The organism is Mycobacterium sp. PDNC021, assembly GCF_048282635.1.
In the GTDB taxonomy this organism is placed as follows: Bacteria; Actinomycetota; Actinomycetes; order Mycobacteriales; family Mycobacteriaceae; genus Mycobacterium; species Mycobacterium llatzerense.
In genome coordinates this window covers 2963145-3885890 of record NZ_CP182502.1, presented here as the reverse complement: position 1 = coordinate 3885890, position 922746 = coordinate 2963145, and the positions used below count along the sequence as shown (strand labels likewise).

Genomic DNA, 922746 nt, shown 5'->3' with positions numbered 1-922746 from the left:
ATCGGAGGCACGGACGGCCGCGTCCTCCGGGCTCATCCCGCGGGCGCGGTACACCAGCTCCAGTTCGTTGGCGTCGACGTCGAGTGCCCGCACCGCGGTGCCGGCCGTGGCGCTGGGCGTCGAGGCCTCCAGCAGTTCGAGCTGCGAGTTGACCGATACGTACTCGCCGGCGCCCATCGACAGCGCGCCCGCGATCAACCCGGCCAGCCCGGTGGCCAGGATCGTGGCGCTCGACACCCCGGTGGCGCCGATCCCCAGCACCAGCGCCAGATTGCTGACCAGCCCGTCGTTGGCGCCGAACACGGCGGCGCGGAAGCTGCCGGACAACTGGTCGCGGCCGCGGCTGGCGAGGGCGCGGACGACCTCCATGTGGATGCGTTCGTCGGCGGCCATGGTCGGGGTGGCGTCGACGTCGGTGTCATACTCCGAGCGGGCTTCGGCCCGTTGCGCCAGGGCCAGCGTGAACACCGATCCGAGGTGACGGGCCAGGAACCCGAGGGCCCGAGTCCGCAGGTCGGGCCGATGGGGCTTGCCGACCCGATCACCGAGCAGTGCCAGCCAATGCTTCTCGTGCCGGCCTTCCGCGGTGGCCAGCTCCAGCAGGATGTCGCGTTCGGCGCCCTCACGGCGCTGCGCCAGGTCCCGGTAGACGGCGGCCTCGGCACGTTCGTTGGCCAGATGCTGTCGCCACCGACGCAACTGCGCGTCGGTGGGCTGCGCGACCACGTGTCAGCTCTCGGCCGGGACCAGGCGAAGTGAGATCGAGTTGATGCAGTAGCGCTGGTCGGTCGGGGTGGGGTAGCCCTCGCCCTCGAAGACGTGCCCGAGGTGGCTGTGGCAGTTGGCGCACAGCACCTCGACGCGCCGCATGCCGAGGGTGTTGTCGGTCCGCAGGATCACCGCGTCCGAGTCGGCCGGGTCGAAGAACGACGGCCAGCCGCAATGGGATTCGAACTTCTCGGTGCTCCGGAACAGCTCGGCGCCGCAGGCCCGGCACTGGTAGATGCCTTCGGTCTTGGTGTCGGTGTACTCGCCGACGAACGGGCGTTCCGTCCCGGCTTCACGCAGGACATGGAATTCCTCGGCCGACAGTTTCTCGCGCCACTGGGAGTCGGAGAGTTCAACCTTCGGCGGCGGGATGCTCATGCGCTCACGCTACCTGCGGCCGGCGCTGTGGGTTCGGACTTGCGCTCGGATTCCGTCAGCCACAACGGGTCGATGCCCTGGTCCAGCCGGCCGTCCTTCTTGGCGTCGAGGTAGCGGAAGTACAGCACGCAGAACACCACGACCAGCATCAGCGACCAGCCGTAGGTGATCTTGATGTATTCGAGGAACCGGCCGGTGGTCGGCCAGCGCCACATGAGCCAGCGGTCCATGGTGAGGAAGCCGTACACCGCGAGCCAGGCCGGCCAACTGCGGATCGTCGAGCGCGGCAGCACGACCGTCATCAGGAAGGGGAACAGCATCATCGAGTAGTAGCCCTGCGCCAGCGACAACACCAGCCACGAGGTGATCAGCAGGACGCCCGACGACGTCAGCATCCAGAACAGCTGGTCGCGCTCGCGGTAGTAGCGGTACAGCAGCCACAGGCTGGCCGCGGCCAGCAGCACGAAGGCGACGCGCAGCGCCATGATCAGCCACATGGGCAGCCCGTAGTAGATGCCGTTGCCCAGCAGCGAACTGTTGAAGTAGTCGCGGGTCTGGAAGATGTACGGCACGGTGTTGCGCACGAAGCCCATGGGGTCCGCCGACAGCGGCCAGGCCACCGCGTTGAAGACGACGGGCACCGCGAACGCGGCGACCAGCGCCCGCCACTGCCGGTTGAGCAGCGGCAGCAGTAGGAGGACGCCCAGCAGCGGCTTGAGCACCAGCGTCAGGCCGATCGCCGCTCCGGCCAGCCACTCATGGTTCTTCTTGCCGTCCAGCAGCCAGGTGAAGAACAACACCTCGGCCAGCAGGATGCAGCCGTTCACGTTGGTGAAAACCAAAGTGTTGGTGACCGATTCGGTGCAGTACATGGCCAGCAGCAGGGCGGGCAATGCCACCGACGTCAGCGAGAACTTGAACAGCCGTACCAGCAGGCAGGCGGCGATGATGATCGCCACGGAGTTGATCGCGACGAACCAGAACCGCGACGCGAACTCCGGCAGGAAGCCGAACGGCGACAGCAGCAATGTGCCGCCGGGCGGGTACAGGTAGTGCGGGTCCACGTAGTTGAAGTGCTCGTTGTAGATGGCCCAGTGCCGCCGGAAGTTGGACACCGCGCGGTACACCGGACCGAAGTCGTCGGTGATGTAGCCGTTGGTCGTCAGCACGTAACTGCGGTGGATGATCGACACGATCGCGATGGGCCACAGTGCATTGCGAACGATATTCGCGGTGCTCTGTGGGCCGGTGCGGGGACCGAAGACGCTCAGGAGCGAGAGAGGGCGCGTCACCACCGAACCCTATAACGGGGCGTCGGACCGCCTGGTTAGGCCGGGCAGAACGTGTCGGTCTCCGGCAGCTTGCCGGTGTTCAGGTACGCCTGCACCGGCGGCAGGGCGCATCCCGTGTAGACGATGGTGCCGTGGCCGGTGCCCTGCCACATCACGCGACGGCTGTTGTTGCCCGCGTTGATCGCCATCGCGGCCACCGCCGCGACGCCGTCGCCGCCGACGATCGCGTCGTTGTGGGTGCCCAGCAACAGGATCGGCACCTTCAGGTCCTTGGGGGGCGCGGGCGACGGGCTGCTGGGCCAGCTCAGGCACGGTGCCAGGCTGAGCGCCCCGACAGCGCCGAACTGCGGGTACTTCTTGGGCCAGGCCACCAGCAGCTCGCGGACGCGGTCCGGCGTGGGCCGGTTGACGGAGTCGTCGCACCGGTTGACGAACTGACCGTCGGACTGGCGCGTCTCCTCGGCCGTCGTGCTGAGTGCGTTGAGCGCGGTTGCGTCGCCGCTGCGGGCGGCGGCCAGCGCACCGGCGAGGGACAGCGTGTTGGCCAGTCCGTCGCTCCGCGGGTAGCCCAGCGCGGTGGTGATGGACTCGACCAGCCCGGCCGTCGAAGCGCCGCCGGCACCGCGTCCGGCGCGTGCGTCGGCCAGCATGCCGTCGATGGCGCCCTTGGGATCCGGGCCGAGCGGGCAGTTGTTGGCCACGCACTGTGCGGCGAACGCGTCGAGCGCCGCCTGCTGGCCCTTGATCCGCTGTTCGGCGGTGGCTTCCGCTGAGATACCCAGGGGCAAGGGGGAGTCCAGTACCAGCCGGGCAACCTTGGTGGGGTGCGACGCCGCATACGCCAGGGCGACCTGGGCACCGTTGCCGATACCGAGGACGGCCAGCGCGGGCACGTCCCAGGTGCTGCGCAGCCGCTCCAGGTCCTCGGCCGAGTGCGCGTTGTCGTAGGCCGACTCACCCGGCGCGATGCTGTCGGTGCAGTCGGTGGTGGCCGAGGTGGCGACCTTCGCCAGGTTGGCGACCTGGTCGTCACCCGACAGGAACTGGGCCTGGTCCAGCAGGTCCTGGCGGTCATTGGAGGACACACAGCTCAGCGCTCCGGACATGCCCATACCGCGGCGGTCGACGGCCACGACCGGACGCGTCTTGAGCAGGTCGACGCCGCCGCGCTGCAGCCACACCGGCAGCTGATGCGAGGTGGGGATGTCCGAGCCGGTGGTCATGACGATCGGTCCGGCGTCGGCCGGTGTACTGGCCAGGCGAGCACGGACGACACCGATGCTGACGGTCCCGGAGGAGCCGCCCAGGGAGTCGAGGTCGGCGTCGTAATCGGAGCAGTCCAGGATGACGCCGGGCACGGCGGGCACTGTCGCATCACCGAACACCCGCGACGTGCACTCGTGCCACGTCAGGTCCTTCTTGGGCACCGAGATCGCGGGTGGACCTTCAGATGCCTTGGACGTGGTGGCGGCGCCCTGCGGGCGGGCACCGGAGTCGGTGACGTACCGGGGGTTGGCGGCCAGCAGCGGAGCGCATCCCGCCACGACCGTCGACAGCACCACGGTCGACAGGCTCAGGGCCGGGAGCAGCTGGCGGCGACGCATGGCCACCACAGTAGCGATGCCCGCAGGCCGCACCCGTCAGCGGACGTAGCGCGTGTACAGGTAGCCCGCCGTGTCGGTGAGCACGTGGCTGCGGCGCAGCCGGGTGTGCGCCTCGCCGGGGCCGGACGCGATCCGCCGGGCCTGCCCGCCGACCAGGATCGGGGCGATGGTCACGCACATCTCGTCGATCAGGTCGTCCTCGATCAACATGTTCAGCAGCGACGGTCCGCCTTCGGTCAGCACCCGCAGGAGCCCGCGTTCGGCGAAGATGCGCAGGACGGCGTGCGGGTCGACGCGGTCGGGCGCGGCGCCCGAGGCGTCGATGACCTCGGCGAGGCCCGTGAACCGGTGGTAGGTGTCGTCGATGCTGTCGCGGCTGGTGAGCAGCAGCGGCGGCACTTCGGTGCGGGTGAACAGCTTGGCGTCGTGCGGAATGTCGGCGCTGTGGGTGATCACCGCGATCGGCGGCACCTCGGCCTGGCCGCGCAGCTGGCGGGCCTGCCGTTGCGCCGCGGACATCTGCGCGCCGGAGTAGTTCTCGATGCGCACCGTGGCTGCACCGACCAGAATGACGTCGGCGTGCTGGCGCATGAGGCCGAACAGCGCCCGGTCGCCGGGACCGGCCAGGCCACCGGAACTGCCGTCGTCGGTGGCCCCGCCATCGAGGCTGGTGATCATGTTGGCCCGCACCCACGGCCGGTCCAGCTGATCGGGGTATGAGTAGAGCGGCGTCAGCAGCGATTCGTCGTTGGTGGCGGAGTCGGTCAGGAAGGCAGCGCCGACCGCACTGAGCTCTGTGAGCTGCGTCGCAGCGTCGGGATCGGACACGTGAATCATTCCAGCACGCCGCTAAGGTGCCTTCATGCCTGGGGCCAGCGAAGTCGCGCACCTGACCGATCGCCATCCGACCGTGACGCCGGAAAGACTGATCGCAGAGCTGGTTCCGCCACCCACCTTCGCCGCGGTCAGCTTCGATACCTACCGGCCCGACCCGAACGAGCCGTCGCAGACCGCGGCCGTCGTGTCCGCACGCAAATTCTGCGAGGACGCGACGCGTCAGCGCGCGGGCAAGAAGAAACTGTTCGGCAAGCGCGAAGCGCTGCCCGGCGTCGGGATGTACCTCGACGGCGGTTTCGGTGTCGGCAAGACCCACCTGCTGGCGTCGACGTACTACACGCTGGCCGGGGCCAACGCGGGCCCAGCCGCGTTCGCCACGTTCGGTGAGCTGACCCAGCTGGCCGGCGTCTTCGGCTTCACCGAGTGCATCGATCTGCTGTCGGCATATGTGGTGGTCTGTATCGACGAGTTCGAGCTCGACGATCCCGGCAACACCACGCTGATCTCGCGGCTGCTCTCGGCATTGGTGGAGCGCGGCGTGTCGATCGCCGCGACGTCGAACACGCTGCCCGAACAGCTGGGTGAGGGCCGCTTCGCCGCCCAGGACTTCCTGCGGGAAATCAACACGCTGTCAAGCATTTTCACCACGGTCCGGGTCGAAGGCCCCGACTACCGGCAGCGCGCCCTGCCGTCGGCTCCGGTGCCGCCGTCCGACGACGAGGTGCGGTCCTGGGCACTCGACGTCGAAGGTGCCACGCTCGACGAGTTCGACGCCTTGTGCGCGCACCTGGCGACCATGCACCCATCGCGCTATCACGCGTTGATCGAAGGCGTGCAACGGGTTTTCATCACCGGCGTGCACATGGTCTACGACCAGGCCGTCGCGCTGCGGCTGGTGTCGCTGATCGACCGGCTCTACGACGCGGGCATCCCCGTGGTCGCGTCGGGGGAGAAGATGAACACCGTCTTCAGTGAAGAGATGCTGGCCGGTGGCTTCCGCAAGAAGTACCTGCGTGCCACGTCGCGCCTGCTCGCGCTGACCCACGAGGGCACCCAGCTCCACGCCTAGCGGCTAGAGGGAGCGCACCAGGACGTAGTCGCTCTCGGTCCGGGCGCCGAGCGGAAAGGTCTTGGTGCCGCTGATCTCGAACCCGTGCTTGCGGTAAAACCGTTGGGCGCGTTGGTTTTCCTGATTGACGCCGAGCCACACGCAGCGGGCACCCAGGTCCCGGGCGAACCCGACCGACGCATCCATGAGCGTCGCGGCAACCGTGCCGCCATGGACGTCGGGCAGCACGTAGCACTTGGACAGTTCGACGGCCGGCCGTTCCGGCACAGCGCGCTGCACGTCGGCATCGTCGGCCACGCCGCGAATCAGCATGGTGTAGCCCAGGATTCGGGCTTCGTCGCGGGCGACGAACACGGCGCGCTCGGGATCGCGCAGGTAGGCATCGAAGCGATCGGCGGACAAGTTGCCGGCGATGAAGGCCGCGATGTCGTCCGGCGCCGACGACGGCGGGCAGGCCAGCGGGAACGTGGCGGCGGCCACGTCAGCGAGTTCGGGGACATCCGCGGCCTGCGCAGGCCGCACCTGAACCGTCATCGGAATCTCCTTGCCGCAGACACAAAACTGCCCCTGTCCTAGGGGGCAGGGGCAGTTTATGTCGGATCGACAGCGGCTCAGGGGATCGGTGTCTCCGGTTGCCAGAGATTCCACTGCGCGAGGTGCGTGCCGGTGGCCGGGTTGAGCATGACCACGTTGCTCACCAGACCGCGGTAGACGTCCCAGTAGACGACGCCGTCGACGGTGGACCCGGCGGGCGCGCTGAGCAGCTTGAGCTCCAGTGCGTTGGGGTCGTCGGTGTGCTTGGACACGTAGGCGTCGGCGAAGGGCGTGACGCCGGTGAAGGTGGCGCCAGACGCCATCCAGTAGGGGTTCGGCGTCGAGATGACGTGGACCGTGACGTCGGACTTCCACGGGCCACCCTGGTTGCGCCACCGTGGGGTGCCGTTCCAGGTCCAGCCCGGCGGTTCGTCAGACGGGAGCACGTTGTGCACGGTCACGTCGGCGACCAGGCCCTTGTAATTCACCCGCAAGGTATCGCCGACGTTGCCGATGGCCGTCTCGGCCGCCGCCGACGGCGCCAGCGCGGCGGCCAGCAGGGTCAACGCACCGAGCAAACCCGCCAACCAGCGGTAGGTCCTGTTGCCGTTCACGCCCGTGCTCATCGCGTCCTCTCCGTAATGACTGCCTCGCATGATGGCATACCGCCATCACGGCCTCGTCCGAATGGAGTAGATCTGGCCACTGCGTCGAGGTCAATGGGTCGATTTGTCCCTGTCAGTGGACACTCACGCCGGCCCGGACTGTTCTCCGGCCGCCTGCCCGGCGGCGACGAAGTCGGCGAGCATCTTCTCGAGCTCGGTTTCGAGGTGGCCTTTGTCGACGCCGAGGCAGTGCAACGGTCCGTCGGCGTCCTCGGATTCGAGCAGCGCCAGCAGGATGTGTTCGGTCCCGATGTAGTTGTGCCCCAACCGAAGTGCTTCGCGGAAGGTCAGCTCCAGCACCTTCTTGGCGGCGCCGTCGAACGGGATCAGCGCCTTGGGTTCGGCGGTGCCGACGGCAACGGCGGCGGCCGTGCGGATCTGCTCGGCGGTGACGCCTTGATTGCTCAGCAGGACCATGGCCAGTGATCCCGGATCGGTGAGCAGTCCGAGCAGGAGATGGTCGGGGGTGATCTCGGTGCTGCGCGAGGTGTGCGCGGCTTGCTGGGCCTCGACGACGACGGTGCGGGCGCGCGGGGTGAACCGGCTGAACCCGTCCTTGGGGTCCATGGTGTCGAACCGTGGTTCTTTGGGGACGAAGCGTTTCTGTGCGGCCTGCTTGGTGACGCCCATGCTGCTGCCGATGTCGGTCCACGACGCCCCCGATCGGCGGGCCTGGTCGACGAAGTGGCCGATGAGGTGGTCGGCGATGTCGCCGAGGTGTTCGGCGGCGAGCATCGCATCGGTGAGCTGATCGAGTGGTTCGGTGTGCACCTTCTTGATCGCCACGATCAGGTCGTCGAGGCGGATGGTGCCGGCGATGGTGTTGGGGGTCGACGTGTGCGCGGATTCGGACATGCGTCAACCGTAGGTTGACGTTTGGGATTCGTCAACCGCGAGTTGACGTAGTCACGAGTGGCGCAGCGTGTCCCAGTCGTGCTCTGTTTCCAGCTGCTCGATGGCCTTCGCGGTGCGCTCTTTCAGTACGAGGGTCACGGTCAAGGCGAGTAGGCCGCCGACCAGCAAGGCCACCCAGGAGAACCGGGCCAACCACTTCTCGGCGGCCACGCCCAGGTAGTAGACGACGGCTGTGGTGCCGCACGCCCACACGATTCCGCCGGCCGCGTTGGCGGCCAGGAAGCGCGTGTAGTGCATCTTGAGGGCTCCGGCCAGCGGCCCGGCGAAGATGCGCAGCAGTGCAACGAAGCGGCCGAAGAACACGGCCCAGACGCCCCAGCGGCTGAAGAGTCGACGGGCGAGGGCGACATGGCCAGGGCCGAAATGTTTGGGGAACCGGCGGCCGAGGCGTTCGAACAGTGACATGCCGAAGCGTCGGCCGATGCTGTATCCGATCGAGTCGCCGATGATGGCGCCGGCGGCGGCCGAGAGCCCGACGCCCACCGGGTCGATGTCGAGGGTGTGCCGCGATGACATGACCGCGGCCGTGACCAGAATGATCTCGCCCGGCAGCGGGATGCCCAGACTTTCGAGCCCGATCACGAGCCCGACCACGAGGTACACCGCCAGCGGTGGGATCGATTGCAGCAGCGCGTCGACGTCCATGCCGCTAAGGATGCACTACTACGGCGTAGGTGTCGGCGCAGGCGGCGCCGGTGCGGGCGCTGGGGCGGGAGCACCGCCGCCTCCGCCGAGGGTGCCGAGAATGGCGATCGCGGCGCGGGCCTGCGGGGAAATGTTCGGACCCGGTCCGGGGGAGTCCGGTGCGGCATCGGTGACGTGCCACGGCTGGCAGCCGCTGGTCTTGAACGCCTTGTCGGTGACATCGATGAGCACGACCTGCGGCTTGGCGGTCATGGCGCTGTCGATGACGTTGTTCTTGGCGTGGGGGTCTGCGTTGTTCATCCGGCGCCAGTAGCAGCGTTTATCGCCGACGGGCCCGGCGGTGGCGTACGTGCCGGGTGCGATGTCCTTGCCGACGATGAACAGTCCGTCGCCGTCGATGCTGGTCTTCAGGCCTGCGGCGGTGGGCGCGGCGGGACCCGGAGGGGCCGGCGTGGGGTCTGCCACGGCGACGGCCGTCGATGCGCCCCAGCTCACCACGGCCAGTGCCGCGGCGGCGGCGATCGACGTCTTTGAGCTCATGAGGTCAAAGTTTAGCTCTTCTAGCTATGTGCGTGGGGCGATGAGTGTCCAAGAAAACAGCGAAGGGCGTGGGCCGTTGCGGCCCACGCCCTTCGCTGTTTGCGCGAGAGGTCAGTGTTGCGGCGCGAAAATGCCGCCGACGAGACCGACGAGCTGGTTGGTGGCGTAGGTGCCGAGCACGCCGGTGTTGTGGTTGTAGTAGGTGCCCGCGGTGCCGGCGGCCTGGTTGTAGTAGGTGCCGGCCTGGCCCAGGGCCTGCTCGTTGTCGGTGCCGAACTGGCCGATGGCGTGGTTGAGCTGGGTGCCGAACTGGCCGATCTGCTGGATCGGGTTCGGCGGCGGGGTCGGGGCGGCCGAGGCGGCGCCGGCACCGGCGAGCGCGACGATCGCGGCGCCTCCGGCGAGCGCGATCGATCCTGCGATACGGCGGGTGGTGATGTTAGCCATGATGAGGGTCCCTCCTGGAGCGAAAGTCGCTTACAGCAAACATTTGTAGTCCACGTTCGTGTCTCGCGCAACTATATGAGCGAACTTCTTGGAAATGTTCACTTTGCGCTTTCGGATTTGCTGTGGACAAAGAAGACCATCGTCGATGTGTCGACGGGTGGGGCGGGTGTGGTGTCGGGCCAGATGGCGGGCCGAACTGCAAGAACTCGCTTGCAAGGCGTTGAACAGTACTGATGTCTGTCTCGTTGGACCTTTTGGGTGGGATGCGCGCCCACCGGGAACGAGGCTGAGAACATTACGTCAACCAAATTAGCTGCACGGCGGGTCAATTTCGCCGCGTAGCTATTGAATGAGGCGCATCGGTCTACTACATCGACGAATAGCAGTAAAGCGTTACGCGCTGGGCTATGGCCATCCGGGCGTGTTCACTGTCGCTGCGCCTTGGCGACTGCGCGGTGGTATTGGGATGCCCTGGTGGAGGGGCTTTCAAACGGGTAAGCTATGACTAATTGACCAAAGGAGTCATAGCTATGGCGGTGGCGTTTACCCCGGATGAGAAGGACGGCATTGCGCGTGTTCTGGTCGAGACGGCGGAGCAGTTGTTCGCCACCCAGGGCCTGAAGAAGACGTCGTTGGACGAGCTCGTGCAGGCGGCGGGGATCAGCAAGGGCAGCTTCTACGTGTTCTTCGACTCGAAGGAATCGCTGTATCTCGAAGTGATGCTACGGCGTGCGCCTCTGGTGGCCTCGGGGCTGAGCGAAGCGCTCAGCCGTCCGATCGACGAGGACAACCTCGTCGGCCTCATGCGTGCCATGACCGACGTGCTCGTCGACGATCCGTTCTATCGGCGGCTGCTGATGCGCGCCGACGAGCTGACGGCGGTCACCCGTCGCGTCGGGCCCGAACAGCTCGCCCGGGTCGTGCCGCAGGTCGTCAGCCCGGTGCTCGATTACCTCGCGGCCGGGCAGCGGGCCGGCGTCCTGGTCGACGACATCGCGCCGACGGCCCTCTTGGGCGTCATGCGGTCCGTCGGGCTGGTGGTGATGAGCCGTGACCGGTTCGGCGCCGAATACGACGACGTGCTCGATGCGACCATCCGGACTCTGGCAAGGGGGATGCTCCGATGAAGCTGCTGGACAAGTACGCAAGCGCCGCCGGTATGAGCGACGAGGCCTGGCGCCGTCACGCCAACCCGTGGAGCGTATGGACCCGATTCGCGGCCATCCCGCTGATGATGCTGGCCATCTGGAGCCGCGTTTGGATCGGGTGGTGGGCGCTGGCGCCGATCGGCGTCGTCATCCTGTGGCTGTGGCGGAATCCGCACGCGTTTGCCCCCGTCGACAAACCCGTTGCCTGGTCGTCCCGCGGTATCTACGGCGAGCGGCTGTGGCTGCAGGACCGTTCGCGCATGCCGGCGGGTTTCGCTGTGGTGCAGAGGGTTTGGATAGTTGGCGCACTGGTCGGTGCAGCGTTGCTGGTGTGGGGACTTGCGGCGCTGCTCGTCTGGCCGACGGTGTTCGGCGCCGTGCTCGTCGTGTACGGACAGTTGTGGCGCATCGACCGGCTCGGCATCTTCTATGACGAGGTGACTGCCGGTCAGTGACCGGACTCTTATCTCGTTTTTGGTCGCGCACGGGGGAGTGCTGCGCGAGAATAATTCGATGCGCGAGTTCAGCGAAGAGCGAGCGATCGGCCAAGTCGTGGCACGCCTGACGGCCCGATACCCATCACTAGATCCAGACCGGATCGGTACCGCAGTTCGACAAGCGCACGAGAGTTTCGCGTCGAGCGCGGTGCGCGATTTCGTGCCCCTCCTGGTGGAGCGACATGTCCGCGAGGAACTGGACGAAGGCCTCCGGGCCGCCGCGGTCTGAGCTGTATTCCTAAAGGCTCTGATCAGCCTTCGCAGGCGACGCTCAGCCCCGGTCGAGTTTCGCGATTCGAAGTCCGCCGTCCGTGGCGTCAGAGTCCGCTAGCAGACCCTATAAGTAACGGCACCGACGGGTCCCACGTCGTACACCCGTCCCGGAAGTGACGTGTCGGATCGATAGTTGCTTCTGCCCGCGGTGTCGAATCCGTTGGGGCATGCCCTATGCGGAACAAAAACTCTCACCATGTACCGGACGCCTGCGAATACGTTGTTGAATTGCCCGCAACCGGAGCCACTCGACCCATTCGCCACGTCGCCTGCGTCGGGATTCGTCAGGATCACCGGAATGTTCGGCCACAGCGGGCCGCCCGCGCCATGGGTGATGCAGAACTTGACTGCCGTATAGCCGGCTGCTTGCGCCGCTGGCGCGACCGCGAGGCTGGAGCCAATCGCTACTGCGGCCGTGAGTGACGCGACCCCGGTGCGCCGACAGATAGCGAATCGATTGTTGATGGGCATGACCGTTCCCTCCGTGAGCCGTTCTTTGCAGCGATAATGTTTGCTGCCAAACTGAGCTTGACAGATGCTGTGTGCGTTCACTGGTGTTTTTATCAAGATTGCAAGAAGTTGATATGTTGCTGTCTGGCGAGAGAAAAGCGCCGATTGTGCGCTTCTTGCCGGCGAGGCACGGCGGTATGGGTCGCTGAGCAAAGGCGCTGCGGCGCCAGAACCTAGTCAATGCGGTGAATCTCAGTCCGGCTGAGGTCATGGATTGCGCGCCGGGGCACGTGCCAAACCCTCTGGACGTTGGGTGCATATTGGGCACGGAAACAAGAAAGACCCGGGTGTTACCGGGTCTGACCTGCAAGGGCGTGGTGCGCGATACTGGGATTGAATAGTAATCCACGCAAATATTGACGCAATCGATCTACCTGCATTGACACACGATCTACGTGCGAAGACATGAAAAGTTATCGCGCGACAAAAGTGGACACCGCTACCCAAGAAATGCCATCCTTATTGCACGTATGTTGCACGAATCTTGCACGGGACAGGGGTTGTAGGTGGCACAAGCGCGGCGCGGGTTCGGTCGTATTCGCAAGCTTCCATCGGGCCGACACCAGGCTGCATACACCGGGCCAGACGGCAAGCTATACCAAGCACCGGAGACGTTTGCCGCAAAGGAGGACGCCGAGGGTTGGTTGATCGACGCACGCCGCGCAATCGATCGCGAGCTGTGGTCGCCGCCTGCAACCACCGAGCAGAAGCAAGCGAAACGTAATACCGAAACCAAGTTCGGCGACTACGCCCAAAAGTGGGTGGAGACTCGCACGGTGAAGGGGCGACCGCTGCGTCCGCGCACCCGCGAGCACTACGAGGAACTTCTCGACAGCCACATCTACCCGACGTTCAAAAGCAAGGTCGTACGCGACATCACCATGGAGCAGGTTGACCGCTGGTACGCGAAGGTTGCGCCGAACGCAGCGACTACACGCGCGCACGCGTACGGGCTGCTGCGAACGATCTTGGAGACCGCCCGCAAGCGTGACCGGCTGATCGAGGTCAACCCGTGCGAGATTGTTGGCGGTGGCACTACCGAACGCAAGACCAAGACCAGGCCGGCGACCTATGCCGAGGTTGACACCATCGTGTCGGAGATGCCCGAGCACCTTGCGGTGATGGTTGTGCTTGCGACGTGGTGTGCGCTGCGGTTTGGGGAGTTGGTCGAGCTGCAACGCGGTGACATCAAGATCACTGAAGGTGTCGAGCGTGACGACGACGGCAACGAGACCAAGGTTCGTGAGGGTGTTGTGCATGTGCGCAGGGGAGCCGTGCGGGTTGAAGGCGGTTGGGAGGTAGGCCCGACCAAGACGGAGGCTGGTATCCGCGATGTGACGATTCCGCCGCACGTGGTGCCCGCCATCGACGCGCATCTAGCGTCTAAACATGTTGGCAATAGCAAGAATTCGCTATTGTTCCCGCCGGCAGCGGGGGAGACGGACACGGACGGCAAGCCAGTGCGGCTGCAACCGTCCACGTTCTACCGGCACTACTACAAGGCCCGCGAGGCAGCCAAGCGTCCCGACCTAAGGTTCCATGACCTACGGCACACTGGGGCGACGTTGTACGCGCAGACTGGCGCAACCTTGGCTGAGCTGATGGACCGTATCGGGCATTCCACGCCGGCGGCAGCTATGAGGTATCAGCACGCGGCGCAGGCGCGGCATACGAAGCTTGCGGCGGCGATGTCCAAACTTGCCCAGCAATGACCGGCGAAATTTCGTCTGACTTGTCGTGTCTGTCCTCTAGTGTCCAGCCTGACAGCTAGGACCACGACGAACCAACCCCGTTGTCGGGGAGCCACGTGAGTACCGTGGCTGGTGAGCGTTTCGTCACCAAGTCGTGCCTAGTACCGAATATGGAGCAGTGACGCGCGGTAGTGCGCGTCCACGCGTGTAGTGACCCACGGGGTAGCCCGTGGGTCTTTTTGTATTCGAACTAAGTCAGAACAGGACAACTATGGACAATGGGAATATCTTGCCGGCGCGGCCGAGCATCAAGCAATCAGCAATATATCTGAATATGTGCGAGAAGACGGTTCGCCGAATGATCGCGGACGGTCGTCTCAAGGCATACCGGATCGGCGGTAAGAACACTATCCGGGTTGACCGGGATTCGTTGTTGGCGCTCATGCGGCCAATGTCGGTTGCCGCTTGATGACGCAGCGAAGAGGCTTTGATCTGCGTAGATGCGGTTTCATCGTAAAAATGGTGGTGCGTTGATTATAGTTATAAATAGCATCAAAAAATCGCCTTATGGTAGATGGGTTGAATTGGGTCGCGAGTGCGCGAGCGTCCCTATTCAGAGATGGTCAGGCCACGCGAAGCGGGGCGCAAAATGAGCCGAATACCACGCCCAAAATCACTACCTCTGTCGGGGTCTCGCGGACGACTTCAGATCATTGAGAACGGGAACATTCGCGACGAGCACGGGAACCTGTTGGCCCGGACGGGCAAGTACCGGCATCTGGTCAGACTGGACTGGACGAAGTACGAAGGCAACAGGGTGCTCCCGGTATACGGGGACCGACACGGGAGTTACCTACTGGACCCTTACCACCGCTGCACCAAGGGTTGCGGCGACTATTGCATGAAGCACTTGGCGATGGGTACGTGCTACGAGCGGTTGGTGTCCGAGTTGGTGGCGTACGAGTTCATCGGACCGCCGCCGGCAGGTTGGGAAGCCACGACGGTCGCGCACCGCGATGGCGACCGGAGCAACTGCCACGCCAACAATTTGATGTATATGGTTTCCGCCGACGCCGAAAACTTCTTGGAACAACGAGAATCCGTGGCGCTCATGCGGGGTGCGGTCCACATCGACCGGGAGAACCGGTTGCGCAAGGTCAGCTTGACCCGTGACATGTTCGACTACCCGCAGCACGGGCAGACCAGTTCCGCCTATCGGCGCGGGACGGTGCCACGGGCGAAGAAGAAGCGCGAAGGCGCCGACCTGACCCGCAACCCGCCCTGGCTGCAAGGCCGCCACCGCATGGTGCAAACAACAACACGATTCAACGGCTACAACGCGGAATATTCGCAAGCCGCATAACAACGAAACACGAAGGAAAACAATGGAATACATGCGCTTTCGCAACGCCCACATGACGATGCACCCGACCAGCTTCGAGCTAGTCACCGGCACTGAGACGGCGGACCGCCGCCCAGCAGTCGGTGTCCGGATGAACATTCGGCAGGGCTACATCAACCACGTTGATTCAATCGTTTTCCCTATTACGGCAGAGGATGCCGCTGACCTCGGCGCAGCTCTGCTGGCGCACGCGGACGCAATGACCGGTATTGCCCGCCGTGACCGCAGTGCACAGGAATTGGCTGAAGGCCGGCAGCGTGTTCGCGACTACTTCACGAACACCGGGGACGTGACCGCCGACGAACTCGCGGACTACTGCCACCGCTGACAGTCCACTCACACCGGTGATGCTGGCGCCCCACACCACAACCAGGCGCCGGCATCCCAAACAACTTGGCGGGTATGCCAAACGAAACAAGGCAGGTCAGCGACCGGCCCGCCATACCGACGATGCTCGCAGCCAAGGCCACGAAACGGCCAACGGCTGCGGGCATCGCCATTTACGGGAGACACGATGCAGGACATTCACGCCCAGCGCACGACCGAGGGCAAGCACCACGTCGTCATTTGGAGCTACTTTGGCCCAAACATGCCGTTGGAGTTCACGATCACGGATGCGCAGGCAACCGATTTGGTGACCGTCATCACGGACGCGCAGGCTCGCGACTACACGACCGCAACGCCGGCCCAATGCCGCTAGACGCCCGTATGACCCAAATCGCGGTACCCACAAGCCACGGCAACAACTACGTCATCGAATACCAACGACGCCGGCCCAACTGGCTCCATCTAAAACGGAAGAGTCCAGACGGCACGAACCGCCACGTCACCATCCACACGGACGACATCACCGCCATCTGCGATGCGCTGGTGGACCTACTCGAAGCACAGGAAGGCACGCAGTGAACAAACCCTGTCTAGGGTGCGGCCGACTGATCAGCAAAGGCAGCAGATGCGCACAATGCACGCCCAAACGCCAACGCCCACAAGGCCACCCACACACCAACACTGGACGATGGAAGCGACTAAGCCAGGCAACACGCAAGGCGCAACCGTGGTGTCTGGACTGCCGGCGCGCTGACCGACTACAGGCCGACCACATCATTCCCATCGCAGAGCGACCAGACCTAGCGTTCGAACCGCTAAATCTGACTACAAGGTGCGCGTCCTGTAACGGGCGACGCGGTGACCGATGCACCGATACCGAACGTGCCCAGGTGCTCACGGCCATTGCGGCACGCAAGCAACGGTGGACCAACTACATGGACGCAACAAGCACCTAACGGCGCGCTACTTCTTTACCCGGTTCAACCACTCGCGCATGTCCTCCGGACCATCCGGCCCTTCCTGGCGATTGGCACGGCGCAGACCCGGCACTTCGTTCGTCAGCTTGCACTGCCAGCACTCATACGTTGTGTCATTGCTCGGAACATTCTGAACCGCATTGCAACGCAAGCAAGTAGCGCTGCGCATACCTAGCGGAGCCAACGGCGCTTGTCGAGGCAGTACGGCAATGATCACGAGGCCGAACACGCCAAGCAGCAGGCCGAGGACAAACCAGCCGAAAGCGCTGCGGTTCTTAGAACCTGCGATCACGGCCGAACCGATACCGCACAGAAGCCAGATCACGAGCAATATTTCCACGGTCGTACGTTCTCATGCCGCACTCGTCCTGATGCCGCATTCGGGAAGTCAACGCGCTGACCTGCGGAAACGCTGACGCACCCTGGCCGGGTGCCCCGTCGCCCGCCGTCTGTCCGCTCGATCAGCCAGCGCGTACGCGATCGTTAACGGCGTTCCCGCAGGTTAAAGCGTGAATCCTGTGGTTTTGCGTTGCCAGAACCCGCGCTCACCCGACGAATAGAAGCAGTCGCTACCACAGGATGCCATTAGCACGCAAGAGGACGGGACTGCTAACGATTAGGTTTTTTTTGAAGGCGACTGTTGCAGGACGATTACCGCGCAGCCCAACACAAAGATGGAGACCACTACCCATCGCGCAATTGACTGGGAAAAGTCCAGGTCACCAAGGATTCCAACAATCGTCTTGAGGGATGCAACCAGTACGCCGAGGGATGCAATCACTGCGAGCGACGGTTTCGATGCGAGGAATTTACCCACCGCATTTCGGCGCGCACGCCAAACACCGACCTGGTCGGTCAGCATCGGAACGTTCGCCACATTTGAAATGGTACCTGCATTCCGGGCGGCAGGGGCTTTGCCGATGAAGCCCGATTACTACAACTACATAGAGAGGGCGACCCGTGCGGCTGAAGCCCGTTGATGACAGTCCGTTGCCGTGGCGCCCGCGTGGGTCGCAGTCCGAGCGCTTCCGGCAGTTCTGCAAGCGGTTCCTACGCGTGCCCAAGGGTCACGGTGTCGGTAAGCCGGTGATCCTGCGGGACTGGCAGCTACAGCTTGTCGCGTCCGTGATGGATGCCGAACCGCGTCCGCGTTTGGCCGGCTGGATGATCGGCCGAGGTAACGGCAAGTCATCGCTGTTGGCGATGTGGGCGGTATTCGAGCTGTTCACCTACGGCCAAGGCGCCAGCGTCGTCGTGTGTGCCCGGTCGCAGGATCAGGCCCGCATCATTTTCAACACCGCGCGCCAGTTCGTGGAGCAATCCCCGGAGCTGAAGGCACGTGTTCAGGTCGCTAGGGACCGGATGTACATCCCGGCCACGTTCTCTAGCTTTGACTGCCTTGTCTCTGAACCGCAGGCGCTCGAAGGGCTCGACTTCAGCCTGTGCCTAGTGGACGAAATCGGCGTCACACCAAAGGAAACAGTGGACGTGCTGATGTTGGCGCAGGGCAAGCGGCCAACGTCCACGTTGGTGGGTATCGGGACGCCGCCGGCCGATCCTGAAGGCGGCGTGCTGCATTCGTGGCGGCTGCTACATGAGGAACTGGGCGACGACTTCATTGTCTGGCGCGAGTTCTCTGCTGACGCATTCCAGCACCACGATTTGCTGTGTGAGCACTGCATCCGGCTCGCGAATCCCGCGTATGGGGACTTCCTGGCGATGGATGCGTTTGTCGCGGCAGCGAAGACGGCTAGCAGTGAGGCTGCCTATCGACGTGCCCGCCTGTGCCAGTTGATCGCCAGTAATGAGCATCCGTTCATTGACTCCGAGACGTGGGCGGACCTGGCCAGTCCCGGCACGATTGCGGACGGCGCCGAGGTCGTGATTGCGCTGGACGGGTCGCAGAAGGACGACAGCACCGCTCTTGTCATCGGCACCGTGGAGAGCACGCCGCATTTCGACAAGCTCGGCGTGTGGGAGAAACCCGCCGGCGACGACAGTTGGCGGGTGCCGGTGCTCGATGTAGAGCAGGCCATTCGAGACGCAGCGGTCAAGTACGAGGTCCGCGAAATCGCGTTTGACCCGTGGCTGTGGACCCGCTCAGCGCAAATTCTCGAGGCCGAGGGTCTGCCCATGGTCGAGTTCCGGCAGTCGCCAGCACGGCAGACCGCAGCGACGAACGATTTGCACAGTTCGGCCGTCAACGCACGGTTCACCCATTCCGGCGACCCTGACCTCACGCGGCACGTACTCGCAGCGACGGTCAAGGAATCCGACAAGGGCATCCGGATTGCGAAGACATCGCGGTCACGGCACGCCCCGAAAATCGACCTTGCCACCGCGTTGATGATGTGCCACTCGCGGACCACATGGCTTGCCGCACAACACAAACCACATTACCGCTACGGCGGAATGTAGAAGGACCAACAACTGAACATGGATGATCAGCTACTAGTTGACTTGCTGCAAACGCTCGATGCTCCGCAGGCCGAATTTGCCCGTCTGAACCGTTACTACGCCGGTACTCAAGACCTGGCGTTTCTGGCGCCGGAATCAAAGAAGGCGCTGGGCGACCGGTTTAGCCGGATGGCGACGAATCTACCGCGCTTGGCGGTGACCAGTTTGGCGGAGCGGTTGCGCGTCAACGGGTTTGATGGCCCCGGCGATGTGTGGGCGGACTGGACCGCGAACGATCTGGACCAGTACTCAGACCTTGCACACCGTGAAGCGTTGACGCTGGGCAGTTCCTACGCTGTCGTCTGGGCTGACGCTGGTGGCAGCCCGCGCGTGTCCATCGAGAGTGCGCGTCAGGTGGCCGTGCTTGCAGACCCCGGCTCTCGTCAGATCACGTCTGCGGTCAAGCGCTGGCATACGCGAACGACGACCGAGGCCGCGTTGTACCTGCCTGACGTGGTGTACCGGCTGCGAGCTGATACGCCGGGTGCACAGTCGACGGGGTTCTACGTGGTGGATGAGCTGGAAAACCCGCTAGGCGTCGTGCCGGTAGTGCAGCTCCGGAATGCCGAGCGTGTCCCGGTTGGGTGGAACACGTACCCGGACCGGCTACTGGAGTTCGGTCACAGTGAAATCGCTGACCTGGTGCCGCTGGTTGACGGAATCAACAAGCTACTGGCGGACATGCTGGTGGCAGCGGAGTACACAGCACGGCCGCGCCGCTACGCGACCGGCATCGAACTGGTGTCCATGCCCGTGCTCGATGCTGACGGCAACCCGGTGTTGGATGGCAACGGCAAGCCGGTCATGGAAGTTCAGCCGCCGATCCAAGAATCCTGGCGAATGATGTGGTCAGAGAAGCCGGAAGCAAAGTTCGGCACCTTGCCTGGCGCATCGCTCGATGGCTACGAGAACGCGGTTAACGTTCTGCTCGGCCAGGTGATGGCGGTATCCGCGTTGCCGGCTCACTACGTCGGAATCTTCACCGATAATCCAGCATCGGCCGACGCGATCCGGTCCAGTGAGGCCAGTTTGACCGCACGCGCAGAGGCACGCCAAAACGCATTCGGCAAGGGCTGGGAACAAGTCGCCAACCTGATGACCGCAATTCGTACCGGTGGCATTCCGGATGAAATGGAATGCAGGGTGAAATGGTGTGATCCCGCTACCCGTTCTGATGCTGCCGATGCTGATGCCGTGACGAAGTTATTTCAGGCCGGAATTATTTCGCGCGCTGAGTCATTGCGCCGTTTGGGTTACACCGAAGATCAAATTCAACTGGTGTCAACAGAGAAAATGGACGAAACGCTGGATGAATCCACGGCAAAAGACCCATTCCGGGGAGCCGTGGCCCAAGCCGCTGCCGACCATTACAAGAGTCTAAAGGGAGAAATTCAGAATGACGGACAGCGCGCGGCCTGATGCCGCCGAAACCGCCACAGGATCGACGGACGCCGACGAAACCGAGGCTCCCGAGGTAACCGCACCGGAGACCGCCAACACGTTCGACAGGGCGTACGTGGAGGGTCTGCGCAAGGAGAGCGCCGGCTACCGCGATCGCGCAAAGAACGCCGAGGCGGCATCCGAGACCATGGCGCGCCGGCTACATGCAGAACTCGTCAGGGCGACAGGACGTTTGGCTGATCCAAGCGACCTGACGTTTGATGCTGAGCACCTCACGGACCCGGAGAAACTTGGTGCGGCGATTGATGCCCTGGTGGCAGACAAGCCGCATCTGAAGAACCGGACGCCACGGGGTGACATCGGCCAGGGTGAACGTGGCTCCAGCGCGGCACCGGGTGGACTCCTAGGCGCACTCAAGGCGACTCTTTGATTGCCGAAACGTTGCAGGTATTCCGGGGTGATACGGACCGCTTCGGAAATCCACACAAAGAACCATCGGGAACAATTAACGGTGTCATTGCTCCCGGCAAATGGGCGCTGAACCGCAAACAGCGCGGCGAGTCATCGAGCCATGAGGCGACGCTATTTGTCGCTCGTGAAACAGATGTGAAACGCCGTGATCGAATTATCCGACCCAATGGCGAGAAATACAACGTCGTCGGTGGCCCTGATTGGGATTATCCGCAGCCACAAACGGGACGCGATCACGGCCGGTCCGTGTTCACGCTCGAACTTATCAGCGCTTGATGCGCAACTAAATGCAGTACCGGCCAGGTGCCGGCACAATTGAATACATAACTTAATAGGGAAAAACAAATAATGTCTATTGCTATTCCTGGTGGTAATACCACTCTGCTGACTCAGGAAATCGCCAAGATTCTTGTTCAGCCACTACAGCAGGCCAGCACATTTCTTGCCGCCGGCCCCATCATCATGGACTCGGCCAGCGAGTTGCGAGTGCCGCGCATCGCGTCCGGTGCTACCGCGAACTTCGTCGCCGCTGGTGCGCAGATTGCAGACGGCACAGTCGGATTCGATGAAGTGACCTTGCTGCCGTCAACCCTTGAAGGTCTCAAGGTGCTGGTCAAGATGTCCAACGAGCTGATCCGTCAGTCCGTCGTGGCACTTGAGGCAACCTTGCAGGCACGCCTAGTCACCGACGTTGCCAACGCGCTTGACGCCGCGCTGTGGAACGGCACGGGCACCGGCAACACCATCAAGGGAATTCTGAAGCACACCGGCATCGCGACGGGCGATCTGGACCTGGCCGACGCAGACAGCCTCATTGACGGCGTGGTGAAGGCTCAGACCAACCACGTGGCGCCAACGCACTGGGCGATGAACGCGACGACGTTCGGCGCATTCCGCAAGCTGAAGGTCGGAACCACGGACAACCGGTACATCTTCGATCCGTCCGCCGCGTACGCCGCCAATCAGTATTCGCTGCTGGGCTTGCCGGTGATCATCACGTCGCAGATTCCGAACAACACTGCCGCGCTGATCGACTTCAGCAAGGTTGCGGTCGCGCGCGACGTTGACAGCGAGGTCAAGTTGCTTGACCAGACTTGGGGAGATTACGACAGCGTGGGTATCCGCGTGGTGTCGCGGTTCGATGTCGCACTGTTGCAGGACAAGGCCGTGACGCTGCTGACGGTTCCGGCTGGACCGTAAGCGATGGCGGCGCCAAACGCTGACGATCTGAGCGCGTTTCTGGGCCGCGTAGTGGACGCCGCACAGGCCGGCGCGGTCATCACCACGGTGACCGCGTTCGCCCGTGCCTACACCCGTGAGGCGGGATTCACGGACGGGGAACCCAACGGTGACGTTGGCGCCGTGATCCTGACCGCAGCGGCGCGGCTTATCTCCGAACCATCGCAGATCGTCCAGAACGACACCATGGGGCCTTTCCAGGTCTCATATCGCAGCGGGTTCGATGGCTGGTCCACGAACGAACTGGCGGTGCTGGACGGCTACCGCATACGGGCTATCTAGGCCCTATCTAAGACATGCCAGGCAACCGCTTGGCAGAGCGCACCGGACGGCAGAAACGGCCGGTGCGCGAGACATTAAGACGTTGACACGGATTCTGTTAACGGCTTGATGTTGTTATTCAGTTAACACAGGCCCCCGGCCATACCCACAGCTCTTGGCAGTCACTTCACCTGCCTTGGGGTATGAACCGGGGGCCTATGCGTGTATCTAGGCTCGGTTGTCTCGAATCGCGCGGCCGGCCGACAGCGCCGCAATAAACGCGTCTAGCTCGGCGTCGGCGGGCTCTACCAGGTCGGGGCCGTGAAACCACATCTCACGTGGTGCGCACGCTCCGGTGAAATCTTGGAGACAGTCCACGACGACAGTGATACCAGCAACTTTCTCCATGAAGTACGTGACAGACCGGTGCCCGTCCTGGTCCCAGTCGCCGCATTCGATGGCATCGGCGGGTGCGGGTAGATCGCTGAGCGTCCGCAACATTGGTGGGTGTCTCCTGACTGTTGTGACGGGTGAGGTTGCCGGCAGTCAGGACAGTAGCCACCGCTGACTATGCCGTCAAGCATCGAAACATGTTGTGGGACAACATCATTGTACCAGTCTGGTACGAATTGCCATTCGCAAAATGCGTGCACGAAACGGTGCCGGCCCGATACCCTCACCCGATGTTCAAGAACGACCTCATACGCCAGAAGCTCGAACAGGACCCGGCACTAGCCGCAGAAGTCGCGCGGATACAGGCCGAACGCGCCGAAGCTGAGCGATACACGCCTTTGACGGCCATACGGCAAGCTGCCGGCCTGACACGCGCCGACCTAGCCGAACGACTCGGCATGACGGATCGGGAACTGGCCGAGCTGGAAGCGGTGGGCGAGGACTGGACGCTCTCGACACTTGCACGGTACGCCGACGCGGCCGGGGCCAGGTTGACGCTGACTGCCAAGGTTGGCGATGAAGAGCTTGACTTTGCGGCATCGCGGTCCGCCGGGGGATTCTTGATGCTGTAGCCGTCCGGGGGAGCTGTCGGCGTATGCCCACGGACTGCCTAACTTGTCCAGTTAGGGTGACCTTATGTTGCACGTATGTTGCACGAAATTTGTCGAGCCGGTCTAGATACATACGTTGACCTGCATAAAGCGTGGTGCGCGATACTGGGATTGAACCAGTGACCTCTTCCGTGTCAGGGAAGCGCTCTCCCGCTGAGCTAATCGCGCCGGGTTGAAAACTTATGGAGGTGGAGACGGGAATCGAACCCGTGTGCACGGCTTTGCAGGCCGTTGCCTCACCACTCGGCCACTCCACCACTGGGGCTGATGCCTTCGCACCTTCGAGCGGATGACGGGATTCGAACCCGCGACCCTCACCTTGGCAAGGTGATGCGCTACCAACTGCGCTACATCCGCGTTTCGCTTCGGTTGAACTTTGTTCGTCCGTTGCGATGCAAGACATTAGTGCACGAATGCGAGCAGACACAAATCGCGTGAAAACCGCTGGTAAACAGGCCGGTTCGGGGAGCTGACCGAGTCATGGCCGGTGTTTCAGGCGTTGCGTCCTGTGACTCCTGAGGCGGTGCGGTGGCGGGTTTGGGCGACCCAGGTGGGTGCAGCCGGACTCCGCGGGGCGCGATTCTCGTTCGGGTCACGGGACGTGTTAGTGTCTGTCGTCGCACCGATTCGGTCGGTGAGATTCCCCGGTCTCGTAGCTCAGGGGGAGAGCGTCCGCCTCACACGCGGAAGGTCACTGGTTCGATCCCAGTCGGGACCACCACACAACCTCAGGTAGCTGTGGAAGCGTCCGCGTCAGGCATCGCGATTTCCCACTGTCCGAACAGATGTAAATTCAGGCTGGTGGCCAGCCCGATCGAGGCGGCATTGTCCAGCTGGCACCGGTATTGCGGCTCGTATCCTTCGGCAAGTGCGTAGCGAAACATTTTGCGCACCAACGTCTTTGCGTTCGCGCGACCCCGTGCCGAACTGGCGGTGAGCACTCCGATATCCGCCAGCGGGAACTCGTCGTCCCACGGATACAAGCTGCCGATGCTGACCAGATCACCGTCGTCGTCGAACGCGCCGAATACGGCCCAGTGATCGAGTTCGACGTATGCGCCATCCCAGTCTTCTTCGGACACAGCCGCTTTGAACGACGCAAAGTTGTCGGCGTCCGCGTCCGTGAGCTCGCGGACGCGGGGTGATTCCAGGTCACTGAGGATGTCGTCGACCGCTGAATCTGAGAGATAGAACACATTGTCGGCGCCGTTCAGGGCAATGCCCCGGACGGCGAGCGCAGCCCGGACGTCGGTCTCTGTCGGATTGCTGAGTGCGGCAATGTCTTTGGCCAACACATCTGCGACGGCGGGGTTGACGGCAATCGAGACACGGCCATCGTCGGCAGTCCGCAGGATGGTGACGCGTTCGTCGTCGTCGAGCTCGGGGTTGACGGTGATCGTCAGGCATTCGTTGCTGTGCAACGGTTTCCCACTGAAAGTGGCAGCCCAGTAGTCGGTGACAACCGGTGCGAATTCGGGCACGGCGGAACTCCTGGGGCGCTGGAAGCATTGGGGTGAGCAGGTCGCATCTTCCAGTGGCTCCACTCAATCGGCAACGCATTTTCTCGAGCCACACCACCCGACTGCTACCTTAATGAACATAGTTTTCATTATCGTTAACGGTCGGAGGGGATGCGCGATGGCAATGCCGGTGTGGATGGCGTCGCCGCCGGAGGTGCATTCGGCCTTGCTCATCAGCGGTCCGGGTCCGGGTCCATTGCTCGCGGCCGCAGCCGAATGGTCTTTGCTTGGCGCGACCTACGAGGCGGTTGCCGAGGAACTTCGAGCAGTCCTCGCCGCAACGAATGCCGGCTCGTGGCAGGGGCCGAGCGCGGAGATGTACGTGGCCGCACACGTCCCGTATTTGGCGTGGCTGACTCAGAGCGGCCTCGAAAGCAATGCCCGCGCGGTCCGGCATGAGGCCATCGCCGGCGCGTACAGCGCCGCGTTGGCCGCGATGCCCACGCTTGCCGAATTGGCGGCCAACCACGCCACACAGGCCGCGCTGGTGGCCACGAACTTCTTTGGTATCAACACAATTCCCATTGCCGTCACCGAGGCCGACTACGTCCGCATGTGGGTGCAAGCCGCCACCGCAATGGCGACCTATGAAGCAGTGTCGGACGTCGCGATGACGTCCGCACCACACTCCACACCCGCGCCGTCGATCGTGGAGCACGACGACCACGACCACGACCACGACCACGACCATGGTCATGGCCATGACCATGACCATGGCCACGGCGATCTGGACCCGACCGACTGGGAGTGGTGGCTGGACGTGGGCGCCGAGATGGGCGAGCATCTCGAACTGCTGTGGAACAACTTGCTGACCGATCCGGCTGCGCTGCTGACCAACTTGCCGCTGGTGTTGGCGGACGTGACCTTCCATGCCTCCCAACTGGCTTCGGTGCTCGGCCAGTTCGCGCCGGCCCTGATTCAGCCGGCATTGGGGTTGGCGATCGCCAATCTCGGCTGGGTGGCCGGCTTCGCGGGGCTGGCCGGCATCCAGGTGTCCCCGGAGACCGCTGGTGCGGAGCCGTCTCCTGCATCGCAGGAACTGTCCACGCCCGTCGCCACATCGGCTCCCGCGCCGAGTCCGTCCTCGACGGCGGCCTCGGCCACCGCTCCGGCAAGTGTCCCCGCGTCGACGGCGTCCGGCACGGTGTCGGCCGCCGCACCCACGCCCACATCACCGCCGCCCATCGGCGACCCGGGTGTCCCGTACGCGGTCGGTGACGGTTCCGGCGTCGGCGCGACCACTTGGCTTCAGCGTCAGGCGCGTGCTGACACAGGTGCGTCGGCGCGAGTGTCGACGACCGCTCAGGCAGCCTCGGGCGCGGCGGCTGCGGCACGGCAGGCACGCCGCCGACGCGGTCGGAGCAAGCAAGAAGGTCGCGCCGTTGAATACATGGACCTGGACGTCACTCCCGAATGGGACTCGGGCCCAGTTCCCGACGACGAAGCGTCTTCCGTGCGGGCCTCGAACCACGGTGCCGACCCAGTGGGGTTCACCGGCGCCGTGTCCAGGTCGGGTGCGACGCCCGCGGGATTGACGGCGTTGGCCCCTGACCAATTCAGCGACGGCACGCGGGCGCCCATGCTTCCGGGCACCTGGAACCCCGAGGCCGAGGACTGACGATCAGGCTGGCAGCCCGCCGTCGCGCAGCCGTTCCGTATGGCTTGTGTTCCAGCGGATTTCCATGCCGTCGCTACAAAGAACCGCTAGGCGGACTCGTCCTTCTCGGCCGTGTCGGCGGCGGACAACGCGTTCAGCTGGTTCTGCAACAGCTGCATCGAGGTCCGCGCGTAGATCATCTGGCTGGTGATCGCCATCTGGGCGCGCCCGCGGCCCAGGAACGTGACGAACCAGGTGAACAGCGTCGTCACCCGGTTCTTGTAGCCGACCAGATAGACCAGGTGCAGCACTAGCCACGACAGCCAGGCCAGCACGCCGGCGAATTCGAGCTTCTTGTCGGTCAACGGAATCGGTACCTGCGCGACGGCATCGAACCGCGACACGGTCGCCATGCTGCCCTTGTCCCAGTACTTGAAGGGCTCGCGGTTGGCGGGGTCGTCTTGGCCTGCCAGGTGTTGCTTGATGATGCCGGCGGCGTACGCGGCGCCCTGGATCGCGCCCTGCGCCATGCCTGGCACGCCCTGGACGGCCATCAGATCGCCGACGACGAACACGTTCGGGTGTCCTTTGACGGTGAGGTCGGGTTCGACCATGACGCGGCCCGCACGGTCGGTCTGGGTGCCGTCGGACTGCTCGGCGATGAGCTTGCCCAGTGGGCTCGCCTGTACACCGGCCGACCAGACCTTGCAGGCGCAGTCGATACGGCGTTCGGTGCCGTCCTTGTCTTTGACGGTGATGCCCTTGTAGTCGACGTCGCTGACCATCGCGTTGAGCTGAATCTCGACGCCGAGCTTCTCCAGGCGTTTCTGCGCCTTGGCGCCGAGCTTGGCACCCATGGGTGGCAGCACCGCAGGTGCCGCGTCCAGCAGGATCACCCGGCAGTCCTGTGGCTTGATGCTGCGGAACGCCCCGGCCAGCGTGCGTTCGGCCAGCTCGGCGATCTGCCCGGCCAGTTCGACGCCGGTAGGTCCGGCGCCGACGACGACGAAGGTCAGCCGGCGTTCCCGCTCTGCGGGGTCGGTGACCACTTCGGCGGCCTCGAATGCGCCCAGGATGCGGCCGCGCAGTTCGAGGGCGTCGTCGATGGTCTTCATGCCCGGTGCGAACGTCGCGAAGTGGTCGTTGCCGAAGTAGGACTGCTGGGCGCCGGCGGCGACGATCAGGCTGTCGAACGGGGTGACGGTCTCCTGCGACATGAGCTTGGAGGTGACGGTCTGCGCCTCCAGGTCGATGTGCTCGACCTCGCCGAGGCGGACGGTGACGTTCTGCTGTTTGCGCAGCACCAGTCGCGTCGTCGGCGCGATCTCGCCTTCGGACAGGATGCCGGTGGCGACTTGGTACAGCAGCGGCTGGAAGAGGTGGGTGGTCGTGCGCGAGATCAAGGTGATCTCGACGTCGGCGCGCTTGAGGGCCTTGGCGGCCTGTAGGCCACCGAATCCCGATCCGATGACGACGACGCGGTGACGCTGGGACGCGAGGGTCATGTTGCTCCTTCGGGGCACAACCGTGAGGACCGAACGACAGGGCAAACATACTGGCAATCGCCCCGCTACGGGTGACAACTGACGTCCGGACGTCAGCGCCCCGCCGCAGGTAGCTCGATTCCCATCTGTTGCAAGGCTTTTCGCATGGAAATGTCACCACGGTCCAGGTAGCCGCTCAGCTGATCGAGTGCCGCGTCCGCGGTGCCCGGCGTCATCATCATGCAAACGCGGGCGAACGAGCGGAAGTTGTCGATGCTGTCCTGCAACGATGAATTGACGTCCTGGTCGGGGGTCGGCAGGTTCTTGCCGAGATCGTCCAAAGTCCGTTGCAGCTTCGTGCAGTCCCGCGACATGGCGACGAAGTCGTGCGCGGTCATCGCTTCGCCGACAGTGCCGAGCGTGCCGCCCAGGCTGGACACCGCGTTGGTGATGGGGCGCTGCCAGGTGAGCTCGGCCGGCGCGCCGGCCTGCCCCGGCACGGTCTGTGTGCAGGCACTGAGCAGCGCACCTGCTACTGCCAGTGCCGCGACTCGACGCATGCAGCCAGCGTAGGCGACCGGGTGGTCGCGTGAGAGCCTGGCTGAATGAGGCGCACAGTGATCCGCGGCGCGTTGGCGCTGGTCATCGCGGCGGCCGCGGCGTGCGGATCGCCTGGCGGCGAGTCGCGTCAGACGCTGAAGGTGTGCAGCACTGGTGACTACCGACCGTTCACCTACCGCGACGCCGACGGCCAGTGGAGCGGCATGGACATTGATCTGGTCCGGGATTTCGCCCGGAGTGCCGGCGCCGATCTGGATCTGGTGCCGACCACCTGGCCGACGCTCATGGGCGACCTGGGCCAGAAATGCGACCTGGCGGTCGGCGGCATCACCGTCACCGCCGAGCGGGCTGCCAAGGCGCTGTTCTCGGACCCGTATCTGCGCGACGGCAAGGCCGCCGTGGTGCGGTGCACCGAGGCCGCGAAATACCGGTCCCTGGCCGATATCGACCGCGGGGGAGTCCGGGTGGTCGTCAATCCCGGCGGCACCAACGAACAATTCGACCGGGCCAACCTGCACCACGCGACCATCGTCGGTTACTCCGACAACAACACCATTTTCGATCAGGTCATCGACGGCAAGGCCGACGTCATGATCACCGACGGCAGCGAAATCCGTTGGCAGGTCACGCAACATCCGCAACTGTGCGGGGTGTCGACCGACCGGCCATTCACGGACGCACAGAAGGCCTACCTGATGCCCAGGGATGCGACGGCGTTGCAGCAGCGAATCAACCAGTGGCTCAGCACCATTCAAGGCGATGGCAGCTACGCAACCGTCAGCCGCAAGTGGCTGGGTGCGGATATCGGGCCGAAGTGAAGGTCTAGCGCAGCGCGCCGTTGATGACCGGCTTGTCGATGACGCCCATCTCGACGCCCCATTTGGTGGCGATCTGCCGGTACTCACCGGTCTGCATCAGATGCTTCAGCGCCGCTTGCAGTGCAGAGGCGAGAGATGAGCCCTTGGGCACGGGCCACCCGTAGGGCTGCGCGTCGACGATTCCGCCCGCCGCCTCGAGCTTGCCGCCGCTGAGCTTGATCGCATAGCCGGTGACGGGTGAGTCCGCGGCCATCGCGTCGACGGTGCCGGCCAGCAGGGCTGCGGTGACACCGTCCTGGCCGGCGATGGGGACGATCTCGATCGGCGCGACCCCGGCCGCCACACACGCCGCACTGCGGGCCGGCAGATGGTCGGTCTCCTCGACGGAGCCCAGGTGCACACCCACCCGCAGTCCACACGCCGCGCTGGGGTCCACGCTCGATCCGGCCCGCCGCGCCCACAGCACGCCGGCTTTGAAGTACGTCACGAAATCGGCTGACTTCTCCCGCTGTTTCGTGTCGGTGGTCGACGACGCCCCGACCGAGATGACGCCGTCGCGGACCGAGGCCACGATCTTGGCGATGCCGATCTCGCGGAACTCCGGCTCGAGCCCCAGCACGCGGCTCACCGCGGTTATCAGGTCGACGTCGAATCCCGTGAACTTGCCGTCTGGGCCTTTGAATTCGTTTGGCGCATAAGGAATGTTGACCCCGACCACCAGCCGGCCGGAATCCCGGAGATCGGCCGGCACCTTGGCGGCGATCGACGGGACCGAGCCTGACGGCCCGACCTCGTGCTGCCGGGACCAATAGAGCCAGGCTGTTCCGGCTCCGGCGGCCAGCACGATGACCGCGCCGACGGCGACGACGACCCGCCGGGTGCGGCGCTTCGGTTCGGTGGTCTGCACCGCATGGCGTCCCGATCCGGTTCGCGGGCCCGTTCGCGAGCCAGTTCGGCCCGAGACGCGGACTTGGGCGCTCAGCGCGGCACGGGCGTCCGCGGCGAGTTCACCGGCGTGCTGATAGCGCTTGCCGGGCTTCTTGGCCATTCCTTCGGCGATCACTTCGTCGAACGCGGCGAGTCGGCGGTCGACGTCGGACGGCTTCGGTGCGGGAGCGCTGACGTGCCCGGCGATCTGGTGCTCGAGGCTGTCGGCCGGATACGGCCGCTTGCCGGTGAGGCATTCGTACAGCACGCAGGTCAGCGCGTAGATGTCCGAGCGCGGGTCCGCTTGGCCGCCCTCGAATCGTTCGGGCGCCATGTAGGCCAGCGTGCCGAGAGTGCTTCCGGCCGTGGTCAATCCGTGCTCGCCGGCGGTGCGGGCGAGGCCGAAGTCGATCAGGTAGGCGAAGTCGTGGTCGGTCACCAGGATGTTGGACGGCTTGATGTCGCGGTGGATCAGCCCCGTTGCATGCGCCGCGTCCAGGGCCGCCGCGATCTGCTCGATGACCCGAACGGAGAACTCGGGGCTCGGTCGGTGCTCGGTGTCGGCCAGGATCTCGGCCAGGGTGCGGCCCTCGATGAGCCGCATGTCCAGGTAGAGCTGATTGTCGATCTCGCCGAAACCGTGAATGGGGACGACGTGCGGCTCGTTCAGCCCGGCAGCGGCCTGCGACTCGCGCTTGAACCGTTCCTGGAACACGGGGTCCTTGGCAAGGTGCGGCGGCAGCACCTTGAGTGCCACGGTGCGCTGGGTGTTGGTGTCGTAGGCGACGTACACCTCGCCCATGCCGCCGCGGCCTATCAGTTCGCGCAGCTCGTACTGCCCGAATCGTGTCGGCTCCACGCAGCACTCCTTGGCCGTGTCAGTGTCGTGTGAAAGCTACAACACGTGGTCAGCGGTGTCTGAGCGAATGACGCTCACGTGCCCTGGGCGGCCATGCGTTCAGACCGCACGCAAGTAGCGGTGGGTGATCACGCGCTGTGCCACTCGTGCGAGAGGCGAGCCGAGGCGGCTCCACCAGGTGGCGGGCCGTGAGAACGCGCTGATTTCGGCATACACCTCGTCGGTCGCCGGGTCGTGGCGCACGCAGAACAGTTCCTCGCCGGACTCCGGATGGCCCGGCAATGTCCCGTACGCGAACCCACGCCGGTCGGGTTCGTCGACGACGTACACCACGCGGCAGGGGACCCGCATGGGTCCGAGACGGCCCAGCATGTCGGTTCCTGGGGCTGCGGTCACCGTCGTCGCGTCCACTCGCATGCCCACGCCGCGCTGCATGCCCCAGCGCAGCAGCGCGTCGGCCGCCGCGTCGAATCGTGCTCGGCCCGTGCCGATCTGGGCCGCTGTACGCACGTGGTGATAGCCATCCGGCGGCTCTCCGGCCGTCGCGCCGACGTCGGGGTAGGTGAACGCCAGCCCGGCCAGGTCGCTCAGTCGCATGGGGCCACCTTGCCACCGTGGTAAGAGAAACAGGTGGATAAGCATGCCGGTGGTGGGTTCAACCCGCCCAAACCCACCACCCAAGGCGGCCCGGACTACGGCCGGTTCGTCGAATCGGTCCGCACGGTCAGCGACCATGCGCGTGGCGCCGACGCACCCGACGACGTCATCGCCCAGGCTGCGAACCTCATCGAGCAGGCCAACGCGCTGCTGGCGCCCTACCGCGCCGACGAGTGGCACTCACCGTCGGGCCGTCGCCTCGACCTGCCCAACCGCGGCAACGTCCTGAACGTGCCGTCGAACCTCAAGGTCACCGACGACGGCCGGATCGCCGGTCCCGTGCGGTTCCGGCGCTTCCATCTGGGCCGCAACGGGGCCGCGCACGGCGGGGCCATTGGGCTGCTGTTCGACTCGGTGCTGGGGCATGCCGCCTACCGGCTCACCGACAGCCCGTTCCAGCGCACCGCCTACCTGCACATCAACTACCGGCAGATCGTTCCGGTCGAGCGCGACCTGCAGGCGACGGCGACCCTGGAACGTGTCGAGGGCCGCAAGATCTTCATCACCGGAGCGCTGCTGGACGGTGACACCGTCCTCGCCGACGCCGAGGCCCTCTTCGTCAAGCTCAAGCCGGGTCAGCCCTGAGGTGGCGCTGGGCCGCGAAGCGATGACCGGTGCCGATAGCATGGTCGCGATCGTCACCTAACCCGTAGGAGTGTCTCGATGACCGCCGTCGCCAGCCCCGCACCAGCAGCCCCGATCCGGGTCGCCGCCGGGACTACCGCCGGCGCCGCGGTCCGCGAGGCCGGGCTCCCGCAGCGCGGCGAGGTCGACGCCATCGTGGTGGTAAAGGACGCCGACGGTCGCCTGCGCGACCTGTCCTGGACCCCGGACGTCGACGTCGAGGTCATCCCGGTCGCCGCCAACACCGAGGACGGCCGCAGTGTCATCCGCCACTCGTGCGCCCACGTGCTGGCCCAGGCGGTGCAGGACCTGTTCCCGGACGCCAAGCTCGGCATCGGCCCGCCGATCACCGACGGCTTCTACTACGACTTCGATGTCGCCGAGCCGTTCACGCCGGAGGATCTGGCCAAGCTCGAGAAGCGCATGCAGAAGATCGTCAAGGACGGTCAGCTGTTCGACCGGCGGGTGTACGAGTCCAAGGATCAGGCCCGCGAAGAGCTGGCCAAGGAGCCCTACAAGCTCGAACTGGTCGACGACAAGTCCGGCGACGCCGACATCATGGAGGTCGGCGGCGACGAGCTGACGGCCTACGACAACCTCAATCCCCGTACCCGCGAACGGGTTTGGGGCGACCTGTGCCGTGGCCCGCACATCCCGACCACCAAGCACATCCCGGCGTTCAAGCTCACCCGCAGCAGCGCCGCCTACTGGCGCGGCGACCAGAAGAACGCCAGCCTGCAGCGCGTCTACGGCACCGCCTGGGAGTCGCAGGAGGCGCTCGACAAGCATCTCGAACTGATCGAGGAGGCGATGCGCCGCGACCACCGCAAGCTGGGCGTGGAGCTGGACCTGTTCAGCTTCCCCGACGAGCTGGGCTCGGGTCTGCCGGTGTTCCATCCGAAGGGCGGCATCATCCGGCGTGAGCTGGAGGACTACTCGCGGCGCAAGCACCAAGAGGCCGGCTACGAGTTCGTCAACACCCCGCACATCACCAAAGAGCAGCTGTACATCACCTCCGGGCACCTGGAGTGGTACGCCGACGGCATGTACCCGCCGATGCACATCGACGCGGAGTTCAACGAGGACGGCACGCTGCGCAAGCCGGGGCAGAACTACTACCTCAAGCCCATGAACTGCCCCATGCACCACCTGATCTTCCGGTCGCGGGGGCGGTCGTACCGGGAGCTGCCGTTGCGGCTCTTCGAGTTCGGCAGCGTGTACCGGTACGAGAAGTCGGGCGTCGTCCACGGCCTGACCCGCGTGCGCGGCATGACGCAGGACGACGCGCACATCTACGTCACCCGCGAGCAGATGCGCGACGAGCTGACCGCGCTGTTGCAGTTCGTACTGGATCTCCTCAGCGACTACGGCCTCGACGACTACTACCTGGAGCTGTCCACCAAGGACCCGGACAAGTACGTCGGCTCCGACGAGCTCTGGGATGAGGCCACCGAGACCCTGCGTGAGGTCGCCGAGGCCTCCGGCCTGGACCTGGTGCCGGACCCGGGCGGCGCCGCGTTCTACGGCCCCAAGATCTCCGTCCAGGTCAAGGATGCGCTGGGCCGAAGCTGGCAGATGTCGACCATCCAGCTGGACTTCAACATGCCCGACCGGTTCGAGCTGGAGTACACCGCCGCCGACGGCAGCCGCCAGCGCCCGGTGCTGATCCACCGCGCCCTGTTCGGCTCTATCGAGCGGTTCTTCGGGGTGCTCACCGAGCACTATGCCGGCGCGTTCCCAGCCTGGCTGGCCCCCGTGCAGGTCGTCGGTATCCCGGTGGCCGACGCGCACCTGGACTACTTGTATGACGTTGCCGCGCAACTGAAGTCGCGCGGCGTGCGGGTCGAGATCGACGGCAGCGACGACCGCATGGCCAAGAAGATCGTCAACCACACCAACCAGAAGGTGCCGTTCATGTTGCTCGCGGGCGACAAGGACATCGAGTCCGGCGCGGTGTCCTTCCGGTTCGGCGACCGCACCCAGGTCAACGGCGTCCCGGTGGCCGAGGCCATCGAGATCCTCACGGGGTGGATCGGCCGCCGCGAAAACGCCGTCCCGACAGCCGAATTGGTGAACGAAGCGCGGGGCGCGCAGGCGTGACCGAGGATCGGAGCATCGTGGACCGGGGGGTCGGTGACGTGGACCATCTGCAGCGGCTGTGGACGCCGCACCGGATGAGCTACATCGTCGACGCTCCGATGAAGGGCGGTGAGGGCACGTCGGCCGGCTCGAAACAGCCGTTCATCGACATCCCCACCATGCCCGACGAGGAAGGCCTGATCGTCGCGCGCGGCGAGCAGGTCTACGCGGTGCTCAATCTGTACCCGTACAACCCGGGGCACCTCATGGTGGTGCCGTACCGGAAGGTGTCCGAGCTCGAAGACCTCACCGAGGCCGAGAGCAGCGAGCTGATGGCGTTCACCCAGAAGGCGATTCGGGTGATGAAGTCCATCTCCAACCCGCACGCCTTCAACGTCGGCCTCAACCTGGGCACCTCCGCCGGCGGCTCGCTCGCCGATCACCTGCACATGCACGTGGTGCCGCGCTGGGGCGGCGACGCCAATTTCATCACCGTCATCGGCGGCACCAAGGTGATCCCGCAGCTGCTGCGTGACACCCGCAAGCTGCTGGCTGACGAGTGGGCGGTGCAGGACGGGAAAGCCACCCGGGGCGAGCGCAGCGACGGGAAAGCCACCCAGCCGTGAGCGACTTCTACCTGATGACCCGGGCGGCCTACGCCAAGGTGAGCCGCCCGCTGGCCCGGGGCGCGCTGCGCATCGGGCTGACGCCGGACGCCGTGACCGTCATGGGTACCACCGCATCGGTCATCGCTGCGCTGACACTGTTTCCGACCGGGCACCTCTGGTACGGCGCCGTGGCGGTCTGGTTCTTCGTGCTGGCCGACATGCTCGATGGCGCCATGGCGCGCGAACGCGGCTACGGCACACGCCTCGGCGCGGTGCTCGACGCGACGTGCGACCGTATCGGTGACGGCGCGGTGTTCTGCGGCCTGCTGTGGTGGATCGCGTTCGAGATGCACGACAAGCCGCTGGTCATCGCCACATTGATCTGCCTGGTCACTTCGCAGGTCATCTCGTACATCAAGGCCCGCGCCGAAGCCAGCGGATTGAACGCCGACGGCGGCTTCATCGAACGCCCGGAGCGGCTGATCATCGTGTTGGTCGGCGCCGGGTTCTCGGACCTGCCGATCCATCCGCTGCCACTGGCATTGCCCATCGCGATGTGGGTGCTCGCTGTCGCCAGCGTCATCACGCTGGGGCAGCGCGTCGCCTCGGTGCGCCGCTCGCCCGGCGCCGATGAGCCACTCCCGTCGAGCTCGCCCACCAAGGAGCAGCCATGAGCGTTCCCACCGGCGGTGTTCCGTCCTTCGGGGGCTTCGACGTCCCGATGGGCGAGCAGATCAAGGACCTCGGCTACGCCGCGGGCTGGGGTCTGGTGCGGACCATGCCAGAGTTCGCGGCCCGCAACATGTTTGACGCCGGCGCGCTGTATGCGGCGCGGGGCGGCGGTCCCGAGCAGCTGCGTAAGAACTTGGCCCGGGTACTGGGCGTGCGGCCGGCCAAGGTGCCCGGCAGCATGGTCCGTGCGTCGTTGGCGTCCTACGCCCGGTACTGGCGCGAGGCATTCCGGCTGCCGTCGATGAATCAGCGCACCCTGGGTGAGAAACTGCGGCACTGCCTGGTGGGCACCGAGCACATTGCGGCGGGGCTTGAACGCGGTAAAGGCGTCATCCTGGCGGTGCCGCACAGCGGCAACTGGGACATGGCGGGCGTATCGGTGGTGCACCAGTACGGACGATTCACCACCGTGGCCGAGCGGCTCAAGCCCGAGTCGCTGTACAAGCGGTTCGTCGAGTACCGCGAATCACTCGGGTTCGAGATTCTGCCGTTGACCGGGGGAGTGCGTCCGCCGTTCGAGGTCCTGACCGAGCGGCTGCAGGAGGGCCGCGTCGTGTGCCTGATGGCCGATCGGGACCTGTCCCGAAATGGCGTGCAGGTCAACCTTTTCGGTGAGCCGACCCGAATGCCGGCAGGCCCGGCCAAGCTCGCCGTCACGACCGGCGCGACGCTGTTGACGGTGCAGTGCTGGAACAAGCCGAACGACTGGGTGTTCGACGTCTCGTCGCCGCTGGACACCTCCAGCGACGACGTCGCGACCATCACCCAGGACCTGGCCACGCGCTTCGAAGCAGGCATCACCGCGCATCCCACTGACTGGCACATGCTGCAGCCGCAGTGGCTGGCCGACTTGTCCGAGGAACGTCGGGCCCGGTTGGCCGGGAACGACTGATGCGCATCGGCATGGTGTGCCCGTACTCGTTCGATGTACCGGGTGGCGTTCAGGCACACGTGCTGCAGCTGGCCGAGGTGATGCGCGGCTACGGCCACGAGGTCAGCGTGCTGGCTCCGTCGTCGGCGGAGACGCACGCCGATCTGCCGGACTATGTCGTGTCCGGCGGCAAGGCCGTGCCCATCCCGTACAACGGGTCCGTGGCGCGGCTGCGGTTCGGCCCCGCGACGCGCCGGATGGTCAAGCGCTGGATCATCGACGGCGAGTTCGATGTGCTGCACCTGCACGAGCCCAACGCGCCGAGCCTGTCACTGTTGGCGCTGATGGTGGCCAGCGGCCCCATCGTCGCGACGTTCCACACGTCGACCACGAAATCGTTGACGCTCAACGTCTTCCAGGGGATTCTGCGGCCCTGGAACGAGAAGATCATGGGCCGTATCGCGGTGTCCGATTTGGCGCGGCGCTGGCAGATGGAAGCCCTGGGCTCGGATGCCGTGGAGATTCCCAATGGCGTCGACGTGTCGGCTTTCGACGATGCCCCGCTGCTGCCCGGCTATCCGCGGCCCGGCCGCACCGTGCTGTTTCTCGGCCGGTTCGACGAGCCACGCAAAGGCATGCAGGTGCTTGTCGGGGCGCTGCCCAAACTGGTGGCGGCCTGCCCGGACGTCGAGGTGCTGATCGTCGGCCGCGGCGACGAGGAAGCACTCAAGGAGACTGTCGGCGAGCATGCGGGGCACCTGAGGTTCCTCGGCCTGGTCGACGATGCCGAGAAGGCGTCGGCCATGCGCAGCGCCGATGTCTACTGCGCCCCGAACACCGGCGGCGAGAGTTTCGGCATCGTGCTGGTCGAGGCGATGGCCGCGGGCACCCCCGTGGTGGCCAGCGACCTGGATGCCTTCCGGCGCGTGCTCGATCAGGGTGAGGCGGGCCGACTGGTGCCGGTCGATGACGCCGAGGCGCTCGGCGATGCGCTGGTCGAGTTGTTGTCGAACGACGCGGCCCGCCGCCGGTACGCCGAGGCAGCCGCCCAGGCCGTGCGCCGCTACGACTGGTCGGTGGTCGCGCAGCAGATCATGCTGGTCTACGAGACGGTGGCCGGGTCGGGGACAAAGGTCCGGGTGGAGGCCTGATGAGCGCTTGCGCGAAGAAGAGACGGTCCTAGGTGCATTGGCTTCTTTGGGTCGCGCTGGTCTGGCTGGCGGTGACGGTCCTGATCACCGTGGTGTGGGCGTATCAGACCGCGCACCGGCTGGACAGATTGCACGTGCGCTACGACCTGTCGTGGCAGGCCCTGGACGGGGCGTTGGCGCGGCGGGCGGTGGTGGCCCGGGCGGTCGCCGTCGATGCGTACGGGTCCCGCCCGGCCGGACGCCGGCTGGCAGGGCTCGCGGCCGACGCCGAACGGGCACCTCGGGCGGCCCGCGAGGCCGCTGAGAACGAACTGTCGGCGGCGCTGGCGCAGGTCGATCCGGCATCCATCCCGGTGTCGTTGGTTGCCGAGCTCGCCGACGCCGAGGCCCGCGTGCTGCTGGCCCGTCGCTTCCACAACGACGCTGTCCGTGACACCCTGGCGCTGCGCGAGCGAACGCTGGTGCGCTGGCTGCATCTGGGCGGAACCGCCGCCATGCCAACGTATTTCGAGATCGTCGAACGGGCCTCGCGGCACGAGGCCGGCGCGGGCCGACGCACGTCGGCCCGGGTGGTGCTGCTGGACCAGGACGGGCAGGTGCTGTTGTTCTGCGGCAGTGACCCGGCCGCTGACCCGCTGATGGCGCCGCGATGGTGGTTCACCGTCGGGGGAGCGGTCGAGCCGGACGAGTCACTGCCCGACGCGGCCGCCCGCGAGATCGCCGAGGAGACCGGGCTGAACGTCGACCCGGCCGACCTGACCGGCCCGGTGTGGCGTCGTGAGGCGGTGTTCGAGTTCAACGGATCTGTGATCCGCAGCGAGGAGTTCTTCTTCGTGTACCGCACCTCACGCTTCGAACCGGTGACCAGTGGCCACACCACGGTGGAGCGGCAGTCGATTCACGCTCACCGCTGGTGCGACGCGGCGGTCATCGCCCGGCTGGCCGCCGATGGTGAGATTGTCTATCCATTGCAGCTCGGTGAATACCTTTCGCTCGCAGGCGAATTGGCGGACGGCAAGCGCGAATTGGGAGCGGCCGGCCCGGAGCCCCTGCCGATCCGGTGACCTGCGGCGATAACCGATTTGGACCGGCCACTAGACTTGGCGTGTACCAAATTCTTGAGGGAGATTGCAGTGGATACCGCAGCGGATAACAGCGGTCAGACGGGCACAGCCCGGGTCAAGCGCGGCATGGCCGAGATGCTGAAGGGCGGCGTCATCATGGACGTCGTCACACCCGAGCAGGCACGTATCGCCGAAGGCTCAGGCGCCGTAGCCGTCATGGCGCTCGAGCGCGTACCCGCCGATATCCGCGCGCAGGGCGGCGTCTCGCGGATGAGCGATCCGGACATGATCGAGGGCATCATCGACGCCGTCACCATCCCGGTGATGGCGAAGGCCCGCATCGGCCACTTCGTCGAGGCGCAGATTCTGCAGAGCCTCGGGGTGGACTACATCGACGAGTCCGAGGTGCTGACCCCGGCCGACTACACCCACCACATCGACAAGTGGAAGTTCACCGTGCCGTTCGTGTGCGGCGCCACCAACCTGGGTGAGGCGCTGCGCCGCATCAACGAGGGCGCGGCCATGATCCGCTCCAAGGGTGAGGCCGGCACCGGTGACGTCTCGAACGCCACCACGCACATGCGCAAGATCGGCGGCGAAATCCGTCGGCTGTCGTCGCTGTCGGAGGACGAACTGTACGTTGCCGCAAAGGAATTGCAGGCGCCGTACGAGCTGGTGGTCGAGGTCGCGCGGGCCGGCAAGCTGCCCGTGACGCTGTTCACCGCGGGCGGCATCGCCACCCCGGCCGACGCCGCGATGATGATGCAGCTCGGCGCCGAGGGCGTGTTCGTCGGCTCGGGCATCTTCAAGTCCGGTGACCCGGCGGCCCGCGCCGCGGCCATCGTCAAGGCCACGACGTTCTACGACGACCCCGACACGCTGGCCAAGGTGTCGCGCGGTCTGGGTGAGGCCATGGTCGGCATCAACGTGGAGGATGTGCCGGAGCCGCATCGGCTCGCCGAGCGGGGCTGGTAAAACCAACACGTGGCAATCGAGCAGATACTCGACCTCGAGCAACTCGAGGTCAACATCTATCGCGGCAGTGTCTTCAGCCCGGAATCGGGTTTCCTGCAGCGCACTTTCGGTGGCCACGTAGCCGGTCAGTCGTTGGTGTCCGCGGTGCGCACCGTGGAGCCGAAGTACCAGGTGCACTCGCTGCACGGGTACTTCTTGCGTCCCGGTGACGCCCGCGCACCGACGGTGTACATGGTGGAGCGCATTCGCGACGGTGGGTCGTTCTCTACCCGCCGCGTGAGTGCCATCCAGCACGGCGAGACGATCTTCTCGATGTCGGCGTCCTTCCAGACCGATCAGTCCGGCATCGAGCATCAGGACGCCATGCCGGTGCCGCCGCCGCCCGACCTGTCGAAAGGCTTCCGGTCCGCCGGAGCATTCGACGACGCCGGGTTCGCCCAGTTCGCCGAGTGGGACGTGCGCATCGTGCCGCGCGACCAGGTGGCCCGGGTGCCCGGCAAGGCGTCGCAGCAGCAGGTCTGGTTCCGGCACCGCGACCCGCTGCCCGACGACCACGTCCTGCACATCTGCGCCCTGGCCTACATGAGCGACCTGACCCTGCTGGGTTCGGCGCAGGTGAATCATCTTGAGGTACGCAAACATATGAACATCGCCTCGTTGGACCACGCCATGTGGTTCATGCGGCCATTCCGGGCCGACGAATGGCTGCTGTACGACCAGTCGTCACCGTCGGCGTGTGGCGGCCGTGCGCTGACCCAGGGCAAGATTTTCAACCAGTACGGCGAGATGGTGGCCGCCGTGATGCAGGAGGGGCTGACTCGCTACCAGCGTGGTTTCGTCCCACCGGCCGAGTGAGCCCGCACGTCGGTGTCCTGGCTTTGCAGGGGGACACCCGAGAGCATCTGGCTGCCCTGCGCGATGCGGGCGCCGAGGTGTCCACGGTCCGGCGCCTCGCCGAGCTGAATACCGTTGACGCCCTGGTGATTCCGGGCGGCGAATCCACCGCCATGAGCCATCTGCTGCGCGAGCTGGAACTGCTGGAGCCACTGCGGGCCCGGCTGGCGGCGGGCATGCCGTGCTACGGATCGTGCGCCGGGATGATCCTGCTCGCCACCGAGATCAACGACGCGGGCGTGCCCGGGCGCGAGGCCCTGCCGCTGCGTGGGATCGATATGACGGTGCGGCGCAACGCTTTCGGCCGTCAGGTCGATTCTTTCGAAGGTGACCTCGACTTCGTCGGGCTGGACGATCCGGTGCACGCGGTGTTCATCCGGGCGCCGTGGGTCGAGCGCGTCGGCCCCGACGTCGAGGTGCTGGCCCGCGCGGCCGGTCATCCCGTCGCGGTCCGTCAGGGCCGCATGCTGGCGACGTCGTTCCATCCCGAGGTCACCGGCGACCGCCGCATCCACAAGCTCTTCGTCGACTCCCTGTAGCGCGATTTGTGCACGATTTTCCGCGCTGACCGCGGATTTTCGTGCACAAATCACGCCAGCCAGACGCGTAGCCGGTCGTAGATCCGTTCGTCGTTGAGCAGCGTGAAGTGGTTCGCCTCCGGCAGGTGCAGGCGGTTGTCGCGCTCAAAACCCATGTCGCGCTGCTTACTTCGGCCTTGAGCGCTGCGCACCTGCACCAGTCCGTCGCCGAGCACCCAGCCGATCGGGTTGGCCGGGGTGCGGGCGAGGGTCGCGCTGACGCAGTAGTACTCGACTCCGTCGAGTAACGGCACATCGGTTTGGGTCTGAGACCCCAAGGCATCCGGTTCGCGGTCGCGCCAGTCGCGTTCGTCGAGCGAGCCGAACCGCAGATCGCGGATCCCGGTGCTGCGCCGCCGCAACAGGCTGCCGAACGGTCGGGTCTCGGGCAGCGCGCTGAGCGCCGCCGACCCGAAATGCGCGACCTTCTCCAGCGGGGCGCCGGTATGCGGGGTACCGAGCGTGACGACGGTGCGCACCCGCTCCACCCACGACCGGTCGGGCACCGCGCAGGCCGACCGGATCACCAGGCCACCCATCGAGTGGCCGACCAGCGAGATCGATGTCACCGGAACCGGCCATGCGGCCACCAGTTGGTCCAGCAGTTCGGCGAGCAGCCGGCCGTTGTCCGAGATGTGCAGCCCGGTGTTGTAGCGGATCTCGACGCCGGTGATGCCGATGTCGGCCCCGAGTCGCTGACTGTACGTCGGCCGCTTGCCGAGCGCCCAGAACGCCTCGGTCTCGATCAAGCCGTGGAGAAACACCACGATGTCGCCCGTTGTGGTGGGATAGGCAGCCCGCAGGCTGTCGGGCTCGAGGGCCACCGGCCGGCCCTCGACGCGCACCGACATCGTGGTCGCCAGTACAGAGCCCTGCTCGTGGAGCTTGTCGCCGATCAACCCTTGCAGCGCTCCGAGCACCCGGGCGCCACCGGCGTGATCAGACAGCTTGCCGGCGGCCTGTCCGTGGACTGCCTTACCGGCGATGGGCGCGGCGGTCGTCATCGTGTGACTGATGGTGGAGTAGACGCCGTCCGTGATGGCGTCGTAGACGATCTTCACGGGCTTGGCGGCCGGGCCGACGCCGAAGCCCACCAGCCGGAACACCCGCTCGGAGATGGCGCGCTGGATCTTGTGGATGCCATCGACGGCGGTGCCCAGCTCATTGAGGCCGAGCTCGGCGAGGGCGCCGGCTTCGCTGGAGGTGGGGTCGTCCATGCAGTGAGTGTACGAGTGTTCACTGGAAATGTCGGCGATGAATCTGCTGATTGTGAGCAGATTCATCCCGTGCCCAAGTCATAGCGATGGCTCGCCCGCTTCACAGCTCGGCCATAGCTGGAGCTGCCTTAATGGTCGGGTGAGTACGACATCCGCTGCCGTTCTGGACGCCCCGACGGACGAGCCGCAGACCCCGGCACCGCGTCGCTGGAGTCTCGCCACCAAGACCGGTGAGCGCTCGGCGCTGGCCCTGCTCCTGATCGTCACCGCGATCGGCTACCTGTGGAACATCACCGTCAACGGCATGGGCAACCAGTTCTACGCCGCCGCGGTGTGGGCCGGTTCGCGGAACTGGGAGGCGCTGCTGTTCGGGTCCATCGACCCGAACAACGTCATCACCGTCGACAAGCCGCCGCTGTCGCAGTGGGTGATGGCCCTGTCCGGCCAGATCTTCGGCTTCAGCAGCGCGAGCATGCTGATCCCCGAGGCGCTGATGGCCGTCGGCTCGGTCTGGCTGCTCTACGCCGCGGTACGACGGATCAGTGGTCCGGCCGCCGGCCTGCTCGCCGGCGCGGTTCTCGCCCTGACCCCGGTGTCCGCGATGATGTTCCGCTTCAACAATCCGGACGCGGCCATGGTGCTGCTGATGACGCTGGCCGCCTACTTCACCGTCCGGGCGTTGAAAGAGAAGGGCGCCAAGTGGATGGCGCTGGCCGGTGTCGCACTCGGGTTCGCGTTCCTGGCCAAGATGCTCGAAGGCGTGATGGTGGCGCCGGCCCTCGGTCTGACTTACCTGATCGCCGCGCCGGTCGCGCTGCGCAGCCGGCTATGGCATCTGCTGGGTGCGTTGGGCGCCCTGCTGGTCTCCGCCGGCTGGTTCGTGGTGCTGACGATCCTGTGGCCTGCGTCGTCGCGCCCGTACATGGCGGGTTCGACCGACAACAGCTTCATGAATCTGGTGTTGGGCTACAACGGATTCGGTCGCGTGCTGGGCAAGAACCACATGGGCAAGACCGACCCCGACAAGCCGTCGACGGTGCACACCATCACCGGTGAGCACGCCGGGCATGCCGCCGGCGAGGCGATGAAAACGGCAGGCCATCACGGCGGCTTCGGCGATCAGACCCAGGGCCTGCCGCGGCTGTTCACCGGCGAGTTCGGCTTCGAGATCGGCTGGCTGGTGCCGGCCGCGCTACTGGCCACCGTGCTGGTGCTGATCTCTCGCGGGCGGGCGCCCCGCACCGACCGGGTCCGTGCCGGCGCCATCCTGTTCGGCGGCTGGCTGGTGAGCGTCGGCCTGGTGCTGAGCTTCATGAAGACCAACGTGCACCCGTACTACTGCCTCGCGCTGGCTCCGGCGATGGCCGCGATGTTCGCGATCTTCGTCATCGAGTTCTGGCGCCGCCGGAAATCCCTGTTCCACCGGATCGGTTTGACGACAGTCCTTTTGGCCAGCGGGGTGTGGGGCTTCGTGATCCTGGGCCGTAACGCCGACTGGTTGCCCGCATTGCGCTGGGTGATCCTGGTCGCCGCCATTGTCGGCGCCGCGGCACTCGTGTGGGCCGGTGCCGGGGACAACCGCAAGCGCATCGCGACGTTGGCGCTGGGTCTCGCGATGTTCGGCGCGGCCGGGGGGTCGGTGGCCTACTCGCTTGCGACCTTCGGACAGCCGCATCTCGGTGGCGGCCCGTCCGTCGGCCCGGCGGACAAGGACGACAAGGGACACGGCGGCTTCGGTCAGCGTGACGACAACCCCCAACTGAACGCGCTGCTCAAGGCCACCACCACGAAGTGGTCCGCCGCGATCGACCGGTCGTCGCCGGCCGCCGGTCTGGAGCTCGACACCCGCACGCCCGTCATCGCAATCGGTGGGTTCGGCGGCAGCGACCCGGCGCCGACGCTGCAGCAGTTCCAGTCCTACGTGGCCAATCACGAAGTGGCGTACTACATCGTGTCCGACAGCAAGGGGCACTGGGGCGCCGATGCGCACAGCGACATCGCCGACTGGGTGAGCGCCAACTTCGCGCCGATGAAGGTCGGTTCCGACACCGTCTACAACCTGATGCTGCCGCTCAAGAAGTAGCCGATCGACCGTCTGAGCTAACAATCGAGATGGCAGTCGCTCCCGTGGCGACGTGTCATCCGTTCGGCCGATATCAGCCGCGTTCGGTGCCGTGTTGTAATCCAGCAAATTCATCTCGGCCGAAGGAGTTGCGATGCCGAATTGGGATGCTGGACACGATGAGTCGGCGCATGCTGGCGATCCACACGCTGAATTCCGGCGCGAGGCCGCCCAGCACTACGGCCCGGCCAGCCCATACTCACCGTCGTCGCAGGGCGCACCGGGCTTCGGCGTGGTGTCGGGTCCGCCGCAAACCAACCACGGGTCCGGCTTCTACCAGCCGCCGGGCGCTTCGAACGCGTCCGGAGCGGGTCCGGCCCTGAAGCCATGGCACTTGCTATGGGTCGCGGCAGGAGTTTGTCTGCTCGTGGCGGCGGTCGTCTCCTCGAGTTTGGGTTGGGTGCTGCTGGCCGCGGCGTGTGGCCTCGGCGGGACGTACCTGCGTCAGCACCACACTGCATCGACGGTTCCGGTGCGGGAACCGCAGGCAGCGCCGCAACCCGGGCCGGCCGGAGCCACCTCGCCCGGCCCCCCAACCCCATTGATTCCGTTGCGTGCCATGGCAATTCCCGAGATCTTCAGCGGCACCGCGAAGATCATGATCCGGTATTGGCCGGCACTGCTGGGTATCCCGGTCGCGATCATGGTCGCCTTCGTGCTGTTCGTCTATGCGTCGGCTACGACGATCGGTGTGGTCGTGGTGAAGGCATCGACCTCGTTCGGTGCCGGTGGCCTGGCCGACATCGACAGCCTGATGACCGGAATGTTGGCGGTCTGGGTCATCTATTTCGTGGTGATCGCCCTGATCGCGTTACCGGCGGATGCGCTGCTGATTTCTCTGACGGTCATCACGACCGACCGGGCGGTGCGCGGCCTGCCGATCCAGTCGCGCGACGTATTCCAGCAGGCTCGTCGGCGCATGTTCGCGGTATGCCGGCTGACGCTGGCGTTCTACCTGATCCTGTTTCTGCCGCAGTTCGTCTTCTACCTGATTCTGACCAGCAGCCCGAAGATGATGATCGCACTGGCCGGGCCGGGCGGTCTGGTGCTGGCGTTCGTGGTGATGTTCCCGCTCTATTTCGGCCTGGGTCTGCTGCTCAGCCTGGCGCCGATCGCCGTCGTGGTCGAGGGACGCGGCGTCGGCGCCGCGCTCCAGCGCTCGGTGCAACTGCTCAAGCCGGCGTTCTGGCGCATCCTCGGTATCCATGCGCTGTGGAGTGTGTGCATGGTGCTGGTCTTTTGGGGCTACGGTGCCCTGCTGGGTGAGCAGATCCTGACGAACCTGTTCGAAAGTCCGGTGCTGGCCGCAGGCGACCTGCTCGTGTTCGCTGCCGTGTTGGGAGTGATGATCGGGTTTTTCCGCGTCCTGCAGGCGCTGATTTACACCGACGTGCGAATCCGGCAGGAGGGTTACGACCGCGAACTGATAGCCGGCTGGAATCGGGCCGTGGCAAGCGGTGTGGCGACCCAGCCTGCGATGACGACCGGCAAGTCGTTGCTCGTGGCAGCCGTCGGCGTCGCCGTGATCGCAGCTCTGTCCATCACGGTGTCGGCGTTCAGCGGACCGTCGGACGACGACGTCATCAACGCGTTGAAGGCTGAGAAGCCGACGGGATTGTTCAAGAACGGGCGGCCGCTCTTCCACGTCGACGATCTCGAAGAAGCTGAGGCCGGCTGGTATGTCGCCATCATCAAGTTCGACGGCATCGAGCTCGAGCCGGGCACCGTCGTTCTCCGCCGCAGCCCGGTGTCTGCAGACCGGCTGACGGTGGTCGACGGGCCGGGCACGGACCTCCACTTCCAGTGCCCCTCATTTCCACGATCGGTGCAGAAGCTCGTGCACAGCTGTTCGTTCGGGCACTGATCTCACGCACCAGCTCGCCCATCTTGAGCCCGCGCGGGACGTGCCGTCCTCCCACGTAGACTGGTCAGCTGACGTTTGATCAGAAAGAGGGCGGACACGCATGAGCGGCCATTCCAAGTGGGCGACAACCAAACACCAGAAGGCCGTCAAGGACGCGCGCCGAGGTAAAGAGTTCGCCAAGCTCATCAAGAACATCGAGGTCGCTGCACGCACCGGCGGTGGTGACCCCGGCGGCAACCCGACTCTGTACGACGCCATCCAGAAGGCCAAGAAGACCTCGGTCCCCAACGACAACATCGAGCGGGCGCGCAAGCGCGGTGCGGGCGAAGAAGCCGGCGGCGCCGACTGGCAGACCATCATGTACGAGGGCTACGGCCCCAACGGTGTCGCGGTGCTGATCGAGTGCCTGAGCGACAACCGCAACCGCGCCGCCGGTGAGGTCCGCGTCGCCATGACCCGCAACGGCGGCAACATGGCCGACCCCGGTTCGGTGTCCTACCTGTTCTCCCGCAAGGGCATCATCACCCTCGAGAAGAACGGCCAGACCGAGGACGACGTGCTGATGGCCGTCCTGGACGCCGGTGCCGAAGAGGTCAACGACCTTGGCGAGGCATTCGAAGTGATCTGCGAGCCGACCGACCTGGTCGCCGTGCGCACCGCACTGCAGGACGCCGGCATCGACTACGACTCAGCCGAGTCCGGTTTCCAGCCGTCGGTGTCGGTGACCGTCGATATTGAGGGCGCCCGCAAGGTGTTCAAGCTGGTCGACGCCCTCGAGGACAGTGACGACGTGCAGAACGTGTACACCAACGTCGACATCCCCGACGACGTCGCCGCACAGCTCGACGAGGAGTAGTCGGCCTTCGGCATGCCGGTAGTAAAGGATCCCGACGGGACGCAGTGGCGCGTGCGTCGGCGCTGGTGGCCGTATTCGGACACGCTCGACGCACTCGACTTCGCGTTGATGGATTGGTTGGCAGTCGCGCTGGCGCTGCCGTTCCTGCTGGTCTGGCCGTTCTGGCTGCTGGCCAAGCTGTTCGGGGCCCGCTGGTCGATCATCGTCGAACGCGAGGGCGTCCAGGCGCACCGTGAACTGGTCCGCTGGTGGGGAGCGTCCGAAGCGCGCATCGCCGAGCTGGCTCAGGAGATTCAGCAGGGCTCGCGGTCCGGGTACTTCCAGATCTGAGCGTGTCCCTGGCGCAACCTGTCGTCGCCGCCCGCTAAGCTATCGAACAGCTGTTCGGGATCTAGTGAGGAGTAGGCGTGCGGGTGATGGGCGTCGACCCCGGTCTGACGCGCTGTGGCCTCTCGATGGTCGAGGGAGGCACGGGGCGCAAGGTCACCGCGCTCGATGTCGACGTGGTGCGTACCCCGTCCGACGTCGAGCTGCACCGCCGACTGCTGACCATCAGCGACACCGTCGAGCACTGGATGGACACGCACCGCCCCGATGTCATCGCCATCGAGCGGGTGTTCGCCAACCAGAACGCCAACACCGCCATGGGCACCGCGCAGGCCGGCGGCGTCATCGCGCTGGCGGCCGCCCGGCGGGGGATCGACGTGCATTTCCACACGCCCAGTGAGGTGAAGGCCGCGGTCACCGGCAACGGTCGCGCGGACAAGGCGCAGGTCACCACCATGGTTACCAAAATCCTTGGGCTGCAACAGAAACCAACTCCAGCCGACGCCGCCGACGCCCTGGCCCTGGCCATCTGTCACTGCTGGCGGGCGCCGATGATCGCCCGGATGGCCGAGGCGGAGGCCAAGGCGGCCGAATTCAAGAAGCAGTACGCAGCGAAGGTGAAGGCGGCACGCGCATGATCGCATCGGTCCGTGGCGACGTCATCGACATCGCACTCGATCACGCGGTGATCGAGGCCGCCGGCGTCGGCTACAAGATCATGGCCACCCCGGCGACCCTGTCCACCCTGCGCCGCGGCACCGAGTCCCGACTGATCACCGCGATGATCGTGCGCGAGGATTCCCAGACGCTGTACGGCTTCGCCGACTCCGACGCCCGGGACCTGTTCAACGTACTGCTCGGGGTATCCGGCGTCGGTCCGAAGATCGCGCTGGCGACGTTGGCGGTCTACGACGCCCCGACGTTGCGGCAGGCGCTGGCCGATGGTGACGTCACGGCGCTGACCCGGGTGCCCGGCATCGGCAAGCGCGGCGCCGAGCGCATGGTCCTGGAACTGCGCGACAAGATCGGCGCGACGGCAGGTGCCGGCGTCGGTGTTGCCGGCGGGAATTCCATTCGCGGTCCGGTTGTGGAAGCCCTTATCGGACTTGGCTTTCCGGCCAAGCAGGCCGAAGAGGCCACCGACAAGGTGCTGGCCAACGATCCCGAAGCCAACACCGCGACCGCGTTGCGGTCGGCCCTGTCGATGTTGGGTAAGAAGTGAGCCGGTTCGAGGACGACGGCGTCGAACCCGACGAGCGCGACGTCTCACCCGCGCTGACCGTCGGTGAAGGCGACGTCGACGCCAGCCTGCGGCCCAAGTCGCTGCGTGAGTTCATCGGCCAGCCCCGGGTCCGGGAACAGCTGCAACTGGTGCTCGAAGGCGCCAAGAACCGCGGCGGCACGCCCGACCACATCCTGCTGTCCGGCCCGCCCGGTCTCGGCAAGACGTCGCTGGCGATGATCATCGCCGCCGAGCTGAGTTCGTCGCTACGCGTCACCTCGGGACCTGCCCTGGAACGTGCCGGCGACCTGGCCGCGATGCTCAGCAACCTGGTCGAGGGTGACGTCCTGTTCATCGACGAGATTCACCGCATCGCCCGGCCCGCCGAGGAGATGCTGTACCTCGCCATGGAGGACTTCCGGGTCGACGTGGTGGTCGGCAAGGGCCCCGGCGCGACGTCGATTCCCCTGGAGGTCGCGCCGTTCACCCTGGTCGGCGCGACGACCCGGTCGGGCGCGTTGACCGGCCCGCTGCGCGACCGGTTCGGTTTCACCGCGCACATGGACTTCTACGAACCGCCCGAGCTGGAGCGCGTGCTGGCCCGTTCGGCCGGCATCCTCGGCATCGAGCTCGGTGTGGAAGCCGGCGCCGAGGTGGCGCGGCGATCCCGCGGCACGCCCCGTATCGCCAACCGGCTGCTGCGCCGGGTCCGTGACTACGCCGAGGTCCGCGCGGACGGCGTCATCACCCGTGACGTCGCCAAGGCGGCGCTGGCGGTGTATGACGTCGACGAGCTCGGCCTGGATCGGCTGGACCGGGCCGTATTGACCGCTCTGACAAAGAGTTTCGGCGGCGGGCCGGTCGGCGTCTCGACATTGGCGGTCGCGGTCGGGGAGGAGGCCACCACCGTCGAGGAGGTGTGCGAGCCGTTCCTGGTGCGGGCGGGGATGATCGCGCGGACTCCGCGGGGGCGCGTGGCGACCCCGCAAGCGTGGACTCATCTGGGCCTGCAACCGCCGATAAACGGATTTGGTCAGTCCGGGCTGTTTGAATAGGACCCATGCTGACTGCAGGGTTGATCGTTGCCGGCCTGGCCGCGCTGTTGCACGTGTACATCTTCGTGATGGAGTCGCTCACCTGGACTTCGCCGCGGACCAGGGCCACCTTCGGCCTCACTGAGCAGCAGGCGGTGGACACCAAGGAGTTGGCCTTCAACCAGGGGTTCTACAACCTGTTCCTGGCCATCGTCACCGCCGTCGGTATCGCGGCAATCATCATGGGGTGCAAGGGAATCGGCCTGGCGCTGATCTTCGCGGGCATCGGGTCCATGGCCGCCGCGGCGCTGGTGCTGCTGCTGTCGTCCCCGGACAAGGCGCGGGCGGCCATCACCCAGGGCACCTTGCCGGTGCTCGGTATCGCCGCGTTGCTGATCGGATCCCTGGGGTGATCCGCCGCTGCGCGACAGTCGTTGTTGCTGTCGTGCTGGCGTTCACCGGTGGCGGCACGTCTGCTGCGGATCCCGGTCCTGACCCGGTGCAACTCGCCGACGGCCTGGTCGCCGACGAACAGGCCGTGCGCGATCCGGCGACGCCGGAACCCGCACTGATTGCTGCTGCGCACCGGCAACAGACGGCGTACCGCGAGATCGCCAGGCATCCGGAGTGGGATGCGGTCATCGCCCCGCGTATCCCGCCGACGCTGGCCGCGGCCTACGACCGCAACGTCGACGCCGGCCGCCAGCTGTTCGGCATGACGCCGCCGCGCGACGCCATCCCGCCGTGGACCATTCAGCCGCCGGCGCCCGCCGACGAACTGCTCGGCTACTACCGCGAGGCCGAGGCGGCCTCCGGGGTCGACTGGACCTACCTCGCGGCGATCAACCTGATCGAGTCGCGGTTCGGCCGGATCAACGGCGACAGCACGGCCGGGGCGCAGGGCCCCATGCAGTTCCTGCCGTCGACGTTCGCCGCGTACGGGTCCGGCGACATCCGCGCGCCCCGGGACTCGATCCTGGCGGCCGGTCGCTACCTGGCCGCCAACGGTTTCGCCGCCGATCACGACCGCGCCGTGCACCACTACAACCATTCCGGCGCCTATGTCCGCGCGGTCAACGATTACGCGGCGGTGCTGGCAGCCGATCCCGCCGCGTTCGCCGGCTACTACCAATGGCAGGTCTACTTCCGCACCACGTCGGGCGACGTGCTGCTGCCCGTCGGGTACCCCGCCACGCGCTAGTCCCATGCCCTGGTCCCTCGCCGAAACGGCATTCCAGCAGAGGAAGTGCGAGTAGTCGCCTGCTGGAATGCCGTTTCGGCGGGTCAGCGATTGCGCCGGTTGCGGGCACTGACGTCCGTGATGGCACACTGGTCAGTACCGCGGCACGGCGATCGGTTGGTCCGGCTCGCCTGCCTGTTCACAGAATCAACAGAACGAAAGATTTTCGCTGTCATGGATTTGGTTGTCTTCCTGCCGCTGCTCCTGGTCATGGGTGCGTTCATGTTCTTCGCATCGCGGCGTCAGCGGAAGCAGATGCAGGCCACCATCGACCTGCACAACTCGCTGAATGTCGGCGACCGCGTGCACACCACCTCCGGTCTGCTGGCCACCATCGCCCGGATCGACGACGACAACGTCGATCTGGAGATCGCGCCCGGCGTCGTCACCACCTGGATGAAGCTGGCCGTGCGCGACCGCATCGAGGCCACCGAGGACGCCGCTGAGGACTCGGAAGAATTGACTGCGGCGTCCGCCGAAGAGGGCGCGCCGAAGACCGAAGGCTGACATTCCCGCACCAGCACGTACCCTTTGCGGGGCTGACCGTACCGATCTCAAGGAGACCCTAGAACAGTGGCATCGTCTTCGGCGCCGGTGCACCCATACCGCTATTTGTCGTTGTTCCTGGCGCTGCTCGTCGGTGCCTATCTACTGGTGTTTCTCACCGGCGACAAGCAGGCCAAGCCCAAGCTGGGCATCGACTTGCAGGGCGGTACCCGGGTCACCCTGACTGCACGTACCCCTGACGGCTCGGCCCCGTCTCGCGAGGCGCTGATCCAGGCGCAGGAGATCATCGGTTCCCGCGTGAACGGTCTCGGTGTCTCCGGCTCCGAGGTTGTGATCGACGGTTCGAACCTGATCATCACCGTGCCCGGTCAGGACGGCAGCGAAGCCCGCAACCTTGGGCAGACCGCGCGGCTGTACATCCGGCCCGTCGTGCACGTCATCCCGGCTCAGGGTGCGCAGCCCGCGAAGCCCGCCGCGCCGGCGCCCGGAGCTCCCGGAGCTCCTGGTGCTCCCGGCCTGCCTCCGGGCATTCTGCCGATGCCCGGCGGTCCCGGCGGGATGCCGCCGCTGATCGCCCCGGCCGAGCCCGAGGCCCCGATCACCCCGCCGACGCCGGGCATGCCCGCGCACCCGGCATCCACTGCTCCGGCGCCCGCCCCGGCCCCGCAGCCGCGGCCGTTCCCCGAGGAGCCGACCCCGGCGCCGTCTGATAGCCCGACCCCTCCGGCACCCGCGCCCGCCGAACCCGGCGCACCCGCGCCCGCCGAACCCGGCACACCCGCGCCCGGCGCTCCGGCTCCTGGCGCTCCGGCTCCTGGTGCTCCGGCTCCAGGTGCGCCCGCACCGGGCGGGCCCGATGCGCACGGTCCCAAGGCCGAGCTGGCCCAGCGCATCGCCGACGAGAAGGCCCTGCGCCAGAGCACCCAGCCGCAGATCCAACTGCTGGCGCTGCAGTTCCAGGCCACCCGCTGCGATCAGCAGGACGTCCTGGCCGGCAACGACGATCCGAACCTGCCACTGGTGACCTGCTCCAAGGACCACAAAGAGGTCTACCTGCTGGACAAGTCGATCATCAGCGGCGATGAGATCAAGGACGCGTCGTCGGGCCTGAATCAGCAGCAGGGCGAGTACGTCGTCGACGTCACGTTCAAGGAGAAGGCCGCCGATGTCTGGGCGACTTTCACCGCCGCCAACATCGGCACCCAGACCGCCTTCGTACTCGACTCCCAGGTGGTCAGCGCGCCGGCCATCCAGGAAGCGATTCCGGGCGGACGCACGCAGATCACCGGCCACTTCAACGCCACCACGGCGAAGGACCTGGCCAACGTGCTGAAGTACGGCTCGCTGCCGCTGTCGTTCGAGTCGTCGGAGGCCCAAACCGTGTCGGCCACGCTCGGCTTGACATCGCTGAAGGCGGGCTTGATCGCCGGTGCGATCGGTCTTGCGCTCGTGCTGCTGTATTCGCTGATCTATTACCGCTTGCTCGGACTGCTTGTCGCCTTGTCGTTGATCGTCTCCGGCGCAATGGTTTTCGCGCTGCTGGTACTGCTGGGCAGATACATCAACTACACGCTGGACCTGGCAGGTGTCGCCGGCATCATCATCAGCATCGGCACAACTGCGGACTCGTTCGTGGTGCTATTCGAACGTATCAAGGACGAGATCCGCGAAGGCCGATCGTTCCGTTCGGCGGTGCCACGAGGTTGGACGCGGGCCCGCAAGACAATCCTGTCGGGCAACGCAGTCACGTTGTTGGCAGCCGTGGTGCTCTACATCCTGGCCGTCGGGCAGGTGAAGGGCTTCGCGTTCACCACCGGCCTGATGACCATCATCAACGTCGTCGTGGTGTTCCTGGTGACGTGGCCGCTGGTGTATCTGGCGTCGAAGTCCCGCACGATTGCCAAGCCGGCGTTCAACGGGTTGGGCGCGGTGCAGCGGATCGCACAGGAACGACGAGCCGCCTCATATGCGGCCACGGAACAGGGATAGGCAGATGGCTGCGAACGATTCCAATGACCTCGACACGACGAGCGTCATCGAACCGCCCGACATCGAGTCCGTCAGCGCGCCGAAGCACGGCTTCCTCACGCAGCTTTACACCGGCACCGGGGCGTTCAACATCATCGGCCGACGGAAGGTGTGGTTCACGGTCAGCGGTCTGATCCTCACGATCGGCATCGCCAGCATCATCATCCGCGGTTTCACGTTCGGCATCGACTTCATCGGTGGTACCCAGGTTTCGTTGCCGGCCGCCGGCGCACACGAAACAGCCACGGTGCAGGAGGTCGAGGGTGTCTTTACCAAGACATTGGGCAAGGCTCCTCAGTCGGTCCAGACCGTTGGCACGGGTGACTCGGCGACGGTGCAGATTCGGTCGACGACGCTGTCGAACGACGAAGTAGACAAGCTCCGCAGCGCGCTGTTCGACAAAATCCAGCCGAAGGGCAAAGACGGACAGCCGAGCAAGCTGGCGATCAGCGATTCCGGAGTGTCCGAGACGTGGGGTCAGCAGATCACCCACAAGGGCGTCATAGCGCTGGTGGTGTTCGTCATCTTGGCGGCGCTCTACGTCGCAGTACGATATGAGCCCTACATGGCGGCTGCGGCATCGGCCGCGATGTTCTACACGGTCGTCACCACCGCTGGCATTTACTCGCTTGTCGGATGGGAAGTAACCCCAGCAACCGTGATCGGGCTGCTGACGATTCTGGGATATTCCATCTACGACACTGTCGTTGTGTTCGACAAGGTGGAGGAGAACACCCACGGTTTCGAGCACACCACTAGACGCACATACGCCGAACAGGCCAACTTGGCGGTCAACCAGACATTTATGCGGTCCATCAACACGGGCCTGATCGCGATGCTGCCGATCGTCGCCTTGATGGTGATCGCAGTGTGGATGCTCGGTGTCGGGACGCTGAAGGACCTGGCCCTGGTCCAGCTGATTGGTATCTTCACCGGCCACTACGCGTCGATCTTCTTCGCCACCCCGCTGCTGGTGTCGATGCGCGAGCGCACCGACCTGGTGAAGAACCACACCCGCCGCGTGCTCAACCGTCGCAAGTCGTCGACCGAGCGCGGTACTTCCGGTGGCGATGAGGTGGCGGTCGGTGTAGTGGACGCACCGGCAAAGCCGGCGCCGGGGGCCAAGCCGTTGCGGCCCACCGGTAAGCCGTCGGGTAAGCGAAACAGCCGGGGCTAGCCCACCATGCCTGTGCGGTTCCGCGCATTGGCCGGTGCGGTGATGTTGGTGGCCGGTTTCGGCCTAACCGGTTGTGACAGTTCGGCTGACGCCGTCGACTACATCGTCGACGGCGCTCTGCCCACCTACAACACCGCGTCGGTCGTCGGCGCGGCATCCGGTGCGCCGCAGGCCTTTTCGCGGGTGCAGACGGGCTTCAACTTTCGCGGGCCCGACGGGCAGGTGGTCGCCGACCGTGACTTCGGCACCGTCTCTGTCGTCGGCCGCGCCCCGCTGACCCTCGACTACAAGATCAACGACAGCGCCGTGTACTCCGACGGCAAGCCCGTCACCTGCGACGACATGGTGCTGGCCTGGGCTGCGCAATCGGGTCAGTTCCCGGCGTTCGACGCGGCCAGCCGCGCCGGATACGCCGATCTCGCGGCCGTCGACTGCACCCCGGGCCAGAAGCGGGCCCGCGCCGTCTTTGTCCGTGACCGCGCGGTCACGGACTACGGGCAGTTGTTCGCCGCGACGTCGATGCTGCCGGCGCACGTGCTGGACGACGCCCTGGGCCTCGGCGACGGCGGAGTGGCGAAGGCGCTGCAAACCGGCGACGGACCGACCATCGACAAGATCGCCGAGGCCTGGAACACCACCTGGGATCTGAAACCCGATGTGGACCTCAAGCGGTTCCCGTCGGCCGGCCCGTACAAGCTGGCGTCGGTGGCCAAGGACGGCTCGATCACCTTGGCGGCCAACGACAAATGGTGGGGCGCCAAGCCGGTGATCGGCAAGATCACGGTGTCACCGCGCGGCGCCGACCTGGCGAGCCGGATCAAGTCGGGCAAGGCCGAGATCGTCGATGTCGCCGCTGGTGTGATCGGCAAGGACGATGTGCCGGCGAGTTACACCCGCAAGGACAGCGCGTCCGATGACATCCAGCAGTTGATCTTCGCGGCCCAGGGCGCGCTGGCCGATCCCGGTGCGCGCCGTGCCGTCGCGCTCTGCACGCCGCGGGACGCCATCGCCGCCGCGGTCGGGGTGCCGATCAGCAACGCCCGGCTGAACACCGCGTCCGACGATTCCCTGGCGGTGGCCGAAAACGTGGATGCGAGTGGACAATTCGCCGCCGCCGACGTGGACGGCGCGCGCGCTGCCATCAACGGCCAGCCCCTGACGGTGCGGATGGGGTATCGCGGCCCGGATGCCCGACTGGCGTCGGTGGTCGCCGCGATCACCAAGTCGTGCGCCGCTGCCGGCATCACCGTGCAGGAGGTGGCATCGCCGACGACGGGCGCACAAAGCCTGCGCGCCAACGACATTGACGTGTTGCTGTCCGGTGGCGGGGGAGCCGCGGGTAGCGGGTCCAGTGGTTCGTCGGTGGTGGATTCGTACGCCCTGCACAGCGGCAACGGCAACGACCTGTCGGGATATGCCAACGAGCGGGTCGACGGCGTCATCGCCGCCCTGGCGATCACCACCGACCCCAAGGAGCAGGCGCGCCTGCTCGATGAGGGGGCGACGGTGCTGTGGGGCGACGTGCCGACCCTGCCGCTGTACCGCCAGCAGCGGACCCTGCTGGTGACGAACGACATGACGTTGGTGCGCGCCAACCCCACACGGTGGGGTGCCGGCTGGAACATGGACCGTTGGGGGAGCAAGTGACTGACCTGAATGCCCTCTACGCCGAACTGGTCCGGGAGGTGCCGGATTTCCCGGAGCCCGGTATCCAGTTCAAGGATCTGACGCCGCTGCTGGCCGACGGCCGAGGACTGGCGGCCGTGACGGCAGCGCTGGCCGAGGTGGCTGACGGCGTGGATCTGGTGGCCGGTATCGACGCCCGCGGCTTCCTGCTGGGCGCCGCGGTCGCGACGCGGTTGGGTACCGGTGTCCTCGCGGTACGCAAGGGCGGGAAGTTGCCGCCGCCCGTGCACAGCCAGGCCTACGCGCTCGAGTACGGCACCGCCACGCTGGAGATTCCCGCCGATGGGATCGATCTGACCGGCCGGCGCGTTGTTGTCGTAGACGACGTGCTCGCCACCGGTGGAACGGTTGCTGCGACGGTCCGTCTGCTGCAGGCGGCAGGTGCGACGGTGACCGCCGCGGCGGTGGTGCTGGAGCTGAATGGCCTGGGTGGACGCGCTGTATTGGAACCGCTGCCGGTCACCAGCCTGTACGTGGTCTGAGGGGCTATTCTCGACAAACCAGGTGTAGGAGGTGTGCGGCGTTGGCTGACGACAAGGTGACGCAGGTTCAATCGGCGCCGCCCGAGCCGACGCCGGGGATGTCACTCGAAACGGGCAAGGGCACCGTCAGTGCGTCTCGCCGCGTACGTGCCCGGCTCGCGCGCCGGATGACCGCTCAGCGCAGCCTGGTCAACCCGGTCCTCGAGCCGTTGGTCGCGGTGCATCGGGAGTTCTATCCGAAGGCCGACCTGGCGATCCTGCAGCGTGCCTACGAGATTGCGGAGGAGCGGCACGCGCCGCAGCTGCGCAAGTCCGGCGACCCGTACATCACCCATCCGCTGGCCGTGGCCAACATCCTGGCCGAACTCGGCATGGACACCACGACGCTCGTCGCCGCGTTGCTGCACGACACCGTCGAGGACACCGGCTACACCCTGGAGGCGCTGACCGCCGAGTTCGGCACCGAGGTCGGCCACCTGGTCGACGGCGTCACCAAGCTGGACAAGGTCGTGCTCGGTTCGGCGGCCGAGGCCGAGACCATCCGCAAGATGATCATCGCCATGGCCCGCGATCCTCGCGTGCTGGTGATCAAGGTTGCCGACCGGCTGCACAACATGCGCACCATGCGGTTCCTGCCGCCCGAGAAGCAGGCCCGCAAGGCCCGCGAGACGCTGGAAGTCATTGCGCCGCTTGCTCATCGACTCGGTATGGCCACCGTCAAGTGGGAGCTGGAGGATCTGTCCTTCGCGATCCTGCACCCCAAGCGCTACGAGGAGATCGTGCGGCTGGTCGCTGACCGGGCGCCCTCGCGAGACACCTATTTGGCCAAAGTGCGTGCCGAGATCGCCAATTCGCTACTCGCCATGAAGATCAACGCGACGGTTGAGGGTCGGCCCAAGCACTACTGGTCCATCTATCAGAAGATGATCGTCAAGGGCCGCGACTTCGACGACATCCACGACCTGGTCGGTGTGCGCATTCTCTGCGATGAGATCCGGGACTGTTACGCCGCCGTCGGCGTCGTGCACTCGCTGTGGCAGCCGATGGCAGGACGGTTCAAGGACTACATCGCGCAGCCGCGGTTCGGCGTCTATCAGTCGTTGCACACGACGGTCGTCGGCCCCGAGGGTAAGCCGCTGGAGGTGCAGATCCGCACCACCGACATGCACCGCACCGCGGAATACGGCATCGCGGCGCACTGGCGGTACAAGGAAGCCAAGGGCCGCAACGGGTTACCGGCTGGCGGCCATGCCACCGAGATTGACGACATGGCGTGGATGCGCCAGCTGCTCGACTGGCAGCGAGAGGCCGCGGACCCGGGCGAGTTCCTGGAGTCGCTGCGTTACGACCTTGCCGTGCAGGAGATTTTCGTGTTCACGCCCAAGGGCGACGTGATCACGCTGCCGGCCGGTTCCACGCCGGTCGACTTCGCGTACGCCGTGCACACCGAGGTCGGGCACCGTTGCATCGGCGCCCGGGTCAACGGGCGCCTGGTGGCGCTGGAGCGCAAGCTCGAAAACGGCGAAGTGGTCGAGGTTTTCACCTCCAAGGCGCAGAACGCCGGACCGTCGCGGGACTGGCAGACGTTCGTGGTGTCACCGCGGGCGAAGGCCAAGATCCGGCAGTGGTTCGCCAAGGAACGTCGCGAAGAGGCGCTGGAGACCGGCAAGGACGCCATTGCCCGCGAGGTGCGCCGCAGCGGAATGCCGTTGCAGCGGTTGATGAACGCCGAACTGATGGCCACACTGGCCCGCGAGCTGCGCTACGCAGATGTCTCGGCGCTGTACACCGCCGTCGGCGAGGGCCACGTCTCGGCCCGGCACGTGGTGCAGCGGTTGGTGGCCACGCTCGGTGGTGACGACGAAGCTGCCGATGAGATCGCCGAACGGTCGACTCCGGCCACCATGCCGGTGCGGCGCCGCACGAATGACGATGTGGGCGTGGCAGTTCCGGGCGCGCCCGGCGTGCTGTGCAAACTGGCGAAGTGCTGCACGCCGGTGCCCGGCGACAACATCATGGGCTTCGTCACCCGTGGTGGTGGCGTCAGCGTGCACCGTACCGACTGCACCAACGCCACGTCGCTGCAGGAGCAGGCCGAGCGCATCATCGACGTGAAGTGGGCGCCGTCGCCGTCGTCGGTGTTCCTGGTGGCCATCCAGGTCGAGGCGCTGGACCGTCACCGTCTGTTGTCCGATGTCACGCGGGTGCTGGCCGACGAGAAGGTCAATATCCTGTCGGCGTCGGTCACCACGTCCAACGATCGAGTTGCGATCAGCCGCTTCACTTTTGAAATGGGCGACCCGAAGCACCTCGGTCATGTGCTGAACGTCGTGCGCAACGTCGAGGGCGTGTATGACGTGTATCGCGTGACTTCGGCCGCGTAGCACGCGTTTCTGCTGCAACTCGTGGTTTGAGCAAACTCGTACTCAACGCTGCGCAAGATTGGTGCAGGACTGTGGTTGGTGGTGCGGGTAATCTCAGATGCGGGACTGTCCAGAAGTGGGGGTGGACGCGTTGAGCGGTGAATTGAAGATCGACCTGGAGACCATGTCGTGGTCGGCGGGCACGGTGCAGCCGGCTGAGAGTGCGAGTATCCCGGCGGGCGCTGACCCGGTCAGCCTGATGCTCTCGTCGTACATCCCAGGGTTGGTTGATGGTGCGAACGCAAAGGTCGCGGCTGCGCAGGCGGAAGATCATGCGTTTGCGGGCAAGGTCTCGTCGGCTCGGGGTGCCTACCAGAGCGGGGACGACGCGGGCGCGCAGGCGATCCAGAAGGCTGACGGAAGTCTGAATCCGGCATCTGCGGCGGGGAAGTCCGGCGGCGGCGCTGACGGCGGCATGGGCCAGTTCGGCCAGATGATGGGCATGGCGATGCAGGCCTTCCAGGCTCCGGCGCAGGCGATGCAGGCACTCGGTTCGGTGCCGCAGACCGCGATGCAGGCGGCCCAGCAGATTGGGCAGCAGGTCCAGCAGCTGGCGGGCCAGGCCGGTAAAGACGGCGGCAAGCCGGGCGAGGCTGGCGCTGGCGGAGTCGGTGGGGCCGCTGGCCAACAGGTCAAGCCAGAGGACCGTAAGCCGGGCGAGGAAAAGGCCCGCGAGGACAAACGGGACGAGAAGCCCGAGGAAAAGAAGGATCGCGAGGCTGAGGGAAAGCATGCCGCGGCCGGACCGAGCAGTGGCCCGACTGCGCCGGTTCCGCCGTCGTCGCATGCTCCGCGGCCGGGGCGTCACGCCGCAAATCCTGCAGTTGATGTGTAATTTTCGGTTTTGACTGTTTTGCGTTGTGAGTTTTTGAGGGAGGGCGATCTGTGACGCAACCGCCGACGTGGGGTGCGCCCCCGCCGCAGCAGCCGGGTAGTTGGCCGGGCCAGCCGGCGCCAGGTCAGCCTGGTCCGGGTGGGCAGTGGGGTCCGCAGCAGCCGTGGCCGGCTCCGGTTCCGCCGAAAAAGGGCGGCGCCGCTAAGTGGGCTATCGGGGCGGTGTCATTGGTCGCGGTGATTGCGGTGACGGCCACAGTCGCGGTGTCATGCACGAAGAACACTGGCGACAGCAACGGTAGTGGTGGCGGAGGCAGCAACACTTCAGCCGCGCCGTCCGATGTCGCGAGCGCTAACGACAAAGGTCCCGTGGGCATCATCACTGAGGATCCGTCGTGTGCACCGTGGGGGCCGATCAATAGCACCTTGTATGACGTCGAGAACAAGGGGTGGCTGCAACGGGACCCAGCTGCACCGAGTGCTTCTTGGACTCCTGAGGTTCGGTCTCAATTCGAGGCGGTTGGCAAGGCGATGCGCAATGCAGCCGATCAGGCCGTACCACTGGCAAAGATGACCACGCACCGAGTAATGCGTGAACTGTACGGTCAATTTATTGCATACTCGCGCGCATATGCGGACAGCATTGGCAGCTACACGCCGATTGACGACAATTTGGCGGACGCCGGATCGACAGCTTCAGCAGTGATTACATATGTTTGTACGGCGGTGGCATCGGGTTCGGCTGCGGCTCGCGCATCCTTGGCACCTCCGCAGGATCCGCCCTCATCGGTTGCGCCTATTGGTGACCTGACTAATCCGCAGCGGATGTTCGCGACTCCCGACACCGTATGCAAGGACTTGAGTCCGACAATCGATCAGTTATTGCAGAATCCAGATTTCAAGAACTGGTTGAAAACAGACCCGAAGATACCGGTGAGCAACTGGTCCCCAGAACAGCAATCTCTCACAACTATTGTCGTGCCAGTGATGAGTTCTACCGCAGATGCACTGGAGAGATTGGCGCGACAGACCTCTAACCCGATCGTTCAAGATTTTCTCTTGCTGGGAGTCCAGTATAGGCGGACATACATCCAGGCTTTGTCAACATATCAGCCCAATGACGACAGCATCTATGCTGCGGGCCAATACGCACCCGGCGTCATGCTTGGAGCGTGCAAATATGCGGCTGGTCGATGAAGGAAATTAGCATGGTAGGTCGCGATTGTCCCAGATTTGTTGAGGATGATCCGTCATCGTGAATGCGATAATTCCGTGAACCTTATCGGCTTTGGCGGAAGGTTAATGTGCGATGCCAAAGATTGAGCGCTATCCGGGTGATGAAACGAGTAAGCCGGATGGACCTGCCAGCAAGGGCTATTACGGTAGGCAGACTGTCGTCGGTGCTGCGTTTCCGGATGTCGATGAGACGGTGCTCAACGACATCGGTAATGGGCTTATGGCGTTGGGTGATCATCTCGATGGCGAGCTGATTCCGCATCACGCACATCAGCGGATGGAATTGGCTGACTGGCAAGGCGAGGCTGGCCGGCTTGCGACGGCGTCGGCTACCGGCGTCCTCGGGTCGTATGGGGATGCATGTGCCGCTGTGTACACGGCTGCGCGAAAGATATTCCGCGCCGAATCTGCTGTTGTACAGACGAAATATGAGGTCAATAAGACTGCAGAGATCATTGAATATGTATGTCGGGCATTTGAAGATGCATCGACCAAAATGTTCGCGGCTGGTCAGGCTGCTGCGCATAATGGTGACAATGCAGGTGCCAACGTATTTTATAATTCGGCGGCGACATTTACGAAGCTGATTCATACAATGATCGCCGCGGGCCTAGCAGAAAATACCGCCGCTGTGGCGGCGTGTGCGACGGGACTGGCGAATGAACTGGGTGTCCCGCCCAGCACCCCGGGCGCTGACGGACACATGCCGTCAGCTCTGCCTTCTCCCCAAAATCCTGGCCTTCCAGGTCCGGTTACCACCACTCCGGGGGCGACGCCCGGAGGCGGGGGTGGCCGAGTTGGTGGTTCAGGAGGTACGACCGGGGCCGTCAGTCCACAGACTCCTATCCACCAGGAGGCAGCTGGTTCGGGTGACGAACGGGTCGGGACCTCCGGTAGTACCAACGGTGTTGTAAACCCGCCCACTGCTGAGGCGAATAAAGGCAACTCAGGTAAGGAGCAAGTGGGCGGAGCCGGCGGAACGAAAGGGGCCGTTGATGCAGCGACGCTTCCCCAGAAGCCTGTGGTGCCAGCAGCCGCTGAAACAGCACCAGCCGGTGCGCCGATGCCCTCGGGCGGCGCCAATATGGTGACGTCGCCAGCAGGTTCGCGCCCGACTTCGCCAGGGACTACGTCGACCAGTGCGCCCTCGGCATCGTCATCCGCAAGCTCAGCCTCAGGCAGTCCGTCAGGATCCCCGACCGGCCAGGGCACTGGACAAGGCACAGGCCAGCAAGGTACCGGCCAGCAGGGTCAGGGACAGCAGACTCCGAAGAACCCGTTCGGCCAGCTTCCGACGCAGCCACTGGCCGCCGCGGCGACTGCCGCGTCACTCGCGACTCCCGAACCGGCCGCGCAAACAGGCGCAGCGTCGGGAACCTCGGCCGCGGCCGGAGCCGCTACAGGTGCTGGCGGCGGCGGAGCAGCGCCAGTGTCACAAGCGTCGGCTAGTACCGCGGCCGCACCACCAGGCACACCGGCTGGCGCGGCACCAGCCGCGCCGCTGGGTCCGGCTCCGACGCCGTCCCCAGCCGCGCCCGTAGCGCAACCGGGCGCGGGTGCCGGTGGTCCGGGTGGCCCAGGTGTCGCGCCGATGTCGGCCAACCAGCAGCAGAACGCCGCAGCGGCAGCGCCGATCCCGGTGACGGCGGCGCGGGCCGAGCGCGATGCGATGGCCGCCGCGGCTCGGGCCGGTCTGGTGCGCAAGTCGGCAGGTGACGCGGATGTGCAGTTCGCCGAGCGGATCGCGGCGGCGCTGCACGCTCCGCCATCGATCCCGCCGATGGCGTGGAACTTCGTGTGGGCGGTCGGCGTGACGACCAACGGCGAGATCATCGCCGCGAATTCCTATGGGGTGTCGTTCATTCCGGACGGGATGTGCCTACCATCGCAGGTCATTTTCGTCAGCGCTGACGAGAATGTCCCCGCGGGTCAGCGTGGCCGCTGGGTTCGTGAGCCGTTCGTCGCCCTCCAGGCGTGGTGCACGTTCTACGAGAAGACGCTGAAGGTGGTCATCGGCACGGAGCAGGAAGTGCAGCCGTTCACCGGCAGCTTGCAGACGAAAGTCATTCCGCCGGAAGATATTCCGACTGACGGGCTGATGAAGGGCCGCACGCGTCTGGAGATCATCGCGCCCGAGGCGGCAGCAAAGCTGGCCGAATGGCCGGACGCTCAGCTGCACGAAGCGTTGCCGCCGCAGCCTGTTCAGCTGGTACCGCCGGATCCGGCGGCCATCGGCAAGGCGTGGATGGAATCGATCCGGCCGTTGATGCAGACGACGGGCGAGACCTACCGGACGGCGCACCTGGAGAAGCTGGCCGCCTATGGCCGGCTGCAGGAGTCCGCGGCGCTGTACCGGGCGTACACCGCGCCGTACGCGGCAGACCTGCGGGCAGCGATCACCGATTGGGTGTGGTGGCAACAGTTCTCGACGATTCAGGGCGACGCCCAGCTCGTGGAACTGGGCGCGTAGGCACCTACATACCCTTGGGCAGCATCGCCAGCTGGCGGCTCTGCACGACGACCTGACCGGTGGAGTCGAGGATGACGTGGTCTTCCTCGAACCAGGTCTCGCCGACCACCGTCGAGCTGGCCTGCACCCGCAGCCAGCCCGGCGCCGGCCGCCGTCGCACGTAGGTGGTGAGCTGCACGGTCGGCGTCCAGCCGAAATACCCCTGATTCATCGTGACCGGGGGAGTGATGTCGCCCGCCATCAACGCGAACAGCAGCGCAGTGTCGGGATTGGCCTCGTCATCGGCGAAGGGCCGCAGCCACATTCGGTTGACGGGGTCGCCCTCTTCGCCGGAGAGGAACGGCGTCGCGGCGTCGAGCAGGAACTCGCAGCCCTGCGCCACATGTACGAGCTCACCCACCGCGTTACCCGCGCTCACCGGCACGGCATCCGCGGGCGGTTCGACGGGCAGATACGACACCGCGAGCGATTCCTGGTAGCGCGGCGGCTTGGCATCGAGCGGTCCGAGGGTGACGGCACAACTGACCGCCGCGCGCCCGTCCTGCGACAGCTGGACGTCGACGAGGGCGACCTGGCGCCCGTGCTTGCGGACCGTCGTCGTCAGCTGTACCTCGCCGGGGTCAGGTGCATTCAAGTAATTGGCGGTCACGGCGACCGGCGCCAGTTCGGACTCGGACCCGATGGCCTGCTGCGCGGCCGCGGCGCACACCGCCATCATGCAGCCCCCATGCACCTTCGGGCCGATGGTCCATACAGGGTCGATGGTGGCGGTGAAGATGCCATCGCCCACCGCGGTGACGGTGGTGAGGTCGGTGAACGGGCGCGCAGTCATTTCATCTCCAACGGTGACGTTGTGGTTGCTGATTCCGGAACAGGCAAAGATCGCTACCGGTTGGCCCGGATCTCGATATCACCTGCGGAAACAGTGGCAGCATTTGGATCATCGGTGACGATCACGCCAACCCGGTTTCCGGATTCGCGGTCGACGAAGCACAGTGGGCCCCGGCCGCCGTTCTGCAGATGTTTGTCGCCCCACTGGCTCATCGCGAGGTATACCGGCAGCAGGTCTTCACCGGCCTCGGTCAGCCGGTACTCGTCCCGGACGCGCTTGCCGGGCTCCTGGTAGGGCACCCGGACCATCAGTTGCGCAGCTTCCAACTGCTTGAGGGCGCGGGACACCGCGGGCGCCGACGTCCCGATCCGGTCGACGAAGTCTTCGAATCGTGTTGTGCCGAAAAGGCTTTCGCGGACCGCGAGGAACACCGTCTTGGTGCTGAGCAGGTCCAGCAGCTTGGCCACCGAGCAGCCATCGCCGATCGTCCACTGGCGGTCGCGCAGTCGTTCTTCGAACTCCATCACACCCTCTTTTGGATAACGCTTGCGTTACTCAGATATCCGTGCTTCCATCTTAGTAACGACTTCGTTATTCAGCAAGGGAGAGTGGTCAAGATGGTCGCAGTGGCAGGCAAAGTAGTTGTGGTGACCGGCGGTCGACGGGGTCTGGGCGCCGCCCTGGTCGACGAACTGCTGGCCAGGGGAGCGCGCAAGGTCTACTCGACGGGCCGGTCGTCGTTCACCGACGAGCGGCCTGAGGTGGTCCCCGTCGAACTCGAAGTGCGTTCGGAGGCGTCGGTCTCCGCGTTCGCGGAGATCGCATCGGACGCCGAGATCGTGTTCAACAACGCGGGCATCCTGTTGCCCGGCTCGCTGCTGACCGGTGGCTTCGACGATATCGAGGCCACGTTCGACATCAACGTGTTCGGGCCGCTGCGGGTGGCACGGGCCTTCGCGCCGATCCTGGCGGCCAACGGTGGCGGCGCCCTGGTCAACATGCACTCGGTGCTGTCGTGGGTGGCGGGTAGCGCGGCATACGGCGCCTCCAAGGCTGCGATCTGGTCGGTCACCAACTCGCTGCGTGGTGAGCTCGCCGCCCAAGGCACGCAGGTGGTCGGCGTGCACGCCGGGTTGATCGAGACCGACATGGTCGCAGACATTCCCGGTCCCAAGACCACGGCCGTGGACATCGCGAAGAGTATTGTCGACGGACTGGAATCCGGCGCGGTCGAAGTCTTGGCCGATGACGTTTCGGTGGGCGTCAAGTCGGCGTTGTCGGGCCCGGTCGAGAACCTGACCTTCGCGATGGCAGTCTGAAAAACCATGCCGCTGTGGACCATTCACCACACACCGGACTTCTTCACCGCCGAGGACAAGCGCGAGCTGGCGTCCCGCATCACCGATCACTACGAGAAGGCCGGGCTGCCGCGGTTCTACGTCGTCGTGATCTTCAATGAAACCCGTTCGGGCGACCTGTATGTCGGCGGTGAGCAGACCGACGTCGGGCTGCGGGTGGTCATCGACCACATCGCCCGGCGGGCCGCGGACAGAGAGCATCGCCACCGGATTGCCCACTGGATCAAGGCGATCCTCAGCCCGTACTTGGAAGCGCATGACAACCCGCACTGGGAGTTCCACGTCGACGAGACGAGCGAGGACCTCTGGATGATCAACGGATTGATCCCGCCGCCCATGGGCTCCGACGCCGAAAAGCGTTGGTTCGCAGAGAACGCGGTTTCTGCGTACTGATCACGTCAATGCTGCCGTTGGGGTCACGACCCCAACGGCAGCATTGCCATTTGTCGACTCTGCACGACCACCTGGCCGTTGGCGTCGAGGATGACGTGATCCTCTTCGAACCAGGTGTCGCCGACGACGGTGGAACTGGCCATGACTCGCAGCCAACCGGGTGCCGGCCGGCGGCGTAGGTAGGTGGTCAGCTGGACCGTCGGCGTCCACCCGAAGTGCCCGCGGTTCATGGTGACCGGGGGTGTGATGTCACCGGCCATCAGTGCGAACAGCATGGCCGCCTCCGGATCGGCTTCGTCGGATGCGAAGGGACGCAACCATAGCCGGGTCACCGGCTCACCTTCGGCGCCGGTGAGGAACGGTGTGGCGGCGTCCAGGCGCATGTCGCAGCCCTGCGCCACGTGGACGACGTGCCCGACGGGGTGGTCGGGAGTGACCGGTACCGCATCGGCTGGTGGCTCGGCCGGCATGGCCGTCGGGGCCAGCGGCACCTGATGGCGCGGCGGCTTGGTGTCGAGCTGCCCGAGCGTGACCGAACACGTCACGGCGACCCGGCCGCGTTGGGACAGCTCGACCTCGACGAGGTTCACTTGGCGGCCGCGTTTGCGGATCGTGGTGCTGAGCTGGACCTCGCCGGGGTCAGGTGCGCTGAGGTAGTTGGCGCTCAACGCAATCGGTGCCAGTTCGGCAGCGTCGGGGACGCTGCGGCGAGCGGCCGCGGCGCATACCGCCATCATGCAGCCGCCGTGCACTTTGGGGCCGATGGTCCACCTGGCGTCGATGTTGGCGGTGAACGTGCCGGCATCGACGGCGGTGACGGTGGTCAGGTCGGTGAAGGGGTGGGATGTCATGCCATCTCCAATTCCGGTGTTGTGCTTGCGGTTTGCGCGGTGCGGGCAGGACGGGTCCGGACCTTCAGGGGCCACCAGAACCAGCGCCCGAGCAGCGCCGCGATCGACGGAGTGATCAGGGAGCGCACCACGAAGGTGTCGAACAACAGGCCGAGCCCGATGGTGGTGCCGATCTGGCCGACCGATCGCAGGTCGCTCGCGACCATCGAGATCATGGTGAACGCGAACACCAGCCCGGCTGCGGTGACCACGCCGCCGGTGGCGCCGGTGGCGCGAATCAGTCCGGTGCGCAGACCCGCGCCGATCTCTTCCTTGAAGCGGGACACCACCAGCAGGTTGTAGTCGGAACCGACGGCCAGCAGCACGATCACCGACATGGCGATCACCAGCCACTGCAACTCGATGCCCAGGAAGTACTGCCAGATGAGCACGGACAGGCCGAAGGACGCGGCGAGAGATAACACCACGGTGCCGACGATCACGATCGACGCGACCAGCGCCCGGGTGATCAGCAGCATCACCACGAAGATCAGGATGATCGCCGCGAGCGCCGCGATCAGCAGGTCGTAGTGCGCACCCTGCTGGATGTCCTTGTAGGTGGCGGCGGTACCGCCCAGGTAGAACTTCGCACCGGCCAGCGGCGTGCCTTTGACTGCCTCCTTGGCGGCCTGCAACTCGGCGTCGACGTGCGAAATGCCTTCCAGGGTGGCCGGATCCACGTCATGGGTGACGATGAAGCGCGCCGCCTTGCCGTCGGGGGACAGCATCAGCTGCATACCGCGCTGAAAATCGGGGCTGCTGAACGCCTCTGGCGGCAGGTAGAACATGTCGTCGTTCTTCGCGTCGTCGAACGTCTGGCCCATGGCCGCGGCAGTGTCGGTCATCCGCTCCATCTGGGTGACCATGCCGTCGAAGGTGCTGCGCATCGTCTGCATCAGATCGCGGACGTCGGTGGACAGGCTGATCATCGGCGGCAGCTGAGCGGCGATCTGCGGCGTCACCGTGTCGAGCTTGCCCATCGCGTCGGACAGCGCCTTGGTGTTGTCCGCGAGCCGGTCGAAGCCGTCGGTGGCGTCGAACACCGAGCGCATCGCATGGCAGATCGGAATGTCGAAGCAGTGCGGCTCCCAGTAGAAGTAGTTCCGCAGCGGCCGGAAGAAGTCATCGAAATCGGCGATCTGGTTGCGCAAATCGGCGGTGGTGGCCGACATGTCCTGTGCGGCAACATCTCCAGCATGCGTAGCATCGGCCAGCTGCACGCTGAGCTCATGCATGTGCCGCATGATGCCGATCATCGAGGTGAGGTGGTCGGTCATGGTCTGGACGTCGCCGAGCCGAGCCTTCATGAACTGCAGGTTTTCGTTCATCGAGACGGCCTGAGCACTGATCTGGAACGGCACCGAGCCGTGTTCCATCGGCGGTCCGAGGGGCCGGGTGATGCTCTGCACCCGCGCGATGCCCGGTACCCGGAAGATGTTCTTCGCGATCCGGTCCAGCACCAGCATGTCCCGGGAGTTCCGCAGGTCGTGGTCGGCTTCGACCATCAGCATGTCCGGGTTCATTCGCGCTGAGGTGAAGTGCTTTTCGGCGGCCGCATAGCCGATGTTGGACGGCACGTCTTTCGGCACGTAGAAGCGGTTGTCGTAGTTGGTGCGGTAACCGGGCAGGGCCAGCACGCCGACCAGCGCGGCGGCGGTGGCCGCGACCAGGATGGGCCCGGGCCACCGGACCACGGCAGTGCCGACGCGGCGCCAGCCGCGGGTCTTGTTGGCGCGCTTGGGGTCCAGCAGGCCGAAGTGGGTGCTGACGACCATCACCGCGGGTGCGAAGGTCAGCGCCATCACCAGGATGACGACCATGGCGGTCGCGCAAGGCAGGGCCAGGGTGTTGAAGTAATTCAGCCGGGTGAACAGCAGACACATCATGGCGCCTGCGATGGTCAGCCCGGAGCCGAGGATGACGTGATAGACGCTGGAAAACGTTGAATAGTAAGCGGTTACCCGGTCCTCGCCGGCATTGCGCGCCTCGTGATACCGGCCGACCAAGAAGATCCAGTAGTCGGTGCCGGCGGCGATCGCCAGGGCGGTCAGCACGCTGACCGCGAACGTGGACAGGCTGATGGCGTGGATGTGGCCCAGCACGGCAACCAGCCCACGGGCCATGCTCATCTCGGTCAGCACGACCAGCAGGGCGATGAATGTCGTTGCGAGGGAACGGTATACGAACAGCAGCATCACCGTGATGACGACGAGTGTCACCACGGTCATCTTGACCATGCTCTTGTCGCCGGCTTCGTTGGTGTCGGCCACCAGGGCCGCCTGGCCGGTGACGAAGGCTCTCACCCCGGCCGGTGGATGACTGCGATCGACGATGTGCCGCACCGCGTCGACAGATTCGACGCCCTGCGTGGATCCCTGGTCGCCGCGCAGGTTGACCTGGACGTACGCCGCCTTGTGGTCTTCGCTCTCGGAACCCGCGGAGGTGATGCGGTCGCCCCAGAAGTCCTGCACATGCTCGATGTGGGTGGTGTCCCGCTGCAGCTGTTGGACCAGATCGCCGTAGTACTGCCGCGCTGTGTCACCGAGCGCCTGGTCGGACTCGATGATGATCATCAGCACGCTGTCCGAGTCGAATTCGCCGAACTTGGTGCCGATGTGCTTGGTCGCGATGACCGACGGTGCATCCTGCGGGGAGAGGGACACCGCGTTGTTCGCGCCGACGACTTCGAGCTTGGGCACCAGCAGATTGGTGGCCGCGGTGGCAGCCAGCCAGATCAGGATGATCGGCACCGACAGGATGCGGATCAGTCGGGGATAGCCGCCGCGGGTGCCGTGCTGGCCGCTCATGCTGCTTTCACCAGGCAAAAGGTGGTCGCCGATGCGCCCTCGGCGGCCTGGTGGTCGCGCAGCTCGCCGTTGACCGCGATCCGGCAGGTCAGCCGGCTGCTGTCGCCCTGTGCGACGAGGTTGGCGAACACGCTCGGCACCGTCGTCGTCAGCGTCTTCGACCAGGGCAGTGAGGTGAAGCGCTCCTGCTGCGGCTGCGCCCGCTCGTCGACGTAGCTGATCATCCCGGTGGTGTCCGACGGTCCGTCCACCTCGTACGTCACGTACTTCGGGATCGTGGAAACGATGTTGTCCGTGCGGGATTCGGCGGACTGCTGGCTGCCGAACACGCCGTGGAAGCGGTCGATGATGAAACCCCCGACCGTGACGACCGCGACAACGGTCAACAGCACCCAGCTGCGCCGCGCGGTCTTGAGCAACCAGTTCATGCAAAGCACCATACGACCGTATGTATACGCATGTATAGTTAAGGTGCGGTGGCGACCATCACACCTCGCCAGGCGGCGGCGATTAGGGTGAAGGCATGGCAGGGTCGACACGGCAGCGGAATGTGCGAGGACAAGGCGCACTGCTGCGCGACGAAATCCTGGCCGCCGCGATCCGGGTGGTCGACGCGTCCGCGTCCACCAACGAGGTGTCGCTGCGCAGCATCGCGCGCGAAGCCGGCATCTCCAACATGTCGGTGTACGCCCATTTCGACAGCCGCGAGGACGTGCTGGCCGCCGTCGCGGAGTTGAGCTGGGACCAGGTGCGCCAGGACATCGCCGAGCAGGTGCCCAGTGGCAAGACGCGACGAGAGCGGCTGCTGCTCGGGTGTCGCGCGTATGTCGCCTTCGCCCAACGCTTTCCGTTGCGGTACGTCCTGATGGTCAAGGTCGACGAGATCACCCCGTCGGCGCGCCAGGCTCTCGAGGTGGTGACCCGCGGGCTGTTGGCCGCCGGCGGCATGGAACCGGACTCCGAGCCGGGTCCCGATGCGCAGCGCGTGGCCGCGGCGTTGTCGGTGGCGCTACACGGCGTGGCGATGCTGCACCGCACCGACACCCCGCATCTGTGGATGAGCGATTTCAGCACCTGCGAAATCATCCAGACCATGGTGGACGCGGCCATCCTGCAGCTCGAGCAGGCGGCCGCAACGCCGCGGGCTTGAGCCCCGCCTACTTCTTCTTGGCCTCCCGCCAACCCCGTTCGAACGGCAGCCGCCAGGCGTTGGGTGCGATCAGTTGGTGAATGGCGTTGGGGCCCCAGGTCCCGGGCTGGTAGTTCTTGACCGGCGGCGGATCCTCCAGCAGTGCAGCCGAATTCGCCCACAGCGACTCGATGCCCTCGGCAGTGGTGAACAGCGTGTGGTCGCCGCGCATGGCGTCCAGGATCAGCCGCTCGTAGGCCTCCAGCACCTGGTCGGCTCCGTCGGCCTCCCCGGCCGAGAACTGCATCGACAGCTTCTCCAGCTTCATGCCCGGACCAGGTCGCTTGCCGTAGAACGACAGCGACACCTTCGAGTTGTCGGCGAGGTCGAAGGTCAGGTGGTCGGGTCCCTGGGAGCCGACGCCCGAACCCGACGGAAACATGGTGCGCGGGGCCTCTTTGAACGCGATCGAGATGATGCGCATGCCCTCGGCCATCTTCTTGCCGGTGCGCAGGTAGATCGGCACACCGGCCCAGCGCCAGTTGTCGACGCGAACCTTCAGCGCGATGAATGTCTCGGTATCGGAATCCCTTGAGACGCCGTCGAGTTCGCGGTAGCCGGTGAACTGGCCCCGGACCACGTCGGAGCATTTGATCGGCAGCATCGACCGGAAGACCTTGTTCTTCTCCTCGCTGATGGCCCGTGGCTCCAGCGCCGTCGGCGGCTCCATCACCACGAAGGCCATCACCTGCAGCAGGTGGGTCACCACCATGTCCTTGTACGCGCCGGTGCTCTCGTAGAAGTTCGCCCGCTGGTCCAGGCCCAGCATTTCCGGGATGTCGATCTGGATGTGGTCGATGAAATTGCGGTTCCAGATCGGCTCGAACAGGCCGTTGGCGAACCGGAACGCCAGGATGTTCTGTGCGGCTTCCTTGCCCAGGAAGTGGTCGATCCGGAAAATCTGATCCTCGTCAAAAGTTTCGTGGACGAAGTCGTTCAGCTCGACTGCGCTGGCCAGGTCGGTACCGAACGGCTTCTCCATCACGACGCGCGAGCGCTCGACCAGACCGGCCTCGTCGAGCGTCGCGATCACTGCTCGCGCGGCCTTCGGCGGCACTGAAAGATAGTGCAGCCGGCGCACATTCGGGCCCAGCCTCTTCTCCGCCGCGGCCACCGCTGCCGCCAGTCCCGACGGCCCGGCGCCCTGCGGGACGTAGGTGAGCGTTGCGGCGAACCGTTCCCACTGCTCGGGTGTCAGGTGATGGCTGCCGAACTCGTCGATCGCCGCCCTGGCCAGCTCCCGGAATTCGTCGATGGTCAGATCCTCCAACGAGGTCCCGACGATCTGGATGTCAGGTGCCAGCTCGGACTGGTCCAGATAGGCCAGGCCGGGCAGTAGTTTGCGTTTGGCGAGATCTCCGGTCGCGCCGAACAACACGATGACGTGTGGGTCGACGGCGACATCGTCGTGGCGGTTCGGCCGTGAGCCGGGCGCCGGGTACGAGATGGTCTGCGGTTTGGTGTTCGCCACGATGCGCATGATTCCACCGCGACGGGGTCCGCGCAGGGCCTACAACGAAGAAGGCCCGGCCACCGTGATCGGTGACCGGGCCTCGACGCGAAGCTGTCAGTCCAGCTGGATGTACTTCACGTTGACCGGCTGCGCGGGCTTGCCGTCGCCGGCGCCGCCCTCGATGCCGTTCTGGGCGATCTTGTCCAGGGTGGCCAGGCCGGTGGCGTCGACGGTGCCGAACGCGGTGTAGCCCGGAGGCAGCTGCGAATCCTGGTACACCAGGAAGAACTGGCTGCCGTTGGTATTCGGGCCGGCGTTGGCCATCGCCAGCGTGCCGCGCGGGTAGACGACCGGCTGGCTCAGCGCCGGGCTGTCGGGCTGGTACTGGTTGGTCGGGTACTCGTTGGCGAACTGGTAGCCCGGGCCGCCCATGCCGGAGCCGGTCGGGTCACCGCACTGCAGGACGTCGAGGCCACCCTTGGTCAGCCGGTGGCACGGGGTGTCGTTGAAGTAGCCCTGCTGCGCGAGGCTGACGAAGCTGTTCACCGTGCACGGGGTCTTGGCGTTGTCCAGCGTCAGCCCGAGGTTGCCCTGGCTGGTGCTCATGCTGGCCGTCACCGTGGCCGGGGTGGTCGGGATCTTGCCGGTGCGCGGCGGGTTGACCTTCTTGCTGGCCTGCTCCGACGACGCCGGGTACTGGCAGTTCTCGCCGAGGCCGGCGGGCGCCACGAACGGCGGCAGCTTGCCGTCGGCGGGCGGGTTCTGCGCCGGGGCCGTCGAGCTCTCGGTCGACGCCGAGGCCGTCGCCGACGAGGACTTCGAGTCCTTGTTGAGGTAGATGACGCCGCCGACGACGCCGCCGACAACTGCGAGCACCGCGACCACGGACGCGGCGATCGTGATGATGCGCTGCTTGCGGGCCTTCTCGGCCCGGCGCTCCAACTGGCGTTCCAGCTTGCGCTTGGCGGTTTCCCGCCGTTGTTCGTTCGTCGGCACCGCCGAAGCCCTCCTCGTCACGGTCGGGGACACGTGCCCCGACGTATGGTCGGCACCGAGTGTGCCAGGTCACCCTGGATGCGGGGGCCGCGACCCGCGTGACCAGCCGTCAGTTGACGGACTTGAGCTGGTCCAGCAGCGCCTGCGGATCGGGATGCTGCAGCAGGGCGTCGCCGATATCGGTCCCGTTGAGCAGCACCGTCGGCGTCGAATTGATGCCCGAACTCTTGACGGCGTCGTTGACCATGTCGCGGTTCTTGCCACTCGCGATGCAGTCGGCCACCGAATCGGGTGCGCCGGCCTTCTCGGCCTGCGTGACCAGCTCGTCGTCGGACGGGAACGTCGCGGCCGACTCGTCGGGCTGGTGCGCGAACAGCGCTGCATGGAACCGCTGGAAGGCGGCGGTGTCGGCGTCAGCGACGCAGTAGGCCGCCGCACCGGCACGGACCGAGTACGCCTTCACGTCACCACGGCCCAGGATCGACACCATGGTGTAGTCCACGGCGACCCGGCCGTCGGCGATCAGCTTGCTCATGGTCGGGCCGTAGACCTGCTCGAACCGGGCGCAGAACGGGCACAGGAAGTCCTCGTAGACCGTCAGCGTGGCCTTCGGCTCGGTGCTGCCGGGTTTGGTGGCGACATTCGGCGCGGCGAGGCGGATCGAGCGCAGCGGGGTCGGGCCATCACCGGTGGCGGACGTCTCGGTGGCACCACCGACCGGCGTGTTCTCGTGGCGGAGCACGATGATGGCGGCGACACCGGCCGCGACCAGCGCAATGACGGCGATCACGGCGAACAGCACCCAGCCGGTGCGGGACTTCTTCGGCGGTGGAAAACCCGGAAATTGTTGTGGCACACCGTAGTACTGGGGTTGGTTGGGCTGCGGGGGTCCCCACGGTCCTGGCTGAGTCATGGAGGCAGTTTCCCACGTGGGAAACTGGTTGCCGTGTTGTTGACGGGGTTTCCGGCCGGGATGTTGCAGTGCAACTGCTACATCCTTGCGGCGCGCGCCGGGTCGGACGCCATCATCGTCGACCCGGGCCAGCGGGCCATGGGCCGCATCCGCGAGATTCTGGATGAAAACCGGCTCACCCCGTCGGCGGTGCTGCTTACGCACGGTCACGTCGACCACATCTGGTCGGCGCAGAAGGTGGCGGACACCTACGGCTGCCCGGTGTACATCCACCCCGAGGACCGGTTCATGCTGACCGATCCGATCAAGGGGTTCGGTCCGCGGCTGGCCCAGTTGGCGTTCGGAGTGCTGTTCTCCGAACCCAAGCAGGTCGTCGAACTCGACCGGGACGGCGACAAGCTGGAGCTGGGCGGGATCACCGTCACGGTGGACCACACCCCGGGGCACACCAGGGGCTCCGTTGTGTTCCGCGTGAGTGATGGACCCGACGAGCTGGCATTCACCGGAGACACCTTGTTCAAGCAGTCGGTGGGCCGCACCGATCTCCCGGGCGGCAGCGGCCGGGACCTGCTGGACTCGATCGTGACAAAACTGTTGGTGCTCGACGACGACACCGTGGTACTACCTGGGCACGGCCCACAGACCACGATCGGCGCCGAACGCCGTACCAACCCATTCCTCGAAGGCTTATCAAGTTGAGCGATTTTCAGGCGCCCAAGGGCGTCCCGGATTACCTGCCCCCGGACTCGGCGGAATTCGTCGCGGTGCGCGACGGTCTGCTGAACGTCGCGCGACTGGCCGGGTACGGCCACATCGAGCTGCCGGTATTCGAGGACACCGCGCTGTTCGCACGCGGTGTGGGTGAGTCGACCGATGTGGTGTCCAAGGAGATGTACACCTTCGCCGACCGCGGTGACCGCTCGGTCACACTGCGCCCGGAAGGCACCGCCGGCGTCATGCGGGCCGTCATCGAGCACGGTCTGGACCGCGGCGCGCTGCCGGCCAAGCTGCGGTACTCCGGGCCGTTCTTCCGCTACGAGCGGCCGCAGGCCGGCCGCTACCGCCAGCTGCAGCAGGTGGGCGTGGAAGCCATCGGCATCGACGACCCGGCGCTGGACGCCGAGGTGATCGCGGTCGCCGACGCCGGCTTCCGCTCGCTGGGGCTCGACGGTTTCCGCCTGGAGATCACCTCGCTGGGTGACGACACCTGCCGCCCGCAGTACCGGAAGCTGTTGCAGGACTTCCTGTTCAAGTTGGACCTCGACGAAGACACGCGGCGGCGGGCGGAGATCAACCCATTGCGGGTGCTCGACGACAAGCGGCCGCACGTCAAGGAGATGACGTCCGACGCCCCGGTGATGCTCGATCACCTGTCGGAGGCCGCCAAGGAGCACTTCGACACCGTGCTGGCGCATCTGGACGCGCTGGGCGTGCCGTACGTGATCAACCCGCGCATGGTCCGCGGCCTGGATTACTACACCAAGACCACGTTCGAGTTCGTCCACGACGGCCTCGGCGCCCAGTCCGGCATCGGTGGCGGCGGCCGCTACGACGGGCTGATGAAGCAGCTGGGCGGGCAGGACCTGTCGGGCATCGGATTCGGGTTGGGCGTGGACCGCACGGTGCTGGCGCTCAAGGCCGAGGGCAAGACGGTCGCGTCGCCTGCGGCCGTCGACGTCTACGCCGTGCCGCTGGGCGCGCCGGCCAAGCTGGAACTGGCAAAGATCGTTGCGGCCCTGCGTGGTTCGGGTGTCCGTACCGACATGTGCTACGGCGATCGCGGCCTCAAGGGCGCGATGAAAGCGGCCGACCGTTCCGGCGCCAAGGTGGCCCTGGTGGCCGGTGACCGCGACATCGAGGCCGGCACCGTCGGCGTCAAGAATCTGTCGACCGGCGAGCAGGTCGAAGTGCCCATCGCCGACGTCGTCACCCAGGTAGCGGCGCTGCTGCGCTAACCCACCGCAGAGGGCTCAGTGGGTCATGCGGCGCAGCATGCCGTCGCGCAGCGTCAGGGTGTGCAGCAGGATGGCACTGACGTGCGCCGCGACTGCGGCGACCAACAGGTAGGCCACCACCGAATGCGCAAAGCGCAGAATGCCGTACAGGTCGGCGTCGAAGGGCGCGATGTCGGGCAGTGTCAGGCCGCCGAAGACCCGGACCGGGGTGCCCGACGCCGACACCATCGCCCAGCCGACGAGCGGCTGCGCCAGCAGCATGGCGTACATCGCCAGCTCGGACCCGGCGATCAGTTTGCCTTCCAGTGGCCCCACCGTGTCGGGCCATTTCGGCGGCTTGTGCGTGAATCTGTTTGCCGCGCGGACGATCACGATGACCAGGATGCTGATACCCAGTGTCATGTGGACGGCGACCAGGGCGCCATGGGAGCCGATCTCGTTGGTCATCGTGAAGCCGATCAGCAGTGCGGCGAAGACCGCCACCGCGGTCAGCCAGTGCAACACCCGGGTGCGGATCGGGAAGCGGCCGGTCACGGGGTCACCTGAACGGCCGGAGCGGTTTTCGGCTCGGTGGTTCGCGCCCGGTACGACCCCGCGTACACCGCCGACCGCGCACTGAGCAGCGGATCGTCCGACGGCTCGATGCCGTCGGGCAGGACCAGGGGATCGAAGTTGATGTCGCGGGCGTTGCCGGCGGCATCGGTCTGGGCTTCGGTGAGGGTCAGGACCCCGGCGTCGATGACCTGCCGATCGGCCGGCCAGGGCAACGTCGGGTCGATCGGGTCGCCGTCGCGTCCGACCGTCAGTCGTAGATTCCACTGCAGCGGAGCCTTTTTCAACTGCAGGATCAGTGCGTCGAACAAAGCGTTGGGGTCGTCGGACTTCGGCGGTAGTGCGGTCTGTTGAGGGACGAACGACCAGCGGACCGGGGTACGGGCGCCGGAGTGGTTCACCAGATAGAACGTATTCAGGCCCCAGAACGTGCTGTCGGCGAAACCTGGTGTGGGCGGGCTCTTCTTGACCAGTGCCATCGCTGCCGCGGTCTCCGGATGCCGGCTGAGGAAGTCGGTCATGACCTCCGGGTCTGGCTTACCGGTGCCGGCGACCGGCTTGGACGCCAGCAACCGGTCATAGAAGCCCTGAGGTGAATTATCAAGGAACACCGGGATATTCAGCATTGCGGTCCGCCATTGGCCGGTGCCGGGGAAGCCGATGGCCAGGCCGAGCCCGCGTGCCGCGCCAGGAGTGTCGGCGACCGTCGGGTTGCCGCCGGCCAGCGAGAACCGGCCCGCGACGGGCGCCTCACCCGGCCCGAAGACCGCGGCACGGGACAGGACCGCCGCGTTGCCGTTGCTCATGAAATGGCCGACCACCGAGACGCCTTTGGCGTGGTTCTTCCGGAATCCGGGGTGATCACCGAAGACCTTCTGAAAGCCGTCGAGGAACGTCTGGCGGGTCAGGGTGCCGGCGCGGCTGGTGTACGCGACCAGTCCGAGATCCACGGCGAGGAATGCGCCGACGGCGCCGAGCCCGACCAGGATCGAACGCCGGGTCAGGGGAGTGCCGCGCCAGGATGGGCCGTCCATGACCACCACAGGTACCACAAAGTCCTGTGGCAACATCTGCGAACGTGCGGGTACTGGTGCAACGGGTGTCGTCGGCGCGGGTGACGGTCGACGGGCACACCGTCGGCGAGATCGCCCCCAATCCGCAGGGCCTGGTGGCGCTCGTCGGTCTCACCCACACCGACGACGCGGCGGTGGTGCGCAAGATGGCCGACAAACTGTGGCGGCTGCGCATCCTCGACGGTGACCTCAGTGCCGCCGACGCGGGTGCCCCGATTCTGGTGGTCAGTCAGTTCACCCTGTACGCCGACACCGCCAAGGGCCGGCGGCCGTCGTGGAACGCCGCCGCTCCTGGGTCGGTGGCCGAGCCGCTGGTGGACGAGTTCGCGACGGCGCTGCGGGAACTGGGGGCAGTGGTCGCCACCGGGCAGTTCGGCGCCCACATGCACGTCGAACTGGTCAACGACGGCCCGGTGACGGTGCTGCTGGAACTGCAGGCAGGGTGATACGCCTGATGCAGGGTGTAACGGTCCGGTACGGTCAGTCGATATGACCGGCATGCGTAAAGCGACAGTCAAGCTCGGAGTGGTGTGTGGCGCGGCAGCGGTGGCAGCCGCTGGGCTGATGGCGCCGGTGGCGGCCGCGGCCCCGGCTGGTCACGAAGTCCGATACACGCTGTCGGTGGGTGGCCCGGCGACCTTCGACCTGCTCTACCTGGTCAACCAGCCGGCAAACAAGGCTGCGTACAACGCGGACGCCTACTCCTACCTCAAGCGTGAGACGGTCACTGTCGGACCGGACGCCCCGTGGGTGTTCACCACCACACTCGCCGACCCGCAGTGGGCCATCTTCACTGTCAGCAGCACCACGCACGGTGGCCAGGCTGCCCCCGATTCGACGTGCGATATCGCGGTCGACGGTCAGTCGGCGGCGCACCAGACCGCGCCGTACAACGTCCAGTGCCAGCTCGGCCAGTGGTAGTTCGCTAACCCGCGAACACGTAGACCCAGGCCTGCCGGCCGGACCGTAACGGCACCTGCACGCGCTGGTAGTCGTCGACCTCGTATTCATCGGCGGCGACCAGTTCGGCATCGGTGATCTCGAACACGCTGCCGTCCACGGCGTCCTCCGGCGTACCCGACTTCAGGATCGGGTGCCGGTCGCTGCCGCTGGTCTCGATGACGTGCGGGTCGGTGATGGTGACCCAGTCGAGGCGGTAGCCGACGATGGCGTCGTCGGAGCCATCCAGCTCACGGCCGAACGTGGACAGTTGGACGTCGCGCTGGCGCAGGGTTCCGTAGGAGAACAGCAGTTCGGGCACGACCGTGACGGTACCGTTTTCCGCCTGGCGATCAACCCGTTTCACAACGCCGTACCCGCTGCAGGAATTGTGAAACGTTGGGCGAGTTGAGGTTTCACCGAGGCCGGCACGGGTATCCCATGTCTAGCTGGATCGTATTCGGCTGTATTGGATTGAAACCAACCATGTTTGGAGGAAACCCGTGGGAGAGCGCAATAGTGGCCCTGAAGAGGGAATCAAGGGCGTGGTGGAAGGCGTCAAAGGCAAGCTGAAGGAAGCTGCGGGCGTGGTCACCGGCCGTGACGACCTGGTCCGCGAGGGACAGGCCCAGCAGGACAAGGCGCAGGCCGAACGGGACGCGGCCAAGCATGAGGCGAAGGCCGAGGCGGCCCGTGCCGGTGCGCAGGTGGCCGAGGAGCGACAGCGGCGGAATCAGTAGCCGCAACTGAACGGCCCGATCTCCCCTGACCGTGGGGAGATCGGGCCGTTTCTTGTGTACCCGACGGGTGCGCGGTCAAACGTGCGTTGTGTGCCGGCGGGGCATCTGCGCTCGCGTTAGTTTGCCGACCGCAGCGCTGGGGTACTCATCTTCCGGAGGCCATTCGGGCCGATGTAGGAGGAGCAATGTTGCGAGGAAGCGTTGGCGTCATAGTGCTGGTCTGGCTGCTGGTCGGTGTACTCGCCGCGTGGCAGCGTGACTATTTCCGCGGCGGCGATACCAGCTGCGGCTCGGCCGGCCGCATCGCGTTGACGGTGATCGCCGGACCGTTGAATTACGCCGGGGTCAACCCGCGGGTGGTCGATTGTCGTCTGCCTCAACCAAGTTCGATGCGGTGAGCCGCTCGTGCCCGGCCAATTGAGATGTAGTGAGAGATAAGGAAACGGTCATCATGATTGCTTTGGGAGCTGTTCTGCTCATCCTGGGCTTTGTGTTCAACGTGTATCTGTTGTGGGTCTTGGGCATCGTGCTCGTCGTGGTCGGCGCGGTGTTCTGGTTGCTCGGCACAGCCGGCCACAGCGTCGCCGGTCGGCGCCACTGGTATTGATGGAGGTCGATGGCAAGAGAGCCCGGGCCAAGGCCCGGGCTCTCTTGCACCGTGTCGGCGCAGACGACAATCAGGCATCGCGGCCGAAATCGTCTTCGTCAGAGTCTATTTCGACATCCTCCGTCTGTTCCTGCCAGTCGTGCGCCGGCGCGTCCGTCGGCGGCGCAGTCGGACCGCTGACCGCGGCCTCCTCGTCTGGTACCTGCTCGCGGATGGCGCGTGCTTGCTCGGCGGCGTCGGCCTCAGGGACTTCATCCGGGAACTCTTCATGGCTCACCTCGGAGCTGTACCCGGTGGGCGCAGCTGCCAAACCGCCCTGCCTGGTGGTGGCTGTGGCGTTAATATGTTGCTCGGCTCCCTGCCACCCAACAACAATATGACTAAATCCAACGGCGAGATCGCCGACTCCGAATCCTGGGACGTCGCTGCCGTATTCAGCGGCGGCGACAGTCAACATGTGGGCAGCTTTCAGTTTCTTCTTGCCGACCAGAGGTGGGTGTGGTCCGCGGCGGTCGCCCGAATGCACGGCTACGCGCTGGGCGAAGTGGAGCCCACCACCGAGTTGCTGCTGAGCCACAAGCATCCGGACGACCGCGCCAAAGTCGCCGAGATTCTCAAGCGGGTCCAGACCGGTGGCCTGTTCAGCAGCCGGCATCGCATCGTCGATGCAGAGGGGAAAATCCACTGGGTCGTGGTGGTCAGCGACCGGATGACCGACGATGCCGGCGAGACGATCGGTACCCACGGCTATTACATCGATGTCACGGCCGGTATCCAGTCCGATCTCACCGTGGCGATGGCCTCGGTGGTGGAATCGCGCGCTGTGATTGATCAGGCCAAGGGCATCCTCATGGCGGCCTACGGAATCGACGATGATCGCGCCTTCGAGATTCTGAAATGGCGTTCGCAGGCTACCCAGACGAAGCTCCGGACTGTCGCGACCCGGTTGCTGGAGGCGGTGATTCACGAGGGCCTGGCTCCCGAGACCGTCACCGCGATCGACCATCTGTTGCTCGTCGACGGTCCCGGTGATGACGAGGATGACGAGGCTTGACAAGTAGTCGAACAATTGTTCGAATGTAGGTATGCGGTGGGACGGGCAGGCGGTGACGCGGGCCGAAGCGGACGGGGCCCTGCCGGGCCTGGAACGTCTCGGGTTGGTACGCAGCATCCGGGTGCCGAAGTTCGACGGCATCACGTTCCATGAAGTGCTCTGCAAGTCGGCGTTGAACAAGGTGCCGGAAGCGTCGAATCTGCCGTTCCGGTACACCGTCAACGCCTACCGCGGCTGCTCGCACGCCTGCCGGTACTGCTTCGCGCGGCCCACCCATGAGTACCTGGACTTCGACTCCGGAAACGACTTCGACCGTGAACTCGTGGTGAAGACGAACGTCGCAGAAGTGTTGCGCCGGGAGCTCTTTCGGAGGTCCTGGACGCGCGATGCGGTCGCGTTGGGCACCAACACCGATCCCTATCAGCGGGCCGAGGGGCGGTATGCGCTGATGCCGGGAATCATTGCGGCGCTGGCGGATTCCGGGACTCCTTTCTCGATCTTGACCAAGGGCACGCTGTTGCGGCGCGATCTGCCGCTGATCGTCGATGCGGGAACGCGGGTCGGGGCCAGCGTCGCGGTGTCGTTGGCGATGTTGGATGTGGACCTGCACCGGTCGGTCGAACCGGGCACGCCGACGCCCGCCGCGCGGCTGGAGCTCATCTCGGCGATAGCGGAGGCGGGACTCGGCTGCCACGTGATGGTGGCGCCGGTGCTGCCGTACCTCACCGACTCAGCCGACCAGCTGGATGCGCTGTTGTCGCGGATCGCGGCGGCCGGTGCCACCGGCGTGACGGTGTTCGGGCTGCATCTGCGCGGCGCGACGCGCGGATGGTTCCTGGCGTGGCTGGGCTCGGCGTATCCGGAACTGCTGCCCAGGTATCGCGAATTGTATGGGCGCGGTGCGTATCTCGGACCGGAGTACCGCGAGCGGTTACGTACCCGAGTGGCACCGCTGGTTGCCCGGTACGGCCTCGGCGGCAGCGGACACAGACCTGACACCGTGCGTACCGCCCCGGCGGCAGTGGCCGCCGGGGCGGTGCAGCCTGCGTTGTTCTGACTCAACCAACGTGGAGCACTGCGCCGGCACCGGGTTCAGGGATTGTGGCAGTGCAGAATTCGAGTGGGCCGCGATCGATCGGCGCGGGCGTACGCACTCGCCATGCACGCATGGGGCCAGCCTACGTCGCCGTCATTCGAGCCGGACGTGAAAAACGTCCGACAGTGGACGGCGTGGTGTCGGCGGTGGGACGTCGTCCAGCGCCGGCGCGTTTCCGATCCGTACCAGTGCCTGCGGTAAGGGATGCCCGGTGAGCGTGCTGATGATGTCGCGGGTGGCGGGGTGTTCGGTCACGTGGGTGAGGGTGCAACTGGCGAGCCCCGCGGCTGTGGCTTCGATCAGCACCGCCGACAACGTCTCGCCACACGCCAGGATGTCTCGCGGGGTGTCGTCGAATGCCGAGATCACCACGATGGTGGCCTGATCGTCCCCGGTATGTTGGCGCCGTTCCCGGTTGTGCGTGACGGGGAAGGTGCGTCCGACCTCGACGCGGTCGGATTCGGCGGCCGAAACCAGGGCGCTGTGCGGTATCCCGGTGGTTGCCCCGAAAGGTGCGGTCCACCAGGTCAATTCGGCATGGTACGCGGTGTCGTACATGCGTAGCGCCTCTGCGAGGTGGGAGGCATTGGCCACCTCGCTACGTTGCTGCGGTGCAATCAGGTCGACGTGGGTGGGGTGGTCCTCGACAGCCAGCCGCAGCATCATCTCGAACGCCGACGGATTTTCCACCGGGTCGTAGGGCAGCCGGTCGGACCGCCGGCTCGCGACGGCTTCGGCGTCCCGGCGCTGTGCCGCAGTGACGCCGGCCGACTGTCGGAACTCGATGTCTGCCAGATGGTTCCGGTTGTTCGGGTTCGGAAAGCGGTCTACCAGGATGTCCCAGCCGCGCGCCGCCGCGACGACCCGCAGATGGTCGAGCGCGGCCCCACAGCTCAGCAGCGCCTGCCGGCCTGAGCCATCGGTGTCCACCAAGTGATCGGGATCGAGGAACAGCCGTAAGGTCGTCGATTCCAGCACCCAGGACCACGGCTGGCTGTTGTGGAATGACGGGGCGCGGCATGCCGAGTGGACTGCGTCCTCGATGTCCCGAAGTGCGATGGCGGTTTTCGTCATGAGTCCACGCTGCCCCGCACCGGGCCGATTCAGACAGGGCTAGAAGTCATCATTTCTCCAACGCGCGCAGGCAGAACGCGTAGATGCGGTCGCTGCCGATGGGGGTGAGTTCGAGTCCTGGACCCAGCGCGCGCAACCGGAGGGCGCCGAAGATGGTCTGCATGACCAGTGCCGCGGAGGTTTCGATATCCAGGCCCGGCCGGAAGGTGCCATCGGCGGCGCCGCGTTCGAGGATGTCGACGATGAGTGCGTGCAGCGGTGTCAGCACCCGGCCGTAGTCGTCGGGCATCGTCTCGGCCAGGCGATCGTGGTAGAAGGTCAGCCCACGATTGATGCTGTCCTGCGTGCTGGACGCGGGCGGTACGCAGATGCGGTCGACCAGCGCGCGCAGTGCCGCCGCGGGCTCCAGTTCCGCCGCTTCGGCTTGCCACGTTGTGACGAACTCGGTCAGCATCGCGTCGATCAGCGCCAGCACCAACTCGTCCTTCGTGGCGAAGTGCTGATAGAAAGCCCGCAACGACGTCTTCGAACGTTCCACGACCTGGAGCACGGTGAACTCCGTGCGGCCGGTCTCGCCGAGGATGTCGAGCGCCGAGCGCATGAATTGTCTGGCGCGCGTCTCACCGTCGAGACTGTTGCTTGCCACTCCGGCGGTCGACTTCGCCATGGCGACTGAGGTTACCCGGTCAAATCTTGAGATATCCCTTGTCTGCCGGGATTTGCGCAGCCGTTACCAACGACGATGCATCGCTGGCCAGCCACACCACGATGTCGGAGATCTGGTCCGGCTTGATCAGCGAATCCGTCGGCAGCGCGCCGGGGGAGAAGCTGTGGATGTACTGCGGATGGTCCTGCAGGACCTGGTACATGGACACGTCCATGCCCATCGGGGTGTCGGTGCCGTACGGGTGAATCGAGTTCACCCGTATCCCGAACTCGCCCAGCTCGACGGCCAGCGAATTGATCATCCCGACGACCCCGAACTTGGTGGCGCAGTAGTGTCCGCAGCCCGGGACCGCCTTGATCCCGGCGGCCGAGCTGGTGGCGATGATCGAGCCGCCGTTGCCGGCCTCGATCATCGCCGGCACCACGGCCCGGATGGTGTTCCACATTCCGGTCAGGTTGATGTCCAGGGTGTCCTGCCACTGCTGCTGGGAAATCTCCCAGAGGCGACCCCAGTTCAGCACGCCCGCGTTGGCGACGACGATGTCCAACCGGCCGAACTGCTCGATGGTCTCGGCGACCACTCGCTGCTGGCCTTCGGCGTCCCGGACGTCGATTTCCTTGGCATAGATCTTGCGGCCTTCGCCCTCAACGAGATTGACCGTCTCGGCCAGGTCCGCCGGCGTCGCGGGCTCGTACCCGTTGGCCGCGGCCACGGGTGCGCAGGCGTCGATCGCGACGATGTCGGCTCCCGCTCGCGCCAGCCGGATGCAGTGCGAACGACCCTGTCCCCGAGCGGCTCCGGTGACGAAGGCGACCTTGCCGGCCAATGGTTGATCGGTCATGCGCTGAGTTCCTCACTCATCGTGGTGGCCCGGACGTCGCTGAACTCGTAGTCCGTGAGCGGCGAGCGCCGCGCGAAAATCCTTGAGCCGGTGATTGTTTGCGGTCGGTAGTAGGGCGTCTCGTGCTGGGAGTTGACGAAATAGGTGTTGAGTTCGGTAGCGCGGGTGTAGTACGTGTGGGCGGTGCGACCGCGCCGGTCCATCAGGGCGTTCCACTTGTGGAACGCGTCGTTGCTCACCGCGACGACTGGCGCGTCATTCCGGCGGGCTTCGTCGATCAGCCGAACCGCATGGGCGGCAATGGTTTCGACCCAGTCCATCCAGGCGAAGCCGACGAACCCGAGTGGACCGACGATCTCCCACCTGTTCGGCAGCCGGGGGTGGGCGGTGCCGGCGTAGGCGTGCAATCCGTGGGCTCGGTAGTACTCGGCGAGGTCGAATCCGTTTGAGCCCAGGATGGTTCCGGGTCGATAGGTTTCCGGGTCGGTCCACAGTTCGTAGCCGGTGGCGGTGACCAGTAGGTCTGCGGGATGGTCCACTCCGTCGACGGTGCGAACGCCGTCGCGGGTGATCCGCTCGATGGGAGTCGTGATCAGGTGCGTATCGGGATGGTTCAGCGCCGGCAGGAACGAGCTGGAGATCACCGGACGCTTTGCCATGATTCCGTAGCGGGGCAGCAGCGCTTTCCGCGTTGCCGGGTCTTGCACGGTGGTGCGCAGCAGCAGCCGATAGAGGTTGCGGCTGTTGCCGTCGTACAGGGGCATGAGCTTGGTCAGCACCTTGCGCGGCAGCCGGGAGAACACGTGGATGATCGGTACGACCATCGTGGCGTCCATCAGCAACCGGCCGAAGATGTTGATCGTGCTGACGAAGCCCGGCACCTTGAACAGCTGCCGCAGCCATGGCGGGATGACGAAGTCGACCTTGGGTAGTACCCATGCCGGAGTGCGTTGATACACATCGAGATTCGCGGCGACCCCGGACAATGCGCCGGTGATCTGTACGCCGCTGGAGCCGGTGCCGATCACCGCGACCCGCTTGCCGCGGACGTCGTAGTCGTCATCCCAGGCGTTGGGGCGCATGATGGTGCCCTCGAAGTCCTCGATCCCGTCGATGTCGATGACGTTCTTGGCATTGACGTAGCCGCCGACCGAGCTGATCAGGAATCGTGCCGTCACGTCCGGCTGATTGCGGATGGACAGCCGCCACAGGCCGGCGTCGTCGTCCCACTGCTGGCGGAGTACCTCGGAGTTGGCGTGCAGGTGCGGACGCAGCCCCAGCGTGTCGGCGGTGTCGCGGAGGTAGGCGTAGATCTCCGGCCCCGGCGCGAAGAACCGGCTCCAGTTGGGGTTGGGTGCGAAAGACAGCTGGTACCACGGTGACGGGATGTCGACGGCGAGTCCGGGGTAGTGGTTGTCGCGCCAGGTGCCACCGAAGTCGTCACCGCGGTCGACGATGACGAAGTCGTGAATACCTTTCTGCTGCAACAGGTGCGCGGCGGCGATGCCGCCGGGTCCTGCGCCGATGATGACCACTTCGTGGTCGGGTGTGGTCATTGAGTCTCTCCGGTGAGTCCGTTGATGATGTGGTCGGTGACGAAGCGCCGGATGGCGCGGGGGTTGTCGAGGTTGACGCCGATGGGCGGCAGGAGTTCGAAGCTCAGCAGCACCCGCACGATCCACTCGCCGGCACGGGCCGGGTCGACGCCGGCGCCGATTTCACCGTCGCGTTGTGCGGCCTTGACGCGCGGCTTCCAGAGTTCGACCGCGCGCTTCATCAGGTCTTCGCCGATGTTGCGCAACAGCAGGACGACGATGCCCTCGTTGATGCCCTTCTGCGGTGCCGAGGGGGAGCTCTGCCGGTGGGCGCAGATCAGGACGGCGGCAGCGGCGACCTGGTCGGCCAGCGTGGACTGCTTGTCGATCTCGGTGGCCATGCCGTCGACGAACGCCGAGGCCAGGTGGTCCAGCGCGACGCCGATGGCGTGGTCACGACCGCCGAGTGCGTTGTAGACCGTGCCGCGCGAGACGCCGGCAGCTTCGGCGACGGCGGTGAGGCTGAATTGCCTTGGGCCCAAACGATGGAGTGTCTCTGCGGTGGCTTCGAGCAGTGCCGGCGAGATGGTGCGGGGTGTCGGCGGCTTGGCGGGCATTTGCACACATTAACGAAATTTGTTCAATGTGGTCAATGATTTGGTGATCTGCGTTCTATGTATGAAGTCTGATGACGGCATGCGCCCCGTGGTCCCTCGCGGCAGTTGGAGGCGCGAACGTCGGTACCGAACTGCCCGACAGGTTGGTGAGGTCTCCGCGGAACGCGCACGCCCGCGGACCCTGATTCTTGGCGGTGGATATCCGAACTGTTATGTCTCAGGACATCGGTGACAGTTCTGCATCAAGACATCGGTGACAGTTTGAGTGTTCTTGGTGGTGACAGTTCTATCGCCTTGAGGCTCGGTGGGTGGCTGTCAATGAACCGATCGATCCTCGTGTCCGTCTGGCGATCTCGCAGTGGCCCGATGACGCGCCTCGCGGGGCGGTCTCGACGTTCTGCGCCGAGCACAGCATTTCCCGGAAGTCGTTCTACGTGTTGCGTAACCGTGCCAAGAACGATGGTCAGGCGGCGGTGCTCGAGCCCAGGACCCGACGACCGAAATCGAGCCCGTCGGAGTTGAGTGGTGAGGTCAAGAAACAGGCCATCGGGGTACGTGCGGCACTGGAGCAGTCCGGACTCGATCACGGGCCGATCAGCGTGCACGAGAAGATGCGCACGATGGGCCTGGCCCAGGTCCCGTCGACGGCGTCGCTGGCACGCATCTTCCGCGAGGCCGGGGTAGCCCGCGTGGAGCCGAAGAAGAAGCCGCGCTCATCGTGGCGCCGGTTCGTGTATCCGGCCCCGAATGCGTGCTGGCAACTGGACGGCAGAGCTTGTCAAGATTTTTGTGTATGAGTGGCGGTCATTTAGTAGATGTAGGGCTCTAGTCGGTCTGGGTAGTTAAGGACGAGGGCGGCCAGTGCGTGTTTCCGGCCGACGACGATGGCGCCTTCGACGAGGCGGTCTGTCCGTTTGTTGTCGCGAGGTGCCAGTCGCTCGCGCTGACGGACGCGTTCTCGGGCCCGTTTGTCCTCGATGTTGCAGATCGCCAGCCACAAAAGCTTCACTGCCGCTTGATCGTTGGGGAAATGCCCACGGTTCTTGATGATCTTGCGGAGTTGGTAGTTCAGCGATTCGATCGCGTTGGTGGTGTAGATGATTTTGCGGACCGCGGGTGGGAACGCCAGAAACGGGGTGAACCGTTCCCAGGCCGATTCCCAGGCCCGAACTGCGGTGGGATACTTCTGCCCCCACGCTGAGCCGGCGAACTCGTGCAAAGCGGTTTCAGCAGCATCGATGGTGGGTGCGGTGTAAATGCCACGCAGTGCGGCGGCCACTGGTTTGCGATCGCCGTAGGCGACAAAACGCATCGAGGCCCGGATCAGATGCACGGTGCACGTTTGAACAATGGTCTGCGGCCACGTCGCGGCGATCGCGTCACCGAAACCGGTCAACCCGTCCACACAGGCGATGAGCACATCCTTGACGCCACGATTGGCCAGTTCAGCGCATACACCGGCCCAAAACTTCGCCCCCTCGGTGGGCTGAACCCAAATCCCCAGGACATGGCGGATACCGTCGATATCGATGCCAACGGCGATGTGAGCAGCTTTATTGCGGACCTGGTTGCCGTCGCGGATTTTGATCACCAAGGCGTCCAGATAGACGATCGGATACATCGGGTCTAGCGGTCGGTGTTGCCATTCGAGGACCTCCTCGAGCACCGAATCGGTGATCTTGCTGATCGTTTCCCGCGAGATCTCGGTCCCGATCGTGGTGGCTAGGTGATGTTCGATATCGCGGATGGTCATGCCGCCGGCGTAGAGACTGATGATCATCGAATCCAGTCCGCCCACGCGCCGCGACCCTTTGGGGACCAGCATCGGGATGAAGCTGCCGTCGCGATCACGCGGGATCGCCAGCGTCACATCACCAACCTCACTGGCCACTGTCTTGGCGCTAAAACCGTTGCGGGAGTTGGGTAACACCCGACCGACGGGATCTCCCTTGTCATAGCCCAGATGGCTGGACAGCTCGGTCTGCAGGCCTCGCTCGAGGACCGCTTTGACCATCTCCTGCAGAAAGCCACCCTCGCCGGTCAACTGCAGCTCACCGGCGTCGATCTTGGCCAGTACCTCATCGAAACCGCCCGCGGCCTTCAACTCCTCGAACGCCTGCCGGCCCGAAACCAACCGGTCCGCATCATCATCGTCTTCGCCGTCAGCGGCCTGACTGTCCTGCCGAACAACCATGGACATCATCGTGCTCCATCTGGCTCATGCAGCTCCTACACAAACCATCTGACAGGTCCGGACGGCACCGAGTACGTTCTGGCTGGTGGTCGCACATGCGTGATCCTGCAACTGATCGATGACCACTCCCGCTACGCCGTCGGCTCCCACGTGGCCTGCAGCGAGACCGCCGAAGCGGCGATCGCCGTGTTCGATAAGGCCGTCGCCAATCATGGTGTGCCCCAACGACTGCTATCTGATAACGGAGCGGCGCTGAACCCGACACGGCGCGGACACCACGGCCGACTCGTCGCCCACGTGGGCACCCTGGGGGTGGAGGCCATCACCGGCAAGCCCTACAAGCCGACCACCCAGGGCAAAAACGAACGCTTCCATCAAACGCTGTTCCGCTACCTGGACAAGCAGCCGCTCGCCGAATCGCTTGAGCAACTGCAGGCCCAGGTCGATGAGTTCGACCACATCTACAACACCGAGCGCCCGCACCAGGGACTGCCTGGGCGCGTCACACCCTCGACCGCGTGGGAGGCCACCCCTAAAGCCGACCCACCCCGCCCCAAGCCCGATCGGCCACTATTCGACCGGCCCGCGCCACGCCCGAGGCCCACACCGCCGGCGCCGGTAGACCTGCCCGCAGGCACTCGCCTCAGATCGGTGAGCACCGCAGGCACCATCACGCTGAACTACGTGAGCTACATGGTCGACACGCACCGAGCCTTTGAGAAAGTGCTTGTGGTCAGCATCGACAACGCGATCATCATCACCGACCTACTCGGTGAGGTCCTCGCCGAACACACCCGACCCGCACCCGGAGTCAGGTACGTCGGCAACGGCAGACCCCGTGGTGGCCGCCCCAAAAACACCGAACTGTCACCGACGTCCTGACACATCAACTGTCACCGATGTCTTGATGCAGAACTGTCACCGATGTCTTGATACATCACAGGTGGATATCCGAACACAGTCCTTGTCTATCGAACGTATGTTCGATAGAATCGAACTCTACTGACTCAAACTTTTTGGCAGGGTCGCGTTATCCACAACGAGGCCAGGGTTCAGGAGGTTGAGTGAGTCATGGCCAGATCGCGACGGACGAAGATCCCTGCCGAAGAAAAGACCCGACTGGTGCTGGCCGTGTTGGCCAACGAAATGACGTGCGGGGAGGCCGCACGCCGCAGCGGGGTCTGCCGTGAAACCGTGACGAAGTGGAAGCATCAGTTTTTAGCCGCTGGCGCCGAGCGGCTTGAGGAGGTGCCCAGCGGCCCGGCCGGGGCTAAGGGCACACCCGAACAGCGGCGCCTGCAGATCGAAAACGAGCAACTCAAACTGGCGCTGGCCGAAGCCACGGTGCAGCTTCGGATTTGGCAGCGCGGTGCCGCGCTGATCGATCAGGTCCCTTCCAAGACCTCGAAGCCCTAAGAGAGGCGGCGGGGCTGCCGGTTTCGAGGTTCGCGGTACTGGCAGACATCCCCGAACGCACCTACCGGCGGCGGTTGGCCCGATTGCGTCATGGCGCTGCGGATAGAGGTCCGTGGCCGGCGCCGGTGGTTGATCGCGTCGAAGGCCTGGCTGCCAAATACGCCGAAGCGTGGCCAGCCTGGGGCTACCGCAAGATCGCCGCCATGATGCGCGCCGACGGCCACGACGTCACCAATTCCTCAGTGCAACGAGCACTGAAACGACGAGGCTTGTTGCTGCCCCAGGGATTTCGCGCCGACCGCAAATCCTGGGCGATATTGCGCCGCAAAGTGTTCCGCGACCCACCCACCGAACGCAACCGGGTCTGGCAGACGGACTTCTCCGAATTCGAAACCACCAACGGCGGCATCTGGAGGATCAGTGCCGTCATCGACTACGCCACCAAATACTGCCTGGCGATCACCGTCACCCCCACCAGCCGCGGCATCGATGCCGTGCGCTGCATACAACTGGCCATCGACGAAGCCCAACGCGTCCTGGCTATCGACGACCTACGCGATGACCGCGCCCTGATGGACGTCCTCGACGCCCACGACAACATCATCGGCCAGACACCCGCACCGATCGCCATCGTCACCGACAACGGCCCCTGCTACCGCGGCAAGGACTTCGGGGCACTGTTCGCCGACCACACCGACCCACTGCTGCGGCACGTCCGAACCCGGATCAAATCCCCACAAACCAACGGCGTCATCGAACGGTTCTTCGGCACCCTTAAATACGAGCACCTATTTCGCGGATACATCGGCGACGGCGACGCCCTCGACATGGAAGCCCACCACTTCCGAACCATCTACAACACCATCAGACCCCACCAAGCCCTCGACGACCGCACCCCCAAACAGGCCTACCTAAACTCGACGAACCCACAAAACCTGCCAACTTCTTGACGCAAGACAGAACCATGAGTACCTCGACGGAACTCGACACCATCGTCGATGGTGTCTGCGCTTTGCGTATCCCTGACGATGTCACCGGCGACGACGCTCTCGGCGTGATGCGGGCGCTGGTGGTGCTGCGAAACGTGGTTGATCATCTGGCGGCGATGGTGGCCGGTGCGTTGGATCGGTGTGGTGTGGCGGCGGGTCAGGGGCGGACGGTGCGGGAGCTGCTGATCTCGTTGGGGTGCGCACCTGCGGTTGCCGAACGATTGGTCCGGGTCGGTGCCGCGTTGCCGTCGCTACCCACCTTGGTGGCGCATGCTGCTGATGGGGCGGTCTCGGGTGAGCATGTTGATGCGATTGTGAAGGGCATCAATCACATTCGGGCGCGGTCGCCAGGTCCTGTTGATGAGGCGGCCCGGTTCGAGCAGGTCACCGATTTGTTGGGGCAGTTCTTCTCGGGGGCTACTCCGGCCGCGATCGGTGACCGTGCCCGCCGGCTGGGGAATCGGGTGGCCGCCGCCGAGGGTGGGTTGCCGGCGGCGGAGGACCGGTCGATCAACACCGTGGACCATCGCGTGACCAGTGACGGCCGGTTGCAGGTGCGGGCGGATCTGGATGCTGAGGTCGGCGCCAAATACGTCGCCGCGATGGAGGAGTTGTCGGCGCCGCGGCCTGAACCGGACGGCAGTCCCGACATCCGCACCGCGGCACGGCGGCGTGCTGATGCGTGGGAGGCGGTGTTGGATATCGCCGCCCGCGGCGGGGACATCGCCAGCGCGCCGCGCACGCAATTGTTGGTGACGGTGCCTGCTGATACCCCGGATTTGGCCGCGTTGGAGTTCATGGGGCCGATCAGTGCCGGGACCCTGGAACGGATCGGCTGTGACGCCACGGTCACCACGGTGCTGGTGGACGGGGAGCAGGTGCCGCTGGACATGGGGCGCGAGAAACGCCTGTTCCCGGCGCATCTGCGCAAGGCGCTGTATCTGCGTGATCAGTGCTGCATCAAATGCGGCGCACCGCCCGGACGCACCCATGCTCACCACATCGTGCACTGGACCCACGACGGCGAAACCAGCCTGAGTAATGGGTGCCTGCTGTGCCCGGCCTGCCACGCGAATGTCCATCACGACGGCTGGGACGTCGTCATGGGCCTGGACAAACACCCGTGGCTCATCCCACCAGCCACCGTCGACCCGAACCGGCGAGCTATTCCCGCCTACAACCGCCGCACCATGCGACTGGATGCGGCCGCGTAAGACCGACTTGCAGTTTGACAACTGAATAGTGTTGCCGTGCGGGGGCCGCGGATTTCAGCGCGCCACCGGCCCGTGGCTTGCCGGGACCGTCACACGACCTAACCGAGATCCTGTGCGTTGTACGTGTCGCACTGCTTGGGGTCGCCGGTCTGGTAACCGGTGGTGAACCACTTCTGTCGTTCGGCAGACGATCCGTGCGTCCACGACTCCGGGTTGACGCGACCGGTGGCCTGCTTCTGGATGCGATCGTCACCGACCGACGAGGCGGCGGACAAGGCGTCAGCAATGTCCTTGTCGCTCAACGGCTGCAGAAACGGGACGCCCGTGCTCTTCTGTTTGACCGTCGAGGCGTAGTGCGCCCACACGCCGGCGTAGCAGTCGGCCTGCAGCTCAGTGCGGACGCTGTTGCCCTCAGCGCCCTTCGGCCCCCGCTGCGCTTTGCCGATGTCACCGAGCAGATTCTGAACGTGGTGGCCGAACTCGTGCGCCACGACGTACTCCTGCGCCAAAGGGCCGCCGCTGGAACCGAATTGGTCGACCAGGGTCTGGAAGAAGCTGGTATCGAAATACGCCGTCTTGTCGCCGGGGCAGTAGAACGGGCCCACCGAGGTGTCCGCCGGGCCGCACGCGGTACTGACCTGGCCACGGAACAGCCGAATCTTCGGCGGTGTGTAGCCCTTCAGCAGCTGCGACCACACGCCGTCCACCGAGTTGCCCGTGGCCACGATGCGGCACTCCAGGTACTTGTTGGCGTCCGCGCCGGTCTTGCACTTGCTCAGGTCGTAGGCGCTGGATCCCTGGCTGGACTGGGGCGCCTGGTTCTGCTGGCCGAGAATCGAACTTGGGTCCACCCCGAGGAACATGGCGACCACCACGATCACCAAGCCACCCATGCCGCCGCCGATCGCGATGCCACGGCCGCCGAAACCGCCACCCCCGCTGGTCGACGTATTGCTCGTGTCGATCTGCATACCTTCGTTGAAGGTCATCACCGCTCCGTCCGGGCCTCGAATACGACTGGATGCCAGCTTTCCACACTAGGATTTCCAGTGTGGCCGTCCAGCCCGAAACCATCGACCGTTCGACCATCGTTCACACCGTGGCGGGCGCCCTTCGTGGCACCACCGAAGGCAACGTGCACGTCTGGCGTGGCGTCGGCTATGCCGAGCAGCCTGTCGGGCCGTTGCGGTTCCGCGCTCCGCAACCGCTGATCCCGTGGTCCGGCATTCGTGACGCCATCGACCACGGACCCATCCCGCCGCAGGGCAAGTCGTTCGTCGGCGGCGGGCGCGACGACCCCAAGATGCGGGACGAAGCCTGCCTGACCGTGACCGTGTGGTCACCCGATGTGACGGGCTCACTGCCGGTGATGGTGTGGATTCCCGGCGGCGCCTTCGTGTTCGGGGCCGGTCAGTTGCAGCTGTACAACGGATCCCGGCTGGCGGCCAACGGCGACGTGGTGGTCGTCAACGTCACCTACCGGCTCGGCGTGTTCGGCGGTTTCGAACTCGGTGACCTCGGCCCGGGATTCGACGACAACCTGTGCCTGCGGGACCAGATCGCGGCACTGCAGTGGGTGCGCGACAACATCGCCGCGTTCGGCGGCGACCCCGACCAGGTCACCGTGTTCGGCGAATCGGCCGGTGCGACATCAGTGCTGGCGCTGCTGGCCAGTCCCGCGGCCGACGGACTGTTCGGCCGGGCCATCGCGCAGAGCCCGGCGCTGCCGCTGATCGCCGACCGCGAGACCCGGGCCCGCCAGGCCCATGAGTTCGTGCGCCGCCTGGACGTCCCCGTCGGCGAGATCGTCGCGCTGCCGCAGCGCCAACTGCGCCGCGCCGCCGGGCAGCTGCAGGGGGAGAGCGCGGCGAACAGTCCGAAGCTGGCCTACGGGCTGACCTACGGCGTCGACCTGCTACCTGCGCATCCGGTGTCGGCCGCGCAGGCCGGGGCCGTGGCGAAGGTGCCGCTGATCGTCGGTACCAACAGCCGCGAGGCGTCGATGTTCGCGTGGGGCAAGCCGCCGATGCTGCCCACCACCGTCCCGATGGTCGACGACTACTTCGCGCGCGTCGCACCGGACGCGAAAGATGCTGTGCTGCAGGCCTATCCGAGCTATCCGCGGCGCCGGGCACTGATCGGGATCGGCTCCGACGTCATGTTCGGCGCCCCGACGTGGGCCTTCTCGGATGCCTACAGTCAGCACGCGCCGACGCACGTCTACCGGTTCGACCACACCACGTGGACGCTGAAGGTGCTGGGTCTCGGCGCGACGCACGGCAGCGAGATCGTGCACATCCAGCACAGCTACGGCTCGTACATGGGCCGGATACTGCATCCGCTCGGGCGTCAGGTGCAGCCGTCGGTCGGCCGGCGCATGCAGCGGCTATGGCTGGACTTCGCGTCCCGTGAGCGGCTGGATTTCGCGACGAAGACCGGCGGCATGGCCGATTGGCCGGCCTACGACACCGACCGGCGGGCCACCAGGGTCATCGGCTCGATGCGCGACGAAACCATCGATGACCCGGACCAGGTCCGCCGGCAGGTCTGGGCAGGGCTCTACGCGCCGTAACGCTCGTCGGTGTAGCGGCGCAGGTTGTGCAGGAACCGCTGGAACAGCCACGCCATCATCGGGCGCCCGGCCCGCATGCCCAGCTCACCGGCGAGGCCGCTGGGCTTCATGGCCATCACCCACGTCAGGTGGCAACCGTCCGGGGTTTCCTCGACGGTGTAGCCCTCGGCGAAGGCCGAGAGCATGTTGGAGGTGCTGGTGTTGAAGCGGAAAGCCATGTAGGAGAACGGCTCCCAGCCGATGAACTCCTCATCGCCGACGATATGGCCGCGCATCGTCACCGTACGGGTGGTGCCCACGCCGTACGGTTTCGGGCTGGTCCACTCCACGTTGGTGATCAGCGTCGCCCAGCGCGGCCAGGACGTTTCATCGGAGAAGACCTCGAACAGCTGCTCCGGTTTGATCGCCAGCTCGACTTTGCTGACGAAGCGGAACGGTGCGCTGTCGATGAAGTCGACGCCGACGGGCTCGCACTGGTAGGTCTTCATGAGTAGACACCCTAGAGCAGAGTGTCTACTGATTCACGGCGTCCAGACCATCAGGTCTTCCATGCCGTTGTTCATCGTCACCGTCGTGGGCGCGGCGCCCGTGACGTCGAAGTGGATCTTTCCGGTCGACTGCCCGCCCTGCGGGATGGTTGCGCCGCTGATGTTGATCGGACTGGCGACCATCCACAGCACGCGGTAGCTGGCCAGGTTCGGCGCGACGGCGTTGAACTGCGAGACACCGGGGGTGACGGGACCGCTCAGCGCGCGGACAGTGGCCGTGGCCTCCCACAGCTTTCCGGCGACGGGATAGCCCGGCATGACATCGGAGCTCGGCTTGAGGTCAGAGACCTGCCAGCTCAGCTGGACCTGTCCGACGCTGTCGGTCATCTTCAAGGTGCTGCCGAGCTTGCCGACGAGCGGATAGCCGGCCGACGACGCGATCGGTGCACTGGCGATGCCGACCACCGAGAGAACCGCAACAGCTGTTCCGGTGAGCTTCACTTCTGCCTCCTCGACGCTATTTTCTTGGCTTGTGTCAATTACGGATTACCACGCAACGACGCTGATGGGAATAGGATCTGAGGCACGCGAAATCATCTAACGAGACGCGTCTTCCGCAACCGTGCAGAGGCAGGGCGCGTACTGGCCGGTCTGCTGACGGCGTACCGCGGCAGACGCGATGTCCTCGTGCTCGGTCTGGCCCGCGGCGGGGTGCCCGTCGCGTCGGAGATCGCTGCCGCGCTCGATGCGCCGCTGGACGCCTGCGTCGTCCGGAAACTGGGCGTGCCCGGTCACGAGGAGTACGCCATGGGCGCGCTGGGCGGTGGTGGGCACATCGTCGTGAATCAGGATGTGGTTGGGCCGCTACAGATTTCGCAGCAGACGCTGTCCGAGGTCGCCGAAGCCGAGGGCCGCGAGTTGGTGCGGCGCGAAACGGACTACCGCCAAGGCCGGCCACCGCCCAACGTCAAGGGGCGGACCGTGATCCTCGTCGATGACGGCATGGCCACCGGCGCCAGCATGCGCGTGGCCGCCGAGGTGGTGCGGGAGAGCGGACCGCGGACGTTGGTGGTGGCGGTCCCGGTCGGCACCGAGTCGGCATGCCGGCAGCTGACCGGGATCGTCGACGACGTGGTCTGCGCCGACCTGCCGACGCCGTTCGCCGCAGTGGGGGAGTCCTACCGCGATTTCGATCAGGTCAGCGACGACGAGGTGCGCCGGCTGTTGCGTTAACCCGGTCCGTCACTCGCCGCGGCCAACAGCGGCACCAGCACGTCGCTGATCGGGGTGGCGATGCCGTGCGCGGCGCCCTTGCGTTGGATGACGCCGTTTCGGATGTCCCATTCCAGCGGGCGGCCGGCTTCGCGGTCGATCAGCATGGACGTCGCCATATCGGTGGGCGCCTGCTTGAGCATGTCGGCGATCTCGTCGACCACGCTGTCGGGCAGCGTCGCGCCCTCGGCCCGCGCGACTGCCAGGCATTCGGCCAGATACCCGCGGGCCACTGCGGCGACGTCGTCGCGCCGGAACATCCCGGAGCGCCGGCCGGACAGCACCATGAAGCCCACCACGGCGTTGACCAACAGCTTGCGCCACGCAGCGCTGAGGAAGTCCGGATCCAGTTCGATGCCGATCCCACTGCCGTCCATGGCCGCCGACAGCCTCGTCGCGGCAGGGCCGTCGGGCAGTACCAGCCGCGGGGCCTGCAGCACCTTCACCCACCCGTCGGGTTGGGTCTCCGCTGCAATCCAGATCGCCGCAGGTACGACGGCAGATTCGGGGCAGTAGGGGCGCAGCCGGTCAGCTTGTTCGACGCCGTTCTGGAGAGCGCAGACGACAGTGTCCGGACCGCACAGGCGGGCCAGCCACGGAGCCGACGCGGCGTACTGGGTGTCCTTGACCGCAAGCAGCACCACGTCGACCGGTCCGGCGACGGTTTCGGGATCGGTGTGCACCGGGCCGGGCACCACGATCGGCGCGGTGCCGTCCACCCGAACCTCGATGGCGCCGCGGGGCGTCCGTCCACACAGCAGCACTTCGCGACCCGCCGCGTACAGCAGTGCGGCGATCGTTGATCCGATGGCACCCGGTCCTACGAGGGCAAAGCTCACTGTCGCCAAATTACCGGTCGAGGCGCCCCTCTAGACTTAGCGCTCGAATTCAGACTTTCTTGAGGAGATATTCGTGTTGCGCAGTCACGCCGCCGGTTCGTTGCGATCCACCGACGCCGGTCAGACGGTGACGCTGGCTGGATGGGTGGCGCGCCGGCGCGACCACGGCGGCGTCATCTTCATCGACCTGCGCGACGCGTCCGGGGTCTCCCAGGTGGTGTTCCGTGACGCCGCGGTGCTCGAGCAGGCGCACCGGCTGCGCGCCGAGTTCTGTGTGCTGGTCACCGGCATCGTCGAGGTGCGGCCGGACGGCAACGCCAACAAGGACATCGCGACGGGCGACATCGAGGTCAACGCCACGACGCTCGAGGTGCTGTCCGAAAGTGCCCCGTTGCCGTTCCAGCTCGACGAGACCCCAGGCGAGGAAGCCCGCCTGAAGTACCGCTACCTCGACCTGCGCCGAGAAGGCCCGGGCAACGCAATTCGGTTGCGCTCCAAGGTCAATGCCGCGGCCCGCGGCGTGCTGGACAAGCACGACTTCGTCGAGATCGAGACCCCGACGATGACCCGCTCGACCCCCGAAGGCGCCCGTGACTTCCTGGTGCCCGCCCGCCTGCAGCCCGGCTCGTTCTACGCGCTGCCGCAGAGCCCGCAGCTGTTCAAGCAGCTGCTCATGGTGGCCGGCATGGAGCGCTACTACCAGATCGCCCGCTGCTACCGCGACGAGGATTTCCGCGCCGACCGCCAGCCGGAGTTCACCCAGCTGGACCTCGAGATGAGCTTCGTCAACGCCGACGACGTGATGGGCGTGGCCGAAGGGGTGCTCGCGGCGCTGTGGCAGCTGATCGACGTCGACCTGCCGCTGCCGTTGCCGCGCATCAGCTACGAAGAGGCCATGCGCCGCTTCGGTTCGGACAAGCCGGACCTGCGCTTCGCCGTCGAACTCGTCGAGTGCACCGACTACTTCAAGGACACCCCGTTCCGGGTGTTCCAGGCGCCGTACGTGGGTGCGGTCGTCATGCCGGGCGGTGCGTCGCAGCCCCGCCGGACCCTGGACGGCTGGCAGGAGTTCGCCAAGCAGCGCGGTCACAAGGGCCTGGCCTACGTGCTCGTGGGCGAGGACGGCGAGCTGGGTGGACCGGTGGCCAAGAACCTCACCGACGCCGAGCGTGCCGGTCTGGCCGAGCAGGTCGGCGCGAAGGTGGGTGACTGCATCTTCTTCGCGGCCGGTCCGGCCAAGGGTGCCCGTGCCCTGCTGGGCGCGACGCGCATCGAGATCGCCAAGCGCCTCGACCTGATCGACCCCAACGCCTGGGCATTCACCTGGGTGGTCGACTGGCCGCTGTTCGAATCCGCCGACGCGGCCACCGCATCGGGTGACGTCGCCGTCGGCTCCGGCGCCTGGACCGCCGTGCACCATGCGTTCACCGCGCCGCAGCCCGACTCGATCGGCACCTTCGACACCGACCCGGGCGCGGCCATGGCCGACGCCTACGACATCGTCTGCAACGGCAACGAGATCGGCGGCGGCTCGATCCGTATCCATCGCCGCGATGTCCAGGAGCGGGTGTTCGCGATGATGGGCATCGACGAAGCCGAAGCGCAAGACAAGTTCGGATTCTTGTTGGACGCCTTCACCTTTGGCGCACCGCCGCACGGCGGCCTGGCCTTCGGCTGGGACCGCATCACCGCGCTGCTGGCCGGGGTGGACTCGATCCGCGACGTCATCGCCTTCCCGAAGTCCGGCGGCGGCGTCGACCCGCTGACCGATGCGCCGGCGCCGATCACCGCGCAGCAGCGCAAGGAGTCGGGCATCGACTTCAAGCCTGAGGCCAAGAAGGCCGAGGCTCAGAAGGTCGAGGCTAAGTAGTCAGGAACCCCCGCAACGCCGCGGCCATCTGGGCGCGGATGGGGGCGCCGGACACGACGAGGTCGACCATCGTCGTCGACAGGTGCGTGTGGCCGCGGGCCTGGACGTGCTCGGCGGGCACACCCGCCGCGGCCAGTGCGGCGGCGTACGCGTTGCCTTCGTCGCGTAGCGGATCGAATTCGCAGGTCACCACCATCGCCGGTGGCAGGCCGGTGAGGTCGCCGCGCAGCGGGGCCCGTCGCGGGTCGTCGACAGGGCCGTCGTACAGCGCGGTGAACCACTGCATGAGCGGTGTGGTGAGTCCGTAGCCGTCGGCGTTCTCGACATATGACGGGTAGGGCTGCGCGTCGGTCGCCGGGGTGAGCAGCAGCTGCCCGCAGATGCGCGGGCCGCCGTGGTCGCGGGCCCACTGGCACACGACCGCGGCGATGTTGCCGCCCGCGCTCCATCCGGCCACCGCCAACCGGTCGGGCAGGCCGCCGAGCGCGGCGGCCTGGTCGGCGACCCACCGCAGCGCGGCGATGCCGTCGTCGATGGCCGCGGGAAACGGATGTTCCGGCGCGTGCCGGTAATTCATCGAGATGACCAGTGCGTCGGTGCGTACGCACAGGTCGCGGCACAGCGGGTCGTCGGACGTGGCGTTGCCCAGCACCCAGCCGCCGCCATGGAAGTAGACGACCACCGGGTGCGGGCCGGGGCTCGCCGGCCGGTACAGCCGGTAGTCGAGTTCGCCTGCGGCCCCCGGAAATCCGCCGTCGAGGACCTCACCCACCTCCGGTCCCGGCGGCCGGGTGCTGTTCGCCTCGATCATCGCGGCCCGGGCCAGCTCGACCGGAAGTGATTCCAGCGGAGGCGGATTCATCGCCGCGACCATCTCCAGCACCAGCTGAACGTCGGGTTGCAGCCGCCTGACCACGCCGTCGTGGCATTGTGAGCCAGTCGGTCCGGTCAGGTGGAAGCCCAGGTAGTCCTGGCCGACGACGTCGGCGCAGGCGGCGGCGTAGAAGTCGACACCCGCCGCGTAGGGCATGAAGACCCGGGGCTTGCCCGGGATGTTCGCGCCGACGTACCACGAATTCGCTTGCGGGAACATGGTGATGGCGCCTGCATCGGCGACGTGCCGCATCCAGCCGGCCTCGGCGGTCGGGGTCGGTTCGATGGTGTCGAAGCCGTGCGCACGCAGGTACGCCAATGTGTCGGCGACGAGCTCGACGTGCTGCTCGATGGACACCGCCATGTTCGACAGCACCGACGGACTACCCGGTCCGGTGATCAGGAACAGGTTCGGGAATCCCGTCGTGGTCAGGCCGAGGTAGGTCGACGGCCCTTGTGCCCATTTGGTTTTCAGCGCGAGTGCGTCGCGGCCGACGATGTCGATGGCCGCCACCGCGCCGGTGATGGCGTCGAACCCGGTCGCGAGCACCAGCGCGTCTACGTCGAAGGATTCACCGACGGTCTCGACGCCGGTCTCGGTGACGCCGACAAGTGGCTGGGTCCGCAGGTCGACCAGGCGCACATGTGATTGGTTGAAGGTGGCGTAGTAGTCGGTGTCGAGGCAGAGGCGCTTTGCGCCGACTGGATAGTCGTTGGGACACAACAGTTCTGCGGTCTGTGGATCGCGCACCGCGGCGCGGATCTTGCCCCGGACGAAGTCGGCGAACGATTCGTTGGCGGCCGGGTTGCTCATCAGGTCCGAGAACATGTTGAGCGTTTCCAGCAGCTCACCGATCTGCCAGGCGCGTTCGTAGCGCTGCTCGCGGTAGGCCTCGGGCACCGCGAACGTCGGGATCAGTGTGCGTTCCTGCGGCACCCCGCCGAACGACGCGCGTGCCGCGGCGCGGTAGGCGGGTTCGTCGGCCAGCGCAGCTCGCTTCTCCTCGGACACCGGGCCGTTGTGCGCCGGGATGGAGAAACACGGCGTGCGCTGGAAGACCGTCAGCCGCGCGGCCTGCGCGGCGATCAGCGGAATCGACTGGATGCCCGACGATCCGGTGCCGATCACCCCGACCCGCTGCCCGGCGAAATGGACGGGTTCGTGGGGCCAGCGGTTGGTGTAATACGTTTCGCCCGTGAAGGTTTCGATGCCCGCGATGTCGGGTTCTTTGGGGATCGACAAGCATCCGGTGGCCATCACGAGGTGACGACAGGTGACGTCGTCGCCCTGATCGGTTCGCACCCGCCAGGTGCCGTCGTCCCAATGGGCGCTGGTGACCCGGGTGCCCAGTGTGATGTCGCGACGCAGGTCGAACTTGTCGGCGACGTGGTTCAGGTAGCGCAGGATTTCCGGCTGGGTCGCGTACTTCTCCGACCACCGCCAGTCCCGGTGCCAGTCCGGGTCGAAGCTGAACATGTAGTCGAGGCTGGGGATGTCGACCCGCGCGCCGGGGTACCGATTCCAGTACCAGGTGCCGCCGATGTCGTCGGCCGCCTCGAAGACGCGAACCGAGAAGCCGCGCTCGCGAAGCTTGCGGATCAGGTAGAGGCCGGCGAATCCGGCTCCGACCACGACGGCGTCGACTTCTGGCGTCATTGGCACCTCCGTCAAATATCAGACAAGTATCGCGGAGGAGCGGGAACATTTGGGTCAGTTCACGAGGTTGGGTCAGTCATGACCGAATTCACGGATGCTGAATCTTTCCACGCCTTCAATGCCGGCATCGTCGACGAGTTTCGCGCCAACGGCGGCAAGGTGGGTGGCCAGTTCGAAGGCGGCAACCTGCTGCTGTTGCACACCACCGGTGCCAAGTCGGGTCAGCCGCGGATGTCGCCGCTGGCGTATCTGCCGGTCGACGGCAAGATTCTCATCGTCGGCTCGAAGGCCGGCGCTCCGACGCACCCCGACTGGGTCCACAATTTGCGTGCCAACCCGGCCGCCCACATCGAGATCGGTACCGGCGGGGCGAGCGAAGCGACGGGGGAAATCGACGCCTACGACGTCGTGGCGCGCGAGCTGCCGGACGACGAGCGCGAGGCCACGTACCCGTTGATCACGGCCGTCGCCCCCGTCTTCGCCGACTACCAGGCGAAGACCTCGCGCGTCATCCCGCTGTTCGAGCTGGTTCGCGCCTGAGTGTGGCCGCAGCCCCGGCAGGACAGGGGGACGGACTGCCGGGGCTGCGTCATTCAGGAGGTCTTACAGCCGCTCGATGATGGTGGCGTTCGCCATGCCGCCGCCTTCACACATCACCTGCAGGCCGTAGCGTCCGCCGCGCTGGTCGAGGGCGTTGACCAGGGTGCTCATGATGCGGGCACCGCTGGCGCCGAGAGGGTGGCCGATGGCGATGGCGCCACCGTTGACGTTGGTGCGGGCCAGATCAGCGCCGGTATCGGCCGCCCAGGCCAGCACGACCGGGGCGAACGCTTCGTTCACCTCGAACAGGTCGATGTCGGACAGCGACAGCCCGGAGCGGGCCAGTACCTTCTCGGTCGCCGGGATGACGCCGGTGAGCATGTACAGCGGATCGGAGCCGACCGCGGTCATGGTGTGGATGCGGGCCAGCGGCTGTAGGCCGTGGTTGCGGGCGAAGGCGCCGCTGGTGATCATGACGGCGGCGCTGCCATCGGACAGCGGCGACGAGTTGCCCGGCGTGATCTCCCAACGGATTTGGGGGAAGCGCGCGGCGTAGGCGTCGCTGTAGAACGCCGGCTTCAGCCCGGACAGGGTTTCGACGGAGGTGCCCGGCCGGATGATCTCGTCGGCGGCCAGGCCAGCCACCGGCACCAGCTCGTTGTCGAACAATCCGTCCTTGGCGGCGCGCGCCGCCTTCTCGTGACTGGCGGCCGAGAACTCGTCCAACTGGGTGCGGGACAGATTCCAGCGAGCGGCGATCAGTTCGGCGCTGATGCCTTGGGGGACAAGGCCGTCGGGGTAGCGCTCGGCCAGTCCGACGCCGAACGGGTTGCTGCCCGGTAGGACGGCGGCGCCCATCGGGACGCGGGACATCGACTCGACGCCGGCGGCGATCACCGCGTCGTACGAGCCGGCCAGCACGCCCTGTGCGGCGAAGGAAATGGCCTGCTGCGAACTGCCGCACTGCCGGTCGACGGTGGTGCCGGGGACGCTCTCGGGGAAGCCGGCTCCCAGCAAGGCATTTCGGGCGATGTTGGCGGCCTGGTCGCCGGCCTGCGTGACGGCACCCGCGATGACGTCGTCCACCAGGACCGGGTCGATGCCAGTACGTGCCACCACGGACCGCAGGCTGTGGGCCAGCAGGTCGGCGGGCAGGACGTCGTGCAGCGCGCCATTGGCCTTGCCCTTGCCGACCGGCGTGCGTACCGCGGCCACGATCACGGCGTCGCGGTCTGTGTAACCCGACATGAGAATCCTCCTGCAACTCCACGCTGAGTACTGCTTCCTATACTCAGATCTAACACCTGAGTATGGCAAGAGCAACCCAGCGGTAGAGTGATTCGCATGACAGCGCTCCAGGGTGTCCTCGCCGAACGTGACACGTGGTCGGCCGTCGGCCAGTGCGCCATCGAGAAGACGATGTCGTTGGTCGGCACCAAGTCCGCCATGCTGCTCATGCGCGAGGCCTATTACGGCACAACGCGTTTCGATGACTTCTCCCGGCGCGTCGGCATCACGAAAGCGGCCACGTCGGCCCGGCTGGCCGAACTCGTCGAGGCCGGCCTGCTGACCAAACGGCCGTACCAGGAGCCCGGCCAGCGCAGCCGCGACGAATACGTGCTGACCCCGGCGGGCACCGACTTCATGCCGGTGGTGTGGGCGATGTTCGAATGGGGCCGGCGCCACCTGGGGGACACCGGCCTGCGGCTCACCCACCTCGGGTGCGGCGCCGACGCCACCGTGGAGATTCGGTGCGCAGCGGGACACGAGATCCCGCCGGACGAACTCGGAATGAAGCTGGCACGTCGCCGCGGTCGGTAATCTTCGGCAGTGCTGCATCTACGTGTGATCACCCCGCCGGAGCTCGCCGAATCGGTGCTCGACCTTTATCGGCACCATGGCGGCATCGCCAACGTGGTGGCTCACCCCGGAGCGGCGATCGATCCGCGAGGTGACGTCATCACCGCCGACATCGCCCGCGACGCCGCCGACGGACTGATCGGCGGGCTGCGGGCGCTCGGCATCGACCAGGACGGCGCCATCACGATGGAGGTGCTCGACACCGTGCTGTCGACGGCCGCCTACCGCGCCGAGGACGAGATCGACGGCGACGGCGAAGACGCTGTCGTCTGGGACGAACTGGTGTTGCGCACCCGCGAGCAGAGCAGCCTCGGCATCTCTTACATGGCGTTCCTCTGTATCGCCTGCCTGCTGGCCGCCGTCGGCGTGCTCACCGACTCGGCCATCACCGTGGTCGGTGCCATGGTCGTCGGCCCAGAATTCGGGCCGCTGGCCGCGCTGGCGGTCGCGGTCGTGCGGCGCAAGGGCTATCTGGCGAAGCGCGCGGCGCTGGCCTTGCTCATCGGATTCCCGGCGGCGATGCTCGTCACAGCACTGGCCACGCTCGGATTCGAAGCACTGGGCTGGGTGGCGGTGCGCAGCATCCATGAACTGCAGAATGTCGACTTCATCTTCCAGGTCGGGCCGTTCTCGTTCGTCGTGGCGCTGTTGGCCGGAGCCGCCGGGATGCTGTCCCTGGTGACGTCGAAATCGGCTGCGCTGGTTGGGGTTTTCATCTCGGTGACGACAGTTCCGGCGGCCGGCATGTCAGTGGTCGCGGCCACCACCGGCGACTGGGATGTGGCACTGGCGTCGGCCGGGCAGCTGGCGGTCAACATGATCGGCATCGTGGCGGCGGGGGTACTGGTCCTGGCGGGATACAACCGGGCCCGCCGCGGCTAGCTTTCTCCGGCCTGCGACCGGCCGGTTCCGGTGCGCGGCGGGGTACCGATTCCACCGCATGAACTCGGAATCAAGCCGGTCCGTCCGGCTCGGTAGATTTCGGCCTGAGAATTTGCCAGAGGCGCTACAGTACCGGCGGCTGCCACACTAAGTGCCGCAGCGGCACCTTCGCCAGAAAGGCCTCCGCGCGCTATGAAAGATCCGGCTGACAGCACGCTGGCCTACATGGACCAGGCGTCCTACCTCGCGCGGCGGGCGCTCGGCCGTGGTCCCGTGATCCAGTACGTCTGGATCTACGAGCGGGGCGTGGACCTGGACGGACTGCGGCGCTTCCAGCGCAACTTGGCGGACGGGCTGCTGGGCAGACGCGTCGAACGATCATCGGTACCACTGGGCCGTCACCACTGGGTGTCCAGCCCGCCGACCGGCATCGACATCGCCACCACGGAACGCGCCCGCGACGCGATGTGGGAGTTCGCCGACGAGCGTGCCGACATCGAGGTGGACCCGGAGCACGGACCGCCGTGGCATCTCGGAGTCCAGCCGTTGGTTGGCGGCGGTTCCATCGTCTCGCTCGTGGTGTCGCACACCGTGGCCGACGCCGGCGCGCTGATCGAGTCGATCACCCACGCCGTCGCAGGCACCGGCCGCGACCTGCGCTATCCCGCGGCACGGTCCCGCACTCGCAAGCAGGCGCTGAGGCAGGACCTGCGCATCTTGGCGCGCGCCATCGCGGAGATACCGGCTGCCGTCGTCGGCGCGGCCCAGCTCGCGCGTGCAGAGTCGGCCGATCTTGCCGCATCGGCCAAGGCAGCGCCGGTGTCGCTCGGTGTTCGGTCCGAGCGGCCGGTGCATCTGCCGACGGTCGCGGCGCGCGTCGACCAGGGGGAATGGGACGACCGGGCCCGCGCACTTGGTGGGAGCAGCAACGTCTTGCTTGCCGGGATCGCGAGCCGCATCGGCGCCCACATCGGCCGTGTCGACGCCGACGGCAAGGTGCTGTTGTCGATCCCGGTCAGTGAGCGGGTGCAAGGTGACACCCGCGGCAACGCGCTGAATGCCATCACGGTGACCGTCGATCCGGAGCACGTGGCGGCCGACCTCGGTGGACTCCGGGGTGACGTGAAGGTCGCGTTCGCCGAGATGACCGCGAAGCGGGACCTGCTGATGGCGCCGCTGCCGCTGACGCCGTACACCCCAAAATTCCTGGTTCGCCGCCTGGAAAAGATGGTCATGCGGATCGGCAAACCGATCGGCTCGTCCAATGTCGGTGTGCTCCCTGAAGCGGTCAACTGCCCGGACGGCACGCCCGCGGACTACTTCATGTCGCGCTCGCCCGAGCCCGGGGTCACCGGCTCCGACTTGGACCGCATGGACGGGCGTCTGATGCTGGCCGCCGGCACGATGGCAGGCGCGGTGTGGATATCGGTGGCGTCCTGGGAGGTCGGCTCGGAGAACACCCGCGACCAACTCATGCAAGCGGTCAAGGAAGCGTTCTGTGACTTCGACCTCGCGGTGGAGCTCACGTAGCTTCTCCATCCTGCGACCCGCCAGTTGTTGTGGTGGGATCGGCTATGGCAATAAAGGTGGCGCTGGAGCATCGCACCAGCTACACGTTCGACAGGCTGGTCAAGGTGTACCCGCACGTGGTGCGGTTGCGCCCGGCCCCGCACTCGCGCACCCCGATCGAGGCGTACTCGCTGCAGGTCGAACCCGCCGACCACTTCATCAACTGGCAACAGGACGCCTTCGGTAACTTCGTGGGGCGCTTGGTCTTTCCGAACCGCGCCACCAGCCTGAGCATCACCGTCGGACTGATCGCCGACCTCAAGGTCATCAACCCCTTCGACTTCTTCATCGAGGAATGGGCCGAAACCGTCCCGTTCACCTACCCAGACAACCTGCTCGAGGATCTCAAGCCCTACCTGCGCCCGGTCGACGACGCCGACGAGTTGACGGCGGCCTGGGTCCGCGACTTCGAGGTGGTGCCGGGGACGGGCACCATCGACTTTCTGGTAGCGCTCAACCGGGCGGTCAATGCCGACGTCGGCTACAGCGTCCGGCTCGAACCCGGCGTCCAGGCACCGGATTTCACCCTGCGCACCGGCATCGGGTCCTGTCGGGATTCCGCCTGGCTCCTGGTGGCGATCCTGCGGCGGATGGGCTTCGCGGCCCGCTTCGTGTCCGGTTATCTGGTGCAGCTGAGCGCCGACATCGAGGCGCTGGACGGGCCGTCGGGACCGGTCGCCGACTTCACGGATCTGCACGCCTGGACCGAGGTGTACATCCCGGGTGCCGGCTGGGTCGGCCTGGATCCGACGTCGGGCCTGCTGGCCGGCGAGGGCCACATCCCGCTGTCGGCCACCCCGCATCCGGAGTCGGCCGCGCCGATCACCGGGGCTGTCGAACCGTGCGAAACGACCTTGGACTTCGTGAATGTGGTGACCAGGGTGCACGAGGACCCGCGGGTCACCCTGCCGTACACCGCATCGGCCTGGGAGTCGATCCGGGCCCTCGGCGCGGTCATCGACAAACGGATGGCCGAGCGCGACGTGCGGCTGACCGTCGGCGGCGAACCCACCTTCGTCTCGATCGACAACCAGACCGACGCGGAATGGACCACGGCCGCCGACGGACCGCACAAGCGCACGCTCGCCTCCGCGCTCACCGCACAGCTCAAGGACGCGTGGGCCCCGGACGGGCTGGTGCACCGGAGCCAAGGCAAGTGGTATCCGGGAGAACCGTTGCCGCGCTGGCAGATCGGTCTGATGTGGCGCACCGACGGGACACCGCTGTGGACCGATCCGGCCTTGCTGGCCGACCCGTGGTCCGGGGAAACCCACACGGCGGCGCCGGATGTGGACCGCCGGCTGCTCACCGAGATCGCCGCCGGGCTCGGGTTGCCGGACAGCCAGGTGCGTCCGGCGTACGAGGATGCGCTCGCCCGGCTGGCCGATGCCGTGCGCCGGCCGGATGGCGATCCGGTCACCGAGGATCTGACCGACGACGCTGCGTCACAGCGGAAAGCCTTGGTGGACAAACTCGATGCCGCGGTGACCGAACCCGCCGCGCACGTGCTGCCGCTGCATCGCCGAGACGACGACACCGGCTGGGTGTCCGCCGACTGGCAACTGCGCCGCGGTCGGCTGGTGCTGACCGCGGGCGATTCGCCGGCCGGGCTGCGGTTGCCGCTGAGCTCGATCAGCTGGCATCCGCCGCAGCCGGTCCCGGACGCCGACCCGTTGGCGGGGGAGAGCGCCGCGGTCCCGAACCGGCCCGCCGCGGTGGTCAGCGCCGACGGCGCACCACCCACCGCGCTGGTGGCCGAGGTGCGCGACGGCCTGCTGTACGTATTCCTGCCGCCCACAACGACATTCGACGACTTCACCGACCTGATCGGCCGCATCGAGCAGGCCGCCGCCCAGCTCGGCGTCCCCGTCGTGATCGAGGGATACGGGCCACCGTCCGACCCGCGACTGGAGCAGATGACCGTCACCCCCGACCCGGGCGTCATCGAGGTCAACGTGGCACCCACGGCCACCTTCGCCGAACAGGCCGCACAACTGGAGACCCTGTACGAGGCCGCTCGGCAGGCCCGGCTCGGCACCGAGGGCTTCGACGTCGACGGCACCCACGGCGGTACCGGCGGTGGCAACCACATCACCCTCGGCGGCGTCACGCCCGCCGACTCACCGCTCCTGCGCCGGCCCGACCTGCTGGTGTCGATGCTGACGTACTGGCAACGCCACCCTGCGCTGTCCTACCTGTTCTCCGGCCGGTTCATCGGAACGACGTCGCAAGCGCCGCGGGTCGACGAGGGGCGGGTCGAGGCGCTGTACGAGCTGGAGATCGCGTTCGCCGAGATCGCGCGGGTTGCCGATGACGGCGAAAACCGCGCCTGGGTCACCGACCGTGCCCTGCGGCACCTGCTCACCGACATCACCGGCAACACGCACCGCGCCGAGTTCTGCATCGACAAGCTCTACAGCCCGGACAGTGCGCGCGGTCGCCTGGGCCTGCTGGAGCTGCGTGGTTTTGAGATGCCGCCGCATTTCCAGATGGCCATGGTGCAGTCGCTGCTGGTGCGGTCGCTGGTCGCCTGGTTCTGGGACGAGCCGCTGCGGGCCCCGTTGATCCGGCACGGCGAGAACCTGCACGGCCGATACCTGTTGCCGCACTTCATTGTTCAAGACATCGCCGAAGTGGCTGCCGACCTCCGGGCGCACGGCATCGCGTTCGACACCAGCTGGCTGGACCCGTTCACCGAATTCCGCTTTCCCCGGATCGGCAGCGTGATCGCAGGCGGCGTCGAGCTGGAGCTGCGCGGGGCCATCGAACCGTGGAACACGCTCGGTGAGGAATCCACCGGCACCGGGACTGCCCGCTATGTCGACTCCTCGGTGGAGCGGCTGCAGGTCCGGGTGATCGGCGCCGACCGGCACCGCCACCTCGTCACGGTGAACGGCCACCCCGTCCCGCTGCTGGCCACCGACAACCCCGACGTCCAGGTCGGCGGGGTCCGGTACCGGGCGTGGCAGCCACCGAGTGCGCTGCACCCCACCATCACGGTCGACGGCCCGCTGCGCTTCGAAGTGGTCGACGGGTTCACCGGATTCTCGAAAGGCGGCTGCACCTACCACGTCTCGCACCCGGGCGGGCGTGCGTACGACACGCCGCCCGTCAATGCGGTCGAGGCCGAGTCGCGGCGCAGCCGGCGTTTCGAGGCCATCGGCTTCACCCCCGGCACGGTCGATCTGGCCGATCTTCGGGAGAAGCAGGCCCGCCAATCCACCGATGGCGGAGCGTCGGGCATCCTCGATCTGCGCCGGGTGCGTACCGTTCTGCGGTAATGGTTCTCCGTACACACAGTTCCCCAGCCCTGGCCGAGGATGCGGCGCCCGTCGGCGACCCACTGGCCGGGTATCGCGCCGACCGCGCCCAGGAGCCCTTGTTCGACGTCCGTGACCTGGCCGCCAGCGCGGGCTACGACGAGCTGGTCGACGAGTCGGGCGCGATCCGGCCGGCCTGGCAGGAGCTGACCGACTGCGTTCGGGACCGCGGTCGGACGGGCCTCGATCAGCTGCGCGGGGTGGTCCGGGAACTCGTCGACAACGACGGCATCAGCTACGTGCAGGTCGACCGAGATGGCGCGGCCGTCATCGATGTCGACGGCACGCCGGTGGTGGACACCTGGCAGCTCGACGCCCTGCCCTTGGTGTTGTCCGCGGCAGACTGGTCCACCCTCGAATCCGGACTGGTGCAACGTTCCCGGCTGCTCGACGCGGTACTGACCGACCTGTACGGGGCCCGCCGCTCCATCACCTCCGGCGTGCTGCCGCCGGAGTTGTTGTACGGCCATCCCGGTTACGTGCGTGCGGCTCGCGGTATCGCGGTGCCGGGTCGGCACCAGTTGTTCCTGCATGGCTGCGACGTCAGCCGCCATCGCGACGGTGGCTTCGCGGTGAACGCCGACTGGACCCAGGCGCCTTCCGGGGCCGGGTACGCCCTGGCCGACCGTCGGGTCGTCGCGCACGCGGTGCCCGAGCTGTACGAGAAGGTGGCCCCGCGTCCGGCGTCGCCGTGGGCCCAGGCGCTGCGTCTGGCGCTGATCGATGCCGCGCCAGAGGCCGCGCGGGAACCGGTGGTGGTCGTGCTCAGCCCCGGCAGTCATTCCGAGACGGCCTTCGACCAGGCCTACCTGGCCAGCGTGTTGGGCTTCCCGTTGGTGGAGAGCGCCGACCTCGTGGTGCGCGACGGCAAGCTCTGGATGCGCTCGCTCGGCACCCTCAAACGGGTCGACGTCGTACTGCGCCGCGTGGACGCCGAGTATGCCGATCCGTTGGACCTGCGCCCGGACTCCCGGCTCGGCGTGGTGGGACTCGTCGAGGTACTGCGCCGCGGGGCGGTGACCGTGGTGAACACGCTGGGCAGCGGCATCCTCGAAAGCCCGGGCATCACCCGATTCCTGCCGGAACTGGCCGAGCTGCTCACCGGGGAGACCCCGGAACTGCCGAGCGCCCGATGTTTCTGGGGCGGTATCGACGCCGAGCGCTCGCATCTGTTGAGCAAGATGTCCACCCTGCTGATCCGGCCGGTGAACGGCGACCCGGCGATCGTCGGCCCAGCGCTGTCCGCGGCCAAGCGGTCCGAGCTGGCGGCCCGGATCACCGCCGCCCCGTGGCAGTGGATGGGCCAGGAACTGCCCGAGTTCTCCACGGCGCCGATGGACCTGCTGCCCAGTGGATTGTCCGCGGGCAGCGTCGGGATGCGGCTGTTCACCGTCGCCCAGCGCGGCGGCTATGCGCCCATGATCGGCGGGCTGGGTTACGTGCTGGCGCGGGGACACGCCGCGTACGGCATGGAAACCGTTGCGGCCAAGGATGTCTGGGTGCGATCGCCCGACCGGGCCGCGGTGGTGCAGGCGCAGCCGGTCGACCTACCGGGCATGACTCCGAGCCCGACGCGCGCGGTGAGCTCGCCTCGGGTGCTCTCCGACCTGTTCTGGCTGGGCCGGTACGCCGAACGCGCCGAATTCACGGCGCGACTGCTCACCGTCACCCGCGAGCGCTACCACGAATTCCGTTACCGGCGAGACCTCGCCGGCAGTGACTGCGTGCCGATACTGCTGACCGCACTCGGCCAGATCACCGGCACCGACACCGGAGCCGATGGAGACTATGCCGAACAGCTGGCGATCACGCCGACGACGCTGTGGGCGCTCACCGCCGACCGGCACCGCCCGGGTTCGCTGGCGCAATCCGTCGAACGTCTGGGCCTGGCCGCGCGCGCGGTCCGCGACCAGATGTCGAACGACACCTGGATGGTGCTGGCCGCCGTCGAACGTGCGGTGCTGCAGCCATCCGACCGTGCGCGGCAGCGCCAGGGCACGACACTGTCGCCCCCGAATTCGAAGACCAAGGGCGAGGCGTACCTGTCCACCGCGCCCAGCCAGACTCTGGCCGGGATGCTGGCCCTGTCCGGCGTGGCAGCCGAATCCATGGTCCGCGACGTGGGCTGGACCATGATGGACATCGGCAAGCGCATCGAGCGCGGCCTCGGCTTGACGGCGCTGCTGCGGGCCACCCTCACCACCGGCCGCAGTGCCGAGACCGAACGGACCGTCAGCGAGTCCGTGCTCGTGGTGTGCGAGTCGGCGGTGATGTACCGCAGGCGCATGCTGGGACAAGTGAGCGTGGCCGCCATCGCCGACCTGGTGTTGTTCGACGAGGAGAACCCGCGGTCGCTGGCCTTCCAGTTCGAGCGGTTGCGCGCCGACCTGCGGGCACTGCCGTCCTCGACCGGGTCCACCCGCCCGGAACGCATGATCGACGAGATCGCCGCCCGCCTGCGACGTCAGGATCCGGCCGACCTGGAGCACGTCACCGAGGAGGGGCGGCGCGCCGAACTGGCCGAGCTTCTCGACGGTATGCACGCCGATCTGCGGGAGTTGTCCGAGCTGATCCGGGCCGCGCACCTGGCCCTCCCGAGCGGCATGCAGCCGCTGTGGGGTCCTGACGAACGGCGGCAGATGCCATGACCCGCGAATACCAGATCACCCATCGCACGCGGTACCGCTACTCCGACGTCGTCACCAGCTCGTACGGCCGCGGGTTTCTGACCCCACGCGACAGTGATCAGCAGCGCTGCCAGTCGTATCGGTTGAACATCGATCCCGAACCGGCCGACCGCTCCACCAGCCGGGACGCCTACGGCAACATCAGCTCGTATTTTCATGTGACACAACCACATCACGAACTCATCGTGACCGGGCGCAGCATCGTGGAGGTCGACCCGCCGCCGGTCGAGTGGTATGGGGCAGGCGCTGCCGTGGCGCCGTGGGAGCACGCCCGTCCGGCCGGGCCCGACGGGGCGCTGGCGGCCGAGTTCGTGCTGGATCTGAAATCCGCCGAGATCACCGAGGCGGTAAAGGATTACGCCGCACCGAGTTTTGCTCCGGGCCGGCCGCTGATCGAGGTACTGCGCGACCTGAACTCGCGCATCTTCACCGACTTCACCTACCGGTCCGGGTCGACGACGGTGTCCACCCGGGTCGCGGAGGTACTGGCTGCCCGCGAGGGGGTGTGCCAGGACTTCGCCCGCCTGGCCATCGCCTGCCTGCGCGCGAACGGCCTTGCCGCCAGCTATGTTTCGGGCTACCTGGCCACCGATCCGCCGCCGGGCAAGGAACGGATGGTGGGCATCGACGCCACCCATGCCTGGGCCTCGGTGTGGACACCGGGGAACCAGTGGCTGGGGCTGGATCCGACCAACGACCAGCTGGTCGACGAGCGCTACATCGTGGTCGGGTTCGGCCGCGACTACGCCGACGTTCCGCCGCTGCGCGGCATCATCTACACCGACTCCGAGCGCAGCGTCATCGACGTTTCGGTGGACGTCGCACCGCTGGCCGGAGGCCCACTGCATGCGTGACTTCAACTGCCCCAACTGCGGTCAGCGGCTGGCGTTCGACAATTCGGTATGCCTGGGCTGCGGCAGCGCACTGGGCTTCTCGCTGGAGAACATGGCGCTGCTGGTGATCTCGCCCCCCGACGGCACGGGTAACAGCGACCATGCCGGCTCGGTGGCCTCGACGGACTACCAGCTGTGCGCGAATCTGCATCTGGCCGAATGCAATTGGCTGGTTCGGGTCAGTCCGGTGCCGCAACTGTGCGTGTCGTGCACACTGACCCGCACCCGTCCCGGTGACGATGACACCAAGGCCATGTCGGCGTTCGCCGATGCGGAGCAGGCCAAGCGCCGACTGATCGTGGAGCTGACCGAACTGGGCCTGTCGATGGACGGGCTCGGCTTCGATCTGCTGTCCAGCGAGCACCAATCGGTGCTCACCGGGCATCAGAACGGGATCATCACCCTGGACCTCGCCGAGGGTGACGACGTGCACCGCGAACAGCTGCGCGTCGCCATGGCCGAGCCGTACCGAACTCTGCTGGGCCACTTCCGTCATGAGATCGGGCACTACTACTTCTACCGGCTCGTGCAGCCGTCAGCAGAGGCGAGCGCACGCTTCACCGCGCTGTTCGGGGACCCCGACAGCGACTACCAGGCGGCGCTGGACCGGCACTACCGCGACGGCGCGCCCACCGGCTGGGAGCGGCAGTACGTGTCGTCCTACGCCACCATGCATCCGGCCGAGGACTGGGCCGAGACGTTCGCCCACTATCTGCACATCCGCGATGCCCTCGACACCGCGGCGGCCTTCGGTTTCGCGCCGGCCGGGGCCACCTTCGACCGGCGGGTGCTGGGGCCCAGCGGATTTGACACGCTGATCGAGCTCTGGCTACCACTGGCGTGGGCGTTGAACATGGTCAACCGGTCGATGGGCAAGGACGACCTCTACCCGTTCGTGCTGCCGGCCGCGGTACTGGAGAAGATGCGGTTCATCCACGCGGCGGTGAACGAATCGGCCTGATCGCCGGCACTGTTCTGCGCGGCGCGTTGACGCGGCCCACGGCGATAGAGCACGATCGCGCCCATGATGTGCGTAAGGGTGGGGGCAGCGGTACTAATGGGTCTGGTGGCCCTCTCGCCGGCTGCATGTAGCTCGAAAACCACGGTCAAAGCGGATGACGCCGCCAAGCAGGTGGTCAAACTGGTGTCCGACCAGAACAAGTTCACGCCCACCGACGTGAAGTGCCCGTCCGATGTGGTGGCCACCAAGGGCGGCCAGTTCGACTGCCACTTCACCGGACCGCGCAAGGTGCAGTACGTCGCGCACATGAAGATCGTGAAAGTCGACGGCGAGCGCATCACCTGCGACATCAAGGTCGAGAAGGCCCCGTAACCCGTCATTCGTAACCGGGCCGTGACGAAAACGCGGGTGGCGCAACCGGATCTGGCCCGCGCGGGTTTCTAGGATCGGTCCTGTGAGCGACCGATACGGATCCGATGTGCTGGCCCGCAACCCGAACGCCAAGAAGCGTTCGACCGAGCAGCCCGCCGAGAAGGGGCTCGTGGTCGAGTGCGCCACGACCGGCTTCGTGGGCGCTGTGGTGCAGGTCGAGTACGGCCGGATGGTCCTCGAAGACTTCGACGGCTACCGCAAGCCGTTCCCGATCGGCCCGGGCTACCTGATCGACGGCAATCCCGTCATCCTCACCGCGCCCAAGCGCACCGCACCCGCCGCCCCCACCCGCACCGCATCGGGTTCGGTTGCGGTGCAAGGACATCGAGCCCGCACCGCGCTGGCCAGCCGAATCTACGTGGAAGGCCGCCACGACGCCGAACTCGTCGAGCAGGTGTGGGGCCACGACCTGCGGGTCGAGGGCGTCGTCGTCGAGTACCTCGGCGGTGTCGACGATCTGGCCGCCATCGTGCGCGAATTCGAACCAGGGCCGGGCCGCCGCCTCGGCGTGCTCGTCGACCACCTGGTGTCCGGGTCGAAGGAGGCGCGCATCGCCGAGCAGGTGCGGCGCGGCCCCGGCGGCGAGCACACGTTGGTGGTCGGCCACCCGTTCATCGATATCTGGCAGGCCGTCAAACCCGCCCGCATCGGGCGCGAGGCGTGGCCGGTGATCCCGCGCGGCATCGAGTGGAAGCACGGCGTCTGTGAGGCGCTCGGCTGGCCGCACGCCGACCAGGCCGGTATCGCCGCGGCGTGGCAGCGCATCCGCGGCCGGGTGCGGGACTGGAACGACCTGGAACCCCAGCTGATCGGACGGGTCGAGGAGCTGATCGACTTCGTCACCGCACCCGCCGATTGAGCCGGGCGGTCATTCCGACCGTGAGATCAGGATCGAGTTGGAGCTGACGGCCAGCATGGCGGCCCGGTCCAGCAGCGCCTCCTTCGTCATCCCGGCCGGACGGTCGATGGCGATTCGCAGCGCGAGCTGGAGCATCATGCCCATCCCGAGATAGAGGATCTCGTCGACCGCGGTGTCGGGGAGATGCGGGTAGTGGTGCAACAACGCCAGGCGCGCAATGTGATACAGGTGCTCCTCGATACCGGGCAGCACATTGCTCTGGCTGCCCAGCGGGAGGTCGTTGATCACGGCGCCCATCACGCCCCGGTGGTCTTCGAGGGCGTCGACCAGCGCCGAGAGCACATGGCGGGCGCCCGTCACCATGTCCAGCGACAGACCCTCGGCGAGCGCCGCGACCAATCGGCGCATGATGTCGTCTTCGGTGCGCGCCCGCAGCGCGACGATGATCGCGTCCTTGTCGGCGAAGTACCGGTAGACGGTGCCGATGCTCACATGGGCGTTCTTCGCGATCTGGTTGGTGGACACAGCGCGATAACCATCCCGGTCCAAAAGCTGAGCTGTCGAATCAAGAATCTCGTTGATCGATTGCTGAGAGCGCTTCTGCATCGGCACACTGCGTCCTGAACTGGACATTTAGGGAACCTCTCTGCCCATCCTGACGGACGAAAAAGTGAGTAGAAGGCGAGTTCTACTCGATTCTAGGCTGGATGTGATGGCGAACACAGCCACAGAGAGGTGGCCAGTCATGATGCTGCTCGATGACCTGATCCGCATGGTGGTGCCACTCGACGACGGTTCGGTGCCCGACCTGTCGCCGGTGTGGGCCGAATTGCGCAGGCGCCCGACAGCGCTGCTGAACCCCATGGATCTGTTCTTCGAGATCCAGCGGCCGGAGTACTTCAAAAAGGCGCGGTTCGACGGCCCGGCCGGAGACCCGGGTTGGTTCGGCCCGGACAGCGCCGCCTGGTACGTGCACACCCATACCCCGTCAGTGGTCGTCGGCATGGTCAACACCGCGATGATCGACATCCTGCATCAGGACATCCAGTACTCGGTGTATGACCACTCCAAGCTGGTCGGACGCTGTCCCGACGGCAGTGTGCGGTCCGGAACCTTTTCCAGCAGCGGGCTCATCGTGCGTGCGGGACATACCTTTTCGTTTTTCACCGGGGTCATCTACGGCTCCACCGACACCGCCGAGTCGCTGTGCCAGACCGTGAAGGCCATGCACCACCGGGTCAAAGGGACGCGGCCGGACGGCAAGGCGTACGACGCCGATGAACCGGAGTTCTTCCGGTGGACGTACGCCAGCGTGGTCGACGGCCTGGCGGGAGCGCACCGCCGATATCACCCGAAGCCGTTGCGCGGCAACGATCTCGACGACTTCTATCGCGACTACGCGCGGGTCGGGGAGGCCTTGGGTGGCACGGACCTGCCGCAGACCCGAGCCGAATGCCGCCGGGTACTCACCGAATCCCCGTCGGCTGCCGAGGTGGGGCTCAACGCCGACAACATCAAATATCTTCAGCTGCTGAACCCGCCCAGCATCACGCCGCTGCGCCCGATCTACGACTTCGCGTACTGGGTGATCATGGACATGATGCCCGAGCCGGTACAGCAGGCGGTCGGCTTTCGGCAGCCAAATCTGTTGGTGCGGGGCGGATATCGGCAACTCGCTCGAACGCTGCTCAATGCCCCGCGGATGCTCGGTGAGATACGCGAGGTGGAAGCCGCCAACCGTCGAGTGCGATCCGTTCGCCCGGTCGAACGGATCGCGTCATGACCATCCCGGCGCAGCAGGACGTGCACCCGTATGACTACTACTACCGGCCGGGCATGCCGATGCGGCCGGCGCCGCCGCGGCTGCGTCGCGACCCGGCCTGGGCGGACCGGCCCGTGTTCGACGATTTCCGGCCGGGAACGCTGACCGACGCACAACGTGACCTGCTCGAGCTGTTCATCGACCATTACTGGCAGGGCGACCCGCTCATGGATGCCGTGGTGGAACGCTTCCGGGTGATCAGTGTCGCGCGCGGCCGCCGATTGCTGGAGCAGGCGCTCGATCACGGGATCGACAACCTCGACGACCCGCCGAGTGAACTCGTGGATCTGTTTGCCAGCCTTGACAATCCACCGGACTGGCACGATCCGGTGGTGTGGGAGCGCGGTCGGCAGCTGTGGATCGACTGCTCGCTGGCGGGCAAGGTCGGGATGGGTATCCAGGACGCAATAGGCACTTTCGTCGGCGCCGAGGTGTCGTCGGCGACCGGCGCCACCAAACGCTTCGTCACCGCTCCGCTGGTGCGCAACCTGGAATCCGCGAAATGGTTTCACGATGCGACCAAGCCGGGCTTCATCGACCGGTACAGCCCCGAGTTCAAGGAGACCGTGCGCGTCCGGCTCATGCATTCGCAGGTCCGCCAGGGGCTGCGCAGATCGTGGGGCGATGACCATTTCAGCGTCCACGGCAACCCGATCTCGACCAGCACCACCATGGGTGCGGCGGTGACATTCGGCCTGTTGCCGATGCTGACCGACCACAATCACGGCAGGCGACACTCGGTCGCCGAGTTCGACGCCGTGATGCGCTACTGGGCCTACATCGCGTACGTCTTCGGAGTCACCCCGGAGATCATCCCCACCACCGCGCAGGACGGAATCATGTTGGCGGACTACATGATCTCCACGGCCGGCGGTCCGACCGACTGGACCGCGCAGATGACGCAGGCGGCGGCGGACGGCATCGGACGCATCGAGGGCCTGCCCGGCCTGCTGGTTCGCGCCGCCGTCGCGCCGGTGGTCGGGATGGTCGCCTACTACAGCGGTGATGCGTTGGCGCGTGCGCTGGTGTCGGCGACGCCGTACCGGGATGTCGCCATCCAGCCGTGGAAAGCATTGACCGGGGTGGCTGTGCATGCCGGCGTCAAGTCCCGCATGGTCCTGGACCGGATTCCCGGCGCGGGTGGGCGGCGTGCGCTGCGGGCCCGCCACAGCGATCCGTTCTGGGCGGTCAATGTGCAGATTGCCAGGATGCTGGCCCGGCGCGGCGGGATCATCGGCACTCCCTACCGGCACCACGACCGCACACCCGACGTCCCGCGTGGTTGTCCGATGCACTGAACTCGCGACGTGGCACGCTGGAGCCGTGTCTGACGGGCTGTTCGAGGTAGGGGGCGATGCCGAGCCGGCGTCCGGCTCGGTCGTGGCTGCACCGCTGGCCGTGCGGATGCGGCCGGCCGGCCTCGACGAGGTCGTCGGCCAGGATCACCTGCTCAAACCGGGGTCGCCGCTGCGCCGGCTGGTCGAGGGATCGGGCGCGGCCAGCGTCATCCTCTACGGACCGCCCGGTACCGGCAAGACCACGCTGGCGTCACTGATCTCCGGGGCCACCGGGCGTCGGTTCGAGGCGCTGTCGGCACTGTCGGCCGGCGTCAAGGACGTCCGCGCCGTCATCGACGAGGCCCGGCGCGCCGCCATCCACGGCCGTCAGACCGTGCTGTTCATCGACGAGGTGCACCGCTTCTCCAAGACCCAGCAGGACGCGCTGCTCGCCGCGGTCGAGAACCGCGTGGTGCTGCTGGTGGCGGCGACCACGGAGAACCCGTCGTTCTCGGTGGTGGCGCCGCTGCTGTCGCGGTCGCTGATCCTGCAACTGCAGCCGCTGACCGCCGACGCCGTGCGCGCCGTGGTGGAGCGGGCGATCACCGACCCGCGCGGGCTGGGCGGCGCGGATGTCGACGACGACGCGGTGGACCTGCTCGTCAAGCTGAGTGCAGGGGATGCCCGACGGGCCCTGACGGCGCTGGAGGTCGCGGCCGAAACCGCCGGCGACGAGCGCGTGACCGTCGAGGTCGTCGAGCAGTCGCTGGATCAGGCCGCGGTGCGCTACGACCGTGATGGCGACCAGCACTACGACGTGGTCAGTGCGTTCATCAAATCGGTGCGCGGCTCCGACGTCGACGCCGCACTGCATTACCTGGCGCGGATGCTGACCGCGGGGGAGGACCCGCGGTTCATCGCCCGCCGGCTGATGATCCTGGCCAGCGAGGACATCGGCATCGCCGATCCCACCGCACTGCCGACGGCGGTGGCCGCCGCGCAGACCGTGCAGCTCATCGGGCTACCGGAGGCCCAGCTGACGCTGGCCCACGCGACGGTGCACCTGGCGACAGCGCCGAAATCCAACGCCGTGACCGTCGCCCTGGGGGCGGCGATGGCCGACATCAAGGCCGGCAAGGCCGGTCAGGTGCCGACGCATCTGCGCGACGGGCACTACGCCGGTGCGGCCGCACTCGGCCACGCGCAGGGCTACAAATACGCGCACGATCACCCGGGTGGTGTTGCGGCGCAACAGTATCCGCCCGACGAGCTGGTCGGCGTCGACTACTACCGGCCCACCCCGCACGGGGCGGAACGGGAGATCGGCGGCCGCCTGGAGAAGCTGCGCGCCATCATCCGGCGTCGTTGATGGCTGCCCTGGGCCGGCGCTAGACGAGTTCAGGCACCCGCAGGTGCGCGATGGCCAGATCGAACGCGCAGTCGGCGATCTCCGATGCGCCGGCGGCCTGCACCGACTCGACCTTCAGCGCCGTGGCCTGCTGCCAGTAGTCCTCCATCAATTCACGGGTTCGGAACGACGCCGACGACACCGCGCGGCCCGAGCCGCGGTCGACCAGCAGGCTGGCGCTGCAGAACCCGGGCAGGTGCTCGATCTGCCGCAGCACGGTGTCGCGGAAGTAATCGATGCCGGCCTCCATCAGATCCGGCGGCACGGTGAGCCAGGTGGCCCGCACGCACGCGCCGTTGCCGCGCTCGCGGTGCAGGACGGCGATCTCCCATTCCTCGACCATCGGGGCGCCGGCGCCGAACCGTTCGGCGGCCAGGTTGCGGAGCCGTCGGCCCTCACTGGCGCTGTAGTGCAGGGCGTCCTCGGACTCCCATGCGCTGGTGGCGATGCACCGGCCGGTTTCCCGGTCGACCATCAGAGACAGGCCGATGGAGCCGGGCAGTTCCTGCAGCACAGGCATGACCTCGTCGCGGATGTGGGCGATGCCGGCATCGATCTGGTCAGGGCGCGCCATCATCGTGGTAGAACGTGCGAACACGGTCCACCCCCTTGTTGTTCAGGGCGGCGCTCCGGTGGCGCCACCGGGATAAAGACAACTGTCCTCCCCGGCGGTACGACGCACAATGGATGTACGGGCTGGGGTCAAAGTCGTGAACCTGCAGACCGGTACTGTTATGCGGGCAACTACCCGGTCGATGAAGGACAGCAGCACGTGCAGACACACGAGATCAGGAAACGATTCCTCGATCATTTCGTGAAAGCGGGCCACACCGAGGTGCCGAGCGCATCGGTGATCCTGGACGATCCGAACCTGTTGTTCGTCAACGCCGGCATGGTGCAGTTCGTGCCCTATTTCCTGGGCGACCGCACCCCGCCCTACGACAAGGCGACCAGCGTGCAGAAGTGCATCCGCACGCCGGACATCGACGAGGTGGGCATCACCACCCGGCACAACACCTTCTTCCAGATGGCCGGCAACTTCTCGTTCGGCGACTACTTCAAGCGCGGCGCCATCGCGCTGGCCTGGGATCTGCTGACCAACTCGGTGTCCGAGGGCGGCTACGGCTTCGACCCCGAAAAGCTCTGGGCCACCGTCTATCTCGATGACGACGAGGCCATCGGACTCTGGGAGGAGATCGCCGGACTGCCGCCGGAGCGCATCCAGCGCCGCGGCAAGGCCGACAACTACTGGTCCATGGGCATCCCCGGCCCGTGCGGCCCGTGTTCGGAGATCTACTACGACCGCGGCCCCGAGTACGGCATCGAAGGTGGCCCCGAGGCCAACGAGGACCGCTACATCGAAATCTGGAACCTCGTGTTCATGCAGAACGAGCGCGGCGAGGGCACCAGCAAGACCGACTTCGAAATCCTCGGCCCGCTGCCGCGGCAGAACATCGACACCGGCATGGGTGTCGAGCGCATCGCCTGCCTGCTGCAGGGCGTCGACAACGTCTATGAGACCGACCTGGTCCGTCCGGTGATCGACATGGTCGCCTCGGTGGCGCCCCGGCACTATGGCGCCGGCAACCATGCCGACGACGTGCGCTACCGCGTCATCGCCGACCACAGCCGCACCGCCGCGATCATCATCGGCGACGGCGTCACCCCGGGTAACGAAGGCCGCGGCTACGTGCTGCGCCGCCTGCTGCGCCGCATCATCCGCGCCGCCAAGCTGCTCGGTGTCGAGCAGCCGATCATGTCCGAGCTGATGGCCACCGTGCGCGACACGATGGGTCCGTCGTACCCGGAGCTGGTCACGGACTTCGAGCGCATCAACCGCATCGCGGTCGCCGAGGAGGTCGCCTTCAACCGCACCCTCGCGGCGGGTTCGCGGCTGTTCGAGGATGCGGCCGCCGCCACCAGGGCCGCCGGCAAGACCGTCGTCTCCGGCAGTGACGCCTTCACGCTGCACGACACCTACGGCTTCCCGGTCGAGCTGACGCTCGAGATGGCGGCCGAAGCGGGCCTGTCCGTCGACGAAGAGGGCTTCCGCGGCCTGATGGCCGAGCAGCGGGCGCGTGCCAAGGCCGACGCCGCCGCTCGCAAGCACGCACACGCCGACCTGTCCGCCTTCCGCGACCTGGTCGACGCCGGCCCGACCGAGTTCACCGGCTTCGACGAATTGACTTCCGAGGCAAGGATTCTCGGCATCTTCGTGGACGGCAAGCGGGTGCCGGTGGTGACACACGGCACCGAAGGATCCGACAGCGTCGAACTCGTGCTGGATCGGACCCCGCTGTACGCAGAGTCGGGTGGCCAGATCGCCGACACCGGAACGATCACCGGCACTGGGTCTTCGGCCACGGCCAAAGCCGCGGTCACCGATGTGCAGAAGATCGCCAAGTCGCTGTGGGTGCACACCATCAACGTCGAGTCCGGTGAGTTCGTCGAGGGCGACACCGTGACCGCCGCGGTCGACCCGACCTGGCGCCGCGGCGCCACCCAGGGGCACTCGGGCACGCACATGGTGCACGCGGCACTGCGACAGGTGTTGGGCCCCAACGCCGTTCAGGCCGGTTCGCTGAACCGCCCGGGTTACCTGCGGTTCGACTTCAACTACCAGGGCGCGTTGAGCGACGAGCAGCGCAGCCAGGTCGAGGAGGTCACCAACGAGGCGGTGCAGGCCGACTTCGAGGTGCACACCTTCAACGAGAAGCTGGAGAAGGCCAAGGCGATGGGCGCCATGGCGATGTTCGGCGAGTCCTACCCGGACGAGGTCCGTGTGGTGGAGATCGGTGGACCGTTCTCCATGGAGCTGTGCGGTGGTACCCACGTCCAGCGCTCGGCGCAGATCGGCCCGGTGACCATCCTCGGCGAGTCGTCGGTGGGTTCGGGTGTGCGTCGCGTCGAGGCCTACGTCGGGCTGGACTCGTTCCGGCACCTGGCCAAGGAACGTGCGCTGATGGCCGGCCTGGCCTCGTCGCTGAAGGTGCCCTCGGAAGAGGTGCCCGCCCGCGTGGCCACCCTGGTCGAGAAGCTCAAGGCCGCCGAGAAGGAACTCGACAAGGTCCGGCTGGCCGGTGCCAAGGCCGCCGCCGCCAACGCCGCGGCAGGCGCCGAGGTCATCGGCAAGGTGCGCCTCGTCGCGCAGCGGATGGCCGGTGGCTTCTCCGGTGGTGACCTGCGCACCCTGGTCGGCGACATCAAGGGCAAGCTGGGCTCGGACCCGGCGGTGATCGCACTCATCGCCGATTCGGGCGACTCGGTGCCGTACGTGGTGGCCGTCAACGCCGCCGCGCAGGACCTGGGATTGAAGGCCAACGAACTGGTGCAGCAGCTGGGCACCGCCGTCGATGGTCGTGGTGGTGGAAAGGCCGATCTGGCACAGGGTTCCGGTAAGGGGGCAGCGGGTATCGACGCGGGTCTGGCCGCGCTACGCGCTGAACTGGGCCGGAGCTAGCTTTGGCCAATTCCGACCGCATGCCCGACCGCCCCGGGGCCGACGACCCAGGTCGCGGTCGCCGGCTCGGCATCGACGTCGGTACGGTGCGGATCGGCGTCGCGGTGTGCGACCCGGATGGCATCTTGGCGACGCCCTTGGAGACGGTGCGTCGCGACAAGACCGACAAGCACCTGGCTCGGTTGGTGAAACTGGCCGGTGAGCAGGACGCGGTGGAGATCGTGGTCGGACTGCCTCGCACACTCAAGGACAGGGCCAGCAGCTCGGCGCTGGATGCGATCGAGGTGGCCGACGCGCTGGCGCTCCGGGTTGCTCCGACCCCGGTGCGGATGGCCGACGAACGCTTGACGACGGTCACCGCGCAGCGCTCGCTGCGGGAGGCCGGTGTGCGCGCGAAGGGGCAACGTCAGATGATCGATCAGGTCGCAGCCGTCGGCATCCTCCAGAACTGGCTGTACATGCGCCGCACTGTGCTGGCCGCCGCGGCACGCAATGAGGCCGACGAATGAGCCCGGCCGAGGACATGATTCCCGACGCGCCCAATGACGACGACGAGTGGGGCAGCACCCGCATCAAGCCGGAATCGGTGGGCCGGCCCCGCCGCGGCATGAGCCGGGCCGAGCGGGCCCGCGCCGAGCGCAACCGCAAGCGCCGCCGTCGCCGCAGCATCGTGGCGCTGACGGTGTTCATCGTCGTCGTGGTCAGCGCGGTGTTCCTCGGATCCCGGCTGTGGCACGGCGTCTTCGGATCGGGCAACGACTACTCCGGTGACGGTGGCAGCGACCTCGTCATCGAGGTGCACAGCGGCGACTCGACCACGGCCATCGCGCAGACCCTGCTCGATCACGGCGTCGTGGCGAACGTGAAGACGTTCGTCCAGGCTGCCGAGGGCAACAAGGCGATGACCGAGATTCAGCCCGGCTTCTACAAGATGCGGACCGAGATTTCGGCGGCCAACGCGGTGTCCCGGCTCACCGAGAAGAACAATCGGGTGGGCCGGCTGGTGATCCCGGAGGGCCGCCAGCTCGACGACACCACCGACGTCAAGACCAACAAGATCAACCAGGGCATCTTCAGCCTGATCTCGGCAGCCTCGTGCGTCGACCTCGACGGCAAACACAAATGCGTGCCCGCCGCGGAGCTGAAGAAGGCCGCCGGTGCCGCCGACGTCTCGGCATTGATGGTGCCGAGCTGGGCGGCCGGGCCGGTGAAGGCGTTGGGCGCCGACCACCGCAGGCTCGAGGGCCTCATCGCGCCCGGCACCTGGAACGTCGACCCGGCCGGCACGCCGGAGTCGATTCTGGCGGGCCTGATCAGCTCGAGCGGTCACCAGTACGAACAGGGCGGCCTGCTCGACGCCGGTGCGACCGCCAACATGACGCCGTACCAAATCCTGATCGTGGCGTCGCTGGTGCAGCGCGAGTCCAACCCGCAGGACTTCGCCAAGGTGGCCCGCGTCATCTACAACCGGCTGGCCACGCCCGACCACCGCAGGCTGCAGTTCGACTCGACGGTGAACTACCCGCTGGACCGGCAGGAGGTGGCCACCACCGACGCCGACCGCGAGCAGCCGACGCCGTGGAACACCTATGTGCGCGAAGGCCTTCCGGTCACGCCGATCTGTTCGCCCGGTCAGCCCGCCGTCGTCGCGGCGCAGGAGCCGGCGCCGGGGGACTGGCTGTACTTCGTGACCATCGACCTGCAGGGCACGACGGTGTTCACCCGGGACTACCAGCAGCACCTCGCCAGCATCGAGCTCGCCAAGCGCAACGGCGTGCTCGACAGTGCCCGATGAGAGCTGCGGTACTGGGTTCGCCCATCGCGCATTCGCGGTCCCCGCAGCTGCATCTGGCGGCCTACCGCGAGCTCGGTCTCACCGACTGGACCTACGACCGCATCGAGTGCACCGAGGCCCAATTGCCCGGCCTGGTAGGCAGTTTCGGCCCGGAATGGGTCGGTGTCTCGGTCACGATGCCCGGCAAGTTCGCGGCGCTGCGGTTCGCCACCGAACGCACCGCGCGGGCTGAGCTGGTCGGCTCGGCCAACACCCTGGTGCGCATCGACGGCGGCTGGCGGGCCGACAACACCGACGTCGACGGGGTCGTCGGCGCGCTCGGTGAGGTGTCGGGCGCGGCAGCAGTGTTGGGCTCCGGTGGCACGGCGCCCGCCGCGATGGTGGCCTTGGCTGCTCTGGGGATTGCCGATATCGCCGTGGTGGCCCGCAATGCCGACAAGGCCGCATCTCTGGTGGAACTGGGGGACAAGCTCGGCGTGCAGGCCCGGTGGGTGGCGTTGGGTGAGCCACTGAATTCCCTTGGCGTGGTGGTCAATACGCTGCCGGCGGACGTGGCGGGCGAGTTCTCGGGGACTGTCGCCGGCACCGCGGTACTGCTGGATGCCATCTACGACCCGTGGCCGACGCCGCTGGCCGCCGCTGTTGCCGCCGCCGGTGGCCGCGTGGTCAGTGGCCTGCAGATGCTGCTGAACCAGGCCTTCGCCCAGGTGGAGCAGTTCACCGGGATGCCCGCGCCGCGCGAGGCCATGGCCGCGGCGCTCGCTGCTTCCTGAGAATTAGGGCCGCAGGCACTGGTTTGTGTCGAGGGTGCGTACAGATCGCCAGATCCGCGGTCGAGACGCACTCGGTGCACGTTCGTGTGTGCGCATATGCCGGGCACCTGACAAGCAAATGCCTTGTGGGCGTTGATCCTGCGCTGGCGGTCACAATGTTCGAGTAGCGAAGACCCTGAGCTCAGGCTCAACGCACTCTCGCCGGGCACGGCACCACCAGAAGATTTGTGTCGGGACGCCCCGCGCAACTCACCTAGCCTCGAAAGATGGGGGCGGGCATGGTTTTTTGGTGCGGGGCTGTCGGGGTTTGGCTGGTTGCGCTGTGTGTCTACGACCTCCGGGAGTGCCGCCTGCCGAACTGGCTGACGCTGCCCGGCGCCGCGGCGATTCTGCTGGCCGCCGTTGCCCTGCACCGTGGGGCAGCAGCACTGACCGGTGCTGTGGCCCTCTTCGGCCTGTATCTCCTGATCCATCTGCTGAGCCCACGCGCGATGGGCGGCGGTGACGTCAAACTCGCGATCGGGCTGGGCGCGCTGACCGGGATGTTCGGCGCCGACGTGTGGGTGCTGGCTGCGCTCGGGGCGCCGCTACTCACCGCGGGCTATGCCGCGGTCGCTCTGGTGCGACGGGCGGGACGGACTGTGCCGCACGGCCCGTCGATGTGCCTCGCGAGTGCCACGGCCGTCGCGCTGGCGATCGGTTGAGTTAGCCTGTCCCGCATCATGAGTACCCGCGTTGCCACCACTGCCGACCTGTCTGCCATCGCCGACATCTACGCGCACTACGTGGTCAACAGCGTGGCGTCGTTCGAACTCGAAGCGCCGGCAGTTGATGAGTGGCAGACGCGGTTCGCGAAGGTCGCCGCCGCCGGCCTGCCCTTCCTCGTGGTCGAACGTGACGGCCGGGTCGCCGGGTACGCCTACTGCCTGCCCTGGAAAGCCCGGCCCGCCTATCAGGGCACGGTGGAGGACTCGATCTACCTGGCGCCGTGGGCCACCGGACAGGGTGCGGGCTCGGAACTGCTGCGCGCGCTGCTGGAGGCGTCGCGCGCCGCGGGCGTGCGCGAGGTGATCGCCGTCATCGCCGACAGTGGCGATCCGTCGTCCATCGCGCTGCACAAGAAGCTCGGTTTCGACGACGCCGGCCGGCTGCGCAAGGTCGGCCACAAGCACGGCCGCGACATCGACACCGTGCTGCTGCAATGCAGCCTGCGCTGACGGATTTCAGCCGGTAAACCCCCTCATGGGACAATGGGACACGTGTTGCGATGGACCACAGCAGGTGAATCCCACGGCCGCGCCCTGGTGGCCATGCTCGAAGGCATGGTGGCCGGTCTTTCGGTGACCTCGGACGACATCGCCACGCAGTTGCAGCGGCGTCGTCTCGGCTACGGTCGCGGTGCCCGGATGAAGTTCGAAAAGGACGAAGTCACGCTGCTCGGCGGTGTTCGGCACGGCCAGACGCTGGGCGGCCCGATCGCCATCCAGATCGGCAACACCGAGTGGCCCAAGTGGGAGACCGTCATGGCCTCCGACCCGGTCGACCCGGCCGCGCTGGCCAACACCGCGCGCAACGAGCCGCTGACCCGGCCCCGGCCCGGTCACGCCGACTACGCCGGCATGCTCAAGTACGGCTTCGACGACGCCCGCCCGGTCCTCGAGCGCGCCAGCGCCCGCGAGACCGCGGCCCGCGTCGCGGCCGGCACCATCGCCCGTGCGTTCCTCAAGCAGGCGCTCGGTGTGGACGTCGTCTCGCACGTCATCTCCATCGGCGCGTCCGAGCCCTACGACGGCCCGGTCCCACAGCCACAGGACCTCCAGGCCATCGACGACAGCCCGGTGCGTGCCTTCGGCAAGGCCGCGGAAGAGTCCATGATCGCCGAGATCGAGGCCGCCAAGAAGGACGGCGACACCCTCGGTGGTGTGGTCGAGGTGGTGGTCAGCGGACTGCCGATCGGCCTCGGCTCGTTCATCAGCGGCGACAACCGGCTGGACAGCCAGCTGGCCGCGGCCGTGATGGGCATCCAGGCCATCAAGGGCGTCGAGATCGGTGACGGCTTCGAGACCGCGCGGCGCCGCGGCACCGTCGCCCACGACGAGATCTACCCGGGCCCCGACGGCATCACGCGCTCCACCAACCGCGCCGGCGGCCTCGAAGGCGGCATGACCAACGGCCAGCCGTTGCGGGTCCGCGCAGCGATGAAGCCGATCTCGACCGTGCCGCGCGCGCTGGCCACCGTCGACATGGCCACGGGCGAAGAGGCCGTCGCCATCCACCAGCGATCCGATGTGTGCGCCGTGCCTGCGGCCGGTGTGGTCGTCGAGGCCATGGTGGCGCTGGTCGTGGCCCGGGCCGCCCTGGAGAAATTCGGCGGCGACTCGCTGACCGAGACCCGCGCCAACGTCGAGAACTACCTCCGTGCGGTGCATGAGCGCGAACCGCAGATGTCCGGATAAACCGATGACTCCCAAGGCTGTACTGGTCGGCATGCCCGGTTCGGGCAAGTCGACGATCGGTCGGCGGTTGGCGAAGGCGCTACAGGTGCCGATGCTCGACACCGACGCCAAGATCGTCGAGACCACCGGTCGCAGCATCGCCGACATCTTTGCCGAAGGTGAACCGGTGTTCCGCAAGATCGAAGCCGACGTGATCCGCGATGCGCTCGCCGAACACGACGGCGTCGTCTCGCTGGGCGGTGGCGCGGTGACCACCCCGGAGGTGCGCGAAGCGCTCGTCGGCCACACCGTCGTCTACCTGGAAATCAGTGCGGCAGAAGGTGTTCGGCGTACCGCGGGCGGCGGCCGTCCGCTGCTCGCCGGCGACGACCCGGGCACCAAGTACCGCGAGCTGATGGCGCAGCGCGTGCCGCTGTTCCGGCAGGTCGCCACGCTCCGCGTGAACACCAACCGACGCAATCCCGGTGCCGTGGTACGCCACATCGTGCACCGGCTCGAGCAGCCGCGCTGCGACGAGCACTCCCGGCGCCGCCGTCGTTCGGCGTGGCGCCGGCTGCCCACGGTCCTGAACCCCGGACCGACCACCGAGGCCCCGCCGAGCCCTGCGGCACTGGCCAAACGTTTGAAAGGCTCGCAATGACTGAACCCGTCGTCGTCGAGGTGAACGTCGACCGGCCGTATCCGGTGATCATCGGAACCGGGCTGCTCGGTGACCTCGGCCGGGTCCTGCAGGGACGGCACCGCGTCGCGATCCTGCACCAGCCGGTACTGACCCAGACCGCCGAAGCGATTCGTAGTTACTTGGCGGACAACGGAATCGACGCGCACCGCATCGAGATCCCGGACGCCGAGGCGGGCAAGGAACTGCCCGTCGTCGGCTTCATCTGGGAAGTGTTGGGGCGCATCGGAATCGACCGCAAGGACGCCGTCGTCAGCCTGGGCGGCGGCGCGGCCACGGACGTCGCCGGGTTCGCCGCGGCGACCTGGCTGCGGGGCGTGGACATCGTGCACGTGCCGACGACGCTGCTCGGCATGGTCGACGCCGCGGTCGGCGGCAAGACCGGCATCAACACCGACGCCGGCAAGAACCTCGTCGGCGCCTTCCACCAGCCGCTGGCGGTCCTGGTCGACCTCGCGACGCTGGAATCGTTGCCGCGCAACGAGATCATCGCCGGCATGGCCGAGGTAGTGAAGGCCGGCTTCATCGCCGACCCGGTGATCCTGGACATGATCGAGGCCGATCCGGAGGCCGCTCTGGATCCGACCGGTACGGTGTTGCCCGAGCTCATCCGCCGAGCCATCGCCGTCAAGGCCGAGGTCGTCGCCGCCGACGAGAAGGAATCGGCACTGCGCGAAATCCTCAACTACGGCCACACCCTGGCGCACGCCATCGAACGGCGCGAGCGCTACCAGTGGCGCCACGGCGCCGCGGTGTCGGTGGGCCTGGTGTTCGCCGCCGAGCTGGGCCGGCTGGCCGGTCGCCTCGACGACGACACCGCTGATCGCCACCGCCGGGTACTCACCGCGCTGGGCCTGCCGGTCAGCTACGACGGCGACGCCTTCCCGCAGCTGCTCGAGTCGATGGCGGGGGACAAGAAGACCCGTTCGGGCGTCCTGCGTTTCGTCGTGCTTGACGGGCTGGCCAAGCCGGGCCGGCTCGAGGGGCCGGACCCGTCGCTGTTGGCGGCGGCCTATTCAGTGGTGGCGAAGGACTGATCTGGTTCCTGAACGCCAACTGGCATGGTGGTCGCGAGTTGTTCCGGACCACCATGCCGACGGCGTTCAGTAGACGGGATTGAAATAGTCGGTGCCGCCGACCGGGCATTCGACCTTGGCTTTCCACGTCGTGCCCGTCTGAATGCCCGGGAACCACAGGTTGTGGCTTTGGCCTGCCTGCAGCTGGAACGGAACCTTGTACACCGGCAAGGGCTTGACCGACTGCCAGCCGAACCACGGTTCGGCAGAGTAGAAGCACAGGCCTTCGCTCCCGGCCGAGGTGATCTGGACCGTGACGCCCGCCGCGTCACTTGCCGTATCGAGCAAAGACGCTGCCTGCGCGGTTCCTGCCCCGATGAGCATCACTGCCGGGGCGGCCAGGGCGGCGGCTGCCGCGCCAAGCGTGGCGGTGACGGACTTCTTGCGATTGCGCTTGGTGTTCATGAAGTGCTCCTCTTGCCGGGTTGCGGCTCCGGTTGAGCCGCTCTCACTGGGTAAGAGGAGTTACGCCGCGTGAGTCTGACACTTTTTCGCGAAGGACTTACCGCAGAGCAGACCAGCAACAAAAAATCGCGGCCAGTCGAGATGGCTGGCCGCGATTGTTGTGTGGGTGCCTAGGACTGCTCTTCGTTCTTGTCGGCGGCGACAGCGGCGAAGACGTCGGTGTCGGCGCGTTCGCCGCCTTCACCGGCGTGGTCGTGCTTCGGCGGCGGCGGGGCGTGGCGGTCGACCAAGTAGCGGCCGAGCGACACGCCGCAGACGCCACCCACGAAGACGATCAGCGCGGTGAACGCGGCGAACGTGGTGACCTCGGCGGCCAGCGCGTCGACGTAGATGTTGTCGTAGACCTGTCCGATGAGCCAGGCGACGAAGCCGCTCACGACGCCGGCGAACAGGCCGCCGACCAGCCATGCCATGGCCAGGTCCTCGCGGCGGTCGGGGTCGGGCTGCGCCTTCGCGTCGTTCTGCCCGTCGAACACGCCCCAGGCGAATGCGGCGATGACGTACAGCACGACCAGCGTGATGCTGATCATCAGAGACTGTTTTTCCCAGGCCCCGATCATCGCGCCTTGCAGCAATCGGACGATCACCATCAACGCCGCAAAGACGATTCCGCGCAGCAACCACTTACTCATGAGCAGACAGCGTAGCGAGTAGCGTCACATATCGTGACAATTTCCCATCGGCGCCACATTCTGCGTCGCCAGCTGGCGGCCGCCGAGCTGGATGCGATCCTGGTAACCGACCTGGTCAACGTGCGTTATCTGTCCGGATTCACCGGATCCAACGCAGCCCTGCTGATTCCCATTGACCAGGACAAAGACGGGGACACCTTTGTCCTCGCCACCGACGGGCGGTACCGGACGCAGGCCGCACAGCAGGCCCCCGACGCGCAGGTCGTCATCGAGCGGGCGTGCGCACCGCAATTGGTGCGCGCTGCCGAAGCCGCCGGGGTGAAGCGGCTCGGCTTCGAAAGCCACGTCATGACGGTCGACGCCCATGCCGCACTGCAACGGGTCAGCGGGGACATCGAGCTGGTCCGGGCGCCCGGCATGGTCGAGTCACTGCGTGAGGTCAAGGACGCCGGCGAGATCGCGATCCTGCGGCTGGCCTGCGAGGCCGCCGACGCCGCGCTCAAGGACCTGATCGAATCCGGCGGGCTGCGGGCCGGCCGCACCGAGAAGGAGGTCGGCCGTGAACTGGAAGCGCGCATGCTCGACCACGGTGCCGACGGGCCGTCGTTCGAGACCATCGTCGCGACGGGCGCCAACTCGGCGATCCCGCACCACCGCCCTACCGACGCGGTGCTGGCGGCCGGCGACTTCGTGAAGATCGACTTCGGCGCGCTGGTCGAGGGCTACCACTCGGACATGACCCGCACCTTCGTGCTGGCGCCCGTGGCGCAGTGGCAGCGCGACATCTATGACCTGGTCGCGACGTCGCAGCGCGCGGGCCGGGAGGCGCTGGTGCCGGGTACCACGTTGTCGGCCGTGGATCGGGCGTCGCGGCAGGTCATCACCGATGCCGGCTACGGCGAGCAGTTCTCCCACGGGCTCGGGCACGGGGTCGGGCTGCAGATTCACGAAGCGCCGGGAATCAACTCCGCCGCCGCCGGTACACTGCTTGCTGGCTCTGTGGTAACCGTGGAGCCCGGTGTCTACCTGCCCGGCCGGGGCGGCGTCCGGATCGAGGACACGCTGGTCGTGGGCAGCGATACGACACACACACCTGAGTTGCTTACCCGGTTCCCCAAGGAACTGGCCATCCTCTGACGACAGAGAGCTAGGAGCAGTACCGACCGTGGCATCTACCGCCGACTTCAAGAATGGTCTTGTCCTCAACATCGAGGGCCAGCTGTGGCAGATCACCGAGTTCCAGCACGTCAAGCCCGGCAAGGGCCCGGCCTTCGTGCGCACCAAGCTCAAGAATGTGCTGACGGGCAAGGTCGTCGACAAGACCTTCAACGCCGGCGTGAAGGTGGAGACCGCGACCGTCGACCGTCGTGACGCCACCTACCTGTACCGCGACGGCAGCGACTTCGTCTTCATGGACGCCGAGGACTTCGAGCAGCACCCGCTGTCGGAGACCCTGGTGGGCAACGCCGCCGGCTTCCTGCTGGAGAACCTGCAGGTGCAGATCGCGTTCCACAACGGCGCACCGCTGTACCTGGAACTTCCCGTCAGCATCGACATCGTCGTCGCACACACCGAGCCGGGCCTGCAGGGCGACCGCTCGAACGCCGGCACCAAGCCGGCCACCCTGGAGACCGGCGCCGAGATCCAGGTCCCGCTGTTCATCAACATCGGCGACAAGCTGAAGGTGGACACCCGCGACAGCAGCTACATCAGTCGGGTCAATGCCTGACCGTCGTTCCGACAAGGGTCGGCACCAGGCGCGCAAGCGCGCCGTCGACCTGCTGTTCGAGGCCGAGGCCCGCGGGATCACCGCGGCCGAGGGTGCGAAGCTGCGCAACACCATCGCCGAGAGCGACCCCGAGGTATCGGCGCTGAACCCGTACACGGTGACCGTTGCCGACGGTGTCACCGAGCACGCGGCGCACATCGACGACCTGATCTCCGCGCACCTGCAGGGCTGGACGCTCGAGCGGCTGCCGGCGGTGGACCGGGCGATCCTGCGCGTCGCGGTGTGGGAATTGCTGCACGCGACGGACGTGCCCGAGCCGGTGGCCGTCGACGAGGCGGTCGAGCTGGCGAAGACGCTGTCCACCGATGAGTCACCCGGTTTCGTCAACGGTGTCCTCGGCCAGGTGATGCTGGTGACGCCGCAGATTCGGGCGGCGGCGGCGGCCGTGCGGGGCGAGTAGCAGTGGACGAACCGCAGGACTGGGCGCCGTACTCGAGTGTCGAGGACGCGGCGAAGGTCTACCTGCGGGATCCGGAGCTGGCGCTCGAGCAGCTGCGCTCGGTGGTCGACTTCCGCTCGATCAAGTCCTTCATCATGTCGCGCGGCGCGTCCGAGGAGTCCTGGGGCGACGCCGTGTGGCAGGAGGTCGTCCTCACCGACGGTGAGCGCCTGATCATGTGGCGGGCCGACGACGACGCCAGCGGCGAGGACGAGCAGCTGCGCCGGACGTTGGACACCTCGGTGCGGACCATTCTGTTGTCCACCATCACCGACCACATCCTGACCACCCAGTTCGAGGTGTTGGTCGACGGCACCCGGCGACTGGCCGAGGTCCGGCTGCGGATGTACACGCAGCTGATCACCCGCAGCCGGCAGAAGTCCGCGATCGACAGCGATTTCTTCTGCGAATCGTTCCGGTACACCAAGTCCGTCGACGACGGCGGCCTCGCTCAGATGCAGCGGCTGCTGCAGTTCGGCCGGGAGCTTTCGCACGCGCTGTAAAAGCCGACCGGAAATAGTGGCGTGCCGATTACGTTGATTCGGTTGAATCAACAGAAAGGCAGCCGATCGTGAGCAATGCCGAGCCGTCCGAAACCCTCAAGGCGGTCGTTCGCTGCAACACCGAACAGGTCCAGGGCGGTGGCGACTTCGAGCTTTTCGAGGAGTTGTTCGCCGATGACTTCGTCGACCACACCCCGCAGCCGGGTACCTCTGCCGACAAGGCCGGAGTCTTGGTTCTCTACAAACGGCTGCGCGGCGCGTTCAGCGACTTCCGTCCCGAAATCCATTGGCAGACAGTCGATGGCGACATCGTGACGACTTACAAGATTTATCACGGCACTCACGACGGGGACTTCCTGGGCCTCGCGCCCTCGGGCAAGCGCATCCAGTTCGAGACGGTCGACGCGATGCGGGTGCGTGACGGCAAGATCACCGACCACTGGGGCGTGGCCAATCTCTACTCGGTGCTGCAACAGCTGGGGAAGCTCCCGGTCTGACGGCGCAGCAGCCGCTCTCCCGGACACTGGGACCATTCGTGACCTAGGTCTCAGTAACACCGTTACAGTCGAATCATGGGAACCCAGCCGAGAGTGATCGCCGAAGTCGGCGAAGACGGACTGCACCTGCACGCCTGTTGCCTCTGTGAAGCCATGTGCGGCTTGGAGATTCAGGTGGCCGACGGCAAGGTCGCCGGCATCCGGCCCAACAAGGCCGACGAGTGGAGCGCGGGCCACATCTGCCCGAAGGGCGCCTCCCTGGGTGCGCTGCACGAGGACCCGGACCGGATTCGCCGGCCGATGATCAAGGTCGACGACCAGTGGCGCGAGGTCGACTGGGACACCGCGTTCCGCCGCTGTACCGAACTGCTGGCGCCGGTCATCGAGCAGCACGGCATCGGCGCGGTTGCCGCGTACACGGGAAACCCACTGGCGCACTCGTTTTCGCTGTCGCGGTACGCCGCGATCCTGCTCGGCCTGTCCGGCATGCCGATCACTTATTCGCCCGGCACCATCGACCAGTGGCCGAAGAACCTGTCGTCGCACCTGATGTACGGCAGCTGGTGGGCCTTCCCGACCCCGGACCTGCAGCGCACCGACCTACTCGTGGTGATGGGCGCCAACCCGGCCGCCTCTCAGGGCTCGCTGCTGGCCGCCCCCGACATCATGGGCATCATCGGCGGAATCCGGAAGCGCGGCAAGGTGATCGTCATCGACCCGGTGCGGACCCAGACCGCCGCCAAGGCCGACGAGTGGCTGCCGATCACCCCGGGCACCGACGCGGCGCTGCTGCTGGGCGTCATCCATGCGGTGTTCGACGAAGGGCTGGTCAATCTCGGCCAGCTGGAGCAGCACCTCGACGGGGTGCCCGAGCTGCGGCAGGCCGTCGCCGACTGGTCGCCCGAAAGGGTCTCCACCGCAACAGGTATCGAGGCGCAGCGAATTCGGGAACTGGCCCGCGAGCTGGCCGGTACGCCCCGCGCCGTCGTCTACGGCCGCATCGGTACCTGCAACCAGGAGTTCGGCAGCCTCGCGAGCTGGCTGATCGACGTTGTCAACATCGTCACCGGACACTTCGATGTCCCCGGCGGCGCGATGTTCGCAACGCCGACCGCGTGGACCGTCACCAGCCAGACCATCCCCGGCCTGGAGGATGGGGCGGCGAATTTCGGCCGGTACAAGACCCGGGTGCGCGGGGCCAAAGAGGTCATGGGCCAGGTGCCGGTCTCGTGCATGCTGGAAGAGATCGTCACTCCGGGTGAGGGCCAACTGAAGGCGCTGATCACGGTGGCGGGCAACCCCGTGCTGTCGACGCCGGGCGGCGACAAACTCGACGGCGCGCTGCCGCAGCTGGACGCGATGATCTCGGTGGACCTGTGGCTCAACGAGACCACCCGGCATGCCGACGTGATCCTGCCCGGCCCGTCGGCACTCGAGCAGGCGCACTCCGCCGACCTGCTGCTGGGCGCAGCCATCAACAGCTTCGCCCGGTACTCGCCGCCGGTGTTCCACCGCGAGGACCCCGATGCGCCGGAGGAGTGGGAGATTCTGATCCGGCTCACCGGGCTGTGCACCGGCACCCCGGCCGAGGATGTCGACATCGCCGCGCTGGACGACGGCTGGTTCGACTACCTGTGCTTCACCCAGGGGCTCGACGGCGCCGAGATCCGCAAGAAGTACGACCGCGGCGGACCGGAGCGCATGCTCGACCTGACGCTGCGGACTGCGGCATTCGGCGATCGGTACGGCGAGAACCCCGACGGGCTGACGCTCGAGAAGCTCAAAGCCCATCCGGACGGCATCAACTACGGCCCGATGGTGCCGCGGGTGCCCGAGGTACTGGGTACCGCGGACCAGAAGATTCGCCTGGCACCGCAATATCTGCTCGACGACCTGCCGCGGCTGGCCGCGCGGCTCGAACGTGCCGACGACGAGCTGGTGCTGGTGAGCCGGCGGCATCTGCGGTCCAACAACTCCTGGCTGCACAACGTCGGTGCGCTGATGAAGGGCCGCGACCGCTGCACGCTGCTGATGCACAGTCGCGACGCCGCCGAGCGGGGCATCGTGGACGGTGACGACGCCGAAGTCGCCTCTGGCGCCGGGAAGATCGTCGTGCCCGTCGAGGTGACCGACGCGATCAAGCCGGGTGTGGTGTCCATGCCGCACGGCTGGGGGCATGGACAGCCGGGCACCCGGCTCGGTGTCGCCAACGCGTCGCCCGGCGTGAACACCAACATCCTGTCGCTGCCGGACTTCATCGACGAGCCGTCGGGTAACGGTGCGCTCAACGGGATTCCGGTGACGGTGTCGGCGGCGGGGAGCTGACAGGGAGGGACGAGCCCCTCTGTTTCGCCGCGCCTGCTCGCATTGACTGCGAATCTACGCACATAGGCACTCGAACTTTTGCGACCGCAGTTCGCACTCAACGCCCGCCCTACGGCGGACTGCGCCCGCTCGGAGAGAAAACCGGCCAGAGAAGTACTGCGCACTTGGCAGGCCTCTTTCGATTCATCGAGATTCGAACAGCCGCAGGTTTTCGAGGTGGCGCAATGGTCGTTGAGGCCCCGATTTGTGCAGGTCATGGGCGTACCGGGGCGGCGCAATGCGGGTACCGTCGAGCCACCCGATTTGCGGGGGCAGACCTGACACCCGCAGGTCCCTACGGTCAACCGCATGCCCACGACCGATCCGACCCCGCTGCGCCGGCGCGCCGACCGCGCCCGGCAGGTGGCCGACGTGCTGCGACATCAGGTGCGCGACGGGGTCTACTCGGACGGTCTGCCCGGCGAGGCCGAGCTGGTCGCCGAGTTCTCGGTATCCCGCAACACCGTGCGCGAAGCCCTGGCGATCCTCAAGGCCGAAGGGCTGATCGACCGGGGGCCGCGGGTCGGCACCCACGTGGCCCAGCGCAAGTACGATCACGGGCTGCACGCGCTGGTCGGCCTGAAGGAAACCTTCAAGGACTTCGGCGAGGTCCGCAACGAGGTCCGCGCCGCGACGCAGCTGCCGGCGCCCGCGGCGGTGGCGCGCCGGCTGCAGCTGGGTCCCGGTGAGCCCGTCGTCTTCATCGAGCGACTGCGCTACCTGGGCGACCTGCCGCTGAGCCTGGATCTGACATACCTGGCGCCCGACATCGGCGCTGCGGTGCTCGAGCACTCGCTGGAGACCAACGACGTGTTCGCGTTGATCGAGCAGGTCACCGCACAGCGGCTGGGCACGGCGGACATTGCGCTGGAAGCGGTTTCGGCCGATCCGCACACCGCGGCCACCCTGGACATCCCGGCCGGGGGAGCGATTCTGATGCTCGAACGGCTCACCACGCTCGACGACGGGCGCCCCGTCGACCTCGAGTACATCCGACTGCGTGGTGACCGAATCACCATGCGCGGCAACCTGTTACGGAGTGAATCATGACGCTGGTCAATAACCAACGAGTCGATGTCCCGGTGACGATCGACGAGTCGCTCTGCATCGAGGGCTGCACCCTGTGCGTCGACATCTGCCCGCTGGACTCGCTGGCCATCAACCCCGACAACGGTAAGGCCTACATGCACGTCGACGAGTGTTGGTACTGCGGGCCGTGCGCCGCACGCTGCCCAACCGGCGCTGTCTCCGTCAACATGCCCTATCTCATCCGCTAAGGACTCCAGCCCAATGACAAGCAAGCATCTCGCTCGGTTTTCCGCCCTGGCCGCCAGCGTCGTGCTGGCCGCCACCGGCTGCTCGGTCGATTCGGCCGGCAAGGACGACGACGTCGTCAATGTGGTCGTCGGCTACCAGTCCAAGACCATCAACACCGTCACCGCGGGGACATTGCTTCGTGCGCAAGGCTATTTGGAACATCGGCTCAGTGACATTTCTGCCAAGACCGGCAAGAAGTACCACGTCGAATGGCAGGACTACGACACCGGCGCACCGATCACCGCCCAGATGGTCGCCGAGAAGATCGACATCGGATCGATGGGCGACTACCCGATGCTGATCAACGGGTCCAAGACCCAGAGCAACGAACGCGCCAAGACCGAGCTGGTGTCGGTGACCGGGTCCAGCCCCACCGGATCGCTGAACATGGTTGTGGTGTCGCCGGATTCGCCGGTGCAGTCGCTGAATGAGCTGGCCGGCCAGAAGGTCTCGGCCAGCGTCGGCTCGGCCGGTCACGGCACGCTGGTCCGGGCGCTGTCGAAGATCGGCATCGACCCGAAGACCGGCGTCGAGGTGCTCAACCAGCAGCCGCAGATCGGCGCGTCGGCACTGGAATCCGGCCAGGTCAAGGCCCTTTCGCAGTTCGTCGCCTGGCCGGGGCTGCTGGTCTTCCAGAACAAGGCGCGGTTGCTGTACGACGGGGCCGAGCTGAACTACCCGACCTGGCACGGCGTCGTGGTGCGACGGGCCTACGCCGGCGCGCATCCCGAGGTGCTCGACGCCTTCCTGCAGGCGCAGCTCGACGCCACCGACTTCCTCAACACCAAACCGATCGAGGCCTCGCGCATCGTCGCGCAGGGCAGCGGCTTGCCGCAGGAAGTCGTATATCTGTACAACGGTCCCGGCGGCACCCGGTTCGACACCACGCTGAAGCAATCGCTCGTGGATGCGCTGAAAGGCGATGTGCCGTACCTGAAGTCGATCGGTGACTTCGCCGACCTGGACGTCGCCAAGTTCGTCGAGGACGGACCCTTGCGCAAGGCGCTGTCCGAGCGGGGCCGCGACTACAACGCCGAGGTCGCCCGCACCGCGAATCCGTCGGTGGTGCACGGTACCGACCCGGTGTGCAACATCGCGGCCGACAACCCGGCACTGGCCGGTGAGCTGTGGCTGGACGGTTCGGACACCACGCAGCCGGCGGCCAACCCGACCTGCTTGCTGAAGGCGATCCGTGCGGCCGAGGCCAAGGGCGCCAAGGTGCGTGCCGCCTACGTGCCGGACGCCGAATTCGGAACCCGTTGGCTGGCAGACAAATCCGTGTGGGTCCAGCAGGGTGCGGAGTTCGTCCCGTTCGACACCGCCGCAGGCGCGCACCGCTACCAGGCGGCCCATCCCGGTTCGTCGGTGGTGACGTACCAGCAGGCTCTGGTCGGTGCGGCATGACGGCAATAGCCGGCGGCGTCGAAGCGGCGGTGTCATTGCCTGCCCGCACTGCCGAGGCTGAGGTGGCGCGGCGGCGGGTTCCGGCCACCTGGCGCAGTTACGCCATCAAGGCGCTGTCGGTCGCCGCGGCCGTGGGTATCTGGCAGCTGCTCACCGCGGGCCACGTCCGGTTCTGGCTGCGGTTCGACAACCTGCCGACCGTGACCCAGATCGCCGCCAAGTTCGTCGCCTCCGTGGGCACCGGCCAGTACTGGCTGGACCTGACGCAGTCGGTGATCCGGATCGTCAGCGGCTTCGGACTGGCCGCGGTGATCGGCGCCGGGGTCGGGATCGCGCTCGGCCGGTCTCGGCTGTTCGCCGACATCGTCGGACCGTTGACCGAGCTGGCCCGGCCGATCCCGGCCATCGCGCTGGTCCCGGTGGCCATCCTGCTGTTCCCGACCGACGAGGCCGGCATCGTGTTCATCACGTTCCTCGCGGCGTTCTTCCCGATCATGGTGAGCACCCGGCATGCGGTGCGAGCATTGCCGACGCTGTGGGAGGACTCGGTGCGCACCCTCGGCGGTTCGCGCTGGGATGTGCTGCGGCAGGTCGTGTTTCCGGGTGTGCTGCCCGGGCTGTTCGGCGGATTGTCGGTCGGTATGGGTGTGGCCTGGATCTGCGTGGTGTCCGCGGAGATGATCTCCGGCCGGCTCGGTGTCGGCTACCGCACCTGGCAGGCCTACACCGTGCTGGATTACCCGAGCGTCTTCGTCGGGATCATCACCATCGGAGCCCTGGGCTTCGGCACATCGGCCGCGGTGGAACTGATCGGCCGGCGGCTGACGCGCTGGCTGCCGCGTGGTGAGGAGAACGCGCGATGAGCGCTCGCGCGAAGAGCAGAGGACACAGATGAGCGCCGTACTGGCAGAGCCGACGATTCGTGGCCTACGCCTCGAACTCGACCGAATCCGACTGTCCTACACCGGCGAGCCGGTCGTGGACGGGCTGAGCCTGACGGTGCAGCCGGGGGAGATCCTGGTGCTGACCGGGCCGTCGGGCTGTGGCAAGTCGACGGTGTTGCGGGCGCTGGCCGGGCTGCTGAAGCCCGATGCGGGGCGGGTCCTCGCGGACGGCGCGCTCGTGACCACCACGTCGCGGGACCGCGGCATGGTGTTCCAGGACAGTGCGTTGTTGCCGTGGCGCACAGTGCGATCCAACATCGAGCTGGCGCTGCAGCTGCGCGGTGTGCCGCGTACCGGCCGCCGCGAACGTGCCGAACGCTGGATCGACGAGGTCGGGCTGAGTGGGTTCGCCGACTTCCTGCCGAAGAGTCTGTCCGGCGGCATGCGCCAGCGGGTCCAGCTGGCCCGTGGACTGGCCGGGGCTCCACGGGCCGTCCTGATGGACGAGCCGTTCGGTGCGCTCGACGCCAAGACCCGGAATGCCATGCAGCACCTGCTGATCGACACCTGGCAGGCCCATCCGACCACCGTCGTATTTGTCACCCATGACGTCGATGAAGCCCTCGCCCTGGGTGACCGGGTGGCCGTCCTCGGCCGCGCCGGGCAGCCGCTGCGCGCGCTGCTCGACGTTCCCAGTCCCCGTGATGCCGATGTTGCCCGCACCGAGCTGCGGGCCGAAATCCTTGGAGCACTACACCAATGAGCACCCTCGAGGTCCCCGACCTCGCCACTCCCGTCCGCCTGGACTGTGACGTCCTGGTGATCGGCGGCGGGACCGCCGGCACCATGGCGGCGCTGACCGCCGCCGAGAACGGCGCCCAGGTGCTGCTGCTGGAGAAGGCCCACGTACGGCACTCCGGTGCACTGGCCATGGGCATGGACGGCGTCAACAACGCCGTCGTCCCGGGCAAGGCCACCCCGGAGGATTACGTCGCCGAGATCACCCGGGCCAACGACGGAATCGTCAACCAGCGCACCATCTATCAGACCGCGACCCGCGGCTTCGCCATGGTGCAGCGGCTGGAACGCTACGGCGTCAAGTTCGAGAAGGACGAGCACGGCGAGTACGCGGTGCGCCGGGTGCACCGCTCGGGTTCCTACGTGCTGCCGATGCCCGAGGGCAAGGACGTCAAGAAGGCGCTGTACCGCGTGCTGCGGCAGCGGTCGATGCGCGAGAAGATTCAGATCGAGAACCGGCTGATGCCGGTGCGCGTGCTGACCGAGAATGGGCGTGCCGTCGGTGCGGCCGCGTTCAACACGCGCACAGGCGAATTCGTGACGGTCGGGGCCAAGGCCGTCATCCTCGCGACCGGAGCCAGTGGCCGGCTGGGCCTGCCGGCCTCGGGATACCTGTACGGCACCTACGAAAACCCCTGCAACGCCGGTGACGGCTACTCGATGGCCTACCACGCCGGGGCGGAACTGTCGGGCATCGAATGCTTCCAGGTGAACCCGCTGATCAAGGACTACAACGGACCGGCCTGCGCCTACGTCGCCAATCCCTTTGGCGGATACCAGGTGAACGCGCTGGGGGAGCGGTTCGTCGACTCCGACTACTGGTCGGGCCAGATGATGTCCGAGGTCAAGAGCGAGATCGAATCGGCCCGCGGCCCGATCTATCTCAAGGTCACCCACCTGCCGGACGAGACCATCACCGCGATGGAGAACATCCTGCACACCACCGAACGCCCGACGCGCGGCACGTTCCACGCCAACCGCGGACACGACTACCGGACCCACGACATCGAGATGCACATCTCCGAGATCGGTTTGTGCAGTGGGCATTCGGCGTCCGGGGTGTGGGTCGACGAGCACGCCCGTACCACCGTGCCGGGGCTGTACGCGGCCGGTGACATGGCGTGCGTTCCGCACAACTACATGATCGGGGCGTTCGTCTACGGTGACCTGGCCGGCGAGCACGCCGCGTCCACGCTCGCGGACGTCGAAGCACCCGTGGATCTTCCGCAGGATCAGCTGGCCGAGGCGCATGAGCTGATCTACCGTCCGCTGCGGCATCCGGACGGCCCGCCGCAGCCGCAGGTCGAGTACAAGCTGCGCCGCTTCGTCAACGACTATGTGGCCCCGCCCAAGACGGCGACCAAGCTGTCCATCGCCGTGCGCACCTTCGAGCGGATGGCCGAGGAGATCGAGCAGATGGGCGCCCGCACCCCGCACGAGCTGATGCGGACGGTCGAGGTGTCGTTCATCCGGGACTGCGCCGAGATGGCGGCCCGGTCGTCGTTGACGCGCACCGAATCGAGGTGGGGTCTGTACCACGATCGCGCAGACATCCCCGAGCGCGACGACGAAGAGTGGCGCTATCACCTGAACCTGCGCAAGGACGCGAACGGGGAGATGGAGTTCCTGAAGCGGCCGGTGGCACCGTATTTCGTGCCGGTGCCCGACCTGGACCACCTGCCGTCGGACCACGCGGTGCAGCACGTGCACCAGCCGGACCTGGTCGGCGGCAAGGCGCCGGCGACCGCGGGATCGCGCCTGCGGCCGACCGAACCGGCGACGCCGCCGTCGCCGCGTATCGCTCAGGTGATCGCGCTGGAGGAACCGGCGCTCGCCGATCTGGCCGGGTTCCTGCAGGACACCGACGCGGGTGTTCGCCGCGCCGCTGTCGCGGTGCTGGTGGAGAACCTGCCGGACGGCTACCAGCCGCCGCTCGTCGCTGCCCTCGGCGACGACGACGGCGCGGTGCGGGCCACCGCGGCCGATGCCCTGCGGGAACTGGTGGAAGTGTTGCCCGATGCGGCGGCAGTCGCCCCGTACTTGACTTCCGCTGACCCGGTGGTGCGGGCGGTGACGCTGTACGTGCTGAGTTCGCGCCGTGCCGGTGCTGCCCCCGATTACCGTGCCGCCGTGACGGATTCGGACCACCGCGTGCGCATCGAAGCGGTGCGGGCGTTGGTCTCGGTCGATGACGTCGACGGCGTGGCCGCGGCTGCGGCCGACGACAACCGTGAGGTGCGGATCGCTGCGGGCAACGGGCTCGCGACGCTGCGGTCCGGCGCCGACACCGTGCGGGAGTTGCTGGCCGACCGGGACCCGCTGGTGCGCGCGGCAGCGCTCGCCGCCTTGGCCGCCGTCGGCTGCGCCGAGCAGGATGTGCCGGAAGTGCAACGCGCCCTGCGGGAATCGGCGTGGCAGATTCGTCAGGGCGCGGTGCGGGCACTGTCCGGCGCGGCGCCGGGGGTCGCGGTCGAACCGCTGTCACAGGCGCTGCACGACCCACACTTGGACGTGCGCAAGGCCGCGGTGCTCAGCCTGACCCGGTGGGCCGACTCCGAGGAGGCTGCCCGGACGGCGCTCGGTATCGCGCTGGAAGACGGCGATGCCGACGTGCGGGCCTACGCCCGGCACGCGCTGGCGAGCTCCTGAATCCGGGCGAACGGCCGCTCGGCCTCCAACAGGAAGGCCAGCTCGAGCAGGGTGCGCTCATCCCCGTAGGCGCCGGACAGCTGGACTCCGACAGGTAGGCCGTCGGGGGACCGGTGCAGCGGCAGCGAGATCGCCGGGGTGCCCGCAATGTTGTTGAGCGGGGTGTACGCGACATACCGGCGCAGGCGGTCAATGAGCTCGGGGAAGTCCACCGTCGGCGAGATGTAGCCGATGCGGGGCGTGGTGTGCGAAAGCACCGGCGAGAGCACGACTTCGTGCCGCGCGAACATCCGCGCGTACTGGTCGGCGATGCCGCGCAGTCGCAGCAGTGCGCCCGGAGTGCGGTGCAGATTCCGGCGGTGGTGCGCGCGCAGCCCCAGGCTCAAGCCGTCGGCCTTCGCGGCGTCGAAGGACCGGTCCAGGATCAACCGGCCGGTGCCGACCGCGAGATCGGCCAGCAGCGCCCAGTATTGGACGAAATCGTCGGCGAACTGGGCGGTGACGGGCAGCGAGATCGGCTCGACGACGTGGCCGGCAGACTCCAGCAGCGCCGCGGTGTCTTCGACGGCTGTCCGGGTGGCGTCGTCGACCGATTCGCCGGTGACGCTGTCGAACAGTACGCCGACGCGAAGGGTGCGCTGTGCCGGTCCGCTCACCCGGCCGATCGGCGCCAGTTTCGGGTTGCGCCAATGGTTCTCGCAGGCGGCGAGGTACGCCGCGGTGTCGCGGACGCTGCGTGTCAGGACACCCTCGGAGATCATGTTGATCGGCAGGTGGCTCACCTGTTCACCGTCGCGGTGCCGGCCCCGGCTGGGCTTGAGCCCGACCAGACCCGCGCAGGCGGCGGGAATGCGGATGGAGCCGCCGCCGTCATTGGCGTGCGCGATGGGCACGACGCCGGCGGCGACCAGCGCAGCCGATCCGCCCGACGAGGCGCCGACGGAGTATTCGGTGTGCCACGGGTTCCGGACGGGCTTCTCGGTCATGTATTCCGTGGTGGCGTTGAAACCGAATTCGGGCATTCTGGTCTTGCCCATCAGCGTCATGCCGGTGCTGAGCAACTGTGTCGTGTAGGCGCCGTCCTTCTTCGCGGGCCGGGCCGTGAACGCTTCCGAGCCGTGTGTGGTCGGCAGGCCGGCGACGTCGGTGTTGTCTTTGATGAACGTTGGGACACCGAAGAATTCGGCGTTCGGATCGGTGCTGTGCCGCGGCGGCGTCTCGCACGCCACCGCCTGCAGTTCGGGGTTGACGAGCTGGGCGCGGGCGGTGGCGGCGGCGGCCAGTTCATCCGGGCTGACCTGCATGTCGCGAACCAGCTGGGCCAGGGCGACGGCGTCGTGGTCGCCGAGCGCGTCATCACCGAAGGCGTGGATCGTTGTCATGGGTGGTCTCACTCTCCGAGTACTTGTTGTAGGTAGTCGTTGGCGAAAGTCCGGCTGGGATCGAGCTTTTCGCGGACCGCGAGGAAGTCGTCGAACCGGGGATAGCTGTCTCGCAGGTCCGTGGCGGTGCGGCCATGCATCTTGCCCCAGTGCGGTCGCCCGTCGTAGCGGCGCATGATCTGCTCGACCGCGGCGAAGTACTCGGTCGGGTCGTCACGTACATAGCGGTGCACCGCGAGGTACGCACTGCGGCGCCCATACGCGGTGGACAACCAGTTCTCGTCGGCGGCGGCTGCCCGGACCTCGATGGGAAAGCCGATGCGCCAGTCCCGTTCGGCGATCAGGCTGCGCACCTCGTCGAACGCGGCGCCCACTGACTCATAGGGGACGGCGTACTCCATCTCGCGAAACCGCACCCGCCGCGGTGAGGTGAAGACACGATCGGAGCGCTGCGTGTGCTCACGGTCGGACAGGAACCGGGTGACGGTGCGGTTCAGCATGGGCACGGCGGCCGGCAGTGCACTGCCCACCGCGCAGATCGCGCCAAGCACACCGTTCTCCACCACTTCCTCCTCGATCCACTGCGAGACCCGGTTGGTGGGCTCGAGCTGGGTGTAGGCGGGCAGCCGGATATTGGCCTTAGTGAATGCGACGTCGGTGTGCGGGAACCAGAAGAACTCGAAATGGTCTGTCTGCGTGCAGCGTTCATCGAACGCGGCGACGACGTCGTCGACAGTTTCGACGCGTTCGATGGCGTGGATCGCGAAACCGGGGACGCATTGCAGCGTCACCTCGACGATGATCCCCAGCGCGCCCAGGCCGACCCGGGCCGCCGGCAGCAATTCACTGCCCTGCTCGTGATCGATCCGGACCAGCTCGCCGGTGCCCGAGACCAGGGTCAGCCCCACCACCTGGGTTGCCAGGCCACCGAAGGTCAGACCGGTGCCGTGGGTGCCGGTCGAGATGGCTCCCGAGATGGTCTGGCGGTCGATGTCGCCCATGTTCTCGAGTGCGAGTCCATGCGTCGCCAGCAGTTGCGTCAGCTGCCACAGCGGTGTCCCGCCGCCGACGGTGACCTGCTTGCGGTCCCGGTCGACGCCGATGACACCGGCCAGGGCGCCCAGGTCCATTTGAATATCGGGCGCGACGGCGATGCCGGTGAAGCTGTGCCCGGAGCCGACGACCTTGACCCGGCGGCCGGCCGCGCCGGCGCGGGTGACGGCGTCGCACACCTCCGTGGCGGTGGTGGGCCGCAGCACCTCCGTCGGCTGCGCGGTCTCGCACCGACCCCAGTTCGTCCACTGCTGCCCGCTCATAGGAACGTCTTCCCTTCGCCTCGGTAGGTGAGCGCCGCGCCGACGGTTTCTCCATTGTCGACCAACAAGAATCGGTCGACGTGCTCGCTGAGCTCACCGGCCTTGCAGTGCCGGAACCACACGCGGTCGCCGACTTTCAGTGCGGCGGCGGCCTTTCCGGTGACCGGCGTCTGCACCTCCCCAGCCATCTCGGCCGGCAGCAGACTCAGCCCGCGCGGCCAGGCCGGCAGCGGCACCCGATCCTTGGCCGGCGGTCCGGACGCGATCCAGCCGCCGCCGAGCACCGTCGCAATCTGCGGTGTCGGCTTGCGCACCACGGACAGCGCGAACGCGGCAGCCGGCGCGGGGGTGAACCCGCGGTACGTGTCGAACAGGTGGGGGCCGAAAAGGCCACTGCCGGCTGCGATTTCGGTGACCGCGGGATCCGAGGCGGTGAACTCGATCGATCCGGTACCGCCGCCGTTGACGAACTCCAGATCCGTCACCTGACGGACCGCGGCCACTGCGAGCCCGCGACGTTCGAGCAGTTCGTCCTTGGAACGTCGCTGCATCCAGCGGATCAACTGCGACCGTGCGGCCTGGCCCCGGACATCGTCACCGACGCCGGCGATCTGGGCTTCGTAGGACATCAGGCCGACCAGCGAGAAGCCCGGGCGGGCAGCGATGGCCCCGGCCAGGGTGCGGGCCTGAGCGGCGGTGTGGACGGGGGAGCGGCGCACCCCGAGATGCCCCAGTGCGGGTGCCTGCCATGAGGCGTCCAGATCCAGGCAGACCCGCAGCGCGGGCCGCGCCGCCGGTGCGGCGACGTCGTCGATCAGATCGAGTTGGGCCGGGTCGTCCACCATGAGCGTCACCCGCGCCGCCAACTCCGGCGACGACGCCAACCGGGCGATCGCCGCGCGGTCGGCAGTCGGGTAGCCGACGACGACGTCGTCGTGCGGCGGGTGCCCGTCGTCGCCCTCGGCCAGCCACAGCGCTTCGGGCAACGTGAAGGCCAGCACGCCCGCATAGCCGTCGAGGGCTGTGACGGCGTCCAGGATCGCCCGCGACCGAACCGATTTGGACGCCACCCGGATCGGTGTCCCTGCCGCGCGGCGGCGCAGGTCGTGCACGTTGTGGTGCAGCGCGCCGAGATCGATGGCCGCGAGCGGCGGGTCCAGATGGGCAGTTGCCGCCGTCAATGCCGGCCAATACGTGTCGGAACGCGCCCACGACCCCTCGACGGAAGGCGGTTTCGACAGATCGACCGGCAGTGACGTGACCATGGATCGGGAGCTAACCGCATGTCGCGGGGTGCGCACGAGGGCATCGGTGACCACAATGGGGGGAAAACCGGACACGTATAGGAGGTGAGGTGGGCCAGGAAAGTGCGGCGTTGATCCCGACGTCGGTGCTCGTCAACGTGGTCGATGTCGCCGACCGCTCCGGCCTGCCCACCGATCGGTGGCTGGCGGCCGCGGGTCTGTCCGCCGCGACGCTCAACTCGCCCGATGCGCGGGTCTCGTTCCGGCAGGCGGCGCTCGTCCTGCGGCATGCGGTGCGAGCCATGCCGGACCGGGGCCTCGGCATCGATGTCGGTGCCCGCGACATGTTCGTGTCGTTCGGGGTGCTCGGACTGGCCATTCGCTCCGCGGAAAACCTCGGTGCGGCAATGCAAGTCGGCCTGGAACTGCATCAGAGCGCCGGCAGCCTGATGGACGTCGGCGCCGAGCTCATCGGTGACAGCTTCGCGCTGCGGGCCTATGAGCGCCATCCGGAACCTGAACTGCTGCCCTTCCTGTGCGAGGAACTGTTCTGCAGCGTGCTGATCACCGTCAGGACCGTGCTCGAGCTGCCCCAGCAGACGCCCGCGTACGTCCAGGTGAGTTACCCGCCGCCCGCGTACGCGCAGCGATACCGCGAGTTCTTCGGTTGTCCGGTCCTGTTCAATGCCGATGCCAACCGGCTGGCATTCGCGGATCCGCTGTGGTCGCAGCGGCTACCGCGCGCTGACCCGGCGACGCACGCGGTCGCCGTGGCCGCCTGCCGCGACATGCTGGCCGGGGGCGACCAGCCCAATGACGTGGTGCAGACGGTCGAGACGATGTTGCGCGACAGCGTGCGCGATCCGCTGACCATGGCTCAGGTCGCCAAGCGGCTGGGCGTCACGGAACGCACCCTGCGCCGTCGCCTGAGCGCCGGCGGACAGCAGTTCATCGCGTTGCGCGACAAGGTGCGCAGTGAACGGGCGCGCTACCTGGTCCGGGAGACGGCGATGCCCATTCACGCCATCGCCACCGAAGTCGGGTTCACCGACCCGCGGGAATTCCGCCGGGCGTACATCAAATGGACCGGACATCCGCCGACGCATGACCGGACGACCACCTAGGCCGGTTGATAATCCGGCAGGTCGATCGACTCGGCGGTGGAGAACCACTTGCGGCCGGCGTACAGCCGCAGCGGCCAGCGCTGCACCCATTTAATGGCGGACGCGGCACCGGCGATCTGGCGCTCGGACATCGGCGCGTACCCGTCGAGTCCGCCGGGCAGGGCCTGGCACCGGTCGACGTACGGTCGCATGACCGTCTCGTATCGCCGCAACGCGGCCTCGATGCCGGCCGCGTCGAGCGTCGCGGCCGGCCCGAGTTCTCCGGCCAGCACGTAGGCGCCGACGAGGGCCAGGCTGGTACCCATGCCGGACAGTGGCGACGCGCAGTACCCGGCGTCGCCGCACAGCGTGACCGGGCCCGCCGACCAGGTGTCCATGTGCACCTGGACGAAATCGTCGAAATAGAAATCTTCGGATTGCTCTGCAGCCCTGAGTAATTCGTCGCAGTACCAGCCGGCGTCGCGGAACCGTTCGGCCAGCAGTGCCCGCTGCGCGTCCGGGTCTCGGCGGTCGTATTCGAGTGGTTCGGACCGGAACGCCAAGCCGGCCTTGGCTGTCGCCGCGTCGTGCGCCGGCCGCAGTGATGCGTTGAGCCCGCCGGCGGCCTGGAACATCAGGAACCAGCCATCCAGGCCGATCATGTCCGGCGCGGTGAACCAGGCGTTGTAGCCGCCCAACCGCCGGATGAACTGCTCTTCCGGTCCGAATGCCAGCTGCCGGACCGCGGAATGCGGGCCGTCGGCCCCGACGACCAGGTCGGCCTGGATCACGTCGCCATCGGTCAGCGTGGCCCGGACACCGTCGTCGTCCTGTTCGATCGCCGAAATCCGCGTGCCGAATCGGTATTCGGCCGACTCGCGGGTGGCCTGGTAGAGCACGTCAGTGAGGTCGCCGCGCAGGATCTCGAGTGCGGAGACGATGCCATTGCCGTCGAAGGCCTCGACCGGCATCTCCGCGCGCCGGGTGCCGTCGGAACGCACCCAGGCGATGCCGCGCTGAAACAGGCAGCGCTCGGTCATCGCCGTCAACAGGCCCATGCGCGTGACGACCTCACGGCCGGCGCCGCGCAGGTCGACCGTCTGCCCGCCCGGGCGGATGGCCGGTGCTGCCTCGACGATCACCACTCGGTAGCCGTTTTTGGCCAGCCAATGGGCCAGTGCAGGTCCGGCGATCCCGGCGCCACTGATCAGTACGGTCGGCTGGGTCACAGCGAAAGCCTATGGCATGTCGCCCATCCCGGCATTCACAGCACGCTCTAATCGATGGCTCCTAGGCTGGCCTCATGGCGGACATCGACCGGCGCACAGTTCTGAAGGGCACAGCGGCGGCAGCGGGGGTGGCCGCGGCGGGAGTGGGCGGCTACCAGCTGTTGTCCCGCGCTGGCCGCGAGCATTCGGCGGGCAGGCCCAACATCCTGGTGGTCATCGTGGACCAGATGCGCGCGCCCCAATGGTTTCCCGATGCGAAACGGCTCGGCGAACTGCTGCCCAACCTGGACCGGCTCCGGCAGCGCAGCGTGTCCTTCGAGCGGCACTACTCGGCATCCAACATGTGCACGCCGTCGCGCGGCGTCCTGACCACGGGGCTCTACTCGCACCAGACGGGGTGCCTGTACACCGGTGAGGGACCCACTGAATCCACGTTGGCGCCCCGCTTCCCGACCTGGGGCACCATGCTGCGCGAGCAGGGGTACCGGACGTGGTGGTGGGGCAAGTGGCACCTGGGCCAGATTTCCGACACCACCCCGGACGGCCTTGACGCACACGGTTTTTCGGGTGGCACATATCCGTCGCCGAATGGCGGCCCGAACCAGGGTCTGCAGGTCGACCACACCATCGTCGACCAGTTCGACGGCTGGTTCGCCGACCACGCCGGCAGCGGCCCGTGGTGCACCACGGTGTCCCTGGTGAATCCACACGACATCTGCTGGTGGCCGAGAAACCCACTGCCGGACGATGTTCCGCACGTGTTCTCCGGGATGCCCGTCAACTTCGAGACGCCCGAGGACATGCGCCGCCGCGGTAAGCCGCAGTTGCAGATCGACTACATGAATTTCATGTCGCCGCTGATGACCGGCCCGGTGCCGTACTCAGGTCCGGAGATGGCGTCGCAGTGGGCCCGGTGCCTCGACAACTACCTGTGGCTGCATCAGCAGGTGGATGTCCAGATCGGCCGGGTGCTGGACACTCTGGCGTCACGCCCGGACGTGGAGCGCGACACCGTCGTGGTGTTCACCTCGGACCACGGCGAGTACGCCGGCTCGCACGGCCTGCGTGGCAAGGGCGCGGCGATCTACGAAGAGTCGATCCGGGTGCCGCTGTACGTGCACGACCCCGCCGGCCACCTGACCCCCAAGCCCGGCGAGCGCCGCGGCCAGCTGACCTCCAGCGTGGATATCGCTCCGCTGCTGCTGACCGTCGCCACCGGCGGCAACGGCTGGCGTTCGGACAGCCGCTTCAGCTATCTGCAGGCGCGGGGTGACATCGCCGCCATCGCCGCGAATCCCGGTGCGGCGGGGCGCCGTTGGGTCGCGCACGCCACCGATGACATGTCCGTGGAAGAAATGGCGGCCCTGATGAAATCGCCTGCGGTGCAGAAGATGATGGGTGGCGGGCCGATCTCCACCGAGATTCCGACGTCGGCGCCCAGCCACATTGTCGCGGTCCGGACGCCCGACGCGAAGTTCGGCCGCTACTCGTACTGGCAGCCCGGCGGCATGGAGACCGACCGCACCCGCAAGATCGACTACGAGCTCTACGACTACGAGTCGCCCTCGGGCGCGCAGGAACTCGACAACCAAGCGGGTCGCAGCGGCAAGCAGGCCAAGCTGCAGGGGTTGCTCGACAACGAGGTGCTGCCCGAGCTGCGGGCACCGCTGCCGGCCTGGATGCACGATGCCCAGGAGCAGGGCATGGCCGACATGCAGCGGCTCACCGTCGCCCGGGCGGGCTGACTTACAAGCCCAGCGCCTGGTACGTCCGCTTCACGAATTTCGGTCGCGCCGAACGGAGTTTGGCCTGCGAGGCGTTGCCGGCGACCGCGGCCGCGGCGTCCACACTGAGCTCCGGCTGGTTCTGGATCAGGTAGATCAGGATCAGGTTCGCGCTCGGGTCGGCCTGCCACCAGGTGCCGAACGCGCCCGGCCAGCTGAACGTGCCCGGGCCACCCGGACCGAAGAACGGTGTGGCCTTCGCCTCGTCGGTGACCAGGGACAGGTTCAACCCGAAGCCGCGGCCGATCCAGAACGGCGCGCCCAGGAACTGTTGGTGCTTCTGCTCGGCGGTGAGCCGGTCCGTGCGCATCGACGCCACCGATTCCTCGGACAGCACCCGCACCCCGTCGACCTCGCCGCCGGCCAGCAGCATCCGCGCGAACGTCAGGTAGTCGTCGACGGTCGACCACAGCCCGCCGCCGCCGGCGCAGAACGTCGGCGGCATCACCTGGGGCGGCCCCATTTTTCCGGGCTGCAGCGTCAGCGTGTCCCCGTTCGGGGCCAGCTGGTACATGGTCGCGGCCCGGCGCCGGCCCGAGTGCGTCACCGCGAAACCGGTGTCCACCATGTTGAGCGGCTTGAAGATACGCTCCGCCAACACATCTGGCAGCGGCTTGCCTTCGAGGCGGGACAGGATGAAGCCCAGCACGTCGGTCGATTGGCTGTAGGTCAGCGCGTCACCGGGCTGGTGCGCCAGCGGCAGTTGGCCGAGCTCGGCCAGCCAGCGGTCCGGATCCTGCAGCGACTGCAACTTGTTGTAGGCCTTGCCCAGTGGCGGCGGCACCGTGAACCCGTAGGCCAGGCCGCCGCGGTGGGTCATCAGATCCTCGATGGTGATGGGCCGTCGCGCAGGCACAGAGCGGTCCAACGGCCCGTCGAGGGTCGTCATCACGCGCGGGTTCGCCAGCTCGGGCACCCAGTTCGCGATGGGATCGGACAGTGCCAGCCGGCCTTCGTCGACCAGCGTCATCGCGGCGGCAACGGTGACGGGCTTGGACATCGACGCGATACGGAACACGGTGTCGCGCTCCATCGGCAGCTTGGCGTCCACGTCGCGGTGACCGAGGGTGTTGACCTGCCGGACCGCGCCGTCCTGCCACACCAGCGTGACCGCCCCGGCCAGCAGGCCGGTGTCGATCGCCGCGCTGACCGATTCGGTGTTCGCGTCGAGATTCACCCCGGTCACGTTAGCCGGTGACAGCGGGGCGCTCGCGGCGCCATCCGAGCCATCGGGAAGTAAATCGATCAGCAGCAGACCGGCGGTAGGCGATACTGCCTGACGTGGCTGCAGACCCGTCGACCCCGCACACGCCGATGAACAAGGTGGCGTTCGCCAGTTTCATCGGCACCGCGATCGAGTTCTACGACTTCTACATCTACGGGACCGCCGCGGCGCTGATCTTCCCGCAGGTGTTCTTCCCGAACCTGCCGCCGGCCATGGCGACCATCTCGTCGCTGGCCACCTTCGCAGTCGCGTTCCTGGCCCGCCCGATCGGCGCGGCCGTCTTCGGGCATTTCGGAGATCGCCTGGGCCGCAAGAAGACTCTCGTCGCGACGCTGCTCATCATGGGCCTGTCCACCGTCGGCGTCGGCCTGGTGCCCAGCTCGGCGTCGATCGGCATCGCCGCGCCGATCATCCTGCTCACGTTGCGGGTCTTCCAGGGCTTCGCGGTGGGCGGGGAATGGGCCGGTTCGGCACTGCTGTCCGCCGAATACGCCCCGTCCGGAAAACGCGGCATGTACGGGATGTTCACCCAACTGGGCGCGGGCGCCGGCCTGGCGGTCAGCAACCTGGTGGTGCTGATCGCCAATGTGACGATCGGGGAGAAGAGCCCGGTGTTCCTGGACTGGGGCTGGCGGCTGCCGTTCCTGTTCAGCGCGGTGCTGCTGGCCGTGGCGCTGTACGTCCGGTTGAGCATCGACGAGACCCCGGTGTTCGTGGCGGAGCAGCAGCGGGGCACGGTGCCCCGGGCGCCGCTGTCGGAACTGATGCGCCGGCAGAGCAAGCAGGTGTTGCTCGGTGCCGGCTGCATGGTCGGCATCTTCACCATGAGCTTCCTCGGCGGTACCTACCTGATGAGCTACGCCAGCACCCGCATCCACCATCCGCGGACCCTGATCCTCGCCGTCGGTGTGCTCGCGGGCGTATCGCTCATGGTGTTCTCGGCGATCTCGGCCGTGCTGTGCGACCGGTACGGCCGGCGCCGCATCATCCTGGTCGGCTTCGGGCTGGCGCTGCCGTGGGCATTCCTCGTCATGCCGCTGATCGACTCCGGGTCCCCGGTGGCCTTCGCGGTGGCGATCGCCGGCATCTTCTGCATCTTCGGGCTCGCCTACGGACCGATCGGGGCGTTCCTGCCTGAGACGTTCGCCACCCGCTACCGCTACACCGGTGCCGGCATGGCCTTCAACCTCGCCGGGATCGTCGGCGGTGCGTTGCCGCCGCTGGTCGCCGGGCCGCTGGTGGCCGCCCTCGGGAGCTGGGCCGTTGGCCTGATGATCGCCGTCTTCGTGCTGGTCAGCATCGTGTGCACGCTGGTGCTGCCGGAAACCCGGGGGGCGGTGCTCGACGAAGCGCAGGACACCATGCCTGACGGCGACGCGGTGGCGGCCTGCTAAGCTACGCGGCTAGTTAGACGTCCTTTAACGATCCGTCCAGAGAGGCGGAGAAGGAGGTCAGGTACTCGTGGCTGCTCACGAAACTGGCGTGTCCGGTGACCCCACCGACCGGGAATTGCTGTCCGCCGCCGACGTCGGCCGGACCATCTCGCGCATCGCGCACCAGATCATCGAAAAGACCGCGCTCGACGCGCCCGACGCACCGCGCGTCGTGCTCCTCGGCATCCCGACCCGCGGTGTCACCCTGGCCGCCCGGATCGCCGAGAAGGTGAAGGAATTCTCCGGTACCGAATTGCCCACCGGAGCGCTCGACATCACGCTGTACCGCGACGACCTCAACTTCAAGCCGCCGCGGGCGCTGGCCTCGACCTCGATTCCGGAGGGCGGCATCGACGACGCGACGGTGATCCTCGTCGACGACGTGCTGTACTCCGGCCGCTCCGTGCGCTCCGCCCTGGATGCGCTGCGCGACATCGGCCGCCCCCGCATGGTGCAGCTGGCCGTCCTCGTCGACCGCGGCCACCGCGAACTGCCCATCCGGGCCGACTACGTCGGCAAGAACGTCCCGACGTCGCGCAGCGAGAACGTCAAGGTGCGCTTGTCTGAAACCGACGGCGGAGACGACCACGTCTCCATTGCCCCTTACGGAGGACCCACCAGGTGAAGCATCTGCTGTCCGCCTCGGACCTGAGTCGCGAACAGGCCACGGCCATCCTCGACGACGCCGACAGGTTCCGGGAAGCGCTGCTGGGCCGCGACGTCAAGAAGCTGCCGACGTTGCGCGGCCGCACCGTGATCACCATGTTCTACGAGAACTCCACCCGCACCCGGGTGTCGTTCGAGGTCGCCGGTAAGTGGATGAGCGCCGACGTCATCAACGTCAGCGCCTCGGGATCCTCGGTGGCCAAGGGCGAGTCGCTGCGTGACACCGCGCTGACCCTGCGCGCGGCCGGAGCCGACGCGCTGATCATCCGGCACCCGGCTTCCGGTGCGGCACAACAACTTGCGGCCTGGACACTGGACGAGCACGGCGGTCCGTCTGTGATCAATGCCGGCGACGGCACCCACGAACACCCGACGCAGGCCCTGCTGGATGCGTTGACCATCCGTCAGCGCCTCGGCGGTATCGAGGGCCGGCGGGTGGTGATCGTCGGCGACATCCTGCACAGCCGGGTGGCGCGCTCGAATGTCTCGCTGCTGTCGACACTCGGCGCCGAGGTGGTGCTGGTGGCGCCGCCGACGCTGCTGCCGGTCGGGGTCGCGGACTGGCCGGTGACCGTCTCGCACGACCTGGATGCCGAACTGCCGGCCGCCGACGCGGTACTGATGCTGCGCGTGCAGGCCGAGCGGATGAACGGCGCGTTCTTCCCGTCGGCGCGCGAGTACTCGGTGCGCTATGGGCTGTCGGAGAAGCGCCTGGCCGGCTTGAGCGAGGACACGGTGGTGCTGCACCCCGGTCCGATGCTGCGGGGCATGGAGATCGCGTCGTCGGTCGCGGATTCGTCGCAATCAGCTGTACTGCAACAGGTTTCGAATGGGGTGCATGTGCGCATGGCAGTGCTGTTCCAGCTTCTCGTGGGCGCCGGCCGGGAGGTGATCGCATGAGTGTCTTGATTCGTGGCGTTCGCCTGTACGGCGAGGGCGATCCGGTCGACGTGCTGATCGCCGATGGGCAGATCGCCGAAATCGGGACCGGCCTGACCGGTGACGAGGTCATCGAGGCCGCCGGCCAGGTCATGCTGCCCGGCTTCGTGGACCTGCACACCCACCTGCGCGAGCCCGGCCGCGAATACGCCGAGGACATCGAAACCGGTTCGGCGGCAGCCGCTCTCGGTGGCTACACCGCGGTGTTCGCCATGGCCAACACCGATCCGGTCGCCGACACCGTCGTCGTCACCGACCACGTCTGGCACCGCGGGCAGCAGGTCGGCCTGGTCGACGTGCACCCGGTCGGCGCGGTCACCGTCGGACTCGACGGCAAGCAGCTCACCGAGATGGGCCTGATGGCCGCCGGCGCCGGGCAGGTCCGGATGTTCTCCGACGACGGCATCTGCGTCGACGACCCGCTGGTGATGCGCCGGGCCCTGGAATACGCAGCGGGACTCGGGGTCCTGATCGCCCAGCACGCCGAGGAACCGCGCCTGACCGTCGACGCCGTCGCGCACGAAGGCCCGAACGCCGCCCGGCTGGGACTGGCCGGCTGGCCGCGCTCGGCCGAAGAGTCCATCGTGGCCCGCGACGCGATCCTGGCCCGCGACGCCGGTGCCCGGGTGCACATCTGCCACGCCTCCACCGCGGGCACCGTCGAGCTGATCAAGTGGGCCAAGGCCCAGGGCATTTCGATCACCGCCGAGGTCACCCCGCACCACCTGTTGCTGGACGACTCGCGATTGGCTGATTACGACGGCCGCAACCGGGTCAACCCGCCGCTGCGTGAGGCCAGCGACGCCGAGGCGCTGCGCCAGGCCCTGGCCGACGGGGTGATCGACTGTGTCGCAACCGATCACGCCCCGCACGCCGAACACGAGAAGATGTGCGAGTTCGCCCACGCCCGGCCCGGCATGCTCGGCCTGCAGACCGCACTGTCGGTCGTCGTCGAAACCATGGTGGCGCCCGGCCTGCTGAGCTGGCGCGACGTGGCCCGCGTGATGAGCGAGGCCCCGGCCGCCATCGTCGGCCTGCCCGACCAGGGCCGCCCGCTGGCTGTCGGCGAACCCGCCAACCTGACCGTGGTGAATCCCGACGCCACCTGGACGGTGCAGGGCACCGGCCTGGCCAGCCGTTCGGACAACACGCCGTACGAGTCGATGACGCTGCCCGCCACCGTCACCGTGACGATGCTGCGCGGCAAGGTGACCGCGCGCGACGGGCGGTCTCCGGCGGGCAGGAGCGAAGCGACCCGGGGATCAGGTCAGGCGTGAACACCCCGACACTGATCACCTACCTGGTGCTGGCCGCTGTCGTGGTGGTGCTGCTCGGGTTCGCGGTCCGGCAGATGCTCAAGGGCTGGATGCACCGGGTACAGCGCCAGGCCGGCGCTGTCGGGCTGCTGCCCGCGCTGCCAGACACCGTGGGGCCGGCGACGGTCTCGGCCACCAAGGGCATGTACATCGGCAGCACTTTCACGCCGAGCTGGCAGGACCGAATTGCTGTGGGCTCCCTCGGCTTTCGCAGCAAGGCCGTGCTGACGCGCTACCCCGAAGGCATCATGCTGCAGCTCACCGGCGGCAGCCCGATCTGGATTCCCGAGGAATCCATCACCGCGATCCGCACCGAGCGGGCCATCGCCGGCAAGGTGCTCACCTACGACGGGATTCTCGCCATCCGGTGGCAACTCCCGTCGGGCACCGAAATCGATACCGGATTCCGCAGCGACGACCGTCGCGAACTGGCCAAATGGGTTGAGGAGGACAGTAAGTGACGAGTGACCAGACCGCCGTGCTGGTGCTGGAGGACGGCCGGGTGTTCACCGGAACACCGTTCGGCGCCGTGGGCCAGACCCTGGGAGAGGCGGTGTTCTCCACCGGCATGTCCGGCTACCAGGAGACCCTGACCGACCCGAGCTACCACCGGCAGATCGTGGTGGCCACCGCCCCGCAGATCGGCAACACCGGCTGGAACGGCGAGGACAACGAGAGCCGCGACGACAAGATCTGGGTCGCCGGCTACGTGGTCCGGGACCCGTCGCCGCGCGCCTCGAACTGGCGGGCCACCGGCACCCTCGACGACGAGCTGGTGCGTCAGGGCATCGTCGGTGTCGCCGGCGTCGACACCCGTGCCATCGTGCGGCACCTGCGCAACTTCGGGTCGATGAAGGCCGGCGTCTTCAGCGGAGCCGCTTTGGCGGCGACATCAGGCGCGGGTCCGGCGTCCGTCGATGAGCTCGTCGACCGCGTGCGCAACCAGCCGTCGATGCTCGGCGCGGACCTGGCCGGCGAGGTCAGCACCGATGGCGGATATGTGGTGGAACCCAATGGGGCGCACCGCTTTTCCATCGCCGCCATCGACCTCGGCATCAAGACCAACACCCCGCGCAACTTCGCGGCGCGCGGCATCCGCAGCCACGTGCTGCCGTCGTCGGTGACGTTCGACGAGATCGCCGACCTCAAGGTCGACGGGGTGTTCCTGTCCAACGGCCCGGGTGACCCCGCGACCGCCGACCACATGGTCGAGTTCACCAAGCAGGTGCTGTCGGCCGGAATTCCGTTGTTCGGCATCTGCTTCGGCAACCAGATTCTGGGCCGCGCCTTCGGCCGGTCCACCTACAAGATGACCTTCGGCCACCGCGGCATCAATATCCCGGTGGTGGAAAAGGCCACCGGCCGTATCGCGATCACCGCGCAGAACCACGGCTTCGCGCTGGAAGGTGAAGCCGGGGAAGAGTTCGACACCCCGTTCGGCCGCGCGGTGGTCAGCCACACCTGCGCCAACGACGGTGTGGTGGAGGGTGTTTCGCTGCTCGACGGTCGCGCCTTCTCGGTGCAGTACCACCCGGAGGCGGCGGCCGGCCCACACGACGCCGAGTACCTGTTCGACAAGTTCGCCGATCTCATGGCAGGGGATAAGTAATGCCGCGCCGTACAGACCTCAACCACATCCTGGTCATCGGGTCCGGCCCGATCGTCATCGGCCAGGCCTGTGAGTTCGACTACTCGGGCACCCAGGCCTGCCGCGTGCTGCGCGCCGAGGGGCTGCAGGTCAGCCTGATCAACTCCAACCCGGCAACGATCATGACCGACCCGGAGTACGCCGACAACACGTACGTCGAGCCCATCACTGCGGCCTTCGTCGAGAAGATTTTTGCGCAACAGGCCGAGCGCGGGAACAAGATCGACGCGGTATTGGCCACCCTCGGCGGGCAGACGGCGCTCAACACCGCGGTCGCGCTGCACGAGAACGGTGTGCTGGAGAAGTATGGCGTCGAGATGATCGGCGCCGACTTCGACGCCATCCAGCGCGGCGAGGACCGGCAGAAGTTCAAGGACATCGTCGCCAAGGTCGGCGGCGAATCGGCCCGCAGCCGGGTCTGTTTCACCATGGACGAGGTCCGCGACACCGTAGCCGACCTGGGTCTGCCGGTGGTGGTTCGCCCGTCGTTCACCATGGGTGGCCTGGGCTCGGGTATGGCCTACACCAACGAGGACGTGGAGCGGATGGCCGGCGAGGGCCTGGCCGCATCGCCTTCTGCCAATGTGCTGATCGAGGAATCGATCTACGGCTGGAAGGAATACGAGCTCGAGCTGATGCGCGACCATCACGACAACGTGGTGATCGTCTGCTCGATCGAGAACTTCGATCCGATGGGTGTGCACACCGGTGATTCGGTGACCGTCGCGCCCGCCATGACCCTGACCGATCGCGAATACCAGAAGATGCGTGACCTGGGCATCGCGATCCTGCGCGAGGTCGGCGTCGATACCGGTGGCTGCAACATCCAGTTCGCGATCAACCCGGCCGACGGCCGCCTGATCGTCATCGAGATGAACCCGCGGGTGTCGCGGTCGAGTGCATTGGCTTCCAAGGCAACGGGTTTCCCGATCGCCAAGATCGCCGCCAAGCTGGCCATCGGCTACACCCTCGACGAGATCGTCAACGACATCACCAAGGAAACACCGGCCTGTTTCGAGCCGACCCTGGACTACGTCGTGGTCAAGGCGCCGCGGTTCGCGTTCGAGAAGTTCCCCGGCGCCGACCAGACCCTGACCACCACCATGAAGTCGGTGGGCGAGGCGATGTCGTTGGGCCGCAACTTCATCGAGGCGCTCGGCAAGGTGATGCGGTCGCTGGAGACCAAGCGGGCCGGCTTCTGGACCGGTCTTGATGTCGACAAGACCCTCGACGAGCTGCTCGACGGACTGCGCACCGCGACCGACGGCCGGCTCTATGACATCGAACAGGCCCTGCGCCTTGGTGGTTCGATCGAGGCCGTGGCCGAGGCGTCCGGGGTCGACCCGTGGTTCATCGACCAGATCGCCACCCTGGTGGCGCTGCGCGGCGAACTCGTCGACGCCCCAGTGCTCAATGAGCGCCTGCTGCGCCGGGCCAAGCACAGCGGCCTGTCCGACCGCCAGATCGCCGCGCTGCGGCCGGAATTGGCGGGCGAGACCGGCGTGCGCGCGCTGCGCGAGCGGCTCGGCATCCGGCCGGTGTACAAGACCGTCGACACCTGTGCCGCCGAGTTCGACGCCAAGACGCCGTACCACTACAGCAGCTACGAGCTGGACCCCGCGGCCGAGACCGAGGTGGCCCCGCAGACCGAGAAGCCCAAGGTGCTGATCCTGGGCTCCGGCCCGAACCGCATCGGACAGGGCATCGAGTTCGACTACAGCTGCGTGCACGCGGCCACCACGTTGAGCGAGGCCGGTTTCGAGACCGTGATGGTCAACTGCAACCCGGAGACCGTCTCGACCGACTACGACACCGCTGACCGGCTGTACTTCGAGCCGCTCACCTTCGAGGACGTGCTCGAGGTCTACCACGCCGAGCAGGCCTCCGGGGCCGGCGGCCCGGGTGTGGTCGGCGTGATCGTGCAGCTCGGTGGCCAGACGCCGCTGGGCCTGGCCGACCGGCTGGAGAAGGCCGGCGTGCCGATCGTCGGCACCAGCCCCAAGGCCATCGACCTGGCCGAGGATCGCGGCGAGTTCGGTGAGGTGCTGCGCTTGGCCGGGTTGCCCGCCCCGCGCTTCGGCACCGCAACGAGTTTCGAGCAGGCCCGCCGCATCGCCGCCGACATCGGTTACCCGGTCCTGGTGCGTCCGTCGTACGTGCTGGGCGGCCGCGGGATGGAGATCGTCTACGACGAGCAGACCCTGCAGGGCTACATCGAGCGCGCCACCGAGCTCTCACCCGAGCACCCGGTGCTGGTCGACCGGTTCCTCGAAGACGCCATCGAGATCGACGTCGACGCCCTGTGCGACGGCACCGAGGTGTACATCGGCGGCGTGATGGAGCACATCGAGGAGGCCGGTATCCACTCCGGCGACTCGGCTTGTGCACTGCCGCCGGTCACGTTGGGCCGCACCGACATCGCCGCCGTGCGGAAGGCCACCGAGGCCATCGCCCACGGCATCGGCGTGGTCGGGCTGCTCAACGTGCAGTACGCGCTCAAGGACGATGTGCTCTACGTGCTGGAGGCCAACCCGCGTGCCAGCCGGACCGTGCCCTTTGTCTCGAAGGCCACCGCCGTGCCGCTCGCCAAGGCCTGTGCCCGGATCATGTTGGGCGCCACCATCGCCCAGCTGCGTGCCGAAGGCATCCTGGTCGCCGAGGGCGACGGGGCCACTGTCGCGTCCAACGCGCCGATCGCGGTGAAGGAAGCCGTGCTGCCGTTCCACCGGTTCCGCAAAGCCGATGGTTCGCAGGTCGATTCGTTGCTCGGGCCGGAGATGAAGTCGACGGGCGAGGTCATGGGTATCGACAGCGATTTCGGTACCGCCTTCGCCAAGAGCCAGACCGCGGCCTACGGCTCGCTGCCCTCGGGCGGCACGGTGTTCGTGTCGGTGGCCAACCGCGACAAGCGCTCGCTGGTGTTCCCGGTCAAGCGCCTGGCCGATCTCGGCTTCCGGGTGCTGGCCACCGAGGGCACCGCGGAGATGCTGCGCCGCAACGGCATTCCGTGCGAGGTCGTGCGCAAGAACTTCGAGGAACCCAGTCCGGATCGGCCGGCGATGTCGGCGGTCGACGCCATCAAGGCCGGCGAGGTCGACATGGTGATCAACACGCCGTACGGCAACTCGGGTCCGCGTATCGACGGCTACGAGATTCGGTCGGCCGCGGTGTCGGCCAGCATCCCGTGCGTGACGACGGTGCAGGGCGCCTCGGCCGCGGTGCAGGGCATCGAGGCCGGCATCCGCGGAGACATCGGGGTCCGGTCGCTGCAGGAGCTGCACAGCCAGTTGGGTGCCAAGTGAGCTTCGGCTCAAAACTGCGCGCCGCCATGGCACAGCGAGGTCCGCTGTGCCTTGGCATCGACCCGCACCCGGAGCTGCTGACGGCCTGGGGTCTGCCGGTTTCGGCGGACGGCGTGGCAGCGTTCAGCGACATCTGCGTCGAGGCGTTCGCGGGTTTCGCGATCGTCAAGCCGCAGGTCGCGTTTTTCGAGGCCTACGGTTCGGCCGGTTTCGCCGTCCTGGAGCGGACCATCGCCCGGCTGCAGGAGACCGGCGTGCTGGTGCTGGCCGATGCCAAGCGCGGCGACATCGGCTCGACGATGGCCGCGTACGCCCAGGCGTGGGCCGGTGATTCGCCATTGGCCGCCGATGCGGTGACGGCGTCGCCGTACCTCGGCTTCGGCTCGCTGCAGCCATTGCTCGACGTCGCGGCCGCCAATGGCCGTGGGGTGTTCGTGCTGGCCGCCACGTCCAATCCGGAGGGTGCCTCCGTGCAGCGCGCGGTGGCCGGTGACCGCACGGTGGCGCAGTCGATCGTCGACTCCGTCGCCGCGGTGAACGCCGGCGCCGATGGCTCGGTGGGCGTCGTGGTCGGCGCGACGCTGGCGGAGGTGCCCGATCTGTCCCAGCTGGGCGGACCGGTGCTGATGCCGGGAGTCGGCGCTCAGGGCGGCCGTCCGGACGCGCTGGCCGGGCTCGGCGGCGCCCAGCCCGGCACGCTGCTGCCGGCGGTGTCGCGCGAGGTGCTCCGGGCCGGACCGGACGTCGCGGCCGTGCGGGCCGCGGGGGAGCGGCTGCGCGATGCCGTCGCCTATTTGGCCTGACGCCTACTCGGCCTGACGCTTGCGGCGCCGGTGAATCCAGAGCACCGCGGCCAACACGCCGCCGCCGAGCGCGGCCGCGATCAGTGCCAGCCCTGTGATGCCGCCGCGGTCGCGAGTCCGGTAGACGACCTGCGCGTAGTCGGAATCCGTTGCGGCACGGGTGAATACGTAGTCGCCGTCGATGAGCTGGGGCTGGAGGAGATAGTTGGTCCAGCGGGTCAGGTAGTGGCCCCGGTAGCCGGCCAGGGCCGGTGAGTCGGTCCGGCCGGCGTAGTGCAGGGTCGGGGCGTTCCCGGCGACGGGTACCGAGCTCGGATCCATCCGGTGGTCGGCCAGCACGTACAGGTCGACACTCTGCGGCCCGGTCGCCGACCGGGACAGCCGCATCGGATAGACGGCGGTGTCGGACGCGAACGACAACCGCAGCGGCTGCAAGGTTCCCGACAGCGTGGTGTCACCGGCGTCCGGCGCGAGCTGAATCGCGACGATCTCCCAGCGGGCCGCGACGTAGGACGCCAAGTTGGCGTCGAGTCCGTCTGGGTGGGGAAAGCCCTTGGCCGTCAGCCAGCTCGTGAGGGCGGCCGGGTCGTCCGCGGCCAGGCGGGTGACGTCGAACGGTCCGATCCGCCGGCTGGACAGCACGTTGACGCCGCCGGGACGCGCGCCCGCTCCTTCGAGTGCACCCCGCGAACCTCCGGTGAGCCAGTCGAAGGTGGGCCACCAGTTGTCCCGGTATTCGATCCGCGGCGCGGTGATGCGCGCCAGCTCGTCGAATACTGTCGCGTCGCCCAGGGTGACCTGGGCGGCCGACGGGACGGGCATCACCCAGGCGGCCCGGTCCGAGGCGCCGCGAACCCCGAACGACATCAGGATGTCCTCGGTGCTGCCGTCCCACGCGATGAGCGCCCGTTCGTCGACGACGGCGGCCCCGGCGCGGTCGGGGATGTAGGCGCCACAGCCGCAGGCCCAAGCCGGCGCTGCGATGTTCGCCGTCAGGGCGGCGAACATCAGCATCGAGACGCACAGCAACCGGTACGCAACAGCCATCGGCATGAACGTACCGGCCGTGCGCCTCAGGTCACAGCGGAATCCAGATGGGGCCGAGCCAGAAGCCCCAGGCGTTGAAGCCCTGGTCGAACACCGGGTTCACCCACTGGCCGTTGTAGCTGAACGGCTGGTGGTCCCAGCGGCCGTCATCGATGCCGCGGCCATGCCAGTCACGGCCACGGTCGTCACGCCAGCCGTCCCGGTCGTTGTGCCAGTCGATGCCGCGCTGCCAGCCGCCACGGTCGCCACCCCAGCCGCCTCGGTCGCCGCCATGGTCGTCGCGGTGGTCGTCATGCCCCCCGCACGGTGCGCCCGGGGGGCACCAGTCGGCGCTCGCGGTCGCCAGGCCGATGCCGAAGAGTCCGGCGGCGCCGATGCCGGCCGCCAGGGTGGACGCGGTCAATGCCTGTTTGATCTTCATGCAGCTGACGCTATGGCGGCCCGATGGGCGTGCACTTAGCTGAACTTAGGTGTGTGCTGTGTATGCGGTCACGTTGCGGGAACGCCGCGCTGAACGTTTCCTGTCGGTTTCCAGAGAGTCTGGGAAGATGTTGTGCGGGAACCGGTTTGGTGCCACGAAATGTTGGCGGCTCGACGCAGTCGACGGTATGTCGATGGCGCGGACAACGTTTGCCTACAGATGCCAGACGGCCCACCACGATGGCGTGGCGGGCCGTCTGGCCGCAGGTCCGGTTACCGGGCCCCGATCACAGCGGAATCCAGATCGGGCCGAGCCAGAAGCCCCAGGCGTTGTGCCCGTTGTCCCATACCGGGTTAACCCACTGGCCGTTGTAGTCGAACGGCTGGTGGTCGAAACGGGCATCGTCAATGCCGCGGTGCTGCCAGTCGCGGCCCTGGTTGTCGTGCCAGTTGTCGTCACGGCCGACGGGGCCGGCCGGGCCACGGTTGTCGCCAGGACCACGGTCGTCGCCAGGGCCGCGGTTGTCACCCGGACCACGGTGGTCGTCGTGCTGGCCGCACGGCGCGTTCGGCGGGCACCCCGGGTCGGCATTGGCGCCGGCCAGGCCGACGCCGAACAGTCCGGCGACGCCGATACCGGCTGCCAGGGTGGATGCGGTCAACGCTCGCTTGAAGTTCATCGCGGCTCACCTTCCTCTTCCATGTGGTGGGCGGGTTGTCGCCACACTGGAACTCAAGTTAGGACCGCCTAATGTGTGTGCACTTTGGCGTCGCTAGGTGTGTGCTGTGCGTGCCGCAACAGTTTGGCCACGGGGCGCTGATCGTTGCCTGTGGCAAGTGCGACCACATGGGAAAACCTTGGGCAGGAAACGGTTTCATCGCGACCGTGCCGCGGGTCCGGCGCCGGTCCGGCTCGGTTGCCGGATGAATCACGACACCTCCGAGTTTGCGGAGTCTGCGTGGCAGCGCGCAGCGGCGTGGTGCTGCCCGACTCCCGGGGCGCCGAACCGGCCATCGAGCGGGCCGAAAAGCTGCTATTTGGGCGGTCCAACCACCCAAATAGCGGCTCTGAGCCGCCCGCGCGTCACCGGCGGTGCACCAACCCGATCCGACTCGGCACCGACACGCCCGACACGCCGTGACCTGCGAAAATTTTCCTGAATCGCCCCGGATGACGGCCCGAAAATCGGCCGGACACGGTCCCGGCCGTGCCGCCGTCGTCCCACTGAGTGCTCAAAACCCTTGATACGCAGGCAGATCTGTGACTGGAGCGCTTGAGTGCAGCCCCTGCCGAGCTTGCACTTCGCAGCCATCTGGAGCCGCCGTTCGCACTACACGCTGGGCTTTTAGCTTCGTTACCCGGGGGGTGGGGTTAGCGCTTGTCGGTAAGCGTGGGTACGGTCGTCGTCGCTGGCTGGTTCACCCCAGCCGTGACAGAAATTATTTGACGGAGATACGGAGGAACCCCGTGGCCCTTCCCCAGTTGACCGACGAACAGCGCGCGGCAGCGTTGGAGAAGGCTGCTGCCGCACGTCGAGCACGTGCCGAGTTGAAAGACCGGCTCAAGCGCGGCGGCACCAACCTCAAGCAGGTCCTGACGGACGCCGAGACCGACGAGGTTCTCGGCAAGATGAAGGTTTCCGCTCTGCTGGAAGCCTTGCCCAAGGTTGGCAAGGTCAAGGCGCAGGAGATCATGACCGAGCTGGAGATCGCTCCGACCCGCCGTCTGCGCGGACTGGGCGACCGTCAGCGCAAGGCCCTGCTGGAAAAGTTCGACTTTTCCTGATCTGACGCAAGACTGACGAGCAGTAGGGGCCGGACGGCGATGAACCGTGTTGTTGTGCTGGCCGGCCCCTCTGCCGTGGGTAAATCCACGGTCGTGCGCTGCCTGCGTGAGCGGGTGCCCGACCTGCATTTCAGTGTCTCCGCCACGACGCGTGCACCGCGTCCGGGCGAGGTCGACGGTGTCGACTACACGTTTGTCTCGGCCGAAGAGTTCCAGCGGCTCATCGATGACGGTGAGCTGCTCGAATGGGCCGAAATTCATGGGGGACTGCAGCGCTCCGGTACCCCCGCCCGGCCGGTCCGGGAAGCCATCGCCGCTGGTCAACCTGTCCTCATTGAGGTCGATCTGGCCGGCGCTCGGGCCGTCAAACAAGCCATGCCGGAGGTGCTGACGGTCTTCCTCGCGCCGCCCAGTTGGGAAGCGCTGGAGAGCCGGCTCATCGGCCGCGGCACCGAGAGTGCCGAGGTCCAGGCCCGTCGCCTGGCTACCGCGCGGGCCGAACTGGCCGCTCAGGACAGTTTCGATGTGACTGTTGTCAACAGTCAGTTGGAATCCGCCTGTGCAGAATTGGTATCCTTGCTGGTGGGCCGCTGAGCGGTCTGCGCCTAACGCCCAGATATCGCTGATAGCGACTCCAATCTTCACACCGAACGCCGGGAGAATCCTTCGTGAGCACCACTGTCGAGAGCATCGACTCCGACGCCGCCATCGCCTACGACACGCCGCTGGGTATCACCAACCCGCCCATCGACGAGCTGCTGGATCGCGTGTCGAGCAAGTACGCGCTGGTGATCTACGCCGCGAAGCGTGCGCGCCAGATCAACGACTACTACAACCAGCTCGGTGACGGCATCCTCGAGTACGTCGGCCCCCTGGTCGAGCCGGGTCTGCAGGAGAAGCCGCTGTCGATCGCCATGCGCGAGATCCACGGCGACCTGCTCGAGCACACCGAGGGCGAGTAAGGCCGCGTAGGCGCCGAACATGGCCGACCGCAAGCGCATCGTCGTCGGAGTCGCCGGAGGTATCGCCGCGTACAAGGCATGCACCCTGGTTCGTCAGCTGAGCGAGGCCGGCCATTCGGTCCGCGTGGTGCCGACCGAATCGGCGCTGAAGTTCGTCGGCGCCGCCACCTTTGAAGCACTGTCCGGCAATCCCGTGCACACGGGAGTGTTCGAGGACGTCTCCGAGGTACCGCACGTCCGGTTCGGCCAGCAGGCCGACCTGGTCGTGGTCGCGCCGGCCACCGCCGACCTGATGGCACGTGCGGTGGCGGGCCGCGGCGATGATCTGCTGACCGCCACGCTGCTCACCGCGCGCTGTCCGGTGCTGTTCGCCCCGGCGATGCACACCGAGATGTGGTTGCACCCCGCCACCGTCGAGAACGTCGCGACATTGCGGCGTCGCGGCGTCGTGGTGCTGGACCCCGCTTCCGGGCGCCTCACCGGCGCCGACAGCGGCCCCGGACGCCTGCCGGAGGCCGAGGAGATCACCACGTTCGCGCAGCTCCTCCTGGAGCGCGGTGACGCGTTGCCCCATGATCTGGCCGGGGTCAAGGTCGTCGTCACCGCTGGTGGCACCCGAGAGGCCATCGACCCGGTCCGGTTCATCGGTAACCGCAGTTCCGGCAAGCAGGGCTACGCCGTGGCTCGCGTCATGGCCCAGCGCGGCGCCGAGGTCACGCTGATCGCCGGAAACACCGCAGGCCTGGCCGATCCGGCCGGCGTGGACGTCGTGCACATCAGCTCGGCCGCACAGCTGCGGGACTCCGTGTTCAAATACGTGCCCGACGCGCAGGTGCTGGTGATGGCCGCCGCCGTCGCCGATTTCCGTCCTACCGAGGTAGCGACCAGCAAGATCAAAAAGAAGCACGGCCCCGGTGAAGCGGAGGCCGCGCCCGTCATCGAACTCACCCGAACCGACGACATCCTCGCCGGCGCGGTGCGGGCCCGCACCGACGGTCAGCTGCCGAACCTGCGCGCCATCGTCGGCTTCGCCGCCGAGACCGGCGACGCCAACGGCGACGTGCTGTTCCACGCCCGGGCCAAGCTGCAGCGCAAGGGCTGTGACCTGCTGGTTGTCAATGCGGTGGGGGACGGCAGGGCCTTCGAGGTCGACGTCAACGACGGTTGGCTGCTGGCGGCGGACGGGACCGAGTCAGCGCTGGAGCATGGGTCCAAGACCTTGATGGGCAGCCGCATCGCCGACGCGATCGCGGCGTTCCTGCGCGGCAACGACGTATGACCATCGCCTGAACCGTGCCGCAGCCGGGTTTGCTGCGCGGGGGTACACGACAGTTGTTAGGCGGGCGCGGATATTATGCGCCGGACTAAAGTTTTGGAAGGGAATTGCGACGTGAGTGAAGGTCGGCTGTTTACCAGCGAGTCAGTGACCGAAGGACATCCGGACAAGATCTGCGACGCCATCAGCGATTCCGTGCTGGACGCGCTGCTCGCGCAGGATCCCAAGTCGCGGGTCGCGGTAGAGACCCTGGTGACCACGGGTCAGGTGCACGTCGTCGGTGAGGTGACCACCAACGCCAAGGAAGCATTTGCCGACATCCCGCTGATCGTCCGTGACCGGATCCGCCAGATCGGCTACGACCACTCCGACAAGGGCTTCGACTACGCCACCTGCGGCGTGAACATCGGCATCGGTGCGCAGTCCCCGGACATCGCCGCGGGCGTCGATACCGCCCACGAGGCGCGCGTCGAGGGCGCCGGTGACCCGCTGGACGCCCAGGGCGCCGGCGACCAGGGCCTGATGTTCGGCTACGCCATCAACGACACGCCCGAGCTGATGCCGCTGCCGATCGCGCTGGCGCACCGGCTGTCGCGGCGCCTGTCCGAGGTCCGCAAGAGCAACACCGTCGACTACCTGCGTCCGGACGGCAAGACCCAGGTCACCATCGAGTACCGCGACAACGTCCCGGTCCGCCTCGACACCGTGGTGCTGTCGACCCAGCACGCCGAGGGCGTCGACCTGGACGGCACCCTGGCCCCGGACATCCGTCGCCACGTCGTCGAGACCGTGCTGGCCGACCTGGCGCACGAGACCATGGACACCTCCGACTTCCGGCTGTTGGTCAACCCGACCGGCAACTTCGTGGTCGGTGGCCCGATGGGTGACGCCGGCCTGACCGGTCGCAAGATCATCGTCGACACCTACGGCGGCTGGGCCCGCCACGGCGGCGGCGCCTTCTCCGGCAAGGACCCGTCAAAGGTGGACCGCAGCGCCGCGTACGCGATGCGCTGGGTGGCCAAGAACGTCGTCGCTGCCGGCCTGGCCGACCGCGTCGAGGTCCAGGTGGCCTACGCCATCGGCAAGGCCGCTCCGGTGGGCCTGTTCGTCGAGACCTTCGGCACCGAGCACTTCGACCCGGCCCGCATCGAGAAGGCCATCACCTCGGTCTTCGACCTGCGTCCCGGCGCCATCATCCGCGACCTGGACCTGCTGCGCCCGATCTACGCGCCGACCGCCGCGTACGGCCACTTCGGCCGCACCGACATCGAACTGCCGTGGGAGCAGCTCGACAAGGTCGACGACCTGAAGGCCTCGGTCTAGTACCTGCACCACGCAAAACTGCCCCTCGTCGTCGGACGAGGGGCAGTTCTGCGCTCGGTCAGGGGACGGGGGCCGGCTCCAGCCGGTTCGTCCGGTGCAGGCGGTGCAGGGCCAGCGCGACCAACAGGCTGATGGTCGTGAGCGCTACCCAGATGAGTTCCGGCCGGCCGGCATCGCGTGCGGTCTCCATCAGCGCTCCGGTGGCGAGGTTCCCCACCAGGATGCCGATGCCGACGATGGTGTTGTAAAAGCCGTAGTAGGTCGCGACGAGCCGGTCGCCGGCGAGCGACACCACGGTGTCCATCTCGAACGGATACACCGCGGCCGATCCAACGGCCAGCAGCGCGGCCGTCGTCAGCAGCGCGGCCACCGCGACCGGTCGGCCCCACCGGTCGTCGGGCACGACGATCAACGGGACGAACGCCGCCGCCAGCACCAGCACCCCGATCGTCAGCGACTGGGCGCGGCCGTACCGCGCGGTGAACCAGGATGTGATGCGGATTTGGCCACCGATGGCGACCAGCCCGGACACCGCGAAAACCGCCGCCACGATGGCTGATTCGTGGTGCGGCGAGAGCACCCCGGCGTGCAGCGGCAGCGCCAGGTACACCTGGAACGTCACCACATAGGTGCCCACCATCGACGCCGCGAACAACAGGAACGGCCGGTTGGCCAGCACGGTGCGCCAGTCGTGCAGGACCGAGACGCGTTCGGCGACAGCATGATCGGTGTGGTCTTTCGGCAGCGCGAACAGCTGCGCGATGGTCAGCACCGCGAACACCACCGCCGCCATGCCGGCGGTGACCCGGAAGTCCAGCGCCAGCAGGGCCAGCCCCACCAGCGGGCCGGCCAGGATGCCACCCTGATAGAAGACGTTGAACACCGTGAACGCTGCCACCCGGCGCTCGCCGGAGTCCGCGGCCAGGTATGCGCGCACCGCGGGATTGAACAGCGCGCCCGCGAAACCCGTTGCCGCCGAGGCGATGAGCAGCGTCGGCAGGGATTGCGCGACCGCCAGCAGCCCGAAGGCGGCCGTGCGCAACAGGCAGCCCGCCACGATCAGCGGCTTGTAGCCGAGCCGGTCGGCCAGCGTCCCACCGGCGATGAACATGCCCTGCTGCGAGAAATTCCGCACCCCGAGCACCAGCCCGATGGCCCAGCCGGCCAAGCCGAGCGGGCCGGCCAGATACCCGGCCAGATACGGCATCAGCATGTAGAAGCCGAGGTTGATGCCGAACTGGTTGAGCATCAGCACCCGACTGGGCCAGCCGAAGCTGCGGAACTGTGCGAGGACCTCCATCACCGCACCTCCGTCACAGCGATGCCGCATCGGGCCTGCGCACCGTCGCGCAGCGCGTCCACGAATCCACCACGCGTTCAGCAGGATCGGTGATCACCGCCGGTTCGGACGGCGGTTCGATCCCGAGCAGGTTGTGCTCGCGGCAGTAATCGTCGTTGTAGACGGTGTCGAAATACCGTTGCGGCCCATCGGGAAAGATCGCGGCGATCGTGGTGTCCGGATCGTGATGGCGGGCCGCCCAGCCGGCGACCAGCGCCACCGCGCCGCCGCTCCAGCCGCTGCTGGCATAGCTGGTCCCGGCCAGCGCGCGGCAGGCCCACACCGCTTCGGCGGGCGCCACCCAGTGCACCTCGGAGAACGCGTCGTAGTCGACGTTGTCCGGGTAGATGCTCGACCCCAGACCGCGCATGAGGCGACTCTGTGCGGGCTGGCCGAAGATCGTCGACCCGATGGTGTCGACGCCGATCAGCTTGAGATCAGGATTGAACTCGCGCAGCACTTTTGCCACCCCGGCCGAATGGCCACCGGTGCCGACCGAGCACACCAGGACGTCGACGGTGCCGAGCTGCGACTGTAGTTCCAGGGCGAGATCGCGGTAGGCGTCGACGTTGTCGGGGTTGTTGTACTGGTCGGGGTACCAGGCGGTGGGATCGCCGGCCAGGATCTGGGCCACCCGGTCGCGGCGGGCCTGCTGCCAGCCGCCGGTCGGGTGTGGCTCGGTGACCAGGTCGATGTCGGCGCCGTACGCGGCCAGCATCCGCAGCATCATCGGTTCCATGCCCGGATCGGTCACCAGGGTGACCGGATGCCCGTACACGGTGCCGGCCAGGGCCAGGCCGAGTCCGAGTGTCCCGCTGGTGGATTCAACGATTCGCGCGCCGGGCAGCAGGTCGCCGCGGGCGCGGCCGCGTTCGACCATGTACATGGCGGGCCGGTCCTTCATGCCACCGGGGTTGACGCCTTCGAGCTTGGCCCAGAAGCCCCGGTCGCCGGTGGTGAACGGTGCGGCGATCCGCAGCACCGGGGTGCCGCCGACCATGGTGCCGGGGCGGTCGTAGCGAGCCAGCCGGCACGGCCCGGACGCCGTCCGAGTGGATTTTCTGGGCAGGGTGAGATTGGTCGAATTGTTCATGAGTGCATCACTTTTCGCTTGAGGCCGCGGCGCGGCAGCGGAATCGGGCAGCGAACACCGACCGGACACGAAGCGTGGCCGATCTGCGCTGACCGATCAGCGTCGGGAGATGCAGAGCCGGGTCAGGACCGCCCGGCCGGAGTGAATCTGAAGCGCGCGCCGCGGCGGACCCCGGCCGGACCGGGGCGCCGACGCGCGCCAGCACACCATGAGGACGCCGAGGGTCACCACCAGGCCCAGGGCCAAGAGGTTGGAGGCGGAGCGGGGGAGTCCGGCGGCGGTCACCAGCTCCGGGGCCGATGGGGCCGAGCCGTCCCGCGCGTGTGGGTGTTGCGCGGCGACCGAGGGCAGTGTGTGTCCCGGGGCGACGAGCATGGGGGCGGCGTGTTCATGCGGCGTGGCAACAGGCTTGGCGCTCAACTGAATACCGATGCCGAGACCGAGCAGGGTGACGAGCAGCACGGCCGCTGCCCGCCATCGCATCGGCCGGGAAGTCACGTTCGCGACTGTACCGACGTGTCGGCGCCTATAGCCGGGCCGATGCGTGTCGTGCGGCAAAAGTTATCGGGTTCAAAGAACTTTCATATGAGTGCGGGCCCAGCGCTCACGCGCTGAATTCGTAGTCGTCGAGGTCGAACCGGCGGCTGCGGACGTATGCCTCCACCGTGGTGGCCGGCCGCAGTGGCACGTCGCCGTTCTTGTCGAAGTAGTAGCTGTTGGCCGACTGGCAGCTGTCCTGCCAGAACACCTGCCGGTGACGTTTGCTCAACATCTCGGCGAAGTACCGGTCATTGGCTTCCTGGGATACCTCAACCCGGTGGGCGCCAACCTTTTCGGCCCGTTGCAGGCACCGCACGATGTGGTGGACTTGAGCTTCGATCAGCGCGAAATAGGACGAGCCCACATACCCGTACGGCCCCATGACAGTGAAGAAGTTGGGGAAGCCGGGGATGCTGACGCCCTCGTAGGCCTGCAGCCGCTGCGTCTCCCAGAACTCGCCGAGGGTGTGCCCGCCGGCCCCGGTGACGGGGAACGTCGGCACGCTGTCGACGTCCATCACCTTGAACCCGGTGGCGAGGATCAGGACGTCCACCTCGTGGTCCTGCCCGTCGGTGGTGTGCACGCCGCTCGGGGTGATGCGCTCGATGGATTCGGTTACCAGACTGACATTTTCGCGGTTGTAGGTCGCGAGGTAGCTGTTGTGGAAGCCCGGCCGTTTGCAGCCCACCGCGTAGCGCGGGGTGAGCTTGTCGCGCACCACCGGGTCATGGACCTCGCGGCGCAGGAACGACCGTCCCATGCGGGCCGCGCCGTCGGCCAACGGGAAGACGCTGTAGTACTGCGCCGACAGCGGGAAGGTCAGCTCGACGTACGCCTGGCTGGCCAGCCGCTGCAGCGTCTTGCTGCCCGGGACGCGCATCGCCCATCGGGCCGCGGCCGGCAGCGGTAGATCCAGCTTGGGGAAGCACCAGATCGGCGTCCGCTGAAACACCGTGAGCTGCTCCACGATCGGCGCGATCTCGGGGATCACCTGGACCGCCGAGGCGCCGGTGCCGATGATCGCGACGCGCTTGCCACTCAGGTCGATGTGGGAGTCCCAGCGCGCGGTGTGCAGCGTGATACCGGCGAAGTCGGTCACGCCCTCGATGTCCGGCGGCTTGGGCACCGTCAGCACGCCGCTGCCGTTGATCAGGAACCGCGCGGTGAGTGTGCCGCTGCTGGTGTGCACGCGCCAGAGGTCGGTGGCGTCGTCGTACTCGGCGCCGGTGACCTCGGTGCCGAAGCGGATCCGGTCCCGCAGCCCGTACTTGTCGACGCAGTGCTCGGCGTACGCCTTGAGCTCATGGCCCTTGGCGTAGGTGCGGGACCAATCCGCGCTCTGCTCGAACGAGAACTGATAGGAGAACGACGGAATGTCCACGGCGACACCGGGGTAGGTGTTCCAGAACCAGGTGCCGCCCGGCCCGGAGCCGGCTTCGAGGATTTGGTAGTCACCGAGCCCGGCCCGGTCCAGCAGGATGCCGGCCCCGATCCCGGAGAAGCCGGCGCCGACGATCACAGTTTGGACATCAGGCGTTGTCATGGCTCCATACTCGCGCGAGCAGACGCGAAAACCCCCTATTTCGGTGAAAATAGGGGGTTTTCACGTCTGCTCGCGCAGAGACCGCTAGGTGTGGAGGGCAGCCTTCAGGGCCGCCAGGCCCCGGTTGGTGGCCTCGGTGGCCACCGGCGAGGCCAGCGCGAGGCTGACGAAGCCGTGCACCATGGTCGGTTCGTTGCTCAACTCGACCGGAACCCCGGCTGTGGCAAGCAGTTTGGCGTACACGGCGCCGTCGTCGCGCAGCGGGTCGTGCTCGGCGGTGCCGATGTAAGCGGGCGGCAGCCCGGCCAGCGACTCGGCGTTGGCCGGGGCCAGGTCGGTCGGCAGCGTCGAGGCGTCACTGATGTCCATGCCGGGCAGGTACCAGGACAGGAAGGCCGCAGTCACATCGCTGTTGAGCATGGGTGCATCGGCGTTCTCGGTGAACGACGGCAGCGTGGTGTCACCGGTGGTCGCGGGGTACCAGAGCAGCTGGAATGCCAGGTTCGGGCCGCCGGCGTCGCGCGCCCGCTGCGCCATCACCGCGGAGATGTTGCCGCCTGCCGAGTCGCCGGCCACCGCGATGCGCGCCGGGTCGCCGCCCAGTTCGGCGGCATGCGCGGCAACCCACTGCAGCGCGGCCCAGGAATCCTCGATACCGGCCGGGAACGGATGCTCAGGTGCCAGTCGGTACTCGATCGACACCACGATGGCGCGGGTGCCGATGGCGTGGGCCCGGGCCACGTGATCGTGCGAATCCAGGTCGCCGATCGCCCAGCCGCCGCCGTGGTAGAAGACCACCACCGGCAGCGGACGCGTCTCACCATCGATGGGCGGCCAGTAGATGCGGGCCGGAATCTGGCCTGCGTCACCGCAATCGAGCATGCGGTTCTCGATCCGCAGGTCCGGCAGCATCGCCGCGGGTGGTCGCATCGCTGCGATCTTGGCCCGGGCCACCTCGACGCCGTCGTCGATGGTGAACTCCAGCGGCACGGCGTCCAGGAGGGCTTTGAGGATCGGGTCGATACCAGGGCGGTCTGTGGACGTCACAGCGTCGGGCTCATCCAGGGTCATGCCTCAGGCTAACGCGGCCCGCAGCGCAGCGATTCCGCGGTCGGCCGCCGCGGTCGTCGCCGGCACCACGCCGTGGTAGCCGAGATAACCGTGCACCACGGTCTCGGCGTTGTGCACCTCGACGGAAACCCCTGCCGAGGTGAGCATCTCGCCGTACTTGATGCCGTCGTCGCGCAGTGGGTCGTATCCGGCGACGGCGATGTACGCCGGTGCCAGTCCGGCCAGTGACTCGGCGCGCGCGGGCACCAGTGCGGCCGGCGGATTCCGTAGGTCCACACCCGTGGCATATAGCAACGAGAAACCGCCGACGGCGTCGCGGCCCAGGACCGGCGCGTCGGCGTTCTCGGTGAACGACGGCAGCGAGGTGTCCCAGGTGGTTGCCGGGTACCACAGCAGCTGGGCTCGCAGCGTGATGCCGGCGTCGCGGGCCAGCTGTGCGACCACGGCGGCGAGATTGCCGCCGGCCGAATCACCGGCCACGGCAAGGCGATTCGGGTCGCCGCCGATCTCATCGGCATGGGCGGCCACCCACTGTGTGACGGCCCAGACGTCGTCCACCGCAGCGGGGAACGGGTGCTCGGGGGCCAGCCGATAATCCACCGACACCACCACCGCTCCGGTCCCGGCGGCATGCAGCCGGGCGGTGCCGTCATAGGTGTCCAGATCACCGACCACCCAGCCGCCGCCGTGGAAGAACAGCACAACCGGTGCCGACGGTTCGATGTCCGGCGGCCAGTAGATCCGGACGGGGACGTCTTCGATGACGCGGTCCTCGGCGCGAACCTCCTCGAACACCGCCTTGCGCGGCAGCTCACGGAACCGGGCTCGAGCGGCTTCGACGCCGCCGTCCATGGTCAATTGGAACGGAACTGCTTCCAGTACCTTTTGCAGAATGGGATCGAGTGGGGGACGCACAGTGTCCGACATGAGTTCACCGTACGCACCGCGCTGGCGGCTGTGGGTGGCGGCCGCAGTGGTCGCCGCCGGCTACGGCGTCTTCCTCATCGCGACGGCGCTGCGGCTGCCGTCGGGCGCTGACCTGACCGGGCAGTTCGTCCTGCAGCCCGAGATCAAGGCACTGCCCGCGCTGCTGCTGGCCGTGGCCGCGGCCGGACACGCCATCGTCCGCGAACGCCGCTGGCTGGTGGCCGCACTGGTGTTCTCGGCAGGCGGTGACTTCCTGCTGGCCATGCCCTGGTGGCAGCCGGGCGGGGTGCCGTCGTTTGTGTTCGGGCTCGGCTCGTTCCTGATCGCGCATCTGTGCTTCCTGGCCGCGCTGCTGCCGCTGGCCCGGCGTACCTCGGCAGCCACCGCCGGCGCCGCGGTGCTGGTCGTCGTCTGCATCGGGCTGGTCGTCTGGTTCTGGCCCAGCCTGGTCGCGCAAAAGATGACCATCCCCGTCACCGTCTACATGGCGGTCCTGGTGGCGATGGTGTGCACGGCGCTGTTCGCCGATCTGCCGACCCGCTGGACCGCACTCGGGGCACTGTGCTTCGCGGTGAGTGACGGCATGATCGGCATCAGCAAGTTCGTCCTCGGCGACGAGACACTGGCGGTCCCGATCTGGTGGGCCTACGCCGCCTCGTTACTCCTGATCACCGCCGGGTTCTTCGCGGGCCGGACGGTGTCGACGGTGTCGTCCCTGTCTGCTAAACCGGCTGCGTGACCGTCACCAGGACGCAGGCCGAACACGAGCCCGTGGCTCGGGTGCTGCCGATGCTGTCGGTGCCGCACCTGGACCGCGAGTTCGACTACCTGGTGCCTGCCGACCTGTCCGACGACGCGCAGCCGGGTGTGCGGGCCAAGGTCCGGTTCAACGGCCGCCTGGTCGACGCGTTCATTCTCGAAAGACGTTCGGACACCGACCATTCGGGCAAGCTCGGCTGGCTGGACCGCGTGGTCTCGGCCGAGCGGGTACTGACCCCGGATGTGCAGCGCCTCGCCGAGGCCGTGGCCGCCCGGTACGCCGGCAGCCGGCCAGACGTGCTGCGGCTGGCCATTCCGCCGCGGCACGCCACCGTGGAGAAAGGTCCGCCGCCGGAACTCCCGCCGTTTGCGCCGCAGCACGTCGAACCCGCTGCCTGGCAGCCCTACGCCCGCGGCGAGCAGTTCCTCGAGGCGCTCGCCGAGGGCCGGGCAGCGCGCGCGGTGTGGCAGGCCTTGCCGGGGGAGGACTGGGCCAAGCGGCTGTGCGAGGCGGCGGCCGTCGTCGTCAACGCCGGGCGCGGTGCGCTGCTGATCGTCCCGGACCAGCGTGACGTCGACGCCATCCACGCCGCGGCCCTGACCTTGGTCGACAACAACAGGGTGGTGGCGCTGTCCGCGGGCCTCGGTCCGTCCCAGCGCTACCGGCGGTGGCTGGCGGTGCTGCGCGGCCAGGCCCGGCTCGTGATCGGCACGCGCAGCGCGGTGTTCGCGCCCGTCGCCGACCTCGGGCTCATCGTCGTGTGGGACGACGGCGACGACTCGCTCTCCGAGCCCCGCGCGCCGTATCCGCACGCCCGCGAGGTCGCGATGCTGCGTGCACACCAATTGCGTTGTGGCGCAATCATCGGCGGCTTCTCGCGCACTGCCGAGGCGCAGGCGCTGGTGCGCAGCAAGTGGGCGCACGATCTGGTCGCCGGGCGCAGTGTGGTGCGGGCACGGGCCCCGCGGGTCGTCGCGCTCGACGACGACGCACACACCCATGAACGCGACGCCGCCGCCCGCACCGCGCGGTTGCCGTCGATGGCGCTGGGCGCCGCGCGCGCCGCGTTGAGCGCCGGGCGGCCGGTGCTGGTGCAGGTGCCGCGCCGCGGTTACGTCCCGGCGCTGGCCTGCGGCAAATGCCGGACCATTGCCCGATGCCGGCACTGCACCGGCCCACTGTCGCTGCTCGACCGCGACACCGTCGGCGCGGTGTGCCGCTGGTGCGGCCGTCAGGACAGCGCGCTGCGCTGTGGCCGGTGCGGCTCCGACGCGGTACGTGCCGTGGTGGTCGGGGCGCGGCGCACCGCCGAGGAACTGGGCCGGACCTTCCCGGGGGTGCCCATCGTCACCTCCGGCGGTGACGCCGTGGTGGCCGAGGTACCTGGACGCCCCGCGGTCGTGGTGGCCACCCCGGGCGCCGAGCCGCGCGCCGACGGCGGCTACGGCGCGGCGCTGCTGCTGGATGGCTGGGCCTTGCTGGGCCGACAAGATCTGCGGGCCGCCGAGGACACGCTGCGCCGCTGGATGTCGGCATCGGCCATGGTGCTCGACCGCGCGGCCGGCGGCACCGTCGCGGTGGTCGCGGAATCGTCGATCCCGACGGTGCAGGCGCTGGTGCGCTGGGACCCGGTCGGGCATGCCGAGGCCGAACTCGACGGCCGCGCCGAGGTCGGGCTGCCACCCGCGGTGCATCTCGCCGCCGTCGACGGCATCCCGGAGGCGGCGGACGCGCTGCTGGAGGCCGCCGCACTGCCGCCTGACGCCGAGGTGCTGGGTCCCGTCGACCTGCCGTTCGGCGCCCGCCGACCGCCCGGTCTGGACCCGGGCACACCCGTGCACCGGATGCTGGTCCGGGTTTCGCGCGACCGTGGGCTGGTGCTGGCGGCGGCCCTGCGCCGGGCGACCGGAGTGCTCAGCGCCCGCCACGATCAGCAGCCGGTGCGGGTGCAGATCGATCCGCTGCACATCGGATGAGGGTGTTCGGGTGGACCACAAGTAGCCTGGTGGATCGTGCGTATCGTCTTCGCCGGAACACCGGAACCCGCGCTGCCTTCATTGCGCAGGCTCATCGCGTCGCCGCGCCACGAGGTGGTCGCGGTGCTGACCCGTCCTGACGCGGCCTCTGGTCGTCGCGGCAAGCCGGCCCCGTCTCCGGTCGCGGAACTCGCTCTGGCCGAGGGTATTCCGGTGCTGCGGCCGGCCAAGCCCAATGAGCCCGAGTTCGTCGCCGAACTCGCCGAGCTGGCGCCGGACTGCTGCGCGGTCGTCGCCTACGGCGCGCTGCTGCGCGACGAGTTGCTTGCGGTGCCCCGGCTGGGCTGGATCAATCTGCATTTCTCGGTGCTGCCGGCCTGGCGCGGCGCCGCCCCGGTGCAGGCCGCCATCGCCGCCGGTGACGAGGTGACCGGCGCCACGACTTTCCAGATCGAACGTGCCTTGGACTCCGGGCCGGTGTATGGCGTGATGACCGAGGCGGTGCGGCCCATCGACACCGCGGGCGATCTGCTGGCCCGGCTGGCCGACGCGGGCGCCGGCCTGCTGGAGACGACGCTCGACGGTGTCGAGGACGGTGCGCTGACCGCGGTGCCGCAGCCCACCGACGGCGTGACGGTCGCCCCCAAGGTCACCGTCGAAGACGCGCGGGTGCGCTGGGACCTGCCTGCGCATGTCGTCGACCGCCGCGTCCGCGCGGTTTCTCCGAACCCCGGAGCCTGGACCGAGATCGGCGACCTGCGGGTCAAGCTCGGTCCGGTGGTCCCGGTCGAGGCAGAACCGTTGGCGCCCGGCGCAATTCGCGTGCAGAAGGCCGGCGTGCTGATCGGCACGGGGAGCACTCCGGTGCGGCTGGGCACGGTCCAGCCGCCGGGGAAGAAGGCGATGAAGGCAGCGGACTGGGCGCGCGGCGCCCGGCTGGACGAAGGTGTGGTGGCCCGGTGACCGAACGGAACGGACGCGGCGGCGATCGCGGGCGGCAGGGTCGTCCGAACAATCAGGGGCGCTCGGGCGGCCGGGATCGTCAGGACCGGCAGCCGGGCAGGCAGCAGGTCCGGCCGGCCGCCGCCGAGCGGCGCGTGCCGCGTGGCCCGCGCCGTAAGCCTCTGGATCCGGCGCGCCAGGCGGCGTTCGACGTGCTGCGCGCGGTGTCCGAGCGGGACGCATACGCCAACCTCGCGCTGCCGGCGATCCTGCGCGACCGCGGCATCGAGGGTCGGGATGCGGCCTTCGCCACCGAGCTGACCTACGGCACCTGCCGCTGTGTCGGACTGCTCGACGCGGTGATCGAGAGTGCCGCCGGCCGGCCCACCGACCGGATCGACGCCGTGCTGCTGGACCTGCTGCGCCTCGGCGCCTACCAGTTGCTCCGTACCCGGGTCGACGCCCACGCCGCGGTGGACACCACCGTCGAGCAGGCCGGCGTCGAATTCGATTCGGTACGTGCGGGTTTCGTCAACGGCGTGCTGCGCGCCATCGCGAGCAAGGACGAAGCCGCCTGGGTGGCCGAGCTCGCACCGTCGGCCGCTGCCGACCCCATCGGCCACACCGCGTTCACCCACGCCCACCCGCGCTGGGTGGCCCAGTCCTTCGCCGATGCCCTGGGCGCAGACGCGGGGGAGCTGGACGCGATGCTCACCAGCGACGACGAACGTCCCCTCGTGCACCTGGCGGCCCGCCCGGGCGAGATCAGTGCCGAGGAGCTGGCCGCGGCGATCGGCGGCGACGTCGGCCGGTTCTCTCCGTACGCGGTGTACCTGCCCGGCGGCGACCCCGGCCAGCTGGACCCGATCCGGGACGGTCTGGCACAGGTGCAGGACGAGGGCAGTCAGCTGGTGGCCCGGGCCCTGACCGAGGTGCCGTTGGAGGGCAACGACACCCGCTGGCTGGATCTGTGTGCCGGTCCCGGCGGCAAGACCGCGATGCTGGCGGCCATCGCCGCGCAGTGCGGCGCCGAGGTGATCGCCGTCGAACCGACCGAGCACCGGGCGGAGCTGGTCGAGCGCAACACCACCGGCATGGGTGTCGAGGTGCTCCGGGTCGACGGCCGCGACTCCGGCCTGGAGCCCGGATCCTTCGACCGTGTCCTGGTCGACGCCCCCTGCACCGGTCTGGGCGCACTGCGTCGCAGGCCCGAGGCGCGGTGGCGCCGGCAGCCGTCCGATGTGCCCGGCTTGGCCCGCTTGCAGCGCGAATTGCTCGCCGCGGCAATCAAACTCACCCGCCCCGGCGGTGTGGTGCTGTACGCGACCTGCTCGCCGCACTTGGCCGAGACAGTCGGGGTGATCGCCGACGCGCTGCGCCGTCAGCCCGTCGAGGCGATCGACACCCGCCCGCTGTTCGCCCCGGCTGATCGGCTGGGCCCCGGACCACACGTGCAGTTATGGCCACATCGGCATGGCACCGATGCGATGTTCGCGGCTGCGCTCAAAGTAGTCTGACCGCCATGGCAGGACCACTCATCGCGCCGTCCATCCTTTCCGCCGACTTCGCCCGGCTCGCTGAGGAGACCGCGGCAGTCGCGGGCGCCGACTGGCTGCACGTCGACGTCATGGACAACCATTTCGTCCCCAACCTGACGCTGGGTCTGCCGGTCGTCGAGAGCCTGCTGAAGGTCACCGACATCCCGATGGACTGCCACCTGATGATCGAGGACCCCAAGCGGTGGGCGCCCTCCTACGCCGAGGCCGGCGCCTACAACGTCACGTTCCACGCCGAGGCCACCGACGACCCGATCTCCGTCGCCCGCGACATCCGGGCCGCCGGCGCGAAGGCGGGCCTGAGCGTCAAACCCGGCACCCCGATCGAGCCGTACCTGGAAATCCTGCGCGAGTTCGACACCCTGCTGGTGATGTCGGTGGAGCCCGGGTTCGGCGGCCAGAAGTTCATCGCCGAGGTGCTGCCCAAGGTCACCGCGGTGCGCCGCCTGGTGGACGCCGGTGAGCTGACGCTGGTCGTCGAGATCGACGGCGGCATCAACGACGACACCATCGAGGCGGCCGCCGCAGCCGGCGTCGACTGTTTCGTCGCGGGCTCCGCGGTCTACAACGCGGCCGACCCAGGTGCCGCGGTGGAGGCCCTGCGGCGTCAGGCCGCCGCTGCCTCGCCACACCTGGTGCTGTGACGCCGGAGGCACTCGAGGCTGCGATGCGGATGGCCATCGGCCAGGCTGACGCAGTGAAAGGCACCACCTACCCGAATCCGCCGGTCGGCGCGGTCATCCTGGACCGCGACGGCGAAGTGGCCGGCGTTGGCGGGACCCAGCCGGCGGGGGAGGCGCACGCCGAGGTGATGGCGCTGCGCCGGGCCGGTACCCGGGCCGCGGGCGGCACCGCCGTGGTGACGCTCGAGCCGTGCAATCACCAGGGCCGCACCGGCCCCTGCGTCGACGCGCTGCTGGATGCCGGGGTGGCGGCCGTCGTGTTCGCCGTGTCCGACCCGAATCCGGTCGCCGCGGGCGGCGCTCAGCGGCTCACCGACGCCGGTGTCACGGTGTCCTCGGGCATCCTCGCCGATGAGGTCTCCGGCGGGCCGCTGCGCGAGTGGCTGCACCGCCAGCGCACCGGCCGACCCCATGTGACGTGGAAGTTCGGGGCCAGCATCGACGGCCGCAGTGCTGCCGCCGACGGCACCAGCCAATGGATCACCGGTGCCGCCGCCCGGGCTGACGTGCACCGGCACCGCGCGGTCGCCGACGCCATCGTGGTGGGGACCGGAACCGTGCTGTCAGATGACCCAACGCTGACCGCACGCCTGACCGACGGCACTCTGGCTGCCCGTCAGCCGCTGCGGGTCGTGGTCGGCGAACGGGAGATTTCGTCGGAGTCCAACATCTTGAACGACGATTCCCGGACGATGGTGATCCGGACACACGACCCGCTCGAGGTAGTGCAGGCGTTGTCTGACCGGACCGATGTGATCCTCGAAGGCGGTCCGACACTAGCCGGGGCGTTCGTTCGGGCCGGGTTGGTGGACCGGATTCTGGCCTATCTGGCGCCGACGCTGCTGGGTGGACCGATCACCGCGATCGACGACGTCGGGGTGCCGACCATCTCGCAGGCGCGCCGCTGGCGGTTCGACGGGGTAGCGACCGTCGGCGCCGACGTGCGGCTCAGTCTGGTGCCGAACTGATTGCTCGGCTACTTCCAGCGAACTTTCTACGCCGACCGTGCGGGCTCGGCTCATAAATTTCACCTGCTGAACCGTCCGAATTGATTCCCACAAGCTGCTGAGACGTGCGATTCACCGTGGCGCGCAGTGTGATTGGGCTCACCGCAGCCCATCTTTAGTTTTGCTAATCGTTATCAGTTCGAGATCAACGCCTCGGCATTCGTGCAGGAAGCCACGATTTCGCATCCGTAAAATTGGGTACAGAGACCGGGTCATCTGGATCCGGCCGAAATATCGCGCTCACCGATGCCGTTAGAGCGAAGGTGAACACGAGCAAAGGATAAGAGCATGACTGCACTGCAGGACTGGCTCAGCTTCCGTCCGGTTGAAGATGGCATCAAAGACATGGTGTTCCGCCGGCCCCTGCGGGCGGTGCTGAGTGTTGTCGAGGAATTCGACGACGCCGTGGACGGGGCGCTGGAACGCCTCGCGGCACACGCGAACGGGCCCCACGCGGCCCCCGCGCCGACCCCGGCGTACATCCCGGACAACGTGGTGCTGATGCGCCCGGGTGTGGAGCGCTGCTAACGCGCCGCCACTGAACAGGCCAGAAACAACGGAGCCGCAGAGTCGATCGACTCTGCGGCTCCGTTGTCGTCACGGGTCAGGCGACTGGCGCCGGATCAGCCTCGGGGGCGTTCTCGGGCTCGTCGGCCTGCTCGTGGCGGCCGGCGATCAGCAGACCGGCCAGCGCACCCACCACGCAGACGACGGCGGTGATCAGGAAGATCGAGCTGTACTGCATGGTGTACGCCGTCTTCGTGTTCTTCGCGATCTGTGCGGCCGCATCAGCCAGGTCGACGCCCTTGACCGCAGGCATCGAGGCCAGCGCCTGTTGGACCTTGTACAGGCCCCACGCTGACAGCGCCGCCATGCCGATCAGCATGCCGATCATGCGGGACACCACGACCGCGGCCGAGGCGATGCCGTGCTGGGCCGTGGGCACCACCCGCAGCGTCGCCGACGTCAGCGGTCCGATGACCAGGCCGAGCCCCAGGCCGGCGATGATCAGATCGGTCGGCAGCTTCGGCAAGGACACCACCACGAGGTCGTGGGTGGCCGAGAGCACGTCCATGTCCCAGCGCGACACCAGCAGGTACGCGGCCGCCGCGATGAGCAGGCCCACGAAGGCGACGATCCGGTCGCCGATCCGGGTGGCGATCCACCCGCCGACCAGAGCGCCGACCGGCAACGCACCCAGGAACCACGCCAGCTTGAAGATCGCGTGCGCCTGGTCGATACCGAGCACACCGCGGCTGAAAAGCTCGACATTCACCAGCGTGACCATCAGCGCCGCGCCCGCACACAGCGACGACGCCAGGCCCGCCAGGAACGGCCGGAAGTGCACACCCACCGGATCGATCAGCTTGGTGCGGGCGATCTTCTCCCACACGAAGAACGCGACCGCGACGACCGCGGCGCCGATCAGCAACGGCGGGCCGTTTTCCGGGAGCACCTGCTTGCCGTCCGGGTTCGGGTTGTACAGACCCCAGGTCGCCAGCCCGAGCGCGACGGCCAACAGCACACCGCCGAGCACGTCGACCTTCTCCGGCGTCTCGGTCTCGATGCGCGACGGCAGGCTGAAGTGGATCATCACCATGGCCGCGATGGTCAGTGGCACGTTGATCCAGAAGACATCCCGCCAGTCCTGCAGCAGCCACACCACGGCCACGCCGTACAGCGGGCCGAGCACACTGCCCAGCTCCTGCGCCGCACCGATACCGCCCAGGACGCCGGCGCGGTTGCGCGCAGCCCACAGATCTGCGGCCAGAGCCAGCGTCACCGGCAGCAGCGCGCCACTGGCGACGCCTTGAATGGTCCGGCCGACGATCAGCTGGATCAGCGGCTCGATCACCTCGTTCGCCGGGGCAAACATGCCTGCCATCGCCGTGACGATCGAGCCCACCACGAACAGCGCCAGGCTCGCCTGCAGCACCAGCTTGCGGCCGAACCGGTCCGAGGCCCGGCCCAGCAGCGGCATCGCCGCGATGTAGCCCAGCAGGTACCAGGTGACGACCGGCGTGACCTGCTGAATCTTGTTGATCGGGATGCCGATCCCGTCCGGCGGGTCCTTCATCATGTCGGTCATGATCGTCACGACGACATAGGTGTCGAGCGCGCCGAGCAGGACCGCGATACTGCCCGCGGCTATGGCGACGTGGCGGTTATTGCCCCCGGCCATTACTGAACGTCGGGCTTGTTGACGGTGACCGGCTTACCCCAGTCCGTCAGCGTCATCTGCAGGTTGTTGCCCGGGCTGGTCTCCAGCTGAGCCTGAGCCAGCTGGTGGTTGCCGCCCTCTTCGATCCAGGCGGTGCCCGGGAGCGCTTGGGTGACCTTCAGCTGCGGGGCGATCTTGTTGACCGCGTCGGCGCTGACGGTGCCGGTGACCTTGACGGTCTTCACGCCGTTGATGTCCTCGCGGCCGACGGCCTTGGCCTCGGTGAAGTTGTCCAGGATGTTGGCCAGGCCGGTCTCCGGGCGCAGGATCGCCGAGATGTCGTAGATGGCATCGGCGGGCCCGAAGTCGGACAGCGGGCCACCGGACGACAGCGAGGCGTACAAGTGGTTGTCGTAGACGACGAACGGGGCGTCCTGGACGCCCATGCCGCCCACCGACAGGTTGGCCTTGCCCTGGCCGGCGACCGCCGGGGTCAGCGTCATGTCACCGGTCAGCTTGGTCACGGTCAGCTTGGCGATCTTGCCGTTGACCGTCAGGACCAGGTGCACGCTCTGCTGGCCGCGGGTGGTGTCGGCGGACTGCTTGAGCAGCGCGGTGGCGTCGGGCAGCGGTGCCGAGGGGGCCTCGGACTTCGAGCAACCGGAGACCAGGAGCACCCCGGCCATCACGGTGGAGAGTAGGGAAACAAGCATGGCGGAGCGTTTGCGCGTCTGCATGCCCTGCATCGTAATAGGTGCGGCCGACTAACCAGTTGTCTCGATCGGCCGGTAGAACCTCAGGCATGGTTGCCGAACTCGAATTTCGGGCCGTTCCGATCGATATCGGCGACGGCGCGGCACTGGTGGGTGCGATGGAGGCCGAGATGGCCGAGCTGTACGCCGACGTCCGCGGCGGACTCGATCTGAACGCACCCGACATGCCGAAAGCCGGGCCCGCCGAACTCGGTCCGCCGCACGGCGTCTACCTGGCCGGATACCTCGACGGCCGACCGGTCTGCGGTGGTGGACTCAAGCGGCTGCCCGACGGGACCTGCGAGATCAAGCGGATGTACGTCGCGCCCGAGGCGCGGGGGCAGGGCGTGGCCCGAATCCTGTTGCGGGCCTTGGAAGAGGCGGCCCGCGGGCTCGGCTACGCGGTTGCCAGGCTCGACACCGGGTCGCGGCAGCCGCATGCCCAGCGGTTGTACGAATCGGAGGGGTACGGGCCGGTCGTGAATTTCAACGGCAACCCGGTGGCGCACTACTTCGGGGAGAAGCATCTCGGGGATAGCGGAGGGGGCGAGCGGAGCGACGGGGGATAGTTAGGCTGGGCACATGTTCACCGGCATTGTCGAAGAGCTCGGCGAGATCGTCAGCAAGGACCAACTGACCGATGCGGCGCGGTTCGTCATCCGCGGCCCGTTGGTCACCACCGATGCCGGGCACGGCGATTCGATCGCGGTGAACGGCGTCTGCCTGACTGTCGTGGACGTGCTGCCCGACGGCGCGTTCTCCGCCGATGTGATGGCCGAGACCCTCAACCGGTCCAGCTTGGGGGGCGTCGAGGTCGGTGGTCGGGTCAACTTGGAGCGCGCCGCGGCGATCAACAGCCGGCTCGGTGGGCACATCGTGCAGGGGCACGTGGACGGCACCGGCACTGTGCTGTCGCGCACACCCTCGGAGCACTGGGAGGTCGTGCGCATCGCGCTGCCGCCGCAGCTGGCCCGGTACGTGGTGGAGAAGGGCTCGATCACCGTGGACGGGGTGTCACTGACGGTGTCCGGCCTGGGGCGCGACGAGCAGGGCGACTGGTTCGAGATCTCTCTGATTCCAACGACGTTGCAGCTGACGACGTTGGGCCGCGCCCCGGTGGGGACGACGGTGAACCTGGAAGTCGACGTCATCGCGAAATACGTCGAACGGCTGCTCACCCCGGCGCAGTAGCGCCCTGGCATGCCGTGTCCGCTGAGCGGACCGGCGGGAGTAAGTCGGCCTACACCAGTGGTTCATACTGGTAGGTGATCAACTTGGCCCTGAGGTGGCCACGGCAAGGGTGGTGGAGATGACGAGGCTTGATTCCGTCGAGCGGGCGATAGCCGATATCGCGGCGGGCAAGGCTGTCGTCGTCATTGACGACGAAGATCGCGAGAATGAAGGCGATCTGATCTTCGCCGCCGAGAAGGCGACGCCGGAGCTGGTGGCCTTCATGGTCCGCTACACCTCCGGCTACCTGTGTGTGCCGCTGGACGGCGCGATCTGCGACAAGCTGGGCCTGCTGCCGATGTACGCGGTGAACCAGGACAAGCACGGCACCGCCTACACCGTGACTGTCGACGTGAAAAAGGGTGTGGGAACCGGTATTTCGGCGTCCGACCGCGCCAAGACCATGCAGGCGCTGGCCGATCCGGATGCCGTCGCCGACGATTTCACCAAGCCCGGACACGTAGTTCCGTTGCGCGCCAAGGACGGTGGCGTGTTGCGTCGTCCCGGCCACACCGAGGCCGCGGTGGATCTGGCCCGGCTGGCCGGGTTGCAGCCCGCCGGCGCGATCTGCGAGATCGTCAGCCAGAAGGACGAGGGCTCCATGGCCCAGACTGATGAGCTGCGCGTCTTCGCCGACGACCATGACCTGGCGCTGATCTCCATCGCCGACCTGATCGAGTGGCGGCGTAAGCACGAGAAGCACATCGACCGCGTCGCCGAGGCCCGCATCCCGACCCGGCACGGCGAGTTCCGGGCGGTTGGCTACACCAGCATGTACGAGGACGTCGAGCACGTGGCACTGGTGCGCGGCGATGTCTCCGAGCAGAACGGTGACGACGTCCTGGTGCGGGTGCACTCCGAATGCCTGACCGGTGACGTGTTCGGTTCCCGACGCTGCGACTGCGGCCCCCAGCTCGACGCCGCCATGGAGATGGTGGCGAACGAAGGACGCGGCGTCGTGCTGTACATGCGCGGACATGAAGGCCGGGGGATCGGCCTGCTGCACAAGCTGCAGGCGTACCAGCTGCAGGACGCCGGCGCAGACACCGTCGACGCCAACCTGGAACTCGGCCTCCCGGCCGACGCCCGGGACTACGGCATCGGGGCCCAGATCCTGGTCGACCTCGGTATCCGGTCCATGCGACTGCTGACCAACAACCCGGCCAAGCGCGTGGGTCTGGACGGCTACGGCCTGCACATCATCGAGCGCGTGCCACTGCCGATCGGCCCCAACGCCGACAACATCCGCTACCTGATGACCAAGCGGGACCGCATGGGGCACGACCTCAGCGGGCTCGACGATTTCGCCGATGATGCAACAGACGGGGACAAAGAATGAGTGGTGTCGGCGTTCCGGACATGCCGGCGCTCGACGCGTCCGGGGTCAAGCTGGCCATCGTCGCCAGCACCTGGCACACCACCGTCTGCGACGCACTGCTCGACGGCGCCCTCCGGGTCGCCACCGCGTCGGGTATCGCTGAACCGACTGTCATACGGGTGCTCGGCGCCATCGAAATCCCGGTCGTGGCACAGGAACTGGCCAAGACCCACGACGCGGTGATCGCGCTGGGTGTGGTGATCCGGGGTGGCACGCCCCATTTCGACTATGTGTGTGACGCCGTCACGCAGGGCCTGACCCGGGTGTCGCTCGACGAGTCGACGCCCGTCGCCAACGGTGTCCTGACGGTCAACACCGAAGAGCAGGCGCTCGACCGCGCCGGCTTGCCCGGCTCGACGGAGGACAAAGGTGAGCAGGCCGCATCGGCGGCCCTGGCCACCGCGCTCACCTTGCGCGACCTGCGTCGATGACCAAGGAAACCGCCGGCTGGGACCTCGAGGTCCGGCCGCAGCGTGTGAAGATCGTCGCCTACGTGGCGGCCGCCGTCATCATCGCCGTGCACGTCACGGTGGGCGCGCTGCTGAAAATCGGTGCCACCGGGGTGATCTTCCAGACTGCCGACCAGGTGTCCATGGCGTTGCTCGGGGTCATCCTCGCCGGCGCGGTACTGCTACCGACGCGGTCCCGGTTGCGGGTCGGTCCGGCCGGCATCGTCGTCCGTAACGTCTTGAGCGACAAGACCATTGCCTGGTCCGATGTCGCCGGCGTGTCGTTCCCGCTGGGGGCGCGGTGGGCGCGCGTCGACCTGCCCGACGACGAATACGTCCCGATCATGGCCATCCAGACCGTCGACAAGGCGCGGGCCGTCGATGCGATGGATCGCCTCCGCGAATTGGTCGTGAAATACCGCCCGGACCTCAACTCAGCGTCAAAGACATCGTGAGTTCGTCTGCCCGACCGGGGATTTGGGAACCGCCGGCCGGATCGGTCGTGGCGACGAACCCGAAGGCCCGGTAAACCCCGAGCGCGGCGTCGTTGTTCCGGTGCACCCGCAGCGTCACGGTGTGCGCTCCCAGGCCGCGTCCCCAGTCGATGGCCGCGGTCAGCAGGGTGCGCGCCACCCCGTGGCCGCGGGCGATCGGATCGGTCCACAGCGAGTACAGGTACACCGAGCCGGGGCTGGCCCGATGCGCGGCGATCAGGCCCACCAGGCGGTCTTCGTACGCGAGGGCGAACTGCGCGTGGGCCCGCAGCCGCCGGCGCCATTGCGTCCCGGTGAAGCTCATCTCGGTGCGGTACTCGGCATCGTCGGTCCCCGCGGAATCGGCCAGCGCGCGCAACCGCAGCGCGGCGAACATCCGCCAGTCGGCTTCGGTGAGCCGGATCACCCCTGTCCCGGTCATCGCCGCCCCACCATGAGGCTCACCTGTCCGCTCCCTCCCATGGGATAGAATTTGCTGATAGTGACCGATTTTCGCATGCCTTCGCCGCCGCTGGACGTCGTGGCGATCGCACCCGCCGAACTGGTCGGCCGCCTTGGTGCCAACCCGACGGTGACCGTGCCGATCTACCAGGGCCGGACCGTCGACACCGCGTGGCTGTGGAATCACCTCGCCGAAGCCGCGGACTACTTCGGGCTGACCATGCCCACCCAGGCCGCTCTCGGCGCCGCGGTGGCTCCGTTCTCCGAGGGGCCCGCACTGGTCGCCGTGACCGTCACGATCGTGGGCGGAGGCCGGTGCGCGGTGACGGGGACGCCCTCTCAGATCCATGCACCCGAACCGGTCCGGATCGGCCGGCGGGACAGCGACTGGACCGCGCCGGCGCCGACGGACGAGCAGTGGCTGCGGATGGCGGCCCGGACCACCAGCCTGGGCACCGTCGACCTGCTGCTGCGCCGATTGGCCGAACAGGGCTGCGTCGACGGCATCGGGCCCGGTCTCGACGTCACCCCGGCCGTGGCCGGTGCACTGGTGCTCGACGTCGGTGGCGAGCTGGTCGGCGTCGACAACCCGGAGCCGGTCTCGATCCTCGATCAACTGCAGGCCTGCGGTGTACTGGGTCCCGTCGCGCGCCGCGCTTCGGCGCCGCTCGACGCGGTGCGCCGGGCCTGGTGGATCTCGCCGCAGTACCGCACGTATCCCGTCGCCCGACTCGGCGACCACGCCGTTCCCGTTGATTCCGCCCATCCGTCGTTCCTGGAGCAGCTGTGACCAAACCTTTTGTCCCACAGTCCTACAAGTCGTTCCGCATCGACGGGTACGACATCGAGGGCGGCGTGTTCCGCGGGCGCTACACCATGTGTGGGGCCGATTCCGCCGACGACGTCAGCTTTGCCGAGACCGTCGACTTCGGGGAGAGCCTGGCCGGTGGTCGGCCCGACGACCGGTTGCTGCGGCTGTTGACGCTGACCTGCTCGCTGAGCTACTACAAGGCGGCCGCCCCGCCGCAGATCGAAATCGCGTTCCCGACTTACGATTTCGAACGCGACTATCTGCGCCAGGTGCTCGCCGGTGGCCTCGGTGAGTACGCCTACCGCAACAACCTGCCCGGTGCGCTGAGCCCGGAGATCACCGGCGACCGCGCCGAGATTGCCGAGCAGCAGCCGGACACCTGGAACGCCGACGCGGCACCGCTCGTGCCGGTCGGTGGCGGCAAGGACTCGGTGGTGTCCATCGAGGCCCTCACCCCGCTGCAGCCGGTGTTGTTCAACGTCAACAAGTTCGACCCGATCGACCGGTGCGTCGAGATCAGCGGGCTGCCGCACGTGCGGGTCATGCGGTCCATCGACCGCACCCTCATCGACGTCAACGCCGCCGGTGCCTACAACGGGCACATCCCGGTCACCGCGATCAACAGCATCGTCGGGTTGATCGTGGCCGACGCCAACGGTCTGGGACCGGTCGTGCTGTCCAACGAGCGCTCGTCCAACGTCGGCAATGTCGAATGGATGGGCCAGGACATCAATCACCAGTGGTCCAAGAGCGTCACCTACGAGACGCTGCTGCGGGACACCCTCGCCGCGTACGGGCTGAATCCGGACCGGTACTTCTCCCTGCTGCGCGGCCTGTCGGAGTCGCAGATCGCCGACCGGTTCGCCGCCAGCCCGCAGTATTTCCGCGCCTTCATCAGCTGTAACCGGCCGTTCGCGCTGGACGCCGGCCGGCGCGGCGCCACCTGGTGCGGGCATTGCCCGAAGTGTCAGTTCGTTTTCGTGCTGATGGCGCCGCGGTTGGGCCGCACCGAGGTCGAGGCGATCTTCGGGCGAAACCTGTTCGAGGACACCGACAGCCGCGCCGAATTCGAGGACATCCTCGGGGTCGGCGCGCACAAGCCGTTCGAATGCGTCGGCGAGTACTACGAGGCCGCCGAATCGATGCTGACCATCCTCGACGACGAGTCGTGGGCCGGCCTGCCGCTGGTCGAGCAGTTCCGCAGTGCGCGTGCCGATTTGGCGCGCGTCGCCGCCGACCACGACGACAGCCCGGCCGTGGAGTACGTGCCCGAGCGCTACCGCGCCGCCCTGGACGCCCGGCGATGACGTCGGTGCCGCGGCAGCGTCCCGACCTCGCCGGTGCCGCCGTGGGCATCTGGGGTTTCGGTAAGGAAGGCCAGTCGCTGGCCCGTACCGCGGCCGCCGCGGGGGCGGCGCGCGTCGACGCCGTCGACGACGCCGGCCGGGGGACCCTGGACGCACCCAGCGATATCGCCAACCTGAACCTGTGGCGCGGTGCCGAGCACCTGACCCGGCTGGCGGACTGTGACGTGGTGTTCCTCAGCCCCGGAATACCGTGGCATCAGCCGTTTTTCGCCGAACTGCGCGACGCCGGGACCGCGCTGTCCAGTGCCGCCGACTGGTACCTGCGCCGGTACGCGGACCAGACCGTCGGCGTCACCGGGACCAAGGGCAAGAGCACGACGGCGTCGTTCCTGTCGCATCTGCTGTGCCGGCTCGGCGCGGATGCCGTGGTGGCGGGAAATATCGGCACCCCGCTGTCGGACCTGGAGCCCGGGCCCGGCGCCGTTGTGGTCGCAGAGCTGTCCAGTCAGCAGTGCGCCCTGGTGACGGCATCCCCCCGAATTTCGGTGATCACCAATCTCTTCGAGGACCACCTGGACTGGCACGGCGACATCGATGCCTACCACCGTGCGAAGGCCAACGTCTTCGCCTGCGACGGTGAAATTCTGGTCACCACACCGCAGGTGCTGGCCGCCCTCGAGCGACTCGGCATCGCGTTGCCGCCGGTGGTGCGCACCGTCGACCCGGCCGACGCCGCACGCCCGACGGTGGAGGGGCTGGGCGACTACGTGATGGCCTACGAGCACAACGTCGTCAACGGCGCCCTGGCGGCCGTCGCGGCGGCCGAGGTGATCGGCCGCCCGGTGACCGAGGACGAATTCCTCGGCGCGGTAACCACATTCGAGGCCCTGCCGCACCGGCTGCAGGTCGTGCGGCGTACCGGGGGAGTGCGTTGGATCGACGACACCCTGGCCACGACCGGGGAGAGCGTGGTCGCCGCACTGCGCTCGATGCGGCCCGACGACCGGGTGGCCCTCATCGTCGGCGGTATGGACCGTCAGCTCGACTACGAACAGATCGACGACTATCTGCTCTCGGGTGCCCGTGACGTTCACCTCATCCAGGGACCGACCAACGGGACCGACATCGGGCGCGGTTTCGCCGCGGCACACCCCGAGTTCGTCCACCCGGTGGACAGTCTGCAGGCGGCGGTGCGGACCGCGGCCGCGGTACCAGGCGTGACGGCCGTGCTGCTGTCGCCGGGGGCGGCCAGCTACGACCTGTATGCCAACTACGTCGCCAAGGCCGCGGCTTTCTGTGAGTTCATCGATGCCCACCTGGATGCGTCCGATGCTGTCAGCCAGTCGAACTAACCTGTAACAGTGCCTGATCCATCGACGTACCGGCCCGCGCCGGGAACCATCCCGTTGGAGCCGGGTGTGTACCGGTTCCGGGATCCGCATGGCCGGGTCATCTATGTCGGCAAGGCCAAGAGCCTGCGCAGCCGGCTGAACTCGTACTTCGCCGACCTGTCGGCGCTCGCGCCGCGGACCCGGCAGATGGTGACCACCGCCGGCAGCGTCGAGTGGACGGTCGTCACGACCGAAGTCGAAGCGCTGCAACTGGAATACAACTGGATCAAGGAATTCGATCCCCGGTTCAACATCCGGTACCGCGACGACAAGTCGTACCCCGTGCTGGCGGTCACTCTCAACGACGAGTACCCGCGGCTGTTCGTGTACCGCGGTCCGCGTCGCAAAGGCGTCCGGTACTTCGGCCCGTACTCGCACGCGTGGGCCATCCGCGAGACGCTGGATCTGCTCACCCGCGTGTTCCCGGCACGCACCTGCTCGAACGGAGTGTTCAAGCGGCACAACCAGATCGGCCGTCCCTGTCTGCTGGGCTACATCGACAAATGCTCGGCCCCCTGTGTCGGCCGGGTGAGCGCCGCCGAGCACCGCAAGATCGTCGACGACTTCTGCGACTTCCTGGCCGGCAAGACCGACCGGCTGGCCCGCGACATGGAGCAGCAGATGGCCGAGGCGGCCGAGGAATTGGAGTTCGAGCGGGCGGCGCGGCTGCGGGACAACATCTCGGCGCTCAAGCGCGCGCTGGAGAAGCAGGCCGTGGTGCTCGGCGACGGCACCGACGCCGACGTGGTGGCCTTCGCCGACGACGATCTGGAAGCCGCGGTACAGGTGTTCCACGTCCGGGGCGGCCGGGTCCGCGGCCAGCGCGGCTGGGTCATCGAGAAATCCGGCGAACCCGGTGAATCGGGTGAGGACTACCTGGTGAGCCAGTTCCTCACCCAGTTCTACGGCGATCAGGCCGAGCTGCGTGGGCCCGGAGCCACCGATGAGGCGACCAACCCGGTGCCCAAAGAGGTTCTGGTGCCGGTACTTCCGGACAACGCCGGTGAACTCGCCGACTGGCTGTCCGGTCTGCGGGGTTCCCGGGTGCAGCTGCGGGTGGCCCAGCGCGGCGACAAGCGCGCCCTGGCCGACACCGTGCAGCGCAACGCGCAGGATGCGCTGGCCCAGCACAAACTCAAGCGGGCCGGCGACTTCAACGCCAGATCCGAAGCACTGCAAAGCATTCAGGATTCGCTCGAGCTGGACGACGCGCCGCTGCGCATCGAGTGCGTCGACATCAGCCACGTGCAGGGCACCGACGTCGTGGCCTCGCTGGTGGTGTTCGAGGACGGTCTGCCCCGCAAGTCCGATTACCGGCACTACGCGATTCGCGAGGCTGCCGGCGACGGCCGGTCCGACGACGTCGCGTCCATCGCGGAGGTGACCCGCAGGCGCTTCGCGCGGCATGCGGCCGACACCCAGGTCGGCGCGGACATCGCCGGCGCCGAAGCCACCGAAACCCCCGAAACCCCAGCGCGGCCAAAGCGATTCGCCTATCCGCCCAACCTGTTCGTGGTCGACGGCGGTGGGCCGCAGGTGAACGCGGCGGCCGCTGTGCTCGACGAATTGGGCGTCACGGACGTGGCGGTGATCGGCTTGGCCAAACGTCTGGAAGAGGTGTGGGTGCCCGAACAACCGGATCCGCTGATCATGCCGCGTAACAGCGAGGGCCTGTATCTGTTGCAGCGCGTGCGTGACGAGGCTCACCGGTTCGCCATCACCTATCACCGCAGCAAGCGATCCAAGCGGATGACGGCGTCGGTGCTCGACGCGGTTCCCGGCCTCGGCGAGCACCGGCGCAAGGCGCTGGTCACCCACTTCGGTTCGGTCGCGCGGTTGAAGCAGGCCGGCGTGGACGAACTGACGGCGGTGCCTGGTATCGGGGCGGCGACGGCGCAGGCGGTGGTCGATGCGCTGCGGTCTGATTCCCCAGGGTCTGATTCCCAGCCGGATTCCGGGGCGGCGCCGACCGATATCGGCAATGATCGGACAGGGCAGTGAGCGCAGCACCAGCAGATGAGCAGCGGGGGATGGACGAAGTCGTGACGGACGATCAGATGGACGGTGCTGCCGCCGGTGAAATCGACGTGGTTCTGGTCACGGGTCTGTCGGGCGCCGGTCGCGGCACCGCGGCCAAGGTGCTCGAGGACCTCGGCTGGTACGTCGCCGACAACCTGCCTCCGGAGCTGATCACCCGGATGGTCGAGCTGGGTCTGGCCGCGGGTTCGCGGATCACCAAACTGGCCGTGGTGATGGACGTCCGGTCCCGGGGTTTCACGGGCGACCTCGATTTTGTTCGCCGTGAATTGGCCACCCGCAGCGTGGTCCCGCGGGTGCTGTTCCTGGAGGCGTCCGACGACATCCTGGTCCGCCGCTACGAGCAGAACCGCCGCAGCCACCCGCTGCAGGGCAATCAGACGCTCGCGGAAGGCATTGCCGCCGAACGGAGATTGCTGGAGTCGGTCCGTGCAACGGCGGATCTGATCATCGACACCTCGACGCTGCCGGTGCCGGCGTTGCGCGCGAGCATCGAGCGGGCGTTCGGCGAGGAAACCGCGATCGGTACGAGCGTGACGGTCGAATCGTTCGGCTATAAATATGGTCTGCCGATGGACGCCGACACCGTGATGGATGTCCGGTTCCTCCCGAATCCGCATTGGGTCGACGAGTTGCGGCCCCACACCGGGCAGCATCCGGCGGTTCGGGACTACGTGCTGGGACAAGAGGGGGCTGCCGAGTTCCTGGACACCTACCATCGGCTGCTGGGGGTTGTGATCGACGGCTATCGCAGGGAGGGGAAGCGCTACATGACCGTGGCCATCGGCTGCACCGGCGGCAAGCATCGCAGCGTTGCGATCGCCGAAGCACTGGCCAACCGGCTGCGTGGCGGCGACCACCTGACCGTGCGAGTGCTGCACCGGGATCTGGGGCGCGAATGACGGACGCTCGCGAGGAGGATCGCGCGCCCGCGCGCATCGTCGCGCTCGGCGGTGGACATGGCCTGTATGCGACGCTGTCCGCGGCGCGCCGGCTGACGCCGCACGTGACGGCTGTCGTCACCGTCGCCGATGACGGCGGTTCGTCGGGCCGGCTGCGCTCCGAGCTCGACATCGTGCCCCCAGGTGATCTGCGAATGGCGTTGGCGGCCTTGGCATCTGACAGTCCGCACGGGCAGCTGTGGGCCACCATCATCCAGCACCGTTTCAACGGCAGCGGTGCGCTGGCCGGTCACCCGATCGGCAATCTCCTACTTGCCGGCCTCAACGAGGTGCTCGCCGATCCGGTCGCCGCGCTCGACGAGCTCGGCCGGATCCTCGGGGTCAAAGGCCGGGTGCTGCCGATGTGCCCCATCGCGTTGCAGATCGAGGCCGACGTGTCCGGGCTGGAGGTCGATCCGCGGATGAGTCGCGTGATCCGGGGCCAGGTCGCGGTCGCGACGACGCCGGGCAAGGTGCGCCGGGTGCGGTTGCTGCCGGGCGATCCGCCGGCCACCCGGCAGGCCGTCGACGCCATCATGTCGGCGGACCTCGTGGTGCTCGGTCCGGGCTCGTGGTTCAGCAGCGTCATCCCGCATGTGCTGGTGCCCCAACTGCTGGCCGCGTTGCAGGCCACCGAGGCGCGGCGGGCCCTGGTGCTCAACCTCGCCGCCGAGCCGGGGGAGACCGCCGGGTTCTCCGCCGAACGGCATGTGCACGTGCTGTCGCAGCATGCCCCGGGCCTGACGGTGCATGACATCATCGTCGACGCGGCGAGTGTGCCCGGCGAACGGGACCGCGACCAACTGCGCCGGGCGGCGTCGTTTCTCGAGGCTCAGGTCGAGTTTGCTGACGTATCCCGACCTGGTACACCTTTACATGACCCGGCACGGCTTGCGGCAGCTCTGGAGCGGGTGCGTCTCAACGGCAGCGCACCGGCCCGGCCCGCATACGAGCCATCCACTCCCGCCGCTCGGTCGGCCGACGGTTTCCGTCAGCAGCCGACCCCTGAAGGACCAAGAGGTGACGATTCGTGGCGATGACGTCGGAAGTGAAGGACGAGCTGAGCCGGCTGGTCGTCAACTCGGTGACCGCACGGCGGGCCGAGGTGGCGTCGCTGCTGCGCTTCGCGGGCGGCCTGCACATCGTGGCCGGACGCGTCGTCGTCGAGGCTGAGGTCGACCTGGGCAGCATCGCCCGGCGGCTGCGCAAGGACATCTACGACCTGTACGGATACAACGCCGTCGTGCACGTGCTGTCGGCCAGCGGCATCCGCAAGAGCACCCGGTACGTGGTCCGGGTTGCCCAAGACGGTGAGGCGCTCGCTCGTCAGACCGGGCTGCTGGATCTGCGCGGCCGGCCCGTGCGTGGCCTGCCGGCCCAGGTGGTCGGCGGCAGCGTCGGCGACGCCGAAGCTGCATGGCGCGGTGCGTTCCTGGCGCACGGTTCGCTGACCGAGCCCGGCCGCTCGTCGGCGCTGGAGGTCAGCTGCCCGGGACCGGAAGCGGCGCTGGCGTTGGTCGGTGCGGCCCGTCGGCTCGGGGTCAGCGCCAAGGCGCGTGAGGTCCGCGGCAGCGACCGGGTGGTGGTGCGCGACGGCGAGGCCATCGGCGCGTTGCTGACCCGGATGGGCGCGCAGGACACCCGGCTCAATTGGGAAGAGCGGCGCATGCGCCGTGAGGTGCGTGCCACCGCCAACCGGCTGGCCAACTTCGACGACGCGAACCTGCGCCGGTCCGCCCGGGCGGCGGTCGCGGCCGCGGCGCGGGTCGAGCGGGCGCTCCACATCCTCGGCGACACGGTGCCCGACCATCTGTCGGCCGCCGGGCGGTTGCGCGTCGAGCACCGGCAGGCCTCGCTCGAGGAACTGGGCCGGCTCGCCGACCCGCCGATGACGAAAGATGCTGTGGCAGGCCGGATCCGGCGCCTGCTGTCGATGGCGGACCGCAAGGCCAAACAGGACGGCATTCCGGACACCGAGTCGGCCGTCACCCCGGACCTGCTCGACGACGCCTAGCGCATGTCGACCGGTGATCACCGGACAGGGGTCGGACCCGACGCGCGCGGCGCACGTCGGAGTCCGACGTGGAATTCATCACAGCACTAGGCTGGCTGAGGATTCACCGCATGACCTGTCCAGGATTACCGGCGAGGGAGTACAGCAGTGACTATTCGGATCGGCGTCAATGGCTTCGGACGCATCGGGCGTAACTTCTTCCGCGCTCTGGACGCGCAAAAAGCGGCGGGCATCAACACCGATCTGGAGATCGTGGCGGTCAATGACCTGACCTCGACCGACGCGCTGGCTCATCTGTTGAAGTTCGATTCGATCCTGGGCCGGTTGCCCTATGACGTGCGGGTCGATGGCGACACCCTGGTGATCGGTGATGCCAAGATCAAGGCCCTGGCGGTTCGGGAGGGTCCGGCGGCGTTGCCGTGGGGTGATTTGGGGGTGGACATCGTGGTGGAGTCGACCGGGATTTTCACCGACGCCGCCAAAGCTCGGGGGCATCTGGAGGCCGGGGCCAAGAAGGTGATCATTTCGGCGCCGGCGACCGGTGAGGACATCACCATCGTGATGGGTGTCAACGATGACAAGTACGACGGCAGCCAGAACATCATCTCCAACGCCTCGTGCACCACGAACTGTCTGGGGCCGATCGCCAAGGTGCTCAATGACGAGTTCGGCATCGTCAAAGGCTTGATGACGACCATCCACGCCTATACGCAGGATCAGAATCTGCAGGACGGACCGCACAAGGATCTGCGTCGGGCGCGGGCGGCGGCGATCAACATCGTGCCCACGTCCACTGGGGCGGCCAAGGCCATCGGTCTGGTGCTCCCCGAGCTCAAGGGCAAGTTGGATGGGTATGCGTTGCGGGTGCCGGTGCCCACCGGTTCGGTCACCGACCTGACCGTCGAACTCGGCAAATCGGCGTCGGCAGCGGAGATCAACGCGGCGATGCAGGCTGCCGCCGAAGGCCCGTTGACGGGGATCCTCAAGTACTACGACGCGCCGATCGTGTCGTCCGATATCGTCACCGACCCGCACAGTTCACTGTTCGACGCCGGACTGACCAAGGTCATCGACAACCAAGCCAAGGTCGTCTCGTGGTACGACAACGAATGGGGCTACTCCAACCGCATCGCCGACCTGACCGCACTGGTCGGCAAATCGCTGTAGATCGCAAGTGAAGCAACAGAAAGACAGGTATGAGCATCAAGACCCTCGATGAGCTGTTGGGCGAAGGTGTACAGGGGCGGGGCGTTCTGGTCCGTTCCGACCTCAACGTCCCGCTCGACGATGACGGCAACATCACCGATGCCGGCCGGATCATCGCCTCCGTGCCGACGCTGGCCGCGCTGGCCGACGCCGGCGCCAAGGTCGTCATCACCGCGCACCTGGGCCGGCCCAAGGGTGGACCGGACCCCAAGTTCTCGCTCGCGCCGGTCGCCGCGGCGCTGGGGGAGAAGCTGGGCCGGCACGTCCAGCTCGCCGGTGACGTCGTCGGCACCGATGCGCTTGCCCGCGCCGAGGGTCTGACCGACGGTGATGTGCTGCTGCTGGAGAACATCCGCTTCGACCCGCGCGAGACCAGCAAGGACGACGCCGAGCGTGCGGCCCTGGCCCGTGAGCTGGCGGCTCTGGTGGAGGGCCCCGACGGCTCGCCGGGCGCGTTCGTCTCCGACGGCTTCGGGGTGGTGCACCGCAAGCAGGCTTCGGTGTACGACGTCGCCGGCATCCTGCCGCACTACGCGGGCACGCTGGTGGCCACCGAGGTCAAGGTGCTCGAGCAGCTGACCAGCTCGACCGAGCGGCCGTATGCCGTCGTGCTCGGTGGTTCGAAGGTCTCCGACAAGCTCGCGGTCATCGAGAACCTCGCCACCAAGGCCGACAGCATTGTCATCGGCGGCGGCATGTGCTTCACCTTCCTTGCGGCCCAAGGGCTTTCGGTCGGTACCTCGCTGCTGCAGGAGGAGATGATCGACACCTGTAAGCGCCTGCTGGACACCTACGCCGACGTCATCCACCTCCCCGTCGACATCGTCGTGGCGGACAAGTTCGCCGCCGATGCCGAACCGGAGACCGTGGCCTCCGACCGCATCCCCGACGGCAAGATGGGCCTGGACATCGGCCCGGAGTCGGTCAAACGCTTCACCGCGCTGCTGTCCAACGCCAAGACCGTGTTCTGGAATGGCCCGATGGGCGTCTTCGAATTCCCGGCCTTCGCCGACGGCACCAAGGGCGTCGCCGAGGCCATCATCACCGCCACGTCCAAGGGCGCGTTCAGCGTCGTCGGTGGCGGCGACTCGGCGGCCGCGGTGCGTCAGCTCGAACTCGCGGAGGACGGCTTCTCCCACATCTCGACCGGTGGCGGCGCGTCGCTGGAGTACCTCGAGGGCAAGACGCTCCCGGGCATCGAAGTACTGGAGTCGTAGGACATGGCACGCAAGCCGCTCATCGCCGGCAATTGGAAGATGAACCTCAACCACTTCGAGGCCATCGGACTGGTGCAGAAGATCGCATTCGCCTTGCCGGACAAGTACTTCGCCAAGGTCGACGTCACCGTCCTGCCGCCGTTCACCGACCTGCGCAGCGTGCAGACGATGGTCGACGGCGACAAGCTCCTGCTCACATACGGCGCCCAGGACGTGTCCCAGCATGACTCCGGCGCCTACACCGGTGAGGTGAGTGGCGCGTTCCTGGCCAAGCTGGGCTGCACGTACGTCGTCGTCGGGCACTCCGAGCGCCGGACCTATCACCACGAGGACGACGCCCTCGTCGCCGCCAAGGCGAAGGCCGCGCTCAAGCACGGCCTGACCCCGATCGTGTGTATCGGCGAGGGACTGGACATCCGCGAGGCCGGCAACCACGTCGAGCACTGCACCGGCCAGCTCACAGGCTCGCTGGCCGGGCTCTCCGCCGAGCAGATCAGCCAGGTCGTGATCGCCTACGAACCCGTCTGGGCCATCGGCACCGGCCGGGTGGCCAGTGCCGGGGATGCCCAGGAGGTGTGTGCGGCCATCCGCTCGACCCTGGCCGAACTGGCGTCGCCCGAGATCGCCGCGACCGTGCGCGTGCTCTACGGCGGCTCGGTCAACGCCAAGAACGTCGGCGAGCTGGTTGCGAAGCCGGACATCGACGGTGCGCTGGTCGGCGGTGCGTCGCTCGACGGCGAGCAGTTCGCGATGCTGTCGGCGATCGCCGCGGGTGGGCCGCTGCCGTGAAACGGCGAATTGGACAGCTGCCCTGACGCAGCGGTGAGGGGGCCGGCCCTAGTTGGCCGGCTCCAACACCATGGTCGGCAGGTTGCCCCTGTTGATTCCTCCGGGTAGCGGCCTCGTCGTCGTGGTCGTCAGCGGTGCGTCAGCAGCCTTCGCCGGTGGCGCGTGGCAGCCTGTCTCGGGGTCCATGCCGGGGATGCCTCCCGACTCTATGCAGCACAGGTCGGCGTTCCGGACGGTCTTTTTCATGCAGTTGTCGTACGCCTCGATGTCCCACGTGTCATCGCTGGGTGCGGCGATCGAGACCGGTGCTGTGGTGACCGCCAATGCGGCAGCCAGCAAAGCTGCTGAAGCAAATTTGAGGACGGACATGTTGGCCTCCAAAGGGGCCGAGTAGTGGATGCTGATCTGTTCATAGTGCGCCGCCACCGCGGCCGGCATCGCCGAATCTGTGAATTTTCTGGCAAATCCAGCAACGCAGTTGCGACCATGGTGACGGCCCGACGGTGGTCCGCGGCAGGAGCACGGGGCCCTACCCGGTAAGCTGTGAGTCATGATTTTGGCCCTGCAGATCACGTTGATCATCACCAGCCTGTTGGTGGTGTTGCTGGTGTTGCTCCACCGGGCCAAAGGTGGCGGTCTGTCGACGCTGTTCGGCGGCGGCGTGCAGTCCAGCCTGTCCGGCTCCACCGTCGTGGAGAAGAACCTGGACCGCCTGACGTACTTCATCACCGGCATCTGGCTGGTGTCGATCGTCGGCATCGCGCTGCAGATCAAGTACGGCGCCTAAATTCTCAGATTTTCCGAACCGGCCACGCCTGTCAGGCGTGGCCGGTTTTGTTTGTGCCGCTGCCACTGACAGGAAGCGTCCAGCCGGTGCTGGGCTGGCACTTATGCCGATGACAGGGCGCGCTTAGCGCCGGCTCCTACGCTCGCCTCGATACCTGGCGGCGTCGCCGGGACAGTGGTCGCTTACGTCGGGCGGAGTCTGTGGTGAAACGTGTGCGTATCGGCGCGGGTGCGATGGCGCTGCTCTCGATAACCGGTGGCCTGGCCGGCGGGGTGGCGCGAGCCGATCCGCTACCCGTCGCCGATGTCCGGCAGGCCATCAACACCGAAGACGGTTGGCGCCTTGCGGTTTCGCTCACCCAGATGGCCGTCAACTCGGTACCCAACATGGCTGCTACGGCCTTCACCCGCGAGGGGTTCGTCACCGGCCGGGCCGAGGCCACCATCGACGGGAGTGGCTCGTCGGCGGTCAACAACGGGACGTTGATCGTGGGCTTGCAGCTGGGCTGCCAGGTCGACCTCAGCGAGGGCGCCAGCGTCGGAGGCGATGCCGACATCGGCATCAACCCCGGATTCAGCGGAAACGTGCTGAATGCCATCGGTCCGTACGCCGATCTGGAGGGCAACGTCTCGGTGAACCTGCTACCGGGCACCATCACCAACGTGGTGCTTGGGAAGAAAACGCTGAAGGGCCGCACCGGTGGCATCACCGTGCACGACGCACACGTCAAGGTCGACGCCTGCGGCGGGGCAGTGGCCATCCGGTTCTTCTCCACGGTGACCATCGACACCGACAAGAACGACGACAGCGTGAATGCGTACGGGGACATCCTGCAGCTATGAGCGCCGTGCGAATGCCTGTCATATCCGGACGCCGATGGCTCTCGGCGGTCGGCGTCGTGGCCTGGGCGGTCTCGGCTTGGCTCACGGTTTCTCCGCCGCAGGCAAGCGCGGACTGCACCGGCGCGGGTGACTTCGGCGCCGGATCGGGTTGTGCGCCACCAGGTGGCGGTAGCTCGTCGGCCAAGGCCTGGCCCCCGACCGCGGTGGATTGGCCACCCAACGTGGATTCAGACAGCAGCGGCGGGGGTGGCGGCGACAACCGCGATAGCGCGGTGTCCCCGATTGTGCTGCCGGACGGGCAGAAACCATCCGCGCCGCCGCCGACGAATCCATCGACGACGACGTCGTCAACGCCGATCGTCCCGGTTGGTTCGCCGTGAACCAGGCGGCCGTGCCCTGCAGCACCGGCGTCCACCGTCGATACTGAGGTGATGGCAGAGCTTCCGAACGTCCCCGACACCGCGCTGCTGCCGATCGGATCGGTTCAGCGCACCGAACTCGGCCGTGAGGCCACCGAACCGATGCGCGAAGACATCCGGCTGCTCGGCGCCATTCTCGGCGACACCGTGCGCGAACAGAACGGCGACGCCGTCTTCGACTTGGTGGAACGGGCACGGGTGGAATCGTTCCGGGTGCGCCGGTCGGAGATCGATCGGGCGGAGCTGGCAGCGCTGTTCTCCGGCATCGACATTCATCAGGCCATCCCGGTGATCCGGGCGTTCACCCACTTCGCGCTGCTGGCCAACGTCGCGGAGGACATCCACCGCGAACGGCGGCGCGCCGTGCACGTGGCAGCGGGTGAGCCGCCGCAGGACAGCAGCCTGGCCGCGACGTACCGCAAGCTGGATCAGGCCGGCGGATTGGACGCGGCGGCCGTCGCTGACGCGCTGCTTGGCGCCCTGGTCTCGCCGGTGATCACCGCTCACCCCACCGAAACCCGGCGGCGCACGATCTTCGACACCCAGAACCGGATCACCGACCTGATGCGGATGCGGCTGCACGGACACACCCTGACGCGCGACGACCGCGACATCGAGACCGAATTGCGCCGGCACATCCTCACCCTGTGGCAGACCGCGCTGATCCGCTTGTCACGGTTGAAGATTCAAGACGAGATCGCCACCGGTCTGCGCTATTACCCGGCCGCGTTCTTCGATGTCATCCCGCAGGTGAACGCGGACGTGCGGACCGCGCTGCAGGCGCGCTGGCCGGATGCTCAACTGCTGGAGACGCCGATCCTGCGGCCCGGTTCGTGGATCGGCGGTGACCGCGACGGCAACCCCAACGTCACCGCCGACGTGGTGCGGCTGGCCACCGGTAGCGCGGCCTACACCGCATTCGACCGTTACTTCGCCGAACTCCTTGCGCTGGAACACGAACTGTCCATGTCGGCGCGGCTGGTCCGCGTCAGCGATGCGCTGCAGGCGGTGGCCGACCAGCATCCCGAACCGGCACACGCCGATGAACCGTACCGTCAGGCGCTGCACGTGATCCGCGGACGCCTGACGGCCACCGCCGCCGAGGTCCTCGACCGGCAACCCGAACACGAGCTGGACCTCGGGCTGCCGCAATACACCTCGCCGGCCGAGCTGCTGGCCGACCTGGACGTCATCGATGCCTCGCTGCGTGCAGGCGGCACCAGTGTGCTGGCCGACGACCGGCTGGCCCGATTGCGAGAGTCTGTGCGGGTCTTCGGTTTTCACCTGTGTGGCTTGGATCTGCGGCAGAACTCCGAAGTGCACGAGCAGGTGGTTGCCGAGCTGCTGGCGTGGGCCGGCGTGCATCCCGACTACGCATCGCTGCCGGAAGACGAACGCGTCGCCGTTCTGGTCACCGAACTGTCCACCCGCCGGCCGTTGGTGAGCCGTGACGCCGAGCTGTCGGAGCTGGCGCGCAAGGAACTGGACATCGTCGCCGCGGCAGCCCGGGCGGTCGAGGTCTTCGGGCCGCCGGCCGTTCCGAACTACATCATCTCGATGTGCCAGTCGGTGTCCGACCTCTTGGAAGCTGCGGTGCTGCTCAAAGAAGCAGGCCTGCTGGACGCGGCCGGACCCGAACCGTACAGCCCGGTGGGCATCGTGCCGCTGTTCGAGACCATCGACGACCTGCAACGCGGATCGTCGATTCTGGAAGCGGCCCTTGCCATTCCACTGTACCGCTCGATCGTCACCGTCCGCGGCGACCACCAGGAGGTGATGCTGGGCTACTCCGATTCGAACAAGGACGGCGGTTACCTGGCGGCCAATTGGGCGCTGTACCGCGCCGAGCTCGATCTCGTGGAATCAGCCCGCAAGACCGGTATTCGGCTGCGGCTGTTCCACGGTCGCGGCGGCACCGTCGGCCGTGGCGGTGGCCCGAGCTACGACGCGATTCTCGCGCAGCCACCCGGTGCGGTCAGGGGCTCGTTGCGGATCACCGAGCAGGGCGAGGTGATCGCCGCCAAATACGCCGAACCGCATGCCGCACATCGAAATCTGGAGACCCTGCTGGCCGCGACCCTGGAGTCGACCCTGCTCGACGTCGAAGGGCTCGGCGACGCGGCAGCACCTGCCTACGACGTGCTGGACGACCTCGCCGCGCGGGCCCAGCGGGCCTACAGCGAATTGGTCCACGACACACCAGGATTCGTCGAGTACTTCAAGGCGTCGACGCCCGTCAGCGAGATCGGTGCGCTCAACATCGGGAGTCGCCCGACATCGCGCAAGCCGACCACGTCGATCGCCGATCTGCGGGCCATCCCCTGGGTGCTGGCCTGGAGCCAGTCGCGGGTCATGCTGCCCGGTTGGTACGGCACCGGGACGGCCTTCGAGGAATTCATCGAGACCACCGACGGCGGCCTCGCGGTGCTGCAGGACCTGTATGCGAAGTGGCCGTTCTTCCGGACCGTGCTGTCCAACATGGCGCAGGTGCTGGCCAAGTCGGATCTCGGCTTGGCAGCGCGGTATTCGGAGCTCGTAGACGACGAGGCGCTGCGCCATCGGGTGTTCGACAAGATCGCTGCCGAGCACGAGCGCACCATCCGGATGCACGCTCTGATCACCGGGCACGATGACCTGCTCGCCGACAACCCGGCCCTGGCACGGTCGGTGTTCAACCGGTTCCCCTACCTCGAGCCGCTGAACCACCTGCAGGTCGAGCTGCTGCGTCGCTACCGGTCAGGCGACGACGACGAACTCGTGCAACGCGGCATCCTGCTGACCATGAGCGGGTTGGCCACCGCGCTGCGCAACAGCGGGTAGCGCCGACTTCGGCCAGCCGTTAGAGGAACGGCGTCGAGCGGTGGTGGGCGGCGCGCGTCGGCCGGTTTGCCCGGCCTTTGACAAGCAGGAGAATGCTCTTTTTCATCAACATCGCCCCGAGAGCGATGAGTAAGACGATGGCTGCGATCGCGATGACGACGATCAATGTCTGGGTGCTGATGATCATGCTGGCTTCTTGGAGTGGTTGAGTAGGGCACCGAGCTTCAGATCGTTCGGACCTGAGCCACGGTTGTCACGAACTTGGCTGGGGCACAACACAGTTCGTCACCTTCGGATTGACACCCAGGTAGTTGAGTGGTCCTGCGATCACGGTGACCGCGATGGTCCCCACGCTGGCGCAGTTCTGTTCGGCGTGGGTGAAGTAGCCGCGTTGGCCAGTGGCGAAGGCGCCGATGACCAGCCATAGGACTACCAATAGCCCTGCGTATCGCATGATGTGTCTCCTCTGACGTTCGGCCGGGCGGCGACTGCGGGGAGTCGCGTCACTTGGCAGTGGTAGGCGGTCGCGTCGTGCCCACGCCGCGGTGAATCACCATCGGCGAGACGTGTTGCCGGCCAGCGCTAGTAGTAGTGGCGGCGGCCGAACGCGGGGCGTCCCATCCGTCCCATGGCCATCAATACCAAGCCGATGACGAGAAGGACGACCCCGATGGGCACCAGGGGCAGGTTGGTGTTGAGCAGCATTCCAGCGATGATGAGGACGATTCCGGCGACGATCATGGCGAATACCTCGTTTCGATGCCGACATGGTTGGGGGATAGCTGGCTAGGGTTTGAAAGCGTTTTTGATGTGGGAGCCGGCCTGTTTGGCGTTGCCTTTGAACTGATCGACGCGGCCTTCGGTGCGCAGCCGGGTGTTGCCGGTGCTCTGCCCGATGAGCTTCTTCAGGACGCCTTTGGCGGCCTCGGCCTTGTTGGCCAGTGTTTTGGTGATGCTCATTGGCTGTCGCCTTCCTTCTTGGTTACGCCGCGACTGCGGCGGACGTTTGTGATCGCAGGTGGGCGTTACCGTGGCCTGTCGACATGCGCGGTCGCCGCAGGTCGTAGACCGCGTGACCAGCGTCCGAGGAAGGGAATCCTGCTGCGCCCCAACGTTGTTCGTTGGCGGCTCACCGGTGATCCGGTGCTGGTTTCGGCCTGTCGATGCTCGAGCCGTTGGTCGCGCTCCTGGTTGAGAAACGCCGTTTCGCGTTGGGAATCCTTGAGCTGGTGTCGGGCATCTCGCCCGCGCCCCGCGGTGCGCCGTGCGCCTGCCAGTAACACGGCAAGACCTAGCATTGCCACTGCGCCGACCACGATTCCGAACAGGAATACCGTGCCGGTCGACCCGGTGACGTGATAGCCCAAGAGGGAGAAGTTCTCGGTCAGTGGGTGGGCGGCCCCTGCGTTGGTGAGCACACCGGCGAATCCTGCGATCATCGCCACGAGCAGTACGACTAGTCCAATGATGACGATCATGGTGGCACCTCTGATACTGCTAGAAGTCCAGTACACGCCCCCTTTGGCACTGCTGTCAACAGTGTAGAGCTACAGCATTGAACTACATTGTCGCGAGGAGCTGACCAGCCTCTTCGGTGATGCGGTAGTAGGCGCGAGGCGAGGTGCGGACCGCAGCGGCGAGCGTCGGCAACGGCGGCGAGCGCGGGCAACGGCGGTCAGTTCATCGCAAGAACTGCGGTGCAATGAGCGGGTCGCGGCGCGCTACGCCGTATTTGCCTGCCGCACAGTTCATCGGCCGACCGCGTGCTCGGCGACCCCCAGGCACCGTGTCGCGAAGCGCCATTGGGCGCCGGGTTAGCTTGTGGGACTGTCACTTTCGCCATCGCCACCGCCTTTTTCCTCGGTGGGGTAGAGGGTGGGGTGGTGGTATTGGTTGGTTCTTGGTTGGCCGACGTCGAGGAGTGGTGGTGGGGTCCAGTGGGTGCGGCCGTGGGGGCCCGTGGTGGTGGTCCAGCCGCCGGTGTCGGCGAGGCGGTTGTCGGGGCCGCAGGCCAGGGTGAGGTTGGTGATGTCGGTGGCTCCGCCGTGTTTCCACGGGATCAGGTGGTGGGCTTGGCTGCGGGAGGCGGGGGCGGTGCAGTTGGGTCGGGTGCAGCCCAGGTGGGCGGCGAACAGGGCGAGGCGCTGGCCCGGTGATGCGGTGCGGCGGGCCCGGGCCAGATACAGCGGAATGCTGCTGTGCTGGTCGAACACCGTCAGGTAGTGGTGCGCACCGTGACCGGCCATGCGGATCAGGTCCCGGATGGGGAGTTTGGAGCCGGTGTGGGTGATGGCGACTCCGGCGCCTCGTTCCAGGTCGGCGACGGTCGCGGTCGCCACCACGGTGACGGGGAGGCCGTTGTGTTCGCCGAGCATCCCGGAGGTCAGGGCGAGGCGGGCGACCCACATCTGCACGTCGTGTTGGCGTTGGGCGAGGGTGCGGGTGTCGTTCGCGATCTGTTCGGCGGTCGGCGTTCCGGAGATGCACGGCACTTGGTCGGCGGGGTTGCACATGCCGGGGGCGGCGTACTTGTCGTAGATCGCGTCCCAGTAGGTGCGCGCTTCGGGGGTGAGGGTGCCGGACACTTCGCTGGTCCCATCGGAGCGTTGGTTGCCGTGGGTGATGCCGCGTTTGCGCTGGCGTTCGGTGTCGTCGGGTTCGGGCCCGTCCTGGTCGAGTTCGTAGAGCAGTTTGTTGGCCGCGGCCCGCAGTTCCTCGGGGGTCTGATGCCGGGCTCCGGCGACCAGGGTCTGCTCACTCTGGGTGGTGGTGGCCGGATCGACCCAGTTCGGTAGGTTGGCGATGAAGTTGCCGATTACCTCGAGGTGTTCGGTGTTGATGGCCCCAGCGGCTTGGGCCCGGGCCGCCTCCTCCCACCGTGGCGGCAACACTTCTCCGGTCAGTCCGGTGCGGGGTGCGAGGTGCTCCATATCCCTAACCCGCCGGCGGGCTTCCTTGGCGCTGATGTGGGACCTGTCAGATGGTTTGTGTAGGAGCTGCATGAGCCAGATGGAGCACGATGATGTCCATGGTTGTTCGGCAGGACAGTCAGGCCGCTGACGGCGAAGACGATGATGATGCGGACCGGTTGGTTTCGGGCCGGCAGGCGTTCGAGGAGTTGAAGGCCGCGGGCGGTTTCGATGAGGTACTGGCCAAGATCGACGCCGGTGAGCTGCAGTTGACCGGCGAGGGTGGCTTTCTGCAGGAGATGGTCAAAGCGGTCCTCGAGCGAGGCCTGCAGACCGAGCTGTCCAGCCATCTGGGCTATGACAAGGGAGATCCCGTCGGTCGGGTGTTACCCAACTCCCGCAACGGTTTTAGCGCCAAGACAGTGGCCAGTGAGGTTGGTGATGTGACGCTGGCGATCCCGCGTGATCGCGACGGCAGCTTCATCCCGATGCTGGTCCCCAAAGGGTCGCGGCGCGTGGGCGGACTGGATTCGATGATCATCAGTCTCTACGCCGGCGGCATGACCATCCGCGATATCGAACATCACCTAGCCACCACGATCGGGACCGAGATCTCGCGGGAAACGATCAGCAAGATCACCGATTCGGTGCTCGAGGAGGTCCTCGAATGGCAACACCGACCGCTAGACCCGATGTATCCGATCGTCTATCTGGACGCCTTGGTGATCAAAATCCGCGACGGCAACCAGGTCCGCAATAAAGCTGCTCACATCGCCGTTGGCATCGATATCGACGGTATCCGCCATGTCCTGGGGATTTGGGTTCAGCCCACCGAGGGGGCGAAGTTTTGGGCCGGTGTATGCGCTGAACTGGCCAATCGTGGCGTCAAGGATGTGCTCATCGCCTGTGTGGACGGGTTGACCGGTTTCGGTGACGCGATCGCCGCGACGTGGCCGCAGACCATTGTTCAAACGTGCACCGTGCATCTGATCCGGGCCTCGATGCGTTTTGTCGCCTACGGCGATCGCAAACCAGTGGCCGCCGCACTGCGTGGCATTTACACCGCACCCACCATCGATGCTGCTGAAACCGCTTTGCACGAGTTCGCCGGCTCAGCGTGGGGGCAGAAGTATCCCACCGCAGTTCGGGCCTGGGAATCGGCCTGGGAACGGTTCACCCCGTTTCTGGCGTTCCCACCCGCGGTCCGCAAAATCATCTACACCACCAACGCGATCGAATCGCTGAACTACCAACTCCGCAAGATCATCAAGAACCGTGGGCATTTCCCCAACGATCAAGCGGCAGTGAAGCTTTTGTGGCTGGCGATCTGCAACATCGAGGACAAACGGGCCCGAGAACGCGTCCGTCAGCGCGAGCGACTGGCACCTCGCGACAACAAACGGACAGACCGCCTCGTCGAAGGCGCCATCGTCGTCGGCTGGAAACACGCACTGGCCGCCCTCGTCCTTAACTACCCAGACCGACTAGAGCCCTACATCTACTAAATGACCGCCACTCATACACAAAAATCTTGACAAGCTCCTGATGTGCAGCCGGATGCGCAGCACGTCGGGCCAGTTTTTCCCGCCGATTTCTTTCGGGGTGGTTTGGGCTACCAGGGCCGCGAGGATGCGGTGATCGACCGCTTCGGCGGCGCACCGCATCGTTTCCCGGCGGGACTGCAACTCCAGCAACTCCCGCACACTCAACCCGCTGAAGTCCAGGGACGCGATCCGGGCGGTGTCAGCTTCGAGGTCGGCGTAGGCCTCCTCGATGACGGCCGGATCTGTGATGTATCAAGACATCGGTGACAGTTCTGCATCAAGACATCGGTGACAGTTGATGTGTCAGGACGTCGGTGACAGTTCGGTGTTTTTGGGGCGGCCACCACGGGGTCTGCCGTTGCCGACGTACCTGACTCCGGGTGCGGGTCGGGTGTGTTCGGCGAGGACCTCACCGAGTAGGTCGGTGATGATGATCGCGTTGTCGATGCTGACCACAAGCACTTTCTCAAAGGCTCGGTGCGTGTCGACCATGTAGCTCACGTAGTTCAGCGTGATGGTGCCTGCGGTGCTCACCGATCTGAGGCGAGTGCCTGCGGGCAGGTCTACCGGCGCCGGCGGTGTGGGCCTCGGGCGTGGCGCGGGCCGGTCGAATAGTGGCCGATCGGGCTTGGGGCGGGGTGGGTCGGCTTTAGGGGTGGCCTCCCACGCGGTCGAGGGTGTGACGCGCCCAGGCAGTCCCTGGTGCGGGCGCTCGGTGTTGTAGATGTGGTCGAACTCATCGACCTGGGCCTGCAGTTGCTCAAGCGATTCGGCGAGCGGCTGCTTGTCCAGGTAGCGGAACAGCGTTTGATGGAAGCGTTCGTTTTTGCCCTGGGTGGTCGGCTTGTAGGGCTTGCCGGTGATGGCCTCCACCCCCAGGGTGCCCACGTGGGCGACGAGTCGGCCGTGGTGTCCGCGCCGTGTCGGGTTCAGCGCCGCTCCGTTATCAGATAGCAGTCGTTGGGGCACACCATGATTGGCGACGGCCTTATCGAACACGGCGATCGCCGCTTCGGCGGTCTCGCTGCAGGCCACGTGGGAGCCGACGGCGTAGCGGGAGTGGTCATCGATCAGTTGCAGGATCACGCATGTGCGACCACCAGCCAGAACGTACTCGGTGCCGTCCAGTTGCCAGCACGCATTCGGGGCCGGATACACGAACCGGCGCCACGATGAGCGCGGCTTCTTCTTCGGCTCCACGCGGGCTACCCCGGCCTCGCGGAAGATGCGTGCCAGCGACGCCGTCGACGGGACCTGGGCCAGGCCCATCGTGCGCATCTTCTCGTGCACGCTGATCGGCCCGTGATCGAGTCCGGACTGCTCCAGTGCCGCACGTACCCCGATGGCCTGTTTCTTGACCTCACCACTCAACTCCGACGGGCTCGATTTCGGTCGTCGGGTCCTGGGCTCGAGCACCGCCGCCTGACCATCGTTCTTGGCACGGTTACGCAACACGTAGAACGACTTCCGGGAAATGCTGTGCTCGGCGCAGAACGTCGAGACCGCCCCGCGAGGCGCGTCATCGGGCCACTGCGAGATCGCCAGACGGACACGAGGATCGATCGGTTCATTGACAGCCACCCACCGAGCCTCAAGGCGATAGAACTGTCACCACCAAGAACACTCAAACTGTCACCGATGTCTTGATGCAGAACTGTCACCGATGTCCTGAGACATAACAATGACGGCCGGATCGGTGAACCCCACACATCGAACACTAGTTCGAACCACCGACAAGTCGCTGTGACGAATGATGTGATGTATCAAGACATCGGTGACAGTTCTGCATCAAGACATCGGTGACAGTTGATGTGTCAGGACGTCGGTGACAGTTCGGTGTTTTTGGGGCGGCCACCACGGGGTCTGCCGTTGCCGACGTACCTGACTCCGGGTGCGGGTCGGGTGTGTTCGGCGAGGACCTCACCGAGTAGGTCGGTGATGATGATCGCGTTGTCGATGCTGACCACAAGCACTTTCTCAAAGGCTCGGTGCGTGTCGACCATGTAGCTCACGTAGTTCAGCGTGATGGTGCCTGCGGTGCTCACCGATCTGAGGCGAGTGCCTGCGGGCAGGTCTACCGGCGCCGGCGGTGTGGGCCTCGGGCGTGGCGCGGGCCGGTCGAATAGTGGCCGATCGGGCTTGGGGCGGGGTGGGTCGGCTTTAGGGGTGGCCTCCCACGCGGTCGAGGGTGTGACGCGCCCAGGCAGTCCCTGGTGCGGGCGCTCGGTGTTGTAGATGTGGTCGAACTCATCGACCTGGGCCTGCAGTTGCTCAAGCGATTCGGCGAGCGGCTGCTTGTCCAGGTAGCGGAACAGCGTTTGATGGAAGCGTTCGTTTTTGCCCTGGGTGGTCGGCTTGTAGGGCTTGCCGGTGATGGCCTCCACCCCCAGGGTGCCCACGTGGGCGACGAGTCGGCCGTGGTGTCCGCGCCGTGTCGGGTTCAGCGCCGCTCCGTTATCAGATAGCAGTCGTTGGGGCACACCATGATTGGCGACGGCCTTATCGAACACGGCGATCGCCGCTTCGGCGGTCTCGCTGCAGGCCACGTGGGAGCCGACGGCGTAGCGGGAGTGGTCATCGATCAGTTGCAGGATCACGCATGTGCGACCACCAGCCAGAACGTACTCGGTGCCGTCCAGTTGCCAGCACGCATTCGGGGCCGGATACACGAACCGGCGCCACGATGAGCGCGGCTTCTTCTTCGGCTCCACGCGGGCTACCCCGGCCTCGCGGAAGATGCGTGCCAGCGACGCCGTCGACGGGACCTGGGCCAGGCCCATCGTGCGCATCTTCTCGTGCACGCTGATCGGCCCGTGATCGAGTCCGGACTGCTCCAGTGCCGCACGTACCCCGATGGCCTGTTTCTTGACCTCACCACTCAACTCCGACGGGCTCGATTTCGGTCGTCGGGTCCTGGGCTCGAGCACCGCCGCCTGACCATCGTTCTTGGCACGGTTACGCAACACGTAGAACGACTTCCGGGAAATGCTGTGCTCGGCGCAGAACGTCGAGACCGCCCCGCGAGGCGCGTCATCGGGCCACTGCGAGATCGCCAGACGGACACGAGGATCGATCGGTTCATTGACAGCCACCCACCGAGCCTCAAGGCGATAGAACTGTCACCACCAAGAACACTCAAACTGTCACCGATGTCTTGATGCAGAACTGTCACCGATGTCCTGAGACATAACAGCTGTGACGAATGAGCCGCTAGTTACCTATCGTGACCAGCGCAAACGAAGTGACCAAAGTTTTTTGGGCGTTGCGCGGATGGCGGTGAAATTCGCGACCTAAACGGCGTCTCGGAATGCTGTTGGTCTGTGCCCAAAGACTGTCGTGGTTAGGCAGCGGGCGCGCTACGGAGCCCAACCGCGAACGGATTTCAGCACGCCACGCACCGCATTCTCGGTGACCGCGATGGGCGACAGCACCGTCTCGGCGACGCCGACGATGGCCTCGACGCGCGTCACGATCGCCTCCATCCGATCGACGACTCCAAAAATGCGGGGCGCGAGTTCGTCGATCTGGGTGATGGTCTCGTTGAACCGCGACATCGTCGTGTCGAGGTTGTCGGTCAGCCCGCTGAGGGTGGCCAGCGTGCCTTCCATGTCGACCAGCAGTGCATCGACCTGGGAGACCGTGACGTCGGCGTTCAGCGCCGCCTGCGTAAGCGTCCGGATGCGGCCGCCGACCGGACGGGTCCGGCCATCGCCTTTGTCGACCATGGCTACAGTTTCGCCGCCGCGGCCGCGTCGAGCAACCACACGGTTGCCTCGGTGCCGATTGCGCCGGCCGCTGGAATGTCATCTGCGGCAGCGCCACCGACCGCGGCAGCCACCGCATCGGCCTTCTCGGCGCCGGCCACGACCAGCCACACCTGACGGGAGCGGCGGACAGCGGGCAGGGTCAGAGTGATCCGTCGCGGCGGCGGCTTGGGGGAGTCGGTGACGGCGACGACGTACCGCGCGGTCTCGCGGACCGCGTCGCTGTGCGGGAACAGTGAGTTGACGTGACCCTCGCCGCCCATGCCCAGCAGGTGCACGTCGAATTCTGGTGTGGACGCGCCGTTTCCGGACACGGCGGCCAGCTCGCCTGCGTAGGCGGCAGCCGCGGCGTCGATGTCGTCACCGAATTCGCCATCGCTGGCGGCCATCGCGTGCACGTTGTCGGCCGGAATGGCAACGGAATCCAGCAGCGCTTCCCGGGCCTGCTTGATGTTCCGGTCGGCATCGTCGGCCGGGACGTAGCGGTCGTCGCCCCAGAACAGGTGCACTTTGGCCCAGTCGATCGGATGCCCGCCGACATGCTTGAGCAGCTTGATGCCGGTACCGCCGCCGGTCAGCACGATATAGGCCACGCCGCGGGCCTCGATGGCGCCGTTGATGGCCGCAACGAGGCGGTCGCCCACTGCGGTCACCAAAGTATCTGCGTCGGAGTACTTTTCGATGATCTGCTCAGACATAAACGACCTTGTCCAGGCCCATCAGGGCGCGATGGTAGATCTCGTCGGCGTCGAGCCGGCGCATCTCTTCGGCGAGGCAATCGCGTGCTTCCCTGCGTGCCAGGGGAATTCGGGCCTCCGGCCGGCCGGTGCGGGTGAGCGAAGCGGTGACACCGGCTTGTGGCCGGCTCAACGTGATGGTCTCGGTGGGCCGGGTGAGCACGACTTTGAGATCGCCGACCGCGCGCGTGACCGGCCCGTCGATGCAGGCCGCCAGCCAACCGGCCAAAATGTCCAGTGCGGGTTCGTCTTTCAGGCCCGATACCAGCGCTTCACTGATCGGTTCATACGGTGCCTGGTCCAGGGCGGCGGCGAGCAGCGCCCGCCAGTAGGTCACCCGGCTCCAGGCCAGATCGGTATCGCCCGAGGTGTATCCGGCCAGCCGGCTCTTGATGCACGCCAGCGGGTCCTCGCCGTTGGTTGCGTCGGTGATCCTGCGGATCGCCAGCTTGCCGAGCGGATCGGCCGCCGGCACTGCCGGTGCCACGTCGGGCCACCAGGTGACCACAGGCGTATCGGGTAGCAGGAACGGCATCACGACGCTGCTCGCGTGGCCGGCCAGTGGGCCCGAAAGGCGAAGGACCACAACCTCATTGGCGCCGGCATCGCGACCCACGCGTAGCTGGGCATCGAGGCGGGCTTCGGTGGCCAGACGGTCGCCCGGGATCACGACGATCACGCGGCACGGGTGTTCGCGGCTCGCGGTGTTGGCGGCCTCGATCGCCTCTTCCAAGATGGCCTCGGTGTCGGGTGCCACCACCAATGTCAGGACGCGGCCGAGGGTGACGGCGCCGCCTTCTTCGCGCAGCGCGACGATCTTCCTGTTGATGGCACCGGTATCGGTGTCGGGCAGATCGAGAATCATGGCCGCCTCCATTCGCGGCCGGTCCGCCGCAGCATCTCGAACGCCGAATCCGGTCCCCAGGTACCTGCCTCGTAGGCCTCGGGCCGTCCACCGGCCTTATCCTGCGTGGCCCAATGTTCCAGCGCGGGGTCGAGAATGTTCCACGACAACTCGACTTCGGCATTCACCGGGAACAGGGATGGCTCGCCGAGCAGCACGTCGAGGATCAGCCGCTCGTAGGCCTCGGGGGAATCCTCGGCGAAAGCCGAACCATACGAGAAGTCCATGCTGACGTCGCGGACTTCCATGAGGTGGCCTGGCACCTTGGAACCGAATCGCAAGGTGATGCCCTCATCGGGTTGCACCCGGATCACCAGCGCGTTCTGTCCGAGCTCGTCGGTCATCGTGGTATCGAACGGCAGATGTGGGGCCCTCTTGAACACCAGCGCGATCTCGGTGACCCTGCGGCCCAACCGTTTTCCGGTACGCAGATAGAACGGCACACCGGCCCAGCGGCGCGTGTCCACCTCGACGGTGATCGCGGCGTACGTCTCGGTGGTGGACGTCTTCGAGAAGCCCTCCTCGTCCAGCAGACCGACCACCTTCTGCCCGCCCTGCCAGCCGGCGGCGTACTGACCGCGCGCGGTGGTCTCATCGAGCGGTTCGGCCAGCCGCGTCGCCGACAGCACCTTGATCTTCTCGGCCTGCAGCGCGCGGGGGGAGAAGTTCACCGGCTCTTCCAGCGCAGTCAACGCCAGGAGCTGCAGCAGGTGGTTCTGGATGACATCGCGGGCTGCGCCGACACCGTCGTAGTAGCCGCCGCGGCCGCCGAGCCCGATGTCCTCGGCCATGGTGATCTGCACACTGTCGACGTAGTGGGCGTTCCATACCGGCTCGAACAACTCGTTGGCGAAGCGCAGGGCCAGGATGTTCTGGACGGTTTCCTTGCCCAGGTAGTGGTCGATACGGAAAACCGACGACTCCGGGAACACGCTGTTGACCACACCGTTGAGTGCCTCGGCACTGGCGAGGTCATGGCCGAACGGCTTCTCGATGACGACCCGGCTCCAGGACCCGTCGGACTTGTTGGCCAGGCCCGATGTCGACAGCTGCTCACAGACCTGCGGAAACGCGTTGGGCGGAATCGACAGGTAGAACGCGTGATTGCCGCCCGTGCCACGCTCCTCGTCGAGTTTGCGCAACGTCTCGCGCAGCCGTTCGAACGCAGCATTGTCGTCGAAGGTCCCCTGCACGAACCGGAACCCCTCGGCGAGGCGATCCCACACCTCCTGGCGGAAGGGGGTACGGGCGTGTTGCTTCACCGCGTCGTGGACGACCTGACCGAAGTCTTCGTCGGCCCAGTCCCGCCGCGCGAACCCGACCAGGGCGAACGACGGCGGCAGCAGTCCACGGTTGGCCAGGTCGTAGATCGCCGGCATCAGCTTCTTCCGGGCGAGATCGCCTGTGACGCCGAAGATCACCACCGCGCATGGGCCGGCGATGCGCGGCATGCGCTTGTCGCGCTTGTCCCGCAGGGGGTTCACCCAGTCCGCCGGCCGCCCGCTGCAGTCGCTCATTTCAGTGCGTCGAGTTGGCCCTGCACCGCCTCTAGCAGTTCGCCCCAGGACTTCTCGAACTTGTCCACGCCCTCGACTTCGAGGAGGTTGAACACGTCGTCCAGGTCGATGCCGACGGCCGAGAGCTCGTCGAACACGACCTGCGAAGCCGCGGCCGTCCCGGAGATGGTGTCCCCGGTGACCTGACCGTGGTCGGCGACCGCCTCCATGGTCTTCTCCGGCATGGTGTTCACGGTGTCGGCGGCCACCAGTTCGGTGACGTACAACGTGTCCGAGTAGTCCGGGTTCTTCACGCCGGTCGAGGCCCACAGCGGACGCTGCACCCGGGCACCCTCAGCCTTGAGGTTCGCGAACTGCGGACCGCCGAAGACCTGCTCGTAGGCCGCGTACGCGAGACGGGCGTTGGCGACGCCGGCCTTGCCGCGCAGACCGAGCGCCGAGCCGCCGAGCTTCTCCAAGCGGGCGTCGATCTCGGTGTCCACGCGGGACACGAAGAACGAAGCGACGGAATGGATTCTGGACAGGTCGTGGCCGGCCTCGCGGGCCTTCTCCAGACCCGTCAGGTAGGCGTCCATCACGGCGCGGTGGCGGTCCACCGAGAAGATCAGGGTGACGTTGACCGAGATGCCCTCGGCGATCACCGCGGTGATCGCGGGCAGGCCCGCCAGCGTCGCCGGAATCTTGATCAGCAGGTTCGGCCGGTCGACGATCTTCCACAGCTCGATGGCCTGCAGGATCGTCTTGTCGGTGTCGTGCGCCAGCCGCGGGTCGACCTCGATGGACACCCGGCCGTCGACGCCGCCGGAGGCCTCGTAGGCCTTGGCCAGCACGTCGCAGGCGTTGCGGACGTCATCGGTGGTCGCGCTGCGGATCACCGCGTCGACATCGGCACCGCGCGAGGCGAGTTCACGCACCTGCTCGTCGTAGGCAGTGCCCGAGGTGAGCGCGGCCTGGAAGATCGACGGGTTGGTGGTGACGCCCACAACGCTGCGGGTGTCAATGAGCTGCTGCAGGTTTCCGGTCTGCAGCCGCTCACGGGACAGGTCATCGAGCCACACGGAGACACCGGCGGCGCTCAGCGCCGCGAGGTTCGGGTTCTGAGTCATCTGAATGCTCCTCTGTCGACGGTTCTAGTTATCGAGTGAGCGTTCCGCGGCAGCAACCACCGCGTCCGCGGTGAAGCCGAACTCCCGGAACAGGGTCTTGTCGTCGGCCGATGCGCCGTAGTGCTCGATCGAGATGATCTCGCCGGTGTCACCGACCAGCTTGTGCCAAGGCTGGGCGATGCCCGCCTCGACCGCAACTCGTGCCGAGACGTCCGGCGGCAGCACCGCGTCCCGGTATTCCTTGGGCTGCGCCTCGAACCACTCGAGGCACGGCATCGACACCACGTAGGCGACGATGTCCTTGTCCGCCAACAGCTTCTGAGCCTCGACGGCCAGCTGCACCTCGGAGCCGGTCGCGATGATGATGACGTCGGCGTCGTCGGTGGGGTTGCCGCCGCCGAGTACGTAACCACCCTTGGCGGCGCCCTCAGCGGAAGTGCCCTCCAGAACGGGAACGCCCTGACGGGTCAGGATGAAACCGGTCGGGTTGTTGCCGTGGGTGCGCTGCAGGATGGTGCGCCAGGTGTACGCGGTCTCGTTGGGGTCGGCGGGACGGACCACCGACAGGTTCGGGATCGCGCGGAGTGCGGCCAGGTGCTCGATCGGCTGGTGCGTCGGGCCGTCCTCACCCAGACCGATGGAGTCGTGCGTCCAGATATAGATCGGGTCGATGTTCATCAGCGCGGCCAGGCGCACCGCCGGACGCATGTAGTCGGCGAACTGCAGGAAGGTGCCGGCGAACGGACGCGTCGGGCCGTGCAGCACGATGCCGTTGAGGATCGAGCCCATGGCGTGCTCGCGGATGCCGAAGTGCAGCACCCGGCCGTACCAGTCGGCGGTGTAGTCCTCGGTCGAGATCGACGGCGGGCCGAACGACTTGACCCCGTTGATGGTGGTGTTGTTGCTGCCCGCGAGATCGGCTGAGCCGCCCCACAATTCGGGCAGCTTGGTGGCGACGTCGTTGAGCACCTTGCCGAACGCGGCGCGGGTGGCGACGGCCTTGCTGCCCGGCTCCCAGTACGTCAGGTCGGCGTCCCAGCCCTCGGGCAGTTCGCCGGCGTGCAGCCGGTCCAGCAGCTTCTTGCGCTCGGGCTCCTTGGCGGCCCACGCCTCGAACCCGACCTGCCACTCGTCGTGCGCCTTCTTGCCGCGGACGACCAGCTCGCGGGTGTGCTCGATGACCTCAGGCTTGACGTCGAAGCTCTTGTCCGGGTCGAAGCCGAGCACCTTCTTGGTGGCCGCGACCTCGTCGGCGCCCAGCGCCGAGCCGTGCACGCCACCGGTGTTCATCTTGGTGGGGGCGGGGTAGCCGATGATCGTGCGCACCGAGATGAACGACGGCCGGTCCGTGACGGCACGCGCGGCCGCCAGGGCCTCTTCTATCCCGGTGACGTTCTCGCCGCCGTCGACCTCCTGGACATGCCAGCCGTAGGCGCGGTACCGGGCGCAGGTGTCCTCGGACAGCGCGATGTTGGTGTCGTGCTCGATAGAGATCTTGTTGTTGTCCCACAGCACGATCAGGTTGCCGAGCTGCTGGGTGCCGGCGAGCGACGACGCCTCGCTGGTCACGCCTTCTTCGATGTCACCGTCTGAGGCGATGACGTAGATGAAGTGGTCGAACGGGCTCTCACCCGGCGCGGCGTCGGGATCGAAGAGCCCACGCTCGTACCGGGCGGCCATCGCCATGCCGACCGACGAGGCCAGGCCCTGGCCCAGCGGGCCGGTGGTGATTTCCACGCCCTTGGTGTGGCCGTACTCGGGGTGGCCCGGGGTCAGCGAACCCCAGGTGCGCAGGGCTTCGATGTCGGCCAGCTCGAGGCCGAAGCCGCCCATGTACAGCTGCAGGTACAGCGTCAGGCTGGAATGCCCACAGGACAGGACGAAGCGGTCGCGGCCGATCCAATGGGTGTCCGACGGGTCGTGGCGCATCTGGCGCTGGAACAGCGTGTAGGCCAGCGGGGCCAGGCTCATCGCGGTTCCGGGATGGCCGTTTCCGACCTTCTGAACCGCATCCGCGGCCAGCACCCGCACGGTGTCGACGGCGGCCGAGTCCAACTCGGTCCAGTAGCCCGGGTGCTGCGGGCGGGTGAGTTCAGAAATCTCTTCGACTGTGGTCACGGGCGCACTCCTACTGAGGGACGTCTCGGGCTCGGCACATCGCAAGCGAGCTGCATGACTACCCTAGTGCGCGCCGCTCGTGCGGTGCAGACCGCTTCACCTTTGGCCTGTCCGCGATTGGGTTTCTGTTCACCTGAAACCACCCTGCGGTGTCGAGCACTCAGGTAGCCGGTCTACCATCGTCTGTAGTAGAGGCTGCGCGGCCGTGACATCCGAGGAGATATCTGCGTGAGCATTCGCGAGCGCCGTTCTGTCCACGGGGCGCACGGTTTCGGTCCCGGAGCTGCGGCGTCTGACGAGTCAGCCACCAAGTCGCCGAACCGGGTTCGGGACACGTTGCTGGCCTACATCGCCCTCACCAAGCCGCGAGTCATCGAACTGCTGCTGGTGACGACAATCCCGGCGATGCTGCTTGCCCACCGCTTCGACTTGGTGGCCAGCCAAGGTCCGATCCAGCCGCTGTTGATCCTGAACACCTTGTTCGGCGGCATGCTCGCAGCCGCCGGCGCCAATACCCTGAACTGTGTCGCCGACGCCGATATCGACAAGGTGATGAAGCGCACGGCCCGCCGGCCACTGGCCCGGGCGACGGTACCCACCCGGAACGCGCTGATCTTCGGCCTGGTGCTGACCGTCACGTCGTTCCTGTGGCTGTGGCGCACCTCGAATCTGCTGTCGGGCCTGCTGGCCCTGGCGACCATCGCCTTCTACGTGTTCGTCTACACCCTGCTGCTGAAGCGCCGCACCTCGCAAAACGTGGTGTGGGGTGGCGCGGCCGGCTGCATGCCGGTGATGATCGGCTGGTCTGCGGTCACCGGCACCATTGCGTGGCCGGCGCTGGTGATGTTCCTGATCATCTTCTTCTGGACGCCGCCGCATACCTGGGCGCTGGCCATGCGCTACAAGGAGGACTACGAGGCAGCCGGGGTGCCGATGCTGCCCGTCGTGGCCACCGAGCGCGAGGTCACCAGGCAGATCCTGATCTACACCTGGGCGACCGTCATCACCACGCTCGCCCTGGCGTTCGCCACCGGCTGGCTGTACGCGGGCGTCGCGCTCGTCGCCGGCGTGTGGTTCCTGGTGATGGCGCACCAGCTGTACTCCGGCGTGAAGCGCGGCGAGCCGGTGAAGCCGCTGCGCCTGTTCCTGCAGTCGAACAACTACCTCGCCGTGGTGTTCTGCGCGCTCGCCGTCGACTCGGCCCTCGCGCTGCCGATGGTGTTCGGCCGCTGACGGACCCGCTAGTTTTGGGGCATGCCCCAATTGGTGAGCCCTGACAACTTCGCCCGCGCCGAATCGGATCTCTACTTCGGCAACTTCGTCAAGGACGGCGGCTTCGCGGCGCTGCACCACATTCGTGAGCTGAGTCCGCTCGACAATCAGTTGGTCATCCGGCAGAACCGCGACACCCTCTATTCGGCTGCGGTATTCGACCTCGACGCCGGGCCCGTCACCGTCGCCTTGCCCGACAGTGCGGGCCGGTTCATGTCGCTCCAGGTAATCAGCGAGGACCACTACACAACCCAGGTTGTGTACGCGCCGGCCGCGGTGACCCTGACCCGCGATGGGGTAGGTACGCGCTATGTGGCCGCGGCGATCCGTACGTTGGTCGACCCCGACGACGCCGCCGACGTGGCTGCCGTGCACGCGCTGCAGGACGCCGTCACGGTCGCTCAGGATGCGCCCGGCAGCTTCGACGTACCGCAGTGGGACCCCGTCAGTCAGAAGACGGTGCGCGACGCGCTCGTCACGCTGGCCACCACGCTGCCGGACACCAAGGGCATGTTCGGCACCGCCGCCGACACCGAGCCCGTGCGCCACCTGATCGGGTCAGCCAATGCCTGGGGCGGCAACCCCGCACGTGACGCGTTCTACCTGACCGTGGTGCCGCCGCAGAACGACGGCACCATGGTGCACCGGCTCACCGTCAAAGACGTTCCGGTGGACGGCTTCTGGTCGGTCACTGTCTACAACAAGGATGGCTACTTCACCGCCAACGACCAGAACGCCTACTCGCTGAACAACATCACCGCCGTCAAGTACGCGGACGGTTCGACAACCATTCAGTTCGGCGGCGCCGACGGTCCCAACCTGCTGCCGATCACCCCGGGCTGGAACTACACCGTCCGGCTGTACCGGCCGCGCCCCGAGATCCTCGACGGCAGCTGGACGTTCCCGGTGGCCGAGCCGGTCTAGGACAGGTCTAGGGCACCAGCACCACCGAGCCGACGGTCAGGCGAGCCTGCAGGTCGGCATGTGCGCGAGCGGCGTCGGCCAGCGGGTAACGCTGGCTCACCGTCACGTTGAGGGTGCCATCGGAGATGGCCTGCAGCAGTTCGCCTGCCCGCCAGGAGAACTCGTCGGTGTTGCGGGTGTAATGCGCGAGCGTCGGCCGGGTCAGGAACAGGGACCCACCACTGTTCAGGCGCTGTGGATCGATCGGCGGCACCGGGCCGCTGGATGCGCCGAACAGTGCGAGGGTGCCCCGCACCGCAAGGCTGTCCAGGCTCGCCTCGAAGGTGGAGGCGCCCACTCCGTCGTACACCGCGGCGACGCCGTTGCCGTCGGTGAGTTCACGGATTTTGGCGCCGAACTCGGCGGGATCGTCGGGGTAGTCCAGCACCTCGATGGCGCCGGCCTGCCGCGAGAGCGCAGCCTTGTCGCTGTTGGAGACCGTGGTGATGACGCGCACCGCCATGCTGGTGGCCCACTGGGTCAGGATCAGCCCGACGCCGCCGGCGCCGGCGTGCAGCAGCACCGTGTCGCCCTGCTGCACGGGGTAGGTCGACTTGATCAGGTAGTGGGCCGTCATGCCCTTGAGCAGGGCCGCGGCGGCGACCTCGGGTTCCACGCCGTCGGGCACGTAGGCCACGTAATCGGCTGGCGCGACGCAGTATTCGGAGTAAGTGCCGTCCGCCGCGGCGGTGACCACCCGGTCGCCGACGGCCAGCGCCGCGACGTCGTCGCCGACGGCGGTGATGGTTCCGCAGACCTCCTGGCCCGGAATGTAGGGCACCGGACGCGGGTACAACCCGGAGCGGAAGTAGGTGTCGATGAAGTTGACGCCGATGGCCTCAGCCTTGATCAGGACTTCACCCGGACCAGGGGTGGGCTCGGGACGTTCGACGAAGGACAGGACTTCCGGACCGCCGAGTTCGGCGACTTCAATGGCGTGCATGACACCTATCATTCCAACGTGAAACTCGCGCGGCCCGATATCCGTCATCCCCGTGTCGTTTTGGCAGGTTGCCAGGCTCTCGTCGAAGGCGACGGAGACGACGACGGGTTGGTCAGAGCGTTGCGCGACCGCGGCTTGCATGCCCACTGGCTGGCCTGGGATGACCCGGCCACCCTGCAGGCCGATCTGGTGATCCTGCGGGCCACCTGGGACTACACCGAGCGGCACGACGAATTCCTGGCGTGGACCAAGCAGGTTCGCAACCTGCTGAACGCGCCCGAGGTGGTCGCGTGGAACAGCGACAAGCGGTATCTGGCCGATCTGGCGGCGGCGGGCGTGCCGACGGTGCCCAGTGCTTTCTTCGCGCCGGGGGAGCCGGTGTCGGTGCCCCGTGGCGAGGTGGTGGTCAAGCCCGCGGTGGGTGCCGGTTCTGTTGGGGCGCAACGATTCACCGATGCTGACGCGGCCGCTGAGCATGCCGCCGCACTACAGGCCGACGGCCGCACCGCGCTGATCCAGCCCTACGACGAGCGCATCGAGACAGGGGAGACCGCACTGGTGTTCCTGGCCGGCAAGCAGTCGCACGCGTTCATCAAGGGGCCGATGTTGCCGCCGCCCGGCGGCAGCCTGGAGATGCACGAATCCGGCACCTACGCCGAGGAACAGCTGCAGCCGGCTGACCCGGACTTCGAATTGTGGGATGTCGGCTACGCGACGCTGGCTGCCGCGGCGGCGCATCTCGGCATCGAGCCCACAGAGTTCTTGTATGCCCGGGTGGACGTCATCGGCGACCGTCGGGACCCGCGGTTGCTCGAGCTGGAATTGGTCGAACCAGGACTGGGCTGGCGGCAACTGGCCGAGCCCGAACGCGCACTGGCGCAACGGCAATTCGCCGTTGGCGTCGCGTCAGCCTTGGAGCGGCTCGACCTCCGTCCGCTGTCGCATCGACGCCCATAGCGCGGCGGTGCACGCCGTGCACGTGGCGGCGCCGGCCACGTGGAATGCGACGAGAACGGCGGGGACCCCGGTGAAGAACTGCACGACGCCGATCGTGCCCTGTGCGCACACCACCGCCAGCAGAACCAGGAGGCGCTTGCGGACAGCGGCCGGCGCACCGACGGCGACCAGGCCGAAGCCCAGACCTACCAGCAGCGAGAGATAGATCCACAACAGCGACGAGTGCGCGTGCACGAGCGTGGTGATCTCGACCTGAAGTCGTGCAACGGGCCGTTCGATGCTCTTGTCGCCGGCATGTGGCCCGGCTCCGGTCACCAACGTCCCCGTCACCAGCACGAGAGACAGCACCGCCGCACTGAGTGCCGTCAGGCCGCGCAGCGCTGTGGGCACCGTCGTGCGGGTCACGCCCTGGTCGGGCTCGCCGATCTTCACGTAGAGCAGCACTGCCAGCCATACCATCAGCATCGACGCGATCAGGTGGATGGCGACGGTCCACCAGAGGAGGCCGGTGAGCACCGTGATGCCGCCCATCACCGCCTGCAGCACCGTCGACGCCGGCATCAGCCAGGCGTAGACGAGGACCTCGCGCCGGCGCCGCGCCCGGGTGACGGCCAGTACGGCGGCGATCGCGGTGATCACGACGGCGAAGGTGATCATCCGGTTGCCGAACTCGACGGCCTGGTGGATTCGCGGCACCGCGGGGTGCGCGATCGGGACGAAGCTGCCGGGGAAGCACTGCGGCCAGGTTGGGCACCCGAGGCCGGATGCGGTCACGCGGACGACAGAACCCGTGACGGCGATACCGGCCTGAGTCAGGACGACGAGCGCGGCGATCAGGCGCTGCGCACGCAAGCTCGGGTCGGGCAGCAGATCAACCAGGCGGCGAAACACGGTCCAAGCGTAGGTGACGGCTAACTACCGCTTGTAGTAGAGGGTCTGCGCCCGTCAGCTGAACCGGAACCAGCGCATCGCGGCGAGCCCGGCGATCACGCCCCAGGCGGCCAGCACCGCGATGCCGAACCAGTCCACCGACAGCGTCATCGCCTGAGTGAGAGCCTCGGTCAGCGCGCCCGACGGCGTCAGCCGGGCCACCCAGCGCAAGGCCTCGGGGACCACGCGGTGCTCGATGGTCAAGGCACCCAGGCCGGCCAGGATGAACCACAGCAGGTTCGCGAGGGCCAGCACGATCTCAGCTTTCAGCGTCCCGCCGAGGAGCAGGCCCAGCGCGGCGAACGAGGCGGTGCCGATTGCGATGACCACAGCGCCGAGCAGCAGGCTGAGCGGGCTGGGCCGCCAACCCAGCGCAATACCGATGCCGCCCAACACAACTGACTGCAGAAACACCGTGGTGACCACGGCCAGCGACTTACCGGCGATGATGCCCCACACCGGCAGCGCGGTGGCGCCGAGGCGCTTCAGCGCGCCGTAGCGCCGATCGAATGCGACGGCGATGGCCTGTCCGGTGAACGCCGTGGAGATCACCGCCAGCGCCATGATCGGCGGCGTGAACGTCCCCGGGCGGTGATCGCCGAGCGAGCCGATCGGCAGCAGCGTGAGCCCGACCAGCAACGTGATCGGGATGAACATGGTCAGCAGCAACTGCTCGCCGTTGCGCAGCAGCAGCTTGAGCTCCAGGCCGTACTGCGCCGCCAGCATCGCGGGGATCGCCGCGGGCGTCGGGTCCGGGGTGAAGGTCCCCGGTGCGAACCGGTTCGTCTCGGTTGTCACGGCCGCAGCTCCCGTCCGGTCAGGTCGAGGAACACGTCCTCCAGGCTGCGCTGCTCGACGCGCATGTCAGTGGCGAGCACGTTGAGGCGGGCGGCCCAGGCGGTGACGGTGGCCAGCACCTGCGGGTCGATGTGCCCTTCGACGAGGTACTCGCCGCTGGCGGCTTCGCTGGCGCGGTAGTCCTCGGGCAGCGCGGAGACCAACAGCGACAGATCCAACTTGGGCGGTGCGGAGAAGCGCAACTGGTTCTCGGCGCCACCGCGCATCAGATCGGCGGGCGTGCCTGCCGCCACCGCGGCGCCGTGGTCGATGATGACGATGCGGTCGGCCAGTTCCTCGGCCTCGGTCAGCTGGTGCGTGGTGAGCACGACGGTCACGCCGTCGCGGCGCAGGCCTTCGATCAACTCCCACACCACGATTCGGGCGTGGGCGTCCATGCCGGCGGTGGGTTCGTCGAGGAACACCAGCTCGGGGCGTCCGACGATGGCGCAGGCCAGTGCCAGGCGCTGCTGCTGGCCGCCGGACAGCCGGCGGTAGGTGGTGCGGGCGGCCTCGGTCAGGCCGAGGGTGTCCATCAGCCACTGCGGATCGAGCGGATTGGCCGAGTACGCCGCGACCAGGTTCAGCATTTCGCCGGCCTTGGCGGCGGGGTAGCCGCCGCCGCCCTGCAGCATCACGCCGATGCGTGCGCGCAGCTTGGCGTTGTCGGCGGTCGGGTCGAGACCCAGGATCGAGATAGCGCCCGAGTCGGGTTTGATGAAGCCTTCGCACATCTCGACGGTGGTGGTCTTACCGGCCCCGTTGGGTCCGAGCAGGGCCAGCACCTCGGCGCGCTGCACCTCGAGATCCAGGTTGTTCACCGCCTGGATCTCGCCGTAGCGCTTACTGACGCCGCGCAGCAATACGGGCGTCTCAGTGGAACTCACGGGGATTCAGCGTAAGCGTCGGACCTGGCAGCGGCGCTACCAGGGGCGGCACCGTCGTCTGATTCCGGCAATCCGCGCCACGGCAGGCGATTGCGGGTCAGCGCGATCAGCAGCACCACGATGACGGTGCTGGCCAGCGTGGCGTCGAGGATCTGGAAGAGCGCGAACCGGTCTCCGTTGGCCGTCGGGCCGAAGACGCCGACGACGAACGTCACCACGATGGTCGTGCCGCGGAAGCCCGGCCGGGTGGCCCAGCAGGCCAGCGGGATGATCGCCCACAGTAGGTACCAGGGCTGCACGACGGGGAACAGCAGAACCGTCGCGCCCATGGCGACCCCGAGGCCGCCGAGCGGATGCAGGCGGCCGCGCAGCACCGACAGCAGCAGCCAGCTCACCAGTACGCCGATGACGAAGACGCCGATCCCGCGGGTCAGCCCGAGCACCGCGGTGGTGTGGTCGCCCAGCCCCAGCAGGATGCCGACCTGTCCGGTGCCGAGCGCGACCAGCGTCGGCGGAGACATCCAGGACCGCACCACGTTCGCGGTGCCGAGGGTGAACAGCCAGCCGAAGCCGAGGCCGCTGGCCCAGCCGATGAGAGCCATGACCGCCAGCGCAACCACGCCCAACGGGACACAGGCTTGGAGGAAGGCCCTGACCGTCCCACCGAGCCGGCGCGCGAGGGCCATGGCCACGAACCCCAGCGCCAGCAGGGACGGCAGCTTGATCTGGGACGACATGGCGATGAGCACCGTGCCGGTGAACAGCATCGCCAGTGGCCACCAGGCGGCCCAGTCCTCGCGGTGCCGTGGCCAGCTCAAGGGCCGGGGGATGAGTGGCCGGCCGGAATCGATGCCCCGCATGGCGAATTCGGTGCCCGCGAGCATCAGCCCGAGCATCGGCGCTTCGTTGTGGATACCGGCGATGAGGTGCATGAAGAGCAGCGGGTTACACGGTCCCAGCCACAGGGCGCTCACCTCGCCGACGCCGCAGCGGCGGGCCAGGCGTGGCGTTGCCCACACGGTGGCCGCGACGCCCAGCAGTACGACCAGCCGGTGCGAGAGCACTCCGGCGACGATGTTGTCGCCTGTCAGCTCGGAGATGCCGCGTCCGATCCATAAGAACAGCGGTCCGTACGGGGCCGGGGTTTCTCGCCAGAGGCTGGGCACCGTCAAGGTGAAGACGTGGCCGAGCCCGAGGCCCGTGGCCGGGCCGACGCGATACGGGTCCAGGCCGATGCTGGCGATCTGGCTCTGCGCCAGGTAGGAGTACACGTCCTTGCTGTACATCGGTGGCGCGATCAGCAGGGGTAAGGCCCACAGCATCAGCGTCTGGTCCAGCTGGCTGCGGGACATGCGGCGTTTGCCCAGCGTGTAGCGCCCCAGCATGAGCCAGGCCAGCGCCATCATGACGGCACCGGTGGTGGTCATGGTCAGCGAGACGGTCTGGATGCGTGACGGCAGGTTGAGCAGGCGCACCCCGAACGTCGGGTCCTGTACGACGGGCCGGGCGCCGGCGCCGAGGGCGCCGATGGCCATCAGTACCGTTCCGGTGGCGCCGAACCGCCGAGTCCGGCGCAGCGAGGCGACCTCGGATGCGTTGAGCGGGGAGGCGACGGGCGGCTCGTCGGCGTGCCAATGCGCGACGGCCGTGCTCAGATGCTGAAGGCGGTCGGGCATCAGAGCAGATTAGCCGTAGGCCAGTTCTGGATCGCCCAAGTCCGCGGCGGCGGTGATAAGGGTTACCTTCCTAGATTCGGATTCCGAATTCCGTCACAATGGTGTTGTGAAATTGCCGTCCGAAGCGCTCGGAGCTGTCGGCACCGCGACCGCGGTGACGTCGGCGACGGCCGTCTCAGACGGACACACCCGGTCGGCGATCGTGCAATTGCTGCTGGAAGGCGCGGTTACCGCGACCCAGATCGGTGAGCACCTCGGCATCTCCGCCGCCGGAGTCCGGCGGCATCTCGACGCGCTGATCGACGCCGGCGACGCGGAATCCAGCGCTGCCGCCGCGTGGCAGCACAACGGCCGCGGCCGGCCCGCCAAGCGGTACCGGCTGACCGCCGCGGGACGCGCCAAGCTCGGCCACACCTACGACGACCTCGCCGCGGCCGCCATGCGCCAGCTGCGCGAGATCGGTGGTGACGACGCCATCCGGACCTTCGCTCGTCGTCGCATCGACTCGATCCTGTCCGGCGTCACCACCACACCGGACGTCGCTGATACCGCGGACCAGCTGGCCGCGGCATTGACCCAGGCCGGCTACGCCACCACGACCACTCCGGTGACCGGACCCATCGGCGGGGTGCAGATCTGTCAGCACCACTGCCCGGTCTCGCATGTCGCCGAGGAGTTCCCTGAACTGTGCGACGCCGAACGTGAAGCGTTCGCCGAGGTGCTCGGTACGCACGTGCAGCGCCTGGCCACCATCGTCAACGGGGATTGTGCGTGTACGACGCACGTCCCGGTGACCCCTGAGCACGCAGCCCATCCCATCCACACCGCGACCCAAGAAGAAGGAGTGTCGCAATGACGACCACCCCGGAACAGTTGACCCAGGAGGAGACCATTGCCTCCCTGGGCACTTACGGCTACGGCTGGGCTGACAGTGATGCCGCAGGCGCCGCCGCGACCCGTGGGCTGAATGAGGCTGTCGTCCGCGACATCTCGTCGAAGAAGAACGAGCCGGAGTGGATGCTCGACTTCCGGCTGAAGTCGCTGCACATCTTCGACAAGAAGCCCATGCCGCGCTGGGGCAGTGACCTCGACGGCATCGACTTCGACAACATCAAGTACTTCGTGCGGTCCACCGAGAAGCAGGCGGCGACCTGGGACGACCTGCCGGCCGACATCAAGAACACCTACGACCGCCTGGGCATCCCGGAGGCCGAGAAGCAGCGCCTGGTGTCCGGTGTCGCCGCGCAGTATGAATCCGAGGTCGTTTACCACCAGATCCGCGAAGACCTCGAGGCGCTCGGCGTCATCTTCCTGGACACCGATTCGGCACTGCGGGAGCACCCGGAGATCTTCAAGAAGTACTTCGGCACCGTGATCCCGGCCGGTGACAACAAGTTCTCGGCGCTGAACTCCGCCGTGTGGTCGGGTGGCTCGTTCATCTACGTGCCGCCGGGCGTGCACGTCGACATCCCGCTGCAGGCCTACTTCCGGATCAACACCGAGAACATGGGCCAGTTCGAGCGGACGCTGATCATCGCCGACGAAGGCTCCTACGTGCACTACGTCGAGGGTTGTACCGCGCCGATCTACAAGTCGGACTCGCTGCACTCGGCCGTCGTCGAGATCGTGGTGAAACCCGGTGCGCGCGTTCGGTACACGACCATCCAGAACTGGTCGAACAACGTCTACAACCTGGTCACCAAGCGGGCCCGCGCCGAGGCCGGCGCCACCATGGAGTGGATCGACGGCAACATCGGTTCCAAGGTCACCATGAAGTACCCGGCGGTCTGGATGACCGGCGAGCACGCCAAGGGCGAGGTGCTCTCGGTGGCGTTCGCAGGCGAAGGCCAGCACCAGGACACCGGCGCCAAGATGGTGCACCTGGCGCCGAACACGTCGAGCAACATCGTGTCGAAGTCGGTGGCCCGTGGTGGCGGCCGGTCGTCGTACCGCGGATTGATCCAGATCAACAAGGGCGCCCACGGCTCCAAGTCGAGCGTGAAATGCGATGCGCTGCTTGTCGACGACATCAGCCGCTCGGACACGTACCCGTACGTCGACATCCGTGAGGACGACGTCACGATGGGTCACGAGGCCACGGTCTCGAAGGTCAGCGAGGATCAGATGTTCTATCTGATGAGCCGCGGTCTGACCGAGGACGAGGCCATGGCGATGGTGGTGCGCGGCTTTGTCGAGCCCATCGCCAAGGAACTGCCAATGGAATACGCGCTCGAGCTGAACCGGTTGATCGAGCTGCAGATGGAAGGCGCTGTCGGATAGTGAGTTTGACTGAACCCGTTGAGGGCATTGTCACCAATAAGGGTGAGCTGTTCACGTCCTTCGACGTCAACGCTTTTGAGGTGCCGCACGGCCGTGACGAGCTGTGGCGGTTCACCCCGCTGAAGCGCCTGCACGGCCTGCACGACGGCTCCGCGGTCGCCACCGGCGCTGCGCGCGTTGAGGTTTCGGAGCGCGACGGCGTCACCGTCGAGACCGTCGGCCGCGACGACGAGCGTCTGGGCCAGGGCGGTGTGCCCGCGGACCGGGTTGCCGCCCAGGCCTATTCGTCGTTCGCCGAGGCGACCGTCGTGTCGGTCGGCCGCGACGTCCAGGTCGCCGAGCCCGTCGAGATCACCATCGCCGGCCCCGGCGAGGGCAAGACCGCGTACGGCCACCTGCAGCTGCGGGTCGCCGAACTCGGCGAGGCCGTCGTGGTCATCGACCAGACCGGCAGCGGAACCTACGCCGACAACATCGAATTCGTCGTCGGTGACGCGGCCCGCCTGACCGTCGTGTCGATCGCTGACTGGGCCGACGACGCGGTGAATATCAGCACCCACCACGCGACCCTGGGCAAGGACGCCGTGCTGCGGCACATCGCGGTCACCCTGGGTGGCGACGTCGTGCGCCTGACCTCGCGGACCCGCTACCTCGCTCCCGGTGGCGACGCCGAGATGCTGGGTCTGTACTTCGCGGACGACGGCCAGCACTTCGAGTCGCGCCTGCTGGTCGACCACGCGCAGCCGAACTGCCGCTCCAACGTGTTGTACAAGGGTGCGCTGCAAGGGGATCCGGATTCGAAGAAGCCCGATGCCCACACCGTGTGGATCGGCGACGTGCTGATCCGCGCCGCGGCCACGGGCACCGACACCTTCGAGGTGAACCGCAACCTGGTGCTCACCGACGGCGCCCGCGCCGACTCGGTGCCCAACCTGGAGATCGAGACCGGCGAGATCGTCGGCGCCGGACACGCCAGTGCCACCGGACGTTTCGACGACGAGCAGCTGTTCTACCTGCAGGCCCGCGGTATCCCCGAGGACCAGGCCCGCCGCCTGGTGGTCCGGGGCTTCTTCGGCGAGATCATCCAGAAGATCGCCGTGCCCGAAGTCCGCGACCGCCTGACCGCCGCCATCGAACACGAACTTGAACTGACTGAAGGACGCAACAACTCATGACCACACTGGAAATCAAGGACCTGCACGTCTCGGTCACCGCACCCGACGGTGCCGACGTCCCGATCCTCAAGGGTGTGAACCTGACCGTGAAGTCGGGCGAGACCCACGCGGTCATGGGTCCCAACGGTTCTGGCAAGTCGACGCTGTCGTACGCCATCGCCGGCCACCCCAAGTACACCGTCACCTCCGGGTCCATCACCCTCGATGGCGAGGACGTGCTGGAGATGAGCGTCGACGAGCGTGCCCGCGCCGGCCTGTTCCTGGCCATGCAGTACCCGGTCGAGGTGCCCGGCGTCTCGATGTCGAACTTCCTGCGCACCGCGGCGACCGCGGTCCGTGGCGAGGCCCCCAAGCTGCGCCACTGGGTCAAAGAGGTCAAGACCGCCATGTCCGAGCTGGACATCGACCCGGCGTTCGGTGAGCGCAGCGTCAACGAAGGTTTCTCCGGTGGTGAGAAGAAGCGCCACGAGATCCTGCAGCTGGGCCTGCTGAAGCCGAAGATCGCCATCCTCGACGAGACCGACTCGGGCCTGGACGTCGACGCGCTGCGCGTGGTGTCCGAGGGCGTCAACCGGTACGCCGAGGCCGAGCACGGCGGCGTCCTGCTGATCACGCACTACACCCGCATCCTGCGCTACATCCGTCCGCAGTTCGTGCACGTCTTCTTCGACGGCCGGATCGTCACGTCCGGTGGTCCGGAGCTGGCCGACGAGCTCGAAGAGCATGGCTACGAGCGCTACACCACTGCGGCTGCCGAGGCCTGACATGACCGCGTCGGTTGATCTCGACCTGACGCGGATCAGGGCCGACTTCCCGATCCTCAGTCGGGTCATGCGCGGCGGAAACACGTTGGCGTACCTGGATTCCGGGGCTACGTCGCAGAAGCCGCTGCAGGTCCTCGATGCCGAGCGGCAGTTCCTGACCACCTCCAACGGCGCGGTGCACCGCGGTGCGCACCAGCTGATGGAGGAGTCCACCGACGCCTACGAACAAGGGCGCGCGGACATCGCGTCGTTCGTCGGTGCCGATGACGACGAGCTGGTGTTCACCAAGAACGCCACCGAGGCGCTGAACCTGGTGTCGTATGCGGTGGGGGACAGCCGGTTCGACCGTGTGGTCGGGCCGGGGGACGTCATCGTCACGACGGAGTTGGAGCATCACGCCAACCTGATTCCGTGGCAGGAGCTGGCCCGCCGGACGGGCGCCGAGCTGCGCTGGTACGGCGTGACCGATGACGGCCGCATCGACCTGGATTCGCTGCAGTTGGATGAAAGCGTCAAATTGGTCGCCTTCACCCATCATTCGAACGTCACCGGCGCCATCGCGCCGGTCGCCGAACTGGTGTCGCGGGCCAAGGCGGTCGGCGCGTTGACCGTGCTGGACGCCTGCCAGTCGGTGCCGCACCAGCCGATCGACTTCCATGCTCTCGACGTCGACTTCGCGGCGTTCTCGGGACACAAGATGTTGGGACCCACCGGAATCGGTGTGTTGTACGGCCGTCGTGCGCTGCTGAACGCGTTGCCCCCGTTCCTCACCGGCGGATCGATGATCGAGACCGTCACCATGGAGTCGGTGACCTACGCCCCAGCACCGCAGCGGTTCGAGGCCGGCACCCCGATGACCTCGCAGGTCGTCGGATTGGCTGCTGCCGCACGGTATCTCGACGCGATCGGGATGGCGGCCGTCGAGGCACACGAAGCCGAGTTGGTGGCTGCCACGCTCGACGGACTGACTCAGATTCCGCAGGTGCGGATCATCGGACCGACCACCGACGAGCACCGCGGTTCGCCCGTGAGTTTTGTGCTCGACGGAGTGCACGCTCACGACGTCGGCCAGATCCTCGACGACGACGGCATCGCGGTCCGGGTCGGTCATCACTGCGCGGCCCCGCTGCACCGGCGATTCGGTATCGCCGCGACGGCCCGGGCGTCGTTCGCGGTCTACAACACCCTCGACGAGGTCGACCGCCTGGTCGCCGGCGTCAAACGCGCTGTGGAGTTCTTTGCATGAGAATGGAACAGATGTACCAGGAAGTGATCCTGGACCACTACAAGCACCCGCATCACCGCGGGCTGCGGGAACCGTTCGGCGCGCAGGTGCACCACGTCAACCCGACGTGCGGTGACGAGGTGACGCTGCGCGTGACGCTGTCCGACGACGGCGAGACCGTCGCCGACATCTCGTATGACGGGCAGGGCTGCTCGATCAGCCAGGCGTCGACGTCGGTGCTCACTGATCAGGTGATCGGCCAGAGTGTCGTCGAGGCGCTCAAGACGGTCGGCGCGTTCACCGAGATGATTTCCTCCCGCGGCAACGTCGAGGGGGACGAAGATGTGCTGGGTGACGGCATCGCGTTCGCCGGTGTCGCCAAGTACCCGGCACGGGTGAAATGCGCGCTGCTGGGCTGGACTGCGTTCAAAGCCGCGCTCGCCGAGGCGAGTGCATCAGAGACTGTGCTGGCAGCTGTCGGCACCAATGCGGAGGGTAAGTGATGACTGAAGGCACACCCGAAGGAACCACCACGGCGAACGTGGTCGACGACCCCGAGCTGCTGGACGCCCTCGAGGAAGCCATGCGCGACGTCGTCGACCCCGAACTCGGCATCAACGTCGTCGACCTGGGGCTCGTCTACGGCATGACGCTCGAAGCGGGCGACGAAGGCACCGTCGTGAAGCTGGACATGACGCTGACGTCGGCGGCCTGTCCGCTCACCGACGTGATCGAGGACCAGTCGCGGACCGCCCTGGTGGGCGCGGGCCTGGTCAGCGACCTCAAGCTGAACTGGGTCTGGAACCCGCCGTGGGGTCCGGACAAGATCACCGACGACGGCCGCGAGCAGCTCCGGGCACTGGGCTTCACCGTCTAGTTTTCGCCGAAACGGCATTCCAGCAGGCGACTACTCGCACAAACTCTGCTGGAATGCCGTTTCGCGTGTTCGAAGGGCCCCAGGCCTGTGGATAACTCGCGATTCTGACGTCTTTTGGCGGCGTTCTTGTCGGTCGCCTTCTCTAGCTTCCACCGCAAGAGGACCAATCAGGTCCGATGCGGAACGGAGGCACCATGAATTCTGAAATCGAGCAGCCGGGCGAAGTCGCGCGCGATTCCGGTGACGAGCACCCAAATTCGCTGGCGCTGTGCATGATTGACGCGATGTACGTCACCGGGGCACGGCACCTGACGGTCGAGAACATCGTCGCGCGGTACCGCGCTTTTCGGGCCGGGCAGGGTGCGGACGCCGATCGCGATGGCGTGCCGGAGCTGCTGGCGAACATCGCCGCCGTGGGCGGGCCCTACCAGTGGGCCGCCGACATCGGGAATCGCCGACCGACATCGACGGCCAAGAACGCGCCGCTGCGTGCGGTGGCGCTCGCCGAGATCGCACAGCAGTTCTCGGCGCTCGGCATTGCGACGGCGGCGGACCTGCGAGCCGTCGCCGAGGACGACGAACTGTCCGCCGAGGTGCAGCGAGTCTGGTGCGCCATCCCGGGCCAGCGTTCGGGCTTCAGTTGGCGCTACCTGCTGATGCTGGTGCAACCGCCGAGTCTCCGAGTGGCACCACCGGACGCGGAGACCGCATGAAAAGGCGATAACCGACCCGCCAGTCGGGCGCCGGCGGAATCGGTTGAGCCGTCACGGTGTTGCATAGGCTCATGACCGTCGATGCATCTGGACTCTTCGCTCCACTGGCCCTGCGGAACCTGACCGTACCCAACCGGTTCGCGATGGCTCCCATGACCAGGCAGGCGTCGCCCGGAGGCGTCCCGGGGCCCGACGTGGCGGAGTACTACGCCCGCCGGGCTGCCGGCGGCGTCGGCCTGATCATCACCGAAGGCGTGCGACTGGGTGACCCGACGGCGACCGGATCGCAAGACATCCCGACGCTGGTCGGCGCGGAGGCGCTCGACGGCTGGCGCAACGTCGCCAGCGCGGTGCACTGCCACGGCGCGACCATCGCCGCGCAGCTCTGGCACCAGGGCGCCGAGCGTGGCGACCGCGACGGGGTGGCCCCAGTCAGCCCGTCGGGCGTGAACGGTCTCGGCGAGCAGATCGGCCGGGCCCTGGCCGCTGATGAGCTGCCTGCCGTCGCGCAGTGGTACGCCGAGGCGGCCCGCAACGCCAAGGACGTCGGCTTCGACGCGGTCGAACTGCACGGCGCCCACGGCTACCTGCTGGACCAATTCCTGTGGACCAGAACGAATCTGCGTACCGACGAATACGGTGGCTCGCTCGAGAACCGGACCCGCTTCCCGGCCGAGGTGGTTGCGGCGGTGCGTGCCGCGGTCGGCCCGGACTACCCGATCATCTACCGCTTCTCGCAGTGGAAGGGCACGGACTACAACGCGACGTTGGTCGACGATCCGATGCAGCTGCAGGAACTGCTGGCCCCGCTGGTCGATGCCGGCGTCGACGCGCTGCATCCCTCGACCCGCCGGCACTACGTGCCGGCGTTCCCCGACGTCGACCCGGCCCTGACGCTGGCCGGCTGGACCAAGAAGGTCACCGGGACGCCCGTCATCGCCGTCGGCTCGGTGGGCCTGCAGACCGCGTTCCGGTCCGAGAAGCCCGGCCAGGTCATCGAGCCAGGCCCGGTGGACCAGTTGGTCGAGCAGTTCGACGCCGCTGAGTTCGACATGATCGCGATCGGCCGGGCGCTGCTCGCCGATCCCGGATGGGTGAACCGCCTGCGCACGGGCACCCTGGACGGGTTCAATGGCTACGATGCGGCCAGTGCGCTGGCCCGGTTGGCCTGACCACATACTGGGAACAAGCAGGTACATCGCAATGTTGGGAGAAGCGTGAGCACCAAAGACATCACCGCCGCCGAATTCAACGGCATCATCAGCGACAACGACATCGTGCTGGTGGACTTCTGGGCGTCATGGTGCGGACCGTGCCGGGCGTTCGCCCCGACGTTCACCGCATCGTCTGAGAAGCACCCCGACGTCTTCCACGCCAAGGTCGACACCGAGGCCGAGCAGGGTCTGGCCAGCGCGGCCGAGATCCAGGCCATCCCGACCCTCATGGCGTTCAAGAAGGGCCAGCTGGTCTTCCGTCACTCGGGCATGCTCGCCGCGAACCAGCTCGACGAGGTCATCAGCCAGATCAAGGAATTCGACATCGACGCCGCACTGGCCGACGACAGCGCGACCACCGACATCTGAGCAATCTGCACTGCCCGCGGGTGTGACATTGCGCACCCGCTAGCGTGCAGGACGTGAGCGAACAGCCCCCACTGGTACTCGTCGACCGGCCGCGCCCCGGCGTCGCACTGGTCACCCTGAACCGCCCCGAGCGGATGAACTCCATGGCCTTCGACGTCATGGTCCCGCTCAAGGCGGCACTCGACGAGATCAACCACGACAACGACGTGCGCGCGGTCGTCCTCACCGGAGCCGGCCGCGGGTTCTCTTCGGGTGCCGACCACAAGTCGGCCGGGTCGGTGCCGCACGTGGCCGGGCTGACCCGCCCTACGTTCGCGCTGCGCTCCATGGAGGTGCTCGACGACGTCATCCTTGCCCTGCGCAAGCTGCACCAACCCGTGATCGCAGCGGTAAACGGTGCGGCCATCGGCGGTGGGCTGTGCCTGGCACTGGCGTGCGACATCCGGGTGGCCGCGGAGGGTGCCTACTTCCGCGCCGCGGGCATCAACAACGGCCTCACGGCCAGCGAACTGGGCCTGTCCTATCTGCTGCCGCGGGCCATCGGCACGTCGCGGGCATTCGAGGCGATGCTCACCGGCCGGGACATCGACTCCCAAGAGGCCGAGCGCATCGGTCTGGTCTCGCGGACCGTCGCCGACGATCAGCTCCTGCAAACCTGCTTCGACATGGCCGAGCGCATCGGCTCGTTCTCCCGCCCGGGAATCGAGTTGACCAAGCGGACTCTCTGGAGTGGACTGGACGCCGGTAGTCTGGAGAGCCATATGCAGGCCGAAGGCCTGGGTCAGCTCTTTATCCGACTGCTCACCGCCAACTTCGAAGAGGCGGTTGCCGCGCGCGCCGAGAAACGACCCGCGGTCTTCACTGACGACAAATAAGCCTGCACGACAGCCAAGGAGGCAGCAGCGTGATCACCGCAACGGACCTGGAGGTCCGCGCCGGAGCGCGCACGTTGCTGGCCTTCGAGGGTTCCGCGCTGCGCATCCAGCCGGGCGACCGGATCGGTCTGGTCGGCCGCAACGGCGCCGGCAAGACCACCACGCTGCGCATCCTGGCCGGTGAAAGTCAGCCCTACGCGGGCTCGGTCGAGCGGATCGGTGAAGTCGGATACCTGCCACAGGATCCGAAGGAAGGCGATCTGGACGTCCTAGCCCGTGACCGGGTGCTCTCGGCCCGCGGACTGGACACCTTGCTCGCGGACCTGGAGAAAGTGCAGGCCATCATGGCCGAGGTCGTCGACGACGCTGCCCGCGACAAGGCGGTGCGCCGGTACGGCGTTCTGGAGGAACGGTTTTCGGCCCTGGGCGGGTACGCCGCCGAGAGTGACGCCGGCCGGATCTGCGCCAGCCTGGGTCTGCCGGACCGGGTGCTGACCCAGCCGCTGCGGACCCTGTCCGGCGGTCAGCGTCGCCGCATCGAACTGGCCCGCATCCTGTTCGGCGCATCCGAGGGCACCGGAAGCAACACCACGCTGCTGCTGGACGAGCCGACCAACCACCTCGACGCCGACTCCATCGGCTGGCTGCGCACGTTCCTGCAGAGCCACACCGGCGGCCTCGTGGTGATCAGCCACGACGTCGAGTTGCTCGCCGACGTGGTGAACCGGGTGTGGTTCCTGGACGCCGTACGCGGCGAGGCCGACGTCTACAACATGGGCTGGCAGAAGTACCTGGACGCCCGCGCCACCGACGAGCAGCGCCGCCGCCGCGAGCGCGCCAACGCCGAGAAGAAGGCCAGCGCGCTGCGGACCCAGGCTGCCAAGATGGGTGCCAAGGCCACCAAAGCCGTTGCGGCACAGAACATGTTGCGCCGCGCTGAGCGCATGATCGCCGAGCTCGATGCCGAGCGCGTGGCCGACAAGGTCGCCAAGATCAAGTTCCCGACGCCGGCGCCGTGCGGCAAGACGCCGCTCATCGTCAAGGGTCTGACCAAGACCTATGGCTCGCTGGAGATCTTCACCGGCGTGGACCTCGCGATCGACCGGGGTTCGCGCGTCGTCGTGCTCGGCCTCAACGGTGCCGGTAAGACGACGCTGTTGCGTCTGCTGGCGGGCGTGGAGACCGCCGACGCCGGCGGTATCGAACCTGGCTACGGCCTGAAGATCGGTTACTTCGCGCAGGAGCACGACACTCTCGACAACGCGGCGACGGTGTGGGAGAACATCCGGCACGCCGCTCCGGACACGGGCGAGCAGGATCTGCGTGGCCTGCTGGGCGCGTTCATGTTCACCGGTCCGCAGCTGGATCAGCCCGCCGGCACACTGTCCGGTGGCGAGAAAACCCGGCTGGCCTTGGCGGGCCTGGTCGCCTCGACCGCCAACGTGTTGCTCCTCGACGAGCCGACCAACAACCTGGACCCGGCATCGCGCGAGCAGGTGCTCGATGCGCTGCGCAGTTACGCCGGTTCGGTGGTGCTCGTGACGCACGACCCGGGCGCGGCCGAGGCGCTCAATCCGCAGCGAGTGCTGCTGCTGCCCGACGCCACTGAGGACTTCTGGTCGGACACCTACCGCGATCTCATCGAATTGGCCTGACCCGATTCACCGAATCGCCCGCGCCGAGCGACTGCTGTTTCTTACGCTGATTCCCGTCAGCCCGGTATACCGCCGGGGGAGAGTCAGGGGACCGGCGATGAGGCAATCCAAGGCATCTCGCGACCAGATGATGACCCAGCTGCGCAACGCCTACGAGAGCGGCGCCAGTATCAGGTCATTGGTGGCCATATCTGGCAAATCCTATGGGTCGGTGCACAGCATGCTGGTGCAGTCGGGCGCGGTCATGCGCAGCCGCGGCGGCCCCAACCACACCCGCAAGATTGCCTGAATAGCCCGCGGCCCAGCCGCTTTCGCCGCGAACGGACATTCGCGGAGCCGTCCTGCGCGTGCGGGGGTACGCACAAGACGGTCTCCGCGGTTCGTAACCCGTTAACGCGCCCTAGATTTCGTCCGTCAGCCGCACCGGGGCGATCATCTCGAAGACGTCGCCCGGACCGGGGTTCGTCGGCGAGGTCGATCCGCCGAACTGATCCATCACGGCCCACACCGCGTTGAGCGCCGTGGTGATCGCGCCCTCCGCCCACCCCGCCGTCCACGAGATGTCGTCACCGGCCAGGTAAATGCCGCGATGCCGTTCGTCGAGGCCATGCTGCATGAAGTGGGTGTACAGCGTCTCCTGGTAGCGGTAGTGGCCCGGCAGGTTCGCCTTGAACGCACCCATGAAGTTGCGCTCGATCTCCCACGACACGGTCTTCGGCGTCTCGATGATGTGGCTGCGGATGTCGACATTCGGGTAGATCGCCTGCAGCGACTTGAGCATGAGGTCCATGCGCTCGGTTGCGTTCAGCGGCACGATCTTCCGGGAGTCGTCCTCCCAGGTGTACGACAGGCAGATGACGCCGGGCTTCTCGTTGCCGTTCGCGTCGAGCCCCTGATCGAGCAGATAGGTGCCACGGCTCATCCGGTCGGTCAGCGTCATCGACATGACGTCGCGGCCCTGGGCGTCCTTGTCCTTCCAGAACGGGCGGTCGACCAACACGAACACTTTCGATGAACCCATGTAGTGGGTCTGCTCGATGGCCGACCACACATTCGACGGGAACAGGTCGTCGTCGCAGCGAATGTTGTTGAGCAGCATCCACGATTGGGCGGTGACGATGACGGCGTCATAGGTGCGGGTTTCCCCGTCGGCGTCGGTGATCGTGTAGCGGTTGGGGTGCGTGCGCCGGATGTCGGTGACGGCGCCTCGGGTCTTGCCGCCGTGCAGCGATTCGAGCGAGGTGCCGGCCGGCCAGTGGGCGAGGCGCTTGGGGGAGCGCTGCCACAGGCGCAGCGGGAGCTGCTGCGAACCACCCACCACGCCGCGGTGGTTGTCGTCGGCCTCGGTGAGCACCACCCGCAGGATTTCGAGCATCGAACTCGGGTAGTCGGTGTCCCAGCCGCCCGTGCCGAAGCCGACCTTGCCGAAGATCTCGCGCAGCTCGAACGACTTGAAGTGGTGCGACTTGGTCAGGAAGCCCCAGAACGTTTCGTCGTCGAGTTCGCGAACGAGCTTGCCCCACGCCGACTTCAGCGCCTGGGTGTCGCGCTCGCGGATGGCGTTCTGGATCGCGTGCAGGTCGGCGCCGTCCTCGAGCGTCTGGCGCCAGGCGTCGGCGACGTCGGTGAAGGCCTGCGGCAGGTCGGCGAGTTTCTCGGCGTAGTACGTCTGGCCCTTGAGGTCGACGACGGTGCTGGGGGCCGCAACCGACAGCGGGTTCGGGAATTCGACGGTCTCGATGCCGACCTTGTCGAAGTACTCGTAGAGCGTGGTGGAGGTGGGCGGGAACCGCATGGCGCCCATCTCGGCCACGGCGTCGGGGGCGTGCTCGAACGGGATGGACCGCATGCGGCCGCCGATCTGATCCGCTTCGTAGACAACGGGTTTGAGGCCCAGCTTCATGAGTTCGTAGGCGGCGGTGATGCCGGCGCAGCCGCCGCCGACGATCGCGACCTCGGTGCCGTGGCGGTCCGCTGGGATGGAGCCGAGGCCTGCAGCGGAGGTCACGTAGTCGTCGTATGGGAAGGGGAAGTCCGGTCCGAACATCGTTATGGGCTTGGCTGCCGGCTTGTCCGACAACGATGTTTCGTTGATGGGCTGGGGGACAGTCATCGGATCTGGTTCTCCTGGTAGAGGTCTCGGCGGCGATCGCTGAGATGGGTGTTGACTGCGCGGGACACGGCTACCGCGGTGGGATCAATGTGAGTGATGAGCAATTGCTCGGCTTTACCAGCGCGACTCAGTTCGGTCGTGTCGGGCGCGATGGTGCAGCTCAGGCCGCAGTATTCGAGGTCGTTCTCGACTCCGGCGCGGTTGACGTACGAGAGGAACAGCTGACTCTCGTAGGCGCGGGCGGGCACGATGTGCGTGGCGACGAAACTCCATGGCTCCATGAGTCCCGTTGGGACGACCAGCCATTCGGTACCCGCGTCGGCGTGGGCGCGCGCGTTCTCCGGGAATTCGATGTCGTAGCAGACCAACAGGCCGCAGATGACGCCGTCGAGGTCGAACTGCGTGACCCACTGCGAACCCGGGGTGAAGTAGTCCCGGTCGAAACCGTAGAGATGGGTCTTCCGGTAATTGGCCAGGGATTCGCCGTCGCGGTCGACGACCTGCACGCTGTTGTACGGCTGACCGGGCGCCGACTCCGGATACCCGTACACGACGGCGATTCCGGTGTCGCGCGCAATCTGCTGAACGGCCCGGAAGATCGGGCCGTCGGCGGGTTCGGCGCGCCGGGCGATGTCGGTTCCGATGTTGTATCCGGTGGCCGACATCTCCGGGGTGACGACGATCCGGCAGCCGGCGTCGGCGGCCCGCCTGGCCGCCGCCGCGATGGCGGCCAGGTTCTCGGCGACGGTCCCGGATTCCTGCGGACCTTGGAACATGCCGACGGTGATCATCTATGCAGCGTCCACTCGCAGCTTGGATTTCCTGATGCTGTAACCGAAGTAGACCACGAGGCCGAGGGCACCCCAGATGCCGAACGCGATCCAGGTCGCGACTGGCAGCGCCCACATCAGGTAGCAGCAGAAGAGGAAGCCCAGGATCGGCGCGACGGGGAACAGCCGCAGCCGGAACGTGCGATCGAGATCGGGGCGCGTGCGGCGCAGGATGATGACGGCGATGTTGACCAGGGCGAAGGCGAACAGGCAGCCGATCGAGGTGGCGTTGGCCAGCTCGCCCAGCGAGATGAACCCGGCCAGCAGTGACACCACGACGCCGCAGATGACGATGTTCCACGTCGGCACGAAGGTTCTCGGGTTGACCTTGGCGAACAACGAGGGGACCAGCCCGTCGACGGCCATGGTGTAGAGGATCCGGGTCTGTCCGTACTGGACGGCGAGGACGACGCTGGCGATGGCGATGACGGCACCGACCGACAGGATGATGGCCGGCACGTTGCTGGTGGTGATGCCGCTGAGCGCGACGGCGAGGGTGGCGCCCTCGTCGGCGCTGAACTTGGTCCAGCTCATGGCGCCGAGCGCCGCCAGTGCCACCGCCAGGTACAGCACGGTGACGATCAGCAGCGAGGCCATGATCGCGCGCGGCAGGTCCCGCTTGGGGTTCTTGGCCTCGTTGCCGGCGGTGGACGCCGCGTCGAAGCCGATGTAGGAGAAGAAGACCTGGGACGCCGCGGCGGAGACGCCGAGGAAGCCGAGTGGCATGAACGGGGTCAGGTTGCCGGCTTTGAACGCGGTGAAGGCGACGGCACAGAAGAAGACCAGCACGACGCACTTGAGGATGACCATCGCGGTGTTGACGACCGCGGATTCGGATGCGCCTCGCAGCAGCAGGATCGACGCGAGCACCACGATCGCGACGGCGGGCAGGTTGATGACACCGCCTTCGCCGGGCGCGGCGGTGATGGCTGCGGGGAGTTCGATGGCGAACAACTGGTGCAGCAGGGTGTTGATGTAGCCGCCCCAGCCGACGGCGACCGCGGCGACGGACACGCCGTACTCGAGCATCAGACACCAGCCGCACACCCAGGCCCAGAACTCGCCCATGGTGGCGTAGGCGTAGGAGTAGGAGCTGCCGGATACGGGGATGGTGCCCGCGAGCTCGGCGTAGGACAGCGCCGAGAACAGCGCGGTGACGGCGGCGAGGAGGAACGAGAGCAGGACCGCGGGGCCGGCTTTCGGTACCGCCGCGCCGAGAATGACGAAGATTCCGGTGCCGAGGGTGGCGCCGATGGACAGGGCGGTCAGATGGATGAATCCCATCGACCTCTTGAGGTGGGGGCCGTCGGTGGCTTCGTTCGCAGCGACGATGTCGTCAACCGACTTTTGTGCGCTCATCGCGCGCAGAATGCCCGGCCGGGGGGCCTCGGTGATGGCCAAGGGGAGCTCCGTGGAGAGGAGGGCGCGCCACGAGATTTGTGACTCGCATAACAGAGTGCGGTACGTCACTCCCATCTGTCAACAGTCGGAGTGACCTAGGAAACAATTGTTGCCTTTGGCGTCTCCGCTGCCTACCCTATGGAGCAGTGATCTGAGCCACATCAAAGGGGATGCCATGGCAGGTGCAATCGAGACCCGGTCCATCGACTGGATTCCGACCCGGGAACGCAAGGGCAAGGTGCACCACCAGGCGCCGTTCTGGTTCACCGGGAACTTCGTGTTGACCACGATGGTCACGGGCTTCCTCGGGCCGGCCAACGGCTTGTCCGCGGGGTGGTCGGTACTGGCCGCCGTCGCGGGCGCCTGCTTCGGGACGCTCTTCATGTGCTTCCACGCCAACCAGGGCCCCACGATGGGCCTGCCGCAGATGATTCAGTCGCGGGCCCAGTTCGGTTCGCGCGGCGCCCTGGTCCCCTTCATCGCCGTCATCTTCGTCTACATCGGCTTCAACGTCTTCAACACCATCCTCGCGACATCGGGCTTCAAGACGGTCTTCCCTGGCCCGAACTGGGTCTGGTACCTCGGACTGATGGTGGCCGCGATCGTCATCGCCGTCGTGGGCTTCGACCTGATGATGGTCGTGCAGCGCTGGCTGACGTACCTGCTGATCATCGTGTTCGGTGTGCTGACCGGGTACGCGTTGTCGACATTGCACCTGAATGCCGCCATCCCCGACGGCGGCAAGTTCTCGCTGACGGTGTTCCTGATGCAGTTCGCCGCGGCGGCCGGCTATCAGATTTCCTACGCGGTCTACGTGTCCGACTACTCGCGGTACCTGCCCGAGAACACCTCGGCCAAGCGCGTCATCTGGTGGACCTATCTGGGTGCTGCCGGGTCGTCGGTGTGGCTGATGTCGTTCGGCGCCATCCTGGCGTCCGCGTTGCCGACCCCGGACGCCATCGCGTCGATCCGGACCGTCGGCAACCAATTGCTGCCCGGCTTCGGCACTTTCACGGTCGTGGTGTCGTCGGTGGCGTTGGTGACCATCATGTCGGTCAACGCCTACGGCGCCAGCCTGACCAGCATGAGTGCCCTCGATGCCTTCCGGCCGATCACGCCCACCATTCGGCTGCGGGTGATCGGCATCGCGATCACCTCGTTCATCGCGTTCGTTGTCGCGCTGTCGCTGCCCGAGGGCTACCTCGAGTCGTTCAACACCTTCGTGCTGCTGATGCTGTATTTCCTGATCCCGTGGACCGCCGTGAACCTGGTCGACTTCTATTTCGTTCGGCGCGGGCACTATTCGATCGTCGACATCTTCCGGCCGGACGGGATCTATGGCCGGTGGTCCTGGCGGGGACTGACGGCGTACATCCTCGGCATGGTGTCGATGGTGCCGTTCGTGGCCTTGCATTTCTACGAGGGGCCGATCGCCAAATTGCTTGGGGGAGTGGATATCTCGTTCATCGTCGGGCTGGCGGTGTCCGGCCTGGCGTACTACGTCCTGACCCGCGGTGTCGATCTCGGTGGCGAGCACGCGGCGGCCGAGCGCAGCCGCGAGGAGCTGACCGCCGCCTAGCGGTCTCGGCTACTCAGCCGCCTCGGCCAGGCGCCGATGCGCCAGGGCCGGGGTCAGCACCCACAACACCTTCGCCCCGGACTGCGCATCGGCGTGGAAGGCGTGGGGACGATCCGCGTCGAAGGTCAGTGCGTCGCCCTGGTTGAGCGTGATGCGGCTGCCGTTGCCCTCGATGAAATCGATGTGGAGCCGGCCCTCGATGACCATGGCGAACTCGACCTCGGCCGGCAGGGAGTAGGTGTCGGTCCCGCTGCCGCCGCCGGGCTCGATATCGCTCATTAGGACCTGGAAGCGGCGCTCATTGCTCGGCGTCAGTTGGAATTCGTTCATCTTTGTTCCGCCGAACTCGATGGGCGGGTACTCCCCGGCGCGGACCACCTCGCCGACGGGCGTTTCGTCGAACAGGGAACCGACCTGGAGTTCGAGTGCCTCGCAGATGCGGATGAGCGCGGCGACGGACGCGTTGGACTGGCCGCGTTCGACCTTCGACAGATAGCCCTTGGTGACGCCACTGGCGGCGGCGAGCTCATCGAGGGTCATCCGCTTGGCGCTGCGGGCAGCCTTCAAACGTGCGGCGATCGATAGTTGCGTTGCCGGCGAACCGCCCACGATTTCCTCCTAGGAAACAAAGGTTGACAATAATTCTACTGCCGGAAACAATGAGACCCAAGCCACACGCCACGACTTTGGAGAACCGATGAGCTTCGACCGGTACATCACGACCACCGCGCCCGACGGCCGCGAGATCATCGGCCAGGTCGATGCCAGCCGTTTCCCGCGCTACGCCGAACCGACCACCTTCGCGCGGGTGCCGCGCCTGGACCAGGTGTCGTCACCCGACGTCACGATCCTCGGCGTCCCGTTCGACTCCGGCGTCTCCTACCGCCCGGGCGCACGCTTCGGCCCCGGCCACATCCGTGCGGCGTCCAAGCTGCTGCGGCCCTACAACCAGGCGCTCGACGTGTCACCGTTCGCCAACCAGCAGGTCGCCGACGCCGGAGACATCGGGGTCAACCCGTTCAACATCAACGAGGCGATCGAGACCATCGACACCGAGGTGACCGCGCTGCGCAAGGACGGCAGCGCCGTGCTGACACTCGGCGGCGACCACACGATCGCGCTGCCGATCCTGCGCTCACTGCACCGCGACCACGGCCCCATCGCCGTGCTGCATTTCGACGCCCACCTCGATACCTGGGACACCTACTTTGGTGCCGCCTACACGCATGGCACCCCGTTCCGCCGGGCCAGCGAAGAGGGCCTCATCGACATGGAACGCTCGCTGCACATGGGTATCCGCGGTCCGCTGTACAGCAAGAAGGACCTCGAGGACGACGCGATCCTGGGCTTCCAGGTCATCCGCTCCGACGACTACCAGGTCGACGGTCTGGCGAGCGTGCGTGAGCGAATGGTCAAGCGGCTGGCCGGTGGCCCCGTCTACGTCTCGGTGGACATCGACGTGCTCGACCCGGCGCACGCACCCGGTACCGGGACGCCGGAAGCCGGGGGACTGACCTCGCGCGAGCTGTTGCACTCGCTTCGCTCGCTCACCGGCCTCAACGTCGTCGGCGCCGACATCGTCGAGGTGTCTCCGGCCTACGACCATGCCGAGCTGACGGGAATCGCGGCCGCACACGTCGGCTATGAACTGCTGTCGGTGATGAGCGCCAACCGCTAAGACTTGCGGCGCACCGACGCCTCGACGATGTCGAGGACGGCGGTCAGATCCTCGCCGGTCTGACCCGAGGCGAGCCGCGCGATGAGGCCGTCGAGCACCAGGTCGAGATAGATGTGCAGCACTTCGGTGGGCACGTCGTCACGGAGCGTGCCGGCGGCCTTCTTGCGCTCCAGACGGGCGATGGTGGCCTGGTTGAGTTCCTCGTAGCGCTGCTGCCATTCGGCGCGGAACTCGGCGTCGGTGCGCAGCCGGCGGGCGATCTCCAGCCGGGTGCCCAGCCACTGGTAGTTGTCCGGCTTGGCGAGCATGTTGCGCATGACCTGGACGAGGCCGTCCTTCTCGACGGTCTGCGCCATGCGCTCACCGTCTTCCTCGGCGAGCGCGAAGAACAGCGCGTCCTTGTCGCGGAAATGATGGAAGATCGCGCCGCGCGACATCGCGGTGGCTTCTTCGAGCAGCCGCACAGTCGCACCCTCGTACCCGAACTCGGAGAAACAGCGTCGAGCCCCGTCGAGGATTTGCGCTCGGCGGGCGGCGAGGTGATCGTCGCTAACTTTGGGCACCAAGGCTCCTACTGGTGACCGGTTGGGCGGCCCGAAAGGCCGCCCAACCGGGTCAGCCAGCTATCAGGACTCGCTACCCGACCGCAGCATGTTCCGCAGCACGTACTGCAGGATGCCGCCGTTGCGGTAGTAGTCGGCCTCACCGGGCGTGTCGATGCGGACCACGGCGTCGAACTCAACCTTGTTGCCGTCCACCTTGGTGGCCGTCACGTGCACGGTCTTCGGGGTCTTGCCGTTGTTCAGCTCAGTGATGCCCGCGATGTCGAACGTCTCGGTGCCGTCGAGGCCCAAGGACTTCCACGACTCGCCCGCCGGGAACTGCAGCGGGACGACGCCCATGCCGATCAGGTTCGAGCGGTGGATGCGCTCGAACGATTCGACGATGACCGCCTTGACGCCCAGCAGGCTGGTGCCCTTGGCGGCCCAGTCGCGCGAGCTACCTGAGCCGTACTCCTTGCCGCCCAGCACGACCAGCGGAGTTCCGGCCGCCTGGTAGTTCTGCGACGCGTCGTAGATGAACGACTGCGGGCCGCCCTCCTGGGTGAAGTCGCGCGTGTAGCCACCCTGCGTGCCCTCGAGGCCGATACCGTCGAGCACGCGGTTCTGGAGACGGATGTTCGCGAACGTGCCGCGGATCATCACCTCGTGGTTACCGCGACGGCTGCCCAGCGAGTTGTAGTCCTTGCGGGCCACCCCGTGCGAATCCAGGTACTGCGCGGCCGGGGTGCCCGGCTTGATCGGACCGGCCGGGCTGATGTGGTCGGTGGTCACCGAATCGCCCAGCAGGGCGAGCACTCGGGCGCCCGAGATGTCGGTGACGGGCGCCGGCTCCATCTGCATGCCGTCGAAGTACGGCGCCTTGCGCACGTACGTCGAGTTCTCGTCCCACTCGAACGTGTCGCCCTCGGGGGTCGACAGGTTCTGCCAGCGCTCGTCGCCGGCGAAGATCGTCGAGTACGACTTGCGGAACATGTCCTGGCTGATCGCCGACTTGATGGTGTCGTCGATCTCCTGCGCCGACGGCCAGATGTCCTTGAGGAAGACGTCGTTGCCGTCGCTGTCCTTGCCCAGGGAATCCGTCTCGAAGTCGAAGTCCATGGTGCCGGCGAGCCCGTACGCGATGACCAGCGGCGGCGAGGCCAGGTAGTTCATCTTGACGTCGGGGGAGATGCGTCCCTCGAAGTTGCGGTTACCGGACAGCACCGCGGTGACGGTGAGGTCGTTGTCGTTGATGGCCTTGCTGATCTCGTCGGGCAGCGGGCCGGTGTTGCCGATGCACGTCGTGCAGCCGTAGCCACCCAGGTAGTAGCCGAGCTTCTCGAGGTACGGCCACAGGCCGGCCTTCTCGTAGTAGTCGGTGACGACCTGAGAGCCGGGGGCCATGTTGGTCTTGACCCAGGGCTTGGTGGTCAGGCCCTTCTCGACGGCGTTGCGCGCGAGCAGTGCCGCACCGAGCATCACCGACGGGTTCGAGGTGTTGGTGCAGGACGTGATGCCCGCGACCGCGACCGCGCCGTGGTCGAGCACGAACGTGCCCCGCTCGCCGGTCACGGTGATCGGCTTGCTCGGGCGGCCCTCGGCGCCGTTGGCGGCGGACTGGACGTCGACGGCACCGTCGTCGGCGAACGACAGGGCGGCCGAGTCGCTGGCCGGGAAGGACTCTTCGACGGCCTCGTCGAGGTGCGTGTGCGGAGTGGGCGCCGCAGGGGTGCCGTCGTTGGTGTAGTTGTGGATGTCCTTGCGGAATGCGATCTTGCTCTCCGACAACAGGATTCGGTCCTGCGGGCGCTTCGGGCCGGCGATCGACGGGACCACCGTGGACAGGTCCAGCTCGATGTACTCGGAGAAGGCCGGCTCACGATCGGCGTCGTGCCACATGCCCTGGGCCTTGGCGTAGGCCTCGACCAGCGCGAGCTGCTCGTCGGTGCGGCCGGTGAGGCGCAGGTAGTTGATGGTCTCCCCGTCGATCGGGAAGATCGCAGCGGTGGAACCGAATTCGGGGCTCATGTTGCCCAGCGTGGCGCGGTTCGCGAGCGGCACCTCGGCGACGCCCTTGCCATAGAACTCGACGAACTTGCCGACGACGCCGTGCTTGCGCAGCATGTCGGTGACGGTCAGCACCACGTCGGTGGCGGTCACGCCGGGCTGGATCTCGCCGGTCAGCTTGAAGCCGACGACGCGCGGGATCAGCATCGAGACGGGCTGGCCCAGCATGGCGGCCTCGGCCTCGATGCCGCCGACGCCCCAGCCCAGCACGCCCAGGCCATTCTCCATGGTGGTGTGGCTGTCGGTACCCACGCAGGTGTCGGGGTAGGCCTGGCCGTTACGGACCATCACGACGGGCGCCAGGTACTCGATGTTGACCTGGTGCACGATGCCCATGCCCGGGGGGACGACCTTGAAATCGTCGAACGCACCCTGGCCCCAGCGCAGGAACTGGTAGCGCTCGCCGTTGCGCTCGTACTCCAAGTCGACGTTGCGCTCGAGGGCGTCGGCGCGGCCGAAGACATCGAGGATCACCGAGTGGTCGATGACCATGTCGGCGGGAGAGAGCGGGTTGACCTTGTTGGGGTCGCCGCCCAGGGTGGTGACGGCCTCGCGCATGGTGGCCAGGTCCACGATGCAGGGCACGCCGGTGAAGTCCTGCATGATCACGCGGGCGGGGGTGAACTGGATTTCGGTGTTCGGCTCAGCCGAGGGATCCCAGTTGGCCAGGGCCAGGATGTGATCCTTGGTGATGTTTGCGCCGTCTTCGGTGCGCAGCAGGTTCTCCGCAAGCACCTTGAGGCTGTAGGGAAGCTTCTCGGTCCCCGGCACCGCGTCGAGGCGGAAAATCTCGTAGCTGTTTTCCCCGACAACGAGCGTGTCACGGGCTCCAAATGAATTGCTGCTCACATCAACTCCCGGCTAGATCTCGCCGCGACGGGCTGTGTCAGCGGCGCGTTGCTACCCTAACAGTACGCTTGTCCTATGAGCGACCAGGGGGTGGCTACAGTCTTGTCGGATTGTGGGTGTGCCGTCAGGGAGTTCGCCGAAATTCCAGTACCGTTTGCCCCGTGACAACTTTCGCGGCATTCATTCCGCCGGACGTCTGTGCCACGGTCGGGCAGGACCCGGCCAAGACCCCCGTCGACGTCTGCATGGCGACGGTGATCACGCAGGTGCGTGATGGTGGGGTCAGCGCGCCGGGCATCGCGCCCGCCAAGACGCCGGCCACGCCGCAGGAAGCAAAGCAGGCCGCCGAGGCCGCCAAGGAGGCTGCCGCCCTGCGGCAGGTGGTCGCCGACGCCCATGCCAAGGGCATCGACCTCAAGATCGTCGTGCTGCCGACGAGTCCCGGCATCGACACTCCGCTGCGGGACATCGCCGCAGACGTCGGCCATGTGTACCCCGAGTCGACGGTGCTCACGCTCAGCCCTGGCTTCGCCGGCTCGGTCAGTCCGACCTATGACCGGTCGCACTTGGAAGCGGGCCAGGATCTGGCGAAGACGCCGAGTGTCGTGCAGTCGTCGAAGAATTTTGTGAGCCAGCTGGAAACGCCGATTTTTCCGTGGACTTCGTTCACTCTGGTCGTCATCCTCGGTGTGGTAGCGGCCGCTGTCGGTACCCGGTTCTTGCAGGTCCGGGCCCGGAAATCGGCCGCCGCGGCCGCTCCGGCGACTGCCGCCGCAACCCCCTCGGAGTAGCTGGGTGCGGTGCGCCGCGAATTCGAATATCACTATTCGGTCACACCTTTTTCAATTACACCGATGTGGTTTGTTACTAACGTTTCATTTGTGCAACCTGTGACGTACGGTGCAGTTGGTACCGCATGTTGCAGTTGTGATGAATTTTGATTTCTGTGACTAACGGAACCGACGGATTGCGCCCGCGTATGCCTTTCGCGGGCACCAGCGCGCTGGAGCCATAGGAGACCAGAGTCAATGGGACCCAGAGTCAGGGGACACGGCATTCGCCCCTTTGTCATCGGGCTGGGCTGCCGCGTGGGCACCGGATCGCTCGTGTTCGGTGTGATGACCGCGTCCGTATTCGGTTCCGGCACCGCCTCGGCCCAACCCGGCGGCAGCGAGATCGCCGCCCTGGTCACCGATCTGGCCAACGCCAACCAGAAACTGCAGGACCTCGGCGCCTCCATCCAGACCCGGCAGGAATCGGTCAACAAGGCGATCGCCGATGTGCAGACCGCCCGCGACAACGCCGCGACCGCCCAGCAGGACATCGACACGAGCCAGAGCGGGCTCAAGGACGCCAACGCCGCGATCGCCGCCGCCCAGTCGCACTTCGACAAGTACGCCGAAGCGGCATACATCAACGGCCCGTCCGCGTCGTACCTGACCGCCACCGATCCCGGCGAGATGATCAACACCGCCGCGACCGGCCAGGCCCTGACCATCAGCTCGCAGGAGGCCATCGCCGACCTGCAACGCACCCGGACCGAACTGGCCAATCGTGAATCCGCCGCCCGCCTGGCCAAGCAGAAGGCCGACCAGGCCGTCAAGGATGCGCAGACCAGCCAGGACGACGCGGTCAAAGCCCTGACCGATGCTCGAACCACGTTCGCCGACCAGCAGACCCAGCTCGATCAATTGGTCAGTCAGCGGAATGCGGCCCAGGCCAAGCTCGACGCGGTGCGCACCCAGTGGGCGGCCACGACCACTGGGACGACCACCGGGCCGGCCACCGCGTCCGGTGTGCCCGCCGCCGATCCCGGTCGGTACGCCGCCAACTGGGACGGCGCCCCCGCCGCCGCCGGCCCCCGGAAATGGGACGACGGCGGCTGGGACCCGACCCTGCCGAAGCTGCCCAGCGCCAACATTCCCGGTGACCCGATCGCCGTCATCAACAACGTGCTCGGCATGACCGCCACCTCGGCGCAGGTGACCCAGCAGATGGGTCACAGTTTCCTGCAGAAGCTGGGCCTGGTGCCCGCGGAGGTCACGAAGACCGGCTACACCAATGGCGCCATTCCGCGGGTCTACGGCAAGCAGGCTTCGGAGTACGTGATCAAGCGGGCCATGACGCAGATCGGTGTGCCGTACTCCTGGGGCGGCGGCACCGCGGCCGGCCCGGGCAAAGGCATCGACTCGGGTGCCGGCACCGTCGGCTTCGACTGCTCCGGCCTGATCCTCTACGCGTTCGCCGGCGTCGGGATCAAGCTGCCGCACTACTCGGGCAACCAGTACGAGATGGGCCGCAAGATTCCGACCTCGCAGGCCCGCCGCGGCGACGTCATCTTCTACGGCCCGGGCGGCAGCCAGCACGTCACCCTGTACCTCGGCAACGGGCAGATGCTCGAAGCGCCGTACACCGGCTCAGATGTGCACGTCTCGCCGGTACGCACCAGCGGTATGACGCCGTACGTGATCCGCTACATCGAATACTGATTGGGTATTGCATTGCAGGGCAAGGAATTTCACCGGAGAGACGTCCTCGCGGGCGTCGGCGCGCTGGCGCTGGCGCTCGTGTTCGGCCCTGCGCCGAGTGCGATTGCCGAACCCGACGGCGGCTGGGACCCGACGCTGCCCATGAAAGCCAGCTCGGGCGCTCCCGGGGACCCGGTGGCCATCGCCAACGCGTCCTTCCAGGCCAGTCAGCTGGCCCTGCAGACCACCCAGAATCTCGGCCAGAGTTTCCTGTCCGCCCTGGGCCTGGGCGGCAAGCCGAGCGGCGGTGGCGGCGGGACCGCTGCGATGATGCCCGGCGGCCGCGTCGGCGGTAAGCAGGCCATCGAATACGTCATCCGGCGCGGCGGCTCCCAGATGGGCGTCCCGTACTCCTGGGGCGGCGGCACCCTGACCGGACCCGGACCCGGCGTGGACTACGACGCCGGCAAGATCGGTTACGACTGTTCCGGGTTCACGCGCTACGCCTACGCCGGCGTGGGCGTCCAGATTCCCAAGTACTCGGGCGACCAGTACGACACCGGCCGCGCCATCCCGCCGTCGCAAGCCAAGCGCGGCGATCTCATCTTCTACGGCCCCGGCGGCAGCCAGCACGTCACGATCTACCTCGGCGGCGGCAAGATGCTGGAGGCGTCCGGCAGCGCCGGAAAGGTGACGGTCAGCCCGGTCCGGACGGCGGGCATGTCGCCGCACCTGTCCCGCATCATCGAGACCTGATAATCACCTGAGTCCGCCGTGGCAACATCGACGGATACGGGGCCGCCTGGAATAGTTGATTCCGGGTTCGCCGCTATATTGGCGGCTACCTGCTAGACCAGCGACTTTGCGCCGGACAATCGGCCGAATCAAAACGTGGGAGGAAGCTAGATGACGTCACCGAGTGGGCCGCTGGAGGGCGCCGGAGGCTACCCAGGCCCGGCCCCCACACAGGGCTACCCGCCCGGGGCGCACGCCGCACCCACCGCGCAGCAGCCTGCCAGCGGGGCGTTGCAGGCCGAGGTGCACACCCTTGAGCGCGCCATCTTCGAGGTCAAGCGCATCATCGTCGGCCAGGATCTGCTGGTCGAGCGCATGCTGGTCGGCCTGCTGGCCAAGGGCCACGTGCTGCTCGAAGGTGTGCCGGGTGTCGCCAAGACCTTGGCCGTGGAGACTTTCGCCAAGGTGGTCGGCGGTTCGTTCGCCCGTATCCAGTTCACCCCCGACCTGGTGCCCACCGACATCGTCGGTACCCGCATCTACCGGGTCGGCAAGGAAGAGTTCGACATCGAACTCGGCCCCGTGATGGTCAACTTCCTGCTCGCCGACGAGATCAACCGCGCGCCGGCCAAGGTGCAGTCGGCGCTGCTGGAGGTCATGGCCGAGCGCAAGATCTCCATCGGCGGCAAGACCTTCCCGCTGCCCAGCCCGTTCCTGGTGATGGCCACCCAGAACCCCATCGAGCAGGAGGGCGTCTACCAGCTGCCGGAAGCGCAACGCGACCGCTTCCTGTTCAAACTCAACGTCGGCTACCCGTCGCCCGAGGAAGAGCGCGAGATCATCTACCGGATGGGCGTCAAGCCGCCGGAGCCCAAGCAGATCCTCACCACCGAGGAACTGCTGCACCTGCAGGACGTGGCAGCCAACGTCTTCGTGCATCACGCCCTCGTCGACTACGTGGTGCGCATCGTCACCGCCACTCGTGAGCCGGAGAAGTTCGGCATGCCCGACGCCAAGGCGTGGATCGCGTACGGCGCCTCGCCGCGTGCCTCGCTGGGCATCATCAGCGCCTCCCGTGCCCTCGCGCTGGTGCGCGGCCGCGACTACGTCATCCCGCAGGACGTCGTCGAGGTCATCCCGGACGTGCTGCGGCACCGCCTCGTGCTCACCTACGACGCGCTCGCCGACGAGATCTCCGCCGAGACCGTCGTCAACCGCATCCTGCAGACCGTCGCGCTGCCCCAGGTGAATGCCATTCCGCAGCAAGGACATTCGGTTCCGCCCGTGATGGCCGGCGTAGCTGGGGCCGCAGGTCGGTGACCGAGCCCAGGTCTGATCGTCCGGCTTCGCCGCAGCCAGGCCGCTCCGTCGACCTGCCGTCGTTGCAGCGCGGGCAGATTCGGGATCCCGAACTGTCGGCCGCGTTGCGCAAGCTCGAGCTCACTGTCCGGCGCAAGCTGGACGGCGTCCTGCACGGTGACCACCAGGGCCTGATCCCCGGCCCCGGCTCCGAGCCGGGCGAGTCCCGGCTCTACCAGCCCGGCGACGACGTGCGCCGGATGGACTGGTCCGTCACGGCCCGCACCACGCATCCGCACGTGCGGCAGATGATCGCCGACCGGGAGCTGGAGACCTGGCTGGTCGTCGACATGTCGGCGAGCCTGGACTTCGGCACCGCGGGCTGCGAGAAGCGCGATCTGGCGGTCGCCGCGGCGGCCTCCATCGCGTTCCTCAACAGCGGTGGCGGTAACCGGCTCGGTGCGGTCATCTCGAACGGTGACACCATCCGCCGGGTGCCCGCATTGTCGGGCCGGCTGCACGAGCAGGAGCTGCTGCGCGCCATCGCCACCACGCCCAAGGCTCCGGCCGGGGTCCGCGGTGACCTGGCCGTGGCCATCGACGCGCTGCGACGGCCCGAGCGCCGCCGCGGCATGGCGGTGATCATCAGCGACTTCCTGGGACCCATCAACTGGATGCGCCCGCTGCGGGCCATCGCCGGGCGGCACGAGGTCCTTGGCATCGAAGTCATCGACCCGCGCGACGTGGAGCTGCCGGCGATCGGGGACGTAGTGCTGCAGGACGCCGAGTCCGGCATCACCAAGGAATTCACCATCGACGAGCAACTTCGGGACGACTTCGCCCGCGCCGCCCAGGCACACCGCGACGAAGTGGCCCGCACCCTGCGCCGATGCGACGCCCCGCTGCTGACCCTGCGCACCGACCGGGACTGGATCGCGGACGTCGTGAGGTTCGTGGCGAGCCGCCGCCGTGGTGCCATGGCGGCGCGGTAGCGGCCAACACTTCCGCAGGCCGATGTGCGGCTCGCCGCAGCGTGCCCGATTTCGGCCTGCACCGGCAAAGACGATAAGTTGACCAGCATGAGTGACACTGTTGCCACCGAGGGTGCCGCCACGTCCGCACCCGGCCGTCCGGCCTTCGTTTCCCGTTCCGTGCTGGTCACCGGTGGTAACCGGGGCATCGGCCTGGCCATCGCGCAGCGCCTGGCCGCCGACGGCCACAAGGTTGCCGTGACCCACCGCGGTTCCGGTGCCCCCGAGGGGCTGTTCGGCGTCGTGTGCGACGTCACCGATACCGAGGCCGTCGACCGCGCTTTCAAAGAGGTCGAGGAGCATCAGGGTCCGGTCGAGGTGCTGGTGTCCAACGCCGGTATCTCCAAGGACGCGTTCCTGATGCGCATGACCGAGGAGCGGTTCACCGAGGTCATCAACGCCAACCTGACCGGCGCGTTCCGGGTGACCCAGCGCGCGTCACGCAGCATGCAGCGCAAGCGCTTCGGCCGCATCATCTACATCGGCTCGGTCTCGGGCATGTGGGGCATCGGCAACCAGGCCAACTACGCCGCCGCCAAGGCCGGCCTGATCGGCATGGCCCGCTCGATCTCCCGTGAGCTCTCCAAGGCGGGCGTCACCGCCAACGTCGTCGCCCCCGGGTACATCGACACCGAGATGACGCGCGCCCTCGACGAGCGCATCCAGGAAGGTGCGCTGGAGTTCATCCCGGCCAAGCGCGTCGGCACCGCCGAGGACGTTGCCGGTGCCGTCAGCTTCCTGGCGTCCGAGGATGCCGGCTACATCGCCGGTGCGGTGATCCCGGTCGACGGCGGCATGGGCATGGGTCACTGACCTCAAATTCTTTGGCTTACTGAAACTTAGAAGGAGTCAGCACAATGGCAGGTTTGCTCGAAGGCAAGCGCATCCTGGTCACCGGGATCATCACCGATTCGTCCATCGCGTTCCACATCGCGAAGGTCGCCCAGGAGCAGGGCGCCGAGCTGGTGCTCACCGGTTTCGACCGGATGAAGCTCATCCAGCGCATCGCCGACCGGCTGCCGAACCCGGCGCCGCTGCTGGAACTCGACGTGCAGAACACCGAGCACCTGGCTTCGCTCGGCGAGCGCGTCACCGAGGTGATCGGCGAGGGCAACAAGCTCGACGGCGTCGTGCACTCCATCGGCTTCATGCCGCAGAGCGGCATGGGCATCAACCCGTTCTTCGACGCCCCCTACGAGGACATCGCCAAGGGCATCCACATCTCGGCGTACTCCTACGCCTCGCTGGCCAATGCGCTGCTGCCGATCATGAACGAAGGCGGCGGCATCGTCGGCATGGACTTCGACCCGACCCGCGCCATGCCCGCCTACAACTGGATGACGGTCGCCAAGAGCGCCCTCGAGTCGGTCAACCGGTTCGTCGCGCGTGAGGCCGGCAAGTTCGGCGTGCGGTCCAATCTCGTTGCGGCAGGACCCATCCGGACCCTGGCCATGAGCGCCATCGTCGGTGGCGCGCTGGGCGACGAGGCCGGTGCCCAGATGCAGCTGCTCGAAGAGGGCTGGGACCAGCGGGCACCGATCGGCTGGAACATGAAGGACCCGACGCCGGTCGCCAAGACCGTCTGTGCGCTGCTGTCCGAATGGTTGCCCGCCACCACCGGGTCGATCATCTACGCCGACGGTGGCGCCAGCACCCAGCTGATGTGATCTGAATTGTTTTCCGCCGAAACGGCGTTCCGGCAGGTGTGCTCTCGCACTTTGACTGCCGGAACGCCGTTTCGCGTCTGAGGAGGGGCCAAACACGTGGACTTTGACGCACTGCTGCTGCTGTCGTTCGGTGGGCCCGACGGTCCCGACGACGTCCGTCCGTTCCTGGAGAACGTGACGCGGGGGCGTGGGGTGCCGCCGGAGCGCCTGGACGCCGTCGCCGAGCACTACATGCATTTCGGGGGAGCGTCGCCGATCAACGGCATCAACCGGGCGTTGATCTCCCAGCTTGAGGCGGCAATGCCGGAGCTGCCGGTGTACTTCGGCAACCGCAACTGGGATCCGTACATCGAAGACACGGTGGCCGCCATGCGGGACAACGGGATTCGTCGCGCGGCGGTATTCACGACGTCCGCCTGGGGCGGTTACTCGAGCTGCCGGCAGTACGTCGAGGACATCGCCCGCGGCCGCGCCGCGGCCGGGTCGCAGGCGCCGGAATTGGTGAAGCTGCGCCAGTACTTCGACCACCCGCTGTTCGTCGAGATGTTCGCCGAAGCCATCGGGGCAGCCGCCGCGCAGCTGCCCGCCGAGCTGCGTGACGACGCGCGGCTCGTGTTCACCGCGCACTCCATTCCCGTCGGCGCCGACGAGCGGCACGGCCCGCGGCTGTACAGCCGGCAGGTCGGCTATGCCACTCGACTGGTCGCCGCGGCCGCCGGGTACGACGACTACGACCAGGTGTGGCAGTCCCGGTCCGGTCCGCCGCAAATCCCTTGGCTGGAACCGGATATCGGCGATCATCTGGCGGCGTTGGCGGCCGCCGGCACCAAGGCCGTCATCGTGTGTCCCATCGGCTTCGTCGCCGACCACATCGAGGTGGTGTGGGACCTCGACAACGAGCTCGCCGAACAGGCCGCCGAGTCTGGAATCACTTTGGTGCGCACCGGAACTCCGGGCGCTGACCCGCGGTTCGCCCGGTTGGCGGCGTCCCTGGTCGAGGAACTACGGACGGGTGCGGCGCCGCAGCGGGTCGACGGTCCGGACCCGGTGCCCGGCTTCGGCTGCAGCGTCGACGGCGCACCCTGCTCACCGCGCTGCTGCGGCGACTGACGGGTCCCTAGCGCTCCCAGGCCGAATGCAGGATGGCCGTCACGGCGGCCAGTCGGGCGGACCGCACGACGTCGGCCAGGGGTCGCATGGCCTCGCTGGCGATCTGCATCTCCGAGGCGCTCTGCAGGCCGATGGGCGCCAGCCCGGCGCTGACGGTGATGATCGCGTCGATGTGAGCGGCCGTCTCCAGCACCCGCACGGCGCGGGTCGGGGCATGGTCCGGCAGCCGGTGCAGCTGGCCGGCTTCGAGCAGCTGCTCGACCATCTCGCGCGGATCGTCGATGTCCGAACCGGGTTCGGCCCGCAACCGGCTGAGGGCGTCGGCCGCCGACCGGACCGCGTCGCGCAGCCGGAACTCCTCGTCACCGAGGTCGAAATGACCGATGACCGGCGCGCTCGGCAGCGAGTACACCGTCCAGGACAGCGCCTTGACCTCGGCGTCGTCGGTGTCGTCCTCGTACTCGAAGTCGGGGACCAGGCCGACGGCCTCGCCGTAGTTCGAGGTGACCACGATGGCTTCGCCCACGTCGACGGCGTCCTGCTGGAACTGGGTGCCGGGAGTCAAGCCGCGGACATCGCCGGGTACGGGCAGTACCAGGTTCAGCGCCGGCTCCGCGCGGGCGGCACCCGCAGCGTGTCGCAGTGTCTGCAGCAACGTGACGCCGCCGTAGTTGGTCAGGTCCGGCCACGGCAGGCCGGTCCGGCTGGCCGCCACGGCGTCGTAGGCGGCGATGGAATGCCTTGGCGCCCACGGCGATAACGCATCCAGGACATCATCGGGCGCGGCCAGGCCGGCATGCCAGGCGTTGGCCCACACCGTCAGCGAAATACTCGGACACCACATGATGCACGCAGTGTAAAACGCTCCGGCCCGTAACGCCTGCAAGGCGCTACTCTGGTCGCATGCCGGTGCCGTTGCTGTGGCTCATCGTGGCGATCGGGCTTGCCGGCGCCGAAGCGCTCACTGGTGACATGTTCCTGCTCATGCTGTCTGGCGGCGCCCTGGCGACCGCCGGTCTGAGCTGGGCCACCGACTGGCCGATCTGGGCCGACGGCGCCTGTTTCCTCATCGTGTCGGTGCTGCTGCTGGTCCTGGTCCGCCCGTCGCTGCGCAAGCGGCTGGGTGCCGCGGGCCTGCCCGAGCCGGTAAAAGCCTTGGAAGGCAAGACCGCCCTGGTGCTGGAACGCGTGGCGCGCCATGAAGGACAGGTAAAACTCGACGGCGAAATCTGGACGGCGCGTCCGATGGCCGACGACGATGTCTTCGAGCCCGGCGATCACGTCACCGTGATGCGGATCGACGGCGCTACCGCGGTGGTCTACCGGACCATCTGAACGCAAGGGGAGCTGAAATTGACTGGTGCACTTGTCCTTCTGCTGATGCTGGTGGCGCTGGCCATCGTGGTGGTGGTCAAATCGGTGGCGCTCATCCCGCAGGCCGAGGCCGCGGTCATCGAGCGGCTGGGCCGCTACAGCAAGACCGTCTCGGGGCAGCTGACGCTGCTGCTGCCGTTCATCGACAAGATCCGGGCCCGGGTGGACCTGCGTGAGCGGGTCGTGTCGTTCCCGCCGCAGCCGGTGATCACGGAGGACAACCTGACGGTCAACATCGACACCGTCGTCTACTTCCAGGTCACCAGCCCCCAGGCCGCGGTGTACCAGATCAGCAACTACATCGTCGGCGTCGAGCAGCTGACCACCACGACGCTGCGCAACGTGGTCGGCGGAATGACGCTGGAACAGACGCTGACCTCTCGCGACTCGATCAACGCCCAGCTCCGCGGCGTGCTCGACGAGGCCACCGGCCGGTGGGGCCTGCGGGTCGCCCGGGTGGAACTGCGCAGCATCGATCCGCCGCCGTCGATCCAGGAGTCGATGGAGAAGCAGATGCGGGCCGACCGGGAGAAGCGCGCCATGATCCTGATGGCGGAAGGCAGCCGGGAGGCGTCGATCAAGCAGGCGGAGGGCGCCAAGCAATCGCAGATCCTGTCGGCCGAAGGTGCCAAGCAGGCCGCGATCCTGGCCGCCGAGGCGGACCGGCAGTCCCGGATCCTGCGGGCCCAGGGTGAACGGGCCGCCCAGTACCTGAACGCCCAGGGCCAGGCGAAGGCCATCGAGAAGACGTTCGCGGCCATCAAGGCGGGCCGGCCCACGCCGGAGCTGCTGGCCTACCAGTACCTGCAGACGCTGCCGCAGATGGCCAAGGGCGAGGCCAACAAGGTGTGGGTGGTGCCCAGCGACTTCGGTTCTGCGCTACAGGGTTTCACCAAGATGCTCGGGGCGCCGGGGGAGGACGGGGTGTTCCGCTACACGCCGTCGCCGGTGGAGGAGAACCTGCCCAAGGCCGACGATGACGCCGACGAGGTCGCCGACTGGTTCAACACCCAGACCGACCCGGAGATCGCCAGGGCGGTGGCGAAGGCAGAAGCCGAGGCCCGTGCCTCGGTGCAGCAGCCGGGATACAGCGCCCCGCCGCCGCTGCCCGCGCCTCCGGTGCCGCCGGCACCCCCGACCCAGCCGCTCGAGGCGCGCCAAACCCCTGAAATCGACCCGCCCGCCGGGCAACACGCGAGGTGACCATGAGTGTGCTGACGTCCCCGAAGACCTACACGGCGCTGGCGCTGCTGCAGGCAGGCGACGCGGCGGCCTGTGCCGTCCCCATCGCGCCCATCGAGAAGGCCTTGGCCGGAGTGAACTTCCCGCTGGAGTACCGGTGGATTCTGGTCGGGTCCAAGGCGGCATCGGCTGTGGGTCTGCTTGCCGTGGGGCGCAATCCCGCGCTGGCCCGGCTGACCACCGCGATGCTGGCGCTGTACTTCACGCTGGCGGTCACCGCGCACATCAGAGCGCATGACAAGCCCCAGAACGCGGCGCCTGCCGTACTGTTCCTGGCGCTGTTCACCGCGATGACGGCGAAAGGCCCCGAGCGCGAGTCATAAGGCTGCTCAGTGGCCAGTTGCTACCCGGATTCTTGCGTTTTGCGTGTAGCAGGTGGCCGCTCGGCGCCTCAGGGTTGAGCAGTCACGGTGTCGGGCGCGATTGATGCGGCGTGCGCCCGGCGATGCAGCCGAATCTCGTAGATCAGCCCGCAGATGCCGATGGTCGCGGTGCAGGCCGATACGACCAGGAGGGACGGCCGAATCTGCCCGGTGAGGGCGTCGCCGAGGATGACGACCGCCGCGGTGCCGGGCAGCAGCCCGAAGAACGTCGCGATCGCGTACGGCACGACCCGGACCGACGAGGCGCCGGCCGCATAGTTGAGCACCGAGAACGGTACTGCCGGGATCATGCGCATCGACAGGATCGCCGCCCAGCCGCGTTCCTTGAGCCGGGCGTCGAGGCTGTCGATGTGCTGGTGCGAGAGCTTGCTCAACTGCCAGCCCAGCACCCGAACCAGCCAGAGCGCGATCAATGCGCTCAGCGTGCTGGCGATGACGGCCAGCGTGACGCCGAGTGCGGAACCGAACAGCAGGCCCGCCGCGAGGGTGAATGCGGTGCGGGGGAACGGCAGCACCGTGACGACGGTGTGGGCCACCAGGAACGCCAGCGGGAACCACGGGCCGGCCGCGGCAGCCCAGTCGCGCATCTCGACCGCGCTGGGCAAGGGCACCCAGATGGCAACTGCGACGAGAATCACAATCGCTGTTCCGATGCCCACGGCTCGACGCAACGGCATCTGCGCCGCAGTCGTCTGCACCGCAGACAGGACTGTGCGCAGCGCGCTGACAACGGGGTTCACGCCTTCCAAGGGTACGGGGCCATCGCGGATCGCTGACGTCAGGCGCGTGTCCACGGGACGGGCCGCGGCACCCGCCTCCACCGGCGCCGAAGATGCGGACAGCCGGTGCGCGGTGGAGCTACTGGGTAGTAGCGACCTGCGTGATTTAGCCTGAAAGTCAAGTGTGATAGGCATTTCTGCATGCAGTGCCATATATCCGATGGCCGAAAGATTGGGAGTCGCCGGTGACTGTCGACGTGTCCACCGTTCGGGACCGCTACGCGCGGTGGCAGACGAACGTCGCCGGCGTGCTCGCCAAGAGCACGCGGAAGGCTGTCGAGGATCTGCCGGCCGAACCCGAGCGCTTGCTCGATTCGCCGACGTACGACGGATTCCCGGTCCGTCCCCTCTACACCAGCCTGGACGGTCTGGCCGAGCCCTCGCTGCCCGGGCACTGGCCGTTCACCCGCGGCGGTGACGCCCACCGCGACGTGCTCGCCGGCTGGAAGGTGGCCGAGTCCTTCCCCATCGCCAGCGATGTTGATGTCGCTGACGTCCGCATGGTCAACGGCGCCATCCTGCTCGCCCTCACCGACGGCACCAGTGCCCTCGAGGTGCGGATCGGCACCGGCGGCGTCCCCGTCGACCAGCTGGACCGCGTGTTCGAGGGCGTCTTCCTGGACCTCGTCCCGGTGATCCTCGATGCCGGCACCGACGTAGCAGGCGCCGCGGATCAACTGCTCACCCTGGTGCAGCCGTTCGACGGTGACCAGCGCGCCCGGCTGTCGATCGACCTGGGCGCCGACCCGCTGACAGCGCCGCTGTCAGGCCGCACCGCCGCGACCGAGGCCGACGTCGTCGCCACCGCGGCGAAGCTGATCGAGTACGCCGGGGGAGTGCGTGCCGTCACGGTCGACGCCGCCGCGCTGCACAACCTCGGCGCGAGCGCCTCGCTGGAGCTGGCGGGTGCCATCGCCGCCGGTGTCGCCTACCTGCGCCTGCTCACCGAGAGCGGACTGTCCGCCGCTGATGCGTTGCGGCAGATCAGCTTCCGCTTCGCCGCTGACGACGACCAGTTCGCCACCATCGCCAAACTCCGTGCGGCCCGCCGACTTTGGGCCCGCGTGGCCGAAGTGGCCGGCGCCCCCGACGCGGGTGCCGCGACGATCCACGCCGTCACCTCGAAGGCCATGATGTCGCAGCGCGACCCGTGGGTGAACATGCTGCGCACCACTCTCGCCGCGTTCGCCGCCGGCGTGGGCGGCGCGGACACCGTCCTGGTCGAGACGTTCGATGCCGCCATCGACGGCGGATTGCCCGGTACCGCAGTCACTTTCAGCCGCCGCATGGCCCGTAACACCCAGCTGTTGCTGCTGGAGGAGTCGCACCTGGGCCGGGTCATCGACCCGTCGGGCGGCTCGTGGTTCGTCGAGGACCTCACCGATCAGCTGGCGCAGCAGGCCTGGACGAAGTTCCAGGAGCTGGAGTCGCGCGGCGGCTTTGTCGCGGCCCGCGATCACCTGAGCGCCCAGATCGCCGAGGTCGCCGCCCTTCGCGCCGACGACATCGCGCACCGGCGCACCGCCCTCACCGGCGTCAACGAGTTCCCGAACCTCGAGGAAAACGCACTGCCGGCGGTGCCGGCGATTCAGCCTGGGCCGCAGACTGATTCGTCCTCGAATGTACGTCGGTACGCGGCGGCCTTCGAGGCGCTGCGCAACCGCTCCGATGCCTACCTGGCCAAGACCGGCAAGCGGCCGCAGGCAGTGCTGCTGCCCGTCGGACCGCTGGCCGAGCACAACATCCGCACCACGTTCGCCTCGAACCTGCTGGCTTCCGGTGGCATCGAGGTCGTCAACCCGGGCACGGTCGATGCCGCGGGGGTCTTCGCGGTGGCAGACGGCCATGCTGCGGCTGTGGTCTGCGGCACCGACGCCCGGTATGCCGAGGAGGCCGGTGGCGTCGTCAAGGCCGCCCGGGCGGCCGGCATCACGCACATCTATCTCGCCGGTCCGGAGAAGGCGGTGGCCGATGCCGCCGACCGGCCCGACGAGTACCTGACCATGAAGATCGATGCCGTCGAAGCGCTTTCGACCCTGCTCACCCGATTGGGGGCATGACCATGACCGCAACTGAGGCCACCGCCATCGGTAGTTTCGCCGACGTTCCGCTGCAGGGTGAGGCCGCGACCGTCCCCACCGCCGACGCCGTCGGCACCCACGTCGCCGACGCGGCCCAGGCCCACGGTTACACCGCCGAGCAGCTCACCTGGTCGACCCCGGAGGGCATCGACGTCAAGCCGGTGTACATCGCCGAGGACCGCGATGCCGTGTCCGCGGCGGGCTACCCGCTGGACAGCTTCCCCGGCACCCCGCCGTTCATCCGCGGGCCGTACCCGACCATGTACGTGAACCAGCCGTGGACCATCCGTCAGTACGCCGGATTCTCCACCGCCGCCGAGTCCAACGCGTTCTACCGCCGCAACCTGGCCGCCGGCCAGAAGGGCCTGTCGGTCGCGTTCGACCTCGCCACCCACCGTGGCTACGACTCGGACCACCCGCGCGTGCAGGGCGACGTCGGAATGGCCGGTGTGGCAATCGATTCCATCCTCGACATGCGCCAGCTGTTCGACGGCATCGATCTGGGCAGCGTGTCGGTCTCGATGACGATGAACGGCGCGGTGCTGCCGATCCTCGCGCTCTACGTCGTGGCCGCCGAGGAACAGGGCGTGCCGCCGGAGAAGCTGGCCGGGACCATCCAGAACGACATCCTCAAAGAGTTCATGGTCCGCAACACCTACATCTATCCGCCGAAATCGTCGATGCGGATCATCTCGGACATCTTCGGCTACACCAGCACCAAGATGCCGAAGTTCAACTCGATCTCGATCTCGGGCTACCACATCCAAGAGGCCGGTGCCACAGCGGATTTGGAGCTGGCCTACACGCTGGCCGACGGCGTCGAGTACATCAAGGCCGGGCTCGACGCGGGCCTGGACATCGATAAGTTCGCGCCGCGACTGTCCTTCTTCTGGGGCATCGGCATGAACTTCTTCATGGAGGTGGCCAAGCTGCGTGCCGGCCGTCTGCTGTGGAGCGAGCTGGTCGCCGAGTTCAGCCCCAAGAGCGACAAGTCGCTGTCGCTGCGCACCCACTCGCAGACCTCCGGCTGGTCGCTGACGGCGCAGGACCCGTTCAACAACGTGGCCCGCACCTGTATCGAGGCCATGGCCGCCACCCAGGGCCACACGCAGTCGTTGCACACCAACGCCCTGGACGAGGCGCTGGCGCTGCCCACCGACTTCTCGGCCCGCATCGCACGTAACACCCAGCTGCTGCTGCAGCAGGAGTCCGGCACCACGCGGCCCATCGACCCGTGGGGTGGTTCGTACTACGTCGAGTGGCTGACCCACCAGCTCGCCGAGAAGGCCCGCGCCCACATCACGGAGGTCGCCGAGCACGGCGGCATGGCGCAGGCCATCGGTGAAGGCATCCCGAAGCTGCGCATCGAAGAAGCCGCCGCGCGGACCCAGGCCCGGATCGACTCCGGCGCCCAGACGGTGATCGGCGTCAACAAGTACCAGGTGGACGAGGACCAGGAGATCGAGGTCCTCAAGGTCGAGAACAGCCGGGTGCGTGCCGAGCAGCTCGCCAAGCTGGAGCAGCTGCGGGCCGACCGTGACGAGGCCGCCACGCAGGCCGCGCTGGCCGAATTGACCCGTGCCGCAGGCGAATCCGGCCATGCCGGGGAGGACGGCCTGGGCAACAACCTGATGGCGCTGGCCATCAACGCGGCCCGCGCCAAGGCCACCGTCGGCGAGATTTCCGACGCGCTGGAGAAGGTGTACGGCCGGCACCAGGCCGAGATCCGGACCATCGCCGGCGTCTACCGCGACGAGGTGGGGAAGGCCGGAAACGTGAGCACCGCAACCGAATTGGTCGAGAAGTTCGCCGAGGCCGACGGCCGTCGGCCCCGCATCCTGGTGGCCAAGATGGGCCAGGACGGCCACGACCGCGGCCAGAAGGTGATCGCCACCGCGTTCGCCGACATCGGCTTCGACGTGGACGTCGGCTCGCTGTTCTCCACGCCCGACGAGGTGGCGCGGCAGGCGGCGGACAACGACGTGCACGTGGTCGGGGTGTCCTCGCTGGCGGCCGGTCACCTCACGCTGGTGCCCGCGCTGCGCGACGCACTGGCCGAGGTGGGGCGTCCGGACATCATGATCGTGGTCGGCGGCGTCATCCCGCCGGGCGACTTCGACGAGCTGTACGAGGCGGGCGCCGCGGCGATCTTCCCGCCCGGCACGGTGATCGCCGACGCCGCGATCGGCCTTTTGGGCAAGCTCGCCGGCCGGCTGGGTTACCAGCTCTGATGCGCCGAAACGGCATTCCGGCAGGCTGCTACTCGCACTTTTTCTGCTGGAATACCGTTTCGTCGTGACACGACGATGACCACACCAATACCTGAACTCGCAGCCAGGATCCGGGCCGGCGATCGAGCGGCGCTGGCACGCGCCATCACCCTGGTCGAGTCGACCCGGGCCGACCACCGTGATGCCGCGCAGCAGCTGCTGCTCGAGCTCACACCAGAGGCAGGCCGGGCCCTGCACGTCGGCATCACCGGGGTGCCCGGGGTGGGGAAGTCGACGACGATCGAAGCGCTCGGCATGCATTTGATCGAGCGGGGGCACCGCGTCGCGGTGCTGGCGGTCGACCCGTCCTCGACCCGCACCGGGGGTTCGATCCTCGGTGACAAGACCCGGATGGCGCAGCTGGCGGTGCAGCCGGAGGCGTACATCCGGCCGTCGCCGACGTCGGGCACGCTCGGCGGGGTGGCCAAGGCCACCCGCGAGACCATCGTGCTGCTGGAGGCGGCCGGTTACGACGTCGTGCTGGTCGAGACCGTCGGCGTCGGGCAGTCCGAGGTGACGGTGGCCAACATGGTCGACACCTTCGTCTTCCTGACCCTGGCCCGCACCGGTGATCAGCTGCAGGGCATCAAGAAGGGCGTCCTGGAGCTCGCCGATGTCATCGTGGTCAACAAGGCCGATGGGGAGCACGCCATCGAGGCCCAGGCTGCCGCGCGCGAACTCGCGGGGGCGATCCGGCTGATCTACCCGCGCGACACCCTGTGGCGGCCGCCGGTGCTGACCATGAGCGCGTTGCACCGCGACGGCCTGGCCGCGATGTGGGACACCGTACTCAAACATCGTGAAACCCTCAGTGCGGCAGGCGAATTCGACGCTCGTCGGCGGGCCCAGCAGGTCGACTGGACCTGGACGATGGTGCGGGACACCGTGCTGGACCGCGTGTTGTCGAATGCTGCCGTCAAGGCCCATCGCGACGAGGTGGAACGCCAGGTGCGCGACGGTGAGCTGACGCCCGCGTTGGCGGCGCAGCGCATCATCGACCTCGCGAACTGATCGGGCCGCGTCCGGTTCGAGATTGCCGGTGGGGCCTGTCGTTGCAATATCGGGAACAGGCCCGAGGTGTTTTCGGGTAGCGCGCTGGCGAAACCAATTTCGGGTGGGTCCAGCTGCCTCACAGGTGTGCCGCAGAAAATGCGGCCGGTCCCGGCTGGCTATCAAAACTCTCCGTGATTTATACCGTGTGAGCACGGAAATCATCGGAACGATAGGTGGTCTCGCAACGAGTTACGCGCGCGTAATTGCGATCTTGAAGCGGCTTTAGCGGCGTCACTGAACCTGTGTATCCAGACTATTTAGCTAACAGATTGATAACGTCGGAGATGATCCGCGGCAGGCGCAGGTCATTATTTGGTAATGACCAACGCAATTCGCCGGGAGCGCAACGTGGCGCCTCTCCGGTCCGCCGGCGGGCCTCTTCCGCAGGGTGTTCAAGGTGCCGCTGATCCGAATTTCGCGAGTGTGGTGCGGGCCTTTTCCGCCATGTTCCCCAGCCGCTATCTGGGCGGTGGCGCCCTGTCGGTGTACCTCGACGGCGTTCCCGTCGTCGATGTGTGGACCGGCTGGGCAGACCGGTGGGGTACGCAGCCGTGGGAGGCGGACACCGGTGCCATGGTGTTCTCGGCGACGAAGGGGTTGGCTTCGACCGTCATCCACCGACTGGCCGATCGGGGCCTGATCGCCTACGACGCGCCGGTCGCCGACTACTGGCCGGCCTTCGCGGCCAACGGCAAGGCCGGCGTGACGGTGCGGGAGCTGATGCGGCACCGCGCGGGACTGTCGCAGTTGAACGGCGCCACGCGGGACGAGCTGATGGATCACCGCCACATGGAGCGGCGGTTGGCGGCAGCTCCGATGAGCTGGATGAAGGGGCGTCCGGCCTACCACGCCATCACCTACGGCTGGCTGTTGTCCGGCTTGGCGCGGGCGGTGACCGGGCAGGGCATGCGGGATCTGTTCCGCACCGAGCTGGCCGAGCCGCTCGGCGTCGACGGTCTGCACCTGGGGCGCCCGTCGGGCCATGCGCCGACGCGGCCCGCGCAGATCATCGGCCCGCAGTTCCGTATCCGCAATCCGCTGTTCGACGCGGTGGCGCCGCATGTGGCGAAGTTGCCGTTCTCGGGTGGCTTCGGCTCGATGTACTTCACCGGTATGCGGTCGATGGCGCAAGGGGACATACCGCTGCTGGATTCCGAGATGCCGGGCGCCAACGGGGTGGCCACGGCGCGATCGCTGGGCCGCCTGTACGGGGCGATCGCCAACGGTGGCCAGATCGATGGCCAGCGCTTCCTGTCCGCGGGCACTGTGGCGCAACTGCGGGGCACGGGCAGTGTGTTTCCGGACCTTGGCCTCGGTCTGCCGATGGACTTCAACCTGGGGTATCACGGCGTGCCGTTCCCGGGCATCCTGCCTGGCTTCGGACACGTGGGTCTGGGAGGGTCGCTGGGCTGGGCAGATCCCGATCGGGGCCTGGCTTACGGCTTCGTGCACAACCGGCTGTTGACGCCGCTGATGGTTGCCGATCAGGCCGGTTTCGTGGCGCTCGGGGCAATGGTGCGACACGGGGTGGCGCAGGCCCGCAGCAACGGTTTCTGTCGAGTGACGGAGTTCGGCGCGCCCTATGTCGATCCGGCCCCGGTTGCGGGCTGACGGAGTTTGCGCGCGCGAGATATGCGGCCGCATCGGAAGCGATGCGGACCGCCCTCAGCATGGCACTTTCGAATACACGCAGATGACTGGCGTGTTGATTTTTTGCCCGCATCGAGCGGAGTTCGTCACACTAGATATTTCATACCATTCGTATCGAGCATTGCCGAGAAAACGATTTTATGCCCACAGCCAGTAAGTCTGCGATTTTCTCAGTGTTGCTCAAATTCAAATTGCGATATCCACGCAAACATTTGCCCCGTAACGGCGTCCGCGTGTGCGCGGTGCTGGGGTGAACGATGTTCGCTACGGACCGCTATGCTTCCGCCCCGTGGCTGGTTCGAAAAGGCTCCGAACCAAACCCCTGCGCAACGGCGCGCCGGGCGGGTTGGGCCTTCCGCGGCGAGTGTGCTGCGGATATCCAGTGCCGATGGTCGCCTGGTAGCGATTCGACCGAAACGGGTAGCCCCGAATCGGCGGATCAGTTAATTTGACCCGGTAGGATTTCGAGCCAGTTTGTTTAAAGCGGCAAAGACGATTTCGCAGAGATTTTGAGCGCGGTCTGCAAAGCCACCCGACACAGCGTGTCGGAGTCAGGCCGGACTGCACGGAGAGGCGGTAGCTAAGTGGGTGGGTCACCGACGACACCCGTCGCGATCATCGGCATGGCATGCCGGCTTCCTGGCGGCATCAGTTCGCCAGAGGAGCTGTGGGAAGCCCTGCTGCGCGGTGACGACCTGGTTACCAAAGTCCCGCTGGAGCGGTGGGACGCCGAGGAGTACTACGACCCGGAACCCGGCGTGCCCGGCCGCTCGGTCTCCAAGTGGGGCGGCTTCATCGATGACGTCGCCGGCTTCGATGCCGACTTCTTCAACATCAGTGACCGCGAAGCCACCGCGATCGACCCGCAGCACCGCCTGATCCTCGAAACCTCTTGGGAGGCCGTGGAACACGCGGGCATCGACCCCGCCACCCTGGCCGGCTCGCTCACCGGTGTGTTCGTGGGTATGACCCACGGCGACTACCAGCTGCTCGCCGCCGACGCCCACGCCATCGAGGGCCCGTACGGCTTCACCGGCAACAACTTCAGCCTGGCCTCGGGCCGCGTCTCCTACCACCTGGGTGCGCACGGGCCGTCGTACACGGTCGACTCGGCGTGCTCGTCCAGCCTGCTCGCCATCCACAACGCGTGCCGCAGCCTGCACGACGGCGAGAGCGACGCCGCCCTCGCCGGTGGTGTGTCGATCATGCTGGAGCCGCGCAAGATGTCGTCGGGTTCGGCGCAGGGCATGCTGTCGCCCACCGGCCATTGCCACGCGTTCGACGTGGCCGCCGACGGCTTCGTCTCCGGCGAGGCATCGGTCATGTTCATGATGAAGCGCCTGGACGACGCGCAGCGCGACGGCGATCGCGTCCTCGCGGTCATCCGCGGTACCGCGAGCAACCAGGACGGCCACACGGTCAACATCGCGACCCCGGGCGCCGACGCCCAGGTCGCCGTTTACCGCCGCGCACTGGACCTCGCCGCCATCGACCCCGCCACCGTCGGTTACGTCGAGGCGCACGGCACCGGGACGCCGGTCGGTGACCCGATCGAATACTCAAGTCTGGCAACGATTTACGGCAAGCAGGGGCCGGTCGTGCTGGGCTCGGTCAAGACCAACGTGGGGCACGCGCAGTCGGCTTCGGGTGCGGTCGGTCTGATGAAGACCGTCCTGGCCCTGCAGCACGGCGAGGTGCCGAAGAACCTCTACTTCAACGAGATGCCCGCCGAGATGGCGGCGATCACCACCGGCCTGTTCGTGCCGACGGACCTCGTGCCGTGGCCGGCCACCGCCGACCATCCGCGCCGTGCCGCCGTGTCCGCGTACGGCCTGTCCGGCACCAACGTGCACGCCGTCGTCGAGCAGGCCCCGGCAGAGTCGTCGCCGCGCGTCGTCGAATCCGAAGGCCAGGGCATCGAGGGCAAACTGCTGTTCCCGGTGTCGTCCACCTCGGCTGAGGAACTGCGCCGCACGGCCGGCAAACTGGCCGACTGGGCGGCAGCCCAGGGCGCGTCCCTCGATCTCGCCGACACCGCCTACACGCTGTCCCGCCGTCGCGCCCACCGTCCGGTCCGCACCACGGTCCTCGCCGAGGACGCCACGGGTCTGATCCAGGCGCTCCGCGACGTCGCCGACAGCGACACCCCGTACCAGCGCGCGGCCGGCAACGGTGACCACGGCGCGGTGTGGGTGTTCTCGGGCCAGGGTTCGCAGTGGTCGGCGATGGGTGCCGGCCTGCTGGCCGCCGAGCCCGCCTTCGCCGCCGCCATCGCCGAGATCGAACCGCTGATCGAAGCGGAGTCCGGCTTCTCGATCACCGAGGCCATCACCGCCGGTGAGACGGTGACCGGCATCGACCGCATCCAGCCTGCCGTGTTCGCCATCCAGGTGGCGCTGGCCGCAACCCTGCGGTCGTACGGGGTGCAGCCCGGCGCGGTCATCGGCCACTCGATGGGTGAGTCGGCCGCCGCCGTCGTCTCCGGCGCACTGTCGCTGGCCGACGGTGTGAAGGTGATCTGCCGCCGCTCGAACCTGATGCTCAAGGTGTCCGGCTCGGGCGCCATGGCGTCGGTGGAGCTGCCTGCCCAGCAGGTGCTCTCCGAGCTCGGTGCCCGCGGCGTCAGCGACGTCGTCCTGGCGGTCGTCGCCTCGCCGCAGTCGACCGTCGTCGGTGGTGACAAGGACGCCATTCGCGCGCTGGTCAAGGAGTGGGACGAGCGCGGCGTCATGGCCCGCGAGGTGGCCGTCGACGTGGCGTCGCACACCCCGCAGGTCGACCCGATCCTGGACGAGCTGGCCGATGCCCTCGAGGACCTCGAGCCCGACGAGCCGGCGGTCCCGTACTACTCGGCCACGCAGTACGACCCGCGGGACCCCGCGGACTACGACGCCGACTACTGGGTGGACAACCTGCGCCACACCGTGCGCTTCGGCGCGGCGGTGCAGGCCGCGCTGGATGACGGCTTCCGGGTGTTCATCGAGCTGGCCCCGCATCCGCTGTTGGTGCACGCGGTCAACCAGAACGCCGCGCACCAGGACATCGGCATCGCGGCCCTGGCGGCGATGCGTCGCGAGCAGGACGTGCCGAACGGCCTGCGGGACGTCGTGGCCGACCTGCATGTTGCCGGGGCGGCCATCGACTTCTCGGCGATGTACCCGGACGGCGCGCTGGTCGACGTGCCACTGCCGACCTGGACCCGCAACCACCTGATTCTCACGCGTGATCCGCACGAGCAGGCCCCCGGCGGGGCCTCCCTGGCGGTGCACCCGCTGCTGGGCGCGCACGTCCGGCTCCCGGAGGAGCCCGAGCGTCATGTCTGGCAGTCCGACCTGGGCACCGGCATGCAGCCGTGGCTGGGTGACCACCAGGTGCACAACGTGGCGGCACTGCCGGGCGCCGCGTACTGCGAGATGGCGCTCGGCGCGGCCCGTGAGGTGCTGGGTGAGGCCTCCGAGGTGCGCAACGTGACCTTCGAGGCGATGCTGCTGCTCGAGGAGGAGACCGCCGTGTCGGCGGTGGCCACGGCGGTCCCGTCGGGCGACATCGACTTCCTCGTCGAGACCTACCAGGACGGCGAGCAGGTTCGCCGTGCCGGCGCGACGCTGCACGCCATCGAAGATGATGCGGCCCGTCCGGCGTACAACCTGGCCAAGCTGGTCGCCGCGCACACCGCCGATGTCGACGGTGGCGACCTGCGCGCCTGGTTCGCCGATCGTGGCATCCAGTACGGCCCGGCGTTCTCCGGTCTGACGGCGGCCCACACGACGCAAGGCACCACGGTGCTTGCCGCGGTCGCGCTGCCCGGTGCCATCCGGTCGCAGCAGAGCGCTTACACCGTGCACCCGGCGCTGCTCGACGCGTGCTTCCAGGCAGTGGCCGCGCATCCCGATCTGCACGGCGACACCACCGGCGCGTTGATGCTGCCGCTGGGTGTCGGCAAGTTGCGCGCCTATGAGTCGACGCGCAACGCGCACTACTGCTACGTCAAGCTCACCAGCCTGTCGCCGACCGCCGTCGAAGCCGACATCGACGTGCTCGACGAGCACGGCGCGGTGCTGCTCGCGGTGACCGGCCTGCGGCTGGGCACGGGCGTGTCCGAGGAGGGCCAGCGCGAGCGGCTGCTCAACGAACGCCTGCTGAACATCGAATGGCGCAGCCAGGACGCGCCGGTCGCCAACGTGGTGGATCCGGGCCGCTGGCTGCTGATCTCCGCCGCGGCGGACGCCGACAGCCTGACCGAGAAGCTCTCGGAGGTCCTGCAATCCGACGAGGCCGACGTCTCCACCATGGCGTGGCCCGCCGACGCCGACCACGCGGGGAACTCCGAAGCGCTGCAGGCCACCTTGACGGCCAAGCCGTTCAAGGGCGTCGTCATCGTCACGGGTGCGCCCGAGGAGCCGGCGGCCGCTGCATCGGCGGCCACCGCGCAGCGGGGTGTGACGCAGGTCGAGCAGCTGGTGCACATCGTCCGGGGGCTGCCGGACGTGCCGGGTCACCCGGCCCGGCTGTACGTGCTCACCCGGGGTGCCCGCACCGTGCTGTCCGCCGATGTGGCCAACCTGGAGCAGGGCGGCATCCGCGGCTTCATGCGGGCCATCGGCATGGAGTACCCGGCGATGCGGCCGACCCAGATCGATCTGGACGTGCAGGCCGACGTGGCGCATGTCGCCGCGGAACTGCTGTCCGGCTCTGAAGAGGACGAGACGGCATGGCGTTCGGGCGAGTGGTTCACCGCGCGCCTGAACCTGAGCCAGCTGCAACCCGAGGAACGTCGCAGGACCGTCGTGCGGCCGGAGACCGATGGTGTGCAGCTGCAAATCCGGACCCCCGGCGACCTGTCGTCGGCGGAGCTGGCCGCGTACGAGCGCATCGCTCCGGGACCGGGCCAGATCGAGGTGTCGGTCGCAGCGTCCAACCTGAACTTCGCCGACGTGCTCGTGGCCTACGGCCGGTACCCGAGCTTCGAGGGCCGGCTGCCGCAGCCGGGCGCGGACTTCGCCGGTGTCGTGACCGCTGTCGGCCCGGGCGTCATCGATCACCAGATCGGCGACCGGGTGGCGGGTATCTCGCTGACCGGTGCCTGGAAGACGTTCGTCACCTGCGACGCCAACCTGGCCGTGAAGATTCCGGACGATCTGCCCGAGGGCAGCGCGGCGGCGGTGCCCAGTGCGCACGCCACCGCGTGGTACGGCCTGCACAACCTGGCCCGCATCCAGGCCGGCGACAAGGTGCTGATCCACTCCGCCACCGGTGGTGTGGGACAGGCCGCGATCGCCATCGCGCGGGCCGCAGGTGCCGAGATCTACGCCACCGCGGGTAGCGACGATCGTCGAAACCTGTTGCGCAGCTGGGGAATTCAGCACGTCTACGATTCCCGTAGCACTGCCTTCGCCGAGGAGATTCGCCGCGACACCGACGGCTACGGCGTCGACGTCGTGCTGAACTCGCTGCCGGGTGCGGCACAGAAGGCCGGTGTCGACCTACTGACCTTCGGCGGCCGGTTCGTCGAGATCGGCAAGCGTGACATCTACGGCGACACCCGGATGGGCCTGTTCCCGTTCCGCCGGAACCTGTCGTTCTACGCCCTCGATCTGGCCCTGCTGACGTTGACCAACCCCGACGTCACGCGCGGCATGCTGGAGACGATCTTCGGACAGATCGCCGACGGCGTGCTGCCGGTGCCCGACACCACGCACTACCCGCTGAGCGACGCCGCCACCGCCATCCGCGTCATGGGCGCGGCCGGCCACACCGGCAAGCTCGTGCTCGACATCCCGCACACCGGGGAGTTCGAGGCGGTGCTGTCGCCGGAGCACGCTCCCGTGTACCGGGCCGACGGTTCCTACATCGTCACCGGTGGTCTCAGCGGCCTCGGCCTGTTCCTGGCCGAGAAGCTGGCGGCCGGCGGCTGCGGACGCATCGTGCTCAACGCGCGTTCGGAGCCGAGCGCGCAGACCCGGCAGGCCATCGAGGCCGTCCGCAGCAAGGGCGCCGAGGTCGAGGTGGTGTTGGGTGACATCGCCGCCGCCGACACTGCCGCCCGTCTGGTTGCTGCCGCCGAGTCGACAGGCAAGCCGCTGCGCGGCGTGCTGCACGGCGCAGCGGTGGTCGAGGATGCGACGTTGCCGAACATCACCGACGAGCTGATCGAGCGTGACTGGGCGCCGAAGGTGTACGGCGCGTGGTACCTGCACGAGGCGACGGCCGGTGCCGACCTGGACTGGTTCTGCTCGTTCTCGTCGGCTGCCGCGATGGTCGGCTCGCCCGGCCAGGCTGCCTACGCCGCGGCCAACAGCTGGCTGGACGCGTTCACCCACTGGCGACGTGCTCAGGGGCTGCCGGCCGGTGCGATCGCCTGGGGCGCCTGGGCCAAGATCGGTGCCGGGCAGGGGATGGCGTCCGACGAGACCATGGCGATCGATCCGGAGGACGGTGCCTACGCGTTCGACGCGATCATCCGCCACGACCGTGCCTACGCCGGCTACGCGCCGGTGGCCGGGGCCGACTGGCTGGTGGCTTTCGCCCAGACCAGCAAGTTTGCCGAGTCGTTCGCCAACATCGGGCGGGGAGGCGCGGGCACGAGCGAGTTCCTCGCGGAGTTCCATGCACTGTCGGAGGAGGAGCGGCCGGCTCGGCTGAGGCGCCTGATCACCGACGCTATGTCTATGATACTTAGGCGATCTGTCGATCCTGACCGTCCGTTGGCCGAGTACGGCCTCGATTCGCTCGGGGCGCTTGAACTGCGGACACGTATCGAGGCCGAGACGGGAGTCCGGATCGGTTCTTCGGACATCACGAATGTTCGGGCTCTGGCAGACCGCCTGGGGGAGGCGATTTCGACGGCGATTTCGACATGACGGGTCAGGGTAGGGCGTCACAGAAGCCGCACGCTGAATTCACCGAAGCACAGGAGAGTGAGCATGGTTGCGATTAGGACCATCCATGACTGGATGGGTTCCTCGGGTGTTCTGACTTCCTGGAACCCTTCCTCTGCGTCGCTCACCAAGCTGCGCAATGCACCGGTCAGTTCGGTTCCGGTCAGCTATCAGCAGAGCCAGCACATCCGCGCGTTCCGTTCGCACGAGCGCAACGGCACCGACATGGCCCGGCTCAACATCGCGGCCTGGGACATGCCGGGTAAGTGCGACGTCCGGGCGATGACGCACGTCATCAACGCCTACGTGCGCCGGCACGACACATTCCACAGCTGGTTCGAGCTCACGGACGACGACGCGGTGGTCCGCCGGACGGCGAAGAGCCCGCGGGACATCAAGCTGGTGGCCACCGAGCACGGCGAGATGAACGCTCAGCAGTGGCGTGACCACGTGCTCGCGACGCCCGATCCGCTGCAGTGGGACTGCTTCCACTTCGGCATCATCCAGCGCGACGACCACTTCACCTTCTATTTCAGCATCGACCACGTGCACACCGATGCGTTGCTGATGGGGCTGGTGCTGGTCGAGATCCACCTCATGTACGCGGCTCTGGTCAGTGGCGCTCCGCCGATCCCGTTGGCCGACGCCGGCAGCTACGACGACTACTGCGTCAAGCAGGCGGATTTCACCGCGGCGCTGACGCTGGAGTCGCAGGAAGTCAAGGACTGGATCAAGTTCGCCGAGGCCAACGACGGCACGCTGCCGTGCTTCCCGCTGCCGCTCGGTGACCCGACGGTGGCCTGCGGTGGCGAGATGCTCACCGTCCGGTTGATGGACAAGCATCAGTCGGAGCGGTTCGAGTCGGCGTGCATCTCCGCCGGGGCCCGAGTCATCGGCGGCGTGATCGCCTGCGCGGCGCTTGCCGAGCACGAGCTCACCGGCCGGCCGGTCTACAACGTCATCACCCCGACCACGACGCGCCGCACCCCGGCCGAGTTCATGACGACCGGTTGGTTCACCGGCGTCGTGCCGATCAGCGTCCCGGTGGCGCCGGAGTCGTTCGGCGACACGGCACGCGCCATGCAGAAGGCGTTCGACGCCGGCATGGACCTCGCGCACGTCCCGTTCGAGCGCGTGCTGGAACTGGCAGAGGGCAAGGTGGACTCGATCCGCAAGGCGGACCCGGGTGTGCCGATGGTGTCGTACCTCGACACCAACCTGCCGCCGCTGTCGCCGGCCATCATGAACGAGTGGGAGCGGCTCAACGGCCGCGTGTACAGCGATGCCCGCTCGGCGTACCAGATCGGCATCTGGGTGAACCGGTCCGAGAAGGAAACGTCGGTCACCATCGCCTATCCGGACAACCCCATCGCCCGCGAATCGGTGGACAAGTACCTGCACGCGATGCGTGCGGTGTACTTGCGGGTCGCCGACGGCGGTTCTGGGGCCGGCCGTTCGGATGCCTTGCGCCACAACGGTTGCCGCAGCGAACTGATTCGAGCTGTGAAGGGCTGATCTGTGACGACCTCCACGCGTCCGTCGCGTGTGCCTTTGTTGCGCCGCTGGCTGGCTGACGGCAACGCCGACGATCAAGGCCGCGTGCTCGACTACGTCGATCAGGCGATGTTCCTGGGTCTGCGGGCCACTGGGCAGGCCGCCGTCATGCAGTGCGTCTGGGTCTATGAGCACCCGGTCGACATGGAGGGCCTGCGCCGGTTCCACTACAACTTCGGTCACGGTCTGGCCGGTCGGCGCATCGAGCCGTCGATTCTGCCGTTCGGCCGGCATCGGTGGGTGTCGTCGCTGGGGCCACCGGCGCCGATGCGGGTGTACGAGACCGTCCGTCCGCGCGCCGAGCTGGGCGACTTCCTCGACGAACACGCCCAGATCCCGGTCGACCCGGAATTCGGTCCGGCCTGGCACATGGGGGTGCAGCCGCTCGACGACGGTGCCACCGTGGTCAGCCTGGTCGGTTCGCACTGCATCGGTGACGGCGGCGGCGCCATGCTGACGGTGTTCGAGTCGGTGACGGGCCAGGTGCGCGACCTCGGTCTGCCCCAGCCGCGGTCCCGCTCGTCGTTGAAGGCGCTGCGCGCCGACTTCCGCCAGACCTTCCGCGATCTGCCGGAACTCGGTCGTTCGATGAAGTCGGCGGCCAAGCAGGCATACCAGAAGCGCAGCGAGCTGCGGGGCTCCGGCAAGTCAGCCGCAGCCCATCTGGATGCGGCCAGTGCCAAGGAAAACCTGGTGGTACCGGCGATCTTTGCGTTCATCGACGCCGCTGAATTCGACGCCAGGGCCAAAGCGCTCGGCGGAAACAGCTATGCGCTGATCGCCGGGTTCGCCGCTCGGTTGTCCGAGCGGATAGGCCGCTTCAGCGAGGCCGAAGGTGTGGTGCCGCTGGTCGTGCCGATCAATGACCGCACTCTCGAGGACACCCGCGCCAACGCGGTGCTGATCGGTGAAGCCCGGGTCAATCCGAAGGGCGTTGCCGAGGACCTGACGGAAACGCGGGCGATCATCAAGGAAGCCCTGCGGAAGATGCGCGAAGAGCCCGACGAGAAGTTGGAGCTGCTGCCGCTGACGCCGTTCATCCCCAAGCGGGTCGTCACCCAGGCCGCGGATATCGCGGTCGGGTTCGGAGAGTTGCCGGTGTTCTGCTCGAACCTCGGCGTGCTGCCGGACGATCTGGCGCGCGTCGACGGGACGCCGGCCGAGTACGTGATGGCACGCGGCGTGGATGGTCAGGTGCCGCGCGCGGTGATGGAGCACCGCAAGGGCATTCTGACCGTCATCTCCATGCAGATGATCGGCCGGGTGTCGATGGCCGTGATCGGTTACCAGCCGGGCGCCGAGAACACCAAGGCCGCTCTGCGCGCGCACGTGGAAGCGACGTTGGCCGAGTTCGGCCTGTCTGCCGTCTACGAATAACTCCCCGACAATCCCAGTTTCGACAATCGAAAAGTGAAGGGCCAGGTCTATCTTGTCCACTGATACCCGGTCGAAGAGGACCGGCAGCGGCCGGTTCGGCAAGCTGCCGCAGGAGTTGGACCGTCCGCAGGACCGTCTGGACTACATGGACGAGGCGACCTTTCTGTCGTACCGGGCCAGCGGCCGGGTCCAGGTCATGCTGGCGATGTGGTTCTACGAAGGGCCCGTCGATCTCGACGGCCTGCGCCGGTTCCACGCGAACTTCGGCCGGAGCCTGGCGGCCCGGCGCATCGAGCGTTCGCCGTTGCCGTTCGGTCGCGCCCGCTGGGTCGCCGCGCCGGCCGTCGAGCGGCCGCTCGACATCGCCGAAACCGCCCGCCCGCGTTCGGAACTGACGGACTGGCTGGAGGAGCGGTCGCAGATCCCGATCGATCCCGAGCACGGTCCCGGCTGGCACCTGGGCGTCCAGTCGTTCAGCGACGGTTCGACGGCTGTGGCGCTGGCGCTGTCGCACTGCCTGATCGACGGCACCGGAGCGGTGGCCGCGATCATGGAATCGGTCCTGGGCCAGAGCCGGGATCTGGGTTACGCCCAGCCGGGGTCCCGGACCCGGTGGCAGGGCCTCCGCGCAGATCTGCGCCAGGCTCGGCGCGACTGGCCCGAGGTCCGCCGGACCGTGGTGGCCGCCGCGAAGATGCTCCACCGCAGGCGTCACGAGCTCTCCACGTCCGGGGACACCCGACCTGCCCCGACCGGGACCAACCCCGACGAGCACGTGCTGATGCCGTTCGCCGGCACCCACATCGACGTCGAGCAGTGGGATGCGAAATGCGATGCCCTGGGCGGCAACACCTACTCGCTGGCCGCGGCATTCGCGGCCCGGCTGGGTGTCCGGATGGAACGGCACCGCAAGCACGACAACAACATTGCCCTCATGGTCGCGGTCAACGACCGCACCTCGATGGACGACACCCGCGCCAATGCCATGGCGTTCGCCAATCTGACCGTCGACCCGACCCACGTGGCCAAGGACCTGACGGACCTGCGGGCGGCGCTGCGCACCTCGCTCAGCACGGCCAAGGAGCAGCCGGACGAGTCGTTCGTCCTGCTGCCGCTGACGCCGTTCATTCCGCTGCGCGCGGTCGACAAGACGGCTGACCTGGTGCTCGGTGACATGCCGGTGACGTGCTCGAACTTCGCCGAGTTGCCGGACCTGATGTGCCGGCCCGACGGCGTCAACCAGGCGACGTTCCTGAACTGCTGGGGTGTCGAGCAGAACGTCAAGCGGGCCGACATCGAGCGGCCCGGCGGCCTGCTCGTGGTCGCGTCCGGCCGGTACAACGGCCGGGTGAACCTCGGGATCGTCGGCTACCAGGTGGGGGCCGAGAACACCCGGGCCGTGCTGCGCGAACTCGTCCAGCAGACGCTCGACGAGTTCGGCCTCACGCCGCTCACTCTCTACTAGAGGCGGCCTTCTCCAACAGATCCGCGGTGCGTGCGACGCTGTCCGCGGGCTTCGTCATGCGCGCGGCGGCGGCCCGGACCCGCTCCGCACACTCCGGCTGTAGCGCGGTGCGCAGAGCGGCCTTCAGCGATGCCGGCGTGGTCTTCGAAAAGCGGCCTGACGCCCCGAGTTTCAGCTTCTTGATCTGCCCGGCCCACACCGGCTGGTCGGCGCTGACCCACAACACCACGGTCGGGACCCCGGCGCGCAGCCCTGCCGCGGTGGTGCCGGCACCGCCGTGATGGACCAGTGCCCGGCACAGCGGGAACACCGCGGCATGGTTGACGGCACCGACCAACTTCACGTGGTCGCCCAGCACGGTGTTCGGCAGGTCCCAGACACCCGAGCTGATCAGCGCCCGCTCGCCGAGTTCGGCGCACACCGCGTCGATCATCGCCACGGCGTCGGCGGGGGAGTCCACCGGCATGCTGCCGAAGCCGAAATAGATGGGCGGCTTTCCGTTCGTGATCCAGTCCATGACGTCGGCGTCGGTATCGGTCTGCAGTTCCATCGACATGGACCCGACCAGGGGCTTGGCGTCGCCGTATTCGGCCGCCAGCCCGGGGAACAGCACCTCGTCGTAGGCCTGGATTTCCAGCGCGCCGCGGTCCTCGATGCGGCGGACGGCCCGCACCGTGGCCGGCGGCAGCCCCAGGGTGCGCCGCTGGATGTCCTCGGCCTCCTTGAGCATGCGCCAGTGGAACCACTCGCCGACGGCGAAGCCGCGGCGGATCAGCGGTAGCGGCAGCGGTACCGGCAGCACCTGGCTGTTGGGGCGGAACGGGAAGTAGTGCAGGGCGGCCAACGGGATGTCGAAATGCTCGGCGACGTTGGCGGCGACCTCTTGGTAAGTGGTCCCGGCGAGGAGCAGATCCGCGTCCCCGGCGACCTCGGTCAGGGTGGCGTTCATGTCCTGCCAGCCCTGCGTCATGTAGTCCCGCAGTTCGCGCACCGCATTGACGGGGTTCTTGACGCTCAAATGGTCGCGAAAGATGTCCGCATCGAGTTGCTGCTGAGAATCCACGCCGTAGCTGGCGGGTTCGGGAAGACCCGCCGAAGCGACGAATGACACCAGATTCGGCGGCACGGCCATGCGCACTTCGTGGCCGCGGCGCAGCAATTCGCGGGCCACGGCCCCGCTGGGCTCGATGTCTCCGCGCGTGCCATGGATGGCGATAGCAAACTTCACAGGACGCCACACATATTGGTCTGCCGCTGATCTCCGCATTGCTGGGACATGAATGGCAACAAGGACGCTCCGCGCCCGGAGGCGTGGCGGAGGGTGGATGACTTCATCAGTGGCACACCCGATTACAGCATGGCGGCGGGATCGCGGCTCTTTGGCGGCGCCGATATTGCGGTGCCGGTCGGTGCATCTGATCGGTTTGCGGCGTGTAGCCTGTCGGGGATGCTGAAACGTGCCAGGCCAAGCGGTGCTTTGGCACATGCGGGTTTCGCCGCACTCGGCAAGTTCGTGGTGCGGCGCCCCGTCATGGTCTTGGCGGCCTGGATCGGTGTGGCGGTCGTCCTGTTTCTCGCGCTACCGACGTTGGTCGACGTTGCCAGCCGGCGCCCACCGCCCTTCCTGCCCGACGATGCGTCGACACTGATCGCCAGCAACGCGATGAAGAACGCGTTCCGCGAAGCCGACGCCGGCAACATCGCGGTGGTCCTGCTGACCAACGACAAGGGCTTCAGCAAGGACGACGAAGAGGTCTATCGCCGACTCGTCGACAAGCTGAACGCCGACAAGACCAACGTCAAGTCCACGCAGGACTTCATCCACATTCCCGAGCTGCGCCAGGTGATGGCCAGCAAGGACGGGAAAGCGGTGCAGCTACCCGTCAGCCTCGTCGGCAGCATGGGTACCGGGCCGGGCCAATTGGCCTACCGCAATGCCCAGAAGACCGTCCAAGAGGTGGTCAAGGGCAGCGATCTGACGCTGAACATCGTGGGTGCGTCGGCCACCTTCCAGGACATCAACGACATCGGTGCCCGCGATCAGCACATGATCGAAGCGGCCACCGGCATCCTGGTGTTCTCGATCCTGATGATCGTGTATCGAAGTCTGATCGCGATGCTGTTGCCGCTGGTCACCATCGGCGTCTCGCTGATCGTGGCGCAGCAGCTGGTGGCCGGACTTGGCCTGTTGGGGCTCGCGGTCGGGCCACAGACCCTGGTGCTGATGACCGGCATGATGCTGGGCGCGGGGACTGACTACGCCATATTCCTGTTCAGCCGATATCAGGAGTTCATCAGGCAAGGCGTTGCCAGCGATCAAGCGCTGGTCTCTGCGCTCACCTCGATCGGCGAAGTCATCGCCGGCTCGGCCGGCACAGTCGCGATCACCTTCCTGGCGCTCTCGTTCGCCACCCTCGGCGTGTTCGCCACGATCGGGCCCGCGCTCTCCGTGACCGTGCTGGTCGGGTTCTTTGCGTCGGTGACGATGCTGCCCGCCCTGATCGTTCTGGTCGGACGGCGCGGTTGGATCAAGCCGCGCAAGGACATGACGGGCCGGTTCTGGCGCCGTTCGGGTGTCAACATCGTCCGTCGCCCCGTGACCCACCTCGCCGGCAGCCTCGCGGTGCTGCTCGCGCTTGCCGGCTGCGCGACGATGGTTCGCTACAACTACGACAACCGCAAGGACCTCGACCCTGATGCGGCCAGCAACATTGCGTACGAGGCGCTGAACAAGCACTTCCCGGTCAGTACGACCATGCAGCAGTTCATCCTGATCCAGTCTCCGCGCGACCTTCGGGCCCCGAAGTCGCTCGCGGACATGGAACAGATGGCGCAGCGCGTCGCTCAGCTGCCGCACATCGACGCGGTCCGCGGTATCACCCGTCCTACCGGTGACGTCCTCGAACAGGCCAAGGCCACGTATCAGGCCGGTGAGGTCGGCAGCAAGCTCAAAGACGCCTCGAACCTCATCAACAGCAATGACGCCATGCTGCAGAAGCTGGTCGACGGCGAGTATCAGCTGGCCGATGCGCTGAACCAGATCCGCACGCAGGTGCTCGGTTCGATCGGTCCCGTGCGTTCGATGTTGACCCAGATGGCGGCGCTGCAGAAGCAGTACGGCGGCTCGAAGACGCTGGATGATCTGGACAAGTCGGCCAAGATGGTGTCGCAGATGACGTCGCTGGGCGACGCCGTGGGTGGGCAGCTGGTCCGCGTCGGAGACGTCTACAAGTGGTCCGGGAAGGCCCTCGAGACGCTGAACGCGACGCCGTTCTGCAACTACTACCCGGCGTGCAACGACCTGAAGATCGGTCTGCAGAACGTCAACGACGGCAACGATCCCGAGACCGTGCAGAAGGTGATCAACCTCGGCCACATGCTGCAGCAGTACAAGAGCGACCCGGGCATGGACGACAAGGTCCGCGGCATGGGCACCAACATCGAGGGCATCACCAGCCTGCTCAAGCAGCTGCGCCTGTACGACACCGCCGACCTGGAGAAGCGCCTGCAGCAGGCCATCGACGGCGTCAACCTGCTGGCCGATTCGAGCAAGCAGCTCGCCGATGGCGTGAAACTGTTGGTCGACCAGGTCCGGGGGATGGGCGGCGGTCTGAACCAGGCGTCGTCGTTCCTGCTCGGTATGCGGCGCGACGCCAATACGCCGCAGATGGCCGGTTTCTACGTGCCGCCCGAGATTCTGAGCCGGAACGAGTTCGAGAAGGCCGCGACGCTGTTCGTGTCCCCGGACGGCCACACGGTGCGCTATCTGGTGCAGACCGCGCTGAACCCGTTCGGCACCGAAGCCATGGACCAGACCAACGCGATCGTCAAGGCGGCCCAGACGGCGCTGCCCAACACGACGCTGTCCGACGCGAAGGTGTCGATGGTCGGTCTGTCCGCGGTGAACCGCGACATCCGCGACTACTACAACAGCGACATCCAGTACATCGTGATCGTCACGCTGATCGTGGTGTTCCTGATCCTGGTGCAGCTGCTGCGGTCCGTCGTGGCACCGCTCTACCTGGTGCTGTCGGTGGTGCTGTCGTATGGCTCGGCGCTGGGCATCGGGGTGGTGTTCTTCCAATTCATATTGGGCTACGACATCTCCTGGAGTGTGCCGGGCATCGCCTTCCTGGTGTTGGTGGCGGTCGGTGCCGACTACAACCTGCTGCTGATATCCCGAATACGTGACGAAGCGAAATGGGGCGTGCGCTCGGCGATCGTGAAAACGGTCTCCGCGACCGGCGGCGTCATCACCTCAGCCGGTCTGATCTTCGCGGCGTCGATGCTCGCGATGACGGTCAGTAGCATCCTGGGCGCCGTGCAGCTCGGCTTCATCATCGGTGTCGGCCTGCTGCTGGACACCTTCATCGTCCGCACGGTGACCGTGCCGGCGATGGCGGCGTTGCTCGGCGACGCCAACTGGTGGCCCTCCAAGTCGCCGCGACGCAAGCGCGAAGAGGCCGAGGAGGCTGCGGCTCTGGCCGCCACCGAACGGCTGCTGGCCGAACGGCAGGCCCGTCGGGAGTCCGACGAGGTCGAACCCTGCCCGGAGTGCGGCTACGCGGCGACTTGTGATGCGTGCCAGATGACGACGGCCTTCGAGGCGGCCGGGTCGGTACAGCACCGCGGCTTCTTCGGCTGACGCCGAGCGAATTCCGAGAAATTCATCTTTCTCGTCAATAAATCTGGTTGAATTCCTGACGTCCGGTGGGGGGAATTTAGCGTCGATGTTTTGTGCGACGGCCTGACGCGATCGCACCGCGACTCTAAAGAAGAACAGGATATTCGATCACTGATGGATCCTCGGAAATTCGCTGACGCATTGCGGCCACTACCAGGATGGGTCGGGGGTGGCATTCTCGACTGGTACCAGCTCGGGCTCAGGAAGCCGAGAGACGCGACCAGCTATTACGGCGCCACCTTCCATTGCGACCCCGTCGATTCAATTCAGCGGAGCATCATCTATTACGGCGTGTGGGAACCCGCCATCTCGCGAATTATCGAAAACACTCTCGATCCGGGAGATCTGTTCGTCGACATCGGCGCGAACATCGGCTACGACGCCATGCTTGCGGCGACCCGGGCCGACGTCGTCGCCATCGAGGCTGCGCCCCACATCTACCAGAAGATGCTGCACAATCTCGGCCGTAACCCCGCGCTCGCCAGTCGTATCCGCCCCGTGAACGTTGCGGTTTCCGACCATGCCGGCGAACTCGACCTCTATGACTTCGGCCCGCGCAACATCGGTGCCACCACCACCTTGCGGTCGCGCAACGGAAAGAAATGCGCGACAGTCGAAGCAGCTCCGTTGCTGGATATTCTCTCGGCCGATGAATTGGCACGTGTCCGGCTGATCAAGATGGACGTCGAAGGTGCTGAAACGACCATTCTGAATGACATTCTTGATCACATCGACGCGTTTTCCGCGAATATGAGCATCGTCTTCGAGGCCAACCCCGAAGACGACCAAGCGGCTTTCGGTGTGCTGTTCAAACGAATTCAGCAAAACTTCGCCGCTTACGAAATAGCGAACGGGTACAGCAATGCCTGGTATCTGAAATGGAAAGATCGCCCGCTCAAAGAACTTCATGCCGCACCGGCGCGGCGTACCGATATTCAGCTGATTCGCTCATAGCGCTGATACGGCTGTGGGCCGCGGGCGTCAGTGACGCCCGCGGCCCACAGCCGGTTACGGATGGATCAAGCGTCCAAGCGCGCCAGTTCACCCTTGCGGTACAGCTCGGTGCAGGCCTGCCGGCGGATCTTGCCGCTGGTGGTGATCGGGATCGAGCCCCGGCCGACCAGCACCAGGTCGGCGGCGTTGACGCCGTGCACCTGGGAGATGGCCGAGGTGATGTCGTGCTTGACCTGAGCCAGGTTCTCGCGGACCTCGTCCTCGGTGTCGCCGCGCTTCTTCATCTCGATGACGACGGCGAACTGCTCGACACCGTCCTCCTCGAAGCCGACGGCGGCGGTGCGGCCGCCCGAGACCGCGCTGACTGTGGCCTCGATGTCGTCGGGGTAGAGGTTGCGACCGCGGATGATCAGCAGGTCCTTGATGCGGCCGATGATGAACAGCGAGCCTTCGGAGATGAAGCCGAGGTCGCCGGTACGCAGCCAGGTGTCCGACGGGGTGCCTTCGGGGGCGTCCTCGAGCACGCCACCGAAAGTCTTGGCGGTCTCTTCGACTTTGTTCCAGTAGCCGGCACACACGTTCTCACCGTGCGTCCAGATCTCGCCGACGGTGCCCTCGGCGGCCTCGCGGCGGGTCTCCGGGTCGACGATGCGAACCAGCGGCGACGGCGAGAAGCCGTAGCTCACCAGCGGGCTGCCCGATTCGACGCGCTCGACGATGCCGTCGGCCAGCTTCTCGGTGTCGAAGTCGACGACCGTCGGCGGCTCACCGGATTCACGTGACGCCACGTAGAGGGTGGCCTCGGCCAGGCCGTAGCTGGGCCGGATGGCCTTGCCGGGCAGGCCGAACTTGGCGAAGCGCTGGATGTAGCGCTTGACGGTGGTCGGCTGCACGCGCTCGGCGCCGCTGAAGACCGTCAGGACGCTGCTCATGTCCTTGCCGGCCATGTCCTCGTCGGTGGTCCGGGCGGCCGCCAGGTCGAAGGCGAAGTTCGGCGCGGCGGTGATGACGTTCTTGTGGCTGCCCATCAGCTGCACCCAGCGGGCGGGCTTGACCAGGAACGAGATGGGGCTGGTCATCACGGTGTGCCAGCCGCCGAGGATCGGGGTGCAGACGCCGAGCAGCAGGCCCATGTCGTGGTACAGCGGCAGCCATGTCACCACGGTGCTGCCGGCCGGCGCGACCTTGCCCCAGTCGGAGAAGAAGACCGCGATCATCTGCTCGTAGTTGGCCGAGACGTTGCGGTGCGACACCATCACGCCGGCGGCGGTACGGGTCGAGCCGGAGGTGTACTGCAGGTACGCGGTCTCCGGGCGAACCTCGCGGCGGGAGAACGGCTTACGGCGGGTCTCCAGGTCCAGCTCGTCGACGGCGAGGACGACCGGGGTGCGGCCGTCGTCGCCCGGCGTCGCGTACTGCGCGACAGCGTCCTTGCTGGCCGCCGTGGTCAGGGCGACGACGGGCTGCGCATCCTTCATGACCGAGATGACGCGCTCGTCGTGGTGGCCCATGATCGGCTGGGTCAGCGGGACGGCGATCATGCCGGCCTCGAGGGCGCCGAGGAATCCGACGACGTATTCGAGGCACTGCGGGGCGACGATCACCACGCGGTCGCCGATCTCACCGTGTTGGCGCAGTTCGTGCGCGACTGCGACGCTCTGCTGGTACAGCTGAGCCCAGGTGAGGGTCTTGGCCACGCCATCGGGGTCGGTGTCGTAGTCCATGAACGTGAAAGCCACGTCGTTGGGTTGCAGGCTGGCGCGCTCGCGCAGGACGGCCGGCAGAGACGACTCGATCACGGACACTTCCTCCTCGGGAATGTTCGGGCAGGGGTGAAGGCCGGGTGTCGTCGAAGGTGGTGAAACACAGTCAAACTGACACCGGGTGCCGGATAGCAGAGTAAGGCATACCCGCAGATTTTGGCGGATCGGGCCTTTTGCTGACGAGTCTCCGACGGTCAGCGCTGGAGGCTCAGTGGGCCGCCTTCGAGAACCACTTGGTCTTGATCAGCCACGAGTGCGCGGACGCGAGTGCGAAGACCCCGCCGCACATGCAGGCGAAGACCCAGACGAACTTGCCGTCTTCGAGGGGCTGCAGCTCCGGAACCAACGACGTCAGGATGCGGGTGGCGCAGGCCATGATGCCGCTGGCGGTGGCGAACAGGTAGATGTTGGCGATGCGCCGCGAGTCGGGGTTCTTGCGTAACACGAGCAGGGCGCGGCCGCCGAACACCAGCAGGTAGGTCAGGGTGCCGCACAGCACCAGCCAGTACGCGGCCAGCCAGCCGTCGGTGGGCATGGTGAACAGGTCGGGGGAGTACTCGCGACCGGCCACGCTCATCGAGAACAGTGCGAGCAGCACCGGGATGCACAGGGTCGCGGGCCGCTCGATGTACTGCGTGAACATCTTCTGCATGGCGGCGTCGTCGGCCAGACGGCCGATGGCGTTGTAGACGATGGCCGAGGCGGCCACGATGTAGCAGTCATGTCCGAGGTAGGCGGGCAGGTTCCAGACGCCGGTTGCCGAGTGGATGGCGCGGCCCAACGTGTCGGCGGCCATCGGGGACATCAGGGCGACGGCGGCGGCCTGCAGCGCGATGTTGAGGGTGGCCGCCACTTCCCAGCGGCAGGACCACGTGACGCGACGGATCCACAGACTCCACGCCATACAGGCGAGAGTGATGGTGATGAGCAATGTGAGAGCCATGGTTGAAGCCTTTGCCAGCGCCTGCGAACGCTCAGAGTCTACTGGTCAGAGCGGCGGTGCATCAGCACGTCGCGTCATTTCCGACAACTTTGTGGCGCGTTTGGGGACCGCCGGCGCCGCCGTGGCAACCGCGAGGGGTGCCGATTGGATGTAGCTGATGACCTCGTCGTGACTCATCAAGCCGAACCGAACTTGCAGGTCGGGATAGCTCAACCGGAAGTGATCGGCCACCAGGCGGAGTTCTTCCGCGTTGGGATAGTCGGCCTCTTTGATCCGCCGGTAGTACGTACTGCTCGACGTTCCGAGCGCACCGTAGATCTCCCTCGCTTCGACGTCGCCGTCGAAGATGTAGTCGAGCAGCGCCTTGAGCTGTCTGCCGTTCTGGTCTGTTCGGGGCACCCTGCCACGATAGACCCTTCCCCCCTTTGGTTGCTAGCAACTGTTTTTGCGACACATAAGCCGTAATTGACATGGGCGTCACAGTTTCGGGAGCTATGTCCCAAATTTGGGAATCGTGTTGTAGTGTGCATCACATGACTGTTGCGTACGCCGGTGAGATCGATGCCGTTCTCCCTTCTGCTGCTGCGGCGACGATGCACGTCGCCGACTACGAGTTCGGCGGCTTCGACACCGCCGGTACTGCGGTCGATATGCGGCGCCTCGAGGCCCCGCTGTCACCGGTGATCACCGCCGAGCTTGAGGGCGCCGTCGAATACCTGGGAGTGGACGCCGAGGTGCTGCTGATCGCGGCGCTCGGCCGCGCGATCGAGCGGGTCGTCGGACCCGGCCGAGCCGCGGTCGACGTGGCTGCAGCGAAGGAACGGTCCGGCGGCGGACTGGCCGTTATTCGCCGGCTCGAGGTGGATGCCGTCTCGGCATCGGACGTGGATGCCACCGAGATGGTGCAGACGGTGCGCGGTGCCCTGGCGGCCGCTACCGCCGACCCGAAGGACGTTGCCGACGTTTTGTTCAGTTACGGCATGTCCGCGATCGACGGCGAGCACCCGGGCCCGGCGCACACGCTCGAGGTGCGGGCGTTCCACGCTGACGACGTACTGCACGTCGACTGGTGGTACGCCCGGCACCAGTTCGAGCCCTACACCGTGGACGAACTCGCCGAGCAGTTCTCCTACGCCGTGATCGAGCTGGCCTCGGAGGCCATGCCGGTCTCCGAGTAATCCGTGGTGGCCCGCGCCCGTTAGAATCGCTGCATTCGCATCGATCCGGCCATCACCGGGGAGCATTCGGAAGAACGGCTGCGTCGGCCTTGGCCGCGGTAGCTCAGTAGAACCGAACGGGTAGGCCCGTCATCGCCTGCAGTTGAGCGGCGCACACGCGCGACCTTCCGGGTCGGCTGTGCGCAAGCGGGGTGGTACCGCGGCGCTCGCGTCCAGACGCGAGATCGTCGTCCCCGTGCCTGGAACTGAGCACCTGTTGGTGCTGACGGCACTGGAGACCCTGACGTGAGCGCGTACCCCAAGACCGCCAGCGGCACACCGAACTTCCCCGACCTCGAAACCGACGTCCTGGAGTTCTGGGCCCGCGACGACACCTTCCGCGCCAGCATCGCGCGCCGCGACGGCGCCCCCGAATACGTCTTCTACGACGGCCCGCCGTTCGCCAACGGCCTGCCGCACTACGGCCACCTGCTCACCGGCTACGTCAAGGACATCGTTCCCCGGTACCGCACGATGCGCGGCTACAAGGTCGAGCGCCGGTTCGGCTGGGACACCCACGGCCTGCCCGCCGAGCTCGAGGTGCAGCGCCAGCTCGGCATCTCGGACAAGGCCCAGATCGAGGCCATGGGCATCGGCGCCTTCAACGACGCCTGCCGTGCATCGGTCATGAAGTACTCGAACGAGTGGCAGTCCTACGTCACCCGCCAGGCGCGCTGGGTCGACTTCGACAATGACTACAAGACCCTGGACCTGACGTTCATGGAGTCGGTGATCTGGGCGTTCAAGCAGCTGCGGGACAAGGGCCTGGCCTACGAGGGCAACCGGGTGCTGCCGTACTGCTGGAACGACGAGACCCCGCTGTCCAACCACGAGCTGCGCATGGACGACGACGTCTACCAGAGCCGGCAGGACCCGGCGCTGACCGTGGGCTTCGTCGCGACCGACGGTCCCGTCGCCGGCGCCCGTCTGCTGGTCTGGACCACCACGCCCTGGACGCTGCCGTCGAACCAGGCCGTCGCGGTCAACCCCGAAGTCACCTACGTGCAGGTGGTAGGTCCCGACGAGCAGAACTACGTCCTGGCCGAGCCCCGGCTGGCCGCCTATGTGCGCGAATTCGGCGAGGAGCCGGTCGTCGTCGGCAGCTATCTCGGCGCCGAACTGCTGGGTACGCATTACCTGCCGCCGTTCGCGTACTTCGTCGACAGCGACCGGGCGCAGAACGCATTCCAGGTGCTGCAGGGTGATTTCGTCACCACCGAGGACGGCACGGGCATCGTTCACATGGCCCCGGCCTACGGCGAAGACGACAAGGCCACCTGTGACGCCGCGGGCATCGTCGCGGTCACGCCGGTGGACTCCACGGGCCGCTTCGACTCGACTGTGCCCGACTACCAGGGACAGCAGGTCTTCGAGGCCAACTCGCAGATCATCAAGGATCTGAAGAACGGCACCGGCCCGGCGGCGGTCAACGCGCCGGCGCTGCTGCGGCACGAGACCTACGAGCACTCGTACCCGCACTGCTGGCGGTGCCGCAATCCGCTGATCTACCGCGCGGTGTCGTCGTGGTTCGTCAAGGTCACCGAGTTCCGCGACCGGATGGTCGAGCTCAACCAGCAGATCACCTGGTACCCCGAGCACGTGAAGGACGGCCAGTTCGGCAAATGGCTGTCCAATGCGCGCGACTGGTCGATCTCGCGAAACCGCTACTGGGGCAGCCCGATTCCGGTGTGGAAGTCCGATGATCCGGCCTACCCGCGGATCGACGTCTACGGCAGCCTCGATGAGCTGGAACGCGATTTCGGCGTCCGCCCGGACAACCTGCACCGGCCGTACATCGACGAGCTGACCCGGCCCAATCCCGACGACCCGACCGGGAAGTCGACGATGCGCCGCATCGAGGACGTGTTCGACGTCTGGTTCGACTCGGGCTCGATGCCCTACGCGCAGGTGCACTACCCGTTCGAGAACGCCGACTGGTTCGACGGCAGCGCAACGGAATCCGCGCACTTCCCGGGCGACTTCATCGTCGAGTACATCGGCCAGACGCGCGGCTGGTTCTACACCATGCACGTACTGGCCACCGCGCTGTTCGACCGCCCGGCGTTCAAAACCTGTGTGGCACACGGCATCGTGCTGGGCAACGACGGCCAGAAGATGAGCAAGTCGCTGCGCAACTACCCAGACGTGTCCGAGGTGTTCGACCGCGACGGGTCCGACGCCATGCGCTGGTTCCTGATGGCCTCGCCGATCCTGCGGGGCGGCAACCTGATCGTCACCGAGCAGGGCATCCGCGACGGCGTCCGGCAGGTGCTGCTGCCGGTGTGGAACGCATACTCCTTCCTGGCGCTGTACGCGCCGAAGAAGGGCACCTGGCGCACGGATTCGACGCACGTGCTGGACCGCTACATCCTGGCCAAGCTCGCCGACCTGCGCGACACCCTGACCGCCTCGCTCGACGCCTGCGACATCTCGGGCGCCTGCGAGCAGTTGCGCCAGTTCGCCGAGGCTCTCACCAATTGGTATGTGCGACGGTCGCGTTCGCGGTTCTGGGAAGAGGACACCGACGCCATCGACACCCTGCACACCGTGCTGGAGGTGACCTGCCGCCTGGCCGCCCCACTGCTGCCGCTGGCGACCGAGATGATGTGGCAGGGACTGACCGACGAGCGTTCCGTCCACCTGACCGACTGGCCGGAGGCCGGCGTGGTCCCCGCCGACCCCGCGTTGGTCGCAGCCATGGACCGGGTGCGCGAGGTGTGCTCGGCGGGCTCGTCGCTGCGCAAGGCCAAGAAGCTCCGCGTGCGCCTGCCCTTGCCGAAACTGACTGTGGCGGTGGACAACCCGGAGGCGCTGCGGCCCTTCGTCGACCTCATCGCCGACGAGCTCAACGTCAAGGCCGTCGAGCTCACCGACGACATCGACGCCTACGGCAAGTTCGAGTTGACGGTCAATGCACGTGTTGCCGGTCCGCGCATCGGCAAGGACGTGCAGGCCGCGATCAAGGCGGTCAAGGCCGGGGAAGGCGTGGTCAACGCCGACGGCACGCTGACCGCGGGGCCCGCTGTCCTGCTGGTGGCGGAGTACAGCTCGAAACTCGTTGCCGCGGAACCGGAGTTCACCGCGGCGCTGCCGGACGGCGCCGGCCTGGTGGTGCTCGACGCCACCGTCACTCCCGAGCTGGAGGCCGAGGGCTGGGCCAAGGACCGCATCCGCGAACTGCAGGACCTGCGTAAGGCCACGGGGCTGGACGTGTCCGACCGGATCACCGTGACGTTCGCGGTGCCGGCCGACAAGCAGGCGTGGGCGAGGACCCATGCCGGCCTGATCGCGGGCGAGATCCTGGCCACCGACTTCACCGTCGTGGCCGTCGAGGAGCTCACCGACGGCGCCGACGTCGGTGACGGAGTCCGGGCCGCCATCGCCAAGGTCTGACGACTTTCCCGCGAGCGTGCCGTCGGCGCACGCTCGCGGTCAGGTCCGCAGCCGTCGGCCGGTGACGACCGTCCAGCCGAGAGTGGCCACGGCCAATCCGACGTACGCCAACCCGGCCCACGCCAGGTACCACGGGCGGCTGATCTGCCACAGGCTCGGTTCAGCCATGGCCAAGACACTGGGGACGCTGACGAGCGTCAGCGCGATCCAGCCCCAGCCGAAGAACCGGGCACCAGGTTCGTCCCGCCACGGTCCGCGCAGCAGCCAGATGATCAGCGGCAGTATCCACACCCAGTGGTGCACCCAGGAAATGGGCGACACCAGAAGGCCGAACAGTTCGACGACCAACAGTGACCCCAACTGGTCGCGGCCACCTGCGCTGCGCCCCAACGCCCACCAGGCCAGCGCGGCGAGCACCGTGGTCCCGACGATCGCGGTGAGTACCAGGGCGCCTTCCCCCGCGTCGTGGCCCACGATCCGCGATATGGCGCCTCGCCAGGATTGGTTGAACGCGATGCCGATCGGGTTGATGCTGGTATCGCCCATCACTTTCGTGAAGTAGTGCCACACCTGATCGCCGACCACCAGCCAGGACACCCCGACCGTGGCGAAGAAGACGATGGCCGAGCACGCCGCGGCGGCCCAGCGTCGCACGCCGACGAAGTACAGCCCGGTGATGGCGGGAGTCAGCTTCACCCCGGCAGCCAGGCCGACCAGCAGGCCCGACAGCCACCATCGCGTGCTGTAGGCCGCGTACAGCACCGCGAGCGTCAGGAAGACGCCCACCTGTCCGAGGTCGAGAGCGACACGGGCCGGCTCGAGCCAGATCAGGCCCGCGGTCCACACCATGGCCTCCCGCGCACTGGCGCTGCCCACCATGCGTTGGGATATCCGCACGATCGCGTATACCGCGGCGATGATCGCGACTTGCCACACCAGCCCAACGGCCGCGAATGGCAGGAAATGCAAGGGGTAGAACAAGATTGCCGCAAAAGGCGGATAAACGAACGGCAGCGGCTGGGTGGGGGACTGGTCCGAGTAGGCGAAGGCGTACAAGGTGTCGGGGCGGTCCAGCGCGGCGCCACCGAGGACGTACACGTGGAAGTCGACCAAGTCGGGCTGGCTGGGAATCGTCACCGCAAGCAACGTCACCGCGCTCGTCAGCAACAGCACAGGCGCCAGCAACCTCCGGTCAGACAATGTGCGCAACGCGACCACGACGCCCCGTTCGGACTATCCAGGCCATGGTCGCCAGCGCGGCGACGATGTACACGGCCTCACCCCAGGCCAGGTACCAGGGCCGGCTGATTTGCCAGATGTCGGGCTGGGCAAGGGACAGCAGGCTGGGCACGCTGAGCACCATCAGTGCCACCCAACCCCAACCCAGGATGCGAGCACCCGGCTTGTCGTGCCAGGGACCGTAGATCAGCCAGATCATCAGCGGCAGCGCCCAGACCCAGTGATGGACCCAGGACACCGGTTCCGCGAGCAACCCGAACAGCTGGACCACCAGTAGTGACCCGAGCCGGTCCCGCTCGCCACCGAGGGCTCGGAAGGCCAGCACCGCGAGCACGGCCGTGCCGACGATCGCGCCGATGACCAACGGAGACATCCCGGCGTCGTGCCCGAGGATCCGCGACAGCCCGCCGTGCCAGGACTGGTTCCATGCCGAGCCTGTCGGCAGTGTCTTGCCTGCCGCGATCATCTGGCCCGGGAAGTAGCGGCGAGTCTCCTCGGGCGCCACCAGATACGCCAGCCCGACCGTCGCGAAGAAGACCACGGCGGAGAACAGCGCGGTGCCCCACCGCCGCACTCCGACGAAGTACATGCCAGTGATCGCCGGTGTCAGCTTGATGCCGGCACCGACACCGATCAGCAGCCCCGACAGCCACCACCGCGAGCTGTAGGCGGCATAGAGGACGGCCAACATCAGGAAGATGCCGATCTGTCCCGATTGAATGCTGCTGCCGGGCGCCTCCATCCAGATCGCGCCGGCGGTCCATAGCATCGCGGTACGCCGACCGCCGCCACCGACGAATTTCTGACTCAGTCGCACGCTCGCGTAGATGGCGGCGATCAAGGCGACCTGCCAGCCGAAGGCGACCACCCCGAACGGCAAAAAATGCAAGGGAGCGAACAACATTGCCGCGAAGGGTGGATAGGTGAACGGCAGGTGTTCGCCCTTGGTCGGGTCGACGTAGAAGAAGTCGTACAGGCTGCCGGAATGCGCCAACGCGGAGCCGCCGAGCACATACACCCGAAGATCGAAGAAGGCGTCACCCTTGACCAGGTAGTAGCCCATCGTCGAGGCGACCCGCAGGGTTGCGCTGACAGCGAGGATGACCGGCGCCAGCGTTTGCCAGCGGGACAGTTCGGGCCGCAATGTCGAGGCGGGCCCGGCGGTCACCGGCCGACTATATCGGCAGCGCAGCCAATACCGCCTGTGGAAATGCTGGTGCCCGCCACGACGCTCAGCGTAGGCACAGCCGCCGCTGGGGCGGCACAATTCTCAGGTCATTCAATGGTGGCTCACAGCAACACGATTGGCCTCAGGCTACGACAGCGTGCCCGAGACGAGGAGATACACACCCAACAGAGTCAGCGCGGTCGCCATCACCCAGATGCGCCGTGCCCGTAGCCAATTCGGCACGAGACCCAGGTACTGCTGGGTCTTGGCGGGCGCTACCAGGTAACACAGCAGTGGAATCTCGGCGAACGCGAACGAAACAACGGCGTACAGGACGACTGCGGCGACCTGAGTGGACTTGCACTGTCCGGAAGCGAGGATCACTCCCAGTGCGCCGACCAGTTCGACGTGGGGCCCCGGGCCGGCCCATAACCCGGCCAGGAACGACATCCACAACGACTGACTGCGCATCAGCTTGCGAGCCCAGGCTGTCAAGCGCGCTGTCAGGGACGATGACTCCGGTTCGACCTCGTCGTCGGCTTCAGTGCCCGGACTGGCACCTCCTGTCACCGCGGCGGGCACTGCGGCAGGTACCGGGGTTTTCGTCCCGGCGCGAAACAGCAGCGCCACCGCGACCAGCAGCACCAGCCCGCCGATCGCCAGTTTGGCGTCCGCAGGATCGATGGAGTCGGTGGTCGAGTTCATGTCGGAAATGAGCCGCTTGGTGGCGCCATGCAGCAGGTAGACGGCGCTGAGGCCCACAAGCAGGCTGGACGCGATACCGCCGAGGCAGAAGACGAACAACGCTGGGATCGGGCGATGTCGGATCACGATGAACACCGCCACTCCGAGGCGGACGGGATCCCACATCGCCATGACGGCGAACATCACTACGGTGGCCCACACGGGCCGGGACGCTACTGCCCGTTGCTGGCAACCCTTGCTCGGTTTCCTGCGAATGCCACGACATCGCCGGGTCTGAGTTGCCGACCTCGGCGGGCCTCGACCTCGCCGTTGACTTCCACCATGCCCTCGGCGATCACGGCCTTGGCGTCCGCTCCGCTGTCGATCAGTCCGGCCAGTTTGAGAAACTGACCCAGACGGATTGATTCGTCACGGATCGGCACGTCGTTCATGACCAGAAGGGTAGCCACCTAGCATTGGCCACTGTGGATCGCTGGGTCCTGCATCTGGACATGGACGCCTTTTTCGCGTCCGTCGAGCAGCTGACCCGACCTACCTTGCGGGACCGTCCGGTACTGGTCGGCGGGCTCGGCGGTCGTGGCGTGGTGGCCGGCGCCAGTTATCAGGCCCGCAGATTCGGCGCTCGCTCGGCGATGCCCATGCATCAGGCCCGGCGGCTGGTGGGGGCGTCTGCCGTCGTCCTGCCGCCGCGCGGCGCGGTGTATTCGGTGGCCAGTCGACGCGCGCTCGACGCGGTCCGCAGCGTGGTGCCCGTCCTGGAACAGCTGTCGTTCGACGAGGCGTTCGGCGAGCCGATCGAGCTGGTCGGTGCCGAGCCCGACGAGGTCCGGCAGTTCTGCGAGGACCTGCGCGCCACGGTGCGCGCCGCGACCGGGTTGGTGGCCTCGGTCGGTGCGGGGTCCGGCAAGCAGGTCGCCAAGATCGCGTCCGGACTGGCCAAGCCCGACGGGGTCCGGATCATCAGCGGTGCTGAGCAGGGTCCGCTCTTGGCGGCGTTGCCGGTGCGCAAGCTGTGGGGGATCGGGCCGGTCGCCGAGGAGAAGCTGCACCGGCTGGGCATCGAGACCGTCGGCGCGCTGGCGGCGCTCACCGACGCCGAGGCGGCCGACGTCCTCGGCGCCACCATCGGACCGGCGCTGCACCGGCTGGCCCGCGGGATCGACGATCGCCCGGTGGCCGAGCGCGCCGAGGCCAAACAGATCAGCGCCGAGTCCACGTTCCAGGTCGACCTGACCACCCTGGAGCAGTTGCGCGAGAGCATCGGGCCCATCGCCGAGCACGCCCACCGGCGGCTGCAGCGCGACGGCCGAGGTGCGCGCACCGTGACGGTCAAACTGAAGAAGTCCGACATGAGCACGCTGACCCGTTCGGCCACGCTGCCGTACGCGACCACTGACCCGGGGGCCCTGACGGCGACGGCCCGCCGGCTGCTGCTCGATCCGGTGGAGATCGGTCCGATTCGCCTTGTAGGCGTGGGCTTTTCGGGCCTGACCGATGCCCAGCAGGAATCGTTGTTCCCGGAACTCGAGATGGCTGACGACTCTGATCTCGCTACGCCGGCGGGGGAGGCCGGGCCGGTGAGTGCCCCGCCGGCCGAATCCCCGTGGCGCATCGGCGATGACGTCCAGCATCCGGACCACGGCCACGGCTGGGTGCAGGGGGCCGGGCACGGTGTCATGACAGTGCGATTCGAAACGCGGGCCACCGGGCCCGGCGTGGCCCGCACCGTCGCGTCCGACGATCCGCGGATCACCCGCGCCGACCCGATCGACAGCCTCGGCTGGCAGGACTATCTGGCGCAGTTGCCGAGCGACGACGGAGCGGCCTAGCTCTACCCCCACTCAACGAACAGGGCCGCGGCCGGTATGTCGGCCGCCAGGGCCGCCATCAACAGCACCCGCGCTTGAGCCGCCCGCAGCCCGCCCGCTGATACCGCCCCGGCGTCCAGCAACGCCCGGCCAGGGCCGTAGCCCGACGTGACGCGGGTGCCGGGCACCCGGGTCGCAATCGCCACCGCGACACCGGCGGCGCACAGCCGCTGCACGCCGCCGAGCACCTTGGACCCGGCATTGCCCGAGCCGAGGGATTCGAGCACGATGCCGCCTGCCCCCGCCGCCGCAAAGGCGTCCATGGCCAGCGCGTCACTGCCGGCATAGGCGGCGACGATGTCGACGCGCGGCGCCGACGCCGCCGACAGTGTGCCGATCAGCGGCCGCCGTTTGACCGCGTCGGGGACGAACGAGCCGTCCCTGATCGATCCGACCGCGGTGCCGACCAGACCGTGTCCGGCCTTCGTCATGCCCAGCGGTTGCCACACCCGGCCGGCCATGCTGACCAGCACCCCGAGGTCGCGAGCGGACGGACTGGCGGCCACGGTGATGGCGTCGCGCAGATTGGCCGGGCCATCGGCATCGGGTGCGTCGCTGCTGCGCATGGCGCCGGTCAGGACCACGGGAACCGCACCGCCGTACGTGATGTCGAGCCACAGCGCGGTTTCTTCCATGGTGTCGGTGCCGTGCGTGATGACGATTCCGTCGGCATCGCCGGCCGAGCGCACGGCGGCCCCGATCCGATCCCAATCGGTCGGGGTCAGCTCGGAACTGTCGACGGACATGAGGTCGACGGTGTCGACCTGGACGCCGGCGCCGAGATCATTGACCAGGTCGGTGGCGCTGCGCGTCGGCCGGGCTATTCCGTGTTGGTCGATGCTGGTGGCGATAGTGCCTCCGGTGGCGATCACGACGACGCGAGTCATGGGCGAAATTGTTCCTCACGGCGTCTTTGGGATGATGGGGGAGTGACTGATGAATCCACGGAACCCGAGGCGACTCTGGGAACCGAGCCCGAGGCGACCGATAACACCGGGCCGGAGGCGACGACGGGGACCGAGTCCGCGCTGACCGCGCGGCCTCAGACCCCGCCCACCACACGGCGGCTGCGGCTGCTGCTGGTGGTGGCAGCGCTGGTGTTGGGCCTGGATGTGGTGACCAAAGTGCTTGCGGTCAAGCTGCTGGTGCCCGGCCAGCCGGTCGAGATCATCGGCGACACCATCACCTGGACGCTGGTCCGCAATTCCGGGGCGGCCTTCTCGATGGCCACCGGCTACACCTGGGTGCTGACGTTGATCGCCACCGGTGTGGTGCTCGGCATCATCTGGATGGGCCGGCGCCTGGTCTCGTTGTGGTGGGCGCTCGGCCTGGGGATGATCCTCGGCGGCGCGGTGGGCAACTTGATGGACCGATTCTTCCGGTCGCCGGGGCCGTTGCGTGGGCACGTGGTGGATTTCCTCTCCGTCGGCTGGTGGCCGGTGTTCAACGTTGCCGATTCCGCGGTGGTGTGCGGGGCCGTGCTGCTGGTCGGCCTGTCGATGTTCGGCTTCGATTTCGACACCGAGGGCAAGCGGCCGCCCGAGGATGCGGCGGAGTCCGTGGGGCCGGAGCCGGAACCGGCCGCGGTCGTCGACGAGGCTGAAACCGGCCGATGAGTAGCCGTTCGATGCCGGTCCCAGAAGGACTGGCCGGGATGCGGGTGGACGCGGGCCTGGCCCGACTGCTGGGGTTGTCGCGGACCGCGGTGGCCACGATCGCCGAAGACGGCGGGGTCGATATCGACGGCGCCCCGGCGGCGAAGTCGGACAAGCTGGTGGCGGGCGCCTGGCTGGAGGTGCGGCTGCCGGAGGCGCCGCCGCCGGTGGAGAACACGCCGCAGGACATCGAGGGCATGGGGATTCTCTACTCCGATGCCGACATCGTCGTGGTGGACAAGCCTGCCGGGGTCGCGGCGCACGCCTCGGTGGGTTGGACCGGCCCGACGGTCCTCGGCGGGCTGGCCGCCGCGGGCTTCCGGATCAGCACGTCGGGTGTCCATGAGCGACAGGGCATCGTGCACCGCCTCGACGTGGGTACCTCCGGTGTCATGGTGGTGGCGCTGTCCGAGCGGGCCTACACGGCGCTCAAGCGGGCGTTCAAGCACCGCACGGTCGACAAGCGCTACCACGCGCTCGTGCAGGGTCACCCGGATCCGTCCAGTGGCACCATCGACGCGCCGATCGGCCGCAGCCGGGGCAATGACTGGAAGTTCGCCGTCACCGAGGGTGGCCGGCACAGCATCACGCACTACGACACCGTCGAGGCCTTCGTGGCGGCGAGCCTGCTCGACGTGCACTTGGAGACCGGCCGCACCCATCAGATTCGGGTGCACTTCTCGGCGCTGCACCACCCGTGTTGTGGCGACCTGACCTACGGCGCCGATCCGACGTTGGCGAAAAAGCTTGGGCTCGAACGGCAGTGGCTGCATGCGCGGTCGTTGGGATTCGCGCACCCGGCCGACGGTCGGTGGTTCGAGATCACGAGCGAGTACCCGCCGGAATTGCAGCACGCCCTCGACGTGTTGCATCGGCAGTGACCACTACCGCGACGGCCACTTCCAACCAGAACCGGGGATTGCTGCTCGGGCTCGGCGCCTACGGCTCCTGGGGACTGTTTCCCGCGTTCTTCCCGCTGCTCAAGCCGGCCAGCGCGTTCGAGGTGCTGGCCCACCGCATCGTGTGGACCGTGCTGCTGATGGTCGTGGTGCTGGCCGTCGGCCGCCGCCTGGGTGACCTGCGCAGGCTGTCGGGCCGCACCTGGGGCCTGCTGGTGTGCGCGTCGGCGTTGATCTCGCTCAACTGGGGCATCTACATCTACGCGGTCAACAACGGCCACGTGGTCGACGCGGCGCTCGGCTACTTCATCAACCCGCTGGTGAGTGTGGCGCTGGGCGTCGCGCTGTTCGGCGAGCGGCTGGGTCGCGCTCAGGCTGCGGCCCTGGCCATCGCCGTGGCCGCGGTGATCGTGCTCGCGGTGCAGGGCGGGGAGGTCCCCGCGATCGGCCTCGGCGTTGCGGTGTCGTTCGGTGTGTACGGTGCGGTCAAGAAGGTGGTTCGCGCCGACCCTCGGGTTAGTGTCGGCGTCGAGGCCGGGGTGGCCGCCCCATTCGCGGTGGCCTATCTCGTCGTCCTCACCGCCGCCGGGCAGGCGACGGTTCCGTCGCTGGGAGCGGGCCACACGCTCCTGATGATGCTGTGCGGCCCGGTGACGGCACTGCCGTTGCTGATGTTTGCCGGTGCGGCGCAACGACTCCCGCTGGTCACCATGGGTCTGCTGCAGTACCTGACGCCGGCGCTGCAGATGGCGTGGGGCGTTGTCGTCGGCCATGAGCCCATGCCGGCCGGCCGGTGGGTCGGCTTCGTCCTGATCTGGGTCGCACTCGCCGTGTTCACCGGTGACGCGGTGCGGCGCGCCCGTACGCCGGTATCGGAACCTCCGGAGAAGGACCCGGTCGCGACCTAGACGACGCTAGGACGCCGCGGCGTGGCGGTAGTCGCAGGACTGCTGGTCGATGGTGCTCGGCTGCGGTACCGGGCGGCCGTCGACGAAGCTGCGCAGTCTGCTGCGGAGCCGGTCCAGCTCTGCACGCGCCGCGGCGATGCGCGACGTGACCGACGCGCTGTCCGACAGCATCTCGTCGAGATAGGCGTTGATGGCGGCCGGTTCATCGGTCGGCAACGCGAAGCCACCGGGTTTCAGGGTGCGGACGGTCTTCTCGGTGGTCCAGTTCGACACCGCCAAGGGGACAGCGCCTTCGGTGGCACCGATGATCAACGCATGAAGCCGGTCGCTGGCGACGATCGCGGACTGCCGATGGAGGGCGCGAATCCTGTCCTCGCACTGGGCATGCGACTGGTTGCCGAAGAGCAGCGGCTCGGTCCCGGGATGAAGTTCACGGGCGAGCTTCGCCATGGCCTCGTCATCGTCCCGGACCTGGCTGAACACCTGAATTCGCAGCCCGCGTGCGTCGGCAATCTCGCGCAGGAGGCGAATCTTGCTTGCGCTCAGGGCATCTCGGTCCCACCGCGTCGTTACGGCCAGGACCTTGCGCTCGCAGGGCGGAACGCCCAGACCCTCGGTGAGTGGATCGGGGCCTTCGCCGAATGCCCAGTCCGGCGCCACGTCGCCAACGCCGAAGGAGTCCGACGTGTCCGGATCGCGCCAGGCGACGACAGCCATCTTGCGTCGCGCGTAGCGCTCCATCGCCGGCACGTCGACCGATTTGCGGACCCGCCGGGTGCCGCGACTGGCGGCCTTGCCAACCGTCGACAAACGCACGCCGGCACCGGCCTGCACCGCCGTGCCACGATGGGCCAGCGGGAGCAGCGCACAGAGCGCCGTCCACCAGCCAAAGTAGAAGCGAGTGCGTTCGGGGTAGACGATTTCGCCCGCCGGCATGACCATGACCGTGCGGTTGGTCATCGCGCTCGCGGCGTAGCGGGCGAGCCAGCCGATCGGGGTGTTGTGTACAGCTTCGTCTCCGCGCAGTCCGACCGCGGTGAGATACCTGTCATCGTTGGGGATCGGCATGTACTTCCGGCCGACATGGACGTGCAGTCGGGCACCGTCGATTCCATGAAATGTCCTGAGCATGCCGCGCCTGAGGATCGAATCGCCGATGTTGCCGTTGTCGCCCCATGTCGACAGGAAAACTCGCGCCAACGTCACTGCCCCCTTCGGCATCCCCGAGTGTCAGAAATTGTGGTCCCTGTGAGGATGTTCAGGACCCTAACAGGTAGCTACCAGCTTGCGCGCCGAGACGGGACGCCCATTTGGTGTTAGCTGGTCGCGCGCGGGTGCGCGGCAGCGACGCCGACGCAATTGACGAATTCGTCGATTTTGGTCGTCGCTGGGCGTGGTGCCAGGCGCGCGGTGAGCTACCCGGTGCCCCGGGGGTGCTGGCCGGCGTTCACCGGCCGGGGAAGACCTGACGAATGCCCGCCAGCTGTGCCGCGTTGTCAGGGTGAACAAAGATGAAGTTGTTCACGTAGTCGGGCGAGCGTTTGCCGCCGACCGACTTCGCGGCCTCGGGCCGCTGAAGCGCTGCGAGATCGAATTCGGCCGCATGCCGAAGCGCGCCCCGGTGCAGAAAATAGCCCTGATATCCCACCGATTCGAAAAAGGCGAAGGTCTGTGCGACACCCCCGGCGTTATGCCGCTCCTCGCATTCCACGATGCACGTCGGCTTCGATGTCTCCAGGGTTTGAACACCGCCGCGAAGAACTGCCGATTCGTGGCCTTCCACGTCGATCTTTATCACGCCGAGTCGGCCCAGATCGAGTTCGTCAATTGTCGTGATCGGCACGTTGATGGTGCGCAGACTGAAGCCCGGATTTGCATCTTGCTGCAGTGAACTGCGAGTGAGGACATCGCGACCGCCGCGAGTCGGGATGTGAAAGGTGGTTTCACCAATTCGGTCGGACAATGCCACCGGCAGAACCCGATTATCCGGCTTTATGATCCGGCGCAGGCCGGCCGCCATGCCCGGATGCGCTTCGACGGCGATAACTTTGCGGAACTGATTGAGCGCGCAGTACGAATAGACGCCCACATTGGCGCCCACGTCGAGAAAGTCTCGACTTGAATCCTTGAGTAGGGCAAGAAGTCTGAGTTCGGGTTCACCTTTGCGCAGCTCCCATTTGACGAGCTGGCGGGCGCGGATGGCGTGTGCTGAGATCATGTTTGCTATTTGCCGCATTCCCTGACGAATTTGTAACGTGTTTCAGTGGCTGTCGGCACTGTCGCGGAACACCGCCGCGGTGCGCGCGGCAGCCTCGCTCCAGCTGCTGTAACTACCGGCCCACGAGCGCATCGATTCGCGGTCGACGGTGCCGGCCTGCGCACGCGCCTCGGCGAGGCCCACCGCCAGTCCGTCGACGCCGAGTTCGACCGGGTAGAGCCGCTGTCCGCCGGCGAGATCGACGAGGTGGTTGACCTCGGGTCCGATGACGGGGCAGCCCATGCTGAGTGCCAGCAGGGCGCTGCCGGACGTGAAGAAGCCGCGATGCGCGATGACGGCGCCGTCCGCCGCGGCGAAGTACAACGGGACGTCATCCTTCGAAATCCGCTTTGCGCACACCAGGATTCGCGGGTCTTCGCGGGCGAGTTCGAGGTCCGCGGACACGTCACCCTGCGGGTTGCCGGCCAGGATCAGGCGGTCCTGGTCTCTGGCGACCTTCTGGAAGGCGCGGATGATGTCGCCGATTCCCTTGTAGGGGCGCAGCAATCCGAATGACAGGGCGACGAAGCCGTCGATGGGCAGGCCGAGCTTGGTGCGGGCTGCCAGCTGCGACGGCGGCGCCGGGTGTGAGTCGATGTAGTGCGGGTGCCGAACCACGGTGCATGGCCCCGTGTATCCGAATTCCGTCGCGAGCGTCTCCTGGGCGCTGGGGAAATGGATAAACACATGGTCGACGAGCGCGAGCAGGTCCTTGCGGATACTGCGGCCCAGTTCGGGGTGTGGATCGTCGTGTGGCACGAGATTGTGCGCGGTCCAGGCAATGCGCACGCCGCGCCGTTTCAGTATTTGCAATTGCCGGTTGAATGCCGCGGCGCGCGCTTCGTATATCCAACGCACATGGCTGGTGTGCGCTTCTGTGGACCAATGCAGATGCAACCAATCGCCGGCATGTAGGCGAGCGGATTCGATGCTCAGAATATGGGGCGCAGAAACTTCCAGGCCTTCGCTGCGTAACCCATTGATCATGTTGGGCAGATACGGGTTGTCCAACCAGTGTGGCCACACCGCCACTCGAATCGGCTTTGTGTCCTTGGCGGCAGAGGTATCGAGAGCATGCGGTGCAGGCCGAGTAAGCGGGCGAGCCATGCAGCGGACTCTACAGTTCGATGCGGCAAATCTGCCATATATCTGTGAATTACGGCCGGGCGCGGATATTTCCTTTTGGTTACCAATGCGAACGGTCTCTGAGCAGCGACTTCGGGCTGACCGAAAATTGTCGGAGTTCGACCGCCTAATACAATTCTGACGCGCACAGCAATTGCGTTGCCCGCATATCTCTGGCAAATAACGGACGACGACTGGACGGTTGGCCCGTGGGTTGATCGGCAATCCTGTATCGGCGTCTACCGTGATTTTTCGGTCGTCAATCGGCGATATCGCACCTGCCGCATGGCCACGGCAACGACGCGACGGGCTGATTCGGGCAGGTCGGTGTTGATCGAGCAAACCTGAGCGCCCATGCCCAAATCCCGGTCCCAGGCCGGCGCCGCGGCGCTCGCGGTCAGGGTTGGCGTCGCCGAGGTGGCCGAACGGCAGTTCGCGGCGACTCGACGAGGCCCCGGCGAGATGGTGTGGTGTACTTAGCTACGACGGCTGCTGCTCTCGAATATTCCCGGGTCCGTGCGTCCCGACCGTGCGTGGAGCGCGCTCAGAATGATTGACCGGCGACCCCTCAGTGGTCGGAAAATTGCTGCTACGACGGGGAGTTCGGCTGTATGAGATTGAGCGTGATTGGAACGGGTTATCTGGGCGCCGTTCACGCCGCTTGCATGGCACATATCGGGCATGAGGTCGTTGCGTACGACACCGATGCGTCGAAGATCGCCGCGTTGTCGGCCGGTACCTCGCCGTTCTACGAGCCGGGGTTCGATGAGCTGCTCGCTACGGTGCTCGCCACCGGGCGGCTGCGCTTCACCGATTCCGCGCAGGAAGCAGTGTCCGGCGCCGCGGTGCACTTCGTCTGTGTCGGAACGCCGCAGTTGGCCGGTTCCGACGCCGCGAACATCGAGTACGTCAACAGTGCCTTCCGCGCGGTGGTGGCCAACGCTGACTGCGACGGGCTGATCGTCGGCAAGTCCACCGTCCCGGTTGGTACGGCCCAGCGCCTGGCCGCAGAGGTCGCGAAGACGTCGTCGGGCCTCGAGGTCGCGTGGAATCCGGAGTTCCTCCGTGAGGGCAAGGCGATCGAGGACACGTTGCAGCCGGACCGGCTGGTGTTCGGGGTCACCTCCGAGTACGCCGAGAAGGCGCTGCAAGAGGTCTACGGGGCCCTGCTCGATGGCGGCACGCCGTATCTGACGGCGGACCTGCCGACGTCGGAACTGGTGAAGGTCGCTGCCAATGCTTTTCTCGCGACCAAGATTTCGTTCATCAACGCTATGGCCGAGGTGTGCGAGATCGTCGACGCCGACGTGACGGTGCTGAGCCGCGCGCTGGGGTACGACGATCGCATCGGTAAGCGATTCCTGAACGCGGGCCTGGGTTTCGGCGGCGGCTGCCTGCCCAAGGACATCCGTGCGTTCAGCGCCAGGGCCGGTGAGCTGGGGGCCTCGGACGCGCTCAGGTTCCTGCACGAGGTCGACAAGATCAACCTTCGCCGGCGCGAGAAGGCCGTGTCCGTGGCGCGCGCGGTCGTTGGCGGGGAATTCCTCGGCAAGAGCATCGCCGTGCTGGGGGCGGCGTTCAAGCCCAACAGCGACGACGTGCGTGACTCGCCGGCGCTGAACGTGGCCGCCGCGATGCACTTGAAGGGTGCGGACGTCCGCGTCCACGATCCGAAGGCGATCGACAACGCCAAGGCCCGTTTCCCGACGCTCGGTTACTTCGACACCGCCGAGGACGCCTGCCGGAACGCGGATCTGATCGTGCTGGCGACCGAGTGGGACGAATACACCAACATCGATCCCGCGGCGTTCCGCTCGGTCGTGAAGGAGCCGCGCCTGCTGGACACCCGCAACGTCATCGACCGGGAGAACTGGTCGCGCGCCGGGTGGCAGGTGTATTCCCTCGGTCGTGGCGGATTGCACGTCTGATCCGCGGCCGCGCCGCAGCTCGACGAACTTGCGATAGAGGAGATTGATCCATGGCGGGTCAGACGATCGACGTGATCATTCCGGTCCGCGACATGGCTGATCACCTTCCGAACCTGCTTGGGCCGTTGCTCGATCAATTGTCCGAGGGCGACCGGGTCACGGTCGTCGACGACGCTTCGGCCGACGACACGGCAGCGGTCGCGCGTTCGCTGGGCGCCAACGTGGTGACGCTGACGAACAGCCGCGGTCCCTACTACGCGCGGCAGGTTGCCGCGAGCCGATCGGACGCCGACATCCTGCTTTTCATCGACGGGCGCTGCCGGCCCCTGCCGGGTCTTCTCGATGCGCATCGGGCTCTCCAGGGGCAACCGGGAGTTGCGTTGTCCTGCACCAACGTTCGTACCTTGTCGGGGCCGACCGTGGCCGCCCGGATGGCGGCGAAGATGCAGCCGTTCATGCTGCCCCGCGGGGGCGGGGCGATGAAGGCGGTCGTCGGGATGGTGCCGGCGCGGCCCGACTACTACCCGACCTGCAACCTCGGCATCGACCGGATCGCCTTCGAGAAGGTGGACGGGTTCCGGGCGATGCGTGGCGGCGGTGACCTCGACATCTGCTGGCGGATCCAGGACCAGTCGCTCGGCACCATCGCCACCGACACCCGGGTGCTGATGGAGTGGGAGCCGCGGACGGCGATCCGCGATCTGGCCAGCCAGTGGAAGCGTTACGGCAACAGCAACGCGTACATCCGCTGGGCGCACCGCAACGACTCTGTCAGCAAGGGCACCCACGCCCCGGCGCGGGTCTCACCGGCGGTGGCCTGGACGACGATGCGGGCCGAGCTGCGGCGTCCGCCGTCGGAGCTGGCGGCTACCGCGATCCTCGGAATCGCTTTCCAATACGGCTATTTCGCCGCGCAGTTCAAGCGCAAGGAGTTCGAGATGCCGGTGCATTTCGACGTGGCTCGGGACGCCGGCTCCGCCTAGGCGAACGCCGGCCCGCGCCGGCTGACCCGACTGGCTCAGCCGTCGACTTTGCCGCCTTCGACGGCGGCGCGGTACGAGCGCACGGCCATCGGGACGACGACCGCCGCGATCACCACCATCCACAACGACGCCACGGCCAGGGGCTGCCAGAACGCTCCACCGGAGGACAGCGCCCGCATGGCCGCGGCCGCGGGTGCGATCGGCTGGTAGTCGGCAAGGGGCCGCAGTGCGGCCGGAATCCGCGCCGGCGGGATCAAGGTGGCGAACGCCAAGCCCATGCAGGCGGTGTTCGTCCAGGTGAGGATCATGCGGCCCTGCGGTCGCAGGGCCAGGGTGATCACGATGGTCGCGAAGACGAGCACGATGACCACCGGGACCAACAGGTAGACCAGGAACGCGATCCAGTTGCCCGAGAAACGGAATCCCATCAGGTAGCCGGTCGCCACGACGAACGCCGATGCCGCGAAGGTGCGCAGCGCCTCGGCCAGCAGGGCGCCGGTCAGGGGAGAGGTTCGTCGAACGGGCATGATCCACAGCCGGGTGAGCAGGCCGCTGTCGCGGTCGTGGGGCACGGCCAGACCGGCCCCGATGGCGCCCGACATGGCGCCGGCCAGCGTGCAGACCGGGATCAGGATGTCCAGGCCGCTGTTGCCGGTGAGGCGGACCATGGACTTGCCGACCAGGATGCCGTAGATGAGGAGCAGCAGGGTCGGAAACACCAAGGCCTGCACCGGCACCATCGGGTACCGACGCCACTGGATGAAGAGCCGGCCGGCGAAGATCCAGCTCTCGGTGAGCAGTGAATGTTGGTGCTGCGAACTCCGATTCACGATGATCGCTCCTGAAGTCGAACGGCAAAGGCGCCGAACACGAGCAGCAGCCCGACCGTCCACGCCAGGCTGGCGCCGAGGTTGCCGGTATCGATGTGACCGCTGGTGAATCCGCGCAGTGCGTCGGTGATCTGCGAAACCGGTTGGTAGCGCACGAAAGAATGCAGCCACGAAGGAAATGCCTCGACGGGCGCCAGGCCGGTCGACAGCATCACGAGGAACAGCTGGGGAATCAGCAGCAGCTGGCTGGCCACCTCAGCGCGTCCGGCCTTCGATCCGGTGGCGTCGGCACCGAACGACACGGCCAGGGTCAGGGTCAGCGCCAGCACGATGAAGGCTGCCGCATAACCGATTCCGGTGGTCGCCCGGAAGCCCAGCAGATACGCGGCCAGCACCGATGCGACCAACGCCAACAGGCCGCGGATCAGGCAGTAGGCCATCCGCGCCATCAGCGGCGCATAGGGGGAGATGGGCAAGGTGCGCATCCGGGAGCCCAGGCCGCTGGCCTTTTCTCCGGCGGCCCGATCGGTCGTGGTCAACGCACCGAACAACATCGCCTGCACGACCACCGCCGGCAGGATGTACTGCACGTAGCTCATGTCGCCGGTGGCGATGACACCGCCGAGCATGAACGTGAGGCCGATCAGCGTGGATACCGGCACCAGCACGGCGAAGACGAGGTCCAGCCAGCCCTTGCGGAGGAGGCGGCCCGTCAGGAGTCCGAACGCCGTCACTTGGACTTGACCGGGGTGGTGAGGTGCAGGAACACCTCGTCGAGCGAGGGCCGGCGCAGCGAGATGTCGATGAGGTCGACGCCGATCTCATCCATCCGCCGGAAGACCTCGGTCAGGGTCGCGACGCCATTGGGCGCCGGTACCGCCACCGTCGTGGCGTCGGTGTCGACCTCCACCTCATCGAAGTCGGCCAGGGCCGTCGCGATCCGCGGCAGGTCGTCCGGGTTGAGCGGGGTCATCTCGCAGTAGCTGGAGCCGGTCTGGCGCTTGAGCTCGTCGGCGGTGCCGCGGGCGACGATCTGACCGGCGTTGAGGATGACGATCGAATCGCTGAGGATGTCGGCTTCTTCCAGGTACTGCGTTGTCAGCAGCACGGTGATGCCCTGGGCTTTCATGGACGACACCAGATTCCAGACGTCGCGGCGGCTGCGCGGGTCGAGGCCGGTGGTCGGCTCGTCGAGGAACAGCACCTTCGGCGGGACGACCAGGGACACCGCGATGTCGATACGCCGGCGCATGCCGCCGGAATACCCGCTGACCTGGCGGTCCGCGGCGTGGCCCATATCGAATTGGGTGATCAGTTCGTCGGCCCGGCTGCGGGCTTCGCCGCGCCGCAGGCCCCGCAGGCGGCCGAACAGGACGAGGTTCTCGCGTCCGGTCAGCCGCAGATCGAGCGCGGCGTCCTGCCCGGTGACGCCGATTGCCTGACGAACCTTCCCGGGCTCCTTGGCCACGTCGTAGCCGGCCACGATCGCCTGACCCGAGCTCGGCTTGAGCAATGTGGACAGGATCTTGACCGTTGTCGTCTTACCGGCGCCGTTGTGTCCCAGCAACGCACACACAGAGCCGGTGGGGACGGAAAAGCTCACGTCGCGGAGTGCGGGAACGGACCCGCCAAAAGTCTTGGCGACGTTAATGAGCTCGATCACGGAGTCATACGATACAGAGAGCCACAGCGCATTCAATTCGCACAGCGCTCGCCGCGATGTGGACATCGTCACTGTGCGCGGCTGTTTGCCCGGCGCCTCGAGACCGCGATCGGTTGCCGGATCTCTACGTTGGCGACAAATTTCCGGGCAAATGAATTGCGGCGCTCGGCGGCGTGGCGGAAGACAGCGCTGATCGGCCGGCGAACGCAGCGCCGTCTGTGCCGGTCACCGGACAGAATCGACGGATCCGGACGGTCTTGGACGGCAAGTTGGCTGAGCGTTGATGGGGTAGCGGTTGACCAGCCATCAGCTATGTCTTAGAGTTTGCTGAATTCGAAAATATCCCTTTCTGTGCGAGGACGTGGCATGGTGCAACTCGAGGTTCTCCCAGTGAAGGCAACTCGCCGGAGGGGTCGCCCGGCGGGCACTGATTCTGCTCAGACCCGGGCCCGCATCTTGGGTGCCGCGCGCGAGGTGATTGCCGTCCGTGGCTACCACGCCACCACCATCCAGGCCATTGCCGAAATCGCCGAGTTGAGCCGTCCGACGCTGCATTATCATTTCCAGACGCGCGAGGACATCTACCACTGCCTGCTGAATGAGATCGCCACGACGATCGATCTCTGTATTACCCGCGCGGGCGCGGAATCCACGCTGCCGTCGCAGATTTCAGTGCTGATCACCGAATTCCGCAATGCCGGCGTCCATGAACCGGAGAGCGTCGCGCTGCTCGTCAGCTCCTACCTCGAGGCCGACCGACTGCCGGCCCCGAGGCGGGATGCGAAGGCGGCCGTCCGCAAATTCATGGATCAGGCCGTGCGCGACGCCGTGGCGCGCGGGGAGTTGCCCGCCGAGACAGCTGTGGCTCCTGTTGCCGATCTGCTGTACACGATGGTGTGGGGACTCGGGTTCTACGCCGGGCTGGTGGCCGACCGGGACCGCGTAGAGGCGGTAACTAAGCAACTGCAACTGGTGTTGCACAAGGGGTTGCTGGTGGCTCCGGTGGCAACTGAAGTGTGCGTGGCCGAAGAGCGTGTCCCCGCGGGCGTCGCCGCCTTGTCGTAGTCGTCCTGACGACACAGCACCCGACACGCCGAACCGTGTCGGTGGCCCGTTTTAGACTGGCAGCCCTATGAGCCAGTTCGTGCACCTCCACAATCACACCGAGTACTCGATGCTGGACGGTGCGGCGAAGGTCAAGCCCATGATCGCCGAGGCTCTGCGGTTGGGCATGCCCGCCATCGGCATGACCGACCACGGAAACATGTTCGGCGCCAGCGAGTTCTACAACATCGCGACCAAAGAGGGCATCAAGCCGATCATCGGCATCGAGGCGTACATCGCGCCCGCGTCCCGCTTCAACACGAAGCGCGTCACCTGGGGCGATCCGAGCCAGAAGGGTGACGACGTCTCGGGTAGCGGTTCGTACACCCACATGACGATGGTCGCCGAGAACGCGACCGGCCTGCGCAATCTGTTCAAGCTGTCGTCGCTGGCTTCGTTCGAGGGACAGCTCGGTAAGTGGTCCCGCATGGACGCGGAGATAATCGCCGAGAATTCCGCGGGCATCATCGCCACCACCGGCTGCCCGTCGGGTGAGGTGCAGACGCGGCTGCGGCTCGGCCACGAGCAGGAAGCGCTCGAGGCCGCCGCGAAGTGGCAGGACATCTTCGGCAAGGAGAATTTCTTCCTCGAGCTGATGGATCACGGCATCGAGATCGAGCGCCGGGTTCGCGAGGGCCTGCTGGATGTCGGCAAGAAGCTGGGCATTCCGCCGCTGGCGACCAACGACTGCCACTACGTCACGCGCGAGGCCTCGCACAACCACGAGGCGCTGCTGTGTATCCAGACCGGCAAGACGCTCTCGGACCCGACTCGGTTCAAGTTCGACGGTGACGGCTACTACCTCAAGTCGGCCGCGGACATGCGGGCCATGTGGGACCACCAGGTACCCGGTGCCTGCGACTCCACGCTGTTGATCGCCGAGCGCGTCCAGTCCTACGCCGACGTCTGGAAGTTCCACGACCGGATGCCGATCTTCCCCGTACCCGAGGGCGAGACGCAGGCCAGTTGGCTGCGTAAAGAGGTGCTGCGTGGCCTGGACCGGCGCTTCCCGACCGGCCCGCCGCAGGACTACCTCGACCGGGCTGATTACGAGATCAACGTCATCGTGCAGATGGGCTTCCCGGCGTACTTTCTCGTCGTCGGTGACCTCATCAGCCACGCGCGCGAAGTCGGTATCTGGGTTGGCCCGGGCCGAGGTTCGGCAGCAGGTTCGCTGGTCGCATGGGCGATGGGCATCACCAACATCGACCCCATCCCGCACGGTCTGCTGTTCGAGCGGTTCCTTAATCCCGAGCGCGTGTCGATGCCCGATATCGATATCGACTTCGACGACCGCCGCCGCGGCGAGATGGTGCGCTACGCCAGTGAGAAGTGGGGCAGTGACCGCGTCGCCCAGGTCATCACCTTCGGTACCATCAAAACCAAAGCAGCACTGAAGGATTCGGCGCGTGTCCACTACGGGCAGCCGGGCTTCGCGATCGCCGATCGCATCACCAAGGCGCTGCCGCCGCCGATCATGGCCAAGGACATCTCGGTGTCCGGGATCACCGATCCCACCCATGAGCGGTACAAGGAAGCCGCCGAGGTCCGCGCACTGATCGACACCGATCCCGACGTGCGGACCATCTACGAGACCGCCCGCGGTCTGGAGGGCCTGGTTCGCAACGCCGGCGTGCACGCCTGCGCGGTGATCATGAGTTCCGAGCCGCTGATCGACGCCATCCCGATGTGGAAGCGGGCCCAGGACGGCGCCATCATCACCGGCTGGGACTACCCGTCGTGTGAGGCCATCGGCCTGCTGAAGATGGACTTCCTGGGTCTGCGCAACCTCACCGTCATCGGTGACGCCCTGGAGAACATCAAGGCCAACCGCGGCATCGATCTCGATCTCGATCACCTGGGTCTGGAGGATCCGAAAACCTACGAGCTGCTGGCGCGCGGCGACACCCTCGGGGTGTTCCAGCTCGACGGGTCCGCGATGCGCGATCTGCTGAAGCTGATGCGGCCGACCGGCTTTGAGGACATCGTGGCGGTCCTGGCTCTGTATCGGCCAGGCCCGATGGGTGTGGATGCGCATACCGACTACGCGAAGCGAAAGAACGGGCTCCAGGAGATCAAGCCCATCCACCCGGAGCTCGAAGAGCCGCTACGCGACATTCTTTCTGAGACTTACGGTTTGATCGTTTACCAAGAACAGATCATGCACATCGCGCAGAAGGTCGCGGGCTACTCGCTCGGCCAAGCAGACCTGCTGCGTCGCGCGATGGGTAAGAAAAAGAAGGAAATCCTCGACGAGGCCTACGGCGGATTCGCCGACGGCATGAAGCAGAACGGCTTCTCTCAGGCGGCGATCACCGCATTGTGGGACACGGTGCTGCCGTTCGCCGGCTACGCGTTCAACAAGTCGCACGCTGCCGGGTACGGCCTGGTGTCGTTCTGGACCGCCTATCTCAAGGCCAACTTTCCGGCCGAGTACATGGCAGGTCTACTGACCTCGGTCGGCGACGACAAGGACAAGGCCGCGGTGTACCTGGCGGATTGCCGCCGTCTGGGAATTACGGTGCTGCCGCCGGATGTCAACGAGTCGGTACACAACTTCGCCTCGGTCGGCAAGGACATCCGCTACGGGCTGGGCGGTGTGCGCAACGTCGGCGCCAATGTGGTGCAGTCCATCATCGCGGGCCGCACCGACAAGGGGAAGTACACCGATTTCTCCGACTACCTCAGCAAGATCGACATCACGGCCTGCAACAAGCGCGTCACCGAATCTCTGGTCAAGGCAGGCGCTTTCGACTCGCTGGATCATGCCCGCAAGGGCTTGTTCCTGGTCCATGCCGACGCCGTCGACTCGGTGCTTGGCACCAAGAAGGCCGAAGCCATGGGCCAGTTCGATCTGTTCGGCGGCGGTGATGCCGGTGACGCCGGCGACGCGGCGTTCACCATCAAGGTGCCCGAGGACGAGTGGGACGACAAGCACAAGCTCGCCCTGGAGCGAGAGATGCTGGGCCTGTACGTTTCCGGTCATCCGCTCAACGGTGTCGCGCACCTGCTCAATGCGCAGGTGGACACCCAGATAACGGCCATCCTCGAGGGCACTGTCGCCAACGACACCCAGGTTCGCATCGGCGGCATTTTGGCGGGCGTGGTACGGCGGGTCAACAAGCAGGGATTGCCCTGGGCCTCAGCGCAATTGGAAGACCTCAATGGTTCCGTAACGGTGAACTTCTTCCCGAAGACCTACGCCGTGTTCGGTGCCGACATCATGGACGACGCCATCGTGCTGGTGAGCGGCAAGGCCCGGGTCGAAGACGAGCGGGTATCGATCTTCGCCAGTGACCTTGCGGTGCCGGACTTTTCGAATGCGCAAGCGGACCGTCCGCTCGCGGTCAGCCTGCCGACCCGGCAGTGCACCCCGGAGAAGGTCAGCGCGCTCAAGCAGGTGCTGGCACACCATCCGGGCACATCGCAGGTGCACCTTCGGCTGATCAGCGGGGACCGCATCACCACGCTGGAACTGGACCAGACCCTGCGGGTCACACCATCTTCGGCGCTGATGGGCGACTTGAAGGCGCTGCTGGGTCCGGGCTGCCTCGGCGGGTAGTCCCTGGCCCGCTCTTGGTAGGGCGAGCAGCGCAAGTTCAGAAGCGGTATCGGAGAATCCGAGCCTTACGCGCGCCGGCTTTGGTCAGCCCCGTCAGGCGAGTCGCAACCCGCAGCGCACCAGGGAATAGGTCGACCTCGGGCTGGTGACACAGACTGGCCTCTTCGACAAGCTGCAGTCGTGGATTCCAGCTCAGCGGGTGCCGTGCGTCCTTGAAGCCCGCGTAGCCCAATTGGCTGCCGACATCTTTGAACATCTTCTGCGGAAGGTATTTGAACGCGGCCAGGCTCAGTGCTCCAAACCGCCCGTAGTCGTTGAACGCCACCTCGCCGCTGTCGAAATGTTCGGTGACGCCGCGGAAAATACCGGCGATTACCGACTCGGCCAGGAAAGCGAACAGTCCATCCGCGATCAGCATGGTGGGGCGGTCCGCGGGAATCGTTGCGGCCCAGTCCGGTTCGGCGACCGATGCCACCACGGTGTGACAGTGAAGATTCGCTGGCAACACCTGGTCACGCAACGCGGAGACGGCTGGCAGATCCACGGTGTACCAGTCGACCGTGGGTGGGGGACACACCCGGTAGTAGCCGCTGTCGAGACCGCCACCCAGATCGACCACGACCGCAGTGGGATTGGTCGACGTGAATGCGCGTACCCGGTGGTCGAGCATCTCGGCGCGCAGTGCCGTCTGGCAGGCAACGCTGGTCTGCACTCGAAGCCCAGCGAAGTCGTAGTCGACAGCCGCCACAACTTCGTCGGCCCAGGTGTCGCCAAGGATCGGGCCTGGTGCCCGATTGTCCAGCGCCCTGGCGTACACGGTCAGCAGGGCCGTCAGCTCGACCGGCGTGAGAGAGGTAACGGGTATTCCCATAGGCCCGACCATACACCGGCACATGAGTTGAACGTTTGGCTGAAAACGTTTAGTGCCCTTGATATTTCGTGCGAATTACGGACAGTGATGAAACCATCCTCGGCCACCGCGATCCGCCGAGATTCGCAAATCCCGCGGGCGGTTCGCGGGGATGTGATTCGATCAGTGGGCCGAACGAGGAGGGTCCCGCATGTCCGCAGCGCAGCGTCCGACCACTTTGTGTGAAGCCTTTCAACAGAGCGCGGCGGTCGATCCCGCAGCGGTCGCGTTGCGCACCGCCGGCGGCGGGCCGACCCTGACCTGGGCGCAGTACTCCGATCAGGTGCGCGCCGTGGCGGCAGGGCTGAGCGGTCTCGGCGTGACCCGCGGCGACACCGTGTCGCTGATGATGAGCAACCGGGTGGCGTTCTATCCGCTGGAAGTCGGTGCGCAACATGTCGGCGCCACGTCGTTCTCGGTGTACAACACCCTGCCGGCAGGCGATCTGGCGCACGTCTTCGGCAATGCCGGCACCAAAGTCGTGCTGTGCGAGGGGCAATACGTCGACCGGATCCGCGCCATTGGTGCACCCATCGAGCACATCGTCTGTATCGACGGCACAGCTGACGGAGCCCTGAGCGTCGACGACCTGCTGGCAGCCGCGCCCGTCGACTTCGACTTCGACGCCACCTGGCGCACCGTGCAACCCGACGACATCGTTACGCTGATCTACACCTCGGGCACCACCGGCAAGCCCAAGGGCGTGGAGATGACGCACACCAACATCTTGTTCGAGTCGTTCGCAGTCGATGAGGTTCTCGGCATTCGGTTCGGTGACCGGGTCACCTCCTACCTACCGACCGCGCACATTGCCGACCGCTTGATGAGCGTGTACTTCCAGGAGGTGTTCGGCACCCAGGTGACGACCGTCGCCGATGTGCGAGCCATCGCCGCCGCGCTCCCGGAGGTTCGGCCGACGGTCTGGGGTGCGGTGCCGAGGGTATGGGAAAAGCTCAAGGCCGCAGTCGAATTCGCGGTTGAGGGCGAACCGGACGAAATGAAGCGGGCGGCGCTGCAGTGGGCGCTGTCGGTCGGCGCCAAGAAGGCCGCCGCGCTACTCGCTCACCAATCGGTACCGGACGACGTCGCCGCGGAGTGGGCCACGGCCGACGAACTGGTGCTGTCGAAGCTTCGCGAACGTCTGGGCCTGGATCAGGTCCGGTGGGCTGTTTCGGGCGCGGCCCCGATCCCCACGCAGACCCTCGGCTTCTTCGTCGGTATCGGCATCCCCGTGACCGAACTGTGGGGCATGTCGGAGCTGAGTTGCGTTGCGACGGTGAGTCATCCGCGTGATGCCAAGCTCGGCGCCGTGGGCAAACCCCTGTCCGGACTCGAATGCACGATCGCCGACGACGGCGAGCTCCTGGTCCGCGGGCCCATCGTGATGAAGGGCTACCGCAAGGAACCGGCGAAGACTGCCGAGGCCATCGACACCGACGGTTGGCTACACACGGGCGACGTCGGCCATCTGGACGGCGAGGGGTATCTGACCATCGTCGACCGGAAGAAGGAACTGATCATCAACGCGGCCGGCAAGAACATGTCGCCGGCCAACATCGAGAAAGCCATCAAGGCTGCCTGCCCACTGATCGGCGTCGTCATGGCCATCGGCGATGCCCGCCCGTACAACACGGCGCTGATCGTGCTCGATGCCGAGTCCGCGGGTCCGTATGCCGCCCACCGTGGGCTTGCCGACGCGTCGCCCGAAGCGCTGGCAGCCGATCCCGAACTGATCGCGCAGATCGCCGCCGGTGTGGCCCAAGGCAATACGGAGTTGTCTCGGGTCGAGCAGATCAAGCGGTTCTCCGTGTTGCCGGCATTCTGGGAGCCCGGGGGAGACGAGATCACTCTGACCATGAAGCTCAAACGGCGCCCCATCGCCGAGAAGTACGCCCCGCAGATCGACGCCCTCTACGCGCCGGAACCAAGCTCCGCCGTCCACGAGCCGACAACGACCGTCGCCGCGGCGAATTGACCGCGCGGCCCCGGATCAGGCGGTCGTGCAGGCGAACTTCAGGCCGACGCCTTCCGGCGCCGGGAGCACCGGCGTCAGGCAACCGAAGGTCTGGATGCCGGCGTTGCTGAACCGGATCGCCGTGCGGCGCGCGTAGTTCACGCACACGGGCCCGGTCGCGTCGGCGCGGCACAGGTAGTCGCCGAACCGCAGGCTCTGGCCGTCTTTCAGCTTGGGTCCGGTGCCGGCGGAGAACCGGCCCGGATCGCCGTGCACCGAACCGACTTCCGCGGTCGGACCTTCGAAGTCGACCCAGCCACCTACCCAATGGCCGTAGGTGTCGGCCGGCTGCGGCGGCGGGGAGGTCAGATGCGTCAGGCACGCCAGCGTGCCGTTGAAGTCCTTGTCGGTCATGCAGTTCGCACCCGATGCGGTGGTGAACGCGATGTCGGTGCCCAAGTTTGTGGGGGTGCCCTCGCGCGTGGCGGTATGGAATCCGGCCGGGTCGGCCGGGGTGCCGGCCTCCACCCAGGCGATGACGTCGGCGACGGGCGCACCCGCGGGCGGCGGCGTGGTGGGTGCGGCCTTCGGGGTCGGAGCTGCGGGACGGCTGGACGGTGCGGCGGCAGACAGCGACGGCTCCGAGATCGCCACGCCGGGCCGTCCGTGCTGGTCTGACCCGGCGGAACAACCCGCAACCAGGGCACATGCCGCGAGGACCACCGGAAGTCGCATGCCCGTCAGGGTAACCGGCACTGCCGCAACACGCGGCTCAGGCACCCCGATGATTACAGATTTTCGATAGTGTCCATTTATGCACGAACGTACCGTCCGCGTGACCATCGACAGCGGAACCATCGAGGGCTTCACGCGCGACGGTGTGCACCGCTGGCGTTCCGTGCCCTACGCCCGGCCGCCGGTGGGGCCGTGGCGCTATCGGGCCCCGCAACCCGTGCAGCCTTGGCGCGGCGTGCGCTACTGCCATGGCTTCACCTACTGCGCGCCGCAGGAACGCAAGTTCACCATGCTCAGCGTGGGCAAGTACCAACCCACGGGTGAAGACTGTCTGACCCTCAATGTGGTGACGCCCGAGCAGCACACCGGCGAGCCGCTGCCCGTGATGTTCTTCATCCACGGTGGTGGCTACATCCTGGGCAGCTCGGCCACCCCGATCTACGACGGGGCCGCGCTGGCCCGCCGCGGCTGCATCTTCGTCTCCGCCAACTACCGGCTCGGCGCGCTCGGGTGTTTCGATGTGTCGGCGCTGTCGACACCCGACCAGCCTCTTGATGACAACCTGTTCCTGCGCGATCTGGTCGCAGCGCTGAAGTGGGTGCGCGCCAACATCGCCGTGTTCGGTGGGGACCCGGGCAACGTGACCATCTTCGGAGAGAGCGCCGGAGCCCACGCGGTGGCGACCCTGCTGGCCGTACCGCAGGCGAAAGGGCTTTTCCACCAAGCGATTGCGGAGAGTCCGGCCAGTGGCATGGTGCGTACTCCGGACGCGGCCGCGCAGTTCGCCAAGCAGTTCGCCGAACAGTTGGGGGCGGGCAGCCGTGACGGCGCCGCCGCGCTGATGTCGGCCAAACCCGCCGAGCTGATGGCAGCGCTGGACCGCGTGATCCACGGCGCCGTGGTCGACATGCCGGGTGCCTTCCCGGCCGGCCCGGCGTGCGGCACCGAGTTCCTGCCGGAGGATCCGGTGATCGCGATGCGCGAGGGGCGGGCGCACCAGGTGCCGCTGATCGTGGGCAGCAATGCCGATGAGGGCCGCCTGTTCACCAAGTTCATGCAGCTGCTGCCCACTACTGAGGCGACGATCGAACGGATTCTGGCGCACGTCCCGGCGGAGCAGCGCGCCCGGATCACCGCGGCCTATCCCGGTTACCCGCAGTCGGCCGATGCGTGCATCAAACTCGGCGGCGACTTCGCATTCGGCACGGCATCGTGGGAGATCGCCGGCGCGCACATGCGCCACGCACCCACGTATGCGTACCGGTACGACTACGCCCCGCCCGCGCTGCATTGGACGGGTCTGGGTGCCACGCACGCCACCGAACTGCTGGCGGTCTTCGACGTGTACCGCACGCCGCTGGGTTCGGTGCTGACCGCCGCCATGGACCGGAAGTCCGCGCTGCGGATCAGCAATGACGTGCAGAATCGCTGGCGCGCGTTCGCGCGGACGGGTGTCCCCGGCGAGGGCTGGCCGCGGTACGACGCCGAGGATCGCGCCGTGCTGGTGTTCGACCGCAAGACCCGTGTCGAATTCGATCCCCGTGCCGAACAGCGTCAGGCCTGGGAAGGCTTTTCACTGGTTCACGGCTAGCCACTGCGGGATTTGTGCACGAAAATCCGCGCCGGCCGCGGATTTTCGTGCACAAATCGCCTACTTCTTGACGACCTGGGTACCGCCGGCCAGTTCGTCGTGCCGGCCCTGCTTGCACGGGCTGGAGCTGATGGTGACGGCGATGAAGATATACGCGATGAACGCCAGCAGCCCGCCGACCCACGGGATGATGGTCAACAGGGTGAACGAGTTCCGGATCGCCGACTGCTTGACGTCGGGCTTCGGCATGCCGTTTGGCCCACGCACGCTGAGGCCCAGCAGCATCTTGCCGGGTGTGGCGCCCACCGTGACTTCGAACAGCACGAAGTAGAGGAACATCCCCAGCCCGGAGAACAGACCGGTGACCATGATGTCGGACATCGAGCCGATCGAGAAGGCGCCGAAGAAGGCCAGCACTCCGACGATGATCCCGTCGATGAACCGCGCGAAGAAGCGGGGCAGCAGGTCGCCGGGATGCACCGGGGTGGGTGTGCCGTAAGCGCCTGCCGCGGGGTAGTTCTCGCCGTGAGTCATGCCGCCAATCTACTGCCGACCGGCCAGCAATATCTGGCTTAGGCGCGTAGTGGTCGCCTGGCCATCGGCATTGCCGCCGGCGCCGTTCAGCGCATTCATGACGGCGAGAGTGAAACGTTGTCCCGGCCCGGCGAATCCGACGGTGTTGGTCACCCAGCCGCCTTGCTCGTCGGACCAGCCGTCTTTGTTGCCGGGCGCCATGTTCGGGCCGGCGCCCCAGACACCCCACTGCTGAATGGGGTCGACGTTCTGCATGGCGCTCACGATCCACGCGGTTTCGTTGGGCCGCAGCCGGGTCAGCATGTAGTTGACCATCTGGTCCAGGTCGTCGGTGGTCGACTTCTGAAAACCCCAGTAGGGGAACATGTCTCCGAATCCGCGTTGCGGTTGTACCCGGGTCATGCCGAAATGCGGGAAGTCGTTGTTGAAGATGGTGTGGTCCGGTCCGCCGTACCGGGTCCACAGGGTATCGGCGGCATCGTTGTCGGACGTGTGCAGCATCTTGCCCATGAGGGCGATGTCGTTGTCCGTGAGCCGCAGCAGGCCGGCGCTCTGCCGAGCGAACAGATCCACCACGATGCCGAGCTTGATCGTCGAGGCCGTCCAGACCATGTCCCCGGCGTGCGAATTACGGTACACCGCACCGGTTTTGCGGTCACGCAGCACGTAGCCGACGGTGCCCGGCCGGGTCGACAGGTAGGCGTCTGCTGCCGCGACGCGTTGCTGGGCATCGCAGGCGGCAGTGCATTCGGCCCGCGCGGTGGGCAGCGCAGGCCCGGTCAGCAGTGCCGCGACCAGTACGGCCCTGATCAGTTTCACGCCGGTAGCCTCCCAGATCTCGGTCAGTGTCATTCGGTGCCGACCGCCTCGGGACGAGGCCACGTCGGCAGCGGTACCGGCCCGTCGCCCGGTCGCAACCGGTCGAGCACCGCCCGCAGCGGCGGCCAATTGGTGCGGCCCTTGCGGGTGACTGCATAGGCGGTGTGGATCACCGTCGGCCCGGCCAACGGGACGACCTTGATGCCCGCGCTGGTGGGCCGCTCCAGCGGCAGCAGCCCGACACCGTAGCCGGCGACGATCAGGTCCTCGACCAGCTCGAGGCTGTCGATCTGGTGGGCGATGCGCGGGGTGAATCCGCTCAGCGCACCCAGGGTGCGGACTGCGTCCTCGTCAGCGGTGTTGCGGGAGTTGACGATCCAGGTCCGGTCCGCGTACTCGGACAGTTCGGCCGGGCCGTTCGCCTCGTCGGCCCGCAGCCCCAGTCCCCACGGAATGGACCACAGCGCAAAGCCTTCCAGCAGCGGACTGGGCGAGGCCGGCGCCAGGTTGTAGTCGTAGGTCAGGGCCAGGTCCAGGTCATCGTCGGTCAGCAACGCGAACGCCTCGATGGGCTCGTATTCGCTTATGGCGACGTCGATTCCGGGATGCTCGCGGGTCAGTTCGGCCAGGATCGGCAGCAGCGAGACGCGGATGCCGGTCGCGAATCCGCCGATCCGCAGGGTGCCGACGGGTTCGGCGCCGGAATCGAGGTCCAGGCGCGCCGCGTCGACGGCCGCCAGGATCGTCACCGCATGATCGGCCAGGCGCTGCCCGGCCGGGGTCAGCCTGACGCGGCGGCCCTCCGGCTCGATCAGTTGCGTGCCGGTTTCCTTGGCCAGAGCGGCGATCTGTTGCGACACCGTCGACGTCGTCAGATTGAGGTTCTCGGCGACGGCCCGCATCGACCCGAGGCGCGACAAGGCCAGCAAGAGGCGCAGCCGGCGGGTGTCCATCTGCCTATTGTCCAGGGAATCTGGACGGTTCCGCGTGATGTGGCCCGAAGTTATGAATATTTAGCCAATGTGCGACGATCCGAAAATGACCGCACGTCCTGCGCACTTCACCTCGATCGACGCCGATCGGGTTCAGCCGACCCGATTCGCCCAAAGCCTGTGGGGTGAAGACCACCTCAACGGCCCGGCGGTGGTCGGCCTGGCTGCCCATGCGCTGGAGGCCGCGTTCGGCTTGCCTGACTTCCTGCCGGCCCGGCTCACCGTGGACCTGTTCCGGGCCGCCCGCGGGGTCCCGACCACGACCGTGGTGAAGTTGGTGCGCGACGGACGACGGGTGCGCAATTCCGAGTGCGATGTGGTGCAGGACGGCGTCACCGTCGCCCGGGCCACGCTGGTGCAGTATCGGCTTGCAGAGGCGCCGCCAGGTGAGGAATGGTTCCGCGCAACCGATTTCGAGCCGCCCGCGGTGATCGATGACGGCCTGGCGCCGTACATCAGCAGTGACGGTGTCGGCTGGACGCGGACCATCGCCGAGCATCAGAACGCGGGCCGCAAGCGCTACGTCAACCAGCCCATCGACGTCATTGAAGGGCAGGCCAACACACCGTTCGTCCGGGCTGCTGTGGCGGCCGAGGGCACCAGCATGGTCACGAACCTGGGCACGGCGGGCATCGGCTACATCAACGGCGACCTCACCGTGGCGTTGACGCGGCTGCCGCAGGATGACTGGGTCGGCGTAGAGGCCGAGACGCACTGGGCGGCCCACGGCATCGCGGTCGGCGCCACCACGTTGTATGACAGCGCCGGGCCGATCGGCACCGGCCTGACCACGGCGGTCAGTAACCCGGCCGCCCAGATCGACTTCGGTCACAGCCGGTTCGCCGACCGGATCAGGCGCGAGCTGTAACTTCCATACCGTTCATAGTTTGCGAACGATATGTCCACGATTATCACGTGGACATGAACGTTCTGGCTCCCGTTCAATACAACGATGACCACCGCAGCGGCGCGCAATGGCGCACTCATGACCGTCGCGTCTATGATGTCGGTGCAGCTGGGTGCTGCTCTCGCGGTCAAGCTGATGGACGGTATCGGCCCTGGTGGTGTGGCCTGGCTCCGCCTGGCCTGGGCCGGCGTGTTGATGCTGCTGTTCGTCCGGCCGCGGCCGGCGTCGTTCACCCGATCGGCGTTCGTGTCCTGCGTCCTGCTGGGAATCACCACCGCCGGATTCACCCTGCTGTTCATGGTGGCGGTATCCCGCATTCCGCTCGGCACGGCCAGTGCCCTGGAATACCTCGGCCCCCTTGCCATTGCGGTGATGAAGGGGCGTGGGCGCGGGCGGTGGCTGTTCCCGGCGATGGCCGGCACCGGCGTCGTGCTGCTGACCGAACCGTGGGCGGCTGCCGTCGACCCGGTGGGCGTGCTGGCCGCGCTCGCTTCGGCGGTCTGCCTGGCCGCCTACATCCTGCTGACCCAGCGCGTGGGCGACGAGGTCACCGGCATCACCGGTCTTGCGGTGTCCATGCCGGTCGCCGGGCTGGTGGTCACCCTGGTGGCCGGTCCGTCGGTCATCGGGCACCTGACGCCGCACCTGCTGCTGGCCGGTCTGGGCCTGGCGATCCTGCTGCCGGCGATCCCGTTCACCTTGGAGATGCTGGCCCTGCGCCGCCTCACCGCGGCAGCCTTCGGCACGCTGATGAGCCTCGAGCCCGCGTTCGCCATGATGCTCGGGCTGCTCATCCTGCATCAGGTGCCGGGGCTGCCCGCCCTCGCCGGAATCGCACTCGTCGTGCTGGCCGGTATCGGCGCCGCGCGCGCCGGGGCCCGACCCGCAGCCGAGGCTGGCCATCGGGAACCTGCGCTCGTGGTCGAATAGGGGTATGACGCCACCGGCCACCGCGCTCACCGCCGCACCGTTCACCGGCCGCACCCCCAGCCGTGCCGGGGACATGTCGGTGGAAACCCATGGCATCGCGCCGGTTCCGGCAGACCGTCGGTACGGCACCCCGGGCCGGCTGTTCACGGTCTGGTTCGCCCCGCAGATCAACATGACGTGTGTCTTCACCGGCGCGATGATCGGTGCACTGGGCCTGGGCTTCTGGCTGGCGCTGCTGGCGATGATCGTCGGCACGGTCCTCGGCTCACTGGTGGTCGGCTACCTGTCCACGCTCGGTCCGCGCACCGGTACTGCGCAATTGCCCGGCGCGCGCATGGCTTTCGGCGGTCTGATCGCGGTTCCGGCTGTCCTGCAATGGCTCTCGTCGGTGGCGTGGGACGCGCTGGTCGGCTTGTTCGGCGGCGAGGCGCTGGCGGTGCTGCTGGGTATCCCATTCTGGGTGGCGGTGCTGATCGTGCTCGGCGTGCAGGGCGCGGTCGGCTTCATCGGTTACGAGTTGATCCACCGGCTGCAGGCCGTGCTCACCGTGGTGTTGTTCGCGACGTTCGTGGTGTTCGCCGTCAAACTCGTTGGTGGGCATCAGGTCGTGACACCGCCGACCGCGCATGGCGCGGAAATGACCGGGGCCTTCGTGCTGGCCGTGACCATCGCGCTGAGCCTCGCGGTGTCCTGGGCCAGCTATGCCGCCGACTTCAGCCGCTACCTCCCAGCGGACTCCGCGCCGCGCAAGGTGTTCGGATTCAGCTTCGCGGGACTGGCAGCCGCGTACGTCTTCGTCGAGACCATCGGCATCGCCGCGGGGAGCCTGATCACCGACCAGACTGCCGAGGGCGTGCGGTCGGTGATGGGCGGGGGAGCACTGGGGGCTGTCGCGCTGCTCATCATCGCCCTGGCGTCGGTGGGCTCAGGCGTGATGAACGACTACAGCGGATCCCTGGCCTTGCAGACGCTGGGCGTGCGGGTGCGGCGCCCGATCTCGTCACTGGTGGTGACGGCGCTGGCGTTCGGGCTCATCCTGTGGCTCCACACCGGTGACACCGCAACGCGATTCACCAATGTGCTGCTGCTGATCAGCTACTGGATTCCGGCCTTCGCGGCCATCGTGATCATCGACTGGCGCCGCCGCAGCCGTGGCCGGCAGACCGTGGACCCCGCAGCGGAGACGACGCCGCGACGCGACGCGGTCGCCGCCTTGGTCGCGTTCGTCGTGGCCTACGGTGCCGCGATCCCGTTCATGAACACCACGCTGCTCCAAGGACCCGTCGCCGTTGCGTGGCATGGCGCCGACGTCGCCTACTTCGTGAACTTTTTCGTTGCGTTGGCCATCTATGGCGGCTATCGGAGTCGACGCCCCGCGTGACTGTGAGCCCTGTGCAGGTAATTTCGTGAAAATTCCTGCACAGGGCTCACACTGGTCAGATGGGGCAGCCTGCCGCACGTAGCTTCGCGACTACTCGATCGATCACGACCTGCGGGCGCGACAACAGCTCAGCGCTCACCCGAATCACCGTCCACCCTTCGGCTTCGAGCAGCGCGATCCGGTCGATATCCCACGACCGCTGACGCCGATCGGTCCAGTGCTGGACGCCGTCGTACTCGACCGCGACTCTCCAATCCGGCCACCCCATGTCGACTCGGATATGAAGGTCGCGGAACTCGATTTGTGTCTGCGGCGTCGGCATGCCGGCACGAACGAGAAGTAGTCGCAGCCTGCTCTCCTGCGGTGACTCCGCCCCGCCGTCTACGAACTCGAGCATGGTTCGCAGCCTCGCCTCGCCAGGAACCCCTCGGTGCGCATCGGCTATCCCTGCGACATCGAGTGTCTTGATGCGGGTGGCATTCAGGACTGCGTCGACGATCGGAATTGCTTGTGGTGCAGGGCGAGTGCGGCCGATGTCGAAGACCGTCCGAGCCGGCGTAGTTACCGTGATGCCACCAATGAGGCACAGTTCGGCGGGATCGACAGCCCACGATCGCACGACGATCCCGTCCTGCGCCCGCCGGTTGGCCCGCAATATCTCGGCTGGCGCAGTCGGATCCAGCCACTTGGTGCCGAACAACGCGGCTGCCGACAGTCCGCACAACGGCGCACCACATGCCAGCCACGCCGCTTGAGCTCGAAATTGTGCCGTCAGTTCGACATCACGCGGTAGGTAGACATCTCGAAATATCGCTCGATGGTCGCGGGCGAGACTATGTCTGGTGAGTGCTCCGCGGTGTACTGCCTGACTTCCAATAAAAGGTTGCATGGCAACACCGTCGGTAGCGACACCGACGAATGTGATGGCTGTGCACTCGTTGAGGGCCGATCCTGTGCATAGACCTCACACTGGGGATAACTGCAATCGACTCAGCGCACCGTCGCGAAGAACGCCCGGACATCGTCGACGAAAAGCTCGGGCTGCTCGAAGGCGGCGAAGTGACCGCCGCGCGGCATGGCGGTCCAGTGGGTGACGTTGTACCCGGTCTCGCACCAGGACCGCGGTGCCCGCAGAATCTCTTTCGGGAACGATGCGACGCCGGTGGGCAGCTCGACTTTCGTGCCGCCGCCGAAGGCGCGGAAGCTTTCCCAGTACATCCGGGCTGACGAGGCCGCGGTGGCGGTGGCCCAGTAGATCATCACGTCGTCGAGCATCTCGTCGCGGCTCAGCGCGCTCTCCACGTTGCCGTCGTGGTCGGTCCAGGACCAGAACTTCTCCACGATCCACGCCAATTGCCCCACCGGTGAGTCGACCAAGCCGTAGCCGATGGTCTGCGGACGGGTGGACTGCTGCTTGGCGTAGCCCGAGTCCTGGTCTTGGTAGTGCTTCAGCGCTGCGAGCGCGGATTGCTCCTCGGCGGTGAACTCCGTGGTGCCGGCCGCGGGACGACCCATCGGCATGTTGGTGTGAATCGCGATGCAGTGTCCGACGTTTCGCCCGATCTGAGTGGTGACCGCGGCACCCCAGTCGCCGCCCTGGGCGCCGTACCGGGTGTAGCCGAGGCGCACCATCAGTTCTTCCCACGCCCGCGCGGTCCGTTCGACGTCCCAGCCGGTGGCAGCTGGCTTGCCGGAGAACCCGTAACCGGGCAGCGAGGGACACACCACGTGGAAGGCGTCCTCGGCGCGGCCGCCGTGCGCCGTCGGATTCGTCAGCGGTTCGATGATCTTCTGGAATTCGGCGATCGAGCCGGGCCAGCCGTGCGTGATGATCAGCGGCAGGGCGTCGGCGTGCGGGGACCGTTGATGAATGAAATGGATGTCCAAGCCGTCGATTTCGGTGACGTACTGGTCGAACCGATTGAGCGCGGCCTCACGGGCCCGCCAGTCGTAGCCATTGGCCCAGTAGTCGGCCAGTTCGCGGGTGTAGCTCAGCGGGATGCCCTGGCTCCAGTCGTCGACGCACTCGGCTTCCGGCCAGCGGGTGTTGGCCAGCCGGCGGCGCAGGTCATCCAGCACCTCGTCGGGCACGGCGATCTGAAAAGGTGCAATGTCGGTCACAATCAACCATTCTTACCGGCCAGCTCCGACGATCACCACGTCGAGGGTGCGCGGACCATGTACGCCTTCGACGCGCTGCAGTTCGATATCGCTCGTCGCACTCGGCCCGGAGATGAACGTCAGTGGGCGCGACGGGTCCAGGGCCGCGAAGGCCTGCGGCACGGTATCGACGATCTGGTCGGCCCGGATGACGCAGATGTGATGGTCGGGTACCAGCGTCAGCGCACGACGACCCTGTGCCGCACCGGCATCCAGCACGATGGTGCCGGTGGCTGCGATCCCGAGGGCACAGCCGGTCACCACCGCATCGACACTGTCCAGCACGTCGAGGCCGACGGGTGGGTCGTCGACGACGGTGCGGATACCGGTCACCCAGCCCGGTGGCAGGTCCGCGGGCATCACGGCGATCCCGGAGACCAGCGCGCCGATCGTCGTCGCCACCGCGTCCTGGCCGACGCGATGCACCTGCGCCCGGTAGTCGGCCACCGTCTCGGCGAACCGCTCGACGTCACCGTTGCCGGTCGACGGCTGCCGGTCGTAGTCACGTGGCACCGGCACCGCGGCCGGGGTGTCTGTCCCGAGAGCGGCGCGGATGCGTCCCAGCACCACCGCCCGTGCGTCGCTCATCGGTCTGCATCCCGGTTGCGGGCCCACCACTGCCGGAAGGTCTCCGCCGGTGGTTCCGGAATGTCGCGACTGCCAGTCCATTTCGACGCCGGCCAGGGCAGTCTGCGGATGCTGTGGTCCTTGCCGGCAATGAGCCGTCCCGCGCCGAGGGCCTTCTCCGCCAACTCGAACCGCGACGCGGATCCCATGGCCCAGCCTGCCGCCTTCATCGCCAGATCCTGCCCGCTCGGCAACCCGCCGCGTTCGGAATCCACTTGGGTGACCCGCAGATGCACCAGGATCGACGGGATGTCGATGAGTACGGGGCAGGCCTCGAAACAGGCGCCGCACAGCGTGGAGGCGTAGGGCAGGCTGGCGTTCGGATCGTCGTGATCGGTGGTCCCCGTCAGCTGCGGACTCAGAATCGCCCCGATGGGTCCCGGGTATACCGAGCCGTAAGCGTGCCCGCCCGTGCGTTCGTAGACGGGACAGACATTCAGGCAGGCGCTGCACCGAATGCAGTGCAGCGCAGCACGTCCCACCTCGTCGGCGAGCACCCGGGTCCGGCCGTTGTCGAGCAGCACCAGGTGGAACTGCTGGGGTCCGTCGCCGGGATGCACGCCGGTCCACATCGAGGTGTAGGGGTTCATCCGTTCCGCGGTCGACGACCGGGGCAGCAGCTGCATGAACACTTCGAGATCGGTGAACCGGGGGATCACCTTCTCGATGCCCATCACCGTGATCAGGGTTTCGGGCAGCGTCAGGCACATCCGTCCGTTGCCCTCGGACTCGACGACGGCCAGTGTCCCGGTCTCGGCGACCCCGAAGTTGGCGCCGCTGACGGCCACGTTGGCGGACAGGAACTTTCGCCGCAGATGTGCCCGCGCGGCCATCGCCAGCACCCGGGGCTCGTCGGTGAGCGCACCGGCGCCGGGCATCTCGCGTTCGAAGATCGCCCGGATCTCCGCACGGTTGCGGTGGATGGCCGGCACCAGGATGTGGCTCGGTTTGTCATGTCCGAGTTGGACGATGAGCTCGGCCAGGTCGGTTTCGATCGGTGTGATGCCCTGGTCTTCCAGGTATTCGTTGAGTCCGATCTCCTGGGTTGCCATCGACTTGACCTTGACGACCTCGTCGCTGCCGGTGGCCCGGACCAGCTCGGCGACAATGCGATTGGCTTCCAGCCCGTCCCGCGCCCAGTGCACCTGGCCGCCGCGAGCAATGACATTGGCTTCCAGCTCCTCCAACAGTTCCGGCAGCCGAGCCATCACATCCTGCTTCAGGGCACTGCCGGCGGCCCGGAGCTGCTCCCAATCGTCGCATTCGGCCACGGCGGCAAGGCGTTTGGCGCGGATGGTGCCGGTGGCATGACCGATATTGCGGCGCAGTTGCTCATCGGCGACCGCCGCCCGGGCGGCCTTCGGGAAACTCTCGTCGCCCCGCAGATTGCCCACTCCGGGCTGGCCGAGGAACACTCCGCTCATGGTGTGGCCGCCAGGATTTCGGCCAGATGCACGGTGCGGACGTCGCTGCCGGCGCGGCTCAGGCCACCCCCGATGTGCATGAGGCACGACGAGTCGCCCGCGGTGCACACGTCGGCGCCCGTCGTCGCGATGTTCGACATCTTGTCGGCGAGCATCGCGGTGGACACGGCGGCGTTCTTCAAGGCGAAGGTGCCGCCGAAGCCGCAACAGGATTCGGCCTGGGGCAGCTCGACCAGGGTCAGGCCCCGGACGTTGCGCAGCAGGCGCAGTGGCTTGTCGCCGACACCCAGCATCCGCAGCGAGTGGCACGTCGGGTGGTAGGTGACGCGGTGCGGATAGTAGGCGCCGACATCGTCGACCCCGAGGACGTCGACCAGGAACTCGGAGAGCTCAAAGGTGTGTGCCGCAACCGATTCGGCTCGAGTGGCCAGGTCGGTGTCGCCGGCACGCCGGGCCACCATCGCATGCTGGTGACGCGCTGACCCGACGCACGATCCCGAGGGCGCGACGACGGCATCGAAGCCGCTGAATACGTCGACGTGGTTGCGCACCAGGGGCACGGCCTCGCGCAGGTAGCCGGTGTTGACGTGCATCTGCCCGCAGCAGGTCTGGCCGGCGGGAAACGCCACCTGGTGGCCGAGGCGTTCCAGGAGCCGCACCGTGGCGATGGCGGCAGCCGGAAACATGGCGTCGGCGAGGCAGGTCGCGAACAGGGCTATCCGCACCGGCCGACAGTACCGCTCATGTCGGCCGGTGCGGCGCAAAGACCCTTACTGTGCGTACCGGTCCGCCACGTCGAGGGCACGGTCCAAGATGGCGAGCCCGGTGCGGACCTCATCGTCGCCGGCGTTGCACGGCGGCACCACGTGGATGCGGTTGAAGTTGGTGAACGGCATCAGGCCGTTCTCCTTGCAGAAGGCGACGACTGCGTTCATCGCGTCGCTGGTGCCGCCGTAGGGCGCCAACGGTTCCCGCGATGCCTGGTCCTTGACCAGTTCGATGGCCCAGAACACGCCCGCGCCACGCACCTCGCCGACGCTGGGGTGCCGCTGCGCGAAGTCCCGCAGGGCAGGTCCGATGATGTCCGCACCCAGGCGGGCAGCGTTCTCGACGATGCCTTCGTCACGCATGGCGTTGATGGTCGCGACCACGGCCGCGGCGGCCAACGGGTGCCCCGAGTAGGTCAGGCCACCGGGGTAGGCGCGCTCGGCGAAGGTCTGGTTGATGGCGTCGCTGATCGCGACGCCGCCGAGCGGCACGTAACCGGAGTTGACGCCCTTGGCGAAGGTCAGCAGATCGGGAACGACGTCAAAGTGGTTGATGGCGAACCATTTTCCGGACCGGCCGAAGCCGGACATGACCTCGTCGGCGATCATCATGATGCCGTACTTGTCGCACAGTGCGCGCACGCCCGCCAGGTAGCCGGGCGGTGGCACCATGATGCCGGCGGTCCCCGGGATGGACTCCAGGATGATCGCGGCGATGGTCGATGCGCCTTCGAGTTCGATGACGCGCTGCAGCTCGTCGAGTGCCCGCGCGGATTCCTGCTCCTCGGTTTCGGCGTGGAACACCGAGCGGTACAAGAACGGTCCGTTGAAGTGCACTACGCCGGCCGCCCCGCGATCGTTGGCGAACCGCCGCGGGTCGCCGGTCAGGTTGATCGCCAGGTCGGTGCCACCGTGGTAGGAGCGGTACCGGGCGAGCACCTTGTGCTTGCCGGTGTGCAGCCGTGCCATGCGCACGGCGTGCTCGTTGGCGTCGGCGCCGCCGTTGGTGAAGAAGATGTGGTTCAGATCGCCGGGGGTCAGCTCGGCGATCAGCCGGGCGGCCTCGGAACGTGCGGCATTGGCATGCTGCGGCGCGATGGTGCACAGCGTGGCGGCCTGTTCCTGAATTGCCGCAACGACTTTCGGGTGCTGGTGGCCGATGTTGGTGTTGACCAGCTGCGAGGAGAAGTCGAGCAGCCGGTTGCCGTCGCCGTCCCAGAAGTAGCTGCCTTCGGCCGCGGTGACGGTCATGGGATTGAGCGCTGCCTGAGCCGACCACGAGTGGAAGACGTGGGCGCGATCCAGCTCGTGGGCACGCGCGGCTTCGGCGCGCATGGAGTCGATGGTGTGGCCGGCGGGCAGGACGTGGTCTGCGGCGAGGGTCATGTCAGGTCCTCTGGTGGCAAGTGGCGGGCGGAAGGGGCAGTGCGCGGGGCCCGAAGGGGACGAGGGGCCCCGCGCACCGGACTGGGTTGTGCGATCAGTTGTTTTCCGGGAAGCCCAGGTTGATGCCGCCGTGGCTGGGGTCGAGCCAGCGCTGGGTGATGGCCTTGGCGCGGGTGAAGAACTGCACGCCCTCGGGGCCGTAGGCGTGGCTGTCGCCGAACAGCGAGGCCTTCCAGCCACCAAAGCTGTAGAACGCCATGGGAACCGGGATCGGCACGTTGATGCCGACCATGCCGACCTCGACCTCGTTCTGGAACCGGCGGGCCGCGCCACCGTCATTGGTGAAGATCGCGGTGCCGTTGCCGTAGGGGTTGTTGTTGATCAGTTGCAGGGCCTCGTCGTAGGTCTCGACGCGGACGACCGACAGGACGGGACCGAAGATCTCGTCGGTATAGACGCTCATTTCGGGGGTGACGTTGTCCAGCAGGGTGGGGCCCAGCCAGAAGCCGTCCTCACCGCCGTCGGCGACGACATTTCGACCATCCAGCACGACCTTGGCGCCCTCGGCCTCGCCGGCGTCGATGTAGGACGCCACCTTGTCGCGGTGCACCTTGGTGATCAGCGGCCCCATGTCGGCGCCCTTGGTGCCGTCACCGGTCTTGAGGGTGAGGGCACGCTCGACGATCTTGGCGACCAAGTCGTCGGCGATCGGGCCGACGGCCACACACGCGGAGACCGCCATGCAGCGCTCACCGGCCGAGCCGAAGCCCGCGTTGATCATGTTGTCGGCGGCGAGGTCGAGGTCGGCATCGGGCAGGATCACGGCGTGGTTCTTGGCGCCGCCCAGGGCCTGGACGCGCTTGCCGGAGGCGGTGGCGGTCCGGTAGACGTACTGCGCGATCGGGGTGGAGCCGACGAACGAGACGGCCTTGATTGCGGGGTTGGTCAGCAGCTCGTCGACGGCGGTCTTGTCGCCCTGCAGGACGTTGAAGACGCCGTCGGGCAGGCCGGCTTCTTTCCACAGTTCGGCCATCCACAGCGACGAGGACGGGTCCTTCTCCGACGGCTTGACCACGACGGTGTTGCCGGCGGCGATGGCGATGGGGAAGAACCACATCGGGACCATGGCCGGGAAGTTGAACGGCGAGATGATGGCGACGGGGCCGAGGGCCTGCCGGATGTTGTAGACGTCGACGTTGGTGGAGGCGTTCTCCGAGTAGCCGCCCTTGAGCAGATGCGGGATGCCGCAGGCGAATTCGACGACCTCGATGCCGCGGGCGACCTCGCCCATGGCGTCGGAGAGCACCTTGCCGTGTTCGGCGGTGATGATCGCGGCCAGCTCTTCGCGGCGGGCGTTGAGCAGCTCGCGGAAGGTGAACAGGGTCTGCACGCGCTTGGTGATCGAGGTGTCGCGCCAGGCGGGGAAGGCGGCGACGGCCGCGTTGATGACGGCCTGCGCGTCCTCGACGCTGGCCAGTGCGACCTGACCGGTGACCTCGCCGGTGGCCGGGTTGGTGACCGGTGCCGACTGTCCCGAGGATCCGGTGAAGATGTCGTTGTTGATCCAGTGCGAGATGGTCTGCGTGGTGGTCATCGTCGAGGTTGGCCTTCCTGGTCGGTGCGGGGTGTGCACTCAGCTTGCCCCGCGGCAAGCACCGAAATGGCCGTCAATCTGTATCAAGTTGCGACCATCGATTTACACTTTGTAAATGCCGACCGTCGCCGAGATCGTCGCCCTGCCGGTCATTCAGCAGGGCGAACCCGAGATTCTCTGTGCGCACGGGTTCGAACGCCCGATCCGCTGGGTCCACGTCAGTGACGTCCCTGACCTGTCGGACGTTCTGCAGGGTGGCGAACTGGTGCTGACGACCGGCGCCGCGCTACGGGCGGCGCCGCTGGACTATCTGCGGTCGGTCGCCGCGGCACACGCGGTCGGCGTCGTCGTCGAACTGGGTGCCGGCGCTGTGCCGCTGCCGGTGAATGTCGGCGCGATCGCCGAGGAACTGGGGCTGGCCCTGGTGGCGGTGCGCCGGGTGATCAAGTTCGTCGAGGTGACCGAACAGGTGCACCGGGTGATCGTCGCCGATCAGTACCAGGAGGTCGATTTCGCGCGGCAGACGCACGAGGTGTTCACCGATCTGAGCATGCGCCGGGCCACACCGGCCGGGATCGCCGAGGCAGCGGCGAACCTGCTCGGCGCGCCCGTCGTACTCGAGGACCTGACCCACCAGGCGATGGCGGTGGCGACTGCGGGACGCCCGACCTCAGATGTGTTGCGGGACTGGCAACGTCGATCCCGCCAGCACGAGACCGGGGCCGAGCGGACCGACGACTGGGTGATCAGCGAGGTGGGTCGCGGCGACGACGCGTGGGGCCGCCTGATCGCGCTCAGTCCTTCCGACGACGTGGCGGCCAGGTTCACCATGGTGCTGGAGCGGGCCTCCCAGGCGCTGGTGCTGCACCGCATGGCTGAACGCGGCCGCACGGACATCGAACATCAGGCGCAAGCCGGATTGCTGGAAGACGTGGCACGCGAACGCATCCGGTTCGAGGACGAAGCGACCGCACGCGCGTTCGCGCTGGGTCTGCGTCCGGCGGCGCAGTACCTGCCCGCGACCCTGCGGATCTCGGGATGGGCCCCGAAGGATGATGCAGACGCCGATCCCGTTTCAGAGCAGCGGCGCAGTGCCCGCCTGCTCGACGTGGTGACCCGGTCGGTGAAGGCGTTGGGGCACACCGGATTGTTCTCGTTGCGCGGGCCCGGTGAGATCGCCATGGTGCTGTCGCTGAACATGCGCCCGGGTAGCGCGCTGGAACCGTTGGGCCGCGCGCTTCGCCGGGATGCCGAGCGCGCCGTCGATGCTCACGGCCTGGTGCTCGGCGTCGGCACGCCGGCGCCGGGGTTGATCGACGCCATTCACCGCATCACCGACGCCGCCCACGTCGCCGAGGCGGCGCTGTCGCTGCCCGCCTCGCAGCGGGTCTGCTTCCGGGTTGCCGACATCAGGCTGCGCGGCTTGCTGTCGATGCTGCGGACGGACCCGCGGGTGCAGCGATTCGCAGAAGGGGAGCTGCGCGCGCTGATCCTGCACGACATCGAGTCCGGTGCCGGTCTGCTGGACGTGCTGCGCGGATATCTGGAACTCGGCGGCAACAAGTCGGCGCTGGCGTCGCGCCTGCATCTGAGTCGCCCGTCGCTTTATGCGAAGTTGAGCCGTATCGAGCAGATTCTGGGCGTCGACCTCGCCGACGGTGAGTCGGCGACCTCACTGCACGTGGCGCTGCTGATCCTCGAGACACGAAACGCGTTCAGTGGCGGCGGCGCAACGCTGTGACATGCTTTTCGACGTGTCGGGCACATCGCAGAACCGCCAGGGCAATGCCACCCGCGCCAAGTTGGTGAAGATGGCCGAGAAGCTGTTCGCCGAGCAGGGCGTGGACGCCGTCTCGGTGCGTTCGGTCAACGCCGCGGCCGGCCTCGGCGCCGCGTCGGTGCACTACCACTTCGGTTCCAAGGACGAACTGCTGCGCGCGGTGGTGCTGGACCTCGGCGCCGCGGTGGGCTCGGCCATCCAGGCGAATGTCGATGTGCTGGCGGCGGATTCGGCCGCGCCGTCGCCCGACGCGTTGGTCCGCGCCGTCACCGCGCCCTATCTCGATCTGCTGCGTCGCCAACGCACCCGCGGGATGCGCTGGATCAAGATCATGGCGCAGATCACCCAGGCCGGTCCGGCCGACGAAACCATCGAGCCCAAGCTGCGCGTCGCCTTGCTGGCGCAGGTCCGCCGGACCTTCCCGAACGCGGCCGAGGATCGGCTGGAGGCGCGCTGGGCGGTGTCGATCATGGGCTTCGTACAGGGTCTCAGCCGGGCCGACGAATGGGACCGGGCCAAGCTCTCCGCCCCGGCGCTGGAAGCGTTCTACGAAGACCTCGTGACGTTCGTCGTCGGCGGTACCGAGCGCCTGCTCAACTCCTGACGCCGAAGGTGAAGTAGCTACCGAAAATTCGCGGATAGCTCGCGACCTCCTGCCCGCCCCGCATGCCTCTACCTGCGCAAAGTCTTACCTGGCGCGGCCAAAAGTATTGGATCACTTGATCCAATCGGGTGATCGGATTACAGTCGGCCGAGAAAGCCGAGACATCCCTCACCGAGAACCAGGAGACCACCGTGAGCAGCGCTGCCCAGTGGAGCCCGACGTCCATGAAATTCGGGGCGTTCCTCGCCCCGTACCATCCGCTCAATGCCGACCCGGCGCTGCAGTTGCGCCGCGACATCGACCTGATGACCCACCTGGACCACCTCGGCTTCGAAGAGGCGTGGATGGGGGAGCACCACTCGACCGGCGCCGAAATCGTCCCGGCGCCCGATGTGTTCATCGCCGCCGCGGCCGAGCGCACCGAGCGCATCCGCTTCGGCACTGGCGTGATGTCGCTGCCGTACCACCACCCGCTGATCACTGCTGACCGCATCACCCAACTGGACCTGCAGACCCGCGGCCGACTGATCGTCGGTACCGGCCCCGGCAAGATCCCGCTCGACGCGCACATGATGGGCATCACGACCACCAACCAGCGCCGCATGCAGGGTGAGGCCCTGGAGGCCGTGCTCGCACTGTTGCGCGGCGAGGTCGTCAACATGGAGACCGACTGGTTCACCTTGCGCGACGCCCGCGCTCAGCTGCCGACCTACAACCCGGCCGGCATCGAGGTCGCCACCGCCTCGACCATCTCGCCCAACGGTTCGGTGCTCGCCGGCAAGCACGGCCTGTCGCTGCTGTCGCTGGCTGCCAGCTCGCAGGCCGGCTACGAGTCGCTGGACCGCAACTGGGGTGTGTACGAACAGGTTTCGGCGGAAAACGGCTACGTCGCCAACCGCGACACCTGGCGTCTGGTCAACCCGATGTTCATCGCCGAGACCCGGGAAGAAGCCGAGCGCGCCGTCAGCCGCCGCATCCACGCCATCGCCGAGTACGTCAACCGCCAGCAGGGCATCAACCCCGACTGGGCACAGACCCCGGCCGGCATCATCGACTACTGGCGGGGCGAGTCGCTCGGTGAGTTCGGTCAGGCGATCATCGGCACGCCGGAGGACGCCATCGCCCAGATCGATCGCTTGATCGAGAAGACCGGCGGTTTCGGCACCCTGCTGATCATGCACGTGGACCTGGCCGACTGGGAGAACACCAAGCGCAGCTACGAGCTGTTCGCCTCGGAGGTCATCCCACACTTCCGCCGTCGCAACGTCGCGCGTCAGGCCAGTCTGCAGTTCGCACAAGACAATTCAGAGGTGCTGATCGGCAACCTGGTCGGCGCCATCACCAAGGCGTACACCGACTACTACGGGCAGCCGACCGACCTGCCCGCCACTCCGGCGCCGGCCAACGACCTCAACACCGCAGGAGCGCACGCATGAGGGCAGCACAGTTCATCGACGGCCAGTTCACCGTGACCGACGTGCCGGAGCCGCCGGCCACCGGTCCCGGCCAGCTGCGGATCAAGGTGGCCGCCTGCGGCATCTGTGGCAGCGACCTGAGCATGTCCAAGGACCCGTGCCGGTTCGTGGCGGTCGCCGCCGGCGCGGGCTTCCCGTTCGCTGTTTTCGACGCCACCCGTCCGGTCGTGCTCGGCCACGAGTGGGCCGGCACCGTCATCGAAACCGGTGCGGGCGTCGAGGATTTCGCTGAGGGCGACCGGGTCACCGGGCTGGGTATCACCACCGAACAGAACGGGATGCCGACGATCATCGGCTACTCGAACGACTACCACGGCGCCTTCGGCGAGTACATCGTCGTCGACGCCTTCTGGGTCCGGCACGTGCCCGACGGCTTGTCGCTCGAACATGCCTCCTTGGCCGAGCCGCTGCACGTCGGCGAGATGCACATGCAGCAGTCGGGCCTGACGCCCGCGGACACCGCGCTCGTGATCGGCTGCGGCTCGATCGGTTTGGGCACGATCCTGGCCGCCAAGGCCGCCGGGGCGCACCTCGTCATCGCCTCGGAACCGTCGCCGAAGCGCCGTGAGTTGGCCGCCAAGATGGGCGCCGACATCGTCGTCGACCCGAACGAACAGGACCCGATCGAGGTCTACAACGAATTGCTGGCCGGCGGCAAGACCGGCGGCGGGCTGCTGATCGCCTACGAATGCAGCGGGCGTGTCGGCACGCTCAACACGCTGACCCACACGCTGCCGTGGGGTTCGCGGATTCAGGTGGTGGCCTCGCCGTTCGCCGAGGAGACCATCATCCCGGTGGTGGCCCAGATGCGGCAGATCGCGATCAACTTCGGGCACGGCCCGTACGAGCAGGCCTACGAGAAGGTGCTGGCCCGACTGGCCGCCGGCGAGATCGACGCCGAGGCGCTGATCACCGGACGTACCGGGCTCGACGGCATCGCAGATGCGTTCACAGCACTGCGAAATCCCGATGAGCACGTCAAGATCCTGGTACTGCCGCCAGAGATCGTGAGCAGCGTTACCGACGTGTAGCCGTGTCGATCACGGGACAGGCGGGCCTGGGTGCGGCACAGTTAACTGTATGGCCGGTCAAATGATTCCGAAGCCCAGCGACCTGAAGGCCGCAGCCCAGTCCGCGGTTGATGCCGCCCAGTCCGCCGTCGAGATGACTCAGGCGGTGGCCAGCGGTGCTTTGCGCATCCCGCCGGCCTCCGTCCAACTCGCCGCCCAGGTACCCGATCTCATCGAGAATCTGGCGGTGGCCACCGAGCGGCTCAACACCACGATCGACCGCACCGAGCGGTTCATGGCCATGGCCGATCCCATGTTCCGCACGCTCGACGCCCTGCTGCCGCAACTCGAGGCGCTGGTGAATACCGGCAATGAGGTGTTCCGGCTGCTGTCGAACATCCCGGGCGTGTCGAGGCTGAACCCCTTCAGCGGCGGCGCCAAACCGCAAGACAAGTGATTTCGGCGTGATTTGTAGCGAAGAACGCTACAAATCACGCCGAAATCGCAGGGCACGGCAGATTTCCGCGAGGACTCTGTCGGGATGCTCGGTTAGGTCGAGCCAGGTGAATCGCAACACCTGGTAGCCGGCCAGCGCAATCTTGTTCTGTCGTTCACGATCGTTCTGGAAATCGGCCGCGCTGCTGTGAAATGCGAACCCATCAGTCTCGATGGCGACACGTTCGTAGCCGAAGACCACATCGACCTTGTATCCCGCTACAGGATGGTTGGCCTTCCAGCCGGTGATCTTGTTGTCGCGCAACAGCTGCACCAACAAGCGTTCGGCCTCCGATCGCGCCCCGTCGGCAGCGGCCACCAGGAGTCGGCGGGATGCGGGCGAACCATGTCGACCTTTGTTGCGTAAGTGGGCGTCCCACAACGGCTGCAATGCGACGTGTCGCTGCAGAGCCGTGTCCATCAGCCGCACGCCACCGCCGCGCCGCACTGCAGCCTCGACCACTGTCAGTGGTAGCGCGGTGACTCGCATGCCATGACGGTCGACGATGTCGCCCGCAAGTAGGTCTCGCCGCCGCACCCGGGTGCCCGTGCGGCGACGCCCGTTGCTGTTGCGCGGCACGGTGACCTCGACGATGTCTGGTGGGAACTTGCAGAGGTCGTGCCACCAGGCCGCTGCGAGACCACTTGCTGTCGCTTGCGGTCCGTACGCCCATACGCCGGCGCGGATGCGTCCGGCATCGGTGAGCGGCCGGTCGTCCACGAAGAAGACGCCGGGTGAACACCGCAGCCAACGACCGGATTTGACCCTCCGTTCGACCGCATAGCGGTCGAGCCCGGCCGTGGTTGCCTGAGCCAGCGTGATGACGCCGTCATGAGCCCGCAAGAAGTCGTCGAGAGCGCGAGTGTCCATGTGTCTATGGACGCGCCGTGCAGCAGACCGGTTCCACCCACTGCTCCGCTGTGATTTCGGCGTGATTCGTAGCGGCGAACGCTACAAATCACGCCGAAATCACTGGAGGGCTGCGAAGCGGATCGCCAAACCGTCGATGAACGACGTCAAGGCCAGTTCGAAACCCGCTGCGTCGATCTGGTCGGCCTTGCCACGCAGCAGGTGTGCCTGGCCCATGTGCGGGTAGCGGTCCCGGTAGACCTGCACGTCGTCGGTGAAACCGCGGGAGAACGAGCCGACGGTCGAGCCGAGGACCAGTGACCGGGTCGCGGCGCCGATGAGTGTGGCTTCGCGGGGCGGCCAGCCGGCGCCGACCAGACCACCGTGCACGGCATCGGCGATCCGCAGACTCACGTCGCGACGGCCCGGCCCGGTCGCCAGGTAGGGCACAAGATTCGGGTGGGCGGCCAACGCCGCGCGGTGGGAGCGGGCCCACGCCGCCAGCGCGTCCTGCCAGTCATCGCCGCGGTCGAACCCCGATGTGTCGATTTCGCCCGCCACCCGACTCGCGACGGCGTCCAGCACGTCGTCTTTGGTGGGGTAGTGCTTGTACAGCGACGACGCCTGGACGCCCAGTTCGCCAGCCAGCTTGCGCATCGACATCTCGGCGAGGCCGTCGCGATCGATCAGTTCCAGCGCGGTGTCACGGATGAGTTCGCGGTTGAGCAGTGGTACGCGGGGCCTACCCATCTGCGTCTCCCTTGAATTAGCGAACGTTGTTAGCTTATTGTGACGGCAACAAGCTAACACTGTTCACCACTTTTGAGGAGATGTCTGTGAAACGCGAGGTCTACAGCGAAGAGCACGAGGATTACCGGGCGATGATCCGGTCCTTCGTTGAGTCCGAGGTGAGCCCCGTCTACGACGAGTGGTTCGAAAAGGGCCTGGTGCCGCGCGACTTCTATTACAAGCTCGGCGAACTCGGCATCTTCGGCGCGGAGATTCCGACCGAGTACGGCGGCGAGGGCCTCAGTTCGTACAAGTTCCAGGCGATCCTCACCGAAGAACTGTCGCGCGCCGCGGTTTCGTTCGGTGGCTCCAGCGTGCACGTCGGCCTGTGTCTGCCCTACATCCGCGACATCGGCAACGAAGAGCAGAAGAAGCGCTGGTTCCCCGGCATGCTCAGCGGCGAGATCATGTTCGCGATCGCGATGACCGAACCCGGCACCGGCTCCGACCTGGCTGGAATGCGCACCACCGCAAAGCTTTCCGAGGACGGCACCCACTACGTCCTCAACGGCTCCAAGACCTTTATCACCGGTGGTGTGCACGCCGACCGCGTGATCGTCTGCGCCCGCACCTCCGCTCCCAAGGAAGACGACCGTCGCTTCGGCATCTCGCTGCTGGTGGTCGATACCAAGCTGGAGGGCTACTCGGTCGGCCGCAAGCTCGACAAGCTGGGCCTGCGCTGCTCGGACACCGCCGAGCTGAACTTCACCGACGTCAAGGTCCCGGTCGAGGACATCCTCGGTGAGGCCAACCAGGGCTTCAACTACCTCGGCCAGAACCTGCCCCGTGAGCGGCTCGGCATCGCCGTCAGCGCCTACGCACAGGCCAAGGCCGCAGTCCGGTTCGCCGTGCAGTACACCAAGGACCGCACGGTGTTCGGCAAGCCGGTCTCCTCGTTCCAGAACACCAAGTTCGAGCTCGCCGCCTGCCAGGCCGACGTCGACGCGATGGAAGCCGTCGTCGACCGCGCCATGGAGGCCCACGACCTCGACGAGCTGTCCGCCGCCGACGCCGCCAAGGCCAAGCTGTTCTGCACCGACGCGGCTGCCCGCGTGATCGACCGCTGCCTGCAGCTGCACGGCGGCTACGGCTACATCAACGAGTACCCGATCGCCCGGCTGTACGCCGACAACCGTGTCGGCCGCATCTACGGCGGAACCAGTGAGGTCATGAAGATGATCATCGCCAAGGACATGGGTCTGTAAATTCCTGCTGTCGCAGTGTGCGAAGGCGCCCGTCGGAGTAACTTCACTCTTGGGCGCCTTCGGCATTCGGGCGGGTGCCCGGATCGAGGGAACGACGTAAGTGGCAGCCCCGCGACACCACGTGCACGTGTGCGACCACCCGCTCACGCGGGCGCAGGCGCGCCGGCTGAGTCGGCGATTCGCCGTCGCCGGAGTGCAGATCGAGCCCGGACGCCTGCAGGAGATCGCGGCGGGCGCGGCCACTGTCGGGGACGAACACATCGACGTCGCCTTCGCGATGGTTGCCGTCGGTTATGTCGAGGAATGCCACAACGCAAAATTGACGCGCATTCGCCGACGAATGGGCCGCTGGCTGCTGGTTGGTGCGATGATCGTGTTGAGTCTGTGTCTGCTCATCAGTTTGGCGATGGCCATGCTGACGCTGATGCAGCCCACATTTACCGGGAGTTGAGCATCGAGAATGTATTGACGCGCTGGGCGATGGGAGTCATCGCCTTCGCGATGATCGTGGTCGCGGCCGTGCTGCCGTGGTACACCGCCCACAACGACCATGGCCGCGGCACCATGAGCGGCTGGGGGAGCTGGGACATCAGCGGGCACCTCGGCGCCGAGCTGCGGCCGCTGCCCTTCGCGGTGCTGATCCTGCTCGCGGCCGGCACGATGATCGTTGCCGCAGGGCGCGCCATGTTCGGCACCGCGTTGGCCGCCTCGATTGCCTGCTTCGTCGTCAGCCTGCTGCCGTTGATGACGGGCGGCGCGGTCGACCGGCGCTTGGCCGGAAGTGATTCTGTCGCAGTGGTTCTCGGTCAGGCGGTCTACCCGATGATCGCCATCGCCTTTGTGGCCTGTGTGGTGAGCTGGATCGGCTATGCCCGATGCGTGCTGCGCGCGGCGCCGAAGGCCGAAGTCGAGGTCCAGCCGGTCTGACCGGCATTCCACTGATCGGACTTTCTGCCTGCCCGAGCCCCCGCCCTGCGATTTACTTCGGCCATGGGTGCACAGGAACTGTTCGGTGGTGGGGTTGCGGTCATCACGGGGGCCGGCTCGGGGATCGGGGCCGGCTTGGCCAGGTACGCGGCCCAACTGGGTATGACGACGGTGCTGGCCGACGTCAATGCCGATGCGGTCGCCGCCCTGCGTGACGAGCTGACCGCGGCCGGCACGACCGCCGTGGACGCGGTATGTGACGTCCGGGACGCCGAGGCCGTGCAGACCCTGGCCGACCGGGTCAACAGCGAAATCGGCCCAGTGCGCCTGCTGGTGAACAACGCCGGCATCGAACAGTTCGGCTACCTGTGGGATACCCCGGTCGCCAACTGGGAGCGCGTCATGGACATCAACGTCAGCGGCGTCTTCCACGGAGTGCGGGCCTTCCTGCCCGCCATGTTGGCGTCGGGCGAACCGGCGTGGGTATGGAACATGTCGTCCGTCGGCGGCGTGTCGACGGTGCAGCTGCAGGCGCCGTACATCGTCAGCAAGCACGCCGTGCTGGCGCTGACCGAGTGCCTGCGTGTCGAGGTCGAACTGGCCGGCCACGACCACCACATCTGTGTACAGGCGGTCTTGCCGGGCCCGGTGCAGTCGAACATCTTCACCGCCGCCGGTGGGGTCGAGAGCCACGGTGCCGCGGCCGATGCGTCAGCGTCCGAGCGCACCGCCATGCACCAGCTCTCCGCCATGGATCCGCTCACCGCCGCCGAGGCCATCTTCGCGCAGTCGGCGGCGGGTGGTTTCTACCTGACCACGCACCCCGAGGCCATTGCCGGCGCCATGACCGAACGCGCCCGGGTGCTGCGCGAGCAGGCGGTGCCCAAGCTGCGCAACCGCCGGTTCGCCGCCAAGTGACTCACACCAGGGACGCCAGGAGCGCGGCCAGACCGTACTCGAATACCGCGTCGTAGTCGGTGGGCGAGCGCAAGGCCTCGACCAGCTTCTGGTCCGGCCAGTCGTCGCCCCACAGCGACGCGTCTTCCTCGTCGTGCTCACCGCTGCGGATGGCCGAAAACTGCATGAGCGCAGACGAAATCACGTGCACCTCGATGGACCGCAAGGCCAGGGCCGCCTGATTTCCGGTGATTCCCAGCGCGGCCAGTTCGGCGGCGAGGGTCTGTTGCACGGATTGGAACAGTGACGGTGTGCGGTCGCGTTCATGCGCGATCGCCATCAGGTGCTGGCGTTCGATGAGCGCCGTGCGCTGCGCGCGGGCCAGAGCGGTGATGCGGTCCGTCGGGTTGTCGCCGACGGCGGGAAGGCTGGCCATCACGTCGATCAGCCGGTCGATCAGGTGGTCGAACAGCTTGTCGCGTCCACCGACGTGCCAATAGATCGATGTGACGGCGACCCCGAGATGCTCGGAAAGGCTGCGCATGGAGAATCCGGAGACGCCATCGCGTTCCAGCAATGCCGCGGCGGTATCGAGGATCAGTTGAGCATCAACAGTTTTCGACGTGCCGTCAGACCCACGCTGGGTTGCCTCAGCCATGACCACCTGCTTCCGGTATGCCGAACACCTAATCACACCCAATCGCGACCAGTCGCTAGATCTACGTCTCGTCACGGTGTAACACTGTTACAGTACTGCCGCTGACTGATGGTCGCGGGTCGCAACGAGGGAGCAGATGTGTTCGATCTGAAGATCACCGGTGGCACTGTCGTCGACGGCACCGGTGCCGACCGGTTCACCGCCGACGTCGCGATCAAGGATGGCAAGATCGTCGAGGTTCATCGGCGCGGCCCGAATGATCCTGTGCTGTCCGGTGATTCGGCCGAGACCATCGACGCCGGCGGCAAGATCGTCGCGCCGGGGTTCGTGGACATCCACACCCACTACGACGGCCAGGTCAGCTGGGACAGTGTGCTGGAACCGTCGAGCAACCACGGGGTGACGACGGTGGTCGCGGGCAACTGTGGTGTTGGCTTCGCGCCGGTGCGTCCCGGCCAGGAGGAATGGCTCATCGCGCTGATGGAAGGCGTCGAGGACATCCCCGGCACCGCCCTGACCGAGGGCATCACGTGGGGCTGGGAGACTTTCGGCGAATATCTCGACATCGTCGGTCAGCGTGAACTGGCCGTGGACATGGGCACCCAGATCGCCCACGGCGCGGTCCGCGCGTACGCGATGGGGGAGCGCGGCGCCCGCAACGAACCCGCCAACCCCGATGACATCAAGGCCATGGCGAAACTGGTCCAGGAAGCGATCGAGGCTGGGGCCCTGGGCTTTTCGTCGTCACGCACCGTGGCACACCGAGCCATGGACGGTGAGCCGGTGCCCGGCACCTTCGCCGCCGAGGACGAGCTGTTCGCTCTGGGACGCGCCGCCTCGGCCGGCGGGGCGGCGGTCTTCGAGCTGGCTCCGCAGGGCGCTGCCGGCGAGGACATCGTCGCGCCGCGCAAGGAACTCGACTGGATGCGCCGCCTCGGCGAGGAGATCGACTGCGCGTTGAGCTTCGCGCTCATCCAGGTCGACGCCGATCCGAATCTGTGGCGCGAGCAGCTAGACCTGTCCGCCGCGGCGCATCAGGCGGGCAGCCGGTTGTTCCCGCAGGTAGCGGCGCGGCCCTTCGGCATGCTGCTGGGTTTCCCTGGCCATCACGCATTCACGCACCGCCCGACCTACCGCCGGCTGGCCGCCGAATGTACGCGCGAAGAGCTCGCCGAGAAGCTGGCAGAGCCCGCGGTGCGGGCCGCGATCCTGGCCGAGGACGACCTGCCGATCGACCCCACAAAGCTGTTCGACGGCATGTTCATGCTGGCGCAGAATGCGGCAAATCGCCTGTACCACATCGGTGAACCGCCGGACTACGAGCCGACCGTCGAACGCACCGTCGCAGCGATCGCCGAACGCCGCGGCGTGGACCAGTTGGCCGCGATGTACGACCTGATGCTCGAAGCCAACGCCGGGGCCATGCTGATGTACCCGATGTTCAACTACTCGGACGGTAACCACGACGCCATCCGCGAGATGCTCACGCACCCGGCCGGGGTGCTGGGCCTCTCGGACGGCGGCGCGCACTGCAGCATGATCTGCGACGCGTCGTACCCGACGTTCCTGCTCACGCACTGGGCCCGGGACCGTCACCGCGGCGAGAAGCTGCCGTTGGAGTACGTCATCCGGAAGCAGTCGCACGACACTGCCCAGCTCTACGGCATGTCCGACCGCGGTGTGATCAGCGTGGGCAAGAAGGCCGACATCAACGTCATCGACCTCGACGCGCTGACCCTGCACGCGCCCAAGATGGTGCATGACCTGCCGGCTGGTGGAAAACGCTTGGTGCAGGGCGCAAGTGGCTACGACGCGACGATCGTCAGCGGCACCGTCACTCGCCGCCACGGCATCGATACCGGCGCCCGTCCGGGCCGGCTGGTCCGCGGCATCCGGTAGCCAGGCGGGTTTGCAATCGTCATGATTTCAGGGGGCTTCGGTGTCTCCGTTCGGCGATGGCGCCGGACGGCGAGCGTTGAAAGCCGCGGCGCAGATTCTCTGGTCGACTCCGCGGTGCGGGCTCCCTAATCGTGATGAGCCGCGGAACGGGCGCACTCCAGTGCTGGGTGATGGCGTCAAAGCTGCTGACCTGCAGCCATTTTGACGGTGTATCGCGTCCGGACCGCGGCATCGGGGGTGTCTTCGGCGATCCGGCCGGCGCGGCTACCGGTGCGGTGGTGCGGTAGGCCGATGGGCGTCGGACCGAACCCGCCGGCCGGTCGGCCGATTATTCCCCTTCCCTGGCGCTGACGGTGCCGCAGCCACCGCGATCTACGCGTGGCTCGGCACAGTGGTCGTATCCCGTCAGGAAAGCAGGTCGCGTGATGCCCCATTCGTCGAGCCGATTCCATCTGGCAGTGGCTCTGGACGGCGCCGGATGGCACCCGGCCGCATGGCGGGAAGCCGACGCGCGACCCGCAGACCTGTTCGGTGCCGATTACTGGACCGATCTGATCGTCGCGGCCGAACGCGGCTCATTGGACTTTGCCACCATCGAGGACTCGCTGGCGGTGCAGTCCGATGATCCGTTCGTGCCCGACGATCGAACCGATCGGGTCCGCGGCCGGTTGGATGCCGTCCTCATCGCCGCCCGCGTCGCACCTCGTACTCAGCGGATCGGGCTGGTGCCGACGACGGTGGTCACCCATACCGAGCCGTTCCACGTGTCGAAGTCCATCGCCACCCTGGACTACGTGAGCGCCGGGCGGGCCGGCGTCCGGGTGCAGATCGCGGGTCGCCGAGATGTGGCCGCCCATTTCGGGCGGCGTGAACCGGCGGTCGAACGACAGATCCGTGAATACTTCACCGAGACAGCCGATTACGTCGAGGTACTGCGTCGTCTCTGGGACAGCTGGGAGGACGACGCGGAGATCCGCGACGCCGCCACGGGGCGATTCATCGACCGGGACAAGCTGCACTACATCGACTTCGAAGGCCGCTGGTTTTCGGTCAAGGGCCCGTCGATCACGCCGCGCCCGCCGCAGGGCCAGCCGATAGTCGCGGCCCTGGGCCACGGCGGCGCCTCCTATGAGTTGATCGCCCACAGTGCCGACATCGGGTTCGTGACCCCGCGTGACGCGCAGGATGCGGCAGACATCGTCGGTGAGATCCGTGCCCTCCAACAGGCTGTGGGCCGGGGTTCCGAGAAGCTGCACATCGTCGGCGACCTGGTGGTCTTTCTCGACGACAGCGAGTTGGCGGCCCAGGCCCGTCGGCGTCGGCTCGATGACCTCGCCGGATCCGAATACCGCAGTGACGCGCGAATTTTCGTCGGTACCGCCGCTGACTTGGCCGACCTGCTGCAGGAGTGGCACGCCGCCGGGTTGGCGGGCTTCCGGCTGCGGCCGGCGACGCTGCCCCACGACCTGCGCCAGATCACCGAGCGGCTCGTGCCCGAACTGCGCCGACGGGCGCTGTTCCGCGGCGAGTACGAAGCGAACACGCTGCGCGGGTTGCTCGGCCTGCCGCGTCCCGCCAACCGCTATGCGCTCGTCTGAACCACTGAAACACGCAGAATCCGAGGATCAGCCAATGAGCAAGCCAGTCAAGCAAATTCACCTGGCCGCGCACTTCCCCGGGGTGAACAACACCACCGTGTGGAGCGACCCGGCCGCCGGCAGCCACATCGAGTTCAGCTCGTTCGTACATTTCGCCCAGACCGCTGAGCGCGGGAAATTCGATTTCCTGTTTCTGGCCGAAGGGCTGCGGCTGCGGGAACAGAACGGACTCATCTACGACCTCGACGTGGTCGGTCGTCCGGACACCTTCACCGTGCTGGCGGCACTGGCTGCGGTGACGGAGCGAATCGGGTTGACCGGCACCATCAATTCGACGTTCAACGAGCCCTACGAAGTAGCCCGCCAATTCGCCTCGCTGGACCACCTGTCCGCAGGCCGTGCCGCCTGGAACGTCGTGACATCGTGGGATGCGTTCACGGGGGAGAACTTTCGCCGTGGCGGCTTCCTTGCCGAGGACCAGCGTTACGAGCGCGCCAAGACGTTCCTGGAGACGGCGCTCGAGCTCGTCGACGCGTGGCGCGGTGACGAGATCGTGGCAGACAAGGCTGCCGGCGTGTTCTTGTCCGATCCCGACGCCGGGGCCTTCGCGCACACGGACAGCCACTTCGACATCCACGGCCGCTTCAACGTGCCACGCAGCCCTCAGGGCCGGCCAGTGATCTTCCAGGCAGGCGATTCAGACGAGGGCCGCGAGTTCGCGGCATCCGCTGCCGATGCGATCTTCTCCAGACACAGCACGCTGGAGGCCGGCCAGGCGTTCTACACCGATGTCAAAGGCAGGCTGGCCCGGTACGGGCGCCGCCATGACGAGTTACTCATCCTGCCGGCCGCCACCTTCGTGATCGGCGACACCGACCAGGAGGCGGCCGACATCGCGCACGAGGTCCGGCTTGCCCAGGTCTCTCCACAGACCGCGATCAAATTTCTCGAACAGCTCTGGAACCGGGACCTTTCCGACCATGATCCGGACGGCCCGCTGCCCACCGTGGATCCGGTCGTGGGGGAGAACACGATCGCCCGCGGCCGGGCCAGCGTGCGCATGTTCCGCGACCCGCTCGCGACCGCCGCCGAGTGGAGGGCCAAAGCCGAGGCGCAGCACCTCAGCAGCCGTGAGCTCATCATCGAAGTCACCGGCAGGCAGTCGTTCATCGGGTCAGCCCAGACGATCGCGTCGACCATCGACGACTTCGTCCAGGCCGATGCCAGTGACGGATTCATCCTGGTCCCGCACATCACACCCGGCGGTCTCGATGTGTTCGTCGACCAGGTGGTGCCGCTGCTGCAGGAGCGCGGCACGTTCCGCACCGAATACGCGGGCAGCACGTTGCGCGACCACCTGGGGCTGGCGCCGCTGCCGCGGCCGGCGCGCCGCACGAACCCGTCCACCGAGGTGGCGTCGTAGACCATGGCGACTCTACTGACAGTGCTCGATCTGGTGCCCATCTCGTCGGGTTCGACTGCGCCGCAGGCGTTGCGCAACAGCATTGACCTCGCCAAGCGCGCGGAGGCGCTTGGTTATGCGCGCTACTGGTTCGCCGAGCATCACCTCAATCCCGGTATTGCCGGCACGTCGCCGGCGGTGCTGCTCGCGCTGACCGCTGCGGAGACCTCGACCATCCGGCTGGGTTCGGGCGCGGTACAGATGGGGCACCGGACCGCGGTGGCGACGGTGGAGGAGTTCGGCCTGCTCGACGCTCTGCATCCCGGCCGGTTCGACCTCGGCCTGGGTCGCTCCGGAGGCAAGCCGCGGGAAGCAAAGGTGCCCGTGCCCGCCGCGGCAGCCACCCGGGTCAATGGCACTGGCGGAAACGGACTGCTGATCCCCGGGAAGTTCGATCCGCTACCGCTGTTGAAGTCCCCGCGATTCGCACTCCAGCGGGCGCTGCTCCAGCTACCGGGCGCGCAATCGCAGGACTACACCGACCAGATCGACGACATTCTGGCGTTGATCGCCGGCGGCTACCGCAACGCGGATGGGTTAACGGCACAGGTTGTGCCGGGCGAAGGTGCTGACCTCCAGATCTGGATCCTGGGCAGCAGCGGCGGTGAGAGTGCGGACGTTGCCGGCACGAGAGGGCTGCGCTTCGCCGGCAACTATCACGTCGCACCGGCATCGGTCCTGGAGGCGACCGACGCCTACCGGGCCGCGTTCCGGCCGTCGGCCGAGCTCGGCGAGCCCTACGTCGCGGTCTCGGCGGACGTCGTCGTCGCCGAAGACGAGGCCACCGCCCGGGAACACGCCGCCGGGTACGGCCTGTGGGTGCGCAGTATCCGGACGGCTGGAGGCGCGATCCCGTTTCCGACCCCGGCCGAAGCCCGGACACACGCCTGGACCGCCGCCGAACGCGATCTCGTCGCCGACCGAGTGGATACCCAGTTCGTCGGATCGGCCGCCCAGGTCGCCGACCAGCTCGAGCGGTTGCGCGACGCCACGGGTGCGGACGAGCTCATCATCACGACCATCACTCACGACCACCACGACCGGGTGCGGTCCTATGAGCTGCTGGCCGAGGAATGGTCCCGCAGGTGACCTGTTTGACCAGAACCCGGACGGCCCAGTCATTTTCGACGGTTTCGGGGCGGTTCGTCCCCTGGGAGTGTCGAGCGCCACTGCCGTTGGGTTGATCTGCCCCCTAATCTGGACACATGACATCGAGCAGCGCCCTGTTCCAGATCGAGGACTGCATCGACGAGGCGGGGCGGGTGAAGCTGCCGCCCACCGCGACGCTGATCGCCTTGATCGACGGGAACATCGCACATCTGCCCGACATGGTGGCCTACCGCTACCTGGATTACTCCGGCTCCGATGTGCGGACGACAGAACTGACCTGGTCCGAACTCGGGGTGCGCCTGGCGGCCATCGCGGCCCGGGTCCAGGCGGTCGCCGCGCGTGGCGATCGAGTTGCGATCATGGCGCCGCAGGGCCTCGACTACGTCGCCGGGTTCTTCGCGGCGATCAAGGCCGGCGCCATTGCGGTGCCGCTGTTCGCGCCCGAATTACCGGGGCACGCCGAACGTTTGGACACGGCGCTGCACGACGCGCGACCAGCTGCGATCCTGACGACGGCGTCGGCGCGGTCCGCCGTCACCGAATTCCTGTCCGCTCACCCGGATTTGGGCAGTCCGACGGTCGTCGCGGTCGATGAGGTGCCCGACGCCGAAGGCGCCGCGTTCGATCCCGTCCACATCGACATCGACGACGTCTCTCACCTGCAGTACACCTCGGGCGCCACCCGACCGCCGGTCGGTGTCGAGATCACGCACAAAGCCGTGGGCACCAATCTGATTCAGATGATCCTGTCCATCGACATGCTGGACCGCAACACACACGGCGTCAGCTGGCTGCCGCTGTATCACGATATGGGTCTGTCCATGATCGGCTTTCCTACCGTGTACGGCGGACACTCAACGTTGCTGTCTCCCACCGCATTCATCCGTCGGCCGCTGCGGTGGATCCAGGCGTTGTCCGACGGGTCGAAGGTCGGCCGGGTGGTCACCGCCGCACCGAATTTCGCCTACGAGTGGTCGGCGCATCGTGGTGCGCCGGGCCCTGGCGACGACATCGACCTGGCCAACGTGGTGATGATCGTCGGCTCGGAGCCGGTCAGCTTCGACGCCATCAACACGTTCAACGCGGCGTTCGAACCGTACGGGCTGCCGAAGACGGCGATCAAGCCGTCCTACGGCATCGCCGAGGCAACACTTTTCGTCTCCAACATCGCACCTGACGCGGAGGCGACGGTGCGGTACTTCGACCGCGACCAGCTCGCGGCGGGCTTCGCCGTGGCGGTGGCCGAGGATGCACAGGGTGCGGTCGCGCAGGTCTCCTGTGGACAGACGGCCAGCAGTCTGTGGACGGTGATGGTGGACCCAGCCACCGGAGCCGAGCAGCCCGACGGGCGAGTCGGCGAGATCTGGTTGCAGGGCAACAACATCGGCCGCGGCTACTGGGGTCTGCCGGACGAGACGCGTGAGGTATTCCAGGCTCGGCTTCGGTGCGTCCTACCGAAGGACAGTCACGCTGACGGCGCCGATGTCGACGGATGCTGGATGCGTACAGGCGATCTGGGCTTCTACCTCGACGGCGAGTTGTACGTGACCGGGCGGCTGGCCGACATCATCACGATCGACGGGCAAAATCACTATCCGCATGACCTCGAGGCCACCGCTGCTGACGCGTCAGCCCTGGTGCGGCGGGGGTACGTGGCCGCGTTCACCGTGCCGGTCGATGGTGGCGACCAGCTCGTGATCATCGCCGAACGTGCATCGGGCACGGCCCGCAGTGATCCGCAGCCGGCGATCGACGCGATTCGCGCGCTGGTGGCCGAGCGGCACGCAGTGACCGTCGCCGACGTCCGGTTGCTGCCCGCGGGCGGTATCCCGCGCACCACCAGCGGGAAATTGGCCCGACGCGCCTGCCGCGCCGCCTATCTGGACGGGACGCTCTAGGCCGGTTCTCCCGCGGACAGTCGTCCGATCCGCTATGAGCCTACTCATAGTAGAGCGGGGTAATCGTCCTCAGATGGAGCGACCATGTGCGGATTGTTGCGCGATATTGACTCCTGATTATGATCCGATTCACAATTCGAACCGAATGATCCGCCCGCCAGGAGCTGCCCATGCCGACCGATACCCGTCAGTCGATGGTGCTCGCCGCCGTCGAGCTGTTGCGCGAGCGTGGCGTCGACGGCGTCACGCTCGACGATGTGCTCAGCCGGAGCGGGGCGCCCCGGGGGTCGATCTATCATCATTTTCCGAGCGGGCGTGCCCAGATCATCGACGAGGCCGCGCAGCTCAGCGGTGATGCGATCTCCCGGCTCATTTCGAATGCCGCGTCTAGCGGACCTGCCGCCGTTGTCGATGCGGTCACCGCTTTCTGGCGAAAACTACTGCGCCAGAGCAACTTCGCCGCCGGATGTCCGGTGGTGTCCATCGCCGTCAGCGCCCCGCCAGACTCGGCACTGGCACAGCACGCCAATCAGATTTTCCGCACCTGGCACCAGCTGATCACCGATTGTCTGATGGCGGATGGCCTCGACACCGCGGTCGCGCGACGGCTCGCCACCATGTCCCTCGGCGCGATCGAAGGTGCGATCACCATGTGCCGGGCCACATCGAGCCTGCAGCCACTCGAGGACGTCAACACCGAACTGAAGCTCCTGTTGGCGGCCCGGACACTTTTCGCCGCAGAACCTGGGGCGGAAACCGTGGGGCGCCCAGCCAAACGGACTGCACGGAAGGGAAGTTGAAATCATGGAATGGACCGGTGCGGTGTATGCCGACGCCCCGACCGTCGAGGTTTCGACCTGGATCGACGCGCCCGTGGCGCGGGTGTGGGAACTGGCTTCCGACATCTCGGTGATGCCCGAGTGCAGCCCGGAGCTGCAGCGAGTCGAGTGGCTCGACGGCAGCGACGAACCTCGTGTCGGCGCTCGATTCGTTGGCCACAACAGCCATCCCGCACTCGGTGAATGGTCGACGGAATCCGAGATTGTCGAGTACGAACCACAACATGTGATGGCTTGGGCCATCGGCGATGCCGAGAACCCGACCGCGACCTGGCGGCTGAGTCTGAGCCCCGAGGGCACCGGAACGCGGCTCGTGCAATGGGCTCAGATGGGTCCCGCGCCGTCGGGCCTGTCGCTGGCGATCGCCCAGATGCCAGACAAGGAGCAGAAGATCGTCTTCAACCGGCTCCGCGAATTCGAGTCCGGTATGCAGTGCGCTCTGGAGCACATCAAGCGACGGGCGGAAAGCTGATGCGCGCGGCGACGACCATCGAGGCCGCCAGCCTCGGAACTTGGGACCACCAAAGGATTTTCGTCTCCGAGGCCGAGAAGTTGGGCCTCGACATCTGCTGGGTTGCCGAGGCCTGGGGATCCGACGCGCCGTCTGCGTTGGGTTACTACGCCGCGTGCACCGACCGGATGTTGTTGGGCTCGGGCATCATTCAGCTCGGCACCCGTACCCCGGTGGCCATCGCCCAGGCGGCGGTCACGCTGTCGAACCTGTCGGGCGGACGCTTCCTGCTGGGACTCGGCGCCTCGGGACCACAAGTGATGGAAGGTCTGCACGGTGTGCCGTTCGCCAAGCCGCTGGGCCGGATGCGGGAAACCATCGACATCATCCGGCAAGCCATCGCCGGCGATCGGATCACGTACACCGGCGAGCAGTTCCAGATTCCGCTGCCGGGCGGCGACGTGAAGCCGATGCGGTTGTCGATGCGAGCAGAGCACGAAATACCGCTGTACATAGCCAGTCTCACGCCTGCCATGCTGCGCTTGACCGGCGAGGTCGCCGACGGCTGGCTCGGCACCAGCTTCGTGCCGGAGGGCGCGGACGAGGCCTACTTCGCCCATCTCGACGACGGCCTCGGTCGCTCCGGCCGGACCCGCGCCGACCTGGACATCTGCCAGGGCGCCGAGGTGTCCTTCGCCCGCGACGAAGCGCAGCTGAAAACGATGATCGACGCGCGGAAGTCGGAACTGGCGTTCAGCCTCGGTGGAATGGGTTCGGCCTCAACCAATTTCTACAACCAGGCGTATAGCCGCCAGGGCTGGGCCGACGTCGCCGCGGCGGTTCGGGAACGCTGGCAGGCCGGTGACCGCGACGGTGCGGCGGCGCTGATCACCGACGACATGATCCTCGCGACGACGCTGATCGGTACCGCGGACATGGTGCGCGATCGCCTGCAGGTCTGGTGCGACGCCGGCGTCGACACCGTGCGCATCTACCCGGCGGGCGACACCATCGAGGAACGATTCACCACCCTTGGCGCGGCGATAGACCTGGTGCATTCGATCAACCCGGTAACCCGATGACCGGGCCTGAACATCCCAACCGCGTATGCGCACTGACCGGCGCCGAGATTCCGATCATCCAGGCGCCCATGACGTTCATCGCTGGCGCCCAGCTGGCTGCGGCGGTGTCCAACGCGGGCGGGCTGGGCATCATCGAGACGACGTCGGAGCAGGGCCGTGCCGATCTGCGGAGGGTGCGTGACCTGACCGACCGCCCCGTCGGGGCCAACATCGCGCTGCTGTTCAACCGTGATCCGAAGATGGTGGAGATCCTGGTCGAGAACCAGATCCGTTTCGTCACCACCTCCGCCGGGGACGCCGGCATGTTCGCCGACCGGTTGCACGACGCCGGCATCACGGTGTTCCACGTGGTGGGGACACTCGCCGACGCCAAGAAGGCCGTCGACGCCGGAGTCGACGGCCTTGTCGTCGAAGGTGTGGAAGGCGGCGGCTTCAAGAACCGGTTCGGCGCATCCACCATGGTGCTGTTGCCACTGATCGCCGATCATGTCGATGTGCCGATCGTGGCGGCGGGCGGCATCTGCGACGCGCGCTCGATGGCTGCGGCCATGGTGCTCGGCGCCGAGGGCGTGCAGATGGGCACCCGGCTGCTGGCGTGCGCCGATTCACCGGTGCACGCCAACTTCAAACAAGCGGTGCTCGATGCCGATGACAACGGGACGGTGCTGCTGCCACTCGGCGGCCGCAGGATGATGCGCGTCATCCGCACACCGGCGGCCCAGCGTCTGGACGCCGAGGGGACGCCGGGTACGTCAGCGCTGGAACGTGTGCAGCGCTTGTACTTTGACGGCGACCTCGACGCCAGTGTGGCCAACACCGGTCAGGTCGCCGGCCGCATCGATGACCTCCGGCCCGCCGCAGACATCATCAGCGAGATGTGGCGAGGTTGCCGTGACGTGTTGTCCGCCACGGCAACCCGGACCGCGGGCTACGTATAGGCGACGTGGGCGTCCTCCGGGATATCCGCGTCGATGGTCACCACGTTGTTCTTGTTGCCCAGCCCGGGCGCGCAGAATTCCGGCATCCGGATCATGTCGCCCGAGAACTCCCACTCCCTGAACGGCGGCGCGATCCGGAGCTCGGGGTGATACACCGGCACCCACAAGCCGCCACCGATCGGCAGCACCGCGTTCTTCGCCGCCTCGATCGCGAACATCTCGCGCATCTGGGCCAGCTTCTCAGGCATCTGCGCCGCGAGATCGTTGGCCTGCGTCCAGTCCTGGTCCAGGTGGTACAACTCCCACACGTCCTGGTCGGGTGTCCAGGTCGCCATGCCGGGCGGGAGGCCGGGGATCCACGGCAGCCGCGGTCCGACCGCGCCGGCGAACCACCCGTCGTGGTAGATGCCCCGGCTGCCCATGATCTCGAAGTACTGAGTCTTCTTGCCGCCCTGGGCATCCCGATCAACCAGCGTCTGCGCGAAACCCGCACCCGCCAGCGGCATCTGCGCCTCCCCGAACACGGTGCGCGGCGGATCGATCCCGACCACCTGGTAGATGGTTGGCACCACGTCATTGCAGTGCAGGAAATGCGGGCGCGGCGTCGGATCCGCAGCCACCTTGGCCGGCCACCGCACCGCCAGCGGATTGCGAGTGCCGCCGAGGTGCGAGGCCATCAACTTCATGCCCTTGTACGGCGTGGACCCGGCCCACGCCCAACCCGCGTGGTACTGATTGTCGACCAGTGGAGAACCCAGGACGTCCAGCCCGCCGAGCTCATCGAGGGCGTCGATGTGCTGACGGACGGTCGTCGGAATTCCGTTCTGCGCCAGCAATTCCGAGATGGTGCCGTTCTGGCCTTCGCCCGAGGAACCGTTGTCGCCCCAGATGTACAGGAACAGTGTGTTGTCGGCGTAGCCCAGCGCTTCGAGTTCGTCGGAGATCCGGCCGACCTGAACATCGACGTGCTCGGCGTACCCGGCCGCCACCTCCATGAGGCGCCGCTGGAACGGCTTCTCGTCCTCGGGGATGTCATCCCAGGCGGGCAGCTGCTCGTCGCGCTCGGTGAGTTCGCAGTCGGCCGGGATCCAGCCCTCGTCCTTCGCGCGCTCGAACACCCGCTGCCGGTAGGCATCCCAGCCGTCGTCGAACTTGCCCGCGTACTTGTCTGCCCAGTCCTTCATGATGTGGTGCGGGCCGTGCAGGCAGCCACTGGCCCAGTACATGAAGAACGGCTTGTCGGCGTTGAACGCCTTGTGTCGCCGCAGCCACGAAATCGCGTCGTCCGCCAGATCTTCGGACAGGTGGTAGCCCTCTTCGGCAGTCTTCGGCGGGGCGACGACGGTGGTGTTGCGGACCAGGTTGGGCTCGTACTGTGACGCCTCACCGGCGAGGAACCCGTAGAAGTATTCGAAACCCAAACCGGTGGGCCAGTTTTCGAAAGGACCGGCCGCGGTGGTCTCCTCGGCCGGGGTGTTGTGCCACTTGCCGAAAGCCGACGTCGCGTAGCCGTATTGCTTGAGCACTTCCGCGACAGTGGCGCTGGACCGCGGAATCTTGCCCGCGTACCCGTCCCAGTCATTGGCGAGTTCGGCGATCTGTCCGTTGCCGATCTCGTGATGATTGCGGCCGGTCAGCAGCGAGGCCCGCGTCGGCGAGCACATCGCGGTGGTGTGAAACCTGTTGTAGGAAACGCCTTCAGCGCACACCCGGTCCAGTGTCGAGGTGGTCACCTCGCCGCCGAACGTCGATGGCAGGCCCGGACCGGCATCGTCGATGAGGACGATGACGATGTTGGGGGAGTCGTCGTGCAGGTGCTTGGGGACGGTGCGCGGCTGGTACGTCGACTCCTGCAGCGTCCGGCCCGCGATGCTGGCGGACGGAACCGGTGGGAACGGCAAGACCCCACCGTTCGGCAACACTGGTGCCACTACTTCGTCACGCGTACCAGACAATTCGATCCCTCTTTCTGTAGACGACCACAAGCGAAGTTCCCGAACGTAGCACCTACTGTGCCGTACTCCACTTACGGCCGCGTCAGTGGGGCGGGACCCTCAGCCCCGATACCCGTCCAGGAAACCGGTCAGCCCGGACGGCGTGTGCGGACCGATGGCGATCTGTTCGACGACGCCGATCCCGGTGCGCGCACCCATGGTGGCCTTCACGACGTTCTGCAGATGCAGCGACGTGAAGTCGGTCGGATCGAAATCGTCCAAACGGATTGATTCCCGGCCGATTTCGTACTGCCCATGGTTGGAGCCGTGTCCCCAGTGCGGGTGCCAGTAGCCGATGCCACGCATCCGGAACGTGTAGAGCTTCTCCAGTTCGATGTGGGTCTCACCCTCGATGGGGTCGGTGAACCACAGATGGGCACGCCGGATCTCGCGCCGCCCGGGCTCCCAGTCGAGTTCGTAGCCGATGTCGTAGCACTCGCGTACCCCGACCCGGCTCCACGGTGCGGCACCGGCCGGCAGGGGATCAAGAATTTCGGCGGTCTCGAGCCATCGTCGCCCGTCTTCGTGCTCGTGGAACGCGTAGTGGGTGAACCGATCCCCGAAATGCAATGGTGCCCAGAGCCAGAACACCTGGAAGGGCATGGGCTGCCGCACCATCGGCAGCTGCTCGCCGACCGGACGGATGCCCCACGAGCGATCCCGCGTCCCCGGGACGTCACCAGCTGTGACCGCCAGGTCGTCACCGTCGACGGTGATCGTCCCCTCCCACGACCCCCATTGGGTGAGCCTGGTGTGGTCGGTCAGCACGATGCCTTCGGCGGTGCGTCGCTGCTGACGTGGCTCCTCGACGGCCACCGTGGTGGCCCGGAAGGTCAGGTCGCAGGAGATGTTGTGCTCGTTGGAATCGACGACGTAGCGGATGGTGCGCAGCGGCTCGAGCACCTCGATGCGGACCGGTCCGATAGTCGCGGACCGGTCCAACGGCATCGCGCCCGAAGCGAAGATCGAATGCTCGACACCGTCTTTCACCACGCTGAAGGCAGCGTCGATGATTCCGCGAACGGGGTAGTGCCCCATGGCCGCACCGAAGTAGAAGTCACCATTGCGCTGGTGGCCGTTGAACCAGTAGCGGTCGTAGTGGTTCGGGTCGCCGCTGGCCGGCACGCCCACCGGGTCGGCCGAGGCATGGATCGGATAGTCATCGAAGGGCGTCAGCACGCAGTCAGCTCCCCGGCTCGCTGATCTTCACCAGCATCTTGCCGATGTTGGCTCCGGTGAACAGGCCGTTGAGTGCGTCGATGCTGGATTCCAGTCCGTCGTAGACGGTTTCGCGATGCACCAGCAGGCCCTGCTGTTCCCAGCCGCTCAGCGCGGCGAAGGCCTCGTCGAAGCGTGCCCACTCTTCGAGTGCGATGAAGCCCTGCATCGTCGAGGCGGTGGCGAGCAGGTTGACGTAGTTGGACGGGCCGGGGTGATCGCCGTTGAGGTACGTGGTGATGATGCCGCACATGACCACGCGTGCCCGGTGAGCGAGGTTGCCCAGCACGGCATTGAGGATGTCGCCGCCGACATTGTCGAAGTAGACGTTGATCCCGCCCGGACAGGCCGCCTTCAATGCGGCGGGGAAGTCGGCGGCCTTGTAGTCGACGCAGGCGTCGAAGCCGAACTCCTCGACCACGACGCGGCACTTCTCCGGACCGCCTGCGATGCCGACGACGCGAGCGCCGGCGATCTTGGCGATCTGGCCGGCGACCGATCCGGTGGCGCCGGCCGCGGCGGACACCACGACCGTCTCGCCGGGCTGGGGTTTTCCGACGCCTGTCATGCCGAAGTAGGCGGTCGCTCCGGTGGGCCCGTAGATCGACATCACCGCGAGGGGATCGGTGTACCCGACCACCGGCGTGCTGAACAGGTCGTCGCGGATGATCGCGTAGTCCTGCAGTCCGGTCAGGGTGGTGACGAGGTCGCCGACTTTGTATGCGGCACAGCGTGATTCGACGACCTCTCCGATACCGGCCACGCGCACCACCTCGCCGAGTTCCAGCGCCGGGAGGTAGCCGGGTTCGCCGTCCAGCCAGGTCCGCGCGGCGGCGTCGATGCCGACATACCTCGTCCGCAGCAACGCTTCGCCCTCTGCGGGGACCGGAGCGGGCACCGTCACCAGCTCGGTGTCGTCGGGGGAGACCAGCCCATTGGGGCGGCGGCGCAGCAGGACTTGACGGTTATCTCGGTTCATCGTGTCGTTTCTAGGGGAGGCGATTTTTCATATTGATTATTAAAAGTCGCCTCGGTTATCGTCAACCCCGAAGGTGAAAGTGGTCGCCAGGAGGGTCGGATGAGCGTGCACAACGCAGCACCCCGCCGCGGGAGGCCGCCGCGCATCGACCAGAGCGCCATTGCCGCAGCGGTTTTGGAGATCGGCACCGAGAATGCCACCATGCGTCGGGTCGCCGAGCATCTCGGTGTCAGCCTGCCCGGGCTCTACCATCATGTGAAGAACCAGCACGACCTGCTGCGGTTGGCCACCGTCAGTGCCCTGACGAACTCGCCGCCGCCGCGCTACACCGGCGGGCACTGGGCGACGTGGCTACGCGACTATGCGTCCTACATCCGGACCGTGCTGGCGTCGGAACCTGCGCTGGTGGAGAAGTTCGTCAGCGGAGCCGTCGGTCACGACGTCGAGATGGAATACACCGCGGAGGCGGTCGAAGCGCTTGCCGCGCAGGGCTTATCGCCGAGCGACGCCCTCGCGGTGTGGGCATCGGTGAGCACGATGGCGGTCGGCAGCGTCACCGAAGCCCATCGGGAGTATCTCTACGCCGAGGGTGGGCAGCCGTGGCTGGCCCGGATCCTCGAGCTCACCGACGCGCGCCGGCCCTCGGAGTACCCGACGTTGCGTGCCATCGCGACATCCGGCGACGACCCGTTCGGCGACGAGGCGTTCCAACATCGAATGACGTTGCTACTGGGTGGGATCGCGGCCCACTACGGCCTGCCGCCCGAACCCTGACCGCAACGCCACACGGACCACAAACGCCGAAACGGCATTCCAGCAGAACAAGTTCGAGAACTTGCCTGCCGGAATGCCGTTTCGGCGGGAGTTGGATCAGCTGCGCGGGTACGTCGGGTATTCGATACCCGACAGGAACTGCACGACGCGGACCACCTGGCACGAGTAACCGAACTCGTTGTCGTACCAGCAGTACAGGATCGCCTGGTCGCCATCGACGATGGCGGCGTTCGCGTCGATGATCGATGCGGCACGCGAACCGATGAAATCGCTCGACACGGCGTCGGTCGCGGCGGTGTAGTCGAGGTTGCGGCTCAGCGGACCCGACAGCGACGTCTCGCGCAGGTGCGTGAGCACCTCTTCCTTCGTCGTCTCCTTCTTGAGCTGCAGGCTCAGGATAGCGATCGAGACGTCGGGGGTGGGAACGCGGATCGAGTTACCCGTGATCTTGGCCTTGAGCTCGGGCAGGGCCTTGGCGACGGCCGAGGCGGCACCGGTCTCGGTGATCGTCAGGTTCAGCGGCGCCGAACGGCCACGACGGTCGGCCTTGTGGTAGTTGTCCAGCAGGTTCTGGTCGTTGGTGAACGAGTGGACCGTCTCGACGTGACCGCGGATGATGCCGAACTTTTCGTCCATCGCCTTGAGCGGCGGCACGATCGCGTTGGTGGTACACGACGCGCACGAGAAGATCTGCTGGCTCACGTCCTGGCCGAGGTGGTTCACGCCGTGCACGATGTTCGGCACGTCGCCCTTGCCCGGTGCGGTCAGGACGACCTTCGAGATGCCCGGACGCAGGTGCTGCTCGAGGCCCGCGCGGTCGCGCCACTTGCCGGTGTTGTCGATGAGGATGGCGTCGTTGATGCCGTGCTCGGTGTAGTCGACCTCGGACGGGTCGTTGGCGTAGATGAACTTGATGACGTTGCCATTGGCGATGAGGAGGTTGTTCTCCTTGTCGACCTTGATGGTGCCGTTGAAGTGGCCGTGTACCGAGTCGCGGCGCAGCAGGGATGCGCGCTTCTTGAGATCGTCGACGCCACCGCTGCGGACCACGACGGCCCGCAGGTTCAGGCCATTGCCGCCACCGGCCTTCTCGACGAGCAGCCGCGCCACGAGGCGACCGATCCGGCCGAAGCCGTAAAGCACCACATCACGCGGGCACTGCGGCTCACCTTTGTTGTCACCGGTGACCGCGGAAAGTGCGTCGGCGACGAAGTCGGCGACCGAGAGGCCGCGTTCGTCGGCGCGGTACGCGTGCACCAGCAGGCCGAGGTCGATCTTGGCCGGACCAAGGTCCAGGTTCGCCAGAGCCTCCAGGAACGGGAAGGTCTCGACCACCGACAGCTCTTCGCCGGCGATCTGCCGGGCGAAGCGATGCGTGCGCAGGATGCTGATGACCGACTTGTTCACCAGTGACCGGCTGTGCAGCAGGACGGTGACGCCGCGCGTGCGGTGCAGAGTGCCGACGATCGGAATCATCGCCTCCGCCAGGGCTTCCTGGGTGTTCCAATTGGCAAGTTCTGGTGTATTCAACTCATCTGTCCTACGGGTCGCTTGGCCGATCGCGCTGAGCAGCGCATTCATGTTAGCGATCGGCATTTCCGGCTCTGCAGGTTGCTCCCGCTGGCAGGGCACGTAGGGGTTGACAGCTGCCCTCGATCATGTGCCGAAACGGCATTCCAGCAGGAAAAGTGCGAGTGGGGGCCTGCCGGAATGCCGTTTCGGCGGGTGCTCAGCGGCCGGCCGAGTGGCTGGCGGGCTGAATCCGGCGGAGGACCGGGACCAGTCCGGCGAGCGCCGCGATGTTCGCCACCACGATGGGCGCGATGGTGTACGAGGGGGAGATGTCGTAGACGGCACCGAGCACGCCGCCCGCGATGAGCAACGCGACACCGCGCAGTAGGGACAGCCAGCCGAACGCGATGGCCCGCAGGTTCGCCGGGACGAGCTCGGTGACCACCGACTTGACCGTCGAATCGAGCACCCCGTTGACGACGCCCCAGACCGCGACACCGACCCAGACCAGGGTGCGGTCGCCGGTGAAGGCGATCGCGGAACATGCGGCGGCGATGGGAACGGCGAGCAGGGTGACCGGTCCGCGCTTGTCATAGACCCGGCCCATCACCAGGCCCGAAGCCCCGTCGACGGCCATCGCGACCGCGAACAGGATCGGTACCTGGGCGTCGGTGAGGAGCCCGGTGCGCTGGGCGTGGAAGGCCAGTAGTGGGAACGACGCCACGCCGCAGGAGAGCAGGCCGATGGCGACGACGTACTGCCAGAACTGGACCGGCAGCGCTGGCCTGGTGCCGGCGGGCTGGGCCGCTGTGGTGTCGCGGGACGCGGCTTCCGTAGCCGTGGACTCCGCGTGTGCCGGCTCGTAGTCACGAGGGTCGGGAACGCGAAACCGGAGCCAGCCGAGCAGGGCCAGCACCAGCACACCGGGGACGACGAGTACCCCGAACGCCAGCCGATAGTTGCCGGCATGGGCGCTGAGCACCGCCGCCAACAGCAGCGGCCCGACGATCGCGCCGGTCTGGTCGAGGGCCTGGTGCACGCCGAACGCGCTGCCACGACCCGTGCTTGTCGACGCATGCGAGAGCAGGGTGTCCTTCGCCGGTGAGCGCACCGCCTTGCCGAGGCGCTCCGTGCCATACAGCAGCAGTGCCGGTACGAGCGAGCCGGTGACACCGATCAACGGGACGCTCAGCACCGTCAGCGCGTAGCCGGTGATCGTCCAGGCCCAGTAGTGCTGCGTCCGTGACACGGCGTAGCCGGCGACAACCCGCAGCCCGTAGCCGATGAATTCCCCTGCGCCGGCGACCAATCCGACGATGGCGGCCGACGCGCCGAGGGTGGCCAGGTAGGGACCGATGATGCTGCGGGCGCCTTCGTACACCATGTCCGCGAGCAGGCTCACGACGCCGAAGACGAGGACGAAGTGCCAGGGCTTGAGCGGTCGGCCGGTCACTGGTCGATTGTGCACGTGGGTCGACGTTCGCGTTGGTGGCGTGAGTCAGTAGAGACAGGTAGTATCGAACACTTGTGCGAACGCGAAGGTATCGGCGGCACGGGAGTCCTCGTGCACGATGTCTCCGCAGTCGACTCCATGGTCCACTTCGCGCGGGTCTCGGCGATCGCCGAGTCCGGGAAATTCGCGGCGATCGCCGACCTGGTCGCGCTACGCGTCGACAATCAAGGCGATCGGCAGTGGTGGGCCTGCGATGGCTGGGACGCCGCCTGCGCGGAAGTCGGCGCCGCGCTAGGGATCGGCCCCAAGGAAGCGTCCGGGCAGTTGTCGATCGCCGTCGCGTTGCGGTACCGGCTCCCGAAAGTGGCAGCAGTGTTCGCCAACGGCGACGTGTCCGCCCGCACGGTGGGCACCATCTGCTGGCGCACCCGACTGGTCGAAGACCCCAACCTGATGGCCGTGATCGATGCCGCGCTGGCCGGGGCGCTGTCGGAATGGGCGGGCTTGTCGCGCAAGAAGATTGAGAAGAAGATCGACGGCTGGGTGCACAAATTTGATCCGGCCGCGGTCCTCAAAGTCCGGTCTGCCGCCCGTAGTCGTGGGGTCGGGGTCGGCAAACCCGACGACGACACCGGGGTCGCCTCCATCTGGGGTGCGCTGCTGGCCACCGACGCCGAACTGCTGGATCGGGTACTGACCGAACTGGCGCGGCAGGTGTGCGACAACGATCCCCGCACGTTCGGCCAGCGGCGCGCCGATGCTCTGGGTGTGCTGGCCGCCCGCGGTGACCGCCTGGCGTGCCAATGCGGTGCGCCGGATTGCCCGGCCGCCGGGCCCGATGCCCGGGCGATGGCGGTGGTGATCCACGTCCTCACTGACGCGCTGCCGGTGCCGGTGGCGGATCCGCTGCTCAGTGGCGACCCGGCCGCGCCCCTGGCTCCCATACCGCCGGCACCCCAGCCCGAGCCCGACGCCGCGCCGGCGCCGGCGTCGGAGCCCGCACCGGTGAGCGATCCGCGGCCGGCCACCACGCCGTACAACACCCCAGCCCCAGAGCGCGAGTCCCAGTCCGATTCCGAGTCGGTGGACGAAACCATCCCTGACGCCGCACCCGCGCCAGCAGCCGCCCCCGCGTCGGCACCTGTCCGAGCCCCTGCTCCGGTACACACACCCGTCGGCTACATGGTCGGCGGGGCGGTGGTGCCACCGGCACTGCTGGCCGACCTGGTGGCCCGCGGCGCCACAGTCCGCACCGTGGCCTCGGCGACTGATCTGGGCGGGGTGCCGCGGTACCGGCCCTCGATCGCCATGGACGAGTTCGTCCGGATGCGCGCCATGACGTGCATGTTCCCCGGCTGCGACCAACCCGCCACCGCCTACGACCTCGACCACACCATCGCGTGGCCGGCCGGGCCGACCCATCCGGGCAACCTCAGCCCGAAATGCCGAAAACACCACCTACTCAAAACCTTCTACAGCGGACCCGACGGGTGGCGGGACCGCCAACAGCCCGACGGCACCATCGTGTGGACCGCACCCACCGGCCACACCTACACCAGCGTGCCCGAAAGCCGAATCCTGTTCCCCCACAAGCAGTGTGATACACCACTGCCGGACGGGCCACCGCCGAACCTCACCGACCTCGACACCCCACCGGCACCCGGACGCGGCATCATGATGCCCATCCGGCGACGCACCCGCGCCCACAACCAAGCCCAGCAGATCGCCTACGAACGCGCCCTCAACGACGCCGACCTCCAAGAAATCGCCGCGGCACAAGAAGCCGCCGACCGCCGACACGCAGCCCGCGAAGCCGCCCGCGAGGCCGGCGAAAACGACATCCCACCACCGCGGTGAATCACCTATCTAGTGCGCGTGGTCGAACAGCACCAGGGTGTCGGCCAGGTTGCCGTCGACGAAATAGACGCGGCACGTGAATGGATCGTGAATCGTGCCGCCGGCTTCGGCTTGGGCGTCAACGGTTCCTGACACGTTCCACACGGTGATGCGCGCGTGGTCAACGCCTTTGAGCGGTTCGTCGGTCATCAGAGCGAACATGTCCTGGCCGTCCGCCTCCAGTGCGCCGGCCACCGCGCGCACACCTGAAAGCTTGGCTGACCCGGGTGCTGCCAGTTGCTTACGCACATCGGCTTCGCACCTGTCCCGAGCCACGTCCTGGGCCTGGCTCGGCGCCGGGGCCAGGAGGCCGAAACCATGTGTCTTCACGGCGATCACGGCCAGGGCCGCCAGCGCCAGGACACATGCTGCCGCGACACCCAGCTTCTTCTTGGCGCCCGTCATGGCCCGAACGTAACCTGCGTCGCGTCGCATCCGGTCACCGGCTTGCCGGGTGGGAAGTCACGCGGATTCACATTGGGGATGACGCTGTCCCAGCGGTACGCGTGCTGTGCGTCGGCGGCGCAGCCTTCGTTGGCGGTGTCGTACAGCACCCGGAACGTGTGCGGGTCGGCGCCGTCGATCGCCCGGTCTTGGTAGTAGGCCCGCTGATCGTCGACCGCGTAGTTGAAGACGCTGTCGTTGAGCCGACGGAAGGTCGCCGCGTTCGCCCCGGGGATGGCCGCACACCGATAGAACACCGTCCGAATGTCCTTGGTGTAGTCCAGGTTTCGGTCGTCGGGGGAGAAGCGCACGATCTCGAAGTGCGCCGGGTCGTCCGAAATCTCCCTGTCTTTGCAGAACACGGCCGCGCCGTCCTTCGCCAATTCGCTGTCGATCATCACGAAGTGCTCGGGGTCGCTGCTCAGGGGTTGGGTGCCGGCCCAGATGTGGTTGCGGTCCTTGGCCCAGCCGTGGTTCAGCCAGTCGAAAGTGGCGACGTCGGCGCCGGCGATCTGCGCCCCACCGTAATAGGCGTGGGATTTGTCTCGTGCGTAGCCGCTGGACAGTTTGTGGAACGAATCGGCGTCCGCGCCGGCCACCACCCGGGGCGACGAGTCGACGCCGCCCGTCCAGTAGACCTTGCCGTCCTCGACGTAGTAGCCGCCGACGACCTTGGGGCTACAGGCAGGCACCAGGACCAGAACAGAGACAGTCAGCACGGCGATCAACCTGCGCACCTTGCCACCTCCTGCCTGTCCCCGGATTAGACGTTCGCACAAAGAAGGTGGCCGCGCATCTATCTATTGGCGGGTGTTCCGAGGGCGCCGTGCTCATCAGGCTTGGCCTACTTGCGCACGAACCGGAAGGACACTGGTGGGAATTCGAAGCCTGGACAGCACTGCCGACAAGGTGGTGGCTCACCCCCGAGAGCGTGGCCACGACATCCTCAACCGCGGCTTCGGGTTTCGGGCCGCCCTGTCGCTGGCCTTCGCCGACATCTCGCCGATCGTGGCCCTGTATGCGATCTTCGCGTTGGGCCTGTTCGCAGCGGGTCCCCGATTCTTCTGGGCGTTCCCGATCGTGCTGTGCGGTCAGCTGCTGGTCGCGTTGGTCTTCGGTGAGCTGGCGTCGCGGTTTCCGTACGCCGGCAGCGTCTACCAGTGGGCCCGGCACGCCAAAGGCACGACGTGGGGCTGGACGGCCGCGTGGGCGTACATCTGGGGCCTGACGCTGACGCTGTCGACGATGGCCTACGCCGCGGCGGGATTCATCCTCGAGGTGTGCGGTGTCGAGTCACCGAGCCGGTGGCTGCTGGCCGCCGTCTCGATCGGCGTCATCTGCTTCACCACGGCGGCCAACATGATCGGCCGGCAGGTCCTCAAGGTCATGATCGTCGCCAGCATCATCTGCGAGATCGTCGGCTCGGTCGGCCTTGGCACCGTGCTGTTGCTCTTCCACCGCGTCAATCCGGTCTCCACACTGTTCGACGGTCTGCCCGACGGATCGGGCAGCACCATGAGCACGATGCTCGTTGCTGTCGCGTTCGTCGGGTGGGCATTCCTTGGCTTCGAATCGGCCGGCTCCATCGCCGAAGAGGTGGAGAACCCCGAACGCAACGTGCCCAGGGCCATCGTTTTCGCGCTGCTGCTGGTGGGCGTGATCGTCATGTACTCCGCCGCAGCGGTCATCCTCGCGATCCCTGACCTTTCGGCGGTGCTGACGGCGCAGAGCGGTGACCCGGTGTCGGCGACGTTGACGGCGCAGCTCGGTTCGTCGATCGCGAAGCCGCTCCTGCTGATGTTCGTCATCGGCTTCATGTCCGCGTGCTTGGCCGTGCAGTCGGCGGTCTCTCGGGCCGTGTACGGGATGGCGCGCGACCGTGCCCTGCCCGGTGCCGAGTTCTTGGCGAAACTCGGTGGCCCCGAGCGCATGCCGATCCGGGCCATCGGCCTGACGGCGGTCGTCGCCGCGTTCTTCCTGCTGTTCGCCGGCTCCGACCTCTACAACGTGCTCGTCAACTTCTCGGTGATGGGTCCCTACATCGCTTTCGCCGTACCGGTTTTCGCGGCTGCCCTCACGCGTCTCGCGGGACGCTGGGTGCCCGGCGTGTTCTCGCTGGGACGTTGGGGCGCACCGGTGACGTACGCCGCGGCCGCGTGGCTGGCCTTCGAGGTGATCAACGTCCTCTGGCCGCGCACGCAGCCCGGACAGCCGTGGTTCGTGAACTGGAGCATGGTGATCAGCCTGGTGAGCCTGGGGATCGTCGGCGCGGTCGTGTACGCGCGATGCCGTCACCGCATCACCGAACCCGTCGGCGAACGCTTGTGAGTCTGCGGTTGTGCGAATGCTCAAACAAGCCCCTGCCGCTTATGGCGGAAACAGCTCGCAACTGGCCCTCACCGGCGGCAATGCTGACTACAGAACACCCCGCGAGTCGAGAGGCTGAACACGACAGATGAGCACCCGAAACGACATCATCGGTGCAGTGCCCGCCACCAAGGTGCCCCGGTACGCGGGTAAGGGCACATTCGCCCGCATCGCCGACATCCACGAGGTGTCCGACTACGACATCGCGATCCTCGGCGTCCCGTTCGACGGCGGCACCTCGTACCGGCCCGGCGCCCGATTCGGCCCCATGGCGGTCCGGCAGGCGGCCCGGACGCTGCGCCCGGGTTACCACGTCGAGCTCGGTGTCGCCCCGGTGCGCGAGCTGCAGGTGGTCGACGCCGGCGACGTCGCCGTCACGCCGTACAGCATCGACGAGGCCTGCCAACAGATTCAGGACCATGCCGCCGAGATTCTCCGCGGTGGGGACCGGCGCATCGTGTCCATCGGTGGTGACCACACCATCGCGCTGCCGAATCTCCGTGCGCTGCATGCCAAACACGGTCCGGTCGCGCTGGTGCATTTCGACGCGCACCTGGACACCTGGGACACTTACTTCAACGCCCCGGTCACCCACGGCACCATCTTCCGGCGCGCATTCGAGGAAGGTCTGCTGATCGAGGACCACTCGATCCACGTCGGTATCCGCGGTCCGATCTACGACCAGATGGACCTGGACGACGACGCTCGCATGGGCTTCAAGATCATTCGCGCCGGCGACCTGGACGTCATCGGTATCGACGCTGCCATCGATGTCGTGCGTCGCCGTGTTGCGGACGTACCGGTGTACCTGTCCATCGACATCGACGTGCTCGACCCGGCATTCGCGCCGGGCACCGGCACGCCGGAGGCGGGCGGTCTCACGTCGCGCGAGCTGCTGAAGATGCTGCGCAAGATGACCGGCCTGAACATCGTCGGTGCCGACGTCGTCGAGGTGGCTCCGGCCTACGATCATGCCGAAATCACCTGTGTCGCAGCGGCAACGCTGGTGTTCGACATCGTGTCGCTGATGGCTGCCGGGGCGCGCACTGCCCTGCCCGTCAACGGCCAGGTTGCGAACGCCGTGACCTGACAGGCTACGATTGCCGCAGACAACTCAATACGCCGTCATACGCGCTGTGGGAGAACCTCCGGAAACGGAGGCGCCGTAGGAGCAACTCCTCCCCGGGAATCTCTCAGGCCCAAATACCGCAGCGTCGAGGCAACTCTGGAGAACAGCGTGGATCCATTGATTCACGCTTACCGAAGGTGAACAGCGCGCACGCGCCAAAACTCTCAGGTGTCAGGACAGAGCGGGGAGGTGCTATCCAACGATGCGTCGAGCAGTCAGCGACGCCCCGCGAACCGGAGTCACCTCATGTCTGACCGCACTGCAATTGGTAAGGCCCACAGCAGCTTTCGTGGCCGCCACATCGGACCCGACGCTGCTGCCCAGCAGCACATGCTGGCTGTCCTCGGCTACTCGTCGCTCGATGATCTGATCGATGCGGCGGTGCCCGAACAAATCCGGTGCACCGAGGGTCTGCGGCTGCCGGCCGCGCGATCCGAGCAGCAGGTACTCGCCGCGCTGCGCGCTCTGGCGGAGCGCAACGAGACCCGTATCCAGATGATCGGCCTGGGGTACCACGACACCATCACGCCGCCAGTGCTGCGCCGCAACATGCTGGAATCGCCGGCCTGGTACACCGCCTACACGCCGTACCAGCCCGAGATCTCGCAAGGCCGGTTGGAAGCTCTGCTCACGTTCCAGACGGTCATCGAAGACCTCACCGCTTTGCCGGTCGCCGGCGCGTCCCTGCTGGACGAGGCGACGGCGGTCATGGAAGCCGTGCTGCTGATGCGCCGAGCCAACAAGGCCTCGAAGTCCAATCGCGTTGTGCTGGATGCCGATTGCCTGCCTCAATCCCTCGCGGTGGTGCGCGGGCGGGCCGAGGCCGTGGGCATCGACGTGGTGCTCGCCGACCTGACCGAAGGGCTGCCAGACGGTGAAGCCTTCGGCGTCGTCTTTCAATCGCCGGGTGCTAGCGGCGCCGTCCGTGATCTCGCCCCACTGATCGCGACGGCCCGCGAGCGCGGCATGTTCACCACCGTCGCCGCCGATCTGCTCTCCTTGACGCTGCTGACCGCCCCTGGTGAGCAGGGCGCCGACATCGCGGTCGGTTCGGCCCAGCGGTTCGGGGTGCCGCTGTTCTTCGGCGGTCCGCACGCCGGCTACATGTCGGTCCGGTCGGGTCTGGAGCGCATGCTGCCCGGACGCCTCGTCGGCGTCTCGGTCGATGTGGACGGAAAGCCCGCCTACCGGCTGGCGCTGCAGACCCGCGAACAGCACATCCGCCGGGACAAGGCGACCAGCAACATCTGTACCGCGCAGGCGCTGCTGGCCAACGTCGCGGCGATGTACGCCGCCTACCACGGCCCGGAAGGGCTGCGCGCGATCGCAACTCAGGTGCACGGCCGCGCCGTGTCGCTGGCCGACGGCCTGCGGGCCGTCGGCCGGGAGGTCGTCCACGACCACTTCTTCGACACCGTGCTGGTGCGGGTCCCCGGTGGCGCAGAGCTGATCGTGGCGGCAGCCGACGACGCGGGAATCAACCTGCGGCTCGTCGACGCCGATCACGTCGCCATCGCCTGCGACGAGTGCACGACCGACGATGTGATCGGGCGGGTGCTCGAGGTCTTCGGTGCGGCACCTGTCGCGTCGGCAGGGGCCGTCGCATTGCCGTCGTCGGTGCTCCGCACCTCGGAGTACCTGCAGCACCCCGTGTTTCATACCCACCGGTCCGAGACGGCGATGCTGCGCTTCCTGCGCGAACTGTCCGACAAGGACCTTGCGCTGGACCGCACGATGATCCCGCTGGGGTCATGCACCATGAAGCTCAACGCCACCGCCGAGATGGAGCCGATCAGCTGGCCCGGGTTCGCCGGCATCCATCCGTATGCCCCGGCCGGGCAGACCGCCGGGTACCTCGAGCTGATCGGAAACCTGGAGGACTGGCTTTCCGAGATCACCGGCTACGACCGGGTTTCGCTGCAGCCCAACGCCGGATCGCAGGGTGAGCTCGCGGGCCTGCTGGCCATCAACGCCTACCACCGCTCGCGCGGCGAGGCCGGCCGCGACATCTGCCTGATCCCGCAGTCTGCGCACGGCACCAACGCCGCCTCGGCGGTCCTGGCCGGGATGCGGGTCGTGGTGGTCGCGACGGCGCCCAACGGGAACATCGACCATGACGACCTGGAGGCCAAGCTCGCCGATCACGACGGCGGGGTCGCGGCGATCATGCTGACCTACCCGTCCACCCACGGTGTGTACGAAGCCGATGTCCGGACGGTGTGCGACCTCGTCCACAACGCCGGCGGTCAGGTGTACGTCGACGGGGCCAACCTGAATGCTCTTGTCGGTCTGGCCAAGCCGGGTGAATTCGGTGGCGACGTGTCGCACCTGAACCTGCACAAGACGTTCTGCATCCCGCACGGCGGTGGCGGTCCAGGCGTGGGGCCGGTCGCGGTGCGGGCGCACCTGGCGCCGTTCCTGCCGGGCGATCCGCTGGCAGCCCAGGGACCGGGCCCGGTATCGGCGGCCAACTATGGGTCGGCGGGCATCCTCCCGATCACCTGGGCTTACCTCGCGCTGATGGGTCCGGACGGGCTGACTGCGGCCACCAAGACCGCGGTGCTGGCGGCCAATTACCTCGCCGCGTCGCTCGGCGACCGGTACCCCGTGCTCTACGCGGGCGAAACCGGGCTGGTCGCCCACGAGTGCATCTTGGATCTGCGCGAGATCACCAAGCGCACCGGCGTGACGGCCGAGGACGTCGCAAAGCGGTTGATCGACTACGGTTTCCACGCCCCGACGTTGTCCTTCCCGGTCAACGGCACCCTGATGGTCGAACCCACCGAGTCGGAAGACCTCACCGAGCTGGACCGGTTCATCGCAGCGATGATCGGCATCCACGACGAGATCGACCGGGTCGACTCAGGGGAGTGGGCACTGGACCAGAGTCCGCTCCGGCAGGCCCCGCACACCGCCGAGCAGGTCACCGACGCCGATTGGACGTTGCCCTATAGCCGGCAGTACGCCGCGTATCCCGTTGCGACACTGCGGCGCAACAAGTACTGGCCGCCGGTCCGGCGCATCGACGGCGCTCACGGTGACCGCAACCTCGCCTGTTCCTGCCCGGCGCCCGAAGCATTCCAGATCGAATCCGTCGACATCCTCGAGGAGGCTTTTGCATGAGCGACAAGAGCATGACCATCAATCCGGTTTCCCCATTGCTGGACGAACACCGTTCCCTGGCAGCCAGCTTCACCGACTTCGCCGGCTGGGAAATGCCCCTGAAGTACGGCAGCGAACTCGCCGAGCACCGCGCGGTGCGCGAGATCGCGGGCCTGTTCGACTTGTCCCACATGGGTGAAATCGCTGTCACCGGAACGCAATCGGCCGCCGCGCTGGACTTCGCGCTCGCCGGTGAGGCCTCCAAGATCGCAGTCGGGCGGGCCAAGTACTCGCTGATCTGCGACGCCGACGGCGGCGTGATCGACGATCTGGTGGTGTACCGGCTCGGCGACGCGCACTTCCTGGTCGTCGCCAATGCTGCCAACGCACCCACGGTGGCACGCGAACTGGTCAGTCGGGCAGAGCAATTCGACGCGGTCGTCGACGACCAGTCGATGGCCACCGCGTTGATCGCGGTGCAGGGACCCGCCTCAGAAGCCATCGTCAGCTCCCTCGTGCCAGCGAATCAGCGCACGACCGTCGCCGACCTCAAGTACTACGCGGTGACCGAGGCTCAGGTGGCCGGCATCGAGGTGCTGTTGGCGCGGACCGGCTACACCGGTGAGGACGGCTTCGAACTCTATGTGCCGAACGCTCAGGCAGTCGCGCTGTGGCAGGCCCTGCTCGCGGCCACCACCGAGGCCGGCGGCGTCCCCGCGGGCCTGGCCTGCCGCGACACCTTGCGGCTGGAGGCGGGCATGGCGCTCTACGGGCACGAGCTGACGATGAGCACCAACCCCTACCAGGCGGGCCTCGGAAAGGTGGTGCGGCTCGGCAAGGAATTTGTGGGACGCGATGCGTTGCAGCAGCTTTCGGAGCTGCCCGTGCAGCAGATACTCGTCGGACTCAAGGGCGACACGCGACGGGCCGCGCGCGCCGGGTACACCGTGCACCAGGGCGACGAAGCCGTCGTGGGAACCGTGACCTCGGGCACGCTGTCGCCGACCCTGGGGTATCCCGTCGCACTGGCCTACCTCGACGCGGCGTTGGCGGAACCGGGCACCAAGGTGCAGGTCGACGTCCGCGGGCGAAAAGAACCGTTCGAAGTCACTCCGGCGCCGTTCTACCGTCGCGCCTGAAACCCAGCCACTACTTCAGAAAAGGACCACCATGGCCACCAACACCATTCCCGACGATCGCAGCTACACCGAGGAACACGAATGGGTGCTGGTCGCTCCCGGTGCCGGGCTTCCCGATACGCCGGTTCGGGTCGGCATCACCTCGGTCGCGGCGGCGGCCCTCGGTGATCTGGTGTACGTCGACCTGCCCGAGGTCGGTTCGGCCATCACCGCGGGCGAAACCTGCGGCGAGGTGGAATCGACGAAGACCGTCTCCGAGCTGTACCCACCGGTGAGCGGCACCGTCACGGCGGTCAACTCCGCTGCCGTGGACGATCCCAGCATCATCACCGCCGATCCGTACGATGCCGGCTGGCTGTTCGAAGTGCAGGCCACCGCAGCCGAAAACCTGTTGACCGCAGCCGAATACGCAGCACGGAACGAGGGCTAACCATGAACATCCTGGACGAACGGCTCGCCGATTTCGACCCTGAGATCGCCGCGGCCATCGGCGACGAATTGCGCCGCCAGCGCCTCGGCCTGGAGATGATCGCCTCGGAGAACCATGCGCCACTGGCCGTGATGCAGGCGCAGGGCTCGGTGCTGACGAACAAGTACGCGGAGGGCTACCCAGGGCGCCGCTACTACGGTGGCTGCGAGCACATCGACGTCATCGAACGGCTCGCCATCGCTCGGGTCAAAGAACTCTTCAGTGCCGAATTCGCCAATGTGCAACCGCATTCGGGCGCGCAGGCCAACGCGGCGGTGATGCACGCGCTGATCAAGCCCGGTGACACCATCCTCGGTCTGTCTCTGGACTGCGGCGGCCACCTCACGCACGGCATGCGGCTGAACTTCTCCGGCAAGCTGTACAACGTCGCCGCCTACGGGGTGTCCAAAGAGGACTACCTCATCGACATGGATGCGGTCGCCGAGGCTGCCCGGGAACACAAGCCGCAGTTGATCATTGCCGGCTGGTCGGCCTACCCGCGCCAGCTCGACTTCGCCCGGTTCCGCGAGATCGCCGACGAGGTCGGCGCATATCTGATGGTGGACATGGCGCACTTCGCGGGGCTCGTCGCCGCCGGGCTTCATCCGTCCCCGGTGCCGCATGCTCACGTGGTGACATCCACAACGCACAAGACGCTCGGCGGTCCCCGAGGTGGCGTGATCCTGACCAACGAGGCCGACATCGCCAAGAAGATCAACTCGGCGGTGTTCCCCGGCCAGCAGGGTGGGCCGCTGGAGCACGTGATCGCGGCCAAGGCCGTCGGTTTCAAGATGGCCGCACAGCCCGAATTCGGTGAACGCCAGCAGCGGGTGCTGCGGGGTGCGCAGATTCTGGCCGACCGGCTGAGCCAGCCGGATACGAAGGCCGCGGGCATCACTGTCCTGACCGGCGGCACCGACGTCCATCTGGTGCTGGTGGACCTGCGAAACGCGGCCGTCGACGGGCAGCAGGCCGAGGACCGGCTCGACGCTGTCGGCATCACCGTCAACCGCAACGCGGTGCCGTTCGACCCCCGGCCGCCGATGGTGACGTCCGGACTGCGCATCGGAACCCCGGCACTGGCGGCACGTGGGTTCGGTGACGCGGAGTTCGCGCGCGTCGCCGACGTCATCGCTGCCGCGCTGATCGCGGACGGTGATGCCGATACCGAACATCTTGCCGCGCAGGTGCGTACGCTGGCCGAACAGTTCCCGCTTTACCCGGAGTTGTAATGGCGATCAGCGTGTTCGACCTGTTTTCCGTCGGGATCGGGCCGTCGAGTTCCCACACCGTCGGTCCGATGCGGGCGGCCGGCATGTTCGTCGACCAACTCATCGCGCGCAATGTGGTCGACCACGTCACCGATGTCCGCGTCGATCTGTACGGCTCACTGGCGGCCACCGGCGGCGGCCACGGCACCATGCCGGCCATCCTGCTGGGCTTGGAGGGCTACCGGCCCGAGACCATCGAGACCGGCGAGATGGAACGGCGCCTCGCGATCATCCGGGCCGATGGAAAGATCCGGTTGGGTGGCCGAATCGTGCTCGCGCTCACCGAATCTGACATCGCTCTGCACCCGGCGCAGCAGCTCGACCGTCACCCCAACGCGATGACGGTCACCGCCACATCGGTGCACGGCGGCGTGCTGTACGAGGAGACGTACTTCTCGGTTGGTGGTGGCTTCGTCGTCACCGAGGAAGACATGGCCCACCCACCCGAAAGTGCCGACGGTGCCGACAGTTTCACGTCAGCGGCGGAACTGCTGACCCTCACCGATCGCGATCACATCTCCATCAGCACGGCGATGATGGGCCAGGAGTCCACGACTCGCACCGACACCGAGGTGCGTGAGCGACTGCTGCACATCCGCGAGGTGATGATCGCCTGCGCGACCAACGGCATGTCCCGCGACGGCTACCTGCCCGGCAACCTGATGGTCCGCCGGCGGGCCAAGGACTGGTTCCTTCGGCTCAATGCCGAAGACCCACAGCGGGACCCGGCCTTCGCCGAAGATTGGGTGAACCTGGTGGCGCTGGCCGTCAACGAGGAGAACGCCTCGGGCGGACGCATCGTCACCGCACCGACCAACGGTGCTGCCGGCATCATCCCGGCTGTCCTGTACTACGCCCTGCACTACACGGCCGCGGGCAAAGCCGATCCGGATGACGCCACCGTCCGGTTTCTGCTGACCGCCGGTGCCATCGGATCGCTGTACAAGGAACGCGCGTCCATTTCCGGTGCCGAGGTCGGTTGCCAGGGTGAGGTCGGATCTGCGGCATCCATGGCTGCCGCTGGGCTCGCCGAAATCCTCGGTGGCACACCGCAACAGGTCGAGAACGCCGCCGAGATCGCGATGGAGCACAGCCTGGGACTTACGTGCGATCCGATCGGTGGGCTCGTGCAGATCCCGTGCATCGAACGTAATGCCATCTCCGCGGGCAAGGCCATCAACGCCGCACGCATGGCACTGCGGGGCGACGGCACCCACCGGGTCAGCCTCGATCAGGTCATCGAGACCATGCGGGCCACCGGCATGGATATGAGCTCCAAATACAAGGAAACCTCGACCGGTGGCCTCGCTGTCACCGTCAACGTCGTCGAATGCTGAGTTGAATGACTATTGCCCCCGAAGGGCGCCGCTTGCTGCGGCTGGAGGTGCGCAACGCGCAGACACCGGTCGAACGCAAGCCGCCCTGGATGAAAGCCCGAGTCCGGACCGGACCGGAGTATCGCGAACTGTCCGCGCTGGTGCAGCGCAACGACCTGCACACGGTGTGCCAGGAAGCGGGCTGCCCCAACATCTTCGAGTGCTGGGAGTCCCGCGAGGCAACGTTCCTCATCGGCGGTGACCAGTGCACGCGACGTTGCGACTTCTGCCAGATCGACACCGGCAAGCCCACCGACCTCGACCGCGACGAGCCTCGGCGCGTTGCCGATTCGGTGGCCCAGATGGGGTTGCGCTATGCGACGGTCACCGGTGTGGCGCGCGATGATCTGCCCGACGGCGGTGCCTGGCTGTACGCCGAGACGGTCCGGCAGATCCATGCCGCCTGTACGGGCACCGGTGTCGAACTGCTCATCCCGGATTTCACCGGGACACCCGATCAGCTCGACGAGGTGTTCGGCTCCGAGCCAGAAGTGCTGGCGCACAACCTGGAAACCGTGCCGCGGATTTTTCGCCGGGTCCGACCGGGCTTCGACTACGCGCGCTCGCTCGCTGTGCTGACGCGTGCGCGGGGCGCGGGCCTGATCACGAAGTCGAACCTGATCCTCGGGATGGGGGAGACCACAGAGGAAGCGCTGCAGGCACTGTGGGACCTGCGTGAGGCCGGCTGCGAGCTGGTCACCATCACCCAGTACCTGCGGCCGACCCCACGGCATCACCCTGTCGAACGGTGGGTCACCCCAGCCGAATTCGACGACCTCGATACCGCCGCTCGTGAGATTGGCTTTCTCGGTGTCATGTCCGGGCCGCTGGTGCGGTCCTCGTATCGGGCGGGAGCGCTTTACGCGCAGGCCCGCACCGTCATCCAACAACAGAGGAGTCAGTCATGACCGCAGCAGACGTCGTCATCCTGGGTGGTGGACCGGGCGGCTATGCCGCAGCGATCCGTTCCGCACAGCTCGGGCGGTCAGTCGTGCTGATCGACGAGGCGGCCGTCGGCGGCACCTGCCTGCATCGTGGCTGCATCCCGACCAAAGCGCTGTTGCACGCTGCGGAAGTGGCCGACTCCGCTCGCACCGCAGCGCAATTCGGTATCACAGCATCGTTCGACGGCGTCGACACCACCAAGCTGCACGGCTTCAAGAACATCGTGGTCTCCCGCCTGCACAAGGGTCTGACGGGTTTGATTGCGGCGCTGGGCATCACGGTCGTCAGCGGCCGCGGCCGGCTGACCGGGCCGACCACCGTCGACGTCGACGGCACCACCATCACCGGCGGGGCGATCGTGCTGGCCACCGGTTCGGCACCCAAGGTGCCGGGCATCATCCAGACCTCCGACCGGGTGCTCACCAGCGATCAGGCACTCGAGCTGGACCGCATTCCCACGTCGGCGATCATTCTCGGCGGCGGCGTGATCGGCGTCGAGTTCGCCAGTCTGTGGACTTCCCTGGGCGCCAAGGTGACGATCGTCGAAGCGCTGCCGCGGTTGGTGCCCAACGAGGATGCCGCCATCTCGGCCTACCTGGAGCGGCTGTTCCGCCGCCGCAAGATCACCGCCAAGACCGGGACTCTGGTCACGGGCGTCAGTTCCGATGACGAGTCCGTGCAGGTGACCCTGGAATCCGGCGATGTGCTGAACGCCGACGTGCTGTTGGTCGCGGTCGGTCGTGGCCCGCGCACCGCGGATCTCGGACTGGTCGAGGCGGGTGTCGAACTTGACCGGGGCTTCGTGGTGACCGACGACAAGCTGCGCACCAGTGTGCCGACCGTCTACGCGATCGGCGACATCGTGGCCGGACTTCAGTTGGCACACCGAGCATTTCAGCAGGGTCTGTTCGTCGCCGAGCAGATTGCCGGACGGGAACCCGAGGCCGTCGCGGAACTCGGCATCCCGCGGGTCACCTACTGCGATCCGGAGATCGCCTCGGTCGGTCTCACCGAAGATGCCGCTCGCGAACAGTACGGCGAGGGCGTGGAGACCGTCACCTACGATCTGGCGGGCAACGGCCGCAGCCAGATCCTCAAGGCGTCCGGCGCGGTCAAGCTCGTCGTCGACCCGGCCGGCACGGTGGTGGGCGTGCACATGATCGGCGCCGGGGTCTCCGAGCTGATCGGCGAGGCCCAGCTGCTGTACAACTTGGGCGTCAAGGCCGCCGAGGCAGCCCGTTTCGTCCACGCCCACCCGACGCAGAACGAGGCCTTGGGCGAGGCGCTGATGGCCGTGTCCGGCGCGCCGCTGCACCTGCACGGGTGAGACGTGCCGCGCGGCCGGTTCCAGCAGCCGGCCGCGCCGGCCGCTGTCATACGTGGCTCCCAGCCCAACATGTCCAAGAGAGAGGAGACACGCCCGGCCGCGGGCGTGTCTAAGCCCCGCGGCGGTCCCCGAACTCCTCGTCCAGGATCGCGACCAGCCGGTCGACCATCCAGTCGGTGAGCATCTTGCCCTTCTCGGCGCTGGCGGCCTCCGGCGAGGACAGCGTGCCGCTGGCCGTCGACATCCGAGTGTCGATCGGCAGCACGTCGTAGTTCACGACTCGTTCGGGGGAATCGGCCTTGATGTGCTCGGGCCGGACCAGGTGCGGGGCGTGGTGCAGCAGCAGCGAGGTTTCGATGACGGCGGCGTGCTCCAGCGCCAGGCCCGGGAAGCCGCCGGGCCAGATGGCCTGCTGGCGATCCGCGGTGAAGTCCGGGTTGGCGTCCTCCATCACCAGGATCTTCAGCTCCGGGTGCTTCTCGGAGATCAGGAACGCCGGCTCGTAGATGAACCCGCTGTTCTCGTAGTGCCAGTTGTACAGCACGATATTGCGGAACCCGGCCCGCTTCAGTTCGCTGAGGATGTCCTCGAGCAGCGCGATGTACGTGGTGGCCCGCAGTGACAGGGTGCCCGGAATATGCTGTCCGCCACCGCTTCCCGGTCGACTGCGATAGCCGAAGGGGACGAACTGCCCGACGATCAGGTCGGTCCGCTCGCTGGCGGCTGCCAGCAGCTTCTCGGGGATGAGCCAGTCGGTGCAGACCGGCAGATGATGCCCGTGTTGCTCGGTCGAGCCGATCGGAATGGCCACGGGAATGTCGGCGCGGGCAGCCTCGGCGATCTCGGGCCAGGTCATCTCCCGGTACAGTCGGGTTCGCTTCTGCTCGGTCATGGAAACTCCTTGCGGGTCAGACATTCTGGGAGACGCCGATGTTGCCGGCGGGAATGCAGGTGGATCGCCCACCGTCGACGACTAGGTGGGTGCCCACCGCGTAGCTGGCCCGGTCGGACAGTAGGAACACCACGGCTTCGGCGATCTCCTGCGGCTCACCGAACCGTCCGACGGCGACGCTGGAGGCGATTTCGGCGATCTCGGCCTCGGGGTCGGCGCTGTCTTCGAATTCGACCATCAGCAGCGGGGTGCGGGTGGTGCCGGGGCACACGGAATTCACCCGGATGCCCCAGGACACCAATTCTGCTGCGGCACTGCGCGTCATGGCGACGATCGCGCCCTTGGTGGCGGTGTAGGCGACGAATCCGGGCTGGCCCATGAGGGCCAGTTCGGAACCGGTGTTCACGATGGCACCGGATCCGCGGGGCTGCATGACACGGGCGGCCTCGCGCAGCACGTAGAACGAGCCGGCGACATTGATCGCCATCAGATCGTCGAAATCCTGGTCGGTGGTGTCGACAAGCGGTGCGACACGGGAGATTCCGGCGTTGTTGAGCACGGCATCGATGGGACCGAGTTCGGCTTCCACTCGCTCGAAGGCCGCTCGCACCGCGCCCGAGTCTCGCACGTCGACACTCACCGCGAGCGCGCGCCGGCCATGAGCGGTCACCTGTCGGACAGCCTCGGACAGGTCGTCTTCCGGCCGGGCCAGCACGGCCACGTCGGCTCCTTCGCGGGCCAGGGTCGCGGCCGTGGCCAGCCCGATCCCCGAGGATGCCCCCGTAACCAGGGCGATGCGGTTCGCCATGTCTCCCATGAAGCGTTGTCCCTTCGGTTCGTCAGAGTTGTTCAGTGGACCGGATCCACTCGATCTGTGATTGCAGCCCCTTCTCGAACTCCCATGCCGGTTCGTACCCGAGATCGCGAGTAGACCGCGAGAGATCGAACTGAACCTGGCGGTCCCAGTCGGGCAGATAACCGGGGCCGATGTCGAAGCGGGCGTCGGGCAGGTATTTCTGGAGCAGCTCAGCGGTTTCGAACACCGTCATCCGGTCGCCGCCCGAGACGAAGTAGGCCTGCTGGGTCAGTGTCGTCGTGGTGGACGCCAGCCGCGCCGCGGTGGCGACGTCCTCGACGTGCACGAACTGGAAACCGTGGTCACCACCGGATTCGAGGGTGAAGGTCTCGCCGCGCAGCCCGGCCCGGATCATGTCGCCGAGCAGGCTGGGCATCCACAACCCGGGTCCGTACACCTCGGTGATGCGAAGGGAGACGATCTCCATGCCGTAGAGCGAGTTGTATGCGCTGCCCAGCAGTTCGCCGGCCACCTTGGTCACGCCGTACACCGTGGTGGGTGCGGGCTTGACGTCCTCGGTGACAGGGCTCGGTTCGGTGATGTTGCCCAGAGCGGACTCCGAGGAGAAGAACACGATCCGCCGTACGCCCGTCATCCGGGCGGCTTCGTAAACCGCAAGCGTGCCATCGGCATTCGCGGCGAAGGTGGTGACCGGCAGTTCGATCGAGAGCGCCGGGTGGCTCTGGCCGGCGGTGTGGATGATGCGATCCACCTCGTAGGTGCGCAGGGTCTCGGTGAGGCGGGGGATGTCGAACAGCTCGCCAAGGACCGCGACTACTCCGGCTCGGGGGTCAACGGAGTAGTCGCGGTTGTACATGATGACGCGCTCGCCGTCGGCCAGCAGTTGGTCCACCAGATGGCGGCCGACGAAGCCGCGGCCGCCGGTGACGAGTGTGGTCATCGATATCTTCCTTTTCCTTGGCGCGGTGCGGTCGTGCTGGAGGTTGTCGCACGCCACCGCCGTGCTGATCACATTGCCGTCGCTGCTCCGTCAGCGGCAACGAACGAACTGTCGAGGCTCGTTGTTCGTCCTTGTGCGAATGCACAAGGTGACTTCGTGGGCTTGTGCGGATTCGCGGCCACCCAGCGGGTGTGATCCACGCATCATTGATCCACAGATGTGACCGACTTGGAGTGCGACTGGTGAACACACAGAACATCGACGACGAGCCCGACGTCCTGATCATCGGGGCCGGTGCCTCCGGTGGGGTAGCGGCCCTCGAACTGGCTCAACAGGGCCTGAAGGTCGTCTGCCTCGAACAAGGCGGATGGAACCTGCCCGACGATTTCACCGCAGGCAAGCCGGAATGGGAACTGACCCGGCTCAAGCAGTGGAACGCCAGCCCCAACGTGCGGCAGAACCAGGCGGACTACCCGATCGACAGCAGCGAGAGCCCGGTAGAACCGTTGATGTTCAACGGCGTTGGCGGCAGCACCATCATGTTCTCCGGGCACTGGGTGCGTCCCATGCCGTCGGACTTCCGCGTCAAGACCCTCGACGGTGTGGCCGAGGACTGGCCGTTCACCTACGACGATCTGCGGCCGTTCCTGGATGAGGTCACCCACCACATCGGTGCCTCGGGACTGGAAGGCGACCCGGCTTATCCCGACTCGCACACCTTCCCGCTGCCGCCGCTGCCGATCGGCAAGTACGGACTGGTCGCCGCCAAGGGCATGGACAAGCTCGGCTGGCACTGGTGGCCCGCGCCGAACGCCATCGCATCGCGCAAATACAAGAACCAGGAAGGCTGCCAGCGGTACGGCGCCTGCGAGTCCGGTTGTCCGGTCGGCGCCAAGGCCAGCACCGACATCACCCACTGGCGCGACGCGATCAAGCTCGGCGTGCGGCTCGTTACCGGGGCTCGGGTCAGCCGCCTCACCATGAACAAGAAGGGCCTGGTCACGGGCGCCGAGTACATCGACCGTAAGGGCACTCTGCAGCACCAGAGCGCGCGGGTAACGGTGTTGGCGGCCAACGGAATCGGCACACCACGCCTGCTGCTGAACTCGGCGCCGGATGGGCTGGCCAACTCATCAGGCCTGGTCGGTAAGCGGCTGATGACCCACCCCTACGCGTCGGTCTACGGCGCATACGACGAAGACATGGAGACCTGGCTCGGCCCCGCCGGCCAAGCACTGCAGTCACTGCAGTTCTACGAGACTGACACCAGCCGCGGATTCGTGCGCGGCGCCAAGTGGAACCTCATGCCCACCGGCGGCCCACTGGCCCAGACTCTGTGGGAGCCGGGCGACAACTGGCGGGACGGCTTCGGCGCCAATTTCCATCCGCGACTGAAGCGCACATTCGGCCGTTACACCGAGTGGGGGATCACCACCGAAGATCTGCCCGACGAATCCAACACTGTGACACTGGATCCCAACGTCACCGACTCCGACGGGATCCCCGCGGCCAAGATTCACTACGAGATCGGCGAGAACTGCCGGCGGATGCTCGACTTCAACGTCGCCCGCGCCATGGAGGCCCACGAAGCCGCGGGAGCCGTTGAGGTACAACCGGTTCCGGTCGTCCGGCACAGCGCCTGGCACCTGCTCGGCACCACCAAGATGGGTACCGACCCGGCCACCTCCGTGGTCGACGAGTGGTGCCGCACCCACGACATCCCGAACCTGTTCATCATCGATGGCAGCACGATGGTCACCTCGACCGGGATGAATCCCACCGCCACGATCATGGCCGTCGCGCTGCGCTCCATGCGGCATCTGGCCGAAACCCGCTCCAGTATCCCGACGGCATTCTGAGGAAGACCCATGCTCACTTCCGAACAGCGCCAGGTGTTCGCCACCTTGGCCGAAGCTCTGATCCCGGCAAGCGACACCATGCCGTCGGCCACCACTGCCGAAGTCTCCGGGGTCCTGCTCGATCAGGTCCTGCGTTACCGGCATGACCTCGTCGACGACCTGACTGCGGCGCTGGATGCCAGTGCCGGGAAAGACGCGGAAGTCGCTCTCGACGATCTCGCGGTCGGACAGCCCGAGCAGTTCGAGGCACTCACCGTCCTGGCGGCCGGAGCCTATTTCCTCAGTCCCGCAGTCAAATCCGCCATGCCCTACGACGCGGCGCCGCGTGCGGCACGCGACGACATGGATACCTACATCGACATGCTCGAGCACGTCGTCGACCGCGGCTTCGTCATCCGTTGATCCCGCCGCTGTTCATCGAACATCCTGAAATCATCACCACACCAACGTGTAAGGACGTGTCCCATGCCGCATGACAGTGGCTCGAGGGTCGAAACTCTGACGATTCAGCCGGTGCCGGAATCGCAGCGCACCGGAAAGGTGCGACACCTCTTCTCCTTCTGGTTTACCGTCCAGATCATCCCGCTCGCGGTGGTGACCGGTCTGCTCGGGCCGACGATCTACAAGCTGGATGTCGCATCCACCGTCATCGCCATCATTCTCGGCAGCCTCGTGGGCGCGGTGTTCATGGCGCTGCACTCGGTGCAGGGTTCGGGTCTCGGTGTGCCGCAGATGATCCAGGCGCGCGCACAGTTCGGCATGTACGGCTCACTGCTGGTGATCGTCGTCGTCATCCTGGCGTACGTCGGCTGGATCGTGTCCCTGATGGTGTTGGCGCAACAGACGCTGGTCGCCGTCTTCCCGTCGCTGAATACGACTGTGGCGCTGGCCTTCAGCACTTTCGCCACCTTGGTCACCGTGGTCGTGGGCTACCAGCTCATCCTCCGCATGAACCGGGTGATGGTCTGGCTGTCCGGCCTCGCCCTGGTGCTCACCCTCGGCTATACCGCAGTCGCTGCCGCGCATGGCGGCACCGGTGGCGGCGGCAGTGGCTCATTCAACTGGATCGGCTTCCTTGGCATGGCATCGGTCGCCGGCATCTGGCAGCTGTCGTATGCGCCGTACGTCTCGGACTACTCGCGCTACCTGCCGAGCTCCACCACCCCTCGATCCGCCTTCTGGTACACGTACTTCGGCACGCTCCTCGGCGCCGTCGGCGCGATGATCGTCGGTGCGCTCCTGGTCGCCGGGCTGGGCTCGGACGCCTCACTGGCCAGCCTGTCGCGCATCATGCCCGCGCCACTGTTCATCTTCGTGATGCTCGTGTTCTTCTTCGGTGCGATCGACGCCGGCGTGATCAACATGTACGGATCGTCGCTGTGCACGCTGACCTGCATCCAGGCCTTCAAGCTGAAGTGGTCGCCGAAGTCCTCGGCCCGGAACATCGTGGCGACCGTGATCGCGGCGGTGGTATTCGTCGCCGCCATCGGCTTCTCCGACGACTTCCTCGTGCAGTACTCCAACTTCATCAGCATCCTGATCTACCTGCTGATCCCGTGGAGCATCGTCAACCTGATCGACTACTACGTCATCAAAAAGGGACATTACGACGCCGCCTCGTTCAGCGACCCCAAGAGTGGCTACGGCGCCTTCAATGTCCCGGCCGTGCTCAGCTACTTCCTCGGCTTCGTCATCCAAATTCCTTTCATGTCAACGGCTTTCTACACAGGCCCCGTGGCGAACGAGATCGGTGGCATCGACACGGCGTGGATCGTCGGCACCATTGGCACGTTCTTCATCTACTTCGGCCTGATCAAGCTGTGGCAGGTCCGGTCGGCCGGTCAGGTGCAGACTGCAGTCGCTGCCGAGGTCGCGCCATAACCCAGTTGTCCGCAATCGCGTTCGGTGATCGTGTCGCAAGATACGGTTGATCGGTGAGCATCACCGTTCGCGAATTGCTGGACATGCCGCACCTGCAGTTGCGACTGCACTCGGGCAAGGCTGGTTTGGACCGCCAGGTGACCTGGACGCACACGTCGGACCTGCCCGAGCCCTGGCAATGGGTCAGCGGCGGTGAGCTGTTGATGACCAACGGGATGTCGTTTCCTGCCGATGCCGACGGCCAGGAGCATCTGCTCGACGAGCTCCATCGGATCGGCGCCAGCGGGTTGGCCATCGGCGAACAGATGTACTGCCCGAAGCTCACGGGGCGATTCACCCAGGCGAGTGAACGCCTCGGACTGCCGGTGCTCTGGATCCGCTATCCCATGCCGTTCGTGGCGATCTCACGCGCCATCGCTGAGGCCACGCTGCTCGAACAATCCCAGCGCCTCATGCGCACGGCGCGAATCTACGACGCGCTCCGTCGCACCACCGGTGGCGATGTGGCCCGGTCCCGTACCGCCGATGCCCTCACCAAGGAGCTGCGGTGCCCGGTCTTCGTCTGTGACCGCGTGACTGCCGAGGCGTATCACCCCGACGGACCGCACCCACCCGAGGACGTGAAAGCCACTGTCCGAACGGCGTCGCAGGGCACGTTGGTCGCCGGTGCCCGGTCGGTGCTGACGCCGGGCGGCGTGGAGGTCCTGGTCGGTGAGGTGCCCACGCATGACAACGCGGTCCTGGCCGTCATCCGAGAGGGCGGAGTGGCCCTCGACGGCGTGCTCATCCAGCACGCGGCGACGGTCGTGGCCCTCGAGTTGTCCCAGACGCACCTGGCTCTCGAACACACCCGTCGTTCCGGTGCCGAGCTGACGGCGCAGCTCATGGACGGCAGCGTCGACCGCCGGGGTGGACGACGCCAATTGCTGTCCCTGGGACTCGATCCGGCCCACTCGGTATTCGTTTCGGCAACCTGCGCCGATGAACGGCGGCTGCGAGACCTCCATGTTGCGTTGTGGCGCCGTCGAATTCCGCACGTGACGGCATTCCGCTCGGGCGTCGCCCACGCGGTCGTTCCGGGTGCCGATGACGCCGTCGAGGCCATCGTCGGATCGCTCGGGCCGAGTGCCAGGGTCGGCGCCAGCCGGGCGCTGCAGTCGGTGTCCCGCTCGGGGGAATCGGCACGGGAAGCGACGTGGGCGCTGGGCACCGCGCAACGGACGGACGAGCAACTGGTTCGGTACGGCAGTGCCACATCGTGGCTGGGCGTCGGTGGTGTCGACGATGCCCAGGCCATGGTGGAGCGGTGGTTGGGGCCGCTCATCGAACACGATGCCCAGCACCGGACGGGCCTCGTCGAAACCTTGGAAGCGTTTCTGGCCAATCAACGGTCGTGGCAGCGCACGGCCGAAGCCATGAACGTGCACCGGCAGACGGTGCTCTACCGCATTCACAAGGTGGAAGAACTGACCGGGGCCAAGCTGACCGATACCGCCGACATCGCGCAGCTGTGGCTGGCGCTGCAGTCGCGAGATCTCCTGGGCGGCAGCTGATGACCGCGACGACCCCGCCCGTGAGGATCGGCATTGTCGGCGCGGCGCGCATCGCACCGATGGCGCTCATCAAACCGGCCAGGGCCTGCAATGACGTTACGGTGGCAGCCGTTGCAGCCCGCGATGTGGTGAGAGCGCGCGATTTCGCCATGAAGCACGGCATCGACACGGCATATGGCAGCTACGACGAACTGATCGCCGACCCCGACCTGGATGCGGTGTACATCCCGCTGCCGAATGGATTGCACGGCAGGTGGATTCGGGCTGCCATCGACGCCGGTAAACATGTGCTCTGCGAAAAGCCGTTCACTGCCAACGAAGCCGAGGCCGTCGACATCGCCGAACGGGCGGCCACCTCCGACCGCGTGGTGATGGAGGCGTTCCACTATCGCTATCACCCGCTGGCGCTGCGCGTAGAGGAAATCGTGGCCTCGGGCGAGCTCGGCAAGCTGCAGCACGTCGAGACGGCGATGTGCTTCCCGCTGCCCAAGTTCTCCGACATCCGGTACAACTACGCGCTCGCGGGTGGCGCGACGATGGACGGTGGCTGCTACGCCATCCATATGGCGCGCATCTTCGGCGGCGGCGGCACTCCCGAGGTCGTGTCGGCGCAGGCGAAACTCCGCGATGGTCAGGTTGATCGGGCGATGATCGCCGAATTGCGCTACCCCGCAGGCCATACCGGCCGGATGCACTGCAGCATGTGGTCGACGAGTCTGGTCAAGATGAGCGCGCGGGTCATCGGGGAGGACGGCGAGTTGCGGGTCCTCAACCCGGTGCTGCCCCAGTTGTACCACCGGCTCACGGTCCGCTCCGCGAACGGCAAACGGGTGGAACGGTTTCCGCGTCGCGCGTCGTACAGTTATCAACTGAACGCGTTCGCCGGTGCGGTGTTGCGTGGTGAACCCGTCAAGACCACGCCGCAGGACGCGGTCGAGAACATGAGAGTCATCGACGCCGTCTACCGGGCCGCCGGCCTGCCGTTGCGGGAGCCCGCGTGACACCACCCATCGATCTGCTCGGCATCGAGGCGCTCAGTGTGTTCGGTCTGCCCCCGGTCGAATTCGTCGATGTCGCCGCGGATCTCGGGTGCCGGTTCATCACGATCTTCGTGCAGAATTTCGCGGCGCTGCCGCTGGGCTACCCGCCGTTCTCTCTGAAGGACGACAGCCGCCTCAGAGCAGACCTGCTCGCGGCCATGGACCACCGCGGCGTCGGCATCTCGCTGGGTGACGGATTCCTCGTGCTGCCTGGCGCCGATATGCGGTCGTTCGGCCGGGATCTCGACCTGATGGCCGAACTGAGGGTGCCCCGGATCAACGTGGTCAGCCTCGACCCGGACCTTGATCGCACCGTCGACCAGATCGGCGCGCTGGCGGAACTCGCCGCACAACGGCAGATCGAGACGGTCATCGAACCGGTGCCGGGCCTGACCATCGGCGACCTGCCGACGGCGTTGACTGTGCTCCAACATATTTCGCGACCCGATGTCCGGCTGCTGATCGACACCATGCACCTGGTGCGGTCCGGTTCCGGCGCCGCAGACCTCTGCACCGTTGCTGCCGAGCAGATCGGCTACGCCCAGCTCTGCGATACGACTCTGGCGCCGCAGGCCGGCAACTACGCCGAGGAAGCCATGTTCGAACGGCTGGTTCCGGGGGAGGGCGAACTTCCGCTGTCCGAGATCCTCGCGGCGCTGCCCGACGACATCGTCATCGGATTGGAAGTACCCCAACGATCGCTGGCGCTGTCCGGCGTCGGGCCAGCAGCGCGGCTCAGACCCTGCGTCGAAGCGGCGCAGGGTCTGTTGCAGCAGTAGCTCAGGCGTTCAGTGTCTGCTTGAAGCGGCGGACCATGAGTGCCACCACCGCACCGATCGCCAGGACGACGACGGACCCGACGACGTTGACCAAGCCGTTCGCGACGTCGAAGGGAAACGTGAAGACGATGCCGAGCAGGATGGCCACCTGAATCACCAGACCGACGCCGACCACTGCACTGAGCCGGATGTGCAACGCGTGTAGCGCGGCGGTCGGGGTGTGCTCAGTGGCCGCGGGCATGAATCGGGCGGCGACGAACTGTGTCATGGGCTTGCCGACCAGGCAGCTCGCCAGGAACACCGCGGCCGCCGCGCCGCCGACGAGCGTCTGTCCGGCCAGCACCAGCCGGGGGTCGGTGGTCACCAGCGCGACCGCCAGGGTCAAGCCGAACATCAACATGAGGTACCCGGAGTACGGGTCGAGTTGACGCGCCCTCACGAGCCCGTACCCCACCGGGACGCCGGCGACGATCGTGGCGGCCAAGAGTGCGAAGTACTCCGACTGCCCCGTGGCGCGCAGCCCGTAGAACGCGACCAACGGCGTGCCCACCTCGAGGACCGTCCGGATGATCGCGCGCCGTTTGGCAGCGGACTTTTCGGCGTCCGGGCGGTCGACCGGCTCCGGTTCGATGGTGTCGAGGGCCATGGCGGTCATGGTGGGGTCCTTCCGGGACGAGTCGGGTGGCGTCGGGGTTCCGCGATATCTACAGCGTCTCGTTCATCGAGCCGCGAGTCTGTCCGGCGACCGGCTGATGGGGAGGCGGAGATCGATGTCCACCAATTGGGGGATCCGCCGAGGGAACACACCCGCAATGCACGCCAAATGCCCACGTCAACTGACCCGTCGGCGCTAAGGTCTTCACGACGTCACCCCCGTAAGGAGACAGCGATGGGCAGCTACCGGACAGTCCTGGTTGGAACTGACGGCTCAGACTCGTCGATGAAAGCGGTCGAGCATGCCGCCAAGTTCGCGGCGCAGCAGGGCGCGAAGCTGGTCATCGCGACGGCTCATTTCCACGAAGTCGAAAAGGGTAGTTGGGCACGGCCGGCCGCACCGGAGAAAGCAAGTGATCGCCGGGCAGAGGACGCGCTGGGACGTGATGGCGGCTACCGGGTGCACGGCGACGCGCACGTTTACGAGATCCTCCACGAAGCCGGCGAACTAGCGCGCGGTGCGGGCGCCCAAGACATCGAGGAACGGTCTGTGATCGGTGCGCCCGTCGAGGCGCTCACCACGTTGGCGCAAGACGTCGCCGCTGACCTGATCGTCGTCGGCGATGTCGGACTGAACTCGACGGCAGGACGACTGTTGGGTTCGGTGCCTGCCGACGTTGCACGCAAAGCCAAGATCGACATCTTGATCGTGCACACCGTCGACTAACTCCGCAGTGTCGAGACTATCGGCCGGCTTTCGCAGCGCCTCGCGAAACCCCTGCATGTTGCGGACCTTCGACGATGGCCCGCAATGCCGCAACGTGGCCGTCAAACGCGACGCGGCCGGCCTCGGTCAAGCTTGCGTGCACCTTGTGGCGGCTGCCGTCCAGACGGCGTTCGGTGGTGACATAACCGGCGTGCTCAAGGACCGACAGCTGCTTCGACAAGGCCGAATCCGATAGCGACAGAGCGTCTTTGAGATACGCGAAGTCGACCCAATCCGCGGCGGCCAACGTGGCCGCCAGGGACAGGCGAGTGCTCGGGTGAATCAGCTCATCGAATCGCGGTGCCGTCATGCGTGGACCCAGCGGCGGAGAACCCGCAAGATCTCAGGTCCGCCCAGGCCGACGATGACAGCGACAAACACTGCAGCTACGATGCCGGGATGGCGGGCGCCGTCAGCATCCAGTGCGAATCCCGTGGCGATCGTGATGGCGACCAGAGCGAACAGCATGCCGATCACCACCATCGGGATGCGGGGGCTGACGGTATCGGCGCTGACCTGCAGCCGTTCGGTGCGCCGGCGACCACTGAGGCGGCGCGACGCAATCGTGGAATGAATGACCCCGAACCCCAATGTCGCGCCTACGGCCAGCCACTGCGGGCCGAGGTCGCCAACGATCCCGAGAACAACCCATGCCGCAGCCAGGAGCCACCAGTACCACCGGGGGAGGCCTACTTCGTCTACGACTTTTGCCCTGGCGTGATCCACTGCGTCGAGCGCGGCGCGCGCGTCCGCCGGCGTGATGTGCTCCATGGCTTCGTCCTCACTTTCCCACTTGGAAAGTCGATCCTTTAGTTTCCAAGCAGGAAAGTCAAGGGCTGGCTGCAAGGTTGCAAGGTGCGGGAGTGACCGCCCGTCGGGCAGCTTTGGCAAACCACGAGAAACACACCGCCCGGACGTGCGAGTCTGATGCGTATGTCCACGCACGACTTTGCGACCTACGAGGAATTCGGCCGCAAATTCTTCGAGGTCGCCGTGACCGCCGACCGGGTTGCCGACGGTTTCGGCACGATGGCCGGCGATACCTTCGAATTGGGGCCGTTTCCGGCCGGGCCGGCGGGCATCGCTCGGGTTACTGCGCGCGTCAGCATCGAACAGCCTCAGGTGGCTCGCAGGGACGGCGACATGATTGCGTTCGACGTTCGCATCCCGCTCGATATCGATCTCCTGATCGACCTGCGCGTGGACCGCTCCCGATTCATGGTGACCGGCGAGATCGCGTTGATTGCCACCGCCCGCGCTGCCGAGCCACTGCTGCTGATCATCGATATTCCGAAGCCGGAGCGGAAGGACATCACGGTCAACGTCACGTCCCAGACGCTGCGGGGCGAACTTCTGCGGATCGTGGCCGACGTCGACTCGGAGATCAAACGCGTCATCGCCAAGCAGGTTGGCCGCCGGATCGAAGCACCCGAAGCACAGCAGGCGAAGGTCGTCGACATCGGCAAGCGGATCGCCAGCGCCTGGGCGGGAATCTGACGGTGCGGTATCCCGATCCCCGGGTGCCTATATAACGTTCCTCTTCTACACGATTGACCTCTTCGGCGTCAGGGCAGCGCTGGTCGGCGGCATCGTCGTCCGCCAGTCCCGCAGCGTTATTGGGCGGACGAATTCGTAGTGATCAGACCGGCGCGATGTAGTTGCTGCTGAAGAACTCCTGGGGGATCTGCGAATGCGGGGACGGTAGATCCACTGCCAGCCACATGCCGGTGGTACCGGTCGGGATGGGCGCTTGCAGCGTGATGCTGCCGCTGCCGAAGGCATCGGCGGCGAGCGTGCCCGTGGTGATGCCGCGGTCGCCCGGCATGCAGCCCAGCACGGCGTGCGGTGCCGGGATGACCCGCACCACGTACTGCGCGTTGTCGGCACCGTTGGTCATATCGATATGGGCGACCGCGGTGTATCCGTCAGAGGTGATCTCCGCGAAGAGCTTGGCTCCCGGACGGCCCAATTGCGTTGTCACAAGCTGAAAATCGCACGTGTGCATGTTGGCGAGCAGGAACATTCGATGGGCTGGCGAAGCGGCCGCCGAAGCCGCAGTGCTGGTCAGGGCTGCGCTCATTGCTGCGGCGACGGCCGCTGCTCGCAGGGTATGGGCGCGGATCGATGCCGGAGTGTTCACAATGGACCTTCTCGCTCGCGTGCGCGAAATAGGTTGTCGCACTACGTGTTCAACAGCTTATGAATGAGAAGGGCCCGCTGGGATCGTGCTGTGGTCGGAGATCGCCCGGGGGCTTCCTACGCCCGGGGTAGGTATCGAGCGCCGCCCACGGCACGATGTTCGCGGAGTGCTGCGGTCGACGATCGGGGCGGTTAGCCCGTGGGCGCAACGCCGTTCAAGACGAAGTCGATGACGTCGCCGGTGACGTCGAGTTTGGTCTTTCCTGAGCTGACGACGTTGTGCAACAGCGCGGTCATCATGACCGCGCCGAAGATACTGATCGCGTCGGTGCTCGGATCTGCGACGCGCTTGAGCGTGCCGTCCGCGGCGCCGGCCTCGAGCACTCGTGCGATGGGTTCGTAGAACGCCTGTTGGACGGCCGAGGCGAGCTCGGGAAGTCTGATCGCGCGGCCGAGGTCGCCCACCAGCGCGGTGCTGGTACCCGGCCGGTTCATCGTGTGCGCGACCTGCGCGGTGATGACGGCGACGAGTCTCTCCTTGCCGCTGCCGGCGGAATCGGCGGCAGCGGCAACATCGCGGGCAAGGTCACCGAGCGAATCCCGCAGCAGGAAGCCGAGGATGTCGTCCTTGCCGGTGAAGTAGTAGTACAGCGTGGCTTTCGGGACGCCGGACGCGGTCGCGATCTCTTCGATCTTCGTGTTTTCCAGGCCCTTGGTGGCGATCAGGTCGGCTGCGGCATAGAGCTTGCTCGCTACCGCCGCGGGGACTGCCCGTCCCGATTGTTCAACCACGAATCGAAGTGTACGAGCAGCAGGCCCACTGAATCCCGAGGCCATGGGATCCACATCCAAACTGATAGGTTGTACTAAAAGTCTAAACTACGAGTACTAGAGCTTGTCGGAAAGGATCACCATGAGCGGCGTCACGGCGGACGTGGTTGTGGTCGGCTACGGAGCTGCCGGTGTGTGCGCCGCGCTGGAAGCGCGAGCTCAGGGGGCAGATGTCCTCGCCATCGACCGATTCAACGGGGGCGGCGCCACGCAGGTGTCGGGCGGGATCATCTACGCCGGCGGGGGCACGTGGGTGCAGCGCGAAGCCGCTATCGACGACAGCGCTGATGCGATGTACACCTATCTGCGCGCCGAGGTCGGCGACTCGGTGCGGCCAGAAACGCTGCGGCGGTTCGTCGACGGCAGTCCCGCAATGATCGACTGGCTCACCGAACACGGCGTGCCGTTCGAGGCATCGGTGTGTCCCTACAAGACGTCGTACCCCAACAACAAGTACTACTTGTACTACTCGGGCAGCGAGAACTCCGGGCACTTCCGCGCGCTCACACCGCCGGTGCAGCGCGGTCACCGAGCCAAAGGGCCTGGTGCGTCCGGCAAGAAGATCTACCAGCCGCTGGCTGAGTCTGCCAGCCGCGCCGGGGTGCGCACGATGTTCCATACCCGCGCCGAGTCGCTTCTGACTGATTCCACCGGTCGAGTCGTGGGTGTGCGGACCAGCACCCTTGCGCACGCACCGGCGTCGGTGAAGCGACGCTATGCGGCATACGCGGCGCTGGCAGTGAAACCGGGCATCTACTATCCGCCGCTGCGCGCGACGCTGGAGCGTCGTCTGTCGGCCCTGGAGCGCCGATACGCCCAGACGATCGACGTCCATGCCCGCAAGGGCGTAATCCTTTGTGCGGGAGGCTATATCGCCAATCGAGAATTGATCGAGCAACATGCTCCGGGGTATCGCGACGGCCTTCAGCTCGGAACCAGTGCTGACGACGGCAGCGGCATGCAGTTGGCCATCGACGTCGGCGCGGCAGTTGATCGTCTGGACAATGTGTCCGCGTGGCGATTCATCACTCCGCCAAGCGCGATGCTCGGCGGGCTCGTCGTCGACGAACGCGGGCAGCGGTTCATCGACGAAACCCGTTACGGCGCCGCCATCGGCAATGCGATGGTGCAACACCACAACGGACGAGGATGGGTCCTCACTGACCGGGCATTGCTCGACCAGGCGCGCGAACAGCTTCCACAGCAAGCGATTTGGTTTCAGCGCCTCCAGATGGAGGCGATGCTACGGACCGATCGCGTGGAGGCCGACACCCTCGAAGCTGTCGCGACCAAGGCGGGTGTCGACCCGGCGGGACTGCGCAAAACAGTCACTGAGCACAACGAGGCCGCGGCGTCGGGCGACCCTGACCCGATGGGCAAGCCGGCTGATTTCGTCCATCCCATCGAGCAAGGCCCGTACTCACTCATCGCGATCTCGATCAAACGCAGCCTGATCAATCCGTGCCCCATGTTCACCCTCGGTGGCCTCATCGTCGACGAAGAGTCCGGTGCCGTGAAAACTCCGGCGGGACAACCGATCGACGGCCTGTTTGCCGCGGGACGCACTGCCATCGGAATCTGCGCCAACTCCTACGTCAGCGGATTGTCGCTGGCCGACTGCGTGTATTCCGGACGGCGGGCCGGTGCGAATGCGGTGCATGCCGCTGCCAGCGCCTGAGCGTGGGGAGTCAGGAAGGACACCAATGTGTCCGAGTCCGCCACTCTGTGTATCGGTGCGGAGGCGGCCAGCACGGCAATGAGACTGCAGTCCTGACCGCGGATCGGGACAGCCAGGCAACCGTGGCCGGGCACCATCAGTCCGCGCTGCGAGGCAAACACTGGGCGCTCGCCGCGTGCGTCTGCGGAGATGATGCGGCCGATGGCCGAGCAATCCGGTTCGGCGACAATCCGCTCAGGATCCGACAGCGGGAAATCTGGATCGATGTCAAACAGCTCCAGTGCCGGTTGGGTAGCAGCAGCCAGGGGCCGATGCAGCACCAGATGTATCCCGAACCTGGCTTCGGCGCGCACGGCGTCCACCGCTTCGCGGACCCGGTCCGCCGGTGTCGACGGGATGCCGACCAATCGATCGATCCGGCGTCCCAGTGCGAATCCACCCAAATCGGGTGTGCGGACGAGGTACTCGCTCTCTACCAAGACGCCGAGCAGGCGATACGCGGCTGACCGCGACATCCGCAGCCGATGAGTGATTTCCAGCGCCGTAGTTCCGGGTCCCGCGGCCGCTACCTCTTCGATGATGGCCAGGGCGGCGAGCGCGGAGCGGGACCCGGCATCCGGACGCAACGCCCGTGTCATGGCGAGCGCCGCAAGTATCCGCGCCAGACCGAGGACCGCACGGTTCCCGAGTGCGCGCCAATCGATGCGAAGGCATCCGGCCGGCGGCTGCGTACCCAGTATCCGAGGGCTGCCCACAGCAACATCCAGGCCGCCGACACCGCCGATCCAGACCACGAAGGGCCCGCGACCGTCAGTCCCCAGAATCCAGCCACCACGGCGGTGAGTACCAATGCGCAGGCGGGACCGAGTACCCAGACCGCGCGACTGGGCTCGCCCAGGCGGCGCAGCATCAGCGGCATCGCGCCGGCCAGCGCGGCATATGCCAACAGGTAGCCACAGACCGCGCCGGCCACCAATGATCCACACACCGCTGTCGGGTCGGCTCCGACCGCGCTGACTGCGAACGGCAGCCCGAAGACGGCTGCCGTGCATACCGCAATCCCCACTGTCGGCGCCTTGCTACGGAGATCGGTGTGGCCGACGGCTTCTGGGAGCACGCCTTCGCGGGCCAGGGACAACAAGACGCGCGCCGCCGCAGTCGTCGACGCCAGCGCGCACGCAAAAAATGACAGAGTCGCCGCGAGATACACCGCCGGTACCAGCATCCGGCCCCCGGGACTGGCCGCCAGTGTCTCGAACCACGAACGTGTCGTCGCGCCGCTGAGCGATTCGGCCTGCGCCAGGGTCGCAAGCAGCACAACGGATCCGCCCACCAACAGCGAGCCGCGGACGGCGGCCGGCACCGTGCGCAGCGGAGCGCGCGTCTCGACCGACAGCACTGTCGCGCTCTCGAAGCCGACGAACGCCGTCATCGCCACAGCGATACCACCGGCCAGGCGGCCGAGATCGGGGGCAGGTTCCAGCATGGAATCCTGCAATAGCCGTCCGTCACTGTGACAGAGCAGCCATACCGACACCGCCACCACGAGTAGTACGGCAACGGCTTCGGTCACCAGCGAGACCCGCGCTGACAACCGGATTCCGCGAACCAGTACCAGCCCGCTCGCCACCGCAAATCCGAGCGCGCCGACCGCGACGAACCAGCCGTGTGCCGTCATCCCGGCGGCGGATGCCAAGCGCAATGCGAACGACGAGGATTCGGTGACGGCGAACATCCCGGTGCCCAGGTAGCCGAGCAACAGCGCGCCGGCGGTGATGAATCCGGACATCGGCCCGACACCGATCGCAGCACACGTGTAGAGGGAACCAGCGGCGGGCACGCGCCGTGCGAATCCCCGCACCAGCCATGACACCACCAGGGTGATTGCGAACGCGATAGCCATGCTCGCGACGACCGGACCACCTTGTGCAGCAACCAATACCGGAATCGCGGTCGCGGCGCCGCACGGCGCCATCGCCGAAACGGACTGTGCCGCAACATCGGCGGCACCCAACGCACCGCGGTCCAACCCGCCGAGGCGTGTCCGAGGGCCCAAGCCGCGCAGCGGCAACGGTTCGTTGGAGACGAGCATCGCCGAGTATAGGAACTCTCTTGTTTCTGCGGCGTTTCGCGCGAGTGTCCGCGACATATCCCGCACTGGGACAACGCTTCCCAGGCGAATCGTCGCCGCCGCAACGCTGCTGACACCGTCGCGCAAACGCCTGGCCGCACGCTCGTCGGCACCCAGTTCCCTTCGATACCAACGGAGGTCACCTCATGGCCGTGGAATTCACCTCAGTCACCCCCACAGAGTGGCGCAGGCCACATGCGACCGCGGACAGTCTGGTCGAGCTGAACGCCGACATCGCGACGGCACTCGCCGGCGCCAGCACCCGCCGGCGTTTCGATCCCTTCGTCGACATCGACTGGGATGCACCGGAAAATGCCGTAGAGGAACACGACCGGCGGTGGCAGCTGGATCCCGACATCGCCCCGCTCGCCGCGACCGAATGGTATGCGCAGCAGCCTCTCGAACAGCGTATCGCGATGGGTCGCTGGTTGACCGCGAACATCCTGAAGGTGACGCTGCAGTTCGAAATGATGCTGATCCGTGGGGTGATTCACCACGCTGGCACGTTGCCGAACGGTTCCGCGGTGTTCCGCTATCTACTGCACGAACTGACCGAAGAATGCCACCACATCCAGATGTTCCAGGAGTTCGTCAATCGCACTGGTGCCGACGTTCCTGGAATGCGGCGAGGCTCGCGGTTCTTCGGGCCGATCCTGGGCTTCATCGGTGGCTACGCCGACATCTTCTTGTTCATCGGAGTGCTGTGCGGGGAGCAGCCTCTGCATTTCCAGCAGACGCTGCAGCATCGTGGCGCCACCGCGGTGCCTCCGCTGCTGAACAGGGTTACTGCCATTCACCTCGCGGAAGAAGCTCGTCATATCGCGTTCGCCAGCCAGTATCTGGCGCAACGAATCGCGGCCGTCGGATCGTTCCGTCGTGGGTTGTACGCCTTGGCGTTTCCGATCTATCTGCGATGGCTGATCGGCGAGATGATCACTCCGCCGCGTACGTTCGCCCGGCAGTTCCGGATTCCGCGGCAAGTCTTCAAAGCCGCCTACTGGCGCAGCGATCACTCGCGGCGAATGATGGCCGAATCGGCGGCCGACGTCCGCCGCGTTGCGGAAGACCTCGGCCTGCGGACGGTGTGGGCGCGATGGATCTGGCGCCTGTTGGGTATCGACGGGCGGCTGCCGAGGTACCGCGGTGAGCCCGATCGCAGCCAACCACTCACGCGGACGGCTCAGTTTCGAACGGTGACGTGGGCGCGGGTGGCGGCCACGGCGATCATGGGAGGTATCGCTGTGGCCGCCACGCCGGTCGGCATGCGGATCATCGCGGTGGCCACGGCCGGGGCGGCCGTTTGGGCGGCCTACCACCTGCTGCGGGCTCGCCTCGGTGGTGTGGTGGGCAACCAGCCTTTTGAATGGCCCAGACTTGCCGTCTGGATCATGTTGTGCGGGGCCATGATTCCCGCAGGCGGATTGATCGGACTCGCGCTGGTGGTGTCGATGATCCTTGCGCTCGCAGAATTCATCCCTGCGTTATGAGCCACCGGTCTCAGCGTTCGTTCGATCCCACCAGATCATCGTCGGTATGGTCCTGAACCGGAGTCGGCCATGGCGCGGGCACCGGACGCTGACGCACGATTTGCGGCCACCAGAACCACTTCCCGAGCAGCGCGGCGATCGACGGCGTCATGAACGACCGCACCACCAACGTGTCGAACAGCAGGCCCAGGCCGATGGTCGTACCGATCTGTCCGAGGATCACCAGAGGGCTGAAGATGAACGCCGCCATGGTGGCCGAGAACACCAGACCGGCTGCCGTGACGACGCTGCCGGTGCCGCCCATCGACCGGATGATGCCGGTGTTCAGACCCGCGTGCATCTCCTCCTTGAACCGGGACACCAGCAGGAGGTTGTAGTCCGCGCCGACGGCCAGCAGCAGGATGATGGCCAACGGCACCACAACCCAGTACAGATGGATGCCGAAGATGTACTGCCACACCAGAACCGACAGGCCGATCGAAGCGCCCAACGACAGCACGACGGTACCGACGATGACGGCCGCGGCGACGATGCTGCGGGTCACGATCACCATGATCAGCAGGATGAGCGCGACTGCCGCCAACGCGGAGATCAACAGGTCGTATTTGGTGCCCTCTTGAATGTCCTTGTTGGTGGCGCCGATACCGGCGACGTAGATCTTGGCGTCCGACATGGGCGTCGCCTTGAGCGCATCGAACACCGCTTCCTTGATTGCGTTGATGTGTGGGATGGCCTCGGGGTTGGCGGGGTTGCCCTGGTGCGTCACGATCATGCGGGCCGCTTTGCCGTCGGGGGACAGGAACAGCTTGAGCCCGCGCTTGAAATCAGCGTTGTCGAAGGCTTCCGGCGGCAGGTAGAACGTGTCGTCGTTCTTGGCGTCGTCGAACGCCTTACCCATCGCGGTGGCGTTCTTGAGCGCCTCGTCGCTCTGGGCGTTGGTGCCACCGTTGGTCGCGTAATTCGACAGTGTCAGTTCACGATTGCGTTCCTGGATGGCGATCTGCGGCGGGATCAGCGCAACCAATTGCGGCTGCAGGGCGTCCAACCGGTCGAGGCTGGCCGTGATGTTGCCGAACTTGTCGGACAGATCGGCGATCCCGTCCAGGGAGTCGAACACCGACCGCAGTGCCGAGCACATGGGGATGTCGAAGCAGTGCGGTTCCCAGTAGAAGTAGTTGCGCAACGGCCGGAACTGGTCATCGAAATCGGCGAGTTTGTTGCGCAGATCGTTGACGGTCTCGACGGTGTCGTGGAACGCCTGAACCTGATCATGGGTGGCCGCGGCGCTCTGCTTCTGCAGCGAGAGCTGTTGCTTGAGCACGCCGATCGTGTTGTCGATCTCGTTGGCCTGCTTGAGCAGATCGTTCGCGCGGTCCTTCTGGTAGCCCAGGTTCATGATCTGGCTCGCGCTCGACGCACTGATCTGGAACGGGATGGAACTGTGGGTGATCGGCGTGCCCAGCGGGCGCGTAATCGACTGCACCAGAGCGATTCCCGGGGTGTGCAGCACGGCCTTGGCCGCGCGCTCGAGGATCAGCATGTCCGCAGGGTTCCGCATGTCGTGATCGGTTTCGATCATCAGCAGTTCGGGATTGATCCGTGCCTCGGTGAAGTGCCGTTCGGCGGCTTCCATGCCGATGACGCCTGGTGCGCTGGCGGGGATGTACGGGCGGTTGTCGTAGCTGACTTCGAAGCCCGGCAGTGCGAACACGCCGATGAGCGCGATCGCGCCGGTCACGACCAGGATTGGTCCCGGCCAGCGCACGATGGCGGTGCCGATCTTGCGCCAGCCCCGTGCCCGCTGGGCGACCTTGGGCTCCATGAGTCCGAAGCGGGTGGCGATCAACAGCACTGCGGGTCCCAGCGTCAGCGCGGCCGCCAATGTCACGAGAACACCGATGGCAGCGGGTATTCCGAGCGTCTGGAAGTAGGGGAGGCGGGCGAAGCTCATGCACGCGACGGCTCCGGCGATGGTCAACCCGGAGCCGACCATGACGTGGACGGTGCCGTGCCACATGTCGTGGTAGGCCGAGAGCCGGTCCATCCCCTTGCCGCGCGCCTCCTGGTAGCGGCCGACGACGAAGATGGCATAGTCGGTGCCTGCTGCGATGGCGAGCAGGGTCAACAAGTTCGTCGCGTAGGTGGACAGTCCGATGACGCCGGCGTGCGCGAGAAGCGCGACGACGCCACGGGCCGCCGCGAGTTCGACGGCGACGGTCAGCAAGACGATGAGCATCGTCACCACGGAGCGGTAGACGAACAGCAGCATGATGCCGATGACCAAGAAGGTGATGCCGGTGACCTCGTTGGTACCCGCGCTGCCGACTTCGAAGTTGTCGGTCACCAGCGGCGAAGCGCCCGTGATGTACGCCCTGATACCCGGCGGGGGCGGATCGGCGGCGACGATCTTGCGCACGGCGTCGACGGAGATGTTCGACATTGCCTCGCCCTGATTGCCGCGCAGATACAGCTGCGTCAGGGCCGCTTTGCCGTCCTTGCTCTGCGAGCCGCCGGCGGTGAGCGGGTCACCCCAGAAGTCCTGCACGTGCTCGACGTGCTCTTTGTCGGCCTGGAGCCGCTTCACCAAGCCGTCGTAGTAGTTGTGTGCTTCCGGACCGAGTGGCTGATCGCCCTCGATCACGAGCATTGCCGCACTGTCGGAATCGAATTCGTGGAAGACCTCTCCGATGTGCCGCATTGCGAGAATGCCTGGTGCGTCGGCCGCGTTCTGCCCGACGGAACGTTCCCACCCGACGATTTCGAGCTGGGGCGAAATGGTGTTGGTGACGGCGGCGATCCCGATCCAGATCAACAGGATCGGGAGTGCGAGCTTCTGGATGAGCCGCGCGGGCAGGGCGCCCTGGACGCCGGAGTCGGTGCGGTGCTCGCTCATGCGGTCTTGTCCAGGCACGAGATGTATCCGTTCACGTGGGTCGTGGACCTTTCGTCCTTGACGATGCCGTTGACGGTGATGCGGCAGCCGATGGTGCTGCCATCGCCCTGCGCTCGCAGGTCCGCGTACATCGTCGGGTCGTCGGTGGTGAGGGCCTGCGACCAGGGCAAGGTGACGTTCTCGACGCGCTGAGGCTGGGCGTTGATATCCAGATAGTTGATGGTGGCCGTGGAGCCGGGCGAACCGAACACCTCGAACAGCACCCGTTTCGGGTTGTAACCGGTGTTCTCAAGGGCCTCTGAACCGGGCCGCGAAATCTCGTTGTCGGAGCCGAAGATGCCGCGCAATCGGTCGACACTGAAGCCGACCAGAGCGACCACTACGATCGCCACGATGGCGATCCATTGCCGGCGTGCCAACCTGCTCACCGAAAACTTGCTCAAGCCACAGCCTTTCGACGCCCCCGTTGACGAACCGCCGTAGCAATCTCGTCAAATCGTCCCGTAACGGAGAACGGTACGGTACCGTACGCGCGATCGCAACCGGGTTGACATATGGGCAAAACCCTGCGCTCAATTGCTGCAACGACGTGCAACGCCGTGGTGTAACTCTGATATTCCATCTGTGCGAGGCCGGGAAGGGGTGTGGCGATGTCAGACGACATGTGCGACACCGTCAGCTGCCCATGGAGTGAGCGGGAAGCTGAACTTCTGGCGATCACATTGGAGCTGTTGCAGGAGCACGGCTACGACCGGCTGAGCGTGGAAGCGGTGGCGACCAAGGCCAAGGCCAGCAAGGCGACGATGTACCGGCGCTGGCCGTCGAAGGCGGATCTGGTGCTGGCCGCTTTCATCGAGGGCACGCGCAGTTCCGCCGTGCCGCCCCATACGGGCTCGCTCCGTGGAGACCTCCTGGAGATCGGCCGGTCCGTCTGCGTACAGGCCCATGAGCACACCAGGACCATGCGGGCTGTGCTGAACGAGATGTCACACAGCCCTGGCCTGCAGGCGGTGATGCAGGAGAAATTCATTTTTCACCGCAAGTTGGTAATCGACGGCGTCCTCGCCGCGGCCGTCGAACGCGGCGAAATCGACTCCGCGGCTATCGATGAGGAGATCTTCGATCTGCTGCCGGGGTACCTGGTGTTCCGGGCGCTGGTCTCCGATCGGCCACCGACTGAGGACACGGTGCGGACCTTGGTCGACGACGTGTTGCTGCCCAGCCTCACACGTCACCGCGAACGTTAGGCCGGCGCAAGAGCCTGCCGCACGGGGCTCGGCGGTAGCTCGGCCATCTGTTCGGCAATGGTTGCCATGCAATCGAATTGGCAGCTGTCGACCTGCCCGAGGAGTTCTTCACGAAGGGTGGGGCTCAGCGTCATGAGTGCGGTCGTGAGGTCACGCACGCTCTCGTCATGGCAGAGCTGGAGCCAGTCCAGCTCGACGTCGAGCGCACGCGCATAGCTGGTATTGGTGTCGAAGTACTCAACTTTGACACCGAAAAACTCGGCCAGCATCTCCGCGGTGCGCGGGGACGGGCATGTGCGGGTACCGGAGCGGAGTTGCGAAAGGTATGGGGCCGATAGCCCGTACCCGCGATGCTCGAGGGCTTCGGTTACCTCGAAGCTGCGGTACGGCCCGCGTCCGGGCGGCCGGATGGCGGCGAACAGTCGGTTGAGTCGTTCTGCGAAGGAAGCTTCGTCCACTGAATACTGGCGGCGTTTCTTGCTGGCCATGCGATTCCCCCTTGAATCATGTTGCGGTGCAGTTACTTACGTGAGCCAGTTGATGCCGGTGCGTGTGTGGCGCCGAAGTGACCTGGTGATGACCGCCCGGGGGTGCGGCACCTGGGCAAGCTGCCGCAGGATGGGTGTGCGGGCACGCGCCCGTCGCATGAACGTTAGCTGAAATTTCTGTGAATGCAATGACAGCAAATGTTCGTGAAGAGTTGACGCGCCGGTAAGTTCATGGAATTCTCGTGGTATCAGTTGAGTGCCAGTAAAGCCGGGGGGCTTAGGGCCGGTCTTCTCAAGGGGGATGCAGTGTTTCGTGTTCTGCCGCGGGTATCGCGGTGTCTCGTGTCGACTTTCCCGTTGCGCGCATTGCCGTAACGGCGATTGTGCGCGTGCCACGTCTGGTGGCTGCCGGTTCGCCATCTCCGCGGGTTTGACCGCGCGCTGTGGGCACTCTGCTGCGTCACGGCGTCACGGAAACGCGGCTGCACGATATGGAGACTTGAATGAATTCCGTTGGACGGCAGGACTGTTCCCAGCGCAACCGCGGAGAGTGGGACGACGCCACGGACACGGAGACGCTGTTACGCGGCTCGCGGCTGGTGAGGCACTCGCGGTCCGCGGCACGCAAATCCGCGTACATCCCAGGCATGATCTGTCAGCCGCCGCGTCCGGTCCGGGTGGCGTACTGGTGGGCCAACGCACTCCAAGCGCAAGGCTGGCGATTGCGTGCGCTGGGGGAGCAGCTCGCCGGCGGTGGGTTCATCGCTGAGATCGGGGTAGTAGGCGATGAATCGGTGTGGGTGGTCTTTCCCCGCAATATGCCTGACGACGGCACCGAGGCGTCAGCGCTGGCCAATTGCTTTCAGCGGCTGACGTTCGACCAACGGAACTACCTCCGTCGGCTTCTCGCCAGCTGATCATTTCGTCAAGATCGCACGCTTACGGTTCCAGCGCCCAATCTTCAACCGGTGGTGCATTTTTCAGCTGGTGCCGGTCCACCTGGCGCATCCGCAGCTGGGTCGATCCGCGATGTGTCCTGGATCACCTAAGTGGGACGTTCGGTTCGAGTCCTGAATCACGACTACCCATATATCGAAGTCGAAAGGGGAGCGGTGACAACCAGCGCACAGGCTCATGTGGAGTCGTCGGGCAAAGAAGTCAGCCCGTACAGGGATCGCAGTTGGTGAGCTCACCGCGCCAGTTACGACCGCAGCCCATCGCCATCAGCAAATGTTGACAGCGTCAGAATAATTTTGCCAACGAAGCTACCGCCGTCGCGGCGGAGGTACAGAGGGCCGTGCGCAGGGAAGTGGGCCGTCACGAGGCCGAGTCCTTGACTGGCGCTGCGTTCGAGAATGGCGCGACGGGGCTGCCAACCGGATGCTGACGTTTCGAAGAATCCACGGCAGGGAATAGCCGCATCAGCTGATGCACTCGACGCGTCACTCAGTGTGAGGAATTTGAGATGGTTCACGAAATGGTCATCGCCCTACAGAGTCAGCCCGAGGCAGCCGGCTTCGTCCTGCGGGGCATCAAAGGAATCTTCGTCGCCATCGGTAGCGTCATCGCCGCGATCATCTGTGCGGTGATCGCGGGTACGAAGGGCAGAAACCCCTTGGGCTGGGGACTTCTGGGGCTGTTCTTCTCGATCCTGACGCTGATCGTCGTGATCGTGATCCCGTCAAAGAAATCTTGACGCCTCAACGTCAGCGGAACGCATTGACCTGCTCCGACGGCTCCGACGCCCTACCATCTGCCCATGGGGGACAGGCGCGCTCCGCTCAACAAGAACAGAACGCCGCCCTACAAGACCGCCGGCATGATCTTGGCCTTCACCGTAGCAGCGGCGTTGACGTTGATCTGGTGCCAATTCCGTGGCTATTTCAGCACTTCGACGGAGCTGTACGTGCTGGCGAACCGCGCTGGACTCTCGCTCGATCCGGGTTCGAAAGTCACCTACAACGGAGTGCCGATCGGCCGATTGCGGGTAGTCGACGCGGTGACCAGCAGTGGCAGAAGTCCGCAAGCCCGGCTGGTGCTCGATATCGATCCGGAGTACTCGAACACGTTGCCGCGCAATGTCGAAGTGCGACTGCAGGCCACCACGGCGTTCGGCAACAAGTACGTCGCCTTTACGTCTCCTGGCGATCCGTCTGCGCAGCGCCTGCGGGCCGGCGATGAGATCAACGCAGTCGGCGTCACGTCGGAATTCAACACCTTGTTCGAGACCATCACCGCGATCTCCGGGCAGATCGACCCGGTCAAGGTCAACGCGACGTTGACCGCCGCAGCGCAGGCGCTCGACGGCATTGGTGACAGATTCGGACAGTCCCTGGTCGAGGGCAACGACATCCTGGCTGACTTCGTCGCGCGGATGCCCGATTTCCAGCATGACACCAGGGCCATCGCCGACCTCGCGGACACCTACGCGAATGCCTCCGCGGATCTGTGGGATGGCCTGGCGAGCGCAGTTCAGTCGGTGCGCACCATCAACGGCCAGCGTATGAACTTGGATCGCGCGCTGATGGCCGCAGTCGGGTACGGCGATGCCGCTGCGGACAGCTTCGAGCGCGGTGGTCCGTACCTCGTCCGCGGCACGCAGGATCTGCAGCCGACAGCTCAGCTGTTGAACGAATACAGCCCCGAATTCGACTGCACGTTAAGGGGCGTCGTACGGGCAGCACCGGCTCTGGCCAAGGCGATCGGTGGCAACGGATACTCGCTGTCAGGACCCGGCACGTTGGTCGGCGCCGCGAATCCCTATGTGTATCCGGACAATCTGCCGCGAGTCAACGCCTCGGGTGGTCCGATGGGCCGTCCGGGATGCTGGCAGGTGACCAAGGACATCCTTCCGATGCCGTACTTGGTCTTGGATACCGGCGCCTCTATCGCGCCGTACAACCACATCGGATTCAACTCACCGCTGGTGGCCGACTATGTGTGGGGTCGTCAACTCGGAGAGCAGACCATCAACCCGTGAGCGCTGCGGCGCTTGCGATGAACCGCCGTGGATCGGACGGGTCATCGCGCGCGATCAGCGGCGCCGTCCCGGCATCCCGAGCCAGGGCATCATGGGCTGGTTGGCCGGCGGGGCGACTGTACCCGGGCGGGCCTTGATCGACGTGCTGCCGTTCGTCGAACAGATGGTTTTGGCGAAGGTGTCCTGGCACGTCGGCCGCGCGTTGGCGACGGGCGCTGAAATACCTGCCGCCGCAGCCAAACTCACCATCAGCAGTGCCGCCTTGCGTCGACCTGGCATGTGTCCGTTCCCCTCGGTCGCGTTACCAACATGGATGTGCGCGGTACGCGCTGGCATGCGCTCGCTCATCAGGGGCAGGCCGATACAACAATGCTGGTGGGGTCATCGCCAAACGGCGTGCCGGCCGCCGCCGCGCGGTTGTACGCGTCGTCCCGGGCGGTCTCGATGGTGACGCCGGCACCGCCACTGACGACATGGCTGACGCCGTCGCCCACCGACACGATGCACAGGCGGTCGTTGGTCACCTCATCGCTGGTGCACTCAACTCCACCGGCGGCGGTGCATGCCGCGATGACTGCGGCTGAGGCTTCCTCGTTGGTGTCACCGGTTGCGGTGAAACCCACCAGGGCACCTTGGAATTCACCCGTGCCGACTGCCACCGAAACGTCGTCTGCGTCTTGCACGAAACCGGGCGGACCCCCTGCCCAAGCTGTAGCCGCCGCGCCGCCCGCCAAGACAACGCCTGCAGCCACGATCGCCGAAACCAAACGGCTGTTCGTCATACCGATCCTCCCAGTCGTGTAATTCAGCGGCAGTCTATCTATTGTTTCCCCAAAATTAACGGAAACTTGAATATTTGTCCGAGGTCGACGGCGTCGAGCGTCGTCGGGTCTGTGTGCGGCTGGGCCCTCAGAGCGTGAACGAAACAGGTTGCTCGACAACAGTATTCATACCCAATGCACTGCATGTGGGTCGTATGCGTGACGCCTGACTACTTGCCCGACGTCGTGGAAGCTGCCCTACAGAGGCGGCGGACCGGCCGACTGTCTATGAATTCGCTTAATGTTCCGTTCATCTTCCGTACATCGCGCATACACTCACAATTAACGACAGGGTAAATCAACGGTTGCGCAGGGGAGCCCGACCGTCAGAGGGGGAGTGAGATGCGGATTTCATCGCGACATACGAGGCCCATCGGTTTGACCACACTGTTGGCGGCCATGGCAATCGGGGAATCGCCGTTGGCCGCAGCGGACCCGACGCCGGGCAGTCAACCCGCCGATCAGATCATCCACGAATTGAGTACCGACGGATACACCGTGTCGATCAACTGGATCAGCGGCCGCAGCTCATTGCCGCTGAACCGATGTCAGGTGAATGCGATCCACAATCCGAACCGCGGGGTGCCGCCCCTGCCGAAGACATCGGTGACGGTCTATGTGGACGTGGCCTGTCCGGACGACGGCTCGAATTCCTGATCCTTCGCTCGCTGGTTGGGCATGATGTGCGCCATGGCGGATCAGAGAGTTTGGGCTGGGCGAATAACGGGTATCCGCTGCCACGATGCTGCCGGACGAAAGTGATCGCACCATGCCTACCAATCCGAATCCGCTGCTCCCAACTCGGCTGACGGCATGCGTCGGCGCAGTGGTGCTGGCAGTGTCCAGCCTCGCTGCGTGTGGCGACAAGGCCTCGAATGACAAGCCGACGACATCAGTCACCACGACGACGTCGACCAGCGAAACATCCACGACCACAGTCACTCCGACGTCAGGTGCGCCGACGGTTGACACGTCGGCGCCGGTCACTGAATCGCCTGCGCCGCAGACGCCCGCGCCGGAGACGGGCGGACCAATGGCCCCGGCGCCATCGGCGATTCCCGCGCCGCCTGCCATTCCGTCGCCGCCTGCGATTCCGGCAATTCCGTCGCCGCCACCGATTCCGATGCCATGACATCGGAATCGAATGAGGGGCTACGCATTCAGCGGCGCTGAGTCAGGGAATTCGGACGATCTCGAGCGGGACCGAACGGGTCAACTCGAAACCCATGGCCGTATAGAGCTTCTGAGCTGGGTTGTCGTCGGAAGTATGAAGGAACGGTGTTTCGCCGCGATCCCGGATTCCTTGAGCGACCGCGCGGATCAGACGGGACGCCAGGCCCCGTCCTCGAGCTTCGGGGGCGGTGCATACGGCGCTGATTTCGGTGTATCCGGTCGGCCGCATCCGCTCGCCGGCCATCGCGACGAGCGAACCGTTGGCATCACGGATACCGAGGTAGGTGCCGAGTTCGATGGTTCGGGGCAGGAACGGACCCGGTTTGGTCCGCTCGACGAGGGCCGTCATCTCAGGTACGTCGGCCGCCGTGAGTGGTACCGCGGCCGGTTCAGGGGCGGTTTCGACAGCGCTGCCCTCGTATTGGACCAAGCCAAATGTCTGGACGACAGACCACGTCGCCGGCAGCGGCGTAGCGCGGTCGCGAAGTACGGCGATCCGGCTGGGACCAGCCAGGTGCGCGACGTGACCGTAGTCTTCGTCTGTCAGTTCGCGCGGGTGGCCATAGAACACCGAGACGTCTGGGCGATACCGTCGGATCCGTCCGCTGACCTCACGGAACCGGATGTGCGGGCCGTCGAGTGCGGCATTGACAGGGTCGGCGAGGACATCGGTCACGACTCGATCATCCCAGACCACGAGAAGGCGAAAGATCGCCGCTGACAGGCACGCGGAGATCGCGTCGCATTCATGAACATTGAAACCAGTTGCACCCCATCATTATTCGTCACTGTGACGAATAATGATGGGGTGGCGGAGTGGGATGAGTCGGGGTAGTGAACGGCGGCCGGTCCGGTTCGGTCGGCGTGCCAACCTCCAGTCGGTGCTGGACCCACACAGTCAGCCTGCTTGCGACCGCCGGCGGACACCACTTTCGTTGCAGGAGAAGTGCCTTTCGACGATCGGACTGTCGACACACCGGGGGCTCCTGAGATGGTGCCGACTAAAACTGCTGTGGGACCGGGCAATTCGCCGCCTTTGTCTATCTATCCACACGGCGCACATAACGTCACGTGACGTATAACCGTCACGCCGGCAAGGAAGCTAGGGCGTCACAGGCTGCGGGCTCTTCAGTAGTTCCGGACCGCCGACCGCGAGTCATGTCCAGCACTGCCACATTTTCTCAGATTCGGACCTGCGCAGGCGACCATCGGCACGGAGAAATTGGTCGCGATCAGAGGCGATGCAACTCGCACATGGTTCCGGAAAGCAGGGCAGATTCGGACGGCCTACATGTTTTCCCGGATTACTGTCAACAAGTCCTGGATCGGACAACGCGGTGGACCAGCGCCGTAGTCTGCTGACTCACCGGGCTAAAGCTAGCTGGTACCGGTGCGTGCTTAGGTGGTGCGAGTGGCTTCGTAGTCGCCGGCCAGGATCGGTAAATCTGCCGGGGTGTCTCATTGGAATATGGCCAAAGTCGTCATTGTGGGTGCTGGTCTGGCAGGCCTCTGCGCCGGGATTCGGGACTGCCCCGGGTTCAGTCGACTCGCGGGGTGTGAATTTCAGGCCGCGGTTGCGACTGGTGTGCTCGACACCGTTTTCGGGATCTTCGGAGGCCAGTTGCGCACCCGCCGCAACATCCGGGACATGACCACAACGCTCAACCGAATCAAGGCCGAGGTCGAGACCGTCTGATCACCTGAGTCGAGACAGGTGCAGCTGCTGCGATGTCGGTAGGTCAACTTCCGGACGCTGACCGATGTTGGAACATCGTCTCAGGGTGTAGCGATTGCCCGGCCCGTCGTAGAAGATCGTTCACAACCTTTCGCCATTCTTCTGAGCCGGAAACCGGTCTTCGCTGACACCCCTACTTGGCTTGGCACCGTCACGGTCCGCGGCCATTGACTGATCCCGTCCGCTTCTGGAGTGGGAGCAACTGCCGGGAATGCCCCTCAGCCGTGCGCTGCCAATGCTGCTCTGATCTGCTCCTGGAATGTCGTCCAGTCGTAATAGTCACGCCACCGCGTGATCCGACCTCCGGAGCCAAAGTCGAAGATGCCCACGACTTCGAAACTTATGACTTCACCGTTGATCTCGAAACTGTCGACACGCTCGGTGAGAACCGTGCTTCCGCTTACTGCGAGAGCCTTGATGTCGACCGTGACATTCGGGGCCATTGACCTTACGGTCTGGAATTCCGTCTGGATGGCGTCGGTGCCCCGGTGAACTCCTCGCGGACCGTCGATGTATACCGCGTCGTGGCTAAAGAACTCGTTTACTTCCGACGCGGGATAGGAGGCCAAGAACCTCCGAACCACTGACTCTGCCGAATCTGTCACGGGTACCTCTCTTGAACTCGCTCTATTGATGTTCTGGCCCACGGAGCATAGAGTCGCGCGGCGCGAAGCGCGATGGCCAGTTGGACATTACGGTTGGCAGCGGCGTCGTCAAGGACGCTTTGCGGAGGCGCGTTTGTCAAGGGCCGCTCCAGGCCACGGCGTGAAACATCAGTTGTGCGAGGTTCAGGATCACCTCATCCTGGTCGAGCGCTCGGGTGCGCTTGTGCTGCCTGCGGACGTTGTGCTGGTAGCAGACGGCATCCAACATCGAGCACAGCGCGTGGGCTGCTTGCTCCGGATCAAGGCTCGGACACTGGCCCCTCTGTTGCAGCACCCGGACATGGTGAGCGACATTGGTCCGCGCCAGGCTTTGGAGGTCGCGGAGGAAGGCGCCGAAGCGCGGGCTCGCGTGTGCTGCCTCGGTCAGCCCCAGGAACACCGCGCCATGGTCGATGCTGGCTTTCCAGTAGATCCGGACGATGGCCAGGAAGACGTCGTAGGTGTCCGCCGAGGGGTCGATGGCGTCGTAGCGCTGGAGAACGTCATCTCGGCACTCCTCGGCCAGGGCTCCGAGGAGTTCCTCCTTGCCCGTGAAGTAGGTGTAGAACACGCCGACGGACTTGCCTGCTTCCCGGGTCATGTCGACGATGCGGCTATCGAGGTATCCGTCACGTGCGATGACGCGCCGGGCCGCGTTCATCAACGCGACCCTGGTCTCCTTTCCTCGCTTCGTTCGGGTTTGGCTAGCGGAGACTTCGTCCTGGACTGACGCCATGAATCGATGCTAGCTGCGAACGACCGTTGACATGAATCGGCATTCAAGTTACGGTCTTGCGGGAAATATGAATCAGGATTCAGATTGGTGGTCGACACATGGCGTATAGCAAGGCCGAAATCGAGGACGCCCTGGTTCGTTGGGGTGAGGCGATCAACCATGGGGGCCGCACTGGAGACTGGACGCGCTGGATCGACTGCTACACCGCAGACGTCGTGGTGGACGAGCACCACTACGGCATCTTCGAGGGCCGCGAGGCCGCGGTGACCTGGCTGACCGAAACGATGGACCAGTGGCCGTTCAACCACATGCAGACCTGGGCGTGGGACTGGTACACGATCGACCTCGAGAACGGCTGGGTCATCGGTCAGGTCCAGAACATCTTCGTCGACCCCGGTGACGGGAAGGTCTATCAAGCGCCCAACTGGACGCGGTTGGTGTACGCGGGGGACGGGCTGTTCTCTCGCGAGGAGGACGTCTACAACCCCGCACGGTTCGTGCCCGCCGTGTCCGGCTGGCTGGCGGCGTACGCCGAGCACCACCCCGATGCACCGAAGGACGCCGGGCGCCCGGTGCTGGCATCGGGCGAGGCGACTGGGTCAGACGGCAACGCCTGACCCGCACCGATTCGGGCCCGGCATCGGGGTGCCGGGCCGCGGAAGAAGGATTCAAGCCGATGAATCCCGCCGTCTTCAAGCGAGGCAAGCGGGTGGACGACTGCATCGAGATGATCCAGGGCCCTGACGACCGATCACGTCGATGCGGCCCTCAAGCGGGCGGCGCGGCGCGATGGCTGGATGTACTCCCGCGGCGACCCGGGGGAGCTCGACTAGCTCATCAAGCGGCTCAAGCTACTACGCCACGACTACAGCTGCGCCGGCCCCTTCCTGATTCAAATCATTTTGGCCCGACGCGTTCAACATGTTGCGCACAAAGGGCGTGGAGTGCGAGGAGATTGCGGTGAGCGCACTATTGACCGTTGGTAGGTCAACGACCGACCGGCCGACCGACCGGCCGACCGGGCGGCCCATGGGCGTGCCCGGTGAGCCGGGAATCTGGGTGGTGATCTTCGGTGATCTGCTGGTCTTCAGCGTGTTGTTTGTCGGCTTCTTGATCGATCGATCCCAGGCGGTGCATGCGTTCGATGTCGCCCGCCGAACGCTGCACAGCGGTGTGGGGCTCACTAATACGCTTGTGCTGCTGAGCAGTTCATTGTTGGTCGTCATCGGCCTGCACGCGCTGCGCTGCGGTAGGCGACCCGTTGCGACAACCATGCTCGGTGGAGCGATGGCGCTGGGCGCGGTCTTCATCTTTTTGAAGGTCGGCGAATACGTTTCAGCGATTTCCGCCGGCCACACACCGGCGGCCGGGCACTTCTTCACCTGGTACTTCTTGCTCACGGGGATGCACCTGGCGCATGTGCTGGTGGGCCTGATCATGTTGGGTGTCATGACCACGCTGTCGCGACGGCCCCCACCCAACGAGACAACCATGGCTGTGATCACTGCCGGCGCGTGCTTCTGGCATCTGGTCGATCTGTTGTGGATATTTCTGTTTCCGATGCTGTACTTGGTGGTTGAGCGATGACTAAACACATCCCTCTGCGGGCGGCCATAAGTTGGTCGATCATCGTGGTGGCCACCGTCGCGTCGTTCGTCGTCGGTCATCAACACGGGGCAGGTTCAGCGATCGCGCTCACCCTGATGGGGATAGCCGCGGCCAAAGCCCGGCTGATCGGCCTGGATTTCATGGAGGTGCGGCACGCGCCCGTCGGCCTCCGTGCCGGCTTCGAAATCTATTGCGTGGCAATCTGGTTCGTTCTCGCAGGGCTGTGCGCATGGGCCTAGCGCCCAGATCAGGAAAGGTACGTCAATGATGTCCACTCATTCCACAGACGGCCTGGCCATCCGCGAAGGCGTCGACCAGTTGAAGCTACAGCGGATCGGCCTTTTCGCCGGCTGCATCGGCCTCGGGCTCTACGCGGGCGCGCTCGTGCTGGCGAACCTGGTCATTCCCACGCCGCCGGATTGGTCTGCCGCACAGATCACCGACCGGATTGTCGACGAGAACTTCCGCATCCGATTGGGCTGTGCGCTCGGGACGCTCGCGGCGGTATTGATGCTGCCGTTCTTTGCGGCGATCGCTCAACGGATCGCACGCATAGAACGAAAGTTCGGCATGCTGTCGTTGACGGCTGCGATGACGATGCTCCTCAATGTCGTCGGCCTGATCTACCCGCTCGTGGTCCTGGTCGCCGCTACCTATCGCGCCGGGCATCGATCCGACGAGATCAACCAAGCATTCGATGACCTTTTCTGGCTGATGTTCCTGAGCGTGATCGGCCCCGTCGCACTCGAATCGATTCTGTTGGCAATCGCCACCTTCCTCGACCCTAAACCGGTGCCGACCTTTCCGCGTTGGTTCGGGTACTTCAATCTCTGGACTGCCGCGACTGCCATCCCGGGGTGTCTGCTCCTGTTGGTTCCCGACGGGCCCATGTCCTGGAACGGGGTACTCGGATACTGGATACCAGCAACTGATTTCACGGTATGGACGTACGTGACCGCCGTTGTGCTGCTGCGGTCGATCCAAGCGGATCGCGCGTCCGGAATCTCGAGACATCACGTTCCGAATTGAACAGGGTTTGTTTACGTTGTCGTGTTCACCGTGCCAGTGCATGTGTCGACACAAGTCTATTTCAATGACGCCAATACACTCCACGCCAATCAATTGCTTTGACGCGCAATCTGGTCCGCCGATCTGGGCGCGACGCACAAAACCAGACTAAGGACTGTCGCTATGGCGATACGAGAATCTAAGCGCTCCCACCAGCGGCTCGCGGCAGCGGTGCTGATCAGCATCATGCTGGCCGCGGTGGTGTTCACCTATTTGTCGTACACCGCGGCGTTCACCCCTACCGACACCGTGTCGGTCATGGCGCCCCGCGCCGGTCTGGTCATGGATCCCGATGCCAAGGTCAAGTACCGCGGCATCCAGGTCGGCAAGGTCGATCAGATCGACTACGCCGGTGACCAGGCGAGGCTGAAGCTGTCCGTGTTGAGCGACCAGATGCGCTACATCCCGTCCAACGCCCGGGTCCGGCTGGGCAGCACGACGGTGTTCGGTGCCAAGTCGGTCGAGTTCCTGCCGCCGGAGCATCCGTCGAAGGAGTCGCTGCGCCCCGGGGCCCTGGTGCAGGCCAAGGATGTCCAGCTGGAGATGAACACCGTCTTCCAGACGCTGACCGACCTGCTCGACAAGATCGATCCGGTCAACCTGAACGCCACGGTGACCGCGCTCGGTGAGGGCCTGCGGGGCCACGGTGACGACACCGGTGCCGCCGCGGCCGGGTTGAGCAAGTACCTACCCGAAGCTGCCGACGCTGCAGCAGGACTTCAAGGACACCGCCACGGTTGCCGGCATCTACGGTGACGCCGCGCCTGATCTGGCGAAGGTCTTCGACAACGCGCCGACCGTCAGCAAGACGCTGATCGACGAGAAGGACGATCTGAACGCCGCGCTGCTCGCGGCCGCCGGGTTCGCCAACAACGGTTACGCGACCATCGCGCCGGCCGCCGACGACTACATCGCCGCCATCCAGCGGCTGCGCGCGCCGCTGAAGGTCCTGGGCGACTACTCACCAGAGTTCCCCTGCATGTTCCAAGGTATAGCTAAGGCGGTAGATGCGTTCGGTCCGGTGCTCGGTGGCGTCAAGCCGGGCCTGTTCGTGGCAGCCAACTTCTTCCCCGGTGCGCCCAACTACACCTACCCCGAGAGCCTGCCGATGGTGAACGCCTCCGGTGGCCCGAACTGCCGTGGCCTTCCGGACGTCCCGTCCAAGCAGTACGGCGGCTCGTGGTACCGCTCGCCGTTCCTGGTGACCGATAACGCCTACATCCCGTATCAACCGAACACCGAATTGCAGTTCGACGCTCCCTCGACGCTGCAGTTCCTATTCAACGGCGCCTACGCCGACAGGGACCGGTACTAAGACAGATTCGGGCCGGTTGGCCGACTCTCCAGACGCTTGGCCCGGCGACCAAACCAATTCGATGGACCTGCGATTCGCCAACCGGTCGCGCGGCTGCCGGCAAGGCGGGGTGATCGGCCCTTCCTGGGGAGCGGCTCGTGGTCACGTTAGTTGTTCAACTCAGTCGAGTCGCGTCGCGATGTACCGGGCATAAGTCGACGCCGATGCTCTGGCGTGGGCTTCGAGTGTTTGCGGGTTGTAGCCAAGTGTTTCGGCGAGGATCGCGATCGGCGTGGTCTGGGTCAGCTCGTTGAGCGTGCCGAGGCGTGCTTCGAGTGCCGCAAGAGCAGGTCGCAGGTGGTCACGAAGGTGGGACGGAGTGACGTGGGTTCCGGGTCCGTATCCGCGAAATACCCAGGGTGAGTTGGGATGTGCAGCAGTTTGACCGTTGTAGTTGATTGCCGCGAGTAGTCGGATGGGCTCATCGAGCGGTGGGGACATATCGATGGGCAGGCCCGCCAGGTCGACGCTGACGGAGTCCGCTGTGATCGTCACCTGCTCCCAGGTGAGGGCGGCGATGTCTTCGACGCGCTGAGCGAAGACGATGATCAAGATTGCGGCGAATCGGTCACGGGGATGCAGGGTCTGTTGATGTACGACGTGCTCGATGACGGCGTTCTGGTCGGTGATCGGTAGCCGTGGTGCGGTTCCGCGCCTGTGCGGAGTCACCTCGAGATCCGAGGGGATTAGCTTGGTTTTGATGGCCCAGCGGACGAATCGCAGAATGTGCTCTCGGGTGGTGGGTCCGGTGGACTGCCACAGGTCAATGTGTGCCTGGGTGACGTTCTCGATATAGGTGTCGTGTTCGGTGGTGAGCCAGTTGCAGAACTCGATCGTCACGCTCGTGGTCTGCTTCGCGCGCAGAAATGCTGAGTCGGTGACGGTGCCCATCGAGCGGAGCCGCCTTTCCAGGCCCCAGCGGATAAATCGGGCAATCAATTTGCGGTGCTCGTCCGTCAGGATGCGCTGTTGTGCGGTCGCCGCCCAATCCAGGAACCGCGCTAAGCGTTCGTCGCGCGCCGGCAGCGACTGATGAGCCACGAGAAGGCCACGAACATAGTTGGTTGTGCGGCCCGCCGGAAGCTGGTCAACAAGCTCATGGGTGAGCGTCGGGTGGCACGCGAGTTCAGATAGGACCTGTTCGACATGGCGTTGGCGGATCCATGTCAGTCCGCTGTTGGGGCGTTGCATGGCGGCGAGCGCGTCAATGATGACCTGCAGCTGCGGGGCGACTACACCGGTGTCGGGATTGGTCAGCAACCGAATGGCTGTCTCGCCGAGCACGCAGCGTTGGCATTTGCCGCCGCTGTAGAGTTCGGCTTCGTCTCCGCAGGCAACGCAATCGACGTTGAGCGTGATCCCGGTGCATCGGCGGCACGCGGGGCGAGCATCAATGATCCCGGGGAGAACGCCCTGGTGGCCGCAGGCGCAGATCCCGGTGACGCGTTTGGCTGCCTGATAGCAGTAGCCGCACACCGATTCGCCTGGCCAGTTCGCGACCACCATGTAATGACCGCCGCAGCGGTCGCAGGGCACTGGCCACCGCTCGGGGTCGTCAGGTTTGCGTGGGCGGGCCATCGTCGTCCTGGACGATCCGAATCCGTTTGGCGACTGGGCTTCCCGGTGTAAGGCCGAGGTCACCGGGCCGTGGTGCGTTGGCCGTTTTCGCGGCTTGCATCTCGACATACGGTTCGAATAGGTCGTTAGGCGTACAGTCGAAGATGTCGCAGAGCGCGGCGAACGTCCTTGACGGAATGCGTTGCGGTTCACCGGTAACCAGACGATAGACCTGAGCGTCGGAGAGGTTGATTCCGCGCGATTTGAGCAGCGGTCGCAGTTCGGTGGACTTCCACAGGTTGCGGGAGGCCATCATTCGGCGTAGATGCCAGTGGAAGCCGATGCGGCGTTGTTCAGCCATCGGGCTGATCTTCCTCCATTCGGATGCGGCGAGCGATCATCTGCTGAATCGTCTTTTGTTTGAAGTCTGATGACACCGAGGTGTACAGCGGGGTGGTGGATGCAAACGCGTGCCCGAGCTGTTCCTGCACGAACAGTGGGTCGTAGCCAGCCTCCAGAAGGTGGGTGGTGAAGGAGTGCCGCAGTGCATGCAGACTCAATTCTGGTGGCAGCCCGGCTCGCTTGCGAAATGCGGTGAAGGAGCGGCCCAGCGCACCGAGTGTCAATCTGGAACCACGTTCGCTGGGCCAGAGCGCGGGGGAGCGGTCGGCGGTGGCGAACAGCTGGCGTCCCTCGGTGCACCAATATTCCAAAAGCTCGACAACCCAAGAAAATTCGGGAGATGTGAGCACCGTCCGGCGGCGTGGCCCGGAACCTTTCGTGCCTTTGGCCCACCGCACAGTCAGCGCGCCGTAGTTTCCGAAGTGAGGTACGTGTGGGTTGGGTCCGAAGTCCGTCAGGTCCAGCATGACCAGTTCGCGGCGGCGCAGCCCGTAGGCGTAGGCGACCTTGAATGCGATCGAATCCCGCAGAGCCGTCACCCACCGCTTCGACGCTGCGCGGTGCGCTTCGTCGACAAAATCATCTACAGCGTCAAATAAGTGCTGTAGCTCGGCCTTGGTGAACGCTCGGCGGCCCGGCGGAACGGCATCGTCGGTGGTGTGTTGCGGAGTGTTCCACTCGAAGCATATCTGCGACGGGACATCGCCAAACTGCTTCTCGCAGAATGCAACCCAGCCGTATCTACTATCACAGACGTATGAGCAGAACATCGAAATCGTATTGCTGTAGGTCCGCAACGTGGATAACGCAATCGGTCTTTCCTGGGATCGGAATTCGGCCAGGAACTGGTCCACATCAATCGGGCGCCACCGCCACGGATACTCGTTGGTGAACTCAACGAATCTGGCAATCAGTCGACCGCGCGCCATGATCGTGTCGACGGCCAAGCCTCGGGCCAGCATCTGCGCCCGCCAGCCATCGACCATCGCATTGAACACGGTCTCATCGGCACGCAGGAGCGAAACATCGTCGGCCCGCAGGAGGTGGGGAATGAACCCGGGCAGTTCCTCAGCCATGACGACGGCCTTGCAATCTCAGCACCCCGCGTGATGCCGGCCCAGGTTGAGGTTCGAATAACCTTGCCGTCGAAGACGATTCGTCACAGTGACGCAATAACCCCGGTCTGCGCAGCGGCGGGGGCGGTGTCGAAAAACAATCCGCACCGGCCGGATGCCACTGGGCGCTCATTGAAGCTCGCAACGTTTTCACCTAACGTCCGAATCAATCATTAAGTGATTGAAACGTACGCCGACCTGGCAGGTTTCGCAAGATCGGCAGGCCGTCAAGGACGCCGCGTCAGCAGCGAATTGCGGTCACGACCAGGAAAACTGACCGAGTCGCTCAGTGGTGCAAGTTCTTTCATTTAACGAAACTCACATCCTTTAAACGCCGATAAGGTACATTATGTTAGCTAATCCACTGCATATTGCATCAGATGAATCACGTGCGTTCTGGGCGGACCCTCACCCGCCGCATTGGGTCGAGTTGGCTAAACCAACTCACCTTCAACGGTTTACAACGGGTTGAGTCAGGCTCGTACGACCCCCTTCGCGATGCTTCCGCCCGCGCCGTAGGCTCATGGCGTGCACCACGTGACCCTGGCGAGCGCCGCGTCAACGGCGGCGCTGACGGTGGCGCTGGCGGCCTATGCCGCGTTGATCCTGGCCGGCATCGCCGTGGCGATCTACGACATACGCCGGCAACGACGAGGCCGAGCGATCGCCGCCGCGGTAATCGTCGGGGTGCTGACCCTGGGCGGGCTGGTCATCGCGATCGTCAGCAGTGTCGCATGACGAGTCACAACGCGGTGAGCGTCAACACCGGATGGTTGGCAGCGCGATAACCAGCGCACGCCAGTAACCGGGCCTATCGCGCAAGGCCGAGAAACGCCATCATCGCTCGTTCGACCTCGACGACTTGTTCCGCTGTCAATCGACCAACCCGGACCTGGACATCCGACCTTTTGACGGTTGTGAGCTTGTCGATCATCACGTCGCTGTCGTGATGAAGTCCGGATAACCGACCTTCTCCGCCTGCTATCCGGATGCGCATCAACGGTGCATCCAACAGCGTGCTGGACATCGGAGCCACCGTCACTGAACCCGTGGCATCAAAGAGGTCGTCCTGAACAATCACCGCGGGACGCGGTTTGGTCGCATAGACGCCACCCGCTACGGTCCAGATCTCCCCTCTGTTCACTCCTCGTCCCATGGCGTTGAGATAGCTTCAATGAAGTCCTGGTCATCGGTGCTGTCGTCCGCTCTCGCGACCAGCGAAGCCTGACGACGCGCCTCGGCGGCAAAACTCTCAGTGCGCACGTCAGGCACCCAGACCTGCAGCGGGCGCAGGCCCCGCTCTCGCATCCTCCGTCGGTACTCGCTGACCCTTTCCCTCACTGCCATGTCGCTACGTTACATGTAACGAAGAATCGGCGCAGCCAGCTAGTCGGAACGTCCGGCAGTGCTGCAGCTTTGTGCCGTCTCGCGGCGGTGTTGACCGGCTTAGTATGTTCATGGCCATCCCGCTCCCCTCCTTGAGATTGGTGGTCCCAAGGCGCTCGGACGCGTTTATCGTGTGCGCGGCGACGATTCATGACGTTATGGTCGATGCCGGCGGAGCTGCGGCTGGGAACGCCGGGCGGCGTCCAGCACATCGACTTGGACCGCGCTGCCGATAGCAGGCTCGAATCGGCGACCCTGCACCGGGCTGCCCGACGGATCGCCACCGCTGAACCGTTCGTCACCGCACTAGCGCTGGCGGCCGCCGGGATTCAGCCGGACGATGCGCTACTCAGTGCCGTACCAGACCGGATGGCCTCAGATGGCGAATCGGCATCGAGTTTTATTCGATCACAACGGATTACGCAATTCGTCGCGCGCCTCCCGACCTCTTGCGCACGTATCCCCCGCCATCCGCCCGCGGCCAGTTCGGGCGCTTGTCATTCACCGTGGTGCGTTGATTGGCGTTCCGCTTTCGGCGAGTTGAGTTGATTCACCACGATTTCGACCCAGCGCTGAATGTGTGCCCGGCTCCACCAATCACCGGCGTTCTTCTTGGCCATCGTGCTGGCGGGGAAGCCCTTCACATCCCGTGCGAGGCGACCGCCGAATGTGACATGGCCGAGAGCCCCAATCCGACCGGCGAGCTTGGCTACCTGTCTCGTGGGCGGAATGTCTTGGCGTTCAGCCGAATCGTCCAGGGGCCCGCTGCTGACCAGCCATACTGGCAGCTGCTCCTGCCTTCGTCTTCGGCTGCGGTGCAAGGCTTTCCGACCCATCAGTCGTCCGTTGACAGACCCCGGTTGTACCAACGGCTCCTGCGTCTGAACGGCTACAGCATCACCGCAAACATGACAGCCATGCCGACTGCCATCATCGCCTGCCCCACTGCCCCGAGCGCCAAATTGCGGTCGGAGCGCTGCACGGCGAAGGATCGGTAGATCCACCACACGGCCGCGACGGCAAATGCGACGGTCCAGATCCAGTTCAGCCCGGCGATATATGGCGGCGCCTGCACAGATGTACCAGCGACGGCCGTAGCGGGCATGTCCATCCCCGGCATCGTCGCCGCGCCCTGCGAAGCGGCAAGATTCTGCCCGGGCAGGATGTGGCCGTTCATCACGGCATACATCCAGGACATGGCCAGCATCATCGCCGCGTGATAGAAGCTTCCCGCCCAATGGTCCGGGTCGATGATCGCGGCAGCCACAAACCACAGCGTGGCCAGCAGGAAGAAGATCGTCGGCGCGACGGTCGGCAACGCCGCGCCGTACGGCCAGGCCATCACCGCCATCGCCAAGGCCATCACGAGGTGAAGTCCCTGCCCTACGACGGGCAACACCGCTCGTCGGCCGGCCACGACGGCATGTACGCACTCCGCCGCGCTCAGCACGAACAACAGCGTGACAACCCAGCGCACGGTCAGGTCTGCGATCAACGACTACTCCTTACGACACGTTTCCGGGTATGGCTCCCGCGGTCACTGCAATGCGCCGACTTGTGTGACGTCTTCGCCATCATCGGTGTCTGCGTCAGCCAGCGCCCCATCGATGTCGGAGTTTTCATCGCCCTTGCCGCGGTGACGCAGACTCGCCAGCGCCTCGACCGCCAGTACCGCCAGTAGCGAAGCCCCGAAAATCGGGAATGTCACACCAAGGATGACCGCGACGAGACCCAGCACCACCTTCGCCCGCTTGGGCGTTGCGGCGCGGGTGGCTTCCGGGGTTGCCGTCGGAATACCGGTGCTGCCCTTCGGCTTGCGCTTCCACCACATAGCCAATGCGGTCAATACGCTCATCAGCACTGCCAGGCAGGTCAGCGTCGCCGTGATGCGAGTGAGCCAGCCGAGCTGATAGCCCATGTGCATGTCGATACCGAAACTGGTCAACCGCGACAGTGCGCCGTCCTGGGCGGCGGTGGCGTTGGTGATCGTCTGGCCGGTGAACTGGTCCAGGTAGAGGGTTCGCTGTTCGGACAGGCGCTGCGGCCAGTGGTTGACCACGGTGTAGCTGCCGTAGGTGGTGACGCCGCCTTGATTTGAATCCGACGGCCCGAAGATCGTGTAGCCCGGCACCATGTGCTCGTCCTTGGCTATCCGGTCGATGTCGGCATACGTCAGCCGGGCCGGAAGGGTGCCCGCGCCGGGCTGCGAGGCATATACGGGATCGTCCTTGGCCGCCCACGCGATGCGCCGGCCCAGCCGATCGTGATCGCCCATCTTGGCCGGCGTCGAGGGGGCGTCGATCTTCTGTCCAGGTGCCACCGTCGAGGAGAATGCCCTCCAGTTCTCGCCCCAATACCGCGTCCAGGTCATCCCGGACAACACGTAGCAGATGAGGACGGCGGCCAGGATGACTCCGACGAGGGCATGGAGATCGCGCCAGCGGATCCGGCCGCCCTTTTGCCACCGCACCGAGAGCAGCGGCTTTGCCGCCTCGATCGCACGCGGCCACCACAAGTACACGCCTGTGGCCGCCAGCACGATGACCCAGGTGGCGCCGAGTTCGATCCACAGGTTGAAGATGCCAGCCGGGATGGTGGCATCGGGGTAGGCCGATGGGTTGATCAGGTGCCCGAGTGAGGGCAATTGGATTGTGGGGCCGTCGTTTCCGAACATTCGGTGCAACTGGTTGGCATAGCCCACCAGGCCCGAGAGCTGGCTGCGCTGCCCGAGGTATTGACCGGTGTAGGGATCGACGAAGACTTGCGTGACGTTCGCTTCGCCGTTGGGGTATACCGGCGCTTTCGGGTCGAGGAAGTCGATCTCGGTCGAACGGTCCGCCGCTTTGGGGGGTGTGACGCCGTCGAGTTGGAAATCGGAGCCGACATGTTGACGCGCGGTGGCGATCTGCGCGTCGAGCGCGACGGTTTCGCTGCCCTGGTCGACCGTCAGCAGGTGCCGATTGAACAGGGTGTCGATCGGCTCGCTATAGAGGATTACCAGACCTGTGCAGGCCAGCACCACCAGGACGGGGGCCACGAATAGGCCGACCCAGAAGTGCAGTCTCCAGATGCGCCGCAGCACAGCTGCGTTCCCACGGCGTTTGGACTGCTCGGCCGGCGTGTAGGTGGTGATCATCGGTCCCTCATGGCTAGGCGTTCGACCAGGGCGGCCGCCGCATGACAACACTGTGGTCGGATGGCGCGGCGGATTGGTTCCCGACCTCCACAAGAAAATTGCGGGGGCTGACGCACACCCTAAGTGGCCATCATTTCTTCGGTATCGGCAAGCGGCGACCAGTCACGATGACTCGACTCGCAGAGATTGGCAAATGCCGCCACGAGACGCTTTCGGGACGATTCAACCGTTCACCTCGGACACGCTGATCTCCACGTCGTCGGTGGGGTGCACTCCTCTTCCGCGATCTTGTACGAAATCTATTACATATCAATATATTCCGATATGTTATCGGCTACGCCAGGGATCTGGCGATGCGGCAGAATCGCCTGCATGAGCAAGACCAGTAAGAAGAAGCGCGACGCCAAGAAGAAGCTCCTCAACAAGGAGAAGGCGGCATCCGCAGCTCGGGAGAGTGTCAGTTGCTGTTCACCTTCGGGATGCTCGGCATCCGACCCTGGGCCCCTCCTTGCCGAGCCGGATCTCGTTGGCCGTAAACCGTTGACCGTACGACGGCCTTGACGCGACGGCCGGGCGGTTTGCTTGCTCGCTTCGGCCACCGCGTCGTGGGCATGCAGGCTCTCCAAATGGGCGATGCGCACATGGAAGTCGGCGATGCGTTCGTCGGTGTCGAGCGTGGCCTGAACACGGCGTGCGGCATCCTTACAGAACATCAGATTCGCGCCGTTGAGCATTGCAAAGGCTTGTTCATCTTCGCGCTTGACGGCAGTTTGGACCGGAGTGGCCAGCACTTGCTCGACATGATCGATGATCTCGACGACGGGAAATTGCTCCACCGCATCCGTGTCGAGGCGTGCCCGCATCTGAGCCACACTGCGTTGCGAGTGCGGGGTGGCACAGATGCCACGCTCGCTGCCCAACCACTCGTACACCGCGGTGTGATCCAGCGGGTGCTCAGTCGCGAAATCGCGGACAAACGCCTCCTGTATCTCCTGCCTGGCCAAGGCGGCTGACGCGACCGCATCTCGATTCAAGCACGCAACAAACCGGAGCGAGTCGGGCGCACGCCGGATTCACTCATGCGCATGTGAATCCGAATTCTCAATGGCAACAGGCACATTCATGGCTGCAAGCACTGTCGTGGGGCAGACTGGGCGCGCAGCAGGCATCACCCTTCCAGGCGTTCACGCCTTCACGCACGGCGATGCCAGCGATCACGAGAGCAGCGACCGGGTCAGCCCAGGACCAGCCGAACAGACCGTTGAGGATCAGCCCGACCAACAGCACCGCCGACAGATACGTGCACAACAGCGTCTGTTTGGAATCGGCCACTGCGGTCAGCGAGCCCAGTTCACGGCCCGCGCGACGCTCTGCCCACGACAGGATTGGCATGACCATCAAACTGGCTGCGGCCAAGGCGATTCCGATTGCCGAATGCCGCGCGTCGTCGCCCAATCCGAACAATGAGCGGACCGCGTCAACCCCGACCGAGGACACCTCGATCACTGAGTCGAGACCGAAACCGATCAAGGCTCCCGAAGAGACCCGTGTGCCTTCACTGATCGCAATCACGGCCTCCATCACGTTGTAGGTGATCGTGGCTGCGACGAGCCAGCGAATGCGTCGCTGCAATACCTGTCGACGTTCAGCGCTGAGCGTCGGCCCGCCGGTGCGCGGCAAGCCGAGTTCGGAGGACATCAGCAGCACGCTCCGTCCTGGCTGTCGCTGCAGCAGGCCGGATCGACCGCGATCACCAGGCCGAGCAGATCTTCGAGGGCGTGCGCGATCCGTGAATCCGCCAGTTCGTAGCGGGTGCGTCGGCCCTCGGGGACCGCCACTACCAAGCCGCAACCACGCAGGCAGGCAAGGTGATTGGACAACGCCTGCCTCGATATGCCGATGATGTCGGCGAGTTCTGAGGGGTACGCACCCTTTCCGCGCAAATGCAGCAGGATCTGCGTGCGCGTCGAGTCGGATAAGGCATAGCCAAACCTGGTCAGAGCGTCGCGAGCGGCAACCACCGTTTCCATGCGCCCGCTAGTACATGTATGCGTGTATTCAGGACCAGCTTTGTCGTCATGGTGGCAGGAGTCAGTACCACTGGGAGCGCCTGGACTTTGATACCCAGGCGTTTCCAGGACGAAGCGAGGACGAATGTTCCGCTTGGTTTCCGAGGGTCTGGCCTGTGCCGTGCGGGGACTGGCAGGATGCTGGCATGACCGCCGCTGGCATCCTGAGCGGTCGGCACGCTGCGATCAGAGCATGGGGGGTGCGACGTGAGCAGGACCAGCCGGAACATGCTGCTGTTGCTGACCGGCGTCAGTGCCGGTCTGATCGTCATCAACGGCAGCTACACCCGCTACGTCAAGCCCGGCATGTTCGGCTGGCTGATCGCCGCCGCGGTCGTGCTGATCCTCATCGCTCTGGCACCTGGTGGGTCAGGTTCCACGAGCGACTGCGACGACCATCGGCACAGCACTACCGTCGTGTGGCTGTTGGTCATCCCCATCGCGCTGCTGCTGTATGTCTCGCCGCCACCTTTGGGCGCGTTGGCCGCCGAACCCGCGGCTATTCAGGTCACTGAGCCTGATCTGCACCGGGCCTACCCAACGCTGCCCGACGAGCCCGCACCCACGCTGACCATCATCGAGGTCATCGAGCGGATGCGCTGGGACACCGGCCACACCCTCGATGGCCGAACGATCTCCGTGATCGGATTCAGTTTGGAAGACAAGGGCATTCACTTCGTGGGCCGTTTCCACATCATCTGCTGCGCGGCCGACGCTCGGGTCCTGGGATTGCGCCTGTTGGGGCCGTTGGCCGCGCAAGCGGCGGGGTTCCCGCGCGATGCGTGGCTGCGGATCGAGGGCAAGCCCATACCGGGCGCCGATCCCCCTACCAAGGCCACCGGCCCAGCTCTGATGGTCACCGCCATCACGCCTGTCGAGCCGCCGACTGACCCCTACATGTACTCGGCGCCATGACGCCCGACGGCGAGCAATCCAGCGGACTCCGCAGGCAACCGACTGCCATCGCGGGCACCCGCCGGTCAGCCGGGCACCAACACGGCCACACCGCGACCGTGCGGCGCACGACACTGCAGCGTTGGGTGGGATCGGCCCCGTTCGTGGTGGCCGTGTTCTTGGTGCTGGCGGTGGCCGCCCGTCCGCTGCGCAACTACCTCACCGGGCACAGTGAGGTGTCCACGGCGGCCACTGTGTTTTGCGGGGTGTTCGTGCAGGCCCTGCCGTTCCTCGCGCTGGGCGTGGTGGTCAGCGGGCTCATCGCGGCATTCGTCTCGGCCGAGAAGCTGGCTCGCTGGCTGCCCAAGCGCGCCGGGCCGGCGATACTGGCCGCCGGTCTCGGCGGGATGGCCTTGCCCGGCTGCGAATGCGGGTCGGTACCGATCGCGCGCCGATTGTTCAGTGACGGTGTCACCGGTGCGGCCGCGCTGACGTTTCTGCTGGCTGCCCCCGCCATCAACCCTGTCGTCCTGGTGGCGACCGCTGTTGCGTTTCCAGGGCATCCGGACATGGTGGTCGGCCGCGGTATCGGGTCGCTGCTCACCGCCCTGATCATGGGGGCGATCTGGTCGCGGTGGGGCAACCTCGCCTGGGTGACCCGACGCCTGCCGGCCACCCTTGACGCAGATGCGTCGCGGTGGCGGGCATTCGTTGAGGCAGCGCGCAGCGACTTCCTGCAAGCCGCTTCCTACCTGGTAATTGGCGCGGCGTTGGCTGCCGCGCTGCACGTCGTGGTACCGGCGTGGGTGTTCGAGCGCCTCACCAGCACCCTCGCCCTCGGCATTGTGGTCATGGCTGTGCTGGCGGTGGTGCTGGCCTTGTGTTCGGAGGCTGACGCTTTCGTTGCGTCCTCGATGTCGATGATGCCGTTGCTGCCACGGCTGGTGTTTCTGGTCGTCGGCCCTGCCGTCGATGTCAAACTGTTCGCCATGCAGGCCGGTATGTTCGGCCGTGCTTTCGCCCTGCGCTTCGCCCCGGCCACATTCGTCGTGGCCACCGTGGTTGCCACCGTCGTCGGCAGTCTCGTGCTCGGCACCGGCGCATGACTCCCGAGCTAGCGGTCACCAGATACGTTGGTGCAGAACAGTTTTGCCGCACAGCGTGGTGCAACGCGCCCGCTACAGGTGAGCGCGAACGAAGCCTCCGCTATTTCGTCTAATGTGTTGTGTCACAACGGTGTTCGCTCCTCGTCGGCACTGCGACAAGTACGGGTCATCCAGAGTCGCCGGGGCACGCGGCACCACCTGACCGTTCGCGTGAGTAAGGGTGCAATTGACCCGCCTGTGTCATTTACCTATTGCACATGAGATCGACGTACGCAGTCTTGTACCGAACGAGATTGCCCACGTTTCCAGTCGGGCCCCGCTGTATCCAGGAATGTTTGACAGCGGTGCCCTGCCGCACCGCGATCACCGTACATTGCTCGATGGGTGCGTTCCCGATCTTGTTGAGTATCGGCCGGAGTCCCCGGGCCTCCAGGTCGCTGATCGTCTCCTGTGCCGATGCCTGTACCTCGGATGCAGCCAGTGCCGGTGCCGCCGAACCCCCACCGATCATGATCGCTACGGACCCAACCATAACGCTCTTGGCAATCCCACTGCGCGACAATTCAATTTCCTTTCCGGCACTAAATTCTGCTTATCAGTGCAATCCAGTAGCTAATTCTAGCTAGAATCGAACGCTAGTCGGCATACTCATATCCGACGCATAATGATCCACATGTCAATTTCATAATCGCTTCATATCTATTTCGGAAATTGCCAGCTCAAAATGTCTGAATCAAATGTGCGGCGAGGAAGTGCTCGATGCTGGTTGGGCTGCGGCCGATCAGTTTCTCGGTGTCGCCCAGCCGGGTTTCGAGAAGACCGGCGCGGATGCTTTGGCCGAACCCGGTCAGCATGCTCGCAATCTCGGCGGGCAGTCCGGCCGCGAGTAGGCCACTCTCGTAGTCGTGGTCGTTCACACCTACTGGTTCGACAGTGCGGCCGTGGACCGCGGTCAACGCTGCGGCGATCGCCGCAGCATCGAGCAGTCGCTGGCCGGCAATCTCGTAGATGGCCTCGTCGTGCCCGTCGTTGAGCAGGACGGCGGCCGCGGCCGCGGCGCAGTCGTCGCGGGTAATCGGAGCCTGCAGGCCCGGCCCGTTGTTCGTGACCAGCATTCCAGTGGTCGCAGCGTGCGCCCACGCGTCGGCACTACCGTCGAGGTACAGGGCGTTGCGGAGCAGCGTCCATGACGGGCCGGCGGTGCGCAACGCCTCCTCAGTGGCGGCGTGATCATCGGACAGCGGTCGCAGCTTGGCAGGAAACTCCTTGTCCGCGTTGGCAAGCGACGTATAGGCGATGCGCGTCACGCCAGCGGCGGCCGCGGCGGCAATAGCCGCTTCGTGTTGCGACCGGCGCTGCCCCACCGCATCGGTGGAAATGAGTAGCAGAACATCGATTCCGCTGAACGATTCGACCAGCGATTCTGGCTGGTTGAAGTCAGCTGGCCTCGCCTTCGCGCCGGCCGCCGTGTACTCGGCCAGCGAAGCCGGTGTGCGGCTGAACAGCACGACATCCTGGGACGGATGTGCCTCAAGCACGTACTGTGCGGTGCGGCGGCCCAATGTCCCTGAGGCGCCGGTAATTCCGATGACAGTCATGGCTTGCTCCCTACGTTTGTATGGTTACTCTTGGATACTGACCCCATCGTGAGAAACCGGGAGGGATCATGCAAGAGGGCACTTCGGCGTCCGTCGGTCACACAGCGGTAACCGCGCAGGTAATGCCCCTGAGCCAGTGGCTGGCCGTGATGCCCGTTACGGAGTTCGGGGCCTGCCCGGTGCGCGATGTGCTGGACCGTATCGGCGATAAATGGTCGATGTTGGTCATCACGCTCCTCGGCGACGGCCCCATGCGCTTCATGGAGCTCAAACGATCCATCGGTCTCGTCTCACAACGAATGCTCACCCGAACACTGCGCGCCTTGGAACGCGACGGATTGATCAGCCGCACCGTGCATCCTGTGGTGCCGCCGCGGGTGGATTACGAGCTGACTGACCTCGGCCGCGGACTGCAGCGACTCCTTGGGCAGTTGAGCGAGTGGGCATTTCAACATGCGCCCGATGTTGCGGTCGCCAGGATGGAATATGACCGTACCGCGACAGCGCACCCCGACGACACGCTCTAGACCGTCGTATCTCGAACGCCGAGGCTTTGTGCAGTTCCCCGGATCAACGTCGGCCAGCCCGACGAACGCGCCTTGGGCAAGGCGGCCAGCCAGGCCGAGCAGGTGCTGCTCTTCCCGTTCGCCGCGAGCGAGCTCGAAGAGCGGGCAAGACTGCCCATGCCCCGGACTCAGCAGCACGCTCGGCGACGGCACCGGGCCACGCTTATCTTGAGCTCACCCAGAATGGATTGTGCAGAAATCAAATATGCAGAGTTAGCAGTACGATCGATCGGTCGTGTACCCTTGTCCACCAATGGTTCTCACCCCCGAGTCAGTGTCCTTTGGTGACGACTGCATTGCCCTCCGTCAACTTCTCTAACACTTTCACTGCACTGAGGTCCGCGTTCGTTTCCCGATCTGCGGCCTTGGCATGTGCACACGTGACGCCCTCTGACGACAACGACGCTTTCCGGCCGGTGATTGTCGCGCCGGCATCTGGGGCGGTCTGAACCGGACCCAGAGCCCATTGGTCTCCGACACAGGGCTCACCCGACTCGATGATGATGACATGCGCTCCCGCAGCGGAACCACCAGCGGCGAGACTTTTCGCGTCGGTCTCGAGATGGAGGTCGCCTTGCGGCTCCAGAATCACGCCGCGGATTGAATGCTGCGTCTGGTACGCCCGCGCGGCCCAACCGTCCGGAACCACGAGCCCGAGCGAACGACCGCTGTTGAGTTCGAATGATTGCCGCGCGGCAGAGGGCGAAGCTTCCGGTGTTGCAGTACTACCCGCGACGGTGGTATCCGTCGCAGACCTCGGCGCTGCTACTTGAGTGCACCCATTGGCCGCGAGCGCGACCAACACAATCGGCGAGGAAATGTGGCAAATCGTCTTGCTCCTCAGACCGCTCACGAAGCCACCTAGAACAATTGTGACCCGCTTGATCATCGCCGCTACCACTTGCCAGCGACCTTCAGAGAACCCATCGCGCCAATCTATTTCAGGGCACACAGCGACCATCTGCCGACAGATCAAGTTCAGACGTTTGACCGACAGAACCGAGCCTTGGCTGAACGGCACGGCCGCAGAGATCAATCCACAACTGTGCGAATCGCTTCCGTTGGATCTGAAACGTCCCGGGAGCAGCCCGTTGCGATCTGATTGATTCATCCGATCGGACTACAGGCAGGACGGGCATGATCAGTCATGATGAATCCTCAGGGCAAACTAGAGACGGGGCGAGGGTGAGACATGAAGAACAAGGTCATCGCGATGGTGTCGACGGCCGGCGTCGCCGCCGCAATCGCAGCCTCTGGGGGCGGCACAGCGAACGCGGCCCAAGGAGGTGTCGACGGGTTCCCTCCTCACGCATGGTTCAAGGTCGCCCGGTCAGAGCTTGTGAACTGGAACACCTACGCAGCGTGCACCAGCACTGGCGTCAGCAGGTGGAACTGTAATCCACTGGTAGCAGCCGTGGACAGGGAGCGCGCCCGGAACCCTCGGGCGACAGGGTACTGGGCGGAGTTCTTCGTCGATGGATCGGTTCGGTCTGGAACTTGGTGAATGATGCCGCCCAGCAGCAACGTGAGTACCTACTGAGAAGCGAACTGAATATCGCACCACCGAGTACGCCACAGTGCTGCCGGAAGGCAGCACTGTGGCCGGCCAATTGAAGGGCTCTGACTATCTCCAGCAAATACACGTAGGCCTGGAGTTGCTGAACCGCCCCCATGCAGAGCGACCACCGCGGCTCGCTCAGAGCGACAATCAACCGTGATCGGTCGGACCGCAGGCTGGCATCTCCTGCGTCCGCTGGCCGTCGATCAGGATGTTCCTCGGTTCGATTGGCCCTTACTTCACAACCTTGGTCTGCAAGCAGTGCTCGAAGACCAGACGTGGGCGAAGGCTGATATCAGTAACGTTGAGGTAGTCGGCCGGCTCATGTGCGTGGAATAGTCACCGACACTCTGCCTGGGGGGCGGCGCAAAGGGGGGAAGCCTGATGGACTCTTCCGATCCGCCCCGCAGCCCGGCGGACGGCCTATTCGCCGGGACCGCCTGGCACTATGCGCGGTATCGTCCGGGTTATCCTGCGGTTCTCATCGCGGATCTAGTCCAATGTCTGGGGCTCGACGGCACCGGTCGCTTGCTTGATCTAGGCTGCGGCACCGGTCAACTGACTCTTCCGCTGGCGGCACACGTCGCTGAAGCCGTCGGCATCGACCCCGAACCGGAGATGCTCCACGAATCGGCCCGACTAGGACGAGAGCAGGCCGTCGCCAATGTGAGTTGGGTACAGGGCAATTCATCCGACCTCCCGGGCGAACTCGGGCACTTCAGTCTGGTCACCATGGGTCGGTCGTTTCATTGGATGGACCGCCAGCAAGTCCTCGCTGCACTCGATGAGAGAGTCGATGAAGATGGCACCTTGGTCATCGCCAACGACAGCAACCTGATCCTGCCGAGCACACCATGGCAGCGGGCGATCCAGGACATCCAGCGCCGATTCATGCCGAAGGCGTACCAATACGCTAAGCCAACGGCGCCTGACACGCTCCAGACCCATGAGCAGGTCTTGGCTAGTTCAGCATTCCGGCGGGTGAATCGACAGGTCTACGAATTCAAACGGTCCTGGACCATCGAACAGGCCATCGGCTATTTCTACTCGACATCGCTGCCATTGCGCCGACTGCTCGGTGACCGACAGGCGGCTTTCGAGGACACGGTAACTGAGACCCTGCTCGCGGTCGAGCCCAGCGGACGCTTCATCGAACCTGTCGCACTGGAAGTCCTGACCGCAACGCGCACACGGGAAGCGATTCCGAAATAGCGACTCCCGCTCCCCTGCCTTGGCTGCATCACGCCATCGACAGGAATACAGCGGAATTTGATGGCGGGCTACCAGCTAAGTGCGTCGTTTGCATCAGACGAGTCATGAACCGTATTGCACAACAACGCGTTTCGCGATAATTGCTCGGAACCTGTTGTGCCAGTTCGCTCACTATTGCCCGGTACTCGTCGCTCCGGTCCTATCACCGCGCCGACACCCAGCGGCCGACCTGCCGATCGGTGCTTGCGCGTCACCAATGTCATGGAATAGCACAACTAGCTGATGTGGGCGGCATGGCATCGACGTCGCCGAGCGTCAAGCGGCGGATGGTCAAACGCTCGGTGCGAAAAGGCAAGGCGGTGAGCGGCCTTGATGATGCAGGATCGAGAGTCATGACCTCATTCCTCTGGGATCAGCACACCTGTCTACCTCTGCAGCCGGACGCTGACGTGGACATGCTGACCCGGTATCAGCGCGACGGAGGCGCGTGCGTATCGGTCAATGCAGGGTATTCGCCGCACACCTTCAACGACACCATGGCGCTGCTAGCGCACTATCGCGCTGCGGTCGATGCGCATCCAGCGATGGATCTGGCCGCCAGTTCCGACGACGTCGCAGCGATTACTGGCGCTGGGCGTATTGCGGTGGTGTTCGACCTCGAAGACTCACGCCCCCTCGACGACAACCTTGACCACCTGGCCACGCTCGCCGAGCACGGCGTGCGTACGCTGCTGCCGACTTACAACCACGCCAACCGCGCCGGCCACGGCTGCCTGGACGCCACCGACGGTGGCCTGACCTCGTGGGGCCGGGCGATCGTTACTGAAATGAACGCCGCCGGAATCCTCCCCGACGGTTCGCACTGCAGCCCTCGCACCGGGCTAGACATGTGCGAGATTTCGAGCGGTCCAGTCATCTACAGCCATTCCTGCATGCGAGCAGTCTGGGATCACCCCCGCAATATCACCGATGATCAGGCGCGAGCATGCGCGGCCACCGGCGGCGTTATAGGCATCACCGGAGTCGGTATCTTCCTCGGGCCTAACACCCCCACACTGGCGGCGATGACACAGCACCTTGAGTACGCCGTCGACCTGGTGGGCATCGATCACGTCGGCATCAGCACCGACTTTTCCTTCGACTACACGGACTTCGTCGACGAACTCACCCGCAACCCCCACCTTTTCGACGACAGCTACACCCGTTGGGGAGCAATCCAGTGGATGCCCCCCGAAACGCTTCTCACCCTTGGTGAGCACCTCACGAGGCGCGGCTGGACCGACGCGGACATTCGGGCAGTCCTCGGAGGCAACTTCTATCGCGTCGCACGAGGCGCTTGGTAGTGCCGACAACTCGCGACAGTTGACCCCGGACCAACTCGGGAACTTTGACCGCACTGGGCCACGGCCTGCGGTTCGGGTGCCGCAAAATGAGTTGCTGATCGACGCCTGGGATATCGAAACCGGCACCCACTCCTACCGTCTCGCTCGAACCCGCGAGCAGGCCACAGCAAAACCGGCCTGACACCAACATTGATCTCGGCGCGGTCAGCCGCAGTGCGCTCCGAACAACGCAGCCAGTTCTTAAAGTGAATCCAACCGCAGATCAGCAAGCGCCGCTTCATCTTTGAGTGCGTGAATATGGCCCCACGGACCGCGCCGGATTAACACTGTGCGCATCCCGACCGCCCGAGCCGGCAGCACGTCGTTGTCGAGGCGATCACCCACACACAAGATGTTCTCGGCAGGAACGTTGGCTTCGGCGATCAGCCGGACGAAAAACGCAGAATCTGGCTTAGCCACACCCCACTCCGCCGAGGAGGCCACGAAGTCGGCCTCCAGTCCTGCCGCTGCGAGCACCCGACGGACAGTCGCAGGCTGGTTACCAGCGACGCCGACGATCAACCCCGCCCGGCGCACAGTTGCGAGGCACTCCAGAGCATCGGGATATAGATCGCCCTGGGCCGGGTCTACGCCCATCGCGGGGCGATCGACACCGAGGACGTCCCACAGATCGTGATGATCTCTACCGGTGGCAATCAAGGCTCCCAGCACGCCGCTCAAGGTCAATGGCGTCACCCCCAAACGCTGGGCAAGTTCACCCCACATCCGAGTCTCGTCAACCAACGTCTCGCCGACATCGAACACCGCGCATCGGATTTGCGACAAGAACTCTGAGCCCACCGACCCAGAATTTCACAACGCATCGAGGCTCGCCGGCGGTCTCCAACCAAACCGCCCACCTGGTCCTCAATGGAGTTGACATTCTCATACGATCTATGGTCTGTATATTGTTGTGCCGCCAGTGATTCCGTGTACGCCGTACGCACGTTTGGTGCGTAAGTGATGCATCTGATGAATCAATTCGATCGGTTAGTGCCGTGGAGACCGGAGCCTGGTGTCGCACGTTGGCAGCCTGAGATAGGCCGCGCTCGCGCCTCTCCCCCACTGGGGAGTGGGGAGCACCCGGGCGTTCCGCCGAGACTGTCCTAGCTGGCCCGCTCATCGGTCTGCGAGGCGGCAACGAAGATGTCGTCGAGTACGCGGGCGCGGCCAGCACGAAGAGCGGTGGCTCGGGAGGCATGGTTGTGGCGGTCGATGGCTCCTATCAGTAGGTCCGCGGCGTCAGCAGACCAACCGTGCGCCCATGCGCATTGGGTCGAGGCGGCAAGGCGCTTGCCTGCATGTCCCACGCTGATGACCTCCTCTTTGATCTCCAGGCCGGTGATCCAACCGAGCGCACCGGCCGCCACTGCGAACACGCCCACCGTGTCGTTGCCGGTACGGATGGCCCACATCTGTTCATGTTCGTGCCAATCCCGAAGGTTGTCGGGTTGGGCCGCGGTGAGATTGTTCGACAGCACGGGATCTGCTTCGGCTACGTGGGCGTAGCGGTCGGCGACGAGGTGAAGAGCGTCTTCTGCGGTGTCGAATCGATCGAGGGTGACGCGGCCATCCGCAGGGGCCATGTCGTGGCATCGAGAGAGGTGAATGCTCTTGTCGAGGATGACGTCTGGCCGATCGGCCAGCAGATGGGGCGTGGTCCGCATCCGCAGGAAGCGGACGTTGAAGTTTGACCATTCGGCGACGACGCAGCTGGTGAGCGCGTCGATGTCGTCGAAGCTATGCGCGAGGACGTCGACAAAGGGGCGCGCGGTGTTGCGAGAGTAGAACCTGATTCCAGCCAGCAGGTCACCGCGTGCCGTGCGAACGTGCCGATGGGCGTAGTCCGGCGACGCAACGCCCGGCAGCGCGACGTGATCAGAGAAGGTTCGCGCGAACTCGCCGTCCTCTACCAATGCCGCTTGCTCGTTGACCCAGCAATCAACTTTGCTTTCGCCTGACGAGCCAAACAACCGGCCCGCCAAGGCGAGCTCATCGGCCAAAGACGGCCATTTCGTGCTAACCCCCACCGCTTCAGCATTGGCGTCACATCCGGATGCAACAACCGATTTTTGGAGCGCGACCGCCATCATCGACTCGCACTGACGGCAGGCTCGGCGGCCTGACCACGCAACGTGGCCCGACTGCTCGGCGGACACCACCGGGGTGGACACTATGACGTGGCCCTTTCTGCAACAGTATTCAAAGTCGAACTTGGCGTCTCCGATGTTGATCACGGTTACTACGCCGATCACGCGCTGACCGTGGCCCGTCATCCCAGTGAGACCGATGAGCGGATGGTGGTGCGGTTGTTGGCTTTTGGGCTTCGCGCACACCGACTCAGCGACGTCGACGGTGAATTGGCGTTCGGCGCAGGACTGTCCACCCCTGGCGTACCCGACCTGCGGCTCGCCGACTACACCGGCCGGATCCTGGAGTGGATCAACGTCGGCCAGCCCGACGAACGCGCCTTGGGCAAGGCGGCCAGCCAGGCCGAGCAGGTGCTGCTCTTCCCGTTCGCCGCCGGCGTGGCCACCTGGTGGCGCACCGTCGGCCCCAAAGTGGCGGGCCTGGCGAACCTATCGGTGGTGCAGATACCGCATGCACCGGTGCAGCAACTGGCCCAGACCGTCGATCGACGGATTTCGGCGCAGGTGATGGTGATCGAAGGTCAGGTGACAATGACCGTGGGCGGAGTCGACGCCACCTTCACGCCCGAGCCATTGGAGTGAACGTCTGAGCCAGTCCCCCCATCGTTCTCGGTTGCCGTGTAGCGCTTTCCGTCGACCACGACCGACGGTCGTTGTCACATGGCGGGTTTGGCAGTGAGGCGAGTCGCCACACGAGATGCCCGCGGCCGGTGCCAGGATCGAGGCATGAAGAAGAACTCGGTGCGGCTGATCCCCAGGGGTACCGACGAGTCGCGCCATGTGGTGGAGCGGGTGCAGTTTGTGATGGACCTGACGTCGCAGCTGAACGTCCTACGGCACTCGGATGTCGATCGTCGCAACTCGCTGCTGAAAGAGATCCTGGGGCAGCCGCTGCCCGAGACATGCACCATCTACCCGCCATTTTATTGCGACTACGGCCTAAACCTGCGTCTGGGCGATCGCGTTTTCGTCAACCAGAATTGCTCATTTTATGACCTTGGGGGCATCACAATCGGAGACCGCACAATGATCGGGCCAGGCGTCACGCTCTGTACCGCCGGCCATCCGGTCGACCCGGCGGAGCGGTTCGATGGCATCACCGTCTCCCCGATCAACATTGGGACGAATGTGTGGATCGGGGCCAACGCAACTATCGCTCCTGGTGTCACGATCGGTTCAGGATCGGTCGTAGCCGCGGGCGCGGTCGTGGCAACGGATGTTCCGGGCGACTCACTCGTTAGCAGCGCTGGTCACATACATCGACGCGATCTTGGCGATCGCACCCGTTACGTGTGAGGGCTGGAACCCTGAACCGATCGTGGCGACCGTGCGGCTGAGCATCAATATGATTTCACAGGCAGGCTTGCCTGTTTGTTGATTCGGGTCTACCGTCCCCCGTATGACCGCGAGAACACGACGGCGGCACTCCAGCGAGCGGGTTCGAATCCCTCGTGCGGAGCGGGTGGAGACGATGCGGTTGCGACTACTCGAGGCCACGCTGTGGTGCATCGTCGACAAGGGCTACGCGGCTACCTCCACCAATGACGTCGTGCGGCGAGCCGGCGTGTCTCGGGGCGCTCTCGCGCATCACTTCCCCACCAAGGCTGCGCTGGTCACTGCCGCCGCCAGCCACCTGGTGGCCAAGCGCACTGTCGAATTCGAGTCGCGGATGGCCGGACTCGACCCGCAGCAGCGCACACCGGCCGCCGCGCTCGACATCCTGTGGTCGTTCTACGAACAGCCCGAATGCCGTGCCTTGATGGAACTTTCGATCGCGGCCCGACACGACGCCGAATTGCGTGCCTTGATGGCGAGGTGGGACGACAAGTACATCGAGATTCTGCACGCGTCGGCCACCGAATTCTTCGGCGAAGCAACCGCGGAGCCGTCGTTTGGGGTGCTGCTACGCACCATCACCGCGCTCTTCGACGGTCTCGGTCTCTACGACATGACCCAGAGCGACCAGCGCCAGAAGGTCGCCGAAGTGCGGGCCTTCTTCACTGCAATGTTGACTCAATTGGCACCAACCATGGGGGAAGCACATGCCTGACACCGCGACACGGCCCGTCCGCGCCCGGCGCATCCACTTCAACTACCCCGAGGGCGGCCTCGAAAGACACTACGTCCAGGGCGATCTGGTCATGAGCCACGTCCTGGCGTATCTGTCCTCGACGTTCCCCGAAGGCGAGGATTTCTTCGTCCGGTCCGTGCGCCACTATGCCGATCAGGTCACCGACCCGGTCCTCAAAGATCAGGTCAAGGGCTTCATCGGCCAGGAAGTGACGCACAGTCGTGAGCACGTCGCGCTCAACGAGCGGCTCGAGCAGATGGGCTATCCGACCCGGTACAACGACCGGTTCACCGGAAGGTCACTGCGTTGGGATGAGCGCCGCTTCTCCCCGCTGACCTGCCTGGCCATGACGGCCGCACTGGAGCACTTCACCGCGGTCTTCGCCGAGTCGTTGCTCGGCGACGAGGACGCCCAAGCCCTGCTTGGGTCTACCGAGGTGCGAAAGATGTTGCTATGGCACGCTTATGAGGAATCCGAACATCGTGCGGTCGCATTCGACGTGTACCGGACGGTGGGCGGCAGCGAGCGACGCAGGATCTGGACCATGCGCATGGTGACGCTCACCTTCTTCGGCAGCATCGTGGCGTTCACCACGCTGTCCATGCTCAGGGACCGTGCGACCTACAACCCCGTGCGCCTGTTCGGCAGCCTGTGGCGTCTGCGCCGCTCACCATTTTTGAAACGATCTGTGCTCCAACGGTTTCGGAAGTACAACACCGTGGGATTCCACCCGAACGATGTCGACAACACTGCGCTGCTGGAACGTTGGCATCCGGAGCTTTTCGGCGAGACCGGCCAACTCGCCCACAACATGGCCATCGGGTCGGCGCCGGCACACTGAGGCGAAGTTGGCCGCCGACCCGATGACCGAGTCGAAAAGTTCTCGGCAGCTCGGGTTGCCAAACGTGACGACAACGTCGGATTAGCAAGGATTTGGCGGCAACCTGGCTAGGACTTCGTTCTCGTCGTGCGACGGTGTGAGACAGTGGGTCGATGGGGGACGCTGTCGTTTCAGTTCCCCGTTCGTCGTTCATTCGGTACTGGACAGCCGCCGCGATCAGCTCGTTCGGCTCGGCGGTGACAGCCGTTGCGATGCCTGTGCTAGTGGTCCAACTGCTTGGTGCCACCCCGTTTGAAGTCGGCGTCGTGAACGCGGCTCAATTGGTGCCCTACACCGTGCTGGGCTTCATTGCCGGCGCGTTCATCGATCGGTGGCGGCGCAAGCCAGTTCTGGTGTGGGCCAGTGTCGGGCGCGCACTGTGCCTGGGTGCGGTTCCCGTCCTGTGGTTGATTGGTCAGCTGCAGATATGGATGCTGGCGATCGCGCTCCTGGCGTTTGGTGCATTCTCTGTTTTCGGATTCGCCGCCACGCAATCTCTGCTGCCGCGCCTGGTGCCCCGGACACGATTGGTTGCAGCGAATGCGCGTCTGGATCAGGCTGACTCGGCCGCTCAGACGCTCGGCCCCGCGATCGGCGGAGGCCTTGTCGGAATGTTTGGCTCCCCGGTGGTCATCGTTATCGACGCGGTCAGTTACCTCGTCGATGCCGCACTCAATGCGAGCATCCGCGTCGATGAACCCAGCCCTGGCTCCCGCACGCGCGATCTTCGCCAAGAGATCGCCGACGGCCTCAGGTGGACGTATCGCCACCGCACACTCAGTCCCTTAGCGGTATCGACGCACATCTGGTTTTTCGCTAATGGTGCTGCGCTGACGGTGTTTTCGCTTCTTGTGCTGCGCTCGCTGGGATTGACTGCCTATGTGTTCGGGATGCTGCTGACGGTTTTCGGCATCGCCAGCCTGATCGGCGCGTCCATGGCACCGGGGTTCGGTAATCGGTTTGGATCAGGGCGGGTGGTCATCTGCGCGCGCGTCGCCTACCCCATCGCTTGGCTGCTAGTCGCTTTTGCTCCCGCGACCAGTGGGGGCGAGATGCTCTTGTTTACCGCGTTGGGCCTTCAAGGACTTGCTGCTGGAATCGAGAACGCCAACGAAATGGGCTATTGGCAGGCACTCACACCAGACGAACTACTGGGCCGAGTCAACGCCACCAGACGGTCGGTCAACCACACGATGGCTGCCTTGGGAGCCCTCGTCGGCGGCCTCGGCGTGGGGTTGATCGGTGAGCGGCCCACCCTCGTCGCGGCGATCGTCAGTTTTGTGACCGCCGCACTCGCCGCAGCATTGTCGCCACTGCGACAGACAACCATCGAGCGTGATGAGGAACGATGACCGTGCTCGGTCCGGAAGACCCCCTCCCGCACACCACCGCACGCATCTTGGTCACCGGGCCCTCGGGTGCGGGCAAGAGCACGCTGCGAGAGACCATCAGCATGATCCTGCAGCTGCCCACCGTGGAGATCGACTCGCTACACCACGGTCCTAACTGGACACCACGGCCCACCTTCGCCGCCGATGTCGAGCACTTCACTGCGGGACCGCGCTGGGTCATCGAATGGCAGTACTCGCAAGTGCGGGCCTTGCTGCTGGACCGCGCCGATACCCTCGTATGGCTAGACCACAACCGGTGGACGGTCGTCCACCGAGTCGTGCGCCGCACAATTGGACGACGTATCCACAACACCGAACTATGGAATGGCAACTATGAGCCGCCGCTGCGCACGATCCTCACCGACCGTGATCACATCGTTCGATGGTCTTGGCGCACCCACCGCGAACGTCAACACGAAGCACTCGATGTAGCTGACCGAACAGATGGTCCCCTCGTAGTGCGCCTCGCCGGACAACGCCAAGTCGACACTTGGGTACGAGGCCCGCTCCAACAGCTGGCCAATCAACACCCAACCGCTGGGTGGACCCCACCTCCGTGATCGTCGGCAGCGCTCGCGACCACGCTCAACGCAATCGGGCAATTCTGAGTCTGCTGAGCAGATGCCGCGATCCGCTTCCTCGCCCGAATACGCGGCAGGAGTTCTTGTCGAGTCTTATGCGCTCCGCGTGATGCGTAGCTCCTTGTCCGCCGTCTTGCATCAGAAGTGGGCGCGGACCAGCAACTAAGGTGGCTATTGGCGTCTCGTTGGTCAGCCTGGCGTGTTTTGGCTGGGATATTACGGTGGGGGTTGCGATGGAAGAACTGCCCTCCGAGACCGACCTAGTACGGGCGCTGCTTCGGGACCAGCACCCGGATCTTGCTGACTTTGAACTTCGGGAAGTCAACGGCGGCTGGGACAATCAAATGTGGCGCCTCGGTGAGAAATTGGCCGTGCGCTTGCCGCGCACCGAACGAGCCGCAGCTCTGCTTGAGATCGAGCGCCGGTGGCTTCCGGCGCTGGCGGGCCGCCTGTCGCTCCCCACGCCTACCCCGGTGCGCATCGGCCGGCCGTCGCGTCTTTTCCAGCACACGTGGACGATTGCACGCTGGGTCGAAGGCACTCCCGCAGATCAAGCGCCCATCAGACGCATCGAGGCAGCTGAGACCCTTGCGAAATTCCTTGGCGCCCTGCATCACCACGCTCCCGCCGACGCACCGACCAACTCTGGGCGCGGCATCCCTCTTGCCGAATTTGAAGATGAGACCGACGAATGGTTCGACGTCATCGCCGACCACCCTGACGCTGGCAGCGCGCGGAAAATCTGGGACAAGGCCGTAGCAGCACCCACCTGGACAGGCCCCCCATTGTGGCTTCATGGTGACCTACACCCGGCGAACACGGTAGTCGCAGACGGAATGCTCACCGGCGTAATCGACTTCGGCGAAATGTGTGCAGGCGATCCAGCAACCGACCTTGCAGCCGCCTGGACCCTGTTGCCTGCGAACACGGCAACTCGGTTCTTTCGCGCCTACGGGAGGGCCGACGAAGCGACCGTAACCAGAGCCCGCGGCTGGGCTGTCCTGCGCGCAATTGGCCTGATCGAGATCGGGCGCAACGGCAGACTGGGGTTGCCCGGAGGAAAGCCAACCTGGGAGCCTGCCGGACACCTCACACTCGAACGGGTCTCAGCAATGGACTGAAAGAGCCAGGCTCACGCAGGCGAGGCCGACCGCGACCCCGGCGGAGCGAACAGAAGCATCGTCCCAGACGAGGCCGGCCTCTAACGGACAAGTCAGTTGAGAAATGACGGAGCCGGGCGTCACCCCGGCCTAAGCCGATGCTGATGTCAATTGAGGGCGGCGGACGTCGATGCTGGCGTGTGCTTCTTGGAAGCTTTGGTCAGAGACCAGGGTCAGCCTTGCGGTGTCATGGAATTGTCGGAGACTGGTTGCGCCGCAGGAGATCATGGTGGCTTTGATCTTGGCGATGGTCACTGCGAGTCCTTCGTTGAGGTCGCCGGCGTAGGGCACGTAGCCGTCGACGCCTTCTTCGAAGGTCAATCCGGTGCCGGGTTGCTCGTAGCGCTGCCAGTTGCGAGCGCGGTAGGAGCCCTCGCCCCAATATTCTTTGACGTAGCCGTCGGCAGTCGGCACTTTCGCTCCGGGCGCCTGATCGAACCGGGCAAAGTAGCGGCCCATCATGACAAAGTCGGCGCCCATTGCCAAGGCGAGCGCCACGTGATAATCCAGCTGCAGTCCGCCGTCGGAGCACACCGGAACGTAGTGGCCGGTTCGCCTGGCGTAGGTATCGCGGGCCGCCGCGACGTCGAGTATTGCGCTGGCTTGGCCGCGGCCGATACCTTTCTGGTCGCGAGTGATGCAGATCGACCCGCCCCCGACGCCGATCTTGACGAAGTCGGCCCCGGCGTCGGCCAGGTACTGAAATGCCCGTCCATCCACGACGTTGCCCGCTCCGATCACCACATCGGGATACTGGGTTTTCGCCCAGTCCAGCGCGCGGGCTTGCCACTCGCTGTAGCCGTCCGAGGAGTCTAGGCACAACGCATCGGCGCCAGCGTCCAGCAGCGCAGGAATCCGCTCGCGGTAGTCGTGCGTGTTGACCCCCGCACCGACCCGTAAACGTTTCTCGGCGTCAACCGACTTGACTGCCTGGATGTCGGCGACTTGCTCGGCGACCGGACGATTGTGATGTACAAAGCTCAATCCGCCGTGGCGGGCCAGCGCAATCGCCAACTCCGGTGAACTGACAGCCTGCATGATCGCCGACGTGAACGGCACCTGCAGTTGGAGCCGCGATCGCTCCCCGACGAGGTGGCGCGCCAGCGGCGCTACGAGTTGCACGCCATCAGCACGGCATTCGGTGGATGTCTTGTTGGGCAGGAGCAAGAACTCATTGAATGTGCGGGAGACGCCCTCGACGATGTGTGCCATATGCCAGCTTGACTGAAGCGGTGTGGCAGATCAAATCAGCCACGCTCATACACTTGCGTCCACTATCAAGGTCTGAGTATGGCACCGGTTCGGGCCTCTCGAACTCAAATAGTCAGGCCTGGGTGTGCGGGATCTGCACTCGACCAATACTAGAACGTGTTCTAATTCGGTGCATGTCCGGTTCGGCGGCGGGGCACGCTGACCCCGCGTTTGCGGAAGTGAAAGCCGTCTTTGAAGCAGGTTTGGCCAACGGCGACGACCTCGGCGCCGCGGTAGCGGTGTTCGTCGACGGTCGTGCGGTGGTGGATCTGTGGGGAGGCATCGCCGACAGGCGGACCGGACGTCCATGGACACGCGACACCGCTTGTCCGACGTTTTCCTGCACCAAGGGGGTCACGGCGACCGCGGCCCTCATGGTCGCCCAGCAATGCGGCCACGGCCCTGACGAACCGGTGATCGCTTGGTGGCCGGAATTCGCACAACACGACAAGCACGAGACCACGCTGAGCGACTTGATGTCCCACCGGGCCGGATTGCCCGTGTTGGAGCGCCCGGTTTCGGCGGCCCAAACCACGGATCCCGCAGCGATGGCCGACTTGTTGGCGCGCCAATCCCCTCTCTGGCAGCCGGGGACCGAACATGGTTATCACGCTTTGACTTTCGGGTGGCTGGTCGGTGAATTCGTGCGCCGCCACACCGGTCTGACAGTCGGCGAGTTCACCCGGCGGCACCTGGGTGATCGGCTGCTCATCGGCGCCTCCGGTGCGTCGGCACGCGAGGCTGCGCGGATCAGTTCGCCACCGCCCGAGCAGCGTGTCTGGAAGGCTGAGAACGCACCGCCGATACCGGACGACGCAGTCGCTGAGATGGCGGCCGCGATCGCCGATCCCGAATCGCTGTTCGTCCGAGCATCGTCGAATCCTGTTGCATCCTATAACGATCCAGAAGTACTGGCGGCCGGTTGGCCCGCGGCGGGCCTAGTCACTACCGCTTGCGATCTGGCCAAATTCTATGGCGATCTGATCAGCGGAACCCTGATCGCCCCGGGTCTTCTGCGGGAAGCGACCACCGAACGCGTACGCGGCCGCGACCGGGTGCTGTGCTTGGAAAGTGCATTCGGGCTCGGCTACATGCTGCCGTCGCAGAACTTCGTGGTGCCCGAACCTGCCCAATGCACTGCATTCGGTCACCCCGGGGCCGGTGGCTCGGTGGGACTGGCCGACCTCGAACACAAGGTCGCTTTCGCTTTCGTGCCCAATCTGCGCCGCGACTGGCTGGCCGGTGATCGCCGCGCCTATCGGCTCATCGCCGCGGTCTACGACGCGCTGTGACACCGCGACGCAACTGACGCGCGCGGCGCCCCCATACTCATAGCTGTTCCATTCCATGGAAGCGATAACTGCTCAGGGCTGCGGCAATACCATCCGACCGATCCGCCCTAACAAAAGCATGAATCACCCAAGATTCTGCTACGTCCTGTTTAGGGGGATACAAGTACCCGCATCCAATAAGCATGACATGGACTGGATATTTCCCGTAGGGTGACGGTGTGGCGGATGACAGGCCGGCGGAGGTCTTCGATCGACTGGTGCGGGTGCAGATCCTGCTCTGGAATGGGGTCGATGACCGGCTGCGCGACGAGCACGACCTGCCGCTGACGTGGTTCGAGTTGATGCGCGTCGTCGCTCGGCTCGACCAGGCACGAGTTCGCGACATCGCTGAAGCGTTGATCATCACGGAGGGCGGTGCGAGCAAGCTGGCCGACCGCATCCAAGCCGCCGGTTACCTACGCCGGCAACAACATCCGGCGGACGGCCGTTCCTCACAGGTCGTGCTGACCCCTGCGGGACGAGAAATCCTCCGGGCCGCCGCAGCGACCCTCGACGACGAACTCAGTGACCGCATCGGAGCGGTCCTCACGAGCGATGTCCTGGCGCGATTCAACGCCACCCTCGAACTGCTGCGGGTATCTAACCTGAGCAGCGACGAAACCAGGAATGCGGATCAATGACCGACCTACCTGACACGATGCGCGCGGTCGTCCTGGATGCTCCAGGGCCACCCGAGGCGCTGCACCTGCGCGAGCTGCCGATCCCGACACCCGAACCCGGCCAGGTCCTGATCCGCGTAAAGGCCTTCGGGCTCAACCGATCCGAACTCCACACCCGACTCGGCCTGGCCGAGGGTGTCACGTTCCCCCGTGTGCTGGGCATCGAGGCCGTCGGAGTCGTCGCTGCCTGCCCCGGCGGCGAGGTGGCCGTGGGGCAACAGGTCGCCGCCATGATGGGCGGGATGGGCCGCACCTATGACGGCGGCTATGCCGAATACACGTGTGTCCCTGCCGCGCAGGTCATTCCATTCACCAGCACCCTGGACTGGGCGACACTCGGCGCTATCCCGGAGATGCTGCAGACCTCGAACGGCTCGCTCACTGTCGGCCTCGACGCCCACCCGGGGCAATCGATCCTGATTCGCGGCGGCACTTCCTCGGTCGGCATGACCACCGCCATCCTCGCCAAAGGCCGCGGCATGACGGTGCTCGCCACCACCCGAAACCCTGACAAGACCGATGCGTTGGAACAGATCGGCGTCGACCACATCCTCATCGACACCGGCGAGATCGCAACACAGGTGCGCGAGATCATCGACGGCGGCGTCGATACCGCTCTCGAACTCGTCGGCACCCCGACGTTGCCGGACACGCTGCGCGCCACCCGAATCCACGGCGTCGTCTGCTTCACCGGCATGCTGTCCAACCAGTGGACAGTCGAGCAGTTCTACCCCATCGACTACCTACCACGCGGCGTCCGACTGACCGCCTACGGCGGTGACGCCGACGACCTGTCCCCCACGGTTCTCCAAGATTTCCTGGACGCCGTCGCCGCCGGTAGGGCGATCGTCCCCGTCCACCGCATCTTCGGCCTCGACCAGATCGCAGAGGCTCACGCATACATGGAGTCCGGCAAGGCAACCGGCAAGCTGGTCGTTACGACCTGACGCGGGACCGACCAGGAATAAACCCCGCCCGCGATGGACTTGCCTCAAGAGTCATCCCTTCCCTGACTCAGGAGCATCCATGACTCGTCCCGTCCGCGTCGCTGTGCAGATCCAGCCCGGCGGCGCGCCCGACTACGCCACGTGGCGCGACGCCGTCCTGGCCGCCGACGACCTCGGCGTCGACGTGATCTTCGGCTACGACCACTTCCACCGCCCGGCGATGCAGGCCATCGTCGACGGCAAGCCCGTGCTCGACGACGAGCAGCCCGACGTCGCAAATTTCGAAGGTTGGACCGCGCTCGCGTCGTGGGGTGAGATCACCTCACACGCCGAGATCGGACTCCTCGTCACCGGCGTCGGCTACCGCAACGCGGACCTGCTCGCCGACATGGCACGTACCGTCGACCACATCAGCGGCGGCCGGCTCATCCTCGGCCTTGGCGCTGGATGGTACGAAAAGGACTACACCACTTACGGTTACGACTTCGGTACCTTCGGCTCCCGCTTCGATCTGTTCGACGAGAGCCTGATCCGCATCGAGAATCGGCTTGCCGCATTGGTCCCGCCGCCCATCCGGAAGATACCGATCCTCATCGGCGGCACGGGGCCCAAGCGCTCGCTGCCTGCCGTTGCCAAGCATGCCGACATCTGGCACGCATTCCAGGACCTCGATGCGTTCCGCAGGTCCAGCGACCGGGTCGATGAGTTGGCAGCGACGTTCGGCCGCGACGGCGCCGACATCGAACGCTCGACGCTCTGGGCGAATGCCGAAACCGCTGATAATTTCCGCGAGGCAGGCGTCACGCTGTTCCAGACCGAACTCACCTCCGACAACGGCTACGACCTGGCGTCTCTCAAGGAGGTTGTGGCCTGGCGGGACAACGGGTGACGGCGATCGCCCGCCTGCCTTCATGCCTCGGTTGAGAGCACCTCGTTGACGAATCCGTGGACCTTGCGCCGCAGCTCACCCACCCGCTGTTCGCGAAGTGCGGCGAGATCGGTCCCCCGGTGATACGCAGGCGGCAGCTGCCGGACGTTTCGGGAGCATTCGAAGTTCTCGCAGATCAGGGCTCCGATGGTGTCCCCCTTGCGGCCTGCGGCACCGCCCCGGCGGACGGTGTACAGAACCGCCTCATCGGTGAGGTTCACATCGTTGCACCACGCGCACATGGCTCGGGCGCGTGGTTTCACCGCGGCCCGGCTCAGAAGCAGCGCGACTGGCCCCTCCGGTCGGTCGATGAGCACGTAGGCGCGGCGCGGGATTTTCGGATCGGTCCAGCCGTAGAAGTCGAGCTTGTTGAAGTCGACGGCGTCGAAGTTCGCGGCGAAGGTGACCTTCTTGACCTCGCTGCGGGTGGCACCTCGAAAGGCGCCGAGGATCTGGTCGCGGGTGTAGGAGTCCATCAGTGAATCCATCCTGAAAAACGGAGCGCACGACGTGCGCACCGGCGAGTGAGGGCATGACTGTGCCGCCGACCCGAATGGGTCGGCGGCGGAGCGCGGTCATCTGATGTCGGCGTGAGCGCCGACGACCTCCTCGACGGGGATGTTCACGCCGGTGACGATAGCGGCACGACAGCGGAGCGCGCCACTGCATTTCGGCACACCTCGGGTCAGCATCACCGAAACTCACTCTGCAACAGTATCTCTCGTTGATTCCACCGCGATAGCGCCTCGACTACGCCACCGAGATCTCGCTCGTCGTCGCAGGCCCACGCCACCACACCATCGGGCCTGACGAGGACGGCGCCCAATCCCAGCCGGTCCTTGGCATCAGCTCCCAGGTACCGCACCCCTGCGCGAAATCGATCGCCGATCGACCGGAGGCCGGCATTGCGCTGGAAGTCGAGGAGGACGCCTACCCCGTCCCGCAGCAGCGCGCCGAGCCGGGTGCCGTCAGCCAGTTCGAAATCCGGTGCACTGCTGCCGATCAATGGGTGCCCGCCGCCGAGGTCATGGTGGACGGACATCCCCCACACGCGCTCCGCGAAGTAGGTCGCGCCGTCACGGGTTGCCATGAGGTCACGGACGACGGCCCGCATCGCACCCGCGTTGGGGGTCGGCTCCAGCAGCGCGACCTGTGCCCGCGACCACTCCAGGACCGCGGCGCCCACGGGATGGCGCTCCCGGTGATATCCGTCGAGCAACGCCTGTGGCGCCGTGCCTTTCACGACGGCACCCAGCCGCCAGCCGAGGTTCATCGCGTCACCGATCCCGAGGTTCAGACCCTGTCCGCCCAGCGGCGAATGAACATGCGCGGCATCGCCGGCCAGCAGCACCCGGCCTTGCCGGTAGGCCGTCGTCTGGCGGGCGCGGTCGGTCCACGTCGCGGCAGCGTGCAGCGCCGTCACGGTGATGTCGACGCCGGTGACGCGTCGCAGCACGGACTGCACCGCCTCGACGGTTATCGGCTCCGTGCGATGCGCGGCGCCACCGTCGAAGTCCGCCACGGCGATAGTGCCGGGCGCGGAATGCACGTACATGCCGCCGGCTGTGTAGTGCCGGCCCAGCGGTAGTGACTGACCGTCGGCCAGGTCGACCTGCACCGAATACCCGGTGAATCGGGGCTCGGTGCCGGCAACCTCGAAACCGGCTGACTTACGGACCGCACTGCGACCGCCGTCGCATCCGACCAGCCAGCGTGAATGAAACGACTGCGGCCCGGCTTCGACACACACCCGGTCGGCCGCCTGTCGGACGGCGACAACGGTTGTCCCGCGCCGGATTTCAACACCCAGGTGCAGCGCACGCTCAGTGAGCACGGTCTCGAGATGCGCCATTCTGGTCGCGAGGGGCGCGTCGGCGGGACTGGCCAGCCGATATGGCCAGGCGGCCGCGTCGACCAGATCGGCCTGCCAGGTAATCCCCGCGAAGTGTCCGGCGCGCGGACTCGGCCGGCTTCCGCCTTGGACGTCGGCCAGCAGCCCGCGACGGTACAGCGCTTCGGCTGTCGCCACCGACAGCCCGCGCAAGCCGAACGGCTGTCGCTTCAGCGGTGAGTTCGGATCGACCGCGCTTTCGAGGACGAGCACGGACGCACCGGTCAGTCGCAGCTCGCAGGCGAGAAACAAACCCACTGGTCCTGCGCCCACGATCAGAACGTCGTGCATCATGACGGCAACGTATCGCCAACTCATCGATCGATCCAATGGTATGCATGCAGCATGTCGATGCACCAGATCGATCTAACGGGACTGGACCTCAACTTGCTCGTGGTCTTCGACGCGCTGATGCAGGAGCGGCACGTCAGGCGAGCCGCAGTGCGGCTGTCCTTGTCGCAGTCGGCGACCAGTCACGCACTGGGTCGCCTCCGTGACATGTTCGACGATCCCCTGTTCGTGCGCCATCCCCGCGGAATCGAACCGACAGTACGTGGTCGTGCTCTCGCGCAACCCATTTCGGATGCCCTGACGCAATTGCGTCAGATCGTCAGCCCGCAGTCGCCCTTTGACCCGGCGACGCTTCGCCGCACCTTCACCGTGGCCGCACACGACTATGCCTTGGCCGTGCTTGCGCCGGCACTCGTGGCCGACGTCCGCGCACAGGCTCCCGGCGTCGATCTGCGTTTCATCAGCGTCGCGCCGCCGGCGATCGTCGACGGCCTGGATCGCGGCGAGATCGACTTCGCACTGGGCGGTTTCATCGATGTCACGGCCGAGCGAGTAGCCCGGACGCTGTTGTTCACGGATCGGTTCGTCGGTGTCGCCCGCCGCGAGCACCCCTGCGTGTCCGCGCGACGAATGTCGCTCGATGACTTCACAGCGCTGCCGCATGTGGTGATGTCGGTCGACCGTCAGCTCCGCAGCGACGTGGATCGTGAGCTGGGCGCGCTGGGCCTCACCCGTCGTATTGCGTTGACGGTGCCCAACTTTCACGCACTCCCCTACGCCGTGGAGGAATCCGACATCATCGGCGTGCTCCCCGAACGGCTGGCCCTGCGCATCACCCAGCATCGTGCGGTCGACCTGTTCGAGCTGCCGATTGACGTCGACGCCGTCACGTGCAGCATGCTGGCGCTCAAACCACTGATCGAACTACCCGAAATCACGTGGCTGGCCGCCCTGCTAACCCGCGCCGCTACAGCGGGTTGAGGATACGGTCCAAGAACTGTCGCGTGCGCTCTTCCTTCGGGTCGCCGATGACCTCGTCCGGTGTGCCCCGCTCCAGGATGATGCCCTGGTCGGTGAACAGCACCTGATTGGAAACCTGTCTGGCGAACTGGATTTCGTGGGTGACGATCACCAGTGTCCAGCCTTCGACGGCGAGATCCTTGATCACGGACAGCACTTCGCCGACGAGCTCGGGATCCAGCGCCGATGTCGGCTCGTCGAACAGCACCAACTTCGGTTTCAAGGCCAACGCGCGGGCGATGCCGACGCGCTGTTGTTGCCCGCCGGATAGTTGATACGGGTACTGGTCCTTCTTGGCGGCGAGTCCCACCTGGTCGAGCAGCGCGAGGGCTTCGGCCTCAGCCTCATCTTTCGGCCGCTTCTGCACGATGACCGGCCCCTCGGTGACGTTCTGCAGGACCGTTTTGTGCGGAAACAGATTGTGGCCCTGAAAGACGAAGCCGCTCCGCGACTGGAACCTGCGCACCTCGGGTTTGGGTGTCGGCGTGGAGAAGTCGATCTCGATATCGTCCACCCGGATCACCCCGGCGTCGGCCCGGTCGAGCGCGTTCAGCGTGCGCAGCAGCGTCGTCTTTCCCGACCCGGACGGCCCGATGATGGCCGTCGCCGTACCCTGTTGGACGGTGAACGAAACACCCTTGAGCACTTTGTTGTCGCCGAAGGCCTTGTGGACGCCCTCGGCCACCACACGGTTCTCTGTCATCGCGCCACATACCTTTCCAGTCGGCGTTCAATGCGACCCTGACCGAACGAGAGCGCCAGGCAGATGACCCAGTAATACACAGCGGCGGTGCCGTACAACGCGAAGAACTCGAATGTCGGCGCCGCGATGATCTGGGCTTGCCGCAGCAGTTCGGTGACCAGGATCGTCGAGGCGAGTGAGGTGTCTTTCACCAGCGAGATCAACGTGTTCGACAGCGGCGGAACTGCCACCCTGGCGGCCTGCGGCAAGATGATGCGCCGAAGCGCGCCAACATAATTGAAGCCGATCGTCTCGGCCGCCTCCCACTGACCCTTGGGGATGCTCTGGATGGCCGACCGGATGATCTCCGCCGCATAGCCACCGACGTTGAGCGAGAACGCGATGATGGCCGCGGGGAACGGATCGATCTTCACCCCCAGTTCCGGTAGCGCGTAGAACACGATGAACAACTGCACCAGCAGCGGAGTGCCGCGGATGACCGAGATGTAGAACCGCGCCACGTTGGTGAGAACCACATTCGACGACAGCCGAGCCAGCGCCACCGCGAGCGCCAGCACCAGGCCGATCGCGAAGCTGATGACCGTCAACGGGATCGTCTTGGTGATCGCCGCCTTCGCCAACGGTGCGAGGCTGTCCCCGATCAGCTTCCATGTCGACCGTGGCGCATGCTGCGCCCCGCCGGCGTCCGGTCCACCAGATGCGTTGGCCTTCAAATACTTCTGCGAGATGCCGGCCAGCGTGCCGTCGGCGCGAAGCGCATCGAGGGCCTTGTTCAGGTCGGGCAACAGCCCGCTGTTCTTGCGGGCGGCAAAGCCCTGCTCGCTCTTCTCACCGGTGTTGGCGGCAATCTTGACCGACTTGTCCCCCGTCTCGGCGAGATAGGCGTACACCGGGATGCTGTCGTTGATTACCACGTCGACGCGACCCTGGTTGAGCAGCTTGATGGCCTGGGTGAAGCCTTCGACAACCTCAACCTTCGCGCCGTGGTCGCGAGCGACCTGCGCCCAGTTGCTGGTTGCTGTTTCGCCCGCGACCTTGCCCTTGATGTCGTCGAGCGACTTGACGCCGTTGTCGTCGGCCCGAGTCACGATGACGCCCTCGCCGACCGAATACGGCTCGGACAGGTCGTACCTGGCCTTGCGCTCGGCATTGATCGTCACTTCGTTGGCGACGACGTCGAATCGGTTGGCCTCGAGCGCCGCGAAGATCGAATCCCATGGCGTCTCGACGAATTCGACTCTCACACCGACCTTGGCGGCGACCGCCTTGGCGACGTCGACGTCATATCCGACCAGTTCGCCTGTCGCAGGATCGTGATAGCTGAACGGTGAGTAGACGCCTTCGGTGCCAACGCGCAGCACGCCCGCCGCCTTGACCGGATTCTCGCCGTTGTTGCTGCCCGACGACCCGCATGCCGCGAGCAGCAGGGCGAAGAGCAGCAACACCGACACTATGGCTCTTCGTGTGTAGCGCACTGGCGGAAGTTAGCAAGTCCCTGGGCGGTCACCAAGGGTTCTGCTCAATGCGGCTGATACGCCGTCGCCCTGTTGTAGCTTGGCTGCTGCTGGGTCAGGTCAATTTGATGCGACCGGAGGGCACACCATGGCGCTCGAAGTTCTCAAAACCATCCATGTCGGCGGTTCCCCGAGCCGGCTGGCAGTCACTCCCGATGGCGGCCGCGTCTACGTCCTCAACGGTGGCGGCGACACCATCTCGGTGATCAACACCTCGACCAACACGGTCATCGCCACCATCCCCGTCGGCGACCTCCCCGACTCGGTGGCGATCTCCCCCGACGGCGCGCGTGCCTACGTCACGATCGAGAACGCAGGCACGGTCTCGGTGATCAGCACCGCCACCAACACGATCACCGCGGACATTCCCGTCGGCGACTTCGCGGGCGGAATCGCGTTGACTCCCGACGGCACCCGTGCATACGTTGCCGCGGCCAATAGCCCAGCCACGTCCGGAAACGTGGTGGTACTCGACACGGCCACCAACACAGTCAGCGCGACCATCCCCGTCGACGGACATCCCAACGCAGTCGCGGTCAGTCCGAACGGCACACGCGCCTACGTCACGAACTGGAATCTCGACGGCACCGTCTGGGTGATCAACACCGCCACCAATACCGTGATCAAGACCGTCCAAGTCGGCGATTTGCCCAGCGGTGTTGCGGTAAGCCCCAACGGCTCTCGCGTCTACGTCACCAATGCGGCGCCCAACGGCACGGTCTCGGTGATCAACGGGACGACGAACACCGTCACCACGACCATCTCGGTCGGCAACTCGCCGATCGGTGTTGCAGTCAGCGCCAACGGCGTCCACGTCTACATCACCAACCGTGGCTTCCCAGGGCCCGGCTCATTGCAGGTGATCAACGCCGCTTCCAACGACGTCACCACGACAATTGAAGTCGGCGAAGACGCGTGGGATGTGGCGGTGACTCCTGACGAAAGCCGCATCTATGTGGCCAATCTCGGCGATGACTCCGTGTCGGTGATCGGTGAGAGCGTTCACCACATGCCCCACGTACCCGACCTGGTTGGTGAGATACTGGGCGGCGTCGCCGGCGACGGCGGCGGATGGCTGATCATCGGCAACCACTTCTACAAGATCCCGCCACGCCCCCTTGCGGTGGTACGGATCGCGCGGGCCATAGCACCTTTCCTCGGTCGCCCGATCGAGAACCGTGAATTGGCCAAGCAACTGCGCAACACCCTGAATCGAGGCAAATAGCCCCCGCATGAGCCCCGCCACCGAATTCGACTTCATTATCGTGGGAGCCGGCAGTGCCGGCTGCCTGCTGGCTAATCGGCTCAGTGCCAACCCCGACCACCGGGTGCTGCTGATCGAGGCCGGCGGCAAGGACAACTGGTTCTGGATCAAGGTGCCGGTGGGCTACCTGTACACCATCGCCAACCCTCGCACCGACTGGTGCTTCACGACCGAGGCCGACCCAGGTCTGGCCGGCCGCAGCATTCACTATGCGCGGGGCCGCGTGATCGGCGGCTGCTCGTCGATCAACGCCATGATCCACATGCGCGGGCAGGCAAGCGATTACGACCTCTGGGCGCATGCCACCGGTGACGAGCGCTGGCGTTGGGGCGGCGCAGACGGCCCCGGCGAGACGCTGTCGATCTACAAAGAGTTGGAGGACTACTTCGGCGGAGCCGACGACTGGCACGGCGCCAGTGGCGAAATCCGCGTCGAGCGGCCCCGGGTGCGCTGGAAGATCTTGGACGCCTGGCAGGCCGCCGCTGCGCAGGTGGGCATCGCCCCGATCGAGGAGTTCAACCGGGGTGACAACGCCGGCAGCGCGTACTTCCATGTGAATCAACGGCGTGGTCGGCGCTGGTCGATGGCCGACGCTTACCTGCATCCCGTCGCCCGCCGGTCCAATCTGATCGTCTACACCAACGCCCAAGCCATGCAGCTGCTGATGGACGACGCGGTCCGCGAGGATCAGCGTCGCGGGGCCTGGACGACGGCTCAGCACCGCGCCACCGGCGTGCGTCTCCTCAAGGACGGACAGATGGTCGACGTCCGAGCCCGCCGCGAAGTGATCCTGAGCGCCGGAGCGATCGGGTCGCCGCATCTCATGCAGGTCTCAGGGCTGGGCCCGGCCGAGCTGCTGACCGAACATCAGGTGCCGGTGGCCGTCGATCTGCCCGGCGTGGGTGAGAACCTCCAGGACCACTTACAGCTACGGACGGTGTTCCGCGTGCAGGGCGCACGCACCGTGAACACGCTGTACCGGAATTGGATCACCCGGGGCGGCATGGGACTTCAGTACCTGCTGCTGCGATCAGGACCCATGACGATGCCGCCCTCCACGTTGGGGGCTTTCGCCAAAAGCGACCCCGCACTGGCCAGTCCCGATCTGGAATGGCACGTGCAGCCCTTGTCCCTGCCCAAGTTCGGCGAACCGCTACACCCATTCGGAGCCATCACTCCCTCGGTCTGCAATCTGCGACCGAGTTCGCGCGGCCAGGTGCGCATGGCTAGTGCAGATCCGTTGGCCTACCCAGAGATTCGCTGCAACTACCTGTCCACTGACGCCGATCTCCAAGCCGCCGTGACCGGCCTGCGGATGACCCGGCAGATCATGGCGGCACCGTCCCTGGCTCCCTACCGCCCAGAAGAGTTGCTGCCGGGCCCGCAACGGGTGAGCGACGACGACCTGCAGCAGGCGGCCCGTGAACTGGGTACCACGATCTTCCACCCGGTGGGCACCTGCGCAATGGGTTCCTTTGACGCACAAGGTGTTCCGCAGTCAGCCGCCACAGTGCTCGACACCGACTGCCGCGTGTATCGCGTTGCCGGACTGCGCGTGGTCGATGCGTCGGCGATGCCCACCATCACGTCCGGGAACACCAACGCACCGGTCATGCTGATCGCAGAGCGCGCAGCGCGGGCGATCCTGGCGTAAGTCGTTCTTGTCGAAAGATGCGCTGGATAACCAGATTTCGACTCCCAGTCAGCGGCTCAAGCGGTCGACCAAGAACCTCGCGAGATCCCTTTGCAACGTGCGTGAATCGTCGAGCACACCGTCCATCCACCAGAAGCCATGAATCATCCCCGGATAGCGCTGGGCGATAACATCCACACCGGCGTCGAGGAGCAACCCGGCGTACGCTTCCGCCTCGTCGCGCAGCACATCATGGCTGGCGGTCGCCACGAATGTCGGCGGCAGATGGCCGAAATTGTTGGCGTGCAACGGTGAAACGCGCGGGTCCGCGCCGTCCCCGACATCGAGATAGTGGTTCCAGAACCAGGCCATGTCGGCGGCGTCGAGACCGAAGCCATGGGCGAAGTCGGCATACGACGGTGCGGCCATCCGCTGATCCAGCGCTGGGTAGAGCAGAGCCTGGGCAGCGATCGTGACGTCGGTGCCGGCCAACTCAGCTGTGGTCGCGGCAGCGAGGTTGCCCCCGGCGCTGTCACCGACCACGGCCAGCCGGTTCGGATCGACACCCAGTTCGCTTGCGTGGGTATGCACCCAGCGCACGCTGCTCACACAGTCCTGCAGCGGAATCGGGAAGGGATGCTCGGGTGCCTTCTGATAGTTGACGGCGAGCACGACGTACCCGGTGTCGCGGGCCAGGACCCGGGCGGGTTCATCCACGAGATCGAGGTTGCCGATCACCCATCCACTGCCATGCAGCACGACGATGACGGGATGCGGCCCCCGATCCTGCGTCGGCCAGTAGATACGAACAGGAAGATCGGCGGTCGGGCCGGGGATGAATCGGTGTTGCACCTGCGCCATCGCCGGCGCCGGCCGCTGCAGGTCCAGGTAACCCAGTGCCGCCAGGCGTGCGTCGGACACCGACAGCGTCGCGATACCGGGCGCTGTCGCCGTCGCAGCCAGATGAGCACGCGCCTGCGGGTGCAGGTCTGATGGCCCGGTCACTGTGCCTCCTCGTGGCTGTTGGTGAACACCAGCACCGTGCCGACAAGCGCCATCGCCGCGCCCACCCAGACCGGGGAACGCCAGCCCAAGCCCAGCGCGATGGTCGCGGCTCCGATCGCCGATGCGATCGCGTTCCCCAGGTTGAACGCCGCGATGTTGGCCGCCGAAGCCATGGTCGGCGCGTCATGGGCGAAACCCATGACGCGCAGTTGCAGAGCCGGTGTCGCAGCGAATCCGACGAGGCCCATGACCACCAGCAGGACTGCGACCGGTGGCCGATAGGACGCGAGTAGCCCGTACACGATGAGCACGACCGGCAGCAGCAGCGACAAGATGCGCAGCGTCCGGGTGAGATCTCGGTCGGCGGCCCAGCCACCGACGAAATTGCCTATGAACAAACCGATCCCGAAGAGAACCAGCAGCCACGGCACGGCGCCGTCGCTGTAACCGGTCACGCGGGTCACCAGCGGTTGGACGTAGATGAATGCGCCGAATACGCCGCCGAACATCGTCATGGTCGGCAGGATCGACACCACGACCTGGCGGCGGTACAGGACAGCGAATTGGCTACTGCCCGCCGGTTCTGGCGTCGGTAACCGAGGTACCAGCGCGGCCACGCCGGCGATCGCCAACGCGCCGAGCGCACTGATGATCCAAAACGCGCTGCGCCAGCCGAGGTGCTGTCCGACGAACGTGCCGAACGGCACGCCGAGCACGTTCGACAGGGTCAGCCCGCCGAACATGACAGCGATGGCCGACGCCTTGCGTTCGGGCGCCACCAGATCGCCGGCGACCACGGCGCCGATGCCGAAGAATCCGCCGTGGCACAGCGCGGTGATGATCCGGCCCAGCATGGCGATGCCGAAACCAGGCGCCAGCGCGGTCAACGCGTTGCCGGCGACGAACAGGGTCAGCAGCACCAGCAGTGCGGTTTTAGGTGGGCGGCGCGACAACACGGCGGTGACGGTGAATGCACCCACCACGACCGCCAGGGCATACCCCCAGATCAGAGCACCCGCAGTAGGCACACTGACGTGCAGTGCGTCGGCCACGTCGGTGAGCAGCCCGGCGATGACGAACTCGGTCAGCCCGATGCCGAAACCGCCGAGCGCCAGCGCCGGTAGGCCAGGATGAAGCCGTCGCGTCGGTGCGGCCGGACTGTTTTTGAGCAGGGTGGAACCATCCATGGGCAAGCTCCTTGGATTGAGTGTTTCTTGTTGCCGCGCAGCGATATTCGCTACACAGCGCTACTCGGTGATGGTCGTGCTGGCTAGCAGGCGCAGCGCAGCCTCGTCGCTGGATCCCGGTTCGGCGTGATGCAACAGCAGTCGATGACCGTCGTCTTCAGGCAGATGGAGGACCTGGAAATGCAGATCGAGCCGCCCGACCACCGGGTGGTGGTAGCGCTTGATGCCGTGCGTACACAGCGCCACGGGTTGCGCGGCCCACAACTGCGCGAAGTCCTCGCTGGCCACACTCAGGTTGCCGACCAGGCGGGCGAGGTCGGCCTCGGCGACATAGCCGGCGCTGACGTAGCGCAGCGAGGCCACCGCCAAGGTGGCCTCGGCCTCCCACTCGCGATGCAGGCTGCGCGCATGTGCATCGGTGAACATCATCGCCACCTTGTTGGGCGGCTCGGCGCTGTACGGCGCGGTCGGTTCGAGGTGCGGCGCAAGCAGCGCATGGCCCAGTCGATTCCAGGCGATGATGTCCTGCAAAGGTGACAGTGCGACGGCGGCGACGTCGGGCATTGCGTCCAGCAGGGTGACGCAGTCCGGGCGCAGCCGGGTTCGCCCCGACCGCACCTTGGTGTTGCTGACGGAGGCCAGCCGCTGCAAATGCGCCCGCTCGGCCTCGTCGAGCCCCAGCGTCCTCGCCAACGCGTCCAGCACCTGGAGCGAAGGATTGGTGGCCAGGCCCTGTTCCAACCGCGTGTAGTACGTCAACGACACCCCAGCCGCCTCGGCCAATTCTTCGCGGCGCAACCCGGGCACTCGGCGAGGCCCCAGATCGACCAGCCCCGGCAGTAGCGCCGGTTCGGCGGCCGCCCGTCGGCCGCGCAGAAAGTCCGCCAGCTGCTGCCCTCCCGATCCGCGTGCGTCCGTCATGTCTTCCATCGTGCGTGACGGATGCGAGTCGCGCCTGTCCCTGTCAGTGACAGGTAGCCGTCGCCGTCTACGGTCGATCCATCAGCGACGCCCACCAGGCCATGCGATGGTGCTGGCATGACAACTTTCGTCATCGATGCGCCCGTGGCCATCTCTCTCGCCACGAACGGAGCTGCCATTGCGCCACCGCACAGTCTGGCGGCGCCGACGCTCCTGCGCTCACAGGTACTTGCCCTCGTGTACGAGTCGGTGCGCCGCGGCGACATTGACGAACGGGCCGGCCGGAAGGTACTCGACCAGATCCGTGGGTTGCGAATCCGGCTTCTCGGCGATCGATCCCTGCAGGATCATGCTTGGCGAATAGCCGCCGAGCTGAACTGGCCGGACACCTACCGAGCTGAGTTCATCGCGCTGACTCAGCTGCAAGCCGACGCGCTTGTCACCGCGGACAAGGAGCTAGCCGCAGCCGCAAGTGCTTTCGTACCGACCGCGTCACCGGCTGACATCCTGCGGACGTAATCGGTCGACTCTCGTCACCTTCCGGCTCGGTATCGCTACCGGCAGGGCACCGGAATGAACAAGGACCAGCACATCCCCGGCAGCGGATTGGGCGCAGGGCCTGCAGGCGGGTCGTCCTCTGGAGGATTGGGCCCATCCCAAACGTTCTGAGCCACGTTGCCGTGACCGAATTGCACCAAGTAGTAGCTGTGGCAGACGCTTTCGTCCCAAATCACCGGGTTCGTCACATGATTGCCCGATATCCACATCGAGTCCCCGGGGCACCACCGATGAGGGCCGGTGACGGCCTGAGTGGTCCCGCTGCCGAGCGCCAATCCTGTCAGTGCGGCGGCAGCGAACACCGTTGCCGCAGTGGTCAGTCCGGCGAAACCTCGCTTCATCATTCCGGTCCCGTTTCGCTAGTTCCGCCGACCTCATCTAGGGCCGTCAGGTAAACCGTGCGCCGTCGGGCTTGGCCAATTCTTGGTGAATTCTTGCTTCCTCATCCCACTGGTCGCACTCTGGGCCTGGCTGCGCGCCATCCGTAGGCGAGAAAGTCAGAAGGAAGCGGAGGGCTCCGACTAAGGCAGACCGACGTCGCCGATGTCTACAACCCGGACGGTACGACCTTGCCGTTGACCGTCACCTCGACCTGACCGGTCGTCGAGTTGTATGAGATCTTGCCGTGTTCGAACGTCGTGACGAGCTGATCGCCGACGGCGTTCTCATCGCTGGTGGGTGCGCCCAGCGGGCCTGCCGAACCGTTGGTGCCAGTGTCCGCAGGCACGCCATCCGGATCACGTTGGATGTTCCAAGCCTCACGGATCTTGCCCGAGACGATGTAGGCGGGTGTACCGGCGTCGTCGTTCTTGGCCACGATCGCGCCACCCTGGAACTGCTGGAACACCACACCGCTGTCCCGGGTGCCCGCGTTGTGGTCACCCGTCAACGGCTTGCCGAGAGTCGCCTTCTGACTGTCGGTCGCCGAGGTGTACTTGGCCGCGATCGGGCCGGTGAGCGTGACCTCGACTTCCCTTTCCCCGATGAGTTTCACTTCGGCGGCCGGCGCCGGGACCTGGGAGGTGACGATCAAGGCGACCTGAGGTTGCGCCGAGACATCGACACTCGTGCCACTGCTGCAGCCCACGGCAGTCAGCGCGACGGCGACCAGCCCGACGACTGCCGTGCGGCGGTAGGTGCTCGTGCTCATAGGTGTCCCCTTGCGTCTTCCTGTGGTGTGCGTCATGTTGCGGCTGATCCCCCCGACCCGGTCACGACCATAGCCGAGCCGGTTCAGGGGCGCGCGCAACCGATTGACGGTTACTTCGCCCCGGCGGGTGGTCGGTCTGGTATTAGGTGCCGGGTGAAGAAGCGGGCCGCGTCCTCCCCCGCGTACGCGGGGACGCCGGTGTGCCCGCCCATGTTGGCGTGCAGCGTCTTCTCCGTGGAACCGAAGGCGTCGAACAGGTCCAGTACCTGCTGCCGGTTATCTACTTCGTCGTCCCACTGCAGCAGGACGTGCAGCGGGATGGTGACCTCACGCGCTTCGGCGACCATGGCGCGGGGCACAAAACTCCCGGCGAACAACACAGCAGCCACGATTCGCGGTTCGACCACTGCCAGCCGGATACCGACGGCGATCACCCCGCCCGAGAAGCCAATCGGGCCGCTGATCTCAGGACGCGATACGAGTGCGTCGAGGGTGAACTGCCATTCCGGTACCGCCTTCTCGACCAGAGGGACTACAAGCCGGTCGATGATCTCATCGACCGGCTCGCCAGCCGCCAGCGCGCGATGCAGATCGGCACGGGCCTGCTCGGCATCGGCAGACCGCGGGCGGTCGCCGCTACCGGGCAGCTCGATCGTGGCCGCGGCGAACCCGTCCGCCAGGCAGCGCCGAGCGCGGCTCGCCAGCCGCGGGTACATCGCGCGCAGTCCGCCGGGGTGGCCGAGCAGGATCAGCGGCGCTGGTGTCGAACCGGGCGTCCACAGGATGCCTGGGATGTCGTCAAGCATGAATTCACGTTCGAGGCCGTCCTCGAGACGCTGTTCGGAAATGAAGTGCATGGTCGTGCCTTTCGGGAGTGCTCGTTGAACGGCGCTCCCGGACGACCTATCGCCCGACCGTGACCCCGAACAGGAGCACCCACGTCGATACGTTCACGGGTACCACCTCCTCGCCAGTTGCACGGTCTCCCAGAAAGTAGCAATGGTCGCTGCCGGCCGCCAACTGTTTTTTCAGGCGGGCTCTTCGGCCGGTGGCCGCAATCGAGATGATCCCCGACCCCGACCAGGTCGGTCTCTTCAAAATGACTGCGGTGCAACGGGTCTGAGTTGGGCTGCGGCACCGGCCACGACACCGAGCTCGGCCTGGTTCCACGCCCGTCCGCGGGCAATCACCACGATGTGGTGGATACCCAGTTCCACCAACCTGCGGCAACGTTCGACCAACTGATCGGCGGACTCACCGGGCGTCAATGCGGTGGTGACGGTGTGTTCGATCTCCTGCCGCGGCCGGCCGAGCTCATCGCAGTGCCGCCCGAGTGTGTCGAGTTGTCGACGAATCACCTGCTCCCCGTTGGGGATATCGAAAAGGTTGCAGGCGTCGGCGTATTCGGCCACCAGGCGCAAGGTTCGGCGTTCACCGGTTCCGCCGATCAGTATCGGCGGCCGGGTGATCGGCGTTGGCCGACCGATGGGGCGTCCGGCGCGGTAATAGCGCCCCTCGAACGGAGATTCGTCACCGTCCCACATACGCCGCGCCAGTTGGAGCAGCTCGGCCAGGCGATCGAACCGCTCGCCGGTCGACGGCAGAAAAAGCCCGAGCGCGCTTGCCTCGTCGGCGTTGTAGCCCGCGCCGAGTCCCAACCACGCCCGCCCGCCGGACAGTACGTCCAAGGTGGTGACGGCTTTGATCAACACCGCAGGATCGCGGAACGTCGTTGCAGTTACCAGTGTGCCGAGCCGCAACTTCGCGGTCTTGGCGGCCAGGAATCCGAGGGTGGTGTACGCCTCCAACATCGGCTCATCGATACGGCTGGCTGGGTCGGCCTGCAGTAGGTGATCCGCCAGCCAGAGGGTGTCCACGTCTGTGCCATCAAGGATTTCGGCGAGTGAGGCCAAGCGCGCCCGGATCGCGGCCGTCCCCTCCGGCCACGAAAAGTTGGTGACACTGACGCTCACCTTCATGCCGGCCCACTGGCGGTTGCGTGCTCCTGCCGGTTCCGGGCGGCACGGCGCTGCGGCAGCAGGACGCCGATGGCGACCAGCCAGATCAGCGCGGAGAACCGGGCGATCGGCAGCAAGGGCGCGGCCTGGGGCCAGATGAGCACCACGGTGGTGAGCTCAGCGACCACCGCGATCCCAAGACCGATCCACGCCAACGCCCGCGGCACCAGTTGAAGGATCAGCGCGGGGACTGCTAGGCCTGCCACCAACAGGCCGAGCATCACGACGTGCGCCACGCCGCCGGTGAGAAACGTCAGGTAGTAGAGCGCGTTGGTCAGCGGGCCGTCGGTGCTGACCTCGGGCCGCGACAGCGTCCACAGGAGCAGGCTCGAGAGCCCGAGTCCCCCGGCTGCCAGTACGCCGCCCGCGAGCGCGATAGTGGCTCCCGGTGCAGTGACGCCGAGCTGCCGCAGCCGCGCACTTGCCGTGGCCGCATAGATCAACAGCGGGACCGAGGACCCGAATGTGAACACGGCGCCTACCTGCGCGGCCGACGAATGCGCGCGGAAATAGTCCAGCACGGCCGCTGAATCCTGGTATGGCAGAGGCGGTGTGCCGCCGAGCACGGCAAGCATTGTGACGCCGACCAGGAGCAGACCGAGCGAGATCGTGCCGAGCAGCCACAGCGGTGGCCCACCCTGCTGCGGAGCACGGCTGCGGGTCGTCGGCCGATCGTCGATGTAATCGTTCATGCGATGAACGATATTCCTTCTGAATCAGATGCGTCAACATCATTCATAAAGAAAACGGTTGCACACGTGTATTGTTTGTCCATGCCGCCAGTGTCCAGTGCCCAGCAGCGGGACGGTGCTGCGTTCTTGCTCGCTCAGCTCGGTAGTCACGCCGCCCAGTTGTTCGCCGAACGCCTTGCTGCGCTGAAGCTGACTCCCCCACATGCCGGCATCCTGCGCATGATCGCTACCCAGCCAGGACTCAGTCAGCAGGAGCTCAGTGGGCAATTGGGACTGTTACCCAGCCGAATGGTCACCTATCTCGACGAGCTCGAGACACGCGGTGACGTCGAACGGCGGCGCAACCCGACTGACCGGCGGCTGTACGCGTTGTACGTGACCAAGTCGGGTGAGAAATTGATGCAGACGATTTCCGAGCTCGCCCGTGAGCACGAACAGGCGCTGACCGCCGGCTTGACGGGCCAACAACGAAAGACACTCAACGAGCTGCTCGCCGCCGTCGCCGAGCAGCAGGGCCTGGCGCCGGCGGTGCACCCCGGCTATCGGCAAATCGGCAGACGCAAGAACGCGCCCGGGTCGACGTCCGTGAGCGAGTAGCCACGTTCTGCCGGCGCAGCCGATATTCACGGCTAGCCTGGTCGGTAGTCGATCCGCGGGGGCGAAAATCGTGAATGTGGACATCAAGACCCGGACCCACTGGCTGTTGGGGTATGGGCTCCCCCGCGCGACACTCAAGGTGCTGGCACGTCGAGGCGACCCGTTCGCTCAGCTACTTCTTGACAACGACCAGCATGACCGTGCGTATGACCTGATCGAGCAGATTCGCCAACAGGGGCGTATGTCGACAGTGTTCGGTGGCAACGCGTGGGTTACCGCCGATCTACAACTCGTTCGAGACACATTGCGCGACAGTAGATTCCGCACCGCCAAGCCGTTCGACCGGTCGCCATTCCGTACTGTTCAGCGGCTGTTCGCAAAAACTAATCCCGGCGTGATCAACCCCGTCGAGCCGCCGTCGCTGCTGATGGTTGACGCACCCGAGCATGTGCGGCTGCGACGCCTGGTGTCGCGGGCGTTTACCCCGAAAGCGATCGAGGGGCTTCGGCACCGCATCGACGAAGTCGCCGACGGCTTGCTGAACGAGCTTGGTGAGACCAGTAACTGCGATTTGGTCGCCGCCTACGCGTCGAGGATTCCCATCGAGATCATTGCCGAGATGTTGGGCATTCCCCGCGGGGACACGTCCTACCTCTACGGAGTCGGCGCGACGGTCTCCAAGTTGATCACCACGACTGCGCCGTCCTGGCGCAATTTCGCAACGGCGATCGACGGGTTGCGTGAGTTCGAAGGCTACCTCGCTGCGCATATCGAGCGACTTCGCGGCGGAAGCGCCGACGACAGCATCCTGTCCGCCGTTCTCCAGGACACCGAACTGTCCGACTTTGAGGTCAGGACATTCGCAGGTCTGCTCCTGGGGGCCGGATTCATCACCACGGCACATCAGTTCGGCAATGCGGTCGTCGCGCTGGCCAATCATCCAGACCAACTGGCCAGGCTCCAGGCCCACCCCGAGGGCTGGGCCAATGCGGTGGAGGAGGTGCTGCGGTACGACTCCGTCTCCCAAATCGGAGTTAGGGTGGCCACCGAGGACCTCCAGCTCGGCGATGCAACCGTGCGGGAGGGTGCGGCCGTCTTCCTGCTCCTTGCCGGCGCCAATCGCGACCCGGCGGTGTTCGAGCGCCCGGACGAATTCGACACCGCCCGCGCCAACGCCCGCGAGCACGTCAGCTTCGGCACCGGGAGCCACGTCTGCCTGGGTGCTCCATTGGCCCGCATGGAACTGCTGTTGGGCCTGCAAGCACTGTTCGACCGGTTCCCGCGACTGGCGCTCGCCGGCACGCCGACCATGAACGACAGCACGCTGCTGCGAGGAATCAGCCATCTCCCCGTCACGCTCGGACCTTCGCGGGTCAGCCCAGGTTGACGATCGAGCGTTGGTCGGACAGTCGAATCGGGATCGCCGAATTCGGCGATCCCTGCTCACGTGATTTCGATGAGGTAGAGCGGATCATTTCTCACATGAGGTAGATCAGCCAACACCGGCTGCAGATGCGGATCACTCACGTGCGAATCGAACGAGACGAGTGCGCCGGCGTGGCTTCCGGCCGACCGGATCACCGTCGCAACGGCGTCGGCAACCGCGTCGATTCCGCTAGGCTCGCCATCCCGAATTGTCTCGGCGACCACCTCGATGCCCTCTGCCGAGGGAAACGCGAACGCCACCGCCGCCAATCGGCCGCCCAACCACGTCCCTGCGCTACTGGTCCGATCGGCCTCTGCCACCTCCGTCGCCGCGACCTCCAGCAGTACGTCCTTGCTGGTTACTGGCGACCAAGGGCCATGAATCCATTCATAGACCGCAGCAAATGCTTGACCCGCCGCGGCGAGGTCCATGGCCTCCAGGTTTCGACAATTCTGTACCGATCGTGTTGCGACCCAACGCTGCACACCGGGCGCGTGCGGATCGACGACAATGCCCGGACTGCACTGGTATTCCCGGCCGCCGACAGTAGACACGAACGCTATTGCGGCCCTGTTTCGCTGCCGCAACTTGGTCGACAACGGCAGCGACCTGTCAGGACGCAACGCTTTCATCTCTTCGATCAACCTCGTGCCGATGCCGAGCCGGCGCGCGCGGGTGCAAACCTCCACCGCGCAGGGAAACCGGCCACCGTGCAGCAAGCTCTTCGCCACCGTTGCGCAACCAATCATCTGGTCGCTGGCATCAACGGCCACCCGCGTTCGTCGCCATCCGGGGCCGTCGCGATCAGGCCCGTGCAGCGCATGAAAATGCTCTACCCAAAGTGGGTCCGCAGCTGGATCCAACAATCTCGCCAGCTGCAACGCATCATCCCCTTGCCACTGACGCAGCCGAACATCACCGTCGTTCATGCGAATTCTATTACCAATCAATATCTTTGAGTATCGGCAGGAGACACTTCTAGTCACCTGGGACGATCACTGGACACCCGAGTGCGGTGTTATCGATCAGAACCGTCGCACGTTGTTGTGGACTGCATTCTTGGAAGTATCGGCGTTGAGCCTCGACGTAGCGCCGCATGCTCGGATGGTCCGGATCCGGGTTGGTTCCGTCCCTCGACGCCATCCGTCGCGCCGTTTCAACAAATGGAACATCGAGGAACACCGAAAAGTCCCAGATTGCACCCAGTTCGTTGCGGTGCAGGAAGATTCCATCAACGATGAGTACGGTCCCCGGCGCAGCTGTGCGTGGCGCTGGGTTCAGAACCGCGTCAGTTGTGAGGTCATGAGCGGCAGTACGGTACTTCCGCGATCCACCCGGTGAGAACGGTGCGACGACGTACGAATGGAAACGGCGGTAGTTGTAGGAGTCCAACCAGAATCCCTCTGGGGAGTCGCGGCCGAGCCGGTAGCGAACGGCCCGAGTGTTGTGGAAGTCGTCGAGCGAGACTCGCACGACGGGTCGTTGCTGCGCTCGCAGGAGGTCGGCGAGTTCGTCGGCGAAGTAGGTTTTTCCGGCTCCGTCCGGTCCGTCGATCGCGACTTTCGGGCAGCTCCCGTTGTGGGAGGCGGGTATTCGCATTGCGACCAAGCGCATGGCGTCGGCCGCGCCGGCGGCGACACCCATTGATTTCGATCTTGAATCCCAGTCGGTCATGACCAGCAGCTTCTCCCCAGCCCTCGAGTCGATTATCAGCGTAGAACTTTGACCATCGCCAATCCGAGCGGACCGTGGCCCTGGCCGACCACACGAAATCCCTTGCGCTCGTACAGGCGCTTGGCGGGGTTGCGCACATGGACGTTGGTACACATCGTGCCGAAATCTCTTGCGAGGTCGGCAAAGAGCGCGTCCAACAACAAACCACCGACACCTGTGCCGCGCCAGCCGGGTACGACACCGATACACAATTCACGCAATGCCACTCCGCGGGCGTCGACGCGCAGCGGCGGATCGCTTAGGTACGACCACACTGCGCCGATCGGCGCACCGCCGTGTTCCTCGGCGAGGATCGGCACCACACCATGAGGTGGCAGCAGTTCGAGCACTTCGTCGCTGTCAGGCTCGGGAAGCGGCCAATCCTCGATGACGCAGGCATGGCGTGCCATCTCAACGATGAACGCCCCATCGTCAAAAGTCGCTGCGCGCAACCGCACTGCCGGTCCGGTGGCCATGTGCAGATTCTTCCAGCCGCGATCCGCGAACGCATCAAGATTTCAGTCAGAGACGTTCATCGCTAGCCAGCAGCGCGTGGACGTGCATGTCATGCCACCCGTCTGCGTGCAATGCCGCACCGCGCCGGATCCCCTCTTCTCGGAATCCGGACTTCACCGCAACGCGGCATGACGCCTCATTGTCTGTCGAGTGATCAAGCTCGATCCGATGAAATCCTGCTACCTCGAAAGCCCAACTGCAGACTACGGTCACGGCGCTCGTGCATAGGCCGCGACCGCGCGCTGATGGCAGCATCCAGTAGGCCGCCCCAGCCAAACCGTCGCCGTGGTCGAGCACCTTGATTGATACTCGTCCAAGCAGTTCGTCGCTCTCGATATCCGCAAGCGCCCAGTTCAGTTCCGACTCCTCGGTCCAGCCGCTCTGGCGCGCGCTGATCCATTCACGAGCTTCCTCAAGCGTGTCGAGTACGCGAACGTGCCAACGTTGAATGTCGGGGTCCGCGAAGGCCTGCACCACCGCCGGTGCGTCGGTGAGTTTCCATGGGCGCAGGACCGCTCGCTGCCCGACTGGGATCGAGGGATGCTCCGACTGGGACAGGGAACCCGGCGCGATAGTCGGCGAGGTCAACAGCGGCATGCCGACATCATCTCGCAGTGCGCCGATGAGATGTATGGCTCGATCGTCGGCGTGTTCGGGCATGCGAACTCGTTGCGCAATCTCTACATCGGGATGATGCGCGAGAGAGAAGAATGGCTCTATGGCGAACCAGAGCGCCCTCACCGACCAGGAGAAGCAGGCCCGGCTCGACGTCAACCAGCTCAAACAGCTGGTGGGCCTGGTGGAGTACGACCCGAGCAACGATCCCTTCCCGGTAACCGGTTGGGACGCGATCGTTTTCGTGGTGGGCAATGCCACTGAGGCCGCGAGCTACTTCCAGTCGACGTGGGGTATGGAACTGGTTGCGTACTCGGGGCCGGAGAACGGCAACCGCGATCACAAGGCGTTCGTCCTGCGCTCGGGTTCGGTCCGGTTCGTTCTGAAGGGCGCGGTCAGCCCTGATAGTGCTCTGGTGGCACATCACGCCAGCCACGGCGACGGCGTCGTCGACATCTCGTTGGAGGTGCCCGACGTCGACAGGTGCATCGCGCAGGCCGAGCGCGCGGGCGCCACGGTCCTCGATGAACCGCACAACGTGTCGGATGAGCACGGCACCGTGCGTATCGCGGCCATCGCAGCCTATGGGCAGACCCGACACACGCTGGTGCAGCGCGAGATCGCCGGTACCCGCTACAACGGTCCCTACCTGCCGGGCTACGAGCCGGCCAAGAGCGGCTACGTCAAGCGTGACGGTGCTCCTCCACGCCTGTTTCAGGCCTTGGACCACGTCGTCGGCAATGTCGAACTCGGCAAGATGGACGAATGGGTCGGCTTCTACAACCGGGTCATGGGGTTCGTGAACCTGGCCGAGTTCATCGGCGACGACATCGCCACCGACTACTCGGCGCTGATGTCGAAAGTCGTCGCCAACGGCAACCATCGGGTGAAGTTCCCGCTCAACGAACCGGCAGTCGCCAAGCGCAAGTCTCAGATCGATGAGTACCTCGAGTTCTACCGGGGCCCCGGAGTTCAGCACCTCGCATTGGCGACGGACGACATCCTGAGCAGCGTCGACGAATTGCGCAGGGCGGGAGTGCAATTCCTCGACACCCCGGATGCCTACTACGAAGACCCGGAACTGCGTGCTCGCATCGGCGAGGTGCGCGTCCCGGTGGATGAATTGCAGCAGCGCGGGATCCTCGTCGACCGCGACGAGGACGGGTATCTGCTGCAGATCTTCACCAAGCCGTTGGGTGATCGGCCGACGGTCTTCTTCGAACTCATAGAACGCCACGGCTCACTGGGGTTCGGCAAGGGCAACTTCAAGGCCCTGTTCGAGTCGATCGAACGCGAGCAGGAAAAGCGCGGGAACCTGTGATGGCCGACTACCAGTCGGGCTTCGGCAACAGCTTCGAAAGCGAGGCGCTACCCGGCGCGTTGCCCGTCGGCCGCAACTCACCACAGAAATGTGCGTACGGCCTCTACGCCGAACAGCTCAGCGGTTCACCGTTCACCGCACCCCGTGCCTCCAACAAGCGGTCCTGGCTGTACCGGATTCGGCCGAGCGTGGCCCATTGGGGCCCCTTCGCTCCTGTTGACGCCGAAGGGGTTTCGCATTGGCGCTCGGCACCCGACGACGCGCCCGCGGTGCCGATCGCCCAAATGCGTTGGAACCCATTGCCGCTGCCGGATCCTGCGGTCGAGGACACCACATTCATCACCGGCATACGCACCATCACGACCGGCGGAGACGTCAACACCCGCACCGGATTCGCGAACAGCATCTATGCCATCACATCGTCGATGGTGGACTCGTACTTCTACAACGGCGATGCGGAGATGCTGTTCGTCCTAGAGCACGGCGATGTGCGGTTCTGCACCGAGTTCGGGATCATCGACGCCGAGCCCTGCGAAATCGTTGTCATCCCGCGCGGCGTGAAACTGCGCGTCGAAGTGCCTGACGGTCCGGCCCGCGGCTATCTGTGTGAGAACTACGGCGGTATTTTCACTCTCCCTGAGCGCGGCCCGATCGGTGCCAACTGCCTGGCCAATGCGCGCGACTTCCTCACCCCCGTCGCGAACTACGAGGATCGCGAGGTCCCGTCGACGATGTATGTGAAATGGGGCGGCACGCTGTGGCAAGCCGACCTGGGTCAGTCACCGCTGGATGTCGTTGCCTGGCATGGTAATTACGCGCCGTACAAGTACGACATGCGGCGCTTCTCCCCCGTCGGCCCCGTGCTGTTCGACCACGCCGACCCGTCCATCTTCACGGTCCTCACCTCACCCAGCGAGACGCCGGGAACCGCCAACGTCGACTTCGTCTGCTTCCCGGAGCGGTGGATGGTCGCCGAGGACACCTTTCGGCCGCCCTGGTACCACATGAACGTCATGAGCGAATTCATGGGACTGGTGCGCGGTGTCTACGACGCCAAACCCGACGGCTTCGTTCCCGGCGGTGTCAGTCTGCACAACTGCATGACCCCACATGGCCCAGATGCCAACGCATTTCACGCCGCCAGCACCGAAGAACTGAAACCGGTCAAACAGGAGAACACGCTGGCCTTCATGTTCGAAACCCGGTACCCGCAGAAGGTTACGACGTACGCGGCGAATCTTCCGCAGCGGCAACAAGACTACGCCGACTGTTGGCAGGGGCTGGCCAAACGATTCGACCCGGATAAGCCGTGACCGCACTGGATTTCACTCACGCCCCGGGCCGACGAAGTTGGGTCACCACCGCACGCACCGGCAGTGGGTTCCCTCTGCAGAATCTCCCGTTCGGTGTGGTGGCCGGTGCCGCCGGCGAACCGCACGGCGTCGTCCGTATCGGAGATGAGGTTCTGGATCTCGGCGGACTCGCCGCGTCGGGGCTGCTCACCGGTGAGGCCCACGCAGCGGCTGAGGCGGCCGCACACGGAACGCTGAATGCTCTGTTCGCCTTGGGTTCTGGACCCCGGACCGCGCTTCGCAGGGAGCTGCATGCACTGCTGGTCGAGGGCGCACCGCACCAGCAGACCGTCGCCGGGTTACTCACCCCAATGGCAGAGGTCGACGTCCTACTGCCCGCCCGGATCGGGGACTACACCGACTTCTACGTCGGCATCCACCACGCCCGAAACATCGGTGCCCTGTTTCGTCCCGACAATCCCTTGCTGCCCAACTACAAGTGGGTTCCGATCGGCTATCACGGTCGTGCCTCCAGCGTGCGGGTCAGTGGCACCCCGATCACCCGTCCGCACGGGCAACTGAAGGCGGCCGACGCATCGTCGCCCGTGCTGGCACCCACCCGTCGCCTGGATTTCGAGCTGGAACTCGGCGTGTGGATCGGCCCGGGAAATCGCCTTGGTGAACCAGTGCCGCTCGATGACGCCGAATCGCGCGTCGCCGGCTACTGCCTGCTCAACGACTGGTCCGCACGCGACGTACAAGCTTGGGAGTACCAGCCCCTCGGCCCGTTCCTGGCCAAGAGTTTCGGCACCACGATCTCCCCGTGGGTGATCACCCCAGAAGCGTTGGCGCCGTTCCGGATTCCGGTGCCGCGCCCTGAGGACGATCCCGTTCCGCTGCCATACCTCGACAGTCCCCTCCATCGGATGCAAGGCGGACTCGATATTGAGCTGCAGGCCCTCATCTGGACGGCGCAGATGCGCGAAGCCGGAAGCCCGCCGCAGCTGATCTCGCGTTCGTCGAGCCGCCACATGTACTGGAGCGTCGCGCAGATGGTCACTCACCACACGAGCAACGGATGTAACCTCCAGCCCGGCGACCTGCTGGGCAGCGGCACCCTGTCCGGTCCCACCGCCGGCTCCGAGGGCAGCCTGATGGAAGCCAGCCACGGCGGCAAGGACCCGATCACGCTGCCCAACGGTGAATCTCGGACATTCCTCGAGGACGGTGACGAAGTGATGTTGACTGCCAGAGCTCATCGTCCGGGCGCAGCCACCATTGGTTTCGGCGAGTGTGTCGGCGTCGTACTACCAGCTATCACTTACCCGTGACGTCCCCGGCGTGGCCTACGCAACAACATGATCGGTGGCCACGCATGAGCTGATCAGAGTCATCGCCGGCTCGATCAGCGCGAGCAGACGTTCACGAGAAATCCCGTCCCGCGCCTGGACGGATATACCGTGCAACACAGCCGCGTATGTGTCGCCCAAAGCCTGAGCATCGGTGCCATCGACCAGTTCGCCCGTGGCGACCGCATCCCGCAGCCGTTCGACCAGCGACTCGGTCCGCTTGCGGCGATGCGCGGTAAGCCATTGGCGCACTGCATGATTGGCAGGTGAGCAATTCGCAGCCGAGCTGACGACCATACAACCGCGGGCTCCGTGCCGCGTGTACACGTCGACCGCCTCACGCAGTGTCCGCTCAATTGCGCGGTAGGCCGTCGGCTCTTCGGCGAGCGCGCGTTCGGCGAACCCACCTTCCTGCTGTTCGTACCGGTCGATGGCCTCCCGGAACAACTCCTCCTTCGAACCGTATGCCGCGTACAGCCGAGCCGATGCCAGTCCGGTCGCCGAGACCAAATCGCTCATGGATGTGGTCTCGAAGCCGCGCTCCCAGAACACGTGCTGAATCTTCTCCAGCACCTGGGCCCTATCGAACTCCCTTGGCCTACCGGACATCTCCCCAACCTCAGAATCGGTCGATCACCACGACACCGGTTGTGCCGAACGCTTCCATCGAGCCGAGCACCGCGGTGACCTCTTCGAGACCGACCGTACGGGAGACGATCTCGTCGGGTCGGAGCCGACCGGCCTCGACCATCGCAAGCATGGTGTCGAATTGGTGCGCCGCCATCCCGAAGGCGCTGAGGAACTCGAGTTCCTTGATGAGCATCAGATCGATCGGCAACGCGATATGACCGCCCGCTGCAGCGACGGTATGACCGAGCTGCAAATGACGACCGCGCGAACGCAACGAATGCACCGATGCCTGACAGGTCTGTGCAAGGCCTGTCGCATCGATCGACACGTGGGCGCCACCCGCAGTCAGCTCCACGATCTCGGGCGCAGCGTCCAATGCCGCCGACTTCGTGGTGTGAACTGCACCGAGTCGTCGCGCCACGGCAAGCTTGTCGTCGGAAATGTCCACTGCGATTACGTTGGCGCCCGCGGCGGCGGCGATTTGGACTGCGGCCGAACCCATGCCGCCACCAGCTCCATAGACCGCAACCCAGTCACCGGGACGTACCCGTGCCCCGTTGACGATGCCGTGGAACGCCGCGATATAGCGACACCCGAGACTGGCCGCCGCGACAAACCCCAACGACTCCGGCAGTGCCACCATGTTCACGTCCGCAAAACGGACGACCACGTATTCGGCGAATGCGCCCCAGTACGAGACGCCGGGCACCAACGTGTCGCCGTGTGCGCACACGTGCTGATGGCCCGCGCGGCACGTCGCACACGTACCGTCTCCCGGGTTCATCGGGAAGGTGACCCGGTCCCCCGCGCGCCAGCGACGGACCTCAGCCCCGACTTCCTCGACAACGCCGGCGAATTCGTGGCCCAAGACGAAGGGAGCACTGATCCGAGGGCCACCCGCCCAGAAATTCCCTGACCATAGAGCCCAATCCGTACGGCAGATCCCATTGGCCATAACGCGCACGATCGCACCGTCAGCCGGACAGCTCGGCTCCGCCACATCCCGAACAACCAATGGTTGCCCTAGCTCCTCGATCACTGCAGCCCGCACCGTGGCCTCCCAATTCTTTGTCGATCAACAAAGAATAGCGCACGGAAGCACCTGGGGACATATGGCGCATCTATGCCGGCGCGGAAGCGTCATGCATCAGGCGCTCCACCATGTCGTCGTCAACCTCGGCGAAGAATCCGCCGACCACATCCTCGATCTCGTTGAATCCTCTGGCGCAGAAGAGAACTGGCTGATAGTGCGTGATGTCGTAAGTCTGAACACCCATCCGGCCGATGTTCAGCGGCCTGAGGTCCGCGACGTCGATCTGCTGGATCTCCCCGTATGACGACAGCAGCCCGGCGCCGTAGGTCCGCACTTCTCCGTGCTCGCGGACCACCCCGAATTCCAGGGAGAACCAGAAGACCTTCGAGACGAATTCCAGTGCCTCAGTCGTTTTCACGCGCTGCGCTGCCTGGCCGGCCAATCGGTACAGCGCCGCGAAACGCTCGTGCACCAGGCAATTGCCATGCCCGACCACCTCGTGGATCAGATCGGGCTCGGGCGTGTAGAGCGGCACGGAGTGGTGCCGGATGTACTGGGTGGAGTGAAAGATGCCGTCTGCGAGGAGTCCGTAGAACTCCCGCAGTGGTACCAATCCAGCGGCCGGTACGTACTGAAAGCCGGTGAGCGGCCTGAGCAGTTCGTTGACCTCGACGAGTTGCGGGATGCGGTCCTCGGGGAGCCCGAGCCGCTCCCGTCCCTGCAGATACACGGCGCAGGCACGGCGCTGGTGTAGCCGGTGCAGCTCGGCGCACGCGATGCGCCAGACCTCCTGCTCGTCGTCGGTGTAGGTCGCGATGGGTGGTGGTGTGCCGGGCTGCCAATCGATGGCGAGCGCGGCTATCGCGTTGCGGCGAGCGCGGTATTCCGGGTCAACGGCGCCCGGATGGTCAGGGGCGAGGTGAACGGTGACGCCATCTTCCGTGCTCGTCACCGGCGCATATAGCTGCGCTTCTTCGAACATCGCTGCCTCCCGGAGGTCCGGGCGTCGCACTGAGCGGCGTCTACAAACCAGGATATGCGCGCTGATTACTGACGACCGGCAAGTATCTGTTCACGCAGGATGTCGGCGTGGCCGCAATGGTGAGCCAGTTCGCGCAAAGCTTGCAACTTGACCCACCGAAATGTTCGGGGCCCCGCCCGATGCCCCGTCACGACTGCATCCAGCGACAGGTCGGACGCTGCCGCCCGGGCTGTCGCGCAGGTGTCACGGTATGCCGAGAGAACCGAGGCGACGGTGTCGTTGTCGTCAAGCCGGAAGGACTCATCGACGCTCTGCACCAGGCCGAGCTCTCGTCGCGAAGTGCCGCCGACGCATTCCTCAAACCACACCCGCTGCATCCATGTAACGTGCTTGAGCAACCCGAGCAGCGTCGTCGCCGACGGGACGAGCCGACGGCGGGCCTCCTCCTCGCTGAGGCCATCGAGCGTTCTTTCGATGGCACTGCGGTAGTCCTCAAGAAACGCATCGAGCTGGTTCTTCTCATCGTCGACCAGCACATCGAACGAGCTCAATGCGTTCCCCCATCACGTCGTGGAGGTCGCCTGCTTCCGGGTGACCTTGACCATCATCTTGGAGTAACCCTTCACGAAGTTGGATTGCGTGTACTCGGGCTCCCCCACGACCTCGATGTCCTCGAATCGCGCCAGCAGTTCCTCCCACAGAATCTTGAGCTGCAACTCGGCGAGACGGCTGCCCATGCAGCGGTGGATGCCGATGCCGAACGCCAGGTGATGCCGGGCGTTGTGGCGGCCGATGATGAAGTCGTCCGGGTTCTCGAACTTGCGCTCATCGCGGTTGGCGGAGGCGTACCACATGACTAGTTTGTCGCCCTTGCGGATGAACTGCCCGCCCAGAATGGTGTCCTGCTTGGCGACCCGGCGCATGTACGCCAACGGGGTCTGCCAGCGGATGAATTCGTGGACCGCCTTGTTGATGAGTGCGGGGTCTGCCTTGAGCCGCGCGAACTCCTCGGGGTTCTGGTTCAGGGCGAGCACGCCACCCGTCATCGAATTGCGGGTGGTGTCATTGCCACCCACGATGAGCAGAATCAGGTTGCCGAGGAACTCCATCGGGCGATCGATAAGGTCCTTGGTGTCCTCGGACGACTGCATCAGGGTGATGAGGTCGAAACCGGGCTTCTCGCCGGCCGCCAACCGCGCCTTCTTGTCGTGCCAAAGGGCGCTGAAAGCGCGCGCCATATCGGCCGCCGCCACGAACATCTCATCCATGTCGGACTCGCCGCCGGTGGCCGAGGCGCTGCCGGCGATGGTGTCGGTCCAGTACACCAATTTGCGACGCTGGTCGTACGGGAAGTCGAGCAGCGTCGCAAGCATGCGCGAAGTCAGTTCGATCGAGACCGTATCGACCCAGTCGAACGGCGTACCGTCCGGCAGCCCGTCGAGCACCTCCTGCACCCGGGTCCGGATGAGCTCTTCCATTTCCTGGAGGTTCTGGGGTGCCACCACCCCCTGAACTGCTCCGCGCTGCTCTTCATGACGCGGCGGATCCATGGCGATGAACATCTCGACGTCCAAGCCCTCGGGCGGGTCGCCGATGATGATCTGCGGCTCGGCGGAGAACCGTTCATTGTCCTTGTCGACGGTGACGATGTCGTCGTACCGAGTGATCGACCAGTACGGCCCGAACGGGCTGTTCGGCTGGTAGTGCACCGGCGCCTCGTCACGCAGCCGCTTGAAGTAGGACTGCCAGCGACCCTGGCGGAACATGAACGGGTTGCTCATGTCGATCTCCGCCAGTGGCATATCCGCGGCGTCGGGAATCGGCGTTTCGACGAAGACCGGTGACTTGTCGCCGACGACCGACTTCTTCGTCTTCTGATACAGGTGCATGCCCTTGATCTGCAGGGGCATCGGGATCGTCGACTGCGCCCGGTTGAGCACCGGATCGAGAATCGCTTCCTGCGCCTTGGTGATTGCCTGATCGAGAATGTTCACGAGTTTCTCCGTCTTGTCAGATCTGGAATTTCGAGTAGTGGATCGGCAGGTGACCAATTCTCGTGCCGTTTGCTGCGCGGCAACGCGGAAATGGTCAGTTCTGAGTCATGTGTGCACGGTGGGGTTCCGTTGCTCAAGTGCATCGCGGTTCCGCTGCACGAATGCGAGGTCGCTTTCCAGCAGTGCGACAAAGGGCTGAGCGCCGAGGTCGCCGGCGGCTACCGCGGCGCGGCAGGAGTGGACCGCCTCGCTGATGCGAGCGACGATGTCGTCGACGAATCCTTCGCGGTCATCGAGTCCATATGCGTCCAGGAACATTTGGAGGCGGCGGGCGACATCAGGTGCTTTGGACCAACCGCGAGCACGGGCGTGGTCGCGTGCGTGGAGGCCGACGACGTGCCACGCGGCATAGGCCAGATCCTTGCGCCGAGTCGTCGGGCCCGCGTTGTCCCAGTCGATCAGCGAGTGGATTCGGCCCGTGGAATCCGCGACCAGGTTTGCGAGACTGACGTCGTTGTGTCCGATGATCTCGCCGTCCCGCAGGCCGCGGCTGCCGTCGCGCCATTGCAGCGCGGGGCCGGGGCGGAAGGTCTCGACGGCGTCGTGGAAGCGGCGAAGGAGGCGCGCGACACGAACCAGGTTCGCCTCGAACCGCAGCCACGCGGGCCAGCCGTCGGCGCTGGCCGCCGTCTGCCCGTCGATGAAGGTCAGGACTTCATGGCCTTCGGAATCGACGCCAAAGACCCGGGGCGCACCGTCGAAGCCGACGGCTTCCAGGTGCTTGAGGAGCTCGTGCACCGCCGGTGTCCAATGGCCGGTCGAGCGGCGGACGGTTCCTCCGGTTCGAAGGACAGTGCCGCCCCAGCCGCCGGCCAGCCGCTCCGCGTGGTCTGTGACTGCAACCATGGGACCCTCCTCGCATCGACTGTTCGTTGGCAACAACGCTACGAATGAAAAGGTGCAGCTGGGAGACCCTAAGCGGCTGAATACTTACTCGAAGTGGCAATGCCGAGGGCGGATGTAAGCTACCGGCCGTGGCCGTCCTCGATCAGTACCACCTCTCCGGTGCCTGGAACTTCCGAGACGTCGGCGCGCTGCAGACCGACGACGGACGTGAGCTCCGACCCGGGGTTCTCTACCGATCCTCGGAGCTGTGTGCGCTGGATGCAGACGGCCAAAGCAACCTCCGCGACCTGGCGATCACCGACGTCATCGACCTGCGCAGCCAGACTGAAATCGCCTGGAACGGGCCCGACGTCCTGCCGCCGGGTGTGACGCTGCACGTCGCGTCGGTGCATGACGACGCGCAACAGAACGCACCGCATGAACCCGGAAGCGTGGTCACACCGGAGCTGTTCGAGGCGGCCCTTGAGCACGCCTACGGCCGCTTTCCGCTGCTGCCGACCGGGCAACACGCGCTCGCGTACACCATTCGCATGGTGGCCGAAGCGCCCGGTGGCGTCCTCATTCACTGTGCGGCGGGCAAGGATCGCGCCGGCTGGATTGTTGCCGCACTACTGCGCGCTGCCGGCATCCGCGAATCGGACATCCTGGCCGACTACCTGCGGAGCAACGAGTCCATCGAACCGCTGCGCAGGCACGTGATGGCCCGCAACGGTGATCTCTCCCAACTCTCGGACAAGACCCTGGGCGTCCACGACGATTTCATCGCCGCATCGTGGCGTGCGGTTGACGAGCAGTACGGCAGCTTCGACGCGTACCTGAGTCGGATCGGCGTCGACGAGTCCATGATCGCTGCACTTCGCAGTCGCTTGCTTGGCTGAAACCTAAACGTGCACAACCAATTCGGCGAACCAAACGATCTCAGTGCAGCGACTTACTAGATTTGGCAACGTGGTTGATTGGGATATCCCCCGCACACCGGCAAGTGTCGGTGTGCTGCTGGGCCTGGCCGGTGAACGGGGTGTCACTCCGGAAGTCTGTCTGGCCGGCTCCCGCCTGACCGTTCGCGGGCTGCAAAGTCCGAGCGCCGAGGTCACCGCACGCCAGGAATTGACCGTCGTCGCGAATCTGCTTGAGGCGCTTGACTATCCCGACGATCTCGGCGTTGAGGTGGGTCTGCGCTATCGCCTGGCCACCTACGGAATCTTCGGATTCGCTTTGATCAGCAGCCCGACCTTGCGCAGTGCGATCGATGTCGGAGTGCGGTATCTCGATCTCACGTTTGCCTCGTCGAGGCTCGGCACCAGGGTGGTCGACGACGAGTTCCAGTTCGTCCTGGAGGCGCCGGGGACACCGGACCGCATCCGCCGGTTCGATATCGACCGGTTGGCCACGGCCATCGCGGTGATCAAGCGCGAACTGTCGGCAGACCTGCCGCCTCTCGGGGCTCATTTCACTCATCCGCGCCCGGCCAGTCTCGACCGGTACATCGCCGCCTTCGATACCGAACCACAGTTCGATGCGCCCGAGAATCTGCTGACCCTGCCCGCCGGTGTGCTCGACCTGCCGTTGCCACAGGCCAACGCCTATAACTCCGCTGCCACGCAGGAGCAGTGCCGCAATCTCCTCGAAGAACGCCGCAGCCGCACCGGGCTGTCCGGTCAGGTTCGCGACCTGCTGCTTGCGTCGCCGGCGCAGCCGCCGACGGCGCACGAGATCGCCCAGTCGCTGGCCATGAGCCCGCGCACGCTGCGCCACCGACTCGGCGCCGAGGGCACGTCCTATCGCGAACTGCTCGACGAAATTCGGCAGCGGCTTTCGGAAGAAATGTTGATCGGCGGCCGCTTGACGGTCGCCGAGACTGCTAGCCGACTGGGGTACGTCGAGTTGTCGAGTTTTTCGCAGGCGTTCCGCCGATGGCACGGGATGAGTCCGCGTGCCTTCCGCGCATCCCACAGCTGAACCCGAGAAAGCGAAAAGTGTTGCGCCCAATGGGCGTCGCGGTGCCTATGCCACAGCATCCCACCAGTTGAGGACCCGTGTCCCATACAAGGTGAGCCACTTCGACGGCTGTCCGGGCGGCACGTCGACTTCGAACCACACTCGACCTGGCTGCCGGCCGGTCTGCAACCAGGTGCCGTCCGGCTGTCTGCCGCCGCGAACGATGCCGATTGCATCGCTCAGCCGAGGATCGGCAGCTGTGCCCTCGTGTAGCGCGGCCAGTCGGAAGTACTCGCAGGCGTTGAGGGCGCTGTAGGACCAGCGAATGGGATAGCCGAAATCGGTGATCCATTGCCCCACTGGCCGATTCGTCGTGAGCCGGTTGATCAACCGGCGTTCGAGCAGGTACTCCTCGCCGCGACGGCGCGCAGCCCGGATCTCGGTGGTACCCCCAGTGGCTGCCTCGAACGCGAGCAGCCCTTTCAGCGAGTTCAGCGTGGAATGAAACGACGACCGGTGCGACCCCTCGACCCACTCGCAGTTCCACCCGCCGTCAGGCAGCTGATGTTCGAGAAACCAGTCCGCGATACCGTCGACGTTCGCGCCCAGCCACAGCCCGTTGGCCAGGGTCCAGGCATTGATGCAGCAATCCACCTCGCCCGCCCAGTACGGCAGGTTGTCGTACTCCCAGCGGCAATGTTCATCGAGCAATTCGGCGGTCCGGCGGTCCCGCAGCACCGAGGCGTCAAGGCCCCACTCGCGCAGTGCATTCAACGTCCACGTTGTGGCGGTCCATGGCTGACCATCGTCGGAGCCGGCAGGGTCGTCGAAGTCGTAGTCTGCTGGGAAGAAGGCGCCGCCGGCCCACTGGCCATCGGCGTGTTGCAAAGAGAGCAGACGCGCACCGAAGCCCTCCGTCGCGATCCGCGACCGCGTCGCCTCCCATATCGCAGGTGGGGCAGCGAGCAGATCGCGCTCGACTTGCCAGCGCAACGTCGGATCGGATTCCAGCAGCCAGTCTTGCAAGGCCCCGTTCATCATCCGACCGCCGTCACACTACGAGCAATAAACTTGGCCGTTGAGCACACAATTCGACGGTGGCGTGTAGGTGCCACTCAGCACGCCCCGAATGCCACCGTTGGCTGAACCACCCGGCGGGATCACACGATTCCAGCTCGCGGGCGTGATCACATAGTGCGTGCCGTACTGGGTGAAGGTGCTGCTCCACGCGTGCGAGATGGACTGCCCCATCGGCATGTCGAACTCGAGCTTCCAATCCGTCATCGGCACAGTGCTGTAGTTGGTGATGACGTAGCGTGCGATGAAGCCGTCCTGCCACGTGTGTTGCACCACCAGCCGCGCTCCGGCCGCAGCCGCGTGAGCCACCGCAGTGCCGGCAAGTCCGAGAACGACGACCGTCAGTGCGGACACGACAATGTGAAGCGCTGTGCGCCAGCGCTTCACCTGAGAGCCCAGTCCAGTCATCGCATCCAAGGTTAGGCCCGACGAGGAACGTCTCCACCAACAGCGCAGGTGAGCAGCCAGACCTTTGCGCGATCGATACCGTCACGAGATTTTCGCCGCGGTCGACTGCGATGGCGGATTTCCGCCAGCACCCCATGCGATATGACCAATAGCGTCGACGCGTGACCACAACTGCACAACGCAATCCGGTAATCACCGGAACCACAGTCCTTTTCATGTCGCTGGCCGCGGCCTTGGGTACCGCGACGATCTACCCGCTGCAGCCGGCCATCGCCGACATCGCGCGATCGCTGGCGTCTCGGCCGGCTGCAGTCGGCGCACTCGCGTTGACTGCCGCTGCCGACGCCGTCTGGGTGATCGGCGTTGGATTACTACTGACCGGCGCCTGCTCCTCTGTGGGTGCGGGCTTGAGTTCTGTCGTCGGACGGCTCGCGCCCGAGCATCGGCGTTCGACCGTTCTGGGTATCGTCACCGCCGGGATCTCCGCGGGCATCCTGGCCGGTCGCATCGCCGGTGGCTGGTTGACCGACGTGATCGGCTGGCACGCAATGCTTCTCGTTGTCGCCGCAGCCACCTTCGCTGTCGCGGGTGCGTGCCTGTTGTTCCTGCCGACCGAGCCCGGCACGGTCGGGCAGAACTACCTCGCCGGATTGGCGTCGGTGCCCGGACTACTGGTGCGAGACCGGGTGCTACGCCGTGGCGCCGTGCGCGGCGCCCTGTGGTTCTTCGCGTTCTGTGCGGTCTGGTCGGGAATCGCCATCGCGTTGTCGCAGAAGCCATTCTCATTGTCCGCCAAAGAGATCGGACTCTATGCGCTGGCGGGCATCGTCGGGATCTTCGCGACACGCATCGCGGGCGGATGCACGGACCGGTTCGGCTTCCGGCCGGTGCTGCTGGTGGGTCTCGCGGCCGCTGGCGCCGCATGCCCGGTTCTTGCGTTCAGGTTGGACAGCCCTGTAGCGACGATGGTCGCTCTCGCGGTGTTCGATGCCGGGCTGTTCGCGGCGCAGGTCGCGAATCAGACCACCATCTTGGCGATCGACCCGTCCGCGCCGGCCCGCTTCAACAGCGTGTACATGATGGTCTACTTCGTCGGCGGGAGCCTCGGGACCGCGTTCGGTGCGGCCGCAGTCACCTCATGGGGTTGGCCGGCGACTGTCGGCGCTTGTGGTGCAGCACTTCTCATCGCTGCGCTGCTCAGTGGCGATCGACTGCAGCGCATGCCGTGAGCGCCACCTCGAATCAGATGGTGCGTTTCAGGCCGACGTGGGCGGCGTGGTACCCGAGCCGGTCATAGAACGCACGAGCCTGTTCGCGCGTTTCGTCCGTCGTCACCTGCGCCAACCGAGCCCCGTGTGCCCGGCCGTATTCGTGTGCCCACTGCACCAGGGCCGTACCCAAACCCTGTCGACGCTCGGCAGCGGTCACCCGCAATCCTTCTATCTGCAGTCGGGTCGAACCACCACGGGACAGCCCGGGAATCACGGTCAACTGGACGGTCGCGACGATCGCATCGGAACCGTTGCGGACTACCCCGAGATAGTTGGAATGGTCACGGACCAGGACGTCATATGCCGCCTCGTAGTCTTCCAGGTCCGCGGTTTCACGATCTTGACCGAATTGGTCGTCGGACAGCAGCGCGACGATCGACGCAACATCGTCACGGCCCGCCCGTTCCACCCGGAAACTGCGGTCCCCCACATGCAGCAGTCCCCGAACCGACGTCCGTGCTTGCGCCTGCAGACGCGTCACCAAGAGGTCGAGCCACGCCCCGACATTCGTTCGCGCTTCACGGGTGTCGGGATAGCGACACCGCAGATGCAGGCCTGACTCGTCCAGGATGAACCAGAGCATCACACCGTCGGTCTGGATGGCGGCGCTCACGTACTGAGCATCCAGCCCGACGTCGTCGATGCGGACCGGAAGCCGCCGCAGGTCCAGCCAGGAGATCGCGAACATGCCGGGCGACATCGGCATGCCGCCCCACGGCGACAGCACGTCCGCCAGTGGCCAGGACCCGAGCTGCACTGCTTCTTTGACGGCGTTGGCCGCGGCGAGTGGTTCGGCAACGGTCGACTCCAGTACCGAGTTGGTGATGAACCAACCCACCGAGTCGTGCCAATTGGTATCGAAGCGACTGTGCACGGGGAAAACGGCGCGCAGCGGCGCGTCCGCCAGCTCCCGGGTCACGGAGGTCATCGCAGCCACGGCCAGCGCCAGCGTCGACACACCGTCGTTGCGAGCTTGTACGGCGAACGCCGCACCGGCATCGACATCGAACACATCCCGGACCTCGACGCGCTCTGGACCCAGCTCGGGCTCGCCCAACGGCAGCGGAAATCGCGGCATCACCCCTCCGCTGTCGGCGATGATGCGTGCCCAGGTCTCCCGGACGTGGTCTGGCGCCGCGGGACGGTCGAGCAGCGCCTGGGTGTGCTCGACAAACGCGGGTGCCTGCGGAAGCGACACAGTACGTCCGATTCGCGCGTCGGTGAGTAGCGCCAGCAGATCCCGCGCAATCACCAGCATCGACCACATGTCGACGTGGCTGTGGTCGGCGGCAATCACCACGGTCAACCCAGCCGCGGTTTCCAACAGGCACAACCGATGTGAGGGCCGCTGATACGGCGAACAGGCCGCATCCAGAACACCCTGCAGCGCATCGTTCACCGCCTGGCCGGCAGATATCTCGTGCTCGACCCATCCGCCGGGACTGACATCGATGTCATGCAGTTCCGGATCGCCGTTCGGACCCGCCGAGAATGCGGTCCGCAACGTGCCATGGCGGGCTACCACCGCCAGCCACGCGTCGGCCAGCGATTCCCGGCTCACCCGCGCCGGCAAGCGAATGGACAACGCCATCCACGAACCGGGCCGGGCCCCGGCCGATACGTGAATCCGCTGATCAAAGGACACCGGAAGGCGCCGACCCAGTGCGGACACCGTGACGTCATAGCCCCAGAGACGACCGAACGGTAGTCGCAAGTGCGAGACGTTCGTGAGCCGCATGGCGGTACCCTAGCGCCCCAGTTAGCCTGAATGCTCAGTCGGCGGGTCGACTCCGCAGCGAGCCGATCGGTTACGGAAAGAGTTGCCTGATGCCTACTTTCGCAGTTCCCGGAGCCGAGCTTGCGGTCGAACTGAGCGACGAAGGTGGTCACCCCGTCGTCCAGTTACACGGACTCACCTCCAGCCGGGCACGCGATCGGGTGCTCAATCTCGACCTCGGCCGGGGGCTCAGCGGGACGCGGTTGCTGCGCTATGACGCACGCGGACACGGCAAGTCGACGGGTCGGAAGGTCCCCGAGGACTACCGATGGGAACAGCTCGCCGATGACTTGCTGCAGCTGCTCGACCGGTGGTTTCCCGGTGAACCAGTGCACGGAGTCGGCCCGTCGATGGGCACCGGCACGCTGTTGCACGCGGCTTCCCGCGAGCCTGAACGGTTCACGGGTCTGACGCTGATGGTGCCGGCCACCGCGTGGGAGACGCGGCGTGCACAGGCCGCGAACTACGAGGTGGCGGCCACGTTCATCGAAACCGAGGGGGTTGGGGCATTCATTGCCGCTGCCCGTGGTGCGACGCGGCCGCCGGCCACTGTGGGTGCGCCCGAAACAGTTCCCGACGTCGCCGACGCCCTGCTGCCGTCACTGCTACGGGGTGCCGCGCTGAGCGACCTGCCGGCTCCCGAGGCCATCGCGCGAATCAATGTGCCGACAACGATCCTGGCCTGGATCGACGATCCAGCCCATCCGGTCTCGACCGCGGAGTCCCTTGCCGCGCTGATGCCGAGGTCGACGCTGACGCTGGCCTACACCCCCGAAGACGTCGAGACCTGGCCCAAGATTCTGAGCCAGGATGTCGGTCGCCGGGGCTGACCTCTACTGAACGCCGCCTTTGACATCGACGTAACACTGCTGCCATCAGGCGTCCCTACTGTGAAGCGGTCATTCACGTAGGGAGAGGAATTCCATTGAGCGGAAATGCCACCCGCTTGCGAGCGATCGCCGGCGTCCAGGCCTATATGCCCCCGGCATACACCTTCGACCCTGCTGAAGCGCCCGGCGAGATCTTTGGCACGAACGTGTTCACCAAGGCCGAGATGCAGGCACGCCTGCCCAAGGCGATCTACAAATCGGTGGTGGCCACCATCGAGAAGGGCGCCAAGCTCGATCCGACGGTCGCCGATGCCGTCGCGGCCGCGATGAAGGACTGGGCGCTGGAGAAGGGCGCGACGCACTACGCGCATGTGTTCTATCCGATGACCGGCCTGACCGCTGAAAAGCACGACAGCTTCCTCGAACCGGTCTCTGACGGACAGGCGCTGGCCGAGTTCGCCGGCAAGACACTGGTGCAGGGTGAGCCCGATGCATCGAGCTTTCCGTCCGGCGGCCTGCGGTCCACATTCGAGGCCCGCGGGTACACCGGCTGGGACGTAACCAGTCCGGCCTACATCCTGGAGAACCCGAACGGCAACACCCTGTGCATCCCAACGGTGTTCGTGTCGATGACCGGCGAGGCGCTGGACTACAAGACACCGCTGCTGCGCAGCCAGCAGGCCATGGGCATCCACGCAGAGCGCATCTTGACGCTGTTCGGCCACAAAGACCTGGAGAAGGTCGTCTCGTTCTGCGGTCCCGAGCAGGAGTACTTCCTGATCGACCGGCACTTCTTCCTCGCGCGGCCCGACCTGATCAACTCCGGTCGCACCCTCTTCGGAGCCAAACCGCCCAAGGGCCAAGAGTTCGACGACCACTACTTCGGCGCGATCCCCGACCGAGTGCTGGGATTCATGATGGACACCGAGCGGGAGCTGTTCAAGCTCGGCATCCCCGCCAAGACCCGCCACAATGAGGTCGCCCCCGGACAGTTCGAGGTGGCCCCGATGTTCGAGCGCGCCAACATCGCGTCCGATCACCAGCAGTTGCTGATGACCGTGTTCAAGACCATCGCCAAGAAGCACGGCATGGAATGCCTGTTCCATGAGAAGCCATTCGCCGGAGTGAACGGCTCGGGCAAGCACGTCAACTTCTCGGTCGGCAACGCCCAACTGGGGTCGTTGTTGGTACCGGGCGACACGCCGCACGAGAACGCCCAGTTCCTGGTGTTCTGCGCGGCCGTCATCCGCGCCGTGCACAAATTCGCTGGGCTGCTTCGGGTTTCGGTCGCGTCGGCGACAAATGATCACCGATTGGGTGCCAACGAGGCGCCGCCCGCGATCATCTCGATCTTCTTGGGCGATCAGCTCGCCGACGTCTTCGAGCAGATCGCCAAGGGTGCTGCGACATCGTCAAAAGGCAAGGGCAGCATGATCATCGGTGTCGACACTCTGCCGGTGCTGCCGACCGACCCCGGCGACCGCAACCGCACCAGCCCGTTCGCGTTCACCGGCAACCGATTTGAGTTCAGGGCGCCGGGCTCAGGTCAGACGGTGGCGGTGCCGATGATCGTCCTCAACACCATCATGGCCGACTCGCTGGACTACTGCGCGACCGTCCTGGAGAAGGCGATCGCCGACGGCGAAGAGTTCGACACCGCGGTGCAAAAGCTGCTCACGGACATCGTCACCGAGCACGGAGCGGTGGTCTTCAACGGCGACGGTTACTCGGAGAACTGGCAAGCCGAGGCAGCCGCCCGCGGGCTACCGAATCTGAAGACCACGCTGGACGCCATCCCGGAACTGATCAAGCCCGAGGCAATCGCGGTCTTCGAGAAGTACGGCGTTTTCAACGAGCGGGAGTTGCACAGTCGGTACGAGGTACGTCTGGAGCAATATGCGCTGACGATCCGAGTCGAGGCCAAACTGGCGCTCGAGATCGGTTCCACCACCATTCTGCCGGCCGCCCTGCGCTACCAAACCGAGCTCGCGCAGAACGTCGCAGCATTGACGGCGGCTGGGATGACACCGAGTTTGACGCTGCTGCAGTCGATCTCGGAGCCGATCAGTGCACTCAGTGACGCCTTGGCAACGTTGACGACGGCGCTGGCAGATCATTCGGCAGCGTCGGCCTATGACGAGGCCAAGCACGCTCAAGTGGCGCTGTTGCCCGCGATGGACGCAATCCGTGTCGCGGCCGACGCGCTGGAGAGCGTCGTGGCCGACGATCTGTGGCCGTTGCCGACGTATCAGGAGATGCTCTACGTCCTCTAACTGACGCCCGACCGACCCGGTTTGCAGAACGCCAGCAAACCTTTGGCCACCAGCGCATACTCGACACGAGATCGTTTCGGCGGCCACGGGGAAGCGGCGGTGAATCTTGCCATGGCTGGTTCACAGCACGCCGATCAATGCGAGGTCTGCATTCTCGGCGCCGGTATCGCCGGCCTCAACGCGCTTGTGGTTGCTGCCCAGTACCTGAGCAGCAACCACCGTCGGGACCGGGAACACCATCGGGCCACGCTCGACACGATCCGTGAGCGGTACGACGTCCGTTGCGGGCCGCTGGAGCATCTCACCGGCCAGGCGTGAGAGGACGGCACAATGGCGAGGCATAGAGCGTCCCTCCCCCAGGCGAACGGCGAGTTGGTCGTCACTGACGGAGGGCTCGAGACCGACCTCATCTTCCATCACGGCTTCGACTTGCCGTTGTTCGCAGCGTTCCCGCTGGTGTCGGATGACGCGGGTCGAATGGCCCTGCAGCGCTACTACGACCGCTACGCCGCCATCGCGAGCGCGAACCGCGTCGGACTCCTCCTCGAGAGCCCGACCTGGCGGGCCAACCCGGACTGGGCGCCTCAGCTCGGGTACACGCTCGACAAGCTCGACGCGGTGAATCACGCGGCCATCGCGCTGATGGAAGACATCCGCCAACGACACGACGGCGCTATCAGCCCCATCGTCCTCAGCGGATGTATCGGCCCGCGCGGCGACGGATATGTCGTAGGCACCACGATGAGCCCCGGGGAAGCCGAGGAATACCACGGCCGTCAGATCGGTGTATTCGCCGAATCGGCTGCGGACATGGTCACCGCGATCACCATGAACTACGCGGAGGAGGCTGTCGGTGTCGTCCGGGCGGCCACCGCCGCCGGGATCCCGGCGGCGATCTCATTCACCGTCGAGACCGACGGACGGCTGCCGAGCGGTCAGTCCCTCGGCGAGGCGATCGTTCAGGTCGACGACGCCACTGACGGAATGCCGGCCTACTTCATGATCAATTGTGCCCATCCGACCCATTTCGCGGGTGTGCTCGAGACGGGAGCCTCGTGGACGGAACGTATCCGCGGCCTGCGGTTGAACGCGTCCGCCAAGAGTCACGCCGAGCTCGATGAGGCCGCCGAGCTTGACGAGGGCAACCCCCAGGAGCTTGGGACGCAATATTCCGGGTTGCGCGCCGCGCTCCCAGCGGTGTCGGTGCTCGGCGGCTGCTGCGGCACGGATCACCGGCATGTCGCCGCGATCTGCGGCGCCTGGACCGTGCCCAGTTCGGCGGACTGATCGCCTGTTGTCGATAACTGCGGTCGCCGTTCGTGTAGAAGGTGAAAGGTGGCATCAGGCCGCCCCCTGCTCAAGGAGTACCGGTGACCCACTACTTGCTTGCGATGCATCAGCCGGTCGGCGATCCACCTCCGCCGGACGTGCTGGGACCGATCATGGATGCGCTGGACGCGGTCGAGGACGACATGAAAGCCGCCGGGGTGTGGGTGTTCTCCGGCGGGCTGCACGGTCCGGCTGCGTCGACCGTCGTGCGAGTTCATGATGGCGCGACAGTGACGACCGACGGTCCGTACGTCGAAGGCAAAGAGCACCTCGGCGGGTTCACCATCATCGACGTCCCGGACCTGGACGCCGCCCTCGGCTGGGCGCACAAGCAGGCAGAAGCCGTGCGACTGCTACCGATCGAGGTACGCCCGTTCCGGGGCGATCTGAGGGGCTGATCGCGACCGTGCCCCAGCTGCCGCCGACCGAGATCGCCGATGTGTTCCGGCGCGAGTACGGGCGGGCAGTGGCGGTCCTGGTCGGTCGCTTCGGTGACATCGACCTCGTCGAAGAGGCGGTCCAGGACGCCTTCACCAAGGCGCTCGACCGGTGGCCACAGGCCGGGACACCGCCGAGCCCCGCAGGCTGGATCATCACGACCGCCTCGAACTCGATCATCGACCGGTTCCGGCGAGAGTCGGTTCGCGATGAGCGGCACGCGCAAGCGGTACTGCTCTATCCGGAGCCCGACGGCGAAGTGATCGAAGGGGGTCCCGTGCACGACGACCGCCTGCGCTTGATTTTCATCTGCTGCCACCCGGCGCTGTCCATGGAAGCCCGGGTTGCGCTGACATTACGGTTGCTCGGGGGCCTGTCGACGGGCCAGATCGCTCGCGCATTCCTCGCCTCGGAATCGACTGTCGCCCAACGGCTCGTCCGCGCCAAGCGCAAGATCCGGGACGCGCACATCCCCTACCGCGTGCCACATGATGCCGACCTCCCCGAGCGCGTGCACGGCGTGCTTGCCGTGGTGTACCTGATCTTCAATGAGGGGCACACCGCAAGCTCCGGCGCGGATCTCGTGCGTGCGGATCTCACCGACGAAGCACTACGTCTCGGCCGGCTGCTGGCGGAGTTGATGCCGGACGAACCTGAGGTCCTGGGCCTGCTCGCCCTGATGCTGCTGACGGACGCGCGGCGATCTGCGCGGACAGATGCGAAGGGACATCTGGTCCTGCTGGCCGACCAGGATCGCCGCCGGTGGGACCGTGGTCTCATCGCCGAGGGGCAGGCGCTGGTCCGCACGTGCTTACGACGAAATCGACCGGGGTCCTATCAAATCCAGGCGGCCATCAACGCCGTACACAGCGACGCATCGGTCGCATCCGCCACCGACTGGCCCCAAATCCTGACGCTGTACGACCAACTGATGGCCATCGCCCCGACTCCCGTCGTCGCGCTCAATCGTGCGGCGGCAGTGGCCGAGGTGCAGCACCCGCAGAGGGCCTTGGATCTGGTGGACGAGCTCGATCTGCCGGACTATCACGTCTACCACGCGGTCCGTGCGTCGCTGCTGTCTCGCCTCGGTCGAACAGCTGAAGCGGCCGATGCCTACGACCGGGCCGCCGCCTTGGCGGCGAACCCCATCGAAGAGGCGTACCTGCGCGGCGCCCGTGATGCCGTGGACGGTTGAGCGGATCGCGGCCGTCATCGCGGCATCGTGAGCATGTCGACGAGCTCGACCGGATGCGAAAGCATCGCCATGTGACCGCCGGGCATGACCTCGGGCTCTATCCCGAGGCGGTCGGCGACCACACCCCGCATGAATCGCTCGGGAAAGAACCGGTCATCGCGGAACAGGATGAAACGCGTCGGCACCTTCGGAAGGGCTTCTGCCGGCCATGGTTTCAGCGACGGGGTGTCCGATTGCGCGCGTTCGATCTCCGCGTCGATCACAGCGCGGTCGACTCCGTTGTAATACAACGCGACGGGATCGTCGACGTCATACCCGCCGGCGGCAGCGGCCTCACGTTGTGCGCCAACGTATCCCGTGGCACTCCACCAATCGCCGGGGCACTCGCCCGGACGGGGAATCATCGCCGAGACATAGATCAGCTCCGCCGCATCGACCAGCGGGCAGGCAAGCGGCGCGGTGAAGCCTCCGAACGAATGCGCGACGACGACAGTCCGCCCGCCATGGTGGTGATACTGAGCCGCGACCGCACTGGCGTAGGTATTCAGGTCAGCCGCACCGTCGTCGCAGGGCAGGTCAATCGCAATGCCACGGTGCCCGCGAATCGACAACTCGCGCACGACAAATCGCCAGTACGCGGGATCGCAACCGCCACCCGGTACGAGCAGGAACGTCGTCATGGGTGCTGTCGTCACAGCCTTCCGATGACGAAAGTCGCGGCCTGATCAGCCATCCCGTTGGATCCGTACGTGATGTGGGCGAACGACGGCCCGCCGGCCGGTGCCCCGTTGCAGATGGTGTCGTCAGGTACGCACAGTTCGATCGTCTTGGCTACGTACGCGGGCCCGATGGCGATCGGTGGCGCGCCGATGTCCGCCATGAACTCCGTCGACGGCTTTCCGAAGAGGACAAGTGCCGCAACGTGGTTCGCGATCGAGGGCGGCATCGGCTTCGGTGCGTACCAGGCGTACTCCGCCAGATCCGCGGGGATCTCCTTTGGTACCGCGTTCGCGGTCGTGAACCCCGCCACGACCGCGCCCTGGGAGTATCCGCCGAGCACGATCCTGGTGTTCGGGCAGTTCGCCGCGGTGGCTTGGACCTGATCGGCGGAATCTTTGACGCCGTCGACAACGCTCTGGACGAAGTCCAGGCGGTTGCCGAAATCGCTGCTGGCGGCGTAGTTGACCGGATACACCCCGACCGACTTGTTCCCCGCCTGTGCCTGCAGGGCATTGACGAACGCCCGTCCGGCCATGCCGACACCGGGCGGCTCGCTGGTGCCGCGGGCGAACACCACCTCGACATCGGGACACGGCTCAGCGAACGCCGGCGGTGCCGGTGCGTTCACAAAAGCGGAAAAGACGACCGTGGCGACCCCGGCGAGGCGGGGTAACCGCATGACTTGGAACAGCTTGATGACATCCATATCAGCTCCAGCGTCTTGCGCCAGCGAACTGCTACCGGCCTTTTCATGCTGACACACCGCGGGTGGCGGCGATACCCGTCAGCCCCAGGAATCTGCCAAGAATCCGCCAAGGCCGGCACCCCACCATTGCTGTCAACGGTCGACGCAGGCCGAACCAGCGAAAGGGAGAGACACCATGATCACCACCAACATCAAGAAGGCCGCGGGTACGGCGCTCCTGTCGGGCGGTCTGACCCTGATCGGCTTCGGCCTGGCATCAGGCACGGCTCAGGCCTTCAACCCGCAGCCCGAACCTCCGACCAAGCCGAGTGTCTCGGTCCAGACACACATCACCTCACCGAGCTCGATCGGTGGCGTCAACTCCACATCGCCCAAGGTGGCGACCGGCGGTGTCCGCGGCTGCGACGGTTCGGTGTAGCGCAGGACCAGCGGAGGTCAAGCGACGGTCAGCGTGTCCCCCGCCACCGTCACCGTCTTCGGGGCCAGTGGCTGATCCGCCGGACCCTCGACGACTGAGCCGTCGACGGCACTGAATTTGCTTCCGTGACAAGGACAGTCGATGGCGCCGTCGGCGACCTTCGACACCGTGCACTGCTTGTGCGTGCAGATCGCGCTGAACGCCTTGAACTCACCCGCCTTCGGCTGAGTGACAACGACTTTGGCCTCCTTGAGGACCACGCCACCGCCGACCGGCACGTCAGCCGCCTTCACCGAGTTCGATGCCACCGCAGTGGTTCCACCACCCGAGGACGGGCCGGCCGAGGAACCTGACTCCTTGCCACCGCAGGCCGCAAGCACCACCCCCGCGCCGACGGCGCCGAGGAGAACTCCACGGCGGCTCGCCACGGCGGGACGTCGGTGCAGTCCGTCAGAGCTCTCGGTCTCGGCCATGAGCTGCTACCGGTGGCCGCCGCCTCCGGCGTTGTATCCGGGCGACGCCACTTCGCCTTCAGTGAGCTCGAAGGGTGGCGTGAACAAGCTGGGATCGTCGAGCGACGATTCCGGCGCACTGAAGGGGCCTTGTGCCGCTTCCGGGGCCGCGGGGCCATCCGCTTGAGGCACGCAGGTGCCTTCGGACGCGACCAAGCCGTCCGAGCACGTGAGCTCGTCGGCATGCGCGATCGGCATGCTGATCAAGCCAGCCACCGCCGACGCGACGCCAAAGGTTACCGCCCCCACTGACATGCGAGCCAAAAGCGACGTTGTTGCGCTCATTGCACACCCACTTTCCGGTGCTAGCTGGTCCGGTGAAAGTAGCACCATAGCGCCCGCGGTGACGGGTCGTTTCAGCACTTGAGTCAATTGCGTTTACATACTGTTTTCACGCCAGGCCATAGGCGTCCTCCAGGGTGGCCAATGCTTCACCGGTCTTTATGGCGAGCTTCTGCATGTGCGGCATCGAGTCGCGGCAGCCGGTGAAGCCGAAGTTCAAAGTGCCCGAGTAGCTTTGGCATGTGATGTTCAGGCCGACACCATGGACGGGAATCGACACCGGGAACGTGGACACCAGCTCATTGCCTCGGAAGTACAGCGGGTAGTCCGGGCCGGGCACATTCGACAGGATGACGTTGTAGGACGCCGGGGCCACCTTCGGCGCGCCCACCGTGGCCGCACCTGTCTGCACGAGAAACGGTGCCATCAGTGCCGCGGTATACGCGAGGATCGCGTTGCCGGTCATGCCCGACAACTGATCTTTGGCGGCCTGGGTGGACGCGCTGATCGCTTCGATGCGCTCGCGGGCGTCGGCGATGTCGGTACCGAGCGTCGCGAGGATGGCGCCCACGGCATTGCCGCCGCCGGGATCGTCTTTCGGCCGAATGTTGACCGGCAGCATGGCAATCAGCGACTTCTCGGGCAGGGCATCGAGTCCCAGGAGATAGTCACGGAGTCCGCCGCCGCAGATGGCGAGCGCCACGTCATTGAGTGTTGCGCCGGCGGCATCGGCAACGGCGCGCAAGCGCGCGATGTCGTACTGCTGCGTGGCGAACCGGCGGCTCCGACCGATCCGACCGTTGAAGATGGTGTGCGGCGCCTGGCCAGGCCCGACGAGCGGATTGCTCTTGCTGACCGCGGTCACGGCCAGCTTGGCAAACGCGGCAGGCAGATCGATGATGGTCGACAACTCCGACGTGACGGACCGCAGTAGCCCGCCGAGGTCGGGGATGAGGCCGCTGTCCTTCTCGTCCTTCTTCCGTTCCCGCTTGGGCACCGGGTTCCGGAAGAACAACGGGGTGTCGGCATCGGCCGGATCGGTCGACATCGACCGGATGAGTGTCTTCATCGCCGTGTAGCCGTCGACGAGCGAGTGGTGCATCTTGACGTACAACGCGACGTTGCCGTCGTCCAGGCCCTCGATGATGTGCAGTTCCCAGGGCGGCCGGGTCAGGTCCAGCTGGCGAGCATGCAAGCGGGAGATCAGGATTCCCAACTCGCGCTGATCGCCCGGACGTGGCAACGCAGAGCGCCGAACGTGATACATGACGTCGAACTTGGTGTCCTCGACCCAGCGCTGTAGCGGATTGAGCAGGAACCACGGCGTCTGCAGCTTCATGTTCCACGGGGGTTCGATCTCGTTCGACCCGTAGATTTCGTCGCGCAGCTGATCCAGAATGTCGCCCGCGTCGCCCGATGTCGGGCGGAACTGCATCAGTCCCGCGACATGCATCATCGTCTCGGGCGATTCGGCCGCCAGGAACATCGAATCGAGGGGGGACAGTCGTTTGCCGGTCACTCCGGTGAACTTACTGACCGCATGCGACTTCGACCGCGAAACGGGCGAACATCGTCGCGCGTCTACTGATCTGCTGTCATCAACTCGGCGATCGCGGTCCGATCGGCCAGCGACGGTACGCCCCAACCTCTTTCGTACCCATAGACTTCGCGCAGTGGGGTCTTCGACCCGACGCCCTCGAGAATGTCCAGGTCGTCGGTCGAGATCAGACCCGGATGCTCGACACCACAGGCCTCCGATACCTTCAGCAGATCTCGGCGCAGTGTCATGAGGTAGTTCGCTGCCCGCTCCGACTTCAAGGTGGGGTCGAGTCCCCTTGCCAGCCAGGCATTTTGGGTGGCGATTCCCGTCGGGCAGGAATCGGTGTGGCATTTCTGGGACTGGATGCAGCCGATGGAGAGCATGATCTCCCGACCGACATTGACCATGTCGGCACCGAGCGCAAAGGCGACAACAGCGTTGTCGGGCAACCCGAGCTTGCCCGATCCGATGAATGTCACGCGGTCGCTGATCCCTGCCGCGGCAAACCGTTTGTACACCTCGGAAAACCCGATCCGGAACGGGTAGGCCACCGATTCGCTGAAGATCAGCGGCGCGGCGCCGGTGCCGCCCTCGCCCCCGTCGACCGTGACGAAGTCGACCCCACGTTGACCGTCGGCCATGTGCTGCACCAGCTCGTCCCAGAAGTCCATGTTGCCGACCGCGGACTTGATGCCGACCGGCAAACCCGTTTCAGATGCGACGAATTCGACCCAGTCGAGCATGCTGTCGATGTCATGGAATTCGGTGTGCCGGGACGGACTCTTGCAATCGACACCTACCGGGATGCCACGGATGGTCGCGATCTCGGCGGTGACTTTCGCGCCCGGGAGCATGCCGCCGAGGCCCGGCTTTGCGCCCTGACTCAGCTTGATCTCGATGGCCTTGACCGGACCGGAGTGGACCACTTCTTTCAGCTTGTTGATGTCGAAACGACCATGCTCATCGCGGCACCCGAAGTAGGCGGTGCCGATCTGGAGGATGAGGTCGCCGCCGTTGCGGTGATAGGGCGACAGGCCTCCTTCGCCGGTGTTGTGCATCGAACCGGCACTGGCCGCGCCCTTGTTGATCGCTTCGATGGCCTTAGCCGACATCGAGCCGAAGCTCATCGCCGACACGTTCACCACTGATTGCGGCCGAAAGGCCTTGGCGCGACCACGTGGTCCGCCCAGGATCTTTGCCGACGGGACAGGGCTACCGGGCCGGTCTGACGAATGTGTGACCGCGGCGAACGTCCGGTGTTTGATGATCGGGTAGCCGGGTGTGTACTCCACATTGTTGTCGGTGCCGAAGCCGTAGTAGTTGTTCTGCATCTTCGACGACGCGTAGATCCAGCGCCGCTGGTTGCGGCTGAACGGGCGCTCCTCGTCGTTGCTCGTCACGATGTACTGGCGGAGCTCAGGGCCCATCTCCTCGAGCAGGTATCGAAGATGCCCGAGCACCGGATAGTTGCGCAGGAGGGCGTGAGGCTTCTGGGTGAGGTCGTAGACAGCAAGCGCAGCCACACCGACGACGGGCGCTGCGGGCAGAATGCTCTTCCACTTCATCGGCATAGCTAATAACAGATACACCCCGTACCGGTGGAGAACTGGCAAACATCAGGGCAGTAATTCGTGAACTCCGATCCGGACGCCCGCCGATGGATTTCACCGTGCCACCGGATGGACATTGCGTGACCCAGCGCGAGGCGAACCGCAGAGTTCGCCTCGCGGCTACCTGGTCGATGCCGGCTCATGCCACAGTGCCCGCGTGACCGTCGAGTCGGCGACCGGGCTGCAATGTGCCGTCGATCGATTCCACCGAGCCTGCGAACTGGTCGTCAGGCGCTTGCCCTTCGGCCTCAAATCGATTGTCGCTCCGACGTTTCTGGGCTTCGCACTGATCAATGGCTGCACGTTCGCCGTTGATCTGCTGTTGCTCACCGGACTGCGCGACGGGTTGGGCCTACCGCTGGCGGTGGCGGTCACGGGGTCGTACGTGTGCGCTTTCGGGCTCAGCTACGTCCTGAACCGGACCTTCAACTTCAGCTCGCACAGCGCGGTCGGCCCGCAGCTTGCCGTATACGTCGTCGTGGTCGCGGTGAACTATCTGGCGTTCATCCTCGGTGTCTCGACGGGATTGTCGGCCCTGGGCGTCGAATACCACGTCGCACGGATCGTCGCCGGCAGCTGCGAGGCGGTCTACATGTACGCGGCGATGCGCTGGGTCGTGTTCCGGCACTGACCACGGGGCGCCACGTGGCGGTGACCTGTGTCTCATGACAAGCGCAGATGCTGCAAGGGTGTTAATTTCGCCGGGTCAATGTTGTACGGAGGCAACAAACGGGGGTAGTCGGGGACGGCAGGGCATCTCATACGCGTCGGCGAGAATCTTCCGCTCAATGCCGCCATCACCGTCGCTGACTGATCAGCGAAATTCCCCAGTACGCCACCACGGCGACACCGTCGCTCCAGTGGTGCCGCGCTGCGCATATCTCAGCATCCCCTCCTCTCGTACAGATTGGACATTGCCCCGTGGCCGGTTGGAACCGCTGCAGTGCAACAGGTTTCGTCGTCGCGCTCTGCGCGGCGATCGGAGTGCACCCGTCGGCGGCCGCTTCGACCGAGAGCCCCGACGTCACTTTCTATCTGCAGGGCACCTGCCTGTGTGACGTCTCGCCTACCTCGCGCGAGGCACTCGGGCTGGCCGACGGATATCTGGATTCCGCCGGCACCATCCACGGCGTCGGTTATCCCGCGGGATTGCTGTTCGCCGCGGATGCGGTCATCGGATCCACCAAGGTGAACGCCACCCTGTCCACGGTGCCAGCCGACACTGCCGTCACCCTCGCCGGACTGAGCCAGGGCGCCATCGTGCTGAACTATGTGAAACTCGCTCGGTCGCTGCGACATTCGCTTGGCCGGCGCGATGCGGACAACCTGCAATTCGTGACCTTCGGCGACCCGCAGAACACCACGGGCGGTATCACCACCAAGAATCGTGCGCTACAGCTGTTTGCGCCGAACACTCCGTTGGCGACCTCCTACCCCACCACCGAGATCGTCCGCGAGTATGACGGCTTCTCCGACTGGCCCGACAAACCAACACGTTTGGCCGTCCTGAACGCGGTGATGGGTGTCGGTTACGTGCACACCGACTACGGGTCGGCTGCCAATCCGATGACGCCAGGCACGCTCAAGACGGTCCGCACCAACGCCGCAGGCGGCACCACCACGCATTACGTCGTGCCCACGGCCCGGCTGCCACTCACGCAGCCGTTGCGTGACATCGGGCTGAACACCTCCCCCATCGACGCCTGGCTGCGACCGCAGATCGACCGCGCCTACGTCCACCGCCCACAGCTCGGGCCCCGCGGTACCACTACCCCGCCGACGCAGCAGGCGCCGAATCGTCCCCAGGCAGCGATGAACGCCTTGGCGGCAGCGGTGCTCGGCAGGCCAACCGCCAAGGCGGCGCACGGGCCGGAGGCCGGCGCACACGACGCCAAATCTGGGGCCGCAGGCAAACCATCTGACAGCACCAAGGACGCCAAGGAGAAGGCGTCGAAGCCCCATCGGGACTTTGGATTTCGGAAATCTCGCCGCGGCGGGGAATCAAGGAGGTAGTTCTCATGTGGGTCAAGACCCAGACAGTGACGCTGTCCGTGCTGTGCTCGACTGCCGTCGTGGTGGCCAGTGCGGCACCGGTTCTGCCGACGACGCACGCGACGTCGGTGGGCAGTGCCGAATACCGATACGCGCTCACGGCAGCGGCCTTCGATACCGCGTTCAATCCGATTCGGTACCTCGGCAACGTGGGAGGGGCGGCGCAGGCCATTGCCTCCGACGTGATCTATTGGCAGACACCGGACTTCCCGCTGCTGGTACTGAGTGCGCAAGTCGACCCCAGCTCCGGCCAGTACGAGGCCGTGCAGAAGGTGACCTCGACGACGACACACCTGCAGACTCTGGTCAGCTCAGTGACGGCGTTTCCCGGCGCCTCGTCGTCGCCCCAGGTGCAGCAGGTGGTCAGCGGGATCGGAGCGGCTGGTGCCGCTGCCGCGGGCGTGACGCAGACCGTCACCGCCACCCTTGCGCCCCACCTCGCTCCGCTGACGCCGGTCATCTACGTCGTCAGGGTGCTACGAGCGGCCGTCGGCGTTTACTACGCCGTCGCCACGTTGTCGACCACCGGGCTCGGCACAGTACTCAGCGGGCAGAACCCACTGACCGCCGTCGCCAACGTCGTGTCATCGGTCCAGGGATTGGCCAATGTCCTCGCCCACGCACCGCGGCCGACCTCTTCGGTTGGTTCCACCGCGGCACTGACGACCGCCGCATCGACGACTGCGGCATCGCAGGTCGCCGCGAAGTCCACCACCGCGGGTGAAGGCGACCAACCGGAATCGCGATCTGGCACTGGCGGTTCCGGCAAACGGACTGCGAAGGCGGCAAAGTCCGAAGAGGCACAAACAGAATCGTCGACCGCAGATCGTAAATCGAAGGCCAAGAAGTCGGCGGACGACGACGACGCGCCGAAATCGACCGCCGCACCGGCCAAATCGAAGGCGTCCGCAGCCGACAAGTCGACGGACTCCCCCGACCCGCAGGCTGCTCCGCCGGCCGCAACGCCGAAGAAGTCCAAGCGCACACCGAAGAGCGAAGACCATGGCGGCCGCGACGACGCGTCGCCCAAGGCAGCCGCCCCCAAGACCGCCAAGGCCAAGGAGAAGGGCGACCACGAGAGTCGTAAACACTGACCGTCGATGGGCGTGCACTAGAACAGACGTAGGCGACTGCACTACGAAGGGGACGCCCGCGATGGCGAAGACGCACCACTACGAACTCGACGTGACGTGGACCGGCAACACCGGCACCGGAACCTCCGGTTACCGCGAGTACGACCGCACGCACGACGTCAGCGCCGACGGCAAGCCCACCATCGCCGGTACCGCTGACCCCGCCTTCCGCGGCGATCCGCAACGCTGGAACCCCGAGGAGCTTCTCGTGGCCTCGTTGTCGCAGTGTCACATGCTGTGGGTCCTGGCCCTGTGTTCGCAGGAGGGCATCGTCGTCACCGGGTACACGGACCACCCGTCGGGCACGATGGCCCAAACCCCGGACGGTGGTGGGTATTTCACCGAGGTGGTGCTGCGGCCCGTCGTCCAGATCGCAGAGGAACGGCACCGCGACGCTCTCACCGACGTCCACGAGCGGGCCCATCACCTGTGTTTCATCGCCAATTCCGTCAACTTCGACGTCCGGTGCGAAGCGCAGGTGACCGTCGCCGAATCCGGGTAAGCCACGGTGTCCCCATGGGAAGATGCCGCATGGCCATCAAGATCGACGCACTCGATTCCGCGCTGCTGTCGGCGCTGGCGACCGACCCGCGCACCCCGATCCTTGAGCTGGCATCGCGGCTGAAGGTCGCCCGCAACACCGTGCAGGCGCGGATGAAGCGGCTCGAGGAGTCCGGTCTGGTCCGTGGCTATCCGCCGAACATCAATCTGTCCGAGCTCGGCTTTGCCGTGCACGCTCTGGTCTTCGTCGAGACGGACCAGACCAAGATGGACGCGATCATCGAGGCGTTGCGGGATGTTCCGCATGTGTTGGAGGTCCACGCGACGACCGGGCGGGCGGACCTGCTGGTCCGGATCGCGGCGCAGACGCAGGAGGAGCTGCTCAGCGTGATCCAACGGGTGCACCGGATCGACGGGGTCAAGCACTCCGAGACGATGCTGGCGATGGCCACACCGGTCGAATACCGATCACTCCCCCTTGTGCAGCACGTGACGCAACGTCGAACAAAATGATGCGTGCGTCACAGTGTGCCATGTCACAATTGAGCAGTTTGATCAACATTTCCGACCACAGTTGACGCAGAACGCATACCGGAGCAGATTTCGCTGCACCGATTGCATTTAGTTCTCGCTTTGCAGCTCACGATCTGAGCTGTGACAAGTGTGGAGGTTGTCAGTGACCAGCGTTCTGTCCCGATCCGAACTCACCGCGGTGGAGCCCGCCGCGCCCTACGACCTCGACGACCGCTACCGCTCCGGCGCCGGCCCCGTCCTGCTCACCGGAGTGCAGGCGATCGCCCGGATGATGGTCGAGCAGCACGTCCGTGACCTCCGCGCCGGTCACCGCGTCGCGACCTTCGTTTCCGGCTACCAGGGCAGCCCCCTCGGCGGTGTCGACAAGATGCTGCTGGGCATGCCGAGTGTGCTGACCGAGCACGACGTCGTCTTCACCCCCGGCTTCAACGAGGAACTCGCCGCCACCGCGGTGTGGGGCAGCCAGACCGACCTCCCCGCCGGAAAGGCGACCCACGACGGCGTCATCGGCGTCTGGTACGGCAAGGGACCAGGCGTCGACCGCGCGACCGACGCACTGCGTCACGCCAACATGTACGGCGTCAACCCCCGCGGCGGCGTGCTGCTGCTGGTCGGCGACGACCCGGCGTCCAAGTCGTCGACCGTCCCCGCCGTCAGCGAGCGATCCCTCGCGGCCCTCGGCATCCCGGTTCTGTTCCCGCGCAACGCCGACGAGATCATCACCATGGGCATGCAGGGTGTCGCGTTGTCGCGGGCCTCGGGCTGCGTCGTGGCGATGAAGATCGTCGCCGACGTCGCTGACGGCGCCTGGACCGTCGACGCCGACGTGGCCGATCTCGCGATCACCACACCCGAAATCCTCTGGGACGGAAAGCCGTTCACCTACCTCCAGCGTCCGATGGCCGCACCCGCCGACAGCCTGCTCGCCGAGGCCGACCTCTACGGCCCACGCTGGGCGACCGTCCGAGCCTTCGGTGACGTCAACGCCCTCGACGTACTCGAGGTGGACCCGGTCCGCGCGAAGGTCGGCATCGCCGCCACCGGCACCACCTTCGACGCCGTCCGTCAGGCACTGCTCGACCTCGGTGTCGACGACGCGGCACTGCACCGTGCGGGAATCCGCTTGCTGCGCATCGGAATGCCGTATCCGGTGGGCCAGCAGTCGGTCACCGAGTTCGCCCGCGGCCTCGAACAGGTGATCGTCGTCGAGGACAAGACAGCGTTCATCGAAACCCAGGTCCGCGAAATCCTGTACGGCACTGCCGACGCCCCGCAGATCATCGGCAAGCACGACGCCGCCGGGGCACCACTGTTCCCGCTCGGTGGCGAGCTGACCGCCGCCCGCGTGCTCGCCCCGCTGCGCCGGGTACTGCGTGATCACGTCGAGCTGAAGCGCACGCCGCCGCCCGCCCTGTCGCTGGAAGTGTTGTCCGCCAAGCGAACCGCGTACTTCTGCAGCGGCTGCCCGCACAACCGCTCCACCGCGATCCCCGAGGGCTCGATCGGCGGCGGTGGCATCGGCTGCCACACCCTGGTCACCATGTCGGGCCGCAGCGACAGCGCCGTGGTCGGCCTGACCCAGATGGGCGGCGAGGGCAGCCAGTGGATCGGGCAGGCCCCGTTCACCGATGTGCCGCACCTGTTCCAGAACGTCGGCGACGGCACCTTCTTCCACTCCGGACAGCTCGCGGTGCAGGCCTGCATCGCCGCCGGCGTCAACATCACCTACAAGCTGCTCTACAACGAAGTCGTCGCCATGACCGGCGCCCAGGACGTAGAAGGCGGGCTCGGCGTCGCGGGGCTCACCCACAAGCTGACCACCGAAGGCGTCAAGCAGATCATCATCTGCGCCGATGAACCCAAGCGGCACAACAAGAAAGCACTCGCCAAGGGCACGCTGCTGTGGCACCGCGACCGGCTCGACGAAGCACAGAAGGTGCTGCGCGAGATCCCGGGCGTCACCGTCCTCATCTACGACCAGCATTGCGCCGCCGACGCGCGCCGTCAGCGCAAGCGCGGCACGCTGCCCACCCGCAACACGCGCGTGGTGATCAACGAGGCCGTGTGCGAGGGCTGCGGTGACTGCGGCACCAAATCGAACTGCCTGTCGGTGCAGCCGGTCGACACCGAATTCGGACGCAAGACCCGCATCGACCAGACGTCGTGCAACACCGACTACACGTGCCTCGACGGCGACTGCCCGTCGTTCGTGACGGTCGAGCTGACCCCGGACAAGAAGGGCCGCAAGGCATCCCGGCGCAAAGCGGCGGAGCCGCCGCGGGTCACGGATCCGGGTCTCGGCGCTCCCACCGGCACCCAGAACGTCCTGCTGGCCGGCATCGGCGGCACCGGGATCGTCACGGTCAACCAGGTCCTGGCCACCGCCGCCTTGCGTGCGGGCTACGAGGTGGAGAGCCTCGACCAGATCGGCCTGAGCCAGAAGGCCGGCCCGGTCGTCTCGCACCTGCGGTTCTCGACCACCGCACTCGAGCCGTCCAACCGCCTCACCTCCGGCAGCGCCGATTGCATCATCGCGATCGACCTGCTGACCGCGACCGACAACCGGAACCTGGCCTACGGCAGTGCCGAACGCACCATCGCGGTCGCCTCGACGAGCCGGACTCCGACCGGTGACATGGTGTACGACAAGTCCGTCGCGTACCCGCAGACCCAATCACTGCTGGAGCGGCTCACGGTGACCACGCGAACGCTGACCCACTTCGACGCACTCGCCGCGGCCGAGGCCTTGTTCGGCAACACCGCTGCGGCCAACTTCCTCGTCGTCGGCGCCGCCTTCCAGAGCGGCGGCCTGCGACTGCCCGAGGCCAGTATCGAAGAGGCCATCGGCATCAATGGTGTCGCGGTCGCCGCCAACGTTGCGGCCTTCCGCTGGGGCCGTGTCGCGGTCGCCGATCCGGCAGCGTTCGCCGCCGCGGTCGACGCAGCACGGCCGAAGGCGGTGCCGGCGGTCACGAGCCCGGACCTGTTGGCCAGCACCACCTTCGACGGCGAGGTTCGCCGGCTGGTCGAGCTGCGGGCCGGAGAGCTGGTGCGCTACCAGAACGCGAAAGTTGCCCGGCGCTACGTCGACACGGTCCAGGCCGTCTGGCAGTCGGAGCGCACCATCACCGAGAACACCGCGTTCAGCGAGGCCGTCGCACGCGGCCTCCACAAGTTCACCGCCTACAAGGACGAGTACGAGGTCGCGCGGCTGTTGGTCGACCCGGCCTTCCTCGCCGACGTGCAGGCGCAGGTGCCCGGCGGCGACAACCTCACCTATCGGCTGCATCCGCCCGCCCTGCGGGCGATGGGCCGCGCGAAGAAGGTCGGTTTCGGGCCGAAATCGCATGTGGCACTGAAGCTGCTCGCCAAAGCCAAGGTGTTACGCGGCACCAAGCTCGATCCGTTCGGCTACGCCCACATCCGGAAAGTGGAGCGGCAGTTGCTGTCTCACTACACCGACATGGTGCTCCGACTCGCCGCCGAGCTGACCACCGCCAACTACGCGACGGCCGTCGAAGCCGCCGGGTTGCCCGACATCGTGCGGGGCTACGAGGACGTCAAGCTCGGCAACGTCGAGCTGTACCGAGCGCGCCTGCAGGACCTCGGCATCACGGCCTGAGCGCCCACCTCTCCAGATCTGTCCTGCCGCCGAACATGCGGCAGGGCCATCCATGCCGCCCAGCGGCAACGTCACCCCATGCCGCCAAACATGCGGTACCAGAAAGGAAGTAGTAGTGACTTCTGTGTCCACCTCATCGGTGTCCACCCCTGCCGGAGTCTTCGATCGCTCGCACAAGCTGAGCTCACGTAGCCACGAGCAGGTCGTGTTCTGTGAAGACTCCGAGTCAGGCCTCAAGGCCATCATCGCCATCCACTCCACGGCGTTGGGTCCGGCACTCGGTGGCTGCCGCATGTACCCGTACGCCGACGAATTCGAGGCGCTCGAGGACGTCCTGCGGCTGTCGTGGGGTATGTCGTACAAAGCCGCCGCGGCCGGGGTGAACCTGGGCGGCGGCAAGTCCGTCATCATCGGCGACCCCACCAGCGACAAGAGCGAAGCGCTCTTCGCCGCGTTCGCGCGCTACGTCAACACCCTGGGTGGACGGTACGTCACCGCCGGTGACGTCGGCACCAACACCGACGACCTGGACGTCATGGGCAAGTACACCCAACACGTCACCGGCCGCAGCGCCGCGGCCGGCGGCTCCGGCGACAGCGCCCGCCTGACCGCGCTGGGCGTGTTCAACGCCATGCGCGCGGGCGCCGAATCAGTGTGGGGTGCACCGACGTTGGCCGGCCGGACCGTCGGCGTCGAAGGCGTGGGCAAGGTGGGCCGCGAACTCATCGCGCTGCTGCTTGCCGACGGAGCCGACGTGTACGCCACCGATGTGAACGACGCGGCGCTGCAGCGCGTCTCGAACGACCACCCGTCTGTGCGCGTCCTCAATTCGGTTGCCGACGCCCCGGTCGATGTCTATGCTCCCTGTGCCCTCGGGGCTACTCTGACGCCTATGAGCGCTGAAACCATCGAGGCGAAGCTGGTCTGCGGTGCCGCGAACAACCAGCTCGCGACACCGGACGTCGAACTGTTGCTCGGCCGTCGCGGCATCACCTGGGTACCTGACTTCGTGGCCAACGCCGGTGGCCTCATCCAGGTCGCCGGTGAGTTGCACGGCGCGCACCGCGCGGCCGTCGAAGCCGACGTGACCCGCATCTTCGACCGGTGCCGCGACATCATCGCCACCGCGCGCGAGGCGGGCATCAGCATCGGTGCCGCCGCCAACCTGTTCGCAGAACAGCGGCTCGACGGGGCCATCTGATGGGCGCCGGCGGCGGGCTTTTCCGCACCAAGTCAGTCGAGCAGTCGATCCGGGATACCGACGAACCCGACTCGAAGCTCCGCAAAGACCTGACGGCAAGGGATCTCACTGTTTTCGGCGTTGCCGTCGTCATCGGCGCCGGCATCTTCACCCTTACCGCTCAGACCGCGGGCAACATGGCAGGGCCGGCCGTTTCGGTCGCGTTCGTCATCGCGGCGATCACGTGCGGGCTCACCGCACTGTGCTACGCCGAGTTCGCCTCGACTGTGCCCGTCGCCGGCAGCGCCTACACCTACGCCTACGCCACCTTCGGTGAGCTCGTCGCATGGATCATCGGCTGGGACCTGATTCTCGAATTCGCGCTCGCGGTAGCCGTTGTTGCCAAAGGCTGGTCGCAGTATCTCGGTGAGGTGCTCGGCGGGGCGGTGTCGCCCGTCGTGCACCTCGGCTCCATCAAGTTCGACTGGGGTGCACTGGTGATCATCGCGATCGTCGGCGTCCTGCTGGCGACCGGAACCAAACTGTCGTCTCGGGTGTCTGCCGTCGCCGTGGCGATCAAGCTCGCGGTGATCGTGCTGATCCTCGTCGTCGGTGCCACCTACTTCAAGGCATCGAACCTCACCCCCTTCATCCCGGCGGCGCAGCCGTCGGCGAAGGCCGACGGGGTGCACCAGTCGATGTTGGCCTGGCTCACCGGAACTGGCGGCACCAGCTTCGGATGGCTGGGCCTGCTGACAGCAGCCAGCATCGCGTTCTTCGCCTTCATCGGCTTCGACGTGGTCGCCACTGCCGCGGAAGAAACCCGCAACCCGCAGCGCGACGTACCCCGCGGCATCTTCGGCGCGCTGGCCATCGTCACCGTCTGCTACGTCGCGGTGTCCTTCGTGCTCACCGGCATGGTGTCGTACAAGCAACTGCAGGGCGAAAATGCCACACTGGCAACCGCGTTCGCCATCCACGGCGCGACGTGGACCAAGAACATCATCTCCATCGGCGCGCTGGCCGGCCTGTCGACCGTCGTCATGGTGATGTTCCTCGGCCAGACCCGCGTCCTGTTCGCGATGTCCCGCGACGGTCTGCTCCCCCGCCGTCTCGCACACACCGGCAAGCACGGCACCCCCGTGCGACTGACGGTCATCGTGGGCGTCGTCTGCGCGGTGCTCGCGGCGTTCGTCGACTTCGGCACTCTCGCCGGCATGGTCAACATCGGCACGCTCGTCGCATTCATCCTCGTTGCGATCGGCATTCCTGTCCTGCGCCGGACCCGACCCGATCTCAAGCGCGGCTTCCGCGTGCCCCTCGTACCGGTGGTCCCGATCCTGGCTGCGCTGTCATGCCTGTGGCTGATGCTCAACCTCGAGGTCGAGACCTGGTTGCGGTTTCTGATCTGGATGGCGATCGGCGTGGTCCTGTACTTCGCCTACGGCAGGTCCCACTCGATGATGGCGCGACCGCGCCCAGAGCCGCACAAGCACCTCAACGTCACCCAGATAGCGGCCTGACCCTCATTTGCAGGTGACCCGGACCTCGAAGGGCTTGGTCACCATCACGGGCGGTAGCGCTGCCGTCACCCCGGTGGCGCTACCGCTGATGATGTACGTATCACCGTCTTTGGACGCGGTGGCCTCGCCACCGGACATGCCTTGCTGATAGCCGAGGATGACGCCATTGACGTTGCCGAGGATCACCGAATGCACGGTCTTGGCGTCCGGCGTCAACACCACCGCCACCCCCGAAACCTTTTGGCCTATCGCGATATTGAAATTGCCGACCGCGTTGGTACAGACCACATTGCCGGTGATGTTCTGTCGTACACCGTCGACGGTCACCTCGGCCTGACCGGGTGGCGGATTGCCGGTGGCGGATTCGCTGGGCGAAGCCGCAGCGCTGGACGTCGACGACGACGTGGTCTTGGCGGTGCTGCTGGTCGAGCTACTCGCCGAACTGCCGCTCGGGCTCGTCGTCCCGGTGAACGGTTTCTCACCGGTGCAGCCGACACCGACGAACCCGATGACCACCGCTGTGCCCGCCGCACCGATCGCTAACCGTTGCCTCACCTTGGCACCCTTCTTCGTCGTCACAATCCGGTCCCACAACATGTACGCCGTTGAACCGGCCGGCGCAGCTAATGCGTCGAGTGGCTGGGGAGAAGGACGTCGTTGAAAGTGACCGTACGGAGGTTGCGGCTACGGACGACGTCGGCCAGGCAATCGACGACATGCGTCACCGGAGCATGGTTGAGATGGCCAAGGACGATGTTCTGCGGACCCCGAACGTGTTGGACAGGAACGCATGGTTGCGCTGGATCTGGTCGGCTATCTGTGCCGGCGACTGCGTGGTGAGGCCGGTTCTTCACTGCCTTGCCTTCGGGCACGCGCTGGAAGAACAGGCGCGAACCGACACCTGTGGGATCGACGCAGGCGAACTTCGACCCCTGGTGGTCAGGGGGCAATGACCGGTCGAAATCGGCCCACGACGCGAACCCCGGTGGCGGCGGTGGCACGACGTACCCGAGCACGTCGCACCAGAACCGCGCGACACGCTCGGGTACCGCGCAGTCGAACGTGACTTGAAATTGCTTGACCGCAGCCATCTTTCGCCTCAGCGGTCGAGGTCGCGAAGGCCGGCGACGGTATCGGCCAAGGTGATTCGCGGATCACGGTAGGTGACGCCGAGGTCGCGTTCGCTCGGTGTGTCGTCCGATGCCGGCATCTGCGTGTAGTACTGCATGCCTGCTTCGGTGAACGGTGTCTGGAACGGCAGGAACGGCCCCAGCCGATCGAGCACCTGGCCGGCCATCCGCAGGACGGTGTCGGGGACCGGCACGGACAGCATGGTCTTGTCGCCGACCTCGGTCAACAGCCGCGCCAGCTCATCCACCGGGATGCGGTGGCCGCCGGCCATGTAGCGGCGGGGACCCTTGCCCGGCTCCAACAAGGCCGCGTGCAGGTCGGCCAGGTCGCGACCGTCGACCACCGTCCACGCCGCACTCCGACCGGGAATCGCCCCGAGCTGAAGTGCTTGGGCCACGCCCTCGCCGGCCTCACCGAACTGGTTGCCGACCGGCGGACCCATGACCATGCCGGGGTAGGTGATGTTCACGGGTGCGCCGGCGTCCTGCATCCCGCGGGCGTAGATCTCGACCTGCGCCTTCGATCGCCCATAGCCGTCGGTGCCGCCGAACACCGGCAGGTCGGCCTCCAGCTTGTCGACGTCGGGGTTGAACAACGCGGTAATGCTCGACACGTGGATGATCGGATCCAGGCCCAGTTCGACGGCTCCGCCCAGCACGTTGCGCGCACCGTCCATGTTGGTGCTCAGCATCTGCGCCGTCTGGTTCGGGTCGGTGGCGACCAGCGCCGCCGCGTGCAGGACGGCGTCGCAGCCATCCAGCGCACGCAGCACCGAGTCACGGTCAGTGATGTCACCGACCACGTGATCAGAGACGTCGACGCCGAGTTTGGCCACGCTCGTCTGCAGCCGGGCCGCGTTACGCACCAGAAAGCGGACCGAATGTCCCTTGTCTGCAATAGCTTTCGCGCTCCAACCGCCGACGAATCCGGTACCTCCGGTAACCAGCACCCGCATTACGCTTACCCCCTCAGATGTGAACCGCCGGTCCCTGACGCTAGTACGGCAGCGCGAGCGACGGTCACGAACGTGTCATTAGGCCGCGGGGTTGATTCGCGCGATGTACACGTCGCGCGTGAAGATACGTAGCCCTTCGGGTCCTGGTGGTGCGGTCGAGGTATAGACGGCGCCGGTCGGAGTCGTCAGCTTTACGGTGTGCCGACCGTGTCTGTCGTAGGTGGTGGCCGCGTGCCAGCCGGGTTCTTCTTTGACGTAATTGCAGTGCTCGCACAGACCTTGACCGTTGTGCACGCTGGTGGGCCCATCGTGGTGGTGCGGCTTGACGTGGTCGGTGTGCCGGATGCGGGCGTTGCAGTACGGAGTTCGGCAAATCTGATCCCGCAGCGCGATAAACCGGGCCAGCCCTTTCGGAAACGCCCGGGCCGCCGATTCCATCGCGACCAGCTTGTTGGTGCCGGGCTGGGCGTACAGCCGCCGCAGCGCGGCGGCTGCCTGCGGGTCAGCTTCAGCGGCCAGCACCAGATGCCGCGCGAGTTCGGCCGGGATCGGGCCGTAGCCATCCAGATGGGCCGGTTCTTCCCCGCCGGCGATGAGCGTTTCATCGGAGAGCACCAGATTGACCGTCACCGAAACCGGCGAGTCGATCGGATTGCGCCCAGTCACCCGTTCAACCACCAGGTCAGCCATGATCTGGCTGTGGCTGCGCCCGAGCCCGGCGGGTACCGAGGTGCCCGGCAAGGTCGACGCCAGGGTCGTGGCCGCGCCCTGCGACAGTGCCGCCTGCACAGCCTGGCCCTCGGCCGCCGGCAGCAGCACCGTGACTGTGGCCATGCCGTCGCGGGCGGGGCGACACCGGACGTGCCGTTCGGCCCGGCCCTGCCGGATCCGTTCCAGCACCGCTTCCTGGTCCAGCCGGTAGGCGATCCGCTTGGCATCGGCGGCGATCTTGGCGTTGCCCATGCCTTCCACGCTGGCCGGGTCGCCGCACAGTTCTTTGTCGAGCAGCTGGCGATGGAATGTCGACAGACACGCCGCTTCCTTGGTGATCAGCTCGGTCCGATGCTCCGACAGCACGCCGGATTCCAATGCCGCCAGCGTGCACGGCATATCTGGGATCAGGATCCGCGTCATCGCCATCACCCGTTCGCCCCGGTGCGGGGACTCACCGCGGGCCAGCCCGACCTCCGAACCCAGCGCGGCCCGCGACACCTGCGGCCCACCCGCGCGTGCGGCCGCGACCCGCCGCGCCTCCAGGGCCGCCTGCGCCCGGGCCTGCCCCGCCGCCGCGGCCGCCTTCATGCGTTCGAACTCGGTGATGCGACCCAGCAACGCCTCCTCGTCGGCGTCGGGGTCAATCACCGCTGTCTTGCGTCAAGAAGTTGGCAGGTTTTGTGGGTTCGTCGAGTTTAGGTAGGCCTGTTTGGGGGTGCGGTCGTCGAGGGCTTGGTGGGGTCTGATGGTGTTGTAGATGGTTCGGAAGTGGTGGGCTTCCATGTCGAGGGCGTCGCCGTCGCCGATGTATCCGCGAAATAGGTGCTCGTATTTGAGGGTGCCGAAGAACCGTTCGATGACGCCGTTGGTTTGTGGGGATTTGATCCGGGTTCGGACGTGCCGCAGCAGTGGGTCGGTGTGGTCGGCGAACAGTGCCCCGAAGTCCTTGCCGCGGTAGCAGGGGCCGTTGTCGGTGACGATGGCGATCGGTGCGGGTGTCTGGCCGATGATGTTGTCGTGGGCGTCGAGGACGTCCATCAGGGCGCGGTCATCGCGTAGGTCGTCGATAGCCAGGACGCGTTGGGCTTCGTCGATGGCCAGTTGTATGCAGCGCACGGCATCGATGCCGCGGCTGGTGGGGGTGACGGTGATCGCCAGGCAGTATTTGGTGGCGTAGTCGATGACGGCACTGATCCTCCAGATGCCGCCGTTGGTGGTTTCGAATTCGGAGAAGTCCGTCTGCCAGACCCGGTTGCGTTCGGTGGGTGGGTCGCGGAACACTTTGCGGCGCAATATCGCCCAGGATTTGCGGTCGGCGCGAAATCCCTGGGGCAGCAACAAGCCTCGTCGTTTCAGTGCTCGTTGCACTGAGGAATTGGTGACGTCGTGGCCGTCGGCGCGCATCATGGCGGCGATCTTGCGGTAGCCCCAGGCTGGCCACGCTTCGGCGTATTTGGCAGCCAGGCCTTCGACGCGATCAACCACCGGCGCCGGCCACGGACCTCTATCCGCAGCGCCATGACGCAATCGGGCCAACCGCCGCCGGTAGGTGCGTTCGGGGATGTCTGCCAGTACCGCGAACCTCGAAACCGGCAGCCCCGCCGCCTCTCTTAGGGCTTCGAGGTCTTGGAAGGGACCTGATCGATCAGCGCGGCACCGCGCTGCCAAATCCGAAGCTGCACCGTGGCTTCGGCCAGCGCCAGTTTGAGTTGCTCGTTTTCGATCTGCAGGCGCCGCTGTTCGGGTGTGCCCTTAGCCCCGGCCGGGCCGCTGGGCACCTCCTCAAGCCGCTCGGCGCCAGCGGCTAAAAACTGATGCTTCCACTTCGTCACGGTTTCACGGCAGACCCCGCTGCGGCGTGCGGCCTCCCCGCACGTCATTTCGTTGGCCAACACGGCCAGCACCAGTCGGGTCTTTTCTTCGGCAGGGATCTTCGTCCGTCGCGATCTGGCCATGACTCACTCAACCTCCTGAACCCTGGCCTCGTTGTGGATAACGCGACCCTGCCAAAAAGTTTGAGTCAGTAGACCGCCATCTGTTCGAACATAGTTTCGATACTACATGCGTCCCCCGACGGACGCCATGACTTTCCAGACCCGAGTCAGGGCAGTGACTTTGCCTGTGGCGCCGCACATCTCGTCGGTCCCCATTCCGGGACCCGTAGGCTCCCAGAATGCACGTCGACGTGATGACCGTTCCCCAGCCCCTGGCTCAGATGGGTGCGCTTGCCCAGCGCACCCAGGCCGCCGGATTCTCCGGTCTCCTACTGACCGAGACCGGACGGACCGCGTATCTCAGCGCCGCGGTCGCCTCCCAGACCGCTCCCGGACTCGAGCTGTCCACCGGTGTCGCGGTGGCGTTTCCGCGGAGTCCGTTCGTCACGGCGGCGTCGGCGTGGGAACTGCAGGAAGCGACGGGCGGCAAGTTCCGGCTCGGCATCGGCACCCAGGTCCGCACCCACGTGGTGCGGCGCTACGGCATGCCCTTCGAGCAGCCCGGCCCGCGGCTGCGAGACTACGTCCGCGCGGTGAAAGCCTGTTTCACGGCGTTCCGGACGGGCAAGCTCGAACATCACGGCGATTTCTACGACCTGGACTTCATCACGCCGCAATGGAGCCCGGGGCCCATCGACGCACCCGATCCCAAGGTCGACATCGCCGCGGTGAATCCGTGGATGTGGCGCATGGCCGGCGAGGTCGCGGACGGTGTGCACATTCACCCACTCGGCGAGCCGGGCTACATCGCGCGCCACGTGCTGCCCAATGTGGCTGCGGGAGCGGAGAAAGCGGGCCGCTCCCCCGCCGACATCGACACGATCATCCCGGCCATGACGATCGTCGGCGCCACCGACGAGGAGCGGCACAACGAACGCGAGTTCGTCCGCGCCAGCATGAGCTTCTACGGCAGCACACCGAACTACGCGTTCATCTGGGACGAGGCCGGTTTCGAGGGCACCACCGCGCGCCTGCGTGAGAAGCAGAAGGCCGGCGACATGGCCGGCATGATGGCGCAGATCACCGATGACCACATCGCGGCCTTCGCCACCGAATCCACCTGGGATGACTTGGCAGACCAGCTGATTGCCAAGTACGAGGGCGTCGCGACGCGCGTGGTGCTGTACAACGCCCTCGGCGGCTCCGACCGGTTCGAGCGGTACGGCGAGATCGCGCGGAGACTGTCAGCGCAATAGCGTCAGGAGGACTTCTCGACGACGCTCGACTTGAGCTGAAGGCGACCGAAACCCGGCACGTTGGCGTCGATGTCGTGGTCACCGACGCTCATCTCATGGGATATCCGCCGTTCGGTTGGTGACACTCAAAGGCAGCGCCAACGTGCGGTACGTCGCCGTCAGCCACTGCGGCCCGTTGCAGAAATCATGGTCGATCCACCACGCCAGCAGCCCCAACGTGGCTGAGGTGTGGAACTCCGCCGACACCTCAGCGGGCACAGCGGGCTCTGCAGACGTGAGCTGGGACCGCAGATGCTTACGAAGGACGTCGCCGATCAAGTGGCGCAGATGACGCTGAACCACGTCGCCACCGTGTCGGCCGCACAGCGCGCGGTAGATCGATTGATGCCGGTAAGCGTGATCGAAAAGCATTGTCGCGGGCAAGGTTACGTCGACGGCATCGGACTCCGGAATGGCGGCGAGCGCGTCGCTGAGTTGATCGCGCATGTCGTCGAAACTCGCGGTCAGTAGTGCTTCTTTGTCGCGGAAATGGACATAGAAGGTCGATCGGCCGACGTCGGCGCGGTCGAGGATGTCCTGGATGGTGGTTTTGTCGTAGCCCTGCTCGACGACCAGTTCCAGAAAGGCGGAGTGGAGCAGTTTCCGGGTACGCCGCACCCGGCGGTCGGTGACCGAGGTGCCACGAACCCCCGAATTCCGAACAGATTTCGGCTCTTGTTCCGTTCTGGACATCTCGCCCCCATTGGTTGTTGACGGAATTTCGGCCCTCTCCCTTCAATTGAACATGCTGTTCGGAAACTAACCAAGTGTTCGACAAAATCAACGAATCGGGAGAAGGCCATGAGCTATGCATGGGCGATTGTGGCGGCCGGGTTGGTCGGCACCATCGCGACAATCAGCGCAACTTTGTTCCGCGGCGCCATCGCCGCGAATCTAGGGAGGTGGCTGGCCACCCGAATCGCCGTCATATTCGGAACCGTCTGGACCACTTGGGTTTTGGCGAGCGCGATGCTTGCCCACGCCGACGTGTACCGGTTCGCCCCGGCGAAGATCGAACCGTGGTTGGCCTTGGCCATGGTCGTGCCTCTCGTGGCGGTCCTGCTCGCGACCAGGACCCCGGTCGCGTCCCGAATCCTGGATCAGTGGGACACCCAGTGGTGGCTGACCGTGGCACAGATCTTCCGGGTGGAAGGGGCCGCTTTCCTGATCGTGATGGCGCTGGGCGAACTGCCCGCCGGATTCGCGCTGCCCGCCGGATTGGGTGATATCGCAGTCGGTTTCGGTGCGATCTACCTGGCCCGCCATCTTCGGCACGGGAACGCCGGCCGACGACTGGTGTGGTTCAACATCCTAGGTCTGCTCGACCTCGTGGTCGCGACCGCGCTCGGCGTCACCGCGGCACCAGGCCTTGCGCACGTGCTGCAGCTATCGCCGTCGACCGAGCAGATCGCCCTGCTGCCGCTCGTACTCATTCCGACCACTCTGGTGCCACTCGCCGCGGCGCTGCACATCGTGTCGTTGCGCAAGCTCTCGACGGCCGCACCTACGGCGTCCAAGTCGATCCTGGTCGGAGCCTGACATGGCTACGACCATCCAGCATCAGGTCAACCGCTTCGTCGTCGACACCGATGACACCTTCGACGGACTGCGCCGGCGCTTCGAAACCCTGGTACCCACAATCGATTTCGCCGAACTCACCGAAGTGATCGAATCAGGTGACCTGGCTGCAGTACAGCGCTACACCGCAGCGCGCGCTCCGCATTCGTTCGTCAACTTCTGGGTGTTCGACCCGACGCCGATGATGGCACTGGCGGGCAACCCAACCCGCGCGATCACCTACATGGTGGGCAACAACGTGATCGCGGAAACCATGTTCCGCCGCGATCCCGGCATCATGCTCTACGCACCGATGCGCGCCGCCATCTACGAGGATGTCGACGGCGCAGTGCATTTCAGCATCGACCAACCATCGAGCAGGTTCGGTAGCTTCGCCGACCCACAGATCTCGGCGGTCGGCAGGCAACTGGATCACAAACTCGCGGAACTGCTGCGGCTGCTGGGCCTCACCGTGCCGGCCGAGCTGGACGCCGCGTGACTGTGAGCCCTATGCAGGCAATTCCGCGAATATCCCTGGATAGGGCTCACGGTCGACGAGTGGAAGAATCGAGGCATGATCGAACAGAGCCTCTGGATGCAAAAGGTCGAGGCGAATCCCGCGCACTCGCAGTGGTACATCGATCGCTTCCGGACATTGGCCCGCGCCGGTGAGGACCTGGTCGGCGAAGCCCGCCTGATCGACGCGATGGCTTCTCGCGGCGCCCGCATTCTCGACGCCGGTTGTGGACCCGGCCGGATCGGCGGATACCTCGCAGCGGCTGGGCACGATGTGGTCGGGGTGGACGTCGACCCCGCATTGATCGCGGCCGCCGAGGAGGATCACCCCGGGCCGCGCTGGTTGGTGGGTGACCTCGCCGAGCTCGACCTGCCGGCCCGCGGCATTCCCGAGCCGTTCGATCTCATCGTGTCGGCCGGCAACGTGATGACGTTCGTCGCCCCGAGCACCCGTGTGCAAGTGCTCTCCCGGCTTGGCGCCCACCTGGCCGACGACGGCCGCGCAGTGATCGGTTTCGGTGCCGGACGCGACTACCCGTTCAGCGAGTTCTTCGCCGACGTGACCGAAGCCGGGCTGACCCCGGACCTGCTGTTGTCCACGTGGGATGTGCGGCCGTTCACCGACGATTCCGACTTCCTGGTCGCAGTTCTGAGACCGAACGGGCCCCGGTAGCGTGGCAACGATGAACTTCTCCCGCGTGTCCTCCTCTGTTGCACTGACCGCCTGCGCCGCATCACTGGCCGTCGCCCTGACCGCCTGTGGCTCCGACGAAAAGCCGGCAGCGGCGACCACGACCCAGGCACCGCTGGTGACGACGACCCCGAGCCCGGTCACCGCTCTGGACAACTCCACGACAGCGGCCGCCCGCACCTGCCCGATGGCCGAGGGACAGGGCGGCGCGCCCGAGTGGACGCTCAACGGCGCAACCGGCAGCGTCGCGGTCACCGGCTCCACCGACAGCGCCGCCCCGGTCGTCACGGTCAAGGGCCCGTTCAGCGTGAATCAGACCCAGGTGCAGACGCTGAAGGCCGGCACCGGGCCCGTCGTCCCCGAAACCGCGACGGTCTCCGTCTGCTACGCGGGCTTCAACGGCCGGGACGGATCGAAGTTCGACAGCGCGTACGACCGCGGCGCCCCGGCCACCTTCTCCCTCATGCGCGTCGTGCCCGGCTTCCAGAAGGCCATCGCCGGCCAGAAGGTCGGCTCCACCGTCGCTGTCGCGATGACCTCCGCCGACGGCTACCCCGACGGTCAGCCGAGCGCAGGCATCGAGAAGGGCGACTCGCTGGTGTTCGCGATCAAGATCCTCGACGTGTCGAACTGATCTCTGCCGTGCAGCGTCGCGGCGAACCTGTTATCAAGAACATCGTTCATCGTTACCGCGAAACACCGTCGAGCAGGGGCGGCCCGGCCCCAATTGACGCCACAATAGAAATGTTGGAGTGCCGCGCTGTGGAGGACAGCGTGGTGCGTCAGTAGTCGCCGCTGCCGCGACGGGAGGGTGTATGCGCAGCTCAGTAGGCATAGTCACTGTTGTCGTGGTTGGTGTTCTGACCGCGGGCTGTGGCAGTACGCAGGGCAAGGCCGTGCCGGTGACCACGCCGCCGATGGTGCCCCGGCCACTGGTCGAACGGGAACTCGACGGGCTGCTGCTGAACCCCGAGCAAGTGAACGCGACGATGGGTTCGACGGCCATGGCCGTGCTCGGCGCCCAAGCGACCATGTCGGACAACAGCAGCACGATGGCACCACCGGAGTGCCTCGCCATCGACGGCGCGGCCGAAGCCGCCGTGTACGCGAGCAGCGGGTTCTGGGCCGAGCGCGAGCAGAGCATGAACGACGGGGACAAGTTCACCCACTACCTGAAACAGGCCGTGGTCCTGTTTCCGACGCAGGACAAAGCGCAGGAATTCTTCAATGCGTCAGCGCAGCTGTGGCCGGCGTGCAAGCAGTACACCCACACGCAGAGTCAGTCGCAGTGGACCGTCGGGCCGATCACCAATGCCCACGACACTCTCAGCGTGGTCTCGACCGAACAGGACGCGGCCGCACCCGGCTGGGCGTGCGGCCGCGCCTTGGCGCACAAGAACAACGTCATCATCGACATCAACACGTGCAGTCCCGACCCGGCGGACACGGCGGTTCAAGTCGCCAACCAGATCGGCACCAACGTCGCGGCACGATGGTGACGGCAGCGGTTATCCGCCGTTGGTGACCGGGTTCGACGTCAGGGTGATGAAGCCGTCGTTGATCCACACACCCCAGCGACCACCCCAGGCCGAGGTCCACACGACCGGCTGACCGTCCCAGACCTCAGACGGCTTCTTCGGGGCCCACGGCGGCGGAACCTCGCCCTGCCCGGGCGCAGGTGGCGGCGGCTGAGCCGCGGCCAGCGGCATCCCGAAGCCCAGCGCGGCTGCGGCGAGCGATCCCGCGATGGCTGCGGCAGACAAGGTCTTCTTGATCGAGGTCATGTGCTCCCCTGCGTCGACTGCGATTACTTAGCGTATGTAATCACATTACGCCGAACCCTCACTGCGATGGGGTGGCCACAAATCCGGACTGCGGCGGCGCCGAGTCAGGGCCACCCGGCGCCGGAGCCGAACCGGGCTTGGGGTCGTAGTACCCGGGCGGTGGCGGGCCGTTCAACGGGTAGTAGCCGGGAGGCAGCGCGGGTCCGCCGGTCTTGGGGCCGGTGTCGACGATCGGGTTCGATGACGCCGGATCGGTCAGCGAGATGAAGCCGGGCGGCAGTTTAGGCGCCGGCCCCGCACTGGGTGGTGCTCCGGGCGCCTCCTCGGGCGGCATGGTGAGCGCCTCGATCGGGTTACCGCTGTGGAATGTGTGCCAGATGTCCCGCAGGTACCCCAACTGGCCCGGGGTACTTCCGGCACCGTAGGTCGGGTTCTCGATCTCGGGGACTGTCGGAGCTCCGATCGGCGGCGCGGCCACCGGGCCGCTGGGGCCGCCTGCGGGCTCCACGACGGGCTGGCCTGGTGCAGGTGTCGTCGGCGTGGCAGGGTCCGCCGCAGCCGGACCGGCCGCGGCGAACGCGCCGACAAGCAGAATGCCGCCGACGATCATCGGCGGTCGGAAACGCTGTCGTTCGGTCTTCAAATGCTCGTCCGTTCTGTCAACCGGCTTCCGTAACGGGTCAGGCTATCGCGTGAGCGGGCCTCCGTCACCTTGTTCGGACCTGCATGGCCCGGTATGCCGACCGAATTTCGTCGACCCGAGTCGCCCCGATCCCCCACGGCTTGTCGACTCCGACCTGCTCGTCGAGGTCCCACAGCACGCAGACCTCGTCGGGTCCGCCGACCTTTTCCCAGGCAATGACCGTGCGCCTGAGCTGCTCGTGCATCGGCTCGGCCACCGCATCTGCGGGTGCGCCGCCCTCGGGGTGATGATGAAGGAACTGGCCGTAGGCGCTATCGCAGAACGCCGAATACCTTGCCGTACAAAGGATCAAGCCATGCCAGGCCTCATCGACGGCGTGCGACGGCATGCCGATCACCTGACCGTCCCGCATGGCCGCCCCGCAACACCGCAGCCACTGTCGCAGACCCTCCGCCACGAGATCCCGTGGCTGCCAAGGGCAGGTCTTGAACACCGCCGGCGGCAATTCGAGATCCGCCACCGCAGCGTTCATCTGGTCCAGCGGCCCCTGGCGCTTGAATCGCACTCTGCCACTGTAGGTCGTGGCGGCAGCTAGCCGGCTCCGGTTCGCACGGGCATCCGCGCCCAGCCCCGCACGCTCGAGGTCCGGGCGCGCTGCGCGTTCGCATAGTCGACCTGCCAGTCAGTCCACCGCTTGAACACCTCCTCGAACGCGACGCGGGCTTCCAGCCGGGCCAACGCGGCGCCGAGGCAGAAGTGGATGCCCTGACCGAAACTGAGGTGACCGGTCTTGCGATGGATGTCGTAGCGATCGGGATCGGCGAATTGCCGATCGTCCCGGTTCGCCGACCCGTTGAGCAGCAACAGGTACGAGCCTTCGGTCACGCGTTGCCCATGCCAGTCGACATCGCGCGCGACGTACCGGGCCTGAACTGGGGATGGCGCCTCGAACCGCAGGGTCTCCTCGATCGCCGCCGGAATCAGAGCCGGGTTCGCCACGAGTTCGCGGCGCTGATCGGGGTGTTCGCCCAGCAGTTGACCCATGAATCCGATGAGCCGAGCACTGGTTTCGTTGCCGGCGCCGGCAATCATCGTGGTATAGGCCAACACCTCGCCGCGTTCCAGCGGCCGCAACTCCCCGTCGGATCCCTCCACCTCGGCGGTGAGCAGATCGGTCATCAGGTCGTCGGAGGGATGACGGGCCCGCCAGTCGATGTACTCGACGAAAGCTGCCATCGAATCCTGGAAGATCGTCGTACTGATGTCGCCGGCGCTGCCGTCGGAGCCGACGGTGATGCGCTCGTCCGTGCCGTCCCGGATCACCTGTTGATCGGACTCGGGGATGCCCAGCAGATAGCCGATGGTCCGCATCGCCAGGACGGCGCCGAGCTGCGTCACGAAGTCGAACCCGTCGAGATCACGTAGCGGATCGAGGGCACGGCAACAGAATTCGCGCACCTGGCCCTCCACCGCCGACATCCGGCGCGGCGTGAACACCCGCGACAGCAAGCGGCGGTGCAGATCGTGCAACGGCGGATCCTCGAACAGCAGAATGCCCGGCGGCACCTCGATGCCGCTGAACAGGATGTCCGGCGCGGTGCCGTGCCCGGACCGGTAGGCCTGCCAGTCCGGAAGTGCCTGCGCCACATCGCCATAGCGGCTCAGCGCATAGAAGTTGTACTTCTCGTTGTAATACAACGGCGCCTCGGCCCGCATCCGCTGCCAGATGGGGTACGGATCGTCGTCGATGCCGTAATCGAAAGGGTCGTAGTACAACTCGGTCTGCTCGACCGTCTACCGTCCTGTCATCGGCTGGTTGGGCACCCCAGGGAAGAGCTCGGTCTCGGGTCCGGCAGTCACCCAGCCGGCCAGTTTCGTCGCCAGATGCGGCGCGAACACCGCGCCGTAGAGCAGGTTTCCCACCACGACGACCGCGACCACGGACAGCACGGCGGACTGGGTGCGCGTCGCCGCCCGCTTGTCGGACCAGACCTCGATGACGCTCCGCCCCTTGGTATCGGTGCGGCCCAGCAGGTAGGTGAACACCATCATCTGGATGCCCATGGCCAGCGAGTCGTAGATGGGGTACTGATTCCGAGTGCCCTCCCACGGGCCTAGACCTGGGATCACCCTGCCGTAGTAGAAGACCCCAAGCCTGGCCCCGAGGATCGCGTTGAACGTGAAGGCCCAACAGAATCCGACGACCAGGCCGACGGTGAGCATGGTCGTCGGCTGGCGCAGTTGCCACCGTCGGCACACCCACCGCCCGATGGCCGCCGCGATGACCGCGGGCAGCGCGAAGTAGGACATGTAGCCGATCGGCACCGGTGCCGGCAGCCCGCCCCAGGTCATGTTCAGCGGCCACCAGGAGGGCATGCGCGGGATGGCCGGCGCGAACTGGGCGTACATCGCCCAGTCATAGGGGGCTTCGATCCACGAGAACGACATGGCCGAGATGCACAGCAGCAGAAGCGGATGCAGCCGCCTGCGGCGGACGCTGAGGTACATGCCGAGCAGCACGAAGGCGAGTCCGCCCACGTAGGCGAAGCCGATGGCCGCCGTCATCAGCGGCGTCAGGCCGGAGTTCATCGCGGCTCGCCACTGTCGGTGCTGCGACGGGCTTCCGGGTCGAAACGCAGTACCGCGGCGTAGATCACGACCACCAGCCCGAACAGCATGCCGAGCATGACGATCGCACCCATGTCGATTCCCTTCTGGTGGAGACCAGAGTTTTGGATAGTAGACACTATCCACAAATTGGCCGTCAAGGGCCGCTATGTTTGAACCGTCCGGGAGCCGGACGAGTCAGAGGAGCTTGCCACCGTGACCCTGCCCGAAACGCCGCCGCGTCCGGCCACGCCGCGCCGCCCGCGTGGCGAGGCTCGTCGCCTGCTGCTCGTCGAGGCGCAGAACCTGTTCTCCCGCAAGGACTATCGCAGCACCACGACCCGGGAGATCGCCGATGCGGCCGGCGTCACCGAGCACCTGCTGTTCCGGTACTTCGGTTCCAAGGCCGGTCTGTTCCGCGAAGCCCTGGTCCTGCCGTTCACCGACTTCGTCGACGGCTTCGCCCAAACCTGGCAGTCATTGCGCCCCGAAGACACCGATGAACAAACCCTGGCACGGCATTTCGTCGGTCAGCTCTACGACGTACTCGCCGAACATCGAGGGCTGCTGGTCACCCTGGTCGCGGCCGAAGACCTCGGTGACGAGATGGAAAGCGCCGGGATCGCCGACATCAGGGCGGCCCTGGCGACGCTGGGCCGGATCAGCACCGAGGGCATGCAGCTGCGTGGGATGACGTCGGACCAACCTACCCTGCCTGCCCATTCGACGGTGGCGATGATCGTCGGAATGGTCGCCCTTCGCCCCACACTGTTCGGTGACAACCCGCCCTCCCGAGACGCGATCGTCGACGAACTGGTACAGGCCACGCTGCACGGGTTCTTACACCGCACCGGCTGAGCCGTCAGGCGGCCTGCGCCGGACTGTCTTCGCCCACAACGGCCTGCCGCCGGGCTTCCCAGCGCCGCAGCGCCATCCGGCACGGCTCCTCCAGCAGCGCATAACTCACCGCGGCCACCGCGAGTCCGAACGTCGTCGTCAGGACCATCACCACCGGCAATGCCCCCGGAAATGACGTCGGCCCGACCATGGCGAGCACCATGTCCAGTGCGGCGAGGTGCCACAGGAACAGCCCGTACGACCAGCGACCGAGCGTCACCATCGGTGCACTACCCAACACCCGGTGCTGATCGTCCGGAGCGCCGAGGACCAAGGGCGCCAACAGCGCTCCGGCGACGACGGCCCCCAAGGCCGTCCGCGCGATGAACTGGCCGAGCGTGGCGTGGTGGTGCCCGGCCGGCAGGGCCAACGGAGACGCCGCGACCAGAAAGGCGGCGACAGCCACGATCATCAGGATGGTCCGCTGCCGGGCCAACTGATGCAGCCAGCTGTAGGGCCGGAACATCCACTCCGCCAACAACATCCCGACGGCGAACCACGAAGCGTAGGCCGGCAACCAGGTCAGCGGATTGGCTCCGTGGTACGCGGGGATCGGTAGGTAACCCCAGCCGAAACTGAGCAGCGCCACCCCGGCGATCACCGGAACCCGCAGCCGCGGCCGCAATTTCGCGGCAAGGAGCGCCAATAGCGGCACGACGAGATAGAACGCCATCTCGACCGACAGGCTCCACATCTGGGTGAGCCCGGCGATGAGGGTCTTCGGCACAAAGACCTGCGTGAGGGTGAGGTTCGCGATCCATACGGTCCGGTCCGCGCTGCGTGCGTCCGGCAGCAGCGTCAGTACCACGACCACGGTCAGCAGGTAGGCCGGCATGATCCGGACCAGCCGAGAACGGTAGTAGGGCGCCGCCTCGGGTTCGGCCCGCAACCCGTGCGCCGCAGCAGCATGGCCACGCCACAGCAGGAAGCCCGACAACGCGAAGAACACGGCCACCGACAGGTCGAAGCGGGCCAGCAACCGGCCCACCACACCATCGGTGTAGCCGGTCTGCAATGCCACATGCGTGAGCACCACGCCCAACGCCGCGGCGGCCCGCAGCCCCTCCACCGCAGGCAGGAACCCACGGGTTCCGCTGACGGGCTCCGGGACAGCTGCGGTCATGCGCGATCCGCCTTCGGCTTCTCGCGGGTGGTCATGCGCCCAGTGTGCCCGAGAACCGCGCTCAGCTACCGAAAAGTCCCGCTTCGACGACTCGGATGACCGGTGCGCCGTCCTCGTCCGACGCGACGAGATCGATCTCCACGTCGATCCCCCAGTCGTGGTCGTGAGCCGGGTCGTCGAGGATCTGGCGGACGCGCCATACGCCCGGCGCGCGGTCGAAGATCAACATGGCGGGCCCGCGGGCGTCCGCCCCGGTGCCGAGGTCGACGTGCTCGGCGAAATACTGCTCCCCCACCGCTTCCCACCGCGGCGCCGTCCACCCCGACGCGGCGTCGAGTGCACCGAGCTCGTCCCAACGGCGTCGGGCCCACAGCTCCACCCGGCGGAACAGGGCGTTGCGGACCATGGCGGTGAAGGCCCGCTCGTTGCCGGTCAGGGGCCGCACCGGAGCCATCACCGCTACCTGGTCGACCTGGTCGGCATTGGTCAGCTGCTCCCATTCGTCGAGCAGGCTCGAATCCACCTGGCGGACAAGCTCTCCCAGCCATTCAACGATGTCCGTGAGCTCGTCGGTCCGCGCGGCAGCCGGAACTCCCGACCGGAGCGCCTTGAAGGCGTCCGACAGGTAGCGCAGCACCGCACCCTCGGTGCGGGTCAGCCCGTAAGCGCTGACGTACTCCTTGAACGTGAGTCCCTGTTCCCACATCTCTCGCACGACGGCCTTGGGGGCCGGATGCCCGTCGGCCGCCCACGGGTTGCTTCTGCAGTACACCTCGAAGCAGTGCGCCAGCAGCTCGTCGAGCGGGCGTGGATAGGTGATGTCATCGAGGAGTTCGATGCGCTCGTCGTATTCGATGCCCTCGGCCTTCATGGCGGCGACGGCCTCGCCACGCGCCTTCTTCAACTGGGCCGCCAGGATCTGGCGCGGATCCTCGAGCGTCGCCTCGATCACCGAAACCACGTCGAGCACAAAGGTTTCCGATGCCGGGTCGAGCAACTCGACGGCCGCCAGCGCGAAGGTCGACAGCGGTTGGTTCAGTGCGAAATCCGGTGGCAGGTCGACGGTCAGTCGGTAGCGCCGCCCGTCCGGCTCGGGTTCGACGAGTCGTTCCAGCACCCCGGCCTGCAGCAGCGAGCGCGCGATTCCGACCGCTTCGCGGATGTGCCGCAGCTGGCGCTTGCGAGGTTCATGGTTGTCGCCGAGCAGCCGGCGCATGGCCAGGCAGGGGTCACCGGGGCGGTCGACGACGTCGAGGATCATCGCCGTCGACACCCGCATGTTGCTCGTCAGCGCTTCGGGTGCGGCCTCGACCAGACGGGTCATGGTGTTCTCTCCCCACGGCACCATGCCCTCGGGAGCTTTGCGGCGCACCAGCTTTCGCCGCTTCTTCGGATCATCGGCGACCTTGGCGAACTGTTTGAGGTTCTCCACCTCGTGCTCGGGGGCCTGCACCACGACGGTGCCCGCGGTGTCGTAGCCGGCCCGCCCGGCGCGGCCGGCGATCTGATGGAACTCCCGGGCGTTCAGCAGCCGGGTGCGGGTGCCGTCGTACTTCGACAACGCCGAGAACACCACGGTGCGGATCGGTACGTTGATGCCGACGCCGAGGGTGTCGGTGCCGCAGATGACCTTCAGCAGCCCCGCCTGAGCCAGTTGCTCCACCAGGCGCCGGTACTTGGGCAGCATGCCGGCGTGGTGCACACCGATGCCGTGCCGGACCAGCCGCGACAGCGTCGAGCCGAACGCCGTCGTGAACCGGAAGCCACCGATGTGGTCGGCAATGGCCGCCTTCTCCTCTTTGGTGCACACGTTGACGCTCATCAGCGCCTGTGCCCGCTCGAGCGCGGCGGCCTGGGTGAAATGCACGACGTAGATCGGCGACTGTTTGGTCTGCAGCAGATCGGCGATGGTCTCGTGCATCGCAGTGGTGGCGTAGCTGTAATAGAGCGGCACGGGCCGCTCGGCATTGGCCACCAGCGCCGTTGGCCGGCCGGTGCGCCGGGTGAGGTCCTCGCGCAGGACGGTCACGTCGCCGAGCGTCGCCGACATCAACAGGAACTGGGCCGCGGGCAATTCCAGCAGCGGCACCTGCCAGGCCCAGCCGCGGTCGGGATCGCCGTAGAAATGGAACTCATCCATCACCACCAAACCGATGTCCGCTTGTGCGCCCTCGCGCAGCGCGATGTTCGCCAGGATCTCGGCCGTGCACGCGATGATCGGTGCCCCGGCGTTGACCGCCGCGTCGCCGGTGAGCATGCCGACATTGGCGGCGCCGAAAACGTCGCACAACGCGAAGAACTTCTCACTGACCAGTGCCTTGATCGGTGCGGTGTAGTAACTGCGCCGATTCGAAGCAAGGGCGAAATAGACCCCGCCGGTGGCCACCAGCGACTTGCCGGAACCGGTCGGCGTCGCCAGCACCACATTGGCGCCACTGACCAGCTCGATCAGCGCCTCCTCCTGCGCCGGATACAGCGCAGTGCCCGACGCCTCGGCCCACTCGGCGAACGACGCGAGCAATTCGTCGGGGTCGGCGCCCGTGGCACGCAGGGCGGTCAGGTCCGCGGGGTCGCCGAGCAGCGGCCCTGGAGAGTTTGGGTGAGACGGTGGGGCTGACATTGCCGACAAGCCTGCCCGACGCGCGGTAACTGTCAGTGAGTGGGCTGAACTTGGCCCATGGTGGAGTACCAAAGTGTCAGTGCGGCGGCTGCGAGTTCGGCGACCGCGGCAGCGACGAAGACCGGGTGAGGCATGCCCACAAGCGCAATCGAGAGCACGCGGGACAGTGCCAATGCTCCCATGGTCAGCGCCAAGATTCGGAGCAGCGTCACCGGCATGCGGGGCTGACGTACCGCCCAGATGTACGCATAGCCAAGTCCGATCAACAGCACGCCGGCGGCGCGGGTCTCGCTGTCCACCGATGCGCTCATGGCTTCACTGCCCGGAATGGTGGCCACGGGCAGCGCGATGCGCGCGGCACCCAGCACGACCAGCGATAGCCCGACGAACCAACCGAGGATGTTCAGTGCCCTGGCGATCATGTGTTTACCGTTCACTGAGTCGGACGCGGATCATTGCGGTGGACAGCGCGGCGCGTTCCAGGTCGCCGAGGTGCGGCTCATTGCGGGGACCCATACGCACGGCGTGATATTTGGCGTCACGGGGCACAACACGCAGATGCCGAGTCAGGTGTTCGATGACGATCGGACCCGTGGCCGCGAGCGCGGTGCCAGATTTGCAGCGTCCGTTGATGGTGGCGGTCACGGGTGCGCGTCGGCGGAGGTTCTTCCACCAGGGTGCATCGGTGAAACACACCAGTTCGGTGCCTTCGACGGAGTAGCTCACCGGCACCCGGTAGATCATCCCGGTCTGACGCCCGGTGACCCCCAGCACCATGGTGTTGTGGCTCATCAATCGATGCAACGGGCTGCGCAACAGCAGTCGCACAAGAACATTGACCGGCTCAGGGATCGTCGGGTGCTCGGTCACGGGGTTCCCGCTGGGGCAGCAGGGACAACTTCGAGCTGTTCGGCACAAGCTGCGAGGATGCGCCGGAACACGTGTTGGAGCACAGGTTTGACGAGCAGTCGGGTCGCGGGGCCGGCGACGACAGGCACTGCGACCTGCACGCGGGTGGTCCAGGTGACCAACGTGTGTCCTGCGCCGTCCGGTGCGAACGTCATGGTGCCGCCGTCATGGCGTGATGGTGGAAAACTCTTGTCGACGACGTAGTCGAACGAGTGTGGCGCCTCGTAGGCGGTAATCCGCTCGTGGAACCGCCCGATCAGCCACGTATGCACGCGGACCGCACCCAGTCCGTACGGCGCGTTCTGCCCCGGACGGGTCAGCTTGTCGCGTAGTACCCAGAAGATCGCTTCGTAATTGGTGCTGTCGGCGCACCAGTCGAACACCGCCGCGGGCGCGGCAGCGATGCGGCGCTGCACCGTGATCGTTTCCATTCTGAAGGCCTCCTCTATGAACGCGACAGATTGAATACCCGACTGACATTGGTCAGTTTCTCCGGGTTGCGGATCGCGTAGATGCCCTGAATCCGGTCCCCTGCGATATCGAAAACCAGTACCTGGTAAGCGGTTTCGCCGTCCCAGCTGGCCATCGCCGGCATGGCATTGAACCGGATGAATTCCATGCGAAGCGATGGTGCTTTTCTCGCCACCCCGATACAGAACTGCGCGACCGCCTGTGCACCCGTGATCGATCGCCGCGCCGCCACAACCTTGCCTCCGCCGTCCGACATCTGCACTACATCCGGGGCCAATACATCCATCAGGGACTGGAGGTCACCTGAGCGCGCGGACGCGAGAAATCGTGCGACGACCTGATCGGCACGATCGGGATCCGGATCGAAACGGCGGCGTCGCGCTTCGACATGAGCTCGGGACCGACGCGCGATCTGCCGAACCGCCGACTCGGATTTCATGGTGAAGGTGGCAATTTCGGTCAGCGCGAACCCAAACACCTGGTGCAACACGAACACTGCCCGTTCGTCTGGCGTCAACGACTCGAGCACCACCATCATCGCAACGGACACCGAACCCGCCAGCTCCACATCAATGTCGACACCCTGCCCGGTCGAAACCGGCTCAGGCAGCCAATTGCCGACGTACTGTTCTCTGCGGCGCTGTTGCGAGCGAAGATGGTTGAGTGCCTGGCGCACAACGATTTGCGCAAGATAATTACGGGGGTTCAGCACAGCGGATTGGTCGACGTCGATCCACCGTAGATACGCCTCATGCAGAATGTCCTCGGCGTCGACGACGGTGCCGACAACCTCGTAAGCAAGTGTGAACAGCAACGACCGATGTTCGAGGAACACCGCATCGGCACCAGTCACCTCGCCCCCTTCACATCGCGGTCCTGCCATATAGACACCACCCGACGGGTGGATCGTGACAATCGCAAGTGTGATGCCCATCACATATCCATCGGGTGGGTTCTCGCCTGCGCCGTGTGTGGCCGAGAGCCCGTCGGGATCCGAGCGACCACCGCGGGCAGGATGCGCACAGGCAAGATGACTACGTGACGTGGTTGATCCCCGACGCGCTCATCGTGGCGCTGTCCCCGATGGCGGTGCTGCCGCCGGTGCTGCTCCTGCTGTACTCGGACCGGCCCCGCAGCACCGGTCTCACCTACCTGTTCGGGTGGCTGGCCGGGCTGACGGTGGTGATCAGCGCGGTGGTGTTGGTGTCCCCGGTCGGCCAGTCGCACGCCGCCGCGACCAGTTCGCGCCTGCAGCTCGGCATCGGCATCGCGCTGATCGTGCTCGGTGTCGTCACCTGGCTGCGGCGCGAGCACTACGCGCAGGCGACGGGCTGGCTGACCCGGCTGCAGTCCGCGTCGCCAGTCGTCACGGCCGTCACGGGAGTCGTCTTCGCGGTCGCCAATCCGAAGTTCATCCTGGCGTGTATCGCCGGTGGCGTGGCCATCGACGCATTTCTGACAACTCCCGCCGAAAAGGCCACTGCCATCGGCTATTTCGTCGTGATGGCCGGATCCACCACGGCCGCGCCGATCTTCGCGCACCTGGCGGCCTCGCGGTACGCCGAGAAGGGCCTGGAGCGGATGCGCCACTGGGTGCAGGAACACACCGCCGCGATCACCGCGGTGACGCTGACGACCGTCGGGGCGCTCCTGGTCGTGGTGGCGTCGTTGTGAGACTCCTGATGGCCGCGGTGCTGCTGGCGGGCTGCACGGCAGTCCCGACCGCCGCTGCCGATCAGATCGCCAGGCTGCGTCCCGTCGTCCTCGAACAGTTCGACCACGACCCGGTCTCCTTCACCGAGGGCATGTTCGTCGACGGTTCGACCCTGTATGAGAGCTCGGGCCTGGAAGGCAAGTCCGCGCTGCGTGAACTCGACGCCGCCACCGGGCAGCTACGCCGCGCCGTACCGCTGCCGCCCGCCTATTTCGGTGAGGGCATCGCCGATGCCGGCGCGCACCTGTGGCAGGTGACGTACGAGAACGGCGTCGCGATCGAGTGGGACAAGGCCACACTCACCATGCTGCGCGAAGTACCCCTTGCCGGCGAGGGGTGGGGCCTGTGCCGCGCGGGCGACCGGCTGATCCGTAGCGACGGTTCCGCCCTACTGCATTTCCACACCGTGGACGACATGCGCGAAACCGGGGCCATGACAGTGACCTACAACGGAATTCAGGTGTCTGGGCTCAACAGCCTCGACTGCGTCGGCAACCGGATCTGGGCCAACGTGTTCCCGACCGACCAGATCATCGAGATCGACGCCACGACGGGCGCCGTCACGGCGGTGGTGTACGCCACCGGTCTACGCGACGCGGCCTGGCAGGGCGAGGTCGGGGTGCTCAACGGCATCGCGCATCTTGGCGGGCCGAGCGGCAATGAGCAGTTTCTCGTCACGGGCAAGTACTGGCCGGCGCTGTTCCGGGTCCGCTTCGATCCGGCCACAGCGGCAGAAAATCAGGTGCGCTGACGGCCGTCGGGTGTGACGATCTGGGCCATGCCGAGTTCACTGATCGAGGTCCGCCGTCAGTACAGCCAGCCCGACGAGATCGCCATCATCGATGCCGTCCACAGTGCGCTGGTTGCCGCGTTCCAGATCCCGGTCGGCGACAAGCACGTCCGGCTGCTGGTCCATGAACCGCACCGGGTTTCGCATGCCCCGAACCTCGAACACCCCGAGCGGTACACGCTGGTGACCATCGACTGTTTCGCCGGCCGCTCGGTGGATGCAAAGCGGGAGCTGTACCGCGAGATCGTCAGCCGCCTGGCCGCCTTCGACATTCCGGCCGATCACATCACGATCCTGCTCCGCGAGAGCGCGCTCGAGAACTGGGGCATCCGCGGTGGGCGGGCGGCCTGCGACGTCAACCTCGGGTTCGACGTGAATGTCTGAACGCATATTCACGGCCGCCCCGCGGCGATAGGCTCGGAAGGCTCATCGGAACCAGGCTCAGCAAGGAGCAGTCCATGACCCTCGAAGCAGTCGCGACGTCATTCGAGCAGAACGTCGCAGCCGTGCAGGAGTATTTCGACAGCCCCCGTTTCGACGGCATCACGCGGCTCTACACCGCGCGTCAGGTGGTCGAACAGCGTGGCACCATCCCGTCCGACTACCCCGTGGCCAGGCAGGCCGCCGAAGCGTTCTATCCGCGGTTGCGGGAATTGTTCGCGCAGAAGAAGAGCATCACCACGTTCGGGCCGTACTCCCCCGGCCAGGCGGTGGTGATGAAGCGGATCGGCATCGAAGGCATCTACCTCGGTGGTTGGGCCACCTCGGCCAAGGGCTCCATCAGTGAGGATCCCGGTCCCGACCTGGCCAGCTACCCGCTGAGCCAAGTGCCCGACGAAGCCGCCGGCCTGGTGCGCGCGCTGCTGACCGCGGACCGCAATCAGCAGTACCTGCGCCTGCAGATGACCGACGAACAACGTGCGACCACCCCCGCCGTCGATTACCGGCCGTTCATCATCGCCGACGCGGACACCGGCCATGGTGGAGATGCCCACGTACGCAACCTGATTCGGCGTTTCGTCGAGTCTGGTGTGCCGGGCTACCACATCGAGGATCAGCGGCCCGGCACCAAGAAATGCGGCCACCAGGGCGGCAAGGTGCTGGTCCCGTCGGACGAACAGCTCAAGCGCCTCAACACCGCGCGCTTCCAGCTGGACATGATGGGTGTGCCGGGAATCATCGTGGCGCGCACCGACGCCGAGGCCGCCAACCTCATCGACAGCGCTGCCGATGAGCGCGACCAGCCGTTCCTGCTGGGCGCCACCAACCTCAAGATCCCGTCCTACAAGTCGTGTTTCCTGGCCATGGTGCGGCGGTTCCACGACAAGGGCGTCACCGATCTGCGTGGGCACCTGCTGTACGCGCCCCCCCAGGGGCAGTACGCCACCGCCGAGGCCTGGCTGGACAGCCACGGCATCGCAGCCCTCATCGACGACGCGGCCGCTGCCTGGGATCCGAACTCCGGACAGTCCGTCGACTCGGTGTTCGACAAGGTCGAATCGAAATTCGTCGAAGCCTGGCAGGCTGATTCGGGCCTCAACACCTACTGCGATGCCGTCGCCGAAGTGCTGCAGTTCCGGGCCAAGGAAGGCGAGGCCGTCGCGATGAGCCCGGATGAGTGGCGCACGTTCGCTGCCCGCGCGTCGCTGTACGCGGCCCGGGAGAAGGCGCGCGAGCTGGGGGCGGACGTGGCGTGGGACAGTGACCTCGCCAAGACCCCCGAGGGCTACTGCCAGGTGCGCGGCGGCATCCCCTACGCGATCGCGAAATCGCTTGCGGCCGCACCGTTCGCGGACATCCTGTGGATGGAGACCAAGACCGCGGACCTGGCTGAGGCCCGCGAATTCGCGGAGGCCATCCACGCCGAGTTCCCGGACCAGATGATGGCCTACAACCTGTCGCCGTCGTTCAACTGGGACACCACCGGCATGACGGATGACGAAATGCGGGCGTTCCCAGAGGAACTCGGCAAGATGGGCTTCGTCTTCAACTTCATCACCTACGGCGGCCACCAGGTGGACGGTGTGGCGTGCGAAGAGTTCGCGACGTCCCTGCGGCAAGAAGGCATGCTGGCGCTGGCCCGGCTGCAACGCAAGATGCGGTTGGTCGAATCTCCTTACCGCACACCGCAAACGCTCGTCGGCGGCCCGCGCAGCGACGCCGCGCTGGCAGCATCGTCGGGCCGCACCGCGACCACCAAGGCGATGGGTGCCGGTTCCACCCAGCACCAGCACCTGGTCCAGACCGAGGTGCCCAAGAAGCTGCTCGAGGAGTGGCTGGCCATGTGGAGCGACCACTACCAGATCGGCGAGCAGCTGCACGTGCAGCTGCGTCCCCGCCGTGCCGGTTCGGACGTCCTGGATCTGGGCATCTACGGCAGCGGCGAGGAGCCGCTGGCCAACGTCGTCGTCGACCCGATCAAGGACCGGCACGGACGCAACATCCTGACGGTGCGCGACCAGAACACTTTCGCCGAGAAGCTGCGGCAGAAGCGCCTGATGGATCTCATCCACGTGTGGCTGATCCATCGGTTCAAGTCCGAGATCGTCTACTACGTGACGCCGACCGAGGACAACATCTACCAGACCGAGAAGATGAAGTCGCACGGCTTGTTCAGCAACGTGTACCAGGAGGTCGGCGAGATCATCGTGGCCGACGTCAACCAGCCGCGGATCGATGAACTGCTGGCGCCGGACCGCGAGGCCCTGGGCCGCTTGATCCGCAAAGAGGACTAGACCGACGCGGTCGCCACGCGCTCATGCCTGAGCCGTGGCGACCGCCGGTTCCTCGTCTGCCGCCCCGAAGATTGCGATCGCCACCGCACCGGCGACCGCGGTGGCGAACGCCACCCCCACCAACCAGCCGTAGCCCGGTTTGGCCACATCGCCGAGTAGTAGAACGCCGACCACTCCCGGAATCACCGTCTCTCCCATGACAAGTGCGGCCGCCACGCCGTTCACCGAACCGATCTGCAGTGCGACGGTGAACAGGTAGAAGCCACCGCCACCGGCGATCACCACCGCCCACGCGGCCGGGTCCGAGATCAGGACGTCCCAATGAAACGGGTCGAGCCCGTGGACGATCCGGACAGCAACAGCCATGGCGCCGTACAGCACCCCGGCGATCAGCCCCGCCGGCACCGCGGCTTTCTTACCGAGGACTTGGACGAGCACCACCCCGAACGTGAAGACGAGCACCGATGCGGCCAGCACGCTCCAGTGCATGTGCCGGCCCGGTACCTCCGTGCCGAGTTCACCGGCGCTGAATACCAGAACACACAGCGCCACAAGGACTATGGCGATGGCGGCCCAATCGCGCGTACGCAGGCGCGCCTTGAGGACCACCACGCTCAGGACTGCGGTCACTGCCAGGTTGGCGCTCATGATGGTCTGCGACAGGAACAGCGGGATGAGCCGCGCCGACACCAGACTGCCGAGAAATCCCAGTCCGTCGAGCAGCATGCCGGCGAGGAACAGCGGCGCCAGGATCGCGGTCACCGTCGAGCGGAACGTCGGACCGGTTTCGGTCGTGTCGTCGACCGCCGTACGCGCGGCGTGGGACTGCAGAACCGACGCAGTGCCGTAGCTGAAGCAGGCGACCAGCGCTGCGATGACACCGATCAGCATTGCACAGTTCCGACTCGAGGGAACCGAGGATTGGCAGCCATCGGCCAATTGTATGGAGCGCCATGAGGGCCAGGTTCATCCGCGAGTCCAGGTCGGCGATCGCGCACCAAATCGAGACCCACCACATACGTCAGGCACAGCTGATCCACAACCTGACGGCGTTCCATGATCAGACCGGAGATCGATGCCCTTCTGTCCAGCTCCGAGAACGGAGACGATTGACAATGAAATCACCGAAACTGATTGCCGGCCTGGCGATCGCCGGCAGCCTGGCGGCCGGCGCACTCGTGTCGGGTACCGGAGTCGCCAGTGCCGACGCGCACATCGGCAACAGCCCGCTGCCTTCTGACTGGGGCCCGCCACCGCCACCACCCGGCCCCGGTTGGGGACCGCCCCCTCCGGACCACCACTGGGGTCCGCCGGACCGGGATCGAAACTGGGGCCCGCCGCCGCCCGCGTGGGGCCCGCCGCCCCCACCTGATGGGAACCCGCCGGGCACCTGGAACGGTGGCTGGGAGCCCGATGGCGGTGTGTGCCTGTTCGGCGCCTGCATCTAGCCGAAGAGCTCGGTCGGGGCGGTGACCTCTACCGGGGTCACCGCCCCGACCGCTACCACCGGAAAACCGAAAGCCGTCGCCTAAGGCCTGCACAGGCCATACATAGCTTGGCTAACGACAATGGCTACAGACCGAGAAACAGCGAGAACCGCAACGTTGTTGTGGCAATCGATTGAGTCGAGGAATGGAGTAGTCATGAAATCGATAAAGCTCATTGCAGGACTGGTCGTGGCCGGCGGACTCACCGCCGCCGCAGCGGGATTGGGCGTCGGCACTGCCAGCGCCGATACCGGGATGACCCCGGTCCCGGCCCGCTGGGGTCACGGCCACGATTGGAACGGCCCAGGACCCGGCTGGGGTCCGCCCCCGCCTCCGGCATGGGGCTGGAACCCGCCGGGCACCTGGAACGGCGGCTGGGAACCTGACGGCGGATTCTGCATCTTCGCCGCCTGCATCTGACTCAGTCGGATTCGGGATGCGGCGCGGGTAGTTCCAGCAGCAGCCGGGCGCCGCCGAGCGGACTCTGCGTCAAAGACGCTGTGCCACCGTGCAGTTCGGCCTGCTGAGCAACCAATGCCAAGCCGAGACCGGAACCTGTGTGCGAGGCCGTCGACCCCCGGGCAAAGCGGTGGAACACTGCATCGCGTTCGTGTTCCGGTACACCTGTGCCATTGTCGTCGATGGCGATCTGCACGCCGTCGTGCGAGCTGACCGCCGACAACTGCACGCGTGTCGCGCCGCCATGCCGGACCGCGTTGTTGATCGCGTTGTCCACGACCAACCGGAGCCCGACGGGCAGCCCCAGCATCAGCACCGTCGCGGACGGCACGAGCGAGACGTTCAGGTCGGGGTACACCCGCACCGCGTCGTGGGCCGCCCGGTCGAGCAGCTCGGTGATGTCGACGGGGACCAGATCGTCGGCGGTGGTCAGCTCGCCCTGTGCCAGCCGCTCCAGTGCCGTGAGGGTCGCCTCGATGCGGCTCTGTGTGCGCATGACATCACCGATCACCTCGTTGCGTTGGTCCGCGCCCAAATCGAGCGTGGACAGCACTTCGAGGTTGGTGCGCATCGCCGTCAGCGGGGTGCGCAGTTCGTGCGAGGCCACCGACGCGAAGTCGCGGGCCGACTCGAGCGCGGCCTTGGTACGGGCCTGCTCTTCGCCGATGCGGGCCAGCATGCCTTCGACGGCCTCCGCGATCTCCACGGCTTCCGAGACGCCGCGCACGTGGACCTCTTCAGGTTTCGATTGCGAGTTGATCTGCCGGGCCTGCTGGGCGAGCTTGCGGAACGGATTGATCATCACGAACCACATCGAGCCGCCGACCAGGAACGTGCCGACGATGACCCCGCTACAGATGGCCAGGATCCGAATGTGCAGTGTGCGGATCTGACGCTGCGCCTCCGACAGCGGTGCCCCGAGCGCGATCGACGCCGACCCTGTGCTGACGGTGCGGACCCGGTACTCGACACCGTTGATCGTCGTGTTCGCGTATCCGTTCTCGAACTGCGGCAGCACGATGTCCTCGGGCATCGAGACCGTGGCGGCACCGATACGGACGGTGCGCACGAGGGAACCCTCCGACTGGGGCGTCCCCGTGGGGCTTTGCTTGGCGATGCTCAGCAGGGTGTTGACGTCCGGCAAGCTGCTGAGGGAGTCCAGCCGGCGGTCGAGCTGGCTGTACTGGTCCTTGGTGACACCGATCCACACCCAGGTACCGATGATCAGCACCGTCGCGACCACCGACAACGCGGCGACAACGACGATGGCCCGCAACGACAAGGCCGGTATCGGTGATCGCAGCTGCACCAGGTCATCATGCCCGATGCAAAAACGCGGACGGGGCACATGCCCCTGGCACGTGCCCCGTCCGTCGAAGAGCTGGTGTTACTTGGCGGCGGCCAGCGCCGCGTCGTAGTCCGGTTCCTGGGCGATCTCGGGGACCAGTTCGGTGTACGCCACGTTGCCGTCAGCGCCGATCACCACGATGGCGCGGGCGAGCAGACCGGCCATGGGGCCGTCTGCCAGCACGATGCCGTAGTCCTGGCCGAAGCTGTCGCGGAACGCCGACGCGGTGATGACGTTCTCGATGCCCTCGGCACCGCAGAAGCGCTTCTGCGCGAAGGGCAGGTCCTTGGACACGTTCACCACGGTGGCACCGTCGGCCGCCGCGCGCTCGTTGAAGGTCCGCACGCTGGTGGCACACACCGGGGTGTCGATCGACGGAAAGATGTTGAGCACCACGGGCTTACCGCTGAACTGCTCGTTGGTGACCGCACCGAGGTCGACACCGGTCAGGGCGAAAGCCGGAGCCGCGGACCCGACAGCGGGCAGGTCGCCGACGGTGTTGAAGGGGTTTCCACGCAGGGTTATCTGTGCCATACCCGACAGTCTGTCAAGACCACGTCACGTTCGCAGCGTGGGGGTGCCGCTGCAGCGTCTGCGCCTCGGATCGCAGTCAGCAGGTGACTGGGATCCGAGGCGTAGACAGTTATCCACAGGTGCCGGACCGAGGATCTGGTGGACACGCCCGCGCTGCGGCGAAGATCGACGATGTGGACGACGGGGACCGGGCTGCCGACACGGAGATCGCCGAGGTGCTGGACCGACAGGCGGGTGTCATCTCGCGGCGACAGGTCCTCGCTGCCGGTCAGCACGACCCCTACATACGCCGGATGCTCAGACGAAATGAATGGGCGCGCATCCACGACGGCGTGTACGTCAACCACACTGGATCACCCAGTTGGCAGCAACGCGCCTGGGCCGCAGTCCTTTACGCCGCGCCGGCCGCTCTGTGCCTGGAATCAGCCATGTCTCGCGAAGGTCCACTGGTGCATGTCGCGGTCGACCGCAACCGGACCGCACTGATCGAGCCAGATAGCGTGCGAATCCATCATCTGGCGCATTTTGATCGGCGAGTGCTGTGGAACGTTGGACCGCCTCGGGTGCGCTACGAGGAGGCAGCCCTTGATGTGGCATGCCAGTCCACGGAATTCGCGGCCATCGCGATCTTGGCCGACGCCTGCCAGTCCCGGCGCACCACCGCAAAGCGCCTGCTGGGCGTGCTCGACGGTCGTCTGCGGGTACCTCGGCGACGTTGGCTCCGGGCGCTCCTGCTCGACATCGCCGAGGGGACGTGTTCGGTCCTTGAACACCGTTACCTGAATCGCGTGGAGCGGGCACACGGTCTGCCCCGAGCCACTCGGCAGGCGAGGTCTTCCTCGTCGTCGCGCGTGCGCTACCGCGACGTCGAATATGGACAGCGGTTGATCGTGGAGCTCGACGGCCGGCTGTTTCATGATTCGGCAGCCGGCCGGAACAACGACTTCGAGCGTGATCTGGATGCCGCGGTCGACGGCCGGTCGACGATCCGACTCAGCTACCAGCAAGTATTCGACCGGCCGTGTGAGACCGCAGCGAAGATCGCTCAGATCCTGCGGCAGCGGGGGTTGGCGGCGAACGGACATCGGTGTGGGTCGGGATGTGACTACGACGCCGTAGATCTCGCCGCCTGACTCGATTCACTTGCGCCCCGGATCGCAGTCAGCAGGTGACTGGGATCCGAGGCACTAGCCGGCTAATTGCTACTGCCACTCGATGATGCGGCTCAGGTACGGGTCCATGCCGTTGGTACGCACCTGGGTCACCGACACGGAGGGCTCGGTGCCCTCGATCATCTGGCCGTTGCCGACGAACAGCGCGACGCTCTGCGAGCCGGCCGGTCCGTAGAACAACAGGTCGCCCGGCAGCGCCTGGTCCGCGGTGATCTTGCGGCCGACCTTGTACTGCTCGCCCGACGACCGCGGCAGCTTGATGCCGACCCCGGCGAACGCGTACTGGACCAGGCCGGAAGCATCGAAGCCCGGCGTGGTCGGCACCGGCGTGACGGCGCTCGCCGACGGCGTCGGGCCGAACAGACCCGACAGGCCCGGGATGACGGGGGTGGACTGAGGCGCGGCCGCGGGCTGCGTGACACCCATCGGTTGCAGGCCGACCTGAGGCGCAGGCTGGGCCACCGGGGCAGCCGCGGTCGTGACATTGGCCGGGGGCAGGCTGGGTCCGTTGGCGTTGCCGCCGCCGTAGACGAACGGCACCCCACGCTGCGACACCGCGCGCTGGATGACGAAGTCGATGGCCTGCCGGTGGGTACCGCCGGTCCAGGTCGAGTCGGCCGATGCGAGGGGCGCCGATACCAGCGGGGCCGCCACCGCCATAGGCGTCGCCAGCAGTGCTGCGCTCGCCACCATCACAATCATCCGTCGCATTTCGGCCACCTCTCTTCGTGCGCCACCGAGACGCACGACGCTGCGTGGTCTACGCAGGGCTCGCGTCCCCGGTGGTCCCTCTCTCCACAAATTTCACTACCGTCACTTTTACCCCACACGCGCGCCTTATCCCACATAAATGCAGGTCAGCGCGCGATCTTTATCGAAAATGTGATCGAATGGTGATCAGGGCCAACAAATCTCGGGGCTGCGGGTGACCCGTGCCACTTGCTTCCGCGAACCGACGCCGCGGCCCCTCTAGGCTTGTCGCATGGCAGCGATCCTGACGGTGAATCTGGCAGTCCCACAGCCGAACCCCGACAAGGAGCAGTTGACCACCGGCATCGACAAGCGCCCGACGTCCGAGCCGGTGGCGGTGCGTGCGCCCGGACCCATGCACGGCGGCCTCGGCAGTGGCCTGGTCGGCGACACCATCGGCGACCAGCAGTTCCACGGCGGTGACGACCAGGCGGTGTACGCCTACGCGCGCGAAGACCTCGACGAGTGGCAGGCACGCCTCGACCGTCCGCTGACCAACGGTTCGTTCGGCGAGAACCTCACCACCGCCGGGCTTGCGGTGAACGACGCCCGCATCGGCGAGCGCTGGCAGATCGGCAACGGCGGCCCCCTGTTGGAAGTCAGCCGGCCACGCATCCCCTGCCGCACCTTCGCCGCCTGGCTCGAAATCGGCGGTTGGGTCAAGACTTTCACCACACAGGCGGTGCCCGGAGCCTACCTCCGCGTGGTGACGCCTGGAACGCTGCGCGCCGGAGCCTCGATCGAGGTGGTGTCCCGCCCGGCGCATGACGTCACCGTCGCGCTGGTGTTTCGCGCCCTGACCCTCGAACCAGAGCTGCTGCCGAGCCTGCTGCCGGCCGATGCGTTGCCGGACGTGCTCAAGGAGCGAATCCAGCAGCGGGCGAACTAGCGCTCAGTCCCGCAGCACCACAGCGGCCGCCAGCCCTGCGACCACCTCGAGCAGCACGATGACGGCGGCCACCGCCGACCACCCGGCCGCGTCGAACGCGATGCCGCCGAGCCATCCGATGACACTCGAGCCGGCGTAGTACGCCAAGTTGTACAGCGAGCCCGCCTGCGCCTTGCCGACCGTGGCCAGCTGGCCGGTCCAGCCCGATGCGGTGGCATGGGCGCCGAAGAATCCCGCGGTGGCGACCAGGAGCCCGGCGAGGACCGTGATCACGTTGTGGCTCAGCGTGATCACCACGCCGATACCCATCACCACGACACTGCCCAGCAGTACCGGACGCCGGCCGTAGCGACTGGCTGCGGCCCCGGCCCACGCCGATGCCCAGGTGCCTGCCAGATAGGCCACGAACACCAGGCTGACGACGGTCTGCGGCAAGCCGAACGGCGCCGCGCTGAGCCGGAAGCCGAGGAAGTTGTACATCGCCACGAACCCACCCATGAGCAGGAAGCCCTGCAGGTAGAGCACCAGTTGCCTGGGGTTTCGCAGGTTGGCGGCCAGGCGGTGCGCCAGCGAACCTTCGGTTTCCTCCGCGGCCGGCACGAACCCCTGAGGTTCGGGGGCCAATCTCATGAAGCCGATAGCCGCTGCGCTGCAGAGCAATCCGACGACGAACATGGCCCACCGCCAGTCGGTGAGTTCGGCCACGGGCGCGGCCACCAGCCTGCCGAGCAGGCCGCCGATGGTGGTGCCGGCCACATAGGTGCCGGCGGCCCGTGCGGCATGGCCGGCTTCGATCTCCTCGGTCAGATACGCCACCGCGATGGCGGGCACTCCCCCGAGCGCCAGGCCTTCGGCGAAGCGGCCGGCCAGTAGCAGCTGGAACGTCGGCGCGAACGGCACCAACAGTGCCAAACCTGTTGCGACACAGACCGAGTAGGACATCGCCCGGACCCGACCGATACGGTCGGCCAGTGTCGACCAGCCGATCACCCCGACCGCCAGCCCGATGGTGGACGCCGACACCATGAGCGCCGACGCAGCCGCACCGGTATTCAGGCTGCGGGCAATCAGCGGCAGCACGGCCTGCGGCGAGTACAGCTGCGCGAAGGTCGCGACGCCCGCGCAGAACAACGCTCCGAGCAGCCTGCGATAGTCGGTGGACCCACGCACGTGGCCGGTCCAGACAGGCGCTTGAACAGTCACGAATGCAGGCTAGGAAGCCGGCCGGTCATGTGTCCAATACATTAATCCAGGTCGATTCATGCATTCTACGCATGATCAGCTGTAGTACTCACGAACTCCGCGAATCGTGTTGCGGCGGGTGACAATTCGCGACCCTTGACCCACGCCATGCCGATCTCCCGCTTGACCCGGGTGTCGGACAATGGGACGTAGGTCACCGAGGGATCGCCGCGGCCGGCCCGCGGCACTGGTACGACTGCCACGCCGAACCCGGCCGCTACCAATCCCTCCATCGTCGGGATCTCCATGGCCTCGAACGCGATCTCGGGCGTGATGCCGCTCTCGGCCCACACCTGATCGGTCAGCTGGCGCAGCCCGAATTCCGCCCCGAGCGCGATGAAGGTCTCGTCAGCCACCTCGCTCAAGCGCACCCTGGCCCGCCCGACCAACCGATGCTCGGCGGGCACCGCCAGGCACAACCGTTCGACATACAGCACCCGCCAGCTGCACGGCACCTGCACCGGCCGCGGCGACGTGATCGCGACGTCGGCCTGCCCGGTGCGCAGCCGCTCCGCGATGTCGTGCGCCGCGCCCTGGAACAGCTCGAAGCGCACCGCGGGAGCCAGCGCCCGGAACTGCCGAAGCACCTCCGGCACAAACCAATTCGCGGTCGAATGCAGAAAAGCCAACCGCACCAAGCCGCTGTCCGGATCCAGTAATGCGGCGATCCGGCTGCGCGCCGCATCCATTTCGGCGAGGCCGCGGCGCGCGTGTTCGAGCATGATCTGGCCGTACGCGTTCAGCCGGAGCCGTCGGCCTGTGCGGTCGAAAAGCGGTGTGCCGACCTGACTTTCCAGCCGGGCCAGAGCCCGTGACAGCGTCGGTTGAGTGACGCCCAATTCCGCGGCGGCGTCGGTGACGTGCTCGGTCTCAGCCAGGACGACGAACCAGCGCAGTTCATCGATGAGCACAAAAGCACAGTACCGCGACACCCGGAGTGGCCTTGCGCGATCACCGAACTTGCGCCCCCTTACGCCGAGCCGAGGTGCCCGGTGTCGGAGAGGGCTACCACTTGCCGGTTACGGAAGTACTCGTCCTCGCGCAGGGTGGTGATTCCCCCGGGCTTGGCCAGGAAGTTGACGTGACCGAGCGCGGCGACAGGCATGCCGATCCACGCGGCGACCACAAAGGTCAGGGCGAACCCATGAGTGACGACTACCTGATGTCGGGCCGGGTCCGCGCAGATCGCGTCCATCGCGGCGTAGATCCGAGCCGCGAAGTCGCCCTTGGTTTCCGCTCCAGGTATCCCTTCGTCATGTGACAGTCGGTCACCAGTGGCGGGTGGCGCAATGAAGCGTTCGTCGAGCCAGCTCTGTGGGCGACCTTCTGCGTCGCCGTACGACTTCTCCCGCAGCCTTCGATCCGGAACCGCCACCGATCCAACAACTTCAGCGATCACCTCGGCGGTGCGCCGCGCGCGCAGGGAGTCCGATGTCACCACCGTGACGCCGGAGCCATCAGGAATCAGGGCGTCCAACGTCTCGGCGACAGTGCGTGCGTCGCGCAATCCTGCCGGGGTCAAGTCAGAGTCGTACCACCCGCCGACCAAGCCGTCGACGTGGTGGGTGGCTTCCGGATGGGTGACAACGTAAATCGTTCGTCCCACGCCCTCAACGTATCAACGAGCAGCACCCCGTGAGCCCGATGGCTCACGGGGTACCGAATCAGGTTGCTACGCCGGTCAGATGTCGAACCGGTCGGCGTCCATCACCTTCGCCCAGGCCGCGACGAAGTCCTTGACGAACTTCTCCTTGGCGTCGTCCTCGGCGTAGACCTCGGCCAGTGCCCGCAGTTGCGAGTTCGAGCCGAACAGCAGGTCGACCCGGCTGGCGGTCCACTTCGGCGCACCGCTGGTGCGGTCGGTGCCGACGTAGGTGCCGTCATCGGCCGGCGACGGCGCCCACTTGGTGGACATGTCGGTCAGGTTCACGAAGTAGTCGTTGGTCAGGTGACCGACGTTCTGCGTCAACACGCCGAGGTCCGAACCGCCGTGGTTGGCGCCCAGCACGCGCAGGCCACCGATCAGCACGGCCAGCTCGGGACCCGACAGGCCCAGCAGGTTGGCGCGGTCGATCAGCCGGTACTCGGACGGCAGGGTGTCGCCCTTGCCGACGAAGTTCCGGAAACCGTCGCCCTTGGGCTCCAGGTAGGCGAACGACTCGACGTCGGTCTGGTCCTGGCTGGCATCGCCACGACCTGAGGTGAACGGCACCGCGACGTCCAAACCGGCTGCCTTGATGGCCTTTTCGAGGCCGACGACGCCGCCGAGAACCACCAGGTCGGCGAACGACACACCGGTCGACGACGCCTGCTGGATTTCCTCGAGCTTGCGGATCACCGGTGCCAGCTCGTCGGGCTCGTTGACCTCCCAGCCGAGCTGCGGCTGCAGCCGGATGCGGCCGCCGTTGGCGCCACCACGCATGTCGCTGGAGCGGAACGAGGCCGCTGCCTTCCACGCGGTGTTGACCAGCTGCTGTACCGACAGGCCAGACTCGGCGATGGCGGTCTTGAGCGTGGCGACGTCGGCTTCGGACAGCGACTTTCCGGCCGGAACGACGTCCTGCCACAGCCACGTCTGCTTCGGTACCAGCGGGCCGAGGTAGCGCACCACCGGACCCATATCGCGATGCAGCAGCTTGAACCACGCCTTGGCGTATTCCTCGGCCAGTTCCTCGGGGTGAGCCAGCCAGCGCTTGGTGATCTCGCCGTAGATCGGGTCGAACCGCATCGACAGGTCGGTGGTGAGCATCGACGGGTGGGTCTTGCCGGCCCCCTGCGCCATCGGCACCGAGTTGGCCCAGCCACCATCCTTGGGCTTCCACTGGTTGGCGCCGGCGGGGCTCTTGGTCAGCTCCCACTCGTTGCCGTAGAGGATCTCCAGGAACGAGTTGTCCCACTTGGTCGGCGTGTGGGTCCAGGTGACCTCGATGCCGCTGCTGACGGTCTCGTTGCCGAGGCCGGGGTTGGCCCAACCGAGGCCCATCTGCTCCAGCGAGGCGGCCTCGGGCTCGGGGCCGTTCTCGATGTCGGTGGCGCCGTGGGTCTTACCGAAGGTGTGGCCACCGACGATCAGGGCGGCGGTCTCGACGTCGTTCATCGCCATGCGGCCGAAGGTCTCGCGGATGTCGATGGCAGCGGCCAGGTAGTCCGGATTGCCTTCGGGGCCTTCGGGATTGACGTAGATCAGACCCATGTGGCTGGCGGCCAGCGGGTTCTCCAGCTTGGTGCGGTCGGTGCCGGCGTAGCGGTCCTGCGAGCCGAGCCACTCGTGCTCCGAACCCCAGTAGATGTCCTCCTCGGGCTCCCAGAAGTCCGGGCGACCGAAGGCGAATCCGGCGGTCTTGAAGCCCATGTGCTCCATGGCGCGGTTGCCGGCGTAGACGATCAGGTCCGACCAGGAGATCTTCTTGCCGTACTTCTTCTTCAGCGGCCACAGCAGACGACGGGCCTTGTCGAGGCTGACATTGTCGGGCCAGCTGTTCAGCGGGGCGAAGCGCTGCATGCCGCGACCGCCACCACCCCGACCGTCCTCGACGCGGTAGGTGCCGGCGGCGTGCCACGACATCCGGACGAACAGCGGACCGTAGTGGCCGAAGTCGGCGGGCCACCAGTCCTGTGAATCGGTCAGCAAAGCGTCGAAATCACGCTCGAAGGCGTCGAAGTCGAGGGTCTTGACGGCCTCGCGGTAGTCGTATCCCTCGTCCGTCGGGTCGATCGCCGGCGGGTTCTTCTGCAAAATCTTCAGGTTGACGGCGTTGGGCCACCAGTCGCGGTTGCTGCCTCCCTCGACAGGCGGCTTGATGCGCATCGGGCAACCGCCTTCGGCGGGCTCGGTCTGTGCTTCTCCGATCGGAGGGTGAGTTTCCTCAGGCACTGCACTTCCTTTCGCGGGTGGTGAAATTGGGCTGCGATCACGGATGTGATCGTGAAGTTGTTGCCGCCGCGCAGTCGGGACACACGCCCCAGTAGATGACTTCGGCCTCGTCGACGACGAAACCGTCGAGCACACCGAGACCGTCTGACGGGGTCAGGCAGGGCGCTTCCCCGGTGGCACAGTCGATGTCGGCGATGGCGCCGCAGGAACGACACACGACGTGGTGGTGGTTGTCCCCCACCCTGGTTTCGTATCGAGCCACTGAACCTGAGGGCTGAATGCGGCGGATCAGCCCGGCGGTGGTGAGGGCAGCCAACACGTCGTAGACCGCTTGGCGGGAGACGTCGGGCAGGATTGCGCGGACCGCGTCGAAGACGCTTTCCGTATCGGCGTGCGGCCGGCCGGACACCACCTCCAGCACTGCGAGGCGGGGCCGTGTCACACGGAGATCTGCGGAACGCAGCTGCTCCGTGTAGTCGGTCGTCACGTGTTCACTTCTACGCGCTTTTTTGGACTGAGTCAAGACTTGCGAGTGATTTGTGTCACGCCACATCGGGCGGGTGCCCCACGGCGACCGTCATCCGCAGAGGTCAAAGCCGTTGTTCCGCAGACACTTTAGGCGACGTGCTGCGCGCCCGCAGGAAAATCACCCGAACCGGCGAAACCGGCGTGCCAATTCGCCGACGGATGCCGAGCCTCAGGCTGAGCGTCTGCGCAGAGTTTGCCGACGACCGCCAATACCAGGTCACGCGGTTGTTAATCTGCTGCATATGCAACGGAGCGTGACACGCCTCCCGGTTCGCCGGTCGGCTGCAGTGGGAGACCGTCGGGTACCCGCATGACCGCTGCCGGACAGAATCACTATTACTGGCTCACCTCACTGCTCGCCGCCAGCGGCCTGCAGACCCGAACCTGCCGGGTGATCGCCGCGCTCAACGCGCTGCTCGGTGTGGTTCCCGTGCTGTTGATGCTCAGTCCGGCCGGACCGCACGGCCCGGTGCGCCAGGCGATCGCCATTGCGATCGGGGTCTTCGCGATCGGCGTCGGCGCCGTCTGGCTCCGGCATGCCTGGCCATCTCAGCGGTTCTCGGCGGTATCGGTGTCCCTCGGCGCCATTCCGATGAGCGCGGCCTGCCTGATCATGTCGGATCCGATGCTCGGACTCCTCGCGACCACCGCGTTCATCTTCTCCAGCGGATACGTGGCCTTCCTACACCGGCCGAGCGTGCTGGCCGGTCCGTGGACGCTCGGCGGACTCACCGCGGGCTACCTGGCGGTGCAGATCGGATCGGATGATCCCGCACTGGCGGTCTGCGCCGTCTTGATCATCGCGCTGCTCAACGTCTTCGTGTTCTTCACCTGCCGCGTGGCGATCGGGCTCAGCTCAACGGACATCCACCACAGCGAGATCGAACCGCTGACCGGTCTGCTGAACACCGACGGCTTGTACTCGCGCGCCGCCAATCTGCTCGCGGCCCGCAACCGGCAGGACGACCGCCACATGGTGCTGGCCGTCGTCAGCATCGACAGCTTCCCGCTGCTGTCGTCGATGTCCGGACCCCGGCGCGCCAACCGGGCCCGCATCGACGTCAGCCAGGCGTTGCGGGAGACGGTGCGCCGCAACGCGATCGCCGCGCACATCTCCGACAGCGACTTCATCGTCGCGGACACGTTCACCACCCCTGACGCGTCGCCACTGATCGACCGCGTCCAGGGCGCCATGAAGTCCACGCCATCACGGGTGACCGCGAGCATCGGCGTGGTGGTCACGCCACTGGCCCCGTTGACGGTTCACCCGCCCGAGATCGTCATCGACGCGTTGCTGGCCGCCGCGGCGGGAGCCATGGAACATGCCCGCGAGGACGGCGGCAACGACGTCCGCTACGACGTGCGGGACGACCTGCCGATCAACGAATAGGCAGTTCGGCTCTGATCCGCGGCGCGATGAGGCCCGCCAGGTAATCGTGTCCGGCGTCGGTCGGGTGGACGCCGTCGGGCGCGATCAGATCGGGACGGTCGACGAACCAGCGCTCGGCGATCGGGTCGATGAACGTGGCGCCGGCCATCCCGGCCTGCATCCCCAGCACGTCCCGAATCTGCAGCACCGCGGGCGGCACGTCGGCCGTGGGCCACGGCGGCCCGATCACCAGCAGCTTGGCACCGGGCGCCGTCGCCCGCGCCTGCATGAACGCGTCGTGCGCCATCCCCGACAGCTGCATGAGGTCGGCACCCTGGTCGTTGCGGGAGCCGAAGAACACCACGAGGGCGTCGTCCGGCCGCACCGCACGCGCCGTCAGATCCCGGAAGATGCTGCCGTGGTCGCCGCGCACCACGTACCCGGCCCGGCCTTCGGCCGCGACGTCGGCGATGATCGGCACCCCCCACGCATCCAGGTTCCGGTCCGCTTGCGCCGGCCAGCTCCGCGGACCCTGGCCCCCGAAATTGGTGCCGTTGGTGTACGAGTCACTGATCACCGCGACGCGGTCGGGCGGCGTCCCCGGGCGCACGTTCGGGTATGCGTGCGCCGACCCGGGTGCGCTCACCACGGACACCACGCACAGCACAGCTGCCAGCAACAAAGCGGTCAGATGACGCACTGCTCTCCCATGATTCAATCGGTGGTACGACGTTTCCGGTCAGCCCGCCCGTTCGGCGCGCTCGACGTCGTCGTCAGATATCGCCTGCAGTTTACGTTGTCCTGCAACAGCTTTCGAGCCGTCCGCCGGGCCGACCATGCGGCGCATCCAGTGCCGCGCCGGTTCTTCGACGTAGTGGAACAGCACCACCGCGCCGGCGAAGGAACCAGCCAGCAGCGCCAGCACGATGAACTTGGTCCCCCAGCTCGCAGTCATATCGATGCGGTACTGGGCAGCGGCCCAGTTCCAGCTCTGGTGCACCAGCTCGTGGACCATGTACAGGCTGAACGACACCTTGCCGCCGTAGACCATGACCCGGGTCGACAGCAGCGCGGGCAGGGTTCCGGTGCCGACCGACAAGGCCACCACCAGCGGCAGGAAGAAGATGTCGACGAGGCCGAAGTCGTCCCGGATCGTCGGGATCGGATGCGCGTCGAACCAGTACACGAGGCCCACGATCAGAGCCAGCAGCACCACCGACAGCACGCCGGCAACGGTCCGGCCGCGATCGCTCAAGTTCAGCTTGCGCACGGCGGCGCACGCCAGGGCGCCTGCCGTGAACTGCAGGACGATGCGCGGCAGCCAACTCCAGGGCGTGTAGAACTCGCCTGTCGCGGCCAGGAAGAGTATCGGCGGCAGCGTCGCGGCGAACGCCAGCCACAGCAGGGCGCGCGCCCTGCTGGCCCGAGCGACCCGGAACAACACGATGACGAGCAGCCCGAACAACAGGTAGGCCAGCCATTCCGCGCTGATCGACCAGGCCGGGCCGTCCCAGCTGGAGTTGTCGAAGAACGGCACCACCCACAGCTGGACCAGGAACAGCTGGCGCAGGTAGTTGGGGCCGGTGAGGGTGGCCGCCGCCTGCGACGGGAAATCACCGACGTTCAGGGTGAAGATGATCCAGGCGACCGCGAGGTGCATGGTGACCAGGTAGACGGGCCAGACCCGGGCCAGGCGCAACCAGAGGAAATGCAGCGTCGCGCGGGTCGACCAGGCGGGACCCATGCGCTCGAGGTAATTCCAGGTCAGGACGAAACCGCTGAGGATGAAGAACAGGTCCACGCCCTGGGCGCCGCAGTCGAGAATCGGGGCGAGGGCCTCGCTCAAGGGCGGTGATGCCTGCTGCAGCAGCGGACGAAAGTGGAACAGCACCACCCACACTGCGGCGACGATGCGCAGGCCGGACAGTGCCTTGATCTCACCGCTCGGCACAACACTCATGACGGGAAAAGGGTAACAGCGGTGACGACGTGGACCCTGATCGGAAACCTGTGACTTTCCTTGGCTGACACTCCCGACCGCGGGATACCCGATCAGAATTTTTTTGTCGGCGAAAATAGCGCTGCTACCAGTAAGGCTGCTCACAGAATTCAGTTGAGAGGGCACCAGAAGCTGGAATATCCAGCCTTTCGGGAGCATTCTGTAGACATGCTAATTAGGCGGAAGTTCACGACATCGGCGGTCGCCGCGGTGGCCGCCACAGCAGCGATAGTGGCCGCTCCGGCGGCTGCGATGACGCTCTCCGGAAGCTTCGGGCCGGACCGGACTGTGGTTGCCGACAACGGCTACGGCGGACCTGACGGCCAAGGTGGCGGAGGCGGTTGCGGCGACGGATCGAATTGGCGGGGCTGCGGCGGCTGGAGCCCGGGCACCGGCGGATTCGGGCACGGCTGCATCAACGGCATCTGTGGCGGCTGGGACGGCAATCGCGGCTGGGGCGGATAGCCCCTCACACCCGGTTCCGGCGCGGTAATTGCGTTTACTTCGGACGGGAAATCCCTAAGCTCGCGGCCATGGATGTGCCGAGCCCGTCACCTGACGCATTGCATCTGGCCGACGTGGTGCCCGCCGTGTTGGCGGCGATGGGAGTGACTGACGCCCAACTCGAATGCGTACACCACCACATCGACCTGCCAGACGGCATTCGGGGCGCGTGCGTCCTGCTCATCGACGGGCTCGGGGCCCAGTTGCTCGACACCTACTCCGACGACGCCCCCGTGCTCGCCGGACTTCGGGGCCGGAACCTGCGTGTCGGGTACCCCTCGACCACCAGCGCGGGCCTGGCGGCGGTGGGCACCGGCCGGCGCTCCGGCGAGCACGGCATGGTGGGTTACTCGTTCCGGATTCCCGACCACGGGGTGGTGAACGCGCTGCGCTGGACGCCACATCCGTTCGGCGCCGATCTGCGCGACGTGCTGGTGCCCGAGGACGTCCAACCGCTGCCGACCACGTTCGGTCAGGCCGCCGCTGCCGGCATGGCCGTCAGCGTCATCTCGGGTGCCGAATTCACCAATTCGGGACTGACCCGGGCAGTGCTCCGCGGCGGACAGTACGTCGGGGTGCATCGGCTCGGTGACCTCGCGGCGCGGGTGCAGCAAGCCGTCGCCGATGGCGGATTCTGCTACGGCTACCACGCCGATCTCGACATGCTCGGCCATCTGTACGGCGCTGGGTCGACGGCCTGGCGAATGCAGTTGCGGCAGGTCGACCGCCTCGTCGAATCGATCGTCGATGCGCTACCGGCCGGCGGACTGCTGGCGGTCGTGGCCGATCACGGCATGGTCAACCTCGACGAAGCCGACGTCGTCGACCTCGATTCGCGTACGGATCTGCTGGACGGCGTCGTCGCCGTCGCCGGGGAGGCTCGGGCCCGGCACGTCTACGTCGCCGACGGGGCGGCCGACGCGGTCGCCGATCGCTGGCGAGAAACGTTGGGCGCCAGGGCGTGGGTCCGCACCAAAGAGCAGGCCATCGCCGAAGGTTGGTTCGGTCCGCGGGTCAGCGACGCGGCGCGGAGCCGGATCGGTGACGTCGTGGCAGCGGCGCGGGACAACGTGGGATTGGTGCGCCGGACGGTCGAACCTCTGGAATCAGCCCTGATCGGACAACACGGGTCGTGGACGGATGCCGAGCAGCTGGTCCCGCTGCTCATCGCGGGTGGTTGACCGGCGGCTTTTGGTAGAGCGGAGCGCTCGGACAACCGAGAAGGAAGGCGCCGGATTACTCCGGCTTCAGATGCGCGTCGTCGGCGAAAACCAGGGTTCCGCTGTCGAGTAGGACAGCCCAGCGGCGTGCCGCGTCGACAATATGGTTCTCGCCGACATCGACCGAATAGCCCGCATGATCGCCGTAATCCTCGACGATCACGCCGCGCACGTCCTTGGCGTCGCCGCGGTTGACACGAACCCGCATGTCAACGGCGAACTTGGCGTTCCTACCCATAACCACCCCAGCATTCCCTGGTAATCACCGCAGGTACGGAACCTCGGCCCACCGACCTCAGCCCCGACGTCAGTAGGTACCGAACTTTAGGCCACCGCGACCACAGCGGCAAAGCAAACACCCACGATCGACACGTTGATGGTACGCACCGTACCAATCGCCGTCGGATACCGTCTTCGCCGTGATCGTGCTGCTACCGCCCTCGGAGACCAAGCGCCCAGGTGGCGACGGACCACCGCTGCGGCTCGGCACGCTGAGTGTGCCGGAACTCACGCCGCTACGGACGGCCCTCGTCGACGAACTCGTCGCGCTCGCCGCCGATCCGGAAGCCAGCCGCAAAGCCCTCGCCATCTCCGCCTCGCAGGATTCCGAGATCGCCCGCAACGCGGAGCTGCTCAGCGCCCCGACCATGCCGGCCATCGACCGCTACACCGGGGTGCTGTACGACGCCCTCGACGTCGGGTCGCTGCGCGGTGCCACCGCGACCCGCGCCCGTGCCCGCCTGGCAGTCGGATCGGCCCTGTTCGGGCTGCTGCGCGCTGACGACCCGATTCCGGCGTATCGGCTGTCGGCATCGTCGAAGCTGCCCGCGGGCGGCACCCTGGCCAGCCGGTGGAAGCCCGTCCTGGAACCTGTGTTGGCCCAGCTCCAGGACCAGGAGCTCATCGTCGACCTGCGGTCCGGCTCATACGAGGCGCTCGGCAAGATCCCCGGCGCGGTGACGGTCGATGTCTACACCGAACACCCCGACGGGCGCCGCACCGTGGTCAGCCACTTCAACAAGGCCCATAAGGGCCGGTTGGCGCGTGCGCTGGGCGGCAGCCGGGCCGAACCGAGCGACGCCGCCGCGGTAGCCGCCGTCGCACGTCGCGCCGGCATGCGGGTCGAGCGCGACGGTGCACAACTGACCGTGCTGGTCACGGCGTGACACCCGCCACGGCGCCAGGCCGACGACCGTCTGCGATAATGATTGGCGAGGGGAGTATTCCTTCGCCGCGGTGTCGTCATCACGTTGCCCAACGTCGGGTAGCCGGTACCGTGGGCCGCTCCGGCGGCGGCAGAGACCTCGGTCGTTTTCTGACGCCCGGAGGCACCCCCGCATGAATGTTTCTACGCTCGAATGGTCCATCACCCTCGGGGTGACGATCGCCGTACTCCTCTTCGACGTGGTGGTGATCGGCCGCCGGCCACACGAACCAACCACCCGCGAAACCGCCGGTTACCTCGCCACCTATATCGGGCTCGCGATCGCGTTCGGCATCTGGGTGTGGCGCTTCCACGGCGGTGACTACGGAGTCGAGTACTTCGCCGGCTGGCTCACCGAATACAGCCTGTCAGTCGACAACCTCTTCATCTTCCTGATCATCATGGCCAGCTTCAAGGTGCCCAGGATCCTGCAGCAGCAGGTCCTGCTGATCGGCATCATCTTGGCGCTGATCTTCCGGGGCATCTTCATCGCCCTTGGCGCCGTTGCCATTTCGCAGTTCTCCTGGATCTTCTACGTGTTCGGCGCGTTCCTGGTGTACACGGCGGCCAAACTGGCGCGCGACACCGAGCACGACGACGACGCCGAGAACTCGATGGTGCGGTTCGCCCGCAAATACCTGAAAGCCTCCGACCAGTGGGACGGCTCCCGGCTGCACACCGTGGTGAACGGGAAGCGCGTACTGACCCCGATGATCCTGGTCATCATCGCCCTCGGCACCACTGACCTGCTGTTCGCGCTCGATTCGATCCCGGCGATCTACGGCCTGACCCAGGAGCCGTACCTGGTCTTCACCGCGAACGTCTTCGCGCTGATGGGTCTGCGCCAGCTGTACTTCCTGCTCGGCGACCTGCTCAAGCGGCTGGTGTACCTGTCGCAGGGCCTGGCCTTCATCCTGGCGTTCATCGGTGTGAAGCTGGTCCTGCACGCGCTGCACGAGAACACGCTGCCGTTCATCAACGGCGGTGAGCCGGTGCATGTACCGCAAATCCCGACACTGCTGTCGTTGGCGGTCATCATCGTCACGCTCATCGTGACGACGGTGGCCAGCCTGTGGAAGACGCGCGTCGACGCCCGCAGCGCGGGGTAGCCGCAGGCCGCCGCCGGTCCCGGGGGTGCGACAATTCGGCCATGGTCATGTCGATTGAGCGCCCGAAGCTGGAAGGCAACATTGCCGTCGGCGAGGACCGCCAGATCAGTTTCGCCGAGTTCGGGAACCCGCAGGGACGAGCGGTGTTCTGGCTGCACGGGACACCCGGTGCGCGCCGGCAGATCCCGACAGAGGCCCGCACCTTCGCCGCGCGCAAGAACATCCGGCTGATCGGCATCGACCGGCCGGGCATCGGCTCGTCGACGCCGTACCAGTACGAGAACGTGCTCGGATTCACCGACGATCTGCGGACCATCGCCGACACCCTCGGCATCAACCGGTTCGCGGTGATCGGCCTGTCCGGCGGCGGCCCCTACACGCTGGCCACCGCGGCCGCGATGCCCGACCGGGTGGTGATGGCCGCGGTGCTCGGCGGCGTCGCCCCCTTGATCGGTGAGGACGGCATCAGCAGCGGGCTCATGGAGCTGGCCAAGTTCGTCCGCCCGGTCCTCGAGGTCGCCGACACCCCCATCCGCTGGGTAGCGGGGTCACTGATCAAGCTGATCGGGCCGTTCGGCTCCCCCGCCCTCGACCTGTATGCCCGGATTTCTCCGGACGGTGACCGAAACCTGTTGAGCCGTCCGGAGTTCAAGGCGATGTTCCTCGACGATCTGCTCAACGGCAGCCGCAAGCAGCTGGCTGCGCCGTTCGCCGACATCGTGGTGTTCGCCCGCGACTGGGGCTTCCGGCTGGAAGACATCAAGGTGCCGGTGCGCTGGTGGCACGGCGATGCCGACCACATCGTGCCCTACGCCCACGGCGAGCACGCGGTGGCGCGGATTGCCGATGCCGAGATGTACACACTGCCAGGCGAAAGCCACCTGGCAGGCCTGGGCGTACCCGAAGACATCCTGACCAAGATTCTCGAGGTCTGGGACGCCGACCTGGCCGCGCAGTAAGGGTCAGGCTGCTCCGTCAGACACTGACGGGCAGACCACTGAGCACCCGGCGCAGCATGTGCATCGCGACGGTCGTCGACCGCTCACGGATGTCGGCCCGGTTGCCCGGCAGGTGGATGGTTCGTGTCTGGGTCGTGCCGTCGGCCAGGCCCACACTGAAACACACTGTGCCGACCGGCTTTTCCTCGCTGCCGCCGCCGGGGCCGGCGATGCCGGTGATGCCCACGGCGATGTCGGCACCGAATCGGCGCAGCGCGCCCGCCGCCATGGCCTCGGCGACCGGTTCGGATACCGCACCGTGGGTGGCTATCAATGCGGGATCGACGCCGAGCAGCTCGGCCTTGGCCTCGTTCGAGTACGACACGACGCCACCGGCCAGGTAGGCCGACGAGCCGGGCCGGTCGGCCAACCGGGCCGCGAGCAGGCCGGCCGTGCACGACTCGGCGGTCGCGATGGTGCGGCCCGAAAGCAGTTGCGCCACTTGGTCATCGACCAAGGTTCCGTCCTCGGAGAAGACGTCCCGCGGATGGCGCTCGCGGAGCAGCGCGGCCAGTTGCCGGTAGCTCTCTGCGGCGTCGGGTTCATAGCGGGTGACGATCTCCAGCTCGCCGCGGCGCAGACATGTGGTGATCTCCAGGCCCGCGAAACCGGGCAACAGGGCTTCCGCATCCCGCAGGGTTTCGGCCAGCCCGGACTCGGGCAGGCCGAACATCCGGATGGTCTCCTGCCGGTAGATGGTGCGCCCGGCGACCGCTCGCTCGGCCGTCGCCGTCTCGATGGCGCGGTGCCACATCGGCCGTAGTTCTCGGGGCGGCCCGGGGAGCACGATCACCGTCGGCCCGCCCCCGGCCCGGGTGACCACGACGCCCGGCGCCGTGCCCACGGGGTCCAGAATCTCGACGCCGTCGGCGCTCCCACCCTCGGGCACCAGCGCCTGCTTGCGGTTGGCCGCGCGCACCGCGTCGAAATCGGCGCCCGGGAACCGGCCCATGAAGGACCGCAGGATTTCCGCGATGCGTTCCTCGAGCGGCTCGTCGAGCACCAGCTCGCGGCCACAGAACTTGGCGACCACAGCGACGGTCATGTCATCGGCCGTCGGCCCGAGACCGCCGCTGGTGACGATCAGGTCGACGCCTTGGCCGGCGAGGAAATTCAGTTGCGCCTCAATGTCTTCGGGCCGATCCCCACAGATGGTGATGTGGGCGAGCTCGACGCCGAGTTCCAGCAACTGATCCGCCAGCCACGGCCCGTTGAGGTCCTGGACCCGTCCGGTGAGAACTTCGGTCCCGGTCACCACGATGCCCGCACGCACACCCATGGCGATCACAGTACGACGGGGCCGGACGGTACTGCGGACTGAGTCAGCCCGCCAGCCAGGCGCGCACGGTGTCGAGGTCGCGCGTGTAGGTCTCCATGATGTCGTCCTGGAAGCGGGAGCTGCCGCTGATCGCGTCGTCACCCTGCCAGATGACCCGGACCCGGGACGCGCCACGCAGGTAGATATCGACGCGGTCGTCCGTACGGCGCTGCCACCCCTTTTCGGCGGTGTACGCGGCGAGTGCGGAACGTTCGTCAGCCACCTCGTGGGCCATCAGCTTCTCCTTCGTCTGTGCGTTCATCATGTCTCATGCGCCGGGCCGCGGGACCCGCGGTACCGCATCGGGCGCCGCGGGCCGGACGTCCGGCTCAGCCAGACCAGGGTCCGCCACCGCGGCCCGCGAGGCGGCGTCCGTCGTTTCCTGCGACGCGGGGCCGCCCGCCACCGGGACCGTCACGGGTGGCGTGTTGTAGCCACCGACCCGGACCCAGCCCGCGTTCACCCCAGGTTTCGGCACCAGCCCGCGAACATGCGCGGTCTCCCCCGGATACACGGTCACGTAGTTGTCGCTGTACTCGATGGGCAGGATTTCATCGGCGTCGGGAGCGGTGGTCAGCTCCGCCCGCTCGAAGAACGCGACCTGCTTGGTCGGATTGCGCAGCGTGATGTCGACGACCTGCTGACCGTCACCATTCACCGAACCGGCGGCACTGACCTCCAGCCGGGCCTTCGTCATGTAGTTGAGCGGCGTCATGTCGGCCCACGCGGTCTGGTGCAGCTCGAAGGCGACATCCTTGCCCGGTTCTCCGATATCGCCTTGCTGCGACTGCCAGTAATCGTTGTTCGCGACCACCTCGCCGATCGGGTTCACCAGCTCGCACCGGACGAAGAACACCCGGGAATCGGGCACCACCCGCGGCAGGGTCAGGGCCACCGCGGCGGCGCCGGAGACCACGTCGTACGGGTCACTGATGCGGTCGTCGCGCATGGTCCCGTTGATGTCGTACACCCGGGTACGGACGCGAAGCCCGACGACGTTCTCCGGGCTCTGGTTGACGATGCTCACCTTGGCGGTGCTGTGATCGCCGGTGGCGTACGAATCGAACGTGACCGACAGCGGCTGCAGGCCCTTCTTCGCTCCGTAGTACGCACCGCCAGGCCGTAGGTAGTAGTCGAAGATGTTGCCGAAGAACGACGGCCAGTGGTTGTTGAGCATCCAGTAGATCGTCATCTTGCGGTCCGCCCAGCCCAGCGCGGCGAACGACTCGAACTGGGCCCGTGTCGCCTCGTAGTGGGCCAACTGTGCCTTGCGCGCGAATTCCTCAGCGCCAGTGGATGATCCGTATCGCTGGACGATCGCGGTGCGGATGCTCGCCAAGGCCTCGTTGCCGGGGTTGGAACCGGCGTGGAAGTACCACATGTCGTTGATCGGCCAGAGCTTGTCCGGCGGAATGAACTTGCGCAGGCTCGCGAACGGCGGGATGTGCTCGTTGTCGCCCTGCTCGGCCGACGCGCCCCGGGCGGCGGCGTACTCGCCGTCGAACCAGTACGCGGGCGCGCGCCAGGTGTACGGGCCGGCCATCTGGATGCCGTCCCACAGCCGGTTACCCGACGCATCGGTGGTGTAGGACGACACCGTGTCTACAACGGCGTTCTGCCAGTGCAACTTTCGCAGAATCTCGTGGTACTGCTCCAGGATGTCGGCCGGCGGGTGTCCGTCGCTGGCGTTGGCCCAGACGAATGCGGACGCATGTGAACGCAGCATCAGGATCTGCGAGCGCAGACTGTCCTGCGCGACCCGGTGATCCTCCTGGTCCCACTGTGGCCATTTCTCCCACTGGTTGCAGCACATCCAGCCCACCATCAGCGGGATGCCCAGCTCGTCGGCCCGCTCGATGAAGCGCGCACCGGGAATCTTGGATTCCATCCGGATCATGTTCAGACCCAGATCCTTGACGTAGCGCAGGATCGCGTTGTCGCGGTCGGGATCGTCGCGGTACAGCAGGTCGGGGGTGTAGGTGGCCCCGCGCGCCAGGAAGTCCCGGCCGTTGACCTTCAGATAGAAGTTGCCGCCGGAACCCAGCTGCGGGAACTCCTCGCTGCCGTCGCGGCCCTGCTCGATGGAGCGGATGCCGAACCGCTGCTTCAACTCGTCGGTGGTCTGGCCGTACTGCAGGAACTGCAGCCGCAGGTCGTACAGGTCGGGCTTGCCCATCGTGTACGGCCACCACAGGTCCGGGTTGCCGATCCGCAGCGCCTCGTAGTCGTTGGGGCTGAAGGTGACGTCGCGGCTCTCCCCCGGCCCGAGCGAGACCGGTCGCTCGATCTCGATGTCCGACTTACCGGCACGGGTGATGGTCGCCCGCACCACGCCGTTGACCCGTTGGTCGGAGTAGTTGGTCAGGCCGGACCGGACGCTCAGCTGGGCGCTGTCGGTACGCGGCAACGGCAGCTGGCTGTTCACGGTGGCATCGGTGATCGCCACATCGCCGGACATCTTCAAAGTGACCGGCTTGAGGATGCCGGCATTGCGGTCCGAGACGAACGAATTGCCGTTGGCCGGGTTCTTCCCCGGTCCCTGGTAGCCCAGGTAGTTCCAGTTGATCCAGTCGAACCAGCTGTCGGCCAACTCCACGCCGTCGACGTCCTGCAGCGCCCGCTCCGGGGTGACCTTGACGGCGAGCGTGTTGGCCCGGCCGCGGTCGATCCACTTCGACACGTCCAGGGTGTGGTCGACGTACATGCCCGCGATTTGTCCGCTGTCGGCGATCCGGTGCCCGTTCAGCCAGATCTCGGCCCGATAGTTGATGCCGGGAAAGTTCAGTCGGTAGGTCGAGTGCCCGGGCGGCGCGACGAACGTCGTGCGGTACCACCAGTCCTGCTTGTACAGGTCCTGCGGCACCTTGGTCAGCAGGTTGTCGCCGTAGTAGAGGTCCGGGTAGGTGCCGTCGTCCTCGAGCGCCTGCAGCACCGTCGCCGGCATGTGCCGCACCTGGTGCCAGCCGGCACCGGTCGCGCCGAACCCGTCGGTGCTGAGCTGCGCTCCGGTGGCCGCCATGCCCTGCGCCGAGGCCAGCTGCCAACCCTGCGCCAACTCGACCTCGGCGGCCGGGCTCATGGGCCTCAGCAGGCGCGGCAGATCACCGGTGCAGGCGAACAGCAGCACCAGGAAAATGACAGCACCCAGCACTGCACCGCGGCGCAACTCGGTTGATATAGCCCTGCTCCCTCCGGATCTGAACGCGCTTCAACAAGGGGGATGCGCGATGTGGGGGCTCCTCATTGTGCCCCGTCAGACCGGTAGTTCCAGAAACGTTGAGGTCAGAACTTGTGCGGCACGTCGGTCGTCAGACCGCCGTCGACGACGAACTCGCTGCCGGTGGCAAACGACGATTCGTCGCTGGCCAGGAACACCACAAAGGTCGCTACCTCGTCGGACTGCCCGGGCCGCCCCAGCGGCGCGGTCATCATGTCGTCGGGAAAATACTTAGTCATCGGCGTGCGGATGAAGCCCGGCAGGATCGTGTTGACCCGGATCTTGTCCTTACCGAGGTCGATCGCCGCCGATTTGGTCAGGCCGCGCACCGCCCACTTGGATGCGACGTACGCATGCAGGAGCGTTGCGCCGCGCATGCCCTCGATGGACGAGATGTTGATGATCGAACCGCCGCCGGCCTCCCGCATCGGCGCGACCACCGCCTGCATGCCCAGGAAAGTGCCGGTGAGGTTGACGTCGATGCACTTCTGCCACTTGGCCATGTCGAACTCGCCGATCTTGCCGAGGGCACTGATGCCGGCGTTGTTGACCAGGACGTTGAGCAGGCCGAACTGCTCGGTGGCGGTGGAAACCGCGGCGGCCCACTGATCGGCGTCGGTCACGTCGAGGTGCACGTAGCGCGCGGCGTCACCGAGTTCGGTGGCCAGCGCCTCGCCCGGTTCGTCGAGGATGTCGCCGATGACGACCTTGGCGCCCTCGGCGACGAGCATGCGGGCGTGCGCCGCACCCATGCCCCGTGCGCCACCAGTGATCAGTGCAACTTTGCCGTCCACGCGTCCCATGACGGGTCAGGCTACCGCCCGGCCGACGGGCAGCCGAGAGGCCGCGCGGCGAATCCCGGCATACTGGTGAGCATGTCTGCGCCGAACGCCGGACCGATCACGGGGCCGATCACTGCGATCGACGCCGACGTCCGTGGCGCGACGAGCTCGAACGTCGGTGCCTTCTTCGACGTCGACGGCACGCTGGTGTCCGGTTTCATCGCGACGGTCCACGCCGCGCACCGGTTCCGGCAGCGGCAGGCCGCCTTCGGCGAACTGACCGGCATCCTCGAGGCAACAGTGCGATACAAGTTGCGCCGCATGGAGTTCGAGCGACTGCTGATTCGCGCCGCCGGCTATATGCGGGGCGAGTCGCTGGCCGAGCAAGAGTCACTCGGCGAGCAGTTGTTCCACAGCCACGTCCAGGCCAGGATGTTCCCGACGATGCGCGAGATCGTGCGTGCCCATCAGCGGTCGGGTCACACGGTGGTGCTCAGTTCGTCGGCGCTGACCATGCATGTCATGCCGCTGGCCCGCTACCTGGGTGTCGAACACGTCATCTGCAATCACTTCACCGTCGACGGCGACGGCACCCTCACCGGTGACATCGTCCGGCCCATCGTCTGGGGCCACCGCAAAGCTGCCGCGGTCGCGGAGTTCAGCCAGGCCAATCAGGTTGACCTGCAACAGAGTTACTTCTACGCCGACGGCGACGAGGACCTGCCGCTGATGCGCGCCGTGGGGCACCCGATTCCGGTGAATCCACGTCCCGGGCTGGCGGCCGAAGCGGAGCGCCTCGGCTGGACAGTGGTGCGCGCAGCGGCCCCATCCGGCCACCGGACCGGTTGGCTACGGCGACTAGTGCGGCGCTGACCGCCAGGAACGGTATTCGCACCGAATCTGGGCCCCAATGCGCGCGTAGTCTTGCGCGCCGGACTGTCACGCGGTACTAAATTAGAACACGTTTCAGTTTTTGCCATTCCTGCCTCGGCACCAGCACAAGGAACTCCTATGCGCACCGTTCTCTGCGATCAGCTCGGCATCGAATACCCGATCTTCGCCTTCACCCACTGCCGCGACGTGGTCGTGGCAGTCAGCAAAGCCGGCGGCTTCGGCGTCCTGGGCGCCGTCGGTTTCACTCCCGAGCAGCTCGAGATCGAGCTCAAGTGGATCGACGAGAACATCGGCGACCACCCCTATGGCGTCGACATCGTCATCCCCAACAAGTACGAGGGCATGGACCAGGCCGACCTGGATCCCGAGGTGCTCAAGAAGCAGCTCAACGCCCTGGTGCCGCAGGAACACCTCGATTTCGCGAAGAAGATCCTCGCCGACCACGGCGTGCCGGTCGACCACAGCGACGACGACGCCCTGCAGCTGCTGGGCTGGACCGAGGCCACCGCAACCCCGCAGGTCGAGGTCGCTCTGCAGCACCCGAAGTGCACCCTGATCGCCAATGCGCTGGGCACGCCCCCCAAGGACATGATCGACCACATCCATGCCGAGGGCCGCAAGGTCGCGGCACTGTGCGGCTCGCCGTCGCAGGCCCGCAAGCACGCCGATGCCGGCGTCGACATCATCATCGCCCAGGGTGGCGAGGCCGGCGGACACAGCGGTGAGATCGGCTCGATCGTGCTGTGGCCCCAGGTCGTCAAGGAGGTCGCGCCGGTACCGGTGCTGGCCGCCGGCGGCATCGGCAGCGGCCAGCAGATCGCCGCGGCACTCGCCCTCGGCACGCAGGGCGCATGGACCGGCTCGCAGTGGGTGATGGTCGAAGAGAGCGAACACTCCGAGCAGCAGCACGCCGCGTACGCCAAGGCGAGCAGCAAGGACACCGTGCGCAGCCGGTCGTTCACCGGCAAGCCGGCACGCATGCTGCGCAACGACTGGACCGAGGCCTGGGAGCAGGAAGGCAACCCGAAGCCGCTCGGAATGCCGTTGCAGTACATGGTGTCCGGCATGGCCGTCGCCGCCACGCACAAGTACCCGAACGAGAGCGTCGACGTCGCGTTCAACCCCGTCGGCCAGGTGGTCGGCCAGTTCACCAAGGTCGAGAAGACGTCCGCGGTCATCGAGCGCTGGGTCCAGGAGTACCTGGAGGCCACCGGCCGGCTCGAGGAATTGAACGAAGCCGCATCCGTGTGATCGAGGCCGCCGACAGCGGGTTCCTGATCGCCGCCGGAGTGGATGGACCTGATCTTCGATGTTCAGGTGCTCCGCCATCGCAGGTCGGCCGACCTACCGGGACCCGTGCTGGCGTCCATCGCCGCCTACTACCACCGGGCCACCACCACGTCGCGCCCGATGAGTCTGTTGATCGCCGCCGTCATGGCGATTCTGTTGGCGGCATTGACTTTTCATGCTGTCCGCGGGGCGGCGCCCGCGTGGTTGCTGGCACTGTCGGCTGTTCTCGCCGGTGGCCCCGTGCTGCTGGCGCTGCTGCGCACCGTCCGGCACGCCGTGACCCTGGGGCACCGGACCGGGACGCTCGCCGAGCAGTCCCGGCTCGCCCGGTCCATCTGCCGCGACCATCTGCTGTGCCTCACCGGTATGTCGGCGTTTCTGGCGTTGTGGCTGGTGTGCGCCTGACTCGCCCAGCTGGCGGCTGAGTACTTGCGCCTCGGATCGTGGTCAGCATGTGACTGCAATCCGAGGCGTAGCGCTCGGCACGCGCAGGCATAGCCCCCTGCCTGCCGACTATGTATGGTTACATACATAGTCGGCGAAGGGACCGCAGCCATGGCCAGCCCGCGTGACCGCATGATCGTTTCTGCGGCGCTGCTCATCCGCGAGCGGGGCGCACATTCGACGGCCATCGCCGACGTGCTCGCCCACAGCGGAGCGCCACGCGGCTCGGCTTACCATCACTTCCCCGGCGGTCGGACCCAACTGCTCTGCGAGGCAATCGATTTCGCGAGCGATCACGTCGCCCGCCGGATCGCCAAGGCCGGCACGGCACTCGAAGCGCTCGACGTGCTGATCGACGGGTTCCGCACCCAACTGACCGACAGCGGATTCCGGGCCGGTTGCCCGGTGGTCGCGGTCGCCGTCGAGGCCGACAACCCGCCCGTGATCGAACGCGCCGCCGCGGCCTTCACCCGCTGGCTGGCGCAACTCGAAGAGCAGTTGCAGGCCGACGGAGCCGCCCCCGAGCAAGCCGCCGAGTTGGCCATGCTCGCCACCACCGCCATCGAAGGCGCCGTCCTGGTGGCCCGCACCACCGGCTCGACCAACCCATTGGACCTCGTGCATCGGCAGCTGCGCGCCCTCGTGTCTGCCGCGACAACACAACGGAAGGCGTCGTCATGACCGAAACCCAGGAGTGGGAGTCCACTGCCTGCATCCTGTGCGAGTGCAACTGCGGCATCGTCGTGCAGCTCGACGGCCGCACGCTGTCGAAAATCCGTGGCGACAAAGCGCACCCAGCCTCGCAGGGTTACACGTGCAACAAGGCACTGCGCCTGGATCACTATCAGAACAACCGCAGCCGCCTCACCTCGCCGATGCGCCGCCGGCTGGACGGCAGCTACGAGGAAATCGACTGGGACACCGCGATTTCCGAGATCGCCGAGGGCTTCTCACGCGTCCGCGACGAGTACGGCGGCGACAAGATCTTCTACTACGGTGGCGGTGGCCAGGGTAATCACCTGGGCGGCGCCTACAGCGGCGCCTTCCTCAAGGCACTCGGCGCCCGGTACCGGTCAAATGCGTTGGCGCAGGAGAAGACCGGTGAGTTCTGGGTCGACGCACAGCTCTACGGCGGACATACCCGCGGCGAGTTCGAGCACGCCGAGGTGTCGGTGTTCGTCGGGAAGAACCCGTGGATGTCGCAGAGTTTCCCGCGCGCACGCACTGTGCTGCAGGACATCGCGAAGGATCCGCAGCGGTCCATGATCGTCGTCGACCCGGTGCTCACCGACACCGCCAAAATGGCCGACTTCCACCTGCGGGTGCGGCCCGGCACCGATGCGTGGTGCATCAGCGCGCTGGCCGCGGTCCTGGTTCAGGAAAACCTGTGCGACGAGGCGTTTCTCACCGAGCATGTGACCGGCGTCGAACCGGTCCGGGACGCGCTGCGCGCAGTGGACGTCGACGACTTCGCCCAGCGCTGCGGCGTCGACGCCGAGCTGTTGCGCGCCGCTGCCCGCCGGATTGCCGGTGCCGCAAGCGTTTCGGTGTTCGAGGACCTCGGCGTTCAGCAGGCGCCGAACAGCACGCTGGTCTCCTACCTGAACAAGATGTTGTGGATCCTGACCGGTAACTTCGCCAAACGCGGTGGGCAGCACCTGCATTCGTCGTTCGCGCCGCTGTTCGCGGCGGGCGGCGTCGGCCGCTCGCCGGTGACCGGTGCTCCCATCATCGCCGGGCTGCTGCCGTCCAACGTGGTGCCGCAGGAGATCCTGACCGACCATCCGGACCGGTTCCGGGCGATGATCGTCGAGAGCAGCAACCCCGCTCATTCCATCGCCGACTCGGCCGCGGTGCGCGACGCGCTCGAGGCGCTGGAACTGCTGGTCGTCGTCGATGTCGCGATGACCGAGACGGCGCGGCTGGCCCACTACGTGCTGCCCGCCGCCAGCCAGTTCGAGAAACCCGAAGCGACGTTCTTCAATCTCGAGTTCCCGCACAACACCTTTCACCTGCGGCACGCCCTGATGACGCCGCTGCCCGGCACGTTGCCCGAACCCGAGATCTGGGCTCGGCTGGTCCGCGCGCTCGGCGTCGTCGACGACGCGGAACTCGACCCGCTGCGCCGCGCCGCGCGCGACGGCCTCGACGCGTACCTCGGGGCATTCTTCAGCGCAGTCGGCGCCAACCCGTCGCTGGGCCGGGTGCTGCCCTATGTGCTGTACGAAACCCTGGGCCCGGCGCTGCCGGACGGCCTGGCCGGTGCGGCAGCGCTGTGGGGACTGGCTCAGAAAGCCGCGATGACCTATCCCGACGCGGTCCGCCGGGCCGGCCATGCCGACGGCAACGCGCTGTTCACCGCCATCCTCGAAGGCCGGTCCGGGGTGACGTTCACGGTGCACGAGTACGAGGACGACTGGAACCTGGTCAGCCACAACGACCGGCGCATCGCCTTAGAGATCCCCGAGATGCTCTCCGAACTCGGCGCGCTCGCCACCGATCGGCCGCCGCTGATCTCCGACGACTATCCGATCGTGCTGTCGGCCGGCGAGCGCCGCGCGTTCACCGCCAACGACATCATCCGCGATCCCGGCTGGCGCAAGCGTGACGCCGACGGCGCCCTGCGGGTCAGCGTCGAAGACGCCGCGGCGCTGGGCCTGGTCGACGGTGGCCGCGCCCGGATCACCACCGCGGCCGGCAGCGCGGAAGCCTCGGTGGAGGTCACCGACGTCATGCTGCCCGGACATGCCTCGCTGCCCAACGGTTTCGGGCTGGACTTCACCGACGCAAACGGCGAACAGCAGGTGCCGGGCGTGGCCCCCAACAACCTGACCTCGGCCGACTGGCGCGACGAGTTCGCGGGCACCCCATGGCACAAACACGTGCCGGCCCGGATCGAAGCGCTGACGGCTTAGCTACTCCGGGGGCGGCGGACCGTCCACGGGCGCAGGCGCGTCCGGGGCCGGCGGCGGGACCGGTGCCGGCGCCTGCGGCCCGGCCGGCATGCCCGCGGGAGGTGCTGCGTCAGCGTCCATGGGGCGCTGCGCCAGCAGCACGAGGGCCTGCTTCGGACTGATCTCGCGATCCTGGACGGCATGCCAGACATCGCGCAGGTACGACAGCTGATCGGTGTCCCGGGACCCGTCCGCGGTGCTCGTCGTGTAGGGCGGCAGATTCTCCGGGCTGGACAGATGCGGCACCGGGGTGGCATTTGCCACCGGGACCGGCTTACCGGCCGGCACCGGCTTGGGAGCAACCGGCGGCGGCGGGTCGACCGGTGCCGCCGCGAGGTCGACCGCCGAGGTATCGCCGGACTTGGTGTCCGGCGCGCCGTCGTCGGCCCATGCCGCCGCGGCCGACCCGATCGGCAGCAGCAACGCTGCGCAGGTCAGCCCTACGGCGCGGATTCTGACGTCGTCAAGGATCCTCATCTGAAGCCCTCCCGTGCATGTCCGGTAACCAATGGTGCTACAGGTGACTGCGGTATTGCTGGGAAATGGCCGGACGAATCTGGTGCGACCGTACGAGTCCCCGATCGCGGACATCGCCCCGACGACTTCTCAAGCGCCAGAATTGCTACGACGAATAGTGCACGGCAAATCAGCGGCCATCGGCATTCACCCAGAATCTCAGCCGAATTATCGGCATAACCTTGCGGCCCAGACCTCCACGCGGTACTAAATTGAAACACGTTGCAGAGTGAGGAGCGCCACATGTCGGCACCCAACATCCCAGCTGGATTCGACTTCACCGACCCCGACATCTACGCCCAGCGGCTGCCGGTGGCCGAACTCGCCGAACTGCGGCAGGTCGCGCCGATCTGGTGGAACGAACAGCCCATGGGCAAGGGCGGTTTCGATGACGGTGGCTACTGGGTGGTGACGCGGCACAAGGATGTCAAGGAGGTGTCGCGTCGCAGCGACGTGTTCTCCAGCCAGGAGAAGACGGCCATCCCCCGGTACCAGGACGGCACCGTCACCGAACAGATCGAGCGCGGCAAGTTCGTGCTGCTGAACATGGACGCGCCACATCACACCCACCTGCGGAAGATCATCTCGCGGATGTTCACCCCGCGCGCCATCGAACTGCTGCGGGACGAACTGAGCAAGCGGGCACAGCAGATCGCGCAGGAGGCCGCCGCCAAGGGCTACGGCGACTTCGTCGAGCAGGTCTCCTGTGAGCTTCCGCTGCAGGCGATCGCCGGCCTGATGGGCGTGCCACAGGAAGACCGCAAGAAGCTGTTCGACTGGTCCAATCAGATGGTCGGCGACATGGACCCCGAATTCGCCGGCAACGACGCCATCACCGCGTCGGTCGAGCTGATCATGTACGGCATGGCCATGGCCGCCGATCGGGGCGCCAACCCGCGCGACGATCTGGTGACCCGGCTGGTCCAGGCCGATGTCGAGGGCCACAAGCTCTCCGACGACGAGTTCGGATTCTTCGTCATCCTGCTGGCGGTGGCCGGCAACGAGACCACCCGCAACACCATCACCCAGGGCATGATGGCCTTCGCCGAGCACCCGGACCAGTGGGAATTGTTCAAGCGGGAACGTCCCGCGACGGCCGCCGACGAGATCGTCCGCTGGGCCACCCCGGTCACCTCGTTCCAGCGCACGGCAACGCAGGACACAGAGCTCGGCGGCGTGTCGATCAAGAAGGGCCAACGGGTGGTGATGTGCTATCGGTCGGCCAACTTCGACGAGGAAGTGTTCGACGACCCGTACGCGTTCAACATCATGCGCGACCCCAACCCGCACGTCGGCTTCGGCGGCACCGGCGCGCACTACTGCATCGGGGCGAACCTGGCCCGGATGACCATCGACCTGATGTTCAACGCGATCGCCGACCACATGCCCGACCTGCGTCCGCTCAGCGAGCCGGAGCGACTGCGGTCCGGCTGGCTGAACGGCATCAAGCACTGGCAGGTCGACTACACCGGCGCTAACGCGAAACCAGCTGTTGCGCAGTGACCTTGGGCCGATCCGGGTAGTCCAGAAGCGACTGCCAGTAATCGTCGGACAACTCCTGGCCGGAGCGCAGCACCATCGCCAGGCCGGTCGCCATCGCGACACCGAGCAGGCCGAGCCACAACCCGGTGACGGCGATGATCACCCATAGCACCGTGGTGAGCACCGGCCACGGCGAGACCACCAGCAACGCCGGCGCGAAGAAGAAACCGGTACCGACGTACCAGGCCGATCCGGTTCGATCGGCCGCCATGACCGCCCGCAGCCAGATCGGTGGGGCCTTCGTCGACGGTTCGCTTGCGGGGTGGGTCGTGCGCATCTCGATCGCCTCCTGGTGCGTTGTCGGACGATTCGAGCCTGTCCCCATCAGGTAATTGCCGCAATTACCTGACAGGTAGTCGCCACCGAGACCTGCAGCCGCGACACTGGAGAGCGTGACCGCCGCCACCGCTGCCCCATCGCACTCGCCGCAACCGTTCGGAACCCTCATGCGGCAGTGGCGGCAACGGCGGCGCATCAGCCAGCTCGACCTGGCGATCGAGGCCGACGTGTCCGCGCGCCATCTCAGTTTCATCGAGACCGGCCGGTCGACGCCGAGCCGGGCCATGGTGCTCAAGCTCGGCAGTGTGCTGAATATCCCTGCGCGAGAACAGAACCGGCTGCTGCTGGCCGCCGGGCACGCGCCCGTGTACGCCGAGCGGGCACTCGACGACCCGGAAATGAGCGCGGTGCGCACCGGGATCGACCGTGTGCTCGCCGCGTACGAGCCGTTCCCGTGCCTGGCCGTCGACCACCTGTGGAACATCGTGGCCGGCAATGCCGGCATCGTGGTGCTGCTCGAGGGCGTGGCTCCCCCGTTGCTGGAATCGCCCAACGCCCTTCGCATTTCGCTGCATCCGGACGGGTTGGCGCCCCGGATCCGCAATCTCGGACAGTGGCGCCACCACGTGATCGGGCGGCTGCGGCGCGAGGTGGCCGGCAGTGCGTCGGCCCAACTTCACGACCTGTTGACCGAGATCGAGGCCTACCCCGGTGGAAACGTCGAATCGTCCGATCTCGGCGGCGTCGCGGTACCGCTGGAGATCGACGGCCCGGACGGCCAGGTGCTGACCTTCCTCAGCACCGTGACCACCTTCGGTACGGCGCTGGACCTGACCGCCGTGGAATTGAGCATCGAAGCATTCCTGCCCGCCGACGACGCGACGGCGCAGGCTCTCAGGAGTTGATGATGATCGGGTCGCCGATGTTCACCTGGTTGTAGTACCAGGACGCATTGTCGGCGCTCAGGTTGATGCATCCGTGGCTGACGTTCGAATAGCCTTGCTGCCCAACGGACCACGGCGCGCCGTGCACGTAGACGCCACCCCAGGTGACCCGCACCGCGCTGTACACCGTCAGCTTGTAGCCCTCGGGATCATTGAGCGGGATGCCGATGGTCCGCGAATCCATGACGACGGGGTTCTGCTTCTCCAGCGCCGTGAACGACCCCACCGGGGTCGGGTGCTTCGGCTTGCCCATCGATGCCGGCATGGTCTTCACGACCTGGCCGTCGATGCTCACCGTGAAGGTGTGACCGCTGATGCTCGCGACTCCCAGCGTGGCCGAGCCGGTCTCGAACGACTGCTTGGCCCCGCCGACCGACACCTTGATGGACGAGTGCGCAGGCCAGTAGGTGCTGGGCGTGAACTGCACGCGGTTGTCGGCCAGCCAGGCGAACGTACCGGCGGGCGCCTTCGTCATCTTCGGCGACGTGAACTCGATGGTGCGTTCAGCGCGCACCCGGTCCGCGACCGGCTGGCTGAAGGTCACCGTGACGGGCATCCCGACACCGACCACGACACCACTGCCTGGCGTGATCATGGCGACCGGAAGGGACTCGGGCAACGCCGCGACAGCAGCACCCACGGAGCCGCTCAGCATCATCACCGCAGATGCGGCAACGGCCAGCGCATAACGCACAGTTTTGGGCAAGGGGTCCATCCTCAGGTCCGAGATACGTTCACTACATATCGTAGTTCGACGGCGACGTTACTTTCGTTAGCCGCACGCCGTCGGCCCGGCCGACGCGGTTCGACCTCGGGGTTTACTGCGGCGGCGCGACGGGCTCGGCCGGCGGGGCCGCGTCGGTGGGCGCCGGAGCGACGGGAGCTGCCGGAGCCGGGGCCTCCGCGGGCACCGTGACGGCGACCGCATTCGACGGCATTTCCGCCGGTGGGATGTCCGTGGCGGCGGGCGGTACATCGGCGGGCGGCTGGCCCTCGGGATGTGCTGCCGGATCCGGTTCGACGGCGGGAGCCGGCTGTGGTTCGAGGATCGGTGCGTCAGACAGCGGTGCCTCGACCGGTGCCGACACCTCGGCAGACGGCTCGGCGGCGGGCACCACGTGGACCGTAGGAGGCTGGACGGGCGCCACCGCCTGCTCGGCGGCAGCGGGCCGCGGGCTCTTGGTGACGGACGTCGACCCGGCGCCATGGGCGGGCAGGAACTGCAGCGTGACGGCCATCGACACGGACGCCACGAAGGCCGTCGACCCGACGGCCAGCATGGTCAGGGGCAGCGCGGGCGAACTCGACACCTGCTGCCACCGCGACGAATTGCCCGACCGATGCCGTCCCACCGGAACCACCGCGTTGCGCTCGAACGCAACGGCGGCCTCGAATGGGTCGAAGGTCGGGTCCCAGCCGAAGTCCTGTCCGGCCCATTCGTCCGGACGGGGCTCGTCGCCGAAGAAGTACGGCTCGGACAGGTCGGATTCGCCCGATCGCACGGACACCAGCGCCGCACCGCGGGCCAGCGCCAAATCTGCTTCTTCCGGGGTGAACACCGGCACCGAGAGCGCGTCCTGCAGGCCCGGCAGAATCGCCTCGAAGTTACCGGCGGACCCGATGACCACCAGCGCCTCCGGCTGCCAGTCCGCGCGAGCGAAAACGGAGCTGAGCCAGCTGGTCAGCACCGACCTGGAGCCGATGCAGTGGTTCACGGCCGTGTGGACGGCGCCGCTGGCCGCATGCACGATCATGGTGATCGCGAATTCCGGCTCGATGGTGCACACCGCCGTTGTCCCGCAGCCCAATGCGTCCGCGATGCCGCGGGCCACGGCCTCGTTGGCCTCCGGGAAGCGAACCGGCACCACATTGTCGAAACCGGAATCCGACAGTGACTGCATCAGCATCGAGGCCTCGACGTCGGCGTCGTCGCTCCACGTCAGTCCGATCGACTTGAGCCGCAACCCGCGCGTCGCCGCCCGCGCCTCGCTACGCAGTACGGCAGCGGTGGCATCCCCGGAGTTCATGATCTCCACGGCGTCGTGGTCCATGGTGAACCCGTCGACGTCATTGCCCTCTACCAGTACCAAGCCGATGGACGACGGAGTCATGGCCAAACCGAGCACCGCGTCCACGCAAACAACCCCTTCAAAACCGCATGGTGGCGCCGCACGATCCGCGATGACGCGCGCTTGGGCGGGCGAAAACTATCCGGAATCGTGGTGAGAAAAGCCACCCTTTGACCGCTGACCTTACCCGTTGCCTGGGCCACACGGCACCCGTCCGCAGGCCACCGACCTGCGATTATTTGCCAGCTTCCCACGGCCCTGTGTTCAAACCGTTATCAGCATTTGCCATCCTCACGACGGCCGGCCGGCGTGGCAGCGAACCGCCGCGGCCGAATGACCGCGTGGCGTTGGCCTAGTTGTGACCTGTCGCTGCTGGTTCCTGTGACGCGGCGGCGCGAGAATTGACGACAAGACCGGCCAGGAGGTCAGCATGATGACGGCACCGCCCCTCACCCCGCCCACCGTCGTGTCGCATGACGAGGTGGGCGTACATGTTCGCGGGCTCGGCTGCTCCTATGCGACCTGCACCTGCGGCTGGACCGCGCGCCCCCGGCACCTACGGGCCTCTGCCGAGCAGGACGCCTGGACGCACTCCATGGAATCGGGCTGCGCGCTGGCCTTCCCCCTCGTCAACCGGTAGCGCTCACTCTTCCCGATCGCCCGGACCCGCTCAACGTCGCGCGTTGTTGCGCGTCGGGCCAGGTCGTAACACAGTGGGTTATGACCGAACAGTGGATAAAAGGATGCGCAGTGCAGCGGATCTCCTTCCGCGACGGACTGGTGCTGGACCTGGAGGACTACAACGAGCTCGTCATCTCGGCGCCCCTGGCACTGACCCTGCCGGCCACCGAGACCGACCCGCAGGAAGTCGTTGCGATCAATCCGGCCGACGTGCGCAAGCAGGAACGGCCGTTGTTCGATTTCGCCGGCCAGAAGTGCACGCACGCCGAATGGGACGACAACGGCAGCCTGCACCTGGCGTTCGCGGACGGACACCGGATCGACGTGCCCACCGACCAGGAGCACACCTCCTGGGAGCTCTACGGCAAGCGCCATGGCTACGCGGCGTGCCTGCCGCGGGGGCAGGTACGCGTCGTCCGGCACGACTTGCCGGACGACGAATCCGTCAACAGCTGACCGCGCGTCCGTTCACCCGAAGGTGTAGTCCTCCGGGTCGGCATTTCGCGTCCAGGTCCAGTAGTCGACCAGGCGCCACGGGCTGAGCGTGTAGATGTCGCCGTCGGCGTTCTTGTAGAACGAATGCCGGACGGACGGCTGCGACCACACCATGGTCCGCATCTCGGCCTGGCTGCGCTGCACCCAGTCGTCCAGCCGCTCGGGCCGCGGTTCCATCCAGTTCCCGTGGCCGGTCAACAACAGGTCCAAACATTCTGAGATGTAACGCATCTGGCATTCCGAATGGAAGATCAGGCTGCCGCCACTGGCGAGATTGGTGCCGGGCCCGTACATACAGAAGAAGTTCGGGAATCCCGGGACGGTGATGCCGAGATACGCGCTCGGCCGTTCACCCCACTGCTCGCCCAGCACACGGCCCTCGCGGCCGACGATGGTCATGGGCCACAGCACCTTTCCGGCGTGAAAGCCGGTGGCGTAGACGATCACATCAGCGGGATGCCGCCGATCGTCGGCCGTCACGACGGCGTCGCGTTCGATACGTGCAATGGGCGTCCGGATCAGCTCGACGTGATCCTGCGTGAGCGTCTGGAGCCAGCTGCCGTTGTCCTGCAACGTCCGTTTGCCGGTCGCCGGGTAGTCCGGGATGACCTTGGCCAGCAGGTCCGGGTTGTCACCGATCTGGCCTTTGATCCACTCGGTGAACATGATTCGCGTGACGTCGTTGATCTCGCTGACCGCGCGTTGCTGATCGGGATAGTCCGGATCGACGCGGGCCGCGGCCAGGCCCTTGTCGCAACCGGGCCAGAACAGCAGGAAGCGGTACCAGCGGCCGTAGAACGGCAGGTGCTTGAGCGCCCATTTGACGCCGTCGCCGACTTTTCCGTGATAGTTGGGGTTGGGAAACATCCATTGTGCGGTTCGCTGAAAAATGTTGAGCGAAGCGACTTTTCCGGATATCGACGGCGCGATCTGGAACCCGCTGGCACCGGCGCCGACCATCGCGACGTGCTTGCCGGTGAGGTCGACATCGTGATCCCACTCCGCCGAATGGAACGACGGACCGGCGAAGTCGACCTGCCCCGAGATCGACGGCAGGTAAGGACGATTGAGTTGCCCGACGGCGCTGATCACCGCCCGTGCCGACACCGTCTCGGCCTTCCCGTCCGCCGTGCGCACCACCACCTGCCATGTCGCGGTCGCCTCGTCCCACGTCGCGCCGGTGACCTCGGTCTCGAACCGGACGTGTGGGCGGATTCCGTACTTGTCCAGGATGCGTTCGAAATAGGCCTGCAGCTCAGGTTGTTCGGCGAAGAACTGCGTCCAGTGGTCGCTGGGTTCAAAGCTGTAGCAGTAGAAGTGATTTCCCACATCGACCCGGGCGCCGGGATAGCTGTTGTGCCACCAGGTGCCGCCGACACCGGCACCGCGTTCGATGATGGTGAACGGAATCCCCGCCTCCTTCAAGCGGATACCGGCGAGCAGTCCGGATTCGCCACAGCCGATGACAAGTACCGGAAAATCCACGGCCGATTCGGCGTCACGGCCCGCCACACCGGCCCGCACATCCCGCCCGTCGAGCTCCATCTCCTCCAGCACCATCGGCACGTACTCGTCGGGCACCGGTTCGCAGACCAGCCACTCCATCATCTCCTTGAGCAGCTCGGCGCCGATGGGCTCCGGCTCCGGGCAGCCGCGGTCGCGGTAGTCGGCGATCACCTTCAGGGCCAGGGTGCGAACCGCTGCCTTGTCGTCCTCGGACATGTAGCCCTGGACCTCGTTGAGGAACAGTCCGGCAGGGCGCAGCGCACCGCGGATCAGCTCGGGATCACCGGACATGTGTACCAGCGACAGCATCAGTGTGGGGATGCTGACGTCCGTCAGGGCACGGGCGATGTCCTCGTCGGAGGTCGTAAATGGTTGTCCTGCATGTGGGTTACGCACCACAAGGAACTACCACGTTCCGCTGATTCTTCGCAGCCGATTCTGCCGCGGTACAGCCCGACCAGGCCTTACAGTCCGAAGATGGCCATTGCTCTACTCGACAACGGCGCACCGCCACAGGACCTCGCGCTGTCCGACATCGACCTGAGTTCGATCAAGTTCTGGGGCCGCCGCGACGGGTTCCGCGACGGTGCGTTCGCCACGCTGCGCCGCGAAGCGCCCATCTCCTTCCACGCCGAACTCACCCAGGAGGGGTTCGAACCCGGCCCCGGACACTGGGCGCTGACGCGCTACGACGACGTCTTCTTCGCCAGTCGCCATCCGCACATCTTCAGCTCCGCGGACGGCATCACGATCCCCGAGCAGACATCGGAACTGGCCGAGTATTTCGGCTCGATGATCGTGATGGACGACCCGCGGCACACCCGGCTGCGCAACATCGTGCGCAGCGCGTTCACCCCGAAAGTGGTGGCGCGGACGGAGGAGTCGGTGCGCCACCGCGCGCGCAGCCTGGTCGAGTCCATGATCAACCGCCACCCGGACGGCCACGGCGACATCGTGACCGACCTGGCCGGTCCCCTGCCGCTGCAGATCATCTGCGACATGATGGGCATTCCCGAGCAGGATCACGAACGGATCTTCCACTGGACCAACATCATTCTCGGCTTCGGCGATCCCGACCTGACCACCGATTACGAGGAGTTCTTCCGGTGCGCCATGGACATCGGCGGGTACGCCACCGCCCTGGCCGATGATCGCCGCGTCAATCCCCACGACGACCTGACCACTGCCCTGGTGCAGGCCGAGGTCGACGGCGAACGGCTGACGTCGAGCGAGGTGGCGTCGTTCTTCATCCTGCTGGTGGTCGCGGGCAACGAGACCACGCGTAACGCGATCAGCCACGGGGTGCTGACGCTCAGCCGGTTCCCCGAGCAGCGCGATCAATGGTGGGCCGACTACGACGCGGTGGCACCCACGGCCGTCGAGGAGATCATCCGCTGGGCCTCCCCTGTGGTCTACATGCGCCGGACCCTGACCCAGGACTTCGAGCTGAGCGGCGTGAAAATGAAAGCCGGGCAGAAGGTTACGTTGTGGTACGGCTCAGCCAATCGGGACGAGGCGAAGTTCGACCGGCCGTGGCTGTTCGATGTGCACCGGAATCCCAACCCGCACCTGGGCTTTGGCGGCGGTGGCGCACACTTCTGCCTGGGCGCGAACCTGGCCCGCCGCGAGATCGCGGTCGCGTTCGAAGAGATCCACCGCCGCGTGCCGGACCTGACCGCCACCGACGAGCCCGACCGGCTGTGGTCGCAGTTCATCCACGGCATCAAGCGCCTGCCGGTCAGTTGGACGCCTCCCCGCTGATCTACTGGACGATCAGCACACCGACCATCCCGGGGTGGTTACACGCAGTAGTAGGGGTACCGTCCCGGCGTCGTGGGCGCGGCAAAGGTGGCCTGCGCGTTGCCGCCGACCTTGACGTCGAACTGCCCCTTGACCTTTGACGTCACCGTATGTGCGACGTCGTCGCTGTTCAGGACGGTGATCTGCGCGCCGGGCGGCACGGTGAGCGGGTCGCCGAAGTTGAGCGCGGTGATGGTGATCGCCGCCGGCAAACGTGCCGTCCTCATGACAGGTACCTCTCCACCCAGGACTGCGTCTGCTTCCAGGCATCGGCGGCCGCCGCGGCGTTGTACCGCGGACCCGAGTCGTTGAAGAAGGCATGATCGGCGTCGGGCTCCACGACAATCTGATGAACCATGCCGGCCTGCTCCAGTGCGGCTGCCGCGGCATCTTTGCCGGCCGTCACCCGTTCGTCCTTCGCGCCGTAAAAGGCCAGCACCGCAGCCTGTTTCGAGCCGGCGAAGTCGTGCGGATCCGGCAACGGCCCGTAGAACGGCAACGCCGCCGCCAGCCGCGGTTCGCCGGCGGCCAGGAGCTGCCAGGTGAGGCCACCGCCGAAGCAGAAGCCGATCATCGCGAGTTTCACGCCGGGCGCCCGGCGCTGCAGTTCGTCGAGCCCGGAACGCAGGTCGGCGATGAACTGCTCCGGCGGAATCTTGCCGAGTGCCGCGGTCGCCTCGGCGGGGTCCTTGAATGCCGCGGTGCCGCCTTGCGCCGACAGCAGATCGATACCCAGCGCCGAGTACCCGCTGCCGCCGAAGCGGCCGACGACCGACCGCACCCAGTCAGTGAGGCCCTTGTTCTCGTGGATCACCAGCACCGCGCCGCGGGGCTGGGCGGCTGCGGCCCACGACCCCTGCATCTTGCCGTCGGCCCAGGTGATCGGTGCGGGCTGGACGGCGTTCTCCATGCCGGGCGGCGGCCCGGGCTCGATCGACGCCGCGGCGGACGGCTTCGATGTCGTCGACGCGGTCGGCTCTCGACTCTCGCCGCACGCGGCGATCAATGCGGTCGCGGCGGCGGTGCCGACGCCCAACAGCGCGAGCCGGCGCAGGGCTTCGCGGCGGGACAGCAACCCGTCGACGTGATCGGTGGCGATTTCCTCGGCGATGTACCGCTGCAAGGGGGTCACCCGAGCCAGTATCCGCCCTGATCCTGAGCGTCGTCCCAGGTTTCCCCAGGACGAGTAGACATTTTCAAGAAAGTGTTCACTTTTTCATTGACATGGGCCTGACCGGCACGCTTCTATAGTTAGGTGACCTCTGCAACGACGTTCGACACGATCATCCGCAACGGCCGTTGGTTCGACGGAACCGGCGCGCCTTCTGCCGTTCGGGACATCGGAATCCGCGACGGGCACGTCGTGGCGATCGGCGCAGATCTGGATGACACCGGATGCGCGAACGTCGTCGACGCCACCGGCAAATGGGTGACACCCGGCCTGCTGGACATCCACACGCACTACGACGTCGAGGTGCTGGTCGGCCCCGGCCTGGCCGAGTCACTGCGGCACGGCGTGACCACCGTGATGCTCGGCTCCTGCTCGCTGTCGACGGTGCACGTCGGCGGCGAAGACGCCGGTGACCTGTTCGGCCGGGTCGAGGCCATCCCGCGCGATCACGTCATCGCCGCCGTCGACGACAACAAGACCTGGGACACCGCAGAGGGTTACGTCACCGCGCTCGAGGACCGGCCCCTTGGCCCGAACGTCGCCGCGTTCATCGGCCACTCCGACATGCGCACCGCCGTCATGGGTCTGGACCGCGCCACCCGCAAAGACGTCCGCCCGACCCGAAGTGAGCAGGCCGAGATGGAACAGATGCTCGCGGCGGCACTGCAAGCCGGGTTTGTCGGATTGTCCTCGCAGCAACTGCTTTTCGACAAGATCGACGGCGATACCTGCCGGTCCCGCACGCTGCCCTCCACCTACGCCAAGGCGCGCGAGCTGCGCCGGCTCAAGACGCAGCTGCGTCGCTCGGGTCGCATCCTGCAGTCGGGCCCGGATCTGGAGAACCCACTGAACCTGTTGTCTCAGTTGGCCCAGTCACTCGGCCTGTTCCGCGAGAACCTCAAGACCAGCCTGCTGTCGGCGGCCGACATCAAGGCCAACCCCTACGCCATCACCATCATGGGGCCGGTGGCCCGGCTGGTGAACAAGCTCGGCGGCAACTTCCGGTGGCAGCACCTGCCGGTACCCTTCGAGGTGTACGCCGACGGCATCGACCTGGTGGTGTTCGAGGAATTCGGCTCCGGCGCAGCGGCACTGCACCTGCGCGACGAGGTCGAGCGCAATGATCTGATGCGCAATGACGAGTACCGCCGCCAGTTCCGCAAGGACTACGAGAACAAGTTCGGCGTCCGAGTCTGGCACCGCGACTTCTTCGACGCCGAGATCGTCGGCTGCCCCGACGAGTCCCTGATCGGCAAGACCTTCGGCCAGGTCGGCGTCGACCGCGGACTGCATCCGGTGGATGCCTTCCTGGATCTGGTGCTCGAACACGGCCGCGAAGTACGTTGGCGCACCACGATTTCCAACCATCGCCCCGAGGTGCTCAAGAAGCTGGCCCGCGACCCCGGCATCCAGCTGGGCTTCTCCGATGCCGGCGCGCACCTGCGGAACATGGCGTTCTACAACATGGGCCTGCGCCTGCTGCGCCACGTGCGCGATGCCGAGCGCGCAGGCACCCCCTTCCTGACCGTCGAGCAGGCCGTGCACCGGCTGACCGGTGAACTCGCAGACTGGTACCGCCTCGATGCCGGACACCTGCGGGTCGGAGACCGGGCCGACCTGGTCGTCATCGACCCGGAGCGCCTGGACGATTCGCTCGACGCGTACGCCGAAGACCCCGTCGAGCAGTACGGCGGCCTCTCCCGCATGGTCAACCGCAACGACGCGGCCGTCCCCGCGGTGTTCGTCGGCGGGCAACAGGTGGTACGCGACGGCCTGCCGACCGATCTGGTCGGCGCCACCCGCACCGGCCGATTCCTGCGGTTCGCCCGTCAGACCCCAGCTCTACCCATCGCCAAGGAAGGTGAGTTCGCCAGTGTCGGTTGAGGATACGGTCCACGGGTTGTGGCAGGCGCTGTCAGCGCGGGATTGGGAGCGGCTGAAGGACTTCGTGTCCGACGACTGCATCTACCTGGACATGCCGGTCGGCCCGGCCGCCGCCGCGCGCGGGCCGGAGGACATCGTCAAACGCCTGAAGATCGGGCTGGAGCCGCTGGCCTCATACGAGAACTTCGACGGTCTGCTGCTGACCGACGGCGCCGACGCCATGTACGAGCATCACGAGGAATGGCATTGGGAGACCGGGGAATCCGCGGTGCTCAAGTTCGTCACCGTGCACCGCGTCGAGAACGGCAAGGTGACGCTGTGGAAGGACTACTGGGACATGGGCGCGCTGTCGAACTTCGCCCCGCCGTCCTGGCTGGAGAATTTCGCCACCGCTGACATGTCGTGGATCTTCGACGCGACAGACTTGGTCTAGTACGCCGAATGTCCAGTTGCGACACGGAATTCCGAGAATTGCGTGCTGCAACTGGCCAGTGGGCGGGACTCCTCAGAGGGTGATCTTGCAGGCCTGACCGATGTCGAGGGTGCGCAGCATGCGGCCCATGCCGAGCCACATGGCACACGACAGCGCCAGGTCGGTCAGCAGCTCGTCGCTGAAATGTTCTGCGGCGCGGGCCCAGAAGTCCTCGTCGTCACGCAGCCCGGTGTGGTCGGACGCGAAGCGGTAGGCGAACTCGGCGGCGATGCGCTCCTGCTCGGAGTAGCCCGGCCAGGTCTGCCACACGCCGGCATGGTTGTAGAGGTCTTCGTCGACACCGGCCGCCTCGGCGGCCGAATCGCGGGTGTTCTGGCACACGACGCACTCGTTGTCGAGTGCGATGACCACGCGGGCCAGCTCACGCACGCGTAATGGCAAGCGCCCCTTGGTGTAGACGGCGTTGGTAAAACCCGCCATGGCCGTGCCGATGTCGGGCGACTTGAGCACCCAGGCGGTCACGTCTTCGTCGGTGAAATCTCCGATTCGGCTCACTTTTCGAACGCTACGCCAAAACTGAAACAAGTTCTAGTTTTTTGTGCGATGAATCCGTCGCACCAACGACAACGGCCCCACCCGAGAAGGGCGGGGCCGTGTTCGTGAAATCTGCTACGACGGCGGACGCGACACGCACTGTGCCGCGTAGAGCTGCTCGCCGAGCTTGTCCATCAACTCCAACTGCGTTTCCAGGTAGTCGATGTGGCCCTCCTCGTCGGCGAGGATGGCCTCGAAGATGTTCGCACTGGTGGCGTCACCCTTCTCGCGGCACAGGATGATGCCTGGCTTCAACCGGGTGACCACCTCGTACTCGATGGCCAGGTCGGCCTCGAACTGCTCGCGCAGGGTCTGGCCTACGCGCAGCGAGAACAACCGCTGGTAATTGGGCAGCCCATCCAGCAGCAGAATGCGATCGGTGAGGGTTTCCGCGTGGTGCATTTCCTCGATCGACTCTTCACGGGTGTGCTTGGCCAATTCCGTGAAGCCCCAATTGTCCTGCATTTTCGAATGCAAAAAGTATTGGTTGATCGCGGTGAGCTCACTGGTCAATTGCTCGTTGAGCAACTTGAGGATTTCGGGGTCGCCTTGCATTTCGGCTCCTTTAAACACCATCGGGCTGGGTCAAGTGTCACTGGCGCGGAACAACAACGTGCCTCTGCCAAACGTAGTCCAGCGACCCTCGGTGGGCGACCGGATCGGCCCGTGTTTCCCGCCCGATTTAACCCCGGATGGCCGGTTTCGGGATCGGCGACTTCATTGCTGGCCAGCAGCTATGGACTGGCTGCCCTAAGTAAGGTTAGACTGCACTAACCACCGCGGCATGCGTCCGCGGTACCGAGCGACCCAAGAATGGCAGGACCCGATGAGCGAGCAGCCGTTGCACTCGCTCATTCTTGCCGCTGATTATCGCGTCGATGATGTGGAAGCGATGTGGGAGCGGCTGAAATCGCACCGCTCGATTCTGACTGACCTGTCCGCACACCATGTCGTCGTGTATTCATCGCTCTGGGAACCGGGACGCGTATTGGCGACCGTCGGTATCCACAATGCGAATTCAGTACGCGAAGTCTTGCGTTCGCCGGCCATATTCGAATTCTTCGACGCCTCCGGCGTGGACGACATTCCCGCGATTTTCGCCGGTGAGGTGGTCGAGAAGATCGATCTGGCCGAACCACCACCGGGCGAGCATGCCGTCGCGTCCGTCGTCGTCGGTGTCGTCACCGCGGTCGAGGACGTGCCCGCCTTGATGGACAAGGTGCACGACGCCGCCGAACGGTTCCGGGAAGCCGGTGTGTGCAAGGTCTGGGTGTACCGGGCCTTCGACGACGGCCACGAGGTGCTGATCCTGCAGCAGATCGAGAGCGAAGCCGCCGCCCGCCGCTGGATCGATCACCCCGATGCCGCCGCCGAGTGGATGTCCGCCGCCGGCTTCGGCGTCTATCCGTCGGTTTTCGTCGGCACCCTGGCCCACATCACGTCTATCGACGCCGCCGACGAGGCGGCCAACTGATGTTCGTGTGTCTGTGTACCGGAGTGACCAGCCAGGTCGTCACCGAACTCGTTGCCGGTGGCGCCACCACGTCGAAGCAGATCGCCGAGAAATGCGGCGCCGGCCTGGACTGCGGCCGCTGCCGCCGCACCGTGCGGGCCATCATCGAATCGGCTCGCACCGACTGCCCGGTACACAAAGCCGGCTAGGTCGGGCGGCCGCTAGCCCTTCCGCCCCACGAACGCGCTCAACGCATCGGCGTTGGCGGAACCACCCAGCAACTCGGCGAACTGACCGGACTCGCGCTGCGTCGCCGCGACAATCGCCTCACGCGTCGGCTCGACCATCGCATGTTTGACGGCCATCAGACTCGAAAGCGGCCGCGAGGCAATGATTTCCGCGTGGCGGCGCGCCTCCGGCAGCAGGTCGTCCGGTTCGCAGACCCGCCACACCAGACCCATGCGCAGGGCTTCGTCGGCGCTCACCCACTCCGAGGACAGCAGCAACCAGGCGGCGTTCTGCCGTCCCATCAGTCGCGGCAGCAGGTATGACGACGCGGCCTCCGACGCCACCCCGAGACTGGTGAACGGGCATTTGAGCCGCGCGGTTGTCGACATGAACGCCAGATCGGCATAGCCGAGGATGGTGGTGCCGATGCCCAGCCCGACCCCGTTCACCGCGCAGATCAACGGTTTGGGGAATGCCGTCAGCGCCTCGATCAGACCGGGAAAGCCGTACTCCCCCATCTGATATTCGGGGTTGGTGACCATCGCCTGCATCTCGACGAGGTCGTTGCCTGCGCTGAAAGCCCGCCCGGCGCCGGTGAGCAGCACGACGGAGACGTCCGGATCGGCCGCGGCTTCCTTCAGTGCGATCGTGGTGGCGTCGTACAGCGCCTCGCTGAACGCGTTGAGTGCGTCGGGCCGGTTCAGGGTCAGGGTGCGGACCCGGTTGGTGTCGTCGATCTGAACGAGCGCGGCGGGGTCGGTCACAGCTTGTCTCCAAACGGGTTTCGCATGACGTAGCGACTGGTGGGCACGGTGTCCACGTTGACGTTGGCGCCGAAGGCCGACGTGCTGGCGGTCATCTTGGCTGCGCGGTCGGCCAGGTCGGCGTCGTCGGCGGCGCCGAAGAATGCGTGCAGGCTCGCGGTCGCCTCGATGGGGAACAACTCCTCGACGATGGCGCCCAGTTGCGGAGCGTCGGGCGTCAGCGAACGGACCACCGCGTTCTGCGTGTAGCCGAACGTGGATTGAGTGTCGATGGCGATCTGCGTGTGGTCAATGTGCCAGCGGCGGAACCACTCTCGTTCATCCATCCCGTCCGGGCGGCGCAGCAGCGCGACGTTCGCCAGGCCCGTGGTGCGCTCGCCGAGAACGATTGCCGGGCCGGCCATCGGAACCGATTCGGTGACCAGATATGCGGCCAGCTCGGTGCATTCGGCGCGCAGTCGTGCCAGTACCGCGGTCATCTGCGCACCGTAGTACTGCTGCGTCCACACGCTGAGCACAGCGACGACCGGCGGGTCGAGCGTGGTCAGCAACATCAGAGAGTCCCGCACCGCGACGTCTTTCACGTTGACCGCCAACCCGGGCACACCCAGCGCCAGCAACTCGTCGGCGACCTCGGTGCGCAGGCGTTCACACCAGGCGTCGTCCGCGGTGTCACGCCGCAGCGTGACCATGACCTTCTCCATCGAATCTCCCGTCAGTCCCGCGCCCAGCGCGGAGTGATGAACACGCCCTCGGCCTCGACCGTGATGCCCTCGGCATCGGAGATGTGCCCGACGGCATAGGTCTTGACGCCCTCGGTTCGGACGATGCGGGCCTCGGTGTGCAGATCCCCGAGTCGCGTCATGCGCCGGTAGCGCATCGTGAGCGTGCCGGTCAGCCGCGGCCGGCCAGGCAAGCTCGCGCCCTCGCCGAGCACATGGTCGAGAATCATGGCCGACACCCCGCCATGCACGTGGCCCGGCGGACCTTCGTACGCGGCACCCAGATGGAAGTCGGCCGACACACTGCCGTCCTCGGCCCGGATCAGGACCACCGGCGGGGCGATCGGATTGCGCACGCCGATCACCGCGTTACCCCACGGCATTTCACTGCCTTGCGCTCCGAATCGGATACCGAACGAGCCCTCGAGCTGGTCGGCGCGCAACTGGGCGGTCGCGGCGTCGATCTCGGCCTTGACCGCCGCGACGGTGTCGGCACCGGTCTCCGTGCGGATGGTGGCATCGATCAGCTCGCGCACAGACTGCGTCAACGGTTCGTAGATGGCCCGCATCCGCGCCACCTCGTCGGCGCTCAGCTTCTGCAATGTGTCGTCGAGCACCCTTGAACTAGAACACGTTCTAATCAGGCTGTCGAGGTTGGGGTCCCATTGCCTGCGCGCCAACAGATTTCGGACGACCAAGGCGGATCCCCGCGGGGCATGACACCAAGCAGGCCCCGGCGTCGCCAGCTACTACACAAGTTGCCAGCAGCAAATGCCATGACGGCATCAGCGAACTGATTTTAGTGGGACCGGCGGTCCACCGGGCCGAGCGTGCCGACCGACGACGTTGGTCGGTGAACATGCCACCGTGGAACTATCCCGTCGGGCGACATAGAGCCCGCCTACCTGCCAATTAGAGAGTTTGCCTACCACATCGTCAAATAGCGGCGCGGCAAATTTGCCAAAAATTCGTACCTTTCGGCGGAATGCTGTACTTCGGCATACCTGCGGATTAGAGTCTCGAAACAGGCGCCGTCTTCGCGCATTCAGCAAATCCTGATGGGCAACACGGCAATGCGATCCCGAATACTGCGGGGATCCGGTTGTTAAGGAGTTCAGGCCGATGCGGATCGATGTGTTCGCCGGATGTCAGGTCTCGCGGGTAACCGTCGTGGATTCATACGAGGTGGTCTATGCGGGCGTCGCGGCCTGGCTCCGCGAGGACGCCGCATTCTGCGGGACCACCACGGCCCATTACACCGATGCCGGGCAGTTCCTGCGTAGTCACCCGATTCGCGAAGACGATCCCGAATGCGATGCGGAGGTGGTGTTGCTCGGACTGCACGCGGACGAAGGGACGGGTCTGGCCGGCGTCCGCGAACTCGCCAACCGCGGTTGCAACGTCGTGGTGTACTCCCATCTCACGGACCGCGACGTGATCCGCACCGCGATCGACTCCGGCGCCATGACCTACCTGACGCAGACCGAGGGCCGGGAGCACCTCCTCAAAGCCATCCGGGCCGCCGTCACCCCGTTCCCATACCTGGGGCCGAGCATGGTGGCCGCCCTGGATGACCGGGATATCTGCCTGCGCCCGGCGCTGGCGCCGCGGGAGCAGGAGGTACTGCTGACGTGGTTCCGGACGGACAGCAAAGAGCTCGTCGCCCAGCAGCTGTTCCTGGCGCCCAGCACCGTGCGCACGCACCTGCAGCGCATCCGCGCAAAGTACATCGCCGCCGGTCGCCCGGCCGGCACCAAGGCCGCCCTGGTCGCGCGTGCCATCCAGGATCGGATCATCAGCATCGACGATCTGTGACTCCGTAAACTTCACCCCATGACCGTCACCGCCGATGATCTGCGCCACCTGAGCCGCTGCGTCGAGCTGGCCCGCGAAGCGCTGGAGGATGGTGACCAACCGTTCGGCTCGCTGCTGGTGGATGCCGACGGCGTCGTGGTCTTCGAGGACCGCAACCGCGTCTCCGGTGGCGACCAGACTCAGCATCCCGAGTTCGCGATAGCCCGTTGGGCCGCAACCAATCTCGATCCCACCCAGCGTGCCGCCGCGGTGACGTACACCTCCGGCGAGCACTGCCCCATGTGCTCTGCCGCGCATGCCTGGGTCGGCCTGGGACGCATCGTCTACGCGACGTCGTCGGAGCAACTGGGCGGCTGGCTCGGTGAGTGGGGCGTCGCGCCCTCCCCTGTTGCGGCACTGCCCATTTCCGTGGTCGCACCCGGCGTCCCGATCGACGGCCCCGTCGATGAGTTCGCCGGCCCCATGGAGGGGCTGTACGAAGCGGCATTCCGCCGCTGACTCCCCTTCCGAGTCTCAACCGTTAGACAACTGCGACGTCACTCTTCGGCATCGAGACGAGGAACCCGGCGCCCTGGGTGCTTCACTATTCACTACGGGAGCCTGCCGTTACCCCCGAGACGGCAGGCTCCCTGTTCTCTGCGATGTGCCAGATTCAGTGGCTACTGTCGGCGACGTGCCGGATTCAGTGCCAACAGTCGCCGCAGAGGCGAACGAGGCCACGCAACCACCATCGATGCGACCAATTCTTCGGGGCATCCTGCTCGATATCGCTCCGCCGCTGACCGCCTACTACGGGCTGCGGGCCGCCGGTGCATCGGAGTATGCCGCCCTGCTGACCGCAACCATCGTGGCCGGCATCAAGGTCGCGTATGACGCCATCCGGGCCAGACGACTCGACCCCTTCGCCGGCTATCTGATGTTGAACTTCGGCCTGAGCCTGGCCGTCGGGCTGAGTACGTCGGACGCCCGGCTGCTGCTCGCCGGCACCACGCTGGTCGGCGGCATCGGCGGGCTGATCTTCCTCGGTAGCTGCGTGGTCGGCACACCCCTGACCCAGGTCATCGCCGAACGGGTCCAGACCGGCGAACAAGACACCGACCCGGCTGCGGTCGCCTACCGCCGACGGGTGCAGATTCTGCTCTCAGCGATGTGGGGCGTCGGATTGATCATCGGGACCGGGGTGCAGGTGGCGATCATCTTCGCCACGTCGGTGGACGTCGCCAACGCTGTGACCACAGTGTTCTCGCTGGCCACCACTGCAGTGCTGTTGGCGGCGACGTTCGTCATCGGCAAGCGGGCCCGGACCCGGTGGGAAGAGCGGGAGCAGCGGGTGCCGACGGAGGTGGAACAAATCGACGACCCCAAAGGTTGAGCGCAGGAGATTCAACTTTGGAGGTACGGATGTCTGACGCCACAACAGCACCCATCGCTGTTCCCGTCCTGTTTGTCACCGAGCCGATCGTCCTGCCGGGCATGGTCGTGCCCATCGAACTCGATGATGCGGCGCGCGCCGCGGTCGACGCGGCCCAGGCCGCCGCTGCCGCCGGCGAGGCCGGCAAGCTGCTCATCGCACCTCGCCTCGACGACCGCTACCCCACTCACGGCGTCCTGGCGTCGATCGTCCAGGTCGGCCGGGTGCCCGGCGGCGGTGCCGCGGCCGTCGTCCGCGGCGAGCGCCGCGCGCACATCGGTTCCGGCACCACCGGCCCGGGTAGCGCACTGTGGGTGCTGGTCGATGAGGTTGACGAGCCTGAAGCCACCGACGAAACCCGAGCGCTGGCAGCCGAATACAAGAAGTTGCTGCTGGCCGTGCTGCAGCGCCGGGAGGCGTGGCAGATCGTCGACGCCGTCAACCAGATCAGTGAACCGTCGGCCCTGGCCGACACCGCCGGCTACGCGTCGTACCTGACCGACGTGCAGAAGCGCGAGCTCCTGGAGACCGCCGATGTGGGCGAACGGTTGCGCAGGCTGGTCGAATGGACCGGCGAGCATCTGGCCGAGGTCGAGGTCAACGACAAGATCGCCGAGGACGTCCGCTCCGGAATGGACAAGCGGCAGAAGGAATTCCTGCTGCGCCAGCAGCTGGACGCCATCCGCAAGGAGCTGGGCGAGCTGGACGGTAGCGCCGGGACCGAGGAGCCCGCGGACTACCGGACCCGGATCGAGGCGGCCGATCTGCCCGAGAAGGTGCGGGAGGCGGCGCTGCGTGAGGTCGGCAAGCTGGAGCGGTCCAGCGAGCAGACCCCTGAGGGCGGCTGGATCCGTACCTGGCTGGACACCGTGCTGGACCTGCCGTGGCACGAACGCACCGAGGATTCGGCGGATCTGAAGGCTGCCAGGGAGATTCTGGACGCCGACCACCATGGACTGGACGACGTGAAAGACCGCATCGTCGAGTACCTGGCGGTGCGGGCCCGTCGCGCGCAGCGTGGCATGGCCGTCGTCGGCGGCCGGGGTTCGGGTGCGGTGATGGTGCTGGCCGGCCCGCCCGGCGTCGGCAAGACGTCGCTCGGTGAGTCGGTGGCGCGTGCGCTGGGCCGCAGGTTCGTCCGCGTCGCCCTGGGCGGCGTGCGCGACGAGGCCGAGATCCGTGGGCACCGGCGTACCTACGTCGGCGCGCTGCCGGGCCGCATCGTGCGAGCCATCGGCGAGGCCGGGTCGATGAATCCCGTTGTGCTGCTTGACGAGATCGACAAGGTGGGCTCCGACTACCGCGGCGATCCGGCGGCGGCGCTGCTGGAGGTGCTGGACCCGGCGCAGAACCACACGTTCCGCGATCACTACCTGGACCTGGATCTGGACCTGTCCGATGTGGTGTTCCTGGCGACGGCAAACGTCATCGAGAACATCCCGTCGGCGCTGCTGGACCGCATGGAGCTCGTCACCATCGACGGCTACACCGAGGACGACAAGGTCGCCATCGCCCGGGATTACCTGCTGCCCCGGCAGGCCGAACGGGCGGCGTTGACCACCGACGAGGTGACCGTGACGGACGCGGCGTTGCGCAAGATCGCCGCGGACTACACCCGTGAACCGGGTGTCCGGCAGTTCGAGCGACTGCTCGCGAAGGCACTGCGGAAGGTGACCACCAAGCTGGCCACCGGTGTCGACGCCGTCACGGTGGACGAGCCGGATCTGGTCCAGTACCTGGGCCGTCCGCGGTTCATGCCGGAGTCGGCCGAGCGCACCGCGGTGCCCGGAGTGGCCACGGGCCTGGCCGTCACCGGTATGGGTGGCGATGTCCTCTACATCGAGGCGGGCTCGAACGACGGTGAACCGGGTCTGCAGTTGACCGGGCAGCTGGGCGACGTGATGAAGGAGTCGGCGCAGATCGCCCTGTCCTACGTGCGGTCGCACGCCGCCGAACTCGGCGTCGACCCGGCCGCACTGGACCGCAGGATCCATGTGCACGTGCCCGCGGGCGCGGTGCCCAAGGATGGTCCATCTGCGGGCGTGACGATGGTGACCGCGCTGGTCTCCATGGCCACGGGGCGCCAGGTTCGTTCCGACGTCGGGATGACGGGCGAGGTCACGCTGAACGGGCGGGTGTTGCCCATCGGCGGGGTCAAGCAGAAGCTGATGGCGGCCCAACGTGCCGGGCTGACAACAGTTTTCATCCCGTCACGCAACGAGCCGGACCTGGACGACGTGCCGGCCGAGGTCTTGGACGCACTCGATGTGCGACCGATGACCGACGTGGCCGACATCATCGCCCAGGCGCTGGAGCCGGCTGCCCAGGCTGCGACTGTCGCGGCCTGACAACTGGATGACGCGAGCAGACCCAAATGTTCCTGTTCACCTCATGGTGGTGGGACATTTGCGTCTGCAGGCGTTAGATAGGGAGATGCCCAACCTCAACGAAATCAAGCGGCGCGTGGTCCACACCGTCCAGCGCCGCCTCGTCAATCCGGTGGGCCGGCAACTGCCGGTGACCATGCTGGAGACCATCGGGCGCAAGTCCGGCGAACCTCGCCACACCGCGATCGGCGGCCGAGTCATCGACGGCGCCTTCTGGCTGGTGTCCGAGCACGGCGACCACGCCGATTTCGTCCGCAACATCAAGGCGAATCCCGCTGTGCGCGTACGTATCAACGGGGAATGGCGCTCCGGCACGGCCCACCTGGTCCCCGATGACGACCCCGCCGCCCGGCTGCGGCAACTCCCCCAGCTGAACAGCGCCGTGGTGAGGGTGATGGGCACCGACCTGTTATCGGTGCGCGTCGACCTGGCTTGATTCTCAGGCGATGTCGGCCGACGGTGGCTCGTCGGCCAGGTGGATCGCGCGGTGCTCGATGAGTTCGTGGATCCGATCTGGGCCGAGTCGGGCCCGGAAATCCTTCACCGTGTAGCCGACGACGACCCCGTCGGTGAGAGCGCGGACCGTCGCCGTGCGCGGAATCCCGAACAGCGGCCCGATCTCGCCGAAGTATTCGCCCGGTCCGGCGGTGAACAGCAGCATCGTCTCACCGTCGGGCATCTCGCGGGTGATCTCGAACCGGCCCTCCTTGACCACGTAGATCAGGTCCCCGATGGTGGTCTGCTCGAACACCAGGTCGCCCGCGTCGAGCTCGAAGACCTCGGGCTCCCGCTCGGTGCCGGCGACGGTCGGGACGAGTTCGACCACCCGGTCCGCCAGCGGCAGCATGCGGCTGTCATGGGTGGCGACCACCACCACGCGGTCATCGGCCAACTCCCGGATGAGCCGCAGCACCTCCTCGACCTGGATGAAGTCCAGGTGCGCCGTCGGCTCGTCGGCCAGGATCAGCGGCGGATCCAGAGCGATGGCGCGCGCCACCGCGACGCGCTGCTGCTGTCCTCCCGACATGTCACCGGGGCGGTGCGTCATCCGGTGTGACAGACCTACTCGGTCGAGCAGTTCCGCGGCGCGCTGCCGCGATGCGCTGCGGCTCATGCCCGCGGCTCGCATCGGAACCATGACGTTCTCCGCGGCGGTCAGGCTGGGCACCAGGTTGAACGCCTGGAACACGATGCCGACGGTGTTGCGGCGGTAGTCGGTCAGCGCCTTGGGTCCGAGTGTGGTCACGTCGATACCGTCGAACAGGATTTGGCCCGACGTGGGCTTGAGGATCCCACCCATGCACGACAGCAACGTCGTCTTCCCACAACCGCTGGGCCCCAACAGGATCGCGAGCGATCCCGCCGACAGCTCCAGCTCGAAATTGTCGATAGGCCTGACCTTGTCGGCGGACTTGCCGTATTCCACCACCAGGTCACGAATCTGTAAGCCGCTCATGATCTATGGCCCCCCGAATGCCATCGCTGGATCTATCGTCACCGCTCTACGCATGCCCGCCAGACTGGCGATGAGCCCAATGGTGATGGCCACCACCGGCAGCAACAGGTAGGCCCCGGCCGGTACGTCGACCCGCATCGGGAACATCGGTCCGAGCCCCATCGCCAGCAGCACGCCGATCGCCGCGGAGAACACGGCGACGAATACGGCCTGCATCGCCAGCCCGGCCATCATCGATTTCGTCTTCACCCCAACGGCTTTGAACACCGCGAAATCGCGGGTGCGTTCCATCGCGGACATGTAGATGAACATGCCGATGATCGTCGCGGCCACCACCCACAGCAGCACAGCCATGATGCTGATGGCGTCCACCGCGACCTTCAGCGGCCGCATCATGTCATCTATGGCGCCGTGCCGGTCCACCAGCCGGTAGCCGTCGAGCGCTTTGGTCGGGTTACCCCGGATACCGACCGACGCGATGACGGGCTGCCCGCCGTACACCAGGCGCTGCGCACCGAGCGTCGTCAGGAACAGGTTGGGCTGCTGCGCCAGCACCGTCGAGTTGTTGACGATCCCCACGACCTGCAGGTTGTGCGAGGCGATGTGCATCTGGTCGCCGATCTTGCGACCCAGCGTCGACGACACCGCGATCTCGTCCGGCGTGGCGGGCGGGCGGCCCTGTGACATCGCCGGCATACCTGGCCCGGCGGTGGGTGCGCCGAACAGATTCATGGTGCGCGGCGTCCCGTTGTCGAGCGCCGTGGTACCTGCGTAGACGACTGCGGCGGCCGCCTGTACGCCCGGAAGCTTCTGTGCGCGTTCAACTTCGGTCTGCGCGAACGGCGACGAGCCCAGGAACGGCCCGGCTGCCCCGTTCTGGATCATGAAGTAGTCGATGCCCAGGGAGTTGACGGTATTGCCGGCCTCCACGCGGAACCCGTTGGCCAGCCCGGTGAGCACCAGGGTCATCGCGAACACGAAGGAAGTGCCGACGACCGCGATGAGAAATCGGCGGCGCCGCCACTGCAGGTCCCGCAACGCCGCGATCAGCACCCGAGAAATCTAACGTGTTCGCTGACCGCGCAACGGCAAGATAGCCAAAGCCGACCGTGCCCGTTGAATGGTGCGACACTGGCCCTATGGCCTATGACGAGGATCTGGCCAACCGGATCCGTGAGCTGCTCGGCCCGGTCGGCGGCATCGAGGAAAAGCGGATGTTCGGCGGGCTGGCTTTCCTGGTGAACGGCAACATGTCGGTCGCAGCCAGTCGCGACAGTGGGCTGCTGGTTCGCGTTGCGCCCGACGACACTGACAAGTTGCTGGAACGCCAGCACGTCAGCCCGATGGTGATGGGCGGCCGAGAGATGCGCGGTTGGCTGCGGGTCGCGCCCGACGGCTGGAAAACCAAGCGGCAGCTGCAGAGCTGGGTCGATCGCGGTGTCGGGTACGCGGGGACGCTGCCGCCCAAATAGCGTTTGCGCACCGCGAGGCTGGGTATGCGTGGAGTAGGACGCGGCCACACGCCGCGGCTGCTCGACTGCCGTCGAAAGGAACCCCGACATGGCCAGCTCACCCACATTCGTGATCATCGGCGGCGGACTGGCTGGCGCCAAAGCCGCGGAAGCCCTGCGCAGCAAGGACTTCGGGGGCCAGGTCGTGTTGTTCTGCGCCGAGGACCGATTGCCCTACGAACGCCCGCCGCTGTCCAAGGAATTCTTGGCCGGCAAGAAGACCATCGAGGAATTCACGGTGCAGCCCAAAAGCTGGTACGCCGAACACGACGTCGATCTGCGCCTGGGTACCGAGATCACCACGCTCGATCGCACGGCACACATGGTGGCCTTCAATTCGGGTGACCACGAGCATTACGACAAGTTGTTGCTGGCCACCGGATCCCACGCTCGCAAACCACCGATTCCCGGCTCCGACGCCGACGGCGTGTACTACTTGCGCACCGTCGACGACGCCACCGAGTTGTTGGCTCAACTCGGTGACGGCCGACGGCTGGCGATCGTCGGGGCCGGCTGGATCGGGCTCGAGGTCGCCGCCAGCGCCCGTGGGCTGGGCACCGACGTCACGGTGGTGGAATCTGCCGCGCTGCCGCTGCTGGCCTCCCTGGGCCGGGAAGCCGCAGAGGTGTTCGTCGGCCTGCACCGCGACCACAGCGTCGATCTGCGGCTGGGCATCACGGTCGACGAGATCACCACCGCCGATCACAAGGCGACGGGGCTGCGGCTCGGCGACGGATCCACCGTCGAGGCCGACGCGGTTCTGGTCGCGGTCGGTGCCATGCCGAACATCGAAGTCGCCGAACGGTCCGGGCTGGTGATTGCCCACAGCGGTATCGCGGTCGACGAGTCACTCAAGAGCAGCGACGACGACATCTACGCGGTGGGCGACATCGCGGCCGCCGAACATCCGTTGTTCGGCGTCCCGATCCGCACCGAGCACTGGGCCAACGCGCTCAAGCAGCCCGCGGTCGCCGCGGCCGGAATGCTCGGCACGCCGGGCACTTACGACGAGTTGCCGTACTTCTTCACCGATCAGTTCGACCTCGGCATGGAGTACGTCGGCTACGCGCCGCAGTACGAGTTGGCCGTCACCCGCGGCGATCTCGGGAAGCGCGAATTCACGATGTTCTGGCTGGACGGTGGGCATCGCGTGTTGGCCGGCATGAACGTCAACATCTGGGAAGGACTCGACGACATCAAGCAGCTCATCCGGTCCCGGCGGCCGGTCGATGCCGAGGCGCTGTCCGATACGTCGGTTTCGTTGTCCACGCTGGCCGGATAACGCGCGTCACGAATAGGGGTCGGCAACGATCTCACATTCGACCGCTCCCGTCCGTCTGCGTTCTGGGTGCCCTGAACCGGGGCCTCACAGAAAACGACGGAGGGATGACGAACCATGTCGATCGAGGAGAACAAGGCTGTCGTGGGTCGGTGGTTCACCGAGTTCTGGGGCCCGGATTTCAACCCCAGTGTCATCGATGAGCTTGCCGCACCGGACATTCGATTCGAGTACTCGCTGCACGCTCCGTGCCGAGGCCGCGATCAGGTGCGTGCGTTCGCCACCACGTTCCGTACCGCGTTCCCGGACTTGGCATTTGGCGGGACCGCCGATCTGATCGCCGAAGGCGACTATGTGGTGGGTCAGTGGATCGGCGGAGGCACGCACACCGGGCCGGCGTTCGACGACATGCCCATCGGCGCGCTACCCGCCGGCAGCGGCAAGACGATGCGGTTCACCGGCACCAGCATCCTGAAGGTCGTCGACGGCCTGATCGTCGAAGAGGTCGGCCTCGATGACGGTGTCACCGTGTTGCAGCAGCTCGGCCTGATTCAGCCTGCCTAGCGGTTTCAGCACTCGCGACGTCATCGAGCGTGCGGTCAGGTCGAGAGAACTTTCGGATCTGCGCTCTGACCGCACGCTCGTGCTGAAAGTCCAGTCGCTTGGCACCTACCATCGGTGATCAATCAGGGTCGACCTCACAAATGCCGGCGACGGAGCGTCTACAGAGTGTGAAAGCCAAACCACCATTCGAGACCGTGGTCCGAAACCACGGACCCACGGTCTTTCGGGTCTGTTGCGCCATCGTGGGCGCGCACGACGCCGACGACGCCTGGTCGGAGACGTTCTTGGCCGCGCTGAAGGCCTATCCCGACCTGTCATCGGACGCGAATCTGGAAGCCTGGCTGGTCACCATCGCCCATCACAAGGCCATCGACATCACCAGGGTGCGTACGCGCCAACCGATCCCTACCGACGAGGTCCCTGAGCGACCGAGTCCGCGCGACACCCGCGACTTCGATGACCTGGCCGTCGCGGTCGACCAGCTTCCCCACAAGCAGAAGCACGCCGTGGCCTACCACTACCTGGCCGGTCTGCCCTACAACGAGGTCGCCGAGATTCTCGGTGGCACCGCCGCGGCCGCACGCCGCGCCGCCAGTGACGGCATCGCGACACTACGACGCACCTACCTCGGCGGACTCGTCGTAGTCACCGCGCCGCAGAAAAGCGCAGGAAGGAGCCAGAAATGAACAACGGCAGAACCATCGCCGGCGACCTGGCGCGCATCACCGAACCCGGGCCCGACCGACTGGCCGACCTGCACAACCGGCTGGCCGCCGCGGCAGGGCGGGACGGAGTCCTCGACGTCGCCTACCGCACCGTCGACAGCCCCGTCGGACAGCTGTTGCTGGCGGCCACCGACCAGGGCCTGATCCGCGTCGCCTACGCCCGCGAAGACCACGACGCCGTGCTGCAGCAGCTCGCCGACAAGGTGAGCCCCCGCATCCTGCTGGCACCGGCACGGCTCGACGCCGTTGCCCGCGAACTCGACGAGTACTTCGGCCGGGCCCGACGTACCTTCGACGTACCGCTGGATTGGCGGCTCGCCGCTGGGTTCCGCGCCGCGGTGCTGCACCACCTGCCCGAGATCGGCTACGGCCAGACTGCCAGCTACGCCGCCGTCGCCGCGCTGGCCGGTAGCCCAAAAGCGGTGCGGGCAGTGGGCACCGCTTGCGCGAAAAATCCACTCCCCGTGGTGGTTCCGTGCCACCGGGTGGTCCGTAGCGACGGCGCGATGGGCGGCTACCTCGGCGGCCCGGAGGCCAAACGCCTCCTACTGAACCTCGAGGCCGCGGCATGAACGCTTGGCAGGAACGGGTGGACGCCACGGATTGGGCTGCCGTCCGAACCGAGCTCGAGACCGTCGGTGGTGCGTTGACCGGACCGCTCGTCACGCCGGCCGAGGCCGCCGAGCTGGCTACGATCTACCCCGATGCGACGCGCTTCCGCTCGACCATCGACATGGCCCGCTACCGGTTCGGCGAAGGCCAGTACCGCTACTTCCACCGGCCGTACCCCGAGATCGTCACCGCGCTCAAATACGCGCTCTATCCGCGGCTGCTGCCCATCGCCCGGGACTGGTGGACCAGACTGCGTCGCGATCCGCCCTGGCCCGACAGTTTCGATGACTGGCTCGATACCTGCCACCGAGCAGGGCAGACCAGAACCACTGCATTGCTGCTGAAGTACGGCGCCGGTGGCTGGTGCGCCCTGCACCAGGACCTGTACGGGGACTTGGTCTTTCCGCTCCAGGTCGTCATCAATCTGACGCGGCCCGAGGTCGATTACACCGGTGGGGAATTCCTGCTCTACGAGCAGCGGCCGCGCGCCCAGTCTCGTGGCTCGGCCATCTCCATCCCGTTCGGGCATGGGCTGGTGATCACCACCCGCGAGCGACCGGTACCGTCCAAACGCGGGTGGGCCGTCGGCCCGGTCCGTCATGGCGTGTCCACGCTGCGTTCCGGGTCCCGCATGACCCTCGGCCTGATCTTCCACGACGCCGCATGACCAGCTACACGCTGACCGACGCCAGTGGCCGGCCCTACGACAGCGCGACACCGGGGCGCGTGGGTGGGCATCGGCGCAATAAGCTCTACGGCCGCCTCGACTGCTCCTCAGCGCTACGGGCCATCGCCGCCGGCGGCTACGTCACCCAGAGAGTCTTCTTCGCCGACGAAAATGTCGCCGTCGCAGCGGGATACCGTCCCTGCGCGGTGTGCCTACCCCAGGACTACCGGCGGTGGAAGGCAGCGCGATGAGACGCGGGCGCTTCACTCGAGCCCGGCGGTGCCGTCCGGCTTGACGGTGACCTTGGCACCCGCGAGATCCTCGCGGGTGCTGGCCGCGGCCTGCGACGGATCGGTGATCACGGCGAGCGCCCGGCCACCGCTGGGCGTGCGGACGGCGACGAAGATCTTCTCGGGAGCGCCCTCGCGGGTCACCGGCGTCGTCCACGTCTCGACGGTCCCGGTGCCCGACCAGTCGGCCTCGGCAGTGACGGTCGGCTCTGCATCGACCTCGGATTGCACGTCTTCCCAACGGAATTCATGTGTCGGCGGCCGCGTGCCGTAGACACCGAAGCTGTGTTTGGTCAGGTATCCACCGTTGGCCGTGATCAGGCCCACCTGGCCGGGATTGGCAGCCAACCGTTCGGCCATGGTGGCGATCGAATGAGAGACGTAGTTGTTCCACGGCCCGCCGGCGAACGTCAGGCCTCCGGTCACGGTCAGCGGCCGCGCCGGATCATCCAGGGCCAGCCCCAATTCCCGCGCAGCCACCTGCACTGCCGAAGGAAAACAGGAGTACACGTCGACCGCGTCGATGTCGTCGACGCCGAGGCCGGTGAGCTCCAGCACCCGACGGCCCGCAATCCGGATGGATGGCGACCCGGAAAAGCTGCCCCGCTCGCCCAGCACGTACGGATCATGGGCATCGGTACCCGCATACGGGAAAACCCAACGGTCCCTGGGAATCTGCAGCTCGTCCGCTTTGCCCACCGAAGTGAGGATCAGCGCCGCGCCCTGGTCGACCATGTTGTTGGAGTTCATCAGCTTGGTGTACGGCCAGCTGATCATCCGGTTGTCCGGACCCGGCTGCCAGATCTGATCGGCAGGCACGGCATCTTGGCTCCAGGCATGCGAATTACCCTGTGCCACTTGGCTGAACCGCGACCACAACTCGCCGATCCGTTGCCGGTGCTCCTCTGGCGTCTCCCCCGCGGCGATCCGCAGAGCCTGCTCGAACATCGGGTACACGTGCGACGGCGCCACCAGACCGATGCGCAGCTCGGCCGGCCCCACCATGTCCACGTCGGGGTCGCTGGGCGCCATCGGCACTGACTCGTCCTGCTGCGTGCCGGCCAGACGCTCACCGCGCGCCTTCAAACGCGTTCGGGTGCGCCAGGTTTCGCCGCCGGCGATCAACACCACATCGTTGCGGCCCTGCTGGATGTCCAGGCAGGCCTGGTTGACCAACGATTGGGGCACATTGCCGCCGACCGGGGTGTACCGGGTGACGGCATCGGGTGCGCCGATCCGCTGCGCCAGCAGCAGACCCGGGTCCCGGTACCGCAGCGAGAACACGTTGACGATGCGCACCGCGTCAACCGCCTCGAGGACGCGGGCATCGGCCGCCTCCCGCGCCGCGGCTTCCATCAAGTCGACCGGCTCGCCACCCGGGTTCTCGTCGTACTGGTTCACCTGGCCGTAGCCGACCAGCACCGGGGTTCGCAGATCAAGGGGCGGCCTAAAGGACACTGAGGGATTCCTCTCCGGAAGCGGGTCCGACGCGGTAGATCGATTTGATGCTCTGGTAGGCGGCCAGCCCCTCGGGCCCGAGTTCGCGGCCCAGGCCACTGGCTTTCACCCCACCAAACGGCGCTGCCATGTCCAATTGGTAGTCGTTGACGCCGACCGTCCCGCTGCGGATGGCGCGGGCGATGTCGGTGGCGCGTTCGGCATCGGCCGACCACACCGTCCCGCCCAGGCCGTACTCGCTGTCGTTGGCGAGCGCGACGGCCTGCTGCTCGGTCTCATACGGAATCACCGCGAGGACCGGGCCGAAGATCTCCTCCTGCGCGAGGCGGGAGGCATTGTCCACGTCGACGAACACTGTCGGCGAGACGAACCAGCCGTCGGGTTGATCGGCCGGAATACCGCCGCCGGCAACGATTTTGGCGCCGTCCGCCTTTCCGGCCTCGATGTAGCCGAGCACCCGGTCGCGCTGACGGGCGCTGACCAGCGGGCCGACATCCGTCGACTTCTCCAGCGGGTCACCGACATTCAGCCCGGACGCCAGCTCGGCCAGTGCGTCGACCATCTCGTCATACCGGGACCGCGGTACCAGAATCCGCGAATTCAGGTGGCACGTCTGGCCGTTGTTGACGAACGCCGCCGACTTCAGCCCGTTGATCGTCGCGTCCAGATCAGCGTCCTCGAGAACGACGGCAGCCGACTTACCGCCCAGTTCCAGGGTGACCGGGCGCAGGAGGCGCCCGCAGGCCTCGGCGATCAGCCGTCCGACGGCGGTCGATCCGGTGAAGGACACCTTGTCGACGCCGGGATGGGAGACCAGACGCGTTCCGGTGTCGGGCCCGCCCGCGATGACATTCAGCACGCCGGCCGGTAGGCCCGCCGCCTGCGCAGCCTCGGCGAACACCAAGGCATCCAGCGCCGTCTCGGGTGAGGCCTTGAGCACCACGGGGCAGCCGGCTGCCAGCGCCGGCGCCAACTTGAACGCCGCCAGCGCCTGCGGGTAGTTCCACGGCACGATCGCCCCGACCACGCCCACCGGTTCGCGGCGCACGATGGTGTGTCCGATGGCCGCCGGACGAATCTCTTCCGCCGGGTTCCCGGTGATCAGGCCGGCGTAGTACTGCAGCAGCGCGGCGGGGAAGCGGCCGTTCGCGCCGCGGGACAACCGGATCGGCATGCCGTTCTCGCGCGTGCACAGTTCATTGGTCGCGACCGAACGGGCCAGCAGCTCGTCCGCCAGCCGGTTCAGCACGGCAGCGCGCTCGGTTGGCGGCGTCGCACCCCAGCCCGCCAGCGCCGCTCCCGCCGCCGCGACGGCCGCGTCGACCTCGTCCGGGCCTGCCGCGGCGCCCATACCGAGCAGCGTCCCGGTCGCGGCTTCCAGCACCGGGGTCGAAGCCGTGGCCGGGCGGAACTGCCCGCCGACGAAAATCCTTGCGCTGTCATCGATCACGGACATCCGGGCACTCCTTCGGTGGTGACGGCGGACCCGGTGAGCGGCTCCACAACCACACGTTAGCGGGTCGCCGCCAACCAGCGTGACCTGGCCCTTTACCCTCTATCGGTACACTCGCCACAGATGATCGACGCCTCGGCAGCCGCCGCTGCACCATGCCTACCGACCGGCTCAGCAGCCGTGCGGCATCCGCGCGTCTACATCGACGTGGCCGTGGTGGTGGCCGTCCTGGTCGCGACCAACTTGCTGGCCCACTTCACCACCCCCTGGGCGAACATCGTCGTCGTGCCGCTCGCGGCGCTCGGACTGGTGGCCCTGGTGCGCAAACGGGGTCTCGGCTGGACCGAGCTCGGACTCGGCCGCGCACACTGGCGGACGGGCATGCGCTACGCGCTCGGCGCGATCCTGCTCGTCGGATCGGTGATCGCCGCAGGTGTGCTCCTGCCCTGGACCCGGCCGATGTTCCTGAACAACCACTACGCGACCATTTCCGGCGCGTTGCTGGCCTCGATGATCGTGATCCCACTGCAGACCGTCATTCCCGAGGAGCTCGCGTTCCGCGGCGTACTACACGGCACGCTCGACCGCGCCTGGGGCTTCCGCGGCGTCGCCGCCGCCGGTTCGCTGCTGTTCGGGCTCTGGCACATCGCGACTTCACTGGGCCTGACCAGCAACAACGTCGGATTCACCCGGGTGCTCGGCGGCGGGGTGGTCGGCATGGTCGCCGGCGTGGCGATGGCAGTCGTCGCCACGGCTGCCGCGGGATTCGTCTTCACCTGGCTGCGACGCCGGTCCGGCAGCCTGCTCGCCCCGATCGCCCTGCACTGGTCGCTGAACGGCATGGGCGCGCTCGCCGCCGCCGCGGTCTGGCACTTCAGCTAGGACCACACCCCTAACCGTCACCAGATCGCTGCGGTTCAGACCTCGTTGTGGCTCGTTGCGCCGGGCTAGCCTCGAGATGTATTTGTCAATGTCACGAAAGGTCATGGCAATGATGCATATCGTCTGGTTGCTACTTCTCGGCCTCATCGTCGGAGCCATCGCCCGGTTCGTCGTGCCCGGGAAAGACGACATGGGCTGGATTCTCACGTGCGTGCTTGGCGTCGCCGGTGGTTACGTCGGCGGCACGTTGAGCAGCATCGTCTACGCGCCGCACAAGCTCGATTTCCGTCCGCCCATCGCCCATTCGTTCTGGGGTGCCCTGGTCGGCGCGGTGATCTTGGTGTTGATCTACCGCTTCGTGAAGTCGAAGAGTTCGACCTAGCGCTCGCGCAGAAATGAATTGAGGACCGTGCCCAACCGGGCACGGTCCTCAATTTTTCGGCTGCTACCCCGCGGGGGCCATCTCGGGCGGGGCATTCGTCACCGGCACCGGCACGCCGACCATCGGGTGGGCCGGATCAGCGGGCTTCGGCGGGGCATTCGGGTCGGCCGGCGGAGGCGGCGGCGGGTTCCACGGGCGGATCGACTGGGCCAGCGTCACCGCGGCGGCCTTGTCCACCGGGTGGTTGCCCGAACCCAGCCACACGACGAACCACCGCTGCGGGTTGCGCTGGCTGCGGATGGTGGCGTCCGGCGGCGGGTTGCCGACGACGCCCGCCCAGATCTGGCCGTTCGGCTTACCGGTGTCGGTGAACTTCACCTCGTAGAACGAGGCCGCACCCGGCAGGTTCCCTGCGGTCAGCGCGGTGGTCTCCTGGCCGACGCGGGTACCCGGGAACGGCATGAAGAACTCACCCATGTCCGAGGCCAACCGGTTGGCGGCCTTGCCGTTGTCGGACTCGGCGCCGGCGAACAGCTTCAGGTCCAGCCGGCCCAGCAGGACGCTGGTGTCGCTCGGAGCCTGCTCCGCGCCTGCGGCCGGAACCCGGGTCAGCAGCGCCTGACCGTACGACAGCTGCGTTGCATCGGCGATCTTCCAGCCCTGCGGCACGACGTAACTGAAGCCACCGGCGTCGTTGTTGACGCGGCCGGGCTCAAGCGCGGGCGCCGGGGCGCCGGCCGGAGTGGCTCCAGGGGCGGCGGGCGCTGCCGGGGCGCCGGGCGCGGCAGGAGCGGGCGGCGGTGGCGGTGCACCGGGGTCGCCCGCGGGTGCGGCCGGGTCGGGTGCGGGGGGCGGCGGGGCCCACGGCGGCGGAGCGGCATCGACCGGCGGTGCCGGCTCGGGAGCAGGTGCCGGAGCGGGCGCCGGGGCGGGCGCGGGAGGCGGCGGCACCGGATCGGCGTAGGAGATCGCGCTCGGCAGGGCGATGGCCGCGGCCGCCGCACCTGCCACAGCAGCAGTCAGGGATTTCGGAAGTCGTTTGCGGGCAGTTGTCCGCGCATCCGGGTGTCGCATGGGGACGAAAATACAGTGTTACCGGCGTGACGCAAGTGCGAGTTGCGGCTATTTCTCTCCCGGGTTCGTTAGCTCGTATGCGGTATCTCGACAGAACACGGCGATATCGCTCGGTTGCTGGGGCATCGGAGTCCCGCGGCCAGGCCCGGGACAGACCGGGCGTGCCGTCACACCGGCCGAATCGCCACGTCGCGCGGGTGGACGCTGAAGTACACCTGCTCCCCCGGGATCAGCCGTAGACCGGCTGCCGTTTCGGCACTGATGTCGGCCGCGAGGCCCCCACCGCCGTCGTCGGTCGCCTCGGCCCGCACCCGGATGACGGGTCCCCGGTGATCCAGTTCCGCGACGCCGACCGCGACGACGTTGACGTCCCCCACGGGCATCCCCCGGCCTACCGACACCGCGGCCGGAGCGAATACGGCGATGGCCGGATCACCGGGTGTGACGTCCGGCCCGCAGGTACCGCGCCAGGTCTGTCCCGCGGCCAGCACCGAACAGCCGTCGGTGCCGGCGCGCCCGCTGACCAGATTCACGCCCGCGAAGCGCGCCCCGAACACCGTCCGCGGCGCGGTCAGCACGTCCGCGACGGTGCCCGATTCGACGATGCGCCCACTCTCGATGACCACCACCCGGTCGGCCAGGGTGACAACGTCGAGCAGATCGTGGCTGACCAACACCGAACTCCGACCGCCCGCACTCAGCACGCCGCGCAGCAGCCGGCGCATCGCCGAGGCGGCCGCGACGTCGAGTCCGGACAGTGGCTCATCCAGCAGCAAAACGTCGGGTTCGGCCGCCAGCGCGCGAGCCAGCGCAACCCGCTGCGCCTGACCACCCGACAGCTGCCCCGGCCGGCGATCAGCCAGATCGGCGGCGCCGACCTCGCTCAGCCAGCGCTCCGCCGTCCGCCGCGCTTCGGTGCGCAGGCCCCGACGAGGGTGGTGCCGGGCGCGCGGTCCGAACGCCACGTTGCCCGCGACCGTCAGGTGCGGGAACAGCGCCGGGTCCTGCAGCAGCAGTCCAACCCGCCGGTTGTGCACCGCGATGTGCAGGCCCGTCGCGCCGTCGGTGAGCCGGTGTTCTCCCACCCGCACGGTGCCCGCGTCCGGCCGCAGCAGGCCGGCGATCACGTGCAGCACACTGGACTTGCCCGCGCCGTTGGGCCCGATGACGGCCACCACCTCACCGGCCGCGACGTCGAACTCCACGTCGACGCCGCGGGCGTCGACCACCGCGTGTACCGAGAGCCCGCCCGTCACTGCCGGCTCTCCGCCTCGAACGGCCCGCGACCGAACCGGGCGCCACCCATCCCGAGCACCACGACGGCCGCGACAACGACCAGCACCAGCGACAACGCCACCGCCGCATCTGCGTCAGCCTCGCGCTGCAGATAGATCTCCAGCGGCAGCGTCCGCGTCACCCCCTCGCGGGAACCGGCGAACGTCAGCGTCGCGCCGAACTCCCCCAGCGAGCGCGCGAACGCCAACACCGAGCCCGACACCAGGCCGGGCGCCAGCATCGGCAACGTGACCCGGCGCCACACCGTGGTCGGGCGGGCACCCAACGTGGCTGCGACCGCCTCGTACTGCGACCCGGCCGTGCGGGCCGCGCCTTCCAGGGCGATCACCAGGAACGGCAGCGAGACGAACGTCTGCGCCAGTACGACGGCCGTCGTCGAGAACGCGATGTGCACACCCGCCGCATCCAGGTACCTGCCGATCAAGCCCAGCCGCCCGAAGGCATACAGCAGCGCGATACCGCCGACGACCGGCGGCAGGACCAGCGGCAACAGGATCAGCGGACGGGTCCAGCGCACCACCCGGGAGCCGCTGCGGGCCAGGACCAGGGCCATCGGCACACCCAGCACCACACAGAGCACAGTGCTGGCGGCCGCGGTCTTGAGGCTGAGAACCAACGCGGTCACCGACGACTCGCTGCTGATCAGGTCGAGGAACCGCGACCAGTCGACCTTCGCCGCGACCGCGATCAGCGGCAGTACGACGAACAGCGCTCCCAGTGCCGCCGGGACATAGATCCAGCGCGGCAGTCCGGGGTTCAAGGTTTCGCGAATCCGAACTTCGCCAGGGTCTGACGCCCCACGTCACCCGTGACCAGTTCGACGAACCGCTGCGCGGCCGCCGTGTCCGCCGAGGACTTCAACACCGCGATCGGGTAGATGTTCACCGCCGACGCCGCCTGCGGGAAGTCGACCTTGGCGACCTTGGCACCGGCCGCCTGCGCGTCGGTCTGATAGACAACGCCGGCGTCGGCCTGGCCGCTGGTGACCTTGTTCAGCACGTCGGTGACCGAGGTTTCCTCGCTGACGGGCTTCAGCTCCACGCCGGCGATCTTTTCAACCTTGCGCGTGGCCGAGCCGCACGGCACCTGGGCGGCACACACGACGACGTTCAGTCCGGGCCGGGCCAGATCACCGAAGTTGTTGAGCTGCTTCGGGTTACCGGGCGCCGTCACGATGACGAGCGTGTTGGAGGCGAAGTTCACCGGCGTGGCGGTGAGCAGCCCGGCCTTGGCTGCCTTGGTCATGTTGTTGGCGTCGGCCGAGGCGAACACGTCGGCCTTCGCGCCCTGCGTCAGCTGCTCGACCAGCGAGGACGAGCCCGCGAAGTTGAACTGGACGTCTGCCCCGGGGTTGTCCTTCTTGTACTGGTCGGCGATGGCGGTGAACGCGCCCTTCAGAGACGCCGCTGCGTACACGTTGACCACGGGACCCGACTTCTTGGAGCCCGAATCACACGCGGCGACGGTGCTCACTGCGCCGAGCAGGGTCAATACCGCCAGAACACGCATCAACTTGCGCATGAGCCACATTCGCAAAACCCTAGGGCCGTTTCCCCCGCGTGGCGAGTTTCGCCAGCTAGCTACTGTCCAGTAACATGGCGTCAACCGCGTTCAGCGTTGCACACGAGGAGGCCCTGTCATGGACGTTCTGGTCACCGGAGGCGATACCGACCTCGGCCGCGTCATCGCCCAAGGATTCCGCGACGCCGGACACAACGTCGTCATCGCCGGCGCCCGCCGTGACGAGCTCGAAGTGGCCGCCAAGGAACTCGAAGTCGATTCGATCGTCCTGGACAACACCGACGGCGCCGCCCTCGAGCAGATGCGCGACAAGCTGCCGCAGCACCTCGACACCATCGTGAACGTCCCGGCCCCGGTCTGGTCCGCGGGCGACCCGCGCACCTACACGCTGGCCGAACGCGCCACCGTGTGGCGCAACACCCTCGATTCCTCGCTGCTGTCGGCGGTGTTGACCGTCCAGATCCTCGGCGACCAGATGCGTTCGGGCGGTGCCATCGTCACCGTCGTGCCGGAATGCCCCAAGGAGGGCACCGCCGACGCCGCCATCAAGGCCGCCGTGTCGAGCTGGACCGCCGGCCAGGCCGAGCACTTCGGCATCCGCGGCATCACGATCAACGTCGTCGCCGCCGGCCGCGGCTCCGAATCGGGCTATGACGGCATCGATGCCGGCGACGCGACCGTCGGCTCCGAGCTGACCAAGCTCGCGCTGTTCCTCACCACGCCGGCCGCCCGGCACATCACCGGCGAGACGCTGCACGTGAGCGCCGGGGCCCTGGCCACCTTCGCCTGACCCAACCGGTTTTATTCCCGTTTCGTCCGGGCTTCGCGCCCGGCGAAAACCGGGACGCAACAGCCTGGTTGGTGGCTAGGGTCGAATCGTGACGATTCGACTCGGTCTCCAGATCCCCAATTTCTCCTACGGCACCGGTGTCGGTGAGCTGTTCCCGACCGTCATCGCCCAGGCCCAGGAAGCCGAGGCCGCAGGCTTCGACTCCGTCTTCGTGATGGACCACTTCTATCAGCTGCCCATGCTGGGCTCCCCCGACCAGCCGATGCTGGAGGCCTACACCGCTCTCGGTGGCCTGGCCACCGCCACGCAGACGGTGCAGCTGGGCACCATGGTCACCGGCAACACGTATCGCAACCCGACGCTGCTGGCCAAGGAGATCACGACGCTCGACGTGATGAGTCAGGGCCGCGCGATCCTCGGCATGGGTACCGGCTGGTTCGAACTCGAGCACGACCAGCTCGGCTACGAGTTCGGCACCTTCACCGACCGCTTCAACCGGCTCGATGAGTCGCTGCAAATCGTGCTGCCGATGCTCAAGGGTGAGCGGCCGACCTTCAGCGGCAAGTACTACCGCACCGTCGAGGCCATGGCCAATCCCCGGTTCCGCGACCACATCCCGCTGCTGATCGGCGGCAGCGGCGAGAAGAAGACCATTCCCCTTGCCGCGCAGCACTTCGACCACCTCAACGTCATCGCCGGCTTCGACGAGTTGTCGCGCAAGGTGGCGGTGGTCCGGGAAGCCTGCGAGAAGATCGACCGCGACCCGGCCACGCTCGAAACCAGCATGTTGGTCACCGCGTTCGTCGATGACAAGGCGACGTCGGACCTGATCCCCGCCGAGATGGGTCAGCGCATGGTGGCGGGCAGCGCCGAGAGTGTCGCCGAACAGCTGAAGACCAAGGTCTTCGACGCCGGGATCGGCGGTGTCATCGTCAACATTCCGACCAGCGTGACCGGATATGTGCCGGGCGTCATCACCGCACTCGGAGCAGCCCTGAATTCGGCTATCGACGCCTGACCCGCCGCCGGTGGGGCATCTCACTGCATTGATCGATTCAGCTGCGACTAGCCTGTGGGTGTAAACAGTCGTGTAGTAGGTCGAGGAGCCCCTCAACATGGTCCACCCCGGAGCTACGGCAACGGATCGCCACAAGGTCGTCATCATCGGTTCCGGCTTCGGCGGGCTGACCAGCGCCAAAGCCCTCAAGCACGCTGATGTCGACGTCAAACTGATCGCCCGTACCACCCACCACCTGTTCCAGCCGCTGCTGTACCAGGTGGCCACGGGCATCATCTCCGAAGGTGAGATCGCCCCGCCCACGCGGCTGATCCTGCGCAAGCAGAAGAACGCGCAGGTGTTGCTCGGCGATGTGACGCACATCGATCTGGTGAACCAGACCGTCGACTCGATCCTGCTGGGGCACACGTACAGCACGCCGTACGACAGCCTGATCATCGCCGCGGGCGCCGGGCAGTCCTACTTCGGCAATGACCACTTCGCCGAGTGGGCGCCGGGCATGAAGACCATCGACGACGCGCTGGAGCTGCGCGGCCGAATCCTGGGTGCGTTCGAGCAGGCCGAGCGGTCCAGCGATCCGGAACGACGCAAGAAGCTGCTGACCTTCGTGGTCGTCGGCGCCGGCCCGACCGGCGTGGAGATGGCCGGCCAGATTCAGGAACTGTCCGACCAGACGCTCAAGGGCAGCTTCCGGCACATCGACCCGACCGAGGCCAAGGTCATCCTGCTCGACGCCGCCCCGGCGGTACTGCCGCCCATGGGCGAGAAGCTGGGTCTGAAGGCCAAGAACCGGCTCGAGAACATGGGCGTGGAGATTCAGCTCAACGCCATGGTCACCGACGTCGACCGCAACGGCCTGACCGTCAAGGACAAGGACGGCACCATCCGGCGCATCGAGTCGGCCTGCAAGGTGTGGTCCGCCGGTGTGCAGGCCAGCCCGCTCGGCCGCGATCTGGTCAACCAGTCCGACACCGAGATCGACCGCGCCGGCCGCGTCAAGGTGAACCCGGATCTGTCGATCCCCGGCCACCCCAACGTTTTCGTCGTCGGCGACATGGCCTTCGTCGACGGCGTACCGGGTATGGCACAGGGCGCGATCCAGGGCGGCAACCATGTCGCCGCGATCCTCAAGAACGAGGCCAAGGCCCGCGCGCACGGCACCAAACCCAAGCCGCGCGAACCGTTCTCGTACTTCGACAAGGGCTCGATGGCCACTGTCTCGAAATGGAACGCCGTCGCCCAGATCCCGCTCGGCGGGAAGTCCAAGCTCGAATTCGGCGGCTTCATCGCGTGGCTGGCCTGGCTCGGGCTGCACCTGATCTACCTGGTGGGCTTCAAGACCAAGATCGCCACGCTGCTGTCCTGGACGGTGACGTTCATGAGCCGCCAGCGCGGTCAGCTGACCATCACCGAACAGCAGGCCTACGCCCGCACCAGGATCGGGGAACTCGAGGAGATCGTCCAGGCCACGGTCGACCCGGAGACCGTCGCGTCGGCGTCCTGATCCGGGCTAAAGGCGCGGGCCCTGCCAGGCCGACAGACAACCACCGTCGGCCAGGGCCATGACCACCTGATCTCGGCGTGATTCGTATCGCTCGGCGCTACGAATCACGCCGAAATCGCTTTCGGGGTAAAGAAATTCGCTGACATAGGCGCGTGGCGCGGCGATCTCGTCGTCGCTGACCGCACCGGCACCGAGTTCGACGCGGTGTCGCACCACGGGCAGCGCATCACGGTCGACATACAGTGAGCCCTCCCAGAAGCCGTGCTGCTCGCCGGACCGTCCGACCTGCACCCGCTCGCGCAGCCGCACCCGGCCCTCGTCGGCGATCTGCAACCGCGTCGTCGCCTGATGGCTGCTGCCGCCCGCGATGACCGTCGGCTCCGGATCGAGATCGAGTTCCCCGGCGACCTCGAGATCCCAGCTCGAGCGTGACTGCGTCGTCGTCGCACCGGGCAGCACCATCATCGCGGCGACGCTGCGCACCTGTAGCCGGGCACCGGCCTCCACGATCACGCGCACATCGATGGTGTCACCGCCCAACGGCGTTGCGGCGGTGGACACCAGGTGGACGGTGTCGGGGGCGGTGCGGCGCGCGGCCATGCCGCCGACGCACTCGATGCGCGGGCCGCGGCCGGGGACCGCGACGATCAGAACCTGGGTGTGCATGGCTCAGGCGTTCGTGACTCCCGCGCCGGCCAATTGGTCGCGGACCCAGGCCTGCACCGCCGAAGCCGTCGGATCGTCGGTCAACGAGATCAGCACCGTGGGGCGCTCACCACGGACCTGCGCGGCGTCGCGCCGCATGACGTCCAGGTCGGCACCCACCATCGGCGCGAGGTCGGTCTTGTTGACCACCAGCAGATCCGAGAACGTGACGCCGGGGCCGCCCTTGCGCGGCACTTTGTCGCCACCGGCGACGTCGACGACGAAGATCTGCACATCGACCAGGCCCGAGGAGAACGTCGCGGTCAGGTTGTCTCCCCCGGACTCGACCAGGATGAGGTCAAGTTGGTCGTTGGTCTCGATGAGATCATCGATGGCGTCGAGGTTCGCGGTGATGTCGTCACGGATCGCGGTGTGCGGGCAACCGCCGGTCTGCACCGCGGCGATCCGCTCGTCGGGCAGCACGGCGTGCCGGCGCAGGAAGTCGGCGTCCTCGGTGGTGTAGATGTCGTTGGTCAGCACCGCCAGGGACAGTTCGTCACGCAACTGTCGGCACAGCGCGGCGACCAATGCCGTCTTGCCGGAGCCGACGGGGCCGCCGACGCCGATGCGCAGCGGCTCACCGGGCTGCCGTTGGCGTTTGGGCCGGTCGTGGTGATGGTGCGGCTGGCCGTCGAGGAAATGTGGTGGCATGGAGGACCTTTCGGGTCAGGAGGCGAACAGGGGACGGTCGCGACCGGCGTGCCGTTGCGCCAGGACGTCGAGAAGTGGATCGGACAGGTCGGCAAGGCCTTTCGCCGCTTCGGCGGCGGTGCTGTCGCACAGCCCCGACAGTTCGAAGGTCAGTGCGGCGACGTCGGCAGGGTCCAGCGCCAGCAGGCGCTGGGCGGCCGTCGCAGAGCCGGTCATGGTGGTGTAAACGACTGTGGCACAGGTCTGTTCGGGGGCGAGACCGCTGACGCGGCCGACCACACCAGACGCCACCGCGAGGTGCGGCCGCGAACCTAGGAGTTGCCAAACCGAACACTCCCCGGTCGCTCCGCTCGCCCCAGAGCCCTCCCCCGTCGCTTCGCTCGCCCCAGCCTCGGGCCAGACGCGGCGCGCCAACCGCAGCAGTCCACGTCCCTGCGCCCGGGATGCCAGCCGGGCCGCGGGAGCCGGTGTGCGCGCGTCGGTTTCGTGGTCGGCGGCCACCGGGTCGAGGCCACCGTGCACCGCCGCCGCGATGGAGGCGGTGACCAGTCCGTGCGTGCGGATACGCCGGCGCAGGTACGCCCGCAGCGTCACTACGTCGGCCACCAAACCACTGGTGACCGCCTCTTCGACGCCGCCGGAATGCACGTGCCCACCGGTCGGCAACCGCGAATCCGCCAATGCCAGCAGGGTGGCCAGGCCGGTATCCATCAGAACAGAAAGTATCTCTGTGCCATCGGCAGCTCCGTGGCCGGTTGCTCCTGCCAGACCTCTCCGTCGATCCGGACGGTGAAAGTGTCCGGGTCGACGCGGATATCCGGCATGGCATCGTTGAGCGGCAGGTCCGCCTTACCCCGGCCCCGGACGTTCTTGACCGGAACGAGCCTGCGCCGCAAGCCCAGTCGTGCCGCAAGGTCGTCCTCGATGGCGGTCGGTGAGACGAAATGCACCGACAGCCCGGCCGCCACCGAGGGATGCGCTCCGAACATCGGGCGCGGCAGGACGGGTTGCGGCGTCGGGATCGAAGCGTTCGCATCCCCCATCGCCGCCCAGGCGATCGCGCCGCCTTTGAGGACCAGATGCGGGCGGACACCGAAGAACGCGGGCTCCCACAGCACCAGATCGGCGAGCTTGCCGACCTCCACCGAACCGAGTTCGTGGTCGATACCGTGAGTCACGGCCGGGCAGATGGTGTACTTGGCCACGTATCGGCGAACCCGGTTGTTGTCCGCCGGACCGTCGCCGGGCAGCGGCCCGCGGCGCTTCTTCATCACGTGTGCGGTCTGCCAGGTCCGCAGCACAACTTCACCGATGCGTCCCATGGCCTGGCTGTCGCTGCCGATCATCGAGATCGCGCCGATGTCGTGTAGCAGGTCCTCGGCGGCGATGGTCGACGGCCGAATCCGGCTCTCCGCGAACGCCAAATCCTCGGGCACGGCAGCGTTGAGGTGATGACACACCATCAGCATGTCGAGGTGTTCGTCGAGGGTGTTGACGGTGTGGGGCCGCGTCGGGTTGGTCGAACTGGGCATCACGTTCGGATGGCTGGCGACGGTGATGATGTCGGGCGCATGGCCGCCGCCGGCACCCTCGGTGTGGTACGCGTGGATGGCCCGGCCGGCGATGGCCGCCAGGGTGTCCTCGACGAACCCCATCTCGTTGAGGGTGTCCGAATGCAGGGCCACCTGCACATCGGCCTCTTCGGCCACCCGCAGACACGCGTCGATGGCGGCCGGAGTGGTGCCCCAGTCCTCGTGCAGTTTGAAACCGGCTGCGCCGCCGCGCAATTGCTCCCACATCGAGTCGGGATTGATGGTGTTGCCCTTGCCGAGCAGCAGGATGTTCATCGGCCAGCCGTCGAGGGCCTGCAGCATGCGTCCCAGGTGCCAGGCGCCGGGCGTGACGGTGGTGGCCTTACTGCCCTCGGCGGGCCCGGTGCCGCCACCGATCATCGTGGTGATGCCGCCGCCGATCGCCTCTTCGAGGATCTGCGGACAGATGAAATGGACGTGACAGTCGATGCCGCCCGCGGTGAGGATTCGCCCGTTGCCGGCGATGATCTCGGTGGACGGGCCCACCACCAGGTCGGGGTGCACCCCGGACATGATGTCGGGGTTACCGGCCTTGCCGATCGCGACGATGCGGCCGTCGCGAATCCCGATGTCGGCCTTGATGATTCCCCAGTAGTCGATGATGATCGCGCCGGTGATCACGGTGTCCGGGGCACCGTCGGCGCGGGTCGCCCGAGCCTGCCCCATGGACTCGCGCAGCACCTTGCCTCCGCCGAAGACCGCCTCGTCACCGGACAGTCCCGGGCCGCCGCTGCGGTCCTCGGTGATCTCGATCAGCAGATCGGTGTCCGCCAGGCGGATCCGATCGCCCGTCGTCGGCCCGAACAGCGCCGCATAGCGGGCGCGAGATAATGAACTCACGAGGCATCCAGCTTTCCGGGCGCATCGAGCGACAGCCCATACACTTCGCGCGTCCCGCCCAGCGGAACCAGTGAAACCCGCTGGGCGACGCCAGGTTCGAACCTGACGGCGGTACCCGCCGGCACGTCGAGCCGGTGTCCGTGCGCCGCCGCGCGGTCGAAGTCCAACGCCGAGTTGGCCTGCGGGAAATGCACGTGGCTGCCGACCTGCACGGGCCGGTCACCGACGTTGACCACGTCGAGGATCAGCCGCTCGGCACCCGCGTTGAAGGCGATATCGCCGTCGCCATAAATGATTTCACCGGGAATCAGGGTCGCGCCCTCGGTACTCGTCCGGTCCGTCATCGTCGCCGTCCTCAGGCAATCGGGTGGTGGACGGTGACCAGTTTGGTGCCGTCCGGGAAGGTTGCCTCGACCTGGACGTCGGGCAGCATCTCGGGAACCCCGTCCATGACGTCGTCGCGGCTCAGTACGTCCCGGCCGCTGACCATCAGCTCCGCGACCGTCCGCCCATCCCGGGCACCTTCCAGCAGGTGATCAGTGATCACCGCCACCGCCTCGGGGTGATTCAGGCGCAACCCTCTGGCCTGCCGTCGACGGGCCAGTTCGGCGGCGTACGAAATCAGCAGGCGTTCTTGCTCATGCGGCGTCAAACGCATAAGGGGCGATATTGCCACGGCAGGCCGGGAACGGCATGTCGGGCCGGAGCTTTCAGCCCCTCAGGCGCACCCGAAGGCTCAGCCCTCGAGATTCTGGAGCCGCACCTGGCCCCGCGCGACCATCCGATCATCCTCATCGGTGATCGTGACCAGCCACAGCTGCTGGCGGCGGCCCCGGTGGATCGGCGTCGAGGTGGCGGTGACCGTTCCGGTCTTGAGCGCGCGCAGGAAGTCGGTGTTGTTATTGACGCCGACGACCGTGCCGCCACCATGCTCGGCGAGCCAGACGTGGCCGGAGACACTGGCGACACTTTCGATGACAGCGCAGTGGATGCCGCCGTGCACGATTCCCCAGGGCTGTAGCAGCTTGTCGGTGATCTTCAGTTGCGCGCGTGAGCCGTCCGCGGTGACCTCCAGATAGGTCAGTCCGATTTCGGCGTCGAAGCCCTTGCCGAGGTCCGCGGGCACAGATGTCGTCACGAATAGCTGTCTACACGAGCGCAGCCGACGGCGGTCACCGCACCCGCCACGAAGGCGAGCAGGCCCCGCACCGATGGTGCGGGGCCTGCTCTTCGAGCGGACCGGGAATCACTGCAGCCCTCAGGATTCCGGCGCGGTCCGTTAGTTTCTCGACTCCTGAATAGTAGGCAAGGCTTGCCTAATTAGCAAGCCCTTGCCAGGTTCATCCGATCGAGTCCGCGCACCGGGGCACCGAACCCGACAAGGGTGTCCAGCACCGCCTGGGCCCGACGCATGCCGTCGACGTCGCTGACGCCGGCCAACAGCGGAACCCGGGTCGCCGAACCCACCACGGCAGAGCCCACGCTGTGCCACATCGCCGGCACCGTCATGACACCACCACTGACCTCGAAGAGCTTCGCGAACAGCGGTTGCAGCGCACGGTGGCACCGATGCGCCAACCAGGTCGCCAGCGCCTCCTCGCCCGGGAAGCCGACGATCCCGTCCCCGATCGGCCGGGTCGCCCACACTGCCCGCCCGCCGAATACCGGATCACCGGGCAGCACCCGCAACGTCGGGTCCGCGACGCCGACCCAGTCGATGCCACCCTCCGAGTCGATATGAACCCACAGGTTCTCCAGCCCGGGGTCCCAGGCCCGACCCTCCAGCACCAGCAGTGGCACCACGCGGCCGATGACGACGTGCGCGAGCATGGCGGCCACCTGCTGGGCGGCGACCGATTCACTGCCGGTATCCAGCACCGCGGTGTCGAACATCGTCTGGAGCCGGTCACCCGTCACGGCCTCGGCGAGCGGCCACCACCGGCGACGGGAGATGTCGTCCATCACCGCAACGCCGTAGACCCTGGGATCACTCGGGCACAACTCGCGCAGCCGGCGACTCGACTCGTGCAACGGAAGCATCCGGCGGATGTCCATCGTGGCGATCAAGGGGTCAGTCACAGCGGAGGGCATGAACACATCCTTAGGTTAGGTTAGCCTTACTATAGTGACCACCCACGAGATGTAAACCGCTGTGACGGGACTCACAAGCAACGAAAAACCAGCCCTGACCGGGAACCACAACGTTCAACCGGGACGTTGGGGAGGACATGCGAAATGGATACGACGCACGGTAGTAAATGCGTAGTACCCTGGAAACACTGCCGAAAGAGTGAATAGGACATGGCGAAAATGACGCGGCTGGGCGAGTTGGAGCGCGAGGTGATGGATCACCTCTGGTCCTCCCGCGAGCCGCAAACCGTCCGCCAGGTGCATGAAGCCCTCGCGACGCGCCGGGACCTGGCCTACACCACGATCATGACGGTGCTCCAGCGTCTGGCGAAGAAGAATCTGGTCGTCCAACATCGCGATGACCGCGCGCACCGCTACGCACCGACCCACGGCCGCGACGAACTGGTCGCCGGACTCATGGTCGACGCACTTGACCAGGCCTCCGACTCCGGCAGCCGGGTCGCGGCACTGGTTCATTTCGTCGAACGCGTCGGGGTCGACGAGGCCGACGCGCTGCGGCGGGCCCTCGATGAGCTGGAAGCCAAGCACCGAATCCCACCGGCGACTGGCATTTCCGGCACCGACTGAGAGACACTTAGCGCGTGTCCGCCCTGGCCTTCACTCTCGTTGCGCTACTGCTGGTCGGGCCGGTACCCGCCTTGCTGGCACGCGCATCGTGGCCGCAGCGGGCCCCCCGGGCCGCGATCGTGTTGTGGCAGTCGATTGCCATCGCCGCCGTGCTGTCCGCCTTCAGTGCCGGCATCGCCGTCGCCAGCAGGCTTTTCGCGCCAGGCCCTGACGGTCGCCCGACGACCACCGCAACCAGCGAGATCAGCGTCATGGGCTGGCCGGTGTGGCTCACGCACGTCGCGGTCTTTGCGCTGACTCTCGTCGTCGGCGGCCGGCTGGCCATCGCCTTCATCCAGGTCGCCATCGCGACGCGACGCCGGCGCGCACACCACCGCATGATCGTCGACCTGCTCGACTGTTCGCGGGACACCGCACCCGCCCCCCAGGCCCGCCACCTCATCGGCCACGGCCTGCGCATTCTCGACGTCCAGCAGCCGCTCGCCTACTGTCTGCCCGGCGTCCGCAGTCGTGTGGTGCTCAGCGAGGGTGCCCTCAAGCACCTGCACGACAGCGAGATCGCCGCCATCCTCAGCCACGAACACGCACACCTGCGCGCCCGGCACGACCTGGTGCTCGAGATGTTCATCGCCGTCCACGCCGCCTTCCCCCGCTTCGTCCGGAGTGCCAGCGCCCTCGATGCGGTCCGCCTGCTGATCGAACTGCTCGCCGACGACGCCGCCGTCCGGGCCACCGGCCCGACCCCACTGGCCCGCGCCCTGGTGGCCTGCGCGTCCGGACGAGCTCCCAAAGGCGCCCTCGCCGCCGGCGGGCCGACCACGATCCTGCGCGTGCAGCGGTTGGCCGGCGAACCCAACAGCTCCTGGCTGGCCGCGGCCGCCTACCTGGCCGCCGCCTCCGTCCTGGTCGTTCCGACCGTCGCAGTGGCTGTGCCCTGGCTCACTGAATTGCACCGGTTGTTCTTCTCGTAGACTTTGCGACTGGCACCATCAGCATCGGTGGCGGATGACGCCGCACCGGCCTCGCGCCGGTCCGAAAGACCGTGCGCCACAACCAAACAACGAAAGGGCCAGCCGTGAGCTCGTCGGGAAACCCGGAACCGTCCGCAACCACCGCCACTGCCCAGATCGGCGTCACCGGCCTGGCTGTCATGGGCTCCAACATCGCCCGTAACTTCGCCAGCCACGGCTACACCGTCGCGCTGCACAACCGCTCCGTCGCCAAGACCGACGCGCTGATCGCCGAACACGGCGCCGAGGGCAAGTTCGTCCGCAGCGAGACCATCGCCGAATTCCTGGACGCGCTGGAGAAGCCGCGCCGCGTGCTGATCATGGTCAAGGCCGGCGACCCGACCGACGCCGTCATCAACGAACTCGCCGACGCCATGGAGCCCGGCGACATCATCATCGACGGCGGCAACGCGCTGTACACCGACACCATCCGCCGCGAGAAGGCCATCCGCGAGCGCGGCCTGCACTTCGTCGGCGCGGGCATCTCCGGCGGCGAGGAAGGCGCGCTGAACGGCCCGTCGATCATGCCGGGCGGGCCGGCCGAGTCCTACAAGAGCCTGGGCCCACTGCTCGAGGAGATCTCCGCGCACGTCGACGGCGTGCCGTGCTGCACGCACATCGGCCCTGACGGCGCAGGCCACTTCGTCAAGATGGTGCACAACGGCATCGAGTACTCCGACATGCAGCTCATCGGCGAGGCCTACCAGCTGCTGCGTGACGGCCTGGGCATGACGGCCGGGCAGATCGCCGACGTGTTCGCCGAGTGGAACAAGGGCGACCTGGACAGCTACCTGGTCGAGATCACCGCCGAGGTGCTGCGCCAGGTCGACGCCAAGACCGGCAAGCCGCTGGTCGACGTCATCGTCGACGAGGCCGAGCAGAAGGGCACCGGCCGCTGGACCGTCAAGTCCGCGCTGGACCTCGGCATCCCCATCACCGGCATCGCCGAAGCGGTGTTCGCCCGCGCCCTGTCGGGCTCGGTGCCCCAGCGGCGGGCCACCGTGGGCATGGCCTCGGGCCAGCTCGGCGAGAAGCCCAGCGATGCCACGAAGTTCGTCGAGGACGTGCGCCAGGCGCTGTACGCGTCGAAGATCGTCGCGTACGCGCAGGGCTTCAACCAGATCGAGGCCGGCAGTGCCGAGTACGGCTGGGACGTCAAGCCCGGCGATCTGGCCACCATCTGGCGCGGCGGCTGCATCATCCGCGCCAAGTTCCTGAACCGGATCAAGGACGCATTCGACGCCGAGCCGGAGCTGGCCACCCTGCTGGCCGCGCCGTACTTCCGCACCGCGGTCGAGTCGGCCATCGACAGCTGGCGCCGCGTCGTGGTGACGGCCACCGAGCTGGGCATCCCGATCCCGGGCTTCGCCTCGTCGCTGTCCTACTACGACGCACTGCGCACCGAGCGGCTGCCCGCGGCACTGACGCAGGGCCTGCGCGACTTCTTCGGCGCCCACACCTACGGCCGCACCGACGCGCCGGAGGGCAAGAAGTTCCACACCCTGTGGAGCGGCGACCGCACCGAGGTCGAGGCGTAGCTTTTCCCTCGCGAGCAGACACAAAACTGTCCCTTCTCCCCGGAGAAGGGACAGTTTTGCGTCTGCTCGGCATTGTCAGGCAAGGCCACTAGGCTGAAGGTGTGCAGTTTCTCGACGGCCACCGGCCTCCGTACGACCTGACCTACAACGATGTCTTCGTCGTACCGGGGCGCTCAGAACTGACCTCCCGCTTCGACGTCGACCTGGCCACCACCGACGGCACGGGCACCACCATCCCGATCGTCGTCGCCAACATGACCGCAGTCGCCGGCCGCCGGATGGCCGAGACCATCGCCCGTCGCGGCGGCATCGTGGTGCTGCCGCAGGACCTGCCCATCGACGTGGTCCGGGGCACCGTCGACTTCGTCAAGAGCCGCGACCTGGTGGTCGACACCCCGGTCGTGCTCGCGCCCGACGACTCGGTCTCGGACGCCCTCGCCCTGCTGCACAAGCGCGCCCACGGCGCCGCGGTGGTCCTGGCGGACGGACGTCCGCTCGGCCTGGTCACCGAGGCCGCCTGCGCCGGAGTCGACCGGTTCGCGCGCGTCCGCGACGTGGCCACCACCGATTTCGTCTCCGCGCCCGCGGGCACCGAACCGCGCAAGGTGTTCGACCTGCTGGAGCACTCCCCGACGGGCGTGGCGGTGCTGACCAACACCGACGGTTCGCTGGCCGGTGTGCTGACCCGCACCGGGGCCATCCGCGCGGGCATCTACACCCCCGCCGTCGACGCGCAGGGCCGGCTCCGGATCGCGGCCGCCGTCGGGATCAACGGTGATGTCGCCGCCAAGGCCCGTGCGCTGGCCGAAGCGGGCGTGGACGTCCTGGTCGTCGACACCGCGCACGGGCACCAGTCCAAGATGCTCGAGGCGTTGAGCGCGGTGGCCGCGCTCGACCTCGGCCTGCCGCTGGCCGCCGGCAACGTGGTGTCCGCCGCCGGCACCCGGGACCTGATCAACGCGGGCGCGTCCATAGTCAAGGTGGGCGTCGGCCCCGGCGCCATGTGCACCACCCGGATGATGACCGGGGTGGGGCGGCCGCAATTCTCCGCCGTCGTCGAATGTTCTTCGGCGGCAAGGGAACTCGGCGGCCACGTGTGGGCCGACGGCGGTGTCCGGCACCCGCGCGACGTGGCACTGGCCCTGGCCGCGGGCGCGTCGAACGTGATGATCGGCTCATGGTTCGCCGGCACGTACGAGTCGCCCGGCGACCTGCTGACCGACCGCGAGGGCCGCGTCTACAAGGAGAGCTTCGGTATGGCCTCCAAGCGTGCGGTGGCCGCACGTACGGCCGGTGACGGCGCGTTCGACCGGGCCCGTAAGGCCTTATTCGAGGAAGGCATCTCTTCCTCGAAGATGGAGCTGGACCCCGTCCGCGGCGGGGTCGAAGACCTGCTCGATCACATCACCTCCGGCGTCCGCAGCACCTGCACGTACGTCGGCGCGGCAAACCTCGCCGAGCTGCACGAAAAAGTGGTGCTCGGGGTGCAATCGGCCGCCGGATTCGCCGAAGGACACCCGCTGCCCACCGGTTGGTGAGCAGGTCCGACGGGGCCGACCAGCTACCATTGCCATACGGCCGACGATTGCAATAGGCGTCGGTCGGCCGTCGATGTCGATTCAGCGAAAGGGAGCACGTGCCGCAGGCACCCGTTGGGGCGTCGACCGCCCCGAGCGCGGCGGGAGCGTGCGACGCCAACCACGCGTTCCCCGAGCCGAGCCCTGATTCCATGGACTCCGAACCTCCCAGTAGCCGGCCGGGCCGTCAGCCCGGCGCCCCGAGCGGTGGTGCCCGGTGACCTCCGCACTGACCATCGCGAGCCTGGCCGCGTTCATCCTGCTCACCGTCGGCACAGCGGTCTTCGTCGCCGCCGAGTTCTCGTTGACCGCGTTGGAACGCAGCACGGTGGAGGCCAACGCCCGCGACGGCGGACGGCGCGACCGGATCATCCGTACCGCGCACCGCAGCCTGTCGTTCCAGCTGTCCGGCGCGCAGATCGGTATCTCGATCACCACCCTGATCACCGGCTACCTGGCCGAGCCCGTGGTGGCGCGACTACTGCGCGGCCCGTTGCAGGCGGTCGGGCTGCCGGAGAAGTTCACCGATTCGGTGGCCCTGACGCTGGCCCTGCTGATCGCGACGTCGGTGTCGATGGTGTTCGGCGAGCTGGTGCCCAAGAACCTCGCCGTGGCGCGGCCGGTGCCGACCGCGCGTGCCACCGTACCGCTGCAGTGGTTCTTCTCCCTGGTGTTCTCCCCCGTGATCAAGCTGACCAACGGCACCGCCAACTGGGTGCTGCGCCGGCTCGGCGTCGAGCCCGCCGAGGAACTCCGCTCGGCGCGGTCCGCGCAGGAACTGCTGGCGCTGGTGCGCAACTCCGCCGAAAGCGGGTCGCTGGACCCGCAGACGGCCCAATTGATCGACCGCTCCCTGCAATTCGGCGGCCGCACCGCCGAGGAGTTGATGACGCCACGATCCATGATCGAGTCGCTGGAGGTCACCGACACCGTCGCCGACCTCATCGAGACGGCCATCCGCACCGGGTTCTCGCGGTTCCCGATCGTCGCCGGAGACCTCGACGAAACCGTCGGCATCGTGCACGTCAAACAGGTCTTCGCGATACCCGTCGAGCTGCGCGCCGGGACCCGGCTCGCGCAACTGGCACGGCCGGTCCCGACGGTGCCGTCGACCCTCGACGGTGACGCGGTGATGACCCAGATCCGGGCCAACGGCGTCCAGACCGCCCTGGTGGTCGACGAGTACGGCGGCACCGCCGGCATGGTCACCGTCGAGGACCTCATCGAGGAGATCGTCGGTGACGTCCGCGACGAACACGACGACGCCACCCCCGATGTGGTCGAGGTGCGCGACGGCTGGCTGGTGTCGGGTCTGATGCGGATCGACGAGGTGGACACCGAGACCCCGTTCCGCGCGCCCGAAGGCGACTACGAAACCATCGGCGGGCTGGTGCTCAAAGAGCTCGGCCACATCCCCGACGTCGGCGACACCGTCGTGCTGACCGAGTTCGACCCGGACAACCCGGAGCTGGACCCGGTGCAGTGGAAAGCCACGGTCATGCGGATGGACGGGCGGCGCATCGACCAGCTCGAACTCACCGAACTCGGCACGGACCAGTCGGGAGCCGACGATGAATGACGTTCTCGGCATCCTGCTGACCATGGCCCTGCTGGGCGCCAACGCGTTCTTCGTGAGCGCAGAGTTCGCGCTGATCTCGGCCCGCCGCGACCGCCTGCAGGCCCTCGCCGAACAGGGCAAGCGCAGCGCTGTCACCGTGTTGCGGGCCGGTGAGCGACTGTCGATGATGCTGGCCGGCGCTCAGCTCGGCATCACCATCTGCTCGATCCTGCTGGGCCGCATCGGTGAACCGGCCGTCGCGCACCTGCTTCGCGAACCCTTCGACGCCTTCGGCGTGCCTGACACCGTGCTGCACACCGCGGCTTTCGCCGTCGCCTTGGCGATCGTGGTGACGGTGCACGTGCTCCTCGGCGAGATGGTGCCGAAGAACATCGCCATCGCCGGGCCGGAGAAAGCCGCGATGCTGCTGATCCCGCCGTACCTGGTCTACATGAGCGTCGCCCGGCCGTTCGTCATCTTCTACAACTGGTGCGCCAACAGCACGCTGCGGCTGCTCGGGGTGGAGCCGAAGGACGAGCTGGACGTCACGGTCTCGTCGGTCGAGCTGTCCGAGATGCTGACCGAGTCGCTGTCGGAGGGGCTGCTGGACGCCGAGGAACACGTCCGGCTCAAGCGCGCGCTGGATATCCGGACCCGGACTGTCAAGGACGTCGCGATCCCGCTGCAGGACATCCGCGCGGTGCCGATCGCGGCGCCCGGAACCGGTCCCACCGTGGGTGCGGTGGCCGAGGCGTTGCGCGAGACGGGCTATTCCCGGTTCCCGGTCACCGACGGCCACAGCGCCTACCTCGGTTACCTGCACATCAAGGACGTGCTGCCCTGCATGGACGACAACAACGCCGTGCTGGACCGGTCCATGGTGCGCCCGCTGCCCATGGTCGCCTCGACGCTGCCGGTGGTCGACGCGCTGTCGTGGTTGCGCCGCAACAACAGTCACCTGTCCCTGGTGACCACCGACGGTTACGTCACCGCGATGGTGACGCTGGAAGACCTGGTGGAGGACCTGGTCGGCGTGGTGCGCGACGGTACCCACCGTGTCTGAGACGGTGTGCGCGCTGCCCGAGGTCCTGGACGAGCACGACTGGGTGTTGCGCGAACAGCGCTACCTGGACCGCGTCGACGCCTTCCTCGCACCGCATGAGCGGCGGATGCGGGCCGGCGAGCCGCATCCGGTGTGGGACTTCCTGTTCACCTACTACAGCCTCAAACCCCGCCAGCTGCGGCGCTGGCACCCGGGCTTCGGCCGTGCGCTGACCGGGCCCGGCGCGCGGCGGTTCACCGACCGGGCCGGGTACAGCCGCACCGGTGACGCTGTCGCGGTGACGGACGCGTACCTCGCCGGCCGCCGGGACACCGTCGCCTTCGTTGCCGACCTGTTGACAGCGACGGCGGCCCGCCCGGCCCGGTTGAACTGTTTCGGCCTGCACGAATGGGCCATGGTGTACCGCGCTCCCGAGGTGCGGCACGCCCGGGTGCCGCTGCGGCTGAGCGCGTCGGACACCGACGCCGTGGTTGAGTCGATGCCGCTGCGGTGCACGCATTTCGACGCCTACCGGTTCTTCACCGAGGCGGCCGTCCCACGCAACGGCGAAGCCCTGTCCCGACACGCCCAGTCGGCCACCGAGCAGCCGGGCTGTGTGCACGCAAATATGGACTTGTACAAATGGAGTTACAAGCTCGGACCTTTGCTGGAGTCGAATCTGTTGATGGATTGCCTTGACCTCGCGGCGGACGCACGCGTCCTCGACATGCGGGCCAGCCCGTACGACCTGAGCGACTACGGCATCGAGCCGATCGCCATCGAGGACCCGACGGGCCGCGCCGAGTATGTGCGCCGTCAGCAGGACATCGCCAATCTCGCTGTGCCGCTGCGTGAATCACTGGTGTCCGAATGCCTGGCGTTGCTCGACCACCACACCGACGGGGGCATGCCATGACGACACGGACAGCGCTGCGGATCGCCGCTGTCGCTCTGGCGGCCGCGCTGACCGTCGCCGGCTGCTCTGACGACCAGTCCGGTCGCAGCACGCCGCGCAGTGGGCAGGTGTTGCCGGGTGACTACAGCGGTGCCGGCCCCGGCACGCTCGTCGCCGCGCAGCCACTGACCACGGTCGACCCCGAACTGGCCGGGCTGACCGCCATCTCCGCGCGCATCACGTACGTGTCCACGTCGGGCATCAACGACAGCCACCCCAAGGTGACGGGCTCGGTGTTCCTGCCGAAGGGCAAACCGCCCGAGGGCGGCTGGCGCATCATCGCGTTGGCCAACCCGGGCAGCGGCATCAAGTCCGACTGCGCGCCGTCGTCGTCGCCGAGCCTGCTGGGACTGCTGCCGACCGTGCGACTCATGGTCGGCGCCGGGTATCTGGTGGCGATCACCGACTATCAGGGCATCGGGCTCGACGAGACCTATCACCCGTATCTGGACTCCACGACCGAGGGTTTCAACCTGATCGACCTCGCGCGGGCGACGCGCAAATTGGTCTCCGCCGCCTCGACGAACTGGATCGCGGTGGGCACCGGGCAGGGCGGTCAGGCGGCCTGGGCGGCCGCCGAGCTCGCCACCGATTACGGCGGCGGCCTGCGCCCGCAGGGTGCGGTCGCCCTGGCCCCGACCGCGGCACTCGACTGGCTGGCCGACGCGTCGGCCGCCGGGGACCTGAACCGCGACCAGCAGCTCATGCTGCAGCAGTACCTGGCGGTCATGCCGCAGGCCTATCCGGGGTTCCCCATCGAGGACTACCGGCGCGGCGCCGCCCGCGACCACTGGGACACGTTGTCGGCCTGCCGAGGGCCGGCCGTCGCCGACCGCGCGGGCATCCTGGATTCGCTGACACCGCACGACCTCGGACCGACGACGCCCGCCGCCACCGAAGCGCTGCGCGGTTACCTGCGGAAGGCGACGCTGCCGCAGGCGCCGGCCGCCGCCCCGATGCTGATCACCCCCGGGCCGGCCGACGGCCTGGTGCCGCCCGAGCAGACCGCCGCTGCCGTCGAGCGGGCCTGTGCCATGGGCGACGTGATCGACTATGTCCAGCCCGACGAAGCCGACGCCCTCGGCTGGATCACCGACCGGTTCAACGGGGTCCCGGCGCCCAACAACTGTGCCGGCGCCACGCCGACCACCGCCACGCCGACGACGACCGCCAGTTCCAACTCGGACGACTCCGACACCGGGCAGTCGAGTTCGGATACCGAAGAGGTGACCCAGACCGCCGAACAGACCGAATCGGATGCTCCGACGCCGCATCACCCGCAGCCCGCGCCCCCGCCGCCGGCGGACTTCGGGGACGCCGAATGAACATCGGCCTGCTCGACGGCTGGCTGCCCACGCTGATCCAGGTGGTGACGGTGCTGGGCCTGATCGTCGCCGTCGGCCGGCGGTCTCCGCGCTGGCTGCGACTGTGGCTCCCGGTCGCGGTCGGGACCGGCATCGTCCTGGCGCTGGGCTGCAGCTGGTTCATCTCCGACCAAGGCCTCGCGGGCGGCCCGGCCCCGACCTCGCTGTGGGTCTGGATCGTCCTGACCGGCGTGGCACTCGTGGTGGCCATCGCGGGGTGGCCGGGCCTGCACTGGTGGCGCCGGTCGCTGGCCGTAGCAGTGGTGCCGCTGTGCGCGGTGTGCGCGGGCCTGGCGGTGAACACCTGGACCGGTTATCTGCCGACCGTCGAGGCCCTGTGGCAGCGGGCCACCGGCGCCGAGCTCAAGGGCGAGATCGATCTGAACACCGCGCTGGCAATGCGCAGCGCCGGCCAGGTGCCGGACCGCGGCGTCCTGATCTCGGTGCAGATTCCGACGGACGCGTCGGGCTTCCGCACCCGTCCGGAAATGGTTTATCTACCACCGGCGTGGTTCGCCCACGACGCCCCGCAGCTGCCGGTCGTGGTCATGGTCGGCGGTGAATTCGGGTGGCCGGCCGACTGGCCGACGGCCGGCGGCGCCCAGCGCACCGCCGACGATTTCGCGGCCGCCCACAGCGGCAACGCACCCATCCTGGTGTTCGTCGACACCAGCGGCCAGTTCTCCAACGACACCGAGTGCGTCAACGGGCCCCGGGGCATGGCCGCCGATCACCTCATCAAAGATGTTGTGCCATTTGTCACTTCGACATTCTCGGCGAGCCCCGATCCGTCCCGCTGGGGCATCGTCGGTTGGTCCGCAGGCGGCACGTGCGCGGTGATGACCACGGTGATGCACCCCGAGCTGTTCCAGACCTTCGTCGACATGGACGGACAGGTCGGGCCCAACGCCGGTTCCGAACCGCAGACCATCGCGCGCTTGTTCGGCGGCGATGCGGCGGCATTCGCCCACTTCGATCCGGCGACCGTGGTGCGCAAGCACGGGCCGTACACCGGCGTCGCCGGCTGGTTCGCGGTGTCGGAGAGCGGGCCCGTGGTGCACCAACCGGCCCAGGCCGGCGCGGCGATGAACGTGCAACCGCCGGACAACCCGGAGAGCCACACCGCCGTCGCCAGCTACTTGTGTGCCGTGGTCAGCGCCGCCGGTATCGAGTGTTCGGTGGTCCCGCACGGCGGTGACCACACGTTCCCCAGTGCCGCAGAGGTATTCGCCGCGGCCCTGCCGTGGCTCGCCGGCCGCCTGCACACGCCCGGTGTCCCGGCTATCGGTTTGCCGGGCTCGACACCGCAATGAGGGTGTGACCGGGTTCTCAATGTCCGACACGGCGGTGAGCTGCGGTTACCCACGGGTAAAGTGGAGGGTCGCCGCGTGGGCTGCTTAGGAGGAAATACAAATGACTGATCGTGTGACGGTGGGAAATCTGCGGGTGGCCCGCGTACTGCACGACTTCATCACCAACGAGGCCCTGCCCGGCACCGGGGTTGACCCGGACAGCTTCTGGGCCGGGGTTGACAAGGTCATCACCGACCTGACCCCGAAGAACCAGGCCCTGCTGGCCCGCCGCGACGATCTGCAGGCGCAGATCGACAAGTGGCACCGGGCGCGGGTCATCGATCCGGTCGACACCGATGAGTTCAAGAACTCGTACCAGGAGTTCCTCACCGAGATCGGCTACCTGCAGCCGGAACCGGCAGAGTTCTGCATCCGGACCTCGGGCGTCGACCCGGAGATCACCAGCACCTCGGGTCCGCAGCTGGTGGTGCCGATCCTGAACGCCCGGTTCGCGCTCAACGCGGCCAACGCCCGCTGGGGCTCGCTGTACGACGCGCTGTACGGCACCGATGTCATCTCCGACGAGGACGGTGCCGAGGCCGGCAAGGGTGGCTACAACAAGGTGCGCGGCGACAAGGTGATCGCCTACGCCCGGGGCTTCCTGGACCAGGCCGTCCCGCTGGCGGCCGGCTCGTGGGCCGACATCACCGGCCTGAAGATTGATGCAGAAGATGAGGCGCACCAGCTCATCGTGGAATTTGGCGACGGGCTGTCGAGCGGGCTGGCCAGCCCCGAGGAGTTCGTCGGCTACACCGGCAAGCTCGGTGACTCGGCGTGGTCGGTGCTGCTGGTCCACCACGGCCTGCACATCGAAATCCTGGTCGACCCCGCGTCGCCGATCGGTTCGACCGACCAGGCCGGCATCAAGGACGTCGTGCTGGAGTCCGCGATCACCACGATCATGGACTTCGAGGACTCGGTCGCGGCCGTCGACGCCGACGACAAGGTGCTGGGCTACCGCAACTGGCTGGGTCTGAACCGCGGCGACCTGTCCGAGCAGGTCAGCAAGGGCGGCAAGACCTTCACCCGCACGCTGAACGCCGACCGCGTCTTCACCACCCCGGACGGCGAGGGCGAGCTGACCCTGCCGGGCCGCAGCCTGCTGTTCGTGCGCAACGTCGGCCACCTGATGACCAACGACGCCATCGTCGACGCTGACGGCAACGAAATCCCCGAGGGCATCCAGGACGCGCTGTTCACCGGCCTGATCGCCATGCACGGCCTGAAGTCGACCGAGGAGAACGGCGAGCTGACCAACAGCCGCACGGGCTCGGTCTACATCGTGAAGCCGAAGATGCACGGCCCCGAAGAGGTCGCCTTCACGTGCGAGCTCTTCAGCCGCGTCGAGGACGTCCTCGGCCTGCCCGCGGCCACCCTCAAGGTCGGCATCATGGACGAGGAGCGCCGCACCACGGTCAACCTCAACGCCTGTATCAAGGCCGCCGAGGACCGTGTGGTGTTCATCAACACCGGCTTCCTGGACCGCACGGGCGACGAGATCCACACCTCGATGGAAGCTGGCCCGATGGTCCGCAAGGGCGCCATGAAGAGCCAGACCTGGATCAAGGCCTACGAGGACGCCAACGTCGACGCCGGTCTGGCCGACGGCCTGGCCGGACGCGCCCAGATCGGTAAGGGCATGTGGGCCATGACCGATCTGATGGCCGAGATGGTCAAGCAGAAGATCTCCCAGCCGCAGGCCGGCGCCACCACCGCGTGGGTGCCGTCACCGACCGGCGCCACCCTGCACGCCATGCACTACCACCAGGTGGACGTGCGCGAGGTGCAGGAAGAGCTGGCCGGCAAGAAGCGCACCACCCGCGCCGAACTGCTGACCATCCCGCTGGCCAAGGAACTGGCCTGGGCACCCGAAGAGATCCACGAAGAGGTCGACAACAACTGCCAGTCGATCCTCGGCTACGTCGTGCGCTGGATCGACCAGGGCGTCGGCTGCTCCAAGGTGCCGGACATCCACAACATCGCCCTGATGGAGGACCGCGCCACCCTGCGCATCTCCAGCCAGCTGCTGGCCAACTGGCTGCGACACGGCGTCATCACCGAGGACGACGTCAAGGCCAGCCTGCGCCGGATGGCGGCGGTCGTCGACGAGCAGAACGCCGGCGACTCCGCGTACCTGCCGATGGCACCGGATCCGGAGGGCAGCATCGCCTTCCAGGCCGCGCAGGAGCTGATCCTCGAGGGTTGCGCCCAGCCCAACGGCTACACCGAGCCGATCCTGCATCGGCGCCGGCGGGAGTTCAAGGCCGCACACGCCGGTTCGTGAACGGTTAACTCCCCCATCATCGTTGATTAAAATTCGGCGGGCCCACGTCTTACGACGCGGGTCCGCCGATTGCACGCCGACACCAGGAGCAGACACCAATGGGTAGGCACAGAGCTCCCGACGACGAGTCACCCGACGACGAAGTCTCCGACTACGACGCGTTGTCGCCGGACATCCCGGAAACCGACGAACCCGCCACCGGCGCTCCGGGGTTCCGGGTGCCGGACGACTGGGCCGAGATGCACGGGATGCCGCCTGCTGCCACTGGGCCTGCTGCCACCCCAGCTGTGCCCGCCCCGCCCGCAGGCCCCGGCGACCGGTACGAGACCGACGAGCCCGACGCCGACTACGGCGATGCCGACTATTCGGACCAACCCGACCTCACCGGATCCGAGAGCGTCACCCAGGCATTCCCGTCCGTCCCACGCCGGGCATCGGTCCGCGCGCACAGCGGCGACTGGGAGGGTGGTGAATGGACCGGCAGCCACCGGGCCATCGCCACCAAGCGCCGCGGGGTCAGCGTCGGCGTCATCGCCGCCCTGGTGACCGTCGTGGTCGTGGTCGCCGCGGTGATCCTCTGGCGTTTCTTCGGCAGCGTGCTGTCCGACCGCAGCCGGGAGGCTTCGGCGCGGTGCGTGTCCGGCTCGGTCAGCGTGCCCGTCATGGCCGACCCGTCGATCTCCGATCAGCTCAACTCGCTGGCCGGCAAGTACAACCAGTCCGCCGCACCCGTCGGCGACAAGTGCGTCAAGGTCGAGGTCAAGGCGACCGATCCGACCGCGGTCGTCGACGGTGTGGTCAACAAGTGGCCGTCGAACCTGGGACCGCGCCCGGCCTTGTGGGTTCCGGCCAGTTCGGTGTCAGCGGCCCGGCTGGTGGCCGGTGCCGGTGACCAGGCGATCAGCGGTGAGGCGAAGTCGCTGGCGACGTCACCAGTGCTGGTGGCCGTCCGGCCGCAGCTCAAAGATGCGCTGGCCCAACAGAACTGGGGCACCCTGCCCACGCTGCAGACGACGCCGACGGCGTTGGACGGCCTGAGCCTGCCGGGCTGGGGCTCGCTGCGACTGGCCCTGCCGACCGTCGACAACAGTGACGCGGCCTACCTGGCGGCCGAGGCCGTCGCCTCTGCCGCAGCCAATGGCGCGCCGGCGAATGCCGGTGCGGGCGCCGTGCACCGGTTGATGGCCGCGCAGCCGAAGCTCTCCGATCCCAAGGTCTCGACGGCGCTCGACGCGCTGATCTCCGCGAGCGACCCGGCCACCGCGCCGGTGCACGCGGTGGTCACCACCGAACAGCAGCTCTACCAGCGGTCGCAACACACAGACAACGCCAAGGGCAAGTTGGCGGCCTGGCTGCCGCCCGGCGCACCGGCGGTCGCCGACTACCCGGCCGTGCTGCTCGCCGGCGAGGGTCTGTCGCACGAAGAGGTCACCGCGGCGAGCGAATTCGAGCGCTTCCTGCGCAAGCCCGAGCAGCTCGCCGAGCTGTCGAAGGCCGGCTTCCGCGTCGACGGTGGCGATCCCCCGAAGAACGATGTGGTGAGCGTCGGCGCGCTGCCCGACGCCCTCGCGATCGGCGATACCAACACCCGCGCCACGCTGGCCAACGCTGTCGGTGGCACGTCGAAGAGCGCCGCAGTGACGATCTTGCTGGATCAGTCGATGCCGATCAGCGACGGCGCCAAGACGCGGCTGGGCAACGTGACCACCGCGCTGATGGACCGGCTCAAGACGATGTCGCCGAACAGCTCGGTGGGTCTGTGGACGTTCGACGGTGTGGCGGGCCGCAACGAGATTCCGGTGGCCCCGCTCAGCGACCAGGCGCACGCGACGCAGCTGATCTCGAACCTGAACAACCAGAGTTCCTCGGGCGGCGGTCACGTCTCGTTCACGACGCTGCGCATGCTCTACGGCGACGCGATGTCGAAATATGTCGAGGGACAGCCCAATTCGATCCTGGTGATCACCTCCGGCCCGCACACCGACCAGTCGCTGGACGGTCAGGGCCTGCAGGACTACATCAAGTCGGCGTTCGACGCTGGCCGCCCGGTGGCGATCAACGTCATCGACATCGGCACCGACTCGGACGGCTCGACCTGGCAGGCCGTCTCGCAGATCACCGGTGGCACGTACACCGGCGTGCCCACCTCCGCGGCTCCCGAACTGGCCAACGCGGTCGCCGCCGCCCTGCCGTAGTTTCCGACGTAAAAGGGCCGGGTCTGCACAGACCCGGCCCTTTTACGTTGCGCGATCAGGCAAACGCCTCGATCGGCGGGCAGGAGCACACCAGGTTGCGGTCGCCGAACGCGCCGTCGATGCGCCGGACCGGCGGCCACACCTTGGGGCGGAAGCCCTTGCCCAGCGGGTAGGCGGCATGTTCGCGGGTGTACGGGTGCTTCCACTCGTCGACCAGCAGGCACTCGGCGGTGTGCGGCGCGTTGTGCAGCGGGTTGTCGTCCGCCGGCCACTCACCGGAGCCGACCTGGTCGATCTCGGCCTTGATCGCGATCATCGCGGCGATGAAGGCGTCGACCTCGGTGAGGCTCTCGCTCTCGGTGGGCTCGACCATCAACGTGCCGGCCACCGGGAAGCTCATGGTCGGCGCGTGGAAACCGTAGTCCGCCAAGCGCTTTGCCACATCGTCGACGGTGACGCCGGTGGCCTTGGTGATGGCCCGCAGGTCCAGGATGCACTCGTGCGCGACCATGCCGTTCTCGCCCGTGTACAGCACCGGGTAGTGCTCATCGAGGCGGCGGGCGATGTAGTTGGCCGACGCGATCGCCGTCAGCGTCGCGGCCCGCAGACCGGCCGCGCCCATCATCCGGATGTACGCCCAGGTGATCGGCAGGATGGACGCCGAGCCGTACGGGGCTGCCGACACGGTGTGATCGTCGGCGAGCTCGGCGGCCAGCGGGTGGCCGGGCAGGTACGGCGCGAGATGCGAGCGGACCGCCACCGGGCCGACGCCCGGACCGCCGCCGCCGTGCGGGATACAGAAGGTCTTGTGCAGGTTCAGGTGGCTGACGTCGCCGCCGAACTTGCCGGGGCGGGCCAGGCCGACGATCGCGTTGAGGTTGGCGCCGTCGACGTAGACCTGGCCGCCGGCGTCGTGCACCGCGGCGCAGATGTCGGCGACGTCGTGCTCGTACACGCCGTGCGTGGACGGGTAGGTGATCATCAGCGCGGCCAGGTCTCCGGCGTGCTCGGCGACCTTGGCGCGCAGGTCGTCCAGGTCGACGTCGCCGTTCTCGCGGCACGCCACGACCACGACCTTCATGCCGACCATGGCGGCCGACGCGGCGTTGGTACCGTGCGCGCTGGACGGGATGAGGCAGATGTTGCGCCCGGCTTCCCCGCGGGCCTCGTGGTAGGCGCGGATGGCCAGCAGACCGGCGTACTCCCCCTGCGATCCGGCGTTGGGCTGCAGCGAGACCGAGTCATAGCCGGTGATGCTCACCAGCCAGGACTCGACGTCGGCGATCAGCTTGCGCAGGCCCGGCGTGTCCGACGCCGGGGCGAACGGATGCTGCTGGGCGAACTCGGTCCAGGTGATGGGCTCCATCTCGGCGGCCGCGTTGAGCTTCATGGTGCACGAGCCCAGCGGGATCATGCTGCGGTCCAGCGCGATGTCCTTGTCGGCCAGCGAGCGCAGGTAGCGCATCATCTCGGTCTCGGTGCGGTACCGCGAGAACGCCGGGTGGGTGAGGAATTCAGAAGTGCGGGTGTGGATTTCGGGGCCGGCCCAGTGGTGGCCGCCGCGGGTCGCGCCGAACGCGGCGAGCACCGCGTCGACGTGATCGGCGGTGGTCGCCTCATCGCAGGACACCGAGATGTGGTCGGCGTCGACCAGCCAGACGTTGATGCCGCGCTCCTTGGCGGCCGCCTGCACCTGCTCGGCCCGGCCCGGCACCTTGGCCAGGACGGTGTCGAAGAAGGCGCCGTGCACGACCTCGACGCCGGCCTCCTTCAGGCCCATCGCCACAGCCAGCGCGTGGCCGTGCACCCGGTGCGCGATGGCGGTCAGCCCGCGCGGGCCGTGGTAGCTGGCGTACATCGCGGCGATCACCGCGAGTAGGACCTGGGCGGTACAGATGTTGCTGGTGGCCCGGTCCCGGCGGATGTGCTGTTCCCGGGTCTGCAGGCTCAACCGGTAGGCCCTGGCACCGTCGGCGTCGACCGAGACGCCGACCAGACGGCCCGGCAGCTGGCGGGCGTGTTTGCCGTGCACGGCCAGGTAACCGGCGTGCGGCCCGCCGAATCCCATTGGCACACCGAAACGTTGCGTGGTGCCGAAGGCGACGTCGGCCCCGATCTCACCGGGCGGGGTGACGATCGTCATCGCCAGTAGGTCCGCGCCGAGGGCGACCAGCGCGCCGCGCTCGTGGGCCTGCGTGATCAGCGCGGACCAATCGTTGACCGCACCGCTGGCACCCGGCACCTGGGCGATGACGCCGAAGAACTCGCCCTCGGGCAGGCCGTCGCGCAGGTCGGCGGTGACGATCTCGATGTTCAGCGGCTCGGCGCGGGTGGCCAGCACGGCGGCGGTCTGCGGGTAGACGTCGACGTCGACGGCCAGGCGGCGGCAGTCGCCCTTGACGGCGCGGTGCATCAGCGTCATGGCCTCGGCCGCGGCGGTGGCCTCGTCGAGCATCGACGCGTTGGCGATCTCCATGCCGGTCAGGTCGGTGACCATGGTCTGGAAGTTGAGCAGGGCCTCGAGACGGCCCTGGCTGATCTCCGGCTGGTACGGCGTGTAGGCCGTGTACCAGGCCGGGTTCTCGAGAATGTTGCGGCGCAGCACCGCCGGGGTCAGGGTGTCGAAGTAGCCCTGCCCGATCATCGACACCGCGACGGTGTTGGTGTCGGCCAGTGCACGCAACTCGGCCAGCGACTGCTCTTCGGTGGCCGGGGCCTTCAGCTCGTCGAGGCCGGGAGCCAGTCCGACGCCCGACAGCGCGTCGAGAATGCCCGCGGGCAGTGCCTTGGCGGCGAGCTCTTCCAGGGAGTCGACGCCGATGACCCCGAGCATGGTGGACACCGCGTCGGCGTCCGGACCGATGTGCCGGTCGACGAAGCGAAGCTGGTGGTGCTCAGCAGAGGAACGAGACGTGCTGTCGGTCATGACGGCCTCTCCAGACGTTCAGGCTCGGGGCAGGCATGCCACGGAACCGCTTGCGGTTCCTCCCCCTCTGTCGTCGGTGCCTGAGAGATTCGGCCCGACAATGGTCGGCCTTTCCCCATGGGCGGGCGAGGCACAGCTCGCCGCTTTCCAGAGGCATCGGGCTCCGGCGCGGTCCGGGGGCCTGAGAGGTTGATGGAGAGGTATTGCTCCTTCGGCGTCCATGGCTGGCGGCCACAGAACTCTCCCGCGTCGGGACGATGCGCGCGCCAGTCTACCGGTGGTTCGCCACGGGCCGCTCATAGTCCCCCAGCGGGGGTGCCCCCAAGCAAACTGCCCCTCTCCATGGGAAAGGGGCAGTTGGATGTCTCTTGGTGAGTGGCCTCAGCCGATCTTGCGGTCGCGCTGCTTGCGCCGGGATGCCAGCTCGTCCTCGGGTGCGGCGATGGACTCGCCGCCGTCGGCCCGCTCGCCCGGGAAGTCGGCGATGGCGCCGGTCAGCTCGCGCATGGCGCCCGAGACCGCGATGCCGAACACGCCCTGACCGCCCTGCAGCAGGTCGACGACCTCTTCGGCGGACGTGCACTCGTACACCGTGGTGCCGTCGGAGAACAGCGTGATGTTGGCCAGGTCGTGGACCCCGCGCTGGCGCAGGTGATCGACCGCGACGCGGATGTTGTGCAGCGATATGCCGGTGTCGAGCAGGCGCTTGACGATCTTGAGGACCAGGATGTCCTTGAACGAGTACAGGCGCTGGCTGCCGGAGCCGGCCGCGCCGCGGATCGACGGGACGACCAGCGAGGTGCGCGCCCAATAGTCGAGCTGGCGGTAGGTGATGCCGGCGATCTGGCAGGCGCTCGGCCCGCGGTAGCCGACCAGTTCGTCGGGCACGGATTCATCAGGGAACAGGCCTGCCTGCACCGGCATCGGAGCCGGCTTCGGGGCGGCCTGCTCAGGCGCGCCGTTGGTCGTCAGGTCCAACTGCTCTTGACGTGGCGTGTCGTCGCCCACTGCCTGGTCCTCTCGCCGATCGAACTATCCCTGCCTGGCGGCCATTGCTGCTCGGCGGGCATGTCCGCTGCTCGAATGTGTCGAGCATACGCTTCCCGCCGGGCCACTTCAGCCCATCGGCGGCGAGCCGCCGATCAGACTGTTGCCAGAACGAGGAAAGTATGTGGCGCGGATTCGTCGAATCTGCAAACGGCGCACCGCGTGTCGACGCCTGCTGACCTAACTGAGATGCATCCGTGACAACGCCCCGATGGACGTCCCCCCGGACTGGTCAGGTGGCCTTGAAATCGTCCGGCGAAATACTGTCGAGGAACTCCTTGAACTTCTCGACCTCGTCCTCGCGCACCGGCCCCGACGGCTCCTCGTCGGTCTCGTCCGGGATCAACAGACCCGCTTCGGCCAGCACCGCTTCCTCGACGTAGATCGGCACGCCCATCCGCAGCGCGATGGCCACCGAGTCCGACGGCCGCGCCGACACCGTGATGTCGCGGTCGAACACCAGGTCGGCGTAGAAGGTGCCTTCCTGCAGATCCACGATGCGCACCTCGCGCAGTGAATGACCTAGCGCGGCAATCAGATCCCGAATCAGGTCGTGCGTGAGGGGACGAGCCGGCGAGACGCCCTGCTGTTCCAGCGCGATGGCCGCAGCCTCGGACTGCCCGATCCAGATCGGCAGGTACCGGTCACCGTCTGATTCGCGGAGCAACAGCACGGGTTGGTTCTGTGGCTGCTCCACCCGAATGCCGACCACACGAACCTCGCCCATCTGCGTCTGCCCTCCGCAATCCGTGTGCCATCAACGAATTCGAGTCTAGTCCTCAGCGATCGAGAACGTCGCGCACCGCAGACTTGATCAGCGAGGTGTGCAGCGTGATGGCGAGCGCCGCGACCTCGCGGGCCAGTTCGTCGGCCCGGTCGCGGGCCCCGGCGTTGCCGGCTTTGCCGATGGGCCCGGCGATCTGGGCGATGAGGTCCGACTGCCGGTCGGCCGCGGAGCGGAAGGCCCGCAGGTGCCGCGGCTCGACGCCGTAATCACCCAGCGCGTGGGCGCATTGAGCGATGACCACGGCGTGTTCGTCGAAGAACCCCGCCGGGCCGGGAATGATCACGCCGCTCTTGACCAGCGCGGCGAGCAGCTCCGACTTGATGCCGGAGCGCTGCAGCAAATCCTCGCGGCTGAGCCGGACCTGGGCAGGCGCTACCTCATCAGGATGGCCCGGGCCTCCGCCATCGACGTCAAGATCGGGCACCAATTTCGGTACGCCGTAAGCGGATCCGTTCGACGGCAGCGCGCCGTCGGCCTGGGCATCCAGCTGGGCCTTGATGACTTTCAGCGGCAGGTACTGATCGCGCTGCGCGGACAGGATGAACCGCAGCCGCGCGCAGTCATAGGCCGTGAAACGACGGTAGCCCGACCCAGTGCGTTCGGGCGTGACCAGACCTTGTTCCTCCAGGAACCGGATCTTGGAAATCGTCACATCCGGGAAGTCTGGTCGGAGCAGATCGAACACTGCTCCGATCGACATCCCGGCCACTGCACTGCGGTCGGGCTGTGTCACGGACTGACCGCCGGCTCTAACCAGCCGAGCTGTCGTCGGTCTTGGGGCCGGTCAGGAACACCAGGCGGAACTTGCCGATCTGGACCTCGTCCCCGTTGGCCAGCACCGCCGAGTCGACGGGCTCGCGGTTGACGTAGGTGCCGTTGAGGCTGCCGACGTCGACCACCTGGAATTCACCGGACTCGAGCCGGAACTCGGCGTGCCGGCGGCTCACCGTCACGTCGTCGAGGAAGATGTCGCTGTCCGGGTGACGTCCCGCCGAGGTACTCGGCTGATCCAGCAGGAACCGCGAGCCGGCGTTCGGCCCGCGCTTGACCACCAGGAGGGCCGAGCCCACCGGCAGTCCTTCAACTCCGGAGACGGCACTGGTGCCGCTCGTCGAAGCCGGGGCGTCGAGCTCATTGAGGAAGTCCGCACGGAAGACCGATGTGGTCTCCACCGTTGCCTCCTCGGACCCGAAATCAGTCCCCGAACCGCTGTCGTTATCCGTCACGCGCTGCTCCTCTACTGGCTGCTGTGGCGCTCTCTTGCACGACCAGCCGGCAGTCCTGCCAGCAGTCATCGATGTCGCATACGTCCCACTATTGACCGTACCGCGCGGCGCGGGCGAGTGTGCCCGCCACCGCCGGATCCGCCGAGCCGACTTTGGTGTCGCCGCGGCCGAACCGGACCGCAGCACCCTAACAAAGGCGTTACTCGTCCAGGGTCGCCCGGTAGCCGTCAGCGTCGAGCAGACCCGCGAGCTGGCTGTCCAGTTCGGCCGCGTCGGCCTGCAGTTCGATCAGCCAGCCGGCGTCGTAGGGATCGGAGTTGACCAGGTCGGGCGAGCCTTCCAGATCACCGTTGACCGCAACGATTTTCGCGGCGATCGGGGCGTACAGCTCCGAGGTCGTCTTGGGCGATTCGACCTCACCGAACACGTCGCCGGAGGCCAAGGTGGTACCGACCTCGGGCAGATCGACATAGACCACGTCACCCAGCGCGCCCTGCGCGAAATCGGTGATTCCGACGCGCACGGTGCCCTCGCCGGTGCGGCGCACCCATTCGTGCTCGGTGGTGTACAGCAGATCGGCTGGCGTTTCGCTCACGACGCTCCTTGAGTGTTGGTGGGGTACATAGGATACGGCTCGATTACCGGGGCCCGGCGGCTACTTGACCGGCTGAGCGTATTGGCGCGGTTTTGCCTGCCGCAAGGCAGTGACGTCAATCGTGTCGGCCTGTTGCACGGTCATTGTGCCGCCAACCCGCTTGACACTGTCCATCGCCCCGCCGGGGATGTTCATCGCGGCCGCCAGGGTCGGCGGATCACCAATGGCGAGAATCGAATAGGGCGGGTTCATGGTCACGTTGTCGACCACCAGCGCGCCTGCGGCACCGGTCACCCAGGTATCGACCCCGACCCGAACCGCGGTCTGCTGATCGCCCCGTCCGGACCGGATCTCCAAGGCCTCGGCGCCGGCCGCGCGCAGCTCATTGATCACGTCGAGCAAGGTCTCCGGCGACACGCCGGGAGCGATGTCCTCGATGGTGATGGTGACGCCGGGGCCGGTGGCCGCGACCGTCCCGATCAGGATCGACAGGGCACGCAACCGAGCCTGCGCGTTCTCGATGGCGGCCTGGTCGCTGTTGCCCGACGCCTGCAACGCCGACAGCGTCTTTTGCAGGTCGGCCACCTCGGTGTTGAGGGCGGCCTCGCGCTGCTGCAGCGAGTCGAGCAGCACCAGCAGGTCGGCCGGCCGGGCGGTGTCCAGTGCGTCACCCGATTCGGTCTGGCGCACCTGCGTCGCGATCGCCACGCCGAGCAACACGCAGAGCAGGACAGCCAGCGCACCGAACATCAGTTGGGACCGGGTGCGCGGCAGCCGCGCCGGGACACCGTCGGGCAGCTCATGCCGGCCGTGGTGTTCGGTTTCGCCCGTGTGCTGTTCGTCGTCAGCCATGCCGTGCCGCCGTCACGTCACGCCCCGAACAACCGGCGGCGCAGGGCCGCCGCGTTCCCGAAGATCCGGATACCGAGCACCACGATGATCGCGGTGGTCAGCTGCGTGCCCACACCCAGCTGGTCGCCGACGTAGACGATCACCGCGGCGACCAAGACGTTGAAGACGAACGAGATGACGAAGACCTTGGCATCGAAGATGCTCTCCAGGTACGCCCGCAGTCCCCCGAACACCGCGTCCAGCGCCGCGACGACGGCGATCGGCAGGTATGGCTGGACCGCTTCGGGCACGCTGGGGTGGAAGATCAACCCCAGCACGATGCCGACCACCAGTGCCGCGATCCCGATCATGTGCGCATGCCCAATCTCAATTCGGCCCCAATCACTTTGGCCCACTTTGCCTGGCGAAGTTGACATCTCGTACTGATGCGGCCGACACCGTCAGCCGGTCCCGAGTCTGCACGCTGATGCCCACCCCGTACGACGCGGCGAGCAGCGTCAGCCGCTGCATGGCGGGAGTGTGCTCGAACACCTCCTGCATGGCGTGGGGCGGCCCGATGGCGACGACCACATAGGGGCTGGCCACCGGCTGGTTGTCGACGAGGATGCCGCCGCCGGCCTGCCGCATCGTCACGTTCGGCCCGATCCGCACGCCGCCGACGGACACCGCCTCGGCACCGGCCGCCCACAACGAGTTGACGGTCAGTTGCAGGTCGCGGTCCAGGATGGTCTGCGGGCTGCCGGCAACCCGCTGTTTCGACACGTCGGACAGGTTGGGGCTCGGCGGGGGTTCGGTGACGGTGACGGTCAGGCCCGGGCCGGTCACGGCGGTCACGCCGGCACCGAACTCGGCCTGCTCCAGGGCGGCCAGCAGTTCGCGGCCCTGCGCGTCGCCGGCCAACCGGCTGCGGCGCGCGGCCTCCACCTGACCGGCCAGGGCGTCGCGGGTGGCGGTGCTGTCGCGGGTCCGCCCTTCGGCGGTGCGCGCGTTGGCGGACAGCACATGTTGGGTCTGGGTGGTCGCCGGTGCCATCGACACCGCGTGCTGCGCCGCCGTCCCGAACACCACCGACACCGCGGCGACGCCGACCAGCAGCCAGGCGCCGTCGGCGAGGAGGGAGCGTGTCCGTCGGGCACTGTCGCCGGACGCCTGGCGGCGCTCCGCCGCAGCGGCATAACCGGGGTCCAGATGGTCGGTGAGCAGCGAGCGCAGCAGCGACGGCACCGGAATCCGGACCGGCTCGTCGGCGACGTGACTGTTCCGGCCGGCTTCCGGCCGGTAGCCGCCCAGCGCCCGGTCCCGGGGTGTCCCGGCTTCCGTCACGCCGCAGACCTCGCGACCGGCGGCATTTCCCGCAGCACCATGGTCACCTGGATCAGATACAGCACGGCGGACCACAGATACATGGCCATGCCCCAGACGAGGAACGCCCAGCCGCAGGCCAGCACCACCCGGCTCCAGGCGTCCGGCCACTGTCCCAGCAGCACCAGCGGGAATCCGGACATCAGCGCGAACGTTGCGGCCTTGCCGATGTAGGTCACCGGCAGCGCGGTCAAACCTCGGCTACGTACCAGCGGCAGAGTGGCCGCCAGCACCAGGTCGCGGCCGATCAGGGTCAGCACGATCCACCACGGGACGACGTGCGCGATCGCCAGCGCGACCGGCACGATCAGCATGTAGATCCGGTCGACCAGCGGGTCCAGCAGTTCACCCAGCCGCGACGACTGGTTCGGCACCAGGCGCGCGATCTTGCCGTCCGCCCAGTCCGAGAAGCCGCTGAACATCAGGATCGCGACGGCCCAGCCGTTGGCGTGCACCGACAACAGCAGGTAGAGGAACACCGGGACCAGCAGCAACCGCAACGCGCTCAGCGCGTTGGGAATCGTCAGCACCCGGTCGCTCGAATCGGCTTCCGGGCCACTGGTGCTCATGGGCTAAACCTAACGGAACACCCCGGGCAGGCTCAGCGCTGCCATCGTGTCGTCGGCCAGCGGGTTGTCGTGAATCATGTACGTCCACGTCGATGTCGGGCGGGCCAGCTTCGACAGATCCAGGCCGGGCTCGTCCTCCAGCACGTTGGCGGTCTCGAAGGTCTGCTGCGCGGCTTCGATGGCGTCGGCCGCCAGCGATGCGAACGCGTCGACCGCCATGCGGTGGAACTCGTCGAGCGGGTCCTGACGTCCCAGCGCCCGCAGGTGGATGCTCTCGCGGATGTCGGACAGGTAGGCCAGGTGGTCGGCCCAGCCGCGGTCCAGGTGGTACAGCATGATCATCCGGCAGATGCGCTCGAGTTCGTCCTCGCCGACCTCGTCGGCGAGTTCCTGGTACCGGTCCGGCGTCAGCTCCTTGAGCTCGTCGCGCGCGGTCGTGGTGCGCAGCAATGTCTCTCGGCGTTCGACGATGATCGCGCGCTGCTGCGCGGTGAGCTGGTTGTAGCGCCAGGTGTTGGCGTGCACGTCCAGCAGCCGGCCCTCGGCGACGCGCTGGGCGTGCTCGAGCATCTGGCCGGCCCGGTCGCTGACGATCCGGCCGTCCTCGTCGGTCTGCGTCGGCAGTTTCTCGGGCTCCAGGTGCGAGACGACGACGTCGTCCTCCCAGCTGGAGAAGAACACCGACGAGCCGGGGTCGCCCTGGCGGCCGGCGCGACCGCGCAGCTGGTTGTCGAGGCGTTCGGTGTGGTGCCGGCCGGTGCCGATGACGTGCAGGCCACCGAGTTCGGCGACGGCGTCGTGGTCGGCTTCGTCCGATCCGCCGAGGCGGATGTCGGTGCCGCGGCCGGCCATCTGGGTGGAGACGGTGACGGTGGCGAGCTTGCCCGCCTCGGCGATGACGGCGGCTTCTTCCTCGTCGTTCTTGGCGTTGAGCACGACGGCGGGCACCCCGGCCTTGACCAGTTTCGCGTGCAGCTCTTCGGATTCGGCGACGTCGCGGGTGCCGACGAGCACCGGCTGGCCGGTCTCGTGGATCTGCTGGATGTGCTCGATGACGGCCTGGTTCTTGGCGGCCGCGGTGATGTAGACGCGGTCGGCCTCGTCTTCGCGGATGTTCGGCGTGTTCGGCGGAATGGGCGACACCCCGAGCCGGTAGAACTGGCGCAGCTGCTCACCGGCGGCCAGCGCCGTACCGGTCATGCCGCACACCGTCGGGTAGCGGCCGATGAGGGCCTGGACGGTGATGGTGTCGAGGACCTCGCCGGTCTCGGTGGTCTCGATGCCTTCCTTGGCCTCGACCGCGGCCTGCAGGCCGTCGGGCCAGCGCTGCAGCGACGCGATGCGGCCGCGGGAGGCGTTGATGAGGTGAACGGCGTTGTCCCGCACGATGTAGTGCACGTCGCGCTGCAGCAGCACATGCGCGTGCAGCGCCACATTGACCTCGGTCAGCGTCGTGCCGATGTGCTCCTCGGCGTACAGATCGATGCCGCCGAGGGCCTTCTCGAGCTTGCGCGCGCCCGCGTCGGTCAGGTGCACGTTGCGACGGTCGGCGTCGGTGTCGTAGTACTGCAGCGAGTCATCAACCCGTTGGGCCGCGGTTACCTCGCCGACCAGCCGGATGATCTCCATGCGCGGTGTCTCGCGGTGCGTGGTCCCGGCGAGCACCAGCGGCACCAGCGCCTCGTCGACCAGCACGGAGTCGGCCTCGTCGATCAGCGCGACGTCGGGCCGCGGCGACACCAGGTCGTCGACGTGGGTGACCAACTGGTCGCGCAGTACGTCGAACCCGATCTCGTTGACCGAGGCGTAGGTGACGTCGCATTCGTAGGCGGCGCGCCGTTCGTCGGCCGTCGACTCGGCGGTGATCCAGCCGACCGTCAGGCCCATGGCCGCGAGCAGCGGCCCCATCCACTCGGCGTCGCGGCGCGCCAGGTAGTCGTTGACCGAGATGACGTGCACGTGCCGTCCGGCCAGCGCGTAACCGGCCGCGGCGATCGCGCCGGCCAGTGTCTTGCCCTCACCGGTGGCCATCTCGACGACGTCACCGGCCATCATGCGCAGCGCGCCCAGCAGCTGTACATCAAAGGGACGGAGTGCGGTCGTCCTGTCCGCCGCCTCGCGGGCGATGGCCAGGAACTGCGGGATGTCGGCGGAATCGGCGAGCGCGGACAGGTCCAGCAGCTTGGCCGCCTTGGTGATCTGCTCGTCGTCCAGACCCGCGGCCTTGTCGTCGAATTCCGCCGACGCCCGAACGTGATCCATGGATCGGTTCTGGTTCTTGTCGGTGGAGGCACCGAGCAACTTCCAGAACTTGCTGCTCAGTCGGCCCGATTTCGCGGTGCTGGTTTTCGCCACAGGTCAAAGGTACCGGGCCGGTCCGTCGGCACTTCCTCAACCATCCACCTCTTGGGCACGGTCCGCGCCTGTCGCGGCGCGCGTGTCAATAGAGCACGGGTACCTTGCGGGGATGGATTTGTTCACCCCGACGCTCGAATGGGGCAGTGAGCTCACCACCTCGCTGTGGTGGATCGTCAAAGCCTGGCTGATCGCAGCGGTATCGACGCTGGTCGTGGTGACCGCCATCGGCCGGTTCACGGTCTGGGGTCGGCAGTTCTGGCGCATCACCGGCGGCTACTTCATCGGCCGCGAGAGCCTCAAGGTGTGGCTGTGGCTGGCGGCGATGCTGCTGTCGGTGATCACCGGCGTTCGGCTCACGGTGCTGTTCAGCTATCAGAGCAACGATCTGATGACCAGCTTCCAGGTGGTGGCCTCCGGCCTCGCCGGTCATGACCAGGCGGTGAAGGACTCCGGGGCGCACGGATTCTGGATGTCGATCGGCATCTTCTCGCTGCTGGCCGTGTTGCACGTCAGCCGCATCATGCTCGACCTGTTCATGACGCAGCGGTTCATCCTGCGGTGGCGCGCGTGGCTGACCGACCGGCTCACCGGCGACTGGCTGGACGGCAAGGCGTACTACCGGTCGCGGTTCATCGACGACACCATCGACAACCCGGACCAGCGCATCCAGAGCGACATCGACATCTTCACCGCCGGCGTGGGCCCACTGCCCAACACGCCCAACAACATGACCACCTCGACGCTGCTGTTCGGCGCCATCAACGCCATCGCGTCGATGCTGTCGTTCACCGCGATTCTGTGGAACCTGTCCGGCACCCTGACCATCGCCGGGCTCACCATCCCCAAGGCGATGTTCTGGATCGGACTGGGTTATGTCCTGATCGCGTCGGTGGTGGCCTTCTGGATCGGCCGCCCGATCATCTGGCTGTCGTTCGACAACGAACGCTTCAACGCCGCGTTCCGTTACGCGCTGGTCCGGATGCGCGACGCGGCAGAGGCCGTCGCCTTCTATCACGGTGAGATCGCCGAGCGGACGGGTCTGCGGCGGCTGTTCGCCCCGGTCGTGGACAACTACAAGCGGTACGTCAACCGGATGATCGGCCTCAACGGCTGGAACCTGTCGATGAGCCAGATCATCGTGCCGCTGCCGTATGTCCTGCAGTTCCCGCGCTTCCTCGCCGGTGAGATCAAGCTCGGCGACATGAACCAGACGGCGTCGGCGTTCGGCAGCATCCAGGACGGATTGTCGTTCTTCCGCAACGTGTACGACCAGTTCGCCGGGTACCGCGCCGCCATCATCCGTCTGCACGGCCTGGTGACGGCCAACGACGCGGCGCGGCACCTGCCCGCGCTCGCCACCGAGGACTGCCCCGACGACACCATCACGCTGGAGAAGGTCACGGTGAGCACACCGGATGGCCGCGAACTCATCGCTCCGCTGGATCTGTGCCTGTACCCCGGCGAAGCGCTGGTGGTCACCGGCCCGTCCGGCAGCGGCAAGACGACCCTGCTGCGCAGCCTGGCCAAGCTGTGGCCCTTCTGCCAGGGCGCCATGCACTTCCCGATGGACGAGAACGAGACGCTGTTCCTGTCCCAGCTGCCGTATGTGCCACTGGGTGATCTGCGCGCCGTGGTGTCCTACCCGGGCAAGGTGGGTTCGCACACCGATGCCGAACTGCACGAGGTCCTGAACAAGGTCGCGCTGCCGCATCTGGCGAACCGTCTCGACGAGGTCGACGACTGGGCCAAGGTGCTCTCCCCCGGCGAGCAGCAGCGCGTCGCCTTCGCCCGGGTGCTGCTGACCCGACCCAAGGCCGTGTTCTTCGACGAGTCCACCTCGGCCCTCGACGAGGGCCTGGAAATGATGCTGTACCAACTGGTTCGGACCGAACTGCCGGACACCACCGTGGTCAGCGTCAGCCACCGCAGCACCGTCGAACAGCACCACCAGCAGGAGCTGGAACTGCTGGGCAACGGCGAGTGGCGGCTCACCCGGATCGAAGACGCGGACGGCGCACCCGCCCCCGTCTAGCCATCACCTTGCCGCGGCGTGGGCTCCGGCCCGTCGGCCGAAGAACGACCCTTCACCCAACTGGGTGCCACTGGCGTAGCCCTTGCCGTCCTGCGCGATGTTCGACGCGCAGGCGCCCGCCGCGTACAGGCCCGGCACGGCACTGCCGTCCTCGCGGAGCACTTCGCCGTCGATGCTGACCGACAGGCCGCCCATGGTGAACCCGGAGTACAGGGCCCGCCCGAGCGACAGGTCGAATGCCGCCCATGGCCCATTGTCCTGGGCGGCAACGTAATCCGGCTGCTTGTGGAAGTCGGGGTCGCCACCTGCCGCGGCGTTGGCGTTGTAGCGCTCCAGCGTCGCGGCCAGGTTCCCGGCTGGAATGCCCAGCGCCGCTTCCATTTCCGCGACGGTCTCCCAGCCGTCGATGAACCGGATCAGCGGCATCGCCGGCATCTCGGTGTGCGCTTCGTCCACGATCAGGTAGGCCACCTGGTCGGGCTGCTCGAGCACGAAAGCCGAAGTGCGCGAATGGTAGGAGTCCTCGTTGACGAAGCGCTGGCCATTCTGGTTGACGATGACGCCGGTGAGCAGGACCTCCGGCGGGTAGGCGGCGGCGGTGATGAACAGCTGGTCCAGGTTCCGGGCGACGCCGCCGGCGGACACGCCGAGCTTGATGCCCAGCCCGTCGTCGTTCGGGTTGCCGAGGATGTAGGGCTCAACTTCGCCGTGGTGCTTGGTCTTTCGCTTCTGACCCAGCGCCGGCGTGTGTTCGGCCACCATCTCCGGGTTCATCGCGAAGCCGCCGGCGGCGATGATGACGGCGCCGGCCTTGACCGCGCCCGTCACCCCGAAGTTCTTCCAGCGGACGCCGACGGCACGGCCCTGCTCGTCCACCACGAGGTTGGTCGCGCCGGTTTCGTAGCGCATCTCGATGCCGAGTTCGTCGGCCCTTTTCAGCAGCAGCTTGATGACCATGTCCGCGCCGCCCAACTCGCCCGGCACCGGGACCGAGTGCCCGCGGGGCGCGGCCTTGGCCTGCTCGCAGAACGGCCACACTTTCTCGTTGCCGGTGTAGGACAGGCCCTCGGTGCCCGGCGGCACCACCACCTTGCCCGGATAGTAGCTGCGCTCGAACTGAAAACCCAAGTCTTCCAACCAGTTGAAGTGCTCGACGCTGCCATCGCAGTAGGCGCGGATCTTGTCGTGCTCAGGGTCGTGGGCGACGGCGACGAGGTACTTGTACATCTCGTCGGCGCTGTCGTCGTGGCCGGTCGCCTGCTGTACGGCGGTGCCGCCGCCGAGGTAGAAGTGGCCGCCGGCCATGGATGTGGTGCCGCCTGCGGCGGCCGCCTTCTCCAGCACCAGGACCTTGGCGCCGGCGGCGGCAGCACTGACCGCGGCACAGCCACCGGCGATGCCGAAGCCGATCACCACGACGTCGGCCTCGTCGGACCAATCGGTGACGTCGGCGGCGTTGACGGTCTCGGGAACTGTTTGCATCGTCTCTCCTGGGCCGGTCTCAGTGGTGTCCAGCGCGGTCGTTCGGGCAACCTGGACACGTGTCTGATCAATGATCGACTAGACAATAACGTCGAGACGGGGCGATGGCTAGAACGTGTTCTAGTTTCGACCGACGGGGTCCCTCACGACGCCTCGGCCAGCATGCCGATCAGCAGGTCGAGCGCTAGTTCGAACACCTCGGCCGGATCACTCAGAGTGTCGGGACCGTACTGCCCGAACACCTCGATGCTGACCGCCCCGACCAGCCCGGTCCACAGCACGATGCACTTGGCCACCGCCGCGTTGTCGCCGGAGAATCCGAACTCGTCACGCAGACGTGCAAAATCAGCCGACAACGGCTGCGACACGGGCACTTCGGCCGAGCGCACAGCACCGGCGGCGAGCCCGGCGCCGACAGCTCCGAACAATGTTCCGATCACCCGGGTGCCCGGACCGACCGTTCGTTCCGCCGGGGCGCGGTACCCGGGCACCGGACTGCCGTACAACAGCGCCCAGCAGGCCGGCTGCGCGACCGCCCATGCGCGCGTCGCCCGACCGATGGCCTTGACCTGATCACGCCAGCCGAGGCCAGACGCGGCCACTGCCGCGTCAACGGCGTCGGCCAACTCCGTGTAGGCGTCGACCAGGAGCAGCGTGAGCAGTTCATCCCGGCTGGAGACGTACCGGTAGACCGCCGAGGACACCATGCCGAGGTCGCGGGCGATGGCCCGCAGGGACAACCCCGCGGCGCCATCGACCTCCAGCTGCCGACGGCCGAGTTCGATGATCCGACGTTCGATCCGATCCCGCGAGTCTTGACGCTTGCCCACGTGAGCCAGTCTGACACAAAACGAGATCACCGCTCTTGATTTCCGGGCCGGCGCATGCCATCGTAATTAGAGAGCAATGCTCTCGTTTCTAGATTTCAGAAAGGACCACCATGACCACTCGCTACGACCAACCCCGAGCCGTTGACCGCGCCGGAAACGAAGTAATCCGCCGGCTGGCCGAGGCCGGCATCAGCCTCGCCGGGACCAGCGCCCTGCGGGTGCGTGGCCGGCGCACCGGCAAACTCCGCGGAGTCGTCGTCAACGTGCTCGCGGTCGACGACCGGCGGTACCTCGTCTCACCGCGTGGCAACACCGAATGGGCCCGCAATGCGCGAGCCGCAGGTGTCGTTCAGCTCGGACCGAGCTGGCGCAGCCGCAACTACACCCTTGTCGAGGTGCCCGACGAAGCGAAACCCGCACTGCTGCAACAGTATCTGCGGCGGTGGTACTGGGAGGTCAAGGGTCACGTCGGTGGACTGACGCCACAGTCCACCGAAGGCGAGATGCGCCGGGTCGCCCCCACCATTCCGGTGTTCGAACTACAGGACTGACCGCTACCCGCCGGCCTGCTGCACGACGGCATCACCCGTCTGCTGGTCGGTCGCGCTCCACGAGACCGCCGCGGGGAAATGTCCCCAGGTGCTGTTGAAGACGCCCACCAGCACCGCCCGGTTGTCCGGGGTGATCGTGTACACCGGGCCGCCCGAGTCGCCCTTCTGGCTGACGATGCCGTTGGACATGGTGAACCAGCCGTTGTTCACCGCGTCGACGGTGCCGCAGGTCTCGCCGGTGACGACGCCGAAGTGGCAGACGGGTGCACCGCGCTGCGGATTCACCGCAGGGTCGGTGACCAGCATCCGCCCGCCCGGCAGGATGTTGTTGACCATGACATCGCCGGCGATGGTGATGGACTCCCAGTCAGAGATCTGGTGGTCGGTCGCGATCGTGGCGCCGTCGGGCGTGTTGTCCCGGAAGGTGATCATGGTGCCGATGAAACGGCCGTCCTTGTCGGTCACCGGGCCGTTGCCCCGGCAGTGACCAGCGGTATAGCCGGTCCGCGCGACCGGGTCCACATAGCCCAGCGTGCAGCGCGTGGTGCCCTGGTGGATCTCCATTCCCGGGTACACCAGCACTCCGGGATCCGCCGCCGCAACCGGCGTCGGGCCGCCGACAACGAACATCGGCACCGCGGCCGCCGCGACTACCGCGGCGCGCAAACCCCCCACAAACATGACCTTCTCCCATCACCTCGGGACGGACGTCGCGCCAGCCTACCCCGCACGTCCGAAACACGGGACGGGAAAGTGTCTCCCGGCGCACCGGCATCGGCCGCGCACCAGCAAACAAGCCGCCCCTGAAATGCACTGGCGGCCCGGATCTTTCGATCCGGGCCGCCAGGGTCCGTCCAGGTCAGGGAATGGTCAGGAGCTGACCGGGCTGGATCAGGTCCGGGTTGTCGATCCCGCTGGCACTGGCAATCTCCGGGTAACGGCTACCGTCGCCGTAGAACTGCTCGGAGATGGCCCAGAGGGTGTCACCCGACTGCACCGTGTAGGTGCGTGCCGCCGGCGCCTCGGGCGCCGGGGCGGGCTCGGGCTCGGCAACGACCTCGACGGCGACCGGCTCGGCAACGGCCTCGACCACCACCGGCTCGGGAGCAGCCTCGACCGGCGCCGCGGGCACCTCGTCGGTGTGCGTGTCCGACGACCACTTGGCGTCGTCGCCGCTGTACAGCACCAGGTTGCGGTCGTCCTGCAGCACCAGCCGGACGTTGTCCGCGCCCTTGGTGTCACTGGCCCACACCGGCTTGTCCGCCGTGTACAGCACGAAGTTGCCGTCGTCCTGCACCTCGGCGCGCTGGACGTCCTGACCGTTGGTGCCGGAGGCCCACACCGACTGCTCCCCCGTGTACAGCACCAGATTGCCGTCGTCCTGCAGGACCAGACGGTAGGCACCGTTGTTCGACGTCAGCGACTGGCCGACCTCGAGCTTCTCGCCCTTCTGAAGTGTGTCACCCATGAAAGTCCAGCTCCTTTGGTTTGGATTCACCCCTGTCGCTCACCGACAGTACCGACGGTTCCGCCACACGTCAGGGTTTGCGCTCGCAAAAATCAAAACAGTTCGCAAACAATGAGTTATCGCGGAGGAATCACAGCGCGCTGACAGCATTTACGCCGAGGTCAGCGAACCGCAGCGGACTCCGGACCGGCCGGCTGCCACCCCGGCGGGCCGAACACATAACCCAGGCGATCACCGAATCCGTTGGCCTCGCGCACATCTCGCACCATGGTGAGGTACTCGTGTGTCTGCAGCTTCCAGATATCGTACGTACCAACAGGTTTGGTCAAGCCGTAGTTCGGCCGCGCGGTCTCGGGCGTGAAGCTACCGAACATCCGGTCCCAGATGATCAGAATCCCGCCGTAGTTCTTGTCGAGGTACTGCTGGTCCCGGCCGTGGTGCACCCGATGGTGCGACGGCGTATTGAAGACGTATTCGATTGGGCGCCAGAGCTTCCCGATGCGCTCGGTGTGAATCCAATACTGGTACACCAGATTCACCGAGAAACTGGCGAACACTATCCACGGCGGCACCCCGAGCGCCGGCAGCACCGCCTTCATCAACAGGTCCCCGGACGGGTTCCACTTCTGCCGCAACGCGGTGGACAGATTGAAATACTCGCTGGAATGGTGCGCCTGATGCGTGGCCCAGAACAGCCGCACCCGATGCGCCATCCGGTGGTACGTGTAGTAGATCAGGTCGACGCCGAGGATCGCGATCACCCACGTGTACCAGGCGTTCCCGGGCAGGTGCCACGGCGCGACATATACATAGAGGGCGGCATAGCCGACCAGCGCAAGGAAATTCAGCACACCGCTGGTGAACAACGACACCGCGCCCATCCAGATACTGGCCCAAGCATCGGCGCGCAAGTAGGCGCCGGACGGCGGCCGCTGCTGTTCGTCGTACGCGAGCTTGCGCGCCGCGCCCCACTCCAGCAGCAGCGCGACGACGAAGAACGGAATGGCGTACGAGACCGGGTCGTGCAACATGGTCGGCAGCACGTCGGACAGCAGATCGGAACTCACGTCGACACCTCCGTGCGCAGCGTATCCCGGCACGTTCTGTCCGCGCCTCAGCTCCCATGGTGCTCCGAATCGCGGCAAGATGGCGCGCATGACTGATCGCACCGCGTCGCTCGTCGAGCTCGCCCGACGCCACGGTGTGGCCACCGAGTACGTCGACTGGAGCGGTGCGCAGCACGCCGTCGCCGCCGTGACGCTGGTCGCCGTCCTCGGCGCCCTGGGCGTACCGGCCGACTCGGACGACGCTTGCGCGGCGGCTCTGGCCGATCACGAACGCACGTATTGGCAGCGCACCTTGTCCCCCACGATCGTCGCCCGGTCGGGCCAGCCGTCGAGCTTCTGGGTGCACGTCACCCACGGCGCGCCCGTCGGCGTGTGGATCCGATTGGAGGACGGTTCGGTGCGGGCGGGGCTGCGCCAGCTGGAGAACAACCGGCCGCCGTTCAATCTCGATGGCCGCTTGATCGGCGAGGCGACCTTCGAGCTGCCCGCTGATCTCCCGCTGGGCTATCACCGACTGCACGTCCAGGCCGGCACCGTCGCGGACGCCGACGCCGTCCTGATCGTCACTCCCGATGCGCTGACCCTGCCGAGCCGGCTGGGCAACGGCCGGGCCTGGGGCCTGGCCACCCAGCTCTACAGCGTGCGTTCGCAAAACTCCTGGGGCACGGGCGATCTCACCGATCTCACCGACCTGGCCGTCTGGTCGGCGACCCGGCACCACGCGGATTTCATCCTGGTCAACCCCCTGCACGCAGCGGGTCCGGTGGCTCCGATGGAGCCGTCGCCGTACCTGCCGACCTCGCGCCAGTTCGCCAACCCGTTGTATCTGCGGGTGCAGGCCATCCCGGAGTACACCGCGATCCGCACGCCGGCGACGCTGCGCAAGGCCCGGGTCGACGCCCAGTCCCGGGCCGACAAGAACGAGTTCATCGATCGGGATGCGGCCTGGAAGTCCAAGCGCAATGCACTCAAAGAGGTGTACCGAGCCAACCGATCAGCCGGCCGCGCGGTGGCCTACGACGGGTACCGACGACGCACCGGCCGCACGCTCGACGACTTCGCGACGTGGTGCGTGCTGGCCGAAAAGCACGGCGCCGACTGGCGCGACTGGCCCGCGGAGTTTCAGCACCCCGACCATCCCGCGGTGCGGGCTTTCGCCGAAAAGCACAACAGCCGTATCGATTTCCACCGCTGGCTGCAATGGCAGCTCGACGATCAGCTGACCGCGGCGCAGGCCACCACGGTCCAGGCCGGGATGTCGTTGGGCATCGTCCATGATCTGGCAGTGGGCGTGCATCCGGGCGGCGCCGACGCCTGGGCGTTGCAGGACGTGCTGGCCACCGGGGTGTCGGCCGGGGCGCCGCCGGATGAGTTCAATCAGCTCGGGCAGGACTGGTCCCAGCCGCCGTGGCGCCCCGACGAACTCGTCGAGCGAGCCTATGAGCCGTTCCGGGCCGTGGTCAGGGCGGTGCTGCGGCACGCCGGCGGGGTCCGCATCGACCACATCATCGGCCTGTTCCGGCTGTGGTGGATCCCCGAGGGCGCGACGCCGGTCGACGGCACCTATGTCCACTACGACCACGAGGCAATGATCGGCGTCCTGGCGCTGGAGGCGCACCGGGCCGGCACGGTGGTGGTCGGCGAGGATCTGGGCACCGTCGAGCCATGGGTTCGCGACTACCTGCGTGACCGCGGCCTGCTGGGCACGTCGATCCTGTGGTTCGAAGCCGATCGGGACGGCGGCCCGCTGCCCGCGCCACGCTGGCGCGAGTACTGCCTGTCGGCGGTGACCACGCACGATCTGCCACCGACGGCCGGCTACCTGGCCGGCGCACATCTGCGACTACGCCGCGATCTCGGTCTGCTGACCCGCCCCTACAAAGAAGAAGTAGCGGCCGATCACGCCGACCAGCAGCGTTGGCTGGACGTGCTGCGGGCGGCGGGGCTGCTGCCGCCGAACGCCCCCGACGCGATCGATGCCGACCAGACCGTCCTGGCCCTGTACCGGTACCTGACCCGCACCCCGTCGCGGCTGCTGGCGCTCGCCCTGCCCGACGCCGTCGGCGACGTGCGGACCCAGAATCAGCCGGGCACCAGTGACGAATATCCGAACTGGCAGGTGCCGCTCGCCGGTCCCGACGGCCGCAGAATCCTCCTCGAAGACCTGTTTTCCGACCCGCGCGCAGCGGCGTTGGCGCAGGTGATGGGCGACGCGGTGACACCGGGATTGGGTTGATTCGAGTTTCTCCACCCCGTGATCTGCGCTATCTTCGCTGTACTCGAGGAGGTCAGGTGAACAAGCTGAAGATGCTGACGGCAGGTGCCGTGGCAGCAGGTGCAGTGGCGGTAGGTGCCACCGCGGTGTTCGGCTCGTCCGTGGCCGCATCCGATCCCGGAGGCACGAACTCCATGAATGTGGTCGGTGAGTCGTACGCGCGCGCTGTCTCGATTCTCAAGAGTCAGGGCGTGAAGGCCACCTTCGGTGGCTCGGTGGGCAGCGATGTGCCGCAGGCGCAGTGCATCGTCGATCAGGAGAAGATGGGCAGCCACGGCCGCGTCATCTTGATGCTGAACTGCACCACCAAGGCTGTCGAGAACGCCTCTGCCGGCGCGCCCGCCTCCGGTGGCGGCGCAGCAGGCGCTCCGGGCGCCCCGCAGGGTCCGCACGTCGGCTCCAACGGTGTCACGACGGTGCAGGCGACGCCTGTCGGCCCGCAGCCGGGCATGTCGGTCCCCGGTATGTAACTTTCCACCGAAACGGCATTCCAGCAGGTCATCACCCGGTTTTTGACTGCTGGAATGCCGTTTCGGCGTATTTCGGCAAAACCCAGTACCGCCGTTCCCACATAAAACGCTTACACTGAATCCACTCGCAACGACGCTTGAGGATCCGGAGGTAGCTGTTCCATGCTGCGACCACAACGTTTCACCCACGAGGTAGACCCGGGTCCGGTGCAAATCCAGGCGCGAAACGTGGCTTTCGAGACCGCGAACAAGCCGATGTCCTGGATTCCCGGCCACCCCGTCGCCTCGCATGTGGTGAACCTGTTGAACATCCTGCTTCCGGCCGGTGAGCGCTGGTTCATCGAGACCTTCAACGAAGCGCTGCCGCTGATCAAGGATCCGAAGCTCGCCGAGGACGTCCGCGGCTTCATCGGCCAGGAGGCCATGCACGCCGAGGCCCACGACACCGTCATGAACGACTACCTGGTGCGCAGCGGCATGAACGTCACGCCGATGCTGGATCAGGTCGAGTTCGTCTTCGAGGAAATCCTGGCCCCGGCCAAGACGACCGACCCGCGCCGCAAGATGAACAACCTCATCGAGCGGTTGTGGTTCATCGCGGCCGTCGAGCACTACACCGCGGTGCTCGGTGACTTCGTCCTGAACTGCACCTGGGACAACTACGACGCCGACCCCGTGATGGTCGACCTGTTCCGCTGGCACGGCGCCGAGGAAGTGGAGCACCGTTCGGTGGCCCACGAGGTCGCCATGTACTTCCGGAACAGCTACTTCGACCGCATCCGCGCGATGAGCGTCGTGGCGATCCTGATGTACGTGTTCTTCCAGCGCGGCATGCGGTTCCTCGTCAAGAGCGACCCGCAGCTGAAGCTCGGCTGGTGGAAGTCGCAGCGCCTGCGCATGCGCGACTCCAAGCTGGGGCTCCTGCCGAAGTACCGGAAACTGCTGCTCACCCAGACGCTGGTGTACTTCAAGCCGAACTACAGCCCGGAATCCATGGGCTCGACCGCGCAGGCCGTGGCGTATCTGGCCGCCTCGCCCGCCGCCCGCGCCGCACACCTGTGAGGGCGCGCCGCTTCCGGTCACGCCTGGCGCCGCCCAGCGTGATGGGCCTGTTGCCGCACGACCTGCTGGTCACGGTGGCCGACGCCGTCGTCAGCAGCACGTTCTGGGCGTCGACGCGACTGCGGAAGCCGCCGGTGCCCGCGGTCGTCGAACGCACCATCCGGTTGCGGATCGCCGACCGCCAGGTGGTCGCGCACGATCAGGACGTGGTGGCGTTGACGTTCGTCAGCGCCGACGGTGCGGAGCTGCCCCGCTGGCACCCCGGTTCGCATCTGGACATCCACCTGCCGAGCGGTCTGGTCCGTCAGTACTCGCTGTGCGGCGATCCCGACGTGCAGGGGTCGTACCGAATTGCCGTGCGGCGCATACCCGATGGCGGCGGTGGCTCGATCGAGGCACATCAGCTCACCATCGGCGACGAGATCACCACCAACGGCCCGCGCAACGCCTTCCCGCTGGCGGTGCCCGGCTTCGGGTCGCCGACCCGCACGCTGCGGTTCATCGCCGGCGGCATCGGCATCACCCCGATCCTGCCCATGCTGGCGCGTGCCGACCAGTTCGGCATCGACTGGTCGATGCTGTACGTCGGTCGCAGCCGCGACAGCCTGCCGTTCCTGGACGAACTGACGCGGTTCGGCGACCGGGTGCAGATCCGCACCGACGACGTCGACGGCCTGCCGACGGCCGACGATCTGCTGGGCGACTGCCGGCCCGGCACCTCCGTGTACACCTGCGGGCCGGCGCCGATGCTGAACGCGATCCGCGCCCGGCTGGTCGGGGCGGACGACATCGAGCTGCACTTCGAACGCTTCGCCGCACCCCCGGTGACCGATGGTCATGAGTTCAAGGTCGAGGTCGCCTCGACAGGTCAGACCGTCGCCGTCGCGGCGGACGAAACCTTGCTCACGGCCCTCATCAAAGCCGGTGTGCACGCACCGTATTCGTGTCAGCAGGGCTTCTGCGGCACGTGCCGCGTGCAGGTGCTCGCCGGTGCGGTCGACCACCGTGACGGATTGCTGACCGAGACCGAACGCGATGCCGGGCAGGCGCTGATCTGTGTGTCCCGCGCCCAGGGCGACGGGCCGCTGACCCTGGACCTCTAGCCGCCGAGCGGGCTCGGTTTACGATGCCCCAATGCCAATGGCCGAGGGAACCGACTTCGCCGGATACACCATCATCCGGTGCCTGGGGTCCGGCGGAATGGGTGAGGTCTACGTCGCCCAGCACCCGCGGCTGCCCCGCCAAGATGCGGTCAAGGTGCTGCGGCCCGAGACGTCGACCAACCAGGAGTTCCGCGAGCGGTTCCTGCGCGAGGCCGATCTGACTGCCGCGCTGTCCCATCCGAACATCGTGGGCGTGTACGACCGCGGCGAGTTCGACGGTCAGTTGTGGATCTCGATGGAGTACGTGGACGGCACCGATGTCAGCCGCCTGCTCCGCAGCAGCGGCGGCGTGTCCGACGATCAAGCGGCGGAGATCATCAGCGCGGTGGGCCGCGCGCTCGACTACGCCCATCAGCACGACCTCCTGCACCGGGACGTCAAGCCGGCCAACATCCTGATCAGTGATACCGATCCGGCGAACAAACGAATCAAGTTGGCCGACTTCGGCATTGCCCGGTGCGCCGACGACTCCGCCGGTCTGACCGCGACGAACATGACGGTCGGCACGGTGTTCTACGCCGCACCGGAACAGCTGACGGGCAGCGCCATCGACGGTCGCGCCGACCAATATGCCCTGGCGGCCACCGCCTTTCAGCTCTTCACCGGCGCGCCACCGTTCGAGAACTCCAATGCCGCGGTGATCATCGGCAAACATCTCAGTGCTCCCCCGCCGGCGCTCTCGCAGCGCCGGCCCGATCTCGCGGCCTTGGATCCGGTGTTCGCCAAAGCATTGGCGAAGGATCCCAAGGACCGGTTCGACAAATGCACCGACTTCGCCCGTGCCCTGCAGCACGGACTGGGCGTGGCGGGCGTCGATGCCACCACACTGGCTCCGATTGCCCAGACCGGCGCTACCGAGATCCTGCACCCGGCCAACCTGCCGAGGTCGCGTCGGTCGCTGATCCTGCCCGTGGTGCTGACCCTGCTGTTGATCGCCGCGCTGGTCTTCGCGGCCGTCGAATTCTCGCGCGCCAAGGACGAGCAGCAGACACCGCCGCGCCCCGCCGCGACCTCCACCACGGCTCCCCCGACGACCACGACGCCGTCGAGCACCGAAGCCGCGCCGAGCTCGTCGTCGACAATGGCGCCCGCGCCCACCGAAGCTCCTGCACCGACCGAGGCCACTGTCACCAGTACCGTCACGGTCGAGACCACCACAGCCACACCGACGACCACCGCCACCACCACCACCGACGCGCCTGCGCCAGAACAGGAAACGCCGATCCGCGAGTGCATGGACCGCACCGGCATGACGCGGCTGCAGTGCTGGGAAGAGATTCGCCGTAGCGAGCGGAGGCGCTGATGTCACCCAAGTTCGCCGTGGTCGCACCGGTGGCCGCGGGCGTCACCGCCGACCCGGTCTGGATGACGCAGTTCGCCCGGCACTTGGAGAGCTGCGGCTTCGAATCCATTGTGGCCGTGGAACATACGGTACTGCTGACCGAATACTCCAGCGTGTATCCGTACGACGCGTCGGGCCGGGTCGAAATCCCGGCCGACTGCGCGGTCCCGGATCCGCTGGACCTACTGGCGTTTCTCGCCGGGCAGACGAGCACGTTGGGCCTGGCAACCGGGGTGCTGGTGCTGCCCAACCATCATCCGGTGGTGTTGGCCAAACGTGTCGCCACGCTGAATGTGTTGTCCGGCGGGCGGATTCGCCTGGCTGTCGGTATGGGCTGGCTGCGCGAGGAGATCGAGGCCTGTGGGGCCCCATTCGACGCGCGCGGCCGACGAGCCGACGAGCAGATCGACATTCTGCGGCTGCTGTGGTCGGACCAGCCGGACGGCGCCGACCACTCGGGTGAGTTCTTCGAGTTCGCCCACGCCGCTTGCTATCCCAAGCCGGTGTCGCCGATACCGATCCACATCGGCGGACACAGCCGGGCCGCGGCCCGCCGGGCCGGCCGACGCGGCGACGGCTTGCAGCCGCTGGGCGTCGCCGGAGCGGAACTGATGGAGCTGATCGCCTTGATGCGGGAGTCGGCCGAGCGGGCCGACCGGGATCCCGACGCCCTCGAGCTCTCACTCGGGCACCTGGTGACCAAGGTCGACGCCGACCGCGCAGGCCGGCTCGCGGACCTCGGCGCCGACCGTGTCGTGTTGGCCATGCCGCCGGTCACCGACATCGACGAGGCCAAGGACATGTTGTCGGCGTGCGCCGAGCGACTCGGGCTCACGCCGTGCCCCTGACCGTGGCCGATCGGCTGGATCTGGCGGATCTGGTGCATCGCTACTCCGCCGCCGTCGATGATCGTCGTTTCGACGACGTGGTCGAACTGTTCACCAGCACAGCGGAATTGGTCCTGCCTGATCCACCCAGGTCATTGGACCCGGTACGGCCCGAGCACGGGCACGACGGTGTGCGCACCGCGATGGCCGCATTGTCCGGCGTCGCCCGTACCCAGCACGAGATCGTCGGCGAGGTCTACACCGACGCCACGGACCACGCCCGCGGCCGCATCGCGTGCGTCGCCCACCACTGGACCCGCGGCGCCGACCCCAACGACGTCACCGATCTGGTGTGGCACCTGCGGTACGACGACGAGTATGTCCAGACCGATGACGGTTGGCGCATCCGACGCCGCGCCCTGACCCTCAACGCCATCGAGACCCGGCCCGCCCGTCGCCTACGGGACTAACGGCGGGATCTACTCCGGCCGCGCGACGATCAGCAGGGTGTCCCCGCCGACCTGCACCCCGCCGTCACCGATCACCGCACCCAGCCGGGCACGCAGCTCGGCGGCCCGATCGGCGGGCAGCACCAGGTGGTTGGAGTAGGTGAACACCAGGTCCAGCCACCGCTCGCGGCTGTACTGCTCACCGCGCTCGTAGGTCAGCTGCTGCACCGCGAATCCGGCGGCCTCCAGGTCTGTCACCACGTCGTCGCTGTCCATGCCCGAGCCCGTCCCGCCGGTGGGTGTCGCGGTCACCAAAGGTGAAGCGGCATCGAGGAAGTCGCGGTACACCTCCGCGAAGTCCGCACGCGAGGGCCGGACCGGGAACAGCCGGTTCCACGCCAGTGCCAGCCGCCCGCCCGGGGCGAGCAGGCGGCGAATCTTCGGCAGCGCCGCCGCCGGGTCGACCCAGTGGAACGACTGGGCGAACAGGACCACGTCGAACGTCCGGCCGGCGTCGGCCCAGTCCTCGAATGTGGCCACCTCGACCGGCACCCCGTGCTCGGCGGCGATCTCGGCCATCCTCGGATCTGGTTCCAGTGCAACAAGTTCCGCTCCGCGCGCGATCAGCTGGCGGGACGCGATCCCGGTCCCGGCGCCGACGTCGAGGACCCGGACCGGACCCGCACCGACCAGTTCGTCGAGCATGGGCTCCGGGTATCGGGGCCGGTGTTGGTCATATGACCGGGCGGCGCCGCCGAAAGAATCAGCGCGGTCGCGTTGCCGGTACAGCTCATCAGACTCAGCCACGACTCGACGCTACCGGGCGCCCGCTCCCGGTTGTTCACCGACGCCGACTGGTGCGCGGGCACCGGCGCCAGGCATGCTGGAGCCCATGACGCGTCCGCCGCGCCGGTGGGACCCGCTCCGACCGTTCGATCTGTTCACCTCGGTGGTGTCGACCGCTGCGGTGCTGCCGATGAGCACCGGGGCGGCCGCGGCGTACCGGACCGCGCTGCTGACGGTGCGGCCGCTGGTGATCGGGCGGCGGATCACGGTCCGGCTGCGCACCAGCGACCTGGCCCTCACTGTGGCCGAGTTCGACTCGCGGTGGGACGCCAGCATCTTCGCCGTCGGCCACATCGGCACCGTCAACGTCACCGCCAACAATGTGAAATGGGCTGGTACCGAACTGAATTCGATCGCGGCGAAGCTGAACAACCTGCATGTGCGGCCGTCGGTGCCGCCGATGCTGGTCGCCGCGCCGGTGGAGTTGACGGTCGAGATTCCGTCCGACTCGCTCGATGAGCTCATCCGGGCCGCCGAACCGCGCGTCAGCACCGAGATCGGCGACGACGCCGTCGCCCGAATCCGGCTGTCGCGCTTCCGGTCCGGATTCGTCGAGGTGGTTCCTCAGCTGCACGGCAACACGCTGTGGCTCAAGCCCCGCGGCCTGACGCTGGGCTCCACCCGGGTTCCGGTGCCCGGGCTCGCCCCGGCGTACCCGGTCCGGCTGCCCGAGCTGCCCTATGGCCTCACCCTGACCTCGGTGGAGCTCGGCCCGGGTGTCGTGCGCGTCAGTGCGACGCTGCCGCAATGGCAGTTCGACTTGCCGCGCGCCTTGCTCGACGAGCTGATCAACCAGCTGAGTGTGGTGGGCCGTCCCCTCGACGTGATCTGGCCCGGCTGAGCGCGCTGCGCTGAAGATCTGCCGGTCCTTCATTACAGTCACGGACGTGACCATCGGCTATTCCCGATATGTCGCGCTCGGCGACAGTCAGACCGAGGGCCTGTTGGACGGCGACGACACCAGAGGTATCCACGGTTTCGCCGACCGCCTGGCCTGGCGACTCAACGCACTACAGCCTGGACTCCAGTACGCGAACCTCGCTGTGCGGGGCCGGCGCATCAGCGACGTGCTCGACCGGCAACTGCCCATGGCCCGGGCGATGAACCCCGACCTGATCACCAGCTGCATCGGGATGAACGATGTCACGCGGCCGGTTCGCAGCTTCGACCGGGCGCTGGCGGACATGCGGCGCGTACACACCGAACTCGCGGCCACCGGCGCGACGGTGGTCACCACGACGTTTCCTGACATCGCCCGCATCCTGCCGGTCGGGCGGGTGCTCAGCGGCCGGCTGCGTCGCATCAACGAGGTGATCCGGACCGATTCGAAACACTTCGGCTTCCGGCTGGTCGACCTGTCGGCGGCTACGTCCATGTTGGATCCCGCGACCTGGGCCATCGATCGGGTGCACGGCTCCCCGCACGGCCATCAACTGTTCGCCGACGCCGCTGCCGAGGCACTGGGTTTGCCGGGCAGCGATCACTGCTGGGCGGAGGTCGAGGGCGAACTCGTGCTGCCGCGACTGCGCGAGCGGATGTATTCGCAGCTGATGTGGGCCCAGAACATGTTGATGCCCTGGGTGTGGCGACACACGCTGGGCAGTTCCCGGGGTACGGGACTCGAGCCGAAACGCCCGGTGATGGCGCCGCTCGACGTCCGACCGGCGTTATCCGAGGCCGAGTAGCCCCAGCGGCAGCGGCGACTCGCCACGTCCGAGCGCACCGACGACCCCCGGGCAGAACGACGAGATCGCGAAGCCGGTGAACATGGTGGCCGGTCCGAGCGACATGCCGGACGCGTCGGCGACCTTCCCAGCGGCGTCGGCCAGGGTCTGGCCGGGCTGCGCCAGCATCGGGCATACGGACTGGCCCAGCGCGACCGGATCAGAGCCGTTCGGCAGCATCATGTCGGCGTTGCCGAGCGCGTTGTTGAAGGCGTCGACACCTGGGTCCGCGCTCGCCGGACCGGCCGTGACCAGGCTGCCGGCGATGCCGGCGGCGGTAGCTGCGATGGCGATGGCGGTACCGAATGTGCTCTTCATGATCCCTGCATCATAAGGGAAGCCGGTTGCCGATGCCGCCGCGCGGCGGGGTCAGACGCCGGTCCAGGCGCTCGCGATCCGGGTTCCGATGTCGATGACCTTGGCATCTGCGCCGTTGATCTCGCCTGCCACATGATGGGCGATGAAGCGCCGGATCTCGCCGTCGACGTTGGCGACGATGCGCAACAGCTCCGCGCGGATCGACGACGACGTGACGTGGATGGCGATGTCCGACGAGCGTGGCGTCTTCACGTCGATGACGAGCAGCAGCGGGTGCGCGGCCCGCGCGGTCGCGGTCAGATTGATTTCGCCGAACACCATGAACCGGGGCCGGTCGATGCGCAGGTCGAGCGTCATGTCGATTTCCAGCGGGATACGGATCGCAAAGGTGATCTCTTCACCGAGCGTCCGGGCCACCACAGGGTGTTTGATCTGGACGCGTGCGGTGACCTTCGCGAGCCCTCCGGGCCCCTGGGCGATGGGGCCCATGTCGAAGGCTTCGCCGGCGATGCCGCCGATCGCGTCCGCGACGCGTTCCTCGCTGACCGCGACCTCGAAGAATCGTCGGCCGAATTCCTCGTAGGACATGTATTCATGTTGGGGTTGAACTGCCATGGTGTGACTACGTTCTCATGTCTGGGGCCGAAGCCTCGGCAACTGGCGCCTTCATTCGGCAAAGAGTCGCAGGCCGTTGATACCCCGACCGCCGGGTGCCAGCTCCGCGATGACCACCCCGCGGTAGCCGTCCCGCCGGACCCCGGCCAGCACGTACCGGCCCGCGGCGATCACCTTCTCCACCCGGGTTCCGGCCAGCTCGTCGACCAGTTCGGAGACACTCAGCCGGGCATCAGGGCCGCGGGTGATCTGCGCCGGCTCGCTGAGCCGCCGCTTGACGGCCAGCGCGTCGCCGGTCGCCGCGTCGGCCAGCAGCGCGGTGAGCGACCGCTTTGCCCGGGTGCCGCCGGTGCGCAGACCAGCAAGGAAACCAACCGCACCCCCGGGTCCCTGATTGTGTAGCAGCGCCCCCGACAGCCCCAATCCGGCAGGCAACGCCGCGGCGCCGCATCGCAGGAACTGCGCCACCATTCCCGGCAGTTCCCAGAATGCTTGCAGCCGAGCAATTTTCAGCGATGGATCGGACCCCTCGGCGACCACGTCGTACTGCAGATAGACCGGAATCCGCAGCTGCACCTTGGCGCCCATGTGCACTTCGAGCTCCAGGTCGCGCACGACGGTGTTGCCGATGACGATGTCGGCGTCGCGGTGGAACACGATGGTGCGCGGCCCGATGAAGGTGTCGTAGAACTGCCCGATGGCGCGGTGCCCGACGTGCGGCCGGGAGCCGACCGGGTCCTCGACGCGTCCGTCGGTGCTGAACAGACCAACCCAGGCAGCCCTGTCATGCGCGGCCGTTGCCGCGGGCGAGCGCTCGACTGTGGCCAGGAGGTCGTCGCGGGTCGGCGATTGCGGTACGGGCATACCTCCATCGTCCACCACCGCCGAGTCCGGCTGCGAGGGGATGGTCGTGGCAGATGTCGCCGATGTCGCGCACACTTGTCGGTATGAGTAACAGCGGTCCGTTCGGCATCGATCCCGAAGAGTTCGATCGTGTCCTGCGAGAGACGGGCGAGGGCATCCGTGGCGTATTCGACCGCCTCGGCCGCGGCGCTGCCTGGGCCAATGTGGTCAACGACCTGACCCGGACGCCACGGCACGCCACACAACCCGAGACCACCGGCGACACCGGCGACGGGGTGTGGGTGGTGTACACCGTGGCCACGGACGGCGGGGCCCACGTCGAGGAGGTCTATCCCTCCGAGCTGGAGGCCCTGCGGGCCAACAAGAACAACACCGACCCCTCCCGCAAGGTCAGGTTCCTGCCGTACGGGATAGGGGTGAGCGTGTTGGATGCGCCCGAGCAGGCGGGGCAGGCCGCACCGCCGCCCGAGGACGACCAGACACCGCGGCACGAACCGCACTGATATTGACCTGCCGACAATATCCCCGGCGACGCGGCTGACACGCTACGCTTTGCCACATTGTCGTGTGGCAGCAGTGCGAGGGGAGATGACCAGGATGTTTCGGGTACTGACGGTGGCCGCAGCGATCGCCGGAACCGCCATCGGGCTGGCACCGTTCGCGAGCGCCGATCCGGCGCTGGGCGGCAACGACGATCCCGGCCGGTACCCCACCGACGTCCCTGGCATGAACTACCAGGCGGTCAACGGCGCACCCTGCGACAGCCACGACATCTTCATCTTCGGCCGTGGGCCGGGCGGCGCATCGATGGCCTGCCACTGGATCCCGAACCAGTGGCCGCCGGTCGACACCGGTTTCTGGGGCTACTCCTATGCGATCCAGGGTGTGAAGGACATCGGTTCTCCGTGCCCGGGGCCGCAGACCGCGGCGCAGGCTCCGGACGGCCGCCCGCTGCTGTGCCTGGGCCCGCAGGGCTGGCAGCCCGGTTTCAAGACCGGTGACGGGTTCTTCCCCAGCTGACGCGCGGTTGACGCGGCACAGCTAGGCGCCATCAGCCGACTCCACGGACGGTCACGTCCGGCTTTTCTCGAAGTGGCGCCGAATGGCCGCCAGCATCGCCGCGTGCGCTTTTTCGGCCTGCTCGGCAGTGAAGGCCGCGAGCGGCCGGGGCGCTGCTATATCTACTGTCTCGGTGACCGTGGTGCCCGCGCCGGCAGGCACGAAGGTGACGGTGCCGGTGAGCCGCACTTTCGGAAACTGGCGCGCCTCGGTGTGCACGACACCGTCGGGCGCGATCAGCACTGTCGCGCGATAGGTCACCGCCAGGCGGAGCGGCCCGAACGGGATGCGGTCCCGCACCCGGTAGTCGCGGTGGTGGCCGCGGGCGTCCTGCCGATCGCCCACCCGGTCCACTGCCACCACGAGCGGGTGCACCAGCTTCATGTTGTTGAGATCTGTATAGAAGGTACGGACGTCGTCAGGCGCCCCCGGCACCTCTTCGCGCAGCTCGAACCGGGACCGGGACATCCACATCGGCTCACCGTAGGCGCAGAGTGAACAGACTGAGTACCGGTATCGGCGTTGACCCTGAACTGACGGCGCAGGCTACTCGAACTTCTGCGCCACACACGCAGGGTCAACGGCCTGAGCCGACTCTGAACTGAGGGCCGACACCCCAAGCCACATGCGCCACAGGGGCGTCAGAAAGCCGCGCCACTTGACCGGTCCAGATGAACGGCAGATGTCGACACGGATCCATCTGTCCACACCAGATTCCGGCGCAAAAACCTCGCAGAGGCCCCGATAGCCGCCCGCAGAATTAGCTGGTTACAGCTCCGCAACGTGCCTCGCGACCTTGCATTTGCGGAAAAGCTGTGTATGGCAGTATGTTTTGCGTATTCACCTGCGAATACATGAAATCGCCTCTGCCCCAAGAAGATGCGAATAAACATACATGTAACGCACACCACACGATTCGCGAAACGTGATGGCAGACACAGTATTTTGACCAGCGCGATTTTTCGTTGCTAGCGTTCATCGTCATGTTTGCTATTGCGACCGCATCGCTGTTGGCTTTGGTCAACCAGGTTTCGGGTACGCCGTACATCTCCGGCGGAGACTCGGCACGCGGCACCGACTGCTCAGGATTGGCGTCTTGGGTGGCCAACGCCGCCACCGGCCGTCCCGTCTACGGCAACCGGTTCAACACCGGCAACGAAGAGGCCGCCCTGCGTGCCCGTGGCTTCCTGCCCGGCACCGCGCCCGGCGCCCTGAACATCGGCTGGAACGGCGGCCACACGGCCGTGACCCTGCCCGACGGCACCCCGGTGTCGAGCGGCGAGGGCGGTGGCGTCCGCGTCGGTGGCGGCGGCGCCTTCCAGCGCCAGTTCACCCACCACATGCACCTGCCGCTGGCCCCGGGTGAGGACATCCCCGCCGACCTGCCCTTGGATGGCCCGCTGGACGCGCCGCTGGCGCCCCCGGCCGGCCCGGCCGACATCCCGGCTCCGGAGATCATCCAGGCCGCCAACTTCGCGCCCGCCCCTGAGGCCCCTGCGCCGGCTCCCGAGGCTCCCGCTCCGGCCCCCGAGGGCCCGGAGATGCCTGTCTAACCGTTCAACGACCCCTCTGTTTCACAGTCAGGGCTGCGACCGCTCAGCGGTCGCAGCCCTGACTGCTATTTGACGTACTCGGCCAGGTGCGACCCGGTCAGCGTGTTGCCGGCGGCCACCAGGTCCGCAGGAGAACCCTCGAAGATCACCCGGCCACCGTCATGACCTGCGCCGGGACCCAGGTCGACGATCCAGTCGGCGTGTGCCATGACGGCCTGGTGATGCTCGATGACGATGACGGACTTGCCACCGTCGACGATCCGGTCCAGCAGCGCCAGCAGTTGCTCGACATCGGCGAGGTGCAGGCCGGTGGTGGGCTCGTCCAGGATGTAGACGTCGCCCTTCTCCCCCATTTGCGTCGCAAGCTTGAGGCGTTGCCGTTCTCCACCGGACAGCGTGGTCAGCGGCTGCCCCAGCGTCAGATAGCCCAGCCCGACGTCAACCATCCGCGCCAGGATTTTCTGCGCCGCGGGCACCTGTGCGTCGCCGTCGGAGAAGAACTTCTCCGCGTCGGCGACCGGCATGGCCAGCACTTCGGCGATATTCTGGCCGCCGAGGGTGTATTCGAGCACCGAGGCCCCGAACCGTCGGCCTTCGCACTCTTCACAGCGGGACTCGACGGTCGCCATCACCCCCAGGTCGGTGTAGATGACCCCGGCTCCGTTGCAGGCCGGGCAGGCGCCCTCCGAATTCGAGCTGAACAGTGCGGGTTTGACGTTGTTGGCTTTCGCGAACGCCTTACGGATGTGGTCGAGCAGTCCCGTGTAGGTGGCCGGATTGCTCCGTCGCGATCCCCGGATCGGCGCCTGATCGATGGCGACGACGCCGTCGCGGCCGGCCACCGAACCGTCGATCAGCGAGCTCTTGCCCGAACCCGCCACACCCGTGATCACAGCGAGCACGCCGAGCGGAATGTCCACGTCGACGTCCTGCAGATTGTTCGTGTCTGCACCGCGAATTTCCAAGGCCCCGTTGACTTCCCGCACTGTCTCCTTCAGCGATGCCCGGTCGTCCAGGTGCCGGCCGGTGATGCTGCCGCTGCTGCGCAGGCCCTTCACCGTGCCTTCGTAGACCACTTGGCCGCCGCCGGAGCCGGCCTCGGGGCCGAGATCCACCACATGGTCGGCGATGCCGATCACTTCCGGCTTGTGTTCGACGACCAGCACGGTATTTCCCTTGTCCCGCAACTGGATCAGCAGTTCATTCATGCGGGTGATGTCGTGCGGGTGCAGTCCGATGGTCGGCTCGTCGAACACGTAGGTGACGTCGGTCAGCGCCGAGCCGAGATGACGAATCATCTTGACTCGCTGCGCTTCTCCGCCGGACAGGGTGCCGGCGGGCCGGGCGAGGGACAGATACCCGAGACCGATCCCGACGAACGAGTCGAGCGTGTGCCGCAACGCCGCCACCAGCGGCGCCACCCCGGCGCCGAGGCGCTTGTCATCGGCCAGCGCCCCGACCCACTCGGCCAGGTCGGTGATCTGCATGGCGCATGCCTCAGCGATGTTGACGCCCTTGATCTTTGCTGAGCGAGCCAACTCCGAGAGTCGGGTCCCCTCGCACTCGTGGCAGGTCGTGAAAGTCACCGCTCTCTCGACGAACGCCCGGATATGCGGCTGCATCGCTTCGACGTCCTTGCTCAGGAACGACTTCTTGATCTGCGGGATGAGGCCCAGGTAGGTGAGGTTGACGCCGTCGACCTTGATCTTGGTCGCTTCCTTGTGCAGCAGGGCATCCAGTTCCTTCTTGGTGAACTTGCGAATCGGCTTGTCGGGGTCGAAGAAGCCGCAGCCGTTGAAGATTCGGCCGTACCAGCCCTCGATGCTGAAGCCGGGAATGGTGATCGCGCCCTCGTTGATCGTCTTACTGTCGTCGTAGAGCGCGGTGAGGTCGATGTCATTGACCGAGCCACGGCCCTCGCACCGCAGGCACATGCCGCCCACGATGTTGAAATCACGACGCTCCTTGACGGTGCGTCCGGCGCGTTCCATGGTCACCGCGCCGGCACCACTGATCGAGGCGACGTTGAACGAAAACGCCTGCGGGGAACCGATGTTCGGTTCCCCGATGCGGCTGAACAGGATTCGCAGCAGGGCGCCCGTGTCGGTGGCTGTGCCGACGGTGGAGCGCGGGTCCGAACCCATCCGCTCCTGGTCGACGATGATCGCGGTGGTCAATCCCTCGAGCACGTCGACGTCGGGGCGGGCCTGCGACGGCATGAATCCCTGGACGAACGCGCTGTAGGTCTCGTTGATCAGCCGTTGCGATTCGGCGGCGATGGTGTCGAAGACCAGCGAGCTCTTGCCGGACCCGGACACCCCGGTGAACACCGTCAGGCGCCGTTTCGGGATCTCGACGCTGATGTCCTTGAGGTTGTTCTCCCGCGCACCGACCACTCGGATCAGGTCATGACTGTCAGCGGCATGTGTTCTGCTGGGCATACCCACACGCTAACCGGGCGTCGATCAGCCGCGCTTCTCGATTCCTGATCAGCTACCGCATCGGCGCGTTGAGCCTGCGGCCAGGGCGCTGCGCACTCGAGATTTCACGCGCTGCCCGCAGGATCAATGCCGACATGGCGATGACCCTGCGAACAGGGTCACCGCTACTCGAACTTCTTGTGCGCCAACGCAATGTCAACGCAGAAGCAAGCCCGGGCTACTTGCCGAAGCCCGCCTTGCGCAGGGCTTCGGCCATCGAACCCGACGGCGCGGCCTCCCGGCGGCCACCGGCGTTGCCGCGCTGTGGATTACGTCCGCGATCCTGGTTCTGACCGCGGTTCTGGCCACCGCCACCGCCACTGCCATTGCCGCCACGGTTGCCGCCATCGCGGCCGCGCGGCTGACCGCCACCGTCGCGCCGGGGGCCGCTGCCCTGCTCGGGCCGCTTGCCGTCGCGGGGGCGCTGCGGATCGTCGTTCAACCGCAGGGTCAGCCCGATCCGCTGCCGCTCGACATCGACCTCGAGCACCTTGACCTTGACGACCTGACCGGACTTGACCACTTCGTGCGGGTCGGAGACGAAGCGGTCGGCCATCGCCGAGACGTGCACCAGACCGTCCTGGTGCACACCCACGTCCACGAAGGCACCGAACGCGGCCACGTTCGTCACCACGCCCTCCAGCACCATGCCGACCTTGAGGTCGGACACCTTCTCGACGCCGGCGGCGAAGGTTGCGGTGGAGAACGCGGGCCGCGGGTCACGGCCGGGCTTCTCCAGCTCGCCCAGGATGTCGGTCACGGTGGGGATGCCGAATCGGTCGTCGGCGAAGTCGCCCGGCTTGAGCGCCCGGAGCTTGCGCTCGTCGCCGATCAGCTCGGCAAGGGTGACGCCTGCGCGGTCCAGGATCCGGCGCACCACCGGGTAGGCCTCGGGGTGCACGCCCGAGGCGTCGAGCGGGTCGTCGCCTTCGCGGATCCGCAGGAAGCCGGCGCACTGCTCAAAAGCCTTGGGCCCCAGGCGCGGAACGTCGAGCAGGCCGCTGCGGCTGCGGAACGGCCCGGTGTTGTCACGGTGCGAAACGATCGACTCGGCCAGCGACTCGGTCACGCCGGACACCTTGGCCAGCAGCGGCACGGAGGCCGTGTTGAGGTCGACACCGACCGCGTTCACGGCATCCTCGACCACCGCGTCCAGGCTGCGGGCCAGGGTCCCGGGCGTCACGTCGTGCTGGTACTGCCCGACGCCGATGGACTTCGGTTCGATCTTGACGAGTTCGGCGAGTGGGTCCTGGAGACGACGGGCGATCGACACCGCGCCGCGCAGCGTGACGTCCAGCTCGGGCAGCTCGTGCGCGGCGTAGGCCGACGCCGAGTACACCGACGCCCCGGCCTCGCTGACCATCGCCTTGGTCGGCAGCCGCGAGGGACCTGAAGCCCCGGCCGCCTTGAGGTCCGCGATGAGTTCGGTTGCCAGCGCATCGGTTTCGCGCGACGCGGTGCCGTTGCCGATGGCGATCAGCTCGACGTTGTGCCGCGCGACCAGGGCCGCCAGCGTCGCTTTGGCAGCGTCCCACTTGTTCTGCGGCTGATGCGGGAAGATCGCGCAGGTGTCGACGACCTTTCCGGTGCCGTCCACCACCGCCACCTTGACGCCGGTGCGGAACCCGGGATCGAGTCCCAGCGTGGCGCGGGTACCGGCGGGCGCGGCCAGCAGCAGGTCCTTGAGGTTCTTGGCGAACACGGCGACGGCGTCCTCCTCGGCGCGCTGCCGCAGCCGGATCCGGGCGTCGACGGCCGCCGAGAACATCAGCTTGGTGCGCCAGGCCCAGCCGACCGTCGCGGTCAGCCATGGCGTGGCCGCGCCGCCGGCACCCATGTCCACCCCGAGCGACTGGGCGATCATGGCCTGGTACAGCGCGTCGTCGCCACCGTCGAAGTTGAGCGACAGCGCTTCTTCCTTCTCACCGCGCAACACCGCGAGCACGCGGTGCGAGGGCATGGCCTCCAACGGCTCGGAGTACTCGAAGTAGTCGCGGAACTTCTGCGCGGCAGGGCTTTTCGCCGCTTCCTCGGACCATGGTTTGGTGCTCAGCGCGCCGTCGGCCCAGAACTTCTCGCGCACCGCACCGACCAGCTCGGCGTCCTCGGACACCCGCTCCACCAGGATGTGGCGGGCCCCGTCGAGCGCGGCGGCGACGTCCGCCACCTCCTCGGCCAGGAATTCGGCGGCGACTTCGTCGGGGTTGAGCGTCGGGTCGGCGAGCAGCCGGTCCGCCAACGGCTCCAGGCCTGCCTCGCGGGCGATCTGCGCCTTGGTCCGCCGCTTGGGCTTGTACGGCAGGTAGATGTCCTCGACCCGAGCCTTCGTCTCCGCGGCCAGCAGCGCCGCCTTCAGCTCGTCGGTCAGCTTGCCCTGTTCCTCGATCGAGGCCAGCACCGCGTCGCGCCGCTGATCCAGTTCGCGCAGGTAACGCAGCCGCTCCTCGAGGGTGCGGAGCTGACCGTCGTCCAGGCTGCCGGTGACTTCCTTGCGGTACCGAGCGATGAACGGCACCGTCGCACCCTCGTCCAGCAGCCGTACCGCGGCGTCGACCTGCCCCTCGGCAACGGCCAGCTCTTCGGCGAGACGGGCGTTCACGGACTTGACGACAGACTTGACGCTCAAATTCACGGGCTGGACCCTACCCAATGCCGGCGACAGCCGTCGGCAGCGGCGAGTAAGTTTGCGCTATGCCCCAGCCGCTCCCGACGCCGCGTGCCCCGGGCGCAGGCGATAGCGCGACATGAACCCCGACGTGCGCACCCTGTGGATGGTCGTCTCGATGACCGCCCTGGTTTTCGGGTTGCTGCATGTCTGGGTGGGCGCCGGTAAGCGGAGACACCCCGCAGTCCAGCTCTGGGGCGCGGGCAACTTCGCAGGTGCCCTCGGCGCCGGACTCCTGAGCGCCCGCGGGTTGGTACCCGAGGTGTTGTCGGTGACGGTCGCCAACATCCTGCTCGTCACCTGTTGGTCGTTGATCTGGGGCGGCCTGTGCGCTTTCAACGGGCAACCCATCCGCGGCCGGGCGATGGCGGCCGGGCCGCTGGCCGTCTTGGTTGCATTCCAACTGATACCGCCGTTCACCACCAGCATCCCGGCCCGCGTGTCGCTCACGGCCCTGGTGCTGGCCGGATATTTCGCGCTGAGCGTCATCGACGGCATCAAGGCCCAGCGCGTCGAGCGCCTGGCTTCGCGGCGCATCCTGATCGGCCTGTACGTCGTCGCGGCCGCGGCGACGGTCGGGCGCGCGGTCAGCCTGCATCTCGATACCGGCGCCGTGCAGTTCGCCACGACCACCCCGCTCGTGTCGCTGCCGATGCTGTTCTTCGCATTCACCGTCATGGCCATCAACCTGTGTCTGTCGCTGATGGGGTGGGAACGGCTCGAGGACCAACTAGCCGACGCGGCCATGCTCGACTCCCTCACCTGCACCCTCAACCGCGCCGGGTTCATGATCCAAGCGCAGCGGCTCGCCGAGGAATGCGTCGCGCGGCAGCTCCGGTGCTCGGTCATCGTGATGGACCTGGACGAATTCAAGGCCGTCAACGACGTCTTCGGGCACGAGGCCGGCGACCGGCTGCTGGCCGAATTCGCGTCCGTGGCACGGTCGAACCTGCGCAGCGGCGACCTGCTGGCCCGGATCGGCGGCGAAGAATTCTGCGCCATGCTGCCGGGCGTCGATGAAAGTCAGGCGGCGGTCATCGCCGACCGGCTCCGGGTGGCGTTCGCCGCCGCGACCTTCAGCCACAACGACGTTGTCCTCGCCGGAACGGTGAGCATCGGGGTCTCCCAGCTCGGGCACAAGGCCGGGTTGCGCTCGGCCATCCACCGCGCCGACGTGGCGATGTACGAGGCGAAGAACCGCGGCCGCGATCGGGTGATCCGCGCATCTGCGGCCGGCGAGCGCGACTGAGCCTCCGGCTCAGTACGTCCCGCAGTTCGGCGACGTGGGCTCACCGTTGAACCGCGCGGCGATCCACTGCATCGCCGGCTCACCGTCGACCAGCATCGGCAGGGCATGGTTGATCACGAGCTTGTTCAGGAACGGCGGTTCCTCGTTGGTGCGGAACTCGATGTCGGCGCCCTTGTCGCACCAGTCGCGGCCCAGCTGGTTGGCCGCGGTCCACGGCACGAGCGGGTCGTATCGGTTGCTGTTGATCAGCACCGGGGCGTTGGGCTTGTACTTGCCCAGCTTCTGCATCTCGAACAGTGTCTTGAACGGCTCTTCCCCGATCAGCACGTTGATGTCTTCGGTGAAGTACGGCTGCAGGTGCCGGAACATGAAGTCGACGATGGTCTGCCCCACGCACTGCCGCGAGACACTCTCGAGCATGTCCTTGCCGCGCTGGGTGAGCTTGGAACGAATCAGGTCGGCGAACTCCGGGTACGCGTAGATCTCGCCGTTGAGCGCGTAGCCGACCACGCCGACCAGCGCGCTGCCGTCGGTGTACGGGAACAGCTCTTTGAGGTCGGCCACCGGAGCCCCGGCGTAGGTGCCGACGACGTGCAGGTCAGGTGCATAGGAGGACGCCAACTCCGCCGCCGATGCCGCGGCGCCGCCGCCTTGCGAATAGCCCCAGAAGGCAACCGGCCCATTGGGATCCAACGAGGTGCCCGGGAGTTTCTTGGCGGCCCGGGCGGCGTCGAGCACCGCCGCGGCCTCGGCGACGCGGTTGACGTACGTGTGCATCCCGGGGGTGCCGAGGCCCTCGTAATCGGTCATCACGATCGCGAAACCGCGGGCCACCATGGTGGCGATGAACGCCTCTTCGTAGTTGACCATGATGTCCCAGCCACCCGAGTAGTGGATGCCCTGGTTGAACTGCCGCGACGGCGCGCACTGGTTGCCCTGACCCTGCGTCCCCACCGCGTAACTGATCAGCGGCCGGGGTCCCTTGCCAGGCCAGTCGTTGTCGGGCTCGAAGTAGGTGCCGGTGACCGCGACCGGGTTTCCCCTGGCATCGGTGCTGCGATACATGATCCGGGTCCCGGTGGCCATGATCGCGCCGAGCTGGCCCGACGGTTCGAGCACCAGGCGCGACGGTTCGGTCCGGATCAGATCACCGGGCCGGCCCGGCGGCAGCGGATCCGGCGGCAGATAGAACTCGGCGTACTGCGGCTCGTCGCCGTCCGCGTGGGCAGCGGGCATTCCCGCCAGCACAGAAACGATGAGTAGACACGCGGCTAGGACGCCCCCGAAGCGATGCATAACGGGACGATAACAATGAGACTCTCGTACACGAAATCGACGATCCCCGAATCAAAGAATTATGTTCTTGACAGACGTCGAGTGGCGAGTCGCACAGACACTACCTGGAAGCGATCCGCGAGGTCTGCAGGCATGTCTGTGCCTGCCATGTCATCTCGCCCCGGATTCGGCGTGACATCACAACCCCCGGATGCCCGCTAACGGCAGATTTCCCTTGCCACGCTGATTTACTGGCCATCGTTACTTCGACCCCGGAGATGAGCAGCAATGGACGACGAGACGACGGCCGCCCTCGACACGGCGGACACCCCGCCGGTGATCACCGCGCAGGGCCTCAGCGTCGTCGGCGAGCATGGCCCGCTCTTCTCTGATGTCGACCTGGAACTGCGGCCCGGGTTCCACGCCATCCAGATGCCCGGCGGGCCGGCCCAGCACACCCTGTTGCTGTCGCTCGCCGGCCGGCTCAAGCCGACCAAGGGCACCGTCACCGTCAACGGGGCGACGGGACCGCGTGCGATCCGCAAGCACTGCGCGATCGCGGCCTTCGAGGACATCGACGATCTCGAGGACATGGTCACGGTCCAGACCGTGCTCACCGAGCAGCGCCGCTGGGTGTCACCGTTCCCGGCCTGGGTGCCGGTCCAGTCCGACACACCGGAGATGACGGCGGTCTTTGGGGACGACATTCCCCTGCTGTCGCCGAAGACCTTCATCATCGAGCTGTCCGATCTGGAGCTCTTCCTGCTGCGTATCACCTTGGCGCTCATGTCGGACCGGCCCGTTTTGATCGTCGGCGACCTCGAGCAGGTGCGCGACAACGAGCGCCGGGCCGTCGCCGTACAGCGGCTCGGCGCCCTGGCCGAACACCGCACCGTCGTCGTCGGGGTGACCAACCCGCTGGGCGACGACGCGCCGCCACACGCTCTGCACGACCTTCGCACCCAGACCGAAAGGGCCTGACCCCATGCTTGCTGGACTCGCATTCGGCTCGGAGATCAAGCGATTCGGCCGCAGCCGCATGACGCGCGCGGCGATCGTGGTGCTGATGCTGCTGCCGCTGGTGTACGGCGCCCTGTACCTGTGGGCGTTCTGGGATCCGTTCGGCCAGGTCAACAAGATGCCGGTGGCACTGGTGAACGCCGACCGCGGCGCCGTCGTCGAGGGCGTCCACGTCAACGCGGGCGACGAGATCGCCAGGAGCCTTACGGCCGACAAGAGCCTGGATTGGCATGTCGTGAACGACAAGGATGCGCGCGACGGCGTCGAGCACGGCAAGTACTACTTCATGCTGGAGCTGCCGGAGGACTTCAGTGAGGCCATCGCCTCACCGGTCACCGGCGATCCGAAGAAGGCCCAGCTGATCGCGGTGTACAACGATGCCAACAACTACATCTCCTCGACCATCGGGCGCACGGCCACCAGCCAGGTACTCAACGCGGTGTCCACCCGCATCTCGGGCCAGGCGGTCAATCAGATTCTGTCCGTGGTGGTTTCGTCCGGCACCGGCATCAAGCAGGCCGCCGACGGGGCGCAGAAACTGGCCGACGGCGCGGCGCAGGTCGATACCGGCGCGGGCAAATTGTCGAGCGGCCTGAGCGACGCGCGCTCCGGCTCGGCCAAGCTCTCCGCGGGCGCCAAGCAGCTCTCCACCGGCATCAACCAGGCCACCGATCCGTTGTTGAAGGTGACCAAAGCCCTGTCGCAGGTCGGCGGCAGCACCGACCAGCTGCAGCAGAGCGCGACGGCACTGGAGCAGGCGGCCGATCAGGCCGGTGCGCTGGCCACCGCGCAGGACACGGCGGCCGCGGCGATCGGCTCGGTGATCCAACAACTTTCGGTGAATCAGGATCCGGTGTCGATCGGCGCCGTGAACACCCTGCGCGGCGTCCAGGACCAGTTGAACGGCCATCAGTTCACGCCACAGATCCGTCAGCAGATCACCGATGGGCGCAATGCGGCGATCTCGATGACCGAGACGCTGCGCTCCCCCGGCAGCCCGCTGCGGACGGCGCTCGATCAGGTGGGCGGCAGCGGTCAGCAGCTGACCGACAAGCTCAACCAGCTGCGCAACGGCGCCCAGCAACTGGCCACCGGAAATGCGCAATTGGCCGGCGGCATCGTGCAACTCGATGACGGGGCGCGCCAGTTGAAGTCCGGCACCACCCAACTCAAGGACGGTTCGCACGAACTGGCCACCAAGCTCGGTGACGGTGCCAAGCAGGTGCCGACCTGGACCGAGCAGCAGAAAGAGGCCATCGCCGACACCATCGGCGGTCCGGTGCACCTGGAGTCCTCACACGAGAACGGCGCCCCCAACTTCGCCACCGGCATGGCCCCGTTCTTCCTGACGCTGGCGCTGTTCTTCGGCGCGCTCGTGCTGTGGATGGTGTTGCGGCCCTTGCAGAACCGCCCGATCGCGGCCGAGGTGCTGGCAATCCGGGTGGTACTCGCGAGCTACCTGCCGGCCGCGGCGCTCGCCGTGGGGCAGTCGATCATCCTGTACTGCGTGGTGCGATTCGGTCTCGGCATGCAGGTGTCGCATCCGGTGGCGATGCTGGGCTTCATGATGCTGATCTCGCTGGCCTTCGTGGCCGCGACACAGGCCATCAACGCCCTGGTCGGACCGGCGGTGGGACGAGTGCTGATCATGGCGCTGCTGATGCTGCAGATGGTCAGTGCCGGCGGCATGTACCCGGTCGAGACGACGGCCAGACCCTTCCAGGTGCTGCACTCGTTCGATCCGATGACGTTCGGCGTCAACGGACTTCGTCAGTTGATCCTGGGCGGCATCGACGGCCGCCTGTGGCACGCGATCATCGTGCTGGTGTGTATTTGGATTGGCGCACTGGGCATTTCGAGCCTGTGCGCCCGCCGAAACCGGACCTGGAACCTGATCCGGCTCTTGCCCGCCATCAAGATGTAGCCCGGGGCTAGCCCAAGCTGACGGCGCCGTCGGCATTGATGCGCCACCCCGGGTTGTGCGCGATCTCCCAGATCACGCCGTTCGGATCCTGGATGTGCGCGTGGAACACCCCGCCGAACTGCCCGGGCTGCGGCGGCTTGAGGGTGGTGCCGCCCGCGCCGGTCATAGCCGCCGCCAGCTCGATGACCTCGTCTTGGCTGTCGACGTTGTGCGCCAACGTGATTCCGCTGACCTGTGAGTGGTCAGCGGCCTGTGCTAGGTCGGCGTTGAACTTCTCCGCGAGGAAGAAGCCGAGCAGCTGGCCCGGCGCCGTCTGATAGAAGATGATCTCCCCCGGCACATCGAGCGTCGGCGTCCAGCCGAGCGCGGTGTAGAACTGCCGGGTCGCATCGAGATCAACGGTGGCCAACGTGAAGAAGTGCACTTGCTGCTTCATGACCCCAGGCTACGTAGCCCCACCGACATGCTGTCAGAGCAAACAGACGCCGGCGACCAGGAGTGCGACGACCTTGATCAACTCCAGTGCCACGTAGAAATAGTGACCACGTGAGCGGGGGCCGACGCGGCCCGCCAGCACCTCATCCGACCGGCGATTCAGCCCGGGACGCACGGCGACCAGCTGCACGGCCAACGCCCCCACGGCCACGGCGAACGCGGTGGTGACGGCTGCGGCAGGCCGACTCACCAAGGCCGCCAGCACAATTCCCGCCGCGAACGCCAGCTCGACGGTGTTGAGCGCCCGGAACACCAGCCGCCCGATGCCTAGCCCGATCGGCAGGGTGACGTTCGGTGCCCGGAATTTGAGCGGCGCCTCCAGGAAGGAGATGGCGAGCACCATCCCCAACCAGACGAAGGTGATGACAACCTGGATCGCTGTGGCAGTACTCATTGGCAGCGAGGCTAGGCGGCCAGCGGGCTGAACGCTTCGAACCAGACGCGGTCACGCGGCACGCCCGCGTCCCCGAGCTGCCGGACCGCCGCTTCCATGAACGGTGTCGGACCACAGATGTAGACGTTGGCGTCAGAGCGGAAGTCGATGGCGCTGAGGTCGATTCGGCCGCGCCGGTCGGGTGCGGTCAGCGGATAGCCGTCAGGCAGCCCGTCGTACCAGGTATGCAGCGTCGCGCCCGGAATCTGCGCGACCAGGTCGGCCAGTTCCGCGCGGTGCGCGTGACTGGCACGGGTGCGGTCGCAGTGCACCACGGTCACGGAGCGTCCCGGCTGCTCGGCCGCGATGAAATAGAGCATGCCCAGCACGGGGGTGATCCCGATGCCTGCCGAGATCAGCAGCAGCGGGGTGTCCGCGGGACTGTCGAGGGTGATGTCACCGAACGGGTGTGACACCTGCAGCACGTCGCCTTCGAACACGTACTCGTGCAGGTATGACGACACCGCGCCATCCCGACGCACCGAGATGCGCCATCGGTCGTCGACTCCGGCGTGCGACAGGCTGTACTGACGAATCTGGCGGGCCCCGTCGGGCAGCTGGACCGCCACCGAAATGTATTGTCCCGGAGCGAAATCAGGGAGTTCGGCGCCATCGGCAGCGGCGAGGCCGAAGGCCACGGTGAGCGGCGACTGCTGTACCCGTTCGACCACCCGGACCGGCATCCAGACATGTTCCGGGTCCGTTCCGGCCGCCTCGTACAGTTCGCGTTCACGGCCGATCAGCGTGTCGGCCATCGACCAATAGACCGCAGTCCACGCCTCGGCGACATCGGCGGTGACGACGTCCGCGCCGAGTACCTCGACGATCGCCGCGAACAGGTGCTCATAGACCACCGGGTATTGCTCGGGTGCCACACCCAGGGACGCGTGCTTGTGCGCGATCCGTTCGATGACGTCCGCGCCGGGAGCGTCAGGATCGACGAGCAACGTGGCATACATCGCGACCGATCCGGCCAGCGCCTTCTGCTGCGACCCGTTTGCCTGATTGCCGCGGTTGAACAGATCCCGCTCCAACTCGGGATGCGCCGCGAACAACCGGCGGTAGAAGACCGGCGTGATCTCGCCGATCGCACCGCCGACCACCGGCAGCGTGGCCGTGACGACCTCGGCGTGGGCCGGCGACAACTGGACTGTAGACAACATGGCAGAACCTCTCACTTCGTCGTGACTGCGCTGGCGCGACCTGGATCGAAGATTCCCCGATACCCGTCCTCCACCTGTCAACCAGCCTATTTAAATAAGCATGATCGATGCAAGTTTTAACGAAGGTGAGCTACGACACAACGTAGTAATAGCTTCGTCGCGTGCCAGGACCACTGATTTACGAATCCATCCGCCAACCCGACGTTTGACCGCGCCGGATGCCGGTTATGCACTAGACATGTTCAGTAACAAGGTGATTCCATTCCTGGCGGCCGGCGCGTTTGCATCGGCTGGCGTGGCCGCCCCGTTCGTAGCAGCCGATATCGTGTCGAGCACCGTCGGCAACAACCCGGTCTTGACCAGCTATCCGTTACAACCGGCCGACAATGACGGCCCGGGCGGCAGCGGCTGCGTCAACGGCCAGTGCGGTTCCGGCGGCGTCAACGGTGGCCCTGGAGGCGGCCCGGGAGGTGCCGGCTGTATACCCACCCAGTACGGCCCGGCCTGCGGTTCCGGGGGTGTCAACGCCGGCCCGGGCGGCATTCCCGGTGGCAGCGGCTGCATTCCCGGAGTCGGCTGCGGCGGCGGCCACGGCTAGTCGTCGGCGAGCCCCGTATCGGCGACCAGCAGCCGGTCGACAGCGCTGGTGCTCTCGGGCGAAAGTCCCTGTCGCATCAGCGCATCGAGGAACTCGGCGGCCACGGTCTTGAGCTTCACCTGCGTCGCCTGCGACCGCCATTTCAGGATGTCGAACGCGCGGTCGGCGTCGACGCCATAGGTCACCATGAGCACGCCCTTGGCTTGCTCGATCAGCGCACGTGATTCCACGACGCGGGACATGGCCTTGGTGACGTCCGACTGCACACTCTCGGTGACGTCGACGTAGAACCCTTCGGTCCCGATCACATGACCGGACTCGTCCGTCATCCGGTCACCGACGACGACCAACCACCGTGTGCAGCCGGAGGCATCGATTATCCGGTGCCGGCTGCTGAACTGGCCGCCCCGCTTGACCCGATCCAGCACCTCCGCGACTTTCGCCCGATCGTCAGGATGCTGATGGCTCAACAACAATTCGGTCGTGGGTTGGGCCGCCCCCGGCTCATATCCGTGCATGCGGGCCACCTGGTCCGACCACACCCAGCGCTGATCGGCGACGAAGTAATGAAACTTGCCGACACGCTGGTTTTCCCCGCCGCTGAAGACAGCGGCCACCTCCCACGACTCACGACTGTCGATATCCGTATCGGTCATATCCGTCACTCGGCGCTCGGGCATAGTCGTATCCAGCCCGTGAAATCCGGACCTGATTCATCGTAACCCGTTATGCCCGAGCGCCGTCAGCTGTGCGCCACGTGCTGTCAGGCCTGCGCAACCTGCTCCCGAACTTCCCGCAGGGTCCGATCGAGAATCCGCGAGACGTGCATCTGCGAGACGCCGATCGTGTCGGCGATCTGGCGCTGCGTCTTCGATGCGAAGAATCGCAGGTAGAGGATCCGTTGCTCACGAACCGGCAGAGCTTCCAGCACCGGCTTGACCGATTCGCGCTCGGTGACCCGCTCGAACCCGTCGTCGACATCACCGAGTACGTCGGAAAGTGACTGCGGATTGTCATCGTTGTCGACGACGGGCGTGTCGAGGGACTGCGGCTGATAGGCATTGGCCGCCAAGAGTCCTTCTGTGATCTGTTCCGGCGCAACGCCCAACGCCTCGGCCAGTTCGCCGGCGTTCGGCGTACGACCCAGCCGCTGCGTCAATTCTGTTGTCACACCTTTGATTTGCTGACGGATATCTCGGATGCTCCTCGGCACGTGGACTTTCCAGCCATAGTCCCGGAAGTGGCGGCGCAACTCCCCCATGATCGTCGGGACGGCAAACGCGACGAAGGCTGCCCCATTATTGGGGTCGAAGCGGTTGACCGCCTGGATCAAACCGACTCGGGCAACCTGGATCAGATCGTCGAGGTTTTCGCCCTTGCCGTCGAAGTGGCGGGCCAGCCGGTCCGCCAGCGGGCAACACCGCAGCACGATGCGGTCGCGCTGCCTCATGAATTCGTCGGATTCCGCCGGGAGTGTGCGTAGCTTCGCCACCATATCCGGTACGTCCGCGTACTCATCGGAATACCGGGTCTTTTCAGGTAAGCGCTTCTCCAGCAACAAGGTTGACATGAACGTGCCTTCCACAGGCCCACAACACGCATGAGAAGAATCGGCTCTCCGAGCATCTGCTCGGCGCCGTGGCATACGCATTGTTTCCACCAGTCAAGGTGGACCGGCAATCTGCCGTAGTCGACCGCCACCCGGTGTTCACTCAGCCGGGCCCTGATCTGGACCGCGGCCGCACACCGTACCGGTGGCGCTCAGCTGGCGTCGCTTCGGTCTAAGCGACTGCGCCGCATGGGCGCTGTAATCGACCATACCGCTGATCACAGCGTGACACCACCGCTACTCGCCGCCGACCATCGATAACGGCTGGTCAGACCGAAGAAACTTTTCTGCCAGAACAGGTTTGGCCGGCAACGGCCCGGGGTATCCAACGAACCGGCGAAAGCAACATCCGAAAAACACTGACAGGAAGTGCATTTTTCGATGGCGGTGTGTATTACCTGCGGAACAGATTGCGATCAGTCGTTCACCGTCAACTGGAACGGCCGCAGCGCCAGCTTCGACTGCATCGAGTGCATGGCCACCATGGTGGCCCCGACGTGTCGGCACTGCGGCTGTCGAATCCTGGGCCACGCGTTGCGAGTCGACGGCATCCCGTACTGCTGCGACCATTGCGCCCAGGCCGGAGACGACGGCGCCAAGCCGTCGGCAAACACCGAGCGTTGGCAGTTCGGCTTGCGGTCGATCGCGCCGGTGCCGGGTGATTGAAGCCCTGCCGGTTTAGACTGGCTCGCGTTACATGTCGAAGACTCTCGACATCACCGACCCGTCAGCAGCGGAAATTCTTCTGCTTCGACGCGTTGTGTGTGGTCCTCGGTGGCCTGCTGCAGGTCGGTCAACGCGGTCTCGAATTCCGCGGATGTCAGGTCCAGCTGCTTCACGTGGTCCAGCTGCTCCTTGGTGTCGTCCGCTTCGCCGCGCAGCGACTCGACCACGCGCCCGCGCCGTACCCGCGGGTGCACCAGCAGCTCCTCGGTCACTTCTTGGGCGGTCAGTGCCGCGCGCAGTTCCGCGAAATACTGCTGACGCTGGATGGCGTCCTGCGCGTGCAGCGTCTTGTCGAACAGGCGGCGCGTGGTCAGGTGCTGAGCCTTGACGTAGTCGATGACGTCATCTCTGGCAGTCGTCGACACAGGTGTCATGCGATCCCCCTTTTATGTCTGGCCCGGGTGTATCCCGGTACTACTGCCCAGTCCGCGCCGAAGTAAACGCCGGCTACCCGTCCCCGCTGCCGTCCTCGGGTGGCCAGTGATGCCCTTGTGACGCCGTCCCGGGGTCCGCGAAGTCGCCGCGCGACAGCGGCACCCATTGCTCGCTGGCCACGGCCTGTTCGGCGGGAAAATCTTCCAGGTCGCCGAACGGCTGTGCGTCCCACATCTCGAACGTCAATGGCGTCTGGAGCCAGCCGTACAGCAGCAGGTACGTGGCTTCGAGCGAATCGAGATGGGTGCGTTCCCAGCCGTGACTGCCGTCGAGCCCGAATCCCACGAGCGCCGCGCGGGTGGCGGCGCCGGCCTCGATGGCGGCCGCGACATCCGACCGGTAGTACCGAAAGATGTCGCGGGCGTAGGTGATTCCCTTCTCCTGGGCCAACCGGCACAACTTGCGGGTCAGGTAGTAGTCGAACGGTCCGTGCATGTCGGCCATCGGAATGGTGACGCCATGTTCGAGCGACTGCTGGCCGGGCGCGCACACCGCGTTGTCGACGGACACCAGTTCCGCCACGTCGGGTGGCAGTCCGTGGCTGGCACCGTGGCCGACTTCCTCGGTGATGGTCACCATGAGCGTCGTCCGATGCGGCAGCACGATGTTGCGCTCGGCGATGACCTTGGCCAGCGTCAAGGCAATGGCCACGCCGGCCTTGCCGTCGAGGTGCCGGGAGACGACGAAGCCGTCTTCGGTCAGCTCAGGGCTGGCCACCAGTGCGACGAAGTCCCCGACGTTCAAGCCCAACTGCTCGAGGTCCGCGCGCGATGTCACATTGCGATCGACCCGGACTTCGACGTCGTCCCAACTGGTCGGCTGGGTGTCGATCTCGTCACCGAACGCATGACCACTTGCCTTGAGCGGCATCACCGTTCCGGTGAAGAATCGGTCGGCGTCGTCGGGCAGGATCCGGACCCGGGCACCGGTGGCGAATCGTGCCGAGAAGGTACCGACGGGCACGAGCGCAAGCCGGCCGTTGTCCTTGAGTTCGCGCACCATGCAGCCGATGGTGTCCGAGTGCACCACGATGGCGCGGTCTGTCGTCTGCGACCGTCCCGGCAGTTCGGCGATCAGCGCGCCGCGGCGGGTCAGCGTGAACGGCACACCGAGTTTGGTCAGGATCTGGCCGATCAGTTGCATCACCGCGTCGGTACGTCCCGACGGGCTCGGCGTCTGCAGCAGCGCCAAGAGCGTGTCGACCATCCAGCCCCGGTCGTCCACCGACATCCGAGGGCCTACGGCGTCGTCGAACTCAGCCATCAGCGCTGCTCGATCGGGTCGGGATGCCAGGCCCACGGCGTGGCCGCGGTACGCGGGAACAGCAGATCGATGAATGCCTGCGCGGTCGGGCGCGGCTCGTGATTGGCCAGGCCTGGTCGCTCGTTCGCTTCGATGAACACGTACTCCTCGCCTCGCACCGTCGGCACGATCAGGTCGATTCCGGTCACCGGAATCTCGATCGCCTCCGCCGCGTCCACCGCCACTTTCGCCAGCATGGGGTTGAGATCGTCGGTGACGTCGTGAATGGTCCCGCCGGTGTGCAGGTTCGCCGTGTGGCGCACAACCAGTCGTTCGTTCGCAGGCAGCACGTCCTCCAGCTGCCAGCCTTCCTTGTGCACGGTGTCGTCGGTGATGGTGTCCAGCGGAATCGCCGATTCCCCGTGCGTGGCCACCGAGCGGCGCCGGCTCTGCGCTTCGATCAGCTGGCGGATGGTGTGGGTACCGGTGCCGATCACCTCGGGTGGCCGGCGGATGGCCGCGGCGATCACCTTGCCGTCGATGACGACGACGCGTAAATCCTCTCCCTCGCAACGCTCTTCGATGAGAACATCGGGGCAGTGCTGCATGGCGAGCCCGATGGCGCGGTTCAGGTCATCGGCTCTGGTGACCCCGACGGTGATGCCCGCGCCCTGTTCGCCACGGGCCGGTTTGACGACGGCGGACCCCACCTTCTCCAGGAATCTGCAGTCTTCGTCGGTGAAAGTCGCCGTGCAGCCTTCCGGTACGCGGATACCCGCGTCCGCGACGACCGAGCGGGCGACGCGCTTGTCGTCACACCGGCTCATCGCCACGGCGCTGGTCAGCTCGGACAGCGATTCGCGGGTGACGACGCTGGTGCCGCCGTGGGTGAGCCGAAGGTAGCCTCCTTGCGCGTCGAGCACGTCGACCGCGATGCCCCGCAGGATCGCCTCGTCGGCGATGATGCGCGCATACGGGTTCAGGTGTGCCAGTTGCTCTTCCGGCTTCACCGGAGCGAACAGCGGCTCGTTGATCGCGTTCTTGCGTTTGATCCCGAGCGCTGCGGGCACCCGTGTGAAACCGATGCGCTCGTACAGCGCGATCGCGCCGTCGTTGTTGTGCAGCACCGACAGGTCCATCTGGGCCCGTCCCCGCCGGATGAACTCCTCGATCAGCGACCGCACCAGCAGGCCGCCGGTGCCGGGCCGGGTGGCGGTCGGCTCGACCGCCAGGCACCACAGACTGGAGCCGTTCTCCTCATCGCCGAACAGCTGGCTGTGATCGATGCCGGTCACCGTGCCGACAACCTGACCGGTCTGGTCATCGACGGCGACCAGGTACACCACCTGCGGTGCTGACTGGCTGTTGGTCCACATCAGGTCGCTGTCGGCCGGCACCATGTGACACCGCACGTAGATGTGGTTGATCGCGACGCAGTCGTCGACTGAATTCACCTGGCGGACTGACAATCCCGGCACATCGGGTGGCCGGAACTGCATCGGCTTCGTCAGGTCGAGCCGGTACGTGAAACTCGGGTCGATGAAGAACTCGTGGGGGTGCAGCGCGACGAACACGTGCGGCGCGTCGAGATACATCCCGATGTCGCGGCGCCCGCTGCCTTCCTCCCGCAGCGCGGTGCCGAACTCGTCGGGGTCGTGGAACGTCTGACCGAAGACCAGCCGCCCCCAGCCCATGTCCTGTACGACGCCTTCGGCTACCTCGTCGGCTCCCGCTGTCATGACCACACCGCCCCGTCGATGTGCTGGGCCAGCCAGAGTTCCAGCAATCCGATCTGCCACAACGGATTTCCGCGCAGCGGTGTGAGATTGCCGTTGGGATCGGCGAACATCTCGGTGACGACACCGGGGGCGAACAGCCCCCGGTCGCGCGCGGCCCGGCTGTGCAGCGCGTCGCCGACGAGGTCCAGGTAGGGCCCGGCCAGGTGCTTGAGCGCGGGCACCGGGAAATAGCCCTTGGGGCGGTCGATGACCTCGGCCGGAATGACCTTGCGCGCAGCCTCTTTCAGCACGCCCTTGCCGCCTTGCGCGGTCTTGAATTCCGGCGGGCAGGCCGCCGCCAGCTCGACCAGCTCGTGGTCGAGGAACGGCACGCGGCCTTCCAGGCCCCACGCCATGGTCATGTTGTCGACCCGCTTGACCGGGTCGTCGACGAGCATGACGGTGGTGTCCAGCCGCAGCGCCCGATCGGTCGCGGTGGCCGCTCCCGGCTGGCTGAAGTTCTGCAGGACGAACGCACCCGCGGAATCGTGCTCGAGTTGCCAGTGTGGCTGCAGCAGCCGGTTGACCGCCTCATGACTGCGGTCGAAGAATGCGCTGCGGTAGCGACGCAACGCGTCGAGTGGATCGTTGTCGACCGCGCTCGCCATCGGTGGGTACCAGTGATAGCCGGCGAAGATCTCGTCGGCGCCCTGCCCGGACTGCACGACCTTCACGTGCTGACTGACTTCCTGCGACAGCAGGTAGAACGCCACGCAGTCGTGGCTCATCATCGGCTCGCTCATGGCGTCGATCGCCCCGGAGAGGGCGGGCAGCATGCGTGACGAGTCGACGCGAATCTGGTGGTGGTCGGTGTCGAATTGGCGGGCGATGACGTCCGAGTACTTGAACTCGTCGCCTTCCTCGCCGCCTGCGGCCTCGAAGCCGATGGAGAACGTGGCCAGCCCGTGTTGGCCGGCCTCGGCGAGCAGACCGACGATCAAGCTGGAATCCAGGCCACCGGACAACAGGCAACCCACCGGCACGTCGGCGACCAGGCGGCGTTCTACCGCGGTGCGAAGTGACGCCAATACGGCGTCCCGCCAGTCGTCCGCGGTCCAGTCGGCCCGCTCGAGCGACCGCTCGAAAATGGGTTCCCAGTAGGTCGTTTCAGTGCGCTTCCCATCGGGTTCGATGCGCATGATGGTGCCCGGCGGCAGCTTCTGCACACCACGCAGGATGGTGCGCGGTGCGGGCACAACCGAGTGAAAGCTCAGATAGTGTTGCAGCGCAACGGGATCGAGTTCGGTGTCGACTCCGCCCGCAGCCACCAGGGCAGGCAGCGACGACGCGAAACGCATCGCTCCCCCGGCGGCCTCACACCAGTACAGGGGTTTGACCCCGAGGCGGTCGCGCGCCAGCAGCACCCGGCCCGACTCGATTTCCGCGACGGCGAACGCGAACATCCCGTAGAGGTGCTCGACGACCCGCTCACCCCACTCCTGATATCCCTTCAGCACCACCTCGGTGTCACTGTGCGAGAAGAAGCGGTACCCTTTGCCCGAAAGTTCCTGGCGCAGTTGGGGATAGTTGTAGATGCACCCGTTGAAAACGACGGTGAGGCCGAGCTCCGGATCGTGCATGGGTTGATGTCCGTGACTGGACAGATCGATGATAGCCAGGCGCCGGTGGCCGAGTGCCACCCCGTCCCGCACCCACAGTCCGCTACTGTCCGGGCCCCGCGATGCCAAACGGTCGGTCATGGCGGCAACTGCCGCCAGATCAGCACCACGGCCCCAGGCGATTTCGCCGGCAATGCCGCACATGGTGGAAAGTCAGCTCCCTTGGTGGACGTCTCCGGTTTCACCGTACCCGATGATCACCGCCGACGTAAGGATCGGTCAAATATGCTCTGCTGCACTGTGTTTGCTCGCCGAGCCTGCAGCGATCTGATTGACGGCCACGAAAACACCTGGCACACAAGCCGTACTCCGGCACCGTCATCTGGAGTTTTTCGTTGATTTCCAATCGATTTCGTAGCGCTGATTCCAGTTGGTCGGCTACCGCGTTGCGCGGTAGCCGACCAACGTCGTCAAAAAGTCTGTGCCACCGCCTGATTGGCGAGGGTGTTCGCGCGGCGCTCACACCGTGGGACCACCACGATGGTCACGCCCGCGCCGATCGCCGCGCGGCGCCGAATCCGCCGTATTAAGTTGTACCTCGGGTCCGTCAAGGACTGCTCCCCTCCGTGGCATCGCTCGGTCAACTGGGGCACGCGTGCTGCCCGCTGCCATTGGCATACCCGCAACCGGCGCGGCTAAACCTCAACCCATGAAGTGCCCACAAAATTGCAGGCACACTGGTCAGGTGATCGATTTCCGCGGGTACCTGCTGGTCGCCGCTCTGCTCGCCACGACCGCCCTGACCCTCGTTCTCGGGATCACCGATCCGGCAGCGCCGCTGTCCTACCCGACGTGGTTCCTGGTCTGGAACATGTTCCTGGCCTGGATTCCGATGCTCTTCGCCGGCGCCTTCGCCGCGGTATCCCGGCGCCGGTGGCTGCTTCCGCTGGGGTTGGGCTGGCTGGCGTTCCTGCCGAACGCGCCGTATCTCGTCACCGACCTGGTGCATCTGGGCGAGCAGGACGAGCTGTGGCGCCACGTCCTGCAATACGGGTTCGCCGCGTGGACCGGCATCTTGCTGGGCACCGTGTCGTTACTGCTGGTGCACAAGCGCATCGATCGCGAATTCGGTCCGATCTGGGGTTGGCTGACCGTGGTGGTGTCCGTGGGTCTGTGTGCGATCGGCGTGGTCATCGGCCGGTTTCAGCGGTGGAATTCCTGGGACCTGGTCACCCGGCCGCACGCCGTCGTCGCCGCCACGTTCGAGTGGGTGCGCTCGCCGCTGTCCTACGTGCAATCCACCGGGGTCGGGCTGGCGGTCGCCGCGTTCTTCGGGTTGGCCTACGTGACCGTCTGGGCGCTGAGCGGCCTGCGGTTCAGCGCGAATCCAGGAAGGTGATGACCGCCAGCACCCGACGGTGATCCTCACCCGTGTCGGGCAGGTTCAGCTTGCTGAGAATGCTGCGCACGTGCTTCTCGACGGTGCCTTCGGTCACCCAGAGCTGATGAGCGATACCGGCGTTCGAGCGGCCCTCCGCCATCAAGGCCAGCACCTCGTGCTCACGTTCGGTCAACACGGCCAGCGGGTCCTCCCGGCGCTGCGCCGCGAACAGTTCTTGCACGAGGGCGGGATCCACCACCGAGGCGCCGCCCGTGATGCGGTGCAGCGTCTCGAGGAAGTCGGTCACATCGATGACGCGGCTCTTGAGCAGGTAGCCGATGCGCTGGCCGCCGCCGAGCAGTTCCATCGCATGCTCGACATCGACGTGCGCCGACAGCACCAGGATCGCCACGTTCGGTAGCTCACCGCGGATCACCTTGGCGGCGTCCAGGCCCTCGGTCGTGTGCGTCGGCGGCATCCGGATATCCGTCACCACCAGGTCAGGGACGGTCTCCCGGACCAAGGTCAGCAGTTCACCGCTGTCACCGGCCCGCCCGACGACGGTGAAACCAGCGCCGGTCAACAGGCTCGCCACACCTTCCCGAAGTAGCACGTCGTCGTCGGCGATGACGACACGCGTCCCCTCGGTAGCGCCTACTGCGTCCACGTATGTCCTGTTCGTCTCGACCCCATAGCCGCCGTGCCCTCAGACGCCGGACGTGCCGCTCGTTGCGTTCATCTTGCCTGTCCACCGGCCTTCATCGCGGGCACTCCTGTGAATCAGCCCCTGGCCCGCTGACAGGGGGCTCCTATTGCAGCTAGCCCTACCCCGTATTTGGGCGCTGGCCATGACGACACCCGCGACGTTCCGGAGCAATGTAAAGGACAGCCGGACACGGCCAAGAGAAGTCATCAGAACACCGAAAGCTGGTAGAGGACAATGCATATCACCCGCACCCGGATCATCCCGCTGGCCGCGACGGCAGCCGCGGCCCTGGCCATCGTCGCCGCGCCGACCGCGGCCGCCGCCACCCTGCCCACCGATGCCACCGTCACGCAGAGCAACGGGAACGCCCAGATCGTGGCGACCCCGGGTCCGGCCGCTCAGGAGGCCGGCCAACTGCAGCAGCCGTTCGGCGGCAACTGGGGCATCCTGCTCTACCGCAATCACTGATCCCGACCCCACCCCGACCACCCCGAAAGCGAGCCCCGACCATGAAGAACACCCTGAAGCGCGTCACCGTGTGGTTGTCCATCGCCGCGGTCGGCGGGGCACTCGTGGTGGCACCCGTCGCCGCCGCAGACACCAACCCGACCGTCCCCAATGGCACCGACACCTACAGCCAGTATCAGAACGGCGATCACAACTCGAATGCCCCGGCCGGCCACATCGATCAGTCGTTCTGACACTTCGGTCCAGTCGCCGTCAGGGCCGCCCTGACCGCGGTTAGGGTCGGTGACGAGATCAGGCGACCAGGCGGGAGGCGGCGAATGAATCCGGCACGATGGAATCCGGCTGTCTCCACCCCGCCGTGGTACGTCGGGCTGCTCGTCGCCGCCGGCCTGATCGCCGCCGAGGTCGGGGTGGTACGGCTGCTGCGCGATCCCCCGCCGCACAGCACCTATGCCATCGTCTTCATGTTCGGGGTGCTGGTGATGAGCGCGGGCTGGGGCCTGGGCCTGTCCGTGCTGACCACCGTCGCCAGCGCCATCGCCTATCTGCAGGTGCATCTGGACGGCGGCCCGCTCCTGCCCCTCAAGCCGATCGATGTCCTCACCCTGTCCGTGTTCCTCCCGATCGCCGGAATCGCGAATGTCCTTGGCTGGCAACTGCGTACCCGTGCCCGCGACGCGCACCAGAGTTGGCAGGTTGCCGCAGAGGCGACGGAGCGGGTGAGCGAACTCGCCGACCAGCAGGGTGCGCTGCGACGTGTCGCGACCCAGATCGCCGAGGGCAGATCACCGGCCGACGTCCTGTCGAGCGTGGCGGACGAAGCCGCCGCGGTGCTGCACGTCCGCAACGCCGGGCTGGTCCGCTACGAGCCCGGCGGCACCGCGACTCTTGTTGCCGCACACGACGAGCCGGGCCTCACGACGGTGTCCGTCGGAACCACCTTTCCCCTCGACGGCGACGACGTCATCGCGATGGTCCGGACGACGGGTCGCCCCGCGCGGATGGACACCCACGCCGACGGTTCGACGGCGGCGCTCGTCCGCGATCTCGGCCTGCACGCGTGCGTCGGCGTGCCCATCACGGTCGACGGACAACTGTGGGGCGCAATGATTGTCGGCACGTCCGGTCCGGACGCCCTACCCGCCGACACCGAAGCCTGTCTGACGGATTTCGCCGAACTCATCGCCACGGCCATCGCCAACGCCCATGCGCGCGCCGAGCTCGTCGCGTCCCGCGCCCGTATCGTCACCGCCTCCGACAACGCCCGCCGCGGCATCGAACGCGACCTGCACGACGGTGCCCAGCAGCGGCTCGTCACGCTGGCGCTGCAGGTTCGCACCCTGCAGATGGCGATCCCGCAGGACCCGGCCGAGCTCCAATCCCGTATCGCGGGCATCGGCGATGGGCTGCGTACCGCCAGCGACGAGCTGCGCGAGCTCGCGCACGGGGTGCATCCCGCGATCCTGTCCCGCGGCGGGCTGCGTCCAGCTCTGCGCGACCTCGGCCGCCGTGCGCCGCTGCCGGTCGAAGTGCACGTCGACGTCCCGGTGCGGCTGCCGCAAGCCGTTGAGATCGCTGCCTATTACACCGTCGCCGAAGCCCTCACCAATGCCGCCAAGCACGCCCAGGCGTCCGTGGTCACCGTGAATGTCGATACTGACGCCACATCGCTGCGTATCTCGGTCGCTGACGACGGAGTCGGCGGGGCGTCCCTCGATGCCGGCAGTGGATTGCTCGGTCTCGAGGACCGAGTCGCCGCACTCGGCGGCAGGTTGCGCCTGACCAGCACCGCGAGCGCCGGCACCACCATGGTCGCGGAGATGCCGCTGGCAGACGAGCCACTGTCCACCGACACAGATACCGGCTAGCAGGAATGCCCAACCAGCATCCCGGGGCGACAATGCAATACATGACGAACCGCCAATCCCTGCGATGCGTCATCGTCGACGACAACGCCGACTACTTGGCCGCCGCGACAGCGCTCCTGCAGCAGAGCGATATCGAGGTCGTCGGTACCGCGCAGTCGATCTCGGACGGGATGCACACCGTGGAACGCCTCCGACCCGACATCGCGCTGGTGGATGTGAACCTCGGCGAGGAGAACGGATTCGACCTCGTCGCTCAACTGAACTCCCACTCCGGCACCGCCGACGTCATGGCCATCCTGACCTCGACGTTCACTGAACTGCCCATCGCAGATCTCACGACCGCCGACGCGCCCCCGAGATTTCTGCCGAAACTCGATCTGTCGGGTGACGCGATCCGCGCCCTCATCGGCTGAGCCAGCCGGAGGACGCCATCTGCCAGCTGTCAGTGCGGGGCTGCCGGGCACCTCGGCTGCGCGGTCTCGCCCGCCGGGGCAACGTGATGACGTGCGCGAACGGTGATGCGGGCGCCCTGGTCGGGGACCAGCGTGACGTGCTTGAGCCGCTGGCCCTCGCCGTCCGCGGCGGTGATCTCCAGCTCCGCGCGGCGCAGCACCTCCCGCAGCACGACGCGCATCTCCACCAGCGCGAACGTCGCGCCCAGACAGCGCCGGTTGCCGCCGCCGAACGGCAGCCATGTGGTCGGGCCGGGGACGGTGCCGACCATCCGGTCCGGGTCGAAGCGCTCGGGGTCGACGTACTGTTCGGCGCTGGCATGCACCAGACCGACGCCCGGCACGACCATGACGCCCTTGGGCAGCCGGTAGCCGCCGATCTCCACCGGCTCGGTCAGCACCCGGCCGACGTCGTAGACCACGGGGCGAATGCGCAGCACTTCGCGGACTATCGCGTCGAGGTACTCGTCGCCGGCCGGTTCCCCGGCCGCACTCGCGTGGGCGGCTGCCACGGCCTTTTCCAGCGCGTCCGGGTGCCGCGTCAGGCGTTCCAGCGTCCAGGACAGGGCGGTCGCGGTGGTGTCGTGGCCGGCGGCCAACAGCGTCATCAATTGATCGCGCAGCTCGCGGTCGGTGATGTGCCGGCGGTCTTCGTCGGCGGCCCGGATCAGCATCGCCAGGACGTCGGTGCGCTGGGCGAGCTCCGGGTCGGCCCGCCGTTCGGCGATCTCGGCGTAGATCAGCGCGTCTGCTGCCGCCAGCCGCTTCTTCACGACGGTCCATGGCCACACGCGGTACAGCTGCGGGCGCGCGATCGACAGTGCCGCAATCCCGTTCAGATCAAGGAGCTTCGGCATCGCGGTGCGAAGCGCGGCGAGACGGTCAGGATCGGTCGCGCCGATCACCGTCTGCAGGATCACTTCGAGCGTGAGCGCCGACATGTGCGGCGCCACCGCGAATTCTGTTCTCACCGGCCAGTTCTCGATGGACTCCACGGCGATGGCGGCCATCGCGCCCGTCTGCCGGTCAACGGCGCCGCGCGTGAACGGTTTGAGCATCAACCGCCGCCGGTCGGCGTGCACCTCGTCGTCGACGACCAGGACCGAGTGCTCGCCCACCAGCCCCTTGAGCATCGAATTCGCCTCGCCCGCATGGAAAGTGTGCGGATCACCGGCGAACACCTGCTTGATGTGGCCGGGATCGGTCAAGTAGACGAAGGTCCCCAACGAGGCGATCCGCAGGGTGAACATGGCACCGTATCGCCGTTCGCATTTGGCGACGAAACCCGGCCAGTCCCGCAGCAGGAGTGCGGTTTGAGCCACCGCCGGCAGCCGCGGCCCCGGAGGTAGATCGGTTCCTCGATGACGCATGTTCGCTCACCCCCATCGGTAAGCCGACTCTACCCATTCGCCGCATGGCACGGGGTCGGGCGCTGACTTATCATCAGCATCTGCGGCACACTACCGAGGCGGCGACAAGGTGGAACAGAAGCGGCATTACGTGGCCATCGGCCGCGGCGAAGGTCTGGTCGCCCGATTCGGCGATGTACTGATATTCATCGCCGACGCCGCCAGGGCCCGTCCCCTCCTCCAGGTCACCGCAACTACCCCGCCGCCGGCGTTGCCTCAGACGCTCGCCACGTTGGCGTACGGCGCGGAGTCCGACACCGCGCCGTCCTTCGGCGCGCTCGTGCCGACAGCCGACGGACTGCACCTGATCGTGCGCGGCGAGGTGATCGCCGACGTCGAGGCGGGCGGCGGTCACCGGCGGCTCAGCGGCGGCGGCCGGCCGTTGGTCGACGAGACCGTCGCCCCGTGGTTCGACCGAATCACGATCTGCACCGCCACAACCACATTCGTGCCCTGCGCCGAGACCGATCTGGTCGCCGGCGTGGTGCCCGGTGCCGGCTTCGTGCTGCAGTCGAGTCGGGCGCGGTCAGCTGCCCAGCAGTCACCACCGCAAGCACCCGCGACCACGCGCGCCCGTCCCGTCACCGGAGCGCTGACCGCTGACGACGGGGCCGTGTACCCCTTGGACCGCACGTACATCATCGGCCGCAACCCGATGGTCGATCCCGCGGTGACCAGCGGGGCGGCATCACCCATCAGCCTGCCCGACGACCCGCAGGTGTCCCGGGTCCACGCGTATGTCACGGTCAACGGCGGCATGGTGTTGGTCCGTGACGCGGGAACCGCCGCCGGCACCCACACCGCGGCGCCGGGAGACCAGATCTGGACGCAGATCGGCGATCAGCCCTTCGAGCTGCTGCCCGGCTGCTACCTGCGGATCGGTCAGAAGATCCTGACCTACGATGTGTCAACCCAGGATCAGTAGGCAAGTCTGTCGGCGTCGGACAGGATGTCCCAGTCGCCGGTCCTCAGCACCCCCAGCGCCACCGGCCCGACTCGTCGCTGCTCGCGGACCGCTTTCTGCGCAGCCACGAGGTCGGCCGGATGGTGCCCCAGCACCGTGGCCCCCACGGCACGGCCGCGTGACACCACGAGCCTGCGATAGGACGGCAGCGCCGGCCGATCGATGACCACCACCTCGTCGCCCGGGCCGGGGTCCACCGGACCGATCGAAAACAGCTCCAATTCAACGCCTTTGAGGATGGTCGGTGGCGTCTCGACCGGGACGGTCCGGTCACCGCCCAGCGCATTGACGGCAGCCGCCTCGGCTTGTTCCGTGGCCACCGGCCATAAGCCGAGCACCCGGCCGCCGTGCTCGGCCACGTCGCCGGCCGCGTAAACGCCGGGCACCCGGGTCTGCATCCGGTCGTCGACCAGTACCCCTTTGCCGACGGGAAGGCCTGCATCCCTGGCCAATTCGATGTTGGGCCGGATGCCGGTAGCGGCCAGGAACACCTCGCACGACAGGATCCGGCCGTCCTTGAACCGCAGCCCGGTGACGGCGGGGTCGCCCCGCACTTCCGCGGTTTCCGCCTTGTGTGTGATGGTGATTCCCGCCCTGGCGAAGTGCTCGGCCACGAGCTGCGAGCAGCGCGCGTCGATCTGCTTGCTCAGCAACCGGGTCCCGCGTTCCAGCACCGTCACCCGCAGCCCGAGCTGATGGAGGCAGTAGGCCGCCTCCAGCCCCAGCAGACCACCACCTGCCACCACCGCATGGCGGGCCCGGCGCTCCTGCACGTAGGAGCGGATCCGCATGGCATCGGCCGCCGACCGCAGCACGACGCTGCCGGGCCGGTTCAAGCCAGGGATGTCAGGCACCGCGGCACTGGACCCCATCGCCAGGACCAACCTGTCGTAGGGCAGCTTCTCACCGGTGCCCAACCGCACCAGCTGCGACCGCAGATGGATGCCGGTGGCCCAGGTGTTCAGCCACGCGGTGACGCCGTGCTCGTCGTACCACTGCTCGGGCAGCAGGTACAGCCCTTGCATCGCGGACCTGCCGTACACCAGCCGGGAGATGCCCATCCGGTTGTACAGACCGTGAGGTTCGGCTCCCACCACATGGATTTCGCAGTCGGGGTGCCCGCGGCGCAGGAAATCCGCGGCCGTCACTCCCGCGATGCCGTTGCCGATCACCACGACGCTGACGATCGAGCGGTCGTAGCCGACCGGCCTACTCGCGGTGGTGTCGGCGCGTTCGGGCGTCAGCGACACCGTCACATCCCCGCCCTGAATCCGCGCGCAGCATGCCATTCGGCTGGACCTGCCGAGCCCCAGTCGGTTGAGGGTCTTGAGTTCGTCGGCCTCGGCAGGCGACAGACAACCCATCCCTTCGACGATCGACACCGGGTCGGCGCCGCACACACCCATCCGGCAGCCCGCCTCGATCGCCTGCCCGCTGCTTTCCGCGACATCGAGCAGACTCATCCCGATGTCGGCCCCGACGGGGTCCGATCCCGATTCGAAACGCACTCGCACAGCACCGCTTTCGGCGGCAGGGCCGGCCGCGGCGGCCGGCATCGTCGGCGTGTTCAGCAGCACCGGCTCTGCACGGGCACCGGTCAGGTAGGCGAACTGCAGTTCGCTGACCCGGGTACGGGCCAGCCACCACAGCGTCAGGACCGCGATCACCACGGTGATGGGCCACCGCAACCAGGGCGCGTCGACGCCGGTGATCTGTCGCAAGGAGTCTGTGAGGATGGGGCCGGAGAACCAGTAGTAGGCGTTGATCGCCACTGCCGCGAAACCCGCCGTCAGCATCGCCTGGCTGAGCGGTGTGACGGCCTGCAGCACGTAGCAGAGCCCGACGCTCACCAACACGAAAAGCGCCAGCACACCGTACTTTTCGGTCGCCGTCCCACCATGCTGGGCATGCACCGTGAAGAAGCCGATGATGAATCCCGGTAGGGCCGCCGCGAACAGGACGCGCGGCGCGCTCCACCGGGGTTCGGGGTCCGCCATATCGGCCTGCCAGGCCGCCCGGGGTTTGAAGTCGTAACAGTTCTTCGCACATCCGACGCAGGACTCGCAGTGACTGTTGGGCGACGTGACGTACGGGGTCTGGCCGTAGGTGCGCTGCAACGGCAGCAATGGGCAGATGCTGGAACACCAGCCGCTCTTGCCCTTGAACGCCAGACCCCCGGCGAAAGCCGAGGCGATGATCACCGCCAGCACCGCACCCATCGCCGGGCCGTTGCGGTCCAGGCCGACCAGCCGTGCCCCCGCGATGCCGAAGAACAGAGCGGCGGCGATCAGGAACCCGTTGCGCGTCCACCACCCGGGCGCGGTGGCGGCCCGGCTGAACCCCGCCACTCGCGGCAGCTGATTCGATGCCGACAGCGGGCAGATGTTGCGCCACACACCCGGCGCTATGAAGAACAGCGCCGGCCACAGCGGCACGACGATATGGAAGAAGACGAACAGTCCGGCCGCGGGCCGCACGAACATCGTGACCACCACGGCGAGATACGCCAGCACGCTGCCGACCCGGATCGCCTGCCACACCCGGCGCGAAATCGTGTGCGGCAGTTCGGTGTACGGCGGGAAGAGATCCCGGGTGCCGGTGGGATCGATACCCAGCGCCCGCTCCGCCAACCGCAGCCCCAGTGGGCGCACCTGGACCGCGGCGGCTGAGGGGACCGGGACCTCGAGGAGTTTCACCATCTGCATGGTCCGCGTCGGGTCGTGGGCGACCGCGGCGGCCGGCGCTTGATCAGCGGTCACCGGTTTGGGGGCGTGCAGCACGATGATCTCGGTGCGGCCCAACCGGATCACGTCACCGGTCGACAACGTGCCCCGCCCGGTCAGTGCCACGCCGTTGACGGTGCTGCCGTTGCTGCTGCCGAGGTCGACGACCGACAGTGCCGTCGGGCTCGGCACCAGGCGCAGATGTCGCCGGGACACCTCGCTGTCAGCGAGAGTGATGCCTTCGCACTCGCGGCCGAACAGCAGCGGCCTGCTCAGCGTCAACCGGCGGGCCGGCCTGCCCCATTCGCGGACCTCGATCACCGGCGGCTCAGCCATGGTCAGCTCCCCGAGAAGTCGTCACCACGCAGCGCCCGGATGATCTGGGCGAAATCCCTGGTGATCAGCTTAATTCTGGTGAGACCGATCCGCCGTCCGATCCGCATTTCCTGGCAAGTTGCCGTCAATCTCCTGTGCGCACGAACTTGTCGGTGAAGTCACCGCCTTTGCACTCCCCGCCGGTCGAGGTGTTGGTACCTCGACCTTCCAGGGTCCGGATCGGATCCTGCAGATCCGTCGGCAGCGGATATTCGGCGGTGATCTTGAGGTGCGTGGTCCCGCCCAGCGCGCACGGAACAGTCCCTTCCTCCGTGCGCGTCCACTTGCCGGCGGCGAAGATCAACGTGACCACACCGTCCATCGCGTGGAACGCGCTGATGCACCGGTCTCCGGTCCGCAGGCATTGCGTGCGGACCTGTAGATCCGGCGCACCCGGGCCGAAGCCGCCGCTCGAATAGGTGACGTTCTCGTGATAGCGGCCGTGCAGTGTCGAGGCCGGTGACGTGGTGCGCGGCGGCAGGCCGGCGGGGTCGGGCACACTGCTCAGCTCGCCGTCACCAATGCGGGTGAACGTGACCGTCCGTTTGACGCTGCTGCACCCGTTGACAGCGCTTCGGGTGGTCTCGCCGGCCAGGGTGCCGTCGGGCTTGGGCGTCAAAGTGAAGACCACCCACACTTCGGTGGGCGGCTCGCCCGGGGCGTCGGTGCACTTCACTGCCCCCGTCGCGACAGCGACCCAATCACCCGATATCTGGTCGAACGTCATGTTCGACACCACGGGGATGGCGCTCTTACCGGTGTACGACGCGTTGGCGATGCACCCGTTGGACCCGCACGACGAGCGCACACCCCACTCACCCGTCATTGCCGGCCCGCCGGGGATCACCGTTCCTTCCAGATCGGTGGCCGGCCCGTAGTCGGCGCGGTAGCTGCCGCTGAAGCCGCTGCCGGCCGCGGTCGCGGTCGGACTGGGCGCGGCCGGCTTCCCGCCCGGGCGATCGGGCCGGCCGAGTAGCCGCACCCCCGCGAACACCCCGCCGGCCACGACAAGCAGAGCGACCACCGCCAGGACCGCGATGAGCACGCCCGAGCGGGACGATCGAGTTTGCGGCGGGCCGAACTGTGGGGGCGGGTTCAGTTGTGTCGGTGGATTCAGCGGTGGTGGGTTCAGCGGTGGCGGCGCAGGCGCTGCCATGGTCGGCTGGTTGCGAAAATCGTTGGACGCCAATGGCATCGGCCGCAATGCCTGCTGCTGGAGCGCCTGCGCGAACTCCCCGCAACTGGCGAATCGGGCGGCAGGCGTCTTCGACATCGCCCGGGCCAGCACCGGATCCAAGCCGCGCAGTTCTGGGCGGTGCTCCCCCAACGAGGGCGCCGGGGCGGTGACGTGTTTGGTGATGACGACCGCCGGATTGCTGTCCGCATACGGCGGGTTCCCGGTCAGCAGCTGGAATGCCGTGCACGCCAGGGCATATTGATCGGTGCGGCCGTCCATCCCCTCACCCCGGAGCTGCTCCGGCGCGGCGTACGCCACCGTCCCGACCGCCATATTCGTCGCAGTCAGACCGGACGCGTCGTTCATCGGCCGGGCGATCCCGAAGTCGGCGAGGTAGACGCGTGACGTCTCCGCATCCAGCAAGATGTTGGCCGGCTTCACATCTCGGTGCAGCAGCTCGCGCCGGTGCGCGTGGTCAAGTGCTGAGGCCACGGCGGTGATGATCGGCAGCGCGACCTCCGGCGGCATCCCGGCGGGATAGTGGTCGCGCAGCAGTTGCGCGGCGTCGGTCCCGGCCACGTAGTCCATCGAGATCCAGAGCTGGCCGTCGCACTCCCCCCGGTCGTGGACGCCGAGGATGTTGGGGTGCGACAACGTGGACACCAGGTCCGCTTCGCGCAGGAACCGCGGTCCGTACTCCGGGTCCACGGTCAGTTCGGCCGACAGCACCTTCACCGCGTCCAGGCGCGGCAGCCGCGGATGCGAAGCGAGGTACACACTGCCCATGCCGCCCGCGCCTAATTTCCGCCGGATCGTGTAACCGGCGAAAACCTGACCCTCGGTGAGCAACACGGGCAAATCGTAGGCCCGCCGTGCTGCCTACGCAGGCAACGCGGACAAATCCGCCCAGCGGACCAGTTCGGCCCATCGCAGTCCCGGTGTCGATACAGTCCGACGATGCACGCCGCCGCGCTGAACCGTCTCGCCGATGTCTTGCCGGACGGCGCGCTGATCACCGATCCGGACATCATCGAGCGCTACCGCCGGGATTCGGCGGCCGACCCGAACGCCGGCACTCCAGTCGCCGTGGTGCGCCCCGCCAGCACCGCCGACGTGCAACACGTGCTGCGGTGGGCCTCCGAAAACCGCATCGCCGTGGTGCCACGCGGCGCGGGGTCGGGCCTGTCCGGCGGCGCCGACGCCGTCGACGGCTCGGTGGTGCTGAGTACCGAACGCATGCGGGACATCCGGATCGATCCGGCCACCCGGACCGCGGTGGTCCAGCCGGGCCTGACCAACACCGAGGTCAAGCGCGCGGCCGCCGGTCACGGCCTGTGGTACCCGCCGGACCCGTCGTCCATCGACATCTCCTCGATCGGCGGCAACGTCGCGACCAACGCGGGCGGCCTGTGTTGTGTGAAGTACGGCGTCACGGGTGACTACGTACTCGGCATGGAGGTCGTGCTGGCCGACGGTACGGCGCTGCGGCTTGGCGGGCCCCTGCTGAAAGACGTTGCGGGACTGTCCTTGACGAAGCTGTTCATCGGGTCGGAGGGCATTCTCGGTGTCATCACCGAGCTCACGCTGCGGTTGATCCCGGCCCAGCCACCCGCGTCGACGGTGGTTGCCGTGTTCGACTCCGTCGCCGCCGCCGCGAACGCCGTCGTCGCCATCACTGCCGAAATCCGCCCGGCGATGCTGGAATTCATGGACCATGCGAGCATCAACGCAGTCGAGGACCATCTGCGGATGGGCCTCGACCGGTCCACCCGAGCCATGCTGCTGATGCAGTCCGACGCGCCGGGGGCCGCCGCCGCGGAAGTGGCGACCATGATCGCCAACTGCGAGAAGTGCGGTGCCACAGAAGTTTTCGCCACCGACGACCCAGCCGAGGGCGCGGCGTTCACCGCGGCGCGCCGCGGCATGTTCGGCGCGGTCGAGAAGCTCGGCAGCCTGCTGTTGGAGGACGTGGGCGTCCCGATACCCCGATTGCCGGCGATGGTCACCGGGGTCGAGGACATCGCCGATACGTGCGACGTGCAGATCTACATGGTGGCGCACGCCGGGGACGGCAACACCCATCCGATCATCGTCTACGACCCCACCGATCCCGATGCCACCGACCGCGCCGAGCGCGCGTTCGCGCGCATCATGGAGCTGGCCATCGGACTGGGCGGCACCATTACCGGCGAGCACGGCGTCGGACGCCTGAAACGGGACTGGCTGCCCAGTCAGCTCGGTGACGACGTCATGGCGTTGACCCGGCGCATCAAAGATGCGCTGGATCCGCAGGGCATCCTCAACCCTGGTGCGGTACTGCGGTAGTCACTTCGACGTGGGCCCGGACCCGTCCGGCGTCGTCGCACCAGCCCTTGTTCGCGGCGTACACCAGCATCCCGGCCAGGTTCTGCCGCCACTCGTCGTCATCGCCGCGGCCGGCCAGCTCGGTCAGCACGTCCGGCGCGATCCACGCGTGTTCGGGCACCTCGATGACCACCTTGAAGTCCGTGAAATCGTGCGGTTCCCGCACCTCGACGACCGGTGGGACCTGGACGGGGTCGATATGCAGGTACATCCGTGCTCCTTCGCTGCGAGTTGCTCAGATTCTGCGGGCGAACGGCGCCGATCGATCCCGGTTGTCCCACAGCGTGGAGCGAAAAGTCGATCTCACGTGCGCGTCGCCTGGAGGTAACCAACGATCCGTACAGTCGCTCTCATGTCCGCAGCACCCACGAGCCTCACCGAGCAGACCTTCCGGGATCTGCTCACCGCGGCCATCACGCGGGGACAACGGCCGCCACCCACCACCATCCTCGGCCCGACCTGCTGGATTGCGATCGACGTGCTCGCCCGCGAGCACCCGGATGCCACCCCTGAACGGGTCGTCGCCGCGTTCGACGCGTTCGCGATCGAGCACCTGGAGATCGACCGGACCGAATCCCCGGCCGACGTTGACCCTGTCACCGCGCGGGTGGCCGAATACGCCGCCATCGACGCGCTCGTGGCCCAGCTGAGCATCACTTACCCGAACATCGACCTCAGAACCGTGACGGCCGTCGTACGCCGCATTCACGCCGATTTTCACGATCATGCCGTGCGGGACTTCATCCCACTGTTCGTCGAGCAGGCCGCACACCGAAAACTCGCCTAGCTCGACCGGCATCCAGAGCGGCAGCACCCTGGCAAGGTAGTGCCCGTGTCCACTCATCTGACGGCCGAAGAGGCCATGCTCGTCGAGACCGTGCGCGCGTTCGTCGACCGCGACGTCAAGCCCACGGTGCGCGACGTCGAACACGCCAACACCTATCCCGAGGCGTGGATCGAGCAGATGAAGCAGATCGGCATCTACGGGCTGGCCATCCCCGAGGCGTACGGTGGTTCCCCGGTGTCGATGCCCTGTTATGTCGAAGTGACACAGGAACTCTCACGCGGCTGGATGAGCCTCGCCGGCGCCATGGGCGGCCACACCGTGGTGGCCAAGCTCATCGGTTTGTTCGGCACCGAGGAGCAGAAGCAGGCGCATCTGCCGCGGATGGCCACCGGCGAGCTGCGCGCGACCATGGCCCTCACCGAACCCGGTGGCGGCTCGGATCTGCAGAACATGTCGACCACCGCGCGCCTGGACGGCCCCGACCTGGTGATCAACGGCGCCAAGACGTGGATCAGCAACGCGCGCCGGTCCGGGCTCATCGCGCTGCTGTGCAAGACCGATCCGACCGCAGAGCCACGGCACAAAGGCATTTCGGTGGTGCTCGTCGAACACGGTCCCGGCCTGACGGTGTCCCGCGATCTGCCCAAGCTGGGCTACAAGGGCGTCGAATCCTGTGAGCTGACGTTCGACGGCTACCGCATACCCGCGTCGGCGATCCTCGGCGGTGAGCCCGGTAAGGGGTTCGGGCAGATGATGAAAGGCCTTGAGACAGGCCGAATTCAGGTCGCCTCGCGGGCTCTCGGCGTCGCCACCGCGGCGCTGGAGGACGCACTCAAGTACTCCCAGGAGCGCGAGAGCTTCGGTCAGCCGATCTGGCAGCACCAGTCGGTCGGCAATTACCTGGCGGACATGGCCACCAAACTGACGGCCGCCCGTCAGCTGACGCGGTACGCCGCCGAGCGCTACGACAGCGGCGAACGCTGCGACATGGAGGCCGGTATGGCCAAGCTGTTCGCATCCGAGATCGCCATGGAGATCGCGCTCAACGCCGTCCGAATCCACGGCGGCTACGGCTATTCCACCGAATATGACGTCGAACGCTACTTCCGCGACGCCCCGCTGATGATCGTCGGCGAGGGCACCAACGAAATCCAACGCAACGTGATCGCAGCGCAGTTGGTCGCCCGCGGTGGGCTGTGATGGATAAAGCACGCGCCGGCAACGTCGTCGGTTTCGTCCTCGCCGCGGCCGTCGTCGGGGCGTTGACGGGTTTGGCGGCGGGCAGCTTCCGGGTGCTGCTCGATTACGCGACGCAGTGGCGCGCCTCCCTGTCGCACTGGTCCCACGAAAGTTGGTGGGGCCCCGTCGTCATCGTGGCCATCTGCGCCGTCTGCACCGCAGCTGCCGCCTCGCTGGTTCGCCGCGTCGAACCGAACGCCGAGGGCAGTGGCATTCCCCGCGTCGAGGCCGTCGTCGCCGGCCGCGCCGAACCGGGCCGGTTCAGAATCCTGCCCATCAAGTACGTCGGTGGGCTGCTGTCCCTGGGGTCGGGCCTCGCCCTCGGGCGCGAAGGGCCGTCAGTGCAGATGGGTGGCTCCATCGCGATCATCGTGGCGTCGGCGACGCGCCGTTCCCAAGCTGACCTGCGCATCCTCGCCGCCGCCGGCGCGGCCGCCGGCTTGGCCACCGCGTTCAACGCCCCGATCGCCGGCGGGGTGTTCGTGCTGGAGGAGCTCGTCAAACGCTTCGATCCGCGCACCACGGTCGCCACGCTGGTCGCCTCCGCGTCCGGATTCATGGCGGCCTACCCGTTCGTCCGCTCGGGCAGCGAGTTCCAGGTGCCGGCGCTGGCCGATCCTCAGCTGGCGGGCTCCGGTTGGGTGCTGGCAGTGGGCGTGCTCACCGGCGTCCTGGGAGTCCTCTATAACAAGGCCATCATGTTCGGCCTCCGCACCGCCGATACCAGCCGCTGGCCGGTCGAGGTCCGCGCCGCACTCATCGGTGCCGGCGTCGGGATACTGGTCTGGTACTCCCCCCATCTGGCCGGCGGCGGCGACCAACTCACGCAGGAAGCACTACTCGGCCACGGCGCGATCGGTGCCGTCACCGCGGTGCTGGTGGTGCGGTTCGTCCTCGGTGTGGTGTCGTATGCCGCGGGCACGCCGGGTGGTCTGTTCGCCCCGATGCTCGTGCTCGGCGCCGACGTCGGGTTGATCGTCGGCCTGATCGCGGCCCACCTCGCGCCGCATTCCGCGCCCAGCCCGGCCGCACTCGCCCTCATCGGCATGGCTGCGTTCTTCACCGCCAGCGTCCAGGCGCCCGTGACGGGCCTCATCCTCGCCACCGAACTCACGGGCAGCACCAACCAGCTGCCGCCAATGCTCGGTGCCTGCGCGACGGCGCTGCTGGTCGCCATCGCTCTCGGCTCACGCCCGATCTACGACCTGCTCACCGACCGGGCGGCCACCGCGGCTGCTACGCGATAGCTCAGCGGAGGTTGCCGGCGTATCTGCTTGCCAGCGCACCGATGTCGATGAGCCACAACAGAGTGTCGCGCGCGGTCTCTTCGAACGGTCGGGCCACAATGCCCAACTCTTCGGTGGTCACCGTCGTGTCGAATCGGGTGTCCCGCTCGGCCAGTTCGACGGTCTCGACGTCCGCGGGCAGGTGGATGCTGTCCGGCAACACCTTGTTGAGCAGTTCGGCGAGCTGAGTGAACGGCTTGGCCACGATGGTGGGTGTGCTGACGAATGGCAGCCACCGCCCGGTGATCTTGTGCAGGGTCCCGTGCATCAGGTCACCGTCGAGGTGATGACCGGGCACCACGTAACGCCGCGGCCCTTGACCCGCCACCACGCAGGCGGCGACGACGTCGGCGACGTCGCGAACGTCGACATAGTGGGCGCCGCCGGTCGGCCATACGGGCAAGCGCCCCTTGATGATCCACATGAACAGCTCAGCCTGCGTCCCCAGGTACGGATCGTGCGGCCCGAACACCCCGCCGGGATACACCGACACCACCGGCGCCCCGATCGACTGGAGCGCCCGAACTTGTACTTCTGACTCACGTTTCGACTTGGCGTACGGCAGATCCACGTCACCCAGCGGCAGATCGGGTCCGCCGCCATCGCGACAGGTCAGTGCCACCGTCGACGAGATGTGCACGATGGGATCGAGACCGCGCTCCACCGCCCCGCCCACCACCAGTTCGGTGGCGCGCAGATTGGTCCGGGTGATCTCCGTCGCGCGGCGCGCGTCGAGACTGAACACGGCGGCCGCGTGCACCACCGCGTCCGCGCCATCGAGAGCCGCCGCCACGACATCGGCATCCAGCACATCCCCGACCACGATGTCATCGACCGAAACATCCAGTGGTTCAAGCGATATCGGTACCTGCTCGGAACGGCGGACCAGCATCCGCACGTCGTGTCCATCGCGGACCAGCGCCGCGACGATATGCGCACCAACGTAGCCGGTCCCTCCGGTCACCAGAACCTTCATCTTCCGTCCTTCCCAGGGACTCGTCGGCCAGCGTTGGTCTGGCGACGACCCTGACAAGGTCGCTGGGCCGCATCGCCGCCCGCACCCTATCCCTGATCAGCGACTATTCGCTGGAAAAACGTGTCACGCTTCGGCGTCACTATCGCCATCATTTCCGGTGATGATCTCCTTGAGCTTGTCGACCGCATGGGCGCCGATGTCCACCGAGTTGTGCACAATCCCGGAAATCCCTTCGGCCACATCACCTCTGATGATGTCAGCGGCGTTGTCGACGATGTCCGACGCCTTCTCGACGGAATGAGCGGCTACATCACGGACCGCGTCGAACGAGTCCTTGGGGTTGAGCGGCATCGCGGTCTCCTCCGGTTGACGGTTAGCCAAAACGGTAGACCCCCGAACCTTCCCGATATCCGGGAACGTACCGACTGGGCGCCCTTCACAGCCCCTAGCCTCGTGCCATGGACGAGGTGTTCGTCGTCGACCGGGTGGTGACCGCACCTGGGTGCGCCCAGCGGTTCATCGACGCCTATCTGGCCGGCTACGCCCCCGGCGCCCGCGGGCGGGGCATGACGCTGCGGGATGTCCTTGTGAGTCCGCCGATCTGGTTCGACGATCAGTCCAACACCGTGACCATCACATGGACGCTGCGCGATGCCGCGGCGTGGTGGCAGATGACGTGGCACGGGCGCTCGGACCCGAGGCTTGCGCAGTGGTGGGGCAGCATCGCCGATCTCATCGTCGAACGCCAGCGGAGCGTTGCGACCCGGCCCGAAAATGCCGCCCCGGCAGCGGATCTCGAATCAACGTCATCGGCCGCCGCCTCAGCCGCGGCGGTATGTGTGACGCGACTGGTGGACGTCGCCGAATCCGACCGTGGCCGGGTGTTGGACGCACTCCGCGTCGCGGCCCGCGGCAGCGGGGCCTTCGCGTGTGTCGTCGAGCCGACGCTGCCGGGCACGCGCAATGGCGGTGACATCCTGGTGCACTTGCGGTTCCGCGATCAAGACACCTGGGAACAAAGCACTTTCGATGATGCCCTGACCGACCCGACGATCACCCATGTCAACGGCGCAACCTACCGCGGCACACCCACGCGCCGCGGCAACGGCACCGTCTACCGCGCGCTGCTGCTGCGCGTCGACCCGGAGGTGGACGACGCGGCGGTCGCCCAGTTCGAACGGGAACTGGCGTCGATGCCCGGCTTCGTCTCCACCATCAAGGCCTGGCAGCTCAGCCGCGTCGACACCTCGATGGGCGCCAGCCCGTGGACGCACGTGTTCGAGCAGGAGTTCACCGACGTCGACGGTCTGCTCGGTCCGTACCTGATGCACCCGATCCACTGGAGCGTGGTGGATCGCTGGTTCGACCCCGAGACCACCGACGTCATCGTGCGAGATCGGTTGTGCCACAGCTTCTGTGAGCTGGCTTCGCCCGTTCTCTAGCGTAAAGGTGAGCTTGTGTGCCCGGGAGTCTGCTCAGCCGAAGGTGGTCAAGGGCCTCGGCAGATTCAGGACCAACTGCGCGTCCTTGGCGACGTCCAGGCTCAGGACGCGCGATGCGCCGAGTCCGTCGAGCAGGTCGCTCAGCGGACCACCGTCACGCGCGACCGCCACGTCACGCGGGAAGCTGCGCTGCGCGTACGACAACGTGTTGGACTGCACCGACGTCTGGTGCCACTGGCCGTCGACCAGATGGATCATGGTGTTGGTGCCCATGCGGGACTGCGACGGCACGTCGGTGAACTCGGGACGCGGCGCACTCAACGTCACGTCGGGTTTCCCTGTGGGCCCGACGATTTCGGCGCGCACGGTGTCGCCGATGTCGACGTTGATACCGGTGCGCCACTTCGGCAGCTGGTAGCCGTTGACGCCGCGGACGCGTGCGATCTCAGTGGTGACGGGCAGCGCCAGAACATGCGCGTAGAAGTTCCTGCGCCGCAGGGCACTCAGCAGTTCCAGTTCAGGCAGCAGGCCGGATACCAGGCCATGGTCGCCGGGTTTGCGGATGACGGCCGCGACGGAGACCTCGTCGTAGGGATCGTTGTCACAGACCGAGTAGGAGAAGAACGTCAGCGCGGCGATGCCGTAGCCGGGCACCGCACGCAGTGGTTCCAGGGGCGCGGGCAGCATCGCGGCCAGCCGGTCCAGCGGAGCGAGCAGGTTCGCCTGCACGATGCCGGCGCGGTAGTAGAAGTTCGGTGCCCACAGCGGCCCCACCCGCGAATCCACCTGGACCTTCGGGATTCTGCGGAACCAGTCGATGTTGCCTACCGCGGGATCTTGTGCCACCTCATCGAGATTCGGGTTCGAGCGGTAGCGGTCGTAGTAGCCACCCTTCGGCACCTCGACGGTCTGGCCGGCGAATTCGACTTCGGTGAGTTGCGTAGCCATCGTGATGGACCTCGTCCTTCCTAGGGGATTGATGGTTCAAGGCTGACAGGACGCCGTGCGCCTCCACAGGTGCCGGCTGGCCAACAACTTGTGAGAAGTGGCCAAACAGCTGTCAGCCGCGGATGGGTGGACGACGATCAATCAGGTCCCACCTCGTTGAGCAGTTCACACCCCGAGCAGCAGGAGACACCATGACCGAAATCAAGCCTGTGTTGGAGCCCGAAGCCGCCGCATTCTGCCAGGCAACCGACACTCCGCCGTACCTCTATCAACTGCCGCCCGCCGACGGACGCAAGACGGTCGACGAGGTGCAGTCCGGTGCCATCGAGATGCCGGACATCGACGAGGAGTGGCTCACGGTCGACGGCGGGCCGACGGGGTCGGTCAAGGTGCGCATCGTCAAGCCCGCCGGGGCGACCCGCCCCCTGCCGGTGATCTTCTACATCCACGGTGCGGGCTGGGTGTTCGGCAATGCGCACACCCATGACCGACTGGTCCGGGAGTTGGCCGTCGGCGCCGATGCCGCGGTGGTGTTTCCCGAATACGACTTGTCCCCCGAGGCGAAGTATCCGACCGCCATCGAGCAGAACTACGCTGCGGCGCAGTGGGTGTTCGCGCACGGCGCCGAAAAGGGCTTGGACGCATCGCGATTCGCGGTCTCGGGCGATTCGGTGGGCGGCGACATGGCCGCCGTGCTGACGCTCATGGCCAAGGACCGCGGCGACGTCACGATCTGCCACCAGGTCCTGCTCTACCCCGTAACCGCAGCTGACTTCGACACACCGTCGTATCACCAGTTCGCCGAACACTACTTCCTGAGCCGTGCGGGCATGAAGTGGTTCTGGGATCAGTACACCGAGAACGACGCACAGCGAGACGAGGTCTACGCGTCACCGCTGCTCGCCACCGTCAACCAACTCGCCGGTCTGCCACCGGCTTTGGTGATCACCGCCGAGGCCGACGTCCTGCGGGACGGCGGTGAGGCCTACGCGGCCAAACTCCGCGAGGCCGGCGTACCCGTCGTACAGGTCCGCTTCGGCGGCATCATCCACGACTTCATGATGCTCAACGCGTTGCGTTCCACCCACGCGGCAACTGCCGCAATCAAACTCGCGCAGGACACGCTGCGCACCGCCCTGCAGGAGAACACACCATGACGACGTTCGCATCCCCACCCGCTGCCGGCACCCGGAGCGCACTGCTGCGCAACCTGGCCGGTCGGGTCCAGGCCACCGAGCCCGGCACCCGTCTCGAAGTCCTCAATTCGATGACGGGTCAGGTGCTCGCGGACGTCCCGCGGTGCACGCCGGCCGATGTGGCAGCGGCCGCGGCGCGCGCCCGTGCGGTCCAGCCGGCATGGGCAGCTCGGCCGGTCGAGGAGCGCGCGGCGATGCTGTTGCGCTTCCATGATCTGGTGCTGGATCGCCAGGACGAGGCACTCGACCTGATCCAGCTGGAGAACGGCAAGGCCCGGCGGCACGCGTTCGAAGAGATCATCGACGTCGCCATGGTGTCGCGCTACTACGCGAACACCGCCGCCGAGTACCTCAAACCGAAACGGCGGCAGGGCGCGCAGTTGGCTCTCACCGAGGTGTGGGAGCTGCACCACCCGAAGGGACTCGTGGGCGTCATCTCGCCGTGGAACTACCCGCTGACGCTGGGTATCAGCGACGCGCTTCCCGCGATCGTGGCGGGAAACGCGGTGCTGACCAAGCCGGATCAGCAGACCCCCTTCGCCACACTGTGGGCCGTCCGGTTGCTCGAAGAGGCCGGTATGCCAAGGGGATTGGTCCAGGTGGTCACCGGATCGGGTGCCGAGCTGGGTACGTCGATCATCGAACAGTCGGACTTCTTGATGTTCACGGGTTCGACGGCGGTGGGGCGCACTGTCGCCGCGCAGGCGGGCGAGCGTCTGATCGACTGCTCGATGGAGCTGGGCGGCAAGAACGCCCTGCTGATCCTCGATGACGCCGACGTCGACAAGGCCGTCGACGGTGCGATCCGTGCCTTTTCTCCAACACCGGTCAGCTGTGCATCTCGATCGAGCGCATCTACGTTCCGGCGGCGCTGTGGGATCAGTTCTCGAGCAAGTTTGCCGCGGCTACGAAGAAGATGAAACTCTCCGGCGCCCTGGACTATTCAGCTGATATGGGCTCCCTCATCTCGCAGAAGCAACTGACGACGATGAGCCGACATGTCGATGACGCGGTGAGCAAGGGCGCAACCGTGCTCACCGGCGGCCGCGCTCGCCCCGACCTGGGACCGTACTTCTACGAACCGACCATCCTGACCGGCGTCCACGACGGCATGATCGCGTACGCCGACGAGACGTTCGGTCCTCTGGTCTCCCTCTACCGCGTGGAGAGCGAAGCCGAGGCCGTCGAGAAGGCCAACGACAGCCCCTACGGCCTGAACTTCAGTGTGTGGACCTCTGATCCGAAACATGGGCGCGACGTGGCCGCCAAATTGCAGGCGGGCACCGTCAACGTCAACGAGGCCTACGCCGCCGCGTGGGCGTCGGTCGACGCGCCGATGGGCGGCATGAAGGCCTCCGGCATGGGCCGCCGCCACGGCGAGCACGGAATTCTCAAATACACCGAGTCCCAGACGATTGCGATCGAGCGACTGCTGCCGGTCGGCGCACCCACCTGGCTCGGCGCAGGTACCTACGCGCGTGTCATGACTGCAGGCATCCGTCTCCTCCGTCGGATCCCGGGCGTCAAATGACGGTCATCGTCTTCGGCGCCACCGGCTACACCGGAGGCTTGGTGACCGAATCGCTGGTGCGACGTGGAGTCCGACCGGTGCTGGCCGGCCGGGGCGCCGAACGACTGGCCGCCTTGGCGCAGCAGTTCGGTGGCCTCGACTACCGCGTGGCCGACGTCGGCGACCCGGCCAGCGTCCGCGCCCTGGTCGACAAGGGCGACGTTCTGGTCACCACCGTCGGCCCGTTCGACCAGTTCGGCCATCCGGTCGCACAGGCCGCGGCCGACGCCGGTGCCCACTACCTGGACTCGACGGGTGAGGTCGGCTTCGTCCGCGAGGTACACGAGCGGCACGACGCCCGGGCCCGCGCGGCCGGAGCCATCATCGCGCCGGCCTTCGGGTACGACTACGTGCCCGGCATCCTGGCCGGTGCCCTCGCCGCACGCGCCGGCGGAGAGGCAGTGCATGCCATCGATATCGGCTATTTCGCGATCGGTTCGCTGCGCAACGGCCTGAGCCAGGGCACGCGAAAAACCATGGCGGAGGGCCTGATTCTGCCGGCGACGGTGTGGCGGGACGGGCACCTGGTAGACGAGACCACCGCGAGTCGGGTGCGTGCGTTCTCGGTGCGAGGGAAGCGCAAGAACGCCTTCCTGGTGTCGGGCACCGAGGTGCTGTTCCTGCCGGCAGAGCTACCTGGGCTTCAGTCGGTGACGGTCTACAACGGCTGGTTCCCGCCGCTGAGCCGCGCCATCCAACTCGTCTCCGCCGCCGCGAACACCGCAGCCAAGCTGCCCCGCGGACGCGACCTGGTCAACGCCATCTCTGCCCGCACCGTCGGTAGCAGTGGCGGTCCCGACGCGGCCGAGCGGGCCCGCACCCTCAGCCACGTCGTCGCGGTGGCGCGTGATGAACGTGGCGCCCCCGTCGCCGAGATCCACCTCGAAGGCCCGAGCCCCTATTCATTGACAGGTGAGCTGATGGCCTGGGCCGCAGAACGATTGGCCGCCGGCGCGGGCCGCACGCCCGGCGTCGTCGGACCCGTCGAAGCCTTCGGGCTCGAGGAGCTCGCGGCCGGCTGCGCCGACGTCGGCTTGGCACAGGTCTGAACCACCGTTGCTGAACACCTTGTCACTCAACGTGTCTCGATCAGGGATGCAGGATCAACTTTCCGGTCATCCGGTGGCTTTCGCTGAGATCGACGGCCTCCTGCAGGCTGGTCAACGGAAGATGCTGGGCGATGTTCACCGTGAGTTGGCCGGCGTCGGCGGCCGCCATCAGCGGTGCGAGCCGGTCGCGGGTCGGTCGCCCGAGGATCGTCCGCGCCTGGAACGGCGGGATGAGGGTGTAGACGGCGTCGGCAACATTGTGCATCGACACCATCACGTAGCGGCCCCGCGCGGACAGCAGGGACAGGCACTTTCGGCGGGAGTAGGCATCGGCACAGTCGGCGACGATCTGGAACGGCCCGTACTGCCGGGCTTGCTCGAGGACGTCGCCGCGGGTGTAGTCCAGCACGATGTCGGCGCCCAGTTCCTTGACGAGTTCGACGTTCTTGGTCGAACAGACGCCGACGACCACGGCGCCTTCGTGTTTGGCGATCTGAACGGTGAGCTGACCGACGGCACCGGAGGCGCCGAGCACCAGAACCCGGCGCTGCGATGGCTCGACGCGGCGGAGGCGGCCGATGTCCACCACAGTGCGGTGTGCGGTGACACCCGGAATTGCCAGTGCGACTGCGGTATCGAGATCCACCGCGTCGGGGACATGACAGACCTGGTCGGCACGCACCACCGCAGTTTCTGCGAAACAGCCGCGTTGTCCGCGCGAGAAGTCGGTGCTGCCGACCACCCGGTCACCGGGCCCGACGTCGCGCACCTTCGGGCCGACCGCATCGACGGTTCCGGCGAAGTCCAGGCCGAGCACCACCGGCGGTTTGGGTCCGAGCACTCTGGCCAGCAGTCGCATCGGTGGCGCGATGAGCATCTGACAGTCCGCGGGGTTGAGTCCGATGCTCTGCACTCTGACTCGGACCTCATCCGCACGCGGTTCCGGTGTCGGCAGCTCGACCAGCTCGATCGGCTCCCCGGTATTCCAGCTGCGTTGCGCCATCGCCCTCATGACGCGAAACTCTATTCGGTTGTGGACAGGGAAAAGGAGTGCGTCCAACGACTGCGAAGCGAACTCAGCCCTTCAGCACCTCGACGACCTTCTTGGCCGTCGCCTTGGCAGAGCCCGGGTTCTGGCCCGTCACCAGGCGACCGTCGGCGACGACGTACGAGGCGAAGGGAATCAGGCCCTTCTCGTACAGCGCGCCGCGGTTCTTCATTTCTTCTTCGACGTTGTAGGGCACCAACTTGTCGACGCGGGCCACCACTTCCTCCGTCCAGGAGAATCCTGTGAGCTTGCGGCCCGCCACCAGCAGCGAACCGTCCGACAGCGTCGTGTTCAGCAGCCCCGCGTAACCGTGGCAGACCGAGGATACGACTCCCCCGCGTTCGAAAATCTCCCGCGAGATACGTTGCAGTCCTTCGCTATCGGGAAAATCGAACATCACGGCGTGACCGCCGGTGAAGTAGATGGCATCGAAATCCGCCGAATCGATATCGGCCGGCGCGGCGGTGTTGGCCAGCAGTGCCATCTTGGCGTCGTCGGCTTTCCACGCCTTGGCGCTCTTGTCCAAGTTCGGGAACTTCAGTGACCGCGGCTCGAGCGGTGAGAGTCCGCCCTGGGGGCTGACGATCGTCTGCTCGTAGCCGGCCTCGGCGAAGACGTGATAGGCGTGCGTCAGCTCCGACAGCCACAACCCGGTCGGCTCTGACGGGTCTACGTAGTGCGAGATGTTGGTGACAACGTTCAGGATGCGCTTGGTCATGAGCCAAGAATTCCCTGGCCGGGCACCAGACGCTACGAAGTGGCCACTTCTCACAACTTGTTGGCCATTCATCACCTATTGTGCGAGGCATATCGACCCCTAGGCTCGATACCGCAGGATGGCAGCACACAGTGGACACGGCCGAATGAGGACGATGTGAGTACACACGATGTTCTTCGCTCACCGGCTGGTGTCGCATTGCTCGTCGACCTGGCCGCGGACCACGGCATGGCCGACGCCGATTCATTGCGTGGCACCTCACTGACCCGGGCCACCCTCGAAGACCTCGATGCCGAGATCCACCTTCGGGACGAACTCAAGATCATCACGAATATCCTTGGCGACCTTGATGTCCCAGGCCTGGGTATCGAGGCGGGTCTGCGTTGTCATGCCGCATCACCAGGCATCTGGGGGCTGGCGCTGATGAGCTCGCGCACCTTGGGAGATGCCCTCGCGGTGGGCGTATCGCTGGCCTCGCTGAGTTTCTGCCTGTGCCGACTGACTGTGTCGGCCGACACCGGGGACGGTTACGGTCGTTTGACTCTCGACCCCTCCCAGCTTCCGCTCGACATCCGCGGCTTCGCCGTCGAGCGCGACAGTGCCGGCATCCAGACCCTGCAGCGCGACCTGCTGATGTCATCCGACGTCCAATTGCGAGTTGCCTACACGACGGCGCGCCCCAGGGACGAGGTCGTGCAGAAGTACGTCGACGTGTTCGGTATCGAACCCGAGTTCGGGGCACCGCAGAACTGCCTCATCATCGGTCTCGATTCGTTGGCCAAGCCGCTGCCGCAGGCGAACCAGTACGCCCGGTCGATGGCAGAGAAGCAAGCGGTGGACCTTCTGAGGGACAGATCGGCTCGCGCCGGCGTGGCGGGACTGCTTCGCGACATGATGCTGTCGAGTCCGTCCCCCGTCCTCTCGCTCGACGAGGCAGCGCGGCAACTGACCGTCAGCGCGCGCACGCTGCGACGGCACCTCGCCCAGGAAGGGGTGTCATTGCGCGATTTGCAGGAAGAAACCCGCGAGGCACTGGCCGAGGAACTGCTCGCGGACGGCAAGACCGTTGCGGAAATAGCTGAACGCCTTGGCTATTCGCAGGTCTCGAGCTTCACTCAGGCGTTCCGGCGATGGAAGGGCGTCGGGCCGCGGGAGTATCGCGAGCGAACGCGCAACCTATGACGACACTGGATCTGCAATCCAAGCGGCCGGCGGCCAGCTTGGCGCTGATGCTCGACTGGGCAACCGAATTCGGCCTGACCCCACAGCAATGCCTCGCCGGCACCAGGACGACGCCCGCGGCCATCCGTGTCCCCGACGCCGAGATCACCGCACAGCAGGAACTCAAGGCCATCGCCAATATCGTTGCCGTGCTGGGTGATCGGCCGGGACTCGGCCTGCAAGCGGCAGCCCGGTATCCGGTCACGGCATTCGGCGTGTGGGGATTCGCGATCCTCACCAGTCCGACGTTGGGCGAAGCCATCGACGTCGCGGTGCGATTCGTCCAGCTGAGCTACGCCTTCTGTACCTTCGAGACCCGCCACTCCGGCGACGACCTCATCGTCGTCATCGACTCCCGCGCCGTGCCCGCACCGGTCCGCCGGTTCGTCCTCGAACGTGACGCGGCAGCCATCCCCAACCTGTACCGGGAAATCCTCGGCACCACCCCACCGCCGAGCCGCATCGGCTTCGCCCTGCCCGACCCTGGGCCGGCGGTGTCCATCTACGAGGAGATGTTCGGCGCCACACCTGAATTCGATGATGCCGAGACGACGGTCACGATCGCCGCTGAACTGTTGAACCTCCCGCTACCGCAGGCGAGTAGCCATACCGCCAAGCTCGCCGAGCAGCAATGCCGATTGCTTCTCGAGCAGCGGGAAGCCCGCACCGGCCGCGCCGGTCTGGTGCGCGACCTCCTGTTGTCCGACCCCGCCAACCCACCGAGCCTGGCCCAGGTGGCGGGGCGGCTGTCCAGCAGCACCAGGACGCTGCGGCGGCAATTGGAGGCCGAAGGCACCTCATTCCGGAAGCTGCTCGACGAAGTGCGCCACCACCTGGGGACGGAGTTGCTCCAGAGCGGTATGACGGTCGAGCAGGTCTCGAACCGGCTGGGGTACACCGATGTCAGCAACTTCTCGCACGCCTTCCACCGCTGGAACGGCTCCAGCCCGCGGGCTTACCTGGCCCGCCGAAACAGGTATGCGACGCGGAACCGAACGCAATAGCCCACCATCCAACCAAGGAGGAATGCATGTACGCGATAACGCTCAATGGCCATGGTGGTCCCGAGGTGATGGAGTGGGCGCAGGTCGACGACCTGCCCGCACCGGGTCCCGGTCAGGTCGCCATCGATGTGGTGGCGGCGGGGGTCAATCGCGCCGACGTCATGCAGCGCATGGGCTTCTACCCACCGCCGCCCGGCGCCAGCGACATTCCGGGCCTCGAGGTTTCCGGCTACATCGCCGAAGTCGGTGCCGGCGTGCAGGATTGGGCACCCGGCGACGCCGTGTGCGCACTGTTGGCCGGCGGCGGCTACGCCGAACGCGTCAACGTAGCGGCCTCCCAGGTGCTCCCGCTGCCGCACGGCGTCAGCGTCACTGCCGCCGCCGCGCTGCCCGAGACTGCGGCCACCGTGTGGTCGAACGTGGTGATGACGGGTGGCCTGCAGAGCGGACAGACTCTGCTGGTCCACGGCGGTGGCAGCGGAATCGGCACGCACGCAATACAAGTGGGACGTGCGTTGGGGGCCAACGTGGCGGTGACGGCCGGTACGCAGTTCAAGCTGGATGCCTGCCGCGAACTCGGCGCGCAGACCCTGATCAACTACCGCGACCAGGATTTCCCGGCTGTGGTCAACACGGAGTACTCGGGCGCCAACGTCATTCTCGACATCATGGGCGGCAGTTACCTGGGTAAGAACGTCGAAGCGCTGGCCGAGAACGGCCACCTGACCATCATCGGGTTGCAGGGCGGCGCGGTCGCCGAACTCAATCTCGGTGCGCTGCTGTTCAAACGGGGCTCGGTGCATGTGACGAACCTGCGTCGTCGGCCCGAAGACGGCCCCGGTTCGAAGGCCGAGATCATCAGCGCACTGCGGCAACAGCTGTGGCCGCTGATCGCCGACGGTGCGGTGGCACCGGTCGTCGCGGCCGAGGTACCGATCACCGATGCGCCGGAAGCGCACCGGCTGCTCGACTCCGACAAGACAGTGGGAAAGGTGCTGCTCACCGTCAAGGACGACGGCTGAATAACCTGATGCGGCCCGCCCTGCGCCGGTTTCTCGGATTCCTCGGCAGAACCAGGCTGGGGATGCTGGTCACGGGGATGCCGGCCGGCACGACTGACGCTGTGCGGAATGATCCGTAGCCACCCCGGTGCTCCGGTTCTGGCTGCGTTCACGCCGGATCCGGTCTCCCACGATGCGCTCGACCAATAGCGGGACAAAGGCTTGGATCGGGGCATCGGCGAACCGCAGTGCGGCCTCCCGACACAAGCGCGTGATCTCCGTTTCGCGTGTCATGTCGTCCCGGCCCTCGCGACGAGCAAGTTTCCCAGCGACCTCGACGATCCAGTCGCGCGAACGCGGAGCCGGGTGCGCGACCGCTGTCACCACCGCCGCTTGCGTCGTCCTCGGTGGGGTGACGCAAGCGGTCTCGAACAGTACCTGGGTCATGACTGCCCCGCGGGCGTACGGTCAGCCGAACCCTGCTGTCGGGCAACGCCGTTGCCAACAACTACGGGCGATGCCGGCCGGATGAACAACAGTGTGCAATCCGAATCCTTCAAGGCCTTTCGCACCTCTTCGCTGGTCAGTTCCGCGACCAGCTCAGGGTGGTCTCCGGGCACGATGACCAGCTGGTCGATGCACGCACTCTGGCGCAACAGGTTGGTCAGGTGTCCCGGCATGGCCAGCGTGACCGGCTGGAGATGACTCTTGTCCGGATTCTTCAAGTACCGTTCCACGGCGGAATGCACCGGATGCCTGGCGTCGACCGGCTCACTCGAATGCGACCAGGGCTCCAACAACAAAATCGGCGCGTTGCGCCACGCGGAATCAGTCTCCGCAGCCTCGACCACGGCAGTGGCAGAGCTTGATTCGTCCAGCACGGCCACAATCCATTTTCGGTGATCGAAGTCCCGGTGCGCCCGCCGGATGATCGCCACGGATCCCGGCGACCGCCGAGCGACCTCGGCCGCCGTGAATCCACGAGGACCGTCAGGCGTGTCGTGCGTTCCACGGTCTCCGACACAGACCAGGGACGCGCGATCGGACTCTGCGGCAAGGCATTCCGCCGGACTGCCGGAAAGAATCTCCGATTCGAGTTTCACGTCGATGTGCGTATCGACAACCGCTTCCCACGCTTTGTGCAACGCATGCTGTGCCCGGTCGATGTTCTCCTGCTCATCGGCGTCGACCGCATCGATGACGTAGACCAGCCGCAGCGTGACGTCTCGGCTCGCCGCCTCGAGTGCAGCCCAGCGCGCCGCGCGCAGCGCGTGTTTGGAACCGTCGATGCCGACGACGATCGGCTTCATGGTGGCAATGGCATTCATCAGAATTCCCGTCAGGCTGCCCGGGGCAGGCCTTGGATCCCCGACGGCGCCTGCGACGCCGGATCCGGCCGCTTCGCCCACCCGACATAGGTGAGGTAGATGCCCATCAACGCACCGAGTAGGTAGACGAACTGCCACACGGGTGTGGCGCCGATCAGGCGACTCGACAGCGAGGCGTACTGATGCGGAAAGGCCAGCAGGAAGAAGCCTTTCGCGGCCATCCCCCACCCGACAATCGAGACGATCGCCGCTGCCGCGCCACGCCAGTATGGGTGAAACGCGATGACCGCGATACCACCCATGAGCAAGAAGACGCCGGTGATCCACGGCCACGTGTTGCTACTGGTGAACTCCGAGAGCATCGGGCGCATGTCCGCGGCCCTTACAGCTACGACGGTACCGACTACTACGTAGAACGGTCCGAGTACGCGGGCGAAACCACGCGTCCGCGGTTGGACTTCCTGATTCGCGACCATGTCACTCCTCCATTCTCCGACAACGTTGAGATCAGTTGATCTCCATTGACATCTCATCGCGCACCCGCGACCGGCCCTAGTGCCTAAGGTCCCTCGAGACAAGCAAAAGTGCTCTGCCGCAGACTCCTGTCAGAGCGCTGAACGACAGACCGCGACCGCAGCGTCCACCGTTGCACTCAAAGAATCGGCGGTGTCGAGTCGATGAGCCTCGGGCCAACTGAAGGGTTCTTTCGCCAACGCCGCGGCTATCTCTGCGGTGACTTCGGACGTGCTACCGCGCCGGTGCCGAATCCGCTCCTGGGCGATGCCGAGAGGGGCCGAGCATTCCAATTCCACCAGGGGACAACCGTGGTCGTGGGCCAAGGCTCGCGAGTGCTGTCTCAGATCGGCGTCCCGCCAAGTGGCGTCCAGGATGACCGAGCATCCCTGCGCGAGAAGCAAACCTGCACGATTCAACATCTCCCGGTAGACCAGCTCAACCTGCTCGGGGCTGTAGCGGCCGGTCCCGTACTGCCCGGCCGGCCCGCTCAAACATCCGGCCTCGCAAAGTTCGGCTCGGACATCGTCACTCGAAATCACCTGGGCCGCAACAGCTGTAGCCAATTCCCTGGACACCGTGCTCTTGCCCGTCCCAGGGGCGCCGCCAACCAGGATCAACCGAACGGTCGCGGTACGTAGGTTCCTGATTGCCAGTTCCAGATGCCGCAGCGCGTCGGGGCGGGCGACGACATCTCCCTGTTCCATCCGGATGCAATCGACCTTGGCCCGGACGGTCGCCCGGTAAGCGCAGTAGAAATGTGGCAGAGACGGCGGTGCCGCATCATCTGCTGCCTGCCGGTAGCTGGTCAGGAAGTAGTCGGCGAGTTCAGCCGCTCCCCGGAACTGCAGGTCCATCGCAAGGAAGGCCGCATCGTCGATACCGTCCACGTAGCGGAGCTGATCGTCGAACTCCAGACAGTCCAGGACGACCGGCCCATCGACCGTACAGAAGATGTCTCCGGCCTGAAGATCGCCGTGCCCGTCGACGATGCGGTGCTGCTTGACGCGCTGCCTGAACAGCTCAGAGCGGCCGCTGATGTACTGCTGAAACAGACGACTGATGAGGGCAATGGAGCCGACGGCGTCCAATGCCGTGGCCCGACGGTCGAGCTCGGCCAAGTTCTGCTCCCAGCGTGCGAGGACGGCCGTGCGGCGCCCAGCAGCGCTGATCTCCTCGTTATGTGGCGAAACAGCATGCAATCGCGCGAGCTGTTTCGCAATGGCATCGAGGTGACCCTCCACCGGCAGCCCTTTCGCGACCATGGTGGCGAGTCGTTCAGCGTCGGGATAGCGCCGCATCTCGATCACCGGCTCGCCCGGGCCGCCCGCGGGCGCGACGAGATGCGCCAAGCCGAGATAGCTGTCCGCGGCCAACCGGCGGTTCAGCTCGATCTCACGCAGACATGCACGTTCACGGCGCTCTCGTGTGCTGAAATCGAGAAAATCCGTGACCACCGGCTTCTTCGCCTTGTAAGCGCGATCGCCCGCTAGCACGACCAGCCCGGTATGCGTTTCGTGAACTTCGATGCGTGCGGCCGGAGCCACGGTGTCAGTGACGTGCGGTGTGACAGCAAGGCTCATGGCGGCAATCCTTTCTGCCATGTCGAGCCGACGATGCGGCCATCCGTCCCACTGATGACGGCCAATGGTCACTTGCCCGGCTACTGGTGACTTCTGGCTCTGTCTGGAGCTCAACCACATCGGGCAGGGTCGGTATGGACCTCGCAGCGCCGAGAAGGACATCTCATGACGAAAGCCACAATTTCACTCCGAGAGATCGAAGATGCGGTACACCTGGCCTGTCGGGCGCCGTCGTTCCACAACAGCCAGCCGTGGAAGTGGGTTCTGGAATCGGCCACCTTGAAGCTGTTTCTCGACACCGACTGGTTGGTGGCCACCGATAGTTCCGGGCGTCAGGCAATGTTGAGCTGCGGCGCGGCACTGGATCATCTGCGGGTCGCGATGGCAGCAGCCGGCTGGACCACCCTCGTCGATCGTTTTCCCAATCCCAACAACCGACATCACCTCGCCGATATCGATTTCCGGCCGGCAATCGGGGTGACTCCGGCACAGCGGCGAGCGGCAGACGCAATCCTGTGCCGACGAACTGACCGACTGCCGTTCGGCGCCGTGGAGGACTGGCCGGCATTCGAGAGACTACTGCGACTGGCCGTGGGCAATCGGCCGACCCAGATTGACGTGCTGACCGCCGGGCAACGTATCGACCTGGCCGAGGCGTCGCATCTTGCCGAGTTGCTGAGGATGTACGACACCGCCTACCACGCCGAATTGGAATGGTGGACATCACCTTTTGGCGCAGCGACGGGCATCCCACACAGTGCCCTGGTGTCGGCCGCAGAAAGCGATCGAGTTGATATCGGACGCTCGTTCCCGGTGACGCACACCCGGGAGCGACGCCGGGAAGCCGGGGACGACCACGCCACCGTTGTGGTGATCTCCGCGCTCGGCGACACCCGTGACGACATCTTGGCGTGCGGCGAGACGTTATCCGCGGTGCTACTGGAGGCCACGATCGCCGGCCTAGCCAGTTGCACGCTCACGCACCTGACCGAGCACTCGGCCACTCGCGACATCATCAGCACACTCACCGGACATCCGTTGCCGCAGGTGCTGGTCCGGATCGGCACGGCCCCCGCCCTCGACGAGGTCCCGCCACCGACACCGCGCCGCCAGTTGTCTGATGTCTTCCGTCACCGGCCACATCGCCCGCACGATCGGAATTGACGGAGGCTCGCTCGACTCCCGTCTGGCAGCGCTGCGCTTTCGCATCAAGCTCCCTATTGCACACAGCGCCGCGACAAGCGCCATGCCCGTGAACAGCTGCTTCTTCATGCCATCGACGATGGCGTCGGAACGGGTTGCGGGCTAGAGCACATCGACCCGCTGTCGCGGCCAACAGTCCCGCCGCCGCAAGTCACTGTGCCGGGCGACTAGGGACCAATTCCCCTGCCGCCGGCGGCACCACCGCACCTACCGTCGATGAATATCAGCTCGATGATTTTCAGGAGAGTACGGAGATGTACAAATCAGCTTCGCCGTCTTCAGCGGTGGTAGTCGGCATCGACGGCTCGCAGTGGTCGGTGAATGCTGCCTTGTGGGCGGTCGACGAGGCCGTCATTCGCGATGTGCCTCTGCGCTTGCTCTACGTGGTTGCGCCACGCGGCCATGGCCCCATCGACCCTGAACAGGAAGCGCGAGACTTGGCCTGCGCCGACGTTTCCGTCCGCCGAACCCTCGTCGCGGTCGAATCAACGGACAAACCGGTCAAGATCGAGTGGGAAGTTCTGCAGGGGCACCCCGCCAGGGTGCTGTTGAACGCAGCCAGATCAGCCGACCTGCTGTGCATGGGCTCCCTCGGCATCGCCCATGCGACCGGGTCCCGGCTCGGCTCCACCGCAGCGACCTTGGCTACCTCGGCGCTGTGCCCGGTTGCCATAATTCGGAACGGCAGTTGGTCAACGCAACCCCGGCACGTGGTTGTGGAAATCGACGAGAGTCCGGACAGCGTCAACGTTCTCGACGCCGGGATCAACGAAGCCCGGCTGCGTGGCGCCCCGCTGACGGTGCTGGCGACATCGCACACCCCACTGTCGGACACTCACGAGCACGTCCCGGATGAGAACGCCCGCGTGCGTTTGGACAAACGGCTTGCGCGCCACCGCCTGACAAACCCGGACATCGAGTTCAACCTGGTCGCGGTGAACGGCTCGACGATGAACTATCTTGAGCACCACGCTGATTCGATCCAGTTACTCGTCATCAGCAGGCATCGCCGGCCCGGTTTGGGAGAGATCGTCGGGACCGCGCGCGCAGTGCCGAGCCAGGTCAATTGCAGCGTATTGATTTGCCGTCATAACCAGCGCTTGTGACCGCTGACTGGCCTATCGTCGTGAGGGAGAATTGAACACACACAAGTACGTCGTCAGCATGCAGAAGGGTATGTGAATGGTCACTGTATTTCTCGTCGACGACCATGAGGTCGTACGGCGTGGACTCATCGACCTCCTGAGCGCAGACCCCGAACTGCAAGTCATCGGCGAGGCCGGAACCGTGGCGCATGCCATGGCCCAGATTCCTGCGCTCCGGCCCGATGTAGCGGTCCTCGATGTGCGCCTGCCAGACGGCAACGGCATCGAACTGTGCCGTGATCTGCTGTCCCGCCTGCCCGACCTTCGGTGCCTGATGCTGACCTCGTTCACCTCCGACGAAGCAATGCTCGACGCGGTACTGGCCGGCGCGAGCGGCTACGTCATCAAGGACATCAAGGGCATGGAGCTGGCCGAGGCGATCAAAGCCGTCGGCGCGGGACGATCACTGTTGGACAATCGCGCCGCCGCAGCGCTGATGGCCAAGCTACGCAACGCCGCCGAACGGTCTGATCCGCTTTCGGGCCTCACCGATCAAGAACGTGTGCTGCTGGATCTACTCGGCGAAGGGCTGACGAACAAGCAGATCGCGGCGCGCATGTTCCTGGCGGAGAAAACGGTGAAGAACTACGTGTCCCGCCTGCTCGCCAAGCTCGGCATGGAACGGCGCACCCAGGCCGCGGTGTTTGTATCGAAACTCGACAGGTCACAGCGTCCGGACAACTGACACGGAGTTTGCGGCAAGCCGCGACGTGATCCTGCGGCAATGACAGAATCACCGCTGTGACAAGCCATGGTGGCAATCCTGATCGCCCGCTGCGGGCGACGCTGTCCGGACTACGGTTGCGTGAGCTCCTCAGCGAGGTTCACGACCGGGTGGAGCAGATCATCGAAGGTCGCGATCGCTTGGACGGCCTTGTCGAGGCGATGCTCACCGTCACGTCCGGTCTGGAACTGGATGAGACGCTCAAGACCATCGTGCGCACGGCAATCGAGTTGATCGACGCACGGTACGGCGCCCTCGGAGTGCGCGGAGCAGGCCACGAACTCGTGGAATTCGTCTACGAAGGGATCGACGAGGAGACGCGCTGCAAGATCGGGCCGCTGCCCCAGGGACGCGGCGTACTGGGCGCGCTGATCGATGAGCCGAAACCAATTCGGCTGGAAAACATCCATACGCATCCCGCGTCCGTCGGTTTTCCCGAACACCACCCGCCCATGCGAACATTCCTGGGCGTACCGGTACGTATCCGCGATGAGGTTTACGGAAACCTGTATCTGACCGAAAAAGCATCTGGGCAGCCATTCAGCGAAGACGACGAAGTCCTGGCGCAAGCACTGGCGGCTGCCGCCGGCATCGCCATCGACAACGCGCGCCTCTACCACCAGTCGCAACGGCGCCAGGCCTGGATCGAGGCCACCCGCGACATCGGTACCGCGCTTCTTTCCGGTACCGAGCCCGCCGACGTATTCCGGCTGATTGCCGAAAAAGCACGTGCGTTGACGGAAGCGGACGTCGCGCTGCTGGCCGTTCCCGAGGAGGACGACGCGCAAACCGACGAAATTGCCGAACTGCAGATCGTCGATATCGTGGGCGAGATCGGACCGACCGCATTGCGGATCACCGTAGCCGACGGGCCGGTCAAAAGCGCCTTCCGCCAACGGATTCCATCTCGCTGCGATGCCGCCGACCTTCCCGACACCATCGCGCTCGAGATGGCACATGCGCTCGTTCTGCCGCTGCGCACCACGTCGTCGGTCATCGGAATCCTGGTCCTGTTCAGAGGCAAAGAGCGGCAACCGTTCACCGACGACCAATTGGACACGATGGCTGCATTCACGGACCAGGCCGCGCTCGCCTGGCAACTTGCGGCAAGCCAACGGCAGATGCGCGAACTGGACATCCTGGCCGATCGGGACCGGATCGCCCGCGATTTGCACGACCACGTCATCCAAAGACTGTTCGCCGTCGGTCTCACGCTGCAGGGCGCCGTCCCGCGCGCGCGGTCCACCGATGTACAACAGCGCATTACCGGGTCCATCGACGACCTACAGGACGTGATCACCGAAATCCGCACCGCGATCTTCGATCTACACGGCAGCTCGGGCGGCACCACCCGGCTCCGGCAGCGGCTGGACGCCGCTGTATCCACGTTCTCCAGCAATGAGTTACACACGACTGTCCGTTACGACGGCCCGCTGTCCGTCATCGAAGCGGATCTCGCCGATCATGCGGAGGCGGTGGTCCGGGAAGCGGTGAGCAACGCCGTCCGCCATGGCAACGCCAGTGCAGTCACGGTCACCGTCACCGTCGACGACGAACTCCGCATCGAGGTGGCCGACAACGGCAGCGGACTGGCCCAGCCGGTGACCGAGAGTGGTTTGACCAACCTTCGCCGACGAGCCGCAGACAGCGGTGGCGAGATGACAGTAGACCCGGGCGCCGACGGCGGCACCGTACTGCTGTGGTGGGCACCGCTGCCGTAGGTTACCTGCGAAGTTACTTGCGGTAGTGGTCCTTTCGGCCGCCACCGTCGCGATCGAATTCGCGCCATTCGTCGGCCCAACCCGCAAATCTCTTGCGGTCAAGGCGCCAGTGCAAAACTTGCACGAATCCGTACAAACTTCCGGTCAGCCCGAGCCACAGCATGACTGCCGCACCGAACGCGGCGGCCGATACCTGATCGCTGGTCTGCGGGGGGCCGACGTATTCACCCCGATTGTTCACCCAAACCGAGGTTTGGTCACCGCGCTTCAGGTGCGTCGGGCCCATGACCCACGCATCGTGGTCGGCCTCGCCGGCGCGCCAGCGCACATGTGATCGGAATCCGGCTGCCCCGAAACGTGATATGAGGACGCTGCTGTCCACCGCCGTCGCCGCTGCAGTGTGCCATTCGGCAGACTGCAGCGCCGCTACCTGTCGCTGCTGGTCGTAAACGGAAGTGCCGAACGCCGCAGCGGGGGCAATCAGAAACAGACCGATAACCAGCGCCATGAACCGCGCGGCCGCCTCCAGGCGATCACTGCGACGCACCAGCGGGCTTCGGGAAAAGCACATGAAATGTCGGACCCAGAACTGAGCGACCGGGCTGCACCTGTACTCGTCCATGTCGGACTCCTTGGTCGAACCTCGCGCCACCTGGCGCTGCAGGACCTCAGCCTGCGCCGCCGCACGAGCCCGGCGACAGAGACCAATGTCCTTGCCTTCCAATGACGATGGGCACCGGTTTCGGATGTCACACGGCGAACAATCACCGGATGACGAAGTGACCTATGGCTCTGTCGATCGCGTGACGTTCACCTGCAGGATCGCTGTATGAAGATCGAGCAGACTCCGGGTGGATTCACTCCGCCGGTCACCTTCTCGTCTCCGGCGCGAGCATCTCACGAAACGCTCTGGGACGGAACGAAGGTCACTGTCCGCGATCTCGAACCCGAGGATTTCCCCGCGGTGCTGGCACTCGCCGACAACCTGAGCGGTGACGAGCTTTACCTCCGGTTTTTCACCTACGATCCGAAACATCTCGCGGAGTGGGCGCATTCGGTGACCCAGCCCACCGCGGGAGGCCTCTCTTTGGGTGCCTTCGACGGCGAAAGACTTGTGTCCGTCGGCAATTACATCACGGCCTCCCCAGTCGGCACCGCCGAAATCGCCATCGTCGTCGCGCATCGCAATCACCACCGCGGGATTGCCACAGCGCTGCTCAGGCGGCTCGGTGCGCAAGCCAAGGCAGCGGGCATCCAACGGCTCTTCGCTGACGCGCTGGCAGAGAATCGCGGCATGCGGCAAGTCATCGCCGACGCCGGTTGGCCCTACACCCAACACCGCAACGATGAGGTACTCACCATCGAAGTCGACCTAACCGAGACCGGCAGCACGGGACTGGCGGAACCCGAACCGACTGCATCGCCATCTGTCCTATGTGCTGTGAGGTAACCCAAATGTCCAAAACATTCCCCGACCACGAGACCGTGCGCGCCGCCATGGCGCTCGCAACGCGTGCACCTTCGGTCCACAACACCCAGCCCTGGCGGTGGCGGATCGGCGCACACAGCATGCATTTGTACGCCGAGCAATCGCTGCACTTGGCGCACACCGATCCCGACGGGCGCGATCTACTGATCAGTTGCGGTGCCGCGCTGCACCACGCAGCGGTGGCCCTCTATGCCCTCGGCTGGCAACCGACCATTCACAGATTCCCGAACCCCGCTGAGCCCGACCATCTCGCCTCGATCGAAGTGGTTCGTTGCGCTCCGAGTCAGCCGGACATCGCACTGGCGGCCGCAATACCCCGCCGTCGTACCGATCGGCGCTATTACAGCGGCTGGCCCGTCGCACTCGGAGACGTCGCTCTGATGACTGCCCGCGCCGCCCGCCTCGGTATCGGATTGCGTCGCGTGAAGCTCAACGACGTCTTGAGCACCGCACTGCGGCAGGCGGTTTCACAGCACGTGCACGACAGGGAGTACCTCACCGAACTCACGATGTGGAGCGGGCGCTACGCATCGGTGGCGGGAGTGCCCGCTCGTAGTACGCCGACGCCCGACCAGAATGCCGCTGTTCCCAGCCGCATCTTCGCGGGTCCCATGTTGGGCCAGCCCGCGGGAACAACCGCATCAGACGACAACGGGTTACTTTTGGCTCTCGGCACCTCAACGGACACCCCACTTGATCGGTTCCGGGCCGGTGAAGCCACGAGCGCAGTCCTGCTGACCGCTACCGCACAAGGACTGTCAACCTGCCCGGTCACCGAGGCGTTGGAAAACCCCGATTGCCGCAAGATCGTTCGGACGGACGTTTTCGGTGACGAACTGTTCCCGCAGATGCTGATTCGCGTCGGCTGGGCGCCGCTCAATGCTGATCCGCTGCCCGCGACGCCGCGCCGGCCCCTGACCGACGTGGTCTCGTGGCTCGACGACGATGCCCCATTCACCTGATTCGGCTCGACGCCGATCGGCCGAGTAATAACCCTCTACTCCAACGGAATAACACTCGAAGACAAGGTCGAAACCATGAACACTTCACGACCCATCGAGTACCGGACCCGCATGTTCGCGCGTGTGCTCGGCCCGTATCTCGTCATCGCCGCCCTCACCCTCGTCGCCCGGCCCACCTACGTCAAGAACCTGATGCATGCATTCGACGGAAGTTCCGTCTGGCCCTGGATCGCGGGAGCGTTCGTCCTGCCGATGGGACTTGTCGTAGTTGCGCTGCACCCGTACTGGCGCGGGTTTGCCGCAGCTGCCGTATCAGTCCTCGGATGGATGACAGTGGCCAAGGGAGTAGCGCTGATGACCTTCCCGCAGTCATACCTCTCCATGGGACAGGATGCCTTTGCCGGCGCACCGTGGTGGATCATCAGCGTCGTCATCATGGCATTGATCGGGCTATACCTAACAGTCATCGGATGGGCTCCGAACCACCAATCAGCCGCTGCGGCCAAGGCTACGGCAGATGCCATTCGGGATCTACCGCGGCAGATCTAGCGCGATCAGACAAAGCTGGTAAGGGAGTGATGATGTTTACAGTGGTTCTTGGCACTGCGTTAGCAACAGCATTCGGCGCAGTTCTCCTGTCCTCGCCTGTCTTGGCAGATGACGGCGGCAGCGACGGCGCAGACCCGGCAATAGGCCAGGCATGCATGACGGTCAACTTGAACGACACCGCAAAAAGCCCTTCTGGCGATACTTTGCGTTGCCTAGCAACGGGCAGCGGCGGTTTCTCTTGGATGACCGATACCGGCGCGGCAGGCACCATCGCGCAATTGGAAAAAGAGGGATATGGCGTGCAATTGGAGCGCGTAGGCGTTGCGCCGATGGACAAATGCACGGTACAGAACGTATGGGACCCGATCATTCAGACTCGCACCGATCGTTCGACCGGGAGCACGCACGCCACCACCATCGTCATCAATAAGACCATCAGGGTCTCTCTCGATTGCACTGGCTAGCGCGCCCCAATTCGCCCCGATACATCATGAAAACAACGACACCGAAACCAACTGAGGCGCAGCGTCTTCAGTCCACGGCTCCGTCGTTCGATGGCTGTCCTGACTGGCAGGCGCTGGCCGATGCCGCGCGGGTCGATCCCGGGGCGCACGTCCACCTCATGCGCGACCACAACCCCGGAAGGCATACGCCCGGTCTGGCCAGAGACGGTGGTGAATATGCACTCGCGGAGGCGAAGACGCTACTGCTGGAATTGCAGGATCGGTTCTTCGCCTCTTCCGGGCACGCGCTGGTCGTCGTACTCCAGGCGATCGATGCCGCGGGCAAGGACGGCACGATCAAGCACGTCATGAGTGGACTGAACCCGGTGGGTGTCGACGTGTACAGCTTCAAGGAACCAACCCCCATCGAGGCTGCCCACGACTACCTGTGGCGCTACCACCGGGTGTTACCCGAGCGTGGGCGCATCGCGGTATTCAACCGGTCCCACTATGAAGCGGTCTTGACGACCAGGGTGCACCCCGAATTCCTGGATCCACCGGTCGCAGACGCCGATCTACATCACCTGTGGCACAGACGCTTCCAAGAAATCAACGAGTGGGAGCGCTACCTTCACGACAACGGGACGGTCATCGTGAAGCTCTTCCTCAATCTCTCGAAGGGCGAGCAGAAGCGCCGTTTCCTGCAACGCCTGGAGAACCCGCAGAAGAACTGGAAGTTCTCAGTGAATGATCTGGCCGAGCGCACACACTGGGACGACTATCAATTCGCATTCCAGGAGATGCTCAGCCACACGAGCACCACGTGGGCGCCGTGGTACGTCGTTCCCGCAGATCACAAATGGTTCAGTCACTTGACCACCTCAGCTGTGCTGGTGCAGGCGCTGCGTGGGATGGACCCGCAGTACCCTGCCCTGACTGATTCGGCGAGAGAGCGCCTGACCGCGGCAAAGTTACGGCTCGACAGCGAACCATGCTGACTCTGGCCGGCTGCCACTTCATCTCGAATCAAACAGCCTTGTGAACGGCCTTTTTGAGGGATTTCAGCGCGGCGGGGAGTGCCTGCTCACAGTCATGAGCGACGTCCGTCTCCTGTTGATACAACAAGCCGTAGGTGAAAGCGTCCTCCCCCGCTGTGTTCGCCGCGTCGGCCAGTTCAGCGAGGTCGGCGCGGCTCACAACACTATCCTGGTGATCGCCGAGTAGCGTCTGAACGGCCTTCGCAGTCTCAGCTACACATGCTGCGCTATTCGCCGCCGCGACATACCGTAATCGCTTGGCACTCTTTCGAATACGATGCAGCATCGCGTCACGGTCGGCGGGCTCGGCGGCGGCTGCCGCTTTGACTCGCTTAGCGAGGCGCTTGTATGCGTCTGCGATCGTCTTGGCGGCCGCTCGTTTCCCCTGAGCGGTGACGCCCGACGAGCCAGTCGTGGTGACCGCGTCCAGCGCATCGAGCAGCCTGAAGTAGCGTGCCGAACGCATCATGCTGATCGATGCCTGCAGCCCCGACCGATAACGGCCGCCGGCTCCGTCGACCAGACGAGTTCGAACCGGCCCACGGACGAGCTTCGCGGGCAATGCATCGAGTGCCCGCTGATGTCGCGCGGCCAAGACCTCGGCATCGCGGGCCGTGCCCAACACGGTGGCCAACTCACGCAACTCTTCGAGCAGCCAAGCGTCCCCTGACAGTCCGAACACGGCGGGCGAAGCCTGCAGGAGACTTCGAATCGTCCGAATGGCAACCCGCATCTGATGTACCGCATCCGGCGCGTCCACGCGCACCGCGCGGTCCCACCGCAACAGCTTCTCGAACTGCTCACCGACCGTCCAATGCGCCCGGTCCAGCGTCTCGCCCCTTGGATTCGAGTCCGCCGTCGATGCCCGTGGGGTCATCCTGGTCGGAGTCACCGACGCCAACGGACGGTCGCGGACAATCGCGAGGACGACATCACGCAGCGCGTCAGGAACAATGTCATCGTCGGTGCTCACAGACATGTGGGACGCCAAGCCGGCATCCGGCTCGGTTGGCAGCGTCAGATGCCAACCCGCATTGTTACCACCGATGTTGCGACTCAACGACACCCCATGTGCCGCCAGATCATGGTTCGCTGTGTCGTAGTACGCAGTCCGAGACTCAGTCGCGGACCGTACCGGTTGATTCATATCTGGACGACGTCCGAATCGTTGGGTTCCAACGCGGCCAGATCACGCGCAATCATTGCCATCATCGTTCGCAGATCGTTGTTCGCCCGATGCAGATACGCCGCAGCCAGTTCGATCGCTGCTGCGTCCTGATGCACAATTCCGGACAGGCAGTAGGTGAATCCGAAGCGGTAATCGTCGATCACCTGCTGCAGCGCGGCGTTCAACACCGCGTCCGGTCCAGGCAGCAGTTTCTGGAGGCGTGGCAAGCTCGCCGCACCCGACTGGCAGGCACGCTGAATTCCGGTCTCGTCCGCCTTGGCCGACGCCGCAACCATGTTGTCCCGTTGGACGAGCAAGGCATCGAGCGGCGTTTCGAGTTGCGCCAGCCACGCATACAATTGCTGTCCGCCCGCTGCAGGGTTCGCCGCCACCGAGGTTGTCCGATCTGGCAGCGCGGCCGACGTGTCCGGCAGTACGAGGCGGACGAGAGAGAACCCGTGAAACATCCAGCCGGCGAACATCATCAGGACGATCAGCCCGGCAGAAATCGGCAGCAGAATCCGGCCTTGGCGCGCATCAGTCACCGGATCGCCTGGCACGCAGGCAGCATCATCTAAGCCTGCGATTGTCTCTTGACACTTCGAGGTGGGTACGAGCATCGGGGAATCCTCCCTACCGACTCGGCACTCCGGACGGATCATCCCTGAATCGTCCATCGTTTCGCGAACGATGGCACGGGTCAAAGGTCCTCTCGCACAATGCCGGAAGCCTTCTGCGCCCCAGAGCCGACGGCGATATCCGACACCGCCCATCGCGCGCGCACGATTGCTGTGCGCAGATATCTGACCTAAGTCACTAGTGCTATCCGAGACGCCGCGGGCAAGCTCGATGGATGGATCCGATTGAGCGAGAATGACCATCACCAGCCGCGTCATCCGCTGGCCACCGACTATCGCAAAGCTGCGGTCATATCAATTGAGTTGGCTGCGCGGCGATCTCGTCGCGGGCGCGACGGTGACTGCCTATTTGGTTCCGCAGGTGATGGCCTGCGCGATGCTGGCGGGGATGCCACCACTGACCGCGCTATGGGGTGCTGTATCGGCCCAAATCGCATACGTTCTTTTCGGTACCTCCAGCCGACTGTCCGTCGGGCCCGAATCGTCCACGGCGTTGCTCACCGGTACCGTGCTCATCCCCGTCGCCGGCGGCGATATTGCGCTTCACCAAGCACTGGCGGCGGTCCTGGCGGGAATCGTCGGTCTCATCTGTCTGGTTGCCTCACTGGCCCGGCTGGGCTTCTTGGCCAATCTGCTGTCACGCCCCATTCTCATCGGATACATCACGGGAATCGCGGCCGTCATGCTCATCGGCCAAATCGGCGCGTTCACCGCAGTAGCGCTGCCGGATGAGCGGATTACCACTGTTACCCAGTCGATTCCAGAGGTGGCACGTGGAATTCACACGCCGACTCTGATTTTGGCGGTTTCGGTTCTCTGTCTGCTGTTCGCGCTCGACAAGTGGGCTCCAAAGCTTCCCGGGCCGGCTATTGCCGTCGTGGCCGCCACCGCGCTTGTGTCATGGAAATCAGATTGGTTCCGCGGTACCAAGTCGCTGCAGAACGTCCCCGAGCCGATGCAGTCCTTCGGACTCCCCCATGTCTCCTCGGGCCACCTGTCGGCACTGGTGCTCCCGGCCATCGGGATATCCATCGTGGCCTTCTCCGACGCGGTACTGACCGCACGAGCGTTCGCCGCGCGTGACGATGCGGAACTCAACCCGAACACTGAATTGCGCGCCCTGGGAATCGCTAATGCTGCTGCGGGCCTGGTACACGCCTTTCCGGTCAGTGCCAGCGCCACCCGAACGGGGCTGGCACGCGCAGTCGGGGGTAAGACGCAGCTGTATTCGATCATCGTGGTGATGATGGTGTCAGCAGTCGCATTGTTCGGCCGTAACGTGCTGTCGCACATACCGGTAGCGGTACTCGGAGCCCTGGTCGTCTACGCCGCAGTCCGCATGATCGACGTTGCCCAGTATCGGCGTCTGGCCCGTTTTCGCCGCAGCGAGCTCGTGCCGGCCTGCGCCACCACTTTGGCTGTGCTCGGCTTCGGCGTGCTCAACGGCGTACTCGTCGCTGTCGGCCTGTCCATCCTCGACTTGCTGCGCCGCATCGCGCATGCGCACGACAGTGTCCTCGGCTTCGTTCCCGGCCTCGCCGGCATGCACGACCTCAACGACTACGCGACCGCGGCGCCCCTGCCCGGCCTGGTCGTGTACCGATACGACGCGCCCTTGTGCTTTGCAAATGCTCAGGATTTCCACAAGCGCGCGCTTGCGGCAGTGGACAGGACAGACGGGCACGTCGAATGGTTCATCTTGAACGCCGAAGCGAACGTGGAGGTTGACCTCACGGCCCTCGATGCTCTTGACCAACTCCGTGAAGACCTGGCGCAACGCGGAATCGTGTTCAGCATCGCACGGGTCAAGCAGCACCTCCGTGACGCCTTGGCGGCAGCCGGCCTACTCGCCCGGATCGGCGAGGATCGGATCTTTCCGACCCTGCCGACCGCGGTCGATGCCTTCAGGCACCGCTGAATCAGAGTCCGGTCGGATAGGTCTCCGGGGTTTCGCCCGCGTGCCAGACGCTGGTCGGTTCCAGCGGCTCGAGCGCGCGTGTTCGATCGATATGGATCATCGCGTCGTATTGGTCAGCTGGCCGTACGTGGTAATAGTGACTCTGCCGTTCGGTGGCAGGCAGATAGATCACGCCGATGGCGCGTCCGAGGCGCACCACAGAAAGCGGCTCGGCAGCCGCATCGGTGATCAACGGCGAGACGAAGAACGATTCCCTACCCACTTCGTGCAAGAGCTCTTCTATGCTGCCGTTGAGCGCCGGACGCACCGCCTTGCGTTCGGCGATGCCACCCCATTCGCTGGCCGCGGTGACACTGCCCGAATAGGTGCTGAAACCGATGAGACGACAGTCGCTTCCATAGCGTTCTCGAACAAGCTGGCCGAGGGTGAGCTGTCCGTCGTTGCCGACTTCCGTCGCGCGTGCATCGCCGACATGCGAGTTATGCGCCCAGACAACGATCTTCGCTGGTTTGCCTTCGCGACCGAGATGATCCAGCAGCGCTGTCAACGTGTGAACCATGTGGGTATCGCGCAGATTCCAGGACGCGTCGCGGCCACCGAACATCGCGCGGTAATAGACTTCGGCATCACGAACCGTCTGAGCATTTTGTTGAGCGTAGAAAGCCTCGTCTTCGTGCAATAGACCGTCGCGCCGTGCAACAGCCACCGCGTTCCGCTGCATTTCGACGAGTTGTTCGATCGCCTGACGTTCGCATGACGCACCGGCGCCGAACGCCGCCTTGAATCCATATGCCTGTCCGTCATCAGCCGACGAGACGTGGTCGAAGCACGAGTAGCGTTCCCGCGCCCGGGCAGCTGCCCGCGGATCGATCTTGTCGAGGTAGGCGATCACTTCGCCCATCGAACGATGCAGGCTGTACAGGTCGAGACCGTAGAAGCCGGTCATTCTCTCGTTGCGATTCGCGCACTCGATGTTGTGTCGGCGCAACCAGTCGACGAAGTCCCGAACCACGACATTTCGCCACATCCAGGCCGGGAATCGTTCGAACCCGCTCAGTGCCTGGTCAGAGGATTCATCGTGACCGATTTCCCGTACATACCTGTTCACCCGGTATGCATCCGGCCAATCCGCTTCCGCCGCAACGGCACAGAATCCTTTCTCGCGGATCAGCCACTTGGTGATAGCAGCACGTGCGGCGTAGAACTCGTGGGTGCCGTGTGATGCCTCGCCGATGAGGACGACCTTCGCGTCACCAATCAGTTCCTCCAGCACCTCTGTGGGCGGCATCCCGTCGGGCGCATCGATCGCCGCGCCATTGATGACCTCGGCAGGCGTCCTGCCCCGCAAACGAGTTCCGACAGCTGGCCGGAGCGTAGGTGTCGCCAACAACTCTCGCACTTCGGAGTCGCTGACTTGGCTGAAATCCCAGAAGGATTCGCCGACTGCCCGGAATGGGTTCGGCATGCTGGCGCATACGACGTCATCGGCCAGGCCGGCGAATTGCCGGCAGCTCGATTCCGAGGCTGCGGGCACCGCCACCACAATCTCTTTCGGCTCTGCCTCCCGCAGTGCCTGCACCGCAGCGAACATGCTGGCACCGGTCGCGAGACCGTCATCGACGACGATGACCGTCTTGCCGGTGACATCGACCGGCGGTCGACCGTCCCGATAGGCGACCTCCCGCCGCTGCAGTTCACGGCCTTCCTGTTCGGCGATGTCGGACAGCCGCTGCGGCGAAACCCGCAGTGCCCGCACCACGTCGTCGTTGATGACGACGCGGCCGCCACTCGCGAGTGCACCCATCGCGAATTCCTCGTGTCCGGGTGCACCCAGTTTCCGGACGACGAACGCGTCCAGCGGTGCGCCGAGCGCAGCAGCGACCTCCCACGCCACGGGGATGCCGCCCCGGGCCAGGCCGAGCACCACGACGTCTGTCTTGTCGCGGTACGCGGTCAACAGTTCGGCCAACGCACGCCCCGCCTCGCGGCGGTCGCGGAACACGCGCCGAGGCGCATGCTGTGTCACGTTTCGAGCTGACATCGATCGACTCCTTATCCACCGAGCCGGTTTGCGACGAAAGGCCCTCGGGGCCGCGCTCAACCGGTCGTCAAGACAGCTTCTTCTCTCGATGCTCATCCCGCGGGCGCCTACGCAAAAGGGTCACTCGACATGGACCCCATGGGACTTCGGTCCATCGTGTCGGCCGCCGACCTACTGCTACGGCCGAAGGTCCCTCGGACTGCGGTCGATCAGCCCTGCCCATGCGGCGCGACGGGGTTCAGCATCATTCGACAAGAACACAACGCCAACTTCATGCGCTTTGCGCGAAGCCGATGGGAGCTTTTCGTGGATACCTCACCGTTCCGTCCGCTGCTCGGCCACCACGGACCGTTTGCGTCGGTCTACTTCGATATCGCACTCAACGTGCCCGACGGACAGGAACGCATGGATGCGACCTGGCAGGACATCCGTCGTGATCTGCTCCGCCAAGGCGCCGACGACACCATCATCGCGATACTGGAACCCGCAGTGCGGCAACAATTATCGCTTGCCGGACCGCGTGGGCTGATTGCCGGCGCCGACGGCCTGCATATCACCGCGGCCGCGGGCTATCCACGATCCGGGTTGCCTCTCACCCGGGTGTCTCAGCTGCCGTATGTGCTGCCGTTTCTGAACGGAGACCTGTGGCATCCCAGCTATCTGTTCGTCGCGGTCGACCGTGAAGGTGCGGAGCTGACCGCGCACCACAATCACCACAGGGTCCGCCGCGAAACGCTGCTCGGAGAAGGCTTTCCGGTGCACAAGGCCGCGACTGCCGGTTGGAACGGCTATGGCGACTTCCAGCACAATGTCGAGGAGGCGGTCCGAATCAACATCCGCGCGGTCGCTTCCAGGGTTGCCGAGCTTGCCGACCAGATCGGCGCCGCAGTCATCTTCGTGTCGGGACAGGTGCGCACGCGCGCCGAGTTGATGGCTGAACTGCCCAAGCGATTCAGCACGTCGGTAGTCGCATTGCCGAGCGGGGCGTCAGGACACCGTCTGGCAGACCATGACGCTCAGGAATTCATCGACGAGGTGCTGCGCACCCGGCACGCGGCCGAGGCGCAGCACCTCACAGATACTTTCGCTCAAGAGCGGGGCAGCCAGTCCGGGCGGGCGGTGGACGGACTGAGGGCGGTGTGCGCGGCCTTACGCGAAGGCAACGTGGACACGCTGCTGATCGGCGAACTGGGCGCCGCCGCCGTACTGCTCGGAACCGCGCCGACAACGGTCGCCACAGACGCTGACACTCTCTCGGATCTCGGTCAGGCTCCCAGCGCGGTCGTACGCGCGGACGAAGCCCTGCCGTTTGCGGCCATCGCCGGCCGCGCGGCCATCGAGTATGCAAGCCGCGACCTGACCCTCACCGACGGCGTCGGTGCGCTCCTCCGGCATCGCGCAATGGAATACGCGCCCGCAGACGCACACGGTGTGGAAGCACGCCGATGAACGACCGCCTGACAGCGCTCGACGCCGGCTTCCTGCAGGCCGAGGATTCGGACTCCCATGCGAGTCTGGCTGTTGCGGTGCTCGCCGTCCTGGAGGGTCCCGCCCCGGATTTTGCCGACCTCAAGGCCGCCCTCGATGACCGGTCGGCCACGATTCCGCGCATGCGGCAGGTGTTGCATTCGTATCCACTCGACATCACTGCCCCGCACTGGGTTACCGCACCCCACTTCGATATCGGTCACCACGTCCGCAGGCATACCGTGACTGCTCCGGGCGACGACGCCGCGGTCTACCGAGCCGTTGCGGACGTGATGGAGCGCCGGCTCGACCGGTCGCGTCCCTTGTGGGAAACCTGGGTGTTCGACGGTCTGCGCGACGACCGATGGGCGATGCTGGTCAAGCTGCATCACTGCATCGCCGACGGTGTGTCGGCGGCCGCCCTGCTCGCCGGCGTCTGCGACGACCAGGCACCCTCGCACGACGAAGAGCCAACCGTCACATCGCGATCGAGCCGTCATCCGCTCCACGGTTTCAACCCGATAGCGATCGGCAACGATGCGTGGCGAATGCTGACGTCGACCGCCCGTGGCGGCGCGCGCGTGGCCTTCGGGACCGCTCAGATCGTCGCCGGCATGCTCACCGCCCCCGCGCAACAGCTCAACGGCCACCTGAGCGATCTGCGCCGTTTCAGCGCCGTTCAGGTCTCACTGAGTGATGTTCAGTTGGTCAGCAAGCGCTTCGGGGTCACCGTGAACGACGTTGCCCTCGCGGCGATCACCGACGGATTCCGCTCAGCCATGTTGCGTCGCAACATGAAACCCTCCGCCGGACCGATCCGCACCTTGGTACCGGTTTCCGTCCGGCCTCCCGAACTCCAGCATGTGCCTGACAACCGGGTCTCGCTGTTACTGCCGGACCTGCCGGTCGATCGCTCCGATCCGCTCGAACAGCTTCGGCTCGTACACCGGCGACTGTCCACCGCAAAGCGCAGTGGCCAGCGTCAGGCGGGTTCCTGGGTGGTCGCGGCGGCCAACCTGGTGCCGTTTCCGATCATGGCATCGGCGGTACGACTGCTCGGGCGACTGCCACAACATGGTGTGGTCGCCGTGGCCACCAACGTCCCCGGACCGCGAGAACGAATGCGCATATTGGGGTGTCAGATCATCGACCTCGTGCCGGTACCGCCCATCGCAGTCGGCATGCGCACGGGTATTGCGATCTTGAGTTATGCCGACCGCCTGACCTTCGGTGTCATTGGTGACTACGACGCGCAACTTGATGTCGACGAACTGGCCCGCGGTATCGAGCATGGCATCGCTCGGCTGGTCGATGTCGCATCCGCTGCGTTACATACCCGACGACTGGGAAACCTGATGTTGCTCAGTGGCTGAGCAGCCGCCGGGTGATCACCGATGCCAGCCGGTGGCGGCGATCACTCCGACGGTCGCCGATCGTCGTCGAAATCGGGAATCGGGCGGTGCTGCTCGAGTGTGTCCGCCAGATCGGCATCCCATTGCTGGACTACGCCATTCACCCACATTTCGTCGGCATCCTCCGAGGCATCTCCGACAGACTGCACCTGCTCAGCCAGATCCGCGTCGTCGCCGCGGGGAATGGATTCGGTCATCAGAAGCTCCAGTTGTCTTGCGGTTCAGGCTGATATCCATGTTGCGCAGATTCGGTGATTCGCCACAGGGTCATTGGTCATCTCCTGAAACGCCACACTCATCAGGATTCGAGTTCGAGTGGGACGGTCCAGCAGACATGAGTGCCGCCAGACGCCGGCGTGAGGAACTCGCATGTCCCGCCGAGTTGTTGAGCCCGACGACTCATGTTCTCCAGACCGCTGCGTCGTTGGTTGTCGGCGGGGATACCCCGGCCGTCGTCGATGACGTTGACCACCAGCTCGTCGGCGACATTGATCTCGATGGTCAATGCGGCCGCCCCTGAATGGCGCACCGCGTTGCTGATCGCTTCTGCGACAACGGCATGTGCGTGGTCGGAGAGTTCGGCACTGACGACCGTAAGCGGTCCGCGAATACGCACTGTCGTGGTCAGGTCGCGGTGTTCGGTCAGCTCGGCCACCGTGCCTTGAATGCGCTCGCGAAAGCTCGAGCCAGTATCCGGTCCCGACTGCAAGTGGAAGATGGCCATGCGAATTTCTGTGATGGTCGACTGCAGTTCGTCGATGGTGCGGGTGAGCCGGGCAATGATCTGCGGTGAATGGACCCGGGCGACGGTACCTTGCAGATCCATGCCGGCGGCGAACAGACGCTGGATGACGTGGTCGTGCAGATCGTGTGCGATGCGTTCCCGATCCGCCAGGATGGTGAGTTTGCGTGCTTGCTCGCCGGCTTCGGCGAGGGTCATCGCGACGACGGCGTGGTTGGCGAAGTCGACGAGCCAGGTCAGATCGTCCGACGTGAATCGTGGCTTGTCGATCCCACGCGCCACCGCGAGAACCCCCGTTACGCCATCACGGGCGCGTAGCGGCACCGCGATCGCCGGTCGCTCGCCCAGATCGGTAAAAGATGGGATCAGGTACTGGAACCTGTCGGTGATCGTCGCGGTGCCCGTGCGGAACACCTCACCGCTGGTGGAACCTTCGACGGGTACCTGATATCCGATCGGCAGGTCTGCGCTGTGACGCCCGACTGCGGTAACCACGGTCAGCATTCCGGCGGAGTCGCCCGGCTGATCATCGTCGCTCGGCACCAACACGATGACCTGCTCTGCATCGGCCAATTCGTGTACACGCTCGGCGATCATCTGCAATGGCCGCTCCGGCGCTGCAGCGGACAACAGGTTCGAGGTTATTTCACGGCCAGCGGTAATCCAGCGGGCAGAAGCCCGCTGTCTCTCGAATAAACGGGCGTTGTCGATAGCCACGCCGGCCGCCGCACCCAGCGCACGAATGGCGTTCTCATCGGATTCGGTGAACACGTGGCCGGCTCGATCGTCGGTCACGTAGAGGCTGCCGTACACCTCACTTCGGATGACGATCGGCATGCCAAGAAATGCACGCATCGGCGGATGGTGTTCGGGGAATCCGACCGCTGCCGGATGTTGGGTCAGATCGTCGACGCGCAGCGGCTCGGTACGGTCCAGCAACACGCCCAGCACGCCTTTACCGACCGGGAGATGCCCGATACGCGCCTGCAATTCGGCGCCGATCCCTTTGAACAGGAAAGCATCGAGCATGCCATCAGGCCCCCGCACGCCCAGCGCGCCATAGCGTGACCCGGTCAACTCGATCGCAGCATCGATGATCCTGTGCAAGGTCGTGTTCAGATCGAGGTCACCACCGATGCCGACGATCACGCGCAGCAACGACTCCATCTGGTCGCGTCCAGCCAAGAGCTCGTCGAGTTGTTCATGCATCTCGCCGAACAGCCCCCGCCGGCTTAGCCGCGAAAACACCGAACCGGTGCCGTCTTCGGTGGTGTTCACACTGCTCCACACCTCCGCACACGCAATCGCGTAACTTCACGCTACGCCCATTTCGCGTGGTTGTCGCCAGCACCGACCGGATACTTACGCATCAATCAAATAAGCGACAGCGGCATTGCGTTTCCAGCGGCGCATCACCGGGTGCCTCTTGAGCTGCTGTTCGCCGATGTGTTGCCGGGTCGCGGCAGCGCCGGCCAAGGTGATGGCCCCGGCGATCGCGCCCCCGTGTGCCCCATGATTCGGCGGTCCCACAGGGAATTTCATCTCGGCGCAAATCCGCCAGTTCCCTGCGGGTCACGTCGAACAAGCCAACAATTGGATTACCGTCGAGCTTCGGTAGCTGCAGCTACGAAACGTGAAGCAAGTCCTTCACGCTTTTGACTCCTGGAACTGCCCAAGCGGCATGGCGGGCCGCCGCCGCGTCCGCCTCAGATCTCACCGTGCCGCTCAGAGTGACAGTGCCGTCGCCGGTTTCGACGACGATGCTGTTGACTTCCTCGTTCACCGTCCGGGCCAATTCCATCCGGATCCGCTCCCGGACGTCAGCGATCTTCGGCGCGTCGTTCAGGTCAATGTTGTTACGCACACTCTTGACACCGCGCATGTTCTTGATGGCGTTCACCGCGGCCGTACGCTGAAAGTGCCAGTCCACCTTGCCGGTCAACGTGACAATGCCGTCGCTGACAGTCGCATCGATGGTCTCGGGTAGATCACTGTGCGACCGCAACACGGTGGCCGCCGCCGCCGCGATGTCGGTGTCGTCTCGAACATGCGTGCCGAGCACCTCGACGCGTAGGTCATCCGCCAAGGCACGCACCCCCAGGACACGCCAAATCGACTGAGCTGCTTCATGTTTCTGCCAGCATGTGGGCACAGTGCCCGTCAACGTCACCACTCCGTCAACCGCGGTGACGGCGATGCGGGAGGACTCGATCGCCGGGTCAGCCTTCAACTCTTCGAGAATATCCTCGACGAGCGCTGTGTCGTCTTTCAAGTACATCGTGACCCTTCCACTCGATTGACATGTGTTCCCCTTCTGCCTACTCCTGACAGCTCACCGGCCGCGACCTGCATAAGACCCGGCTCACGGTGACTTCAGTCCCTGCGGTGGCAGGAAACCCCGAACTGGAGCCACCTTTTGGCTGACCACTGGCTAACGGCGCCGACCGCGCCGCACGAGCGCGGTCTCCAATTCCGTCAGCACATGTTCCGTGAGGGGCACCACCGACTCGATGTCGGGCATGACCCGCCGCCCAGATATGTACCCGAACATCACCCGGTCGGCGTATGAGCACGTCGTGACGTTCAGGGCCTGACCGTTGATCGCCGTCGATACGGGGTAGATCTCCTCTAAATGAGCGCCATTCCAGTACATCTCGCTCTTCGGACCGGGGACGTGCGAGATCGACACGTTGTAACCGCGACGTCGCCGCGGCGCGAATGGCAGCAGCGGGGACAACACCGTCGGCCCGATACTCGGAGCGAGCAGGAGCGTCGTGACATTCGCGCCCCGTCTCGCCACTTCGGACTTCGCCCAGGACATTGCGCGATGGATATGTGCCAGGCGGTCGGCCTCATCCCCGAGGTGAGTGCCCAGCGAACACAATTCGAGGCCGAACAGATTTGCACGAAGCTCGTCGGCCGAGCGTTCCTGGCCCTCGCGGGCCCGCACCGTGATAGGGCAGATCGCCACCAACGATCGGGCTGGGAGCTCACCGAGGGCCGCGAGCCATTCCCGCAGGACGCCCGCCACCACGGCGGTCAGCACGTCATTGGCGGTCACCCCGGCGGCATCGCGGATCGCCGCGATGCGCGACTTGGGCAGACTCACGCCGGCAAATGCCCGCTCCCGGCCGAGGCGGCCGTTGAATCGTGTGTACGGGGCGCCGAACGGCAGCACGGTCACTCCGGCGCCGATACTCGCTATCGCCGTTGATATTTCGCCCATCGCAAGTTCACGAGCGAAGCCCAACCCTGAGATGACACCACACAACGCCGCGTGCGCCAGTGTCACAGGATTCGGAAGCAGTCGGTGTGTGCCACCGCTGCCCTCGTCCGGCGTCCGCGGCATGGCGAAAAACGGCGGCGCACCCCGGAACTCGGGATCGGTGGTTAGTGCGCCACCGATCATCTGCATTCCGGCGACGCCGTCGATCAGCGTGTGGTGCACCTTGATGTACAACGCGAAGCGGCCGTCCGCCAGACCGTCGATGAGATAGGCGATCCACATTGGTCGTGAGCGGGAGAGCGGCACGCCGTGCAACTCGCTGACCAACTTCCACAACGCGTCGCGGTCTGCGCCCCCGGACAAGGTCCGGCGCTCCAGATGATCCCGCATGTCGACACTGTCATCGGTGCGCCACATCCACAAGCCTGCGGTGTCGAGGCCGATGTGTGGGTGCCGTCGAAAACGCGGATCCATGTCAGAGGTATCAGCAAGCCCCTCCTCAAACAGTTCATCGACGTATCCCGGCCCCGCCGTGGCGGGTGGCGACAGAATCAGCAGTGCAGCCACGTGCAGCGGATCGGAGAGTAACTCCGCTGTGAGCATCGCCGCGTCCAGCGGCTCCACCGGATTCATCAAGCCGGCCCTCAATTCCTCCAACAGCTCTGTGTCCGAGCCTTGCCGTCAAAGACGATACCGTTGTCCCAGCGCATTTTTCGCCGAAGTTGCGATAGTCAGCCACGGGCGGGACCTATTCCCCTACGCCATCAGGCAGAGCTCGAAATACCTTTGCCAACATGGCAGCACCTGCGCACGACGACGGGCCACGGGCGGCACCGACCAGCCTGTCCTCGCGTGGTTCCACGGCGCTGGACCACCTCATTCGGCCGTTCCGACGGACGGGCCGCTACTACGCTCGATCCTGGCAGGACTATCTCGAGCATCAACCCGATGCACTTCCGGTGGCGCGTCCGACGCTCGCATTGGCCGCACAAGCGTTCCGCGACGAAATCGTTCTCACCGGCATTCGGATCCTGCAGCCCCTCGGCGACCAAAGGCTGTTCGAGCGAATCAAACGCGAAGTCCGCGCGGGCATTGAATTCTACGGCAGCCAAGGATGTTTGGATAAACCCGAAGAATTCTTCGAGGCTCCCCCACCACTTACCGACGTCACGGTTCGGCCAGTAGAATCCTATGGCCGGTCCTTCGAACGCATCGTCTTCGACAGTGGATACGCACCGAATATCGGTGAGCCCGGTCGTGACCGATGGCTCGGCTATTCCGCCAACAACCGCGGCTATGCGTTGCTGCTGCGGCACCGGGAACCACGCCCGTGGCTGGTATGTGTACACGGCGCCATGATGGGCCGCGGCAGGCTCGACCTCGCACTGTTCCGGGCGTGGCATCTGCATCAGGATCTCGGCCTGAATCTTGTCCTGCCCGTCCTTCCGATGCACGGACCGCGGGGGCGCGGCCTACCCGCCGGCGCGGTATTTCCCGGCCAGGACGTACTCGACAACGTCCACGCCACGGCCCAGGCGGTGTGGGACGTACGCCGGCTGCTGTCCTGGATACGCGCGCAAGAGCCCGACTCACCGATCGGCATGAACAGCATTTCCCTCGGCGGCTACATCACGTCGCTGGTCGCCAGCCTCGTGGACGGCCTCACCTGCGCAATTCTCGGTGTCCCGGTCGCTGACATGACCGAGCTACTCGGCCGCCATGCCGGGATGAAGCACAACGACTCGCGTCGTGAGACGGTGAGCATGGCAGCCCCGCTGGGCCGGATGGTCTCGCCATTGTCGTTGACTCCGCGAGTCCCCTTCCCCGGCCGCTTCATCTACGCCGGCGTCGCCGATCAACTGGTACATCCGCGCGAGCAGGTGGTACGCCTCTGGGAGCACTGGGGCCGGCCCGAAATCGTCTGGTACCAAGGCGGACACACAGGATTCTTCGAGTCACGACCAGTGCAGCAGTTTGTCGACGCCGCGCTCCTGCAGTCGGGCCTCATCAACTCGTAGAGTGCGGTTCAGCGCTGCCGCGCAACGATGACGGGCACGCGGGCCGCATGAACCACAGCGGTCCCCACAGATCCGAGCAGCATCCGGGCGAATCCGCCCCTGCCGTGGCTGCCCACGACGATCAGCTGAGCCGACTCGGCCTCAATGAGCAGATGTCGAGCCGGTTGATCCATGACCACCACGCGGCGCACCCGGACATCGGGATAGCGTTCCTGCCAACCAGCCAGCCGCTCGGCCAGTTCCTCTTCGGCGCCAGGGCAGACAACCGACCACTGCGGCGTAGGAAGCTCCGATGATTCCGCATCGCTCCAGGCGTGCAGGGCCACCAATTCGACCCCGCGCCAAGAAGCTTCGTCGAAGGCGATGGCGGTGGCCAACTCCGAGGCCGGCGAGCCGTCGATGCCCACCACAACCGGTGCGTCCGATCCTGCTACGGCTTCATCGTGGATGACGGCGACCGGGCAGTGCGCGTGATGTACCAGCGCAGTGCTGATTGAGCCCAACAAGACACGCTGCAGTCGCCCTTCACCTCGGCAGCCCACCACTATCATCTGCGAGTCATTGCTCAGCTCAACCAGAGTCGACGCGCTCGGCGCATAGACGACTTCGCCGCGCACTCGGATGTCGGCGGTGTCACCGACCGCTTCCTTGGCAACACGTGTGGCGTCGGCGACGATTCGCCGTCCCTCCGCTTCCAGCTGTTGGAAGAAGTCCTCTGGCAGGGGTACCGCCGTAATTCCCCAACCTCCCCAGCCGCCCATGGGTGTCGGCAACACATGCACCACAGACAACAGGACGTTTCGCAGACCCGCCTCACGTGCCGCCCACCGCACCGCTGCATCGGACCGGTCGGACCCATCGACCCCGACGAGAATGCCTCGATCTGCTGACTCACTCGACATCTTGACCCTCGTTTCGAACTACGACAGGAAATTCGCGCCCGGCCTGCGAAAGCCAGCACAGTCAAGACGTTAGGAGCCTGAACGCATCTTCGTCCGGGGCCATTCGTCACCGTGGCAGAGGTCGTCGGGCCCTGAAGCCTCGCGTCCCGATATCCGTTGGCGTCAACATGCCTCAATAGACCATCGGCCATGGCGCCTGAGGACCTTTGACGCTACGGGACCGGCCCGCGACGCCCCTAGCGTGGACCGCGAATCGCACTCCAACGAGAGGTCCTGACATGCCCGAAACCACGAAGGCGACATCCTCGCCGAGCACCATCTCCCCATCTTCGTCGTCAACTGACTTGCTTGACGAATTCCGCGAATCCGCCCGCATGGGTCAGCACGCCGTAGCCGAAGCGTGGCGCCGGTTCAACAAAGAGTTGGACGAGGCGATCCCAGAAGCCGTCCATCCGCTGCGGGCCAAGGTCGTCGACGCGGCAATCGGTCTCGCCGATACTCTGGCCGCTGCGCAGTATCAGTTCCACCGCAACCTCATTCGTAGTACCGAGGGCGCGCTGACGCGCGCAGACGGCAGCAAGAACAACGACGCCGACTGACCGGACCGAGAGGACATTCGACATGATTCCCGACCGCTACCTCGAAGCCCTAAAGCGTCTATTGAGGGCGGAGGCCTACACCCGTTCACATCAGGAGACCAAGAAGCCGGAATCGAATCCCCCTGTGACGAAGGGGAAGTCGAATTGACCTCAGCACGCTACGGATACTGCTGGCTCATCTTGAGGTAACTCTTGATGCCGAACCTGCCGAATTCACGCTGACGACGCGCCGAGAGTAGGTCGGCCGCTGTCGGCGCATCGATGACAACCGGTTCGGCGGCGTTGAAAGATTGTCCGTGAACCCGGACGGTGGTATGTCCCATGGCCTGGACATTGCGAAGCCAGTCGACATGCGTGCCGTAGGGCAGCGGGATGAGGAAACCGCCGCTGACCTTCTCGATGACAACCGGGGTGGCGTATTTCTTTCCGGAACGTCGTCCGGTGTGCTCGATCACCCCGGTATACCAGTATTTTCGGCCGGCGGCCAACAGCATCAGCGGATTCAGTACGTGCTTGTTGAACACCCGAACCATGTCACGGACAGTCATCGATGCTCCTTCAATCAATAGACTTCGTGCGGTCCTGCGGCAGTCACCACGAACTAGGGGCGCGGGCTCGGTGTGGTGGGTCCCATCGGCTTCTGGCTTGGTTCCGTCATTCCCGGGCCCATCATGCCGGGCCCCATCATCGGCCCAGGTCCCATCATCGGCCCGGGTCCCATCGTGCAACTCGGCCCCTGCTGCGGTTGATAATGCCGGTAGCCGCCGTGCCAGTACCCGCCACCGCTGTAGGTGCCGGCACAGAAGCCGGTGAAGAAGATCAGGGCGACGATGAAAACGATGCCTGCCACTATGCCCACCCAGGCGGCTACCTGGGCCAGCCGACTGGTCTGTGCGGATTGGGCTGTGGTGACTACCACGGTGTCAGTGGGTGATTCAGAGGTTTCGCTCATGGTCCTTGTCTTCCTCACTGGGTACTACCCGCGCGGCGATCCGCACGGCGGTCATAGCTATAAGTTTCGGCGCAGGCGCGCCCGCCAGTAAGGGCCGTTGTACCCACATGCGTACCCACATGCCCGGAAACGACCGTCTCGCGGCCGCTCCCATCCGTACAGCTAGATAGCAGTGGATTCGACGTAAGGCTCAGGGCCGAAAGAGAATCGGCGACCGGTGAGGCCGAGCGGGCGGATTCTTACGTAGTGCTGCTTCAAGGTGGCAGTCCACGGGATGAGCTGTGCCTGGTCGGCCTCAGCGATCTCTTCATCGGTGCGAAGCGTCCGCGCCATCCCCTTGACGATCACGCTCCAGCCTTCGGCCACGTTGTGATCGTCGGCTTCGAACAGCACGTTGTTGTTGATGACGGCGCTGACGAGCTTGGTGCCCTCCGCTGTGCGAAACAGCACCGTTCGGCCTTGTACGACGAAGTTGACCGGGAATATCTCCACCTGGCCGTCAACTACCGTAACGAGCCGTCCTAGCGCGACGCTACGCAGCAGATTCCAGCATTCACTCTCCGGCAAGATGGAGATCGGTCGAGTCACTTGGGACATGCGGACGACGCTACGGAGTGTGACGGGCAAATGATGTGGCCGAAAGTCATCCAATCGGCATTCCAATGGCCTTTGAGGCAGCCCGAGTCGTTCGTGGTGGAACGATGGCTTTGGTCTCTATGTCGGTTCAGGGATCGACCTGACACTAGAGGCTATGGCACCAGTGCGACAGGAAATGAGGTTGGCAACATGACCCCTCGCGCTGCCCGACCCGTCGTCGTCGGCATCGACGGCTCCGATGCAGCTATCAGCGCGGCGCTGTGGGCCGTCGACGAAGCTCTGGTCCGCGGTGTTCCGTTACGGCTGGTAGCCGCGCTCCTGCCGGCACACCTAGAACGATCGCGCACGGCGGCCTGCCCAACGGTGGCACCGACCGATATGGCATTGCAGGCCGCAGCCGATGCCGTTGCTGCCATTGGCAAGCCGGTTCAGCTCGAGACGGTCCAAAGACACACCGCCCCAAACACTCTGCTCATCGACGAGTCCCGAGCTGCCGCTCTCCTGTGCGTAGGTTCGGTAGGCATAGACCGGATCGCGGCCAAAGTCTTGGGGTCGACCGCTGAAGCTGTCGCACACCGCGCACGGTGTCCGGTCGCCATTGTCCGCTCGCGTGGCGGTCCAGACACCAACACGGACCGTTCATCGCGGCGCACCGGATGGGTTGCCTTGTCCTTCAACACTGCCGGTGAAGACGACGAACTTGCGGCGGTCGCATTCGGCGAGGCCGCACTACGCCGCACCGGGGTGATCGCGGTCGTCATTCCGTCGACGGCGCAGACAGCCGAACGCGATTCGCTTATCGACCAAACCATCGCGGCCTGGTCGGCACGCTACCCGGAAGTCCCGGTGCAGAGCTGGATGGCCGCCAGGTCTCTCGACGAATTCATCGCCACCAGTGAGGTTCCCATCCAGCTCGTGGTGATCGGACCGCCTGACATCCACGAGATTCCGCGGCTCGTCGGGCCCGTGCGCGGCCAATCGCATTTTGCGCAAGCCGAGTGCTCGGTCATCGTCGTACGTCACTAGGCGGGTACCGACGACGGCTCGCGAACCAGTTCGAAGAGGCGGTCCACGGTGTTGCGGTGGCACGCCGCCGTTCCCGGTGTTGTCAGCATGGCCGCGCCCGCGGCAATCCCGTACCGAACAGCCTTGCTCAGTGGCCAGCCGCGGCACAATCCAACGGTGATGGCGGCCACCATGGCGTCGCCGGCTCCGATGCCACTCACCGCTTGCACCGGAACGCTCGAAAACCGTTGCTGCTGGTCGCTTGTCACCAACAGCGCACCGTCAGCCCCAAGAGACACGACGACGGCTCGCGTGACCCCGCGCTCGATGAGTTCGCGAGCCGCTGCGGCTTGATCTGCCTCCGTCGCAAGGGCACGGTCGACGCACTCCCGAAGCTCACGCAGGCTCGGTTTGAGCAGCGCGACTCCTGCTGCGATGTGAGTCAAGCCCTGCCCAGAGGTATCCAGGATGAAAGGCACACCGAGTTCACCGCAGATGTCACCGACACGTTGGTACAGATCAGGCGGCACACCGGGCGGAAGGCTTCCCCTGGCGACGACATACGAGGCACCGCGCGCTGCGTCCCTCAACTGGTCCAGGCATTCAGCCTGCTCGGCCGCCGTGAGCGTAGGCCCGGTCAAGACGAAGCGATACTGATTGCCGGTACTGTCCTCGTTGACCGTGAAGCTTTCGCGCGTCGAGTCAGTGATCGGAATCCGGCGAAACGGCACACCGGACTCGACGATCAGTTGGGACACCAGGCCGCCGGTCGGGCCGCCTGCCGGAAACACCGCGGACACCGAGGCACCTAGTTCATGCGCTACCCGCGCGACGTTGATACCACCTCCGCCGGCGTCGTAACGAACACCGGCGCAACGGATCTTTTCTGTAGGACGCACCAAGTCGGCCGCAGTGGTGATGTCCAAGGCCGGATTCATCGTCAGGGTGACGATCACTGATCGGCTGGGCGCTGCGGGCATCTCAAATCCCCCGCGGGCCGACTCGGTAGCGGCAGTCCAGAGCCATCAGTGCAGTGAAGTGACGGGCTTGCACGAGGCTCCTCCCGTACTCAGGTGCCCGTGGTCCCGGATCGCCGTTGACCCGGGACCACGGCACACGTCACTTGGCAGGCTCGATCGCCACGTGCTTCTCCGCGGGCTTGACCTCGCTGACCGGCACCGTGACGGTGAGAATGCCCTTGTCGTATGCGGCTTTGATGCCGTCTTCATCGGAGCCGGGCGGCAGCGTCACCGACCGTACGAAGGAGCCGTAACTGAACTCGGAGCGGCCGTTTGATTCCTTCTTCTCGCTGCGTTCGGCCTTGATGGTCAAGACGCCGTCGCGCACGGTGATATCGACATCCTTCTCCGGATCGATGCCCGGTAGTTCGGCGCGAACCTGGTAGTTACCCTCAGTCATTTCGTCCTCGACGCGGATGATGTGGTTGTCGAAGACCGGGTGCATGCTGGGCCAGGCCGGCAGGCCGGCAAACAGTTCGGTGAAGTCCGGCCAGAACGAGCGCGGCCGGTGTTGGACAGGGAGTTTCGATGACATGGCGCCTCCTCGGAGCGGTTGTGGTTTCCATCGACATCCGATCACCGCCGCGACGCGGCACGGTAGGGACTGAAGACCCGGCCCTGTGTGCCGTTCGTCGGCGGTCGGTGGACAACTAAGGGACGCAAGGCCCTAGCTGGATGAGGCGATCCAAGTGCAAGGTCGTCGCATGACGAGGACACATGTGACGGAAGCTGTGGCCATCTCGGCTCTGCTGTACGCCGCACGGCGCTACTACCGTAACTGGGGCACGACGAAGCAGGAATGCCGCCAGAAGCTTCCCGGTGACGAATTGGTGCGCTCCCCCGCGCTTCAGTCGACTGAGGGCGTGTGGATCGACGCACCTGTGGAAGCAGTCTGGCCATGGCTGATACAGCTGGGGCAGGACCGCGCCGGCTTCTACACCTTCGAGACCATCGAGAGCTTACTGGGACTCGAATTCCAGGGTGACACAACGATTCACCCGGAATGGCAGCGGCTCACGCCAGGCGACGCGATACGCCTGGCGCCACCGGGCTGGCTCGGCCGGAACAACGGCCTCCTGCTGACGGTCGCGCGCATCGTCGAAAACGAGACCATCGTGCTCAGCGGTGCGCCTCCAGAATTCCCCTGGCACGCGGTGTGGTCATTTCACCTCGAGCCACATTTCGACGACAAATGCCGGCTGCTGGTGCGCACCCGGGCCGGACTCCGTCATCCGGGCCAGCTGTTCATCACCGAACTAGCCGGTCCGGCAGTCACTCTCACCATGCGCGGGATGTTGCTGGGAATCAAGGACCGAGCGGAAAAGGCACACCGCGCCAACGAGAAGCCTCGTATGGGTACCCCGCAACACGCCTGACAAGGCGTGCGCACCAGTCACTTTCGTCGCACAAAAATGAAGGTCGAAAACAGCTGCCATGACCACACCCACCTATGTCCACAACCTCTCCGCACTGCGGTTGGCCGACGCCGAGGAAGTCGGCGGCAAGGCGGCCAACCTCGGCGAACTCATCGCTGCCGACCTGCCGGTTCCGCCGGGCTTCGCGGTCACGCGAGCTGCTTATCTGGACGCGATGCGCGACAGAGGCGTCGCCGCTGAGCTGGCGGGCCTGCACCAGGACGCGCTCGCGCAAGTCTCCGACTCGGCCAAGCTGACGGAGTTGTGCAGCCGGATGCAGGACCTGGTGTCCAAAGCGGGTGCAACTGCTGACGTCCGCGATCAGGTGGTGGCCGGGTACCGCCGGCTCGGACCGGATTCCGTTGTCGCCGTGAGGTCCTCGGCTACCGGAGAGGATGGTCGCGAGGCATCGTTCGCGGGAATGAACCGCACCGTCACCAACGTCACCGACGAGCCAGGTCTGATCGAAGCGCTCGTGCGCTGCTGGACGTCGTTGTTCTCACCACGCGTCATCACCTACCGCGCCAGCCGAGGGTACTCCGATGTCCCGGCAATGGCGGTGGTTGTCCAGCAGATGATCGTGGCCGACTGCGCCGGTGTTGCGTTCACCACCGACCCGAGCACCGGCGCGGCAGACCATATGGTGATCGAGGCGGCATTCGGCCAAGGGGAAGTCGTGGTTTCCGGGCGCGTTGAACCGGACACCTATGTCGTCGACAAGGCGACATTTGAACTCCTCGATTCCCGCATCGGGTTCAAACCGATCAAGATTGTGCGTGGCGCAGACGGACACGACAGCACACTGACGCTGGACCGAAACGAAGCAGAGTCCCGGGTGCTGGATGATGTTGCGTTACGGCGTGTGGCTGAACTGGCGATGGCCGTCGAGCGACTGCATGGCTGTCCGCAGGATGTCGAGTGGGCAGTCGCCTCCGGCACCGTATGGCTGGTCCAGGCCCGACCGATCACCACCCTAGGGCTTACTAGCGACGGAACACGATCCCCTCAGACCGTCGACGCTGATGTGTTGGTCCGCGGTCTCCCGGCTGCCCCCGGCACCGCCTCAGGAAACGTGAAGGTGCTGCAAGACCCAGATGAGGGCGATCTGCTGGCGCAGGGTGAAATATTGGTGGCACCGATGACCAATCCGGACTGGTTGCCCACCATCCGCAAGGCGGCGGCCCTGGTCACCGATAGCGGCGGCATGACATGTCACGCCGCCATCATCGCCCGCGAGTTGGGTGTGCCGTGCATCGTCGGTGCACGAACAGCCACCACCGACCTGCGCGACGGTATGCCGGTCACCGTCGACGGCCGGCACGGATATGTGATTGCGGGTCGCACCGGGTCCGTGCAACCGACCATAGTCGCCGACCGGACCCGCCCAGCGGTCACCACATCGGCGGTAACCGCCACCCGGATATACGCGAATCTCGCCATGCCGGACACCGCGGAAGCTGTTGCCGCACAGGATGTTGACGGAGTGGGCCTCCTGCGGGCCGAGTTCATGCTCACCGAGGCGCTGAAGGGCCGGCATCCACGCGACCTCATCGCACGCGGCGAGCAGCGGAGCCTCGTCGACGCCATGGTCACGTCTGTCGGCCGCATCGCCACCGCTTTCGCGCCGAGACCCGTGATCTACCGGGCAACGGACTTCCGCACCAACGAATTTCGTGGCCTGGTGGGCGGCGACCGCTACGAACCGATCGAGCACAATCCGATGATCGGCTATCGGGGGTGCTACCGCTACGTCAAGGAGCCTGAGGTGTTCGCGCTGGAACTGCAGGCGCTGGCACAAGTACGCGAGCAGTCCGGAAACGTACATCTGATGATCCCGTTCGTGCGGACCCGCTGGGAACTCGAGGAATGCCTGTCGTTGGTCGATGCGAGTCCCCTTGGCCGCCAACGCGGTTTGCACCGTTGGGTGATGGCCGAGGTACCGTCGGTGGTGTATAGGCTGCCCGAGTACATCGGCATGGGCATCGACGGAGTCTCCATCGGCAGCAACGACCTGACCCAACTGGTCCTCGGTGTCGACCGCGACTCGGACACCTGCGCGGAGCTGTTCGATGAATCTGATGCCGCCGTACTCGACGCTATCGGTCAGATCATCAGCACTGCAAGGAAATACGGCATCACCTCGTCGTTGTGCGGACAGGCACCGTCAACACGGCCGGCCTTCGCCGAGCACTTGGTGAAGATGGGTATCACGTCGGTGTCGGTGAACCCGGACGCCCTCGACGCTGCCCGACGCACCATTGCCGCCGCCGAACGCCGGGTGCTGTTGGAGTCCGCGTTGGCGAGCGGAACGCCAAAGGCAGACTGGCCATGACAAGCGTGACCGAGACTGACGACCGGCGCGCGGCCGAATTTGCGTCCGCTGACTTGCCGTACGTGCTGAAACAACTCGACACCTCGACCGACGGCCTGTCGTCGGGACAGGCGTCGATACGATTGGCGACGTTGGGGCCGAACTCTGTTCGTACCCACCGAGTCAGCGCCTGGGCGGTGCTCCGGAGACAACTCAACAACGCGGTGCTCGCCCTGCTCGCCGCCACCGCCGTCTTGTCCTACTTTCTCGGCGACAGCACCCAGTCCGTAATCATCGGCATCATCTTGGTCGTCAGCGTCGGACTCGGTTTTCTCAACGAGTACCGCGCCGAACGTGCCACTGCCGCATTGCATTCCCGGGTTCGGCATACCGCAATGGTCCGTCGCGATGGCCAATATCAGCGTCTTGATGTCAACGAACTGGTTCCCGGTGACGTCATCCGGCTCGAACTGGGTGAGTTGATACCTGCAGATGTCCGACTGCTCAGCGTCAACGGTTTGGAATGCAACGAGAGCATCCTGACCGGTGAGTCTGTCCCTGCTGAAAAATCCATCGAGCCAACGATGTTGGGCGCTGAACTTCTCGACGCCGCCAATCTGGCTTTCATGGGCACCATTGTTAGCGCAGGAGAGGCAACGGCTGTGGTCTACGCGACCGGTGTCAACGCCGAATTTGGGCGCATCGCCGCCGGCCTCGGTGAGCGGCAACCGGAGACCGCCTTTCAGATCGGACTGCGGAAGTTTTCCTACCTGCTGCTGCGCGTAGCGCTGACGCTGGCGGTCGTCATCATCGTCACGAGTCTGCTGCTACGGCGCCCGCTCATTGATTCGGCGTTGTTCGGATTGGCCATTGCGGTCGGCATTACGCCACAGTTGCTGCCGGCTGTGGTCAGCGCCAGCTTGGCTTCGGGTTCGCGACAGTTGGCGCGGCTGAAGGTACTGGTCAAAAGACTGGTCTGCATTGAGGATCTCGGCGACATGGACATCCTGATGACCGACAAGACCGGTACCCTCACCGAGGGACGGATCACGCTCATCGACACGGTTGATCCGGCGGGCAGTCACTCCGAATCGGTATTGCGGACCGGGCTTCTGGCGACTGACGTCGACCCTGAAACCGGAGGGGCGAGCGCCAACGAGCTCGACGCCGCGTTGTGGGATGGCCGGACCGGCATCGCCGGTGTTACCCGGGTCGCGACACTTCCGTTCGACCACGATCGGCGGGCCACCTCTGCACTCGTCGACGACACCGAGGGTCGGGTACTGGTGGTCAAGGGTGCACCCGAACAAGTCCTGACCCGGTGCGACAACGCACCCGACGTCGCGACCCGCACCTTGGCGCAGTTGTTCGCCGACGGAAGGCGTGTCGTCGCCGTCGCCAGTCGGCTCGCGCCGAATTTGCGCCAAATCACCCGTGCCGACGAATCCGGGCTCACCCTCGACGGATTCCTGGTGTTCGCCGACAACCCCAAAGAGGCCGCGCGTGACTCACTGGCACAGCTGGCAGCACTGAGTATCGAAGTCAAGGTGGCAACCGGCGACAACCCCACGGTGGCCGAAAAGGTCTGCGCCGATCTGGGTTTGGCATCCAAGGGCACGCTCACCGGAGCCCAGCTGGCAGAACTCGATGAGCCTGGATTGGCCGCCGCCGCCCGCGACCACACGATCTTTGCCCGCATATCGCCCGAACAGAAGGCCAGACTCATCTCGTCTCTGCGCAGTTCGGGCCGTTCGGTCGGTTTTCTCGGCGACGGTGTGAACGATGCGCTCGCCCTGCATTCCGCCGACGTCGGCATCTCCGTCGACACCGCCAGTGATGTCGCCAAGAACGCCGCCGACGTGGTGCTGCTGGAGAAGGATCTCGGCGTTCTGGCGACCGGTGTCGCCGAGGGCCGGCGCATCTTCGCCAACACCATCAAGTACGTATTGATGGGCACTTCAAGCAATTTCGGCAACATGTTCAGTGCGGCGGCAGCCTCGGCGGTCCTCACGTTCCTGCCGATGCTGCCGAGCCAGATCTTGCTGAACAACCTGCTCTACGACAGCTCACAGCTGGCCATTCCCACCGATCGCGTCGACGACGACCAGCTGCACGCACCGTCGCACTGGAACATCGCCTTCATCCGGCGGTTCATGCTGACCTTCGGCCCCATCAGTTCGCTGTTCGACTTTTTGACCTTCGGCTTGATGCTCGGCGTACTCCACGCCGGGCCGGTAGCGTTTCGCACCGGTTGGTTCGTGGAATCCCTTGCCACCCAGACCTTGATCATCTTTGCGATCCGTACTCGGCGGACGCCCTTCTGGCGCAGCAGGGCCAGCACCACACTCACTTTGGCCACGGTGTCGGTGATCGGCGTCGGTATCGCTCTCACGGTGTCGCCGCTGAGTCGGCAGCTTGGCTTCACACCGTTGCCATGGCAATTCTTCGTGGCGCTGGCTGGATTCACCGTTGCTTACCTGGTGCTGGTCGACGTGACAAAGGCGATGTTCTATGCCGAACCCATCCGAGTGGCAGGACAGCCGCATCGAACCCGCGGGCTTGAACACCGGGTCCATCGCCGGGCTGCCCGATTTAGTCATCCCGGGCGGATATCGCCCCCAGGCAAAGGACTCGTGAGGTCAAGAGCAGTGGGGTTGGCCGGCCTGCGTAGTTGACTGCACTCGGTGCCCGAATCACCTTGAGCGGTTCCGATCTGCCATTCGATCTGGAAGGAGCCGTTCGCGTGTCGCCCGCGGGCTTTTGGCCCTACACCAGTGCACCACTAAATCAGAAGGCTTGTCATATCTACTGCAAGAGCTAAAGGGGCAGCAAACCATGACCGACCAAATTGCCCACGCCGACGCCGGAGGCGAAATCCACAACGATGCGGGCGGGACTCTTGATGCGGGCCGTACTCGAGGTAATGGCAGCCGGGGACAGACCGATGCCGACACCGCAAACCCAGGTAACGCCGGGGATGGCGGACAACCCGGCCAAATCCCACCGGTACAGGATCGCTTCGTCCGACGCTGCCTGGCGGCGCTGGTGGTCGGAGACCTGGTCATCGCGACCGGCGCTCCGTTCTTGAACAAACTCTTCAAAGGTTGGAACGGGCCGCTGGAGGCCGCCGCTGCAGCCATTGCGGTCGGCACCTTCCTTGGCGTTTGGCTTCTCCAGCGTCACGGCGGGGCAGGCCGTCACGACCGGAACTCGATGCGCGACGCCATCACAGCCGCGTTCGTCGTCACGTACCTCGTCATCGTGGGCTGGGCGACGTTCTCCGCCCTCGGCAACGATGTGACGCCGTTTACCAAAGACCTGGTCGCAAACTTCACTCTGCTGGTCGGCGTCGTCGTAGGCGGCTACTTCGGGGCAGACGCCGTCAAACAGGTCACTTTGATCAACGCGGAACGTCACCAACAGGGCCGCGATGTCGGCCGCGACTAGCTCACATCCTGTTGACCCACAGGTGGAATTGCGACCCGCTTGACCGAATGGTCGAGATGTTCGCCGCGTAGCCCTCCGACGTCACGTCGACCGGAGAGCCTCCCGCCCACGCCATTGATGACCATCGTCACTATCGCCGCCTGCGCACCGGCTAAAAGAATCGAAGTGTCGTGCGAACGAAAGGAAGCCGATGTCACGCACCGATGAGTTCGAACTGACTAGCGAGCTACGCGACGCCATCGCCTGGAAGTTCCTGGGTTCCGAGTTCACCGGGCGGCGCCACGTCGGGTGGCCGATCGAACAGCGGCTCGACCGATACCTCATTCATCAAGGTCTGCCCGACTTGGGGACAAGTCGACGTCAACCCAATCACCCTGCAGATGTAACAGACCGCAGCCGAACCGTCAGACCTTGAGGGCGAGGGCGCGCACGTCGACCAGCCGGACAATGTCCTCGGCAGTGACGATGCCGACGACCTGTCCCGCATCGACGACTAGTGCCCGGCTACCGCACGCCGGGTCCAGCCGCCCGAGGAGGTCGGTGATCGATTCGTGAACACTAGTCGCAGGAACCCGATCACGGGGTATCGCCGCTTCGCCGACCAGCGTGCTAACCCGCAATTCCGGTGCGACGCTCCGTAATTGCCTGAGCGTGATCAGGCCAGTGATGTCTCCGTTCCGGTCCTCGACCGGATACGCCGAGTGCCGGTCGCCAAGCAGGTAACGCTGGATGAACTCGTCCACCGATATCCAGCCGGGCGCCGTATGAGGGTGCGCGGTCATGACGTCAGCGACAGCCAAGCCCGCGAGTGCCCGGCGGGTCCACCGCGTCATCTGCTCTGCGCGCGCCGCACTCAGCAAGAACCAACCGATGAACACCAGCCAAACCCCGCCGACTGTGATGCCCCTGAGGAACTCGAACAGTCCGACACCGATGAGCAGGTAGGCCAGGACGCGCCCCGCCCGGAGCGACTGTGTCGCAGCGCGCTCCGCATCGCCGTGCCGCCTCCACAGGTAGGCACGAAGGATCCGCCCGCCGTCCAGCGGGGCGCCGGGCAGCAGATTGAACAGTCCGACCACTACGTTGATTGCGGCGAGCCACCAGATGACGGCGGTGACGATGTCTGTGCCGGCGACGCCGCGCAGGGCGGTTGCCACCGCGGCAAACAGCCCTGCCAAGATCAGACTTGTCACGGGGCCCGAAGCGGCGATCCGGAACTCGGCTCTCGCGTCCTTTGCTTCGCTCTCGAGCTGTGCGATACCTCCGAACAACCACATTTGGATTCCGTGGACCTCGACGCCGTATCGGCGCGCTACGAACGCGTGAGTCAGCTCGTGGGCAAACACCGACAGGATGAGCACCACGGCCCCGGACAGTCCGGCCAGCCAGTAGATTCCGGCGGAGTGACCGGGCGCCATCGCGGGCAAGGAATCAGCCAGGCTCCACCCGAACAGCCAGAGGATGACGAGCACGCTCCAGTGCACACTCAGCGGGATCCCCGCCACTCGGCCCAGAGGGATTCCAGGTTCCATCTCGTCAACTCCAATTATCTTGCCCGACAACGACTCCGTAGTACGCGGCCGCCTACAAGCGCACATTCGAGCCCACCATGTGCGTTCCGCGGGCGGTAGGGACCGAAGTAACGAATCGGGTGGGGCTTATGTCTGGAGCCACCGAACAGGACCCTGGTCGGCAGGTTCAGGGACCAAATGCCATAGCAGCAGGCCCTACTTGGGACAATGCTCACGGGCATGACGCAGTCGGTTGATCGCTCGGACGCTGTCCGTCAGTTGGCGCATCGACTGGAATGCCTCTGCGGCAAGGGCATTGTGGTCCTGGGCAGGTCGCTGAACTTGCATGCCAGTGTCTTGTCGAACACCTCAGTGCCGTCGCGGCGACCCCGTAGCTGATCGGACGAAGGAGTGGCCTCCACCGTCCGGTTCCGGCCAGCACCCCAGCCGTGGTTGTTGGTCGGGGTCGCCGGACTCATCGGCTACTGTGACTTCCCGCTGCAATGGGTTATCGGATCGCCTCTCAGCCCCGCACGGTCGTACATCAGCGAACTGTCGGTGGCCGGCCAACCCGCATATCAAGCATTCCGGATCGGTGACCTCGTGGCTGGATTCGGCCTGACCGTACTCGGGGGAATTCTGCTGTTGTGGCGTCCGTCGCCACCGATGCGCCTCGGGAGCGCGGCGCTGACCATTGCCGCCGCAACCGCGATCATCGATGCCTTGTCACCCATGACGTGCACGCCCTCAACAGATGTCCGGTGCTGGGATGGTGATCACGCCGCCGTGTCCGCCCAGTTGTCGCAGTTGCACACCATCTCCGGGGTGATCGGATTCGCCGCAATGGTCATCGCGATGGCGGCCTTCGGCACCGCATTGCGCCGGCAATCGGAGACGCGCCGGCTCGGGTCCACCGGGCTCGTCGTGGCGGCCGTCGGCGCGCTGCTCGGTTGCGTGCAAATCGGCATGGCCCTCACCGGTTCTGACTGGACGGGACTGTTCGAGCGCATACAGGTGCTCACGATGACCGCCTATCTGGCGGCGTTGACCATTGTCGTCGCCCGCTCCGCCGGCCGGAGCCACAACCGAATGCGCAGCGAAAACCGGCGGCCGGCCCCTACCGGGATTCGAGCGAATTGACAAAAAGATTGCAGCCGCAGGCCCAATGGCCCTGTCCGGCACGCTCAGGGCAAGGCAATGTTCGTCATAGCGACTCATCGCGATCGGACGGTGGTCGACGCCGTTGTTTGGAGAAGACATGAACGGGACCGGCGTAGTGGTAGCGGTTGTCTTGGCCTTCGGCACTGTGCTGCTGGCGTCATCGATCCGCATCGTCAAGCAGTACGAACGCGGGGTGCATTTCCGCTTCGGCCGCATCATCGGTGTGCGGGATCCGGGGCTCCGGCTGATCATTCCTACAGTCGATCGCCTGCTGGCGGTGTCTTTGCGAATCGTGACAATGCCCATCCAGTCGCAGGGCATCATCACGCGGGACAACGTCAGCGTCGACATCGCCGCTGTCGCGTACTTCCGCGTCGTCGATGCGCGCAAGTCGGTCATGGCCATCGAAGATGTTGCCGTTGCGATCAATCAGATCGCACAGACCACGTTACGCAACGTCGTAGGCCAGCATTCTCTCGATGACGTACTGGCGAACACCAGCGAGATCAACACCAGCATCCGCCAGATCCTCGACACAAACACCCTCGAATGGGGCGTGGAAGTGACTTTGGTCGAACTCAAGGACATTCAACTGCCGGAAGGTATGAAACGAGCGATGGCGCGGGAGGCCGAGGCCGAGCGCGAGAAGCGCGCCAAAATCATTGCGGCAGAAGGCGAGGCCCGAGCCGCAGCGGCCCTCGGTCAGGCATCCGACACCATGATGGCGCATCCGCTCGCACTGCAGCTGCGCAATCTCCAGACGCTGGCCGAACTCGGTGTGGAAAAGAACACCACCGTCGTGTTTCCTGCGCCCCTGATGAGCGCGATCGGCGAACTAGGCACATTTCTGGCTCGGGAGTCGAGCGCCGCGACCGCAATGAACGGGCCGGACAGGCAGGGTGAATCCACGCACCCACGTCCGATGGCAGCAGCTGCCACCCGCTGAGGCTGACGTGATGAGGCAACCGGCACGCGACACTGTACGACTTCTCGGTGGTCGAGCGTTCTACCACCTCGCCGACGTGGTCGTCGACCATCAGCCATGCCAAGGTACTGCGTGCTTCGTTGCACGCCAACGCGACTCGCAACGCTGGGCCGAGGCCGAGCGTTCCGACCCGCGGCTCTACTGCCTAGGCCGCTGTTACGCCGCACCAGCCGCGGCCGATGACTGTTCGAAACCACACATCGAAATCGCCTGCGACACAGCAGTTACCCTGCCGCGAGTCACCCTGGATGTGGAATCAGACCTGAACAGCTACCGCAACGGTGGCGGCTATCGCGGCTTGGCTCGCGCATTGACGATTGGCCCCGACGCGACGCTGGCCGAGGTCGAGCGCTCTGGTCTGCGCGGCCGCGGGGGTGCCGGATTTCCCACCGCACGCAAGTGGCGCGCAACGCGAGCCCAACCTGCCGGCCCCCGCGCGGTCGTTGTCAATGCCGACGAAGGCGATCCGGGCGCCTATATCGATCGCGTCCTTCTCGAGGGCGACCCGCACGCCGCGCTCGAGGGGTTGGCGATCGCCGCATTCGCTATTGGTGCACAGGAAGCCCATATCTACGTCCGCCGCGAGTATCCCCTCGCGTTGGCAGCAATACGGAAGGCCGTGGCCGAGGCCGAAGACGCCGAGATCCTCGGCAAGGCGCTTCTCAGTGAAGGACCACCGCTATCGGTGACGGTCGTCGAGGGCAAGGGCAGCTATGTCTGCGGCGAGGAGACCGCGTTGCTGAACGCGCTGGAAGGGCGGCGGCCCACGGTACGGGCACGGCCACCGTTCCCCACCGAGCATGGCCTGTTCGGCGCACCCACTGTCGTCAACAACGTCGAAACCCTCGTCGCGGTGCCGTGGATCCTCCAAAACGGTGGAGATGCTTACGCCGCAATGGGATACGGCACCAGCAGAGGCACCAAGGTGGTGTCACTGAACTCACTGTTCCGCAGACCCGGACTGTACGAGGTGGAGTTCGGAACGCCGGTCACCGAGATCGTCGACGGTCTGGGCGGCGGGCTTGCCGAAGGTGAGTTGAAGGGGCTCCTCATCGGCGGCCCTCTTGCGGGGATACTGCCACCACAGCTCCTGGACACCCCACTGGCCTTCGACGAGTTGCGCAGTGTCGGTGCGAGCGTCGGACACGGCGGTGTGGTGGCGTTCGACGACAACACGTCGATCGCCGACCTCGTCCATCACGTTTTTCGGTTCGGCGCCTACGAATCGTGCGGCGCCTGCACGCCCTGCCGGGTCGGCGCGGCACGCGTCGAGGAGATGTTCGCCCCGGGTGCGTCCGCCAACCCGACGGAGTGGCGGTCGATCGTGCACGCGTTGGGCGCGACGAGCCTCTGCGGCCATGGTTCGGGTTTGGCGGAATTCGCGCGCAGCGTCATCGCGCACTACGGGACGGAGCTGGCCGCGTGCAACGCATGAGCATCGACGGTACCTCCGTTGCGTGCCAGCCGGGCGACACTATCCTGGCCGCGGCTCGCCGTGCGGATATCGATATCCCGGCGCTGTGCTACGACCCTCGGCTGGCTCCTGCCGGGGCCTGCCGCGTCTGTGTGGTGCACATCGATGGAAGCGACCGCCCCGCCGCGGCCTGCACCACCTTGGCCGCCGACGGCATGGTCGTCCACACCGGTACCGCAGAACTGTTCGAGCTGCGAAAGACCTTACTGGCCATGCTCGTTCGCGACTTTCCAGCCGCTGCCGTCGAGGCCGCGCCCGACTTGCCGTTCCACCGACTACTCACCGAACACGGTGTCCTGGCCACCGGCACAACGGATCCGGAGTTGGTCGACGCCTCACAGCCAACCATCCGAGTCGATCTCAACCAGTGCGTCAAATGCTGGCGTTGCGTCCGGATCTGCGACGAAGTGCAAGGCCAATTCACATGGCGCATCACCGGACGCGGCGACGCTTCGCAAGTCATTCCCGATTCGGGCGGCACGTTGGCCACCAGCTCGTGTGTGTCGTGCGGCGCATGCGTGGACGCCTGCCCAACCAATGCCCTGACCGATGCCGCAGTCCCGTTGCGCGCCAGCGACTGGACCCGCACCACCTGCCCATACTGCGGTGTCGGCTGCCAAATGCTCGTGGGCACCCGCGACGGCAACATCGTCGAAGTCCGACCCGACCTCGACGCGGCGGTCAACCGTGGCCACCTGTGCGTGAAGGGACGGTACGGCCATGGCTTCGTGCGATCACCGGAGCGCGTAAGCACTCCGATGGTGCGCAATGACACCGGCAACTGGATACCGGTCGGCTGGGACGTGGCTATCAGCACTGCCCTCAACGGTTTTCGCCAGGTCATCGATCGGCACGGGCCGCAGTCCGTGGGTGTACTCGGATCGGCGCGCGCCACCAATGAGGAGAACTATCTCACCGGCAAATTCGCCCGGGTTGTGTTGGAGACCAACAACGTCGACTGTTGTGCGCGGGTCTGTCACGCGCCGAGCGCCACGGGATTGAAGACGGCGTTCGGAACCGGCGCGGCAACCAACTCGTTCGAGGACATCGAGGTGGCCCGAACGATTCTGGTGTGCGGTTCCAACACCACCGAAGCTCACCCGATCGTCGGGGCACGCATCAAGCAAGCGCGCTTACGCGGAGCCAATCTCGTGGTCATCGACCCTCGAAGCATCGAGCTGGCCGAGTACGCCGACGTGCACCTGCGGCCTCGTCCGGGGACCAACGTCGCGGTGCTCAACTCGCTCGCCGCGGCGATCATCGACGAGGGCCGGCTCGATGATGCGTTCGCAGCCCAACGCGTCGACAATCTCAGCGAGTTCAAGCAATTCGTCGCCGCTTTCGCGCCGGAACGCATGCAGACGATCACCGGGTTGGTGCCCGAGGACGTCCGCAAGGCTGCCCGGATGTACGCGGGCGAAAAACCATCGATGATCTTTCACGGTCTCGGGGTAACCGAGCACGTTCAAGGCACCGACGCGGTCGTGTGCCTGGCCAACCTCGCTCTGCTCACCGGTAACGTCGGTCGGCCGGGCACCGGCGTGAACCCCCTTCGTGGACAAAACAACGTGCAGGGCTCGGCGCACATGGGCTGCCAACCTGACTCCCTGCCCGGAATGATCCCGCTGGCCGCGGGCCGGGCGAGAGCCGAGTCGGTGTGGGGCGCGCCCATGCCGGCTGCACCAGGGCTCGATGCCATGGAAATGCTCGACGCCGCCGCGGCAGGACAATTGGGCGCGCTGTGGGTCATCGGCTGGGACGTCCTGCAGACGCAGCCACATACGGCCGCGGTGGAACAGGCACTCGACGCAGTGAACGTACTCGTCGTACAGGACCTGTTTCTCACCGAAACCGCGCGTCGCTTTGCGACCGTTTTTCTGCCGGTGGCGTCCTCGTTCGAGAAAGAGGGGACATTCATGAACTCGGAGCGCCGCGTCCAGCGCGTGCGCGCGGCCGTGACCGCGCCGGACGGGGTCAAAACCGACACCGAAATTCTGTGTCTCGCCGCCGCGGCAGCGGGGTTCGGCGACCGCTTCGACTACCGCGGCGCCGAGCAGGTGTGGGATGAGATTCGTCGTCTATGGCCCGCCGGAGCGGGCATCACCTACCCACGATTGGACAGTCCGAACGGCCTGCAGTGGCCATGCCCGCAAGAGGGCCACCCGGGCACCCGCCTCTTGCACGTCGACCAGTTTCCCGGAATCGGAGCACGAGCATCATTGCGGTGCATAGCATTTCATCCCAGCGCCGAACAGCCGTCCGCGCCGTATCCGCTCATACTGATAACCGGTCGGGAGCTCTATTCGTTCAACGCCGGCACCATGAGCGGCAGGTCGACGACTGCCGAGCTGACCGACGGCTGCGTACTGGACGTCTCCCCCGCCGACGCCGCCGACCTCGGCATCGTCGAGGGCCGCCCGGTGCGGATCCGCAGCCGGTATGGCCAAGTCGTCATGCCCTGCCGCATCAGCGCGGCGGTAGAACCGGGTGTCGTGTTCAGCACCTTCAGCGATCCCGCCGTGATGGTCAACGCGGTCACCGGCCCCGGCCGCGATCCCCATACCCGCACCCCCGAGTACAAGGTCACCGCGGTACGAGTCGAACGGACCGACTGACCAGTCGGGCCCGACGTCATCCCAACCACGGGCCGTTCGGCCCTCCCCGCGCGCCGAGCTGCCTGAGATCGTCACAGGGTGTCGGAACACGCAGACGGTCCAGTCGCCATCGACCCGCGTTTCTACGACGCGGTGCTGTTCGATCTCGACGGGGTGCTCACCGATACCGCCTCAGTGCATTTCGCTGCATGGAAAGCCGTCTTCGACGCCTACCTCGCCAGCCGCGACACGGAAGACGGTCACGAGCTGAATCCGTTTACCGAGGCCGACTACCGGCGCTTCGTCGATGGCAAGCCACGCGAGGACGGGATACGGGACTTCCTTGCCTCACACGGAATTTCGCTGCCGCAAGGGGACGTCACCGACGACGGCGACGACACCATTCAGGGCCTGGGTAACCGCAAGCAACGACTGTACGGGGAACTCCTGGCGCGTGGGATCAGCGGTTTTGACTCCTCCGTCGCATTCGTACATCAGCTCCGCAGTGCAGACATCCGCACAGCCGTGTACTCATCCAGCCGCAATTGCGCGAACGTCTTGCGCGCGGCCGGCCTCGACGAGTTGTTTCCGATCCGGGTGGACGGGGTGCTGGCTGAGCAGCTGGGCCTGGCCGGCAAGCCGGATCCCGCCATGTTGAAGGAAGCCGCTGATCGCTTGGGGGTGCGGTCCGATCGATGTGTGGTAGTCGACGACGCTGTGTCCGGTGTGGAGGCCGGCCGGGCGGGCGGATTCGGCCTCGTCGTGGGCGTGGCCCGCACCGGTTTCGCGCAGGAGTTACTGACCGCCGGCGCCGACGTCGTGGTCGGCGACCTGGCGGAGATGACCGTCCAGGTCGCTGGTCGCCGGATATCGACGTTGCCGGACGCGCTCGCATCCTTTGGCCTCCTGGGTGGTGTCACTGTCCCCCGCCGCCCGGCGCTGTTCATCGACTTCGACAGCGCGCTCCCCCACGTCGTACGCGAACTTGGCGTCAGCGCGCTCACACCGCGCGCCACACATGCGCTGCAGGCGCTCTCGGCGCTGTGCCCCGTCACCATCCTCAGCAGTTACGACCTTGCCGACCTGCAGTCCTCAATCGGGGTGCCCGGACTGTGGTACTACGGCAGCGACGGCCTTGAGTTCTGCGCTCCCGACCACAGTCACCACCAACACGATGCGGCCGTCGCCACCATTCCCCTGCTGGAGTCCGCCGCTGCAATGCTCGAGAACCGCCTCGAAGGCATCCCGGGAATCCGCTTGGAACACAGGCGGTTTGCCATCGTGATCCACTACGGAACTGCCCCAGCGAAACAAACTGCCGACATCAACATCGCGGTGCACGCCGCCGCCCGCCAGCACCACCTGCGGATCACCCAGGGCCACAACGCCGTCGAATTGCACCCCGACGTCGACTGGCGCGAGTGCAAGATGTTGCACCGGATCATAGAGATGGCTGGAGACGGGATACCGCTGCTGCCGATCTATATCGGAAGCAACAGGTCGGATGAGATGGCGTTCGACGCGATCGAACACGACGGCGTGTCGATCATCCTGAGGGACACCGAAGACGGGGACCGGCGTACTTCCGGTCAGTTCAGCGTCGAAGACGCAGAGCGCGTCGTGGATTTTCTCGAGCACATGTCCGACCAACTGGCAGCAGCAGGACAATCAGAGACTGATGGTTGGTCGATCACCTTCGACGACTACCAACCACGGTATGAGCGGCTGCGGGAGGTGTTGTGCGGAATCGGCAACGGCTACCTGGGCAGTCGCTGCTGCGCGCCTGAAGCCACGGCAGGTGACTTCCACTATCCGGGCACATACGTGGCCGGCGTCTACAACCGCCTCGCCGACGACGTCGCGGGCACTGTGATCGACAATGAGAGCATCGTCAACCTTCCCAACTGGCTACCGTTGACGTTTCGGATCGACGACGGCCAATGGTTCGACATCGACCGCGTAGAGGTCCTGACATACCGGCAATCGATCGACCTCCGCCATGCCGAGTCGATCCGGGAAATCAGATTCCGAGATGCCGCAGGACACACCACCAGCGTCCAGCAGCGGCGGTTCGCCTCGATGCACGATCCTCATGTCTGCGCGCTGCAGACTACGGTCACGGCCGAAGACTGGACGGGCACCATCGAGTTCCGGTCGGCCGTCGATGCCTCGGTCAAAAACGCGGGTGTGGAACGTTACCGCGACCTGGCCGGCGGCCACCTCGCTGTCAGTACGGCGCAGGACCTGTCGGACGGATGTGTGCTGGTGGAAACCCAGACGGTGCAATCCCGAAGTCCGGTGGCGGTCGCTGCCCGGACTACAGTGCGGCAAGGAGACCAACGTGTCGGTTCGGGCTACCGGTACTTCGAAGCCGACGGCTGCGCCGGTCACACCGTCACTGTAGAGCTCACTGCGGGCCAGTCGGTGATCGTCGAGAAGGTCGCGCTGATATTCACCGGTCGCGATCACGCGGTGTGCGAACCCGGCAACGAGGCCCGCCGCAGACTCAACGGCGTACATCGGTACGACGAACTCTGCTCAGCACACCGCATTGCGTGGGGTCAGCTGTGGGAATCATTCAACCTGCACCTGGTTGCCGAGGCCGCCGAGCTGCGCATTCACCGCTTGCATATCTTGCACCTGCTGCAGACCGCATCCGTGCACACTGCTGATCTCGACGCCGGAGTGCCTGCGCGTGGGTTGCATGGCGAGGCGTATCGCGGCCATATCTTCTGGGACGAACTGTTCATCATCCCGGTGCTCAATCTCCGGACCCCGGCGGTCAGTCGCGCGTTGTTGAAGTATCGGTACCGCCGGCTGCCCGAAGCGCGGCGCGCAGCAGCCGCCAGTGGCTACGCAGGTGCGATGTTCCCCTGGCAATCAGGTAGCGATGGCCGCGAAGAGAGCCAACAGATGCACCTGAATCCCTTGTCGGGCAGGTGGAACCCGGACCCCAGCCGCCATGCGCACCACGTCGGAATAGCGGTTGCCTTCACCCTCTGGCAGTACTACCAGGTGACGGGCGATCTCAAGTACCTCATCGATTATGGCGCGGAGATGCTCCTTGAGATCGCTCGCTTCTGGGTCAGCCGTGCCAGCTTCGACATCTACCGCGGCCGCTATCAAATCCGGGGTGTGATCGGACCTGACGAGTTCCACACCGGATATCCGGGGCGTCCATACGAGGGAATCGACAACAACGCCTACACCAACGTGATGGCGGTGTGGGTCATCGCGCGTGCCCTCGAATCCCTCGACATGCTTCCGCTACGCGATCGCTTGGACCTGCTGGACAGGCTCAACCTGCGCGGCCCCGAACTTGCCCAGTGGGAAGACGTCACTCGGCGGATGTTCGTCCCGTTTCACGACGGCGTCATCAGCCAGTTCGAAGGATACGAACTGTTGCGTGAATTGGACTGGTCCGCCTATCGCAAGCGGTACAACGATATCCGTCGGCTTGACCGCATTCTCGAAGCAGAACACGACAGCGCAGACCACTACCAGGTATCCAAGCAGGCTGACGTCCTGATGCTGTTCTATCTGCTCTCCGCCGACGAGTTGCGACAACTGCTGGCGCGTCTCGGATACCGGCTGCCACCTGAAGCTATTCCGAAAACCGTCGACTACTACTTCAATCGCACGTCGCACGGATCAACGCTGAGTGCCGTCGTGCACGCCTGGGTGTTGGCTCGCGGCAACCGGGACCAAGCGACGTCGTGTTTCGCGCAGGTGCTGAAATCCGACATCGCCGATGCTCCCGGCGGCACCACCTCTGAGGGGGTCCATTTGGCCGCCATGGCCGGCAGCGTCGACCTGCTACAACGCTGTTTCTCAGGACTTGAGACGAGGTGTGACAGGCTGGTGCTCGGCCCAATGTGGCCGGAAACTGCTGGAACGCTTGGGTTTTCGATCTGGTATCGCGGACACCGGCTGCATTTGCGAATTCACGGACGAACCGCCGAGGTCACCGCCGACCCCTCCGACGCGGCGCCGATCGACGTCGAATGCCGAGGACGCATCCAGTCACTTGCCGCGGGTTCGACCATCCGGATCTGTTAGGCCGTCGACAGGGACCATAGCCGCCGTGGCCTCCGCACTACCGCCTCGACCTCGATCTCGACCGACAACCGGGCAGCCACAGCATGGGCGCTTGGCCAGTCACCTTCGCACACTGCGCGCGCCAACTCATCGACCGCTGGACTTTCGGCATCGAATTCGGCCAGCCAGGACGCAACCACATCGGCGATCATGTCGCCGGGTACCTGCGCCGTCCTACCGTGGTGCAGGCAATCACGAACGCAGAAGCAAGGCTGCTCCTGAGCCATCTCAGATCCGCGACCGGTCCAGTGCGCGATTGCTCCCATGACGATCACCTCCGAATTTGCTGACAGAACAATCCCATCACCGGCGCGATGCCAGGTGTAGGGGCCTAAGTAGCAACATCGCGATGCCCTATGGCGCCTGGCCGGTGGCCGAAATCCGAACAGACAAGGGACTTTTGTACGGCCCAAAGTCGGTGAATCGGGCCAAACGTCCCTATCGGATCACCGGCGGCAATTTTAAGGTCACACCATGCGCCGACCATGCCGGGTGCCGGAGTCAAACCCCGCGAGAAGTGTGCTCAACCGCAGCGGCACACATATGTCCACCAGGACCATGCGGAATCGCCGGGCGGAACGTGCGGTACCGGTGATCCACGCCGATTGGAAAACTGCGCTGAGCAGGAGCTGGTTGATCCACGACCGCGAGACGGTGGACGAGCTCCTTGGACTGACCGGATCGCCGCCATCGCTACACCTCAACGACTTCCCCACCGCACATCAGATCTTTGTCGAAGGCAAGCCGGCCAACCGCGTCTACGTGATCATCTCGGGGATCGTGAAACTGACGGCAAAGCTCCCCCGCGGCCGTTCCAGCGTACGGTCGCTGCTGGGCCCCGGCGACATCATCGACGCTGCGGCGGTATTCGATGGCGGGCCGCACGGCTACACCGCAACCTGTCAAAGCCTTGTGCGCACAGCCTCGTTGAGTAGTAGTGCCTTGCAACGGCTCCTCAGACAGCGGCCGATACTCGCCCAACGATGGCTGCAAGCTCTCGCTCAGGAAATCCGCGACCGTGAACAAGACATTGCGCTCTTGGCATCGGGTGATATCGCCGGCCGTGTCGCACGCGAACTGATCGCATTCGCCGAGCATCTCGGGAAACCCGTCGACGGCGTGGTGCACGTCGATCACACTCTGACCCGTCAGGAGTTTGCCGAGCTGGTCGGCGCCCCAAAAGAACCGGTCGGCAAGGCACTGGCGAACTTCGTCGCGCACGGATGGATCGTCACGGGTCCGGGCCGATTCGAGATCACCGACATAGATCAACTCCATCGACGCGCCGCAGCAGCCTTCGCCACGTCGCCCCTTGACGCGCGGGCGCTCGCCAAATGACGCCGACACCGGGAAGGACCGCAATGACGGCAGCACGAGCAGACGTCCGGGTACTTGCCCAGCAGTTCCTCGCGTCGCCATACGCCCGCGCGGAATTCGTCAATTGGCCGATCGATCAACGTGTCGAGAGATTCCTCGACAGTCGTGGGTTGTCTCACCTGGCTGACGACGGAGACTCGCTACGCGGCTTGGTCGATCGAATCCTGCACTGCCACAACTGCGAACTCTCACCTGAGCGCTGCGACCGAGCAGTCACCTGCCGAGCGGACGTCCAGCGATGAAACGGCGCAACAGCCGATTCGGCATCCTGGTCGGTATCGACGGATCTGCCGAATCCCGCAACGCCGTCCATTGGGCCTTTGACACTGCCGCGCGGCACGACCTGCCGCTCACCGTTGTCCACGTCTTGCGTGAGCCCGAGAACCATTGCAATGCTTGGGGGTTGACGAGTTCTCCTAAGTCGATCCGGTCAAGCTCGCAGGCCGAGCATGATGTCGAGGCCTTGGTCGGCAGCGCGATATCCGTCATCGACCATCTGGCCGAAGCCACGCCGCTCGAATATCTCTGGACCAGGCTGCACACCGCACCGACGGCCGCGACGTTGGCGGACCTTTCCGGTGACGCCGACATGGTCGTCGTGGGCGGTACTGAACGCCGCCTCGCCTCGCCTGCACTGTGGTCGTCCATCGGCATCGACTTGGCCTGCCACGCGGGTTGTCCGGTCGCAGTCGTGCGCGGCAAGGCCAGAACTCGGCCGAGTACCTTGCCCGTGGTTGTGGGTATCGACGGCTCGGCCGCCTCAGAAGAAGCCGTAGCCATCGCATTCGACGAAGCGGCGTCGCGGGGCGTCGAGTTGGTGCCGCTCTGCGTGGTCAGCGAGCACACCACCATCGAACTGGCGGGGACCACACTCGCGCCCGACACGTCCGGCCAGGAAATCCTCGCCGAGCGGCTGGCCGGCTGGGCCGAACGGTATCCGGACGTCAAGGTTCGACCTCTGGTGGGATGGGGTGATCCCGCCCGCAGACTGCTGGAGGAAGCTGCGACGGCCCAACTTCTTGTCGTCGGCAGCCATGGACGCAGCCCGATTGCCGGCGCCGTACTCGGTTCGGTCAGTGGCGCGGTCGTCTCGAAGTGCCCTGTCCCGGTGATCGTCGCCCGGCAGCCCTGAAGTGGCTGCCACGCCTCCCGGGGGTACTCAGTTCAGCGGTATCGCAATGGCAAGTGCCACAGCGACTCCCGTGAATCAAGTTCCCACAGTCGGATGGCATTGAGCCGGACCAGGCTCAATGCGCCGGCAATGAGAATGCCGGCGAGGGGGACGCCACCGAGTACAGCGGTCAGAATCGCGGTACTCAGTTCATCCGGGTCTGCCGTCGTGACGTCGAACCACGCATCACACAGCAAGAGGATCCCCGTGGTGAACGCAGAAAACACCAACAGATGGCGGTGCAGCCACGCGAGGATGGCCGTAGCCGCCATGAATACCACCAACAAGCAATCGAATCCGATCCAGATCAGCGGCCAGTTCCGGACCTCGTGCGGTCGCGGCAGCGTGAACGCCAAATAGACGATCCACGGAATCATGAACACCACGCCGCCGGTCATCAGACTGAGATGCGCGCGCCGCAGTCTCCTCGGGCGAGCGGCCGACATCACTTCGCCGATCGGTCGCTGGAGACGGCGGATAAGGTCGCGGCGCTGCGCGGGCGTCAATGCTTCGATCTCGTTGTCCGACAGTACATCTCCGGCTTGCCCTCCGCCAGCGTCGTGTTGCAGCACCTGATCAACGCTACGAGAAATCGGCACCCGCGCGTTAGAGCCGTTGGTCCTGATACGAACGGGACGACCGTCCGATGACCTTGGTCCCTAGCACAGCAAGTGGAGGCAGAACACCATGGAAGACATGTCAATTGCTGCTATTCCCGGCATTGTCGTCGGCATCGACGGATCGGCCGATGGCGAAGCCGCAGTGCGGTGGGCTGTCGCAGACGCGATGCTCAGCCATCAGAAAATCACCTTGGCACATGTGGTCAGTCCGTTGGTGGGCGGCTACTCCGGCGTCGGAATGTCCACACCGGTTTGGCCAGCAGACCTGAACGACTGGCGGCAGGACCATGGAAAACAACTGCTCGCCAACGCGGTACATCTCGCGCGTTCCCTCGCCGATGGGGAGCTGGACATCGAAACTGTGATGCCGTTCGGTGCCATCGTGCCCGCATTGGTCGAATTGAGCGCTCGCACCGACATGTTGGTGCTGGGCAGCCGCGGGTTGGGCACCTTCAACCGCGCGCTGCTGGGCTCGGTCAGCACCGCACTGGTCCACCACGCGCACTGTCCCGTCGTGCTGGTACACGCAGACGCGCCATTGCTCGCTGCCGACGCCCCGATCCTGTTGGGCACAGATGGTTCGGCGGCGTCGGTGCCTGCGGTCGAACTGGCCTTCCGGGAAGCTTCTTGCCGAAACGTCGCACTGATCGTGCTGCATGCCTGCAGCGACTCCGAGGTACCCCAGCTCACCGCGGTTCCATGGTGGGCACTCGACAGCGACGCCGAACGTCAATTGAGTCAGTTCTTGGCGCCGTACCGAGAACGCTATCCCGAAGTAGTGGTTCGGTATCACGTGGTGCGCGATCATCCAGCACGTCACCTGGTGGAAGAATCTGAGTCTGCCCAGTTGGTCGTCGTAGGTAACCGTGGGCGCGGTGGCCTGGCCGGCATGCTGCTGGGATCGGTCAGTTCCACATTGGTGCACGCGACCACGACGCCGGTCGTCGTCGTGCACCGCGACCCCGCCCGGGTCGAAACCAGTCCGACGGTTGCCACGGCGGCGCAATCATGATCACCTCGACCATGCGCACCTGGCGAGTTCGCACCCCGGCTCCCATCGACAGCGGCCCGCTCGAACTCGGCAGCGCCGACATCACGGAACCGGCTGACGGCGAATTGCTCATCGCCGTGCGCGCCTGCGGAGTTTGCCGCACCGATCTGCACATCGTCGAAGGCGACCTGCCCGTGCACCATCCGCACGTCACGCCCGGTCATGAGGTAGTGGGTGAGGTGGTGGCTGTCGGAGACCGGACCTCCGGCGAGTTCTCAGTCGGTGATCGCGTCGGGGTGGCGTGGCTCAGACACACCTGTGGACGGTGCCAGTTCTGTGCGCGAGGCGCGGAAAACCTCTGCCCACAGTCTCGCTACACGGGGTGGGATGCGGACGGTGGCTACGCGGAATTCGTCACCGCACCAGCCGATTTCGTTCATCTCCTGCCCGCGGGCTACTCGGATGCCGAACTTGCGCCACTGCTGTGCGCCGGCATCATCGGATACCGATCGTTGCTGCGGGCCGACCTGCCCGACGGTGGGCGTCTGGGCATCTACGGGTTCGGTGGCAGTGCACATATCACCGCTCAGGTAGCTCGAGCCCGCGGTGCAGAAGTCCATGTCATGACGCGCGGTGAAGCCGCCCAAAGACTGGCCATGGAACTCGGTGCCGCCTCGGCACAGGGTCCTGCCGATCCGCCGCCCGTGCCGCTCGATTCCGCCATTCTCTTTGCCCCCGTCGGGGAGTTGGTATTGCCGGCACTCGAAGCCCTCGATCGCGGCGGCACCCTGGCCATCGCCGGCATCCATCTCAGCGATATTCCGGCACTGAACTACCAGCGGCACCTGTTTCAAGAACGACAAGTGAGATCGGTGACCTCCAACACCCGCGCCGATGCCCGCGAGTTTCTGGCGTTCGCCGGTAGCCATCACATCGAAGTCACTGCCCCGACGTACCCGTTGGACCAGGCTCAGCACGCGCTGAGCGACTTGGCTGCCGGGCGCATCTCCGGTGCCGCGGTGCTCCAGGTCAGTTGATCCCTGGTTCACGTCGACCGCCAGGCCTGCCGGCAGGAGTCCAAGGGCACACCGACGAGGACCTACGACCCTGTCGGATCCGCCTGCGGCACTACGACACTCGAACCTATCGAACGTGTCGGAAAGGGATGACGATGCTCAAGACAACGCTACCAGTCGAGGTCCTCGAGGACGCCGTACGCCTGGCCTGTCAAGCTCCGTCCTATCGGAACAGCCAGCCGTGGAGTTGGATCATCGACCATTCGCAATTGCAGCTGTTCCTCGCCCCCGAACAAGTGCCGTCCGCGGATCACGCTGGGCGGCAATCACTGATCAGCTGCGGAGCGGCGCTGGATCACCTGCGTGTCGCGATGGCCGCCAATCGCTATGACTGCCGAGTGAACTATTTTCCATCCGCGAACAGTGTTGCGTACCTGGCCTCGATCGACTTCGCACCGGCCGACTGTGTAGGTGAACTCCAGCGCCGACGTGCCCGGGCCATCAACGACAGGCGTTCCGTTCGACTGCCGTATGACGAGCCGCCGAACTGGTCTCAGTTCGAGCCCAGGATGCACTCGGACGTCGATTGCCGGTTCACCTACCTCGATGTCATTGCCGAAGGCGATCGGGCCGAGATCACCGAAACAACCCTACTGGCGGACCAGCTGCAGCCGTTCGAGTCAGATACGAACCGTTGGGGCACAAGCACATCCGAGCAAGATCGATATGAACGAGCCGAAGTCACCGGTGATCATTCTGTGTTGCTGGTGTTGTCAGCGGTCGAGAACACCCGGCGCGCGATTTTCGGCTGTGGTGAGTCACTCTCGCAGGTCCTCATCGAGGCCACCATGGCGGGTTTCGCCACGTCAGTCATGACCTGGGCGCTCGAGGTGCCGGCTACTCGCGACATCGTGGCTGATGTTGTTGGTCGATCGCTGCCTCAGGTGATCGTACGGATCGGAGCCCACGGCGACCGTAGTCTCTTGCCGCCGCCGGCTCCACGCCGACCGCTGTCCGAGGTCCTGCATTTCGCCGGATGAGGATAGCCATGAACGCCGAACAAGCCGCTCCTGTCATCATCTGAATCCCGGTGGTGATGAACCAGCGCGTGCTCTTCATCGACCGGGATCACGATGCAGTCGAATCTCGCACTGACCACACGGCAGCAGCCGCAGGTGACCAGACAGTGCCGCAATAGGTTTCAGCTGGGTATCGGCATCCAGTTCCATTCCTGTACCTCCGGCAGGTCCTCACCGTAGGTGCGAATCCAGTCCCGATGGCGGTCCTGGGCGGAGGTCATGTCAGCGCGCAGCGCGTCCGCAGCCGGACCGCGAAGTCCGGGTGTCAGGTCGATCGTGTCGATCACCAGCTGGAAGCGATCCATCTTGTTCAGCACCAGCATGTCGAAAGGCGTCGTCGTCGCGCCCTCTTCCAGATATCCGCGTACATGCAGGTGTCGATGGTTGCGTCGGCGGTAGGTCAACCGGTGAATCAACGACGGGTAGCCATGATAGGCAAAGATCACCGGCCGGTCGGGGGTGAACAACGTGTCGTACTCCGCATCGGTCATACCATGCGAATGCTGGGTGTTGGACTGCAGGCGGAACAAGTCGACGACATTGACGACACGAATCTTGAGCTTCGGCAACCGGTTTCGCATGATCGAGACGGCCGCGAGCACCTCGACGGTCGGAACGTCGCCCGCGCAGCCCAGGACCACATCGGGCAACGAACCCGCGTCGGTGCTGGCCCACTCGAAGATATCCGCACCGCGCGCGCAGTGCACCGCGGCTTGCTCGGCTGTCAGCCAGACCGGTGCGTCATTCTTCCCCGCGACGATCACGTTGATGTAGTCGCGACTGGCGAGGCAATGCGCCGCCACCGACAGCAAGGTGTTGGCGTCCGGCGGCAGGTAGATGCGGGCGATCTCGGCACGCTTGTTGGCCACATGGTCGATGAAGCCTGGATCCTGGTGCGAGAAGCCGTTATGGTCCTGGCGCCACACGTGCGAAGTGATCAGGTAGTTCAGGGACGCGATCGGTGCCCGCCATGGTAGTTCGCGACTCACCTTGAGCCACTTGGCATGCTGGTTCACCATCGAGTCCACGACATGGGCGAACGCCTCGTAGCTGTTGAGCAGGCCATGTCGACCCGTCAGCAGATAGCCTTCCAGCCAGCCCTGACACATGTGTTCCGACAAGACCTCCAGCACACGTCCGTCGCAAGCCAGGTGCTCGTCGCTCGGCAGAATTGCTGCGTTCCACTGTTTGTCGCTGACGTCATACACCGCACCGAGCCGATTCGAAGCGGTCTCATCTGGCCCGAACAATCTGAAGTTGCGGTAGCACGCGTTACGCACCATCACTTCGCGTAGATACCGGCCGAGGACCCGGGTTGGCTCGGCAGTGGTGTCGCCCGGCGTCACGGTGGACACGGCAAATTCCTTGGCAGCAGGCAGATGCAACGGCGTGAGCAGCAGGCCGCCGTTGGCATTCGGGTTCAGCCCCATCTGGTAATCGGGTGTCGGAATGTTGTCGGTCACCAGCGCTGTCGGGCAACCCATCTCGTCGAACAGCTCATCGGGCCGATAGGAGGAGAGCCAATCGACAAACTGTCGGCGATGTTCCGGATCGGTCCGAACGTCGGCTATGGGCACTTGATGCGCGCGCCAAGTCCCCTCCACAGGTAGACCGTCGACCCATTGGGGTCCGGTCCAGCCTTTGGGTGTCCGCAATACGATCATGGGCCACTGGGGTCGCGGTGGTGGCGACGGGGCGGTTCGCGCGACGTGGTGTATTTCGTTGATCATCGCGACAACGCGGTCGAGCGCCGCGGCCATCTCCTGGTGCATCTGGTGCGGATCGGCACCGCTGACGTAGATCGGGTGATGCCCGTATCCGCGTAACAGGCTGTCGAGCTCAGCGTCCGTGATCCTCGCCAACACCGTTGGGTTGGCGATCTTGTATCCGTTGAGATGCAAGATCGGCAGGACCGCACCGTCGGTGGCCGGGTTGACGAATTTGTTGGAATGCCAACTGGCAGCCAGCGGGCCCGTCTCGGCTTCACCGTCACCGATTACGCACGCCACCAACAGGTTCGGATTGTCGAGTACAGCGCCGTACGCGTGCGCCAACGAATAGCCCAGCTCGCCGCCCTCATGGATCGACCCCGGCACCTCCGGTGCGACATGACTGGGCACCCCACCCGGAAAAGAGAATTCACGGAACAACGTCGCCATGCCGTGGGCGTCGCGAGTGATGTCAGGACGAGTCCGGGTATAGCTGCCCTCAAGCCACGCGTTAGCAAACAAAGCGGGCCCGCCGTGCCCCGGGCCGATGACGTACATCGCGTCCACATCATGATCGATGATGACGCGATTCAAGTGCGCGTAGACGAAATTCAGTCCTGGCGAGGTTCCCCAGTGGCCCAACGGGCGTGGCTTGATGTGTTGCCGCTCCAACGATGTTCGCAGCAGCGGGTTGTCCATCAGGTAGATCTGGCCGGCGGTCAGATAGTTTGCCGCTCGCCAGTACGCGTCGACCGATCGCAATCGCGCCGCTGACAGCGGCTCGCTGACCTCACGCGTTGCGCTGGTCATCGGGCGGACTCGTGAGCATGAGGCCGAGCGACGAGTACCGGGCAATTCGCTTGGTGAATCAGCCGATGGCTGGTGGCTCCGAGGAACAACCCGGTTGCATCGCCGTGCCCGTGGCTGCCGGCAATGAGCAATTGGGCGTGTTGGGCATGGCCAAGCAGGACTTGCGCGGGGTTGCCGATTGCCGTGATGCGACGGACTTGGACGTCGGGGAACTTCTCCTGCCATCCCGCCAATCGCTCGGCCAGCAGCATCTCCTGCTGTTCCTCGCGAGCCCGGCCGGTCAGATCATTCCAAGGCGGTTCTGCATAGAAGAAATAGGCCGGCAGATAGCTCCAGACCAGCACAGCTATCAGTTCGGCACCCCGCATGGAGGCCTCCTCGAACGCCCAGGCGATCGCATCTTCGCTGTCCGGCGCGCCGCTGATCCCGACCACGACGGATCCCGTCACGGGCACCCCGGGGGCACGGACCACAACAACTGGACTGTGCCCGTGCGCCGTCAATGCCACCGACACCGAGCCGGCCAGCAGCCCCATGAACGCGTTGAGTCCAGTTGAACCCACCACCGTCAGGAACGCACCCTTCGACAGCTCGGCCAACACGCGAGCTGGGCGACCGGCCACCCTGGACAGCGTTACCTCCAGATCGGGGTCCAGAACCCGGACACGATCCATCGCTTCGTCAAGAAAGCGCTGGCCGGTCGTTTCCAGGTACGTGAAGAAGCTCTCCGAGGCACCGGGGTTGAATCCCATCGCAAAACTCTCGAAGTCGACGGCGTGCGCCAATCGGAGCGGAAGATTGCGCAGCTGCGCCTCATTGACGGCCCAGGTCAGGGCGAGCAGTGACGAGCTCGACCCGTCGACTCCGACCAAAATGTAAGGGCGGGGAGATAATTCGGTCACGATTTCCTCCGTTGACTATGCCGATCCGACGTTCACGACGCTACGAGCGCCGATAACCGGCTGCTATGGCCGAAAGTCACTCTTTGACCCACCACAAGCAATGTGCGGACGGCCTCCCACACTGCGGTGACTCATGCGCTCCGCCAAAGGCCTTTGTGCCCTCGACCCCGGTTACGTACCCGCGCGAGGATTCGATGACATACACGACATACGCCCCGTCGCACGCCGAGAGAGATGTCATGGACCTGGCCGACCACATCGCGAGTCTCCGGCTGGCGAAGAGTCAGTCGAGACTGACGCGGCGGGGTGCCGTGCCCCGCCGCGCCAGCACTGCGGACCTGGTGCCTGCGCATGTCTGGTCGTTGATCAGCGACACCCACGGAGACCCGTTGGCTCCGTTCGCGATGGCAGACGGTCGGCGCTACTGGTTCAGCGCCGATGCCACCGCGGCCCTGTCGTTCCGCCTACTCGACGGATACGCCGTCGTCGGGGGTGACCCGATTGGAAATGTTGAACGGTACAGCAGACTCGTCAGCACCTTCTCCGAACTGTGCGCGAGCCGCCATTGGCATCTCGCGGTTCTCGGTGTATCTGAGCAGCGGTTACCTTTGTGGCACAACGCCACCGGATCAGACCGGCGCATGAGTGCGATTCCGATCGGCCGCGATGTCGTGATCGACGTCAACCGCTTCAGTCTCGCCGGCCGCGGCAAGCGCAACCTTCGCCAAGCTGTCCAACGTACCTGCAACGCCGGCATGACGACGCAGATCGTGGCCGAGAACCACCTTGATGACCAGCTGCGCGCCGACTTGTACGACGTGATGCTCGAATCCGGCAGGGCCGTCGGCGTAGACCGCGGATTTTCAATGATGCTGGGAAGCACTCTATCCGGCCGCTACCCGGGCGTTTGGCTCATCATCGCCCGCGACCGCGCAGGCCGGATTCAGGGGTTCCATCGCTACGCGAGTGCCGGCGGCGGCACCGATATCAGTCTGGACCTACCGTGGCGTCGACAGACTGCCCCGAACGGCACCGACGAACGGCTCAGCATCGACATGGTTCGATGGGTCAAAGAGCATGGCGGACAGCGTGTCTCGCTGGCCTTCGCGCCTTTTCCAGAATTGTTCGAAGACGGGCCGGAAAGTGGGTTGCCGCGTCACGCCCTACGGGCACTCGCGCACATTGGCGACCGATTCATCAAACTCGAGTCTCTGTACCGATATGTGCGCAAGTTCGATGCGCTGGGCCAGCAGCGGTTTGCACTCTTTCCGCCCCTGCATTTCGGACACGCTCTGAGTGTTTTACTCACGCTCGAATTCTCACCACGCCACCGCTCAGTCAATCCCGCGGTCGGGCGCTGGAACGCTGACGTCGGACTCGCCGAACTAGCACGAGCACTCGAAATAACTAGGGAGACAACATGATCGAGATCTATCATGGCAATTCTGTCGTTGTCGGCATCGACGGCTCGACCGCCGCTGTGTACGCCGCTCATTGGGCGGTGGGCGAAGCGATCACTCGAGATGTACCGCTGCGGCTGGTGAGTTGCGTCGAGCGCGCGCAACGCTTGGATCGCTTGGCCATCGAATATGCCAGGACCTGCCTGCGGGCAGCTCACGCAGCGATCGACGACACTGTGGCTCAGGTAAAAATTGAGACCGCCGTAGTGGTTGGTGACCCGACCGGCGCATTGATCGAAGAATCCCGCCAGGCGGCCATGGTGTGTGTCGGGTCGGTCGGAATCGGCCGCTTCGCAAAGGCATTGCTGGGCTCTACCGCCGCGGGTGTGGCTGAGCGTGCGTCGTGTCCGGTCGCCGTGATCCGCAGTTACTCTCCGCACCGGCGGAGCCCCGTCGGCTCGATCGTTGTCGAGGTGAATGACCGGGAGGAGAACCATGACGTGATCGCCGCGGCGGTCGCCGAAGCGCAACTGCGGGGGCGGCCCGTACTTGCGGTCGGCGAGTGTCCGGCCGAGACAGGGATGAGTGCACGTCAGGAGTTGCTGCGCCGCACCGCGGTTTGGCAGGACCTCTATCCCGGCGTGGACATCACCCCGGCAGCCGTCACAACGAGCTTCGTCCGATACCTCGCGACGACGACCGAACCGATCAGTCTCGTCGTTGTCGGCGCGCAAGACGCGGCGGACCTTTCGAGCATCATCGGGTCGCATGCCGACCGCAACTGCGACAATCCGTCTGTCTTGATTGCGCGGGCATGAGGTAGGGGTAGCCGCCGACGGCTACCCCTACCTCAGCGGTCTGACTACCGAGCCTGCGGCCGGGCGATCAACACCGGGCACCCGGCGTGCTGAATCAGCCGGTGGCTCGTCGACCCGAGGAACCACCCGGCGACGTTTCCATGTCCGCGGGTTCCGGTGACGATCAGCTGCGCGCGCTGGGCATAGCCCAGCAGGACGTGCCCGGGGTGGCCGGCGGCGATGACCCGGCGGACGGCGACCTCAGGGAACTTCTCCTGCCATCCGGCCAACCGTTCTGCCAACAGCATCGCCTGCTGGTCCTCCCGCGCCGGGCCCGGCAGCTCCTCCCACGTCGGTTCGATGTAGTCGAAATATGCTGGTACATAACTGGATACGAGAACGGCAAGCAGTTTCGCGCCACGCAGCGACGCTTCCTGGAAGGCCCAGCCGATCGCTTCCTCACTGTCGGGAGCACCGCTGATGCCAACAACCACAGGTCCACCGGCGTGTGCGCCGGGCGCGCGGACCACAACCACGGGACTGTGGCCGTGGGCAGTCAGCGCCACCGCCACCGACCCCGCGAGCAGCCCGGTGAATCCGTGCAGCCCACTCGAGCCGACGACGGTGAGATAGGCGTCTTTCGACTGTTCCTCCAGTATCTGTGCGGGACGGCCGACGAGGTTGTGCAGGGACACCTCCACCTCGGGCGCGAGTGCCTGAACACGCTCCTCGGCTTCGTTGAGGAAGTTCTGGCCCGCCGTCTCCACGTGCTTGAAAAAGCTCTCCGAGGCGCCCGGATTGAAACCCATCACGAAATTGCCGTAGTCGACGGCGTGAACCAGCCGCAGCGGCAAGTTACGCAGCTGCGCCTCACCGATGGCCCACAGCAAGGCCTCCAATGACGATCTTGAACCGTCGATCCCAACCAAGATGTAAGGACGAGGAGATAGTTCGGTCATGGTGCCGCTCCAGACGAAAGTGCGAAATCCGACACCTCCAACGGTACGGGCGCCGCCTGCCCAGTGCTACGGCCAAAGGTCACTCGTCGCTGATGTGGGTCACGTTCTTGAGGACTTCGTGGCCACGTCGGACTGGGGCTGCAGCAGTGTCAACAGAGCTTCGGTGACTGCGTCGAGGTCCTTCTTCGCGGCAGGGTTGTTGGTCGAGGTGCTGTTGAGCGCGCCAATGACCAAGTCCCGCAGTATCCGTGGGTCGATGTCGGTGCGGACCACGCCGGCTCGCCGCCCAGATTCGAGCACCCCCTGCCAGACCCGGGCGAACCGACGTTCGTGCGGCACGTGTGCGGCACGCAGATGCGGCGGGAGCGTCTCGACCATCCGGACGACTGCCGCAGCCCGGTCATCGCTGGCATGCAGAGCTTCGAGGTGCCCACTGATCGCCGCCCTGAGCCGGTCGCGAGGAGATGCTCCCTCCGACACCGCGCCGATGGCGTGTTCCAGTGCGGCCCTGGCCGATTCGACGCCGTCGACCAGAGTGGCCGCGACCAGTTCGTCCTTGGTTGGGAAATGGAAGTACAGGCTCCCGACCTGCAGGCCGGCCGCGGCGGCGATCCGCCGCAGGCTGGCCCCGCCGTAGCCGTGCTCGGCGAACTCCGCGGCGGAGACATCCAGGATGCGGCGCCGGGTCCGGGCAGCCTTGTTGTCGAGAACCTCCATCACGCCACTCTATCGAATCGGACGATCGTTTGGTTATAGTAATTCGGACGATCGTTCGATTCCTAAGGAGTTCCACCCGTGACCGCCTCAGTTCGCCGTACCCAGGACCACATGTGGCACGACGTCTTCCTCCCGCCCGAGATCGTCGAGCTCCGGACCCGCGCGCGTGCGTCGGTCGCCCGGCACCTGGCACCCGTCGCCCGCGACATCGGCTCCCGCGAGGAGTCGGCCGACAGTTTTCCGTGGGAGGCATTCCGCGGGCTCGCCGCCGACGGGTTGTTCGGCGTGCCCTTCGAGTCGGCGTACGGCGCCGGGCTGACCCATCCGATGCTGGGCACGTGCACCGTCACCGAGGAGATCGCTTACGAATCGTCCTCGATGGCAGGCGTTTACGACGGTCAGTGCATTCTGGTCCCGGCGACGCTGCGTCACGCGAGCCCTCGGTTGCGCGACGCGCTGATTCCCGACCTCGTCGCCGGCAAGCAGGCCTTCGCCTTCGCCACCACCGAACCGGACACGAGCTCCGATCTGACCGCGGAACGGCTCGGCACCTATGCCGAAGAGGACGGCGACGAGTTCGTCGTCACCGGCCGTAAACGCTGGATCACCAACAGCATCGTGGCCGGCTGGGTCTCCATGCTGGTGCGGGCCGGGCGCGACGGCAATCGCGCGCACATGCTGCTCATCGACCTGAACAGCCCGGGAATCCGGATCGGCCGCCCTGACCTGAAGATGGGCCATCGCGGGCAGATCACCGCCGACATCATCCTCGACGACGTGCGGGTGCCGCGGGACAACCTGCTCGGCGAACCCGGGCGTGGCATGGCCGTCGCACTGTCGGCATTGGTGCGCGGCCGGATCGGCATCGGTGCGGCCGGCGTCGGCGTAGCGCAGGCGGCGCTCGACCTGGCTGTACACCGCTTGCAGACCCGCCATGTCTTCGGCAGCCCACTGGGCGCCATGCAGCACTGGCAGTTCCAGATGGCCCAGCGCGCAACCGAAATCGAATGCGCCCGCAACCTGTACCAAAAGGCCGCGATGCTGCTCGACACCGGCGACGCCACAGCCGAACCCGAGGCCGCCATGGCCAAGGCCTACGGCACCCGGTTGGCGAACGACCTCGTGCGCGACGCGATCCAGATTCACGGTGCGCTGGGTTTCGCTCGACAGGTCGGCGAAACGGGCGAATCGGTGCGCCTCGAAGAGATGTACCGGGACGCCAAAATTCTCGAGATCTTCGAGGGCGCCAACGAACTCCAGCAGTGGATCGTGGCGCGCCGCCTGATCGGCCGCGACATCACCGGCTAATGCGGTTGAGTACCTCGATCAGGCCCTCAGTCTGAAACACCTTGCGACGACTGGCTGTTGGGCGATGCAGTGATGCCAACCTGATCGGGCACGTCCTCGGACTGGCCCTGTCCGAGGCCACCGCGCAGCGAATCGAAGATGGCCAGGCCCTGCCCCACCAGGCCCGTGGCGATCTCCCCCAGACCGTCGGCGCCGTTGAGGACGGTCAGGTTGGCTCCCGAAAGACCTTGCGCGGCTTGCTTGACGATCTCGGGCAGTTGGTCGATCAGCATCCGGTCCAATGCGACCCGATTGTGCGACGCGGCGGCCTCAGCCTGAATCTTCATCTTCTCCGCGTCGGCGACCGCAAGGATCCGGACCCGCTCCGCTTCCGCCTCGGCCGGCTTGACCACTTCCGAGATGAGCTCCTGTTGTCGGAGGTCTGCGGCGCGCTGTGCCAACTCGGTCCGCATTTCCAGCACTTCCCGCTGGGCGCGTGCTTCGGCAAGCGGTCCGGCCTGGGCGGCTTCGGCTTGAGCTTTGTCGACCTCAGCTTTGTACTGCGCCTTGACAATTGCCGTCTGCCGGGCAAACTCCGCCTGTTTGCGCTGCGATTCCTGCTCGGCCTCGGCGGCAGCTTGGTTGGCCCTCGCTTGGGCGATCTGAGCTTCCTGCTGGATGGCCGCGTTATGTGGGGCCGACATCGCGAGGATGTATCCCAGATCGCCGTCATCGATCGACTGGATCTGCAGGGCGTCGACAGTCAGCCCGATCTTGACCATCTCCTGTTTGGACCCATCGAGGACTTCAGTGGCGAGCTTCTGCCGCTCCTTGATGATCTGCTCAACGGTCATCGACCCGATGATGGAGCGAAGGTGGCCGGCGAAGATGCGCCCAGTGAGCACCGACATCTGGTTCTGATCGGACAAGAACCGTTGACCGGCGCTGACGACGCTCTCACTATCGTTGCCGACCTTGAATGCGATTACCGCCCGAACGTTCAAGGTGATCCCTTGCTGGGTGACACATTTCTCTTCGACTTCGGCCTCACACATTGCCAGCGTGAGGAACCGGACCTTTCTGAAAAACGGCATGATGAACGCGCCGTGACCGGTGACGACGCGGAACGGCGCATCTCCGGCGGAGCGGCCACCCGAGATCAGCATGGCCTGGTCGGGTGCGGGAACTCTGTAGCCAAACATGTTGAACTCCTTGAGTATTGTTGCCTGTTGCTCGGCACATCAGCGTTCAGAAACGACGCTGGACCAGGCTTCGACCACGACTGCGCGCGGACCGCGGGTATCTATCACCAACACCCGAGTCCCGCGGCTCAGCGGCTCCGCTGACCAGGCCAGATACGCCTCCTTCGCCCCCCGCAGATTCAGCAGAACTTCGCCCGCGCCCGCGGCACCGCGGGTCGCCACAACCAGCGGCCCGACACAGCCGATCACCGAGACGTCACCCACCACTTACATGCTCCTCCAACCAGAGCCTGGTGTCCGCCGCCTCGGGTCTGTGGGGCGCAGCGTGCTAGTCCACCTCCCCAACCTCTTCGAGGCGCTCGGTCACCCGAGCCAGCGCCTCGTCGAACACCTCGACCTTCTCGCCACGTTTTTCGTTGGCCGGTTGAGCGGCGCCGCGGCCGCCTTCGGCCTCCACCCGGGCCGCACCCTGACGTCGCAGCAGGCTGAAGTTCTTCTCGCGCGCTTGTCTGAGCCTGCTCTGCAGATCCTTCAGCGCCTTCGCGTCCAAGCGGGCCAGCGCGTCGGGATGGCTCTCGGCGATCAGCGAGTTTTCCTGCGGGGTCAGGTTCACGTGGATGCTCATCATTGATTAATAGCCCGTGAAATTGACGCGCGCTTGACGAATCACTCGACCACTCCGTCTGGGCGCGGCATAATTCTTCGTGATGGCCACAACGATCGATGCACCTGGGGTGAGCGCACTGCCGCTCGCGCCGAAGAACCCGCTGCCACTGCGGCAGTTGGTGACCACCCGGCAATTGCATACCGGCCTGGTACTGCTGAGCGAAGTCGGCGGACCCGTCAGCCGCATCGCCGTCGCGCCGAAGCGCGTCGCCCCTCCCGTCGTGCTGGTCACCTCCCCCAGCGGGATCCGCGACGTACTTGGCCGCACCGACAACCTCGCCGAGCGCTCCACGATTCATGAAGAAGTGCGCAACGTGGTCGGCGACAACCTCTTCGTGTTGCCCAACAACGCCTGGCCGCCGCGCCGACGCGCCTTGCAACCGGTGTTCACCAAGCAGCACGTCGACCGCTTCGGCGGGCACATGACCCAGGCGGCGCAGACCAGCGCCGACCGCTGGCGCGACGCCCGTGACGTCGACCTCGACACCGAGTGCCGGCGGCTCGCGATGCGGTCGCTCGGCTACTCGATCCTCGGTCTCGACATCAACGAGCACAGCAACACCATCGCCGAGAACATGCATGTGGCCTCGCGCTACACGGCCGATCGAGCCCTACGACCGATCAAGGCACCGAAGTGGCTGCCGACGCCGGGACGCCGTCGTGCTCGTGCCGCGGTGGCCCGGATGCGCCAGATGACGATGGACGTCCTGCAGGACTGCCGCGCGAATCCGGACCGCGATGCGCCCCTGGTCAAGGCGCTGCTCGCGGCCGCCGACCCCGAAACCGGCCAGGAGCTGTCCGACGACGACATCTGCAACGACCTGCTCATCTTCATGCTGGCCGGCCACGACACGACAGCGACGACGTTGACGTACGCCTTGTGGCAGCTTGGGCATAACCCCGACATGCAGGACCGGGTCGCCGCCGAGGTCGCCGCGATCGGCGATCGGGAGCTGACACCCGACGACGTTTCCCGCCTCCCGTATACCGCCCAGGTGCTCAACGAGTCGCTGCGGCTGTGCCCGCCGGCGGCGGGTGTCGGCCGGACGGCGACGCAGGACATCGTGGTCGACGGTTACCGAGTGGAAGCCGGCAGCATCGTCGCCATCGGGATCAGCGCCGTGCACCGGGACCCGACGTTGTGGGACCACCCGCTGGCGTTCAACCCCGACCGGTTCAGCCCGGAGAACTCGAAGAACCGCGACCGCTGGCAGTTCATCCCGTTCGCCGCCGGTCCGCGGTCGTGCATAGGTGAGCATTTCGCGATGCTGGTGACCACGCTGGCGCTCGCCACCATTGTGCGGTCGAACCACATCGAGTCTCTGGACGCCGACTTCCCGCTCGAGTCCCCGTACACGACGGTCGCGAAGGGACCCATCCCGGTTCGAGTCGCCGCGCGCGTGTGACGTCGGCGTCGGCCACGGCTCGGAGCATGCTCGACTGGGACCACAACGCCTACTACCACCGCGTGCTGCTCGGGTACTTGCCGTCGCGGTGCCAAAGAGTGTTGGACGTCGGCTGCGGCGCCGGTGGGTTTGCGGTCGAACTCGCCCAACGCAGCGACCACGTCGACGCCGTCGACCGCTCTGCCGCGATGGTCGCCGAAGCGCGGCGACGAACCCCGGTCAACGTGAACTGCGTCGAGGGCGACGTACTGACCGACGCGCTGCCGGCAACCGACTACGACGCGATCGTATCCATCTGCGCGCTGCACCACATGCCACTCGAGGCGGCGCTCCCTAGGCTGGCCGACGCCCTACGGCCCGGCGGTGTGCTGGCGGCGATAGCACTGCCTCGGACCGACCTGCGGCACGAATGGGCTCATGAACTCGCCGCCGCAGCCGGGCATCGGGCGCTCGGCCTCCGCTTTCTCGCGACACGGTTTCTGGGGACCGGTCCCGGGTTCGCGAAGACGCCCGATCACGACGCCATGCCGATGGTCCTGGACCCACCATTGACCACTCGCGAAGTCGCCGCACAGGCGGCGGCCCTGCTGCCTGGCGCCCACGTGCGGCGCCTGCTCTTCTGGCGATACCTACTCGTCTGGCAGAAGCCGGCCCCATAGCCGCCAGCACGTCGCGGGCCGACCCGACAAATCAGCAACAACGTCAATTCTGCCCATTGGGCCTCGTCGTCGGTGCAACGATGACCCAGTAAGCAAGTCCGCTCACCAGTCGCGGAGGCCGGCCATGCCCGAGCACCGTCCCGCCGAAGCCTGCCACGTGATCCGACTGCGGGACGGGCGCCAGTTGAGCTACGCACAGTACGGCGATCCGGGCGGTTTCCCGATACTCAACAACCACGGTGGGCTGGCCTGCCGACTCGATGTCGCCGCCGCCGCGTCGATCGCCGAGTCGTGCGGGGTCCGGCTCATCTCCCCCGACCGACCCGGCGTCGGCAGGTCAGATCCACAGCCGGACCGCACCATCCTCGACTGGGCCCGCGACGTCACCGAACTGCTCGACCAACTCGAGATCGACAGCTTCGCCGTCATGGGCTGGTCACTCGGCGGCCAGTACGCGGCCGCAGTCGGCTACGCGCTGCCGCCCCGGGTAACCCGCGCAGCCATCATCGCCGGAGCCGTACCCCTGACCGAACCAGGCGCGTTCGACGGTCTGCCATCGATCGACCGCAGCTACATCCGGCTGTCGCAACGCACACCATGGGCGGCCCGGCTGGGCTTTCGCGCGATGACGCTCGCCGCGACCTGTGCCCCCGATCTCTACGGCCGGCTTGCCGCGCGCGACCTCGGGCCCGCGGACGCCGCGGTGCTGAAGGCCGAGCGTTTCGCAACGTTCGCGAACCTGTCGCGAGAGGCACTCCGACAACCCCAGGGCGTCGTCGAGGAGTACCGGGTCATGGTGCGGCCGTGGGGCTTCCAGCCCGAGGATCTTCAAGTGCCGGTGGATATCTGGGGCGGCACCGACGATCAACTCATCAATCCGTCGTGGCCGGGAGAACTGGCGCGCCGCATCCCAGGCGCAACACTGCACATGGGACCGGGCGGCCACTTCCTGGCGCACCTGTACTACCGGGACATCTTCCAGAGATTGCTACCGACGACCTGATGGCCGGCCGGCTCTCAAGGCTCGCGGTTGCCCGACGAAATGAGCCTGTCCAGCACGTCCAGGGCCTCTCGGCACCAGTCAACCCAGGCCTGTTCGGTACGCAGCCCTGCCTTCAACACGAGGTGGCGTAACACGTCGGCGTCGGCGACCGGGGCCGCGAAATCGCGGGCATCGATCTCGCGGTAGTTGGCCAAGATCGCTTCGTGCGCAGCGAGGTGGTGGGCGATCACCGCACGCACGGCCCCGGTTTCGCCCAGCGCCGCGGCAGCGCGCACGCGTACGGCGATAGACATCCGCTCCGGTGCGGGATCATCGATGCCACAAAGCCATTCGCTCAGTGCCTGCTGCCCGGCCGCCGTGATGCTGAACCGCTTGGGCTGGCCGCGCTCGGGGCGATCCGGAGTAGAGGCCTCGGCCAGTCCGGAGTTCTTGAGCCGGTCGAGCTCCCGATAGATCTGCTGGTGGGTCGCCGGCCAGAAGTAGCCGAATGACCGATCGAACCGGCGGGTGAGTTCGATGCCGGTCGATGCCCGCTCCGTGAGCGCGGTCAGTATGGCGAATTGCAGCGACATGGCGCGATCGTAGGTCCAGTGGGGTTTCCCCCGGCGGAACGCAGGCGGTTTGCGCGATTCTCCATGCCCGAGAGTCCTGCCACGACAATTATCCAATCTGTTGCATAAAGCTCAGACGGCGACCGGCTCTGTCACCAACCACTTCCCGAAACCGACTTGTTGCCAGCAGGTTCGAACAGCACCATAGCGCCCAGCCTTCGACCTACCCAGTATTATGCCACTAGTTGCATAATACTGGCAGCGAAGTTAAAGTCCTGTCCAACCACGGTTCCCGATTCGAAGGGCTATCACCACAATGGGTCTGCCTCCCGTCCTCGCACAACGCCTGTCCTTGCCGGTCGTCGCATCGCCGTTGTTCCTTTGCTCGGGGCCCGAACTGGTGAAGGCGGAGTGCCAGGCGGGTGTCATCGGGTCGTTTCCCGCGCTCAATGCCCGTCCCTCCAGCCTGCTCGGCGATTGGCTGGACGAGATCGAGGAGTCGAACGCCGCCTACGCGCTCGCCAATCCCGACGCCATCGTCGCGCCCTTCGCGGTCAATCAGATCGTGCACCGCTCCAACGACCGCCTCGAACACGACATGAACGTCATCGTCGAGCACAAGGTCCCGATCGTCATCACCTCGCTCGGCGCACGACCCGAGATCAACGATGCCGTGCACTCGTACGGCGGCATCGTCCTGCACGACATCATCAACAATGAGTTCGCGCACAAGGCCATCGACAAGGGCGCCGACGGCATCATCGCCGTCGCGGCCGGTGCCGGCGGCCATGCCGGGACCCAGTCCCCGTTCGCACTGGTCCGCGAGATCCGCGAGTGGTTCGACGGTCCACTGCTGCTGTCCGGCGCCATCGCCCACGGACGGTCTGTGCTTGCCGCGCTGGCCGCCGGCGCCGACTTCGCCTATGTCGGTTCGGCTTTCCTGTCCACCGACGAAGCCAATGCGGTGCCCGAGTACAAGCAGATGATCGTCGACTCCAGCGCCTCAGAGATCGTCTACAGCAACCTGTTCACCGGCGTGCACGGCAACTATCTGCGTGGCAGCATCGTCGCCCAGGGCCTCGACCCGGACAACCTGCCCGAATCCGACGCCTCCGCAATGAACTTCGGCTCCGGCGGTAACACAGACGCCAAAGCCTGGAAGGACATTTGGGGCGCCGGCCAGGGCGTGGGCAGCATCAAGGAACGCCTCACCGTCGCACAACTCGTGCAAACGCTGAAGACGCAGTACGTCGAGGCCAGCCAGGACCTGCTGGGCCGCGTACTCGCCGACGACGTTCTCGAGCCGGCGCACTAGCGCTACGCCGCCTGGCGCTCAACGCTTTTCGTACGCCATCTCACCGTCGTAGACGGTCGCGGCCACCAGCGAGGAATCCAACGCCGCCAGGGCGTCGCGCGGCGGGTCCGACAACACGCACAGGTCCGCCGGCGTCCCCACCGTCAGCTCCCGAGGCACGTCCGGCTTTTGTGGCGTTCCCAGGAACATGCCCAATGCCGTTGCGGCGTCGATGCTTTCATTTGCACCGAGCGCTCGGCCCGCGGGAGTACGGCGGTGTACCGCCGCACGCATCGCCGCCCACGGATCGGCGTCCCCGAACGGCATGTCCGTGGACAGCGCGACGGGAATCTGCGCGCCGCACAGCGACGCCACCCGCCACAGCTGGCAGTGTTCGTCGGGGGGCACGTCAGTGAAGTATTGGTCGCCTCGCTCGGCCACGAAGTTCGGCTGAGTTACCACCAGCAGGCCGAGGTCACGCAGGTCACTCAGACAGTCGTCGGGGATGACGGCGCCATGCTCGATCCGGTCTCCGGCACGCACTCCCGCCTGCCGCAGCGCGGCGATCGTCACGACCAGCTGCATGGCCGTAACACATTGCAGCGCAACGATTCCGCCCTGGCGGTGCCGGTCCGCGATCCAGTCGGCCAGCGCATCAAGGTTCAGATCGTCATCGTGCAGGATGCGTTTGGCCGGGGCCAGGATTTCGACGCGCTGCCGCAGTTCGCCGTGCCGACGGGCCTCGGCGAAGTCCATCACGTCCTCGACGGTCAGGTTGGGTGTCGCGTCGGTGACACCGGTGACGCCGAAGGCCGACAGTCGCCGGCTGACCTCGCCGAGCCCAGCGTCGCTGCGTTGCAACGAATGTGTCCAGCCGGGGTCGGCACTGCGTAGCCGGCCGTCAGGGTGATCCGGCAGACCGACGGCCGTCAACCCCGCGGAGTTCAGCGTCCACAACACCCCACTGCGGTGCTGGACCCGCACCGGCACATGCGGTGAAACCTCATCGAGCACAGCGCGATCCAGTGGACCGGCGACCGCCTCGTGGTAGCCGACAGCCCGAATCCAGCCGTCTTCTCCAACCGCAGCCTGCGCCAGGACCGCGCGCAGCGCATCGCGGCCGCGCACCTCCCCCGGGCCGACGCGCACCGACGTCAATGCCGCTGCCGCCGAACGCAAATGGACGTGATGGTCGTGCAGCCCGGGGATGACGGTGCCACCGGCGGCGTCGAGCACATCCTCGCCGTGGATCGGCTCGAGGCGTTCGGCGACGGCCTCGATCCGCCGGCCCAGCCGGATATCGACCGTCCGGCCGTCGAGCAGCACGGCCCGTGTGATCAGCATGCGCCGGTAGTCCTTTCCCGAATGATTGCCTGCACCTGCGCGTTGTCGGCGCCCAGCTCTGCGGCGCGCGACGTGAGCACGGGCACCGCCGGCTCCCCGGCTGGATCGACGTGGTCGCCGCTGGCGAGCGGTAGCGCGGCGTACTCGGCCGCCACCGACGCCAGAGCGATCTCGATGATCTCGCCACCTCCGCGTTGCAGCGACTCTGCCACCGCCAGCGCGGCGTGCATGCCCGTCAGCGGATCGGCGATCGCGTCACCGCAGAACACCGGCCCGGTACCCGCTGGATCGTGGCCAACCAGACCACCGGATACCGCCGCATCGTCACCGAACCCCACCCAGTGGGCGCGTTTACCGTCGGCGCCGTGACCGGTGACCCGCAGCCACACCCGACCGTCGCGACCCGGGACGTCGGTCGGCCCCAGACCCCGGTTCGCCAGCGCCTCGGGACGCGACGATTCGATCACCACGTCCGCGACCGCCAACAGCTGCCGCAGGTCGTCTGGCTCGCCGAAATCGACGGCATAACAGAGCTTTCCGGCATTCATCCAGTCGAAGAATCGGCGCTCGCCCTGTCGGGTGCCGTCGGGCCGAGATGGGCTTTCCACCTTGACCACCGTCGCGCCGGCCCGCGCCATTAGCTGCCCACACAACGGTCCGGCCCACATCGAAGACAGGTCGACCACCAGTAGGCGGGCGTCGTCCCGAAGCGGATTTCGGTTGCCGTGCCGCCGCACCACCGGCGCGGCGGCAGCGGTCTCCCCCAGCACGCCGACGGGCAGCCCGAGCAGCCGGGCGCGCTCGGCGACGTCGGCGACCTGTCGGCGACCGGCCCACTGGGTGATCGCCGACCACGCATAGTCGATCGGCACATCGGATTCGAGCAGCGCGGGCACCGCGTCGACGTCATCGGGCCGCGCCAGGGTCAGAGCGAACCAGCCGTCCCGACCGGCGACCAGCCGCGTGGCCCCGCCCGCGCTGATTCGGCCCTGCCGGTGGAGCCCCAACAGCGCAGCGCGCCCGGCCAGGAGTCCCGCGGCGTCGACCGTGATGCCGAAGGCACCGGATAGCTCGGATGCGACGGCCTGCGCCCTGCTCAACACTGCAGCGCGACTGACGTCCGGCGGCCCGTCGGGCGTGCCGGTCAGTGCGGCCAGCCCGCTGACCGACCAGTCACGCACAGACGGCATCGATCAAGCCCCAGTCCTGCGCGGTCGCCGCGTCGATCGGCACGCCGGACAGCACCAAATATGCGGTGCGCCAACGACCGATCCGCCGCGTGATGCTCACGGTGCCGCCCGCACCGGGGATCAGCCCCAGAGCCAATTCCGGCAGGCCGAGCGTGGCATCCGGATGACAGGTCACCTGCCCGCAGAACGCCGCCATCTCCAGCCCGCTGCCGAGCACCTGACCGTGCACCACGGCCTGGCAGGCCGCGCCCAGTCTTCCGGTGATCTCGTCGAGGACCAGGGCCGGGCTGAAGCGCGTGCGGGCCAGGTGCGCCGACGCCGGATCGTCGAAGGTCCCGAACTCGGCAAGATCGCCGCCGCTGCAAAAGGACGGGCCGTTCCCGGTGAGCACCAAACCCGTGACCGACGTGTCCAACCGAGCCACCTCCAGCGCCTCGAGCAGCGCCGCCCGAGCATCCGTGGAGAACGCGTTGTGGCGCTGCGGACGGTTGAACGCCACGTGCAACGTGTCGCCGTCGCGGCGCGACACCACCGGATCTGGCAGCAGCGGAACGGTTTTCGGGCCGCGTTCGGCCAGCCAACGGGCAAACTCACGGCCGGACTGCAAGGTTGAATACGCGAGCGATTCCGTGATCACCCCGGCGAACGTCGGCGCTGCAGGGTCGAAAGCGCGGAGCACGTCGTCGCACACCGCGGCGGTCTGAGGCCAGGTTGCTACTCGGTCGGTGATCTGCGCCAGCGCCTCGTTGATATCGGGCACCTGGACGGTCCTCGGGTCCGCACACGGGCGGTCGACCAGCGTGAAAGTCGCTTTCCGCAACCATAACTCGGCGTCGTCGCCAGCGGGATCCCCGACCCCGATCACCAGACCGGCGGCGCCCGGCGCATCGGCGAGGTCGACGACTCTGAGTTCGTCAGGCAACGGGCACCCAGTCCTTCGCCTCACGGTGGGCCACCGGCATGTTCGCGCCTCCTGCGGATATCGACATCCGGATCATGCCATTTCCGCCGTGGCCTAGTCGGCGTGACGGTGGTAGCCGGACGTCTCCGCGGTCGTAGATGTCGGCCACGAATCAGCGCTAACAGTCCTCTTTAGCCGATTGAACGATCTCGGTCACGCGGTCGGCGCTGTAACCACTGATCGCCGACAGCTCCTCAACTTCGACTCCAGCTTCGTGCGCGGCGCGAATTCGCCGCGTGATCTCGCTATCGCGATCAATAACTGCACGCCTGAGAAGTTCGCTGTTGAGAATGTAGAGCTCGTCCCCCACGTAAACTCCCCATAGCTCCATCGTCTCCGCCCCAGTTTCTCGAATTCGATGAAAATTGGGCGCAATTATGCGAAATACAAGAATGACAGACACCATTGCCCAGGTTGCCCACCTTGGATATTCCATGGTCGACGCAACGACCATTAGCACAACCAAGCCTAGCGAACCCAGATTAATCCGCCAAGCATCGAAGGACGGCGGTGTGACACCAAGCTTTCGCCGGTAGCTGGCGGCAATAAGGAAATCGTCACTTATAAAGGCGAATATCCAGTTCAATAGCGCGATAACGAGGGTCGTCTTGCCGTTTAGCGTAAATGACCAGATCATCGCGAGTGCGATTGCAAATACGTTGGCATGTTCTGCAACACTTGTTAGAGGCCAACCCTTGTGCCTTTCTTCCCAATCGTATTTCCGAACAGTCGGATATGGATGATCTGGCGGCGGGAGTGCCGTGTCTTTCAGCATGTCTCGCAGTATCTGAACAAACGGAACCAAGAAAACGACGGAGGTCACTCGCAACGCGAGCCTGCCATGCGCAATTTCGTCGGCCCAAAATTGCCGGTCAATTTGGTCCAACTGCAGTGCAACATTTAGCACAGCAAAACTCGCAGCGAATGTTGCCGCTCCAACTCCCACCGATTGGTACGCTAAAGTTAATGACTGTCGACCGATAACAAAAGCGGCGGCACACAATGCGCACATGCCAAGGACGAGCGCCGGTATCAAACCAAGGCTGGGCAAGAAGCCCGCACTAGCGTGAACCATACGTCCCCCGTAGCAGTTGAGCGACAAATGCGCTCAGACTATCTGCGTGTTGCCTATCGCGGGGAGAACCGGAACATCACCGCCTGCGGCACGCCGAGAACCTTCGCCGACGATGCAGCACTCGGCATTGAGCCGAGCTGTCCGCTCTGCCCTGCGAGGACTGACTCGCATCTAAGCAAGGGCGACCCGCACCGTGACGCGACCCTTGTCGTCGCGCGTCGCAACGGCATGCCCCGCACGGTCGGTGCCGCGAAAGTTGAGCAGCGTGATGGGTCCGCCGTCGCCGAGGAAGTTGCGCCACCAACTCTTGGAATCCGGTGTCATCACGCTGATGACGACATCGTCACCGGAGAGCCGGTAATTGACGGGAGTCTGGAAGCTGCGCCCCGATTTGCGACCCGTGTAGCGGATCTCGACCAGGCTGCGGCCGACGACGCCGCCCAGAACGGGGACGGTGGTCAGACCGACCGCCGCCTTGTTGAGGGCTCGGGCGACCGGGTTGTCGAAAAACGTGCTGGACATGCTCGCCAGGCTAGCGCGGGGGGCGGTAACCGATCAGTGGACATTTGTCGGCAGCTGTACACCCTCTCCCGTACGGTGTGTCTGTGAGTTTCACGATTGACAGGTCAGTAGAGATCGACGCGCCCGCCGACGTGGTCTGGCAGGTGCTCACCGATGGGGCCAGCTACGGCGAGTGGAATCCGTTCGTCACCGAGTGCTCGTCGACGTTCGAGCCCGGCAGCCCGATCGACATGAAGGTGGTGCTGGTCGGCCCGCCGAAGAAGCAGCGCGAATTCATCAACACCTTCACTCCGGGCGTTGAGTTCAGCTACAACATGAAGCCCGCCCCGCTGGGGCTGCTCCGCAGCGAGCGCTCGCATCGGCTGACCACGCTGCCCGACGGCCGCACCCGTTATGACTCGCATTTCCAGCTGTTCGGCCCGGTGTCGCCGATCGTCGCCGGCATCATGGGCCGCGCACTGAAGAAGGGCTTCGGCGGCATGACCGACGGCGTCAAGAAGCGGGCAGAGTCCATCCGCTGAGCGGATATCGCGCGGTAACCCTCGGCCTGAACCACGCCGAGGGCCCGCACTGGCGTCCCGACGGAAGCACGCCAGTGACAACCGATCGGGTAGTCTGAAACAAGTCGGTAATCTTGCCGACCCTCAGGGCAGACAACTCGTTGGACGTTGGGCTCATCGCCTCGCCTCGATCTCGTCGCCTCCTCTGAGACTTCTCAGAGGAACTTATGTCTTCGCGCGCCAGTGGTATTCCGTCTATCGACACGTCCAAACACCACGAGTCGATTGCTCCGGCAGCTCCATTTTCCCTGCCCGTTGGTTCCACCGCGATCGTCTACTGCGAGGGCCAGTTCGGCGAGCAGGACGGTAAGACGGCCAACGGCCTGGTCCGGCACTCGGAGAAGTACGAAATCCTCAGTGTCATCGACAGTCTCCGGGCCGGCGTCGATGCCGGAAAGTTCCTCGACGGCACCGCGAACGGCGTCCCGGTGCTCGCGTCGCTCGCCGAGTCCATCGCGCACGCCGGCCGGGTACCTGACTACTTGATCTGTGGGCTCGCGCCTGCCGACGGTCTCCTGTCGGACGGGCAGCGGGTCGTGCTGCTCGACGGCATCGCCCGTGGCATGCACATCATCAACGGCCTGCACGAATTCCTCAACGACGACGCCGAATTCACGGCGGCAGCCGTGATCGCCGGCGTCACCATCACCGACGTGCGCCGACCGAAGGACAAGCGCGACCTGCATCTGTTCTCCGGCCGGATCTTCGACGTGACATGTCCGAGGATCGCGATCCTCGGGACAGACGGGGCGATCGGGAAGCGCACCACTGCCACCTTGCTGGTCCAGGCGCTGAACGCGCACGGCATCAAGGCGGTCATGGTCGGTACCGGTCAGACCACGTTGATCCAGGGCGGAAAGTACGGCGTCGCGCTGGATGCGCTGGTCCCCCAGTTTTGTTCGGGCGAGGTCGAGCACCAGGTCGTCGCCGCGTTCGAAGGTGAGAACCCCGACGTGATCGTGGTCGAGGGTCAGGGCGCGCTCAGCCATCCCGCGTACATCACGTCGGCTCACATCCTGCGGGGCAGCCGCCCGGCCGGCGTGATCGTGCAGCATGCGCCCAAGCGCGCGGTGCTCGGCGACTTCCCCATGGTGCCGATGCCGACCGCGGCCACCGAGATCGCACTGATCGAGGCGTTTGTGGACACCCGCGTCATCGGCATCACGATCAACCACGAAGAGATGACCGAAGACGAGCTGAGCGGCGCGATCTCCCAACATCATTCGCAACTCGGTCTCCCGGTCACCGACCCCCTGACCCGCCCAGCGTCGGAACTGGTCGACATGGTGCTGACGGCCTTCCCCGCGCTCGCGGCGGTGGCCGACACGTCCAGTTCTGTGTGACGCTCCGGATCGAGACCGACCTCGACAAGATCGAGCAGAACATGCGGATCCTGGTCGACCGGCTGGCCTTGACTGGCATCCGGGTCACCGGGGTCACCAAAGCCACGTTGGGCTCGCCGGGAGTCGGCGCGGCGATGCTGCGTGGCGGCGCCCGCGGCCTCGGCGATTCCCGCGTGCCGAACCTCGCTCGGATGGCCGGCCTCGATGCATCCCCACCACGCACGTTGATCCGCTCGCCCATGCTCAGCCAAGTGGCACAGGTCGTCGACTTCGCTGACATCAGCCTGAACACCGAGGCCGTCGTCCTGGCGGCGCTCAATCAGGCTGCGGCCCAACAGCATCGGACGCACGCCGTCGTGCTCATGGTCGAGCTCGGTGACCTCCGCGAGGGCATCCCGCTCGACGATCTGCCAGAGGCCGCACGGACCGTCCTCGGTCATTCCGCTCTGCGGCTCGCCGGGCTCGGCGCCAATCTCGCGTGCCAGAGCGGCGTTGTTCCCGACGACCGGAACATGGGCATCCTCACCAGGCTCGCGCACGATATCGAGGCACAGCAAGGGATTTCGCTCGACGTCGTCTCAGGCGGCAACTCGGCGAACCTGAACTGGGCGCTGCACACCGGCGACGTCGGCCGGATCGACAACCTCCGACTCGGCGAAGCCATCCTTCTCGGTGTCGATCCCCTGTATCGGACAGCGATCCCTGGGCTGCACACCGACGCCTTCACCTTGACCGCCGAAGTCATCGAGGTCGGCACGAAGCCGGCTCAACCCTGGGGGGATCGCGCTCAGGCGGCCTTCGGTACTGCACCCGTCCGCATCGGCAACAGCACTGTGCGCCAAGCAATTCTGGCCCTCGGTCGCCAGGACTCGGACCCCGACGGTCTGCAGCCACCCGAGGGCATCACGATCCTCGGGATGAGCAGCGACCACCTGGTGGTCGACGTCGGCGATCACCAGGTGGCGGTCGGCGACGAAATCGCTTTCGGTGTCGGCTACGGCGCACTCGTGCGGGCGATGACATCGCCTTTCGTCACCAAGATCGAGCACCGCCTCAGTTGAGGGCGGACATCTGCTCAGCGTGCGCTGAACGGAATCCGTATCCCCGTCCCCATTGTTGTCGTCGGTATGCCCACTGGTGTTGTGCTCGATCCCGACCGTAGTTCCGCCAACGATGTGACCGCGGCGATCGACCAGGCCCGACGCGCCTACGACGCCGGCGTTCGCCAGTTGTGGATCGCCCAGCAGTTCGACCACGACGCCATCTCGCTGGCCGGATACGTCGGCGCTGCGGTGCCAGGTCTGGGCGTCGGTACCTTCGTCGTACCGATCAACCCACGGCATCCGCTCATCCTCGCCTCCCAAGCACAGACCGCCCAAGCCGCCACCGGTGGGAACTTCAGCCTCGGTCTGGGTCTGGGGGCGCACGCGCCGGAACAGGTGGCTTTCGGGACCGCATGGCCCAACACCGTCGGCCGACTGCGCGACCACCTGCAGGTGCTCAGGTCGATCCTCGACACCGGCACCGTCGACTTCCACGGTGAAGAGTTCACCGCTGCCCCGCAATTTCCGGTGACAGTCGCCGGCGGCACGCCCCTACCCGTCTACGTCGCGGCCATGGGCCCCAAGGCATTACGAGTGACGGGCGAATTGGCCGATGGCACGCTGCCCTATCTGGCGGGGCCTCGCACCCTTGAGGATTTCATCGTGCCGACCATCACCGCCGCGGCCACCGCCGCCGGCAGGCCCGCACCGAAGGTGATCGCCGCGGTGCCTGTGCTGGTGACCGATGACGTCGACGAGGGCCGGGCCCGGGCTGCCGAGGCCCTCGAGTTCTACGCAACCATCCCGTCGTACGCACGGGTGATCGAACGCGAAGTCGTCGACTCGGTCATCGACCTCGCGGCGGTCGGCACCGCTGCTCAGGTGACTGCGCAACTGCGCCGCTATCGCGACGCCGGCACCACCGACATCGTGCTCAGTCCCCTGGTGCGCACGGGTATCGCAGCGCTCGAACCGATCTGGGACGTCGCCGCAGCTCTGTAAACGCGGGCGACGCGCCGGCTACCGCGCCGACGCGATGATGAGGTCGACGGCTTCTGCCACGCTGTCGGTGCAGTGGATCAGGTCAAGGTCCGATGCGGAGATCTTTCCTTCGGACTGGACTGTGTTGCGGATCCAGTCGATCAGGCCGGACCAGTAGTCGACGCCCAACATGATGATCGGAAATGCGGTGACCTTGCGGGTCTGCACGAGGGTCAAGGCTTCGAACAGTTCGTCCAGGGTGCCGAATCCGCCGGGCAGGCAGACGAACGCCTGCGCATACTTGACGAACATGGTCTTGCGCACGAAAAAGTAGCGGAAGTTGATCCCGAGATCGACCCAGTGATTGAGCCGTTGTTCGAACGGCAACTCGATACCCAGACCGACCGAATAGCCGCCGGACTCGCTGGCTCCACGGTTGACCGCTTCCATCGCACCCGGGCCGCCCCCGGTGATCACCGCATAGCCCGCCCGCGCCAGTGCGGTGCCCAATTCCTCGCCCAGTCGGTACTCGGGCGAATGCGGTTCTGTGCGGGCAGAGCCGAAAACCGTGACGGCCTTGGGCATTTCGGAGAGCGCATCGAAACCGTCCACGAATTCGCCCTGGATTCGCAGCACCCGCCAGGGGTCCGTGTGTAGCCACTGGGTGTCACGGTGACTGTCCAGCAGGCGCTGATCAGCGGTTGTGGCAGCGCAACGGTCGCGACGAAGTTGCACCGCACCGCTTATTTGGAGCTCGCCGTCGTCGTCCTGATTGTCGATCTCGTTCACATCGGCCAGCGTATGCGGCGCAGGCTCAGCTGTAGGTTCAGCGACTCACGGCGCCGTGGCGGATCAGCCCGGCAAGATCCTCACGGTCCGAGATGTCGAGCTTTGTGCAGGCTCGATACAGGTGGCCCTCCACCGTCCGCACCGACACGGTGAGCCGGTCGGCGATTTCGCGGTTGCTCAGTCCAGCGGCAACCAGGTTGGCGATCTCGCGTTCGCGCACTGTCAAGGGCAAGGGGTGGGTCGCCAATTCCAGTGCCGGAGTTCGCACCCCGCCGCACTGCGCGGCCAGCCGGTTGGCTACGGCTGCGGCCTCGGCGCTATGCCGCCGGTCGTCGGCCGCTTCGAAGGCGGCCGATGCTTGCGCCGCCGCGTCGAGCGCGGACAACAACGCACCGAGTTGCTCAAATTGCTGCGCAGCGGCGAACAATCCAGCGCCGTCGCGATCACTGACTGCCCGGGCATGCGCCACAATCACGCTGGCGAGACGGCCACCGACGGCAGAGGCGATCTCGATCAACCGGTCCGCGGCACCGTGGTCGCCGAATCGCACCGCATCGTGCAGCGCCAGCATGGACACCGCACATTGTCCGGAGCTATCGGCCAACCGGGCTGCATCCAATGCCAGTTCGATGGCGGCACTTACATTTCCCTCGGCCGCAGCGAGCCACGACTCCGCGATCCTCAGCTGCGGGCCGAACACCGCGACGTGCCGGCCCGAGCGGACTTTCAACTCGGCCACCATCTTGGCCCCGGGTTGCACCCGGCCCAACGCGCAATAAGACTGCGCCAGCAGCAGCCGGGCCGGGAAACTCCATGAGGCCGCCGACTCAGCGGTCAGCGCCGCCACCGTCTGCTCCATCCGCGACACAGTCTCGATGAAATTGCCGCGGGCAAGTCCGATGGTGCCGGCCAGCACATTGGCCATCCCCCACGCCAGATACTGACCCGACGAGGTTATCTGCATCATGACGGCGGATCGGCTGCTCGCCGCGTCGAATTCTCCGGCGAGCACCAAAGCGCGCACCTCCCCGAACGCGGTGAGATAGCGGAGCAGCCCGTCCGCCTTCGCACTGGCCATGCGACCGCGGCGAGCCAATACCTCCACCTGGTCGCTGCGTCCCATCAGTGCCAGGGCGAGAGCACCGCCGAATGCCGCCCACTGCAAAGCGACCGGGTGCGCGATTGGGTCGGCCAGCACCCGTTCGGCCATCGCCACGGCCTCTGGCAGGCGGTTCTCGAAAGTCAGGGTTGCCGATGCCGTGCCGTCGATGATCGGTACCAGCTCGGGGCTCGTGATCCGCTCTCGGAGTACGGCGAGCACTTCGTCGGCACCCTCGGCGTCACCCATCGACCAGTGCAGGTTCGCGATTCGCGCCCATCCCCACCGCAGCAGCTCCAGTTCGGTCATCGACTCGGGGTCGAAGGAGCTGAGCGTCTCCTCTGCTTCGGTGGCCTTGCCCTGCCACAGCAGCGAACGCGCCAGCAGTTCTCCGGCCTCGAGACCGCCGCCCCGATTGGCCGCCGCGCGGGCCAGTCGCTCACCCAGCGTCACGTTCGTCAAGGCGATCGCCTCTCGTGCCGCCGTGACGAGCAGGTCCAGTTCGGGGACCTCGTCACTGTCCAGAGTCAGCTCGGCCAGCCGGATTCGATGCGCCGAACTGACCAGTGGACGGTCGCGCATCGCGCGCACGAGTTCGCCGCGCAAGCGGCGCCCCGCGGCCATCCCCAGTCGCCGGCGGATCACCTCACCGAACAATGGGTGGGTGAATCTCACGTCGATGCCACCCGGCTCCTCGGCGACGCGCACCAGGCCGCGGTTCTCCGCCTCTTCCACCACGTCCGCACCAACGATCACCGTCAGGGTGTCCAGGTCGAGTGGTTCGCAGAAGGTCAGCAACCGCAGCGCGTGCAGCACCTGGTCGGGCAACTGGTCGACCCTGGAATCCAGCAACGACGCCAGCTCTGAGGTGACCGCAGCCCGCCCCCGAAGCTGCCACACTCCCCGCACCTGCCGCAGGGTCCCCGCCTCGATCGCCCCTTCCACCAGGTGGCGAACGAATAGCGCATTCCCGCCCGAGGCCTGCCACATCAGTTCGGCCGAAAGGCCCTCCACCTGTCCACCCAAGGCCTCTTCGATGAGGCCGACACATTGCTGCTGGCTGAACGGCATCAAGTGCAACCGCTGCAGATATCGGTCCTTCCACAGCGACGTGATCGCGTCGGGGACCGGCGCGCCGGAACGGACCGTGGCCACGATGCGCACCGACCCGTCCATTGCAAGCTGATGCAGCAGAGTCGCCGACAACTGATCCAACAGATGCGCATCGTCCACACCGATCACCGAATGACCCTCGGCCATAATCGTTTCGCGCGCCGCGGACAGGAATGCCACCGGATCGCGCGACGTGGCGCTGCGCACAAGATGAGCGAACACGCCGAGCGGAATGCCCCGTGCCGACTCGGTCGCTGCAACCCAGTGGGCACGCACCGGCAACGACTGGGTGACCAACCGGGCGAGCGTTGTTTTACCGACACCCGCGTCACCGACCAGGACGATGCCGCATTCGCCGGATTCCCCGAGCAATGCTCCGCGAATCAGCGAGAATTCACTATCGCGGTGAACGACCGGCCAGTTCTGGGCCACGGCGTATAAGACTACCTGCCGGTTTCCGCTGTTGAAGGCGTTATGACAGCGAAATATCGGGCCCGCCTTTCGGGCCGGCAGTTAACGTCCGGCCCGAAATATCGGACGTCACATCTTGTCGTGCAGATCGGACACCATGTCAAATAGCGTCTTGTTGTTGTGGGTCCTGGTGAGGACTTTCGCCAACGTCGTGATTTCGTCCAGCACCGAGCGGGTGGCGTTCTGCTTTACGTCGAGCGGCGCAGTGTCCGGGGCCAACAGGTCGACCACACGGTAGTCCGCGCCGTCAGGACCGATCAGCGGCGAGCCGTCGGTGTTGGTGCCGTTCAGCATGTTCCAGATGTCTTGAGTCTGGGCCATGGTGATCACACCTCGCGCCGCTGTGGTGGCTGCCGGTCTCACGCCGGCAGCGGTTCCGATGCCGCAGGCTGCGGCAAAATCGTTGGGCGACAAACCGTCTGCGACGTTCATGTCGCAGTTGCCGAACGGGTTGCAGCCCATCGGCAGGCCCTGATTGGCGCCGTATGCTCCGTCTGTGTACTGGTGGGCAATTTGGCCCGGCAGCAGCGGGTTGGAGCCGTACGACGCCGCGATCACCCGTATTCCTTTGGGCCGCGACAGCCACATCGTGTTGAAGTCGCCCTGGTTGGCGTAGCCGATGATGCGCGCTGGGTTGCCGGCGTACTCGGCGAGGTTGTCGTAGAGCGCATTGATCCAGACGGATCCGTCGCCGCCAGGGTTCCCGCCGCTTTCGACATCCAGCATCAGTACGACCCTGGGGTGCAGACCCCCGTTGGCATCGATCATCTGCCGCACCGTGTTGGCGTTGTCCTGCCAATTCGGCCGCACGTAGGTGTAAACGATGCCGCATTCCAGCCGGCCGGAGTCCAGCGCATTGCGCATCCACGCATAGTTTTGCGCGAAGTTGGAATCCTGGTGAGTGCCGTCGCACACGCGGATGGAGAGAATCTTGTACGGGTACGAATCGCTGACCGGCACCTGGAATTCGGACACATCGGCAAAGAAGCTGTCTATGCGGCCCTGAGTCGCGGGGGTGCCGTCTTCGACGATCGGGCCGGCTACGTACCAGTGATCGTTCCAGTAGTTGCTGTCGGAGGGAATGGCCTTGGGGGTGGTACAGCACCCCCAAGATCCCGACGATTCCATCGCGACCCCGTCGACGACACAGTTCATGTGCGAGTGGGGACCGCCGTCGCCCTCATGGTGAAGGTTGATCACCACTGGCGCGTCGCCGGGCACGTCGCTCAACGACGCGACGTGCATGAGATCGAACGGTCCGACGTGCTGCTCTCCAACCGGCCGGTAGCGATACGACTCGGTGGACAGACCTTGCCTGCCCCAAACCATTTCGCTGCCGTTGAACACCGCTGAGAGCACATCGGTCACCAAGCCCGAACAGTCACAACCCACACCGCGATCATTCGGATCCCAGGTGCCGCCGTAGACGTACTCGTCGCCGAGCCGGTCCAAGAATATGCGTTTGGCGAACTCCACGTCGCCGCGAGTGACAGTCATCGGTCCCTCCTTTGATGAAGTGATGGGAAACCAAGTGTCGCGACGAAATGTGCAGGCACGCACCAGTAGCCCACTACTCGAATCGGTACTGATCTGGGCACCGAATGTCGTGGTGACGCGGCGAAGGTCGAGTAGCCGGCTACGCGGGCGCCCGAGCCACCGGAGGCGCAACATCGTTGGGGCGTAGGCGAACTGGATCGCGCTGACGCGGCGACTCGGTCGTCCTCGCCGTCAAAGAGGAGGTCATCATGAGTCTGGCTTGCATGGCGTCGTTGGCGATCGCGCGCGACCTCGCACCCGCCGGCCAACCGCTGAACACCCCGGCGACGGGCTCGGCAGGCGGGGATCTACCGCCACCGGCACCGGCACCACCGAGCGGAATGCCGTACTCGCAGTCGGAAATGCCGACGATGGGTCCGACGACGACTTTGCCTCGAGCGCGTGAGCTCGGCCAAATCGCCAGCTCCGCACCACTGGTTGACACAGCTGCCGGATTTGCGCAATTGCTGGCCGCGCAGATCCCCGCTGAGGCGCTGGTCGCCTACACGACGTTGTTGGCTTTGCTTTATCGCGCGGACGGTTCGTACAACACGGGCCGGTGGGTGCTCTACGGATTTTCGGTGATCGCCTGCGGAGCCACAATTCTTGCGGCTTATTGCGCGAAGCGGAATTACACGTTGCACCCTGGTGCCGGTGGCGTGGCCGGCGGCATGGCTTTACGGGGCATTCGTCCACCGTACCTGCCGATCGCGGCGGCCATGTTGTCGATGGCCGTCTACGGATTGACAGTGCCCGGGTCGCCACTGCAGTTCAATGTGTCGGAGTCGGCGTTTACCTTGCTGTCCGGATCGCTTTCCGTCGGCGGAGCGATGATGATGACCATTCTCACGCCGTTCCTGGGCACCGGTAATGATGCCGTTCCAGTAGCGAATTCCGAGTCATGACACCTGAATTCGAAAAGTCGAGTAGTCGACTACTCGATACAGGTACACGACACCGCCATTAGCTTCGAATCCAGTAAAGGGAGGTGCGCAATGGCTTTTCAGAATCCATCATTGGCATCGGATGCCACCCAGGAACTGCGACTGGCGACCACGATGACCGGCGGTGTCAGCCTCGCGATCTGGATGGCCGGGGTGACACGCGAGATCAATCTGCTTACCCAGGCGTCTCAATGGCGATTGAAGGGCGGCGACCTCCCCGCTTCCACGCTGACCACAGCGGCGGAAGCGTCCCTCAAGCTGTATGCCGAACTGATCGATGTGCTCGACGTCGTTGTCGACGTCGACGTCCTGTCAGGGACCAGCGCCGGCGGCATCAACGCAGCGTTCCTTGCCTGGTCCCGAGTCAAGGGCGCCGACCTCGGCAATCTCCGCGAACTCTGGCTCGACCTGGGGGCCTTGACCGACCTGTTGCGCGAACCGACGGACGCCAGCACGCCGTCGCTGCTCTACGGCGACGAACGCATGTTCAAGAGCCTCGACGCCGAGATTCCGACATTCACGCATGGGCCGTTCCCGATCCAGCCCGCCGCCGGCAACAACGGTGGTCTCCCGTCCACCACGCTCTACATCACGACGACGCTGCTCAACGGCGAGACCAGCAGGTTCACCGACTCCTTCGGTACCCAGGTCCAAGATGTCGACAGGCGCGGCGTCTTCACCTTCACCGAGCAGAACCTCACGAATGGCGACGCCGCGTCAGCGCTGGCGTTGGCCGCCCGCAGCAGCGCCTCGTTCCCCGCCGCATTCGAACCCTCCTTCATCCCCTTCACCGAAGGAACCGCCAAGACGGGAGGCGTGCCCGCTCGACCGCCGATGGCACCCTTCACCAGCTTCACGCGGCCGCACTGGGTCGCCGATGGCGGGATGCTGGACAACCGGCCCATTGACGTTGTGCTGCAACGAATCTTCGACCGTCCAGCCCAACGACCGGTCCGCCGGGTCCTCCTGTTCGTCGTGCCGTCCTCGGGACCGACACCGACCTTGGAAGAAGCTCCGCAAGACGAACTCAACGAACCACTCGGACTCCTTGACTCGCTGCTCAAGGATCTCACCGCGATGACCTCACAGTCGATCTCAGCCGACCTTCGCGCCATCCGCACCCACCAAGACCGCATGCACGCGCGCGTCAACACGAGACTGCATCTCGCACAGCTCGCCATCAAGCTGGGGGCAGATACGCCGTTGCTCACCCCACAGCTGCTGGAGGACTACACCCTGCAAGAAGCCACCCGACACGCGCAGAACATCACCGCCGCTCTGCTCCGCCAACTGAGCACATGGCCCGCGGCGAACGGCTCACCGCAGAGCATCCCCACCAACTGGGGGGCCAATCTGAAGATCGGCGGCAATGCCGAAACCCTCTGCCGCACAACGATCACCGAAGCCATCAAGACCCGTTGGCAGTCCGCCGGCGGTTCGCTGCCAACGAGCGCAGCCGACCTCACACGGTACGGACGGCCGGCCTTCGAACTTGCCAAAGCGTGCGCGATCGTCATCATCCGGGCCGCCTACCAGCTCGCGACGTCGCCAGCCGAAATGGCCGCCGTGGCGACGATCGCCAACGGCATATCCGATGCGTGCCCGCCGCCCGAACCGTTCGACCTCGGCGACCTCGTCAACACAGTCTGCACCAACCCGCAGACCCGGAACGGTTCGTTGCAAGACGCCGCCACTCAACTCGCCGACGCCTACCTCGAACACTTCGGAGTCGAAGACGATCCCTGGGGCAAGCTGGGCACTGCCATTGTCAACGGTTACGGAACACTGAGCGCCATTGCCGACCAATCAGCGACGCCCGACCCAGCAGCAGATGGTGTGCGCGTGCCCGACGCGCGGCAAGTCGATCAGCTGACGACCTACGTCGAATACCTTGCGCCAGGCACCAATCCGGCGACCGTGGCAACCAAATTGTTCAACCTCGCCGCCACCCAGCGAGCGATGCTCCCTGCCGACGCAGACGTCGAACAATCACTCGAATTGATACAGGTCAGCGCCGACACCCGCTGCCAGCTCGCACCGAATTATCAGACTGCCGCCCAGAAACTCACCGGCATGCAGTTCCACCACTTCGGCGCCTTCTACAAACGGTCATGGCGAGCCAACGACTGGATGTGGGGTCGACTAGACGGAACAGGATGGCTCGTCCACGCCCTGCTGGACCCACGACGAGTGCAGCGGATCGTCCAAACACACAAAGCCGAATGGCCGGCCGGCCCGGACTGCAGAGCCCAGTGGTTCGCGAGTAGGCTCAGTATGATTGGGGCACAGGATAATCCGAGTCCTACTCCCCCGCCGGCCGCGGTACTCACAGAACTCCGATTCCTTGACCAGCCAGAAATGCCGCTACCGTCCAGCCTTCCCAACACATCACTGTGGCTGGCGCAGGCGTGGCAGAAGCGCGTCCTCGACGAGGAATTGGACGCGCTGGCCAATGCGGTGCTCAACCCACAACCGCCGAAACCTGCGGACTGGAGCCCCACTACCACTCACGACTGGGCCGAAAAAGTACTGGCCAAACCCTCCGGACCCGCCAAATACGCTCTCCTGGCAGAGAATCCCGTCGCCCGCGAGACCCTCGCCACCGACAGGAGCTCGCCACTCATGTCGCGCACCATCACCAAAACCGTTGCCACCGCGACCGCGGCGGTCGGCTGCGTCCAGCAGCTGCCCGGCGTCCTCAAGCCGCCCCTGAACACGGCCCGGACCATGGCACTGGGTGCATACCGCGTCGTGTGGTCGACCAAAGGCAATGCGGGACCGGTCATCATGGCCGGCGCCGTGCTGCTCATTCTCGGCATCGCGGCTGCGATGCAATCCTCAACCGGGCTCGGACTGTTCGGTCTCGGCGCGAGCGGGACCGGCGCCTATCTCATCACACTGGGAACCTGGCAACGCTCCAGCAAGCTGCCACTTGCCTTGCTCTCGACAACGCTCGTGATCCTGATCGCGGCCCTGACCGTACCCACAGTCCGGTCAGCATTGTTCGGCACCCGCGAGCACAGCGGTTTCGTTGGCGCCCATGCCTACTGGATCGGCGCCCAGTGGTGGTACCCCCTCATCGCCGTCGGGGCGCTCGCGTTGGCGGTCAGCGCCGTCGGTGCCGGCATCGAACATGCGAGGCACAGCCACAAACGATGAACAGCGAGGTCTCGACCTGGGACCAGCGCGACATGACAAGAAGGGAGCAGACCGATGCCACTACCGTACGGGCCCGGGGCCCACGGAACAGAAATCGAATACTGGCAAGCATGGTTCCAGCGTGAATATCGCGCGTATGCACCGATCAAGGACCGGGTCTACGGTGACAGCGATGTCGCCGCGGTCACCGAAATGCAACGGCGCCTAGGATTGCCGCAGACCGGCATCTTCGACGACACGACCGCGCAGGCCGTCCACTACGTTCCGCCGCCACCGAATCTGCGCCCGATCATGTTCACGGTCGAGGGCCATCTGTCGGACATGTTCAGGGGCCCGGTGGCAGACACGGCGACAACCCTTGAATCCGCGGGCATTTGCCGTCACCAACCCATCGGCTACAACAACGGCGCGCTCCCGTTCGACAACGACAGCGGTGTCAACGAACTCGCCCGACTGCTCGGCGCCACCCAGATGGACAACGGCGTGCCGTTCCCGCAGGGCACACCCTGGTCGCTCGGCGTCTACTCCCAGGGCGCGATCGTAGGATCGTACTTCTACTTCCGGTACCTGCAACCCGGTCAGCCGCTGGCCTGGCGCACCCCGGATCTCAAAGGTGTACTGGCGTACGCCAACCCGTGCCGACAGACCGATTCCATCGCGCCGTGGGCCAGATCACGGGTGACAGCGACCGGTACCCACGGCCTGGACCCGCTTCAGCGGTTCGGGTTGCCCGGTTTCCCCGCCAAGCCCGACAACTGGATGGACGTCTACCGCGAAGGCGACATCTTCGCCGAAAACAAAGACGACCAGGCAAGTGCGGTCAAAGCCGCCGTCTACGAAGCGGTGATGAACGACTGGATCAGCAACCCGTTCTCCCTCGCCGGGCAGATCGCTTTCACGCTCCACGCGCCCTTCGACGAGGTGTTCGCGGTGATCAAGGCGATGATCAGCGGCGCGGTGTTCCTGGCCAGCAACCCGAACCCGCACTACGCGCAGTTCGAACTCGAAGGGGGCAAGCAGTGGATGCGGGAACGACTCATCAGTGGATCGGTACCGACGCCGGTAGTCGTCTGAATCCCCTAGTCCACGCGGACTTGGATCACTGCGTGCCCGCCGCTGGTCCGCCATCGCTGTCCAGTGGCATCGAGTTCTGCGACTTGCTCGGACGAGAGGCCGACGACAACTTCCGATTTCAGCGTCCGCAGTGCGGTGACCTGAGACGGAAAGTAGGCCACGGTTTCGTCGAACGGTGTAGTGGTGGGCCAGTACCGGTCTCCGACGAGGCGCCGGTAGTTGAGGTCGCCTTTCATCACCGTCATTGTGGCCGTGGCGAATTCGGCTGCGAGATCGTCGGGCATGTCGTGGAATGCCAGCGGCGCACAGAAGAACTTATGCGTGCGTACCTTGAGCCGGCCGCTGCGCACGGCCTCCCAGAGTCGGTCGCCGATGCTGCCAATCTGTGGACGTGGGTCGGCCTTCAAGCGTTGGACGACCGACAGCACGTCGGCCATGGTCGCATCCGACACGTAGTACGGGTGCGGCTTGACGTACAGCACGATCTCGGCCGCAATACGTCGAGTGAGCAGACTGTCGGCCAGCACGAGATCCGACAGCAGCTCGCGTCCTGCGTTGTCTGCCACGACGCAGACGAGCGGATCGTCCTGTGCTCTGAGGGCTGACCACAGCAACGCGCTGTCGTCGACGAGGATGCCCTCCGACCGCGCTTCTGCGGCGGCGGCGGTCAGTTGGAGTTGGAAGCTGAGGTCGGCGCGGTTGCCCCATAGTGCGGCTACCAGCAGTGCCTCGTGCTGCTGGTCCCCCGCGTCCGCCAAGTCGGCGAGCGCACTCAGCTCTTCATCGACTGCTGGTCCCGCCAATTCGGCGCTCTTGACCGCGGCGAACGGGTCGACTCCGCGCCAGACGTCCGCCCCGAAGTAGCCGAGGGCCTCGAGCAATCGGCGGTAGAAGTAGCTTTCGCTCCACAGGAAGGGCACGTCACCCCACGGTCGTCCGTAGAGGCCTGCTCCCCACGCCAGCCAATCGGCACGGTCATGAGCCGTCTCGGGCAACGGCTCGAGGACTCCAGTGGTGCTTTCGGCGAGAAGCTGTTGCAGCATCGCCTCCTCAGCGGAGGTGTACGGCGTTGTGTCCAGTACCTGACGAATCAGCTTTGGGTGCCGCTCGTGGAACACACCCCACTCGAAGGAGCCGGGGACCGCTGCGGTGATCGTGGGCGGAGCAGTGCTGTCTGCATGGCTTGGCACCATCAAACCCGCGGAGGTCCGCTACTCCCCTAGGCGGAAGTACGGTTCAACCGTGCCGCTTTGCTTGACGACCATCGGATTTCCGCGGCGATCCTTGGCAGTCGGGACTTCCAAACGCACCCACCCCTCGGCGACGTCGTATTCGACCACGTTGGTTCTCTCGACGCCATTGAAGCGAATACCGACGCCTCGGAGGAGCGCCTCTTCGCTATAGAAGGGGCTACGCGGATCGATGGAGAGGTGATTCGGCGGTACGTCGGTGTTCTGATCCTCGGACATGCTGCCCTTCTCTGGATGTTGCGTTGGGTTCTTGGATTTAACTCTCCAAGAACGTACGCGACCCTCTGATCGCGAGTTCCGCGTAGGTGCTGGCGGGCGACTATTGCGTGGAAGACGCCTCCCTCGGTTGGCTGGGTACGCAACCGCATGTTGAACTCGGCCGGAGTCACCGCGGTCGCCCACGCATGCGGTGACGTCGCCTCAAGCCTCGGTCTAAACCTATTGGCGGCGTTGGCAATTGAGTACCGATATCCCCTCAGATTCCTCATCCACCTCGTGAGTCACACCCGTACCCAGGACAGCGCCGAGGACGGCTTTCGCCTACGCCGATATCGATCTCAGCACTCCGGAGGTCGGCCTACCATCGGAATTTATGGGCCGGGTGAAGGCAACCCCACCAGAAGCGCACCGAGTTGACCACCGACGTCACACAGCGCGCCAACTACTCCTTGCAGCAGACGTCCTTCACCACACGCGGGCCGGATCAAATCACGTGAACAAAGGAGGGATGGGCTGATGAAAACCGCACTAGTGATCGCCGCCGCGATCGCGCTCAGCCCCATCGGCGTCGCCCACGCCACACCAGGACAATGCATGAACACGCCCTGGGGCGGATTCTGCGACGGGCAATCCGACAGCAACGGCATCTTCAACCATTGCGAAGGTGCACTGGGATTCAGCAACTGCTACTACGTCCGTGCCGTACCCACGGATGTAGACCCACGCGGGTGGGTACCGCTGAACTGACGCCTCGCTGCCCTGCGGCAGTTGCCGCCGGCTGCGTTCAGCTCGGTATCAGCCGGAGTTGGCGCGCCTTCTCCAGAATGATCCGGGCGCGGTTCAACCGAGGTAAGTCGCTGCCGTCCTTGGGTTTTCCACCGCGGGCGTTGAACTGCTCGACGAACTCGCGCGCCCAGCCGATATCAGAATCGGACGGGCTCAGCCCGGTGTTGATGGTCTCGGCGTCGGACGAACGCAGCGCGAGCTTGCCCGTCATCCCCATCTGCCGAGTGAGCGCCACGCCCTCGGCCAGCTGATCGGGATCGCGGGTCGGCCCGTCGATCGGACCCGGGATGTGCGCCGCGCGGGATGCGACGACCAGCTGGGACCGGCTGTAGGCCAGCGCCAATGGGTCCTGCTCCACCCCGATGTCCAGCGTGTAGTCGTTGACGCCGAACGCGATGCGAAAGCACGGCCGCGCCGCGGCGATGTCATGCACCCGCGCCAGCCCGCGTGCGGTTTCGATCAGTGCAATCACGGGTGACTCGCCGCCGAGCCGATTCGCGGTGTCCCACATGTGATTCCCGCCCTCCGTCTTGGCCAGGACGACGCCCTTCATCCCGCTGCACTCGGCCAGGGCACGACAGTCGGCCGACCAGAAATCACTGGACGCATCGTTGACCCGGACCCACGCCCGGGCCCCCGAATTGAGGAATTCGACGACCCGGTCCCGAGCCGCCTCCTTCTCATCGGGAGCGACAGCGTCTTCGAGATCCAGAATCACCTCGTCGGAGCTCGTGGTCGCCAGCAGCGCCCCGAGATCAGGCTCGCGAGACGGATTGACCAGGAGCCAGGAGCGCGAAACCTTCGAGTTCACGGTCATGGCGTCAGGCTAGACGCTTTGAGGGCGACTCACCCGGCGGAACAGTTGGTCGCGCCGCCGCCCCACACGCAGCAGCCAGTCGGGCCACGCCAACCCGTGGATGATCCTTTGCGTCCGAAAGTACTGGCGCGGAAGCGATGCCGTGTTGTAGGGCAGGCCGTACTTCTCGCACAGTTCACGGACCCGGACACTCACTTCAGGCAACCGGTTGCTCGGCAGATCAGGGAACAGGTGATGCTCGATCTGGTAGCACAGGTGCCCACCCGAAATCGCCAGCAGCGGGCTTGCGTTGAAGTTCGCCGTCCCCAGAATTTGTCGCAGATACCATTCGCCGCGAGTTTCGTCCTTGACCACAGCGGGGTCGAACGTCTCGGCCCCGTCGGGGATGTGCCCGCAAATGATGTTCACGTACACCCACAGATTCCGGAGCACATTCGCGCTGGCATTGGCCGCCAGCGTGCGACGCCACCGGCGCAGGCTCAGCGCAGGGAAGAACACATAGTCCTTACCCAACTGGCGGGCGCCCTTGGCGAGAAACTTCCGCTTCTCCACCGCGACCGCGTCTGGCGTCTCGCCCCGGAGCCGCTCCGAGTGCAGGCCGTGCAGGGCGATACCCCATTCGAACATCGCTGCCAATACCAGGTTTCGCAGCGGAGTCAACAGATAAGCCCACCGCCACGGCTGGTCGGTCGTCACTCGCAGCAGGCGGTAACCGATGTCCTCGTCCATGCCGAGCACGTTGCTGTAGACGTGATGCCGATAGTTGTGCGAGTACCGCCACTGCGCGGAATGCCCGACCATGTCCCACTCCCAGGTATTGGAGTGGATTTCGGGGTCGTTCATCCAATCCCACTGGCCGTGGGAGATGTTGTGGCCGAGCTCCATGTTCTCGATGGACTTCGCGTACGCCAGCGCGCACGTGCCGGCCACCCAGCCAACCTTGGACCGGCTACCGGCGATCATCAGCCGCGCCGCGACATCGAGCACCCGCTGAAAGTGGATCACCCGCCGGATATAGGCCGCGTCCTTCGTCCCGAGCGACTCCTCGACGTCTCGGCGGATCACGTCGAGTTCGTAGCCGATCTCTTCGACGTCCTCACTGCTGAGGTGCATGTAGGCAGAGACATCGGCGATCGCCATCAAGGTTTCCTCGGGTGGGTGCGGCAGTAAGACGGCGCCATCCAAGCCACCGCGAGGCCTTTGACCTGTACAAACTTTGTCGGCCCCCTGGAAAAATACTCAAAAAATGATACAGACCGTCTGAGACGTCTGATGGAACGGGTGAGTGCGGCGCCAAAAAGGCCCGTGACCAGCACCAATGCCAAAATTCAGACCCGCAAACTGGACCGACGCTTATCCTCAGACACTGTCGCCGAACTGGTCGCCGCGTATCAATCAGGTGTCTCAACCAACCAACTCTGCGAGCAGTACAGCATCTCGAAGGGTGGCGTCCTCAAGCTGCTAGCCGACCATGGTGTCGCTATGCGCCAGCAGCCCATGACTGATGCCGAGATCAACCAAGCCGTCCATCTCTACGTTCGTGAGTAACGCTCAATCCGCGCCATCGCTACCCAACTCGGCAAGAGCAAGGGCAGTGTCTGGAAGGCCCTCCATGAACGAAACGTGTCTATGCGGCCGGCTCATTAGTCCGTTTGGAGCACCCATGCGACCGGGAATTGCATGCGACCGCCCGGAGAAAGGGTCACAGAGGTCACTTTTGTACGGCGCCGGACCAAAATCGGTTGTTGCGATCGCGAGGACTGATTAGCGTGAGTCACCGTGCCAAATAGGGAACAGAGGCGCACAGCCCAGCGTCAACGACGCGCCGCGCGCACTAGTAAGGAGCGACGCATGACGCAGGGTTCACCAATGCCGGCTGCCGACCCACCTAGCTTTCTCAGCTACAGGGCGTTCAGAGCAGTAGGAAATTACTCTGCATCCGAGGGCCTCTCGAACTCAGAGTTCGCGCACCTTGACGAATTGATGGCGCTCATCGAGCAAGCACTTCGCGCCGCACATGACCCCAATCCTGAGCACTGGTTTCCGAACAACATCGCCGCACTGACACTGCTGGCACGCGCCTACCAAGGACTACAGGCGGCAGCCAACCTCTGCGCATTGGGTTACTACGTCGAAGCGACCGGACTGATCCGAACTGTGTATGAATGCGCGGGGCTCGCACGGTCGCTAGCAAAAAGTGTCGACCGAGCGGAGGAATGGGTCTTCGCTGAGTCTTGGGTAAGAGACAAATTCTCACGCGACTTTGCGCGAACCATGTCATCTCCCGAGTTCACCCAAGAAGTTAACGAATGGGCCGGCGCAGATAAAGACTCCTTCGCCCACGACAGGTTCTACGACTTCGTCAGCCAGTACTCGCATCCTCTGGCGAAAAGCACACTACAGTTCCTCTTCAGCTATGGCGACGAGAACGAACCCGGACTTTACCCAGTGGTAGAGGAGACATGGTTTAAGGATTGCGCTCGCCTGATTACCACCGAAGCAGTGTTTGTAGCCTTTGCTCTTCGAAACGCGGCAGCCAGCCCGGCAGCCTTCCCAACCCAATGGCATCAACAACTCGCTGCGGTAGCGCGCAAGGTTTCGGGGCTTCCGCTTGCTCACCTGGACAGAGACTGGGAAGAACACGAAGAACTCCATCGGGCGATCCGCAACGAGATGCGCCACGTAGACGAGCTTGACGAGGCACTGGACGCAGACCCGGCGAGTATGCGGAACGCGCTTCGGCGTCTCGACAGCGAGCCCAAGACAAACGGTTAACTGTGGCCGCGGGCGAATCAATTCAGCGATGGCACCGCATGCTCGCCGACATGGAACAGCTAAGCACGATGCCTAGTGGCCAACGCATGCGACAACAGCTTGAGTCCCCGCAAGTACGGGCGAACGTCCGGCCCGGCGCTCCCCTGCACCAACTGTTCTACAGACTCATCACTCAAGCTATAACAACTCCGTTCCTCCAGCTGTGGTCAACAGATCAACCGAGCGATCCCTTGCTGTTGGCGGCACTACAACCCGTGGCGGATGCTGTCAATGCCCTGAGCCCAGACCTGGAGTTATTGCCGCAGTGGGAGGGCATCACGGTTGTCGTCCAAGCCGCCCGCCACATGCTTGACACCGAACCAATGGGGGAACCGACGGTCGATGAAGTAATCAGCGACATCTTGTCGTCCCTAAGGACGACACTGCTGATTTCGTGCATAGGTCAGCAAGGTGCAACACGACTGGTCGCCGAAGAACTGGTTCGGCATGTCGATAGCTTCATCAAGCAGACAACTGCTCCACTCCGGTACTACGACATACCGACTAAGACGTTTGTCGATAAAGAATCGCCTACCACGCTTAGCCCCGCGGGATTCAAATACCATGCCAATCGAGATAATCCACTAGTTGACCCTGACGTCAAATCGCTTCCAGAGTTTCCCCCCGCGGTCGCCAAGCAGTTTTCCGCCCAATCGATTATCAGTTTCTTTACAGACTGGGATGAACACTACAGGCATCAGCTGGCAGCGGCCCATGATTGCAACCCTGGCGATTTTCAGATCAACTATTTCGGCGATCTGAAGAGCATGCGGCATGACTATGTACACAATCGAGGAATTTGCAAGACATCCGCACGCAATCAGCAACTCAGCTGGTTCTCAAAGCGAGACTTGATGATTCCTACACCGCAGAACATTGTAGAACTCATTACCAAATTTCCCACTGATGAACTGCGACAGAAGCCGAGTCCCCGCGACAGGAGTACCAGCCGTCTTAGTTTCGGTGCAAGCGAATCAGCAATTCGCGAATTCGAAAGCCTCGCAGGACAGATGGACCGAGCTCCGAGTGATGCACTTGAATCAGCACTATCGGAGTGGATCACGCGCAACCGCTGAACCGAGCTACCCGGTTCAAGTAAGACGCGCCAGCTATCTGCCAAGTCGGGCTGACAGGATTTGAACCTGCGACCACTTGACCCCCAGTCTTGAAGACGGGCGTTTCGCAGTGTTCGGTTTTGATATTACTGCAGTTCACAGGCAGTACTGGTCACAACGGGATTTAGCCGGATTCGAACCTGTGGTCCCCGTTGTGGTCCCCAGCTCCAGTACTCATCGGGTGGGCATCGCGCGACTAACGGCTGCGCGCTCGCGACTCAGGACGTTGTCATGGCCCAGGGCTCGACGGCTACCGGCGGTGTCGGATCTGTCGGCGGGGTGCGATAACTTCACCACGCCAGTTATGGCACTTGGTTTCCCAGAAGGAGGTGGAGAGCGTGGCGTCAACAGCGCACTTCGGTGACGAATCGCGTCTCTCCCAGGTGGCGTCCTTCCTGGCGCATGCGGTCATCTACATCTTGCCCGTCGCCGTTGCACTACGAGTCGCGTCCTGGTTCGGGCTGCTTACCTACATCAACTTTGTTTGCTTCGTTGCCCTGATGACCTGCTGGTACGCAAGCTTGTTCCACCGCCGCAGGAATCACCTCTGCTTTCGGTGCATGGACGACGTTCCCGCTGACGCGCCAGCCCTCGTGGAGCGCCGCAAGCTTCCGCTGCGATTCACGCACTTCGTCGCCACGCCGCTTGGAATCATCTGCGCGATAGCGGCGTTCGCCGCCCCACTGCTCACCGCCGCGTTCTCACCGCACATTGCCCGCCCGATGTTCATCCCAGCCGACTTGTGGATCTTCGGGCTGATCTACGCCGAGTGGGTCCATCATCGGCTGCGGCCGTGGTGCCCCTATTGCAAGCCGTGGGATGACTTCGGTGATTCCGAGCCCGTACCGGATCCGGATCCAACGATGTACTACACGCGGAAATAGCGGGCCGGCGCTACCCGAAACGGAACCCGAACAGACCGCCGGCATCGGTTTCGTCCGTCAAACGAACGTCAAGGATGAATGGATCTGCGTCGAAGGCGCCGTCGCTTTGCTTTTCGACGGTGTCAAGGAAGTCAGAGTTGAGGGTCACAATGTACTGAAACCCGTATTGTTCTGCGAGCCTTGCCCCAATGTTGAGGCAAGAAGCGACTTGGCGGCCGTCTATCGAGTCGAACAGATGGCTGTCGTGAATCAGCACGCGCGGCGCGCGGCCCGCCTGTATAGCAGCAACCACACAAACCATATCCAACATAAAGGTTTCGACGCCCCGCACTCCGACGCTTGCATCACCGGAGATCCTCGGCTCAACTTTGAGCAAACCGTTGGTAGTCGGCGAGAGAAGCAGCGATGCTGCGCGATCGCTATAGATCTCAGCACCAAGTTCACCAAACTGAGAGATCGCATCATCGAGACTCGATTGGCGCTCGGTCATCTCCGTTCGGACCGATGAGATCAGTTCCGCTGTCCGGAGCTTGATTGTGTCGTTTATTGTCGCAATCGAGTGCGCAGCTTCAAGGCGTCGCTCAAGATCAGCGACCTCCGCTTCCTGCGCGGCGAAATCCCTCTGCGTGTCTACGAACGTATCGAGGGCAACCGTCTCACCTAAAAGCTGCATTACTTGCGAACGCTGATCATCAAGTGTGCGGCGCTCGTCGGCGATCGATGTGAGCCGTGACTGCACGAACTCCAGTTCTTGTTCCAAGAACAATCGGCGATTGCGAACAACGGACTCGTGGAATGCGGCTACCTCGTCATAACGCCTCCCAATCGAGTCAGGGAGCATGAGACCGACCTCCGAGTACACCCGGGCCAGCCGCGCTTTTAGGCTGTCCGGCTCAGTTGACTCAGCCTCTTCACCTAGCGCTTGGGTCAATTCGCGCGAGCGCCGTTCGAACGACAGCCCCTCATCGTTGAGTCTCTGAATCTCACCCGTCAGCCGATCAGCCTCATCTTGATGCTGCGCATACTGCTGGTCGACCTTGAAAGACCGGAGATCGCTCGACATACGATCCCTCCGCCGCCGCGCCGTTGCCAGTTGTGCCCGCAATGCTGGCTCATCGAGAGACAGATGCGTGAACGCGCCCTCCTTGACGGCTTTCCGAATGGCCTTGGCCTGCTTAGTGAGACGATCAATGTCGCCCGCTTGTCCGAGGATCACCGGCGAGAGTCCGAGCAAGAATCCGATCCGTACTCCGGATTCCCAATCCGGCTCGGATTGGTGAACCTTCGTCGGGTTGCCGAAGTATGTACGGACCAGTTGACCCCACAATTGTCCTACTGTGGGGCGATCGGCGTCCTCCGGAACGCGAAAGATCTGACGAGTCATCAGATCTCGCCATTCGTCAATATGGAGGTCGGTCTCGCCGGACGTAATTGGCCAACCAGCTACTTGGACTCGAGTAGTGGGTGAAATACCACGGCTCACATCAACGGTCGATTCCTCGAAGGTTTCGTCCGGGATGGTGAGCGTGGCGGTGAACCGATGTCCCGAAAGTTCAGCAGCTCTGAACTCTGGGGGCAGGTCGCCTCCTAACAGGTATCGCACGATCTTGACGAAGCTGGTCTTGCCGATGCTGTTCCGGCTGTCACTCTGGGCAGAACTTTCAGTGCGGTCCGCAACAAGAATGTTCAGTCCATCGCGAAACGTCAGAGTCTTGAACCGCTCATCCGAGGCCGTCAGCTTGTTAAGAAACATTCGTTCGCACCAAGTAGCCATCTGCTGAGGTATCAATCAACCCTGCCGTATAGAGAAAGGCCAGCGCGAGGGAGAACCAATCGAAGGTGATTCGTCCGGACTCCGGGGCCAGCTGGGCTCGTTGACGTTGCCGCTCCCACAACGTCGAAACCGAGGTTGGTCCGCGAAGATCCTCCAAGATGCTGCCTCCCACGGTGATCAGCGCGCGATCCAAAGACACGCCCTTAGTCGGTAGCAGCACTGGGCACCTCCTGGTCTGGCACTGATTCCATCGGCGGCGTATCGAAGATGTGACAAGAGTCGAAGAAGTAACTGACGACTGCGAACGCAGCATTTGCACGCGTTCCGTCCATGCGGAAGTTAGCGCCTGCCACCGACACGTACAGACGTTCGAGAAGCTCGGCTGGCGTATCCGTAACGGCCCGATAACTGGCGTAGATAACCCGAAACGCTTCACCGTGGACGTCGCGCAGGTCCGGGTCCGACGACTCTTCGTACCACCGGTCGATTCTGGGCGCCAGAAGCCTCCCAGCGTTGAATTCCATACGACTAGCCTCGGGGAGGGAGTTGAAGTCCATCTTATCCGGCGGGACTGGCAGCACAGCATTGCCGGTCTCGGGAGCGGCACCGATGTTGCCCAGGGCATCGAGGAGCGGCAAGAGGTCCGCGAGTTCAACGTGTTGAGCACCTGGCGCGCCAGGGAACAGCTCGTTCAAACTCTCAAGATCCAGCGTGCCGACGACCTCCCTCCAGAGATCTTCAGGCCGCCAGATCCTCATCGTCAACGGGCGTTCCGTACCCGGGCCATGTAGCTGCTGTAGGGCAACAAACGTCTTCAACGACAACGGACCGACAGTTGCATTCGTAACGAAAGTCCACGTATCAAACTCGCTCCACTCTTCAAGGGCTCGCTCGAAGTCCGACTTAATCTTGGACGCCAACTCTCTTTCAGCGTTCCGGCCGGGTCGCTGCCCGTAGCACGCGTAAAAGAGGGTCCCTCGCTCCGCGAGACCGTCGCACCCTCCATCCCCGAGGGTGCCCGTTGGATCTGGATTGACGAAGTCGGGATGAAAGCGCGTCAATACGTTCGCGACGTAGGTTTCGAACGCTGTTCCTGACTTGAAGCATTCTTGCTGGTGACGGAAGTGGTACCACTCGCGCCAGTTCGCCGTTACTAGCAGTCGTCGTCCTCCTTGGTCCGGGCTAACGCCACCTAATTCGCGGATCTGGCTAGAGTATCGGCCAGTTCAGGAAGCCCCAGCCTCGGCCGTTCGAGGCCGGCCGACGACGGACTGGTCGCTAAGTACCCGATAGATAGTCGCCCGACTGACGCCGAGCGTGGAAGCAATCGTGCCCGCCGACTCGCCAGCAGAGTACATCCGCTGAGCCAGGGCGGACTTCGCCCCGTCCAGTGCCTTCGGCCGACCGATGGCCTGGCCACGGGCACGTCGAGCCTCACGAGCCGCTGCCCGACGCTCACGGCCAAGTTCCAATTCCAGCTCAGCCAGACTCGCCAACACACCGGCCACCATGCGGCCCGTTGCATTGGAGGTGTCGATGCCCTCACGCAGTGACCGCAACACAATTCCCCGTTCACTCAGATCGCGGATAGTCGACATGACCTCTGCGGCGTTGCGGCCGAGCCGATCGATACCCACAACTACGATGGCGTCACCCTCGCGGGCGTAATCGAGGAGGGCGGCAAGGCCGGGGCGTTGCTCACGAGTTGAGGTGCCCGAGAGCTTGTCCGAGTAGACGCGGGACGTGACCACGCCCGCAGCAGTCAGAGCATCGACCTGCTGATCGAGCGACTGGTGCCCGGTGCTGACGCGGGCATAGCCAAGAACGGTTCCGGTCGCGGCGGGGGCGATAGGCGCGCCAGGGATCGACATACCATCAATGTCTCATAAGTCTCATAACATTTCAATATGAGACACCTATTTTGATTCAACTTCTGAGACACCCGGACCTGGTGATCTCGCCACAGCAATCGATCTCAAGGTGGGTGTCTCAATACTTTAGTTCTGCAACAGGCTGCTAGTACCACCTTGGTTCTGCTGCAGCGACGACACACTCCTAGATCTTCACGCGTCTCAGCTGATCCATGGCAATGTCGGTCCGGTGGCAGGAATCGATTGGTCGAAGGCACTCGACTTCGAAAAAGCTGTCTTCAACGTTCGTTCAGAGTTCGTTGGCGACTGGCACCGCGATCCGTGGGGTTGGCCAGAGATTGACTACATCGCATCGACGGCCCAGGAGTTGCTAGTCGAGCACCTGAAGTCGAATCGCATAGGCCGCGCAGCTCTCATCGACGTTCCGAAAGAGAACTGGGGAGTCCGGCCAGCGGTGGTCCTGAATATCGTGGATCGGTTGGTCTATCAGTCGTTGGTCGACCGAGTAAGCGTCGATTTGATCGGAGACCTCTCGCCGAGCGTTTATGGTTGGCGTCTGCCGCCAGGTTCGACGGAGCGTGGCGGCTACTCACAGAACAGCCTGCAATGGGACGCCTACCGCGACCATCTCAGCGGCGCGGTCGGCTTCTTCGAAGTCGGCCTCCGCACCGATTTGGTCTCCTGCTTCGCGAGCATGCCCGTCGATCTGGTGCTCCCTGCGATCGATGAACGAGTAGCCCAGGGCGCCGTCAGTCGACGACTTCTCTCTCTAATCGATGGCATGTCCAAGACGCCTGGAAGGTCGGGACTCCCACAAAGATCGCTTGCGTCAGCGGTAGTGGCAAACATGTACCTTCAGCCTCTCGATGACGTCCTTGAGCAGTACTCGCACGACGTTCCCAGCCTTGATCTCCTTGGATCCAAACGAAAGTCTCCGCGTCGGAGTTGGACAAGGTGGATGGACGATGTTTGGCTCTTCGGCGATGATGCGTCAGACCTGCGCCGCGCCCAACTTGAATTGCAGAGCGTCGCACGTTCGATCGGGATGAACATCAACTCGGCGAAGACAGAGGTTCTGGATGGCGAGGATCTCTATGAGACTGCATTGCAAATCGAGCACAGCGCCGTAGACGACGCCCTGTTAACCGACAAGGACGCGAAGCCATTGGAAGAACTGGTTGACCGGCTGCTCGATGACCCCGCTCGCGCTCCCAGGACGAGCCTGAAGTTTGCGGCCCTGCGAATGCGAAAACACAACAGCCGCTATCGCATTCAGGAGTTCGCGCAGCTGGCGCACCAGATGCCGCACGCAGCAGACGCTTTGACTCCACTGTTCAAGCTGACGTTCACGCAGAGCAGCCTGCAAGACTGGTTCCTGGAGTATGCACAAAGCGGCTGGGGGTCGCTGCAATGGTCGGTGGCGCAGTATCTTCACCTATTTCCCAGCGAATCTCGTCCGCGCAAAGCACTGCGCGATTATGTGGCGACACTTATCGCTGACTCAGATACTTCTATCTCGCTGTTAGCGGTAGCGGCGCAACGATTGTGCGCCTGGGACCCACAAGCCGCTCGGGCGGCGCTCCGTCAAGTAGCCGTACGCACCGATCACCCGCAGAGCCGAAGGATCGTTGCGTTGGCATGTCTCGCCGCCGACGAGCGTCGAACAACGGTACGTAGGTGGCTCGCGCACGACGACGACAACCGGGTCACACTTGACATGCTTGAAAGCCGAAAATTCGCTACGCCGGAGGTGAACAAAGCCTATGCGCGATGAGATATCTGCGTCGGTATTCGCGGTTACGGACGCCTCTAGAAAACCGGGTCTGGTGTGTTGTAGGCGCAACGAATGGAGTTAGAGCAACTTCTGGCGATCTTCGACGCGGCCGCGGCGAACCTGGCTAAGGCGGAGGCTATTTGGGACCAGGCGGAGGCCATGATTCCTCGGTCGGCCGTTTTGGGCAATCCGATTGGCTTTGACGACCTCGCGCGAGCATGGATTGACCTGATCAGGGGACTGCCACCCGTCGACGGATGGACAATCACGGAATCGATACCCACGCCCGACGACATCGGTCGTTCGTTCCTGGACTGGATGGAGCTTGGCGAGCCTCCCTGGCCGGTGTACGAAGCAATTGAGCAGCCCACTAAGGACATTCAGGAGTATCGGTATCGCCTAAAGCGCGCCCGCAGGCGCGCTGTTCGCACCCGGGCCGAGGTTGTCATAGCCGAGGTCGACCGACTTCTTCCTATTTGTGTGCGCAACGTCCCGCGCGAGGCAAGTGAAAAGATACAAACAGCCGAAACTGAGGTTATTCGGGACCGCATTGCCGAGATTGATCGCTTGCTTGGGGATGCGACTCCGCGCGCAGGCCGTTGGTCTGACCTGCGGCGCCATATGTCATTTGGTCAAGGCCACGACTGGTGGGACATCTTTGAGCTGGACTGGCCCTCTGTGAAGCCAGAGATCCTCTCAGCTGTCATCGCAGAGACAGACCCCCTGCCGGTTCCTGACCTTGATCTAGGCGTTGCCGCAGCCAACGAGCCGAGCGGAGGCGTGACTACGGCCCTTCGCTGGGACTTGATCACCGACGAAGGATTTGAGCGGCTTCTCTATGACCTGCTTCGCGGGCTAGCGGGATACGACAGCGTTGACTGGTTGATGAAAACGAACGCCACTGATCATGGACGTGATTTGACCTGCTATCGGACACTCCCCGATGCGTCGGGCTATTCAAGGCGTGAACGCGTCATTGTGCAGGCAAAGCATTGGCGATCGAAGTCGGTCGACCCCGTGTCTGTTATGGACGTAGTCTCGCGTCTTTCTGCCTGGGAACCGCCGCATATCCATTGCCTTGTCGTGGCAACGAGTGGTCGATTCACGGCGGACGCCATCAGGTTCATCGAGACACACAACGAACGTGGATCAGATCCCAGGATCGAGCCATGGTCCGAGGCGCATCTTGAGGCGATGTTGGCTCGCAGGCCCGAACTGACTGCGGCGTACGGTCTGCGGGGATAGACAGCTTCCCACTGCCGTCCTGTGCTGACGGCGGTCAGCACATCTCGCATGCCAACTCGTGTTTGCCCACGTCACGGCCTGCTGACCCATTGCGCGTCTCCGCAGCGAACCCCGCTATATGGGTCTCCAGCTCTACCGCCCGACAAAGTGGCCAGCCTTGATGGCGACCATGCGGCGCCGAACCGCACACCTCCCGGAAGCGTGTGCCGACGCCATTATGGGAACGGCTGCGCGACATCTTCCGTCAACGACCTGAGCGCCTGCGCCTGCTCTTGTGTGATGATCGCCCGTTCGGCAGCGAGCGTGATGAGCTCATGAATGGCATCCGTCCGGTCGTTCTCGCGCAGATCGGCCAACCGATCAATTGCCCGCACAAACCCCACGTGGCCGTATTTGAGATGAGCACCAGGCACAGCCACGGTTGTACCGATCAGATCGTCACTGCTGCTGTCACTGATACGGACCTGAACGTTAACCCGACCGAACCCTGCAACCTCGCCACGCGAGTTCGCGCCGCCGCGACCCCTGTTCGCAATACCCCCGTACTCAAGGGTCACCGGGTCTCCGACCCGCAGCTCTCGCCCGTCATGGTCGCGACCAACTGACATCTGTACGCCCGCCTCCCCTGGACTCCGTCGCCCGATGGTCCAAAGGTATAGCGCATTTCGGATTGTGGAAGATAGAAAGTTCTCCACCAGTCAGGTGCACACCCGCCGCAGACCCCGGGGGCGGGTCAAAAGTTCGGCGTGTTGCGCCGCGCACGACATACGTCAGGGTGATTTCCCTCCGACACTATTTCCGCACGAAAAAGCGATGATCAGAGGCGATCCTCGCGATCGCATTCAGGTAACTCTTCCCAATGACCGATCGCCGGCACAACATGACAGCGTCGGGTGGAAGGTCCGTACAGCAGGGACAGGTACGACTTGAGCGGGTCGGCGCGAAATCGTGAAAGACCATGTCGCCCTGGGCGAGTAGCCTCAATCGCATGGTCTGGCTTATCGCGCTGTTGGTCGGAGCCGCCATCGTGGCCACAAGTCGCGACACCGATGACGACGTGTACTGGGCCGAGTACTTCAGCCACGAAGACGCGTAGAACGTTAGAGCCGGGATGTTGCTCCCCGATGTGGCCACCTCGACAACCGACCGCCGCATCATGCAGTAGCTGACGACCGAACCTCCCCCGCCCCGGAGGGGGCGGAGGCCATGAGATCTCCGACATGGCAAGGACATCACATTGGCAGCCCTACCCTGGTGGCTGCCGAGTCCGGCATGAGACGCCCTGATGTACGGCGTCGATCAACGCCACACACGTAACCCGCCTGGTTGGCCATTGAGATAAGAATGAGAGAAAAACCGGACATTGCAGGTAGATGCCCTGAAATTCAGCAAGATCCGCTGATTTGTCCGGTACTTTCTCCCGACTGTCCGCCTATTTGTCCACGAGTTACGCGCCTGGAGCGAGCATTTCTGGTTCGGGCTCATCCCAGTCAGGTGGTTCGTCGGCTGCAACGCTGTCCAGGTACATCAGCCGCTCCAACTCCGGGGTATCGATAGGTTCGGGCTCATCCCACCACGGAGCACGTCCCTGTGCTCTGGCCGTACGTATCTCACGGCGGTAACACGCATCACACAGGCCGTGTGCCTCCTTTGCCTTATCAGGGTGGCAGGAGGCGGGGAATGACGGCCGGGGTGTTCCCCCATGTGTCCGGCACGAGCGAGCGCCGACACCGTACTTGTCGAAGAGATCAACCAAGTTAGTCAGCACCAAGCACCTCGGAATCGAATCCCTGTGCAGTAGCCCGTATTCAACAGCACGTCCAATAGTGCTGTCCAGGTGCGCGTTTCGCTTCCGATTCTTACCCAGGAGCTTGGCTAGCTCGCCGCGTTTGAACTCGGCATGTCGGTTCGGTTGAGCACGGCTGATCGCCAGAAAAAACGCCCGAAGGTACGGCGGCAACGTCTCGTCTTTGGCGAGCTCTTTGGACTCGAACTGATACAGCTTGACGAACGGCATCGGCTTGATGTGGTTGGTCAACATTTGCCCTCAAGCCGCTCGGAACTGCAGTCGCGCGACGAGGGCGTCGGCTGGCGCGCGTAATGAGCGTGCGCCGGCCGAGCTTCACAACCTCAAGATCGCGTGACCCGATCAGCTCATAAACCCTGGTACGGGCGATACCCCCGAGGTATCCGCGAACGCCGTCATTGGCCGTTTGGCCGATCGGCAGAAGCAGTGGTGTTGTCATTGCGTCCCTTCATGTTTGGGACGTTCCGAGACGAATGATGTTGCCCCGTCACGTCCTGCTGTGTTGCGGGGACGACGTTAACCCCATCTGCCGACGGAAGAGCCGAACGCTAGAACCGCCGGCCCCAGGTTTTTGCAGGTCAGAGCTGCTGAGCAATGTGAGGGAAAACCAGAGCTGCAGATGGCGCGATGTAGGGAGAAAACCGAAGTACCCCGTGTTCTAGTTCACCTGCTCGAAGGTTCTCGCTGGTGCGGCGTGTATCACGCCGCCTTGGATCCGCAGCTGCAGCCATTGGGTACGTAGGTGCAGCTATTGGTATCTGCCGTAGTACCCAAATACGCTATGAATCAAGGTCCCGTTGTTATCGGTTGATCATTTGCAGCGCATCGCGTAAGTGATCCTGCGAACTGTGGCCGTAGATATCCCCAGTGATCGCAATCGATGAATGCCCAAGAATGTCGGCGACCGCCTTGACGTGAACGCCGCTCTCCAGCAGCTGGGTTGCTGCGCCATGGCGCAGCATGTGCGGACCGGTGACGCCGGTTATTCCGGCCTTGGCCGCTGCCTCGGTGACCGTCCTGGTCAGATTTCGTGGGTCAATCGGACGGCCGAAGTCCGTCACGAAAACCAGACCGTCACGGTTGTCCCACTCGGTGCCCAGCTTCTCCGCGCTCACCTTCTGGTCGGCTTGAATCTCGCGCAGCATCGCCACCAGTTCGGGCGACAGCGGCAGTGTTCGGCGGGACCGTTCCGTCTTGGGCTTCGATAGTGTCAACGAGCCAGCCACCCGGCCGAGGGTGTTGCGCACCGTCAACGTCGCCCGCTGCCAGTTGACGTCTCTCCACATCAGCCCCAGCGCCTCACCCCGCCGTAGACCCGTGGACGCGATCAGCACGAGCGAGCCGTAGTGGCGCGACTCAGTGCACTGCGCAAGCAGAGCGTCCGTCTGGTCGGCGGTGAGGTATTCGGCCTCCCTGCGTGCCACACCGGGGCGTGCCACAGCTGCGGCGGGATTCTTGGCGATTAGGCCGTCGCGCACCGCGATATCCAGCACCGCCCGCAGCACGACATAAATGCTGCGGATGGACGAGTCACCGAGCGCCCGTACCGGCTTGCCCGGCTTATCGTTCACCTTTGGTCCCGGCTTCGTCCTGGCGCGCAGGTCAACGAGAAACCTCTCCACATCGACGGCCTTGAGCCGGTCAAGCCGGATCACCGACAACGTGGGGTCACCCTCGATCCACTTGCGGCAGAGATTGGCGTACATCTCGCGTGTGGACGCTGCGCGGTTGGACGCGGGTAGCGACGACTGGCGCCAGAGCGCCGCCCATTCCCCCAGCGGCGTCTTAGCGTCACGCGCGGGCGCACCGCTCTCAATGCGCTTGCGGACCTCGCCGAGTTCCTTCAGAGCCAGTTTCTTGGTGTCGGCGGTCGCGCTCGCGCGCTTGTACTCGCCTGTGGCCGGATCGATGTAGCGCAGTTTCGCCGTCCAGCGGCCGTTAGGCCGCTGGAACACAGTGCCCTCGCCGTCTGCCCGGTCTTTCGCCATATCGGCAGCGTACGCCCGCCGTGGTCCCCGTTGTGGTCCCTAGACAGCACTGAGGCGGTCCCGAATTTCTCCGAAACCGCCTCTGACCTGCTGTCGGGCTGACAGGATTTGAACCTGCGACCACTTGACCCCCAGTCAAGTGCGCTACCAAGCTGCGCCACAGCCCGCGGCGCTACCGGACGAACCGGCAACGGTTGGAAAGCCTACCTCAGACCTCCCGCCGGACCCTAAACGGGTCCGGCGGCGCGGCGACGGTCAGCGCTTGACGCCGCGCTTCTCCCGCACCCGCACATTGATCTTGATCGGGCTGCCCTCGAAACCGAACTCTTCACGCAGCCGGCGCTCCAGGAACCGGCGGTAGCCGGCCTCCAGGAAGCCCGTGGTGAACAGCACGAAGGTCGGCGGGCGCGAGGCCGCCTGGGTGGCGAACAGGATGCGTGGCTGCTTGCCACCGCGCACCGGCGGCGGCGTCGCAGCGACGATCTCCTTGAGGAACGCGTTGAGCCGCCCGGTCGAGATGCGGGCGTCCCACGATGCCAGCGAAGCCTCGAGCGCAGGCACCAACTTCTGTACGGCACGACCGGTTTTCGCGGAGATGTTGACGCGCGGCGCCCATTGCACCTGCACCAATTCGCGTTCGATCTCCTTGTCCAGCAAGTAGCGCCGGTCCTCATCGACCAGGTCCCACTTGTTGAACGCGATGACCAACGCGCGCCCGGCCTCGATCACCATCGACAGCACCCGCAGGTCCTGCTCGGACAGCGTCTGGGAGGCGTCGATCAGCATGATCGCGACTTCGGCGGCGTCGATCGCACCGTGCGTGCGCACCGAGGCATAGAACTCATGACCGCTGGCCTGGCCGACCTTACGGCGCAGACCGGCCGTGTCGACGAAACGCCAAGTCTTGCCGTCCAATTCGATCAGCGAGTCGACCGGGTCCACGGTGGTACCGGCGACGTCATGCACGACGGACCGCTCGTCACCGGACAGCTTGTTCAGCAGCGAGCTCTTGCCGACGTTGGGCTTGCCGACCAGCGCGACGCGGCGCGGACCGCCTGTCCCGCCACTCATTTCGGACAGGGTCGGCAGCACCTCGAGCACCGCATCGAGCAGGTCGGCCACACCGCGGCCGTGCATCGCACTGATCGAATACGGCTGGCCCAGCCCCAGCGACCACAGCGCCGCGGCCTCGGACTCCACCTTCTCGTTGTCAACCTTGTTGGCCGCCAGGAACACCGGCTTGCCGGAGCGCTGCAGCCGCTTGGCCGCGGCCTCGTCGGCCGCGGTCGCTCCGACCACGGCGTCGACCACCAGGATGATCGCGTCCGCGGTGCGCATCGCGACGGTGGCCTGCTCGGCGACCAGCATCTGCAGACCCTTGGCGTCGGGTTCCCAACCGCCGGTGTCCTGCACCACGAACCGGCGCCCGACCCACTGCGCGTCGTACGACACGCGGTCCCGGGTCACGCCGGGGATGTCCTGGACCACCGCTTCACGCCGGCCCAGAATGCGGTTCACCAGAGTCGATTTGCCGACATTGGGCCGCCCGACGACGGCCACCACCGGGGGCGGTCCCGCGTACTCGTCGAGCTCGGCCTCGAATCCCTCCGCGCCGATCTCCCAGTCGCCTTCATCGAACCAAACTCCGTCGTCACTCATTGACGCACACCTACCTTCTGCTGCACGAGATCCAGCAGATGTGCCACCACACCAGCCTGGGTCATATCGCTGGAATCGACCACGACCGCATCATCGGCGGCCTGCAGCGGCGAAACCGCGCGGGTGGAGTCCAGATGGTCCCGGCGCTGCACATCGGCGAGCACCGCTTCGTAGTTGTCGCCCAAGCCATTTGCGACGTTCTGCGCATTGCGCCGACGGGCGCGCTCCTCGGCTGAGGCGGTCAGGAAGATCTTGAGATCGGCGTCCGGCTTCACCACGGTGCCGATGTCACGGCCCTCGACGACGACCGAGCCGGCCTCCGCGATGAGCTCGCGCTGCCGCTGCACCAGCAGGGTCCGCACGGCCGGAATCGCCGACACGGCCGACACGGCAAGGGTCACCGCGTCACCGCGAATCTCGTCCGAAACGTCTTCGCCCGCAAGGTACGACGTGTCGTGGTCCGGGTCGAAGCTGACGGAGAAGTCGGTCTGCTCACACACCGAGACGACGGCATCGGCGTCGGCGGGGTCGATGCCCGCCCGTAGCACCGCCAGCGTCACGATCCGGTACATCGCCCCGGTGTTGATGTGGTTGGCACCGAGTGCGTGCGCCAAACCCGTTGACACCGAGGACTTTCCGGTACCCGCCGGACCGTCGATCGCAATGACGATGGCGCCGTTCACAGTTCCACCGCCTGGTACAGCTCGCCGACTTCCTTGCGCGTCAACGCCCGCAGGCTGTTGACCCGCTGCTCCCCCAGCGACACCGTGCCGATGTGCGTGCGCACCAGTTCCTTGACCGGGAACCCGACCTCGGCCATCAACCGGCGCACGATGCGATTGCGTCCCTCGTGCAGAACGATTTTCACCAGAGTCTTACCGGCGGCCATGTCGACCACCACGAATTCATCGACGTGGACAGGTCCGTCTTCCAGCTCCACGCCCTCGCGCATCTTCTTGCCCATCCCGCGCGGCACCGTCCCCTGCACGGTGGCGAGGTACGTCTTGGACACCTCGTACCGCGGGTGCATCAAGCGGTGCGCCAGTTCACCGTCGTTGGTCAGCAGGATCAGTCCCTCGGTCTCGGCGTCGAGCCGGCCGACGTGGAAGAGCTTCTTGTTGCCACGCACCCGGTGCTCGACCAGATCACCGATGCATGGCCGGCCCTGATCGTCAGACATGGTGGAGTGCATGCCCTTTGGCTTGTTCAGCGCGAGGTACACCAGGTCCTCGTCGACGAGCACCCGGCTGCCGTCCACGCGGACCACCTGCCGGTCGGGGTGGACGCGGGTACCGAGTTCGGTGACGATCTGGCCGTCGACCTCCACCCGGCCGTCCAGGATCATCCGCTCGGCGACGCGCCGAGAGGCAACTCCCGCCTGCGACAGCACCTTCTGCAGTCGCACGCCTTCTTCGTTGGCCACCATGTCAGTCCCGATCTACGTCGAATTTGGCCGGCTCCGCCGGCGCAGGGGTTCCGCCGAGTTTGGCGAAACGCGGCTCCTCGGAGAGGGTTTCAGTGATGTCGTCGATGACGTCGACATCCGGCAACAGCGGGGCGAGTTCCGGTAGCTCGGCCAGCGAGTTCAGCCCGAGCCGCTCCAGGAACAGTTCCGTGGTTGCGAAAGTTGTTGCACCGCTATCGGAATCGGTGCCGGCTTCGATGATCAGCCCGCGGGCGGCGAGGGTCCGCATCACGGCGTCGACGTTGACGCCACGCACCGCACTCACCCGGGCGCGGGTCACCGGCTGCCGATAGGCCACCACCGCGAGCGTCTCCAGCGCCGCTCGGGTCAGCTTCGACCGCGAGCCGTCGAGAATCAGTCGCTCGACATACGGCGCGTACCGGGCGCGGGTGTACATCCGCCAGCCGCCGCCGGCTTCGCGCAGGTCGATGCCGCTGCCGCGCTCGGCCAGCTCCGCGGCCATCCGGCGCAGCTTGCCCTCGACCCGCTCGATCGGCTCGTCCAGTGCGGACGCCAGAGAATCGACCGGGGCCGGGGTGTCGACCACCAGAAGCAAGGCCTCCAGAGCCGAGCCCAGTTCGTCATCGGTGATCTCGGTGTCGATCCCGGCGCTGGAATCGTCAGCGGCGGTGTCGAGTGCGTCACCTTCAGTGCCGGCGACTTCGTCGGTCACACCGGCGACAGGGTCGACGTCCTCGCCCACGCTGCTATCCGCGGCAATCACCGCGTCGTTGTCTGTCATGAGTCTTCTTCCACCGCCGCTGCCAGATGCTCGTTCGTCGGCCGCTCCCCGGTCCACGAAACTTGCAGCACTCCAAGCGGTTCAATCTGCTCGAAGTTTACCGCCTTGGCACGGTAGAGCTCTAATAGCGCCAGGAACCGCCCGACGATCTCCATCCCGCCATCGCAGTCGGCGACCAGTTCGGTGAACGACGCCCACTCCCCGACGCCGCGATTCTGCAGCAGACCCATGAGTTTCATCGCCTGCTCGGGTACCGATACCGCCTGCACGTGCAGGTGATCGACCCGCAACGACGGCACCGGACGCGGCGTGAACGCCGTCGCCGCGATCTGCGCGAACCGATCGGCGTCGACGCCCAGCATCACCTCGGGCAGCAGCTCGGTGAACCGGTCCTCGAGAGTGACCGCCCGCGGGTAGCTGCGCATGGCCGCGGCTTCGAGTTCGGCGAACATCAAGGCGACGTGCTTGAACGCGCGGTACTGCAGCAGCCGCGCGAACAGCAGGTCGCGGACTTCCAGCAGCGCCAGGTCTTCCTCGTCGTGGACCTCGGCGGCGGGCAGCAGCCGGGCGGCCTTCAGATCCAGGAGCGTCGCCGCGACCACCAGAAACGCGGTCGTCTCGTCCAGCTCCAGCTGGCTGCCGATCTCCTTGGTGTACGCGATGAACTCATCGGTGACCCGGTGCAGCGCCACTTCGGTGACGTCCAACCGGTGCGCGAAGATCAGCTGCAGCAGCAGGTCGAACGGGCCCTCGAAGTTGGTGAGCTTGACCTGGAATCCGACCTTCTTCTCCTCCGGCTGATCGGTCGCCGGATCCGCCGGCGCCGCGTCCCCGGCCACATCAGAGACGTCGACGTCCGAAATCACGCGCCGAACCGGTCGATGACCTCAGACGCCAATGCCCGGTACGCCTGGGCACCACCGGATTTCGGGGCCCACGTGGTGATCGGTTCACCGGCGACGCTGGTCTCCGGGAAGCGCACGGTCCGGCTGATGACGGTGTCGAACACGAGATCGCCGAAGCGCTCCACGACCCGGGCCATGACCTCACGCGCGTTGACGGTGCGGTTGTCGTACCGGGTGATCAGGATGCCGCTGATATCGAGTTTGGGGTTCAGCCGGTCGCGGACCTTGTCGACGGTGTCGGTCAGCAACGCCAGGCCGCGCAGCGAGAAGAATTCGCATTCGGTCGGGATGATGACCCCGTCGGCGCAGGCCAGGCCGTTGACGGTGAGCAGTCCGAGGGACGGCTGGCAGTCGATCAGCACGTAGTCGTAGCGGTCCAGTACGGGATACAGCGCGCGGGACAGCGTCTGCTCGCGGCCGACCTCGTTGACCAGCTGAATCTCGGCGGCGGACAGATCGATATTGCTGGGCACCAGGTCCAGGCCCTTGACCCGGGTGTTGATCAGCACGTCGTCGATCGACACCCGCGGTTCGATGAGCAGGTTGTGCACGGTGTGCTCGAGCTCGTAGTGCGGGACACCGAGACCAGCGGACAGCGCGCCCTGCGGATCGAGGTCGACCAGCAGCACCCGGCGGCCGTATTCGGCCAGGCTGGCACCCAGATTGATGGTCGACGTGGTCTTGCCGACGCCGCCCTTCTGGTTGCACATCGCGATGACCTTGGCCGGGCCGTGCACGCTCTTGGGTTTGGGCTCCGGGATGTATCGCGCGGGCCGTCCGGTCAGACCGATCGCGGGTTCTGGATCTGCGGGCGTGGCCGAGCCATCGACATCAAGCGACAACGAAACCGGTTCCATCGGGCTCAGACCCCCCAAGCCTGTTGGGACATCGGTCATGCGTCGCCGATCAGCGGCGTGACTCCCATAGCGAACATCCGGGCAAGTTTAACGGTGCCACGCCGCTGACGACGGCAGACCCGCTGTCCTAATGTGTCAACTATGAGCTGGAAGCAGCGGTGGTCGTTCGTGCAGATGGCGCTGGGGATGCGCAAGTTCATCCAGACAGGACAATTCGGCGACGGCCGGGAGGCCGCTGCGGCGGCCTACGTGGAAGCAAATGCCCGCCCCGGCGACGTCGATGACGTCCTCGCGACCATCGACAAGTTCGCCCGAGAGCAGTCGATGCTGGTCAATGTCGGCGACGAAAAAGGACAACTCCTGGCATCCGCGGTGACCCGTGCCAACCCCGAGCGGATCCTGGAGCTGGGCACCTACTGTGGCTACAGCGCGCTGCTGATGGCCCGCACGGCCCCGGACGCGCACATCTTCACGGTCGAACTGTCGGCCGACAACGCCGAGGTGGCTCGCCGCATCTGGACCCACGCCGGCGTCGCCGACCGGATCACCTGCGTGGTCGGCACCATCGGCGACGACGGCGCCACCCTGGACAAGCTGGCCGGTTACGGGTTCGGGCCGGGCAATCTCGATTTCATGTTCATCGACCACAACAAGGACGTCTACCTCGACGATCTCGAGTCGGTCATGAAGCGCGGCTGGCTGCGTCGCGGCGCCATCGCGGTCGCCGACAACGTGAAGGTGCCCGGCGCGCCCAAGTACCGGGCTTACATGAAAGAGCAGCAGGGCAAGACCTGGAACACCGTGGAGCACTCGACCCATGTCGAGTACCAGAACCTGCTGACCGACCTGGTGCTCGAATCGGACTACTTGGGCTGACTAACGTCCGCCGGCCGGGCCGGACGCTGCCACGGCCACGAGCCGGTCATCTCGACCTGCAGCGAGAAGCTCAGGAAGGTTCGGATGGCGACGATGCCGGCCAGTACCGCGACGCTCTGCGCGGTCGGGGTGACGGCCACCGTCCGGATGATGTCGGCCGCGACCAGGAATTCGAGCCCGAGCAGGATCGAGCGGCCGAGCTGCCTGCGGAATGCGTCGTAGGCGCCGCCCTCGGGGCCGCGCAGACGACCGACCAATGCCGCCAAAGCGATGACGGCACCACCCACGATCACCGCGACACCGACAGCGTCGATCACCTTGCCGGTCGTCTCGATGATCTCGTAGAAGGCCATCACCGGATGCTAACGCCGGCCGATCGTCATCCTTATCTGGCGCGCGGGTGCGCCCCTGCCCACACCTCGCGCAGCGCGCTGACCGTCACCAGCGTGTAGATCTGCGTCGTGGTGACCGACGCATGGCCGAGCAACTCCTGTACGACGCGCACGTCGGCGCCACCTTCGAGCAGGTGCGTGGCGAACGAGTGACGCAGCGTGTGTGGCGAGACCGCCGCGGTGATGCCGGCCCGCTCGGCCGAATCCTGCAGCACCTGCCAGGCGCTCTGCCGGGACAATCGGCCGCCGCGCGCGTTGAGGAAGATGGCCGGTGTGCCCTTGCCGCGGCGCGCCAGGTCGGGACGGCCCCGCACCAGGTAGGCGTCCAGCGCGGTGACGGCGGGGCGGCCGATCGGCACCAGCCGCTGTTTGCCGCCCTTACCGTGCAGCATCACCGACCGGGACTCGGTGTCGACGTCGTCGCGATCGAGGCCGACCGCCTCGGAGATGCGCGCTCCGGTCGAATACAGCAGTTCCAGCAGCGCGCGGTTGCGCAGTGTCAGCGGGTTGTCGGCGTCGCTGTCACCGCCGGCACCGTCCAGCAGGGCCAGCACGTCGTCGTAGCTGAGGCTCTTGGGCAGTCGGCGGCCCGGTGTCGGCGGCTTCACGCCGCGCGCGACGTCGATGTCGGTGAGGCCTTCGGCGGCGGCGAACTTGTGCAGCCCGCGCACCGCGATGACGGCCCGCGCGGCAGAGACCGACGACAACGCGACGACGCCGTTCTCCGGATCGCCCTGCCTCAGCGCAACCAGGAACTCGCTGACGTCGGTCTCGGTGACCGCGCCCAGATCGTCGATGCCACGGCCGGCCAGGTGCGCGGTGTACCGCCGGATGTCACGGCGGTAGGAACTCAGCGTGTTGGCCGCAACGCCCCGCTCGATGCTGAGGTGGTTCAGGTAGCCCTGGACCTGCTGTTCCAGTCGCGAACGGACCCCCATGGACGCCGAGACCGCCGGCGTCATCAGTCCTGATCCCGCCGGGTGCGCAGCGCGGTCGGCCGGTCGATCCAGGGCGCGTCGAGCGGGCGCAGCTCGGCCGGCCGGTGTGCGGCGGCCAGAATCCCGGCCACCGCAAGGGCATTGACGATCTCGCCGTCGAACACCATCTGCACCGCATCGGCCAGTGGAACCCGTTTGACCACCAGGTCGGCTTCTTCGTCGCGCGCGTCCGGACGGCCGATCTCGGTCAGCCCGGTCGCCAGGAAGATGCGCACACTCTCGTCGCTGAATCCGGGCGCCGAGTCGACGTCGATCAGCGGCTGCCAGCGTTCGGCGGCCAGCCCGGTTTCCTCTTCGAGTTCGCGTGCCGCGGTGAGGTGCGGCGGCTCGTCGCCCATGTCCAGCAGCCCGGCGGGCAGCTCCCACAGCCGCCGACCGATCGGATGCCGGTACTGGTACACCAGTACCAGGTTCCCGTCCCCGTCGAGCGCGACGATCGCGACGGCCCCGTAGTGCTCGACCACCTCACGGCGCGCCGAGCCACCACCGGGCATCGCGACCTCGTCGGCCCGCAGCGCGAAAATCTTTCCTACGTAAACAGTTTCGCTCGAAAGCGTGGCGAAATCGTGTTCAGCCACGGGATTCTTGCAGCTGCTCGGCATCCTGTCCGGGTTGGTCGTCCGCGTCGCCGATTTGTGATCCGTTGCCGTGCACCTCGGAGTCGGCCTCTTCCAGTGGCAGCCGTTCGGCGGCCTTGTAGTCCAGCGACGCCCCGACGAACGCGGAGAACAGCGGATGCGGACGCGTCGGGCGGCTCTTGAGCTCCGGGTGCGCCTGCGTGCCGACCAGGAACGGGTGCAGGTTGGCGTCGTACTCGACGAACTCGACCAGCTGCCCGTCCGGCGAGGTGCCGGAGAACTTCAGCCCGCTCTCGGAGATGCGGTCGCGGTAGGCGTTGTTCACCTCGTAGCGGTGCCGGTGGCGTTCGGACACCTCGGTGGCGTCGTACGCCTGGGCCACGATCGAATCCGCCTGCAGCACGGCCGGGTAGGCACCGAGGCGCATGGTGCCACCGAGGTCGGCCTCGCCGGCCACCGCGTCGCGCTGGTCGGCCATGGTGGCGATCACCGGGTCCGGCGTGTGCTCGTCGAACTCCGCCGAGTTGGCGCCGCTGATGCCCACGGACCGGGCGGCTTCGATGACGATGCACTGCAACCCGAGGCACAGGCCCAGCAGCGGCAGCCGCTGGCGACGGGCATAGCTGATCGCGCCGAGCTTGCCCTCGATGCCGCGGATGCCGAAGCCGCCGGGGATCAGGACGCCGTGCACGTCGCCGAGCGCGGCAGCCGCACCCTGATCGGTCTCGCAGTCATCGGAGGCGACCCAGCGGATCTCGACCTTCGAGTGGTGGGCGAACCCACCGGCGCGCAGCGCCTCGGCCACCGACAGGTAGGCGTCGGACAAGTCGATGTACTTGCCCACCAAGGCGATTCGCACCGTCTCCTTGGGCTCGTGCACCCGGCGCAGGAGGTCGTCCCACTCGGACCAGTCCACGTCGCGGAACGGCAGGTTGAGCCGGCGCACCACGTAGGCGTCCAGCTCTTCGCGGTGCAGCACCTTCGGGATGTCGTAGATGGACGGAGCATCCGGCGTCGAGATGACGCCGTCGATGTCCACGTCGCACATCAGCGCGATCTTGTTCTTCAGCGGCTCCGGCACGTCGCGGTCGCAGCGCAGGATCAGCGCGTCCGGGGTGATACCGATGCTGCGCAGCGCGGCCACCGAGTGCTGGGTGGGCTTGGTCTTCAGCTCGCCCGACGGCGCCAGGTACGGCACCAGCGACACGTGCAGGAAGAAGACGTTCTCCCGGCCGACGTCGTGGCGGACCTGGCGGGCCGCCTCGAGGAACGGCTGCGACTCGATATCGCCCACCGTGCCACCGATTTCGGTGATGACCACGTCGGGGCGCTTGCCCTTGGCATCGGGCAGCGCCATCTCGAGGATGCGGCTCTTGATCTCGTCGGTGATGTGCGGGATCACCTGGACGGTGTCGCCGAGGTAGTCGCCGCGGCGCTCTTTGGCGATGACCTCGGAGTACACCTGGCCGGTGGTGACGTTGGCCGAGCGCGACAGGTTGCGGTCCAGGAAGCGCTCGTAGTGGCCGATGTCCAGGTCGGTCTCGGCGCCGTCCTCGGTGACGAACACCTCGCCGTGCTGGAACGGGTTCATGGTGCCGGGATCGACGTTGAGGTACGGGTCCAGCTTCTGCATCGTCACGTGCAGACCACGCGCGGTGAGCAATTGGCCAAGACTGCTGGCGGTCAGACCCTTACCGAGCGAGGAAGCGACCCCGCCGCTGACAAAAATATGCTTCGTCGCGGCCTGTGGGTGCCTGCGTAGCGATGCCAAGAATGACCTCCGTGGTGATGGGGCACGGTAGCGGTCGAGCTACCTGGGGGCCTGCCGACCCACGGAATTTCACCCTATCACCGACCGGCGCGAGCCGAAGCTGACGCGCCGGTGATGGTCGCCACGGCCGGCGGGTTATTGCAGGACGGTCACCGAGCTGGCACCGCGACCGATGCCGAGCTGCGCCGGATGACCGCCGGAGATGAGTTGCTGCAGCGCCAGGACGGCGGTGATGCGGCCGGCCTGGCTGTTGATGTCGTCGACGGTGCCGACCGCGCCGGACAGTCCGGCGTCGGAGCGCACGACCGCGACCGCCGCGGTGCCCGAGGCGCAGCCGTCCCGGCCTGCCACCAGCGTGCCCGCACCGTGCGGCGCCAAGCCCGAGGCCAGTCGGGCCACTGTGGCCCCGCGGTTACCGGCGTCGTCGCCCAGGGCACCGCCGGTGACGATCAGCGCGCTGTCGGCGACCCCGATGCGCTGGTTGCCGTAGGTGATGAACCCGGTGTCGCGCAGCGTGGCCAGCACGGTGTCGCGCTGCATGTCGTCGACAGGCAGCACAGCCGGATTGCGGTCCCGCAGCAGGGTGATACCGAGCAGGTCGCCGGCCTGGGAGCCCTGGTCGATGGTCCGGGTGCTGAGCTGACGCCCGGCCGGCACGATCGGCGAGTTCACCACCGACAGCAGCTTCTCCGAGGCGTTGGCGTCCACGAACTGCTGAGTCAGCGCGACGGTCCCGGTGACCGAACCACCTGCGGCCGCAATCAGTTTCGTGGCCGCATCGACGTCGTCCGTGACGGCGTCCGGGGTACGGAACACCACGACCAACTTCCCCGCCAACGCGTCGCGCACCATCCGCGGCGACATCTGGGCATCGAACTCGCCTGCCGCACTGAGCTTCTGGTTCAGCGCGTTCTTGTCATCGGTCAGGGTGTTGATCTGGTTCTGCAACTCGTGTTTGTCGTCACGCAATCCCGACAACAACGTGTTGGACAACAGGCCGGAACCGAGCATCACCCCGATGGCCAGCGCGAGGAACACCGCGGCCAGTGAGATCGCATGCGAGCGTAGGGAAATCATCGTGCGGCTAGCTCACCAGACCCTGGGCCCACAGCAGGAAGCGGTTCCAGTAGTCGGTCACCAGGTGCAAGACGGTGGCGTCCGCGCGCGCGACGTACAGCGCGACGATGACGGCCACCAGCATCGCCAGCACCAGCAGCGCGATGGCGCCACCGGAGACCCGACTGCGGTACAGCGTCGCAACGGCTTTCGCGTCGACCAGCTTCTCCCCCACCTTCAGGCGGGTCAGGAACGTCGACGGTGTGCTCGACTGCCGGGTGCGGTCGAAGAACTCTTCGATGTTGGCGCGGTGGCCGGCGGTGACGATCAGCGCGGCACCGTGGTGATCGACGAGCAGCAGCGCCAGGTCCGCAGCCGAGCCGGCGGCCGGGAAGGTCATGGCACCGACGCCCAGATCCTGAATGCGCTCAAGGCCTTTGGCGTGACCGTCGGCGTCGGCCGGCAGCACCACCTGGGCGCCGGAGCGCAATACGTCGGCGCTCATCTCCTCGGGGTCGCCGACGATCAGCGCGGGCCGGTAGCCGGCCTTGCGCAGTACGTCCGCGCCGCCCCCCACGCCGACGAGCACCGGCTGGTACTCCTTGATGAACGGCTTGATGGCCTTCAGGTCGGCTTCGGCACTGGGGTCGTCGGTCACGACCACGACGTGCCGACGAGCCACGTCGACGTCGATGTCCGGGATGCCCATGCCGTCGATCAGCAGCGGGCTCTCACTGCGGATGAACTCGATGGTGTTGCCGGCGAACGCCTCCAGGTGCGCGACGAGACCGCTCTTGGCCTCGTGCATCATCTCGTGGATCTGCTCGTCGCTGCGCTCGTTGCCGAGGACCAGGCGACGGTCGCCGTTGTAGATGCCGCCGTTGTGCAGCCGCACCTTGGCGCCGTCCTTGACCTTCTTGAAGACATCGGGGCCGGTCTCGTCGATCAACGTAACTCCGTTGGCGACAAGCACTTCCGGGCCCAGGTTCGGGTAGCGGCCGGAGATGGACGACGATGCGTTCACCACCGCGGCGACCTCGGCCTCCACCAGCGCGTCGGCGGTGATGCGGTCGAGGTCCAGTGCATCGAGAATGACGATGTCCCCCGGACCGACGCGGCGCAGCAGTCGGTCGATGTCGCGGTCAACGCGGGCGGTTCCAGTCACGCCCGGCTTCGGTCCGGCATTTCGGGTGAGCAGCGCTGCCATCTTCATGCGTCGATTCTGGCGATGAACCCTCAAGTAGAGGTGGAGGCGCGCCGTAACATCAGCCTCAGAAGTTTTCTTTTGTCACATCTGTAACAGCCAATCGGTCTCAATCTCGCTTCGCCGCGTAGTGCCGAGCAGCCTTGGCGCGGTTGCCACAGGTCGTCATCGAGTGCCAGCGCCGGGTGCCGTTCTTCGACGTGTCGTAGAACCACAGGACGCAGTGCGGGTGCGCGCACTGCTTGATCCGGCCGGCCGATTCGGCCAGCAGTTGCAGCAGGTTGTCCGCGGCGAGCCAGCCGGGCAGCCATTCAGGTCGCGGCACCTCCACGTCGTCGTGCGGCCCGGAGTCGGCGAGGGTCCGCCGGATGCGACCGTGGTCCAGAACCGCATTGAGCTGATCGATCGAACCGCTGGAACGTTCCGAGACCACTTGCAGGATCGCCTCGCGGGCGCGCACCAATGCCGTCCGGGTTTTCTCGTCAGCGCTGCACCGGTCGTCGAGATCGTTGGCGACCAGCCAACATCGGAGCCCTGCCACGTCGGTCAGGAGATCCTGCGGCCCGTCCGCCGACATCCACCGGGTGTTGAGCAGGTCCAGCGCGAGGGGTTCGCCGACATGCGGGCGCGGATCACGCATAGCTGAGATTAACCGCCTCTCCTGCATCGACAGCCTCCCGACGGTCCACTAACCATCTATCTCAATTTTGATGGTTGACACGTTGCGCTACCGATTCTAACCTTCAAATGTCAGTTAACTAGTTACAACGGAGGAACCGATGACCACCGCCATCACACCCAAGCTCGCCCCCGGACACGTCGGACTCAACGTCACCGACCTGTCCCGATCCGTCGACTTCTACCGCCGCGCTTTGGGTTTCGAACAGCTGGGCATCAGCGACGAAGGCGAGCACCGCTTCGCCTTCCTGGGTTCCGAGGGCACCCTGCGGCTGACCTTGTGGCAGCAGAGCGACGGCGCGTTCTCCACCCGCAGCCCGGGCCTGCACCACCTGTCATTCCAGGTCGACACCATCGAGCAGGTGCAGACCGTGGAGGCCGCACTCAAGGAGCTGGGTGTGACGTTCGCCCATGACGGCGTCGTGGCGCACGGCGAAGGCGCGGCCTCAGGCGGCATCTTCTTCACCGACCCCGACGGCATCCGGCTGGAGATCTACGCACCGAATGGCGCACAGGCCGCACCGGCACCGAGCGGCGCCGCCCCCACCTGCGGATTCTTCTGAGCCGTGCCATGAATACCTACCACGCCGGTGAGCTGGCAGTGCAACAGCGCATGGGGCAGGCGGAGATCGCTACCCGCGTCGGCCGGATGATCCGTACGGAGATTCCGGCCGCCGCGGCGGCCTTCCTGGCCGAGCAGCCGATGATCGTGCTCGCCGCGACCGACGACGCGGGACGGGTGTGGGCCAGCCTGGTCACCGGCCCCACCGGCTTCGTGCACGCCGAAGACGACCAGACCATCAGGGTCGACGCCCTTCCCGTCCCGGGCGACCCGCTCCACGATGTTCTCCGCCGGCCGGGCCGGCAGGTCGGCATGATCGCGATCGAACCGCAGACCCGACGCCGCATGCGGGTGAACGGCAGCGTCCAACCGGCGGAGGCCGGACTGCGTATCCGGCCCGACCAGGTGTACTCGAACTGCCCGAAGTACATCTCGCGCAGGCACATAGACGATGTGGCGGACGTGGCATCTCCCGCGGTCGTTCGCCGCGCTGACGTGCTCGACGCCCGGACACAGCAGATCGTCGCGCGCGCCGACACGTTCTTCATCGGATCGGCCGATCGGGAGCGGAACGCCGATGCCTCGCACCGCGGCGGCAATCCCGGCTTCCTGCAAGTGCTTTCGCCGAACCGGCTGCGGTGGCCGGACTATCGCGGGAACTCGATGTTCATGACGCTGGGCAACATCAGCGCCAACCCACGCTGCGGATTGCTGATCCCGGACTGGGAGACCGGGACCACCCTCCAGCTCACCGGCACCGCCGAGATCGTGTGGGACGGCGGCGTCGCGGGCTCCCAATGTTCGGTGGAATTCACCGTCGACGAGGTGATCGAGCTGACCGACGTCAGCCCACTGCGGTGGGGCCAGGCAGAGCTGTCACCCGCGAACCCTGACTAGTCAGGGCGCGGCATGCTCCTGCTGCGCCGCCGCCAGCAGTTCGCGGGCGTGCGCGCGACCGCTGTCGGTGTCGCCGAGTCCGGCCAGCATGCGGGCCAACTCGGCGACCCGGTCGTCGTCCTCCAGCCGGACAACGCGGCTCGACTTCGGGCCGCTCTCCACCACCAAGTGCACGTCACCGTAGGCGGCGACCTGCGGCAGGTGCGTCACCACGATGACCTGGTGGGTGCGGGCCAGCCGGGCCAGCCGCTTACCGATCTGCACCGCGGCCCGGCCACCGACACCGGCGTCGACTTCGTCGAACACCATGGTGGTGCCCTCTGCCGACGCGGACAGCACCACTTCGAGCGCCAGCATCACGCGGGACAATTCACCGCCCGAGGCGCTCTTGGCCAGCGGCAACACATCCGAACCGCTGTGCGGCGTGAAACCGAACTCGACGGCGTCGACACCGTCATGGCCGGCGTGCACCGCGGTGCCGTCCGGCAAGGTAAGCGGTGCGCTGTCGTCGGCACGCGCTTCTAGTGGCGAGACCGCGATGCTGAAGCCCGCGCCGCCCATCGCCAGCCCCGCCAGCTCGGTGGTCACCGCCTTGGCCAGGGACTTCGACGCCTTCGTGCGCGCCTTGGTGACCTCGGCTGCGGCCAGCACGACCTTGTCGTGCCGTTCGTCGACCTGCTTCTGCAGTTCGGCCAGGGCCTCTTCGGAGACGTCGAGCTGCGACAGCCGCTGCCGGGCGTCGGCAGCCCACTGCAGCACCCCGTCGATATCGGCGGCGTACTTGCGGGTGAGGTTGCGCAGCTCGGCCTGGCGGGCCAGCTTGGACTCCAAAGTGCTTGCGTCACTGGGCAACTCGGACAGGTAGTCACCGAGTTCACCAGACACGTCGCCGATCACCGCAAGCGCCTCACTCAGCCGGTCGCCGAGGGCACGCAGCACCGAGTCGTCCGTCGCCGACAACGCCGACTTGGCCTGCGCGGCAGCATCCAGCGCGGAGGTGGCGTCGTCCGAAGGGCCGTCACCGAGTTCCCCGGACAGTGCCGCGCGAGCGGTCTGCGCCGCGTCGCGCAGCGCATCCAGTTCGGACAACCGGCGGATATCAGCCACCAGCGCGTCGTCCTCGCCCGCTTCCGGCGCAACGGCGTCGATCTCCCCCAGCCCGAACTGCAGCCGGTCGGCTTCCAACGCGAGGTCCCGCGCCCGGTTACGCCGGTCGATCAAATCTCTACGTGCCGTGAGCCATTCGTCACGCAGCTTGCGGTACTTGGCCAGCAGCCCGGTCACGTCGACGTAGCGGTCCAGCGCGCCGCGCTGCTCGTCGGGGCGCATCAGGCGCAGCTGATCGTTCTGTCCGTGCAGGGCGAGCAGTTCTGTGGTGAACGTCGCCAGCGACTTCGCCGGCACACTGCGGCCGCCCAGGAAGGCGCGCGACGGCCCATCCTTGCTCACGGACCGCGCGGCGATGACGCTGCCGTCGTCGTCCCGGTCTGCGCCCGAGGCTTCCAAGATGCCGTCGACCCGCTCGGAGACGCCGTTGCCGAGTTCTGTTGTGGTGAAACGGCCTTCGACCACCGCGCGGGCGGAGCCCGAGCGCACCCGGCTGGCATCGGCCCGTGCACCGCCCAGCAGATGCAGGCTCGTCACGACCATGGTCTTGCCAGTACCGGTTTCCCCGGTCAGCACAGTCAGGCCACGCCCGAATTCGGCAGTGGCCGCACTGATGGCGCCCAGCGCCTCGATGCGAATCTCGGTCAGCATTACTGGCCGCGCCACCCTTTCACCGGCAACCGGAATTTGCGCACCAAACGATCAGAGAACGGGGCGCTGTCGAGACGAACCCATTTCAGGGAGGTGTGACACCGGGTGACCTCCAGCCGGCCGCCGGCTGGGACCACCATCTGGCGACGGCCGTCGCAGAACACCATGGCGTCATTGTTGCCTGATTCGACCTCGATCGCGATCGCAGCGTCCGGGCTGGTCACCATCGGACGGGCGAACAACGCGTGAGCGTTGTTGGGTACCACCAGGATTGCTTCCAGGTCCGGCCACAGAATCGGGCCGCCGGCGGAGAAGGCATACGCCGTCGACCCGGTCGGGGCCGAGACCAGCACACCGTCGCAGCCGAACGCCGACACCGGACGGCCGTCGACCTCAAGCACCACACTCAGCACGCCGAACCGGCTGCTCTTCTCCAGGCTGGCCTCGTTGAGGGCCCAGCCGCGCTGCACGATCTCGCCGTCGACGCGGACCCCGATGTCGAGCGTCATCCGCTCTTCGACGCGGTAGTCCTTGTCGATGATGCGCTCGAGGACGTGGTCGATGGCCTCGGCCTCGGCTTCCGCCAGGAAACCGATGTGTCCCAGGTTCACCCCGACCACCGGGATTTCGGCATTGCGGGCCAGTTCCGCGGCCCGCAGGAAAGTGCCGTCGCCGCCGAGCACCAGGACCAGTTCGCAGCCCTCGGCCGCGTGCTGGTCAGGATCGACGACCGTGATGTCCACACCGAGTTCCCGCATGTGGTCCGGCGCCAGGTGCAGGGCACCCCGATCGACGGCCTCGGCTGCGAGCACGCGCAATCCGATTCCGTTGTCGCCCAGTACCTTTTCCACGCGGGTTGCGGTGTCCGTGGCTTCGTCGCGCCCGGTGTGGATCACCAGCAGGACAGTTCGTTCGCGCGTCACTGCGGCCCCTCGGCTACGGCGCGGCCGACGGCGGCGACCAGAGCGTCACCCGCGAGCGGTTGATCAGTGGTGGCCCGCAGTCGCAGGAAGAACTCCACGTTGCCGGACGGGCCAGGCAGCGGGCTGGCCGTCACGTCGACTGCGTGCCAGCCGAGTTCAGCGGCCCGCCGCGCCACCGTCAACACCGCATCGGCGCGCAATTCCGGGTCGGAAACCACACCACCGGCTCCGACTCGATCCTTGCCCACCTCGAACTGCGGCTTCACCATGGGAACGATATCGGCTTGGGCCGACGCACATGCGGTCAGTGCCGGTAGGACGGTGTCCAGAGAGATGAACGACAGATCGGCCACCACCAGGTCGACCGGGCCGCCGATGGCCTCGGCCGTCAGCTCCCGCACGTTCGTCCGCTCCATGACGATGACGCGATCATCGGACCGCAATGACCAGGCCAACTGGCCATACCCGACGTCGGCGGCGACGATCTCACGCGCGCCACGGTCGAGCAGCACCTCGGTGAAACCCCCGGTAGAGGCCCCGGCGTCCAGGCAGCGCCGTCCCTGCGGCGAAACGCCGAACGCATCGAGGGCACCGATCAGCTTGTGGGCACCGCGGGACACCCAACTGCGTTCGGCAGATTCGGCGACCAGGAGATTGGCCGCGGGCGTGACCGCGGTCGAGGCTTTCGACGCCCGCATACCGTCGATCGTCACGCGGCCGGCCTCGATCAGTTCGGCAGCCTGTTGACGAGACCGGGCGAGCCCCCGCCGGACGAGTTCAGCATCAACACGTGCGCGTCGCGTCACGTGCGATCACCCCTTCTCGACCGATTCCAGGGCCCGGACCAGCAGATTGTGGGCGTGGTCCAAACCCGCCGCGACAGCTTCGAGGTCCGGGGTCTCGTCACCTTCGCCGGACAGATCCGGGAGGTGGGACAGCAGGACCGCGATGTCTTCGCGGATCTGGTCAGGATCGGTACTCATAGCGATGTTCACGCTAGCGGATCGGTGCCGTCGAGCAGCGACCACTGATCCAATGCGGCGCGTGCCGTGTCGTCGCCGGCCGTGATCCGCACCCGGCCGTTCGCGGATGTGGCCCATACCGCGACGGCGGTGGCCCGGACCACCGACAGTGCGTCGTCGATGGGTTCGCCGGTGGCGTGCACAGTGACGTCATCACCCGACGTCTCGACCTGCCACGCGGGGTGCGGCCCGATCCGCAGCGCCTCCGCAGGAGTCGCGAGCGAGCGCAGATCAGGCGCCACGTAATCGGGCCGCTCCGCGGGGATGGCGTGCACCATGTCGGCTGCGGTGTTCACGCCGGTCAACACCATCAGACTCGGCAGACCGGCGGCGTTGGCTCCCGAAATATCGGTGTCGAGCCGGTCCCCGACCACCAGTGGGGTCTCGTACCGGCCGCGGGCCAGGGCGTCGTTCATCAACGTCGGCTGCGGCTTGCCGGCGACCAGCGGCACCTGTTCGGTGGCGGTCTGCAGCGCAGCGACCATCGACCCGTTGCCCGGCAGCAGTCCGCGCTCCGACGGCAGCGTCTTGTCGACGTTGGCCGCCACCCAGAGACCGCCGGCCCGGATGGTCAAGGCCGCCTCGGCGAGGTCGACCCAACCGGTCCGCGGCGAATGTCCCTGCACCACAGCGACGGGGTCGTCGGAGAATTGCCGCACGGGAAGCAGCCCGACGTTGGCGACCTCAGTCACCAGCGCATCGGTTCCGATGACCAGAACCTTCGCGCCCTGCGGAAGCTGCAACGCCAGCAGGTGTGCCGCACTCTGGGCGCTGGTCACCACATCGTCGGCATGCGCGGAGAAGCCGAGCGCGTCGAGGTGATCGGCCACCTCCGCCGGGCTTCGCGAGGCGTTGTTGGTCACGTAGAGCTTGCGGGACGTGACCGCTGCGAGCGCGTCGACAGCTCCTTCCGTGGCCTCATGCCCACGGAAGACCGTACCGTCGAGATCCAGGAGCAGACAGTCGTGCAGCCGTGCCAGCGTCGTCACGTCAGCCCAATTCGGCGGCGCGGTCCTCGGCATCCGTGACGCCTTCCAGGTCCGCGGCAGCCGCATGAAGGAACCACTGGAGCGCGTCATTCGTGCGGTCGAGGGCGAGCAGCGTCTCGGCGTACACGTAGAACAACCGCGCCGCGGTCTGGCCCGTGCGCGTGGAATCCAGCGGCGGGTTCGACAGCAGCGCCAGCGCCTGAGCCGGCTGCCCCAGGTCGCACCGCGCACCAGCCAGGACGATCTTCAGTTCGTCGGCGTCATCACCGGTGAGCTGCTCGGCCTCGGGACTGCGGCCCAACTCGATGGCGCGCTCCGGACGGCCGACGCCGCGCTCACAGTCGGCGATCAGGGCCAGCAGCGGTGACTTGCTCCCCATCCGTCGCGCGGCGCGCAGCTCGGACAGGGCCTGCGCCCAGTCCCCGCAGTAATAGGCCGCGATGCCGACGGCTTCGCGGATTGCGGCGATGCGCGAAGCACGAGCACGCGCGGCCCGCGCATGCTCAAGTGCTGCTTCAGGATCTTCTTCGATGAGATCGCCGGCCATGACCAGGTGCTTGGCCACATAGTCGGCAGTCGCCTTGTCGAGGGTCGTCAGCTCACGACGGACCTCGGGCGACAGCTGCTTGGCTTCGACATCATCGGGCAACCTGGGACCAGCCGGCCGATCCGACGTCGACGCGCCATCACGGGACTGAGGTGGCCGGCCGTTCCGATCGGAGCCGGGCCGCCTGGGTCCCTGCGGACGGTCACGCTGAGGCCGCTGTCCTCGCCGTGCGTCGCCATCGTCCCTGCGCGAGGGGCGACGATCGTCGCCCTGCCTGTTGTCGACCACTGGAACCTTTCCCTACGAAATCTCAGGTCAGAATACGGCCCGACAAGTCGCTGGCCGAACTTTGCCCGCGAAACTCGCCATCCGAGCACTAGGCCGAACCCATCGGCGGCCGGCCCGGGGCCTATTTCCGAGCTGAGAAACAGAAATTCCTCAAATAGAATCACCCCCCACATAAATGTGGGGGGTGATTCCTAATTTGTGTTCGGCGGTGTCCTACTTTTCCGCCCGTGCAGGGCAGTATCATCGGCGCTGGCAGGCTTAGCTTCCGGGTTCGGGATGGGACCGGGCGTTTCCCTGCCGCTGTTGCCGCCGTAACTCTATTTAATTACGCCTCCACCGGCCTGTTGGCACCCTTGGGGGGGTGTTATTTGGTGGTGGGGTGTGGTCTGTTCGACTTTTGTGTCGTGGATGTGGTTGCGGGCACGATGTGCAATGTTCTTGATTTACACACAATTGGAGTTTTTTTGGTGTGTGTAAGTTTTCGGCCGGTTAGTACCAGTTCCCTGAACCCATTGCTGGGTGTGCAGGTCTGGCCTATCAATCCCGTGGTCTGCGGGGGGCCTTATCCCTCTAAAAGGGTGAGAAACCTGGTCTTGGAAGAGGTTTCCCGCTTAGATGCTTTCAGCGGTTATCCTGTCCGAACGTAGCTATCCAGCGGTGCCCCTGGTGGGACAACTGGTAGACCAGAGGTTCGTCCGTCCCGGTCCTCTCGTACTAGGGACAGGTTTCCTCAAGTTTCTGACGCGCGCGGCGGATAGAGACCGAACTGTCTCACGACGTTCTAAACCCAGCTCGCGTGCCGCTTTAATGGGCGAACAGCCCAACCCTTGGGACCTGCTCCAGCCCCAGGATGCGACGAGCCGACATCGAGGTGCCAAACCATCCCGTCGATATGGACTCTTGGGGAAGATCAGCCTGTTATCCCCGGGGTACCTTTTATCCGTTGAGCGACACCCCTTCCACTCGGGGGTGCCGGATCACTAGTCCCGACTTTCGTCCCTGCTCGACTTGTAGGTCTCGCAGTCAAGCTCCCTTGTGCACTTACACTCAACACCTGATTGCCGTCCAGGTTGAGGGAACCTTTGGGCGCCTCCGTTACATTTTAGGAGGCAACCGCCCCAGTTAAACTACCCACCAGGCACTGTCCCTGGACCGGATATACGGTCCGAAGTTAGAAGCCCAATACGATCAGAGTGGTATTTCAACAACGACTCCACACACACTGGCGTGTGCGCTTCACAGTCTCCCACCTATCCTACACAAACCGTACCGAACTCCAATACCAAGTTGTAGTGAAGGTCCCGGGGTCTTTTCGTCCTGCCGCGCGTAACGAGCATCTTTACTCGTAGTGCAATTTCGCCGAGTCTATGGTTGAGACAGTTGAGAAGTCGTTACGCCATTCGTGCAGGTCGGAACTTACCCGACAAGGAATTTCGCTACCTTAGGATGGTTATAGTTACCACCGCCGTTTACTGGGGCTTAAATTCTCCGCTTCACCCCCGAAGGAGTTAACAGGTCCTCTTAACCTTCCAGCACCGGGCAGGCGTCAGTCCGTATACATCGTCTTGCGACTTCGCACGGACCTGTGTTTTTAGTAAACAGTCGCTTCTCACTGGTTTGTGCCACCCCCCACCGCTGCCCACCGCGAGGGTGTTGACAGTAAGGGGTCCTCCTTCTCCCGAAGTTACGGAGGTATTTTGCCGAGTTCCTTAACCATAGTTAACTCGTACGCCTTAGTATTCTCTACCTGACCACCTGTGTTGGTTTGGGGTACGGGCCATGTGTGCACTCGCTAGAGGCTTTTCTTGGCAGCATAGGATCACCGAATTCGCCTCACTCGGCTATGCATCACCTCTCAGACATATGAACGACGGATTTGCCTATCGTTCGTCCTACAGGCTTACCCCGGTATTACCACTGACCGGTACGGCTACCTTCCTGCGTCACCCCGTCGCTTGACTACTACCCACCAGGGTCCCACGCAGCCGGCAACACGTGATCCCCGAAAGGATCATCACGTGCCATTTGGATGGTTAGCACAATGGATTCATCACGGACGCACACACACGGGTACGGGAATATCAACCCGTTGTCCATCGACTACGCCTGTCGGCCTCGCCTTAGGTCCCGACTCACCCTGGGCGGACTGGCCTGCCCCAGGAACCCTTGGTCTTTCGGCGGGCAAGGTTCTCACTTGCCTATTCGCTACTCATGCCTGCATTCTCACTCCCACACCCTCCACAGCTCCATCACTAGGCTGCTTCACCGGATGCAGGACGCTCCCCTACCCATCCTTGCGGATGCCGCGACTTCGGCGGTGTGCTTGAGCCCCGCTACATTATCGGCGCACAATCACTTGACCAGTGAGCTATTACGCACTCTTTCAAGGGTGGCTGCTTCTAAGCCAACCTCCTGGTTGTCTTCGCGACTGCACATCCTTTTCCACTTAGCACACGCTTAGGGGCCTTAGTCGGCGATCTGGGCTGTTTCCCTCTCGACGCACGGAGCTTATCCCCCGCCGTCTCACTGCCACGCTTTTGTCTTACCGGCATTCGGAGTTTGGCTGACGTCAGTAACCTGGTGAGGCCCATCGGCCATCCAGTAGCTCTACCTCCGGCAAGAAACACGCAACGCTGCACCTAAATGCATTTCGGGGAGAACCAGCTATCACGGAGTTTGATTGGCCTTTCACCCCTACCCACAACTCATCCCCTCAGTCTTCAACCTAAGTGGGTTCGGGCCTCCACGCGGTCTTACCCGCGCTTCACCCTGGCCATGGGTAGATCACTCCGCTTCGGGTCCAGAACATGCCACTACACCCTTACGGGATACGCCCTATTCAGACTCGCTTTCGCTACGGCTACCCCCCACGGGTTAACCTCGCGACATGTCCCTGACTCGCAGGCTCATTCTTCAAAAGGCACGCCATCACCCCACCAAAAGGAGGGCTCTGACGGATTGTAGGCACACGGTTTCAGGTACTATTTCACTCCCCTCCCGGGGTACTTTTCACCATTCCCTCACGGTACTAATCCGCTATCGGTCATCAGAAGGTATTTAGGCTTACCGAGTGGTCTCGGCAGATTCACAGCAGATTTCACGGGCCCGCTGCTACTCGGGAACACCATCAAGGCAGACATCGGGTTTTCACGTACGGGACTCTCACCCTCTACGGCAGGCCATCCCAAGCCACTTCCGTTAACCACGACATTTTCTTACTGCCCTCCAGCCGGATAGAGCTGAAAAGATAGGTCCCACAACCCCGCACACACAACCCCTACCCGGTATCACATGCATACGGTTTAGCCTCATCCGCTTTCGCTCGCCACTACTCACGGAATCACAATTGTTTTCTCTTCCTACGGGTACTGAGATGTTTCACTTCCCCGCGTTACCTCCCACACCCTATATATTCAGGCATGGGTAACACGACATAACTCGTGCTGGGTTTCCCCATTCGGACATCCTCGGATCAACGCTCGGTTGGCAGCTCCCCGAGGCTTATCGCAGCCTCCTACGTCCTTCATCGGCCTCTGATGCCAAGGCATCCACCATGCGCCCTTAAACACTTACGCACAAAAACCAATTGAAAACAAGAATCAAAATTGCACATCAACACACAAAAAACATCCCCGAACCCGAAGATTCGGAGTGCACATTTGCGCGTTAGATGCTCGCAACCACTATCCACAAGTCAAACACCACACCCCACCACCAAAACCGGTGAGGCAACAACAACCCCCACCACCCCCAACGGAGCGGTGTCTCCCACCCACACGGGGGAAGCAACGGGCCTGTTGTCTCAGGACCCAACAGTGTGTCTGGCCATTCTTCACGCCCCAGGCTTTCCACCGGGACGAACGTTTGTTGTATGCACCCACCAGCACACCCACTACAGGCGCCGGCCATCTCCCAACCATGAACCCCGACACTATTGCCGGCACGGGGGAATCGATAAATGATGCTCCTTAGAAAGGAGGTGATCCAGCCGCACCTTCCGGTACGGCTACCTTGTTACGACTTCGTCCCAATCGCCGATCCCACCTTCGACGGCTCCCTCCCACGAGGGGTTAGGCCACCGGCTTCGGGTGTTACCGACTTTCATGACGTGACGGGCGGTGTGTACAAGGCCCGGGAACGTATTCACCGCAGCGTTGCTGATCTGCGATTACTAGCGACTCCAACTTCACGGGGTCGAGTTGCAGACCCCGATCCGAACTGAGACCGGCTTTCAAGGGATTCGCTCCACCTCGCGGATTCGCAGCCCTTTGTACCGGCCATTGTAGCATGTGTGAAGCCCTGGACATAAGGGGCATGATGACTTGACGTCATCCCCACCTTCCTCCGAGTTGACCCCGGCAGTCTCTTACGAGTCCCCGCCATAACGCGCTGGCAACATAAGATAGGGGTTGCGCTCGTTGCGGGACTTAACCCAACATCTCACGACACGAGCTGACGACAGCCATGCACCACCTGCACACAGGCCACAAGGGAACTGATATCTCTACCAGCGTCCTGTGCATGTCAAACCCAGGTAAGGTTCTTCGCGTTGCATCGAATTAATCCACATGCTCCGCCGCTTGTGCGGGCCCCCGTCAATTCCTTTGAGTTTTAGCCTTGCGGCCGTACTCCCCAGGCGGGGTACTTAATGCGTTAGCTACGGCACGGATCCCAAGGAAGGAACCCACACCTAGTACCCACCGTTTACGGCGTGGACTACCAGGGTATCTAATCCTGTTCGCTCCCCACGCTTTCGCTCCTCAGCGTCAGTTACTGCCCAGAGACCCGCCTTCGCCACCGGTGTTCCTCCTGATATCTGCGCATTCCACCGCTACACCAGGAATTCCAGTCTCCCCTGCAGTACTCTAGTCTGCCCGTATCGCCCGCACGCCCACAGTTAAGCTGTGAGTTTTCACGAACAACGCGACAAACCACCTACGAGCTCTTTACGCCCAGTAATTCCGGACAACGCTCGCACCCTACGTATTACCGCGGCTGCTGGCACGTAGTTGGCCGGTGCTTCTTCTCCAGGTACCGTCACTTGCGCTTCGTCCCTGGTGAAAGAGGTTTACAACCCGAAGGCCGTCATCCCTCACGCGGCGTCGCTGCATCAGGCTTGCGCCCATTGTGCAATATTCCCCACTGCTGCCTCCCGTAGGAGTCTGGGCCGTATCTCAGTCCCAGTGTGGCCGGTCACCCTCTCAGGCCGGCTACCCGTCGTCGCCTTGGTAGGCCATTACCCCACCAACAAGCTGATAGGCCGCGGGCCCATCCCACACCGCAAAAGCTTTCCACCACACCCCATGAAGAGCGCGGTCATATTCGGTATTAGACCCAGTTTCCCAGGCTTATCCCAAAGTGCAGGGCAGATCACCCACGTGTTACTCACCCGTTCGCCACTCGAGTACCCCGAAGGGCCTTTCCGTTCGACTTGCATGTGTTAAGCACGCCGCCAGCGTTCGTCCTGAGCCAGGATCAAACTCTCCAAACAAAAACAACCCATCCAAAGACAGGTGGAATCCGAATCAGAAAAATCCGATCACAAACAAAAGACACCAAACAAACTGGCATCAAAAAAACAACCACACCCCACAAACGGGAAAACAAGAGGCATGGCCAAAAAAACAACAAACAAAAACCACCAAACACACTATTGAGTTCTCAAACAACACGCCCGGCCTGACCGCGCAACAAACCCGCGGCTAAAAGCCGCGGTCCGTGTGCGGGCAGTGAGGAACTCCCAACTTAATGGGTGTTACTCTCGGATTTGGTCTTCGCTCTCCGGCGCTTGTCCGTGTCGCTCTGACCTGGAATAAGTTACGGCAGGGCTAACAGCGAGTCAAATCGCCAGGTCAGGAGGCCGTTTCCCCTGGTCACAGCGGGTTATTCCCCCCGGTCAGGCCTGCATCCCGGCGCACCCCCGCGATGTGGCGCTTGCCACGCCGCAACACCAGCCAGCGATCACCCAGAAAATCGGTCGGCTGTGGTACCCACTCGTCGCTTTCCACGCGTGCGTTGTTGACGTAAACGCCGCCCTCGGCGACCGTCCGACGCGCTTCACCACGACTCTTGGACAGTCCCGTCGCCACCAACAGGTCGGCGATCCCGTCCGGACCACCGGGCGCCAGCTCCGCGACCTGGCCATTACTGGCTTCGGTCAGCGCCGCGGCCAGCGTCGATGCGTCGAGATCCCTCAGTTCGGCACGGCCGAACAGCGCCTGACTGGCCAGTTCGACGGCATCGGTCGCGGCCTGGCCGTGCACCAAAGTGGTCAATTCCCGAGCCAGCCGGCGTTGAGCAGCCCGTTCGTGAGGACGCTCCGCCGTGGCGGTCGCCAGTTCGCCGAGTTCGTCGGCGGACAGGAAGGTGAACCAGCGCAGATAGCCGACGACATCCGCGTCAGCCGCGTTCACGAAGTACTGATACCAGGCATATGGGCTGGTCAGCTCGGGGTCGAGCCACAGATTGCCGCCACCGGTCGACTTGCCGAACTTCTTGCCGTCAGCCGAGGTGACCAGCGGAACCGTCAGCGCATGCGCCGTCGCACCCAGCTTCTGACGCACCAGCCGGACGCCCGCGATGATGTTTCCCCACTGGTCGGAGCCACCGATCTGCAGGCTGCAGCCGTGCTTCTTGTGCAGCTCGACGAAGTCATTGGCCTGCAGGAGCATGTAGCTGAACTCGGTGTACGAGATGCCCTCGCCCTCAAGTCGCCTTCTGATGGTGTCGCGGTCGAGCATGACGTTGACCGAGAAGTGTTTGCCCACGTCACGCAGGAATTCGATGGCCGACATCGGCCCGGTCCAGGACAGGTTGTTCTCGACGATCGCGCCATTGCCGGAGCCGTTGAACTCGACGAATCGCTCGAGTTGGCCGCGAATGCGTTCAGACCAGTCGGCGACGGTGTCGGCCGTGTTCATCGTCCGCTCCCCGTTGTCCCGGGGATCGCCGATCATGCCGGTCGCACCACCGGCCAGCACGATGGGACGGTGCCCGGCCTGCTGGAATCGCCGCAGCGTGAGCAGGGGAACCAGATGTCCGGCGTGCAGGCTGGGCGCGGTCGGATCGAAGCCGGCATACAGAGTGAGCGGCCCATCCGTGGTCGCGGCGGCAAGCGCTTCGCGGTCGGTCGATTGCGCGATCAGTCCGCGCCAGTCCAGTTCATCGAGGATGCCAGTACTCACGACGTCGATCTTCCCCTATCGCAGGTCAGCGGCTGCCATCAGTCACTATCCCCCGGCGCGGCCGCCCGGGGACTGCGCCGGTAGGCCGAAACCTCCGGAGTGTCCGCCAGCCAGAATCGCCACGGCCGGTCGGCGGCCTGGCTGACGCCCACGCGCGGCCCGGCACTCCCCTCCTGCAGCGCGTTCAGTTCCAGCCGAACCGGGGATCGTCGATCCGTCAGGTCAATAGCGTTGTCCGCCAAGGTAATTCCGAGCGCCTCGCACAGATTGCCGGGCCCGCGGGCAATCGCGGCCGGCGCAACGCCGGCGCGTCGGCGGCCTCGGGCGGCACCACAGCCGTCGATGACGCGGGCCGCACGCAGCAACACCGCACCCGCCACCCCGTCGGCGCAGCAGACGACGTTGGCGCACACGTGAATTCCGTGGCTGCGGTAGGTGTACAGCCGGCCGGCCGGCCCGAACATCACCGCACTTCGAGGTGTCGGGCCGCGGAACGAGTGCGCCGCCCCGTCCGGCCAGGGCCCTGACGGCGGCCCGCCGTAGGCCTCGACCTCCACCACGGTGGCGACCACGTCGCGGCCGTACAGCGTCGCCCCGAGCAGGCGCCGGGCCGCGGTGACCGGGTCGACGGCGAGTTGCGCGGCGCTCATGGCCCGTCATTCTGCCCGCTCGAAGGCCCGCCATTGACATGTCCACGCCGCGAGCGGATTATTCATCCTATGATGAGTTCATCGATTGATGAATTAACGGATCATGCCCCTGACGTCGCGATTCTGGTCGACAGTCTGACCGTCGTCCGCGGTAAGCGACGCGCGATCGATGAAGTGTCCCTGCAGGTGCGGCGCGGCAGCATCACCGGACTGCTCGGCCCTTCGGGCTGCGGCAAGACCACCCTGATGCGCGCCGTCGTGGGTACCCAGATCATCACGAAGGGCACCGTCACCGTGCTCGGAAAACCCGCCGGATCAGCGGAGCTGCGTCGCCGCGTCGGCTATGTGACCCAGGAGCCGACGGTCTACAACGACCTGCGCGTCATCGACAACGTGCGCTATTTCGCCGCATTGACGGGCTCCGGCAAGACCGCGGCCGACGACGCCATCGCCGCCGTCGGGCTGCAGGATCACCGAACCGCGTTCTGCGGCAACCTATCTGGCGGCCAGCGGACCCGGGCATCACTGGCGTGTGCGCTGGTGTCCAAACCTGACCTGCTGGTGCTCGACGAACCGACCGTCGGGCTGGACCCGGTGCTACGCGTCGACCTGTGGGAACAATTCGACCGGCTGGCCCGCGGCGGCACCACCCTGCTGGTGTCCAGCCATGTGATGGACGAGGCCGACCACTGCGGGGAACTGTTGCTGATGCGCGAAGGCCGCCTACTCGAGCACACCACGCCCACCCATCTACGAGAGGACACCGGATGTTCATCGCTGGAGGAAGCGTTTCTGACCATCATCAGGCGCAGCACCGCGGCCAAAGCCGGCTGACGTTGCAGCCCTATCTGGCCACCACTGCCCGCATCCTGCGTCAGCTCGCCGCCGACCATCGCAGCATGGCGATGATCCTGGTGGTGCCGAGCGCCGTCATCACGCTGATGTACTTCATGTTCCAGGATCTGCCGCACCGGCCTGGCACGCTGTCGCCGTTCAACAACGCCTGCCTGATCCTGCTTGGCGTCTTCCCGTTGATCGTGATGTTCCTGATCACCTCGATAACCATGCAGCGCGAACGGGTTTCGGGCACGTTGGAACGAATCCTGACCACTCCCCTGCGCCGGCTGGATCTGTTGGCCGCCTACGGATCGGCGTTCTCCGTGGCCGCGGCCGCGCAGGCGACGCTGGCCTGTCTGGTGTCGTTCTGGTTCCTCGGGTTCGACACCGCGGGCAGCCCCGCGCTGGTATTCCTGATCGCGATCATCAACGCCGTGCTCGGCGTCGGACTGGGCCTGTTGTGCAGTGCGTTCGCGCGCACCGAGTTCCAGGCCGTGCAGTTCATGCCGGTCGTGATCGTGCCGCAATTGTTGTTGTGCGGCATCATCGTTCCGCGTGAGATGCTGCCCGACTGGTTGCGGTGGATCAGTGACGCACTGCCCGCGACCTACGCACTGGAGGCGCTTCGCGAGGTGGCCGACCACACCGAGATCACCAGCACCACCGTGCGGGACATCGTCATCGTGATCGCGTTCGCGGTCGTCACCATGTGCCTGGCCGCCGCGACCCTGCGCCGTCGGACCCCATGACCGCGACGCAGCCGCGGCCCCGCCGCAAGCCCCCCGGCCGTCCGACCGGACCATCGGACACCAAGGAGACGATCCTTGCCTGTGCGCGGGAGCTGTTCGCCCGCAACGGATTCAACAACACCTCGGTACGGGCGATCGCCGCCGCCGCGGGCGTCGACGCGGCGCTGGTACATCACTATTTCGGGACCAAGCAGCAACTCTTCGCGGCCGCGGTACACATTCCCGTCGACCCACAGATGGTGCTGGGGCCGCTGCGGAACACCCCCGTCGAGGAACTCGGGCACACCCTGCCGGCACTGCTGCTCCCGATCTGGGACTCCGAACTCGGCGTCGGCTTCATCGCAGCGCTGCGCTCGATGCTGGCCGGCGACGACGTCAACCTGATCCGAATCTTCCTGGAAGACGTCATCACCACCGAAGTCGGTGCGCGCGTTGACAATCCACCCGGCACCGGACGAATCCGGGTGCAGTTCGTCGCATCCCAGCTGATCGGCGTGGTGATGGCCCGCTACATCCTGGAACTGGAGCCGTTCAAATCGCTGCCGGTGCAACAGATCGTGGAAACGATCGGGCCCAACCTGCAGCGCTATCTCACTGGCGACCTGCCGGGCTGACCTACCGCTGGGCGGCGTCGATCAGTCGCTGGTGCTCGGCGTCGTCGGTGATGTCGACCGCCTCGTCGATGAGCAGCACCGGGACCCCGGCGTCGATCCGGTACGCCCGACGCAACCGCGGGTTGTACAAGAATTCGTCCCCGACCAGCAGCAGCTCACCGCGGTCCTGCGGGCACACCAAAATCGCGCACAACGCTTCGTCGATCATCGTTCGTTATCCGCCCAAAGGAATCTGCGAGCCACCGGTGCCCGGCACCAGGCCGGGCGGCAGGCCACCCGGACCACCGATGACGATGGGGTTCTGCGGCTTCGCGCCGGCAGCACGGGCCTGATTGCGCTTCTGGAACTTCACGGTGTCCTGCAGCGCGTGGATCAGCGGCACCTGATTGGGACGATCGTCAAGGGCCGCCTGGATATCGGCGAGGTTGCCCCTCGAGGGGCCGAAGCCCTGGGCGCGCAGCTTGAGCGCGGTGTGCAGCAGCTTCGAGAGGTCGCCGCCACTGGCACCGATGTCGTACTCGGCGTCGAGGTCGTCGAGGACATCGGCGTGCGCCGCGGCAGGAGTGATCATCATGCCGGCAGCCACCGCTCCCGCCAGAATCGCGCCGGCAACACCGTGCCGGCGACGGCTGGTGTGTGACGTCATGCGTCCTCCATTCGATATGACCAAGCGCAGCCTAACAGCGCTGACCGGCACCGGCAGGCTGTCACGACAGACTGCCGTCCCCGGTCAGCTCCGCGTGAGAGGCCGACGTGAACTGCACGAACGAGTCGGTGTCCACGTCAAACTGCCACGCGTTGTCCGACGATTCGGGCACGCCCGCGGCACGCAACTCGGCGAGTACCGGGCGATACGACGCGTTCAGCGTCATCTCCGGCACCACGTGGATGAGGTCCGGCACCACTCCGACCGGCAGCTCGATGAGCGCCTCACGAAGATCGGCGGCGAGCACGCTGCCGCCCGGACGCAGGCTCAACGCCGTGACCGCCAGCTCGCGATCGCCGACCGGCACGCGGTACGTGACGGCGATGTCGACCGCGTCGAGGCGGCCCAGCGCATTGCCGACCTCCTTGCCGAACACAGCGCCGCGCGGGGTGCGGATGACCGAGCGGCGGTTATCGACCATCCAGTAGTCGCCGTCGTCGTCCCGGCGAAACAGGAACTCGGTGGACACCCAGGTGTCGCCCGGCGCGAAGACGCCGCGCTTGACCGACGCCGTCGGGTCGACCGGGCCGCGTGGCTTGGCCAGCAGGACGCCCACCTCGTTGGGTTCCGCGATCGCCACGAAACCCTCGTCGCCCTCGAGGATCAGGTCGTCGTCGACGTCGTAGGCAGCCAGCGCGATCTGGCCGCCGCCCGGCAGCGGACGGCCCTCGCTGCCGATCTTGAGGCCCGACACGTTGGCCAGCACGGCCTGACCGTCGGTGGTGGTGAAGAACTCCAGAATGTGCGCAGGCTGGAACGCCTCTTCGACACGGCGCCACAATCCGGCCGGCATGCCTGAGCCGATGAACAAGCGCACCGGGTGAGTGCCGTTGAGTACGAACGACGGATCATCGATGACGTCACGCAGCATCGCCCAGGTGTAGGACACCACGGTGACGCCGTACTGCCGCAGTTCGTGCACGAAGCGGTCGGGCCGCAGACCGCGGGACAGCGCGATGCGGGCACCGCCGACGACCGCGCCGCCGAGCGACACGAGCAAGCCGGACTGGTGGTGCAGCGGGGTCAGGCAGTAGACCGTGTCGCCGCGGCCCAAGTTGGCCGCCGAGGCGGTGCCGAATGCCGAGAGCGCCCAACGGAAGTTGGTGATCTGCCGGGCCACCAGCTCGCCGCCGACGTTCGCGAACGCGACGTACGCCAGGTCTTGCGCGTAGCCCGGGTTGGGCCGGTACCAGCCGGGCAGCTCGACGACGTCGGGGTTGATCTTCTCCATGTCGATGATGAAGTCGACATCGTCGTCCTCGTCCAGATGCAGGTCGCGGTTCTCGCCGCCACCGAGCACCAGCACGCGGGTGCGCAACCGGCGGGCGGCGTCGAGATTGGCGGGGTCCGAGATGATGTCGGTGACGCCGCCGAGGCGGGCCGCCACCGCCAGGTCAGCATCGGGCGGCATCAGCACGGCGACCGCGCCGAGGCGCGACAACGCCGCGATGGCGACCAGCGCACTGGGCCGGGTTTCCATCAGGACGCCGACCCGAACACCCTGCCGGACACCGACTTCGATCAGACCGCGGACGACGTTGTTGATGCGGCGATCCACCGCCTCGTAGGTGTGCACGCGACCGTCGAACAGCAGGAATTCACCGTCCGGCGCGCCCTCGGCCTGCTCACAGATGATGCGGCCCAACGAGATTCGCGTGTGGTCGTTGATCTGACCCAATCGGGCCAGACGAGGCAGGGTGCGGACCGTCTCGATGGCCAGCGCCCGCGTGGACTTGCCCGCCGACACCACGGCGTCGGCCGCGGTGCTGGCCAGGGTGAAGGCCATCTCGGTGGCAGCCGCGGCACCGTGCGCGACACGGGTCGCCAACGGCACCGACTCGCGCGGCAATTCGGACTGCAGCGGCATCGGCACCACGTCGGCCGGCATCGGCCCGCCGGCGTCGAGCCACTTGACCCACGACGCCACCGTCGGCCAGCTCTGACTGGCCGCCTTGGAACCCACGACGAGCCCGAAATGCCCGACGCGGATGAGGTATTCGTAGACGTCGGCGTCCTGGGCGGCCCGCTTGATGCCGCGCACCGCGGCCGGCTGGCCGATGTCGTCGACCTCGCCGACCACAGCGAGCACCGGGCAGGTGATGTCGGCCAGTGTCACCAGGTTGCCGTGGATGGCGAAACCACCGGTCATCATGCGGTTGTGGGCGATGAACTGCTTGAGCAGCTCGGCGATGGCCGGCCCGGACCAGGCAATCCAGCCGTCGCTGGCCAGGAAGCGGCGCTGTTGTTCACGCGGCAGCAAGGCCTCGCGGTCGTGCAGCTGGCGCAGGAAGTCCAGGCGTGACTGCGCGGTCTTGATCGGGTCCAGCATCTGGAAACCATTGCGCGCCAACCAACCCGGGATGTTGAGACGGCTGAAGACATGGTCGGCCATGAAGTCGGCGACGTTGGTCGCGAGGCCGGCCGGCATGTTCATCGGCAGTGCAGCCAGGGTGTCGACCGGCGAGCCGAAGGCCACGATGCTGGCCAGGTCGCGGGACTGTCGGTAGGCGGCAGTCTGGTAGGCGAACATGCCGCCCTGCGAATAGCCCGCCAGGTGCACGTCCTTGCCGGTGGTGGCTTTGACGGTGTCGATGGCCGCGCTGAGCCCCACCACGTGATCGGCCAGGTTGCGGTCCATACCGCCCTCGACCTGATCGGGTGAGCCGAAGTCGATGACCCACGGATCGAGTCCCGCGGCATGCAGAATGCCGACGGCGCCGTCGTCACGCGTCACATCCCACATATCCGCGGACATCATCATCGGGTGCACCATCAGCACTGGCGAGCCCGCCGCGGCGGCACCCGGGCGGGTGTCCGGCGGGAAGTAGCGCCGCAGCCGGTACATCGGCACGCTCTCGACGATCTGGAACGGCGATGGCACGGCACCGGTCTCCAGCCCGCCGTAGCGAAGCACTTCCAACCCGTTCTGGGCGGTAGCCACCAACCGCTCCACTGGAGCGGTGATCGCTGAAAAGTCCACCACCGGGCACTCCCTTTTGGTCAAATAAGTACAAATCCGCTGATTACGTCGCCATCATGGCACAACGCGCTGGTTACCTGGCGGTTGTGGCCTTGCTGTTGCGGTGAGTGCGGACGCCGCTGCGCACCCCATATGATCGGCGCCTGATGGCGCATCTATTGGGGGCCGAAGCCCTGCATCTCGAGTTTCCGACCCGTGTGGTTTTCGATTCGCTGACGGTCGGGATCGAGGAGGGCGACCGGATCGGCATCGTCGGCCGCAACGGCGACGGCAAATCCAGTCTGCTGGCGATGCTGGGCGGCCGGCTGAAGCCCGACTCCGGCCGGGTGACGGTGCGCGGCGGCGTCCGCATCGGGATGCTCGACCAGGCCGACACTCTCGACCACACCGACACCGTCGGGCACGCCGTCGTCGGCGACGTCCCCGAGCACGAATGGGCCGGCGATCCCCGCGGCCGCGACGTCATCGCCGGACTGCTCGGCGACCTCGACTGGAACGCGGTGATCGGCACGCTGTCCGGCGGCCAGCGCCGCCGCGTCGCGTTGGCCCAGCTGCTCGCCGGCGACCACGACGTCCTCATCCTCGACGAGCCGACCAACCACCTCGACGTCGAGGCGATCACCTGGCTTGCCGCACACCTGAAGAAGCGGTGGAGCGCCAACGCCGGTGGCTTGCTGGTGGTCACCCACGACCGGTGGTTCCTCGACGAGATCTGTACCGCCACCTGGGAGGTGCACGACCGCATCGTCGAACCGTTCGAGGGTGGCTACGCGGCGTACATCCTGCAGCGCGTGGAGCGCGACCGGCAGGCGGCCGCCAGTGAGGCACGACGGCAGAACCTGGCCCGCAAGGAACTCGCGTGGCTGCGCCGCGGTGCACCGGCACGCACATCGAAACCGAAATTCCGCATCGACGCCGCCAACGCCCTGATCGCCGACGTCCCCGAGATCCGCGACAAGGTGGCGCTGCAGTCGCTGGCCGTGACCCGTCTGGGCAAGCAGGTCGTCGACATTCTGGACGCGTCGGTGACCTACGGCGAGCGGAAGGTGCTGCAGGACGTCGAATGGCGGATAGCCCCCGGCGAGCGCACCGGCATCCTCGGTGTCAACGGTGCCGGCAAATCGACGCTGCTCGGACTGATCGACGGTTCGGTCGAGCCGACCGGCGGCCGGGTCAAGCACGGCAAGACGGTGCAGATCGCCACCCTGACCCAGGGTGTGGAGAAGTTGGCCGAACATCTCGACGAGCCCGTGCGGGTGGTGCTGAGCCGGCTGGCCACCACCTACGCATTCGGATCCGGTTCCAAGGCAACCGAACTCACCCCGAGCCAGCTGCTGGAACGTCTCGGCTTCGCCAGCGCCCAGCTGTCCACGCCGGTGAAGGATCTGTCCGGTGGGCAACAGCGCCGGCTGCAACTGCTGCTGATCCTGTTGGAACAGCCCAACGTGCTGATCCTCGACGAGCCGACCAACGACCTGGACACCGACATGCTGGCCGCCATGGAGGATCTGCTGGACTCCTGGCCCGGCACACTGATCGTGGTCAGCCACGACCGATACTTCCTGGAGCGCGTCACCGATCAACAATTCGGCATCCTCGGCGGCCGGCTGCGGCACCTGCCCGGCGGCGTCGATGAGTACCTGCGGCTGCGCGCTTCGCACGCGGCCCAAACCGGTACCGCCGCAGCCAAACCGGCCGCTGCGGTCTCCGAAGGTCTATCGGGTGCGGAGCTCCGCGCCGCGCAGAAGGAAATCACGGCGATCGAGCGGCGACTGGAGAAGCTCGCCGGCCAGATCGACACCGCGCACCAGCGGTTCGCCGAGCACGATCAGGGCGATTACGAAGGGCTGCAACGTCTTACCAGCTCGCTGCGGGAGCTCGAAGGCGAAGTGACCGAGCTGGAGGAACGCTGGATGGAGCTGTCCGAAGAGGTCAGTAGCTGAACGTGGTGGCCGGCTCGTCGCCGATCCACTGCCACAGTGGGATGGTGCCGCCGAGGTCGGCATTGGCCACAACCCTTTCAGCCTCAAGCCCTTTGGCGTTGAAGCAGATCGGGCAGATCAGGAACTTGCCGCCGGCGGCTTCGTAGCGGGCCATCAGGTCCGGCAGCGGCGGGCAGCCGTCGCACGCGACACCGAGTGCGAACCCGGGTTGGGCGAGCCGCACCGCTTCCTTGGTCAGGAACATCATCGTGGGGTGGCCCTGTTCGGCCGCGCCGACAGCCACCAGCAGCGCGATGGTGACCTTCTCGGCGTCTTCCAAACCGGTGGTGAGGCTGATCGCCACTTTCGAGCTCATGAGCGGTTCTCCTTCTGTTCGGGCTGAAATCCTGAGCACAGCAAGTCGATTGAATGGATCCGGTCGTCGGCGGCGGCGAACATGCGCTGTTCGACGATCTTGATGGCCGTCGGATCCCCGGGCGGCGACGTGCGGACGCGCCAGCTCAGCGCAACGCGGTCTCCGACCCGGCCGACGGAGGCGTCGACCAATTCGAAGTTGTCGGCGCCGAACCAGTGCCGGAACCGGCCGACGGTGTCGTCGGCTCCGGTCACGTCGACAAGGCCGGGAGGGATCAGGGCGCGGAAATGCACGTCGGGATCAAGGCATTCGGCCAGCGAGACGAAATCCTGGCCGGCGAACGCCTCCAGGAAGGCGCCGGCCACTGCCCATCCCGTGTCGGTGTCATTGCTCATGTATCGGTTCTACGGCCCGCGGCCCGACCGGCACATCGGGTGAATACCCGATCTATTCGGTCAGCTCACACGGAACGCCGTAGATGCAGGGTGAACGGCCCGAGTTCGGGTATCGGCGTTCACCCTGCACTGAGGGCGCAGGCTACTCGACCTTTTGCACCCTAGATACAGGGTCAACGGCCCAAGTTCGAGTATCGGCGTTCACCCTGCGCTGAAGCCTCTATTCAGCGGCGTTGACCAGCCCGTGGCGCATCGCGAACATCGCCGCGGCGCCGCGGGTCGACACCCCGATCTTGGTGTAGATGTGTTCGACGTGCGTGCCGACGGTTCGTGGCGTGATCGAAAGATGTTGGGCAATCTGACGATTCGGCCAACCCCGGACCAAGAGCTCGAGTACCTCGAGTTCGCGGCCGGTCAGCCCGGCGACCAGGCGGGGGCGCCGACCCGGCTGGCAGCCCGCGGCGGTCAGCACCGCGCTGACGGCGGCAGCGTCCAGCCGCCCGGCGGTGACCTCGCCCTGCATGGCCGCGGCACGGTCGGCCTGCGACAACGCGACTCGGTGTGGGCGATCGTCGCCGAGGGCCTGATAGACCGCGGCGGCGGCCAGCAGCCGGGCAGCCGCGGGAATGGCCGTGCCGGTCAAGCCGCGCGGGTAGCCGCTGCCGTCCATCCGTTCGTAACTCGCGGCGGCGACCGAGCCGATCTCACATAGCCGCGGTTGGCGGCACAGCACCCGTTCGGTGAGATACGGGACGGTGCGGACGCGTTCGAGTTCGGCAATGGTCAAGGGGCCTGGCTTGTTCCAGATACCGGTCGATACGCCGATGGCTCCGATCCGGTGCACGAGGGCGGCGCGCTCGGCGAGGGCGGCGTCGTCGGCGCTCAGTCCGGATGCACTGGCCGCGGCCGCGGTGAGTTCCGCGACCCGGCGCGAATAGCCCAGGAACCAGGGCGATTTCAGGTCGGCATAGTCGGCGAAGACTCGAAGTACCGCAGTCAGTTCGGAATCCGGAATGCTGCCATCCAGCGGCGTGCACCCACGGATCACTGAGCCCCAGGCGTCCACGGTGTCCAGTCCCCCGAAGATCTCGTCAGCGCGACTGCAACACAGGTCGACCAACTCCGGGTCGAATTCGGTTTCCCGTCGGCTGCGCAGCATCTCCAGCGCGGCCTCGACGCCACCAGTGCGGTGGTGCACCTCGGCGTCGTCGGCGATGTGCACGACGCGCATCACCGGTTCGATCTCGGCGCCACGCACTCGCCCGGGCACGCCCTTGCCGTCCCAGCGCTCGAAGGCGTCCAGCAGGGCGGCCCGGACCTCGGGAGGCAGGTTGAGCCGGTCGGCGATGTCGCTGGCCGTCTGACAGTGGCTGACAAAGAGTTTCGGCATATCCGCGACGCCCTGGGCCAGGAAGCGCCCGACCATGGTGATGCGCTGCAGCGCCGGTTGGCCTTGTGCGAGGTGCCCGAGCAGAAACCGCGCCATGCCGGGTCCGACCTTGTCGACCTGGTAGCTGTCGGCGCGCATCTGGAGGTCGTCGCCGAACCAGTGCGCCAGCTCGTGCGAGTCGGCGACACATCCCATCCAGGCCAGCAGCGATACGTAGAAGGCGGCGGCCTGATGCTCTGGCGCCATCCCCGCGGCAGCAGCCAGCCGCGTCGCGATGACCGTCTGCCGGAGCACATGCTCCTGCGGCTGTCCCAGGCCCAGATCGGTGGCCAGCGAGAGCGAGGCAATCAGCTCAGCCAGCCGCACGTCGGGCGTCTGGGTACCGGCCATCGGCTCAGCGTAGGCGGCGGGCGGCGTCAGGAGCCGGATTCAGCCTGACTGGAGCGGTCCGCGCAGATCTCATGGCCGACCAGTTCCCTGGCGATGGTGGCTTTCCTGAGCAGAAACCTGCCTTCGTCCAGCTTCTTTCGGCGCAGCCACCCGGTGACTTCGGCATTGCACTTGCTCGCATTGCAAGACCGGCAGGCCGGCACCACATTGTCGAGCGTGTACCGCCCACCACGCGAGATTGGCTGCACGCAGTCTTTCTGCAGATCAGCGTCCTGCGCCTCGCAGTAGGCGCAGCCACCCCAAACCTGTTGCAGGACAGCCCATTGCTGTGCTGTCAGGTCGTGGTCGACCTTCGCCATCCGACGCTTGCGACGTCTGGCGTACACCGCGGCGCGGCTGCGAGTTGGCACCGCCCGAGCCTACGGCCGCAGACGGGCTCAGCCGTGCAGGCGGGCCCGCAAACGATCGGCGGTGTCGCGCACACTGACGAGTTGCTCAGCGACCCGCGTCGGTGACGTGCCGCCGCGGGCGTCCCGCGATTCGACCGAACCGGCGATGGTCAGCACGTCCCGCACTTCGGCGGTAAGTCCCGGATGGATGCCCGCGAGCTCGTCGGCGGCGAGCTCTTCGAGCCCGACTCCCCTGGCCTCGGCGGCCTTGACCGCAGCACCGGCCGCTTCGTGCGCTACCCGGAACGGAATGCCCTGGCGCACCATCCATTCCGCGATATCGGTGGCCAGCGTGTAGCCCAGCGGCGCCAGCTCGGCCATCCGATCCGTGTCAAATGTCAAGGTGCCGACCAAACCGGCCATCGCGGGTAGCAGCAGCTCCAGCTGAGCGACGGAGTCGAAGACCGGCTCCTTGTCCTCCTGCAGATCCCGGTTGTAGGCCAGCGGCTGCGCCTTGAGCGTCGCCAGCAGGCCGGCCAGGTTGCCGATCAGGCGGCCGGACTTGCCACGGGCCAGTTCGGCGATGTCGGGGTTCTTCTTCTGCGGCATGATCGAGCTGCCGGTGGACCAGGAGTCGTGCAGCCGGACGTAGCCGAATTCTGTTGTGCTCCACAGGATGATGTCCTCGGACAGCCGGGACAGATCCACAGCGATCATGGCGAACACGAAGGCGGCCTCGGCGGCGAAATCCCGCGAGGAAGTCGCGTCGATGGAGTTGTCGGCCGCGGACGCGAAACCGAGATCAGCGGCGATGGCATCGGGATTCAGACCCAGCGAGCTGCCGGCCAGCGCACCGGATCCGTAGGGCGACACCGCCGCCCGCTTGTCCAGATCGAGCAACCGGTCCGCGTCACGCAGCAGCGGGTGCGCATGCGCGAGCAGGTGGTGGGCCAGCAGCACGGGCTGCGCCGACTGCAGGTGGGTCTTGCCGGGCATGATCGCCGTCGGGTGCGCCTCGGCCTGGCCGGCCAGCGCGGCGGCGACATCCAGCACGCCGTTGCCGATGACCTTGATGGCGTCGCGCAGCCACATCCGGAACAGCGTGGCCACCTGGTCGTTGCGGGACCGGCCGGCGCGCAGCCGGCCGCCCAGGTCGTCACCGACTCGGTCGATCAGCCCGCGCTCCAGCGCGCCGTGCACGTCCTCGTCGGTCGCGAGCGGCCCGAAGGAGCCGTCGGCGACGTCGTTGCCCAGGCTGTCCAGTCCGGCCAACAGGCCGTCGCGCTGCTCGTCGGTGAGCAACCCGGCGTTGTGCAGCACGCGGGCGTGCGCCTTGGACGCCGTGACGTCATATGGCGCCAGTGCCCAGTCGAAGTGCGTCGACTTGCTCAGTGCGGCAAGCGCTTCGGATGGGCCGGAAGCGAACCGTCCGCCCCACAGCGAACCTTCGTTGGTTCCACCGGTGCTCATGTGGCCTACAGACCCAGATCGCGCTTGGCGGAGATCTTGGAGCTCAGGCCGTGCAGCTGGACGAAGCCCTTGGCCGAGCTCTGGTCGAAGCTGTCGCCCTCGTCGTAGGTGGCGAGGTTGAAGTCGTACAGAGACTCGTTCGAGCGACGGCCGTTGACCGAGATGTGCCCACCGTGCAGGACCAGGCGGATGTCGCCGGACACGTGCTGTTGGGTGTGCTCGACGAACGCCTCGAGCGAAGCCTTCAGCGGGCTGTACCAGAGACCGTCGTAGGTCAGCTCGCCCCACTTGCGGTCGACGCCGCGCTTGTAGCGGCCCAGCTCGCGCTCCAGGCAGACGTGCTCGAGCTCGGTGTGCGCGGTGATCAGCACCATGGCGCCCGGGGCCTCGTAAATCTCGCGGGACTTGATGCCCACGAGGCGGTCCTCGACGACGTCGAGTCGCCCGACGCCCTGCGCACCGGCGCGGGTGTTGAGCTCCTGGATGATCTGCAGCACGCTCAGCGGGCGGCCGTCGATGGCGACGGGACGGCCCTTGTCGAAGCTGATGATCAGCTCGTCAGGGGTGTTGAAGTGAACCGTCGGGTCCTCGGTGTAGTCGTAGACGTCCTTGGTCGGGGCGTTCCACAGGTCCTCGAGGAAGCCGGTCTCGACGGCGCGGCCCCAGACGTTCTGGTCGATGGAGAACGGCGACTTCTTGGTGACGTTGATCGGGATGTCGTTCTCCTGCGCGAAGGCGATGGCCTTCTCGCGGGTCCAGGCGTAGTCGCGGACCGGGGCGATGACCTCGAGCTCCGGAGCCAGGGTGTTGAAGCCGACCTCGAACCGGACCTGGTCGTTGCCCTTGCCGGTGCAGCCGTGCGCGACGACGGTGCCACCATGGCTGCGGGCGGCCTCGACGAGGTGCTTGACGATCAGCGGCCGCGAGATGGCCGAGACCAGCGGGTACCGGTCCATGTAGAGCGCGTTGGCCTTGATGGTGGGCAGGCAGTACTCGTCGGCGAACTCGTCGCGCGCGTCGACGACGACGGCCTCGACGGCGCCGCAGTCGATGGCACGCTGCCGGACGACCTCCATGTCCTCCCCGCCCTGGCCCAGGTCGATGGCCACGGCGACGACCTCTTTGCCGGTCTCCTTGCCGATCCAGCTGATCGCGACCGAGGTGTCCAGGCCACCGGAATACGCCAGGATGACGCGCTCGGACATGTGTCAATCTCCTTGTCTAGTACTGCTACAGGTTCTCGAAGGTGGCGGCGAGCTCGGCGCCGCTCATCGGTTCGCGGGCAACAACCATGATGGTGTCATCCCCGGCGATCGTGCCCACAACATAAGGCAGAGCCGCCCGATCTATTGCACTGGCCAGGTAGTGCGCCGCCCCAGGTGGCGTACGTAACACCGCCAGGTTGGCGCTGGCGTCGGTGGACACCAGCAGCTCGCCGAGCAGACGGGACATCCGCTCGGTGCCGCCGGAGACGCCTTTGACGGGGCTGCCGTCCTCGGGGACGACGTACACGCCGGTGCCACCGGCGGCGCCGCGCAGTTTGACCGCACCCAGTTCCTCCAGGTCCCGCGACAGCGTGGCCTGGGTGACATCGATGCCCTCCTCGGCGAGCAGGGCCGCGAGCTCGGTCTGGCTGCGCACCGGGTTCGACGACAGCAGCGCCACGATGCGCGACTGCCGTCCGGCCCGGGTCGGTGCGGTCATCGGCCGTTACGTTCCAGCAGCCACACCAGCATGGCCTTCTGCGCGTGCAACCGGTTCTCGGCCTCGTCGAACACCGCGCTCTGCGGGCCGTCGATCACCTCGTCGGTGATCTCGTCCCCGCGGTGCGCCGGCAGGCAGTGCAGCACGACGGCATCGGTGTTGGCGCGGCCGAGCAGCGCGGTGTTGATCTGGAACGGGCGGAACGGGCGCACGCGGTCCAGGCCGTCGTTCTCCTGGCCCATCGAGGTCCAGGTGTCGGTGACGAGGACGTCGGCGCCGTCCGCGGCGGCCTGCGGGTCGGTGGTGACCGTGACGGTCGCCCCGGTCTCGGCCGCGCGCTTCTTGGCCGCCTCGACGAACTGCGGGTCGGGCTCGAACCCCTTCGGCGCGGCGATGGTCACGTTGATGCCCGCCGTGACGCCGCCGACCATCAGCGAATGCGCCATGTTGTTGGCTCCGTCGCCGAGGTACGACATATTGAGCCCGGTCAGCGTGCCCTTGCGCTCGGCGATGGTCTGCAGATCGGCCAGTACCTGGCAGGGGTGGAACTCATCGGACAGGGCATTGACGATGGGGACGGAGGCACCACTGGCCATGGCCGTGAGGCGCTCCTGCGCGAAGGTGCGCCAGACGATGCCGTCGACGTAGCGGGACAGCACCGCGCCGGTGTCCTCGAGGGTCTCCTCGCGGCCCAGCTGGGTGCTGCGGCCGTCGACGACGACTGCGTGCCCGCCGAGCTGGGCGATGCCCATCTCGAAGGAGAATCGGGTGCGGGTGGAGTTCTTCTCGAAGATGACGGCGATGCCCCGCGGCCCCTCGAGCGGGCGCCGGCTGAACGGCGCCTTCTTGAGTTCGGCGGCCAGCGCCAGGACCTCGGCCTGTTCCTCGGGGCTCAGGTCGTCGTCACGGAGAAAATGGCGGATCACTGGGACTCCCCTGCTGCGGTGTCGAGAACGGTGGGTAGTGCGGTCAGGAAGGCGTCGATCTGGGCGTCGGTGATGACCAGCGGCGGCGCGAGCCGCACCACGTCGGCGGCCGCGGCGTTGACCAGGAAACCCGCGTCGCGCGCGGCATTTTCGACGGCCTTGGCCTGCGGCGCGGTCAGGACGACGCCGAGCAGCAGCCCACGGCCGCGGACGTGATCGACCAGCGGATGGGCCAACTCCTCGATACCGTGCGCCAGCGTCTTGCCAGCGGCGTCGGCCCGGTGCACGAGGTCGTCGTCGGCCAGGGTCTTGACCACGGCCAGGCCCGCCGCGGTGCACACCGGGTTACCGCCGAAGGTGCTGCCGTGCATGCCCGGCTGCAGCAGGTCGGCCGCCGGGCCGATCGCGATGCAGGCACCGATGGGCAGGCCACCGCCGAGGCCCTTGGCCAGCGTGATGACGTCGGGGGTGATGCCGTCGTGCTGGTGGGCGTAGAAGGCACCGGTGCGGCCGATACCGGTCTGCACCTCGTCGAGCACCAGCAGCGCACCATGTTTCGTGGTGAGCTCGCGTGCCTTGGCCAGGTATCCGGCCGGCGGGGTGACGACGCCGCCCTCGCCCATGATCGGCTCGAGAAACACCGCCGCGGTCTCGTCGGTGACGGCCGCTTCAAGGGCGGCGGCGTCGCCGTACGGGACGTGGGTGACGTCGCCGGGCAGCGGCAGGAACGGCTCCTGCTTGCCGGGCTGGCCGGTCAGCGCCAGCGAGCCCATGGTGCGGCCATGGAAAGCGCCTTGCGCCGCAACGATTTTGGTGCGTCCGGTGAGCCGGCTGATCTTGAACGCGGCTTCGTTGGCCTCGGCGCCCGAGTTGCAGAAGAACACGCGGGCCGGTGCGCCGAGCTGGGCGACGAGGGCTTCGGCGAGGGCGATACCTGGTTCGGTGGCATACAGATTCGAGGTGTGCCCCAGCGTGTTCAGCTGGGTGGTCACGGCCTCGATCACCGCGGGATGCCGGTGGCCCAGCACGTTCACCGCGATGCCGGCCAGGAAGTCGACGTAGCTCTTGCCGTCGGCGTCAGTGACCACGGCGCCGGCGCCGCTGACCAGAGCGACCGGCGGGGTGCCGTAGTTGTTCGTCATCACTGCCTGCCAACGGGCTTGCAGCGCTTCAGTTTCGGTCATGCGGGTGCTACCACCTTGGTTCCGGTTCCGTCGTCGGTGAACAGTTCGACCAGGACGCAGTGTTCGACGCGGCCGTCGATGACGTGTGCGCTCGGGACACCGTTCTGCACGGCCCGCAGGCACGCCTCGATCTTGGGCACCATGCCGGATTCGAGCCTCGGCAACAGCTGAGCCAATGCGGCCGTATCGATTTCGGTGACCAGCGAGTTGCGGTCCGGCCAGTCGGTGTACAAGCCTTCGACGTCGGTGAGCATCAGCAACTTCTCGGCGCCGAGCGCCTCCGCCAGTGCGGCCGCCGCGGTGTCGGCGTTGATGTTGTGCACCACGCCGTCGACGTCGGGACCGATGGTGGACACCACCGGAATGCGGCCCGCGGCAATGAGATCCAGCACGGCATCGGTGTTGACGTGGTCGACATCGCCGACCAGGCCGATGTCGGTGGCGACCCCGTCAACCGTCACGCTCCGACGCACCGCGGTGAACAGCTGCGCGTCCTCGCCGGTGATGCCGACCGCATACGGGCCGTGCGCGTTGATCAGGCCGACCAGTTCGCGGCCGACCTGGCCGAACAGCACCATCCGCGCGACCTCGAGGACCTCGGGTGTGGTGACCCGGAAGCCACCCTTGAAATCACCTTCGATACCAAGGCGTTTCAGCATCGCGCTGATCTGCGGGCCGCCGCCGTGCACGACGACCGGCTGAATGCCGCAGTTGCGTAGGAACGCCATGTCGGCGGCGAAGGCCGCCTTGAGCGTGTCGTCAGTCATGGCGTTGCCGCCGTACTTGACCACGACGATCTTGCCGTGCAGTTGCTTGAGCCACGGCAGCGCTTCGGCGAGGACTACAGCCTTGGCCTTGGTCGAAAGTGGCCCCGCGGAGAGTCCATCTGTATTCACGAGCTGTACGCCGAGTTCTCTTCGACGTACGCGTGCGACAGGTCGGTGGTCCGGATGGTCGCCTCGTGCTCGCCGATCTTCAGGTCGACGATGACGTCGATGTCCTTGCCCGACAGATCGACGTCCCGGGCGCCCGGCGCGCCTGCGCCGTCGATACACACCGCGGATCCGTTGAACGACACGCTGATCCGGTCGGCCACGAGTTCGATCGGCGCGATACCGATCGCGGCCAGGACGCGGCCCCAGTTGGGGTCGGACCCGAACAGCGCAGTCTTGACGAGGCTGTCGCGGGCCAGGGCCCGGGCGCCCACCAGGGCGTCGTCCTCACTGGCCGCACCCGTGACGGTGATCGCGATGCGCTTGGTGACGCCCTCGGCGTCGGCCTGCAGCTGCGCGCACAGGTCGTCACACACGGTGAAGACGGCCTCGTCCAATTCGCTTTGGCTGGGCTGGATTTCGCTGGCGCCCGACGACAGCAGCAGCACGGTGTCGTTCGTCGAGCAGCTGCCGTCGATGTCGAGCCGGTCGAAGGTCCTCGCGGCGGCGTTCTTGAGCGCGAGGTTGAGCGACTCCGCGTCGGCGACGGCGTCGGTGGTGATGACCACCAGCATGGTCGCCAGCGACGGGGCCATCATGCCGGCGCCCTTGGCCATGGCACCGACGGTCCACTTGCCCGGGTGGTGCAGCGCAACCTGTTTCGGCACGGTGTCGGTGGTCATGATGGCCCGCGCGGCCTCCTCACCACCAGACAGGCCACCGGCCATCTCGTGCACGATCTCGGTGACGCCGGCGAGCACCTTGTCCATCGGGAGCCGGTCACCGATCAGTCCGGTCGAGCACACCGCGACCTCGATGGCACCGGTCTCGGTACCCCAGTCGCTGAGCGCCGCGGCGACGGCCTCGGCCGTCTGGTGCGTGTCCTGGAAGCCGCCCGGACCGGTACAGGCATTGGCGCCACCGGAATTCAGGATCACCGTCCGCAACCGGCCGGACTTGAGCACCTGCTCGCTCCACTGCACGGGAGCGGCCCGCACCTTGTTACGGGTGAACACCCCGGCCGCCGACAGATCGGGGCCCTCGTTGAAGACCAGGGCGAGGTCCGGTTTCCCGGAAGCCTTGATGCCGGCGGCGATTCCGGCTGCCCGGAAGCCTTCCGGTGCGGTGACGCCCTGGTTGCGATGCAGGGACGGGGTCGGCGACATTGAAGTCACGGTGCTACTCCCACGGTGGATAGTCCTTCGGTTTCCGGCCAGCCGAGCGCGATGTTCATGGACTGTACTGCGGCGCCGCCGGTGCCCTTGGTCAGGTTGTCGATGGCGCACAGGGCGACGAGAGTTTTCGCATCCTCGTCGACGGCGACGGCGATCTGCGCGGCGTTGCTGCCGATGACCGAACCGGTCTTGGGCAGCTGCCCTTCCGGCAACAGGTAGATGAACGGCTCACTGGCGTAGGCCTTTTCGTACGCGGCCCGGATCTCCTCGACGGTCGCGGTGGTGCGCGCGGTGCAGGTGGCCAGGATGCCGCGCGACGTGGGAATCAGCACCGGGGTGAACGACACCGTCACGTCCTTGTCGGTGACGGCCCGCAGGCCCTGCGCGATCTCCGGGGTGTGCCGGTGCGCGCCGCCGACGTTGTAGGCCCGGGCCGAGCCGATGACCTCGGCAGCCGACAGGTCGACCTTGCCCGACTTGCCGGCACCCGAGGTGCCACTGACCGCCACCACGGTGACGTTGGGTTCGACAAGCCCAGCGGCGACGGCAGGCACCAAGGCCAGCAGGGCCGAGGTCGGGTAACAGCCCGGTACCGCAATACGTTTCGTGCCGACGAGCTTGTCGCGACCGCTGGGCAGCTCGGGCAGGCCGTAGGGCCAGCTGCCCGCATGCTCGGAGCCGTAGAACTTCTCCCAGGCGGCGGCGTCGGTGAGCCGGAAGTCGGCGCCGCAGTCGACGATCAGGGTGTCCGGGCCGAGTTGCTGTGCCAGCGCGGCCGAATGTCCGTGCGGCAGACCCAGAAACACCACGTCATGCCCGGCGAGGACGTCGACCTCGGTGGGCTGCAGCACCTGCTGCGCGATGGGCAGCAGGTGCGGGTGGTGGTCACCGACCGTGGTTCCGGCATTACCCGCGGCGGTCAGCGCACCGATGGTGAGGCGACCGTCCGCATAGGCCGGATGGCCCAGCAGGAGCCGCAGAATCTCGCCGCCGGCATACCCACTGGCGCCGGCCACCGCCACAGAAGTCATAGCCCGATTCTGCATGATTATGCATCAACTTGCAAACCAATTAGTGGGGCGTGTTACCGGCGGTGCTCGGCACCGAGCCGCTCGGTGGCCAGGGCCACCGCCGCGTCGCGGGCCGCACTCGCCTCGTCCTCGGTCAGCGTCCGGTCGGGCGCCCGGAACCGCAGGGCCAGGGTCAGCGACTTGCGCCCCTCCCCGATCTGCGGCCCGGTGTAGACGTCGAACAACCGCGCGTCCTCCAGGAGTTCGCCGGCGCCCTCGCGCACGACGTCGACCACGGCCTGGGCCGCGACGTCGTCGGCGACGATCAAGCTGACGTCCTGGAACACCGCCGGGTACGGCGACACCGACGGCACGATGGCCCGCTCGACGACCGGGATGGCATCCAGGTTCAACTCGACGGCGCAGGTGCCCTTCGGCAGGCCCGTGCGTTCGATGACGGCCGGGTGCAACTGTCCGGCGTAGCCCACCACGGTGTCATCCACCAGCACCTCGGCGCAGCGCCCCGGATGCCACGGCAGCTCCTGGGCCGCGCGCAGCGTCACGTCGACGCCGCAGGCCCGGGCGATGATCTGCACGGTCTCCAAAGCGTCCGTGGCCTCGACCGCACGACCCGCGCCCCACGGCCCGGCCGGTTCGCGCAGTCCGGTGAGCACCGCGGCGACGTGCAGCGGCTGATACGGCAGGGCCTGGTCGATCTCGGCCAGCTCAGCCTCGGTCGGACGACGATCCACCGGGATCGGCGCGAGGGCCTTGGTCTGCGGTGTCGCCTGCACGACCTGCTCGATACCGAACAGTGCGACGTCGGCCGCGCCGCGAGACACATTGCGCACCAACGCCTCGAGCAGGCCCGGCAGCAGCGTGGTCGCCAGTGCGGGCCGGTCGGCTTCGAGCGGGTTGAGCACCGAGATGGTGGCGCGCCGCGGGTCGTCGGCCGGCAGGTCCCAGGCGTCGAGCACTCCGGCAGGCAGGAACGGCGTCGGCAGTACCTCGACGAAACCATTGAGTGCCAACGACTTACCGATGGCACGGCGGCGCTGCTGGGCTGCCGTCAGGCCGCGGCCGGCCGGCGCCTGTGGCAGCACCGACGGGATGGCGTCGAGCCCTTCGAGCCGCAGCACTTCCTCGACCAGGTCCGCGGGCTGCTTCATGTCGGGCCGCCAACTCGGCGGGACCACAGTCACTGTGGCGCCGGACACCGTGACGTGCGCGCCGATCTGCATGAGTCGGCGGGCCGTGGTGCCATCGGGGTAGCTGACGCCGGCGATGCGGTCGGGCAGATCGACGGCGATGGTCACCGGCGGCTGTGACCAGTCCGGCGCGGCGTCGTCGCTGCGCCAGTCCGTCAGCGTGGGTTCGACTGCGCCCCCGGCGATTTCGGCGAGCAGCGCGGCACAGCGGTCCAGCGCGGCCCGGGAGATCGCCGGGTCGACGCTGCGCTCGTAGCGGCGGCTGGCCTCGCTGACCAGGTGCAGGCGGCGCTGGGTGCGCGACACCGCGGCCGGGTCCCAGACCGCCGCTTCCAGCAGCACGTCGGTGGTGGTGTCGCGGACCTCGGTGGTACCGGCGCCCATCACGCCGCCGATGGCCGCGGTGGCGACGTCGTCGACGATCAGCACATCGCCCGGATCAAGTTTGCGCGTGACGTCATCGAGGGTGACCACGGTCTCCCCCGGGTTGGCGAAACGCACGTCGAACCCACCGGTGATGAGCTTGCGATCGTGGGCGTGCATCGGGTGGCCGAGTTCGAGCATCACGTAGTTGGTGACGTCGACGGCCGGCGAGATGGCGCGGATACCGGACAGCAGCAGGCGACGCTGCAGCCACCACGGCGACACCGCGGCCGGGTCGATGCCGACGACCGGACGCAGGCCGAAACGCTGCACACCGGTGCCGGGCTGCACTGTCAGCGGCCAGGCCTCGCCCTCGGCAGGCAGAGCGGGCACGTCAGCGGGGTCGACGAAGTCCAGGTCGAAGGCGCAGGCGATCTCGCGTGCCATGCCGCGGATGGACAGGCAGTAGCCGCGGTCCGGGGTGATGGCGAGGTCGAACACCACGTCGTCCAGCCCCAGCACCTCGGCGCCCGAGGCGCCCGGCTCGGCGGTCCCCGGTGGCAGCACGATGATGCCCGAATGATCGGAACCGAAGTTCAATTCGGCCGCCGAGCAGATCATGCCGTCGGACACCCGGCCATAGGTCTTACGGGTCGCGATCTTGAATTCGCCGGGCAGCACACAACCCGGCAGTGCCGCGACGACCAGGTCACCGACGGCGAAGTTCCGTGCCCCACAGACGATGTCGCGCGGCTGCGCCTCACCCACGTCGACCTTGCAGGCCCGGATGGGCTTCTTGAACTCGGTCAGTTCCTCGATCTCGACAACGCGGCCGACGGTCAGCGGACCGGTGACCGGCCCCGCGGCGATGACGTCCTCGACCTCGTGGCCGATGCGGATGAAGGCCGCTTCCAACTCTTCGGGCGACACGTCCCAACCCGGAGCCCCGGCCTGGACGACTTCCCGCAGCCAGCTGTAGGGAACACGCATCAGGCACCCACCCCGAACGGCAGGGAGAAGCGCACGTCACCCTCCACCATGTCGCGCATGTCGGGAATTCCGTTCTGGAACTGCAGGGTTCGCTCCAATCCCATACCGAAGGCAAATCCGGAGTACTCGTCGGGGTCAATGCCGCAGGCGCGCAACACATTCGGGTTGACCATTCCGCAGCCGCCCCATTCCACCCAGCCGGGGCCACCCTTCTTGTCCGGGAACCAGACGTCGACCTCGGCCGACGGCTCGGTGAACGGGAAGAAGTGCGGGCGGAACCGCGTGCGTCCCTCGGGGCCGAACTGGGCGCGCGCCAGCGCATCCAGGGTGCCGCGCAGGTTGGCCATGGTCAGGCCCTTGTCGACGGCCAGACCCTCGACCTGGTGGAACACCGGGGTATGGGTGGCATCGAGTTCGTCGGTGCGGAAGGTACGACCGATCGAGACGATGTAGACGGGCAGTTCCCGCTCCAGCAGGGCGCGGATCTGCACCGGCGACGTGTGGGTGCGCAGCACCTGTCGCGAACCCTCGGGCGCGATGTGGAAGGTGTCCTGCTCACTGCGGGCCGGGTGATCCGGCGGGAAGTTCAGCGCATCGAAGTTGAACTGTTCGGTCTCGACCTCCGGCCCCTCGGCCAGCTCCCAGCCCATTGCCACGAAAGTGTCGGCGACGTTCTCGGCGAGGATCGTGATCGGGTGGCGGGCGCCGATGGGCTGGCGCGTGGTCGGCAACGTCACGTCGATGCGCTCGGCCACCAGAGCCGCGGCGTCGCGCTCGGCGCGCAGCACCTCGATGCGGTCGTCATAGGCCTGCTGTGCGGCGGTGCGGGCGACGTTGACGCGCTTGCCGGCGTCGGCCCGGTCTTCCTTGGCCAACGTGCCAAGCGCCTGACGGGCCAGCGCGATGGGCGCCTTGTCCCCGAGATGCTCGGTCTTGGCGCGGGCCAGGGCGTCGAGGTCAGCAGCCTGGTCGAAGGCGAGACGGGCGGCGTCGACCGCCGCGGTCAGTGCTTCTTCCGATAGGGCGCCAGAGGGCCCTCCACTGTGTTCTTCACCCTGCTCAGCCACCCGGAGATCATAGCGACGAGCGTGGCGCCCACCGCACTCGCAGGGACCCCGACCATCGCCAGCTCCGGTGTGTGGACCAGGACGGCGTAGCCGAAACACACACCCACCCCGAACACCGCGGCCTTTCCGCGGGTCCAACGCACCGGCGTTTCCAGTCGACTCGAGATCACCAGACCCAGCACCAACGCGACCACATGCCCGACTTCGATGAAGTCGTCACTGACGACCAGAACGGCGGCCGAACCGGCCAGCCACCAGCCGAACCAGGTCGGTTTCAGACGGGCGGGCACCACCGCGGTCAGCGCTCCGACCACCGTCAGCACCCCGTAGCTCACCCCGACGTCGGCAACCCGGCCGATCGACCACGGCAGCCGGCCCAGCTCGATGGCCACCACCAGCCCGGCCGCGACGACCAGCGTCGTGCCGACGTGCCCGACGAGGAACACCACCAGCAGGCGGCGGCTGCGCCAGAGCAGTTCGGCGATTGCGAGCAGGCAGATCAGCCCGGGCAGCCACAGGAAGAACCGACCGTCATCAGCGATCAGGGCGCTGGCAATCAGCGTGCCGATGCGGCCCTCGCCGAGATTGTGCAGATTTGTACTGGCGTACCCGATGACCCGGTCGTGCACCGCCGGACCGAGCGCCGCCAACGTGACCGTGACGGCGACCAGTAGCGCGGCGTAGACGACGGTGACCGGGACGCGGGGCAGGCGGCGCCACACCAGGCCGGCCCTAGGCTTCAGCGAGCTCCCCGTCTTCGGGTTCGGTTGCGGCGTCCTTGCGCGGCCTGATCCAGTACATGGACATGTCCTCGGGCACACCCGAGGCCTTGGCGGCGAACAGTTGCTTGCGCACCTTCTTGGGCGTCACACCGAGGGCGTCCAGGTACTGCTCGTCGATCCGGTCCAGGGTGGCCTGCGAGATGATCAGCCCGCCCTTCGTGGCCCGCTCCATGACGCGCGCCGCGATGTTGACGTCGACGCCGAGCAAGTCCGACCCGATGCGATGCGGGTGCCCGGTGTGGATGCCGGCGCGCATCTTGGGGTGGTACCCGTCGATCTCGACCTCTTTGAGTGCGTCGAGCGCGCGGACGACCGACCGAAGCGCAGTGACAGGATTGCTGAACACGGCCATGGACCCGTCGCCCATGCGCTTGACGATGTGCCCGCCGGACTCCAGCAGCGGCGGCTCGAACACCTGAGCCACGCGGCGCAACAGGCGGAGAGTGGTGTCGTCGCCGACGCTCAGCGACCATTTCGAGAAGCCGACGAGATCGGTGAACACGATGGTCACCTCGGGGTTCGCCGGCCGGCCCGAGACGCGCTCGGTAAGGGCCTGCCACACCTGCAAACCGGCCAGACTCACCTCGTGGGACGCGCCACCGCGCGGCAGCAGCCGATCGGCGGCCCGGGCCGCGGCACTCGGTCCGCCCACGCCGGCGACCGACAGCGGATCACCGAACTCCGGGTCCCCCGGCAGGGAACGGCGCGCCCGCCTGATGAATTCGATTACAGCCGGACTGTGATTGGTGTTCTGCAACCAGCCCAACGGTCCACTTGATCCTGGCCCGGCGTGTGACGCCGAGCCGATCTCGCCCACACCGTCGGATCGTTCTTCGAACGATTCGACTTCCACGACGCCACCCTAGGTGGCGTCGCCCGGCAGCGGCAACGATCGCCACTGTCCAGCCGAAAAATACCTGGTCACCGTGTTGTGGCGCGCCGGTAGACGATCCGTAACAGTGCCGGCGACACCAGTGCCAAATCGTGGACAACATGCGTTGTCACGATTATCGTGGCGCGCAGAACCCTCGGTATCAACGTTGAGCGAGGCACACGATGACCGCACGCAAGACTCCCGCCACCCCGCCCATCGCGCCATTGGGTCCGGATTCCCTGACCTGGAAGTACTTCGGCGACCTGCGCACCGGCCTGCTCGGTGTGTGGATCGGCGCGATCCAGAACATGTATCCCGAACTGGGCGCCGGCGTCGAGGACCACTCGATTCTGCTGCGGGAGCCGCTACAGCGCGTGGCGCGCTCGGTGTACCCGATCATGGGCGTGGTCTACGACGGCGACCGCGCCGCAGACACCGGAGCCCAGATCCGCGGGTATCACGAGACCATCAAGGGCGTCGATCACGACGGCCGCCGCTATCACGCACTGAACCCTGAGACGTTCTACTGGGCGCACGCGACGTTCTTCATGCTGATCATCAAGACCGCCGAGTATTTCTGCGGGGGGCTGACCGAAGCCGAGAAGCGCCAACTGTTCGACGAACACGTGCAGTGGTACCAGATGTACGGCATGAGCATGCGGCCGGTTCCGGAGACCTGGGAGGACTTCCAAACCTATTGGGAGCACAAGTGTTCCGAGGAACTGGAGATCAACCGGGCCACGCTCGACATCTTCACCATCCGGATTCCCAAGCCGTGGTTCGTGCTGATGCCCACCCCGGTGTGGGATCAGATGTTCAAGCCCTGGCTGGCCGGGCAGCGCTGGGTCGCGGCCGGGGTTTTCGACCCCACCGTCCGCGAGCGGGCGGGCATGCGCTGGACGCCCGGCGACGAGGTGGTGCTGCGCCTCCTCGGCAAGGCCGTCGAACTGGCGTTCCTCGCCATTCCTGAGGAAATCCGTTTGCATCCAAGGGCATTGGCCGCGTACCGCCGAGCTGCCGGGCAGCTGCCGCCGGATGCGCCACTGGTCGAGGCGCCGGCGTTCATGGCCCCGCCCAAAGATCGCTGGGGACTGCCGATGCATTATGTGCCACGTCACAAGTCATTGATGGAACGCGCCGGGTCACTGGTGCACACCACGTTCTCGTTGGCCGGTCTGCGTCCCGCGCGCAACCGCTCTGTCCCCGGAAAGGCTGCCTGAATACATGCTTGATTGGTCCGACGTCGATATTGCCGTGCGCGACGCCGTTCGCGAGTTCGTGGACAAGGAAATCCGCCCGCACCTCGACGACCTCGAGGGCGGCGACATGGAGCCGTACCCGATCATCCGAAAGCTGTTCGCCACCTTCGGAATCGACGTGATGGCGCGAGAGTCGCTGGAGCGGCGGCTGTCCCGTCTGCGTTCGGGCGAGGCGTCGGAGGGCAAGCAGCGGGCGTCGGGCGGGATGTTCGGCGGCGGACCCGATCAAGCCGGCATGGGCATGGTGCTGATCAGTGAATTGTGCCGCGTCAGTTCGGGTCTGGTCACCGGCGTGGGCGTCAGCCTGGGCCTGACGGTGCCCACCATCCAGAGCCGCGGCACCCTGGCCCAGCAGGAGCGCTGGCTGCCCGGCTTGGTGACCTACGAGAAGGTCGGCGCCTGGGCCATCACCGAACCAGACTCGGGCTCAGACGCATTCGGCGGCATGAAGTCCTACGTCGTGCGCGACGGCGACGACTACATCCTCAACGGCCAGAAGACGTTCATCACCAACGGCCCCGACGCCGACGTCGTCGTCGTGTACGCCAAGCTGGATGAGGGCGACGGCGCCGATAAGCGCGACCGCAAGGTGCTGACCTTCGTGCTCGACCGCGGCATGGAGGGCTTCGTCCAGTCAAAGCCGTTCCGCAAGATGGGCATTCACTCGTCACGCACCGGTGAGCTGTTCTTCAACAACGTCCGGCTCGGCCGCGACCGGCTGCTCGGCGAGACCGAGGAGAACAAGGCAGGCGACGGTCGCGACAGCGCCCGGTCGAGCTTCTCGGCCGAACGCGTCGGCGTGGTGTCCATGTCGCTGGGCATCATCGAGGAGTGTCTACGGCTGTGCATCGACTACGCCAAGACCCGCACGCTGTGGGGCAAGGAGATCGGGCAGTTCCAGTTGATCCAGCTCAAGCTGGCTAGCATGGAGGTGGCCCGGATGAACGTGCGCAACATGCTGTTCCGCGTGATCGAGTCCGGTCAGGCCGGTCGCCAGATTCCGCTTGCGGAGGCGTCGGCGATGAAGTGGTACTGCTCGCAGGCCGCCACCGACGTGGCTATGGACGCCATCCAGTTGTTCGGCGGCAACGGCTACATGACCGAGTACCGCGTCGAGCAGCTGGCGCGCGACGCCAAGTCGCTGATGATCTACGCCGGCAGCAACGAAGTGCAGATCACCCACGTCGCCAAGGGGCTGTTGGCTTAAGGCCGGATCAGGAGTGGGCGCGGGAGCTCTCGTACAGGCAGATCGACGCCGCGGCTGCCACATTGAGACTCTCGGCGCTCCCCCGCATCGGAATATGCACCCGCTGCGACGCCAGGGCCATCAGGTCAGCGGGCAGGCCGTGCGCCTCTGGTCCGAACAGCCATGCGGTGCGCGCCGACAGATCGGCGGCGCGGATGTCGATGGAGGCGTCCAGTGCCGTCGCGAGCACCTCGATGCCACTGTCCCGGATCGCCGAAACCACTGCGGCCGCATCGGGATCCACCACCACCGGCAGCGAGAAGATGCTGCCCGCCGAGGACCGCAGGCACTTGCCGTTGTAGGGATCCACACTGTGCCCGGCGAACACCACCGCATCGGCGCCCATGGCGTCTGCGATGCGGATCAGGGTGCCGGCGTTGCCCGGCTCCGACATGCCCACGGCGACCGCCAACAGCCGCGGCTCGGCGGCCAGCACGGACTCCAGGGACGACTCGGGCAGCGCGCAGACCGCAACGAGCCCGACCGGAGTGACGGTCTCCGACAACGCCTTTGCGGCCTTCTCGGTGACCACCGAAACCGGGGCACCGTCCAGCAGCGCGCCGAATCGGTCCAGCGCGGCTTCAGTCGCAAAGACCTCAGAAACGACACCACGCCGCAGCGCTGCCTCGACGAGGTTGGGACCTTCGACGAGGAAGCGTGCGGCGTGACGACGCCCCGCGGGTCGCTGCAGCTTCAGCGCCGCAGCTACCCGGTTGGAGCGTTCAGTGAGGGGTGTCAGGCGGCTTCGCCGGACGGAGCGTTGACGTCCGCGGGCAGAGCGGCCTTGGCCACCTCGACCAGCGCGGTGAACGCGGCGGGATCGCTGATCGCGATCTCCGACAGGTTCTTGCGATCAACCTCGACGCCGGCCAGCTTCAGACCCTGGATCAGGCGGTTGTAGGTGACGCCGTTCTCGCGGGCCGCCGCGTTGATACGCGTGATCCACAGCTTCCGGAAGTCACCCTTGCGGGCGCGACGGTCGCGGTAGGCGTAGGTCAACGAATGGAGCTGCTGCTCCTTGGCCTTGCGGTAGAGCCGCGAGCGCTGCCCGCGGTAGCCCTTCGAGGCCTTCAGTACTGTGCGCCGCTTCTTCTGAGCGTTCAGTGCGCGCTTCACGCGTGCCATGAGAGTGTTCCTATCGTTCGTTCGGGTAGCGGGGCTGTACTAGCCGGCCAGCATCTTGGCGACACGCGCGGTGTCGTTGGCAGCAACCACGGCGCGGCCGTCGAGACGACGGGTGCGCTTGGTGGCCTTGTGCTCCATCAAGTGGCGACGGTTGGCCTTCTGGCGCACGATCTTGCCGGTTCCGGTCTTGCGGAACCGCTTCGATGCGCCACTGTGGGTCTTGGCCTTGGGCATGTGTCCTCAGTTTCTTTCCAAGCGGTCACCCGCGGCGGCGGGAACCGCTGCGGGCAATCGCGACTGCTGTTACGCGGTTGCGTCAGATTCAGGTGCCTCTGGCGCCGGCCGGCCGGCCGGTGCGTCGGCATCGTGCGCCGCCTTCGCGCGAGTCTTCGCGCCGCGGTGCGGTGCCAGCACCATCGTCATGTTGCGGCCGTCCTGCTTGGCGGACGTCTCGATGAAGCCGAATTCGGCGACGTCGGCGCCCAGCCGCTGCAGGAGTCGGTAGCCCAGTTCGGGCCGCGACTGCTCACGTCCGCGGAACATGATGGTCACCTTGACCTTCGACCCGGCCTCCAGGAAGCGGACCACGTGGCCCTTCTTGGTCTGGTAGTCGTGATCGTCGATCTTGGGTCGCAGCTTCTGTTCCTTGACGACGGTCTGCTGCTGGTTCTTGCGAGACTCGCGCTCCTTCAGAGCCGTCTCGTACTTGAACTTGCCGTAGTCCATGATCTTGCAGACCGGCGGCTTGGCGCCTGGCGCAACTTCGACAAGGTCGAGATCGGCGTCTGCGGCGACGCGGAGGGCATCTTCGATGCGCACGATGCCTACCTGTTCGCCGTTCGGTCCGATCAACCGAACTTCAGGTACTCGAATGCGCTCGTTGACGCGTGTCTCAGTGCTGATGGGGCCTCCCGGGTTGTTCCAGTACTTGTTCAGTAGAGGTCACACCCGGCCCGGCCATCTGTTCGCATGAACAGAAAAGCCCTGCATATAGCAGGGCCCAATGCCGACCGATCACGGCTCACGCCGTCTGCGCACAACGCAGCACAGGCACAATGTGCCTGTGACCGGACCGCCAAGCCGCGAGGCCGACGGTGGGAGGTGGGACTCCACTTGCTGTCCTGACGTAAGCCAGGACGGTCGCGCATGACACTCTAGCAGTCATGACCGACCCGAACCTAACCAGTGACCCCGCCACAAACTCAGCGACCGAAGCTGAGGAAGCCCAGGTACGGGAGCTGGCCGCGATCCCCGCCGTCGAGGTGATCACCCGCGCCGCCGTCATGCTGATGAGCGCCGCCGCCGAGAAGCTCGGGCTGGCCGACGCGGATCCCGACGAGAGCCCGCACCGCGACCTCGACGAGGCCCGTCGCCTCATCACCGCGCTGGCCGGCCTGGTTCAGGCCTCCGCCGAGTATCTGGGAATGCACGCCGGCCCGGTCCGCGACGGCCTCAAGAGTCTGCAGCTGGCCTTCCGCGAGGCGAGCGTCGCGCCCGACGAGCCCGGCCAGGGTCCGGGCGAGAAGTACACGGGCCCCGTCTGGTAGCCGTGACCAGGGCTCTGCAGACACTCCCAGGTTTCACCGCATATTGTCCGAACTTATGACGTTGACGTCGAGCAGACCACAGCAGCGCCCGACGACATTGGGGTGGGTTCCGGCCGCCGCCGGCTGGACCGTCGGTGTCGTCGCCACGCTGTCGTTGTTCGCCAGCCTGTCGCCGCTGATCCGGTGGATGATCCACATCCCCCGCGAGTTCGTCAACGACTACCTGTTCAACTTCCCGGACACCAGCTTCGCCTGGTCGTTCGTGCTGGTTCTGCTGGCCGCCGCGCTCGCGGCACGCAAGCGGATCGCCTGGTGGATCCTGTTGATCTACATGGTCGGCCACATCGGCTGGAACATCTACGGCCTGCTGTCCGGCAACCTCTCGGTGGTCGATCTGACCGTCATGCGGGACCTGGGCGAGGCGATCGGCCTGGTGTTCCACATCGGCGTCATTGTCGTCCTGCTGCTGTCGCGGAATCAGTTCTGGGCCAAGGTCCGTCGCGGGGCGCTGCTCAAGGCGGCCCTGACCCTGGTCGCCGGCATGGCCGTCGGCATCCTGCTGGCCTGGGGCCTGCTGGAGATGTTCCCCGGCCGGCCTCCGCTGGACCCTGACTACCGCTTGGCTTACGCGGTGAACCGGGTCAGCGGGTTCGCCGCGGTCGGCAAGGAAGCGTTCGAGGGTGGCCATCCGCACGCGTTGCTCAATGCGCTGTTCGGCTTGTTCGGCGCAGTGGCGCTGATGGTCGCGGCGATCGTGCTGTTCCAGTCCCAGCGCGCGGAGAACGCCCTCACCGGCGAGGACGAGTCCGCCATCCGCGGGCTGCTCGAGCTGTGGGGCAAGAACGACTCACTGGGCTACTTCGCCACCCGCCGCGACAAGGCGGTCGTGTTCGCGCCCAACGGCCGCGCGGCCATCACCTATCGGGTCGAGGTAGGCGTCTGCCTGGCTAGTGGCGATCCCGTCGGCGACCCGCGGGCCTGGCCGGCCGCCATCGACGCCTGGCTGGCCCTGTGCCAGACCTACGGCTGGGCACCGGGCGTGATGGGCGCCAGCTCGACCGGTGCCGAGGCCTATCGCCAGGGCGGGCTCAATGCCCTGCAACTGGGCGACGAGGCGATCCTGTATCCCGACCAGTTCAAGCTGTCCGGGCCCGACATGCGTGCCGTGCGGCAGGCCGTCACCCGCGCCCGCCGGGCCGGACTGACGGTGCGGATGCGCCGGCACCGCGACATCAGCGCCGACGAGATGGCCCAGGTGATCACGCACACCGACGCGTGGCGCGATACCGAGACCGAACGCGGCTTCTCGATGGCGCTGGGACGACTCGGGGACCCCGCCGACGGGGACTGCCTGCTGGTGGAAGCCGTGCAAGGTGACGGCAGGGTCGTCGCCATGCTGTCCCTGGTGCCGTGGGGCAACAACGGGGTGTCACTGGACCTGATGCGCCGCTCCCCCGCATCCCCCAACGGCACCATCGAGCTGATGGTCAGCGAGCTGTGCCAGCGTTCGGAAGAGATTGGCGTCAACCGGATTTCGCTGAACTTCGCGATGTTCCGGTCGGCATTCGAGCAGGGGTCGCAGCTCGGTGCCGGCCCGATCCTGCGGCTGTGGCGCGCGCTGCTGATCTTCTTCTCCCGGTGGTGGCAGCTGGAGACGCTGTACCGCTCCAACATGAAGTACCTGCCCGAATGGGTTCCCCGCTACGCCTGCTACGAAGACGCGCGGCTGATCCCGCGCGTCGGGGTCGCGTCGGTGATCGCCGAGGGCTTCCTGGTGTTGCCCTTCTCCCGGCGCGACGAACAACCCCACACCGGCCACCACACCGCGGCTCCCAAGAATCTGGTCGAGTCGGGACGGCTGCATGCCGACGGCAGCGCTCCCGATGTGGCCGACCTGGCGGCAGGGGCGTCCGACACCACCGACGCGCGCCGCCTGCCCGACCAGGTACGGGTCCGGATGGCCAAGCTACAGGCATTGCAGGACAACGGCATTGACGCCTACCCCGTGGGGCAGGCGCCCAGCCACACGGTCGCCGAAGCAGTCGAGTCCGCCGCGGGCACCGCGGTCTGCGTCGCCGGTCGGGTGCTGCGGCTGCGTGACTACGGCGGTGTGCTGTTCGCCCAACTGCGCGACTGGTCCGGCGAAGTCCAACTGCTGCTGGACAATTCACTCCTGACTGACGGCACCGTGGCGGAGTTCACCGGGGCGATCGACCTCGGCGACCTGATCGAGGTCACCGGCGTCATGGGCGCCAGCCGCAACGGCACGGTGTCGGTGCTGGCGCACAACTGGCGCTTGATCGGCAAGTGCCTGCGTCCGCTGCCCGACAAGTGGAAGGGCCTGACCGACCCCGAGGCCCGCGTCCGCACCCGATATCTGGATCTGGCGATCAACACCGAGTCGCGGGAGCTGATCACGGCCCGCAGCCGCGTGCTGCACGCCATCCGGGAAACATTGGTGGGCAAGGGATTCCTGGAGGTCGAGACCCCGATCCTGCAGCAGATCCACGGCGGCGCGAACGCCCGCCCGTTCGAGACCCACATCAACGCCTACGACCTGGATCTGTACCTGCGCATCGCCCCCGAGCTGTACCTCAAGCGGCTGTGCGTGGGCGGTGTCGAGCGCGTCTTCGAGCTGGGCCGAGCCTTCCGCAACGAGGGGGTGGACTTCAGCCACAACCCCGAGTTCACCCTGTTGGAGGCGTACCAGGCACACGCCGACTACAACGTCTGGATCGACGGCTGCCGGGAGATCATCCAGAACGCCGCGGCGGCGGCCAATGGCGCTCAGGTCGTCATGCGGCCGGGTCCGGACGGCAGCCTTACACCCGTTGACATCTCGGGAGTGTGGCCCGTCAAGACCGTGCACGATGCGGTGTCCGAGGCGCTGGGCGAGCGCGTCACCCCGGAAACCGACGTGGCGACCCTGCGCAAGCTGTGCGACGCCGCCACGATCCCGTACCGCACCCACTGGGATGCCGGCGCGATCGTGCTGGAGCTGTACGAGCACCTCGTCGAAGACCGCACCGAGGTACCGACGTTCTACAAGGACTTCCCCACCTCGGTTTCGCCACTTACCCGGCCGCACCGCAGCATCCCGGGCGTTGCCGAACGTTGGGACCTGGTGGCCTGGGGTGTCGAGCTCGGCACCGCATACAGCGAGCTGACCGATCCGGTCGAACAGCGCCGGCGACTCGAGGAACAGTCGCTGCTGGCCTCCGGCGGCGATCCCGAGGCCATGGAACTGGATGAGGACTTCCTGCAGGCCATGGAATACGCGATGCCGCCGACGGGTGGTCTGGGTATGGGCGTCGACCGCGTGGTCATGCTGATCACCGGTCGCAGTATCCGCGAGACCCTGCCGTTCCCCCTCGCGAAGCCCAGATAGCACACAGGCACCTCCCAGCTTTGCGAGCCACCCTGGCGTTGTGACGATCGGGGCAACGACTGCCAGCCTCTATGCCGTGCAACATATTTCGTTGACGCACGGCTGGCTCCCTTACACCGTCCAGGCCCTCGCGGTGGCGGTGCTGGTCTTCGCGGTCGGCTGGCGCAACCGCCGGTGGCGCACCGTTTGGCTACCGGTAGCTGCCGCGTCCGGGGTAGCGCTGACCGCCGCCGCGCGCTGGTTCGTCGCATCGCAGGGCTGGTCTGACGAGCCCGCGCCGACCCAGCTGTTGGTGTGGACTGCGGTCACGAGCGCCGCAGCGGTGCTGCTGATCGTCGGCTGGCGGGCCACACGCTGGTGGCGTCGCGGGCTGGCGGTCGTCTCGGTACCACTGTGCGTGCTGTCCACGGGGCTGGCGCTGAACGCCTGGGTCGGGTACTTCCCCAACCTCGACACCGCATGGGAACAGGTCAACTCGGCGCCGGTGCCCAACCAGACGCGGCCCGAGACCGTGGTGGCGATGCAGAAGGCGCGGCAGATACCCCGCAAGGGGTCCGTCGTCCAGGTCGAGACAGGCTCGGCGGCATCGGGATTCAAACATCGCGACGAGTACGTCTACTTGCCACCGTCGTGGTTCGCCAGCAATCCGCCCCCGCAGCTGCCGATGCTGATGATGATCGGCGGTGAATTCAACACGCCCGCCGACTGGCTGCGGGCCGGTAACGCGATCAAGACGGTCGACGATTTCGCCGCCGCGCACCAGGGCAACGCCCCGGTGCTGATGTTCGTCGATTCCGGCGGCGCCTTCAACAACGACACCGAGTGCGTCAACGGACCCCGCGGCAACTCCGCCGACCACCTGATCAAGGACGTACTGCCCTTCATGATCGCCAACTACGGCGTGAGTACCGACCGCCGGCACCGCGGCATCGTCGGCTGGTCGATGGGCGGTACCTGCGCGGTGGACCTGACTGTGATGCACCCCGATCTGTTCAGTGCATTCCAGGACATCGCCGGGGACATCGCCCCGAACGCCGGTAATCGGCCCCAGACCGTGCAACGACTGTTCGGCGGCAGCACCGCCGAGTACGCCGACTGGGACCCGATGACGGTGATGTCCCGCCGCACCTACGACGACATCGCCGCCTGGTACGACATCAACGGATCTGAGCTCTCCCGGGGGCCGCTGCCCGCACAAACCGTTGCGGCACATTCCTTGTGCGGCCTCGGCACCGCCCGGGGCATCCGGTGCGCTGTGGTGGAACGACCGGGCAAGCACGACTGGCCGTACGCCGCGCAGGCGTTCGCCGCCGCGCTGCCGTGGCTGGCCGGACAGGTCGGCACGCCGAGTGTTCCATGGTTGCCGTTGCCCGGTGCGACGGCGCCTGCGGTAACGGTCCAGGCCGCCCGACGCTGACGGTCTAGTAGTCGGCTTCGGCGGCCAGGATCTCGGCCAGGTAGGCATCGGGGCCGGGCGCCGCGAGCCGGGCGCGCACGTAACGCCGGACCCGGTCGCGAACCGCTTCCGTCTCGCCGCTCTCGGCGCCGAGGGTGACCGTGGTTCCGGTCCAATCATGGCCCCAGGCTTGGGTTTCGGTGGCCGGCAAGGGCAGGGTGGCATTTCCGTCGGTGTCGAGCGTGCCGTCGCCGGTGATCGAACCCGAGTCCAGACGCACCGCTATCCCGTCCGCGGGACCGATCGTGGCGACGCGGATATCGGCGACGACCGCACCGTCACGCGCCTGCACGGACCAGTCGATGGTGCGTTCGGCAGCGTCGAATATCCGCGGTGGCACCGCGGTCCACGAGACCGATGCGACGCCGCTCGCGATGGCGCCGTCGTCGCCGGCACCGGGTTGCCCGGCGGCGAGCGCGTAGTCGTCCTGCCGCGGCAGCACCTGTGCCGCAAGGACTTCCGACCAGTCGCCCAGCCCGGATTCGTCGGCGACACTGACGCAACCGCGGACCAGGTCGAGCACCCGCGGATCACCCGCGGCGGCCAGGCCCGACAGCGTCCGACGGTGCGGCACCAGCAGTCCGGCGATGTCCGAGTCCAAGGTGTCCTGGGTGAAGTAGTCCTCCAGCGCCGCCGTCGACAGCGCCACCTCGGCATCGAGCACTGCGGGGTCGAGCGGGGTGATGCCGTCGCGGGCGCTGGCCGGCCACCACCGCCGCAACCAGTGCCCGACGGCCAGACGGCGAAGGGCAGCAAGGGGTTCGGGCAGCGGCAGCACATCGGCAAGGTCGACGTCGTTGCCGGCGGCGGCAGCGACCACTGCCACGTGGCCGGACTCCCCGACCAACCGCCACAACCAGTCCGCGGCGGCCAGGTCCGTGAACGTGATCCGCAGCGCCTGTGCGGGTTCGTGGATCGTCCACGCCAGGACGGCGCCGCTGACCTCGAGCACCGCCACCTCGGGCGGTGCGTCGACCTCGGACCCCAACGCCCACAATCCTGAATCGACAGTTAGTTTCACCCTGTCGCCTCCAATTCCAGCATCGCCTTGATGCGCTGGCGGTGATCGAGGCTCACCGATCGGGCGACCCCGTCCAACAGGCCGCGCACCTCGCCGGCATCGCCGCAGGATTCCTGCCAGACGTCACGCCCGTGCAGTCGTGCCCACAGTCGCGAGACATAGGGGCGGACGAACGCCGCGAGCTCGTCCACCACCTGCTGCTGCCGCGGATGGACGGGACCGCCATCGGTCAGGTACCGGCGGGCGTGCAGCACGTACGCCTCCTTGCGGAGCCGGGCCTGAATCTGGCCCGACAGGTGGTAGCGGGTCGGGTGATTCACCTCGAGCGGTGCCAGGTCCACCCCGATCTCGATGCCGGCGACCATGGTGGCCTGGTTGTCCTCTGCCAGCAGTCCCCACGGCGAGGCCGCACGGTCCGCCTCTTCGGCGCACAAGGTCGACAGGTCCGGCAGCTCGTCGCGGTCGAGGGCACGGCGCAGCGTCGCCCGGACACGGTCGACGATACTGCGGTCCAGCGGACGTTCTGCCACGCGGGAACCCGCGACCGTCGGCTTCGATTGTGGTGCGGTAGCGCACAATCCGATCTCTTCGACCGACCAGGGCGCGGCGGCCGAGGCATCTCGCATCCGGGCGCCGAAGTTGTACGGGGTGGTGTCACCGATCAATGCGGTCCAGACCCGCTGCCGGGCGGCATCGGCGTTGTGACCGCCGGACGGACCGAGCACCGTCGTCAGCCCGGCGAGAAATGGCGCGGACGGCTCGCTTCCGGCCCGAACGTCGTCCCAGCCGGCGTCGAGTTGACGCGACAACGTCTCCAACACTGCGGGATCGGCGAGGTACTCGTGCAGTCGCTCCACGGCGGTGCGGTCCCGGTCGCCGTGCACGTCCCGCAGCGCCTCCACCACGACGGGTGAATCATCTTGTCCTGGTTCGCCTCTGGTGGCGGCCAGTTCGAAGCACACCGGGAAGTAGAGCTCTTGCGCGTTCCCGGTGGTGATGCGGTCGCGCCGGCGCTGCGCCTTCAGCAGCGCGAACCACTGTGCCGCAGCGCGCAACTGAACCGCGTGGTCGAAGATGATCTGGCGCATTTCGTCAGCGACATCCTCGGGGACCACGGGTGCCGAGTACTCGGGGTGCGCCCGCAGCCGGAGTACCAGCGGATCGATGATGCGTTTCACCGCGCGGCTCAGCGGGCCCCCGTCGGGGCTGCTCAGGAGTTCGAGACCGGGTCCGATCTCGCGCCACGCGGCGTCGATGACGGCGCGACGTGGCTGCGGCCCGATGGTCATCGGCCCAGGATAGGCGTGCGACGTCGTCATCACCGCGCGCCGTCGACGGTGAACGTCATCAGGGCCGCCCAGTACACCGGACTCAGCGCCGCGTCTCCGGTTCGCCAGCGACGCAGGCAGTGTCGCTGCCATTGGTTCACGGCACGGGCCGGCGCTGTCGCCTCATGTGCGGTGTCGACGGCAATGATCACCTCCGACATCGGATCGGCGTCGCCGGCTGTGGCCGTCCGGTAGCCGGCTGTCGTCGGCAGGGACCAGAGGGTCGCGGTAACCACCTGTGCGCCACCGAGAATCATCGCCGCAACCAGGCCGGTGGCCTCGTCGAAACGGTAGTCGGCGCCGGATGCGCAGGCCAACAGCGCGACTCGGGGCGGGATCGGCAGCTCCATCACCATGATGCCGGCGGCGGTCAGCGGCTCGGGCTCGGCCAGATGCAGGGCGGCCTGATCGGCGGATCCGTCACGGTCGGGGGCCGCGCTGGCATGCCCGACGTACACCAGCCGCGAGGGCTGCTGCGCCAACTGAGTCGCCAGCCAGTGCCGGTCGGCGTCGCCGCGGCGGAAGAGCTCCACCGGTGCGGTGACCGTCGGCAGTGCGGGACGCCCGGCGAAGTGCCGGGTCAGCACGCTATCCGGCGAGGGTCGCCCGAGCACCGAGCCCAGCGCTGAATCCGGCCGTTGGCCCGGCACTTTCGGGTCCAGCAGCAGAAGCGGCGGCCCGTCGACCGGATTCGCTTGCCGGCGCGGCGCATTCGCAATGTTCGGTGGCACGGCCAGGATGAGGTCGGCCAGCTCGATCAGGCGCTGGTCGTCGGTGCCGGTGGGCCGCGCGAGCAGGCCCCACGGCACCCGACTCAACCGCGCACTCGGCGACACGAAGAGCACCGGCAGTTCCGGCCCGCCCGCGCACTGCCGCACCATGTCCCAGGCCTCATCGGGCAGCAGCCCCCCCAGGAGCCGGGCGAGTTCCCGCTCCCGTTCCACGGCGGCGAAGGGACCGGTGGCCAATGACCGGGTCAAGGCATCGGAAATGTGTTCACCGTCAAGCGGGTCCGGCAGCACATCGGCCAGTGCGGACGTCACCGCGAGCAGGACGTCCTCGGCCACCATCCAGGTGACCAAGCGGTCCGGTGCGCCGACCACCCGCAGGCTGACGTATGTCGCGATCCCGATGTCGGCGAAGCGCAGCACTAATGTGGTTGTGGTGACATCAGTTACGGGCATGTCGACCACGCGTCCTGATCCGCGGTGACGGCGCGGCCATAGCGGGCCTGGGCCAGCTCCCGGTAGCGCGCCAGCACCGGCTCGCCGTCCGGCTCCATCTGCAGTGGCGGCAAGGGCCCAAGCCGGATGAGGCCGGCGGCACCGACAGCGACCGGCCCGGATGCCACCGAGGCGAGTTGCTCGACATCGAGGACCGGCGCAGCCGTCGTGGCCGCCCGGGCCCATTCCATCGTCCGGTCGTTCGCGCCGTCGACACTGAATGCACCTCGGGCGCTGTGATATTCGATCAGTTCGCCGACCAGGGCAGGATCCTGCGATTCCCACGCCACCGCGAACGCCCCGGCCAGCAGGGGTGCCGACACCCCGGTGGCCCAGCGGGCTCGCGCGTCGGCGTCGGTGATCGAGTATCGCACCGAGTCGACGGCCAGAGCCGCAGGCAACTTCAAGTCCGCAGCGGTGGCCAATTTGTCCATGCCGGAACGGTATTGATCGGTGCCCGGTTCGGCGGACCACGTCCCCAGATTTCCCGCGGCATCGAAGCCGAGGTCCGCCAGTCCCTCAGCGCGCCACACGGAGCCGAGTTGGTCGTCTAGTCGCGCGTACTGCAACCAACTGCTGCGCGGCGACGAATCCAGGCACGCCCTGGCTTGACCGATCAGCCCACGGGCCTCGTCGTAGCCGCCCCGGAAGATGGCGATCCAGCTGCGCTGCAACAGGATGCGGTGCACGTGCAGCGGCTTGCCCAGTTCACGCCAGTGCCGTTCGGCGTGCCCCCAGCATTCGTCGGCGGCCTGCAACGCGCCCGCGGCCAGCCGGGTCAGCCCGAAGTACAGCCAGCAGCGCGATACCTCGTGGGCTCGCGCCTGCCGGGCGATCTCCGGATACGCGGCGGTGACCAGCGCTTCGGTGCCCTCCAGGTCGCCCGTCGACCACCGCACCGCCGCCCGTTCCAATTGCGCTCTCGCGGTGGCCAATTCCCAGCCGCGGGCCTGGGCGCGGGCCTCGGCCCGGCGCAGCCACGGCAACGCCTCGTCCATCCTGCCGGTTTCGATGCAGAACCGCGCATAGCCGAGCGCGCCGGTGAGCCAAAGATATTCGCGCTCGGGGTCGTCGGCCGGCGAAGCGATCGCGGCCAGCACCTGGTCCCACAACGGCACCGAACGGACGTGCAGATCGTCGTCGCACAGCGCGAGCGCGCAGAGGATGCGGGCGTGGGTCATCAGATAGACGTCTTCGACATCCAGCGCAGCCAAGGACTGCGCCGCGCCCTCGTGGTCACCGATGGCGGCGGACAGGCCGGTCCGCAGAAATGTGGCCCGGCGGCGGTAGCGGCTGAGCATGTGGTCAGCGTCCTCCGGGGTCATGGTCATCTGCGCGGCGATCGCGGCCGGCGCGGTGCCGGCCAGGATCGCTGCGTAGATGTCGAGGCAGTCGTCGATCCGCCGGATACATTCGCGCACCCCGTCCAGGGCGCTGCGGATCAGATAGATCTCGCCGAGCTGGGCGAAGACCTCGAGCATCTGGTCGTCCCGGTCGGCCGCTTCGATGGCGGGCATCAGCGACAGCAGCAGTTCCTTGGCTGTCGCCTCGTCGGCGGCGAACATCAGCGCGCGGGCGCGGGCGAGTTCACCGGTGGTCGACACGGCCGCATCATAAGTCGAACGGCGGGTGCATCAGATGCACCCGCCGCTCGGGCAGTCCTGGCAGGCATGTCAGCCGCAGGTCACCTTGATCTCGAAGTTCTTCGAGATCATTCCGGCCATCGGGTTCTTCAGGTCAGCGCCCGCCGCCTGCCCGGTGATGGTGTACGTGCTGCCGTCGACCTTGACGTCAGCCGAGCCGGTCTTCATGCCGCCCATCTCCGACACCGCGAGCGCGTTGCCGTCGACCACCATGCCCAGGGACTGCACCTTCGGCGGCGCCGCGTCAGTCAGCACGACGCCGAGGCCCTGCGCGCCGCCGCCGATGGGTGCGCTGGCGATGTTGATGGTGCCGCCCTGCTTGACGCAGGTCACCGACTTCAGGTCCAAGCCGGCCAGGTCCTGGCCCTCGACCTTGACGACGGTGTTGCCGCCGCCCGTCACCGAACCCGGGCCGGACGCCTTCGGGCCGTCCGACTTGTCGGTGGAGCAGCCGATCAGGGTGGCGCCCACGGCCAGCATGCCGATACCAGCGGCCAGAGTGCGATTGATGTTCATGGCAGAGGGTTTCCCTTCCTTGTACGCCGCCCCAGTGGCGTCGTCGTGCCGTAAGTACACGCGGACGTCGCGGCTACCGATCCCAACTTTCCCGCGCGGTACGGTGAAGTCATGGCCGACGAAACCGCCGCCGAGCAGCCATCGACGGATCCGAATGAGCCGATCGACGCCGAGGTCGTGCCACTGGATCCGGACCCCTCGCCGGCACCCGCGCCAGCGCCCGATACCGGCTACACCCCCGGTGGTGTCCCGACCTTCGAGTCGGTGCGGGAGAAGATCGAGACCCGGTACGGCACCGCGATCGGATCGGCCGAGCTGGCTGCGGACACCCCGGAAGGCCGGTCGGTCGAGGAACAGTACGAAGCCCGGCAGAAGGCGGCCGCGGAACGGGTCGAGCAGATCCGTCGCTCGATGCACGACAGCTGACTTGCGTACCTTCACCGTCGCCGAGCGCCGCAATCGCTTGGCGCAACGTCATTTCCTGAGCGGAGCGGCATCGAGTCACAACGAGGTGACCCGGTCGCTGGTAGGCCTGCACGGCACCGACCCCGCTACGCCGTACCTGTCGCTGTGGGCGCGGCTGCCCGGTTTCACCGTCACCGATCTCGACAGTGCGATGTATCGGGACCGGCAGCTGGTCAAACACATGGCGATGCGCCGGACGCTGTGGGTGGTGCACACCGACGACCTGCCCGCGGTCCAGGCTGCGGCCAGCGATCGCGTGGCCGCGACCGAGCGCAAACGGCTGATCGGCGACGTCGAGAAATCCGGCATCGCGGCCGACGGCGAGGCCTGGCTGGAGCTTGCGTCGGCCGCCGTCCGCGGCCACCTGTCCTCGGGCGATTTCGCCAACACCGCCACGCTGCGGACCGCGTTGCCGGAGTTGGCCGGCGAGTGGGACCCTGCACCCGGAAAGACCTGGGGCGGAAGCACTCCCGTCGCCCCGCGGGTGCTGACCGTGTTGTCCGCGCAAGGGCATCTGCTGCGCGGACCCAACGACGGCACCTGGACGACGTCGCGGCCACGGTGGGCCTCGGCGGGGCACTGGCTGCCCGAACCTGCCGGCGCCCTGCCCGCCGACGACGCCCGGGCGGCGCTGCTGCGCGCCTGGCTGCGGACTTTCGGCCCGGCCACCGCCACCGATGTGAAGTGGTGGTTCGGGCAGACCTTGACGTGGGCGCGCGAAGGGCTGCGGTCGATCGAGGCCGTCGAAGTCGGGTTGGCAGACTGCGATGACGCTGGGTTCGTCCTGCCCGACGATCTCGACGCCGCTCCCCCCGCCCCGCCTTGGGGCGCACTGCTGCCCGGGTTGGACCCGACCGTCATGGGCTGGCAGGCCCGCTCGTGGTACCTGGGTCCGCACGCCGGGCAGCTGTTCGACCGCTCCGGCAATGCCGGCCCCACGGTGTGGTGGGACAGCCGCGTCGTCGGCGCCTGGGGTCAGGATGCGGACGGCCGGGTGCGGCTGGAGTACGTCGAAGACGTCGGGGCGTCGGCGCGGAAGGTGCTGCAGCGCAAGGCTTCCGAGCTGACGGACTGGCTCGACGGGGTGCGGGTCAAGCCGCGGTTCCCGTCACCCCTGAGCCAGGCCCTGTCTCGCTGAACCTAGGCACTCACCTTGCGCCGCCTGGTCTTCGGCGGATCCGGCACGACGGCCGGTAACAGCTCCGCGAGGAACTGTCCGGTGTAGCTGTCGGGGCTCGCCGCGACGTCCTCCGGTGTGCCGGACACCACCACCGTGCCGCCGCCCGCGCCGCCGTTGGGGCCCATGTCGACGATCCAGTCCGAGGTCTTGATGACGTCGAGGTTGTGCTCGATCACGATGACCGTGTTGCCCTTGTCGACCAGACCGTTGATCACCTTGAGCAGCTTGCGGATGTCCTCGAAATGCAGGCCGGTGGTCGGCTCGTCGAGGATGTAGACGGTGCGGCCGGTGGACCGCTTCTGCAGTTCGGCGGCCAGCTTCACCCGCTGGGCCTCACCACCGGACAGCGTCGGGGCGGGCTGGCCCAGCCGGACGTAGCCCAGGCCGACGTCGACGAGCGTCTTGAGGTACCGGTGGATCGAGCTGATGGGCTCGAAGAACTCGGTAGCCTCCTCGATGGGCATGTCGAGCACCTCGGAGATGGTCTTGTCCTTGTAGTGCACCTCGAGGGTTTCCCGGTTGTACCGGGCGCCCTGGCACACCTCGCACGGCACGTACACGTCCGGCAGGAAGTTCATCTCGATCTTGATGGTGCCGTCACCCGAACATGCTTCGCAGCGGCCACCTTTCACATTGAACGAGAACCGGCCCGGCTGGTAGCCGCGGACCTTGGCCTCGGTCGTCGCCGCGAACAGCGTGCGGATCTTGTCGAACACGCCGGTGTAGGTCGCCGGGTTGGACCGCGGGGTGCGGCCGATCGGTGACTGGTCGACCCGCACCAGCTTGTCCAGCTGGTCGAGCCCGTTGATCCGGGTGTGCCGGCCAGGCACCTGCCGGGCGCCGTTGAGCTTGTTGGCCATGACGGTCGCCAGGATGTCGTTGACCAATGTCGACTTGCCTGAGCCGGAGACTCCGGTGACCGACGTCAGCACACCCAGCGGGAACGCGACGTCGACCTCTTTGAGGTTGTGTTCCCGGGCGCCGACCACGGTGACCTGCCGCTTGCGGTCGACGGGCCGCCGGATGGCCGGAACCTCGATCTGCTCCCGGCCCGAAAGATAGGCACCGGTAATCGAATTGGTGTTCTTCAGCAGTTCCTTGTAGGTGCCGCTGTGCACGATCTGGCCGCCGTGCTCACCGGCAGCGGGACCGATGTCGACGACCCAGTCGGCGTGCGCGATGGTGTCCAGGTCGTGCTCGACGACGATCAGCGTGTTGCCGAGGTCGCGCAGCCGGACCAGGGTGTCGATGAGCCGGCGGTTGTCCCGCTGGTGCAACCCGATGGAGGGTTCATCGAGTACGTAGAGCACGCCGACCAGACCCGAACCGATCTGGGTGGCCAGCCGAATACGTTGTGCCTCACCGCCGGACAACGTGCCCGCGGCCCGCGACAGGGTCAGGTAATCGAGACCGACGTCGAGCAAGAACCCGAGCCGCGACTGCACCTCTTTGAGTACCTGGCCGGCGATGGCCTGCTCGCGCGAACCGAGAGTCAGCGCGTTGAGGAACGTCGAGCAGTCCGAGATGGACAGATCACACACCTGCGCAATGGATTTCGCGTCGTCATCCGCGGACAGGGTGACGGCCAGGATCTCCGGCTTGAGACGAGTGCCGGCGCACTCGGGGCACGGGATGTCCCGCATGAAGCCCTCGTAGCGTTCCTTCATCTGCTCGGATTCGGTCTGCTCCATCCGGCGCTGCAGGAACGCCAGCACGCCCTCGAAATCGGCGTAGTAGGAGCGGGTGCGGCCGTACCGGTTCTTGTACCGGACGTGCACCTGGTGGTCGGAGCCTTCCAGAATCGCCTTGCGCGCCTTGGCCGGAAGCTTCTTCCACGGGGTGTCGATGTCGAAGCCCAGCTCTTCGCCGAGCCCCGCCATCATGCGGGTGAAATAGTCGGCGTTGTGGCCCATGGACCACGGCGCCACCGCACCCTCGGCGAGCGTCAGCTCCGGGTCCGGCACGACGAGCTCGGGGTCGACTTCCTTCTTGATGCCCAGGCCGGTGCACTCAGGGCAGGCGCCGTACGGGGAGTTGAACGAGAACGACCGCGGCTCAAGGTCATCGACGGCCAACGGGTGCGCATTGGGGCAGGCCAGCTTCTCCGAGAAACGCTGCTCGCGCTGCGGATGATTGTCGTCGCGGTCGACGAACTCCAGCACGACGATGCCGTCGGCGAGGCCCAACGCGGTTTCCACCGAATCGGTGAGCCGCTGCTTGGAGCTGGCCTTGACAGTGAGGCGGTCGACGACCACCTCGATGTCGTGCTTCTCCTGCTTCTTGAGCTTCGGCGGATCGGTCAGCGAGTGCACGACGCCGTCGACCCGCACGCGGCTGTAGCCCTGGCCGTTGAGCTTGTCGAAGAGGTCGACGAACTCACCCTTGCGGGTCCGGACCACGGGCGCGAGCACCTGGAACCGGATGCCCTCGTCCATGGCGAGCACCTGGTCCACGATCTGCTGCGGCGTCTGCCGAGCGATGCGCTCACCACACACCGGGCAGTGCGGAGTGCCGGCGCGCGCGTAGAGCAGACGCAGGTAGTCGTAGACCTCGGTGATGGTGCCGACGGTCGAGCGCGGGTTGCGGTTGGTCGACTTCTGGTCGATGGACACCGCGGGCGAGAGGCCTTCGATGAAGTCCACGTCGGGCTTGTCCATCTGGCCCAGGAACTGGCGGGCGTAGGCCGACAGCGACTCGACGTAGCGGCGCTGCCCCTCGGCGAAGATGGTGTCGAACGCCAGCGAGCTCTTGCCCGATCCGGACAGGCCCGTGAACACGATCAGCGAGTCTCTTGGCAGGTCAAGGTCGATTCCCCGCAGGTTGTGCTCGCGCGCACCTTTGACGATCAGACGGTCCGACACACGTATCCCTTCACCTGTTTGTCTGGGTAGTCCAGACACCACAGCGCCATGCTATGTGCCCCCACCGACAAGCCCGATACGGTGGCGTCATGACAGTCGTCAACGACACCTACACCGGCCACGTCGATGCGGGCACCGCGGCACGTCGCACGCTGCCTGCCGCGACGATCGTCAAGGCATCGGTCGGACCGATGGACAACAACGCGTACCTCATCACTTGTTCCGCGACCGGAAAGACGCTGCTCATCGACGCCGCGAACGACGGCGCCGCGCTCGTCGTGCTGATCAGGTCGCAAACGCCGAACGTCGAGCTCATCGTCACCAGCCACCAGCACTTCGACCACTGGCAGGCGCTGGCCGAAGTGGCCGAAGCCACAGGCGCACCCACCGCGGCGCATGCCCTGGACGCCGAGCCACTGCCCGTCAAGCCCGACCGGATTCTGGCCGACGGCGACACCATCACGATCGGCGACCTGGCCCTCGACGTCATCCACCTGCAAGGTCACACCGAAGGTTCGGTCGCGCTCGCGCTCCGCGGGGCCGACGGTGACGTCACACACCTCTTCACCGGCGACTGCCTGTTTCCGGGCGGCGTCGGCAAGACCTGGCAGGAAGGCGACTTCGAGCGACTGCTCGGCGACGTCACCCGCAAGGTCTTCGACGTCTACCCCGACTCGACGGTCATCTACCCCGGGCACGGCGACGACACCACACTCGGCACCGAGCGGCCGCACCTCGAAGAATGGCGGACGCGCGGCTGGTAAGGGCTACGTCAGCCCACGCACTGGCCCGTCGGGACGGGTTCGGTGTTACCGACCAGCGCCAGCTGGGGTGCGACTTCCTTCGCGGTCAATGCGAAACTCGTGTCGGGGTCGTCCTGCGCTGCGCCGAAGACCACACCACGCACGCGACCGTCCAGGTCGACCAGCGGGCCACCTGAATTTCCTTGCTGCACAGCACCTCTGATGGCATACACCTCGCGCGTCACCGTGCCGGTGCGAAAGATGTCAGGCCCCTGCAGCTTGATGACCTCACGGACCCGGACCGGCTTGGCCTCGTACGCACCCCCGTGCGGAAACCCGAGGGCTGCCGCGTCGGCACCGCTGACGGCGGGCGCCTCGGAGAACATCAACGGAGCCGTCGGCAGGTCCGGGACGGCGAGGATCGAGATGTCCATGTTGGGGTCGAACGAAACCACGTGGCCGTCGTACTTGGTGCCGCCGACCTCGACCGAGATCTCGTCGGTCCCGGCAACACCATGGGCGGTGGACATGACCCGCTTGGGCGCCACGACAAACCCGGTGCCCTCCAACCGCTTTCGGCAACTGTGGGCGATACCGTGCACCCGCACCACACTCCCCTGTGCCGCGGCCACGGCGGGATTGCGCGCCACGTTGGGGTCCGGCGGGCCGACGGACGGGATCGTCGATGCGGTCTCGGACGCCAGCCCGGAGGTCGTCGCGGGCGCTGCGGTCCGATCGTTCGCACCGCAGCCGGCGACAAGTGACGCGGCCAGTGACAGCGTCACCCACGACGCAAGGACGAGACTTCTGCGGGCCATGGCTCGAAACTTTACGGGCACGAAAAATCCTGAGGCCCCCGGCAGTACGCCGGGGGCCTCAGGGAAATCCGAACCTTACGAGGTGTGGACGATCAGCACGTCGACCTTGGCGCGACGAGCGACGTTCGCCGGCACCGAGCCCAGCAGACGGCCGGCAATGGTGCTCAGACCGACGTTTCCGACGACCAGCAGGTCGGCGTTGGAACCCTCAGCCAGCTCGACCAGCGCGTCGACGGGAGCGCCGACGATAGCCTTCTCCTCCACCTGAGTGGCACCGGCTGCCTCGGCGCGGTCACGAGCCTCACGCAGGATCGCGTAGATCGGCGCGTCGCCGTGCACCTTGTAGCCCTCGTCCTTCAGGACGTCGGCCGCACGCTGATCATCGGCGTGCGGGAAGTAGGCGGTTGCCACGACCAATTTCGCATTGGCCCCCGCGGCGATCTGGGCGGCACGCTCCACAGCGCGCAATGACGAATCCGATCCGTCCGTACCGACGACCACGGTCTGGTAGCCGCTCATCAATGGCCTCCCGTTATGCAGGTTTGAGTATCCGGCGTACTGTCCGGCGTCACCGCAGACAGTAGCCGCTGAAGCGCGGCCGATGGTGCGGTTTCACCACACAAGTTCGCCGGGGATACCGTGAAAAATGTGCTTTACCGGCACCGATGTTAGCGGCAGCCACCGCAACGGGCTTGCTAATGGTGACGAAACAACCGCGTGTTTCGCCCGGTGAGCGGGACCGCTTCAGGCCCAAGATTGTTAGCCACGACCGAAATACAGCTCCTGCGTGGCCACGCACACCAACTGTCCGGCACGGTTGTACATTGTCCCGCTGGCCAGGCCGCGGCCGCCAATGCCACTCGGCGAGGTCTGGTCGGACAGCACCCAGTCACTCAGATCCACTGGCCGGTGGAACCACAGCGCGTGGTCGATCAGCGCGGAGAAGGTGTGGGCCGGCAGCGCACCACGCGGGATCATTGCCGCCTCCAGCATGGTGGTACCGGTCAGATACGCGAGCAGCCCGGCGTGCAACGCCGGGTCATCGGGGATGATGTCCGTCGGGCGCCACCACATGCGCAGATGCGGCGCCGGGTCCGGCGACTCCTTCGCCAACCGCGGGTGCGGATCTATGTACCGCAGCTCGAACGGTTGGTCGCGGACCCAGAAGCCACCTGATTCGTCGGCGTAGTCGGCGAGCTGTTCGGCCATGGTCGGTACCGAAAGCGGTTCCGGCACATCAGGAATGGTCGCCTGATAGTCGAGCGCTTCGACCGGGGCGCTGAACGACGCCAACGCCTCCAGCAGGATCTCCCCATCCTGACGGGCGGTGATCCGGCGCGTCGCGAGCGTGCCGCCATCGCGCGCGGCGTCGACCTGGACCTCAACCGGATACCGGGCGTCACCGGCACGCAGGTAGTAGACATGCAGGCTGTGCGCGCTACGTCCCGGTGCGGTCCGGCTCGCCGCCACCAGCACCTGACCGGCGAGATGGCCGCCGGCGATGTGGTGGCCGGGGTTGTCGAGTTGAGTTGCCACGAAGTGGTGGTCATCGGTCTGATCCACCAGCAGCGTGCTGACGAGATCGGACAAGGTCGGCGAACGGTACGTCACCTGAGGCATCTTGCCTGACATGTCCACGCGCCAAATTGAGCGGTAGCACTGATCGGTGAATTCCATTGCGGCACGCCCGATCGACGTGTCTTGCGTCAAGAAGTTGGCAGGTTTTGTGGGTTCGTCGAGTTTAGGTAGGCCTGTTTGGGGGTGCGGTCGTCGAGGGCTTGGTGGGGTCTGATGGTGTTGTAGATGGTTCGGAAGTGGTGGGCTTCCATGTCGAGGGCGTCGCCGTCGCCGATGTATCCGCGAAATAGGTGCTCGTATTTAAGGGTGCCGAAGAACCGTTCGATGACGCCGTTGGTTTGTGGGGATTTGATCCGGGTTCGGACGTGCCGCAGCAGTGGGTCGGTGTGGTCGGCGAACAGTGCCCCGAAGTCCTTGCCGCGGTAGCAGGGGCCGTTGTCGGTGACGATGGCGATCGGTGCGGGTGTCTGGCCGATGATGTTGTCGTGGGCGTCGAGGACGTCCATCAGGGCGCGGTCATCGCGTAGGTCGTCGATAGCCAGGACGCGTTGGGCTTCGTCGATGGCCAGTTGTATGCAGCGCACGGCATCGATGCCGCGGCTGGTGGGGGTGACGGTGATCGCCAGGCAGTATTTGGTGGCGTAGTCGATGACGGCACTGATCCTCCAGATGCCGCCGTTGGTGGTTTCGAATTCGGAGAAGTCCGTCTGCCAGACCCGGTTGCGTTCGGTGGGTGGGTCGCGGAACACTTTGCGGCGCAATATCGCCCAGGATTTGCGGTCGGCGCGAAATCCCTGGGGCAGCAACAAGCCTCGTCGTTTCAGTGCTCGTTGCACTGAGGAATTGGTGACGTCGTGGCCGTCGGCGCGCATCATGGCGGCGATCTTGCGGTAGCCCCAGGCTGGCCACGCTTCGGCGTATTTGGCAGCCAGGCCTTCGACGCGATCAACCACCGGCGCCGGCCACGGACCTCTATCCGCAGCGCCATGACGCAATCGGGCCAACCGCCGCCGGTAGGTGCGTTCGGGGATGTCTGCCAGTACCGCGAACCTCGAAACCGGCAGCCCCGCCGCCTCTCTTAGGGCTTCGAGGTCTTGGAAGGGACCTGATCGATCAGCGCGGCACCGCGCTGCCAAATCCGAAGCTGCACCGTGGCTTCGGCCAGCGCCAGTTTGAGTTGCTCGTTTTCGATCTGCAGGCGCCGCTGTTCGGGTGTGCCCTTAGCCCCGGCCGGGCCGCTGGGCACCTCCTCAAGCCGCTCGGCGCCAGCGGCTAAAAACTGATGCTTCCACTTCGTCACGGTTTCACGGCAGACCCCGCTGCGGCGTGCGGCCTCCCCGCACGTCATTTCGTTGGCCAACACGGCCAGCACCAGTCGGGTCTTTTCTTCGGCAGGGATCTTCGTCCGTCGCGATCTGGCCATGACTCACTCAACCTCCTGAACCCTGGCCTCGTTGTGGATAACGCGACCCTGCCAAAAAGTTTGAGTCAGTAGAGACAGGTAGACTCGAACACATGTTCGAACATGAAGGTATCGGCGGCACGGGAGTCCTCGTGCACGATGTCTCAACGGTCGATGCCATGACGCATTACGCGCGGGTGGAAGCGGTGGCCGCGTCAGGCCGGTTCGTGGCGATCGCCGACCTGGTCGCGCTGCGCGTCGACAATCAAGGCGATCGGCAGTGGTGGGCCTGCGATGGCTGGGACGCCGCCTGCGCGGAAGTCGGCGCCGCGCTGGGGATCGGCCCCAAGGAAGCGTCGGGGCAGATGTCGATCGCCGTCGCGTTGCGGTACCGGCTCCCACGGGTGGCAGCAGTGTTCGCCAACGGCGGGGTATCCGCCCGCACGGTGGGCACGATCTGTTGGCGCACCCGACTAGTCGAAGACCCCAACCTGATGGCCGTGATCGATGCCGCGCTGGCCGGGGCACTGAAAGAGTGGGCGGGCCTGTCGCGCAAGAAGATCGAGAAGAAGATCGACGGCTGGGTGCACAAATTCGACCCGGCCGCGGTCCTCAAAGTCCGGTCCGCGGCCCGCCGCCGTGGGGTCGGGGTCGGCAAACCCGACGACGACACCGGGGTGGCCTCGATCTGGGGTGCGTTATTGGCCACCGACGCCGAACTACTGGATCGAGTACTGACCGAGATGGCCCGGCAGGTGTGCGACAACGATCCACGTACGTTCGGGCAACGGCGCGCCGACGCCCTGGGCGTACTCGCGGCCCGCGGTGACCGGCTGACCTGCCAATGCGGTGCGCCGGATTGCCCGGCCGCCGGGCCCGACGCCCGGGCGACGGCGGTGGTGATCCATGTGCTCACCGACGCGCTACCGGCGCCGGTGGCGGATCCGCTGCTCAGTGGGGATCCGGCCGCGCCGCTGGCACCTATGCCAACCCCGCCCGCACCTGAACCCGAGCCTGCGCCCGAGCCGTTCGTCGAGACGACGCCCGACATCGCGCTTGAGCCTGCGGCCGAGCCGCGACCTGTCCCCGGTTGTGCCGAGGCCCCAGCCCCGGTCGCCGACGCGGAAGCCGAGCCGGTTCCGATGCCTGCAGCTTGCCCCGCGCCCGCCCCGACGCCCGCTCACAGTTCTGCTGCGGTGGCGGTGTCGCCGGTGCGGGTCCCCGCCCCGGTACACACACCCGTCGGCTACATGGTCGGCGGCGCGGTGGTGCCGCCGGCGCTGCTGGCTGACCTGGTGGCCCGCGGCGCCACCGTCCGCACCGTCGCCTCAGCCAGTGGTCTTGCCGGAGTGCCGCGGTACCGGCCCCCGACCGCCATGGACGAGTTCGTCCGGATGCGCGCCATGACGTGCATGTTCCCCGGCTGCGACCAACCCGCCACCGCCTGCGACCTCGACCACACCATCCCGTGGCCCGCCGGGCCGACCCATCCGGGCAACCTCAGCCCGAAATGCCGCAAACACCACCTACTCAAAACCTTCTACAGCGGACCCGACGGCTGGCGGGACCGGCAACAGCACGACGGCACCATCGTGTGGACCGCACCCACCGGCCACACCTACACCAGCGTGCCCGAAAGCCGAATCCTGTTCCCCCACAAGCAGGTTGATACACCACTACCGGACGGTCCACCGCCGAACGTCACCGATCTCGACACCCCACCGGCACCCGGACGCGGCATCATGATGCCCATCCGGCAGCGCACCCGCGCCCACAACCAAGCCCAGCAGATCGCCTACGAACGCGCCCTCAACGAAGCCGACCTCAAAGAAATCGCCGCGGCACAAGAAGCCGCCGACCGCCGACACGCAGCCCGCGAAGCCGCCCGCGAGGCCGGCGAAAACGACATCCCACCACCGCAGTGAACAAGACGTGAATGCCCCTGAAAAATCACGACTTTCAGGGGCCAAACGTCTGCTGCGGTGTTCCCGGCACCAGAGACAGATGAGTATGTACGCCCAACCACGGAGCATCGACCGTCGACCGCGTCAGCAGCACCGTCGCGCGCCCTGGTCTGACAAACGCGCGACGATCGGCGTCGTAGCCCGTTGACGACCAAAGGCATATTCCCGAGCCGGACAGCCCGTCCGGTGAAGTTCGGGTGGCCAGCGAGTCCAGATCGAAGCGAAAGTCACTGATACGCGCCCAGATCGATCGCCACTGCGCATCGACCAATTCATCGATCCCGTGCACGAGGCGCATGTAGGTGCCGAACCCCACGACTTCCTGGTCGAACAGCCTGCGCGCGCCGGCGTAATCGACCGCCCGGATCAGCTGCTCCCATTCGACGAACCAGTCACGAATCGCATCTCCCGGCAACCCATCTCCTCACACATTTAAGCTGTCGCGGTGCCACCCAGTACTGCAGCTCAGCAGGTCAGCGGTCTGGTGGCGCGTGCGATACCGCTACGTTGGCGCAGATTCGTACTTTATGCGCGCCAGCACCGGCGGTTGCCCGAGTTGATCGAACCGCAGCGGTTCACCGACAAAGTCAACTGGCGCATCCTGCACGACCGCCGCGAGCTGCTCAGCCCAACCTGCGACAAGCTCGCCGTCAAAGAACTGGCCCGCCAGACTGCCGGTGACAGCGTGCGCATCCCCCGCACGCTGTGGTCCGGCACCGACCTGACCCAGCTCGTCACCGTTGGACTACCTGACCGGTGGATTCTCAAACCGTCACATCGCTGGGGAAAGATCGTCGCGGGCACGGGAGTTCCCGATGTTCAGCGGCTGACCGCCCGCACCAAGGGCTGGCTGTTCAACGAGAACTGGCACATCATGGGCGAATGGGCCTACAGCCGCGCCAATCCGAGGTTCCTCGTCGAGGAGCGGATCGGCGACGCAGCCGGGTTCCCGACTGACTACAAGTTCTTCGTGTTCGACGGTGTCGCACGCTATGTGTTGCACGTCTCCGAACGAGCCACCCATCCATGCCCGACGTACTACGACCGGACATGGACTCGGGTAGCCACCAGGCCCGGATCAGAAGACACCCCGCACGTCGCGCCACCCGCGCAGCTGACGGAGATGCTGGCGGTCGCCGAACGTATTGCGTCAGGTTTCGACTTCCTGCGCGTCGATCTCTACAACGTCGACGGTGAGATCTGGTTCGGCGAGACCGCCGCCTATCCGGTGAGCGGATTCGCGCAATACTCACCGGCGGCATTCGACCTGGAGCTCGGGAGCTGGTGGCAGCTACCCGAGCTCCAGTAGTGGAGCGAGTGACGGGATTCGAACCCGTGTGAACGGCTTTGCAGGCCGGTGCCTAGCCACTCAGCCACACCCGCACTGATGACCACAGTGCCAGCAGAGGCTGCGCCTGCCCATGGTTGGGATCGCGGTGATTACTACCTCTCGCAGCAGTCCCCCACCGGCCGACCCACCACCGGGCCGCCCTGCGGCCAGCCGGCCGGCGAGTCCTCCCACGGCTCCTGACGTCCGTACGGGGTCAGATCGAGGAACGGATAGCCCACTGCCGAATGATCGAGCCCGCGCGCGTACGCCGAATAGGTATGGAACACCTCGTCGCCGCGGCGCAGGAAAACGCTCGCACCGGGCCAGTCTCCGCGCAGGTCATCGTCGGTCCAGCCGTCGGCGTACAGCTCGTCGAGCGACTTGTAGTTGTACTCGATCGGTGCCCGCGCCGGGTCGAGCGTCACGTGGAAGTCGTAGGTGAAGTCGCCGTCACGCGACGAGTACCACGGAAACGTCCAGCCGTGCTGGTCGCGATACCGGGCGACGCTGTCGTACGGAGCCCGAGAGACGCACGTGAAGGTGACTCCCTTGCCGTACAACAGCTTTCGATCCTCTTCGGTGAACGTCAGATCGGCAGCGGCGGTGCAGCTCGGGCAGCCGGCATCGATCGCGTCGACCCACATGAAGTGGTGGATGTAGAGCTGGCTGCGACCCTCGAACATGTCCAGCAAGCTGACGGCGCCGTCGGGTCCGTCGAACACATAGTTCTTCTCGATCTTCACCATCGGCAGCCGACGGCGTTCGGCGTTGACCGCGTCGCGCAGATGCGTCGCCTCCCGTTCCCTGGCCAGGAGCTTCGTGCGAGCCCCGATCCATTCCTCCCGGGTGACGACATCGGGGTAAGCGGTTGGTTGCGCGGACATGGCATCACTCCTCGTCAGATATCGGCTCTATAAGACAGACTTCGACTCCCGCCAAAAGTCATCGGAGCGCGTTAGTTTGTCCCCCATGGAATGGCTGGCAGATCCCGCCTTTTTCGGCGGGCCCGGGCAGGGCTCGCGGCAGATCATCGAACTCGTGGTCGCGTTCGGCCTGACCGCACTCATCGGACTGGAACGCGAAATCCAGGGCAAGAGCGCCGGTTTGCGCACACAGACCATCGTCGGCACCGCAGCCGCGCTGATCATGCTGGTGAGCAAGTACGGCTTCGGCGACGTGCTGACCCCTGGGCTGGTGGTCGTCGACCCGTCCCGCGTCGCGGCCCAGATCGTCTCGGGCATCGGCTTTCTCGGTGCGGGCATCATCATCGTGCGCCGGGGCTCGGTGCATGGGCTGACCACCGCGGCCTCGGTGTGGGAGTCGGCGGCAATCGGCATGGCGGCCGGCGCCGGCTTGCTGCTGCTGGCCAGCGTGATGACCGGGATGCACCTGCTGATCATCGTGGGGTTCATGCCGCTGGCCCGGCGGCTGGCCTCGCGCCTGGGCGCGACCGTCCGGCTCCACATCACCTATGCCGACGACCGCGGTGTCCTACGGGACGTGTTGCAGGCGTGCGGCCGGCGCGACTGGCAGGTCACCGACCTGGAAACCGACCCCGGCGGAGAACCCCTCGAGGCGCCACCCGGCCATGTCGGCGTCCAGGTGACGCTGGCCGGTTCCGGGGTCATCGGGGCCGCCGCCGTGCTGGCCCAGGTCGATGGGGTCATCGGTGTGCGTCAAATCACAGAAGATCCCGACTGACGCACGCGGAGGCGCGCCGACACCCGATGTTCCTGTACGTTTCGCAGAACTAACGGGGTGACGGGACGTATGACGCGCGAATTGACTGATTCTGACTACTTGGCCGAGCTGGAGCCGGTAGCCGCCGACGCCCTCAACCAGCATCTGTCGAGGTCGGTGCACTGGTATCCGCATGATTACGTGCCGTGGGCCAATGGGAAGAACTTCGCAGCGGCGGGCGGCGAGGACTGGGATCCCGAGCAGTCACAACTGAGTGAGCTGGCAAAAGCCGCCATGATCACCAACCTGCTCACCGAGGACAACCTGCCGTCCTACCACCGTGAAGCCATGACCCACTTGTCGCTGGACAGCGCGTGGGGCACCTGGGTCAACCGCTGGACCGCCGAAGAGAACCGGCACGGCATCGCTCTCCGCGACTATCTGGTGGTGAACCGCGGCGTTGACCCGGTGGCGCTGGAGCAAGCCCGGATGGAGCACGTAGCCAACGGATTTGCGCCGACCGCCGAAGAGGAAGAAGCCATCGGCGCCGGGGTGCTGATGGCCATCGTGTATCCGACGTTCCAGGAACTGGCCACCCGAGTCAGCCATCGCAACACCGGCAAGGTCTGCAACGACCCGGTGGCTGACCGGCTGCTACAACGGGTGGCGGCCGATGAGAACCTGCACATGATCTTCTACCGCCAGATGAGTGCGGCCGCACTCGATCTGGCACCGGACCAGACCCTGCACTCGGTCGCCTCGGTGATCGAGAAGTTCCGGATGCCCGGCACCGGCATGCCGAACTTCCGGCGTTACGGCGTCCTGATGGCCAAGCACGGCATCTACGATCTGCGCCAGCACCTGGAGGAAGTCGTCCTGCCACCGCTGCGCCAGTGGAAGATCTTCGATCGCACCGATTTCACCGCTCGCGGGGAGAAGCGCCGCGAAGAGCTGGCCGCCTACCTCGAGACGATGGCGAAGCAGGCCAGCAGGTTCGAGGAGCAACGTGACCGGCTGCTGGCACGGGAAGCCGCTCGCGCCGAGCAGCGCGACTCCGCCGTGGTGGGCTAGCGACTCCCCCGGCCGGCCCGATACGACGCCACACACCCCAGCGCCGCCAAGCCGGCGAATACCGCGAACAACCAACTGGCGCCGACGGCGTCGGGCCGATCGACCGTGTTGACGACGATGCCGGCCAGCCCGGCACCGAAAGCTCCGCAGATCAGCTGAACGGTGTTGATCGCTGCCGCGGCCACCGTCCCTTCCGCGGGATCGTCGACCCGGCCCATGGCCCACACCGACAGGTGGGGCCATGCCATGCCGACACCGATCCCGGTGACCAGAAGCGCGAGCGCCCAGACGCCGACAACTGCGGGTGAGGCGCCATCGACCTGGCTGAGCGCGGCAGCACCGAGTCCGATCCCCATCACCAACGGCGCCACCGCCACGATGCGCACCACCCGAGCGGGTGTGGTGACCGAGGCGCTGACGATCTCGCTGACCGTCCAGCCCACGCTCAGCGCCACGGCGAGAAAGCCCGCTGTCAACGGCACCAGGCCGGCCAGGCGCTGGCCGTACAGCGGCACGTACATGTCGGCCATGGTGGCCGCCATCAGCACGCCGAGGGTCACATAGATCCACTTGAACGGGCCGGGCCCGTAGGCGGTCTTCGGCAGCACGCTCACGGGCATCCGCCGGTCCACGACGATGAACACTCCGACCAGCGCGACGCCGCCGGCCAGCAGCACCACCATGAGCGGCACGCTGCGCTGGATGCCGGCAACGCTGATCGCCATGGCCGCCGATCCGAGAATCACCAACGACCACAGCGGAATCCGCAGCGGCACCCGCACGTGGTCGGCAGATCTGCCCGGCAGACTCAACGGGACCAGGACCATCACCGCCACGGTCAGGATGGCGAGCGCGCCGAATGCCCAGCGCCACACACCCAACTGCGCGAACAAGCCCCCGGACGAGGGGCCGAGCAGTGTCCCGACACCCCACATCGCCGACACCAGCGCCGACGCCTTCGGCCAAAGCGATTGCGGCAGAGCTGTATTGATCACCGCGTAGCCCAGCCCGGCCAGCGTGCCGCCCGCAGCGCCCTGCACGACGCGCCCGGCCAGCATCACCTCCATGGTCGGTGCCAGGGCACACACGACGCTGCCGAGCGCAAAAACACTGAACCCCAACACATATGCCTGCCGCGGACCGAAGCGGGCCACCATGGCGCTGACCGTCGTCGCCGCCATCACCGACGCCACCAGGTACACCGTGGTGACCCAGGCATACAGCCGTCCGCCGCCGATGTCAGTTACCGCGCTGGGCAGCAGGCTGATGGTCAGGAACTCGTTGGTCGCGTACAGCGCAACCCCGCCGGCCAGCACCGTCGACGCACCCAGATACTTGGGACCGAGCAGCTCCCGCCAGCTGCCTGTGGTCACGGTTTCGGCATGCGTGTCGGTCACTTCGGCGACGCTAGAGGCTCAACCACGGTTGAGGTCAAGGAGCGGTCATTTCAGCCCGGCCGCATCCATTCCGCGCAGCTCCTTCTTCAGGTCGGCCACCTCGTCACGAATGCGGGCCGCGAGCTCGAACTGCAGATCCCGTGCCGCGTTCATCATCTGCGCGGTGAGGTCCTTGATCAGGTCCGCCAGCTCAGCACGCGGCATGTTCGCGGTGTCGCGGCCCTCGACGATGCCGGCGCTGACCGCTCGCCCCGGCTCACCCTGGGCCCGGCGACCACGGGAGGCGTTGCGGCCCGAACCGCCGATCTCGACGGCTTCGGTGTCCTCTGCCTCGCGGTACACCTGGTCGAGGATGTCAGCGATCTTCTTCCGCAGCGGCTGCGGGTCGATGCCATTCTCCTCGTTGTAGGCGACCTGCTTGGCGCGGCGACGTTCGGTCTCCTCGATGGCCGCCTGCATGGAGTCGGTGATCTTGTCGGCGTACATGTGCACCTCGCCGGACACGTTGCGCGCCGCGCGGCCGATGGTCTGGATGAGGCTTCGCGCCGAGCGCAGGAAGCCCTCCTTGTCGGCGTCGAGGATCGCGACCAGCGATACCTCGGGCAGGTCCAGGCCCTCGCGGAGCAGGTTGATGCCGACCAGGACGTCATAGTCGCCCAGTCGCAGCTGACGTAGCAGCTCCACGCGGCGCAGGGTGTCCACTTCGGAATGCAGGTACCGCACCCGGATGCCCGTCTCGAGCAGATAGTCGGTGAGGTCCTCGGCCATCTTCTTGGTCAGGGTCGTGACCAGCACCCGCTCGTCGCGCTCGGTGCGCTTGCGGATTTCGCCGATGAGGTCGTCGATCTGGCCCTTGGTCGGCTTGACGACGATCTCGGGGTCGACCAGGCCCGTCGGCCGGATGACCTGCTCGACGAACTCGCCGCCGGACTGGGCCATCTCGTAGGAGCCGGGTGTCGCCGACAGGTACACCGTCTGCCCGATGCGGTCGGCGAACTCCTCCCAGGTCAGCGGCCGGTTATCGACTGCTGACGGCAGCCGGAAACCAAAGTCGACCAGGTTGCGCTTGCGGGACATGTCGCCCTCGTACATGGCGCCGATCTGCGGCACCGTGACGTGGGACTCGTCGATGACGAGCAGGAAGTCGTCCGGGAAGTAGTCCAGCAGCGTCGCCGGCGCCGAGCCCGCGGCGCGACCGTCAATGTGCCGCGAGTAGTTCTCGATGCCCGAGCAGAACCCGACCTGCTTCATCATCTCGACGTCGTAGTTGGTGCGCATCCGCAGCCGCTGTGCCTCCAGCAGCTTGCCCTGGCCTTCCAGCTGCGCCAGCCGCTCTTCCAGCTCCTGCTCGATGGTCGAGATCGCCATGGCCATCCGCTCGGGCCCGGCCACATAGTGGGTGGCCGGGAAAATACGCAGTGAATCGACCTTGCGCACCACGTCACCGGTCAGCGGGTGCAGGTAGTACAGCGCCTCGACCTCGTCGCCGAAGAACTCGATGCGCACCGCGAGTTCCTCGTAGGACGGGATGATCTCGAGGGTGTCGCCGCGCACCCGGAACGTGCCGCGGGTGAACGCCACGTCATTGCGCTTGTACTGGATATCGACGAGCAGGCGCAGCAGACCGTCGCGCGGCACGTCGTCGCCGACCTTCAGTTCGACGGACCGGTCCATGTACGACTGCGGGGTACCGAGGCCGTAGATGCACGACACCGACGCCACCACCACGACGTCGCGGCGTGACAGCAGGCTGGACGTCGCCGAGTGCCGCAGCCGCTCGACGTCGTCGTTGATCGAGCTGTCCTTCTCGATGTAGGTGTCCGTCTGGGCGATATACGCCTCGGGCTGGTAGTAGTCGTAGTACGAGACGAAGTACTCAACGGCGTTGTGCGGCAACATCTCCCGCAGCTCGTTGGCCAGCTGTGCGGCCAGGGTCTTGTTGGGCGCCATCACCAGCGTGGGACGCTGCAGCCGCTCGATCAACCAGGCGGTGGTCGCCGACTTACCGGTACCGGTGGCACCGAGCAGCACCACGTCGCGCTCCCCCGCCCTGATGCGCCGTTCGAGATCCTCGATGGCCGCGGGCTGGTCACCCGCCGGGTCGTACGGACTGACCACTTCGAACTTGTTGCCGGCTCGCACCATGGCGTCGACCGGCCGGTGCTCCGAGTGCGCGAGGACTGGGTATTCGGTCGCGAAGGCCATGGATACCAGGGTAGAGGCGGGCACCGACAGGCGCTGCCGGCCCGTCGCCGGGCGCGTACGCTGACGCCATCCACGCACCCAAGCACGAGACGTTCGACCTGACCGCCAGCACGAACACCGACCCCAAGGGCATCGTGCGGGATGTCGACGTGTACCGAGTCGAGCCGTGGGGCCTCTACATGGCGCGTCCCACCCCCGGCCGGCCGCAGTTCCACTACCTGGAGTCGTGGCTGCTGCCCTCGATCGGCCTGCGTGCCAGCATCTTCCATTTCAATCCCGGACACGAGCGCGACCAGGACTTCTACCTCGACGTCGGCCGGTTCACCGCCGGCGAACGAGTCTGGACGTCCGAGGACCACTACCTGGACCTGGTGGTGCGGTCCGGGGTGGGCGTCGAACTCGAGGACGTCGACGAGCTACTCGACGCGGTACGTCACCACCTGGTGAGCACCGACGACGGTGAACGCGCGATCACCACAGCGACCGTCGCCATCGACGGGTTGGCCCGGCACAAATACCACCTGGGTGATTGGCTAGCCAGTCTCGGTATGTCACTGACCTGGCGCGACAGGTAATGTCAACAACCATGACATCGATCAGGCGCGGACGGATGGCCGCGGCATCGCTGGCGTGCGCCACCGCAGTGGTCACGAGCACCCCCCTGTTTTTCGCCGCGACGTCGGCCGCCGACCCGGTGCCCCCCGCCCCGCCCGTGCCGGCGGTTCCGGCCGGCGACACCGCACCGCCCAGCCCGGGGCCGCACAACGTCACCTATCGGGCCCGGATCGACGGGGTGTCCCGCGGCACGCTGGTGACCTACCGGCTCACCGACACCCAGCTCAATTCGGCGACGCCGTCACTGCTTCCGGGCGAGATGTTCGAGGCGGCCGCTGTCCTCAACTCCCCGGCGAACGCCGGTATGCAGGTGTCGATCCAGTGGCCGTACTCAGCCAGCCTGCACTGCGAGATCCTGGTCGACGACGAGATCGTGGCCCAGGCTGACCAGTTCGTCGCCCCGCGTCTGACACCTCAGCGCCAGGACCCCGGTTACGGGGTGCTCAGCTGTGGTTCCGTGACCGACTTCGATCCCAGCCAGCAGTACAGCGCCGAACTGCCGGGCACACCCGCGACACCGGCACCGGCAGCACCCGCAGCACCCGCACCGGCCACACACTAAGGGCGCCAACCGGTTTCGTCAGCCCAGGCCCAGGCCCGTCGGTACGCGCCGGCGAGCCAGGGTTCCTTGGCGTCGGCGTATTCCCCGCTGGTGGCCGGCGCGGCGGCCATCGCATCGTGCTTGACGGCGAGGTACTCGAGTCGCTCGTCCGGGTTGGCGGTGATCCACGCCGGGAACAGCAACGCGAACTGCTGCCCGGGCCAACCGTCGACCCGGATGTGCACGTTCGTCGGTCGGCCGGGATCCGCGGAGGCGTGAAAACGCTTCTGCCACAGGGCCTTGTCGTCGGAATGGTCGAATTCGGCGACGGTGCTGCGGGCGTCGTCCTTCGCGACGTCATCGGTGATGTCCGCGTTCCGCGGGTAGCCGGCGGCCAGCAGTAGATCGGTGAGCTCGTCGGCCACCTCCAGCGACTTCACGGTCACCTGGATGTCGATGACGTCCTTGGCGTCCAGGTCCGGCACCGCTGTCGACCCGATGTGGTCGATCCGCACCGCCCGGTGGCCACAGGTGGTGCTCAGCCGGGCCACGATCCGGCGGGCCTGTTCGGGCCACGTCTCGTCATACGACACGACCGCCGGTGCGACGGTGGTCGGCACCCCGGCCTGCACGTTGCGCGCGAACGGAACGATCCGCTGCTCCCACAGCTCGCGGGCCTTGGCCGCCAATTCCTCGGCGCTGCCGTGGTTGTCCAGCCAGACGTCCGCGACGGCCTGCCGCTGTTCAATGGTCGCCTGCGCCGCGATCCGGGCGCGGGCGTCGTCCTCCGAGAAGCCGCGGTACTCGATCAGTCGCGCGACGCGCACATCCTCGTCGGCGTGCACCATCAAGACCAACGGGAACAGCGGCGCCATCTGCGACTCGACGAGCAGCGGAATGTCTTCCACCACAACAGAACCCACCGGAGCGGCATCGATGAGCTCGGCACGGCGCTTGGCGACGAGCGGGTGCACGATGCCGTTGAGGGTCTTGCGCTTCTCCTCGTCGCTGAACGCCACCGCGGCCAGCGCCGGCCGGTTGAGCGAACCGTCCGGCAACAGGATGTCCTCGCCGAACGCCTTGACCAGGGCGGCCAGCCCCTCGGTGCCGGGCTCCACCACCTCACGGGCGATGACGTCGCCGTCGACGATGATGCCGCCCGCCGCCGCGAAGGTCGATGACACAGTGGATTTTCCGGCGCCGATGCCGCCGCTCAGTCCGATACGAAGCACCGGGACACCCTATCGGCCCCAACAACGACAAATGCCCCGACCCAATGGGCCGGGGCATTTGTCGTTGAACTACTAGGCGTTGCCGGCGAGCTTCTCGCGCAGCGCCGCCAGCTGGGCGTCGCTGGCCAGGGTGCCACCGGTCGACTCCTCGGAACGCGAGGACGAACCGCTGGTCGCCGGACGGGCAGCTGCCTCGGCGTCGGCCGCGGCGAACTTCTCCATCTGGGCGGTGTGCATCTTGTGGCGACGCTCGGCCTCGGCGTACCGGGCCTCCCACTCGTCACGCTGCTTCTCGAAGCCTTCCAGCCATTCGTTGCTGTCGGCGTCGAAGCCCTCGGGGAAGATGTAGTTGCCCTGCTCGTCGTAGCTGTCGGCCATGCCGTACTTCGACGGGTCGAACTCCTCGGTGTAGTCCTCGTTGGCCTGCTTGAGGCTCAGCGAGATGCGGCGACGTTCCAGGTCGATGTCGATGACCTTGACCATCGCGTCGTCGCCGACCTGGACCACCTGGTCCGGGACCTCGACGTGGCGCTCGGACAGCTCCGAGATGTGCACCAGGCCCTCGATGCCCTCTTCGACGCGGACGAACGCACCGAACGGCACCAGCTTGGTGACCTTGCCCGGGACGATCTGGCCGATCGCGTGGGTGCGGGCGAAGTGGCGCCACGGGTCTTCCTGAGTCGCCTTGAGCGACAGCGAAACCCGCTCGCGGTCCATGTCGACGTCGAGCACCTCGACGGTGACCTCGTCGCCCACCTGAACCACCTCGGACGGGTGATCGATGTGCTTCCAGGACAGCTCCGAGACGTGCACCAGGCCGTCCACGCCGCCCAGGTCGACGAACGCGCCGAAGTTGACGATCGAGGACACGACACCCTTGCGGATGGCGCCCTTGGTGAGCTGATTGAGGAACTCGCTGCGGACCTCGGACTGGGTCTGCTCCAGCCACGCGCGACGCGACAGGACCACGTTGTTGCGGTTCTTGTCGAGCTCGATGATCTTGGCCTCGATCTCCTTGCCGATGTACGGCTGCAGATCGCGGACACGGCGCATCTCGACGAGCGATGCGGGCAGGAAGCCGCGCAGGCCGATGTCGAGGATCAGGCCGCCCTTGACGACCTCGATGACGGTGCCCTTGACGGCCTCGTCCTTCTCCTTGAGCTCCTCGATGGTGCCCCAGGCGCGCTCGTACTGAGCCCGCTTCTTGGAGAGGATCAGGCGGCCTTCCTTGTCCTCCTTGGTGAGAACGAGGGCTTCGACCTCATCGCCCACGGAAACGACCTCATTGGGGTCGACGTCGTGCTTGATGGAGAGTTCGCGGGAAGGAATGACACCTTCGGTCTTGTAGCCGATGTCGAGCAGAACCTCATCGCGGTCCACCTTGACGATGGTCCCTTCGACGATGTCGCCATCGTTGAAGTACTTGATGGTCTTGTCGATAGCGGCGAGAAAGTCCTCGGCCGAGCCAATGTCGTTGATGGCTACTTGCGGCGAGGTGATGGAGGGACTTGGCATGTGGTGGGTTGCTCCGGACAGGTTGAATCGTAGGGACAGAATGTTTGTGTTTCATGACGCGTCGCGGCGTTACCGCCGAACGTTTCACACGCACCCGTAGCCCATGTGGACACAGGTACTTGTTGAGGGTACTAGACCCTTAGACGCAGGCCAAACGCGGTCTACTCCGCTGCAGGGGAATGTCGTTCCGGGCCGATATCCTGCGTGTCGTGTATCCCGCCCCGTCGCCCGTACCGCCGCCGTACCCGTATCTGGCGCCGATGCCGCGGCGAATCCGCAAGGTCGGTGCCCCGCTCGGCGTGATCATCGGACTCGGTGTGCTCGTCGGTTGCCTCCTGATCCTGACCACCCTCACCAACCCGATCGGCATGACCATCGGGTTCGTGCTGGCCAGCATCGCGACGGCCGTGGTGCTGCTGACCTACCTGTGGTTCGACCGCTGGGAGCCCGAGCCACCGCGGCTGCTGATCTTCGCGTTCGTCTGGGGCGCCTCGATCAGCGTCGTCATCTCGGTGCTGCTGGAGACGCTCTCCACGCCGCTGCTCGGCAAGGACGGATTCGCCGCGATGGCGATCGGCGCCCCGGTCATCGAAGAGGCCGCCAAGGGTGTGTTCCTGCTGCTGATGATGACCGGCCGGCGCCGCAACGAACTCAATTCGCTGACCGACTGCCTGGTCTACGCCGGTTTCGTGGCCGCGGGCTTCGCGTGGCTGGAGAACATCTTCTACATCGCCATGGGCGAGAACATTGCACATTCCCTGCTCACCGCCGCGCTACGGCTGATCATGGGTCCCTTCGCGCATCCGCTGTTCACCAGCATGACCGGCATCGGCGTGTACCTCGCGCTGCAGCACCGCGGCGCCGGCGCGAAGGTGCTGTACATCGGACTCGGCTACCTCGCCGCAGTGGTCATGCACATGTTGTGGAACGGCTCGACCGTCGTCGGCGCCGGGGCCTATTTCGCGGTCTACCTGTTCTGGATGGTGCCGATCTTCACGTTGGCCATCGTCACCGGAGTGCTGGGCCGCCGCCGCGAACAGCGGGTGGTCGCCGAGAAGCTGCCCGGGCTCGTCGCCTCCGGCCTGATCACCCCGAACGAGGCGACGTGGCTCGGCTCGATGCGCACCCGCAAGGGCGCGATCGCCGCCGCAGCACGGTTCGGCGGCGCCGCGGCCGGGAAATCGGTGAAGGAATTCGCCGTACAGGTCGTCGAGTTGGCGTTCGTTCGGGACCGCATCGACCGGGGCCTGGCCGACCAGCGGACCTATCAACTGCACGCCGAGGAGGCGTACTGGTTGACCGCCACCCGGGCGCAAGCTCCGGTGCTGCAGTGGTTGGCCAACTACCGGGCGGGTGTGACCTAACCATTTGCGCGGGTCAGCGATACTTCTTGCATGCTCGCGCATCTTCTCGACGTCCTGCCGGCGTTCCTCGTCGCGTCGGTGATCCTGGCCGCGCTGCCCGGACCGGCGACGGCGCTGTTCCTGCACCGCTCGGTGCGCGACGGCCGCAAGGCCGGCCTGGCGGCCGTCGTCGGCAATGAGATCGGTATCTGCGGCTGGACGCTGGCCGGCGGCGGCGGATTGTCGATCCTGCTGACGGCCAACCACTGGCTGTCGTTGGCGCTACACGTCGTCGGGGCCGCGATCATGATCTGGCTCGGCATCAGTGCGTGGCGCAGCGCGAAACACCCCACCGATATGGCGGTGGCCCTGCCACCGCGCGGACGGACCCCGGCCGCGGCATTCCGCGCGGCGCTGGTGTCCATCGCGGCCAACCCGAAGGCCGCGGCCTTCGGCATCGTGGTGCTCCCCCAGTTCCTGCCGACCAGCGGCCCGGTGCTGCCGACGCTGCTGGTGCTCGCCGCCATCCAGCTGGTCATCGACACGTCGTGGTGCGTCGGCATCGTCCTCACCGCGGATCGGGCCCGAAACGTCCTGAGCCGCACCCACATCCGTCAGCGCATCGAACGTGCCATGGGCGCGATCCTCGTCGCGCTGGGTCTGGGCCTGGCCGCCGACGCCTAGCGGGCCACTCGAGAGGTGAATGTCCCGTGGTAGCTCATCGGCACATGGAACGGTAGCCACGCCTCGGCAATCGGGCCGTCGCCGATTCTCGCGGCATCGAAGATCATCAGCCGGCTGCGGTGCACGGACTCCTGGTAGCCGACGGTGAGCACCCAGCCGTCATCCTCGCCCGTACTTCCGGGGCGCGGGACAAATGCGGGCTCCACCAACATGTTTCCGTCAGGACAGTGGATCTGGTCGGCCCCGGTCTGGTGGTCGATGCGGGCGATGCCCTGCCCGCCGAAGCGGCTGGGATCCTGCAGCACGACATAGGAGTAGCGCTGTTTCAGCGTCGAGCGCCGCTGATCGATCTGCGGGAACTCGCACCCGAAATCGGCGAGCGGCTCGCTGCGGACCCGCCCCGATCCACTGATCCGGAAACGGGTGAGCACAACGGGATCCGGTCCGCCCGCGGCAAGTTGGGCACCGTCGGAACGAATGTGGGCGGTGTAGTTCTTCATGCCGACGAAGGAATGCGGTGCGAATCGGGGTAGTTCGACGACGACATCGTCGCCGTCGTCGTAGGCATTGGTGAAGTGCCAGTGAAAGAACGGCTCGGCCGCAACAGTGCGCACGGGCCCGCCGTCGCGCGGCGCCAGCACGAAATACGCCGGCTGGTCGGCGTCGAAATGCATGGAGTCCCAGAACGATGCGTACCCGGTGAGCGCCAGCGGGTTGATCCGCAACGGCGAGACGACGAAGACGGCGTAGCGCTGCGTCAGTGCCATGTCGTGGACCAGTCCCAGGCCCGGCAGCGGTACGGCCCGCTGATATCGGGTGACCCCGCGCGCATCGGTTTCGTAGAGCCGCAGCCGCGGGCGCGGCACCAGCTCGGAGGCCAGCTCGCGCAGCCGGCGGCTCCGTCCCGGTCCGCGCAGCACGCCACGCAGGTCGAGGCGCGGAAAGTACGGGTCGAAACCGAAGTTCACCTTGGTGTCGGACACCGGGTCGTAGGTGTAATGCGCCGAGTACGCGGCGACCGGACCTTTCAGTGCCCCACCGAGATCGCACATGCCGATGGTCTCGAGGGTGTCGAGATCCAGCTCGTGCGGCCGGCCACCCTCCCACAACGCCAGCAGCCGGTCGGCGTTGATCATCACGTTGGTGTTGGCAGTGTTGGCCGGAAGCCGAAAGGCGTTGGCGCGCAACCCACCCGGACGTTGATAGGCCATCCCGCGACCGGTGGGCCGCCCGGCCTCGAGCGACCGCTGGTAGTGCCGGGTGCGAACGAACTTGTTGCGAAAGCGAACGCCGTTGCCGTCCAACACAAATGCGCTCACCATGCCGTCGGTGTCGAAGATGCTCTCGATCCGTTCCGATCCGATGTTCCACCGGCCGGCACCGTTGCGGTACAACGTGCCGATCAGCTCGGTGGGCAGGGTGCCGGTGATCTCGGTGACGGGAAGGTCGAACTCCCCGTCGATGTCTTCCCAATACCGCGATGCGGTGGTTTCGGTGTCCGCTGCGACCATAAAAGACAGTGTGTCTTTATTGGCGCCCGCCGTCAATGGTCGTGATGTCGGCAGCGACGAAAGGCAGCGCGGCCCCACCATCCCAGCACAGTGCGGTGAGGTGTTCGACAAGCTCGGGGCGCGACATCGTGCCGGCGCGGCACCACCATTCCGCGGCCGTCACCGCAGACCCCACGATCGCGCGCGACCACGGCGCAGCGGCCGCGCGCCCGGCCGGCGAGTCGGAGGACGACGCCAGCATGTACTCGACCGCGACCGCCAATTGCTCGAAAACACTTGTCGCCGGATCACTGTTCAGCGCGCGGTTCAGGTTCGGTTCGTCGGCGATCCAGCCGCAGATGACGTCGAAGAACAGCGCCATCCGCTGCCGCAGGTCGGTCGAGCCTGCGGCGCGGCGGGTGATCTCGCCGAGCAGCCGGTGGGCGGTCCGCTCACCCAGTGCCGCCAGCAGCGCGCCACGGTGCGGGTACATGGCATAGACCGCGGAGCGGACGAACCCGGCTTCCGCGGCGATCTCCGAGAGGCCAACCCCGGGACCGTCGCTGCGGATGATGCGTTCGGCCGCGTCGAGCAGTACGGCCCGGCGCTCGTCGGGGTCGACGCGCGAGCCGACCGGCCGACCACGACCACGTTTCTCCGACGCCACGGCGCTAGCGTACGAGGGACGCCGCTAGTGGGCGGCAGCATCCCAGCTGGTGCCGTAACCCACCGACACCTCGAGTGGCACGTCCAGCGGGTAGGCGCTGCCCATCTGTTCGCGCACCAGGGCCTCGAGCGTGTCCCGCTCGCCGTCTGCCACTTCGAACAGCAACTCGTCGTGCACCTGGAGCAGGACCCGCGACTTCAGCCCGGCGGCCTTCATGGCGCTGTCGACGTTGATCATCGCGACCTTGATGATGTCGGCGGCGCTGCCCTGGATAGGTGCGTTGAGCGCGGCCCGCTCGGCGGCCTCGCGGACGTTGCGATTGCTGCTGTCGAGTTCGGGCAGGTAGCGCCGGCGTCCGAGCACCGTCGAGGTGTACCCGTCCTTGCGGGCCTGTTCGACGACCGAGTGCAGGTAGTCGCGCACCCCGCCGAACCGGTCGAAGTACTGGTCCATCTGCTGCTTGGCTTCTTCGGTCGAGATCTTCAGCTGCGATGCCAGTCCGTAGGCCGACAAACCGTAGGCCAGGCCGTACGACATGGCCTTGACCCGGCGGCGCAGCTCCGCGGTCACCTCTTCGCTCGGCACGCCGAACGCCCGCGACGCGACGAAGGTGTGCAGGTCCTCGCCGGTGTTAAAGGCCTCGATCAGGCCGGCATCGCCCGACAGGTGCGCCATGATGCGCATCTCGATCTGGCTGTAGTCGGCCGTCATGAGCTCGGTGAAGCCCTTGCCCACAACGAAGGCTTCGCGAATCTGCCGGCCGGCCTCGGTGCGGATCGGGATGTTCTGCAGGTTCGGCTCGGTCGACGACAACCGGCCGGTGGCCGCGATGGTCTGGTTGAAGGTGGTGTGAATCCGGCCGTCCGATGCCACCGCGTTGAGCAGCCCGTCGACGGTGACCTTGAGCCGGGTGGCGTCGCGGTGCGCCAGCAGATGCTGCAGGAACGGATGCCCGGTCTTGTCCAGAAGTGATTGCAGCGCATCGGCATCCGTGGTGTAGCCGGTCTTGGTGCGCTTGGTCTTCGGCATCTCGAGCTTGTCGAACAGCACCACCTGGAGCTGCTTGGGCGAGCCCAGGTTGATCTGCTCACCGATTGCCGCGTAGGCCGCCTCGGCAGCGTCGCGGATCTGGTCGGCGAACTGGCTCTGCAGGCGGCCGAGCAGTTCGATGTCGACGGCGATGCCGGCGTCTTCCATCTCGGCGAGCGCCCGCTGCACCGGCAGCTCCATCTGGCCGAGCAGCGCCAGCGAGTCGATCCGGGCGAGTTCCACATCCAGCGCGTCGGCCAGATCGCCGACGGCCGCGGCCCGGATGATCAGGGCCTGGATGGCCTCGTCGTCCACCTCATCGGGATCATCGAGCAGCGAAAGCTGTTGCTGTTCTTTGCCTTCCGCGCGCAGTTCCCGGCCCAGGTAGCGGACCGACAGGTCGTCGAGGGCGAAGCTGCGCTGCCCGGGACGGACCAGGTAGGCGGCCAGCGCGGTGTCGGAGGTGACGCCGGCGAGCTGCCAGCCGCGGCCCAGCAGGTCATGCCACGCCAGCTTGGCCTCGTGCAGTGCCTTCGGCGGGCCGGGGTCAGCCAACCAGGACGCCAGCGCGGCTTCGTCCTCGGCGTCCAGGCGCGCAGTGTCGAGGTAGACGCCTTCACCACTGGCCGACACGATGGCGACCGCGGTGGCATCCGCATCGAACGCCTTGTGCGTGCCGTTGACAGCCATGCCGAAGCGGCTGCCGTTGCTGTGCTCGGCGAGCCACGCCGCCAGGGTGCCCGGCTCGAGCAGGCCGCCGCGCACGTCGAAGCCGAGTTCGACCTCGGGCTCCACCGGCGACAGGGTCTCGAACAACCGGTCACGCAGCACCCGGAATTCCAGGTCGTCGAACAGTTGGTGGATGCGGTCGCGGTCCCAGGGCTGCACCCGCAGCCCCTCCGGGGTGTGCGGCAGCGGTACGTCCTTGACCAGGTCGGTCAGCTCGCGATTGAGGATGACGTTGGAGAGGTTGGCGCGCAGCGAGTCGCCTACCTTGCCCTTGACCTCGTCGACGTGGTCGACCAGAGCCTGCAGCGAGCCGTATTGGTTGATCCATTTGGCCGCGGTCTTCTCGCCGACGCCGGGGATGCCGGGCAGGTTGTCGCTCGGGTCGCCGCGCAGGGCCGCGAAATCCGGGTACTGCGTCGGGGTGAGCCCGTACTTCTCGACGACCGCGTCCGGGGTGAAGCGGTGCAGGTCGCTGACGCCCTTCTTGGGGTACAGAACTGTGACGTCGTCGCTGACGAGCTGCAGCGAGTCGCGGTCGCCGGTGACGACCAGCACCCGGAAGTCCTCCGCCTGGGCCTGGGTGGCCAGCGTGGCGATCAGGTCGTCGGCCTCGAAACCCTCCTCGGCCAGCACCACGATGCCGAGCGCCCCCAGCACCTCTTTGGTGATGTCGATCTGGCCGCGGAACTCGTCGGGAGTGGCGGCACGCCCCTCCTTGTACTCCGGGTACTTCTCTTTACGGAAGGTCTTGCGGGACACGTCGAACGCGGCGGCGACGTGCGACGGCTTCTCGTCGCGCAGCAGGTTGATGAGCATGGCGGTGAAGCCGTAGACCGCGTTGGTGGTCAGCCCGCCCTGGGTCTTGAAGTTCTCGGCGGGCAGCGCGTAGAACGCCCGGAACGCCAGTGAATTGCCGTCCAGCAGCATCAACGTTGGCTTGGTGGTGGGCGGGGCGTCCGTTGCGGTGGGGCTCACGGCCCTAACTCTATTCAGCCGCACCGACAGCCAGTAACCGCCGCGCCATGTTCACCAGCTCGCGGGCCGCGGGGCTCATCGGCCCACCGGCCCGCCACGCGAACACCAGCCGCCCCCGCAGCGCCGGCATCAGCGTGATGAGGTGCAGATCGGTGCGTGACCGCACCATCGATTGCGGTAGCACCGCGACCCCCAAACCCCCATCACCTATCCCATCGGCGACGGTCAGGTGAACTGGGTGCTGCAGGTCCCCACCGGGCAACCCGGCCCACTGCAGGGCGACGCAACGTGGAACGCGCCCGCGACGGCGAGCGACGTGTTGCCGCACTGGGGCGACGGGCTGGTGACACTGCTCGGCGACGCCGCTCACCCGATGTACCCCGTCGGGGCCAACGGTGCGTCGCAGTCGATCGTGGACGCACGCGTGCTCGCCGACGAACTGGCGACCCACGGCCTCGCCGGGTTGCGCAGCTACGAGCAGGCGCGGCGCACCGAGACCGCTGACGTGATCGCCGCCAATCGCGAGATGCACGTCGCGGGAGCGGCGCGAACCTCAACGGAATTGGCATGGGTCACCACGCAATACCGGACCGAGACCGCAACAAGCACGCGAAGCGGTCCAGCTGTTCGCGGATCAGCTCCGGCCGGTCGGTGATCGCCGCGATGTGCCCGTCCGGCCGTACCAGCACGTACCAGCCGGCGGGCACGTCGTAATCAGCACCCGGCGCAAGACGTAGCTGCGGGACACCGAAATCGACTGCCGCTCCACCGAATTCGAGCACGGTCCAGTGCGGCCCACGGAAGACGTCGAACAATCGGCGACCGTCCGACAACAGGCCGTCAGGCGCCCGGTCGCCGGCCTGCAGCGCCCGTGGCCCGTGCCCGTCGCGCGCAAGAGGGCCGCCTCGGTAACTGATGTCCAACTGATGGATCGCAGACGGTGCCGGTCCGGTCGAACCGAAACCCTGACGGTGCAGCGCACCACTGAGCTGTAATACGTTCGCCGCGACCGGCATCCGTTCGGCCGCATAGCTGTCCAACAGTTCGTCGGGCGCGCCGGCCAGCACCGCGGCCAACTTCCAGCCGAGGTTGTAGGCGTCCTGCACCCCGGTGTTGACGCCCTGTCCCCCGGCCGGCGAATGGACGTGGGCGGCGTCGCCGGCCAGCAGCACCCGGCCCATCCGGAACTGTTGCGCCATCAGCAGATTCACGCGGTACTCCGAAATCCACCGCAGGTCCGACAGCACCACGTCTCGTCGCCCCGAGCGCTCGTCGAGCAGTTCCTGCATGCCGGTCAGGGTCAGTGCGGGCGGGTCTTCGCCCGGCGCCATGGTGACCACCAGTTGGTAGTGCTCGGTGCCAGGCAGGTTCCACAACGAGAACCGCTTGGACTGGTCGCCGTCGCCGGTGAGCAGGTGACAGCACCGGCCGTCGAGCCCGGTGGCCCGGACGTCGCCGACGATGATGCGTTCTTCGGTCAGCGCACCACCGAGGAACTGGACGCCGGACACTTTACGCACCGTACTGCGACCGCCGTCGGCGCCGACGAGGTAGT

At 66.3% G+C, this 922746-nt stretch carries 872 protein-coding genes, 6 tRNA genes, 3 rRNA genes, 11 pseudogenes and 2 riboswitches (2 of these 894 running past the window's edge); of the genes and pseudogenes, 471 read left to right on the top strand and 421 right to left on the bottom strand.

All coding sequences use genetic code 11. The annotated features are described in order from the left end of the window. The 5 genes in view from ACNO8X_RS18480 to ACNO8X_RS18460 are tightly spaced (at most 36 nt apart) and all read right to left on the bottom strand, a layout consistent with a single transcriptional unit that may run on beyond the window. Positions 1-726: the 5' portion of a VIT1/CCC1 transporter family protein gene (locus ACNO8X_RS18480; RefSeq protein WP_418002180.1), read on the bottom strand. It extends 354 nt beyond the left edge of the window; only the first 726 of its 1080 coding nucleotides appear in the window; the start codon lies at positions 724-726; the stop codon falls past the left edge of the window. Between the two features lie 3 nt (positions 727-729). Next, the gene (msrB, locus tag ACNO8X_RS18475) at positions 730-1146 is read right to left on the bottom strand and encodes a peptide-methionine (R)-S-oxide reductase MsrB (protein WP_133761870.1); all 417 of its coding nucleotides are present in this window, start codon (positions 1144-1146) and stop codon (positions 730-732) included. After that, entirely contained in the window at positions 1143-2438 is a 1296-nt protein-coding gene (gene aftC / locus ACNO8X_RS18470; protein ID WP_418002179.1) for an arabinofuranan 3-O-arabinosyltransferase, read from the bottom strand. The genes msrB and aftC overlap by 4 nt, the downstream gene beginning before the upstream one ends. Positions 2439-2473: 35 nt before the next feature. Beyond that, on the bottom strand, positions 2474-4042 hold the full coding sequence (locus ACNO8X_RS18465; RefSeq protein WP_418002178.1) for an alpha/beta fold hydrolase: 1569 nt from the start codon (positions 4040-4042) through the stop codon (positions 2474-2476). Between the two features lie 36 nt (positions 4043-4078). Further along, positions 4079-4879, bottom strand: a complete 801-nt coding sequence (locus ACNO8X_RS18460) for a pyrimidine reductase family protein (RefSeq protein ID WP_133761873.1) — start codon at positions 4877-4879, stop codon at positions 4079-4081. Between the two features lie 25 nt (positions 4880-4904). Between ACNO8X_RS18460 and zapE the strand changes: the two genes are divergently transcribed. Further along, entirely contained in the window at positions 4905-5948 is a 1044-nt protein-coding gene (gene zapE / locus ACNO8X_RS18455; RefSeq protein WP_418002177.1) for a cell division protein ZapE, read from the top strand. 3 nt (positions 5949-5951) lie between these two features. Here zapE and ACNO8X_RS18450 read toward each other — a convergent pair whose 3' ends face one another. From ACNO8X_RS18450 to ACNO8X_RS18425, 6 genes are all read right to left on the bottom strand, one after another. Continuing rightward, positions 5952-6482, bottom strand: coding sequence for a GNAT family N-acetyltransferase (locus ACNO8X_RS18450; RefSeq protein WP_418002176.1), 531 nt, complete (start codon positions 6480-6482; stop codon positions 5952-5954). Positions 6483-6559: 77 nt separating this feature from the next. Next, positions 6560-7108 (bottom strand): hypothetical protein, encoded by a 549-nt coding sequence (locus ACNO8X_RS18445; RefSeq protein WP_418002175.1) that lies wholly within the window; start codon positions 7106-7108, stop codon positions 6560-6562. 123 nt (positions 7109-7231) lie between these two features. Next, positions 7232-8002 carry a Clp protease N-terminal domain-containing protein gene (locus ACNO8X_RS18440; protein ID WP_418002174.1) on the bottom strand — a complete coding sequence of 257 codons (771 nt, stop codon included), beginning with the start codon at positions 8000-8002 and terminating at the stop codon, positions 7232-7234. Positions 8003-8053: 51 nt separating this feature from the next. Next, positions 8054-8707 carry a DedA family protein gene (locus ACNO8X_RS18435; protein WP_043399255.1) on the bottom strand — a complete coding sequence of 218 codons (654 nt, stop codon included), beginning with the start codon at positions 8705-8707 and terminating at the stop codon, positions 8054-8056. Between the two features lie 18 nt (positions 8708-8725). Further along, a complete protein-coding gene (locus ACNO8X_RS18430) occupies positions 8726-9247 on the bottom strand; it encodes a hypothetical protein (RefSeq protein ID WP_418002173.1) in 522 nt (173 codons plus the stop codon). Between the two features lie 111 nt (positions 9248-9358). Next, positions 9359-9694: a hypothetical protein gene (locus ACNO8X_RS18425; RefSeq protein WP_260939281.1), complete on the bottom strand. Its 336-nt coding sequence runs from the start codon at positions 9692-9694 to the stop codon at positions 9359-9361. A gap of 530 nt (positions 9695-10224) precedes the next feature. On the opposite strand from ACNO8X_RS18425, the gene ACNO8X_RS18420 reads away from it, so the two are divergent. From ACNO8X_RS18420 to ACNO8X_RS18375, 10 genes are all read left to right on the top strand, one after another. Next, on the top strand, positions 10225-10821 hold the full coding sequence (locus ACNO8X_RS18420) for a TetR/AcrR family transcriptional regulator (protein ID WP_260939280.1): 597 nt from the start codon (positions 10225-10227) through the stop codon (positions 10819-10821). Continuing rightward, positions 10818-11297, top strand: coding sequence for a DUF6653 family protein (locus tag ACNO8X_RS18415; protein ID WP_418002172.1), 480 nt, complete (start codon positions 10818-10820; stop codon positions 11295-11297). The genes ACNO8X_RS18420 and ACNO8X_RS18415 overlap by 4 nt, the downstream gene beginning before the upstream one ends. Before the next feature lie 58 nt (positions 11298-11355). After that, on the top strand, positions 11356-11568 hold the full coding sequence (locus ACNO8X_RS18410) for a three-helix bundle dimerization domain-containing protein (RefSeq protein WP_418002171.1): 213 nt from the start codon (positions 11356-11358) through the stop codon (positions 11566-11568). 1060 nt (positions 11569-12628) lie between these two features. Next, on the top strand, positions 12629-13834 hold the full coding sequence (locus ACNO8X_RS18405) for a tyrosine-type recombinase/integrase (protein ID WP_418002170.1): 1206 nt from the start codon (positions 12629-12631) through the stop codon (positions 13832-13834). 250 nt (positions 13835-14084) lie between these two features. Continuing rightward, positions 14085-14282, top strand: coding sequence for a helix-turn-helix domain-containing protein (locus tag ACNO8X_RS18400; protein WP_418005951.1), 198 nt, complete (start codon positions 14085-14087; stop codon positions 14280-14282). Positions 14283-14714: 432 nt separating this feature from the next. Beyond that, positions 14715-15176, top strand: coding sequence for a hypothetical protein (locus ACNO8X_RS18395; RefSeq protein ID WP_418002169.1), 462 nt, complete (start codon positions 14715-14717; stop codon positions 15174-15176). 31 nt (positions 15177-15207) lie between these two features. Beyond that, on the top strand, positions 15208-15543 hold the full coding sequence (locus ACNO8X_RS18390; protein WP_418002168.1) for a hypothetical protein: 336 nt from the start codon (positions 15208-15210) through the stop codon (positions 15541-15543). A gap of 186 nt (positions 15544-15729) precedes the next feature. Further along, entirely contained in the window at positions 15730-15915 is a 186-nt protein-coding gene (locus ACNO8X_RS18385; RefSeq protein ID WP_418002167.1) for a hypothetical protein, read from the top strand. An 8-nt stretch (positions 15916-15923) separates the two neighbouring features. Then, positions 15924-16121, top strand: a complete 198-nt coding sequence (locus ACNO8X_RS18380) for a hypothetical protein (RefSeq protein ID WP_418002166.1) — start codon at positions 15924-15926, stop codon at positions 16119-16121. Further along, positions 16118-16498 carry an HNH endonuclease gene (locus ACNO8X_RS18375; protein ID WP_418002165.1) on the top strand — a complete coding sequence of 127 codons (381 nt, stop codon included), beginning with the start codon at positions 16118-16120 and terminating at the stop codon, positions 16496-16498. The genes ACNO8X_RS18380 and ACNO8X_RS18375 overlap by 4 nt, the downstream gene beginning before the upstream one ends. Positions 16499-16505: 7 nt before the next feature. Here ACNO8X_RS18375 and ACNO8X_RS18370 read toward each other — a convergent pair whose 3' ends face one another. Further along, entirely contained in the window at positions 16506-16859 is a 354-nt protein-coding gene (locus ACNO8X_RS18370) for a hypothetical protein (RefSeq protein WP_418002164.1), read from the bottom strand. Positions 16860-17135: 276 nt separating this feature from the next. Continuing rightward, positions 17136-17396 (bottom strand): hypothetical protein, encoded by a 261-nt coding sequence (locus ACNO8X_RS18365; protein ID WP_418002163.1) that lies wholly within the window; start codon positions 17394-17396, stop codon positions 17136-17138. Positions 17397-17479: 83 nt separating this feature from the next. Here ACNO8X_RS18365 and ACNO8X_RS18360 point away from each other — a divergent pair, with 83 nt between their 5' ends. The 6 genes from ACNO8X_RS18360 (at position 17480) to ACNO8X_RS18335 (ending at position 22369) form a co-directional block, all read left to right on the top strand. Then, positions 17480-18937, top strand: coding sequence for a terminase large subunit domain-containing protein (locus ACNO8X_RS18360; RefSeq protein ID WP_418002162.1), 1458 nt, complete (start codon positions 17480-17482; stop codon positions 18935-18937). Between the two features lie 18 nt (positions 18938-18955). After that, a complete protein-coding gene (locus ACNO8X_RS18355; protein WP_418002161.1) occupies positions 18956-20395 on the top strand; it encodes a phage portal protein in 1440 nt (479 codons plus the stop codon). Then, positions 20373-20807, top strand: coding sequence for a hypothetical protein (locus tag ACNO8X_RS18350; protein ID WP_418002160.1), 435 nt, complete (start codon positions 20373-20375; stop codon positions 20805-20807). The genes ACNO8X_RS18355 and ACNO8X_RS18350 overlap by 23 nt, the downstream gene beginning before the upstream one ends. Next, positions 20804-21124 carry a hypothetical protein gene (locus tag ACNO8X_RS18345; RefSeq protein ID WP_418002159.1) on the top strand — a complete coding sequence of 107 codons (321 nt, stop codon included), beginning with the start codon at positions 20804-20806 and terminating at the stop codon, positions 21122-21124. Before ACNO8X_RS18350 ends, ACNO8X_RS18345 begins: the two co-directional genes overlap by 4 nt. A 72-nt stretch (positions 21125-21196) precedes the next feature. Beyond that, on the top strand, positions 21197-22048 hold the full coding sequence (locus tag ACNO8X_RS18340) for a phage major capsid protein (protein WP_418002158.1): 852 nt from the start codon (positions 21197-21199) through the stop codon (positions 22046-22048). Between the two features lie 3 nt (positions 22049-22051). After that, entirely contained in the window at positions 22052-22369 is a 318-nt protein-coding gene (locus ACNO8X_RS18335) for a hypothetical protein (RefSeq protein ID WP_418002157.1), read from the top strand. Positions 22370-22576: 207 nt separating this feature from the next. Here ACNO8X_RS18335 and ACNO8X_RS18330 read toward each other — a convergent pair whose 3' ends face one another. Next, on the bottom strand, positions 22577-22849 hold the full coding sequence (locus ACNO8X_RS18330) for a hypothetical protein (RefSeq protein ID WP_418002156.1): 273 nt from the start codon (positions 22847-22849) through the stop codon (positions 22577-22579). Positions 22850-23031: 182 nt separating this feature from the next. Between ACNO8X_RS18330 and ACNO8X_RS18325 the strand changes: the two genes are divergently transcribed. Continuing rightward, positions 23032-23373 carry a helix-turn-helix domain-containing protein gene (locus tag ACNO8X_RS18325; protein ID WP_418002155.1) on the top strand — a complete coding sequence of 114 codons (342 nt, stop codon included), beginning with the start codon at positions 23032-23034 and terminating at the stop codon, positions 23371-23373. Between the two features lie 132 nt (positions 23374-23505). On the opposite strand, the gene ACNO8X_RS18320 is transcribed toward ACNO8X_RS18325, so the two are convergent. The 3 genes from ACNO8X_RS18320 to ACNO8X_RS18310 all read right to left on the bottom strand — a co-directional run bounded on the left by ACNO8X_RS18320 (position 23506) and on the right by ACNO8X_RS18310 (position 23769). Continuing rightward, a tRNA-Val gene (locus ACNO8X_RS18320) sits at positions 23506-23580 on the bottom strand. Between the two features lie 15 nt (positions 23581-23595). Continuing rightward, a tRNA-Cys gene (locus ACNO8X_RS18315) sits at positions 23596-23669 on the bottom strand. 27 nt (positions 23670-23696) lie between these two features. Beyond that, positions 23697-23769 (bottom strand) — tRNA-Gly (locus ACNO8X_RS18310). A 289-nt stretch (positions 23770-24058) separates the two neighbouring features. On the opposite strand from ACNO8X_RS18310, the gene ACNO8X_RS18305 reads away from it, so the two are divergent. Next, positions 24059-24133, top strand: a tRNA-Val gene (locus ACNO8X_RS18305). A 7-nt stretch (positions 24134-24140) separates the two neighbouring features. Here ACNO8X_RS18305 and ACNO8X_RS18300 read toward each other — a convergent pair. Next, positions 24141-24893 (bottom strand): GNAT family N-acetyltransferase, encoded by a 753-nt coding sequence (locus ACNO8X_RS18300; protein WP_418002154.1) that lies wholly within the window; start codon positions 24891-24893, stop codon positions 24141-24143. A 157-nt stretch (positions 24894-25050) separates the two neighbouring features. Between ACNO8X_RS18300 and ACNO8X_RS18295 the strand changes: the two genes are divergently transcribed. Continuing rightward, the gene (locus tag ACNO8X_RS18295; RefSeq protein WP_418002153.1) at positions 25051-26550 is read left to right on the top strand and encodes a PPE family protein; all 1500 of its coding nucleotides are present in this window, start codon (positions 25051-25053) and stop codon (positions 26548-26550) included. An 86-nt stretch (positions 26551-26636) separates the two neighbouring features. Here ACNO8X_RS18295 and ACNO8X_RS18290 read toward each other — a convergent pair whose 3' ends face one another. Together ACNO8X_RS18290 and ACNO8X_RS18285 are read right to left on the bottom strand one after the other, a co-directional pair. Further along, on the bottom strand, positions 26637-28034 hold the full coding sequence (locus ACNO8X_RS18290) for an NAD(P)/FAD-dependent oxidoreductase (protein ID WP_418002152.1): 1398 nt from the start codon (positions 28032-28034) through the stop codon (positions 26637-26639). Positions 28035-28126: 92 nt separating this feature from the next. Further along, on the bottom strand, positions 28127-28573 hold the full coding sequence (locus ACNO8X_RS18285; protein WP_418002151.1) for a hypothetical protein: 447 nt from the start codon (positions 28571-28573) through the stop codon (positions 28127-28129). A 45-nt stretch (positions 28574-28618) separates the two neighbouring features. Here ACNO8X_RS18285 and ACNO8X_RS18280 point away from each other — a divergent pair, with 45 nt between their 5' ends. After that, positions 28619-29392: a transporter substrate-binding domain-containing protein gene (locus ACNO8X_RS18280; protein ID WP_418002150.1), complete on the top strand. Its 774-nt coding sequence runs from the start codon at positions 28619-28621 to the stop codon at positions 29390-29392. A 4-nt stretch (positions 29393-29396) separates the two neighbouring features. Here ACNO8X_RS18280 and ACNO8X_RS18275 read toward each other — a convergent pair whose 3' ends face one another. Continuing rightward, complete coding sequence (locus ACNO8X_RS18275; RefSeq protein ID WP_418002149.1) at positions 29397-31178, bottom strand: bifunctional serine/threonine-protein kinase/transporter substrate-binding domain-containing protein; 1782 nt, start codon at positions 31176-31178, stop codon at positions 29397-29399. A 99-nt stretch (positions 31179-31277) separates the two neighbouring features. After that, positions 31278-31775 carry a DUF1990 domain-containing protein gene (locus ACNO8X_RS18270; RefSeq protein ID WP_418002148.1) on the bottom strand — a complete coding sequence of 166 codons (498 nt, stop codon included), beginning with the start codon at positions 31773-31775 and terminating at the stop codon, positions 31278-31280. Positions 31776-31808: 33 nt separating this feature from the next. Here ACNO8X_RS18270 and ACNO8X_RS18265 point away from each other — a divergent pair, with 33 nt between their 5' ends. The 10 genes from ACNO8X_RS18265 to pdxT all read left to right on the top strand — a co-directional run bounded on the left by ACNO8X_RS18265 (position 31809) and on the right by pdxT (position 41372). Then, positions 31809-32420: a PaaI family thioesterase gene (locus ACNO8X_RS18265; RefSeq protein ID WP_418002147.1), complete on the top strand. Its 612-nt coding sequence runs from the start codon at positions 31809-31811 to the stop codon at positions 32418-32420. Positions 32421-32498: 78 nt separating this feature from the next. Next, the gene (gene thrS / locus ACNO8X_RS18260) at positions 32499-34559 is read left to right on the top strand and encodes a threonine--tRNA ligase (RefSeq protein ID WP_418002146.1); all 2061 of its coding nucleotides are present in this window, start codon (positions 32499-32501) and stop codon (positions 34557-34559) included. Beyond that, positions 34556-35164, top strand: a complete 609-nt coding sequence (locus ACNO8X_RS18255) for an HIT family protein (RefSeq protein WP_418002145.1) — start codon at positions 34556-34558, stop codon at positions 35162-35164. Before thrS ends, ACNO8X_RS18255 begins: the two co-directional genes overlap by 4 nt. Beyond that, positions 35161-35820 (top strand): phosphatidylinositol phosphate synthase, encoded by a 660-nt coding sequence (gene pgsA, locus ACNO8X_RS18250; RefSeq protein ID WP_418002144.1) that lies wholly within the window; start codon positions 35161-35163, stop codon positions 35818-35820. The genes ACNO8X_RS18255 and pgsA overlap by 4 nt, the downstream gene beginning before the upstream one ends. Further along, positions 35817-36770, top strand: coding sequence for a phosphatidylinositol mannoside acyltransferase (locus tag ACNO8X_RS18245; protein ID WP_418002143.1), 954 nt, complete (start codon positions 35817-35819; stop codon positions 36768-36770). Before pgsA ends, ACNO8X_RS18245 begins: the two co-directional genes overlap by 4 nt. Next, positions 36770-37900: a glycosyltransferase family 4 protein gene (locus ACNO8X_RS18240; protein ID WP_418002142.1), complete on the top strand. Its 1131-nt coding sequence runs from the start codon at positions 36770-36772 to the stop codon at positions 37898-37900. The genes ACNO8X_RS18245 and ACNO8X_RS18240 overlap by 1 nt, the downstream gene beginning before the upstream one ends. 32 nt (positions 37901-37932) lie before the next feature. After that, positions 37933-38964, top strand: coding sequence for an NUDIX hydrolase (locus ACNO8X_RS18235; protein ID WP_418002141.1), 1032 nt, complete (start codon positions 37933-37935; stop codon positions 38962-38964). Between the two features lie 69 nt (positions 38965-39033). After that, the gene (pdxS, locus tag ACNO8X_RS18230; protein ID WP_043399207.1) at positions 39034-39939 is read left to right on the top strand and encodes a pyridoxal 5'-phosphate synthase lyase subunit PdxS; all 906 of its coding nucleotides are present in this window, start codon (positions 39034-39036) and stop codon (positions 39937-39939) included. 9 nt (positions 39940-39948) lie between these two features. Further along, entirely contained in the window at positions 39949-40794 is an 846-nt protein-coding gene (gene tesB / locus ACNO8X_RS18225) for an acyl-CoA thioesterase II (protein WP_133761897.1), read from the top strand. Continuing rightward, complete coding sequence (pdxT, locus tag ACNO8X_RS18220) at positions 40791-41372, top strand: pyridoxal 5'-phosphate synthase glutaminase subunit PdxT (RefSeq protein WP_418002140.1); 582 nt, start codon at positions 40791-40793, stop codon at positions 41370-41372. Before tesB ends, pdxT begins: the two co-directional genes overlap by 4 nt. A 50-nt stretch (positions 41373-41422) precedes the next feature. On the opposite strand, the gene ACNO8X_RS18215 is transcribed toward pdxT, so the two are convergent. After that, positions 41423-42628 carry an esterase/lipase family protein gene (locus ACNO8X_RS18215; protein WP_418002139.1) on the bottom strand — a complete coding sequence of 402 codons (1206 nt, stop codon included), beginning with the start codon at positions 42626-42628 and terminating at the stop codon, positions 41423-41425. A 139-nt stretch (positions 42629-42767) separates the two neighbouring features. On the opposite strand from ACNO8X_RS18215, the gene ACNO8X_RS18210 reads away from it, so the two are divergent. The 18 genes and pseudogenes from ACNO8X_RS18210 to ACNO8X_RS18125 all read left to right on the top strand — a co-directional run bounded on the left by ACNO8X_RS18210 (position 42768) and on the right by ACNO8X_RS18125 (position 61627). Continuing rightward, positions 42768-44711, top strand: a complete 1944-nt coding sequence (locus tag ACNO8X_RS18210) for an ArnT family glycosyltransferase (protein WP_418002138.1) — start codon at positions 42768-42770, stop codon at positions 44709-44711. Between the two features lie 133 nt (positions 44712-44844). Further along, positions 44845-46614 carry a hypothetical protein gene (locus tag ACNO8X_RS18205; protein WP_418002137.1) on the top strand — a complete coding sequence of 590 codons (1770 nt, stop codon included), beginning with the start codon at positions 44845-44847 and terminating at the stop codon, positions 46612-46614. 100 nt (positions 46615-46714) lie between these two features. Then, the gene (locus ACNO8X_RS18200; protein ID WP_043399196.1) at positions 46715-47470 is read left to right on the top strand and encodes a YebC/PmpR family DNA-binding transcriptional regulator; all 756 of its coding nucleotides are present in this window, start codon (positions 46715-46717) and stop codon (positions 47468-47470) included. Between the two features lie 12 nt (positions 47471-47482). After that, entirely contained in the window at positions 47483-47800 is a 318-nt protein-coding gene (locus ACNO8X_RS18195) for a hypothetical protein (RefSeq protein WP_418002136.1), read from the top strand. A gap of 77 nt (positions 47801-47877) precedes the next feature. Next, a complete protein-coding gene (gene ruvC, locus ACNO8X_RS18190) occupies positions 47878-48435 on the top strand; it encodes a crossover junction endodeoxyribonuclease RuvC (protein ID WP_043399186.1) in 558 nt (185 codons plus the stop codon). After that, the gene (gene ruvA, locus ACNO8X_RS18185; protein WP_418002135.1) at positions 48432-49019 is read left to right on the top strand and encodes a Holliday junction branch migration protein RuvA; all 588 of its coding nucleotides are present in this window, start codon (positions 48432-48434) and stop codon (positions 49017-49019) included. The genes ruvC and ruvA overlap by 4 nt, the downstream gene beginning before the upstream one ends. Then, on the top strand, positions 49016-50074 hold the full coding sequence (gene ruvB, locus ACNO8X_RS18180) for a Holliday junction branch migration DNA helicase RuvB (protein WP_418002134.1): 1059 nt from the start codon (positions 49016-49018) through the stop codon (positions 50072-50074). Before ruvA ends, ruvB begins: the two co-directional genes overlap by 4 nt. A 5-nt stretch (positions 50075-50079) precedes the next feature. Beyond that, positions 50080-50466: a DUF1304 domain-containing protein gene (locus ACNO8X_RS18175; RefSeq protein WP_260939240.1), complete on the top strand. Its 387-nt coding sequence runs from the start codon at positions 50080-50082 to the stop codon at positions 50464-50466. 32 nt (positions 50467-50498) lie between these two features. Then, the gene (locus ACNO8X_RS18170; protein ID WP_418005950.1) at positions 50499-51254 is read left to right on the top strand and encodes a transglycosylase SLT domain-containing protein; all 756 of its coding nucleotides are present in this window, start codon (positions 50499-50501) and stop codon (positions 51252-51254) included. Positions 51255-51467: 213 nt separating this feature from the next. Next, positions 51468-51800, top strand: coding sequence for a preprotein translocase subunit YajC (gene yajC / locus ACNO8X_RS18165; RefSeq protein ID WP_418002133.1), 333 nt, complete (start codon positions 51468-51470; stop codon positions 51798-51800). Between the two features lie 66 nt (positions 51801-51866). Continuing rightward, complete coding sequence (gene secD / locus ACNO8X_RS18160) at positions 51867-53789, top strand: protein translocase subunit SecD (protein WP_418002132.1); 1923 nt, start codon at positions 51867-51869, stop codon at positions 53787-53789. A 4-nt stretch (positions 53790-53793) separates the two neighbouring features. Beyond that, the gene (gene secF, locus ACNO8X_RS18155) at positions 53794-55005 is read left to right on the top strand and encodes a protein translocase subunit SecF (RefSeq protein ID WP_418002131.1); all 1212 of its coding nucleotides are present in this window, start codon (positions 53794-53796) and stop codon (positions 55003-55005) included. Positions 55006-55011: 6 nt separating this feature from the next. Next, positions 55012-56652, top strand: a complete 1641-nt coding sequence (locus ACNO8X_RS18150; RefSeq protein WP_418002130.1) for an ABC transporter substrate-binding protein — start codon at positions 55012-55014, stop codon at positions 56650-56652. Then, positions 56649-57173: an adenine phosphoribosyltransferase gene (locus ACNO8X_RS18145; protein WP_418002129.1), complete on the top strand. Its 525-nt coding sequence runs from the start codon at positions 56649-56651 to the stop codon at positions 57171-57173. Before ACNO8X_RS18150 ends, ACNO8X_RS18145 begins: the two co-directional genes overlap by 4 nt. Positions 57174-57214: 41 nt before the next feature. Next, entirely contained in the window at positions 57215-59557 is a 2343-nt protein-coding gene (locus ACNO8X_RS18140; protein WP_418002128.1) for a RelA/SpoT family protein, read from the top strand. 121 nt (positions 59558-59678) lie between these two features. After that, on the top strand, positions 59679-60431 hold the full coding sequence (locus ACNO8X_RS18135; RefSeq protein ID WP_418002127.1) for a hypothetical protein: 753 nt from the start codon (positions 59679-59681) through the stop codon (positions 60429-60431). A 50-nt stretch (positions 60432-60481) separates the two neighbouring features. Continuing rightward, positions 60482-60706, top strand: a pseudogene (locus ACNO8X_RS18130) (hypothetical protein); the annotation flags it as partial. 93 nt (positions 60707-60799) lie between these two features. Further along, the gene (locus ACNO8X_RS18125) at positions 60800-61627 is read left to right on the top strand and encodes a hypothetical protein (protein ID WP_418006073.1); all 828 of its coding nucleotides are present in this window, start codon (positions 60800-60802) and stop codon (positions 61625-61627) included. Positions 61628-61709: 82 nt separating this feature from the next. On the opposite strand, the gene ACNO8X_RS18120 is transcribed toward ACNO8X_RS18125, so the two are convergent. After that, complete coding sequence (locus ACNO8X_RS18120) at positions 61710-62192, bottom strand: hypothetical protein (RefSeq protein ID WP_418002126.1); 483 nt, start codon at positions 62190-62192, stop codon at positions 61710-61712. Positions 62193-63257: 1065 nt separating this feature from the next. On the opposite strand from ACNO8X_RS18120, the gene ACNO8X_RS18115 reads away from it, so the two are divergent. Beyond that, the gene (locus ACNO8X_RS18115) at positions 63258-64136 is read left to right on the top strand and encodes a secretion protein EccK (protein WP_418002125.1); all 879 of its coding nucleotides are present in this window, start codon (positions 63258-63260) and stop codon (positions 64134-64136) included. A gap of 4 nt (positions 64137-64140) precedes the next feature. On the opposite strand, the gene ACNO8X_RS18110 is transcribed toward ACNO8X_RS18115, so the two are convergent. Both ACNO8X_RS18110 and ACNO8X_RS18105 read right to left on the bottom strand, forming a co-directional pair. Next, positions 64141-64968, bottom strand: coding sequence for a thioesterase family protein (locus ACNO8X_RS18110; protein WP_418002124.1), 828 nt, complete (start codon positions 64966-64968; stop codon positions 64141-64143). A gap of 53 nt (positions 64969-65021) precedes the next feature. Further along, on the bottom strand, positions 65022-65492 hold the full coding sequence (locus tag ACNO8X_RS18105) for a winged helix-turn-helix transcriptional regulator (protein ID WP_418002123.1): 471 nt from the start codon (positions 65490-65492) through the stop codon (positions 65022-65024). Between the two features lie 93 nt (positions 65493-65585). Here ACNO8X_RS18105 and ACNO8X_RS18100 point away from each other — a divergent pair, with 93 nt between their 5' ends. After that, the gene (locus ACNO8X_RS18100; RefSeq protein ID WP_418002122.1) at positions 65586-66287 is read left to right on the top strand and encodes an SDR family oxidoreductase; all 702 of its coding nucleotides are present in this window, start codon (positions 65586-65588) and stop codon (positions 66285-66287) included. Between the two features lie 6 nt (positions 66288-66293). Beyond that, positions 66294-66719: a tautomerase family protein gene (locus ACNO8X_RS18095; protein ID WP_418002121.1), complete on the top strand. Its 426-nt coding sequence runs from the start codon at positions 66294-66296 to the stop codon at positions 66717-66719. A 23-nt stretch (positions 66720-66742) separates the two neighbouring features. Here ACNO8X_RS18095 and ACNO8X_RS18090 read toward each other — a convergent pair whose 3' ends face one another. From ACNO8X_RS18090 to ACNO8X_RS18080, 3 genes are read right to left on the bottom strand one after another with little or no spacing between them, the layout of a single operon-like run. Then, positions 66743-67570, bottom strand: a complete 828-nt coding sequence (locus ACNO8X_RS18090; protein WP_418002120.1) for a thioesterase family protein — start codon at positions 67568-67570, stop codon at positions 66743-66745. Then, a complete protein-coding gene (locus tag ACNO8X_RS18085; protein WP_418002119.1) occupies positions 67567-70416 on the bottom strand; it encodes an RND family transporter in 2850 nt (949 codons plus the stop codon). The genes ACNO8X_RS18090 and ACNO8X_RS18085 overlap by 4 nt, the downstream gene beginning before the upstream one ends. Further along, positions 70413-70844, bottom strand: coding sequence for an MmpS family transport accessory protein (locus ACNO8X_RS18080; protein WP_418002118.1), 432 nt, complete (start codon positions 70842-70844; stop codon positions 70413-70415). Before ACNO8X_RS18080 ends, ACNO8X_RS18085 begins: the two co-directional genes overlap by 4 nt. Positions 70845-70939: 95 nt before the next feature. On the opposite strand from ACNO8X_RS18080, the gene ACNO8X_RS18075 reads away from it, so the two are divergent. After that, a complete protein-coding gene (locus ACNO8X_RS18075) occupies positions 70940-71566 on the top strand; it encodes a TetR/AcrR family transcriptional regulator (RefSeq protein ID WP_418002117.1) in 627 nt (208 codons plus the stop codon). Between the two features lie 7 nt (positions 71567-71573). On the opposite strand, the gene zwf (ACNO8X_RS18070) is transcribed toward ACNO8X_RS18075, so the two are convergent. The 3 genes from zwf (ACNO8X_RS18070) to ACNO8X_RS18060 all read right to left on the bottom strand — a co-directional run bounded on the left by zwf (ACNO8X_RS18070) (position 71574) and on the right by ACNO8X_RS18060 (position 74967). Further along, entirely contained in the window at positions 71574-73076 is a 1503-nt protein-coding gene (gene zwf / locus ACNO8X_RS18070; RefSeq protein ID WP_133761927.1) for a glucose-6-phosphate dehydrogenase, read from the bottom strand. Positions 73077-73172: 96 nt separating this feature from the next. Beyond that, positions 73173-74054 (bottom strand): peptidylprolyl isomerase, encoded by an 882-nt coding sequence (locus ACNO8X_RS18065; protein WP_418002116.1) that lies wholly within the window; start codon positions 74052-74054, stop codon positions 73173-73175. Positions 74055-74163: 109 nt separating this feature from the next. After that, positions 74164-74967, bottom strand: coding sequence for a DsbA family protein (locus ACNO8X_RS18060; protein ID WP_418002115.1), 804 nt, complete (start codon positions 74965-74967; stop codon positions 74164-74166). Between the two features lie 33 nt (positions 74968-75000). Here ACNO8X_RS18060 and ACNO8X_RS18055 point away from each other — a divergent pair, with 33 nt between their 5' ends. Together ACNO8X_RS18055 and hisS are read left to right on the top strand one after the other, a co-directional pair. Beyond that, positions 75001-75666, top strand: a complete 666-nt coding sequence (locus ACNO8X_RS18055) for an MBL fold metallo-hydrolase (protein ID WP_418002114.1) — start codon at positions 75001-75003, stop codon at positions 75664-75666. Then, positions 75663-76922: a histidine--tRNA ligase gene (gene hisS / locus ACNO8X_RS18050; protein WP_418002113.1), complete on the top strand. Its 1260-nt coding sequence runs from the start codon at positions 75663-75665 to the stop codon at positions 76920-76922. Before ACNO8X_RS18055 ends, hisS begins: the two co-directional genes overlap by 4 nt. A 15-nt stretch (positions 76923-76937) precedes the next feature. On the opposite strand, the gene ACNO8X_RS18045 is transcribed toward hisS, so the two are convergent. Together ACNO8X_RS18045 and ACNO8X_RS18040 are read right to left on the bottom strand one after the other, a co-directional pair. Continuing rightward, positions 76938-77456, bottom strand: coding sequence for a cytochrome b (locus tag ACNO8X_RS18045; protein WP_418002112.1), 519 nt, complete (start codon positions 77454-77456; stop codon positions 76938-76940). Beyond that, complete coding sequence (locus ACNO8X_RS18040; protein WP_418002111.1) at positions 77453-78508, bottom strand: catalase family peroxidase; 1056 nt, start codon at positions 78506-78508, stop codon at positions 77453-77455. Before ACNO8X_RS18040 ends, ACNO8X_RS18045 begins: the two co-directional genes overlap by 4 nt. A gap of 44 nt (positions 78509-78552) precedes the next feature. Between ACNO8X_RS18040 and dtd the strand changes: the two genes are divergently transcribed. Then, entirely contained in the window at positions 78553-78993 is a 441-nt protein-coding gene (gene dtd, locus ACNO8X_RS18035; protein WP_418005949.1) for a D-aminoacyl-tRNA deacylase, read from the top strand. A 43-nt stretch (positions 78994-79036) separates the two neighbouring features. Then, on the top strand, positions 79037-79468 hold the full coding sequence (locus ACNO8X_RS18030) for a hypothetical protein (RefSeq protein WP_418002110.1): 432 nt from the start codon (positions 79037-79039) through the stop codon (positions 79466-79468). A 4-nt stretch (positions 79469-79472) separates the two neighbouring features. Here ACNO8X_RS18030 and ACNO8X_RS18025 read toward each other — a convergent pair whose 3' ends face one another. Further along, on the bottom strand, positions 79473-79808 hold the full coding sequence (locus ACNO8X_RS18025) for a gamma-glutamylcyclotransferase family protein (protein WP_418002109.1): 336 nt from the start codon (positions 79806-79808) through the stop codon (positions 79473-79475). A 181-nt stretch (positions 79809-79989) separates the two neighbouring features. Between ACNO8X_RS18025 and ACNO8X_RS18020 the strand changes: the two genes are divergently transcribed. From ACNO8X_RS18020 to ACNO8X_RS18000, 5 genes are all read left to right on the top strand, one after another. Next, positions 79990-80226, top strand: coding sequence for a CsbD family protein (locus ACNO8X_RS18020; protein ID WP_260939205.1), 237 nt, complete (start codon positions 79990-79992; stop codon positions 80224-80226). Between the two features lie 185 nt (positions 80227-80411). Next, a complete protein-coding gene (locus ACNO8X_RS18015; RefSeq protein ID WP_208112589.1) occupies positions 80412-80624 on the top strand; it encodes a hypothetical protein in 213 nt (70 codons plus the stop codon). Positions 80625-80677: 53 nt separating this feature from the next. Further along, the gene (locus ACNO8X_RS18010) at positions 80678-80833 is read left to right on the top strand and encodes a DUF6131 family protein (protein WP_260939204.1); all 156 of its coding nucleotides are present in this window, start codon (positions 80678-80680) and stop codon (positions 80831-80833) included. 457 nt (positions 80834-81290) lie between these two features. Then, positions 81291-81887 carry a PAS and ANTAR domain-containing protein gene (locus tag ACNO8X_RS18005; RefSeq protein WP_418005948.1) on the top strand — a complete coding sequence of 199 codons (597 nt, stop codon included), beginning with the start codon at positions 81291-81293 and terminating at the stop codon, positions 81885-81887. A 31-nt stretch (positions 81888-81918) separates the two neighbouring features. Then, positions 81919-82944 (top strand): Rv2578c family radical SAM protein, encoded by a 1026-nt coding sequence (locus tag ACNO8X_RS18000; RefSeq protein WP_418002108.1) that lies wholly within the window; start codon positions 81919-81921, stop codon positions 82942-82944. A gap of 132 nt (positions 82945-83076) precedes the next feature. Here ACNO8X_RS18000 and ACNO8X_RS17995 read toward each other — a convergent pair whose 3' ends face one another. Genes ACNO8X_RS17995 through ACNO8X_RS17975 form a run of 5 tightly spaced genes read right to left on the bottom strand, consistent with a single transcriptional unit; the run spans position 83077 to position 87717 of the window. Continuing rightward, positions 83077-84057: an Acg family FMN-binding oxidoreductase gene (locus ACNO8X_RS17995; RefSeq protein ID WP_418002107.1), complete on the bottom strand. Its 981-nt coding sequence runs from the start codon at positions 84055-84057 to the stop codon at positions 83077-83079. A 49-nt stretch (positions 84058-84106) separates the two neighbouring features. Further along, on the bottom strand, positions 84107-84724 hold the full coding sequence (locus tag ACNO8X_RS17990; RefSeq protein WP_418002106.1) for a TetR/AcrR family transcriptional regulator: 618 nt from the start codon (positions 84722-84724) through the stop codon (positions 84107-84109). A 19-nt stretch (positions 84725-84743) separates the two neighbouring features. After that, complete coding sequence (locus ACNO8X_RS17985) at positions 84744-85565, bottom strand: mycofactocin-coupled SDR family oxidoreductase (protein WP_418002105.1); 822 nt, start codon at positions 85563-85565, stop codon at positions 84744-84746. Beyond that, positions 85562-87121 carry a flavin-containing monooxygenase gene (locus ACNO8X_RS17980; RefSeq protein ID WP_418002104.1) on the bottom strand — a complete coding sequence of 520 codons (1560 nt, stop codon included), beginning with the start codon at positions 87119-87121 and terminating at the stop codon, positions 85562-85564. Before ACNO8X_RS17980 ends, ACNO8X_RS17985 begins: the two co-directional genes overlap by 4 nt. Continuing rightward, the gene (locus ACNO8X_RS17975; protein ID WP_043988283.1) at positions 87118-87717 is read right to left on the bottom strand and encodes a TetR/AcrR family transcriptional regulator; all 600 of its coding nucleotides are present in this window, start codon (positions 87715-87717) and stop codon (positions 87118-87120) included. Before ACNO8X_RS17975 ends, ACNO8X_RS17980 begins: the two co-directional genes overlap by 4 nt. 350 nt (positions 87718-88067) lie before the next feature. Between ACNO8X_RS17975 and ACNO8X_RS17970 the strand changes: the two are divergent. Next, a pseudogene (locus tag ACNO8X_RS17970) lies at positions 88068-88505 on the top strand (IS481 family transposase); the annotation flags it as partial. Positions 88506-88525: 20 nt separating this feature from the next. On the opposite strand, the gene ACNO8X_RS17965 reads toward ACNO8X_RS17970, so the two are convergent. After that, positions 88526-89911 carry an IS256 family transposase gene (locus tag ACNO8X_RS17965; protein ID WP_418002103.1) on the bottom strand — a complete coding sequence of 462 codons (1386 nt, stop codon included), beginning with the start codon at positions 89909-89911 and terminating at the stop codon, positions 88526-88528. Between the two features lie 60 nt (positions 89912-89971). Between ACNO8X_RS17965 and ACNO8X_RS17960 the strand changes: the two are divergent. The 4 genes and pseudogenes from ACNO8X_RS17960 to ACNO8X_RS17945 form a co-directional block, all read left to right on the top strand. Next, a pseudogene (locus ACNO8X_RS17960) lies at positions 89972-90793 on the top strand (integrase core domain-containing protein); the annotation flags it as partial. Positions 90794-90982: 189 nt separating this feature from the next. Further along, entirely contained in the window at positions 90983-91327 is a 345-nt protein-coding gene (locus ACNO8X_RS17955) for a transposase (RefSeq protein WP_418001499.1), read from the top strand. A gap of 125 nt (positions 91328-91452) precedes the next feature. Continuing rightward, on the top strand, positions 91453-92277 hold the full coding sequence (locus ACNO8X_RS17950; RefSeq protein WP_418001500.1) for a transposase: 825 nt from the start codon (positions 91453-91455) through the stop codon (positions 92275-92277). 14 nt (positions 92278-92291) lie between these two features. Continuing rightward, on the top strand, positions 92292-93530 hold the full coding sequence (locus tag ACNO8X_RS17945; RefSeq protein WP_418002102.1) for a DUF222 domain-containing protein: 1239 nt from the start codon (positions 92292-92294) through the stop codon (positions 93528-93530). 98 nt (positions 93531-93628) lie between these two features. Here the strand turns inward: ACNO8X_RS17945 and ACNO8X_RS17940 are convergent, their stop codons facing one another. Then, on the bottom strand, positions 93629-94519 hold the full coding sequence (locus tag ACNO8X_RS17940; RefSeq protein ID WP_260939189.1) for a neutral zinc metallopeptidase: 891 nt from the start codon (positions 94517-94519) through the stop codon (positions 93629-93631). Positions 94520-94581: 62 nt separating this feature from the next. Here ACNO8X_RS17940 and ACNO8X_RS17935 point away from each other — a divergent pair, with 62 nt between their 5' ends. After that, positions 94582-96102 carry a carboxylesterase/lipase family protein gene (locus ACNO8X_RS17935; RefSeq protein WP_418002101.1) on the top strand — a complete coding sequence of 507 codons (1521 nt, stop codon included), beginning with the start codon at positions 94582-94584 and terminating at the stop codon, positions 96100-96102. Here ACNO8X_RS17935 and ACNO8X_RS17930 read toward each other — a convergent pair. Both ACNO8X_RS17930 and ACNO8X_RS17925 read right to left on the bottom strand, forming a co-directional pair. After that, positions 96090-96590 carry an SRPBCC family protein gene (locus ACNO8X_RS17930; protein ID WP_418002100.1) on the bottom strand — a complete coding sequence of 167 codons (501 nt, stop codon included), beginning with the start codon at positions 96588-96590 and terminating at the stop codon, positions 96090-96092. The genes ACNO8X_RS17935 and ACNO8X_RS17930 overlap by 13 nt on opposite strands. 33 nt (positions 96591-96623) lie before the next feature. After that, on the bottom strand, positions 96624-97091 hold the full coding sequence (locus ACNO8X_RS17925; protein WP_418002099.1) for an MPT63 family protein: 468 nt from the start codon (positions 97089-97091) through the stop codon (positions 96624-96626). A 102-nt stretch (positions 97092-97193) separates the two neighbouring features. On the opposite strand from ACNO8X_RS17925, the pseudogene ACNO8X_RS17920 reads away from it, so the two are divergent. Beyond that, positions 97194-97817: pseudogene (locus tag ACNO8X_RS17920) on the top strand (phosphoribosyltransferase); the annotation flags it as partial. 2 nt (positions 97818-97819) lie between these two features. Here the strand turns inward: ACNO8X_RS17920 and ACNO8X_RS17915 are convergent. Then, positions 97820-98701, bottom strand: a complete 882-nt coding sequence (locus ACNO8X_RS17915) for an oxidoreductase (RefSeq protein WP_418002098.1) — start codon at positions 98699-98701, stop codon at positions 97820-97822. 67 nt (positions 98702-98768) lie between these two features. Here ACNO8X_RS17915 and aspS point away from each other — a divergent pair, with 67 nt between their 5' ends. Continuing rightward, the gene (gene aspS / locus ACNO8X_RS17910) at positions 98769-100571 is read left to right on the top strand and encodes an aspartate--tRNA ligase (RefSeq protein ID WP_418005947.1); all 1803 of its coding nucleotides are present in this window, start codon (positions 98769-98771) and stop codon (positions 100569-100571) included. On the opposite strand, the gene ACNO8X_RS17905 is transcribed toward aspS, so the two are convergent. Further along, positions 100564-103101 carry an alpha/beta hydrolase fold domain-containing protein gene (locus ACNO8X_RS17905; RefSeq protein WP_418002097.1) on the bottom strand — a complete coding sequence of 846 codons (2538 nt, stop codon included), beginning with the start codon at positions 103099-103101 and terminating at the stop codon, positions 100564-100566. The genes aspS and ACNO8X_RS17905 overlap by 8 nt on opposite strands. A 78-nt stretch (positions 103102-103179) precedes the next feature. On the opposite strand from ACNO8X_RS17905, the gene ACNO8X_RS17900 reads away from it, so the two are divergent. Beyond that, positions 103180-103641 carry a nitroreductase family deazaflavin-dependent oxidoreductase gene (locus ACNO8X_RS17900; protein WP_418002096.1) on the top strand — a complete coding sequence of 154 codons (462 nt, stop codon included), beginning with the start codon at positions 103180-103182 and terminating at the stop codon, positions 103639-103641. A gap of 63 nt (positions 103642-103704) precedes the next feature. On the opposite strand, the gene ACNO8X_RS17895 is transcribed toward ACNO8X_RS17900, so the two are convergent. Then, positions 103705-104889, bottom strand: a complete 1185-nt coding sequence (locus tag ACNO8X_RS17895; RefSeq protein ID WP_418002095.1) for a thiolase family protein — start codon at positions 104887-104889, stop codon at positions 103705-103707. Between the two features lie 96 nt (positions 104890-104985). Between ACNO8X_RS17895 and ACNO8X_RS17890 the strand changes: the two genes are divergently transcribed. The 9 genes from ACNO8X_RS17890 (at position 104986) to ACNO8X_RS17850 (ending at position 117104) form a co-directional block, all read left to right on the top strand. Further along, the gene (locus tag ACNO8X_RS17890; RefSeq protein WP_418002094.1) at positions 104986-105462 is read left to right on the top strand and encodes a winged helix-turn-helix transcriptional regulator; all 477 of its coding nucleotides are present in this window, start codon (positions 104986-104988) and stop codon (positions 105460-105462) included. Between the two features lie 9 nt (positions 105463-105471). After that, positions 105472-106383, top strand: coding sequence for a DUF389 domain-containing protein (locus ACNO8X_RS17885; RefSeq protein WP_418002093.1), 912 nt, complete (start codon positions 105472-105474; stop codon positions 106381-106383). A gap of 192 nt (positions 106384-106575) precedes the next feature. Beyond that, positions 106576-107913 carry a hypothetical protein gene (locus ACNO8X_RS17880; RefSeq protein ID WP_418002092.1) on the top strand — a complete coding sequence of 446 codons (1338 nt, stop codon included), beginning with the start codon at positions 106576-106578 and terminating at the stop codon, positions 107911-107913. A 44-nt stretch (positions 107914-107957) separates the two neighbouring features. Then, on the top strand, positions 107958-111233 hold the full coding sequence (locus ACNO8X_RS17875; RefSeq protein ID WP_418002091.1) for a DUF2126 domain-containing protein: 3276 nt from the start codon (positions 107958-107960) through the stop codon (positions 111231-111233). Then, positions 111233-113920 (top strand): circularly permuted type 2 ATP-grasp protein, encoded by a 2688-nt coding sequence (locus ACNO8X_RS17870; RefSeq protein ID WP_418002090.1) that lies wholly within the window; start codon positions 111233-111235, stop codon positions 113918-113920. Before ACNO8X_RS17875 ends, ACNO8X_RS17870 begins: the two co-directional genes overlap by 1 nt. After that, complete coding sequence (locus ACNO8X_RS17865; protein ID WP_418002089.1) at positions 113917-114813, top strand: transglutaminase family protein; 897 nt, start codon at positions 113917-113919, stop codon at positions 114811-114813. The genes ACNO8X_RS17870 and ACNO8X_RS17865 overlap by 4 nt, the downstream gene beginning before the upstream one ends. Next, positions 114806-115813 carry a zinc-binding metallopeptidase family protein gene (locus ACNO8X_RS17860; protein ID WP_418002088.1) on the top strand — a complete coding sequence of 336 codons (1008 nt, stop codon included), beginning with the start codon at positions 114806-114808 and terminating at the stop codon, positions 115811-115813. The genes ACNO8X_RS17865 and ACNO8X_RS17860 overlap by 8 nt, the downstream gene beginning before the upstream one ends. Positions 115814-115918: 105 nt before the next feature. Further along, entirely contained in the window at positions 115919-116185 is a 267-nt protein-coding gene (locus ACNO8X_RS17855) for a DUF4333 domain-containing protein (protein WP_390892762.1), read from the top strand. A gap of 82 nt (positions 116186-116267) precedes the next feature. Then, the gene (locus ACNO8X_RS17850) at positions 116268-117104 is read left to right on the top strand and encodes a DUF3097 domain-containing protein (RefSeq protein ID WP_418002087.1); all 837 of its coding nucleotides are present in this window, start codon (positions 116268-116270) and stop codon (positions 117102-117104) included. Positions 117105-117113: 9 nt separating this feature from the next. Here ACNO8X_RS17850 and ACNO8X_RS17845 read toward each other — a convergent pair whose 3' ends face one another. Further along, positions 117114-117737 carry a TetR/AcrR family transcriptional regulator gene (locus tag ACNO8X_RS17845; protein ID WP_418002086.1) on the bottom strand — a complete coding sequence of 208 codons (624 nt, stop codon included), beginning with the start codon at positions 117735-117737 and terminating at the stop codon, positions 117114-117116. Between the two features lie 112 nt (positions 117738-117849). Between ACNO8X_RS17845 and ACNO8X_RS17840 the strand changes: the two genes are divergently transcribed. Genes ACNO8X_RS17840 through ACNO8X_RS17830 form a run of 3 tightly spaced genes read left to right on the top strand, consistent with a single transcriptional unit; the run spans position 117850 to position 121572 of the window. Beyond that, positions 117850-118887, top strand: coding sequence for an oxygenase MpaB family protein (locus ACNO8X_RS17840; protein WP_418002085.1), 1038 nt, complete (start codon positions 117850-117852; stop codon positions 118885-118887). Then, positions 118884-120224: an oxygenase MpaB family protein gene (locus tag ACNO8X_RS17835; RefSeq protein ID WP_418002084.1), complete on the top strand. Its 1341-nt coding sequence runs from the start codon at positions 118884-118886 to the stop codon at positions 120222-120224. Before ACNO8X_RS17840 ends, ACNO8X_RS17835 begins: the two co-directional genes overlap by 4 nt. Then, positions 120205-121572, top strand: a complete 1368-nt coding sequence (locus ACNO8X_RS17830) for a replication-associated recombination protein A (protein ID WP_418002083.1) — start codon at positions 120205-120207, stop codon at positions 121570-121572. Before ACNO8X_RS17835 ends, ACNO8X_RS17830 begins: the two co-directional genes overlap by 20 nt. 19 nt (positions 121573-121591) lie before the next feature. On the opposite strand, the gene ACNO8X_RS17825 is transcribed toward ACNO8X_RS17830, so the two are convergent. Continuing rightward, positions 121592-122209: an antibiotic biosynthesis monooxygenase gene (locus ACNO8X_RS17825; RefSeq protein WP_418002082.1), complete on the bottom strand. Its 618-nt coding sequence runs from the start codon at positions 122207-122209 to the stop codon at positions 121592-121594. Between the two features lie 174 nt (positions 122210-122383). On the opposite strand from ACNO8X_RS17825, the gene alaS reads away from it, so the two are divergent. From alaS to aroB, 9 genes are all read left to right on the top strand, one after another. After that, entirely contained in the window at positions 122384-125071 is a 2688-nt protein-coding gene (gene alaS / locus ACNO8X_RS17820) for an alanine--tRNA ligase (RefSeq protein ID WP_418002081.1), read from the top strand. A gap of 2 nt (positions 125072-125073) precedes the next feature. Beyond that, positions 125074-125580 carry a Holliday junction resolvase RuvX gene (gene ruvX, locus ACNO8X_RS17815; protein WP_418002080.1) on the top strand — a complete coding sequence of 169 codons (507 nt, stop codon included), beginning with the start codon at positions 125074-125076 and terminating at the stop codon, positions 125578-125580. Continuing rightward, the gene (locus ACNO8X_RS17810; RefSeq protein WP_418002079.1) at positions 125577-126866 is read left to right on the top strand and encodes an endolytic transglycosylase MltG; all 1290 of its coding nucleotides are present in this window, start codon (positions 125577-125579) and stop codon (positions 126864-126866) included. Before ruvX ends, ACNO8X_RS17810 begins: the two co-directional genes overlap by 4 nt. Then, positions 126863-127639 carry a shikimate dehydrogenase gene (locus ACNO8X_RS17805; RefSeq protein ID WP_418002078.1) on the top strand — a complete coding sequence of 259 codons (777 nt, stop codon included), beginning with the start codon at positions 126863-126865 and terminating at the stop codon, positions 127637-127639. The genes ACNO8X_RS17810 and ACNO8X_RS17805 overlap by 4 nt, the downstream gene beginning before the upstream one ends. A 278-nt stretch (positions 127640-127917) precedes the next feature. Beyond that, entirely contained in the window at positions 127918-128343 is a 426-nt protein-coding gene (locus ACNO8X_RS17800; protein WP_418002077.1) for a prepilin peptidase, read from the top strand. Positions 128344-128361: 18 nt separating this feature from the next. Beyond that, positions 128362-128856 (top strand): GNAT family N-acetyltransferase, encoded by a 495-nt coding sequence (locus ACNO8X_RS17795; RefSeq protein ID WP_418002076.1) that lies wholly within the window; start codon positions 128362-128364, stop codon positions 128854-128856. Positions 128857-128898: 42 nt separating this feature from the next. Then, positions 128899-130095, top strand: a complete 1197-nt coding sequence (gene aroC, locus ACNO8X_RS17790; protein ID WP_418002075.1) for a chorismate synthase — start codon at positions 128899-128901, stop codon at positions 130093-130095. 4 nt (positions 130096-130099) lie between these two features. Beyond that, entirely contained in the window at positions 130100-130735 is a 636-nt protein-coding gene (locus ACNO8X_RS17785) for a shikimate kinase (RefSeq protein ID WP_260939140.1), read from the top strand. Continuing rightward, entirely contained in the window at positions 130732-131811 is a 1080-nt protein-coding gene (aroB, locus tag ACNO8X_RS17780) for a 3-dehydroquinate synthase (protein ID WP_260939137.1), read from the top strand. Before ACNO8X_RS17785 ends, aroB begins: the two co-directional genes overlap by 4 nt. A 66-nt stretch (positions 131812-131877) precedes the next feature. Here aroB and ACNO8X_RS17775 read toward each other — a convergent pair whose 3' ends face one another. Both ACNO8X_RS17775 and ACNO8X_RS17770 read right to left on the bottom strand, forming a co-directional pair. Further along, positions 131878-132255, bottom strand: coding sequence for a hypothetical protein (locus ACNO8X_RS17775; RefSeq protein WP_418002074.1), 378 nt, complete (start codon positions 132253-132255; stop codon positions 131878-131880). Positions 132256-132425: 170 nt separating this feature from the next. Beyond that, positions 132426-132947: a B-4DMT family transporter gene (locus ACNO8X_RS17770; RefSeq protein WP_418002073.1), complete on the bottom strand. Its 522-nt coding sequence runs from the start codon at positions 132945-132947 to the stop codon at positions 132426-132428. Positions 132948-132980: 33 nt separating this feature from the next. Here ACNO8X_RS17770 and ACNO8X_RS17765 point away from each other — a divergent pair, with 33 nt between their 5' ends. The 12 genes from ACNO8X_RS17765 (at position 132981) to ACNO8X_RS17710 (ending at position 145591) form a co-directional block, all read left to right on the top strand. Then, complete coding sequence (locus ACNO8X_RS17765; protein ID WP_418002072.1) at positions 132981-134084, top strand: M24 family metallopeptidase; 1104 nt, start codon at positions 132981-132983, stop codon at positions 134082-134084. Positions 134085-134112: 28 nt separating this feature from the next. Then, entirely contained in the window at positions 134113-134676 is a 564-nt protein-coding gene (gene efp, locus ACNO8X_RS17760; RefSeq protein ID WP_043392731.1) for an elongation factor P, read from the top strand. After that, positions 134669-135136, top strand: a complete 468-nt coding sequence (gene nusB / locus ACNO8X_RS17755; RefSeq protein ID WP_043392729.1) for a transcription antitermination factor NusB — start codon at positions 134669-134671, stop codon at positions 135134-135136. Before efp ends, nusB begins: the two co-directional genes overlap by 8 nt. Positions 135137-135138: 2 nt before the next feature. Then, positions 135139-135678 carry a hypothetical protein gene (locus ACNO8X_RS17750; RefSeq protein ID WP_418002071.1) on the top strand — a complete coding sequence of 180 codons (540 nt, stop codon included), beginning with the start codon at positions 135139-135141 and terminating at the stop codon, positions 135676-135678. Positions 135679-135746: 68 nt separating this feature from the next. After that, the gene (locus ACNO8X_RS17745; protein ID WP_418002070.1) at positions 135747-136175 is read left to right on the top strand and encodes an ester cyclase; all 429 of its coding nucleotides are present in this window, start codon (positions 135747-135749) and stop codon (positions 136173-136175) included. A gap of 75 nt (positions 136176-136250) precedes the next feature. Continuing rightward, a complete protein-coding gene (locus ACNO8X_RS17740) occupies positions 136251-138500 on the top strand; it encodes a molybdopterin-dependent oxidoreductase (RefSeq protein ID WP_418002069.1) in 2250 nt (749 codons plus the stop codon). Positions 138501-138848: 348 nt separating this feature from the next. Beyond that, a complete protein-coding gene (locus ACNO8X_RS17735; protein WP_418002068.1) occupies positions 138849-139589 on the top strand; it encodes a GntR family transcriptional regulator in 741 nt (246 codons plus the stop codon). Continuing rightward, the gene (locus ACNO8X_RS17730; RefSeq protein ID WP_260939115.1) at positions 139586-139816 is read left to right on the top strand and encodes a 4Fe-4S dicluster domain-containing protein; all 231 of its coding nucleotides are present in this window, start codon (positions 139586-139588) and stop codon (positions 139814-139816) included. The genes ACNO8X_RS17735 and ACNO8X_RS17730 overlap by 4 nt, the downstream gene beginning before the upstream one ends. A gap of 13 nt (positions 139817-139829) precedes the next feature. After that, on the top strand, positions 139830-141260 hold the full coding sequence (locus ACNO8X_RS17725; RefSeq protein WP_418002067.1) for an ABC transporter substrate-binding protein: 1431 nt from the start codon (positions 139830-139832) through the stop codon (positions 141258-141260). Beyond that, complete coding sequence (locus ACNO8X_RS17720) at positions 141257-142123, top strand: ABC transporter permease (RefSeq protein WP_260972037.1); 867 nt, start codon at positions 141257-141259, stop codon at positions 142121-142123. Before ACNO8X_RS17725 ends, ACNO8X_RS17720 begins: the two co-directional genes overlap by 4 nt. Positions 142124-142151: 28 nt before the next feature. Next, positions 142152-142907, top strand: a complete 756-nt coding sequence (locus ACNO8X_RS17715; protein WP_418002066.1) for an ABC transporter ATP-binding protein — start codon at positions 142152-142154, stop codon at positions 142905-142907. Next, entirely contained in the window at positions 142904-145591 is a 2688-nt protein-coding gene (locus tag ACNO8X_RS17710; RefSeq protein ID WP_418002065.1) for a fumarate reductase/succinate dehydrogenase flavoprotein subunit, read from the top strand. Before ACNO8X_RS17715 ends, ACNO8X_RS17710 begins: the two co-directional genes overlap by 4 nt. Here the strand turns inward: ACNO8X_RS17710 and ACNO8X_RS17705 are convergent. From ACNO8X_RS17705 to ACNO8X_RS17695, 3 genes are read right to left on the bottom strand one after another with little or no spacing between them, the layout of a single operon-like run. Continuing rightward, positions 145561-146973 (bottom strand): amidase, encoded by a 1413-nt coding sequence (locus ACNO8X_RS17705; RefSeq protein WP_418002064.1) that lies wholly within the window; start codon positions 146971-146973, stop codon positions 145561-145563. The two genes, ACNO8X_RS17710 and ACNO8X_RS17705, sit on opposite strands and share 31 nt — an antisense overlap. 8 nt (positions 146974-146981) lie before the next feature. Then, positions 146982-148289, bottom strand: a complete 1308-nt coding sequence (locus tag ACNO8X_RS17700) for a D-arabinono-1,4-lactone oxidase (RefSeq protein ID WP_418002063.1) — start codon at positions 148287-148289, stop codon at positions 146982-146984. Further along, positions 148286-149554 (bottom strand): amino acid deaminase/aldolase, encoded by a 1269-nt coding sequence (locus ACNO8X_RS17695; protein WP_418002062.1) that lies wholly within the window; start codon positions 149552-149554, stop codon positions 148286-148288. The genes ACNO8X_RS17700 and ACNO8X_RS17695 overlap by 4 nt, the downstream gene beginning before the upstream one ends. Positions 149555-149643: 89 nt before the next feature. On the opposite strand from ACNO8X_RS17695, the gene ACNO8X_RS17690 reads away from it, so the two are divergent. Further along, the gene (locus ACNO8X_RS17690) at positions 149644-150657 is read left to right on the top strand and encodes an AraC family transcriptional regulator (protein ID WP_418002061.1); all 1014 of its coding nucleotides are present in this window, start codon (positions 149644-149646) and stop codon (positions 150655-150657) included. Here the strand turns inward: ACNO8X_RS17690 and ACNO8X_RS17685 are convergent. Continuing rightward, positions 150654-151865 (bottom strand): FAD-dependent monooxygenase, encoded by a 1212-nt coding sequence (locus ACNO8X_RS17685; protein ID WP_418002060.1) that lies wholly within the window; start codon positions 151863-151865, stop codon positions 150654-150656. The two genes, ACNO8X_RS17690 and ACNO8X_RS17685, sit on opposite strands and share 4 nt — an antisense overlap. A 74-nt stretch (positions 151866-151939) precedes the next feature. Here ACNO8X_RS17685 and ACNO8X_RS17680 point away from each other — a divergent pair, with 74 nt between their 5' ends. Next, positions 151940-153610 (top strand): sulfatase-like hydrolase/transferase, encoded by a 1671-nt coding sequence (locus ACNO8X_RS17680; RefSeq protein WP_418002059.1) that lies wholly within the window; start codon positions 151940-151942, stop codon positions 153608-153610. 1 nt (position 153611) lies between these two features. Here the strand turns inward: ACNO8X_RS17680 and ACNO8X_RS17675 are convergent, their stop codons facing one another. Continuing rightward, on the bottom strand, positions 153612-154826 hold the full coding sequence (locus ACNO8X_RS17675; RefSeq protein WP_418002058.1) for a serine hydrolase domain-containing protein: 1215 nt from the start codon (positions 154824-154826) through the stop codon (positions 153612-153614). Between the two features lie 137 nt (positions 154827-154963). Here ACNO8X_RS17675 and ACNO8X_RS17670 point away from each other — a divergent pair, with 137 nt between their 5' ends. The 8 genes from ACNO8X_RS17670 (at position 154964) to pyrF (ending at position 164981) form a co-directional block, all read left to right on the top strand. Further along, complete coding sequence (locus ACNO8X_RS17670; protein WP_418005946.1) at positions 154964-156268, top strand: MFS transporter; 1305 nt, start codon at positions 154964-154966, stop codon at positions 156266-156268. 88 nt (positions 156269-156356) lie between these two features. Beyond that, on the top strand, positions 156357-156932 hold the full coding sequence (gene pyrR, locus ACNO8X_RS17665) for a bifunctional pyr operon transcriptional regulator/uracil phosphoribosyltransferase PyrR (protein ID WP_043392696.1): 576 nt from the start codon (positions 156357-156359) through the stop codon (positions 156930-156932). Then, complete coding sequence (locus ACNO8X_RS17660) at positions 156929-157873, top strand: aspartate carbamoyltransferase catalytic subunit (protein WP_418002057.1); 945 nt, start codon at positions 156929-156931, stop codon at positions 157871-157873. Before pyrR ends, ACNO8X_RS17660 begins: the two co-directional genes overlap by 4 nt. Next, positions 157870-159189, top strand: a complete 1320-nt coding sequence (locus ACNO8X_RS17655) for a dihydroorotase (RefSeq protein WP_418002056.1) — start codon at positions 157870-157872, stop codon at positions 159187-159189. Before ACNO8X_RS17660 ends, ACNO8X_RS17655 begins: the two co-directional genes overlap by 4 nt. After that, positions 159186-159689, top strand: a complete 504-nt coding sequence (locus ACNO8X_RS17650) for a transporter (RefSeq protein WP_133763656.1) — start codon at positions 159186-159188, stop codon at positions 159687-159689. Before ACNO8X_RS17655 ends, ACNO8X_RS17650 begins: the two co-directional genes overlap by 4 nt. Continuing rightward, complete coding sequence (gene carA / locus ACNO8X_RS17645; protein WP_260939084.1) at positions 159686-160837, top strand: glutamine-hydrolyzing carbamoyl-phosphate synthase small subunit; 1152 nt, start codon at positions 159686-159688, stop codon at positions 160835-160837. The genes ACNO8X_RS17650 and carA overlap by 4 nt, the downstream gene beginning before the upstream one ends. Continuing rightward, complete coding sequence (carB, locus tag ACNO8X_RS17640; RefSeq protein ID WP_418002055.1) at positions 160837-164178, top strand: carbamoyl-phosphate synthase large subunit; 3342 nt, start codon at positions 160837-160839, stop codon at positions 164176-164178. Before carA ends, carB begins: the two co-directional genes overlap by 1 nt. Next, positions 164175-164981 carry an orotidine-5'-phosphate decarboxylase gene (gene pyrF, locus ACNO8X_RS17635; protein ID WP_418002054.1) on the top strand — a complete coding sequence of 269 codons (807 nt, stop codon included), beginning with the start codon at positions 164175-164177 and terminating at the stop codon, positions 164979-164981. The genes carB and pyrF overlap by 4 nt, the downstream gene beginning before the upstream one ends. A gap of 3 nt (positions 164982-164984) precedes the next feature. Here pyrF and ACNO8X_RS17630 read toward each other — a convergent pair whose 3' ends face one another. The 3 genes from ACNO8X_RS17630 to ACNO8X_RS17620 form a co-directional block, all read right to left on the bottom strand. Then, positions 164985-166028, bottom strand: coding sequence for a DUF2330 domain-containing protein (locus tag ACNO8X_RS17630; RefSeq protein WP_418002053.1), 1044 nt, complete (start codon positions 166026-166028; stop codon positions 164985-164987). 31 nt (positions 166029-166059) lie between these two features. Further along, the gene (locus ACNO8X_RS17625) at positions 166060-166449 is read right to left on the bottom strand and encodes a hypothetical protein (RefSeq protein ID WP_418002052.1); all 390 of its coding nucleotides are present in this window, start codon (positions 166447-166449) and stop codon (positions 166060-166062) included. A 286-nt stretch (positions 166450-166735) separates the two neighbouring features. Next, a complete protein-coding gene (locus ACNO8X_RS17620) occupies positions 166736-167128 on the bottom strand; it encodes a hypothetical protein (protein WP_418002051.1) in 393 nt (130 codons plus the stop codon). Positions 167129-167407: 279 nt separating this feature from the next. Here ACNO8X_RS17620 and ACNO8X_RS17615 point away from each other — a divergent pair, with 279 nt between their 5' ends. The 6 genes from ACNO8X_RS17615 to metK all read left to right on the top strand — a co-directional run bounded on the left by ACNO8X_RS17615 (position 167408) and on the right by metK (position 171795). After that, positions 167408-167590 (top strand): hypothetical protein, encoded by a 183-nt coding sequence (locus tag ACNO8X_RS17615; RefSeq protein ID WP_418002050.1) that lies wholly within the window; start codon positions 167408-167410, stop codon positions 167588-167590. A gap of 326 nt (positions 167591-167916) precedes the next feature. After that, positions 167917-168234, top strand: a complete 318-nt coding sequence (gene mihF / locus ACNO8X_RS17610) for an integration host factor, actinobacterial type (protein WP_011894593.1) — start codon at positions 167917-167919, stop codon at positions 168232-168234. A gap of 39 nt (positions 168235-168273) precedes the next feature. Beyond that, entirely contained in the window at positions 168274-168828 is a 555-nt protein-coding gene (gmk, locus tag ACNO8X_RS17605) for a guanylate kinase (RefSeq protein WP_418002049.1), read from the top strand. 74 nt (positions 168829-168902) lie between these two features. Beyond that, complete coding sequence (gene rpoZ, locus ACNO8X_RS17600) at positions 168903-169196, top strand: DNA-directed RNA polymerase subunit omega (protein WP_020101623.1); 294 nt, start codon at positions 168903-168905, stop codon at positions 169194-169196. Between the two features lie 19 nt (positions 169197-169215). Then, the gene (coaBC, locus tag ACNO8X_RS17595) at positions 169216-170475 is read left to right on the top strand and encodes a bifunctional phosphopantothenoylcysteine decarboxylase/phosphopantothenate--cysteine ligase CoaBC (RefSeq protein WP_418002048.1); all 1260 of its coding nucleotides are present in this window, start codon (positions 169216-169218) and stop codon (positions 170473-170475) included. 111 nt (positions 170476-170586) lie between these two features. Next, complete coding sequence (gene metK / locus ACNO8X_RS17590) at positions 170587-171795, top strand: methionine adenosyltransferase (RefSeq protein ID WP_043392665.1); 1209 nt, start codon at positions 170587-170589, stop codon at positions 171793-171795. A 58-nt stretch (positions 171796-171853) separates the two neighbouring features. Here the strand turns inward: metK and ACNO8X_RS17585 are convergent, their stop codons facing one another. The 6 genes from ACNO8X_RS17585 to ACNO8X_RS17560 all read right to left on the bottom strand — a co-directional run bounded on the left by ACNO8X_RS17585 (position 171854) and on the right by ACNO8X_RS17560 (position 178308). Then, complete coding sequence (locus ACNO8X_RS17585; protein WP_418002047.1) at positions 171854-173095, bottom strand: MFS transporter; 1242 nt, start codon at positions 173093-173095, stop codon at positions 171854-171856. Positions 173096-173108: 13 nt separating this feature from the next. Then, a complete protein-coding gene (locus ACNO8X_RS17580; protein WP_418005945.1) occupies positions 173109-174134 on the bottom strand; it encodes a PLP-dependent cysteine synthase family protein in 1026 nt (341 codons plus the stop codon). Between the two features lie 189 nt (positions 174135-174323). Beyond that, positions 174324-174725, bottom strand: a complete 402-nt coding sequence (locus tag ACNO8X_RS17575; protein WP_418002046.1) for a hypothetical protein — start codon at positions 174723-174725, stop codon at positions 174324-174326. 106 nt (positions 174726-174831) lie between these two features. Next, a complete protein-coding gene (locus ACNO8X_RS17570) occupies positions 174832-176310 on the bottom strand; it encodes a flavin-containing monooxygenase (RefSeq protein ID WP_418002045.1) in 1479 nt (492 codons plus the stop codon). Between the two features lie 84 nt (positions 176311-176394). Beyond that, complete coding sequence (locus ACNO8X_RS17565; RefSeq protein WP_418002044.1) at positions 176395-177381, bottom strand: alpha/beta hydrolase; 987 nt, start codon at positions 177379-177381, stop codon at positions 176395-176397. A 3-nt stretch (positions 177382-177384) separates the two neighbouring features. Then, complete coding sequence (locus ACNO8X_RS17560) at positions 177385-178308, bottom strand: alpha/beta hydrolase (RefSeq protein ID WP_418002043.1); 924 nt, start codon at positions 178306-178308, stop codon at positions 177385-177387. On the opposite strand from ACNO8X_RS17560, the gene ACNO8X_RS17555 reads away from it, so the two are divergent. From ACNO8X_RS17555 to ACNO8X_RS17525, 7 genes are all read left to right on the top strand, one after another. After that, positions 178307-179047, top strand: a complete 741-nt coding sequence (locus tag ACNO8X_RS17555; RefSeq protein ID WP_418002042.1) for a lysoplasmalogenase — start codon at positions 178307-178309, stop codon at positions 179045-179047. The genes ACNO8X_RS17560 and ACNO8X_RS17555 overlap by 2 nt on opposite strands. A 50-nt stretch (positions 179048-179097) precedes the next feature. Then, positions 179098-181044, top strand: a complete 1947-nt coding sequence (locus tag ACNO8X_RS17550; protein WP_418005944.1) for a primosomal protein N' — start codon at positions 179098-179100, stop codon at positions 181042-181044. Between the two features lie 36 nt (positions 181045-181080). Further along, on the top strand, positions 181081-182007 hold the full coding sequence (gene fmt / locus ACNO8X_RS17545; RefSeq protein ID WP_260972020.1) for a methionyl-tRNA formyltransferase: 927 nt from the start codon (positions 181081-181083) through the stop codon (positions 182005-182007). Between the two features lie 134 nt (positions 182008-182141). After that, complete coding sequence (locus ACNO8X_RS17540; protein ID WP_418005943.1) at positions 182142-183503, top strand: RsmB/NOP family class I SAM-dependent RNA methyltransferase; 1362 nt, start codon at positions 182142-182144, stop codon at positions 183501-183503. 5 nt (positions 183504-183508) lie between these two features. Beyond that, complete coding sequence (gene rpe, locus ACNO8X_RS17535; protein ID WP_418002041.1) at positions 183509-184186, top strand: ribulose-phosphate 3-epimerase; 678 nt, start codon at positions 183509-183511, stop codon at positions 184184-184186. Next, entirely contained in the window at positions 184183-185193 is a 1011-nt protein-coding gene (ribD, locus tag ACNO8X_RS17530) for a bifunctional diaminohydroxyphosphoribosylaminopyrimidine deaminase/5-amino-6-(5-phosphoribosylamino)uracil reductase RibD (protein ID WP_418002040.1), read from the top strand. The genes rpe and ribD overlap by 4 nt, the downstream gene beginning before the upstream one ends. Positions 185194-185520: 327 nt before the next feature. Beyond that, positions 185521-185760 carry a hypothetical protein gene (locus ACNO8X_RS17525; protein WP_043392638.1) on the top strand — a complete coding sequence of 80 codons (240 nt, stop codon included), beginning with the start codon at positions 185521-185523 and terminating at the stop codon, positions 185758-185760. Between the two features lie 76 nt (positions 185761-185836). Here ACNO8X_RS17525 and ACNO8X_RS17520 read toward each other — a convergent pair whose 3' ends face one another. Both ACNO8X_RS17520 and ACNO8X_RS17515 read right to left on the bottom strand, forming a co-directional pair. After that, positions 185837-187414 (bottom strand): MFS transporter, encoded by a 1578-nt coding sequence (locus ACNO8X_RS17520; RefSeq protein ID WP_418002039.1) that lies wholly within the window; start codon positions 187412-187414, stop codon positions 185837-185839. Further along, positions 187414-188130 (bottom strand): LppX_LprAFG lipoprotein, encoded by a 717-nt coding sequence (locus ACNO8X_RS17515; protein WP_166651508.1) that lies wholly within the window; start codon positions 188128-188130, stop codon positions 187414-187416. Before ACNO8X_RS17515 ends, ACNO8X_RS17520 begins: the two co-directional genes overlap by 1 nt. Before the next feature lie 65 nt (positions 188131-188195). Here ACNO8X_RS17515 and ACNO8X_RS17510 point away from each other — a divergent pair, with 65 nt between their 5' ends. The 5 genes from ACNO8X_RS17510 (at position 188196) to ACNO8X_RS17490 (ending at position 191657) form a co-directional block, all read left to right on the top strand. Further along, positions 188196-188714, top strand: a complete 519-nt coding sequence (locus ACNO8X_RS17510) for a GNAT family N-acetyltransferase (protein WP_418002038.1) — start codon at positions 188196-188198, stop codon at positions 188712-188714. 13 nt (positions 188715-188727) lie between these two features. After that, positions 188728-189336: a riboflavin synthase gene (locus ACNO8X_RS17505; RefSeq protein WP_418002037.1), complete on the top strand. Its 609-nt coding sequence runs from the start codon at positions 188728-188730 to the stop codon at positions 189334-189336. A 118-nt stretch (positions 189337-189454) separates the two neighbouring features. Continuing rightward, positions 189455-190714, top strand: coding sequence for a bifunctional 3,4-dihydroxy-2-butanone-4-phosphate synthase/GTP cyclohydrolase II (locus ACNO8X_RS17500; RefSeq protein WP_418002036.1), 1260 nt, complete (start codon positions 189455-189457; stop codon positions 190712-190714). Continuing rightward, positions 190711-191184: a 6,7-dimethyl-8-ribityllumazine synthase gene (gene ribH, locus ACNO8X_RS17495; protein WP_418002035.1), complete on the top strand. Its 474-nt coding sequence runs from the start codon at positions 190711-190713 to the stop codon at positions 191182-191184. The genes ACNO8X_RS17500 and ribH overlap by 4 nt, the downstream gene beginning before the upstream one ends. Beyond that, complete coding sequence (locus tag ACNO8X_RS17490; RefSeq protein ID WP_418002034.1) at positions 191181-191657, top strand: PH domain-containing protein; 477 nt, start codon at positions 191181-191183, stop codon at positions 191655-191657. The genes ribH and ACNO8X_RS17490 overlap by 4 nt, the downstream gene beginning before the upstream one ends. Here ACNO8X_RS17490 and ACNO8X_RS17485 read toward each other — a convergent pair. Further along, positions 191632-192117: a GNAT family N-acetyltransferase gene (locus ACNO8X_RS17485; protein WP_260939006.1), complete on the bottom strand. Its 486-nt coding sequence runs from the start codon at positions 192115-192117 to the stop codon at positions 191632-191634. The two genes, ACNO8X_RS17490 and ACNO8X_RS17485, sit on opposite strands and share 26 nt — an antisense overlap. 75 nt (positions 192118-192192) lie before the next feature. Here ACNO8X_RS17485 and ACNO8X_RS17480 point away from each other — a divergent pair, with 75 nt between their 5' ends. The 10 genes from ACNO8X_RS17480 (at position 192193) to tpiA (ending at position 203850) form a co-directional block, all read left to right on the top strand. Further along, positions 192193-192927, top strand: coding sequence for a hypothetical protein (locus ACNO8X_RS17480; RefSeq protein ID WP_418002033.1), 735 nt, complete (start codon positions 192193-192195; stop codon positions 192925-192927). Continuing rightward, entirely contained in the window at positions 192924-194255 is a 1332-nt protein-coding gene (locus ACNO8X_RS17475) for a hypothetical protein (RefSeq protein ID WP_418002032.1), read from the top strand. Before ACNO8X_RS17480 ends, ACNO8X_RS17475 begins: the two co-directional genes overlap by 4 nt. Beyond that, on the top strand, positions 194252-195607 hold the full coding sequence (murD, locus tag ACNO8X_RS17470; RefSeq protein WP_418002031.1) for a UDP-N-acetylmuramoyl-L-alanine--D-glutamate ligase: 1356 nt from the start codon (positions 194252-194254) through the stop codon (positions 195605-195607). Before ACNO8X_RS17475 ends, murD begins: the two co-directional genes overlap by 4 nt. Before the next feature lie 9 nt (positions 195608-195616). Beyond that, complete coding sequence (uvrC, locus tag ACNO8X_RS17465) at positions 195617-197647, top strand: excinuclease ABC subunit UvrC (protein ID WP_418002030.1); 2031 nt, start codon at positions 195617-195619, stop codon at positions 197645-197647. A gap of 56 nt (positions 197648-197703) precedes the next feature. Further along, on the top strand, positions 197704-198585 hold the full coding sequence (gene rapZ / locus ACNO8X_RS17460; RefSeq protein ID WP_418005942.1) for an RNase adapter RapZ: 882 nt from the start codon (positions 197704-197706) through the stop codon (positions 198583-198585). Further along, on the top strand, positions 198582-199664 hold the full coding sequence (locus ACNO8X_RS17455) for a gluconeogenesis factor YvcK family protein (protein ID WP_418002029.1): 1083 nt from the start codon (positions 198582-198584) through the stop codon (positions 199662-199664). The genes rapZ and ACNO8X_RS17455 overlap by 4 nt, the downstream gene beginning before the upstream one ends. Next, positions 199661-200638 carry a DNA-binding protein WhiA gene (gene whiA, locus ACNO8X_RS17450; RefSeq protein WP_133763686.1) on the top strand — a complete coding sequence of 326 codons (978 nt, stop codon included), beginning with the start codon at positions 199661-199663 and terminating at the stop codon, positions 200636-200638. The genes ACNO8X_RS17455 and whiA overlap by 4 nt, the downstream gene beginning before the upstream one ends. A 147-nt stretch (positions 200639-200785) precedes the next feature. Then, on the top strand, positions 200786-201805 hold the full coding sequence (gene gap / locus ACNO8X_RS17445) for a type I glyceraldehyde-3-phosphate dehydrogenase (RefSeq protein WP_418002028.1): 1020 nt from the start codon (positions 200786-200788) through the stop codon (positions 201803-201805). A 29-nt stretch (positions 201806-201834) separates the two neighbouring features. Continuing rightward, positions 201835-203061 carry a phosphoglycerate kinase gene (locus tag ACNO8X_RS17440; protein WP_418002027.1) on the top strand — a complete coding sequence of 409 codons (1227 nt, stop codon included), beginning with the start codon at positions 201835-201837 and terminating at the stop codon, positions 203059-203061. Between the two features lie 3 nt (positions 203062-203064). Beyond that, a complete protein-coding gene (gene tpiA, locus ACNO8X_RS17435) occupies positions 203065-203850 on the top strand; it encodes a triose-phosphate isomerase (protein WP_418002026.1) in 786 nt (261 codons plus the stop codon). Positions 203851-203898: 48 nt separating this feature from the next. On the opposite strand, the gene ACNO8X_RS17430 is transcribed toward tpiA, so the two are convergent. Then, complete coding sequence (locus ACNO8X_RS17430; RefSeq protein WP_418002025.1) at positions 203899-204288, bottom strand: hypothetical protein; 390 nt, start codon at positions 204286-204288, stop codon at positions 203899-203901. 112 nt (positions 204289-204400) lie between these two features. On the opposite strand from ACNO8X_RS17430, the gene secG reads away from it, so the two are divergent. From secG to ppc, 4 genes are all read left to right on the top strand, one after another. After that, positions 204401-204637: a preprotein translocase subunit SecG gene (secG, locus tag ACNO8X_RS17425; RefSeq protein ID WP_133764757.1), complete on the top strand. Its 237-nt coding sequence runs from the start codon at positions 204401-204403 to the stop codon at positions 204635-204637. A 233-nt stretch (positions 204638-204870) separates the two neighbouring features. Beyond that, positions 204871-205479, top strand: coding sequence for an MspA family porin (locus ACNO8X_RS17420; protein WP_418005941.1), 609 nt, complete (start codon positions 204871-204873; stop codon positions 205477-205479). Continuing rightward, positions 205476-205859 carry a hypothetical protein gene (locus ACNO8X_RS17415; RefSeq protein WP_418002024.1) on the top strand — a complete coding sequence of 128 codons (384 nt, stop codon included), beginning with the start codon at positions 205476-205478 and terminating at the stop codon, positions 205857-205859. The genes ACNO8X_RS17420 and ACNO8X_RS17415 overlap by 4 nt, the downstream gene beginning before the upstream one ends. 51 nt (positions 205860-205910) lie before the next feature. After that, positions 205911-208718, top strand: a complete 2808-nt coding sequence (gene ppc, locus ACNO8X_RS17410) for a phosphoenolpyruvate carboxylase (protein ID WP_418002023.1) — start codon at positions 205911-205913, stop codon at positions 208716-208718. A 19-nt stretch (positions 208719-208737) separates the two neighbouring features. Here the strand turns inward: ppc and ACNO8X_RS17405 are convergent, their stop codons facing one another. The 6 genes from ACNO8X_RS17405 to ACNO8X_RS17380 all read right to left on the bottom strand — a co-directional run bounded on the left by ACNO8X_RS17405 (position 208738) and on the right by ACNO8X_RS17380 (position 211648). Continuing rightward, positions 208738-208905, bottom strand: coding sequence for a hypothetical protein (locus tag ACNO8X_RS17405; RefSeq protein ID WP_418002022.1), 168 nt, complete (start codon positions 208903-208905; stop codon positions 208738-208740). A 66-nt stretch (positions 208906-208971) separates the two neighbouring features. Continuing rightward, entirely contained in the window at positions 208972-209172 is a 201-nt protein-coding gene (locus ACNO8X_RS17400; RefSeq protein ID WP_133764763.1) for a hypothetical protein, read from the bottom strand. A gap of 128 nt (positions 209173-209300) precedes the next feature. After that, entirely contained in the window at positions 209301-209459 is a 159-nt protein-coding gene (locus ACNO8X_RS17395; protein WP_020100591.1) for a DUF6131 family protein, read from the bottom strand. A gap of 45 nt (positions 209460-209504) precedes the next feature. Then, on the bottom strand, positions 209505-209678 hold the full coding sequence (locus ACNO8X_RS17390; RefSeq protein WP_418002021.1) for a CsbD family protein: 174 nt from the start codon (positions 209676-209678) through the stop codon (positions 209505-209507). Positions 209679-209743: 65 nt separating this feature from the next. Further along, positions 209744-210196 carry a hypothetical protein gene (locus tag ACNO8X_RS17385; protein ID WP_418002020.1) on the bottom strand — a complete coding sequence of 151 codons (453 nt, stop codon included), beginning with the start codon at positions 210194-210196 and terminating at the stop codon, positions 209744-209746. A 336-nt stretch (positions 210197-210532) separates the two neighbouring features. Then, the gene (locus tag ACNO8X_RS17380; RefSeq protein WP_418002019.1) at positions 210533-211648 is read right to left on the bottom strand and encodes a DUF222 domain-containing protein; all 1116 of its coding nucleotides are present in this window, start codon (positions 211646-211648) and stop codon (positions 210533-210535) included. Positions 211649-211746: 98 nt separating this feature from the next. On the opposite strand from ACNO8X_RS17380, the gene ACNO8X_RS17375 reads away from it, so the two are divergent. Both ACNO8X_RS17375 and ACNO8X_RS17370 read left to right on the top strand, forming a co-directional pair. Further along, entirely contained in the window at positions 211747-213132 is a 1386-nt protein-coding gene (locus tag ACNO8X_RS17375; protein WP_418002018.1) for an IS256 family transposase, read from the top strand. Between the two features lie 42 nt (positions 213133-213174). Then, positions 213175-213438 carry a hypothetical protein gene (locus ACNO8X_RS17370; protein WP_418002017.1) on the top strand — a complete coding sequence of 88 codons (264 nt, stop codon included), beginning with the start codon at positions 213175-213177 and terminating at the stop codon, positions 213436-213438. A 36-nt stretch (positions 213439-213474) separates the two neighbouring features. On the opposite strand, the gene ACNO8X_RS17365 is transcribed toward ACNO8X_RS17370, so the two are convergent. From ACNO8X_RS17365 to tkt, 8 genes are all read right to left on the bottom strand, one after another. Continuing rightward, positions 213475-214710: an integrase core domain-containing protein gene (locus ACNO8X_RS17365; protein WP_418005940.1), complete on the bottom strand. Its 1236-nt coding sequence runs from the start codon at positions 214708-214710 to the stop codon at positions 213475-213477. A gap of 275 nt (positions 214711-214985) precedes the next feature. Then, positions 214986-216221 carry an integrase core domain-containing protein gene (locus ACNO8X_RS17360; RefSeq protein ID WP_418005940.1) on the bottom strand — a complete coding sequence of 412 codons (1236 nt, stop codon included), beginning with the start codon at positions 216219-216221 and terminating at the stop codon, positions 214986-214988. A 306-nt stretch (positions 216222-216527) separates the two neighbouring features. After that, positions 216528-216896: an ATPase gene (locus tag ACNO8X_RS17355; RefSeq protein ID WP_071287259.1), complete on the bottom strand. Its 369-nt coding sequence runs from the start codon at positions 216894-216896 to the stop codon at positions 216528-216530. Positions 216897-216898: 2 nt separating this feature from the next. Then, the gene (gene pgl, locus ACNO8X_RS17350; RefSeq protein ID WP_418002016.1) at positions 216899-217633 is read right to left on the bottom strand and encodes a 6-phosphogluconolactonase; all 735 of its coding nucleotides are present in this window, start codon (positions 217631-217633) and stop codon (positions 216899-216901) included. Further along, a complete protein-coding gene (gene opcA / locus ACNO8X_RS17345) occupies positions 217626-218537 on the bottom strand; it encodes a glucose-6-phosphate dehydrogenase assembly protein OpcA (protein ID WP_418002015.1) in 912 nt (303 codons plus the stop codon). Before opcA ends, pgl begins: the two co-directional genes overlap by 8 nt. Further along, positions 218534-220093: a glucose-6-phosphate dehydrogenase gene (gene zwf, locus ACNO8X_RS17340; RefSeq protein WP_418002014.1), complete on the bottom strand. Its 1560-nt coding sequence runs from the start codon at positions 220091-220093 to the stop codon at positions 218534-218536. The genes opcA and zwf (ACNO8X_RS17340) overlap by 4 nt, the downstream gene beginning before the upstream one ends. Further along, positions 220090-221199: a transaldolase gene (gene tal / locus ACNO8X_RS17335; RefSeq protein WP_418002013.1), complete on the bottom strand. Its 1110-nt coding sequence runs from the start codon at positions 221197-221199 to the stop codon at positions 220090-220092. The genes zwf (ACNO8X_RS17340) and tal overlap by 4 nt, the downstream gene beginning before the upstream one ends. A 24-nt stretch (positions 221200-221223) precedes the next feature. Next, entirely contained in the window at positions 221224-223317 is a 2094-nt protein-coding gene (gene tkt, locus ACNO8X_RS17330; RefSeq protein WP_418002012.1) for a transketolase, read from the bottom strand. A gap of 228 nt (positions 223318-223545) precedes the next feature. On the opposite strand from tkt, the gene ACNO8X_RS17325 reads away from it, so the two are divergent. Both ACNO8X_RS17325 and ACNO8X_RS17320 read left to right on the top strand, forming a co-directional pair. Beyond that, positions 223546-224550, top strand: a complete 1005-nt coding sequence (locus tag ACNO8X_RS17325; RefSeq protein ID WP_418002011.1) for a heme o synthase — start codon at positions 223546-223548, stop codon at positions 224548-224550. Between the two features lie 33 nt (positions 224551-224583). Further along, complete coding sequence (locus tag ACNO8X_RS17320) at positions 224584-225513, top strand: DUF1254 domain-containing protein (RefSeq protein ID WP_418005939.1); 930 nt, start codon at positions 224584-224586, stop codon at positions 225511-225513. A gap of 7 nt (positions 225514-225520) precedes the next feature. Here ACNO8X_RS17320 and ACNO8X_RS17315 read toward each other — a convergent pair whose 3' ends face one another. Further along, positions 225521-226495: a quinone oxidoreductase family protein gene (locus ACNO8X_RS17315; protein WP_418002010.1), complete on the bottom strand. Its 975-nt coding sequence runs from the start codon at positions 226493-226495 to the stop codon at positions 225521-225523. A gap of 18 nt (positions 226496-226513) precedes the next feature. Between ACNO8X_RS17315 and ACNO8X_RS17310 the strand changes: the two genes are divergently transcribed. After that, positions 226514-227452 (top strand): ATP-grasp domain-containing protein, encoded by a 939-nt coding sequence (locus ACNO8X_RS17310; RefSeq protein ID WP_418002009.1) that lies wholly within the window; start codon positions 226514-226516, stop codon positions 227450-227452. Here ACNO8X_RS17310 and ACNO8X_RS17305 read toward each other — a convergent pair. Genes ACNO8X_RS17305 through mptB form a run of 4 tightly spaced genes read right to left on the bottom strand, consistent with a single transcriptional unit; the run spans position 227402 to position 231782 of the window. Then, entirely contained in the window at positions 227402-228343 is a 942-nt protein-coding gene (locus tag ACNO8X_RS17305) for a COX15/CtaA family protein (RefSeq protein WP_418002008.1), read from the bottom strand. The genes ACNO8X_RS17310 and ACNO8X_RS17305 overlap by 51 nt on opposite strands. Before the next feature lie 54 nt (positions 228344-228397). Beyond that, entirely contained in the window at positions 228398-229180 is a 783-nt protein-coding gene (locus tag ACNO8X_RS17300; protein ID WP_418002007.1) for an ABC transporter permease, read from the bottom strand. Then, positions 229177-230106, bottom strand: coding sequence for an ABC transporter ATP-binding protein (locus ACNO8X_RS17295; protein ID WP_043987409.1), 930 nt, complete (start codon positions 230104-230106; stop codon positions 229177-229179). The genes ACNO8X_RS17300 and ACNO8X_RS17295 overlap by 4 nt, the downstream gene beginning before the upstream one ends. Beyond that, the gene (gene mptB / locus ACNO8X_RS17290) at positions 230103-231782 is read right to left on the bottom strand and encodes a polyprenol phosphomannose-dependent alpha 1,6 mannosyltransferase MptB (protein ID WP_418002006.1); all 1680 of its coding nucleotides are present in this window, start codon (positions 231780-231782) and stop codon (positions 230103-230105) included. Before mptB ends, ACNO8X_RS17295 begins: the two co-directional genes overlap by 4 nt. Before the next feature lie 106 nt (positions 231783-231888). On the opposite strand from mptB, the gene ACNO8X_RS17285 reads away from it, so the two are divergent. The 13 genes from ACNO8X_RS17285 (at position 231889) to ACNO8X_RS17225 (ending at position 243218) form a co-directional block, all read left to right on the top strand. Continuing rightward, positions 231889-232638 (top strand): helix-turn-helix transcriptional regulator, encoded by a 750-nt coding sequence (locus ACNO8X_RS17285; RefSeq protein WP_418002005.1) that lies wholly within the window; start codon positions 231889-231891, stop codon positions 232636-232638. Then, positions 232635-234062 carry a Fe-S cluster assembly protein SufB gene (gene sufB / locus ACNO8X_RS17280; RefSeq protein WP_418002004.1) on the top strand — a complete coding sequence of 476 codons (1428 nt, stop codon included), beginning with the start codon at positions 232635-232637 and terminating at the stop codon, positions 234060-234062. The genes ACNO8X_RS17285 and sufB overlap by 4 nt, the downstream gene beginning before the upstream one ends. Further along, on the top strand, positions 234059-235237 hold the full coding sequence (gene sufD, locus ACNO8X_RS17275; RefSeq protein ID WP_418005938.1) for a Fe-S cluster assembly protein SufD: 1179 nt from the start codon (positions 234059-234061) through the stop codon (positions 235235-235237). Before sufB ends, sufD begins: the two co-directional genes overlap by 4 nt. Further along, positions 235234-236001, top strand: coding sequence for a Fe-S cluster assembly ATPase SufC (gene sufC, locus ACNO8X_RS17270; RefSeq protein WP_418002003.1), 768 nt, complete (start codon positions 235234-235236; stop codon positions 235999-236001). The genes sufD and sufC overlap by 4 nt, the downstream gene beginning before the upstream one ends. A gap of 1 nt (position 236002) precedes the next feature. Continuing rightward, a complete protein-coding gene (locus ACNO8X_RS17265; RefSeq protein WP_418002002.1) occupies positions 236003-237247 on the top strand; it encodes a cysteine desulfurase in 1245 nt (414 codons plus the stop codon). After that, on the top strand, positions 237244-237729 hold the full coding sequence (sufU, locus tag ACNO8X_RS17260) for a Fe-S cluster assembly sulfur transfer protein SufU (RefSeq protein ID WP_418002001.1): 486 nt from the start codon (positions 237244-237246) through the stop codon (positions 237727-237729). Before ACNO8X_RS17265 ends, sufU begins: the two co-directional genes overlap by 4 nt. Continuing rightward, on the top strand, positions 237729-238103 hold the full coding sequence (locus ACNO8X_RS17255; RefSeq protein ID WP_418002000.1) for a metal-sulfur cluster assembly factor: 375 nt from the start codon (positions 237729-237731) through the stop codon (positions 238101-238103). Before sufU ends, ACNO8X_RS17255 begins: the two co-directional genes overlap by 1 nt. A gap of 194 nt (positions 238104-238297) precedes the next feature. Then, positions 238298-238816 carry a heme peroxidase gene (locus tag ACNO8X_RS17250; protein ID WP_418001999.1) on the top strand — a complete coding sequence of 173 codons (519 nt, stop codon included), beginning with the start codon at positions 238298-238300 and terminating at the stop codon, positions 238814-238816. Between the two features lie 71 nt (positions 238817-238887). Then, positions 238888-239988: an NADH:flavin oxidoreductase gene (locus ACNO8X_RS17245; protein WP_418001998.1), complete on the top strand. Its 1101-nt coding sequence runs from the start codon at positions 238888-238890 to the stop codon at positions 239986-239988. Between the two features lie 45 nt (positions 239989-240033). Then, the gene (trxA, locus tag ACNO8X_RS17240) at positions 240034-240399 is read left to right on the top strand and encodes a thioredoxin (RefSeq protein WP_418001997.1); all 366 of its coding nucleotides are present in this window, start codon (positions 240034-240036) and stop codon (positions 240397-240399) included. Positions 240400-240443: 44 nt separating this feature from the next. Continuing rightward, complete coding sequence (locus ACNO8X_RS17235) at positions 240444-241274, top strand: enoyl-CoA hydratase (protein WP_418001996.1); 831 nt, start codon at positions 240444-240446, stop codon at positions 241272-241274. Positions 241275-241303: 29 nt separating this feature from the next. Continuing rightward, entirely contained in the window at positions 241304-242929 is a 1626-nt protein-coding gene (locus ACNO8X_RS17230) for an ABC-F family ATP-binding cassette domain-containing protein (protein ID WP_043396406.1), read from the top strand. A gap of 97 nt (positions 242930-243026) precedes the next feature. Then, positions 243027-243218, top strand: coding sequence for a helix-turn-helix domain-containing protein (locus tag ACNO8X_RS17225; RefSeq protein ID WP_043396403.1), 192 nt, complete (start codon positions 243027-243029; stop codon positions 243216-243218). A gap of 111 nt (positions 243219-243329) precedes the next feature. On the opposite strand, the gene ACNO8X_RS17220 is transcribed toward ACNO8X_RS17225, so the two are convergent. The 3 genes from ACNO8X_RS17220 to ACNO8X_RS17210 are packed head-to-tail and all read right to left on the bottom strand — an operon-like array spanning position 243330 to position 247231. Next, a complete protein-coding gene (locus ACNO8X_RS17220) occupies positions 243330-245042 on the bottom strand; it encodes a flavin monoamine oxidase family protein (protein ID WP_418001995.1) in 1713 nt (570 codons plus the stop codon). Then, the gene (locus ACNO8X_RS17215; protein ID WP_418001994.1) at positions 245039-245833 is read right to left on the bottom strand and encodes a carbon-nitrogen hydrolase family protein; all 795 of its coding nucleotides are present in this window, start codon (positions 245831-245833) and stop codon (positions 245039-245041) included. Before ACNO8X_RS17215 ends, ACNO8X_RS17220 begins: the two co-directional genes overlap by 4 nt. After that, on the bottom strand, positions 245834-247231 hold the full coding sequence (locus ACNO8X_RS17210; RefSeq protein WP_418001993.1) for an amino acid permease: 1398 nt from the start codon (positions 247229-247231) through the stop codon (positions 245834-245836). It lies immediately after the preceding gene. Positions 247232-247448: 217 nt separating this feature from the next. On the opposite strand from ACNO8X_RS17210, the gene ACNO8X_RS17205 reads away from it, so the two are divergent. Continuing rightward, positions 247449-248852: a purine-cytosine permease family protein gene (locus tag ACNO8X_RS17205; RefSeq protein WP_418001992.1), complete on the top strand. Its 1404-nt coding sequence runs from the start codon at positions 247449-247451 to the stop codon at positions 248850-248852. A 9-nt stretch (positions 248853-248861) separates the two neighbouring features. Here the strand turns inward: ACNO8X_RS17205 and ACNO8X_RS17200 are convergent, their stop codons facing one another. Next, complete coding sequence (locus ACNO8X_RS17200; RefSeq protein WP_043987425.1) at positions 248862-249461, bottom strand: helix-turn-helix domain-containing protein; 600 nt, start codon at positions 249459-249461, stop codon at positions 248862-248864. A gap of 88 nt (positions 249462-249549) precedes the next feature. On the opposite strand from ACNO8X_RS17200, the gene speB (ACNO8X_RS17195) reads away from it, so the two are divergent. Continuing rightward, positions 249550-250530 carry an agmatinase gene (speB, locus tag ACNO8X_RS17195; protein ID WP_053853595.1) on the top strand — a complete coding sequence of 327 codons (981 nt, stop codon included), beginning with the start codon at positions 249550-249552 and terminating at the stop codon, positions 250528-250530. Here the strand turns inward: speB (ACNO8X_RS17195) and ACNO8X_RS17190 are convergent. Beyond that, positions 250527-251093 carry a TetR/AcrR family transcriptional regulator gene (locus ACNO8X_RS17190; protein WP_418001991.1) on the bottom strand — a complete coding sequence of 189 codons (567 nt, stop codon included), beginning with the start codon at positions 251091-251093 and terminating at the stop codon, positions 250527-250529. The two genes, speB (ACNO8X_RS17195) and ACNO8X_RS17190, sit on opposite strands and share 4 nt — an antisense overlap. Positions 251094-251156: 63 nt before the next feature. Beyond that, on the bottom strand, positions 251157-253988 hold the full coding sequence (locus tag ACNO8X_RS17185) for an aconitate hydratase (RefSeq protein WP_418001990.1): 2832 nt from the start codon (positions 253986-253988) through the stop codon (positions 251157-251159). Between the two features lie 161 nt (positions 253989-254149). Between ACNO8X_RS17185 and ACNO8X_RS17180 the strand changes: the two genes are divergently transcribed. The 8 genes from ACNO8X_RS17180 to ACNO8X_RS17145 all read left to right on the top strand — a co-directional run bounded on the left by ACNO8X_RS17180 (position 254150) and on the right by ACNO8X_RS17145 (position 262298). Beyond that, entirely contained in the window at positions 254150-254779 is a 630-nt protein-coding gene (locus ACNO8X_RS17180) for a DUF6676 family protein (RefSeq protein ID WP_418001989.1), read from the top strand. Between the two features lie 237 nt (positions 254780-255016). Then, a complete protein-coding gene (ripA, locus tag ACNO8X_RS17175) occupies positions 255017-256477 on the top strand; it encodes an NlpC/P60 family peptidoglycan endopeptidase RipA (protein WP_418001988.1) in 1461 nt (486 codons plus the stop codon). 6 nt (positions 256478-256483) lie between these two features. Continuing rightward, positions 256484-257212 (top strand): NlpC/P60 family peptidoglycan endopeptidase RipB, encoded by a 729-nt coding sequence (ripB, locus tag ACNO8X_RS17170; RefSeq protein WP_418005936.1) that lies wholly within the window; start codon positions 256484-256486, stop codon positions 257210-257212. Positions 257213-257383: 171 nt separating this feature from the next. Further along, positions 257384-258511 (top strand): AAA family ATPase, encoded by a 1128-nt coding sequence (locus ACNO8X_RS17165; RefSeq protein WP_418005935.1) that lies wholly within the window; start codon positions 257384-257386, stop codon positions 258509-258511. Positions 258512-258564: 53 nt separating this feature from the next. Beyond that, a complete protein-coding gene (locus tag ACNO8X_RS17160) occupies positions 258565-259482 on the top strand; it encodes a DUF58 domain-containing protein (RefSeq protein WP_043396580.1) in 918 nt (305 codons plus the stop codon). 87 nt (positions 259483-259569) lie between these two features. Then, a complete protein-coding gene (gene fabG1, locus ACNO8X_RS17155) occupies positions 259570-260334 on the top strand; it encodes a 3-oxoacyl-ACP reductase FabG1 (protein WP_260938904.1) in 765 nt (254 codons plus the stop codon). Between the two features lie 44 nt (positions 260335-260378). Further along, positions 260379-261188 (top strand): NADH-dependent enoyl-ACP reductase InhA, encoded by an 810-nt coding sequence (gene inhA, locus ACNO8X_RS17150; RefSeq protein WP_043396384.1) that lies wholly within the window; start codon positions 260379-260381, stop codon positions 261186-261188. Between the two features lie 96 nt (positions 261189-261284). After that, entirely contained in the window at positions 261285-262298 is a 1014-nt protein-coding gene (locus tag ACNO8X_RS17145) for a ferrochelatase (RefSeq protein ID WP_418001987.1), read from the top strand. A 7-nt stretch (positions 262299-262305) separates the two neighbouring features. On the opposite strand, the gene ACNO8X_RS17140 is transcribed toward ACNO8X_RS17145, so the two are convergent. Beyond that, positions 262306-263142, bottom strand: coding sequence for a hypothetical protein (locus tag ACNO8X_RS17140; protein WP_418001986.1), 837 nt, complete (start codon positions 263140-263142; stop codon positions 262306-262308). Positions 263143-263201: 59 nt separating this feature from the next. On the opposite strand from ACNO8X_RS17140, the gene ACNO8X_RS17135 reads away from it, so the two are divergent. Genes ACNO8X_RS17135 through ACNO8X_RS17125 form a run of 3 tightly spaced genes read left to right on the top strand, consistent with a single transcriptional unit; the run spans position 263202 to position 265237 of the window. After that, positions 263202-263633: an NfeD family protein gene (locus ACNO8X_RS17135; RefSeq protein ID WP_043396381.1), complete on the top strand. Its 432-nt coding sequence runs from the start codon at positions 263202-263204 to the stop codon at positions 263631-263633. A gap of 45 nt (positions 263634-263678) precedes the next feature. Next, positions 263679-264875: an SPFH domain-containing protein gene (locus ACNO8X_RS17130; protein WP_418005934.1), complete on the top strand. Its 1197-nt coding sequence runs from the start codon at positions 263679-263681 to the stop codon at positions 264873-264875. A 2-nt stretch (positions 264876-264877) separates the two neighbouring features. Beyond that, positions 264878-265237: a DoxX family protein gene (locus tag ACNO8X_RS17125; RefSeq protein ID WP_418001985.1), complete on the top strand. Its 360-nt coding sequence runs from the start codon at positions 264878-264880 to the stop codon at positions 265235-265237. A 68-nt stretch (positions 265238-265305) separates the two neighbouring features. On the opposite strand, the gene ACNO8X_RS17120 is transcribed toward ACNO8X_RS17125, so the two are convergent. Then, entirely contained in the window at positions 265306-266037 is a 732-nt protein-coding gene (locus ACNO8X_RS17120) for a TVP38/TMEM64 family protein (RefSeq protein ID WP_418001984.1), read from the bottom strand. Positions 266038-266261: 224 nt separating this feature from the next. Here ACNO8X_RS17120 and mutA point away from each other — a divergent pair, with 224 nt between their 5' ends. From mutA to ACNO8X_RS17080, 8 genes are all read left to right on the top strand, one after another. Next, on the top strand, positions 266262-268136 hold the full coding sequence (gene mutA / locus ACNO8X_RS17115) for a methylmalonyl-CoA mutase small subunit (RefSeq protein ID WP_418001983.1): 1875 nt from the start codon (positions 266262-266264) through the stop codon (positions 268134-268136). 2 nt (positions 268137-268138) lie between these two features. Beyond that, positions 268139-270388, top strand: coding sequence for a methylmalonyl-CoA mutase (gene scpA / locus ACNO8X_RS17110; protein WP_418001982.1), 2250 nt, complete (start codon positions 268139-268141; stop codon positions 270386-270388). 75 nt (positions 270389-270463) lie between these two features. Beyond that, positions 270464-271438: a methylmalonyl Co-A mutase-associated GTPase MeaB gene (gene meaB / locus ACNO8X_RS17105; RefSeq protein WP_418001981.1), complete on the top strand. Its 975-nt coding sequence runs from the start codon at positions 270464-270466 to the stop codon at positions 271436-271438. Between the two features lie 360 nt (positions 271439-271798). Further along, positions 271799-273091, top strand: a complete 1293-nt coding sequence (locus ACNO8X_RS17100; RefSeq protein ID WP_418001980.1) for a serine hydrolase domain-containing protein — start codon at positions 271799-271801, stop codon at positions 273089-273091. Positions 273092-273714: 623 nt separating this feature from the next. After that, positions 273715-279990, top strand: a complete 6276-nt coding sequence (gene pks2, locus ACNO8X_RS17095; RefSeq protein ID WP_418001979.1) for a sulfolipid-1 biosynthesis phthioceranic/hydroxyphthioceranic acid synthase — start codon at positions 273715-273717, stop codon at positions 279988-279990. Between the two features lie 63 nt (positions 279991-280053). After that, positions 280054-281523: a condensation domain-containing protein gene (locus ACNO8X_RS17090; RefSeq protein WP_260938885.1), complete on the top strand. Its 1470-nt coding sequence runs from the start codon at positions 280054-280056 to the stop codon at positions 281521-281523. 3 nt (positions 281524-281526) lie between these two features. After that, on the top strand, positions 281527-282939 hold the full coding sequence (locus ACNO8X_RS17085) for a hypothetical protein (protein ID WP_418001978.1): 1413 nt from the start codon (positions 281527-281529) through the stop codon (positions 282937-282939). A gap of 52 nt (positions 282940-282991) precedes the next feature. Beyond that, positions 282992-284404, top strand: a complete 1413-nt coding sequence (locus ACNO8X_RS17080; RefSeq protein WP_418001977.1) for a hypothetical protein — start codon at positions 282992-282994, stop codon at positions 284402-284404. Here ACNO8X_RS17080 and ACNO8X_RS17075 read toward each other — a convergent pair. Next, positions 284391-285632, bottom strand: coding sequence for a glycosyltransferase (locus ACNO8X_RS17075; RefSeq protein ID WP_418001976.1), 1242 nt, complete (start codon positions 285630-285632; stop codon positions 284391-284393). The two genes, ACNO8X_RS17080 and ACNO8X_RS17075, sit on opposite strands and share 14 nt — an antisense overlap. 219 nt (positions 285633-285851) lie before the next feature. On the opposite strand from ACNO8X_RS17075, the gene ACNO8X_RS17070 reads away from it, so the two are divergent. Next, a complete protein-coding gene (locus tag ACNO8X_RS17070) occupies positions 285852-289049 on the top strand; it encodes an RND family transporter (RefSeq protein ID WP_418001975.1) in 3198 nt (1065 codons plus the stop codon). 90 nt (positions 289050-289139) lie between these two features. After that, complete coding sequence (locus ACNO8X_RS17065; protein ID WP_418001974.1) at positions 289140-290042, top strand: FkbM family methyltransferase; 903 nt, start codon at positions 289140-289142, stop codon at positions 290040-290042. A 65-nt stretch (positions 290043-290107) separates the two neighbouring features. Here the strand turns inward: ACNO8X_RS17065 and ACNO8X_RS17060 are convergent, their stop codons facing one another. The 3 genes from ACNO8X_RS17060 to ACNO8X_RS17050 all read right to left on the bottom strand — a co-directional run bounded on the left by ACNO8X_RS17060 (position 290108) and on the right by ACNO8X_RS17050 (position 293147). Then, complete coding sequence (locus tag ACNO8X_RS17060) at positions 290108-291847, bottom strand: AMP-binding protein (protein ID WP_418001973.1); 1740 nt, start codon at positions 291845-291847, stop codon at positions 290108-290110. A 166-nt stretch (positions 291848-292013) separates the two neighbouring features. Continuing rightward, on the bottom strand, positions 292014-292748 hold the full coding sequence (locus ACNO8X_RS17055) for a hypothetical protein (protein ID WP_043396370.1): 735 nt from the start codon (positions 292746-292748) through the stop codon (positions 292014-292016). A 45-nt stretch (positions 292749-292793) separates the two neighbouring features. Next, the gene (locus ACNO8X_RS17050) at positions 292794-293147 is read right to left on the bottom strand and encodes a hypothetical protein (RefSeq protein WP_029120701.1); all 354 of its coding nucleotides are present in this window, start codon (positions 293145-293147) and stop codon (positions 292794-292796) included. A gap of 134 nt (positions 293148-293281) precedes the next feature. On the opposite strand from ACNO8X_RS17050, the gene ACNO8X_RS17045 reads away from it, so the two are divergent. After that, complete coding sequence (locus ACNO8X_RS17045; RefSeq protein WP_418001972.1) at positions 293282-293926, top strand: hypothetical protein; 645 nt, start codon at positions 293282-293284, stop codon at positions 293924-293926. A gap of 285 nt (positions 293927-294211) precedes the next feature. Next, on the top strand, positions 294212-297358 hold the full coding sequence (gene ileS, locus ACNO8X_RS17040; RefSeq protein ID WP_418001971.1) for an isoleucine--tRNA ligase: 3147 nt from the start codon (positions 294212-294214) through the stop codon (positions 297356-297358). Positions 297359-297397: 39 nt separating this feature from the next. Here ileS and ACNO8X_RS17035 read toward each other — a convergent pair whose 3' ends face one another. From ACNO8X_RS17035 to ACNO8X_RS17020, 4 genes are all read right to left on the bottom strand, one after another. Then, on the bottom strand, positions 297398-298576 hold the full coding sequence (locus tag ACNO8X_RS17035; protein ID WP_418001970.1) for a mannosyltransferase: 1179 nt from the start codon (positions 298574-298576) through the stop codon (positions 297398-297400). Further along, positions 298551-299765: a mannosyltransferase gene (locus tag ACNO8X_RS17030; protein ID WP_418001969.1), complete on the bottom strand. Its 1215-nt coding sequence runs from the start codon at positions 299763-299765 to the stop codon at positions 298551-298553. Before ACNO8X_RS17030 ends, ACNO8X_RS17035 begins: the two co-directional genes overlap by 26 nt. A 147-nt stretch (positions 299766-299912) precedes the next feature. Then, a complete protein-coding gene (locus tag ACNO8X_RS17025; protein ID WP_418001968.1) occupies positions 299913-300671 on the bottom strand; it encodes a GAP family protein in 759 nt (252 codons plus the stop codon). Between the two features lie 11 nt (positions 300672-300682). Next, positions 300683-300901, bottom strand: a complete 219-nt coding sequence (locus ACNO8X_RS17020) for an RNA-binding S4 domain-containing protein (RefSeq protein WP_418001967.1) — start codon at positions 300899-300901, stop codon at positions 300683-300685. A 60-nt stretch (positions 300902-300961) separates the two neighbouring features. Here ACNO8X_RS17020 and ACNO8X_RS17015 point away from each other — a divergent pair, with 60 nt between their 5' ends. Beyond that, positions 300962-302299: a DNA polymerase IV gene (locus tag ACNO8X_RS17015; RefSeq protein ID WP_418005933.1), complete on the top strand. Its 1338-nt coding sequence runs from the start codon at positions 300962-300964 to the stop codon at positions 302297-302299. Between the two features lie 2 nt (positions 302300-302301). On the opposite strand, the gene ACNO8X_RS17010 is transcribed toward ACNO8X_RS17015, so the two are convergent. Further along, positions 302302-303225 carry an asparaginase gene (locus ACNO8X_RS17010; protein WP_418001966.1) on the bottom strand — a complete coding sequence of 308 codons (924 nt, stop codon included), beginning with the start codon at positions 303223-303225 and terminating at the stop codon, positions 302302-302304. Positions 303226-303366: 141 nt separating this feature from the next. Here ACNO8X_RS17010 and lspA point away from each other — a divergent pair, with 141 nt between their 5' ends. From lspA to rarD, 3 genes are read left to right on the top strand one after another with little or no spacing between them, the layout of a single operon-like run. Next, the gene (lspA, locus tag ACNO8X_RS17005; protein ID WP_418005932.1) at positions 303367-303954 is read left to right on the top strand and encodes a signal peptidase II; all 588 of its coding nucleotides are present in this window, start codon (positions 303367-303369) and stop codon (positions 303952-303954) included. Then, a complete protein-coding gene (locus ACNO8X_RS17000) occupies positions 303951-304874 on the top strand; it encodes an RluA family pseudouridine synthase (protein WP_418001965.1) in 924 nt (307 codons plus the stop codon). The genes lspA and ACNO8X_RS17000 overlap by 4 nt, the downstream gene beginning before the upstream one ends. Then, positions 304871-305800 (top strand): EamA family transporter RarD, encoded by a 930-nt coding sequence (rarD, locus tag ACNO8X_RS16995; RefSeq protein WP_418001964.1) that lies wholly within the window; start codon positions 304871-304873, stop codon positions 305798-305800. Before ACNO8X_RS17000 ends, rarD begins: the two co-directional genes overlap by 4 nt. Before the next feature lie 6 nt (positions 305801-305806). Here the strand turns inward: rarD and ACNO8X_RS16990 are convergent, their stop codons facing one another. The 3 genes from ACNO8X_RS16990 to ACNO8X_RS16980 all read right to left on the bottom strand — a co-directional run bounded on the left by ACNO8X_RS16990 (position 305807) and on the right by ACNO8X_RS16980 (position 308816). Continuing rightward, a complete protein-coding gene (locus tag ACNO8X_RS16990; RefSeq protein WP_418001963.1) occupies positions 305807-307021 on the bottom strand; it encodes a hypothetical protein in 1215 nt (404 codons plus the stop codon). A gap of 226 nt (positions 307022-307247) precedes the next feature. Then, positions 307248-308018: an FkbM family methyltransferase gene (locus ACNO8X_RS16985; protein ID WP_418001962.1), complete on the bottom strand. Its 771-nt coding sequence runs from the start codon at positions 308016-308018 to the stop codon at positions 307248-307250. A 42-nt stretch (positions 308019-308060) separates the two neighbouring features. Next, a complete protein-coding gene (locus ACNO8X_RS16980) occupies positions 308061-308816 on the bottom strand; it encodes a glycosyltransferase (protein WP_418001961.1) in 756 nt (251 codons plus the stop codon). A 977-nt stretch (positions 308817-309793) separates the two neighbouring features. Between ACNO8X_RS16980 and ACNO8X_RS16975 the strand changes: the two genes are divergently transcribed. Together ACNO8X_RS16975 and ACNO8X_RS16970 are read left to right on the top strand one after the other, a co-directional pair. Further along, positions 309794-311110 (top strand): UDP-glucose dehydrogenase family protein, encoded by a 1317-nt coding sequence (locus ACNO8X_RS16975; RefSeq protein ID WP_043986932.1) that lies wholly within the window; start codon positions 309794-309796, stop codon positions 311108-311110. A 50-nt stretch (positions 311111-311160) separates the two neighbouring features. Continuing rightward, entirely contained in the window at positions 311161-312093 is a 933-nt protein-coding gene (locus tag ACNO8X_RS16970; RefSeq protein WP_418001960.1) for a glycosyltransferase, read from the top strand. 35 nt (positions 312094-312128) lie between these two features. Here ACNO8X_RS16970 and ACNO8X_RS16965 read toward each other — a convergent pair whose 3' ends face one another. The 3 genes from ACNO8X_RS16965 to ACNO8X_RS16955 are packed head-to-tail and all read right to left on the bottom strand — an operon-like array spanning position 312129 to position 314586. Beyond that, the gene (locus ACNO8X_RS16965) at positions 312129-312923 is read right to left on the bottom strand and encodes an ABC transporter permease (protein WP_043986931.1); all 795 of its coding nucleotides are present in this window, start codon (positions 312921-312923) and stop codon (positions 312129-312131) included. Next, positions 312920-313657: an ABC transporter permease gene (locus ACNO8X_RS16960; protein ID WP_418001959.1), complete on the bottom strand. Its 738-nt coding sequence runs from the start codon at positions 313655-313657 to the stop codon at positions 312920-312922. Before ACNO8X_RS16960 ends, ACNO8X_RS16965 begins: the two co-directional genes overlap by 4 nt. Beyond that, the gene (locus tag ACNO8X_RS16955) at positions 313654-314586 is read right to left on the bottom strand and encodes an ATP-binding cassette domain-containing protein (RefSeq protein WP_260938833.1); all 933 of its coding nucleotides are present in this window, start codon (positions 314584-314586) and stop codon (positions 313654-313656) included. Before ACNO8X_RS16955 ends, ACNO8X_RS16960 begins: the two co-directional genes overlap by 4 nt. A gap of 366 nt (positions 314587-314952) precedes the next feature. Here ACNO8X_RS16955 and ACNO8X_RS16950 point away from each other — a divergent pair, with 366 nt between their 5' ends. Both ACNO8X_RS16950 and dnaE read left to right on the top strand, forming a co-directional pair. Beyond that, positions 314953-315651: a TetR/AcrR family transcriptional regulator gene (locus tag ACNO8X_RS16950; protein ID WP_260938831.1), complete on the top strand. Its 699-nt coding sequence runs from the start codon at positions 314953-314955 to the stop codon at positions 315649-315651. A gap of 67 nt (positions 315652-315718) precedes the next feature. Continuing rightward, positions 315719-319252, top strand: coding sequence for a DNA polymerase III subunit alpha (dnaE, locus tag ACNO8X_RS16945; RefSeq protein ID WP_418001958.1), 3534 nt, complete (start codon positions 315719-315721; stop codon positions 319250-319252). 37 nt (positions 319253-319289) lie between these two features. Here the strand turns inward: dnaE and ACNO8X_RS16940 are convergent, their stop codons facing one another. Beyond that, complete coding sequence (locus ACNO8X_RS16940) at positions 319290-320123, bottom strand: class I SAM-dependent methyltransferase (RefSeq protein WP_418001957.1); 834 nt, start codon at positions 320121-320123, stop codon at positions 319290-319292. 190 nt (positions 320124-320313) lie between these two features. On the opposite strand from ACNO8X_RS16940, the gene fadD11 reads away from it, so the two are divergent. Next, entirely contained in the window at positions 320314-322137 is a 1824-nt protein-coding gene (gene fadD11, locus ACNO8X_RS16935) for a fatty acid--CoA ligase FadD11 (protein ID WP_418001956.1), read from the top strand. 15 nt (positions 322138-322152) lie between these two features. On the opposite strand, the gene ACNO8X_RS16930 is transcribed toward fadD11, so the two are convergent. After that, complete coding sequence (locus ACNO8X_RS16930; protein ID WP_418001955.1) at positions 322153-322851, bottom strand: hypothetical protein; 699 nt, start codon at positions 322849-322851, stop codon at positions 322153-322155. Positions 322852-322930: 79 nt separating this feature from the next. On the opposite strand from ACNO8X_RS16930, the gene ACNO8X_RS16925 reads away from it, so the two are divergent. After that, a complete protein-coding gene (locus ACNO8X_RS16925) occupies positions 322931-324442 on the top strand; it encodes a carboxylesterase/lipase family protein (protein WP_418001954.1) in 1512 nt (503 codons plus the stop codon). Between the two features lie 60 nt (positions 324443-324502). Here the strand turns inward: ACNO8X_RS16925 and ACNO8X_RS16920 are convergent, their stop codons facing one another. From ACNO8X_RS16920 to ACNO8X_RS16910, 3 genes are read right to left on the bottom strand one after another with little or no spacing between them, the layout of a single operon-like run. Further along, on the bottom strand, positions 324503-324976 hold the full coding sequence (locus ACNO8X_RS16920) for an RDD family protein (protein ID WP_418001953.1): 474 nt from the start codon (positions 324974-324976) through the stop codon (positions 324503-324505). Between the two features lie 9 nt (positions 324977-324985). Continuing rightward, on the bottom strand, positions 324986-325795 hold the full coding sequence (locus ACNO8X_RS16915; RefSeq protein WP_418001952.1) for a tat pathway signal sequence: 810 nt from the start codon (positions 325793-325795) through the stop codon (positions 324986-324988). Between the two features lie 29 nt (positions 325796-325824). Next, a complete protein-coding gene (locus ACNO8X_RS16910) occupies positions 325825-326748 on the bottom strand; it encodes a LysR family transcriptional regulator (protein WP_418001951.1) in 924 nt (307 codons plus the stop codon). 85 nt (positions 326749-326833) lie between these two features. Between ACNO8X_RS16910 and ACNO8X_RS16905 the strand changes: the two genes are divergently transcribed. From ACNO8X_RS16905 to ACNO8X_RS16895, 3 genes are all read left to right on the top strand, one after another. Further along, positions 326834-327655 (top strand): acyl-CoA thioesterase domain-containing protein, encoded by an 822-nt coding sequence (locus ACNO8X_RS16905; protein WP_418001950.1) that lies wholly within the window; start codon positions 326834-326836, stop codon positions 327653-327655. A gap of 84 nt (positions 327656-327739) precedes the next feature. Next, positions 327740-328624 (top strand): EamA family transporter, encoded by an 885-nt coding sequence (locus ACNO8X_RS16900; RefSeq protein ID WP_418001949.1) that lies wholly within the window; start codon positions 327740-327742, stop codon positions 328622-328624. 4 nt (positions 328625-328628) lie between these two features. Next, positions 328629-330005 carry a purine-cytosine permease family protein gene (locus tag ACNO8X_RS16895; RefSeq protein WP_418001948.1) on the top strand — a complete coding sequence of 459 codons (1377 nt, stop codon included), beginning with the start codon at positions 328629-328631 and terminating at the stop codon, positions 330003-330005. A gap of 55 nt (positions 330006-330060) precedes the next feature. Here ACNO8X_RS16895 and ACNO8X_RS16890 read toward each other — a convergent pair whose 3' ends face one another. The 7 genes from ACNO8X_RS16890 to ACNO8X_RS16860 all read right to left on the bottom strand — a co-directional run bounded on the left by ACNO8X_RS16890 (position 330061) and on the right by ACNO8X_RS16860 (position 337963). Then, positions 330061-330894, bottom strand: coding sequence for a DUF559 domain-containing protein (locus tag ACNO8X_RS16890; protein WP_418001947.1), 834 nt, complete (start codon positions 330892-330894; stop codon positions 330061-330063). 101 nt (positions 330895-330995) lie between these two features. Then, positions 330996-332117: an epoxide hydrolase family protein gene (locus ACNO8X_RS16885; RefSeq protein ID WP_418005931.1), complete on the bottom strand. Its 1122-nt coding sequence runs from the start codon at positions 332115-332117 to the stop codon at positions 330996-330998. Between the two features lie 21 nt (positions 332118-332138). Next, positions 332139-332753 (bottom strand): LutC/YkgG family protein, encoded by a 615-nt coding sequence (locus tag ACNO8X_RS16880; protein WP_418001946.1) that lies wholly within the window; start codon positions 332751-332753, stop codon positions 332139-332141. Then, the gene (locus ACNO8X_RS16875) at positions 332750-334216 is read right to left on the bottom strand and encodes a LutB/LldF family L-lactate oxidation iron-sulfur protein (protein ID WP_418001945.1); all 1467 of its coding nucleotides are present in this window, start codon (positions 334214-334216) and stop codon (positions 332750-332752) included. The genes ACNO8X_RS16880 and ACNO8X_RS16875 overlap by 4 nt, the downstream gene beginning before the upstream one ends. Beyond that, on the bottom strand, positions 334213-334941 hold the full coding sequence (locus ACNO8X_RS16870) for a (Fe-S)-binding protein (RefSeq protein WP_418001944.1): 729 nt from the start codon (positions 334939-334941) through the stop codon (positions 334213-334215). Before ACNO8X_RS16870 ends, ACNO8X_RS16875 begins: the two co-directional genes overlap by 4 nt. Before the next feature lie 45 nt (positions 334942-334986). Continuing rightward, a complete protein-coding gene (locus tag ACNO8X_RS16865; protein WP_418001943.1) occupies positions 334987-336369 on the bottom strand; it encodes an aspartate aminotransferase family protein in 1383 nt (460 codons plus the stop codon). Positions 336370-336463: 94 nt separating this feature from the next. Further along, the gene (locus ACNO8X_RS16860; protein WP_418001942.1) at positions 336464-337963 is read right to left on the bottom strand and encodes a CoA-acylating methylmalonate-semialdehyde dehydrogenase; all 1500 of its coding nucleotides are present in this window, start codon (positions 337961-337963) and stop codon (positions 336464-336466) included. 115 nt (positions 337964-338078) lie between these two features. Here ACNO8X_RS16860 and ACNO8X_RS16855 point away from each other — a divergent pair, with 115 nt between their 5' ends. The 5 genes from ACNO8X_RS16855 to ACNO8X_RS16835 all read left to right on the top strand — a co-directional run bounded on the left by ACNO8X_RS16855 (position 338079) and on the right by ACNO8X_RS16835 (position 343289). Then, positions 338079-339704 (top strand): PucR family transcriptional regulator, encoded by a 1626-nt coding sequence (locus ACNO8X_RS16855; protein ID WP_418001941.1) that lies wholly within the window; start codon positions 338079-338081, stop codon positions 339702-339704. Between the two features lie 13 nt (positions 339705-339717). Beyond that, entirely contained in the window at positions 339718-340347 is a 630-nt protein-coding gene (locus ACNO8X_RS16850) for a TetR/AcrR family transcriptional regulator (protein WP_418001940.1), read from the top strand. A gap of 191 nt (positions 340348-340538) precedes the next feature. Further along, positions 340539-341783 carry an LLM class flavin-dependent oxidoreductase gene (locus ACNO8X_RS16845; protein ID WP_418001939.1) on the top strand — a complete coding sequence of 415 codons (1245 nt, stop codon included), beginning with the start codon at positions 340539-340541 and terminating at the stop codon, positions 341781-341783. Then, positions 341780-342853 (top strand): alcohol dehydrogenase catalytic domain-containing protein, encoded by a 1074-nt coding sequence (locus ACNO8X_RS16840; protein WP_418001938.1) that lies wholly within the window; start codon positions 341780-341782, stop codon positions 342851-342853. The genes ACNO8X_RS16845 and ACNO8X_RS16840 overlap by 4 nt, the downstream gene beginning before the upstream one ends. Positions 342854-342902: 49 nt before the next feature. Then, positions 342903-343289: a hypothetical protein gene (locus ACNO8X_RS16835; RefSeq protein WP_043396291.1), complete on the top strand. Its 387-nt coding sequence runs from the start codon at positions 342903-342905 to the stop codon at positions 343287-343289. A gap of 27 nt (positions 343290-343316) precedes the next feature. Here ACNO8X_RS16835 and ACNO8X_RS16830 read toward each other — a convergent pair whose 3' ends face one another. Together ACNO8X_RS16830 and ACNO8X_RS16825 are read right to left on the bottom strand one after the other, a co-directional pair. Further along, complete coding sequence (locus ACNO8X_RS16830; RefSeq protein WP_418001937.1) at positions 343317-344198, bottom strand: DUF559 domain-containing protein; 882 nt, start codon at positions 344196-344198, stop codon at positions 343317-343319. Between the two features lie 99 nt (positions 344199-344297). Beyond that, positions 344298-344927 (bottom strand): TetR/AcrR family transcriptional regulator, encoded by a 630-nt coding sequence (locus tag ACNO8X_RS16825; RefSeq protein WP_418001936.1) that lies wholly within the window; start codon positions 344925-344927, stop codon positions 344298-344300. 86 nt (positions 344928-345013) lie between these two features. Here ACNO8X_RS16825 and ACNO8X_RS16820 point away from each other — a divergent pair, with 86 nt between their 5' ends. From ACNO8X_RS16820 to ACNO8X_RS16805, 4 genes are all read left to right on the top strand, one after another. Next, a complete protein-coding gene (locus ACNO8X_RS16820; protein WP_418005930.1) occupies positions 345014-346171 on the top strand; it encodes an acyl-CoA dehydrogenase family protein in 1158 nt (385 codons plus the stop codon). A 100-nt stretch (positions 346172-346271) separates the two neighbouring features. Continuing rightward, the gene (locus ACNO8X_RS16815; protein WP_043986930.1) at positions 346272-346622 is read left to right on the top strand and encodes a hypothetical protein; all 351 of its coding nucleotides are present in this window, start codon (positions 346272-346274) and stop codon (positions 346620-346622) included. Next, complete coding sequence (locus ACNO8X_RS16810; protein ID WP_418001935.1) at positions 346619-347098, top strand: hypothetical protein; 480 nt, start codon at positions 346619-346621, stop codon at positions 347096-347098. The genes ACNO8X_RS16815 and ACNO8X_RS16810 overlap by 4 nt, the downstream gene beginning before the upstream one ends. Positions 347099-347161: 63 nt before the next feature. Continuing rightward, a complete protein-coding gene (locus tag ACNO8X_RS16805) occupies positions 347162-348016 on the top strand; it encodes an SDR family NAD(P)-dependent oxidoreductase (protein WP_418001934.1) in 855 nt (284 codons plus the stop codon). A 1-nt stretch (position 348017) separates the two neighbouring features. Here ACNO8X_RS16805 and ACNO8X_RS16800 read toward each other — a convergent pair whose 3' ends face one another. Then, positions 348018-348653 (bottom strand): TetR/AcrR family transcriptional regulator, encoded by a 636-nt coding sequence (locus ACNO8X_RS16800; RefSeq protein ID WP_418001933.1) that lies wholly within the window; start codon positions 348651-348653, stop codon positions 348018-348020. Positions 348654-348791: 138 nt separating this feature from the next. Between ACNO8X_RS16800 and ACNO8X_RS16795 the strand changes: the two genes are divergently transcribed. The 10 genes from ACNO8X_RS16795 (at position 348792) to ACNO8X_RS16750 (ending at position 359930) form a co-directional block, all read left to right on the top strand. Further along, the gene (locus tag ACNO8X_RS16795) at positions 348792-350552 is read left to right on the top strand and encodes an N-acyl-D-amino-acid deacylase family protein (protein ID WP_418001932.1); all 1761 of its coding nucleotides are present in this window, start codon (positions 348792-348794) and stop codon (positions 350550-350552) included. 134 nt (positions 350553-350686) lie between these two features. Then, on the top strand, positions 350687-350839 hold the full coding sequence (locus tag ACNO8X_RS16790) for a hypothetical protein (protein ID WP_418001931.1): 153 nt from the start codon (positions 350687-350689) through the stop codon (positions 350837-350839). 138 nt (positions 350840-350977) lie between these two features. Then, positions 350978-352150 carry an LLM class flavin-dependent oxidoreductase gene (locus ACNO8X_RS16785; RefSeq protein WP_418001930.1) on the top strand — a complete coding sequence of 391 codons (1173 nt, stop codon included), beginning with the start codon at positions 350978-350980 and terminating at the stop codon, positions 352148-352150. Between the two features lie 34 nt (positions 352151-352184). Beyond that, the gene (locus ACNO8X_RS16780) at positions 352185-353573 is read left to right on the top strand and encodes an NtaA/DmoA family FMN-dependent monooxygenase (RefSeq protein WP_418001929.1); all 1389 of its coding nucleotides are present in this window, start codon (positions 352185-352187) and stop codon (positions 353571-353573) included. Positions 353574-353576: 3 nt separating this feature from the next. Further along, positions 353577-354701: an LLM class flavin-dependent oxidoreductase gene (locus ACNO8X_RS16775; protein WP_418001928.1), complete on the top strand. Its 1125-nt coding sequence runs from the start codon at positions 353577-353579 to the stop codon at positions 354699-354701. Between the two features lie 116 nt (positions 354702-354817). Then, the gene (locus ACNO8X_RS16770; protein ID WP_418001927.1) at positions 354818-356620 is read left to right on the top strand and encodes a fatty acyl-AMP ligase; all 1803 of its coding nucleotides are present in this window, start codon (positions 354818-354820) and stop codon (positions 356618-356620) included. 194 nt (positions 356621-356814) lie between these two features. After that, positions 356815-357420: a TetR/AcrR family transcriptional regulator gene (locus tag ACNO8X_RS16765; protein WP_418001926.1), complete on the top strand. Its 606-nt coding sequence runs from the start codon at positions 356815-356817 to the stop codon at positions 357418-357420. Between the two features lie 4 nt (positions 357421-357424). Continuing rightward, positions 357425-357931 carry an SRPBCC family protein gene (locus ACNO8X_RS16760; RefSeq protein ID WP_418001925.1) on the top strand — a complete coding sequence of 169 codons (507 nt, stop codon included), beginning with the start codon at positions 357425-357427 and terminating at the stop codon, positions 357929-357931. Then, entirely contained in the window at positions 357931-358992 is a 1062-nt protein-coding gene (locus tag ACNO8X_RS16755; protein ID WP_418001924.1) for an LLM class flavin-dependent oxidoreductase, read from the top strand. Before ACNO8X_RS16760 ends, ACNO8X_RS16755 begins: the two co-directional genes overlap by 1 nt. Then, a complete protein-coding gene (locus tag ACNO8X_RS16750) occupies positions 358989-359930 on the top strand; it encodes an NAD(P)H-dependent flavin oxidoreductase (protein ID WP_418001923.1) in 942 nt (313 codons plus the stop codon). Before ACNO8X_RS16755 ends, ACNO8X_RS16750 begins: the two co-directional genes overlap by 4 nt. 8 nt (positions 359931-359938) lie before the next feature. Here the strand turns inward: ACNO8X_RS16750 and ACNO8X_RS16745 are convergent. The 3 genes and pseudogenes from ACNO8X_RS16745 to ACNO8X_RS16735 form a co-directional block, all read right to left on the bottom strand. Further along, positions 359939-361861: pseudogene (locus ACNO8X_RS16745) on the bottom strand (arylsulfatase); the annotation flags it as partial. 123 nt (positions 361862-361984) lie between these two features. Next, positions 361985-363103 (bottom strand): hypothetical protein, encoded by a 1119-nt coding sequence (locus ACNO8X_RS16740; RefSeq protein ID WP_418001922.1) that lies wholly within the window; start codon positions 363101-363103, stop codon positions 361985-361987. A 4-nt stretch (positions 363104-363107) separates the two neighbouring features. Further along, complete coding sequence (locus tag ACNO8X_RS16735) at positions 363108-364121, bottom strand: NADP-dependent oxidoreductase (protein WP_418001921.1); 1014 nt, start codon at positions 364119-364121, stop codon at positions 363108-363110. 99 nt (positions 364122-364220) lie between these two features. Between ACNO8X_RS16735 and ACNO8X_RS16730 the strand changes: the two genes are divergently transcribed. Beyond that, positions 364221-364895, top strand: a complete 675-nt coding sequence (locus tag ACNO8X_RS16730) for a TetR/AcrR family transcriptional regulator C-terminal domain-containing protein (protein WP_418001920.1) — start codon at positions 364221-364223, stop codon at positions 364893-364895. 96 nt (positions 364896-364991) lie between these two features. Here ACNO8X_RS16730 and ACNO8X_RS16725 read toward each other — a convergent pair whose 3' ends face one another. Together ACNO8X_RS16725 and ACNO8X_RS16720 are read right to left on the bottom strand one after the other, a co-directional pair. Next, positions 364992-366425, bottom strand: coding sequence for a glyceraldehyde-3-phosphate dehydrogenase (locus ACNO8X_RS16725; protein ID WP_418001919.1), 1434 nt, complete (start codon positions 366423-366425; stop codon positions 364992-364994). Between the two features lie 199 nt (positions 366426-366624). Next, positions 366625-367860 (bottom strand): MFS transporter, encoded by a 1236-nt coding sequence (locus ACNO8X_RS16720; protein ID WP_418001918.1) that lies wholly within the window; start codon positions 367858-367860, stop codon positions 366625-366627. Positions 367861-367932: 72 nt separating this feature from the next. On the opposite strand from ACNO8X_RS16720, the gene ACNO8X_RS16715 reads away from it, so the two are divergent. Beyond that, positions 367933-369717, top strand: coding sequence for a DUF222 domain-containing protein (locus tag ACNO8X_RS16715; RefSeq protein WP_418001917.1), 1785 nt, complete (start codon positions 367933-367935; stop codon positions 369715-369717). Positions 369718-369726: 9 nt separating this feature from the next. Here the strand turns inward: ACNO8X_RS16715 and ACNO8X_RS16710 are convergent, their stop codons facing one another. Both ACNO8X_RS16710 and ACNO8X_RS16705 read right to left on the bottom strand, forming a co-directional pair. After that, positions 369727-370161, bottom strand: a complete 435-nt coding sequence (locus tag ACNO8X_RS16710) for a hypothetical protein (protein WP_418001916.1) — start codon at positions 370159-370161, stop codon at positions 369727-369729. Beyond that, positions 370158-370937: a DKNYY domain-containing protein gene (locus tag ACNO8X_RS16705; protein WP_418001915.1), complete on the bottom strand. Its 780-nt coding sequence runs from the start codon at positions 370935-370937 to the stop codon at positions 370158-370160. The genes ACNO8X_RS16710 and ACNO8X_RS16705 overlap by 4 nt, the downstream gene beginning before the upstream one ends. 136 nt (positions 370938-371073) lie before the next feature. Here ACNO8X_RS16705 and ACNO8X_RS16700 point away from each other — a divergent pair, with 136 nt between their 5' ends. The 9 genes from ACNO8X_RS16700 (at position 371074) to lpdA (ending at position 383325) form a co-directional block, all read left to right on the top strand. Then, positions 371074-372528, top strand: a complete 1455-nt coding sequence (locus ACNO8X_RS16700) for an amino acid permease (RefSeq protein ID WP_418001914.1) — start codon at positions 371074-371076, stop codon at positions 372526-372528. Between the two features lie 127 nt (positions 372529-372655). Further along, positions 372656-373657: an agmatinase gene (speB, locus tag ACNO8X_RS16695; protein ID WP_418001913.1), complete on the top strand. Its 1002-nt coding sequence runs from the start codon at positions 372656-372658 to the stop codon at positions 373655-373657. A gap of 37 nt (positions 373658-373694) precedes the next feature. Beyond that, positions 373695-373786, top strand: a riboswitch (glycine riboswitch). A 156-nt stretch (positions 373787-373942) separates the two neighbouring features. Beyond that, positions 373943-376819, top strand: a complete 2877-nt coding sequence (gene gcvP, locus ACNO8X_RS16690; RefSeq protein ID WP_418001912.1) for an aminomethyl-transferring glycine dehydrogenase — start codon at positions 373943-373945, stop codon at positions 376817-376819. Further along, entirely contained in the window at positions 376816-377937 is a 1122-nt protein-coding gene (gene gcvT, locus ACNO8X_RS16685) for a glycine cleavage system aminomethyltransferase GcvT (RefSeq protein ID WP_418001911.1), read from the top strand. Before gcvP (ACNO8X_RS16690) ends, gcvT begins: the two co-directional genes overlap by 4 nt. Before the next feature lie 31 nt (positions 377938-377968). Continuing rightward, positions 377969-378367, top strand: a complete 399-nt coding sequence (gene gcvH, locus ACNO8X_RS16680; protein WP_418001910.1) for a glycine cleavage system protein GcvH — start codon at positions 377969-377971, stop codon at positions 378365-378367. 2 nt (positions 378368-378369) lie between these two features. Continuing rightward, complete coding sequence (glyA, locus tag ACNO8X_RS16675; protein WP_418001909.1) at positions 378370-379638, top strand: serine hydroxymethyltransferase; 1269 nt, start codon at positions 378370-378372, stop codon at positions 379636-379638. Beyond that, a complete protein-coding gene (locus ACNO8X_RS16670; protein WP_418001908.1) occupies positions 379638-381014 on the top strand; it encodes an L-serine ammonia-lyase in 1377 nt (458 codons plus the stop codon). Before glyA ends, ACNO8X_RS16670 begins: the two co-directional genes overlap by 1 nt. A 5-nt stretch (positions 381015-381019) precedes the next feature. Beyond that, positions 381020-381961 (top strand): lipoyl synthase, encoded by a 942-nt coding sequence (gene lipA, locus ACNO8X_RS16665; protein WP_418001907.1) that lies wholly within the window; start codon positions 381020-381022, stop codon positions 381959-381961. Next, the gene (lpdA, locus tag ACNO8X_RS16660; RefSeq protein ID WP_418001906.1) at positions 381958-383325 is read left to right on the top strand and encodes a dihydrolipoyl dehydrogenase; all 1368 of its coding nucleotides are present in this window, start codon (positions 381958-381960) and stop codon (positions 383323-383325) included. The genes lipA and lpdA overlap by 4 nt, the downstream gene beginning before the upstream one ends. 109 nt (positions 383326-383434) lie before the next feature. Here the strand turns inward: lpdA and ACNO8X_RS16655 are convergent, their stop codons facing one another. Genes ACNO8X_RS16655 through ACNO8X_RS16645 form a run of 3 tightly spaced genes read right to left on the bottom strand, consistent with a single transcriptional unit; the run spans position 383435 to position 385974 of the window. Next, positions 383435-384217: a creatininase gene (locus ACNO8X_RS16655; protein ID WP_418001905.1), complete on the bottom strand. Its 783-nt coding sequence runs from the start codon at positions 384215-384217 to the stop codon at positions 383435-383437. 16 nt (positions 384218-384233) lie between these two features. Continuing rightward, positions 384234-385025: an SDR family oxidoreductase gene (locus ACNO8X_RS16650; RefSeq protein ID WP_133760817.1), complete on the bottom strand. Its 792-nt coding sequence runs from the start codon at positions 385023-385025 to the stop codon at positions 384234-384236. A gap of 31 nt (positions 385026-385056) precedes the next feature. After that, positions 385057-385974, bottom strand: a complete 918-nt coding sequence (locus tag ACNO8X_RS16645) for an NAD-dependent epimerase/dehydratase family protein (RefSeq protein ID WP_418001904.1) — start codon at positions 385972-385974, stop codon at positions 385057-385059. Positions 385975-386207: 233 nt separating this feature from the next. On the opposite strand from ACNO8X_RS16645, the gene ACNO8X_RS16640 reads away from it, so the two are divergent. From ACNO8X_RS16640 to ACNO8X_RS16615, 6 genes are all read left to right on the top strand, one after another. Further along, complete coding sequence (locus ACNO8X_RS16640; RefSeq protein WP_418001903.1) at positions 386208-387833, top strand: GMC family oxidoreductase; 1626 nt, start codon at positions 386208-386210, stop codon at positions 387831-387833. A 9-nt stretch (positions 387834-387842) separates the two neighbouring features. Continuing rightward, positions 387843-388235 carry a hypothetical protein gene (locus tag ACNO8X_RS16635; RefSeq protein WP_260938705.1) on the top strand — a complete coding sequence of 131 codons (393 nt, stop codon included), beginning with the start codon at positions 387843-387845 and terminating at the stop codon, positions 388233-388235. Between the two features lie 111 nt (positions 388236-388346). After that, positions 388347-389714 carry a purine-cytosine permease family protein gene (locus ACNO8X_RS16630; protein WP_418001902.1) on the top strand — a complete coding sequence of 456 codons (1368 nt, stop codon included), beginning with the start codon at positions 388347-388349 and terminating at the stop codon, positions 389712-389714. 53 nt (positions 389715-389767) lie between these two features. Beyond that, on the top strand, positions 389768-391267 hold the full coding sequence (locus tag ACNO8X_RS16625; RefSeq protein WP_418001901.1) for a PucR family transcriptional regulator: 1500 nt from the start codon (positions 389768-389770) through the stop codon (positions 391265-391267). After that, positions 391267-392268 (top strand): Gfo/Idh/MocA family protein, encoded by a 1002-nt coding sequence (locus ACNO8X_RS16620; RefSeq protein ID WP_418001900.1) that lies wholly within the window; start codon positions 391267-391269, stop codon positions 392266-392268. The genes ACNO8X_RS16625 and ACNO8X_RS16620 overlap by 1 nt, the downstream gene beginning before the upstream one ends. Further along, the gene (locus ACNO8X_RS16615; RefSeq protein WP_418001899.1) at positions 392265-393086 is read left to right on the top strand and encodes a sugar phosphate isomerase/epimerase family protein; all 822 of its coding nucleotides are present in this window, start codon (positions 392265-392267) and stop codon (positions 393084-393086) included. Before ACNO8X_RS16620 ends, ACNO8X_RS16615 begins: the two co-directional genes overlap by 4 nt. A gap of 1 nt (position 393087) precedes the next feature. On the opposite strand, the gene ACNO8X_RS16610 is transcribed toward ACNO8X_RS16615, so the two are convergent. Next, positions 393088-393741, bottom strand: coding sequence for a VC0807 family protein (locus ACNO8X_RS16610; protein WP_418001898.1), 654 nt, complete (start codon positions 393739-393741; stop codon positions 393088-393090). A gap of 234 nt (positions 393742-393975) precedes the next feature. On the opposite strand from ACNO8X_RS16610, the gene ACNO8X_RS16605 reads away from it, so the two are divergent. Next, positions 393976-394467, top strand: a complete 492-nt coding sequence (locus ACNO8X_RS16605; protein ID WP_260938694.1) for a universal stress protein — start codon at positions 393976-393978, stop codon at positions 394465-394467. A gap of 16 nt (positions 394468-394483) precedes the next feature. Here ACNO8X_RS16605 and ACNO8X_RS16600 read toward each other — a convergent pair whose 3' ends face one another. Together ACNO8X_RS16600 and ACNO8X_RS16595 are read right to left on the bottom strand one after the other, a co-directional pair. After that, positions 394484-394816: a transcriptional regulator gene (locus ACNO8X_RS16600; RefSeq protein ID WP_260938692.1), complete on the bottom strand. Its 333-nt coding sequence runs from the start codon at positions 394814-394816 to the stop codon at positions 394484-394486. Then, positions 394813-395277 carry a hypothetical protein gene (locus ACNO8X_RS16595; RefSeq protein ID WP_418001897.1) on the bottom strand — a complete coding sequence of 155 codons (465 nt, stop codon included), beginning with the start codon at positions 395275-395277 and terminating at the stop codon, positions 394813-394815. Before ACNO8X_RS16595 ends, ACNO8X_RS16600 begins: the two co-directional genes overlap by 4 nt. A 162-nt stretch (positions 395278-395439) precedes the next feature. Between ACNO8X_RS16595 and ACNO8X_RS16590 the strand changes: the two genes are divergently transcribed. Then, positions 395440-396003 carry a hypothetical protein gene (locus ACNO8X_RS16590; RefSeq protein ID WP_418001896.1) on the top strand — a complete coding sequence of 188 codons (564 nt, stop codon included), beginning with the start codon at positions 395440-395442 and terminating at the stop codon, positions 396001-396003. A gap of 142 nt (positions 396004-396145) precedes the next feature. Here ACNO8X_RS16590 and ACNO8X_RS16585 read toward each other — a convergent pair whose 3' ends face one another. Together ACNO8X_RS16585 and ACNO8X_RS16580 are read right to left on the bottom strand one after the other, a co-directional pair. Further along, a complete protein-coding gene (locus ACNO8X_RS16585; protein WP_418001895.1) occupies positions 396146-396487 on the bottom strand; it encodes a hypothetical protein in 342 nt (113 codons plus the stop codon). Positions 396488-396837: 350 nt separating this feature from the next. After that, positions 396838-397437 (bottom strand): TetR/AcrR family transcriptional regulator, encoded by a 600-nt coding sequence (locus ACNO8X_RS16580; RefSeq protein ID WP_418001894.1) that lies wholly within the window; start codon positions 397435-397437, stop codon positions 396838-396840. A 121-nt stretch (positions 397438-397558) separates the two neighbouring features. Between ACNO8X_RS16580 and ACNO8X_RS16575 the strand changes: the two genes are divergently transcribed. Then, entirely contained in the window at positions 397559-399154 is a 1596-nt protein-coding gene (locus ACNO8X_RS16575) for an FAD-binding protein (protein WP_418001893.1), read from the top strand. Here ACNO8X_RS16575 and ACNO8X_RS16570 read toward each other — a convergent pair. Next, on the bottom strand, positions 399067-399792 hold the full coding sequence (locus ACNO8X_RS16570) for a helix-turn-helix domain-containing protein (protein WP_418001892.1): 726 nt from the start codon (positions 399790-399792) through the stop codon (positions 399067-399069). The genes ACNO8X_RS16575 and ACNO8X_RS16570 overlap by 88 nt on opposite strands. Next, positions 399789-401246, bottom strand: coding sequence for an APC family permease (locus ACNO8X_RS16565; RefSeq protein ID WP_418001891.1), 1458 nt, complete (start codon positions 401244-401246; stop codon positions 399789-399791). The genes ACNO8X_RS16570 and ACNO8X_RS16565 overlap by 4 nt, the downstream gene beginning before the upstream one ends. A gap of 185 nt (positions 401247-401431) precedes the next feature. On the opposite strand from ACNO8X_RS16565, the gene ACNO8X_RS16560 reads away from it, so the two are divergent. After that, complete coding sequence (locus tag ACNO8X_RS16560; RefSeq protein ID WP_418001890.1) at positions 401432-402772, top strand: AurF N-oxygenase family protein; 1341 nt, start codon at positions 401432-401434, stop codon at positions 402770-402772. Between the two features lie 10 nt (positions 402773-402782). On the opposite strand, the gene ACNO8X_RS16555 is transcribed toward ACNO8X_RS16560, so the two are convergent. Together ACNO8X_RS16555 and ACNO8X_RS16550 are read right to left on the bottom strand one after the other, a co-directional pair. Further along, positions 402783-405665: an RND family transporter gene (locus tag ACNO8X_RS16555; RefSeq protein ID WP_418001889.1), complete on the bottom strand. Its 2883-nt coding sequence runs from the start codon at positions 405663-405665 to the stop codon at positions 402783-402785. Continuing rightward, entirely contained in the window at positions 405662-406108 is a 447-nt protein-coding gene (locus tag ACNO8X_RS16550) for an MmpS family transport accessory protein (protein WP_043396213.1), read from the bottom strand. The genes ACNO8X_RS16555 and ACNO8X_RS16550 overlap by 4 nt, the downstream gene beginning before the upstream one ends. A gap of 207 nt (positions 406109-406315) precedes the next feature. On the opposite strand from ACNO8X_RS16550, the gene ACNO8X_RS16545 reads away from it, so the two are divergent. Beyond that, positions 406316-406912 (top strand): TetR/AcrR family transcriptional regulator, encoded by a 597-nt coding sequence (locus ACNO8X_RS16545; protein WP_418001888.1) that lies wholly within the window; start codon positions 406316-406318, stop codon positions 406910-406912. Here the strand turns inward: ACNO8X_RS16545 and ACNO8X_RS16540 are convergent. Further along, positions 406909-407400, bottom strand: a complete 492-nt coding sequence (locus ACNO8X_RS16540; RefSeq protein ID WP_418001887.1) for a helix-turn-helix domain-containing protein — start codon at positions 407398-407400, stop codon at positions 406909-406911. The two genes, ACNO8X_RS16545 and ACNO8X_RS16540, sit on opposite strands and share 4 nt — an antisense overlap. Before the next feature lie 503 nt (positions 407401-407903). Here ACNO8X_RS16540 and ACNO8X_RS16535 point away from each other — a divergent pair. The 3 genes from ACNO8X_RS16535 to ACNO8X_RS16525 all read left to right on the top strand — a co-directional run bounded on the left by ACNO8X_RS16535 (position 407904) and on the right by ACNO8X_RS16525 (position 410380). After that, positions 407904-408317, top strand: coding sequence for a hypothetical protein (locus tag ACNO8X_RS16535; RefSeq protein ID WP_418001886.1), 414 nt, complete (start codon positions 407904-407906; stop codon positions 408315-408317). Between the two features lie 548 nt (positions 408318-408865). Next, complete coding sequence (locus ACNO8X_RS16530; protein WP_418001885.1) at positions 408866-409096, top strand: deoxyribodipyrimidine photolyase; 231 nt, start codon at positions 408866-408868, stop codon at positions 409094-409096. 63 nt (positions 409097-409159) lie between these two features. Further along, entirely contained in the window at positions 409160-410380 is a 1221-nt protein-coding gene (locus tag ACNO8X_RS16525; RefSeq protein WP_418001884.1) for an MCE family protein, read from the top strand. A gap of 54 nt (positions 410381-410434) precedes the next feature. Here the strand turns inward: ACNO8X_RS16525 and ACNO8X_RS16520 are convergent, their stop codons facing one another. Together ACNO8X_RS16520 and ACNO8X_RS16515 are read right to left on the bottom strand one after the other, a co-directional pair. Then, positions 410435-410659 carry a hypothetical protein gene (locus ACNO8X_RS16520; RefSeq protein WP_073912674.1) on the bottom strand — a complete coding sequence of 75 codons (225 nt, stop codon included), beginning with the start codon at positions 410657-410659 and terminating at the stop codon, positions 410435-410437. 68 nt (positions 410660-410727) lie between these two features. After that, positions 410728-411003, bottom strand: coding sequence for a hypothetical protein (locus ACNO8X_RS16515; protein WP_418001883.1), 276 nt, complete (start codon positions 411001-411003; stop codon positions 410728-410730). A gap of 597 nt (positions 411004-411600) precedes the next feature. Here ACNO8X_RS16515 and ACNO8X_RS16510 point away from each other — a divergent pair. Further along, entirely contained in the window at positions 411601-411858 is a 258-nt protein-coding gene (locus ACNO8X_RS16510) for a hypothetical protein (protein WP_260938664.1), read from the top strand. A gap of 517 nt (positions 411859-412375) precedes the next feature. Here ACNO8X_RS16510 and ACNO8X_RS16505 read toward each other — a convergent pair. After that, entirely contained in the window at positions 412376-413050 is a 675-nt protein-coding gene (locus ACNO8X_RS16505; protein WP_418001882.1) for a GNAT family N-acetyltransferase, read from the bottom strand. Between the two features lie 921 nt (positions 413051-413971). On the opposite strand from ACNO8X_RS16505, the pseudogene ACNO8X_RS16500 reads away from it, so the two are divergent. Next, positions 413972-414070: pseudogene (locus ACNO8X_RS16500) on the top strand (SRPBCC family protein); the annotation flags it as partial. Between the two features lie 257 nt (positions 414071-414327). Here the strand turns inward: ACNO8X_RS16500 and ACNO8X_RS16495 are convergent. Then, positions 414328-414693: a nuclear transport factor 2 family protein gene (locus ACNO8X_RS16495; RefSeq protein ID WP_418005928.1), complete on the bottom strand. Its 366-nt coding sequence runs from the start codon at positions 414691-414693 to the stop codon at positions 414328-414330. 157 nt (positions 414694-414850) lie between these two features. Continuing rightward, the gene (locus ACNO8X_RS16490) at positions 414851-415489 is read right to left on the bottom strand and encodes a TetR/AcrR family transcriptional regulator (protein WP_418001881.1); all 639 of its coding nucleotides are present in this window, start codon (positions 415487-415489) and stop codon (positions 414851-414853) included. A 98-nt stretch (positions 415490-415587) separates the two neighbouring features. Here ACNO8X_RS16490 and ACNO8X_RS16485 point away from each other — a divergent pair, with 98 nt between their 5' ends. From ACNO8X_RS16485 to ACNO8X_RS16465, 5 genes and pseudogenes are all read left to right on the top strand, one after another. Next, positions 415588-416106, top strand: a complete 519-nt coding sequence (locus ACNO8X_RS16485; RefSeq protein ID WP_418001880.1) for a nuclear transport factor 2 family protein — start codon at positions 415588-415590, stop codon at positions 416104-416106. Between the two features lie 304 nt (positions 416107-416410). Beyond that, the gene (locus ACNO8X_RS16480; RefSeq protein WP_418001879.1) at positions 416411-417076 is read left to right on the top strand and encodes a cytochrome c oxidase subunit 3; all 666 of its coding nucleotides are present in this window, start codon (positions 416411-416413) and stop codon (positions 417074-417076) included. Beyond that, positions 417073-417336, top strand: a complete 264-nt coding sequence (locus ACNO8X_RS16475; protein WP_418001878.1) for a cytochrome C oxidase subunit IV family protein — start codon at positions 417073-417075, stop codon at positions 417334-417336. The genes ACNO8X_RS16480 and ACNO8X_RS16475 overlap by 4 nt, the downstream gene beginning before the upstream one ends. Before the next feature lie 28 nt (positions 417337-417364). Then, a complete protein-coding gene (locus tag ACNO8X_RS16470; protein ID WP_418001877.1) occupies positions 417365-418126 on the top strand; it encodes a hypothetical protein in 762 nt (253 codons plus the stop codon). 162 nt (positions 418127-418288) lie between these two features. Beyond that, positions 418289-419480, top strand: a pseudogene (locus tag ACNO8X_RS16465) (MCE family protein). Between the two features lie 159 nt (positions 419481-419639). On the opposite strand, the gene ACNO8X_RS16460 reads toward ACNO8X_RS16465, so the two are convergent. The 3 genes from ACNO8X_RS16460 to ACNO8X_RS16450 are packed head-to-tail and all read right to left on the bottom strand — an operon-like array spanning position 419640 to position 422554. Further along, on the bottom strand, positions 419640-421097 hold the full coding sequence (locus tag ACNO8X_RS16460) for a Fis family transcriptional regulator (protein WP_418001876.1): 1458 nt from the start codon (positions 421095-421097) through the stop codon (positions 419640-419642). Beyond that, positions 421075-421437 carry a helix-turn-helix domain-containing protein gene (locus ACNO8X_RS16455; protein WP_418001875.1) on the bottom strand — a complete coding sequence of 121 codons (363 nt, stop codon included), beginning with the start codon at positions 421435-421437 and terminating at the stop codon, positions 421075-421077. The genes ACNO8X_RS16460 and ACNO8X_RS16455 overlap by 23 nt, the downstream gene beginning before the upstream one ends. After that, the gene (locus ACNO8X_RS16450; protein WP_418001874.1) at positions 421430-422554 is read right to left on the bottom strand and encodes a tyrosine-type recombinase/integrase; all 1125 of its coding nucleotides are present in this window, start codon (positions 422552-422554) and stop codon (positions 421430-421432) included. Before ACNO8X_RS16450 ends, ACNO8X_RS16455 begins: the two co-directional genes overlap by 8 nt. Before the next feature lie 567 nt (positions 422555-423121). Between ACNO8X_RS16450 and ACNO8X_RS16445 the strand changes: the two genes are divergently transcribed. After that, the gene (locus tag ACNO8X_RS16445) at positions 423122-423331 is read left to right on the top strand and encodes a hypothetical protein (protein WP_418001873.1); all 210 of its coding nucleotides are present in this window, start codon (positions 423122-423124) and stop codon (positions 423329-423331) included. A 73-nt stretch (positions 423332-423404) separates the two neighbouring features. Here ACNO8X_RS16445 and ACNO8X_RS16440 read toward each other — a convergent pair whose 3' ends face one another. The 8 genes from ACNO8X_RS16440 to ACNO8X_RS16405 all read right to left on the bottom strand — a co-directional run bounded on the left by ACNO8X_RS16440 (position 423405) and on the right by ACNO8X_RS16405 (position 429145). Beyond that, positions 423405-423737: a type II toxin-antitoxin system PemK/MazF family toxin gene (locus ACNO8X_RS16440; RefSeq protein ID WP_418001872.1), complete on the bottom strand. Its 333-nt coding sequence runs from the start codon at positions 423735-423737 to the stop codon at positions 423405-423407. Next, on the bottom strand, positions 423734-423940 hold the full coding sequence (locus ACNO8X_RS16435) for an antitoxin MazE-like protein (RefSeq protein WP_418001871.1): 207 nt from the start codon (positions 423938-423940) through the stop codon (positions 423734-423736). The genes ACNO8X_RS16440 and ACNO8X_RS16435 overlap by 4 nt, the downstream gene beginning before the upstream one ends. A 536-nt stretch (positions 423941-424476) precedes the next feature. Continuing rightward, positions 424477-424815: a hypothetical protein gene (locus tag ACNO8X_RS16430; RefSeq protein WP_418001870.1), complete on the bottom strand. Its 339-nt coding sequence runs from the start codon at positions 424813-424815 to the stop codon at positions 424477-424479. Between the two features lie 53 nt (positions 424816-424868). Continuing rightward, positions 424869-425474, bottom strand: coding sequence for a DUF5134 domain-containing protein (locus ACNO8X_RS16425; protein ID WP_418001869.1), 606 nt, complete (start codon positions 425472-425474; stop codon positions 424869-424871). A 42-nt stretch (positions 425475-425516) separates the two neighbouring features. Then, complete coding sequence (locus tag ACNO8X_RS16420) at positions 425517-427115, bottom strand: PepSY-associated TM helix domain-containing protein (protein ID WP_418001868.1); 1599 nt, start codon at positions 427113-427115, stop codon at positions 425517-425519. 302 nt (positions 427116-427417) lie between these two features. Further along, positions 427418-428149 carry a GTP cyclohydrolase, FolE2/MptA family gene (locus ACNO8X_RS16415; RefSeq protein ID WP_418001867.1) on the bottom strand — a complete coding sequence of 244 codons (732 nt, stop codon included), beginning with the start codon at positions 428147-428149 and terminating at the stop codon, positions 427418-427420. A 67-nt stretch (positions 428150-428216) separates the two neighbouring features. Beyond that, a complete protein-coding gene (locus tag ACNO8X_RS16410) occupies positions 428217-428813 on the bottom strand; it encodes a cation transporter (protein WP_418005927.1) in 597 nt (198 codons plus the stop codon). Further along, positions 428813-429145, bottom strand: a complete 333-nt coding sequence (locus tag ACNO8X_RS16405; protein WP_418001866.1) for an ArsR/SmtB family transcription factor — start codon at positions 429143-429145, stop codon at positions 428813-428815. Before ACNO8X_RS16405 ends, ACNO8X_RS16410 begins: the two co-directional genes overlap by 1 nt. Positions 429146-429391: 246 nt before the next feature. Here ACNO8X_RS16405 and ACNO8X_RS16400 point away from each other — a divergent pair, with 246 nt between their 5' ends. Together ACNO8X_RS16400 and ACNO8X_RS16395 are read left to right on the top strand one after the other, a co-directional pair. Beyond that, a complete protein-coding gene (locus ACNO8X_RS16400) occupies positions 429392-430099 on the top strand; it encodes a TIGR03943 family putative permease subunit (protein WP_418001865.1) in 708 nt (235 codons plus the stop codon). Next, the gene (locus ACNO8X_RS16395) at positions 430096-431184 is read left to right on the top strand and encodes a permease (RefSeq protein WP_418001864.1); all 1089 of its coding nucleotides are present in this window, start codon (positions 430096-430098) and stop codon (positions 431182-431184) included. Before ACNO8X_RS16400 ends, ACNO8X_RS16395 begins: the two co-directional genes overlap by 4 nt. Positions 431185-431903: 719 nt before the next feature. Here ACNO8X_RS16395 and ACNO8X_RS16390 read toward each other — a convergent pair. Beyond that, positions 431904-432782, bottom strand: a complete 879-nt coding sequence (locus tag ACNO8X_RS16390; protein WP_418001863.1) for an NAD(P)H-binding protein — start codon at positions 432780-432782, stop codon at positions 431904-431906. Between the two features lie 122 nt (positions 432783-432904). Here ACNO8X_RS16390 and ACNO8X_RS16385 point away from each other — a divergent pair, with 122 nt between their 5' ends. Next, complete coding sequence (locus ACNO8X_RS16385) at positions 432905-433309, top strand: winged helix-turn-helix transcriptional regulator (protein WP_418001862.1); 405 nt, start codon at positions 432905-432907, stop codon at positions 433307-433309. A 310-nt stretch (positions 433310-433619) separates the two neighbouring features. On the opposite strand, the gene ACNO8X_RS16380 is transcribed toward ACNO8X_RS16385, so the two are convergent. Beyond that, complete coding sequence (locus ACNO8X_RS16380; RefSeq protein ID WP_418001861.1) at positions 433620-434384, bottom strand: hypothetical protein; 765 nt, start codon at positions 434382-434384, stop codon at positions 433620-433622. Positions 434385-435290: 906 nt separating this feature from the next. Here ACNO8X_RS16380 and ACNO8X_RS16375 point away from each other — a divergent pair. Both ACNO8X_RS16375 and ACNO8X_RS16370 read left to right on the top strand, forming a co-directional pair. After that, entirely contained in the window at positions 435291-436118 is an 828-nt protein-coding gene (locus tag ACNO8X_RS16375; RefSeq protein ID WP_418001860.1) for a class I SAM-dependent methyltransferase, read from the top strand. A 392-nt stretch (positions 436119-436510) separates the two neighbouring features. Beyond that, the gene (locus ACNO8X_RS16370) at positions 436511-437461 is read left to right on the top strand and encodes a dipeptidase (RefSeq protein WP_418005926.1); all 951 of its coding nucleotides are present in this window, start codon (positions 436511-436513) and stop codon (positions 437459-437461) included. A gap of 240 nt (positions 437462-437701) precedes the next feature. On the opposite strand, the gene ACNO8X_RS16365 is transcribed toward ACNO8X_RS16370, so the two are convergent. Together ACNO8X_RS16365 and ACNO8X_RS16360 are read right to left on the bottom strand one after the other, a co-directional pair. Continuing rightward, positions 437702-438301, bottom strand: a complete 600-nt coding sequence (locus ACNO8X_RS16365) for an HAD family hydrolase (protein WP_418001859.1) — start codon at positions 438299-438301, stop codon at positions 437702-437704. A 305-nt stretch (positions 438302-438606) separates the two neighbouring features. Continuing rightward, a complete protein-coding gene (locus tag ACNO8X_RS16360; RefSeq protein WP_418001858.1) occupies positions 438607-439662 on the bottom strand; it encodes a hypothetical protein in 1056 nt (351 codons plus the stop codon). An 18-nt stretch (positions 439663-439680) separates the two neighbouring features. Between ACNO8X_RS16360 and ACNO8X_RS16355 the strand changes: the two genes are divergently transcribed. From ACNO8X_RS16355 to ACNO8X_RS16325, 7 genes are all read left to right on the top strand, one after another. After that, positions 439681-440232, top strand: a complete 552-nt coding sequence (locus ACNO8X_RS16355) for a YaeQ family protein (RefSeq protein WP_418001857.1) — start codon at positions 439681-439683, stop codon at positions 440230-440232. A gap of 144 nt (positions 440233-440376) precedes the next feature. Further along, a complete protein-coding gene (locus ACNO8X_RS16350) occupies positions 440377-440946 on the top strand; it encodes a DapH/DapD/GlmU-related protein (RefSeq protein WP_418001856.1) in 570 nt (189 codons plus the stop codon). A 103-nt stretch (positions 440947-441049) separates the two neighbouring features. After that, the gene (locus tag ACNO8X_RS16345; RefSeq protein ID WP_418001855.1) at positions 441050-441700 is read left to right on the top strand and encodes a TetR/AcrR family transcriptional regulator; all 651 of its coding nucleotides are present in this window, start codon (positions 441050-441052) and stop codon (positions 441698-441700) included. After that, positions 441693-442562 (top strand): metal-dependent hydrolase, encoded by an 870-nt coding sequence (locus ACNO8X_RS16340; RefSeq protein ID WP_418001854.1) that lies wholly within the window; start codon positions 441693-441695, stop codon positions 442560-442562. Before ACNO8X_RS16345 ends, ACNO8X_RS16340 begins: the two co-directional genes overlap by 8 nt. Positions 442563-442714: 152 nt before the next feature. Continuing rightward, positions 442715-443953, top strand: coding sequence for an MFS transporter (locus ACNO8X_RS16335; RefSeq protein WP_418001853.1), 1239 nt, complete (start codon positions 442715-442717; stop codon positions 443951-443953). Next, positions 443950-444552, top strand: a complete 603-nt coding sequence (locus tag ACNO8X_RS16330; protein ID WP_418001852.1) for an AAA family ATPase — start codon at positions 443950-443952, stop codon at positions 444550-444552. The genes ACNO8X_RS16335 and ACNO8X_RS16330 overlap by 4 nt, the downstream gene beginning before the upstream one ends. Positions 444553-444806: 254 nt before the next feature. Beyond that, a complete protein-coding gene (locus ACNO8X_RS16325; RefSeq protein ID WP_418001851.1) occupies positions 444807-445694 on the top strand; it encodes an aminoglycoside phosphotransferase family protein in 888 nt (295 codons plus the stop codon). A gap of 129 nt (positions 445695-445823) precedes the next feature. Here the strand turns inward: ACNO8X_RS16325 and ACNO8X_RS16320 are convergent, their stop codons facing one another. Continuing rightward, entirely contained in the window at positions 445824-446945 is a 1122-nt protein-coding gene (locus ACNO8X_RS16320; protein ID WP_418001850.1) for an IMP dehydrogenase, read from the bottom strand. An 8-nt stretch (positions 446946-446953) separates the two neighbouring features. Between ACNO8X_RS16320 and ACNO8X_RS16315 the strand changes: the two genes are divergently transcribed. From ACNO8X_RS16315 to ACNO8X_RS16300, 4 genes are all read left to right on the top strand, one after another. Beyond that, positions 446954-448276 carry a serine hydrolase domain-containing protein gene (locus tag ACNO8X_RS16315; protein ID WP_418001849.1) on the top strand — a complete coding sequence of 441 codons (1323 nt, stop codon included), beginning with the start codon at positions 446954-446956 and terminating at the stop codon, positions 448274-448276. 218 nt (positions 448277-448494) lie between these two features. Next, complete coding sequence (locus ACNO8X_RS16310) at positions 448495-448956, top strand: MarR family winged helix-turn-helix transcriptional regulator (RefSeq protein ID WP_418001848.1); 462 nt, start codon at positions 448495-448497, stop codon at positions 448954-448956. Beyond that, the gene (locus ACNO8X_RS16305) at positions 448953-449942 is read left to right on the top strand and encodes a zinc-binding alcohol dehydrogenase family protein (protein ID WP_418001847.1); all 990 of its coding nucleotides are present in this window, start codon (positions 448953-448955) and stop codon (positions 449940-449942) included. The genes ACNO8X_RS16310 and ACNO8X_RS16305 overlap by 4 nt, the downstream gene beginning before the upstream one ends. Before the next feature lie 79 nt (positions 449943-450021). Beyond that, a complete protein-coding gene (locus ACNO8X_RS16300; protein ID WP_418001846.1) occupies positions 450022-450831 on the top strand; it encodes an LLM class F420-dependent oxidoreductase in 810 nt (269 codons plus the stop codon). 20 nt (positions 450832-450851) lie between these two features. Here the strand turns inward: ACNO8X_RS16300 and ACNO8X_RS16295 are convergent, their stop codons facing one another. Together ACNO8X_RS16295 and ACNO8X_RS16290 are read right to left on the bottom strand one after the other, a co-directional pair. Then, positions 450852-451346 (bottom strand): FBP domain-containing protein, encoded by a 495-nt coding sequence (locus tag ACNO8X_RS16295; RefSeq protein WP_418001845.1) that lies wholly within the window; start codon positions 451344-451346, stop codon positions 450852-450854. 215 nt (positions 451347-451561) lie between these two features. After that, positions 451562-453055 (bottom strand): FAD-dependent monooxygenase, encoded by a 1494-nt coding sequence (locus tag ACNO8X_RS16290; RefSeq protein ID WP_418001844.1) that lies wholly within the window; start codon positions 453053-453055, stop codon positions 451562-451564. A 51-nt stretch (positions 453056-453106) separates the two neighbouring features. On the opposite strand from ACNO8X_RS16290, the gene ACNO8X_RS16285 reads away from it, so the two are divergent. Then, on the top strand, positions 453107-454033 hold the full coding sequence (locus tag ACNO8X_RS16285; RefSeq protein WP_418001843.1) for a LysR family transcriptional regulator: 927 nt from the start codon (positions 453107-453109) through the stop codon (positions 454031-454033). Here the strand turns inward: ACNO8X_RS16285 and ACNO8X_RS16280 are convergent. Next, entirely contained in the window at positions 454020-454775 is a 756-nt protein-coding gene (locus ACNO8X_RS16280) for an amino acid ABC transporter ATP-binding protein (RefSeq protein ID WP_418001842.1), read from the bottom strand. The two genes, ACNO8X_RS16285 and ACNO8X_RS16280, sit on opposite strands and share 14 nt — an antisense overlap. Beyond that, the gene (locus ACNO8X_RS16275) at positions 454772-456226 is read right to left on the bottom strand and encodes an ABC transporter permease subunit (RefSeq protein ID WP_418001841.1); all 1455 of its coding nucleotides are present in this window, start codon (positions 456224-456226) and stop codon (positions 454772-454774) included. The genes ACNO8X_RS16280 and ACNO8X_RS16275 overlap by 4 nt, the downstream gene beginning before the upstream one ends. A 151-nt stretch (positions 456227-456377) precedes the next feature. Between ACNO8X_RS16275 and ACNO8X_RS16270 the strand changes: the two genes are divergently transcribed. Both ACNO8X_RS16270 and ACNO8X_RS16265 read left to right on the top strand, forming a co-directional pair. After that, positions 456378-457514 (top strand): YncE family protein, encoded by a 1137-nt coding sequence (locus ACNO8X_RS16270; protein WP_418001840.1) that lies wholly within the window; start codon positions 456378-456380, stop codon positions 457512-457514. Between the two features lie 7 nt (positions 457515-457521). Further along, a complete protein-coding gene (locus tag ACNO8X_RS16265) occupies positions 457522-459207 on the top strand; it encodes a GMC family oxidoreductase (RefSeq protein WP_418001839.1) in 1686 nt (561 codons plus the stop codon). Between the two features lie 48 nt (positions 459208-459255). Here ACNO8X_RS16265 and ACNO8X_RS16260 read toward each other — a convergent pair whose 3' ends face one another. The 3 genes from ACNO8X_RS16260 to ACNO8X_RS16250 are packed head-to-tail and all read right to left on the bottom strand — an operon-like array spanning position 459256 to position 462299. Beyond that, on the bottom strand, positions 459256-460191 hold the full coding sequence (locus ACNO8X_RS16260; protein ID WP_418001838.1) for an alpha/beta hydrolase: 936 nt from the start codon (positions 460189-460191) through the stop codon (positions 459256-459258). Beyond that, on the bottom strand, positions 460188-461378 hold the full coding sequence (locus ACNO8X_RS16255) for an MFS transporter (RefSeq protein ID WP_418001837.1): 1191 nt from the start codon (positions 461376-461378) through the stop codon (positions 460188-460190). The genes ACNO8X_RS16260 and ACNO8X_RS16255 overlap by 4 nt, the downstream gene beginning before the upstream one ends. 60 nt (positions 461379-461438) lie before the next feature. Beyond that, the gene (locus ACNO8X_RS16250; RefSeq protein ID WP_418001836.1) at positions 461439-462299 is read right to left on the bottom strand and encodes a helix-turn-helix transcriptional regulator; all 861 of its coding nucleotides are present in this window, start codon (positions 462297-462299) and stop codon (positions 461439-461441) included. A gap of 117 nt (positions 462300-462416) precedes the next feature. Between ACNO8X_RS16250 and ACNO8X_RS16245 the strand changes: the two genes are divergently transcribed. Further along, positions 462417-462818 (top strand): type II toxin-antitoxin system VapC family toxin, encoded by a 402-nt coding sequence (locus ACNO8X_RS16245; protein WP_418001835.1) that lies wholly within the window; start codon positions 462417-462419, stop codon positions 462816-462818. Between the two features lie 586 nt (positions 462819-463404). Here ACNO8X_RS16245 and ACNO8X_RS16240 read toward each other — a convergent pair. From ACNO8X_RS16240 to ACNO8X_RS16225, 4 genes are all read right to left on the bottom strand, one after another. Next, positions 463405-464007 (bottom strand): LGFP repeat-containing protein, encoded by a 603-nt coding sequence (locus tag ACNO8X_RS16240; protein ID WP_418001834.1) that lies wholly within the window; start codon positions 464005-464007, stop codon positions 463405-463407. Positions 464008-464117: 110 nt separating this feature from the next. Further along, on the bottom strand, positions 464118-464864 hold the full coding sequence (locus ACNO8X_RS16235; RefSeq protein WP_418001833.1) for a dienelactone hydrolase family protein: 747 nt from the start codon (positions 464862-464864) through the stop codon (positions 464118-464120). Between the two features lie 237 nt (positions 464865-465101). Next, the gene (locus tag ACNO8X_RS16230; protein ID WP_418001832.1) at positions 465102-465986 is read right to left on the bottom strand and encodes a TIGR03560 family F420-dependent LLM class oxidoreductase; all 885 of its coding nucleotides are present in this window, start codon (positions 465984-465986) and stop codon (positions 465102-465104) included. Beyond that, positions 465983-466717, bottom strand: a complete 735-nt coding sequence (locus ACNO8X_RS16225; protein ID WP_418001831.1) for a hypothetical protein — start codon at positions 466715-466717, stop codon at positions 465983-465985. Before ACNO8X_RS16225 ends, ACNO8X_RS16230 begins: the two co-directional genes overlap by 4 nt. An 81-nt stretch (positions 466718-466798) precedes the next feature. On the opposite strand from ACNO8X_RS16225, the gene ACNO8X_RS16220 reads away from it, so the two are divergent. Next, complete coding sequence (locus ACNO8X_RS16220; protein ID WP_418001830.1) at positions 466799-467314, top strand: MarR family winged helix-turn-helix transcriptional regulator; 516 nt, start codon at positions 466799-466801, stop codon at positions 467312-467314. 70 nt (positions 467315-467384) lie between these two features. Continuing rightward, the gene (locus ACNO8X_RS16215) at positions 467385-468701 is read left to right on the top strand and encodes a cytochrome P450 (protein WP_418001829.1); all 1317 of its coding nucleotides are present in this window, start codon (positions 467385-467387) and stop codon (positions 468699-468701) included. A 56-nt stretch (positions 468702-468757) separates the two neighbouring features. On the opposite strand, the gene ACNO8X_RS16210 is transcribed toward ACNO8X_RS16215, so the two are convergent. Genes ACNO8X_RS16210 through ACNO8X_RS16195 form a run of 4 tightly spaced genes read right to left on the bottom strand, consistent with a single transcriptional unit; the run spans position 468758 to position 471629 of the window. After that, positions 468758-469669 carry a hypothetical protein gene (locus ACNO8X_RS16210; RefSeq protein ID WP_418001828.1) on the bottom strand — a complete coding sequence of 304 codons (912 nt, stop codon included), beginning with the start codon at positions 469667-469669 and terminating at the stop codon, positions 468758-468760. A gap of 49 nt (positions 469670-469718) precedes the next feature. Beyond that, positions 469719-470414 (bottom strand): uridine kinase, encoded by a 696-nt coding sequence (locus ACNO8X_RS16205; protein ID WP_418001827.1) that lies wholly within the window; start codon positions 470412-470414, stop codon positions 469719-469721. Positions 470415-470449: 35 nt separating this feature from the next. Then, the gene (locus tag ACNO8X_RS16200) at positions 470450-470929 is read right to left on the bottom strand and encodes a GNAT family N-acetyltransferase (RefSeq protein WP_418001826.1); all 480 of its coding nucleotides are present in this window, start codon (positions 470927-470929) and stop codon (positions 470450-470452) included. Positions 470930-470975: 46 nt separating this feature from the next. Further along, positions 470976-471629, bottom strand: a complete 654-nt coding sequence (locus tag ACNO8X_RS16195) for a GNAT family N-acetyltransferase (RefSeq protein ID WP_418001825.1) — start codon at positions 471627-471629, stop codon at positions 470976-470978. Between the two features lie 58 nt (positions 471630-471687). On the opposite strand from ACNO8X_RS16195, the gene hppD reads away from it, so the two are divergent. The 3 genes from hppD to fahA are packed head-to-tail and all read left to right on the top strand — an operon-like array spanning position 471688 to position 475528. Next, the gene (hppD, locus tag ACNO8X_RS16190; protein WP_418001824.1) at positions 471688-472905 is read left to right on the top strand and encodes a 4-hydroxyphenylpyruvate dioxygenase; all 1218 of its coding nucleotides are present in this window, start codon (positions 471688-471690) and stop codon (positions 472903-472905) included. Continuing rightward, the gene (gene hmgA, locus ACNO8X_RS16185) at positions 472905-474218 is read left to right on the top strand and encodes a homogentisate 1,2-dioxygenase (RefSeq protein ID WP_418001823.1); all 1314 of its coding nucleotides are present in this window, start codon (positions 472905-472907) and stop codon (positions 474216-474218) included. The genes hppD and hmgA overlap by 1 nt, the downstream gene beginning before the upstream one ends. Then, positions 474215-475528: a fumarylacetoacetase gene (gene fahA / locus ACNO8X_RS16180; RefSeq protein WP_418001822.1), complete on the top strand. Its 1314-nt coding sequence runs from the start codon at positions 474215-474217 to the stop codon at positions 475526-475528. Before hmgA ends, fahA begins: the two co-directional genes overlap by 4 nt. A gap of 15 nt (positions 475529-475543) precedes the next feature. On the opposite strand, the gene ACNO8X_RS16175 is transcribed toward fahA, so the two are convergent. The 6 genes from ACNO8X_RS16175 to ACNO8X_RS16150 all read right to left on the bottom strand — a co-directional run bounded on the left by ACNO8X_RS16175 (position 475544) and on the right by ACNO8X_RS16150 (position 481091). Beyond that, on the bottom strand, positions 475544-476119 hold the full coding sequence (locus tag ACNO8X_RS16175) for a TetR/AcrR family transcriptional regulator (protein WP_418001821.1): 576 nt from the start codon (positions 476117-476119) through the stop codon (positions 475544-475546). 46 nt (positions 476120-476165) lie between these two features. After that, a complete protein-coding gene (locus tag ACNO8X_RS16170; protein ID WP_418001820.1) occupies positions 476166-477140 on the bottom strand; it encodes an alcohol dehydrogenase catalytic domain-containing protein in 975 nt (324 codons plus the stop codon). 157 nt (positions 477141-477297) lie between these two features. Next, positions 477298-478191 carry a phenylalanine 4-monooxygenase gene (locus tag ACNO8X_RS16165; RefSeq protein ID WP_418001819.1) on the bottom strand — a complete coding sequence of 298 codons (894 nt, stop codon included), beginning with the start codon at positions 478189-478191 and terminating at the stop codon, positions 477298-477300. Between the two features lie 65 nt (positions 478192-478256). Further along, complete coding sequence (locus ACNO8X_RS16160; RefSeq protein WP_418001818.1) at positions 478257-478742, bottom strand: DinB family protein; 486 nt, start codon at positions 478740-478742, stop codon at positions 478257-478259. Positions 478743-478754: 12 nt separating this feature from the next. Further along, positions 478755-480185, bottom strand: coding sequence for a cytochrome P450 (locus ACNO8X_RS16155; RefSeq protein WP_418001817.1), 1431 nt, complete (start codon positions 480183-480185; stop codon positions 478755-478757). A gap of 105 nt (positions 480186-480290) precedes the next feature. Next, positions 480291-481091, bottom strand: a complete 801-nt coding sequence (locus ACNO8X_RS16150) for a phosphotransferase (protein ID WP_418001816.1) — start codon at positions 481089-481091, stop codon at positions 480291-480293. Between the two features lie 128 nt (positions 481092-481219). Here ACNO8X_RS16150 and ACNO8X_RS16145 point away from each other — a divergent pair, with 128 nt between their 5' ends. Together ACNO8X_RS16145 and ACNO8X_RS16140 are read left to right on the top strand one after the other, a co-directional pair. Continuing rightward, the gene (locus ACNO8X_RS16145; RefSeq protein WP_418001815.1) at positions 481220-481969 is read left to right on the top strand and encodes a tyrosine-protein phosphatase; all 750 of its coding nucleotides are present in this window, start codon (positions 481220-481222) and stop codon (positions 481967-481969) included. Between the two features lie 70 nt (positions 481970-482039). Next, positions 482040-483050, top strand: a complete 1011-nt coding sequence (locus ACNO8X_RS16140) for an AraC family transcriptional regulator (RefSeq protein WP_418001814.1) — start codon at positions 482040-482042, stop codon at positions 483048-483050. A 45-nt stretch (positions 483051-483095) separates the two neighbouring features. On the opposite strand, the gene ACNO8X_RS16135 is transcribed toward ACNO8X_RS16140, so the two are convergent. Both ACNO8X_RS16135 and ACNO8X_RS16130 read right to left on the bottom strand, forming a co-directional pair. Continuing rightward, positions 483096-484067: a squalene cyclase gene (locus tag ACNO8X_RS16135; RefSeq protein ID WP_418001813.1), complete on the bottom strand. Its 972-nt coding sequence runs from the start codon at positions 484065-484067 to the stop codon at positions 483096-483098. A gap of 18 nt (positions 484068-484085) precedes the next feature. After that, on the bottom strand, positions 484086-484514 hold the full coding sequence (locus ACNO8X_RS16130) for a cellulose-binding domain-containing protein (RefSeq protein WP_418001812.1): 429 nt from the start codon (positions 484512-484514) through the stop codon (positions 484086-484088). Between the two features lie 161 nt (positions 484515-484675). On the opposite strand from ACNO8X_RS16130, the gene ACNO8X_RS16125 reads away from it, so the two are divergent. Continuing rightward, positions 484676-485743 carry an MFS transporter gene (locus ACNO8X_RS16125; RefSeq protein WP_418001811.1) on the top strand — a complete coding sequence of 356 codons (1068 nt, stop codon included), beginning with the start codon at positions 484676-484678 and terminating at the stop codon, positions 485741-485743. 13 nt (positions 485744-485756) lie between these two features. Here the strand turns inward: ACNO8X_RS16125 and ACNO8X_RS16120 are convergent, their stop codons facing one another. Continuing rightward, positions 485757-487523 carry a GNAT family N-acetyltransferase gene (locus tag ACNO8X_RS16120; protein WP_418001810.1) on the bottom strand — a complete coding sequence of 589 codons (1767 nt, stop codon included), beginning with the start codon at positions 487521-487523 and terminating at the stop codon, positions 485757-485759. Positions 487524-487612: 89 nt separating this feature from the next. Here ACNO8X_RS16120 and ACNO8X_RS16115 point away from each other — a divergent pair, with 89 nt between their 5' ends. The 6 genes from ACNO8X_RS16115 to ACNO8X_RS16090 all read left to right on the top strand — a co-directional run bounded on the left by ACNO8X_RS16115 (position 487613) and on the right by ACNO8X_RS16090 (position 493627). Then, the gene (locus ACNO8X_RS16115) at positions 487613-488392 is read left to right on the top strand and encodes an alpha/beta fold hydrolase (RefSeq protein WP_418001809.1); all 780 of its coding nucleotides are present in this window, start codon (positions 487613-487615) and stop codon (positions 488390-488392) included. Positions 488393-488487: 95 nt separating this feature from the next. After that, positions 488488-490665, top strand: coding sequence for a glutamine synthetase III (locus ACNO8X_RS16110; RefSeq protein WP_418001808.1), 2178 nt, complete (start codon positions 488488-488490; stop codon positions 490663-490665). 111 nt (positions 490666-490776) lie between these two features. Next, positions 490777-490983, top strand: a complete 207-nt coding sequence (locus tag ACNO8X_RS16105; RefSeq protein ID WP_418001807.1) for a hypothetical protein — start codon at positions 490777-490779, stop codon at positions 490981-490983. Between the two features lie 12 nt (positions 490984-490995). Beyond that, a complete protein-coding gene (locus ACNO8X_RS16100; RefSeq protein ID WP_418001806.1) occupies positions 490996-491952 on the top strand; it encodes a homocysteine S-methyltransferase family protein in 957 nt (318 codons plus the stop codon). Between the two features lie 83 nt (positions 491953-492035). Further along, complete coding sequence (locus ACNO8X_RS16095) at positions 492036-492392, top strand: YciI family protein (RefSeq protein WP_418001805.1); 357 nt, start codon at positions 492036-492038, stop codon at positions 492390-492392. Between the two features lie 17 nt (positions 492393-492409). Next, positions 492410-493627: an RNA polymerase sigma factor gene (locus ACNO8X_RS16090; protein ID WP_418005925.1), complete on the top strand. Its 1218-nt coding sequence runs from the start codon at positions 492410-492412 to the stop codon at positions 493625-493627. Positions 493628-493641: 14 nt separating this feature from the next. Here the strand turns inward: ACNO8X_RS16090 and ACNO8X_RS16085 are convergent, their stop codons facing one another. Together ACNO8X_RS16085 and ACNO8X_RS16080 are read right to left on the bottom strand one after the other, a co-directional pair. Further along, complete coding sequence (locus ACNO8X_RS16085) at positions 493642-494322, bottom strand: alpha/beta fold hydrolase (protein ID WP_418001804.1); 681 nt, start codon at positions 494320-494322, stop codon at positions 493642-493644. Next, entirely contained in the window at positions 494319-495053 is a 735-nt protein-coding gene (locus ACNO8X_RS16080; RefSeq protein WP_418001803.1) for a cutinase family protein, read from the bottom strand. The genes ACNO8X_RS16085 and ACNO8X_RS16080 overlap by 4 nt, the downstream gene beginning before the upstream one ends. Before the next feature lie 175 nt (positions 495054-495228). Here ACNO8X_RS16080 and ACNO8X_RS16075 point away from each other — a divergent pair, with 175 nt between their 5' ends. Beyond that, positions 495229-495471 (top strand): hypothetical protein, encoded by a 243-nt coding sequence (locus tag ACNO8X_RS16075; RefSeq protein WP_418001802.1) that lies wholly within the window; start codon positions 495229-495231, stop codon positions 495469-495471. A 17-nt stretch (positions 495472-495488) separates the two neighbouring features. Here ACNO8X_RS16075 and ACNO8X_RS16070 read toward each other — a convergent pair whose 3' ends face one another. From ACNO8X_RS16070 to ACNO8X_RS16055, 4 genes are all read right to left on the bottom strand, one after another. Beyond that, on the bottom strand, positions 495489-495944 hold the full coding sequence (locus ACNO8X_RS16070) for a ubiquinol-cytochrome c reductase iron-sulfur subunit (RefSeq protein WP_418001801.1): 456 nt from the start codon (positions 495942-495944) through the stop codon (positions 495489-495491). 6 nt (positions 495945-495950) lie between these two features. After that, on the bottom strand, positions 495951-496268 hold the full coding sequence (locus ACNO8X_RS16065; protein WP_418001800.1) for a hypothetical protein: 318 nt from the start codon (positions 496266-496268) through the stop codon (positions 495951-495953). A gap of 106 nt (positions 496269-496374) precedes the next feature. Beyond that, positions 496375-497784, bottom strand: a complete 1410-nt coding sequence (locus tag ACNO8X_RS16060; protein WP_418001799.1) for a WS/DGAT/MGAT family O-acyltransferase — start codon at positions 497782-497784, stop codon at positions 496375-496377. A 62-nt stretch (positions 497785-497846) separates the two neighbouring features. Further along, positions 497847-499370, bottom strand: coding sequence for an FMN-binding glutamate synthase family protein (locus tag ACNO8X_RS16055; protein WP_418001798.1), 1524 nt, complete (start codon positions 499368-499370; stop codon positions 497847-497849). 202 nt (positions 499371-499572) lie between these two features. Here ACNO8X_RS16055 and ACNO8X_RS16050 point away from each other — a divergent pair, with 202 nt between their 5' ends. The 8 genes from ACNO8X_RS16050 to ACNO8X_RS16015 all read left to right on the top strand — a co-directional run bounded on the left by ACNO8X_RS16050 (position 499573) and on the right by ACNO8X_RS16015 (position 509960). Then, the gene (locus ACNO8X_RS16050; protein ID WP_418001797.1) at positions 499573-500046 is read left to right on the top strand and encodes a GtrA family protein; all 474 of its coding nucleotides are present in this window, start codon (positions 499573-499575) and stop codon (positions 500044-500046) included. Positions 500047-500336: 290 nt separating this feature from the next. Beyond that, positions 500337-501428, top strand: coding sequence for a PE-PPE domain-containing protein (locus tag ACNO8X_RS16045; protein ID WP_418001796.1), 1092 nt, complete (start codon positions 500337-500339; stop codon positions 501426-501428). Between the two features lie 5 nt (positions 501429-501433). After that, entirely contained in the window at positions 501434-502561 is a 1128-nt protein-coding gene (locus ACNO8X_RS16040; protein ID WP_418001795.1) for a hypothetical protein, read from the top strand. A 61-nt stretch (positions 502562-502622) separates the two neighbouring features. Further along, positions 502623-503102: an OsmC family protein gene (locus tag ACNO8X_RS16035; RefSeq protein WP_418001794.1), complete on the top strand. Its 480-nt coding sequence runs from the start codon at positions 502623-502625 to the stop codon at positions 503100-503102. A gap of 29 nt (positions 503103-503131) precedes the next feature. Next, positions 503132-503614, top strand: coding sequence for an Lrp/AsnC family transcriptional regulator (locus tag ACNO8X_RS16030; protein WP_133760669.1), 483 nt, complete (start codon positions 503132-503134; stop codon positions 503612-503614). A 163-nt stretch (positions 503615-503777) separates the two neighbouring features. Next, entirely contained in the window at positions 503778-507257 is a 3480-nt protein-coding gene (locus tag ACNO8X_RS16025) for an indolepyruvate ferredoxin oxidoreductase family protein (protein WP_418001793.1), read from the top strand. A 115-nt stretch (positions 507258-507372) separates the two neighbouring features. Further along, a complete protein-coding gene (locus ACNO8X_RS16020; protein ID WP_418001792.1) occupies positions 507373-508458 on the top strand; it encodes a Glu/Leu/Phe/Val dehydrogenase dimerization domain-containing protein in 1086 nt (361 codons plus the stop codon). Further along, on the top strand, positions 508458-509960 hold the full coding sequence (locus tag ACNO8X_RS16015) for an amino acid permease (RefSeq protein ID WP_418001791.1): 1503 nt from the start codon (positions 508458-508460) through the stop codon (positions 509958-509960). The genes ACNO8X_RS16020 and ACNO8X_RS16015 overlap by 1 nt, the downstream gene beginning before the upstream one ends. Before the next feature lie 3 nt (positions 509961-509963). On the opposite strand, the gene ACNO8X_RS16010 is transcribed toward ACNO8X_RS16015, so the two are convergent. From ACNO8X_RS16010 to ACNO8X_RS15980, 7 genes and pseudogenes are all read right to left on the bottom strand, one after another. After that, entirely contained in the window at positions 509964-510515 is a 552-nt protein-coding gene (locus ACNO8X_RS16010) for a lipoprotein LpqH (protein ID WP_418001790.1), read from the bottom strand. Positions 510516-510583: 68 nt separating this feature from the next. Beyond that, positions 510584-510724 (bottom strand): annotated as a pseudogene (locus ACNO8X_RS16005) (polysaccharide deacetylase family protein); the annotation flags it as partial. A gap of 108 nt (positions 510725-510832) precedes the next feature. Continuing rightward, a pseudogene (locus ACNO8X_RS16000) lies at positions 510833-511051 on the bottom strand (VOC family protein); the annotation flags it as partial. Positions 511052-511059: 8 nt separating this feature from the next. Beyond that, positions 511060-512046 (bottom strand): NAD-dependent epimerase/dehydratase family protein, encoded by a 987-nt coding sequence (locus ACNO8X_RS15995; RefSeq protein WP_418001789.1) that lies wholly within the window; start codon positions 512044-512046, stop codon positions 511060-511062. Positions 512047-512124: 78 nt separating this feature from the next. Then, positions 512125-513408: a DUF222 domain-containing protein gene (locus ACNO8X_RS15990; protein WP_418001788.1), complete on the bottom strand. Its 1284-nt coding sequence runs from the start codon at positions 513406-513408 to the stop codon at positions 512125-512127. 12 nt (positions 513409-513420) lie between these two features. Continuing rightward, complete coding sequence (locus ACNO8X_RS15985; RefSeq protein WP_418001500.1) at positions 513421-514245, bottom strand: transposase; 825 nt, start codon at positions 514243-514245, stop codon at positions 513421-513423. Positions 514246-514370: 125 nt separating this feature from the next. After that, positions 514371-514715, bottom strand: a complete 345-nt coding sequence (locus ACNO8X_RS15980) for a transposase (protein ID WP_418001499.1) — start codon at positions 514713-514715, stop codon at positions 514371-514373. 218 nt (positions 514716-514933) lie between these two features. Between ACNO8X_RS15980 and ACNO8X_RS15975 the strand changes: the two genes are divergently transcribed. Next, entirely contained in the window at positions 514934-515950 is a 1017-nt protein-coding gene (locus ACNO8X_RS15975; RefSeq protein WP_418001787.1) for a TIGR03617 family F420-dependent LLM class oxidoreductase, read from the top strand. Between the two features lie 93 nt (positions 515951-516043). On the opposite strand, the gene ACNO8X_RS15970 is transcribed toward ACNO8X_RS15975, so the two are convergent. After that, positions 516044-516682, bottom strand: coding sequence for a TetR/AcrR family transcriptional regulator (locus tag ACNO8X_RS15970; protein ID WP_418001786.1), 639 nt, complete (start codon positions 516680-516682; stop codon positions 516044-516046). A gap of 108 nt (positions 516683-516790) precedes the next feature. Here ACNO8X_RS15970 and ACNO8X_RS15965 point away from each other — a divergent pair, with 108 nt between their 5' ends. From ACNO8X_RS15965 to ACNO8X_RS15945, 5 genes are all read left to right on the top strand, one after another. Then, positions 516791-517528, top strand: a complete 738-nt coding sequence (locus ACNO8X_RS15965; RefSeq protein WP_418001785.1) for a hypothetical protein — start codon at positions 516791-516793, stop codon at positions 517526-517528. Between the two features lies 1 nt (position 517529). Then, positions 517530-518045 (top strand): DUF302 domain-containing protein, encoded by a 516-nt coding sequence (locus ACNO8X_RS15960; protein ID WP_418001784.1) that lies wholly within the window; start codon positions 517530-517532, stop codon positions 518043-518045. A gap of 75 nt (positions 518046-518120) precedes the next feature. Continuing rightward, a complete protein-coding gene (locus tag ACNO8X_RS15955; RefSeq protein WP_418001783.1) occupies positions 518121-518735 on the top strand; it encodes a class I SAM-dependent methyltransferase in 615 nt (204 codons plus the stop codon). 10 nt (positions 518736-518745) lie between these two features. Beyond that, a complete protein-coding gene (locus ACNO8X_RS15950; protein ID WP_418001782.1) occupies positions 518746-519387 on the top strand; it encodes an FKBP-type peptidyl-prolyl cis-trans isomerase in 642 nt (213 codons plus the stop codon). A gap of 181 nt (positions 519388-519568) precedes the next feature. Next, complete coding sequence (locus ACNO8X_RS15945; protein ID WP_418001781.1) at positions 519569-520252, top strand: sensor domain-containing protein; 684 nt, start codon at positions 519569-519571, stop codon at positions 520250-520252. Between the two features lie 9 nt (positions 520253-520261). Here the strand turns inward: ACNO8X_RS15945 and ACNO8X_RS15940 are convergent, their stop codons facing one another. From ACNO8X_RS15940 to ACNO8X_RS15920, 5 genes are all read right to left on the bottom strand, one after another. Next, positions 520262-520537: a hypothetical protein gene (locus ACNO8X_RS15940; protein WP_043987067.1), complete on the bottom strand. Its 276-nt coding sequence runs from the start codon at positions 520535-520537 to the stop codon at positions 520262-520264. 58 nt (positions 520538-520595) lie between these two features. Next, positions 520596-521180: a hypothetical protein gene (locus ACNO8X_RS15935; protein WP_418001780.1), complete on the bottom strand. Its 585-nt coding sequence runs from the start codon at positions 521178-521180 to the stop codon at positions 520596-520598. Positions 521181-521244: 64 nt separating this feature from the next. Further along, on the bottom strand, positions 521245-521745 hold the full coding sequence (locus tag ACNO8X_RS15930; protein WP_418001779.1) for a hypothetical protein: 501 nt from the start codon (positions 521743-521745) through the stop codon (positions 521245-521247). 26 nt (positions 521746-521771) lie between these two features. Further along, entirely contained in the window at positions 521772-522956 is a 1185-nt protein-coding gene (locus tag ACNO8X_RS15925; RefSeq protein WP_418001778.1) for a cytochrome P450, read from the bottom strand. An 18-nt stretch (positions 522957-522974) separates the two neighbouring features. Continuing rightward, positions 522975-523769 (bottom strand): spirocyclase AveC family protein, encoded by a 795-nt coding sequence (locus ACNO8X_RS15920; RefSeq protein WP_418001777.1) that lies wholly within the window; start codon positions 523767-523769, stop codon positions 522975-522977. A 240-nt stretch (positions 523770-524009) separates the two neighbouring features. Between ACNO8X_RS15920 and ACNO8X_RS15915 the strand changes: the two genes are divergently transcribed. Further along, entirely contained in the window at positions 524010-524645 is a 636-nt protein-coding gene (locus ACNO8X_RS15915) for a TetR/AcrR family transcriptional regulator (protein WP_418005924.1), read from the top strand. Between the two features lie 4 nt (positions 524646-524649). Here ACNO8X_RS15915 and ACNO8X_RS15910 read toward each other — a convergent pair whose 3' ends face one another. From ACNO8X_RS15910 to sigJ, 6 genes are all read right to left on the bottom strand, one after another. Continuing rightward, a complete protein-coding gene (locus ACNO8X_RS15910; protein ID WP_418001776.1) occupies positions 524650-525807 on the bottom strand; it encodes an acyltransferase family protein in 1158 nt (385 codons plus the stop codon). Between the two features lie 61 nt (positions 525808-525868). Continuing rightward, positions 525869-528427: a DEAD/DEAH box helicase gene (locus tag ACNO8X_RS15905; protein ID WP_418001775.1), complete on the bottom strand. Its 2559-nt coding sequence runs from the start codon at positions 528425-528427 to the stop codon at positions 525869-525871. A 32-nt stretch (positions 528428-528459) separates the two neighbouring features. Continuing rightward, complete coding sequence (locus tag ACNO8X_RS15900; protein ID WP_418001774.1) at positions 528460-528849, bottom strand: DUF4345 domain-containing protein; 390 nt, start codon at positions 528847-528849, stop codon at positions 528460-528462. 4 nt (positions 528850-528853) lie between these two features. Next, positions 528854-529219 (bottom strand): hypothetical protein, encoded by a 366-nt coding sequence (locus ACNO8X_RS15895; RefSeq protein WP_418001773.1) that lies wholly within the window; start codon positions 529217-529219, stop codon positions 528854-528856. A gap of 74 nt (positions 529220-529293) precedes the next feature. Further along, the gene (locus ACNO8X_RS15890; protein ID WP_418001772.1) at positions 529294-529767 is read right to left on the bottom strand and encodes an SRPBCC family protein; all 474 of its coding nucleotides are present in this window, start codon (positions 529765-529767) and stop codon (positions 529294-529296) included. 14 nt (positions 529768-529781) lie between these two features. After that, complete coding sequence (sigJ, locus tag ACNO8X_RS15885; RefSeq protein WP_418005923.1) at positions 529782-530660, bottom strand: RNA polymerase sigma factor SigJ; 879 nt, start codon at positions 530658-530660, stop codon at positions 529782-529784. Positions 530661-530845: 185 nt separating this feature from the next. Here sigJ and ACNO8X_RS15880 point away from each other — a divergent pair, with 185 nt between their 5' ends. The 4 genes from ACNO8X_RS15880 (at position 530846) to aceA (ending at position 535046) form a co-directional block, all read left to right on the top strand. Continuing rightward, positions 530846-531481 carry a GAP family protein gene (locus ACNO8X_RS15880; RefSeq protein WP_418001771.1) on the top strand — a complete coding sequence of 212 codons (636 nt, stop codon included), beginning with the start codon at positions 530846-530848 and terminating at the stop codon, positions 531479-531481. Beyond that, a complete protein-coding gene (locus ACNO8X_RS15875) occupies positions 531478-532272 on the top strand; it encodes a glutaminyl-peptide cyclotransferase (protein ID WP_418001770.1) in 795 nt (264 codons plus the stop codon). Before ACNO8X_RS15880 ends, ACNO8X_RS15875 begins: the two co-directional genes overlap by 4 nt. Positions 532273-532299: 27 nt before the next feature. After that, positions 532300-532695 (top strand): tautomerase family protein, encoded by a 396-nt coding sequence (locus ACNO8X_RS15870; protein WP_418001769.1) that lies wholly within the window; start codon positions 532300-532302, stop codon positions 532693-532695. Positions 532696-532769: 74 nt separating this feature from the next. Beyond that, positions 532770-535046, top strand: a complete 2277-nt coding sequence (gene aceA, locus ACNO8X_RS15865; protein WP_418001768.1) for an isocitrate lyase ICL2 — start codon at positions 532770-532772, stop codon at positions 535044-535046. Positions 535047-535067: 21 nt separating this feature from the next. Here aceA and ACNO8X_RS15860 read toward each other — a convergent pair whose 3' ends face one another. After that, positions 535068-535937: a hypothetical protein gene (locus tag ACNO8X_RS15860; RefSeq protein WP_418001767.1), complete on the bottom strand. Its 870-nt coding sequence runs from the start codon at positions 535935-535937 to the stop codon at positions 535068-535070. Positions 535938-536161: 224 nt separating this feature from the next. On the opposite strand from ACNO8X_RS15860, the gene ACNO8X_RS15855 reads away from it, so the two are divergent. Together ACNO8X_RS15855 and ACNO8X_RS15850 are read left to right on the top strand one after the other, a co-directional pair. Beyond that, entirely contained in the window at positions 536162-536494 is a 333-nt protein-coding gene (locus ACNO8X_RS15855) for a hypothetical protein (protein ID WP_418001766.1), read from the top strand. A gap of 195 nt (positions 536495-536689) precedes the next feature. Beyond that, positions 536690-536953 carry a hypothetical protein gene (locus tag ACNO8X_RS15850; RefSeq protein ID WP_260938560.1) on the top strand — a complete coding sequence of 88 codons (264 nt, stop codon included), beginning with the start codon at positions 536690-536692 and terminating at the stop codon, positions 536951-536953. Position 536954: 1 nt separating this feature from the next. Here the strand turns inward: ACNO8X_RS15850 and ACNO8X_RS15845 are convergent, their stop codons facing one another. After that, positions 536955-538301, bottom strand: a complete 1347-nt coding sequence (locus tag ACNO8X_RS15845) for a HAMP domain-containing sensor histidine kinase (protein ID WP_318259765.1) — start codon at positions 538299-538301, stop codon at positions 536955-536957. 78 nt (positions 538302-538379) lie between these two features. Further along, positions 538380-538874, bottom strand: coding sequence for a thiol peroxidase (gene tpx / locus ACNO8X_RS15840; protein WP_043392110.1), 495 nt, complete (start codon positions 538872-538874; stop codon positions 538380-538382). A gap of 83 nt (positions 538875-538957) precedes the next feature. On the opposite strand from tpx, the gene ACNO8X_RS15835 reads away from it, so the two are divergent. Further along, on the top strand, positions 538958-540007 hold the full coding sequence (locus tag ACNO8X_RS15835; RefSeq protein WP_418001765.1) for a type IV toxin-antitoxin system AbiEi family antitoxin domain-containing protein: 1050 nt from the start codon (positions 538958-538960) through the stop codon (positions 540005-540007). 69 nt (positions 540008-540076) lie between these two features. Here ACNO8X_RS15835 and ripD read toward each other — a convergent pair whose 3' ends face one another. Continuing rightward, positions 540077-540757 (bottom strand): NlpC/P60 family peptidoglycan-binding protein RipD, encoded by a 681-nt coding sequence (gene ripD / locus ACNO8X_RS15830; RefSeq protein WP_418001764.1) that lies wholly within the window; start codon positions 540755-540757, stop codon positions 540077-540079. Between the two features lie 271 nt (positions 540758-541028). On the opposite strand from ripD, the gene ACNO8X_RS15825 reads away from it, so the two are divergent. Beyond that, positions 541029-541685 carry an MOSC domain-containing protein gene (locus ACNO8X_RS15825; RefSeq protein ID WP_418001763.1) on the top strand — a complete coding sequence of 219 codons (657 nt, stop codon included), beginning with the start codon at positions 541029-541031 and terminating at the stop codon, positions 541683-541685. Between the two features lie 3 nt (positions 541686-541688). Here the strand turns inward: ACNO8X_RS15825 and ACNO8X_RS15820 are convergent, their stop codons facing one another. The 5 genes from ACNO8X_RS15820 to ACNO8X_RS15800 form a co-directional block, all read right to left on the bottom strand. Continuing rightward, on the bottom strand, positions 541689-542888 hold the full coding sequence (locus ACNO8X_RS15820; RefSeq protein ID WP_418001762.1) for an MFS transporter: 1200 nt from the start codon (positions 542886-542888) through the stop codon (positions 541689-541691). Between the two features lie 65 nt (positions 542889-542953). After that, the gene (locus ACNO8X_RS15815; RefSeq protein WP_418001761.1) at positions 542954-543838 is read right to left on the bottom strand and encodes a LysR family transcriptional regulator; all 885 of its coding nucleotides are present in this window, start codon (positions 543836-543838) and stop codon (positions 542954-542956) included. Between the two features lie 59 nt (positions 543839-543897). Further along, entirely contained in the window at positions 543898-544533 is a 636-nt protein-coding gene (locus ACNO8X_RS15810; RefSeq protein ID WP_418001760.1) for a histidine phosphatase family protein, read from the bottom strand. A gap of 75 nt (positions 544534-544608) precedes the next feature. Further along, a complete protein-coding gene (katG, locus tag ACNO8X_RS15805; RefSeq protein ID WP_418005922.1) occupies positions 544609-546735 on the bottom strand; it encodes a catalase/peroxidase HPI in 2127 nt (708 codons plus the stop codon). Positions 546736-546838: 103 nt separating this feature from the next. Then, positions 546839-547288: a Fur family transcriptional regulator gene (locus tag ACNO8X_RS15800; RefSeq protein ID WP_418001759.1), complete on the bottom strand. Its 450-nt coding sequence runs from the start codon at positions 547286-547288 to the stop codon at positions 546839-546841. Between the two features lie 351 nt (positions 547289-547639). On the opposite strand from ACNO8X_RS15800, the gene ACNO8X_RS15795 reads away from it, so the two are divergent. After that, complete coding sequence (locus tag ACNO8X_RS15795; RefSeq protein WP_418001758.1) at positions 547640-548719, top strand: GGDEF domain-containing protein; 1080 nt, start codon at positions 547640-547642, stop codon at positions 548717-548719. Here the strand turns inward: ACNO8X_RS15795 and ACNO8X_RS15790 are convergent. Together ACNO8X_RS15790 and ACNO8X_RS15785 are read right to left on the bottom strand one after the other, a co-directional pair. After that, entirely contained in the window at positions 548709-549398 is a 690-nt protein-coding gene (locus tag ACNO8X_RS15790) for an Rv0518 family GDSL lipase (RefSeq protein ID WP_418001757.1), read from the bottom strand. The genes ACNO8X_RS15795 and ACNO8X_RS15790 overlap by 11 nt on opposite strands. A 39-nt stretch (positions 549399-549437) precedes the next feature. Next, the gene (locus tag ACNO8X_RS15785) at positions 549438-550658 is read right to left on the bottom strand and encodes an acyltransferase family protein (protein WP_418001756.1); all 1221 of its coding nucleotides are present in this window, start codon (positions 550656-550658) and stop codon (positions 549438-549440) included. A gap of 207 nt (positions 550659-550865) precedes the next feature. On the opposite strand from ACNO8X_RS15785, the gene ACNO8X_RS15780 reads away from it, so the two are divergent. Both ACNO8X_RS15780 and ACNO8X_RS15775 read left to right on the top strand, forming a co-directional pair. Next, on the top strand, positions 550866-551162 hold the full coding sequence (locus ACNO8X_RS15780) for a hypothetical protein (RefSeq protein ID WP_418001755.1): 297 nt from the start codon (positions 550866-550868) through the stop codon (positions 551160-551162). Between the two features lie 68 nt (positions 551163-551230). Next, positions 551231-552382, top strand: a complete 1152-nt coding sequence (locus ACNO8X_RS15775) for an alkaline phosphatase family protein (RefSeq protein WP_418001754.1) — start codon at positions 551231-551233, stop codon at positions 552380-552382. Positions 552383-552437: 55 nt separating this feature from the next. On the opposite strand, the gene ACNO8X_RS15770 is transcribed toward ACNO8X_RS15775, so the two are convergent. After that, positions 552438-552659 (bottom strand): hypothetical protein, encoded by a 222-nt coding sequence (locus ACNO8X_RS15770; protein ID WP_043392134.1) that lies wholly within the window; start codon positions 552657-552659, stop codon positions 552438-552440. 181 nt (positions 552660-552840) lie between these two features. Between ACNO8X_RS15770 and yaaA the strand changes: the two genes are divergently transcribed. From yaaA to ACNO8X_RS15755, 3 genes are all read left to right on the top strand, one after another. Continuing rightward, entirely contained in the window at positions 552841-553587 is a 747-nt protein-coding gene (yaaA, locus tag ACNO8X_RS15765) for a peroxide stress protein YaaA (RefSeq protein WP_418001753.1), read from the top strand. A gap of 172 nt (positions 553588-553759) precedes the next feature. Then, positions 553760-554734 carry a TerC family protein gene (locus tag ACNO8X_RS15760; RefSeq protein WP_418001752.1) on the top strand — a complete coding sequence of 325 codons (975 nt, stop codon included), beginning with the start codon at positions 553760-553762 and terminating at the stop codon, positions 554732-554734. 41 nt (positions 554735-554775) lie between these two features. Further along, on the top strand, positions 554776-555693 hold the full coding sequence (locus ACNO8X_RS15755; RefSeq protein ID WP_418001751.1) for an alpha/beta fold hydrolase: 918 nt from the start codon (positions 554776-554778) through the stop codon (positions 555691-555693). A 16-nt stretch (positions 555694-555709) separates the two neighbouring features. Here ACNO8X_RS15755 and ACNO8X_RS15750 read toward each other — a convergent pair whose 3' ends face one another. From ACNO8X_RS15750 to ACNO8X_RS15735, 4 genes are all read right to left on the bottom strand, one after another. After that, positions 555710-557017, bottom strand: a complete 1308-nt coding sequence (locus tag ACNO8X_RS15750) for a competence/damage-inducible protein A (protein WP_418005921.1) — start codon at positions 557015-557017, stop codon at positions 555710-555712. A gap of 37 nt (positions 557018-557054) precedes the next feature. Continuing rightward, complete coding sequence (locus tag ACNO8X_RS15745; protein ID WP_377042002.1) at positions 557055-557312, bottom strand: hypothetical protein; 258 nt, start codon at positions 557310-557312, stop codon at positions 557055-557057. Positions 557313-557318: 6 nt separating this feature from the next. Further along, entirely contained in the window at positions 557319-560201 is a 2883-nt protein-coding gene (locus ACNO8X_RS15740) for a glycoside hydrolase family 2 protein (protein ID WP_418001750.1), read from the bottom strand. A gap of 131 nt (positions 560202-560332) precedes the next feature. Beyond that, positions 560333-561070, bottom strand: a complete 738-nt coding sequence (locus ACNO8X_RS15735; RefSeq protein ID WP_418001749.1) for a glucose 1-dehydrogenase — start codon at positions 561068-561070, stop codon at positions 560333-560335. 72 nt (positions 561071-561142) lie between these two features. Here ACNO8X_RS15735 and ACNO8X_RS15730 point away from each other — a divergent pair, with 72 nt between their 5' ends. The 5 genes from ACNO8X_RS15730 to ACNO8X_RS15710 all read left to right on the top strand — a co-directional run bounded on the left by ACNO8X_RS15730 (position 561143) and on the right by ACNO8X_RS15710 (position 566592). Continuing rightward, positions 561143-561922, top strand: coding sequence for an HAD family hydrolase (locus tag ACNO8X_RS15730; RefSeq protein ID WP_418001748.1), 780 nt, complete (start codon positions 561143-561145; stop codon positions 561920-561922). 138 nt (positions 561923-562060) lie between these two features. After that, a complete protein-coding gene (locus ACNO8X_RS15725) occupies positions 562061-563194 on the top strand; it encodes a nitronate monooxygenase (RefSeq protein ID WP_418001747.1) in 1134 nt (377 codons plus the stop codon). Between the two features lie 42 nt (positions 563195-563236). Next, entirely contained in the window at positions 563237-563638 is a 402-nt protein-coding gene (locus ACNO8X_RS15720; RefSeq protein ID WP_418001746.1) for a hypothetical protein, read from the top strand. Between the two features lie 150 nt (positions 563639-563788). Continuing rightward, entirely contained in the window at positions 563789-564358 is a 570-nt protein-coding gene (locus ACNO8X_RS15715) for a TetR/AcrR family transcriptional regulator (RefSeq protein WP_418001745.1), read from the top strand. Then, on the top strand, positions 564355-566592 hold the full coding sequence (locus tag ACNO8X_RS15710; RefSeq protein ID WP_418001744.1) for a molybdopterin-dependent oxidoreductase: 2238 nt from the start codon (positions 564355-564357) through the stop codon (positions 566590-566592). Before ACNO8X_RS15715 ends, ACNO8X_RS15710 begins: the two co-directional genes overlap by 4 nt. Here ACNO8X_RS15710 and ACNO8X_RS15705 read toward each other — a convergent pair whose 3' ends face one another. Then, complete coding sequence (locus tag ACNO8X_RS15705; RefSeq protein ID WP_418001743.1) at positions 566593-567108, bottom strand: hypothetical protein; 516 nt, start codon at positions 567106-567108, stop codon at positions 566593-566595. It abuts the gene before it with no gap. Between the two features lie 282 nt (positions 567109-567390). Here ACNO8X_RS15705 and ACNO8X_RS15700 point away from each other — a divergent pair, with 282 nt between their 5' ends. Beyond that, positions 567391-568650 (top strand): cytochrome P450, encoded by a 1260-nt coding sequence (locus tag ACNO8X_RS15700; RefSeq protein WP_418001742.1) that lies wholly within the window; start codon positions 567391-567393, stop codon positions 568648-568650. Here ACNO8X_RS15700 and ACNO8X_RS15695 read toward each other — a convergent pair. Continuing rightward, complete coding sequence (locus ACNO8X_RS15695) at positions 568622-568966, bottom strand: hypothetical protein (RefSeq protein WP_418001741.1); 345 nt, start codon at positions 568964-568966, stop codon at positions 568622-568624. The two genes, ACNO8X_RS15700 and ACNO8X_RS15695, sit on opposite strands and share 29 nt — an antisense overlap. 169 nt (positions 568967-569135) lie before the next feature. Here ACNO8X_RS15695 and ACNO8X_RS15690 point away from each other — a divergent pair, with 169 nt between their 5' ends. Continuing rightward, complete coding sequence (locus ACNO8X_RS15690; protein WP_418005920.1) at positions 569136-569873, top strand: helix-turn-helix domain-containing protein; 738 nt, start codon at positions 569136-569138, stop codon at positions 569871-569873. Here ACNO8X_RS15690 and ACNO8X_RS15685 read toward each other — a convergent pair. Next, complete coding sequence (locus ACNO8X_RS15685; RefSeq protein WP_418001740.1) at positions 569863-570627, bottom strand: L,D-transpeptidase; 765 nt, start codon at positions 570625-570627, stop codon at positions 569863-569865. The genes ACNO8X_RS15690 and ACNO8X_RS15685 overlap by 11 nt on opposite strands. Positions 570628-570730: 103 nt before the next feature. Next, the gene (locus ACNO8X_RS15680; RefSeq protein ID WP_418001739.1) at positions 570731-572047 is read right to left on the bottom strand and encodes a hypothetical protein; all 1317 of its coding nucleotides are present in this window, start codon (positions 572045-572047) and stop codon (positions 570731-570733) included. 367 nt (positions 572048-572414) lie between these two features. Here ACNO8X_RS15680 and ACNO8X_RS15675 point away from each other — a divergent pair, with 367 nt between their 5' ends. Both ACNO8X_RS15675 and ACNO8X_RS15670 read left to right on the top strand, forming a co-directional pair. Continuing rightward, positions 572415-572621 carry a hypothetical protein gene (locus tag ACNO8X_RS15675; protein WP_234711495.1) on the top strand — a complete coding sequence of 69 codons (207 nt, stop codon included), beginning with the start codon at positions 572415-572417 and terminating at the stop codon, positions 572619-572621. 80 nt (positions 572622-572701) lie between these two features. Next, a complete protein-coding gene (locus ACNO8X_RS15670) occupies positions 572702-573118 on the top strand; it encodes a DUF6188 family protein (protein ID WP_418001738.1) in 417 nt (138 codons plus the stop codon). Between the two features lie 12 nt (positions 573119-573130). On the opposite strand, the gene ACNO8X_RS15665 is transcribed toward ACNO8X_RS15670, so the two are convergent. Next, the gene (locus ACNO8X_RS15665; protein ID WP_418001737.1) at positions 573131-575059 is read right to left on the bottom strand and encodes a flavin-containing monooxygenase; all 1929 of its coding nucleotides are present in this window, start codon (positions 575057-575059) and stop codon (positions 573131-573133) included. A gap of 81 nt (positions 575060-575140) precedes the next feature. On the opposite strand from ACNO8X_RS15665, the gene ACNO8X_RS15660 reads away from it, so the two are divergent. Further along, a complete protein-coding gene (locus ACNO8X_RS15660) occupies positions 575141-576424 on the top strand; it encodes a cytochrome P450 (protein ID WP_418001736.1) in 1284 nt (427 codons plus the stop codon). Positions 576425-576462: 38 nt separating this feature from the next. On the opposite strand, the gene ACNO8X_RS15655 is transcribed toward ACNO8X_RS15660, so the two are convergent. Continuing rightward, complete coding sequence (locus ACNO8X_RS15655; protein WP_418001735.1) at positions 576463-576690, bottom strand: hypothetical protein; 228 nt, start codon at positions 576688-576690, stop codon at positions 576463-576465. Continuing rightward, positions 576687-577595, bottom strand: a complete 909-nt coding sequence (locus ACNO8X_RS15650) for a dienelactone hydrolase family protein (RefSeq protein WP_418001734.1) — start codon at positions 577593-577595, stop codon at positions 576687-576689. Before ACNO8X_RS15650 ends, ACNO8X_RS15655 begins: the two co-directional genes overlap by 4 nt. 123 nt (positions 577596-577718) lie before the next feature. Between ACNO8X_RS15650 and ACNO8X_RS15645 the strand changes: the two genes are divergently transcribed. Both ACNO8X_RS15645 and ACNO8X_RS15640 read left to right on the top strand, forming a co-directional pair. Continuing rightward, complete coding sequence (locus tag ACNO8X_RS15645) at positions 577719-579518, top strand: N-acyl-D-amino-acid deacylase family protein (protein WP_418001733.1); 1800 nt, start codon at positions 577719-577721, stop codon at positions 579516-579518. Next, positions 579508-579951 carry a nuclear transport factor 2 family protein gene (locus ACNO8X_RS15640; protein ID WP_260938534.1) on the top strand — a complete coding sequence of 148 codons (444 nt, stop codon included), beginning with the start codon at positions 579508-579510 and terminating at the stop codon, positions 579949-579951. The genes ACNO8X_RS15645 and ACNO8X_RS15640 overlap by 11 nt, the downstream gene beginning before the upstream one ends. Positions 579952-580023: 72 nt before the next feature. Here ACNO8X_RS15640 and ACNO8X_RS15635 read toward each other — a convergent pair whose 3' ends face one another. Then, entirely contained in the window at positions 580024-580506 is a 483-nt protein-coding gene (locus ACNO8X_RS15635; protein WP_043392181.1) for a carboxymuconolactone decarboxylase family protein, read from the bottom strand. A gap of 114 nt (positions 580507-580620) precedes the next feature. Continuing rightward, positions 580621-581100: a bacterioferritin gene (bfr, locus tag ACNO8X_RS15630; protein WP_133760614.1), complete on the bottom strand. Its 480-nt coding sequence runs from the start codon at positions 581098-581100 to the stop codon at positions 580621-580623. 271 nt (positions 581101-581371) lie between these two features. Between bfr and ACNO8X_RS15625 the strand changes: the two genes are divergently transcribed. Together ACNO8X_RS15625 and ACNO8X_RS15620 are read left to right on the top strand one after the other, a co-directional pair. Next, on the top strand, positions 581372-582019 hold the full coding sequence (locus ACNO8X_RS15625; protein WP_418001732.1) for a fatty-acid--CoA ligase: 648 nt from the start codon (positions 581372-581374) through the stop codon (positions 582017-582019). Next, positions 582019-582207 carry a (2Fe-2S)-binding protein gene (locus tag ACNO8X_RS15620; RefSeq protein ID WP_043392187.1) on the top strand — a complete coding sequence of 63 codons (189 nt, stop codon included), beginning with the start codon at positions 582019-582021 and terminating at the stop codon, positions 582205-582207. Before ACNO8X_RS15625 ends, ACNO8X_RS15620 begins: the two co-directional genes overlap by 1 nt. Positions 582208-582219: 12 nt before the next feature. On the opposite strand, the gene ACNO8X_RS15615 is transcribed toward ACNO8X_RS15620, so the two are convergent. The 3 genes from ACNO8X_RS15615 to ACNO8X_RS15605 are packed head-to-tail and all read right to left on the bottom strand — an operon-like array spanning position 582220 to position 584329. After that, on the bottom strand, positions 582220-582990 hold the full coding sequence (locus ACNO8X_RS15615; RefSeq protein WP_418001731.1) for an enoyl-CoA hydratase/isomerase family protein: 771 nt from the start codon (positions 582988-582990) through the stop codon (positions 582220-582222). Then, positions 582987-583694: a hypothetical protein gene (locus ACNO8X_RS15610; protein ID WP_418001730.1), complete on the bottom strand. Its 708-nt coding sequence runs from the start codon at positions 583692-583694 to the stop codon at positions 582987-582989. The genes ACNO8X_RS15615 and ACNO8X_RS15610 overlap by 4 nt, the downstream gene beginning before the upstream one ends. 11 nt (positions 583695-583705) lie before the next feature. Further along, on the bottom strand, positions 583706-584329 hold the full coding sequence (locus tag ACNO8X_RS15605) for a PaaI family thioesterase (protein ID WP_418001729.1): 624 nt from the start codon (positions 584327-584329) through the stop codon (positions 583706-583708). Between the two features lie 505 nt (positions 584330-584834). Here ACNO8X_RS15605 and ACNO8X_RS15600 point away from each other — a divergent pair. From ACNO8X_RS15600 to ACNO8X_RS15580, 5 genes are all read left to right on the top strand, one after another. Further along, the gene (locus ACNO8X_RS15600; RefSeq protein WP_418001728.1) at positions 584835-585527 is read left to right on the top strand and encodes a LuxR C-terminal-related transcriptional regulator; all 693 of its coding nucleotides are present in this window, start codon (positions 584835-584837) and stop codon (positions 585525-585527) included. A gap of 18 nt (positions 585528-585545) precedes the next feature. Further along, positions 585546-586025, top strand: a complete 480-nt coding sequence (locus tag ACNO8X_RS15595; protein ID WP_418001727.1) for a nucleoside deaminase — start codon at positions 585546-585548, stop codon at positions 586023-586025. A 175-nt stretch (positions 586026-586200) separates the two neighbouring features. Then, positions 586201-586899, top strand: coding sequence for a VC0807 family protein (locus tag ACNO8X_RS15590; RefSeq protein WP_418001726.1), 699 nt, complete (start codon positions 586201-586203; stop codon positions 586897-586899). A gap of 29 nt (positions 586900-586928) precedes the next feature. Next, complete coding sequence (gene lon, locus ACNO8X_RS15585) at positions 586929-589286, top strand: endopeptidase La (RefSeq protein WP_418001725.1); 2358 nt, start codon at positions 586929-586931, stop codon at positions 589284-589286. A gap of 85 nt (positions 589287-589371) precedes the next feature. Beyond that, entirely contained in the window at positions 589372-589761 is a 390-nt protein-coding gene (locus ACNO8X_RS15580) for a nitroreductase family deazaflavin-dependent oxidoreductase (protein WP_133760605.1), read from the top strand. A 3-nt stretch (positions 589762-589764) separates the two neighbouring features. Here ACNO8X_RS15580 and ACNO8X_RS15575 read toward each other — a convergent pair whose 3' ends face one another. Both ACNO8X_RS15575 and ACNO8X_RS15570 read right to left on the bottom strand, forming a co-directional pair. Beyond that, positions 589765-590781 (bottom strand): ATP-binding cassette domain-containing protein, encoded by a 1017-nt coding sequence (locus ACNO8X_RS15575; RefSeq protein WP_260938525.1) that lies wholly within the window; start codon positions 590779-590781, stop codon positions 589765-589767. Positions 590782-590784: 3 nt separating this feature from the next. Then, positions 590785-591834, bottom strand: coding sequence for an ABC transporter permease (locus ACNO8X_RS15570; protein ID WP_418001724.1), 1050 nt, complete (start codon positions 591832-591834; stop codon positions 590785-590787). Between the two features lie 86 nt (positions 591835-591920). Between ACNO8X_RS15570 and ACNO8X_RS15565 the strand changes: the two genes are divergently transcribed. The 7 genes from ACNO8X_RS15565 to ACNO8X_RS15535 all read left to right on the top strand — a co-directional run bounded on the left by ACNO8X_RS15565 (position 591921) and on the right by ACNO8X_RS15535 (position 596390). Continuing rightward, complete coding sequence (locus ACNO8X_RS15565; RefSeq protein WP_418001723.1) at positions 591921-592253, top strand: TfoX/Sxy family protein; 333 nt, start codon at positions 591921-591923, stop codon at positions 592251-592253. A gap of 88 nt (positions 592254-592341) precedes the next feature. Further along, entirely contained in the window at positions 592342-593574 is a 1233-nt protein-coding gene (locus ACNO8X_RS15560; protein ID WP_418001722.1) for an NAD(P)/FAD-dependent oxidoreductase, read from the top strand. 114 nt (positions 593575-593688) lie between these two features. Beyond that, positions 593689-594135, top strand: coding sequence for an ester cyclase (locus ACNO8X_RS15555; protein WP_418001721.1), 447 nt, complete (start codon positions 593689-593691; stop codon positions 594133-594135). Positions 594136-594275: 140 nt separating this feature from the next. Then, positions 594276-594821 (top strand): RNA polymerase sigma factor, encoded by a 546-nt coding sequence (locus ACNO8X_RS15550; RefSeq protein WP_418001720.1) that lies wholly within the window; start codon positions 594276-594278, stop codon positions 594819-594821. Continuing rightward, positions 594818-595432: a methylated-DNA--[protein]-cysteine S-methyltransferase gene (locus ACNO8X_RS15545; RefSeq protein ID WP_418001719.1), complete on the top strand. Its 615-nt coding sequence runs from the start codon at positions 594818-594820 to the stop codon at positions 595430-595432. The genes ACNO8X_RS15550 and ACNO8X_RS15545 overlap by 4 nt, the downstream gene beginning before the upstream one ends. Then, positions 595429-596139, top strand: a complete 711-nt coding sequence (locus tag ACNO8X_RS15540) for a 2OG-Fe(II) oxygenase (RefSeq protein WP_418001718.1) — start codon at positions 595429-595431, stop codon at positions 596137-596139. Before ACNO8X_RS15545 ends, ACNO8X_RS15540 begins: the two co-directional genes overlap by 4 nt. Further along, positions 596136-596390, top strand: a complete 255-nt coding sequence (locus tag ACNO8X_RS15535; protein WP_418001717.1) for an Ada metal-binding domain-containing protein — start codon at positions 596136-596138, stop codon at positions 596388-596390. The genes ACNO8X_RS15540 and ACNO8X_RS15535 overlap by 4 nt, the downstream gene beginning before the upstream one ends. A gap of 12 nt (positions 596391-596402) precedes the next feature. Here ACNO8X_RS15535 and ACNO8X_RS15530 read toward each other — a convergent pair whose 3' ends face one another. Both ACNO8X_RS15530 and ACNO8X_RS15525 read right to left on the bottom strand, forming a co-directional pair. Next, the gene (locus tag ACNO8X_RS15530) at positions 596403-597887 is read right to left on the bottom strand and encodes an acetyl-CoA acetyltransferase (protein WP_418001716.1); all 1485 of its coding nucleotides are present in this window, start codon (positions 597885-597887) and stop codon (positions 596403-596405) included. Continuing rightward, complete coding sequence (locus tag ACNO8X_RS15525; protein WP_418001715.1) at positions 597877-599343, bottom strand: aldehyde dehydrogenase; 1467 nt, start codon at positions 599341-599343, stop codon at positions 597877-597879. Before ACNO8X_RS15525 ends, ACNO8X_RS15530 begins: the two co-directional genes overlap by 11 nt. Positions 599344-599463: 120 nt before the next feature. Here ACNO8X_RS15525 and ACNO8X_RS15520 point away from each other — a divergent pair, with 120 nt between their 5' ends. Continuing rightward, positions 599464-600222, top strand: a complete 759-nt coding sequence (locus ACNO8X_RS15520) for a CPBP family intramembrane glutamic endopeptidase (protein ID WP_418001714.1) — start codon at positions 599464-599466, stop codon at positions 600220-600222. A 109-nt stretch (positions 600223-600331) separates the two neighbouring features. After that, positions 600332-600604, top strand: coding sequence for a GlsB/YeaQ/YmgE family stress response membrane protein (locus tag ACNO8X_RS15515; RefSeq protein ID WP_051955195.1), 273 nt, complete (start codon positions 600332-600334; stop codon positions 600602-600604). A 63-nt stretch (positions 600605-600667) separates the two neighbouring features. Here ACNO8X_RS15515 and ACNO8X_RS15510 read toward each other — a convergent pair whose 3' ends face one another. The 4 genes from ACNO8X_RS15510 to modA all read right to left on the bottom strand — a co-directional run bounded on the left by ACNO8X_RS15510 (position 600668) and on the right by modA (position 604504). Next, positions 600668-601678 carry an APA family fibronectin-binding glycoprotein gene (locus ACNO8X_RS15510; RefSeq protein ID WP_418001713.1) on the bottom strand — a complete coding sequence of 337 codons (1011 nt, stop codon included), beginning with the start codon at positions 601676-601678 and terminating at the stop codon, positions 600668-600670. A gap of 167 nt (positions 601679-601845) precedes the next feature. Further along, positions 601846-602934, bottom strand: coding sequence for a sulfate/molybdate ABC transporter ATP-binding protein (locus tag ACNO8X_RS15505; protein ID WP_418001712.1), 1089 nt, complete (start codon positions 602932-602934; stop codon positions 601846-601848). Continuing rightward, positions 602931-603734, bottom strand: a complete 804-nt coding sequence (locus ACNO8X_RS15500) for an ABC transporter permease (protein ID WP_043985675.1) — start codon at positions 603732-603734, stop codon at positions 602931-602933. Before ACNO8X_RS15500 ends, ACNO8X_RS15505 begins: the two co-directional genes overlap by 4 nt. Continuing rightward, positions 603731-604504 carry a molybdate ABC transporter substrate-binding protein gene (gene modA, locus ACNO8X_RS15495; RefSeq protein WP_418001711.1) on the bottom strand — a complete coding sequence of 258 codons (774 nt, stop codon included), beginning with the start codon at positions 604502-604504 and terminating at the stop codon, positions 603731-603733. Before modA ends, ACNO8X_RS15500 begins: the two co-directional genes overlap by 4 nt. Positions 604505-604613: 109 nt before the next feature. Between modA and ACNO8X_RS15490 the strand changes: the two genes are divergently transcribed. From ACNO8X_RS15490 to ACNO8X_RS15480, 3 genes are all read left to right on the top strand, one after another. Further along, on the top strand, positions 604614-605285 hold the full coding sequence (locus ACNO8X_RS15490; protein ID WP_043400960.1) for an SDR family oxidoreductase: 672 nt from the start codon (positions 604614-604616) through the stop codon (positions 605283-605285). An 88-nt stretch (positions 605286-605373) separates the two neighbouring features. Further along, positions 605374-606303, top strand: a complete 930-nt coding sequence (locus ACNO8X_RS15485) for an LLM class F420-dependent oxidoreductase (RefSeq protein ID WP_418001710.1) — start codon at positions 605374-605376, stop codon at positions 606301-606303. Positions 606304-606400: 97 nt separating this feature from the next. Beyond that, positions 606401-607807, top strand: coding sequence for an NAD(P)/FAD-dependent oxidoreductase (locus tag ACNO8X_RS15480; protein ID WP_418001709.1), 1407 nt, complete (start codon positions 606401-606403; stop codon positions 607805-607807). 6 nt (positions 607808-607813) lie between these two features. Here the strand turns inward: ACNO8X_RS15480 and ACNO8X_RS15475 are convergent, their stop codons facing one another. From ACNO8X_RS15475 to ACNO8X_RS15440, 8 genes are all read right to left on the bottom strand, one after another. Then, positions 607814-608473 carry an urease accessory protein UreD gene (locus tag ACNO8X_RS15475; RefSeq protein WP_418001708.1) on the bottom strand — a complete coding sequence of 220 codons (660 nt, stop codon included), beginning with the start codon at positions 608471-608473 and terminating at the stop codon, positions 607814-607816. A gap of 3 nt (positions 608474-608476) precedes the next feature. After that, a complete protein-coding gene (ureG, locus tag ACNO8X_RS15470; RefSeq protein WP_418001707.1) occupies positions 608477-609163 on the bottom strand; it encodes an urease accessory protein UreG in 687 nt (228 codons plus the stop codon). 15 nt (positions 609164-609178) lie between these two features. Next, positions 609179-609874: an urease accessory protein UreF gene (locus ACNO8X_RS15465; RefSeq protein ID WP_418001706.1), complete on the bottom strand. Its 696-nt coding sequence runs from the start codon at positions 609872-609874 to the stop codon at positions 609179-609181. Continuing rightward, positions 609874-611595, bottom strand: a complete 1722-nt coding sequence (locus ACNO8X_RS15460) for an urease subunit alpha (RefSeq protein WP_260938504.1) — start codon at positions 611593-611595, stop codon at positions 609874-609876. Before ACNO8X_RS15460 ends, ACNO8X_RS15465 begins: the two co-directional genes overlap by 1 nt. Continuing rightward, a complete protein-coding gene (locus ACNO8X_RS15455; RefSeq protein ID WP_418005919.1) occupies positions 611592-611906 on the bottom strand; it encodes an urease subunit beta in 315 nt (104 codons plus the stop codon). Before ACNO8X_RS15455 ends, ACNO8X_RS15460 begins: the two co-directional genes overlap by 4 nt. 44 nt (positions 611907-611950) lie before the next feature. Then, positions 611951-612253 carry an urease subunit gamma gene (locus ACNO8X_RS15450; RefSeq protein ID WP_043399908.1) on the bottom strand — a complete coding sequence of 101 codons (303 nt, stop codon included), beginning with the start codon at positions 612251-612253 and terminating at the stop codon, positions 611951-611953. 78 nt (positions 612254-612331) lie between these two features. Next, positions 612332-612733: a PaaI family thioesterase gene (locus ACNO8X_RS15445; RefSeq protein WP_133760580.1), complete on the bottom strand. Its 402-nt coding sequence runs from the start codon at positions 612731-612733 to the stop codon at positions 612332-612334. A 182-nt stretch (positions 612734-612915) separates the two neighbouring features. After that, positions 612916-613686: an iron reductase gene (locus tag ACNO8X_RS15440; RefSeq protein ID WP_418001705.1), complete on the bottom strand. Its 771-nt coding sequence runs from the start codon at positions 613684-613686 to the stop codon at positions 612916-612918. Positions 613687-613896: 210 nt separating this feature from the next. Between ACNO8X_RS15440 and ACNO8X_RS15435 the strand changes: the two genes are divergently transcribed. The 11 genes from ACNO8X_RS15435 to ACNO8X_RS15385 all read left to right on the top strand — a co-directional run bounded on the left by ACNO8X_RS15435 (position 613897) and on the right by ACNO8X_RS15385 (position 629188). Then, entirely contained in the window at positions 613897-614313 is a 417-nt protein-coding gene (locus ACNO8X_RS15435; protein ID WP_043399903.1) for a BlaI/MecI/CopY family transcriptional regulator, read from the top strand. A 14-nt stretch (positions 614314-614327) separates the two neighbouring features. Next, positions 614328-615284, top strand: a complete 957-nt coding sequence (locus tag ACNO8X_RS15430) for a M56 family metallopeptidase (RefSeq protein WP_418001704.1) — start codon at positions 614328-614330, stop codon at positions 615282-615284. A 104-nt stretch (positions 615285-615388) separates the two neighbouring features. Then, on the top strand, positions 615389-616861 hold the full coding sequence (gene gndA / locus ACNO8X_RS15425) for an NADP-dependent phosphogluconate dehydrogenase (protein WP_043399898.1): 1473 nt from the start codon (positions 615389-615391) through the stop codon (positions 616859-616861). Positions 616862-616962: 101 nt separating this feature from the next. Then, positions 616963-618399, top strand: coding sequence for a GuaB1 family IMP dehydrogenase-related protein (locus ACNO8X_RS15420; RefSeq protein ID WP_418001703.1), 1437 nt, complete (start codon positions 616963-616965; stop codon positions 618397-618399). A 256-nt stretch (positions 618400-618655) separates the two neighbouring features. Beyond that, entirely contained in the window at positions 618656-620017 is a 1362-nt protein-coding gene (locus tag ACNO8X_RS15415; RefSeq protein ID WP_418001702.1) for a hemolysin family protein, read from the top strand. Then, a complete protein-coding gene (locus ACNO8X_RS15410; RefSeq protein WP_418001701.1) occupies positions 620010-621059 on the top strand; it encodes a hemolysin family protein in 1050 nt (349 codons plus the stop codon). The genes ACNO8X_RS15415 and ACNO8X_RS15410 overlap by 8 nt, the downstream gene beginning before the upstream one ends. After that, positions 621052-621954, top strand: a complete 903-nt coding sequence (locus ACNO8X_RS15405) for a 3-methyladenine DNA glycosylase (protein ID WP_418001700.1) — start codon at positions 621052-621054, stop codon at positions 621952-621954. Before ACNO8X_RS15410 ends, ACNO8X_RS15405 begins: the two co-directional genes overlap by 8 nt. Continuing rightward, positions 621951-623318: a lipase gene (locus tag ACNO8X_RS15400; protein WP_418001699.1), complete on the top strand. Its 1368-nt coding sequence runs from the start codon at positions 621951-621953 to the stop codon at positions 623316-623318. Before ACNO8X_RS15405 ends, ACNO8X_RS15400 begins: the two co-directional genes overlap by 4 nt. Further along, the gene (locus ACNO8X_RS15395) at positions 623315-624670 is read left to right on the top strand and encodes an alpha/beta hydrolase-fold protein (RefSeq protein ID WP_418001698.1); all 1356 of its coding nucleotides are present in this window, start codon (positions 623315-623317) and stop codon (positions 624668-624670) included. Before ACNO8X_RS15400 ends, ACNO8X_RS15395 begins: the two co-directional genes overlap by 4 nt. A gap of 100 nt (positions 624671-624770) precedes the next feature. Next, positions 624771-626993: a malate synthase G gene (locus tag ACNO8X_RS15390; RefSeq protein WP_418001697.1), complete on the top strand. Its 2223-nt coding sequence runs from the start codon at positions 624771-624773 to the stop codon at positions 626991-626993. A gap of 98 nt (positions 626994-627091) precedes the next feature. Beyond that, positions 627092-629188 carry a VWA domain-containing protein gene (locus ACNO8X_RS15385; protein ID WP_418001696.1) on the top strand — a complete coding sequence of 699 codons (2097 nt, stop codon included), beginning with the start codon at positions 627092-627094 and terminating at the stop codon, positions 629186-629188. A 55-nt stretch (positions 629189-629243) separates the two neighbouring features. On the opposite strand, the gene gcvP (ACNO8X_RS15380) is transcribed toward ACNO8X_RS15385, so the two are convergent. The 11 genes from gcvP (ACNO8X_RS15380) to secA2 form a co-directional block, all read right to left on the bottom strand. Beyond that, on the bottom strand, positions 629244-632114 hold the full coding sequence (gene gcvP, locus ACNO8X_RS15380; RefSeq protein WP_418001695.1) for an aminomethyl-transferring glycine dehydrogenase: 2871 nt from the start codon (positions 632112-632114) through the stop codon (positions 629244-629246). Positions 632115-632273: 159 nt separating this feature from the next. After that, positions 632274-632371: riboswitch (glycine riboswitch) on the bottom strand. Positions 632372-632495: 124 nt separating this feature from the next. After that, the gene (locus ACNO8X_RS15375; RefSeq protein ID WP_133762660.1) at positions 632496-633122 is read right to left on the bottom strand and encodes a MerR family transcriptional regulator; all 627 of its coding nucleotides are present in this window, start codon (positions 633120-633122) and stop codon (positions 632496-632498) included. Positions 633123-633393: 271 nt separating this feature from the next. Then, positions 633394-633888 carry a bifunctional nuclease family protein gene (locus ACNO8X_RS15370; protein ID WP_418001694.1) on the bottom strand — a complete coding sequence of 165 codons (495 nt, stop codon included), beginning with the start codon at positions 633886-633888 and terminating at the stop codon, positions 633394-633396. Between the two features lie 52 nt (positions 633889-633940). After that, positions 633941-634648 carry a MerR family transcriptional regulator gene (locus ACNO8X_RS15365; protein ID WP_418005918.1) on the bottom strand — a complete coding sequence of 236 codons (708 nt, stop codon included), beginning with the start codon at positions 634646-634648 and terminating at the stop codon, positions 633941-633943. A 49-nt stretch (positions 634649-634697) separates the two neighbouring features. Next, a complete protein-coding gene (gene garA, locus ACNO8X_RS15360; protein WP_020100157.1) occupies positions 634698-635174 on the bottom strand; it encodes a glycogen accumulation regulator GarA in 477 nt (158 codons plus the stop codon). A 199-nt stretch (positions 635175-635373) separates the two neighbouring features. Further along, complete coding sequence (gene gcvH, locus ACNO8X_RS15355; RefSeq protein ID WP_043399855.1) at positions 635374-635769, bottom strand: glycine cleavage system protein GcvH; 396 nt, start codon at positions 635767-635769, stop codon at positions 635374-635376. Between the two features lie 60 nt (positions 635770-635829). Then, positions 635830-636621 (bottom strand): DUF881 domain-containing protein, encoded by a 792-nt coding sequence (locus ACNO8X_RS15350; RefSeq protein WP_418001693.1) that lies wholly within the window; start codon positions 636619-636621, stop codon positions 635830-635832. 17 nt (positions 636622-636638) lie between these two features. Beyond that, a complete protein-coding gene (locus ACNO8X_RS15345) occupies positions 636639-636971 on the bottom strand; it encodes a DUF1290 domain-containing protein (RefSeq protein WP_133762664.1) in 333 nt (110 codons plus the stop codon). A gap of 31 nt (positions 636972-637002) precedes the next feature. Beyond that, complete coding sequence (locus ACNO8X_RS15340) at positions 637003-637944, bottom strand: DUF881 domain-containing protein (RefSeq protein ID WP_418001692.1); 942 nt, start codon at positions 637942-637944, stop codon at positions 637003-637005. Then, positions 637941-638552, bottom strand: a complete 612-nt coding sequence (locus ACNO8X_RS15335) for a CDP-alcohol phosphatidyltransferase family protein (RefSeq protein WP_418001691.1) — start codon at positions 638550-638552, stop codon at positions 637941-637943. The genes ACNO8X_RS15340 and ACNO8X_RS15335 overlap by 4 nt, the downstream gene beginning before the upstream one ends. Positions 638553-638561: 9 nt before the next feature. Next, the gene (gene secA2 / locus ACNO8X_RS15330) at positions 638562-640907 is read right to left on the bottom strand and encodes an accessory Sec system translocase SecA2 (protein ID WP_418001690.1); all 2346 of its coding nucleotides are present in this window, start codon (positions 640905-640907) and stop codon (positions 638562-638564) included. Between the two features lie 112 nt (positions 640908-641019). Between secA2 and ACNO8X_RS15325 the strand changes: the two genes are divergently transcribed. Continuing rightward, positions 641020-642942, top strand: coding sequence for an ABC transporter ATP-binding protein/permease (locus tag ACNO8X_RS15325; protein WP_418001689.1), 1923 nt, complete (start codon positions 641020-641022; stop codon positions 642940-642942). 3 nt (positions 642943-642945) lie between these two features. On the opposite strand, the gene ACNO8X_RS15320 is transcribed toward ACNO8X_RS15325, so the two are convergent. Next, positions 642946-644424, bottom strand: a complete 1479-nt coding sequence (locus ACNO8X_RS15320) for an FAD-binding protein (RefSeq protein WP_418001688.1) — start codon at positions 644422-644424, stop codon at positions 642946-642948. Positions 644425-644567: 143 nt separating this feature from the next. Continuing rightward, complete coding sequence (locus ACNO8X_RS15315) at positions 644568-645254, bottom strand: TetR/AcrR family transcriptional regulator (protein ID WP_418001687.1); 687 nt, start codon at positions 645252-645254, stop codon at positions 644568-644570. Positions 645255-645364: 110 nt separating this feature from the next. Here ACNO8X_RS15315 and ACNO8X_RS15310 point away from each other — a divergent pair, with 110 nt between their 5' ends. Continuing rightward, positions 645365-645805: a nitroreductase/quinone reductase family protein gene (locus tag ACNO8X_RS15310; RefSeq protein WP_418001686.1), complete on the top strand. Its 441-nt coding sequence runs from the start codon at positions 645365-645367 to the stop codon at positions 645803-645805. Positions 645806-645808: 3 nt separating this feature from the next. Here ACNO8X_RS15310 and ACNO8X_RS15305 read toward each other — a convergent pair whose 3' ends face one another. The 3 genes from ACNO8X_RS15305 to ACNO8X_RS15295 all read right to left on the bottom strand — a co-directional run bounded on the left by ACNO8X_RS15305 (position 645809) and on the right by ACNO8X_RS15295 (position 648304). After that, positions 645809-646486 carry a hypothetical protein gene (locus tag ACNO8X_RS15305; RefSeq protein ID WP_418001685.1) on the bottom strand — a complete coding sequence of 226 codons (678 nt, stop codon included), beginning with the start codon at positions 646484-646486 and terminating at the stop codon, positions 645809-645811. A gap of 178 nt (positions 646487-646664) precedes the next feature. After that, positions 646665-647273, bottom strand: coding sequence for a LysM peptidoglycan-binding domain-containing protein (locus tag ACNO8X_RS15300; RefSeq protein ID WP_418001684.1), 609 nt, complete (start codon positions 647271-647273; stop codon positions 646665-646667). A 161-nt stretch (positions 647274-647434) separates the two neighbouring features. Further along, positions 647435-648304 carry a sterol desaturase family protein gene (locus tag ACNO8X_RS15295; RefSeq protein ID WP_418005917.1) on the bottom strand — a complete coding sequence of 290 codons (870 nt, stop codon included), beginning with the start codon at positions 648302-648304 and terminating at the stop codon, positions 647435-647437. A gap of 124 nt (positions 648305-648428) precedes the next feature. Between ACNO8X_RS15295 and malQ the strand changes: the two genes are divergently transcribed. The 7 genes from malQ to ACNO8X_RS15260 all read left to right on the top strand — a co-directional run bounded on the left by malQ (position 648429) and on the right by ACNO8X_RS15260 (position 655949). Further along, a complete protein-coding gene (gene malQ, locus ACNO8X_RS15290; RefSeq protein WP_418001683.1) occupies positions 648429-650576 on the top strand; it encodes a 4-alpha-glucanotransferase in 2148 nt (715 codons plus the stop codon). Positions 650577-650632: 56 nt separating this feature from the next. After that, entirely contained in the window at positions 650633-651085 is a 453-nt protein-coding gene (locus ACNO8X_RS15285) for a hypothetical protein (protein WP_418001682.1), read from the top strand. 162 nt (positions 651086-651247) lie between these two features. Continuing rightward, complete coding sequence (locus ACNO8X_RS15280) at positions 651248-652147, top strand: metal-dependent hydrolase (RefSeq protein ID WP_418001681.1); 900 nt, start codon at positions 651248-651250, stop codon at positions 652145-652147. Positions 652148-652188: 41 nt separating this feature from the next. After that, entirely contained in the window at positions 652189-653250 is a 1062-nt protein-coding gene (locus ACNO8X_RS15275; RefSeq protein ID WP_418005916.1) for a PDR/VanB family oxidoreductase, read from the top strand. 31 nt (positions 653251-653281) lie between these two features. Next, positions 653282-654613 (top strand): serine/threonine-protein kinase, encoded by a 1332-nt coding sequence (locus tag ACNO8X_RS15270; RefSeq protein ID WP_418001680.1) that lies wholly within the window; start codon positions 653282-653284, stop codon positions 654611-654613. Beyond that, entirely contained in the window at positions 654613-655500 is an 888-nt protein-coding gene (locus ACNO8X_RS15265) for an LLM class F420-dependent oxidoreductase (RefSeq protein WP_418001679.1), read from the top strand. The genes ACNO8X_RS15270 and ACNO8X_RS15265 overlap by 1 nt, the downstream gene beginning before the upstream one ends. After that, on the top strand, positions 655491-655949 hold the full coding sequence (locus tag ACNO8X_RS15260; RefSeq protein ID WP_418001678.1) for a nuclear transport factor 2 family protein: 459 nt from the start codon (positions 655491-655493) through the stop codon (positions 655947-655949). Before ACNO8X_RS15265 ends, ACNO8X_RS15260 begins: the two co-directional genes overlap by 10 nt. Before the next feature lie 9 nt (positions 655950-655958). On the opposite strand, the gene ACNO8X_RS15255 is transcribed toward ACNO8X_RS15260, so the two are convergent. Further along, a complete protein-coding gene (locus tag ACNO8X_RS15255; protein ID WP_418005915.1) occupies positions 655959-656717 on the bottom strand; it encodes a class I SAM-dependent methyltransferase in 759 nt (252 codons plus the stop codon). Positions 656718-656820: 103 nt separating this feature from the next. On the opposite strand from ACNO8X_RS15255, the gene ACNO8X_RS15250 reads away from it, so the two are divergent. Continuing rightward, positions 656821-657615, top strand: coding sequence for an LmeA family phospholipid-binding protein (locus ACNO8X_RS15250; RefSeq protein ID WP_418001677.1), 795 nt, complete (start codon positions 656821-656823; stop codon positions 657613-657615). Between the two features lie 46 nt (positions 657616-657661). Further along, positions 657662-658459 (top strand): SGNH/GDSL hydrolase family protein, encoded by a 798-nt coding sequence (locus tag ACNO8X_RS15245; protein ID WP_418001676.1) that lies wholly within the window; start codon positions 657662-657664, stop codon positions 658457-658459. Here the strand turns inward: ACNO8X_RS15245 and ACNO8X_RS15240 are convergent. From ACNO8X_RS15240 to ACNO8X_RS15230, 3 genes are all read right to left on the bottom strand, one after another. Then, complete coding sequence (locus ACNO8X_RS15240) at positions 658442-658816, bottom strand: DUF732 domain-containing protein (protein WP_260938479.1); 375 nt, start codon at positions 658814-658816, stop codon at positions 658442-658444. The genes ACNO8X_RS15245 and ACNO8X_RS15240 overlap by 18 nt on opposite strands. 51 nt (positions 658817-658867) lie before the next feature. Beyond that, positions 658868-659404, bottom strand: a complete 537-nt coding sequence (locus ACNO8X_RS15235; protein ID WP_231575656.1) for a hypothetical protein — start codon at positions 659402-659404, stop codon at positions 658868-658870. A gap of 78 nt (positions 659405-659482) precedes the next feature. Beyond that, positions 659483-660295 carry a nuclear transport factor 2 family protein gene (locus tag ACNO8X_RS15230; protein ID WP_418001675.1) on the bottom strand — a complete coding sequence of 271 codons (813 nt, stop codon included), beginning with the start codon at positions 660293-660295 and terminating at the stop codon, positions 659483-659485. 83 nt (positions 660296-660378) lie between these two features. Between ACNO8X_RS15230 and ACNO8X_RS15225 the strand changes: the two genes are divergently transcribed. Continuing rightward, positions 660379-660798 carry a hypothetical protein gene (locus ACNO8X_RS15225; RefSeq protein ID WP_418001674.1) on the top strand — a complete coding sequence of 140 codons (420 nt, stop codon included), beginning with the start codon at positions 660379-660381 and terminating at the stop codon, positions 660796-660798. A 94-nt stretch (positions 660799-660892) separates the two neighbouring features. Then, a complete protein-coding gene (locus tag ACNO8X_RS15220) occupies positions 660893-661315 on the top strand; it encodes a hypothetical protein (RefSeq protein ID WP_418005913.1) in 423 nt (140 codons plus the stop codon). A gap of 51 nt (positions 661316-661366) precedes the next feature. On the opposite strand, the gene ACNO8X_RS15215 is transcribed toward ACNO8X_RS15220, so the two are convergent. Then, complete coding sequence (locus tag ACNO8X_RS15215) at positions 661367-661828, bottom strand: SRPBCC family protein (RefSeq protein WP_418001673.1); 462 nt, start codon at positions 661826-661828, stop codon at positions 661367-661369. A gap of 509 nt (positions 661829-662337) precedes the next feature. Between ACNO8X_RS15215 and ACNO8X_RS15210 the strand changes: the two genes are divergently transcribed. Then, positions 662338-662907 carry a peptidoglycan endopeptidase gene (locus tag ACNO8X_RS15210; RefSeq protein WP_418001672.1) on the top strand — a complete coding sequence of 190 codons (570 nt, stop codon included), beginning with the start codon at positions 662338-662340 and terminating at the stop codon, positions 662905-662907. A 65-nt stretch (positions 662908-662972) separates the two neighbouring features. Here ACNO8X_RS15210 and ACNO8X_RS15205 read toward each other — a convergent pair whose 3' ends face one another. Next, positions 662973-665348, bottom strand: coding sequence for an ATP-binding cassette domain-containing protein (locus ACNO8X_RS15205; RefSeq protein ID WP_418001671.1), 2376 nt, complete (start codon positions 665346-665348; stop codon positions 662973-662975). 217 nt (positions 665349-665565) lie between these two features. Then, positions 665566-668019 carry a Tex family protein gene (locus ACNO8X_RS15200; protein ID WP_418001670.1) on the bottom strand — a complete coding sequence of 818 codons (2454 nt, stop codon included), beginning with the start codon at positions 668017-668019 and terminating at the stop codon, positions 665566-665568. A gap of 112 nt (positions 668020-668131) precedes the next feature. Between ACNO8X_RS15200 and ACNO8X_RS15195 the strand changes: the two genes are divergently transcribed. Further along, positions 668132-669301 carry a GGDEF domain-containing protein gene (locus ACNO8X_RS15195; RefSeq protein WP_418001669.1) on the top strand — a complete coding sequence of 390 codons (1170 nt, stop codon included), beginning with the start codon at positions 668132-668134 and terminating at the stop codon, positions 669299-669301. Positions 669302-669310: 9 nt separating this feature from the next. Here the strand turns inward: ACNO8X_RS15195 and ACNO8X_RS15190 are convergent, their stop codons facing one another. Further along, positions 669311-670597 carry a lipase family protein gene (locus ACNO8X_RS15190; RefSeq protein ID WP_418001668.1) on the bottom strand — a complete coding sequence of 429 codons (1287 nt, stop codon included), beginning with the start codon at positions 670595-670597 and terminating at the stop codon, positions 669311-669313. 267 nt (positions 670598-670864) lie between these two features. Between ACNO8X_RS15190 and ACNO8X_RS15185 the strand changes: the two genes are divergently transcribed. Further along, the gene (locus ACNO8X_RS15185) at positions 670865-671557 is read left to right on the top strand and encodes a hypothetical protein (protein ID WP_418001667.1); all 693 of its coding nucleotides are present in this window, start codon (positions 670865-670867) and stop codon (positions 671555-671557) included. A gap of 4 nt (positions 671558-671561) precedes the next feature. Next, the gene (locus ACNO8X_RS15180; RefSeq protein ID WP_418001666.1) at positions 671562-673520 is read left to right on the top strand and encodes a YhgE/Pip family protein; all 1959 of its coding nucleotides are present in this window, start codon (positions 671562-671564) and stop codon (positions 673518-673520) included. Positions 673521-673527: 7 nt separating this feature from the next. Here ACNO8X_RS15180 and ACNO8X_RS15175 read toward each other — a convergent pair whose 3' ends face one another. From ACNO8X_RS15175 to ACNO8X_RS15165, 3 genes are read right to left on the bottom strand one after another with little or no spacing between them, the layout of a single operon-like run. Further along, positions 673528-673956 (bottom strand): VOC family protein, encoded by a 429-nt coding sequence (locus ACNO8X_RS15175; RefSeq protein WP_418001665.1) that lies wholly within the window; start codon positions 673954-673956, stop codon positions 673528-673530. A 33-nt stretch (positions 673957-673989) separates the two neighbouring features. Then, complete coding sequence (locus ACNO8X_RS15170) at positions 673990-674409, bottom strand: hypothetical protein (RefSeq protein WP_418001664.1); 420 nt, start codon at positions 674407-674409, stop codon at positions 673990-673992. Positions 674410-674420: 11 nt separating this feature from the next. After that, entirely contained in the window at positions 674421-675611 is a 1191-nt protein-coding gene (locus ACNO8X_RS15165; protein ID WP_418001663.1) for a globin domain-containing protein, read from the bottom strand. A gap of 238 nt (positions 675612-675849) precedes the next feature. Here ACNO8X_RS15165 and ACNO8X_RS15160 point away from each other — a divergent pair, with 238 nt between their 5' ends. After that, entirely contained in the window at positions 675850-676209 is a 360-nt protein-coding gene (locus tag ACNO8X_RS15160) for a PE-PGRS family protein (protein ID WP_418001662.1), read from the top strand. Here the strand turns inward: ACNO8X_RS15160 and ACNO8X_RS15155 are convergent. Together ACNO8X_RS15155 and ACNO8X_RS15150 are read right to left on the bottom strand one after the other, a co-directional pair. Then, a complete protein-coding gene (locus tag ACNO8X_RS15155; protein WP_418001661.1) occupies positions 676206-676865 on the bottom strand; it encodes a PAS and ANTAR domain-containing protein in 660 nt (219 codons plus the stop codon). The genes ACNO8X_RS15160 and ACNO8X_RS15155 overlap by 4 nt on opposite strands. Before the next feature lie 107 nt (positions 676866-676972). Further along, positions 676973-677779: a SigB/SigF/SigG family RNA polymerase sigma factor gene (locus ACNO8X_RS15150; RefSeq protein ID WP_418001660.1), complete on the bottom strand. Its 807-nt coding sequence runs from the start codon at positions 677777-677779 to the stop codon at positions 676973-676975. A gap of 420 nt (positions 677780-678199) precedes the next feature. Here ACNO8X_RS15150 and ACNO8X_RS15145 point away from each other — a divergent pair, with 420 nt between their 5' ends. Beyond that, positions 678200-678484 (top strand): hypothetical protein, encoded by a 285-nt coding sequence (locus ACNO8X_RS15145; protein WP_418001659.1) that lies wholly within the window; start codon positions 678200-678202, stop codon positions 678482-678484. 50 nt (positions 678485-678534) lie between these two features. Here ACNO8X_RS15145 and ACNO8X_RS15140 read toward each other — a convergent pair whose 3' ends face one another. From ACNO8X_RS15140 to ACNO8X_RS15125, 4 genes are all read right to left on the bottom strand, one after another. After that, entirely contained in the window at positions 678535-678918 is a 384-nt protein-coding gene (locus ACNO8X_RS15140; protein WP_418001658.1) for a hemerythrin domain-containing protein, read from the bottom strand. Positions 678919-678991: 73 nt separating this feature from the next. Then, positions 678992-680242: an osmoprotectant NAGGN system M42 family peptidase gene (locus ACNO8X_RS15135; protein ID WP_418001657.1), complete on the bottom strand. Its 1251-nt coding sequence runs from the start codon at positions 680240-680242 to the stop codon at positions 678992-678994. Continuing rightward, positions 680242-681960, bottom strand: a complete 1719-nt coding sequence (ngg, locus tag ACNO8X_RS15130) for an N-acetylglutaminylglutamine synthetase (RefSeq protein WP_418001656.1) — start codon at positions 681958-681960, stop codon at positions 680242-680244. Before ngg ends, ACNO8X_RS15135 begins: the two co-directional genes overlap by 1 nt. Then, positions 681957-683762 (bottom strand): N-acetylglutaminylglutamine amidotransferase, encoded by a 1806-nt coding sequence (locus ACNO8X_RS15125; protein ID WP_418001655.1) that lies wholly within the window; start codon positions 683760-683762, stop codon positions 681957-681959. The genes ngg and ACNO8X_RS15125 overlap by 4 nt, the downstream gene beginning before the upstream one ends. Before the next feature lie 541 nt (positions 683763-684303). Here ACNO8X_RS15125 and ACNO8X_RS15120 point away from each other — a divergent pair. Next, complete coding sequence (locus tag ACNO8X_RS15120) at positions 684304-684957, top strand: DUF1361 domain-containing protein (RefSeq protein ID WP_133762697.1); 654 nt, start codon at positions 684304-684306, stop codon at positions 684955-684957. On the opposite strand, the gene ACNO8X_RS15115 is transcribed toward ACNO8X_RS15120, so the two are convergent. Further along, a complete protein-coding gene (locus tag ACNO8X_RS15115) occupies positions 684935-685606 on the bottom strand; it encodes a response regulator (protein WP_418001654.1) in 672 nt (223 codons plus the stop codon). The two genes, ACNO8X_RS15120 and ACNO8X_RS15115, sit on opposite strands and share 23 nt — an antisense overlap. Positions 685607-685879: 273 nt before the next feature. On the opposite strand from ACNO8X_RS15115, the gene ACNO8X_RS15110 reads away from it, so the two are divergent. The 4 genes from ACNO8X_RS15110 to ACNO8X_RS15095 all read left to right on the top strand — a co-directional run bounded on the left by ACNO8X_RS15110 (position 685880) and on the right by ACNO8X_RS15095 (position 688394). Further along, positions 685880-686113, top strand: a complete 234-nt coding sequence (locus tag ACNO8X_RS15110) for a hypothetical protein (protein ID WP_418001653.1) — start codon at positions 685880-685882, stop codon at positions 686111-686113. 41 nt (positions 686114-686154) lie between these two features. Next, entirely contained in the window at positions 686155-686346 is a 192-nt protein-coding gene (locus tag ACNO8X_RS15105; protein WP_133762700.1) for a hypothetical protein, read from the top strand. An 84-nt stretch (positions 686347-686430) separates the two neighbouring features. After that, positions 686431-687981, top strand: a complete 1551-nt coding sequence (locus ACNO8X_RS15100; protein ID WP_418001652.1) for a histidine kinase — start codon at positions 686431-686433, stop codon at positions 687979-687981. A gap of 41 nt (positions 687982-688022) precedes the next feature. After that, positions 688023-688394, top strand: a complete 372-nt coding sequence (locus tag ACNO8X_RS15095; RefSeq protein WP_418001651.1) for a LytR/AlgR family response regulator transcription factor — start codon at positions 688023-688025, stop codon at positions 688392-688394. Positions 688395-688423: 29 nt separating this feature from the next. Here ACNO8X_RS15095 and ACNO8X_RS15090 read toward each other — a convergent pair whose 3' ends face one another. Further along, positions 688424-689803 carry a cytochrome P450 gene (locus ACNO8X_RS15090; RefSeq protein WP_418001650.1) on the bottom strand — a complete coding sequence of 460 codons (1380 nt, stop codon included), beginning with the start codon at positions 689801-689803 and terminating at the stop codon, positions 688424-688426. Positions 689804-689912: 109 nt separating this feature from the next. On the opposite strand from ACNO8X_RS15090, the gene ACNO8X_RS15085 reads away from it, so the two are divergent. After that, entirely contained in the window at positions 689913-690767 is an 855-nt protein-coding gene (locus ACNO8X_RS15085; RefSeq protein WP_418001649.1) for an FHA domain-containing protein, read from the top strand. On the opposite strand, the gene ACNO8X_RS15080 is transcribed toward ACNO8X_RS15085, so the two are convergent. Next, positions 690761-693865: an FAD-dependent oxidoreductase gene (locus ACNO8X_RS15080; protein ID WP_418001648.1), complete on the bottom strand. Its 3105-nt coding sequence runs from the start codon at positions 693863-693865 to the stop codon at positions 690761-690763. The genes ACNO8X_RS15085 and ACNO8X_RS15080 overlap by 7 nt on opposite strands. A 124-nt stretch (positions 693866-693989) precedes the next feature. Next, the gene (locus tag ACNO8X_RS15075; RefSeq protein ID WP_418001647.1) at positions 693990-695933 is read right to left on the bottom strand and encodes a serine/threonine-protein kinase; all 1944 of its coding nucleotides are present in this window, start codon (positions 695931-695933) and stop codon (positions 693990-693992) included. Between the two features lie 105 nt (positions 695934-696038). Between ACNO8X_RS15075 and ACNO8X_RS15070 the strand changes: the two genes are divergently transcribed. Next, the gene (locus ACNO8X_RS15070; RefSeq protein WP_418001646.1) at positions 696039-697406 is read left to right on the top strand and encodes an FAD-binding oxidoreductase; all 1368 of its coding nucleotides are present in this window, start codon (positions 696039-696041) and stop codon (positions 697404-697406) included. Here the strand turns inward: ACNO8X_RS15070 and ACNO8X_RS15065 are convergent. Then, the gene (locus tag ACNO8X_RS15065; RefSeq protein ID WP_418001645.1) at positions 697381-697656 is read right to left on the bottom strand and encodes a hypothetical protein; all 276 of its coding nucleotides are present in this window, start codon (positions 697654-697656) and stop codon (positions 697381-697383) included. The genes ACNO8X_RS15070 and ACNO8X_RS15065 overlap by 26 nt on opposite strands. Positions 697657-697797: 141 nt before the next feature. Here ACNO8X_RS15065 and ACNO8X_RS15060 point away from each other — a divergent pair, with 141 nt between their 5' ends. Genes ACNO8X_RS15060 through ACNO8X_RS15050 form a run of 3 tightly spaced genes read left to right on the top strand, consistent with a single transcriptional unit; the run spans position 697798 to position 700718 of the window. Continuing rightward, a complete protein-coding gene (locus ACNO8X_RS15060; protein WP_418001644.1) occupies positions 697798-698232 on the top strand; it encodes a three-helix bundle dimerization domain-containing protein in 435 nt (144 codons plus the stop codon). Positions 698233-698277: 45 nt separating this feature from the next. Beyond that, entirely contained in the window at positions 698278-699432 is a 1155-nt protein-coding gene (locus tag ACNO8X_RS15055; protein WP_418001643.1) for an acyl-CoA dehydrogenase family protein, read from the top strand. After that, positions 699432-700718 carry a ClC family H(+)/Cl(-) exchange transporter gene (locus ACNO8X_RS15050; RefSeq protein ID WP_418001642.1) on the top strand — a complete coding sequence of 429 codons (1287 nt, stop codon included), beginning with the start codon at positions 699432-699434 and terminating at the stop codon, positions 700716-700718. Before ACNO8X_RS15055 ends, ACNO8X_RS15050 begins: the two co-directional genes overlap by 1 nt. A 1-nt stretch (position 700719) precedes the next feature. Here the strand turns inward: ACNO8X_RS15050 and ACNO8X_RS15045 are convergent, their stop codons facing one another. Together ACNO8X_RS15045 and ACNO8X_RS15040 are read right to left on the bottom strand one after the other, a co-directional pair. After that, positions 700720-701733 (bottom strand): NAD-dependent epimerase/dehydratase family protein, encoded by a 1014-nt coding sequence (locus ACNO8X_RS15045; protein ID WP_418001641.1) that lies wholly within the window; start codon positions 701731-701733, stop codon positions 700720-700722. A 123-nt stretch (positions 701734-701856) separates the two neighbouring features. Next, the gene (locus ACNO8X_RS15040; protein ID WP_418001640.1) at positions 701857-702084 is read right to left on the bottom strand and encodes a hypothetical protein; all 228 of its coding nucleotides are present in this window, start codon (positions 702082-702084) and stop codon (positions 701857-701859) included. Positions 702085-702572: 488 nt separating this feature from the next. Between ACNO8X_RS15040 and ACNO8X_RS15035 the strand changes: the two genes are divergently transcribed. Next, the gene (locus ACNO8X_RS15035; RefSeq protein WP_418005912.1) at positions 702573-703175 is read left to right on the top strand and encodes a Dabb family protein; all 603 of its coding nucleotides are present in this window, start codon (positions 702573-702575) and stop codon (positions 703173-703175) included. A gap of 33 nt (positions 703176-703208) precedes the next feature. On the opposite strand, the gene ACNO8X_RS15030 is transcribed toward ACNO8X_RS15035, so the two are convergent. Beyond that, positions 703209-704123, bottom strand: a complete 915-nt coding sequence (locus ACNO8X_RS15030) for an acetoacetate decarboxylase (RefSeq protein ID WP_418001639.1) — start codon at positions 704121-704123, stop codon at positions 703209-703211. Between the two features lie 191 nt (positions 704124-704314). Here ACNO8X_RS15030 and ACNO8X_RS15025 point away from each other — a divergent pair, with 191 nt between their 5' ends. The 3 genes and pseudogenes from ACNO8X_RS15025 to ACNO8X_RS15015 all read left to right on the top strand — a co-directional run bounded on the left by ACNO8X_RS15025 (position 704315) and on the right by ACNO8X_RS15015 (position 707938). Continuing rightward, entirely contained in the window at positions 704315-705280 is a 966-nt protein-coding gene (locus tag ACNO8X_RS15025; protein ID WP_418001638.1) for an alpha/beta hydrolase, read from the top strand. Then, a pseudogene (locus ACNO8X_RS15020) lies at positions 705277-706850 on the top strand (succinic semialdehyde dehydrogenase). The gene ACNO8X_RS15025 and the pseudogene ACNO8X_RS15020 overlap by 4 nt, the downstream one beginning before the upstream one ends. Further along, positions 706847-707938 (top strand): saccharopine dehydrogenase family protein, encoded by a 1092-nt coding sequence (locus ACNO8X_RS15015; protein ID WP_418001637.1) that lies wholly within the window; start codon positions 706847-706849, stop codon positions 707936-707938. Before ACNO8X_RS15020 ends, ACNO8X_RS15015 begins: the two are co-directional and overlap by 4 nt. Before the next feature lie 40 nt (positions 707939-707978). Here the strand turns inward: ACNO8X_RS15015 and ACNO8X_RS15010 are convergent, their stop codons facing one another. Next, positions 707979-708950 (bottom strand): NAD(P)-dependent alcohol dehydrogenase, encoded by a 972-nt coding sequence (locus ACNO8X_RS15010; protein WP_418001636.1) that lies wholly within the window; start codon positions 708948-708950, stop codon positions 707979-707981. 64 nt (positions 708951-709014) lie between these two features. After that, entirely contained in the window at positions 709015-709704 is a 690-nt protein-coding gene (locus ACNO8X_RS15005; protein WP_418001635.1) for a type 1 glutamine amidotransferase domain-containing protein, read from the bottom strand. A gap of 198 nt (positions 709705-709902) precedes the next feature. Here ACNO8X_RS15005 and ACNO8X_RS15000 point away from each other — a divergent pair, with 198 nt between their 5' ends. From ACNO8X_RS15000 to ACNO8X_RS14990, 3 genes are read left to right on the top strand one after another with little or no spacing between them, the layout of a single operon-like run. Next, positions 709903-710886: an AraC family transcriptional regulator ligand-binding domain-containing protein gene (locus ACNO8X_RS15000; protein ID WP_418001634.1), complete on the top strand. Its 984-nt coding sequence runs from the start codon at positions 709903-709905 to the stop codon at positions 710884-710886. Continuing rightward, the gene (locus tag ACNO8X_RS14995; RefSeq protein WP_418001633.1) at positions 710883-711929 is read left to right on the top strand and encodes an AraC family transcriptional regulator; all 1047 of its coding nucleotides are present in this window, start codon (positions 710883-710885) and stop codon (positions 711927-711929) included. The genes ACNO8X_RS15000 and ACNO8X_RS14995 overlap by 4 nt, the downstream gene beginning before the upstream one ends. Before the next feature lie 26 nt (positions 711930-711955). Further along, a complete protein-coding gene (locus tag ACNO8X_RS14990) occupies positions 711956-712951 on the top strand; it encodes an NAD(P)H-quinone oxidoreductase (protein WP_418001632.1) in 996 nt (331 codons plus the stop codon). A gap of 69 nt (positions 712952-713020) precedes the next feature. On the opposite strand, the gene ACNO8X_RS14985 is transcribed toward ACNO8X_RS14990, so the two are convergent. The 4 genes from ACNO8X_RS14985 to ACNO8X_RS14970 form a co-directional block, all read right to left on the bottom strand. Further along, the gene (locus ACNO8X_RS14985) at positions 713021-713377 is read right to left on the bottom strand and encodes a three-helix bundle dimerization domain-containing protein (RefSeq protein WP_418001631.1); all 357 of its coding nucleotides are present in this window, start codon (positions 713375-713377) and stop codon (positions 713021-713023) included. Beyond that, a complete protein-coding gene (locus tag ACNO8X_RS14980; protein WP_418001630.1) occupies positions 713374-714258 on the bottom strand; it encodes a universal stress protein in 885 nt (294 codons plus the stop codon). Before ACNO8X_RS14980 ends, ACNO8X_RS14985 begins: the two co-directional genes overlap by 4 nt. An 11-nt stretch (positions 714259-714269) precedes the next feature. After that, positions 714270-714734, bottom strand: a complete 465-nt coding sequence (locus ACNO8X_RS14975; RefSeq protein ID WP_418001629.1) for a hypothetical protein — start codon at positions 714732-714734, stop codon at positions 714270-714272. 129 nt (positions 714735-714863) lie between these two features. Continuing rightward, the gene (locus ACNO8X_RS14970) at positions 714864-716354 is read right to left on the bottom strand and encodes an AAA family ATPase (protein ID WP_418001628.1); all 1491 of its coding nucleotides are present in this window, start codon (positions 716352-716354) and stop codon (positions 714864-714866) included. 165 nt (positions 716355-716519) lie between these two features. On the opposite strand from ACNO8X_RS14970, the gene ACNO8X_RS14965 reads away from it, so the two are divergent. From ACNO8X_RS14965 to ACNO8X_RS14950, 4 genes are all read left to right on the top strand, one after another. Beyond that, positions 716520-717518, top strand: coding sequence for an Acg family FMN-binding oxidoreductase (locus tag ACNO8X_RS14965; RefSeq protein ID WP_418001627.1), 999 nt, complete (start codon positions 716520-716522; stop codon positions 717516-717518). A gap of 293 nt (positions 717519-717811) precedes the next feature. Continuing rightward, a complete protein-coding gene (locus ACNO8X_RS14960) occupies positions 717812-718663 on the top strand; it encodes a universal stress protein (protein ID WP_418001626.1) in 852 nt (283 codons plus the stop codon). A gap of 76 nt (positions 718664-718739) precedes the next feature. After that, positions 718740-719387, top strand: a complete 648-nt coding sequence (gene dosR / locus ACNO8X_RS14955) for a hypoxia response regulator transcription factor DosR/DevR (protein WP_418001625.1) — start codon at positions 718740-718742, stop codon at positions 719385-719387. Between the two features lie 56 nt (positions 719388-719443). Further along, positions 719444-721147 carry a GAF domain-containing sensor histidine kinase gene (locus ACNO8X_RS14950; RefSeq protein ID WP_418001624.1) on the top strand — a complete coding sequence of 568 codons (1704 nt, stop codon included), beginning with the start codon at positions 719444-719446 and terminating at the stop codon, positions 721145-721147. A gap of 13 nt (positions 721148-721160) precedes the next feature. Here ACNO8X_RS14950 and ACNO8X_RS14945 read toward each other — a convergent pair whose 3' ends face one another. After that, positions 721161-721769 (bottom strand): hypothetical protein, encoded by a 609-nt coding sequence (locus tag ACNO8X_RS14945; RefSeq protein ID WP_418001623.1) that lies wholly within the window; start codon positions 721767-721769, stop codon positions 721161-721163. A 207-nt stretch (positions 721770-721976) separates the two neighbouring features. Here ACNO8X_RS14945 and ACNO8X_RS14940 point away from each other — a divergent pair, with 207 nt between their 5' ends. The 5 genes from ACNO8X_RS14940 to ACNO8X_RS14920 all read left to right on the top strand — a co-directional run bounded on the left by ACNO8X_RS14940 (position 721977) and on the right by ACNO8X_RS14920 (position 725588). Then, positions 721977-722597, top strand: a complete 621-nt coding sequence (locus tag ACNO8X_RS14940) for a GNAT family N-acetyltransferase (protein ID WP_418001622.1) — start codon at positions 721977-721979, stop codon at positions 722595-722597. A 5-nt stretch (positions 722598-722602) separates the two neighbouring features. After that, positions 722603-723598 carry an Acg family FMN-binding oxidoreductase gene (locus ACNO8X_RS14935; protein WP_418001621.1) on the top strand — a complete coding sequence of 332 codons (996 nt, stop codon included), beginning with the start codon at positions 722603-722605 and terminating at the stop codon, positions 723596-723598. A gap of 75 nt (positions 723599-723673) precedes the next feature. Further along, positions 723674-724147: a hypothetical protein gene (locus tag ACNO8X_RS14930; protein ID WP_418001620.1), complete on the top strand. Its 474-nt coding sequence runs from the start codon at positions 723674-723676 to the stop codon at positions 724145-724147. 32 nt (positions 724148-724179) lie between these two features. Then, the gene (locus ACNO8X_RS14925) at positions 724180-724611 is read left to right on the top strand and encodes a hypothetical protein (RefSeq protein ID WP_418001619.1); all 432 of its coding nucleotides are present in this window, start codon (positions 724180-724182) and stop codon (positions 724609-724611) included. Positions 724612-724637: 26 nt separating this feature from the next. After that, positions 724638-725588 (top strand): PPK2 family polyphosphate kinase, encoded by a 951-nt coding sequence (locus ACNO8X_RS14920; protein ID WP_418001618.1) that lies wholly within the window; start codon positions 724638-724640, stop codon positions 725586-725588. 28 nt (positions 725589-725616) lie between these two features. On the opposite strand, the gene ACNO8X_RS14915 is transcribed toward ACNO8X_RS14920, so the two are convergent. Together ACNO8X_RS14915 and ACNO8X_RS14910 are read right to left on the bottom strand one after the other, a co-directional pair. Next, entirely contained in the window at positions 725617-726687 is a 1071-nt protein-coding gene (locus ACNO8X_RS14915; RefSeq protein ID WP_418001617.1) for a CHAD domain-containing protein, read from the bottom strand. Positions 726688-726770: 83 nt separating this feature from the next. Further along, on the bottom strand, positions 726771-727355 hold the full coding sequence (locus ACNO8X_RS14910) for a hypothetical protein (protein ID WP_418001616.1): 585 nt from the start codon (positions 727353-727355) through the stop codon (positions 726771-726773). 313 nt (positions 727356-727668) lie between these two features. Here ACNO8X_RS14910 and ACNO8X_RS14905 point away from each other — a divergent pair, with 313 nt between their 5' ends. Continuing rightward, a complete protein-coding gene (locus tag ACNO8X_RS14905; protein WP_418001615.1) occupies positions 727669-729351 on the top strand; it encodes a SulP family inorganic anion transporter in 1683 nt (560 codons plus the stop codon). A 1-nt stretch (position 729352) separates the two neighbouring features. Here ACNO8X_RS14905 and ACNO8X_RS14900 read toward each other — a convergent pair whose 3' ends face one another. Continuing rightward, on the bottom strand, positions 729353-731392 hold the full coding sequence (locus ACNO8X_RS14900; RefSeq protein WP_418001614.1) for an erythromycin esterase family protein: 2040 nt from the start codon (positions 731390-731392) through the stop codon (positions 729353-729355). A gap of 306 nt (positions 731393-731698) precedes the next feature. On the opposite strand from ACNO8X_RS14900, the gene ACNO8X_RS14895 reads away from it, so the two are divergent. Next, positions 731699-732841 carry a hypothetical protein gene (locus ACNO8X_RS14895; RefSeq protein WP_418001613.1) on the top strand — a complete coding sequence of 381 codons (1143 nt, stop codon included), beginning with the start codon at positions 731699-731701 and terminating at the stop codon, positions 732839-732841. Next, positions 732838-734232: a wax ester/triacylglycerol synthase family O-acyltransferase gene (locus ACNO8X_RS14890; protein WP_418001612.1), complete on the top strand. Its 1395-nt coding sequence runs from the start codon at positions 732838-732840 to the stop codon at positions 734230-734232. Before ACNO8X_RS14895 ends, ACNO8X_RS14890 begins: the two co-directional genes overlap by 4 nt. A gap of 41 nt (positions 734233-734273) precedes the next feature. Here ACNO8X_RS14890 and ACNO8X_RS14885 read toward each other — a convergent pair whose 3' ends face one another. The 4 genes from ACNO8X_RS14885 to ACNO8X_RS14870 all read right to left on the bottom strand — a co-directional run bounded on the left by ACNO8X_RS14885 (position 734274) and on the right by ACNO8X_RS14870 (position 738872). Further along, positions 734274-734468, bottom strand: a complete 195-nt coding sequence (locus ACNO8X_RS14885) for a hypothetical protein (RefSeq protein WP_418001611.1) — start codon at positions 734466-734468, stop codon at positions 734274-734276. 101 nt (positions 734469-734569) lie between these two features. Continuing rightward, complete coding sequence (locus ACNO8X_RS14880) at positions 734570-736222, bottom strand: GAF domain-containing protein (RefSeq protein ID WP_418005911.1); 1653 nt, start codon at positions 736220-736222, stop codon at positions 734570-734572. A 415-nt stretch (positions 736223-736637) separates the two neighbouring features. Next, positions 736638-737291 carry a BON domain-containing protein gene (locus ACNO8X_RS14875; protein WP_418001610.1) on the bottom strand — a complete coding sequence of 218 codons (654 nt, stop codon included), beginning with the start codon at positions 737289-737291 and terminating at the stop codon, positions 736638-736640. Between the two features lie 153 nt (positions 737292-737444). Beyond that, positions 737445-738872, bottom strand: coding sequence for a wax ester/triacylglycerol synthase family O-acyltransferase (locus ACNO8X_RS14870; protein WP_418001609.1), 1428 nt, complete (start codon positions 738870-738872; stop codon positions 737445-737447). A gap of 161 nt (positions 738873-739033) precedes the next feature. On the opposite strand from ACNO8X_RS14870, the gene ACNO8X_RS14865 reads away from it, so the two are divergent. Then, on the top strand, positions 739034-740257 hold the full coding sequence (locus tag ACNO8X_RS14865; protein WP_418001608.1) for an alpha/beta hydrolase family protein: 1224 nt from the start codon (positions 739034-739036) through the stop codon (positions 740255-740257). 8 nt (positions 740258-740265) lie between these two features. Here the strand turns inward: ACNO8X_RS14865 and ACNO8X_RS14860 are convergent, their stop codons facing one another. Then, on the bottom strand, positions 740266-741159 hold the full coding sequence (locus tag ACNO8X_RS14860) for a universal stress protein (protein WP_133762734.1): 894 nt from the start codon (positions 741157-741159) through the stop codon (positions 740266-740268). 278 nt (positions 741160-741437) lie between these two features. On the opposite strand from ACNO8X_RS14860, the gene ACNO8X_RS14855 reads away from it, so the two are divergent. Continuing rightward, positions 741438-741758, top strand: a complete 321-nt coding sequence (locus ACNO8X_RS14855) for a hypothetical protein (RefSeq protein ID WP_166651416.1) — start codon at positions 741438-741440, stop codon at positions 741756-741758. A 158-nt stretch (positions 741759-741916) separates the two neighbouring features. Here the strand turns inward: ACNO8X_RS14855 and ACNO8X_RS14850 are convergent, their stop codons facing one another. From ACNO8X_RS14850 to ACNO8X_RS14840, 3 genes are all read right to left on the bottom strand, one after another. Then, a complete protein-coding gene (locus ACNO8X_RS14850; RefSeq protein WP_418001607.1) occupies positions 741917-742306 on the bottom strand; it encodes a nitroreductase family deazaflavin-dependent oxidoreductase in 390 nt (129 codons plus the stop codon). Positions 742307-742359: 53 nt separating this feature from the next. Then, positions 742360-742710 (bottom strand): hypothetical protein, encoded by a 351-nt coding sequence (locus ACNO8X_RS14845; RefSeq protein ID WP_166651417.1) that lies wholly within the window; start codon positions 742708-742710, stop codon positions 742360-742362. 162 nt (positions 742711-742872) lie between these two features. Continuing rightward, positions 742873-743307, bottom strand: a complete 435-nt coding sequence (locus ACNO8X_RS14840) for a pyridoxamine 5'-phosphate oxidase family protein (protein ID WP_133762737.1) — start codon at positions 743305-743307, stop codon at positions 742873-742875. 189 nt (positions 743308-743496) lie between these two features. Between ACNO8X_RS14840 and ACNO8X_RS14835 the strand changes: the two genes are divergently transcribed. Beyond that, positions 743497-744333, top strand: a complete 837-nt coding sequence (locus ACNO8X_RS14835) for a universal stress protein (RefSeq protein WP_418001606.1) — start codon at positions 743497-743499, stop codon at positions 744331-744333. Here the strand turns inward: ACNO8X_RS14835 and ACNO8X_RS14830 are convergent. Together ACNO8X_RS14830 and ACNO8X_RS14825 are read right to left on the bottom strand one after the other, a co-directional pair. Next, the gene (locus ACNO8X_RS14830; RefSeq protein WP_418001605.1) at positions 744330-745292 is read right to left on the bottom strand and encodes a 1-phosphofructokinase family hexose kinase; all 963 of its coding nucleotides are present in this window, start codon (positions 745290-745292) and stop codon (positions 744330-744332) included. The genes ACNO8X_RS14835 and ACNO8X_RS14830 overlap by 4 nt on opposite strands. 139 nt (positions 745293-745431) lie before the next feature. Beyond that, a complete protein-coding gene (locus ACNO8X_RS14825) occupies positions 745432-745866 on the bottom strand; it encodes an Hsp20/alpha crystallin family protein (RefSeq protein WP_418001604.1) in 435 nt (144 codons plus the stop codon). A gap of 169 nt (positions 745867-746035) precedes the next feature. Here ACNO8X_RS14825 and ACNO8X_RS14820 point away from each other — a divergent pair, with 169 nt between their 5' ends. The 4 genes from ACNO8X_RS14820 to ACNO8X_RS14805 all read left to right on the top strand — a co-directional run bounded on the left by ACNO8X_RS14820 (position 746036) and on the right by ACNO8X_RS14805 (position 752504). Then, positions 746036-746707, top strand: coding sequence for an SRPBCC family protein (locus ACNO8X_RS14820; protein ID WP_418001603.1), 672 nt, complete (start codon positions 746036-746038; stop codon positions 746705-746707). 58 nt (positions 746708-746765) lie between these two features. After that, a complete protein-coding gene (gene ppsA, locus ACNO8X_RS14815) occupies positions 746766-749078 on the top strand; it encodes a phosphoenolpyruvate synthase (protein ID WP_418001602.1) in 2313 nt (770 codons plus the stop codon). Further along, positions 749075-751732, top strand: coding sequence for a magnesium-translocating P-type ATPase (gene mgtA / locus ACNO8X_RS14810; protein ID WP_418001601.1), 2658 nt, complete (start codon positions 749075-749077; stop codon positions 751730-751732). The genes ppsA and mgtA overlap by 4 nt, the downstream gene beginning before the upstream one ends. 160 nt (positions 751733-751892) lie before the next feature. Further along, positions 751893-752504, top strand: a complete 612-nt coding sequence (locus tag ACNO8X_RS14805; protein WP_418001600.1) for a hypothetical protein — start codon at positions 751893-751895, stop codon at positions 752502-752504. A 404-nt stretch (positions 752505-752908) separates the two neighbouring features. Here ACNO8X_RS14805 and ACNO8X_RS14800 read toward each other — a convergent pair whose 3' ends face one another. Beyond that, positions 752909-754036 (bottom strand): site-2 protease family protein, encoded by a 1128-nt coding sequence (locus tag ACNO8X_RS14800; RefSeq protein WP_418001599.1) that lies wholly within the window; start codon positions 754034-754036, stop codon positions 752909-752911. Positions 754037-754426: 390 nt separating this feature from the next. On the opposite strand from ACNO8X_RS14800, the gene ACNO8X_RS14795 reads away from it, so the two are divergent. The 7 genes from ACNO8X_RS14795 to ACNO8X_RS14765 all read left to right on the top strand — a co-directional run bounded on the left by ACNO8X_RS14795 (position 754427) and on the right by ACNO8X_RS14765 (position 766836). After that, positions 754427-755155, top strand: a complete 729-nt coding sequence (locus tag ACNO8X_RS14795) for a DUF998 domain-containing protein (RefSeq protein WP_418001598.1) — start codon at positions 754427-754429, stop codon at positions 755153-755155. A gap of 118 nt (positions 755156-755273) precedes the next feature. Then, the gene (locus ACNO8X_RS14790) at positions 755274-756122 is read left to right on the top strand and encodes a slipin family protein (protein WP_133762747.1); all 849 of its coding nucleotides are present in this window, start codon (positions 755274-755276) and stop codon (positions 756120-756122) included. A 289-nt stretch (positions 756123-756411) separates the two neighbouring features. Further along, a complete protein-coding gene (locus ACNO8X_RS14785) occupies positions 756412-757596 on the top strand; it encodes a complex I 51 kDa subunit family protein (RefSeq protein ID WP_418001597.1) in 1185 nt (394 codons plus the stop codon). Then, positions 757593-760250 carry a formate dehydrogenase subunit alpha gene (gene fdhF, locus ACNO8X_RS14780; protein ID WP_418001596.1) on the top strand — a complete coding sequence of 886 codons (2658 nt, stop codon included), beginning with the start codon at positions 757593-757595 and terminating at the stop codon, positions 760248-760250. Before ACNO8X_RS14785 ends, fdhF begins: the two co-directional genes overlap by 4 nt. 78 nt (positions 760251-760328) lie before the next feature. Continuing rightward, positions 760329-764288 (top strand): trehalose-phosphatase, encoded by a 3960-nt coding sequence (otsB, locus tag ACNO8X_RS14775; protein ID WP_418001595.1) that lies wholly within the window; start codon positions 760329-760331, stop codon positions 764286-764288. A gap of 630 nt (positions 764289-764918) precedes the next feature. After that, positions 764919-765665, top strand: a complete 747-nt coding sequence (locus ACNO8X_RS14770; protein ID WP_418001594.1) for a Crp/Fnr family transcriptional regulator — start codon at positions 764919-764921, stop codon at positions 765663-765665. A 277-nt stretch (positions 765666-765942) separates the two neighbouring features. Continuing rightward, a complete protein-coding gene (locus ACNO8X_RS14765) occupies positions 765943-766836 on the top strand; it encodes a universal stress protein (protein WP_418001593.1) in 894 nt (297 codons plus the stop codon). Positions 766837-766868: 32 nt separating this feature from the next. On the opposite strand, the gene ACNO8X_RS14760 is transcribed toward ACNO8X_RS14765, so the two are convergent. Continuing rightward, complete coding sequence (locus ACNO8X_RS14760) at positions 766869-767444, bottom strand: hypothetical protein (protein WP_418005910.1); 576 nt, start codon at positions 767442-767444, stop codon at positions 766869-766871. A 127-nt stretch (positions 767445-767571) separates the two neighbouring features. On the opposite strand from ACNO8X_RS14760, the gene ACNO8X_RS14755 reads away from it, so the two are divergent. From ACNO8X_RS14755 to ACNO8X_RS14745, 3 genes are all read left to right on the top strand, one after another. Continuing rightward, a complete protein-coding gene (locus tag ACNO8X_RS14755; protein WP_418001592.1) occupies positions 767572-768507 on the top strand; it encodes a universal stress protein in 936 nt (311 codons plus the stop codon). Then, the gene (locus tag ACNO8X_RS14750; protein WP_418001591.1) at positions 768504-769523 is read left to right on the top strand and encodes a zinc-binding alcohol dehydrogenase family protein; all 1020 of its coding nucleotides are present in this window, start codon (positions 768504-768506) and stop codon (positions 769521-769523) included. Before ACNO8X_RS14755 ends, ACNO8X_RS14750 begins: the two co-directional genes overlap by 4 nt. Positions 769524-769651: 128 nt before the next feature. Then, positions 769652-770542 carry an NAD(P)H nitroreductase gene (locus ACNO8X_RS14745; protein WP_418001590.1) on the top strand — a complete coding sequence of 297 codons (891 nt, stop codon included), beginning with the start codon at positions 769652-769654 and terminating at the stop codon, positions 770540-770542. A gap of 161 nt (positions 770543-770703) precedes the next feature. Here ACNO8X_RS14745 and ACNO8X_RS14740 read toward each other — a convergent pair whose 3' ends face one another. After that, positions 770704-773100, bottom strand: coding sequence for a phosphoketolase (locus ACNO8X_RS14740; RefSeq protein ID WP_418001589.1), 2397 nt, complete (start codon positions 773098-773100; stop codon positions 770704-770706). Next, positions 773097-774002, bottom strand: a complete 906-nt coding sequence (locus ACNO8X_RS14735) for a universal stress protein (protein ID WP_418001588.1) — start codon at positions 774000-774002, stop codon at positions 773097-773099. The genes ACNO8X_RS14740 and ACNO8X_RS14735 overlap by 4 nt, the downstream gene beginning before the upstream one ends. Positions 774003-774241: 239 nt before the next feature. Here ACNO8X_RS14735 and ACNO8X_RS14730 point away from each other — a divergent pair, with 239 nt between their 5' ends. Next, positions 774242-775426, top strand: coding sequence for a bifunctional lysylphosphatidylglycerol flippase/synthetase MprF (locus ACNO8X_RS14730; RefSeq protein ID WP_418001587.1), 1185 nt, complete (start codon positions 774242-774244; stop codon positions 775424-775426). Further along, positions 775423-776220 (top strand): universal stress protein, encoded by a 798-nt coding sequence (locus ACNO8X_RS14725; RefSeq protein ID WP_418001586.1) that lies wholly within the window; start codon positions 775423-775425, stop codon positions 776218-776220. Before ACNO8X_RS14730 ends, ACNO8X_RS14725 begins: the two co-directional genes overlap by 4 nt. 44 nt (positions 776221-776264) lie before the next feature. Here ACNO8X_RS14725 and ACNO8X_RS14720 read toward each other — a convergent pair whose 3' ends face one another. Next, positions 776265-777158 carry a universal stress protein gene (locus tag ACNO8X_RS14720; RefSeq protein ID WP_418001585.1) on the bottom strand — a complete coding sequence of 298 codons (894 nt, stop codon included), beginning with the start codon at positions 777156-777158 and terminating at the stop codon, positions 776265-776267. A gap of 99 nt (positions 777159-777257) precedes the next feature. Next, positions 777258-777875 carry a TetR/AcrR family transcriptional regulator gene (locus ACNO8X_RS14715; protein ID WP_418001584.1) on the bottom strand — a complete coding sequence of 206 codons (618 nt, stop codon included), beginning with the start codon at positions 777873-777875 and terminating at the stop codon, positions 777258-777260. A gap of 111 nt (positions 777876-777986) precedes the next feature. Between ACNO8X_RS14715 and ACNO8X_RS14710 the strand changes: the two genes are divergently transcribed. Beyond that, complete coding sequence (locus tag ACNO8X_RS14710) at positions 777987-779183, top strand: acyl-CoA dehydrogenase family protein (protein WP_418005909.1); 1197 nt, start codon at positions 777987-777989, stop codon at positions 779181-779183. A 26-nt stretch (positions 779184-779209) separates the two neighbouring features. Here the strand turns inward: ACNO8X_RS14710 and ACNO8X_RS14705 are convergent, their stop codons facing one another. From ACNO8X_RS14705 to ACNO8X_RS14695, 3 genes are all read right to left on the bottom strand, one after another. After that, positions 779210-780364 carry an SPFH domain-containing protein gene (locus tag ACNO8X_RS14705; protein WP_418001583.1) on the bottom strand — a complete coding sequence of 385 codons (1155 nt, stop codon included), beginning with the start codon at positions 780362-780364 and terminating at the stop codon, positions 779210-779212. 39 nt (positions 780365-780403) lie between these two features. Then, entirely contained in the window at positions 780404-780631 is a 228-nt protein-coding gene (locus tag ACNO8X_RS14700; RefSeq protein WP_418001582.1) for a hypothetical protein, read from the bottom strand. Positions 780632-780692: 61 nt separating this feature from the next. Further along, the gene (locus tag ACNO8X_RS14695) at positions 780693-780989 is read right to left on the bottom strand and encodes a hypothetical protein (protein ID WP_418001581.1); all 297 of its coding nucleotides are present in this window, start codon (positions 780987-780989) and stop codon (positions 780693-780695) included. An 82-nt stretch (positions 780990-781071) separates the two neighbouring features. On the opposite strand from ACNO8X_RS14695, the gene ACNO8X_RS14690 reads away from it, so the two are divergent. The 3 genes from ACNO8X_RS14690 (at position 781072) to ACNO8X_RS14680 (ending at position 784098) form a co-directional block, all read left to right on the top strand. Beyond that, positions 781072-782436 (top strand): cytochrome P450, encoded by a 1365-nt coding sequence (locus ACNO8X_RS14690; protein ID WP_418001580.1) that lies wholly within the window; start codon positions 781072-781074, stop codon positions 782434-782436. A gap of 26 nt (positions 782437-782462) precedes the next feature. Then, positions 782463-783095, top strand: a complete 633-nt coding sequence (locus tag ACNO8X_RS14685; RefSeq protein ID WP_418001579.1) for a class I SAM-dependent methyltransferase — start codon at positions 782463-782465, stop codon at positions 783093-783095. Between the two features lie 124 nt (positions 783096-783219). Continuing rightward, entirely contained in the window at positions 783220-784098 is an 879-nt protein-coding gene (locus tag ACNO8X_RS14680) for an alpha/beta fold hydrolase (protein ID WP_418001578.1), read from the top strand. Positions 784099-784112: 14 nt separating this feature from the next. On the opposite strand, the gene ACNO8X_RS14675 is transcribed toward ACNO8X_RS14680, so the two are convergent. After that, positions 784113-784670 carry a PadR family transcriptional regulator gene (locus tag ACNO8X_RS14675; RefSeq protein WP_418001577.1) on the bottom strand — a complete coding sequence of 186 codons (558 nt, stop codon included), beginning with the start codon at positions 784668-784670 and terminating at the stop codon, positions 784113-784115. Positions 784671-784965: 295 nt separating this feature from the next. Here ACNO8X_RS14675 and ACNO8X_RS14670 point away from each other — a divergent pair, with 295 nt between their 5' ends. After that, positions 784966-785964 (top strand): NAD(P)H-dependent flavin oxidoreductase, encoded by a 999-nt coding sequence (locus ACNO8X_RS14670; protein WP_418001576.1) that lies wholly within the window; start codon positions 784966-784968, stop codon positions 785962-785964. 18 nt (positions 785965-785982) lie between these two features. Here ACNO8X_RS14670 and ACNO8X_RS14665 read toward each other — a convergent pair whose 3' ends face one another. The 5 genes from ACNO8X_RS14665 to ACNO8X_RS14645 form a co-directional block, all read right to left on the bottom strand. After that, the gene (locus tag ACNO8X_RS14665; protein WP_418001575.1) at positions 785983-787287 is read right to left on the bottom strand and encodes an amidohydrolase family protein; all 1305 of its coding nucleotides are present in this window, start codon (positions 787285-787287) and stop codon (positions 785983-785985) included. Beyond that, positions 787281-788477, bottom strand: a complete 1197-nt coding sequence (locus ACNO8X_RS14660) for a CoA transferase (protein WP_418001574.1) — start codon at positions 788475-788477, stop codon at positions 787281-787283. Before ACNO8X_RS14660 ends, ACNO8X_RS14665 begins: the two co-directional genes overlap by 7 nt. After that, positions 788461-789399: an enoyl-CoA hydratase/isomerase family protein gene (locus tag ACNO8X_RS14655; RefSeq protein ID WP_418001573.1), complete on the bottom strand. Its 939-nt coding sequence runs from the start codon at positions 789397-789399 to the stop codon at positions 788461-788463. Before ACNO8X_RS14655 ends, ACNO8X_RS14660 begins: the two co-directional genes overlap by 17 nt. 157 nt (positions 789400-789556) lie before the next feature. Then, positions 789557-790213, bottom strand: coding sequence for a hypothetical protein (locus ACNO8X_RS14650; protein WP_418001572.1), 657 nt, complete (start codon positions 790211-790213; stop codon positions 789557-789559). Positions 790214-790684: 471 nt separating this feature from the next. Then, a complete protein-coding gene (locus tag ACNO8X_RS14645; protein WP_418001571.1) occupies positions 790685-791035 on the bottom strand; it encodes a hypothetical protein in 351 nt (116 codons plus the stop codon). An 83-nt stretch (positions 791036-791118) separates the two neighbouring features. Between ACNO8X_RS14645 and ACNO8X_RS14640 the strand changes: the two genes are divergently transcribed. The 4 genes from ACNO8X_RS14640 to ACNO8X_RS14625 all read left to right on the top strand — a co-directional run bounded on the left by ACNO8X_RS14640 (position 791119) and on the right by ACNO8X_RS14625 (position 794983). Beyond that, positions 791119-791556, top strand: a complete 438-nt coding sequence (locus tag ACNO8X_RS14640) for an SRPBCC domain-containing protein (RefSeq protein WP_043398693.1) — start codon at positions 791119-791121, stop codon at positions 791554-791556. A 206-nt stretch (positions 791557-791762) separates the two neighbouring features. Then, complete coding sequence (locus ACNO8X_RS14635; RefSeq protein ID WP_418001570.1) at positions 791763-792938, top strand: DUF1611 domain-containing protein; 1176 nt, start codon at positions 791763-791765, stop codon at positions 792936-792938. Next, a complete protein-coding gene (locus ACNO8X_RS14630; protein ID WP_418001569.1) occupies positions 792935-793999 on the top strand; it encodes an alanine/ornithine racemase family PLP-dependent enzyme in 1065 nt (354 codons plus the stop codon). The genes ACNO8X_RS14635 and ACNO8X_RS14630 overlap by 4 nt, the downstream gene beginning before the upstream one ends. 66 nt (positions 794000-794065) lie before the next feature. After that, on the top strand, positions 794066-794983 hold the full coding sequence (locus tag ACNO8X_RS14625; protein WP_418001568.1) for a TIGR03564 family F420-dependent LLM class oxidoreductase: 918 nt from the start codon (positions 794066-794068) through the stop codon (positions 794981-794983). 18 nt (positions 794984-795001) lie between these two features. Here ACNO8X_RS14625 and ACNO8X_RS14620 read toward each other — a convergent pair whose 3' ends face one another. From ACNO8X_RS14620 to ACNO8X_RS14610, 3 genes are all read right to left on the bottom strand, one after another. Continuing rightward, positions 795002-795751 (bottom strand): TIGR00730 family Rossman fold protein, encoded by a 750-nt coding sequence (locus ACNO8X_RS14620; protein WP_418001567.1) that lies wholly within the window; start codon positions 795749-795751, stop codon positions 795002-795004. A gap of 37 nt (positions 795752-795788) precedes the next feature. Continuing rightward, the gene (locus tag ACNO8X_RS14615) at positions 795789-798395 is read right to left on the bottom strand and encodes a LuxR C-terminal-related transcriptional regulator (protein ID WP_418001566.1); all 2607 of its coding nucleotides are present in this window, start codon (positions 798393-798395) and stop codon (positions 795789-795791) included. Between the two features lie 108 nt (positions 798396-798503). Next, positions 798504-799931, bottom strand: coding sequence for a hypothetical protein (locus tag ACNO8X_RS14610; RefSeq protein WP_418001565.1), 1428 nt, complete (start codon positions 799929-799931; stop codon positions 798504-798506). 380 nt (positions 799932-800311) lie between these two features. On the opposite strand from ACNO8X_RS14610, the gene ACNO8X_RS14605 reads away from it, so the two are divergent. The 3 genes from ACNO8X_RS14605 to ACNO8X_RS14595 all read left to right on the top strand — a co-directional run bounded on the left by ACNO8X_RS14605 (position 800312) and on the right by ACNO8X_RS14595 (position 805147). Continuing rightward, positions 800312-800875, top strand: a complete 564-nt coding sequence (locus tag ACNO8X_RS14605; RefSeq protein WP_418001564.1) for a hypothetical protein — start codon at positions 800312-800314, stop codon at positions 800873-800875. A gap of 90 nt (positions 800876-800965) precedes the next feature. Further along, complete coding sequence (locus ACNO8X_RS14600) at positions 800966-804073, top strand: patatin-like protein (protein WP_418001563.1); 3108 nt, start codon at positions 800966-800968, stop codon at positions 804071-804073. A gap of 54 nt (positions 804074-804127) precedes the next feature. Beyond that, a complete protein-coding gene (locus ACNO8X_RS14595) occupies positions 804128-805147 on the top strand; it encodes a peptidoglycan-binding domain-containing protein (protein WP_418001562.1) in 1020 nt (339 codons plus the stop codon). A gap of 5 nt (positions 805148-805152) precedes the next feature. Here the strand turns inward: ACNO8X_RS14595 and ACNO8X_RS14590 are convergent, their stop codons facing one another. Continuing rightward, positions 805153-806337 carry a damage-control phosphatase ARMT1 family protein gene (locus ACNO8X_RS14590; protein WP_418001561.1) on the bottom strand — a complete coding sequence of 395 codons (1185 nt, stop codon included), beginning with the start codon at positions 806335-806337 and terminating at the stop codon, positions 805153-805155. A gap of 21 nt (positions 806338-806358) precedes the next feature. Beyond that, on the bottom strand, positions 806359-806616 hold the full coding sequence (locus ACNO8X_RS14585) for a DUF3297 family protein (protein ID WP_418001560.1): 258 nt from the start codon (positions 806614-806616) through the stop codon (positions 806359-806361). 516 nt (positions 806617-807132) lie between these two features. Here ACNO8X_RS14585 and ACNO8X_RS14580 point away from each other — a divergent pair. Continuing rightward, a complete protein-coding gene (locus ACNO8X_RS14580; RefSeq protein ID WP_260938401.1) occupies positions 807133-807363 on the top strand; it encodes a hypothetical protein in 231 nt (76 codons plus the stop codon). A 37-nt stretch (positions 807364-807400) separates the two neighbouring features. On the opposite strand, the gene ACNO8X_RS14575 is transcribed toward ACNO8X_RS14580, so the two are convergent. Next, positions 807401-808219: an HpcH/HpaI aldolase/citrate lyase family protein gene (locus tag ACNO8X_RS14575; protein WP_418001559.1), complete on the bottom strand. Its 819-nt coding sequence runs from the start codon at positions 808217-808219 to the stop codon at positions 807401-807403. Positions 808220-808228: 9 nt separating this feature from the next. Next, positions 808229-809359, bottom strand: a complete 1131-nt coding sequence (locus ACNO8X_RS14570; RefSeq protein WP_418001558.1) for a fatty acid desaturase family protein — start codon at positions 809357-809359, stop codon at positions 808229-808231. A gap of 165 nt (positions 809360-809524) precedes the next feature. Between ACNO8X_RS14570 and ACNO8X_RS14565 the strand changes: the two genes are divergently transcribed. From ACNO8X_RS14565 to ACNO8X_RS14545, 5 genes are all read left to right on the top strand, one after another. Then, positions 809525-809767 (top strand): hypothetical protein, encoded by a 243-nt coding sequence (locus ACNO8X_RS14565; RefSeq protein ID WP_418001557.1) that lies wholly within the window; start codon positions 809525-809527, stop codon positions 809765-809767. A 6-nt stretch (positions 809768-809773) separates the two neighbouring features. Beyond that, complete coding sequence (locus ACNO8X_RS14560; RefSeq protein ID WP_418005907.1) at positions 809774-809866, top strand: hypothetical protein; 93 nt, start codon at positions 809774-809776, stop codon at positions 809864-809866. A gap of 204 nt (positions 809867-810070) precedes the next feature. Continuing rightward, complete coding sequence (locus tag ACNO8X_RS14555; protein WP_418001556.1) at positions 810071-810994, top strand: hypothetical protein; 924 nt, start codon at positions 810071-810073, stop codon at positions 810992-810994. A gap of 38 nt (positions 810995-811032) precedes the next feature. Further along, complete coding sequence (locus ACNO8X_RS14550; protein WP_418001555.1) at positions 811033-812109, top strand: hypothetical protein; 1077 nt, start codon at positions 811033-811035, stop codon at positions 812107-812109. 377 nt (positions 812110-812486) lie between these two features. Next, on the top strand, positions 812487-813032 hold the full coding sequence (locus ACNO8X_RS14545) for a hypothetical protein (protein WP_418001554.1): 546 nt from the start codon (positions 812487-812489) through the stop codon (positions 813030-813032). A 10-nt stretch (positions 813033-813042) separates the two neighbouring features. Here ACNO8X_RS14545 and ACNO8X_RS14540 read toward each other — a convergent pair whose 3' ends face one another. The 4 genes from ACNO8X_RS14540 to ACNO8X_RS14525 form a co-directional block, all read right to left on the bottom strand. After that, positions 813043-814785: an ABC-three component system protein gene (locus ACNO8X_RS14540; RefSeq protein ID WP_418001553.1), complete on the bottom strand. Its 1743-nt coding sequence runs from the start codon at positions 814783-814785 to the stop codon at positions 813043-813045. Further along, a complete protein-coding gene (locus tag ACNO8X_RS14535; RefSeq protein WP_418001552.1) occupies positions 814775-815119 on the bottom strand; it encodes an ABC-three component system middle component 6 in 345 nt (114 codons plus the stop codon). The genes ACNO8X_RS14540 and ACNO8X_RS14535 overlap by 11 nt, the downstream gene beginning before the upstream one ends. After that, on the bottom strand, positions 815010-815564 hold the full coding sequence (locus ACNO8X_RS14530; protein ID WP_418005906.1) for an ABC-three component system protein: 555 nt from the start codon (positions 815562-815564) through the stop codon (positions 815010-815012). Before ACNO8X_RS14530 ends, ACNO8X_RS14535 begins: the two co-directional genes overlap by 110 nt. A gap of 468 nt (positions 815565-816032) precedes the next feature. Continuing rightward, positions 816033-816677, bottom strand: coding sequence for a recombinase family protein (locus tag ACNO8X_RS14525; RefSeq protein WP_418001551.1), 645 nt, complete (start codon positions 816675-816677; stop codon positions 816033-816035). 229 nt (positions 816678-816906) lie between these two features. On the opposite strand from ACNO8X_RS14525, the gene ACNO8X_RS14520 reads away from it, so the two are divergent. Continuing rightward, the gene (locus ACNO8X_RS14520; RefSeq protein ID WP_418001550.1) at positions 816907-818451 is read left to right on the top strand and encodes an RNA-directed DNA polymerase; all 1545 of its coding nucleotides are present in this window, start codon (positions 816907-816909) and stop codon (positions 818449-818451) included. Positions 818452-818523: 72 nt separating this feature from the next. Beyond that, positions 818524-819696, top strand: coding sequence for a restriction endonuclease (locus ACNO8X_RS14515; RefSeq protein ID WP_418001549.1), 1173 nt, complete (start codon positions 818524-818526; stop codon positions 819694-819696). A gap of 215 nt (positions 819697-819911) precedes the next feature. On the opposite strand, the gene ACNO8X_RS14510 is transcribed toward ACNO8X_RS14515, so the two are convergent. From ACNO8X_RS14510 to ACNO8X_RS14465, 10 genes are all read right to left on the bottom strand, one after another. Further along, on the bottom strand, positions 819912-820253 hold the full coding sequence (locus tag ACNO8X_RS14510) for a hypothetical protein (protein ID WP_418001548.1): 342 nt from the start codon (positions 820251-820253) through the stop codon (positions 819912-819914). 890 nt (positions 820254-821143) lie between these two features. Further along, positions 821144-821737: a hypothetical protein gene (locus ACNO8X_RS14505; protein WP_418001547.1), complete on the bottom strand. Its 594-nt coding sequence runs from the start codon at positions 821735-821737 to the stop codon at positions 821144-821146. 566 nt (positions 821738-822303) lie between these two features. After that, positions 822304-823491, bottom strand: a complete 1188-nt coding sequence (locus ACNO8X_RS14500) for a tyrosine-type recombinase/integrase (RefSeq protein WP_418001546.1) — start codon at positions 823489-823491, stop codon at positions 822304-822306. Between the two features lie 93 nt (positions 823492-823584). Continuing rightward, positions 823585-823658, bottom strand: a tRNA-Pro gene (locus tag ACNO8X_RS14495). A gap of 88 nt (positions 823659-823746) precedes the next feature. Continuing rightward, positions 823747-825150 carry a ribosome biogenesis GTPase Der gene (gene der, locus ACNO8X_RS14490; RefSeq protein WP_043398725.1) on the bottom strand — a complete coding sequence of 468 codons (1404 nt, stop codon included), beginning with the start codon at positions 825148-825150 and terminating at the stop codon, positions 823747-823749. Then, positions 825147-825833, bottom strand: a complete 687-nt coding sequence (gene cmk, locus ACNO8X_RS14485) for a (d)CMP kinase (protein ID WP_418001545.1) — start codon at positions 825831-825833, stop codon at positions 825147-825149. The genes der and cmk overlap by 4 nt, the downstream gene beginning before the upstream one ends. Then, positions 825830-826576, bottom strand: coding sequence for a pseudouridine synthase (locus ACNO8X_RS14480; RefSeq protein ID WP_418001544.1), 747 nt, complete (start codon positions 826574-826576; stop codon positions 825830-825832). The genes cmk and ACNO8X_RS14480 overlap by 4 nt, the downstream gene beginning before the upstream one ends. 1 nt (position 826577) lies before the next feature. Then, positions 826578-827357 (bottom strand): SMC-Scp complex subunit ScpB, encoded by a 780-nt coding sequence (scpB, locus tag ACNO8X_RS14475; RefSeq protein WP_418001543.1) that lies wholly within the window; start codon positions 827355-827357, stop codon positions 826578-826580. Beyond that, on the bottom strand, positions 827354-828196 hold the full coding sequence (locus tag ACNO8X_RS14470; RefSeq protein ID WP_418005905.1) for a segregation/condensation protein A: 843 nt from the start codon (positions 828194-828196) through the stop codon (positions 827354-827356). Before ACNO8X_RS14470 ends, scpB begins: the two co-directional genes overlap by 4 nt. Before the next feature lie 23 nt (positions 828197-828219). After that, on the bottom strand, positions 828220-829119 hold the full coding sequence (locus ACNO8X_RS14465; protein WP_043987837.1) for a ParA family protein: 900 nt from the start codon (positions 829117-829119) through the stop codon (positions 828220-828222). 141 nt (positions 829120-829260) lie between these two features. On the opposite strand from ACNO8X_RS14465, the gene ACNO8X_RS14460 reads away from it, so the two are divergent. After that, entirely contained in the window at positions 829261-829995 is a 735-nt protein-coding gene (locus tag ACNO8X_RS14460) for an O-methyltransferase (protein WP_418001542.1), read from the top strand. Here the strand turns inward: ACNO8X_RS14460 and ACNO8X_RS14455 are convergent. From ACNO8X_RS14455 to ACNO8X_RS14425, 7 genes are all read right to left on the bottom strand, one after another. After that, positions 829983-830348 (bottom strand): DUF1622 domain-containing protein, encoded by a 366-nt coding sequence (locus ACNO8X_RS14455; protein WP_418001541.1) that lies wholly within the window; start codon positions 830346-830348, stop codon positions 829983-829985. The genes ACNO8X_RS14460 and ACNO8X_RS14455 overlap by 13 nt on opposite strands. Positions 830349-830380: 32 nt before the next feature. Beyond that, positions 830381-831325, bottom strand: coding sequence for a site-specific tyrosine recombinase XerD (gene xerD / locus ACNO8X_RS14450; RefSeq protein ID WP_418005904.1), 945 nt, complete (start codon positions 831323-831325; stop codon positions 830381-830383). Between the two features lie 23 nt (positions 831326-831348). Next, a complete protein-coding gene (locus tag ACNO8X_RS14445; protein ID WP_418001540.1) occupies positions 831349-831963 on the bottom strand; it encodes an NUDIX domain-containing protein in 615 nt (204 codons plus the stop codon). Continuing rightward, entirely contained in the window at positions 831956-833734 is a 1779-nt protein-coding gene (locus ACNO8X_RS14440; RefSeq protein ID WP_418001539.1) for a CTP synthase, read from the bottom strand. The genes ACNO8X_RS14445 and ACNO8X_RS14440 overlap by 8 nt, the downstream gene beginning before the upstream one ends. 135 nt (positions 833735-833869) lie before the next feature. After that, positions 833870-834811 carry a copper transporter gene (locus ACNO8X_RS14435; protein ID WP_418001538.1) on the bottom strand — a complete coding sequence of 314 codons (942 nt, stop codon included), beginning with the start codon at positions 834809-834811 and terminating at the stop codon, positions 833870-833872. Positions 834812-834818: 7 nt separating this feature from the next. Beyond that, positions 834819-836003: a putative cytokinetic ring protein SteA gene (gene steA / locus ACNO8X_RS14430; RefSeq protein ID WP_418001537.1), complete on the bottom strand. Its 1185-nt coding sequence runs from the start codon at positions 836001-836003 to the stop codon at positions 834819-834821. A 100-nt stretch (positions 836004-836103) separates the two neighbouring features. After that, on the bottom strand, positions 836104-836634 hold the full coding sequence (locus ACNO8X_RS14425) for a CGNR zinc finger domain-containing protein (protein WP_418001536.1): 531 nt from the start codon (positions 836632-836634) through the stop codon (positions 836104-836106). A gap of 139 nt (positions 836635-836773) precedes the next feature. On the opposite strand from ACNO8X_RS14425, the gene ACNO8X_RS14420 reads away from it, so the two are divergent. Both ACNO8X_RS14420 and ACNO8X_RS14415 read left to right on the top strand, forming a co-directional pair. Further along, a complete protein-coding gene (locus tag ACNO8X_RS14420; RefSeq protein ID WP_133762793.1) occupies positions 836774-837235 on the top strand; it encodes a VOC family protein in 462 nt (153 codons plus the stop codon). Between the two features lie 8 nt (positions 837236-837243). Further along, entirely contained in the window at positions 837244-838131 is an 888-nt protein-coding gene (locus tag ACNO8X_RS14415) for a pyridoxamine 5'-phosphate oxidase family protein (RefSeq protein ID WP_418001535.1), read from the top strand. On the opposite strand, the gene recN is transcribed toward ACNO8X_RS14415, so the two are convergent. The 11 genes from recN to ACNO8X_RS14360 form a co-directional block, all read right to left on the bottom strand. Next, complete coding sequence (gene recN, locus ACNO8X_RS14410; RefSeq protein WP_418005903.1) at positions 838132-839889, bottom strand: DNA repair protein RecN; 1758 nt, start codon at positions 839887-839889, stop codon at positions 838132-838134. Continuing rightward, positions 839889-840812, bottom strand: coding sequence for an NAD kinase (locus tag ACNO8X_RS14405; RefSeq protein ID WP_133762795.1), 924 nt, complete (start codon positions 840810-840812; stop codon positions 839889-839891). Before ACNO8X_RS14405 ends, recN begins: the two co-directional genes overlap by 1 nt. After that, the gene (locus ACNO8X_RS14400) at positions 840809-841618 is read right to left on the bottom strand and encodes a TlyA family RNA methyltransferase (protein WP_418001534.1); all 810 of its coding nucleotides are present in this window, start codon (positions 841616-841618) and stop codon (positions 840809-840811) included. Before ACNO8X_RS14400 ends, ACNO8X_RS14405 begins: the two co-directional genes overlap by 4 nt. Before the next feature lie 6 nt (positions 841619-841624). Next, entirely contained in the window at positions 841625-841795 is a 171-nt protein-coding gene (locus ACNO8X_RS14395) for a hypothetical protein (protein ID WP_090562517.1), read from the bottom strand. An 8-nt stretch (positions 841796-841803) separates the two neighbouring features. Continuing rightward, positions 841804-842823, bottom strand: coding sequence for an HAD-IIA family hydrolase (locus ACNO8X_RS14390; RefSeq protein WP_418005902.1), 1020 nt, complete (start codon positions 842821-842823; stop codon positions 841804-841806). A gap of 1 nt (position 842824) precedes the next feature. Then, a complete protein-coding gene (locus tag ACNO8X_RS14385; protein WP_418001533.1) occupies positions 842825-843658 on the bottom strand; it encodes a tetratricopeptide repeat protein in 834 nt (277 codons plus the stop codon). Positions 843659-843858: 200 nt separating this feature from the next. Continuing rightward, positions 843859-843972: ribosomal RNA gene (gene rrf / locus ACNO8X_RS14380) — 5S ribosomal RNA — on the bottom strand. A 155-nt stretch (positions 843973-844127) separates the two neighbouring features. Continuing rightward, positions 844128-847233 (bottom strand): 23S ribosomal RNA (locus ACNO8X_RS14375). A gap of 397 nt (positions 847234-847630) precedes the next feature. Next, positions 847631-849149, bottom strand: a 16S ribosomal RNA gene (locus ACNO8X_RS14370). Together the 16S, 23S and 5S rRNA genes form the textbook arrangement of a ribosomal RNA operon. Positions 849150-849531: 382 nt before the next feature. After that, entirely contained in the window at positions 849532-850842 is a 1311-nt protein-coding gene (tyrS, locus tag ACNO8X_RS14365; RefSeq protein WP_418001532.1) for a tyrosine--tRNA ligase, read from the bottom strand. A 38-nt stretch (positions 850843-850880) separates the two neighbouring features. Then, entirely contained in the window at positions 850881-851492 is a 612-nt protein-coding gene (locus ACNO8X_RS14360; RefSeq protein WP_418001531.1) for a DNA-3-methyladenine glycosylase, read from the bottom strand. Between the two features lie 69 nt (positions 851493-851561). Between ACNO8X_RS14360 and ACNO8X_RS14355 the strand changes: the two genes are divergently transcribed. Genes ACNO8X_RS14355 through ACNO8X_RS14345 form a run of 3 tightly spaced genes read left to right on the top strand, consistent with a single transcriptional unit; the run spans position 851562 to position 853692 of the window. Further along, positions 851562-852326 carry an ABC transporter ATP-binding protein gene (locus ACNO8X_RS14355; protein ID WP_418001530.1) on the top strand — a complete coding sequence of 255 codons (765 nt, stop codon included), beginning with the start codon at positions 851562-851564 and terminating at the stop codon, positions 852324-852326. Further along, positions 852260-853078 (top strand): ABC transporter permease, encoded by an 819-nt coding sequence (locus tag ACNO8X_RS14350; RefSeq protein ID WP_418001529.1) that lies wholly within the window; start codon positions 852260-852262, stop codon positions 853076-853078. The genes ACNO8X_RS14355 and ACNO8X_RS14350 overlap by 67 nt, the downstream gene beginning before the upstream one ends. After that, a complete protein-coding gene (locus ACNO8X_RS14345) occupies positions 853075-853692 on the top strand; it encodes a TetR family transcriptional regulator (RefSeq protein ID WP_418001528.1) in 618 nt (205 codons plus the stop codon). The genes ACNO8X_RS14350 and ACNO8X_RS14345 overlap by 4 nt, the downstream gene beginning before the upstream one ends. A gap of 1 nt (position 853693) precedes the next feature. Here the strand turns inward: ACNO8X_RS14345 and ACNO8X_RS14340 are convergent, their stop codons facing one another. From ACNO8X_RS14340 to ACNO8X_RS14330, 3 genes are all read right to left on the bottom strand, one after another. Next, positions 853694-853900, bottom strand: coding sequence for a Trm112 family protein (locus ACNO8X_RS14340; RefSeq protein WP_418001527.1), 207 nt, complete (start codon positions 853898-853900; stop codon positions 853694-853696). Between the two features lie 6 nt (positions 853901-853906). Further along, positions 853907-854338 carry a hypothetical protein gene (locus ACNO8X_RS14335; RefSeq protein WP_043399360.1) on the bottom strand — a complete coding sequence of 144 codons (432 nt, stop codon included), beginning with the start codon at positions 854336-854338 and terminating at the stop codon, positions 853907-853909. A 61-nt stretch (positions 854339-854399) separates the two neighbouring features. Further along, positions 854400-857381, bottom strand: a complete 2982-nt coding sequence (locus ACNO8X_RS14330) for an acyl-CoA synthetase (RefSeq protein WP_418001526.1) — start codon at positions 857379-857381, stop codon at positions 854400-854402. 143 nt (positions 857382-857524) lie between these two features. Here ACNO8X_RS14330 and ACNO8X_RS14325 point away from each other — a divergent pair, with 143 nt between their 5' ends. Then, positions 857525-859321, top strand: a complete 1797-nt coding sequence (locus ACNO8X_RS14325; RefSeq protein WP_418001525.1) for an ABC-F family ATP-binding cassette domain-containing protein — start codon at positions 857525-857527, stop codon at positions 859319-859321. On the opposite strand, the gene ACNO8X_RS14320 is transcribed toward ACNO8X_RS14325, so the two are convergent. From ACNO8X_RS14320 to ACNO8X_RS14245, 16 genes are all read right to left on the bottom strand, one after another. Then, complete coding sequence (locus tag ACNO8X_RS14320; protein WP_043399369.1) at positions 859311-859676, bottom strand: DsrE family protein; 366 nt, start codon at positions 859674-859676, stop codon at positions 859311-859313. The genes ACNO8X_RS14325 and ACNO8X_RS14320 overlap by 11 nt on opposite strands. Then, positions 859673-860071: a nuclear transport factor 2 family protein gene (locus ACNO8X_RS14315; RefSeq protein WP_133760253.1), complete on the bottom strand. Its 399-nt coding sequence runs from the start codon at positions 860069-860071 to the stop codon at positions 859673-859675. The genes ACNO8X_RS14320 and ACNO8X_RS14315 overlap by 4 nt, the downstream gene beginning before the upstream one ends. Positions 860072-860291: 220 nt before the next feature. After that, the gene (locus ACNO8X_RS14310; RefSeq protein ID WP_418001524.1) at positions 860292-861851 is read right to left on the bottom strand and encodes an HD domain-containing phosphohydrolase; all 1560 of its coding nucleotides are present in this window, start codon (positions 861849-861851) and stop codon (positions 860292-860294) included. Positions 861852-861877: 26 nt separating this feature from the next. After that, positions 861878-862210 carry an HNH endonuclease gene (locus ACNO8X_RS14305; protein ID WP_418001523.1) on the bottom strand — a complete coding sequence of 111 codons (333 nt, stop codon included), beginning with the start codon at positions 862208-862210 and terminating at the stop codon, positions 861878-861880. Between the two features lie 78 nt (positions 862211-862288). Beyond that, entirely contained in the window at positions 862289-863710 is a 1422-nt protein-coding gene (gene argH / locus ACNO8X_RS14300) for an argininosuccinate lyase (protein WP_418001522.1), read from the bottom strand. Positions 863711-863715: 5 nt separating this feature from the next. Then, on the bottom strand, positions 863716-864915 hold the full coding sequence (locus ACNO8X_RS14295; RefSeq protein ID WP_043986887.1) for an argininosuccinate synthase: 1200 nt from the start codon (positions 864913-864915) through the stop codon (positions 863716-863718). A gap of 25 nt (positions 864916-864940) precedes the next feature. Continuing rightward, complete coding sequence (locus tag ACNO8X_RS14290) at positions 864941-865414, bottom strand: arginine repressor (RefSeq protein ID WP_418001521.1); 474 nt, start codon at positions 865412-865414, stop codon at positions 864941-864943. Next, on the bottom strand, positions 865411-866340 hold the full coding sequence (gene argF, locus ACNO8X_RS14285) for an ornithine carbamoyltransferase (RefSeq protein ID WP_418001520.1): 930 nt from the start codon (positions 866338-866340) through the stop codon (positions 865411-865413). The genes ACNO8X_RS14290 and argF overlap by 4 nt, the downstream gene beginning before the upstream one ends. Continuing rightward, positions 866337-867524 carry an acetylornithine transaminase gene (locus ACNO8X_RS14280; protein ID WP_418001519.1) on the bottom strand — a complete coding sequence of 396 codons (1188 nt, stop codon included), beginning with the start codon at positions 867522-867524 and terminating at the stop codon, positions 866337-866339. Before ACNO8X_RS14280 ends, argF begins: the two co-directional genes overlap by 4 nt. Beyond that, positions 867521-868420, bottom strand: a complete 900-nt coding sequence (gene argB, locus ACNO8X_RS14275) for an acetylglutamate kinase (RefSeq protein ID WP_418001518.1) — start codon at positions 868418-868420, stop codon at positions 867521-867523. Before argB ends, ACNO8X_RS14280 begins: the two co-directional genes overlap by 4 nt. Continuing rightward, positions 868417-869622 carry a bifunctional glutamate N-acetyltransferase/amino-acid acetyltransferase ArgJ gene (gene argJ / locus ACNO8X_RS14270; protein ID WP_418001517.1) on the bottom strand — a complete coding sequence of 402 codons (1206 nt, stop codon included), beginning with the start codon at positions 869620-869622 and terminating at the stop codon, positions 868417-868419. Before argJ ends, argB begins: the two co-directional genes overlap by 4 nt. 5 nt (positions 869623-869627) lie before the next feature. Further along, entirely contained in the window at positions 869628-870677 is a 1050-nt protein-coding gene (gene argC / locus ACNO8X_RS14265) for an N-acetyl-gamma-glutamyl-phosphate reductase (protein WP_418001516.1), read from the bottom strand. Positions 870678-870715: 38 nt separating this feature from the next. Then, positions 870716-873202, bottom strand: a complete 2487-nt coding sequence (gene pheT, locus ACNO8X_RS14260) for a phenylalanine--tRNA ligase subunit beta (RefSeq protein WP_418001515.1) — start codon at positions 873200-873202, stop codon at positions 870716-870718. Continuing rightward, on the bottom strand, positions 873202-874269 hold the full coding sequence (gene pheS / locus ACNO8X_RS14255; RefSeq protein WP_418001514.1) for a phenylalanine--tRNA ligase subunit alpha: 1068 nt from the start codon (positions 874267-874269) through the stop codon (positions 873202-873204). The genes pheT and pheS overlap by 1 nt, the downstream gene beginning before the upstream one ends. After that, positions 874206-874991, bottom strand: a complete 786-nt coding sequence (locus tag ACNO8X_RS14250; RefSeq protein WP_418001513.1) for a rhomboid-like protein — start codon at positions 874989-874991, stop codon at positions 874206-874208. The genes pheS and ACNO8X_RS14250 overlap by 64 nt, the downstream gene beginning before the upstream one ends. Before the next feature lie 10 nt (positions 874992-875001). Further along, complete coding sequence (locus tag ACNO8X_RS14245; RefSeq protein WP_418001512.1) at positions 875002-875904, bottom strand: adenylate/guanylate cyclase domain-containing protein; 903 nt, start codon at positions 875902-875904, stop codon at positions 875002-875004. A 203-nt stretch (positions 875905-876107) separates the two neighbouring features. Between ACNO8X_RS14245 and ACNO8X_RS14240 the strand changes: the two genes are divergently transcribed. Together ACNO8X_RS14240 and ACNO8X_RS14235 are read left to right on the top strand one after the other, a co-directional pair. Then, positions 876108-877145 carry an oxygenase MpaB family protein gene (locus tag ACNO8X_RS14240; RefSeq protein WP_260942179.1) on the top strand — a complete coding sequence of 346 codons (1038 nt, stop codon included), beginning with the start codon at positions 876108-876110 and terminating at the stop codon, positions 877143-877145. A 4-nt stretch (positions 877146-877149) separates the two neighbouring features. Beyond that, positions 877150-878391, top strand: coding sequence for an acyl-CoA dehydrogenase family protein (locus tag ACNO8X_RS14235; protein WP_260973106.1), 1242 nt, complete (start codon positions 877150-877152; stop codon positions 878389-878391). 7 nt (positions 878392-878398) lie between these two features. On the opposite strand, the gene ACNO8X_RS14230 is transcribed toward ACNO8X_RS14235, so the two are convergent. The 4 genes from ACNO8X_RS14230 to infC form a co-directional block, all read right to left on the bottom strand. Beyond that, a complete protein-coding gene (locus tag ACNO8X_RS14230) occupies positions 878399-879169 on the bottom strand; it encodes a TrmH family RNA methyltransferase (RefSeq protein ID WP_418005901.1) in 771 nt (256 codons plus the stop codon). After that, the gene (gene rplT / locus ACNO8X_RS14225; RefSeq protein WP_029121325.1) at positions 879166-879555 is read right to left on the bottom strand and encodes a 50S ribosomal protein L20; all 390 of its coding nucleotides are present in this window, start codon (positions 879553-879555) and stop codon (positions 879166-879168) included. Before rplT ends, ACNO8X_RS14230 begins: the two co-directional genes overlap by 4 nt. Positions 879556-879594: 39 nt before the next feature. Then, complete coding sequence (gene rpmI, locus ACNO8X_RS14220; RefSeq protein WP_020103309.1) at positions 879595-879789, bottom strand: 50S ribosomal protein L35; 195 nt, start codon at positions 879787-879789, stop codon at positions 879595-879597. A 69-nt stretch (positions 879790-879858) separates the two neighbouring features. Beyond that, positions 879859-880458, bottom strand: a complete 600-nt coding sequence (infC, locus tag ACNO8X_RS14215; RefSeq protein ID WP_082068006.1) for a translation initiation factor IF-3 — start codon at positions 880456-880458, stop codon at positions 879859-879861. 260 nt (positions 880459-880718) lie between these two features. On the opposite strand from infC, the gene ACNO8X_RS14210 reads away from it, so the two are divergent. Genes ACNO8X_RS14210 through ACNO8X_RS14200 form a run of 3 tightly spaced genes read left to right on the top strand, consistent with a single transcriptional unit; the run spans position 880719 to position 885907 of the window. Further along, positions 880719-881102 (top strand): DUF1844 domain-containing protein, encoded by a 384-nt coding sequence (locus ACNO8X_RS14210; protein ID WP_418001511.1) that lies wholly within the window; start codon positions 880719-880721, stop codon positions 881100-881102. Between the two features lie 55 nt (positions 881103-881157). Continuing rightward, positions 881158-884490, top strand: a complete 3333-nt coding sequence (gene lysX, locus ACNO8X_RS14205; RefSeq protein ID WP_418001510.1) for a bifunctional lysylphosphatidylglycerol synthetase/lysine--tRNA ligase LysX — start codon at positions 881158-881160, stop codon at positions 884488-884490. A 40-nt stretch (positions 884491-884530) separates the two neighbouring features. After that, the gene (locus ACNO8X_RS14200; RefSeq protein WP_418001509.1) at positions 884531-885907 is read left to right on the top strand and encodes an alpha/beta hydrolase-fold protein; all 1377 of its coding nucleotides are present in this window, start codon (positions 884531-884533) and stop codon (positions 885905-885907) included. Positions 885908-885911: 4 nt separating this feature from the next. Here ACNO8X_RS14200 and ACNO8X_RS14195 read toward each other — a convergent pair whose 3' ends face one another. The 5 genes from ACNO8X_RS14195 to ACNO8X_RS14175 form a co-directional block, all read right to left on the bottom strand. After that, positions 885912-886967: a hypothetical protein gene (locus ACNO8X_RS14195; RefSeq protein WP_418001508.1), complete on the bottom strand. Its 1056-nt coding sequence runs from the start codon at positions 886965-886967 to the stop codon at positions 885912-885914. Beyond that, positions 886964-888256: a hypothetical protein gene (locus ACNO8X_RS14190; protein ID WP_418001507.1), complete on the bottom strand. Its 1293-nt coding sequence runs from the start codon at positions 888254-888256 to the stop codon at positions 886964-886966. The genes ACNO8X_RS14195 and ACNO8X_RS14190 overlap by 4 nt, the downstream gene beginning before the upstream one ends. A 29-nt stretch (positions 888257-888285) precedes the next feature. Continuing rightward, complete coding sequence (locus ACNO8X_RS14185) at positions 888286-889479, bottom strand: CHAT domain-containing protein (RefSeq protein ID WP_418001506.1); 1194 nt, start codon at positions 889477-889479, stop codon at positions 888286-888288. Beyond that, complete coding sequence (locus ACNO8X_RS14180) at positions 889470-891122, bottom strand: hypothetical protein (protein ID WP_418001505.1); 1653 nt, start codon at positions 891120-891122, stop codon at positions 889470-889472. The genes ACNO8X_RS14185 and ACNO8X_RS14180 overlap by 10 nt, the downstream gene beginning before the upstream one ends. A gap of 69 nt (positions 891123-891191) precedes the next feature. After that, positions 891192-891671: a lipoprotein LpqH gene (locus ACNO8X_RS14175; protein WP_043399495.1), complete on the bottom strand. Its 480-nt coding sequence runs from the start codon at positions 891669-891671 to the stop codon at positions 891192-891194. Positions 891672-891854: 183 nt separating this feature from the next. Here ACNO8X_RS14175 and ACNO8X_RS14170 point away from each other — a divergent pair, with 183 nt between their 5' ends. Then, positions 891855-892103, top strand: coding sequence for a hypothetical protein (locus ACNO8X_RS14170; RefSeq protein WP_071288278.1), 249 nt, complete (start codon positions 891855-891857; stop codon positions 892101-892103). 1 nt (position 892104) lies between these two features. Next, positions 892105-893280, top strand: coding sequence for a winged helix DNA-binding domain-containing protein (locus ACNO8X_RS14165; protein ID WP_418001504.1), 1176 nt, complete (start codon positions 892105-892107; stop codon positions 893278-893280). A 2-nt stretch (positions 893281-893282) separates the two neighbouring features. On the opposite strand, the gene uvrA is transcribed toward ACNO8X_RS14165, so the two are convergent. Next, a complete protein-coding gene (gene uvrA, locus ACNO8X_RS14160) occupies positions 893283-896183 on the bottom strand; it encodes an excinuclease ABC subunit UvrA (protein WP_418001503.1) in 2901 nt (966 codons plus the stop codon). Positions 896184-896272: 89 nt separating this feature from the next. Here uvrA and ACNO8X_RS14155 point away from each other — a divergent pair, with 89 nt between their 5' ends. Then, positions 896273-896947 (top strand): MBL fold metallo-hydrolase, encoded by a 675-nt coding sequence (locus ACNO8X_RS14155; RefSeq protein WP_418001502.1) that lies wholly within the window; start codon positions 896273-896275, stop codon positions 896945-896947. A gap of 8 nt (positions 896948-896955) precedes the next feature. Here the strand turns inward: ACNO8X_RS14155 and ACNO8X_RS14150 are convergent, their stop codons facing one another. From ACNO8X_RS14150 to ACNO8X_RS14130, 5 genes are all read right to left on the bottom strand, one after another. Further along, the gene (locus ACNO8X_RS14150) at positions 896956-897744 is read right to left on the bottom strand and encodes a MarP family serine protease (protein WP_418001501.1); all 789 of its coding nucleotides are present in this window, start codon (positions 897742-897744) and stop codon (positions 896956-896958) included. A gap of 75 nt (positions 897745-897819) precedes the next feature. Beyond that, entirely contained in the window at positions 897820-898263 is a 444-nt protein-coding gene (locus ACNO8X_RS14145) for a universal stress protein (protein WP_043399432.1), read from the bottom strand. A 240-nt stretch (positions 898264-898503) separates the two neighbouring features. Next, on the bottom strand, positions 898504-899364 hold the full coding sequence (locus tag ACNO8X_RS14140) for an acyl-CoA thioesterase (protein ID WP_418005900.1): 861 nt from the start codon (positions 899362-899364) through the stop codon (positions 898504-898506). An 86-nt stretch (positions 899365-899450) separates the two neighbouring features. Beyond that, a complete protein-coding gene (locus ACNO8X_RS14135) occupies positions 899451-900275 on the bottom strand; it encodes a transposase (RefSeq protein ID WP_418001500.1) in 825 nt (274 codons plus the stop codon). 125 nt (positions 900276-900400) lie between these two features. Further along, positions 900401-900745 (bottom strand): transposase, encoded by a 345-nt coding sequence (locus ACNO8X_RS14130; RefSeq protein ID WP_418001499.1) that lies wholly within the window; start codon positions 900743-900745, stop codon positions 900401-900403. A gap of 92 nt (positions 900746-900837) precedes the next feature. Between ACNO8X_RS14130 and ACNO8X_RS14125 the strand changes: the two genes are divergently transcribed. After that, entirely contained in the window at positions 900838-902649 is a 1812-nt protein-coding gene (locus ACNO8X_RS14125; protein WP_418001498.1) for a DUF222 domain-containing protein, read from the top strand. A gap of 34 nt (positions 902650-902683) precedes the next feature. On the opposite strand, the gene ACNO8X_RS14120 is transcribed toward ACNO8X_RS14125, so the two are convergent. Next, positions 902684-903103, bottom strand: coding sequence for a hypothetical protein (locus ACNO8X_RS14120; RefSeq protein WP_418001497.1), 420 nt, complete (start codon positions 903101-903103; stop codon positions 902684-902686). 30 nt (positions 903104-903133) lie between these two features. Between ACNO8X_RS14120 and ACNO8X_RS14115 the strand changes: the two genes are divergently transcribed. Next, entirely contained in the window at positions 903134-903997 is an 864-nt protein-coding gene (locus tag ACNO8X_RS14115; RefSeq protein ID WP_418001496.1) for an ATP-grasp fold amidoligase family protein, read from the top strand. Here ACNO8X_RS14115 and ACNO8X_RS14110 read toward each other — a convergent pair. Beyond that, positions 903998-904071 (bottom strand) — tRNA-Cys (locus ACNO8X_RS14110). It lies immediately after the preceding gene. A gap of 60 nt (positions 904072-904131) precedes the next feature. Further along, positions 904132-904902: a DUF899 domain-containing protein gene (locus tag ACNO8X_RS14105; RefSeq protein WP_418001495.1), complete on the bottom strand. Its 771-nt coding sequence runs from the start codon at positions 904900-904902 to the stop codon at positions 904132-904134. A gap of 85 nt (positions 904903-904987) precedes the next feature. On the opposite strand from ACNO8X_RS14105, the gene ACNO8X_RS14100 reads away from it, so the two are divergent. Together ACNO8X_RS14100 and ACNO8X_RS14095 are read left to right on the top strand one after the other, a co-directional pair. After that, the gene (locus ACNO8X_RS14100) at positions 904988-905719 is read left to right on the top strand and encodes an MgtC/SapB family protein (RefSeq protein WP_043399438.1); all 732 of its coding nucleotides are present in this window, start codon (positions 904988-904990) and stop codon (positions 905717-905719) included. Between the two features lie 69 nt (positions 905720-905788). Then, positions 905789-906769: an acyl-ACP desaturase gene (locus tag ACNO8X_RS14095; RefSeq protein ID WP_418001494.1), complete on the top strand. Its 981-nt coding sequence runs from the start codon at positions 905789-905791 to the stop codon at positions 906767-906769. Here the strand turns inward: ACNO8X_RS14095 and ACNO8X_RS14090 are convergent. After that, the gene (locus ACNO8X_RS14090; protein ID WP_418001493.1) at positions 906766-908166 is read right to left on the bottom strand and encodes an MFS transporter; all 1401 of its coding nucleotides are present in this window, start codon (positions 908164-908166) and stop codon (positions 906766-906768) included. The two genes, ACNO8X_RS14095 and ACNO8X_RS14090, sit on opposite strands and share 4 nt — an antisense overlap. Before the next feature lie 45 nt (positions 908167-908211). Then, a complete protein-coding gene (gene uvrB, locus ACNO8X_RS14085; protein WP_418001492.1) occupies positions 908212-910371 on the bottom strand; it encodes an excinuclease ABC subunit UvrB in 2160 nt (719 codons plus the stop codon). 68 nt (positions 910372-910439) lie between these two features. Between uvrB and ACNO8X_RS14080 the strand changes: the two genes are divergently transcribed. Beyond that, entirely contained in the window at positions 910440-910946 is a 507-nt protein-coding gene (locus ACNO8X_RS14080) for a DUF402 domain-containing protein (protein WP_418005899.1), read from the top strand. 11 nt (positions 910947-910957) lie between these two features. Beyond that, positions 910958-911548, top strand: coding sequence for a hypothetical protein (locus ACNO8X_RS14075; RefSeq protein ID WP_418001491.1), 591 nt, complete (start codon positions 910958-910960; stop codon positions 911546-911548). Here the strand turns inward: ACNO8X_RS14075 and coaE are convergent. Both coaE and rpsA read right to left on the bottom strand, forming a co-directional pair. Then, entirely contained in the window at positions 911545-912759 is a 1215-nt protein-coding gene (gene coaE, locus ACNO8X_RS14070; RefSeq protein WP_418001490.1) for a dephospho-CoA kinase, read from the bottom strand. The genes ACNO8X_RS14075 and coaE overlap by 4 nt on opposite strands. Positions 912760-912831: 72 nt before the next feature. Further along, a complete protein-coding gene (gene rpsA / locus ACNO8X_RS14065) occupies positions 912832-914274 on the bottom strand; it encodes a 30S ribosomal protein S1 (RefSeq protein WP_043399456.1) in 1443 nt (480 codons plus the stop codon). 179 nt (positions 914275-914453) lie between these two features. On the opposite strand from rpsA, the gene ACNO8X_RS14060 reads away from it, so the two are divergent. Together ACNO8X_RS14060 and ACNO8X_RS14055 are read left to right on the top strand one after the other, a co-directional pair. Further along, a complete protein-coding gene (locus ACNO8X_RS14060) occupies positions 914454-915638 on the top strand; it encodes a PrsW family intramembrane metalloprotease (RefSeq protein WP_418001489.1) in 1185 nt (394 codons plus the stop codon). Positions 915639-915668: 30 nt separating this feature from the next. Continuing rightward, a complete protein-coding gene (locus ACNO8X_RS14055) occupies positions 915669-916301 on the top strand; it encodes a LysE family translocator (protein ID WP_418001488.1) in 633 nt (210 codons plus the stop codon). Here the strand turns inward: ACNO8X_RS14055 and ACNO8X_RS14050 are convergent. The 4 genes and pseudogenes from ACNO8X_RS14050 to ACNO8X_RS14035 all read right to left on the bottom strand — a co-directional run. Further along, positions 916298-917812: a carotenoid oxygenase family protein gene (locus ACNO8X_RS14050; RefSeq protein ID WP_418001487.1), complete on the bottom strand. Its 1515-nt coding sequence runs from the start codon at positions 917810-917812 to the stop codon at positions 916298-916300. The two genes, ACNO8X_RS14055 and ACNO8X_RS14050, sit on opposite strands and share 4 nt — an antisense overlap. A 16-nt stretch (positions 917813-917828) precedes the next feature. Next, positions 917829-918458 carry a TetR family transcriptional regulator gene (locus tag ACNO8X_RS14045; RefSeq protein WP_418001486.1) on the bottom strand — a complete coding sequence of 210 codons (630 nt, stop codon included), beginning with the start codon at positions 918456-918458 and terminating at the stop codon, positions 917829-917831. A 24-nt stretch (positions 918459-918482) separates the two neighbouring features. Beyond that, positions 918483-921143, bottom strand: coding sequence for a DNA polymerase I (polA, locus tag ACNO8X_RS14040; RefSeq protein WP_418005898.1), 2661 nt, complete (start codon positions 921141-921143; stop codon positions 918483-918485). Between the two features lie 58 nt (positions 921144-921201). Continuing rightward, positions 921202-921390, bottom strand: a pseudogene (locus ACNO8X_RS14035) (LysR substrate-binding domain-containing protein); the annotation flags it as partial. Between the two features lie 39 nt (positions 921391-921429). Between ACNO8X_RS14035 and ACNO8X_RS14030 the strand changes: the two are divergent. Continuing rightward, a complete protein-coding gene (locus ACNO8X_RS14030; RefSeq protein WP_418001485.1) occupies positions 921430-921846 on the top strand; it encodes an FAD-dependent monooxygenase in 417 nt (138 codons plus the stop codon). On the opposite strand, the gene ACNO8X_RS14025 is transcribed toward ACNO8X_RS14030, so the two are convergent. Next, on the bottom strand, positions 921764-922746 hold the 3' portion of the coding sequence (locus ACNO8X_RS14025; protein WP_418001484.1) for an FAD-dependent monooxygenase. The gene runs 466 nt beyond the window's last position; 983 of the gene's 1449 nt are visible here — the last part of the coding sequence; the start codon falls outside the window, past its right edge; its stop codon occupies positions 921764-921766. The genes ACNO8X_RS14030 and ACNO8X_RS14025 overlap by 83 nt on opposite strands.

Bases quoted from the DNA above. Each gene is read 5' to 3' on its own strand.
- ACNO8X_RS17045 (WP_418001972.1), top strand. From the start codon at position 293,282: ATGACTGTTGCGTACGCCGGTGAGATCGATGCCGTTCTCCCTTCTGCT.
- recN (WP_418005903.1), bottom strand. From the start codon at position 839,889: ATGCTGACCGAGATTCGCATCGAGGCGCTGGGCGCCATCAGTGCGGCC.
- ACNO8X_RS16305 (WP_418001847.1), top strand. From the start codon at position 448,953: ATGACCGACCTACCTGACACGATGCGCGCGGTCGTCCTGGATGCTCCA.
- ACNO8X_RS16120 (WP_418001810.1), bottom strand. From the start codon at position 487,523: ATGCGGCTCACGAACGTCTCGCACTTGCGACTACCGTTCGGTCGTCTC.
- ACNO8X_RS17215 (WP_418001994.1), bottom strand. From the start codon at position 245,833: ATGATCACCGTCGGCATGTTCCAAGGTCCGCAGGAATCCGGGACCGTC.
- ACNO8X_RS15595 (WP_418001727.1), top strand. From the start codon at position 585,546: ATGACCGTCACCGCCGATGATCTGCGCCACCTGAGCCGCTGCGTCGAG.
- ACNO8X_RS16205 (WP_418001827.1), bottom strand. From the start codon at position 470,414: ATGACCGACTGGGATTCAAGATCGAAATCAATGGGTGTCGCCGCCGGC.
- msrB (WP_133761870.1), bottom strand. From the start codon at position 1,146: ATGAGCATCCCGCCGCCGAAGGTTGAACTCTCCGACTCCCAGTGGCGC.
- ACNO8X_RS16605 (WP_260938694.1), top strand. From the start codon at position 393,976: ATGGGCAGCTACCGGACAGTCCTGGTTGGAACTGACGGCTCAGACTCG.
- ACNO8X_RS15475 (WP_418001708.1), bottom strand. From the start codon at position 608,473: ATGCACACCCAGGTTCTGATCGTCGCGGTCCCCGGCCGCGGCCCGCGC.
- secG (WP_133764757.1), top strand. From the start codon at position 204,401: ATGATTTTGGCCCTGCAGATCACGTTGATCATCACCAGCCTGTTGGTG.
- fadD11 (WP_418001956.1), top strand. From the start codon at position 320,314: ATGTCCGCAGCGCAGCGTCCGACCACTTTGTGTGAAGCCTTTCAACAG.
- ACNO8X_RS14360 (WP_418001531.1), bottom strand. From the start codon at position 851,492: ATGAGCGCCGCGCAACTCGCCGTCGACCCGGTCACCGCGGCCCGGCGC.
- ACNO8X_RS16070 (WP_418001801.1), bottom strand. From the start codon at position 495,944: ATGGCCGAGACCGAGAGCTCTGACGGACTGCACCGACGTCCCGCCGTG.
- ACNO8X_RS15210 (WP_418001672.1), top strand. From the start codon at position 662,338: ATGTTTGCTATTGCGACCGCATCGCTGTTGGCTTTGGTCAACCAGGTT.
- ACNO8X_RS15980 (WP_418001499.1), bottom strand. From the start codon at position 514,715: ATGGCCAGATCGCGACGGACGAAGATCCCTGCCGAAGAAAAGACCCGA.
- ACNO8X_RS17515 (WP_166651508.1), bottom strand. From the start codon at position 188,130: ATGCAGACGCGCAAACGCTCCGCCATGCTTGTTTCCCTACTCTCCACC.
- ACNO8X_RS15870 (WP_418001769.1), top strand. From the start codon at position 532,300: ATGCCGAGTTCACTGATCGAGGTCCGCCGTCAGTACAGCCAGCCCGAC.
- ACNO8X_RS18385 (WP_418002167.1), top strand. From the start codon at position 15,730: ATGCAGGACATTCACGCCCAGCGCACGACCGAGGGCAAGCACCACGTC.
- ACNO8X_RS15310 (WP_418001686.1), top strand. From the start codon at position 645,365: ATGACCACTCGCTACGACCAACCCCGAGCCGTTGACCGCGCCGGAAAC.
- ACNO8X_RS17990 (WP_418002106.1), bottom strand. From the start codon at position 84,724: ATGGCGAAGTCGACCGCCGGAGTGGCAAGCAACAGTCTCGACGGTGAG.
- ACNO8X_RS18075 (WP_418002117.1), top strand. From the start codon at position 70,940: ATGGCAGGGTCGACACGGCAGCGGAATGTGCGAGGACAAGGCGCACTG.
- carB (WP_418002055.1), top strand. From the start codon at position 160,837: ATGCCGCGCCGTACAGACCTCAACCACATCCTGGTCATCGGGTCCGGC.
- ACNO8X_RS16105 (WP_418001807.1), top strand. From the start codon at position 490,777: ATGGCTGGTTCACAGCACGCCGATCAATGCGAGGTCTGCATTCTCGGC.
- ACNO8X_RS17795 (WP_418002076.1), top strand. From the start codon at position 128,362: ATGAGTACCCGCGTTGCCACCACTGCCGACCTGTCTGCCATCGCCGAC.
- ACNO8X_RS14505 (WP_418001547.1), bottom strand. From the start codon at position 821,737: ATGTTGACCAACCACATCAAGCCGATGCCGTTCGTCAAGCTGTATCAG.
- meaB (WP_418001981.1), top strand. From the start codon at position 270,464: ATGACCACACCAATACCTGAACTCGCAGCCAGGATCCGGGCCGGCGAT.
- ACNO8X_RS17130 (WP_418005934.1), top strand. From the start codon at position 263,679: ATGCTGGTGGCGCTGGCCATCGTGGTGGTGGTCAAATCGGTGGCGCTC.
- ACNO8X_RS17480 (WP_418002033.1), top strand. From the start codon at position 192,193: ATGCCTTCGCCGCCGCTGGACGTCGTGGCGATCGCACCCGCCGAACTG.
- ACNO8X_RS15775 (WP_418001754.1), top strand. From the start codon at position 551,231: ATGGATGTGCCGAGCCCGTCACCTGACGCATTGCATCTGGCCGACGTG.
- ACNO8X_RS15890 (WP_418001772.1), bottom strand. From the start codon at position 529,767: ATGGAAACGATCACGGTGCAGCGCCGCATCGCTGCCGCGCCCGCGGCG.
- ACNO8X_RS14525 (WP_418001551.1), bottom strand. From the start codon at position 816,677: ATGTCGATCCCTGGCGCGCCTATCGCCCCCGCCGCGACCGGAACCGTT.
- speB (WP_418001913.1), top strand. From the start codon at position 372,656: ATGAGCACCCGAAACGACATCATCGGTGCAGTGCCCGCCACCAAGGTG.
- ACNO8X_RS15685 (WP_418001740.1), bottom strand. From the start codon at position 570,627: ATGGACCCCTTGCCCAAAACTGTGCGTTATGCGCTGGCCGTTGCCGCA.
- ACNO8X_RS15125 (WP_418001655.1), bottom strand. From the start codon at position 683,762: ATGTGCGGCATTGCCGGCGAAATCGCCTGGGGCCGTGGTGCTGATCTG.
- ACNO8X_RS17725 (WP_418002067.1), top strand. From the start codon at position 139,830: ATGACAAGCAAGCATCTCGCTCGGTTTTCCGCCCTGGCCGCCAGCGTC.
- ACNO8X_RS17015 (WP_418005933.1), top strand. From the start codon at position 300,962: ATGGACGCCTTTTTCGCGTCCGTCGAGCAGCTGACCCGACCTACCTTG.
- ACNO8X_RS14890 (WP_418001612.1), top strand. From the start codon at position 732,838: ATGAACGACCGCCTGACAGCGCTCGACGCCGGCTTCCTGCAGGCCGAG.
- ACNO8X_RS15410 (WP_418001701.1), top strand. From the start codon at position 620,010: ATGAATGACGTTCTCGGCATCCTGCTGACCATGGCCCTGCTGGGCGCC.
- bfr (WP_133760614.1), bottom strand. From the start codon at position 581,100: ATGCAAGGCGACCCCGAAATCCTCAAGTTGCTCAACGAGCAATTGACC.
- ACNO8X_RS17670 (WP_418005946.1), top strand. From the start codon at position 154,964: ATGAACAAGGTGGCGTTCGCCAGTTTCATCGGCACCGCGATCGAGTTC.
- gcvH (WP_418001910.1), top strand. From the start codon at position 377,969: ATGGCCACCAACACCATTCCCGACGATCGCAGCTACACCGAGGAACAC.
- ACNO8X_RS16575 (WP_418001893.1), top strand. From the start codon at position 397,559: ATGAGCGGCGTCACGGCGGACGTGGTTGTGGTCGGCTACGGAGCTGCC.
- ACNO8X_RS14535 (WP_418001552.1), bottom strand. From the start codon at position 815,119: ATGCTGCGTTCGCAGTCGTCAGTTACTTCTTCGACTCTTGTCACATCT.
- ACNO8X_RS14075 (WP_418001491.1), top strand. From the start codon at position 910,958: ATGACATCGATCAGGCGCGGACGGATGGCCGCGGCATCGCTGGCGTGC.
- ACNO8X_RS14800 (WP_418001599.1), bottom strand. From the start codon at position 754,036: ATGGAACCTGGAATCCCTCTGGGCCGAGTGGCGGGGATCCCGCTGAGT.
- ACNO8X_RS17505 (WP_418002037.1), top strand. From the start codon at position 188,728: ATGTTCACCGGCATTGTCGAAGAGCTCGGCGAGATCGTCAGCAAGGAC.
- ACNO8X_RS15770 (WP_043392134.1), bottom strand. From the start codon at position 552,659: ATGGGTAGGAACGCCAAGTTCGCCGTTGACATGCGGGTTCGTGTCAAC.
- fabG1 (WP_260938904.1), top strand. From the start codon at position 259,570: ATGAGTGACACTGTTGCCACCGAGGGTGCCGCCACGTCCGCACCCGGC.
- ACNO8X_RS14310 (WP_418001524.1), bottom strand. From the start codon at position 861,851: ATGGCCGGTACCCAGACGCCCGACGTGCGGCTGGCTGAGCTGATTGCC.
- ACNO8X_RS16775 (WP_418001928.1), top strand. From the start codon at position 353,577: ATGGCGACTCTACTGACAGTGCTCGATCTGGTGCCCATCTCGTCGGGT.
- ACNO8X_RS17000 (WP_418001965.1), top strand. From the start codon at position 303,951: ATGAGTAGCCGTTCGATGCCGGTCCCAGAAGGACTGGCCGGGATGCGG.
- ACNO8X_RS18110 (WP_418002124.1), bottom strand. From the start codon at position 64,968: ATGACTGCGCGCCCGTTCACCGACCTCACCACCGTCACCGCGGTGGGC.
- sufC (WP_418002003.1), top strand. From the start codon at position 235,234: ATGACCACACTGGAAATCAAGGACCTGCACGTCTCGGTCACCGCACCC.
- ACNO8X_RS14460 (WP_418001542.1), top strand. From the start codon at position 829,261: ATGAGCTGGAAGCAGCGGTGGTCGTTCGTGCAGATGGCGCTGGGGATG.
- ACNO8X_RS16285 (WP_418001843.1), top strand. From the start codon at position 453,107: ATGTCGATGCACCAGATCGATCTAACGGGACTGGACCTCAACTTGCTC.
- ACNO8X_RS14575 (WP_418001559.1), bottom strand. From the start codon at position 808,219: ATGACCGTGAACTCGAAGGTTTCGCGCTCCTGGCTCCTGGTCAATCCG.
- ACNO8X_RS14465 (WP_043987837.1), bottom strand. From the start codon at position 829,119: ATGGAACCGGTTTCGTTGTCGCTTGATGTCGATGGCTCGGCCACGCCC.
- ACNO8X_RS14580 (WP_260938401.1), top strand. From the start codon at position 807,133: ATGAAAACCGCACTAGTGATCGCCGCCGCGATCGCGCTCAGCCCCATC.
- ACNO8X_RS14825 (WP_418001604.1), bottom strand. From the start codon at position 745,866: ATGTCATCGAAACTCCCTGTCCAACACCGGCCGCGCTCGTTCTGGCCG.
- ACNO8X_RS15080 (WP_418001648.1), bottom strand. From the start codon at position 693,865: ATGGCTGAGCCGCCGGTGATCGAGGTCCGCGAATGGGGCAGGCCGGCC.
- ACNO8X_RS16255 (WP_418001837.1), bottom strand. From the start codon at position 461,378: ATGGATGGTTCCACCCTGCTCAAAAACAGTCCGGCCGCACCGACGCGA.
- ACNO8X_RS16825 (WP_418001936.1), bottom strand. From the start codon at position 344,927: ATGGGTAGGCCCCGCGTACCACTGCTCAACCGCGAACTCATCCGTGAC.
- ACNO8X_RS14710 (WP_418005909.1), top strand. From the start codon at position 777,987: ATGTGGCACGACGTCTTCCTCCCGCCCGAGATCGTCGAGCTCCGGACC.
- ACNO8X_RS14540 (WP_418001553.1), bottom strand. From the start codon at position 814,785: ATGTTTCTTAACAAGCTGACGGCCTCGGATGAGCGGTTCAAGACTCTG.
- ACNO8X_RS17265 (WP_418002002.1), top strand. From the start codon at position 236,003: ATGACCGCGTCGGTTGATCTCGACCTGACGCGGATCAGGGCCGACTTC.
- ACNO8X_RS15675 (WP_234711495.1), top strand. From the start codon at position 572,415: ATGACGGCACCGCCCCTCACCCCGCCCACCGTCGTGTCGCATGACGAG.
- ACNO8X_RS14920 (WP_418001618.1), top strand. From the start codon at position 724,638: ATGAAAACAACGACACCGAAACCAACTGAGGCGCAGCGTCTTCAGTCC.
- ACNO8X_RS15515 (WP_051955195.1), top strand. From the start codon at position 600,332: ATGATGCATATCGTCTGGTTGCTACTTCTCGGCCTCATCGTCGGAGCC.
- ACNO8X_RS16325 (WP_418001851.1), top strand. From the start codon at position 444,807: ATGGAAGAACTGCCCTCCGAGACCGACCTAGTACGGGCGCTGCTTCGG.
- ACNO8X_RS15955 (WP_418001783.1), top strand. From the start codon at position 518,121: ATGATCGAACAGAGCCTCTGGATGCAAAAGGTCGAGGCGAATCCCGCG.
- ACNO8X_RS15145 (WP_418001659.1), top strand. From the start codon at position 678,200: ATGGCGGTGTGTATTACCTGCGGAACAGATTGCGATCAGTCGTTCACC.
- ACNO8X_RS14550 (WP_418001555.1), top strand. From the start codon at position 811,033: ATGCTCGCCGACATGGAACAGCTAAGCACGATGCCTAGTGGCCAACGC.
- ACNO8X_RS16650 (WP_133760817.1), bottom strand. From the start codon at position 385,025: ATGGCGAACCGCATCGCCCTGGTTACGGGGGCATCCTCGGGGATCGGG.
- ACNO8X_RS14240 (WP_260942179.1), top strand. From the start codon at position 876,108: ATGACCGCACGCAAGACTCCCGCCACCCCGCCCATCGCGCCATTGGGT.
- ACNO8X_RS16540 (WP_418001887.1), bottom strand. From the start codon at position 407,400: ATGGCCAGCAAGAAACGCCGCCAGTATTCAGTGGACGAAGCTTCCTTC.
- ACNO8X_RS16765 (WP_418001926.1), top strand. From the start codon at position 356,815: ATGGTGCTCGCCGCCGTCGAGCTGTTGCGCGAGCGTGGCGTCGACGGC.
- ACNO8X_RS17895 (WP_418002095.1), bottom strand. From the start codon at position 104,889: ATGTCGGGTTACACAGACCGCGACGCCGTGATCGTGGCCGCGGTACGC.
- ACNO8X_RS14875 (WP_418001610.1), bottom strand. From the start codon at position 737,291: ATGTACTTGAAAGACGACACAGCGCTCGTCGAGGATATTCTCGAAGAG.
- zapE (WP_418002177.1), top strand. From the start codon at position 4,905: ATGCCTGGGGCCAGCGAAGTCGCGCACCTGACCGATCGCCATCCGACC.
- ACNO8X_RS14280 (WP_418001519.1), bottom strand. From the start codon at position 867,524: ATGACCGAAACTGAAGCGCTGCAAGCCCGTTGGCAGGCAGTGATGACG.
- hmgA (WP_418001823.1), top strand. From the start codon at position 472,905: ATGGCCGACTACCAGTCGGGCTTCGGCAACAGCTTCGAAAGCGAGGCG.
- ACNO8X_RS14320 (WP_043399369.1), bottom strand. From the start codon at position 859,676: ATGAGCTCGAAAGTGGCGATCAGCCTCACCACCGGTTTGGAAGACGCC.
- ACNO8X_RS15550 (WP_418001720.1), top strand. From the start codon at position 594,276: ATGCCGGCGACGGAGCGTCTACAGAGTGTGAAAGCCAAACCACCATTC.
- ACNO8X_RS18010 (WP_260939204.1), top strand. From the start codon at position 80,678: ATGATTGCTTTGGGAGCTGTTCTGCTCATCCTGGGCTTTGTGTTCAAC.
- ACNO8X_RS15135 (WP_418001657.1), bottom strand. From the start codon at position 680,242: ATGGCTGAGTTCGACGACGCCGTAGGCCCTCGGATGTCGGTGGACGAC.
- ACNO8X_RS15350 (WP_418001693.1), bottom strand. From the start codon at position 636,621: ATGGCTGACGACGAACAGCACACGGGCGAAACCGAACACCACGGCCGG.
- ACNO8X_RS18445 (WP_418002175.1), bottom strand. From the start codon at position 7,108: ATGAGCACGGGCGTGAACGGCAACAGGACCTACCGCTGGTTGGCGGGT.
- ACNO8X_RS15295 (WP_418005917.1), bottom strand. From the start codon at position 648,304: ATGTTGCACGACCCGGTCTCGTACGCCATTCCGTTCTTCGTCGTCGCG.
- hppD (WP_418001824.1), top strand. From the start codon at position 471,688: ATGGCGAACCAGAGCGCCCTCACCGACCAGGAGAAGCAGGCCCGGCTC.
- whiA (WP_133763686.1), top strand. From the start codon at position 199,661: ATGACGTCGGAAGTGAAGGACGAGCTGAGCCGGCTGGTCGTCAACTCG.
- ACNO8X_RS17055 (WP_043396370.1), bottom strand. From the start codon at position 292,748: ATGGCTCTCACATTGCTCATCACCATCACTCTCGCCTGTATGGCGTGG.
- ACNO8X_RS16930 (WP_418001955.1), bottom strand. From the start codon at position 322,851: ATGCGACTTCCGGTGGTCCTCGCGGCATGTGCCCTGGTTGCGGGTTGT.
- ACNO8X_RS14100 (WP_043399438.1), top strand. From the start codon at position 904,988: ATGGAATGGCTGGCAGATCCCGCCTTTTTCGGCGGGCCCGGGCAGGGC.
- ACNO8X_RS15090 (WP_418001650.1), bottom strand. From the start codon at position 689,803: ATGCGTCATCGAGGAACCGATCTACCTCCGGGGCCGCGGCTGCCGGCG.
- ACNO8X_RS17485 (WP_260939006.1), bottom strand. From the start codon at position 192,117: ATGACCGGGACAGGGGTGATCCGGCTCACCGAAGCCGACTGGCGGATG.
- ACNO8X_RS15735 (WP_418001749.1), bottom strand. From the start codon at position 561,070: ATGGGACGCGTGGACGGCAAAGTTGCACTGATCACTGGTGGCGCACGG.
- tpx (WP_043392110.1), bottom strand. From the start codon at position 538,874: ATGGCACAGATAACCCTGCGTGGAAACCCCTTCAACACCGTCGGCGAC.
- pheT (WP_418001515.1), bottom strand. From the start codon at position 873,202: ATGCGTGTTCCCTACAGCTGGCTGCGGGAAGTCGTCCAGGCCGGGGCT.
- ACNO8X_RS17710 (WP_418002065.1), top strand. From the start codon at position 142,904: ATGAGCACCCTCGAGGTCCCCGACCTCGCCACTCCCGTCCGCCTGGAC.
- ACNO8X_RS17805 (WP_418002078.1), top strand. From the start codon at position 126,863: ATGAGAGCTGCGGTACTGGGTTCGCCCATCGCGCATTCGCGGTCCCCG.
- ACNO8X_RS15025 (WP_418001638.1), top strand. From the start codon at position 704,315: ATGACCGAAATCAAGCCTGTGTTGGAGCCCGAAGCCGCCGCATTCTGC.
- ACNO8X_RS16405 (WP_418001866.1), bottom strand. From the start codon at position 429,145: ATGGAAACGGTGGTTGCCGCTCGCGACGCTCTGACCAGGTTTGGCTAT.
- ACNO8X_RS14960 (WP_418001626.1), top strand. From the start codon at position 717,812: ATGTACAAATCAGCTTCGCCGTCTTCAGCGGTGGTAGTCGGCATCGAC.
- inhA (WP_043396384.1), top strand. From the start codon at position 260,379: ATGGCAGGTTTGCTCGAAGGCAAGCGCATCCTGGTCACCGGGATCATC.
- ACNO8X_RS17430 (WP_418002025.1), bottom strand. From the start codon at position 204,288: ATGCCGGCCGCGGTGGCGGCGCACTATGAACAGATCAGCATCCACTAC.
- ACNO8X_RS14140 (WP_418005900.1), bottom strand. From the start codon at position 899,364: ATGCCTCAGGTGACGTACCGTTCGCCGACCTTGTCCGATCTCGTCAGC.
- ACNO8X_RS18295 (WP_418002153.1), top strand. From the start codon at position 25,051: ATGGCAATGCCGGTGTGGATGGCGTCGCCGCCGGAGGTGCATTCGGCC.
- ACNO8X_RS16075 (WP_418001802.1), top strand. From the start codon at position 495,229: ATGATCACCACCAACATCAAGAAGGCCGCGGGTACGGCGCTCCTGTCG.
- fdhF (WP_418001596.1), top strand. From the start codon at position 757,593: ATGAGCATCGACGGTACCTCCGTTGCGTGCCAGCCGGGCGACACTATC.
- ACNO8X_RS15205 (WP_418001671.1), bottom strand. From the start codon at position 665,348: ATGCCCAGCAGAACACATGCCGCTGACAGTCATGACCTGATCCGAGTG.
- ACNO8X_RS16340 (WP_418001854.1), top strand. From the start codon at position 441,693: ATGCCTGACACCGCGACACGGCCCGTCCGCGCCCGGCGCATCCACTTC.
- ACNO8X_RS14315 (WP_133760253.1), bottom strand. From the start codon at position 860,071: ATGAGCAATGACACCGACACGGGATGGGCAGTGGCCGGCGCCTTCCTG.
- ACNO8X_RS17620 (WP_418002051.1), bottom strand. From the start codon at position 167,128: ATGAACTTCAAGCGAGCGTTGACCGCATCCACCCTGGCAGCCGGTATC.
- ACNO8X_RS15510 (WP_418001713.1), bottom strand. From the start codon at position 601,678: ATGCGACACCCGGATGCGCGGACAACTGCCCGCAAACGACTTCCGAAA.
- ACNO8X_RS15655 (WP_418001735.1), bottom strand. From the start codon at position 576,690: ATGAGGACGGCACGTTTGCCGGCGGCGATCACCATCACCGCGCTCAAC.
- ACNO8X_RS17440 (WP_418002027.1), top strand. From the start codon at position 201,835: ATGAGCATCAAGACCCTCGATGAGCTGTTGGGCGAAGGTGTACAGGGG.
- ACNO8X_RS18350 (WP_418002160.1), top strand. From the start codon at position 20,373: ATGACGGACAGCGCGCGGCCTGATGCCGCCGAAACCGCCACAGGATCG.
- ACNO8X_RS17375 (WP_418002018.1), top strand. From the start codon at position 211,747: ATGGTTGTTCGGCAGGACAGTCAGGCCGCTGACGGCGAAGACGATGAT.
- ACNO8X_RS16755 (WP_418001924.1), top strand. From the start codon at position 357,931: ATGCGCGCGGCGACGACCATCGAGGCCGCCAGCCTCGGAACTTGGGAC.
- ACNO8X_RS16210 (WP_418001828.1), bottom strand. From the start codon at position 469,669: ATGAACGACGGTGATGTTCGGCTGCGTCAGTGGCAAGGGGATGATGCG.
- ACNO8X_RS15225 (WP_418001674.1), top strand. From the start codon at position 660,379: ATGAGTAACAGCGGTCCGTTCGGCATCGATCCCGAAGAGTTCGATCGT.
- ACNO8X_RS16055 (WP_418001798.1), bottom strand. From the start codon at position 499,370: ATGAAGTGGAAGAGCATTCTGCCCGCAGCGCCCGTCGTCGGTGTGGCT.
- ACNO8X_RS17630 (WP_418002053.1), bottom strand. From the start codon at position 166,028: ATGGCTGTTGCGTACCGGTTGCTGTGCGTCTCGATGCTGATGTTCGCC.
- ACNO8X_RS16565 (WP_418001891.1), bottom strand. From the start codon at position 401,246: ATGCTCGTCTCCAACGAACCGTTGCCGCTGCGCGGCTTGGGCCCTCGG.
- ACNO8X_RS14755 (WP_418001592.1), top strand. From the start codon at position 767,572: ATGTCAATTGCTGCTATTCCCGGCATTGTCGTCGGCATCGACGGATCG.
- tal (WP_418002013.1), bottom strand. From the start codon at position 221,199: ATGACTCAGAACCCGAACCTCGCGGCGCTGAGCGCCGCCGGTGTCTCC.
- ACNO8X_RS16805 (WP_418001934.1), top strand. From the start codon at position 347,162: ATGGGTGCACAGGAACTGTTCGGTGGTGGGGTTGCGGTCATCACGGGG.
- scpB (WP_418001543.1), bottom strand. From the start codon at position 827,357: ATGACAGACAACGACGCGGTGATTGCCGCGGATAGCAGCGTGGGCGAG.
- katG (WP_418005922.1), bottom strand. From the start codon at position 546,735: ATGCGCATCAAGCCGCCTGTCGAGGGAGGCAGCAACCGCGACTGGTGG.
- ACNO8X_RS14985 (WP_418001631.1), bottom strand. From the start codon at position 713,377: ATGACCCAGGTACTGTTCGAGACCGCTTGCGTCACCCCACCGAGGACG.
- ACNO8X_RS16780 (WP_418001929.1), top strand. From the start codon at position 352,185: ATGAGCAAGCCAGTCAAGCAAATTCACCTGGCCGCGCACTTCCCCGGG.
- ACNO8X_RS15920 (WP_418001777.1), bottom strand. From the start codon at position 523,769: ATGAACTCCGGCCTGACGCCGCTGATGACGGCGGCCATCGGCTTCGCC.
- ACNO8X_RS18245 (WP_418002143.1), top strand. From the start codon at position 35,817: ATGAGCGTTCCCACCGGCGGTGTTCCGTCCTTCGGGGGCTTCGACGTC.
- ACNO8X_RS18150 (WP_418002130.1), top strand. From the start codon at position 55,012: ATGCCTGTGCGGTTCCGCGCATTGGCCGGTGCGGTGATGTTGGTGGCC.
- mptB (WP_418002006.1), bottom strand. From the start codon at position 231,782: ATGCCCGACCGCCTTCAGCATCTGAGCACGGCCGTCGCGCATTGGCAC.
- ACNO8X_RS14210 (WP_418001511.1), top strand. From the start codon at position 880,719: ATGACCGACCCGAACCTAACCAGTGACCCCGCCACAAACTCAGCGACC.
- ACNO8X_RS18120 (WP_418002126.1), bottom strand. From the start codon at position 62,192: ATGCGCAGCAGCCTGACCAGCCGCGAACATTTTGGTCGATGCATCTTC.
- ppc (WP_418002023.1), top strand. From the start codon at position 205,911: ATGGCAGAGCTTCCGAACGTCCCCGACACCGCGCTGCTGCCGATCGGA.
- ACNO8X_RS16395 (WP_418001864.1), top strand. From the start codon at position 430,096: ATGACGCCCGACGGCGAGCAATCCAGCGGACTCCGCAGGCAACCGACT.
- ACNO8X_RS15300 (WP_418001684.1), bottom strand. From the start codon at position 647,273: ATGGGTGACACACTTCAGAAGGGCGAGAAGCTCGAGGTCGGCCAGTCG.
- pgl (WP_418002016.1), bottom strand. From the start codon at position 217,633: ATGTCTGAGCAGATCATCGAAAAGTACTCCGACGCAGATACTTTGGTG.
- ACNO8X_RS17770 (WP_418002073.1), bottom strand. From the start codon at position 132,947: ATGAGTAAGTGGTTGCTGCGCGGAATCGTCTTTGCGGCGTTGATGGTG.
- ACNO8X_RS14855 (WP_166651416.1), top strand. From the start codon at position 741,438: ATGCCCGAAACCACGAAGGCGACATCCTCGCCGAGCACCATCTCCCCA.
- ACNO8X_RS14395 (WP_090562517.1), bottom strand. From the start codon at position 841,795: ATGAGTACCGATCCTGACCAGATCCGCGAAGACATCGCGGTCCTGCTG.
- ACNO8X_RS17520 (WP_418002039.1), bottom strand. From the start codon at position 187,414: ATGGCCGGGGGCAATAACCGCCACGTCGCCATAGCCGCGGGCAGTATC.
- ACNO8X_RS16940 (WP_418001957.1), bottom strand. From the start codon at position 320,123: ATGGGAATACCCGTTACCTCTCTCACGCCGGTCGAGCTGACGGCCCTG.
- ACNO8X_RS15670 (WP_418001738.1), top strand. From the start codon at position 572,702: ATGACCGAACAGTGGATAAAAGGATGCGCAGTGCAGCGGATCTCCTTC.
- ACNO8X_RS17930 (WP_418002100.1), bottom strand. From the start codon at position 96,590: ATGAAGACCTACCAGTGCGAGCCCGTCGGCGTCGACTTCATCGACAGC.
- ACNO8X_RS15695 (WP_418001741.1), bottom strand. From the start codon at position 568,966: ATGCGCACGACCCACCCCGCAAGCGAACCGTCGACGAAGGCCCCACCG.
- ACNO8X_RS16065 (WP_418001800.1), bottom strand. From the start codon at position 496,268: ATGAGCGCAACAACGTCGCTTTTGGCTCGCATGTCAGTGGGGGCGGTA.
- rpmI (WP_020103309.1), bottom strand. From the start codon at position 879,789: ATGCCCAAGGCCAAGACCCACAGTGGCGCATCGAAGCGGTTCCGCAAG.
- ACNO8X_RS14295 (WP_043986887.1), bottom strand. From the start codon at position 864,915: ATGTCCGAGCGCGTCATCCTGGCGTATTCCGGTGGCCTGGACACCTCG.
- ACNO8X_RS18395 (WP_418002169.1), top strand. From the start codon at position 14,715: ATGAAGCACTTGGCGATGGGTACGTGCTACGAGCGGTTGGTGTCCGAG.
- ACNO8X_RS15235 (WP_231575656.1), bottom strand. From the start codon at position 659,404: ATGTCCTACGAGGAATTCGGCCGACGATTCTTCGAGGTCGCGGTCAGC.
- ACNO8X_RS14685 (WP_418001579.1), top strand. From the start codon at position 782,463: ATGCTCGACTGGGACCACAACGCCTACTACCACCGCGTGCTGCTCGGG.
- ACNO8X_RS16130 (WP_418001812.1), bottom strand. From the start codon at position 484,514: ATGACTGGACTGGGCTCTCAGGTGAAGCGCTGGCGCACAGCGCTTCAC.
- xerD (WP_418005904.1), bottom strand. From the start codon at position 831,325: ATGGGGGTCCGTTCGCGACTGGAACAGCAGGTCCAGGGCTACCTGAAC.
- ACNO8X_RS14130 (WP_418001499.1), bottom strand. From the start codon at position 900,745: ATGGCCAGATCGCGACGGACGAAGATCCCTGCCGAAGAAAAGACCCGA.
- ACNO8X_RS15100 (WP_418001652.1), top strand. From the start codon at position 686,431: ATGAATCCGGCACGATGGAATCCGGCTGTCTCCACCCCGCCGTGGTAC.
- gmk (WP_418002049.1), top strand. From the start codon at position 168,274: ATGAACCGTGTTGTTGTGCTGGCCGGCCCCTCTGCCGTGGGTAAATCC.
- ACNO8X_RS16865 (WP_418001943.1), bottom strand. From the start codon at position 336,369: ATGACCCTCGCCGCAGACCACGTCCTGCCCGCCGGCCACACCATCGAC.
- ACNO8X_RS14595 (WP_418001562.1), top strand. From the start codon at position 804,128: ATGCCACTACCGTACGGGCCCGGGGCCCACGGAACAGAAATCGAATAC.
- ACNO8X_RS17220 (WP_418001995.1), bottom strand. From the start codon at position 245,042: ATGACTGTCCCCCAGCCCATCAACGAAACATCGTTGTCGGACAAGCCG.
- ACNO8X_RS15180 (WP_418001666.1), top strand. From the start codon at position 671,562: ATGCTTGCTGGACTCGCATTCGGCTCGGAGATCAAGCGATTCGGCCGC.
- ACNO8X_RS15155 (WP_418001661.1), bottom strand. From the start codon at position 676,865: ATGACCGATACGGATATCGACAGTCGTGAGTCGTGGGAGGTGGCCGCT.
- ACNO8X_RS17730 (WP_260939115.1), top strand. From the start codon at position 139,586: ATGACGCTGGTCAATAACCAACGAGTCGATGTCCCGGTGACGATCGAC.
- ACNO8X_RS14730 (WP_418001587.1), top strand. From the start codon at position 774,242: ATGGACCTGGCCGACCACATCGCGAGTCTCCGGCTGGCGAAGAGTCAG.
- ACNO8X_RS16520 (WP_073912674.1), bottom strand. From the start codon at position 410,659: ATGCCAGGTCGACGCAAGGCGGCACTGCTGATGGTGAGTTTGGCTGCG.
- ACNO8X_RS14105 (WP_418001495.1), bottom strand. From the start codon at position 904,902: ATGTCCGCGCAACCAACCGCTTACCCCGATGTCGTCACCCGGGAGGAA.
- ACNO8X_RS17875 (WP_418002091.1), top strand. From the start codon at position 107,958: ATGGCAATAAAGGTGGCGCTGGAGCATCGCACCAGCTACACGTTCGAC.
- ACNO8X_RS15745 (WP_377042002.1), bottom strand. From the start codon at position 557,312: ATGAACGCACAGACGAAGGAGAAGCTGATGGCCCACGAGGTGGCTGAC.
- ACNO8X_RS17555 (WP_418002042.1), top strand. From the start codon at position 178,307: ATGAGTTCACCGTACGCACCGCGCTGGCGGCTGTGGGTGGCGGCCGCA.
- ACNO8X_RS14610 (WP_418001565.1), bottom strand. From the start codon at position 799,931: ATGACTGTCACTCGCGGCGACGTGGAGTTCGCCAAACGCATATTCTTG.
- ACNO8X_RS16460 (WP_418001876.1), bottom strand. From the start codon at position 421,097: ATGGCCCGCCCACGCAAACCTGACGACCCCGAGCGGTGGCCAGTGCCC.
- ACNO8X_RS15575 (WP_260938525.1), bottom strand. From the start codon at position 590,781: ATGAGCGGCTTACAGATTCGTGACCTGGTGGTGGAATACGGCAAGTCC.
- ACNO8X_RS15220 (WP_418005913.1), top strand. From the start codon at position 660,893: ATGTTTCGGGTACTGACGGTGGCCGCAGCGATCGCCGGAACCGCCATC.
- ACNO8X_RS14665 (WP_418001575.1), bottom strand. From the start codon at position 787,287: ATGCTGATCACACGGGCCGTGCTGCTCGACGGCCGGACGGTCGATATC.
- ACNO8X_RS18060 (WP_418002115.1), bottom strand. From the start codon at position 74,967: ATGACTCAGCCAGGACCGTGGGGACCCCCGCAGCCCAACCAACCCCAG.
- ACNO8X_RS17865 (WP_418002089.1), top strand. From the start codon at position 113,917: ATGACCCGCGAATACCAGATCACCCATCGCACGCGGTACCGCTACTCC.
- ACNO8X_RS14555 (WP_418001556.1), top strand. From the start codon at position 810,071: ATGACGCAGGGTTCACCAATGCCGGCTGCCGACCCACCTAGCTTTCTC.
- ACNO8X_RS16905 (WP_418001950.1), top strand. From the start codon at position 326,834: ATGACCGCACGTCCTGCGCACTTCACCTCGATCGACGCCGATCGGGTT.
- ACNO8X_RS17955 (WP_418001499.1), top strand. From the start codon at position 90,983: ATGGCCAGATCGCGACGGACGAAGATCCCTGCCGAAGAAAAGACCCGA.
- ACNO8X_RS17985 (WP_418002105.1), bottom strand. From the start codon at position 85,565: ATGACCGATCAACCATTGGCCGGCAAGGTCGCCTTCGTCACCGGAGCC.
- ACNO8X_RS14965 (WP_418001627.1), top strand. From the start codon at position 716,520: ATGACGAAAGCCACAATTTCACTCCGAGAGATCGAAGATGCGGTACAC.
- ACNO8X_RS16220 (WP_418001830.1), top strand. From the start codon at position 466,799: ATGCCGCCAGTGTCCAGTGCCCAGCAGCGGGACGGTGCTGCGTTCTTG.
- ACNO8X_RS18090 (WP_418002120.1), bottom strand. From the start codon at position 67,570: ATGACATCCCACCCCTTCACCGACCTGACCACCGTCACCGCCGTCGAT.
- ACNO8X_RS15150 (WP_418001660.1), bottom strand. From the start codon at position 677,779: ATGTCAACCTTGTTGCTGGAGAAGCGCTTACCTGAAAAGACCCGGTAT.
- ACNO8X_RS16610 (WP_418001898.1), bottom strand. From the start codon at position 393,741: ATGACCGCCATGGCCCTCGACACCATCGAACCGGAGCCGGTCGACCGC.
- ACNO8X_RS16015 (WP_418001791.1), top strand. From the start codon at position 508,458: ATGGGCGCCGGCGGCGGGCTTTTCCGCACCAAGTCAGTCGAGCAGTCG.
- ACNO8X_RS16080 (WP_418001803.1), bottom strand. From the start codon at position 495,053: ATGGATGTCATCAAGCTGTTCCAAGTCATGCGGTTACCCCGCCTCGCC.
- ACNO8X_RS14725 (WP_418001586.1), top strand. From the start codon at position 775,423: ATGATCGAGATCTATCATGGCAATTCTGTCGTTGTCGGCATCGACGGC.
- ACNO8X_RS14055 (WP_418001488.1), top strand. From the start codon at position 915,669: ATGCTCGCGCATCTTCTCGACGTCCTGCCGGCGTTCCTCGTCGCGTCG.
- ACNO8X_RS15620 (WP_043392187.1), top strand. From the start codon at position 582,019: ATGTTCGTGTGTCTGTGTACCGGAGTGACCAGCCAGGTCGTCACCGAA.
- ACNO8X_RS16385 (WP_418001862.1), top strand. From the start codon at position 432,905: ATGCCCCTGAGCCAGTGGCTGGCCGTGATGCCCGTTACGGAGTTCGGG.
- ACNO8X_RS15365 (WP_418005918.1), bottom strand. From the start codon at position 634,648: ATGTCGATCGGAGCAGTGTTCGATCTGCTCCGACCAGACTTCCCGGAT.
- ACNO8X_RS15345 (WP_133762664.1), bottom strand. From the start codon at position 636,971: ATGATCGGGATCGCGGCACTGGTGGTCGGCATCGTGCTGGGGTTGATC.
- ACNO8X_RS17070 (WP_418001975.1), top strand. From the start codon at position 285,852: ATGCTGAAACGTGCCAGGCCAAGCGGTGCTTTGGCACATGCGGGTTTC.
- ACNO8X_RS15715 (WP_418001745.1), top strand. From the start codon at position 563,789: ATGGCCAGCCCGCGTGACCGCATGATCGTTTCTGCGGCGCTGCTCATC.
- ACNO8X_RS14625 (WP_418001568.1), top strand. From the start codon at position 794,066: ATGCCCACTGGTGTTGTGCTCGATCCCGACCGTAGTTCCGCCAACGAT.
- ACNO8X_RS15165 (WP_418001663.1), bottom strand. From the start codon at position 675,611: ATGTTGTCTACAGTCCAGTTGTCGCCGGCCCACGCCGAGGTCGTCACG.
- ACNO8X_RS15240 (WP_260938479.1), bottom strand. From the start codon at position 658,816: ATGAAGAGCACATTCGGTACCGCCATCGCCATCGCAGCTACCGCCGCC.
- ACNO8X_RS15705 (WP_418001743.1), bottom strand. From the start codon at position 567,108: ATGAGGATCCTTGACGACGTCAGAATCCGCGCCGTAGGGCTGACCTGC.
- ACNO8X_RS16620 (WP_418001900.1), top strand. From the start codon at position 391,267: ATGACCGCGACGACCCCGCCCGTGAGGATCGGCATTGTCGGCGCGGCG.
- ACNO8X_RS18430 (WP_418002173.1), bottom strand. From the start codon at position 9,247: ATGAGCTCAAAGACGTCGATCGCCGCCGCCGCGGCACTGGCCGTGGTG.
- ACNO8X_RS15610 (WP_418001730.1), bottom strand. From the start codon at position 583,694: ATGGAGAAGGTCATGGTCACGCTGCGGCGTGACACCGCGGACGACGCC.
- ACNO8X_RS18040 (WP_418002111.1), bottom strand. From the start codon at position 78,508: ATGGACGGCCCATCCTGGCGCGGCACTCCCCTGACCCGGCGTTCGATC.
- uvrB (WP_418001492.1), bottom strand. From the start codon at position 910,371: ATGGCCTTCGCGACCGAATACCCAGTCCTCGCGCACTCGGAGCACCGG.
- ACNO8X_RS14865 (WP_418001608.1), top strand. From the start codon at position 739,034: ATGGCAGCACCTGCGCACGACGACGGGCCACGGGCGGCACCGACCAGC.
- ACNO8X_RS15945 (WP_418001781.1), top strand. From the start codon at position 519,569: ATGCGCAGCTCAGTAGGCATAGTCACTGTTGTCGTGGTTGGTGTTCTG.
- ACNO8X_RS16490 (WP_418001881.1), bottom strand. From the start codon at position 415,489: ATGGCGTCAGTCCAGGACGAAGTCTCCGCTAGCCAAACCCGAACGAAG.
- ACNO8X_RS15175 (WP_418001665.1), bottom strand. From the start codon at position 673,956: ATGAAGCAGCAAGTGCACTTCTTCACGTTGGCCACCGTTGATCTCGAT.
- ACNO8X_RS14340 (WP_418001527.1), bottom strand. From the start codon at position 853,900: ATGATCGACGAAGCGTTGTGCGCGATTTTGGTGTGCCCGCAGGACCGC.
- ACNO8X_RS14670 (WP_418001576.1), top strand. From the start codon at position 784,966: ATGGGTCTGCCTCCCGTCCTCGCACAACGCCTGTCCTTGCCGGTCGTC.
- ACNO8X_RS15440 (WP_418001705.1), bottom strand. From the start codon at position 613,686: ATGCCCTCCGCTGTGACTGACCCCTTGATCGCCACGATGGACATCCGC.
- ACNO8X_RS17100 (WP_418001980.1), top strand. From the start codon at position 271,799: ATGACCAACGCAATTCGCCGGGAGCGCAACGTGGCGCCTCTCCGGTCC.
- ACNO8X_RS17900 (WP_418002096.1), top strand. From the start codon at position 103,180: ATGACCGAATTCACGGATGCTGAATCTTTCCACGCCTTCAATGCCGGC.
- ACNO8X_RS17945 (WP_418002102.1), top strand. From the start codon at position 92,292: ATGAGTACCTCGACGGAACTCGACACCATCGTCGATGGTGTCTGCGCT.
- ACNO8X_RS16535 (WP_418001886.1), top strand. From the start codon at position 407,904: ATGAATTCCGTTGGACGGCAGGACTGTTCCCAGCGCAACCGCGGAGAG.
- ACNO8X_RS16250 (WP_418001836.1), bottom strand. From the start codon at position 462,299: ATGACGGACGCACGCGGATCGGGAGGGCAGCAGCTGGCGGACTTTCTG.
- ACNO8X_RS18270 (WP_418002148.1), bottom strand. From the start codon at position 31,775: ATGCGACTGAGCGACCTGGCCGGGCTGGCGTTCACCTACCCCGACGTC.
- thrS (WP_418002146.1), top strand. From the start codon at position 32,499: ATGACCGCCGTCGCCAGCCCCGCACCAGCAGCCCCGATCCGGGTCGCC.
- ACNO8X_RS16510 (WP_260938664.1), top strand. From the start codon at position 411,601: ATGGCAATCGGGGAATCGCCGTTGGCCGCAGCGGACCCGACGCCGGGC.
- sufU (WP_418002001.1), top strand. From the start codon at position 237,244: ATGAGAATGGAACAGATGTACCAGGAAGTGATCCTGGACCACTACAAG.
- ACNO8X_RS17965 (WP_418002103.1), bottom strand. From the start codon at position 89,911: ATGGTTGTTCGGCAGGACAGTCAGGCCGCTGACGGCGAAGACGATGAT.
- ACNO8X_RS15960 (WP_418001784.1), top strand. From the start codon at position 517,530: ATGGCTACGACCATCCAGCATCAGGTCAACCGCTTCGTCGTCGACACC.
- ACNO8X_RS17525 (WP_043392638.1), top strand. From the start codon at position 185,521: ATGACTGCACTGCAGGACTGGCTCAGCTTCCGTCCGGTTGAAGATGGC.
- ACNO8X_RS17585 (WP_418002047.1), bottom strand. From the start codon at position 173,095: ATGGAGGTCCTCGCACAGTTCCGCAGCTTCGGCTGGCCCAGTCGGGTG.
- ACNO8X_RS17720 (WP_260972037.1), top strand. From the start codon at position 141,257: ATGACGGCAATAGCCGGCGGCGTCGAAGCGGCGGTGTCATTGCCTGCC.
- ACNO8X_RS14585 (WP_418001560.1), bottom strand. From the start codon at position 806,616: ATGTCCGAGGATCAGAACACCGACGTACCGCCGAATCACCTCTCCATC.
- gcvP (WP_418001912.1), top strand. From the start codon at position 373,943: ATGTCTGACCGCACTGCAATTGGTAAGGCCCACAGCAGCTTTCGTGGC.
- ACNO8X_RS16880 (WP_418001946.1), bottom strand. From the start codon at position 332,753: ATGAGCGACGCACGGGCGGTGGTGCTGGGACGCATCCGCGCCGCTCTC.
- ACNO8X_RS15385 (WP_418001696.1), top strand. From the start codon at position 627,092: ATGGGTAGGCACAGAGCTCCCGACGACGAGTCACCCGACGACGAAGTC.
- ACNO8X_RS17570 (WP_418002045.1), bottom strand. From the start codon at position 176,310: ATGACAACGCCTGATGTCCAAACTGTGATCGTCGGCGCCGGCTTCTCC.
- ACNO8X_RS14435 (WP_418001538.1), bottom strand. From the start codon at position 834,811: ATGATTTCCCTACGCTCGCATGCGATCTCACTGGCCGCGGTGTTCCTC.
- ACNO8X_RS15465 (WP_418001706.1), bottom strand. From the start codon at position 609,874: ATGGATACCGGCCTGGCCACCCTGCTGGCATTGGCGGATTCGCGGTTG.
- ACNO8X_RS15970 (WP_418001786.1), bottom strand. From the start codon at position 516,682: ATGTCCAGAACGGAACAAGAGCCGAAATCTGTTCGGAATTCGGGGGTT.
- aroB (WP_260939137.1), top strand. From the start codon at position 130,732: ATGACTGAACCCGTCGTCGTCGAGGTGAACGTCGACCGGCCGTATCCG.
- ACNO8X_RS16165 (WP_418001819.1), bottom strand. From the start codon at position 478,191: ATGTTCGAAGAAGCGCAGCTATATGCGCCGGTGACGAGCACGGAAGAT.
- ACNO8X_RS14835 (WP_418001606.1), top strand. From the start codon at position 743,497: ATGACCCCTCGCGCTGCCCGACCCGTCGTCGTCGGCATCGACGGCTCC.
- ACNO8X_RS14305 (WP_418001523.1), bottom strand. From the start codon at position 862,210: ATGGCGAAGGTCGACCACGACCTGACAGCACAGCAATGGGCTGTCCTG.
- ACNO8X_RS15660 (WP_418001736.1), top strand. From the start codon at position 575,141: ATGGCCATTGCTCTACTCGACAACGGCGCACCGCCACAGGACCTCGCG.
- ACNO8X_RS15070 (WP_418001646.1), top strand. From the start codon at position 696,039: ATGCACGCCGCCGCGCTGAACCGTCTCGCCGATGTCTTGCCGGACGGC.
- ACNO8X_RS16240 (WP_418001834.1), bottom strand. From the start codon at position 464,007: ATGAGCACGAGCACCTACCGCCGCACGGCAGTCGTCGGGCTGGTCGCC.
- ACNO8X_RS17890 (WP_418002094.1), top strand. From the start codon at position 104,986: ATGACAGCGCTCCAGGGTGTCCTCGCCGAACGTGACACGTGGTCGGCC.
- ACNO8X_RS15400 (WP_418001699.1), top strand. From the start codon at position 621,951: ATGACGACACGGACAGCGCTGCGGATCGCCGCTGTCGCTCTGGCGGCC.
- ACNO8X_RS17205 (WP_418001992.1), top strand. From the start codon at position 247,449: ATGGCAGGTGCAATCGAGACCCGGTCCATCGACTGGATTCCGACCCGG.
- ACNO8X_RS15160 (WP_418001662.1), top strand. From the start codon at position 675,850: ATGTTCAGTAACAAGGTGATTCCATTCCTGGCGGCCGGCGCGTTTGCA.
- ACNO8X_RS18420 (WP_260939280.1), top strand. From the start codon at position 10,225: ATGGCGGTGGCGTTTACCCCGGATGAGAAGGACGGCATTGCGCGTGTT.
- ACNO8X_RS15105 (WP_133762700.1), top strand. From the start codon at position 686,155: ATGAAGAACACCCTGAAGCGCGTCACCGTGTGGTTGTCCATCGCCGCG.
- ACNO8X_RS18400 (WP_418005951.1), top strand. From the start codon at position 14,085: ATGGACAATGGGAATATCTTGCCGGCGCGGCCGAGCATCAAGCAATCA.
- ACNO8X_RS18425 (WP_260939281.1), bottom strand. From the start codon at position 9,694: ATGGCTAACATCACCACCCGCCGTATCGCAGGATCGATCGCGCTCGCC.
- steA (WP_418001537.1), bottom strand. From the start codon at position 836,003: ATGAAGATGGCAGCGCTGCTCACCCGAAATGCCGGACCGAAGCCGGGC.
- ACNO8X_RS17565 (WP_418002044.1), bottom strand. From the start codon at position 177,381: ATGACCCTGGATGAGCCCGACGCTGTGACGTCCACAGACCGCCCTGGT.
- ACNO8X_RS14975 (WP_418001629.1), bottom strand. From the start codon at position 714,734: ATGGTCGCGAATCAGGAAGTCCAACCGCGGACGCGTGGTTTCGCCCGC.
- ACNO8X_RS17135 (WP_043396381.1), top strand. From the start codon at position 263,202: ATGCCGGTGCCGTTGCTGTGGCTCATCGTGGCGATCGGGCTTGCCGGC.
- ACNO8X_RS16345 (WP_418001855.1), top strand. From the start codon at position 441,050: ATGACCGCGAGAACACGACGGCGGCACTCCAGCGAGCGGGTTCGAATC.
- ACNO8X_RS15690 (WP_418005920.1), top strand. From the start codon at position 569,136: ATGCGGCAGTGGCGGCAACGGCGGCGCATCAGCCAGCTCGACCTGGCG.
- rapZ (WP_418005942.1), top strand. From the start codon at position 197,704: ATGGACGGTGCTGCCGCCGGTGAAATCGACGTGGTTCTGGTCACGGGT.
- ACNO8X_RS14840 (WP_133762737.1), bottom strand. From the start codon at position 743,307: ATGTCCCAAGTGACTCGACCGATCTCCATCTTGCCGGAGAGTGAATGC.
- ACNO8X_RS17775 (WP_418002074.1), bottom strand. From the start codon at position 132,255: ATGAACACCAAGCGCAATCGCAAGAAGTCCGTCACCGCCACGCTTGGC.
- ACNO8X_RS15140 (WP_418001658.1), bottom strand. From the start codon at position 678,918: ATGACACCTGTGTCGACGACTGCCAGAGATGACGTCATCGACTACGTC.
- argJ (WP_418001517.1), bottom strand. From the start codon at position 869,622: ATGTCGCCGACCCCGTCCCTGCATCGCAACCAGGGCGTCACCGCACCG.
- ACNO8X_RS15095 (WP_418001651.1), top strand. From the start codon at position 688,023: ATGACGAACCGCCAATCCCTGCGATGCGTCATCGTCGACGACAACGCC.
- ACNO8X_RS18095 (WP_418002121.1), top strand. From the start codon at position 66,294: ATGCCGCTGTGGACCATTCACCACACACCGGACTTCTTCACCGCCGAG.
- ACNO8X_RS15755 (WP_418001751.1), top strand. From the start codon at position 554,776: ATGGTCATGTCGATTGAGCGCCCGAAGCTGGAAGGCAACATTGCCGTC.
- ACNO8X_RS16330 (WP_418001852.1), top strand. From the start codon at position 443,950: ATGACCGTGCTCGGTCCGGAAGACCCCCTCCCGCACACCACCGCACGC.
- ACNO8X_RS18465 (WP_418002178.1), bottom strand. From the start codon at position 4,042: ATGCGTCGCCGCCAGCTGCTCCCGGCCCTGAGCCTGTCGACCGTGGTG.
- ACNO8X_RS15110 (WP_418001653.1), top strand. From the start codon at position 685,880: ATGCATATCACCCGCACCCGGATCATCCCGCTGGCCGCGACGGCAGCC.
- ACNO8X_RS15535 (WP_418001717.1), top strand. From the start codon at position 596,136: ATGACCAGCTACACGCTGACCGACGCCAGTGGCCGGCCCTACGACAGC.
- ureG (WP_418001707.1), bottom strand. From the start codon at position 609,163: ATGCCACCACATTTCCTCGACGGCCAGCCGCACCATCACCACGACCGG.
- ACNO8X_RS14660 (WP_418001574.1), bottom strand. From the start codon at position 788,477: ATGCCGTCTGTGCGTGACTGGTCGGTCAGCGGGCTGGCCGCACTGACC.
- ACNO8X_RS16785 (WP_418001930.1), top strand. From the start codon at position 350,978: ATGCCCCATTCGTCGAGCCGATTCCATCTGGCAGTGGCTCTGGACGGC.
- ACNO8X_RS14805 (WP_418001600.1), top strand. From the start codon at position 751,893: ATGACCGACCAAATTGCCCACGCCGACGCCGGAGGCGAAATCCACAAC.
- sufB (WP_418002004.1), top strand. From the start codon at position 232,635: ATGACGACCACCCCGGAACAGTTGACCCAGGAGGAGACCATTGCCTCC.
- ACNO8X_RS16655 (WP_418001905.1), bottom strand. From the start codon at position 384,217: ATGACCGAGCAGAAGCGAACCCGACTGTACCGGGAGATGACCTGGCCC.
- ACNO8X_RS14515 (WP_418001549.1), top strand. From the start codon at position 818,524: ATGGAGTTAGAGCAACTTCTGGCGATCTTCGACGCGGCCGCGGCGAAC.
- ACNO8X_RS14650 (WP_418001572.1), bottom strand. From the start codon at position 790,213: ATGCTGAAAGACACGGCACTCCCGCCGCCAGATCATCCATATCCGACT.
- ACNO8X_RS16770 (WP_418001927.1), top strand. From the start codon at position 354,818: ATGACATCGAGCAGCGCCCTGTTCCAGATCGAGGACTGCATCGACGAG.
- ACNO8X_RS14155 (WP_418001502.1), top strand. From the start codon at position 896,273: ATGACAGTCGTCAACGACACCTACACCGGCCACGTCGATGCGGGCACC.
- ACNO8X_RS16840 (WP_418001938.1), top strand. From the start codon at position 341,780: ATGAGGGCAGCACAGTTCATCGACGGCCAGTTCACCGTGACCGACGTG.
- ACNO8X_RS17625 (WP_418002052.1), bottom strand. From the start codon at position 166,449: ATGAAGATCAAACAGGCATTGACCGCGTCCACCCTGGCGGCCGGCATC.
- ACNO8X_RS18290 (WP_418002152.1), bottom strand. From the start codon at position 28,034: ATGACCCTCGCGTCCCAGCGTCACCGCGTCGTCGTCATCGGATCGGGA.
- ACNO8X_RS17860 (WP_418002088.1), top strand. From the start codon at position 114,806: ATGCGTGACTTCAACTGCCCCAACTGCGGTCAGCGGCTGGCGTTCGAC.
- ACNO8X_RS15050 (WP_418001642.1), top strand. From the start codon at position 699,432: ATGGATAAAGCACGCGCCGGCAACGTCGTCGGTTTCGTCCTCGCCGCG.
- ACNO8X_RS18285 (WP_418002151.1), bottom strand. From the start codon at position 28,573: ATGCGTCGAGTCGCGGCACTGGCAGTAGCAGGTGCGCTGCTCAGTGCC.
- ACNO8X_RS15560 (WP_418001722.1), top strand. From the start codon at position 592,342: ATGGCCAGCTCACCCACATTCGTGATCATCGGCGGCGGACTGGCTGGC.
- ACNO8X_RS18100 (WP_418002122.1), top strand. From the start codon at position 65,586: ATGGTCGCAGTGGCAGGCAAAGTAGTTGTGGTGACCGGCGGTCGACGG.
- ACNO8X_RS15910 (WP_418001776.1), bottom strand. From the start codon at position 525,807: ATGACCGCAGCTGTCCCGGAGCCCGTCAGCGGAACCCGTGGGTTCCTG.
- ACNO8X_RS15785 (WP_418001756.1), bottom strand. From the start codon at position 550,658: ATGAGTGTTGTGCCGAGCGGTGAGATCAAGGCACTGTCCGGCCTGCGC.
- rpsA (WP_043399456.1), bottom strand. From the start codon at position 914,274: ATGCCAAGTCCCTCCATCACCTCGCCGCAAGTAGCCATCAACGACATT.
- ACNO8X_RS16200 (WP_418001826.1), bottom strand. From the start codon at position 470,929: ATGGCCACCGGACCGGCAGTGCGGTTGCGCGCAGCGACTTTTGACGAT.
- argH (WP_418001522.1), bottom strand. From the start codon at position 863,710: ATGAGCACCGGTGGAACCAACGAAGGTTCGCTGTGGGGCGGACGGTTC.
- ACNO8X_RS17940 (WP_260939189.1), bottom strand. From the start codon at position 94,519: ATGACCTTCAACGAAGGTATGCAGATCGACACGAGCAATACGTCGACC.
- ACNO8X_RS17385 (WP_418002020.1), bottom strand. From the start codon at position 210,196: ATGATCGTCATCATTGGACTAGTCGTACTGCTCGTGGCGATGATCGCA.
- ACNO8X_RS18410 (WP_418002171.1), top strand. From the start codon at position 11,356: ATGCGCGAGTTCAGCGAAGAGCGAGCGATCGGCCAAGTCGTGGCACGC.
- ACNO8X_RS18460 (WP_133761873.1), bottom strand. From the start codon at position 4,879: ATGATTCACGTGTCCGATCCCGACGCTGCGACGCAGCTCACAGAGCTC.
- ACNO8X_RS14345 (WP_418001528.1), top strand. From the start codon at position 853,075: ATGACCGCGACGCAGCCGCGGCCCCGCCGCAAGCCCCCCGGCCGTCCG.
- ACNO8X_RS17415 (WP_418002024.1), top strand. From the start codon at position 205,476: ATGAGCGCCGTGCGAATGCCTGTCATATCCGGACGCCGATGGCTCTCG.
- ACNO8X_RS15015 (WP_418001637.1), top strand. From the start codon at position 706,847: ATGACGGTCATCGTCTTCGGCGCCACCGGCTACACCGGAGGCTTGGTG.
- ACNO8X_RS16450 (WP_418001874.1), bottom strand. From the start codon at position 422,554: ATGGCTGAGGAACTGCCCGGGTTCATTCCCCACCTCCTGCGGGCCGAC.
- ACNO8X_RS16735 (WP_418001921.1), bottom strand. From the start codon at position 364,121: ATGAACCGAGATAACCGTCAAGTCCTGCTGCGCCGCCGCCCCAATGGG.
- ACNO8X_RS15195 (WP_418001669.1), top strand. From the start codon at position 668,132: ATGAACCCCGACGTGCGCACCCTGTGGATGGTCGTCTCGATGACCGCC.
- ACNO8X_RS15950 (WP_418001782.1), top strand. From the start codon at position 518,746: ATGAACTTCTCCCGCGTGTCCTCCTCTGTTGCACTGACCGCCTGCGCC.
- ACNO8X_RS14925 (WP_418001619.1), top strand. From the start codon at position 724,180: ATGTTTACAGTGGTTCTTGGCACTGCGTTAGCAACAGCATTCGGCGCA.
- ACNO8X_RS16670 (WP_418001908.1), top strand. From the start codon at position 379,638: ATGGCGATCAGCGTGTTCGACCTGTTTTCCGTCGGGATCGGGCCGTCG.
- ACNO8X_RS17255 (WP_418002000.1), top strand. From the start codon at position 237,729: ATGACTGAAGGCACACCCGAAGGAACCACCACGGCGAACGTGGTCGAC.
- ACNO8X_RS16040 (WP_418001795.1), top strand. From the start codon at position 501,434: ATGTGGGTCAAGACCCAGACAGTGACGCTGTCCGTGCTGTGCTCGACT.
- ACNO8X_RS16560 (WP_418001890.1), top strand. From the start codon at position 401,432: ATGGCCGTGGAATTCACCTCAGTCACCCCCACAGAGTGGCGCAGGCCA.
- ppsA (WP_418001602.1), top strand. From the start codon at position 746,766: ATGACCACACCCACCTATGTCCACAACCTCTCCGCACTGCGGTTGGCC.
- ACNO8X_RS14455 (WP_418001541.1), bottom strand. From the start codon at position 830,348: ATGGCCTTCTACGAGATCATCGAGACGACCGGCAAGGTGATCGACGCT.
- ACNO8X_RS15190 (WP_418001668.1), bottom strand. From the start codon at position 670,597: ATGCATCGCTTCGGGGGCGTCCTAGCCGCGTGTCTACTCATCGTTTCT.
- ACNO8X_RS15545 (WP_418001719.1), top strand. From the start codon at position 594,818: ATGAACAACGGCAGAACCATCGCCGGCGACCTGGCGCGCATCACCGAA.
- malQ (WP_418001683.1), top strand. From the start codon at position 648,429: ATGACTGATCGCACCGCGTCGCTCGTCGAGCTCGCCCGACGCCACGGT.
- zwf (WP_418002014.1), bottom strand. From the start codon at position 220,093: ATGAGCGACTGCAGCGGGCGGCCGGCGGACTGGGTGAACCCCCTGCGG.
- ACNO8X_RS15795 (WP_418001758.1), top strand. From the start codon at position 547,640: ATGACCGCTGCCGGACAGAATCACTATTACTGGCTCACCTCACTGCTC.
- ACNO8X_RS16390 (WP_418001863.1), bottom strand. From the start codon at position 432,782: ATGACTGTCATCGGAATTACCGGCGCCTCAGGGACATTGGGCCGCCGC.
- dnaE (WP_418001958.1), top strand. From the start codon at position 315,719: ATGAGCCAGTTCGTGCACCTCCACAATCACACCGAGTACTCGATGCTG.
- scpA (WP_418001982.1), top strand. From the start codon at position 268,139: ATGACCGCAACTGAGGCCACCGCCATCGGTAGTTTCGCCGACGTTCCG.
- ripD (WP_418001764.1), bottom strand. From the start codon at position 540,757: ATGCGACGGATGATTGTGATGGTGGCGAGCGCAGCACTGCTGGCGACG.
- ACNO8X_RS15555 (WP_418001721.1), top strand. From the start codon at position 593,689: ATGTCGATCGAGGAGAACAAGGCTGTCGTGGGTCGGTGGTTCACCGAG.
- ACNO8X_RS15760 (WP_418001752.1), top strand. From the start codon at position 553,760: ATGAATGTTTCTACGCTCGAATGGTCCATCACCCTCGGGGTGACGATC.
- ACNO8X_RS17880 (WP_418002092.1), top strand. From the start codon at position 106,576: ATGAAAGATCCGGCTGACAGCACGCTGGCCTACATGGACCAGGCGTCC.
- yajC (WP_418002133.1), top strand. From the start codon at position 51,468: ATGGATTTGGTTGTCTTCCTGCCGCTGCTCCTGGTCATGGGTGCGTTC.
- ACNO8X_RS17905 (WP_418002097.1), bottom strand. From the start codon at position 103,101: ATGACGCCAGAAGTCGACGCCGTCGTGGTCGGAGCCGGATTCGCCGGC.
- ACNO8X_RS17455 (WP_418002029.1), top strand. From the start codon at position 198,582: ATGACGGACGCTCGCGAGGAGGATCGCGCGCCCGCGCGCATCGTCGCG.
- ACNO8X_RS16760 (WP_418001925.1), top strand. From the start codon at position 357,425: ATGGAATGGACCGGTGCGGTGTATGCCGACGCCCCGACCGTCGAGGTT.
- ACNO8X_RS14870 (WP_418001609.1), bottom strand. From the start codon at position 738,872: ATGAATCCGGTGGAGCCGCTGGACGCGGCGATGCTCACAGCGGAGTTA.
- ACNO8X_RS16835 (WP_043396291.1), top strand. From the start codon at position 342,903: ATGGCCGGTCAAATGATTCCGAAGCCCAGCGACCTGAAGGCCGCAGCC.
- ACNO8X_RS18115 (WP_418002125.1), top strand. From the start codon at position 63,258: ATGTCGGCCAACCAGCAGCAGAACGCCGCAGCGGCAGCGCCGATCCCG.
- mgtA (WP_418001601.1), top strand. From the start codon at position 749,075: ATGACAAGCGTGACCGAGACTGACGACCGGCGCGCGGCCGAATTTGCG.
- ACNO8X_RS18335 (WP_418002157.1), top strand. From the start codon at position 22,052: ATGGCGGCGCCAAACGCTGACGATCTGAGCGCGTTTCTGGGCCGCGTA.
- ACNO8X_RS16635 (WP_260938705.1), top strand. From the start codon at position 387,843: ATGCTCACTTCCGAACAGCGCCAGGTGTTCGCCACCTTGGCCGAAGCT.
- ACNO8X_RS16970 (WP_418001960.1), top strand. From the start codon at position 311,161: ATGGCGGGTCAGACGATCGACGTGATCATTCCGGTCCGCGACATGGCT.
- ACNO8X_RS14740 (WP_418001589.1), bottom strand. From the start codon at position 773,100: ATGACCAGCGCAACGCGTGAGGTCAGCGAGCCGCTGTCAGCGGCGCGA.
- ACNO8X_RS16875 (WP_418001945.1), bottom strand. From the start codon at position 334,216: ATGAGCGGAGTGTTCCTCGGCCAGCCCGGAGTGGGCAATCTGCGGGGC.
- ACNO8X_RS16135 (WP_418001813.1), bottom strand. From the start codon at position 484,067: ATGAACGGGGCCTTGCAAGACTGGCTGCTGGAATCCGATCCGACGTTG.
- ACNO8X_RS14060 (WP_418001489.1), top strand. From the start codon at position 914,454: ATGTCGTTCCGGGCCGATATCCTGCGTGTCGTGTATCCCGCCCCGTCG.
- ACNO8X_RS15215 (WP_418001673.1), bottom strand. From the start codon at position 661,828: ATGTGGATGTCCCGGTCCCGGTTCGAGCTGCGCGAAGAGGTGCCGGGG.
- ACNO8X_RS17355 (WP_071287259.1), bottom strand. From the start codon at position 216,896: ATGGTCGACAAAGGCGATGGCCGGACCCGTCCGGTCGGCGGCCGCATC.
- ACNO8X_RS15825 (WP_418001763.1), top strand. From the start codon at position 541,029: ATGGCAGCGATCCTGACGGTGAATCTGGCAGTCCCACAGCCGAACCCC.
- rplT (WP_029121325.1), bottom strand. From the start codon at position 879,555: ATGGCACGCGTGAAGCGCGCACTGAACGCTCAGAAGAAGCGGCGCACA.
- ACNO8X_RS15305 (WP_418001685.1), bottom strand. From the start codon at position 646,486: ATGTTTGTGGGGGGTTTGCGCGCCGCGGTAGTCGCGGCGGCCGCGGTG.
- ACNO8X_RS16100 (WP_418001806.1), top strand. From the start codon at position 490,996: ATGGCGAGGCATAGAGCGTCCCTCCCCCAGGCGAACGGCGAGTTGGTC.
- ACNO8X_RS16195 (WP_418001825.1), bottom strand. From the start codon at position 471,629: ATGCCCGAACACGCCGACGATCGAGCCATACATCTCATCGGCGCACTG.
- lpdA (WP_418001906.1), top strand. From the start codon at position 381,958: ATGACCGCAGCAGACGTCGTCATCCTGGGTGGTGGACCGGGCGGCTAT.
- ACNO8X_RS16855 (WP_418001941.1), top strand. From the start codon at position 338,079: ATGCCGACCGTCGCCGAGATCGTCGCCCTGCCGGTCATTCAGCAGGGC.
- ACNO8X_RS14290 (WP_418001521.1), bottom strand. From the start codon at position 865,414: ATGACCGCACCGACCCGGGCCGGACGGCAGTCGCGCATCGTGGCGCTG.
- ACNO8X_RS18240 (WP_418002142.1), top strand. From the start codon at position 36,770: ATGCGCATCGGCATGGTGTGCCCGTACTCGTTCGATGTACCGGGTGGC.
- ACNO8X_RS17835 (WP_418002084.1), top strand. From the start codon at position 118,884: ATGACCATCCCGGCGCAGCAGGACGTGCACCCGTATGACTACTACTAC.
- ACNO8X_RS14500 (WP_418001546.1), bottom strand. From the start codon at position 823,491: ATGGCGAAAGACCGGGCAGACGGCGAGGGCACTGTGTTCCAGCGGCCT.
- ACNO8X_RS14995 (WP_418001633.1), top strand. From the start codon at position 710,883: ATGACGACACTGGATCTGCAATCCAAGCGGCCGGCGGCCAGCTTGGCG.
- argC (WP_418001516.1), bottom strand. From the start codon at position 870,677: ATGCAGAATCGGGCTATGACTTCTGTGGCGGTGGCCGGCGCCAGTGGG.
- ACNO8X_RS17490 (WP_418002034.1), top strand. From the start codon at position 191,181: ATGACCAAGGAAACCGCCGGCTGGGACCTCGAGGTCCGGCCGCAGCGT.
- ACNO8X_RS17405 (WP_418002022.1), bottom strand. From the start codon at position 208,905: ATGATCATCAGCACCCAGACATTGATCGTCGTCATCGCGATCGCAGCC.
- ACNO8X_RS15700 (WP_418001742.1), top strand. From the start codon at position 567,391: ATGTCGGCACCCAACATCCCAGCTGGATTCGACTTCACCGACCCCGAC.
- tpiA (WP_418002026.1), top strand. From the start codon at position 203,065: ATGGCACGCAAGCCGCTCATCGCCGGCAATTGGAAGATGAACCTCAAC.
- ACNO8X_RS17500 (WP_418002036.1), top strand. From the start codon at position 189,455: ATGACGAGGCTTGATTCCGTCGAGCGGGCGATAGCCGATATCGCGGCG.
- ACNO8X_RS16570 (WP_418001892.1), bottom strand. From the start codon at position 399,792: ATGACACGGGCGTTGCGTCCGGATGCCGGGTCCCGCTCCGCGCTCGCC.
- ACNO8X_RS14945 (WP_418001623.1), bottom strand. From the start codon at position 721,769: ATGGACGAGTACAGGTGCAGCCCGGTCGCTCAGTTCTGGGTCCGACAT.
- ACNO8X_RS15855 (WP_418001766.1), top strand. From the start codon at position 536,162: ATGAAATCACCGAAACTGATTGCCGGCCTGGCGATCGCCGGCAGCCTG.
- ACNO8X_RS15370 (WP_418001694.1), bottom strand. From the start codon at position 633,888: ATGGGCGAGGTTCGTGTGGTCGGCATTCGGGTGGAGCAGCCACAGAAC.
- ACNO8X_RS15040 (WP_418001640.1), bottom strand. From the start codon at position 702,084: ATGCCGCTCAACCCCAAGGACTCGTTCGACGCGGTCCGTGATGTAGCC.
- ACNO8X_RS14335 (WP_043399360.1), bottom strand. From the start codon at position 854,338: ATGACGTCACACACCAGCCGTCGCCGGCACGGTGTTGCCGGCGCGATT.
- ACNO8X_RS17400 (WP_133764763.1), bottom strand. From the start codon at position 209,172: ATGCGATACGCAGGGCTATTGGTAGTCCTATGGCTGGTCATCGGCGCC.
- ACNO8X_RS16830 (WP_418001937.1), bottom strand. From the start codon at position 344,198: ATGGACACTCGCGCTCTCGACGACTTCTTGCGGGCTCATGACGGCGTC.
- ACNO8X_RS14845 (WP_166651417.1), bottom strand. From the start codon at position 742,710: ATGAGCGAAACCTCTGAATCACCCACTGACACCGTGGTAGTCACCACA.
- ACNO8X_RS18380 (WP_418002166.1), top strand. From the start codon at position 15,924: ATGACCCAAATCGCGGTACCCACAAGCCACGGCAACAACTACGTCATC.
- ACNO8X_RS15860 (WP_418001767.1), bottom strand. From the start codon at position 535,937: ATGCTGATCGGTGTCATCGCAGCGCTGGTCGCCTGCTTCAGCTACGGC.
- ACNO8X_RS16375 (WP_418001860.1), top strand. From the start codon at position 435,291: ATGGACTCTTCCGATCCGCCCCGCAGCCCGGCGGACGGCCTATTCGCC.
- ACNO8X_RS16895 (WP_418001948.1), top strand. From the start codon at position 328,629: ATGACGCCACCGGCCACCGCGCTCACCGCCGCACCGTTCACCGGCCGC.
- ACNO8X_RS14605 (WP_418001564.1), top strand. From the start codon at position 800,312: ATGCCGTACTCGCAGTCGGAAATGCCGACGATGGGTCCGACGACGACT.
- ACNO8X_RS17695 (WP_418002062.1), bottom strand. From the start codon at position 149,554: ATGGTCACGTCACTGCCGGTCGATCTGTCGAAACCGCCTTCCGTCGAG.
- ACNO8X_RS15730 (WP_418001748.1), top strand. From the start codon at position 561,143: ATGTCTGCGCCGAACGCCGGACCGATCACGGGGCCGATCACTGCGATC.
- ACNO8X_RS16230 (WP_418001832.1), bottom strand. From the start codon at position 465,986: ATGAAGGTGAGCGTCAGTGTCACCAACTTTTCGTGGCCGGAGGGGACG.
- ACNO8X_RS14570 (WP_418001558.1), bottom strand. From the start codon at position 809,359: ATGGCGATCGCCGATGTCTCTGCCTACATGCACCTCAGCAGTGAGGAC.
- ACNO8X_RS15895 (WP_418001773.1), bottom strand. From the start codon at position 529,219: ATGAGCCACAACACCATGGTGCTGGGGGTCACCGGGCGTCAGACCGGG.
- ACNO8X_RS16590 (WP_418001896.1), top strand. From the start codon at position 395,440: ATGTCCACGCACGACTTTGCGACCTACGAGGAATTCGGCCGCAAATTC.
- ACNO8X_RS14480 (WP_418001544.1), bottom strand. From the start codon at position 826,576: ATGGTGGCCAACGAAGAAGGCGTGCGACTGCAGAAGGTGCTGTCGCAG.
- ACNO8X_RS15275 (WP_418005916.1), top strand. From the start codon at position 652,189: ATGGGCCTGTTGCCGCACGACCTGCTGGTCACGGTGGCCGACGCCGTC.
- nusB (WP_043392729.1), top strand. From the start codon at position 134,669: ATGCCTGACCGTCGTTCCGACAAGGGTCGGCACCAGGCGCGCAAGCGC.
- ACNO8X_RS16115 (WP_418001809.1), top strand. From the start codon at position 487,613: ATGCCTACTTTCGCAGTTCCCGGAGCCGAGCTTGCGGTCGAACTGAGC.
- ACNO8X_RS14715 (WP_418001584.1), bottom strand. From the start codon at position 777,875: ATGGAGGTTCTCGACAACAAGGCTGCCCGGACCCGGCGCCGCATCCTG.
- ACNO8X_RS14765 (WP_418001593.1), top strand. From the start codon at position 765,943: ATGAAACGGCGCAACAGCCGATTCGGCATCCTGGTCGGTATCGACGGA.
- ACNO8X_RS16290 (WP_418001844.1), bottom strand. From the start codon at position 453,055: ATGATGCACGACGTTCTGATCGTGGGCGCAGGACCAGTGGGTTTGTTT.
- ACNO8X_RS17210 (WP_418001993.1), bottom strand. From the start codon at position 247,231: ATGAGCGCACAAAAGTCGGTTGACGACATCGTCGCTGCGAACGAAGCC.
- ACNO8X_RS16600 (WP_260938692.1), bottom strand. From the start codon at position 394,816: ATGACGGCACCGCGATTCGATGAGCTGATTCACCCGAGCACTCGCCTG.
- ACNO8X_RS16750 (WP_418001923.1), top strand. From the start codon at position 358,989: ATGACCGGGCCTGAACATCCCAACCGCGTATGCGCACTGACCGGCGCC.
- ACNO8X_RS16950 (WP_260938831.1), top strand. From the start codon at position 314,953: ATGGTGCAACTCGAGGTTCTCCCAGTGAAGGCAACTCGCCGGAGGGGT.
- ACNO8X_RS14150 (WP_418001501.1), bottom strand. From the start codon at position 897,744: ATGGCCCGCAGAAGTCTCGTCCTTGCGTCGTGGGTGACGCTGTCACTG.
- ACNO8X_RS16455 (WP_418001875.1), bottom strand. From the start codon at position 421,437: ATGGCTGAACAACGCCGCATCGGCTTCCACTGGCATCTACGCCGAATG.
- ACNO8X_RS15320 (WP_418001688.1), bottom strand. From the start codon at position 644,424: ATGCAAACAGTTCCCGAGACCGTCAACGCCGCCGACGTCACCGATTGG.
- ACNO8X_RS15995 (WP_418001789.1), bottom strand. From the start codon at position 512,046: ATGCGGGTGCTGGTTACCGGAGGTACCGGATTCGTCGGCGGTTGGAGC.
- ACNO8X_RS16710 (WP_418001916.1), bottom strand. From the start codon at position 370,161: ATGACGGGCGCCAAGAAGAAGCTGGGTGTCGCGGCAGCATGTGTCCTG.
- ACNO8X_RS15850 (WP_260938560.1), top strand. From the start codon at position 536,690: ATGAAATCGATAAAGCTCATTGCAGGACTGGTCGTGGCCGGCGGACTC.
- ACNO8X_RS15280 (WP_418001681.1), top strand. From the start codon at position 651,248: ATGCTGCGACCACAACGTTTCACCCACGAGGTAGACCCGGGTCCGGTG.
- ACNO8X_RS17715 (WP_418002066.1), top strand. From the start codon at position 142,152: ATGAGCGCCGTACTGGCAGAGCCGACGATTCGTGGCCTACGCCTCGAA.
- ACNO8X_RS16245 (WP_418001835.1), top strand. From the start codon at position 462,417: ATGACAACTTTCGTCATCGATGCGCCCGTGGCCATCTCTCTCGCCACG.
- glyA (WP_418001909.1), top strand. From the start codon at position 378,370: ATGAACATCCTGGACGAACGGCTCGCCGATTTCGACCCTGAGATCGCC.
- ACNO8X_RS14235 (WP_260973106.1), top strand. From the start codon at position 877,150: ATGCTTGATTGGTCCGACGTCGATATTGCCGTGCGCGACGCCGTTCGC.
- ACNO8X_RS18195 (WP_418002136.1), top strand. From the start codon at position 47,483: ATGCCGGTAGTAAAGGATCCCGACGGGACGCAGTGGCGCGTGCGTCGG.
- ngg (WP_418001656.1), bottom strand. From the start codon at position 681,960: ATGACAGCGGGAGCCGACGAGGTAGCCGAAGGCGTCGTACAGGACATG.
- ACNO8X_RS16800 (WP_418001933.1), bottom strand. From the start codon at position 348,653: ATGGCTGAGGCAACCCAGCGTGGGTCTGACGGCACGTCGAAAACTGTT.
- ACNO8X_RS17225 (WP_043396403.1), top strand. From the start codon at position 243,027: ATGAGGCAATCCAAGGCATCTCGCGACCAGATGATGACCCAGCTGCGC.
- ACNO8X_RS16430 (WP_418001870.1), bottom strand. From the start codon at position 424,815: ATGGGTCGGAAAGCCTTGCACCGCAGCCGAAGACGAAGGCAGGAGCAG.
- ACNO8X_RS17840 (WP_418002085.1), top strand. From the start codon at position 117,850: ATGATGCTGCTCGATGACCTGATCCGCATGGTGGTGCCACTCGACGAC.
- ACNO8X_RS16730 (WP_418001920.1), top strand. From the start codon at position 364,221: ATGAGCGTGCACAACGCAGCACCCCGCCGCGGGAGGCCGCCGCGCATC.
- ACNO8X_RS18390 (WP_418002168.1), top strand. From the start codon at position 15,208: ATGCGCTTTCGCAACGCCCACATGACGATGCACCCGACCAGCTTCGAG.
- ACNO8X_RS15490 (WP_043400960.1), top strand. From the start codon at position 604,614: ATGGACGTTCTGGTCACCGGAGGCGATACCGACCTCGGCCGCGTCATC.
- ACNO8X_RS16985 (WP_418001962.1), bottom strand. From the start codon at position 308,018: ATGATCTCAGCACACGCCATCCGCGCCCGCCAGCTCGTCAAATGGGAG.
- ACNO8X_RS16990 (WP_418001963.1), bottom strand. From the start codon at position 307,021: ATGCCGAAGGGGGCAGTGACGTTGGCGCGAGTTTTCCTGTCGACATGG.
- ACNO8X_RS15975 (WP_418001787.1), top strand. From the start codon at position 514,934: ATGCACGTCGACGTGATGACCGTTCCCCAGCCCCTGGCTCAGATGGGT.
- ACNO8X_RS14830 (WP_418001605.1), bottom strand. From the start codon at position 745,292: ATGCCCGCAGCGCCCAGCCGATCAGTGATCGTCACCCTGACGATGAAT.
- ACNO8X_RS14050 (WP_418001487.1), bottom strand. From the start codon at position 917,812: ATGGTCGCAGCGGACACCGAAACCACCGCATCGCGGTATTGGGAAGAC.
- der (WP_043398725.1), bottom strand. From the start codon at position 825,150: ATGAGTGACGACGGAGTTTGGTTCGATGAAGGCGACTGGGAGATCGGC.
- ACNO8X_RS16420 (WP_418001868.1), bottom strand. From the start codon at position 427,115: ATGATCACCACCTACACGCCGGCCGAGCAGTCCAAACGCCGTGGGAAC.
- ACNO8X_RS14860 (WP_133762734.1), bottom strand. From the start codon at position 741,159: ATGTCGAGTGAGTCAGCAGATCGAGGCATTCTCGTCGGGGTCGATGGG.
- ACNO8X_RS14125 (WP_418001498.1), top strand. From the start codon at position 900,838: ATGTTCGAACATGAAGGTATCGGCGGCACGGGAGTCCTCGTGCACGAT.
- ACNO8X_RS16300 (WP_418001846.1), top strand. From the start codon at position 450,022: ATGACTCGTCCCGTCCGCGTCGCTGTGCAGATCCAGCCCGGCGGCGCG.
- ACNO8X_RS17250 (WP_418001999.1), top strand. From the start codon at position 238,298: ATGAATTCTGAAATCGAGCAGCCGGGCGAAGTCGCGCGCGATTCCGGT.
- ACNO8X_RS14990 (WP_418001632.1), top strand. From the start codon at position 711,956: ATGTACGCGATAACGCTCAATGGCCATGGTGGTCCCGAGGTGATGGAG.
- ACNO8X_RS15325 (WP_418001689.1), top strand. From the start codon at position 641,020: ATGGATTTGTTCACCCCGACGCTCGAATGGGGCAGTGAGCTCACCACC.
- ACNO8X_RS15395 (WP_418001698.1), top strand. From the start codon at position 623,315: ATGAACATCGGCCTGCTCGACGGCTGGCTGCCCACGCTGATCCAGGTG.
- ACNO8X_RS15900 (WP_418001774.1), bottom strand. From the start codon at position 528,849: ATGATCGCCAGGGCACTGAACATCCTCGGTTGGTTCGTCGGGCTATCG.
- ACNO8X_RS18030 (WP_418002110.1), top strand. From the start codon at position 79,037: ATGACCGGCATGCGTAAAGCGACAGTCAAGCTCGGAGTGGTGTGTGGC.
- ACNO8X_RS15525 (WP_418001715.1), bottom strand. From the start codon at position 599,343: ATGTCCGTGATCGATGACAGCGCAAGGATTTTCGTCGGCGGGCAGTTC.
- lysX (WP_418001510.1), top strand. From the start codon at position 881,158: ATGACGTTGACGTCGAGCAGACCACAGCAGCGCCCGACGACATTGGGG.
- ACNO8X_RS15170 (WP_418001664.1), bottom strand. From the start codon at position 674,409: ATGAGTACTGCCACAGCGATCCAGGTTGTCATCACCTTCGTCTGGTTG.
- ACNO8X_RS17870 (WP_418002090.1), top strand. From the start codon at position 111,233: ATGGTTCTCCGTACACACAGTTCCCCAGCCCTGGCCGAGGATGCGGCG.
- ACNO8X_RS18435 (WP_043399255.1), bottom strand. From the start codon at position 8,707: ATGGACGTCGACGCGCTGCTGCAATCGATCCCACCGCTGGCGGTGTAC.
- ACNO8X_RS16030 (WP_133760669.1), top strand. From the start codon at position 503,132: ATGGCCATCAAGATCGACGCACTCGATTCCGCGCTGCTGTCGGCGCTG.
- ACNO8X_RS14745 (WP_418001590.1), top strand. From the start codon at position 769,652: ATGACGATGCTCAAGACAACGCTACCAGTCGAGGTCCTCGAGGACGCC.
- ACNO8X_RS14970 (WP_418001628.1), bottom strand. From the start codon at position 716,354: ATGAGCCTTGCTGTCACACCGCACGTCACTGACACCGTGGCTCCGGCC.
- ACNO8X_RS16350 (WP_418001856.1), top strand. From the start codon at position 440,377: ATGAAGAAGAACTCGGTGCGGCTGATCCCCAGGGGTACCGACGAGTCG.
- aceA (WP_418001768.1), top strand. From the start codon at position 532,770: ATGACCCTCGAAGCAGTCGCGACGTCATTCGAGCAGAACGTCGCAGCC.
- ACNO8X_RS17995 (WP_418002107.1), bottom strand. From the start codon at position 84,057: ATGACGAAAACCGCCATCGCACTTCGGGACATCGAGGACGCAGTCCAC.
- ACNO8X_RS15600 (WP_418001728.1), top strand. From the start codon at position 584,835: ATGCGGATCGATGTGTTCGCCGGATGTCAGGTCTCGCGGGTAACCGTC.
- ACNO8X_RS14820 (WP_418001603.1), top strand. From the start codon at position 746,036: ATGACGAGGACACATGTGACGGAAGCTGTGGCCATCTCGGCTCTGCTG.
- ACNO8X_RS18340 (WP_418002158.1), top strand. From the start codon at position 21,197: ATGTCTATTGCTATTCCTGGTGGTAATACCACTCTGCTGACTCAGGAA.
- ACNO8X_RS15965 (WP_418001785.1), top strand. From the start codon at position 516,791: ATGAGCTATGCATGGGCGATTGTGGCGGCCGGGTTGGTCGGCACCATC.
- ACNO8X_RS15390 (WP_418001697.1), top strand. From the start codon at position 624,771: ATGACTGATCGTGTGACGGTGGGAAATCTGCGGGTGGCCCGCGTACTG.
- secF (WP_418002131.1), top strand. From the start codon at position 53,794: ATGGCTGCGAACGATTCCAATGACCTCGACACGACGAGCGTCATCGAA.
- ACNO8X_RS14325 (WP_418001525.1), top strand. From the start codon at position 857,525: ATGGCGCATCTATTGGGGGCCGAAGCCCTGCATCTCGAGTTTCCGACC.
- ACNO8X_RS16860 (WP_418001942.1), bottom strand. From the start codon at position 337,963: ATGACCACCACGCAGACCATCTCGCACTGGATCAACAACGACATCTTC.
- ACNO8X_RS18200 (WP_043399196.1), top strand. From the start codon at position 46,715: ATGAGCGGCCATTCCAAGTGGGCGACAACCAAACACCAGAAGGCCGTC.
- ACNO8X_RS17245 (WP_418001998.1), top strand. From the start codon at position 238,888: ATGACCGTCGATGCATCTGGACTCTTCGCTCCACTGGCCCTGCGGAAC.
- ACNO8X_RS14415 (WP_418001535.1), top strand. From the start codon at position 837,244: ATGAATACCTACCACGCCGGTGAGCTGGCAGTGCAACAGCGCATGGGG.
- ACNO8X_RS17680 (WP_418002059.1), top strand. From the start codon at position 151,940: ATGGCGGACATCGACCGGCGCACAGTTCTGAAGGGCACAGCGGCGGCA.
- ACNO8X_RS17420 (WP_418005941.1), top strand. From the start codon at position 204,871: ATGGCGCTGCTCTCGATAACCGGTGGCCTGGCCGGCGGGGTGGCGCGA.
- ACNO8X_RS15450 (WP_043399908.1), bottom strand. From the start codon at position 612,253: ATGCGTTTGACGCCGCATGAGCAAGAACGCCTGCTGATTTCGTACGCC.
- ACNO8X_RS18085 (WP_418002119.1), bottom strand. From the start codon at position 70,416: ATGAGCGGCCAGCACGGCACCCGCGGCGGCTATCCCCGACTGATCCGC.
- ACNO8X_RS15045 (WP_418001641.1), bottom strand. From the start codon at position 701,733: ATGAAGGTTCTGGTGACCGGAGGGACCGGCTACGTTGGTGCGCATATC.
- ACNO8X_RS17580 (WP_418005945.1), bottom strand. From the start codon at position 174,134: ATGGTCGGCGGCACCCCGGTGCTGCGGATCGCCGCACCGTTCACCACC.
- ACNO8X_RS16525 (WP_418001884.1), top strand. From the start codon at position 409,160: ATGGGGGACAGGCGCGCTCCGCTCAACAAGAACAGAACGCCGCCCTAC.
- ACNO8X_RS16545 (WP_418001888.1), top strand. From the start codon at position 406,316: ATGTCAGACGACATGTGCGACACCGTCAGCTGCCCATGGAGTGAGCGG.
- ACNO8X_RS15940 (WP_043987067.1), bottom strand. From the start codon at position 520,537: ATGACCTCGATCAAGAAGACCTTGTCTGCCGCAGCCATCGCGGGATCG.
- ACNO8X_RS16035 (WP_418001794.1), top strand. From the start codon at position 502,623: ATGGCGAAGACGCACCACTACGAACTCGACGTGACGTGGACCGGCAAC.
- ACNO8X_RS17550 (WP_418005944.1), top strand. From the start codon at position 179,098: ATGCTGTCGGTGCCGCACCTGGACCGCGAGTTCGACTACCTGGTGCCT.
- ACNO8X_RS15270 (WP_418001680.1), top strand. From the start codon at position 653,282: ATGCCAATGGCCGAGGGAACCGACTTCGCCGGATACACCATCATCCGG.
- ACNO8X_RS14980 (WP_418001630.1), bottom strand. From the start codon at position 714,258: ATGAATGCCATTGCCACCATGAAGCCGATCGTCGTCGGCATCGACGGT.
- ACNO8X_RS14905 (WP_418001615.1), top strand. From the start codon at position 727,669: ATGACCATCACCAGCCGCGTCATCCGCTGGCCACCGACTATCGCAAAG.
- ACNO8X_RS14350 (WP_418001529.1), top strand. From the start codon at position 852,260: ATGTTCATCGCTGGAGGAAGCGTTTCTGACCATCATCAGGCGCAGCAC.
- ACNO8X_RS14425 (WP_418001536.1), bottom strand. From the start codon at position 836,634: ATGCGTGATCCGCGCCCGCATGTCGGCGAACCCCTCGCGCTGGACCTG.
- ACNO8X_RS15010 (WP_418001636.1), bottom strand. From the start codon at position 708,950: ATGAGGGCGATGGCGCAACGCAGCTGGAATACCGGGGAGCCGATCGAG.
- ACNO8X_RS18175 (WP_260939240.1), top strand. From the start codon at position 50,080: ATGCTGACTGCAGGGTTGATCGTTGCCGGCCTGGCCGCGCTGTTGCAC.
- ACNO8X_RS15565 (WP_418001723.1), top strand. From the start codon at position 591,921: ATGGCCTATGACGAGGATCTGGCCAACCGGATCCGTGAGCTGCTCGGC.
- ACNO8X_RS17705 (WP_418002064.1), bottom strand. From the start codon at position 146,973: ATGACAACGATCCACGCCTTCGGTGATGACGCGCTCGGCGACCACGAC.
- ACNO8X_RS14680 (WP_418001578.1), top strand. From the start codon at position 783,220: ATGCCCGAGCACCGTCCCGCCGAAGCCTGCCACGTGATCCGACTGCGG.
- ACNO8X_RS16595 (WP_418001897.1), bottom strand. From the start codon at position 395,277: ATGGAGCACATCACGCCGGCGGACGCGCGCGCCGCGCTCGACGCAGTG.
- ACNO8X_RS17390 (WP_418002021.1), bottom strand. From the start codon at position 209,678: ATGAGCATCACCAAAACACTGGCCAACAAGGCCGAGGCCGCCAAAGGC.
- ACNO8X_RS17315 (WP_418002010.1), bottom strand. From the start codon at position 226,495: ATGCACGCCATTGAAGTCGCCGAACTCGGCGGTCCGGAAGTCCTGTCC.
- ACNO8X_RS18105 (WP_418002123.1), bottom strand. From the start codon at position 65,492: ATGGAGTTCGAAGAACGACTGCGCGACCGCCAGTGGACGATCGGCGAT.
- ACNO8X_RS17010 (WP_418001966.1), bottom strand. From the start codon at position 303,225: ATGACTCGCGTCGTCGTGATCGCCACCGGAGGCACTATCGCCACCAGC.
- ACNO8X_RS16900 (WP_418001949.1), top strand. From the start codon at position 327,740: ATGACCACCGCAGCGGCGCGCAATGGCGCACTCATGACCGTCGCGTCT.
- ACNO8X_RS15065 (WP_418001645.1), bottom strand. From the start codon at position 697,656: ATGTACCTGCATATCGACCCCGTCCAGGTCCCACCGGTCGTCGAGGTG.
- ACNO8X_RS14705 (WP_418001583.1), bottom strand. From the start codon at position 780,364: ATGTTTGGCTACAGAGTTCCCGCACCCGACCAGGCCATGCTGATCTCG.
- ACNO8X_RS17980 (WP_418002104.1), bottom strand. From the start codon at position 87,121: ATGACCACACCCGACCACGAAGTGGTCATCATCGGCGCAGGACCCGGC.
- ACNO8X_RS14930 (WP_418001620.1), top strand. From the start codon at position 723,674: ATGAACACTTCACGACCCATCGAGTACCGGACCCGCATGTTCGCGCGT.
- gcvP (WP_418001695.1), bottom strand. From the start codon at position 632,114: ATGACCGACAGCACGTCTCGTTCCTCTGCTGAGCACCACCAGCTTCGC.
- ACNO8X_RS18205 (WP_418002137.1), top strand. From the start codon at position 44,845: ATGCCGAATTGGGATGCTGGACACGATGAGTCGGCGCATGCTGGCGAT.
- ACNO8X_RS16370 (WP_418005926.1), top strand. From the start codon at position 436,511: ATGACCTCATTCCTCTGGGATCAGCACACCTGTCTACCTCTGCAGCCG.
- ruvA (WP_418002135.1), top strand. From the start codon at position 48,432: ATGATCGCATCGGTCCGTGGCGACGTCATCGACATCGCACTCGATCAC.
- ACNO8X_RS14190 (WP_418001507.1), bottom strand. From the start codon at position 888,256: ATGACCATCGGGCCGCAGCCACGTCGCGCCGTCATCGACGCCGCGTGG.
- ACNO8X_RS15250 (WP_418001677.1), top strand. From the start codon at position 656,821: ATGACGCGTCCGCCGCGCCGGTGGGACCCGCTCCGACCGTTCGATCTG.
- ACNO8X_RS16410 (WP_418005927.1), bottom strand. From the start codon at position 428,813: ATGTCCTCCGAACTCGGCTTGCCGCGCACCGGCGGGCCGACGCTCAGC.
- ACNO8X_RS15710 (WP_418001744.1), top strand. From the start codon at position 564,355: ATGACCGAAACCCAGGAGTGGGAGTCCACTGCCTGCATCCTGTGCGAG.
- ACNO8X_RS14850 (WP_418001607.1), bottom strand. From the start codon at position 742,306: ATGACTGTCCGTGACATGGTTCGGGTGTTCAACAAGCACGTACTGAAT.
- ACNO8X_RS14635 (WP_418001570.1), top strand. From the start codon at position 791,763: ATGTCTTCGCGCGCCAGTGGTATTCCGTCTATCGACACGTCCAAACAC.
- ACNO8X_RS15720 (WP_418001746.1), top strand. From the start codon at position 563,237: ATGGACCTGATCTTCGATGTTCAGGTGCTCCGCCATCGCAGGTCGGCC.
- ACNO8X_RS16270 (WP_418001840.1), top strand. From the start codon at position 456,378: ATGGCGCTCGAAGTTCTCAAAACCATCCATGTCGGCGGTTCCCCGAGC.
- opcA (WP_418002015.1), bottom strand. From the start codon at position 218,537: ATGATTCTCGATCTGCCCGACACCGATACCGGTGCCATCAACAGGAAG.
- ACNO8X_RS14790 (WP_133762747.1), top strand. From the start codon at position 755,274: ATGAACGGGACCGGCGTAGTGGTAGCGGTTGTCTTGGCCTTCGGCACT.
- ACNO8X_RS18355 (WP_418002161.1), top strand. From the start codon at position 18,956: ATGGATGATCAGCTACTAGTTGACTTGCTGCAAACGCTCGATGCTCCG.
- ACNO8X_RS16910 (WP_418001951.1), bottom strand. From the start codon at position 326,748: ATGGACACCCGCCGGCTGCGCCTCTTGCTGGCCTTGTCGCGCCTCGGG.
- ACNO8X_RS17140 (WP_418001986.1), bottom strand. From the start codon at position 263,142: ATGTGGTGTCCGAGTATTTCGCTGACGGTGTGGGCCAACGCCTGGCAT.
- ACNO8X_RS17735 (WP_418002068.1), top strand. From the start codon at position 138,849: ATGCCCACGACCGATCCGACCCCGCTGCGCCGGCGCGCCGACCGCGCC.
- ACNO8X_RS14690 (WP_418001580.1), top strand. From the start codon at position 781,072: ATGGCCACAACGATCGATGCACCTGGGGTGAGCGCACTGCCGCTCGCG.
- ACNO8X_RS16235 (WP_418001833.1), bottom strand. From the start codon at position 464,864: ATGCACTTCATTTCCGAACAGCGTCTCGAGGACGGCCTCGAACGTGAA.
- ACNO8X_RS16470 (WP_418001877.1), top strand. From the start codon at position 417,365: ATGTCCACTCATTCCACAGACGGCCTGGCCATCCGCGAAGGCGTCGAC.
- ACNO8X_RS17785 (WP_260939140.1), top strand. From the start codon at position 130,100: ATGACTCCCAAGGCTGTACTGGTCGGCATGCCCGGTTCGGGCAAGTCG.
- modA (WP_418001711.1), bottom strand. From the start codon at position 604,504: ATGTGGCTCATGCGCAAGTTGATGCGTGTTCTGGCGGTATTGACCCTG.
- ACNO8X_RS16265 (WP_418001839.1), top strand. From the start codon at position 457,522: ATGAGCCCCGCCACCGAATTCGACTTCATTATCGTGGGAGCCGGCAGT.
- ACNO8X_RS16475 (WP_418001878.1), top strand. From the start codon at position 417,073: ATGACTAAACACATCCCTCTGCGGGCGGCCATAAGTTGGTCGATCATC.
- ACNO8X_RS14185 (WP_418001506.1), bottom strand. From the start codon at position 889,479: ATGCCCGTAACTGATGTCACCACAACCACATTAGTGCTGCGCTTCGCC.
- ACNO8X_RS15580 (WP_133760605.1), top strand. From the start codon at position 589,372: ATGCCCAACCTCAACGAAATCAAGCGGCGCGTGGTCCACACCGTCCAG.
- ACNO8X_RS17090 (WP_260938885.1), top strand. From the start codon at position 280,054: ATGGTTGCGATTAGGACCATCCATGACTGGATGGGTTCCTCGGGTGTT.
- rpe (WP_418002041.1), top strand. From the start codon at position 183,509: ATGGCAGGACCACTCATCGCGCCGTCCATCCTTTCCGCCGACTTCGCC.
- ACNO8X_RS15540 (WP_418001718.1), top strand. From the start codon at position 595,429: ATGAACGCTTGGCAGGAACGGGTGGACGCCACGGATTGGGCTGCCGTC.
- ACNO8X_RS16555 (WP_418001889.1), bottom strand. From the start codon at position 405,665: ATGAGCGAGCACCGCACCGACTCCGGCGTCCAGGGCGCCCTGCCCGCG.
- ACNO8X_RS15230 (WP_418001675.1), bottom strand. From the start codon at position 660,295: ATGCCCGTACCGCAATCGCCGACCCGCGACGACCTCCTGGCCACAGTC.
- ACNO8X_RS16150 (WP_418001816.1), bottom strand. From the start codon at position 481,091: ATGGTTGCAGTCACAGACCACGCGGAGCGGCTGGCCGGCGGCTGGGGC.
- ACNO8X_RS16280 (WP_418001842.1), bottom strand. From the start codon at position 454,775: ATGACAGAGAACCGTGTGGTGGCCGAGGGCGTCCACAAGGCCTTCGGC.
- ACNO8X_RS17020 (WP_418001967.1), bottom strand. From the start codon at position 300,901: ATGAACGACGTGCCGATCCGTGACGAATCAATCCGTCTGGGTCAGTTT.
- ACNO8X_RS18325 (WP_418002155.1), top strand. From the start codon at position 23,032: ATGTTCAAGAACGACCTCATACGCCAGAAGCTCGAACAGGACCCGGCA.
- ACNO8X_RS17655 (WP_418002056.1), top strand. From the start codon at position 157,870: ATGAGTGTCTTGATTCGTGGCGTTCGCCTGTACGGCGAGGGCGATCCG.
- ACNO8X_RS15005 (WP_418001635.1), bottom strand. From the start codon at position 709,704: ATGACCAAGCGCATCCTGAACGTTGTCACCAACATCTCGCACTACGTA.
- ACNO8X_RS14900 (WP_418001614.1), bottom strand. From the start codon at position 731,392: ATGTCAGCTCGAAACGTGACACAGCATGCGCCTCGGCGCGTGTTCCGC.
- ACNO8X_RS16530 (WP_418001885.1), top strand. From the start codon at position 408,866: ATGGTTCACGAAATGGTCATCGCCCTACAGAGTCAGCCCGAGGCAGCC.
- ACNO8X_RS16790 (WP_418001931.1), top strand. From the start codon at position 350,687: ATGAGCCGCGGAACGGGCGCACTCCAGTGCTGGGTGATGGCGTCAAAG.
- ACNO8X_RS17560 (WP_418002043.1), bottom strand. From the start codon at position 178,308: ATGTCGGACACTGTGCGTCCCCCACTCGATCCCATTCTGCAAAAGGTA.
- ACNO8X_RS16890 (WP_418001947.1), bottom strand. From the start codon at position 330,894: ATGCAACCTTTTATTGGAAGTCAGGCAGTACACCGCGGAGCACTCACC.
- ACNO8X_RS15435 (WP_043399903.1), top strand. From the start codon at position 613,897: ATGGCGAAAATGACGCGGCTGGGCGAGTTGGAGCGCGAGGTGATGGAT.
- coaBC (WP_418002048.1), top strand. From the start codon at position 169,216: ATGGCCGACCGCAAGCGCATCGTCGTCGGAGTCGCCGGAGGTATCGCC.
- ACNO8X_RS17975 (WP_043988283.1), bottom strand. From the start codon at position 87,717: ATGCCCGCCAAGCCGCCGACACCCCGCACCATCTCGCCGGCACTGCTC.
- ACNO8X_RS16925 (WP_418001954.1), top strand. From the start codon at position 322,931: ATGCACGAACGTACCGTCCGCGTGACCATCGACAGCGGAACCATCGAG.
- ACNO8X_RS17740 (WP_418002069.1), top strand. From the start codon at position 136,251: ATGGGAACCCAGCCGAGAGTGATCGCCGAAGTCGGCGAAGACGGACTG.
- ACNO8X_RS17845 (WP_418002086.1), bottom strand. From the start codon at position 117,737: ATGTCCAGTTCAGGACGCAGTGTGCCGATGCAGAAGCGCTCTCAGCAA.
- ACNO8X_RS18215 (WP_418002139.1), bottom strand. From the start codon at position 42,628: ATGGACGACCCCACCTCCAGCGAAGCCGGCGCCCTCGCCGAGCTCGGC.
- ACNO8X_RS18450 (WP_418002176.1), bottom strand. From the start codon at position 6,482: ATGACGGTTCAGGTGCGGCCTGCGCAGGCCGCGGATGTCCCCGAACTC.
- ACNO8X_RS15625 (WP_418001732.1), top strand. From the start codon at position 581,372: ATGAGCGAGCAGCCGTTGCACTCGCTCATTCTTGCCGCTGATTATCGC.
- ACNO8X_RS16485 (WP_418001880.1), top strand. From the start codon at position 415,588: ATGGCGTATAGCAAGGCCGAAATCGAGGACGCCCTGGTTCGTTGGGGT.
- ACNO8X_RS16435 (WP_418001871.1), bottom strand. From the start codon at position 423,940: ATGGCAGTGAGGGAAAGGGTCAGCGAGTACCGACGGAGGATGCGAGAG.
- ACNO8X_RS14720 (WP_418001585.1), bottom strand. From the start codon at position 777,158: ATGACCGAACTATCTCCTCGTCCTTACATCTTGGTTGGGATCGACGGT.
- ACNO8X_RS15185 (WP_418001667.1), top strand. From the start codon at position 670,865: ATGGACGACGAGACGACGGCCGCCCTCGACACGGCGGACACCCCGCCG.
- ACNO8X_RS16335 (WP_418001853.1), top strand. From the start codon at position 442,715: ATGGGGGACGCTGTCGTTTCAGTTCCCCGTTCGTCGTTCATTCGGTAC.
- ACNO8X_RS16920 (WP_418001953.1), bottom strand. From the start codon at position 324,976: ATGACTCACGGCGAGAACTACCCCGCGGCAGGCGCTTACGGCACACCC.
- ACNO8X_RS16320 (WP_418001850.1), bottom strand. From the start codon at position 446,945: ATGGCACACATCGTCGAGGGCGTCTCCCGCACATTCAATGAGTTCTTG.
- ACNO8X_RS14885 (WP_418001611.1), bottom strand. From the start codon at position 734,468: ATGACCGAATCCATTCCCCGCGGCGACGACGCGGATCTGGCTGAGCAG.
- ACNO8X_RS15265 (WP_418001679.1), top strand. From the start codon at position 654,613: ATGTCACCCAAGTTCGCCGTGGTCGCACCGGTGGCCGCGGGCGTCACC.
- ACNO8X_RS18015 (WP_208112589.1), top strand. From the start codon at position 80,412: ATGTTGCGAGGAAGCGTTGGCGTCATAGTGCTGGTCTGGCTGCTGGTC.
- ACNO8X_RS17380 (WP_418002019.1), bottom strand. From the start codon at position 211,648: ATGGAGCACCTCGCACCCCGCACCGGACTGACCGGAGAAGTGTTGCCG.
- ACNO8X_RS17125 (WP_418001985.1), top strand. From the start codon at position 264,878: ATGAGTGTGCTGACGTCCCCGAAGACCTACACGGCGCTGGCGCTGCTG.
- ACNO8X_RS16225 (WP_418001831.1), bottom strand. From the start codon at position 466,717: ATGAACGATTACATCGACGATCGGCCGACGACCCGCAGCCGTGCTCCG.
- ACNO8X_RS15030 (WP_418001639.1), bottom strand. From the start codon at position 704,123: ATGGCTACGCAACTCACCGAAGTCGAATTCGCCGGCCAGACCGTCGAG.
- ACNO8X_RS14145 (WP_043399432.1), bottom strand. From the start codon at position 898,263: ATGAGCGGCTACCAGACCGTGGTCGTCGGTACGGACGGATCGGATTCG.
- ACNO8X_RS16975 (WP_043986932.1), top strand. From the start codon at position 309,794: ATGAGATTGAGCGTGATTGGAACGGGTTATCTGGGCGCCGTTCACGCC.
- ACNO8X_RS15520 (WP_418001714.1), top strand. From the start codon at position 599,464: ATGATCGACGCCTCGGCAGCCGCCGCTGCACCATGCCTACCGACCGGC.
- ACNO8X_RS15335 (WP_418001691.1), bottom strand. From the start codon at position 638,552: ATGAGCACCAGTGGCCCGGAAGCCGATTCGAGCGACCGGGTGCTGACG.
- ACNO8X_RS18330 (WP_418002156.1), bottom strand. From the start codon at position 22,849: ATGTTGCGGACGCTCAGCGATCTACCCGCACCCGCCGATGCCATCGAA.
- murD (WP_418002031.1), top strand. From the start codon at position 194,252: ATGACGTCGGTGCCGCGGCAGCGTCCCGACCTCGCCGGTGCCGCCGTG.
- ACNO8X_RS14600 (WP_418001563.1), top strand. From the start codon at position 800,966: ATGGCTTTTCAGAATCCATCATTGGCATCGGATGCCACCCAGGAACTG.
- ACNO8X_RS17810 (WP_418002079.1), top strand. From the start codon at position 125,577: ATGAGCCCGGCCGAGGACATGATTCCCGACGCGCCCAATGACGACGAC.
- ACNO8X_RS14880 (WP_418005911.1), bottom strand. From the start codon at position 736,222: ATGCATGAACAACTCGACGAGCTCTTGGCTGGACGCGACCAGATGGAG.
- ACNO8X_RS14645 (WP_418001571.1), bottom strand. From the start codon at position 791,035: ATGTCCAGCACGTTTTTCGACAACCCGGTCGCCCGAGCCCTCAACAAG.
- lon (WP_418001725.1), top strand. From the start codon at position 586,929: ATGTCTGACGCCACAACAGCACCCATCGCTGTTCCCGTCCTGTTTGTC.
- ACNO8X_RS15905 (WP_418001775.1), bottom strand. From the start codon at position 528,427: ATGTCAGCCCCACCGTCTCACCCAAACTCTCCAGGGCCGCTGCTCGGC.
- ACNO8X_RS16480 (WP_418001879.1), top strand. From the start codon at position 416,411: ATGTTGCGCACAAAGGGCGTGGAGTGCGAGGAGATTGCGGTGAGCGCA.
- ACNO8X_RS18415 (WP_418002172.1), top strand. From the start codon at position 10,818: ATGAAGCTGCTGGACAAGTACGCAAGCGCCGCCGGTATGAGCGACGAG.
- ACNO8X_RS14420 (WP_133762793.1), top strand. From the start codon at position 836,774: ATGACCACCGCCATCACACCCAAGCTCGCCCCCGGACACGTCGGACTC.
- ACNO8X_RS14355 (WP_418001530.1), top strand. From the start codon at position 851,562: ATGATGAGTTCATCGATTGATGAATTAACGGATCATGCCCCTGACGTC.
- ACNO8X_RS15060 (WP_418001644.1), top strand. From the start codon at position 697,798: ATGTCCGCAGCACCCACGAGCCTCACCGAGCAGACCTTCCGGGATCTG.
- ACNO8X_RS17800 (WP_418002077.1), top strand. From the start codon at position 127,918: ATGGTTTTTTGGTGCGGGGCTGTCGGGGTTTGGCTGGTTGCGCTGTGT.
- gcvT (WP_418001911.1), top strand. From the start codon at position 376,816: ATGAGCGACAAGAGCATGACCATCAATCCGGTTTCCCCATTGCTGGAC.
- ribH (WP_418002035.1), top strand. From the start codon at position 190,711: ATGAGTGGTGTCGGCGTTCCGGACATGCCGGCGCTCGACGCGTCCGGG.
- ACNO8X_RS14750 (WP_418001591.1), top strand. From the start codon at position 768,504: ATGATCACCTCGACCATGCGCACCTGGCGAGTTCGCACCCCGGCTCCC.
- ACNO8X_RS14695 (WP_418001581.1), bottom strand. From the start codon at position 780,989: ATGAGCATCCACGTGAACCTGACCCCGCAGGAAAACTCGCTGATCGCC.
- ACNO8X_RS15780 (WP_418001755.1), top strand. From the start codon at position 550,866: ATGCTAATTAGGCGGAAGTTCACGACATCGGCGGTCGCCGCGGTGGCC.
- ACNO8X_RS16645 (WP_418001904.1), bottom strand. From the start codon at position 385,974: ATGACCACACTCGTCACCGGCGGCCGCGGCTTCGTCGGCCGCCATCTG.
- ACNO8X_RS18280 (WP_418002150.1), top strand. From the start codon at position 28,619: ATGAGGCGCACAGTGATCCGCGGCGCGTTGGCGCTGGTCATCGCGGCG.
- ACNO8X_RS18440 (WP_418002174.1), bottom strand. From the start codon at position 8,002: ATGTCCGAATCCGCGCACACGTCGACCCCCAACACCATCGCCGGCACC.
- ACNO8X_RS17395 (WP_020100591.1), bottom strand. From the start codon at position 209,459: ATGATCGTCGCCGGAATCGTCCTCATCATCGCTGGAATGCTGCTCAAC.
- ACNO8X_RS15480 (WP_418001709.1), top strand. From the start codon at position 606,401: ATGGTCCACCCCGGAGCTACGGCAACGGATCGCCACAAGGTCGTCATC.
- ACNO8X_RS18000 (WP_418002108.1), top strand. From the start codon at position 81,919: ATGCGGTGGGACGGGCAGGCGGTGACGCGGGCCGAAGCGGACGGGGCC.
- ACNO8X_RS18080 (WP_418002118.1), bottom strand. From the start codon at position 70,844: ATGAACTGGTTGCTCAAGACCGCGCGGCGCAGCTGGGTGCTGTTGACC.
- ACNO8X_RS17510 (WP_418002038.1), top strand. From the start codon at position 188,196: ATGGTTGCCGAACTCGAATTTCGGGCCGTTCCGATCGATATCGGCGAC.
- ACNO8X_RS14530 (WP_418005906.1), bottom strand. From the start codon at position 815,564: ATGAGGATCTGGCGGCCTGAAGATCTCTGGAGGGAGGTCGTCGGCACG.
- ACNO8X_RS14675 (WP_418001577.1), bottom strand. From the start codon at position 784,670: ATGTCGCTGCAATTCGCCATACTGACCGCGCTCACGGAGCGGGCATCG.
- ACNO8X_RS14935 (WP_418001621.1), top strand. From the start codon at position 722,603: ATGTCCAAAACATTCCCCGACCACGAGACCGTGCGCGCCGCCATGGCG.
- ACNO8X_RS17700 (WP_418002063.1), bottom strand. From the start codon at position 148,289: ATGAGCGGGCAGCAGTGGACGAACTGGGGTCGGTGCGAGACCGCGCAG.
- ACNO8X_RS16295 (WP_418001845.1), bottom strand. From the start codon at position 451,346: ATGGACTCCTACACCCGCGACCAGATCCTCGGCGCCTTTCGAGGTGCC.
- ACNO8X_RS15725 (WP_418001747.1), top strand. From the start codon at position 562,061: ATGCGCACCGTTCTCTGCGATCAGCTCGGCATCGAATACCCGATCTTC.
- dosR (WP_418001625.1), top strand. From the start codon at position 718,740: ATGGTCACTGTATTTCTCGTCGACGACCATGAGGTCGTACGGCGTGGA.
- polA (WP_418005898.1), bottom strand. From the start codon at position 921,143: ATGCTGCTGGACGGCAATTCACTGGCGTTCCGGGCGTTCTACGCGCTG.
- ACNO8X_RS14095 (WP_418001494.1), top strand. From the start codon at position 905,789: ATGACGCGCGAATTGACTGATTCTGACTACTTGGCCGAGCTGGAGCCG.
- ACNO8X_RS14940 (WP_418001622.1), top strand. From the start codon at position 721,977: ATGAAGATCGAGCAGACTCCGGGTGGATTCACTCCGCCGGTCACCTTC.
- speB (WP_053853595.1), top strand. From the start codon at position 249,550: ATGAGCTTCGACCGGTACATCACGACCACCGCGCCCGACGGCCGCGAG.
- ripA (WP_418001988.1), top strand. From the start codon at position 255,017: ATGGGACCCAGAGTCAGGGGACACGGCATTCGCCCCTTTGTCATCGGG.
- lipA (WP_418001907.1), top strand. From the start codon at position 381,020: ATGACTATTGCCCCCGAAGGGCGCCGCTTGCTGCGGCTGGAGGTGCGC.